Raw genomic sequence first — 922746 nt, forward strand, 5'->3', positions numbered from 1 at the left:
AGGAGCACGTCGGCGGCCCCGAGATCCCCCTCACCCATGAGCAGCTGGCCGGCATGCTCGGCGTGTCCCGCAGCTATGCCAGCCGCGTCATCCAGATGTTCAAGGCCAGGCGGATCCTCGCGACACGCCGCGGCGCCATCCTGATCCTAGATGCGCCGGCGCTCGAAGCCAGAGCCTGCTCCTGCAACGACTGGGTGAAGAAGCACTTTGACGAGGTGATGGGACGCACGGCCGCGGACGGTTAGCTTTAGGTCTCACGCATGCGGCGGCGATTGGCGCTTCAAGTGCAGATAGGTCGGACTGAAGCCTCCGAGCCGCTGCAATTCGCGCCATTTCATGACGATGAGCTCGCCGTCGTGCATGTCCATGGTCCCGCTCCGCCTGAGGTCGGCGAGCGTCCGGTTCACCGTCGCGATCGCCATACCCAAGGTCTCGCCGAGCTGCGCCAGGCTGAGCGGCAGGCGGCAGCGATTGCCGCGGACGAGCTGCGCTGCGCGGGCGCGGTAGAACAGCTCGCAGAACAGGTGTGCCATGCGCGCGTGCATCGGCCGGGCGCTGTTGTTGGTGATGGCCTCGCGAAAGATCGCGGCATCGAGCAGGGTCTCGCGCCAAACCGACAGCGCGAAGGTCGGTCGTCGCCGGAAGGCAATGAACAATTCGCGATGCGGGATGAAGGCCACCGAGGCAGGCCCGAGGGCGCAGAGGCCATGGTCCATCTGGTCGATGAACAAGCCCTGGGAGTCCGGCAGGTCGCCGGACAGATGGAACGCGAGGTATTGCCGCCGGCCGCTGTCGAGCAAATGGTAGCGCGCGATCATGCCGGAGACGACCAGCGCCGAATGCTCGGGTTCGTCGCCCTGACGGATGAAATCCTCGTTCGGCGCGAACTCGCGCTGCACAAAGGTCAGCCCGCGAATTTCGGCGACATCCTCCTGGGCGAGTGCGGTGTGCTCGCCCAAGTTCCGGATCAGCACGTCATGCGCTTTTTCCATAGGTCCCGCCAAAAATCCTGCCGGTTCGATCAAATGATACATCTGGCCCGTATCCAGCGGACTAGAACGCGGGTCGGAAGCACAGGTTGCTACCGGTCTGCGACATTACTTGGTCGCAGCCCACCGTCCCTCGATCGCTGACTGCGCCCGCCATTCGCATGAGCTCTACGACGATCCTGAAGCGCATTCGCCACCTGTTCGCATCGGAGTCGGGCGAGCACCTGGACAGTATCAGCGCTGCCTTCCAGCGAGGCACGCTGAAGGAGCCGGCGCGGCCGATGTCGGATCAGGAGCTTGCGCGCGCCATCCGCGAGTTCCAGGCGGTTCCCGTGTCCGATTGGACCATCGCGAAACTCTCACGATGCCTGCTCGAGCCGGCGATGCCGGGTGACGACTGAAACACCTCCTCCTCTCCATGCCGCACCCCAAGTTCATCGCACATCTCCAGGCGATTGAAGGCCTCTCCGACGACGAACGCCGCCAGATCGCGGCTCTGCCGTCCACGCTGCGCCAGGTCTCCGACGGCGAGACCCTGCTGCGCCAGGGTGAAGATACCTCTCGCTGCGTTTTCGTCGTCAGCGGCTTCCTCTATCAGGCGCGCATCGTCGGCGATCGCAGCCAGATCCTCGCCTTCCACGTTCCCGGCGACATGCCGTGCCTCCACACGCTGCTGGTCTCGCCGATGGATGCGGACCTCGTCGGTCTTGGCCCTTCCCTCGTCGGCTACGTCGCACACAGCCAACTCAAGCAGCTGCTCGACGGCTCCATTCACCTGACCCGCGCGTTCTGGCGCGAGACGCTGATCGATGCGGCGATCTCGCGACAATGGATCGCGCGCCTCGGCGCACAGGCGGCACTGCCCAAGGTGGCCCATCTGATCTGCGAGCTCGCCGCAAGGCTGGAGGTCGTGGGCCTCGTCAAGAACGGCCGCTTCCAGATGCCGATGACGCAGCGGCACGTCGCCGATGCCTGCGGACTGTCGATCGTCCACGTCAATCGCACCATCCAGGAGCTGAGAGGGCGCCGATTGATTGCCTGGGAGGGAAGCGAGATCGAGCTGTTGCAACCCGACGAGCTCCGCGCGCTCGCGGATTTCACGCCGGATTATCTGACCTGACAAAGACGGGCGGCGTTCCAACGAACGACATTCGAACCGGCACAGCAAAAGCGATCCCCCGCCTCACGATCGCGATGGCTTTATCCGCCATGATTTGAGCAACGGGCCGCCGGCACCCAGCACGGGATCGGTCTTCGGCTTGCGGACCTTGGCGACGCGTTTGCTGGCCTCAGGACGCTCTCGCGTGTCGGTGCACTCGTCATACGTCCCCTCCTGCGGATACGCTCCGACGACCAGGAAGTCCCGGCTGGACTCGATCAGCCGGTGTCCCGTGCCCGCGGGAAGGACCAGAACATCTCCGGCCTTCACGCTCAGGATTCGCCCCTTGATCCCGCCGCACTCGATCCTGGCCGTGCCGCGTGCCACGCCCATCACTTCGTGGATCTGCGAATGATAGTGGACAAAGTCATAAACCGTATCGCGCCAAGAGCGGCCCCAGCCGTGACGATCGAACAGCGTGTCGATGATGACCTCTGGAGCAAAACGCCGGGTCTTCAGGTTCACCGCACCGCGATAGAGCAAGACGGGAAAATGCGGGTTATTCGGCACGATGCCATCGTCGTCGAAACGGATGGCTGTCGGCTTCCGAGCCCGCACGAGCGCCCGCAGCGTTGCCGCGTCGGGGTGATCCTCAACGAACTTCTTGGCGAGATTTTTGATCTGGTCCTTGATCGGCATGGCGTCTCCTCAGCCGCAATTAAACGACGGCCGGAAGGATAAGTTTCCCGAGGTGATCCGGTTGGACCGCGCCATCTCCTCGGCGTCATTTCCGGCGAAGACAAGCATTCCAGAAATCGTTCCGCGGCAGCACTCCGGAATGCTCGCTGCGCTCGCCCGGCCACCGCCTTACCCCGGGGTAGCCGACGATGGCCGCGCAGGAGCGGAACGACGCGCGTTTCGCTTACCTGCGAGCGGCTTTGCGACCTCCCGGGCGCACTCGACGAGCAGCCGCTGAGCAGGGTTTGGCGTTCTGCCCTTCATCGCAATGATCCCGATCGGCCACATCTGAATAGGCATTTCCACCGGTAAAACCTTCATCGACAGCCGCTTCGCGCTGAAGTGCAACATCGATGCCGGAAGGAAACTCAGGAATCGTTCCGACGAGAGCAACGCCGACTGCATAAGGATCGAATACACGGTTACGCTGGCACGTGGCACCTCCAGCCCGGAGGCGTGAAATGCGTTGGCAATCCAGCCGCCCGGAAAGCTTTCGCGCGGCGGCAGGCACCAACGCTCGTTGACCAGCTCGTCGAGGCGGATCTTGCGCCGCCGCACCCACGGACTGTGCAAGCCTGCGACAACGACACCGCTTTCGTGCAACAGCACTTCGACATCGGTATCGGCAGCCGGTGTCGGGCTCGGCAGGCGCCCTATCATGAGGTCGATGTCGTGATTGCGCAGATGACGATCCTGAAGCTCCGGCGGTTCGCCCTCGATGATGTGAAGCGCGAGCCTCGGATATTGCCGGGATAGCCGGTCAATGATGGCGGGCAGTAGTCCGGCCATCACGGGCTCGGTGCTGCCAATGCGCAATTCACCCACCGCGGGATCAGCGAGCGATTGCAGCTCGTCGACGCCACTCCGCAAATCGTTGCACAAAGCAATGCTGCGCTTGAGCAAGGCCTTGCCGTAAAGCGTGGGCTCAACGCCGAGCCGGCTGCGCTCCAGAAGCGGAAGGCCGATCGTTTGCTCCAGGCTTGCGATCATCTTGGATATGACAGGCTGAGAAATTGCTAGGTGCTCGGCCGCCTTCGCCATGCTCCCGTATTCCACGACGGCGATAAACACGTTCAGTTGCCGCAGCTTGATCCGACGGCTGATCTGGGATGCATCGAGCATGCGACCCTTTCCGAAATGGAATAGAACTATCGAGAAATAGAACTTTTCTTATATAGGTCCGCGGGACAAGCTGCAATTCGCGTTACCCTCCACCGCCAAGGATTGGAGCAGCCATGTCGAACATTCACGTACCCCGTCGCACCTTCCTGCTCGGAAGCCTCGCGGGATTGGTGCTGCCCGGCAAGGTCGCCGCGCAGCCTTATCCGTCCAATCTCATACGTGTTGTCGTCCCTGCCGGCGCGGGGACACCGCCCGACATCATCAGCCGCATGATCGCCGACGAGCTCGCGGCCAATGAAGGCTGGCGACTTGTGGTGGAAGATCGCCCCGGTGCGCTGCAGACCATTGCCATGAACGACGTGAGCGGTCGTCCGGCGGACGGCTATACACTGCTGACCATGAGCCTTCCGATGACGGTCACCCCGGCCCTGCTTCCGAAGGCGGAGACACGGGCGGATGTGGATTTCGATCCGGTGATCAAGATATCGAAATCCTACACCGTGCTCGTTACAACGCCTTCCTTGCCGGTCGACTCGTTAGCCGGTCTGGTGGCGTTGCTCAAGAGCAAGCCGGGGAAGCTCAACTTCTCTTCCGCGGGCTTCGGCACCCCCTCGCACCTGATCGGCGAAATGTTTGCATTGCAGGCGGGCGTGCGCGCCACCCACGTGCCCTACCAGCAGTTTTCCCAAGCAATCACCGATCTGATCAGCGGCAACGTCCAATATATGTTTGTCACCACGCTTCCGGTTATTGACCTCATTGCGACCGGCAAGTTGCGAGCGCTTGCCGTCACCGCCCCCACCAGGATTGCTGCCCTGGGAGACATTCCCACTGTGATCGAGGCAGGCTTTCCCGATCTGGTGACAGCCGATTGGATCGGCTTTGCAGCGAAGCGTGGAACGGCTGCGGAAGTAACGTCGCAGCTCAACAAGGCAATTAACAAGGTACTTCTCGAGCCGAAGATCCGCGCTTCGCTCGACAAGATAGGAGCCGTAGCCGTGGGTGGCACCGCCGCAGAATTTGGTGAGGGAATCCGGAGTGACATCGCCCACTGGGGCAAGGTCGTCAAGGATGCGGATATCAAGCTGCCTTGATGAGCCAGACCCCATCCAAAGCCCAGACGAGTGGCCGCGATGCAGCAGCATTGGCGATCACGCCGCCGCAGATTGTCGGCCCGTTCTACCCGGTCTCGGAGCACCCCGATCTGGCAACCGATCTGGCGCGTCCAAGCGGCAGCACCGCTGAGGCGCTGGGCCAGCTCATCCATCTCAGCGGACGCGTGCTCACGCGTTCGGGAGCGCCGGTGCCGCATGCACGCATTGACATCTGGCAAGCCAACGCGGCGGGGAAATATCGTCATCCGAGTGATATCAATCCGGCGCCGCTCGATCCCAATTTCAAAGGCTTCGCGCGTCTCACAACGGATGCGGCCGGGCACTACAGCTTTCGTACCGTCAAACCGGGCCGCTATCCGACAGCAGAGGGCGAGGTCAGGCCGCCGCACATTCATCTCACCGTTGAGGGGCGGTTCGATTGCCTGGTGACCCAGTTGTATTTCGCTGGCGAAGAAGAAAACGTGACCGACCGCTGGCTCAATGCGGCCCCGCATCCGGAAAGGTTAATCGTTACTCTGAAAAATTCGCCATCACGCCTTGAGAGGCATGCGTTGATCGCGCATTTCGACATTGTTCTTGCCAGCGGATGACAAGCGTTTCAGGTGGCTCCAAGCCCGATTTGGGTCGTTCGCCACCGGCGCTGACGCGTCGGGCAAAACACCCCCGTCAAGGCCTCCGCGCAAAAATATTTCGCTTTTCCGAATTTCGGATTTGTGGCATACGCCCGTCATCCTGGCCCTGCCAAAGGGGCGTTCGCGACCGTCACGACATGCGGGCCGGGTGGCGGTGGACGCGGCAGCGACGGCGCGGGCGGCGTGACGACAGGGCGGGCAACCGTGAGTCCTCGCGCGACGCGTACGACACGGCGCTGGAGAGCGGGCTTGTCGGTCATCGGGGGTGAGCACACGCAAGCCCTCGATGATTTCGGCCGGACCGTCCGCGGATGGAGAAGTCGTGTGGTCCTGACGCCCGGGGTCTGTGCGTCAAGCCTCGCGGTGATGTGGCGGCCCGACCGGGCGCGCGCATCATCGATCGGCCAGGCGACGGGGGCAATAGTGCATCGCTCCCCGGGGAGAGCACGAAGGACACCGTTAAAACCATCCGCGCAGGGAAGGCCGGGCGATCGGCCACCCTATCGGTCCACCCCGTGTGCATTCCTGTAGCGCACGGACCAACGGGTGCCGCCGGCGCCCGACCTTCCCTGCGCCCTTTGGCCTCCAGTTGGGCGATGAACGGCAGCAAGGTTCGGGCAGAATCTGCCGCGGGAACGCGCAAGCGTGCGCCCTCCCCGGCGCGACCGGCCAACGCTGTACACACTGTCGCACCGCTTTTCGCCCGCGCCTCGAGCTGGTAGAATGGCGATATTGTTTGGGGAATTTTGATGCGCGCGAGGATTTTCAATCGCGTCCCGGGGCTGGCGATGCTGGTCGCAGCCCTGCTCGTCGTCGCAACGCACCCGGCATCGGCCGAGAAGCGCATCGCGCTCGTGGTCGGCAACTCCGCCTACAAGAACATCACGCCGCTCGACAATCCATCCAAGGACGCGAGCCTGATGGCGGACACGCTTGGCCTGCTCGGCTTTTCGCTGGTCGGAGGCCGCGCCCAGCTCGATCTTGACAAGGGCGCGATGGATCTGGCGGTGCAGAGCTTTGGCCGGCAGGTGCAGGGCGCCGACGTCGCGCTGTTCTATTATGCCGGCCACGGCGTGCAGGTCTCGGGCGCCAACTATCTCGTGCCGGTCGGCGCCAATCCGACCCGCGAGGCCGACGTCGACTTCCAGATGACCGATGTCAACCTCGTGCTGCGCCAGATGCAGGGATCGGGCACGCGCCTCAACCTCGTGATCCTGGACGCCTGCCGCAACAACCCCTTCGGCTCACGCGGCCTGCGCGCCTCCGATGGCGGCCTCGCGCAGATGCGCGCGCCCGAGGGCACGCTGATCTCCTACGCAACCCAACCCGGCAACGTCGCCCAGGACGGCAGCGACGGCCACAGCCCCTACACCAAGGCCTTGGCCGCGACGGTCCGGACCGCGGGCCTCGACGTGTTCCAGACCTTCAACCAGGTCGGCCTCGCGGTGAAGCGCGCCACGTCCGGCGCGCAGCAGCCCTGGGTGTCGTCCTCGCCGATCGACGGCACCTTCTATTTCGTCGCCCCCACGCAAACCGCGCCGCCGCAGGTCGCAGCGATGCAGCCCGATCCGCCGCCGGCGGATCGGCTGCGCGCCGATCCGGACCGCGTCCCCTTGCGCGATGCCGCCCTGCTGAGCGAACTCAGCGAGCGGCTCTACGAGCTCAATTTCGATCCTGACAGCCCTGATGGACTGACCCGCGCGATCACGAAACTCCAGCAGCGGATTTCCATGGCGCCGACGGGCGAAGCCACCGAAGGCCTGCTGTTGCGGATGCGCAAGATGGAGGACCTGAAGCCATGGGGCTCGATCGTCTACGGCCCCGACGGCAGCAAATGGGGCATCTCCTGGAACCACGCCTCGCGGCGCGCGGCGGTGGCGGATGCGCGCGGCAATTGCGCCGGCGCCAAATGTCCGATCGAGCTGTCTTTCTATGGCAACCGCTGCGGCGCGTTCGCGATCTCCGACAAATCCTGGTCGCTGGTCCAGCGCGACAGCGTGCAGCGCGCGAAAGATGCCGCGCTTGACGAATGCGGCAAGGCTGGCAAAGCTTGCCGCATTATCGGTTCCGTCTGTGCCGACGGCTCCGGCCGCTGATACGATTTTTCATTCTGGATTTTTACTCATGCGCGCCATCATCCCTGCGATTGCCCTGACCGTCTTCCTGTCCGCCGTCGGCGCTCCACCGTCCGCCGTTGCGCAGTCCGGCAGCGCCGGCGGCTCGATCGGCAATGACGAGAAATCGCTGTCCGGCTCGCGGTCGGATCGTTCCGCCGAGCCGGCGCCCTCGGCGCGCCGCAGCAAGCCCGCCGAGGAGCCGCGCAGCTCCTCGCGACGCGGTGGTGGAGGCGGTGGCGTGAGTTTCGACGGCGCCTGGATGGTCGTCAGCGTCGGCTGCGGCGGCACCACGTCCGGCGCGGTCGTGGTCTCCTCGGGCAAGGTCATAGGCCAAGGCGTCACGGGTACCGTCAGCGCGAGCGGCGCGGTCAGCACGTTCGGTCAAGGTGATGGCGTGACCTTTACCGGCTCGGGCCGCCTCGCTGCCCGCAGCGGCTCCGGTTCCTTCCGCCGCTCGGACGGCTGCGGCGGAACCTGGACTTCGACCAAGCAATAGCAGCGAAAAAGTCTGGTTTCGCGGGGGGAACGAACGCCGCGCAAGCCCGATTCAGGCCACATCCTCTCCGGATTTGCGGCTCATTGCCACCCAAGTCTTTGACGACAAAGGGAAGGTAACGAGTTGCGTCATGCGTAATCGGGAGACCAGGATGGGCAACCGCACCGCAAAATTCTTATCTGCCCTCGTAGGCAGCATCATTGCCGGCGCGCCACTTGCCGCCGTGTCGCAGAATGCATCGACGCCACCGAGCACGGCAAATGCCGCGAGCGACTGCCTTGGCTCGCCAAAGGGCGCCGCGCCGCAGGGCCAGCATTGGCATTATCGCCTCGAGCGCGCGACCAAGCGGCAGTGCTGGTATCTGCGCGCCGAAGGCGGCAAGGCCACCCAAACCGCACAGACTGCGCCCGATACGCCTGCAGCGGATTCAGCCGTGCCGCAGCAGCACTCGGTCGAGGACGCGCGCGCCGAATATCTGACGCCGCAGAGCATCGCCGCCGTGAAGACGCCTGCACAGGCGGGACCGGCGCCGACGCAGCAAGCTGCGAACCCCTCCGCTGACGCCAACGCACAGCAGCCCGCCGTCGCCGGGCGCTGGCCCGACGCCTCCACGGCGTCCGCCGCGCCCACAGAGCAGCCGTCGCCTGCACCTGTCGCGGCCGCCGCGCAGCCGACCGCGAAGCCGGCGAAGTCCCCTGCTCCGATGGCTCTGGCCGCGGCAGACAGCACCGCCGACAAGCAGACCGGCTCGCTCCAGATGCTGCTGCTCGTGATCGGCGGCGCGCTGGCGCTTGCCGGCATCCTCGCCAGCGTCATCTACCGCTTCGCCGGTGGACGCATGCGCGTCCAGGCCGCCGACCAGCGCCGCGTCAACTGGGACAATTTTGAGCCGCACGATCACGACGATGGCCGTGCACCCTGGCTCAACGCTGCGCCCGCCGGCGCGCCGCACGCTCGGCAGCCCCGCCCGGTGGATTTCGATGCCCTGCGTCCGCAGTCAACCCAGCTCAAGACCGCGCAGCTCGCCGCGATCGATCGCGAGATCGATGTGATCGACGAGCTCGCCCCGCAAGCGCAAGACCAAGTCCACGTCGAGGCCGCAGAGCTCGACGAGGCCGATATCTTCAACGGAGAATTCCAGATCGAGGCCGCACCGCAGCTCGCGGCCAACGACGTGAATGACGAAGAGCCGGCCGGCCATGACGACGCGGGAGTCGAGAACGCCATCGACATCGACGTGATCACGACGATGCTGGAACGGTTGGCGAAGGACGGGCCGCGGCTGACGCAGCCTACTAGCCTTGAAGTTGACCTTGCAGACCTCGCACGAAGCCCACGAGGCCGGTCTGCCGCTCGCGCTTGAGGCGTTCGGCCTTCAGGATCGACTGCACCTCGGCGAAGGCCTCGTCAACGTCGTGGTTGATGACGATGTAGTCGTACTCGGCCCAGTGGCTCATCTCGTGGCTGGCGCGGCTCATGCGCTTGCGGATCACCTCGTCGGAATCCTGCGCGCGCGAATGCAGCCGCTTCTCGAGATCGGCAGCCGAGGGCGGCAGGATGAACACGCTGACGACGTCGGCGCGCGCCTTCTCTCGGAGCTGCTGCGTGCCCTGCCAGTCGATGTCGAACAGCACGTCCTGCCCGGCTGACAGCGCCGCCTCGACCGGCGCACGCGGCGTGCCGTAACTGTTGTCGAACACGGTCGCCCATTCCAGCAGCTGGTCGGCTCTCACCATCGCGCCGAAGGTAGCCTTGTCGACGAACGAATAATCCCTGCCGTCGACCTCGCCCGGCCGCATCGCCCGCGTGGTCGCCGACACCGACATTCGAAGGCCGGGCATACGGTCGATCAACATGCGCGACAGCGTCGTCTTGCCCGCGCCCGACGGCGAGGACAGCACGAACATCAATCCGCGCCGCTCGACACCATCAGTTCCGTGACCGCCAATCGTCATCGATCACTCCAGATTCTGGACCTGCTCGCGGAACTGCTCGACCACGTTCTTCATGGCGAGCCCCGTATTGGTCAGCTCGATGTCGTTCGACTTCGAGCAGCAGGTGTTGACTTCGCGGTGAAACTCCTGCGCCAGGAAGTCGAGCTTGCGCCCGACCGGGCCGCCCTTGCCGATCAGCTCGCGCGCCTGCGCGATGTGCGAGGCGATCCGATCGAGCTCCTCGCGGATGTCGGCCCTGGTCGCAATCAGGATCGCTTCCTGCATCAGGCGGTCGGAATCAAAACGGTCGGAGGTGTCGAGGAGGCTCGCGATCTGCTCGGCGAGCCTGGCCTTGACCGCCTCGGGCTTGCGACCGGGCGCGGCCTCCGCCTTCTTCGCCAGCTGCTCGACCTCGTCGACGCGCTGGATCAGGATCTGCCCGAGCGAGGTCCCCTCACGCTTGCGCATCTCGACGAGTTCGGCGAGCGCCTTGTCGAAGGCATCCGCGGCGGCGGCGCGCGCGGCCTTGTCCTCCTCCTCGTCGCCCTCGGGCTCGGCGACCTCAATGACCCCCTTGATGGCCAAAAGCCCGTCGACGCTCGGCGCGACCGCATCGACCTTGCCGGCGATCACGGCGGCGGCCTTGAGGACGGCGTTGAGCACGTCCTCGTTGACGCGGACGCTGGTGGCTGCATTGGCCCGCTTGACGGTCAGATTGGCGTAGACGGTGCCTCGTGAGAGCAGCTCGGCGGCGCGCTTCTTGGCATGAGCCTCAAGCTCGTCGAACCCCTGCGGCAGCCGCACCCGCAAGTCAAAGCCCTTGGCATTGACCGACTTCAATTCCCATTCGAACGTATACGGCCCACTCGCGCCGTGGCTTCGGGCAAAGCCGGTCATGGACGACAACGCCATCAGGTCAATTTCTCCAGAAGCACGGGATTCGCGCGGCCATCAAGCCACGCGAATCTTAAGACTATTTTGCAGGAAAATGTAATCCGCAAAGTCCCGCGGGGCAGGTCTACGCGCAGGCCTAGCGCTGCACCACCGGGGGCGAGGCCTGCACCGCGCCTTGTCGGGCCGGCGGCGGACCCGCGGGGCGAGCGGCCGGCGGCTTCTTCTGCTGGCTGGGGCGTGCCGGCGTCGTCGCCGTCGGCGTATCGGCGGCGCCGGGCGCGGCGCCGGCCGGCGGCTGCGCGTCCTCGGCCGGCTCGACCGTGTCGTTCTGGATCTGCTTTTCCATGGCGCGCAGCTTGGCGACGTTCTTCTGGTGCGCGTCGTAGGTCTCGGTAAAGGAATGCCCGCCGGTACCATCCGCGACGAAATAGAGGTCGCGGGTACGGGCCGGGTTGGCGGCAGCCTCGAGCGAGGCGCGGCCGGGGTTGGAGATCGGGCCCGGCGGCAGGCCCTCGATGACATAGGTGTTGTAGGGCGAAGGCTGCGTGATCTCGCTGCGCTTGATCGGACGGCCGAGCGTGCCCTTGCCGCCGACGAGGCCATAGATGATCGTGGGATCGGACTGCAGCTTGATCCTCTGCTTCAGGCGATTGACGAACACCGCGGCGACACGGCTGCGCTCGTCAGGCTTGCCGGTCTCTTTCTCGACGATCGAGGCCAGCGTCACCAGTTGCTCCGGACTCTTGACCGGAATGTCCTGATTGCGGCGCTCCCAGATCTCGGTCAGCACGCGCTTGTGCGCCTGCTGCATGCGCTGGATCACCTGATCGCGCGGGGTGCCGCGCGGGAACTTGTAGGTCTCGGGCAGCAGCGTGCCTTCGCGCGGCAGCTCACGCACGCTGCCGGTGAAGATGTCGTTGTCGGACAGGCGCGCCACGATCTGCTCGGAGGTGAGGCCCTCCGGAATCGTCACGGCATGCTGCACCACCTTGCCCTCGACGATTGTGGCAATGACGTCGCGCAAGGACGCGTTCTTCTGGAACGAGTATTCACCGGGCTTGAGGTCCGAGCTCGCCTTCAACGCAGCGACGCTGGCAATGAACGCCCACGGATTGACGTCGGTCACGCCTTCCCGGTTCAGCGTCTCGGCGATGTCGCGCTTGCCGGCGCGCTGCGGGATATTGACGATCTTGTCTTCCTTCAGCGGTCCCGGCGCCTCGAGCACCTGCCGGCCGTAATAGTACACGCCGCCCGCACCGATCATTGCAATCAGCAGCAGGGTGATGATGGCGTTGCCGACGATCACGAACGGATTGCGCGCGCGGTCCGATCGCTTCGGCGGCGGCGGGACCTGCTCGGGCTCGAGCGCTGCCCGCGGGCTCCGGGGCGAAATGGGCGGCCTTTCACTCATCGAAGCAACCTGAATCCTGCCGGTTCAAATGCGACCCGACAATCGCTTGTCTGGCCAAGTACACGCGCCCACTTGTATGACTATCGCCGAATACGGCAAAACGGTGGATTCGTCGCAAACACAAACTATTGGACCGGACGCCGGAAGATCACCGACGCGTTGGTACCGCCAAAACCGAAAGAATTCGACAACGCGACGTTGACCTCGCGCTTCTTCGCCTTGTGCGGCACGAGATCGATCGCAGTCTCGACCGATGGATTGTCCAAGTTGATGGTCGGTGGCACGACATTATCGCGAATCGCGAGAATGGCGAAGATCGCCTCGATCGCGCCAGCCGCACCCAGAAGGTGACCGGTCGACGATTTGGTCGAGGACATCGCGACCTTGGAAGCGGCATTGCCGAGCAGACGTTCGACCGCACCGAGCTCGATCTCGTCACCGAGCGGTGTCGAGGTGCCGTGCGCATTGATGTAGTCGAGATCGGACGCGGTGAGGCCGGCGCGCTTGAGCGCTGCCGTCATGCTGCGGAAGCCACCGTCGCCGTCGGGTGACGGCGAGGTGATGTGGTAGGCATCGCCCGAGAGACCGTAGCCGATCACCTCGGCATAGATCTTCGCGCCGCGGCGCTCGGCGTGTTCGAGCTCTTCCAGGACCAGAACGCCGGCGCCCTCGCCCATCACGAAGCCGTCCCGGTCCTTGTCGTAAGGACGCGAGGCCTTCTCAGGCGTTTCGTTGAAGGCTGTCGAGAGCGCACGCGCGGCGTTGAAGCCGGCAATGCCGATGCGGCCGATCGGCGATTCCGCGCCGCCCGCAACCATGACGTCGGCATCGCCGAGCGCGATCAGGCGGGCGGCATCGCCGACCGCGTGAGCGCCGGTCGAGCAGGCCGTGACCACCGAATGGTTCGGCCCCTTCAGCCCATGCTTGATCGAGACATAACCGGAGGCGAGATTGATCAGGCGGCCCGGAATGAAGAACGGCGAGACCCGGCGCGGCCCGCGTTCCTTCAGCAGGACCGCAGTCTCGGCGATACCGTTGAGGCCGCCGATGCCGGATCCAATCATGGTGCCGGTGGCGCATTTATCCTCTTCGGTCTCGGGATGCCAGTTGGCATCGTCGAGCGCCTGGCCGGCTGCGGCCATGCCGAAGATGATGAAGTCGTCGACCTTGCGCTGGTCCTTCGGCTCCATCCAGATGTCGGGATTGAAAGTGTCGTTGGTGCCGTCGCCGCGCAAGACCGTGCAGCCGATCTTGGTCTGAAGATCGGAGACATCGAAGCTCTCGATTTTGCGTGCGCCGCTTTCGCCGTCGAGGATGCGCTTCCAGGTCGGCTCGACTCCGCAGCCGAGTGGCGAAACCATGCCAAGACCCGTAACGACAACCCGCCTCATGTCCGAAAACTCCGCATCGAAAGATTCACGGCCAATAACAAGAAACCGGCTGACCGCTGTTGGGCGGTCCGTCCGGTTTCAATGTTGTCCCCGCGAAAATGAAGAGCGTTAGCTCTTCGCGTTCTTCTCGAGAAACTTGGTGGCGTCGCCGACGGTGAGAATCGTTTCCGCGGCATCGTCCGGAATCTCGCAACCGAATTCCTCTTCGAACGCCATCACCAGCTCGACGGTGTCCAGACTGTCGGCGCCGAGGTCGTCGATGAAGCTCGCAGCGTCGACAACCTTCTCGGGTTCAACACCAAGGTGTTCGACCACGATCTTCTTAACCCGCTCGCCAATCTCACTCATTGCATAACCTCGTGTTGTTCCCTGTAGACCCGACCCCCCGGGACGATACGAGCCGTCGTGGTCGTTGACTGCCTTCGCTTACGAACTTTGATCTGGCCCCATCCTAACCGATGCAGGCCCGGCGAATGACGGCCAAGGCTCCGCATCGCCAATATACAGGGTTTCAAAAACCTGCAATGGCGTTCTTTGCCCATCCGTTGAAGGTCCGGTTATCATACTTCAATTGCGTTGACTACAAGCCTCATTTCGCTCCGGAAACGGCCGTTTGCCGCATTCGGCTGCCCAAGGGGCGGTGCGGCATGAGGCGTCAGATCATGGCCATGCCGCCGTTGACGTGGATGGTTTGGCCGGTGACATAGGCCGCTTCGTTCGAACTCAGGTAGACGGCGGCCGCCGCGATGTCCTCTGGCGTCCCCAGGCGATTGGCCGGAACCTTGGTCAGAATCGTTTCGCGCTGCTTGTCGTTGAGCGCATCGGTCATCGGGGTCTTGATGAAGCCGGGAGCGATGCAGTTCGCGGTGACGCCGCGCTTGGCGTATTCGGCACCCAGCGTCTTGATCATCCCGATCAGGCCTGCCTTCGACGCAGTATAATTGCCCTGCCCCGGGTTGCCGGTGACGCCGACCACCGAAGTGATGGCGATGATGCGGCCGAAGCGCTTGCGCATCATCAATTTGGTTGCGGCGCGGGCAAGCCGGAAGGTCGAGGTCAAATTGATGTTGATGACCTCCTCCCAGTCTTCGTCACGGAGCTGCACGAAGAGATTGTCGCGCGTGATGCCGGCATTGGCGACGAGGATGTCGACCTGTCCCATCGCCGCCTCCGCACCGGGCACCAGCGCTTCGACCTCCTCGACTTTGGAGAGATTGCAGGGCAGCACATGGGTGCGCTCGCCGAGCTTGCCTGCAAGCTCATCCAGCACTTCCTTGCGCGTCCCCGATATCGCGACGGTGGCGCCCTGCGCGTGCAGCGCCTGCGCGATCGCGCCGCCGATGCCGCCGGTTGCGCCGGTGACGAGCGCCTTTTTGCCAGTCAGATCGAACATCGATAACTCCTCCAAGGCATGATCCGGAAACGCGCGCAGCGGTTTTCCGAAAGGGTCGTGCGTCAACTGTAGAACTCGCGCGCGACGACGAATTATCGCGCTTCAGGCCTGCTTGGCAGCAGCCAATGCATCTTTGGCAGCAGCAATGTCGTTGGGACCGCCGACCGCAACGCCGACGGCACCGTCTGCGATACGCTTGACCAGGCCCGTCAGCACCTTGCCGGCACCGATCTCAAAGAAACGGGTGACGCCCTGCCCCGCCATATAGGCAACCGACTCGCGCCACCGCACAGTGCCGGTGACCTGCTCGACCAGGCGCCGGCGGATCTCGTCGGGATCGGTGATCGCGCTCGCCAGCACATTCGACACCAGCGGGGCGGCCGGCGCCTTGATCGTGACCCCGGCCAGCGCCTCCGCCATTGCGTCGGCAGCCGGCTGCATCAGTTTGCAATGGAACGGTGCGGACACCGGCAGCAGCATTGCTCGCTTAGCGCCCTTGGTTTTGGCGATCTCGACGGCGCGATCGACCGCAGCCTTGTCGCCGGAGACGACCACTTGCCCGCCGCCATTGTCGTTGGCGGCTTGGCAGACCTCTCCCTGAGCGGCCTCCTCCGCCACCGCCACGGCGGCCTCGTAGTCGAGGCCGAGCAGAGCGGCCATCGCACCGACGCCGACCGGCACAGCTTTTTGCATTGCGAGACCGCGGATGCGAAGCAGCCGCGCCGTGTCGGAAATCGTCAGGCTGTCGGCCGCGGCCAGCGCCGAATATTCGCCGAGCGAGTGGCCGGCGACGAAGGCCGCATCCCGCCGCACGGAAAACCCGGCTTCGGCCTCCAGCACCCGCAGGGTGGCGATAGACACCGCCATCAGGGCCGGCTGGGCGTTTTGGGTGAGCTGGAGGGTTTCAGCCGGACCATCCCAGATGGTCGCCGTCAGCTTCTCCCCCAGCGCGGCATCGACCTCGTCGAACACGGCGCGCGCCACCGGAAAGGCATCGGCCAGGGCCTTGCCCATGCCGACCGCCTGGGAACCCTGCCCCGGAAATGTGAATGCTGCCGTCATCGGCGCTCCCTGCTTGTCGGGCGTGATCCCTGCGAGAACCGGCAGCCGATGGCGCGGCCTTAGGCCATGGTTCCGGATCAAGCTCCAAAGGGGGCCGTAGACACTGTCCGGGGCCGGAATGTCAAGCCAAGATGGGAACTTCGATCAGCCTTCGACTGGCAGCCTTCAACCGGAGTGACGGGTTCCTAGAATCCGCCAGCCGTCTGGTTGGCATCGACCTCGGACCCCGCCTGCGCACGGCGCGCGCTGTTGACCAATTGCCCCGGCCGGTCATCGCGGTTCGGCTTCGCGGTCGCAAGCCGCAGCACGGCGGCGTAACTCGGTTGCACCTCCATCCGGCCCGCATGCCGGCTCTCACTCAGCAAGCGGTGCACCTTCGGCAGATTGTAGCAGGGCACGTAGAACAAGAGATGATGTTCGAGGTGGTAGTTCACGTAGTACGGCGCGATGAACAAGCGCTCGAGGAAATTGGCATAGGTGGTGCGGGTATTGCGCAGGGGATCGCTGCTGTCAGGTACGACCGCGTGCTCTGCGATGTTGCGGATGCGGGTGATGACCATCATCCAGGTCAGGAGCGGCACCAGCCATAGCAGCGGATAGGCCCACCACACGCCGGCCGCCGTGAGCGCTGCGAACATCGCGCCATTGACCAGACATTGCGGGCCAAGCTTCTCCCACAAATGCGCCGCGCGCTGCCGCGATGGCCAGTCCTTCGGCCCGAGCGCGTTGAGCAATTGCGCCTTGCGCTGCTGGTAGCCGGTCTGCCCGGTGAGGTCGCGAATGAACTTGCGGCGATAGCTCAGCTTCGTGATCGGAAACGGCGCCGATAGCACGAGATCGGGATCGTCCTCCTGCTGGGTGCGCGCATGGTGCTGAAGGTGATAGCGCCGATAGCTGCGCGTCTCCGCAAACAGAGGATAGGCGCAGAACCACTGGCTTAGGGTCAGATTGGTCTTCTCGTCGGGGGACAGGCAGCCATGCGCGCCGTCATGCATGAGGATCGCGAGCCCGAGCTGGCGCGAGCCGATGATGGCAACGGCGAGCACATAAGTGATCGGATTGGGCCACCACGCGACCAAGGCGATTGCCGCGATGATGAGCGCCCAGGCGTGCGCGATCAGCGCGACGCCTTTCCAGGTCACGCGCCGGCGCACGTCGGCAAGTTGCTCGTCGGTCAGGAAATCGCGGGCACGCATGCGAAGCGCAGTCATGGCCTAATCCTCCTCATTCGAATTGCTCGATGCGTCGCGCGCGTCGACGAGGCGCAGCCGCGCAGTGTCATCAGAGGATTTCGCCTGTTCGCCCAGCACGCGCAGCATCTCGGCGCACAGCGCCTCGGGCGAACGGCCCATGGCGTAGCCCTCAAGGATGACGCCGATGGCGACGGCCCAGAACCGCCGCGAACTCTCGTCGGGCGCGCGCAGGGAGCGCCAGCCGTGCCGCGCGACCTGGCGCGCATAGGCCCGCGCACCTTCACTGTGCAGGCGCTCGATGGTGCGCTCGACCAGCGGCGCGAGATCCTGGCGCCGCCGCGTCAGCGTCAGCGCCTCGGCGAAGAAGGCCACCGAATCGCTCGTCGTCACGGTCTCGGCCAGCGCGTGGGTATAATCCCGCGGCGCGCGCGCCTTCAGCGCCGCCTGCTCGGTCGCCCGCGCCAGATACAGCAGCTCGCGACAGGCGCATTCGACGAACAGCGCCTCCTTGGTACGGAAATAATAGGTGATCTGGCTCGGGAACGCGTTCGCAGCGGCCGCGATGTCGGTGATCGCCGTACCCGACAGCCCCCGCTCCCGAAACAGCGGGCTCGCGGCATCAAGCAGCAGCGAGCGCATTTTGCGGCCGGCCGACCGCGTGGCGCGGGCAGCGTGTTTGGGATCGCCTGCCTCCTTGAGGGGCTCGTGGGCCGGCTTTTCTGCCATTGGAGTTCGCTCCGGTTGATTTATTTGTATGATATACAAACAAATAAATCAAGCCGGTATGATGGTCGGCGGCGGATCCGGCCGCCCGCATTGCGATCCCCGCGCCGAAACGGCGCCTGCAACCTTGCCAAGTCAGCCGAAATCCGTATAAGGCGCCCATCCGCAGACCCCGGCCGGGAGCTGAACGGACGGTCTCAGCAAATCATTCGTGATTTTGGTGTGGCAGGGCCAGTCGGCCCGTCGTCCCGTGTTTCCGCCTTCTGAGCTTAATCCCAGAGTCCTTTCCGAAGGCCTCTTAAGGGCTTGACGCCGGGCGATGCGCCAACATGAGGAAAGGACTTCCATGGCTCTCTATGAGCATGTTTTTCTCGCGCGCCAAGACGCGAGCACGCAGCAGGTCGAAGAGCTGACTGCGCAGATGACCGGCATCGTCGAAGGTCTCGGCGGCAAGGTCACCAAGACCGAGAATTGGGGCGTACGCTCCCTCACCTACCGCATGAACAAGAACCGCAAGGCGCATTTCGTGCTGCTCAACATCGACGCGCCGTCCGCGGCGATCGCCGAGATCGAGCGCCAGGAGCGCATCAGCGAAGACGTGATCCGCTATCTCAGCGTCCGCGTCGAGGAGCTCGAGGAAGGCCCGTCCGCGATGATGCGCAAGGCCGACCGTGACCGCGAGCGTGACGACCGTGGCGGCGGCTTCCGTGGCGATCGCGAAGGCGGTGGCTTCCGTGGCGACCGCGAGGGTGGTTTCCGTGGCGGCGATCGTGAAGGCGGCGGCTTCCGCGGTGACCGCGGTCCGCGCCGTCCGCGTGAAGACGCTGAAACCACCACCACCACCACGACGGATGGGGAGTAAGAACAATGGCTGAAGCTGGTGCACGCCGCCCGTTTTTCCGTCGCCGCAAGAGCTGCCCGTTCACGGGCGCGAATGCTCCGAAGATCGACTACAAGGACTCCAAGCTGCTGATGCGTTACGTCTCCGAGCGCGGCAAGATCGTGCCGAGCCGCATCACCGCGGTGTCCGCGAAGAAGCAGCGTGAGCTTGCCCGCGCCATCAAGCGCGCGCGGTTCCTGGGCCTGTTGCCCTACGTCATTCGCTAAGACGAATTCGGCCGGCGGCGACATCGCCGCCGGCCGCACGACCTAGTTTCTCATAAGGCTTCCGGGTCGTCCGGTCGCCGATGGTTGGGGCGAGATGCCTCTAACCGCTCGAAGGGAGCGGGACAGCTGATGATGGCCTTTGGACTGATAGCTCTGATCGCCGGCGCTGCGTCGGCCCTGATGTTCGCCTCGATCATTTCGGGCGCGCTGATCTCGCTCGTCCTGTTCTATCTCGCACCGCTGCCGCTGATGGTCGCTTCGATCGGCTGGGGACCGCTTTGCGCGAGCCTCGGCGGCATCGCCGCCGCGCTTGGCCTCGGCGCCCTGTTCGGCCTGCCCTATTGCATCGCCTTCGCCCTCACCGTCGCATTGCCGGCCTGGTGGCTCGGCCATCTCGTCCTGCTCAGCCGGCCGGTCGGAGCCGCCGCGCCGGAGCCCGCCGCCGAGCCGCCCACCGAGCCTGCGCTGGAGTGGTATCCGGTCGGCCGTATCCTGCTGTGGATCGCGGGCTTCGCCACACTGACCACGATCGCCGCGCTGCTCACGATCGGCACCGACGCGGAGACCATCACCGGCACGCTGCGCCGTGGCTTGATGCGCCTCCTCCGCGCCGCCGACCCGCAGAGCTCCGGCGAGACCGACCAATTCGTCGGCGCACTGGTGCGTATCTTGCCGGCGGGTGCCACCATCGTTGCGATGATGACGCTGACCCTCAACCTCTGGCTCAGCACCAAGGTGACGGCGACGTCGGGCCGGTTGCGGCGCCCCTGGCCGGACCTGATGACCGCGGAGCTGCCGCCGATGACGCTCGTGGCGCTCTGCGTCGCGCTCGCCTTATGCTTCACCGGCGGACTGCTTGCGATCGCGGCGCAAATCGCGACGGCTGCGCTGATGATGGGGTACGCGCTGACCGGCTTTGCCGTGCTGCATACGCTGACGCTCGCGCTGAAGAGCCGCACCTTCTGGCTCGGCTCGACCTACGCCGTCGTCGTCGTGTTCGGATGGCCCGTCATCGCGATGGTGATCCTCGGCCTCGCCGATGCCGTGTTCGGCCTCCGCGAACGCTTCCTTCGCACGCGCCAGCCACCGCCGCTGCCGACCTCTTGAGTTCAAGTCCGAAAGTTCAAGTTCGAAATTCCACCTCACTCAACACATCAAAGGAGAACGAATATGGAAGTCATTTTGCTGGAACGCGTCAACAAGCTCGGTCACATGGGCGAAGTCGTGAAGGTTCGCGACGGCTATGCCCGCAATTTCCTGCTCAAGCGCGGCAAGGCGTTGCGCGCCACCACCGACAACCGTGCCAAGTACGACGGCATGAAGGCCGAGCTCGAGGCTCGCAACCTTGAGTCCAAGGGCGAGGCGTCCAAGGTCGCCGAGAAGATCCAGGGCAAGAACATCATCGTGATCCGTCAAGCTTCGGAAGCCGGTCAACTGTTCGGCTCGGTCAACGTGCGCGACATCGTCGTGGCGTTCGAAGCCGACGGCGTTTCGCTGTCCCGCCCGCAGGTTCAGCTCGATGCGCCGATCAAGACCATCGGCAAGCACACCATCACGGTCGCCATCCACCCCGAGGTCGAGGTCGAGATCAGTGTCACCGTGGCGCGCAGCCAGGACGAGGCCGAGCGCATCAACCGCGGCGAGGACATCTCGAGCCGGAACGAAGACCGGGATGCTGCGGCCGAAGCGATCGCAGCCGCCGGCGAGTTCTTCGACCCGGAAGCCCTGCAGGACGACGCCGAGCCGGCGCCGGCCGCGGAAGAGACCGAGAAGTAAGCCTCGCGTTCGCGCAGGCTTTCGAAGCCCGGTCGCCTCAGGCGGCCGGGTTTTTCGTTGTGGCGGCACAATCCTCGCTCAGCATCGCGATCGACGCGAGCGCCGTCGCCGTATGGTCTCGACCCCGGCGCTGACGCAGAAAACGCCGGCTGCGGCGACGGAGACCTGACGGCCCGACTTGATCACCCTCGCCCGGCAGATCCGCTTCTCGCCGACCGCGGGCGACAGCAGATTGAGCTTGTAGCCAAAACGACGAAGGCCGCGCGAGAGCGCGGCCTTCGCATGTCTAAAAATGTGGTCGCCTATCGCGAAATCGGCGGCGTCGGCGGACCGGACGATTCGGCTGGCGCCGGTGGAGTCGCAGCGGTCGCGGGCGGCGCCGGTTCCTGCGACTTCGCTGGCGATTCGGCGCTCGCGGCGGGCTTGGGAGCAGCCTCTTCCGCCGCCTTGGGCGCAGCTGGCTCGGGGGGCTTCGCGGCGGACGGTGCGGCCGGCGTCACCTGCGGCACCGGATCGGGCCGCAACGCCGGAGCTTCGCTGCCGCGCGGCTCCACCTTGGCGCTTTCCGGCTTGGCCTCGGCGGGCTTGTCGGACGGCTTGCTGCCTTCGGGTTTGCTGCCTTCGGATTTAGCTTCGCCGGAATCCACCTTCGCAGTCTCGGGCTTTGTCTCAGGCTTGGACTCGACCTTCGGCTCGCTCTTCTTGTCGTCTGCCGTCGGCGCCGCGGCATCGACCTTCGGCGCCTCATCACTTCCCGGCTTGCCGCGCTTGCCGAGACGCTTGGCCTTGCGCCCTTCGGGGACAGCCTGGCCCTCGGGCTTCGCACCTTCCTTCGTTCCTTCTTCGGCCGGCCGCGCGGCGCGCTTCTGACGCGCGCCCTCGGCCGCGGGAGCGGCACCCTCGCCTTCCGGCTTGGCGGACTCCTGGGAACGTTGCCGGCGGCCCTGATGTTCAGGAGACTGCGCGGGATTGGTATTGGCTTCCTTGTCCTTATCCTTGGCGCCGTCCTTCTTGTCCTTGCCGTCCTTATGGCCGTCCTTCGCCTGGAAGCGGGTGTCGGTGGCCCCGTTGGAGACGAGGTAGGAGGCAAGCACGCCGGCCATGTCGGGGCTGGTCGTGTAATGCTGGCGCAGGAAGCCCGGCAAGGAGCCCGGCGCCACTGTTTTCAAAAGGCCGCGCGGGCTCTTGTGACATGCATTACAGGTCTGCGCGAAAAGCTGGGATGGGGCCTTGCCGGCCTCGAGGTTCGTCGCCTGCGCGAAAACGGTATCGGTCGCGCCGAAGCCGATCAGAAGCAAGATCGTCGCGAGGCTGAGCGCTCGGCTCGACATTCCCATCATCTCCATTGAATTCCGAGAGGTGCAGCCGGCAGGCGGCGCCGCGGCGGGTCACCTTTTATCCGATTGAGCCGCGAATGGAAGCAGGCACCGCGCGCAAGGATGTGATTAAGCGGTTTTGGAATATCCGCTTTGAGCACAGCGCAATAGCGGGCCCGGGACACCTCCCTAGATCTAGATGCAAGCGCATAGGAACCGCTGAGATGCCCGGGCGTAGGGTGTGAAAGGCCGGGTTAGTCGCATCTCTTCGGGTTCGCTCGAGAGGATGGGTGCCGATGGACCGATTGTTGCGTCAATTCCTGTCTCAATTCATCCGCCGCGGGTCGATGACGGTGACCACGGCGAAGGGCTCGAAGTTCACCGTCGGCGACGGCTCGGGCGAACCGGTCGCAGTCCGCTTCGTCACCGCGGACGCAGAGCGGAAGATCCTCGTCAATCCCGAGCTCGGGCTTGGCGAGGCCTATATGGACGGCGAGTTCATTGTCGAGCATGGCACCATAGCTGATGCTCTCGCGATCCTGCTCGGTCAACCCGACCTGTTGCCGCACTGGGCAAAACCCTGGTGGCACCTGCGCTATCTGGTGCGGCACCTGAAGCAGTTCAATCCGCGCCCGCGATCCCGCCGCAACGTCGCACATCATTACGATCTCGATGCGAGGCTCTATTCGCTCTTCCTCGACGCCGACAAGCAATATAGCTGCGCCTATTTCGAGACGCCGGAGAGCACGCTCGACGATGCACAGCTTGCCAAGAAACGGCACGTCGCCGCAAAGCTGCTCGTCAAGAGCGGCCAGCGCGTCCTCGACATCGGTTCGGGCTGGGGCGGACTTGGGCTCTATCTCGCCGAGATCGCAGGTGCTGACGTCACCGGCATAACGTTGTCGACCGAGCAGTTGCAGATCGCCAATGCGCGCGCAGCCGAAAAGGGCCTGACCGGATCGGCCAAATTCCTGCTTCAGGACTATCGCGACATCGCCGGTCCGTTCGACCGCATCGTCTCAGTCGGCATGCTGGAGCATGTCGGCGCCCGCTTCTACGACACCTACTTCCGGCGCTGCGCCGAGCTGCTGGATAAGGACGGCGTCATGTTGCTGCACTCGATCGGCCGTTCGCAGGGCCCGGACTCCACCAATCCCTGGATCGCCAAATACATCTTTCCCGGCGGCTACATCCCCGCCCTCTCGGAGGTGCTGCCGGCGATCGAGCGGGCGGGCTTGCTGGTCTGCGACATCGAGATTTTGCGCCTTCATTACGCCGAAACCCTGAAGGCATGGCGCGAGCGCTTCATGGCGCGACGCGAAGAAGCCGTGCAGCTGTATGACGAGCGCTTCGCGCTGATGTGGGAATTTTATCTAGCAGCCAGCGAGATGACGTTCCGCAAGCAGCATATGATGAACTTCCAGATTCAACTCACCCGCCGTCAGGGCGTCGTGCCGATGACGCGCAACTACATCGCGCGTGAAGAAGCCCGACTGCGGGCCGTCGAAGCCGGCGCCACGCCGAGGCTGAAGCTGGCTGGTGAATGAGTCCTAGTGGCGCAGGGTCGAAACCGGAGCGGACGGGGAAGAGGCCGTTAAGGCCAATTGCATCCGCAGCGCTTTCAGGATTTCAGGGGCGACCGGTTCCCGACGCACTTCCGGCCGCTCAGCGTGCTCCATGGCCGCGATCAGCCCCGACAGCCAAAGTCGGCTGCCTGCTTCGCTTCGCCAATTCCGGGGCTGCCGTTCTGGCCGCATCGCTTGCCTCGTTCCCTGGTGGCAGATCAGGAGACAACCCCCCGCCCGCTAACCTGTTCCGGCTGTACCCCCCGAAAGAATCCGGGGAGATGTGATCTGCTTCACAAAAGTCTCGTCAGCCCTGGCTTAGACCGTCGCCATGAGCAACGAGACCAAAACCTCATTCGACGTGCAGGACGACCTCCGCACCGATTACGCCCTGATCGCTACCGGCGTCGGGGCGGCCCTGGTTGCACTGGTCTACCTCCTGCTGGTCTGAACCGAGCCAAAAGCGCCTGGCCGTGGGTCATTCCCGCGCGTCTCGATGTGTCTGCCCGGCACCCCATCAGGTTCACTTCATCCGGCGTTTTCCGGGGTGCGTAACGACCGCATCTAGGCCGCGACCTGGTTCCACGAAATCCGTCAAGCGCGGCGCGTGCTGCGGCGGTCAATCATCCACCATTTTAATGATCGGTTGATAGCGGCGAGCTTTTGCTTCCGCTTTGGGCTGAGGCGGCGCTTTATCCCGGCCCCGCATCCGCCCCAGAAAATTGCTATCGCTCGACCATGGCCCTGACTGATTCGAACGTTCTCAAACTCGCGCCCGAAGCCGGAACCCCGGCCTATCGGAGCGCGCCGCATAACATCGAGGCGGAACAGAGCCTTCTGGGCGCGATCCTGGTCAACAACGACGCGTTTTACCGCGTCTCCGATTTTCTGGAGCCGAAGCATTATTTCGAGCCGCTGCACCAGACCATCTTCGAGACCGCCAGCAGCCTGATCCGGATGGGCAAGATCGCGACGCCCGTCACCCTGAAGACCTTCCTGCCCGCCGACACCGACATCGGCGGCATGACCATCGGGCAATATCTGGCGCGCCTCGCCGCCGAAGCGACGACCATCATCAATGCGCAGGATTATGGGCGCACCATCTACGATCTGGCATTGCGACGCGACCTGATCGGCATCGGCGAGGACATGGTCAATGTCGCCTATGACGCCCCGGTCGACTTCGCGCCGCGGGCGCAGATCGAGGACGCCGAGCGCCGCCTCTACGAACTCGCCGAATCCGGCCGCTATGACGGAGGCTTCCAGAAATTCTCGCAGGCGCTGACGCTTGCGGTCGATCTGGCCGCGAAAGCGTTCCAGCGCGACGGAAAGCTGTCGGGCATCTCGACGGGCCTGCGCGACCTCGACACCAAAATGGGCGGGTTGCAGCACTCCGACCTCATCATCGTCGCCGGCCGCCCCGGCATGGGCAAGACGTCGCTAGCGACCAACATCGCCTACAACGTCGCCCGGGCCTATGTTCCAGAACTCCAGGCCGACGGCACCATGAAGGCCGCCCATGGCGGCGTCATCGGCTTCTTCTCCTGCGAAATGTCGGCCGACCAGCTCGCCACGCGTATTGTGGCCGAGCGCACCGGCATCCCTTCCTCCTCGATCCGCCGCGGCGGCATCTCGGAGGCCGATTTCGAGAAGATCCGCGAGGTCTCGATCGAGCTGCAGTCGCTGCCCTTCTATGTCGACGAGACCGGCGGTCTCTCGATTGCGCAGCTCATGGCGCGCGCCCGCCGGCTGAAGCGGCAGAAGGGCCTCGACCTCATCGTCATCGACTACATCCAGCTCTTGTCGGGTTCGGGCAAGCGCAGCGAAAACCGCGTGCAGGAAATCACCGAGATCACGACCAGTCTGAAGGCGCTCGCCAAGGAACTCAGCGTGCCCGTGATTGCGCTTTCGCAGCTCTCGCGCCAGGTCGAATCGCGCGACGACAAGCGGCCACAGCTCTCGGATTTGCGCGAATCCGGCTCGATCGAGCAGGACGCCGACGTCGTGCTGTTCGTCTATCGCGAGGAATATTACCTCGGAAACAAGGAGCCGCGCCCGGGCACACCCGAGCACGAAAAATGGCGCCTGGACATGGATCTTGCGCACGGCAAGGCCGAAGTCATCATCGGCAAGCAGCGCCACGGCCCGACCGGCACCGTCGATCTGGCCTTCGAAGCGTCGGTCACCCGGTTCGGCGACCTTGCGCCGGACAGCCAGGTGCCGGACCGCGGCGGCGGCGACTACTGAGTTCCCTGGGTTGAACCTGACCGGCCTCTTGCGTAAAACGGCGCCATGACAATGGCGTCCGACCCGAAAATGATCCCGCAATCCGGCCTTCTCTCCGCGGAGGCCAATCAGGCTGCCGCGCTCGCGACCTTCGGCGGCGTGCTCACCGTCGATCTCGACGCCATCATCGCCAATTGGCGCAAGCTCGAGAAGACGGCGGTGCCGGCCGAATGCTCGGCGGTGATCAAGGCAGACGCCTATGGCTGCGGCGCCGAGCAAGTCGCGCGTGCCCTGAACAAGGCCGGCTGCAAGACCTTCTTCGTCGCCACCATCGGGGAAGCGCGCAAGGTGCGCGCGGCGGTGCCGGAGCCTGCGATCTACGTGCTCGGCGGCTATTTCCAGAACACCGGCGAGCACTACGCCCAGATCAACTGCCGCCCCGTGATCGGCGATCTCAACGAGCTCGCCGAATGGGACGTGTTCTGCCGCCGCACCGGCTGGACCGGTGGCGCCGCCATCCACATCGACACCGGCATGAATCGGCTCGGCCTGACGCTCGCGGAAGCGCATGCCATTATCCCCCGCATCAACGCCGGCGATCACGGCATTACGCTGGTGATGAGCCATCTGGTTTCGGCCGAGCAGCTCAACAACCCGGTGAATGCCAAGCAACTCGCGGCCTTCCGCGGCATCGCCAGCGAATTCTCCGGCGTGCCGGCGGCGCTCGCCAATTCGTCCGGCGTCTTCCTCGGCGCGCCCTTCCAGTTCGACATGGTGCGGCCGGGCGCCGCGCTTTACGGCGTCAACCCGACGCCGGAGGCTGACAATCCGATGCAGCCGGTGGTCGATCTCAAGGCCCGCATTGTGCAGATCCGCAATGTCGAGCGCGGCGAGAGCGTCGGCTATGGCGGCACCTGGACGGCACGGCGACCGACGAAACTCGCGATCATCGCGGTCGGTTATGCCGACGGCTATTTCCGCGCCGCAAGCTCCAATGACGGCACCCGCGGCGCCGAGGTCATCGTCGCCGGCAAGCGCTGTCCGGTCGCCGGTCGCGTTTCGATGGACCTGATCGCGATCGATATCACCGATCTGCCGCCGAATGCGGCGCGGCGCGGCCACATGGTGACGCTGCTCGGCGAGGGCATCACCGTCGACGAGCTCGCGCATCATTTCGGAACGATCGGCTACGAGGTGCTGACCAGCCTCGGCCGCCGCTACGCCCGCATCTACAAGGGCGGAAATGTGGTGGAGCCGCTGGCCAAGCCTGCTTCCGCGCAGGCGGTCGAGCAGCAGACGCCCGCTCCGCCATCGATCGAACAGCCCGCAAGCGCGCCGCCGCTGCCGGGCTGAGCGACTTGCCGCCTACTTCTTTTTCCTGCTGTCCAGCGCCGTCTTGCAGGTTGCGCTGAGCTTTTCGCGCTTGGCGTTGAGGCAGGCGACGATGCCGCCGCCCGGCGCAATGCCGGCGCAGAATTTGTCGTAGTCGGCCTTGCACGCGCCGCGCGGATCGGATGATTGTGCCGAGGCAACCCCGGAGAACGCAACGGCGACGGCGATGACGGCAAAGCTCAACTTGGACATTGTTTCTCCGGTAACGGAAGGCAGGAGCCGGTAGCTCTACATGAAGATCGCGACATTCAACATCAACAACATCAATCGCCGCCTGCCCAATCTGTTGGCATGGATGCGAACGGCGAAGCCAGATGTCGTCGCACTTCAGGAGTTGAAGGCAAGTGATGGCGAATTTCCGGCGACCGCGATCGAAAAGGCCGGTTACGGCGCAGTGTGGTGTGGACAGAAGACCTGGAACGGCGTCGCCATCCTGGCCCGCAATGCCGAGCCCATTCTCACCCGCGATCGCTTGCCGGGAAAACCTGCCGATCACGAAGCCCGCTACATCGAGGCCGCGGTACGCGGTGTCATCGTCACCAGCATCTACCTGCCGAACGGCAATCCGCAGCCGGGACCGAAATTCGACTACAAGCTCGACTGGTTCGCGCGGCTCAAGCGCCATGCCAGAACCTTGCTCAAGCAGGAGCTGCCCGTGGTGCTCGCCGGCGACTACAACGTTGCACCTGATGAGCTCGACATCTATCCGACGCGCTCGTGGGACAAGGATGCCTTGATCCAACCGAAGAGCCGTGCGGCCTTTGCCTCGCTGCTGGCACAAGGCTGGTGTGACGCGATCCGCGAACTGCACCCCGAGCAGCGCATCTACACCTTCTGGGATTACAAGCGAAACCGCTGGCCGCGAGATGCGGGCCTGCGGCTCGACCATGTCCTGCTCAGCCCTGCCCTCGTCTCACGCCTGGCAAAAGCCGGCGTGGACAAGAAGGTTCGCGGCGAAGAAGGCGCGAGCGACCACGCACCGGCGTGGGTCGTGCTGCGCTAGGTCAACGCCCGTAATACTCCTGCACCGTGTCCCACGCTGCTTTCTGCAGCAGCTCCACCGTCGGGCCGTCCAGTCCCATCGTGTAGGAATTGCCGACCGGCGAGCGGCCGGTCAGCGCGGCGAACGTCACGCAGGTCGCCAGATATGTGCCTGCGGGGCTCGGGTGCCGCTTGTCCGGCGCATACAGATTGAGCTCGGGCTGCAGCTTGCGCACGCGCGCGAAGGCAAAACCTGCGGGGATCACCAGCGCATCATTGGCATTGCCTGCGATTGTGTAGGCCTCGGCCAACGCTTCCGTCATCTCAGGCTTGTCGGCGTAAGCCCAGGACATGAACAAGACCGGCCGCATGCCGTTGGCGCGGACGATCTCGCTGTCCTTCTTTACGAAGGTCGTGAACGCGTCCTTCAATTGCGGATGGATGGGGCACTGGCTGCAATCCATCATCACGACGGCGTCGTACTGCCTGCCCGGCTTGTTGAAGACGACGTTGTTCTGCTCGTCGAACGAATAGGCGCCGAGGCCACCCGGCCGCAGCAGGTTGTCCATGTCATGCCAATCGAGGCCGGAACCGCCGATCGTCGCCATGGTGTTGCGATAGGCCGTCTTGTTTTCAGGGTCCGCAGCCCGCTCCATGAAGGAGAGATGCCCGGGCATGCCGTTGTTGTAATAGAAGAAGCTGTTGCCGACGAACAGCGCGGCCTTGGGGAAATCCGGTCCTGATGTCGTGACCTTGGGCCTGGTCTGCGCCTGCGCATTGAAGCCGGCTACAACGGCCAGACACATCGCGAGCATCACTCGCGCGAAAAGACGCATCATCGGCTTCCTCCCCTTTTTCTGTCGGGCCGGAAACAGATCAGCTTTTCAAGAGGGCCTCAAGAGCACGGACGAGCAGCAGACATGCGCGAGAGCGCATGCTCACCATAAATTCTTGCCATCGATCATGGTCACCGGCACGGTCTCGAGATCGAACTCGTCGAACAGGCGCGCGTTGACGGCGACCCTCGGATTGTCGAAATCGGGCTTGCCGGTCGACCAGTCCGGCGACTCCGAATAGGTACCGCAGCCGCAGCTTGCGCAGAAATGGTGTTTGACGGTGCGGCTGCCCCAGAGATAGGTCGCGACGTTCTCCGCGGGCGACAGCAGCCGAAACTGCGCCGGCGTGTAATAGGCCCACAACGCGCCGCGCTTGGCGCAGAGCGAACAGGTGCAACGGGTGACGCTCGCGGGCGCCTCCGTCACCTCGAACACCGTCTCACCGCAATGACAGCTTCCCTCGACCCGCATGACCCACTCTTTGTTTTGTCAGGAGATGGTCGTAGCCGGACCCTGCTGCCAACATGCTGTCAGCAGCGCGTAGCCGGACTTGCCCCATGTGCTGCGAGCACCGACTTGCCGCGCCAACTCAACAAAAACATGAAAAACAACCCCATGCACAGTAGCCGATGGCTGGCAAATCAATGGGTTACGCATGCTCCGAAACACTGATTTGACGCGTCGGGCAAACACTGGCGGGATGTTTTCAGAAGTGGTCGTCGACACGGTTGAGCGTGGACTTCATCGCAGCAGCGCGTCATGCGATGCGAAGGGCCTACGGGAGACAGCTCGGGCTTCGATATGAAGGGGCAGCGCGTCGACGCCCCTCTTCGGGAAGTCGAAGGCATGAAATTGCGATGGCAAATTGCAATCCTTGGTGCTGCTCTAACCGGCGCAGCTCTGAGCTACGCTTATACTCATACCGCAATCCGGGTGACTGAGCCGTGCCGGAGAAGTTCTCCGGGCGAGGTGGTGGTCTGTCCTCCGCCCTACAAGCCATAAATTGTTGTGCCTGTCACAAGCTTCGGGCCGGATGACCTCGTAGGCGACTTGAATTGCCTCCTTGTCCTCCGTTTCAGGATGAGGACGGAGGACGAATTACTGCGCCTCGGCGATCTTCGCTCCAGATGACGGCATCTGCGCGTGAGTTGCCGAGGGCCGGTTCGGCGGTGATGCCGGGTCCGGTAACCGGAACGCGGCGTCGGCTGGCGCTCCTTGGGGTGCTCGGCGGGCAACGGTCGTCGGAAGCACGATCACTTTCGCGCCGACTTTCACGCGATCATAGAGGTCAACGACGTCCTCATTGGTCAGTCGGATACAGCCGGACGAGACCCGCTTCCCGATCGTATCGGGCTTGTTGGTGCCGTGAATTCGATATTCGGTGTCGCCCAGATACATCGCCCGAGCGCCGAGCGGGTTGCCAGGACCTCCTGCCATGAACCGCGGCAGATAAGGCTGACGCGAGACCATCTCCGCAGGCGGATGCCAATCCGGCCATTCTGCCTTACGAGCCACAGTCTGCTCACCGGACCATGTGAAACCTTCGCGGCCAACACCGATGCCGTAGCGCAGTGCCTGCGCGTCGTTCAGAACGAGATAGAGGAATGTGTTCTTGGTATCGATGATCACGGTGCCCGGCGTCTGGCGGCTGGCGTAGTCAACCACCTGCCGCACGAATGCTCCGGGAACGTCAGCCGCTTTGGGCGGTTCGACCAGAGGCGCCGGGGCCGTAAGCGGAGCCGAAGCCGGCGTCGGAGCTGATGCATGAACAGGCGTTGAGACGTAAACCGGAGTTGATGACGCTTGGGCTTCGTGCGCGGACGGCTTTCGTGCCGGTTGCACGTTCGCCGGTCGGGACAGCAAGCCGTACCCCAACGCTGCGACGGCGACGGCGCCAACTGCAACTCTCGCGGCCATCGGGATTGCGAACGTCTGCGCCTTTCCGCGTTTGGCTCGCTTACCCATACTCTTCTTCCCCCAGGTCACTATGCCCAAGAGAGGTACCCAGTAAGATTTAAGAAACTTCGAAGCGATTTCGCTCAGACTGGAACCGTCGGCGATGGTTAACGCCGGGCTCTCGGCAAGATAAGGTTCTCTCGCCTCGCGGATCGCCCGCGCCGCTGGCCGCGGCTAAACTCTCCCGATTCGTGGAGACTGGTTTGGCTTTCTTGTTCGTCCTGATCGTCGGCCTCGTCGCAGGCACCATTTCCGGCATCGTCGGCACGGGCTCGTCGATCATGCTGATGCCGGTGCTGGTCTATGCCTATGGGCCAAAGGAGGCGGTGCCGATCATGGCATTGGCCGCCGTCATGGCCAACTTGTCACGAATCCTGGCCTGGTGGCGCGAGGTCGACTGGCGGGCCTGCACGGCTTATTCGGTGACAGGCATTCCAGCCGCCGTGCTCGGCGCGCGGACGCTGCTGGCCCTGCCCTCGCACGCCGTCGATCTCGCCATCGGCGTCTTCCTGATCGCGATGGTGCCGGTTCGGCACTGGTTGGCGCGGCACGATCTCAAGGCCAATCTCTGGCATCTGGCGATCGGCGGGGCCGTCATCGGCTATCTCACCGGCATCGTCGTCTCCACCGGCCCGCTCAGCGTGCCGCTATTCCTGTTCTACGGCTTGTCCCGCGGCGCTTTCCTCGCCACCGAAGCGGCATCTTCGCTCGGGCTCTATGTTGCGAAATCCGTGACTTTCGAACGTTTCGGCGCGCTGACTGGCGATGTGTTCGTCAAAGGCCTGGTCGCAGGATCGTCGTTGATGGCGGGCGCCTTCATCGCCAAACGCTTCGTGCTGCGCTTGAAGCCGGAGATGTTCCGCTTGGTGATGGACGCAATCATGATCGCGGCCGGCCTCTCCATGCTCTGGAACGCGGCGCAGCCGTAGCCGGGCTTCGGGGGGGCGCCGGGGCTCACTCTCTCGACCCGTCATTCCGTGCTATCAGCAAACCTGAAACCCCCGACTCGCTGTCCCCGGACTCGCTGTCCCCATGGCCAAGAACACACTTTCCTTCGTCTGCCAGAACTGCGGCGCGGCCTATAACCGCTGGCAGGGCAAATGCGAGTCCTGTGGCGAGTGGAATACGCTCGCGGAGGAGGACACGACCGGCAGCGTGCCGGTGTCGATCCGCTCCAAGCGCAAGGGGCGGACCTTCGCGCTCGAGAGCCTGTCCGGAAAAACCCAGGACGCCCCGCGCCTGTCCTCCGGCATGACGGAGCTCGATCGCGTGACCGGCGGCGGCTTTGTCCGCGGCTCGGTGCTGCTGGTCGGCGGCGATCCCGGCATCGGCAAGTCGACGCTGCTGACGCAGGCCACAAGCCTGCTCGCGCGCGCCGGACACCGCGTCGTCTACATCTCCGGCGAAGAGGCGGTCGCGCAGGTGCGGTTGCGCGCCGAACGGCTCGGGCTGTCGGATGCGCCGGTGCAGCTCGCCGCCGAAACGTCGGTCGAGGACATTGTCTCGACGCTGTCTGAGGGCGCGGTGCCGCGGCTGATCGTGATCGATTCGATTCAGACCATGTGGACCGACACGGTGGAATCGGCACCCGGCACGGTGACGCAGGTGCGCGCCTCGGCGCAGGCCCTGATCCGTTTTGCCAAAAGGACCGGCGCGGCCATCATCCTGGTCGGCCATGTAACCAAGGACGGACAGATCGCCGGCCCTCGCGTGGTCGAGCACATGGTCGATGCGGTGCTGTCGTTCGAGGGCGAAGGCTCGCAGCAATTCCGCATCCTGCGCGCCGTGAAGAATCGTTTCGGGCCGACCGACGAGATCGGCGTGTTCGAGATGACCGGGCTTGGCCTGCGCGAAGTCACCAATCCTTCCGAGCTGTTTTTGTCGGAGCGCGATCTCGGCACGCCCGGCACCGCAGTCTTCGCGGGTATCGAGGGTACAAGACCCGTTCTGGTCGAATTGCAGGCACTGGTGGCGCCGACCTCGCTCGGCACCCCGCGCCGGGCCGTGGTGGGCTGGGATCCGAGCCGGCTATCGATGGTGCTGGCGGTGCTGGAAGCCCATTGCGGGGTGAAGCTGTCCGGCCACGACGTCTATCTGAACGTCGCGGGCGGCCTGCGCATCCACGAGCCCGCGGCTGATCTGGCCGCCGCGGCGGCGCTGGTGTCCTCGCTGGTTAATGCGCAGTTGCCCTCCGATGCGGTCTATTTCGGCGAGATCTCGCTGTCCGGCGTGGTGCGCCCGGTAGCGCAGACCCCGGCCCGGCTGAAAGAAGCGGCAAAACTCGGCTTCCAGCGTGCCGTTCTGCCCGAATCGGCCCGGGGCGAAGCCGGCGGCGATGCCGGCTTGTCGCTGAACGCGATCAACAGCCTGACGACATTGGTCGCCGAGATCGCCGCACGCGGCTCCCGGCGGGGCGACTCGAGCGCACCGGCAGAGAAAAATGCCACACCAGCAAGATTCCGCCGTGGAGAGGGTTAGCCGGTGGTGACGTCCCCCGCCCTCGCCGCTATACAGCCGTCACAAAAGCAGCATGGGATTGTGTGGTTGCGGCCTTGCCGGGAACGTCGTCTGGCCCTCACTTAGGGCGGCGGCCAAGCACCGATTCGCTGAGCACCTTGAAGTACGAGCGGACCAGACCAGCCGATGCCAGTAACCATCCTCGACCTGATCCTGCTCGGTGTGATGCTGATTTCGGGCCTGCTCGCCATGGTTCGCGGCTTCATGCGCGAGATCCTGTCGATCGCGGCTTGGGGCACGGCGGCGATTGTCACGCTTTATTCATTCTCGAAGCTGCTGCCGACCGCAAAGACCTATTTCAACAACGATACCGTCGCGAGCGTGGTCGTGGTTGCCGGCGTGTTCGTGGGCACTTTGGTCGTGGTCTCCGTGATCACGGTCCGGATCTCCGACATGATCCTGGATTCGCGCATCGGCGCACTGGACCGCACCCTCGGCTTTCTGTTCGGGCTGGCGCGCGGACTTTTGATCGTCGTGGTCGCCTTCCTGTTCTTCACCTGGCTCGTGCCGGACAAGCAGCGCCCGGATTGGGTCACGGGGGCCAAATCCCGCGTGGTGCTGCAGGGAACCGGGGATTGGCTGATGGCCCTCTTGCCTGACGACCCCGAGAACACCATCTTGAAGAGATTCAAGAAAAACAAACCAGATGAAGAGCAAACTGATTCCGAGCAGCAGCCTTCGGGCAGTGGCGACGGATACAGCAAACCGGCTCGTGACAGCCTTAAAAAGCTGATCGAGAAACCCGCGGCGCGTTGATTAAGCCCTAACGAGAGGCTCGGACGAGATGCGAAATCCTGACCAGGACGCCCTACTTGATCTCGGCCCGGCCGCGCTGGAACTTCAAGACGATCTGGAGGGGGATACGCTGCGCGAGGAATGCGGCGTCTTCGGCATCTACGGCCACCCCGATGCCGCCGCCATCACGGCGCTCGGCCTCCATGCCCTTCAGCACCGCGGCCAGGAAGCAGCCGGCATCGTCTCCTATGACGGCGGCCGCTTTCATTCCGAACGCCGCCTCGGCCTCGTCGGCGACACCTTCTCCCGCCGCGAGGTGATCGATCGCCTGCCCGGCACAATGGCAGTCGGCCATGTCCGCTATTCCACCACCGGCGCGACGATCCTGCGCAACGTGCAGCCCCTGTTCGCCGAACTGAATGCCGGCGGCCTTGCGGTCGCCCACAACGGCAACCTCACCAACGGCCTGACGCTGCGCCGCGAGCTCGTGAAGAACGGCGCGATGATGCAGTCGACCACCGACACCGAGGTGATCCTGCACCTCGTCGCGCGCTCGAGGCGCAGCCGCTTCATCGAACGCTATATCGACGCGTTGCGCGAGATCGAGGGCGCCTATGCGCTGGTCTCCCTGACCAACAAGAAGCTGGTCGGTGCGCGCGATCCGCGCGGCATCCGTCCGCTGGTGCTCGGCGAGCTCGATGGTTGCCCGATCCTGACCTCCGAGACCTGCGCACTCGACATCATCGGCGCGCGCTTCGTCCGCGACATCGAGCCCGGCGAGGTCATCGTGTTCGACGAGAGCGGCCAGGACATCCACAAGCCGTTCCCGCCGATCGCGCCGCGCCCCTGCATCTTCGAATACATCTACTTCTCCCGTCCGGATTCCATCGTCCACGGCCGCTCGGTCTACGAGGTACGCAAGGCCTTCGGCGCGCAGCTCGCGCGCGAGAGCCACGTGCCGGTCGACGTCGTGGTGCCGGTGCCGGATTCCGGCGTGCCCGCCGCGGTCGGCTATAGCCAGCATTCCGGCATCCCGTTCGAACTCGGCATCATCCGCAACCACTATGTCGGCCGCACCTTCATCCAGCCGACGCAGGCGATCCGCGAATCCGGCGTGCGCATGAAGCATTCGGCCAACCGCGCCGCGATCGAAGGCAAGCGCATCATCCTGATCGACGATTCGCTGGTCCGCGGCACCACCTCGAAGAAGATCGTGCGCATGATGCGCGATGCCGGCGCCAAGGAAGTGCACTTCCGCCTCGCCTCGCCGCCGATCCTCTATCCCGACTATTACGGCATCGACCTGCCGGACCGTGGTGGTCTTCTTGCGGCGACGCATTCGCTGGAAGAGATGCGCGAGATCATCGGCGCCGACTCGCTCGCCTTCCTGTCGATCGACGGCATGTACCGCGCCATGGGCGAGCCCGGCCGCGACCCCGCCAATCCGAAATTCTCGGATCATTGCTTCACCGGGGCGTATCCGACCCACCTCACCGACCAGACCCAGACCGAGCAGCAGCCGCGGCAATTGTCGCTGCTTGCGGAGGCGAGCTAGGCTCGTCGTCCTGGCGAAAGCCAGGACCCATTACCACAGGCCTTTCTGGTTCGAAGAAGGTGTGACAATCATCTTCCCTAGCCATAAACGTCACGGCGTATGGGTCCTGGCTTTCGCCAGGACGACGCTGGATAGAACCTTTCAATGACAAATCCCCTCGCCAACCGCATCGCTCTCGTCACCGGCGCCTCGCGCGGCATCGGCTTCGCCACGGCAAAAGCGCTGGCCAGGGCCGGCGCGCATATCGTTGCGGTCGCGCGCACGCAGGGCGGGCTGGAAGAGCTCGACGACGAGATCCGCAAGGACGGCGGCAGCGCCACGCTGGTGCCGCTCAACCTCACCGATTCCGACGGCATCGCGCGGCTCGGCGCCGGCCTGCACGAACGCTACGGCAAGCTCGACATCCTGGTCGGCAATGCCGGCGTGCTCGGCCCCTCCTCGCCGATCGGCCATATCGAGCTGAAGGCCTTCACCGACGTGATGGCGGTCAATGTCTCCGCGAATTTCCAGTTGATCCGCTGCATGGAGCCGCTGCTCAAGCAGTCGGACGCCGGCCGCGCGGTGTTCGTCACTTCCGGCGCGGCCAACAAGGCGACCGGCTATGTCAGCCCCTACGCCGCCTCCAAGGCGGCGCTGGAAACGCTGGCGCGCGCCTGGGCGCAGGAGACCGCGAACACCAAGCTGCGCGTCAATCTGTTCAATCCGGGCCCCGTCCGCACCCGGATGCGCGCGACGCTGATGCCGGGCGAAGACCCAACGACGCTCGATACAGCCGAGCAGGTCGCCGAATTCATCGTGCCGATGTGCGCGCCTGATTGGACCGAGACCGGCAAGTTCTACGACTACAAGACCCGCAGCCTGATGAGCTTCCGCTCGCCGGCCTGATTGACTTGACGGCCTCCCCGCGATTGACTGCCCGCGCTCAAGCGGCAGCAAGCCGCAAGCCAATAAAGGGAGGTTGCCATGGCGCCATGGCGGAATCGCGCAGGCTTTAAGCGTGCGCTCGCAAATGTCTCTCGCGTCCTCTCCGTTCTGATCGTGGCCGTCGCGTTTGCGCTTCCGGGCGCGGCGACCGCCGGCGATGTCCCGACCTTCGCGGTCGATGCTTCCTGGCCAAAGCCGTTGCCGAACAACTGGATCCTCGGCCAGGTCGGCGGCATTACCGTCGACTGGCAGGGCCACATCTGGGTGATCCATCGTCCCCGCTCGCTCACCGACGACGAGAAAGGCGCGAGCCTCACTCCGCCGCGCTCGAAATGCTGCGTCTCGGCGCCGCCCGTGCTCGAATTCGACACGGATGGCAATCTGCTGCGATCGTGGGGCGGCGCGGGCGAAGGCTATGAATGGGTTGGCCGCGAGCACGGCATCGAAGTCGACGAGCGCGGCTTCGTCTGGGTCGGCGGCAATGCCGACAATGACAACGCGATCCTGAAATTCACGCTCGACGGCAAGTTCGTCGCGCAGATCGGCAAGATCGCGCCGAGCCTCGGCAGCAACGACACGACCCAGCTCGGCAAGCCCGCCGAGACCGCGATCGACAAGGCCGCCAACGAAATCTACGTCGCCGACGGCTACGGCAATCGCCGCGTCATCGTGTTCGACGCGACCACGCTCGCCTACAAGCGGCACTGGGGCGCCTACGGCAACAAGCCCGACGATACCAAGCAGGCTCCTTACGATCCCAAGGCGCCGGTTGCGCAGCAATTCGGCAATCCGGTCCACTGCGTGAAGCTCGCCAATGACGGGCTTGTCTACGTCTGCGACCGCATCAACAACCGCATCCAGGTCTTCAAGACGGACGGCACCTTCGTGAAGGAGTTCTTCTTCGAGAAGAACACGCTCGGCAACGGCGCGGTGTGGGACATCGCGATCTGGCCCGATCCGAAGCAGACCTGGCTGCTCAGCGCCGACGGTGAGAACAACGAGATCAGGGTGATCAGGCGCGAGGACGGCAGCGTGGTCGGCAGCTTCGGGCACAATGGCCGCAATGCCGGACAATTCCACTGGGTGCATGCCATGGCGATCGACGCCAAGGGTAACGTCTATACCGCCGAGGTCGACACCGGAAAGCGGATCCAGAAATTCAAGCTGACATCGGACGCGCTGAAATAGCCTCTCGACGCATTTTGCCCAAAAGTTAACGGAGGGATGACGCTGCGACGCAGCGTCATCCGGCTTTAGGCGCATTGCCGCCGGCCGTGGGACACGGTAGAGCCATCAGCCGGAACAAGGCTCCGTTCAAGAGAGCCGTCCGCATGTTTGACAATGGAGGAAACCTTTTATGACGACGACGTTCGCGCGCCGCTCTGCGGCCCTTCTGGCCTGTGCCGCCTTCGGTTTTGCCACATCCGCCTTCGCTCAGGACAAGACTGTCAAGATCGGCGTGCTCAACGACATGTCGAGCCTCTATGCCGACATCGGCGGCCCTAACTCCGTGGTCGCGATCAAGATGGCGGTCGAGGATTCCGGCCTGCTCAAGAAGGACTGGAAGATCGACGTCATCAGCGGCGACCATCAGAACAAGCCGGACGTCGGCGTCAACATTGCCCGGCAATGGATCGACAACGACAAGGTCGACGCGATCGCGGACACGCCGAATTCCGGTGTCGCCCTGGCGGTCAGCAACCTGGTCAAGGAAAAGAACTCGGTGCTGCTCAATTCCGGCGCGGCCTCCGCCGACCTGACCGGCAAGGCCTGCACGCCGAACACGGTCTCCTATACCTACGACACCTACATGTTGGCCAACGGCACCGGCAAGGCGCTGACCAAGGCCGGCGGCGACAGCTGGTTTTTCCTGACCGCAGATTATGCCTTCGGCCATGCGCTCGAACGCGACACCACCGCGGTCGTGACTGCGAACGGCGGCAAGGTGCTCGGCAGCGTCAAGCATCCGATCAATACCGCGGACTTCTCGTCCTTCCTGCTGCAGGCGCAATCGTCCAAGGCCAAGGTGGTGGGCCTTGCCAATGCCGGCGGCGACACCACGAACTCGATCAAGCAGGCCGCCGAGTTCGGCATTGTGCAGGGCGGGCAGAAGCTCGCGGCGCTGCTGCTGTTCATCAACGACGTGCATTCACTAGGTCTGAAGACCGCCCAGGGCCTGACCTTCACGGAATCTTTCTACTGGGACATGAACGAGCAGACCCGCGCCTGGTCGAAGCGATTCTCGGCGCTGGCCAACAAGAATGCGATGCCCTCCATGACGCAGGCCGGCAATTACGCGATGGTGCTGCATTATCTCAAGGCGATGGACGCGCTCGGCAGCAATCCGCATGACGGCGCCAAGGTCGTCGCCAAGATGAAGGAGCTTCCGACCGACGATCCGCTGTTCGGCAAGGGCCCGCTGCGCGAGGACGGGCGTCGTCTCATCCCGGCCTATCTGTTCGAGGTGAAGAAGCCCGAAGAATCGAAGGGACCGTGGGATTACTACAAGCAGATCGCCACGATCGCGGCGGAAGACGCCGCCAAGCCGCTCAAGGACAGCGAGTGCCCGCTGGTGAAGAAGTAAGGGCGTAGCTTGCGCAACTGCCTCCACGACGTCATGCCCGGGCTTGTCCCGGGCATCTACGTTCTGGACCGGACGAAGAACGTGGATGGCCGGGACAAGCCCGGCCATGACGGCCCTCTTCAAGTCCCCTTGGCGACAGCCAGCGCCCGTACCGCGATCGCCACGCACACCACCATCAGCACCGCCGCGAGCAGGAACGGCGCGCCGGGCAGCTGCCACGGCGCGCTGGCGCCGATGAAATATGAAAAGGTCAGCGTGAACAGGAACGGGCCGACGAGCTGCGACACGCTCTGCACGCTCGCGGTCGCGCCCTGCAACTGGCCCTGCTGATCGGGCGCGACCAGCCGCGTCATCAGCGATTGCATGGCGGCGCCCGAAATGCCCCAAAGCGACATCACGGGAATGCCGATCCAGAACAGCGGTCCGGTCGGCGCCGCGCCGAAGATCACGAAGCCGATCGCGCCACAGCACAGGCCCAGCAACAACGCGTTGCGCTCGCCGAGCACACGCACGATCGGGCCGATCGCGAGCCCCTGCACCACCATCGCGCAGATGCCGACCATCGCCAGCGTCAGCCCCACGGTTTTCGAATCCCAGCCGTAGCGATAAGTGGCGTAGAGCACGAAGGTCGAGGGCAACACGACATGCGCGACCTGCGCGATGAAATTGACGACGGACAGCGCGGCGAGCACCGCGTTGGAACGCAGCAGGCGGAGCGCTCCGAGCGGATTGGCGCTCCTCCAGCGGAACGGCGCGCGCTTGTCCGGCGCCAACGATTCCGGCAGGACGAAGAGCCCATAGAGCGCATTGGCGAAGCTCAAGGCCGCCGAGGCCCAGAACGGCAGGCGCGGATCGATATCGCCGAGCAGGCCGCCCAGCGCCGGGCCCAGCACGAAGCCGGCGCCGAATGCAGCGCCAATCCTGCCGAACACCGCTGCGCGCCGCTCCGGCGGCGCGATGTCGGCGATATAGGCAAAGGCGGTCGAGATGCTGGCCGAGGTGATGCCCGAGATGACGCGGCCGACGAACAGCCAGACCAGCGACGGCGCCAGCGCCATCAGCACGTAATCGGCCGCGAGCCCGAAATTCGACAGCAGCACCACCGGCCGCCGCCCGAAGCGGTCCGACAGCGCGCCGAGCACCGGCGAGAATACGAACTGCATCAGCGCCCATGCGGTGCCGAACAGGCCGAAGATGCGGGCCGCATGGGCCGTGTCGTTGTCGACGAAGCTCTCGATCAGTTTTGGCAGGATCGGCATGATCACGCCGAGCGCGAGCATATCGAGCAGGATGGTGACGAAGATGAAGGCGACCGCACCGCGCCGGACTGGCGCTGCGCCCTGCGCCATCGCCTCGCCGGCGTCGTTGCTCACGACGGCCGCTTGCGCTTGTGGGCGAACGGATTGGCCTTCTCGCGCAAGGTGATACGCACCGGCGTGCCGGGCAGCTCGAAGGCCTCACGCAGCGAATTGGTGAGATATCGCAGATACGACTGCGGTACCGCGTCCGCACGCGAGCAGAACAACACGAAGCTTGGCGGGCGGGCCTTGGTCTGCGTGATGTAGTTCAGCTTGAGTCGTCGTCCGGACACGGCCGGCGGCGGATTGGCTTGGACCGCCTCCTCGAACCAGCGGTTCAGCGCCGCGGTCGACACACGCCTGTTCCAAAGCGCATAGGCATCCTGGATCGCCTGCATCAATCGATCGATGCCCTCGCCCATCAAGCCGGAGACGGCGACGATCGGCAAGCCCTTGATCTGCGGCAGCAAGTGATCGGCATCGCGGCGCAGGTTCGAGATCGCGCCGCCGCCCTTGCTTTCCATCAGGTCCCATTTGTTGACGGCGAGCACGACGGCCCGACCCTCGCGCTCGATCAGGTCGGCAATGCGAAGATCCTGCTCCTCGAAGCGGTTCTGCGCATCCATCATCATCACGACGACTTCGGCAAAGCGCACCGCGCGCAGTGCGTCGGCGACCGAGAGCTTCTCGAGCTTCTCCTCGATCCGCGAGCGCCGGCGCAGACCTGCGGTGTCGAACACCCGAAACTCGCGCCCCTTCCAGTTGATCTCGACCGCGATGGAATCGCGCGTGGTACCCGCCTCCGGGCTCGTCAGCAGGCGCTCCTCGCCGAGCAGATGATTGATCATCGTCGACTTGCCGGCGTTGGGCCGGCCGACGATCGCGACCCGGATCGGACGCGTGGCCGCCTCTTCCTCCGTCAGCGGCTCGTCGTCCTCGACCTCATCCTCCTCGACGGGCTCCGGCATCAGCTCTCTCAAGGCGTCATAGAGCTCACCCAGGCCCTCGCCATGCTCGGCCGAGATCTGGATGGGATCGCCGAGGCCGAGCGCGAAAGCCTCCATCGCGCCGGCATCGCCGTGCTTGCCTTCGCTCTTGTTCGCGACGAGCATCACCGGCTTGTTGGCCTTGCGGGCGAAATCGGCGAAGGCGCGATCGTTGGGCGTGAGGCCCATGCGGGCATCAATCACGAAGAACAGCGCGTCGGCCTGTGCGATCGCGGCCTCCGTCTGCTCCTGCATGCGGGCGGTCAGCGAGCCCTTGGCACCCTCATCGAGGCCGGCGGTGTCGATGATCGTGAAGTCGAGATCGCCGAGCCTGGCCTCGCCCTCGCGGCGGTCGCGGGTGACGCCGGGGAGGTCATCGACAAGCGCGAGCTTCTGCCCGACCAGACGGTTGAACAGCGTCGACTTGCCGACATTGGGTCGGCCGATAATGGCAATCTTAAAGGACATGGGTCATTCGTGCGCTGCCGGAGCCGCGCCTGTCAATGAAATGAAAAAATCAGCGCGAGAAGCTGCCGCTCGGCATGGGCGCCGGGAAGGCGCCCTGCGTTTGCTGCTGGGTGGTCTGGGTCGGTTGCGCCTGCTGGACGGATTGATCGGGCGGCGGCGCGGTGGTGCGCTTGCGCACGATCTTCTGCCTGGGCGGCGGCGTGGCCGCGGGCGGCGCGGCCTCGGGCTGGGCCTCGCCGTCGACTTCGCCGGCGGGCGCCTCAGCCGGCGCGACGGCTGCGGTGGCCGGCTGCCTGGTCTTTTTCGCCTTGGCACCCTTCGCCGGCTTCGGCTCGGGCGCAGGCTCGGTGGGCAGAGCCGCAACGGCGGGTCCGTTCGGATCGGGCTGTTGCTGGGCGCCCTTGTACATATCCTTCGGAACGCCTTGCTCGAGGCCGGGCACGCCTTCCGGGAACACCGGCTTGCGGTCGCCCGGCAGCTTCTTCTTGGTGTCGAGGAAGTCGAGCATGTCGCTCGGATCGAAGCTGGAGCAACCGCCCAGCACGCCCGTGAAGGCGATCAGGACGGCGGTTGCGATCAAGCGTGGCGTGCGGCGCATGTCGGTATCTCGTCTCAGCTCTCGGCTCAGCTCTTCGCTACGGGCGGCAGCAGGGCCTGCAGCGCCTCGGCGCGTGAGCGCAGGCCGGGCGGCGTTTCGCCGTCCTCGGCAATCGCGTCGAGCCATTTGCGGGCCGCAGTCACATCGTTGTTGCGCCAGGCCGACAGCGCCAGCATCTCGCGGGCGGTGTGACGGAAGGTCGATTTGGGTGCGGTCGAGGCTTCCAGCCGCTGCTGCATGTCCGCATAGCCGGCGCTGTCGAGCAGGAGACCGGCGGCGCGGATCTTTGCCAGATCCTGCCACTCGCCGCCTACACTGCGGTCGGCGGCGATGTCGTCATACAGCTTGGCGCCTGCCTTGGGATCGCGGGCCGCCGCCTCGGCCGCAGCACGCAGCCGCGCCAGGGTGCGATAGCCCGATGGAGCCTTGGCAGCGAGCTCGGTGAAGGCCGCCTCGGCCTCCGCATGCTTGTCCTGCTCGGACAGCTCAGCGGCCTTCTCGAAGGCAGCACCGGCCTCGGCAGCCTTCTTGGCTTCAAGATATTGGTAACCGCGCCAGCCGCCCACGGCGGCGACGATCAGCACCATCAGTGCGATAAAGACGATCGAATATTTATCCCACAGCTTCTTGAGCTGTTCGCGACGTACTTCCTCGTCGACTTCGTCAAATAATTCAGACACTTATGCTAATCCCATGCCCGTCCGGGTGCGCGCGCCAAAGCGTTCGCGTCAGGAATCCCGTCCCCACGTGGCGGCGGGGTACCCTAACGATATGGCGGTGGCAAGGCAAAGCGAGCCCGATCAAGGCGTTAACCACCCGGGACAGCCCGAGAGACCGCCTCCCCGGGTCAATTTCCCAACAGCTCCCGCAGCTGTCGCTTCAGCACCTTGCCATTGGCATTGCGCGGCAGCGGCTCCGCGGTGATCACCATGGTCTCCGGGACCTTGTAGTCGGACAGCCGTTCCGCGCACCAGGCGCGCAAGGCCTCGCTGTCCACCGGCGCACGCGCCACCACCACGGCGTGGACGCGTTCGCCCAGCACCGGACAGGCCTTGGCGACAATCGCGCTCTCGACCACGGCGGGATGGCCGGCCAGCACCGATTCGACCTCGGCCGAATAGATCTTGAGGCCACCCCGATTGATCATGTCCTTCTGCCGGTCGAACACCCGGACAAATCCCTCCGCGTCGACCGAGCCGAGATCGCCGGAATGCCAGAACCCGCTGGTGAAGCTTTCGGCCGTGGCTTTGGGATTGTTCCAGTAGCCCTTGATGACGGACGCACTCTGGATCCAGAGCTCGCCGATTTCCCCAGGCGGCAGCTCACGCCCGTCCGCGTCCATCGCCAGGATGCGCGCACCCGGACACGGCAGGCCGACGCTGTCGATATGGCTTTCCGTCAACTCGCCCGGCATGATCGTGGACGGCGACGTGGTCTCGGTCGCACCGTAGCAATTCGCCAGCGCGAGGCCGGGAATGATCGCCTTGAGCTTCTCGATGGTGGCAACCGGCATCGGTGCGCCGCCAAAGCCGCCGATGCGCCAGTTCGACAGATCGTAGCTCTCGATATCGGGCTGGAGCAGGCACAGATTGTACATCGCCGGCACCATCACCGTGTAGGTGACGCGCTCGCGCGCGGCGAGCTTGAGATATTCGCCGGCTTTGAACTCCGGCATGATGATCAACGCGCCACCGCAGCAGATCATCGTCGTGATGTTGGCGACCACGCCGGTGACATGGCCGAGCGGCACTGCCGCGATCGAACGGTCGGCCGCCGTCAATTGCAGGCAGGACATGAGGATCATCGAGGAATGGACGATGTTGCAATGGGCCAGCATCGCGCCCTTGGGCTTGCCTGTCGTGCCCGAGGTGTAGAGGATCATCGCGGTGTCCTCCTCGCTCGTCTCGACCGGCGCCGCGGCCGGGGCGTTGTCGACGAGCACCGCGAAATCCGACAGAGCCGGATCGTGGTCGATGGCGATGCGGTCGATCACATCGGGCACGTCCAGTGCGTCCGGCAGCCGCTCCGCAAGTGCCGCCTCGTGGATCAGGATCTTGGCGCCGCAGTCGGCGAGCACATAGGCGATTTCCGGCTTCTGCTGCCGCGTGCTGAGCAGCACCGTGACAAGCCCCTCATGCGCGGCAGCAAACAGCAGCAGCGGGAATTCGACGCGGTTGCCGAGCAGGATCGCGACACGATCGCCGCGCTGCAATCCGAGCTTGCGAAATCCCGCCGCGATCCGCGCACCCTGCTCAACGGCCTGCCGCCAGCTCAGCCGGACATCGCCTGAGATCAGCGCTTCGCCGTCGGGATTGCGGGCGCAGGCGTCCGCAATCATCGCCCACAGGCTCGACGGCCGATCGCAAAATGCCGGTACCACCCGATCGCCGAAGCGCGCCTCGAACCGCATTGGCGGGATCTGAGAATGCGACCAGTCCATCGGATTGCCCTCGGCTTGTTACTTTCGTTACCTTCCGCGCACGGGCATGCGGTCCTGTCTTGTGCTGATCGGCTAGCCGCCCATCACGGGAACGCCGATGACGACGGGATGGAACGCAAAAGCCAGCGCCAGATAAGCGACGATTCCAACCACGACCGCGATCAGATCGTTGGTGACGCCGCCGACCGGAATCGGCGGACCGCCGCCATCGGTGCGACGCTTCAGCGTGATGCGGTCATACACCGCCCAGCCCAGAAAGGACCCGAACAGGATGATGGAGCCGAGATCGCCATTGGCCAGAAGATGCGCCGCCGCCCACAGCTTGATGCCGGCCAGCATCGGATGCTTCAGCGTCGCATAGATGCGGCCGCGCAGATAGGACGCAACCACCAGGATGACCGCGGGCAGCATCAGCGCGAGCGTGATGTGCTTCAGCGCCTTCGGTGGATACCAGACGTCGATCCAGCCGGTCGCGCGGTAGTGGGCGAAGCCCCAGATGATCAGTGCGAGCCCCGCGAGCGAGGCAAGCGAATAGAGGATCTTGTAGGTCCCCTCGCCCACTCTCGCGATGGCCTGCGCGCGCGCCTCGCGTTTCGTCGTGAGCACATGCGCCGCAAAAAACAGCGCAAGCCCCAGGATCATAACCAGCAGACCCACGAGATTCTCCCCTCAACCAGCGCCCCAGCCCATGGCGTATCATCGATTGGCCGCGGGTCGCAACTGATGCGCTACTTGCCGATCTCGCGATTGTCGACATACCGGATCGCGATCGGCCGCCCGGCGATGGCACCGCCAAAACCGCCGGTGAACTTCAGCGGCAGGCAGGCGTTCAACGATGAATTGATTGCATTAAGATAGGTAGTTCTCGTCTCGGCGGGCACGCCTGCGGTCGCAAAGGTCAGGCGCGGCGGGCCGATCAGGCCGCCCGATTTGTTGAAGCTGAAGCGCACGGCGATCTGCATGCCCGCGCGCGCATTGTCCGATGGCGGCGACCAGCAGCTGCGCAGCTCGGCGAAGAGATCGCCAATCGTATCGAGATCGTGATCCGGCTTTTGGTATTTGGCGCGATCCGCCTCCGCCGGCACGCTTTGGATCGTGAGCTGGAGGTTCTGGCCGTAGGGATAGTCGATCTCGGGAATGCAGGGGCCAGGCTCGAGCGGGCTGCAATAGGACGGCGTGCAGGGCCGGCCATCGAGGACGCTGCACGGCTCGTGCGAAAACGGAATTGGGTTGATTTGTCGCGGCCGCGCATCGGCGGCGATCACGGCAAAGACGGTCAGGAACAGCACGAGGATTGCGCGCAACATCGGGAGCACCAAACGGGCGACCACATTCAAATTGGTAGGACTTGAAGCGGCTTCAAGCCATTCGCGTTCACGTGCTCGCGTTTACCCACGGTGTCGTCGTCCGGCTTGATCGGACGACCCAGTATTCCAGAGGCGATCGTTGTTGAGCCGAGAGGCCGCGGCGTACTGGATGCCCCGGTCAAGCCGGGGCATGACAGCGGAGGGTGAGGAGCGGACGGAGCCCCACCCTAGCCCTTCTTCTTGACGTCCTTGACGTTGGTGAACTCGATGCCCTCCGCCCGTTCCCTTGTGTAGCCGAGATAGAACTCGTTCCGCGCCAGATAGACGGGATCGCCGTCGACATCGTCGGCGATGCTGGAGGTGTTGGCAGCGATGAAGGTATCGAGCTTCTTGCGGTCGTCCGACGAGACCCAGCGCGCGAGCTGGAACTCGCTGACCTCGAATTCGACTGGGAGCGAATATTCCGCATCCAGCCGGGCCTTGAGCACGTCGAGCTGGAGTGCGCCAACGACTCCGACCAACGCCGGTGCGCCGTCGCGCGGGCGGAACACCTGCACCACGCCCTCTTCCGACATCTGCTGAAGCGCTTCCTTCAACTTCTTCGCTTTCATCGCATCGGTGAGACGCACGCGGCGGACGATTTCGGGCGCAAAGCTCGGCACGCCGACGAAGTTGAAATCCTCACCGTCGGTCAGCGTATCGCCGATGCGCAGCGTGCCGTGATTGGGAATGCCGACGACGTCGCCGGCATAGGCCTCGTCCGCAACCGAACGGTCCTGCGCGAAGAAGAATTGCGGGCTGGACAGCGGCATGCTCTTGCCGGTGCGCACGAGCTTCGCCTTCATGCCGCGGCTCAGCTTTCCGGAGCAGAGGCGGGCGAAAGCGATGCGGTCGCGGTGGTTGGGATCCATGTTGGCCTGGATCTTGAACACGAAGGCGCTCATGCGCGGGTCGGTGGCTTCGACCTTGCGCTGGTCGCTCTCCTGCGCGCGTGGCTCGGGCGCGAACTTGCCGAGTCCTTGCAGCAGGTCACCGACGCCGAAATTGCGCAGCGCGCTGCCGAAATAAACCGGCGTCAGATGACCCTCGCGAAACGCTTCGAGCTCGAACGGTTTTGAAGCCGCGGTGACGAGTTCGAGCTCGTCCTTGACCGCCGACACGTCGAGATTGGCATTGAGCTTGGCGAGCTCGGCGATCTCGATCTGCTGCGCCGCGCCAGTTTTGGCGCCACCGCCTTCGAGCAGGCGCACGCCGCCATTGACGACGTCATAGGTGCCGAGGAACTCGCGGCCGCGGCCGACAGGCCAGGTCATCGGCGTGGTATCGAGCGCCAGCGTCTTCTCGATCTCGTCGAGAAGCTCGAAGACGTCGCGGCTCTCGCGGTCCATCTTGTTGATGAAGGTGATGATCGGGATATCCCGAAGACGACACACCTCGAACAGCTTTCGGGTGCGCGCCTCGATGCCCTTGGCGGCGTCGATCACCATGACGGCGGAATCGACCGCCGTGAGCGTGCGATAGGTGTCTTCCGAAAAGTCCTCGTGGCCCGGCGTGTCCAGCAGGTTGAACACGAGGCCCTCGAACTCGAAGGTCATGACCGAGGTCACGACCGAGATGCCGCGCTCGCGCTCGATCTTCATCCAGTCCGAACGCGTGTTGCGCCGCTCGCCCTTGGCCTTGACCTGGCCGGCCAGATTGATGGCGCCACCGAACAGCAGCAGCTTTTCGGTCAGCGTGGTCTTGCCGGCGTCCGGATGCGAGATGATCGCAAAGGTACGCCGCCGCGACACTTCAGCGGCAAGCGAGGAACGGGCCGTCGATTCGGCTGTGGTGGCGATGTCGGACATTGCGGCAGCGTTTGGCAGGGAAAATGAGCCTGATCAAGCCTGATCTGGTGATTGCGGAGGCTTCCGGCCAGCCCCATATCGGGCTTGGGTTGGGAGGGACGGCCTTCCCTTGCTATCAGCACACCAGTCGCGGGGACGACCCTGCCTTGAATGGAGGGTCGTCATGGCCTGGAGCATCCTGTTCGTCGCCGGTCTGCTGGAGATCTCCTGGGCCATCGGCCTCAAATATACCGAGGGGTTCACCAGGCTCGTTCCGTCAATCCTCACGCTCGGCGCCATGGCCGGCAGCATCATCCTGCTCGGGCTCGCTCTCAAATCGCTGCCGATTGGAACCGCTTATGCGGTCTGGACCGGCATCGGTGCGGTCGGCACCGCGACGCTCGGCATCGTCCTGTTCGGCGAGCCGGCCACCGCGTTCCGCCTCGCCAGCATCGGGCTGATCGTCGCCGGCATTGTCGGACTGAAGCTGGTTACCTGACGAAGATCTTGACCGCCCACCAGCTCAGCGCGGCGACGATGGCCGAGGCCGGCATCGTGATCACCCAGGCATAGACGATCGAGCTGGCGACGTTCCAGCGCACCGCCGAGAGGCGGCGGGCCGCGCCGACGCCGACGATGGCGCCGGTGATGGTGTGGGTGGTCGAGACCGGAACACCGAGAAAGGTCGCCATGAACAGGGTCGCGGCACCGCCGGTCTCGGCGCAAAAGCCCTGCATCGGGGTCAGCCTGGTGATGCGCAGGCCCATGGTGCGGACGATGCGCCAGCCGCCCATCAGCGTTCCCATCGCCATCGCGGCCTGGCACGAGAGCACCACCCAGAAGGGTACGAAGAATTCGCCGCCGAGCTGGCCCTGCGAATAGAGCAGCACGGCGATGATGCCCATGGTCTTCTGAGCGTCGTTACCACCATGGCCGAGCGAATAGAGCGAGGCGGAGGCGAATTGCAGGATGCGGAAGGCGCGATCCACGGCAAAGGGCGTGGAGCGCACCGAGGCCCAGGAGACGATCGCGACCAGCACCATCGCGAGCAGGAAGCCGACCAGCGGAGACAGCACGATGGCGATCACCGTCTTGGACAACCCGCTCCAGACCGCCGCTGAAAGGCCGGCTTTGGCCACGCCGGCACCAAACAAGCCGCCGATCAATGCATGAGACGAGGACGATGGGATGCCGAGCGCCCATGTCACCAGGTTCCAGACGATGGCGCCGACCAGCGCGGCGAAGATCACCTGAGCATCCACGATCGCGGGATCGATGATGCCGGTGCCGATAGTCTGGGCAACGTGCAGCCCGAACACCATGAAGGCGACGAAGTTGAAGAACGCGGCCCAGAACACCGCGTATTGCGGCCGCAGCACGCGGGTCGAGACGATGGTCGCGATCGAATTGGCGGCGTCGTGCAGGCCGTTCAGGAAGTCGAACAGCAGCGCGACGGCGATCAATCCGACAAGGACGGGAAGACCCAACGCAACATCCACGGCGTGGCCCCTGCCCTAAACTTGCTCGATGACGATGCTGTTGATCTCGTTCGCGACGTCGTCGAAGCGGTCGGCGACTTTCTCGAGATGGTCGTAGATCTCTGCGCCGACGATGAAATCCATCGCGTTGCCGCCGCGATGCTTGAGGAACAGTTCCTTCAGCCCGATATCATGGAGATCGTCGACGCGGCCTTCCAGCTTGCCAAGCTCTTCCGTGATCGCGGTCAGCATGGCCACGTTCTGACCGATCTTCTGCATCAGCGGCAGCGCGCGGCCGACCAGATTGGCGCATTCGATCAGAAGCCCGCCGATCTCCCGCATCGGCGGCTCGAAGCTGCGGACCTCGAACAGCATCACGGCCTTGGCGGTCTGCTGCATCTGGTCGATGGCGTCGTCCATCGAGGTGATCAGGTTCTTGATGTCGCCGCGGTCGAACGGGGTGATGAAGGTGCGGCGCACCGCGGTCAGCACCTCACGGGTGATGTTGTCGGCATCGTTCTCGAACTGGTTGACGCGCTGGCAATAGACCGGCGTCTCCTCGCCCCCGTTGAGCATGCTCTGGAGCGCGATCGAGCCCTGGATCACGGTCTGGGCGTGGCGGTCGAACAGGTCGAAGAACCGTTCTTCCTTCGGCAGGAAAGCGCGAAACAATCGCATCATGGGAGAGAGACTACCGGTTGGATGATGGCCTGGCCCAAGCGGGCCGTCATGAAACTGTCATAGACCATTTTCGATCCACGCGCGTGCCACCTCACGCCCGTGGAGCCGGATCATCCACCGCTTTCGCGCGTCAACACATCTTCTATTATATCAACGACTTACAGCGACCGCCGGAAGTAATGCGCGATTTCGCCGATGACGCCACGGCGGAAGGTGAGCACGCAGATCACGAAGATCGAGCCCTGGATCACGGTCACCCATTGACCGAACCCCGCCAGATATTGCTGCATGGCGATGATCACGAAGGCACCGACCACGGGACCGAAGACGGTTCCGAGTCCGCCGACCAGCGTCATCAGCACGACTTCGCCCGACATCGACCAGTGCACGTCGGTGAGCGAGGCATTCTGCGCCACGAAGACTTTCAGCGCACCGGCAAAGCCGGCCAGCGTGCCCGACAGGACGAAAGCCAGGAACTTGTACTGATCGGTGCGGTAACCCAGCGAGATCGCGCGCGGCTCGTTCTCGCGGATCGCCTTGAGGACTTCGCCGAACGGCGAGTTGATGATGCGGAAGATCAGCAGGAAGCCGGCGAGGAAACCGACCAGCACCACGTAGTAGAGCACGGTGGGCTTGGTCAGATCGAAGACGCCGAACATGCGTCCCTGCGGAATGCCCTGGATACCGTCTTCGCCATGGGTGAACGGCGCCTGGAGGTAGATGAAGTACAAGAGCTGCGACAGCGCCAGCGTGATCATCGAGAAATAGATGCCCTGGCGGCGGATCGAGATATAGCCCGTGATGAGCGAGAGCACGAAGGCACCGGCGACCCCGACGAGGATGCCGAGTTCCGGCGGCAGCGCCCATACTTTCAGCGCATGCGCGCTGCAATAGCCGGCCGTGCCCAGGAACATCGCATGGCCGAAGGACAGTAAACCGCCGTAGCCGATCAGCAGGTTGAAGGCGCAGGCGAGCAGCGCGAAGCACAGCGCCTGCATCACGAAGAACGGGTAGACCCCCGTGAATGGCACCGAAGCCAGCAGCAGCGCCATCACCACGAACACGATCATCTCGTCGCGGATCGCGCGCGGGGTTACCGGCAGCGTGTCGTCCGTCAAGGCTGTCATATCAGGCCGCCCTTCCCGTCAATCCCGTTGGCTTCACCAAGAGCACCAGCACCATCAGCACGAACACGACGGTGTTGGAGGCCTCGGGGTAGAAATATTTGGTCAGGCCTTCGATCACACCGAGCGCGAAGCCGGTGATGATGGAGCCCATGATCGATCCCATGCCGCCGATCACGACCACCGCGAACACCACGATGATGAGGTCGGCGCCCATCAACGGCCGCACCTGGTTGATCGGCGCCGACAGCACGCCGGCGAGTGCTGCAAGGCCGACACCGAGGCCGTAGGTCAGCGTGATCATGCGCGGCACGTTGACGCCGAAGGCGCGCACGAGCGTCGGGTTTTCGGTGGCGGCGCGCAAATAGGCGCCGAGCCGCGTCTTCTCGATCAGGAACCAGGTCGCGATGCAGACCACCAGCGAGAAGATGACGACCCAGCCGCGATAGACCGGCAGGAACATGAAGCCGAGATTCATGCCGCCCTTGAGCTGGTCCGGAATGGCGTAAGGCAGGCCGGAGGAGCCGAAGTAGTTCTGAAACACGCCCTGCACGATTAGCGCAATGCCGAAGGTCAGCAGCAGGCCGTAGAGATGATCCAGCCCGGTCAGCCATTGCAGCATGGTCCGTTCCAGGATCATGCCGAAGATGCCGACGATAACAGGCGCAAGCAGCAACGCCCACCAGTAGTTGATGCCGCCGAGGTTCAGCAGGAAGTAGGCGACGAACGCGCCCATCATGTAGAGCGCGCCATGGGCGAAATTGATGATGTTGAGCATGCCGAAGATCACGGCAAGCCCGAGACTGAGCAGCGCGTAGAACGAGCCGTTGATCAGTCCTACCAGTAGCTGAGCGTAAAGAGCCTGCATCGATCCCGCACCTGGTCCCTTCGGCGTTCCCTGAAAGTCGCCCGCAGGCCTGATGGCCTGCGGGCGGTTAGCTTACTTCTTCAAGAGCGCGCACTTGCTCTCGGACAGCGGCGTGAAGGCCTGGTCGCCCGGCACCGTGCCGACCAGCTTGTAGAAGTCCCACGGTCCCTTGGACTCGGAGGGCTTCTTCACCTCGAACAGATAGGCATTGTGGATGGTGCGGCCGTTGGGCTGGATCTCGCCCTTGCCGAACAGATCGTCTTCCGTCGGCATCGACTTCATCTTCTCGACGACCTTGACGCCGTCATGCGGGTTGCCGCCGAGCGCTTCCAGTGCCTTGAAATAGTGACGCACGCCCGCATAGACGCCGGCCTGCACCATGGTCGGCGGCGCGTTGTTCTTCATCTTCTCGGCGAAGCGCTTCGAGAACGCCCGGGTCTGGTCGTTCATGTCCCAGTAGAAGGTCTCGGTGAAGTTGAGGCCCTGTGCGGTCTCGAGCCCGATCGCCTTGACGTCGGTGAGGAACAGCAGCAGCGCCGCGAGCTTCTGGCCGCCCTTGACGATGCCGAACTCGGCCGCCTGCTTGATCGTGTTGGTGGTATCGCCGCCGGCATTGGCAAGGCCGATGATCTTGGCCTTGGAAGCCTGCGCCTGGAGCAGGAAGGACGAGAAGTCCGGCGTGTTCAGCGGGTGCTTGACGCCGCCGACCACCTTGCCGCCATTTGCGGTAACGACAGCGGTGGTGTCGCGCTCCAGCGCCGCGCCAAAGGCGTAGTCCGCGGTCAGGAAGAACCACGTGTCGCCGCCGGCCTTCACCAGCGCCTGGCCGGTGGTGTGGGCCAGCATGTATGTGTCGTAGGTCCAGTGCACCGTGTTGGGCGAGCACTGCGCGTTGGTCAAATCCGAGGTCGCCGCGCCCGAGTTGATATAGACGCCGTTCTTTTCCTTGATGACGTTGTTGACCGCGAGCGCCACGCCGGAATTCGGCACGTCGACGATGAGGTCGACCTTGTCGACGTCGAACCATTGCCGCGCGATCGCGGTGCCGATGTCGGGCTTGTTCTGGTGATCACCCGAGATGATGTCGATCTTCCAGCCCTTCGCAGCCAGACCGGAATCTTCAATGGCCATCTGCGCGGCGAGCGTCGAGCCCGGCCCGCCGAGATCGGCATAGAGCCCGGACTGATCGGACAGCGCGCCGATCTTGACGGTCTTGTCCTGCGCGAAGGCTACGCCCGCGGTGGTCACGGCCAGAGCCGTGCCGAGCAGAAACGACGCAATCGACTTTGTCATCATGCTACTTCCCTATGAATCTTCTTGTTGGCAGTTCTAGACACCGAGATAGGTGTGGAGCTTGTCCATGTTGGCGGCGAGCTCCGCATTGGAAAATCCGTCAATGATCTTGCCGTGCTCGACCACGTAATAGCGGTCAGCGACAGTGGATGCGAACCGGAAGTTCTGCTCGACCAGGAGGATCGTAAAACCCTCCTTCTTGAGCCGCGCAATGGTGTGGCCGATCTGCTGGATGATGACGGGCGCGAGACCCTCCGTCGGCTCGTCCAGCATCAGGAAGTTCGCGCCGGTGCGCAGGATGCGCGCGATCGCGAGCATCTGCTGCTCGCCGCCGGAGAGTTTGGTTCCCTGGCTGTTGAGCCGTTCCTTCAGGTTCGGAAACAGATCGAAGATCTGCTCGAGCGGCAATCCGCCGGGACGCACCACCGGTGGCAGCAGCAGGTTCTCGCGGACATCGAGGCTGGCGAAAATTCCCCGCTCTTCCGGGCAGAACGCGATTCCCATCCGCGCGATCTTGTCCGAGGTCGTGCGGATGATGTCCTGGTTATTGAACTTCACCGAGCCGGTGCGCTTGCCGATGATGCCCATGATCGACTTCAGCGTGGTGGTCTTGCCGGCGCCGTTGCGCCCGAGCAGGGTGACGACCTCGCCCGCGTTCACGTCGAAGTTGATCCCGTGCAGGATGTGGGACTCGCCGTACCAAGCTTCGAGGTTGCGGACCTGGAGGAGGTTGCCGCCGCTCGCGGCCTTTGCGGGAGCTTCCGCCGTTGCAGTCTCAGCCATGACCGGCTCCCAGATAGGCTTCCTTGACGCGTTCGTCCTTGGTGAGCTCGCTGTAATGGCCTTGCGCCAGCACCTGGCCGCGCGTCAACACGGTGATGATGTCGGAGAGATTGGCAACGACGCTCAGATTATGCTCGACCATCAGGATGGTGTATTTCGCGGAGATGCGCTTGATCAACGCCGCGATCTTGTCGATGTCCTCGTGGCCCATGCCGGCCATCGGCTCGTCCAGCAGCATCATCTCCGGGTCGAGCGCGAGCGTGGTTGCGATCTCCAGTGCGCGCTTGCGCCCGTAGGGCATCTCGACCGCGGGCGTATTGGAAAACTCGCTGAGGCCGACATCGTTCAACAGCTCGCGCGCGCGATCGTTGAATTGGTTGAGGACGGACTTGGAGCGCCAGAAATCGAAGGAGCTGCCGTGCTGGCGCTGAAGCGCGACGCGCACGTTTTCCAGCGCGGTGAGATGGGGAAATACCGCCGAGATCTGGAACGAGCGAACCAGCCCCAGGCGAGCCACGTCGGCGGGCGCCATCGCGGTGATGTCCTGCCCCTTGTACAGGATTTTTCCGGCAGACGGTTTGAGGAACTTGGTCAAAAGATTGAAGCACGTCGTCTTGCCGGCGCCGTTCGGGCCGATCAACGCGTGAATGCTCCCACGGCGAACCTTGAGCGCAACGCCGCGGACGGCGAAGAAGCCCGCGAACTCCTTGGTCAAGCCTTCCGTTTCGAGAATGAACTCATCGGCCAAACAGTTTTCCCCCTGCCCGCACAACGCGCGTGGCTATCCTTGTTGCTTCGGCTTTCCGGAGGCCCTTGGAGCCACTCCCTGGAGCCCATCCGGAACGCCGCCTCCGGGCGCGGAATATGCCGGAGGTGACGGGGGTTAGGCAAGGCGGAAAGCTGAGCAGGTCAGGCCTCCGGCCGGGAGACTTATGCTCCCTTAGTCGGACATGTTTTGTTGTCGCGCCTGCCCGGCTTCCCGGTTCGCAAAGCGCCGGTCATCAAGCCGTCGTTAACGGTCTTTCGTTCCATGCGCCAGCCTTCATAGAAAATTTTCCCGCAGCGAGGATCATGCGCGGGTTTCATGCGTCCGGAATTTCTATTCGCCGGGAATATTGTCTTGGATTTTGCAAGCGCGGCTCCTTCCGTGGTCAAGTCGATCAGGCAGCGTGATCTCCTGAACACGTGGCTGCGGCTCTATGCGCGCGAGCAGACGGCCCCGGCGATCTGGGAGTACCAGCCTGCGCGGCTCGAGGAAGAGCTCTCCGATCTGATCTATTATACGGTGGATGCGTCGATGCCGACACCGCGTCTGACCATCCAGAGCGAAGGCACGCGCATCTCGCGCGCCTATGGACACACCGGCAAGGGCGTTCTGCTCGACGACTATATCGGGCCGCGTCTCGCGCCCCTGGTGATGCCGGTCTATCATGAATGCGTGGCGCGTGGGCTGCCTGTCTACAGCGTTGCCGACGTCGATGACATCTACGGCCGTATCGTCGCCTATGAGCGCCTGCTGCTGCCGTTCCAGAGCGACGGCAAGGTCTGTCACATCATCGCGTCGCTCAAGACCTTCTGCGAGGACGGCGGCTTCGAGATCAAGAATCTGATGCGCGGAAATGACGCGCTGCCGCGCCCGAGATTGCGCGCGGTGATCGACCACGACCTGTTCCATCGCACCCCGGGCCGCATCGCGCCGGCCGAACTGGTCGAGTTCGCGGACCAGCAGGGCTCAGGTGTTCCCACCGAGATCATCGAGCTGAACTAGCGGTCAGCGCGATTTGGCGGCGGCTTCCTTGGTCGTGACTTCCTTGACATAGATCTCCGGCTTGAAGCCGACCAGCAGCTTGCCGCCGACTTCAAGCACCGGCCGCTTGATCATCGATGGTTGCGCTAGCATCAACGCCAGCGCCTTTTTCTCGGAGAGGCCTTCCTTGTCGGCATCGGGCAGCTTCTTGAAAGTCGTGCCGGCGCGGTTGAGCAGCGTCTCCCAACCGACCTTCTCGCTCCACTGCTTGAGCTTGTCCTTCTCCACGCCCGCCGTCTTGTAGTCGTGAAACGCGTAGGCGACGCCATGGCTGTCGAGCCAGGCGCGCGCCTTCTTCATGGTGTCGCAGTTCTTGATGCCGTAGATGATGTTGGGCAAAGCGTTCCTCGCGCATGCGTCGTATCGTGATCCCAAGGCGTTGTACGCAACTCCGGTTCGCGCGACAATATTGCGAAAACGATGCCAGCTCTTCGAACGGACACTCCATGCACGTCACCCACGATCCAGCCGCGACCGCATCGCCGACCATCGACTTCGACACTTTTCTCGCGGTCGATATCCGCGTCGGCACCATCGTCGATGCAAAGCCGTTCCCCGAGGCGCGCAAGCCGGCCTGGCGGCTGTGGATCGACTTCGGTCCCGCGATCGGCGTGCGCAAGAGCTCGGCGCAGATCACCGAAAATCATCCGCTTGAAACGCTAGTGGGCCAACAGGTGGCTGCGGTCGTGAATTTCCCGCCGCGCCAGATCGGCCCCGTTGTCTCGGAGGTGCTGACCCTCGGTTTCCCCGATGCCGACGGCAAGGTCGTGCTGGTGCAGCCGAGCAAGCCCGTGCCGAACGGCGGACGGCTGTTCTAGGACCGCGCGCTCAAGGGGCGTTTCCTGGCCGCCGGGGGCGCCTTTGAAGGTTACCTCCTGTTTCCCGGCCCCCGGTTCCTCGGGCTTGACCACGATACCCTTTCATAATAAAAATGACTGACTGATCGTTTTTTATCATATCAGGTGTTGCGAAGCCGCTTGTCCTGCAGAACGACTAAAACGATTGATTTGTCATTTTTTTGTGGATGGCGAATGCCGAAAATCAGCGACAAGCAACGTGAAGGCCGGCGGCAGCAGATTCTCGAAGCCGCCCTTGCCTGCTTCGCCGAGGACGGTTTTCACCAGACCGGGATGGCCGACATCGTCAAACGGTCGGGGCTGAGCCACGGTGCGGTCTATCTCTACTTCCAGAGCAAGGACGATCTGATCGAGGCACTCGCCGACGACCGGCATCGGCGCGAGGCCGTGCTCAATTCGGTCGCGCAAGGATCCGGCGATCCGATCGAAGGACTTCACGCGCTGGTCGGCGTCTACGCGCAATGGCTCACCGACTCCGCCGGCGAAGCGCGCCGCCGTGTCGGCATCCATGGCTGGGCCGAAGCCCTACGCAACCGCCGCGTCCGCACCAGCGTCGTGGAAGGCATCGACATGCCCCGCGCCCTGATCGTCGCCCTGGTCGAGCGGGGCCAGCATGACGGCCTCATCAAACGCGATCTCGGTGCGGAAGCGATCGCGCGCGTGCTGATCGCGATCTTCCAGGGTTTTGTGCTGCAAAAATGCTGGGGCCAGGATTTTGACATCGAGGCCTGCATGGCGGCCGTGACCGGCGTGATCGATGGATTTCGCACCACAAAGGCCGACGTCAAGCGACGGACCAGGAGCTGAGCGATGTCGTGGGTCCATGACCTGCTCGCAGGCATTGGGGTCGGCCTCATCGGCGGGCTGACATCGGGCTTCATGGGCACGAGTCCCGGAGGCGGCCTCGTGATTTTCAGCGTACTGCTACTGGGCGCCGAGCAACACGTCGCCCAGGGGACATCGCTGATCACGCAGGTTCCACCGACGGGACTCGCGGGCGTTCGCCGCTACTGGCAGAGCGGCAATCGCAGCCCGTTGCTGTGGATCGTCTGGATCGGCATCGGGTTTCTCTTCGGCGGTGCCGGCGGCGGCTACGCTGCGGCCGCAGTGTCCGACTCGGTGTTGCAATGGACCTACGTCGTCTATCTCGTCGCGCTGATCGCTCTCCTGATCCTGCGCCGCGACCGCGAGGAGAAAAGCAATGAGACCTGCGACCGAGACAAGCTGCCTTGGCTGCCGCTGCTCCTCATCGGCATGCTTGCCGGATTTTCCTCCGGCTTCATGGGCATCGGCGGTGGGCTCGCGATCACCGTCGGGCTCGCGGCGGGCCTGCGGGTGCCGCAGCATCAGGCCCAGCTCGTCAGCCTCGTCTTCTCGGTCATCCCGACCAATATTCCGGCGGCCTGGATCTACTGGAGCAAGGGCCTCATGGTCGGCTGGCCTGCCATCATCGGCATCCTTGCCGGCCTCTGGGTCGGCACCGATCTCGGCGCACGCGCGGCTAATGGCGTCAGCAAATCGGTGCTGCGCCGGGTCATGATCGCCCTCATCTTGCTGATGGCGCTCTACATGACCCAAAAGGCGCTAACCTGATCTCACGGCCGCTTCGGAATGTTCAGCCCGCGCTCGACCGCCGGACGCGCCAGCCCGCGGTCGAGCCAGGCGGGGACGGATTTGAACTGGCTGAACTCGACGAGATCGCGGGCGCCGTAGAACCCGATGAGGTTGCGCACCCAGCCGAGCATGGAGATGTCCGCGATGGTGTAATCGTCGTCCATGAACCATTGCCGGCCGGCAAGATGCATCTCCATCACCCCGAGCAGCCGCTTGGCTTCGCCCACGTAGCGCTCGAGCGGCCGCTTGTCCTCGAAGTCCTTGCCGGCGAATTTGTGGAAAAAGCCGACTTGGCCGAACATCGGCCCGATGCCGCCCATCTGGAAATGCAGCCACTGGATGGTCTGATAACGGCGCGCGGCGTCCTGCGGCAGCAGCTTGCCGGTCTTCTCCGCGAGGTATTGCAGGATCGCCCCGGACTCGAACAGCGGCAGCGGCCTGCCGCCGGGACCATCGGGATCGAGGATCGCCGGGATCTTGCCGTTCGGATTGAGCGAGAGGAATTCCGGCGTCTTCTGGTCATCCTTGCCGAAATCGACGAGATGGACTTCGTAGGGAAGCCCGATCTCTTCCAGCATGATCGAGACCTTGACGCCGTTCGGCGTCGGTAGCGAATAAAGCTGGAGCAGCTCCGGGTGCTTGGCCGGCCAGCGCTTGGTGATGGGAAAGGCGGACAGATCGGACATCAGGACCCCGGCTTCGTTCATGAGATGCCGCCTAGTCTAGGCGAGCGGACGAACGACGCAAGGTCGAGTAGTCAGGTCATTTTCCCGTACAGGTCACAATGGCCGCAGCAAATGGTTGGTGGCGTGCATCACATCGCGCTGTGCGCGTTGCTCGATGAAGAGCTGGCCGGTGACGAGCAGTGCTCCGGTGAAGACGAGCGCAAGCATCGCGGTCGCGAACTGACTGACATCCCTCATCGGACGAGCTTCTCCGTGTTCGGTTCGCACGAGGAACGCGGGCCAGCCGTCGTCTGTTCCTGCAAGCTTCAAATAATTGCAGCTTTTTCCCGGCTCCTCGCACCCCGACGGCCTCAATAATTGATCTCCATCCGCAAGCCCCGCGGATCGGTCTCCTCCCCGCCGAACCGCTGCGTGCTGTCGCGTGCCGCGATCGCGCAGGCACAGGCGTCGATCAGATCGTCACCGCCGATGCCGGTGCTATGTCGTTGAGTCAGCCATGTCGGCAAGCGCCCGAAGCCGCGCTGCTGCAGGAGTGCGATGCGCTGCCCGCGGCCCTCCGCCGATGTCTTCTTTGCAAGCCGGACCCGCCCAGCCAAATTCCAAAAAATCAATTCCGGATGCGCTTCGCCGATGGTCGCCTGCCGCGCCGGCGTCATGATCGCGTCGACGTCCCTGATCTTGTCCCTGATGTTCCAGAGCTGCGCCGATACGCCCCTGCCCTTGCCCTCGCGCTCCCAGTAGTGGCGATTGGCTGCCGCCATATCGGCGAACGTCCAGAGATCGCGGCGGGCGCCGAGAAACACGGCGGGACCGACCAGCTCGCGTGCGCGCAAATCGCAGATGCGATAACCACTCCATTTCAATCCGATCGGCATGTCGATCATCGCCCCGGCATGCGGCAGCGCGAGCAGCCGCGCAAGACCCGGCGAATAATCAAAGCCGTGATCGCCGCGCTGGTCGATCCAGGCGACGACCCAGCCGAAGCGAAATCCGTCGAGGCCGAGATAGTTTGGCAAGTTCCTGATCTCTGCGGGACATCCGCCCGCTCCTCTATCCCAGTTCCTCGCCCCGATGTCGCTCGAACAGGCGCTGCGCCAACAACGCATGGCCGAGCGTGCCGCCGGCGCGAACCGCGGCCGCAATCAACGCGGCTTCCGCGACTTCTTCTCGCGTTGCACCGGCCTTCGCCGCCTGCGCAGTGTGCACGTCGAGGCAATAGGCGCATGGCGTGGTGAGCGCGACCGCGAGCGAGATCAGCTCGCGATATTTTGGCGGAATCAATCCGTCCTTGCGCTCGACCGCGTGGTTGAACGCAAGGAACGCGTTGGCCTCGACCGGCGCGAGCGCCACGAAGGCCGGGATAGATTTCAGGTCGTCACGTCTTTGATAATCGGTCATGGCTCATCTCGTCAGATATTCGCGCATCAGGGCGCGGGCGCGATGCAGACGTGCCTTCACGGTCTGCCGGGTCGCGCCGAGCGCGACGGCGATCTCGTCGATGGTCATTTCCTTGACGTCGCGCATCAGCGCGACGTCGCGGTAGTGCGGCGGCAGCGCCTCGAAGGCCGCCGCGATGTCGATCCGCAAATCGGCCTCAGGACGCGACAGCAGCAGCGCCTCCGCCTCTCCGTCGTCGATCGCCGGCGCGAGGCCTGCCTTGCGGGCAAGCCGCAGGCATTCGCGGCGGACCACACTGAACAGCCAGGCCGAAAACGCCAGCCACGAGCGGATCGTGCCGACATGGCGAAACAGGATCCACAGCGCCTCCTGCGTCGCATCCTCGGCGTCCGCCGAGCTGCGACAGGTGGCGCGGGCGTAGCGGCGGATGTTCGGTTGCGCCGTCTCGAGCAGAGACGCGATCGCCTGGGGATCGCCGAGGCGCGCGGCCTCGAACAGGTCCGGCGAGATCCCGGCCGCGCTCACGACGCGCCTCCTCTTCCGATGCCGGCCATCGCGCACATCGGACAATAGCCGACGAGGCCGGTCAGTGCGAAGCCGGCGCCGCCGAGCGCAACCAGCCACGCCGCAGCGCCGGTAAGATACACGAATGTCGCGACCGCCACCGCGACGCCTAAGGCGATCCGCACGGCCTGATGCAGGCCGCCGATGTTCTTTCTGTAAAATGTCATCACATCCTCCGAGATGAGCCGAAGCAAAATGCCTCGACCGTCAAGAGAGGGCGCGACGACCGGAAAGGATTCGCGGCAACCTGCAATTTTTTTCGCGATCAGCCTCCGACGGCCTGATAGGCCAGACGCTTGAACTCGAAGAAGAACGGATTCCAGAAGCCCATGTAGCGCTGCGTCATCAGCACACCGGCGGTATTGGCCTGCGGGCAGATCCACCAATGGGTGCCGGCGAGGCCGCCCCACTGGAATTCGCCGGTCGAATTCGGGGGATCGAACGGCATCGGCGCGAAGGTGACCGCGCCGCCGAGGCCAAAGCCCTTGCCGGGGATCGGGCCGAGATTGGCGAAGCGGATGTTCTCGCCGGCGGGCAACTGGTTCGTCATCATCTGCCGCAGCGTCTCCGGCTTCAGCAGAGCATCCGAGCCGGGAAGCAGCGCCCGTATCAAAGCGAGCATGTCGGGCAAGGTCGAGACCAGTCCGCCGCCGCCCGACAGCCGCGGGAATTGCCGCCGATAAGCCTGCGGATAAGGCAGGTCGTCGGCCCGGGTGAGGCCGGGCTTCATGGGATCGAGGACATCCGTGCCGTTGTAGAGCGCGACCAGCCTGCCCTGCTGCGCGTCCGGCACGTGGAAGCCGGTGTCGGTCATGCCGAGCGGCTCGAAAATGCGCGCCTTGAGCACGGCGTCGAGCGGCTTGCCGGAGACGACCTCCACGACACGCCCGAGCACGTCGGTCGCAACCGAATATTCCCAGGACGCGCCGGGATGAAAGGACAGCGGCAGATCGGCGAGCTGGTCGATCATGTCGGTCAGCGGCGTCAACGGATTGAGAACGCGCGCCTCGTTATAGCTTTTGAACAGCACCGTGCCGGGATCGAAGATGCCGTAGCTGAGGCCGGAGGTATGGGTCAGAAGCTGCCGGATCGTGATCGGGCTCTTCGCCGGTTCGACGTCGGCAAGGCTCAAAGCGCCCGGCTTCAGAACCTTGCGATTGCCGAGTTGCGGCAGGAATTTCTCGACAACGTCATCGAGCCCGATGCGGCCTTCCTCGGCCAACAGCATGATCGCGCAGGTGACGAAGATCTTGGTATTGGAGAAGGCGCGAAAAATGTGATCGGGCCGCAGCGCGGTGCTGGTCTCGCGATCGGCGAAACCGACGCACTGCTGATCGACGACCTCGCGGCCCCGCAGCACCGCCCAGGATGCACCCGGAATGATCTCCTGATCGACGTAACTCTGCATTGCTGTCCGCGTGGCGGAAAAATCAGGTGTTCTGGCGTCCATGTGTTTCCCCAATGATGGTTGGGATCGATATAGCGTGAATTCGCCAGATATGAAGCCTGACCGGACGGCGCGGCTCATCTCTGCTTCATGAACGCAGTCACGTGCAGGCGGCGCCGAGTCCGCATCCCCTGCCGCTGGTACAGCGCGATGGCCGACGAGTTGCTCGAGAACACGTGCAGGAACGGAATTTCGCTGCGCGCCTCGATCTGCCGCGCGACCGCCGCCAGCAGCGCCTGCGCGTAGCCCCGCCCCCGATGATCAGGGTGGACGCAGACGGCCGTCATCTCGACGAAATTGCCCGGCTTCATGCGCTCGCCGGCCATCGCGACCAATTCGCCGCCGGCGCGGATGCCAAGAAACGTCCCGAGTTCGTGCGTGCGCCGCGCGAATGGACCGGGCTTCGTCAACTCCGTCAATGCCATCATGGCGGGAACGTCGGCTGCACCCAGCCGGACGATCTCGGCATCGCGAAGCGGGCTATCGGCCGGGGAGCCGATCATCTGCTCGCAGGGTCCGGCCAGCACGACCTTGAAACCGGCGGGAACGTCGACGGCCTCGGGTGTGAACAGCGCGGCGACCTGCGAGCCCGACAGGAGATTGCCGAGCTCGGCAAAGCTCGTCTCGGACATGTCGACCATGTCGGCAAAAGGCGTCACGTCCACCGGATAGCGCAGCGCTCCCGGGCCACCCTCGGCCAGATGTTTGTGGCTGGTCGTCAGCGCGCTCCAGATCGGGCGATCCAGTAGGGTCACGTCACCGTCGGACACCGGCCTAGTCCTTATCGAAGCTGACGATGACGGCGGCATTGGCGATGAGGATGGGGTCGTTACCCTGCTCCGCAGCCGAGGGAATCTCCAGCCCGCCCTTCACCGCGTTGACGGTGACGGTGCCGTAAGGCAGCTCCTTCGCGACCGCGTCCTTGTCGACGGCTTCGGGATTCGGCACCGCGATCGTGACGTCGACGAACATGTCGTTCGCAGTCTTGTCGATCATCCGGAAGAAGCCGAGGCTCGAATGCCTGATGGCATCAGAAACGGCACGCTTCGCCGCCTTGGTGGCGTCCCTGCCGTGCACGTCGACGCCCATCCCCATCTCGGTGATACAGCGAATGCGAGCCATGACCTTATTCCTGTGACTGATTGAGTGATGTGGAGTGTGGGGGATCGGACGGCACGATACAAGTGGGGTCGTTCCTCTCGTATCGCGGACGCGGTGCGGCACGCAGAGGCGCTCCATCGTTGCGGCGTTGCAAGCCGCCTACGCTGTGCTATCGCTTAGGCGATGACTCCCAAAACTTTCGAAACCCGCTGCCTGCGCCTGCCCGCCGTCACCAAGGTGGTGCAGTGGGAGGGTACCTCCGTGTTCAAGGTCGGCGGCAAGATGTTCGCACTCGGCGGCGGCTTTACCGCGCGCTCCGGCGGCTACATGTTCAAGGTCTCGAACATGGCCTATGCCATGCTGATCGAGCACGGCCTTGCGCGGCCGGCGCCCTATCTGGCGCGCGCCAAATGGGTGCAACTCGTCGGCAACAACGCGCTGCCGGACGCCGAGCTCACGGCCTATCTGGCGCAGGCGCACGCGCTGATCGCGGCGAAACTCACGCGGAAATCCCGCAAGGTCCTGGGCCTGGATTGAAGCGCAGTTCGCTGGTGAAGCGAAAACGTGCACTGATTGACTTCGATGATATGTCTGACTAAAGTCAGATATATCATGCTCGACCCTGTTTCCCGCGTCCGCCGCTTCAATCGTGCCGTCACGTCCGCTGTCGGCGCGCTCGACACGTCATTCCTGGGACGCGGGCGGCCACTGGGGGCGGCGCGCGTGCTCAACGCGATCGGGCATGGACGTTCGGACGTGGCCGAGATTCGCGACTATCTCGGCCTCGATTCCGGCCTGATGAGCCGCCTCCTCCGCTGCCTCGAGGACGAAGGGCTGGTCGAGACCAATGCGCATGAGGACGATGCGCGCCGTCGCGTCGCGACGTTGACGCGTGCGGGCCGGCGCGAGTTCGCGGCCTACGAGGCGCTGTCGAATACGCAGGCCGAGGGCTTCCTCGCCCAACATGCGCAACGCGAGGCGCTGCTGGCGGCGATGGATTTGGTTGCTTCCGCGCTGACGCGCGAGCGCGTCACGCTGGACGAGATGGACCCGCGGAGCGAACAGGCGCGCTATTGCCTCGGCGAATATTATGGCGAGCTCGGCCGCCGCTTCAAGCAGGGGTTCGACGTCTCGCTGTCGCGCGATCCCGACGCCAAGGATATGCGCCGCCCGCGCGGCACGTTCATCGTCGCGATGTCGGACACGCTACCGGTCGGCTGCGTCGGGCTCAAGGGCACCGATCACGGCTATGCCGAGATCAAGCGGCTGTGGGTCGCACCGGCGGCGCGCGGATTGCGGCTTGGCCGGCGTCTGATGGACATGACCGAGGATGCTGCGCGCGGGCTCGGCATCAAGCTATTGCGGCTCGACACCAACAGCGCCCTGGCGGAGGCCAGCCAGCTCTACCGACGAAGCGGCTGGAGCGAGATCCCCCGCTTCAATGACGATCCCTACCCGGACCTGTTCTTCGAAAAACGTCAGTGAGCGCCTGCGCCGATTGCCCTGTTGCTGCGTTATGGCCGAAGCCGCAGGAGCACGCCATGACCAGGTCCGACCTCGCCGACATCTACCGCAATTACATCGCCTGCCTGAACCGGCAGGATTGGCCCGCGCTCGGACAGTTCGTCCACGATGATGTCGCCCACAATGCGCGACCATTCGGACTGTCCGGCTATCGTGCCATGCTGGAGCAGGATTTTCGCACAATTCCGGATCTGCATTTCAACATCGAGCTGCTGGTCTGCGATCCGCCCCACATCGCCGCCCGGCTGAAGTTCGATTGCACACCGGCTGGAACGTTTCTGGGGCTGGATGTGAACGGCAGGCGCGTGTCCTTCTGCGAAAACGTGTTCTATCGATTTCGCGACGGAAAAATACGGCAAGTGTGGTCCATCATCGACAAGCCCGCGATCGAGGCGCAGCTCTAGTGCTGCGCCTCGATGAACTTGCTTACGCCGCCGCCGGCGCCAACTCCGCTCGCGGCTTCGGGAACGGCTTGAAATTCATCGCCATCAGGAAGGCGCCGAGGCCCATCGCCCAGGAGGCGATATAGAGCCAGGCGTAGCTCGAGAACGCATCGTAGATCAGGCCGCCGGCGAGCGGGCCCGTGGCCATGCCGAGACTGCCGGCCATGGCGGTGCCGCCGATCACGGTGCCCATCATCTTGAGCGGGAAATTTTCGCGGATCAGCACCGCGTAGAGCGGCATGGTGCCGGCATAGATGAAGCCGAAGACGGCCCCGACGGCGTAGAACGTCGCGAGCTGATGCGCGAAGACATAGGCGAGTGCGCCGAAGGCCTGCAACAGCAGGCCCGAGACGAGCACGCGCTTGGCGCCGAAGCGGTCACCCATCAGGCCGAAGGCGATGCGTCCGCCGAGGCCGGCAAAGCCTTCGATACTGTAGATCGTCACCGCCGCGACCAGCGGGATGCCGCAGCTCACGGCATAGGAGACGGTGTGAATGATCGGACCGGAATGCGTGGCGCAGCAGAAGAAATTGGTCGCGAGCAGGATCAGGAATTGCGGCGAGCGCAGCGCCTCTCCCATCGACATCTCACCTTGCACGGCGCCCTCGCCCGCAGGCGCGGCCAAGGCGTGCGCGAGCGCCGGCGGGCGGCGCACCAGGAACGAGACCGGGATCATGATGGCGCCGACCACCAGCGCCACGATCTGCATCGAGGTGCGCCAGTCATGGCCGGAGACGAGCCAGGCCGCGAGCGGCGCCATCGTCATCGGCGCCATGCCCATGCCGGCCGACACCAGCGAGACCGCGAGGCTGCGATGGGTGTCGAACCAGCCGGTCACGGTCGCCATCATCGGCGCGAAGATCGCCGCACAGGACGCTCCGACCAGAAGCCCGAAGACGAACTGAAACGCCAGCAGCGAGGTGGCGTGACTCGCCGCGAACAGGCTCACGGTCAGCACCGTCGATCCCGTCAGCACCACCAGCCGCGGCCCGAACCGGTCCGTCAACGTGCCCCAGACCATGCTGGTGCAGGCCATTGCCAGAAAGCCGATCGTCATGGCGCTGGAGATGCCGGTCACGGACCAGCCGGTGTCCTTTGCGATCGGCTGCAGGAATACCGGCAGCGAAAACATGCCGCCGATGGCGACGCAGCCGAGCAAGCCGCCCGCGGCGACGATCACCCAGCGATAGGAGGAAGCGTTCATTTTGGTCTCCCGTCAGATCTGTCTGGGTGGAAGACGAATGGGAACATGGTGGGCCGACAGGCCGACGCAAGTTTTTGCGGCACGCTTTTGTGACCTGCCAAACAAAAAACGCGAAAACAACCCCATGCACAGTAGCGGGGCGCTGTCGGATCAAGGACTTACAGCGCAGCTCTTTGCAGTGCGAAGGAAGACCCGCCGTTTGACTCGTCGGGCAAAACACCTGCATGATGGCATCATCCCGCCGCTATTGAATTCGTCCCGTCGCTAACGCGATCGTCCGCCTCCTCGCGCGCCATCCGGCCTTGCCGTGCGAAACTGGCCGTGCGGATGCGGCGAAATCCGTGACCGGGTTCGACGACGCGCCTGGCGCTCCGCGATGTGCCAGGCCACGCAACGCTAGAGAACTGCAGGGAAATGCTTATGCCGAAAATCGACATCGCTGCCGTACCCGCCCGCAAGGGCGCCGGCTACCCCGCGCCCTTCGATGCACCTTGCGCCGATCGGGTCCGGCAGCGGCTCGGCAATGCCGGAGGCTTGTCCGATTTCGACGTCAACCTGATGCGCTTGCCGCCCGGCAACTGGTCGAGCCAGCGGCATTGGCACTCGCATGAGGACGAATTCGTCTATGTCCTCGAAGGCGAAGTGACGCTGATCGAGGACAAATGCGAGATCGTGCTCCGCGCCGGTGACTGCGCCGCCTTCGCGAAAAACAGCGGCAACGGCCATCACTTGATCAACCGTTCGAGCGCCATCGCCCTCTATCTCGAAGTCGGCTCTCGCTCGCCCGACGATCTCACGATTTGCTCCGACATCGACATGATGAGCGCCAACTCCGACGGCCGATTCGTGCACAAGGACGGCACGCCCTATCCGGACGGGTGAGCGTCCGCGACAAGGCTTGAATGGCAAGGCTTCAAACAGCCGCGCTACGCCGCCACTCGCCGACCGTGAGCCAGACCGCCGAGACCAGGAAGTAGAGCGCACCGACTGCAGCATAGCCCGCGACATTCGCGATCGAGGGAATCGCGGGCATCGTGGCCTGAAAGATGAAGAAGCCGCCTGCGAGAGCCGACTGGCCCCCGCTGAGCACCATGGCCCATTGCGCGCCAAAACTCCGCCAGCGCTGGATGGCCGTTCCGAGTTGGAGCAATCCCGACAGGATCGCCCATGCCCCGAAGATTCCGAGCACCCGGTTCATGCTCATCTGCAAGGTCACAAGCACCGCGACGGTGGTCGCCAGGCTGACCACAACGTTCAGAGCCTGCGGGCGGCTTTGAGCGAGTCCGCCGCTGCGAACCGCGTCCGCGAAGTTGGCAGCGGCGTCCCATGCGGGATAGAGGACGAGCAAGGCGCCGGCGATCACTGGAGAAGAAGCCCCGGCGGCAAACGCAGCAGCGACCCAGGCAACCGAGAACGCCGCTCGCACGAAGTAATATTGCTTCAGCCATCGCTCGCGGTCGCAATGAACCGGATTCAATTGATATCGCGCCATCGCAGTCTCTCCTATACCTACTAGTTGGTAGTTTTCTTACACACAACGAAACCGTCTTCGATCCAGCCCACTTGCTGGCTATCGTCATCGTCTCGCCGATGTCTCTCAGTGCTTGTTGGACAGCCGGTCCAGCAGCGGGGTGGTAATCACACCGAACATCTTTGGATCGCCATAGGCACGCGCCGACAGCATGGCGCCGTGAATGGTCGCCATGAATCCTTCGGCCTCGACGCGGGCTGTGCCGGAGAGTTTGAGTTGCCCTTTCCGCTTGCCACGCTCCATGACGGCCGTCAGCCAGGAAGCCAAGGAGCGGAAGTGCGCACGGACTTCGAGCGCAACCTCCTCCGGCAGGATCGGAAGCTCGCTGGCCAGCAGCGCGCACACGCAGAACGGCGCTGTCGCATCATTGATGCACGCCTTCCAGTACGCGACATAGTTTTCGAGCTGGTCGCGCGGATCAGGGACATTGCGCTCGAGCGCGGACAGTCCCGCCTCGGCTTCGGCGCGGTAGCGCGACACGAGCGTGCGGACCAGATCGACCTTGCTGGCGAAATGATGGTGGATGCTCGGCTTGCGGATACCGACCACCTCGGCCACGTCGGCGTAGCTGAAACCATTGTAGCCGCCCGCGATGATCAAGCTGCGCGCGCAGGCCAGGATCTGTCGAGGAAACGTGGGTCATTGTCCCTAGCTACCTTCCAGTTGGTAGGGCGTCAAGAACGGGATGCTTCAACCATCCGTGAGTGCTAGGAGCTTGCATGACCATTCGCCCGATCGTCCGCTATCCCGACCGCCGGCTCGCGATGCCGGCTGACCCCGTCACCGCGTTCGACGATGCGCTCCGCGAGCTTGCAAATGATCTGCTCGAGACCATGCGCGCCGCGCCCGGCATCGGCATCACGGCGCCGCATGTCGGCGTGCCCTTGCGCGTCGTCGTGCTCGAGCTCGACGCCAGGGACGGTGCACAGACCTATGTCAATCCGGAGATCGAATGGGCCTCACCCGAGATGATCCTGCATCGCGAAGGCAGCGTCTCGATGCCCGGCGTCAACGACGAGGTCCAGCGCCACGCCCGCGTGCGGATCAGCTATCGGGATCTCGACGGCAGCATGCACAAAGAGGAGTCGGAAGCCTTGCGTGCTGTCTGCCACCAGCACGAGATCGACCAGCTCGACGGCATGTTCTGGATCCAGCGCCTGTCGCGGCTGAAGCGGGAGCGGCTGGTGAAGAGGTTCGAGAAGATGTCGCGCGAGTGAGCGGGCCGGCAAATATCCGGCTTGTGTGAAATCGCGCCGGCCCGTTGGGAGGGAGACGAATGACATATTCAGGTCGTTGTGCCTGCGGCGCGGTTTGTTACACCATTGCGTCCGCGCCGATCCGCGGCTTCCAATGCCAGTGCAGCGACTGTCAGCGCGATACCGGCAGCGGCCACAGCTCCATCTTCGTGTTCGCGCGCAGCGCAGTCGCGGTGACAGGCGAGGTGCGCGAAATCGAGCGCACTGCCGTCAGCGGCGCGGTCAAGCGCAAAGGGTTCTGTCCGAACTGCGGCTCGCCTATCTACAACAAGCCGGACGAGAAGCCGGACTTAATCGGCATCTATGTCGGCACGCTGGACGATGCCAGCACGTTGAAACCGTCCGTCGTGCTGTTCTGCTCGCGCGGATATGCCTGGGATCACCTCGATCCCGAGATTCCCAAACTCCCGGATGGCACCCGGGATCGCGCTGATTTCTTGCAGATTGGGGGACAGCCAATGGCGATGAGCTTCGAGCTATCGATGCTGCCCGCCGCAATCGTCTGGGGCTTTGTACAGCTCGTCGCCGCCGCGCAGGCCGCGAACCTGCAGTACGGCCTCAGATGGGCCGCCAGCCCGGGCGACACCGAGATGCCGCCGCTCAAGCCCATCCCCCGCCGGGCAAAGAACGGAAACGTCTCCATGAGGCGTGGCCGCAATGCCTTCACGCCCGCTTCCCGCTCCGCTTGCTCATTGGCGCGTTACGACGCTCGCGTTTGCCGCGCGCGATTTCCGTCGCCAGCGCATCCAGCTTCGGCTCCCAGAAATTGCGGAACTGACCGATCCATGCATCCACCGCTTGGAGGCCCGCAGCATCGACCGAATAGAGCCGTCTTTGCGCCTCCGCCCGAACCGTCGCGAAGCCGCTCTCGCGCAGCACCTTGAGGTGCTGCGACACGGCGGCCTGCGTGATCCCGAACTCCGCTCCGATCACTTCGACGACCTCGCCGGACGCCATCTCGCCGGGCGCAAGCAGCTCGAGGATGCGACGGCGGACGGGGTCGGCAAGGACCTCGAAGATTTGCATCAGCTTCCTGTGCCCGGATGCGCCACGTCGGGCGGCGTCTCGCCGCGATAGAAAGCGATGGTACGGTCCGACCGCTGTTTCGCGGACGCAGGATCCACGCCGCTTGCGACATGCGCTGCGCGCCAATACTCGCCGCTGCTCGTCATGAATTCCTTGCCCGCGGGAGAGCCCATCCATGCCTCGGCCGTCTCATGGTCGACCGATGCCCCGGTCGCAACATATCGCTCCAGCCCGGCAATGGCGAGATCCCAGCCGATCCCGACTGCCCCTGGACCGAACTGATTCCAATGATCCTCGATCATCGCGGTGTGCTCGAGCGTCAGCCGCGCCTGGCTTCGTTCTGCCGTCAGCTTGACGTCGATCCAGCTCATCGCGCCGCCGAATTCCCAGGTCGCCGCAAAATGGGTCGGCGGCGTACATGCCGTGATGGTCCCGCCTGCATTCCCCTTGAGCTGGTATTTTCCGCCGAGCCGGAGATCTCCCCCGACCGGCAAGAACCAGCGCGGAATGCGTTGCTCGCTGGTCACTGCGTCCCAGAGATCGTCGACGCTGGTCTCGTAAAGCCGCGTCAGTGTCACCGCACTGGCTGCCTTCCCGTCCTTCTCGAAATTCCTCACCGAACGCGTAACCAGCCCTAATACCCTGACGACGTCGATCTCCATGGCGCTCCTCCTTGTCGTTTCGTGCCAGGATTAATATCGGTCGACGCTAATATAAGTCAATTCTTATATTCAGGGAAAATACCGCTCAGATATTTCCCTGGTGGTTTCCCGAGCGCCTTCTTGAACATGGTGATGAAGGCCGCGACGGAGTCGTAGCCGAGATCGGCGGACACCTGCTGCACGCTCGCGCCGGACGTCAGCTCCCGCAAGGCGACGATCAGGTGCAATTGCTGGCGCCACCGCCCGAAGCTTAAGCCCGTCTCCCTGACCACGAGACGCGCGAGGCTGCTCTCGCTCAGCGCGACGCGATCGGCCCATTCGGCCAGCGTCCTGCGATCGGAAGGGTTTTTCGCCAGCGCCGCGGCAATCTTCTTCAACCGCGGCTCGGGCGAGAGCGGCAGATGCAGCTGCTGAACCGGCATGCGGGGAAGCTCGCGCAGCAGGACGCTCGCCAGAAGCTCCACCCTCGCCTCGTCATTCGCGATCTGATTGGCCAGCTCGACGATCACTTCACGCAACAGTGGGGAGATCGAAAGCGTGCAGCACCGATCCGGCAGGTCCACGACCTCAGGCTCGATGTAGACGAAAAACAGCCGGGCGTTTTCCGTCGCGAGGTTGCTGTGCTGCATGCCTCCTGGAATCCACACCGCGCAATGCGGCGGCACCATCCACAAACCGGTGGGAACGCGGCACGTCACGGCGCCGCCCAGCGCAAAGACAAGTTGCCCCTTGCGGTGCCTGTGATCGGGCACCTCGTCCTTGGTCCCGATCACGTCGACGCGCACGGCGATAACGGGCGCGGAGACATCATCCACATCAAGATCAGGCCATGGAAAACGGAGCGGCTGCCGCATGTTGCCGGTTTTTAGAAATTGATTGGCAGAACATCTAAATCGAGCGAAGAGGAATGTCGATAGGGTGCCGCCTGAACCTGCCCGGGGGCGTCCGGGCGCCGCCCACGCTATCGAAAGAAACGGCCATGCATGGTTTCACGAGTACGACAGCAGCCGGGCTGCAACGCGTGGTCCGCACGCAAGCGGGGGCCGTGCGTGGCGGCCCGCGCGATGCAAGCGGCGTGATCGCGTTCAAAGGCATTCCCTACGCAGCACCGCCGGTCGGGCCTCTGCGTTGGTGCGCTCCGCAGCCCCCGGAGTCCTGGGATGGCGTGCGCGATGCGCTTGTGTTCGGCGCGGGGTGTCTATCGGCGCTCGAAAACGACCCGCGGCCGGGACCACGCGACGAGGATTGCCTCTATCTCAACATCTGGACCGCGGCGAAGCACGCGGATGAGAAGCGGCCCGTGATGGTGTGGATTCACGGCGGCGGCTTTCAGTTCGGCTCCTCGGCGAATCCCGCAACCGATGGCAACGCGCTAGCAGCGAAAGGTGTCGTCGTCGTCAGCTTCAACTACCGCCTCGGCATCTTAGGCTTCTTCGCCCACCCCGATCTCGACGCGGAGGCGCCTTCAGGCAATTACGGCCTGCAGGATCAACTGGCGGCGCTGCGCTGGGTCAAGGCCAACATCGCCGGCTTCGGCGGCGACCCCGAGAACGTCACCGTGTTCGGCGAATCCGCCGGCGCCATGGCCGTCGGCATCCTGATGGCCTCGCCTCTCGCACATGGGCTGTTTCACAAGGCCATTGGACAGAGCGGCGCGTTCTGGGATGGCAAGCACGGCCCGCTTCAGGGCTTTGAAGAAGCCCGCGCGCGTGGTCTCGCTTTTGCCCGGCAACAGGACAACGCGTCGATCGCAGCTTTGCGCAGCATGCCGGCCGATCGGTTGAATGCAGCCGCGCCGTGGAGTTTCAGGACCAGCCCGGTCGTGACGGCCTTCTCGCCGAGTATCGATGGTCTTGTCGTTCCTGATGTGCCCGCGCGGCGCTTCCGGCGCGGCGAACAGATGTACATCCCGCTGCTGGCGGGCTGGAATGCGGCCGAGGAATTTCCTTTCCGTTCGCAGTCACTCCCCGACGAATCAGCGCAAGCCTTTCTCGCCGCGGCCGAGGCGATGTTCGGCAAGGAGCGCATGGCCGATTTCCTGAAGGTCTATCCCGCGGCGACCGATGCGGAGGCCAGGACTTCTGCGGCGGCGCTCACGGGCGACATCGTGGTCGGCGAGCAATGCTGGCAGTGGCTGCGATTGCATTGGCGCGGGGGACGCGCGCCAGTCTACGGCTATCACTTCAGCTATACCTCGCACTACACGCCGATCGCCTCGCACGTCACTGAAATCCCGTTCGTGTTCGGCACACTGACACCGCAACAGGTGATCGGCAGCTCAGCACCGCCGGCCGAACAGGACCGCGCTCTGGCGCGGATCATGATGAGCTATTGGGTGAATTTCGCTGCGCACGGGGACCCGAACGGATCGGGTCTGCCACCCTGGCCCGCCTATGACGAGACGGACGTTGTGCAGATCCTGGGCACGCCGATCGAAGCCCGCCCCAATCCGCAAGCCGCCCGCTTCCGCTTCCTCGCCAGTTTCAGGCAGGACGGCATTTTGCCGATGCGCTGGCGGGAGCTGCCGTAGGCGGACCTCACTCGCCCGCCATCAGCTCCTTCGCCAGCGCCATGTAGGCCGGCAGCGTCACGGGGTCGTTGGCGGCGTTGCCCGCTGCGGGGTGCGAGGCGTAGCGCGCGATCACCATCTCGGCCTTGGGATCGATATAGATGCCCTGGCCGTGAACGCCACGCGCCATATATGCGCCGTGGGCATTGTGCGTGACCCACCATTGATTGCGATAGGAGGCGCCGGGTAGCGTGGTGTAACCGGCGGGCTTGAATTTCTCGGGATCGCCACCGCGCGCGATGTCCTCGACGACAGATGAAGGCACGATCTGCCGGCCGTTGGAGCGGCCGTGATTGCGCATGGTCTCGCCGAATCGGGCGAGATCGCGCAAGCAGGTCGACAGGCCGCCGCCGCCGCTTTCGGTGCCGATGCGATCGACGTGGTAATGCGCGTCTTCCTCCGCGCCCATCGGCTGCCAGATGCGCTCGGAGAGCAGATCGGACAACGTCATGCCGCTGACGCGCCGGATGATCCAGGCCAGCACGTCTGTGTTGACGGTCTTGTAGGCAAAGACCTTGCCGTGCTCGCCCTGCTTCTTTTGCCCGACCAGGAAATCGAAGATGGTGGTCGCACCGTCATAGTCGGGTGGAATCGGCGCCATGCCGTTGGCGCGCCGCAGTCCCCACACATGCGAGTTCTTGTCGGTGTAGACTTCGGTGTATTCGAGCCCGGTGGTCATATCCATGACCTCGTGCACGCGCGCGTCGCCGAACGCGCTCGCCTTCAGCTCCGGCACATAGTCCGTGACGGGCGCCTGCGGATCGATCTTGCCCTCGGCGACCAGAATGCCGGCGAGCACGCCGGTGAACGACTTCGTCACCGACATCGCGATATGCGGCTTGTGCGGCTTCAACGCACCGAAATAGCGCTCATAGATCAGCTTGCCCCGATGCAGCACGGCGATGCCGTCGGTGTAGGTTTCCTCGAGCATCTTCGCGAACGTCATGGGCCGCCTGTCCATGGTGGTCGAGGCCGACGCATCGATGTCGTGGCCTTCCCGCGGCAACACCGATGCAGGCCCCGCGCCGCGCCAGACATTCACGGTCGGCACCAGCTGGCGGATGTTGCTCCATGCCCAGCGTAGCTCGGGGAAGCTGCGGAACGAACCATCCTGGAAGCTGATGGTGCGGTCCGGAGACGGCGGGAAGCCTTTCATCCAGCCGAGTGTTTCGGGATCAGTTTCGGCGGCGGTTGCGGGCGACTGACTCGGCGCGGTGGCAGACATGAACATTGGCTCCGGAAGCGAACGACGGGGGTTTCGTATCATGGAGATGCGTGGCGAACATCCAGTGTTTGCGCCGAGGCGACCGTCGCCGTGGGCTGGGCACCAATCGTCTCCTGCGCGCCAGCCATCGTCGCGCAATCTGCGTCAAACGGTCCCGCAAGGCGCGCTGAACAAAACACTTGCCTGAGGCTTCTATCGTCCTCAACCCGCCCACTTTGAAAAGACGGAAGACATCTCATGCAAGTTCGCAAGTTTGCCATCTCGGACGCAACGCTCGAGCGTTCGCCCGGCCAGGATGGCGACATATTCGTCGGCAACGTGATCGACCAGCGTCACGGCGCGCCGATCACCATCGGCTACGGCCGCTACGCGCCGAGCCAGATCCTCGACGAGACAATCGCCGTCGACGACGTCATGATCGTGCTCGAAGGGAAGCTCTCGGTGTCGAGCAACGCCGGCACCGTGACCGCCGGTCCGGGCGAGACCGTCCACATGCCCAAGGGCACGCAGGTCACCATTCGCTCGCATGAGCAAGGCGCCGTCACCGCCTATGTCACCTATCCGCACTGGCAGGAGGCGCACGGGTGAAGCAGGCCTTTCGCGCACTGCGCGCCCCGCTATCAATTGGCTCGATCGACGGCGCAGAGCCCCGTCGGTCGAGCCCGAGCGGATTCGTGGTCAGGTCAGGCGGACCGACATGCCGCCGTCAACCGTCATGGGGCTGCCCGTCATGAACGATGCCCGGTCGCTCAGGAGAAAAACCGCCGCCTGCGCGATCTCCTTGGGACTGGCCATCCGCTTCATCGGGTGGAGCCCGGCGATGAAATTCAGGGCGTCGGGATTTCCTTCGCCCGCCGCCGGGGTGATGGTCCCTCCAGGCAGAAGCGCGTTGACGCGAATGCCTTCGGCCGCATGCTCGGCGCCCAGTGATTGAGCCAGGCCGATCAGTCCTGCCTTTGAGGCTGCGTACGCCGCCATTCCCGGCAGGCCCCCGTTGCTGAAGCCAACGAAGGACGAGGTGAAAACGATCGAACCGCCGCCCTGCTTGCGCAGCGCCGGGATCTGCGCCTTCGCGCTGAGGAACGCCGAGGTGAGATTCACCGCAAGCACATCGGTCCAGTTTTCGACGCTCATCTCGGGGACCGGCGTCATCTCGCCGACCACGCCGGCATTGTCGAAAGCGCCGTCAAGTTTTCCGAAGGTCTCGACGGCGTGCTCGACAAGGCGGGCTGCATAGCCGGTGTCCCGAACGTCGCCCGCAAGAAAAGTCGCGCGCCCTCCGGCGCTCTTGATGCTTGCAACCACGGTCTGCAGCTCGGGGCCGCGACGCGCCCCGAGCACCACATCGGCGCCTTCGGACGCGAACAGCGACGCTGCGGCAGCACCGATACCGCTGCTGGCGCCGGTTATGATGATCGTCTTGTTGGCCAGTTCCACCGCGAGACTCTCCTGATGTCAAAAAGGAGCCGAACAAGACATCAGGCACCGGCGAGCTGCCACCCGTTTCCCGAGTTGAACGCGGGATCACATCGTGGCGATATTGATCGGGGAATGGCGGCCTGCCCGTTTCCGTGATCGGAAGCGACAGGCCGCCGCGAGCGGCGCTATTTCAGCGGCAGAAAAACGTCCGCGACCGTCTCGTGCTCCGGCACCTCCGGGAAGAAGCTCAGCCGCTGGCAATAGATCGGGAAGTCGCGTGCTTCTTCGCCGCTGGCGGGAAGCCAGTTGCGATAAAGATAGAGCGCGGCGGGCTCCAGATTGTCGGTGTAACCGACGACGCGCAGCACCGCGCAGCGTCCGCCGGGGATCTCGCCGGCCTTGATTTCTTCGCCGTTCGCCACGATCGCTTGTGCGGTCCCGACGCAAAGGTCCACGCTGTAATCGGCGGGTGACGCAGGCCGCCGCTCGGAACGCCAGACATTGAAGGTCGGACTTGTGCTGGGGTGCAGGTGAGCCGCCTTGCGCCACGCGATGAAGCGCTGGATTGTGGCGGGAAGCGTCGCCGGGTCGCCGCGATGCTCCATGATCGCCACCTTGGTGGGTTGCACATCGCGGATCGTCACGTCGTCGGTGGTAAACGTCTTCTGCATGAGCTTGCTCCTGGCGTTGTCGAGAGGCCCTAAGGCCGCAAGCCACGGCTCCCAGTCGGGAGACTTCCGGAACGACGACGGAGATTGCCCGAACCGTTGCCGAAAGGCGCGGGCGAAGGCATCCGGTGCGTCGTAATCGGCATCCATCGCAACATCCGTGACATCAAGGGCGTCCATATAGGCCAGCTGGTGCGAAGCGCGCTTCATGCGGGCCAGCTGGACATAGCGATGCACAGATAATCCGAAGGTTGCCGAGAACTGCCGGTGGAAATGAAATTTCGAGAAGGCGGCAACAGCGCTTAAGCCGTCCAGGTCCAGATCTCCGTCGAGATGCCGGTCGATATGGTCCAGCACCCGTCGCATGCGGTCCTGATAGTTTTGCACCGCCGCCTTCATCGTCCCTCCTCCGTGGCGGCTCCATCTAGTCGCTGACGGCCATGACACGCTCGACCGATCTTGCGGTTTGGCACGGATCGCTAGCCCGGATGGAGCTACGTCCGGCAACTGGTTTCCTCAGGGAAGACCACACCGATTGCAAGCACCTTCCTCTACGCGTTAGACTGTCGGCCCCCCTTCACCCACAAAGTGGGCGTTCCCCTTCAAGATGTCAGTACGGATGAACTGCCTTCCTCTGCACGAACTGGCGCCCGACTTCGAACGCTTCATCCGCGATCTCGAGGACTTCAATCGTGGCTGATGCGGTCACCGGCCATCCGGGCTGCGGCTTCAGGGAAATCTCATTCGCAAACGGAATCCAAGCATGACTGCAACTCTATCCATCGTCGTCCTGGCTGCCGAGCTCCTCATCAGCGCGTTGGGCGCGTTCGTATCAATTGCCGCGCTTGGCTTCGCGGGAGAGGTCACGCGATCCAGGGATTTGACCGCCTTTGGCTGGGTTTTGGGGGCGCTCTACTTCGTTGTCACCTTTACGCCCCTCGTCGCAACCGCATGGGTGGCACACAGAAGGTTTGTTTCAGACAAAGCGTTCCCGGTGCTCGAAGTCATTTCGTCGCCGTACCTGGTCCCGGTGGTGCTGTGGGTTGGCGCAGCGATTTTCTGCATTGGGCTGTTGGCATTTCAAAACGGTGCGGGGCTGGCGCCGCGGTAGGGAGACGCGAAGCGATACCCATCGGGCCGAATGCCATCAGCATCCTCCAGGCGAAGCGCAGGCGTCCACGAAGATAGCGGCGGTCAGGGTATCAAAGAGCGCTGGGACGATCGATGTCAAACACGTCGATCTGTCGGTCCTGGAGCAGATCCTCCAGCGCTTCGGGCCCGTTCGCCAGCGCGTAGTCCCGCTCGGCGTCGGAAATAGGCAGTACCTGCAGCCAGGCGACGGACTTGGCCGAGAAGGACTGTGTTTCCAGGTCCCACACGAACGGAGAGATGAGCATGGCGTGCTTCATCTCGCGCCCTTCGCCATACAGTTCCAGGGCTCGCGGAATGACGACGCCGGGCAAGGGTGTGATCTCGCCCTTCTTGATGCTGAAAGCGCAAGTCGCGATCATGTTGGCGCCCTCGGCCGTCGCCAGAGCCAGCAGAATCTCGACGCCCAGGGCCTTGCCGCCAGACGTCAGGCCGGTTTTTGCGTCAGAGAGCGCGAGGCTGGCATAAGTGGAAACGCCTCCTGCCGGCACGTCCTTGATGATCATGATGTCGACGTCACTGACGTGGGCGTCATCCCAATATTTCGTAACCGTCGGTGAACCCTGCGTAACATCTCTCAGATAGCGGGCGAGAGATTTGTTGTCTTCCGAAACCGCCATGGCTCCTCACGTCAAAAATCCAAGGTCGTCGGCAGTCATATCTTCAACACCATGACTGCGAGCATACGATCGCCGCTCTGGCCTGTCGTGGGACCTCGGTATAGACGGGGCCGGCGGTCATATCCATGACCACGTTCTGGCGCGCGGTGGACTTCCTCGGCCAGGCACAATTCCATCAAGATCTAGCAGACGCCGGAACGAAAAAGGGGAGCCCGCATGTCGCGGGCTCCCCCTCCTGCATTCCGACGTGATGCGGCTGTTACCGGCCGGCAGGCTCCAATGCCTTTTGCACCATCGCGGTGTCGACATATTGGGTCATGCTGGCGATCTTGCCGTCCTTCACCAGATAGAGATGCGCGAAATTGGCGCGCATGGACTTGCCCGTCGCCTTGTAGGTCCCGGAGTAGACGCCGAAGGCGGCGACGCGGTCGCCGTCTTCGAGATAGGTGTGAACGTCGGCGCGGTAGCCGGTCCATTCGGTGGCGAGACGCCGGAACACGCCTGATATGATCGCGTCCGCCCCGACATAGGTGCCCGCGTATGGAAACCCTTCCGCTTCGGTCCATGCGGCATCGGGAGCGAGAGCGGCCAGCAAGTTGCGGCCGTTCTCTTCCGACGATGATCCCTCATAGGTGGCGCGGATCAGGTCGAGGTTCGCCCCCATCTCAACCCCACTTCATCTCGCCGGTGGCGACCTTGGCGCCGATGTCGAGCGCAACGCCCATGCCGAGGCCGGGGAAGCGCGCTTCCATCGCCGCCTTGAGCGCCGCCGAATCCTTGGTTTTGGCCAACTCTTCGTCAACGCCTTGAGGTAGGCGATGGTGTGCTCGACACCGGACAGGTCGGTCTTCGCATCCGCCGACAAATGGCCGGGCACGACGATCGCCGGCTTGCGCGCCGCGATCTTTTCGAGATTGGCGATCCAGGCGGCGCGCTGCTCCCTGGTCGGCGTGTCGGCGGTCCAGACATGGACGCCGGAGAAGATCAGCACGCCGCCGAACACCGCGTTGAGCGAGGGTACGAACAGATAGCGCCGGTTGGCCAGGCCGTCGGCGCTGACGATCTCGATGGTCTCGCCGTCGACGCTGAGCGTCTTGCCGTCGAACGCTTCGGGGATGACCACATCGGCCAGCACCTGCGGGCCGTTCGCCTTGAGTTGCGGCCCCCAGACGGCAAGCTTCTTTTCGACGCTGGCGTGAATGGCCGCCAATGTCGCTGGCGACGCGAGCACGCGGGCCTCGGGGAAGACAGCCTTGATCGCGCCGAGGCTGAAATAATAATCCGGGTCCGACTGGCTGATATAGATGGTGGTGAGCTTCTTGCCGGTGGCCTTGATGGCGTCGGCGACCGCCTTGCCATCGGACAGCGTGAAGCCGCCATCGATCAGCACGGCTTCGCTTGGCCCGGACACCAGAACGGGCGCCCGGAAGAAGCCGTTCTGTCCGGCCGGAAAATGCTTCCAGGCGAGCCCGCCCGCGGCATGGCCGAGGCCTGCGGGTGCGAAGACGGCGGCGGCGCCCGCGGCGAGAGTGGTTTTCATGATGGTTCTCCTTGTCGGCATGTTGGTCTCCTGGTGCTTGTCTACGATTGCGAAATGAAAGCTGGATGGTCCGGCCTCTGTTGATCGCTGCGCTCAGGCCGCCTTCAGTCCGTCGACGAGGACGTCCAGGCTGCCGAACAGGGCGCTTGCTTGCACGAGGCGGCGATCATGGCCCGTCCCGACGATCAGGGCCGGGACGCCGTTGGCGCCGAATCGGCGCATCTCGGCACGCGCAGCCTCGAGGCGCGCGCGGTATGCGGTGATCAGTGCGACGTCCGGGCTCGCCAGACGCGCGGCGACCTCCGGCAAATTCATCGCGCGCAGCACATCCGAGAGAACGGCGATGTCCGTGCTGTCGCGTCCCTCGACATAGCGGACGAGCTGCAAGGCTTTCAGTGCCGCGAACTCCCGATCAGGCGCCATGAGCGCAACGGCCGTGAGCGCCAATGTTGCCGGGCCGGAATCGAACAGGCGCGTGCGGTCGCCCAGCACGTCGCGGCGATAGGCTTCGCTGAAGGGCTGGCCGCTCAAGCGCGAGATCCGCTGGTCGTTGCTCCAGGCGTAGGCCGCAAAACCATCGTCCATCGGACGGGCGCCCTCGCCGGCGAACAGGCCTGTCGGCGCGAGTTCGACAGCGAAATCCGTTCGGGCGACGAGCTGTTCGAGCAGCGTTGAGGCGCCGTAGCACCAGCCGCAGAGCGGATCGAACAGGTAGGTGATTTGAATGGGCGCGGACATGGCGATCTCCTTGGACAGCAATGTGGCACGGGCATATTGATAGAAAAATATCAACAAAACATACAGAATGTATGTGATAGGCTGACAGTTGGATAGCACCCGACTGAGCCCATGAACCTGAACCGCCTCGCCTATTTCGCAGCCGTCGTGGACACCGGATCCTTCACCCGGGCCGCCGAGCGGCTCGGCATCACCAAGGCCGTGGTGAGTCAGCAGGTGGCGCAGCTGGAGCGCGATCTCGGCACCAGCCTGCTCGTGCGCACGACGCGCCGGGTTCATCCGACCGAGGCGGGCCGCATGTTTCATTCGCGCTGCGTCATGATCCTGCGCGAAGCGGAGGATGCCTTCGACGAGCTCGCTCAGGCAGCCGCCGCGCCGACCGGCACCTTGCGGATCACGGCGCCCAACGACTACGGCACCGCCGTCGTCATCGCCGTCGTCACGGCCTACGCGGCACGCTATCCCCACTGCCGCGTGGAGTTGACGCTCGAAGATCAGACGGTCGACCTCGCCTCAGGCCACATCGACATGGCGATCCGTGTGGGGTGGCTGGTCGATTCCAGCCTGCAGGCGCGCAAGATCGGATCGTTCCGGCAATGTCTGGTCGGCGCTCCCGCATTCGCGGATCGGATCGCCGCCGCGCGCGATCCCGACGAATTGGTGACGCTACCGTTCATCGCCAACATGGCGCTGCGCGAGCCGTTGCTGTGGCAGTTCTCGCGCGGTGATCTCGATCGATGCGCCGTGCGCCTGCAGGCGAGCATCGCCATCGACACGACGCCGGGGGTGCTCGCAGCGGTGCTCGCCGGCGGCGGCCTTTCGGTGCTGCCGGATTTCCTGGTGGCCGACGATCTCGCGGCGGGCCGCCTCATCCACATCCTGCCGCAATGGCAACTGCCATCCGGCGGCATCCACACGGTCTACCCCGCAGCCCGCTTCCGCCCGCCGAAGGTGACCGCGTTTGTGGAGATGCTGATTGCGGCTCAGCGGCGGGCGGGTACGAACGCATGAGCCGTATGGTTTTGCTTATTGCTTGAAACAATGCTCGCGGTGCCACTTTAAGAAGTGCGGATGTGGCCGATCTGACGCACGACGCGGCGCAAGAGCGCGCTCCGTCTTGTTGATGATCGATTGCACTCCCTCCAGATCGTTTGTCTGGCGCGAGATCAATATCTCCAGATCGTCCGCGAAGCTGATGAGACCACGATCAAACATCCAATGTGCGGTGCCCGAAAGAGCAACGCCATTGCTGATGATGTCCGGCCCGTTTGCCTCGACGGAGCGTATGTGAGCCGCCGCGACCTCCGCGCGCCCCATTCCATTGATGAGCTTGAGGCCGGTGATGGCGCAACGCTCTTCATAGGCACGCAGCACGATGCGGCGGAAAACTCGATCACGCAGGACTTTCGAGATCGTTACGCTAACACGGTCGCGCTGCTGCTCAACCGCGAATGGCACCTGCGGCTGGTCATTAAGATCGAGCGATGGAAGGTCGCCGTCGCGCCGCGGCAGCAGCGGCGCGTTCTCCGCGAAACCAAGCTCGCATATTCTATTGAAATCGTCGGGAGAGATTGGGCGGACTGCGGACTGAGCGCGTCCTGAAATCCGCCCCTGTTCGTTAAGAACACCGCGCTCTACTGGACCCGTCGGTCCGTTGAATGGGACTGAATTGGCAAAATCGAGATAGCTTCCCGGTTCCATTAAAGCGAGATACATCCCGGAAGTACCGGGATCGGGAAGAACCTGCTGAACCCGAGCAATTGCAAAGTAACCGCGCGTTTCAGCAACCTTGCTCGGTTCGTAATATACTATCCAATCGCCGATGCAGGCTTCAACGCGATGAAGATATTGACTGGGAAATTGGTACTGCTCAGCGGGGCTGTCGTCGTAGATCGAGTCCAATCGATGGATGAATACCCCAAACCCCATGACCTAATCGGCGCTGCCTCTCCAGGAAACAACACCCAGCGATGCTGGATCAATAGCAGTCACAACCCTACTCCCACTCGATTGTTTCGGAAGCACGATAACGCCTTGATCTGTCGAGGCCAAGCTTTCCGCCCACGACCCGCCCCGCGTCACTCGCGCGCCACCGACAGCCCCGCCAGCAGCGGCGCGTACGCGGCGAGCCTGCGTGATACGAACTCCGTGAACAGCCGCACGCGCTTGGTCTTGCGCGTCTCTCCCTGCGTGAGGAGCCAGACCGTTCCGTACATGTGCAGGTCGGTCCCCGGCACCCGCACCAGCAGCGGGTCGGCATCGCCGACGAAGCACGGCAGTGTCGTGATCCCCAGCCCTTGCCGGACAGCAGCGATCTGCGCTCCGGCGTCACTGGTCCTGAATGGAACGTCCGTGGTGCGAACCTCGCCCGCGCTGGCCCAATCCGGGATGCCGTGCATGCTGATGACGATCCAGCGGAAGGGATCCGGCGCGCCCGCACGCCACGCGGCCAGTCGATCCCTGGACATGTAGACGGCGCCGAACAGCTCCGGTCCCTTCATGCCATGAAGATTTTGCGGCAGGGTTTTGCGCTCGTAGACGACGCGGATCGCGACGTCGGCCTCACGGTTGGTCAGATTTGCCAGTTCGCCGAACGACAGGACATCCATCTCGATATCGGGATGCAGACGCGCGAAATCGGCGAAATCAGGCATCAGCAAATGTGTCGCCATCGGCGGCGCCAGCGTCACCCGCAGACGCCCGCGCACGCTCTGATCGCGCCCGAACACGCGCGTCTCCAGCTGGTGTGACGAGGCTTCCATCTGGTCGGCGAATTCGAGGACCTCCTCGCCCGCAGCCGTCAGCCGGTAGCCCGAAGGCAGCTTTTCGAACATCTGGACCCCAAGGCGTTCCTCGAGCTGGGCGATGCGTCGCAGCACGGTCGCGTGGTTCACGCCGAGGTGCTCGGCGGCCGCCCGCACCGAGCCTCCCCGCGCGACGGCTAGAAAATAGCGAACATCGTCCCAGTCGATCATGGTGCAATCCCGCACCGCGCGGTGCGCCTTTCAAGCCGTATCTGATGCCTCCTACAGCAGTATGGGCAGTGATCATAGCCGGTTCCGGCCAGCAGGGCCCTTTCTGAGCGACGGACACCGATCGTCGCCGTCGGCGTTAGTCGTCCGGCCGGATCGATTTCGCACCACCGATGTGCGCGCTTCCGCACTCAACGCCTGGGGCCGGCGGACCTATGTCGGGGTCCTCGGGGGCAGATGCTGCCCCGACACCACGACAGGAGACATCATGGGAAAGCTTGACGGCAAGGTTGCAGTCATCACGGGTGGCGCGACCGGCATCGGCCGCGCCGCGGCAAAGCGCTTCATCGAGGATGGCGCTTTCGTCTTCATCTTCGGCCGCCGACAGCAAGCCCTCGACGCTGCTGTCGCCGCCCTCGGGCCCAATGCCCGCGCGGTGAAGGGCTCGGTCTCGGATGAAGCCGACCTCGACCGCCTCTACGCGGCGGTGAAGGCCGAGCGCGGAACCCTCGACATCGTCTTCGCCAATGCCGGCGCGGGAAGTCAGCTTGCGCTCGGCAAGATCACCGCCGCGCACATCGATGAGGCCTTCGACACCAATGTGAAGGGTACGATTTTCACGGTGCAGAAGGCGCTGCCGCTGATGCGCCGGGGCGGTTCGATCATCCTGACGGGATCGAGCGCCGGCACGACGGGCGCCCCGGCCATGAGCGCCTACAGCGCGAGCAAGGCGGCCGTGCGAAACCTCGCGCGGACCTGGGCGGAGGACCTGAAAGGCAGCGGCATCCGGGTCAACGTGCTGTCGCCCGGAGCGACCGCGACCGAACTCGCGAAGGAAGCGCTGGGCGAAGAGGGACAGAAGGTGTTCGCCGCGATGACTCCGCTGCAGCGCATGGCCGATCCGGCGGAGATCGGGGCGGTGGCTGCCTTTCTCGCCTCCTCGGACAGCAGCTTCATGACCGCCAGCGAAGTCGCCGTCGACGGCGGCCTGGCGCAACTCTGATCCCGGCGCGGTCCCGCGCCTGGCCCACACACAATGAAAGATAAACATCATGAAAAAACTAGAAGGCAAGATCGCCGTCATCACCGGCGGCAGCAGCGGCATTGGATTGGCCACGGCCAAGCGCTTCGTGGACGAAGGTGCGCACGTGGTGATCACCGGGCGACGCGAGAAAGAGCTGAAGGAGGCCGCAGCCTTCATCGAGAGAAACGTGACGACGGTCGTGAGCGACGTGTCGCGCCTGGAAGATCTGGACCGGCTCTATGCCGTCGTGAAGGAGAAACATGGTCACATCGACATTCTCTTCGCGAACGCAGGCGCGGGGACAATCGCGCCGCTCGCGCTAGCGACCAAGGCCCATTTCGACCAGACCTTCGATGTGAACGTGAAAGGCCTGTTCTTTACGGTGCAGAAAGCCCTCCCCCTCTTTAAGGACGGCGGTTCGATCATCCTGAACTCTTCGGTGTCGAACGTGAAGGGGTTGCCGGGGTTCAGCGTCTACGCCGCGAGCAAGGCGGCGGTGCGCAGCTTCTCGCGCGCTTGGACGCTGGAGCTGAAGGACCGCAAAATCCGCGTCAATACGATGAGCCCCGGGCCAACGGAGACTCCCGCCCTGGAGACGACGACGGGCTTGACCCGCGAGCAAGCCGAGCAAGCGGCCAGCCAATTTGCTTCACAGGTCCCGATGGGTCGCAGGGGCAAGCCGGAGGAAATCGCGGCTGCCGTCACGTTCCTCGCCTCCGATGAAAGTTCTTACATCACCGGCGTGGATCTCGCCGTCGATGGCGGCATGGCCCAGGTCTGACCGCGCCATCGACACAAATTCGGAGAAACATCATGAGCTACGCAATCATCGGCTTCGGCCCTATCGGCCAAGCCCTGGCCAGCGCGTTTGCCCGCAACGGCATCGAAGTCTCCGTTGCAACCACGCGCGACCCGGAAAGCTTTACATCCGCCGCGGCCGTGATCGGACCCTCGATCATTCCCAAAAAGCTGGCGGACGCCGTCAAGGCGGACATCGTCTTTTTGGCGGTCCGTTTCGAGTCGCACCAGGATGTCGCGAAAGCGCTGCCCACCTGGCAGGGCAAGACGATCGTCGATGTGACCAACGCCTACGGCGTGCCGCCTGAGAGACTGGGGGGACAACCTTCGTCCAAGGCCCTCGCGCAAGCCTTCACCGGCGGTCGACTGGTCAAGGGCTTCAACCATTTGGGTGCTGCCGTCCTTGCCCAGGATCCGGCCCTCCATGGTGGCAGGAGAGTCGTGTTCCTGGCGAGCGACGATCACGACGCCACAGTGGAGATTGGCACGCTTGCGGAAACTCTCGGCTTCGCGCCGATCAAGCTTGGCGGGCTTTCGGAAGGCGGACTGCTCCTGCAGGCGCGTGGAAACAGCTGGGGTCAACTGATCTTCAAGGATCTGGTCAAGTTCGACTGACGAACACGAGGTTCCCACCCTGGGGGATACGACACACGGGATCGGATCGCGCGCGATCCGATCCGAGTGACATGGAGAAATGACTATGAGCACCGACAAGAACATCCAGACCGTGAAGGACTTCTTCGCCGCGATCGGCCGCGGCGACAGCGAGGCTCTGCTGGCGCTGGTCAGCGAGGACATCGAGTGGATCATCCCCGGCGAGGACTGGCCGCTGGCCGGAACGCATCGCGGGCACGACGGGGTGGCGGATTTGCTCGAGACGGCATCCAAGTCGATCGAAACGTCCACCGAACCCCGCGAGTTCGTGGCGCAAGGAGACCGGGTCCTGGTCGTCGGATTCGCAAAGGGAAAGATCAAAGCCACGAACAAGACGTTTAGGGACGACTGGGTCTTCGCCATCGCCGTTCGCAACGGCAAACTGACGAACATCCGGGAGTACGTCGACACGCAGGCACTGGCACGAGCCGCGCGCGTGTCGAATGCCCAAGCCTAAAGGAAATCCAGATGTACGACCAATCCAAGCTGTCCGAGTTGATCCGGTTCGCACGTATCGATGCGGGCGCCACCGTGATCGACGTTTACCCAGGCGACGGCGACTGGACCCGTGTCTTCTCCGAGATCGTGGGACCCGAAGGACGGGTTGACAGCTTCGTGCCGGCCGAAGTCGCGCACTTCAAGAACGATCCGCTCGGCCTTATGCGGAGGCTTGCGAAGGAGCCGGGCCGAGACAACGTCGAAGCCGTGTCAGCGGACCTCGTGGCGATGCCGCAGGTCACGCGACCAGCGGATGTCCTGTGGCTGCACTTGTTCTATCACGACCTCCACACCGCGCTGATCCAGGCCAGGGGCGCGACGGCGGCCGACTTCAATCGCGCCGTCTACGAGCGGCTGAAGCCCGGCGGGTGCTACGTCATCGTCGACCACGCCGCCGCGCTCGGGGCGGGCACGAGCGAGGCCCAATCGCTGCATCGGATTGAGCCTGCATCCGTTCGCAAGGAGGTGGAGGCGGCCGGCTTCGTGCTGGACGCGGAAAGCACCCTGCTCGCGAACAAGGACGATCCGCACACGATCAAGGTGTTCGATCCCGCCATCAAGGGCAAAACCGATCGCTTCGTGTATCGGTTCGTGAAGCCGTGACAGAGATCGTAGGGCGGATTAGCGAAGCGTAATCTGCCATCTTGCGCGCGACTCGGCGAGAGAGGCCGGATTTGCGGCTAATCCGCCCTACGCATCCGCTGCAGGTCAATTTCGGTTCTTGAGCTTTCGATGCAACCGGATCACTTTTTAGTCCTGCCGTCAGATGGCAGCTCCGCCGACCCGCCGATTTTGTTCGAGACCACGTAGATGTCGACGCCGCTCATCGAGCATTCCTCGCTTGATGCTTGGCTTTTCGTGATGACCTCGATCGTCTTGCCATCCTTGGTGTGAAACGTGATGTCGTAAACCTGCTGGTAGAGGTCTTTGCCGATCTTTTCGGATGCGAGACGAACGGCCTTCGTCTGCGCCTCGATCACTGATGGGATATCAATCAGGCCGGCGTTCTTGAGGTGCACGAGGGCCATGTTATTGGGCCAACTCGCGCAGTCCGGAGACTTCGCCAGAGCCACCGCAGCCGGCATGGCAAATATTGCGGCCATCACCACTTTCAACGCGGCGCGCATCAGCATGCCTCGGTCTCTAAAAACTACTCCCACTCAATCGTCCCAGGCGGCTTGCTGGTCACGTCATACACCACCCGGTTCACGCCCTTCACCTCGTTGATGATGCGCGTCGCGGTCTCGCCCAAGAACTTCATGTCGAACTGGTAGAAGTCCGCGGTCATGCCGTCGGTGGAGGTGACGGCGCGCAGGCCGACGACGAAGTCGTAGGTGCGGCCGTCGCCCATGACGCCCACGGTCTTCACAGGAAGCAGCACGGCAAAGGCCTGCCAGATGTCGTCGTAGAGACCGTGCTTCCTGATCTGGTCGATGTAGACCGCGTCCGCCTTGCGCAGGATCTCGAGCTTGTCGCGGGTGATCTCGCCGGGGCAGCGGATGGCGAGGCCGGGGCCCGGGAACGGGTGGCGGCCGACGAAGATTTCGGGCAGGCCGAGCTCGCGGCCGAGCTTGCGCACCTCGTCCTTGAACAGCTCGCGCAGGGGCTCGACCAGCTTCATGTTCATGCGCTCGGGGAGCCCGCCGACATTGTGGTGCGACTTGATCGTCACCGACGGGCCGCCGGTGAAGGAGACGCTCTCGATCACGTCAGGATAGAGCGTGCCTTGCGCCAGGAAGTCAGCGCCGCCGATCTTCTTGGCCTCCGCCTCGAACACCTCGATGAAGAGGCGACCGATGGTCTTGCGCTTCACTTCCGGGTCGGTGACGCCTTCGAGCTCGCCCAAAAACTGCTTCGAGGCATCCACGTGCACGAGCGGGATGTTGTAGTGGTGGCGGAACAGGTCGACGACCGTCTTCGCTTCGTCAAGGCGCAGCATGCCGTGATCGACGAAAACGCAGGTGAGCTGCTCGCCGATCGCTTCGTGGATCAGCACGGCCGCGACCGCGGAATCGACTCCGCCGGACAGGCCGCAGAGCACCCTGCCCGTGCCGACCTGGGCGCGGATCTTCGCGATCTCCTCCTCGCGGAAGGCGCGCATGGTCCAGTCGCCGGAAAGGCCTGCGATCTTGCGGACGAAATTTCGGATCAGTTTGGCGCCGTCGGGCGTGTGCACCACTTCCGGGTGGAACATCAGGCCGTAATATTTGCGCGTCTCGTCCTGTATGATCGCGAACGGCGCGTTCGGCGAGGTGCCGGCGACCGAGAAGCCCGGCGGCATCTTGGTGATGCGGTCGCCATGGCTCATCCAGACCTGGTTCTTGCCGCCTGCCGACCAGACGTCCTCGAACAGCTTGCTCGGCGCCTTCACCTCCACATCGGCGCGGCCGAATTCGCGGTGATGGCCGCCCTCGACGGTGCCGCCGAGCTGCTCCGCCATGGCCATCTGGCCGTAGCAGATGCCCATTACCGGCACGCCGGAATCGAAGATCGCTTGCGGCGCCCGGGGCGATCCCGCCTCATGTACCGATTCAGGGCCGCCGGAGAGAATCACCGCCTTCGGCTTCATCTCGTTGAAGGCTTGTTCGGCCTTGTTGAACGGGACGATTTCGCAATAGACGCCGTCCTCGCGCACGCGACGCGCAATGAGCTGCGTCACCTGGCTGCCGAAGTCGACGATGAGAATCTTGTCATGCGCCGAGGGCGTCGACGCGGAGCGGTCGGTCTGTGCTGCTGTCATGGCAAGCAGATACGCGACGGGGGCTTTTCCCGCAACCGCGCGGGCCGCGCGCCCACATTCTTCTTTGGGGTATGGACAAATTGATATAGGTAAGTATTATTGACCTATATGGCCCGCCACTCACCAAGGGCCGATCAGGGAGAACGCCATGCCAAACCATCATCAGCCGTCATCGCTTGCAGAGCTCGGCCGCACCTGGGTCGAGGCCTGGAACGCGCGCGAGCTCGAACGCGTGCTCACGCTCTATGACGAGGAAACCGTGATGACCTCGGACCGCATCCCCGCGATGGGATTCGATGAAAGCGGCACCGTGCGCGGAAAGGATGCGTTGCGCGCCTATTGGGGCAAGGCGCTCGCCCTGTTGCCGAATCTGCATTTCTCGCTGATCGAATTGTTCGTCAGCCCTGATAGCGTGGTGGTGTTCTACGAGAACGAGCGGGGAAAGCGGATCTGCGAATATCTGCGGGTGAACGCGGCCGGAAAGATCGTGCAGGGATCGGCGAATCATCCGGTGCCCTGAGTCGCGCTTCTAGCTCGAGGACGCACCAAGGCCGACGCGAATCAGCGCTTGCGCAGACCGGCCTTTCTCACCCTGGTATCGGACCATGCCAGTGGACGGCCGGCCCGCGACGGAAGCACGAGCTTCCCGACCGGCTGGCCCGTCTCGTCCACCAGGTCCGAATGGACTTCGCCGCGCGCGTAGAGATTCGCTTCGCCCCATTGGCGCAAGCTGACCACGACTGGAAACAGCTCGCGCCCCCTCTTGGTCAGCGCATATTCCCGATAGGCGCTGCCGTCGGAGGCCGGAATCAGTTCGAGCACGCCAAGCTCCACCAGCCTGTGCAGCCGCGCAGTGAGCATGCCCTTGGCGATGCCGAGGTTCTTCTGGAAATCGCCAAATCGACGCAGCCCGTCGAAGGCATCGCGCACGATCAGAAGCGACCAAATGTCCCCAACTGCGTCCAGTGCACGCGCCACCGGGCAGTCAGCCTCGGCAAAACCGGTCCGCTTCATTCGCCGCCTCCAAATTGGTCTTAAAATAGGACTGGACAGCGCGGTGTGCAACTGGTCTTATTTTAAGACTAGACAGAACGTGCCGGAGACGACAATGACAATCCACGATGCCGCCACAGCCGGACCGACCAACGCCGACGAAAAGGCCGACGACACCGCCGGGCGCGGGCTCTCGCGCGGGATGGCGATGCTGCTGGCGCTGACCTGCGGCCTGAGCGTCGCCAATATCTACTTCGCGCAGCCGCTGCTCGATGCCATGGCGCGCGATCTCGGCATCGACCCCGCCGCGATCGGGATGGTGGTGACCTTCACCCAAATCGGCTACGCGTTCGGCCTGATCCTGATCGTGCCGCTCGGCGACCTCTGGGATCGCCGCCGCCTGATCGTCGGCCAGACCGTGCTGTCGGCGATCGGCCTCGTCATCGTCGGCACGGCGGCGCATGCCGCCGTGCTGCTTGTGGGAATGGCGCTAGTCGGCATGCTCGCCGTCGTCGTCCAGGTCCTCGTCGCCTTTGCCGCGACGCTGGCCAGACCGGACGGGCGCGGCCGCGCGATCGGCACCGTCACGAGCGGCATCGTCGCCGGCATCCTGCTGGCGCGGTTCGCCTCGGGCGCGCTGGCCGATTTCGGCGGCTGGCGAATGGTCTACCTGGTCTCGGCCGGCCTCATGCTGGCCATGGCGGCGCTGCTCCTGCGCGTGCTGCCGCGCGGCCGGCAGTCGGCGCTGGCCCGATCCTCTTATCTGTCGCTGTTGCGCTCAACCGCCTCGCTGTTTGTCGACGAGCCGATACTGCGCGAGCGCGCGTTGTTTGCGTTTCTGATCTTCGCCAATCTCAACGTGTTCTGGACGTCGATCGTGCTGCCGCTCTCGGCGCCTCCCTTCGCGCTGTCGCATACCACCATCGGATTGCTCGGCGTCGCCGGGTTCGCCGGAGCGCTCGCGGCGCGCAATGCCGGGCGGCTTGCCGATCTCGGATGGGCCCAGCGGACCACCGGGCTGTCACTGCTGCTGATGCTGGCTGCCTGGGCTCCGATCGCCTGCCTGCAAAGCTCGCTCTGGCTGGTCGTCGCCGGCGTGATCGTGCTGGATCTGGGACTCCAGGCCGTGCACGTGACGAGCCAGAGCCTGATCATCGCCGTGCGGCCCGATGCGGCGAGCCGACTGGTGGGCGGTTACATGGTGTTCTACTCGGTCGGAAGCGCGATTGGCGCGATCGCGTCGACGATGGTGTACGCGATGGCCGGCTGGTCCGGCGTCTGCGTGCTCGGCGCGGGAATCAGTGCCGCCGCGCTGCTGGTCTGGGTCATCATCGCAAGCAGGATGCCGGTGACGGCAGATTGCGCGCTGATGCATGGGCAAAAATAAGGGCCGAAAACAATAAGAACTGTAAAAATGAGGACTACCGCGAAAGCATCCGATAGTAACGGCACTGCCGTCGCCGCCTCAGGATCACCATCATGAAGCTCCCCACCTCCCCTTTCACCGTCACCGACTGGAGCAAGGTCGAGCCGACCGTCCATCCCGGCGAGACCGGGCAAGCCAAGTGGCGTACGCTCGACATCGGCGATCTCCGGGTGCGGATGGTCGAATATTCGCCGGGCTATCTCGCCGACCATTGGTGCGACCGCGGCCACGTGCTGTACGTGCTGCAGGGCGAGCTCGACAGCGAGCTGCGCGACGGCCGCAAGTTCAAGCTCACGGCGGGGATGAGCTACCAGGTCTCGGATTTCGGCGATGCAGCGCACCGATCCTCGACGACGACGGGGGCGACGCTGTTTATCGTCGATTGAGGCGCCCCGGAAGGGTTAATTTGCACCGCAAAATAGCAAAATTCGGCGACATCCCGAGCGGCGGGTGGTGCCTTGAAGTGGCCCCAAAATCTCGCTATATTGTGATCATCGATACTTGGCCGAACGACTGGGCCGCTTCGCTTCGTTGCTGACGGGCGCGCACGCTTCAGATGATTTCTCCAACATCGACTGATCAGGACTATGGGCGCAATAGTGCGTACCGGTCCGCGTGTTAACTTCTTAAGCAAAGGAAATTCCCATGGCTATGGGCACCGTGAAGTGGTTCAACAATCAAAAGGGTTTTGGTTTCATTCAGCCGGATGACGGCGACAAGGACGTGTTCGTGCACATCAGCGCCGTCGAGCGCGCTGGCCTCTCGACCCTAAACGAAGGTCAGAAGGTCTCGTTCGACATCGTCGCCGATCGTCGCAGCGGCAAGTCCTCGGCTGACAATCTCCGCGTCGGCTAAAGCCCGCGCACCGTTCTGACCACGGACGTACCGGCAGAACGTCGAGTTAGAAAACCCCGCGACCGGGTTCCGGTTCGCGGGGTTTTTGTTTGGTGAGACAGGCGTCGCGTCATCCGCGATGTCGTGGGGTGGGCTATGCCTTCTTCAAGACCGAGACGAAGAACCCGTCCGTTCCCGTCCGCCGCGGTGTCATCAGCCAGCCTTCCGGCGATTGCAGCGCGGCTTGCGCAAACTCCTCGGCCTTGTCCCAGAGCACGCTCGCGGTCTGCTCGGGCGGCACCACAGCGAACTCGGGATGGCGGGCGGTGAACGCCCTCACCTGGTCGCCGTTCTCCTCTGAGAGCACCGAGCAGGTGATGTAGGCAATGCGGCCGCCGGCCTTGAGCAGCGGAACCGCGCGATCGAGCACCGCGGTCTGGTCCCGCAGGCGGATCTCCAGCGCGCCCGGACGCATGCGCCATTTGGCATCGGGATTGCGGCGCCAGGTTCCGGTTCCCGTGCAGGGCGCGTCGATCACGACGAGGTCGGCGGTCGCGCTGATCTCCGCCAGCGGATCGGCCTCCCCCTTGGGCGTGCGCACATCGGCATTGTGGACGCCGGCGCGCGACAGGCGTTCGTGAATGGGCGCAAGTTGCCGCTTGTCGCTGTCGGTCGCGATCAGCCGGCCCTTGCCCTGCATCATCGCGGCGAGCGCCAGCGTCTTGCCGCCGGCCCCCGCACAGAGATCGATCACCTGCTCGCCGGGTTTTGCCGCGGTCAACGCAGCCGCAAGCTGTGACCCCTCATCCTGCACTTCAATGGCACCCTTGATGAAATCCTCTTCGGCCTGGATGCCGGGGTTGCGCGCATCGGCCGAAAGCTCGATGCGCAGGCCGGTTGCGGACCAACGCGTCGGTTTCGCATGAAGGTGAGCAAGCGCCCCCAGCGTCTTGTCGCGATTGGATTTTAACGTGTTGACGCGCAGGTCGAGCGGCGCCCGGCTCGCCATCGCGGCCGCCTCCGCGACGCGTTCGTCGCCGAACGCTTTTGCCAAATACGGATCCAGCCATTCCGGATAGTCACCGGCGATCGCGGCCGGGGCACCTTCAAGCGACCGCGAGGCGAGCGCGGCCTGCTCGGCCTCGGTCAACGGCGCGGGGGCAAAGCGGCTGCCGTCGAACAGCGCGGCCATGGTCGCCGCGTCCATGTTGCGCTCGAGGCGGAGCATGCCGATCAGCCGAGCACGCGCGGTGTCCGAATCCATCAGGTAGGCGCTCGAGGCATAGCGGCGCAGCACGTCCCAGACGAGGCCGGCAATGGCGGCGCGGTCGCCGGATCCGGCGAAGCGGTGCGCGGTGCCCCACTCCTTCAGCGCCTTGGCCGCGGGCACGCGGTCCTTCTCGATGGTGTCGATCAGTTCGATGGCTGCGGACAGCCGGGCAGCGGGAGTCATTTGAATCTTTCAGATCAAATCCGACGGCTAACCGTCAGATCAACAAGAGCATCTTCAGTGCGAAGTAGATCCACATCGCGAGCAGCACGAGCACGCCGGCGAGCCAGATCGTGGAGCGGCGCCCGAGATTGTTGGAGGAGACGAAGATTCCGGCATGGACGAAGCGCGTCACCACGAACACCCAGGACATCAGCACGATGAAGAGATCGGCATGGCGCAACGGGAGCGCCAGCGCGATCAGGGCGTAGAACAGCACCGGCAATTCGAACTGGTTGCGGTAGCAATTGGCGATTTGTGTGGCGCCCTTGGGCCAGTTGGGCTCGCCGAGCGCAATGTCACGGCTCTTGGTCTCGCCGGAGACGAGCGCGCGCCGGCGTCCCAGCGCCATGGCGATCAGGAGCGCGAAGGTGAGACCGACCTGCACGAAGACCGGCAGCAAAACCATTTGAATGGACATCGAAATTTCTCGGGATTTTCCCATCCGGCGGAAGGCACAGCTAGCGTCCATTAGCGGTCACCGCTGGTCCTGACAATCAACGAGTTGAACCGGCGTTCCCGATGAGGCGACCAACTGTCGACAGTTAAAGCGATTTTGGCCCCTCGGGGCGCAAGGCGAGATACCGCCATGAACACCCTCTTCAGCCAGATCGGCAGCCTGACCGGCACTTTGACCGAGTCAGCCGACGGGCAGTTCGGCATCCTGATGTCGGCGCTGGCAGGCATCGCGACCGCGCTTGCGGTGGCGCTGGCGATGACGGTCTACTTCCGAATGAGCTATCGGACCTGGCGCGATGTCCTCAGGCATGGCCTCGCTGCGCTCGCCCTCCTCGCTCTGTTTGCGTTTGCCGCCTACGACATGCGCCATGCCGCGCTGGCCTATCTCGGCCTCAATCCCTCGAAACCCGCGGTCGAGTTCGAGATCCGCATGCCCAAGGAGACCTTGGCGGCGGTGTCCGACACCCAGATCGAGCTGCATACCGAGCGCAACCAGACGCTGGCACTGGTCGAGGGCGTGCGGGAGCTCGGTGATGGCCGCTCCGTGCTGCGTGGCGCGGTACCGCTCAACCACCGCACTGCGGACCGCGTGCTGGTCGTGAACCTGCCCGGCAAGGGCACCTTCGAATTCCGCCTCCGCCTGCCGGCCGAGCCGCATCGCTCCGAACAGTCCGGCGCTCAGTTCGGCCCTCAGTTCGGCCCTCAGTTCGGCCCTTGGCACCTCGCCGACCGCATCGCCTCGCCGCTGGCAAGCCCGGTCGCGCCGCAGGACGCCTACACAATCCGCTATCGCGTGCTTTAAACTTTGTTCGATCGCTGACCGCGGACGCGCCGTCATCGTTCCGACGTCGGGCGTGGCCTATGATCGATCCATGTCCGAATTTCGCCTGACACAGATCTCCGACGCCCATCTTGGCCGGCGCTTCCCTGGCCTGATCGCCAACTTCCAGGCGCTCAGCGAGCATATCGACACCGATAGGCCCGATCTCGTTGTCAACACCGGCGACGTCTCGTTCGACGGGCCGACCAGCCGCGACGATGTCGAATTCGCCAAGGGCCTGCACGATGCCCTGCCCGTCGCCTGCCGCTACATCCCCGGCAATCACGACATTGGCGACAATCCGACCGCGATCGGCCCTGCGCCGAAGCCGCCGGTCGCGGAAGCGCATCGTCAGCAATTCCGCGAGATCATCGGCGAGGACCATTGGTCGTTCGAGGCCGCGGGCTGGTGCTTCCTCGGCCTCAACTCGCTGGTGATGAACTCAGGGCTCGCCTTCGAGGCCGAGCAGTTCGATTGGCTTGCTTCGGAAGTTTCGCGCACGAACGGCAAGCCGGTCGCGCTGTTCGTACACAAGCCGGTATTTCTCAACGGGCCCGACGACCCCGAGACGCCGGAGACGTCGATCCGCTATGTGCCGCAGCCGGCCCGCGCGCGGCTGATCGAGATGTTTGCACATGTCGACCTGCGCCTCATCGCCAGCGGTCACGTGCACCAGCGGCGCGACTTTACCTGGCGCCACACCCGCCACGTCTGGGCGCCGTCGGCCGGCTTCAAGATCAACGATGCGCGCCAGGACCGGATCGCGATCAAGGAGGTCGGGCTCGTGGAGTACCGCTTCCAGCCCGACGGCTTCGAGGTTCGCCACGTCAGGGCCGCGGGCCAGGTCGATATCGATATCGAGGAGCTGCTCGCCCAGATGGGCGGTGCGCATTAGCGCCGCCAGTCGCGGCTCAAGCGACGCTTTTGAGATCCTGCTGGATCGCGGCAAGCAAGGACTGCAGCGCGTCGCTGTTCACCGGTTTGGCCCCGGTATTGGCGGGCAGAACATTGGCAGGCCGCGCGGCATTGACCGGGCGCTTGGGGAATGGCGGCGTGGGTGTGGGCATCGCGGATTGCGCGAACACGTCCTCGGTATGGACGAACTTGCCATGGATGACGTCGTCGCGACGGCCCATGACAAACATGGTCGCCCAATAACCGGCAGCCAGCAGGATTACGCAGAAAACAACAAGCTCTAACATCATCGCACCTGAAATATGCGCAATGATTCAATGCCTTCGCGAGCCCGTCAATGAACCGACGGTCACACCTGCGGCTTTTACGGGCGGGTGTGGCCGATCAGTCACTCTTTGTTAACCATACCCGGCCCCCGAGGGGGCGAGAGCGGCCGATCAAGCTTTGTCCGGCCCGACCCGCACCAGCTGCTTGCCGAAATTGGCCCCCTTGAGAAGCCCCATGAAGGCTTCGGGCGCGCTCTCCAGGCCCTCGGTGACGAACTCCTTGTACTTGACCTTGCCCTCGCGGACCCAGCCGGACATGTCGCGCAGGAAGTCGCCATGGCGGGAGGCGAAGTCGGAGACGATGAAGCCGCGGAAGGTCAGCCGCTTGGTCAGGGTCGCGCGCATCATGCTGGCGGCCCATTTCGGCGGCTTCGCTTCAGTGTCATTGTAGTGGGCGATGAGGCCGCAGACGGGTACGCGCGCAAACGCATTGAGCAGCGGGAACACCGCCTCGAACACGGCGCCGCCGACATTCTCGAAATAGACGTCGATGCCCTTCGGGCAGGCGTCCTTCAGCTTCGCGGCCAGATCGGGATCGCGGTGATCGATGCAGGCATCGAAGCCGAGCTCCTTCACGACGTAATCGCATTTGTCCTTGCCGCCGGCGATTCCAACCGCGCGTGCGCCCTTGATCTTCGCGATCTGTCCCACGGCTGAGCCGACCGCGCCGGAGGCGCCGGCGACGACGACGGTCTCGCCTTGCTGCGGCTTGCCGATATCGAGCAGGCCCGTGTAGGCGGTCATGCCGGGCATGCCCAGCACGCCGACGGCCGTCGAGATCGGCGCGAGCTTCGGGTCGATCTTGTTCAGCCCCTTGCCGTCGGAGATCGCGTGCGTCTGCCAGCCCGCGCGCGAGAGCACGATGTCACCCTTGGCAAAGTTTGGATTGTTGGAGGCTGCGACCTCGCAGACCGTACCGGCTTCCATCACACCACCGACGGGCACCGGCGTCGCGTAGGACGGACCGTCGCTCATGCGCCCGCGCATATAGGGATCGAGCGAGAGCCAGATCGTGCGCAGCAGGACTTCGCCTGCGGCAGGCGTAGGAACCGCGAATTCCTCGATGCGGAAATCGGACGGCTTTGGCTCCCCGACGGGACGCGCGGCGAGAACGATGCGTTTGCCTTGGGACATGATGGCTTCCTCCTGATTATGCTTCGGCGCGAACGGAAGCGGAGGGAGCGGAGCACGTCAACACAAAAGCACACTCTCGCTGTCATCGCCCGCGGGCGATCCAGTAATCCGAGAGGGTCGTGGTAGAGCCGAAAGGCCGCGGCGTACTGGATGCCCCGCCTTCGCGGGGCATGACACCGTCATTTGGGCAATTCCAACGCGCAGCCGCGAGCCTAACCCCCGCCCGGATAGTTCGGCGCCTCGCGCGTGATGGTGACGTCGTGGACGTGGCTTTCGCGCAGGCCCGCGCCGGTGATGCGGACGAACTGGGCCTTGTCGTGCAGGTCCTTCATGTCCTTTGCACCGACATAGCCCATCGCGGCGCGCAGGCCGCCGGCGAGCTGGTGCATGACGTTGCCGACCGGGCCCTTGTAGGGCACCTGGCCCTCGATGCCTTCGGGCACGAGCTTGAGCGTGTCCTTGATGTCCTGCTGGAAGTAGCGGTCGGCCGAGCCGCGCGCCATCGCGCCGACCGAGCCCATGCCGCGATAGGCCTTGTAGGAGCGGCCCTGCCACAAGAACACTTCACCGGGCGTCTCGTCGGTGCCGGCGAGCAGCGAGCCGACCATCGCGATGTCGGCACCGGCAGCGAGCGCTTTGGCAAGGTCTCCGGAAAACTTGATGCCGCCGTCGGCAATGACGGGGATGTCCGACTTCTTCGCCGCCTCGACCGCATCCATGATCGCGGTGAGCTGGGGAACGCCGACGCCGGCGACGATGCGAGTGGTGCAGATCGAGCCCGGGCCGATGCCGACCTTGATGCAGTCCGCGCCCGCATCGATCAGCGCCTGCGCACCCTCCGAGGTCGCGACGTTGCCGGCAACGACCTGCACGGAATTGGACAGGCGCTTGATGCGGTTGACCGCATGGAGCACGTGACGGGAATGGCCGTGCGCGGTGTCGACCACGACGAGATCGACGCCGGCATCGATCAGCCGCTCGGTGCGCTCGAAGCCGCTATCGCCGACCGTGGTGGCGGCGGCGACGCGGAGGCGGCCCTGCGCGTCCTTGCAGGCCAGCGGATGGGCGACCGCCTTCTCCATGTCCTTCACGGTGACCAGGCCGACGCAGCGATACTGCTCGTCGACCACAAGCAGCTTCTCGATGCGATGCTGATGCAGCATCCGCCGCGCCTCGTCCTGGCTGACATTCTCGCGCACCGTGACGAGACCTTCATGGGTCATCAGCTCGGAGATTTTTTGCTGGCGGTCGGTGGCGAAGCGGACGTCGCGGTTGGTGAGAATGCCGACCAGCTTGCCCGGCGTGGACTTGCCCGCACCGGTGACGACGGGAATGCCGGAGATGCCGTGATCGCTCATCAGCTTGAGCGCGTCGTCCAGCGTGGCGTCCGGGCTGATCGTGAGCGGGTTCACCACCATGCCCGACTCGTAGCGCTTGACCTGCCGCACCTGGGCAGCCTGCCCTTCGGGATCGAAATTGCGATGGATGACGCCGATGCCGCCGGCCTGCGCCATGGCGATCGCCATGCGGGCTTCGGTGACCGTGTCCATGGCGGAGGCCATGATCGGGATGTTGAGCGGAATGGCGCGGGTGACGCGGGAGCGGATGTCGACCTCGCCCGGCATGACGTCCGACAGGCCCGGCTTCAGCAGCACGTCGTCGAACGTGAGGGCTTCGCGAATGCCTTGTTGCACCGTGGCCATGTGCCAACTCCTTCCGCGGCCCTGCCGCAAATAGCTATGGATGAGCGCCGCCCTCGGCGTACCTTGCGGCAACGCCGGAGAATCGGAGCCCATCGGTGGGGTTGACGCGGGTCGATAGCACGGGCGGGCGACGAATCAAAGCAATTCGGACCGCCGGCCAGCCATGCACAGGCTTTTTTGGGCAAGTTCGGCGGCGGATAGCCTTCGCGGCGGCACGTACTGGCGAACGGCAGATCATCGATCTCCGGCGCAGGGCGCACCCACTTGGGGTCACGCGGGATTTAGGTGCTATGCGTCGATCCGCAATGGTCGCGGCCCAGTGGCGGTGATAAGCCGCAATTCTCGCCCTTCGTTCCCGATGTCCATTACCAATCCGTCATGGTCGACAAGCAACGCATCATTCCGCTGATCGTAGCCACTGCTCTCTTCATGGAGAACATGGACTCGACGGTGATCGCCACGTCGCTGCCCGCGATTGCGGCCGACATCGGCACCAGCCCACTGACGCTCAAGCTCGCGATCACTTCCTATCTGCTGTCGCTTGCGGTCTTCATCCCGGCGAGCGGCTGGACCGCCGACCGGTTCGGCGCGCGCCTGGTGTTTGCGATTGCCGTCGGCGTATTCATGGTCGGCTCGGTCGGCTGCGCGCTCTCGACATCGGTCACCGATTTCGTGTTCGCGCGCATCCTCCAAGGCATGGGCGGGGCAATGATGACGCCGGTCGGGCGCCTCGTGCTGCTGCGGTCGGTCGACAAGAGCGCGCTGGTCAACGCGATGGCGTGGGTGACGGTCCCTGCCCTGATCGGCCCCGTGATCGGGCCGCCGCTCGGCGGCTTCATCACCACCTACGCGTCATGGCACTGGATCTTCCTGATCAACATCCCGATCGGGCTGCTCGGCATCTTCATGGCCTTGCGCTTCATCGATCCCATCAAAAGCGAGGAACGAGAGCCGTTCGACCTCTACGGCATGGTGCTCGCGGGCCTCGGGCTCGCCGGCATCGCCTTCGGGCTGTCGGTCGCCGGACTCAATCTGCTGCCATGGAGCACGGTTGCTGCCCTGGTCGTCGGCGGATCGATCTCGATGTCGCTGTATGTCCTTCACGCGCGGCGAACGGGGTCGCCGGTGCTGGACTTTACGCTGCTGAGGCTGCCGACACTGCGCGCGGCCGTTCTCGGCGGCTTCATGTTTCGGCTCGGCATCGGCGCGCTACCGTTCCTGCTGCCACTGCTGATGCAGATCGGATTCGGCCTCTCGCCGTTCAAGTCCGGCCTCGTCACGTTTGGCTCCTCGCTCGGCGCCATGGGCATGAAGGCGCTGGCCGCGCGCATCATCTGCGCCTTCGGCTTCCGCAACCTGATGACGGTTAACGCGATCATCAGTGCGGTTTTCCTGGCCGCCTGTGCCCTCTTCACCGTGACGACGCCCCTGCTGATCATCATGATCATCCTGGTGGTCGGCGGCTTCTTCCGTTCGCTCGAGTTCACCGCGATCAACACGGTGGCCTATGCCGAGGTCGAGCAGGCGCAGATGAGCCGCGCCACCACGCTCGTCAGCGTCAACCAGCAGCTCGCGGTCTCGGCCGGCGTCGCGGTCGGCGCCGCCTCCGTGGAGACGACAATGTGGTTCAGCCACGTCAGCGAGCTCGACGCCACCGTGTTTGCGCCGGCCTTTCTCGTGATCGCCCTGACTTCGGCGGCGTCGAGCTGGTTCTTCTGGCAGATGCCCGCGGATGCCGGCCACGAAGTTTCCGGCCGCAAAGCGGTGGAGATCGCGAGCCGCAAAGGTGCCGGCAAGGGCGCGGCCAAGGCGGCCGTCAAGGCGGCGACCGAGGATACGCAGGATGTGCGGGATCAGCGGCTGGGCTAGTGCTCCACCTCGTCGTTGCGAGCCCCCCGAAATCCCGTCGCGAGAACGTAGCGCTCCGAGGAATCCGCACGGCTTGCGGCCGGCTTGACGTGACGCACCGTGGCGAAATCGCGCTTGAGCTGGGCGAGCAGTTCGGCGTCGGCGCCACTCTGGAACGCCTTCGCCAGGAAGGTCCCGCCCGGCCTCAGCACATCGCAGGCGAACGCGGCAGCGGTCTCGATCAGGCCGACGATGCGAAGCTGGTCGGTCTTGCGATGACCGGTGGTGTTGGCAGCCATGTCGGACATGACAATGTCGGCGCCGCCGTCGAGCATGGCCTTGAGCTTGTCCGGCGCGTCATTGTCCATGAAGTCGAGCTGCGCGAACTCGACGCCGGCAATCTCGGGGATTTCGAGCAGGTCGATCGCGATGACCTTGCCCTTGCCGTCGACCGAGCCGACGCGCTTGGCGGCAATCTGGCTCCAGCCGCCCGGCGCGGCGCCGAGATCGACCACAGCCATGCCGTGCTTCAGCAGCCGGTATTTGTCATCGATCTCGAGCAGCTTGAACGCGGCGCGCGAGCGATAGCCCAGCGCCTTCGCCTTCACCACATAGGGATCGTTGAGCTGCCGCTCCAGCCAGAGCTTCGACGACAATTTGCGCTTGCCGTGGGTCTTGACCTGGACGTGCAAACGGCCGGTGGTGTCCTTGACCATCTCACCAGCTCCTGAGCGCGCCGTCTTCGCGCATCATCTCGACCAGCATGCCTTCGCGCAAGCCCCGGTCGGCGACGCGCAGGCGTGGCAGCGGAAAGGCGCGGCGGATCGCGTCGAGGATGGCGCAGCCGGCCAGGACGAGATCGGCGCGCTCAACGCTAATGCAGCTGTTCGCGGCGCGCTCCTCGTAGCTCATGCCAAGCAGCTTGTTAATGGTCGCGGTGACGTCGGTATCGTTCATCCAGACGCTGTCGATGCGGCGGCGGTCGTAGCGCGCGAGGTTGAGATGGATGCCGGCGAGCGTCGTCACAGTGCCTGACGTGCCGAGCAGATGCATATCAGTGAGATCGCCGCCATGCTGTTCGGCGAACGGCGCGATGTGATGGGCGACCTCGCGCTCCATCGCGGCGTAGATCTCGGGCGTCACGTCGCGGCCCCCGAACTGCTCGGCAAGCGTGACCACACCGAACGGGATCGACATCCAGGCTTTGATGCGCGGCTCCGGATTTGCGGCGTCGCGCTCGATCCGTACCAGCTCAGTCGAGCCGCCGCCGATGTCGAACAGGATTGCGCCGCGCCCCCTGGGATCGACCAGCGGCGAGCAGCCGAGCACGGCAAGCGCCGCCTCGGTCTCGCGGTCGATTACCTCGAGCTCGATCCCGGTCTCGGCAGCGACGCGGCTGCGAAAGCCTTCGGCATTCGAGGCGGCGCGGCACGCTTCGGTGGCGATCAGCCGCAGCCGCCGCGCTTTGCGCAGGTTGATCTTGTCGCGGCAGATGCCAAGCGCCACGATGGCGCGTTCGATCGCGGCCTCGCTGATGCACCCGGTTGCCGAGACGCCCTCGCCGAGCCGGATGATGCGCGAGAAGGAATCGACCACGCGAAAGCCGTCGTGGGTCGGACAGGCGATCAGGAGCCTGCAATTGTTGGTGCCGAGGTCGAGCGCCGCGTAGACGCCGGTTCCCGGCGCTTGCGCGCCGACGGCCGGTTCAGTGGCGAACGCCGCCGCCATCGACCCCAGCTCACCGTGCGGCGCAAGGCCGTCGCGGAGCCGCGTGTGGTCATTCATACAAACTGTCTTTCCGCGGCCGGTTAGGCCGATCTGGAATTGCTTTTTCGCCTGAAACATTAGCAGCGCACCAATCCTGCGCAACAACGCATCACATGGGACCATGCCCATTCGTGCGTTGTCGTGAGCGGGCCGGTGGGTTATTTTTGAGGGGTCCGGACCCCAGGCGCCCCCCAAACCGCGCATTTGCCGGCTTTTCAGGTCAATTTCATGCAAGAACACACCAAATCCTCCACGCTCGAAAACGCTATTGCACTGCAAAAATATGGCGTCGGGCAGCCGGTCCGCCGCAAGGAGGACGATACCCTGGTGCGCGGCAAGGGCCGCTACACCGACGATTTCAACCTGCCCGGCCAGGCCCATGCCGTGATCGTTCGCTCGACCCATGCCCATGGCGTCATTCGCGGCATCAACATCGATGCAGCCAGAGCAATGCCGGGCGTGCTCGGGGTGTGGACCGGCAAAGACCTCGATGCGGCCGGCTACGGCCCCTTCACCTGCGGCCTGCCGCTGAAGAGCCGTGACGGCTCGCCCCTGCTCCAGACCAACCGCCAGCCGCTCGCAACCGACAAGGTCCGCTTCGTCGGCGATCCCGTCGCCTTCGTGGTGGCGGAGACGCTGGCCCAGGCGCGCGACGCGGCCGAGGCGGTCGAACTCGACATCGAGCCGCTGCCGGCGGTGACCGATCCCGAGGAAGCCGCAAAACCCGGCGCGCCGCAGCTCTACGACCACATCCCGAACAATGTCGCGCTCGACTACCACTATGGCGACACCGACAAGGTCAACGCGGCCTTCGCCAGTGCTGCTCACGTGACCAAGGTCGACATCGAGAACACCCGCGTCGCCGTGGTCTCGATGGAGCCACGCGTTGGCCTTGCCTCCTATGACAAGAAGACCGAGCGCTACACTCTTCAGGTGCCCACGCAGGGGGTGGCAGGCAACCGTGCCAATCTCGCCAAGAACCTGAAAGTGCCGAACGAAAATGTGCGCATTCTCACCGCCAATGTCGGCGGCTCCTTCGGCATGAAGAACATCAATTACCCCGAATACATGTGCATCCTGTACGCGGCAAAGACGCTGGGACGGCCGGTGAAATGGCTGGACGAACGCTCGACCAGCTTCTTGTCCGACAGCCACGGCCGTGCGCAGAAAATTCACGCCGAACTCGCGCTGGATGCCGAGGGGCATTTCCTCGCCGCCAAGCTCTCGGGCTACGGCAATCTCGGTGCCTACATCACCGGCGTTGCGCCCAGCCCGCTCTCGCTCAACACCAGCAAGAACTTTTCCAGCGTCTATCGCACGCCGCTGATGGCCGTCGACATCAAGACGGTGCTGACCAACACCACGTTGATGGGCGCCTATCGCGGCGCCGGCCGGCCCGAGGCCAACTACTACATGGAGCGGCTAATCGACCGCGCCGCGGACGAGATGGGCATCAACCGGCTGACCCTGCGGAAGCGCAACTTCATCAAGCAGAACCAGATGCCGTTCGCCGCGTCCTCCGGCGTCACCTATGACAGCGGCGACTTCCAGGCCGTCTTCAACAAGGCCCTCGAAATCTCCGACCACGAGAATTTTGCCAAGCGCAAGAAGGAGAGCAAGAAGTCCGGCAAGCTGCGTGGCATCGCCGTCGGCTCCTATCTGGAGGTGACCGCACCTCCCGGCGTCGAGCTCGGCAAGATCGTGTTCGATCCCGATGGCTCGGTGCAGCTCATCACCGGGACGCTCGATTACGGTCAGGGCCACGCATCCGCATTCGCGCAGGTCCTCTGCCAGCAGCTCGGCGTTCCCTTCGACAGCGTCAAGCTGGTGCAGGGCGACAGCGACATCGTCCACACCGGCAACGGCACCGGTGGCTCGCGCTCGATCACCGCGACCGGCATGGCGATCGTGGGCGCCGCCAAGCTCGTGATCGAAAAGGGCAAGCGCGCCGCCGCGCACATGCTGGAGGCATCCGAAGCCGACATCGAATTCGAAGGCGGCAGTTTTACGATCGCCGGCACCGACCGCAGCATCGACATCATGGAGCTCGCCAAGCGCCTGCACGACGGCAAGATGCCGGAGGGCGTGCCCGACAGCCTCGACGTCGATCACACCAGCGAACCGGTGCCGTCAGCCTTCCCGAACGGCTGCCATGTCGCCGAGGTCGAGATCGACCCTGAGACCGGCGTCGTGCAGATCGTGCGCTACAGCGCGGTCAACGATTTCGGCACGGTGATCAACCCGCTGCTGGTCGCAGGCCAGCTCCATGGCGGCGTCGTCCAGGGCATTGGCCAAGCTCTCATGGAGCACGTCCGCTACGACGAGAGCGGCCAGCCGATCACGGGCTCGCTGATGGACTACGCTCTGCCGCGCGCCGAGGACGTTCCGAACATGACGGTCGGCGACCACCCGGTGCCGGCCACGGCCAATCCGCTCGGCAGCAAAGGCTGCGGCGAAGCCGGCTGCGCCGGCAGCCTGTCGACGGTCGTGAACGCGGTGATCGACGCGCTCTCCGACTACGGCATCAAGCACATCGACATGCCGCTGACGCCGGAACGCGTGTGGCGCGCGATCCAGGATGCGAAGGGGAAAGCGGCGTAGGGCTGCCCTTCTGCCTCCACAAGCAGACTGTCATCGCCCGGCTCGACCGGGCGATCCAGTACTCCGAGACGGAAGCGATTGACCGATAGGCTGCGGCGTACTGGATTCCCCGCCTTCGCGGGGAATGACAGCGAGGGTGAGGACGCGCTGCGCCCCTTACATGCCGCCTAAGCCGCCGCCTGCTCGCGCGGCTGGTAGATCGCGATGTGCTGGCAGTGCGCCAGCGGCGTCGTGCCGTTGGCGACCACCAGCGCGTCGAGCTCGACGAAGCGGTGGCCCTTCTTCTCGTAGTTCGCGGTGACTTTTGCCCGCGCGGTGATCTCGTCGCCGGCGCGCGCGGCTGACAGCAATTGCATGCGGCTGCCGACATGGATCCAGGGGCCGAGGATCGTGTTGTCCACCAGCACGCGGTTCATGACGCGCTGAATCAGGCCGGGATGGCCGAGCCCCCCGCCCGCGAAGATCGGATCGGTTTCACGGATGTCGGCGAGATAGTCGGCGGCATCCTGCCCGGCCCAGCGGCGCGGTGTCGTGCCCAGCCATTTGCCGGTCTCGAATGTTGCCGGGCTGACCGGTTTGCGCTCGGCAATCGCGGGGACCTCGACATAGTCGCTCAACGATACCGCAGTCGCAATCGCCGGCAGCGACGCCGTGCCGGTGGCACACAGCTCGGTGCGGCTGAACACCTCGATGGTGAGCAGGCCGTTGTGCTCGGTCGCATCGACGTCGGCGGTCTCGCCGTCATAGACCGGCTTGATGAAACGCGCCTCGATCAGCCCGCGCGACAGGAAATCGCGGCCCCAGCGCGCCACCGGCACATGCATCATGTAGGCGAAGACGTCGACGCCGGGGACCAGCCCACCGGAAAACCCGAAACGGCGCGCCACTGCATCGTCATGCATCTTGTTTTCGGATTGCTTGGCCGTGTTGTAGGCCTGGACGCGATAGGTTTCGAGCCGGTTCGGCATGGCTTGGCTTTCCCCAATTTCTTGTTGTTTCGGCCCGATCGTAGGCCCTGAGGAACCGGGGTCAATCCCCTCGCCTTTGCGGCCCGAATGGGGTACCACGCGGCTGCTGCGGAACCGCTTCGCAAGCCCCATCTACGGACCATGACGAACCCTCAAAACACCACCCGTATCTATGTCGACGCCGACGCCTGTCCGGTGAAGGACGAGATCTATCGCGTCGCCGGCAGGCACGGCCTGCCCGTGAGCGTGGTCGCGGGCAATTTCATCCGCGTGCCCCAGGATCCACTCATCGAGCGGATCGCCGCTGGTGCCAGCATGGACGCAGCCGATGACTGGATCGCGGAACGCGCCGGGCCCGGCGACATCGTCATTACCTCGGATATTCCGCTCGCAAGCCGCTGCGTGAAGGCCGGCGCCGATGTGATCGCGTCCAACGGCAAGGCGTTCACCGAGGAATCGATCGGGATGACGCTCGCGGTCCGCAACCTGATGACCGATTTGCGCTCGGCCGGCGAAGTCACCGGCGGTCCGAAATCGTATTCACCGCGCGACCGCTCGACGTTTCTGTCGACGCTCGACCAGACCATCCGCCGCATTCAGCGCCGCCGCGCCGACCAGGCCGCAACAAGACAGGACTGAGACACCGCATGGCGCCACCGCTGATTCAACTGCGCGATATCAAGCTGACCTTTGGCGGCACGCCGCTCCTGGCGGGCGTCGAACTGTCGGTTTCGACCGGCGAGCACGTCTGCCTGATCGGCCGCAACGGTTCCGGCAAATCGACGCTGCTCAAGATCGCCGCCGGCCTGGTCGAACCGGATGCCGGCAGCCGTTTCGTGCAGCCCGGCGCCACCATTCGCTACCTGCCGCAGGAGCCGGATTTTTCCGGTTTCTCCACCACGCTCGCTTATGTCGAGGCCGGCCTCAATGCTGGCGACGACCACTATCAGGCGCGCTATCTGGTCGAGCAGCTCGGTCTCAGCGGCGAAGAAGATCCGGCGCATGTCTCCGGCGGCGAAGCGCGCCGCGCCGCGCTGGCACGCGTGCTGGCGCCCTCGCCCGACATCCTGCTGCTGGATGAGCCGACCAACCATCTGGATCTTCCGACCATCGAATGGCTGGAGAGTGAACTGGAGAGCCGCCGCTGCGCGCTGGTGATCATCAGCCACGATCGGCGCTTCCTCGGCAATCTCTCGCGCAGCACCGCCTGGCTCGACCGCGGCCAGATCCGGCAGATCGACCGCGGCTTCAGTGCCTTCGAGGCTTGGCGCGACGAGGTGCTCGCGGAGGAAGAGCGCGACCAGCACAAGCTCGACCGCAAGATCGTCAACGAGGAGCACTGGCTGCGTTACGGCGTCTCGGGCCGCCGCAAGCGCAACGTCAAGCGACTCGGCAATCTCCACGCGCTGCGCGACCAGCGCCGCACCCATCGCGGCGCGACGGGCAACGCCAACCTCGCGGCTGCCGAGGCCGACAAGTCCGGCAAGCTCGTCATCGAGGCCAAGAATATCAGCCGGTCCTATGGCGAGCGAAAGATCGTCGACGGCTTCTCGATCCGCGTCCAGCGCGGCGATCGCATCGGCATCGTCGGCCCGAACGGCGCCGGCAAGACCACGCTGATCGAGATGCTGACCGGCGGCAGCGCACCGGACAGCGGCAGCATACGGCTCGGCGCCAACATCGAGATGGCGACGCTCGACCAGCATCGTGAAAGTCTCGATCCGAAGACGACGCTGGCCGAGGCGCTGACCGGCGGCCGCGGCGACCATGTCATGGTTGGCGGCAAGCCGAAGCATGTCGTCAGTTACATGAAGGACTTCCTGTTCGCCCAGGAACAGATGCGCACGCCGCTGGAGGTGCTGTCGGGCGGTGAGCGCGGCCGGCTGATGCTGGCACGCGCGCTGGCAAAACCCTCCAACCTCCTGGTGCTGGACGAGCCGACCAACGACCTCGACCTGGAGACCCTCGACGTCCTCGAGGAGATGCTCAGCGACTACGAGGGCACCGTGATTCTGATCAGCCACGATCGCGATTTTCTCGACCGCGTGGTGACGTCAGTGATCGTGCCCGAGGGCAACGGACGCTGGCTCGAATATGCCGGCGGCTATACCGACATGCTGGCCCAGCGCGGCGCCGACGTGAAGCGCGCGACCGCGAAGGCCGTCGAAGAGACGAGAGAGCAGCGATCAGCCGTGCCGTCCGGCGTCGCGAGACGACGCTTGACCTTCAACGAGCAACACGCGCTGGAGACGCTGCCCAAGACCATCGCCAAGCTGCAGGCCGAGATCGCCAAGCAGCAGCGCTTCCTTGACGACCCCGATCTCTTTCGCAAGGATCGCAAGCGCTTCGACCAGGCCTCCGACGCTCTGACGACGGCGCAAAAGGAACTGGCCGAGGCCGAGGACAAATGGCTGGAGCTCGAAGTGCGGCGCGAAGAGATTGAACAGGCCTAGCGTGCATTCCGCAAAAGTGGGCACCGCTTTTGCAAACGGGATGCGCGCCAACTCAGAGACTTCCATGACAACGACCCTTGCCGCCAAGATCGCCCGCGAATACGGCACGCCCTGCGCCGTTATCGACATGGACAAGGTAGAGCGCAACATCGCGCGGATTCAGAAGGCTTGCGACGACGCCGGGATCGCCAACCGTCCCCACGTCAAGACGCACAAGAACCCCACCATCGCGAAGATGCAGATCGCGGCCGGTGCCAAGGGCATCACGTGCCAGAAGCTCGGTGAAGCCGAGATCATGGTCAATGCCGGCATCGACGATATCCTGATCAGCTACAACCTGCTCGGCGAAGAGAAGATGGCGCGGTTAGGGGCGCTGCAGGCGAAGGCCAACATGACGGTCGCCGCTGACAATTCGACCGTCGTCGCCGGCCTGCCCAAGGCCGCCGCAGCCTCAGGTCGACCGCTATCGGTCGTGGTCGAATGCGATACCGGCCGCCAGCGCGCCGGCGTCGAGACGCCCGCCGAGGCGATTGCACTGGCGCAGGAGATTGCCGCATCCAAGGGCCTGCAATTCGCCGGCTTCATGCTGTATCCGACCGAGACTGGTTGGGCGGACGCCCAAAAATTCTATGACGAAGCTCTGGCCGGCGTGCGCGCACACGGGCTGGATGCAAAAATCGTCTCGACCGGCGGGACGCCGAACCTGAAGAACCTCGGCAAGCTCAAGGGCGGCACCGAGCATCGCTTCGGCACCTACATCTATAACGACCGCATGCAGGTCGCGGCCGGCGTCGCCACCTGGGACGACTGCGCGCTGCACATCTATTCGACCGTGGTCAGCCGCGCCGCGCCTGAGCGCGGGATTCTGGACGCCGGCTCAAAGACTCTGACGACGGACACCGGCGGCCTCGACGGCCACGGCCTCATCCTGGAGCACCCCGAAGCGAAGATCGCACGCTTCGCCGAGGAGCACGGCTTCCTCGACCTCTCCCGCAGCAACACCCGGCCTAACGTCGGCGACGTCGTGCGGGTCGTGCCAAATCATGTCTGCGTCGTCGTCAACATGATGGACGAAGTGGTGATGGTGCGCGGCGAGGAGATCATCGGCACGCTGCCGGTGGCGGCACGGGGGAAGCTGCGATAGCTAGCCCCCGATCAGTGCCTCGAGTTCCCGGACCAATCCATCGCGAAAGAGTTTGATCGGCCGCTCCAGCCGACCGGCGGGGGCGCGATGCACCACCCATGCGCGCACGGCGGGTTTGAAGTCGCGCGCAGCGACCGGCTTGAGCCTGTCGCGAAATGCGCTGCGCTTGAGGGCGATCGGGGTGACCAGCCCGACGCCGAGGCCGCGCGACACCAGCGACAGGCGGAGCTCACTGTCCAGCGCCTCGACGGCGATGTTGAACGGAAGATGCGAGGCATCGAATTTTCGCTTCAGCGTATCGCGAAATCCACAGCCGTCCTGGTTGATCACCCACGACAGTTGGGACAGCCGTTCCAGGTCGACGGTGCGCGGGATCTTCATCTCGCGTGCGACGACGAAGACGACGGGCTGCGCGCCGAGATCGTCGGCCGCCAGATCGGCGGGCGGCACTGCACCGTCGGGGAGACAAATCGCGGCTGCATCGAGCTCGTTGCGGCAGACACGCTCGAGCTGGTTCGGCGACCAACCGGAGACCACCCGCACCGCCAGCGCGGGAAATTCGGCGCGCACCGCATCGAGTGGTGCGGTCAGGCCTGCCTCCGAGAGAAACGGCGTCAGACCGAGCCTGAACTCGCCGCGGACCATTCCGTCGTTGGCAACGCCGGACTTGAGGTCCTCCAGCATCCTGAGCAGACGCCTGCCCTGCTCGTAGGCTTCATGGCCCGCTGCCGTCGGCTTCAGGGGCTTCGAGAGCCGATCCAGTAGCTGCGCCCCCAGCATCTCCTCGAGATTCTGAATACGCCGGGTCACGCCGGGCTGGGTGAGGTTGAGACGCGCCGATGCCGCGACGATCGATCCGGTCTCGACCACGGCGACGAAAGCGACAAGGTCATGGGTATTCATAACAAACCCGCATATTCTTTATAGGCTTATTTGAATTGTAGCATATTGCTCGCTCCGCTTAAAGGGTCTCGCGCTACAGCTGCGAGGTCCCATGACTGTCTCCGAAACCATCAGGCCTGCGTCCCGAAACCAGCTCGCCGAGCGGCCGCTGATCTGGCTCGGCGCGATCACCGCCGGTGTCATCGTCACCAATCTGTTCGCGCCACAGATCCTGCTCGGCTTGATCGGCCGGTCAATGTCCATGCCGGCGTGGCAGGCGGGGCTGATCAGCACGCTGACCTTGCTCGGCTACGCACTCGGCCTGCTGCTGCTCGTGCCTCTTGTCGATCTGGTCGAGAACAGGCTTGTCATCCTCCGCACACTCGGCTGCGCGATCCTCGCCGCTCTCGCGACGGCGCTCGCGCCGACGCCTGCGCTTCTGCTGCTCGCCACCTTCATCCTTGGCGCCTGTTGCGCGGCGATCCAGATGATGGTTCCGCTGGTCGCATCTATGGTGGCGCCGGATCGCCGCGGTCAGGCCATCGGCGAGGTGATGGGCGGATTGATGATCGGCATCCTCTTGTCACGACCTGCGGCGAGCCTGATCGCCGATCTCTGGAGCTGGCGCGCCTACTATGTCGTTTCGGCCGCTCTGATGGCCCTGCTTGCCGGCGCACTCGCCCGTTACCTTCCAACCCTTCGACCGTCGGCACGCGCGAGTTACGCCGACTTACTGCTGTCCTTTCCAAGACTGCTGCGCGAAGAGCCGGTGCTGCGCGTGCGGGCCTGGACCGCCTCGCTTGTCATGGCCTCCTTCACGGCGTTCTGGTCGGCGGTCGCGCTGCGGCTGCCGGATGCGCCGTTCGACCTCGACGCCAAGGGAATTGCGGCTTTCGCGCTGATCGGTGTGGCGGGCGCCGCGGCGACACCGATCGCGGGACGCTGGGGCGACAAGGGCCGGGCGCGGCCGATGTTCTTTGCCGCCCATCTGCTCATCATCGGCTCGCTTGCGCTCTGTGCCTGGGCGAGCGTGCTTGAATCCCAGATCACCGGTCTGCTGGTACTCAGCCTCGGCACGATCCTGCTCGACGTCGGCATCACCACCGATCAGACGCTGGGCCGCCGCGCCATCAACCTGTTGCGCCCCGAGGCCCGCGGTCGCATGAACGGCCTGTTCGTCGCGCTGTTCTTCGTTGGCGGTGGCATCGGCGCGGCGGCGGCATCGCTGGCCTGGAGTTTTGGCGGCTGGACGATGGTCTGCGCGGTGGCGGCAAGCTTCGGCGTGCTCGGCCTCCTCACGGATCTCGCAACCCGGACCGGGACGTCATGATGCGGATGGTCAGGACGACAGTTGGACGAGCCGTCGCAACACACCCCTGCCCGCCGCAGCTCCCGTCGCGAACGAGGCCTGGAGCAAATAGCCACCGGTCGGCGCCTCCCAGTCCAGCATCTCACCGGCCGCGAACACGCCCGGCAGTTTGCGGATCATGAAGTCCGAGTCGAGTTCATCGAAGGAAATCCCGCCGGCGCTGGAGATCGCGCGCGCGATCGGCGCGACGCGTGTGAGCTTGACCGGCACGGCGTTGATGAGCTCCGCCAATCGCTCGGCCGATATTGCCGACAACGACTGGCCAGCACCGATGGTGGCCTCCTGCAGCAGCCCGACCGCGACCGGCGACAGCTGCGCAGCCTTGCGCAGGAAGTTGGAGAAGGATTGCTTGCCGCGCGAGGCGGACAGGCGCTTGACGAGTTCGCCATGATCGACATCCGGCCGCAACGCGACGTGCAGGACCGCTGCGCCGTTCGCTGCGATCGCCTCGCGCAGCTCGGCCGACAACGCATAGATCGTCCCGCCCTCGATCCCGCCGCTTGTGATCATGGCCTCGCCGCGGGCGCGGTGTGGGCCGAAGGAGAGCGTGATGCCCTTGAGCGGCTGGCCCTCGAAGCGCGTGCGGAAGATTTCGGACCATGCGACGGTGAAGCCGGAGTTCGCCGGCCGCAGCGGCGAGATCGCAACGCCTTTGTCGGCCAGGATCGTCGTCCAGCCGCCATCGGAGCCCAGTCGCGGCCAGCTGGCGCCGCCGAGTGCCAGCACTATCGCGTCCGCGGCGATGCCGTCTCCGCCGCCGGGTGGGTCAAAGACCAGTCGTCCGTCCCCGTCCCAGCCCATCCAGCGCTGGCGAAACGCAAAGTGCACGCCGGCGGCATCGAGGCGTCGCAGCCAGGCCCGCAGCAAGGGCGAGGCCTTGAAGGCCTTCGGAAACACACGCCCGCTGGAGCCGACAAAAGTCGGCTCGCCCAGCGCCTCGCTCCAGGCGCGCAGCGCGTCAGGCGGAAACGCTTCGATCGCAGCCTGCAACCTCTGCGCCGCCTCGCGGTAGCGCGTGATGAACTGAGGCAGCGGTTCGCTGTGGGTGAGATTGAGCCCGCCGCGGCCGGCCATCAGGAATTTGCGGCCAGCGGACGGCATCGAATCGTAGACGGTGACGCGAGCACCACCCTGCACGAGCACTTCGGCCGCCATCAGACCGGCAGGGCCGGCGCCGATGACGGCGACCGCTGTCAGAGTTTTACCCCGGCGCGCGCAGCGGCTTGCGCCACGTATTTCTGCGTCTGCTCGAAAGCTCCCTGCAGCGCCTTCGCTTTTGACATGTCGCTGATCTCGGCGAAATGCGCCGCGACCGCATCCGGGGTCCACTCGGACTCCGGCAGGTTGATGCCTTCGCTCTCGACGATCTTGATCACCGCGAACGAGCCGGCGCCGGCGCCCATGATGGTGCGGGTCGGCGCGTCCTCGCTCAGCATGTACTCGACCGCGGGCGTGATCGCGTTCGGCTTCATCAACTGCAGCGCCTGCGGCGGCAGCAGCTCTTCCGTCATGCGGGTCGCTGCCGTCGGCGAGATGATGTTGACGCGGATGTCGCTCTTGCGGCCTTCTTCCGCCAGCACGTTCATCAGGCCGACCATGCCGGACTTGGCCGCTCCGTAATTGGCCTGGCCGAAATTGCCGTAGAGGCCGGAGGACGACGTCGTCAGGACGATGCGGCCATAGTTGCGATCGCGCATGCCGGCCCAGGCCGCCTTGCAGCAATAGAAGGTGCCGACGAGGTGCACGTCGAGCACCTTCTGGAAATCGGCCGCTTCCATCTTGCCGAACGACTTGTCGCGCAAAATGCCGGCATTGGCACACAAGAGGTCCACGCTGCCCCACTCCTTGGTGGCGCGCTCGACCATCGCGGTGACCTGCTCGAAATTCGAGACGTCGGCGCCGTCGGCCATGGCGGTGCCGCCCGCTTTGCGGATCTCCTCGACAACGGTCTCCGCCGGCGACAGCGAGCCGCCGCTGCCGTCGCGCGCGCCGCCGAAATCGTTGACCACGACTTTCGCGCCGCGGCTTGCCAATCCCAGCGCATGCGCGCGCCCCAAACCATTGCCCGCGCCGGTGACGATGGCGACGCGTCCGTCGAACCTGATTGCCATTGTGCTTCCTTGTGCTGTCTTCCCTTCTCCCCTTGTGGGAGAAGGTGGCGCGAAGCGCCGGATGAGGGATCTGTCTCGGCAGATGAGCGTGTGGAGAGATACCCCTCACCCGGCTTCATCTCGCTCCGCTCGATTTCGCCACCCTCTCTCGCGAGGGAGAGGGTTCGAGCGCACCGATTTGGACAACTTTTGAGCAGCGATGGGCTGCCGGGTCAAGCCCGGCAGCGACGGCCCACTCAGGCGAAATAGATCAACCCGAGCCAGTCCGCGACCAGCGCGGGCTTGTCCTCGCCTTCGATTTCCACGGTGACGTTGGTGCGCGACTGCAATTCATTCGGCTTGCGCAGCTTGGCTTCCGCCAGCACGAAACGGCCCCGAACGCGCTTGCCCGAGCGCACCGGCGAGATGAAACGCAGCTTGTCAAAACCGTAATTGACCCCCATCGTGGTGCCCGCGATGACGGGCATCACCTCGTAGGACATAATCGACAGCAGCGACATCGTCAGGAAGCCGTGCGCGATGGTGGTGCCGAACGCCGTCTCGTTCTTCGCACGCTCCGGGTCGACGTGAATGAACTGGTGATCCTCGATCACGTCGGCATAGGTGTCGATGCGGGGCTGATCGACCAGGTGCCACGACGACACGCCGATCTCCTTGCCAACCATGGCCTGATAGGCGTCCAAGGAAATCGGCGGCTTCTTCCAGACTTCGTTCACTTAGGTCTCACTCCGTGTTTTCGGCAGCTCCGGAAAGTCCTCTTCGCGGAATTCCCGGCCGCGCAGGGCATCATTGCGGTCGTCGTCACGCTCCAGCCGTCTCAGCTGAACGCGGCGGATCTTTCCCGAGATCGTCTTCGGCAGCTCCGTGACGATCTCGAGGCGCCGGATGCGCTTGAACGGTGCAAGGCGCGTGTGCAGATGCCTGAAGATGGAGAGCGCCGTCTCCGGCGAACGCTCCGCACCGGATGTCAGCAGCACATAGGCCTTGGGGATCGCGAGCCGGATCGGGTCCGGGCTCGGCACCACGGCAGCTTCCGCGACGAGCTCGTGCTCGAGCAACACGCTCTCGAGTTCGAACGGGCTGATGCGATAGTCGGAGGATTTGAATACGTCGTCGGAGCGGCCGACGAAAGTGAGATAGCCATCGTCATCCTCGAACACGACGTCACCGCTGCGATAAAGCTCGCCTTCGGCGCCGGACAGCCCACCGTCGTCGCCCTGATAGCCCTGCATCAGGCCGGCGGGGCGGTTTTCGCCGAGCACTAGAGCCACCTCGCCCTCTTTGGCCGGATGACCATCGGCGTCGCTGACCTGCACGCGATAGCCCGGCAGCGGCCGGCCCATCGAGCCGACCTTGATCTTTTGCCCCGGCGAGTTGCCGGCCAGCGCCGTGGTTTCGGTCTGGCCGTACCCGTCGCGGATGGTGAGGCCCCAGGCGGCCTGCACCTGCTCGATCACTTCAGGATTGAGGGGCTCGCCGGCGCCGCAGACCTCGCGCAAGGCCACCTTGAACGACGCAAGATTCTCCTGGATGAACAGCCGCCACACCGTCGGCGGCGCGCACAGCGTGGTGACGCCGCAGCGGCCAATGGTGGCAAGCAGCCCCTTGGCGTCGAAGCGCGGCTGGTTGACCACAAAGACGGTCGCGCCCGCATTCCACGGCGCAAAGAAACAGCTCCAGGCGTGCTTGGCCCAACCGGGCGAGGAGATGTTGAGATGGACGTCGCCGGGCTTCAACCCGATCCAATACATGGTCGAGAGATGGCCGACGGGATAACTGCGCTGGCTGTGCCGCACCAGCTTCGGCTTTGCCGTGGTGCCCGAGGTGAAATAGAGCAGCATCGGGTCGTCAGCGTTGGTCGGGCCGTCGGCTGCAAAGCTCTCCGACGCCCTTGCGGCGTCATCATAGGAAAGCCAGCCATCGGAGGCCTCGCCCACGACGATGCGGACGATATTATCGGCGCCAAGACTTGCGAACTTCGCAACCTGGTCCTGCGCGGCCACCACCGCCTTTGCCTTGCCGCGATCGAGCCGGTCGCGCAGCTCGTCGGCGGTGAGCAGCGTCGTCGCGGGAATCACGACGACGCCGAGCTTGATCGCGGCCAGCATCGTCTCCCACAGCGGAACGACATTGCCGAGCAGCAGCAGGAGATGATCGCCGCGCTTCAAGCCTTGCGCGCGGAGGAAGTTGGCGACCTGGTTGGAGCGGCGCGACAACGCCCCGAACGAGAGCTTGGTCTGCCGATCCTGCGCGGCATCGACGATCCAGAGCGCAGGACGATCCTTGCTGTCCGCATTCGCCGCTAGCTCGGCATCGAACCAGTCGAGCGCCCAGTTGAAGGGAATCGGATCCGGCCAGCGGAAGCCCTTGACCGCTGTCTCATAGTCCGTGCGGTTGTGAAGCAGAAACGCGCGCGCTTCCTGAAATGTCGTCATTAGGCTTTCCCGGCCAGCCCCCTAACGTGCTCGATAATTCCGGAAAAATCCACCCCGCCCTGGCCGGCTGCGTCAAAGGCCTGATAGATTTCCTGCGCATGCTTGCCGAGCGGCGTCGCCGCGCCGGCGGCCTTGGCGGCGTCCTGCGCCAGTGTCAGATCCTTCACCATCAGTGCCGAGGCAAAGCCCGGCTTGTAGTCGTTGTTGGCGGGCGAGGTCGGCACCGGCCCGGGCACCGGACAATAGGTCGTCAGCGACCAGCACTGGCCCGACGAGGTCGAGGCAACGTCGAACAGCGCCTGGTGCGAGAGCCCGAGCTTCTCGGCCAGCGCGAACGCCTCACTCACGGCGATCATGGAAATGCCGAGGATCATGTTGTTGCAGATTTTTGCCGCCTGGCCCGCGCCGGCACCGCCGCAATGCACGATCTTCTTGCCCATGTTCTCCAGCACGGGCTTTGCCGCTGCAAACGCGTTGTCCTCGCCGCCGCACATGAAGGTGAGCGTCGCACCCTTGGCTCCGCCGGTGCCGCCGGACACCGGCGCGTCGACCGAAAGCACGCCGTGCTTGGCCGCGAGCGCATGCGCCTGCCGCGCGCTCTCGACGTCTATGGTGGAGGAGTCGATGATCAACGCGCCCTTGGTCATCGCGGGAACGACCTCGCCCCACACGCCGAGCACATGCTTGCCGGCCGGCAGCATGGTGACGACCACATCGGCACCTTTCACGGCGCCCGCAGCGCTCTCTGCGATGCCGGCACCGTCGGCCTTGGCCTGGTTGCGGGAGGCCTCGGCGAGGTCGAAAGCGACGACCTTGTGGCCGGCCTTGACCAGATTGGCGGCCATGGGGCCGCCCATGTTGCCGAGACCGATGAATGCGATCGTGGCCATCTTGGTTTCCTCCGCTTGAAAGACGTTGTTAGTTGAACTTCAATTCGTCGGCGCCGATCTCGGCGAGATAGTGCGCAAGCATGTCCGGCGTGACGTCCTCGATTCGCGACGGCGACCAGGTCGGATTGCGGTCCTTGTCGATCACGGCGGCGCGCACGCCTTCGCGAAAGTCGTCGCTGCGGAAGACTTCCAGCGCAGCCCGATATTCGCGCACCAGGCATTCTTCCAGGCTCGACGCGGTGCGCGCGAGCCGCAGCAGCTTGAGCGTCACCACCATGCCGCGCGGCGATTTTTCGTTGAGCGCCTTCAACGTCGCCAGCGCGAACTCGGAACCGTCGCGCTTGAGCGCGGCAAAAATGTCTTGCATGCGGTCGAAGCCGAACAGTGCGTCGATCGCCGGCTCCTTTGCGGCGACCGGCCCCGCGATCTCCCCGGTCGCAAAACCGTTGATGAGCTTGCTGACATCGGCCGCGGTGACGCCCTGGCGAACTTTGGTCAGCGCGTCGCGCAACTCGGGCCATTTGGCCGCCGATACCACCGCGTCGGCAAACCTGGCATGGATCGCATCGGGGCCGTTCATGGTCTGGCCGGTCAGGCCGAAATAAGTGCCGATCTCGCCCGGCGAGCGTGACAACAGCCAAGTGCCGCCGACGTCGGGAAAGAAACCGAGCCCGACCTCGGGCATCGCAAGCCTCGTACGGTCAGTCACGATTCGATGGCTCGCATGCGCCGAGAGTCCGACGCCGCCGCCCATCACAATGCCGTCCATGAAGGCGACATAAGGTTTCGGGAATTTCTTGATCCGGGCGTTGAGGATGTACTCTTCCCGCCACAGGATCTTGCCGAGGTCACCATTGACCTTCGAACTTTCCCAGAGCGCACGGATGTCGCCGCCGGCACACAAGCCACGCTCGCCGGCACCTTCCAGCACGATCACGGCAACGGCGGGATCGGCCTCAAAACGGTCGAGCGCCTTGTCGATGTCGCGAAACATCTCCAGCGTCACGGCATTGATCGCCTTGGGGCGGTTGAGCCTGATAAATCCGGCCGAGCCTTCGACCCATGCGACCAGATCGCCTTCCTCCGCTCCACTCATCGGGCGCCCTCGATCAATTTGCGCGCCACGATCAGCCGCATGATTTCGTTGGTGCCTTCGAGAATCTGGTGCACGCGCAAATCGCGCACGATCTTCTCGATGCCGTATTCGCTGAGATAGCCGTAGCCGCCGTGCAGCTGAAGCGCCTGGTTGGCGACCTCGAAGCCGGCATCGGTGCCAAAGCGTTTGGCCATCGCGCAGAGCATCGTGGCGTCGGGATCCTTGCGGTCTAGCGCCGCCGCTGCGCGCCACAGGAACGTACGCGCGGCCTCGAGCTCGATCGCCATGTCGGCGAGACGGAACTGCAATGCCTGGAATTCGTCGAGGCGTTTTCCAAAAGCCTTGCGCTCTTTCATGTAGGAACGCGCCTTGTCGAGCGCGGTCTGCGCGCCGCCTAGTGAGCACGCTGTGATGTTGAGACGCCCGCCGTCGAGGCCTGCCATCGCGATCTTGAAACCGACGCCCTCCTCGCTCAGCCGGTTGGCGACCGGCACGCGGGCGTTCTCGAAGATCACGGCGCGGGTCGGCTGCGCGTTCCAGCCCATCTTGCGCTCGTTGGCGCCGAACGAGACGCCCGGCGTGTTGCCGTCGATGACCAGCGTCGAGATGCCGCCGGGGCCATCGCCGCCGGTGCGCACCATCGCGACCAGGAGATCGGTCCCGCCGGCGCCGGAGATGAACTGCTTCTGGCCGTTGAGAACGTAATGATCGCCGTCGCGCACGGCACGGGTGCGGAGCGCTGCCGCGTCCGAGCCGGCGCCGGGCTCGGTCAGGCAGTAGCTCGCGATCAGCTCCATGGTGCAGAGCTTGGGCAGCCATTTGTGGCGCTGGGTGTCGCTGCCGTAGGCATCGATCATCCACGACGCCATATTGTGGATGGAGATGAAGGCCGAGGTGGTCGGACAGCCCGTCGCCAGCGCTTCGAAGATCAGCGCCGCGTCGAACCGTGTCATGGCGGAGCCACCCACATCCTCGCGGATGTAGATGCCGCCCATGCCGAGCGTGGCGGCCTCGCGCATCACCTCGACGGGAAAATGCTTCTCCTCGTCCCAGCGCAGCGCGTGCGGCGCGATCTTTTCCGCCGCAAACGCCAACGCCATGTCGCGAACCGCGATCTGATCCTCGTTCAGAGCGAACTGCATCTGTTAGCTTCGCTCCAACGACGGTTACTTCATCAGCGGGATCGAGAACTCCGCGCCTTCCTTGACGCCGGACGGCCAGCGCGAGGTCACCGTCTTGGTCTTGGTGTAGAAGCGGACCGAATCCGGGCCGTGCTGGTTGAGATCGCCGAAGCCCGACTTCTTCCAGCCGCCGAAGGTGTAATACGCAATCGGCACCGGGATCGGCACGTTGATCCCGACCATGCCGACATTGACCTTGGCCGCGAAGTCGCGCGCGGCGTCGCCGTCGCGGGTGAAGATCGCAACGCCGTTGCCGTAATCATGCTCCGACGGCAGCGCCAGCGCTTCCTTGTAATCGTGCGCGCGCACGACCGAGAGCACGGGGCCAAAAATCTCTTCCTTGTAGATCCGCATGTCCTTGGTGACGTTGTCGAACAGCGAACCGCCGAGATAGAAGCCGTTCTCGTAGCCCTGCATCTTGAAGCCGCGGCCGTCGACGGCGAGCGTCGCGCCTTCCTTGATGCCGATGTCGATATAGCCCTTGACCTTCTCGACCGCCTCGCGCGTCACCAGCGGACCGTAATCGGCGGAGGGATCGATCGAGGTGCCGATCTTGAGACTCTCGACGCGCGGGACCAGCTTTTCCATCAGGCGGTCGGCAGTGGCCTTGCCGACCGGAACCGCGACTGACACGGCCATGCAGCGTTCGCCGGCCGAACCGTAGCCGGCGCCGATCAGTGCGTCGACTGCCTGGTCCATGTCGGCATCCGGCATGATGATGGCGTGGTTCTTGGCGCCGCCAAAACATTGGCAGCGCTTGCCGGTCTGGGCGGCGCGCTCGTAGATGTATTGCGCGATCGGGGTGGAGCCGACGAAGCCGACGGCCTTGATGTCGGGATCGTCGAGGATGGCGTCGACCGCTTCCTTGTCGCCGTTGACGACATTGAGGATGCCGGACGGCAGGCCCGCCTCGATCATCAGTTCGGCAAGCATCATCGGCACGCCGGGATCGCGCTCCGACGGCTTCAGGATGAAGGCGTTGCCGCAGGCAATCGCAGGAGCGAACTTCCACATCGGAATCATCGCCGGGAAATTGAACGGCGTGATGCCGGCGACGACGCCGAGCGCCTGGCGCATCGAATAGATGTCGATGCCGGGGCCGGCGCCTTCGGTGTACTCGCCCTTCATCAGATGCGGAATGCCGCAGGCGAACTCCGCGACCTCGAGGCCGCGCTGGATGTCACCCTTGGCGTCAGGAACGGTCTTGCCATGCTCGCGGGCAAGCAGTTCGGCCAGCTTGTCGTAGTCGCGCTGCACCAGCTCGACGAACTTCATCATGACGCGAGCGCGGCGCTGCGGGTTGGTCGCGGCCCATTCCGGCTGCGCGGCGCGGGCGTTTTCCACGGCGGCGCGAACCTCGGCCTTGGACGCCAGCGCCACCTTGGCCTGAACGTCACCGGTCATCGGCTCGAAAACGTCGGCGGTGCGGCCCGAGGTGCCCTTGACCTCCTTGCCACCAATGAAATGTCCGACTGAACGCATGGAATGGTCTCCTTGAGGCGAGCTTGAACGCTTTGACAAATCCTATCGACCTGCATTTTATAGGATTCAAGTCTGAGATAATGCACCATAGATGTGCGAAAATGCTGGATCAAGGCGCTATCGACTGGGACGACTTCCGCTTCGTGCTGTCCATCGTGCGGGGCGGCTCGGTTTCGGCTGCGGCAAAACAGCTCGGCGTCGACCATGCCACCGTGATCCGCCGCGTCGACCGGCTGGAGAAGCACCTCTCGGCCAAGCTGTTTGACCGGCGCAAGACCGGCTACCTGCTGACAGAGGCCGGCCAGCGCGTCGCCGACAGCGCGGAAGCGATGGAATCGACCATCGTCGCCAACCAGGAGCAGGTCGGTGGCTCCGTGGCGCGGCTGACCGGCACGGTGCGGATCGGCGCGCCAGACGGATTTGGCACCGCCTTCCTGGCGCCCCGGCTCGCTCAGTTCGCCGACCGGTATCCCGATCTCGACCTGCAACTGGTGGCCACCGCGCGGCTGTTCAGCCTCTCCAAGCGCGAGGCCGATATCGCCATCAGCCTGACCATGCCGAAGGAAGGCCGCATCGTCGGCCGCAAACTGCTCGACTACCGCCTCGGACTTTATGCCGCGCCCGCCTATCTCGAACGCTTCCCGAAAATCACCTCGCGCGAGGTGCTGCCGCAGCATCGCTTTGTCGGCTATATCGAGGAGCTCTTGTTCACGCCCGAGCTCGACTATCTGCCGCAGGTGTCGCCGAAGATCTCCGCACGCTTGCGCAGCGCCAATCTAATCGCGCAACTCAACGCCACGCTCGCCGGCTTCGGTATCGCCGTGCTGCCACACTTCATGGCGGCCGACTATCCGCAGCTGATTGCGGTGCTGGCGGAAGAGGTCTCGATCACCCGCACCTTCTGGATGCTGATGCACGCTGACAGCAAGGACCTCGCACGCATCCGCGCGGTGGCGGATTATATTTCCGAGATTGTGGAGCGCGAGCGGGCGTTGTTTGCGGGGCTCTGAAGCCTAGCTCTGCTTCGCCTTTTTCGCCGCCGCAGCCTTCGGCTCACGCCGCGCGCCGTCCAGCGCGCTGTCCTTGCCCGTCTTCAGCACCTCATCCGACAGCTCGCTTGAGCCGGCAATGCGCGCGAGCAACATGGTGCCGGCCATGGTCGCCAGCGTCGCGATCGCCTGCTTGCGCGCGGCCTTGCGCGGCAGATTCGGGATGAAGTCCGTGATCATCTCGATCATCTCGTCGAGCTTGCCGGCAAAGGCCTTTCGCGTCTTCGGGCTCTCTCGGGCGATCTCGGCGCCGAGCGCGGGGATCGAGCAGCCGTGACCGGGGTTGTCGCGATGCACCGCGGAGAGATAGGTCTCAACGATCTGACTGAGCTGCTTCTCCGGCGTGACCTGATCGGATTGCTTGCGCCAGTGCTCCATCGAGCGATCCATAGCGTAGCCAAACGCCTCGATCACCAGCGCCTCGCGGGAATCGAAATGGGCGTAGAAGCCGCCATGGGTCAGGCCCGCTTCCTTCATGAGGTCGGCGACACCGATGCCGTGGGCGCCCTTTTCGCGCAGCCGCACGGAAGCCTTCTTCACGATGCGGTCGTGGGTTTCCTGCTTGTGTTCCCGGGAATAGCGCATGCGGATCTCATTGGATGTCGGGGGTCATCTAATAACACGGATATCGGCCGGACGGCGCATTAATTCCCGGTAAAATTGTTGCCGATCATGGAAAAGGTCGCCGTTGCGTGCACCGCAAGCGCCCCCTTACCGTCGCGGACAAATCCCTCGGCGTAGCTGGCCTGGCGTCCCAGCTTGATCACCTTGCCTTCGGCGGAGATCAACCCGGACCGGACCGAGAGCGGACGCAGGAAGGTCATTTTCAGATCGAGGGTGACGGAGCCCTGCCCGGGCTCCAGCCGGGTCGAGATCGCACACCCCATGGCGGTGTCGAGCAGCGCGGCGGCTGTGGCCCCGTGCAGGAGGCCTATGGTGTTTTCGAGATCCTCGCGCGGCTCGAGTTCCATGACGATCCGGCCCGGCTCGACCACGGCCATGATGAAGCCGATCAGCTTGGCAAAGGGTGGCGGCGGCAGCCTTCCGTCGCGGATGCCCAGCATCGCATCCATGCCTGACAGGCCCATCGCCACTTTCGCAACCGGCGCAGGCACCTGCCATTCAACCACCCGCTCGCGCCGGCCCGCAGGCGAAAACAGGTCGAGTTGATCGATGTCGGTCATCGCGGCCTCTTTTGTATGATTTTCATCATACTATGCTGCGGACTTAGCGCTGGCAACTCCCTCCCCGCCGGCTTGACAAGCAATGCGTTTCGGCCCGGAAGTGTGACCTGACCGGCGTATTCGCACGTCTACGAAGCTCAGAGATCCTCTCATGGAAATGCTCAACAACCACTGCGGGGTGACGCGCGATGCGCGCGGCGTCGTTCATGTCGCGATCTGCAATGCCGGCTCGCTGAACATTTTGAGCTCGCCCGTCACCGATGCGGTGCGCGAAGGCCTGCAGCAGCTCTCGTCCGACCGCAGCATCCGGGTCGTGGTGCTGCGCGGCCAGAGCGAGAAGAGCATGATCGGCGGCGCCGACATCAAGGAGATGGCCAAGCTCGACCAGAAGTCCGCCGAGGCCTTCATCAGCCGCCTGCGCGACCTCTGCGAGGCCGTGCGCGCCTTCCCGGCCCCTATGATCGCGCGCATGCCCGGCTGGTGCCTCGGCGGCGGGCTCGAAGTCGCCGCGGCCTGCGATTTCCGGATCGCCGCCCGTGATGCGCATTTCGGCATGCCGGAGGTGCGGGTCGGCATTCCCTCGGTGATCCATGCCGCGCTGCTGCCGCGCCTGATCGGGTGGGCCCGCGCGCGCTGGCTGGTGATGACCGCTGAGAACATCGACGCGCCGACGGCGCTGGCCTGGGGGTTGGTCGACAAGGTCGCGCCGGAGGGTGGGCTCGATGCCGAGGTCGAGCACCTCGTGAAGGCCCTGCTCGAATGCGGCCCCGAGGCGCTGCGGTCGCAGAAGGCATTGCTGCGGCAATGGGAGGAGCTGCCGCTGACCGAGTCGGTAAATTTGAGCGTCAAAGTCTTCGGCGAGTCGTTCCTGACGGACGAGCCGACGCGGCTGATGGGCGCGTTTGTGAATCGGAAGCGGTAGGCGCTCTCCACCTCGTCCGATCGAACGAGCAAATCTCATCCGACCTACGACAATTTCTCATGCCCCGCGCAGTTGCATTTTTTGCGCCGCATCATATGATGACCGTAATCCTACATAGTTGGCATCTCACGGAGTCTCACCCATGGCCGAAGCCGCCGATCCCGTCGTCATCGTCTCCGCCGTCCGGACACCGCTCGGCCGCTTCATGGGCGAGCTTTCGCCGCTGGCCGCGCACAAGCTCGGATCGCACGTGATCGGCGCGGCACTGGAGCGTGCCAAGCTTGCGCCGGAGAAAATCGACGAGGTTTTCATGGGCTGCGTCCTTCCCGCCGGCCAGGGCCAGGCCCCCGCGCGCCAGGCGGCGCGGGCCGCCGGCCTACCCGATGCCACCGGCGCGACTACTGTCAACAAGGTCTGCGGCTCCGGCATGAAAGCGACCATGCTGGCGCACGACATCATTTGCGCCGGCTCGGCCGAGATCGTCGTCTCCGGCGGCATGGAAAGCATGAGCAACGCGCCGTATCTGCTCGCCAAGGCGCGTGGCGGCTATCGCGCCGGCCATGATCGCATCATCGACCATATGATGATGGACGGCCTCGAAGACGCCTACGAGACCGGCCGCTCCATGGGCGATTTCGGCGAGGCCACCGCAGAAGCCTATCAGTTCACCCGCAAGGACCAGGACGCCTTTGCGATGGAAACGCTCAGCCGCGCACGCAAGGCGGTCGAGGGCGGTGCGTTCAAGGCCGAGATCGCGCCGATCACGCTGAGTGAGAAGGCCGGCCCCCGCATCGTCGCCAATGACGAACATCCGCTCAAGGTCGATCCCGCAAAGATCCCCGGGCTGAAGCCGGCGTTCCGCGCCAACGGCACCATCACGCCGGCGGCCTCCTCCGCCAACGCCGACGGCGCCGCTGCGCTGGTTCTGACGAAGCGCTCGCTCGCCGATCGCAGCGGCCTGCCGGCTCTCGCCGTGATCAAAGGCCACACCACCCACAGCCAGGAGCCGCAATGGTTCACTACGGCCCCGATCCCGGCGATCCGCAAGCTCTTGGACAAAGTCGGCTGGAATGCCGGCGATGTCGATCTGTTCGAGATCAACGAAGCCTTCGCCGTGGTGGCGATGGCGGCCCAGCGCGATCTCGGCATTCCCCGCGACAAGCTCAACATCAACGGCGGCGCCTGCGCGCTCGGCCATCCCATCGGCGCCACCGGCGCACGGCTGATCGTGACGCTGCTGCATGCGCTCGAGGCGCGAAACCTCAAGCGTGGCGTCGCCGCGCTCTGCATCGGCGGCGGCGAAGCTACTGCGATCGCGGTAGAGCGCCTGACGCACTGACGAGAACGTCCGGAAATGAGGGAACTCCGTCATTTCCGACAGACGCGTCCCGTGCCATTCTGAAAACTTGCGCAGGCTCTCGCCTGCCCATCAAGATTGAGGCCCAATGATCTCGAACTGGCTCGCGGCAACACTCGGCCGCCGCAATATCCACTACGGCTGGGTGATGGTCGGCGTGACCTTCCTCACCGCGCTGATCAGCGCCGGCACGGTCGGCGCGCCCGGCGTTTTCATTGTTCCGCTTCAGAAGGAATTCGGCTGGAGCACGGCGGAGATCTCGTCGGCGTTGTCGATTCGCTTCATCCTGTTCGGGCTGATGGCGCCGTTCGCGGCGGCCCTGCTCAACCGCTACGGCCTGCGAAATGTCACGCTGACCGCGCAGCTCATCGTGGTCTCGGCGCTGGTGCTCTCGCTCGGCATGACGGAGGTCTGGCAGCTCGTCGCGCTGTGGGGCGTCGTGATCGGGATCGGCACCGGCATGACCGCGCTGGTGCTGGGCGCTACCATCGCGACGCGCTGGTTCGCGGCGCGGCGCGGCCTCGTCGTCGGCATCATGACCGCGAGCGTCGCCACCGGTCAGCTCGTGTTCCTGCCGCTGCTGGCAAGCCTCACCGAACGCTTCGGCTGGCGGCTTGCGCTCGGCTTCGTCTGCATCGCACTTGGTGTTTCCGCCCTCGCGGTCCTGCTCGCGATGCGCGACCGTCCGAGCGATTTGGGCCTGCGCCCGTTCGGCGACGAAGGCACCACACCCCTGCCAGCGCCGCCCATCAGCCATGGCTCGATCACCGGCGTCGCACTCGGCACGCTGCGCGAGGCCTCGAAGAGCAGCGCGTTCTGGGTCCTGTTTGCGACGTTCTTCGTCTGCGGCGCATCCACAAACGGCCTCGTGCAGGTGCATCTGATTCCGATGTGCCTCGATTTCGGCATCCCGCAGGTGCAGGCCGCGGGCTTGCTGGCTGCAATGGGCATCTTCGACTTCTTCGGCACCATCATGTCGGGATGGCTTTCGGACCGCTACGACAACCGCTATTTGCTGTTCTGGTATTACGGCCTGCGCGGGCTCTCGCTGATCTTCCTCCCCTTCAGCGATTTCTCGTTCTATGGGCTCTCGATCTTCGCGATGTTCTACGGGCTCGACTGGATTGCAACTGTGCCGCCCACGGTGCGCCTGACCGCGCAGAAATTCGGACCTGAGCGCGCCAATCTGGTGTTCGGCTGGATCTTTGCAGGCCACCAGCTCGGCGCGGGCACCGCTGCCTTCGGCGCCGGTCTCTCGCGGACGGTCTATCAGAGCTACCTGCCCGCCTTCTTCATCGCCGGCGCGCTCTGCGTGTTCGCCTCGCTGATCGTGCTGACGCTGTCGCGACAACCGAAGCCGAAGCCGCAAGCGGCGATGGCTTAGTATCTGATGGTGCCGGTGACGCCGTAAAATGCGGCGTCACCGATCCGCCCGACACGAGGCGGGTCGTCCGGGTTCGGGGTGCCGCTCGATTGCGGAAGACGTACCTGAAATAAAGCGCGACCAGCCGTCGCAGATCGAAAATCAGCAAGGCGAACCTGCCGTAACCGTCAACAGACGCCTTGCGGATGTTCATGCGTCGCAATTATGTCGGCTGGCCGCTCAGGCGAGGGACCCCCCGCGCGGGTTGACGATCGTATAGCCACGCAATGAACGCGCATGCATTCGCGTCGCGTGTCCGCCCGAGTTGGCGTCGTACGCCATCCAGGTGTCCCCTTCCAAATGCTGCTCGAGGACGAATACATGTCCACGTCGCGCTGCGACCATTCCCGGTGCGGGTGATGTCCGCGGGAAGCGCAGCCAATTGGCCGCAAGATTCAATTCCGGCACGATACGGCCGAACACGCGCAGAGCCGCGCCGCAGCCGCAGAAGGAGGAAGGACACCCTGCCGGACGACTGCCGACGATGCGGGCGCTGGAGATGCTCGTCGTCGGGGCGCCGCCCGCGTCGGTCACTGTCAATTGCGTCGCGCGATAGGCTTGTAGCGAGGACCTGGGATTCAGTGGGGACCGGGAAGTCCGCTCACGGCGCGGTTGCGCATATGAGAAGTCGCAGGGCATCGTGACGTTGCATTCAGGTACTTGATGAATGCGATAAGTCCGTGCTTCGGAAGCGACGGAGCTGAGGGCAACCAAGAGACACGCAGAAAGAACTGCCTTGAACATTGCAGGGCTCCAAATTGAAGATCCCTGCCCCGGCAATGAGAAACCAATAACAGTTTGGCTGAAATCGGCTAAAAGAACGGCCAAAAGTGGCTTCATTAGCGGGCCGATTTCTGCAGTCCTCATAGCCCAGACGTAGCGGCGGAGATAGATATTCGCAGAGAACGAACGCGTGTCGTCGCAACCGAAATGCGATCGCATGTGCACGCGCCGCTCAGCGACGGGCGTCGACCGGCCCGAGCGCGCAATTGCGCAGGGTGCCCCTCGAGCCATAAACCCGGGCAGTGATTGTTGCGCGCTTGGTCAGCCCCGAGTCGTCGCCAACCCCGCTCCTGTGGCTATCGCAAAGTCCGATTTTGCAGCGCCGAGCGCTGCGGCGAGCTCGTCGATGTGGTAGGGTTTCGACAGGATCCGGATCCCAGCCTGCTCGGCGTCGTGAACCGCGGCTTCGGCGTATCCGCTCGTCAGCAGGACCGGAATGTCGCTTCGCCTTCTTCTGATCTCGCGCGCGAGTTCGACACCGTTCATGCCGCCCGGCATCATGATATCGGAAAACACCAGATCGACGGAGCGGCCGTCCGCTAGGGCACCGAGAGCCGCCGCAGCGCTGGCCGCGCGCGTGACCTGGTAACCGAGCTGCGCAAGCATCTCGCTGACGAGCGCGGCGACCTCGTCGTCGTCTTCGACGAGGAGGATTCGGCCCTGATTGGCCTTCTTGGGCCGAGCCCTGTTCAGGTCGATGAGGTGCCGTTCACCCGAAGGGATATTCCTGGATCGCGGCAAATAGAGCTCGATGCTGGTGCCCTCGTCGACGATCGATTTTATTCGAACCATCCCGCGTGATTGCGTCGCAAATCCGTGGACCTGAGCAAGCCCCAGGCCCGAGCCTTTCCCCACATCCTTGGTCGTGAAGAACGGTTCGAAGACCCGCGCCAGGATCTCGGGGCTCATTCCAACACCCCTGTCGACCACGGATAGGCGAACGTAATCGCCCGCGATCTCGTTCTCGTTCAGGCCGGCCAGGTTCTCGCCACGGACAACGATCGTACCGCCGTTCGGCATCGCATCGCGGGCGTTGACCGCCAGATTGAGAATGACCAGTTCGAGCTCTCCCGGATCGACCTCAACCGGCCAAAGCCCCTCCGGAAAATCGAACTCGACGTGAACGTCGCCTCTCAGGCTCCGATCGAGCAATTCGCGCATGCCGCCGATCTGCGCGGGGATGTCGACGGCCTCGGGCCGGAGCTTCTGCCGCCGTGAAAAAGCCAGAAGCTGCCTGGTCAGGCCCGCACCACGCTGCGCCGCCTGAACCATTCCTTCCAACAGCCGACGCCGCCGATCAGGATCGGTCTGTCGGTCGAGCATGTCCAATCCACCGGAGATCACCATCAGCAGATTATTGAAATCGTGAGCTACTCCGCCGGTCAATTGCCCAATGGCCTCGATCTTCTGGGCCTGACGAAGGGTCTCCTCGACGCGGGCGCGCTCTTCCATTTCGGCCCGCAGATGCTTGTTGGCCTCCTCGAGGGCACGGGTGCGCTCGACCACGAGCTTCTCGAGCTCCTGGGCCGTCCGCTCGCGCGCCTGCAGCAAGGTCCGAATCTCATATTGCCGCCGGCGGGCCCGCATTGCGGATTGAATTGCGCTCGTCAGCGTGATCGGCTGAACCGGGCGCTCGAGCAGCGAAACGTTGCGGAGTGTATCGACGATGCTGCGGCGCCAGGCAACCACCGCCGGCTGCTCCCGGTGGCTGGTAAGAATGACAAAGGGCAGGTCGGACCAGGGCGGCTGCCGCTCGATCCAATGTGCCAGCGGCTGGGTATCCTTTCCGAACAAGCCCTCCTCGGCGAGAAGCACCGCGCCCACGCCAGCCGACATCTCGTTGACCAGTTCAGGCAGACCTCGACAATTGATTGCCACGAGATTCGAACTGCGGAGAAGCTCGACCGATGCCGGTCCATCGCGGCCAATCGGAGCAAACACGAGGACGCAATGATCGCGGTCGGCGCTCATTCCGACAGCCCCTCCGGTATCTCCGTGCCCGAGTAACGCGGATTCCCGGAAAAGATGCCGCTGAATCCGGTCAGCGGAGGACCGACCGTAATGCCGGCACTGCCAAGACGAAACTCGCGGATGGAATTTTCATGATTGCCGCTGCGCTTCTTCACGACCGAGAGGGCGCGCCGCACCGTTCCGCCGACCTCGAAATAGCGCAGCATGAGCACGGCATCGCTCAAATAGCTGATATCGAGAGCCGTTTCCATCGGACCGACCAGCCCGTGCTGAGCGAGGATCAGGACGGTCAGCACGCCTTTCTGCCCGAGATAGCTCAGGAGCTCGTGCATCTGGAGGATGAGAAATCGCTCATCCGGCATTGCGTTGAGGTAGCCGTTCAGACTGTCGATGACAACAATTCGGGCGTTGTCCTTTTCGACGCTGTTGCGCACATTGGCGGCGAATTCGCCGGGGGACATTTCGGCGGGATCGATCTGTTTAAATCGGATGAGTCCCGATTGCAGATGGCTTTCAAGCGGCAGGCCCAGCGTTCGAGCCCGGGCCTCCACTGTACCGCGACCTTCATCGAAGGCAAAGAACACCGCATGCTCACCGCGATCTGCCGCCGCGATCGCATAGGTCAGCGCGAGAGACGACTTGCCGACACCGGCGGCGCCCAAGAGCAGCGCACTGGTGCCGCGCTCGAGCCCTCCTCCCAGGAGCTGGTCGAGTTGTGCATTGCCGCTGGGCGTCAATTCACCGATAAACGAGGTGTGATGTTCCGCCGCCACCAGACGGGGGAATATCCGCACCCCTCCCGCTTCGATCGTGAAATCGTGGAAACCGCCGCGAAATCGAATGCCGCGCATCTTAATCACGCGAAGCCGCCGGCGCTCTGCCCCATAATCAATGGCGAGCTGTTCGAGCATCACGACGCCATGCGCGATCGAATGGAGTTGCAGGTCGTCCTGGGAGGACGAGAGATCGTCGAGGAGGATGACCGTGCAGTTGCGGTTGGTGAAAAAGTGCTTCAGGGCCAGAACCTGGCGCCGGTACCGCAGCGGGTTCTGCGCAAGGAGGCGGAGCTCGGACAGGCTGTCCAGCACCACGCGCGCGGGATTGATCCGTTCGACCTCCTTGAATATCAGGCCCGTGGTTTCGCTCAGCTCCATTTCGGCGGGGTGAAAGACGGTGAGCTCGCGCTCCGGATCGAGCGTCGTCTCGGGCGGCACCAGTTCGAAGATGTCGACCCCTTCCAGCGACCAGCCGTGCCGCTGTGCAACCAGCGTCAGCTCACGCTTGGTCTCCGACAAGGAGATATAGAGCACGCGTTCACCGCAACGGGCGCCCTCGAGAAGGAATTGCAGCGCCATCGTGGTCTTGCCCGAGCCGGGCCGGCCCTCGTAGAGGTACATGCGATTGGGATCGAGCCCGCCGTAGAGGATATCGTCGAGACCGTCACTGCCGGTCGAAATCCTAGGCAACTCTCCGGGATCGCTGGTTTGCGCCCGGCTTGATGAATTGATCATTGAACCCCCGTGAAGCTCCATCGCCGACAGTGCGCTCCGGCCCCGAGATGGGACGCGCGGTCAGCGGCCCGTCTCAGTCGTAAGGCGAAATCTGGCAAAGAACGCCGAAGCCGGGTTCCAAGTTCCGCCTAAGCACGCATGTCGGCCAGACCGTCGGCCGCGGAACCGTTCTCGCCCACCATTTCAGCTTTTGCGGTATCACTAGCGGTCCTGGACGGTCAGCGTCGACAAGGCGGTTCGCCAGCCCGAAAAGCCGCGCCGGCTCACTGCATCATCGCGGCCGCGATCTTCTCCGCCGACATCAGGACCGGAAAATTGGTGTTGGCGCACGGCACCACCGGGAAGATCGAGGCATCGACGACGCGCAGGCCCTGCACGTCCTTGACGCGCCCCTCTGGATCGACCACCGCCATCGGATCATCGGTCCGGCCCATGCGGCACGAGCAGGAGGCGTGCCACACGCCGATCGTGGCCTTGCGCACGAAGGCTTCCAGCGCCTCGTCATCGTTGATGACGTCGTCGAAGGTGAAGCCCTCGACCACGAAATTGTCGATCATGTAGTGGCGCAGCGCCGCCGGCCCGTCCATCAGGGCCGCGGCGATCTTGGTCAGAATCCGATTCTTGGTGTTGACCACGCCGATCTTGCGCACACGGTCGGTATAGGAGGCCGGGAACGGCTTGTCCGTCACGGCCCTGACCACGTCGCTCATCTGCACGGCCGCCATCTTGCGGAAACCGCTCATCAGGCGATCAAGGTCGCGCCGGTCGGACAACAGGTTGAATTCGACGATCGGCTCGACTGCCGGGTCGCGCGAGGCAAGCTTGACCTGTCCGGTCTCCGAATAGGTCTTGTTGACGAATGTCAGGAGCGATCCGATTTGCTCACCGACGGCGTGCCAGGCCGATTTGCTGAGCAGCACGACGAACATGTCGCCTTTCGGTACGCCTTCGAGCCCGGACGAGTAACGCAGGCCAAGCTGCATGTGGCGCCTGGTGTGCTCGTTCATCCGCGCGCCGCGGCGGACAAAGGACGACAGCGAGATCGAGGGATGATCCATCAGGCGTTGGCCGACGCCCTGCAGCCCCATCAACACGGGAATGCCCATATCCCTGAGGTGACCGACCGGGCCGATGCCGGCGCGCAACAGATGCGCCGGCGAATGGATGGCGCCGCTGGAGAGAATGATCTCGCGGGCGCGGAATTCCTGCTCCCGCCCGTCGACCACCGCCTTCACCCCGACGCACCGCGTGCCTTCGAACAGCAATTCCCTGACTTGCGTGTTGGTGGAGATCGTGAGGTTGGCGCGCTTGCGCGTGTCGCGATCGAGATAGCCCATGGCAGCCGAGACGCGTTGCTCGGCCTGGTTCGAGTGCGTCACCGGGAAAAACCCGTCGACGAACTCGCCATTCTGGTCCGGCAGGAACTGATGTCCGGCCTGCTGGAAGGCCTGCGCGAACGCCTGCGAATGCCGCGTCCAGTGCTCCCTGGGGATTCGGCGGACCGGGATGCGGCCGTCCTTGCCGTGGTAGGGACCGTCGAAATCGAGGTCGCGCTCGACCTTCTTGAAGAAGGGCAGCACATCATTCCAGCTCCACCCCGCAGCGCCGCGCGCTTCCCATTCGTCGTAATCGGTCGGCGCGCCGCGGTTGGCCATCTGGCCGTTGATCGAGGAGCCGCCGCCGAGCACGCGAGCCTGCTCGTATTTGCGCAGGGGTGGGCGCCCTTCATCCGGATTGTTGTGGCTGACGATCTGGGTCGTGACCTTGAGCTCGGTCCAGTGGAAGCGCGGATCGAAATAGGCCGTACCCGGATAGCTGTCCTTGATCTCGGCCGGCTCGTCTCCGGGCGGTGTGTCCTGTCCGGCCTCGCAGAGCAGGACCTTGTTGGCGCTCCTCGCGGAGAGCCGGTGGGCCAGCACGGACCCCGCCGAGCCGCCGCCCACGATAATGAAGTCATACACGATTGGCGCTTCCTCTTGTTCTTGCCCGGGAAGCGTAGCGCGTTATTGTTTTGAGGTCACGTCATCGCTGCCGCGCAAAGCGCGAGCACAAGGCCGTCGACGCCAAGGGCACCGCCCGGCGGCTGGCATCCGCCGTCCGGTCAGCAGGTGACGAGGGAGCGAACCGAGGAGGCTTTACGGCTTCCTCACGAAGCCCGCGCGCAACCGCTCGGCAAACCAGACTACAAAAATCGAAGCGAACGACAGGCAGAAAAATATGGCCGTCCAAAGCAGCGCGTTACCCGCATTTGTCATGACGTCTCTCCCTCGTTTCAAACGAGACGCTTGCAGACAATCGGACGCGACGTGTTGCGATAGATCAATTTTGCCGAACTGCAATTAGGCTGAGATCGGCAACAGCTGCTCGCAGTGACGGCTGAAGCTACGGCCTGATCGAAAAATTCCCCGGCGGCCCTGGCTTTCGCAATGGCTCCGACAGCCGCGCGAACTCGCACAGCAGCGACCGCGTCTTCCTGGGATCGATGATCTCCTCCACCCAGAATTTTTCGGCGGAGCGGAACGGCGAGCGCAGCTTGTTGAGGCGGTCCTCGATCTCTTTCAGTTTCTCCGCCTTGTCCTCGGCCGCGTCGATGTCCGCGCGGTAGGCGGCTTCGATGCCGCCTTCGAGCGGGAGCGAGCCCCAATAGGCCGACGGCCAGGCGTAGCGGATCGAGAAGCGGTCGGCGGGCTGATGCACCACGCCGGCGACGCCGAAGGCGTTGCGCAGGATCACCGTGCACCAGGGCACCGTGGCCTGGTTGACCGCGGCCATAGCGCGAACGCCATGGCGGATGGTGCCCGCCTTCTCCGCATCGAGCCCGATCATGAAGCCGGGGCAGTCCATGAGATAGACGATCGGCAGATGGAAGGTCTCGGCGAAGTCGACCCAGCGCACGACCTTCTGGCAGGCATCCGCCGTCCAGGAGCCGCCATAGTGAAAGCTGTCGCTGGCGAGCACCATCACCGCCCTGCCCTCGAGCCGCGCGAGGCCGACAATGATCGGCTTGCCGAAATTCTTGGCGACCTCGAAGAACGAGCCCTTGTCCACGACCTGTTCGACGATCGGCCGTATCTTGTAGACCTGCTTGCGGTTGCGTGGCACCGCGCTCATCAGCGTCTCTTCGGTACGCTCCGGATTGTCGGTGCAGGGCAAGGTCGGCGGCAGCTCGTAAACCGACGACGGCAGATAGGACAGGAATCGCCGCGCACAGGCGAAGGCGTCCTCCTCCGTGTCGACGGCATGATCGACCGCGCCGGCGCGGGTCTGGATGTCGGCGCCTCCGAGCTCTTCCTTCGAGAGGTCCTGCCCCAGCGCCTTCACCACCGGCGGACCTGCGACGAACATCGCGGACTTCCGGGTCATGATGGAATAGTGGCTGGCGGCAAGACGCGCGGCACCGAGCCCTGCGACCGAGCCGAGGCCGAGCGCGACCACGGGCACGCGCGACAAATTGTCGGTGGTGAAGCGATACCAGCGTGTGCCGCCGATGCCGCCCGGCAAGTTCGCCGCGCCCTTGGTCTCGATAGTCTTGACCGAGCCGCCGCCGCCGGAGCCTTCGATGATGCGGACGATGGGCAGGCGGAGATCATGCGCCATCTCCTCCGCCATCAGCGGTTTTGCGGAGATGGACGCGTCCGCCGAGCCGCCGCGCACGGTGAAATCGTCGCCGACCACGACGACGGTGCGGCCTTCGATGCGCGCGCGGCCGAACACGCAGTTCGCCGGCGTCAATTTCTGCAACTCGCCGTTGGAATCGTATTCACCGACGCCGGAGACGGCGCCGATCTCGTGAAAGCTGCCCTTGTCGGTCAGTCTGTCGATACGCTCCCGAACAGTCAGTCGGCCCTGGTCATGCTGACGCTTGACCTTGTCAACGCCGCCCATCTCCCGCGCGAAGGCTTCGCGCCGGGCGAGCTCGTCGAGTTCCGGCTTCCAGTTCATTCACTCCCTCCGAATTGATCGGCTTGTTATTGTTGTGCACGGCCATGGCGACCGGTTTACGCGGGATGCGGGCGTTGAAGACGTCGCCTTCCGCGCCCTCCATCAGGCTGCCGAGCGAACGGCCGAGCGCGAGCATCAGCGGCGCGACTTCGGCATGCAGGCGCTCTTCGTCGTACATCGCCGACAGAAGACCGATCGTGATGACGACGAAGGTCTGGTATTGCGGCGACCAGATCGGCACCGCGAGCCCGTTGATATGCGGGCTCCACAGGCCGCAGGCCACGACATAGCCGCGCTCATGCAGCGACTGCCGGTTGGCCTCGATGCGGGGCCGCAGGATTTTCGCAGCCTCGGGAGCTTCCCGCTCCATGTCCGCGATGAAGGCATCGCCGACCTCGGGCGCCAATGCCGCGGTGTAGGCTGCGCCTGCAGCGGTCGAGGCCATCGAGATGCGGCTGCCGGTGCCCTCGTGCAGCCCGAGTGCCGAGGCCGAACGCGCGAACTGGAGATAGACCAGATGGAAGCGATCGGGGACCACGAAGCCGACGGTGCCCGGCAGTTGCTCGGCGACTTCCTGGAGCCGCTGGCGGATCATGCTGCGCAGCTGCGCGCCCTTCATCATCGAGGCGCTCATCGCCACCGCGCTCGGCCCGATGCGATATTTCTGATCGCGCGGCAGATAAACCAGTTGCCCCATCCGCGTCAGCGTGTGCGTCAACCGCGACACCGTGGAGCGCGGCAGGCCGCAGCGATTTGAAATTTCGAGATTGCCAAGCCTGGCCTCGTGGCCTTCGAAGCACCGCAACACGTCGAACGCGCGCGACACCACCTGGATGACATCACCCTCGCCGGCTTCGCCAGCGAGCGCACCTTGTCTACTCAACCGCTCCGAACGTCGTCCCATGATCCCTACCGCTTGTTCCGCTGTGCGGAATTAAATTCCGCTTGCAGAAGAAACTACCTCAGGCATTTTGCGACCACAACAAAAAGGCGATGGCATGCCAGAAATTAAGATCGTCACGGAGATCGCCGGACGCGTCTGCGCAACTCCCGTGCAAGTTGGAGGAACCGTTGCAGATGGCGATGAGATTGTGGTGGTCGAAGCGATGAAGATGGAGATACCGGTGCTTTCGCCTGTGAGCGGCGAGATCACATCGCTTCTGGTGAAGCTCGACGACGTCGTTACCGAAGGACAGGCGATCGCAATCGTCGCAAGCTGACTGCATTCTCCGTCGTTTTCCGCGACATTCTGTCAGCCTCATTGCTGCGTTCGCGGTACGGCGTTGCCATCGCCTGACCGCGATGACATGATCTCTCAAACAAAACCTGTTTCAAACAAAGAAAGAAATCGTCGCGGCAAACGCGAGGATCATTGGAGGGAAACATGCGTCGTGGGCTGATCATGCTCGCGCCTGCCGTGGTGGCAGGCCTTTCTTTTGTGTCTACACGCTATGCATTCGCCGACGGCATCAAGCTGCCGGCAACATTGACGTTCACCGCCTATGACACCGGTACCGCCGGCTTCAACATCGCGGTCGGCGTCGGCAAGATGATGAAGGACAAATACTCGACCGACGTGCGCGTGCTCCCCGCAGGCAACGATGTCGCGCGTCTGGCGCCGCTGCGCGCCAAGCGCGCGGTCTCCGCGGCGATGGGATCGGGGACATATTTCGCGCAGGAGGGCGTGTTCGAGTTCGGCTCCAGGGAATGGGGCCCGCAGCCGCTCCAGATCCTGCTCTCGAGCGTTGATTGCAATTGCGGTTCGCTCGGCGTGGCCGCGGATACAGGGGTGAAGGAGCTGAAGGACCTCAAGGGAAAGCGCGTCGGCTTCGTCGTCGGCTCGCCGGCACTGAACCAGAACTCGCTCGCGGTGCTCGCCTTCGCCGGCCTGACGCAGAAGGACGTCAAGATCGTCGAGTTCGCAAGCTACGGCGCGATGTGGAAGGGCTTGATCAACAACGACACCGATGCGGCCTTCGGCACCACCATCACCGGTCCCGCCAAGGAAGCCGAGACTTCGCCGCGCGGGCTGGTCTGGCCGCCGCTGCCGGCCAAGGACAAGGAAGGCTGGGCACGGATGCAGAAGGTCGGCTCGTTCTTCTTCCCGCAGACCGCGACCTGCGGCGCCGGTATCTCGCCGGACAAGCCGATCGAGCTCGGCAACTATCCCTATCCGATCTTCGTCGCCTACGCCTCGCAAGCCCCCGAGCAGGTCTATGCGATCACCAAGGCGATGATCGTGAACTACGATTCCTACAAGGACTCCGCGCCCGGCGCCGGCGGGCTTGCGGCCGATCGCCAGACCAAGAAATGGGTGGTGCCGGTGCATCCCGGCGCGGTGAAGGCTTTGAAGGAGGCCGGGCAATGGAACGACGCACAGGAGGCGCACAACAACGGACTGATCAAGCGGCAAGAGGTGCTTGGCGCCGCGTGGACCGACTACGGAAAATCCAATCCGCCTGCGGATGATAAGGCGTTCCTCGACGCCTGGATGAAGGCGCGTGCCGCGGCGCTTGCGAAGGCCGACATGCCGAACGGGTTCGAGGATTAGTTCACAGCGTTAATTGTCCACGCCCGGGGTCGATCATGTCGTCTGCTTCAGTCTCCACCCCCTCCCAGGACGAGGCCAAGCGGATCGTGTTCGACGATCCGCATGGCGCCGCCGCCAACATGCAGGAAGCGGAAGTTACGCGCGTGCGAAGCTTGCGTGGCGCCTGGCGCTGGCTGCTCGTCCTCGCGACCGCCGCGACCATCCTGCTCTGCATCAACCAGCAATTCTCGCTGCGCTTCTTCGTCGGCTACACCCAGCTCAACACGGAATACTTCTACCTCCTGATCGCCCTGATGCTGCCGTTCACGTTCCTGATCTTCCCGGGGACCCCGCGCGCGCCGCTCGACCGCATTCCCTGGTATGACCTTCTCTGCTTCGTCGTGACCTTTGCCGCCGCGCTGCTGTTGATGTCGAACGTCCGCAAGGCCGCCGAGGCCGGCTGGGAATTCGGCGGCGCGCCGAACAGCGTGATCGCAGCCGGTCTCGTGATGTGGGTGATGTTGATGGAGGCGCTGCGCCGCACCGGCGGCTGGAGCCTGCTACTGAGCGTGCTTCCCTTCACCGTCTATCCGCTGTTCGCGGAATCCAGCTGGCTCGGGCCGTTCCGCGGCACGCAGTCGACGCTGGAGCAGGCGACCGCCTATCACGTGCTGTCGGGCGAGAGCCTGCTCGGCATTCCCATCCAGGCGTTTGCCGACACCGTGATCGGCTTCCTGGTGTTCGGCACCGCGTTGATGATGACCGGCGCCGGAAAGTTCTTCATCAATCTCGCCTTCGCGCTGTGTGGCACGTTCCGCGGCGGCGCGGCCAAGGTGTGCATCTTCGCCAGCGGCCTGCTCGGCATGATGTCAGGCTCGATCATCTCCAACGTGCTGACCGCCGGCACCATGACCATTCCGGTGATGAAGAAGAGCGGCTTTCGCGCCTCCTATGCGGGCGCGATCGAGGCTTGTGCCTCGACCGGCGCGGTGCTGGCGCCGCCGGTGATGGGCGCGACCGCCTTCGTAATCGCGCAGTTCCTCAATGTCAGCTACGCCGATGTCGCGATCGCGGCCATCATTCCCGCCGCGCTCTATTATATCGGCCTGTTCATGCAGGTCGATTCCTACGCCGCACGACACGGGCTGAAGGGCATTCCGCGCGCGGAGCTGCCGCGGGTCATGGATACAATCAAGGATGGCTGGTACTACGTCTTCGTCATCGCCCTCCTGATCGTGATGCTGCTCTACTTCAAGCGCGAGAGCCATGCGCCATTCTACGCCACCGCATTGCTTCTTGTGCTCAACCAGCTGTTCTCGAAGGACACGCGCTGGACTGTCGCGACCATCGGCAAATTCCTCGAGGTCAACGGCCGCACCTTCGTCGAGCTTGTCGGCATCCTCGCCGGGTGCGGCCTGCTGATCGGCGCCTTCTCGATGACCGGCGTGGTGTCGAGCCTCGCCAACGACCTGCTGCATATCGCCGGCGACAATCCGTTCCTGCTGCTCGGCATGTGCGCCCTGACCAGCCTGATTCTCGGGCTCGGCCTGACCACGACGGCCTGCTACATCTTCCTCGCCATCCTGGTCGCACCCGCGCTGGAGAAGCTCGGGCTGAACAAGATGGCCGTGCACATGTTCATTTTCTACTGGGGCATGCTGTCGTCGATCACCCCGCCGGTCGCGATTGCATCATTCGCAGCGGCAGGTATTGCCGGCTCGCCGGCGATGAAGACGGGCCGGGAATCGATGTGGGTCGGCAGCATCATCTATTTCATCCCGTTCTTCTTCGTGCTCAATCCCGCGCTGGTGCTGCAGGGGCCGAGCCCCTATCTGGCCGGTCTCGGCTTGATGGCGCTCGCGGCGTTCGGCACGCTGTTCATCTGCGGCGGCATCCAGGGCTACCAGCCCTTTGTCGGCGATCTCCGCGGCGCCGGTGCGCTGGAGTGGCCCATCCGCGTGCTGCTGGTGATCGGCGGTTTCGTGGTGGCCACCCCCGGCGGCGGCATCATGCCGCTGTCGCAGATGCAGGTGACGCTGCTCGGCCTCGCCATCCTGATCCCCACGATTTTGCTCGCCCTGCTGCTGGTCCGGCGGCAGACCGTGGTGCCGGACGGGTTGCGCGTGCCCTGATTGCGTTGCACAAAGAGAGGCAATGAAACCGCTTTCGCCTCTCGCTACCGCCTGGACCCGCTCGAAGCCGCCTTTGCTGCGGTTTCTGGACAATTGCCTCAACGAATTCTCGGCAGAGACCTCGGGCGCGGTCGCCGACTACATTCCCGAGCTCGGCAAGGCCGATCCTGCCTGTTTCGGCATCAGCCTCGCGACCCTGGACGGTCATGTCTACGAGGTCGGCGACTCCAGGGCGCCCTTCACCATCCAGTCGATGTCAAAGCCGTTCGTGTTCGCGCTGGCGCTGGACCTGCTCGGCGCAAACAGGGTGGAGAGCGCAATCGGCGTCGAGCCCTCCGGCGATCCTTTCAACTCGATCCGGCTCAACTCGGAGAATCATCCATTCAACCCGATGGTCAATGCCGGCGCGATCGCCTGCACCGGGCTGATCCACGACAGCAAGGGTCCGGACGCCTTCGAGCAAATTCGCCTCGCGCTCAGTCGTTTTGCCGGCCGCGACCTCGCCGTCGACGAGGCCGTCTACGCTTCCGAAAGCCAGACCGGCGACCGCAACCGCGCCATCGGCTATCTCCTCAAGACCAATGCGGTGATCTCGGACAATGTCGCGGCCGTACTCGACGTCTATTTCCGGCAATGCGCGGTGCTGGTCACCGCGCGCGACATCGCCGTGATGGCGGCAACGCTCGCCAACCGTGGCGTCAACCCGGTTACCGGCGAGCAGGTGCTGACGCCTTACGCGATCTCGCGCACGCTGTCGGTGATGACGTCGTCGGGCATGTACGACTATGCCGGCGAATGGATCTACCGGATCGGCATCCCCGCCAAGAGTGGCGTCGGCGGCGGAATTCTCGCCGCACTCCCCGCCCGCCTCGGGCTCGGCAGCTATTCGCCAAGGCTCGACAAGCACGGCAACAGCGTGCGCGGCATCAAGGTCTGCGAGGCGCTGTCCTCGCATTACGATCTGCATATGCTCAACCGCAGCGACGACGCACGCAACGCCGTCATCGCCGATTACGACATCGGCAAGAGCCCGTCGCGGCGCGTGCGCCGCCCGCAGGAGCGCGATATTCTCGCAGCCCACGAGCAGGAGGTGCGGATCATCGAGCTGGTCGGCACGCTGTCGCTGTCGGCGGTCGACTATGTCTCACGCCGGCTTGCGGGCCGGCCGCGGCCGCAATTCGTGATTTTCGATCTCCACCGCGTCACCTCCACCACACGCGCCGGGGCGCGGCTGGTGGCTGAAGCGTTCGAGGAGCTGGCGGCGCTGAATGTGACCGTCGTCCTGTCAGGCGTCAGGCGCGCCTCCAAAGAATGGGACAGCCTGCGGGAGTGGACCGCGGAGCTGAAGAACGTCCGCGACTTCTATGTGCTCGACACCGCGATCGAATGGGCCGAAGACCAGATCGTCTACCGCTATGGCGGCTCGATCGATTTTCACGAGACCACCGAGCTTTCCGAGCAGCCGCTGCTCGCAGGCCTCAGCGCGGAAGAGCTGACCGACCTCGCCTCGATCTGCACGATCCGGATCTATCAGTCTGGCGCGAAAATCCTCACCACTGGCGCCGCAGCCGATTCCCTGTTCTTCCTGCGCAGCGGCGCGGTGCATGTCACCCTGCCCGACGGAGTGCGGCTCGCAACACTCACCGCCGGCATGGCGTTCGGCGAGATGGCCCTGATCGAGACCACCCGCTCCGCGGACGTGTTCGCGGATATGGCTGCGACCGCGTTCGAGGCGCCTCTGAAAGCGTTCGAGCGCTTCCGCAAGCAGCACCCGCACGCCAGCGAACGCATCATGCGCAATCTTGCGCAGCTTCTGGCCGAGCGCCTGATCGTCGCCAACGCCAAAGTGGATATCTTGACCTCCACCTGAGCGGCCTAGCGGCTCGCCGCCTCGCTGATCCGCCGCTTGATCTTGGCGGCACTGGTCTTGAGCAGCTCCGATGGCTGCTGGCCGGTCGCCACGCAGAGGCAGGCCCAGTAATAGATGACATCGCCGAGCTCTTCGACGAGGCCCGCCTGGTCGAGCCAGTCATCGCGGAGCAGCTTCTTGATATGGTCGGCGACTTCGCCGGACTCGCCGGCGAGGCCGAGCCCGAGATAGGACAGCCGTTCGTTCGACGGACGCTCATCGACTTTCGCAATCGTTGCAGCCCAGGCGGCATATTCATCGATCGTCATGAGCATCCCTCACAGCAATTGCTCGATCAGCCGACCACTTCGGTGACCGGCTGAAGGTCGATCTCGAAGGTCTCCAGAAACTTTGACGTCATGATGTAGAATCCGACCGAGAGCTGCAGTTCAACCAGTGCGGCCGGCGTCAGCTTCGATGAGATCGCCTTGAAGGTCGCATCCGTCGGCTTGTTCAGCTTGACGATCTCGTCGGTGAAGGCGAGCGCGGCGCGCTGCACTTCATTGAAACAGTTCGCGGCCTGCCAGTTCTCGAGCGCCTCGTTCTGCTCGTCGGTGACGCCGACATTCTTGCCGATGCGCTTGTGCGCGACGATCTCATACGGCGCCTCGCACAAAATGCCGGTGCGGGTGATCGCGAGTTCGCGCACGATCGGATCGAGCTCGCCCTTGTGGCGGATGGCGCCGCCGAGCCGGCAGTACTGCTCGAAATAGCTCGGCGAATGCGACATCATCCGGAAGATGTTGGCATTGCGGTTCTTGTCGAGGATCTCCCGGGTGCGGTCGGATGCCTTGGACGGGTCGCTGTAGTTGATGCGGGCCATGATTTTCCTGAAGTTTTTCCCTAAGCCTTTGATGCTTTTTGTCGTTAGCGGCGAAATTTCCACGAAACTGTATTCTTGCGCGTCCGCAGGAGCAACAACATCGAGTCAAAATGCCGCCGCATTGCTGAACGACCTTGGCACAGTCGATATTCGCCGCGTGGGGACTTGATCGCGGCGGATACTCGCAAGGGGTGTTCCGAGTAAAAACAATTGGCCGTTGGGCGCTAACCGCGCATCGATGAGTCACGCCCAAGTCTAGGGAGAAAATGGAATGAAGGAAGCCACCAAGGGGGCGGCCTCGGAAGCGTTCGCGCATATGCTAGCGGTGATGGCGATGCTCGTCATCGCCAGCATCCTGTTCTACGGGCGCTAGTTAAGAGTCGGGTGAGAGCTTTCGTCATTCCGGGGTGGCCCTCGCACAGGCCAGGCCCAGAATTCCCGTTCCAGGCTCGGTCTCTCAGGACCGCCCCCGAATGACGGATCCCACCGCTCGCGTTGCCGCAGTAGCCCGGATGGAGCGCGCAATCCGGGAAAGTCTATCGGTGAGGCGAAAACCCGGATTTCGCTCCGCTCCATCCGGGCCACATTGGAGCATCTAAATTTCACTATCTGTCTTTGGCGAAGAACGGCACCAGCTTGCCGGCGAACAGTTTGAAGCTCGCACTGACCTCATCGCCGATGGCGAGATCATTCTCACCATGCGCCATCATGCGAAAACCCTCGGCGCAATCGACCAGCAGGATGTTGTAGGGCACGTGCGACCGCGTCTCGGGCGTGGCGGCGCGGCAGACCAGCGACGTCGCATAGATCCTGCCCTTGCCGCTGGCGCGCTGCTCGCGCAGATCGGACGCGCCGCAGGCCACGCAGAAGGCGCGACGAAAATACTGCACATGGCCGCATGCGGTGCAGGTCTGATAAATGACGGCCTGTTCGCCCTTGGTCCAGTCGGCTAGACGCTCGCTCATCGCACCCGCTCCAGGAACATGCTGACGTGGGACGACAGCACGCCGCCATCGCCGTGCAGCAGCGCGATCGAGGCGTCGCGCACCTGACGATTCGCCGCCCGCCCCGTCATCTGGAGATGCGTTTCCACGAGATGCGCCATGGCGCCACCGACGCCGCAATGACCGTAGCTGAGCAGGCCGCCATGGGTGTTCAGCGGCATCGCTCCATTGCGGCTGAAATGGCCGGCGCGCACGCGCGCGGCTGCCTCGCCCCGGCCAGCAAGGCCAAGATCTTCCAGCAGCATCGCGAGCGTGATCGTAAAGCTGTCGTAGATCGCCGCGTAGCGCACGTCGGAAACGGCGAGGCCGGTGGCCTCCCTGGCGCGGGCGACGGAGATCTCGGCGCCGAGCTCGCTCAGGGCGGGGGCTGCAGTGACGTGCTGATGGGTATGGGCCTGGGCACAGCCGCGAATGCGCACGCCGGCCTCTCCGGTCCGCTCGCGGCTGACGACGAAGGCGGCACCGCCGTCGGACACCGGGCAGCAATCGAGCAGCTTGAGCGGCATCGCCACCGGCTTCGAGGCCATGACGTCAGCGACCTCGATGGGATCCTGGAATTGCGCACCAGGATGAGTGCAGGCGTGGGTGCGCATCAGCACCGCGAATTCGGCGAGGTCTTCTTCCGTCACGCCGTACTCGTGCATGTATCTGTTAGCGACGAGGCCGTAATAGGCGGGGATGGTCGGGCCGAGCGGCAGTTCGTAGTCGGGATGGCCGACCTGCGCCAGCGCTTGGATCGAGGCGTCGCGGCTCTGTCCAGTGAGGCGGTTCTCGCCGGCCACGACGAGCACATTGCGGGCGACGCCCGCTTCGACGAGATGATGGGCGAGCATGGTCATCGCGAGCCCGGTCGCGCCACCGACCTGGACGGCATGGGCGTAACTGGGGCGGATGCCAAAATGCTCGGCAAAAACGGTCGCCAACATGATGTGCGGCGAGACGGTGGAGTAGCCGCAGAGGATGCCGTCGATCTCGGCACGCTTGAGCCCGGCATCGTCGAGCGCAGCCTGCGCGGCCTTGCTCATCAGCTCCAGCGAGGACGAGTCTTCGTGCTTGCCGAAAGGCGTGAGACCGACGCCGGTGATGAAGCTCATGGGCGCACCAGTGCATCGTCATTCCGGGGCGGCGAACGGGTGACGCCATCGCGGACCATGGCGTCGATCTCGTCGGCGGAATAGCCGATCTCGCGCAGGATTTCCGCGCCGTGCTCGTTGAGCTGCGGCGCGAGCCGCACCGGTTCGGCTTCGGTTTCGGACCAGGTGGCCGTCACCCTCATGCTCCGGATCGGCCCTTCAGTTGGATGGTTCACCACTGGGAAAAAGCCGGTCGCCTCCAGATGCTCATCGTGCAGCATCGACGCGAGGTCGTGCATGGGCATCACCGGCACGTCGGCCTTGGTGAGCAGGTCGATCCATTCCGCGGTGCTGCGCGTCTCGAAGATGCGCGCGAGCTCGGCATAGACGACGTCGATATTGGCGGCGCGGCCGGCGAATGTCGCGAACATCGCGTCGGCGCGCAGGTCGTCGCGTCCCGTCGCCTTGAAGAAGTTCTCCCACTGCTTGTCGTTGTAGACGATGACGCTGAGATAACCGTCCGATGTCTTGTAGGGCCGGCGGTCGCGCGAGAGGTGGCGGGCGTAACCGCCCTTGTCGAGCGGGGGCTCATAGGTCAATCCGCCCATATGGTCGCCCATGACGAAGCCGGCCATGGTCTCGAACATCGGGATGTCGACGCGCTGGCCGCGGCCGGTGCGGTCGCGGTGCACGAGGCTGGCGCAGATCGCGCCCACGGCAGCCAAGCCTACAATGCGATCGACCAGTGCGTTCGGCACATAGCGCGGCACACCGTCACCGGTCTGCGCCATCAAGGCCGGCAGCGCGGTGGCACCCTGGATCAGATCGTCATAGGCGGGTTTTGCAGCATACGGCCCGTCCTGGCCGAAGCCGAACACGCCGGCATAGACCAGACGCGGATTGATCTTGGCAACAACGTCATAGCCGAGTTGAAGCCGCGCCATAGCCTGCGGGCGGACGTTGTAGACGAGAACGTCGGCGTCTTTCAGCAAGCGCAGCACGGCCTCGCGGCCGGCGGGCTTCTTCAGGTCAAGGCAGATCGAGCGCTTGCTACGGTTGGTGTTGAGAAACACCGGGCCCATGCCTGCGTGCCGCATCGGGCCGATCAGGCGGGTGACGTCGCCGTCCAGAGACTCCACCTTGATGACGTCTGCGCCGTAATCGCCGAGCATCTGGGTCGCATAGGGGCCCATCAGCACGGTGGTCATGTCGACGACCTTGATGCCCTTCAGCGGCCCCATCGTTCGCTCCCGATTGCGCGGCCTCAAGTGAGGCCTGCGATCTCGGTCCAGCTAACGGCAGTGGCGGCGCATGCGCAAGAGCCGCCGGCGTATGGCCGCATGCGCCGGCGGCGAAAGGCGGCTATTTCTTCTGACGGGAATCGCGAATCTTGAGGAGGCGGTCGAGCTCATCATTCTGCTGGTTGATGCGGTCAGCGATCCGCGACTCGTTCTGCTCACCCGAGGCGGCCGCGGCCTGCTCGATGAGCTGGCGGATATTGTCCTCGAGAATCGCGATGCGATCGTTGAGTGCGTCCATCGACAGCGAATCTTCGTAGTCATTGCTCATGATGCATCCCCTGCAAATCGATCAAGAGCTTTAAGGGCCCCCAGCGAGCCCACCATGATCTAGCGCAAGATAAGAAGGTGGGCACGGCGCTTCACGCCTTGCCTACCGTGCAGCAGCCTTACTTCAGCGGCTCCAGCACGGAGACGTAGTTGGCAACCGCCGCACCGCCCATGTTGAAAATGCCGCCGAGCTTTGCATTCTTAAGCTGCATGCCCTCGGGCGCTTGGCCGGCGAGCTGCATCGCGGTCATCACGTGCATGGAGACGCCGGTGGCGCCGATCGGATGGCCCTTGGCTTTCAGGCCACCGGACGGATTGACCGGCAGCTTGCCGTCCTTGAGCGTCCAGCCTTCCTTGATGGCACGGGCACCCTGCCCCCGCGGCGTCAAGCCCATCGCTTCGTACTCGATCAGCTCGGCGACGGTGAAGCAGTCATGGGTCTCGACGAAGGAGAGATCGGAAAGTGTAACGCCCGCCTTCTCCAGTGCGCGCTGCCAAGCGACCGTGCAGCCCTCGAACTGGAGGATGTCGCGCTTGGACATCGGCAGGAAATCCTGGGCGTGCGCGGTGGCGCGGAAGCCGATCGACTTGCTCATGCCCTTGGCGGTTTCCGCGTCGGCCAGCACCAGGGCAGCGGCACCGTCCGAGACCAGCGAGCAGTCGGTGCGCTTCAGGGGGCCGGCGACGTAGGGGTTCTTCTCGCTCTCGGCGCGGCAGAAGTCGAAGCCAAAGTCCTTGCGCATCTGGGCGAAGGGATTGGCGACGCCGTTCTTATGGTTCTTGGCCGCGATCAGCGCCAGTGCATCGGACTGGTCGCCGTATTTCTGGAAATAGGAGCTGGCGATCTTGCCGAACACGCCGGCGAAGCCGCCGACAGTGTCGCCGTCCTCGGGAAGATAGGACGCCTTGAGCAGGTTCTTGCCGATCTCCGGGCCCGGCGTGCGCGTCATCTGTTCGACCCCGACAACGAGGACAATCCTGGCCGCGCCGGCCGCGATCGCGCGCACGCCCTGATGGACGGCGGCGGAGCCGGTGGCGCAGGCGTTCTCGACCCGGGTCGCCGGCTTGAAGCGCAGCTTCGGGTCGGCCTGGAGCACCAGCGAGGCGGTAAAATCCTGGGGCGAGAAGCCGGCGTTGAAATGGCCGAGCACGATCTCGTCGACATCGCCGGCCGAAATGCCGGCATCCGCCAGCGCCTCATTGGCGACCTTCACCACAAGGCTTTCCACAGTCTCGGTGTCGAACTTGCCGAACGGCGTATGCGCCCATCCGACGATGCTGGCGGTCATGGTCATTCTCCCTGGCGGTCTCTTGCTGACCTAAGTCTTAGCTCAGGGATGGCAAGACTTCACGCGGGTTTAAGGGCCTCGAGGGTGCGCTGGCAGATGGCAGTTATGCCGGCCCAGTTCCCGGCCCTGATCTCCGCCGTCGGGCACAGCCAGGAACCGCCGACCGCGACCACGTTGGGCTCCGCGAGCCAGGTTGCCGCATTGGCCTCGCCGACCCCGCCGGTCGGGCAGAACCGCACGTTCGGGAACGGCCCACCCAGCGAGCGCAGCCCCTTGATGCCGCCGGCCTGCTCGGCCGGGAAAAATTTTGCGATGTCGAAGCCGTAGGACAGCGCCATCATCAGCTCGGAGGCCGTGGCGATACCCGGCGCAAACGGCAAGGAGCTATGGGTGGCGGCCTTCAAGAGGTCCGGGGACAAGCCCGGGCTGATGCCGAACGCAACGCCGAGCTTCTCGACACGGGTAAAGTCGGCCGGATTGAGAATCGTGCCGATGCCGACCACCGCCTCGGGCACCTCGGCCATCATCGCCCTCGCCGCCTCGATCGCAACAGGGGTACGCATGGTCACCTCCAGCGTGCGGACGCCGCCGGCCACCAGCGCACGCGCCAGCGGCACCGCATCCTGGATACGCTCGATGGTGAGGACGGGAATGACAGTCGCGGCCTTGAACAGCGCGGCGAGGTGGTTCTGTTGGGCAGTCGTGGTCATCTTGGCTTTCGTTTCACTTGGTCGCTTGACGCGTGGTCGCCGGCCGGTGCCGTTTCTTCGGCGGCATGGCATAACCCGGAATGATGGCGCCGGAATAGCAGATGACGAGGCTGGCGAGGCGGTGCCCGGCCTGGGCGGCCTCGACCGGGTCGGAACCGGCGAGCCGTGCCGCGATATAGGCCGCCGCAAAGCTATCGCCGGCCGCGGTGGTGTCGACCACGGGTTTAGTCATGGGCTCCGCGCGGACCTCATAGGGCCCCCCGGGAAAGCGCAGCAGGCTGACCGGCTCGGCGAGCCGGAACACCAGCTCGGAGCTTGGGATGCGCGCCATCAACTGCTCGTGGCTCTCACCGGGATAGAGGGCGAGCAGATCCTCGGTCGAGGTCAGCACGATGTCGGCTGCCGCGAAGGCCGCTGAAAACACCTGGCGCGCGACCTCACGATCCGGCCATCCCCGCGCGCGAAAATTGGTGTCGAACACGAAGCGGGTGCCAAGCAGACGCGCGCGCTTGATCGCCGCGAACAGGCGCTCGCGCCCGGCCGCGTCGTAGATCGAGAGCGTGATCGCAGAGAGATAGACGATGTCGTAGCTCATCAGCGAGTTGAGGAGATCGTCCGTCTCCGGCAGGTTCATCAGCTGGCGCGCCGCCGCACTGTCGCGCCAGTGGAAGAACTGGCGCTCTCCCTTCGCATCCAGCTGGATCATGTAGAGGCCGGGCAGCTTGCCCGGCAGCCGCGCGACGCGCCTCGTGCCGACGCCCTCCGCAGTCCAGGCCGCGATCATCTCATCGCTCAGGGCATCGTCGCCAAGCGCGGTGAAATAATCGACCTTGATCTCGAGCCGCGCGAGGTAAACGGCCGTGTTGAGGGTGTCGCCGCCGAATCCACGCGAGTAGAGGCCCCCGCCCTGCCCGCTGGAAGGTCCGGCGGATTGTCCACCCTGGGCCTGCCGGAGCTCGACCATGCATTCGCCGATGCAAGCAACGCTCGCCATCACTTTACCCGCTCAGTCAGAGATCAGGCGACGAAATTGCCGCCGAGCTCGTCTTCGATGTGAATGCGGATGATGTCGTCGAAAGTCTTCTCGGCAGTGGTGAAGCCGAGCTCGAGCGACCGCTTTGCATTGAAGTTGCGCGGCCAGCCGCCGACGATGCCGACGATAAAGGGATCGGGCTCCCGCTTGATGCGGGCGGCGACCTTGTCGCCGGCGACGCGCTTCAGCGCAGCGATCTGCTCGCCAACCGTCGCCGACAGGCCCGGCATGGTCAAATTACGGCGCGGCCCCACCGCGGCGAGGTCCATGGTGCCGGCATGCAGCAGGAAGCCGACGGCGGAGCGCGGCGTGGCATGCCAGTGGCGGACGTCCTCGGACACGGGAAGAACCGCTTCCTTGCCGGCCAGCGGCTCGCGCAGGATGTTGGAGAAGAAGCCCGATGCCGCCTTGTTGGGCAGGCCGGGCCTGATGCAGATGGTCGGCAGGCGGATGCCGATGCCATCGAGGAAGCCGCGGCGGGAATAGTCGGCCAGCAGTAATTCGCCGATCGCCTTCTGCGTACCGTAGCTCAGAAGCGGCGTGTGGAAGAACTCGTCGCCGATCGCATCGGGGAACGGCGCGCCGAACACCGCGATCGAGGACGTGAAGACCACGCGCGGCTTGTAGCCGCCGCCTGCAAGCCTGACGGCATCGAGCAGCATTCGCGTGCCGTCGAGATTGATGCGGTAGCCCTTGTCGAAATCGAGCTCGGCTTCGCCCGAGACGATCGCGGCGAGATGAAAGATCACGTCCGGACGGCCGGCGATCAGCTTTTCGGCCGCACCCGGCACGGCGAAATCGCTCGACACGGTCTCGACGGCAAAACCGGCTCTTTCGGGCGCCTTCGGCTCGACCACGTCATGCATGGTCAGCTTGGTGATGTCGCTCTTGCCGAGCCGGCCGTCGCGCGACAACCGTTCGCACAATTTGCGGCCGACCATGCCGGCGGCGCCCAGAACCAGAATGTGCAAGAGCCTACTCCTTTTTATTGGCCGGAACGCGCCGATTTCGGCAATTCGTCCTGGCGCGCTCTCGAGGCAGGCCCCGCGATCATTCCTTCACGGCGCCGGTCATCGCCGACACATAATACTCCACGAAGAAGGAATAAAGGATAACTACGGGAACCGAGCCGGTCAGAGCCGCCGCCATCAGGGCCCCCCAGTGGTAGACGTCGCCATTGACGAGCTCGGTGATCGCGCCGACCGGGATCGTCTTGTTTTCGGACGAGGAGATGAAGGTCAGCGCGTAAATGAACTCGTTCCAGGACAACGTGAAGGCGAAGATGCCCGCCGAGATCACGCCCGGCAGCGAAAGCGGCAGCGTGATCTTCATCAGAATCTGCAGCCGCGTCGCCCCGTCGATCAGCGCACACTCCTCCAGCTCATAGGGGATGGTGCGGAAATAGCCCATCAGGAGCCAGGTGCAGAACGGGATCAGGAAGGTCGGATAGGTCAGGATCAGCGCCAAATTGCCGTCGAACAGCCCGAGCTGAAACACGATCGCCGCCAGCGGAATGAACAGAATGGAGGGCGGCACCAGATAGCCGAGGAAGATCGCAAGGCCGACATAGCGCGAGCCCTTGTAGCGAAGGCGTTCGATCGCATAGGCGGCGCAGACGCTGGCGAACAGGGAGATGAAGGTCGAGGACACCGAGACGATCACGGTGTTCCACATCCAGAGCGGATAGTCGGTGTCGAAGAACAGCTTCTTGATGTGCTCCAGCGTCGGATGCACGATCCAGAACGGATTGTACTTTTCGTAGTCGTACATCTCCGCGTCCGGCTTGAACGTCGCGACCGCCATCCAGTAGAACGGGAACAGCAGGAAGAAGATGATCAGGCCGAGCGGAAGGTAGACCCGAAAAAACTTCCGCGGGAAGCTCTCGAGATAGTCCATTCCGACGCTTTGGTCGTCTGCCGTGGTCATGGTCAGTCCCTCCCGCCCTGCTGCCAGCGGGAACGCTGAAGCCCGAAAAAGCTGAGCAGGATCGCCGCGACCAGGAACGGAATCATCGCGTTCGAGATCGCCGCCCCCTCGCCGAGATTGCCGCCGGTGATGGCGCGCTGGAACGACAGCGTCGCCATCAGATGGGTGGAGTTGATCGGTCCACCCCGCGTGATGGTGTAGATGAGCTGAAAGTCGGTGAAGGTCATCAGCACCGAGAACGTCATCACGACCGCGATGATCGGCGACAGCATCGGCAGCGTGATGTGGCGGAAGCGCTGCAGATTGGTGGCGCCGTCGAGATTGGCGGCCTCATAGAGCGAGGGCGAGATGGTCTGTAATCCCGCCAGCAGCGTGATCGCCACGAAAGGCACGCCGCGCCAGATATTGGCGGCGACGACCGACCAGCGCGCATTCCAGGGATCGCCAAGGAAATCGATATAGCGCGTGATCAGGCCGGCCTTGATCAACACCCAGGAGATGATCGAGAACTGGCTGTCATAAATCCACCAGAACGCGATCGCAGAGAGCACCGTGGGCACGACGAAGGGCAACAGCACGATCGCCCGGATCATCGACTTCATCGGCAGCCGCTCGTTGAGCAGCAGCGCCAGGTAAAGGCCGATGGCGAATTTCACCGCGCTGGCGGCGACCGTGTAGAAGATCGTGTTGAACACCGAAAGCCAGAACACTGAGTCCTTCGCCAGCGAGACGAAATTCTGGAAGCCGATGTAGCGCCCGGCGCCGCCGATCTTGGTGTCGGTCATGCCGAGCCAGAAGCCCAGCGCCAGCGGGTAAGCCAGAAACAGGATGAGGATGGCGATTGCCGGCACCATGAACATCGCGCCGAGGAAATGCCGGCTCTCGAATGCTCTGGTCCACAAGCTGCTGCGCTTGGCCTGCGCGACAGTGGACTCGGCCATAACTGCCATGTCGGATTCCCCTCGACGAAAAGTCGCGGCGTCCGGCGAACCGGACGCCGCGTAGATTGGAGCTGATCAGACCTGATAGTAGCGCTTGGCGCGCTCGGCTGCGCGTGCGGCTGCCGCCTTCGGCGTCACCGAGCCCGACGCCGCCTCGGCGAACATGTCGACGACGACGAAGTCGCCCATCACCGCGGCCGAGGCATAGCCGAGATCGCCGGCATAGCCGTTGTCGCGGCAGCGCTTCAGGCAGTCGCGATACGGCGTGATCTTCGGATCCGACGTCCACACCGGGTTGTCGTTGTAGGCCGGAAGCGGCGGCGACACGTAGCCGTTGGAGGAGACCTCCCAGGCGTCGTAGTTCGCCTTGTCCATCATGAACTTGATGTATTCCTTGACCGCCTTCGGATACTTCGAGTGCTTGTAGCCGTAATAAACCAGCACGTTCTGCTGCTCGGTCGACACGCCGACCGGACCGATCGGCATCGGCGCGTGGTTCATGTCCTTGGCGATCTCCTGCTGCTTCGGATCGGTCGAGTTCTTTCCGACGGTCCAGATTGAGATGCCGTTCAGCGTCAGGCTGAGCTCGCCGTTGAGGAACGCCTTGTTGTTGTTCGAGTCGTTCCACGACAGCACGCCGGGGATGAAGGTCTCGTAGAGCTGCTTGACGTATTCGAGCGCGGCGATCGTCTCCGGCGAGTCGATCACGACCTCGTTCTTTTCATTGACGACTTTGCCGCCGAAGGCCCACAGCGCCCACTGGCACCAGCCGTTGGCGTCACCCGTGGCGTGGCCGAGCGCGAAGCCGGCCGGCGTGTTGTTCTTCTTCAGCGCCTGGCAGAGCTTGAGGAAGCCGGCAGTGTCCTTGGGAAATTCATCGAAGCCGGCGGCCTTCACGTGGCTAACGCGATAGTTCAGGCAGCCGCCGGTCGCGCCCTGCGGAATGGCGATCCAGCTGTTGCCCTTCTTGCCGTAGCGTTCGGCAACCGGGTACCAGCCGCCATACTGCGCGCCGAGATAGTCGGCGACGTCAGTCATGTCGATCAGCTTTTCCGGGAATTTGTGGGGATCATCGAGCGTTCCGATGATCAGGTCGGGACCGGCGCCGACGTTGGCGGCGACCGCGGCTTTGGGGCGGATGTCCTCCCAGCTCTCGGCCTCGAGCTTGATCTTGACGCCGGTCTTCTCGGAGAACGCCTTGGTCTGCTCGGCGAATTTGTCGAACTCGGCCTGAATGAACTGCTTCCAGCGCAAGACGCGGATGGAAGCGTTCGGCTCGGGCGTGTTGGTCCACTCCGCCGCGCGTACCGGGACAATGCCCGGGCCGGCCAGCAGCGCCGCGCCGCCCAGACCGACTTTAAGCACACTTCGCCTGTCGAAATCGCTCATCGTTCTCTCCCTAAATTTTATATTTGTATTGGGTCGTCTTGTATTGGGGCAGTTCTGCTTGGCAGTTCTTTGGCGTCGCTATACGCGTTTGCCCGTCGCCTCGTCGAACAGATGAATCACGGAAGGATCGGGCTTCAGCTTGACCTTGTCGCCCGGGTTGAACTGGTGACGTTCGCGGAAGACCGCGACGACCTGCTCACCACCGAGCTTCGCAAACACCTGCGTTTCCGAGCCGGTCGGCTCGACCACGACGATCTCGGCATCGGCGCCGTCGTCAGCGATGGTGAAATGCTCGGGACGCACGCCGTAAACGACAGGACGCCCGTCGGACGCCGCCGGCGCGTTCCTGAGCGGCAGCTTGACGCCATTCGGCCCCTCGAAGGTCGCAACGCCGTTGACCCGCACATGACCCTTCAGGAAGTTCATGGACGGCGAGCCGATAAAGCCGGCGACGAACTGGTTCTCGGGCTTGTCGTAGAGCTCGAGCGGCGTACCCATCTGCTCGACGATGCCGTCATGCATGACCACGATTTTATCGGCCATGGTCATGGCCTCGATCTGATCGTGGGTGACGTAGACCGTCGTGGTCTTCAGCCGCTGGTGCAGCTCCTTGATCTCGGTGCGCATCGCGACGCGCAGCTTGGCGTCGAGGTTCGACAAGGGCTCGTCGAACAGGAACACCTGCGGATCGCGCACGATGGCGCGGCCCATGGCGACGCGCTGGCGCTGGCCGCCGGAGAGCTGGCGCGGATAGCGTTCGAGCAGCGGCGACAGTGCCAGGATCTCGGCGGCGCGCTTGACGCGCTTGTTGATCTCCTCGGTGCTCTCGCCCCGCAGCTTCATCGAGAAGCCCATGTTCTCGCCGACCGTCATGTGCGGATAGAGCGCGTAGTTCTGGAACACCATCGCAATGTCCCGCTCCTTGGGCTGGACATTGTTGACGACGCGGTCGCCGATCGAGATCGTGCCTGAGGTGATGTTCTCGAGACCGGCGAGCATGCGCAGAAGCGTCGACTTGCCGCAGCCGGAGGGGCCAACCAGGACAACGAACTGGCCGTCCTCGATCGGAATCGAAACGCCGTGCAGGACTTCAAAATTGCCGAACGATTTCCGCACGTCGCGGATTTGCACAGACGACATCTAGCTCCCTCCTCGAAAGTCCACGACGCATCTCGCGCCGCGACCGTCTTGTTTTTTCAGACTTCACCGAACGAAGCCCAACCTTAGCGGGCGACATTGTCGGCAGTTTGCGCGGTTTTGGCAATTTGTCTTTGGTTAGTCCGTGCTGGTAGCGCTGTCAACGTTCCTTTGTTTGCGACAGTGAGTGTGTTAAGAGCAGCAAATGGGTCGAAACCGCACCAAGTCAGGCAAAATCCGGCTGGCGGAAGTCGCCGAGCTCGCCGGCGTAAGCCCGATCACAGCGTCCCGCTTCTTCCGCAATCCCGAGGCGCTGTCGGTGGCCAAACGGACCCGGGTCGAAAGCGCGGCCAGGGAGCTTGGCTATGTGCCGAACCTGGCGGCGCGCGCGTTGGCCTCGCAGCGCACCGAGGTGATCGGTGTCTTGATTCCGTCGCTGACCAATAACGTGTTCTCCGACGTGCTACGCGGCATCTACGACGCCTCCGAAAACAGCCGTTACTCGATCCAGTTGTCCAACACACGCTACAGTATTCTCCAGGAGGAGAAGCTGCTGCGGCTGTTTCTTGCGCAGAAGCCGGCCGGGCTGATCGTCACCGGCATCGACCAGACCACGGAATCGCGCGCAATGCTCGATGCCGCCGACTGCCCGATCGTGCAGATCATGGAGATCGGACCCAATCCGATCGACATGATGATCGGCTTTTCGCACTATGACGCAGCCCGTGCGGCGGTTGCGCATCTGTTCGCGCAAGGTCACCGCAAGATCGGTTTCGTCGGCGCACGGATGGATCCGCGGGTGCAGCGCCGGCTCGACGGATACGTCTCGGCCATGAAAGAAGCCGGACTGTTCGACCAACGCCTCGTCGTCACCACGGCGACTCCGACCTCGGTAACGCTCGGAGGCGCCCTGTTCACCGATCTCCTGGCGCGGGAGCCCGGCATGGACGCGGTGTTCTGCGCCAATGACGACCTCGCGCTGGGTGTGCTGTTCGAATGCAGGCGCCGCGAGATCGCGATCCCCGAACAGATCGCGATCGTAGGCTTCAACGATCTCGAATTCATGGCCTCCGCCGTCCCGACTTTGACGAGCGTGCGCACCAACCGCTACGAGATGGGCAACACGGCCGCCAGCATGTTGATCGAGGCGATCGACGGACGGCGCCCGGAGCACCCGGTGCTCGATCTCGGCTTCAAGGTGATCGAGCGGCAAAGCTCGTCGGCCCGGCGTTCCGACAACCGGCCAGCCGTTTCAGGCGGGGGCGTCGCGAACAAAATGGTAGCGTTACCAAGTGGCCATGACTAGTATCGGATTTGTGAGGAAACGACCCGCCAGCGGGCAGGCAAATCGTCGCTCGCGCCGTTGGGCATCGCACAAGCCGAAACCATAAAACGGACGCCAGTGCGTTTGCATTGCAGGAGAAACCAATGACAAAAAAACCAACCAATGGGCATGCCCCCGCCGGCAAGGGCGCTCGCCGCCACCTCCGCTCGCAGGAATGGTTCAACAATCCGCATAATCCGGGCATGACCGCGCTCTATATGGAGCGCTATTTGAACTACGGTCTCACCCGCGCCGAGCTCCAGTCCGGCAAACCGATCATCGGCATCGCGCAGACCGGCAACGACCTCTCCCCCTGCAACCGCCACCATATCGAGCTTGCCCATCGCGTCCGCGAAGGCATCCGCGAGGCCGGCGGCATTGCGATGGAATTCCCGACCCATCCGATCCAGGAGACCGGCAAGCGCCCGACCGCGGCGCTCGACCGCAACCTCGCTTATCTCGGCCTCGTCGAAATCCTCTACGGCTATCCGCTCGACGGCGTGGTGCTGACCACGGGCTGCGACAAGACCACGCCGGCCTGCATGATGGCGGCGGCGACCGTCAACCTGCCCGCGATCGTGCTGTCGGGCGGGCCGATGCTGAACGGTTGGCACAATGGCGAGCGCACCGGCTCCGGCACCATCGTCTGGAAATCGCGCGAGCGCCTCGCCGCCGGCGAGATTGACTATGAAGAATTCATGGAGATCGTGGCGTCATCGGCGCCCTCGGTCGGCCATTGCAACACCATGGGCACCGCTTCGACCATGAACGGGCTCGCGGAAGCGCTCGGCTTCTCGCTGCCGGGCTGTGCGGCGATCCCCGCCCCCTATCGCGAGCGCGGCCAGATCGCCTACGAGACGGGAAAACGCATCGTCGACATGGTCTGGGAAGACCTCAAGCCTTCGGACATCCTGACCCGCAAGGCGTTCGAGAACTGCATCGTGATCAATTCGGCGATCGGCGGCTCGACCAACGCACCGATCCACATTAACGCGCTGGCGCGCCACATCGGCGTCGAGCTCTCCATCGACGACTGGCAGAAGGTCGGCCACGACGTGCCGCTGCTGGTGAACATGCAGCCGGCCGGCTTCTATCTCGGCGAGGAATTCCACCGCGCCGGCGGCGTGCCGGCCGTGGTGCGCGAACTGATGAAGCACAAGCGCATCCACGAGGACGCGGTCACGGTCAACGGCCGCGGCATCGGCGAGAACTGCGCCAATGCGCCAAAACCCGACAACGACGTGATCTGGTCTTACGACAAGCCGCTGGTGAAGGACGCCGGCTTCCTGGTGCTGAAGGGCAATCTGTTCGATTCCGCGATCATGAAGACCAGCGTGATCTCCAAGGAGTTCCGCGATCGCTACCTCAGCAACCCGACCGATCTCAATGCATTCGAGGGCCGCGCCATCGTGTTCGAGGGTCCCGAGGACTATCACGAGCGGATCGACGATCCCTCACTCGAGATCGACGAGCGCTGCGTGCTGTTCATCCGCGGCACCGGCCCGATCGGCTATCCCGGCGGCGCCGAGGTCGTGAACATGCAGCCCCCTGCGGCGCTGATCAAGCGCGGCATCATGTCCCTGCCCTGCATCGGCGACGGCCGCCAGTCGGGCACCTCGGGCTCCCCTTCGATCCTCAATGCTTCGCCGGAAGCCGCCGCCAATGGCGGGCTCGCGATCCTCAGAAACGGCGACAAGGTACGCGTCGATCTGAACAAGGGCAGTGCCAACATTCTCATCTCCGACGACGAGGTGAAGAAGCGCCACGCCGAGCTGGCGGCGAATGGCGGCTTCAAGCATCCGCCGAACCAGACGCCGTGGCAGGAGCTTTATCGCAACACCGTCGGCCAGCAGTCGACCGGTGCCTGCATGGAGCTCGCTACGCGCTATCAGAACGTCGCCGGCACATTTGGCGTAGCGCGGGATAATCACTGAGTTAGGAACACGTAGCCCGGGTGAGCGGAGCGACACCCGGGACATCCGCTCCCAGATATCGCGCTCGCGCGCTCATCCGGGCTACGGCACTGAGAAAATCGAGGAGAATACAAATGGCAGACCGCCTCAAGGGAAAGCGCGCCGTCATCACGGCCGCAGCGGCAGGCATCGGGCGCGCATGCGCCATTGCATTCGCGCGTGAAGGCGCAACCGTCATCGCCACCGACATCAATGAGAGCGGCATCGCGAGCCTGGCTAAGGAAGGTATTGCCGAGACTGCGAAGCTCGACGTGCGCAGCACCGCCGACGTTAACGCCTTCGCCAAGCGCGTCGGCAAGGTCGACATCCTGCTCAACGCGGCGGGCTTCGTGCACCACGGCACCATCCTGGAGTGTTCGGAAGAGGATTTTGATTTCTCGTTCGACCTCAACGTCAAGTCGATGCACCGGACCATCAGGGCCTTCCTGCCGGACATGCTCGCGGGCGGCGGCGGCAGCATCGTCAACATCTCCTCCTGCGCGGCGCTGCGGCCGCCGGCCAACCGTTACGTCTACAGCGCTTCGAAGGCAGCGGTGTCGCTGCTGACGCGCGCGGTCGCGCTCGACTTCATCACCAAGGGCATCCGCTGCAACAGCATCTGCCCGGGCACCGTCGAGACGCCTTCGATGCTCGACCGTGCCGCAGCGCAAGGGCCGCAGGGCAAGGAGATGTTCGTCTCCCGCCAGAAGATGGGCCGGCTCGGCACCGCCGACGAGATCGCATCCATGGCGGTCTATCTCGGCAGCGACGAGAGCGCCTTCACCACCGGTGTCGACCTCGTGGTCGACGGCGGCTACATGCTCTGACGCCAGAGGCCCGGCATGAACAAGATCGATCTCAACGGCCGTGTCGCCATCGTCACCGGCGGCGCGCAGGGCTTTGGCCGCGCCATTGTTCAGCGCTTCGTCGCCTCCGGCGCCAAGGTCGCGATCTGGGATTTTGATGCAGCCCTGGCCGAGAAGACGGCAAAGGAAATCGGCGATAACACCTGCGTCTTCAAGGTCGACGTCACCGATACCGCGGCCGTCGAGCAGGCCCGCGACGCGACGCTGGCCGCCTTCGGCAAGATCGACATCCTCGTCAACAATGCCGGCATCGCCGGCGTCAACAAGCCGGTCTGGGAGACCGATCTCGAGGAATGGCGGAAAGTTCTGCGCATCAACCTCGACGGCCCTTTCATCGTCTGCAAGGCGATCGTGCCTTGGATGCTCAAGCAGAAGTACGGGCGCATCGTCAACATCGCCTCGATCGCCGGCAAGGAAGGCAATCCCAACGCCTCGCATTATTCGGCGTCCAAGGCCGGCCTGATCGCGCTGACCAAGTCGCTCGGCAAGGAATTGGCCGCACACGACATTCTCGTCAATGCGGTGACTCCCGCGGCTGCGAAGACGGCGATCTTCGACCAGATGACGCAGCAGCATATCGACTTCATGCTGTCGAAAATCCCGAAAGCGCGCTTTGTGCTGGTGGAAGAGCTAGCCGCGATGGTGAGCTGGCTCGCATCCGAGGACTGCGCGTTCTCGACCGGCGCCGTGTTCGACATCTCGGGTGGGCGGGCAACCTATTGAGGCAGCCATGATCCGAGAAGGCGGATGTCTGTGCGGCGCGGTGCGGTTCAAGGCGGAGGGCGAGCCGCTCAACGTCCGCATCTGCCATTGTCGCATCTGTCAGAAGGCGATGGGCTCGCCCTACTTCGCCCGCGCGCAATTCGACCAGCGCGCACTGACTGTCGAGGGCGACACCGAGCGCTATGCGTCGTCCGAGAACATCGACCGCGTGTTCTGTAAGCGCTGCGGCACGCGCCTGTTCGCCTGGCGGCGCAACGGCACGCTGGCTGGCGTTGCGCTGGCGACCTTCGACGATCGCAACGCGTTTGTGCCCAACGAGCACATCTGGGTCAGCGAAAAGATGGGCTGGGTGACGATCGAGGACGGCATGATCCGATATGACGGGACGATCCCGACGTAGCTCATCCGGCGCCAAGGCTCCACGTCACGGCCGCTGGTCTCGCCGATCATTTGCGGCGTGGCATTTCGGGACCGCCCACCCTATGTTGGGGTGACGCGTTGCTGCACCACCGGTTGGCTGGGTCGGCTGCAAGACCGCAGGCAAACCGGGACGGACGAGCCGTGAACATTTCCTTGTATGACCTCTCGGTGTGGGTGCTGCCGCTGGTGCTCGCCATCACCTTCCACGAGGCTGCCCACGCCTTCGTCGCACATCGTCTCGGTGATGATACCGCATGGCAGCTCGGCCGTGTCAGCTTCAACCCGCTCCGCCACATCGACCCGTTCGGCACGCTGATATTGCCGGCGATGCTGCTGTTCGCGCATTCGCCATTCCTGTTCGGCTATGCCAAGCCTGTGCCGGTGAATTTCCGCAAGCTCAACGACCCCAGACTCGGCATGGTCTGGGTGGCGCTGGCCGGGCCCGCCACCAACATCCTGCTGGCGCTGTCCGCAGCTCTTGCCCTGCACGCCCTGCCCTGGGCCCCAGCGAACTCGGCGCAATGGATCTTTGACAATCTCAAGAACGCACTGCTGATCAACGCGGTGCTGGCGGTGTTCAACATGATGCCGATCCCGCCGCTCGACGGCGGGCGCGTCGCGGTAGGGCTGCTGCCCCGGCCGCTCGCCCTCCCGCTGGCGCGGCTCGAGCCGTTCGGGATGCTGATTCTGATCGGCTTGCTGATCGTGCTACCGCTGGCAGGCTCGCAGTTCGGTCTAAATCTTGATGTTATTTCAGCAATACTGCGAACGTTGACCGGTTATGTGATTCAGGCTGTTCTCATTCTGACCGGCAATACGTAGTTGAACAGCACACCCGAACACAAGCCGAAGGGCTCGAGGCCGACTTGGTCAAAGCTGCCGATATGCTGATCGCGCGACGCGCTGATACCCGCGCTCGCGCCGATTTTGCCACCTGGAAGATGATGGCCAAGCTCAACGGGTCGTCCGCGCTGCCTCCGGAGGCGCAGGAGTTCCTCCTGAGCTACAAGAACCTGCGGGCGCAGATGAACGAGGGTGAGGCTACCGAGGCCACCATCGGCGCCATCTACAAGGCCTACTATGCCGAGATGGGCGGCGCGGGAACTCCACCTGACGTCCGCCCCCGGGCGGCTGAACCGGCGGCGGACAATGTTACCGCTTTCCGCCGCCCCGAACCGAAGCCGAAGAAGGCCAGTTTCTTCCGGGCAGCGACCGCGGGCGCAACCCAGAAGCGGCCGCTCCCGGTGGCCCTGATCTTCGCCTGCCTGGTCGTGGTCTATGTCGGGATCAGGCTCTACTGGCGCTGAGCCGTCTTCTTCTTTTTCCTTGCGTCCGGCGGCGTGAAGATGATGTCGACGGTGCGCTCGAACCGGTCGTCGGTCAGGCTGGCAGGCGGCTGCGGGATGGGATCGGATTTGCGGACAATCGAGATCGCGGCCGCATCGTAAGCTGCATCCCCGGACGACTCGACAACGTCGACTGAAAGCACGTTGCCCCGTCGGTTGATCGCGAAGCTGACCTTGACTTTCTGATTGTTGGGCTCCTTGCCTTCCGGATTGACCTTGTGGGCCGTAAGGTGCGCGCTAATCTTGCGATTCCAGTCTGCCGTGAGCTTTAGAATGTCCTTGCCGATGCCCAGCACGGGCGCCAGTGCCTTCTCGGCCTCGCGCGCGTCCTCGTCGAGCGTCTGCCGCGCCGTCGCAACGGACTTCGGCGAGGCCTCCGCAGCGGGCGTTTCGACCGCCGCAATCTTCGGATCCTCGTCCTGCGGCTTCCTCGAAATGTTCTCGGTGACGACCCGATCGGGATCGTCGACCTGTTGCGACTGATCCTTTGGAAGCTCGGTTTCCTTGGTCTCGGCCTTTTGCTCGGGGAGCGCCTGCTGCTCCTGCATCGCTTCACTATCCGGTCCCGGCGGAAGGTCGGTGTCAGGCGCCTTCGGCGAGGCCATCTCGACAGCGAACTCCGCGCCGGCCGCGCCGAGGCCGTCATCGGCGTCATCGGCCCGCAGGTGCGCCAACGCGAGCGCGGCCCCGCCCAGATGGAGCGCGAGCGCCGCCATCGCTGCCAAAATCCAAAGCGTCCGGGCTGGTCTGGACTCGTCCGACATAGCGGGCCTCTAAGGCTGAGCGGCGCCTGCCGCGGGCGCCCCCGGAGCGCCTTCCAGCGCAACCAGCTTCACCCGCGAATAGCCGCCTGAGCGCAACAGCTCCATGACGCCCATCAACTCGCCATACGGCACCGAGCGATCGGCACGCAGGAAGACGTACTTGTCCTTGCTCATGTCGGAGAGACCGTCGAGCGTGCCGATCAACTCGGCGCGGTGCACCGGGTTCTCTCCGATGGCAAGGGTCAAATCGGGCTTGATGCTGAGATAGGTCGGCTTGTCCGGCTTCTTCTGCGGCGTCGCGCTCGACGTCGGCAGATCGATCGGCAGGTCGACGGTCGAGAGCGGCGCTGCGACCATGAAGATGATCAGCAGCACCAGGATGACGTCGATGAACGGCGTGACGTTGATTTCATGCGTTTCGCCGAAATCGTCGTCGTCATCATTGTCTGCGAGCGAAACGCCCATGGTTCACTCCGCCGCGCGCGAATGCACGCTGCCGTGGCTGCGGTCGAGATCGCGCGAGAGCAACCGCCCCGCCGCGCCCGAGGCACGGCTGACGAGCTCGAGATAGCTCTTCGTCACGCGCGAGAAGTAATTGTAGATGATGACGGCGGGAATGGCGGCGACCAGACCGATCGCGGTGGCGAGCAGCGCCTCGGCGATACCGGGCGCAACGACGGCGAGGTTCGTGGTCTGCGACTTCGAGATGCCGATGAAGCTGTTCATGATGCCCCACACCGTGCCGAACAGGCCGACGAAGGGCGAGGTCGAGCCGATGGTCGCGAGCACACCCATGCCGACGCGGATGCGCCGCGCCTCCGCGCGCATGATCTCGGAGAAGCTCGAAGCCGCCCGCTCCTTGATGCCGGTGTCACTGGACAGGCCGGCCGACATCCGCGCCTCCCGCAGCGCCGCCGCCAGGAAGGACGGCAGGATGCCCTCCTTGGCGCCGAGCGCCATCTGCGCTTCCGCGAGCGAGCGCGCCTCTGCGATCTTCTTCAGCGCCGAGCGAAGCTTGGTCGAGGCGATCGACAATTCGATCGACTTGGCGATCAACACCGTCCAGGTCACGAGCGACGCAAAGGCGAGCCCGATCATCACCGCCTTCACGATGATATCCGCCGACTGGAACATTACCCAGGGCGACAATTCCTTCATGGCGGGCGCAATGCCGGCTGCCGTATCGGACTTTGCAGCCGCAGGCGCGGCAGCTTGGGGCGCCGCAGGCGGAGCAACAACCGGGGCCGGGCCGACCGCAGACGGCTGAGCCGCCGACTGGACCGGTGCCGCGGGCGCGGCTTGTGTCTGGGCAGAAACAGGGGATGCAAGCCAGGCGGCCGCCAGCACCAGAGCTGCGGCAAGGGTTGCTTGGAAGGACATGATCTTCATACTTCGGCCCAGTAGCGAATGAGGTTGTGATAGATACCCGTCAATTTGACCGTTTCGGGATCGTCACGCCCGAGCCGTTCCACCAGCGCCTGTATCGCGGTGTCGAGATCAAAGATCATGCTCCGGGCTTGGTCGTCCCGTATCATGCTCTGAAGCCAGAAGAAAGACGCAACCCGCGTTCCCCTCGTCACCGGGGTGACCAGATGGAGGCTGGTCGAGGGATAGAGCACGCAGTCCCCGGCCTGCAACTTGACTTCGTGCGAACCGTAACTGTCCTCGATCACAAGTTCGCCACCGTCGTACTCCTCCGGCCCGGCCAGGAACAGCGTGACCGAGAGGTCTGTGCGGATGCGAAGGCCGGTCAGGCGGTCTCCGCGGATCGCATTGTCGACGTGCAGGCCGAAATGGTGGCCGCTGCTGGCCGCATAGCGGTTGAACAGCGGCGGGAATATCTGGAGGGGGATCGCGGCCGCGATAAAGCGCGGGTTCGACGTCAGCGCCGAAATGATGCGGTTGCCGAGCTTGCGCGCGACCTCGCTGTCCGGCGCCAATTGCTCGTTGCGCTTGACCATCGCCGACTGCGAGCCGGCGGTGGAGCGCCCGTCCTCCCATTCGCTGACGTCCATGATGCGGCGGAAATCCGCCACATCATCCTTGCTCAGAACGCCAGGAAGGCACGTCAGCATGATCAGAACTTCGCTGTCGTCACGAGGTAGAATGCCCGCCCTGGCGCGACCGCCACGAAGGGCACGGCACTGCGATAGAACGAGTCGTAATAGAGCTTGTTCGTCAGGTTCTGGGCGTAGAACTTCATGGTCCAGTTCTGGTCGATCTTCTTCTCGAGGAATGCGTCGAAACGCCAGTAGCTCGGCAACTCGTTGGTGTTGGCCGCGAACGTGCCGCCATAGACCTTCGAGCGGTACACCGCCTGGCCGCCGAGTTCCCAGCCGCCGTCGAACTTGTACTTGGTCAGCATGCTGAACGACTGGTGAGCAATGTTGGCGAGCTGCAGACCGATGTTGGAGGCAACGCCGCTCTGCGTGACCTTCGACTGCATCAGCACCAGACCGCCAAAAATGCTCCAGCGGTCGGTGAGCTTGCCCTCGGCCTCGATGTCGATGCCTTGGATCCTGTAGGCAGCGCCCGAGGTCAGCAGATTGTTGACGGTCTCGCGCGCGTTGTCCTTCGTCGTCTGGAACAGCGCACCGGTTACCAACAGGTGACGGTCGGCGAGCTCCCATTTGGTGCCGAGTTCGATCGCCTTGTTACGCTCGGGTCCGAGCAAAACGGCCGTGTTGGGCGGAACACCACCGTAATCGGTCGCGGTCGCATCAAGTTCCGACCCGAACGGATTGGCCGAGGTCGCATAGGCTGCATACAGGCTGCCGATCGACATCGGCTTGTAGACCGCGCCGACGTTGTAATTCACGAGATCGGCATTCTGCTTCAAATAGGCCGCGTTGGTCGACGAACTCTGGCTGTAGCCGTCGTAGCGCACGCCGCCGTTCACAATGATGGTGTCCTGCCAGTTCGCGGTGTCCATGACGTAGACGCTGCTGGTGTTGACACCGTAGCGCGTCGGATTTCCAACCAGCGACGGCGTGTTGCTGAAGGGAATGTAGGTGTACTGCGGCGAGTAGAGATTGACCCCCGTGACCGCTCCGTTGCTGGTCGAGCCGCCGCCGAACAGTTCGGACGAGAGGCCGGTGTAACGGTCGATCGAGATGTTTTCGTTGGCATATTCGACGCCGAACACTGCGGTGTGCTTGACCCCGCCGGTGTTGAGCTTGAATGTGGCCTCGTTCTGGTTGGCCCATACATCCACGTTCTGGTAGCGGCTCTGCGCACTGGCCGTCGTGGTCCAGAGCAGCGGATTGGGGCTGGTCGTGATCGGGTTCTGCGGCAGCGTGCCGATATAATTCAGCAGCGAGTGCTCGCCGCGCACCTTGCTGGTCAGCGTGATGGCATCGTTGACCTTGTACTCGATCGTGCCGGTGCCGAAATCCTGCCGCGCCGTCTGGAAGTCGCGGTTGAGAAAGCCGTACCAGTTTCCGCGCGGAATGCCCGCCGACGTCACGGGGACATTGCCCTGCCTGTAGAAGGGCACGCCGAAATCCGGGTAGCCGCTAAGATCGGTGTGGACATAGTTCGTCGTGATCTTGATGTCGTTGGTCGGGGTGTACTTGGTCGAGATGAAAGAACCCCAGCGATCGTCGGTGATATAGTTGCGGCCGGCGACGTTGGCGTCCTGGAACAGGCCGCCCACGCGCACGGAGAAGGTCGGATCGACGACCTGGTTGACGTCGAGCGTGACGCGCTTGGTTCTGTCGGTGCCGAACTCGGTATCCATCCGCTTGAAATTAACGTCGCCCGCCTGCTTGGTGACGATGTTGATGGCACCGCCAGCGGTGCCGCGGCCGGCGTAGGACGAGGCGGGGCCCCGCAGGATCTCGATCTGCTCGGTGAAGAAGTTTTCGCGGATTGAGACCGCGGGATCGCGGATACCGTCGATGAAGACGTCGTTGCGCGCATCGAAGCCGCGGATGAAGAAGCGGTCGCCAAACGCGTTGCCGCCCTCGCCCGACCCCAGCGTCACGCCAGCGGTGGAGCGCCCGATCTCCTTCAGCGTCGTGGCGTTCTTGTCCTCGAGAACTTCCTTGCTGAGCACGGTGATGGTCTTCGGCGTGTTCAGCATCGGCTCGGGAAACTTGCCGGAGGCCTGGACGTGGTCGACCTTGTATGGCGCCGCCGGATCCGAATACGGATTGCGGTCAACCTCGCCGGACGGCGTGGTGGGAGCGGTCTGCTGCGCCGCCTGCTGCCGCTGCGCGGCGCGGCGAAGCGCATTGCGCGCGCGGACCTGATCCGCCGTCGGCTTCGAAGCCACCGGGCGCGGACGCGCGACCGGCGCATCGACCGTCACCGGCGGCAGGTTCGACTGCTGAGCCTCCGCGCCGCTCGACACCGATGCTGCTGCGATCAGGCCGGCGACAGCGGAGACCTTCTTGCCGGAAACGCTCGTGAACTTTTCATCGAATGCTGCGACCGAACGCAACGACTTCGGTGCGACCACCTGCCCCATTACCAAACACGCCCCATATTCCAGTTCGCCCATTCACTTCGATGAGCGATTGGAGTGTTGGTATCGGCCGCAAAATTGCGGGTCAATGCGAGTAAGCCGCGAGAACGCTTGAATAAGTCCAGATCAAAGCGATTCTAAACTGCCGTTTGAAATCGTTCTAAATCGAGATTGGAGTCGTTCTAAAGAGCGCGTGAAAATGCTGCTAAATCGGCGGTCGCGGGCGCATCGTCAATCGCTGCTTGGCGGCTTCATCAACGAGAACAATTCATCGACGGTCTTCCGCGCCACCGCGCGCACGCGGTCGCTGTTGTCCATGCCTGCGATGTTGACGCCGTTGACGACGGCTCTGATCTCGTCGCGGAACTCGGTGAGAAAGCGCAAGGGATCACGCTGCTCGTTGGCGACGCGTGCGATCAGTCCCGTGATCAGGATCTGACACGCGATCAGCTTGCCGTTCAGTTCGTCCATGCTGCGCTCCCGTTGTGGCGCGTCGATATGACCGATGCCGGTTTCCCTGACAACCGAAACGAGCTCCGCACGATCAGAACCGTTCCTGCCAGCCGTCGCCTTGCGGCCCATGCGCGGCGCCGCTCAGTCCAGAGCACACCGCTTTCGAGCATTGCACAAACTTTGCACGCTGATCGTTCCTGAGGGGGGAATGCAGCACGGCACACCGTAGTGACACGGAGCTGCCTAACCCGTGCAAAGCTTTCCAATTGTTTAGGATTCTCGACCGATAGTGCTGTTTACACTGGAACTTGGCGTGTATTATACAAGCCTCCTGGAACCCTATGATTGCCTCATAATTCGTAGCTTAGGGCATAAGAGCCGACACGAGACGATATGAAAAAGTCCCGGCCGATCCTCTGGATTCTGATCATCGCGGCCGTGGCCTCCGCAGGTTACTATGGTTGGCAGAAATTCGGCTCGCCCGACGCCGGAAAAACCCAGACCGCACAAAAGGGGCCGCAGCGCCCGTCCGCCGTCCCTGTCAGCGTTTCGCCGGTTCAAAAGGTGGACTTTCCGGTTTACCTGACCGGTCTGGGCACGGTTGCGGGCTTCAACACCGTCCAAGTCCGAACCAGGGTGGATGGCCAGATCGACAAGATCGCCTTCACCGAAGGCCAGATCGTCAAGGAGGGCCAGCTTCTCGCCTCGATCGATCCCCGTCCCTATCAAGCCACACTTGACCAGGCCAAGGCCAAGAAGGCCCAGGACGAGGCAAATCTGGCCAACGCCAATCTCGAGCTCCAGCGCGCCATGAAACTCGGCGAATTCGCCACCGCACAGCGTGTCGACACTCAGCGCTCCACGGTCGCCCAGCTCACCGCGCAGATCGCCGCCGACGAAGCTTCGATCTCTAACGCGCAGACCCAGCTCGACTACACCCAGGTCAAGGCGCCGATCACCGGCGTTGCGGGCCTGCGCCAGGTCGACGTCGGCAACATCGTCAATTCCTCGACGCAGACCGGCATCGTCACGATCTCGCAGGTCGAGCCGATCTCGGTGATCTTCACCGCGCCGGAGGATCAGCTGCCCTATATCAGCGAGGGCCAGAAGGCCGGCGCGCTCAGGGTGATCGCCTTCACCACCGACGGCAAGAAGACGCTGGCCGAGGGCAAACTCGCGGTCATCAACAACCAGGTCGACACCAGCAGCGGCACGATCCGGCTCAAGGCGGTGTTCGACAACAAGGACCACGCGCTGTGGCCCGGGCAGTCGGTGTCAACGCGCCTGCTGGTGCGCACCCTCAAGGATGCGACCGTTGTCCCGGATGATGCGGTCCAGCACTCCACCAACGGCCTCTACGCCTATTCTGTCAATCAGGACAACAAGGCCGAGGTGCACAAGATCAAGGTCAGCTACAGCATCGACGGACGTTCCGTCGTCGACGAAGGGCTGACGCCCGGGCAGCAAGTGATCACCGGCGGCCAATTCAAGGTCCAGCCCGGGAGCCTCGTCTCCACGGCCGTGGCGAGTACGGATCCGGCCCAGAACAAGGTCCGACAGGAATGAACGCGGGCGGGATTTCGGCACCTTTCATCCGTTATCCCATCGGCACCTCGCTGCTGATGGCCGGCATTCTCTTCGTCGGTCTCGTCGCCTATCCCCTGCTGCCGGTCGCGCCACTGCCGCAGGTAGACTTCCCGACCATCCAGATCACAGCCAATCTGCCGGGCGGCAGCCCAGAGACCATGGCTTCGTCGGTGGCCCAGCCGCTCGAACGGCAATTCGCCCAGATCCCGGGCATCGCCCAGATGACCTCGACGAGCTATCTGGGCACCGCGTCGATCACCATCCAGTTCGACCTCAACCGCAGCATCGACGGCGCCGCCAACGACGTGCAGGGCGCCATCAACGCCGCGAGCGGTCAGCTGCCGAAGAACCTGCCCTCGCCGCCGACCTATCGCAAGGTCAACCCGGCCGACGCCCCGATCCTGCTGCTGTCGGCGACCTCCGAGACATTGCCGCTGACCAGTGTCAGCGACGCGGTCGACGCCCAGCTCGCCCAGCAGATCAGCCAGCTCTCCGGGGTCGCGCAGGTCTTCATCGGCGGCCAGCAGAAACCGTCCATCCGCATCCAGATCGACCCGGCGAAACTCGTCGCCAAGGGCCTGTCGATGGAGGACGTGCGCAGCCAGATTGCGATCACCACGGTCGACAGCCCGAAGGGTAACATCGACGGTCCGAAGCGCGCCTACACGATCTACGCCAACGACCAGCTCACCCAGGCCAAGGACTGGAACGACGTCATCATCGCTTATCGCAATGGTGGTCCCTTGCGAATCCGCGATGTTGGCCAGGCGGTCAGCGGCGCCGAAGACGCCAAGCAGGCGGCCTGGGCCAATGGCAAGCGCGGCGTCTTCCTGGTGATATTCAAGCAGCCGGGCGCCAACGTTATCGAGACTGTCGACCGGATCAAGGCCACCCTGCCTCGCCTCGTCGCCGCGATCCCGCCCGCGATCAAGATCGAGCTCATCAGCGACCGCACCACGACGATCCGCGCCGCGGTTGAGGACGTCCAGTTCACGCTGCTGCTGACCATTGCCCTGGTGGTCATGGTCATCTTCATTTTCCTGCGCAGTTTCTGGGCGACCGTCATTCCCACCATCACGGTGCCGCTGGCGCTGCTGGGCGCGTGCGCCTTGATGTGGGTCGTTGGCTATTCGCTAGACAATCTGTCGCTGATGGCCCTCACCATCGCGGTTGGATTCGTCGTCGACGACGCCATCGTGATGCTCGAGAACATCACGCGCTACATCGAGGAAGGCGAATCGCCCATGGCGGCCGCCTTCAAGGGCTCCAAGGAAATCGGCTTCACCATCGTGTCGATCAGCATCTCGCTGGTCGCGGTGCTGATTCCGCTGCTGCTGATGGGCGGCATCATCGGACGCCTGTTCCGTGAATTCGCAGTCGTGCTGGCGATGACGATCTTCGTCTCGATGTTCGTATCGCTGACCCTGACCCCGATGATGGCCTCGCGCTTCCTGCGCGCCCATGGCGAGGTTACCCACGGCAAGTTCTATCAATGGAGCGAGCGCGGATTCGACCGGATGTTGCGCGGTTACGAATGGGTGCTCGACCATGCCCTGGCCTGGCGCCGCACGACGCTCACGATCTTCTTCGCGACCCTTGCCCTGTCGGTCTATCTGTTCGTCCTGATCCCGAAAGGGTTCTTCCCGCAACAGGACGTCGGCCTGATCACCGCGACCTCGGAAGCCTCCCAGGACATCTCGTTCGCGGAGATGCAGCGTCGCCAGGTCGAACTTGGCAAGATCGTGATGGACGATCCCGACGTCGCAACGATCGCAATGAACATCGGCGGCAGCGGCCGCGCCGGCAATAACGGCAACATGTTCATTACGTTGAAGCCGCTCAGCGTCCGCAATGCCTCCGCGCAGCAGATCATCGCCCGGCTGCGTCCCAAGCTCGAAAAGGTGTCCGGCGCCCGCCTCTACATGCAGGCGGCCCAGGACGTCCGGCTCGGCGGCCGGCCGACCCGTACGCAGTTCGAGTTCACCCTGCAGGACGCAGATCTCGCCGAGCTCAACGACTGGGCGCCGAAGATCCTCGCCAAGATGCAGACCTTGCCGCAACTGCGCGACGTCGCGACCGACCAGCAGACCCAGGGCACCACGGTTCAGCTCAAGATCAACCGCGATACTGCAGCGCGTTACGGAATTCAGCCGCAGCTGATCGACGATACGTTGTACGACGCGTTCGGACAGCGTCAGGTCACGCAGTATTTCACCCAGCTCAACACCTACAAGGTGATCCTTGAGATCCTGCCGGAGATGCAGGGCAGCCTCGAGAGCCTGAACAAGCTCTACCTGAAATCTCCGCTGACCGGCGACCAGGTGCCACTGTCAACGTTTGCGACCTGGAGCACCGACCCGGTTCGGCCGCTCTCAATCAGCCACCAGGGCCAGTTCCCGGCGATCACGATCAGCTTCAACCTCGCCCAGGGCGTCGCGCTCGGCCAGGCCACGGAGGCCGTGCAGAAGGCGATGGCCGATCTCGGCGCGCCGCCGACGCTCAATTCGAGCTTCCAGGGCACGGCACAGGCGTTCCAGCAGTCGCTCGGCACCGTGCCGCTCCTCATCCTCGCCGCGCTGGTCGTGGTCTATCTGATCCTCGGCATCCTCTACGAGAGCTACATCCATCCGATCACGATTCTGTCGACCCTGCCCTCGGCCGGCGTCGGCGCGCTCGCGATCCTGATGGCGGCGGGCTTCGAGTTCAGCCTCATTGCTTTGATCGGAGTCATTCTGCTGATCGGCATCGTGAAGAAGAACGGCATCATGATGGTGGACTTCGCCATCGCCGCGGAGCGCGACGAGCACAAGACGCCGGCGGAATCGATCCGGCAGGCAGCGCTGTTGCGCTTCCGTCCGATCATGATGACGACGATGGCTGCCCTGCTCGGCGGCGTGCCCCTGATGCTCGGCCACGGCACCGGCGCCGAGATTCGCCAGCCGCTCGGCTACGCCATGGTCGGCGGTCTGATCGTCAGCCAGGCGCTGACGCTGTTCACCACCCCGGTCGTCTATCTCTATCTCGACGAGCTCAACAACTGGTTCTCGGGCTGGGGCCGCAAGGGTGACGGCGAAGGCGACGAGACGGTCGAGCACGGCACCGTTAAGGAAGCTGCCGAGTAGCAGCTTGCACCGCGCGCCTCACGACGTTACAGCGAGGCCCTCGGTTCACGTCAACGCGGTCTTGCCATGCCCTTGCAATCCAGACTTGTCGCCTTAGCAGCCGCTCTCCTGGTGTCGGCGGGTGCCGCGCATGCCCAGCAAGGCGCCAAGAAGAACGCAGCTCCGTCTGCCCCGGCGGCACAGCCCGCACCGGCTCCGACGCAGCCGCAGGCTGACGGCGCTGCGGCGCAGCAGCCCGGCTGGGTCGTGCGCTGCACCAGCGTCAGCCGCGACGCACCGCTCGAATGCGCGATGGAGCAGAACGCGGTGCTGACCAAGACCGGCCAGACCATCGTTCTGATCAACATCCGCATCGCGCCCGACACCCGCACACCGGTGGCGCTGCTGCAATTGCCGCTTGGCCTCAACCTTCCCATCGGCGCCAAGCTCCAGGTTGACGAGGGCAAGACGGTCGATCTCCAGATCCAGACCTGCGAGAACCGCGGCTGCTACGCCTCCACGCCAATCGCACCGGACCTGCTTGCGACCTTGCGGTCGGGCAAGCAGCTCAAGGTCTCCTTCCAGAACATGGCGAAGGAAACGATCGCGATCCCGATGCCGCTCGGCGATTTCGCGGCGGCCTACGACAAGATCAAGTAGCGACGCCTCCCCGTCACTGTTGCATATCCATTTTGCAGCCTAACGCCGCCGATACCGGGCGCCTCCAGGCGGAAAATCGGTCAGTCCACGCCCAGATAAGCCTTCTGCACCTGCGGATCCTCCGCGAGCGCCGCCGCCGTGCCCGACAGCACGCTCTTGCCGACCTGGAGCACCGTGGCGAAATCCGAGACCTCCAGTGCGAGCTCGATCGACTGCTCGGCGAGCAGAATGGTCAGGCCCTCGCGATGCAGGCGGCCGAAGGTCTCGTACATGGACTCGACCACCGCCGGCGCGAGACCGAGCGAAGGTTCATCCAGCATCAACAGCTTCGGGTCGCTCATCAGCGCGCGCCCGACCGCGAGCATCTGCCGTTCGCCACCGGACATGGTGCCGGCACGCTGGTTGCGGCGCTCCTTCAGGCGCGGAAAGATCTCGTAGACACGTTCGAGCAGCGTGGCCTGGCGTGACTTGTCGCGCAGCGGCGTTGCGCCAAGCATCAAATTGTTCTCGACGCTCTGCTGCACGAACAGCCGCCAGCCTTCTGGCGACAGCGCCAGCCCCTTGCGCACGATCGCAAAGGCTCTTTCGCCGGCGATATCCTCGCCGCGAAAGCGGATCGATCCGGAATGCACGGGAATAAGGCCGGCGATCGCGTTCAGCGTCGTAGTCTTGCCGCCGCCATTGGAGCCGAGTAGCGCCACGACGCTGCCTTCAGGAACCTCCAGCGAGACGTCGGACACGCCGATGAGATCGCCGTAGCGCACCTCGAGGTGCTCGATCCGCAGCAACGGCCCGCTCATAGGTCGGGCCCGCCCATCAGTTCGACCGGCGTGTGGCCGGCCGCTGCCTTGGCTGCACGCTTGCCGAGATAGGCCTCGATCACCGCCGGGTTGGATGTGACCTCGCGCGGCGATCCGCGGGCGATCTCCTTGCCCTGGTGGAACACCATCACGCGGCTGGCGAGTGACATGATCACTTCCATGATGTGCTCGACGATCACAAGGGTGATGCCGGAACGATGGATGTCGCGCACGAGGTCGATGGCGAGCCTCACCTCATGGGCGTTGAGGCCGGCCATGGCTTCGTCGAGCAGAAGCACCTTCGGTTCGGTTGCCAGCGCCCGCGCGATCTCCAGCCGCTTGCGACCGGGGGTGCCGAGCGAGCGCGCCGGCGCATCCGCAAGCCTGATCATGCCGACGCGCTCGAGCACCGCGCGCGCCCTGGTCTCGGCGTCCTTGCGATGCGAGGTGCGCAGGAACGCGCCGATCATGACGTTCTCCAGCACCGTCATGCCCTCAAATGTCTGCGGCACCTGGAAGGTACGAGCGAGCCCAAGCCCGGCGCGCAGCTCCGGCGCGAAGTCCGTGATGTCACGGCCCTCGAACAGGACGCAGCCCGAAGTGGTCTTGAGATCGCCAGTTAGGCAATTGAAGAAGGTGGACTTGCCCGCGCCATTCGGGCCGATCAGGCCGAGGATGTCGCCTTGCTCCAAGGTCACGGAGGCATCGTCCACCGCCTTGAAGCTTCCGAACGCCTTCGTAATTTCGCGTGCCTCAAGGAGCATGGCCAGCTCCCGTGTCCTTCGTCGGCTTGCTGCGCCGAGTGAACAGGCTGAGCAGACCGCCGGGCTGGAAGCGCGCGATCACCACGATGATCGCGCCATAGAGCACGAAGGTGAGCCCGGCGCCCTTGCCGCCGAGCCAGCTGTTCGAGATCTCCTCCAGCGGCACCAGGATCGCGGCACCGACCAGGGGCCCGAACAACAGCCCTGCCCCGCCCAGCGCCGCCATGATCAGGATTTTCACCGAAATCAGGATCCCGAACCCGGACTCGGGGTCGACGAAGCCGAACATCATGGCATAGAGCGCGCCGGCGACGCTCGTCAGCGCCGCGCTCAGCATGTAGGCGTAGAGCTTGGTGCGACTGGCGGGTGCGCCGAGCGAGCGCGCCGCGCGCTCGGAGTCCTTGATCGCGCGCAGGTAAAATCCCATGCGGCTGTTGGTCATCCACCAGGTGATTAACAGCGTGATCACGAGGATTGCGAGGAAGAGATAGTAATACGGCAGCGACGACAGGAACGAGAGATCGAAGATGTTGCGCGGCACGGTCGGCCCTGAGAGCCCGACGGCCGCACCGAGCGAGTCGGTGTTGGTCACGATCAGCCGCATCGTCTCGGCGACCGCGATGGTCGCCATACTGAAATAATGGCCCGACAGACGCAGCGTCGGCACGCCGATGATCGCGGCCAAGCCCACGGCGAGCACGATCCCGCCGGGGATGCCGAACAGGGGCGACAGGCCGAACTTTGCGTAGGATCCCATCGCGGCATAAGCACCGCAGCCGAAAAAGACGACGTGGCCGACCGAGACCTGGCCGGCATAGCCGCCGACGATATTCCACGCGGACGCTGCAATCGCATAAAGCAGCACCAGCGCGCCCAGACGCTGCTGGAACGGCGAGGACAGCAGCAGCGGATAGCAGATCGCGAACGCTGCGACGACCGAGAGCCAGATCAAGCGCCGCATCACAGCCTTCCCATCAGGTCTTGCCCATCAGGCCTTGCGGCCGGAACCAGAGGAAGAGCAGGAACAGGACATAGACGACGATGTCCTTGTAGATCGCGCCGATCAGATAGCCCGACAGCGATTCGATCATGCCGATCAGCAGGCCTGCGACAAGGGCGCCCGGCACACTGCCAAAACCGCCGAGCGACACCGTGACGAAGGCGACGATGCCAAGCGTCTCGCCGACGGTCGGCACGATGTAGAAGAAGTTCGCAATCAGCGCGCCGGCAAGCCCGGTGGCACCGGCCGCAATCGCCCAGGCGATCGCCTGCATGGTATCGGGACGGATGCCCATGAGCTGGGCCGCTGTTTGATCCTCCGCCACCGCCAGCATTTTCGAGCCGAGCGAGGTCCGCGTGAGCAGCAGATGCAGCCCGAGCGTGACCAGCAGCGCGACCACGCCGGCAAGCAGCCGCGAGGCCTCGATGCGCAGGCCCGCGAACGCATAAGTGCCGCCCACGATGTCCGGAGGCATCGACAGGAAGTTGGCCCCGAACCACCAGAACACGGAATAACGCAGCAATAGCGCAAGCCCGAAAGTGCCGAGGATCTGCGCCAGCATCGGTCCCTTCATGATATCGCGGATCAGGGCGAAATAGACCACGACGCCGACTGTCGCGAGCACCAGGGTTGCCAGCGGCGCGCCGAGGATCGGCCCTCCTCCCAACAGCGTGTAGACGACATAGGCGACGTACATGCCGAGCATGACGAAATCGCCATGCGCGAAATTGACGATGTTCATCATGCCCCACACCAGCGTGAGGCCTGAGGAAAACAGGGCATAGACAGCGCCAAGCAGAAGTCCGCCGACGATCACCTGCACGAGTACAAAGGACATGAGCCAGCGTTGCTCTGATCAAATCATTTCGGAAATGGCGGGGCGCGCAGCCCCGCCTTCAATCTCACCAGCCCTTGTAGGGCAGCACCGGCGCCTTCGCGGCGTTGGCCTTCGGCCATACCGCGGTGTAGTTCTCGCCATCCTGGAGCTGGATGATGAGCCCGGAGGCGAGGATATTCTGGCCCTTGTCGTCAAACTTCACGCCCTTGTAACCCATCATCAATTGCTCGGGCTTCAGATCGGTCGTCTTCAACGCGGCCTGGATCTTTGCCGGGTCGGTCGAGCCGGCGCGGTCGATCGCGTCGGCCAGCACGAAGAAGCCCTGCATCTGACGGCCGACGGTGTCGTCCATCTCCTCGCCGCTCTTCTTCTTGTACATGTCGGCGATGATGGCCGATGGTGAGCCGGCCGGCCCCACCGACCATGACGAACGGTTGAAGACGCCTTGCGATATCTTGCCGACCGCCTTGATGAAGGAGGGATCGGAATAGCCGGCGTCATCGGCCAAAAGAACCGCCGGCTTGTAGTCAAGCGACTGCATGGTCTTGGCGAACAGGATCGCATCCGACGTGTAGCTGATCATGATGATCACGTCGGGCTTCTTCTCCTTGAGCTGGAGCACCTGGCCCTGAACGTCAGTCGCATTGACGGGATAGGCGACGTCAACTGCGATGACTTGGCCCTTCTCCTTGAAGGCGGCGCTGATCGTGTTGGCGACCGAGGTGCCGTATTCGGTGTTGTCGTGAACCAGCGCGATTGCATCGGTCTTGGCGCCCTGCGCCTTGATGTCGGCGAGGAAATCGACATAGGCCTTGGCGAAGTCGGTGGCGATCGGCGTGGTGCGGAAGAACCATTTGAAGCCGCGCTCGGTGAGATTGGCGGCGACCGACTCGGAGTTCAGAAAGGGAATGCCGTATTTTTCGGCGATGGCGCTCGAGGTCAGCGTGACGCCGGACTGATACGAGCCGAACACGGCGGCTACCTTGTCTTCCGTGATCAGGCGCAGCGCCTGGTTCTGGCCTGTCGCCGGGTTGCCCTGGTTGTCGGCGAACACGATCTCGATCTTGGCGCCGCCGAGGCCCGCAAGGCCTGCGTTCTTGGCCAGCGGCAGAGTGCCGAGCTCGGGATGAGCGTTGTTGATGATGTCCATTGCGACCTCGAGCGCCGCCTTGGCGTGCGCCCCGATCGAGGCGGTGCCGCCGGACATCGGCAGGATCGCGCCGATCTTGACGACCTTGTCCTGGGCCTGCGCGGCTGAAGCGAGCGCAAGGGACATCGCGGCCGCGCAAAGCAGCCCGGTGACGTGCTTCAATCTCATGAAATCAAACCTCCCAAGGGTTTCCCCAACCAGTTTTTTTGGAAGCTCGGCTAAGCGCCCGCTTCCGGTTGTTTATGCCTGGCGATGAGAGGATGGCATGCTGGCCCCGTACCGGCAAGTAAAACGGCTTGCCACGACGCTGCATGGACAAGCACCGACGTGTGGGCCGGGTCAGCGCCCTTACCCCATCACGTCGCTCGCCCGCAGCAGCGTCGTGAAGCCGCCGTAGATCATGCGCTTGCCGTCGAACGGCATACCGTCCAACTTCAGCCGCGGGTCCGCCATCACCTTCTTGTTGACGGTGTCGCGAGTCTCCCGGTCGCGATAGACGATCCAGGCGAACACCACGATCTCGTCCTCCTTCGCCATCACCGCGCGCGGAAACGAAGTCAGCTCGCCGTAGGGCACGTCGTCGCCGATGCATTCGACATAATCGAGCGCACCGTGCTTTATCCAGATCGCGCAGGCCGTTTTCGCCAGCGCCTTGTAAGCCTCGATGTTGTCCTTCGGCACGGCCAGCACGAAACCATCGACATAGGGCATCACGGATCTCCTTGGGTTGTGTGTCCGAAGGACGATGCGGTGCGTGACGATCCGACCAGGAAACGTGATTTTCGGATGAGGCAAACGGTCGCGCACCGCCGCGGCGCTCCGCCGGAGCCCATGATGCCGCGGGCCGCACGTCCCATGTGGACCGCAAAACATCCCTGCGTCGCAGCGCTTGCCAGCCCACAGCCGAGCGGGTAGAAACCCTCCACGCTTGAGCCGTGATTTGCGCGATAAGTGCCATCGGCCACAGCCGGACAAATCAACAAGTCATTGAATTTGTTCGGCTATTCCGTTGGGGAATGGTGTAACGGTAGCACAACAGACTCTGACTCTGTTTGTCTAGGTTCGAATCCTAGTTCCCCAGCCAGATTCCGTTCCCGCCATCAAGTACCTGAAACCATTGAGATGTTTCGCGCTGGGTAGCTGACGTACCCTAACGCTGACCCTAACGGTTGCCCCTAACGGTGGAGCCTGCTGTGGACGTGCCGAGCGCTAACACTTATTCGACTTGGACTTTGGAATGCGACTTACCAACCTCCTCGCTCTCACGCTGATCCTTCCGACGGTCCAAGCGGCTGCCGCTGAGGAGTGGGATGTGTTTGGACTAAAGCCGGGCATGGCAATGACAGATGCTGCTCCCGTGATGGTTGCCGCCTGCGCCGGCAATATCAACAAACTCCAGCCTCCAACCCCCGTCGAGAATCTGGACAGGCGAATTTGCAACCGGGCCGACGGGTCATCGCTCGAAGTCTGGTTCAACTGCGGAAAGCTAGCCAGTGATGCATGATTTGTGGTTGCAGGTTTACCCCTGGATAGTGTCGGGAATCGGTGGCTTCATCGGGGCGACCATTCTACTACCAACCAAATTGGGTGAGGCGCTGATTCAATTCCGAACAAGCAAAGTGCTCGAAGGATTCAAGGCTCAGCAAAGTCAAGAACTGGAACGGTTGAAATCATCCCAAAGCCGCGAATTGGAGCATTTTCGAGAGCAACTCAGCCATCTTGGAGATCGCGGACGAAGATCAAATGAAATGGAATTTGCCGCTGCGGAAGCGGTTTGGAAGGCATTTGTAAAAGCGTGGCTTTCTACGAACACTTGCGCAGGTGGGATGATGACTATCCCGCGGTTCAGCACTATGTCCGAAACCGACCTGACAAGCTTCATGACGTCATCAGATTTAAGCGAACGTGAAAAGAAGCAGTTGCAGGATGCGAGTGATCGCGAAAAAGAGTACGCCAATATTCTATCATGGCGGGATGTTTCTATAGCGGGTACTGATATTTATCAGGCTCGCCTAGTTCTTCGCGAGCAACGCATTTTCATGCCGGCATCACTCACTTCGGAATTCGCCGGTGTTATTGAAAAGATGTCCGGTGTCCAAGTTCAGAGGCGTTTGGCCCTCCAAAACCCTCATATTCCTGCGTACGAGTTTGGCAAAGCTACGTCAGATTGGATTAGCGCTTGCGTTGCGGAGTTTGGCCTTTGCAGACGCCAGTTGAATGAACTCGGTGGCTTGCTTGGTGGCTGCCCGGGGTTCTCCGAAGGGGGCGTAATCCTCCCGGATGCCGCCCGCGGCGAGGTCGATCTCTTCGGCCCGGTCCGTGATTTGATACATGAGGTCGTTGCGCCGCGCGGCATCTGCTCGGACGAACTCCTCCCGGAGAGCCATGGCCTCCAAGAGCAGCGGGTCCTGATCCTCGGAGCCGGGCATTCGGTGTTTGGCAATCTCGGACTTCAAATCCGCAACGGCGTTCCAGCGGGCAATACGGGCCACCCGGAGGTCGGTGGTCTCCAGGGACTTCAGAAGCCGCTTCTTGCCAATGGCCTGCCGTAGCGTCCTGGGGACCTCAGCGACCGCGTACCAAGTCGTCCCTTCGCCCCGCGGTTGGGTTAGATAGCGCCGGTCGCCGCCACCTTTTTCCGCTCTCAGAATAACGTTCACTTGGCCTGCCCCTAACGGCGCCCCCAACGGGTCGCCCCTAACGCAGGGGTCAACATAGGTCTATTTTTACAGGATTTCCAGTGTTCCAGACTCATTCGCGTAGGGTCCTAATTCCCCAGCCACCGCAGGTTAAGCAGCTCACAAACAGACCGTCAGAGATTGCGCTCTCTTTGAGCGGTGCCGCTAAATCACGACGCGATCGAAGTCGGCGGCGATCCGCGTGTTTGGAAAAATCGCTGTCGCTTCGGCCAGAATCTCTTCGTCGGGATAACGCCCCGACATGTGATTCAGCACGAGTTGCCTGACGTTGTTCGCGGCGGCAAATGAAGCCGCCTCGCGCGCGGTGAGATGACCATAGTCCCGGGCGGTCGCGGCGTCGCGATCGAGGAAGGTCGCCTCGATCACCAGCAGATCGGCGTCGGCGACATGCCTGGACAGCCCGTCAGTGGTTTCGGTGTCGCCGATGACCACAATCTTCCTGCCGCCGCTCGGCGGCCCCATGACGTCTTCGGGATAGATCGTGCGGCCGGCGATCACGACTGGTCGTGCCGCGGCCAGTTCTCCGCGCAGCGGCCCATCGGGAACACCGAGCTCGGCGAGGCGCTCCCGCTCAAGATGGCGGCGTGCCGGACTCTGGAAGCAAAAACCAAAGCTGTCGGTGTCGCGGTGACGAACCGGAAAGCAATCGATGGTGAAGTCACCGGCGTCGATAACCTGTCCTTCGGTCAGCGGTGCGAACTCCACCGGGATCGGCGCCCTGCCCGCGCCCCACAGGCCGGCAAGCATGCGGATGACGATGTCGAGCGTGCCCTGGCCTCCATAGACGGTCATCGCGTCCGATTGCTGACGCAACCCCAGCGTCGAGAAGAGACCGGGGATACCGAGCACGTGATCGAGATGGGCATGCGTCAGCAGAATGCGGTCAAGCCGTCGAAAGCCCGCGCCGCTGCGCAGCAACTGGCGCTGCGTGCCCTCGCCGCAATCGATGAGGACGCGCTTGCCCGTGGCCTCCACCAGGAGAGCCGGATGGTTGCGCTCCGCCGACGGAACGCTGGCGGAGGTCCCAAGGAATGTCAGGGCGAACATGGTCGTCAGTATCCAGGCTTCGCCGCCCCCAATGCCACGTGAGCAGCAGCCCGTACAGAGCCCTCGATCGCGCATAGACCGCGGCAAGCAGTGGGTATCCCGCGATCTGATGGCCAGGCACCGCCTCCGGCCCCCGACCCGCGGACAGATCTGGTTCCCGTTGCGTGGCCTCCTCATACCATCCGCCAAATTGCATGCTCGATACTCGGATCGATTTGCAGCCGAGCGACATCGACGCGGCGATGCAAGACAATGGAGATCGTGATGCCGCCCGGATTGACCGCCACTGACTGGGACTACGGCTCGATCAGCACATTGCTGAGCGCCCTGCACGCGCGCAAGCTTTCTGCGTCCGAGTTGATCGAGCATACGATCGCGCGCATCGAGGCACTGGACGGGCAGATCAATGCCGTCATCGTTCGCGATTTCGATCGCGCACGAGACGCCGCGCGCGCCGCCGATACCGCACTTGGTCGCGGCGAGCGGCAGCCATTGCTCGGCATCCCCGTGACGTTGAAAGAACCGTTCAACGTCGCTGGCCTGCCGACGACGTGGGGCTTTCCGCATTTCAAAGATTTCCAACCCGCGGAGGACGCCCTTGTCGTCTCGCGGTTGAAGGCGGCGGGTGCTGTCATCATCGGCAAGACCAATATCCCGATCGGCCTCAGAGATTTCCAGAGCTACAATGACATCTACGGTACGACGAACAATCCGTGGGATCTCGGCCGATCGCCCGGCGGCTCTTCAGGCGGATCAGGAGCGGCGCTGGCTGCGGGATTCGGACCGCTGTCGATCGGCTCGGATATTGGCGGCTCGATCCGGGTGCCCGCGCATTTCTGCGGTGTGTTCGGACACAAGCCGAGCCTCGGCCTCGTCCCGCTACGCGGATACAGCCTTCCGCCGGCACCGCCCGTTGCCGGCCAGGGTGATCTCGCCGTCGTTGGACCAATGACGCGCACTGCCTCGGATCTCGCACTCGCGCTCGACGTGATCGCCGGCCCCGACGAGACGCGCGACGGGATCGGCTATCGTCTTGCGTTGCCGGCCTCACGACACGACCAGTTCAGGGGTTTCAGGATTCTCGTGATCGATACGCATCCGTTGATGCCGACAGGCGATGCCGTGCGTTCCGCCATCGGGCGGTTGTCGGAACGGCTCGAACGATCAGGCGCACGCGTCGCGCGCTCGAGTGCGTCTCTGCCCGATCTCGCCGAATCCGCCCGCCTTTACATGAAGCTGTTGAACGCAGCGCGAAGTCCACGCCTGACACCGGCCGCCCTCGCAGAGGCGCAAGGAGTTGCCGCAGAACTCTCGCCCGACGACCGCAGCCTGCAGGCCGAGCGCGCGCGCGGCTGGGCGATGGTCCATCGCGAATGGCTGGCGACCGACGCGGCGCGCCTGCGGCTGCAACAACGATGGCAGGAGCTGTTCCGCGAGTTCGACGCAGTAATCTACCCGGCCGCCGCCGTACCGGCCTTTCCCCAGGACCAGTCCGAGCCGTTCGACGCGCGGCAACTCGATATCGATGGACAGCTCTATCCCTATGCCGATGCGTGCTTCATCTGGGCAGACCCCGCTTCGACCTGCGGACTGCCTGCAACGGCCGTTCCGATCGAGCGCACGCCATCGGGGCTGCCGATCGGCGTCCAGATCATCGGGCCTTATCTCGAGGACCGCACACCGATTGCGCTCGCCGGACTGATCGAACGCGCGTTCGGCGGCTTCGTCCCGCCGCCGTCGCTGCCTGCCACGCAATCGGTGAGATGATAGAGACGACAACGCTCGTCATGTTCTTGCAGTCGACTGCGCCTCGACCGCCTGCACCGCCACGCTCGCGACCTGCTGCAATGCCTCGCGGTCGGAGCCTGAGGACGCCATCACGCCCATGCCGACGGAGACGGCCGAAACGTAGCGCGCGAGTGCCGCGGGATCTGAGGTCGGTTTGAGATCGCCTTCGGCCTTGGCGCGAACAAAACGATCGCGAAGCTGGTCCTCGTTCTGGGCGCGCCGAGCGGCGAGTTCGAAGGGGACGCTTTCTGATCCGGTGCCGCATGCAACGCCGCCCTGCACGAGCAGGCAACCGGGCGGGTTGGCGGGATCGGTCTGCTTGTCGGCGATGCCGATCAGCATCCGTTCGGCGACGTCGCGGGCAGTCGGCGCTGCCACGACCTCGTCCATCCAGACGTTGCGCAGTTTTGTATAGCGGTCGAGCGCGGCTTTCAGCAGCCCTTCCTTGTTGCCGAAACAGGCATAGAGGCTGGGCGGATTGATCCCCATGGCTTCGGTCAACTGAGCGATCGTGGCACCCTCATAGCCATGGCGCCAAAACACTTCCATCGCCTGGTCCAACGCCGTTTCGGCGTCGAATTCGCGGGGGCGTCCCATGCCCATTTGCCTCTTCTCCTCGAAATCGGCGTCGTCCCTGACCCTAACGCCGGATCCTATCTCTTTGTTCTCGCTTTATTTTCTCTTCCACTTGCCAATTCTTGCGGTAAAGCGCTACAATTTTCTTAGCGAATGGTACATAAGTATCTTGCGCTGCGGTATCCAGCTCCACATCTGTAGTGAACACTACATATCTGGAGCGCAAATGCCCCCCTCCCAAAATACCTCTCGCCCCGGCCATGTCCGCCGCCTTCTGGGCGGCGTCGCCATCGTGGGCGCTCTCGCCGTAGCCGGCTCGATCGCGACCGGCCATTACTTTCGTGCCGCGCAGGCGACCGCGACCGCCGCGGCCGAGCAAGCCGTCCCTGTCACGGTCGCGCTGATCGAACCAAAGCAGACCGTGCTGTGGGACGATTTCTCCGGTCGGCTCGAGGCCATTCAACGCGTCGAGCTTCGCCCGCGCGTGGCCGGCGCGATCCTGTCGGCCAACTTCATCGAAGGCGCGCTGGTGAAGGCTGGTGACATCCTGTTCAAGATCGACCCGGCGCCCTACGCAGCCGAGGTCGACAAGGCCGCGGCCCAGCTCGAAGCTGCCAAAGCGCGCGTCGTGTTCACGCAGAATGAACTTGAGCGCGGCGCGCAGCTGGTCGGCAACGCCGTGGTGACGCGGCGCGACTACGACCAGCGCGACAACGCCAACCGCGAGGCCATCGCCAACGTGAAGGCAGCCGAGGCGACGCTCCAGACCGCAAAGCTTAATCTCGACTACACCGAGGTACGTGCACCCGTGGACGGCCGCGTCGGCAAGATCGAAATCACCGTCGGCAATCTCGTCGCCGCCGGCACCGCCTCCCCCGTGCTGACCTCGCTGGTCTCGGTCAATCCGATCTACGCGTCGTTCGATGCGGATGAGGAGGTGGTGCTGCGGGCGCTGAACTCGATCGCAGATGTCTCCGGCAAGCGCGGCAATTTGGACCAGATCCCGGTGGAGATGACGACCTCAGGCGGCCTCTCGGCCAAGGGCCACATCCAGCTCATCGACAACCAGGTCAACGGCCAGAGCGGCACCATCCGTGTCCGCGCGGTGTTCAGAAACGAGGACGGGCGTCTCATCGCCGGCCAGTTCGCCCGCGTGCGCATGGGCCAGCCCAAGCAGCAATCGCTGGTCATGATCGACGAGCGCGCGATCGGTACCGACCAGGACAAGAAGTTCGTGATGGCGGTCGGCGACGACAGCCGCGCGGTCTACCGGCCGATCACCCTCGGCGGCTCGGTCGACGGGTTGCGTATCGTGACGACGGGACTGAAGACCGGCGATCGCATTATCGTCAACGGCCTCCAGCGCGTGCGTCCCGGCGCCCTGCTCAAGACGGAGATCGCGTCGATGGGCGCGCGCGGGCCGCAGCAGGCCTCCAACCACAGCAAACAGGACGTGGTGCAACGCTAGCATTCTCCGCTTCCGGAGCGCGGGGGCAGCGCGAGCCGGAATGTCGAATTTGTTGAACTACCAAGACATCACTTCTGGATTTCCGGATTTGCGGGCTTTTCCCGCGCCCGGGAATGGCGGGAGGGTCGTCTCTCGCGCAGGGGCAAAGCCATGAATCTCTCGAAGTTCTTCATCGATCGTCCGATTTTTGCCGGTGTGCTCTCGGTCCTGATCTTCCTCGCCGGCCTGATCTCGCTGTTCGCGATGCCGATCTCGGAATATCCCGATGTCGTGCCGCCCTCCGTCCTCGTGCGCGCGACCTATCCCGGGGCCAATCCCAAGGTGATCGCCGAGACGGTGGCGACTCCCATCGAAGAGCAGATCAACGGCGTCGAAGGCATGCTGTACATGTCAAGCCAGGCGACCACCGATGGCGCGATGACGCTGACGGTGACATTCCGGCTCGGCACCGATCCTGACAAGGCGACGCAGCTGGTGCAGAACCGTGTGCAGCAGGCCGAGCCGCGCCTGCCCGCCGTGGTGCGGCAGCTCGGCATCATCACCAAGAAGTCGTCGCCCGACCTCACCATGGTCGTGCATCTGTTGTCGCCCACCGGCCGCTACGACATGACGTATTTGCGCAATTACGCCGTGCTCAATGTCAAGGACCGTCTTGCACGGATCGACGGCGTCGGCGACGTCCAGCTCTATGGCGCCGGCGACTATTCGATGCGGGTCTGGGTCGATCCGCAGAAGGCTGCCGAACACGGGCTCACCGCAAGCGACATCGTCAAGGCGATCCAGGCGCAGAACGTCGAGGCCGCTGCCGGCGTGGTCGGCTCCTCCCCGAATGTCAAGGGCATCGACCTGCAGCTGTCCGTCAACGCGGAAGGGCGGCTTGCGAACGAAGAGCAATTCGGCGACATCGTGGTCAAGACCGGTACGCGTGGCGAAGTCGTGCGCTTGCGCGACGTCGCCCGCATCGAGCTCGGCGCGTCCGAATACGGCCTGCGCTCGCTACTCGACAACAAGCAGGCAGTGGCGATTCCGATCTTCCAGGCGCCCGGCTCCAACGCGCTGGAGATCTCCGATCATGTCCGTGCCACCATGGCCGAGATCAAGAAGAATATGCCGGAAGGCGTGTCCTACCAGATCGTTTACGATCCCACTCAGTTCGTGCGCTCCTCGATCGAGGCCGTCATTCACACGCTGCTGGAGGCGATCGCGCTGGTGGTGCTGGTGGTGATCCTGTTCCTGCAGACCTGGCGCGCCTCGATCATTCCGCTGCTGGCGGTGCCCGTGTCGATCGTCGGTACATTCGCGGTCATGCACGTGTTCGGCTTCTCGATCAACGCGCTCAGCCTGTTCGGGCTCGTGCTCGCAATCGGCATCGTCGTCGACGACGCCATCGTCGTAGTCGAGAACGTCGAACGCAACATCGAGGGAGGGCTGTCGCCGCGCGACGCCACCTACCAGGCGATGCGCGAAGTGTCGGGGCCGATCATCGCGATTGCGATGGTGCTGATCGCGGTGTTCGTGCCGCTCGCCTTCATCTCCGGCCTCACCGGGCAGTTCTACAAGCAGTTCGCGCTGACGATCGCGATCTCGACCGTGATCTCCGCCATCAATTCGCTGACGCTGTCGCCTGCGTTGTCGGCGCTGCTGCTCAAGGGACACAATCAGCCGAAGGACCGGCTGACGATCATCATGGAAAAGGGCCTTGGCTGGTTCTTCCGTGGCTTCAACAAGGTGTTCACACGCTCGTCGGAGAATTACAGCGGCACCGTCACCAAGGTGATATCAGGCAAGGCCGCAGTGATGGGACTGTATGTGGTGTTGGTCGGCGTGACCGCGCTTCTGTTCCAGCAGGTGCCGAGCGGCTTCGTGCCGGGCCAGGACAAACAGTATCTGGTCGGTTTCTCGCGGCTGCCCGACGGCGCAGCGCTCGATCGCACTGAAGAGGTGATCCGCAAGATGAGCGACATCGCGCTGACCCAGCCAGGTGTCGAGAGTTCGGTCGCCTTTCCGGGCCTGTCGATCGCCGGCTTCACCAACTCCTCCAATGCCGGCATCGTGTTCTCCACGCTCAAGCCGTTCGACGAGCGCAAGGATCCTTCGCTCAGCGGCCCCGCGCTGGCGGCCGAGCTGAACAAGAAATATGCCGGCATCCAGGAAGCCTTCATCGCCATGTTCCCGCCGCCGCCGGTCAACGGCCTTGGCACCATCGGCGGCTTCAAGCTGCAGATCGAGGACCGTGCCGGTCTCGGCTATGAGGCGCTGAACGAGGCGACCAAGGCGTTCATGGCGGCGATGCAGAAGGCGCCGGAGATCGCCGGCGTGTTCTCGAGCTTCCAGGTCAACGTGCCCCAGCTGTTCGCCGACATCGACCGCACCAAGGCGCTCCAATTGGGCGTGCCCGTGACGGAGGTGTTCAACACGCTGCAGATTTACCTGGGCTCCTACTACGTCAACGACTTCAACAAGTTTGGCCGCACCTATTCGGTCCGGGTGCAGGCCGACGCGCCGTTCCGCGCCCGCGCCGACGACATCCGGCAGTTGAAGGTGCGCTCGTCCTCGGGCGACATGGTGCCGCTCTCGGCGCTCTTGAGCGTTCGCCAGAGCGCGGGACCCGAGCGGGCGATCCGCTACAACGGCTTCCTGTCCTCCGATATCAACGCGGCGGCTGCTCCCGGCTTCTCCTCCGGACAGGCGCAGGAGGTCGCGACGCGGATCGCGGCGGAGACGCTGCCGCCCGGCTTTGCCTTCGAATGGACCGACCTGACCTATCAGGAGTTCATCGCCGGCAATTCCGGACTGTGGGTGTTTCCGCTGGCGATCCTCCTGGTGTTCCTGGTGCTGGCCGCGCTCTATGAGAGCCTGACCTTGCCACTCTCGATCATCATGATCGTGCCGATGGGTCTGCTGGCTGCTATGTTCGGTGTCTGGATCTCCAAGGGCGATAACAACGTCTTCACCCAGATCGGCTTGATCGTGCTGGTGGGACTCTCGGCCAAGAACGCGATCCTGATCGTCGAATTCGCGCGCGAGCTCGAATTCGCAGGCCGCACCCCGATCCGGGCCGCAATCGAGGCGAGCCGGCTGCGGTTGCGCCCGATCCTGATGACGTCGATGGCGTTCATCATGGGCGTGCTGCCGCTGGTGCTCTCGACCGGGGCCGGCTCGGAGATGCGGCGCGCCATGGGCGTCGCCGTGTTCTCCGGCATGATCGGCGTCACCGTATTCGGCCTGTTCCTGACGCCGGTGTTCTATGTGCTGCTGCGGACCGTCACTGGCATGAAGCCGCTGACGCATCACGGCAGCGACACCAGCGCGGCGCCGGTGCAACCCGTCGGGCACTAGATCAGGGAAATCCCCGACAGCAACAACAAAACGAGCACGGTCTTGCGAAAGACCGTCTCGTTGACCCTGTGGAACGCGATCACGCCCAGCGCGGAGCCTGCGAACAGCGCCGGCAGGCTAACCGCGAGATCGACCAAGACCTTTGACGACAGATCCTGATGTCCGAACAGCAGCGCGATCGCGAACAGCTGCATCGCGGCGATGAACGGCTGCACCAGGCCGCGCTGCTCGCTCTTGGGCATGCCGCGCATGTCGCACCAGATCGTCGGGATCGCGCCCGGCATCGCGGTCAGTCCGCCGACCAGTCCTCCACCGAACCCGATCAACGCGACCCAGTGCCGCCCGACCGCCTCGCCGGCCGTCACCAGCGTCGGCCGCAGCAGCATGTAGGCCGCATAGAGCGCAACGATAATGCCGAAGCCGCGCCGGAGCAGATGCGTATCGGTGCTCTGGAGCAGCGACACCGCGATGGGAACGCCGATCAAGCCGCCGACGATCAGCAGCAGACTGCCTTCCCAGCGGATATTGCGCCGAAGCGACCACAGATTGGTGGCCTGCACGCCGATGCTGCACGCCATCATCAGCGGTACGGCTTCGAGCGGCTGAAACACCCGGAGCAGGATGGCGCCCGCTACCGCGGAAAAGGCAAATCCCGAGAGTCCGGAGACAAAGGCGCCGGCGAACACGGCAACGCTGAGCAGCATCAGAGTCGTGACATCAGGCACAATTTGCCCTCCGATCAATCGTAGGGAATTTGCGAGACGGGGACATCGGCGCTCTCGGTGCAAACGGCCGGCACGAGTGGAACCGACGGCTGCGCGTAAGCATGAGATCGCTCCAGCATCGCGAGGCCGACCAGTTGGAGAGCGACGAGCGCTGCCGTCAGCGCGATTGCGACGATGCTGGCGTTACGCACGTTCGAATTTGGGGTGGTCGCTCGTGCGCTCGCGCGGATCAACTCCGTTGGCATTTTCAAAGATATCCTCTTCACGGGAAACGGGAATAATTTCATTCAAACACGGCGCTTCGTGCGGCTGGTCCAGCAGGTGGCGATAGCGCCGCAACACGCGCTCCGCGTCGATTTCCCGCTGCGCGCGGAGTACCGCGCCCATGCGGGCGACGATATCGCGGAATCTTCCTGTCAGAACTGGTGACGCCGTCCGCATGACAATCTCCTCTCAACCTGCACGAGAGATTGACGGAATTCGTTTCCGCTCGCAGTGAGTTGCTTCACAAAAATGTCTGGTAGGTCGAACGACAGATCGTGTGACGTCTAGTAGAAGACAACGCGGAAAATCGCGTCATTCGATCGAACGACGTGCGATAACTTTCTAATGATGCTTGTGATTGAACCTATTGCGAGCTACGGCGACTCGCCTGCGTTTTTGAACGCGTCTCAGTGCACGAGCGGATTGGAAAATCCAGCTGCGAGCTTGTCGAGATCGGCCTGACGAGAAACGCCGGTCTTGGCGAACACGCGATGCAGATGCGTCTTCACCGTCGTCTCGGCGATACCGAGCGCAACCGCCGTCTCCGGCACGCCGCCGACATCGACGATTGACTGCAAGACCCTCAGTTCGGCAGGCGTGAGCTCGAAGGTGCGGTCAATGAGGCCGGCACACGAGCGGCCGTCGAGTTCCGCTTTCCAGATGAACAGGGCTCCCACTGCCGAACTGCGCTCGGCCACCCCGTCGCGCAGCAATGATGGCAGCGCGATGATTTGCGCGACGTAGTAGGAACCGTCATGCGACATCAACGGAATTTTCCGTCCCGAAGATGCCGCCAACGCGACCTCGCTGGTCTCACGGAAAATATCGCGCAAGGCTGAATTAGCAGCGGAAGATCTTGCCACCAACCTGCCCGAGACAGACCGCAGGACATCGTCGACGTCTAGGATCGTCGCTGCGGCCGGATTGCTGTGGATGATATGACAGGTCGAATCGAGCAGGATGACACCGGCATTCAGTCGGTCCACGACGTCGGCAAGCGCGACCGCGCGCTGCTGCTTCCGCTCGATCGCCCGGTTGATCAACAGCGCCCGGCTCGCATGCGGAGCCAGGAACTGCATTCGCGCCCGCTGTTCCGCGCCGAGCATCTCCCTGCCCGGGATCACGGTCATCAGCATCGGACACGGCGACTTCGACTGCTCCAGCACCACGTTGGCGACGTCGACGCAGCCCTGGGGGCGCAGCCATTCCTGGTAGAAGCGGCCGCGGCGGTATTCGTCGAAATCCACGAGATCAGGGATATTGCGCACCTCGCCATAGCGCGGAAGCCGAGCAAGCGGGTCGTATCGGGAGTAGGTCTCCGCATAGAGCTGAATGTAGTACGGATCGACCCCGCAATAATAATGCGTCGCGCCTGATTTGCTGACCGGGTCCTTCGAAATCAGACCACAGGCTTGGCTGCCAATGAAGGCATTGAGTTTGACAACGACCTCGCTCCACAACTCCGGGTGGAGACCCGCGTCATAGATAGTCTCGATCAACTCGGACGGTTTTGGAGGTCGGGGCATCGGAAGAGCCAATGGTGACACATGGAGATGGCGAAATGTTCTTCATGCCTGGCGGCTTCCGTGAGTCTTTCGCGGGAGCGAAAGGTTCAATCGTGAAGGCAAAATTCAACAGTCTAGTTCACAAGCGGATTGGAGAATCCTGCCGCGAGCTTAACGAGATCGGCCTGACGCGAAACGCCCGTCTTGGCGAACACGCGATGCAGATGCGTCTTCGCCCTCGTTTCCGCGATACCGAGCGCGACCGCCGTCTCCGGGATGCCGCCAACCTCGACGATCGACAGGAACACGCGCAACTCGGCCGGTGTAAGGTCGAGGTCCGCGCGATCAATTCGCCGTAGGACTGTCCGCCGAGCGATACCTTACGCAGCAGCAGCGCACCGACGGCATCGACCACCCGCTCGCTGCCGTCCCGCAGGACGGACGACAGCGGCAGGATGTGCGCGACGTAGCGCTCGCCCGAAGGCGAAAGCAGCGAAAACGCGTGCCCCTTTGCGGCAAGCAGCGCAATTTCATGGCGGGTCGCGAACGCTTCCCGCAGCGTCTGATTGGCCTCCGCACTGCTGGTCACCAATTGCCCGGCAACGGACCGAACCAGATCGTCCGCCGCAAGCAAGTCGTGCCCCGCGGAATTCGCGTGCACCACCCGGCAGAATCCATCGAGCAGAAAGATGCCGCAGGCCAAATTGTCCAGGACCTCCGCCAACGCCGTCGCCAGCGTCAGTTGCGAGGTCATGGCGCGGTTGATCAGCAACGCTCGGCTGGCGTGCGGCAAGATCAGCGAGAGGCGCTGCTTCATCACCGGATCCACCATCCGGCGGCCCGACAGCACCGTCATCATCACGGGGCAGCTCGCATTCGAATTCTCGAGCACCACGTTGGCCGCATCGCTGCAACCCTGCGGCCGCATCCATTCCTGGTAAAAGCGTCCGCCCCGGTATTCATCGAAATTAACGAGATCCGGAATGCTGACGATCTGACCGTGCGGCGGCAGGACCGTCAGCGGATCGAACTTCGAATGCGTCTCGGAGTAGAGCTGGATGTAGTGCGGGTCCGCCCCGCAATAATAGTGCGTGACGCCGAATTTGCTGATGAAATCCTTGGAAAACAGTCCACAGGCCTGGCCGCCGACGAAGTCGCGGATGCCGGTGACGACGTTGTTCCACAGTGAAGGATCGAGTCCGGCATCGTAGATGGCCTCGACGAGGTCGGGCAGCTTCCGCGGTCCGTGCATGGCTATAAATGGCCTGGGTGATCAATATCACCATGCATACCACAACCTCAGCATGCGGCATCCTCCGATCGGATGAGGCGTCGGCCGGCAACGAGCGGATATTCGTTTCGGGTGCTACTGATGCAGAGTCGCGATACCGCACCGGGACGCTCACATCTCGTCCCAGCCGACCTTCTCCATATTCTCCGACCAGACCGCGGCGCGATAGATCTCGCGCCCGTCGGCATTTCTGACCCGGATGCAGGCATCGCGGTCGCGCAAATCGTCGCGCCAGACGAACAGGTGGCTTGCCATCTCGTTGGCCACCACGAATGTCGCTTCGGGGCATTCGAACACCATGCCGCCCGGATCGATCTTCACGATATTGCCGATCATAAGGTCAAAGAAAAAACGGCGCATGCAACACTCCAACTGGGGGCGGCGCACGCCCGCCCGTGCCGTCTCCAAGCGGCATTTGACTTGAAATTCAGTCGTGCGCGGTCACGACATTTCGCCGCTCCTGACGTCACTGGGCGTGGCGCCATAAGTTCGACGGAAGCAGCGGTTAAAATAGGAGAGATCGCCGAAGCCGACATCGTAGGCGATCGAGCTGACTGTCCGCTCGGCGTATCCGGGTTCCCGCAGCATGCGATGGGCGCGCTTGACGCGCTGTTCGATCAGGAAGGACGAGAACGTCTTGCCGTCGGCCTCGAACAGGCGCTGGAGATAACGCGGCGTCACGCCGAGCTCCTGGGCGACCGTAGCCACCGAGAGGTCCTGCCGCCAGCAATTGTTGGCGATGGAAACTTTGGCCTTCTGCAGCCGTGCCGCCTTCACGCCGCGCCGCCCGGCCAGCTCCCGGGGCTCGTTGGTGGCACCGAGGACGATTGCCAGAAGATCGTGCAGATGCCCGACCCCGAGCTGGCGCAAATTTGGCGTCGCGAACGCCTTCTCCCGCACCAGTGCCTCCGCATAGTTGACCAGCAATCGAAGTCCCGTTGAACTCTCCGGCATGACACGCATCACGGCATCATCGACATCCACGATCATCGGCGCCAGCACGCGTCTCGGCACACGGAGCGAGAAGCAGCTACCCAGCGACAATCGCTCGAACGTCGTGACGTCCTCAGCGCTGGTCAGGACCGCCTCCCCTGCACGAAGGCTCAGATCGTGTCCCCGCTCGGATATTCCAAGTACGCCAGATCGATTCACGATCAGGGCCAGGCTGTCGTCGCCATCGGCAACCAGGTGTTTGGTGCGACTGACGCGCGCTCCGCACAATCCTCCGATCAGCAATTGGGCTTCCGGCAAGACGTGGGACGTGAAGCTCGCCGCAGCCGGCTTTCCTTCTCTCGCCTCGACTTCCGCCTTCAACACCCCGCGGCAGTAGAAATCGCGAAGCAGCGGGATACGCTCGTTTTCGGGAATTTCGTTCGTTGAAACATTGATAATGGAAAAATCAAACTGGCTCACTGCAATCCTCCAACCGACGAGCAGGTCCGGCCGTGCGCTGTCGTTTCCTCACACTCGCGTTTGACGCCGTCGTGGCATCTCTTCGCGGCGCTTGCTGCTCTTCACTTTTCTGGATCGCGATATACGAAAGTATCAAATGACTCGCGTCCTGCATTCGGAGGACACGGGAGCTCGGCTCATCACAATGCATTGAGATCGCGGCACGTATCGGCGAGCCTTGTGAAATGGATCACACGGCGTCGTCACCGCCATTCGTTCGATGCGCGAATGGAACGGCAAAGCCGGTGGCGACCTTGACCAGGTCGGCCTGCCTGCCGGCGCCGGTCTTCTCGAACAGGCGCCCGAGATGCGTCTTCACCGTCGTCTCGGCGATGCCGAGCTTTGCCGCAATGTCGGGGACACCGCCAATCTCGATAATGGCCATTAAAACACGCAGTTCGGACGGTGTCAGCCTGAAGGCCGCCGCAATCGCATCAGCCGCGAGCCATGTCGCCGCCGATGCCTTCTGAACGAACAGCACCGTGGCTGCAGCATCTCGCGATGGAGTGCGACAGCGCTTCAAGGGAAAGGCGTGGAGCAGATAGTGCTGTCCATCAACTGATGTCGCAAGCTCGATCTGGCGGCGGGCAGCGGAACGAGTTTCGTTGCCTGCATCGATTTCGCTCAGGCCGCGGAATATTTTGTCGGTCTGGGTGTTGCGGGCCACGATCCGGTCGCCGACCATTGCGAGCAGGCTGGCATCGGCGAACAGCCCGCGGCATGCTGCGTTGGCATGGAGGACCCGACCATCTGCGTCGAGCAGGCAGATCGCCGTGCTCAGCCCATCCAAGACCTCGGCAAGGTCGTCCACGGTATGCGAGCGTGCCCTGATCTGTCGGCCCATGATCCTGGAGCGCTGAAGGTGCGGCGCCAGCAGCCGCATGCGCTCACGCATCGGCTCGTCAACCATTCCGCGCGACCGGTGGCGCAACACCTGCAGGATTGTGGTGCGCGTGTCCGACTTCTCGAGTGCAACGGTTGCAAGGTCTATCGCTCCTTGCGGTTCCACCCACTCGCGATAGAAGCTCGTTGCCAGGAAATCCGCCTGAGGCATGATGTCGGCTACGCCGATCGTCTGCTCCGCCACGAGCGTAAAATGGCGATCGAGCAGAGGGTCCAGCTCCACATATCGGTCGCGATAAAGCTGGCGGAAGCGGGATTCGGTGCCAAAATGCTCGTGGATCTCGATCGAGAGCCTGGCTCTGTCCCTGGACAGGATGGTCGCGGCACATCCGCCGACGAAATGCGAAACCTGTTCCAGCACCCCGCTGCGCAGCGCGGGATCGACCGCGGCGTCGTAGATCTCGCCGACAAGGGACGAGAATCGATTTGCGTGGAGGATTGTCATCGGCCGGACGACGCAATCTGCGTATGGCTCGGGCGCGCGAGAAAGATCGCGATCCGGGGACTGGCGAAGGAGACGGGCCGTTCAATGGCCGCCTTCGACGGGGAGAAAACGTTGCAACGAAATGCTGGAATATCGAACATCGTCCTTGCGTAACGTCAACCGCAGGATGCGGCTTGGACGTTTTCGCCAAAGACTAGGATAAATGCGAACAGCGCGCGGACTGTATGCGATGAGTCACGCGTGCGATGCGTCAGGCAGCGCGCGCACCGCAGAACCCTGTCGCCACCGATCCCGCCGGCCTCGCATTCGGCTCCGGCAATTTACTTGCGATTCTCCTCGCAGAATTTCAATGCCGCCAGCGCTTCACCGGCACGCGGCACCTGCATCTCGATGCTGTCGTCGTCATCGTCCTCGAAATCGAGCGAGAGACGCTTGGCCCTGGACAGCCGGTCCATCATGGACTGATCGTATTCGAAGATGCCGCGAACGGTGGTCTTGTCCATGACCTCCCACTTGGCCTTCTTCATGATATCGGCGTCGTCGGTGCCGACATCGGCCCGGAGGATCTCGCCGACCTTGTCCCACTCCCAACCGTCATAGATCATCACGATCACGATCGCCTTCTCGGAATAGGTGATGACGATGACGTAGTCCCGGTTCTCGTCTTCCTTGTCCTTGTAGCCGCGGCTCGCATTGCAATGCGCGTCCTGCATACGCTTTTCGATGGTCCAGTCGCCGACCTTGGATTGTTGCGCCTGCACCGGTCTTGCGGTCAAAGCGACTGCGCTCAAGGCGCCTGCCAGGAGCCCGGCGGCGAGAAGATATCGTTTCATGTCAGCCTCCAGCGTGTTCCCCGGACTGAGATGACCACCTCTGCCGGTGACCCGCAAGGGCTTCAGGCGGTTCGCCGCGGCACGATCGCGATCGGGGTGAAGGTGTAAACCTCCTCGCCGTTCTGATTGAACATCGTCCATTTCACCAGTGCGATGCCCTGCGGCTTCGACTTCGATGGCGTCAGGCTCATGACCTCCCCGACCAGATGCAGGCGGTCGCCGGGCCGCACCGGGATGGTCCAGCGCAGCCCGTCGACGCCGGCACCGATCAGCGGATGCGGGCCGAACGGACGGGTCTGGATCGCGAGGCTCATGGCAATCGCGGCGGTGTGCCATCCCGAGGCAGCGAGACCCCTGAACAGGGTCTGCTTGGCGGCTTCGTGGTCGAGATGCATCGGCTGCGGATCGAACTCGGCCGCGAACCGCTTGATGTCGGCCTCGGTGACGTGAACTTCGGGGGATTTGAACTGCATTCCAATGGTGAGATCGTCGAACCACTCGACCTGCGCCATGATTTCGCCTCGCAATGTGATGCGCCGCCTCGCGGCTAATGGGATTGAGCAAGAGCGGGATGTAGCGGCTCCGCAGCGCACAAACCAGCCCGGGGTTCCCCAAGAAACCCGTTTCCAGATGCGACGAAACACGCCTGAAACAGATGGTCGGTTATCTCGTTGTCAAAAGCATACAGGGACGGCCACCATGCAATTCTTCCTCAACCTGATCTGGGATTATTCCTGCTGTCAGCACCTCGTCGCCCTGCCGCCGCAGGAGGACGAACTATGATCGAGCTGATCTCGGCCTTGCTCGCGCTTTGCAGCGTCGGCGTCTTTGCAGCGCACGCGGTGGATGCCTATCGCTCCACCCATTACTGATAGCCCACGCCCTAGAACGGCCGCCGGTAGAAGTGCTCCGAATGCGTCGCTGGCGGAAACCTGTTGGCGAGCGCGAGAGCTCCCCTTTCGTCGGTTTCGAGCGCGATCTTCTGTGCGAGCATCACGTCGCCGGGAACGAGAAAGCCTGACGGGACGAAGCACCACCCCATCGTCGCATTTCCGGCCTCGTCGATCTCATGGACGTTGGCGGCGGTGCCATAATGGATGCGATAGGTCTTGCCGGTATCGCCGCCGACGACATCGAAATACCGGTGCTGCTCGAATTGGGCGCGCTGCGCCGGTGACAGCCATTCGGCCAGGAGCCGGCGACCGCGAGCATCCGGCGTGTTCTCGCCGAAAAAGCGCCGATAGAGTTCGCGGAGCGCATGCAGACGCGCACGCGCCGGCCCACGGAGCCAAACTGCCGCGATCATGAGCAGCTCAGATCAACCGCCAACCAGGCGGGGATAGAACAGCGTTTCCTGCGCGGTCGGGTCAAACGATCGGATCCGGGTGACTTCGCCAGGTCCGGTTCGCAGCGCGGCGGTGAAGCCCGCTCCGGTCAGCTCCCGAAAGCGCCGCTCGGCTCGCGCCAGCGCTTCGGCATTGCCAGGATCAAACTCGTGGCGCGTGTCGCCAGTCTGGTCCATCACGATCTGGGTTGCCATGTTGAGTCTCCTCATGCCCAGCCCTGTTCGATCAAAGCAAACCTCGTGCCGTCGGTTCCAGTTGGCAACAACTTTCTCTTGCCGGCGCATCACGCCTTGCTGAGCAGGAGCGTTCTCAAGCGAAGTGGATGCCGGTTCGCATAAAGCAAACGCGGCAAAACCAAGAAGCTTGAGCCCCTTCGAAACGCGGCTCTGGTCAGCGCGAGGCGGCCGTACCTCCGCCCTCGTCGATCTGCCGTCCCATCAGGGCGATCGCTTTCTGATAAACGCCGGCGGCATTCCAGGCTTCGATGGCAGCGAAATTCGGCTCGCCCGGCTGGTAACCCGCTCCTGCACGCCAGCCATGGGCCTTGAGGAAATTCGCCGTCGAGTTCAGCGCATTGGCGGCAACTTCGAGATTGCCGGTGCCGTAGGCCAGGATGTTCTTGGGCATGAACTGGGTCTGACCGACTTCGCCGTGCATCGAGCCGCGGGTTGCCCCCGACAGCGTGCCGCGATCGATCAGCTTCAGCGCCGCATAGAGCTGCTCAGTGAAGAATTCGGGACGGCGGCAGTCATAGGCGAGCGTCGCGATCGAAGAGAGCATATTCTGGTTGCCGCGCTGGCTGCCGAACCCGGTCTCCATGCCCCAGATCGCGATCAGCGGCCCCGGCGGGACGCCATAGCGCTGCTGGATCGAGGTGAACAAGGCGGCTTGCGACTGCTTGAGCTGGCGACCCTTGGCAACGATGGTGGTGGCGCCGCGCTTGGCGAGGAACTGGTCGAGCGTCAGCGAGAAGCTGCGCTGGCCACGGTCGGCCGCGATGGTGGCACTGGCGTAATTGGTCTGCATCAGCGCCGAGAGCGCAGTCTGGCCGACGCCCTTGCCCTGCGCCTCCGCGCTGAACTCGCGCTTCCAGGCCTCGAAGCCGGCCGACGAACTGCCGCATTGCGCGGCGTGGGCGGCGGGCGCCAGGCAGCCGAGCAGCGTCATCGCCCCAAAAACCGCCGCAGCTACAGTTCTGCCCCTGATCATGTCCGACGTCCTCTCCCTGGGTGATCCAATGCCCGAGCTTACCCGGACGAAGGCGCCGACTCCATGGCGTGATCATACGACAGTTCCAGTCCATCCAAATTGCCCTCCTGGCGCCACTTGTCCAGCAGCCGCAGGAATGCCACCGGCCCGCGCCAATACTGGCTGTTTCTCGCCGCGATCGGATCGAACACGCCTTCATTGTTGTAATAGCCGGGCGTGCATTCGGCGAGATAGGTCTGGCGGCCGAGCGCAGCTTTGACCACCTCCTCGACCCAGGCGTTCTCGGCATCGAGCGTCGGCTCCAGCGTCCGGGCTTTGCGCTTGCGCGCCTCGGCTATCACATAGGCGATGTGCTGCGACTGCTCGTCGATGATGTGCGGGAAGTTGGCGCTCTGGCCGGCCTGCACCATGACGATCAGGAAGCAATTCGGGAAGCCGCGACTGTAGAAGCCGTGCAGCGTCTTGACGCCATCGCGCCAGCGCGCCGACAGGCTCACGCCGTCACGGCCGTAGACCTCAAAGCCCATGCGGCGGGCGTAGTCGGTGCCGACCTCGAAGCCGCTGGCATAGATCAGGCAGTCGAGCTCATAAGCCCTGCCGTCGACCACGACCGCGTTCTCGGTGATGCGCTCGACGCCCTGTCCCCTGGTGTCGACGAGATGCACGTTGGGACGATTGAAGGTGTCGAGATATTCGTCGTGGAAACACGGCCGTTTGCAGAATGCCTTGTACCAGGGTTTCAACGCCGAAGCCGTCGCCTCATCCTTGACGATCGCATCGACGCGCGCTCGGATCTCTTCCATCTTGCGATAATCGGCCTGCTCGATGACCTTGAGCGCCTCCTCGATCGAAGTCACCGGCTGCGGCTGGCGGCGCGGCGCCAGCAGGATCTCGCCGAGCAGGCCGGTCCAGCCGTCCTGCACCAGATCCTGTTCGAATGGCTCGCCCGAGATCACGGCGGTGAAATTGTCCATGCGTTCGCGCTGCCAGCCGGGCCTGAGCCCCTGCGCCCAGCTCTGATCCGTCGGGCGGTCGTCGCGCACGCCGATCGCCGACGGCGTACGCTGGAAGACGTAGAGCTCCTTGGCCGAGCGGCCGAGATGCGGCACACATTGCACGGCGGTGGCCCCGGTGCCGATGATACCGACGCGTTTGTCGCCAAGACCACTAAGATCACCTTCGGCCGTGCCGCCGGTGTAGGCGTAATCCCAGCGGCTGGTGTGGAAGCTGTGTCCCTTGAAGCTTTCGATACCGGGAATGCCCGGCAGCTTCGGACGGCTCAGCGGGCCGCCAGCAAGGATGACGAAGCGCGCGCGGATGCAATCACCGCGATCTGTCTCGACCAGCCAGCGTGCCTCCTGCTCCCGCCATTCCATGTGGGTGATGACGGTCTGAAACAGCGCGCGCTCATAGAGGCCGAAATGACGGCCGATGCGGCGCGAATGCTCGTAGATCTCGGGGGCTCGCGCATATTTGCGCACCGGCATGTAGCCGGTCTCTTCCAGCAACGGCAGGTAGATGTAGCTCTCGGTATCGCAGGCCGCGCCAGGGTAGCGATTCCAGTACCAGGTGCCGCCGAAATCGGCTGCCTTTTCCACGACCCGGAAATCATCGATGCCAGCTTCGCGCAGTCGCGCGCCGCACAGAAGGCCGCCGAAGCCGCCGCCGACGATCAGCACCTCGGTCTGTTCGCTGACAGCCTCGCGCGCAAATCTGGAATTGGCCCAGGGATCGTCGAGATAGCGTCCGAACTCGCCGGTCACCTCGACATATTGCGCCTTGCCTTCGGCGCGCAGGCGGCGATCGCGCTCGTCGCGATAGCGCGCACGGAGTGCGGCAATGTCGATTGTAGATTCGCCGGCTGCACCGGTCTTGTGTCTTTCCGCTGTCATCCGTTTCCTCCCCCGGCGGACACTGCTTCGCCGGCAGCTCGCATCACTTAGCCCTGAAAAAGTGACGCATGCAATCGCGTCTCTCGCTTTTTGCGTGAACGTCGCGTGGCGTTCCGCTAACCTCAAGCGCACATCACAAGCGTACGTCATGCAGCGACATGGCGGTCCGGAGGAGACGATGCAGGGATTGATGATGGATATGCCGCTCCTGATCAGCGGCCTGATCCAGTATGCCGCCGACTATCACGGCGAGGCTGAGGTCGTCGCTCGCGAGATCGAAGGCGACATCCATCGCTATACCTATGCCGACGCCCATCCGCGCATCAAGCGCATGGCGTTGGCGCTCGAGAGGCTCGGCATGATGTCCGGTGACCGCGTCGGCACGCTGGCCTGGAATACGCACCGGCATTTCGAGATGTTCTACGCCGCGCCGGGCATGGGATATGTGCTGCACACCATCAACCCGCGGCTGTTTCCCGAACAACTCGTCTACATCGTCAATCATGCCGAGGACCGGCTGCTGTTCATCGACCGTGCCACGCTGCCGATCGTGGAGGCGATCGCGCCGCAGCTCACATCGATCGAAGCCTATGTCGTGATGTGCTCGCGCGAGCGGATGCCGCAGACCAAGCTTGCCAACGTGCATTGCTACGAGGAGCTGCTGGAGAACGAGAACGACGCCGGCTTCGCCTGGCCGGAGTTCGACGAAAAATCGGCGTCCACCATCTGCTACACCTCCGGCACGACGGGCAATCCGAAGGGCGTGATCTATTCGCACCGCGCCGCGATCCTGCAGACCATGGTCTCCTGCAATTTCGACTTCCTGCCCGGGCACCTGGAAGGCGTGCGCGAGGTGATGATGCCGATGGCGCCGCTGTTCCACGGTAACGGCTGGAACATGCCGTTCACCGCGCCCTATACCGGCTCGAAGCTGGTGCTGCCCGGCCGCAATTACGAGCCCGACAAGCTTTATGAACTGCTCGAAGGCGAGAAGGTGACGCTGTCGGCGGGCGTACCGAGCTTCTGGCTGATCCTGCTCGACTGGCTCGGGCGCACCGGCAACAGGTTCTCGACACTTCGTGCAACATTGTCGTCGGGCTCGGCGCCGCCGCGCGCTATGGTCGAGAAGCTCAAGCGCGAATATGACATCGACTACGTCCAGGCCTGGGGCATGACTGAAGCCTTGGGCTGCTCGATGCCGGGCTTGCGGCCTGGCTCCGAGCATCTCGACGACAAGGAGAAGTTCGAGCGCCGCCAGGTGTCCGGCCGCGCCTGTTTCGGCACCGCCTTGCGCATCGTCGACGACGGCGGCAACGAGCTGCCGCGTGACGGCAAGAGCGTCGGCCATCTGCGCGCGCGGGGACCGTGGGTTGCGTCCGGCTACATGAAACTCGACGAAGGCCTCGACCGCGACGGCTGGCTGATCACCGGCGACATGGCCGTAATCGACCCCCAGGGCCACGTCACGCTGACCGACCGCTCCAAGGACGTGATCAAGTCCGGCGGCGAATGGATCTCCTCGATCCAACTCGAGGACGTGGCCTTGTCTCACCCCGATGTGCTGCAAGCCGCCGTGGTCGCGATCAACCATGAGAAATGGCAGGAGCGGCCGCTGCTCCTCGTCGTCCGCAAAAAGGGCGCGACCGTCGACGGCAAGACGTTGCTCGACCACATGCGTCCGAAGATCGCGAGCTGGTGGATGCCCGACGCCGTTGAGTTCATGGACGAGTTCCCGATGACCGGCACCGGCAAGGTGCTCAAATCAGCGTTGCGCGAGAAATTTAAAGGGTATCGCGTCGCCTGAGCCGATTGCGCCCGGCCTGTCCATCGACCAAGGAGACAAAGATGCTCTACCCGATGTCGCCCAAAGTCGTCGAGCTCAAGCGCAGGCTCGACAGTTTCATGGACCGGCACATCTATCCGAACGAGGAACGCTTTTATCGCGAGGCGGAGGAGCTGGGGCCTTGGAAGGTCTATCCGGTCGTCGAGGAGCTGAAGCCGCTGGCACGTGCCGAAGGCCTCTGGAATCTGTTCCTGCCGGACTCCAGCCACGGTGCCGGCTTGACCAATCTCGAATATGCCCCGCTCTGCGAGGTCATGGGCCGCTCGCATCTCGCACCCGAAGTCTTCAACTGTTCGGCGCCCGACACGGGCAACATGGAGGTGCTGGAGCGCTATGGCACGAAGGAGGACAAGGAGCGCTGGCTGAAGCCGCTCCTCGCAGGCGAAATCCGCTCCTGCTTCGCCATGACCGAGCCTGCCGTCGCCTCATCCGATGCGACCAACATCGAAAGCTCGATCGTTCGCGAGGGCGACCATTACGTCATCAACGGCCGCAAATGGTATACCACCAACGCGACCGACCCGCGCTGCAAGATCTGCATCTTCATGGGCAAGACCGATCCCGACAATGCGGACCGCCACAAGCAGCAATCCATGATCCTGGTGCCGATGGACACAGCGGGCGTCGAGGTCAAGCGTGCCCTGCCCGTGTTCGGCTTCTACGGCGTGCCCGACCGTGCCTCCGAGGTCGTCTTCACCAACGTGCGTGTCCCCAAGGAGAACATGCTGCTGGGCGAAGGCCGCGGTTTCGAGATCGCGCAGGGCCGCCTCGGCCCCGGCCGCATCCACCATTGCATGCGGCTGATCGGGCTTTCCGAACGCACGCTGGAGAAGATGTGCCGGAGGGTGCGCAGCCGCGTCGCCTTTGGCAAGCCGGTTTCCGAGCAGACGGTGACGCAGGAGCGCATCGCAGAGGCCCGCATCATGATCGAGCAGGCCCGGCTGCTGACGCTCAACGCTGCATACGCGATGGACACCGTCGGCAACAAGGTGGCGACAGCGGAGATCGCGATGATCAAGGTCGCCGTGCCCAACATGGCCTGCCAGATCATCGACTGGGCGATCCAGGCCCACGGCGGCGGCGGCACGTCGAACGATTTCGGATTAACCCAGGCCTATGCGACCGCGCGCTTGCTGCGGCTTGCGGATGGGCCGGACGAGGTGCACAGGAACCAGATTGCGCGGTTCGAGCTGAAGAAATATTCGAATGCGTAGGACGAAGCATTCCGCTCGTGCGGCTCGCTCTCTTTCCTTCTCCCCTTGCGGGAGAAGGTGGCGCGAAGCGCCGGATGAGGGGTCTGCTTCCGCGGAGACAAACCCCTCACCCCAGTGAGTCTGCATCAACCAGCGGAGCTGCCCTCTCCCGCAAGGGGCGAGGGCACGCTGACACGCAGCCCGATTACAACCAGCGCCGTGGCGCCCTCACTCAATTCACCACGTACACATCGGGATCGAAGCTGGAGCTCGGCTTCTTGAAGGCGTTGCGCAAGGCGCCCGACATCGGGACGTTGTAGTTGAGGCCGTTCGGCGGAGTCGGCGATTCCAGCCACTTCTTGTAGAGGACCTCGATCTCCTGGCTGGCGTACAGCTCCGCAGTCGCGCGATCGGCGAGCGCCTTGAATGGAGCGTCCTCTCGCCGCAACATGATCCCGTAAGGCTCGGGCTTCGAGAACGTCTCCTCACTGATCATGAAGAGCTGTGGTTCCTTCGAGCGCGCGATCGCCACCGCGAGCTGCACGTCGTCGAGCGCGTAGGCCTGGGCGCGATCGGTTTCCAGCAGCAGGAAGGCTTCGGCCTGGTCCTTGGCCGGCATCACATTGATGCCCAGATTGCGCTCGGTGTTGACCTTGGCGAGCTGTGTCAGGTTGACCGAGCCGGCCACCGCCGTCACCGCTCTGCCCTTGAGATCGTCGATGGTGTTGATCTTTGCGGCTTTCTTGGCCGCAAATCGCGTTGCGCTGAGGAAGTGCGTGTTGGTGAAGGCGACCTGCTTCTGGCGATCGGCATTGTTGGTGGTCGCCGAGCAATGCAGGTCGAGCGTCCCGTTGACCATTAGCGGAATCCGGTTCGACGACGTCACGGCGAGGGTGTCGACGGCGATGTCGGGCATACCGAGCTGCTTCTTCACGGCATCCACGATCCTGAGGCAGATATCCATGGCAAAGCCGACCGGCTTCTGGTTGCCGTCGAGATAGCTGAACGGGACCGAGGCCTCCTGGTAGCCCAGCGTGATCTTCTTGGTCTCTTTGACCTTCTGAAGCGTACCCGACAGGTCTTCGGCGGAGGCGGCAGTTGCAAGGCATGTGAGGGCCAGGACAACGGTGGGTAAACGCATCGGGAACTCCTCGAGGAGGCTTGCGCCCCCATGCCGGGCGCAGCAATCGCACCGTTGATAGCGCAGGCGCGCGGCAGCCGCCACACGAGCTTGCATCTATCAGGTATCGCGGCTTGCGATATGGTGGACCGGCCTTTTGTCCCCCTGGAGTCGGGGCGCTCAAGCGCCAGGATGGCTGTTACGCGTCGATGCCGCGCTGGACCAGGATCCGCTCGGCGCTGTCGTTCCAGACGTCCATCTTGGTGATCTGGCCATTCCGCACCACGAAGCGGTCGACATAGCGGTTGCCCTCGAACGCGGACCCATCCATCCATTCGCCGTAGAGCGTGCCGACGCTATAGACCACGGTCTCGCCGTCGCCGGGGCAGACGTCGAAACGGTCCATCTTCTTCTTGACCCAGCGGTAGCGCTTGGCGTTGAAAGCGGTCGGGCCGCGCGGATGATCGAACTCGCGCCCACCGGTAAAGGTGATCACCGTGCCCGGCGCCATATAGGCAGCCGCGGCGTCCGGATCGGGGATCATCGACGCCGTGAGATAGGCTTCCACGATCTCGGCGTCGGACGACGGACCGGCTTCGGCTTTTGCGGCAGCGGACATGGCTCATTCTCCAGGGCTTGCGGAATACTAACGCCGCTCTCGGGGAATACGTGCATATATTTTGAACATTTCCGTCGCTACACTGCCGACAATCTGGAGCCGCCAAACGCGGCCGAATGCACTAAATTCCTTCCGCAAGAGCCATGACCGCCCAATCCGCCTTTGACCTTATCTTTCGCAACGCCTTGCTGCGTGGTGCCGCCGACCCGATGGACATCGGCGTCACGCGCGGCCGGATCACCGCCATCGAACCGACGCTCGCTTGCGAGGCCGCCGAAGTCGATGTCGGCGGACGCCTCGCCCTGCCCGGCTTCGTCGACAGCCACATCCATCTCGACAAGGCCTGCCTGCTCGGCCGCTGCGGGCATGATCACGGCAGCGTCTCCGAAGCGATCCGCGCCGTCTCCGAGATGAAGAAGGGTTTCTCGGTCGAGGACGTCTACGCGCGCGGCGCCCGGGTACTCGAACGTGCTATCGTCCACGGCACCACGCGCATGCGAACCCACGTCGAGATCGATCCCCGCATCGGATTGCGCGGCTTCGAGGCGGTGAAGGCGCTGAAGCGTGACTATGCCTGGGCGATCGACCTGTCGCTCTGTGTCTTTCCGCAGGAAGGCCTCACCAACGATCCCGGCAGCGAGGAGCTTCTGATCCAGGCGCTGCGCGATGGTGGGGAGGTGATCGGCGGCTGCCCCTACACGGACACCGACCCGAACGCCCATCTCGCACGCATCTTCGACCTCGCCGAGGCGTTCGACCTGGACGTCGATCTCCATCTCGATTTCGATCTCGATCCCTCCTGGTGGCACCTCGACGAGGTCTGCCGGCAGACCGAGCGGCGCAACTATGGGGGGCGCGTGGCAATCGGCCACGCCACGAAACTCTCCGTACTGCCACCGGAGCGGCTGAGGGCCGCCACCGCGCAGCTGGCCAAGGCTGGCGTTGCCGTCACCGTGCTGCCGGCAACCGATCTGTACCTGATGGGGCGCGAAGCGACCCACAACGCGCCACGCGGGCTGACGCTCGCCCACAAGCTCGCCGCCGACGGCGTGCTGTGCTCGATCGCCACCAACAACGTGCTCAATCCCTTCACGCCGTTCGGCGATGCCTCACTGCTGCGAATGGCGAATTTCTACGCCAACGTCGCGCATGCCTCGGTGAACGACTTCGATACCTGCCTTGATCTCGTGACCGAGCTGCCGGCGCGGCTGATGAACCTTGGGGATTACGGCATCAAGGTCGGAAACCCCGCCGATCTCATCGTGCTCGATACGCAAGACAGCCGCTTCGCCGTCGCCGAGCTGCCGGATGTCGTAATGGGCTTCAAGAGCGGCCGGCAGACTTTTGCGCGGCAACGGCCCACTGTGTTCCGCCCCGGCTCCTGAGCCGCTCTGGACGCATATCTGCATTGAAGCGGGGCGAATTGCCGCGTTATTTCCGTTAGATGTTACCGTCGATCGCTCTCATATTCCGAATCCGGTAGAATACCGGATAGTCGATCCGCGCTGATTGCCGATAGCTGAGCGTATTGCCAGTCCCGCGGTGCCGTTCAAAGCAGAACCTGCACTGAAGTCTGCATTCAACGGGGAAGCATCGACATGTTCAGCGCATTCAGCAGCATCGACCATCGCGCCATTCGAGCGAGAACGCCCGGCGATGCCGCTATAAAACGGCTCGACGGCATCGGGCATGTCCTGTCAAACCTCGATCTGGCGAGCATCCGGACCCAAGATGACTTGACGCGCATGCTCCTGACGCTCGACACCGCCGACAAGTGCATTCGGGTGATCCGCGCGGAATTCCGGACCCAAGTCGCGAACGATCGGCTGGCCCGCAAGTCCGAAGACCTGATGGCGTTGATCGAACACGTCCGCGACGAGTTCACGGGCTGTTGCACCGTAAAATCCTGAGCAAGAGCCGCCCTATTTCTCGCGATTGATCTTCGCCAGGATTCGGTCCGCCTCGATGCGCCAGTCAGCGTTGCGAGCGAACTCCTTGGTACCCTTCGTTCCGAACAGGCCCTCGTCGGCGAGGTCCGCCACCCAGGCCTGCCGCTCGGCGGTGCCCTGCGCGGACCACGGCGTCAGCCCCGCTTCACGCACGGTCTCGGCGACCTCGCGTACTTCCTCGGCGCGGCGGCGGCCATGCTCGATCACACGCTGGAAGCAATAAGCACCCTGCTTCTCCCAATCGATCGTGGGAAAGGTTTCCGCCAGTGAAGCCAGCACCGCATCCTCGACGCCATGGGCGCGCGCGGTGGTGAAGCTTTCGATGACCATGGCCTCCAGCCCCTTGATCATGATGCTGCGACACATCTTCACCGCCGATGAAACACCGAGCTTGTCGCTCGCAACCTTGGCCGCAAAACCCATCGCGTTCAAAAGCGGCTCCAGCTCCCTGGCCCCGGGACCGCCGAGCAGCAGCGGCACCTTGATGCGATAAGGCGGCACCGACGTCATAACCGCGCCCTCGACATAACGTCCGGCGGCGCCATCAATCAGCGCGGCAGCGCGCTGCTTGGCGGCGGGAGACGCCGAATTGAAATCCAGGAACCAGGTGCCCTGATTGATCGCGGCCGCGCAGGCCTTTGCCACCGGCACGGCCTGGCTCGCGGTGACCGCGGAGATGATGAAATCGGACTTGGCGGTCAGCTCGGCGTGCGAGGCTGCGAGCCCCACACCGACTTTTTCAGCATGCTCGTGCAGCGAACCACCCTGCTCGCCCGCGAGCTTGATGTCAAAGGCTGTGACCTTGATGTCCTGCTGGCGCAAATCCTCGGCCAGAATCCTGCCGACCTCGCCATAACCGACCAGCCCGACCTGCCATCGCTTGGGATCGCCCGCCATCAGTTCAGTCCTCGCGTTGTTGCGTCGAACAGGTCCTCAACCGCATAGCGGCGCGGGATCAGCGCCTGCTGGAACGCGTAGTCGACGATCAACTCCAGCGACCTTCTGTTCGCTTCGATTCCGAACGGAACCAGGTCCGGCGTTGCCGCAGGCCCCGCCTGCGCCTTATTTTGCTTGAGGAGATCATAAATGCCCGAAACTACGTCAGGACGCGATTTCGCTAGCTGCTCGGTCACGACCACGAGATGGTTGACCGGCACGACGCCGCGGCGCGCGTACCATATGGCGGCTTCCGCGGCCGGATCGGGGAACAGCGGCCTCAGCTTGGGATCGTTCGAGGCCTCACCAAGGACGACGTCGAGCTCGCCGTCGAGCAGCATCTGAAGTATCTTCTTGTGCTTCGGCGCGCGCTCGGTGGTGTCGACATATTCGGCGACATGCGGGTCTTCGAACGTGACCCAGCGGATCTTGTCGAGGTTGACGCCGTAGTCGTTGGCGAGGATGCCCCTGATCCAGGCGCCGGTCGTAGTCGTGAACGAACGGATGCCGACGCGCTTGCCTTCGAGATCGGACGGCCCGAGGGTTCCCTGCGCAGGACTATAGAGCGCGTAGGAATGCTGGAAGCGGCCGAGCATTGTGGCAGGCAGCAGCACCAAGGGCTTGCCTTGCGCCTTTGCCATCAGATAGGTGACGATCGCCATCTCGCAGACGTCGAACGCTTGCTCGCGCACCATCGGTTTGAACGCAGTGTTGGTCGGCGTGTATTCGATGAAGTCGAGGTCGAAGCGGTTGGAGCGGAGCTCGCCGCTCTTCACCGCCTGGACATGGGGGTGACTGCCGAGCACGGCCTTCAGCTTGAGACGATCCATCGGCCCACTCCGCTGATTGTTTTAGACGTCCTCGGGATTGTCGACATAGACGAGCCCGGCCTTCGCCAAGGCCTCGCGCATGCTGTACATGTCGAGGCCCAGCTCGCCCGAAGCCAGCCGCTTGCGTTTGCCGCCTTCGTCCGCGTTGCGCTTCCTCGCCTTCTCGGCGACCTCGGCCGCGTAGCGCTTCGGCACCGCCACGACGCCGTCGTCATCGGCCACGATGATGTCGCCGGGATCGACGTTGACGCCGGCGCAGACCACGGGGACATTGACCGAGCCGAGCGTCGCCTTCACCGTGCCCTTGGCCGAGACCGCGCGCGACCACACCGGAAAGTTCATCTCGTGCAGTGCCCTGATGTCGCGGCAGCCGGCATCGATGATCAATCCCTGCACGCCGCGCGCCTGCAGCGAGGTTGCGAGCAGCTCGCCGAACATGCCGTCGGTGTTGTCGGTGGTGCAGCCCACGACGAGGATGTCGCCCTTCGTGCACTGCTCGACCGCGACATGGATCATCCAGTTGTCGCCGGGCTGCGCCAGCACGGTGACGGCGGGGCCGGCGATCGCCGCGCCGGCCCAGACCGGCCGCAGATACGGCTTCATCAGTCCGAGCCGATCATAGGCCTCGTGCACGGTCGAGACGCCGTACTCCGCCATCCCAGCGGGATCGGCACGCTTGATGTTGCGAACGACGACCGGCTTCATGCCAGCTCCTCCGCAACCGTCGGAAACAGCCGCTGATAGGCCTCGCCATAGGTCATGGACACGCCGGTGTTGCGGCTGCCCTGGATGCCGCGGTTGAGCGCGACGCGCTCGTAATATCCCCACAGGTGCTTCTGCGCGGCGAGGATCTGGAACGCCTCGTACTTCTCCTTCCAGACCTCGTCGATCTTGAGGAGCAGGTCCGGCTTGTAGTTGCATTGCTCCGGCTGGTGCGGCTCGAACAAAAACACCGGCGGGGCCGAATATTTGTACTGCGCGCCGGGCTTGTGGCCCATCGCCTGCGCGACCACGCGGGTTTCCTGCGCGAAATGCGCCGCGTTCGGATGGTCGAAATTATAGGGATCCTCCAGCGCGTGCGTCAGCACGAAGCGCGGATTGAGCTCGCGGTAGATGTCGACCATGCGGTCGAAATGGGCCTCGGCGAGCTTCAGCGGATAGTCGCCGCAATCGAAGAACTCGATCTCGGCGCCGAGCAGCTTGGCCGCCCGCTCCGCCTCGTCCTTGCGGCCGGCCTTGACCGATTCCAGCGTCGCACCCTTCTCCTTCCAGGCGAACTGGCTCTCGCCGCGCTCGCCGAAAGACAAGCAGACGATCTTCATGCGGTAGCCCTTCTTCGCATGCAGCGCGATGGCGCCGCCGGCGCGCCAGACGAAATCGCCCGGATGGGCCGTGATCACGAGACCTGTTTTCATGGGACAAACTCCCCTCTATCGTTCGTCAACGTCATCGGTTCATCGAGTCGCGACAGCGGATTCCTCGCCGTCGAGCACGCGCCTCAGGCGGTCGGCATCGAGTGCGCCTTCCCATTTGGCAATCGCGATCGTCGCGACCGCGTTCCCGATCAGATTAGTTGGCGTCAGCCCCTGCGACATCAGGCGGTGGATGCCGAGCACGAGCGCCACGCTCGTCACCGGAATGCTGCCGGTGGCGGACAACGTTGCCGCCAGCACGACGAAGGCGGCGCCCGCGATTCCCGCCGCGCCCTTGGAGGTCACGAGCAGGATCAGAAGCAGCTCGATCTGCTCGGCGAGCCCAAACGGCGTGTTGGTCGCCTGTGCCAGGAACACCGAGGCGGCGGCAAGGTAGAGGCAGGTGCCGTCGAGATTGAAGGAATAGCCGGTCGGGATCACCAGCCCAACGACGCTGCGCTCGCAGCCGGCCTGCTCCAGCTTGGTTAGCATCCGCGGCAGCACCGTCTCGGACGATGTCGTGGCGATGCAGATCAAGAGCTCTTCCCAGATGTAGCGGATCAGCTTGAGCAGCGAGAAGCCACACAGACGCGCGACCGGGCCGAGCGCCACGATGATGAAGATCACGCAGGTGAGATAAAAGCCGCCGAGGAGCTTGCCCAGCGAGGCCAGCGAGCCGACGCCGAACTTGCCGACCGTGAAGGCGATGGCGCCGAAGGCGCCGATCGGCGCAGCCCACATCACGAATCCGACGATGGTGAATACCATCTTGGCGGCGATGTCGATGAGATGGACCAGCGGCGCGGCGCGCTCGCCGAGCTGCACCAGCGCAAATCCGCACAGTACGGCGATGAAGAGCACCTGGAGGATGTTGCCCTCGGCAAAGGCGCCGACGAACGTCGCGGGCACAATGTTTATCAGGAACGGCACAAAGCCGATCACGCCCGACTGCTTGACATAGGGCTCGATCGCGCTGGCATTGATGCTGGCGGGATCGATGTTCATGCCGACGCCGGGCTTGAGCAAGTTCACCGCAATGAGACCGATGATCAGCGCGATCGTGGTCATGATCTCGAAATAGACGATCGCCTTGACGGCGACGCGCCCGACACGGGCCATATCGGCCATATGCGCGATGCCATTGACGACCGTGCAGAAGATGATCGGCGCGATCAGCATCCGGATCGCCTTGATGAAGGCGTCGCCAAGCGGCTGCATCCTGGCGCCCCCCTCGGGATTGACGATCCCAAGCGCGATTCCGGCCGCCATGGCGATCAGCACCTGGATCCAGAGCTCCTTCCACCAGGCGCGGCCGCGCGGCTTGTCGATCGCGAGCGCCGTCATTGGCCGAACTCGAACAGCCGCGCTGGATTATCGACGAGGATCTTCTGTTGATACTCCGGCTCCGGCGCGAACAGCGGGATTAGGTCGACGAGATCGCCGTCGTTCGGCATCGCCTTGACATTGGGATGCGGCCAATCGGTGCCCCAGATGACGCGGTCGGGCGCCGTCTCGACAATTTTTCGCGCGAACGGCACGGCGTCGGTGAACGGCGGACCGGCCGATGACACCCGCTCCGAGCCGCAGATCTTGACCCAGCATTTCTCGTCGCGCTGCATCAGCTCGACCAGGATCTTGAACGGCAGCTGGTCGAGCCCTTCGGACGCCTTCACCCGTCCCATATGGTCGATGGTGTAGCTCAGCGGCAGCCTTATCAGCGTGTCGGCATGTTCAGGCAGGTCGATCGCATCGAAATGCAGATCAATATGCCAGCCGAGCGGTGCGACCAGCGCGACGATGCGGTCGAACACCTGCTTGTCCGGGACCCCGCCGAGATGGCGGACGAAATTGAAGCGGCAGCCGCGGAAGCCGCCCTCATGCAGCACGCGAAGCTCGCGCTCGGTGATGGTGTCGTCGATATTGGCAACCGCGCGATAGGCCCCGTTGCTCTGCGCGATGGCGTCAAGCGCCACCGTGTTGTCGGTGCCATGCACACTCGCATTGACGATGACGGCACGTCCAACGCCGAGCTTGGCATGCAGCGCGCGGAAATCCTCGAGCGGCGCATCCGGCGGCGTGTAGGAACGCTCCGGCGCGTAAGGGTATTTCGCGCCGGGCCCGAAGATGTGGCAATGCGCATCGCAAGACAGGTTCGGCAGTCTGAACTTCGGCGTGCGCGTGTCCGGATCGGGCGGCGGAATGGTCGGCGTGTACATCATTGCCATCAGATAAACCGCCGAACCAGATCGTGTCTTCAAGTCTTGCTGCTGACGACCGGCCGTCGCCGTGCTGGCGCCTGATCCAGCGCCGGCGCCTGGAACGCGGCCACGGTGGCTTGCACCAATTGCTCGATGGCACTTGCGGCATCGCTGCCGTCGGCCTCGCCGCGCGACAGGCGCGAGACGCGATCCGGCGTCACCAGCGAATAATAGAGTGCGCCAAGCAGGAAGTGGCTGCGCCAGACGATATCGGTGCGCGGAACGTGCGGCAGGCTTTCGTGAACAGCATCGATGAAGGCGTGGCTGGTGTCGTCAAAAGTCTGTGCGATGATCTTTCGCGCGACTTCATTGCCCTCCGCGGACATCACCGCGCGCAGCCGCGTGAACCGCGCCCCGCCCCCGGCAAGATCACTGCCCGAGGTGAAGGCCGGCACGACATAGGCCCGCACCACCGCTTCGAGCCGATCCTGGAGATCGCGCACGCGCTTGGCGGCCGCGAGCAGCTCGGAACGGCGCAAATTCATTGGCCCGCAATGGCGCCGGTAGATCTCCAGCAGCAGGCCGTCCTTGGTCTTGAAATGATAGGTGACGCTGCCGGGATTGGCGCCGGCGGCCTGTGCGATATCGCGCACCGACACGGCGTTGAAGCCGTTGGTGGCGAACAGCTCCTCGGCCGCGGCGAGGATCGCCTCGCGCATGTTCGGCTTGCGGGCCGTTTCCTTGCTGGCGGGGTTGCGGATCATGTGATTTGTACTATCGTACAAAAGATCAGGTCTCGTCAACAAAAACCATGGATGACACCCGGAAAGGCCGAGAGACCGCCGCTGGGTGCAAAGGAGTGCTGGGAAATGCTGGGTTTCAACAAGACCATCAGCGGTCTGATGGTGGGCGCCGGTCTGCTGCTCGCGGGGACCGCCGCACAGGCCGACAAATATCCGAGCAAGCCGGTCCACATCCTGGTGCCTTATGCGGCCGGCGGCGCCGTCGACGTGCTCGCGCGCACCTTGGCTCAGGCGCTGGCCGGGACTTGGGGCCAGCAGCCGGTGATCGACAATCGTCCCGGCGCCGGCGGAATCGTCGCGTCCCAAGCGCTGACGCAGGCCGCGCCCGACGGCTACACGCTGATCCTCGTCGCGAGCGGCCATCCACTCAACCAGTTCATCTATCCGAGGGTGCCCTACGACACGTTCAAGGATTTCACCGCGATCAGCGAAGTCGCCTCCTCCCCGCTCGCGATCGTCGTGGCCAAGGACAGCCCCTATAAGACGCTCAGTGATCTCCTCATCGCGGCGAAAAAGGAGCCGGATAAGCTCTCCTACGGCATGTCCGGCAACGGCACCTCGGCGCACCTCGCGGGTGAGCTGTTGAAATACATGTCCGGCACCAAGATCGTCGCGATCCCCTACAAGGGCGGCGCCCCCGCGCTGACCGCCGTGATCGCCGGCGACATTCCGCTCAGCATCAATCCACTTGCGGAAGCCATCAGCCAGATCGAAGGCGGCGCGGTGCGCGCGCTCGCGGTGACCTCGGCCGAACGCTCCAAGGCGCTGCCCAATGTTCCGACCGTCGCCGAGTCGGGCGTGCCGGGTTACGACGTCTCCGTCTGGTGGGGCGTTCTTGGTCCCGCAAAAATGCCGCCGGAGATCGTCACGAAGCTCGAAAGCGATCTGAAGGCGGCGCTGCAGGACCCAAACGTACTGTCGACGCTCGGCAAGATCGGCGCGGCCCCGGTCGGCTCATCGTCGAGGGATTTCGGCGCCTACATGCATGCCGAGGCGACCAAATGGGAGCCGGTGCTGAAGGCCGCCGACATCCGCGCGCAGTGAGGTGCTTCGCATGAGGACCAGCGCGCTGGACACGATCCAGCGCCAGGCAGGCTTGTGCGGCGCCACGAAGGCCGACGCGCAAGTAGGTCAATTGCGTGCGCTCGCCCGCATCTTCTCCGGCGGCGCGGGACGCCGCACGAAATCGGCGTCATCGTCGCCTCCTCCCGACGGGATCAGGATCGCGCGCTCGCGCGGCAGCGCTTCCGGCATCTCGTCCCGGATGAAGGCGATGAGCTTCTCCCTCATCTCGCAGCGCAGGTCCCAGGACTGCGGCGCGTTCCTGGCGCTGACGAGGGCGCGGAGCTCGATGGTGCGAGCATCCGCGTCAACGACCTGGAGATTGACCACCTCGCCGTCCCAGAGCTTGGACTCCTTCACTGCTTCTTCCAGCCAGCGCCGGATCCGCGGCACGTCGGCACGATAATCGACATGAAACGCAATCACGCCGATCAGGGACGCAGTGTCGCGGGTCCAGTTCTGGAATGGCTTTTCGATGAAATAAGACAGCGGCACCACCATGCGGCGCCAGTCCCACAGCCGGATCACCACATAGGTCGCGGCGATGTCCTCGACCCAGCCCCACTCGTTCTCGATGATGACGGCATCCTCGATGCGGATCGGCTGGGTGATTGCGATCTGCATGCCCGCGATCAAATTGCTCAGCAGCGGCCGGGCGGCAAGACCAACGATGATACCGGCGGCACCGGCGGAGGCGAACAGGCTGACGCCGTATTGCCTGACCGAGTCGAATGTCATCAGCGCGGTCGACACCGTGATGATGACGATGATGATATCGGTGACGCGCTTGAAGACGCGGACCTGGGTGACGTGCTTGCGCGCGACAAAATTCTCGGTGACGTCGCGAAAGTTCTGGAGATACCGTGCCGCGCTCATATCCACGATCCGGATCGAGATCCAGCCGATCAGCGCAATGAAGGCGACGACGAACAGGCGCGTCAGCGGCGTGCGGAAGGCGTCGTCCAGCGGCGCGAGCGGCAGCACCAACGCTACGGCGGCAAGACTGAGGGCCAGCTGAGTTGGGCCCGCGGTGCGGGCGATGAACACGCTCACGAGCGGGAGGCGGGTTCCGAAGGCGCGGTTGAACAGCCAAACCGAAAGGCGATAGATCGACAGGGCGATCAGGATCGCGCCCAAGACTAGAGTGAGGCCGACGAACCACGACGGGATCCACCCGAACATCCTGTCGATGTCGGCCAAAGGGGTCTGCCAATCCATTAATGTCCCCGCATTGCATCCGCGCTTGCGTTCAACGCGTTGCAGCGTCGTTCGCTCCCCCGCTCGGTGCAATGCAGCATCCCTCTGGTGCAATCATCGCCGAACTGCGCTATTTGTGGTCAATCATGACTCGACGGACCGGCAGCGCCGATCTTCCCCTTCACACCGGCCGGGTTCCACCCTGGCTGGCGACCCGCATGTCGTCGCTCGGCGCGATCGTCACACAGGCGATCGTGCATCACTACGGACGCGATGCATTCCTCCAGCGGCTCTCGCACCCGTTCTGGTTCCAGTCGTTCGGCGCCGTCATGGGGATGGATTGGCACTCCTCCGGCATCACGACGTCGGTGATTGGCGCGCTGAAGCGCGGGCTGGGACCGCTCCAGGACGAGCTCGGAATCTACGTCTGCGGCGGGCGTGGCCAGCACTCGCGCAAGACCCCGGACGAGCTGATGCAGCTCGGCGACCGAATCGGCTTCGACGGCGCAAAGCTCACGCGTGCGAGTCGCCTCGTGGCGAAGGTTGACAGCGCCGCGGTCCAGGACGGCTTTGACCTTTACCTGCACGGCTTCTTCGTCACCGCCGACGCCAAATGGACCGTGGTGCAGCAAGGCATGAACGGCGACAAGCGGCAGGCCCGCCGCTATCACTGGCATTCCGAGGCGCTGAAGAGTTTTGTCGACGCACCGCACAGCGCGATCGACGGGCCGCGGCAAGGCGAGATCGTCAACCTCACCGACCATCGCGCCGAGATCTCGCGCACCGCGCAGCTCGAGCTTCTGAGCGATCTCGGCCCGGATCGTATCCTTTCCGAATTCGAGCGGCTCACCGGAACTGCGCCCGCGCCCGCACAGGCGACGCTGCCGCACCTGATCATGCCCGGGCATCACGACGTGCGGCCGAAGGACGTGTTTGCACGCCGCCTGCACGGCACACTCGCTGCTGCGGCCGAGCGCGGCCCGGTCGACTTTCCGGAGCTGCTGCTGACTCCCGGCGTTGGCGCTCGCACCGTTCGTTCGCTGGCGATGGTCGCCGAAGTCGTGCACGGCGCGCCCTACCGCTTCAACGATCCCGCGCGCTTCTCGCTTGCCCACGGCGGCAAGGACCGGCATCCCTACCCTGTTCCACTCAAGGTCTATGACGAAACCATTCGCGTGCTGAAGGGGGCGATTCAGAACGCAAAGCTCGGGCGCGAGGAAGAGATGCAAGCCATCAAGCGCCTCGACGACCAGGCGCGGCGGCTGGAGCGCACCGCGCATGGGCCATCCGTCGAATCCTATATCGCCGGAGAGCGTGCGGCCTCGCCCGATCTCGACGGCCGTTCCGTGTTCGGCTGGGAGCGTGATCTCGGGTCGACAAAAAAGCAGACCGGCTGAAAGCCGGTCCGCGAGTTCAGCGGGAAGGAACGCCGCTCTCAGGTCTCGTCGGTGCCCGGCTCCTCGTCGAGCCGGTTGGCCGAGTGGTCCTGATATTGTTCGGTCTGGATCGCCTTGCCGTCCATGCCGCGAATGTCCGAGTGCTGCGCCTTGTCGCGGTTTGACAGCACCATGTTGTCGCCGATCTTCTCCTTGGGCACGTCCGTCATGGCGCCGCTGCCGTCGCCCTTGCCATGCATGCCCGATCTGAAATGCGTCTTGCTGCCACGACCACCTGGCATCTTTTTCTCCTCTTGCTTTGATCGCCCGTGCAGCTCAATGCTTCTGCTGTGCCGGCGTCGGTTTCGGCGGCTTGTGTCCGCTTTGCCGGAATCATTGTGCTTGTTGTGATCGCTTTCCTGGTTGAGGCCGCCTCGGCTCACCGGGAATTCACTCTGTCGCGCCTCAGGTCGCGCCCGGTGAACGGCCGTATTCTCCGGATTGTGGCCGAGGGCGCGCTCAAGCTCTCGCGCGTCTGGAACATCCGGCTTGCGCTCGAGGATGCGAACCTGTTGCTCGTGGGTCTTCTTGCCTTGCATGCTCGTCCTCCGGAGCTATCGGCCTCTTCGGTGCGTGCCACTGCGTGCGATGTCCTTGTCGATGCCGCCAGCGGCGTTCACGTCGTTCTCGACGTCGCCTTCGATCGTGTTCTCGCCCAAGGCGTCCTCGAGGTCCTCAGGCGAGATACCGGCCATCGTTGCGCCCTTCGATCCGCCGATCATGGGGTTATTTTGCATATCCTTTTCCGTCGGTGCGTAGAGTTTGGGTTGCTTGTTGGTCATGCCTCACCTGCCTCCGCCTTTTCCGGCCTCGTCATGCCTGTGGTGTGAATCGTGCTCGCCACCTCCGCCGGAGACGCGGCTGTGGTTGCGCTGCGGGTCGTCCGCCGCGGGCTTCTTCACTTCGAGCGGTGCCTTCGCATTCTCATGCGATGCGCCTGGTCCGCCCTGACGGTTGCTGTTCGGTGTCTTGGTGGATGTCGACATGAGGGTCCGCTCCTCAGCGATCTTGCTGATAGCCTTGGTTGGTGGTGTTCTGCTTGATGTTGCCCTGCTGCCCTTGCTGGTCCGGATTTTGCGCACGCTGCTGGCCGCGCGGGGCAGTCGAGGACACTTGCTTGCTGTCGCCGGTTCCCTTCGGACTTTGATTCTCGGCGGGAACAGGTGGCATCTTGCCGGTCATGATGCTGTCTCCTGTTGTTGATCTGCGACATCGACCGGAGGAACTCGTCGCGGCTTTCGATGTCGCAAAAACAACTAGAGCAACGGCATGCCGTTCCTACCGACGAGTGCAGAGAAATTTTCCGCAAGGTGTAAGTCTCAGCAGGCCACTGGCTGGGAACGAACCAACATCGATCCAGCTGATGCTGTCGCCTGTGCTGCGTGGCCGTCGGGCACGACAGGGAGGTTCGCGATCGCTCGCATGCCCGGTCGCTTGCGCCAGTGGATCTGAGACACGTCCACAGCAAAGCCAAGCCGCGGCCATCGCACAAACAACGCTTCCAGGGCACACGCTGCCTCGATGCGCGCGAGTTGATGGCCGAGGCAGAAATGGATGCCCGTTCCGAAGGACATGTGACGGTTCGGCTTGCGCGCGGGATCGAGGCTCTCGGGGCGCTCATGCATCGCCGGGTCCATGTTCGCGGCGGCGAGCATCACCATGACGCGATCGCCCTTCTTGAGACACACGCCCGCGAGCTCGATATCCCGCCTCACATAGCGGGGCTTGGAGAACTGCACCGGCGACACGAAGCGCAGGAATTCCTCCACCGCAAGCCCGACGCGGCTCCAGTCCTGTGCCAGCCAGTCGCGGACGCCGGGATTTCTGAGGAGCTCGTAGACAGAACCGCTGATGAGATGCGTCGTGGTCTCGGAGCCCGCCGCGAGCAGTAGGAACACCATCGACACCATTTCGTCCGGCGTGATCTGGCCGCCCTCGCGCTCGACCTGAACCAGCTCCGCGATCAGGCCTTCGCCGCCCCGCACGCGGGCAATCTGCAGCTGCCGTTCGAGGTAGGCTCGCATCTTGCGGAACGCGAACAGCATGCGGAAGAAGCTGGCGACGTTCGTAAGTGAGGACATCGTATTGGCCCAGGCGATGAAGCGGGGGCGATCGGCCAATGGCAATCCGAGCAGCTCGGAGATCACCGCGAGCGGCAGGATGCGCGCATAGCGCTGGACGAGATCGGCCGGGCTTCCTGCCAGGAACAGCTCGTCGGCGAGCCCGTCCGCGATGGCGCGGATGCGCGGCTCCATCGCGACGATCGCGCGGCGGCGGAAGGCCTCGTCAACAATGCTGCGCAGCCTTGTGTGGTCAGGCTCGTCCATTGTCAGCATGTTGTTGGCGATGGTTCTGACGTAGTTCGGCATCCACCAGCGTAAACCCGCGACGTCCCCATCCTCCTTGCGCAGCGTGAAATCGGTGCCGTCCTTCAGGACCTGCGCGGTGGCCTCATGGGTCGTGGTGATCCAAACATCGCCGACGAGAGGAAATCGCGCCGCGACCACAGGACCGGACATGCGCAACGTTGCGATCGCCTTGGGCAGATCGCGAAAGAAGGCCTCGCTGGTGAAATCGAGGCGTGGTGCCATGTGATCACCGAAGCGGTTGACGGGGTCTCACCAAGATGGTGCACGACGCCGCCCGCGCAAGGGAACCCGGAACCTCCGCTTCGGCTTCGGTGCAGGCGTGAGAGTCGAGTCTACCCCCGCCCCGGCGAACGCGGGCCGATCTTGCGCTGCTGCTGGTTGGTGTAGGCGTCCCAATTGCTCCAGCTGCCGTTGCTGAGGCTTCGCAGGTCGGTGGTGAGCGGACGGCGCGTGCGCTTGTCGTGATCGGCGATCACGCGCTCGGATTGCACGATCTTGCGCTTGAGTTCCCCGAGCGCCTTCTGGGTCTGGCCGTTCCGCTTCGAAGACGCGATCTCGCCCATCGTGAAGCGCGCGGTTTCGAGCGCCTTCAACTCGGCGCGGTTCTTCTTCAACTGAACCCGGTGCCAGGCGATATTGCTGTCGCTGTCCGCAACCATGTGGGAACTCCGCTGATTCGTTCCCACAGTGTATCGCGTGCCGAATCGACGCCGCAACGGGCGCGCGGCGGCGAAAATACGGTCTTCTTGCGCGGGGGTTCCGGGCTCAGCGCTCGGCGAAGGCCTTTTCGACCACGAATTGGGCCGGCTCGCCGTGATTGCCCTCGACAAGACCCCGCTCGCCGAGGAGCACGCGGGTATCCGCCACCAGCGCCGGGCTGCCGCAGATCATGACGCGATCGTGGGCCGCTTCCAGTGCCGGCAGGCCGATGTCGGAAAACAGCTTGCCCGACGTGATGAGATCGGTGATGCGCCCGCGATTGCGGAAGGGATCGCGCGTCACGGTCGGATAGTAGATCAGCTGGTTGCGGATGTACTCGCCGATCAGCTCGTCCTTGGGCAGCGTCTCGGTGATCATCTCGCCATAGGCGAGCTCCTTCACGTGTCGGCAACCGTGCAGCAGCACGACCTTCTCGAACCGCTCGTAGGTTTCGGGGTCCTTGATCACGCTCAGGAACGGCGCAAGACCCGTACCGGTGCCGATGAGGTAGAGGTTGCGGCCGTCCTCCAGATTGTCGATCACCAGCGTGCCGGTGGCCTTGCGGCTGACGATGATCTCGTCGCCTTCCTTTAGATGCTGGAGCCGTGAGGTGAGCGGGCCGTCCGCGACCTTGATCGAGAAGAACTCCAGCGTGTCCTCGTAATTGGCGCTGGCGACGCTGTAGGCCCGCAGCAGCGGCTTCTCGCCGACCTTGAGCCCGATCATGGTGAATTCGCCGTTGCGGAAGCGGAAGGTCGGGCTGCGGGTGGTCTTGAAGGAGAACAGCGTGTCGGTCCAGTGGTGGACGCTCAAAACGGCTTCCTGATTGAAATTGCTCATCTCACCCTTCCGTGGCGCGTCGTGGCGGTTTTCAAGGCGGCAGCTATGCGTCGTTTGTATACGATCATTTGTGTACTAATGAATAATCCGGCTTGATCCCGCGGTCAAGGCTGCCCAAGATCGGAAGCGTTGCAGTTAAGGACAAGGACCCATTCCATGGCGCATGACGCACCCCAGGCCACCGGACCCTCGAAGCTCGTGATCCGCAATATCGGCCTGATCCTGTCCGGCGCGCTGGAAAAGCCGATCCTGGACGGCGACACCATCGTCGCCGAGAACGGCAAGATCACCGCGATCGGCCGCTTCAAGGACCTCAACACCGAAGGCGCGACCACCATCGTCGAGGCCAACGGCACCACGGTGGCGCCCGGCCTGATCGACAGCCATGTCCATCCTGTTGCGGGCGACTGGACGCCGCGCCAGAACCAGATCGGCTGGATCGACAGCAATTTGCATGGCGGCGTCACCACGATGATTTCCGCCGGCGAGGTGCATATGCCCGGCCGCCCGCGCGACGTCGTGGGGTTGAAGGCGATGGCCATCTTCGCGCAGCGTGCATTCTGGAATCTGCGGCCTGGCGGCGTGAAGGTTCACGCCGGCGCGCCTGTGATCGAGTGCGAGATGGTGGAGGAGGACTTCAAGGAGTTGGCCGCAGCCGGCGTCAAGCTGCTCGGCGAAGTCGGCCTGGGCGGCGTCAAGGACGGCCCCACGGCGCGAAAAATGGTCGGCTGGGCTCGCAAATATGGCATCCAGAGCACGATCCACACCGGCGGTCCTTCGATCCCCGGCTCCGGATTGATCGACAAGGATGTGGTGCTTGAGGCAGACACCGACGTGGTTGGCCACATCAATGGCGGTCACACCGCGCTTCCCGACGACCAGATCCGCTGCATCTGCGAGGGCTGCAAGCGCGGCCTCGAGCTCGTTCACAATGGCAACGAGCGCTCGGCGCTGTTCACGTTGCGCATTGCGCGCGAGATGGGCGATCTGCACCGCGTCATCCTCGGCACCGATGCGCCGGCCGGCTCGGGCGTGCAGCCGCTCGGCATTCTCCGCATGGTGTCGATGCTGTCCTCGCTTGGCGACCTCCCGGCCGAGGTCGCGTTTTGCCTGGCCACCGGCAACACGGCGCGGATGCGCGAATTGGATTGCGGCCTGATCGAAGTGGGCCGCTCGGCCGATTTCGTCATCATGGACAAGGCGCAGCACTCGGCCGGCAAGAACATTTTGGACAGCGTCCAACTCGGCGACCTCCCCGGCATCGGCATGACCATCATTGACGGTATCGTGCGCACCCAGCGCAGCCGCAACACCCCGCCGGCCGGCAGGGTGCCCGAGGTGGTGGCGAAGTGACGCAGCCGGAGCGGCTCGCCGCTCCCGTGCTCCCTTGACAGCATTGAACAAGTCGTCGGCCTGCTGCGTCTAACGCAGGCAGTTCATTGCTGGAACGCCGAGGGAGACATGAAGAATTCGTCGCGGATTGCCGCCGGTGTAGCCGGTGCGGTCGGAGGTTATGTCGCGACCTTTGTGCTGTTTTCAGTGCTCGATCTGGGCAACCGGGCGGACCCGATCACGTCTGGCCTGTTGGCACTGTTCGTCTACTCACCCATCGGAGCGATCGCTGGCGTGGTGCTTGCCAGCTGGCTGGTGACGCGTTCCGGCACGGATGCAGGCAATAGCGGTCTCGCGCGCAACAGCCTGAAATCGCTTGGTGTCGTGGTCCTGCTTTGCGTGGCCGCCGCCGCCACCTACCTGGGCGTCGCGTACATGACGGCCACGCCCTGGCTCAACCGAAACGGCGCCACTCCTCTGCTCGTCTTCGAGGTTCGCCTTCCGGCCGGCGCAACAGTGCCGAAATCACCGCAAGATATCACCATCGAATTGCAGACGGACCTCAACACCATGCCGGGCGAATTGAACGCAGCTGGCTTCCATAGTGACGGCGATCAGCCCGTCATCGCAGGCGAAGTCGAACTGGCGTTCCGAACCTCGCACCGGCAACTCGCCGTCAACATCCAGGGACAGCCCAGCCGAATCTACCCGATCGGATTGACGGCCTCGGCTCCGCATACGCCGGAGTTCGGAACGTGGCGGCGGCTCGCCGATGGCAGCGAAATCCGCTATCGCGCAAAATGGCCGGGGAAGACGTAGCAGGATCACCGCGGTTTCGCTATCTCACAACGCACATAGGTCTGGCGCTTGCCCGGCCCGACCGGGCTGTTGTCCATCACCAGCTTGCCGTCCGCGGCAATGGAAACCCGGGGACTGGAGCGATACTTCTCACCCTCGCCTTCGCAGGCGAGCTTCATTTTCCAGGCGAGTTTCCCGTCGGCAGTGATCTCGCTGGCGCGGCACCGGGTCTCGTACCAATAGAGACGGTTGCCGCCCTCGATGCTCATGCGGTTAGCGCTGTCCTCGTCGCGGCAATCCTTTTTGGTTGACGCCCAGAACCCCTCATAGGCTTGCGCCGCCAGGGCGGGAGCAGACTGGCCCGCCAGCATCACACTCATGCTCAGAGCCATAGCAAACCGGGTCGCCGCTCTCATGTCAAAAACCTCGACAAGACCTTCACCGAGGTTAGTCGCGCCTCACCGCAGCTTGTTCAACAGCGCCATCAGCATCTCGCGCTCCTTTGCCTCGAGCGGCGCCAGCGTCTCTCGTGTGATCGCAAGCGCATTCGGCGCGACCTTTTCCGCCAATTGCTGGCCCGCGCGCGTCAGGCTGACCAGAAGCCGCCGTCCATCCTCCGGATCCTGGCTGGTCTCGGTGAGGCCGCGCGCCGTCAACCGATCGATCACGCCCTTGATGGTCGCCACGTCCATCGCCGTCAGGCGCCCGAGCTGGTTCTGCGAGCATGGCCCGGCCTCGGCGAGCTTCGACAGCGCCGCCCATTGCGTCGGCGTAATGTTGGTGCCGATCTCGCGAGAGAAGATCGCGCTGTGGCGCTGCCAGACCTGGCGAAGGATGAAGCCGACCTGCTCGTCGAGCACATAAGGCGGCTTTGCCGGTTTGACGCTTTTCTTCGCCGCGACGCTTCTCGCCATCCGCTCGATGCCCTTGCCCTTTGCCTTCACAACGACAGATGCGCGTCGCGGATATCCGGACGCGCGTCGAGCTCGGCCATGGTGCCGCCGAAGCAGATGCGGCCGCGCTCGATGATATAGGCGCGATCGGAGATCAGCCGCGCAAAATGCAGATTCTGCTCGGAGACGACGATGCTGACGCCCTCCTTCTTCATGGTCAGGATGGCCTCGACCATCTGCTCCACGATTTTCGGCGACAGGCCTTCCGAGGGCTCATCCAGCAGCACCAGCGATGGATTGCCCATCAGCGTGCGCGCGATGGTGAGCATCTGCTGCTCGCCGCCGCTCATGCGGCCGCCCGGGCGATTTTTCATCTCGCCGAGGTTAGGGAACAGCGAAAACAGCTTGTCGCGAGTCCAGTGCGGCGCGTTCGGGCGCTTCGGCTGGCGGCCGACCTCGAGATTCTCTTCCACCGTCAAATCGGTGAAGATACGCCGCTCCTCCGGCACGTAACCAAGCCCATCCCGCACGATCTCATGTGTCGGACGCGCCGAGACATCCTTGCCTTCGAACATGATCCGTCCTGAGCGCTGCGCGACGAGCCCGACGATCGAGCGAAACGTCGTCGACTTGCCGGCGCCATTGCGGCCGAGCAATGCCACGACTTCCCCCTCGCCGACTTCGAAGCCGATGTCGAACAGGATATGGGCCGGGCCGTAATGACTATTGAGGTCCTGCACCGTGAGCTTCATGCCGATGCTCCCTCGCGAGGCCCGGCATCGTAGAGGAGGCCCTCGCCGAGGTAGACCGCCTGCACCTGCGGATTGCCCCGGACCTCGGCCGGCGAGCCCTCGGCGATCAGCGTGCCGCGGTTGAGCACGATGATGCGGTCGGCGTGCTCGAACACCACGTCCATGTCGTGCTCGGTGAAGAGAACGCCGATCGATTTTTCCCGAGCGATCTGCGCGGTCAGCCGCATCAAATCGACGCGCTCGCGCGGCGCCATGCCGGCGGTCGGCTCGTCCATCAGCAGCAGCTTTGGCTGGTTGGCGAGCGCGACGGCGAGCTCAAGCCGCTTGAGGTCGCCGTAGGCAAGCTCGCCACAGGGGCGATCCGCATAGCCGCCCATGCCGACCAGCTCGAGCAGTCGCCCGGCTTCGCCGCGGTCGAAGTTCGGCGCCGAGCCCCAAAGATTGTACAATTGCTTGCCGTGCGAAATCAGCGCGACCTGCACGTTCTCGCGCACCGTCATGGTCGCGAAAGTCGCGGTGATCTGGAAAGTGCGCCCCACGCCCATCCGCCAGATCTCGCGCGGCTTCCTGCCGGTTGTGTCCTCGCCGAGCAGGCGGACGTGGCCGGTATCAGGCTTGTTCTGGCCATTGAGCATGTCGAAACAGGTGCTCTTGCCCGCGCCGTTCGGTCCGATCAGCGCCAGGATTTCACCGGCGCGCAGCGAGAACGAGACGCCGCGCACGGCATGGACGCCGCCATAGGATTTGGTCAGTCCTTCGACCGCGAGAAGTGGGGGCGCGACGCTCATTCGGCGGACTCGATCGGCTTGGCAAGCAAGGGTGACCCCGGCGGCGACGTCTTCCTGCGGCGCTGCGCTAGCATCTCCAGCATGCCGACGATGCCCTTGGGGAAGACGACGACGATCAGAACGATGAAACCGCCGAGCACGAGTTTTGACAGGTCGGTCTGACTGACCAGCCAGATGTTCAAGGCCTTGTAGACGATGGCGCCGATCACCGCGCCCGACACCGTCTCGACGCCGCCGAGCAGCACCATGACAAGGGCGTCGACCGAGAGCGAGATGCCGAGATTGTCCGGAAAGACGCTGCCCTTGAGGTAGGCGAACAGCGCGCCGCCAATGCCCGCGGTCGTGCCCGCGATCACGAAGGCGGTCCACTGGATACGCTTGGTGTTGATGCCGACCGCTTCGCTGCGCAGCAGCGAGTCGCGCGTCGCCCTCAGCGCATAGCCGAACGGCGAGAACACCATGGCCCGCAAAGCGATCGTCACGAGCGCCGCAACACCGAGCGACAGCCAATAGAAATGCGATGGGCTCGCCGCCCAGCTCGAGGGCCAGACGCCCAGGATGCCGTTGTCGCCGCCGGTGACGCTCACCCACTGGAACGCGATCGACCAGACGATCTGCGCGAAGGCGAGCGTCAGCATCGCAAAATAGACGCCGGAGAGCTGCACCGCGAAGAAGCCGAACACGGCAGCGCCCATGCAGCCGAGCAGCGGACCGAGCAACAGGCAGACGATCATCGGCAGTCCGGCCATCTTGGCGAGGAAAGCGACGCCGTAAGCGCCGAGGCCGAAATAGGCGGCGTGACCAAAGGACGCGAGCCCGCCGACCGACATCAGGAAGTGCAGGCTGACGGCGAAGATCACTGAGATCGCGATCTCCGAGCCGACGGTCAGTGCATAATTGCCGGCGAACAGCGGTAGTGTCGCCGCGACGACGAGCGCTGCAAACGCAGCCAACCGCTCATTCGACGTCAGCGGTCGCCAGGGATTGACGGTGAGACCGGGCGTCTTGCGGGCCGGCGCCTCGGGCCTGCCGAACAAGCCCCAGGGCCGCACGATCAGCACCACCGCCATCACCAGGAAGACCAGGATGATAGAGATTTTTGGAAAGATCAGGATGCCGAAGGCGTTGAGCTCGGAGACCAGCACAGCCGCGACGAAAGCGCCGATGATGCTACCGAGGCCTCCGATCACCACGACGACGAAGACCTCGACGATGATGCGCAAATCCATCGCATGATGCACGGCATCGCGTGGGATCTGGAGCGCACCGCCGAGAGCGGCGAGGAAAACGCCGACCGCAAACACGCTCGTGAACAACCATTTCTGATTGACGCCCAGCGCCGCGACCATGTCGCGGTCCTGCGTCGCTGCGCGCACCAGAACGCCCCAGCGCGTGCGCTGGAACAAGAGCCAGAGAATGCCGAGCACGACCGGTCCGAGCACGATCAGAAACAGATCATAGCTCGGAATGTTCTGGCCGAAGAAGTCGATCGCCCCCTTGAAGCCGGGCGCACGGCGCCCCACGAGATCGTCTGGGCCCCAGATCAGGACGACGAGGTCCTCGACCATCAAGGTCAGGCCGAAGGTCGCAAGCAGCTGGAACAGCTCGGGCGCGTGATAGATGCGCCGGAGCAGCACCATCTCGACGATGACGCCGATCAGCGCCACCGCGAACGCCGCCACCACGATGCCGCCCCAGAAGCCGAATGCACCTGACAGGCGCTCCGTCAGCGTGAAGGCGACATAGGCGCCGATCATGTAAAAGGCGCCATGCGCAAAATTCACGATCCGCGTCACGCCAAAGATGATCGACAGGCCCGACGCCACCAGGAAAAGCGACGCTGCGCTGGCGAGACCGGTCAGAAACTGTACGACGTAAAAGGCCATCTGCGGTCCGGGTTAAGCGTAAGTCGCAATATTAGGCTTCATCCTTCGAGACGGCGCTACGCGCCTCCTCAGGATGAGGTCCGGGACCCTCATGGTGAGGAGCGCGGCTGCGCCGCGCGTCTCGAACCACGAGGCCCCGGTCTCACTTTGGATCAATCCTTCGGACGCAGCTTCTCGACTTCGGCATCGCTTGGTAGATAGTCCGCGCCCTTCTTGTAAGACGAGTCCACCATCACGCCCTTACCTTCCTTCAGCGCGGTCTTGCCGACATAGGCACCGAGCGTCGACTGGTGATCGATCTTGCGGAAGGTGATCTCGCCCAGCGGCGACGGCATCGAAAGTCCTTCCGCCGCAGTGATCAGCTTCTCCGGATCGGTCGAATTGGCCTTCGCCAGGATCGCCGCCGCCGACTTGATGGTCTGGTAGCCAACGATCGAGCCGAGGCGCGGATAGTCGTTGTACTTGGCCTGATAGGCCTTCAGGAACGCGTCGTGCTCGGGCGTCTTGATCGAGTACCAGGGATAGCCGGTGACGATCCAACCCTCGGGTGTCTCCTCCTTGAGTGGATCGAGATATTCCGGCTCACCGGTGAGGAAGGAGACGACCTCGCGTCCCTTGAACAGGCCGCGGGTGTTGCCTTCGCGCACGAGCTTGACGAGATCGGCGCCGAAGGTGACGTTGAGGATCGCTTCGGGATTGGCCGCGGCAACCGCCTGCACCACCGGACCGGCGTCGATCTTGCCCTGCGGCGGCCACTGCTCATCGACCCACTGGATGTCGGGCCGCTTCTCCGACATCAGCTTCTTGAACACCGCGACCGCGGACTGGCCGTATTCATAGTTCGGCGCGATCGTCGCCCAGCGCTTTGCCGGCAGCTTGCTGGCCGCTTCCACCAGCATCGCGGCCTGCATGTAGTTCGAAGGACGCAGTCGGAACGTGTACTTGTTGCCTTTCGACCAGGTGATGGCGTCCGTCAGAGGCTCGGCCGCCAGAAAGAACACCTTCTTCTGGTTGGCGAAGTCGCTGACCGCAAGACCGATGTTCGACAGGAACGTACCCGTCAGCATCGCCACGCCCTCGCTCGACACCAGCTCGTTGGCCGCGGTCTGCGCATCTGCCGGCTTGCCACCATCGTCCTTGGAGACGACGATGAGCTTCTTGCCGTTGATGCCGCCGGCCGCATTGATCTCTTCGACCGCGAGCTGCCAGCCCTTGCGATAGGGCTCAGTGAACGCCGGCAGCAGCGAGTAGCTGTTGATCTCGCCGATCTTGATGTCCTGCGCAAGGGCCGAATGAGCCATGCCGCTTGCCAACAGCGCGAACGCCGCCCCGACAAAATAGTTCTTTGCTCGCATCCCAACCTCCACTTTCTGAAAAGATTAACGCAGTCCATCTTCGCCCTTGATCTCCGCAACGGTCAGCCCGCCGACGCGCGGCAAAGGACGGCCACTGTCGGTGACGGCGACCGCGACCATGATCTCGTTGGCGCGCGGCGCGTCGTTGATCTGCACTTCCATGCCATCGAAATGACTGCGCACGAACGCTGCATCCTTGTGGCCCAGCGGAACGTCCAGCGTCGTGCCGGGTCCACTGCGCTTCTTCGACGACGGGATCAGCGCAGCGCCTTTGCCCAGCACTTTACGCACCGGCGCGCCCATTTTCGGGTGAAGGATGGCGGCTGCATGCTCCAGCTCGCCATTCTCGCCGACGGCCGCGGCCTTGCCATAGCTCTGCGCCTTGGACCCGTCGATGCCGAGCGCCGCCACCGCGCGCTTCGAGAGCAGCTCGCCGAGCTCCTCGCCAATCGCGATCAGCGGCGAGAGATCCTCGACATACTTTCCAGCAAACGGATTCTCGATCACGGCGATCGCCGCCGCACGCCGCGTCGGCGGTGAGACCTGGCGGCCCATCTCCATCTGCGTCTCTTCGACGACGGTGACGATCTTGCGGATGATCGCGCTCATGATTGTTTCCTCAAACCGCTTCCCAGTTCAGGCATGGACCGCGTTCTCTTGTACAAGCGGGCGCGATCGTTGCCGTTCAATATCCTTGGTCCCGATGACAATCATATCACCACAAAGCTGCAACACGGCACCCTCGATCAATCCGCGATCGAATAATTGCCGTGCACATTCCGCGCCAGATTCGAGCGCGGTGGTGATCTCGTTCTGCGACAATCCACCAACGTTGCGGGTCACGAGCCGCGCGCCAAGATCGCTGTCGGGCTGAAGTTCGTTCGCAGGTTTTCGGATGATGGCGGGATGCCCCGGCAGATCGACGGCGTTCGCAACGATCGTCGCGGCCGCGTCGGCTTGCGACGCCGTTCCGGCCAGCACGGTCACCGCATCGGCAATCCCGAGGGAAAAGCTGCGGCCGTGCCGTCCGCTGGTCGCAATGCCACGCACGGGATCATCGGCGTCCACCCTGATTGTCCGCATCACGCCGTCGCGATCGGGCCGGTCCATCAGGCCGACCGAAAAATGCTCGCCCTCGCCGAGATGCAGGGCAATGTCTCCGCCATTGTTGACATAGGCCCGATCGAGCGCCGCAGCGTTCAGCATTGCGCCCAACACCTCCTCCGCCACGCTGCCGGCCACAGCGGCCATCGGCGTGATGAAGCCATCACCGGCATAGGGCGCCACCGCGGCGTGCATGCGATGCGCCACAACGCCTCTCAACGAGGTCCGCTCCTCGACAACGGTCCGCAGTTCCGGCAGTTCCGCGCAGAGCTCGTCGAGAAGCCCGGTGAACCGTTCGGCCGCAGCCTTATAGGCCTCGCGCACTGCGTCGGCCGCCCCCCTCGCCTCGACGATCAGGTCAATCGGTCCATCCTGCAAATGCAGCCGCCGGCCGTCAGACAGCAACGCGATTTGCGGGAGCCTTGTCATACCCGGGGGCCCGGGATCGGGTTCTGCCAGGGCAATTGGCGGACATCGTCGCCGCCCTGAACTTCGGCGAGCGGCTTCACATAATCCATGTGCCCGCCGAGCGCCGCATAGTCCGACAGCTTCATCGTGAATTCGATCGGCGCCACCAGCGCGGGCGTCGGCACGTAACCGAATGCCCCCGCCGGCATCTGCGTCACGTCGACCATGTAGGTGATGCCGCCGCCCGGCCAGACATAGACCGGCGCGCCGCCACTGGTGACGCGCGTCAGCGCCTCCTTCACCGAGCGCGTCAGCCGCACCGGATTGTCGGTCACGCCCGCCCGCAAGGAACCACCGGCGCCCGCCATGAACAGCACCGTGCACAGCGCCGGCTCGCAATTCTCCTGAATGCGCTCGACCGAAAACTTGAGGTCATCCGGCATCTCGGTCTCGACCGGCTTCAAGGCTTCGTCGAGCACGTAATAGGACGAATGCTCGCCCGTCGTGGAGACCATCAGCATCGAGAGGCCAGGCTTGGCCTCCTTCGCGTCGAACGGTCCCAGGATTGCGAGCGGATCGGAGATATTGGTGCCGCCCCAACCCGTGCCGGGATCGGCGACCTGGAAATAGCGGCCGGGCGTCGAGCGGCGCCCCTTCATCTTGATGCCGGTATCGGCGATGTCGAGCAGCTTGCCGGCCTGATGCTCCGAGAGCACGCCGGTGATATGGTCGTCGACCACGACAACCTCGTCGACCTTGCCGTGCCATTGTTTGGCGAACATGCCGATCGTCGCCGAGCCGCAGCCGACGCGCATGCGCTCTTCTTTCATGCCGTTGACGATCGGCGCCTGGCCGGCCTGCACCACCACGCTCGCCCCGCCGTCGATGGTGAGCTCGACCGCCTTGCAATTTGCGAGGTCCATCAGCGTGTCACAGGTGACGCGGCCTTCCTTCTTGGAGCCGCCGGTCAGATGGTGCACACCGCCGAGCGACAGCATCTGCGAACCGTATTCGCTGGTGGTGACATGACCGACCGCCTCGCCTTGTGCACGAACGGTCGCCGTCTCCGGCCCGAGATAGCGGTCGGTGTCGATCTTCACCTTGATGCCGCAATAGGAGAAGATGCCCTCGGTGACAACAGTCACCATGTCGACGCCATCGACCTCCGCCGAGACGATGAACGGCGCCGGCTTGTAGTCGGGATAGGTCGTCCCCGCGCCGATCGCCGTTACAAAGGTGGAAGGCTCGTGGACGATCTTGCCGTCCCAATCTTCGGTGCGGCTGAACGGAACGAGCTTGCCGCCATGGGACACGGTGCGCTCCAGGATCACATGCGGATCGACGCGGACGAGCTTGCCCTCGTGATTGGCATAGCGGTCGCAGGCGCCCGCCGCGCCCGGCTTGATGTAGCACATCACCGGACACGCATCGCAGCGGATCTTGTCGATGGCGGCGCTCGTAGGTTCAGTCACCATGTCAAAGCCAGCCGACAGTGCAGTTATCATTTGTACACGAACGATGTTGCGCGCCCTCCCGATGACTGTCAAGCGGCTGTGCGGCGCAAAACATACGCCTGCCGCATAAAACCTCGTTTGCCTATCCGGCCTGTCCACAAAGAAGGCACTCGCGCTGCACTGCGGCATGTCCGGCTTGCACGTTTGTGTACAAACGGTATCGTCACAACGTAGATTTTGCGCGGACTTGGAATTTCGCGAAGCCTTGGCCGCGGCGCTCAACGAGTCGATTTGGGAACGAGGATGACGCAGACACCGATCCGCATCACCGTGAACGGCAGAATCCACGAGATCACTGCGGCGCGAGCCACGCCGCTGCTCTACGTGCTGCGCAACGATCTCGCGCTCAACGGTGCGAAATACGGATGCGGCCTCGGTGAATGCGGCACCTGCACTGTCCTGATCGATGGCGCGGCGGCGCGCTCCTGTGTCATTCCGATCAGTGGCTGCGCCGGCCGCGACATCGTGACGCTCGAGGGGCTCGGTACCCGCGACAAGCCGGATGTGGTGCAGCAGGCCTTCATCGACGAGCAGGCCGCGCAATGCGGCTATTGTCTCAACGGCATGATCATGACGACCAAGGCGCTGCTTGCGATCAACCCTCAGCCCACCGAACAGGAGGCGCTGGCGGCGCTGCGCTACAATCTCTGTCGCTGCGGCACGCATATCGAAATCCTGCGCGCCGTGATGCGTGCGTCTGGTCAGCTTGCCGAGGCCGGTGATTGATGGCCTCCCCGCATCCGAACGGAGCTGAGCTGCAATCCGGCTCGCTCGTCGTCGTCCGCACGGTGGACGAGTGCACATCCGAGACCTTCGTCCGCATCACCGCGGACGGTTCGGTCACAGCCTACAATGGTCATGTCGATCTCGGCACCGGCATCCGCACGGCGCTTGGCCAGATCGTGGCTGAAGAGCTCGACGTCTCCTTTGCCCGCCTCGTCGTGGTGCTCGGCGACACCGCAACGGTGCCGAACCAGGGCGCCACGATCGCAAGCGAGACCATTCAGATCACTGCCGTTCCCCTGCGCAAAGCCGCCGCGCAGGCGCGTCACTTCCTGATCGCACGTGCGGCCGAGCGCCTGGAGCTGCCGGCAGCCGATCTCAGGATCGAAGACGGCCTCGTGCGCGGGCACGACAATCGCAGCGTCAGCTATGGCGAGTTGATCGGCGGAGAGACCATTCGTCTCGAGCTTGCCGACGACGTCGCCGTCAAGCCGGTCGGCGATTACGCCATTGTCGGCCAATCGATGCCACGCGTCGACCTGCCCGCCAAGGCCACGGGCGAGCTGACGTTCGTGCACGACATCCGTATACCGGGCATGCTGCACGGCCGCGTGGTGCGCCCGCCCTATGCCGGCGTCGACGCCGGCCCGTTCGTCGGCACCAGCCTGATTTCGGTCGATGAATCCTCGGTGCGCGACATTCCCGGCATCATGGCCGTCGTACGCATCGGCGATTTCGTCGGAATCGTCGCGGAGCGCGAGGAGAACGCGATCCGCGCGGCGGAGCAGCTTGCGGTGAGCTGGCGACCGACGCCTGAACTGACCGATCTCGCCGACGTCGAGACGGCGCTTCGTGCCAACCCGTCCACGCCGCGCACGCTGATCGACAAGGGCGATGTCGATGCTGCCATTGCCGGCGCGGCCAAACCGATGCGGCGCACTTACGTCTGGCCATATCAGATGCATGCCTCGATCGGCCCGTCCTGCGCGGTCGCCGACTTCCAGGACGGCAACATCCGTGTCTGGTCGGGCACGCAGAACCCGCACGTGCTGCGCGCAGACCTGTCACTGCTGATCGAGCGTCCCGAGAGCGAGATCGAGGTCATCAGGTTGGAGGCCGCCGGATGCTACGGCCGCAACTGCGCCGACGATGTCACCGCGGACGCTTTGTTGCTCTCGCGCGCGGTCGGCCGGCCCGTGCGCGTACAGCTGACGCGCGAGCAGGAACACGCCTGGGAGCCCAAAGGCGCCGCGCAGCTCATCGACGTCAATGGCGGCCTGGATGCGGCGGGCGACGTCGCTGCCTACGATCTCGCTACGCGCTATCCGTCGAATGCCGCGCCGACGTTGGCGCTGTTGCTGACGGGACGGATATCGCCGAGGCCGGACGTCCTCCAGATGGGCGACCGCACCGCGATCCCGCCTTACGATTACGGCCACATGCGCGTCGTCGCCCACGACATGGCGCCGATCGTGCGCGCGTCCTGGTTTCGCGGCGTCTCGGCCCTGCCCAACACCTTTGCGCATGAATCCTATATCGACGAGGCCGCGACCGAGGCCGGGGTTGACCCGGTCGAATATCGTCTGCGTTACCTGAAGGACCAGCGCGCCGTCGATCTCGTCCATGCTGTCGCCGAGCGCGCGGGCTGGACGCCGCGGCCGGTGCGCGAAGAGAAAGACGGCGAGATCGTGCATGGGCGCGGCTTTGCCTATGCGCTCTACGTCCACAGCAAATTCCCCGGCTATGGCGCGGCTTGGTCGGCCTGGGTCACCGACGTTGCCGTGAACAAGTCGACCGGCGAGGTCAGCGTGACGCGCGTGGTTGCTGGGCAGGACTCCGGATTGATGATCAACCCGGACGGTGTGCGCCACCAGATCCATGGCAACGTCATCCAGTCAACCAGCCGCGCACTGATGGAGGAGGTCTCGTTCGAGCGCGGCGCAGTCGCGGCGCGGGAATGGGGCGCCTATCCGATCATCCCCTTCCCTGACGTGCCCAAGATCGACGTGTTGTTGCTGCCGCGGCCGGACCAGCCGCCGCTCGGCGTCGGCGAATCCGCCTCGGTCCCGAGTGCGGCTGCGATTGCGAACGCGATTTTCGATGCCACCGGCGTGCGATTTCGCGAGCCGCCGTTCACGCCCGAGCGCATCCTGAATGGATTGCACAGCGGCGGGCCGGCCACGCGGCAGGCGCTGCCCGCTCCCGCTGCGCCACAACCATCCCGTATCTGGGAGAATCCATTCGCCAAACGCGCCGGCATCTTCGCGACGGTCGCGGCCGTCTGCACCGCGGCGATTGGCATCGGTGCGGCTGTTTTGCCCGGCCGCGCCATCGCACCGATCGCGCGGCCAGACCCATCGGTCTATTCCGCAGCGACGATCGCGCGCGGGCAACAACTGGCCGCACTCGGCAATTGCGCGGAGTGCCACACCATGATCGGCGGTGCGCTCAACGCCGGTGGCCGCGCGCTGGAGACGCCGTTCGGCACGATCTACGCGACCAACATCACGCCCGACGTCGAGACCGGCATCGGCGCCTGGTCCTATCCCGCATTCGAGCGCGCGATGCGCGACGGGCTGCATCGCGACGGACGGCAACTCTATCCCGCCTTCCCCTACACGCACTTTTCGAAGACTGGCGATGCCGACATGCAGGCGCTTTATGCCTATCTAATGGCACAGCCTGCGGTGCGCGCGACGCAGCCTGCGAATACGCTCGCCTTTCCGTTCAATCTCCGCCCGCTACTTGCCGGATGGAATGCGCTGTTCCACCAGACGCGAGAGTTCAAGCCTGATCCCGCGAAATCCAAGGTCTGGAATCGCGGCGCTTATCTCGTCGAAGGTCTCGGCCATTGCAGCGCCTGCCATTCGCCGCGCAACACGCTCGGCGCCGAGCAGCGTGACGCCTATCTCGCCGGCGGTTTTGCCGAGGGCTGGGAGGCGCCGCCGCTGACGTCGCTGTCGCAAGCGCCGATCCCGTGGAACGAAGACGAGCTTTTCGCCTATTTGCGCACGGGCCACTCGCGATATCATGGCGTCGCCGCTGGGCCGATGGCGCCGATCGTCAGGGATCTGGCGGCCCTGCCCGACCAGGACATCCGCGCCATGGCCGTCTATCTCAACTCGTTCAATGACACCGCGACCGATAGGAAAGCGCAGGATGCGATCGCTCTGAAGCTAGAAGCTTCAACGCAAGTCACGATGGCGTCCTCAACCGGCGCGCGCCTCTATCAGGGCGCCTGCGCCGTCTGCCACGAGGTCGGCGGCCTGGCGCTGTTCGGCAGCCGCCCCTCGCTCGCCCTCAACAGCAACCTGCACAGCGCCACATCGGACAATCTCGTGCAAATCATCCTGCACGGCATCGCCGAGCCGGTGTCGAGCAATCTCGGCTATATGCCGGCCTTCAAGAACAGCATGAGCGATGCGCAGGTCGAGGAGCTGGTCACCTTCCTGCGCAAGCAGTTCGCACCCGACAGGCCAGCATGGATCGGTGTGAAGGAGACGATTGCGCGTGTGAGAGCCGCCGCGAACTGAGCGCTACTTCTTGTGCTGCACCGGCGGCGTGCCGTGCGTGTGAAACGACTCGATCGTCTTGAGGCCCCACGCCTGCCCCTTCTTGCGTTCGTCTTCCGTCCACACGATCGGCTTCCAGTCGGGCGCGAGGATGAGGCGCGCGCCGGCATTGGCGACTTCGACGCGGTTGCCGCCGGGCTCGTAGACATAGAGGAAGAAGGTCTGCTGGATCGCGTGCTTGTGCGGGCCGGTCTCGATGTGGATGCCGTTCTCCAGGAAGATGTCGGCAGCGCGCAGAATCTCTTCGCGGCTGTCGAGCGCGTAAGTGACATGGTGGAAGCGGCCGGCCGTGCCGGAATGATCGAGCGAATAGGCGAAATCGTAGCTCTTGTTCGACATCGTCAGCCACATCGCCGCTTCGCGGCCGTCGTTCAGCACGATCTGCTCGGTGAGGCGGCAGCCGAGATAATTCTCGAAGAACTCCCGGTTGGCCTTGATGTCCACGGCGAGGCAATTGAGGTGATCGAGGCGGCGGACATTGACGCCGCGCGCGGGAAAGCGCTGCGCCTGGTTCTTCAGTGCGGGCTTCAGCTCGGGCGGCGCCTGATACCATTCGGTCTCGTAGTAGAGCTCGACGATGTGTCCATCGGGATCGCGGCAGCGGAAGGTCGGCCCCTGCCCCATGTCGCCGTCGATCCAGCCGATGTCGAAGCCGGACCCTTTCAGCGCCGCGACGCGACGCTCCAGCGCCTGCTGGCTGCGCGCACGTAACGCCATGTGCTCCATGCCCGATGTCTTCGACGCCGTCAGTTTGAGCGAATAGCGCTCGTAATCGTCCCAGCCGCGCAAATAGACCGACTCGCCCTTTTGTCCGCTGACGGTCATGCCCATCACGTCGACGAAGAATTTCAGGCTCTCGTCCGGCTTGGGTGTCAACAGCTCCATGTGGCCGAGATGAGCGAGATCGAGGATCGGTTCGGGCTGCATGGTGTCCTCCAAGACGTGGCTTGCGATCCGCTGGACCGGATCCCGCGATCTGGCACAGGCTGCAATCCACTCACGCGCCGGTGGGCGGCACAAGGCCGCCGGTTTATTTGTACCAATGTACAAATGATTAGGTCCCGTCAACAAATCAAACATCGCCGCCCGGAACGGATGACGGACCATCCAGGATGACCAACCCGTCCCGGAACCGCGGACCGACTGCCCGAATGGTAAAATCTCTCTTAAGCACTCTCGCCCGTCGGCCGGGAAAAAGCAGCATTTTCCGCCGCTACTGCCAGGGAGTATGTATTGGGAACAAACCTCGCACCCGAATTGTCGCGGATTTAACGAAGCGCCGGCGCCTGCCGCTTAACCGTTTGTCCAGCGACGGCCGTGCATAGTCCGGGCAACCCGTTGCTCTTGCCAGGTTCATTCATTGTGACATCCTTTGGACGCGTGATTTCGGTTCGCGGATCGCTCGCCCGGGTCGGGCTGCTGGCTGAAAGCCGCATGCCGGTCTCGGAAGTTCGGGCCACCGTCGGCCGCTTCGTCAGTATCCGCTGCGCCAGCTCGGTCATCGTCGCCATGATCACCGAGGTGTCCTGCGAGAACCTCTCGAGCAACGACAATCTGATCGCCATCGCCTCGGTCGACCTGCTGGGCGAAATCCTCAACGCGACCGGCAAGGCCAAATTCCAGCGCGGCGTCACCAACTATCCGACCATCGGCGATTCGGTCGACCTGATCACGAGCCAGGAGCTGCGCACGATCTACGCGCCCACCGGTTCCGACCAGATCAATGTCGGCTTCCTTCAGCAGGACAGCTCCGTCGTCGCCTATGTCGACATCGAGGAAATGCTCTCCAAGCACTTTGCAGTGCTGGGATCGACCGGCGTCGGCAAATCGACCGGTGTGTCGCTGTTGCTCAACGAGATCCTCAAGGCACGCCCGAACCTGCGCATCTTCCTGCTCGATGTGCACAACGAATATGGCCGCTGCTTCGGCGACCGCGCGCTGGTGCTCAACCCGCGCAATCTGAAACTGCCGTTCTGGCTGTTCAATTTCGAGGAAATCGTCGACGTGCTGTTCGGCGGCCGCGCCGGCGTGCCTGAGGAGCTCGACGTCCTCGCCGAGGTCATTCCGCTCGCCAAGGGCGTCTACACCCAGTACCAGAACGCCGACCGCATTGGCCTGAAGCGCATCGATCCCAAGCAGATCGGCTACACCGTCGATACGCCGGTGCCCTATCGCCTGGTCGATCTGATGTCGCTGATCGACGAGCGCATGGGCAAGCTCGAGAACCGCTCCTCGCGCATCATCTATCACAAGCTGATCTCCCGCATCGAGGCGGTCCGCAACGACCCGCGCTACGCCTTCATGTTCGACAACGCCAATGTCGGCGGTGACACCATGGCCGAGGTGATCAGTCATCTGTTCCGCCTGCCGGCCAACGGCAAACCGATGACGGTGATGCAGCTCGCCGGCTTCCCGGCCGAGGTCATCGATTCCGTCGTCTCGGTGCTCTGCCGCATGGCCTTCGACTTCGGCTTGTGGAGCGATGGCGTTTCGCCGATGCTGTTCGTCTGTGAGGAGGCTCACCGCTACGCCTCGGCCGATCGCAATGTCGGCTTCGGGCCGACCCGCAAGGCGGTGTCGCGCATCGCCAAGGAAGGCCGCAAATACGGCGTCTATCTCGGCCTCATCACCCAGCGTCCGGCCGAGCTCGACGCCACCATCATCTCCCAGTGCAACACGCTGTTCACGATGCGCCTTGCCAACGAGCGCGACCAGGCGCTGCTGCGCGCCGCGGTGTCGGATGCGGCCGCGAACCTGCTTTCGTTCGTGCCCTCGCTCGGCACCCGAGAAGTGCTGGCATTCGGCGAAGGTGTCGCGCTGCCGACGCGGCTGCGCTTCAAGGAGGTGCCGCCGCATCAATTGCCGCGCGGCGAAGCCACGATCAGCAGCGTGCCCTCCGTCACCTCCGGTCACGACATGCATTTCGTCGGCGCCGTGCTCGAGCGCTGGCGCGGTGCCACCTCGCAGCGCGACGTGCCGAACGATCCGGTGTTCTCGGCGCCGCCCGCGAAGACGCTCTCCAGCATCGAAACTCCGATGCTGCAACCGTCGATGGGGTTGGATCCGGACCGCTTCTCGCTGCTGAAGAAGCCGCTGCGGTAAAGCGACGCTCGTTTTCCAGCGCCGGCATTGCGAGCCTGGCGTCACGTTGAGCATGGCACCCGCATCGACTATGGTTGCCGGCCCCAAGCCGGAATCCATGCCCATGACAAAGCCTGTGCAACGCTTCGCCGCTCCCGCCCTCGATGCGCTCCCTGACGACATCCGCACGCGTCTCCTCGCCGTCCAGGAGAAGAGCGGCTTCGTGCCGAACGTGTTCTTGACGCTGGCCTACCGCCCGGACGAGTTCCGCGCCTTCTTCGCCTACCACGACGCACTGATGGAGAAGGACGGCGGCCTCAGCAAAGCCGAACGCGAGATGATCGTGGTCGCGACCTCGGCAGCCAATCAGTGCCAGTATTGCGTGATCGCGCATGGCGCGATCCTGCGTATCCGTGCCAAGAACCCGCTGATCGCCGACCAGATCGCCACGAACTACCGCAAGGCCGACATCACGCCGCGGCAAAAGGCGATGCTCGACTTCGCGATGAAGGTCTCGGCCGATGCGCAGCGGATTTCCGAGGACGATTTCACCGCGCTCGCGCCGCATGGCTTTAGCGACGACGACATCTGGGACATCGCCGCAATCTCCGCCTTCTTCGCACTGTCGAACCGGCTGGCGAATTTCACCGGCATGCGGCCGAACGACGAATTCTATCTGATGGGACGGTTGCCGAAGAAATGACCGACCGCCGCGAGGGCGGAAGGAACGCATCGCCACAATGCAGCGGATGAGTTCCCGCTTGACCGGAACTCTGTGTTTTCGCAATCGCACACGTTTAATTAAGAATCTCACCCTCAACTAGCACAAACGCCTTGGCACAACTTGCGCAGTTTCCGTCCCCGGAGACGCGGATGAGTCGTGCCTGTTGGGGGGCTTCTCATGAACGTGCGGGCATTTGTTATCGCGACCTGTATTGGCACGACATTCTTCGCTGCCGGATACGCATGGAACTATCAGCCGGAGATCATCAACGCGAACGAGATATGGAGCATGTTCGAATCGGAGCACGGCAAGGCGCGGGCTGCCGTCTTACGCGTCCTCGTTGCGCCGAATTCAGCTCACTTCAACGGCCTGCGAACGATCGATGCAGACCAGGCAAGATACGTATGCGGCTCCGTAAAAGCGATGGACAAGGAGAGGCAGTATGTCGAGGCCGCGTTCGTTTACACCGTCTCGATCGATTTTGCCCGTATCGACGACGACGGCCGGATGACGTCGCAGCGCTCTGCTTACAAGCCCTGCCCAGGCGCGGCCGACGACAAAATTGCCGACCAGAACACGCTGATATCGCCAGGCGCGCTGTCGATGATCAAGACCATCGAAAAAGTCATCCCCAAGTCCAGCGGCGGAACGATGGAACAACAGCTTGGCCAGCTGGCCGCACAGACAGCGGCGGTCGCGCCAGGTTCGGCGGTCCCGCGGAGATCAGCCGGCTCATCGGGTTCGCCAGCCTCGGCAGGGGCAGGATGGGCGCCAGCAGCACAGCATTCAGGTTCGGGCGTGGAGGCGCGACAAGCAGATGAACTGACGTGGCGTGTCGATCAGCCGCCGGCTGCATGGCCGAACTTCCCCTCGGACCATCCGCTGGCGAAATCGGCGCAGAAGCGGACGAGCGCCGAGGCCCTGGCGTTTGCGAAAGGCATCGAGGCTCGCTGGGAGGAGGCCAAATCATCCGGGGTTCCGGCCAAGCGTCCTTCGCCCGAGGAGATCAAGGAAGCATGCCGCGCGCTACTTACGATTGATCCCGCGGACAAGGATTATCCGCGGGCCTGGGCCGCCTTTGTGCGGTTGCGCAAAATCGATCGCGACGCTGCTGGTTGAACTGGCGTGAACCTGTCCTAGCGCTGCGCCATCAACTCGAGCGCCGGGGCAAAGCGCTCGGAAAAAGTCAACGTCTTGGCATGGTGAACTGCGGCAAACGACGCCGAGATCCCGGCTGAAGCGACCACGAGCAGGGCAACGGCGAAAACCAGACGGCGCATTTCGGCCTCCTGTGTGAGCTCGACAATTCCAACAGATGGCACGGCTTGGTTTCAGCACTGCTTCGTGCGGACGGAAGATGGTTTCGCTCAAGAGGCTGTGATCAGATCCGGTTTGCGGAGCCGCATGCCTCGCTGCTGCGAGCGTTGCGCCTAATCATCGTCCGCTGGCCCACACCAGCCGGGCAAATAGATCGCATCCTTGCTCTTGGCTGAGGACATCGCCTTCTCGAGCGCCTTGTCGAAATTGGCATCCACAGCCTTGCGCGACAGCTTTCGACGCAGATAGTCGGCCCACAGGAATTCGGAGAAGGGCGTGGTGTCCTTGGCGAAGCCGCCCATGCGGCGCAGTTCGCCGGCAAGGCTCCGGAAAGGATCGTCCTTGAGGTCGACGACGGATTTGGGCAAATCGCGGAATGGTCGCCGTTCGCCCTTGGCGTCGTAGGGGTAAACCCAGCGCTTGTTGTCCATCACGCCCCAGAACGCTTCGCGCTCGACCATCCTGAGGTCGCCGACAATGGTGACCAGCACCTCCTTGACGCCCTCGTCGTGCAGCGCGCGACCGAGATGATGATGGTCGATCACGTAATAGCGCTCGTCGGGGCCGTGCACGACGGGGATCATATGCTTGCCGAGCAGATCGGCCTGCTTCTTCTTGTCGTGCTCGCGCCAGCGCTTGCGCTTCTCCTTGACCTCGCGCATCCCGACCGTCATCTGCGTCGGCCGCAGCGACAGGATCGACACCGGATGCACTCTCGGTTCGCGCGTATTGGTCATGGTCGAAAGGCCCCTAACATGGTTGCAGCTGCGTGGTCAGGTTCCCTGGACTATGTCATGGGCACCGCGCCGGCAAATGCATTCGGCTCGGTGGATATTATTGCATCGCACCCTCTGCAGGCCCGGAACGACCACGGTTCCACGGTCCTTCGTTCGCAGTCCTGCAGGATAGTGCGAACGCGCAATGCACGTGCGCGTTGAGAAAATTTTCTGCAACGCGTTCACTACGTATGCTATCTAAAAATCGCTGCTTCGGAGTGATCCCTGCACCATGACAACCCAGCGGCCCATAAGCTCGGATGACGAGCACCGGGTGCTCCAGTTCAGGCCGCGCACCTCGCCTTCCCCGACGGCCCACCGCGGCAACGCTAGCGTGCAGCAATTGCGCGTCGCGCCCGAGCGGCTCGACCTGTCGCGCTACGAGGAGCCCCGCACCGAACCGGACGATTTCCGCCGTCGCATGCTCGCCAATATCGCGGCGCTGGCCTTCACCATCGCACTGACCGCGATCGGGATCTGGCTCGCGGTGAGCATCGCCGACCTGCGCCGGACCCAGGATTGCGTGCTGATGGGCCGCCGCGACTGCGTCAAGATCACGACGCCGCACATCTAGGCAGGACATCTGGTAAGCAAGACGTCTGGTAGGCCCGCTGGCGTTCCTTCGGCCGAAACGGCTCAGCCGGGGCGTCCCCAGCCCGGTCCCCACACCCGTCCGGCTCCATTGAACTCAGGGCGGCGCTCCGATATACGGGCTTTCGACCCGGCCAGAGGGGGGTTGAGGGCGTCATCGGGGCGCGATGCCCACCCATCGTTCCACTCTGGAAAATCTGACAAACATCTGCAATATATCAAAGGCTTAGTGATGTCCTCCACATTCGATCAGGTCGCTACGATCATCGCTGAAACCTGCGACATCCCGCGCGACACGATCACGCCGGATAGCCATGCCATCGATGACCTCGGCATCGACAGCCTCGATTTCCTGGACATCGCGTTCGCGATCGACAAGCAGTTCGGTATCAAGCTGCCGCTGGAAAAGTGGACTCAGGAGGTTAACGACGGCAAAGCGACCACCGAGCAGTATTTCGTGCTGAAAAACCTGTGCGCCCGCATCGACGAACTGGTTGCGGCCAAGGGCGCGAGCGCCTAAGCGCGCGGTCATGCAACTCGAATACTTCCACATGATAGATCGCGTCGTCGACCTCAACGTCGACGCGAAGACGATTGTTGTCGAGGCTCAGGTCCCGATGGAGAGCACCATCTTCGAAGGGCACTTCCCGGGCTATCCCCTGATGCCCGGCGTGCTCCTGATCGAATCGATGGCGCAGGCCTCGGGCTGGCTTCAGCTTGGCGTGCTCAAATTCGAGCGTATGCCGATCCTGGCTGCCGTCAAGGAGGCCAAGGTCCGCGGCTCGGTCTTCCCCGGCGATCTCATGAGCATCGAGGCGAGCCTGGCCCATCAGGGCTCAGGCTACGCCGTGACCGAAGCCAAGATCAAGGTCGGCGGCAAGCTGCGCGCGAATTCGACGCTGACCTTCACGCAGATTCCCTTTCCCCATGCGGATATGCGCGCCCACATGGACGCGGTCGCCAAACGCGTCGGCTTTCCGCAACAGGCCGTATTGCCATGACCGAGACTGCTTCGAAGCCTGCCCAGACGGAAGTCTGGATCACCGGCATTGGCCTGGCCACCTCGCTCGGCGAGGGCCTGGACGCCAACTGGGCCGCGCTTCAGGAGAAGCGCATCAATGTCGACGAGAAGGGCTTTGCACCCTACATCGTGCACCCCCTGATGCCTGTCACCTTCGACAGCCAGATCCCCAAGAAGGGCGACCAGCGCCAGATGGAAGCCTGGCAGCGCATCGGCACCTATGCGGCCGGGCTTGCGCTCGACTCCGCCGGGATCAAGGGCAACAAGGACATCCTGTCGAAGATCGACATGGTGGTCGCCGCCGGCGGCGGTGAACGCGATCTCAACGTCGACACCGGCGTGCTCACGGCCGAGGCCAAGGGCGCCAACGCGCCCGGCTTCCTCAATGAGCGGCTGATGAGCGATCTCAGGCCGACGCTGTTCCTGGCCCAGCTCTCCAACCTGCTCGCCGGCAACATCGCCATCGTGCACGGCATTGGCGGCACCTCGCGCACCTTCATGGGTGAAGAGGTTGCCGGCGCCGATGCCGCCCGCATTGCATTGTCGCGCATCGCCTCCGGCGAGAGCGACATCGCGCTGATCGGCGGCTCGCACAATGGCGAGCGCAAGGACCTGATGGTCCTCTACGAATTCGGCGACTTCAATCTGAAGGACAAGTTCGCCCCCGTGTGGGCGCGCAAGGACCACGCCGGCTTCGCGCTCGGCTCGGCTGGCGCGTTCCTGGTGCTGGAATCGAAGGCCCATGCGGAAGCGCGCGGCGCAAAACCATTCGCAAAGCTGTCGAGCGTCGTTGCCGACCTTGCCCGTCGTAAGACCCCCGGCGACATGGCCGCGACGCTGGAGAAGCTTTGGGCAAAGTTGCCGAAGCGCGACGGCAAGGGCGCGATCATATCCGGCGCGACCGGCGCGGAGCCTGCGACATCAGAAGAGCGCGCCTTCCTGAAGGGCCACGCCGAGTTCCCGGTGCGCTCGACCGGCACGATGTTCGGCCACACCATGGAGACGCAATTCCCGCTCGGCATCGCGCTCGCCGCGCTGTCGATCTCTCGCGGCGCGCTGTTTCCGCCGAACGATCCCACGGGCACCGAGATTGAAATGCAGGGAGCGCCCACCCAGATTGTGGTGGTGGGGGCCGGACACTGGCGCGGCGAAGGCATGGCGCTGGTCGAGGCAGTAAGCTAAAGCGCGTTACGCTTTGGCAGGTTATTGTTTGGGTATGATCTTCTCGGAAAACCGCGTCACGCTTTTTCGGATCATGCTCCAGCTCAAGCGGGGATCGACATGACTGCACCACGCGACAAACTCGGGCGTCCCGTCGTCGTCGTCACCGGCATGGGCATCATGACCTCGCTCGGCAACGGCAAGACCGACAATTGGGCGAAGCTCGTCGCCGGCGAATCCGGCATCCGCACCATCACGCGCTTTCCGGTCGACGGCCTCAAAACCACGATGGCCGGCACGGTGGATTTCGTCAGCGTCGATCCGTTCTCCTCCACCGGCCTGTCCGAACGGATGGCCGAACTGGTGACGCAGGAAGCGCTGGACCAGGCCGGGATCGGCACCAAGGCGGATTTCCCGGGTCCTCTCTTTCTTGCGGTCGCACCGGTCGAAGTCGAATGGCCGCAGCGCCGCGAACTCGGCCGCGCCGTCGGCAAACCCGACTTCAATTACGACGATCTGCTGCGCATCTCCGGTGGCGGCAAGTACAGCGCCTATCACCACCGCTTCATGTTCGGTTCGGTCGCGGCCTACCTCGCCGAGACCTTCGGCACCAAGGGCTCGCCGATCTCGTTGTCGACGGCCTGCGCTTCGGGCGCGACCTCGATTCAGCTCGGCGTCGAGGCGATCCGCCGCGGCGAGACCGATGCCGCGCTGTGCGTGGCGACCGACGGCACCGTGAATCCGGAGGCGCTGGTGCGCTTCTCGCTGCTCTCGGCGCTTTCGACCCAGAACGACCCGCCGCAGGCGGCCTCCCGTCCCTTCTCCAAGAACCGCGACGGTTTTGTCATGGCCGAAGGCGCCGGTGCGCTGGTGCTCGAAAGCTATGAAGCCGCCACCGCGCGCGGCGCAAAAATACTCGGCGTAATCGCCGGCTGCGGCGAGCTCACCGATTCCTTCCATCGCACCCGCTCCTCGCCCGACGGCAAGCCGATCATCGGCTGCATGAACAAGACGCTGGCCGATGCCGGCATGACGCCGGATCAGATCGACCACATCAACGCGCACGGCACCGCGACGCCCGAGAACGACAAGATGGAGTACAATACGACATCGGCCGTGTTCGGCGAGCTCGTCTCGAAGATTCCGGTCACCTCCAACAAGTCGATGGTCGGCCACACCATCTCGGCCGCGGGCGCGGTCGAGGCGATCTTCTCGCTGCTGACGCTGGAGCATCAGCGTATCCCGCCGACGATCAACTACGACAATCCGGATCCCACGATCCTGTTCGACGTCGTCGGCAACAAGGCACGCGATGCCCGCGTCACCGCGGTGATGTCGAACTCGTTCGGGTTCGGCGGCCAGAACGCCTCGCTGATCCTGACCCGCGAACCGGCCTGACCGGACGCATGGCGCTGCTTCCGGCGAGGACGAAGGCCCGCGCGCGGCAGACGGCAAAGTCGATCGGTGGAGGGCTGATCGGCGCTGCCACCGTCGGCATGTTGCGCACCACGCGTTATTTCGATCCAGCCAAGACCTCGGACTTTTTCGCACGCGTCACCAAACTGATCGGCCCGCGCCTGCGCGAGCACCGCATCGGCCGCGCCAATCTCACCGCGGCGTTTCCGGACAAGTCGCCCGAGGAAATCGAAGCCATCCTGATGGGCGTCTGGGACAATCTCGGTCGCGTCGGCGCCGAATTCGCCCATATGGACCAGGTCTGGGATTACGACCGCGATCATCCAGAAAACAGTCGGATCGAACTGCCCAGCCGCAGCATCGAGCTGTTCGATCAAATCCGCGACGACGGCAAGCCGGCGTTGATCTTCGCCGCGCATTTGGCCAATTGGGAATTACCGGCGCTCGCCGCGGTCGCACACGGGCTCGATGCAGCGATCCTCTACCGCCGCCCGAATATCGCCTCCGCCGACCGCATCATCCAGGAGATGCGACAGGTCAACATGGGCACGCTGATCCCGGCGGGGCGCGACGCGCCGCTGCGGCTTGCCCAGGCGCTCAAGGACGGCAAGCACGTCGCGATGCTGATCGACCAGTATCTGACCGGCGGAGTCGAGGTCACCTTCTTCGGCCGCAAGACCCGCGCCAATCCGATGCTGGCGCGCCTGTTACGACAGGTCGAATGCCCGATCCACGGCGTCCGCGTCATCCGCCTGCCCGGCGGCCGCTTCACCGCCGAGATCACCGAAGAGGTCCACCCGGTGCGCGACGCCGACGGCAAGATCGACATCCAGGGCACCACGCAGGCGATCACGAGCGTGGTGGAAGGCTGGGTCCGCGAGCATCCGGAGCAGTGGCTGTGGCTGCACCGAAGGTGGCGGTAGCGGACAGTAGTGCTTACCGCCCCGTCTTCACCCTGGTCCAAAGCCTATTGATGACCCGCTGGGTCGCGGGCTCACGCGCCGTGATGACGAACAGCTTTGCGAGCGTCGCCTCGTCCGGATAGATGTTCTTGTCGCTCAAGATTTTCGGATCGACCAGTTTCTGGCTGGCGAGGTTGCCATTGGCGTAGGACAGGAAGTCCGTATTCCTGGCGGCCACGTCCGGACGGTAGAGATAGTTGATCAGCTCGTAGGCTTCGCTGACGTTCCTGGCATCCGCGGGGATCGCGAGATTATCGAAGAACATCTGCGCGCCCTCCTTCGGGATGGCGTAGCCGATCTCGATGCCGCTTTTGGCTTCGGCAGCGCGGGCGCGGGCCTGCATGATGTCGCCGGACCAGCCGACCACGAAGCAGATCTCGCCGGTGGCGAGCGCGCTAAGATATTCGGACGAATGAAACTTGCGCACGGAGGGCCGCACCTTGGTGACGACATCGGCGGCCTTTTCGAGGTCGGCCTGCTTGGTCGAGTTCGGATCAAGCCCGAGATAGTTCAACGCCGCCGGAAAGATGTCGTCGGCGGAATCCAGCATGTGGACGCCGCAGTCTTTGAATTTCGCGAGGTTCTCCGGCTTGAACACGATGTCCCAGCTGTCAATCTTGGCATCCGCTCCGAGAATCTGCTTCAACTTGGCGACGTTGTAGCCGATGCCGGTCGTGCCCCACATGTAATTGACGGCGTAGACGTTGCCGGGGTCGTAGATCGCGAGACGTTCGGTCACCACCGGCCAGTCATTGGCCAGGTTCGGCAGCTTCGACTTGTCGAGCTTCTGGAAGATGTTGGCCTTGATCTGGCGCTGGAGGAAATAGGCGGTGGGCACCACGACGTCATAGCCGGATTTGCCGGCCATCAGGCGCGTCTCCAGCGTCTCGTTGGCGTCAAACGTGTCGTAGACCACCTTGATGCCCGTCTCCCTGGTGAAGGCCTGGAGGACGTCGGGCGCCACGTAGTTCGACCAATTGTAGAAGTTGACGACCCGCTCCTCGGCCCCGGCAGGAGCGGAGAGCAACGTCAGCGCGGCGGCGATCGCAAGGCCAAAACCACAGCGGCTGACGTTGGTCATCTCCCTACCTCTTGCGCCCGCGCACCGCGTCCGACAGTCGCTCCAGTGCGGTGTCGAGCGTCTCGTCCTTCTTGGCAAAGCAGAAGCGCACCACCGAGGTCACAGGGTCCTGCTCGTAGAAGGCCGAGACCGGGATAGCCGCGACCTTGTAGTCCTTCACGATCCGCCAGCAGAACTCGGTGTCGCTCTCGTTCAGCCCGAGCGGGGACAGGTCGACGGTGAGGAAGTAGGTGCCCTGCGACTTCAGCACGGGGAAGCCGAGGCTCTCCAGGCCCTTGGCGAGGCGGTCCCTGCTCCGCGTCAGGTCCTTGCGCATCGACAGGAAATACTCGTCGGGCTTGCCGAGGCCGTAGGCGACGGCGGCCTGGAGGTTCGGCGCGGTGGTGAAGGTCAGGAACTGGTGCACCTTGGCGGCAACGCGCAGCAACGGCGGCGCGGCGCACACGAAGCCGATCTTCCAGCCTGTCAACGAGAAGATCTTGCCGGCCGAGCCGACCTTGATGGTGCGGTCGCGCATGCCGGGGATGGTGATCAGCGGGATGTGCTTGTGCTCGTCGAAAGTGACGTGCTCCCAGACCTCGTCGCAGATCGCGATGACGTCGAACTCCTGGCAGTAGCGCGCCAGCAGCTCGAGGTCCTCCCGCGGAAACACCACCGCGGACGGATTCAGGGGGTTGTTGAAAAGCACCGCCTTGGTCTTTGAATTGAAGACACTTTTCAGCATGTCCTCATTCAGCCGCCAATGCGGCGGCTCGAGCCGGACCAGGCGCGGAATGCCGCCGGCCTGGCGGATAATCGGCAGATAGGAATCGTACACCGGCTGGAAGCACACCACCTCGTCACCGGGCTGGACCACGGCGAGGATGGCCGAGGTCAGGGCCTCGGTGCCGCCGGAGGTCACCATCACCTCGCTCATCGGATCGAGCTCGAGGCCGTGCCAGTGGCCGTAATGGGTCGCGATCGCCTGGCGGAGTTCCGGCAGGCCCATCATCGACGGGTACTGGTTGTAGCCGTTCAGCGAGGCCTCGGCCGCGGCGCGGCGGATGTCCTCGGGCCCGGGATCGTCGGGAAAGCCCTGCCCAAGATTGATGGCGGCATTGTCGCGCGCAGCCTGCGACATCGCCTCGAAGATGGTGACGGGAAGGTCTGCGAAGACCTTGTTGAGGGACGAGCTCTTGAACATCGGCGGGGTCAGCCGCCGACCTTGCTGGGAAGACCCGCCGCCTTCCAGCCCAGCATGCCGCCGGCCAGATGTTTGTCGTAAGGCAGGCCCGCGGCCTGCGCCGCCAGTGAGGCCGTCACCGAACGCTTGCCCGAGCGGCAGGCGAACACGACCTCCTTACCCTCCGGATCGGGGATCGCTTTGGGATCGAAGGTCGAGAGCGGCACGACCACGCCGTAGGGATAAGCCTCGGCCTCGACCTCGTTCGGCTCGCGCACGTCGACGAGGAGATAGCGCCCTTCCGCAACACCCTTGGAGACCTCGTCCGGGGTCAGATCCTGTACTTGATTTGCCACATCATCCTCCAACGTCGCGGGCCGCTGCCGGGGCGATCCCGGCGGCCGGCAACCTCGCCTCTTGGCCCGCGAAAATCAAGCGCTACAAAGGCTTGAGCTGCCTTGCGCAAGTTAAAGCTAAATCGCAGCGACTTGAAGCGCGACCTTCCAACGGAGGATCAGATCGTCACTTAGATGGTCACCTGGGTGCCGACCTCGACGACGCGGCCGGAGGGGATCTGGAAATAGTCGGTGGCGTCGTTGGCGGAACGGCTGAGCGAGATGAACAGCCGGTCCTGCCAGCGCGGCATGCCGGAATGGGCGGCCGGCTTGAGCGCCCTCCGCGACAGGAAGAACGAGGTCGACATGATGTCGAACTGCCAGCCGAGCTTGCGGGCGATCGCCAGCGCCTTCGGCACGTTGGGCGATTCCATGAAGCCGAACTTCAGCGTCACCTTGGAGAAGGTCGGCGAGATCTGTTCCAGCTTCACCCGCTCGGCCGGATCGATGCGCGGGGTCTGCGCGGTCTCGATGGTGAGAATGACGTTCTTCTCGTGCAGCACCTTGTAGTGCTTCAGACTATGCATCAGCGCGGTCGGCGCGCTCAGGGGGTCGCTGGTCAGGAACACGGCGGTGCCGGGCACGCGCTGCGGCGGCCGCTTCTCCAGCATGGCCACCAGGTCGGCGAGCGGGAATTCGAGCTTGCGCGACTTCTCGAACAGCAGCCGGCTGCCGCGCCGCCACGTGTACATCAGGATGATCATGAGCGCGCCGAGCGCCAGCGGCACCCAGCCGCCCTCGAACACCTTGAGCAGATTGGCGGCCAGGAAGGTGAGGTCGAGAAACAAGAACGGCGCGATCAGGGCGGCAGCCGTGAACGGCGACCACCGCCATACCTTCCAGATCACCACGAAGCCCATCATCGCCGTAACCACCATGGTCCCGGTGACGGAGATGCCGTAGGCCGAGGCCAGCGCGCTGGAGGAGCGGAATAAGAGCACCAGCAGGACCACTGCGACGAGCAGGAGCTGGTTGATGCGCGGGATGAAGATCTGGCCGGAATGGGCTTCGGACGTATGGCGAATTTCAAACCGCGGCAACAGACCGAGCTGGATCGCCTGACGCGTCAGCGAATAGGCACCGGTGATGACCGCCTGGCTCGCGATAACCGTTGCGGCGGTGGCCAGCACCACCATGCAGCCGCGGAAAAAACCTTGCGGAAAGAGCTGGAAGAACGGGCTCACGATCGCGCCGGGGTCGCCGAGCACGAGGGCGCCCTGCCCCAGATAGTTCAATGCCAGCGACGGCACCACGATGAACAGCCAGGCGGTCTGGATCGGCCGCTTGCCGAAATGGCCGAGGTCGGCATAGAGCGCCTCGGCACCGGTGACCGCCAGGAACACCGCGCCGAGCGTCACGAAGCCGATGATGCCGTGGTGGATCATGAAGGACACGGCGTAGAGCGGGTTCAGCGCGAACAGCACCTGCGGTTGCTGGATGATCGGGTGGATCGCCGCGATCGCGATCACCGCGAACCAGACGCACATGATCGGGCCGAAGAAGGCGGCGACGCGAGCGGTGCCACGGGACTGCACGGCAAACAGACCGACCAGGATGATCACGGTCAGCGGCACGATGTAGGGCTCGAAGTGCAGGGTGACGTCCTTCATGCCTTCGAGCGCCGACAGCACCGAGAGCGCCGGCGTGATCACGGCGTCGCCGTAGAACAGGGCTCCGGAAATGATGCCGAGCAGGACGATGGTTGTTCCGCGGGTGCCGACTGCGCGCTGGGCCAGCGCCATCAGCGCCAACGTGCCGCCCTCGCCGTTGTTGTCGGCACGGAGCAGGATCACGACATATTTGAGCGTCACCACGACGATGAGCGCCCACAGGATCAGGGACAGCACGCCCAGCACGGCCGCCGGCGTCGGCACCCCCTCCGCGCCAGAAGCCGCCATCACCGCCTCGCGGAACGCGTAGAGCGGGCTGGTGCCGATATCACCGTAGACGACGCCGATGCTGCCGAGTGTCAGCGCACCGAAGCCGGCGGTGGTGTGGGCGTCGCCATGCCCATTGGCCGCCGCCGTTTCCGGGGCGGGAATCGCGATATCACTTGTCATGGGAGAGCCTGGTGGCCTCTAAAAATGCTTCACTGCACAACGGCAGAAGGGCGCGGGGCTTATAGGCCTGCGCTGCCGGCATAGCCTAGCCAGATTTTGGACCTTAGCCATGCACATTTGCATGGCTTGGCCGGCCGCCGTTTAGATGGTGACCTGGGTTCCGACTTCAACCACGCGTCCGGTGGGAATCTGGAAATAGTCGGTGGCGTCGTTGGCGGACCGGCTCAGCGCGATGAACAAATGGTCCTGCCAAAGCGGCATGCCGGACTGCGCCGACGCCTTCAGCGAGCGCCGCGACACGAAGAATGAGGTCGACATGATGTCGAATTGCCAGCCCTGCTTGCGCGCGATCGCGAGTGCCTTGGGCACGTTCGGCTGCTCCATGTAGCCGAAGCGCAGGCGGACCTTGAAGAACTTGTCGCTGATCCTCTCCATCCGGAACCGCTCCGACAGATCGACCCGCGGCGTATGCGCGGTCTCGATGGTCAGGACCACGTTGTGCTCGTGTAGCACCTTGTTGTGCTTGAGATTGTGCAGCAGCGCGGTCGGCACGAAGGAGGGATCGCTGGTCAGGAACACCGCGGTGCCCTTGACGATGTGCGGCGGCCGCTTTTCCAGGCTCCGGATCAGATCGTCCAGCGGCACCTCGATGCGGCGCGTTTTCTGGATCAGGATCCCGGACCCTCGCCGCCAGGTCCAGATTGTCCCGGCCATGATCACGCCGAACAGCAGCGGCACCCAGGCGCCTTCGAGCAGCTTCAGAAGATTCGCGCTGAAGAAGCTGATGTCGACCACGACGAAGGGCAGGATCACCGCTGCGGCCGTCGCCGCGCGCCAGTTCCACAATTTCCAGATCACGATGAAGCCCATGATGCCGTCAGCAACCATGGTGGTGGAGACCGCAATACCGTAGGCCGAAGCCAGATTGCTGGGGGTGTGGAACAACAGCACCAGCAGCATCACACCGATCAGCAGCAGCCGGTTTACACGCGGCAGATAGATCTGGCCGGCATGAGTTTCCGAGGTGAAGCGCACCTCGAAGCGCGGCAGGAGGCCGAGCTGCACTGCCTGATAGACCAGGGAATAGGCCCCCGTGATTACCGCCTGGCTCGCGATCACGGTCGCCGCGGTCGCAAGTCCGACCAGCGGCAGCACGAAATGCTCGGGCACCATGCGATAGAAGGAGTGTTCGATCGCGCTGGGATCCGACAGCACCAGTGCGCCCTGCCCGAAATAGTTGATCAGGAGCGCAGGCAGCACGAAGAACATCCAGGCCGACTGGATCGGCTTGCGGCCGAAATGGCCGAGGTCTGCGTAGAGCGCCTCGCCGCCGGTCACCGCGAGGAACACCGCGCCCAGTGTCACCAGGCCGATCGTGCCGTGCGACAGCAGGAATTGCAGGGCGTAATAGGGATTGATCGCTGCCAGCACCGACGGATCGTCGGCGATGTGAACGGCACCCAGCACGGCAAGAACGGTGAACCAGACGACCATCACCGGCCCGAAGGCTGAGGCGACCAGTGCCGTCCCCTTGCTCTGGACCGCGAACAGCAGCGTCAGGATGAGAACGGTCAGGGGAACGACATAGTGCTCGAAGGCGGGCGTTGCGAGCTTCAGACCCTCGACCGCCGACAACACCGAGATCGCTGGCGTGATCATGGAATCGCCGATGAACATGGAGGCGCCGACGACGCCGAGCGCCATCAGGAACCAGCTCCGCCGCCCGAGCGCGCGCTGGCCGAGCGCCATGAGGGAAAGCGTGCCGCCCTCCCCGTTGTTGTCGGCGCGCAGCAGCAGCAGCACGTATTTGGCGGTGACGACGATCAGCAGCGCCCAAAGGATCAGCGAGAGCACGCCGAGCACCATGACCCGCGAGACCGGCTGGCCATGGGCCGCGCCCCTGACGGCCTCGTGGAATGCGTAGAGCGGCGACGTGCCGATGTCGCCGAAGACGACGCCGATGCTCCCGAGCGTCAGGCCCCAGAAACCCGAGGTGACCGGCCCGTCCGGAGCTTCGGTCGATGTGATGCTCGCCGTCATATGAAACTGGAACGCTTCTGCCCGAGAATTGATCCGGCGCCTTTTGACGGTTCCGGCGCCCCTGTCAATCGGCACATCATCATAGCAGGCACCGGGCCAGATGCTGTGACGGCGCAGCAACGGTCGTTGCCCACGCGACGACATGCCTCAGGTAAGATGGTGGCACAAGAGCCCTGAGCCTTCAGTCCCCGATTGAACGGGAATTGGCTCTACATCCTTGTTTTGTCGCGCTTCTTCGCGCGAAACAGGGTCCACTTCGCTCGAATGCGCCCTACGGCTTCAGATTCGGCGGCAGCGGCGGATCTTCGCGCATCAGGGTGATGGTCACCCGCCGGTTGGCCGCGAGCGAGGGATCGTCCGGAAACAGCGGCTGGGTATCCGCCTTGCCGGCGACGGCGAAGACATGGGCGGCCGGCAGGCCCTCGCGTTCGAGGATCTGACGCACGGCATTGGCGCGGTCGGCCGACAGATCGAAGGCGCCGTAGTCGCTGCGGGTCGGCACGAATCCAGCCGCGGTGTGGCCGGCGATGGAGACGCGCAGCGGCGTCGCCTTGAGCGGGACAGCGAGCTTCTCGATCAGGCGGCGGGTGCGGTCATAGGGGACTTTGGAGCCGTCGGCGAACATCGAGCGACCGTCCTGGTCCACGATCTCGAGGTTGAGGCCCTGCTTGGTCTCCTCGAACATGATGTGCTTCGACATCTCGGTCAATTCCGGCATGTCCTGCAACGCTTGGCGCAGCGAGGCCGCCGCCAGCGCAAAATTGCGGTCGACCTTGATCTTCGCGCCCGACGTGCGGTCACGATCCTCCTGGTCCGGCGTCGGCGTGTTGGAAGAGTCCTCGGGCTGAATGTGATCGACGTTCTTCAGCCGAGGGCGGGTCGGCAGCCCGTCGGACTCGACGATGCCGGAATAGCGCGCTTCGGTCTGGACACCGAAGGCGTCGCGCATGGAGCCTGCGACGACCTTCAGCTTGTTGGCATCCTGGGTCGAGAACGCGACGAGCATCACGAAGAAGCTCATCATCAGGCCCATCAGATCGGCGAAGGTCACGAACCAGCCGTGACCGCCTCCGTGTGAATCGCCGCGCTTCTTCTTGGCCATATCTCAAATCCCGGCGCGCGGCCTCAGGCCGGCACCGGCTCGCCTTCAGCGTGGCGGTGCTTCTCGGGCAGATAGGCCAGCAGCATTTCGCGGACCAACGTGGGGCTCTTGGAGTCGCGGATCATCAGGATGCCGTCGATGATCAGCGTGCGGTTGGTCTCTTCGTCCAGGAGCTTTCCATGCAGCTTGTCGGCGATCGGGGTACAAAACAGGTTGGCGACCAGCGCGCCGTAGAGAGTCGCGAGCAGCGCGGTCGCCATGAACGGGCCGAGCTTTGACGGGTCGGTCATGTTGGCGAACATCTGCACCATGCCGATCAGCGTGCCGACCATGCCGAAGGCCGGGGCGCAGTCGCCGATGGCGCGGTAGATCTTGCTGCCTTCATCCAGATGCATCAAAAAATTATCGCGGTCGCGCTCGAGATTGTCGCGAATGAAGTCCAGGTCGTAGCCGTCGGCGACGTAGCGGATGCCCTTGGCGAGGAACGGCTCGTCGGTCTCGACCTTTTCCAAACCCACCGGCCCTTGCTTGCGGGCGATCTCGGCGATGCGGGCGAGTTCGTCGACCAGATCGTGCGCCGACAGACGGCTCATAGTGAAGGCAAACTTGGCGCCGAGCGGTAGGCCGTGGATCAGCGTCGAGAGCGGAAAGCGGATCATGGTCGCGGCCGTCGAGCCGCCGAAGATGATGATCATCGCATGCTCGGAAACGAACATGTGGAGATCGCCGCCCAGCAGCATCATCGTCGCGATGACGACAATGCCCGCCACGAGCCCGATGCTCGTCATGATATCCATGGGAGACTCCAACGCGAACGCAACAACGGCCGTCCTGGCCGATGGCGCGGCCCAACCCCGAACCGCATCGGAAACCCTAGTGAGCCGCGATTAAAGACGCGTAAAGGTTAAGTTGAGCCGGCGCGCCTGGCGGCCGCAGCGCGCTGAAAGGCGCCGGCTTTTGCCGACTGCCGACACGGATCTCAACATTTTGCTAACCATACGGTGTCGCGCGCACCCGTCACCCGTGCACGCGATCCCTTCGGCTGCGGCCCTGCGCCACATCGGGGGCGACCGATCAATTGGTATTCTGGACCCGGCCGGCACCTCATGGCGGAAGGCATCGCAATGGTGACGCTGTTCAGTCTTCTCACCGCGCTTCCCGCAGTGCTGGCGCTCCACATGCTCGAACCCGGGCTCGTCCTGCCGGCGTTCAGCGTGCTGCTCTTTGCCGAGGCGGCCCTCGCCGGGATCGCAGCGCACCTGATCCACATGCCGGACAATGCGGAAGATATCACCCTGTGGGATTTTGCCGGCGGCTTCACCTTGATCGGATGCGCTGCCGCGGTGCTCGGCGAGCCGGATCAGGCCGCCTTGTTCCTGACGGAACAGGGCAGCCTGCGAGCGGCGTCGCAACCGTAGATCATCGCGGTCCCGCCGTTAGTGAATCTCCGCCGAGCGCTTCAGCGCAGCCTTCAACTTCTCCAACGAGAAGTCGGGGCTGCGGGCGATCTCGAGGATCGGCGTCTCGCGGCGGCCACAGAGTTCGGCGGCCTCGGGCAGCTTTGCGGCAATATCGTGCGGAATTACGACGGCGCCGTGCTGGTCGGCATGGATCAGATCGTCCGACTTCACGGTCATGCCGGCGACGCGCACTTCGCCGCCAAAGCTCTCGGCATGCACCCACGCATGCGACGGGCCGATCGAGCCGGCCAGCGCCTGGAAGCCCGGCGCCCATTGCGGAATGTCGCGGATCGAACCGTCGGTGATGACGCCGAGGCAGCCGAGCGCCTTGTGCACGTTGCTCTGCACCTCGCCCCAAAACGCACCGTAGCCGACGTCGGGACCGTCGATGTCCTGGATCACCGAGATGCGCGGACCGTGGCCGGTACCGACATATTCGTAATATGCGATGCGGCGCTTGGACTGCTCTTCCGGCGGTAGTGAATTTTTCAGCACCGAGCGGATCGCGACCGTGCGGGCATAGCCGACGATCGGGGGCAGATCGGGAAATGGGCAGACCAGTGGTTTGGTGGTGTAGCCGATCAGCCGGCGCTCGGGCGCCACGATCTCCATGGCATTGCAGATCGTCGGCGTGTCATAGCGGCCCAGCGCTTCGAGGACGGAAGCGGGCAGCGGCCCGGTCGCAGTATTCGTCACAGCGTTCTCTCCCAGATTGGCGGCCGCTGTTGGTGCGGTGCCGCCTGCACCGGGCGATATAGCCGAGATCGGGCCTCAACCCAACTCAGGGCGCCTCATGGCAGATATCCAAGTCTCGCTGTTCAGTGCCTTGGCTGCTTGGCGCTTGCCGTTCAGTGCAGCCGGTCGGGCCGGTCGTCTTCGCGCGGCGGCTCCGACAGGTTTGCCAGCGTCGGCGCCGAAGGCGGCGAGGAGACCTCGCCTCCAGCCGGCGCGGTGGCTTCCATCGCGCGCGCCTGGTCGCGATAGGATTTGTAGCCGAGCGGCAAAGCGAGCAGATACAGCACCGTTCCGATGGACAGCACGTGCCAGGGATAGGCGATCAGGATCGCGATGAACACGACCACCGCGACGAACGCCGGCAGCACCAGCTCGGGCGGCACGCGCATGCGCTTGGTCTTGCCGGAGAACACCGGCAGGCGCGACACCATCAGGAAGGCGATCAGCAGCGTATACGCAGCCGTCACCGCCGCAGGCAGCCGGCCGAGATCGAGGAACGCGACATAGATCGGCAGAAGCACCGTGATCGCGCCGGCCGGCGCCGGCACGCCGGTGAAGAAGTTGGCGGCAAAGGCCGGCTTGTTGGGATCGTCCATGGTGGCATTAAAGCGCGCCAGGCGGAGGCCACCGGAGATCGCAAACACCATGGCGGCGATCCAGCCGGCATTGCCGAGCTCGTGCAGCTGCCAGAAATACAGCATCAGGCCGGGCGCCACGCCGAAATTGACGAAGTCGGCGAGGCTGTCGAGCTCGGCGCCGAACTTGGACTGCCCCTTGATCATGCGCGCGATGCGGCCGTCGATGCCGTCGAGTGCCGCCGCGAACACGATGGCGTAGACCGCGAGCGACATCCGCCCCTCGATCGAGAGCCGGATCGAGGTCAGGCCGGCGCAGATCGCCAGCAGCGTGATGACGTTGGGCACCAGCATGCGCACCGGGATCGGGCGGAACCGCCGGCGGCGCACATCAGGATCTTTGAAGTCATAAGGCGTCATGGCTCGTCCTCACCTTGGGGCGAGATATAGCAAGCCGCGTTCCCCTCCGCCATTGCGGCGGAAGGCCCCTCAGGACCGACTTATTGGTTAATTGGCACGGTAGGCGCGGCTCGGGTCGTCTCCGGCAAGATCCGCCAGAATCGTCTCGCCGGCGATCGCGGTCTGGCCTTCCGAGACCAGCGCCTTCGTGCCCAGCGGCAGATAGACGTCGAGCCGCGAGCCGAATCGGATCAGACCGAAGCGCTCACCGGCGCCGATTGCCTGCCCCTCTTTGACGAAGCAGACGATGCGCTTGGCGACCAGACCCGCGATCTGGATCACGCCGATCCGCGCCGTCGGCGTCGTGATCACCAGCGAGTTGCGCTCATTGTCCTCGCTCGCCTTGTCCAGCTCGGCATTGATGAACAGGCCGGGCCGGTAGGCGATACGGTCCACCCGGCCCGCGATCGGGCTGCGGTTCACATGGCAGTTGAACACACTCATGAACACCGAGACGCGCGGCAGCGGCCGATCGCCGAGGCCGAGCTCGGCCGGCGGCAGCGCCATAGTGATCATCGAGACGCGGCCGTCGGCGGGCGACACCACGAGCCCCTCGCGCACGGGGGTCACGCGCACGGGGTCGCGGAAGAACAGCGCGCACCATACGGTCAGGATGGTGCCGATCCACCCCAACGGCGACCACAGCCAGAACAGGAGGAGGCTTGCCAGCGCAAAGCCGCCGATGAAGGGATATCCCTCCTTGTGGATCGGCGGGATCTGACGCTGGATCGAATCGAGAATGGACATCGCTATCTGCCGCTCAGGGTTGATGGCGCAGGTCGTCCCGCGCGGTGGTGTTGTTTAGGCCAGAGTTGGGACCGGAGACAAGGTCACTCCGCCGCCGCAGGCGCCGTCAGGACATCGGCGACCGGCGGTGGCTCCCGGTTGGGCGCCTCGCCGGAATCGGCCATCCTCGCCAGTTTCTCGCGCGCCGCCTCGGCCTCGCGCTGCCTGTTCCACATGCTGGCGTAAAGTCCCCCCTCCCCAAGCAGTTTCGCGTGGGTGCCGCGCTCGGCGATGCGGCCCTGGTCCAGCACGATGATCTCGTCGGCGCCGACGATGGTCGAGAGCCGATGGGCGATCACCAGCGAAGTGCGGTTCTTCGCCACGCGCTCGAGCGCACCCTGGATTTCGTGCTCAGTGTGGGTGTCAAGCGCGGAGGTCGCCTCGTCCAGCACCAGGATCGGCGGCGCCTTCAACACGGTGCGCGCGATCGCAACCCGTTGTTTTTCGCCGCCGGACAGTTTCAGGCCGCGCTCGCCGACCTGGGTCTCGTAGCCTTTCGGCGCCATGCGGATGAAATGATCGATCTGCGCCAGCTGCGCTGCCTGCTCGACCTCGGCATCGCTGGCGTCCCAACGCCCGTAGCGGATGTTGTAGCGGATGGTGTCGTTGAACAGCACGGTGTCCTGCGGCACCATGCCGATGGACGCGCGCAAGCTCGCCTGCGTGACTTCGCGAATGTCCTGGCCGTCGATCAGGATCTTGCCGCCCGAGATGTCGTAGAGGCGAAACAGAAGCCGCGAGATGGTCGACTTGCCCGCACCTGACGGGCCGACGATCGCGACCGTCTTGCCGGCCGGCACCTCGAAGCTGATGCCCTTGAGGATCGGACGGGACGGCTCATAGGCAAAGCGCACATCCTCGAAACGCACATTGCCCGCGGAGACCACCAGTGGCTTCGCGCCCGGCGCATCCTTGATCTCGGCCTCGCGCCCCAGCACGTTGAACATCTTCTCGATGTCGATGATCGCCTGCTTGATCTCGCGATAAACCATGCCCATGAAGTTCAAGGGCTGGTAGAGCTGGATCATCATCGCGTTGACCAGCACGAAATCGCCGACCGTGTTGGTGCCGTTGCGCACGCCGATCGCGCACATCAGCATGGTCGCGGTCAGCCCCAGCGTGAAGATCACGGCCTGCCCGGTGTTGAGCACGGCCAGCGAAGTATAGGCCTGGACGCTCGACTCCTCGTAACGCGCGACCGACCGGTCGTAGCGCTGTGACTCACGGGCCTCGGCGCTGAAATATTTGACGGTCTCGTAGTTGAGCAGCGAGTCGATCGCCTTGGTGTTCGCCTCGGTGTCGGCATCGTTCATCTTGCGGCGGATGCCGATCCGCCACTCGGTCGCGATGTAGGTGTAGTACATGTAGACCGCGACAGTGACGAGGGTCGCAAGCACGTAGCGCCAATCGAACTGCCACAGCAGCACGGCCATCAGCAGCGAGACCTCGACGATGGTCGGGATCAGCTGCAGGATCACCATGCGCACGATGACCTCGATGCCCTCGCGGCCGCGCTCGAGCACGCGCGTCAGGCCGCCGGTCTTGCGCTCCAGGTGGAAGCGCAGTGACAACTCGTGCATGTGGATGAAAGTGATGGTGGCGAGCTTGCGCACCGCGTGCATGGCAACGCGCGCGAAAATGCCGTCGCGCCATTGCGTCAGCACCGCCATCACGATGCGCATCACGCCGTAGCTGGCGGTCAGCAGCAGCGGCGAGGCGATCACCCAGAGGTGCCAATTGTCGGCCTGAACTGGCGCACTGTTGGCGCCGGTCAGCGCGTCGGTCGCCCATTTGAAGCTGAAAGGAACCGTCAGCGTGATCAGCTTGGCGGCGAGCAGCAGCACCATCGACCAGACCACGCGCATCTTCAGGTCGAAACGGTCGCCCGGCCAGATATAGGGCCACAGATGCGCCAGCGTGCCCATCAGCGTGGCCCGCTCCAGCGGCCCCCCGGCGGGATCAGGAACGTTGGCGCCGGCGGGCGATTGAGCTTGGTCCATCAAGAAGCCTGAAAAGCCCGTCGAATGCGGGCTGCGTTGCCATTAAGGATTTTCGTTTGTCATATAGAGCCTTACCGATGCCCATGCACCCCGCCAGATGGCGAATCTTGGATTGTTCGTCGTGGTTTACCGGTAGATTTCCGGAAGCCCCGAATCACCGATTGGGCTTGACGCCCCTTCGCTGCAATGCATCATGGCACCAATGAGCACGATCAAAACCGTCTGTGTCTATTGCGGCTCCGGCCCAGGAACCAATCCCCGTTTCACCGAAGGCGCCAAGGCGTTCGGCAAGGCGCTCGCCGAGAACAACATCCGCCTCGTCTATGGCGGCGGCTCGCTCGGCCTGATGGGCTCGGTGGCGACCTCCGTCCTCGATCACGGCGGCACTGTCACCGGCATCATCCCCGATTTCCTGCGGATGCGGGAAAACGCGCTGACGCGCGTGCAGGAGATGATCGTCACCCCCGACATGCACGAGCGCAAGCGACTGATGTTCGAACGCTCCGACGCCTTCGTGGCGCTGCCGGGCGGCGTCGGCACGCTGGAGGAGTTGGTCGAGCAATTGACCTGGAAGCAGCTCGGACGTCACGCCAAGCCGGTGCTGCTGGCCAACATCGATAATTTCTGGGAGCCGCTGTTCTCGCTGCTGTCGCACATGCGCCAGACCGAGTTCATCCGCGCCGGCCTTTCGGTCGACATCCTCAAGGCCGATCGGATCGAAGAGATTTTGCCGAAGCTGAAATCGGCTGCAGCGCAGATCGAAGATGCGGAAAAGCAGCTCGCACCGGAAATGGCGCGCAAGCTCTAGTCCGCAGGAAACGTCACCGCCTCGATCCGGTTACCATCGGGGTCGACAACGAAGGCTGCGTAATAACGCACGCGATCGTGCGGGCGGATACCCGGCGCGCCGTCGGATGCGCCGCCGGCCGACAGCGCTGCGGCGTGAAATGCATCGACCTCGACGGTCGTCTTTGCCCGCAGGCAGATATGGACGCCGCTCTCCGGCGGCACGTGCGGCATGCCCTCGCGCAGATTGATCCAGAATTCGGGATAGGCCTTGCCGAAGCCGATCGTCCGCGGCCGCGTGACGAGGCGAGCGAGACCGAGCGCGGCGAGTGTTGCCTCGTAAAATGTCGCCGAGCGCTGGAGATCGCTGACGCCGACAGAGATGTGATCGATCATGGGTCGCGCCCCCTCTCCTGCTCGTCATCCCGTTTGTGGCACCGCCGCCCTACGCCGGCGCGCCCGACTTCACCAGCTTGTAGATCACCGAATCCATCAGCGCCTGGAACGAGGCGTCGATGATGTTGGGGGACACCCCGACCGTGGTCCAGCTGTCGCCGTTCTCGTCCTCGCTCTCGATCAGGACGCGCGTGACCGCGCCGGTGCCGCCGTTGAGGATACGCACGCGATAGTCGATCAGCGTCAGGCCTTCGATATATTTCTGGTACTTGCCGAGATCCTTGCGCAGCGCGACGTCGAGCGCGTTGACGGGACCGTTGCCTTCGGCCGCCGAGATCAGATGCTCGCCGGCGACGTCGACCTTGACCACCGCCAGCGCCACGGCGACGCGTTCGCCATGCGAATTGTAACGCTGCTCGACATTGACGTCGAACTGCTCGACCTCGAAATAGTGCGGCACCTTGCCGAGCGTGCGCCGCGCCAGCAGCTCGAACGAGGCGTTGGCGGATTCATAGGCGTAGCCCTGCGCCTCGCGCTCCTTCAATTCCTCGACCAGCCGCGACAGTTTCGGATCGCTCTTCTCATAGGCGATGCCGGCGCGGTCGAGCTCGGCAATGACATTGGAGCGGCCGGCCTGATCGGACACCAGCACCTTGCGATGATTGCCGACCAGCTCCGGCAAGACATGCTCGTAGGTTTGCGGATCCTTCAGCACGGCAGAGGCATGGATGCCGGTCTTGGTGACGAACGCGCTCTCGCCGACATAGGCCGCATGCCGGTTCGGAACGCGGTTGAGCATATCGTCGAGCGTGCGCGACACCTTGACCAGGGTCGCGAGCTTCTCCGCCGTGACGCCGATCTCGAACGCGTCAGCAAACTCGGCCTTCAGCTTCAAGGTCGGAATCAGCGAGCAGAGATTGGCATTGCCGCAGCGCTCGCCGAGGCCGTTCAGCGTGCCCTGGATCTGCCGCGCGCCGGCGCGCACCGCGGCGAGCGAATTCGCCACCGCCTGCTCGGTGTCGTTATGGGCGTGGATGCCGAGATGATCGCCGGGGATGTGCTTCGTCACCTCGGTGACGATCGCTTCGACCTCGTTGGGCATGGTGCCGCCGTTGGTGTCGCACAGCACCACCCAGCGCGCGCCGGCTTCATAAGCAGCTTTCGCGCAGGCGAGCGCGAAACCGGAATCCTCCTTGTAACCGTCGAAGAAATGCTCGCAGTCGAGCATCACCTCGCGGCCGGCGGCCTTGGCTGCTGCGACGCTGTCGCGGATCGAGGCGAGGTTCTCCTCCTTCGTCGTCTCCAGGGCAACGCGCACCTGATAGGCCGACGACTTCGCCACGAAGCAGATCACGTCGGCCTTGGCCTCCAGCAGCCCGGCCACACCGGGATCGTTGGAAACCGAGCGCCCCGCTCGCCGCGTCATGCCGAAGGCGGTGAAGCGCGCATGCGAAAACTTCGGCTTGGTGCCGAAGAACTCGGTGTCGGTCGGATTGGCGCCGGGATAGCCGCCCTCGACATAGTCGATGCCGAGTTCATCGAGCATCTGGGCGATGATTTGCTTGTCGGTCAGCGTGAAATCGACGCCGTTGGTCTGCGCGCCGTCGCGCAGCGTGGTGTCGAACAGATAGAGGCGCTCCTTGCTCATTGCAGCGCTCCCGACGCGGGTCCACTGCCGAGCGTCTTCTGCATGGTGGTGTTGGCCAGCCATTCGTCGTTGACAGTGATGCTGTTGCGCTGCATGGCGACATAGCCGCGCTTGGCGAAAAAGCCCTGCGCGTTGTCGCTGGCATCGACCGTCAGCTTGTCGGCGCCGCGGCCGCCCGCAAGCTTTTCCAGCGCATCGACGAGCATGGTCGCGAGGCCCTGCCCGGCCACGGCCGGATGCACATAGAGCATGCGGATATGATCCTTGCCCTGCAGCGAGGCAAAACCCACCGGTGACCCCTCCAGCGTTGCGATCAGCGTCAGGTCGGAGGCGAGCCCCTTGCCGAACTCTTCGTCTTCCGCCGACGCCATCCAGGCCTGTTGTTGGGCCTCGCTATAGTCCTCGCCGGTCAGCTCTTCGATGCTGGCGGTGAAGATCGCGGCGAGAACCGGCACGTCCTCCGGCAGGAAGGGCCGCAAGCCAGGCTTTGGGAGTGCTTGTGCCATCGTCTTCACCACATCCCATAGAGTTTCAGCGCCAGCGCCACGGCAGCGCCGAGCAGCAGGATTTTCAGCGCGATGTAATAGAACCAGTGCCGCGGAAAAGGCGTGTCGGGCCGCTTCATCGTACGACCTCCCACGTCGTCCCTTCCTTGGAATCCTTGATCGCAACGCCCATCGTGGCGAGCAGATCGCGGATACGATCGGACTCCGCAAAGTCCTTGCGCGCACGCGCGGCCGTCCGCTCCGAGATCAGGCGCTCGACTTCCTTGGCATCGACGCCGCTCGCCTGCTGCTTGCGTCCTTCCCACTGCGCGGCACTCTCGGAGAGAAAGCCGAGCAGACGCAACGAACCCGCGAGGGCACCAACATCGCTGCCGCGCAGCCCATGCAGCGCCGCGATCGCCAGCGGCGTGTTGAGGTCGTCGAGCAGCGGCTCGACCAGTGAGGGGGCGGGCTTGCCGGATGCGACGTCAGCCGCAACCCGATACCAATCGTCGAGCGTCCTGGCGCTCTCCTCCAGCGACTTCATCGTCCAGTCGATCGGCGAGCGGTAATGCGTCTTGAGCATATTCAGGCGCAGCACTTCGCCCGGCCAGTCCGCGAGCAGCTCGTGAATCGTGACGAAGTTGCCTAGCGATTTCGACATCTTCTCGCTCTCGACCTGCAGGAAGCCGTTGTGCATCCAGTAGTTCGCCATGCGCTCCCGGTGGAAGGCGCAGCAGGTCTGCGCGACCTCGTTCTCGTGATGCGGAAACACGAGATCGATGCCGCCGCCATGGATGTCGAAGTGCTCGCCGAGATGCTTCCAGGCCATGGCCGAGCACTCGACATGCCAGCCCGGGCGCCCCTGCGCGGCGACGCCGGCGGGTGACGGCCATGACGGCTCGCCGGGCTTGGACGGCTTCCACAGCACGAAGTCGGTGTTGCCTTTCTTGTAGGGCGCGACATCGACGCGGGCGCCGGCAACCATCTCGTCCAGCGAACGATTGGACAGCGCGCCATAGCGCGGCAGCCCGGCATCGGCCGCGTTCATCGCCTGCGGCGAGAACAGCACGTGATCCTCGGCAACATAGGCAAAGCCGCCGGCAACCAGCCGTTCGATGATCTCGCGCATCTCGCCGATATGCTCGGTGGCGCGCGGCTCGACGCTCGGCCGCAGCGCGCCGAGCGCGTCGACGTCAGCGTGAAACTGTTTGCCGGTTTGCTCGGTGACTTTCCGGATCGCCTCGTTCAGCGGCAGGCCGGGGAAATCCCGCGCGGCGCGGTCGTTGATCTTGTCGTCCACGTCGGTGATGTTGCGGACATATTTGACGTGCGCCTCACCGTAGAGATGGCGCAGCAGCCGAAACAGCACGTCGAACACGATCACCGGCCGGGCATTGCCGATATGGGCGAAGTCATAGACCGTCGGTCCGCAGACATACATGCGGACGTTCTTGGCATCGAGCGGCACGAAGGTGCGCTTTTCCCGGCTCAGCGTATCGTAAAGGCGCAATTCCATAAGGATACCCGTCGGCTGTTGGCCGGGCGTCCAGTGCTCTCAATGGTTTTGAGAAAAGACGGCTCCAGCCAGCGAATCGCTAGCTCGTAATCTCGCGGCAAATGGCGCAAATGACGAGGAGACCGTTCATGACGGAACATATGGGCTATGAGGCGGCCCCGCGTCAAGAGAGCCGCGAAAACGCCGTCTTATCTCCGCAATGCGCAGCCGCCGCGCGCAGATGGTTCATCTCCTTAACCATTTGAGCCCATTCTGGAACTGGCAGTTCACATTTTTTGCCCCGGTGTTTTCATGCGATCATTGCTCGCGCTCATGTCCTGCGCCTCCATCCTTGCGGCGTCCAGCGCTCTCGCGGAGACCCGCGTCTTCATCATCCCGAACCAGGCGGACGGCTACGGCGTCGATCAGTGCCTGGCCAAGAGCGACAAATGCGGCGCGCAGGTCGCCCGCACCTACTGCCAGTCACGCGATTTTGCCCAGGCTTCGGCCTATCGCCGGGTCGATCCCGACGAAATTACCGGCTCTGTCCCCAAATCCGGCGCAAACTGCTCCCATGGCCATTGCGACGAATATGTCGCAATCACCTGCCAGCGCTGAATTCGCTCGGAACTGGCGTACCTTAGGCCCAATCGCTGGCCTCTGAAACGACGTGACGATGCCGCAGGAAGCGGCTATGGGAGGGCGCGCTCCGGCCTCCCCACATCACGCCTGGCCGTGACCTCGCTAGAATGGCGGATATGCCTGAATTTATGTCTCTCTCCCGTGCTCGCTCGATCCTTGCCTCTGCCGTGCTCTTCAGCACGGTTGCGCTCGCCAATAACGCGTTCGCACAGGCCGGCCCGCCGGGACCGCCGCCTCAGTCCGGCCAGAACGGGCTCGGACCCAACCCGATGTGCGCGCGCCTGGAAGGTCAGCTCGCCGGTCTCGATCGTGGCGGCGGCGGTGATCCCGCGCGCGAAGACCAGATCCGCCGCTATCAGGAATCTCAGACCAAGCAGCAGGCCGAGCTCGATCGTGTCACCATGCAGGCCAAGCGCATGGGTTGCGATTCCTCCGGCTTCTTCTCGCTGTTCAGCGGCCAGTCGGCGCAATGCGGTCCGGTCAACACCCAGATCCAGCAGATGCGCGCCAATCTGGACCAGATCACCGGCAATCTCGAACGCCTGCGCGGCGGCGGCCCCGGCGGCTTTAGCCCCGAGCGTGACAACCAGCGCCGCTCGGTGCTGGCAGCGCTGGCGCAGAACAATTGCGGCCCGCAATATGCCAACGCGGCGCAGTCGCAAGGCGGCGGCAATTTCCTGAGCAATCTGTTCGGCGGCAACAACCCCAACAATCCGCAAGGCGTGCCGCCTTCCGATCTCGGCCCGCAATCAGGCACCTATCGCACCGTGTGCGTGCGCACCTGCGACGGCGCCTACTTCCCGGTCTCGTTTGCGACCGTGCCGGCGCGCTTCCCCGACGACGAGAAGACCTGCAAGGCGCTGTGCCCGGCCGCCGAGGCCGTGCTCTACACCCATCGCAATCCCGGTGAAGACATGAACTCCGCGGTCTCCACCAGCGGCCAGCCCTACACGGCGCTGCCGACCGCGTTCAAATTCCGCAGCGAGTTCAACCCGTCCTGCTCCTGCAAGGCCGCGGGCCAGACCTGGGCGGACGCGCTCAAATCGGCCGACGACAAGGCGTCGGCCGAACAGCAAGGTGACATCATCGTCACCGAGGAGAGCGCCAAGAAAATGCAGCAGCGGCAGCTCAACAAGGGCACGCCTGCCGCCAATGGCAAGAAGGGTGCGGCTCCGGCACCGACGACTGCTGGCGCCCCGGCAGCAACGCCGCCGGCGGACACCGGCACCCCTGCGACGCCTTCCGAGAACAAGCCGATCCGTTCGGTCGGCCCGAGCTTCCTGCCGCAACAACAGAAGTAATAGCCCTTCCCTTCTCCCCTTGCGGGAGAAGGTGGCGCGAAGCGCCGGATGAGGGGTTCTATCCGCTCACATGTGCACATGAGTACGCGGAGATAGACCCCTCACCCGAATGAGTTCGCTTCGACAGCGGAGCTGCCCTCTCCCGCAAGGGGCGAGGGCACAATAACGCCGATCTCGGTTGCGGAAACGGCAGCGCAAGCGCCAGCCTCACCCCTCAAACGCGTCGATCGAGGCTTTGCTCCCACGCGAGACCAGCGTCTCATCCGGAGCGGCGAGCTGCTCGCCTTTGTCGCGAAAGCGGTTGGTGATGGGATAGCGGCGGTCGCGGCCGAAATTCCTGGCTGTGACCTTGACGCCGGGCGCGGCCTGGCGGCGCTTGTATTCGGCGACGTTGAGGAGATGGTCGATGCGGGTGACCGTCTCGCGGTCAAAGCCCGCGGCGATGATTATATCGAGCGGCTCTTCGCGCTCGATGAGACGCTCCAGGATGGCATCAAGCGCGTCGTAAGCCGGCAACGAATCCTGGTCGGTCTGGTTCTCGCGCAGCTCCGCGGTCGGCGGACGCGTGATGATGTCGGGCGGGATCACCTCACCGGCCGGCCCCAGCGCCCCCTCGGGCTTCCACGAATTACGCAAGCTTGCCAGCCGAAACACCTGCGTCTTGTAGATGTCCTTGATCGGATTGAAGCCGCCGTTCATGTCGCCATAGAGCGTGGCGTAGCCGACCGACATCTCCGACTTGTTGCCAGTGGTCACCACCATCAGGCCGGTCTTGTTCGAGATCGCCATCAGCAGCGTGCCGCGGGTGCGGGCCTGGAGATTCTCCTGGGTGACATCGGGCGGCAGATTCTTGAAGACGCCGGACAGGATGGTCTCGAACCCGGTCACCGCTTCGGCGATCGGCAGCACCTCGTAGCGGATGCCGAGATGGCCGGCGAGCTCGCCGGCGTCCGCAATCGAGCTTGCCGCGGTGTAGCGATAAGGCAGCATCACGCCGTGCACCTGATCGGAACCGAGTGCATCGACCGCGATCGCCGCGCACAGCGCGGAGTCGATGCCGCCGGAAATGCCGAGCAGCACGCCGGGAAAGCCATTCTTGGCGACGTAGTCGCGCAAGCCCAGCACGCAGGCCGCGTAGTCGGCGTAGTCTGCCTCGGGCTGCGCGGCGATCGGCCCGGTGCAACGCCAATCGTCGCCGCTTCTCGTGAAGTGCAGTGTGGTGATGCTCTCCGCGAACGCCGGCAATTGCGCTGCGAGCGAAAGGTCGCCGTTGAGCGCAAAGGAGGCGCCGTCGAACACCAACTCGTCCTGGCCGCAAACCTGGTTGAGATAGACCAGCGGCAGACCGCTCTCGGTGACGCGCGCGACCGCGACCGACAAGCGCACGTCGGCCTTGTCGCGGGCGTAAGGCGAGCCGTTCGGCACGAGGATGATCTCGGCGCCGGTCTCGGCCAGCGTCTCGACCACGTTCTCATAGTCCTCGGACTCCTCAAGCCAGATGTCCTCGCAGATCGGCACACCGACGCGCACGCCGCGCACGGTGACGGGGCCGGCGGCAGGCCCGCGCGAAAACAGCCGCTTCTCGTCGAACACGCCGTAATTCGGCAGATTGCATTTGAAGCGCAGGCCAGCGATACGGCCGCCATCGAGCAGCGCGCAGGCATTATAGAGCCTGCCCTCCTCGACCCAGGGCGTGCCGATCAGCATCGCCGGCCCGCCATCGGCGGTCTCGCGCGCCAGCGCTTCGATCGCAGCGCGGCAGGCGGCCTGAAAGGAAGGCTTCTGCACGAGATCTTCCGGCGGGTAGCCGGCGATGAACAATTCCGGAAACAGCACGAGATCGGCACCGTCGGCGGCTGCCTGCACGCGCGCCGCGCGCGCTTTCGCGGCATTGCCCTCGATGTCGCCCATGGTCGGATTGAGCTGGGCGAGCGTGACCGCGAATGCGTTGAGACGTTCGGTCATGGCGCTCCGATCAGAGCATGATCCGGAAAAGAGTGAAGCGGTTTTCCGAAAAGATCATGCTGAAAAAACAGTTTAAAGCGCGATACGCGCTTTAAAGAAATCCCAATCGCTCGATGATGGCGATGATCCAGAACGCGCCGGCCATCAGCAGCGCGACACCGACCGCGGCCGAGCCCATGTCCTTGACCCGTCCGATCTGCTTGTCGTGATCCATGGTCAGCCGGTCGGCAAGCTTCTCGATCGCCGTATTGAGCAGCTCGACCACCAGCACGAACGCGACCGCGCAGATCAGCTCGACCGCGCGCATCGCGGTCGCGCCGACGAACCATGCAAGCGGCAGCGACAAGAGGAGCGCAACGATTTCCTCGCGGACGGCCTGCTCCGAGTGGAACGCAAAGGCCAGACCGTTACGGGAATTGATCGTGGCCTTCCAGATCCGCAGCAAGGTTCTAGAGCCCCGCTGCGGCGGGCATCGGCCTGATCTTGCCGGCGCGTTCCTGCTTGAGCAGTTCTGCGACCAGGAAAGCCATGTCGATGGATTGCTCGGCATTGAGCCGGGGATCACAGACCGTGTGATAGCGGTCGTTGAGATCCTCGTCGGTGATCGCGCGGGCGCCGCCGAGACACTCGGTGACGTCCTGGCCGGTCATCTCCAGATGCACGCCGCCGGCATGGGTGCCTTCCGCGGCGTGGATCGCGAAGAACGACTTCACCTCGGACAGGATGCGATCGAAGGGCCGCGTCTTGTAACCCGACGTCGAGGTGATGGTGTTGCCGTGCATGGGATCGCACGACCAGATCACCACTTTGCCCTCGCGCTTCACGGCGCGGATCATGTTCGGCAGGTGCTCGCCGATCTTGTCGGAGCCGAAGCGGCCGATCAGCGTCAACCGGCCCGGCTCGTTGTCGGGATTGAGCACGTCGATCAGTTTCAGCAGCTCGTCGGGCTTGAGCGACGGGCCGCATTTGAGCCCGATCGGATTCTTGATGCCGCGGAAATATTCGATATGGCCGTGGTCGAGTTGGCGGGTGCGGTCGCCGATCCAGATCATGTGACCCGAGGTCGCGTACCAGTCGCCAGTGGTGGAATCGACGCGGGTCATGGCCTGCTCGTAGCCGAGCAGCAGGGCCTCGTGGCTGGTGTAGAAATCGGTGGCGCGCAGCTCGGGATGGGCCTCGAGATCGAGGCCGCAGGCGCGCATGAAATTGAGCGCGTCGGAGATGCGGTCGGCCAATTCCTTGTAGCGGCGGGACTGCGGACTGTCCTTGAGGAAACCGAGCATCCACTGATGCACGCTGCCGAGATTGGCGTAACCGCCGGTGGCGAAGGCACGCAGCAGGTTCAGCGTCGCGGCCGACTGGCGATAGGCCATCAGTTGGCGCTGCGGATCGGGGACGCGTGCTTGCTTGGTGAAGGCGATGTCGTTGACGATGTCGCCGCGATAGCTCGGCAGCTCGACACCGTCGATCTTCTCCATCGGTGAGGACCGGGGTTTTGCGAACTGGCCGGCGACGCGCCCGACCTTCACCACCGGGACGGCGCCGGCATAGGTCAGTACCACCGCCATCTGGAGCAGCACGCGAAAGAAGTCGCGGATGTTGTTGGCGCCGTGCTCGGCAAAGCTCTCGGCGCAGTCGCCGCCCTGCAGCAGGAAGGCCTCTCCGGCCGCGACCCGCGCCAGCGCCTTCTTCAGATTGCGCGCCTCGCCCGCGAACACCAGCGGGGGAAAGGTCGCAAGCTGCGCCTCGACGTCGGCCAGGGCCTTGGCGTCGGGATAATCGGGCACCTGTAGCACCGGCTTGCTGCGCCAGGACTCGGGCGTCCACCGCTCGGACATCGCAATCTCTCCGTGAAGCAAAAAGCACAACCTGATCTGTGGGTTGCGAGGGTCGCCTTATACACAGGCTGGCCACCGGCCGCCAGTTGAAATCCGTCTGGCACTGCAAAGCCTTGCGGGGAAAGCCAAATTCGCATTTGCTGGGAAACGGCTTGGAAACTGGCAGATACCTTCGGTCCATGGACGCGGCACTGGACGACGTTTTCATCGACGAGATCAGCTTCCCGGCGACCGACGGGTATGCGCTGGCTGGCACGCTATTCCTGCCCCGCGGCACCAAACGTCATGCCGTGTTGGTCAATTCGGCGACTGCCGTCCCGCGAAAAATCTATCGCGGCTTTGCCTCCTATCTCGCCCATCGCGGCTGCGCAGTCCTGACCTACGACTATCGCGGCATCGGCGACTCCCGGCTGCCGGCGATGGTTGGCTACAACCAACCGAAATCGCTGGTCGGCTTCAAGGCCTCGATGTCGGACTGGGCCGCGCTCGACGTCACCGCCGCAGTGCACTGGATGCGCGAGCGCTACCACACTCTGCCCTTGGCCTATGTCGGGCACTCCTTTGGCGGCCAGGCGCTCGGGCTGATCGCGAACAACGCGGACATCTCGCGCGCCGCGTTCGTGGCCTCGCAGGCGGCGACCTGGCGGCTAATGACGTCGCCGGAAAAATACCGCGTCTTCGCCTTCATGAATTTTGTCGGCGTGCCGCTCGTCCACGCGCTCGGTTACGCGCCGGGCTGGGCCGGCATCGGCGAGGATCTGCCCAAGGGCGTCTTCCTGCAATGGGCCGAGTGGGTCTCGAGCCCCCGTTATCTCTTCGATTCAAAGCTGCCGGCGCTGGAGAATTTCGCCAGGTTCAAGGGCGAGTTGCGCACACTCTGCTTCTCCGACGATCCCTGGGCGACGCGGCCCGCGGTCGAGCTGCTTGCGAGCGGATTCACCGCAATCAAGCCGGAGGTAATCAACGTGAAGCCGTCCGACGTCGGCGCCAAGGCGATTGGCCATTTCGGCTTCTTCCGCCCCGAACATCGCGACACATTGTGGCGCGGCGTCGCGGAATGGATCCAGGGAGAATAGACAGTGCTTACCGGAGGATCGTGGTCAGCGACGAGTAGCGCTTGTTCGGCTTGGCTTCGCCCGGCGCGAATTGCGCAAACGCCTCGCTGACGCGGACCGCCGGCGGCGTATCGCCGGCGAAACGAAACTCCTTCGGCCGCGGCGCATAGAAGCTGGCGCTGTAATAAACGTCGTCGAAGCGCGCCTCGCCGATCCCGAACATTGCGTCGCACGCAAACAGAAGTGCGTAGACTCCCGCGATTGCGACGACGACCTCCCTGAGAACTGACATGCTGATGCCCCACCCTTTTGCAGGCAGGATGCACGCCGGTTCCAAAGCCGGGGTTTAAGGCCGCGCGGTTCTTGTCCGCACGGTTTGCCGCAGCTGAGCGGAATGCAGACAATTTTATCGATCTCGAAAAAGAGCCCGCCTGCACGGGTGGTCAGGCGGGCTCCAGGCTTGGCCACTCGGGAGGTATCAAACGGCCAGATTCATCCAGACCGCCTTGGGCTCGGTGAAATTGTCTAGCGCGGCGGTGCCGTGCTCGCGGCCGAGGCCGGAGTCGCGCTCGCCGCCCCAGGGCAGCCGCACGTCGGTATAGCCATAGGTGTTCATCCAGACTGTGCCCGCGCGCGCTCGCTTGGCGAAGCGCTGCAGCTTGCCGATGTCGCGGCTCCAGACGCCGGCGGCGAGACTGTAAGCCGTGCCGTTGGCAATCCGCAAAGCGTCGGCCTCGTCCTTGAACTTGATGACGCTGACGACGGGGCCAAAGATCTCCTCCTGCGAGATCCGCATCTCGTGCGCGACGTCGGCGAACACCGCGGGACTGATGAAGTAACCACGATCGCCGACCTTCTCACCACCGGTGACGAGGGTAGCGCCCTCCTTCCGGCCGATCTCCACATAATCGAGGACCGCCTTCATCTGCTTCTCGGATATGACCGGGCCGAGCGTCGTCTTGCGGTCGAGCGGGTCGCCGATCCTGAGCGACTTTGCGCGCGCCGCCAGCCGCTCGACGACCTCGTCATAGGCCTTCTCCTGCACCAGCACGCGGGAGCCGGCCGAGCAGACCTGGCCCGCATTGAAGAAGATGCCGGAAGCCGCAGCTTTCGATGCGGCTTCGAGATCGGCATCGTCGAAAATGACGTTGGCCGACTTGCCTCCCAGCTCGAGCGAGATGCGCTTGAAGTTGCTTGCGGCGCCCTTCATGATTCCCCGCCCGACACCGGGAGAGCCGGTGAAGGTGACCTTGTCGACGTCAGGGTGATTGACCAGCGCGTCGCCGACGACGCGGCCGGGGCCAGTGACGACGTTGAAGACGCCCGCCGGCAGGCCGGCTTCGAGCGCGAGCTCGGCGATGCGTAGCGCCGACAGCGAGGTCAGCTCGGCCGGCTTCATCACGATGGTGCACCCGCAGGCCAGCGCCGGCGCGAGCTTCCACATCCCGATCATCAGCGGGAAATTCCAGGGCACGATCGCCGCGACCACGCCGACCGGCTCGCGCACGGTGTAGGTCAGGGCATCATCGCGCACGGGCACGACGTCGCCGCTGATCTTGTCGGCCCAACCGGCGTAGTAGATCAGCGTGTCGACGGCGGCCGGAAAATCCTGCCGCGATGTCGCGGCGATCGGCTTGCCCGCATCGATCGACTCGAGTTCGATGATCTCCTCGGCGTGAGCCTTGAGCAGGTCTGCCCAGCGTAGCAGGATCTGGCCGCGCTCGGACGCCCGCATCGTGCGCCAGGGGCCTTCGAAGGCCCGGCGCGCGGCCGCTACTGCATGATCGACATCGGCCTCGTTGCCTTCGGCGACGATGGCGATGACCTGCCCGGTGGCCGGATTGAGCGAGTTGAATGTGCGACCGGAGCTCGCCGGGACGCGGCGACCGTCGATCAGCAGATGCTGCGGCCGGGACATGAACTCGGTGGCCGGCGAGTGTGCAAAGTCATATGCAACAGACATCATATTCCTCCAGTTCTGGTATACCAGACTAGGCGCCTGTGGACGGGAGTAAATATGATATGGATTGCAAATGGACGGCGGTCATATGAAATGTAGTTCATAGGGAGGACCAATGCTTCAGATCGAGATCGAGGCCGTCTGGCGGTTTCGCCGGGAGGGCAATCCGCGCACCGCCGTCATCATGCTTGGCGTCCTCAACGAGATCAGGAGAACCGGGAAGATCACCAGCGCGGCCAAGGATGCGCACCTCTCCTATCGCCATGTCTGGAATCTGATCGAGCAATGGTCGGAGTTCTTCGGCACGCCGCTGGTGGAAACCCAGCGCGGCAAGGGCTCGAAACTCACGCCGTTCGGCGAGCGGCTGGTGTGGGCGGGCGAGCGCATGCAGGCCCGGCTCGGACCTCAGCTTGAGAATCTGGCACAGGAGCTGGCGAGCGAGATCAAGCCGTTCCTCGAGCAGCGCCCGTCGGTGATCCGCGTGCATGCCAGCCACGGTTTTGCGGTCGCAAAACTGCGCGAATTCCTCGACCGCGAGCCCGGCATCGGCGTCGATCTGCGCTATGTCAGCAACCAGCATTCGCTGGTCTCGCTGGCGCAGGGCGCCTGCGATCTCTCCGGCCTGCATCTGCCGCACGGCGCGCTGCGCGCCCAGGGCATCAAGGCTGCGCGCGAATGGCTCGATCCGCGCGAGGATCGCATCATCAGCTTCGTCACACGCGAAATGGGATTGATGGTCGCGCGCGGCAATCCGCTGCGCATTGCTTCGCTTGGTGATCTCACCGGACCCAAAGTCCGCTTCGTCAACCGCGACCACGATTCCGGCACGCGGCTTCTGTTCGACCAACTGCTTGCGGCAAACGGCATCGACGAGAGCAGGATCAACGGCGCGCAGCAGATCGAATTCACCCACGCCGCGGTCGCAGCCTATGTCGCGAGCGGCATGGCTGATGCGAGCTTCGGCGTCGAAGCCGCCGCCCGGCATTTCGGCCTCGATTTCATCCGGCTCCTGACCGAGGATTATTTCTTCGTCTGCAAGCGCGCGTTCCTGGACACCGGGCCGATGCCACGCATCCTGGAGATCGTCCGCAGCGCCGATTTTCGCGCAGCCGTCGCCACCCTGCCCGGTTATGTGCCGTCGGACACGGGCACCGTCACCGGCGTGAAGGCGTTTCTGGAGATGCACGCCGTGCGATGATGCCGGAGGATGCCATCGCCTTCCGCGCCGGTCAGATCGCCGGCTCGCCCTTGAGCGCCGACATGACCCGCTCGCCCTGCGCGGTCAGCCGGTACGTCACCAGCGGACGGCTCGACGGCGGCTTTCGCGCGAGCTCGACGATGTAGCCGCGCACCATCAGGGCTTCGAAACTGCCGTAATAGCCGAACATGCTGATCTGGTTCTGCCTGAGCAGCTTGAACTCGCGCAAGAGCCGTATCTCGTTGCCCGACAGCAGCGACCGGCGCACGCGCCGAACGAACCGCGCGCGCTGCTCGAACCAGTTTTTATCCGGCAGTTCGTGCGAGGCTGGTGCGGGGGCCCGTTCGCAGGGACGCGCGTCCTGCGCAATCTCGACCATCACCTGCGGCAGGCACGGCATGCTGCTGGCGACAACCGCGTCCTTCGCAACGTCGAGCAACGCGAGCGGCCAGCGCCGCTTGTTGTCCACCATGACCGGCGGTGGCACGACGCTGTCGCGCACCAGCTGCTCGAAGCGTCCGGCGGTCACGCCGACATAGGCCGCCGCGCGACGGCGATCGACCAGACGCGTGTCCGGCGCGACCTCGCAAACAATGTTCTCGTTCACCGGAATCCCCTGGCGCCTCGTTGCGCATGGCATGGCGGCCCGACAGGACCGGCCAAGCCGGCGGCGAACCTAGGTGGGAGGAGCGCGCTCGAAAAGCACAGAATTTCGTACACGTTGATGCCGTTTCGGCAACGGCTATAGTCCGGCCGGGGGTCCCATGCGATTTCACTCACCAGCCATCCAGTACTTCCACGCCGTCCGCCGCACCGGCTCGATCCGGGCCGCTGCGCGCATGCTGAACGTTGCCTCGTCGGCCGTAAGCCGCCAGATTCTCAAGCTTGAACAGGAGGTTGGGTCACCCTTGTTCGAGCGCAATGCGCGCGGCCTGACGCTGACGACGGTCGGCGAGATGTTGGCCCGGCACGTCATGAACGTGCTCCAGGACCTCGACCGCTTCCGCTCGGACGTCGCATCCCTTGGCGGGGACTTGGCACGGCGCCGTCAGCATTGCCTGCATCGAGTCGCTCACGGAGTCGGTGCTGCCCGACCTGATAGCCTCCCATCGCGGCCGCGCCCGGCGCGTCAGCTTCACCACCGAGGTGAAGGGATCGTCGGACGTGCTGGAGGCCCTGAGCCGCGGCGAGGCCGACATCGGCATCGCCATGGCGCTGCGGCATCCGCCGGACCTGCGCCAGGTCGCCTTGAAACGGTTTCGCCTGGGCGCGGTCGTCGCGCGCGAGCATCCACTGGCGCGCGGCAAGACGGTCACGCTGCCCCAATGTCTCGCCTTTCCCGTCATCCACGCGCTGCCGGAGCTGTCGATCTATCATCTGCTCCAGCCGCTGATCGCGCAGCTCTCCGAGACCCCGGAGCCGGCCATCCAGGCCAACTCGATCGACCTGATGCGCGAGCTCGCGGCGCGCGGCGTCGGCGTCGCCTTCCAGACCCAGCTCGGCATCAGCAGGCTGTCGCGCGACAGCCGGCTCGTCTTCCTGCCGCTCGACAATGCCGGCAGCCCGGTGTGGTCAGATCTCGGCATCTACGTTCGCGCCGAGCGCACCCTCCCCGCTTACACGGAATCCTTCCTCCAGGAGCTGGTGCGCGAACTGGGCGAGCGCGAGCGGCGGGAAAACGCGGCGCATCCGCAGATCGCCTGATCAAACGCCGACGGTCTGACGTTCAGCCGTGGCCGACCCCCTTGCGCTGGCCGCTATCGCCGAGGCGGTCGACCCAGGCGATGCCGATCGCGGAGATGATGAAGGTCAGGTGGATCAGCACCTGCCACATCACGCCGCTCTCGGTGAAATTGCTCCGCGTCGTGCCGAGATTGCCCGCCTCGATGAAGGTCCTGAGCAGCGAGATCGAGGAGATGCCGATGATCGCCATCGCAAGCTTGATCTTGAGCACGCTGGCATTGACGTGGCTGAGCCATTCCGGCTCGTCCGGATGACCGCTGAGGTTCAGGCGCGAGACGAAGGTCTCGTAACCGCCGACGATCACCATCACCAGCAGGTTCGAGATCATCACGACGTCGATCAGCCCGAGCACGACCAGCATGATCTGCTGCTCGCTGGCGTCGAACGAGTGCACGACCAGGTGCCAGAGCTCCTTCAGGAACAGCAGCACATAGACGGCCTGCGCGACGATGAGGCCGACATAAAGCGGGACCTGCAGCCAGCGCGAGCCAAAGATGAGTTGGGCAAACGGGCCGATTTGCGGCGCCGGCACGGAATCCGCCGAAGGTGCTTTGGGTTCGGACGTCATTGATCACTCCGGATGATGGACAGGCGCGTTGCCTCAGAGACTCGCGATCACAGGCGCGAGCTCGAGCGATCCGCGATAGATCATCTCGAAGGCGACGTAAACGATGATGGCGAGGCCGACATAGCCGATCCAGCGCTGCTTCTGGAGCACGCGGCCGAGCAAATCGGCGGCGACGCCCATCAACGCGACCGACAATAGCAGGCCGAAAGCGAGGATGTAGGGATGCTCGCGCGCAGCGCCCGCGACCGCGAGCACGTTGTCGAGCGACATCGAGACGTCGGCGGCGACGATCTGCACCGCCGCCTGCCTGAAGGTCTTTCGGGACGCAGGCGCAGCGCTGCTGCCGCCATGGCTGAACGCGAGCTCGTTCGCATGCGCGGACTGCTCGCGCAGCTCCCGCCACATCTTCCAGCACACCCAGAGCAGCAGCACGCCGCCGGCGAGCAATAGCCCGATCACTTGCAGAAGCTGGGTCGCGACGCCGGCAAAGACGATGCGCAGGGCGGTGGCGGCGATGATGCCGACGACGATGGCGCGCCGGCGCTGATCGGCCGGGAGGCCGGCTGCGGCAAGGCCGATGACGACGGCGTTGTCGCCGGCGAGCACGAGGTCGATCAGGACGACCTGAAGCAGCGCGGTCAGCGCTTCGGTGGTGATGAATTCAGTCATGATTGGTCATTTTTCGGTGCGGACGGATCGAGCCAGTGCGGCTTCTTCCGCTCGACCCAATCCAGAACCTTGGCGCGCCCGGAGCGCAGCGCGGGCACGTCTTCCGCGAGCAAAGCGAGGCCGAGCGGTAGCATCCAGACGCCGAGCACCGGCAGGAAGGAGAGCACGCCGCCGACAATCAGCAGCGCACCCGAAGGGATTCTCACCCAGCGGCTGGATGGCTTGAGCAGATAGGTGACGGTGTCGCCCATGCGCGGCGGCAGGCGACGGACAAGCTTGTCGAGGCGCGGGTCGCCGCCAGCCATCTGGCCGCTAGCGCCCGCAGTCCCTGTCTTATCCTCGTCCGAAACTACGCTCATGCTTACTCCTCGGCGGCGATGCGGTGTTCGGCGCGCACTGCACCCGGCGTCACCTGCTTTGCGCGCGGCAGCACCAGCGTCAGCAGGCGCAACAGCTTGATCGCCTGCACTTCGTGGGGATGCACGTCCTCGTCCGCGGCCGCGACGCGCTCCGACAGTTCCATCAAATGAGCCGACAGCGGCAGGTCTGAAACCGGACGCAAATTCTCGATCACCACATTGGCGAAATCCGGCTCCTCGAGTCGTTCAGCAAGCTCGTCGAACATCGCGTAGAGCCGGTCGTCCGAGATATGCGGCGCCAGCTTGCGATCCCGGATGAACCGGACGACCTCGTCGCGTTCGACCGGCGAAACTTGCCGGTCGGCGACGGCAACCAGCGCGCCGACGATCACCAGTGCCACCGCAGCCTGCTCGTTCAGGCTGGATGGCTCGGTGATCTCGATTTCGATCGGATTTGAATGCTTGGCGTCGGACATCGTTGCTCCCTTATCTTGCGAAAGACCGCACGGAGCTGCGATGGGGACGATTCGGTCGGAGAGACTCTCAAGAAGGCCCAACGATCGGCCGATCCATCGCATTCGCGCGGGACAGGTCATCCGACATCACGAGGTTTTGCCGACAGCGTCGACTTCCTCGCCAGAGGGGCCCGGATTCTTGTTCGTTTCACACATAAAGATGGGGCTGTCGGAATCAAGACGACGCGACTGCGACCAGCCGCCGCATCGGGTTCCGTGTTGCCACATTGGCTAAGCAGTTCTGCGCGCTCCGCACCTGCGATCATGTCTTTTACTGTCATCGCCCGCGCAGTGTTTAGACCGGACAGATCACTGACAGGTGTTCGGAGACATAGCTGACACTTCAAACTGGGCTGGAATGGTCGATTCGGGAGGCCTTCCATGCCCTGGAACGAGGTGTCGGTGATGGATCAGCGACGGGAGTTTGTGCGGCTTGCGTTGCAGGAAGGGGCGAACCGGCGGGAGTTGTGCCGGCGGTTCGGGATCAGTCCTGATGTGGGCTACAAATGGCTGCGGCGTTGGCAGGCTGGAGATCATGAACTGGCGGATCAGTTGCGCCGGCCCAAGAGCATGCCCAAGCGGAGCGTGCCTGAGGTCGAGGCGCGGGTTCTGGCTGTGCGTGACAAGCATCCGGCTTGGGGAGCGCGCAAGATTGCCCATTGCCTGAAGCGCGGCGGCCAGACCGTACCGGTGCCCTCCACAGTGCATCGGATCCTGTGCCGGAACGAACGGATCAAGCCGAGCGAGAAAGCCGCGCCGAGCCCTTCAGGCCACCGGTTCGAGAGGGACGCGCCCAATCAACTCTGGCAGATGGACTTCAAGGGCCACATGCCGCTTGCCGACGGAAGGCGTTGCCATCCGCTAACCATGGTCGATGACCACTCCCGCTATGCGCTGTGTTTGAAGGCGTGCGCCAACGAGCAGCGACCTGATGTGCAGAGGCATCTGACCGACACCTTCCGACGCTATGGGCTGCCGGAGGCCTTCTACCTCGACAACGGTTCTCCCTGGGGCGACACCTCGGGCGTTCGCTGGACTGCGCTGAAGGTATGGCTGCTCAAGCTCGGCGTCAGGGTGGTCCATGCCAGGCCACGTCATCCTCAGGGCCGAGGCAAGAACGAACGCTTCCATCGCAGCTTGAAAGCAGAAGTGTTCGCTCTGCGCACGTTCCGCACTTTGGCGGAAGTCCAGCGTGCCCTCGATAGCTGGCGAACGGTCTACAATCTGGAGCGGCCCCACGAGAGCTTGGGCATGGGCATTCCCGCCGATCGCTACCGGCCCAGTTTACGCGCCATGCCGGATCGTGTGCCGAAGATCCAATACGACGCCGGGGAGATCGTTCGCACCGTCTCCTCGACGCGGAGCTACATCGCCTTCAAAGGGCAAATGTGGAAAGTCCCTCAAGCCTTCTGCGGCGAGCAGCTGGCCGTGAGGCCGCTCGACCGCGACGGCCGCTACGGAATCTTCTTTGCCAGTTGGCAGGTCGGATCAATCGACTTGACGCGCAGCCAAACTGTCAGTGATGTGTCCGAACAGGCGTCAGCTATGTCTCCGGTCTAAACAGCAGGCGGGCGATCCAGTACTCCGAGACGCCCGTAGTTTGTCGAGAAGCCGCAGCGTACTGGATTCCCCGCCTGCGCGGGGAATGACAGCGGAGTGCGGAGCACTCAGCCTACCCCACCCGCTCGACAAGATGCGCCCGCGAGGGCGACGGCTCGAACCTGTCGCCGAAATATTGAGTCTCGTGCGCCACGAGGCCGTCGCGGAATTCCATGATGCTCACTACGTAAGACGGCACCCCGTCATAGGTCAGCACGAATTCGCTCACCCAGAGATCGTTACTGCCGACGATCCGCCGAACCGTGAAGCGCTTCTTGTTCGGCTGCACGAACCGGCTCTCTTGAATCTTCCTGCGACCGCGAATGCGCTCGCCGGACTGCGGATAGTCGAGCACCGCGTCCTCGCGATAGATGTCGTGCTCGGCCTCGAAATCGTTCGCATCCGAAGCATCCCAATGGCGCTGGAGCGCGGCCAGCTTGCCCTGATCATCCATCGTGATCTCCCGTTGTACCGACTGCGTTTACGTTACGCATTTCAAATTGGCCTCAGCGTCGCCGGTGGCAAGGCTTGCTCGCAACGTCTAACAACGACTAACGAGCCAAAAACCCCATCCGATGCAATGATGACGGCAGAACCGCGCAGCCAGATCGGGAACACGCAATGGCACGTCTGCTTTCGGTCAATGTCGGCCTGCCGCGCGACGTCGCTTGGCAGGGTCGGACCGTCCACACCGGCATCTGGAAGGCACAGGTCACAGGCCCGCGCAGGGTGCGCCGGCTCAACATCGATGGCGACGGCCAGGGCGATACGGCCGGTCATGGCGGCGAACATCGTGCCGTATTCGTCTATCAGGATGAATCCTATCGGTACTGGCAGGAGCATCTGGGTCGATCGAACCTCGTTCATGGCCAGTTCGGCGAGAACTTTACGGTCGAGGGCCTCGCCGACACCAACGTGTGCATCGGAGACCGCTACAGGATCGGCTCCGCGGTGTTCGAAGTGACGCAGCCGCGCGTCACCTGCTACCGTCTCGGCATTCGCATGGACGAGCCGGACATGGCCGCGCTGCTCGTCAGGCACGGGCGGCCCGGATTCTATTTCCGTGTGATCGAGGAAGGCGACGTCGAAGCCGGTGACGAGATCACACAGATCGCTGTGGGACCCGAGCGCATGAGCGTGTTCGAGATCAATGCGCTGCTTTACCTGCCGCCTCATCCGCGCGAACGCCTAGAGCGCGCGCTGCGGATTCCCGCGCTGAGCCGCGGCTGGCGCCGTTCTTTCGAGGCGCTGCTCGAGCAGCAGAAGGACAACAAGACCGCGGGAAACGCCGGGCTTGGGCCGGCGGCGAGCCCAGCTCCGGCCTGGCGCGGATTCCGCTCCTTTCGCGTGGCGCGAAAGATCGCCGAAAGCGGCAACGTGACGTCGCTGATCCTCGAACCCGCCGACGGACATCCCGTGGCGGCCGCCCTGCCCGGTCAATTCGTCGTCATCAAGCTCGAGCCCTCCGGTGCGCAGGCGATGACACGCAGCTATTCGCTGTCGGGCGGCGCCGATGCCGCGTCCTATCGCGTCAGCATCAAGCGCGAAGTTCACGGCGCCGCCAGCCGTTACATTGCCGACGAGCTGCTGGCCGGCGCTGCCGTGCAACTAGGTGCGCCACGCGGCAGTTTCACGCTCCGGCAAGATGCACGCCCCGTCATCCTGTTGAGCGCCGGCATCGGCGTCACCCCTTTGCTCGCAATGCTTCACGCGCTCGCCGCCGAAGCGACGACGCGGGACGTGTGGTGGCTGCACGGCGCTCGCAATGGCCGCGAACATGCGTTCGCCGCCGAGGCGCGCGAATTGCTAGGTGGGCTCTCTCGTCACCATAGCCACGTCTGCTACAGCGCGCCTGACCCGGACGATCGTCTCAATGTGGCGTTCGACACAGCCGGACATCTCGACGCACGCCAGCTCCAGACCCTGAGCGTGCCGCGTGACGGCGATTTCTATCTGTGCGGACCGGCAGGTTTCATGAACGATCTGAAAGCTGGCCTCACCACGTTGGGCGTCGCACCGGATCGCATCCACACCGAATTGTTCGGCGCCGGACCGTCCTTGACGCCCGGCATAGCGTCCTCCCCGCAGAAGCGGGCGCACCCGCCGATCGGTGCCCCCGGCCCCGGCCCGATGGTTTCGTTCGCCCGGAGTGGCCTCAATGTCCGCTGGGGACCATCCTATGCCAGCCTGCTGGAATTGGCCGAGGCGTGCGACGTCCCCGTGCGCTGGTCGTGCCGGACCGGCGTCTGCCACAATTGCGAGAGCGGGTTGATCGCGGGGACGGTTGACTATGCGCCGGATCCGCTCGATCCGCCGGCGGACGGCAATGTCCTGATCTGCTGCTCACGACCCCGAAACGACGTCGTGGTTGATCTGTAAAAGTGGGAGAGCGCAATGCGACCTGACATGATGCCGGGAGTAACCTTCCCGGATTACGAACTCAGCGACCACACCGGCAAGCACCGGAAGCTCTCCGAACTGCAGGCGGGCGATCCAATGGTGCTCGTGCTCGGCCGCGGCGGATTTTGTCCCAAGGATCGTCGCCAGGCCGAAGGCTTGCTGCAACTCCATCGCGAGATGGAGGTGGGCTATTGCCGGATGGTCACGATCACGACCGACAACATCACCCAGACCAGCGAATATCGCAGCGGCGTCGGAGCGCACTGGCCCTTTCTCTCGGATTCGCGGCGCCTCGTTCAGAAGGATCTCGACATCGCCGAATACACCGACCCCGTCCACAATCCGATGATTCCGCACGTGATCGTGCTCGAGCCCGGCCTCGTCATTCACAAGATCTACAACGGCTACTGGTTCTTCGGCCGTCCAACCGTCGAAGAGCTCCGCCAGGACCTCAGGGCAGTCGGCATGAAGTGCCGGCCGGATTGGGACATCGCGGCGCCCGGCCTCAGGGCACTGTGGGACCAGGGCCGCAGGGAGCATTTTCATCCCTACGGCAAGGCTTACGTCGAAACTCTCGGCGAACGGGATTAGAACCACATTCCGACATCGTCCGCTCGGGCGAATGCCGGTTCGGAATGTGGATGATCCAGATGAAGACCAATCCCGCGCCCCGTGCCGACCGCATGGGCGCGCGCCAGATCTACGAAGTCCTGCGGGATCAGATCATGGCACGGGTGTACGGGATCGACGGGGTGCTGCCGTCCTCCCGCGCGCTGGCCGGTGAGATGGGCGTGGCGCGCTCGACCGTCACGATCGCCTACGAACAGCTCGCCGCCGAAGGCTTCATCGAAACACGCCATGGCGCGCGACCGCGCGTGGCTCGCGCCGTCGTCGAGCGAGGACGCACGCGCGTAGTGTCGCGGCCGTCGGCGCGGAAGGTGCGGCTGTCGGCCTTCGGGAACCGGTTGCTTCAAGACCCGCCGCGCTGGTCCGAGCCGCCGCGCGGGCTGGTCGCGAACTTCCGCTATGGCGAGCTCGCGCCGTCGGATTTCCCGGTACTGGCATGGAAAAAGGCCGTGACCGCTGCGATGGCGCGCAAGCCCGAGCGGCTGGCCTATGACGATCCCTGCGGGGCGCTGCGGCTGCGGACCGCGCTTCAAGGCTATCTCTGGCGGTCGCGTAGCGTCCGCTGCGAGGTCGATCAGATCGTCGTCGTCAACGGCTCGCAGCAGGGCCTCGACATCTGCGCGCGCCTGCTGCTCGATGCCGGCGACCGCTTCGTGATGGAGGATCCCGGCTACCAGATGGCGCGGCATACTTTCGCAGCGACGGGCGCCGAGACGATCCCGATTCCCGTCGACGTGGATGGACTGGAGACAGCGCGGCTCGATGGCGTCGAAGCCCGCCTCGCCTATGTCACGCCGTCGCACCAATATCCGCTCGGCGTCATGCCGATCGGCCGCCGGCACCAATTGCTCGCCTGGGCCAGGGCAAACGACGCCTACGTGATCGAGGACGATTACGACAGCGAGTATCGCTACGATACCAAGCCGATCCCGCCGCTGCACGCGCTGGAAGGCGGCGGCAATGTGATCTATCTCGGCACCGTCTCCAAGACGCTCTCGCCGACCTTGCGGATCGGCTTTCTGGTGGTGCCCTCCGCCCTGCGATCCCTGATCGCCGCCGCCAAGCAGATCATGGACCGGCACACGCCGCTGATCGAACAGGACGCTCTCGCGTCGATGCTGGAAAGCGGCGCCTATGACGGCCACATCAGGCGCGTGCGCCGGCGCAACGCCGAACGCCAGCGGGCGCTGCTCGACGCGCTTCGCCGCAGGTTCGGGGACCGCGTCCGGATCGAGGGCACGGCCGCCGGCCTGCACATCGTGGCGTGGTTCGACGACGTGCCGCAGAAGCGAGAGGACGCGTTGATCAAGGCGGCCCGTGCAAAGGGCGTCGGCATCTATTCCGTCTCTGCGCTGTTCGTCGGACCTCGCCGACCGCGGAAGACGGTCGGCCTCGTCATGGGCTATTCGGCATTGGAGGTGGCACAGATCGAGCGCGGCTGCAGGCTTCTCGCACAAGCCGTCGCCGAACTGGACCGATCAAATAGACGATAACTGGCAGTTTCTTACAGGCCAGATTCCGGCTATCTCCAGAGCAAAACCGGAGATAGACATGTACATCCCTCCCGCCTTCAAGGACGACATCGAGAGCATCCGAGCGACCATTCGCGGCGCCCGCCTCGCCAGCCTGGTCACGGCCACCAGCGAAGGCCCCGTCGCCACGCCGCTGCCGCTGCTTCTCGACGAGAGCGAAGGCGAACATGGCGTGCTGTACGGACATGTGGCGAAAGCCAACCCGCAATGGAAACTGCCGCCGATCGGAGATGCGCTGGCGATCTTCAGCGGTCCCGACGCCTATGTGACGCCGTCCTGGTACGCGACCAAGCAGGAAACCGAAAAGGTCGTGCCGACCTGGAACTACGTCGCGGTGCATGCCTACGGCCCGGTCGAATTCTTCCAGGAGCCCGAGCGCCTGCTCGACGCCGTGACGCGGCTCACGAATAGGCATGAAGGATCGCGTGCAAAGCCGTGGGCCGTTACCGATGCCCCCGAAGATTTCATCGCAACTCAGCTGCGCGGAATCGTCGGCGTGCGCATTCCCGTCGTGCGGTTCGAAGGCAAGCGCAAGATGAGCCAGAACCGTCCCGAGGCTGACCGTGTCGGCGTCGCGCAAGGTCTCGCAGCGAGCGAGAACGCTGGTGATCGCGAGGTTGCGCCATTGATTCCGGTTCCGGTTTAGTGGCCACTTGGTTCCCGACACTCGCTGTCGGGAACCATCGTCCTGTCAGGTTCGTTGATACATTTCAGCAAGCATCTCCTGACGGAATTCCTATGTGCCGCTGGATCGCATACCGGGGCGAGACCACGTCCTTCGAGCCCTATGTCACCGAGCCCGAGCATTCGCTCATCGCGCAAAGCATCCGCTCGCTCCAGTCGACGGCGGGCTCGAATGGCGACGGCTTTGGTCTCGGCTGGTACGGTGAGCATCCGGAGCCTGGTCTTTATCGTGAAACACGCCCCGCTTGGTCGGACGAAAATCTCCGCTACCTCTGCCGCCATTTGCGCTCGCATCTGTTCTTCGCCCATGTGCGCGCCGCCACCGGCACGGCAGTGACGCGGCAGAACTGCCATCCCTTTGCCTGCGGCCAGTGGATGTTCATGCACAATGGTTTCGTCGGCAGCTGGAATCGCCTACGGCGCAAGGTCGAGGCGCTGATCCCCGATGCCTACTACCCCTCGCGGACAGGCACGACCGATTCGGAAGCCGTGTTTCTCGCCATGATGGGCGCGGGTCTCGACGCCGATCCGCTCGGCGCAACGCATCGCGTGCTGCGAGCCCTCGTCGGCCTCGTCAACGAAGGCGAGCTTCGTGAGCGGCTACGCTTCACCAGCGCCCTCGCCAACGGCCGGGATCTCTATGCCTTCCGGGTTGCGGTCAACGATGCCGCCAACACGCTCTATTTCCGCGAGGCTGGCGGCCAAGTCATCGTCGTCTCCGAGCCGTTCGACAAGGAAACAGACTGGACGGAAGTGCCCGCGAATCACGCGCTGGTCGCACGTGCGTCCGAGAGCGCGAAAATTGTTCCGTTCGATCTTGCCCTTTCCAGTGAGGTCGACGCGGAACCCGCTCCTGCCAGAAGGATTATCGCCCGCGGGTAAATACCTTGGCCGGGTGGCACGATGACATTGGCGTCAGACGTCTTGAAACTGCTGCGGCTCGATTCCTCCGAGGACAGGCAGCACCTCGTCATTCGCTCGGCCGGCGGACGCGGCAAGGCTGCGGAATATTCGTTCGGTATCGAGGAGGAATACTTCCTCGCCGATCGCCGCAGCCTGGAGGTCGCGATCCAGACCCCCAATGAGCTATTCGAATCTGCGAATTGGTCGACAGGCGGCCAGGCGATGCGGGAGATGTTACAGTCGCAGCTCGAGGTCGCCACCAACGTGCATGTCGACGTCGCCGACGCGCGCGAAGAGCTTCGCTTCCTGCGTCGCGAAGTCGCAAACGTCGCGGCACAATACGGCTTCGTGATCATGGCCTGCGGCACGCACCCGACCGCGGTCTGGCGCATGTCGCAGCCGAGCCCGAAGCCACGCTACGAGGAGATGATTGAGGATCTGCGCAGCATCGGCCACCGCAACCTGATGTGCGGCATGCACGTGCACGTCCAGTTGCCCGATCCCGAAAAGCGCATGGCGGTGATGCGAGCGATGCAGCCGCATCTGCCCTTGTTCATCGCCCTGTCGGCCTCCTCCCCGTTCTGGAATTCACACAAGACCGGACTGAAGGGCTATCGGCTCGCCGCCTATTCCGAGCTGCCGCGCACTGGCCTGCCCGAATTATTCGAGAGCCGGCAGGATTACGACGAATATGTCGGCGCGTTGCAGCGCTCGGGCGTCATCCCCGATGAAAGTCACATCTGGTGGGCCATGCGCCCCTCGATGAAGCACCCGACCCTCGAGCTGCGTGCGCCCGATACCTGCACCTTCGTCGACGACGCCGTTGCCATTGCCTCGCTCTATCGCTGCCTGACCCGCTATCTCTACCTGCGACCTCATCTCTCGAAAGAGGTCACCGCGGTCGAACGCGCAATTGCGGTGGAAAACAAATGGCGCGCCCAGCGCTACGGCACCGATTGCATCTTTGCCTCCAAGGACGGGCCGGTCGAGATCTCCGAGCTGCTCTCCCGTGTGATCGAGCACATCGCCGAAGACGCCGCCGCGCTGAACTGCATGGCCGAGGTCGAACACTGTCGCACCATCGTCGAACGCGGCAGCTCGGCCGAATTCCAGCTTCGCGCCTTCCGCGACAATGCGGAAGACATCGCCGCCGTGTCGCGCTGGATCGCAGACGCGACGATCTCGGGCACGAGCACCCCCGCCGCAGGCGTTCCCGCGCCTTCATAGCGCCCGCGCAAGCTTCGGGAGCAACAATGTCGGTCCTGAATGCGTAAGGTCGCGGAGAGAACGATGAATCACGTCAAATGTTGCGCTGGCTGTGGCCATGGCCTCATTCCGATGCTCTCGGCCAAAGGGCGCGCGGAGCTCAGCTGCCTCTGGTGCGAGCTCATCGAGGCGCGTGCAGTGGACATGGCGAAGTGGGCTGACGGCCCGTACGGCAAGCCCGAGCGGACCGTCCGTCGAGCTTTCGAATGAACGGCTTCAGCCACCCGGCCGCCGACTTCTCCTGATCGGCGCAGCTGCGCATCCGCGCCAGAATGCCGCCAAATTAGACAAGACACGTCTCGTCACCAGGATTGCAGACTGGGCGAACATGGCCATGCAGGCTGGTCAAGCGCGTCATCTAACCTCAAGTGCAACCTCGATTTTTCATTGCGTGGCGGCGAGTCGCAAAGCCTTGCGTGCCGCGCACCGCCTCGAATGGCCTAAAATTCGCAAGGCAGCATCAGGCCTGATCCCCTGCTCTCAGCAAGATGCGTGCGCCGAGACAGGGTGAGCGGGCCAGATCGGAGAATGCCATGAACGTGCATGCCACCGGCGATCCCAAATTCACCGGCCTCACCCGCCCGGACGGCGCGCCCCTTCGCCTCAACGATCAGGAGTTCGTGGCGATCGATCGCGACCGGAATGCGAAGTTCGAGGCAACGTACCGGCCGCAGGCCCTCTACAATCGCGCCAACGAGGGTTTCCACGCCAACAACGAAACCTTCCTGCTGCACGAGGTCGCGACCAATCTGCCGATCTATCTGCCCGACACCGGCCCTACCGACTTCCATCTTCATCTGCCGCCGGGCGGCTTTCAGCTCGTGCTGGTCACGTCGGGCGCGTTCACGTTCGACTATGACGGGCGCTTCTATAATGTCGGCCCCGGCGCGGTGATGCTGCAAAGCGCGATCGTGCACCGACAGCTGTTCTACACCTGGTCGGGACTGTCGACCGAAGAGAATCTGAAGACGCCGCAGACGGTGGTGCCGGATCCAATCTCGATGGGCTATTCGGGCAAATTCCTCGAAGCCTTCATCACTGACCCGACGACGTTTCCAAACCCGACCATCGTCGGTCCGGACCAGATCAACGAAGCCGAGACGCCGCGGGTGGCATGGAGCCACTCTCGGCATGATCGCCCGGTCGATGCAGGCTTCTGGCTCCAGGACCCCTTGGCGCTGGATGCGCTGTTCAAGCCGCTCACCGACAGCCCGATCAAATCGGCCATGCCGGTTTACGTGCGCGATATCGGGATCGAGGCTCCGAGCGGTCACCTCGTCGCCGGCCACATCATCGCAACCGATCCGCGCGGCCAATCGCTCTTGTCCAAGAGCACGTCGTCAGCGGCGGACACCACATGTTTCGCCAAGGGCGAGGTCGTGATCTACCGCGTGATCCGCGGCACGGCCGAATTCAGGAACAAGACTGGCGAGACCTTTGAGCTCGCGGCCGGCGATGTGGTGACGGCGGGCAAGAACGCCACAAGCCTCGTCGGTGTTGGTGAGAACACGCAGGTCCTTCGGCTCGGCCTTCTCAAGGGCATGAACGACCTCCGCAGCTGGACGCCGACGCAACGCGACGAGATCGACGGCCTCGCCGGTCAGATCATCACGCAGAAGGACATCCGTCCGCTGCGCACCGAGGGCAAGCCGGTCGGATACCTGTACGGCTGAGCGGAGTTACTCCGCCGCTTGGCGGACGTGGCGGGCGGTCGGGGTGCGCATGGTGACGAGCTCTTCGGACGCGGTCGGATGCAGCGCGATCGTCGCGTCGAAATCGGCCTTGGTCGCCTTCATCTTCACCGCAATCGCGACTGCCTGCGTGATCTCGGCTGCGGCATCGCCGACGATGTGACAGCCGAGCACACTGTCGGTTGAACCATCGACGACGAGCTTCATCAGCACGCGGGTATCGCGGCCCGACATCGTCGCCTTGATGGGCCGGAACGTGGTCTTGTAAATGTCGATATGGCTGAATTGCGCGCGGGCTTCCGTCTCGGTCAGGCCGACGGTGCCGACCTCCGGCTGCGAGAACACGGCGGTCGGGATGTTGGCGTGATCGACCTGCACCTCGCGCTTGCCGAACACGCTGTCGGCGAACGCATGGCCCTCGCGGATCGCAACCGGCGTCAGGTTGAAGCGATGGGTGACGTCGCCGATCGCGTAGATGCTGTCGACCGAGCTCTTGGAGAAATGGTCGACCGCGATGCCGCCGTTCCGCGGGTTGATGGCGACGCCGGCCTTCTCCAGGCCGAGATTGGCGACCGCGGGATGGCGGCCGATCGCGAACATCACCTGGTCGGAGGCAAGGCTCGATCCGTTCGACAGATGCGTGGTGAATTCCTCGCCGTGCCGATCGACCTTCGTCACCGTGCAGCCGGTCAGGATGGTGATGCCCTGCTTCTCCATCTCGGCGCGGACATGGGCGCGAACATCCTCGTCGAAGCCGCGAAGAATGTTGTCGCCGCGATAGATGACTGTGACGTCGGAGCCGAAGCCGGCGAAGATGCCGGCGAACTCCAGCGCGATGTAGCCGCCGCCCTGGATCACGATCCGCTTCGGCAGCTTGGCCAGGTGAAACGCCTCGTTGGAGGAGATCACGTGCTCGATGCCGGGAATCGGAGCGCCGTGATTGGGCGCGCCGCCGGTGGCGATCAAAATGTATTTTGCAGTGATCTTCCGGTCGTTCTCGAGCAGGCGGACGGTGTGCTTGTCCTCGATCACCGCGCGGCTCTTGACGATTTGCGCGCCCGACTTCTCGACATTGGCGGCGTAAGCCGCCTCCAGACGCGCGATCTCCTTGTCCTTGTTGGCGATCAGCGTCGGCCAGTCGAAGGTCGCAGACGGAACGGTCCAGCCAAAGCCGGCGGCGTCCTCGATCTCATGGCGGAAATGCGAGCCGATGACGAACAGCTTCTTCGGCACACAGCCGCGGATCACGCAGGTCCCGCCCATGCGGTACTCTTCCGCGATCATGACGCGGGCGCCGTAGCCGGCCGCGATGCGGGCGGCGCGCACGCCGCCCGAACCGCCACCGATGACAAAGAGGTCGACGTCGAATTCAGCCATTGTCCACTCCGACCTCTTTCAGAACATGATCCGGATTCCGATCAGATAGGGACTGTCAGATCTCCTTGCCACGCTTGCGCATCTCGGCGCGGAAGGCACCCATCACGGTCTCGGAGAAGTTCTGAGCCCAGGAGTTCATGAAGGCCATGCTCAGCCCGATCGCGCGCGGCTCGGCTTCGATCAGCTTCTTGCCCAGCGGCGACTTGTAGAAGGTGACGAGATCCTTCAGCTCCTGCTCGGTGAACTCGCTGGCATAGACCTGCGCCATGCCTTCTCCGATCTCCTTTTCGCGGCCTGCCAGCTGCTGGTTGACGACCCCGGCGACCTCGGTGAGATCCTTCTGATAGTTGAGGTTCTGCTGGATCAGCGCGATCCTGGTCTTATCGACCAGGCCGGGCACGGCGTTGGCATACATCGCACTGGCGTTCTTGATCGCGAGGATCTCCTTGGCGGCCGCGATGGCCGTCGGCGACGATTTCGGCGGAGCCGCCTGCTGGGCCCCGGCCGGGGCGACCGAGAGGGCCAGTCCCACAGCGAGGGTCGCGACCGGCAACAATTTCAAAACGCTCTTCATTCCTAGTCTCCTTTCGGCTTTCGCCGTTCAATCACGCGAATTCCCTCGCCACCCGCCAAGACAGCCGAGCTGGCCAAGCCGATGAACAAACCATGCTCGACGACGCCGGGGATCGCGCTCAACGCCGTGGCGAGGCGGGCGGGATCCTCAATCTTTTCGAGCTGGGCATCGAGGATCCAGTGGCCGCCATCGGTGACGAAAACGTGGCCGTCCTTGCCGTTGCGGACCGCCATCTGCCCGGAAACGCCGCATTCCGCAAACGCCTTCTCGATCGCGCGACGCGTTGCGCCGAGCCCGAACGGGATGACTTCGACCGGCAGCGGAAAGCCGCCGAGTGTCGGCACCCATTTGGTGTCGTCGGCAATCACGATCATGCGATCCGAGGCGGCCGCCACGATTTTCTCGCGCAACAGCGCGCCGCCGCCGCCCTTGATCAGATTGAGTTCGGGATCGATCTCGTCGGCGCCGTCGACGGTGATGTCGAGATGATCGATCTCATCCAGCGTGGTCAGCGGCACGCCGCAGCGGATTGCATCGAGACGCGTCGCCTCGGAGGTCGGCACGCCGATCACTTTCAGTCCGGCGCGGACCCGCTCGCCGAGCAGCTCGACGAAATGTTTTGCAGTCGAGCCGGTACCGAGCCCGAGCTGCATGCCGTCACGGACGTCCTCGAGGGCGCGCGCCGCAGCCTGCCGCTTCAACTGGTCCATGTTCACGTTTGCGCCGTCCCTGAATTACGAGTGTTAGGCTTGCGGCGGCCTGTGTAGCCTCGTTTTCCCTCGGAGAACAGGGTCTGGGGGAACAGGCCTCCGGACCCACCTTATAAGGTGATCTTATGGCTTCGGCCCTTGCGCGGGCGGGGCCGGGCCGGTAGCGCTGGACCATGACCCCCTCCCACACCATCGTCTTCGATCTCGACGGCACGCTTGTGGATACCGCGCCCGACCTGATCACCGCGCTCAATTACGTGCTCGAGCGCGAAGGGCTGCCGCCCGTGCCGATGGCCTCGGCCCGCAACATGATCGGCGCCGGCGCCCGCAAGCTGATCGAGCGGGGGCTGGAGGCCGAGGGCCGCAGCGTCACGGTGGCCGACACGGACCGGATGACGGCCGATTTCATCGGCTATTACGCCGACAATATCGCCGTCGAATCCCGGCCCTTCGAGGGTCTGGAGGCCGCGCTCGACCATTTTGCAGCCCAGGGCCATCGCCTTGCGGTCTGCACCAACAAGCTGGAATGGTTGTCGAAGCGCCTGCTGGATCAGCTCGACCTGAGCCGGCGCTTCGCCGCGATCTGCGGCGCTGACACTTTTGGCGTCCAGAAGCCCGATCCGACCATTTTCCGGGAAACGGTGGCGCGGGCCGGCGGCGAGGTGAAAGCCAGCATCATGGTCGGCGACGCCGGACCCGATGTCGGCGTGGCCCGGCGCGCCGGAGTTCCCGTGATCGGGGTCAGCTTCGGCTATACGGACGTCCCGATTGCCGAGTTGAAGCCGGACCGGCTGATCCATCACATGCGCGACCTGCCGGCAGCCGCCAGCAGCCTGATGACCGCGCAGGCAGGTCTCAAGTAGCTGAGATAGCTTAGTTATTCCACGGAATCCCGCTTTAACCATCTACTAACGATGTGCGGCCGGCCGGTTGCTCGTTCGGAACGACACTCCTAAGTTTGTCCGGGGATGTGGCGGTTCGTCGCAGTAGAAGTGGATGGTCATGCGTCGTGTCATTGCGATTGCGCTAGCTGGGGTCAGTCTCTTGGGAGCAGCGACCCTTGCCGGCTGCTCCTCGATGTCTTCGACGTCCTGGGACATGTTCAAATCGGCCCCGCCGACCGTGCAGGTCCGGCTCGAATCCAATCCCCCGGGTGCTGACGCCACGACCTCACTGGGTGCCGGCTGCAAGACGCCCTGCTCCGTCGCGGTTCCCGCTCCCGACGCCCCCTTCACGGTCGCTTTCGCGCTGCCAAAATACCAGCCGGTGAGCGTACCGGTGAATGTCATCAGAAATCCCGGCGACTTCACCACGCCCGCCTCGATCACCACCGACCCCAACCCGATTTTCGCGGAGCTCCAGCCGGCCGTTCCGCCAAAACCGGTCCGCAAGCCGCACCGCCCGAAGAAACCGAAACCGGCGGCGGCCGCGGTCGCCCCGGCTGCTGCCGCACCGGCTGCGGGCTCGCCTTTCCCCGATCCTAACGCGGGCATGCGCTGACCTCCGTCATCCCCCAATTGTCTCTGACGCATTCGATGCTTAGATTGCTTCCAGGACACCGCTGAAGCAAAACTGCTCGCGTTGCCGCAAGTGACAAGGCATTTGGTATGAACGGACTTTCCGCGAGCCCCCTGTCGAGCACGATGACCGATCCGTTCGGACGGACCATCTCGTATTTGCGCGTCTCCGTCACCGACCGCTGCGACCTGCGCTGCTTCTACTGCATGTCGGAAGACATGACGTTCCTGCCCAAGGCGGACCTGCTGACGCTGGAGGAACTCGATCGGCTCTGCTCGGCCTTCATTGCCAAGGGTGTGAAGAAGCTGCGGCTCACCGGCGGCGAACCGCTGGTCCGCCGTAACGTGATGACGCTGGTGCGCTCGCTGTCGCGGCACCTCAAGAGCGGCGCGCTGAGCGAGCTGACGCTGACCACCAACGGCACCCAGCTTGCGAAACATGCCAGCGAACTCGCCGATTGCGGCGTCCGCCGCATCAACGTTTCGCTCGACACGCTCGATCCGCAGAAGTTTCGCGAGATCACCCGCTGGGGCGAGATCGACAAGGTGCTGGAAGGCGTCGAGGCGGCACGCGCCGCGGGCCTCGCGGTCAAGATCAACGCCGTGGCGCTGAAGAACCTCAACGAGGATGAACTTCCCGACCTGATGCGCTGGGCCCACGGCAAGGGCATGGGGCTGACGCTGATCGAGGTCATGCCGATGGGCGAGATCGGATCGGGACGAATCGACCAATATCTGCCGCTGTCGCTGGTGCGCGCGCGCCTTGCCCAGCAGTTCACGCTGACCGATCTGGCCGAGAGCACCGGGGGGCCGGCGCGCTATGTCAGCGTCGCCGAGACCGGCGGCAAGCTCGGCTTCATCACCCCGATGACCCATAATTTCTGCGAATCCTGCAATCGCGTGCGCGTCACTTGCACGGGAACGTTGCACACCTGCCTCGGCCACGAGGATGCCTCCGATTTGCGCAAACCTCTGCGTGCATCGGACGACGATTCGCTGCTTGCGGATGCGATCGACCGCGCCATTGGGCTGAAGCCCAAGGGCCACGATTTCATTATCGACCGCCGCCACGACCGCCCCAGCGTCTCCAGGCACATGAGCGTCACCGGCGGCTAACATCGGCTGGCCGGCCGCGGCTTATTCCCCTTAACTATCAACAAACTTCCGATTGACTGGCGGCACGCTCGCTGGTTTGGTGCGGCAGCCTCATGCCTGCGCGGCGAGACAAGCCAACGCGCCCACTCGGCGCAGTCAAGACGGCCGGGGCAAATCGGGGAGGACCAATCTTGCAAGCGCTCCTGAAGCTGAGCAATGGAATTGACGCGTTCACAGGTTGGACGGGCAAACGTCTGGCTTGGCTGATCCTGCTCGCCGTCGTCATCTCGGCGCTGAATGCGATCATCCGAAAGACATTGGACACGTCCTCCAACTCGTGGCTCGAGCTGCAATGGGTGCTTTTCAGCATCGTGTTCCTGCTGTGCGCGTCCTGGACGCTGCTCGACAACGAGCACATCCGGATCGACATCTTCAATAGCATGATGCCGAAACGGGCTCGCAACATCATCGACATCATCGGGCACATCTTCTTCCTGATCCCGCTGACCGTTGTCATGATCGTGACCGGAATACCGTTCTTCCTGCGCTCGCTCCAGATCAACGAGCAATCCGGCAATGCGGGCGGCCTGCCACAATGGCCGGCAAAAGCGCTGATCATGATCGGCTTCGCCCTCCTGCTCGTTCAAGGCATATCCGAGCTGATCAAGCGAATCGCGATCATGCGCGGCATGATCCCGGACCCACACGAGTCGCAGGTGTCCGCACTGGAGGCCGAGGTCGAGCACCTCGTCGAAGCGATCGAAAAGAAGTAGCCGTTGGCGACGGTTTAGGGGGAAGTCATGACCGCGTTTATTATCGCCAATCTGGCGCCCATCATGTTCGCGACGCTCGTGATCGTGCTGCTGCTCGGCTACCCGGCAGCATTTTCGCTCGGCGCCGTCGGCCTGTTCTTCGCCATCATCGGCGTTCAGCTCGGCCAATTCCACCCGGACTTTCTCCAGGCCCTGCCGGAGCGCGTCTACGGGGTCATGAACAACGACACGCTGCTCGCCATTCCCTTCTTCACCTTCATGGGACTGGTGCTCGAGCGCTCCGGCATGGCGGAGGATCTGCTCGACACCATCGGCCAGTTGTTCGGCACCATCCGCGGCGGCCTCGCCTACGCGGTGGTGTTCGTCGGCGCGCTGCTTGCGGCGACCACCGGCGTCGTGGCGGCCTCGGTGATCTCGATGGGCCTGATCTCGCTGCCGATCATGCTGCGCTACGGCTACGACCGCCGCGTGGCGACCGGCATCATCGCGGCCTCCGGCACGCTGGCGCAGATCATTCCGCCGTCGCTCGTCCTGATCGTGATGGCCGACCAGCTCGGCAAGTCGGTCGGCGACATGTACGAGGGCGCGTTCATTCCGGGCCTGGTGCTCGCCGGCCTCTATGCGGGTTACGCGTTCCTCGTGACCATGATTTTCCCGAAGGCGGCGCCTGGTCTTCCCAAGGAGGCGATCGGCTTCCGCGAGGAGAGCGGCGACCGCGGCCTCAAGTCGCTCGGCGTGCTGTTCCTGGCGAGCTGCGTCTTCGGCTGGTTCATGATGCGGAATTCGGAGACACACGGCGCCGACTTCGTCGTGCTCAGCATGTTCTTCGGCATCCTCTTCGCGTTCTTCGTCGCCATCGCGAACTGGGTCCTCGACAAGCTGACGGGCTACCGCTTTCTCTCGAAGATGGCGCAACAGACCACCTTCGTAATGGTGCCGCCGCTATTCCTGATCTTCCTGGTGCTGGGCACGATCTTCATCGGTGTCGCGACGCCCACCGAAGGCGGTGCGATGGGTGCAGCCGGCGCCCTCATTCTCGGAGCCGCGAAGCGGCGGCTGACCTGGGACCTGATCCGTCAGGCTACCGAATCGACGGCGAAGCTGTCCGCGTTCGTCGTCTTCATCCTGGTCGGGGCACGCGTGTTCTCGCTCACCTTCTACGGCGTCAGCGGCCACGTCTGGGTCGAGCACCTGCTGACCTCCCTGCCCGGCGGCCAGATCGGCTTCCTGATCTTCGTCAACGCCTTCGTCTTCGTGCTGGCGTTCTTCCTCGACTTCTTCGAACTCGCCTTCATCGTGATCCCGCTGCTCGGGCCGGCTGCCGAGCATCTCGGCATCGACCTGATCTGGTTCGGCGTCATCCTGGGCGTCAACATGCAGACGTCGTTCATGCATCCGCCGTTCGGATTTGCGCTGTTCTATTTGCGCTCGGTCGCGCCGAAGGAACGTTATACCGATCGCGTCACCGGCAAACGCATGGAGCCGGTCACGACGGGACAGATCTATTGGGGTGCGGTGCCGTTCGTCGTCATCCAGATGATCATGGTGCTGCTCGTGATCATGTTCCCGTCGATGGTGATGCACTACAAGGGCGTGCAGTCCACCGTCGATCCCAACAGCATCAAGATCGATATTCCCCAGATCGATCTGCCGCCGCTCGACTTCGGCCAGCCGAAGCAATAGCGCCCGGCCCGCCTGCAAAAAAGAACCCGGAGCGAAAGCTCCGGGTTTTTTCGTTTGGGCCGATCGTGCGCTCTGCGATCAGCTCTGCGAGTTGCGCGCCATGAAGTTGTCATAGCCGACTTCGGCGACCTGGAACCACTGATATCCGTTGTTCGAGAACGCGGTCAGCGATTCGTAGACCTTCTTGAAGTCCGCGTTGGTAGCCGAGACTTCGGTGTGCAGCTCCTTTGCCGCCTTGAAGCAGGCTTGCATGACCTCGGGCGAGAACGGATGCAGCTTGGCGCCGGCTGCGAGCAGGCGCCGCAACGCCGGTGGATTGGACTGGTCATACTTCGCCATCATCCAGTTGTTGGCGTAGTGCCCCGCCTGCTCGAGGATGCTCTGATAGTGCTTCGGCAGCGCGTTCCACTTGTCCTGGTTGACGAAGGCCAGAAGCATCGGCCCGCCTTCCCACCAGCCCGGGAAGTAATAATGCGGCGCGACTTTCACGAAGCCGAGCTTCTCGTCGTCATAGGGCCCGACCCATTCCGCGGCGTCGATGGTGCCCTTCTCCAGCGCCGGATAAATGTCGCCGCCGGCGATCTGCTGCGGCACCGCGCCGAGCTTGGCCATCACCTTGCCGGCGAAGCCGCCGATGCGGAATTTCAACCCGCTGAAGTCCTGAGGCGTCTTGACCTCCTTGCGGAACCAGCCACCCATCTGACAGCCAGTGTTGCCGGCAAGCAGCGAGACGACGTTGTACTTCTTGTAGAACTCGTTGAGAATCTCCCTGCCGCCGCCCAGCATGTACCAGGCCTGGTTGATGCGCATGTTCGGTCCGAACGGCACGGCCGAGCCGAAGGTGAAGGTCGGGTCCTTGCCGAAATAATAATAAGACGCGGTGTGGCCGATTTCGCAGGTGCCGTTCTGCACGGCATCGAGCACCTGAAGGCCCGGCACGATCTCGCCGCCGGCAAATGTCTGAATCTGGAATTTGTTGTCGGTCGCTTCCGCGACCATCTTGGCCATCATCTCGGCGCCGCCATAGAGCGTGTCGAGCGATTTCGGCCAGCTCGTCGGCATGCGCCATTTGATCTCGGGCGTCGTCTGCGCGATCGCTGGAGCGGCGAGCGTGGCGACACCCGCCGCACCAAGCCCGGTGACCTTGATGAAATCTCGTCTTTTCATGATGTCCTACCCTGATGGATTGTGACGATGGGCCTTCTTGCCGAGGCTTGGAGGCCAGCATGGAACATGTGTCGTCCGATTTCCATCCCTCACGATGTGAGGGACGAAAATGCCCAGCTCCCGCGCCATTGTCCTACGACTTTAGGCTTAGACGGCCGCGGCCCTGGCCGTTCCCATCACGCCCGCCTCGGCCGGGCATGACGGGCGCGCCGGGCACGTGACAAGCGCCGGAAACACGGGCATACCGCGCCATTCCCCCAACCTAAGGCCGCCACGCATGTCGCGATCCTACCCTGCTCCATCGCTCGTTGGTTCGTTGATCGCGTCGCTCTGGCTGGGATGTGCGGCAATGCCGGCGCATGCTGAGCTGAGCGCGAATGTCATGGCCGACGTCCATGCGTTGGCGCAAAAAGAGCAGCAGCCGCTGCTCGACACGCTGCGCGATCTCGTCAGCATCGAATCCGGCAGCAAGGATGTCGAAGGTCTGAACCAGATCGCCCAGCGCGTTGCCGGCCAGCTCAAGCAGCTCGGCGGCACGGTGGAGATCCTCGAACCCACCGACGTCTATCGCCTCGACGACACACCCGAGAAGATCGGCCCGGCCGTACACGCCGTATTCAAGGGCACCGGCAGCAAGAAGATCATGCTGATCGCCCACATGGACACCGTGTACCTGAAGGGCATGCTGAAGGATCAACCGTTCCGCATCGACGGCGACAAGGCCTACGGCCTCGGCATTGCCGACGACAAGCAGGGCGTCGCGCTCATTCTTCATACCGTGGCGTTGCTGCAGAAGCTGAGCTTCCGGGACTACGGCACGCTCACGGTGCTCACCAATGGCGACGAGGAGATCTCCTCACCGGGCTGGCGCAGCACCATCACCAGGTTCGCTGCGGATCAGGATGTGGTGTTCTCCTTTGAAGGCGGCGGTACCGACGGCACGCTGCGGCTGGCCACCAGCGGCATCGGCTCGGCCTATCTCACGGTGCAGGGCAAGTCGTCACATGCAGGCTCACGGCCCGAGGGCGGTGTCAACGCGCTGTACGAACTCTCCTACCAGCTGCTGCAGATGAAGGACCTGTCCAAACCAGAGCAGGGCCTGAAACTGAACTGGACGGTCTCCAAGGCCGGCACCAACCGCAACGTGATCCCCGCGGAGGCCACGGCCCAGGCCGACGCACGTGCACTTAAGGTCGCCGATTTCGACGAGCTCGAGAAGACACTGCAGGCGAAGATCAAGAATCACCTGCTGCCCGAGTCCAAGGTCGAGCTGAAATTCGAGGTGCGCCGTCCGCCGCTGGAGGCCAACGACGCCTCACGTCGAGTCGCGGCCCACGGCAAGACGATCTATGAGGAGATCGGACTGCCTCTCAAAGTCGACGAGAAGGCGACCGGCGGCGGCACCGACGCGGCGTTTGCCGCACTCAAGACCAGCGGAGCCGTGGTCGAAGGCATGGGTCTGTCGGGCTTCGGCGCGCATTCCAACGATGCCGAATATGTGCAGCTCAACAGCATCGTGCCGCGGCTTTATCTGACCACACGCATGATCATGGATCTGTCCACCGGCAAGCTGAAATAGCCCGATCTTCCTTCTCTCCTCACGTCCGCCGAAGCCTTGGCAAAGGCGGATGTGGGAGAAAGTGGCGCGTCAGCGCAGCGCCGCGTTCAAATCAACGTCGCCTGACTTCTCTGCCAGCCTGAACCGCAGCGTGAACTGCGCGCCGCCGCCCGGAAGATTCTCCACCGCAACCGTCGCCGCGTGATCATCCGCCACGGCGCGCACGATCGACAGCCCGAGGCCGGCGCCGTCGCTGCGCTGGCGGTCGGCGCGCCAGAAGCGGTGGAAGATCAATTCGCGCTCGGCTTCCGCGATTCCCGGCCCGCAATCGCGCACGCGCACCGCGCCATCCTCGCTCACATCGACATCGACCGACGTGTCCATTGCCGTGAACTTGATGGCGTTTTCGGCGAGATTGAAGATCGCGCGCTGGAGCATCACCGAATTGCCGTGGATCAGCACCGGCGCCTCGGTGCCCCTCAGCGCGATATCCTTGTGCTGTGCGATCGCGAGCGGCGCGATCGAACCGACCACCTCGGCGCAGACCGCGCGCAAATCCGCGGTCTCGCCGGGATCGAGCACCAGCGTGTCGAGCTCGGCGATCTCCAGTAGCTGCGCGACGATGCGGCTCATGCCCTCGATGTCCGCATGCAGCGCATGCCGTGCGGCGCCATCGCCGAGCGTCTCGATCCGCGTGCGCAGGATCGCGAGCGGCGTGCGCAATTGATGCGCGGCGTCGGCGGTGAACTGCCGCTGCACCCGAAAGCCGTCCTCGAGGCGGTCGAGCGCCTGGTTGACGGCGGTGACGAGCGGCATGATCTCGCGCGGAATCTGCTCCGTCGGCAGACGGATGTCCGTGCGCGCCGGGCCGATATTGCTCGCCTCCTCGGAGGCCTTCCATAGCGGCGCAACAGCGCGGCGAAAGATGATGATGTCGATGCCGAGCAGGACCAGCAGGATCGGAATGGTGATCCATCCGACCCGCCGGAAGAAGTTCGATACGATGTCGTCGATGATGACGTCGCGGTGCGCGAGGTCCTCCGCGACGCGAATGCGTATCACCTTGCCGTCGATGGTGCGGGTGACTCCGGCCCCGGAAATCGTTTCGGAGAGCGGCGGTGGCGCGGCCGCCGCAGTGCCGGTCTTGCGCCGCGACGAAAACAGCAGATTCCCCCCGGCATCGCGAATGTCGTACTGGTAGCGGCCATAGGCTTCTGAATAAAGGCCCTTGAGACTGTCCGGCAGGTTGAACGTCAGCAGCCCGTCGGGCTGGGCGACGATGCGCTCGGCCAACACCTCGGCCTGCGCGCGCATGGCATCGCGATGCAGCTGGTCGATCTCTGAATTGAGCAGCCAGAACAGCACCAGCGGCAGGAAGATCGCGACCACCGCGACCGCCACGATGTGCAGGAACACGATGCGCCAGATCAGCGATTTGAACGTCGGCGACCTCCCATGGATCCCGGCGCGGAATCCGGCGTGAGATCCGATCCGGGCCACGCTATTTCTCCTCGGCCATGAGATAGCCGACGCCACGGATGGTGTGGATCACGACCTTGGCGCCATGCTCGGCGAGCTGCTTGCGCAGCCGCGAGACGTAGACCTCGACCGCGTTAGAGGCGACCTCGCCATCGAGGCCGAAGATGTGGTCCTCGACGTTCTTCTTCGGTACCACCCGCCCCTGCCGGCGCAGCAGGATCTCGAGCACCGAGGTCTCGCGCGCGGAGATGATGCGCGGCTGGTCGTCGACGAAGATCTGGCGGCTCTCGGTGTCATAGACGAGGTTGGCGAGGCGCAGCGAGCGGCCAAGCAACTGGCCCGGACGGCGCAGGATCGCCTCCAGTCGCGCCACCAGCTCCTCCATCGCGAACGGTTTTGCGAGATAGTCGTCGGCGCCGCTGCGCAGGCCGCTGACACGATCTTGCAAGCCGCCGCGCGCGGTCAGCACCAGCACCGGCAACGGCTCCATCTGCCGGCGAAGCTCACGCAGCACCGACAGGCCATCGCCGTCGGGTAGTCCGAGGTCGAGGATCATCGCGGCATAGCTGACGCTGCTGACCGCCTCGCGCGCTTCGGCAGCGCTGCCGACGATGTCGCTCTCATAGCCGGCCGCCGACAGCCCGCCGGCAACGAGCCGCGACAGCTCGGCATTGTCCTCGACGATCAGAAGGCGCATCGCATTTTCCCGCGGGATGTTCCGGTGTCACCGCACGGCTTCCGCCGCATCTTCGCTGTCTTCCATCATCCGGGGCATCTCGGCCAGCGAAAAAGCACCCGGCGGGCCGGCCGCTCCCTTCCGTCAGGTTCCTGTAAGCCAGTCCGGGCACGAGCGGATGAGGTCGCGGATGGCCCGGGAATTTACCTCCTTGGGCCCCGCCGCCGTCGGCCCTGCCGAGGAACGAACACCCCCGCGAACCGTTCAACTCAGCTGCAACATTTCTCATTTGATGGGGCGTCGTGCAGACCACCTAAGGTAATGCGGATGCGCCTTGCACGACGAACACGTTCCAGCTCCCTTCTATCCGATTGCTTGAGCGCCATCACGCGACATCCAGGCGCCGCTGCGTTTGCTGCCGCAGGTACCCTCGTTGCGGCTACCGCAATCATAAACCGGCGGCTCGCGAACAAAGCGAAACGCGATAATCCTCCGCAGGGTCGGTTCATCGACGTAGAGGGGGTTCGCCTGCACTATTTGGAACGCGGCAGAGGCAAGCCGCTGGTCTTGTTTCACGGCAATGGCAGCATGGTCCAGGATTTCGTCTCGAGTGGATTGATCGATCTCGCAGCCGAGAACTACAGGGTCATGGTGTTCGATCGTCCCGGTTTTGGGCATAGCTCGCGGCCAAGGCGCGTCGTCTGGACTCCGGATGCCCAGGCGGACCTGTTCAAGAAGGCCCTCGATCAATTGGGCGTCTCTCAAGCGATTGTCCTTGGCCATTCATGGGGAGCGTCGGTTGCGGTTGCGCTGGCGACAAGACATCCTTCGTTCGTGCAGGCTCTCGTGTTGGCCTCGGGCTATTATTTCCCGACTCCCCGCGCGGACAGCGCGGCGTCGGTGCTGTCCGCCCTACCGGTGGTCGGGGACGTCATCAGCTCCACGATTTCGCCGCTAGCCGGTCGGATGATGTGGCCCGCGATGTTGCGCAAGCTGTTTGGCCCCCGGCCGGTCCCGAACAAGTTCGCCGGCTTTCCGAAAGAAATGGCGTTGCGCCCATCACAGATGCGGGCCACAGCGGCCGAAGCGACGATGTTGATCTCCGCCGCATTCTCAGGTTCGAAGACTTATGCAGAACTCAAGATGCCGACGATCATTATCGCGGGCCAGAACGATCGTCTGATCGATATCAAGCAGTCGGTCAGGCTGCATGGCGAGGTCAAGCAGAGCAAATTGCACCGGATCGACGGAGCGGGACACATGATTCATCATTCCGCAACCGCTGATGTGATGGCGGCCATCGACGAAGCTGCTGCCGAGGCCGTGTTGACCCATGGACGGGAAGGCCCAGGCGTTTCGCGAAGCAACGCGTAATCGCTCACGAACAACGCCGCTGATCGCCGTCGGCGAACCTCACGGCTCGTTTGCGGAGGATCGCTTCTGAGCCAACTCGGGCGCGGGACCACACTTCAACCCGCCCTCTCGGTCGAACGGAGACCTTTTCGACCGGGTATGGTATCTGTCGATCGCCCGTTGGCCGAGGTGCCGATTGGTCAGATAAAGCGGGAAAACGAAGCACAATGGTTCCTAGCCAGGTGACGATGCCCTTGTGGCACGAAAAGCACCTCCGGGCTGCCACTCGCGCCGCCGGTGTCGCTCTATGGTCCTGGAACGTTGATACCGACGCCATCACCATGGATGAACCCGCGTACGACCTTTGGGAGGTGCCCAAGGGCGAGCAGAAAATTATGTTCGAGATACTGTCCAAGAACGTCCACCCCGCCGATCTCGAGAGGGTGAGATCGGCATTTGCCGCTACTCGCGCAGTCGTAGGCTCTTACGAGATAGATTTTCGTATTCTGACCGGCAGCGATATCCGTTGGATTTCCGCGCGGGGCCAGGGCGACGATGCCGACATCGCGGATCGAACGATGTTCGGTATTTTCCTGGACGTCACCCAACGCAAGCAAGCCGAGGAAGCCAACGAGCTCCTGGCGGGCGAGATGAGCCACCGGCTGAAAAACCTTCTCACCGTCGCAACGGCGCTGACGCAAATGAGCTCACGCTCGGCAGCATCAAAAGAGGATATGGCCCAGGAGCTGACCAGTCGCCTGATGGCTCTTGGACGTGCTCAGGACCTTGTGCGCCCGGTACCGGGACGAAATAGAAAAGGGACGCTTCTCGGAGACCTCATCTCTGTTCTGCTTGCGCCGTACGATGAGGAAGGAGCCAGCGTTCGTATTCGTGTCTCGGTCCCCAAGATGAACGTGGGAGAGGCTTCCAGCACAGCACTCGCCTTGGTGATGCATGAACTGGCAACCAACTCTGCGAAATACGGTGCGCTGTCCCTTTCAAGTGGCACCCTGGACGTATCGTGCAACGCTCACGAGGACGAGGTCGTGGTCAAGTGGACGGAGCGGGGTGGTCCCCCCGTTGTCGCTCCAACAAAGCTCGAAGGCTTTGGAAGCCAGTTGGTGCACCGAAGTATGGCCGCCCAGCTTGGCGGGACTATAACTTTTGACTGGTCGGAAGAGGGTGTGGTGGTCATCCTGCGCATGAGCAAAGACCGTCTTGCGAATTGATGTTGAGCTGATTTCCCGCGCCCACTCCTGTCACCCGTCTGCGATTGGCCCTTGGCTTTACTTCGTACGACGCTCCTGAAAAGCCTCTCTGAGTTCGGCCAGTTCATCGCTTGTCGCTCCCAATTCCACATCGGCACGGCTTGCAGGTAAATCCCTGTAAGCAATCGGCTGATCGAACTGGCTGGCCGTAAAGTCGTACCGCCGACCACCGATGCGATTGTAAAAATGGTCGCCGGCCGGCAGCGGCGTCCTCAGCAACTCGCCGCCGAAGAGCTCGTGAATCAGCAGCGAGGTGACGTTGCATTGCCCTGCCGCCGGATTGCTCGCCGTCCATTGACTGGCGGTTGCCAACGACCAGGCCTTGCGCAGCGCGCTTTGAACCTCATCGGGATCGAAGCTCATCATCAACCCCAGGCCAGCCGCCGAGGCGCTCATTTCGGATTTTGCGATAATGCCTTTATGCCACTGTTTTGCCCGACGAGTCAAACGATCTCGCTGAAGCACGCGCGCCTGCCCGCTTTGACGCCCAAAAATACGAAGTTGCCCTCGACCGCGCGATGCTCGGGCGTGCCTGCCAATTAGCCCATCGCATCAAGCTGTTGGCTACACTCGCAACGCCTTGTCCTCTCACCCCTCGTCTACTGTGCATGGGGTTGTTTTTCAGATTTTGTGTTGGAGGCCCCGCCCGTCCCCCGGCGACACCGCCGCTCGCCGATATCCGCTCGCCTATTCCGATCGCGTCGCCCCAAAGAAAAGCCCGGCCTCGCGAACGAGACCGGGCGTGTCGTCTTGCGACTTGCTCGAAGATCAGCCGCGGGTGCGCGAGCGGATCATGAAGCTGTCGTAGGTGTATTCGGCGACCTGCCACCACAGATATTCGTCGGAGCGGTAGGCCTGCATGGCGTCGATCGACTTCTTGAAGTCGGGATTCTTGGCCGAGATCTCGCCCCACAATTCGTTGGTCGCCTTGAGGCAGGCTTCCAGAACCTCATTGGTGAACGGGCGAAGCTGCGTTCCGCCGGCGACCAGACGCTTCAGCGCGCCGGGGTTCACCATGTCGTAGCGCGCGGCCATCCAGGTGTTGGTGTTGACGGTCGCGTTGGTGAGGATCGCCTGATAGTTCTTCGGCAGCTCGTTCCACTTGTCGATGTTGGCGAAGGCGTGAACGGTCGGACCGCCTTCCCAGAAGCCCGGGTAGTAGTAGTACTTGGCGACCTTGGCGAAGCCGAGCTTCTCGTCATCGTAGGGACCGACCCATTCGGCCGCGTCGATGGTGCCCTTCTCGAGCGACGGATAGATGTCGCCGCCGGCGAGCTGCTGCGGCACCACGCCGACCTTCTGAAGCACCTGGCCGGCAATGCCGCCGATGCGCATCTTGAGGCCCGAGAGGTCGGCAACGGTCTTGATCTCCTTGCGGAACCAGCCGCCCATCTGGGTGCCGGTGTTGCCGCAGGGAAAGCCCACCACGTTCGTCTTCTTGAAGAACTCGTTGGCGAGCTCGTTGCCGCCGCCTTGGTACAGCCAGGAATTCTGCTGGCGTGCATTCAGGCCGAAAGGCACCGACGCGAAGATCGCGAAGGTCGGGTCTTTGCCGACGTAATAATACGACACCGTGTGGCACATCTCGACGGTGCCCTTCTGGGTCGCATCCAGCGCCTGCAGGCCCGGGACGATTTCACCCGCCTGGAAGACCTGGATCTGAAACTTGTTGTCGGTCATCTCGGCGACGTACTTCGCCATCTGCTCGGCACCGCCATAGATGGTGTCGAGCGACTTCGGGAAGCTCGACGTCAGGCGCCACTTGATCTCGGGCGAGGACTGCGCGATCGCCGGCGAGGCCACCGCGGCGGTCGCCGCCGCGCCGGCTGCCGACACTTTCAGGAAATCACGACGCTTCATCTTCAGTCTCTCCTTGTTGGGGCGTTTCCCCTAACTTCCTCTTTGCTGCCGCTCATTCCGGCGACGCGTTCTTGGGCCGCGTCGAACCGAAGGGGCTTGACTGCCGTGGGCCTTTAACACGGAAGCCCTGCTTTCGAAACGCGACATTGGCATGACAGGGCTCTACGAAAGTCGCATGTCCCCAAGGTATTGGTTTCAAGGGATCGGCTTGGATCCGCTTAGGCCGCGGCGATGACGCCCTTGAGCTGGTCCCGCACCTGTCCCGCAATGGCGCGGTAGATCGCCGCATGGGGACCATCCGGCTCGCTGTCCACTACGGGCGTGCCCGCATCCGAGGTGGCGCGAATCGCCATGTGCAGGGGGATCTCGCCCAGGAATGGTACCCCGAGCTTCTCGGCCTCGTGGCGCGCGCCGCCATGGCCGAAAATGTCGGATTTCGTGCCGCATTGCGGGCACTGGAAATAGCTCATGTTCTCGACGATGCCGAGCACGGGCACGTTGACCTTCTTGAACATCGCAAGCCCCCGCCTTGCGTCGATCAGCGACAGGTCCTGCGGGGTCGAGACGATCACGGCGCCCTTCAAAGGGACGTTCTGCGCCAGCGTGAGCTGGGCATCGCCGGTGCCTGGCGGCATGTCGACGACGAGCACATCGAGCTGGCCCCATACGACGTCGCGCAGCATCTGCGTCACTGCCGACATCACCATCGGCCCGCGCCAGATCATCGCGGTCTCTTCCTCCACCAGGAAGCCGATCGACATGATGGCCAGGCCAAAGCGCTTGAGCGGAATCATCTTGCGCTCGTCGTTCAGCTCCGGCTTCTCATGCAGGCCCGTCAGCCGCGGCACCGATGGGCCGTAGATGTCGGCATCGAGCAGCCCGACCTTGAGGCCGAGATCGCGCAGACCGAGTGCCAGGTTGAGCGCGGTGGTGGATTTGCCGACACCGCCCTTGCCCGAGGCGACCGCGATCACGGCCGCGACGCCCGGAATCTCGGACTGCCGCGCCATCGGCGATTGGGCGCCGCCCTGCGGCGGCGGCTTGTGGGCGTGGACGGGCTGCACGCCCGGCGTGCCGCGGCTGGGAGTTGGCGGCGGTGGCGGCGCGGCGCCGGCCTTCCGCTCGGCGGTCAGCGCCACCATGACGGTGGTGACGCCGGGAATGGCGCGCACCGCGGCCTCGGCCTCGGCCCGGACGGATTCCCAGGCTCGCGCTTCGGCGGCTTCGACATTGATCGAGAAGAACACCTTGCCGTCGGCCGCGCTGATCGCGCTCAGCACATTGGCATTGGTGAGCGCGACCCCGCGGGGCGACTTGATCCTGGCGAGGCTGTCGAGAACCTGTTGCTGCGTCACGCTCAAAGCGCATCTCCTAGAATTCAAGATGCCCCATTAGAGCGGAAACGCCCAAAAGGCTACTGCCTGCCGATATCGTCAGCCATCTCGGCGGGCGCGGCCCCCTGCTCCAGGGCCGCCTCGTAGTTGAGCTCGATCATGACCCCGTTGGGGTCGTGGACGAAGATCTGCCAGAGCTCACCGCCGGGCACTTGGCGGGAGTCGAACTTCATCCCCTTTGAGGCCAGCCGCTGCTTCATGCCGTCAAACCCGCGGCTGGCGAAGGCGACGTGGTGGACAACGCCGGAATCCGGCTTTTGTGGCTCGGCAGTCGGAGAAATATCGACGAGGTGCACCACCGGCTTTCCCTCGCTGTACATCCAGGCGCCGGGGAAGGCGAAATTCGGCCGGGCGCCTTTTTCCAGGCCCAGCACGTCCTCGTAGAAGCGGACGGTTTCGGCCAGATTCCGGGTCCGGATATTGAAATGATCGAGCACGCCCACGCTTACGCCGCCCATGCCTTCGCTCCCTTTTTTTGAAGTCCTTAGGTCCGCCATCCTAACACAGGCGGGGGCCAAACGAACCCGTTGCCCTCCGGCCTCAAGGGTTTATGGTGCGCCCGATCTGCCGCAATGGCGGAACCGGACGGCCCTCGCCCGGCAAGAACCGTAAAACCCAAACTACCGACAAGGTACTACAATGGCTAAAGTCGCTTTCCTCGGTCTCGGCGTGATGGGCTTCCCCATGGCCGGACACCTCGTGAAAAAAGGGGGCCATGAGGTCACCGTCTATAACCGCACCGCGGCCAAGGCGAAGGAGTGGGCGGACAAGTTCGGCGGCAAGACCGCGGCGACCCCGAAGGCCGCGGCCGAGGGCCAGGATTTCGTGATGTGCTGCGTCGGCAACGATAACGATCTGCGCGCGGTCACGATCGGTGCCGACGGCGCGTTTGCCGGCATGAAGAAGGGTGCAACCTTCGTCGACCACACCACCGCTTCCGCCGAGGTCGCGCGTGAGCTCGATGCGGCCGCGACCAAGGCCGGCTTCAAGTTCATCGACGCACCCGTGTCCGGCGGCCAGGCCGGCGCCGAGAACGGCGTGCTGACGGTGATGTGCGGCGGCGCGCAGGACGCCTATGCCGGCGCCGACCCGATCATCACAGGCGCCTATGCGCGGATGTGCAAATTGCTGGGGCCCGCCGGCTCCGGCCAGCTGACCAAAATGGTCAACCAGATCTGCATCGCCGGCCTCGTCCAGGGCCTCTCCGAGGGTATTCACTTCGCCAAGAAAAGTGGCCTTGACGTCGCCGCCGTGATCGAAACCATCTCCAAGGGCGCCGCGCAGTCCTGGCAGATGGAGAACCGCTACAAGACCATGAACGAGGACAAATACGATTTCGGCTTCGCGGTCGAATGGATGCGCAAGGATCTCTCGATCTCGCTAGCCGAAGCCCGCCGCAATGGCGCCAATTTGCCGGTGACCGCGCTCGTCGACCAGTTCTACGCCGAGGTCGAGAAGATGGGCGGCAAGCGCTGGGATACATCGAGCCTGCTCGCGCGCCTGAATCGCTGACACCTCACGAAGTGATCCTGCCTTGCTGACCGCACTCGCCGCAATCTTCATCCTCGCCTATGCGGCGATCGCGCTCGAGCATCCTATCGGGGTGAACAAGAGCGCGTCTGCGCTACTCGGCGCGGGCGTGCTCTGGACAATCTACGCGCTCGCGACCGGCGACCACACGCTGGTCGGCCGTCAGCTTGACGAGTCCGTCGCTGCCACCGCGCAGATCGTGTTCTTCCTGGTTGGCGCGATGACCATCGTCGAGGTCATCGACGCCCATGACGGTTTCGAGGTCATCACCTCCCGCATCAGCACGACCAGCCAGGTCCGTCTGATATGGCTGATTGGCTTCGTTACCTTCTTCCTTAGTGCAATCCTCGACAATCTGACCACCACCATCGTCATGGTCTCGCTGATCCAGCGGCTGATCGCCAAGCGCGACGACCGCTTGCTGTTCGCCTCCCTCATCGTCATCGCCGCAAATGCCGGCGGCGCATGGACCGTGATCGGCGACGTCACCACGACCATGCTGTGGATCGGCGGACAGATTTCGCCCCTGAAAATCATGAGCGCGGTGTTCCTGCCCTCCTTGCTCAACCTGCTGGTGCCGCTCGCATTCATCAGCTTTTCACTCAAGGGCAAGACCATCGCACCACCGCCGAAAGAGGACGGATTGCAGGGCGTCGATCCGTTCGAGCGGAACGTGATGTTCTATCTCGGACTCGGCGTACTGATCGCGGTGCCCGCCTTCAAGACGGTCACGCACCTGCCGCCCTTCATGGGCGTCCTGCTCGGGCTTGGCATCGTGTGGTTGGTCGGCGAGATCGTTCATCGCAAAAAGGATGAGCATGTCCGCGGTCCCCTCACGCTTGCGAATGCGCTGACGCGGATCGACATGGGCTCGATCGTATTCTTCCTCGGCATCTTGCTCGCGGTCGCCTGCCTCGAACATGCCGGCCTGCTCTCCATGGTGGCCAAATGGCTGGACACCGCGATCGCCCGACAGGACATCATCGTGATCGTGCTCGGCCTGCTCAGTGCTGTCATCGACAACGTGCCGCTGGTCGCCGCGACGATGGGCATGTACGACCTCGCGCATTATCCACCCGACAGCTTCATCTGGGAGTTCATCGCCTATTGCGCCGGAACCGGCGGCTCGATCCTGATCATCGGCTCGGCCGCAGGCGTCGCCGCCATGGGGCTCGAGCGCATCGAGTTCCTCTGGTACGCCCGCCGCATCGCCGTTCCCGCGCTCGCCGGCTATCTGGCGGGCGCCGTGGTGTACATCGCGCAGCACGCGGCGCTGCATTGAGCGGCTCACGCCGGATCCAAAATTAACGCCGGGTTAACGTAATTCTTTAGCTCCTTAAGTCACCTCTTAAGGATTTCTTGCCAGAGATAGACAATGCAGAAGGCCCGTCCCGCGCGGGCAGGAATTGTTGTTGTGCGATGAGTAAACCCGCTGAAAAGCCCGAGGTTGTGCAGCTTCCGGCCGAGCCGGTGAGCGTGCCGTCGGCGAGCCATCGCCGGGCTGCGGCACAGCGGGTGCGCGAGGCGCGCGATAAGTTAACGTCGACCAGTGGAACCCGGCCGGCTTTCGATGCCGAAATGCTGCGCCAGTACGCCCAGACGCGGCTGTCGGCCTCCTATGTCGTGATGCTGCTTGTGGTCGCGACAGGCGTGCTGTTTGGGCTGTGGATGCAGCCGATCCCGGCCGCGGCCTGGACCGCCGGCATGCTTTGCATTCATGCCGCAATGATCCGCAGCTGCCACCGCTTCCTGGCCGAGCCCGCCTCGCCCGCGGCAACGCGCGCATGGCAGACGCGTTTCGTCGTGCTCGACCTGCTCTATGGCCTTTGCTGGATGGCGATCCTGATCCATCCCGTGCTCGACATGATCACGGAAACGCTGATGATGTTCCTGATGCTGCTGGTGATCGCAGTATCAAGCATGCTGGCCGCCAATCTGCCGATCGCCGCCCTCGCCGCCACCGCACCGGTCGCGGTCGCGATGGCGCTGAGCTTCGTGATGACTGGCTCGCTGGATAATTACATCCTGGCCGCGCTCGCCGTCGCCGCCGAAGGCTATTTCGTGTTGCTGGCTCACCGCCTGCACTCTTCGACCTTCGCCACGCTCGAGGCGCGGGCCGAGAAGGACGCGCTGATCGGCGAGCTCGAACAAGCCAAGGCGATCTCGGACGAAGCGCGCCACCGCGCCGAATCCGCCAATGTGGCCAAGTCGCGCTTTCTGGCGCAGATGAGCCACGAACTGCGGACGCCGCTCAATGCAATCCTCGGCTTCTCGGAAGTGATGAAGAGCGAGATTTTCGGCGCGCATGCCGTGCCGGTCTACAAGGAGTACTCGGCCGACATCCACAATTCCGGCGTCCACCTGCTCAACCTCATCAACGAGATCCTCGATCTGTCGCGGATCGAGGCTGGCCGCTACGAGCTCAACGAGGAAGCGGTCTCGCTGGTCGGCATCGTCGCCGACTGCCATCATTTGATGAAGCTGCGCGCCTCGAGCCGTGGCATCACCATCCACGAGGTGTTCGAGCAGGCGATGCCGCGGCTGTGGGCCGACGAGCGCGCGATCCGCCAGGTCGTGCTCAATCTGCTCTCCAACTCGATCAAGTTCACTCCGCAGGGCGGCGAGATCTGGCTCAAGGCCGGCTGGACGGCCTCAGGCGGACAATATCTCTCGGTGAAGGACACCGGCTCCGGGATTCCCGAGGACGAGATCCCGGTCGTGCTCGCATCGTTCGGCCAAGGTTCCAATTCGATCAAGTCGGCCGAACAGGGCGCCGGTCTCGGCCTGCCGATCGCCAAGAATCTGGTCGACCTGCATGGCGGTACGTTCACGCTGAAATCGAAGCTGCGCATCGGCACCGAAGTGATCGTCACCTTCCCGCCCGAGCGCGTGATGAGCGCGCTGGCGCCGATGTCGGATGATTCTCCGCCGCTCCAACCCGAGAGTTCCGCGGTAGCGGACGAGAAGCGCCGGCCCCGCCGCAAGCCGATCATGAGCGCAGGTACGGGCTCGTAACGAGGTGCTTGCAGACATGCCCGACCATCCGCCACTATGCCCCAATGAGCAAAGAAACGCCGTGCGTGGCGGTCTGCATGATCGACCCCAAGACCAGGCTGTGCTTCGGCTGCGGACGCACATTGCCGGAGATCGCGCGCTGGCACGCCATGGAGAGCGCGGAGCGGCTCGCCCTCATGGCGCTGTTGCCGGCGCGCATGAATCAGGCTGGACTTCCGCCCATCGCGGGATCGCCGAAACACACCTGATCGGTCGGCGCGCATCTGGAGATGCGCAATGATCCGGTCCCTGCTCGTTCTCATCATGCTCGCCTGCACGGCCGGTGCCGTCGTCGCCTATGGCGATTCCGACCAGATCGCGCGCGCGAGCAGCAAGGTCTCGCATATCTTTCGCACGCAGACCGCAGCGCCCGCGCCCGCCGTGCAGATTCCGCGCGGCCAGGGCGGCGAATTCGCGCTGCGCGCGAAGATCAACGGCGTGGCCGCACCGATGGTCATTGACACCGGCGCGACCTCGGTGGTGCTGACCTGGGAAACCGCGAAGGCGATCGGGCTGCCGCTCGAGATGCTCGAATACGACGTCGATCTCGAAACCGCGGGCGGTCACACCAAGGCGGCCCGCCTCACGATCGACCGCCTCTCCGTCGGTCACCTCGTCGAGAAATCGGTGCCAGCCCTCGTCGTGCAGCGCGGGCAGATGAAGACCAATCTGCTCGGCATGAGCTTCCTCGATCGCCTGGAGAGCTGGGGCGTGCGCGCCGACAGGCTGATGCTCACGGGTTATCCGGAGCTCCAGACCAGTCGCCGCCGCTCGCGCCTGGCAGTCGACTAGACTCTTGCAATCCGGCTCGTCATGCGATTACGGCTAGGCCGCCGCCTCCGCCGGTGCGTGCGCACCGACACGCGCAATCGCTTCGCGTAGCACCTCGAGGCCAGCGCCCGGCTTCACCCCCTGCTCGGCAAGATGCCGGCGGAAGGCGCGCGCGCCGGGGACGGCGTGGAATGCGCCGACGAAATGCCGCGTCATAGAGTGCAGCCTCGTGCCGCGCGCGAGTTGCTGTTCGATGTAGGGCACCATCCCTTCGAGCGCATCCTGCATCGAGGCATGCGGCGCCGCCTCGCCGAAAATGTCGGTATCGACCGAGAGCAGCCGCCACGGCTCCTGATAGGCGGCTCGTCCAAGCATCGCGCCGTCAACGTGATCGAGATGTGCCCTTGCCTCGTCGACACCGGGGATGCCGCCGTTGATGATGACAGGCACATCCGGCATCGCGCGCTTGAGGCGATAGACGCGATCATAGTCGAGCGGCGGGATGTCGCGATTCTCCTTCGGTGACAAACCGCTGAGCCATGCTTTCCGGGCATGTACGATCAGCGCATCGCAGCCGGAGTCAACGACTGCGTGCGCAAGGTTGTCGAGCGCGACTTCGGGATCCTGGTCGTCGATCCCGATGCGGCACTTCACGGTCACGGGCACGGCCACCGCACCCTTCATCGCCTCGACGCACCTCGCCACGAGATCAGGCTCTGCCATCAGGCAAGCGCCGAAACGGCCGTCCTTCACGCGGTCGGAGGGGCAGCCGACGTTGAGGTTGATTTCGTCATAACCGAACTCCTCGCCGATCCGCGCCACCAGCGCCAGCTCGCGTGGATCCGACCCGCCGAGCTGAAGCGCGACCGGGTGCTCGACCAGGTCGAACCCAAGCAGCCGCTTCCGGTCACCATGAATGATGGCGCCAGTGGTCAGCATCTCCGTATAGAGCAGCGCCCGCCTCGTCAGGTGACGGTGGAACACCCGGCAATGCCGGTCGGTCCAATCCATCATGGGCGCCACGGAAAAGCGATATTCTTGATATTCCAAGTAGTTATCCTATCCTTACAATGGACTAGAGCAGGAACAAGTGCACACGTGTGCACTCCAAACTAGCCAAAATTGCACACGTTTGTACCGCGTTTGATCTCCCGGTGCACACTAGCGCACATGAAATCCGGGTGGAGCGCACACGCGGTGCCGACCTTTAAGAAGCTCTAGTCGGGCAGCTGGCGCGTTCAAGTCAGGAGGAATCGTATCGCACTTCGTAGTCCTGGCCGTTAGCCACGCGGGCGCGATCTTGTTTGCGTCCCCGTGCGGTCTTCTTCTTCGCTGCCATCTGCTCCTCCGTCCGCGAAACTCATCGCGGTGCGACGCTTCAAGGAATCGCGAGTTCCTTCAAAGAAGCTGTTGCGAGCGCGAGGCCGAACGAACGCGAGCGACGCAGCATCGCGGCTCCAACTTGGTGGGCTTTTCCATTTTCAGTTCCTCGACCGCCTGCACGAAGGCTTGGTCGCGCCGCATGAGCAAAGCGGCCATTTGGCGCACGTCGCGCGAGCTGGTTTGCTCCGGACTTTCGCCCGGAGCCCGCTCCCGTTTTCTTGCAGATGCTTCTCTAGATCCTCCTTTCCAAAACCCACGGCTCGGGAAAACTTGGAACTTCTCAGCCCAGCGTAGGTTGGTTGCCGATCGTTGAACTCAGGAGCCGAAAATGAGCCGCGGAATGCCATCGATGACCGCCCTCTTGGGTATGCTCGCAATCGCGGGGTATCAAAATCGGGACAAGCTGGCGGACATGTTTCGCAATGCGACCTCCGGCCAGCCGGCGGGTGCCAAGGATTCCCTGAGCGGCATGCTCGGTAGCCTTGGCGGCCTAGCGGGCACCGGAGGCGTGGGTTCGCTGCTGAACGGCGGGATCGGCGAATTGCTCGAGCACTTCAGGCAGAACGGGCAAGGCGATGTGGCTCAATCCTGGATCAATCAGGGGCCGAACCGCGAAGTCACTCCGCCCGAACTCCAGCAGGCTATCGGTCCGGACGTCCTTCAAAAGCTGGAGCAGCAGACCGGCTTGTCACAGCAGGAGATTCTCGACCGTTTGTCCCGAGAGCTTCCGACTGCCGTGGACAAATACACGCCTGATGGACGTCTTCCGGCTTCATCGGCGGGATAACACCACAGCGATCGAGGGAGAGACATGAGCATCATCTGGACGATCATCATCGGTTTCGTCGCAGGCGTCATCGCGAAGTTCATCATGCCCGGCGACAACGAGCCCTCGGGTTTCATCCTGACCACCATCCTGGGAATAGTGGGCGCGTTCGTTGCGACCTATCTTGGCCAATCTCTCGGCTGGTACCGGCCAGGAGAAGGCGCAGGACTAGTGGGGGCAGTGGTAGGCGCCATCATCGTGCTTTTCGTCTACGGTTTTGTAGCCGGTCGCAGCCGTCGGGCCATCTAACCACAGTGCACGGAATTCTGCGCGTTAGCGGAGAATTCGCCCGGTGTGAAAGGCGATCGGCAAGATGAAATGGATGCTCGTTGTCCTGGTAGGAGGCATGACCCCGGTCAACACCGACCTTGTTTTCGACAAATTCGCCGATTGCCTCGCCGCCGAGGAGCAGATGCGAAAGCACTATACGGACGCTTTCGAGGCCTGGGACCGATGGGCCGCGGCCAATATCGAGCGACGACGCGAATACTCAAAGGTCCGCGATCTCCAGGCCAAACGCCTGCTCAGCAACATCGGTACGTGCGTTCCTCATGCGGGCGGCGACCCCGCGGCGCTTCAGCAGCAGAGCAATCCGACACCTTCTCAAACTCCTCAAGCCGCACCTATGCCCCAACCAAGTCCGAAAACGTGACGTCTGAACGTTTCGAACAGGCGCAGCCGCAAACGAATGTTGCAGCTGCGCTTTCATCGCCCCTGCCTTTATTGTTCTCGCCCCGCGCTGACCTTCGGCCTGCTGACGATTATAGGTGCACGCATCAATGTCGCCCTGACGGACCTGCGGGCTGACGATGTCGGCCGAACTGTAGGCGAGAATGGGCGCTACCGCTTCTCGAGCGCAAGAAGCGGCTCAAGGCCCTCCTGCCGCGCCACAAGCTGACCGCGTTCAGCAAGCACCCCAAGGGCAGCGGCACAAAATTCTTTGCAGAGAAGCCGATCTGAGACATCTCGAAGGCGTCATGGCCAAGCGCGCCGACAGCCTGTACGCGTCCGGACGCCGGACCGCCGATTGGCTGAGGTAAAGACCGCACAGCGGCAGGAGGTAGTGATCGCCGGCTTCACGGCGCCGAGGCGAACCCGGCCCTTCTTCGGCGCCCTCGTGCTGGCGGTACGCGACGACGATGCATGGCGGTACATCGGCCACGTCGGCACCGGCTTCAGCCACCAAGTTCTCGAAGAGCTTCACAACAAGCTCGTGAGGCTCAAGACAGCCAAGTCGCCCTTCCCCGGCCAAAGTAAAGGATGAGCGGGTCACGACCTGGGTGCATCCTTCGTTGGTCGCGGAAGTGAAATTAGCGGAATGGACCAGCAAGGGCGAGCTGCGCCAGCCAGTCTATCTCGGCCTGAGGTCGGACAAATTGGCCAAGGACGTGGTTCGCGAAAAGAAATAGCCGCGAAAATAGCACGCCGAGACGAAACGTGGACCCCAGGAGTTCAACCAGCGGTGCGCTCGGATGCCGAAGGCCACGGCGGCAGGGGCGGCAGTCCGAGGGCCTTGCGTACTGGTCCGAACGACCTCCGGTGAGCTGCGCATGCACCAAGCCTGGCGAGCGCCTGATAATGAGCCGGCACCGGGTAGCCCTTGTGATCCGCGAATCCGTAGCCGGGGTGACGCACATCGAGCGTCCGCATTATGCTGTCGCGCTCGACTTTCGCGAGGATGGAGGCGGCGGCGATGCTGGCGGACTTGGCGTCGCCTTTAATGATGGACTGCTGAGGGATCTCGATTTCCTTCAACCGCTTCGCGTCGATCAGCAAGTGCTGCGGCGCCAACCCTAGCCCCCGGACCGCACGCTGCATCGCTTGGATGCCTGCCCAATAGATGTTGATCGCGTCGATCTCCTCGACCTCGACGAATGCCACGCACCAACTCTCTGCCTTTTCCTTGATCTCCTTCGCGAGTTCTTCGCGAGCGGCGGCATCGAGTTTTTTCGAGTCGTCAATTCCGATTATCCGCGTGCCGGGTTTCAGGATCACGGCGCCGGCGGAGACTGGCCCGGCGAGAGGGCTCATTCCCGCCTCGTCCACGCCTGCCACAATATGATGGCCGCTTGTCCAGAGAGAGGTCTCGAAGCGGAGCATCTTTCGCAGGCGCTGCCCTTCGGACCTGTTTTCGGAGCGCCGTTTATCGATGGAAGCCAGGATGGCACGGGCTCCCGCGCGGGCGTCGGCCCGTAAGACCTGCTCGACGCTGGCCTCGAGGGGTCTTTTCTCGACGACATAGCGCCGCCGCAATTCATCGAGTGAATACTGGGACATGGCGGCCTTCCTGAAGATTGACTGCGGGAAGCGTGTCGGTGAAATTTGTGGCGATTGTCTGAAGCTAGACCATGCCGTCATCGGCAGCGCCTTGTCGAAAGAACCGGACCGGCTCTCCATCTGAGGTCCCGCTGTTCTGGAGGCCACTGATCCACACCTCGCGTCCACCGACCTCCGAGCGGAACCAACCGGTGTCTTCATCCCTTTAGAATGAGTGGAGCCTCGATCCCAGGGTGCTTCCGAGGGGACCGGCCCATGCTCCGACAAACCAGCAACGAAGAAGAGGTTCTGGACCGCACCGCCGGGGTCGCGGCCACCATCGCGGAAGAAGGCCTCCGGTATGTCAGCGACTCCGCGCCGGGGTACACGCGCAAGCGGACTGGAACCACTTTCAGCTACTACGACAAGGACGGCAAGCGCATCACCGATGCCGCCGTCATCCGACGCATCAAATCAATCGGCATCCCGCCGGCCTACGAATCCGTGTGGATCTGCCCGTCTTCGAACGGCCACATCCAGGCAACCGGGCTCGATGCGCGGGGCCGCAAGCAGTACCGCTACCACGCAAAATGGCGCGAGTTGCGCGACCAGAACAAGTACGAGCACATCATCCAGTTCGCGGCCGCGCTGCCAGCGCTGCGGGAGCGGGTCGCCGCCGACATGAAGCGGGACGGACTGCCCCGCGAGAAGGTGCTGGCCACGATCGCCAGTCTTCTGGAGAAGACGTTGATCCGGGTCGGCAACGCCGAGTATGCCGAGAAAAACAAGTCCTACGGGCTCACCACTATGCGCCGCAAGCACGTCGCGGTCGGGCGCGGCGTCCTTCGGTTCGACTTTACGGGCAAATCGGGCAAACAGTGGAAGCTTCGCGTCGAGGACAAGCGGATAGCCGCGATCGTGAAGCGCTGCGCGGAGATCCCCGGACACGAGCTCTTCAAGTACCTGGACGACGACGGACAGCCCCGCACCGTCGATTCCGGCGACGTCAACGCCTACATCAAGGATATCACGGGCGAGGACTTCAGTGCCAAGGATTTTCGGACTTGGGCGGGAACGGTTCTGGCGGCGTTGGCCCTGACCGAATTCAAGAAGTACGATAGCCAGGCCGAGGCGAAGCGCAACGTCGTCGCCGCCATCGAAAGCGTCTCGAAGCAGCTCGGCAACACACCGGCGATCTGCCGCAAGTGCTACGTGCACCCGGAAGTCCTGAACGCCTACATGTCTGGTGACCTCGTGAAGATGATTGATGCGAAGATCGCGCAGAAGTTCAAGCGCCAGTACGCCAAGCTCACTCCCGACGAGATCGTGATGCTGGCATTTCTCCGCAAGCGTCTCAATTCTCTGAAGGCGCCCGCCTAGCCTCGCGTACCAGTCTCCGGACGCCCGCGTCCTCCTCGATGCCTGCGCGCACGCCTCGGCAGGTGCCGGAAGCTGTCGAAGGCGAACAGAAGCTGGCCGGCGTGCTTGTTATTGTCGGCTTGCTTGCCGCCTTCGCGCTTTCGGCCAAACGTAAAAGGGCATTGGACGCCTTCTGAATCAATCACGTGTTGGCCCACCTGCCAGAGTGCATAAATTCAGGCGGGGCTTTGGGGTCAGCCGCCGTCGCGTTCATCGTGGCGTGTTTGACCGAGTTCAGACGTATCGCGATGTAGACCGAGGAAGCCCCCTTGCAACGACAACTTTTTAGTAGCTCCTCTATTCCTCTATTCCGAAACTTCGATTGCAATGGGTTGGTGATCGGATGCATCCGTCGCTTCGTTGACCTCGATGCTGCGAACGTAGCCGGTCAAATCTTCCGTCACGAAAATGAAGTCGCGGCAGTCGGGCCCCTCGGCCCACTGCGCGCGGTCGTAGATTCCGCAAGTCGGCGCACGCGCGCGGCCGGGACGATCGGCGGTCCATGCATCCCGATACGCCAGACCAGGCCGGCCAGATCGGGCAATCAATGCGTGCTGAGGGTCGGCAACGTCAAAATTGAAATCACCACACAGCAGGCTCGACGCCGCGACGGTCTGACTTTCATACGGCTCATCGTGCCGGGAGCCGGCCTGCTTCGGACTCATTGACGCGTCCTCCTGCAAATCCAGCAGGCGAGCGATCTGTGCCTCGCGCTGGCCGGCCGAATGGAACTCGAGATGCGTGTTGACGACGCGGACCACGCCAAACGAGGCCTGAACCGTCACCTCCAGGGCGTGACGGCGCATGCTCCGCACCGCGGCTGCGGCGGGCCATGGCAGCAGATGGTTGGCAATCTGCAACACCGGCAACCGCGACAGCGTCATGTTGCCGAAGCGATGGAGGTTGCCATCAGGATCGACAGTTTCGATCGCAGGCCGGAATATTGCGGAGTAGCCGGGCAACAGGGCTGCCAGCTGTGCGCTCTGATCCGCTCCATCACCAAATCTCGAGAAATTCGCGCTCACCTCCTGGAAGCAGAACACGTCGGCATCGAGCGTCTGTCGGGCGACGGCAACGATCCTTGCCAGATCGGTCACGTCGTCGCAGCCCTTTCCGCACTGTATGTTCCAGGTGAGAAGTCTCATTAACGGATGCCCGCACGCATGAATGACTGGACGAACTGACGCTGGAACAGCAGAAACGCGATCAGCAGCGGCGCCATCGTCATCACGGTTGCCGCCGTGATCACTGACCAATCCACGCCGGTCTCAGGCGCGCCGAACACGGCAAGCCCCACGGTGAGCGGCCGCGCTTCCACCGAATTCGTGACGATCAACGGCCACAGGAAGTTGTTCCAGTGATAGCTGACGGAGACGAGGCCAAAGGCGACATAGGTCGGGCGAGCCAGCGGGACATAGACCCGCCACAGGATTCCGAGCGGACCCGCTCCCTCGACCCGCGCGGCTTCGACCAACTCCTGGGGCACACCCTTGAAGGTCTGCCGCAGCAGGAAGATGCCGAAGGCGCTCGCGAGATAGGGCAGCGCGATCGCAGGGATCGTATCGAGCAATCCCAACCTTGCGATCGCGCGGTAGTTCTCGACGATCAGGACGTCGGGCATGATCATCAGTTGGAGCAGAACGAGGGCGAAAGCGATGCCGCTGCCCCTGAACCTGAAGCGCGCAAAGGCATAGGCGGCCAGCGTCGACAGGATGAGCTGACCAACCAGGATCAGCGTCACCAGCACCACCGTGTTGAGATAGTACCGAGCGAACGGCGCCTGGTTCCAGGCCCGGGCAAAATTCTCCAGCGTCCAGGGCGCGGACAGGCTGAACGACGTGGCGTAAGCGGCCGGATGCAGCGCGCTCCAAAAGGCATAGGCCAATGGGGCAAGCCAGATCAAAGCCAGGAGCCATGCTGCGATGGCCTCAATGGGGCGTGTCCGGCCTCTCATTGATAGTGGATCCTGCGATCGAGATAACCGAACTTGATCAGCGCAACCGAGCTCAGCAGCATCAGAAGCACAACCGTCAGCGTTGCCGCGTAAGAGGAATCTTGGAAGGTGAAGGCAACTTCATAAATGTAGTAGAGCAGCAGCGTGCTGGCGTTGTTCGGACCGCCCTTGGTCATGATGACCAGATGGTCCACCAACTTGAAGGAGTTGATGACTGCGTTGATCGTCACGAACAACGTGGTCGGCATCAGCAATGGGAACGTGATCCGGCGGAACGTATACCACCGGCTCGCGCCTTCGATGGACGCGGCCTCTTCGAGGTCCGGCGAGAGCTGCTGCAGCGCCGCCAGGTAGAAAATCATGAAGAAGCCGGCCTCCTTCCAGATCACCATCACGACCAGACAGCCCATCACCGTCGAGGGATCGCCCAGCCAATTCCAGCCGCCGAAACCGAAAAGGCCGCGCAACTGATCCAGCAACCCGTAATCCGGCGTGTAGAAGAACAGCCAGATATTGGCGACGGCGATCATCGGCAGCACGGTCGGCGTGAAATAGGCCAGTCGCAGAAAGCCGCGGCCGCGTATGTTGCGATTGACCCAGATCGCCATCACCAGGGCCAGGGCAATCGAGGTCGGGATCGTGCCGAGCGCGAACCAGAAATTATTGACCAGCGCCTTCCAGAAGATCGGATCGGCCGCCATGGACCGATAGCTGTCAAGCCCGACGAAGGCCTCCGTGCCATTGCGGCGCGTGACGAACAGCGAATGCCGGATCGTCGCCAGAATCGGAAAGTGCGTGAATGCGAGTAGCAGGACGGCCGCCGGCAGCAGCAGCAGCCAGGCATTCACGGTGTTCCACCACGCTTGCGATCGGGCACGGCGCGGGGCTATTGGCGATGAGACCATGGAGTCGGACATCTGTGAGCCGGCGGGATGGCGGTGGCGCGCCATCCCGCCACGTCCCTATTTGTAGGCGCGCAAGACGCGGTCGGACTGCTGTTGCGCGGCGGCCAGCGCTTCCTGCGGCTTCTGCGCGCCCGTGATCGCGGCCTGCACGGCATCCCCGATGAACTTGTAGATGCGGCCGTTCTCATGAACGGAGAGCTCCGGCACCGCGTGCTCCAGCTGATCGCGCGCAACTGTGGCCTGCGGGAAGGCCTTTGCGTAGGCCTCCATCGTCGGCGTCTTGTAGGCGGCCGGCGACACTGCCACGTAGCCCGTCTTCATGCTCCATTCGGCCGCGCGATCCGGAGCCGTGATCCATTGAATGAACTTGACGGCCGCCTTCTGCTGTTCGGGAGACGCACTCTTGAAGATGTAGAAATTGCCGCCGCCGGTCGGTGATCCGCGCCGCTCCCTGGCCGGCAGCATGGCCACACCGAACTGGAATTTCGCGGCGTCCTTGACCGCCGTCAGATTGCCGGTGGTGTGCCACATCATCGCCGTCTTGCCTTCGAGGAAATCGTTGCGCAGCGTCGCCCAATCGATGCTGCCGGCCGGGGCGACGTTGTGCTTGCGCGACAGGTCGACCCAGTACTCGAGGGCAGCGACCGTCTTCGGAGCGGTCAGATAGACCTCGTTGCCGGGCTCGTTCATCATCTTCTGCCCGTTCTCGATCGCCAGCGCCTGCAGCATCCAGTAGGCATATCCGGTCGAGGGAATTTCGATGCCCCAGCGCGTCGTGTTGCCGCCATCCTTCTTGACCAGCTTCTTCGACATCTCGACCATTTCGTCCCAGGACGCCGGCGCCTTCTCGGGATCAAGGCCCGCCTCCTTGAAGGCGTCCTTGTTCCAGTACAGCACGATGGTCGAACGCTGGAACGGCACGCTCCAGGTCTTGCCGTCGATCTGCCCGTTCGCCATGAACGCCGGATAGAACTCCTTGAACCAGGCCTTGTCGCCGACGAGATCGTCAAACGGCACGATCGCGTTCTCGTCCATCAGCGTGAACACGTCGGTCGACAGCAACACCGACAGTTGCGGCGGCTGCCCGCCCTTCATGGCGGTCATCGCCTTGGTCATCGTATCCGTGTAGTTGCCGGCATAGACCGCCGTCATCTTGATGTCGGGATTGTCCTTCTCGAAGCGCGAGACCATGTCGTCGATGATCTTGGTGACGGGACCGCCGACCGCGACCGGATAGTACATGGTCAGATCCACCGCGGCAGCCGGGCGTGCAGCCATCGAGAGTACGGCAAACGCCGCTGCCATCAACATCGTTCGTCGCGCAAACATGGGACAATCTCCTTCGTTACTGCGTTTGAAACAGCCGCTGCTATCGACCGGATATCGCCCGCTGGCCCTCTGTGACGATGGTCTCCAAGCGAGTTTCCGAACTTGAATCGAACCGATGCTCGAGCCCGGGTTCCCACGCGATCCGGACATCCTCGCCTGGCCGAACCTTGCTGAAACCTTCGAGCCGCACCGAGATGGGCTGACCATCGACCTCGCACAGAACGATGCTGTCGGCCCCAAGATGCTCGATCGCCCTGACGCGCGCAAAATGGTCCCCGCCCGACACGATGCGGATATGCTCGGGCCGGATGCCGATGAGATGATCACCCTGGCGCAACAGGTTCATCGGCGGCGTGCCGATGAACCGCGCCGTGAATGCCGTCGCCGGCCGGTTATATAGCTCCTCTGGTGTGCCATTCTGCTCGATACGACCATCGCGCATCAGCACGACGCGATCCGCCATCGTCATGGCTTCGGTCTGATCGTGGGTCACGTAGACCATCGTCATTCCGAGCCGCTGTTGCAGGGCGCGGATCTCCGTCCGCATCTCATGCCGCAGCTTGGCGTCCAGATTTGAAAGCGGCTCGTCCATGAGGCAGACCCGCGCTTCCGCAATGATGGCTCGTCCCAGTGCAACCCGCTGGCGCTGGCCGCCAGATAGCTGCGACGGCTTGCGTTCAAGCAGATGCGCAAGGCCAACAATCTCGGCCACACGCCGGAGCCGCTCGTCTCGTTCCGCGCGCGACACGCGACGCACACGCAGTCCGAAGACGATGTTCTCGGCTACGCTCAAATGCGGAAACAGCGCATAGGACTGGAAGACCATGGAGATATTCCGCTGCGCCGGGGTCAGATGGGTCACGTCGACGCCGCCGATGGCGATCGTACCGGCATCAGCATCCTCAAGCCCGGCGATCAGCCGCAGCGTGGTCGACTTACCGCAGCCGGACGGTCCCAGCAGCACAAGTAGCGAGCCCTCGTTCGCTGTCAGACTGACGTCATCGACGGCGCGCATCGCGCCCCAGAACTTGGAGACATGACTCAGCGTGATCGCTGACATGGCCTGTTCGCTCTCACCGTGATGCGGCTACGCCGCTGGCGACGGCTCGCTGCAACGGACCCATGCAAGGCCGCTCACCGCAGACAGACCGGTCCATGCGCCCTCCCTCGTGCCACGCGCATTCGTCGGCGTAGCCACCACGATGTTCATTTGAACATAGCGTAACGCCATATGAAACCAGAAAATTGCGTCCTTGGAGTTCAAATGATACTTTCGTTGAGAACGGAGGGCCTATGCTCAGGACCGCCACGACCCGTCAGACCCACATACTAGAGATCGTGCGCGAGCAAGGCTTCGCCTCCATCGAGCAGCTCGCGGTGCGTTTCGATGTCACTCAGCAGACCATTCGCCGCCTCGTGAATGCACTCTGCGACCAGGGCCTGCTCCGGCGGGTGCACGGCGGGGTCGGCCTCCCGGTCCAGAACCAGAACCTCGCCTATGGCAGCAGGCACAGGTTAAACGCCAGCGCGAAACGGCGGATCGCGCACGCGACCGCCAACCTCATCCCTGACGGGACGTCACTGATGATCGGACTTGGCACGACGCCCGAATACGTCGCGCAGGCGCTCTCCCGCCGTCGGGATCTGCGGGTGATCACCAACAGCCTGAACGTGGCCGCAGCATTCGCGCACAATCCGGACGTGGAGATCAGCATCGCGGGCGGCACGCTGCGGCAACTCGATCGCGATATCATTGGCGAGTCGGCTGCGCGCTTCTTCGCGGGTTTCCGCGCCGACTTTGGTATATTCGGTGTCGGGGGGATTGATGAGGACGGCACGCTGCTCGATTTCCATGCCGATGAAGTCAAGGCGCGTCAATCCATTGTGGCCAATTCGCGAACGTCCGTGCTAGTGGCCGACATCACCAAGTTCGGTCGCAATGCGACGGTCCGGGGCGGCCATCTCGACGACTGCCACCATCTCGTCATCGATGATCGATTGCCTGGATCGTTTAAGCCAATCGCGGACAGGTATGGCGGTCTGATCCACACGGCCCGCGACGCCCGCGCAGATTTCGAACGCCTTGGCCATACCTAGCGGACAACATAGACTCCCTTGCTCAGATCGATCGCGGACTTCAACGCACGGCCGACAATCCGCGCCGCAATCGGCACTGAGCCAGTCCCACGTGCCGCGCACCTACGGGGGCGAGCTCGAGCGGTGGGGAGCTGTTTTCCCGGTGATCCGAGCCCTCGGCTTGAACCAATTCAAGCGTGTTCATCCGGTCTACCTCGGAACAGGCGCTTCCGATTCCAGCAGGGACGCGGCCTTGAGATCGCTCCAGAGCGCGCCCGGCACTGTGGTGGTCAGCGCTGCCACATTGCGCTCGACCTCCTGCGCATTATGCGCCCCGAGAACCACGCTCGCGACCGCGGGATGACCCAGCGCAAAATGTAGAGCGGCCGTCGGCAGCGCTACGTCATGAGCTGCGCAGATACGCTGGATCTCAGCAACCTTCGAAAGGATCTGCGGCGGTGCGTCTTGATAATTGTACTTGGCGCCCTTGATGGCGCCCGTCGCCAGAATCCCCGAATTGAACACGCCGCCAAGCAGCACCGCGATGCCCTGCTTCAGCGCCAGCGGCATGAACTCCTCGAGTGCTGGCTGCTCCAGCAGCGAATAACGCCCGGCGAGCAGCATCACCTCGAAGGACCCGGCCTGCGCAAAGCGCACGCACATCTCCGCCTCGTTGACGCCGATCCCGATGCCCGCGACCACACCTTCGGAACGAAGTTTGTCCAGCGCTACATAGGCCCCGGACATCGCTTCGCGAAACCGATCCTCGATCGCGTCCTTACCGTGGGTCCACACATCGACATCATGGATCAGCAACAGGTCGATCCGGTCGGTGCCAAGCCGCAACAGCGACTGCTCGACCGAGCGCATGGTGCCATCATAGGAATAGTCGACGACGGCTCGGTGCGGCTGTCCACCAATAAATCCGGACCGAGTCTCCGGCTGGTGAAACGGATCCATCCAGCGACCAGTTTTTGTGCAAAGCACCACATCCTTGCGCGGCACGCGCCGGAGCGCCGTTCCGCAGCGATGCTCCGACAGGCCGTTGCCATAGTGCGGCGATGTATCGAGCAGATTGATGCCGAGCTCGAAGGCACGGCTCGCTGCGGCAATTGCAGTGTGGTCGTCGAGCTCGAGAAAGAGATCGCCGAGCGGTGCGGTTCCGAACCCGAGGATGGAAACTTCGAGACCGGTCCGGCCAAGTGTGCGGCGCGGCAAAGCCGATTGCGAAACCATGGTGGATTGCACTTCCTTCTCCGCGCCTCGATCCGCGCTAGTCTCATTGCAGCGACGCGCAGCGTATGTATTTGCCGTCAGGTGTCAACGCGAGGATTACGGGTCTCGTACAAGACTATTCCGCTCATACATTCGGGTTGCTAAGAAAAGCGGAACCGGCACGCGGGCACTTCACGGCCTGCGGCAACGAGGAGGAACGATGCTCCCCTATGTTACGCACGACGCACGCTTTGCTCGCCTGGTCTTTGGTCACGCCAATCTCGAAAAACTCGCCAGCGGCTGCCGCTGGGCCGAAGGACCCGCTTACTTTCCGGCCGGCCGCTATTTGATCTGGTCCGACATTCCGAACAACCGGATGATGCGCTTCGACGAGACGGATTCATCGGTGTCGGTGTTCCGCTCGCCGAGCTTCAACTCGAACGGCAACACGACCGATCACGAGGGGCGGCTCGTCACTTGCGAGCACTTCATGCGCCGCGTCACCCGGACCGAGCATGACGGCTCCATCACGGTGCTTGCCGAGCAGTTCGAAGGGCGTCGGCTGAACTCGCCCAACGATGTCGTGGTGAAATCGGACGGCTCGATCTGGTTTTCGGATCCGACATACGGCATCGACAGCGATTACGAGGGCCAGCAGACCAAATCCGAGATTGGCGCCTCCCACGTGTATCGGATCGATCCAGCGGGCGGCGAGATCAGCCTCGTCGTCTCTGACCGCGTGCAGCCGAACGGGCTGGCGTTCTCGCCAGACGAGAAGCTGCTTTATGTCGCCGATACCGGCGCGACCCACGTCGACGGGCTGCCCGCGACGATCTGGTCCTACAAGGTCCGGGGAAACAAGGTCGCTGAGCCCTCGCTGTTTTCCACCTGCCCCGACGGCCTCTACGACGGATTTCGCTGCGACATCCATGGCAACGTTTGGACGTCGGCGGGACGGAGCGTGTTCTGCTACGCAGCCGACGGGACACATATCGGCACCATTCCCATCGGCGAGATCGTGGCGAATGTCTGTTTCGGCGGTCCGCAGCGCAACCGTCTCTACATTTGCGGACAGACATCGCTGTATTCGATCTTCCTCAATACGCGCGCGGCCGTGTAAGGGAAAAGGCGGCGCGGGGCGGCGTGCGGCGCCATCCTCAGCCGTTCTGACCGCGCTTTCGCCGGCCGTCGGTGCCCTCGTCGCCCTGCAGATCGGATTCAAGTTCCTCGATAGCGCGCGATCCGAACTTGCCGGTCTCTGAGCTCGCGGATACTGTGTCGAGCAAGGCAGTTCGTTTCGCTAAAATTTTGATTTACGATGATTTCCAATTTGTAAAGAAGGCGGGCCACCTTAGGCTGGCCATCTAGCTCGTGACGCGTTCGCCCCGCCCGTAGACGAGCAGCATGAAGATGATAACGAGACCATAGATCACTTGGCGGCCCGCCTCCGGCATCTCCATGATCGACAATACACTGTTCAGGAGCACGATCAGGACGACGCCGATCAGCGTGCCGAGATAGCGGCCGCGGCCGCCGAGGATGTTGGTGCCTCCAATCACGACGGCGGCGATCGAGGGCAGCAGATAGGCGTCTCCCATGCCTTGGTAGGCCTTGGTGGAATAGCCGGCGAGCAGCACGCCCGCGAGCGCGGCAGCAAGGCCGCAGAGGACGAAGCAGACCACCGTGACGCGGCGCGTGTTGACGCCGGCGAGATAGGCCGCCGCCTCCTTGTTGCCGATGGCGTAGATGTAGCGGCCGAGCGACATGCGCTGCAGGATCACGACCACCAGCACGGACACCCCGGCCCAGACGAACAGCGCGTTGGGAATGCCGAGCGTACGATCGCCCGCCAGCATCCGCATCAGGTCGGTCGCCCCGGTCTGAGGTGCGTAGCCGCCAGTATGCGCGACCATCAGGCCGCGCATCACGGCATTCACGCCCAGCGTAAAGATCATCGAGGGGACCCGCAGATACGCGACCCCGACGCCGTTGACGAGCCCGACCAGAACGCCGACCCCGAGCCCGACCGGAATTGCGAGAGGACCGCCGACCGAGGTCGCCATCATGGCCGCGGCCGCGAGCGTCCAGGGCACCGACAGATCAATCTGCGCTATCAGGATCACGATCATCATGCCGGCCGAGACGATCCCGAGGAACGCACCGATCTGCAATTGCTGCAGAAGATAGGCCGGAGACAACAGGGGAGCGCTGCCGAAACGGGCGAATGTGTAAACCGTACCCGCGACGAGAATGACGACGATGAACACCGCCGCAATCAGGATCGGGCGATCGTCGCGCGAGAGGCTGAATGAGGCCGCCGTCATCGAAACAGCTCCAACGTGTTCTTGACGCGCAGCATACCCAACGCGCCGATGCTGACGGCAGCGAGCAGGATCACGCCCTCGAACAGCGGCTGCAGAAGAGGGGCAATGTCGAAGATGCGGAAGAAGAAGGAAATCACGCGCAAGACCATAGCGCCGAAGATCGACCCGATCGCACTGCCGGTTCCGCCAAGCAGCGAAGTGCCGCCGATCACCACGGAGGCGATCGAGTTGAGCGTATAGGCGCCGGCCTGCGGAATGTCCGCATTCCCAGACGAAGTCTGGATAGCAAGGAAGAGACCGCCGCAGCCGGCGAAGAAGCCCGCGAGCGTGAAGGCGGCGATCTTGGCGCGCTCGATCGGAAGGCCGGACATATAAGCTGCGCCCTCGGCCGAGCCGATCGCATAGACGGCGCGGCCGAGAACGGAGCGGCGGAACGGCACCCATACCAGCAGCGGAATGAGAACGAGAAGCACGAAGGGGACCGGGATCCAGGCGAACGGCGCAAACCAGGCAGCCGCGCCATCGTCGAAGATGTGCACGGTCGAGGCGAAATCGCCGAGCGAGTTAGTCAGCGCCCAGTTCAGATCAACATCGATCTTGCCGCCCGGGGTCGGACGCAGGAAAAGCGCGATGCCGATGTAGACCGCGCCGGTCGCAAGCGTCGCGATGATCGGCTGGATGCGCCCATAGACGACGACGCAACCATTGATAAAGCCGGCAGCCGCGCCGATCACAAGGCACACGGCGATCCCGAGCAGAATGCCGCTCACGCCGCCCGGAAAGGTGCCGAGGCCGAGATGCACGCCGAACAGGTCGAGATGCAGCGGCGCACCACCTGCCGCGCCGGTCAGGAGGTAGCTTGCAAAGCAGCCGACCATGGTCATGACCGCTCCGACGGAGAGATCAAGGCCCGACATTAAGACCGGCACTGTCTGCGCCATCGCCAGCATGGCGAGCGCAAAGATTTCGTCGCCATTCTGCACCAGCACGGCGGAGGAGAAGCCGCGGGGATGCGCGGCGTTGTAGAAAATGTAGAGAGCACAGAACAACAGGATGGCGGTGACCAGACCAATGTTCTGGCGGATCCTGATCGCGAGATCGTCAAGCATGCGCCGCCCTCGCTGCGGTATCGGTGTCGACATTCAGGGAGCTTGCGACAATGTTGGTCTCGGTGAGGTCGTCGCCCTCGAGCTCGCGCACGATGCGGCCGTCATACATGATGACGACGCGGTCGCAGCAGCCGATCAGCTCGTCATAGTCGGTTGAGTAGAACAGGATTGCGGCGCCCTGGTCGGCGAGTTCGCGCATCAGCCGGTAGAGCTCCTGCTTGGTGCCTACGTCGATTCCGCGCGTGGGATCGTTGAGCAGGATGATGCGCGGATCGGTCATCAGCCATTTGGCGAGCACGACCTTCTGCTGGTTTCCGCCCGACAGCGTCGAGACCGCATCACTCGCGGCGTCCAACTTGATCTGCAGCCTCGCGATGGCTCGCTGGATCGCGGTGCGTTCCTTCCCGGTATCGATGAATGGGCCAGTCGAAAGCGCGTCGAGCGATGCGATCGCAAGATTGTCTGCGATCGACATCGGCAGCATCAGTCCTTCGGTCTTGCGGTCCTCAGGCACGAGTGCGATGCCGACCGATTTTGCCGCCGCCGGGGAGCCGGGACGTACCTCGCGATCTGCCACCGTGAGGCGACCAGTGACACCGCGCAAAACACCGAACAGCGCAAGCAACAGGGATTTCTGGCCCTGCCCGTCGAGACCGCCGAGCCCGACGATCTCGCCGGCGCCGATGCTCAGTGAAATGCGATCGAGCTGCCTCTCCCAGCACAGGTTCTCGAGCGCCAGCACCGGCTTCGCGGCATTTCGCGCCGGCTTGGGCGGATACTGGGCCGCGATGTCACGCCCAATCATGAGCTGGATGATATCGGCGGTCGAACGCCTCCCCTTGTCGAAGGTCTCGATATGGCGGCCGTTGCGAAACACCGAGGCCCGGTCGGCGAGCGCCTCGACCTCGTGCATGCGGTGCGAGATGTACAGGATTGCGACGCCCTCGGCCTTGAGCCGCGCCAGCATCGCATAAACCTTCTCCACATCGGCGCTCGTCAGTGCCGATGTCGCCTCGTCGAGGATCAGCAACTGCGGCCGCTTGCCGAGCGCCTTCGCGATCTCGACCACCTGGCGCCTCGATAGGGGCAGATCGCGCACGCGCCTCAGGGGGTTGACGTCCTCACAGCCGATCTCGGACAAAAGCTCTTCGGCGCGGCGGCGCTGCGCCTTCGCATCGATCAGGCCGAACCGCCGCGGCGGGGATGCAATGGAGATGTTGTCCGCGACCGAGAGGTCGGGCATCAGCGATAGTTCCTGAAAGATGCAGACGACACCGGCCGCATTCGCCGCCGACGGCGTGGCGAAGCTGACCTCGCTCCCCGCGAGGCGCATGCGACCGCTGTCGGGCTGCACCACACCGGCAATGATCTTGATCAGGGTCGACTTGCCGGCGCCGTTCTCGCCCAGCACGGCATGAATCTTGCCGCGTTCGCAGGCGAAATCGACGCCTTCAAGCGCGCGAACGCCGGCATAGCGCTTGGAGATGCCGGCAAGCTCCAGGAAGGCGGATTGCGTCGGATCGGCAGCCGGCATGGCCGGGCCTTCACGCAACGACGGCCCGGCGAATGCCGGGCCGTGACAGAGACATCGCTGGAGCCGTCACTGGGTGTTCTTCTCGCTCTGCGACATGATCTCCGGTGCAGTGAAGTTCACGCCGCACGGTGTGAACTGGTTCGGCGCAAAGAAGTTGGCATTGAGCTCGGGCCAGTAATTCGTGCCCGGCTTGAGATCCTTGTAGGTCGCCACTGGAATCGGGATCGAGATCAGCTGCGGCATAATGTTGCCCTGCAGCGCCGAGATCGCCGCCTTGGTCGCGATCGCCACCAGCGCCGGCGACTGGCCGTAGGACATTCCCTTTAGTCCGTCCTTGGCGTGATCGGCAATCTGTTTGCGGTACTCGTTTTCGCCCTCGCCCGACATCGGCACAAAGGGATGCTTGGCGGCCATCAGTGCCTGCACGGTGCCGTCGGATCCGCCTTGGGTGAATACTCCGTCGAAATGACCATGCACAGCTAACGCATCTGCAGTCACCTTCTGCGAGGTGCCGGTGTCCCAATTACCAACCACCTCGGTGATTTTGAAGCTGTTGCCGGGCGATTCTATTACCTCGCGGAAACCGAGATGACGGTCGCGGTCAACGGAGTTTCCCGGGAGGCCACGGACTTCGAGGATGTCGCCGGATTTCTTGCCGCTCTCGTCGATCAGCCATTTGGCCGACATGCGGCCCATTTCCTTCTGGTCCTCGTTGACCATCATCACCTTGTCGGTGTCGAGGACGTTGTCGAACGGCACCACCACGACGTTGTTCTTGTCGGCAAGACGGATGATGCGATCAAAACCGTCGGGAGCGACCGCAATGGTAACGATTGCGTCGAAGCCTTGGTTGATGAAATCCTCCATCGCGCCAAGTTGCGCCGCGACATCGGTCCCGGTGGAAACAACCTTGAACTCCTTGATGTTCTCCTTGATACCCGGCTGATCGGCGAAAGCCTTGGCAGTCTTCACCATCTGGATGCGCCAGGTGTTGCCGACAAAACCGTTGACCAGCGCGATTCTGTAGGGGCCCGCCTTCTTGGGCCACTGAAAGAATTTGGTCTCGGACGACCACGGCTTGAAGCAGGCGGGGTCGGCGCCGGGACCGGAGACGACCTTTGGACCTGCCAGAGCACTCACCGATGACAACAGCAAGCCGGCGCAAGCCAGCCCCGCCAGACGAAGCGTCCACACCATGTCGTGTCTCCCTGAGCGTTTGTGTTCCACCCTAACGCGGCGCGTAGCCATGCCGGGAATTGACCTTCCCATGCGCGTGTCGGGCTAGGATGGCACGCAGCTTGCGATGCTGACAAGCCGAGGGCGGACGCTCCGGCGCGAGACACGATCTGAACGCACGGCCAAACCGACGGCAATTGTGGAAGCAGAAAACGTAACAATGACAGTCGGATGTTCGTGGGCGGCAAGGGATTGTGCAACGGCGAAGCTGGCGATGGCCGGGCTTTCATGGTGGCATCCACGCGCGTGACGAAAAAAATGACACTCAGGGAAAAGTGTGAATCGCTACGCGAAGCCGAACGAAGCCCGCTTGCTGAAGCCGGGTTTTGAAAACCAGAGGCTGGGACTACTTGCTTTCGTCCGGCGGCCTGGCGCTCCTCCGCTAAGATAATGGCTGTAGCAACGCCGATCGCTCGCAGCTCCTCACTCAGCAGCTCGACGGCGAGATCAGGTATCGCACCGCGACGGTGGCTGGCGAACATGTCACTTGCTTGACACGTTCTGAAGCGCCGGTCTCTAATGTCCTTCAAGGTCCTGCGGTTGGACAGGCAACACTTTCTGCCCCCAAGCAAGAACAGGCTCGACTGCCCCACCCAGCGACTGTCAGGTCAAGGGTGCGGAATCCAAGATCGTTTCCTGGGAGGGAACAATGGACAGACGCCAGACGCTCAAGCTGATCGGTGGTACGGCCGCGTTGGCCCGTGCCGGTTTTCCGGGCTTTGCCTTTGCGCAAGCCCAAAAGGAAATGGTCACGGTCGTGAAGATCGCGGGAATTCCGTGGTTCAACGCACTTGAAAAGGGAATCCAGAAGGGTGCGAAGGATTTCAGCATTAATGCCACTATGGTTGGCCCGGCGAACGTCGATCCGGCACAGCAAGTAAAGCTGCTTGAGGATCTGATTGCCAAGAAGGTCAACGTGATCGGCTTGGTGCCGCTTGATGTAAAAGTCTGCGAGCCCGTACTGAAGCGCGCCCAGGCCGCCGGAATCAAGGTCATCACGCATGAGGGTCCGGAACAGGAAGGCCGTGACTGGAATGTGGAATTGATCGACTCCGTTCGGTTCGGCGAGGTGCAGATGGAACGTCTCGCCAAGGACATGGGCGGCGAAGGTGATTATGTGGTTTATGTCGGGACTCTTACGACGCCACTTCACAACAAATGGGCCGATGCCGCGATTGCCTACCAGCAGAAAAATTTTCCAAAAATGAAGCTCGTCGCCGACCGCTTCCCTGGCGCCGACGAGATCGACACCAGCCAGCGCACGACGCTTGACGTGATCAAGGCCTATCCCAACCTGCGTGGTATTCTCGGCTTCGGTTCGAACGGACCAATCGGGGCCGGAAATGCTGTGCGTCAGCAACGTCTTGGCAAGAAGATCGCCGTTGTCGGCACCGTGCTGCCAAGCCAGGCGAAGTCGCTTATCGCGGATGATACGATCCGCGAGGGTTTTCTGTGGAATCCCACCGATGCGGGTTACGCGATGGTCGCGGTGGCCAAACTCGTGCTCGATGGCAAGCCGATCACGGATGGCGTCGATGTACCCGGCCTTGGCAAGGCAGCCGTCGACGTTGCAGGAAAGCAGATCAAGGTGGACAAGATCATGCGCATCAACAAGGAAACCATCGACGGTCTGATCGCCGGAGGGCTCTAGGCCGGACCGGTTTAGTCGCCTCGTCGCGCTGCATTCCCGGCCCTTCCGGTCGGGAATGCGGGACCACTCGAGTGATCGCACGACTCCATTGCAGGCGAACCTTTGGTGACTTTCCTGGAAATGTCCGGCATATCGAAGCGCTTCGGCGGCGTGCACGCGCTCCGCGACGTCGATCTCACTCTGGAAGTCGGCGAGGTGCATTGCCTGGTCGGTGAAAACGGCTCCGGCAAGTCCACCCTGATCAAGATCATTTCGGGCGTCGAGGCAGCGGAGCCTGGCGGCCGTATCGCAATTTCCGGCAAGGAATATCCTAAACTGAACCCGGTCTACTCCACGCATTGCGGCATTCAGGTCATCTACCAGGATCTTTCGCTATTCCCCAACCTCACCGTCGCCGAGAATATCGCGATGGCGCACCATCTTGGCGGCCTCCATTCGGTGAACTGGGCCTCCATGCGCGCCACCGCGAAGGCCACAATGGCAAAGATCGGCGTTGCGTTCGACCCGGACGCGAAAGTGTCAGAGCTCAGCATTGCCGGACGCCAGCTGGTCGCGATCTGCCGCGCCTTGGCTGCGGATGCCAAACTCCTGATTATGGATGAGCCGACGGCATCGTTGACCCGCCACGAGGTGAACGCCCTGATCGCGCTCGTAAGCGAGCTGAAGCGTGCCGGCATCTGCGTCGTTTTCGTCAGCCACCGTCTCGATGAGGTGCTTGAAATCGCCCAGCGCGTAACGGTGCTGCGGGATGGCGCCAAAGTCGGTACTTTTGCCGCAGACACAATCGATGGGCGGAAACTCAGCCAGCTGATGACTGGCAAGTCCTTCGAGTATCAGATACAGGCGCCTGAGCTTGCCGCTGGCCCGGTTGTGCTGGAAGTTAAGGGCCTGGGCCGCGAGGGCGAGTATGAGGATGTAAGCTTGCAGTTGCGCGCGGGCGAAGTAGTGGGTCTCACCGGTCTGCTCGGCTCAGGGCGAACCGAATTGGCGCTATCCCTGTTCGGCATGAAGCCGCCCGATCGCGGCACTATCGCACTTGACGGGCGGCCCATCGCCCTCCGTACAAATGCAGAGGCGATCGATCGAGGGATCGCCTACGTATCCGAAGATAGGCTTACGCTTGGTCTCATCCTGAATCAGTCCGTCACGGCGAACGTCACGCTTACGGTGCTGGATCGTCTGGCTGGCGCGTTCGGCCTGATTGCCGCACGCGCGCGACAGACCCATGTCGCTCGGTGGGTTGCTGAACTCGGGATCAAGGTCTCCAATCCCGCCAACCCGGTGAAGACGCTCTCCGGGGGCAACCAGCAGCGGGTCGTGCTCGCCAAATGGATGGCGACCAATCCGCGGGTGCTTATCCTCGATAGCCCCACGGTGGGCGTCGACATCAGCGCCAAGGACGGCATTTACGAAATCATCCGGCGGTTGGCCCGCGACGGCGTCGCGGTCTTGATGATATCGGACGAAATCCCCGAGGTCCTTTATCATAGTCATCGCGTCTTGGTGATGCGGGAAGGTCGTTTGACAACCGACGTGCCTGCCGCAGCCACTTCCGAAGATGCGCTTCGGCAGGCCGTCAATGCCTGAATCGCACATGGCATCATTCGGCAGGTTTCGTCGCAGCCATGAGTTCTGGCTGCTGATAGTCATCCTTGGGCTCTGCGCCAGCTTGGGCTTCGCGAACGCCCAATTCCTGACCATGCAGAATCTGTTTGATCTGCTGACCTCCTATGCATTTGTCGGCATCCTAGCGCTCGGGCTGCTGGTCGTCCTGATCGCCGGCGGAATCGACATCTCATTCACCGCGACCGCGTCGGTGGCGCAATATGTCACACTTTCGCTTGCCAATGCTTACGGGGCGAACTGGATCGGCGTCTTCGCCATCGCGATTGGAATTGGCGGTGCGCTCGGTGCCCTCAACGCGATTTTCATCCAGAAACTTCGAATACCATCGATCATCGTTTCGGTCGCGACGCTGAACATCTTCTATGGGCTTCTGATCTTCTTCACCGGCGGCAAATACATCTATTCGTTGCCCGACTGGTTTGCGACCGGAATATTCTGGTTCGAGTTCGAATGGGGCAAGGATAGCTCGTACGGTGTCAATCTGCAGATCCTCGCGCTCGTGCTGGCATTTCTCGTCACCTGGCTCCTGCTTAACCGAACCAATATCGGCCGGCAAATCTATGCCATGGGAGGCAATACCGACGCCGCACAGCGGCTCGGCTTCCACATTTTCGGCCTCAATATACTGGTCTATTGCTACATGGGTGTCATGGCCGGAATCGCCTCCCTGATTCAGGCACAACTCGCGCAGTCCGTTGCCCCGACGGTGCTGGTGGGCAAGGAACTCGATGTGGTCGCTGCCGTCGTGCTCGGCGGCGCCAGCCTGATGGGCGGCGTCGGCACGGTCTTCGGCACGTTTTTGGGCCTGACACTGCTCGCGGTACTCCAAAATGGAATCATTTTGCTGGGCGTTTCGTCCTACTGGTCGCCGTTCTTCGTCGGCTTGGTTATTCTCATTTCGGTCTCTGCGACCGCCTGGTCGCAGCGCGAGCGGCGAACCCGGAGCGCGCCCCGATGAGCAACGCCCCTGCCCTCTCGCTTCGCCGGCGCATGGTCGGTCTCGCCAGCAGCGGCACAGTCGCCACCCTCATCCTGCTGTTGTTCGCACTCTGGGTCGTGTTCGCGATCACGATCGGCGATCGGTTCTTCTCGGTCAACACGCTGCAATCCATGGCTTTCCAGATGCCCGAACTTGGCATCCTCTCACTGGCGATGATGCTGGCCCTGCTATCTGGTGGACTCAACCTTTCCATCATCGCAACCGCCAATCTGTCCGGACTGACCATCGCCTTCCTGCTGACGCGCTACATCCCGGGGAGCCAGGGCCTTGCCTGGGTCGGCATTCAGGTCTTTGCGATCGCTGCGGGATTTGCAGTGGCTGCATTGGTCGGCCTCCTCAATGGTTTTGTCATCGCCTATCTCGGCGTTTCGCCGATCCTGGCCACGCTCGGCACGATGACGCTCTGCAAGGGTCTCGCGATCGGCCTGTCGCGCGGTAACGTCATCTCCGGATTCCCGGAGCCGATTGTGTTTATCGGCAACGGAACGGTTTTCGGGGTACCCTTTGCTCTGATCGTACTTGCGTTCTGCGCCTTGCCCGTCGCGCTCATGCTGAACGCGACGCCGTTCGGTGCAAAGGTTTACATGATCGGCTCGAACGAGAAGGCGACCCGTTACTCCGGCGTCAATACCCGCGCCGTCCTCCTCAAACTCTATGTATTTTCCAGCTTGCTCGCGGGCGTGGCGGCGGTCGTCATGTTGGCACGTTTCAATTCGGCCAACGCGGCATACGGCGAGAGCTATCTGCTGGTCACCATTCTCGCGGCCGTGCTCGGCGGCATCGATCCGTTTGGCGGCTTCGGCAAAGTCGGCGGGCTATTGCTTGCGCTGATCATCCTTCAGGTGATCTCCTCGGCATTCAACCTTCTGAACCTCAGCCAATTCCTCACGCTAGCGATCTGGGGTGGAATCTTGATTGCCGTCGCGGCGGTTCCTCATGTCGCCGGCAAAGCGCCGCGGTAGCCGGCGATGATGCACTCGATCGTCTCGAACCCTATTGCAGTTCTCGACATCGGCAAGACCAATCTCAAACTGGTCGTGGCGAGCGACGACGGCTGGCCGCTCGAAACACACGGGCTTCCAAATGTGCCTATGACTCAGGGCTCGTACCTCGCCTATGACCTTGCCGGGTTAGAAGAGTGGTTTCTCGATACCCTTGCCGACTTGTCTCAACGCCATGCCATTGGCGCCGTGATAGTGGCTGCGCATGGATGCGGCGCGGTTCTCGTCGACGGTGATACGCCAGTGCTGCCGATGATGGACTATGATGCCGTCTCTCCGCCCGCAATCGATGAAGCATATGCCCGGATCGCGCCTGGTTACGATGAGGTGTTTTGCGGAATCGGAGGGGCGATGCGGCTCGGAAAACAGCTGCTTTGGCAGGAAAGCGCGTATCCCGTCGAATTCGCTCGCGCAAAAGCCTATCTGACCACCGCGCAGTTTTTCGCCCTGCGGCTTGGTGGACGTGCGGCCAGCGAAATCTCGCAGCTCGCGGCTCAGAGCCATATCTGGGACCTCATCCACCGTCAGCCTTCTTCTCTTATGCGTAAGCGCGGTTGGAGCCATCTGTTGCCCGAATGCGTACCCGCCGGTGAGGTGCTAGGGACGGTTTCGGAATCTGTAACCAGGCGCACTGGCCTGGCGCAATCGACCGAGATCCTCTGCGGCGTGCATGATTCCAACGCCAACCTGTTTCGCTACAAGGCCGCCGGCATGGCCGATGCCTCGATCCTATCGACCGGTACTTGGATGATCGGCTTTCAGCGCGGCCTCCCCCTGGACAAACTCGATTGCGCGCGCGCGATGGTTCTCAATATCGATGTCGATGGGGAGAATGCACCTTCGACGTTGATCGCGGCCGGCCGCGAATACGACCTCATCCGCGGGGAACATTTTACTTCTGATGCAGCCGTCCTTGCCGCATTGCCCACCCTGCTGTCGAGAGGAACCCTGGCGCTCCCCTCATTCGTCGGCGATGATGGATTGTTTCCGGGCGCTGCTCGCCGCGGACGGGTCATCGGGCCGCCCCCCGAAACGCCTGCCGAATGGCAGGCATTGGCGGTGCTCTACGCAGCGTTCAGCGCAAACCGCTGCCTTGATGCGCTCGAGAGCTCAAAACGCATAGTCATCGATGGTGGCTTTGCCGCAAACCTGCCCTTCGCCCGTTGTCTTGCGACTTTGCGATCCTCGCAGAGTGTCTGGGTGAGTCGATCTCCCGACGGAACGGCGCTTGGCGCTGCGCTGCTGTGGCGGCGATTCTCGCGTACGCTGCCGGTTTCAAGCGTGATCCTTGAAGCCGTCACATCACTCAGCAACGATAGGTTCGAACCGCGCGACCTTTCCACCGCTTACCAGTCCTGGATCGCTTTCTCGGAGCCCGCTTCATGACAGACCGTAATCATGCCGATCTCCGCCAAGGCATTGTCGATACCTGCAGGGAGATGAATCGAAACGGTCTCAATCAGGGCACATCCGGCAATCTTTCGCACCGGATTCCAAACGGCATGCTAATCACGCCTACCAGTCTGCCCTATGATCGGATGCAGCCAGAGGACATTGTCGCGATGGATTTTGCCGCGAACTACCAGGGCAACCATCGGCCTTCATCCGAATGGCGCTTTCATCGCGATATTCTGCGAGCACGCGAAGACGTCAACGTCGTGCTGCATACGCATTCCACCTTCAGCACGATTCTCGCCGTTCACGAACGTGATATTCCCTGCTTCCACTATATGGTCGCAGTTGCGGGTGGCAACGATGTCCGGTGTACGCCATATGCTTGTTTCGGCACGCAGGCACTATCGGACTACGCCCTCAAGGCCCTCGAAGATCGCGACGCTTGCCTCCTTGGCCATCATGGCTTGATCGTGACGGCCCAGACCTTTGAAAAGGCGCTTTGGCTCGCCTTGGAGGTGGAGACGCTGGCGAAGATGTATGTCCATGCGTTGGCTATCGGCGAGCCGCCGCGCCTCAGCGACGCTGAAATGGCGCAGGTACATGAGCAGATGAAACGCATGGGATACGGCCAGGCGCCTGACCTTGACGATGTCGGCGATGTTCCGCGCGCCTTACTGGACTCGAAACGGACAGCACATTGATGGTGGATTTCACGGACAGCTGCCACCGAGTTCGGTCAGCACCGGCCCACGCGAATGTTGCAACAGTCGCAAAGGTGTCAACGGACGTTGGCTAGGGTGCTTTCAAGCTGAGAGTGGCGGAAGAGTGAGGCCGCCCACCACCGATTCTACACGCAAGCAAGAGCAACGGGCTTTGGACTCAAAGCACAGCAGGCCACCTGGATCTCCGGAGAGAGCAATGGCGATGAGCGAAAGAGGTTACCGTAAATCATAAACCAGCGTCTACGTTTGAAGAAACATTAGCAGCTTTGAGCAGCTTTCGCGAGAACTGTAGTCGCACGACTCCACCGTCCTCAAGAAATATGAGGCAGCGACGACCGCGCATCGACATATTCGGCAGAGTTTCCGGCGCCCCTGCCGACCGCAACCTGATCGACCTTTATGCCGACGCCGGCCTGGAGTTCATCAGCGACAAAACGTCCCGATGACAAGCTTGGGATCGCGTTTGGTTATGCGCATATCTCGAAACGCGCCCAGCAGCTCGACAGCGATTACCGAACTTTCGTGGCATCCACTGACTACAACGCGCGTTCGTAATCAGGAAACTACGCGGGGCATGTCCTGGCCGCTAAGATCGCCCCGTGTTTTTCCTGTGGAATGGGTCCATGTCGGGCGGAGGGGCCCATTCTATGTCGCCGAAGGCTTTTCTCGCAGCCGGACTCGTTTTCCGGTAAGCCTGAACGAGATCACTTTTTTGCTGGTCTACTTCAAGGCCATGAACTCGCTGCTCGACCTGTCACGCTTGGTCCAGGTCGTCGCGCCGCCCATCCTGGTCTTGGTCTGCGACCGCTTCTTCACCGCGCCTTTGCGCGTTGTCGCCGACCGGTTTGTCGGCAGCCACGGAGTCATCCTCCTATGTTGGTGTGGTGATTGATCACTGGAATGATGGTAACTTGCCGGCTGGCCTCGTCCTCAATTGCGATGCGGCGCGGGTCGTGCACGCGGGGGGCAGACGCAATCTCGCTGGCGGTGGTCCTGCCTTTGGCCAGGGCATCTTCATCGTCACGGCAGTCCAATCCCGATGGATCCTTCAATGCCGTCCCGTCCGGCCGCCAACCCAGCACGCTTCAGCTTGACGAGCTGCTGAAACCTCTGCTGGCGGCGTGGAATGAGCAGCGCTCCACGCTGCGTAGTCCGAAATAACCGACCCCCAAACAGATCCGCTGTCTTAAGCATGACGAACGCCCGGGCCTTCGTTTTCTATTGCGCGCAATGAAGGCTCACTAGCTCGCGTTAGCAACGGGTCACAAGCCGCCGACCTGGCCCCTGGCTGCAAACTTCCGGTCTGCCCTTGTGAGCCGACATGCAGCGACACCGCGTAAGGAAGCGATGGGCCAAAAGCTGGCCTCGCGCCAATTGCTCAATTTCTCCGAATTGGTCGAATGAATCTTTAGCGAGGCGAGGCTAATTGCGAGAATGGTAGTTAACCCGGGAACGAACGATCAGATGGCTCAGGTGGCAGTTCGCGCGCAGTGACGTCTTCGTCGTCCTCTTTGCCGTTGTTCTGATATGTGTCTGTGCTGTCTTTCTTGTTCGATATCCGTCCGTTCATCAGGCATCTGGCTTCGGCCCAGATTGGGATTGCAAGAGCGTCCCCAACAGTGAGCCAGTTTGCATCAAGAAAACTAGCCAGTAGCTTGACGACTGCTGTGGGTCACCGCAATCACCCCGAAGCAACTCATGGCTAAAGGGAGGACATTCCCGGCGATGTCGAGCACAACGTTTATCCCGTGCTGTGGCATGGAGTGGGTCCCCAGCACGTGTTCGTAAAGACGAACGCTCGAAGCTTTTGCAATGGGTCAAAATGCGAAGAACTCAAGTTGAACAACCTGGTCTGCTGTGGCGCGATGAGCGGACCTCCTCCGAACGAGGCGCAACTTGATGGGCCACAAGGGGGTGCAGTCCACTCCCCTCAGGTGCGCGGACCCGGCGCTCCAGGTCATCAGTATGCAGGGTGGCTATGTTGAGCAGCCTGTGTCGGAGATTTAGTTCGCACTCAGCGACGAGTGAGCGATGTTCCGTGGCTAAGTGACCACTTTGAAAGATGGTTTCGTCGGCTCGCTCGAGCCGGCGGCGTGTCTCGGCGCTGAATTCTTCGGCCATTTTGCGCTCCTAACATGCAGGCGGGAGCGCGGAATTGTCTCTCAGCCACCGGCGCCTACGGTTAGACCCTCGGCCGGCGATGCGTATCAACGTGCGGAGCCGCCCCTCACATTGCTGGCGGTTCCCTGGCTCTCGTCCAAGGCGCGGTAAGCCAGCGCTTGGAGAGGTTTTAGGAGGAAGCCCACCATCCGTCGGGGAATGGCTCCAGCAAAGTCCGATTGACTTGGTTGTCGTTGTCAGGGGCTGATAGCGCCTGCATTCCAGCTTGGTGGCGCGCGGCGACGGAAGCGGACAGACAGGGCGCCTGGTTCACGAGTTCGAAGGCGGCGCGAAGCAGGATGTGTCAAGCGTAATGGAGGCACACTGCGGGCGCTTCGCTCTGCTTCTTCGACTAGACCTCGAATATATTCCAATTCTGAGAGCTGAGAGGTGAGTTCGCTAAGTCGTTGGGCATAAAGGATTGCGCGAGAGCTTCGCATGAATGTTCTCCCCTGCGCAAAAAACTATCGGGAAAAACCAGCAAATCAATTTAACTATGTTAACGGGCTCGGTCACGAAAGTGCGCCCATAAGTTGCTCCAAGGCTATTCGAGGCTTCGCTACTCCCTCAGGGGCAGCGCGATGCGCTGGAGTCCGCTTTGGGGCCACTAGCGGTCCTGCACCGCAGCAACTTTCAGCTTCGCGTGTCCACACGGAAAACAATGCAGCACGACGGGATGGGACCGAACGCTGTCTGGGACCGACCATAACCCGATAACCTCGTCGCGCCCTGAAGTAGGCACGAGGCTGAATGTATGTCGATCACATTTTTAAACGAATTAATCATATATTTGAAATCGACGGCTATCGTCACGAGAGAAGGTTCTAGCCCGGATTGATCGAATTCGGGGCCAAATGCAGTACCGTGCCTAGTCCGCAACGTCTCTAAAACGGGGGGCGTCTCTCAACGTGAGCAGCCCATTCGGCATTCCGGACTTTTTCACACGGGTTTTGACGTTGGAAGGTCGATGGCGTCCAGCTCGGATCATCGGGCGCAAAGACGTGCAGCTTGCCTCGCGTTCGAGAGAGTCCTCCGAAACCCGAGCGCCGCAAAGGCTCGCCCGATCAAAGCTCCCGGTGTACTGCGGGATGATCCGGTTCTTGACCTCTTCACCCGGTGCTTTTGCCGCCCTTCCGGTATGGCCGATCGCGTGCTTAGAAGGCCCGAGCGCCTTGAACATTCTTCTGGAGGAGATCGGCCCTTTAATTGCGGTTTGTTGTCAAGTTACCATTCTTCCTCTCTCCAGTGACACGCCCGTAGCGATTGCTCCGTCGGAGCTGGTCAGGTTGCGGAGACGGAGCGATCGCGGATGGCGAGACGATTGCCTAGCGGGATTGGCAATCGACATCGTTGGCGGCTTCAGCGAGTTGGGTTGATGTCGTAGCTGGGGTCATGGTCCTTTCCGAGGTCGCGAGCGCCTCATGATGATGTCCGGATCGGGCGCCTCAACGTTTGCAGCGGAGTGCGGGCGAACCGCCACCAGCCGATTGACCGAGGTCACCACGACCACCGTCCCAGCGGGACATCGCCAGTCCGGCGGACCGGACCAGGAACTTGCGAGCAAATATTAGATTGGCTTCGGCTGGACCCAGTCGAACGATGTGCCATCGACCCAGATGCAGTGGAGAATCACGCCGATCTTTCGGGCAATTGCGACCTTTGCCTTCTTCATGCCGATCCGGTTGGCGAGCTTCATGCCTCAGGCCTTTAGAGAAGACCACTTTTTGGTTCGAGAAAGAAGGACAGTGGCGGCCTCGAACAAGTAAGTTCGGAGAAGCCGGTCGCCCCGTCGAGATATCTTTCCGTTGGTGTCGGTTTCGCCGGATTGGCTACGTCGCGGCGTAAGGCCGAGGTAAGCGCCGACTGTCGACGCCGATCGGAAGCGCGAGGGATCATCGATCGTGTGGCGGAACGTTAGGGCCGTGACGACGCCGACACCCGGGACCGTCATCAGTCGCCGCGTCGTCTCGTCCAGCTTCGCCAACTGGCGGACCTCGTTGTCGAACTTTTCCTGTTCTCGACAGATGTTCTCATGGATCGAGAGCAGCGGCGATATCAGGTTGAGGAGTAAATGATCAGCGCCTAAGAGTTCGCTGACCTGGTTGCGGAACTGTTGGCCGATCGCGCGAGGGAATAGTAATCCACATTCCTTGATCAAGCTACGAATCTGGTTCTCGATGTCTCGGCGCATCGACACTAGCCGAGATCTGGCGACAAGGATCGCTCGGATCTTCTGGCTTTCCTCACTTTTGACCTTGACCTCTCGATACCATCCCACTCGCACCAGTTCTGCAAGGCCTCGCGCATCATTCTGACCGCTCTTGTTCATACGGACCGACAAAGCTGCGTGCGCATGCCGAGCGTCGATGCAGACCACCGGAAGCTCAACCCTGCGGAGTTCATGCCATAGCCAACTCGCCATCGCACCCGTCTCGAAGCCGATACGCTCGGCTTGAGGCGCATGTTGCGAAGCAGGTCGGTCAAGGCACCAGGATTAGACTTGGCTTTTCCTTCGAAGATTACTTGGCCAGTCTCGTTGACAACGCATACGGCGGTTTCTCTCTGTGAGACGTCCAGCCCGACGTACTGCTTCATGGGAGCTCCTTCGAATCAGGTGATTGCGAGGGCTCGACGATAATGCGGCTTGCATGCCACGAGCGCCGACCGCAATTACGTCATCGTTTGCAAATTTGCCCCCTCATCGGCGTCCAATTTTGGGTCTGACTCATTTCCGATGAAGTTCGCCGGGCGACTGTGGTTCTCAAACGGAGAATCAGCGCCATGCGGACGGGCTTTCAAATCTCATCGCTAGTACCGAGTGGTTTGGTGTTTGATGGTGTAAGTGACTCAATGGATTCGGTTATTCTGGCTGTTCGGTCAGAGGCTGCGGAGGCCCAATGCCCTTTGTGCGCGACAGCGTCGCGCCGAATCCATAGCCGATACATCCGGCACGTGGCTGATTTGCCGTCAGCGGGCAGAAGGGTGCGCCTCCGATTGCTCACGCGGCGCTTCACATGTGAGGTGCCGCATTGCCGCCGGCGGATCTTCGCGGAGCGGTTTGGAGAAGACATCGTCCCGCTTCGACGGCGCCGGACGGCACGGTTGGAATACATCGTCCATCACTTGGGGTTGGCGCTCGGCGGCCGGCCGGCGGCAAGCTTCGCCAAGCGGCTCATGCTGCCCGTCAGCAACGATACCTTACTGCGGGTGGTCCGCCGGCGGACGGCGATGCCGACAGATCCATTGCTTGTTGTGGGCATCGATGACTGGGCGTTCCGGAGAAATCATCGATACGGGACGATCGTGTGCGATTTGGAGCGCCGGCGGATCGTTACCCTGCTGCCCGACAGGGAAACTGCGACCGTTCGGGCGTGGCTATCGAAGCACCCAGCGATCAACATTGTGTCGCGAGATCGCGGTGGTGGATACGGCGAGGCAGCAGCCAAGGCGCTGCCGAACGCCATCCAAGTCGCCGACCGCTGGCATCTGATGGAAAATGCGAGCGCGGCCTTCCTTGATGCGGTGCGCCGCTCCATGAACAGAATCCGAACCGCAATTGGAGCGACGACGATCAACCCGGAATTGCTGACCTGTGCGGAAAAGCTGCGCTATCAGGGCTATTTGCGGCGGCAGGACAGCCATGCCGTAATTACGGCTCTCGTCAGCGACGGTGTGTCGCTCAAGGAGATCGTCCGCCGCACAGGACATAGTCGCAATCTGGTTCGCCAAATTAGCCGCGGCGGCGGTACGGATATGTTCCGCACCCGTCAAAGCACCCTGGACGGGCATCTGCCGTTCCTGGACGCGCAGTGGTCAGTCGGCTGTCGCAACGGTGCCGAGCTCTGGCGCCGCTTGAAAGGACAAGGCTTCAAGGGATCGCTGCGCGTCGTGGCGGAATGGGCGACGCGACGGCGACGTGCCGAGACTATCAGCCATCAACAATTGCAGAAGGTCCCCGCCGCCAGGACGATAGCGCAGCTGATGACGACGAAGCGCGACCACCTAACCAAAGCCGAGACCGTCACGCTTGCGGTCATCGAACAAAACGTTCCTATGCTGGCCGATGCCCAAGCTCTCGTTGGCCGCTTCCACGCGATGATCCGAAAGAAGGCCGAGATGGAGCTCGAACCTTGGATTGATGACTCCAAGCGGAGCCTCATTGCCTCGTTCGCGAATGGCATTGCCAACGATAAGGCCGCGGTGCACGCGGCTATCACGCAACCATGGTCCAATGGCCAAGTGGAAGCTCAGATCACCAAGCTCAAGCTGGTCAAACGGCAAATGTACGGGCGCGCTAAGCTCGATCTCCTTCAGGCTAGGCTGATTGGCGCGCCATAAAAACAATCACGATCATCGAATATGCGTCAGAGCCCAATTTTGACCCCTTTGCGCGGCGGGGTTTGCTGGTAGCGCTCGTCTCGTCGGAGCTGGCCGGGATAGCGGAGGCGAGACGAGCGCGGGTCGCGTGATCGTCGTCTCGGCTTTTGAACCGCCAGCTATCGTTGCCGGTCTCGACGTGAAAAGCCGTTTTAATTCGGTCTTCAAACCGTGGATCGGCCTAAGGCTTTGCGAGGTGCGGTGGGCGGGGCCCAAACCTGGGACCCGCCTGATTAAGAGTTTAGCCACGAGTTAAGAACGTTCAATGATTAGGCAGTCGCCGCCTGAGCATATTCGGCCAAAAATTGGCATCCGTCCCACAGGCATAGAGCGTCCGCTCCGAGGACACTCTTCCGGTTCCCGAGAAGGCGGACGAGCGATAGGCTCGGCCGAAATCAACTGCAATGCCCGCGAGCCTGCCGGTCTCCAGTTGGCGCCAATCGCAGGATCTCGCGGGATCGTGCGTGGCGGTGCCGTCACACACGCACGACTCCCAATTGGAACCATATCTCCGGTGACCGATTGGATCGCTGTTGAGTAGTGCAGACCAGCTGGCACCAGCCGGCACGAGACCTAGCGCCGGACATCGGTGGGGACGAATCCCATGATGGACCACGCGACCAGAGTTGGTAATCGATTGTTAGCAGCCTTGCCGCCGGCCGATTTCGCTTTGCTTGCGCCTCACCTGCGGAAAGTCGTGCTCGAGCGCGACGCCGTACTGGTCCGATCGGGAGATCGGATCGAGCACCTTCTCTTCCCCTGTGGCGGCGCGATTGCCTTCATCGTGGACTTGCCGAACGGGCAGACTGCCGCCACAGCGGTGATCGGTCGTGAAGGTGCGATCGGTCTAACGTTGGCGCTTGGCACATCCCACTCATCTGTGACGGTAGTCGTCCGCGTACCAGGGCCCGTGCTGCAGATTCCGGCGGCGCAATTTTTGTCAGCTCTGGGGCGCAGCCCCGCCATCGCATCCATGGCGCAGATTTTCACGAGATCGCTGCTGACGCAGGTTCAGCACGTCGCGGCTTGCAATGCACTGCATTCCGTCGAAGCCCGGATGGCCTGCTGGCTGCTTCAAATTCACGACCGGGCGAATAGCAGCAATCCCCTCCCTTTGACACAGGAGACTATGTCGGAGCTACTGGGGGTCCGGCGCACCACGGTCACGCATGTTGTGAGGGCATTGCGCGCGTCACGAGCCTTGAAATCCAACCGCCGCGGTCAGCTCGAGATTGACCGGCCGCGGCTCGAAGCCGTGGCATGCGAGTGCTACAAGGTGATGAGCCGCAGGATCGATCGGATCGTTTCGCGTGGCGCAGCAGGACTTATTCACGCCGCGCCGGCGCGAGACGCCTGCCAGCCGCCCGGCAACCGACTATCCAGGGCAGGCTCGTAGACCCAGGGCTCTCGCGCGAACCACTCGTGTGTAGCCGCGCAGACCCGGCAATAGGTGCGCGAAAGAATACCGCGCTGCAACGAAACCTTTCGCGATCGGTTTCGATACCCGTCGAAATGGCGTCGCCCGTTTCCGGGCATTTGATCATCACCACACCCATCTTGATCTCCTGCAACCTGTTGCGCGGTCAGGGCACGCTGCCCCGCCATCGACTGGACCGAGCGTCCCCTCGTCGCGGAGATGTCCGTCCAGTCGAACCGCGCGGCCGGTAGCCTCGGTTCAGACGGTCTTGTGAAACACCCTATTGAAGCTGGTCTTGATGGGCTCGGTCGTCTCGATCGCAACTTTCTGCGCGACCTCCCAGAGCTCCCGGTTCTGTGCGGAGACGACTTCGAAAGCCTCGCGGCTTCGGGCGGTCGAAAGATGCACGATATCCAGCAGCGACCTGGTCTCAGCGAGCCGGGATAAAAACTCCAGGGTGGCCCTGGTATTGTCTTTGGAAATCTCGATGACCTTGGCACCGTAATCGACGGCCCCTCTGGCGTTCATTGAGCAGGCTTCACGGAGAATGTCGCTGATCTCCTCGGAAGTCGCTTTCATGCTCGCGATATTTTTCTTGGTCTATGCGGCGCCCTGCTCGGCGAATCCACGGAAGAGTTCCTGGAAATTCAAAAGCGGCAAATCGATCCTTGGTTTTGCACCATTCGTATTCTCATTGACCGGATCGGCCTGCGTTTCGACTTTCACATTGGCATCATTCACGAGCTTTCATCCTTTCAAGCGAAACTAGTTAATGGATTGAAGACTCCCCGCTCCCGGCACGTACTGCGCCAGAAAACCAGCGCCCCTGTTCTCGGCGTGACCGGAGGCTGCTGCGGATGAACCGCTCGCCCCCTGCCGAAGCCAAATATGATCGATTAAATTCGAAACATCCGTTCGCTTTCGGACTCTCGCTGAAATAATTTGATGGGTTGCGACCAGGCGGAGCTTTAGATCTGCGACGTTGCAGCGACCGCTCGGTTGCACTCTGAGCTTGCTCGTCGTCTGAGATAGCCGGACTGGCGCCGCTCGCGCTGATGGTTCTCTTCTCGATCCACCCGGTCCCTGAGACTCTCAAGTTCTGCGAGTTGAGAGGCAAGGGCTTCGAGACGCTGGCGAAGAACAGCGGCAGGGTTGTCCACTCGAGCGCAGATTTTCATGTGAGTTCTCCTAGCAATATGTCCGCGAGAATTCCGCCAGCTTTGACGTGGGCAAAAAAAATATGCAATCAAAGGAAAACGCGACTAATTCGGCATGCTGCGTTGCCGATGACGATGCGGCGGCGCGTTAAAAAAGTACTCATGTGCCCCGGCGCGCGGCACGCTCCATTGGGTCTGGCTGCTCAGCTTGCAACAACAGCGGATCGAACCGTTGTTAAGGCTCGGAGCGGGTTGCGCTCGAAAGTCGAGTGGCGGCTCGCTCGCACTCGGGCTTGTGCCTCCGCTCGTCGTCTTCTTCATCTGCACAATCGACCCCTCCATATGCGGCCGGATTTCCGGAGTTCCCTCCCGTCGCGAAAGGTCCTTCGCCACCGGTCGCTCCGCCCGATCTGCCGCCCCCGTCGGATGGCTTTCCAGCAGCAGATGAGCCACCACGGCGCCCCCCAGGTCCGCCATTACCTCCAGGTGACCCGCCGCCAGAGGACCCCGAGGCCCCAGAGGACGGACGATCGTTGTCGAAGAATGACTGGTCCCTGTCATCGCTTTGCGTTGCTCCGTTCTGTCCGCCTGAACGTGCGATGGCTGTCGAGGTCAGCGAGGTCCGGCGCATGCTTCCCTTTTCCTATTCCATGCCACCCCCCACGCGGCTGTTTATTCCAGCATTCGCTCTAAAGACGCGGGGGAAGGCATAACCAAATGGGTTCTGCCAGAGCGCCGCACTGTCAATTTCGTCACGGCGCGCATCGGCAACTCATGATGGCGCATTGCCTCATCCAGAATGTTACTGGACAACTTCTCGCCGATGATTGGCTCGCTGCCATCGAATTGGTTCGGTGGCGTCTATGGCGGGAAAGATCAGCATGGACGCGCGGCGAGAGGTGGTGTCGGCCGTAACGGAGCGTTGCCGGTCGGCTAAACGAACGGACAAGGGGCGGGTTCTCGACGAGCTGTGCGCGACGACGTGCTGGCTCGCAAGCATGCGGTGCGCGCACTTCGGCGGCGCGCGACGGTTGGGTCGGGCCAGGTCGAGGCATCCGAACAGCGCAAGCGTAGATATGGCGCGACGATCAAGGACGCGATGACGGCGCTGTGGGAGGCGTCGGATCGGGTGTGCGGCAGGCGGCTCAAGTTGATGATCCCGACCTTGCTGCCGGCCCTCGAGCAACATGGCCGATTGCAGCTTGGCCGGGCGGACCATAATCGTGTTCTGGCCATCAGCGACGCCGCTACCATCGATCGCCTGCTCGTCGATGTGAAGATCGCGGCGAACGGTGGCCGGCGGCGCCGTGCCGGATTCTATTCGGCAATCCGGCGCGAGGCCCCGATCCGCACGTTCAATGACGGGAACAGCCCGCCGCCGGTTTCTGCGGGGTCGACATGGTCGCCCATGGCGGCACGTCGGTGGCCGGCTCGTCATCCAAACGCTGACGATGGTCGACGTCGCCACGGGCTGGACGGAGTGCCTGCCGTTGCTGAAGCGGGAAGGTTCGCTGGTCATCGAGGCGATTAACTGCGCACAGCGCCTGTTCCCCTGGCCTTGCGCGGCGTGGACTTCGACAACGACAGCGCCTTCATGAACGATGTTGTTGTGCCATCGCGGCGCGAACAAAAGCTCGAAGTCACATGCTCGCGCGCCTAAGAAGAACGATCAAGCGTTCGTCGAGCAGAAGAATGGTGCCATCGTGCGCCGCCTCATGGGCTATGGCCGCTTCGATGGCGTTGAGACGGCCCGTGTGATGGGCCGCCTCTATGCGGTGGCACGGCTCTACGTCAACGTCTTCCAGCCGTCGTTCAAGCTGAAGGAGAAGCGCCGCCAAGGGGCTAAAGTGATCGACCGCTCTCATCTCCCATCGACGCCCTATGAGCGTGCATTGGCCCATCCCAAGGTGGGCGCGGAGGTGAAGAAGAGGCTGGGCGATCAGTATCGCTCACTCCATCCGGTGATGCTGTTTGCCGGGGTTCGCGCGACCCAGGACGAACTCGGCAATCGCGTTGATCGCCGTGCCGGACACGCGGGCGGCCTGCAGCGCGCCTCCATGAGCACCACGCCAACGAGCGCAGCCACTTTCGTCAAGACGCTGGGCAGGAGGCTGACGGCCGGCGAGCCGCGTGCCACGCACCGGCGAACTCGTCGGCCCTATAAAACTAGGATTTGCATGCCGTCCAAGCTCGACCCACATATTGCTGCGATCGAGGGCTGGTTGGCAGAGCAGCCGCAACTGACGGCGATCGCAATCGTCGGCCGGCTGAGCGAAACTCCCCCAAGGATTAGGGACGAGACGGCATTCGATCGTGCAGCGCCTGCTGCGGGCTTTTAGACGGAAGACAGCTGAGCAATTGGTCGCAGAGGAGCCGCTTGCGGATGGTCGCAGAGGAGCCGCTTGCGGACGCCACGAACGCTGCCCCACTGCCCTGGGTTATGGACGGCTCGGGCTATGTAGGGCTCGCCCCGCCCACAGCCCCTCTCGTCGAGCAAGCCGGGGAAGCCACCTGGCGCGGCCGATCAGCCGACATCGCATCAGCCGCTGCAACGGCTGCATCAAGGTAACATTCGCAGGTGCGGCATACGGATGGCTACATCACTGTGACTCGCTCTGAGAATTCATGCAAGACCGTAGGGATGCGGCGATCTACGGAAATCAGAAATAGCAAATTCATCGACGAAACAGCGCCCTTCTCCTTCAATGCTAGATTGCTGTACTCTGCAAACTCTCCCCCAAATCGATGCGGTGCTTGGCTGCCTTGGTCGCATTGGTTAACGTTCGTCTAATATTACGAAGGATATATAGGGACATTCATGATTCAAATCTAACATTCGACAAACTTTTACTGAGCGAGGCAATCTGAAAAGGCCTCGTCTGAGAAACAGAAGAGGTGGCACAAAAGTAATACTATCATCAAGATCAATACGAGGACTGGTCATCAAGCGCGACAGCACCTGGAATCCTTCTGATCTCAGTCGCGTGCCAGGCGGCAGGCCTAAAAAATAAGAACGCGAATTTCCATTCATTGATCAGACGCCTCGAACGACAGTTGCGCTGCTTGAGTAGTCGCACCGATGAAAACCTGGTCAGCAAAGTCGGGGCGACATTTATCGCTGACCCAGCAATTTCAATCTGGAGTCACGAGTCATCGCTTGTAATGAGTAGGTGGTCACATGTATTCTTCGGCGGTTTTGCGGCAAACGCATCAAGCTCTGATCATTCAGTTTGCCGAATTACAGAATTTGCGTAGTCGCGTGTGGATGGCCGAGCAGCGGTTGCTTGGTCCGATGAAAAGGATGCGCCGGCGGAGACCGGCTGGGAGGCGACGGTTCGGAAGGCACGGACCCGGCCAGTAGTATCAAGAAGCACTGCACTGCACACTGGCGTCTTGCGCGCGAGTGATCAGGCTTGCCCGACCTGGTTCCACCTGATAATGCCCCTCCTATTTTCAAATCGGAAGTAGCGGGGACGGCTTCCATGGAGAAGGACGACTGGGCATCCGCAACCACAGGCGAGCTGTGGCGGCTTTACGATGAGTTGACGACTGTTCTTAGTCGGAGAATGATCGCTAAAAAAGCCAAGCTCGAAGAGCGGCTTCGCAGGATAGAGAGACCTTCCAGGGCCCCCAACGAGGAACGTGCGCGCCGCCCCTACCCGCCAGTGCTGCCGAAGTATCAGAACCCGAAAAACCCATCCGAGACCTGGTCCGGTCGCGGTAAGCAACCCGATGGCTGAAAGCGCAGCTTCGCGCCGGCAGGAAATTGGGCGATCTATTGATCAACCGCTCATCCGGCCACAAACGCCGCCGCGCCGGGTGAGTCCCTGCGATGGCCGCGACGCCGTACACGCTGCAATGGCGCGGCTGTCCATTCGACCGCTACACCTAACGCATGATGGCATTAGCTTCGACAGCCTGAGTTTTTGAAGTAGTTGGCGCATTCTTCGGGCGTCAAGGCGCTCGCCGATGGCGGCGCAGACCGCATCGACGGTTCGTGCGGCGGCCTTGCGGAGCAGATGCTTGAGCTTGGCAAAGACCTCTTCTGTGGGTGCCGAGATTGTCCAGGACGACGATATCGCCGGGACGAAGGGTCGGCAGGAGAACCTTCTCGAGATAGATCCGGAAGCTCACGCCATCGATTGGCCCTTCAATAAACCATGGCGCATCGATCCGGTCATGGCGCAGGGCCGCCAGGAAGGTCATGGTTTTCCATCGACCGTGAGGAACCTTTGGTGGTGAGTCTGTGCCCGCGCGGGACCCACCCCCGCAACGGTGCCTCGTCGATGAAGACCAACCGCTCAGCTTCGACTCGATCTTGATACTTTGTCCACTGGGCTCGCCGCCGTGCCACATCGGGACGATCGCATTCGCCAGCCACCAGGCTTTTTAGCTGAACTTTGGGCGACGGGAGCTGGCGCGGAGCCTCCGGCATAGCGCAGCGCCAGATGCCGGCGCGGGTAGCAGGTCATGGCGAACTCGGACAGGGTTCTCCAACCGACCTGCGAGTGCGGTCGTGTGTGATTGTAATCGGCCCGCTGGCATCCAAGCGCGACGCGGGCTTGGGCCAGTGACGTGAACAGCGTCTCGTTCAACAGCTCATCTCGCAGGCGACCGTTGATGGGGAAGACGGCCCCGCTCTCTCCACGCCGGCGCTATGCTGGCGTGTCCGGACTGTTCACAGGAGCAAACGTCATGGAAGTTGCGACAATTGGGTTGGATATCTCGAACACGTATTCCACGTTCATGCTGTTGACGCGCAAGGTCGAGTGACCGGCCGGCAGCGCCTCCGGCGCCGAGATAGTTTCCTTCTTCTCTTCGCTATCGCCCTGCTTAGTGGGGATAGAGGCTTGCGCGACCGCCCATTACTGGGCACGTGAGATTCAACGGTGTGGGCATTACGTGAGGTTGATACCGCCAGCTTACGTGAAGCCTTTTGTCCGACGAGGAGCAAAGAACGATGCCGCTGATGCGGCGGCCATCTGCGAAGCGGTCACCCGTCCGAAGATGCGGCTTGTCCAATCAAGAGCGCCGAGAACCAGGGATTCCTGATATGGCGCTAGAGCCTGCTGGTCCGTCAGAGGACCATGACGGCTTGCGCTTCGAGCTCACTTTGCGGAGTTCGGAGTCATTGTCGGGCAAGGGCGGCAACGGGTGGATGCGTTGGTGGACTTGTCAGATGACGAGGGGCTGGCGCTACCTGCCAATGCCCGTCTGGCGCTCGGGGTTCTTGTGAGCCAACTCCAAGACTTGGACCAGAAGATCGGTGCCATAGAGCGTGAGCTGGCTCAAATTCAGAGAGAAAATTCCATGGCGAAGTTGCTGTCCTCCATTCCGGGCATCGGTCCCATCACGTCCACCGCGCTCCCAGCAACCGTGCCGGACCCGACCATCTTCCGCTCCGGGCGAGAGTTCGCGGCTTGGCTTGGCCTGACACCTAAGCAGAATTCAACCGGAGGGAAGGATCGGCTCGGCCGCATAACAAAACAGGCCGATTCCTACCTGACGCACTTGCTGGTCATAGGAGCGCGCAATGTCGTTCGGTACCCAAAGGCACCCTCCAGGGTAGGAGCTGGCTGGATCGAGGCCTTTCTTGAACGGCGTCGACCCATGATCGTCGCTATCGCCGTCGGCAACAAGTTGGCTCGGATCATCTGGGCGATGATGACGACCGGTGAGTTCTATCGGGCTAATGCTGCTGGATGAACAGCTTAGCAGGCTTGCCACTTTAAGGTGTGAGGGCAAACGACAGCATGATGGAAACCGGCGGAGCTGGGGATCGAGAAAGCCCGAAGAGCTTTAAGCGCAACAAGCGCGACCCGTTGATGAGGCCTCGATCCGCGATCTCCATCAGGGCCAGCGGCCAAGTAATCGGTCGCAATGACAGGCCGTATACATGAACGCACCCGACCGATCTCCAAAACGCTGTCGAAATCTCTTGCACCCGCGGGGCCATCAATACATGAAGCTCTCGATGACGGCATTCTGCATGCGTTTGCCCGGCGCGATGTAGTGCCACGCGAGACGGTTTTGGTCGGCCCATGCGAGAATGGCGTTGCTGGTGAGCTCGCTGCCGTTGTGCCTGACCATCATGTTCGGCTTGCCACGCTCGATCATCAGTCGGTCCAGTTCCCGCACCACGCGGGCGCCGGAGAGCGAGGTGTCGGCCACCAGGGTCAGCACTCGCGGGTACAATCATCGACGACGGTCAGGATGCGGAAGCGGCGGCTGCAGGTCAGCTGATCCGACACAAGTCGAGCGACCACCGGTCGCTCGGCGTCATCGGAACCAGCATCGGCGCCCTGGTCCCGATCGCCCGCTTGCGACCACCACGGCGGCGCACCGTCAGCTTCTCTTCCCGATAGAGCCGGAAGAGCTTTTTGTGGTTGATCAGATATCCCTCCCGCTTGAGCAGAAACATGCAGCCGCCGTGCCCAAGCGGCGGCGTTCCTGGGCAATCGCCCTCATGCGCTGGCGAAGGCTGGCATCGTCAGCCCGGGTCGTCCGATATCTCATCATCATGCGGCAGCAGCCCATGGCTTTACACGCCCGCCGTTCGCTCGTCCCGTGGGCATCCACCAGATGAGCGAGAGCTTTCCGCTTCCCGCGGGCGTCACCACTTCTTTGTTCCCAAGAGGTAAAACAGGCCGCGGCCGGGACACTGCATTTCGCAGCTCGGTGGCGTGTCTTTTGAGGGACCAGTGGCACAACCGCCCAGCGGGCAGAACTTACGGCTTTTAGCTACGGAATTTTTTGATGATGGTCCGCTTACCCATGATCGTGGTCATCTCGCCCGACGGGGAAAGGTCATACTGGGTTGCAGCGGTCGAACCTGAGAAGGCGACCGAAGCGGTCGCCCGGGTCGTCGGCGCCGGGCACACCATAAGACTCTTGCAGCACCGCCAGCGCGTGAAATCAGATGTGCTTCGACCAGGCGAAGTCCGCGGGCTCGATCTCTGACTAGAAAGCGTACCCACTAAGGGCATTTATCTGCCTCAAAAGAGCGGCGTTCCAGGTCCGCAGCCGGTCTATTTATCGGGTTCGCCATATTAGCGGAGTGAGATCGGGTCGTTCTCGCTACCGTCTCTTTGAAGGGGAGTCGTGCGGATGACCCGGTTCTTCTTCCACGTTCACAACGGCATTTCCGTGTTCGATGATGTCGGATTGGAACTTCCGGACATCGAAGCCGCGGAAGCAGCCGCGATCGAATTGTTCGGAGAAATTCTCAACGATGGACCGGACGGTCCATTGTGGCAGAAAAACACATGGCGCGTCGAGGTTTCGGACGGTCCCGGAATCCTCGCGCGGACTTTCCTGAAGGTTCAATTTTCGATCACGCGCACGGCGATCAACCCTACCGCGGGAGCCGGCTGAAGCTTTGGCTCAAGGTGAAGAACCTCGATACGCACTGTAATTATCCATCGCTCCGGTACCTTACTGCCTCTAACGTGAGTGTCCCCGGGGCTGACATTTCATCCCGACTAGATTTCAGCCCGGCAGGCGGCCGCCTCAGCGACCCGTTTCGTTTGTTACCCGAGACTCTGAAGGGGTGCCTCTTTCGCGCAATCATCATTCTCAATCATTGAGCGTAGGATGGACCTGCCTCCGGGGTCCAAGCCCCCAGCTCCGTGTCAGTCCCGGGAGCGCAGGCGGCCTCGGCATTGTAGCCGCGTTGGCGGGTCCGCCGCCCACACACGAAATGAAGACCGCACGAGGACATTTGGGGAAATGAAAGGCCGCAGGAGCCGCCTATGACAGCTCCTGCGGCGGCGCCGCGGCGTTCCGCACGACTGCGCGGCAGCCAAGATGCTAACTCTGGGCCCGCCAGCGTGAACCGGCGGCCTCAATTTAGCTTGCGGCGTAGCTCTTCAAAGATGGCGCTGCTGATCAATTTCCTCTTGCCGCGCTCCTCAGCACGCGAGGGCTTTGGCTTGGTTTTCGGAAGTTCGCTCGCGCTCATTGGGCAACCCTGTCGGACGCTATGGCGCTCGACTATCAATCGGCCCTTTAATTGCGGTTTGTTGTCAAGCTACCCTTCTTTCTCTCCCTCTCTCCAGTGAAACGCCGGTACCAATTGCTCCGTCGGAGCTGGTCAGATTGCCAAGACGGAGCAATCGCGGATGGCGAGACGATCGCATAGCCGGATTGGCAATCGATGTCGTTGGGGCTTCAGCGGGGTTGGGTTGATGTCTAGCTGGGTGAGCTGCTGCCGATTTGATGGACACCGAGATTAGGTGTTTCATGAAGCCGGAGGGTGGGCGATGAAGAGACGGAAGTTCAGTCGCGAGTTCAAGATCGAGGCGGTCAAGCTGGTCCGGGAACGTGGGGTATCTGTGGCGCAAGCTGGCCGAGACCTGGGCGTTCATGAGAACGTGCTGCGCAAATGGGTGAAGGAGTTCGGCTTCGACGCTGCGCAGTCCTTCCCCGGCCACGGGCAAATGAAGCCTGAGCAATTGGAGATCGAGCGGCTGCGGCGCGAGGTCAACAAGCTGAAGGCGGAGCGGGATATCCTAAAAAAGGCCGCTGCCTACTTCGCGAAGGAAGCGACATGAAGTTCGGCTTCATCGCGAAGCACCGGGGCATCTGGCCGGTGGCATGGCTATGCGAAGCGATGGGCGTGTCGCGGTCGGGCTTTCATGCCTGGCTGAACCGATCGCCCAGCGCCAGATCCCGAAGCGACGAGACCGTAGGCCAGCAGGTCAAGGTCAGCTTCCTTGCCAGTGACCGGACTTACGGCGCGCGGCGCGTCTGGCGAGACCTTCTGGCGGACGGCGTCGAATGCGGCCTGCACCGGGTCGAACGGCTGATGCGCCTGCAGGCCCTGCGGGCGCGGCCACGACGCCGGCGTCTGCCGAAGGACGCAGGCCATCGCCAGATTGCGAACGTGGCGTCGAATCTTCTGGATCGGCAGTTCGAGGCCGAGCGCCCGAACCAGAAGTGGATCGCCGACTTCACCTACATCTGGACGGCTGAGGGCTGGCTCTATGTGTCGGCGGTGATCGACCTGTTCTCGCGCCGGGTGGTCGGCTGGTCGATGAGCGCCAGCATGACCGCCCAGTTGGTTGCGGACGCCCTGTTGATGGCGGTCTGGCGGCGCGGCAAGCCGGATGCCCTGATGCATCATTCCGATCGCGGCAGCCAGTACGTCAGCGAGCAGTTCCAGCGCTTGATGGCTGATAGCGGCATCGTCTGCAGCATGAGTCGGTCCGGCAACGTCTGGGACAACGCGGCGATGGAGAGCTTCTTCTCGTCGCTGAAAACCGAACGCACCGAGCGCAAAACCTATCGCACCAGGAACGAGGCCAGAGCAGATGTGTTCGATTACATCGAGCGGTTCTACAACACGACCCGACGTCACTCGACGATCGGTTACCTCAGCCCTGTTGAGTTCGAGCGCAAGGTGGGATTAGCTTAACCCGGTGTCCATCAAACCCGCAGCAGCTCATTGAGCTTGAGCTTGAGCTTGAGCTTGACTGAAGATGAACTCGCTGCCGAGAAGGCGGCCGGGAACACGCAGACAGTGCGTTCGTTTGAGCGCAAGCGGCCTGTGCGCCAGCCCTTTCCCGACGACATCGAGCGAGAGCGTGTTGTCCTCCGGCCGACGCAATGTCCCTGCTGCGGATCGGCCCGGCTGTCGAAGCTCGGCGAGAGCGTGACCTCGACGCTGGAGGAGATCCCACGCCGGTTCAAGGTCATCGACACGGTGCGGGAGAAGTTCAGTTGCCGAGACTGCGAGGCGATCACGCAGCCGCCGGCGCCGTTCCATGCCACGCCACGGGGCTATATCGGACCCCAGCTTCTGGCGACGATCCTGTTTGCGGATTCCGATCGATGTCGCCCAGGATTCCGAGATGATCTCGCCCACCATTCCGATTTGAAGTCGCCCACCCGTTCCGAAATGATGTCGCCCACCATTCCGGGATGATGTCGCCCGGGTGACGAGGCCTCTTCTGGCTCCCATAGGGTCAACTCTTTCGGCTTTGCGAAGGGGACCCTGGATGCCGACGGAGAGGCTTGCGATGCGCCGTGTGCGCGATGTGATCAGAATGAAGGCGGCCGGGCTGCCGAGCCGCGAGATTGCGCGACGGGTGGGCGCGGCGCCCTCGACGGTGCGCCTGGCGCTCCGGCGGTTCGAGGCCGCGGGCTTGAGCTGGCCGTTGCCAGACGACGTCACCGACACGGTTCTGGAACTTCGCCTGTTCGCGAAGACCGGCAATGGCAACCGTCAGGGTCACCGCCGCATCGCCGAGCCCGACTGGGCGACCGTGCACCGCGAGCTCAAACGCAAGCACGTGACGCTGTCGATCCTGTGGGAGGAATATATCGCCACCGAGCCCGGCGGATACCGGTACTCGCGCTTCTGTGAGCTCTACCGCGCCTGGGAGGGCCGCCTGTCGGTGACGATGCGCCAGGCCCATGCGGCGGGCGACAAGTTGTTCGTCGACTATGCCGGCGATGGCGTGCCGGTGGTGGTCGACCGCCTGACCGGTGAGCGCAGAACGGCGCAGATCTTCGTCGCCGTGCTCGGCGCATCGAGCTTCACCTACGCACAGGCGACGTGGACGCAGGGGCTCGCCGACTGGATCAGCGCCCATGTTGGCGCCTTCGCGGCGATCGGCGGCATACCGGCGCTGGTGGTGCCCGACAACACCAAGGTCGCGGTCATTAAGGCGAGCCTGTACGACCCGCAGATCAATCGTACCTACGCGGAGATGGCGGCGCATTACGGCACCGCCATCTTGCCGGCGCGGCCGCGCAAGCCGCGCGACAAGGCCAAGGTCGAGCAGGCCGTCCTCATCGTCGAGCGCTGGCTGCTCGGCCGCCTGCGCCATCGCACCTTCTACAGCCTGGCCGAGGTCAATGCGGCGATCGGCGAACTGCTCACGAGGCTGAATGAGGAACGGCCGATCCGGCGGCTCGGCGTGACACGCCGCCGGTTGCTCGAGGAGGTCGACCGGCCGGCGCTCAAGCCATTGCCGGCGTCCCCCTATGTCCTCGCCGAGTGGCGGATCCGCCGCGTCAGTCTCGATTACCACGTCGAGGTGGAGAAGCATTACTACAGCGTTCCGCATCGCTTCGCCCGCGCCGAGGTCGAGGTGCGGTTCACGGCCCGTACCGTCGAGATCTTCCACAAGGGCGAGCGGATCGCCGCGCATCAGCGCATGAGCGGCAATCACAAACACACCACCGTGCCGGAGCACATGGCCTCCAGCCATCGGCGCTACGCCGGCTGGACCATCGCGCGTATCCGCCAGGACGCCGCCGCGATCGGGCCGGCGACCAGCGCGTTGTGCGACCTCATTCTCGACGAGCGCTCGCACCCCGAGCAAGGCTTCCGCGCCTGCCTCGGCATCCTCAGGCTCGCCGCCTCCTATGGGCGCGAACGGCTGGACGCCGCGGCTGCGCGGGCAATCGACATCGGCGCGCGCACCTATGGCTCGGTCAAGTCGATCCTCGCCAACAATCTCGATCGGCGTTCTGCTCACCAGCGTTCCGCGGACGATGCGCCGATCCTGCATGCCAACATCCGCGGACCGCGCTACTACAATTAGGAAATCATCCCTTGCTCACCCATCCGACCCTCGACCGCCTCAACGCCCTCGGCCTCCACGGCATGGCCAAGGCCTTCGCCGACATCGAAGCCACCGGTGAGGCCGCAAGCCTCGGTCACACCGAATGGCTTGCGCTGCTGCTCGAACGTGAAGCCTCGCTGCGGCACGACAAACGGCTCGCCACTCGCCTGCGCTACGCCAAGCTGCGCCAGCAGGCGTGCGTCGAGGACATCGACTACCGCACCCCGCGCGGTCTCGACCGCCCGCTGTTCGCTAAGCTTGTCGAGGGCCGCTGGATCGACGACCACGTCAATCTCCTGATCTGCGGCCCGGCCGGCGTTGGCAAGAGTTGGCTCGCCTCGGCGCTCGGCCACAAGGCCTGTCGCGACAATCGCTCCGTGCTCTATCAGCGCGTCCCGCGACTGTTCGACGATCTGGCGCTCGCCCGCGGCGACGGCCGCCATCCACGCCTGTTGCGCGGCCTTGGCCGTGTCGATCTGCTGATCCTCGATGATTGGGGACTCGAGCCGCTCGACGCCGGTGCCCGTCACGACCTCCTGGAAATCCTCGAAGATCGCTACGGTCATCGCTCCACCATCGTCACCAGCCAGCTCCCCGTGGACCAGTGGCATCTGCTCATTGGAGATCCCACCTATGCCGACGCCGTGCTCGATCGCCTCGTCCACAATGCCCATCGGCTCGACCTCACCGGTGAGAGCCTGCGCCGAACCCGGCAATCCGCCCGAAAGACCTGAGCCCGTGGCGCTGTGGACATGCCGCTGCGCTTGGACAACGCAATCGCGTTGCCCACATGCCCACAGCAACCGCAGAAGAAGAAAAACAGGTTGAAGTCGCGATTCCAGATTGACCACGCGGCTTGACCGATGCCAGAGAACCAGCCGGCCAGAACGCCTCGCCGCTGGGCGAGATCAAATCGGAAAGGTGGGCGACATCGTCTCGGAATCCACGGGCGACTTCATATCGGTACGCCTGGGCGACTTCGTCGGAATCCGCATCCTGTTCGACAAATTTGGTCAGCATCAGCCGTTAAACCGACAGAGCCAGCGCTTCAAATGCGAAGGGATCGACCTGTCGGTCTCGACGCTGGCGGACCAGGTGGGCGCTGGAGCCTTTGCGGTCAGGCCCATCTTTGAACTGATCGAAGCCCATGTGCTCTCCGCCCACAGGCTTCATGGCGACGACACCAAAATCCCGATCCTGGCGAAGGGGAAGGCGGACACCGGCCGGATTTGGACCTACGTTCGCGACGATCGCCATTCGGCGGGCGAGATCCGCCGGCGGCGCTGTTCTACGCCTCGCGCGATCGGCGCGGCGAGCATCCCGCGCGGGATCTTCAGACCTTCGCTGGGAGCCTGCAGGCCGATGCCTATAGCGGGTTCAACGCTCTCTTCGATCCCAGGCGTAAAACGTTGCCGGCCACGCCCGCCTTCTGTTGGGCACATGGCCAGAGGGCGTTCTTCGAACTTGCCGACATCGCCCAGAACGCTCCCCGCGGAAGATCGGCCACGGCGATCTCGCCCATTGCGCTGGAAGCGGTTCGTCGAATTAACCAGCTGTTCGAGATCGAGCGACTCAACTGGCTTTGCTCGTTTTGTCCATGAAAGGATTTGCCTTACCAACAATCCGGCGGAGCGCGCGTTGCGCGGTTTTGCGCTAGGTAGAAAGGCGTGGTTGTTCGCCGGTTCTGAGCGCGGCGCGGAGCGGGCGGCCGTGATGGCCACGCTTATCATGACAGCGCGTCTCAACGACATCGACCCGAAAGCCTGGCTTGCGGACGTCTTTGCGCGCATCGCCGACATGCCGCAGAACCGCCTGCACGAGTTGTTGCCCTGGAACCGGACGCCTCCTGCGTCCGCCTAGGGGGCGTAGCCATGCACGTCAACAAGGTTCACGCTGTGTTCACCATCGCTCGCGTCGCAAAAGACCTCGGCGAAGACGAGGACTGGCTCTTGGATGTAGCCAACGGAATGGACCCGGAGGACGGCGTCGTCTGGATTTACGGCATAGGTGACGACAGCGTCATGGCGTTCACCGACTTCGGCATCGAAAACCTGATGGAGTTCATCAGGATACACAAGGAAGATCCCGAACTCCTCAGGCGGTGAGATCGGTGATCCACTGTCCGCGGCTTAGCTCGGATGGACACGCTCTGATGGCAGCCAAAGCTTCCGAAGGGCGCTGAAGAAGTAAGAAAGCCGCTCGGTCAAGCACCGGTGTAAAGATTGCCCAAATGTCGATTCGATCTCAACCCAAACCTAGGGTCTTTGCGTTCCCTTGCCCTAGACGCTTCCAGCGCTCAAGACTGTTCCGGTCGACTTGGGAAAAGGAGTTCGGGGCGATAACTGGTACTGCGAAGTGGTTCAACGCGACGAAAGGGTACGGATGCAGTCAGCCCGATAACGGGGGCAAGGACGTCTTCGTGCACATCTCCGCCGTCGAAAGGGGCGGGACTGAGCACTCACAACGAGGGTGCAAAGTTCAGCTATGAGGTGGTTGCAACTCGCGGCAAAGAATCCGCTGAGAACCTCAGGGTTGGCTGATGCGGCACGGCCGCCGGCCTCTTTTGAAGGGACGGCCCTTGAGCGCTGACCTTTGGAAGCTGAGCATTGGGAGTGGAGCCGGGAAATAGCAGCGTACTATACGATCCGAGACGAGATATGATCTTAAGCACTCACGCAGTTGTCGGCGGCGCCATTGCTAGCCTGTTCCCGTCGCACCCAGTTCTGGTTGCTATCGCGGCCTTCGCGAGCCACTTTGCGATCGATGCAATCCCGCATTGGGACTATCCAATTCAAGCGATCATGTTAAAGTCTGGCGCCAACAATCGCCGCCTGCTAACGAATCCGAGGCTTCTTCTCGATTTGTTTCTTGCCGGCTTGGATGCTTGCGCGGGTCTATCGATAGCAATTTGGCTTTTCGCGACACCAGCAACGAGGCGATATCTACGATCGTATCCGTAGGCGCGATAAGTGGGTCGATCCTGGTTTCGGTAGTAACGCGGCTCCGGGCCCACTCTTACGCCGCCGAGCGGAGTATCAACGGCAATTTCAGCTAACGCGGGTGCAATGGAGATCGGCGCGGCGATAGCGCAGAGTTCTCATACGAGTTCCTCCTGAGTTGTTGCGTTATTTTCCAACATCCCAGCTAGCGCAAGGTTCTGCGTCTCACCCGGTGCACGGACCCAAGCTCGGATGGCCAAATTGGCCGCCTCAAAAACAGAGGGGCGTTTGGGTTGCCATCGCCGATCGTTGCGCTCAAGAACTGCGTCCGCGGACCCGAGCAACCCGCAATGCACGGACCATCAGTGCCTCAAACCGGCAGGAGCACGATTTCCGAGTACAGCCTGTCGATGTCGCCAGCCGCTAGGAGCGAGGAACGGTAACAGGTGCGCAGCGGGAGCATCACTCCTCGCGGCCGGACCGGAAAAAGTCGCGCTTCCGCGACGAGCGCCGCCGTCCGCTGTCGGCGCAGGATCGCCAGCTTGACGCGCTCGAGATGGCGCAGCAGCAGTTCTGGCTCACTACAATGCAGGATATCCGAATAGGGGATCCGCACCGGCAGGGCTTTGTCCCGTCCCCCCAGTCGCCTTCCATTGAGCCGGTGCGCACGGCGCTTCACCACGAGGAAGGCATGATCGGCCCCCTCGCTGACAGTGAATTGCAGGCAATCATATGGTGCGTGATCGTCGAAGATCTGCCGTTGCTGGCTGGTCAGCCTCGCGCGGACTGCGGCTGGATCGAAGCTGATGACCGGCCGGTTCGGCGCCCACAGCGTCTCGGCGTGTAGCAGGGGCGGCATGACAATCCTGTGCGAATCGAGTTTCGTGAAGTGCTGCGCAAGCAAGGCAGCCCAGGAAATCGGCTGCGGGGTGAAGGCCGTGTAGGTCAGGCTCTGGTCTCGCAACAGCGCGGCGAGCAGGGCCATGCCCCAGCCACGGTATTTTGCATGCACCGACCAGGAGGAGATGTTGCAGACGAGCGCTGCCTCCCCGTTCACCTGTCGGCGGGCGACGATTGCGCCAAGGAAACCAACGATCGCGCTGCCCTCGAGGAGCACGAAGCCGCGCTTGTGATCGGACCAGCCATGCTCGAACACGGGGCGCCAGTTCGCAGCCTCGATACCCGATTCTGGGAAAATCTGCTCGAGGAAGCGGCAGACCGGCTCGCAGTCGTCCGGATCCACGGCACGGACACGCGGGCCCGACGGAACATCCTGCTGCGCCGTCATTTCCGCCGGACCGAGGTCCCGGCTCGTCGCCAAGCCTTCGATCGACGGCGCCGCCAGAAAAGCCGAGAGGGGTAGGGCATGCCCAGTATAACGCTCGATCTCGAGCAGTAGGTTCAACAGCCCAAGTGAGTCTGCGCCGAAGCCAAGAAGATTATCCGACCAGGCGATGGGCGCGACGCCCAGCACACGCTCGCAGATATCCTGCAAATCCTGCCGCAGTCGATCACGATCTGTGACCACGGCAGGGTCCGGCGCCGACCCGCGGGATACCCTGACGGCCGCCGGTGCGCGAAGAACTGGATGCATGGCGATGGCATCGAGGCATGCTGGATTTTGCAAGGCGTCACGATTCCGCACAGGGCGGGCATTCACCGCGTCGCGCGCCGCGGCTTCGGACGGCTTGCCGTTGAAGGTGAGGGGAAGGGCCTCGACCTGTGCGATGCGCGCCGGCACGAAGGCCGGAGAGCCGCAGCGCACAAGTTCCGAGCGGATGTGCTTCGCCAGCGTGTTGTCGAGCACGAGGTCTTCGCGTAGCACGACCAGAAGGACCATACGCGTGCCGCCGGGCTCCTCCTCCGCTTGCTGCTCGACCGCCATCGCCTCGAGGACCTCGTCGATATCGTCGAGGATGCGATAGATCTCGGGGGCGCCAACGCGGATGCCGCGCACATTGAGGACCCCGTCGGAACGGCCATGCAGCCTCCACCCGCCCCGGGGCGTGGCCTCGATCAGATCGCCATGCGTCCAGAAGCCGGGGTTCTGCGCGAAATAGGCGGCATGAAAGCGCGTGCCATCGGCATCACCGTGAAAACCAAGTGGGCGCGAGGGAAAAGGGTTGGCGCAGACCAGCTCGCCGATCTGCGCCTCTGGATGGTCAGGCGGCGGCAGCGAGCGAACATCGAGGCCGAGACTGCGGCACTGTGCCTCTCCCCGATGGACGGGCAGGTTCGGATTGCCGAGGACAAAGCAGCCGATGATGTCGGTGCCGCCCGAGATTGACTGCAGCGGCATCGCCATCTTCACCTGCTCGCGGACCCAGTCGTATTGGTCGGCATGAAGGATGGAGCCGGTGGAGAGCACAGTGCGCAGGGCTGAAAGGTCGAACATGCGGCCCGGCGAAAAGCGTGCGTGCTCGCAAAAGTGTAGATAGGCAGGATTGGTGCCGAAGACTGTCACGCGCTCCTCGGCAACGATCCGCCAGAAGGTATCCGGTCCCTCGAGCGGCCCATCGTACAGGACGATCTCCACGCCAGAGGCAAGGGCTGAGAGCTGCCAGTTCCACATCATCCAGCCGCAGGAGGTCTGGAAGAACAGCTTGTCGCCCGGCCCGAGATCGCAGTGCAGCCGGTGCTCCTTCACATGTTCCAGCAGGGAGCCGCCGGCGCCGTGCTGGATACACTTCGGCGTGCCCGTGGTGCCGGACGAGAACATCGTGAACAGAAGATGATTGAACGGGTGGCGAGGCCAGCCGGAACCGTCCTTGTCACCATCATCACCGCAAAGCAAGTCGGCAAGTCTGAGCAGAGGCGTCGAGTCCTCGTCTACGGCAATCGAGCCATTGTCCAGCGCAATGATCGCCGCGAGGCCCGGCAGCCCGGCCGCCGTTTCGAGGACGCGCTTGGCAACCGGGACTCCGGGATCCCATGGCTCCGCTCGAAGGCAGCCGAACAGCACCTTAGGCTTGAGGGGAGCGAAGCGCATGAGGATAGCGGGCACGCCGATGTCGGGCGCACAACTGGCGAAGGTCGCGCCGATCGCGGCAGTCGCTAGGCAGGCGATGACCGCCTCAGCATTGTTGCGTCCGATCGCGACGACATGGTCGCCACGGCACACACCGAGCCGCTGCATCGACATCGCCAGCCGGGCGACCTTGACGCGCAGTGCGTCCCTCGTGAAGTGGTCGCGGCTGCCATCAGCATGGCAGGCCGTCAGGACTCGCTGGGCGGGACTGCCGGAGAGAAGGCACTCAGCATAGTTGAGACGAAGATCCGGGAAGAAGCGCGCGGTCTCGCACGTATCGCCCACGCAGACCGGCTCGGCCGGGCCGTCTCGCGGCAGATCAGACCACTCAAGGAAGAGGCGCCAAAAGCTGCGGAAGTCCTGAACCGAGAAACGGTCCATCACAGCGTGATCCGGCAGAATGCGCCCGGTTCGGGCCTCACACCATTGCCTGAAGACTGTGAGTTGCGAATGCGCCGTGGCCTGGTCATCGGGACCGTACACCACTGCTTCCTCTAGACTCGCCATCACTTGCCCCGTCGCTTCGGTCACACAGCAGCTGTCGCTGAACGAGACAAACCAAGCCGCCGCGCCGAGTATCTTGGTGCGACGACCTCGCCATGGTAAACTCAGACGGGGGCACTGGCCGGTGCAGAGAGGCTACCGCTCACCAGCCCCGGTGCAATCCAAACCTCGCATTAAGCTTAATGTCGCCACATAGAGTTAAATCTGGAATAGGCGCTGCTGTGGGCGGCACAATGCCAGCGCGTCTAGTAAGGTGCTCTTGCCCACCGACGTACCCGTGACCCGGTCGATTGTCGCCGGGCTGCTTCGGCTCGGGCAACGTCCGCTTCGATCAATCGCTTGCCGCCCGCCGGAACCTCTTGTGGATACGCGCTGATGGTATAGGCGCAGACATTCCGCAGCCCAGCTGCTGACCATTTCGAGGTCTCAGCTGGGCTGCGAGGCGCCTCTTGTGCTTGAGCCTGGACTAGCGAAGCCAAAACGAAGAATGCGACGGACAACACGCGGATATTGTTTGTCTCCTCGAGGTTTCGGGCGCGCTTCCTGTGCAGGCGATGCGGAGGCACGAGTCGTGCTAGAGGCGCTTGCCGGACGCGCATTCGAAGGTGAGTGATGCCTCCGCTGTCAGAGTCCACCGTTCGTACAAGCTCTTGCCGCAGATACGGCAGGCTCTACTTGAGTCGTCCTCGAAAACGCAAACCTTCTCAGGGCTAACCTTCCATGAGTTTCGCCTTCCTCCCGAGGTGACCTATGGGAGATTGCAAACCTTCACGATAGTTCTTGACCGCTACGGGTTCCGTTCACTACCCATGGGAAAGCGCCGATCGCGACCCTGTCGTAGAGAGCGCTCGGTCGACGCCGTCCCGCAGGCGAGGACCGTGGTCCGTCCTACTGGTGAGGATTGCCGATGTCGAACGCGCCAAGACGGTAATCGTCACCCGGCGATTGCTCACTCGTCGGCCGCGCGATTAAAGTGAATGTCGCGCCGGGTAGCGCGTCCACACCTCAATGTCCTCTGGAGTGACGGTCAGATATCCGAAAAAACACCTGTATCGTCCCGGCTCGGTTACACGGCCGACTTTGTCCCAATTGATCTTGTTAACGCGCATCGCTAGCTCCACTCGTTCTCAGGCAGCGAACCGGGCGGAGGTTTAAGTTCTTCGAGGCCGGCTTCGATCACCGCCAGTTCATCCTGGATCGCTCTGATCGCGTTTTCAGGGTTGATGCCTGATACAGTTTGCAGCTGAGCAAGCATGGCGCGGCGATGCGCCAGCAAGTCCGTTAGAGCCCGACGGGCCTGCACCTTGACGTAGCCCGCGACGATCAATTCCATTGCCTTCGACATTGGGTTCTCAAATTCGGCAAGGGGCTCAGAGTAAATTGTCGGGCGTGATGCTGGCGTGTTAGCGAGGGAGGCAAACCGCTGCAAGCCGGCTTGGTTTTCGATTGACTCCGCGTATCGCGTCGCTCGGCCCACCCATTTTCGTAGAAGCGCCAATTTCGTGGCTTAGCTTCGCACCTCAATATTTAGGATCAGCTACGCCAAGCTGATTTGTCTCAATGCCCCTCAACAGTTCGACTTCAAAGGAGGTGTCCCGCGACTTCGGATAGCCTCTGCCCCATGCCGACCTATATCAGTGGGCCATTGCGTGAATATCCCGCCTTTTTTGCTCACTCGCCCGTGCTGCTTGTGGAAGCGCTGCAAACGGCCATAGATCGCTTGCCGCGTGCGGCCCAGGCGTTCGCCAGCCTCCTCGGCTGTGGCACCTTCCCGAAGAAGAGCAAACAATCTCGCCTCTTCGCCCAGCGACCACGGCCGCGTTCTTGTTCGGTCATTCGCCATCGGCTGCCCTACAGGCAATCATGCTGTTTTTAGTGCGCGCGCTGTTTAGACACGCGGCGCCGGCCGCCGCGGCTTCTCAGGAAATCTAGCCGGGCGCTCGATCCGGGGCGGCGTTGGCAATCGTGAAGGCTCAGGAATTGCCGCGAACCATTGATGCCGGCAGGCGGGCCTAGCTCCGCCTGAGCGTCGGCAAAAACCATTCGCACCCTGTCCTCGTGATCCATACCGTAAAAAAATATCCCGGATGCGTTTAGAAAACGTTGCCGTTCTACAGGTGCGAACGAGCCAGCGAAAACGCGCTGCTCGGCATCATCTGAAAGCTTTCAAGAATGTTGGAAGCAGCCGCTAAAGGCGAGCGGCGCTTGGCCGATGCCCTTTTGCAACGAGCCTACGCGGCGATATTAAATGTTGCGATTAAGGTCCGCATGTCTTGGGCCAAATCGCGGTAGCGCTTGGCCAGCTTCTGGTATAGCTCGCGCTCACCTCCGCCCGATCGATCCGCGATCAACTCGCATTCGAGTGCGAGGCTTTCAAAACGCTCCAGCTTGGCTTGGAAAGCAGACATTAGAACCCCCAAACTCATCACAAAGGGAGGGCGACCCTAATCGTGCAATTAGTTCACAGCAAACATTGTTATGAGCAATAACTGCTCTGCTGAGCCACGCGGGCAGCGCCGCCGCTACCCGCTTGTGATGACCCGTCGTAAGTGTTTGGATAGGCTGCATCATGGACCACTGTGGGTTAGACCTGAGGCGGATACCACTGCCACTCCCGCTTGCATTTTCGGTATACCTGTTTAATGAACAAGCCCATTAAGGTACGCCCAAACCAGAGGCGCGGTCGTCCGGCGACGGGTAAGGATCCGTTGGTAAGCGCACGGCTACCGAAAAACCTCATCACCGCAATCGAGGCATTGGCCGAAAATCAGAAGATCAGCAGATCCGACGCCGTTCGCCGATTAATTGAAAGCGGGCTGCAGGCTTGGATCGAGGATCAACGGTGACCGCCATCCGTCCCGAGGTGACGAGTGAGCAAGAAGCTGCCATCAAGCAGCTTCTCAGGGGGGCCTCCAAACGCATCCGTCCAAGTCGGGTCTTCTCGATTGTGCCTCATGGCAGAACCGCGAGTTTGCATCCGACCGCGGTGCGGACAACGTGGTTTGGTTTTTGGTTGCACTTCCCGCGTTCGTAATCGTTTATGTAATCTGGGTGAAGATTGGCGCGACCTGATGGAAAATGATCGTGAACCCCTTCAAGGCGCGTCGAGGAAGGTGGCTGCGAAGCTAAGACCAAGCCCTCGCAAGCTTGCTTGAGCGAGACGATAACATAAGGGAGCGGATCAAGACCACGGAAAGGCTGTCGCCGCAAGTTGCGAACAAAGGCTGGTGGCTTTCGCATCCAACTCGCGAAGGAGGAGTCGGAATGCGTTTCACGCTCGCGTCGGTATTACTGGCGGTCGCTCAGGCACAGGCTGCAACATGGAATTCGCAGGATTGCGAGTTCGTGGAGCTGTTCTTTCAGGAGTGCGCCAAGGGACCGCAGCAAACTGGACACTTCGGCGAGCAGTGCCTCGGGACTGCATCCGAGAGCGAGGCCAGCGGGTTGATGAAGTTCGAGCAACGTCACCCCGCATCCGGCACCTCGACAAAGTTTGCAAGCAGGTCTGCGACCAGGAGATCACCGCCGACAAAGCCACCCGGCAATTCTGCCATCGTCGCCGCTCTGAGCGGTAGTAACGATGAATTAGGAAACCCGAACTAAGCTATTTACGTTCGAACCTCGCACAGTCGGTCACCTTTTGGTAGAAGCGTACGGCCTCAGCTCCGTTCCTCAGCCCGGAGCTGAGGTCATCGCGCCAACCACGCTACCTAGAAAAATGGCGTGTTCTCCGATGTAATCGTCCGCTCTTTGGTGGCGCGCAAACTGCGAACATAATAGCCTTGTGCCTGAACGGCTGACTTGATTTCGTCGCTGACCTTGAGAACTCGTTTCCTGCTCTTGCGCCACTTATGTGCCGAGTAAAGCACGGGTAAGGCAGAGCCTGTACCTAGAACAAGCAAGTCGCGCTTGTCATTGCGATAGATGTCAAACATTTTCCGCCCCACCGATCATATTGAACTAAGAATGAAATATACTTTGTCATCTCAATGGAGGAGCTTAGTATCTCAAACGGCTGTGCAGGTTGTAAATCTGCAACGCCCGCGATTTTTCCTCCCAGCGTTCCGGATTTGGAACGAGCTGATGCAAGCCCGAATAATAAACCTTAAAACGGCAGGAGACAGCGGTTCTCCGGCTTCAGTCAGCCGCGCCAGTGCGGCGATGACGCGTTGCGGATGTCGGTGACACGGCCGGCCGCTGCGCTGTGGTGAGGGCTGCTCGAAATAGCGTCGATAGCCTAAGGATTCGGCAACGCCCCTCGCTTAGATACCAACCCCTTGAAAAATAGGGCGTGCTTTTCGACGAGATGCCAAGAGGCCCAGCCGCACGCTACCGTTATCGGCAATGAAATCAAACAAAGCGCCCATCCTGATAGAGATTGGTCCAATTGCGCCACGAACAACCTGCTCAATGGGCCAACCGCAAAGATATGTGCCATAGGACAGATCACCAAATTTGGTCGCGTCCTTCATCCACGGCGTGTTCGATAGACCAAAGTAGATAATGGGATAAGCAGCAAGGATCGGAAACAGGACCAGCAGCCAGCCGGTGGGAGCGGCCAACAACAGGAAAAGGGCGAAAGCCTACAGCGATATTTCGCGACAACTTGAACCGTTCGCGCACTAAGTACGTGGCCACGCCCGCACAGAATGACGGGACGGTGTAAAGCAGTTTTCGCCCACGCTGCTGAGCGGCAGCCAGCCGCTAAGAATAAAGGCGAACAATACGGTTCCAGCTAAGAGGCCAAATATGGCGACCGGCAGAACTACCAGATTAAGGGCAGCGAAAACAAAAAGAAGAATATAGCAATATATCTCACTCGCAATGAGAGCGGCTCGTTCTACTCGTGCCCATCGGCAATAAGAAAAGCGCGAGAAAATATCACGGAGGCCGCTGCTACTAGCCGGATCGCGTCGAAATTGCGAAGCCGCTGTATTTGGTGCATTCGCCTAAACATTCAAAGGCAATCCGGGCATCGAAAGATCCTTGGAGATTTGACGAAATGCAAGGTGTTTGGGCCGATAACCCGATCCATTGCTGCTGCCCTTGTCCTCAATTGACATCGGCCTCGCTTATCGGCACGCTTTACGTGTACGCTGGAGGGGGTTTTCAGGTCCGCGCGAAAACGCGCAGCATGCAAAACGATCGTCTGGTGCCCTCTTTGATGCCCCGACGACCCAACTGCTGAAGTTCATAGATGGCTCTATCGAGAACGGATACCGGCCGGCTCAATCACCACGTGGAGGATGATCTGTCCCGCACTCTTCCGCACGCCGTCGCTCATCCACCCGCGGATGATCACGTCGCCGAGGACCGAGAGCCGGAGCCACTCTCCGATCGAAATGACAGTGCGCCCATAATTCATCCGCCCCAAGAGGCCCCTGCCCTGTCGTCCGCGAACTTCGATTCCGGGGTGGAGGAGTCCGGACGTGTAACCGCAATTGCGATGTGGATGCAGCGAGCACGCCGCATCTGGCGCGGGCACCTCCAGCGCGAACAACTTCCCGAGCTGACCGCAAGGCCGATCGCAAATATCGAGCGATGGTTGCTCGCATTACTGAGCGTTGTCGTTATCGTCATCTGCGTTTCTGCGACCATAGTCTTCATGCAAGTCAAGTCGCTCAAAGCGGACATCGCGATCCTGCAACGCGACATCATTGCGCTTAAGCTGCGCGTAGCCAGACTTGATCAGATCGCGAGCGCCAACGAGGCACGTGACAAGCCAAGCAGTGAAACACCGAAGCCGCCGGCGGAAACTCGTCCTGAGCGGGCTTCGCTCAACCTATCGCGCGAAGAGATTCAGTTGATCCGAGACTATATCAAGCCCGCCCCAATCGCAGGCTCCGCGACTGAGTCCATCAAGGTCGGCGATCCCATCACGGGGCCGACGATTCCATTCCCGTCTCCGGTCACGGAGAAGGTGCGGAAACTGATCGGCGCGAGGTTTGCAATCAGAAACGGCACGATCATCATCGTCAGCAAGGACAGTCGGCAGGCTGACGCTGTGCTTGGACCGAATTGAGCCTTAGCTGGCCGACGTCCCGGCCGGCCCGCCTCCATCGGCAACCAAGCCAAGGCGGGTAAAGGCCCGCCATCATTTCTCTGAATGCGACGCAGCGGCGCGCGTCCAGCAAGACCCCATGCTCCTTCAAATCGCGAACCACGACGTCGATGAAGGCGCTGGTGCAAGATCTAATGTCAGGAGTAGCCATCGCCGCCATCTGTTTAAGCATCAATCCAGCGTCACGGTTGGACACCCCACCGAAGAGAGCCTGGAGACTTACGGGAAAGCGGCCTCCGTTCGGCTGACTGGCGCTCTGCAGGTTTCGTCGAGGATCGGTTTGGTTTTCACACCGGGACCCGGCCGATTACGAGACCCCCGCTGGTCCTTAAGATCGCTTTTGGCGCGAGCCAAAACCTGCATACCCGATCTTTCGGAGAGCCGAGAGTCTCCACGTTGGCGAGCCGGGCAAGTTGAGGCGCATTTCCAAGTTCTAGCTCGACCATCACAGCAGCACTGGCATCGAGATGGACGAGCGAGGCGGCCACGACCATGTTGAGATTGACCGGTGAGATTACGGGAACGCTGGGGGAGTAACGCGCAATATCGAAAGATCGTTATAATTCAGCCCGCTAGCCTACTTACACGCGGGAGAGGTCGAAGTTCGATCCCTTGTGCGTCCGTATTCACCTTGTTGCCCTTCCCCTAACAGCCGAATATGAGCGCTCGGAGAATCGGTTTATGCTCGGTTCAGCCAAACCTCACGGGGGAAGCGGGGAATGGTCAGGCCCGGCGCGCGCGATCACCGGACAAAAACGCGTCGGGCCGCGAGCATTTAGATAGCTGAAAGCCCGTCGGACCGTTGGCGAAACTATCTCGCCTTGGTCGGTTCGCCCGCGGTGCGCACCAGGCGGTCCGCTTTCACCAGCACTCGATCCTCAGCCGGCTGCGGTCGCAGCCAAAAGCTGATCGCGATGAACGCCAGAGAAAACACCAAGCCAACTGCCATCACGCGCCGGTGGGTGGGTCTATCGGCATTATGAAACGATGGGACCATTTGGCACCTTCATTCTAAGGCGGTCCTCGGGACACCATTCTGGTCGTCGGTCTGGGAAGCGATGAGGTTCAAAGGGCGGCCTAAGGGGGTTTGAGGTTTGCGATCAGAAACGCGTGATCATCATCCTCACAAAGGATAGTCGCCAGGCTGATGCCGTGCTCGGGAGCCAACTGACCAGCAGCTGGCCAACGTTCCCTGTCACCCGCCCCATCGGAAACCAAACCAAGGGGCAAACGTCAAGCAATTATAGGGAAAACGCCACATTGCGAGGGAAACCGATGAAGAGAATTGGCCGAAGTACTTGAGCAACCCAACAGATCCAAGCGTCGCGGCGCGCTGGCGTCGAAATCGGAGCAGGGAATTTTCGATAGCGAACAGGGAATCTGCCCGGCCGCGAGCCGGGACAATCCGATAACGTCCAGTTCTCACACGCTTGTATCGCCGCACCCGGACGCGATCTGTTCTCAGCCTCGATTTGCAGACAGACGGGACCAAGATGGCCAACCGAAAAGCGGGCTCGCGTTCGCTATGATGAGGCATTTAGGCGGGTACCATGGAACAGTGCCGCCAGTGTCCAAAAGCGAACAGACCTGATTGCTGGATTGTTCCAGGCTCAGATGCTCGGTGATCTCACTACCGCCAAGCAGCGTCCAGATGGCCCCAGCATTCAGGATTGGGCTGGGCGGCGGAACGAACTGATGCCCACATGCGGGAGGAATGGAAATGAAACATCCCAGCATCGCAGACGTCAGCTGCGTTATTCTTCAATGCTTGGAGGCGTATCAAGTCGATAATGTCGAACCGCTCGTGTTGAAGTGTTTCCCGGATATCGACCGGCACACGCTTTGGCAGGCATACAACCTCGCTTTGGTGGCGTACACGTCAGGCACAGACGTTAAACTCCAACAAAAGCAACAATCACCCGCGCAATAGGGGGATTTGGGAAAATGCACGGGCTGATCGTAAGCGTCCATTTCTCTCGGGTGGTTCGTGAACGGAGCGTGGACGCGTCAGAGTGAAGCTTCGCGGGGCACCACGAGGCACGGAAGCGTAGCGATTTGAATCAACGGCAGTATTGCGAGGCGGAGGCGACCCGCTCACCTCTTCTGGCCAATGCTTGAAGTTCTCCCAATGCAATCTTGAAGCGGCACCCCGGTTTGACGTGCCCGGTGATGAGGCTGCTTGGAATAATGTCGGTAGCCCAAGCGTTCGGCAACGCCGCTCGCTTAGATACCAGCCCTTTGAAAGATAGGGCGTGCTCTTCGAGTTCGGATAAAAATACGCCGTCTGAGAAAAAGCTGTCGGGCCGGAGCACGGAAACTACCGCGATGACTTCCGTAGCCGAACTCCCACCCCGCCGCCGTTCTCCTCGATGAACTGGATGCCTGCCGAGCTCACTGCGCTCACAATCTTTGTAGTCGTTTCGGCGCGACCGCCGAGCGGCCCATCGGAGGCTTCCAGCCGTTTGATCGTTGGAATTGATACTTCGGCAGCTTCCGCTAAATCCTCCTGAGACCAACCCAATAGAGCACGAGCAGCTTTAATTTGTCGGATTGATACTTTTGGTATTGACATCGCACTGCGCTCTTTGATACTTTTAGTATCACATTAGATGAATCAGAGCGCGAGGATTACAGCGATGCAAGCTCTTGCCAACAGACTAATCGATCGGCGTACATTCATTGGCGGATCCGACGCTAGGATCATCATGGGGGATGATCAGGACAAGCTCGTCAGGCTCTGGCGCGAGAAGCGGGGTGAAATTGCGCCTCAGGACCTCACCCAAGAGCTGATTGTCCAACTTGGCACCATCACCGAGGACCTCAATCGCAGCTGGTACGAGCGCAACAGCGGCCACACCGTCGAAGATGTGCAGCGCGAGGTCCGGCACCCCGTCCACAAATGGATGGGCGCGACGCTCGATGGTCGCGTCGAGCAGACCGGGGCCGTGTTTGAGGCCAAGTTCATGCTGCCCTGGAATTTCTCCGAGGAAGCAGCCGCGGATAAACATATGGCCCAGCTGCAGCACAATATGTGGGTGATCGCAGCGCGATCGGCGGTACTCTCCATCATTACCGGGGGTGGCAAATGGGTCGAGATGACCGTCTCCGCCGATCCGCTCTATCAACACCTTCTTCTGACGGCCGAGAAGAAATTCTGGCGCTGCGTCCAGACCGGCGAGCCACCAGTGTTGTTCAATATCGAAACGCCCCGCCCGCGGTTGGAAGCGATCAAGATTGTCAATATGACCGCATCCAATTCGTGGGCCGAGCTTGCGGCAACCTATCTCCAGACTCGCGAAGCTCACGGGGATCACGAACTAGCCAAGTCCGAATTGAAGAAGCTGGTCCCTGAGGACGCTAAGGAGGCCGTTGGCCACGGCATCAAGGCCAAGCGCTCAAGATCCGGTGCGATCAGCTTCGAAGCATTGGCTGTGGAAGGTCCCCATGCATCAGTGCAGTGAGCGTATCGGAATCATCGCAGCGGCCCTTGCTCGAGCCCAAGCCGAACTGATCAACCCGGAGAAGACCCTGACCGCAATCATCCGGTCACCATTCCCTCGGGAGGAAGACCGAACCTTTCGTTATGCTTCCCTAGCAAGCGGCCTCGACATCGTTCGGAAGGCGCTGAGCCAGCAGGAGATCGCAACCATCCAGACCACGCGCATCGAGGCGTCCACCGGCACCATTCACCTCACCACCCTGCTCGCGCATGCCTCCGGCGAATGGATCTCGTCGGACTGGCCGGTCTGCGCACTCAAGGACGTCGAGGCCCCGCACCGCATGGGGGCGGCGCTGACCTATGCCCGCCGCTATGCGCTGTTCGCGCTGGTCGGGATCACCGGCGAAGACGATCTCGACGCGCCCGACGCGGTGGCAGCCCCGACGGCCGCGGCGCCGCAGGCAGCCTCAGGCGCCAAAGCCAAGCCCGCCAAGGGTGTTCTCAACCGGGCGCCGGTGCTGGGGCCGCCAGAGTCTGCGGAGCTCCGGGAGGGGCTGTTGCGCCAGCTCGCAGCCCTGCACGAGGGCGATGGCCTGCTCGCCTGGGCCAAGGCCAGCCTGCCGCTCAAGAACACCCTGCTGGCGGCGGACGCCCGGATCATCGAGGTCGCCTATCAGAGCAAGCTTGAGGACGCCTCTCGTCCCGCGGTCGACCTCGCAGACCAAGCGGCAGCAGCGGGACGAGAGCAAGGCCCGTCGGGAGCGCCGCTCCCGGCGGCCGCAGCGGACACCGAGGTCGCGCTGCAGCCGTCGCTGTCGGTGGCCGAAGGAGACGGGCTCGCCCATCCCAAGGAGCCGCCCCGCAAGCGCAGCAAGGCGCACCTGTTGTTTGTCCGCGGACAGTCCTGCCTGGTCTGCCAGCGAACCCCGTGCGATGCCCACCATCTGAAATTCGCTCAGCCCACGGCTCTCGGCCGCAAGGTCAGCGACGAGTTCACGGTTCCTTTGTGCCGCGCTCATCACCAGGAGCTGCACCGGCAAGGTAACGAGCGCGCGTGGTGGTCCAACCTGCAGATCTCGCCCCTGCCTATCGCGCAGGAGCTGTGGGCGGCAAGTCCGGTCCACGATCAAACCACCGCCGCAATCGCGATCGTGGCTTCCTCCACGCATCTTGATTCGGAGGCCTCACCATGATGAACGCGCCATTCCCGAGCGCGCACCAGCTCAAGGCGACTGCGGTGCCGGTCGAGTTTGAGGCCTTAACGGCATCGCCATTGCTGCTGCCGGGCGCGCGCCTACCAGATGCTGCGGCAGGCGATCTTCGCTGACCTCGCGCCGCGATCCGTCATTGAATGGCTGCTCGCCGTCAATGTCGCCGAACTGTCCTGGGAGATCCAACGCTATCGCCTGTTACGCCACACGCTTCTAGAGACCTATCGTCAAAAAGCAATCGAAGCTGCGCCGCGCAGCATCGACATGGTCGGGATCGCTCCCCGGTTCGAAGATGACGCCGAGTACTACAGGTTGCAAAACGCGCTCAGCTGGCGGATTGATGCAGCGGCTGCAACCGAGATCGACACGCGTCTCGCTAATTATGGCTTCGATCAACAGGCCATCAACAGCAAAGTCTATGTGCAGGGCGCGAGATGTTCGTGCTGTTGGAGGGCCTGCTCAATGCCGCTCAAACCAAACGCATTCTGCTCCTCAGCGAGATCAGGAATCAGCGCCTCGCGGATGGGCGATGCGCCAGCGGCAATGACGCAACTCAGTGGTGGGGCAACCGAGTAGCACTTCCCCTGACGTAGCACGCTCCCGTCTCGAACGTTTCGAGCGTGATCATAGTCGCTTGCCCGTCTCGCCTAGGCGAACGGGTTGACTGCTGCTCTCGAAGTTGAGGTGAACACCTTACTGGCCCGCCCGTTGGGGAGGTGCGCCTCAGTCGTCCCAGAGGCGCTTTCCGCACCCGCATTCAAACAAGTGGGTGATGCCTCCGCTATCAGAGTCCACGACTGTTCGCACAAGCTTCATTTTCTTGCCGCAGATGCCGCAGGTTCTGCTGGAGTTGTCCGCGACAACGCAAATCTTCTCCGCGCGAAATATTTCCATGACCTCGCCCCTCATCCAAGGTGACCGTGGTGGAGATTACAACCCGATTGCAGCAGGGAAACTGGAGGAAATGGGGTACGAAGTCGCGACAAAATTGCGACTGTACGCAGAGCGAAATAAGATGCGTGACCTCTACGACCCTTAAATCGAGGTACCTCGTTAGGAGTAAATGCCTGATCAGGTCTGGGGGCTAATGTAATCCCTGTGCAGAACGGTTGGTCGTTGGGCACCATCGAACAGAACGGTGATGCCCGTAGTACGGGGGCTTACGTCGACAACGACGCCAACCTTGCCAGCCAGTTCTGGGCAACGAATTGTTCCGAGCTTGCTGATCTTGAAACGAATGCCGGCTGCAATCCTGCCTGTTTTCAAATCCATGGTTTGCCTCGCAAAAGAGAACAGATCGTCTTGAGAAAGCGCAGAACGAGTAGCAATTCTTCAGATATACCTATGATTGTGGCCGCTATCAATTTTCGCGGCTTCACTATTTCGTTAACGGGTCAGAGTCCTTGACTTAACAATCGCGCCTGCCGTCATTGGTTCCCACCGGCCCTGGGCAAGCCGGCGGTGCAGCGCACATGGCAGGTCCAGCAAATATCGATGCCTTGAGCGGATGAAATGAAAGTCTGGATATATACGAATACGCGCAAGAACGTTGGCGACCCACAGCACCTGAAGGTCTTTGCGACTAAGGAGGCCGCGCAGCCCTGATTTAAGCAGAACGACCCTGAGGGCGTCGCATTCGCTTACGAGATCATGTTGGGCCGCGGTTACTTGGCCAAGGCGCTCCTGGTGCTCTCCGTCCTGCTGCTTGGGATTGCCGATCTATTCACCACCAACATGATCCTCAATCTTGGCCTCGGCGAGTTGAACCCGTTCATGCATATTGCTCAGAACTTGCCAGGTCCTTGGTGGCTTATCCCGAAGCTCGGATGTGGCTACTTTGGCGTAGCAATAATCCTTACAAAATCGCTCTCGTGATGGCTTTCTGCTGTATGCCGGTACTGAACAATCTACTCATCATCGCAAATTCACACTGAAGCGCTCACAGGCGACCTCACAGTCCACACGTGGCGTCAAGCGAACCATTGCCCGACGACGATGCCGACTGATGCCGCGCGCTGCCAATACTAGATGTAGTCGCGAAGTCGTCCTGTCTCGCGTACCCGCGATCTCGCAGCGAAGATAGGATGCGACCAGGGGAGCGGAGCGAGACGGGAGAGCAGTATCTTTTCCGGTCCCAGCGCGATTAGGTGGCCACATGAAGCATCCGCTGGTGAGGCTGGGACGGACGGTGGATTGCCGGTTCCTGGAGGAGCGATTCGCGGAGGCTGATGCCGATGATCAGCGGCGGCGGCCGCTGCTGCGCGGTTGATCGGAGGCTGGCGATCCTCAAGCACACCTAACCTGTCAGACGAGGTGCTGTGCGAGTCCCGTATTACCAGCACTCCTTCGGCGACGATCCGACCATCGGTCAAGGTTTGGCTCGAACTTGCTTACCTGAAGCATGCTAGGCAAAATACAAGGTCCGCAACATGAACGTACCGATCAATGCGCCCGCTATGGAAGGCGCGAATGGAATACGCCTGCGACCCCTTTCGGTAACCTCGCTTTTGACCCAGCCAAATTTGGCGGCAAAACTGTGCAAGATGCTGAACAGGGCCAGTAGCACGGCGAACGGCAACGCGCCGGATAAGCCGGTCCAGAGAAACGCCACCATCAGAATCTTAACGTCACCGCCGCCCATCCAGCCGGTGCCATAAAGCGCCAGCAGCACCACAGACATCAAAGCTGTGAACGCCAGATCCCACCCTAAGACAACCCAGTGACCGGTCAGCACGGCGTAAAGGACAAAAAGGCCAGCCAATGTCAGGATCAAGTCATTGCGGATCTTGTATTCCCGCAAATCCGTCAACGCGACGTAGAACAGGAGCGCGCTGGTGATGATGAGGACGATATTTGCCCAGGTGGAAGGCACAGATGTCAGAGTTCTGCGCGCGCGGCGCGGATATAGAGCAGATGCGAGATCGCGAACGATAGAAGGCACGTGCCCATGATGCTCGACAGCACGTAGAAGCCTGCCCCGGACGGAACGGCAATCCCGACGAGCGACGCCTGGGTGGTGGGCGGCCCCGGCGTTTGCCAGAACATGACCAGAAAGGCCGCACAGGCAAAGCTAAGGTGGGTGGCCAGCGCCAGCGGTAGCCTGGACCTTGCAAAGAGGCCAAAACATGCCAACGCAAAGATGGGCAGCGCGATGCCGAACAACTGAAAACCTTCAACGTCGACGACCTCGCTCAAGGCCGCATAACTTCTCTGGAATATGCCGAACATGCGCAAGTTGACGAACCAGAGGAACTCTGAACTCGGCGCGTATTCGAGGGCGCGCGCAGCAAGCTCGGCGCACAGGGTCGTGACAAACAGCGCCAGCGGTCCCAGAAATTGGAGTTTGAAAAGCCGATTCATAAGACAAGCCATACGTCAAAGACGTTTAACTTGTCTTAAAGGTTCCCTGATCTGCGTGAGCCAAGTCCGTAGCCACAGCTAGCGCCGACTACGGACTGAATACCGGGTAAACTCGTAAATTCGATCAGTTTTCACTGATTTTCCGGCGGTCTTTCGATGAACTTGCGGCTGCCGTTGAGCAATTCGATGTTATTGGCGATGATCGGGTTACCGGGGTCCAGCGAGTAGGCCTTCATGAACTTCTTTCTGGCACCGTTCAGATTGCCCCGCAACATCAGTGAGTAACCCTGATCATTCAGAATTTGGACGGTCTCTCCCCCAAGCCGAATCGCTTGCGCGTAAGCCTGGTCGGCAAGATCGAAGCGCCGCAACCGGTCATAGCTCGCCGCCAAACCGACCCACGCGGTAACGTCCTTCGGAGCTTTTTCGACAGCGTCCTTGAAATAGCGCTGGGAGAGCCCGAAATTCCCACGGTTAAAATGCTCCAGACCCATCCGGACCGGCTCATCGGATGCGTAGTATTTGACGTCAGTCGGCTCCTGCACCGGGTCAGGCCCAGCCGGGCTCACCGGCGCCACGACGGAAGCATCACGCACGGTATCAAGAGTCGTTTCGCAGGCGGCCAACGCTGTTGCCACCGAAGCGCACGCCAGCCACAACAGTACGCGCCGCATGGTGTCATCCCCCGACCCGGACCACCCCGGGCTGCCCTGAGCTTACTGTACCGCAACCTAATTTAATGTATCGCTTTAGGCACAGTCAAAAACTTTGCGATAAATAGTTGCAGAACAGCCAGCGGGAAAATGCGCGCATCGCATTGATTGAGCTTGAAGCCCGCGCCGATTTTCGGGCCGCAGAAGCATCCATCCAAGAATCAGCGTTGCTGTTTTGTTAATTCCTTGCGAATTCCGCATCTTGGGGCTCAGTAAGCCCGAAATCACCGGGGGTTCAGGTGCTTCCCATCCTAATCGGCCTCATCAAAGGGACCGTCGATGGGCTCCTTCGCACGCCTCGCGCGGGAACAGCGTCCCCTATAGGGACGCATAGGCCATTTCCAACTTAATGTACGGCTCGGAAAACCGTTGTTAGCTTTACCATCACCGGAAACAAGATAACCAAGAGAATTACCGGAAAAATGCACGCCCCGAGAGGTAAAACCATCTTCACAGGTAGTTTGTTGGCCTGCTCTTCCGCCCGCAACAGGCGTTTGTCCCGCATCTCCTCGCTGAATACGCGGAGTGCATCACCCACATCGCTGCCCAGTTCGATTGACTGCCTGAGCGTGCCCACAAAAGCGCGGGCGGCATCAACCCCAAGTCGATCGGCGAAAGATGCAAGCGCATCTATCGTGCTACGGCCGGCCCGAGTTTCCGCCCCCATAAGCAGCAGATTCATACCGAGCGCGTAGCTTTTTTTGATGATTTCGCCGCTAATTCGATCAAGGCCAGCCTCCAGACCCAAGCCGGCATCGACGCAGACCACCATCAAATCCAGCAGATCCGGGAACGCTGTCGCATATTCATCGGCCAGGAGCCGCTTACGCCGGGCAATGTACGCATCCGGCCCGAAAATGGCGATGACGGTCAGCAAAGCGACGAGCCCAAGCTTCAAGAGGGAGCTCTGTTCAGGCAACAGGATCATCGCGATCAAGTAACCGAGTAGCGGCAAACCGACGACGAGACCGATTCGCCAGAATATGTAGTAGCTGATCGCCTCGGGGTGGAAGAACCCTGCGCGCAATAATTCCTGCCGTAGCTTCGATCGCGTGGGCCCCTCGACCTTGAAGCGCTTCTCATTGAAATATTTCAGGACGACGGCGTTGAGACCATCCAGCAACCCCGGAGCGACTTCCTGTTTCCCAATCGGAACGGAAATCCGTTGCTGTACCTTCATCTCTCTCATCAGATGTTGGCCGGCGACGAATACCAAACCGCTCACGGCCGCGAAGGCCATGAGAGCGATGATTACTGGTGAGGATTCTAACATGCTCAAAACTTGAAATTGACCATTCGATAAATCGTATAATTTCCGATCGCCAACAGCAAGAATCCGCCCAAGACAGCGGGTCCGACCAGAGGATGATCCTTTACCTCGGAAAAGTAACCGGGACTGATCAGGTTCACGACCAGGATAAGGATAAACGGCATCACCGACAGGAAGACACCGGACAGCCGACCTTCCGATGTCAGCGCGCGGACTTTGAGGCGCAATTTCGCGCGGTTGCGCAACACGCGCGAGAGGCCCTGCAAGATCTCTGCAAGGTTGCCGCCGGTCTGACTTTGGATATTGATGGCGATGGAAACGAAAGTCAGATCCTCCTGGCCCACACGCGCAGCGAGATGATCCACGGCAACCTGTTGATCCAGGCCGAACCCGACCTCGTCGATTAAAATGCCGAACTCCGTCCCGATTGGGTCGGGCAGTTCGCGCGCGACAAGGCCGAGCGCTACGCGGAACGGATGTCCGGCCCGGAGGCCCCGGACGACAATATCAATCGCCTCGGGAAGCTGTTCGCTGAATCGGCTGATGCGGCGCGCCCGCGCCATGCGGAGCAGGACATATCCGACCAGCAGCGCGGCTGGCACCGCGATGGCGAGCGCCAAAGGACCGAGCTTCAGCCAGAACCCCAACGGCAAGTAAAACAGGGCACTCAGCGCCACAATCCAGACGCTACTGCGGAGCGCGTCGAGCTTTACCCCGCTCTGCACGATCAATTCGTCGAGCCGTTGCAGGCCCGCCACGCCGCTGATGGCGCCGAACCCTCGTTCCCGGCGGAGAACGTCCAGCACTTGGACGGGGTCCTTCAGCTCGTTGCTGAGTGACAGGCGGCGGTTGATGATTTTTCGTTCCGCACGCGACCGGAATACCAGCCAATAGAGTGCGCGAACGCCAAGCAGCACCGCCCCGAAGATCAGGGCATAGATCAGCCAAAGTTGGTTGTTGATCATGCGTTACAGAGGCCGCGTTGGATCGAAATAGCTTGCCGGCAGATCGATGCCGGCGTGCTTCAAATCAGCAAGAAACGATGGTCGAATGCCGGTAGCCTTGAAGCTTCCCCGGATCATGCCGCGCTCATCGGTGGATTCCTTGACGTATTTGTACAATTCCTGCATCTGCAGGACCTCGCCTTCCATGCCGGTAATCTCGCTCACGCTGGTGACGCGGCGGCTTCCGTCGGTCAAACGCTGCAGCTGGACGATGATGCGCACCGCTGACGCGATCTGGTTTCTGACGCTCGCGATCGTCATCGATGCGCCGGCCATGCCAACCATCTGCTCCAGCCGCTTGACCGCGTCGCGCGGCGTATTGGCGTGGACCGTGGTCATCGATCCCTCGTGACCGGTATTCATCGCCTGGAGCATGTCGAACGCTTCTTCACCACGACACTCACCGATGATGATGCGATCGGGCCTCATGCGCAGCGCGTTCTTCACCAGTTCGCGCTGACGCAATTCGCCCTTGCCTTCGGCGTTGGCCGGGCGTGTTTCCAAGCGGCCGACATGAGGCAGTTGCAGCTGGAGTTCGGCGGCGTCTTCGATCGTGATGATGCGCTCGTCAGGCGGAATGTGGCTAGACAATGCATTGAGCAGCGTCGTCTTGCCGCTGCCCGTCCCTCCAGAGATGATCATCGAAATCCGACCGTGAACGGCCGCCTGCAACACCTCCGCGATCGGAACCCGCAGCGCCCCCAGTTCGATCAAACGATCCATCGAGAACGGTCGCTTCGAGAACTTGCGAATCGACACTAGGGGTCCATCGACGGCAATCGGCCGGATCGCCACATTGACGCGTGACCCGTCAGGCAAGCGAGCGTCCACAGTCGGCGACGACTCGTCGACCCGGCGGCCGACGGCTGCAACGATCTTGTGAATGATGCGAAGCAGGTGCCCCTCGTCCTTGAAATGAACGGTGGTTTCCTCGAGCTTTCCGAACCGCTCCACGAAACATTTCTTGTGCGTGTTGATCAGGATGTCGGTGATCGTCGGATCCTTGAGCAACGGCTCGATCGGGCCGAACCCGATCATCTCGTCGACCAGGTCTTCGACGAAGGCCTGCATTTCGCGCTGATTGAGCGGGATCTTCTCGGCCCGAACGTAGTCGCCAACATAGACCCGGATCTCGTTGACCAGCTCCTCGCGCGGCATCCGCTCCAGCACAGCCAGATTGAATTCGTCGATGATTTTTGCGTGGAGCTTGACTTTTTGGTCCAGCAACGCCGGGCGCTGGGCGATCAGCTCATGATAGAGTCGCTCGTCATCCACAGGAGACGGCGCGCTGACGCGCAGGCTTGAATTGGGCCGCTCCCGGGCGGCTGCGCCAGTAGAAAAGAAAATACTCATCTACAATACTCGCTCACTAACGCTGCGAAGCTATAACAAGCAAAAATCACCGCAAAATTTACGTTACCCAATCATTAAGCCCATGTCACGCTATACAACGCAACGAGGTAAATGTGCCCGCAAATCTACGGCCGAGACACCGCATGAGGAAATGGCTTGGCCTCAAAGGCGATCAGCGCGAGCGGCGCGATATCCTTGCTCATCTTGCCTTGTCCCTGGACCGCCATCGGTATTCCCGTATTGACCGCCTGAATGGCATTTTCCGTGTCTTCTCGGATGAAAAACACTTCCTCCGACCCGAGCAGATTCTTCACGTGATTTCGCCGGGCGAACCCTCCGACCAGCCGGTGTCCACACCGGTTGAGCACGACGGCAATCTTCGGCGGCACACGTTCCACTGTCCGCACCGCGGCGAGCGTTTCCGCGACCTGACGCAGCCCCGAAATCGTATTCAACCCTGAGACTAGCACAACCTCCGCAGCCGACAACAACTGGCGGGTCCAGTTGAACCAAGTCACTGGGAGGTCCACCAAGATCAGGTCGTAGCGGGCAGCGATCATTCGGAACAGCGCCTCGAGTGTCGCGGGGGAGAGCTCGGGCGGGTGGTCCTTGCTGCGCGGAGCCGCCAGAACGTCCAGTCCGCTTGAGTGGTGCGTTATGAAAAGTCCGAACAATTGCGTATCCAGCCTCTCTGGATTGCCGGCTATTTCCTGGATCTGCATGCGTGGCTCGGTGTCGAGATAATCGCAGAGATGGCTGCTCTGAATATCGAGATCGAGCAGGCAGACACGGCGGTCTCGCGTTCGCTTGCCAGTCTTGATCTGAATGCCGACTTCGATGGCGAGCGTGCTGTTGCCCACCCCACCGGCACTTGGCACGAACGCCACCATGACCGGCTCTGTCACTGTCGGCTCGACGACCTCGGCCGCGGCGCCGCCTCCCCTGTCAATCCGCGCGATAATGTCGACGATTTCTTCCGGTGCCCCGCGCGTCGAGGCCCAGTCGGCCCCGCCGGTTTGCACCAGCCGTTTGTAATCGCTGGCCGGGATGTCATCGTCGCTGATGAAGATAAAGAACAGCCTGTCCCGAAATTCGGTTGCGATCGAAACCATGCGATCGAATGACTCCGACGCATTCAGCACGACGGGGAACAGGATGCAGGCAAGTTCGGCGTCACCTCCCGCAGTCTTCGGCAGGGCCTTGGTGATCTCTTCCATACGGCTGGCGAGCTGCAGATCGGGCAGCTTAAGGCGGACGCGCCCTTCAAGGTCTTTCAGCTGGTTCGGGTCGACACCGGCATTGAAGAGAAAAATCTGCATCGTTCCAACTAGTTCGCCAAGGGGCGGCGGCGCCTGTTTGGCGCAGTTAACAAGGCACGTGCTCTCAAGTTAATATCGTCCATCACAACCAACGTCACGGCAAGCAAAATCCGGGAAAAGTCGCCAAAAAGGAAATTAGCCTTAAGGGCGCGCACTGAAAACAGGGGACGTTAACCGAGGCTCCCTAACGATAGAGCTGAACCTGATTGAGGATCTGGACTTCATCGAGCGATCCGACCAATCCAGACATCTCACCATAAATGTAGCCCGTCCCATCCCCATTGGCACCAATAGGCTGGCTCATGAAGAATTTCGCAAAGCCCGCCACCGGTATATTGTTCGCGGTCTGACCGCCGCCAAAGGGTCCTTGGGCCAGACAATTGATGACGGCGGAAAAGATGACGCGCCTGTCGGTTTGTGTCGGCGACGCCGCGACGCCGCCGGTTGACGAGCAGGTAGGTGCCCCGTTCTCCCCGTTTTTTAGCGTACTTCCCGGAAGTGAGAAGTTGCTCACAAGATTATTGTTAATTTCGGAGAGATAAACACTATAACGGGATACTGTCGTACTCGCAGCGCCGAGGCACCCACTGGCAATATCGGCTGGCTTTGCCACGCCAGGATGATTGATGCGCCAATAGCTATCGCAATCCCACTGACCGTTTCCGAAAGTCAATGTGTTGTTATACAGGTTCGTGTCCATAGGCAGGCCGCTAAGCGAGAGACCCACGGTCATGGAGACGCCCGCCTGCTTTACATTTGCCGGAGCATGCATGATGAGCGTGTTCGCCCCTGCGCCGGCATTCGAACATGGCGCCGTTCCAACATCAGCCGGACGGCAGGCTTTGTCGATCGTCGATCCCGCGCCTACCGTGGTGGCGACGACCGAGACCGGCAAACCGGCAGCGATCCAGCCATAAACTTGCGAAACGATGGCTGGCGAAACATTCTTAATAACGCAGGATTTGTTTCCACTATTGCTGCAATTCGAATTGCCGGTATTGTCGAAGTCACCCGTCGCGGTCGTTGTCGTTGCGTTGGGGTAAATGGCGCCAGTTGACGCTGCGGTTTGGCTCAAAAATGGATATGGAGTTCCGGCTGTTGAATTGCAGGCGCTTCTGACATGCCCCTGACGAACATTGGTGGCTGGTGCGTAGGCCGCAGAATTCTGGTATTTCTTTAGATTGCCCTTGTAAATATCAAAACGGACATTGAAGCCGTCGGTCACCGAGGCTTTATAACCTGTGTTCAAGTCCACGCTGGCTGATTGATAGCAGGCCTTCGGCTTTGCCTGCGCAATCCAGTCCTCGAGACAACTCGCTCCGGTGCAGCCGTCGGGCGGCACTAGATAGCCAAATTGGCCAGGGCCAGACTTGGCCGGATCAAGCCGCACCTGCTTCCGCTGGACTGAGGGCAGCGCGATATTTGTTCTAAGCGCCGCCGTCGCCTGGCTGTCGGTCATTCCCGCCGTTTCGTAGGGGTTGCAGATGAATACGGGCGGGATGTCGCAATAGGTCTGGCTGGTGAACCCGGCAGTCGCCTGCGCGCCTGCGCTAAAGCTATTGGAGCCGCCGGCCTTGAAGAATGAAATGGGAAACATCGTCGAGACTGTCACTGGATTCACAATGACGCGGACATATCTGGCCTGCAGATCATCGGTCGTCGTAATCCCACCCCCAACGTTCGCCGCGTTCAACGAGCTGTAGAAGTTTACGCTGTGCGTGAAGCTGCCGCTGTAACCCAACCCGGTCAGTGCGTTCGTGGTCACCATGTTGTTAATGGCGTTGGTTGCCCGCGTGATCGCGCCGCTTTGCTGGTTGAGCTCGCGTGCGCCGGCCAATGCCCAGCCATCGGCCATCGCCTGCATCTGTGTCTGCATGCTCAGGGCCCGGCCGCCGTCCAGCGCGAGCGCGCCCAGGCCGATGAACACGACCATCATCAGCGCGACATAGGGCAGCATGACGCCGGTAGTATCGGCCCAGAAGGTGCTGACAGACCGGCGCAGGCGCTCAAAATAGACTGTCATCGGCAAATCTCCTCAAGTCAGATATTACGTACCTATTGGGCTGCAGAGGACATCCCTTCGCCGGTAACCGTCGCCGTAAACTTCGGCATGGCAAGATTGGCAAAGCCCATTAGCCCGTTCAAAAAGAAAAATTGGAAATTCATGTTCTGCAGCGACACGGCAATCGTCGGCACGGGCCCTGCCTTCCGCCCGGCATAGCCGAGCCCGGTCTGGTCATAGACGATCTTGACGTTCGCCGCGGTGATCCTCGGGAAGATGTCACACATGCCGGCATTGTAAGAGGACGTCGCGTCGCCACATGCGGAACTGCCGCGGCCGAAAACAATCGTATTCATTGCTGTCGCACTGTAGCTTCCCATTCCCGTGCAAGTGCCGCGCGTACAGGTACACGCCGATGATGCGCAGGTAATCTGGAAATCGGGCATGGCATCGCCAACCTGCGCCGAGCCAATCGGAACAGCCGCACTGACCGCAACGTTGGAGGTTCCGGTCAGCCCGGTTGCAACGGGATCCGACACCGCCGCCAGACGGGCGCCGACCTCCATCGCCTTGGTGGCCGCGGTCCATTGGTAAAAGGCGTAGAGAAAATCCACCGATCCGAGCAGGAACACGAACAGGATCGGAATCAGGACCGTCGCCTCTACCAAAGCCCCGCCTGTCTGATCGCTCCACAAGCGCCTGATTGCCATGATCTGCCCCTAACCCGGACCGATCGAACGCTCGGCATGCGTCGCCGACAGATTGGGTGTCGTAAGCTTTAGCAGACTGAAATATCCCAGAGCCGGATCGGCGAAGTTCGTGCTTGCAGTGATGATGGTGACGGTCGAAGGACCCTGATAGGTCGCCGCGCTGTTGTCAAAGCCGGAGCACGTTATGGTTACATTTGCGGCGGTCCAACCCGTGACACGCTGCGCGCCTCCGGTAACCGCGCCGTTGACCGCAATTTTCTTTGCGTTGGCTACGAAGGTCGCGTTGCCGCAGGGATCCGTGGGAGGCGATGTGTCTTGAGCTGTTCGCGCGAGGTAACGTGCGGCATCGCGCACCCCCGACTCCACGAGCTGCTGCTTGTGAAAGTACCAAGAAAACTCGAACAAACCAAACATCAGCGTGACCAGAAAGGGCATCAGGATCGTTGCTTCGACAAGCACTGATCCCTTGTCATCCCGCCACACTGTCGCGAACGACCGCGTGAACATCACCTGCCTCAAATCACACTAGAAATCTTGCCTTCAAATAGCTCCCTTAGTTCCCCCGCCCGACCGGCACGGATACTCCTGCGGCCCCAGCCCCCGATCCGTTGATATTGATATTCTGGTTGCTTGGGGGCGGCTGGCCCATCGCGTCGCCCCCCAACCCAATGTTGGGAAGCTGATCGACCGGCCTCTGGGTGTTACTGTATCGTGTCACCGCGCTGCCGACGCGGCGGGCGTCGGAAACGATCCGGCGGTCACCGACATATCTCGGCCAGGGATGGATGGTGTGGGTGACGGCATTGGCCTGCTTGGCGTCGCCGGCACTTAAGGTAATGGTATCGGAGCGCTGGAAGTAACGATCCATTTCGTCGTTGCCTGCCAATCCGTTGCAGGAGCCGAGCGTGAAGACCGCGAGTAAAACAGTGCATGTCATACCAGTGGTCCTTTAGTTGAGGGTCTTGACGACGGGCTGATCGGGCCCGACCGGTGTTGGTGCCGACAAGCGGACATCAGGCGCGATGATATGCCCGTAAGGTCCTCTGACGTCGCCGCCGGAATTGACGTAATCGTTATAACGCTTGCGCACCTCCATCTGACCATTGAGGAAGAAATCGACGTCGTTTGCCGGCAAGCGGGAATCCAGCGGCGATGCCAATACCTGCCCCGGCGCCGCGGGCGCGACCAGGCGCGGCGTCACGATGATCACGAGATCGGTCTCTTTCTGCTGATAGGACGAACTTCGAAACAGCGAGCCCAGCACCGGCACGGAACCGATCCAGGGCAACTGCGCAATATCCTGCTGGTTACGGGTTTGCAGCAATCCGGCGATGGCAAAGCTCTGGCCGTCGCGCAACTCGACCGTGGTTCGCGCATCGCGCCGGGTCAGGGCCGGAATCGTGGTGCCGGCGATCGTCACGGCATTGGTGAAATCGAGCTCGCTGACCGAGGGCTCGACCCGCAAATTGATCACGCCCCGAGACAGCACGGTCGGAACGAAAGCCAGCTCGACGCCGAACTTCTTGAATTCGATCGTTACAGTAGGAAGGGCCCCAGCAACCGCAGTAGACGCCACTGGCACCGGAAATTCACCGCCGGCCAGGAAGCGCGCCGCGTCACCCGAGAGCGCGATCAGGTTAGGCTCGGCCAGCCGCCGCACCAGCCCTTTGTTCTCCAGCGCCGTCAGCAGCACATCAATTGAGCTGCCGTTGTTCAGTTTGACTATATTGGAGAGAAGGTTACCGAACGGCGCCGCCCCCCCAATCAAGGTACTGGCGGTGCCGAGAATAGGAACTCCTACCGGGGCGCTTTGAGCCGTTTGTACATTAGCTGCTGCGCCCAGACCGGAGTTACCCATCTGCGTGCCGTTCGCATTGGTGCCATAGAGGTTGACGCCAAGAGCGCGGCCAGCCGATCGGTCGGCCTCCAAGAAGCGGACTTCCAACATCACCTGCTGCGGCGCAGCAACATTCATGGCGTTGACAACAACGGAGCCCTTGGGAGCGGATCCCGTCGCAATAGCCATCGCACGCTCGGCTGCGACAGCATCTACGGCAGTTCCGGTCAGTACCACCTGGCTCTCGGTGGCAGAGACGTGGATCCCGCGCGTGCCGGTGCTGGACTGGATGTTCTGCTGCAGGTTGCTGGTGTCGATCGTCACCTGCACATCGAGGATCGCAATCTGCTTGGCAGCGTCATCGTAAAGGATGACGTTGGTGGTGCCAGTCTGCTTGCCCAGGACATAGATCGTGCGGTCCCCGAGCGCCTTCACGTCCGCAATGTCGGGCGAGCCGGCAACAATGGTCGCGAATGGCCGCTCGACACTGAACGTACGCGACTTGTTGACGATCACGGTCACTCGGCGCACGTCGGTAACTTCGGTGATGAATGCGCTGACGGATTTTCTGCTGTCCGACTTGCGGTCCGCAGCGAGGGCGCGTTCGCCGACAAAGCTCGACGACAGAGCGGCTAGGACGACTGCGCCGAGGGCGAGCAGCTTTTGGCAGACTTTCCGCGAACCGCGAACTTTATCCATATGCTCCTTGCCCCTCCGTCGCGGCAGCCTTTCGGCGCTCTGCCCCCGCGCCCGCCTTCAGAAGCCTACTCTTTGGCTTGGCGGATCGCGTCCTCTTTAGCTTGGTGAATCACGTCGTACTTTTTTTCGTCCAGGCCATGATAGATGGTAACCTTCGCAGTGTCCGATTTGAACGCCTGAAGTAGCGTCGGTGCCGCCGCTTTCTCGGCCACTGGTTGCTTTTCGGCCACAGGTGGCTTGGCGTTCCTGGCAAACAAGGGACCCAGATCGTTGTCGGTGATACGCCCAGCCTCGGCCGAGCGAGCCTCGCCCGGCTGCCGCAGCACCAGCGAGAGTTTTCCGATATTGCCTGCGAGCAGAATCTTCTGCGCCTGCTCGGGGCTGACCTGCAAGGTAACCGCTTTGGCAACCGTCGCCACGGCGGGCTGATCCTGCCGATCATTGACGAGTTGGTCGATGGCTAGCACCTTGACGTATTGAATCAGCACGTCGGCTGAATTTTCCGTCTCACCCCTCTGGGTCTCGCTACGAAGCAGCACGACGTCGACGCGATCTCCGGGCAGGATAAATCCCGCAACGCCCTTGATGTCGTCGACGCGAACCGTCACCGCACGCTGGCCCTCCTCGAGGAGAACCGAAAGCGAAGCGCGCTGACCCGGCGCGGTGATCTTCGGCTTAGTGATCATTTCGCTGCGTTCCATCGCGGTGAGCACGACCCGGCGACCATCCTTCAACAGGTCGGTTTTTGTGGCGAACGCAGCGTCTGGCAGCTGCCCCGAGGACAAGGGAATCTCCGAGACGTTATCGGGCGTCAGAACGGTTCCAAACGGCAATGACGCCGCCGCCACCACAATCGTGCCGGTCGCCGCGGATGCAGGTGCGCTGTGCTGTGCAATCCAGCTGCGCGCCATCAGTGCGGCAACCATGCCCATCGCGAGCGCGACAACCAGGATGATCAAATTACCTTTACGCATGATTTAAATCCGCCGCTTTGATCAGCGCCGCAATTGGCATCTGATTAAAACACCGACGACCAAATATGCCGTCTTAAATAAACCGCGTCAGCTTCGTGGATCACACGAAGCTGACGTTTCTCCAATCGAAGTTACAACATCGATCTGCAGTATCTTTGATCTGAAGTATCTTCGCGCAACCCCGATTACCCGAGAGCCGCTTACGCCGCGGGCAACGCGCCGTTCAAGGCAGTCCACTGCCCACTAATCCAGCCGCCTACGGAAACGATCGTGACGATCACGGCGACCAGCAAAATTCCGAGCAGCACGGTGTATTCGATCAGCGCCGCACCTTCTTCATCCTTGCCGAACTTCTTGAGAGCACCGAGCAATTTACGCATATTCACGCCTCCAAAAAAGGAATTAGTTTCGATCATTGAGTCAATGGCGGGTAATGTTTTCGATCCACCATTGAATTAATTTTGCATTAAGTGAGGCGAACAGTCAATGAAGTGGCGATTTTTGAAGGGTTTATCGTTAATTCTGGACCGTAATTTTACGGCCGCGATGTAACCGAAAACCAAAATGCCGGCCCCTGCCTTGTCCGAAAAAACTGGACCTTTGACGGCGATTAGAGCGGCAAGGCGTCGTTTTTGACGGCATTAGAACGTCAAAAAAAGCCGGCAAGCAATCGAGGGATTACCCGAGGGGTGCGCTCGGCATATTCGAGGTACTCCGAAAAAGCCGAATTCAGGACCGCTTCTTCGTTGATCATGCGCCGAAACTGGATCGCCGCAATCGCGAGTACGCCGACGACGGCCAGAGGAGACATCACCTGGAGGGCAAGCCCGAGGAGAGCAATGCCTTCGCAAAGATAAAGCGGATGACGCACCACCTTGTAGGGTCCGGTCGTGACCAGCCGCCTGGCTTCCGCCAGGATGCTGAAGGATTTTCCGAGCCAGCGAAGCACGATGAATGACAACACCGCACCGATCATCATCAGCATTGTCGATATGATCGACAATACCGGACCGAGATCGGCCTTCGGAAGAAGAGCAAGCGCCATGCACAGAAACGTGCCGAGCAACGCCGATAGCCGCGGTTCGATGCCCTTGGCTTTCATCATCGGCGACAATCGAGTCAACGCCGTCGCAGCTACCAGAATCAGAAACATGAAATTGGCCAGGCGGGCAGCGACCGCCAGAATCTTTTCAAGATTATCGATCGGGGCGAAGTGATAGATGCCCCCCAGATTGAGGACGGCGAGTGCGGTAAATACCGCAACGATCAAACCCCGCGCAGCCCACTCCAGGAGGTGCCCAGCACGCCCCTGCCCGCCACTCGGAACTTCCGCCACCGCCTCGTCTGCGCTCACAATGCCTGACCCTCGCTATTGCCATCGTACCCACGACAATAGACCACCGGCTTACGGGCTCAAAGACGCAAATTAACGACTGGTTAACCTAGCGGCCGGCGGGTGAGTGGCGCCCGTGCGCTCGGCGAGATTGGCGGGTGCGGTTCGTTTTCCGCGGGCAAATGCAAATAGTGACGCGCGCGGTCGCCAACAAACGGATACAGCATCTGAAAGGCGTAACGCTGCCGCATTGGCTGGTCCAACCCGTAAGCTGTCGGCATTCGTCCTTGGGGCATATGCAAAGTTCCGAACAATGCATCCAGAAATGACAGTTGTCCGGCAAAATTCCTGTCCCGGGCTTCGCGATCCGCGCTGTGGTGCCAGTGATGAAACGCCGGCGAAACCAGCAGCAGCCGCAATGGGCCAAACCCGATGCGGACGTTGGAGTGAACGAGAAACGCCTGCCAGTGAAAGAGCAGTGCACAGACGCTGATCGACCATGCAGAGAATCCCAGTGCGATAACCACCAATAGCGGTGCACCTCTGGTCAAAATCTGATCGACAGGATGAACACGCGTCGCAGCCAGCCAGTCGAGCTCTTCGCTGCTGTGATGAATCTCATGGAAGCGCCACAGCCATGGGACTGCATGAAACATTCTGTGAATCCAGTAGACTCCTAGATCGGAAAGCAAAACGATCAGCGGGATTTGAATCCAGAACGGCAGGCCGCCGACCGAATCTTGAACGGATGCGGGAACGATCCGCGCCGCGACAAACAGGCTCGCCACAATGACGGCGAGCATACCAAGCTTTACCACTAGGCCGTTCAACAGCAGGAAAATGAGATCGTTCGCCCATCCCGGCCGAAAGACTTTCTGCTCGCTGTTCAACGCGAACAAGCGCTCGAGCGGCACGAAAACAAGACAGGTGACTAGAATAATTTTCAGTCCAAGCGGGTCCATCCGGCAACCCCAAAAATGCAAGCCTACCAGAGCCGACCAATCTCGGCCATGTGGTGAATTTGCCTGGCGTCAAACGACCTTAATTTGCGCATTGGCGCCAGGCTGTTAGGCCAAACCATCCGAATGATTTTTGCTAATAATTATAGACACTTATGGATTAAACGCCAACTTCATTCACGCCCGAGTCCATGAAAACGCCTTTGAAGCCCGCCGACCTTCGATGAAAGCTGATTGCATTCGCGGGTTTAATTCGACAAACATGTTTTTGTGAGTTTCGCGGGGGATACGCTTCCGATGCATCACGCCGAGTTAGATCTGTCCACCCAGTTCAGCCTGATCGGCCTGATTGTGGTCGTGGGGGCCGGCTTTTTGATGAGGACAGCGATCTTTTTTCGCCAGGAAAGCACGGGCGTTCGCCCACTGTATCCGAGGAGATGGAATGCGATCCAGTGCCGGGCCCTGGAAGGGTTTCGGTTGCTGATCGGCCTTGGACTCATCACGCTATGGGCCGCGTATCTGTTTGTCGTCCCGTCGATGCCACCGAAATGGCCGTACGAATATTTGGCAGTCGTATCGCTGATCATGATGCTGTCGGTAAATTATGCCTGGGCTGTGCTTCTCGCCGCCCGCGACTGGAGCCGGCTCGACGCGATTCCGCACTCCTTCCCGGTGATCATCGCTTTGCTCGTGATCTGGTGGGGAACGGCATTTACGGCAATCGGGTGGACATTGAGGGAAGCGTCGGCGCCCCCGGCGTTCCATATACTTCCAGTAGGTTTTTATGCAGATTGCGACGCCTCGAACCGCCCGCGCGATCAAAATACCGCTTATCCATCATAGCGCCAGGTGCGTCCCAATCGAAGCAAAGGGGCCTCCATCAACGTCGACGAGACCCACGCAAGTCCTATCGCCAGCCACAGGGCGGCGAAAGTCACCATGACTTGCGCCCCCGTTTCGACGTCCGGTCGCGCATCAAGCAGGAGGCCGTGCATGACGCCGGCGACCGGCTGGTGAATGAGATAGAGACCGTAGGAGATGGCTCCGAACATTCGCAAGAAGCGCGAACGCAGAAAGCTAAATTTTGGCCAACCCTGCGCAGTGAGCAACAGATATGCGCCAAACAACAGGGCCATCAGGATTGGACTGGCAATAAACAGGAGATCCCCACCGGTGGTGAGGAATTGGGCTGCCGCGAGGAGCACTCCGACCACTGCCGCCAACGGGATCAGGCGAAGAACCATCTCACTGAGCACGTATCGCTGATGGACGTAAGCGGCGAGGATGCCTGTCAACAGGATATCACTGCGGCTGAACAGCAGCACCTGGCCCGAGATATCGTCGCCCATCCAATAGAACGAAGCGCGCGTGGCACAGCCTACCGTGATGCCACCGAGGATAGCCGGCAACAGCCAACGCGGAGGCAATAAAGTGACGATCAATGGGATCGTCAAATAAAATTGCTCTTCGACCGCCAGCGTCCAGGTCGGCAGAAGCCACTGTGTTCCGTAGTCGCCTCGCAGCGCCATCACGAAATTCTGCGTGAAGGTGAAATAGGAAAACGCAGGAAGAGGCTCGCCGGCCCATGACGTTGGACCCTGCAGCCATACAAATCCCAGGGTCACAGCCAGCGTCGTGAAGTAGATCGGGAAGATACGAAGCGTGCGTCGGATATAGAACACCCAAAAGAAATTGGGACAATCTTTACGCTCAAGAATGATGGAGCCGATCAAGAAGCCTGAGAGTACAAAGAACAGGTTGACACCCATCCAGCCGATAGTGAGCCCGGGCAGCCCGTGTTTGACCTCGCCAAAGTAATGAGCAACGACAACAGCCAGGGCTGCCAGTCCGCGGGCGCCGTCGATTTCGGGAATGCGCGTTCCACTCGATATCCGAGGTGGATGATCCCGCGGTGACCATATCATCGCGCCATCATGAGCGACAGTCACTCGCGGCAATGGGTTTTTCAAAGTACGAAGCATCGACAATCGTCTAGCTGGCAAAGGGGCTCCAGATCAGATGTCTGACGATCCATAACAGGAAAAGGCGCAAACCGGAAAGGTATTCGCTCGGCCAAGCCACAAGCCGATACGCTGAAAGGGTTGCCGCTCCTGGGAGAAAGTATCACGAGATGAAGAATACCAACGGCGAACGGGTCATGATGTCGATGACTTAACGCGCGATCAACCACAGTTTGCGGAATTACTCCGACCGTCCGCAGGTCTCCTGGGTGGAAGGCCGCCACTCGAGTACCTGTAGACGCACGAGCAGCCCATGCCTTTGGCGCTGAAATTTCCTCGCGTCCGTCTATGGCTTGCACGAGATTTAACCGGTGCATGGTAGAGACCGACGAAACCCGGCTGCGCAAGTGTGTTGGCAATGAGGTTAGCGATCTATCTCGGCACGCCGGCAGCTTCATCCGCAATAAATCCTTAAGCAAATGCAAATTGAACTGGGCCACGCCGACCTGTTCGTTTGATCCGTCCCACCGCCAAAAGCTGCCGGAAAGGCCCTCGAAGCGTTCGGCTCAGTTCTACGGGCGACTGGTGAAAGGCGCAAAAATTAGCCGGCGCGATCAACGTCGGAAGGTTCTCGACCAGCGTTACTCCGGAGCACCGTTTGCGCGTCCGCCTGCTTCCCAGCATTTGCCGCCGACGCGCCAAGTTTGCCGGCGAACGTGCGCTGATCGCCTCTTCAGACCGCGGCGGTCCACGCACCAAGCTTCGTGATCGTGCATAAGGCCGAACAGAAACCGTTCACATGGGCTGCCGATCCTCCAAAATTACCAAGCCGTCGGACGCGGGTACCAGGTGTTAGATTACTTCCACTAGCTCGATCATGTTGCCGATAGCCGAACGACGTCACTAACGGTCGTGAAGATCATCAACGCGAGAACCAATACGAGACCTGTCCTCATACCCCATTTTTGGAAGTTCTGGGAGACCGGCCGACCACGCCCCGCCTCAATTGCGTAGAAGAGGATGTGCCCGCCATCGAGCGCTGGAATGGGAAGTAGATTGATCAGCCCTACGGTGGCCGACAATATGCCGGCAAGCTCCAGGAGAGCAGCAAACCCAAACGTGGCCGCCTGGCCAGAAATCTGAGCGATTTTGATCGGACCGCCGAGTTGGTCCGCGGATTCTCGCCCCACGAAAACCTTGAATAAATATTGAAGCGTCTGATCCGCAATAAACCATGTCTGCCTCAGCGCGAGCTCGATGGCCCGGACCGGACCTAGTCGCTCGATTTTAGTATCGTCCGGCGCCGCCGATCGGCCTAGCCCAATTTGCGCTATCCGTGTGACGTTGCCAAAGGCGTCCTTGACCTCTGAAATAGCCGGGGCGACATCGAGCACGCTTCGAGAGCCTTGCCGGTCGATCGTTATCTTAAGGGTCTGCCCCGGGCTGACGCTGACGAGGCGTATCAACTCGTTGAACCCGTCGATTTTCCGATTATCGACTGCGATAACAATGTCGCCCGGCAGGAAACCGGCCGTGGCGGCGGGGCTATTTGGTCGAACCTCTGCTACGCGCGCCAGGGTGACCTGCCTCCCGAACAACATGAACTCCCCAGAGAAAATACAAACCGCAAGCAGAAAACTTGCGATCGGCCCAGCTGCAACAATCGCTAGTCGCCGACTAACGGAAGCGCCGACAAAGGTTGCCCGGCGCTCTTGCACATGGGCTTCAAGGGAGGAATCACCAAGGCTCACGACGTTTCGGTCGCCCAAAAATTTAACAAATCCGCCAAGCGGAATCGCACAAACCTTCCAGCGCGTGCCATGTCGATCGGTAATGCCGAACAGCTCAGGACCAAATCCGAGAGAGAAAGCTGTAACCTCAACCTCGCACCATCGTGCGACCAGGAAGTGGCCGAGTTCATGAAAAAAAACGATGATAGCCAAAACAAATACGAACGGGACGAAATAACTTACGAGCCAAAAACTCGAACTCGCCAAATTGCCGATTAGATCCATGGCCCGATTCCTCTGCCCCGTCATCGATGCCCGCGCAGCGTGACCTCACAGATGTTACACGATTCTAGCGTTTAACGCCTCACCCCCAGAGAACCTGGCACGCCGGGACCTCTCCCGTGTCCGCCCAACACTTTGAGCTGTCCAGCATCCGCGCGCTTATGATCGGAAGTGCCATACTTCACGGCCCTTGGACCGGTTTGGCAATTGCTCCGGCAGCGCGCTTAAATATCGGTGTTGAGCAAATGCGATCATATGGCGGTCCTCGCCGGTTGCTGGTCTACTAGCGACTACCGCTGGGCCCAATGCGCCGATCATGCAATCACATCAGGAAGTCCTCTATGTTCATCGACTATTACGAAGTCCTTGAAATAAGTCCGAACGCCAACTCGGAAACAATAGAACGGGTATTCCGCTACCTTGCTATGCGCTACCATCCCGACAACAAGGGTACCGGCGATCTATCCCGTTTCAGCGAACTCGTGGAGGCTCACGATACGCTCAAGGATTCGGTGAAGCGGGCGCAGTACGATCTTCACCACAGAGACCATACCGGTTCGCGCTGGAAATTAGCGGAGGAAGCCAGCAACCCGAATGGCGTAGAACGGGACGTCGTCATTCAGGACAGGCTGCTGTCGATGCTTTATGCCAAACGCCGGCAGGACTTCAACGAGCCGGGCATCGGCGAGTCCGAGCTCGAACGGCTGTCAGGCTGTCCGCGCGAGCATTTGCAGTTTCATCTTTGGTATCTGAAAGCAAAAGGTTGGATCGCGAGGCTCGAAACCGGCACGCTCGCGATCACCGTCGAAGGCGTTGATCGCATTAATTCCGAACATCGTCGTGAGACCCCGCTCAAATTACTGACGGATCCGAACCACACAGGTTGAGGATTCCCAGTGGAACACTCGGCTAACATTCAGAACCTTCCGAAAGAGGGCCAGCGTGGGCGCATGCTGCCTTGAACTCAGTTTGGATACGACACAGCGCCAAGTCGGCCACAATTTCGCTTGCGCCTGTCAAAAGAGTGCGGATAGCTTATGAAAACGGGCGATCTGGGTGCGCCATGAGGTCGATGGGCCGCGTGATTGTTTTGGGAATAGCGGTCGCGGTCTGCGGGGGCGCGCCCGTATCCTCCGCGACCATAAAAAAGCATCCGGGCAAAAATGGCGGGGTCATAATTTCGTTGTCCGGACCTATCAGCTTCGGCGACTCCGATACGTTCACGCGTGAGGTACAGCAGGCAAATGCTGCTGGCAAAGCAGTGGAGATCGTTCAGCTAAATTCAGGCGGCGGCAGGCTGGTCGAGGGGGTAAAGCTGGCGACGGCGATTAAGGATGCTGGGATTTCGACCAGCGTTGGTCCGGGTGATGTTTGCGCGTCAGCGTGTTTTCTAATCTTTGCCGCGGGCGCTACCAAGTTTCTCGGCGATGGCGCGCGTGTCGGGGTGCACAAAGCTTCCGATAAAGACGGTCGTGAAACAACGTCATCGGGCGCGGCAACTGAATCGATGGCGCATTTCGCGAAGGAGCTTGGCGTTCCAGCCTCGATCATAGCCCGCATGGTGAGGACTCCGTCCAAGCAAATCGTATGGCTCGACTCCCAAGATCTTAAGGCTATGGGCGTGTCTTTGGCAGGGGTGCCCGTGCAAACGCGACAAATTGCGACGAGCGGACCGCTGATCCAGCAAGCCTCAACGAGCCTGAGCGCCTGGAATGACTTCGTCGACAATGCCGCAAAGCTCTCAGCCGACCAGAACGGCGGAGAGCCGGCTCTCTCTCGCCAGTGCCAGCTTAATAACTGCGTTCTGGGGCTGGATTATCGGCTCAAGGATGGCAGAAAAGGGCTAGCCGTCGTCATTCAAGACCTGGATGGCAAAACCTTGCGTAGAGAAGCGTGCGAGTTCAATCGCTCTAACGATATGATGGAATGCGTCGACTGGGAGTCCGGCTCAAAGCATCGAGACGCAAAAAACGAAAAAGGTGATTGGGTTCAAGCCCCCGATCAATAGCGCCTTGCGTAAATGAGCCAAGTATGCAGCGGGATTTGAAAGAATTGCGTCGGAGCGCATTCGTATCCCCGTGCTGCATGCCAGCTCGCTGCCGACAACCCGCAGACGGTCATAACCTGGGCGACGCCATCGAGTGCCCCGAGACACTCATGGGTGTCCGATCGAGCGGGCCTATGTCGACAAAGGCATATGGCGGTCACTATTCGCTGTATCGCTGAAGCCAGGTTGCCTCTTTGACGGACTGCCGCAATCGAACGGCTCATCTTTCGCTAATGCCGTATAGTACATCCAGTCGTGCGTGTGCGTTGCCGCTCATTGGCACCAGCAGCGCGCGCGAAAGCTGTCGCAGCGATGAACGCCGCTCCTACTTCTGCCGGAATGACTGATTGAATGACATCACCAACGGCCCAACGATATACTCAAATGCGGTCCGTTGCACCGTCGGGATCATCACCGTCGCTGGCATGCCCGGGTACAGGCGAATGTTCGGCATCGCGGCGAGCTCATCTCGGTCTATCCGCACGAACGCGGTGTAATAGGGCGCGTTCGTCTTCGGATCGGTCAAACGGTCGGCCGAGACTTGAATGACGTCGCCATGAATAATCGGAACGATGCGCTGCTTGTACGCAGTGAGGTGAACCTCCGCGCGCGTGTCCGGATGAACGTCGCTGATGTCATCGACACCGACCTGTGCCTCAATGGTCAGCGAGTCCTCATCCGGAACGATGTCAAGGATTTTGTCCCCGCGCTGAATGACGCCGCCCACCGAAAATACGCTCAGGCCCACGATCCGGCCGGTATAAGGTGCACGGATCTCCATCCGGCCTAACACCGCTTTGGCGTTCATCGCCTTGGGAATCACTTCCAAGAGCTTGGCTTGGGTGTCGCGCAGGTCCTTGGTGACGTCGGTCATCCGATCGTTATCGAGCTGCGCGATCTGTTGCTCCTGCTCAGCGATTGCTTGGCGCGCCTTGGCGATGTTCGCCGTTGTATCCGCGATCTGCCCCTCGAGACCAAAGGCGGTGCGCTCCAGCTGCAGAATTCGCGGCCGGGCGATCAAGCCGCGCTCGACCAGCGGGGCAATATCGGCGGCTTCCTTGTGAATGGAGTTGATCTGATCGGTAAACGATTTGACCTGAGCCTCGGCGCCCACGATCTGCGAGCCGAGCTGATTGATCTTTTCCCGGATCACGCTGCGCTGCCCTTCCAGCGCAGCCCGCCGGCTCTGGAATTGGCTGAGTTGACCGTTCCAGACGCTCTTGAGATAGCGATCCTCGGTTCGAGCCTTGAGATCAGGGGGCATCACGAGCTCGGAGCCATGCTCGAGCTCGGTCAGCAACCGGATTTCGGTTGCCCGCAGCACAGCATATTCTTGCGTCAGGACGTCATATTCGGCGCGGGCCTGGGTCTCGTCGAGTAGGATCAGGAGATCGCCTGCGAGAACCTTGTCGCCCTCCCTGACATACAATTGATTGACGATGCCACCGTCGAGGTGCTGGACGCTCTTGCGGTTGCCGTCAACCTTGATCACTGCATTCGCGACGACGGCGCCATTGAGCGGCGCCGTCACTGCCCAGGTACCGAGACCACCAAAGAACGCTGCGATGATTAGCCATCCCACCAGAGCAATCCGTCGAATCGAGTCATTTGGGCCGTTGTGTTGGCCGGTTGCAGGCGACATCGGGGTTCTCGAGCGGTTTGCGGCATCCACCAGGGCCATACAATCTATCCTAACTCGCCGCTGCCTGGACGGACGGGACCGGCACCGGTCGCGTCAGGCGCGATAGAATTTCGGTCCGCGGCCCGAACATCTCGGCGACACCCTCACGCAGCACCAAAATCTTGTCACAAACGCCAATGGTGGCAGGCCGGTGCGAGATCAGGACCACGGTCGTTCCACGTTGCTTCAGCTGCAGAATGCAATAGGCGAGCGCTGCGTCGCCATCCGCGTCGAGGTTCGAACTCGGCTCGTCAAGCACGACAAGGCTCGGGTTGCCATAGACCGCGCGAGCGAGGCCAATCCGCTGGCGATAGCCGCCGGAGAGGATGGCACCGCCCTCCCCGACCTGGGTGTCGTAGCCCTCCGGCAGTCGCACAATCATTTCGTGCACGCCGGCCAGCTTTGCCGCGGCAATAATCGCATTGTCGTCGCCGTCGTCGAACCGGCAGATGTTTGTGGCGATGCTGTCGGCGAAGAGCTCGACATCCTGCGGAAGGTAGCCTAGGTGCTGGCCCAAGGAGGACCTGATCCAGGTCGAAATGTCGGCGCCATCCAGCCGTGCCGCGCCTGCGGACGGCGTCTGTACTCCCACGAGGTGGCGCGCCAGCGTCGATTTACCAGCGCCGGACGGACCGATGATGCCCAGCACTTCTCCCGATTCAATCCGGAAGGCAACCCCGCGCAAAATGGCTTTTGACGTTCCCGGCGGTGCGAATGATAGACCGTCCACCGAAAGTTGTCCGTCGGGACGTGGCAGAATCAGTCCAGATTCACGCGGTGGATGAGCGGTTAACAGCTCGCGCAGCCGCACGAAGGCGCCGCGGGCCGAGACAAGGCCGCGCCAAGACCCCACGATCTGCTCGATCGGCTGGAGCGCACGGCCGAGCAGAATGCTTGCCGCAAACATCGCTCCCGCGGTGGTGAGGCGCTCGATGACAAGATAGGCGCCCACACCCAATATCAGCGATTGCATGGACAGCCGCGAGAAACGGATCAGGCTCTGCATGGTGGAGGCACGGTCGCTGGCTGTGACCTGACGCTCGATCATCCGGATCCGGTCCCGACTCCAGCGTCGCAACAGTCCAGGCGTCATGCCCATGGCGCGCACCACCTCGGTGTTGCGCAGGCTCATCTCGGTAAAAATGTAGTTTCGGCTCGCCGCCTCGTTGGCCTCCGAGAGCGGAGACTTGACTGCCAATTCATTGAGAAAGGCCAGCAGGATCAGAATGACGCAACACGCCAGTGCAAATGCGCCCAGCAACGGGTGCATCGCGAAAATCACAAGGATGTAAATCGGCGCCCAGGGCAGATCGAAGACGGCGTGAACTCCTGCGCCGGTGATGAACTGGCGGAAGGTGTCGAAATCGCGCAGCAGCTGGCTCCGCGTGCTGCCGCCCCTTGCATTGCGATCGATCACCGCTGTCATCACGCGCGGTCCCATTTGATGGTCGAGGCGAACACTGGCGCGCGTGAGTACCCGCGCGCGCACCGTATCGAGACCTGCAAGCGCCCCATAACCCAGCAACAGAGCGATGGTCAGCATGAGCAGTGTGATCTCGCTGCCACTCGAGATCACGCGATCATAGACTTGCATCATGTAGAGCGGACCGGCCAAATACAGCAGGTTGATGGCCAGGCTGAAGATCGCAGCCGTGGCGAAATAGCCTCTGCACGCTTGCAGCAACTGCCGGAGTTCGTCCGGCGTTTTACGCGGAACAATCAATGTTTCTGGCGGAAAAATCCGCCCCCCATATCTTGCCGCCGAATGACTTAAATCGGCTGCCTAAGGCTCTGAGGAAATTAATCAATGAGGTATCATATACCACGGTTGATGGTCGGACGAAAAGCTGTCCACGCACGAAAAGCCCTAGCACGGTAAATCTGCGGATGTTCATGCTGCCGCAGAGCCTGGCGAATAGCGATGGTGAGCGAGTCCCACGGCAAGTTGTGTCATCGCAACCCTCTAAAATTTGGACGCTACTCGGCTGATGGACTGGCACTTCTTCTCCCAGCTTGATTAGGCGGCTTAGGCGATGTGGTGCGGATCGTAGCTGATCACCGTGCCCGTGGTGGTGTCTGCCTTTTCGTTGAAGGCCGTTGGATCGTACTGCCCGAGCAGGACGATGTTCGCGGTGTGGGCGCCATCCGACACGGTCAAAGTGCCTCCCGTCCCCGCCTGATTTTCGGTGAAACTCAGCGTGGTGTCTGCCCCGAAAGCGATCCCCTTGAGATCGATGTCGTTGCTGGCCGCCAGCCCGCTGACCGCTCCGGTGAAATGGAAGGCATCATCCAGGATCAGGTGGCCAGTAGCGTTCGCGTCGAAGATGATGTTGGCGCTCGAAGCCGCTCCGAACTCCATTGTTCCGGTCCCACTGATCTCGGCGGTGCCTGATCCGGTGACCTCAGCCTGCGCCGTCACAGTGCCGCCGTTGGCCCACAGCAGGCCGGAATTGGCGATCGCGCTTTCAATCGTGAGGCCGCCGCTGCCGGTGGCTTCGAGCGTACCTGCATTCACGACCACGTTGGTGCCGGTGTCGATGACGAGAGCATGGGCGCCGGTGGCATCGATGGTGCCCTCGTTGCTCAGTGTCAGGCTGCCCTGCCCGATCTGGCCAGCACCCGAGATTACGTTGTCGACATTGTCGAACGTGACGTTGGCAACGGTGCCGGCGATGATGTTGTGATCATCGTCAGACAGGGTCAGCTGGCCGCCGCCGTTCAGCGTGATCCCGGTCTGGATCAGTTGCAGCAGCGTATCGTCGCCTGCGGACTGCAGTTCGATTGTGCCGGTGTTATGGATGGCGCCGGACAGCGGCAGCATCGCGCCATCGCCGATGGTCATCGGGCCCGAATTTTCGACAGTCGGCGTGACGTCGAACTCGAAATTAGCGGCGATGAGATCTGCCGCATGAACGCCATCGAGTGTGACAGTCTGTCCGTCGGCCAGCGTGATCACGGCATTGCCGCCCGCATCATCGGCGGTGTGGGACTGGACATCGCTGAAGGTGTGCCAGCCGTAGCTGATCAGGTCGATCACGTCGGAGGACACGTCGAAGCTGTGCACGACGTCGTTCCCGATCGGTTGCGAGAACACGAAGGTGTCCTGTCCGCTCGAGCCGGTCAGGGCGTCGTTGCCCGACCAAGCGAAGATGGGGGAACCTGGGGCGTACGCTTCAAGATTGTCAGCGACCTGCATTGTATGTACTGAACCATCAGTTTTGGTCCAAGTGAGCGTCAGGTTGAGCAGTACCGCACCAGTGAAGCTCGATGGTGCGATAACGGTAAGGGCTCCAAGGCTAGAGCTTGTAACGTCCCACTGATTAGTTGCCAATTGCATCGCACCGGCAACACTCCAGTTGGAGGGAAGATCGACGGTGAGCGCAAATGAAGTACCCTCAGCTACACTTGGCGCAGTTAGCCCGAGGTTGATCGGGCTTCCAGCTGATCCGGCTGGGGCCGTGGTGGTCTGGATGAACTGGTTTCCAGCGAAATCCGTTACAGTAATGGTTATGTGGTCGTTATTTATGTTCGTCCCAGTGTTAACGGTCCACGTCCCGTTCGTGGCCGTGCCCGCAGAGAGAGACAGTGTGTAGTTCACGTCCGGAGTGGGATCCGTGTCTGTGACCTGCACAGACTGCACACCGACGTTATCGGTGGCTACAATAGAAAGCTGCTTGCTGCTTGTGCTGTAGGAATGCGAGGTGATCGCGGGACTTGCAGTGTCTTCGGTCACCGCGAAGCTGTTGGTAGAAACTGCACTCTGGTTGCCGGCCTGATCGGTAACCCGCGCCGTGATGGTGTAGCTCGTACCGTTGACCAGGGTACCGGTTTGCACATTGGCAAAACCGTTCGTGACGTCCGAAGCCGTCAGCGTATACGACGTGCCGAGCTGGCTGCCCGTGCCGCTGCCATTGTAGAGCTGGATCGTGTCGCCGGCCAGCGCACCGGTGCCGGTCAGGCCGACCTTCACTGTCAGGTCGGGATCGTTGGTGCGAGCGCCGCTGGTCAGCGTCCCCGTAACCGGAGATATGTCGTCCGTCACTGAGGTGATGGAAGCTGCGGTCGGCGCACTGGTATCCTCGGTCACCGCGAAGCTGTTGGTAGAAACTGCACTCTGGTTGCCGGCCTGGTCGGTAACCCGCGCCGTGATGGTGTAGCTCGTACCGTTGACCAGCGTACCGGTCTGCACATTGGCAAAACCGTTCGTGACGTCCGAAGCCGTCAGCGTATACGACGTGCCGAGCTGGCTGCCCGTGCCGCTGCCATTGTAGAGCTGGATCGTGTCGCCGGCCAGCGCACCGGTGCCGGTCAGGCCGACCTTCACTGTCAGGTCGGGATCGTTGGTGCGCGCGCCGCTGGTCAGCGTCCCCGTAACCGGAGATATGTCGTCCGTCACTGAGGTGATGGAAGCTGCGGTCGGCGCACTGGTATCCTCGGTCACCGCGAAGCTGTTGGTAGAAACTGCACTCTGGTTGCCGGCCTGGTCGGTAACCCGCGCCGTGATGGTGTAGCTCGTACCGTTGACCAGCGTACCGGTCTGCACATTGGCAAAACCGTTCGTGACGTCCGAAGCCGTCAGCGTATACGACGTGCCGAGCTGGCTGCCCGTGCCGCTGCCATTGTAGAGCTGGATCGTGTCCCCGGCCAGCGCACCGGTGCCGGTCAGGCCGACCTTCACTGTCAGGTCGGGATCGTTGGTGCGAGCGCCGCTGGTCAGCGTCCCCGTAACCGGAGATATGTCGTCCGTCACTGAGGTGATGGAAGCTGCGGTCGGCGCACTGGTATCCTCGGTCACCGCGAAGCTGTTGGTAGAAACTGCACTCTGGTTGCCGGCCTGGTCGGTAACCCGCGCCGTGATGGTGTAGCTCGTACCGTTGACCAGCGTACCGGTCTGCACATTGGCAAAACCGTTCGTGACGTCCGAAGCCGTCAGCGTATACGACGTGCCGAGCTGGCTGCCCGTGCCGCTGCCATTGTAGAGCTGGATCGTGTCGCCGGCCAGCGCACCGGTGCCGGTCAGGCCGACCTTCACTGTCAGGTCGGGATCGTTGGTGCGAGCGCCGCTGGTCAGCGTCCCCGTAACCGGAGATATGTCGTCCGTCACTGAGGTGATGGAAGCTGCGGTCGGCGCACTGGTATCCTCGGTCACCGCGAAGCTGTTGGTAGAAACTGCACTCTGGTTGCCGGCCTGGTCGGTAACCCGCGCCGTGATGGTGTAGCTCGTACCGTTGACCAGCGTACCGGTCTGCACATTGGCAAAACCGTTCGTGACGTCCGAAGCCGTCAGCGTATACGACGTGCCGAGCTGGCTGCCCGTGCCGCTGCCATTGTAGAGCTGGATCGTGTCGCCGGCCAGCGCACCGGTGCCGGTCAGGCCGACCTTCACTGTCAGGTCGGGATCGTTGGTGCGCGCGCCGCTGGTCAGCGTCCCCGTAACCGGAGATATGTCGTCCGTCACTGAGGTGATGGAAGCTGCGGTCGGCGCACTGGTGTCGAGGTCGATCGGGGCGCCATTGGCCGCGGCCGTATTGCCGGCATCGTCGGTGACGTTGAGGACCGAGCTGATCGGGCCGTCGGTGAGCGACGACAGGTCGGCGCTGTAGGAGCCGTTGGCCGAAACGTTGACGTCGACATGGTGGGTGCCGTCGCTGAAGGTGACGACGCCGGTGGCGTCGGCATCGAGGCCGGCAACCGAGAAGCCGGCCGCGGTCTTCTCGCTGTTGTTGATGGTGGTGTCGGTGATGCTCAGCGCCAGGTCGGCGCCGACGTCCGCACTGGTGTCGAGGTCGATCGGGGCGCCATTGGCCGCGGCCGTATTGCCGGCATCGTCGGTGACGTTGAGGACCGAGCTGATCGGGCCGTCGGTGAGCGACGACAGGTCGGCGCTGTAGGAGCCGTTGGCCGAAACGTTGACGTCGACATGGTGGGTGCCGTCGCTGAAGGTGACGACGCCGGTGGCGTCGGCATCGAGGCCGGCAACCGAGAAGCCGGCCGCGGTCTTCTCGCTGTTGTTGATGGTGGTGTCGGTGATGCTCAGCGCCAGGTCGGCGCCGACGTCCGCACTGGTGTCGAGGTCGATCGGGGCGCCATTGGCCGCGGCCGTATTGCCGGCATCGTCGGTGACGTTGAGGACCGAGCTGATCGGGCCGTCGGTGAGCGACGACAGGTCGGCGCTGTAGGAGCCGTTGGCCGAAACGTTGACGTCGACATGGTGGGTGCCGTCGCTGAAGGTGACGACGCCGGTGGCGTCGGCATCGAGGCCGGCAACCGAGAAGCCGGCCGCGGTCTTCTCGCTGTTGTTGATGGTGGTGTCGGTGATGCTCAGCGCCAGGTCGGCGCCGACGTCCGCACTGGTGTCGAGGTCGATCGGGGCGCCATTGGCCGCGGCCGTATTGCCGGCATCGTCGGTGACGTTGAGGACCGAGCTGATCGGGCCGTCGGTGAGCGACGACAGGTCGGCGCTGTAGGAGCCGTTGGCCGAAACGTTGACGTCGACATGGTGGGTGCCGTCGCTGAAGGTGACGACGCCGGTGGCGTCGGCATCGAGGCCGGCAACCGAGAAGCCGGCCGCGGTCTTCTCGCTGTTGTTGATGGTGGTGTCGGTGATGCTCAGCGCCAGGTCGGCGCCGACGTCCGCACTGGTGTCGAGGTCGATCGGGGCGCCATTGGCCGCGGCCGTATTGCCGGCATCGTCGGTGACGTTGAGGACCGAGCTGATCGGGCCGTCGGTGAGCGACGACAGGTCGGCGCTGTAGGAGCCGTTGGCCGAAACGTTGACGTCGACATGGTGGGTGCCGTCGCTGAAGGTGACGACGCCGGTGGCGTCGGCATCGAGGCCGGCAACCGAGAAGCCGGCCGCGGTCTTCTCGCTGTTGTTGATGGTGGTGTCGGTGATGCTCAGCGCCAGGTCGGCGCCGACGTCCGCACTGGTGTCGAGGTCGATCGGGGCGCCATTGGCCGCGGCCGTATTGCCGGCATCGTCGGTGACGTTGAGGACCGAGCTGATCGGGCCGTCGGTGAGCGACGACAGGTCGGCGCTGTAGGAGCCGTTGGCCGAAACGTTGACGTCGACATGGTGGGTGCCGTCGCTGAAGGTGACGACGCCGGTGGCGTCGGCATCGAGGCCGGCAACCGAGAAGCCGGCCGCGGTCTTCTCGCTGTTGTTGATGGTGGTGTCGGTGATGCTCAGCGCCAGGTCGGCGCCGACGTCCGCACTGGTGTCGAGGTCGATCGGGGCGCCATTGGCCGCGGCCGTATTGCCGGCATCGTCGGTGACGTTGAGGACCGAGCTGATCGGGCCGTCGGTGAGCGACGACAGGTCGGCGCTGTAGGAGCCGTTGGCCGAAACGTTGACGTCGACATGGTGGGTGCCGTCGCTGAAGGTGACGACGCCGGTGGCGTCGGCATCGAGGCCGGCAACCGAGAAGCCGGCCGCGGTCTTCTCGCTGTTGTTGATGGTGGTGTCGGTGATGCTCAGCGCCAGGTCGGCGCCGACGTCCGCACTGGTGTCGAGGTCGATCGGGGCGCCATTGGCCGCGGCCGTATTGCCGGCATCGTCGGTGACGTTGAGGACCGAGCTGATCGGGCCGTCGGTGAGCGACGACAGGTCGGCGCTGTAGGAGCCGTTGGCCGAAACGTTGACGTCGACATGGTGGGTGCCGTCGCTGAAGGTGACGACGCCGGTGGCGTCGGCATCGAGGCCGGCAACCGAGAAGCCGGCCGCGGTCTTCTCGCTGTTGTTGATGGTGGTGTCGGTGATGCTCAGCGCCAGGTCGGCGCCGACGTCCGCACTGGTGTCGAGGTCGATCGGGGCGCCATTGGCCGCGGCCGTATTGCCGGCATCGTCGGTGACGTTGAGGACCGAGCTGATCGGGCCGTCGGTGAGCGACGACAGGTCGGCGCTGTAGGAGCCGTTGGCCGAAACGTTGACGTCGACATGGTGGGTGCCGTCGCTGAAGGTGACGACGCCGGTGGCGTCGGCATCGAGGCCGGCAACCGAGAAGCCGGCCGCGGTCTTCTCGCTGTTGTTGATGGTGGTGTCGGTGATGCTCAGCGCCAGGTCGGCGCCGACGTCCGCACTGGTGTCGAGGTCGATCGGGGCGCCATTGGCCGCGGCCGTATTGCCGGCATCGTCGGTGACGTTGAGGACCGAGCTGATCGGGCCGTCGGTGAGCGACGACAGGTCGGCGCTGTAGGAGCCGTTGGCCGAAACGTTGACGTCGACATGGTGGGTGCCGTCGCTGAAGGTGACGACGCCGGTGGCGTCGGCATCGAGGCCGGCAACCGAGAAGCCGGCCGCGGTCTTCTCGCTGTTGTTGATGGTGGTGTCGGTGATGCTCAGCGCCAGGTCGGCGCCGACGTCCGCACTGGTGTCGAGGTCGATCGGGGCGCCATTGGCCGCGGCCGTATTGCCGGCATCGTCGGTGACGTTGAGGACCGAGCTGATCGGGCCGTCGGTGAGCGACGACAGGTCGGCGCTGTAGGAGCCGTTGGCCGAAACGTTGACGTCGACATGGTGGGTGCCGTCGCTGAAGGTGACGACGCCGGTGGCGTCGGCATCGAGGCCGGCAACCGAGAAGCCGGCCGCGGTCTTCTCGCTGTTGTTGATGGTGGTGTCGGTGATGCTCAGCGCCAGGTCGGCGCCGACGTCCGCACTGGTGTCGAGGTCGATCGGGGCGCCATTGGCCGCGGCCGTATTGCCGGCATCGTCGGTGACGTTGAGGACCGAGCTGATCGGGCCGTCGGTGAGCGACGACAGGTCGGCGCTGTAGGAGCCGTTGGCCGAAACGTTGACGTCGACATGGTGGGTGCCGTCGCTGAAGGTGACGACGCCGGTGGCGTCGGCATCGAGGCCGGCAACCGAGAAGCCGGCCGCGGTCTTCTCGCTGTTGTTGATGGTGGTGTCGGTGATGCTCAGCGCCAGGTCGGCGCCGACGTCCGCACTGGTGTCGAGGTCGATCGGGGCGCCATTGGCCGCGGCCGTATTGCCGGCATCGTCGGTGACGTTGAGGACCGAGCTGATCGGGCCGTCGGTGAGCGACGACAGGTCGGCGCTGTAGGAGCCGTTGGCCGAAACGTTGACGTCGACATGGTGGGTGCCGTCGCTGAAGGTGACGACGCCGGTGGCGTCGGCATCGAGGCCGGCAACCGAGAAGCCGGCCGCGGTCTTCTCGCTGTTGTTGATGGTGGTGTCGGTGATGCTCAGCGCCAGGTCGGCGCCGACGTCCGCACTGGTGTCGAGGTCGATCGGGGCGCCATTGGCCGCGGCCGTATTGCCGGCATCGTCGGTGACGTTGAGGACCGAGCTGATCGGGCCGTCGGTGAGCGACGACAGGTCGGCGCTGTAGGAGCCGTTGGCCGAAACGTTGACGTCGACATGGTGGGTGCCGTCGCTGAAGGTGACGACGCCGGTGGCGTCGGCATCGAGGCCGGCAACCGAGAAGCCGGCCGCGGTCTTCTCGCTGTTGTTGATGGTGGTGTCGGTGATGCTCAGCGCCAGGTCGGCGCCGACGTCCGCACTGGTGTCGAGGTCGATCGGGGCGCCATTGGCCGCGGCCGTATTGCCGGCATCGTCGGTGACGTTGAGGACCGAGCTGATCGGGCCGTCGGTGAGCGACGACAGGTCGGCGCTGTAGGAGCCGTTGGCCGAAACGTTGACGTCGACATGGTGGGTGCCGTCGCTGAAGGTGACGACGCCGGTGGCGTCGGCATCGAGGCCGGCAACCGAGAAGCCGGCCGCGGTCTTCTCGCTGTTGTTGATGGTGGTGTCGGTGATGCTCAGCGCCAGGTCGGCGCCGACGTCCGCACTGGTGTCGAGGTCGATCGGGGCGCCATTGGCCGCGGCCGTATTGCCGGCATCGTCGGTGACGTTGAGGACCGAGCTGATCGGGCCGTCGGTGAGCGACGACAGGTCGGCGCTGTAGGAGCCGTTGGCCGAAACGTTGACGTCGACATGGTGGGTGCCGTCGCTGAAGGTGACGACGCCGGTGGCGTCGGCATCGAGGCCGGCAACCGAGAAGCCGGCCGCGGTCTTCTCGCTGTTGTTGATGGTGGTGTCGGTGATGCTCAGCGCCAGGTCGGCGCCGACGTCCGCACTGGTGTCGAGGTCGATCGGGGCGCCATTGGCCGCGGCCGTATTGCCGGCATCGTCGGTGACGTTGAGGACCGAGCTGATCGGGCCGTCGGTGAGCGACGACAGGTCGGCGCTGTAGGAGCCGTTGGCCGAAACGTTGACGTCGACATGGTGGGTGCCGTCGCTGAAGGTGACGACGCCGGTGGCGTCGGCATCGAGGCCGGCAACCGAGAAGCCGGCCGCGGTCTTCTCGCTGTTGTTGATGGTGGTGTCGGTGATGCTCAGCGCCAGGTCGGCGCCGACGTCCGCACTGGTGTCGAGGTCGATCGGGGCGCCATTGGCCGCGGCCGTATTGCCGGCATCGTCGGTGACGTTGAGGACCGAGCTGATCGGGCCGTCGGTGAGCGACGACAGGTCGGCGCTGTAGGAGCCGTTGGCCGAAACGTTGACGTCGACATGGTGGGTGCCGTCGCTGAAGGTGACGACGCCGGTGGCGTCGGCATCGAGGCCGGCAACCGAGAAGCCGGCCGCGGTCTTCTCGCTGTTGTTGATGGTGGTGTCGGTGATGCTCAGCGCCAGGTCGGCGCCGACGTCCGCACTGGTGTCGAGGTCGATCGGGGCGCCATTGGCCGCGGCCGTATTGCCGGCATCGTCGGTGACGTTGAGGACCGAGCTGATCGGGCCGTCGGTGAGCGACGACAGGTCGGCGCTGTAGGAGCCGTTGGCCGAAACGTTGACGTCGACATGGTGGGTGCCGTCGCTGAAGGTGACGACGCCGGTGGCGTCGGCATCGAGGCCGGCAACCGAGAAGCCGGCCGCGGTCTTCTCGCTGTTGTTGATGGTGGTGTCGGTGATGCTCAGCGCCAGGTCGGCGCCGACGTCCGCACTGGTGTCGAGGTCGATCGGGGCGCCATTGGCCGCGGCCGTATTGCCGGCATCGTCGGTGACGTTGAGGACCGAGCTGATCGGGCCGTCGGTGAGCGACGACAGGTCGGCGCTGTAGGAGCCGTTGGCCGAAACGTTGACGTCGACATGGTGGGTGCCGTCGCTGAAGGTGACGACGCCGGTGGCGTCGGCATCGAGGCCGGCAACCGAGAAGCCGGCCGCGGTCTTCTCGCTGTTGTTGATGGTGGTGTCGGTGATGCTCAGCGCCAGGTCGGCGCCGACGTCCGCACTGGTGTCGAGGTCGATCGGGGCGCCATTGGCCGCGGCCGTATTGCCGGCATCGTCGGTGACGTTGAGGACCGAGCTGATCGGGCCGTCGGTGAGCGACGACAGGTCGGCGCTGTAGGAGCCGTTGGCCGAAACGTTGACGTCGACATGGTGGGTGCCGTCGCTGAAGGTGACGACGCCGGTGGCGTCGGCATCGAGGCCGGCAACCGAGAAGCCGGCCGCGGTCTTCTCGCTGTTGTTGATGGTGGTGTCGGTGATGCTCAGCGCCAGGTCGGCGCCGACGTCCGCACTGGTGTCGAGGTCGATCGGGGCGCCATTGGCCGCGGCCGTATTGCCGGCATCGTCGGTGACGTTGAGGACCGAGCTGATCGGGCCGTCGGTGAGCGACGACAGGTCGGCGCTGTAGGAGCCGTTGGCCGAAACGTTGACGTCGACATGGTGGGTGCCGTCGCTGAAGGTGACGACGCCGGTGGCGTCGGCATCGAGGCCGGCAACCGAGAAGCCGGCCGCGGTCTTCTCGCTGTTGTTGATGGTGGTGTCGGTGATGCTCAGCGCCAGGTCGGCGCCGACGTCCGCACTGGTGTCGAGGTCGATCGGGGCGCCATTGGCCGCGGCCGTATTGCCGGCATCGTCGGTGACGTTGAGGACCGAGCTGATCGGGCCGTCGGTGAGCGACGACAGGTCGGCGCTGTAGGAGCCGTTGGCCGAAACGTTGACGTCGACATGGTGGGTGCCGTCGCTGAAGGTGACGACGCCGGTGGCGTCGGCATCGAGGCCGGCAACCGAGAAGCCGGCCGCGGTCTTCTCGCTGTTGTTGATGGTGGTGTCGGTGATGCTCAGCGCCAGGTCGGCGCCGACGTCCGCACTGGTGTCGAGGTCGATCGGGGCGCCATTGGCCGCGGCCGTATTGCCGGCATCGTCGGTGACGTTGAGGACCGAGCTGATCGGGCCGTCGGTGAGCGACGACAGGTCGGCGCTGTAGGAGCCGTTGGCCGAAACGTTGACGTCGACATGGTGGGTGCCGTCGCTGAAGGTGACGACGCCGGTGGCGTCGGCATCGAGGCCGGCAACCGAGAAGCCGGCCGCGGTCTTCTCGCTGTTGTTGATGGTGGTGTCGGTGATGCTCAGCGCCAGGTCGGCGCCGACGTCCGCACTGGTGTCGAGGTCGATCGGGGCGCCATTGGCCGCGGCCGTATTGCCGGCATCGTCGGTGACGTTGAGGACCGAGCTGATCGGGCCGTCGGTGAGCGACGACAGGTCGGCGCTGTAGGAGCCGTTGGCCGAAACGTTGACGTCGACATGGTGGGTGCCGTCGCTGAAGGTGACGACGCCGGTGGCGTCGGCATCGAGGCCGGCAACCGAGAAGCCGGCCGCGGTCTTCTCGCTGTTGTTGATGGTGGTGTCGGTGATGCTCAGCGCCAGGTCGGCGCCGACGTCCGCACTGGTGTCGAGGTCGATCGGGGCGCCATTGGCCGCGGCCGTATTGCCGGCATCGTCGGTGACGTTGAGGACCGAGCTGATCGGGCCGTCGGTGAGCGACGACAGGTCGGCGCTGTAGGAGCCGTTGGCCGAAACGTTGACGTCGACATGGTGGGTGCCGTCGCTGAAGGTGACGACGCCGGTGGCGTCGGCATCGAGGCCGGCAACCGAGAAGCCGGCCGCGGTCTTCTCGCTGTTGTTGATGGTGGTGTCGGTGATGCTCAGCGCCAGGTCGGCGCCGACGTCCGCACTGGTGTCGAGGTCGATCGGGGCGCCATTGGCCGCGGCCGTATTGCCGGCATCGTCGGTGACGTTGAGGACCGAGCTGATCGGGCCGTCGGTGAGCGACGACAGGTCGGCGCTGTAGGAGCCGTTGGCCGAAACGTTGACGTCGACATGGTGGGTGCCGTCGCTGAAGGTGACGACGCCGGTGGCGTCGGCATCGAGGCCGGCAACCGAGAAGCCGGCCGCGGTCTTCTCGCTGTTGTTGATGGTGGTGTCGGTGATGCTCAGCGCCAGGTCGGCGCCGACGTCCGCACTGGTGTCGAGGTCGATCGGGGCGCCATTGGCCGCGGCCGTATTGCCGGCATCGTCGGTGACGTTGAGGACCGAGCTGATCGGGCCGTCGGTGAGCGACGACAGGTCGGCGCTGTAGGAGCCGTTGGCCGAAACGTTGACGTCGACATGGTGGGTGCCGTCGCTGAAGGTGACGACGCCGGTGGCGTCGGCATCGAGGCCGGCAACCGAGAAGCCGGCCGCGGTCTTCTCGCTGTTGTTGATGGTGGTGTCGGTGATGCTCAGCGCCAGGTCGGCGCCGACGTCCGCACTGGTGTCGAGGTCGATCGGGGCGCCATTGGCCGCGGCCGTATTGCCGGCATCGTCGGTGACGTTGAGGACCGAGCTGATCGGGCCGTCGGTGAGCGACGACAGGTCGGCGCTGTAGGAGCCGTTGGCCGAAACGTTGACGTCGACATGGTGGGTGCCGTCGCTGAAGGTGACGACGCCGGTGGCGTCGGCATCGAGGCCGGCAACCGAGAAGCCGGCCGCGGTCTTCTCGCTGTTGTTGATGGTGGTGTCGGTGATGCTCAGCGCCAGGTCGGCGCCGACGTCCGCACTGGTGTCGAGGTCGATCGGGGCGCCATTGGCCGCGGCCGTATTGCCGGCATCGTCGGTGACGTTGAGGACCGAGCTGATCGGGCCGTCGGTGAGCGACGACAGGTCGGCGCTGTAGGAGCCGTTGGCCGAAACGTTGACGTCGACATGGTGGGTGCCGTCGCTGAAGGTGACGACGCCGGTGGCGTCGGCATCGAGGCCGGCAACCGAGAAGCCGGCCGCGGTCTTCTCGCTGTTGTTGATGGTGGTGTCGGTGATGCTCAGCGCCAGGTCGGCGCCGACGTCCGCACTGGTGTCGAGGTCGATCGGGGCGCCATTGGCCGCGGCCGTATTGCCGGCATCGTCGGTGACGTTGAGGACCGAGCTGATCGGGCCGTCGGTGAGCGACGACAGGTCGGCGCTGTAGGAGCCGTTGGCCGAAACGTTGACGTCGACATGGTGGGTGCCGTCGCTGAAGGTGACGACGCCGGTGGCGTCGGCATCGAGGCCGGCAACCGAGAAGCCGGCCGCGGTCTTCTCGCTGTTGTTGATGGTGGTGTCGGTGATGCTCAGCGCCAGGTCGGCGCCGACGTCCGCACTGGTGTCGAGGTCGATCGGGGCGCCATTGGCCGCGGCCGTATTGCCGGCATCGTCGGTGACGTTGAGGACCGAGCTGATCGGGCCGTCGGTGAGCGACGACAGGTCGGCGCTGTAGGAGCCGTTGGCCGAAACGTTGACGTCGACATGGTGGGTGCCGTCGCTGAAGGTGACGACGCCGGTGGCGTCGGCATCGAGGCCGGCAACCGAGAAGCCGGCCGCGGTCTTCTCGCTGTTGTTGATGGTGGTGTCGGTGATGCTCAGCGCCAGGTCGGCGCCGACGTCCGCACTGGTGTCGAGGTCGATCGGGGCGCCATTGGCCGCGGCCGTATTGCCGGCATCGTCGGTGACGTTGAGGACCGAGCTGATCGGGCCGTCGGTGAGCGACGACAGGTCGGCGCTGTAGGAGCCGTTGGCCGAAACGTTGACGTCGACATGGTGGGTGCCGTCGCTGAAGGTGACGACGCCGGTGGCGTCGGCATCGAGGCCGGCAACCGAGAAGCCGGCCGCGGTCTTCTCGCTGTTGTTGATGGTGGTGTCGGTGATGCTCAGCGCCAGGTCGGCGCCGACGTCCGCACTGGTGTCGACCGAAGTGCCCGAACCGACATTGATCGCCGCCGCTTGCAAGTTGCCAGCGAGATCCTTTGCCCCAGACACGCTGAAGCTGATGTTGGCGAGCTCGACGTTGGCGTCGGCTTCCGTGTAGTTGATCGCATAGTGGGTGGCATCGACCCAGTGGCCGCCGGTGGCATTGATCAGCGTGCCCGAGGCATTGTTGCTGACGATCGGCGTCGAGGTCTGGTCCATCGCCTCCGAGAAGGTGATGGTGGCCGTGACGCTATGGGTCGCATCGGCATCGGTGACCTGGGAATCGGACAGCGCAACGCTGGTAACGGTCGCGTTCTTGGTGTCGACCGACGTCCCGGTCGGCACATTGATCGCCGCCGCTTGCGTGTTGCCAGCGAGATCCTTTGCCCCAGACACACTGAAGCTGATGTTGGCGAGCTCGACGTTGGCGTCGGCTTCCGTGTAGTTGATCGCATAGTGGGTGGCATCGACCCAGTGGCCGCCGGTGGCATTGATCAGCGTGCCCGAGGCATTGTTGCTGACGATCGGCGTCGAGGTCTGGTCCATCGCCTCCGAGAAGGTGATGGTGGCCGTGACGCTGTGGGTCGCATCGGCATCGGTGACCTGGGAATCGGACAGCGCAACGCTGGTAACAGTCGCGTTCTTGGTGTCGACCGACGTCCCGGTCGGCACATTGATCGCCGCCGCTTGCGTGTTGCCAGCGAGATCCTTTGCCCCAGACACACTGAAGCTGATGTTGGCGAGCTCGACGTTGGCGTCGGCTTCCGTGTAGTTGATCGCATAGTGGGTGGCATCGACCCAGTGGCCGCCGGTGGCATTGATCAGCGTGCCCGAGGCATTGTTGCTGACGATCGGCGTCGAGGTCTGGTCCATCGCCTCCGAGAAGGTGATGGTGGCCGTGACGCTGTGGGTCGCATCGGCATCGGTGACCTGGGAATCGGACAGCGCAACGGTGGTAACGGTCGCGTTCTTGGTGTCGACCGACGTCCCGGTCGGCACATTGATCGCCGCCGCTTGCGTGTTGCCAGCGAGATCCTTTGCCCCAGACACACTGAAGCTGATGTTGGCGAGCTCGACGTTGGCGTCGGCTTCCGTGTAGTTGATCGCATAGTGGGTGGCATCGACCCAGTGGCCGCCGGTGGCATTGATCAGCGTGCCCGAGGCATTGTTGCTGACGATCGGCGTCGAGGTCTGGTCCATCGCCTCCGAGAAGGTGATGGTGGCCGTGACGCTATGGGTCGCATCGGCATCGGTGACCTGGGAATCGGACAGCGCAACGCTGGTAACGGTCGCGTTCTTGGTGTCGACCGACGTCCCGGTCGGCACATTGATCGCCGCCGCTTGCGTGTTGCCAGCGAGATCCTTTGCCCCAGACACACTGAAGCTGATGTTGGCGAGCTCGACGTTGGCGTCGGCTTCCGTGTAGTTGATCGCATAGTGGGTGGCATCGACCCAGTGGCCGCCGGTGGCATTGATCAGCGTGCCCGAGGCATTGTTGCTGACGATCGGCGTCGAGGTCTGATCCATCGCCTCCGAGAAGGTGATGGTGGCCGTGACGCTGTGGGTCGCATCGGCATCCGTTACTTTCGGGTCGGACACCAACACACTAATAACACTGGGAGGCGTCTCTTCCACCGCGACTGAATGGGAGTCAGAGGCGACCGTGGCGCTGCCGACCTTCACGACCGCCGTAAGCTGGTAACTGCCATCCGGCAACACATTGTGGGCCAGATCACCGGCGGGAATTGTCGCAGTCCAGGTGCCGTTCGAAAGTACGGTGGCAACGTAGTTGTGGCCGTTCAGACTAACGATGAGCTGCGCACTTGGCGTGAAGTGTTGGACGGCACCGGTTACCGTGATCGGTCCGCTTGCGTCGGCTTGATTGATGAGCCAAGGGTTGGACTGGCTAGGTTCGATCGGATTGATATGGACCGTGAACGCGCTCGGCGGATCCACGCCGAGGAAATCGCTCGGATTGAGCCCCGTCACGCCTGCGAGCTGAAATTTTAGATCGGCAGAACCGTCGCCGTTGGTGTCGGCATACACATAAACACCGCCGGAGCCGTCAGGGGTGTACCAGACGCCGTATCCATTCGCGGAACCCATTGACGTTGTATTCGCGGCCTGCGCGCCAAACCAGCGGAATTCGGCAAGCCCAGCCGCGGATGCGGTCAGGCCTCCAGCAGCTGAGACCGACTGGTCACTAACAAGCTGACTGAAGTCGAGCTTGTCCGAGCCGACCTGGAAGTTGGTGATCTGGTCCCAGGTTTGGGCTAGCTGTCCGCCGGGATTCACCTGTCCGGCAGCCGGAGAATCCGTTGCCCGCGCGAACACAAAATAATCGGAGCCCAATCCGCCCGACATCACGTCGGCACCCGCACCGCCTTGAATGATATTGTGGATGGCCGCGTTGCTGGCGATACCCTGGATGTTGTCCTTACCGGCACTGCCGTCCAAGGCGTCGGTCACGAGCTGGGTCGTTCCCGTGAACAGCGAAAGATGGTTGACGTCGGTGACGAAGCTCGCAATCGACTCGGCCTTGCCGCTCAGGAGCACGTTTGACTGCCCGGCCACGGTTTGGCCGGTAATAGGATCAAACTGACCTATGGCCTTACCATACTGGTCGGTTTGCTCGAGAAAGAAACCGGTCCCGAGATTGCTCTGATAATAAACGGAGGATGCCGTGTTATAGCCCATTGTGTAGTAGTTGGCACCGACCTGGAAGGTTAGCAGCAGCTGCCCCGCCTGAAATGCCTGTTGGATTGTTGTCGTTTGCGTCGCGTTGGTGCTGGTGGTCAGGAACGATGAAATGTCGGCCCAGTAAATGTATTCGACACCGTTGGTGTCATTGGTCTTGATCGCATCGAGCACATTGAGGTTGTCGACGGTGGTGCCGTTGCCGGAATCCATGATGCCCTGGTAGCTGATCATGGCATCGGCTGTGATGGGAGCAACTGCAGTGCTGTCGAGAGTCCAGCTTCCAGATCCGACGATATTGCTCGAGCCTCGTACATCGGCTTTTGTGTAATCCGCCATGGCCGCCAGGAGCGCTCGGCCGCGCGTGCCTTGCGCGGTTTGGCAACACCACAGCCGAAGTTCCCCATCAGCAACAGCTGCTCCGATCGAGGCAAGCTCATCGATCTGACCTGAAAGACTTTCAGCCGATAGGGATCCGGAACTAAAGGAGATTTCGCCAGGCTTTCCATGCGCGATGATGTGAATAGCCTTCAGAGCACCCCTGCCCTTCAGCGCACCGGCGATCTGCCGCATTGCAGGCTCGTCGCTTGAGAGCAGGACCGGCTCGACATCGGGTCGGATGCCCTTGAGCAAAGTTTGGAGATCGTCGACGCCTGGATCGATAAAGGCGATTTCGCTCTTGGGTGTTGTGCTCGCCGGGTCTGAACTCTTGCCGCCTAGCGCGCGGGGATGAGCAGTGGCCATGGCGCGATCGATTGCGTTCGAGATCGTCGCTGCATTCGTGTTCGAACGGATGGTCATGAAAGCTGCCTTCTCAAATCGGGTCGATGAATGCATGGGATGAACATCGATGAAGGTGGCGGACAAGGCCGCGATCTGTGGGTCGCTATTCCTGACGGGACGCGGCTGGGCGGCTCGTCGCTTCATTGCCGTTTGGCGCGGCAGAGCATCGGCCAGGGATTGCGGCGGGAACTCCGTCGACGCGCGCCGTCTGGTCGACAGTGACTGCGGGTCCAATGCTTCCGGGCACGCAGAGTGCGCGAACCTGGAAAGGCGAGATCCAGTCGTGGACCGATCAATCGGCCGATTGGCGGCCAGTCCGGCAAAAACAACACAATGCAACGCGCAACTCCCACTCTGCCTCGCAGAGCAGGCGCGAAACGCATTCGCCTCCAGTCTTCACAGAAAGCCCCGCGCCTGAAAAATCTGGAGCGCATTGGAAGAGCAGTGGTTTGTCAAAATCTGCTCAGTGGCGCGATCTACGTGAAATGCTTGCGAACGCTGTCTTCGACCCCTGCCCGGCGGGTGACCGGCACCTCGACCGCCCACCTGCGCAAAACCGCTGTTATCGAAATCTTCTTTGGTATGGTCTTGGGATTTGCCGCAGGCCCCTTAGGTGATTGCAATCGGGGTGCGGGCAAATCCTTGCCTAAATTAGACGCAGGCTGGCGCAAAATTGCCCGCCGGTCTATACCCACTACGCATAGGATCCATTTTTAACATTAACTGCCCGGCCCTTATTTCGCTTTGCGTTCAACGTGTTCCCTCCGAGCCTTCTGTTGCCCGTAGGACTACGGATCCTTCGTTGAGGCGCGTTTGGGATTGTGTCTCGCTCCGCATCGATCGTACCTCATCTCTAACAGGCCGTGATATCCGGCCTCGAAGCTGGAAGTCTTCGGAAGTGCGCTCGGCGCGCCCGTGCGTAAGCGCCGAAGAGGGTTTCGGTTGCGCGACACTATGGCGACACCGTCCGGACAACACGAGCATCCTACTCGCGTCATGGTCTTCAAGGTCGCGCAGGGATGATCTCAGGACGTTTCCGTGGAGATCGCAGATGAACTGCGCCGCCGCTTTGTGGAGTACCTGTCGGGCTCCGCCCCACATGCCCTGTGGAAAGGCCATGGCTCGTGCTTAGTTTGCCGAGAATCAGCTATGTTACTGAGTCGAAATAGCGTCGGCTTAAAACTGAAGAGGGGCATTTCCGTGCGTCCAAAACTAAGCAAGTCTGCGTCGGCGGTCACATCACAGCGCCGTCGCCTGCCTGCTGCGCTCAAGCACGGCGCTTTCGCTAAAATTGAATTGTTGCCCTGGGAAGATCCTGCTGCATACGAGCAGCTCCACCAGCAGCTATTGGAAGAGTTCGAACCCGAAGGTGTCTTGCAAGAAGAGTGTGTGCGAGACATCTTGACGGCCACGTGGCGCAAGCAGCGCCTGCGCGTCCGTCGAAACGTGGAGACGAGGGCCGCCCTGCTGCAGCCGCAAAATCGCGTGTTCGACCAGCGGCCGATCCCGCTAGTAGCGAACGGCCTTGAGCGGGCAAAGGCTATTCTAGAGAATTCATCCTCCGAGCAGCCCAGCTTGCCACGAGATGATTATGAGCGCCTCCTGAGCTTTAGCTCTTTCCTAACGCTAGACGCCTCCCCTCGCCTCGTCGAGCTCGCCATTGGATGTCTGCCTGAAGAGTACAGGAATCATCTTCGAACGCAGGTGCCGCGCGAGAACTACGAGGAATCTCACCATTGGATCATTGCGATCAAGAAGGAGGTGGACGGCGTGCTCCTGCCAAGGGTTCGCGGGCGTCGTCCGGATCCAGACGGTTACCTCGCGGCTGCTGCCGGCATGCTAGCGCCCGAGAAAACGCTGGAGGACTTAGCTGTCGAAGAACGACTGGAAGCGCAGATGGATCGCGCCCTTCGCCGCCTCTGCTGGCTAAAGACCCAAAAAAAGCTCGATCGAGAGGCCAAGCAAAAGATTGTGGAGGCCAAAGCCTCTTAAGTGAATAGCCGGAATGCGCGAGAGTTTGAGCAATTCCGGATGTTCATTTTGTACGACCAATTGCTCGCTCCGGCGCCGTTCAACTGAAGGGATCACGCGGCTTGGGGGCTGTCCGTCAGCGGTATGTTCGCGCGACCGAGCGGCCGCCGCCTTACATGTGTGGTCGAAGTCGATCGAGATGCTGCTGCCGATCGTTCGCCGCGCGGGCTCGGGGTGGCTCCGCGGCTCGTCATCGCCGATGGCGCACTCGGCTTCTGGAGAGCCGCCGGCGAGGCTTGGCCGAAACGCGCGAGCGCTGCCGTGTGCACAGGTCTGCAAACGTGCTCCGGCAAACTTCCGAGAACCAGAGTGCCAGGTCCGTATTGCAAGCTTCGCGCTGGAATACGAAGGCACCCACTGCCTCGCCAGGGATCGGGAGAGGCTACTCGCTTTCTTCGACTTTCTCGGCCGAGCACTGGAAACATTGGCCGATCACCAACCCCATCGAAAGCACCTTCGCCACCGTGCGCCACCGCACCAACCATCGAAGCGCTGCCTCTCGACACGACCGCGCTCACGATGATGTTCAAGTTGGCCGACAGCGCGCAGATAAGCTGGCATCATGTCGACGGTCACAATCAACCCAACTCATTCTCGGTGTGACACTCCCCCGACGGGATTGAGGTGGGCGATCCGCAGCCGAAAACCACCGCCTCCGCCTGACCCGCAACGCCGTCACCAAGATCTGGCGATCGCTCCAGAAGATCATCGGGCATAGTCTCAACAAAAAACCACCGACTTGTACGAGGTAGTTAGGTAATGACCTCTCTACTTTAGCTAGTACTTGCAATCCTGCATTTTACCTGTTTTGCGAGTAATCTGGCATAATGCCCTATGCTAACTTATTGATTATGCTTCGTTCGCGCTCCGTCTCGAAACTGGAAGACTTCGGAGGTTACGCTCGGGCGCGCTTTTGGGTCAGCGCCGAAGAAGTTTTCGCTCGCGCACACTGATGCGACACCGCCTCGAGGACAGCACGAACATCCTGCGCCCGTCGCGGACGAACTGCGCCGCCGCCCTGTTCACCGGAGGCCTGCGCTTTGTTCATTTTCGTGGTCGAGCCATGCGGCAGCTTTGCGAACTTCGCGCCGAGGAAGCCAACATTCGGGAGTCCTGATCCGAGTTATCGTGCCGAAACCACGCCGACAATCTCAGTTGAGGAGCTGCGGGCACCGCCTCCGTCAGAGCCTTGCCTCTTGCGGCAAACGAGCCCAGGCTGGGCCACCGTCGCGCCAGCCAAGTAGACGTGAAAGCGCGGCTCGCTATTCTCCCCAGGATGGCCGAAATGAAGATTAGACTTTTGCGTGGATCCCATGTTGTGAAAGAAGTTGAGTTTTCGGCAAACCTGCCGCCGCTTGAGATTCATCGGCTCTCGGTTGATTTGATGTTCGAGCACTTCGAGCGAAACGCCACCCACATTTGGCCGCTCGAAGAAGACTCGCGCGGGACACGACACCAAATTCAAGTGATGTCTGACCAGGGAAATGTTTTGAAGAGCTTTGATATTCGAGAGATGGCCAAAGAGTTCGGCCTTGGATTTCTTGCTAGGGCGGAGGGAGGAGCTACAAAATGAGCCAACCCGTTTCAGCTTCGGTGCGGCGCACGATGGCCATGGCTCAGGCCTTTGCATCGTGGGTGTCTGCCAGGCGGCAAATATCGCGGCGCAATAGGCTCCTAGAATCCAAACCGCGTTCGGATCTTTCGCTGACTTTTTCGGCTCGAACGGCCCCGCTCAACTTTTGAGACCCGCCCGTCTAATCTTCCTCGAGCTCAGGAACATCCCACAACAAAAACGCCAAAATTATGAGCCCGGGGGTCCAAGCTAGCATGATCCCAAAGGCAATAGCCTCTATCGTCGTCATGTCCACTCCGGGATGATATCTATCTGAGCAGTTATGGCTGAGTCGCGCTCAGCGCGCAGCCGTGCGAGCGGCGGTGTGCACAACAAACCGACTTTTCGGAGCATCGAAGAGGTCTCTTACGACCCTACGTCGAATCCGTTGTACTTCATGACGTCTACATTTGGCGGATTATCATCGCTCGCACCGCTCTCATAGTGCTCGCGATCGGTGCGCTTGAACGCGCTGGACCGCGCAGTTGGCCCCCAGGGGCTCAGGTCCTGAGTCTCGGACGATTATTCTGCAACGTGTGTCGCGGGCCATTTTATATTTTATATTCCCCCCAACGTGCACTCTGTGTCGCGGCACCGCCACACTCCACGATGTTCCGGCTCGGAACATGAATTCGGGAGTCAACACGCCCGCTAAATTCTGAAAGTATTCCGGTTAACCGGGGCTGGAAGTCGAGCATATTAGACATTCAATTTTCCCGGTAGGCCGCAGAGGATGCTGATCCCCTGCGGCCTTTTTCCGGAGGATTTGCGCAGAGCCGCCGTTCGTGCCCGCACCGCATCCGCGGCTGGACTCGCCGAACCCGGCGATAATTTTTTGGCTCAGACCTTGAGCGACGATTTATGCAACAGCGCCTGAGCGCGGAACAGTCGGCTGTCGAGAGCCTGGGTCATCCAGCTTCCATGCCAGAGACTGGGCAAAGTCGACCAGTTTGACGCGGGTGCGTTTTGAGTTTTGATCGAACAGCGTACTCAACGGTGCCATTGTTGGAATTACCGCACTGGCTGATGATGGCGCGTCCTTGTCAGCAGAAGGAAAGCGGGCGAGATGGATCCACCGCCAGACGAAGCGATCGATTTGCCGGCTTTGCCGCTCGTCAACTCCAAATCAAACAACAAGACATAGTCACCCGCCAACAGGCAGCCGCGCGCCGCCGCTACCCTCGCATCGTTCTGATGCACCATCGAGCTGCGTCACTTGGTTGACGAAGGTCAGGTGCAGCGTGATCGGGCCCCTCGAACCGTCGAGCAAGACGCGAAGCCTGCTCCGCGTAGCGCCGAACCCGAGAACCACTCCTTGCTTGCCGCTGAGACGCGGTCCCGCCGCATTGCTAATGACGACGCGTTCTCCCGCGGTCCATTTGTGGCGCGTTCCTTCGCCGATGCATGCCATGCGAGCTCCCAGGCTTAGAACAACAGTCCCAACGCCAACCACGCCGTAAGAGACACGCAGATGCCAATTCCCACGTAAGGCAATGCTGTGCACATCGGTTCCCTCCCTGGTTCCGACACGCCATGAAATGCTGCAACACTCGCATATTCGTGGGCCGACGCCTATCTCGAATCTTATGCATATGGCGTACGAGCTTTGCCTGGCGACCGCCGAGAAGTAGGTCCCAATCGGGCTTGACTGGATCCACGAGGTGAAACACGACGGCTACGGCCCGTATCCGGGAGAGCGAGCGCGTGCGGCTCCTTTCACGTCATGGCACCGATTGGACCAAGCGCTAACCTGGACGATGGCGTCTGCGACTTCAACGCGCTGCACTCCCGTGCACGACCATGAAGTGCAGCTTTATGCGTTCGACGTGCTTGCCTTGGACGGCGACGAGCTACGCGACCTGCCGCTGTACCTTTGCAAGACAAGACAAATCTACACCATCCAAACCGGCCATGGCTCGATAACCGCGCCTGTGCATGTGGAGAAGCCGGCACGCCCAGTCCGACATGCAACCAGACAGACCTCTCCAATCCAGACGACCTTGCCGCAATGCAGATGGGTACTTGGCAGAATATCCGCCCGACGAGAACTGACGTAGGTCCTCCTTCCTGGTGACGGGCGCGCTGGGGGATTCTTTTTGGGGCGGCGGTCCTCAACGCGAAAAGGACGGTTTCTTTCAGAAGAGCAGCCGATGGCCGACCGCTTATTGTCTTCGTGTTGCGCGCTTCGTCTTCCGGTTTTGGGATTGGTGACCGTATCCTGAGCGAAGAGTCTCGCCGTCGGATCGCCGATCAAAAGGCAAGCCGGTAACAGAAAATCCGTGCCAGTTCGGGTCGACATAGCCCTCTCACGCCACAAGCTTCACCCCGTGTGCAAAGCCCCAAAACAGCTTCGTGCACGCGCATAAAAGCGCCCGGGCAAGAGTTGCCGATCATCAATCCGGAGCACAGGCGCGAACCCCGGCGAAATTGCCGGTCGAAAAGATCTCGTCCGCGGCGACTAATCGGCGTAGCGCAGCGTCGGTTCCAAGAGGGTAATATCGTGACCGCGCAAAAGCGATCACGCGCCGCCGCTCAATGCCATTCGGCGCAGCGTATAGTCAATGCCCTCTTTTGCCATGAACAAGTTGGAATTGCCGAACTCCGCTACGTTACTGAGCATGTCCAGTTGCGTGTGCGATTGGATCACCAACATGTTGTGCTGCAGTTACGCCATCTGCTTTTCCGCGGCAGCTTCTTCGGAGCACAGCCAATGCAGCGTGAATTTGGCTTCGAACACGACTCCCGTGCTCTCGACAATCCATCTAAATAACCGAGTGCGATAGGCAGTGCCTGACCGGCCCCGGCGGGTTATTTTCGACGAGGAGGCCGACTTGCTAGCGCAGCGGGCGGAATAGCGCATCGCGCGATGCGGCAGAAGAGCCCCAGAGCTGACATTGGCAACGTAAGAAGCCCTTCCGTTCAATCACCTCATTAGCACGGGTCAGCACAGCCGGGAGGGGCGATCAGCCCGAGAGGTAGTGAACTTTCAACAGCGTCGTCGCTCCTGGCGGTCTGGCCTCGTAATAAGCCTCGCCGCCGCACTCGGCACTTCAGCAAGAGCTTCGGCTGTCAGAATGCGAACATTGCTTGGAGCGCATGGGTTCCATTCGAGCGGTCGGCAAGACCGGATCGCCCCAACTGGCGTATTGCGTCATATCTCTAAAGAGGTGCGACGTCGCGTCCTCTAACAGCGCGATTTTGAGCGCGGTACAAGCGCTCTTCATCGCGATGGCACTGCTGGCTCACGAGCACAAAATAGCATGGACCAGGCCGGGTCGTTTTTTGGCGTTGAGTTTGTCCGCGATTGGGCTGAAGCCTCCTTGCGGTGGGGCGACGGCGGCTGCGCCACGGTCTTTCAGCACAAGCACTGGCTTGATGCGTGGTACCGCTCTTTTGACTCCACTCCCCTGATCGCCTTCATCGTGGCTGCTGACACGCGGCGCGACATTGCGCTCGTTCCGCTGATGTGCGGCAGACGCGGCCGCGCGCGCGTGGTCGAGTTCGCCGATCTCGGCCGCAGCGACTACAACGCGCCGATCCTGGCATCCGACGCGCCGCGCGACTCCGCGAGCCTGCACATTATCACCTCCGTATTCCTGTCAGCGTTGCGCCGGTTGCCCGAGCATCCCGACCTGATCAACCTGGAGAAGATGCCGCCCGAGATCCGTGGGCGCCCCAACCCGCTGGCAGCGGCCGAGCGGGCGACCCCCTGCTCGGTGAACGGCAATCTCGTCGAGTTGGGTGATTGTTTCGAGGACTATCGCGCCTCGATCGCCAAGATCCAGTTGCCGCGCCGCTGGCGCGTCTTCACCCGCCATCGCGGAGCGAGATTCGAAATGGCCGCCGACGTCGACGAAGCGCTGCGCATTCTCGATGTAATGGATCGCCAGCAGAACAAGCGCATGAAGGAGCTGTCAGAGAAGTTCGTCCTCGACGAACCTCGTAACGCGACGTTCTACCGCGACGTCGTCCGCCGCGGCCTCAAAGACGGCTACGCCGTTGTTTCGGCGCTGATCTGCGGCGACGAGGTCGTGGCCACCACCCTCGGACTGAGGCACGGCGCGCAATATTCTCTGCTGCGCAACACCAATGCCGGCGGGCAATGGTCGAACTGCTCGCCCGGTCAGCTCTGCATCGAACGGACGATGGCGGCCCTGCACCGGCAAGGCGTGCGGCACTTCGATCTCGGCATTGGCGATCACGATTACAAGCGGCGTTTCGGCGCCAGACCGCTCTGCTTGACGGATCTCCGCCTCGCACTGTCCTGGCGCGGCATGCCCCACGTGCTGCGCGCCCGCACCGTGCGGGAGCTGAAGCAGCGTCATCCACCCGCTTTCGCCGCGGCCAGGCGGCTGTGGGTCCGGTGGCGTTTCTCGACTCATCGTTGATTTTTTTCGACCGACCTCGCCTCGCCGATGCCACCCCATCGAACGCGCCGGTCTCAACGTCCTTCCGCTTCTCAGATTCAAGCTCCTGATCGAGGAGGCGAATTATGCAGTACGCTGACGAAGAGTGGGCTGCGATCAAGCCGATGCTACCCAACAAGCCGCGTGGCGTTCCTCGGGTAAAATGACCGTCGCGCCCTCAATGGCATGTTCTGGATCTTACGATCCGGAGCCCCTGGAGGCGGGCGGACGCCTGGCGCCGCATCATAGATGCACTTGCGCATTCGCGGTGGACGAGCTCAGGGTCATCGGCGCTGAGAATCGGGCTAGGGCGGCACGGAGCGAAACGAGTGTTCGCATCGTCATCTTCCGGTCTGGAATTGCTTACCGTAGCGCGCTCATCCTGACTCCTCCCTGACTGGTCGCGAGGCCGATCGTATCATCAACGCCAGCCGATAGCAGAACTTCCGGCCCAGTTCGAGGTCGACGTCGCCGCTCCCGTCAATCCATTCGTCAGGACAATGGCCAAACGATAAGGGATCGTGCCTGTCCTGCCCGTTGAAACTCTCGCACCAATTCGCGGACCGAAACGCAAGGCGTCGAAAACCGCAGCATCGTTCGTCACGGCAATCCCTAGCGCGCTTCAAATAAACCATGTGCAATGAACGCAGAATATCCTTCGGGCTCCCAGAGGGCATAGTATCATTTCCGCAATTGCTCACATCGGCAGCGCCGATTCCGATATCATTCAGCTATCCCCTCTCACGCCACAAGCTTCATCCCGTGTGCGAAGTCCCAATACAGCTTTCGTGCACGCGCATAAAAGCGCCCGGGCAAGAGTTGCCGATCGTCAATCCGGATCACGGGCGCGACCTTGGCGAAATTTCCGGTCGAAAAGATCTCGTCCGCGGCGACGAAATCGGCATAGCGCAGCGTTGTTTCGATCACCGTGCTGCCGTCACCGCGCAAAAGTTCGATCACGCGTTGCCGCGTGATTCCGTTCAGGAACGTGCCATTTGGCGCCGGCGTATAAACAACGCCCTCTTTCGCCATGAACACGTTGGAATTGCCGAACTCCGCCACGTTGCCGAGCATGTCCAACATCAGGCAATTCTGGAAGTTCCGCGATGCGGCCTCCATGAGCGCACGGGAACTGTTGGGGTAGAGACATGATGCTTTGGCATCGGCCGGCGCGCATTCGGTGGTCGGCCTGCGGAACGGCGACAGCGTGATCGCGCTGCCCTTAGGCTCCGGGATCGGCGATTCGTAGATGCAAAGGCACCAGTCCGTCGTCTCCGGATCGAAGAGCACGCCGCCGCCGATGCCGTTCTGCGGCCAGTACATCGGGCGAATGTAGAGTTCAGCATTGGTGGGGAAACGGGCGATACCCTCACGCGCCAATCCCAGCCACGTGTCGAGATCAACGACCGGTTTCAGCCCAAAGTTGACCGCAGATTGGTTGACGCGGGCGCAATGACGATCGAGGTCAGGTGTAACGCCTTCAAAGGCACGACCGCCGTCAAAGATGGTCGAACCGAGCCAGAGCCCATGGGTACGCGGCCCCATGATCGGCACATTGCCCTCGTGCCATTCCCCGTGGAAGAATGTCCATGTCCGCGAATGGCTAACGGACTTCGTTTTGGAAACCATGGCGAACCTCCATATCGGGACGATGGAGTTATGGTCCGTAGATCACCAGCTCGGAATCCGACAGATCGGCAAGCCGGGGGCGATGCGGACCCTTGAAGTATTTGCGACGTTCCCTGTAGAGCCCGACCAGGCCCTTCATGCGGCCGTTGGCCTCCACAGCGACGGAGATTCGGCCACGCCAGAGCAGGAAGCGGCCGATCGCGCCGGCGCACACGACGTAGTCCGCCACATGCGCGCAATAGATCAGCTGCATGGCGAGAGGTGCGATCCTGCGGATTCGCATCGGCTGCAGGACGAACGGAAAGGCGCGGTCATCCGCAGCGCGGCATACCAAGCTGAGGCAGCCATAGGCTGCGTGACGTGTAAGCAGCGCGGCGTTAGCTTCGGACAAGCCGGCGACCGCCTGCGCGTCCTGCCCGACGACTTCGACACGCATAGCTTGGGCGGGACGCGAAACCGCTGGAAACGAGAAGAACATGCCGCCGCAATAGCGGCGGAAACCCTGAGCTTCGATGGCTTGCCAAGTCCATTGCGCCGCACTGATATTGATGTAGGTGACGTCCTTGTGACGCTGCGCGACCTTGGCCAGCATCGGAGCGTAGCTGCGAAAGGCAGGTTCCACATACCAGCTGGAGAGATTGCAGCGGATCGAGGTACAGCCGTCATCGTTCCGTGCAGTGTGGATCAACAGCAGAGCGCCGACGGGCGCTCCATCGTGGTCAAGCAGGTAGCCGAAGCGCGGAAAGCCCTCGGGTACCTCACGCCCTGACATGCGCCCGAGTCCTTCGACCCAGTAGTCGCGCGATCGCATCGGAAAACCGCTTGCGAGAAGATCGGTGATGGCGTCAAAATCAGCTATGCCTATCTCGCGGCAACGGATCATGGTCCGAATTCTCACTCATAAAATCCGAGTCGCGTCTTGGTCATTAGGCTTGGCGAGCGCGAGCGGATCGAGCGGTAACATGGCGACGTGCCGAAATTCCGGCTGCGGACAGTGCCGCCGCTCGCGTCCCTAGCGGCTTTGAGCGTTCAACTCGCTGCGACGCCAGGTACAGCAACCAGTTGCGGTATATGCGCTTGGCCGGCAGATGCCAGACGTTGTTCAGGTCCTTCGCTATTTGATCGGCTGGAAAGTCGGCGAAAAGCTCAGGGTGCCTGTCGGAAAGGGCTTTCTGTCGGAAAGCGACCTGTATCTCCTCCGCCTTTTCGCCGAAGTAGCCCTTCGGTATCGTCGGACAGACTTCGTTCTCTCCCCGGAGGAAGCGACCCATATCTCGCCTGTATTCGCCGAGCAGGCTCTGCGTTTCGTATTCCGGGTGGCCCTGGAAATGGACGAACAGGCTCCTCTTCCGCTGCTTGACGAAGCAATCGACGCCGGCCTCGGCCGACCAGGTGAGAACCGAGTATCCGCAGCTCGCGAGATTCCCCTCCTCCACCTCGTTCCACCTGGCGTGCGGTATTCTGAAGGTCTTAGGCACATCTTGCATCAAGGGATGACGCCTCGTCTTTGTTTGAGCAAAGACACCGAAGCACTTCGTAGGCAGCTTGTGGCGCGGAACGCCGTCCGTGTGGAGGACGACCCCATGGACGGCCAGACAGGAAAACACCGACGACACGGTATTTTCCTCGGCCCAGTCGACGATCTCCGCGAAACTGTTCCAATATGGCTCTTCCGTCAGGCTGGCGGCCTTGGGTTCGGCGCCGGTCACGATCACCCCATCCAGACGCCGGTTCAGCAGATCGTCGATGCCACGGTAATATCGACCGACGTAATCGTGCCCCCATTCCGAACGGGGTGTCGCGGCCATCGTATAGAAATGCAGCCTGACGCAAAGTCGTCCGGCCGCCGCATCGAGCAGGTCGAACAGCTGGCGCTCGGTTGACATTAAGGCAGCATCCGACATGTTGTTGATAATCGCGATGTCAAGACACTCCGCCTGATTGTCAATTGACGCCATGGCATCAGCGCCTCTAATCCGCGCTCTCGAGAAGAGGTGGTGTTCGTGCGAATCTATGTCGATCAAGACAGTCATCCGAATGCCTTCATGGTTGACGAAACATCAGTTCGCGGCACTGAGGGCCTGATCGAGATCCGCGATGATGTCGTCGATGTGCTCGATTCCGACGCTCAGCCTGATCATCTCGGGGCGCACCCCGGCTTTGTCCTGTTCTTCGGGCGACATTTGCCGATGCGTGGTCGATGCAGGGTGGCAGGCGAGCGATTTCGCGTCGCCAATATTGACCAGCCGCTTGCACAGCTTCAGCGCGTCATAAAACCGCTTGCCCGCCTCGAAGCCACCAGCCACGCCAAACGTCAGTAGCGAACACCCCCGGCCACCTAAATACTTCTGTGTCAGCGCGTAATAGCGGCTGTCGTGAAAGCCCGCGTAATTCACCCAGCCGACACGGCGGTCATTGCGCAAGAACCGCGCGACCTTGTCGCCATTTTCGACGTGCCGCTCGATCCGGAGCGCGACGGTCTCAATGCCCTGGAGCAGCAGGAAAGCGTTCATCGGCGCCAGGACCGCGCCGATGGTCCTCTGGGAGACGGCGCGGCAACGGGCAATGTAGGCGGCAGCTCCGTACCGCTCGGTGAAGACCAGACCGTGGTAGGAATTCTCTGGCTCGTTCATCATCGGGAAGCGCCGGCGATGCTCCGCCCACGGGAACCTGCCGCTGTCGATGATAATTCCACCGAGTGTGGTGCCATGCCCGCCCATGAATTTCGTTAGCGACTCCACGACGATGTCTGCGCCGTATTCGATCGGCCTGAGCAGGATCGGTGTCGGTACCGTGTTGTCGACGATGAGCGGAACGCCGTGCCTGTGCGCGACGTCAGCCATCGCTTCGATGTCGCAGACGTTTCCAGCCGGATTCCCGACGCTCTCGCAGAACACCGCTCGCGTATCGTCATCGATCAGTCTTTCCACGTTCTCCGGCCGGTCGTCTTCCGAAAACCGGACGGTGATGCCCTGCCTCGGCAGGATATGCGCGAACAGCGTATGCGTGGTGCCATAGAGCTGCGGAATCGAGACGATGTTGGTGCCCATCTCCGCGATGTTGACCACCGCATAATTCACCGCGGCCTGACCACAGGCTACGCTGAGTGCCTCGATGCCACCTTCCAGGGCGGCAACGCGCTTCTCCAACACGGCGTTGGTCGGATTGCCAATCCGGGTGTAGCGGAAGCCGTCTACTTCGAGATTGAAGAGCGCGGCTCCGTGATCGGCGCTGTCGAATGCATATGAGGCGGTCTGGTAAATCGGTACGGCAACGGCCTTGGTTGCCGGATCGCACTCGAAGCCGCCGTGGACCGCGAGAGTCTCTCTCCTCATGGAGGCTGGCCCCGCCGCCTCTCGATCCCGGGCTAGCTCCCGACTTCCCTGGCGCATCGGAACTCCTCGAATACTGGCGGCGCCCCACGATCGCTCTGCGCGAAGCCAAGCAGCTCACGCACCGCGATCGGCCACAGGGCGACGTCTTTGCCGTGAGTATGGAACATGGCGACGGCGAGACGGTCCATTCCGAAAGCCACGCAGGCGGTGTGGGCCGGCTCAGAGGCCCCATCGACGATGCTCCAGGCGCTGCCGAAATGATCCCGGTGGTAGTTGAAGCTCATGCAGGCGGTCGGTCGCTCCTCGGAGCGCAGAGGCACCAGCAGTTCGAACTTCAGTGACTGCTGCTTTTGGCTCACCGCCATCATCTGACCGACCCGGCCAAAGAACGGGTCGTTGGCATAGTCGACCCTGAAGGTTAGCCCGAGATCTCGCGCCATCTTCTGGGCGCGTATGATCCAGCGCTCGCGGAACGCGGAGACGTGATCGGGACTACCGATGCAAACGAATTCGCGCATCCTGAAGGACTGAAGCCGGTCGAGATGGCGCGAGGGCTCACGACGGAAACAATCGGCGGCCACGTCGAAGCTCCAGCCGCCTGCCGGCACGGGACCTCGGCTCGCCGCGATCGGATAGACAGGATAGCAGGCGGCCGGCGACAGAACGAGATCAGCCGGCGATAGCGACGCAGTCCAGTCACCGCCGGCATCGAAGCGGCTGACCGCCGCGTCAATCTCGCTTTCCGTGCCGTGCAAGCCACAGACGCAGCCGAGGAGGTTGGGAAAGCTCTTCAGATAGCCTGACTTCTCAAGCTGGGCACGGTTCATCACGGGCGGGAAGCGCATCACCTCAGTATTCGGTTCGCGATTCCGTGAGATCACCGCCCCAATTCGCTCCACGACGCCTTCATAGAGGGCGGTGCGGCCATAGATCCCGGGAGAGCCCATCTCGTGAAACAGCGCATCGGCGAGATGGTCTAACGGATCGGCCGGAATCGGAGTGGCATCCCCGGGTGCTTCAACAATGGCCACGTTCATCAAGCCCATTCCTTCTGTGGAAAAATCAATCGCGCAGGGACTTCGGGACGGTGCTCATCAGCGTGGCGCTACCGACACTGGCGAGGATCCGGTCATTGTTGATCATTATCGGAGCGGAAAGCACGTCGCGCAGATGGCGGCCGATACTCACGTCGGTGTCGTTGCGATAACCTGATAGGCCGCAGGCGCGCATCGCGTGCATGACCGCCGTGACCGCGAGCTCGGAGGCTTCCACCTTGAGAAGATTGATCGAGGACTGGAAGTCGACAGACGACAGCGCGCGCTCGTCCCGTTCGCGAGCCTCGTAGAGCTGGAGATTCGCGGCGATGATGGCGCGCATTTTCGTCAGCGTCATTTTGGCAGCGGTGAAATGCGCAGCGCCGGGAGGCATATTCCCGCCCGACCCGCGGGCGGCCTTGCGGATGAAGAGCTGCGCGCGGTCCACCGCCGCAGCCGCGATCCCAGCCCAGACCGAGGACCAGCACAAGTGGGCGACGGGCGTCATCGTCTGCGCATGAATCTGTTCGTATGGCACAGGGAATATCTGGTCCGCGGTGCCCCTGAAGTTCAACTTGAACCCCGCGCTGCAGGTCCCTCGCATGCCAAGCGTTTCCCACGCGAGAGTGGGCTCCAGCGTATAATCGTCACGGGTGATGGCGAGCAGCACCTGATCGGATCCAGCGGAAGAGTCAGAGCGGCGGGCGACTGTGACGATGCCGTCCGCCTCGGCACCGTACGAAATCACCGTCGCGTCGCGCACGAGCGAAATCTCGTTATCAGCGCGTTCCACTGCGGCCGAGCTGAAGCGTATGTTTCCGCCGTTCTGACCTTCCGTCGTCGAGGATGCAAGCAGCAACTGTTCGGCGGCCACGCGGCGCATGAGACTTTCGTGCCAATCGCTGCCCGCGCCGTGGCGTACCAGACACGCGATCTTGGTCTGATGCATCGCGAAGATCATTCCGGCAGAGGCGCAAGCGCGGCCGAGCCCGTAACACATATCGGTCACCTCGGAGATAGACGCGCCGTCCCCACCGAGCTCGATCGGAATCTGAGCGCCCAAAAGTCTCTCCTCGCGCGCAGCGTCGATCGCTTTCTGCGGGAAGCGCGCCTCGCGATCGACTGCCTCAGCCTCCGTCGCAGCGACCTCTGCGACACTCGCCATCCGCTGTCGAAATGAGGAACCATAACCCGCTCGGCCGACTTCCAAAGCGAAGTTGCGGAGCTTGACCTCCTGCACACTCATGGCCAAAGCCTCCTGTTCTTATGTTTGAACGACGCGACCAAGTCGAAATGAATTCCGCTCAAAATGAACAGCTAGCCCATTTCCGTTGCTGCGTCGTTGGCGCAGAAGAGGGTGTCACGCTAGTTCCACTCCCAGGCGAGGTACCTCCGAAGCAGAGCTATTGAGCCGAGGAGCAGTCGGTTATCGTCCTCCCGGATTGTGATCACTTCCGGCTGCGCCGAGGGGGCCAGTGAAATGCACGACATTGTCGTCAACGTTCAAAACCGTGTTCTATCCGTCGTTAGGAGCGTCCTCCAGCAGAACGCGATCACCGCCGATCTCCACCCAGAGTCACGGCTGGTGGATATCGGGCTGAGCTCGATGGGCATGGTCGAGCTGATGCTCAAGGTTGAAGCCGAATTCGATCTCGTCCTCCCCCAACTTGAGATCACGCCAGAAAATTTCCAGTCGGTGAAGACCGTGGAGCGAATGATCCTTAACCAGCTCGGACCTGAACCGGGATGACATCGGCCGAAAAGAGATTCTACTTCGACAACCTCGCGAGCCGCGTCGAGAGTGATTGCAACGTCGCTCTGGCCGTGACTCGTCGACCAGCGGGCAGGTGCGCGCCGATGTCGACCCAACCCTACTGCAAGAACAGTCCGTGAAGACAGCCGAGATCCCGCGCGGGGCGGAACCCGGCGGTCCGCGGCGCAGACGCTCCGCCGCCAAGGCCTGGCTGCAGGCAATTGCACAAACGGCGCGGGTCGAAGCCCAACCGCGGCGGTTGCTCGCCGATATTGTGCAAGAATGGGCACAGCATCAGCCCGAACGACCTGCCTTGCTCTCGGACCGTCAATCCTTCACCTATGGCGAACTCACCGCCCGCGTCAACCGGTATGCGCGCTGGGCGCGGGGCCTCGGCCTCCAAGCCGGCCGCACCGTCTGTCTGCTGATGCCCAACCAGCCGGACTACCTCGCCTGCTGGCTCGGCATCAGCAGCGTTGGCGCGACAGTGGCACTGATCAATACCAAGCTGGTCGGCCGATCTCTAGCGCATTGCATCGACGTCGCGGATGCGGATCACCTCATCCTCGCTGCGGATAGCGTGGATGCGTTTGAGAGCGCCCGTCCGCACCTGCGCCGCGTGCCGCAAAGTTGGATCCTTGGCACCGATGACGCAAGCGGCGATCTGGATGCGGCGCTCGCCGCGTTCGAACCAAGTCCGCTGTCCTCCGCCGAACGCGGCGACGTCACTATCGATCAACGCGCGCTCCTAATCTATACCTCGGGCACTACGGGACTACCGAAGGCAGCGAACGTCAGTCATCGCCGCATTCTCACCTGGGGCGGATGGTTTGCCGGAGTGACGGACGCCTCCATCGATGATCGTCTCTACGATTGCCTGCCGCTCCATCACTCCGTGGGCGGTGTCGTGGCCCCGTGCAGCATGCTCTGCGCGGGCGGTTCGGTGGTGATTGCGGAGAAATTCTCTGCCAGCAGATTCTGGGACGACATCGTGCGTTTCGACTGCACCGTCTTCCAATATATTGGCGAGCTCTGCCGCTATCTGCTGAAGGCGCAGTCGTCCAAGCCAGAGGCCCGACACCGGCTGCGACTGGCTGTCGGCAACGGATTGCGCGGCGACATCTGGGAGGTGTTTGCGAGCCGATTCGCGATTCCGCAGATCCTCGAATTCTACGCCGCAACGGAAGGCAATCTTTCGCTGTTCAATCTCGAAGGAAAACCCGGGTCGATCGGCCGGATCCCACCGGTGCTGGCGCATCGCTTTCCCGCCTCGATCATCAAGGTCGATGCTGACAGCGGCGGCCCACTCCGCAGCGAGGCCGGGCTCTGCATCGCCTGCGCCCCTGGCGAGACGGGCGAAGCTATCGGGCGCATCGGCAGCGCCGATCGCGACGGCGTACCTTTCGAGGGCTACACGGATCCGGCCGAGACCGAGAAAAAGATCTTGCGCAACGCCTTTACCGAGGGCGACGCGTGGTTCCGCACCGGTGATCTGATGCTGCGCGATGAGCAGGGCTACTTACACTTTGTCGATCGCGTGGGCGACACCTTCCGCTGGAAGGGCGAGAACGTCTCGACAAGCGAAGTAAACGCTGCAATCAGGGACTGCCCCGGTGTTCTCGACGCCTCGACCTATGGGGTCGCCGTATCCGGGGCCGATGGTCGCGCCGGCATGGTCGCTTTGGTCGTGGACCGACGTTTCGATTTCGGGATATTCAGAGAACATGTCTCGTATCGGCTTCCGCGGTATGCAGTTCCAGCCTTCGTCAGGTTGTGCCAGGCGCTCGAAGCGACCGACACATTTAAGCAGAAGAAGCAGCGGCTGATCCGCGAGGGATTTGATCCTTCGGCCGTGGACGATCCGCTGTTCCTGCGTGATCCAACGACCGGCGACTATGTTTCGATGGACCGGGCGGTCTACGGCCGCATTGTCGCGGGCGAAATCAGGCTCTAACATCGGCTCGGAAAGCCGAGATGTGAGGTGTACTATGTCGGTCAAATCGAAAATTTTCTCCGCGATGAAACAAATTGCCGAGGAACAGAAGGTCACGCTTCCGGCGCTTGAGGACGATCTGTCATTGAACGAAACCGGGTTCGATTCGCTGGCATTCGCCATTCTCGTGGCGCGGTTGGAGGACGAGCTCGGTGTCGATCCCTTCACTGTCGCCGAGGACGCAGCCTTCCCGTCTACCCTGGGCGAGTTTGTCAGAGCCTACGAGAATGTCCCCGCCTGACATCATCGCGCTGCGCCAATACCTCGGCCCGGAACTGAAGAGCCGCACGATTTCCGATGGCCTGCACGTTGTATCGCTGACCGACATAATCCAGCACAGCTGCCTGAGCCGTAGATCCTGCGAGCTGTCCGGCCGCTCGGTGCTGCTTGCGACATCGGGACAGCTGCTCTCCGCACTAGCTATGATCGAGCTCGACGGCGTGGCCCGCCGCCTGCTTCTATGCCCGCCCGATCTCGATTGGGATCGCCTGGAGGTCCTGCTCGAACAGGCCGATATCGACACGATCGTCACCGATCGCCCGTTCCACCGAAGCCGTGCTGGCAAGTACATCGTTATCGGCGTCGACCTGCCTCAACGGAGGGCCATGGGATCGGAGGTCGATCGCGCGACCGAGTGGCTAATGCTGACCTCAGGCACATCGGGGCTGCCGAAGATTGTTCGACATACGCTCGATGGGCTCGCTGGCGCGATCATCGCCGACGGGCCTGCGCGCCACCGGAACGCAACCTGGGCGACGTTCTACGACATCCGCCGCTACGGCGGACTGCAAATTTTCCTGCGGGCCGTGATCGGCGGTGGATCGATGGTGCTGTCGGAACCCGGGGAAGCCGTCGCTTCCTATGTCGCGCGGCTGCGCGCGGGCGGCGTCACCCACATCTCCGGGACCCCGTCGCACTGGCGCAAGCTCTTGATGAGCGGCGCATCCGCCAACTTCTCACCGGTCTACGTCCGTCTGTCGGGCGAAATCGCCGACCAGCCGGTGCTCGACGGCCTGGCCAGGGCGTTTCCGCATGCGTCAATCGGGCACGCCTATGCCTCAACCGAGGCCGGCGTCGGTTTCAGCGTTGACGATGGGCGCGAGGGTTTTCCTGCCCACCTGATGAAGCAGAATCACGCTGGCGTTGAAATGAAGGTGGTCGACGGCTCGCTGCGGATCCGTTCCCATCGTACCGCGCGCTCCTATGTCGGCTCCGACGCGCCGCCGCTCGCCGACACCGACGGGTTCGTCGACACCGGCGATATGGTCGAGCTGCGCGGCGAGCGATACCACTTCGTGGGCCGACGAGGCGGCATCATCAACATCGGCGGGTTAAAGGTGCATCCGGAGGAGGTGGAAGCCGTGATCAACCGGCATGTCTCCGTCCAGATGTCGCGCGCGCGATCGCGCAGGAGCCCGATCACCGGCGCCATTGTGGTCGCGGATGTCGTCCTCGCCCACTGCACCGATGCGGAGCACCACGAGATGATTCGCGCCGAGATCCTCGGGCGCTGCAAAGATTGCCTGGCAGTATGGAAGGTGCCGGCGGTGATCCGGTTCGTCGAGCGGCTCGACGTCACGGCAGCGGGCAAACTGGCGCGCACCGATGCGTAACGTCCTCGTCACTGGCGGCAGCCGCGGTATTGGTCTTGCCATCGCGCACCGGCTCGCCGCATCCGGCGACTACAATGTAGTCGCGGTGGCCCGCCGCGAGAGTGGACAGTTTGCAGCCGCAGCCGGCGAGGCACAACGGCGTCTGCATTTCCGCGCCTGTGACCTTGCGGTCACTGAAACGATCTCGGGCTTCGCGAAATCAGTGCGCGATGAATTCGGCCCGATCTACGGCCTCGTCAACAATGCGGGGATTGGTACCGATGGGCTGCTGGCCACCATGCATAATTCCGAGATTGAGGCCTTGATCCGCCTGAACGTACTGTCGCCGATCATCCTAACTAAATACGTGGCACGTCATATGATGGCCGACGGCGCGGGGCGGATCGTCAACATCTCCTCTATCATCGCCTCGACAGGCTACAGCGGCCTGTCTGTGTATGCCGCGTCCAAAGCCGCCGTTGCCGGCTTCACCCGTTCGCTGGCCCGAGAAGTCGGCAGGGTCGGCATCACAGTGAACGCGATCGCGCCCGGCTTCATTGACACGGAATTGACCAGCTCCTTGGACCAAGAAGGCCGTCGACGCGTTGCCAGCCGCAGCGCATTGCGCCACCTGCCCGAAGCCGACGACGTCGCTTCCATGGTCGAATATCTTCTCGGCGAAGGAGGCCGGAACATCACCGGCACCGTGGTAACGGTCGACGCCGGTAGCACCGCCTGAGCGCCGAGAATCGGACATCCCCGTCACAGGGCGTCCTGTCGGATCCAAAACATTCGAATGTCGACCTAGCCTGACCGCAAGCTGGACGCTTCATTCAGCGGCAGCCCCTTCAGATGCTCAAGCATCATGTCGCAGGCCTTCTCCGCGTCCGCGAAAGTGGACGCCGAACCGACGATTTTGATCGCGCCGTTACCCGGTAAAGCGGCCGCCAAGGAGGCACATAGCCGGCACGTCCATGAAAGCGGCGCCGGCAGGGGTCTCATACGTGATCACAAAGGAAAAGCCGCGCCGGCCGCGCTCCAAATTTCCATATCCTCACCGGCACGATGGAACTGAAGAGAAATCAAGATGCGTCCGCACACGCTTTCAGCTCAACCACACGGTTTTGAGTCGTGCTGGCGGGCCAACGACAGAGGAACGGCCCTGACCACTTGGGGGCAGGGCAGGAAGAATCAGGGCCGCCGCTCCAGTTATGCCGAAATCCAGTCGGCACACATCTGCGACCGCATCTGGAGCCGATCTGTTGCCCGCGACTTCCTTACCTAACACGGACACAAACCACGATCGACAAGAGTTGCAGCTGACGAATAACTACACTGCCCTCCCCGCGGCTTGGCTGCGATTTTTGGATCAACTGCCAGCCCTGGGGGCTACCCAATAAGCTTCCGACCATGGCCACGCCAATCGAGCCGCGCTTGAAATCAATCTTCGGTAATTAAACAGGTCGCTCGGATCAATCGTGTCGGCGTGCTCCTGCCGCATCGGGACTGAGACAGCGGCCGGAGCCAGACGCTTCCAATTTGACGCCATCTATCCCGCGTCGACAAAAAATGGGTGCGTGGGTCTTCTCAGCGCTCTCCGCTTGTCGGACTCAGCCCGGGATGCGGAGCCTTCTCCCGCGGGGCGCGCGCACGATCTTGTTGCGAGATGGCGAGAGCTGCGAGGACTGTCCGATTGCTGATTTCAAGCTTCTGAAAGATGTGGTGAAGGTGCACCTTGATGGTGCCGTCGGCAATATTCAAGCGCCGCCCGATTTCCTTGTTCGACAATCCTTCCGAAACCAGACGCATGATCTGACGCTCCCGTTCAGTCAGCGCTGTCAGCCCGTTCCCTGCGTTCGAGCCCTGCTCGTGCGACACAATCGACCCGGACGGGGCCGAGGGCAGCAGCCTGTGACCATCGGCGATACGCCGCAACGACTGCAACAGGGCCTTTATATCGGTGTCTTTCAGAATGATACTAAAGGTTACGGCCGTCGTCGCGAGCAACAGTTCGCAATCCTCACTCGGGGCGAAAAACACCAAATGCGTCGATCGATCTTCCGAATCGACGGCCGAAAGAATTCTCGCGGCGGCAAGCTCAGGCATCGCGGAATCGACAATCGCGATATCGGGCGCCAAGTTCCGGATCGCTTCGATGCAACTCCCGACGTCGCTACAAGATGCAACGATATTGAAATCGGCCGCGGCACCAAGCACCTCGTTCAGTCCCTGCAAGACCACCGGATGCCGATCTGCAATGACTACACTAGTAGGTCGCATCGGGCGCTCCTAAGCCAGTCGCTCCTCCAAACATAAACTCCGTGCACCTTCTGCTATTCAGTTGCTGAAGTTAGAATGATCCGAAATTTCTTTTAATACAAACATGCTTGATACTAATACAAACATGTTTAATACAAACATGCTTAATATACTAATACAAACATGTTTAATATAAGCTATCCGGCAGCCCCTACTTAGGTTAACCGGTGCCGGCCGCAGTTCGCCTCCCAACTCTCAGCCAGCAATCTGCACTTCAATAGAACCACGCGCTCGGACTGCGCCGGGCCAACGCTTGCTGACGGACACGCTAACAGCGCAATTCTCGGCGGCGACGAACCGCGATCCACTCAATCTCCTGGAGAGGACTATGACACGCCGTGGGCCTCTGTATTCGAGCGCACGTTGCTTATGTGAAGGAAGTACGCCGAAATTTTTTTCAACATCAAATGAACACCGTCATTCAGTTCACGCATAGGCGCCGAAACCGTCTTGCATTGCTTTTACGCAGTGCGACCTACAACGAATGACATATAGGGCAATTTAAAATTCGCGTCTACCATTTATAAAAGCTTAAGCAACATGGATTTCCCGAAATCCACAGCGAAAGGATAGGCAGGGCAACATCAAAATAGCATGAGGATCCCGATCGAGGTACCTCGATATTTCCGAAGACCAGAAACCGACGGAGAACGACCAAACGAAGGCTCGTTCCCGCGGGACATTATAAACCAAATTAAGTTCAACCGTCATCGCTGTTGTGTCACTGCGTAGTTGGCTGGAGGGTGAAATGAGGAGGCGGCAGTCTTGCGAGACCGTTCTTATTGGAAAGAACGTTTTGATTAGAGAAGGCATTGCTAAAATTCTGCACGCGGCAAATTTTCACATCCCGGTCTCGGCGTCGAGCCCCGAGGAATTGCCGAGTTCACTTCAAGCCGAGAAACTGATGTTCCTTATCGTCCATTCGGGCGAGGGTTTCAATCTCGCGATAGCACAGATCGGATTTGTGAAGGATCGTTATCCGGAAGCGCGCATTGCGATCGTATCCGACAATTATCGGCCAATTGACCTTGCTTCCGCATTTCGTGCGGGCGCCAACGGCTACTTCGTGAACGTCAATTCGTGCGATGCATTCATCAAATCCGTCGAGCTCGTGACGATGGGCGAGACCGTCTTCCCGCCTGCATTCCTGTCATTCGCCCTTGATGCCAATCGCGAACGCGAAACGGCGGAGCCCCGCGAATGCGAGCAAGCGATCGTCGCCGCTGCAGATGACGCGATCTCGCCGCAGCTCTCTCCGCGAGAAAAGGCAATTCTATCTTGCCTTATCGAAGGCGATTCCAACAAGTGCATTGCCAGAAAGATCAAGATCGCCGAAGCGACCGTGAAGGTTCACGTCAAGGCGATTCTGCGCAAGATCCGGGTCCAGAACCGGACACAAGCCGCGATCTGGGGAATGAACCATGGGTCGCTGGTACGAACGACAAGCGGTCGCGCGACCACAACCGTAGATCCACGCAGAGGGATCGCGAAGACTCTCGAGGCGATCTCCGAAATGGAGCAGATCGAAGAGTCAGCTCCATTGGTCCCTCAGTCTAATCACGTCGCGATACGCCCGATCGGTCGCGATACGCCCTATCGACGGTCTACTCCATAAGGGCATGGACCAAGGGACTAGCACGGCGGCGCGACTCTACAAGTAGACGCAAGGACGCGGAAACGACTGCGGTCGCGCGACGGATCCATGCCGGAGAAGCGTTGCGACACTTTCGTCGACTTCCCCGACGTCCAAGCGCCTGGCAGCAAGCGCCTGGCAGCAAGCGCCTGGCAGGATGTCCCGCGCGGCTCTTGCGTGATTGGCACGCGAGATCGCGCGGGACTCTCCTCGGGTTGAAGTGCGGAGCGCGTGGACTGCCGGAGCCTGCTGCTCATCGTTCCCGTAGCGATTCCTGCTTGTACCTCGCCAGCGGGGAGAGTAGATAGCTGATGATCCTGCGCGCGCCAGTCTTGATCTCGATCGTCACCGCCATGCCGGGGCCGAGCTTGAGGAGCTTGTCCTCCGCCTAAATCCGGTGCAGGGCCGAAGGGCAGCGTGCCCAGACCACAACGCTCTCGCCTTCTGAGCACTTCGCCTCGTGCAAGTTGACAGATCGGAGCGACGTGACTCTATCGAGATGATAGTTGTCGTCGGGCGTGTAGAGGACCGGCCGAAGGTACGGACGCTCCGGACTCGCGCTGGTAGCGAAGTTCCCTGCAAACACGGAATTCTGCGGGGAGAGTCACCCTGGCAGTCCCGCTAGGCCCGTTAGGATGGGCACGCTAGCGGATTGGCTGCTCGAACCTTAATCCGGCGGCGCCGCGGCTCAACCATCCTAGTTACCTATTTATCGCCTTTCCCAACCAGTGACCTGGAATGTACGATTCAATCGCAGATGAGCGGCTGGGTCGTAGAGTGCCATGGGTTATGTGTTCTTCGATTTGCTGGCCTCTACCAAGTTTCCGGTACATTCGGTCGATGTGTACTCGCCGGCAAGTGCATTCCGGAGGCGCTACCGCTCGCCGCCCTGGATTCCACTCGTTTCATCGGGCAACTGCAATCTTCAAGTTCAGATGCGACCCCTGCCCCTTCCTTCCAAGAGGGTGGCTTATTGATGCGACTTGATCTGCTGCACCTTCCGCTAACCGACCTTTTCCTTAGTACGGTGTCGCCGCCGAGCCTCAACTATCAGCACTGGTAAAAAAATGCTGCAGATCAATACGGATAATCGGATAAATCGAGACTGTGGGCAGCCACCCGAATTTCGTCCAGGACCTGTCGTGTCGCTGGCAGAAGTGCTGGCCGTGCTGCGATTCATACGACGACATGTACCGATCATAGCGCTGACTTGTTGCGCGGCGCTTTGCATTTCTATCCTTTACCTCATCATCGCGGTACCGACGTTCACCGCCAAGGCGCAACTCCTCGTAAACTCGAAGTTGGCCATGGTGGACGCTTCGGCAGTGTCAACGGTCGTGGAAAGTCAGATCGCAATCATAAAGTCCGAGAGCATCGCGACCGCCGTGATCGAGAAGCTCGACCTTGCTCAAGACCCGGAATTTGCGACAGGCCAATTTGGCGGCACGATATCCCGGCTGCTCGGCTGGAGTAAACCGAAGTCGGAAGCCAGCGCCGCGCGCTATGCCCTGGAACCGTTCGAACGCAAACTTTCGGCCAAACGTGTCGGCCCTACGTTTCTCATCGAGATTACCTTCGACTCCAGAGATCCTGATCGAGCGGCGGAGATCCTGAACGCGCTTGTCGAAAGATATATTACCCATCAAATGGACAATGCCGGCTTGCAAGATACGAAATGGGTCAAGGATCGACTGAACGAACTGAGCGTTCAAGCATTGGCTGCCCAAAGGGCACTGGAGGATTATCGTAAGGATGGGAAAGAGCTTGCGGATTCCGCTGCGACCATCGAAAAACTGGCAGCCGCAGCGGAATCAACCAAAAACACCTATGACAGTTTTCGCCACGTGGTGCGTAAGACAGAAGCGACGCAACAACAGACGTCGCCGGTGTTTGAGGCCAGTCTCGTCGCGGGGGCGTTTCCTCCCTTAAAGGTCAGTTGGCCAAAAGCCAGAATCGTGCTCGGAATATCGGCCCTTGGAGGGCTGCTGCTTGGCGTCGCCATCGGAGTGCTGCGTGATCTGTTGGATCGGGGCATCTACGCCAGCGGGCAAGACCCTCGTCTAAGCGCACAAGATGGCGGGATCATCGAGCGACCTGTTCCGGACGCAGCTCGACCAGATCTTCAATCTGAAGCATCGGCAAAGGCAAGAGCCGTGCGCTTCACGGGATCCGGCTGAAGACTGGGATTTTCATTCACCCACCATCGACATCCGCGCGGCCGATCGGTTCTTACGAAGGCGTTAGGTTTACGACGGACACCGGTCAGTGGTCCGTTAGCAAGCCGATTTGATCGTACTTCGCGGGACGCGGCCATAGACGATCGGGATTAGGCGCAATAGCGCGCCAAAGAGCGGCGGCGTTCGGCTACCGCCGGCTGTTCGTCCTGCAGCGGGACGTCGTCGCGAGGAAGGGCTCACCGTCCGCGGCGGCCGTGAGGACCCGGGCTCCGAATCCTGGTCGAGGCGAGCCCAATGCTGGTCGCCGGACTCCCCCTAAGGGTTACGAGAGGTCAGCCTGCCGAAGACGATCCGGGTCTACCACGCGACTGGGTTCGTGTGCGGCGTCAGGTTTTTCAGGCCTTCCTAAGGGCGCTTCTTCACTCGCGCCGCGAACGAGAGATATCACGGAGTGATGGACCTTCGTGAGCACGAATCCAAGCAGCATGGTCGTCATGAAAGCCGAAGACTTGGCCACGAGCCGCAGAAAGACGGACGTGTCCAGCTCCGAGGAGACGACCTGGGCGACGAGCACACCGACTGCAGCCACCAAGGCGATTTTTCCGGTCTGCTCCATCGGTATCAATTTGGCGAAGCTGGTTTCGAGCGCCTTGGCGACCTTGATCAACCCCCACCACTCCCAAAGAACGAGACCGGCGACGGTTCCTGCCACCGCACCGGCGAGGCCGAAGAAATGGAGGCCAAGGATGCTCAGAGCAACTGACAGCAAAAGCGATATCGCGCCGATCGTCGCGGCCAGCCGGCCGAGCCCAAACGCCGAAAGGAGCCAGCCGCTCCCGAAAACAGTCGCGATCTGTCCCACGGAATAAATCCGCATGAGCGGCGCTGCCCCGAGATACTCGCGTGTATAGATCAGTTCCACAAGCTCGTCCGCGGTCGCTATCAGCCACCCGAACGCTGGCAGCAGCATGCATACCAGCAGCAGATACGCTTTCGATATCAGCTTGCGGGCGCCTGCAAGGTTGCCCTCGCCCACCATGGAGCTGATATTGGGCAGGAGCGCATTACACAGAGGCTGGCGGGTCAACGACCCGAGGAGATTGACCATTGATGCGATCGAGATGAGCGCAAAGGCCGAGCTCGGAAAGTTCGCTGCCACGACCCATTGACCGGCCTGCGCGCGCAAAGCGAAAAAGCCGTTGGCTATCGCAAAGGGCAGCGAATACATCAATTGCATTCGGGCCAGTTCGCCGTCGAATCCGAGCCCCCGTTCATGCGCGACAAGCAGGGCATAGAACACGGCGATCCCGACCTTCAGCATGGCCAGGCCGCACATCACCACCAGAAGCCACCGGACATCGCCAGATGCGACCGCCGCACCTGCCAATGCTGCTGTCCTGATTATCGCAAGCGCGATCGTCGCGCAGGCCCCCCACTCCGCCTTTTCGTCCGCCGTCGGCAGGGCATCAAGAATCGACGCCAATATCCAGGTGCCGATGAATATCTGAACGAGGGGCGAGTGACGCTCGAGGGCTGCAATCGAACCCGGCGAGACCGGCATCAGCCCTAAAGACAACAGAGCCGCGAGTGCCCCAAGAGCGAAGAGATTTGCGAACGTGTTGCCCACCAGCTTTGGGCGGGTTCCAGGAGCAGCGCGCGGCAGGAAGTAGAATAGAGACTGCGGCAGGAACAGGGGAAAGAGGATCAACCCTGTTTCGGCGACCAGCCACACCAGACGGTACTCCCCGAACTCCTGCGTGGTCAGGTGGCGAACCAGAACGACAGGCACGCAAAACTGCAGAGCGTACTCGAGCAGCCCTGCGGCCGCGAGAAACCCTGCCCTGCGGCGAATTCGCGATCTCATGCCGCGCCGAGTCTTGTGTGTGCGGCCCCCTCCAGCAGGATTTCGTACGTCCTGCCTAGCGGAGCAAAGGAATAGTGCTCATGGACACGCTGACGATCGCATCTTCCGATGTCGTGGCTGTTACCGCGGGATTCCCACATGGTTCGCTGGGCCTCGCTGAGGTATTTGATACGGTCGCTGCGATGAAGACAATTAGTCCAAGTGGCGACCAAGCAATAGAGAAAAAAGTAGGTGGGTTCGCCGAGCAGATCCTGCTGCGCGCTTCTGGTGAGCGAGAATGGGTACTCCGAAAGGGTCGAGCCGCCGACCGGTCCAAAATACTAGACTGCGAGACGTGAGTTTGGATGCCATGTGTTGACGTCCTCTCATCAGGGAGCTCTTTTCAAGCATGTGCGGAATCTCCGGTACTTGGGAGCGTAATGGTTGCGGCCTGCAGGATCTGAAAAGGCGGGCGTCTGCAATGACCCAGACCCTGAGCCACCGCGGGCCGGACGACAGCGGAATTTGGTTGAGCGAGCAAGCCGGCATTGCCTTCGGGCAGCGTCGCCTGGCAATTATCGACCTGTCCTCGATGGGGCATCAACCAATGGTCTCGGCCAACGGCCGATATACAATTACATTCAACGGTGAAGTGTATAATTTCCGAGAACTGAAGGCCGAATTGGAGCGTTGCGGAGTTCGGTTTCGTGGGCATTCAGATACGGAAGTTATTGTCGAAGGATTCGCCCAATGGGGCGTCAAGCCGACCATCACCCGCTTGAACGGGATGTTCGCGATTGCGGCGTGGGACAGCCGAGAGCGTCAATTGTTCCTGGCTCGTGATCGAATGGGCGAAAAGCCGCTCTATTGGGCGATTTTCGATGGACTCGTTTTATTCGGATCAGAATTGAAGGCGCTGCGCGCGCATCCCGGTTGGAAGCCGAGACTCAATCGTGGGGCGATCGCCGCCTTCCTTCGGCATGGTTATGTGCCGGGTCCATCCACGATCTACGAAGCTGTCTACAAACTTCCGCCCGCCGGGTTCGTCAGGATTGCGAGCGCCGGCGGCCCCGAAGTGGGCGCGTACTGGGATCTGGCCGGTGTTGTTTCGCAGGGGCAGCGCAATACGCTTCGAGCCGACGAAGAGGGACTGGTCGATGAGCTCGAAGCGCTGCTGCATGATGCAGTATCGCGCCGCATGATTGCGGATGTTCCGCTCGGCGCCTTTCTGTCGGGCGGCTATGACTCATCTACCGTCGTCGCACTGATGCAGAAAGCTTCCCTGAGACCAGTGAAGACGTTCACCATCAGCTTTGATAACCCTGCATTCGACGAATCGAAACACGCTGAAGCCGTCGCGCGGCATCTCGGGACCGAGCATACAACGTTTCCAGTTAGCGGCGCTGAAGCTCTCGGTGTAGTGCCGAAGTTGGCCGAGATGTATGACGAGCCATTCGCCGACCCCTCCCAGATCCCGACCCAAATTGTTTCCGCGTTGACGCGAAAAAGCGTCACGGTGGCTCTGTCAGGAGATGGTGGAGACGAATTGTTTTCCGGGTATGACCGGTACCAAGCGACGGACAACGTCTGGCGACCGAGCGCGAGGATACCGCTTGCGCTCCGCCGCCTCGCGGCTTCAAGCATTCGCGCTGTGCCGCCTGGCACTTACAACGGCATAGCGCGCCGTGTACCGTACTTTCGGCGCATGCCACGTGTTGGCCAAAAGGCCCATCGGTTGGCGCAAATCCTCTCGGAGTCGTCGATCGATTCCATGTACTATCACACCATCTCGCACCACCAGAACCCAGAGACCCTTGTGAAGGGGTCACAAGAGGTGCGCACGGCCTGCTGGCGCCAAGCCCCCGGGATCCTGTTGCCCGATCCGGTGGACCGTATGCGCTACCTAGACATGTGTACGTATTTGCCCGATGACATCCTGACCAAGGTTGATCGAGCCTCCATGGCTGTCGCTCTTGAGGTGCGCGTTCCCCTCCTCGACCATCGGCTGGTTGAATGGGTCTGGAGGCTGCCGTCATTTCAGAACGCGCGTGCCCGGCGCCCCAAACACTTGCTCCGGCGGGTTCTTGCCCGTTATGTGCCCGATCGTCTGGTCGAGCGGCCGAAGATGGGCTTTGGGGTTCCGCTCCCGGACTGGTTGCGCGGCCCGCTGCGGAATTGGGCCGAAGACCTGATGAGCGAAGCCAGCCTGAACGAAGGTGATATTTTTTACATCGATGCCATTCGCTCGCTCTGGGAGGAATTCTTGAGCGGAGATAATGCGCGCTATTTCCTCATCTGGAATATTTTGATCTTTCAGGCGTGGCATCGCCGGTGGCGTTACGCACCGGTGGCGGACACCGGCGGTAGCCGCGAGGCATCTCTTTTGAATTGAAGTCATATCTACTCGAAAGTCGCCGAACTGTTATTCCCATTGCGGTTCCATTTAGCTCGGGGTGTCAGATGCGAATTCTCTCGATAGATTTTTCCATTCCCTATCTATTGAAGGATGATGACTATCCGATCGGCGGCTGGGCGGTTCAACTTTCGATATGGCTTCGCGCGCTTGAAAACGCCGGTCACGAAGCCGCTCTCCTGACCTGGAAGGGTGCTTTGGCCCATGTAGGTTCGGGCCAGCAAATCACACTTATCGAAACCTACGATCCCACGCAGGGGCTGCGGGTTGCGAAGTGGTTCTACTCATACATCCCAAAAATATTTGCAGCCGCCCGCGCCTATCATCCAGATGTAATGATCCAAGGCGCAAGCGCGGTCGATAGCGCCATCATGGCTTTCGTCGCCGGCCAACTCGGGATTCCGTTCGTTCACCGCATCGTCAATGACGTAAACGTCGATGAACGATGCAAACTCGACCTTCGATTTGATGAATGGATAGCCTATTCCTGGGCTCGGCATCGGACAGCCGCATTTCTCTGTCAGAATGAGTATCAACGCGGAAAATTATCAGCGCTCTTTCCGAACACGCCTGTTCACGTCCTTCACAATGCCGTTGTCGTGGCAGAGGACGCGCCCGCTCCTTTGCCGCGGGCAGAACGCAGATATGTCGCCTGGCTTGGTGTCTTCCGCCATCAGAAGAACTTGCCATTACTGCTTCGAATCGCCCAGGAACTTCCGGCCGTCAAATTCCGCGTGGCGGGGATGCCAGAGCGAGGTGCTGATCAGGCGACGCTGGACGCCGTGAATGGTCTGTGCCATCTCCCAAACGTGGAATTGGTTGGCTATGTCCGGCGGGCAGACGTCCAACAATTTCTATCAGAATCGACCATGCTTCTCAGCACGTCGGATTTCGAGGGCTTCTCGAACGTGTTCCTGGAGGCTTTCGCCGTGGGCACACCCGTCGTGACGCGCCGGCAAGTGGATCCGGACTCGATCATCGTGCGGCACAGCCTTGGCGCATCGGCTGAACACGAGCTGGCACTTTCCAAATCCGTGAAGGCATTCTGGGACATGGGTGAGAATGAATACAACGCGTTCGCACAACGATGCCAGAGCTATGTCAAGGCCAATCACTCGCCGACAGTAAAAGCTCGCGAATTAGTTGCGGCTTTGACGCCTCTTGTCGCCAAGTCGAAACGCGCAGCGGCAACCAGATACGAGACAATTCAAATAAAATAGAGCAACCAATGCCGATGGTTCGATGAGTACATCCTTGAGCAGTAGAGCTCCAGCCTCTTATCATCTCGCGTTGCCGGATTCAGCCGCGCAAGCCGGAACCTTCTTCTTTCTGTTGTTCGCTTTCACGTGGCCCATCCAGCGCGTACCAATTATGACGGACAATTTGTTCGGCATCCAAGGGCTCAAACCCTTCAACCTATTATCAGGAGTGGTCTTAGCCTACCTGGTGCTCGGCACTGCGCCCCTACACGCGACCGACAAACTCGAACGAACATCCATCAGAGTTTTTCTCCTGTATTTCGCAACTTTTGCCATCGCCCTCATCCGATCAGTTCCTAACGCGCCCCTTTTTCATGATCGCTTCCCCGACTCATATCCGGAATCCTACCTTGACTTTGTACTATCGGCTTGCATTGTGCCGACCTTTTACACTCTATCCTTCCTGTTTATCCTTAAGCACATGTGCTCTTTTCAGGAGCTCGAGCGGATCACGACGGTGATTTGCCTTTCGATACTATTGCTATCAATCGTTTTCGTGGTACTCGTCCTGATGAATCCGTCCGTCCTGCTTGCAGGTGACCGGGGCGGAATGGCTGCGCTGGATGCACGTAGCCGGGGCGAAATGGCCACGTTCTGCGAAACGTACTTTGGAGTCCATTACAATGTGATTGGAACCATATATATAAGCACCGTACCCTTATTGCTCTATCGAGCTCTTACTCGCGGCAATCTCTGGATCGCACCGCTGTTTTTATCGCTCCTGGCGGTTCTTCTCCTCGAGTCACGAAGTGCGCTTGTCACAGTAGCAGCTTCGTGCTCCCTGTTTCTGATCCTGCGGCGCAGGTTCTTCATTTTAGCTCTGGGTGCTGCGGCAGCTGGCGTCGCAACGCTCATTTGGACCGCACCAACCATTGACGCTCTTCTTTCGGTCGGGTTTGGCAGCAGTTCCGACGTCTCTGGCAAAGACATGTTCTCGGGCCGCGTTGATTACCTTTGGCTTCCGCTCCTGAGTGAATGGACGAGCGATATCGGCCTGTCCCTGTTTGGCGCTGGTCGCTACGGGATCGTAACGAGTAAACTTTGGGACACAGGAACCCTCATACACGCCGACCATGCGCATAATGCAATCTTCAACTTCTTTCTCGATTGCGGCATGCTTTTAACCGGTGTGCTTCTAATCTTCCTTGTCATTGGAACAGTTGCCGCCTGGCGAGTTGGGCGACGGTTGAATAGTGACCTTTATTGGGCTCTGTTCGCGTGCATGTTTGGTTATGGAATTAGTATGGCGACTCAGGGCGACATCCTTCCAAGAATTGACAGCATGTATGCATTCCCGATCATTGCGATGATGATCAACTTGGCGCGGTTGCACCGTCGGATGCCTGTCATGGTCGATCCCGTCCTACAAAATTGGCCTGACGTGGACTCGACGACGGTTCAGAAGTGAAGGGATCGCGAGCGCTGTAAGCGTGCAGGTCGTGAGGTCAGCGCCTGAGCAGTGGAACCCGACGAGCTCGTTAAGCGAACACGTCAGCGGCGGCACCGGTGCCGATCTTCGGCCTGACATCGATCGCGGTCAGGAAGGCATAGAGTGCCTTGCTGAGATTGACCTGCCGCTGAACTTTCATCCATTGGCGATTAGAGTCTCGGCGGATGTTACGCCGTTTGGCGCGGGGTGAACAACGTGCGATCGGCGGAGCTGGTCGGGGTTGCGCAGCCGGTCGCACGTTGCGGTGAGGTTGGCGGAATAGGCCGCGGGTGTTAGATAGCCCAGCGACGAATGCGGGCGGTGGCTATTGTAGTCATCGGCCCACGCCGCAATCCTGGTTCGGGCGTGATCAAGGCCGAAGAACAGGGTTTCGTTGAGAAGCTCGTCTCGCATCCGGCCGTTGAAGCTTTCACAGAAGCCGTTCTGCATCGGTTTGCCTGGCGCGATAAAGTGCCAGGCAATCTGGTTGTCCTCTGACCAAGTCAGAATGGCGTTGCAGGTGAACTCGGTGCCGTTGTCCGAGACGATCATGCCAGGCTTGCCGCGGCGACCAATCAACGCCGTCAGCTCGCGCGCCACCCGCCGTCCCGGGATCGAAGTATCGGGGATCGCCGCCAGGCATTCCCGGGTCACGTCATCGACGATGTTGAGGATCCGGAACCGGCGCCCATTGGCAAACTGGTCATGGACAAAATCCAGCGACCAACGGGCATTCGGCCGGGCCTCGAGCAGGATCGGCGCCCGGGTGCCGACCGCGCGGCGGCGAGCCCGGCGCTTACGCACGCTGAGGCCTTCCTCCCGATAAAGCCGGTAGATACGGTTCAGCCCGGACGGCTCGCCATGCTGACGCAGCAGCACGAATAACCGCCGATAGCCGAAGCGCCGGCGGGCGTTGGCCAGTTCGCGCAGTTGGACCCGCAGTTCGGCATCGGGCGGCCGGCTCGACCGATAACGGATCATCTTGCGGTCGGCGCTGACGATGATGCAGGCCCGCCGTTCTGACAGTCCCAATTCGGCCTGCAGATGCGCGACAGCTTCGCGCTTGGCGGCGGGCCCTACCATTTTTTTGAAAGAAGCTCACGCAGCGCCGCCGCATCCAGCATCTGCTCGGCCAATAGCTTCTTCAGCTTGGCGTTCTCGTCCTCAAGCTGCCGTAGCCGCTTGGCATCCGAGACGTCCATACCGCCGAATTTGGACTTCCAGTTGTAAAGCGTCGCTTCCGAGACGCCGTGCTTGCGTGCCAAATCGGCCGTCTTCGCACCGGCCTCATGCTCGCGCAGCACGCCTATAATCTGCTCTTCCGTAAACCTGGCTCGCTTCATTTGTCCGTCCTTCAGAAGGCCGGACTCTAACTTCAACTGGAGGAAATCGGCAGGGGCAGGTCAAGATCGAGCTGCTCCTGCGCCGTCCGCTTTGATCCATAGTGCACGAAGGCAACCTGACGCGACGTGAGATGACCAGACGCGCTCTTGAGTATCTGAACGGCGCCCACGCTCGCACTGTGGGTTGCGCTGCCGGTGCCGATCGATGAGCCATCCGAGAAAGACCTGAAGCTCCGCAGTTGTGTCATTCTGCTGTATTGCCCAATGTCCGACGGTCGAGCCGTAGACGCTCCAGATGGAAATTCCATCCGAAGTATTGAGCGCCGCTCTGACGTTGCCAATTGCAGCGCCACTGGCCTTGTGACTGATAAAAAGCTTCCCGCCGCTGCACTGGAAGGGACTAATGTCGTCGGATGTGCACTCATTCAGACAGAAGTGCCCGAATGCCGAATTGCCATCCGTGGCCTTGCCGCTGTTGACCTGGAAGTCAGTCGAGAACCAACCCGTTGCGCCATCGCCTGCGAGGCAATTGTTGGCATTATAAGCAATGTTACCATTAGCAGTCAGCCGGCCTGTGGCTGTGTTGATCCAGTTGTAGCTGCACGCACTCTCGGATGGTGCGGCGAAGCAATAGAACAGATCGGGGCTCGCCCAGACGCCCTTCTGCTTGAGCGTCGTGATCAGGTTATCGACCAGCTGTAGCCAAGTGCTCTCGGTGCAGACGAGATGGCAGAAGCGAGCGCAACGGTCTCATCATTCATGGCGGGCATCGATAGCCCCGCGGTCGTCTGCATGGCGCTCGCGGTTGTCGTGACCAACAGTCCGGTAAGAACATCGCGCCGTCGCATGTGCCGCCCCTCACGGATCACGTCTGTGCGGGAAAGCCCAGCACCTTTTCACGCACCGCGAGCGGCGAAATGACGGATCGCCTTTCCAGCTATTGGCGAAGGCGGTAGGGGCAACTCGCTGGGCGGCGGCGATGTCACCGTCACGAGCCTCACGAGCGAGTTACAGTGCCAACACGGCCGTGAAACGGTTCGCGGCCGTGATACGTCCCGACAACGCACCTAGACCCTTCGAGGTACGGTTTGAGAGGTCTGCCGGGAAGCAGACGCAAGCGGACCTTACTTTCATCGCGACCATCTTCACCGACGAACTCGGCGAGACAGGATCATCTGCCGTTCTCGATGGCGCCCTTTCGGGTTACCCAGCATTCGCTGCCTGAAGTCACGAGAAGCGCAGCGGGGGGAAGTGCAGCCATGATACGGTCGCCTGAAGCAGATGCACGAGCTCCACTCGGCGCGCGATGCCATCCTAGCTTCCGAGGGGCAAGACGGAGAGTGACTTCATGCGGGTGATGTTTGTGCTTAATTGCCTTGGTGCCGCGGGCGCTGAGCGTCACACCTATCAACTTGCAAGCGCGCTGACGACCCAGGGGGACGTCTGCACGCTAGTGGGCCTTACGAGCACCTATTATTCATCCAGTCGGACCAACCTGAACTCTATCAGGCTCAACGGTAATCAGATTTACGACATTGGTACCGCATTCAGCCTCTCACGATTAATCCGCATCCACAGCCCGGACATCATTGCGGCGATAGACGAGCGGCCATTGCTTTTTGCTTATATTGCGCGACACCTGGCCAGCTCACGCGCAAAGCTAGTGTCGATACTCCATAACCCCGAGGTTAAATCCACGCGAGAGCGGCTACTCACTCCCATTCATCGATATATTGTCGCCGGCGTCGACGCAATGATCTACGTCGCCCAGACTCAGCGAAAGCTATGGGAGGATCAAGGGTATTCACCGCCAATTTCCACTGTCATTCGTAATGGAGTGGACTTGCGTCGATTCTCGCCTCAACCGGTCGCTGAATGGAGAGATCAGATTCGCTCGAAGCTGGGGTTGGGACCAGGCGATTATGTCATCGGCTTGTGCGCTTGGTTTCGTCCGCAGAAAAATCATTGTCAGTTGGTCGACGCCATCCGAATACTCCGAAGTAGAGGGTATCCGGCCAAAGCCCTGTTTGTAGGAACCGGCCCAACGCAAGCAGATGTTGAGCAATATGCCAATGCGCAGGGGATTCTGGAGCACGTTGTCTTTGCCGGTTACCAGGAAGACGTACGACCTTACACGAGCGCTTTTGACGTTGGCGTCCTCTGCAGCATCTACGAAGCGGCGTCCCTCGTCGCATTGGAAATGATGGCGATGGGTCTGCCGGTCGTTCTCAGCGACGTTGGCAATGCCGCCGAGACGTTACTTCCCGGAAAGACCGGCTTCCTTTTCCCTCCCAGAGATACGATGTCGTTGGTCGGCTTTCTCCAGACCTTGTCCGACCCACTTGAGCGATACGCCATGGGACGGGCCGCATCCCAGTTTGTGGCTGCGAACTTTTCAGCCGACCACATGCTCGATAGTTACAAGAACTTCCTGACTCGGCTTTTGATGGAGAGCCGTCGATGCGATCAAACACAGGACGCCGGGGCCGCCCGCGTGGCCCCCCACGAGCAGAGTAGCGGACACTCATCGTAGTGCCAACGCCAACCCGAGGCCATCCGGACAGATGACGTGGAAGAGACCAGAGACTGATGCGATTTTCACCAATGGACGTTTGATAGGCCGACGGAGGTCGTTCAGCGACAGATGTTCAACAGACCACATAGGCAATCTGCGGCGCGGCTCAACGTTGTGGTGGTCACGCCCCTCGGCGAAGATGGACAAGGGGGAATCGACCGCATGATGGATGCCATCAGACGCGAGTTTCGCGAGCATCCGCGTGACAATGTTGATCTGCAGTTTGTGATTAGTCGCGGAGCGAACATATATTTGTCGCCGGTCGTTCTGGCTTGGGCTCTCCTTAGAATTGTCTGGGTGCAAGCGTGGCGGGGGATCGATGTCATTCATATAAACGTTGCCGCAAATGCAAGCGCATACAGGAAATTTGCCGTTGCTTCAGTCGCGTCAGCGTTGCGCATTCCATACACCATCCATCTACATTCAGGTGAATTCGGCACCTTCTGGGACTCGTGCAATGGACTTACGCGCCGTCGGATAGAAACCCTCTTTACCAGAGCCAGCTTCGTGGTCGTTCTCGGCCGGGTATGGAAGGAGCTCGTCGTTTCGAAACTGCCGGAGTTGGCAGACCGCATCGTCGTTATGCCCAATTCGACCAAAGCGCAGCGGCGGCATCGTCACGCCGATGGCCCGGTCAAGATCTTGTTTCTCGGCCGTCTTAGTCCGGCCAAAGGAATTGGAGATCTCCTCGATTCGTTCGAGATCATTCGGCATCGCAATGACTGGCACGCGACGCTTGCGGGTGACGGAGCAATAACAGAGACACATGTTTTGGTCGAACGACTTGGGCTCGCCGAACGCGTGAAGGTACCCGGATGGCTCGACGACGACGGTGTCACGGCCGAACTGCAGGCGGCTGATATTCTTGTCTTGCCCTCTTTGGTCGAGAACCTGCCAATGTGCGTGGTGGAAGCTTTTGCTCATGGATTGGCAGTTGTTTGCACCCCAGTCGGAGCCTTGCCAGAGATTGTGGAGCACGAAAGGACAGGTCTCTTGGTACCCGTGAAAAATGCTCCGGCTCTGGCCTTGGCGTTGGAGCGGCTTCTCATGGATCCCGCTCTTCGTGCCCGGCTTGGGGGGCAAGCGCGGGCCCAGCATGCTGTCCAATTTGAGATCAGTGCTTACGTCGACAAGCTTGTAGAGGTGTGGCGCCGAGCGTCGGACAGAATAGCGGATTCTTCCGACCGCACTTCTCTTGCCGAACGGACCAAGACGTTCGCCACGCCTGGCAGGTGAGGCCTACCAGATCGGCGGTCTCATAGCAGGGGCGGGTCGAGGCGGCCTTTGCAAGCGGGTGCGCCGCGGTCGCCTTCCGGAGTACTCACAATGGGTAACCACTCAATCCCCGATTAACTCGCTCGACCTGTCCTATTCTCACCCTCGTAGCCTACACTTCCTTAGGATGACGGAGCACACTCCATTCCGGCTCACTGGCGAACCTCAAGGGAAGTCGCCTTGAGCCCAGAGGATCCGACCGGGTCCGGCATGCTACAGCAGTCCCGCGAAAAAGGCAGCGCTGCCCTTGCAGAAGTCGAGAGCCGAATGAACCACATTCTGAAAAATTGCCTGTACTACGGCGCGAGTCAGGTTGGCGAACTGCCTTTCCTTCGCGCACGCTTCGCTGCTAGAGCGGTCATCATATTGTTTCATGAGATACAGCGGGATTGTCAGTCGGAATTGATGACCGGAACATCAGTCTCCCTTTTTGAGTATTCGCTCGAATGGCTGCAACGAGAAGGATGGTCAATCGTCAGCCTCGATGAATGTCTTGAGAAACTGGCAACGAATGATCGATCGCGCCGTTATGCGGTTCTGACTTTCGACGACGGCTACCGCGATAATGTCTCGGTCGCGCTTCCAATCCTGGAGCGGCATCATGCGCCATTTACGGTGTACGTGCCCACTGGCGCTCCCACACGATCCATGCAGACATGGTGGCTGGGTTTGCGCAAGTTGTTCCTCTCGAGAGACGAGGTGACAATCGACGCGTTAGGCCGCCGGTTCCATTGTTTCGACATTCGAAGCAAGCGATCGGCATTGACCGACGTGACTGAGTGGGTTCACCAGGATTACCGGCGTAGTGCAATGCTCGCGCCGACGTTCAAGCAAAACGGGATTTCGCTGGCGGCATTGAATGACGCATATTTCTTGGACGAACGCGAGCTCCGCATTCTTGCGCGTCATCCGCTTGCGTCAATCGGCGGACATACGACATCACACGCCGCGCTTGCGACCCTTGACGAGTCGTCGGCACGATCCGAATTGGCCAATAACCGCGGCTATCTTGAAAATCTACTTCAATTGCCCGTTCGGCACGTTGCATATCCGTATGGCTCGTGCGGGCCTCGTGAAGAGCGTTTGGCGAGCGAAGTGGGTTTTAAGACTGCCGTAACAACACGACAGTGGCGATTGCACGATCACAAGGTAAACCACTTCGCACTTCCCAGGATCGGCGTTTACAGTCCTTCAGGCTTTAGGGCTCGCATGAGCGGCATCATCGAGGCGGTTCAGGCGCGCTACGTTACGGCGGAGCAGCGTGGGGCCGACTCGCCGGCGGCGCGTCGCGAACGTATTGGTTAAGCTACGCAGATAACCGCATCCAAATCGATGTCGATACGCCTCACGATTTCTGACGCAGTCAGATTGGGCCATATATATAAGAAATTCCAACCTTAGCGATCGTCGACCAAGCCTCCTTTGTCGCCGATAGCCGGCAATCCAAATCTTACTGTGGTTCGAAGGTTGCAAGACTCGCCAACTCTAGCATTTCCGACAAGGGTGATCGCAGGTACCACGACATCGTAGGAAGGGGAGTACCAGCCGAGTAAGGGGTCCTTCGTCCCGGAAACAGCCTGCCAGTTCATCAGCTCGGACAAAACAATCTCGGCTTGTTCTCGTCCATTCTCACCTGACCAGGAAAGCTGAGCCGTATTGCCGGTGAGAGCGCACCCGATGGCCGGATGCAAGTGAAACATCAGTCGAACCGGCACTCCACCAGCACCGTAGATCTGATCATCAATGTTCAACTCGCGGCGTCCACGGTTGAGCTCAACACGCCGGCCGTGAGTTATTCCGAAACGTCGCTGGTAGCCATCATGTTTTCCTTCAGCAGTGGCAACGGGCAGCATCTCCTCCAGACCACTCGCTTCAAGCAGGAACGCCTGAGCCGCCTTCGTCCATAGGAACGGTCCACCGCTTTCCGATTGATCCGCTCCGCACACCTCGATCGTATTGTGCGCTGCAGTCGACCGAAAATACTTTCTCCAGGCCTTGGAGGCGTTGTAACTAAATGTACCGGGATCAACCAGGATAGGCTGGCCACCGCGGCGCAGCTCGATCGCCAGGGCATCTGCATGACCGTGGGCAGCAATTGAGAGATAGCCAAGCGGCCCAGTGTCAAAAACACAGTAAATCTCATTCGGAGTATTGCTCTCAGAGCGCAAAATTACGAGTCCCGCATCAGGCGCGAGCGAATTTCTGCTCCGGTGCAGTTGGCGCGTGAGCCCTCCGGGTGGTTTCACAATGCGATCCCACAACCACGACCGTAGCGGCTGCTCGTTCAGACACGGCCACCAAGCAGCTCGCCCGAACCACGCCGCACCGAGTTGCAGAAGATCGGTCCATTGGCTGAAACCTGGCGCGTCCAACAAAAGACCTTGCGCGTCGTCGCTGTCGCCCTGCCGGGGAGGACGACCTGTATGATCCGTAGAATCGGCTAGTCGAAAAAGAATATCCGCCGCTAAATTCCAGGCGCCAGGCGGCCAAAGATCGTCGCTCAACTGCCCTTCAAACAAGCAAAGCACGAGCGCTTCCAGGACGTAAGCGTTGTAGCCGCTGCCCAGTTCGCGATTGATGCCGCTCTCGAAGGTCTGACTCCGGAACTCCCTCTGCAAGATAGCCCGGGCCTTCGCGCGCCACTCCGCGCTTTCCGAAAACCAAGGCATACTGCACGTCGCCAGATAAAGCCCAGTCGCCTCATAGATCAAATGGTTGTTGGCTGAAGACCCCGAGCTCATTCGCCGGGCCAGCAACCATTGATGCTGATAAACACACTCGACGAAGGCTTTGTCATTCTCGAAATTGGACTTCGCATATTTCCAATCCGCAAGCAGTCTGCGTGTCCAAACAAAAGCGATCAGCCGCATACCGAGCTCGATCCCGCTGGACCAGTGTACGCCGTTGAGAAACAGGTTGGCCGCTCGCCACGAGCTGATCTGACCCGCAGCGGCCTCGGCGTAAGTAACGCTACCCGTCAACCAATAGGCCATCGCGAGCATGGTCGTGTGGTGATGCCGGGATAACTCCCACACATACTTCGTTTCGAAGCCAATTCCGTCGCCATGTATTCGAATGTCAAATGCATATGCATTCCGGGGAAGTGTCACTTGGCTTTTCGGATCAAGATGCCAATCGACGTTTGGCGTCACGTCCTTCCGCTCGACGGAAAACGTCGACCAGCGTCCTTCTAGGAGTGCATCTGCGGCCATTATCAATGCGTCGCGCGGCGCCGCCGGCGCCTCCGCCGCCAGCGAGCGATCGAGCCCTCCCCGGAACTGCAGCCTATCAGCTAATGTGTTTGGCCGTGGCGTGGCACCGCGCGCATAGAAACGATGTCGCCAGTACGCCTGCGCGACCCGATCTCTGACCCGGGCGCCAATCTCATTCTGATCCATTGCACGCAGGCGTCGAAAGTACCAGGTAGCGTTCATTTGAGCGCGCCAATCAGCCAATTGCCTCAAGATAGTCGGCGGCGCCGAGCATATCTGTCAATCGGCAACCAATGTTTGTTCAATCAGCATGACAACTTCCCCGGCATGGGGGTCAATTCCGGCTTCCCCCACGAGAATCTACGCGCAGAGGCATTCTGACTTGCGGCGCGCGAGATCGTGAAATAGCTGCCCCCGGATGCCGCTTTATCTATAGCAATTTCCTGCGGTACTTCGGCTTAGATACGAGGTGGTACCTCACTCGGAGGTCATCCAACGGGGCTTAGTAGGTTTGGTCGACAGGTGATTCCTCTCCCTACGACCGAGTCTCTCTTGCCCCTCCCACCCTTGTCACTTAAGCTGGTTGAGCCGCGATGCGATTTAGCTCAGCTTTGGCGCATCCGAATGGATGCACCTAGAAAGAGACGCATGAAACAGAGATCGGTTGACGCCCTCGATTTTCACACAAGCATCGCAATCGAGTTCGATCAAAGTTATTGCTATGACTCCAACCGGCTGGAGCGTCTGAAGATCTGGAAGGCGTATCTGGCAAAATACGCTTCCGGAGCCGACTTGGCTTACGATCTCGGCTGCGGCAGCGGCGCTATCACTTCCCTGCTCGCTCAATATGCCAAGCGTGTTATTGCCATCGACGGAGCAGAGGGAATGCTCGCTGTTGCGCGTAAGAATGCCGCTGCGTGCGGACTCTCGGACCGGATCGAATTCCGGCAGAGCAGGTTGCCCATACCGGGCCAGGTGACATTGCCCCGGGCTGATATTGTGATTTCATCAAGCGCCATCGAGTATATGGACTCTGTGCCAGATGCGCTGGCCTTTGCGCGCAGTCTGCTCAAAAAGCAGGGCACGCTGATTTTTTCCATGTCCAATCGAGCTTCCATTTCACGCAAACTCGTTCGTGCCGTGCATGGCGTTACTGGCCGGCCGGAATACATCAGGTATCTCCAGCATTTCGTAACCCTCGCTGATTTGGAACAATATCTAGAAGTTGGTGGCTTTACGCCGGTTGAATTTTCTTATTTTGGTGGTGCCGATCGATTCAATCGCTTCTTGGCGCCTCTTCTTTCGTCGAGCCGTGCAAACAACATGATCCTCATCGCGGCACGCCCCCGGGAATAGCGGCGGCTTGCATCGTTCGAACCGGCCCCTCGCCCCTCGCCTCTCGCCCTCACAATTGAAGTGGACCCTATGCAGAGGAGTTAGCGTCCGGCGCAGGTCCCAGCTGGATTGGATTGCTCGGGCGGCGTGCTCCCGGCTAAAACACTCTCGCTCGACCGTCAAATGTCCAATCTTGGCGTGGAGCTTCTCGAGCTCCAGCTTGTGAGCCGGCTCGCCAGCCCGAGCAGCGCCCACATCGAACGCCCGAACCGCCTGATCCTGAGGCTGCTTCTTCCACGCTTTAGTCTGGTTCACATGAACCTGTAGCGCCGCAGGCGGCCAGCTGAATATCTCATACTGAACGCTTTGTCATAAGCACCTAGCAGCTTCGCCATCTCGTAGTCCCAAGCGAGCTCGCCGTAGATCCGTTCCCGGCCGAACGCGCCCATACGGTCACGTCGCACCGGATCATCTATGAGCTCCAATATCTTGTCACCGAACTCCGCAGTGTCCGTATTCTTTGCATACAAGGATGCCTCTCCAGCGGAAACGCGCCCTTCGGTGAGATCGAATTGCACGATAGGCTTCCCCAGGGCCATGTACTCCATGATCTTGTTCATCGTCGATTTGTCGTTCATCGCATTCGGGCGGTCCGGATTGACGCAGACGTCCGCGGTCGAGAGTATTGTGAACAGCGTCGTATCATCAACGCGACCGGCGAACGTCACCAGTTCATCCAGATCAAGGGCCGTTGCAAGTTTCTGGACTGCCTCCAGTTCCGGCCCACTTCCGACGATGACGAACTGGACATCATCGCGGTTTCGCGTCTCGCGGACGTGCTTGATCGATTCCAGCAGCAGATCGATCCCTTCCTGCTTTCCAATGACCCCTACATAAGCGACCAGAAATTCCCGCCCCTTCTTCCAGGACGGGTCCGGTGGAAGCGACCGCACGCGAGAAAGGTTCGGGCCGGAGCGCACAACGAACACACGCTCCGGATTCTTTTTCCCTCGTTCAAGAGCAATGGTCCGATATGATTGGTTTGTCGCTATTGATACGTCGGCCAGTGCGAACGTAAGGCGTTCAAACAGAACCATGACACGCCAGAGAAGACCACGCCGTCCGAATTTTGCCTCATAGAGTTCCGGATTGATGTCGTGGTGATCGAAAATGAAGGACTTCCCAAACAGAAACTTGTGAAATGCGCCGATCAGGAAGATGAGGTCCGGCGGATTGCACGCATGGACCACGTCAAACCCGTGCCTTGCGAGAACTTTCAAACTCAGCACGAACTCCCAAAATAATGCCGCGCTGTACTCGGCCAGGTAGCCTGGCAGCCCTCGTCCTTCTGACGGCAGCCAGTGGCGATAGATATTGACTCCGTCGATGACCTCGAATGATGCCGTTGCTTGCGGCCCCTTGGGACAAATGACAGTCACTTCATAACCGTACCGCGACAGCGTGCTCGCTTCCGCCCACACTCGGCGATCAAACGGCACTGGAAGATTTTCGACGATAATGAGCACCCGCCGACGAGCCGAACGACTCAGGGGCGCTACTGCAGCCGGTGCGTCGCGGGCCGAGCCCGCAAGATTTGCGTCCAAGCCGACCAATTCGCAAAGCTCCCCGTTACGGGCTACCGACTTGGCTGGTTGTGCTGCGGCCGCTCTATCAGAGTGGCCAGCACCATAACCGTCACGAGAGCGTGTTAACATCGATGACCCACTTCGTGCGCAACGCCATGCTCTTGGCCCATCCTCTGGTATCGATGACGAGGTCGAACAGCTCCGACTCGGCGGTCGATTTTGCGACTAGTAGCTTACGGAGCGCGGGCAAGCTCGAGAAAGCATAGCCAAGATTCTGGCCCAACAGCTTGGACGGATCGACATGTGGATCGTAGATCGACAGGTGAATGTTCGCCTGCAGAAACTTGCGGGCCAGATCGATGTTGGGGCTCTCGCGAAGGTCGTCGCTGTTCTCCTTGAAGGCGAGACCGAGCATCAGCGCCCGTCCGCCCGCCGGAACTGCTTTCACGCAATTTTCAAACAAGAAGTTCTTATGCGCGTCATTCGATCGGAGAAGCGAATCTACGAGGTGGGTATAGGCCCCGACATCGCTTGCGATGTATTGGAGTGCGCGAACGTCTTTCGGCAGGCATGAGCCGCCGAACGCGCCACCCGGCTTCAAATAGCGGGCCGAGATGTTGAGTTTCGTGTCAGATGTGAAAATCTTATGGACAGTCGCCGCGCTGATACCGAGCTTATCGCAAACGCGACCGACTTCGTTGGCAAAGGCAACCTTCAACGCATGGAACGTGTTGTCGACGAACTTCGTCATCTCCGCTGCACGGTAAGTCGTATAGAAGACCGGCGCATCGACCCGCGCGTTCAGCTCGTCAAGAGCCGCGCACCGTTCACCATCCTTCGTCCCGATCACGATCTTCGGGGGATTGAAGAAGTCCTGGATCGCAACGGATTCGCGCAGGAATTCGGGATTGTAGACGAGCTCGACGAGATTGATCCTGTCTCTCAATTCGTTCTCGAAAATCGGAAAGATCAAGTCCTCGATCGTGCCGGGCCGCATCGTGGAGCGAAATATCACGGTCAACGGCGTCGCTCGTCCGCGACCGATCAACTCCGCGATTTGATGGGAGACCTCCACGACGTAGCTCATGTTATGAGATCCGTCGGCCGCGCTGGGCGTTCCCACACAGACGATCGCTATGTCGCAACTGTCAAGATGCTGGCTCGCATCCTTGGTGGCGGTCAGCAACCCCTTCCTGACAGCGCGTGCTACAAACTCATCGAGGCCGGGTTCCGTGATTGGCGACTTGCCGGCATTGACGATCGCGATCTTTTCATCGTTGACGTCGATTCCGACAACCTCGCGGCCTTGCTTGGAGAGGCAAGCTGCCTGCGTCATGCCGACGTAACCAAGTCCGAACACTGCAATTTTCATTGTGATTCATCTTCATCGCATTTTCTCCCGCCACCATAGCCTTGAGGCGTTCCGGGCAAGTGCAAGCAAAAGGGTGTCCGCCGGGGCTGAGTGGCTACCTAGTCGGGAGTACTCCGGTGATGAACTTCATCGCCGCTGCCTAGAAACGAGGTCAAGTCAATAGCGGGTCGAAAACAGCTATCGATTGCGGAAGTTGCTGCATCGCTTATTTGGTCAGGCATGACTGCAGCCCTTTACGATGACTTCACCGCGAACCGAAGCTCATGGGCCGCCGCCACGGCGCTTACGTCGGCACTCAAGCGCTTCGCGACTGTGCCACGAGAGGACGGGATGAAGCGCTACGCGGCGCCCCTACTGGGAATACCAACGACTTTTGCCGACGCCGCGGGGCGCTGCTTGGAGCCAGAACCCAAGATCATGACGGCAAGTACATGTCCCGGCGCTTGCGCGTTTGTTGCGTAATTACAGCCCCAATTCGTGATACACGCGGCGCGTTTTGTTCTGAGAGCCTGACTGAAAAAGGAGTGAGTGATTTTGGCGGGCTGTGATTCCTTCGGATTTGCAAAGATTCGAGGGAGGACACGATGTCGTGGACCAAAATCACTCGTATTCAGTATCAGCGTGGCGGACTGCGTTACGCAAGTGATCTAACCGATGCGGAGTGGGCGTTGATCGCCCGGCAGATGCCACCCGGGCGACGACGAGGCCGGCCCCGGGAAGTCGATTTGCGCGATGTCGTGCAAGCGATTTTCTACATCCTGTCGGCCGGTTGCCAATAGAGAGCCTTGCCGAGCGAGTTCCCACCGTACTCGCGGTCCAGGACTATTTTTATGCTTGGCGGGACAGCGGCAGATGGCACCGGATCGTTAGGACTCTGGTTCGCCGGGCCCGGGAGAAGCTCGGCCATCAGCCAACGCCGACAGCTGCCGTCATCGACAGCCAGACCGCTTCGACAACACAGGCTCGCGGGCCGCGGGGCTTTGATCCGGGCAAGCACCTCTATGGACGCAAGTGGCACATCGTCACCGATACCAATGGCCTCCTCTTGGCGGCCCATGTGCATCCCGCCAACGTGCAGGATGTCCATGGTGCTATTCCGTTGTTGGAGCACTTGCGGGACTGCTTCCCGAGCCTTCAGCATGTTTTTGCCGATCGCGTTTATCGCGGCAAGCAACTCACCAACGCACTCTCCCACTGTGGGCCGTGGACAATCGAGATGTCCAGCGACCGCCTGGCGTCAAAGGCTTCCAGCTGCTGCCCAAACGATGGGTGGTCGAGCGTACTTTTGCGTGGTTCGGCCGTTGCCGACGCTTAACCAGAGACTTCGAAGGGTCGGCTACCACCGAGGTCGCATGGCTTCTCGCCGCCCATATCAGCCTCCTGACACGGCGCCTCGCCGCGCCCTCAAACGCCTGCTTGCCTTTTTGAGTCAGACTCTGAGGATGGAGGTCGGCAAGACGACCGACGATGGCAGTCAGCTGGGGTTCGGCCGCGAACCAGCCCTCGATCAGCGCCACGTGCGGGTCGAGCTTTGACGGCATCCGGATCCGTTTCTTATAGCGTCGCCTGCGCCGCCGGTGCGTCGCAGGCGGCTCCGCCTACGCTCGAATAAGCGTACCGTCTTTTCCGCGCGAACCTATTCACGTCGCGCATAACCCTATCGCAGTGAGGGACCCAAAAAACGCTGCGCCGCCTGTAAAAACGACCTCGTTTAAATCGCGACGCCGCATTCCCGATTCTTGCCGTTCGCTGCGATTGGTTCGATTGTTCTCTTTTTGACTACCTCAAGTAAGGGGTCGACAAACGACCGGCGGAGGTTATGCCATCGTACCTTAAGAATCCTTACCCAAATTGGTGTGATAAAATGCGTGTTTCAAACTTGGTCACGGCAGGAACACTCGCCGTCAGCATATCAGTTTGCGCCACACTTGTCGGCTGTAACGATTCCGTCGCTTTAGAACGTTCCGGCGACGCTACTTTGGCCAGTAATTTTGCATGGAGAGCCGTGACATCATCAACATCCGGTAGCTCTTTCACGCCGGCAGCAAGTTGCACAATGGCAGTTTCATCTGCTCCCGCTTCGCAAGCTGCATCGGAAACACCGACCATAACAGACCATGCGCCCCATTCACCGCATGTCACTTCACTGTCCGGCTTTGGCGTGGCCCCAGCTCCCGCACCGACTCCGTCACCAACAGGCGCCAAACTTCTGTTTAAGTCTGGCTTCGAGGGCAATGTGTCGCTCGGTTCTCCCTACAACATCGGCTCTTGGGGAGGGTGGCAAGACGTCGTCGGTGATGACACGTCGACAGGATTTTCTTTTGCAACACCGGTCTTCGGCAATAAGTTCACCATTCAATTGCTGAGTGGTGGCGGAATTCTCTCAGGCGTCATTCAAAACTCAATCGTTTCCATTACCGGGCACACTGGTGCTACAACACGCGCGCTCCAACTGGACCTCAAGCAAAAGGTCAAGTCCGATTCGCAAGATCAATTCATGATCAACGTCACGCAATCGCCGAACGAATTCTATATTAGCGAGTGGATCATGTACCCCGCCGACCTCACGCAGCGCTTAGGGCCTAACCAATGGGTCCTCGGCCCCCCGGAGTGGAAGTCAGAAGGTGATTTCCGAATCGTTTATGGGGCTTATCCAAATTCGCACGGTAAGCAATGCTGGGAGGTCACGTGGGATACGAACGCTAACGGGACTGTTCCACTGCGAAAGTTCTACACCGAAGTGAACTGCAACATTCCAGTCCCGCAAGGCCAATGGTTTCGGGTCGAAACCTACACGCGGCGGGGATACGGCAGCGATGGACGTTCATGGTTGAAGATCAACGGCCAACTGGCCTTCGATCACACGGGAACTACGATCGGGGAAAACGCGGCACCTATCAATCGCTTGTTCATCTCGGGCGCCTATGCGAACTATCCGGTGCAAATGCATATCGATGACTTTGAAATTTGGGATAAGGTTCCGTACTAAGGGGAAAATACCAATTAGACGAGCCCACGCTAGGATTGCCCACCATTCGTCATTTCTCTTTGCAGGTTAAGCAAGTATCGATTCAGTCGATCGTTTGGGAAGGTTTGTCCGGCCGATGATCATCAATGCATTGAGCCACTTTCGGCCAATGTCCCGAAGCCGATCGCCCCGATATTCCCGGTCTCGATGTAGTTGCCTCCTGACCTTGCCCCCAAGTTTTATCCAGTTCTGAGTTTCGCCCCTGCCATTGGTTTGACCTGCCCCCGCCAAATTAGGCCAGTTTGAACTGGAATTTTCCATTTATGATCCCTGACGGGACGAGGAGAGTTCCATGAAGGCATCGAAGTTTTCAGAGGCGCAGATTGCATTCGTGCTGAAGCAGGCTGAAGACGGCTCGGCGGTGGCCGAGGTCTGCCGCAAGGCCGGGATCAGCGAGGCGACGTTCTACAATTGGCGGAAGAAATATGCTGGCCTGTTGCCCTCAGAAATGAAGCGGCTGCGTCAGCTTGAGGAAGAGAACAGCAAGCTGAAGCGGATTGTCGCCGACCTGTCGTTGGACAAGGCCATGCTTCAGGATGTGCTGTCAAAAAAGCTCTAAAGCCTGGCCGCAAGCGTGAGCTTGTCGACAAGGTGCGAAGTGACTGGAAGGTCTCGATCAGGCGGGCCTGCTCGGCTCTTCGGATCGATCGCGCACTGTACGTCTACAAGTCGAAACGCGGCGACCAGGCCGCTCTCAAAAGTCGGATCAAGGACATCTGCGAGACGCGGGTGAGATACGGCTATCGCCGGGTCCATGTCCTGCTGCAACGTGACGGCTGGGCCATCAACGTCAAACGCGTCTATCGTCTTTATCGGGAGTTAAGCCTGCAATTACGCAACAAAGCGCCGAAGCGTCGCGTGAAGGCCAAGCTGCGCGAGGATAGGACGGAAGCACGCCAGATCAATGAGACCTGGGCAATGGACTTCGTTCACGACCAGCTCGCCACGGGCCGCAAGATCCGTGTTCTCACGATTGTGGACACCTTCAGTCGCTTCTCGCCAGCCGTCGATCCGCGCTTCAGTTATCGAGGCGAGGATGTCGTGCTGACCTTGGAGCGTATCTGCAAGCTCCTTGGCTATCCCAGGACGATTCGCGTCGACCAGGGATCAGAGTTTATCTCCCGTGATCTCGATATCTGGGCTTACCAGAAGGGTGTGGTGCTGGATTTCTCGCGGCCGGGAAAACCGACGGACAACAGCTTTATCGAATCTTTCAACGGCAAGTTCAGAAGCGAGTGCCTGAACACGCACTGGTTCCTGAGCCTTGACGACGCGCGGCAGAAAATGGAGGATTGGCGCAGAGACTACAACGAAGTCCGGCCCCACAGCGCGATCGGCAATAAGGCGCCGATATCGCTGTTGAATGGCTCATCGGCTCCCCAGCCGGCATGAGCATAACCCCGGCAAATTCCAGCGCCGGCTGGCCTAGTTTTGGGGAGCACTTCACGGATCTCGACCCTGGCGGCCGGCGGCAAGATGCTTGGTGTTCTCGTCGTGCTCGTACCTAGCGAGCGGAGAAGAGCAGACAGCCGATGATGGTCGCACTGCCGCTGTTTCGCGGCTCGTGAAAAGAGCGCGATTCAAATCACGGTGCCGTCTTCCGTCACCAAGTTTCAGCGATAGCTCCCACGCGCTCTGTTTGATCGCTGCGATTGGTTCGGTTGCTTCCTTTTTGACTACCTCAAGTGAGGGATCGACAAATGACCGGTGGAGGTTATGTCGCTTTATGCTTTAGGAATTTGCGGTGACATGAATGGTGTCGAAGCTGGAGCACTCCGCCAAAAAAGATATATTGGTCGCTGTCGCCTGCATAATCGTGTTCGCCGTCACCGATTTTTACTGTCAATATCAAGGCGTTCTTGGCGAGTCAGACTTATACCGAGTGCTCGTGGGAATGCTCGATGGCGCTGTCAGCCGGTCGGGAATCAATTCCGACTTCCACTATGGTCGAGACTTTAGCTTCGGGTACATTTTAGCCCTCTACGCCTTAGCACCTCCAGATGTGCTGCGGGACCCGGATCGCCTGATCCGACTTATCAACGGTCTCGGTTTTTGTTTCAGTATAATTGGGCTTTTCTTTTTTTGGCTATCAACCTTCGTCGTTCACGGATCTCGCGCTGCGTTGGTCGCGCTTTTCTTGTTCGCTTTCAGTCCAGTGATGCTCGAACTTGGCACTTCGGGGCACCAGGTTATATTAGCCTTCGCATTTCTGTTCGCCGGAGCAACTTGCCTATTCTCACCTCTCGCCGGGTGGAAGCTTATTGTGGCGCGGATTGCCGGTTCCGGCCTCCTCATCGTTGGCCTTTGCATTCGGGCAGAGATATTTATAGCATTACCCTTTATTGTGTTGACAGGCGTCAAGGTAGACTCTTTACCTACCTTCGTTAGATCCACGCTCGTCAATGCTCTTTCGCCGACCGCCGCCCTTGCCACGTTTCTTATTCTCAACCGCCAGATTGTTCCCCACACAGCGCATGGCGCGCTGAACTTCTTCGAGCACTTCTGGCACTGGTCTAATATTCCACCTGGGACGATTTATCTGTCGCTAGGAGCAGGGATTGCGACCGTCATTGCTGCAACAGCGATAATGCTTGTCGTCATGTTCAACATTTTTTCGAACGATCTAAAAACAGAAAAAAGAACTATTGAGCAATTGATCGGCCCCATTGCCCTCATTCTGTTCCCCGTGGCGTTCTGGATTGCGAACCCAACACCCTCAAGGCACTTTTTGCTAGCTATAGCCGGAATCTCGATCGTGATCGGGTGGGCGGTTAGTACTTTGACAAGTTTTGGAATCATCGCGACCGTGCTCGGGGCACTTGGCCTGATCGCGGCAAACCAGGCCTCGTCAGAAGTGGTTCGGCGCCCGATTCTCAGTATGAATGCTGCGCGATCGCCCTACATCCGCTCTCCTGAGGAATACCAAACATCCACTCATGCGCCCGTAGGATTTTTTTGGCAGCGTCACTCGGCCCTGGACCTAAGGTTCCACAGGTTCAAAGATATTGGCGAAATGGTCAGGACAAGTTGTGATCGAGACACTCTGATCTTAAGCGACGAATCCGAGCAGATTTTTTCCCGCCTTTATAAGGGTGGCACTCAGCTTGAAGCCGTCAACACTCGCGTTGGCGAATTTTCTGTCATAAGGGTCACGGTCAAGGATCGACATTTCGCTTTCGCCGTTAAGATGACCGGCTGGCCAAAAGACGCCGTTGCGCTGATGTTGAATCAGCCTTCTTTCGATAACTATCAACTGTACGCCGATCCTTACTTTCCATCTATCTACGATAAGGTTGCGATTCCACCTAACCGCCTCGCCAAGTTTGGCTGTCAGGAATTGTGAAGATTCAAGCACTGAGCGCGGGTGCTTTCAGACAGCAAGGGAGCGTTTCTCGGCATTTCAGTATCCACAGCTCGGTCTCTACCGCGAGATCGACGAACAGGCGGGACACACTTGTAGAGGACGGAGAAGCCGTCGGGTGCTGGCGGTCTGCAGCAGAATGATGGCCAGATGCGCGAATGATATTGCGCACTCGGTCTGGGATATCCTGTTGTTGGATCCCGCCGAACCGGACTCAATAACCACAATTGGGTAGCCACCATGCCCTGGCTGAGCTCGATCGAATTCCTTTTACTCTGAACCCTCTCGCTTACAATTGCGATGAAGTGAGACCTAAACCAGCGGATAATGGATGGGAGTCGATTCCCGAGTAGCTGTCGTCGGCCCGGAGGCATCCGGCGTCTCGACTGTGGCTTACTTGCGACCACAGCAAGAAGCTGCGATCGACGTTCCTCTGGTTATCGATCTCGATGGAACGTTGATTCGCACTGATCTCCTTGTCGAGTCGGCGTTCGCCCATCTCGGGGAAAATCCGTTAAGGATCCTCCGCCTCTTCACAATGCTAATGAGAGGAAAGGCGGCTCTTAAGGCCGGAATCGCGGCCGAGACGCCGATCGACCCCCTTCATCTGCCGTACGACGAACGCGTGCTGGCCCTCATTGAAAAAGCGCGCCTGGAGGGCAGGAAGATCTACATCGCTTCGGCTAGTAACGAACGGTACGTCTCCGCGATCGCCGATTACGTCAGGGCCGATGGCTTTTTCGCGTCAACCGAATCAGAGAACCTTTCCTCTCACACCAAGGCAAGTCGGCTGGTCGAAGCATTCGGCCAAATGGGCTTTGACTACGCCGGTAACTCTCACGCCGATCTTCCTGTGTGGGCGATCTGCCGCAAGGGCTGGGCTGTCCACCCTGCCGCCTCAGTCCGCCGGGCTCTTGCCGCCAGCGGCGCAGACGTAGCGATCGTCGAACCGTCCGGCGGCGCCGCCAAGGCCTGGATCAGGCTTATGCGCGTTCATCAGTGGATCAAGAACGCGTTGGTCTTTGTTCCCTTGCTCACCGCCCACAAGTTGGAGATTGCTGCCCTCGTCCAAGCGATGGGCGCCTTCTTTGCTTTCTCTTTCGCCGCGTCGGCGGTCTACCTCCTCAACGATCTTGTCGATCTCGAAGCCGACCGCAAGCATCCCTCCAAGAAACGCCGTCCACTCGCCGCCGGCACCTTACCCATTCGGGCCGCCCTTCCCGTCATCGTCCTCCTGGTGCTCATCGCCTTCAATATCGCGCTCATAGTTGAGCCGTTCTTCGCTGGCGTGCTCCTCGGATATCTGGGGCTTACGACCGCCTACACGTTCTTCCTCAAGCGCAAGATGCTCGTCGACGTCGTTGCGCTTGCATTGCTCTACACCATACGCGTCGTCGGCGGCGCGGTCGCGATTTCAGTGCCTGTGTCCGAATGGCTGCTTGCCTTCGCACTGTTCATTTTCACGTCCCTGGCGCTCCTGAAGCGGTATGTCGAACTGGCCGCGCGGGCCGATGCGGACCTGCCCGACCCTTCGAACCGAAACTACCGCAAGTCGGACCTCGGCATCGTGGCCACACTTGCGGCGGCGGCGGGCTTCAATGCAGTGACGGTCTTTGCGCTGTACATTTCCTCCGACACGGTTCGACAGCTGTACCGCCATCCGGACGCGCTGTGGCTCGTCTGCCCTATCTTGATGTACTGGCTTGCACGCGCCCTGATTATGGCCAACCGTCGGCTTATGAACGACGATCCGATCGTTTTCGCCCTCAAGGATAGGAACAGCCTATTGGCTTTCGCGGTGATTACCGCCATCATCGTCGGGGCCGCATGATCCCAACTCGGATCGCTGTCAGTGCGCCCGCATGTAAGCGATCGCGCATCGACTAAGATCGCGTTCGATTGCCTCCATCTTCGACGAGCCAAGCGCCATCGAGCGACCTCGATGGCGCGTTGCAACGGCGCGGCTATCGCAGTTGTGCTGGGACGCAACTGACGAAAGGAGGGCTTGGAGGAGAAAAACACTTGTCCTCGATCCGCGGCACCAGCGCCTTGCCCCCCGCAGCAGCGGGAGGGCACCTTCGATGGCGGCGCTCAATGCGCGCCTGACGGCCATGGTCGGCCAGCTCTGTTCGCAGTCGAAGCTGGCGGAGGCCATCAACTATGCGCTCAATTATTAGGACGGGCTGACACTGTTTCTCCGCGACGGCTGCATCGAGGTCGACAGCAAACGGTCGAGCGTTCGATGCGCTCAATTGCGATGGGGCGCTGGAACTCATTGTGCAGCGGCAGCGAAGGCGGCGCCGAGCGCTGGGCGATCGTGGGGTCGATCGTTAACACTGCAAAACTCCATGATCTCGATCCGCAGGCCTACCTGGCCGACGCGCTGGAGCGCATCGTTTCCGGTCGAACCAAAAGTCATCAGCTGCACGAGCTGCTCGCTTGGATTGGAAGGCGGCCCACGAGCGCACCGCACAGGCCGCCGCATGAGCCCACGACGCCATTCAGCATCGTCGTCGATGGCGGCAGCCGCGATGCCGCTCGAGCAGCTCGAGCGATGCTTGGCGGCAGCCGGCAGGCTGGCCATCGCGGAAGGGGCAAGTGTCTTCACAGGCGCCAAGATGACGATCGCGCTGCTCAACCGCCTGTCCCATCACTCGGATACGAACAAGAACGACAGCTGGCGCTGAAAATCCCGTGAAGCCGATCAAGCACCCGTCGCGCTCGCGACTTCTCCACAGACGATCACTCAATTTCGTCCGATTGGCCGGCGAATAGTGCGTGTTTTCAACGCCATACCGGTGCACGTGTTGCCGCCCCATACGTTTGTATAAAATCACATTTTGAAATTTTTTTCGCCACACTTCCTAATTAACCCACCGGCCGAGCAGTTGGGGGGGCAACTTCAAATCCCACTGCCATTGGAATCTGTTCGCGGCGCCATGCGCGTCGCGGCCATGCGCTGTGTCACTCGCCATTGCGATGTGCGGCACATGAACTCGCGGTGCTGCGAGCATGCAGTATGCTGCGTCATCGTATGCGCGGCAGTGGAATTCGCCTTACAACGTCAAAAGAGAAACAACTTCCGTAACCCGATGGAGTCTGAACTTGGATACTACCGGAACGATCACGAACTTCAGCAACACCGTGGGCGGCTCAATCTACGCCGGCGGCGACAGATACTACGTCCAGACTGCGGGAAAGAGCTACAGCCTGACCAATCCTGACCCGCAAACCCTGCAGTTCGAGATTCGGCCTGGCGATCACGCCTCGTTCGATGGATCAAGTGTCGATCGCTCCCAAGTTGATGGTGCCGCTCAGAGCTGGGCCGCCGGGACTCCCACCACCATTGACTATCAATTAATGGTGCAGCCCAATGGGCCGAACAACACATTCGTCAACACGGCATCGTGGACTCTCGTTGGTGAAATCCACAATGTAGACACGGCGCTTGGGCCAAATGTGCATACCTCACCTCCAGTCTATATCGGACTTGATGGCGACCATCTGTTTGTTGGCATTAATAATGCTAACACGCCCGGTGGCCTCAAACTGTGGACCGACCCCAATCCAATTGTTCCCGGCCAGTATAACGATATCAGAATCCAGAGCAGCGTCGTCAACAACTCAAGCGGCTATCTGGACGTCTGGATCAATGGCCAGCAGGTTGTGAACTATCATGGCTCCATAGGCTTTGGGACCCCTACCTACTGGGACTATGGACTCTATCGGCAGGCGGATGCACCACAGACTATCACCGTTGACTGTCGCAACTTGACTCTCGTCACCGGATCGCAGGCGGCTGGTTGGACGGGTGTGGGCGGCACCTCCAGCGGTCCGACCGGCACACCGACCACGCCCGTCAGCGTCGCGCCGACGGTGACGCAGGCCTCCGCTTCGCCGGGGACGGGAGTCGAGCATGCCGGCGATACCATCACCATCACACTCGGCTTCAGCAAGGCCGTGACCGTCACCGGTACCCCTACGCTGTCGCTCAATGACGGCGGAACGGCCACCTATGTCGGTGGCTCGGGCACCAGCTCGCTCACCTTCAAAACCACCGTCGCGTCGACTGGCAAGGACACCTCGGCGCTCGCGATCACCAGTGTCAACCTTCCGACCGGCGCGAGCATCAAGGATGGATCCGGTCTTGCGGCGAACCTCTCAGGCGTCGTGAAGACGTTCTCCGGTCTCCAGATCAACCCGATCCTACCGGCAGTAACGCAGGCCACGGCCTCTCCGGGAACGGGCACCGAGCATGTCGGGGACACGATCACGCTGGCACTCGGCTTCAACGAAGCCGTGACGGTAACAGGCACGCCCACGCTGTCGCTCAATGACGGCGCCAAGGCCACGTATGTCAGCGGCTCGGGCACGGGAACGCTCACCTTCAAAACGACTGTCGCGTCGACCAACACCAGCACCTCGGCGCTCGCCATCACCGGCGTGAACCTGCCCAGCGGTACGGCCATCAAGGACGCGAGCGGCATTGCGGCGAACCTGTCGGCTGCGGTGAAGACTTTCTCCGGCCTGGCGGTTTCGACGGCACCGGCGACGCCGACCCAGCCGACCACGCCGACGACACCACCGACGCCGTCAGCGACCAAGCCGGTAACTACACCGACTGCGCCGACGACACCGACTACACCGACTACACCGTCGGTCCAGCCGGCAGTAACGCAGGCCACGGCCTCTCCGGGAACGGGTACCGAGCACGTCGGGGACGCGATCACGCTATCGCTCGGCTTCAACGAAGCCGTGACGGTAACAGGCACGCCCACGCTGTCGCTCAATGACGGCGCCAAGGCCACGTATGTCAGCGGCTCGGGCACGGGAACGCTCACCTTCAAAACGACTGTCGCGTCGACCAACACCAGCACCTCGGCGCTCGCCATCACCGGCGTGAACCTGCCCAGCGGTACGGCCATCAAGGACGCGAGCGGCATTGCGGCGAACCTGTCGGCTGCGGTGAAGACTTTCTCCGGCCTGGCGGTTTCGACGGCACCGGCGACGCCGACCCAGCCGACCACGCCGACGACACCACCGACGCCGTCAGCGACCAAGCCGGTCCTCACCGTCGCGGATCACTCGCTCTGGGTGGCCGGAAGAGGCGGCAAGGTCGATCTCGGGACCAAGGTGACGACGACCGACTCCAACGATCACGTGACCGTCAACATCACGGGGTTGCCGAGGTACGAGACCATCACCGACAAGCTCGATGGTCAGACGTTCCGGGGAGATAACATCACCTTGACGGCTGCGCAGGTCGCCAGCGGACTGGAACTGCACTCGTATTATCGTGGCGGCGGCCATCCGACCGCAACGCTCACGCTGACTGCAAGTGCGAAGGATCCGACCACTGGTGCGGTTGCGACGGCCTCGCCGCAGACCATCACCGTGGTGGATCCTCGACCTGCGACGACCACGACCACGACGACGTCGTCGCACCACCACCACCACCACCACCACCACCACACCGCGACGAATCAGCATCCTGTTGCCACCACGACGGCCGCGGCCCCGACGACCTCGCACACGACCGAGTCTACGGGTCATCAGCACACGGCCGCTGCAAACACGGGGTCCTTGGCAAGCCAGGGCTTTGCGCTGCTCCAGCAGCACTTTGACCCGGCCGCCAGCACCCTGGCAACGACCGCTGCCCACCCGATCATGGCGGCGGATCATCCGGCTGCGACCGGCACCACGATGGCGTCGTTCGCAAGCCAGGGCTTTGCGCTGCTGAACCAGTATCTGGCCGCTCACACCGGCCACGTGGATCCCGGTCAGTTCGTGGCGGCTCTGTCGCAGGCGACCGGTTGGGGGCACGACTCGTTGCTGGCCCGACCGCAACACTAAGGCCGGGCCGCACCCAGGCTCGGCGCCTGGGTGCGGCACCGTCAATGTTTGGGAATGCTTGAGAAGGAACATCGTACGCGGCCGGTAGCTGCGAAGGGTTGAGTAAAAAATGGCGATCCAGAATGGAAATGCCCATGCCGCAGATCTCGGGCTTCGATCCCTGGCTCTGTTCCTGCGCCTTCATGGCGTGAACGCCGAGCCCGACCAGCTCCGCGACCGTTGCGGGGAGACCACAATCGGCATCCGTGCGATGCTTCGCTGCGCCCGCGAATTCGGACTGAAGGTCGGTTCGCGCACGACACATTGGAAACAGCTTGCAGGCATCAGTCTGCCCGGAATCGCAGCTCTGCGTGATGGCGGCTTTCTGCTGCTCGGGAAGGTCGATGACGACGCCGCGCTTGTGCTGCATCCGACCTCGGCACATCCGAAGCTGATGCCGCGTGCGGAATTTGAAGAAATCTGGGACGGCCGCTTGATCCTGACCGGATCTCATGGTCTCGCCGATCGGGCGCAGCAGGCGTTTGCCGGTCTGATTGTGCGCGGGCGTGATCTGGTTGCGCTCGCCGGCGATGCTCTGGCCTCTGCACGGTCCGCGGAACGTCGCGATACGCCCGTCCAGGAGCCGGGTCCTGAGCCTACGGATGGCGATGAGTCCGGACTCATTGCGATGGCGATATTGCTGCGTTGCCATGGCATTGCGGCCGACCCGGAGCAAATTCGCCATCGCATGGGCACCTCGCGGGTCGGTGTGACCGAAATCCTGCGCTGTACCAAGGAGTTCGGCCTCAAGGCCCGGGCACAGCGGTCAAGCTGGAATAGGCTTGGCGTCACGCCGTTGCCGGCAATCGCCGCGCTGCGCGACGGTAGCTTCCTGATCCTGGGCAAGGTCATCGACGACAAGCTTCTCGTTCAGCGTCCATTGTCTTCCCGACCCGAATCCATGACGCAGGCCGAACTCGAGGCCGTCTGGGATGGTGACATCATCCTGATGACCCGGCGGGCGGCCCTGACGGATCTCTCCCGGCGATTCGATATCGGCTGGTTTCTCGGTGCGGTCCACAAGTATCGCCGCCTTCTCGGCGAGGTGCTGATCGCGTCGTTCTTCCTTCAGGTCTTTGCGCTCGTCGCCCCGCTGTTCTTCCAGGTGGTCATCGACAAGGTACTCGTGCATCGAAGCATCAGCACGCTCGACGTCCTGGTCGCGGGTCTCGTCGCGTTGACCTTGTTCGAGACCGTTCTCGGCACGTTGCGCGTCCATCTGTTCGCGCACACGACGAACCGCATCGACGTCGAGCTCGGCGCCCGGCTGTTTCGTCACCTGATGGCGCTGCCGATCGCTTATTTCCAAACACGTCGTGTCGGCGATTCGGTCGCACGCGTTCGCGAACTTGAGAACATCCGCCAGTTCCTGACGAGCTCGGCGCTCACCCTTGTCGTCGATCTTCTGTTCACTGTCGTCTTCCTTGCGGTCATGTTCTACTATTCGACCGCATTGACGTGGATCGTTCTGGCGTCGTTCCCGTTCTACATCGGAATTTCCGCCGGCGCCGCGCCGCTGTTTCGCCGGCGCCTCGATGAGAAGTTCAATCGCGGCTCGGAGAACCAGGCCTTCCTGGTCGAAAGCGTCACGGGCGTCGAGACGCTCAAGGCGATGGCAGTTGAGCCCCAGATGCAACGCCGCTGGGAGGAGCAACTCGCCGGCTACGTGGGGGCGAGTTTCCGGGTCCTCAGCCTGAACAACACGGCGAGCCAAGCGGTCCAGATGATCAACAAGCTGGTCACGGCCGCAACGCTCTACTTCGGCGCCAAGTTCGTGATCGGCGGCGACCTGACCGTCGGAGAGCTGGTCGCGTTCAACATGCTGGCGGGGCGCGTAAGCATGCCGGTGCTTCGGCTCGCGCAGATGTGGCAGGATTTCCATCAGGCCCGGCTGTCAGTCGATCGTCTCGGCGACATTCTCAACACCATCCCGGAGCCAAGCTTCAGTTCGGCCCGCGCCGCGCTGCCGGCGATCCGCGGCAAGGTCGTATTCGAGCACGCGACCTTCCGCTACCGCGTCGACGGCCCCGAGGTGCTGCACGATGTGTCCTTCAGCATCGAGCCCGGCCAGGTCATCGGTATCGTTGGCTCTTCGGGCTCGGGCAAGAGCACCATCGGCAAGCTGATCCAGCGTCTCTACGTGCCGGAGAGCGGACGCGTGCTGGTCGACGGCGTCGACCTTGCGACGGTCGACCTGACCTGGCTTCGGCGCCAGATCGGCGTGGTTTTGCAAGAGAACGTGCTCTTCAATCGTTCGATCCGCGAGAACATTGCACTTGCCGACCCGGCCATGCCCATGGAGCGTGTCATCGGGGCGGCATCACTCGCCGGCGCTCACGACTTCATCCTGGAGCTGCCCGAGGGCTACGATACCATCGTCGGCGAGCGCGGCAGCAGTCTATCCGGCGGGCAGCGCCAGCGTGTCGCGATCGCTCGCGCACTCATTACCAACCCCCGCATCCTTATTCTCGACGAGGCGACCAGCGCGCTCGATTACGAAAGCGAGCGCGCCATCCAGCAGAACATGAAAAGGATTTCCGCCGGTCGGACTGTCATCATCATCGCTCACAGGCTCTCTACCGTGCGCAATGCGAACCGGATCATCACGCTCGAGCATGGCCGCATCGTCGAGGACGGCAGCCATGATGAACTCATTCGCTCGAACGGGCGCTACGCAAATCTCCACTATCTGCAGGCTGGTATCCATGACGTCCGCTAACCGGAATATCGTTCCGTTTCCGAGAGCCGAGGTCCGACGGCGCGAGCACGAGATCGCGTTTTTGCCGGCGGCACTCGAGATCACCGAATCGCCGCCGTCGCCGATCGGTCGCGCGATCGGGGCGAGCATCATCGCGGTCTTTTGCGTCGCGCTGTTATGGGCATCATTGGGCAGCGTCGATATCGTCGCTACTGCGACGGGCAAGATCGTGCCCGGCGGACGCACCAAGCTGATCCAGCCGTTCGAGACTGGCGTTGTTCGCGCCATTCACGTGCGTGACGGACAGAGCGTCAAGGCCGGCGACGTGCTGATCGAACTCGACCCGACGATGACGGACGCCGATCAGGAGCGCCAGAGAAGCGATCTCGTTGCTGCCGAACTCGATGTCGCGCGGCTGCGAGCAGCGCTCACCAGCGACCCGCTTGCCGCCTTCCGATCACCACAGGGCGCAAGCTCCGCGGAGATCGAGATGCATCGCCAGTTTCTGATCAGCCAGCGCGCCGAGCAGAGCGCCAAGCTCGCGGAGATCGAGCGCCAGCAAGGTCAGAAGGAAGCGGAGCGGGCGACCACATCGGCGAGCGTGGCGAAGCTCCAGGCGACGATACCGGTGCTCCAGGAACGGGTCGACATTCGCAAGACTCTGGTCGACAAGGCCCTGGCCTCGCGGGTTGTCTATCTCTCCGAGTACCAGGAGCTGGTCGGCCTTCAGCAGGATTTGGTTCTCCAGCAGAGCCGGCTCGGCGAAGCCGACGCCGCCATCGCCCTGCTGAAAGAAACGAAGGAAAGGACTGCCGCGGAGTATCGGCGTGCCACCTATGACGCACTCGCGAAAGCCGAGCAGAAGGCAGCGAGCGCTGCGCAGGAAGTGGTCAAGGCGGATCGGCGCACGAAGCTTCAGCAGTTGACTGCGCCGGTCGACGGCGTCGTTCAGCAACTCGCCGTTCACACGGTGGGAGGCGTAGTGACGCCGGCGCAGTCGCTCGCCATCCTGGTTCCAAGCGAAAGTCAGCTCGAGATCGAGGCCATGCTCTCCAACCGCGACATCGGCTTCGTCCATCCCGGACAGAAGGCGGAGATCAAGATCGATACGTTCAACTTCACGCGCTATGGGCTCCTGCATGGGGACGTGCTCAGCGTTTCGACCGACGCCATCACGCGTGACAGGCAGGGCGGACCGAACGACCGCGCATCGGGCACGGCGCAAGGCAGCAGCGAGCCGAAAGGCCAGGAGCTGGAGTATGCGGCGCGGATTTCACTCGACCGCACGCACATGCAGGTGGAGGACAAGCTCGTCAAGCTCGGTCCCGGCATGGCGGCGACGGTCGAGGTCAAGACCGGCGCACGCACGATCATCAGCTATCTCCTCTCGCCGCTGGCGAGGTACAAGCAGGAATCGCTGCGAGAGCGGTAGACACGAGTCACTGAGCTTGCGGCCTTTCCCAATAGGCCTAACGGTCATCCGCCGCCCGCATGCAGCATCAGGGGATCACGAGATACGAAGCGGAGGGGCCACGCGCCTCTCCGCCAACGTGTCGTCCTCGGGTTGCACTTCTAGGCTTCCCAGATGATGAGAAACGCGCTGCGGCAACGGGTGCCAAGGTTCAACATCGCCAAGTGAAAGATCGGTACCGACCAACGCATCAATAGGCATTCCAATAAGCCTTTTTCGAAAAGAAGGTCATGACCATGATTTTGAGGTCGAGAAGGACTGACCAGTTGTCGATATAATACAGATCATGCTCGACCCGACGCTGCATCTTCTCGAGCGTATCGACGTCACCACGATATCCGTTGACCTGAGCCCAACCTGTAATACCAGGTTTGACGTTGTGGCGGCGGGAAAACGACGAAATCAGCTCGTTGAACGACTCGTTTTGCGAGGTTGCGTGCGGACGGGGCCCGACGATCGACATGTTGCCGACCAGGACATTGAACAATTGTGGAAGCTCGTCGACATTGGTCCGGCGCAGAAGGCGTCCAACACGGGTCACGCGCGGATCGTGTCTGGTGGCCGGTTTGAAATTGTCGCCATCCTCCATGACGGTCATCGATCGGAATTTCAGCACGCGAATGGGCTCGTTGTTGTAGCCGTGGCGCGTCTGTCGAAAAAACACCGGCCCACGCGACTCGAGTTTGATTGCGAGCGGAACAAGCACGAAGAGGAGGCTGGTCAGAACAAGGCCCGCGCTTGCAACGGCGATGTCGACTCCCCTTTTGATTGCTCGGTTGAGGGGGGTGAGCGGAGATTGGAATATCCGCATCGTCACCATGTTGCCGAACTGAGTGCTCCGCGACACCGCCATCAGATCGATAGACCCAACAAGCACGACGTGAACGTCTACTGGCAGGTCTGCCAGGGCGGCGGCTAGCGCGAGCGCAGAGCCACAATCTGATTCCGAGATCAAAATGACAACGTCATCCACCCGAAAGGGTCGGCAGTCCGCGACCAATTGGCGGACATCAGGTGGCGCCTGGCCGGCGTCGGGGTCGGCCGGAACTAATGAAGCGGCGCGAGCCCGCGGAAAGTCGAACGAGCGAATGGTGCGAATTCCGGTGGCGTTAGCTCGCGCAGAAAATTGGAAGCAGTGACCCGGGTCTCCTATGAGGATGACGCGCCTGGCATCGATCAGACCGGACACGATAGCAGGCTGCAGCACTGAAAACCATATTGCCCGCGTGCACAGCACGGTGACCAGGACACTCCCGGCCTGGACGATGACAGTTGCTCGCGAATAATCCCCGGAGGCTTTCAGAACGAATATTGCCGAGACGAAGAAGGAGAAGACGAGGAGGACGGCGCTGGCACCGCTCCATAGGAAGACGTGGCGGGGCTGCGTCAGGATTCGGGAGTATTGCCGTAGTCCTATGGAAACCAGCAATTCCAATGTGGAAATCAGAAGGGATTCCAGAATGTACTTGGCGGAATCCGGCGACTCCAGCAAGACCACTCGATGATAAAGGACAGCTGCGAAATAGGCCGCACCGGCTACGAGCAGGAACTCTGTGCCTGCTGCCACGACCAATAGAGCAGTCAATCTGCTCCTTCCAACGCCTCCTGCAATCGCCCTGCCGTCATCGAACGAATGTGCCTGAAGCTTGGTCGAGGCCGGCAAATTGGTGAAGGACGCATAAGTCATCGCAGTCAGCCACCCGATCACTCGCCTTGGGCTAATTCAGTACAGTCCGGGTCACTGGATGAAAATTGGCAATGCGGATAGGACGGGCAATAAGTGGGTAATTACGATGGTCGATTGAGCCGCGACCGCGCCGGACTAGATTCGGGCAGCAATGGAAGCGCCCGTCCCAGTGGGTTCGATGGGCATGAAGGAGAACGATCAATCGAACAGAGGCGACGAAGGCAGCAGCGGTTCGGCGTCAATGAGAGAGCAGAACGTCGTTTTGCGGATCGCCCGTCTGGACGGCTACTCGGGCCGTTGTTGACGTGCTGCCTTCCATGAACAACTTTGACACTTGAAAGACTTCACCTCGGTGACCACGTTCGTAACAGGGAATGTCGCCATGCCGAACTCCAGACTGCGCAATAGCTTTCATGTCCGCATCTATGGCAGCGACCTGGGTCGTTGCATCAAATGGATCTTGGTGGCTGTTGGCCTGACAATCCCCGTGACTCAAGCAAGGGCGGAATATCTAGTAAACATCGGAGATGTACTGGAGGTTGCGGTGGCGGGCGTGCCGGAGCTACGGCATCGTGCTCCCGTTCAAATGGACGGGAATATTTCGTTGCCACTGATTGGAGCGCTTCCAGTGGCCGGCCTGCCCTTACCACAGATCCGAGCCAAGATCGGGGCTGCCCTTGCGCGCAAGGTATTTCGACAGAGGACGGCCGATGGCCGTGAGACGGTCGTCGTGATCGACGCAGACGAGGTCACGACGATCATCGCGGAATACAAGCCCATATACGCAAATGGTGATGTATCGAAGCCGGGCGAGTACCCTTATCGTCCGTCTATCACCGCACGCCAGCTCGTCGCGGTGGCAGGCGGCTACGACATCATGCGCGTCAGAATGAACAACCCCTATCTCGAGTCAGCAGACCTGAGAAGCGAGTATGGTTCGCTTTGGACAGAGCTGGCCAAAGAACAGGCGCGTATGTGGCGCATCAAGTCTGAACTTGGAGAGGGAACCCAGATCAATCCAGCCACTCTGATGGACGCGCCCTTGGCTCGATCGGCGATTTCGGAAATCGTTAACGCAGAAACGGAATATCTGAAGGCCAAGCAGAGTGATTATCAGCAGGAAAAGACGTACCTTCAGCGCGGCATTCGACAGGGAGACGACGAGGTCCGCGTGCTGTCAGAACAGCAGAAGAAGGATGAAGAAGGACTTCAGTCAGATCTTGATGACCTGCAGAAATCGACCGAGCTCTTCGGCAAAGGTTCCTTGATCAGCCCTCGCGTCACGGATGCGCGGCGCGCCGTGCTGCTGTCATCAACGCGGAAGCTACAAACCTCCGCGCAACTGATGCAGGTCAAGAAGCAGCAGGACGAGTTCGTCAGGAAGCTGGCAAAGCTGGATGACCAGCGGAGGCTCGACCTGCTCCGTGAGCTGCAAGATACCAGCGTAAAGCTCAATCAGATCCGCGAAAAGCTGCAGAGCGTCGGCGAGAAACTTCAGTACACTGCGATGGTGCGATCACAGCTCGTGCAAGGAAGCGGCGACCACGCGGAGATTGCCATCATCAGGAAGGGCAATAAGGGTCAGGAACGGATCATCGCTAGCGAAGATACCGAATTGCAGCCGGGTGACGCCGTCGAGGTCACCCTCCGATACCAGGATGGTCCTGCCGCGCCTCCTCGAAGGGTCGGCAGTTCAGACATTCCATCAGGGACAAGCCGGCCCGATGCGACCCCAGGCGATTCGGTGCGCGTCGGACAGAGGTAACAAGCGCCGTCGCAATTCCGCAGCGGGAGATGGCATTTTGCTACCTATGCCTGCCTTGGCGAAATGGATGACGCGACAACCGTGAGCGCTCGATGGCCCGTCCCGGCGGGTGGCACCACCCGCGATGCAGTCCAGCGGAGGTAGCTCGTAAGGCCCAAAATCTCCACGCCCCGTGGGCGCGACTTGCAAGTAATGTAGAGCCGCATTGCACGGAGCCCAGTTGAGCGAATGCGGAAGCTTTCCGAAATGATCTTGGTGACCGGAGGTGCCGGCTACATCGGGTCCCACGTCTGTATCGCATTGCTGGACGCCGGCTTCGACGTCGTCGCCGTCGACAATCTTTCCAACAGCAACAAGGCCTCGCTCGAACGGGTCCAGTCCATCTGTGGGCGATCGCTCATCTTTCGGCATGCAGATATCCGGAATGAAGAGCGGATCTACGATATTCTTCGTACCTGCGGGGTGACTGCGGTCATTCACCTTGCAGGACTAAAGGCGGTGGGCGATTCCAACGTACGGCCCATGACGTACTACGAGAACAACGTCCTGGGAACGATGCGGCTAGTGTCGGCCATGAAGAGAGCGAACGTAAAGACGCTCGTGTTCAGCTCGTCGGCGACCGTCTACGGGATGCCCAGATACCTGCCGCTCGACGAGAAGCATCCCCTCGGGCCGACCAATCCGTACGGCCGCACAAAGCTTGTCATCGAAGAGATGCTGAAGGATCTCTGCAGGTCCGACGACGGTTGGCAGATCGGCAATCTGCGTTACTTCAATCCGGTTGGCGCGCACGAAAGCGGGCTCATCGGAGAATCCCCCCTGGGCGTTCCTAACAATCTGCTGCCGTTCGTAGCGGAGGTGGCGATTGGGCGGCGGGAGAAGCTGCAGATCTGGGGAAACGACTATGACACGCCTGATGGCACCGGAATCCGCGACTTCATTCATGTGGTCGATCTCGCGTCCGGGCATTTGAGTGCCTTGCGTCAACTGAAACAGCCCGGTGTGCTCACGGTCAATCTTGGCACGGGTAATGGCAGCAGCGTTCTGGAGGTCGTTCGCACATTTGAGGCGGTGAGCGGGCGGCCGATCCCCTATGAAATCAGGGAGCGCCGTTCCGGCGATGTCGCCGTCTGCTATGCTGACCCGACCTTTGCGATGGACGCGCTGGGCTGGAAATCGACCCGATCGTTGCAGCAAATGTGTGCGGACCATTGGCGTTGGCAGGTGCAGAACCCCAACGGTTATGGTGGTAACGAATTCTCGAAGGTTCGGGAGCGGTCGAGGCATCTCCCCTGTCATAGCTGAACGCGCTCGCCCAAGGTGTTGACCGGGGCACTGGAGGGACTAACTGCGTGAGCGGAACTCGGGGGCAAGCCTCGGCAGTAAGCATGCCGCCCTTCAGAGGTAGCTCGTAATGACCCTAAATCTCCGCGCCGCGGAGCAAGCCTGCGGCTAAGATGCTGTCGCGCATGGGATTGGCGATGCCACACTATCGTGCATACGTTCTGGACGAACACGGCCGGTTGGGGAGCGTGGTCAACCTTGAATGCCCAGACGACGCGTCTGCAGCCAGGCGGGCCGGGCAGTTGGCGGACGGTCACGAGGTCCAGCTTTGGCGACTGGTCGCCGAGTTCAAATTTGACGACCCGCAGCACCGATCCAAGCGGCGGCGGAATATCCGGGCACCAATGCATTGAGCTCGATTGATGGTGCGCTTCGTCTCGCGTTCAACTCCCGCACCCCCGGTGCAAGCCATATCAGTGCGCTCACTAAGGACGTTGGCGCGTCACCGCGTCGGGATCTTGGCCTAATTGCGTCATCATCCAGCCGGCCGCCGCAGAAAGCGCGAAGCCGACGCAGGTCGAGAGCGCATCGACCATAAAATCCTCAAATCTCCCGTGCCGTCCCGGCACCCATAGTTGCATGATCTCGAGCAGGCCGATCAGGGCAACGGCGAGCGCTGAAGCAGTCAAGCGCCGCTGCGGATAGGCAAGGCCGAAGACAATCCCGATCAGAAGGAAGGCGAGCGCGTGATCGCCTTGCTGTCCGAGAAACGGGTGAGGCCGAACGTCCTGAGGTCCGAGCGTTACGAAAGTGACAGCGGCCGCGAGCAGCCACGCGATAAGCCGAAGAAGAGCGGTGATAACCACTAAAGGGCCTCGATTTGGCAGCCCCACCGGGGGTCTTCATTTCTGAAAGGCGATTTCAAGAACATGCTCCCTCCGTTCAGCGCAAACGGCAACTTCAATAAATCGGACCCTTCAGCAAATATTTTCGCACGCTGCGGCGAGGCCGCGAACCTTTAACGATCCATCCGGCTGCAGCGCTCCCAGTCCGGGTATCGACCTGCCAGTTTCCACGCCAAGCTGACGGGACTGCCGCAGGGTGTGTTCGTCTGCAGTGGCCTTAGGTAGCGGCGCTGGCTGCTCTGAAGCAATCCCGTTGTCCTGCTGCGGAAATCCTTTCGACCAAGTTCATGCGCCACCTGAGCGGTACGAGATCAATGGTTACCACCTGCTCCCGACATATGAGTGCAGGATTCCTGATGTGCGTGGACGAAAGGAGAGTACTCCAAAAGGATTGGACACTGAACGGGGAGGGTCCTCCATTCGAGCTATATGATTCGCGTAAAGATGGAGTGCATAATGAGGCATCTGGGGGCATCTGAAGGATATCGTATCGCCACGCGACAGGTGATTGCAGATGGCTCGCACGGTCATGCTCAACGGGGAGGTGAAGATCTCCCTCACGCGGGGAAGATGCGCCTCCATGTGGATGGCAGCAGCCATGCTCGCTATGACATGGCCATCGGAAACGGAGGCTTCCCGGGATCAGCCGCGGCACCTCGCAGACGCGCAACAGGCGACCACTGCCCGCGATCGCGGCTCTGACACGTTCAAGAAGTTGCTGCCGCGCCCGGGCGGCAGCGACAAATCGATACAGGTTGCGCAAGCGACGACTAGCGACACAGGGGCCCTGCAGCAGCCTCCGAAACAGAAACGCGACTGGGCAGAGTCGCTGTCGTGCGAACTTGCCCTCGCACGGCGCGACATAGAGCTGCTGCAACATCTCGAGCAGGAGCATGATCGCGTCGAGTGGCTGGTGCAGGCACTCGACGATGCGCGGCGCGAGGTCGAAACGCAAAAGGCGTTGGCAGCGAAGGCCGTCGAGGAAGGTTCCCGACTGAAGGAAGCTTCCCGGCCGAATCAAGCGGGCGAGAGTGGCGCGGCTGAACTGCAGGCATCCCTGCAGCAGGAGCGCGAGCGGTCGGCGCGGCTGGAGCAGGATCTCGCAGCCGCGCGGCGCGATGTCGAAACCCACACCGCGCTGGCGACGAAATCGGGTGAGGAAGTCGCCTCGCTTAAGCAAGCGGGGAACAGCGTCGCCACGGAGCTGCAGGAGACGCTGCAGCAGGAGCGCGACCGGTCGGCGCGGCTGGAGCAGGATCTCGCAGCCGCACGGCGCGATGTCGAAACCCAAACCGCGCTGGCGACGAAATCGGGTGAGGAAGTGGCCTCGCTGAAGCAAGCGGGGAACAGCGTCGCCACGGAGCTGCAGGAGACGCTGCAGCAGGAGCGCGACCGGTCGGCGCGGCTGGAGCAGGATCTCGCAGCCACGCGGCACGATGCCGAAACCCAGGCTGCGCTGGCGGCAAACGTGAACGAGGACCTTTCGCAGCGAAGTCGGGCGGCGGGGGCCAGTGCCGAGGACTTGGGGCAATCGGTGCAGAAGGAGCGCGAAAGGGCCGACACGCTTGCGCAGGATCTCTCCCTGACGCGAAGCGCTATTTATGCATATCAGGCACAAACAGCGCTGTTGGCGAAAGCCAGCGAGGGCCCGTCCCTGCTGAAAGCGGCAGCAGGGGGCGATGCGGTGGAGTTGCAGAAATCCCTGCAACAGGAGCGGGATCGGACCGGCCAGCTGGAGCAGGCGCTTGCGGCTGCCCGACGAGATATTGATGCGCAGACGGCGCTGGCTGCAAATGCCAGCGATGAAGTCGCCAGGCTGACGCAAGCAGCAAAAGCTGACGCCGCGGAGCAGAGACGGTCGATGCAGAAGGAGCACGAAAGAGCCGAAGCGCTGGCGCAGGGTCTCTCGATGGCACGCAGCACGATCTACGCATACGAGGCTCAGGCGGCCAAAGCCAGCGAGGAAGCAGCACAGCTCAAACAGGCTGAGGCGAACAATACCGCCTCCTTGGCGCAATCGGAACGCGAGCGCCAGCGGGCTGACCAACTGGCCCGGGATCTCGCGAAAGCAAGCCGCGATCTCGACGCACAGACCGAGCGCGCGTCCAAGGCAACCGAGGAAACCGCAAGGATCAAGCAAGCCGGACAGCGCGACTCGGCCGAGCTGCGCAGCTTGTTGCTGCGTGAACGCGAGCGGGCCGAGGGACTGGAAAGGGATCTCGCATCGGCGCATCGAGACAACGGCGCGCTTGCGGCGAAGATTCCCTCCGCTGCGTCTCCGCCGGCTGCCACCGGCAAGGCCGTGCGCGAGGAGCCGCTGTCAGCGCCCACACGGCCAGTCCAGAACCGGCCCGTCCCCGTCCAGGACAAACCAGTCCAAGACAAACCGGTCAGAGACAAGCCAGTCCAAGACCAGGACATAGCGGCGCGCAGCCAGGGCGATGCCCAGGTCAATCCTAACGAAGGGGTGCAAGCGGCGAAATTGATTGCCCGCGCGAGCGTACTGCTTGAACAGGGAAACATCGGCGCGGCGCGGATCGTGCTGGAACGTGCCGCTGAGATGGGCAGCGCTCGAGCAAGCTTCGTGCTCGCAGAAACCTACGATCCGCTGATCCTTCCGAATTTCGGAACGTATGGAACGCAAGGCGATCCCACTAGAGCGCAAAATCTTTATGCGCGGGCCGAAGCTGGAGGAATCAAGGAAGCGAAGGCGCGATTCGAAGCGTTGCGCCGATAGCGCGGTCTTATGAGGCGATTTTCCCAACCGACATGCGCCATCAAGGATCGAAAGCACAGACACGGATGCAGCGTGCGTAGAGGAGTTCGTTGATGAAAAGATTCATAGAATTGCACCGGCTGCTGTTGCTCGTGGCGCTCGCATCATTGCTCCTGGCCATTCAACCCTGGGCGGATGCGCGGCCGCAAGACATTCGGCCTCACAAGGTCCGTCTGGCACGGCCCGAGCCGCCGCAGCCAAGGCCTGAGGTGACCTCCATGAACGCCTGGACGATCGGCCTGGCCGGAGGTCTCCTCGAGGGCGCGCCGATCCGCCTGGCGGCGGAGATCGCCCGTGTGGTCGACGATGGGGATAACCTCCATGTCCTGCCGGTGGTCACCCGCGGGGCCACTGAAAACGTGAATTCCCTGCTCTATTTGCGGGGCATCGATGCGGCAATCATCAACTCCGACGCGCTCGAGGAGTACAAGAGCCAGGTACCGGACATCCAGCGACGAATTGCGTACGTCCTGAATCTGTTCCCGTCCGAGCTACATATCTTCGTTCGGCCGGAGATTCAGAGCTTGAGCGATCTCGCCGGCAAGAAGGTCAATTTCAATACGCAGGGCACCGCTGCGGCCTATTCGGGGCCGCTGATCTTCAGCCGCCTCAACCTCGAGGTGGAAAAGACGTTCATTCCGCACCAGGTCGCGCTCGAGCAGATGCGCAAGGGCGAGATAGCAGCCGTCGTCTTCATTACATCGAAGCCGGTGGATGCCTTCGTGCGGGGGCGCTGGGAGCCGGGATTCAAGTTCCTGCCCCTCCCCTACGACGGCAGGTTCGAGGACTACTATCTTCCCGCTGCCCTCGGTGAAGCCGACTATCCCGGTCTGATCAAACCGGGCGAACGGGTTTCAACGATCGCGGTGCCGACCGCTCTGGTCGCCTTCAACTGGCCGACCAAGTCAAATCGCTCCGAGCGCGTCTCACGCTTCATCGACCACCTGTTTTCCCGGATCGACAGATTGCAAGCGCCCGGTTTCGATTCGAAGTGGAAATCCATCAATCTCGCTGCGACGGTTCCGGGTCTCACGCGCGTCCCTGCGGCGCAGGCGTGGCTGGATCGTCAGCCCCGCGCAACACAAGCATCGCAATGAAACGCGCCGCGATCCTGCTTCTTATTTCACTCGGGGGTACAGGCGGCATTGCGTTGGCCCAGGATCCCATGACGCAGCTCCGTTCCTGCCTTCAGATGGAACACGCGGAGCGCCTGAGCTGTTTGAATAAATTGACGCGTACCATCGCGCCTCAGCATCGGCTGACGCTCGAGGACGACTGGATCGTCAGCCAGACGACCTCCCCCATAGACTACTCACCGATCGCGACCGCTACGACATCGTCGCGCAGCGGGACCGGCCAGTCCGTGATGCAGTTATCGATACGCTGCCGCGGCGGCCGGACGGAGCTGGTGCTGGCCGGATCCGACATTTCCCGCGGAGGCGGTGATGATGCGATTTCCTACCGCGCAAATGATAATCCGGCTGTGCAGGTCGCAGCAGCCGCCCCATCATTCGGTCTTGGCGTCGCGTTTACTGGCGATGTCGTCCGCCTGGTGCAGTCCCTTCCGGATAGCGGGGACCTTATTGTCCTCCTCTCATCACGGGGCGGGGCTGCCCGTGCCGGAACCTTCTCTCTCGTCGGGCTCGACGCAGCGCGGGCAAAAATGGCTGCGGCGTGCAAATGGCCACGCGCGACCGCGACACCGAACCGTTGATGGCGTGCAAATGATCTTCTTCGATGGAGGCGCATAATGACCAAGTTTCATCATATTACCAAAGCGATCGCGACAGGGGCCATCGCCGTTTTGGTTTCCACATCGTTTGCTGCCGCGGAACAGGGCGGAAAATACTGGACGCCGACAGACGGGCAATCCGTCCTGCATAGGACGAGCCATGCCAGGCAATATGTGGCGAAGCAGACGGCGACGCGAAAACGGCCCGCGTTTGCTCGTATGGACCATCAGGCCACAACGAAGAAGAGAGACCATCATCTGATCCTGCAGGTGAATACCAACGACCCGGCTGCGATGAATCTCGCGCTCAACAACGCGGCCAACGTGGCGCAATATTACAAGGACGCTGGCGAGAAAGTGAAAATCGAGGTGGTCACGTTCGGGCCCGGCCTGCACATGCTGCGTGAAGATACGTCGCCGGTAAAAGCGCGCCTCGAGGAGATGGCCCTGAGCACGCCCGAGGTTTCGTTCAAGGCCTGCGGCAACACCCAGGAGAAAATGCAGAAGATCGAGAACAAGGACATACCCATTGTTCGACAGGCGGAGGTCGTTAAGTCGGGCGTCGTGCACGTAATGGAATTGCAGGAGATGGGCTGGGCCTACGTCAAGCCGTGAGCCGGACAGATCGCGCATCCATATTTTAACGAAGCGAACATCAACCTGGCAGGGCGCGAGCCGGCCTTTCCGAAGCGACTAGATGCGTTTCGGTGGCTGTGCCATCGTCAGCCGGCAACATGTCCCTTATCGCAAGATTCGGGTCGGATAACGCACAGGTGAGCTGCCCTGTCGTCGGCTTTCTCCGAGGCCAATTTCAAATGGTTGCTGTAGAGCGGGCCCGAACACCTGCACATGGATCGAGTGTCGCTCTGAAGGCACAATCCCCCGCTCCATCTGAGGTTCATATCTCTGTGTGAGCTGCTGCCGGTTTGATGGACACCAAGATTGGGTGTTTTATCGAGCCAGAGGTGGGTCATGCAGAGACGGAAGTTCAGTCGAGAGTTCAAGATCGAGGCGGTCAAGCTCGTCAGGGAGCGCGGGGTATCTGTGGCGCAAGCTGGCCGAGACCTGGGCGTTCATGAGAACGTGCTGCGCAAATGGGTGAAGGAGTTCGGCTTCGACGCTGCGCAGTCCTTCCCCGGCCACGGGCAACTGAAGCCTGAGCAATTGGAGATCGAGCGGCTGCGGCGCGAGGTCAACAAGCTGAAGGCGGAGCGGGATATCCTAAAAAACTGTCCAGCGGGATGGCGCGCCTGTGCGGGGTAGAAACAGCCTTGTGCTATCCCTCGGCTCGGAGGGTAGCGGCCGTCGGCTTATTGGAGGCACTGTCCCCGTTAAAAAACGTGGTCCATGGGCGCATGCGGACTTGAGAGTGGTGACGCCGTTTCGGCGGCGATCCCGATTAGGAAGATGACAAATTGGCATAGCCCAGACCCTCCAGCCCATCATCGGACGGAGGATTTGCGATGCCTAAGAGGACAACTGGTGGCGGCCCGGACTTAAAGCCGGTCAACCTTGACGCGGCCGCTATCGACATCGGGTCAAAGATGCACATGGCCGCGGTGAACCCGGCCGGCACCGATACGCCAGTGCGTGCATTCGGCACATTCACGCAAGACCTGCATCAGCTGGCGGACTGGTTCAAGGCGTGCGGCGTGACTAGTGTCGCGATGGAATCCACTGGCGTCTATTGGATCCCGGTCTACGAGATCCTAGAACAGCGCGGGTTCGAGGTCATTCTGGTCAACGCGCGGTACGCCAAGAATGTACCTGGGCGCAAAACGGATGTCAGCGATGCCGCTTGGTTACGCCAGCTCCACTCCTATGGCCTGTTACGGGGCAGCTTCCGACCCGATGCCGAGATCGCAACCTTGCGAGCCTATCTGCGTCAGCGCGAGCGGCTCGTGGAATATGCTGCCGCCCATATCCAACATATGCAGAAGGCCCTGATGGAGATGAACCTGCAGCTCCATCATGTTGTCTCCGATATCACCGGCGTGACCGGCATGCGGATTATCCGAGCCATTGTCGCAGGCGAACGCAATCCCGACGTCCTAGCAACCTATCGGGACGTGCGCTGCCATTCATCGATCGAGACGATCCGCGCAGCACTCGTAGGCAATGACCGCCACGAACATGTCTTCGCGTTGACTCAATCGCTGGAGCTCTACGACGCTTATCAGGCAAAGATGCTCGACTGTGATCGCAAGCTCGAAGTCCTGATCAGTGCATTGAACACCAAAGGAGCAGGACCAGTCGGAAAGCTAGCCAAGCCACGCGTCAAGACCAAGCAGGTCAACACACCCACCTTCGATGTCAGGACCGCGCTGTATGGCGTGCTTGGCGTCGATTTGACTGAGATCCATGGGTTGGGTCCGTCGCTCGCATTGAAGCTCGTCGGCGAGTGCGGCACGGATTTAAGGGCATGGCCGAGCGCCAAACACTTCACTTCCTGGCTCTGCCTCGCACCCGGCAACAAGATCTCCGGCGGCAAGGTGCTGTCCCGCGCACACGGAGATCCTCAAGTCGCGCAGCTGCGCTGTTGCGGTTGGCAGCAACAACCGTGGGGCGGAGCGAGGCAGCGCTTGGAGCATTCTATCGTCGGCTGTCCTCACGCGCGGGTAAATCGAAGGCCGTGACGGCGACGGCTCGCAAGATTGCGGTTTTATTCTACAACACACTCCGGCACGGCATCAGTTACAGGGATCCTGGTGCAGACCAATATGAACAGCAATATCGTAGCCGTGTCCTCGCCAACCTACAGCGCCGGGCGAAATCGCTAGGCTTCGTGTTGCAGGCCATTCCGGGCGACGCCAATCCGGCTGTTTCTTAGGAAGGCCGCTGCCTACTTCGCGAAGGAAGCGACATGAAGTTCGGCTTCATCGCGAAGCACCGGGGCATCTGGCCGGTGGCATGGCTATGCGAAGCGATGGGCGTGTCGCGGTCGGGCTTTCATGCCTGGCTGAACCGATCGCCCAGCGCCAGATCCCGAAGCGACGAGACCGTAGGCCAGCAGGTCAAGGTCAGCTTCCTTGCCAGTGACCGGACTTACGGCGCGCGGCGCGTCTGGCGAGACCTTCTGGCGGACGGCGTCGAATGCGGCCTGCATCGGGTCGAACGGCTGATGCGCCTGCAGGCCCTGCGGGCGCGGCCACGACGCCGGCGTCTGCCGAAGGACGCAGGCCATCGCCAGATTGCGAACGTGGCGTCGAACCTTCTGGATCGGCAGTTCGAGGCCGAGCGCCCGAACCAGAAGTGGATCGCCGACTTCACCTACATCTGGACGGCTGAGGGCTGGCTCTATGTGTCGGCGGTGATCGACCTGTTCTCGCGCCGGGTGGTCGGCTGGTCGATGAGCGCCAGCATGACCGCCCAGTTGGTTGCGGACGCCCTGTTGATGGCGGTCTGGCGGCGCGGCAAGCCGGATGCCCTGATGCATCATTCCGATCGCGGCCGCCAGTACGTCAGCAAGCAGTTCCAGCGCTTGATGGCTGATAGCGGCATCGTCTGCAGCATGAGTCGGTCCGGCAACGTCTGGGACAACGCGGCGATGGAGAGCTTCTTCTCGTCGCTGAAAACCGAACGCACCGAGCGCAAAACCTATCGCACCAGGAACGAGGCCAGAGCAGATGTGTTCGATTACATCGAGCGGTTCTACAACACGACCCGACGTCACTCGACGATCGGTTACCTCAGCCCTGTTGAGTTCGAGCGCAAGGTGGGATTAGCTTAACCCGGTGTCCATCAAACCCGCAGCAGCTCAATGGTTTCCAGCGTCATGTAGCGGGCACGCTGGACCGCCCACTAATCGTTCTGCTCGAGCAGGATCGCGCCGATGAGGCGGACGATGGCATCCTCGTTGGGGAAGATGCCGACCACCTTGGTCCGCCGCTTGATCTCGCCGTTGAGGCGCTCGATCGGGTTGGTTCGCCCGCCGACCAAGCGAAGGCTGAAGGGCCAGGACCGGGTTGAAACTCAGCATATTGGACCTCTTAGGACGTGTAACTAAGAGGCCAATTAGGCGAGTCACCGTAGCGGCGACCGCCACGACTTTCTAACGCTTCGCGGTAAGTTAAAGTGTGAAAAAAATGTCAGAATCTCTCGCTGCCTGTCAGATTTGATCGGATCGTGCGCTCGATCAAGCTCACAAATTGTAGCTATCCGAGGTGCGAGGCAAAGCGCGACCCGGCATCAGTTTACCGCCTGCGAGACCACGGCTGGAGCTTTGGTCGGGGCTCAATTAGCGGAAGTGCGATCTTATTCCGCAAGCAAGCCCGCGGGGCGCCTCCGCGCGATCAATGAGTTCAGCTTATTGGCGGCGCGGATGGCGATGCCGAGTGGGAACGGATTGGTCTGGCGAAAGAACGCAACCTTCTTCACATAGCCTTCAACGTGCCATTTGGCGTGCGCACCCCTGCGGAAATAGATCACGTCACCCACGCCGTAGCGCTTCGGCGGCATGCCCTCGCCCTCAAGCACGATCGATCCCTCGAGGATCACGATGGTCTCGTCGACATCGTAATACCAATTGAACTTGCCTTCGGTGCAAGACCAAATCAGGGTGAAGGCCGCACGATCCGCACTGATCGACAGCACGCAGTTGCGGGCTTCCGGATGGCCTTCGATGATCCAGGACGGCTCGATCGGCGAAGGCTTGAGATCGACCTTGTAATGCCAGGCTTCAATGGCTGCACGCATCAGTTTCCCCTCTGCTTACAACGAAGCAAGACATTCCCGACTTTTCACGGGAGCGTGAAGATAGCATTTTGCCGCGCCTCTTCTGAGGTACTCCTTGCTTGTGGGAACAACTGTGGCAATCCCATCAGACTACGCGCGCTATTCCCAGACGTGCACTAACTGTCGCGTCAGCCCCACACCCCAGCATGACGTCGCAGGGACATCATATTGGGAGTCAACGCGCCCGCCAATTCTGGGATCATTCCTTCAGCCGGCACACCAATCATTCCGTAAGCACTCAATTTCCCGGAAAAATAGAGACCGCAGGAGCTAAGGCGAATCTCCTGCGGCCATTTTTTTTCGGACAGGATCATCAACCACACCCACAGACATGAACGCGACTAGCCGAGTCGAGCTCTCGGCGAATAGCCGAGGGCAGGGCTTGGCTCTGCTGCTCATGATTATGTGACTAGCAGCTTTTCATCGTAACCGCCCCAGGACGAAGCGTCACTTGTCAGCGCTGTAGCCGTCGCAGCAGCAGCCCCGCGGCACGGGCTTTGCTGATGCTTGGCTGCTGGGGATTTCACAGGCCCAGATTGAAACAGGCCGCGGCCCGCGACACTGCATTTCGCAGCTCGGTGGCGTGTCTTTTGAGGGACCAGTGGCACAACCGCCCAGCGGGCAGAACTTACGGCTTTTAGCTACGGAATTTTTGATGATGGTCCGCTTACCCATGATCGTGGTCATCTCGCCCGACGGGGAAAGGTCATACTGGGTTGCAACGGTCGAACCTGAGAAGGCGACCGAAGCGGTCGCCCGGGTCGTCGGCGCCGGGCACACCATAAGACTCTTGCAGCACCGCCAGCGCGTGAAATCAGATGCGCTTCGACCAGGCGAAGTCCGCGGGCTCGATCTCTGACTAGAAAGCGTACCCACTAAGGGCATTTATCTGCCTCAAAAGAGCGGCGTTCCAGGTTCCGCAGCCGGTCTATTTATCGGGTTCGCCATATTAGCGGAGTGAGATCGGGTCGTTCTCGCTACCGTCTCTTTGAAGGGGTGTCGTGCGGATGACCCGGTTCTTCTTCCACGTTCACAACGGCATTTCCGTGTTCGATGATGTCGGATTGGAACTTCCGGACATCGAAGCCGCGGAAGCAGCCGCGATCGAATTGTTCGGAGAAATTCTCAACGATGGACCGGACGGTCCATTGTGGCAGAAAAACACATGGCGCGTCGAGGTTTCGGACGGTCCCGGAATCCGGCGAGTGGGCCGTCTTGATCCAGAACTTCAGCCGACTACCGCGGTAGGATTGATAGCTGCGCGCGTGATCGAAAATTGAACCATAAGGAAAGTCCGTCTGATCCATCGTGGCGGAGGATCACACCATCGCCTTGAGCGCCATAACTTAGATCATCTTTCCGCAAGCTGTCGCCCTCCGCTGCCCGCACTGGCGATTTTCAATCTCGTGGAGGCTGGCGCTTCTATCCAAATGGTTGCGCCGGAAACCTAGAGCCCCAACCGGGAAGGTCCCCCGTGTTGGGGCCTTTGCTTGGGATGGTACCGAGTCCTTCTGCTGAGACGGCCCACCTTGAAACTTAAACGGCCCCACCAGTGGGCCGCCAACGCGCTGGTCGGGTTTTCGTCCAGCAGCCGGGGGGCACCTGTGTGGCTGGGGCCCCCGACACACGCGCTGCCAAGCGGATTGTTCCACTTACGTTGGAGTCCCCAAGCCGGGGCGTCTCTCGGCCGTAGTCCGCCGAAGGTGGTACCTCTCCGTATCCAGCTTAGATTCACTTACGTTACTGCCGGGCCGTCGCTCTTGGTGGACTATCAAAGAAGCCTGCCGCGTAGCGTACTGGCAGGCCTTCGGCCCCAGCGCGCCTCCTTGCTAGGAACCTGCCGCTGGGCCTTCTCCGCTGGACCCGTATCAAATTGCGAGGGTGGACGAGACGATAATCCGCAATCCATTCAGGGCGTGCGGCGTCCATGAAATTCGCGGGCGTGCAGATCACTCGGACGACTATCCCGACGGGACACGACACCATGAATCAAGAGGTCAACACAGCAGCCATCGACACGCAGACGCCGGCGCCGCGTCAGGGCTCCGACCTACTCGGCGGGGCATTCCTTGCTACGGCTGGCGTTATCATGACCGCCTGGATCGGTGGCCTGATCTGGGGCGCAGCAGCACTGGTGATCTGGGTGATAACCTAGAAACAGTGGCGAATTGCGCGGCTTTAATGGCGCTGCAGACGATCATTCCCCAAAGCGCACAGCTGATCTGGATGGCGTCCAGCATGTCCCGTCCCCCCGTGAATTAGCTCGTTGCTTCTTTTTTTGGTTAGAACCCCAAAGTCGTAAGCAGCGCTCACGGTACAGGCGCCGAGGTACCGGACCGATTCCGGATAACTACCGCGCGTAACACTGTCGTACCAAATCGGAAGTAAGCCGACTGCACCGATCGCCTCAGCGCTGTTCGGGGCGCATGTTTAATTCTTGGACCGTGCGAAAGCCTCGAGCGATCCGGCGCCTGGGCCTCAGCTTCCACCCCCATAGAAGTTGGGGCCGATTTTTTCCGAATCCCGGTCGACGCGCGATCGGATCTTCGAGACCGCCGCTGCTAGGCGGCGGTCGGTCCTCTACTTGCCGTTGTGCTCACCCTAAATTTGCGATTGGATCATGGCTTTCGGGACTTTGGATCCGATGGCCGTTCATTTGATTGTGGCGAAACTCCTCCGAGACCAGCTTGCCTTGCGGGGTATCCGATCGTTGACCATCGATGAATCAGAGGCGATTGCTGCCTGCATATTCGAAAGGATCACTGAACTTGAGCTGGAGGTCGCTGCCCGGGACTTCAACTCCACAAGCCGGGACAAACCGACATGACGAGCAGCTGATGGGCCTGCAGGGGGCTTGCCTCGAAGCGCCGCGAACAATTAATTGGCACGCAAAAACCCGCCGGCTCGGGAGCCGGCGGAGTTTGATTGAGATTGTTGGCGATCGGCGGGCACCGATCACTGGATTGCGTTAGCAGAGTCGCCGGCCCAGCGCGAACCAGTTGGGCTTTGATTTTGACGCCACTGAGCAAGGGCTAACTTGCGCACCGCCTTACTTTTGAAGCGCCTGCCTCCATATGGGCTGGCCGACCCTCAGATTTTCAGCGACGTTTTGCCCTTGTTGCTCATTTCCTCGTAGCTCACCCTCGCACCCTCGTTGAGCGTGCTCAGCCCCGCTCTTTCCACGGCCGAGATGTGAACGAAAATATCCTTGCCGCCATTGTCGGGCTGGATGAAGCCGTAACCTTTGGTCGCGTTGAACCACTTTACAGTACCTATCGCCACGCGTGTCTCGCCTGAAAAATCACGACGTCCTAGCTTGCCAGAAGCTGGTCGCCGGGATTGCTCTGCGAACGCGCGGAGTCGGCCCGATCCGAGCGTCCTCACCTGAAGACTCGGACGCCGAAGCTGCTGAAGTCGCTTTCGACCCCGCTGATGATGAAGCGTCGCGGCGGGCGGGCGGCTCCAGCGATCAGAAGGTTGGCTGATGTTGGCCGCGGGAGCTTAGCAGATCCGGCGGCCCTTTCCATCTCAGCGGCGCATCTGGCAATCTAAGGAGCGGAGAAGGCAGAGTGACGACAGCTATAACGAACTTGCTTGCTCGAAACGAAGAGCTCCTCAAGCAACTTGGAGCCACCGAAGATGCCGATCAGCGAAGCGATATCCAACCGACAGCTTGAGCAGGTCGATACTGCGCTACAGTTCCTGGGCGTGCCGGAAGGGACAAGCGAATAAGGACGGTCTGTCGCGCCGCTACACGCTTGAATCCTGCCCTGGTGCTGTTAGGGTCCAGCCAACGCATCCGTCAGATCTCCGTCGCGAGCGGCAAGTCTCAAGCTCCCCCGAGCGCTTCGTTTGCGCCGCACCGATCAGGGCGCGGCAGTGCCACTTCGTCTAATGATGCCGCGCTCAACGAAGTTCGCCGCATCCTGAGCAGTCATGTTCTGACTATAGAGGCGTCGCACTGCCGGGCTTAGCCGCTCGGCAAAGATAACGACCATCATGTTATCGCCGGTGATCTCCTGCTTGCCCATTTGCTCGGCGTGCGACCCAGCGCGCTGCATTACACGCTGAAACGCCGCCGTCGGGCGGGATTCGTCGGGGAAGTGCGCCGGTTTCGGCTGGCTATCAACTCATTGTCAATGTAGTCGGTCAGACTTTTCTGGAGCGCCGCAGGATCGACATCGTACGCTTGCACCACCTTCGAAGCTTTCGCGTCATTTGTCAGCGCGAGTAGCAGGTGTTCTAGCGTCGTATACTGGTGTTTTCGCGCATCGGCATAGCCGAGGGCGCGCTGCAGAGTGATTTCAAGTTCGGTAGAGGCCTAATCCCAGCATCGACTATGGTTGATGGCGTCGCATCCTTCATGCGCGGCGCGGTGACCTCGCCGCGAATTGCAGCTGCAAGTGTGTTCCAATCGGGAACGCCAAACGCCTTGGCGATCAGTTCAAGGCATGGTTATTGGTAATCTTCGCACCGTGGTCAGCTAGAAAGGCCCGAGCCGTTTGCGCCATGGCTTTGGCGTCGCGATAATCGCGCATGATCTTTCATCCTTTGCTTTGAATGAAACCGAGGTGCCAGGAGCTTGCGTTGCTGACCCGTTCGTTCGGGCAAAGAGCTATGAAACACCTATGATAAGTTTACCATCCTCACTGGGGCGCAAGCAGCAGGTCGTGATCTACCTGAAGATAAATGATCCAGATGAGAAACGCTGTCAACTGCCATGACCCGATACATCATGTGCCGGGTAGGGTCACGAGCGGCCGATTTCGGTTGCACTGGTCGACTTCCGCTTTCACGTCGGGGAGCGGAAGAGATGCTGAGTCCCCTTTTTTGTTCTCCGATCCTTGACGGCGGATATCCTCTGGAATCTCGCGGAGGAAGCTTTGCCCTTTTTGCAAACGGCGCCCGAGCGCCTCGACGAACCCTTCAAAGCGTTCTCTGCTCTTTAACTGCGCGGCTGCCTGCGCGTCGCTTGGCAACGGTGGCGTAATCGTCAGCCAGAAACGAATGAAGAGAGCCAAAGTCTCGGCCGTCAAGGACATCACGCTCCAGCCTCTGCATCTGACGCGATAGCCGATCTAGACGTCGGGTAAACGCTGCCTCACGCCTGTCCGCCCCATCGGTGACAAAAATGAAGCAACAGGCGCTTCCACGATCGCAGATCGGGAAAGGTTTTTGCGATCGGCGAGCTCAGAGATCTGTTTCAGAAGCTCTGGACGGAATAGACGTTCATCCGGTCGCGCATATTTGCCTCATAGCTCCATATCGTCATTCGGGTCCAAGGCGACTTGACGGGCGACGCGCGCATCTGCCGACGCATAAGTCGAGACTGCCGGACAGCGTCCTCATCGTCGTCAAGATGACGGCGAATTCTTCTGCCGTGTCGGCTCGGTCGTCTCCTTCGCGATCGCGACGTGATCAGGGAGTTCGGGCTCGCGACGAAGCCCACTGTTCGCTGTGTCTGACTCGGACTCAGCGGCTCTGTCAGCTGGACCTGCCGTCGGCTTCAGCGTTCCGAACGCTGGCTATCCGTCCGTTCGCGATGATCGACCCAATATCCCCGGATCAGGAGACGGCAGAACCGGCTCAGTGAATCGGCGATCCTCGTAGTAGCGCACCTTCTTCGCTCGGATCGGCGGTGTGCCCGCCCCATGACGATCTCGTCCTTCGCCGGAAGCTGCATGATTTCGCCGGGGGGCAAGAGCGGCCTCGCCGTCTCCTGCCGTGAGACCATACCCCGCCATGGGTTCAATCGGTGCCCAGCATAATTCTTCATGGCCGGCGTCTCCGTCGCCGTGCCGAGCGCGCCGGACACGCGCTTTGCGGTCCGCCCGTCATTGGTCGCAAAGCTGACACTGACGTGGCTGTTGTCTGGGATCGCATTGTTGGGCTCAATCGATCTGATTGAGCGACTGCGCGATCGAAACTCAGCGTCGCCTCGATCGCCGCTTTGGGTCGTACAGAAAGGCGCCACGCCTGCTTCGGTCTTGTCCGCCTCGGCACAGAGGACATGGAGAATGGCGCCGACTAGGAGCGAATGACTGGTCTTCTCCCTATGGTTCCGCTTGCCGGTCGCACCGGCGCGGTGTGCCGACCGGCAATCGCGACACCGACAGTGCCGACGCCTTCTGTTGCCCTCGCTGTTGCGTCCTCCTGCCGAATACGAAGCCGCGATCGGAGGAGCTTCTGATGGCGCGCACAAAGAGAGCTGGGCAGCTGATGCGATTGCAGCTCTCCAGCATCCGCGACCAGCTCGACAACCTGCTCGACGAGGCAGCGCGCGCGAACCTGTCGGCGCGTGAGACGCTGATCCTGCTAGCGCAAGATCGCGCGCAAGGATCATCGCCGCATCGAGTTGGTGCTAAAACTCGCGCACTTCCCGACCTTGAAAGAGCTTGCGAGCTTCGACGTCGAGGCGCAGCCGTCGATCGATCCAAAGCAAATCCGCGACCTCGTCACTACGGATCGCCAATGGCGAGAACTTACTGTTGCTCGGGCCGCCCGGCGTCGGTAAGCGCACTTGTGGATCGCGTTCGGGCGAGAGGCGACGGCGATCGGGCTGGTCGCTGGCCTCTCCAAGGCGCATGGCGAGCGACGCCTGGACGAGAAACTGCTCGCGCAATCGAAGCCAAAGCTGCTGATCGTCGACGAACTCGGCTACTGGCGCTGGAGCCCGACGCGGCGCATCTCTACTTCCAGCTAGTTAGCCGCCGCTACGAAACCGGCGCCATGCTGATCACGCCGAACCGCAGCGTTGCCGAATGGGGCACCGGTGTTCGCAGATCCTTTGGTCGCCACTGCCATCCTGGAGTCGCTCCTGCACCACAGCCACGTGCTGACCATCCGCGGCGACACCTACCGGCTCCGCGCCACACGAAGAGCAGCCTCATCAAGCCGCCCGCTGCTTACGGCCCTCCGCTCCGCCTCCCTCCGTCCCGTCAGTGGCCGGGCCAACCTTCAGTCGACAACATGAACCCCAGGGTGGAGGCCGTTCTGCATGACGCAAAGGGGGCAGTTCCGGGTGGCGTTTGACAGCTTCGACATCCCACAAGGAGCTTGGGGAGGGCCACTTGCGTCTAGATCCAGCCCGGCCCCCTTACCGCTATCGAGCGCGCAAGCAAACGAACAGTTGATATTCTCGGTGCGGGACTTGGTCTGGCAGTCCTTCGCGATAGCTGCCGTCGCGATCAGGTTGGATTATCCCGGCCCGATCCTCTTCAAGCAACAACGATGCGGTTTCAATGGCCGAATCCTCATCCGCAAGTTTCGGACGATGCATGCGCTTGAAAATGGGCCTGTCGTCGTTCAGCAACGCCTCTTGACCGCGCATCACAGGGTCGGCAGATGGCTAGGGCAAACGAGCGTCGACGAGCTGCCGCAATTGCTGAATGTCCTCGACGGCAGCATGTCGCTGGTCGACCCAGGCCCCCCTTGTCGTGGCACACGACGGACAGTTCGACAAGCTTGTTCAGAAGTACGCCTTCCCGCCCCGAGTGAGGCCCGGATTGACAGGATGAGCTCACATCTATGGTTGCCGCGGATCAAGGCCTATATCGACCATGGTTGAGAGACGTTGGAGTACGACCTCTGGCACATCCACAACTGACGCCTTCAGCTTGATCTTATCCGGCTGCGAACTCCAGTCGAAGTGCTGCGGGGACGCAACGCATATTAGGCGCACAGGATAGGCGCCGCGACGGCCATTTGACCCCAACCATCTCTTCCATCAGTGCAGATTAGATCACGAGCGCTGACGAAGCTTCGGGCTTGCATCCCCTATCCGAAACTCCTCAATCCTCCGGCCAGACTTCACGGCAGCAACCAACCACCGCGGCCGCTTGCCACGACCCGACCAAGTCTCTGACGTCTGGGGGTTGCGGTATTTCGGCAGTACCCGCGGATACTTTCGTCTCGCCTTGGCAGTCGGAGACACGCCCGACCCGCCTGAATCCGCCAAAACAGCCAACCCGCCCCCGAGAACGGCCAGGCGCTTCTCCAGTTCGTGTTTTTCCGCCTTAATCCGGTCCGATAAGATCCCGCTAATTTCCTCATGAAGCGACCAGAGATCGTCAAGGGACATTAATTCTAACTCGAGTTTCTTCGCTGGCATGCTCGCACCCTGTAGTTGCGCCAAAGTCAATATGCCCCGGATCGGCATTAATCAAGACGGTGAACTCGATTTACCCAACAAAATGTATGAAACCGCACTTGATCCGCATTCCGAGATAACTGCGTCGCAACAATCAATCAAGGCGAAAACCAATGGGCTACCCGAATAACTTAATTGTGAGCGGGTAATTCGCACGTCCAGCGCGCAGCGGAACCATTCAAGCTAACCGATGTGATGGGCTCACATTAAGCGCCGGTTACAAGTCATCTGCAACGCGACATTCTCGATGAATATCGTTGGCGCGTAGGCTGCCTTGGTTCGGGGGAGCCTCGTTATTGCACGCCTTCGGATATGCGCAAGCAGCCGCCAACGAGCTCAAAGCCCCTCGGCGCTCAGCCGCTCGGGCTCCATCTGGGCTTCAGGTCCCGAATCTCCGAGGCGCAGCCGGGCGAAACGATGCTCCGGGCCGTACCTTGAGACGCGAGAGGAACTCGATTGAGATCTTCCCGTTTCTTGCTCCGCAGCAAGGCATTGACCTGCCTATCCTCATTTAACAAAATAACCGTCGCAAATAATAATTAAATAATATATTGTTTATTGTCGTATCGATTTTGAAGCACTGACTTTGGTCCATCGTTGATTCGCGTGCTGGGGCAATAATTGCTCGAAAGCTGAGGATGACAGATGGATCAGGAGTCAGTCGAACGGTGACGAGAATGCTATGCATCGGCAAGATCTCGAAGCCATGGACTTTGAGGAACTTTGGCTCCTTCACGAAGAGCTAACAAAGATACTTGCCGAAAAGATCACAGTCGAGAAGCGAGAGCTCGAAAAGCGTCTTGCGCAACTCAACCAGCCGGATAAATTCGGTGAAGCTGAACGCCGGGCCGCCAACGCCGGAACGAGCGAGCCGCCGCGCCGCAAATACCCGAAAGTCGTGCCAAAATACTTCAATCCACTCCGCCCGACGGAGACTTGGTCGGGGCGTGGTAAACAGCCTCGCTGGCTAGTTGCCGCGCTCCAATCGGGGCACACGCTCGAAGAGTTCAGGATTCGCGAGAACGACGAGTCGTCCGATCGGAATGCCGGTGGACAAGGGCATTAACTCCGCGCAACTGCAGACATGTCGTTTGCTAAAACTGTTTAACCTTGAAGGCGTGCGAGCGTTGCTGGCTTTACACCTTTCCGACACGAACGGCGGTGGCGGCCCTTAACAGGAACGGTAAGGTGTCCGTTCTTGGCACGGACCACAATCCAGGCCGGCGCATACCGGTTTGCGTGCAACCAGAGGTCGCCTCCCGCCGGTAGTTTCTGAGGTCCAGGACCGTCATTGCGAGGAACGGCACACGTGTGGCCGGAAAGCGCGCTTGCATTAATTGTCGCATGAACTGCAGACGAGGAATCAGCCGGGTGCGCATTGAGCGCAGGATATCGACCCCAAGCAGCGCAGCAAGGGCGAGCAGTTGGGTTTCGACCGCGTTTTTCATCAGTTCGCCCGAGAATGAGATGCAAGTTCCTGCCAGTCCAGCCCTTCGGAATCATTCAAGTCGCGCAACTCAACCAGATGCCGCAGATCGAGTTCGCCAAGCCAGTAGCCGTAGTCTTGAAACTGATCGTGGATGATCAACATCAGCGCTCGATAAGTGGGCGTCGGGACGTACACGCGTCCCCGCCCCAGCAGCGCGGGGACGCAATGGTTCAGGGCATGTCCGGGGCCAGCATAGAGGTACGCCGGGCCTGGAGCGGCCCGTTGCGGATCGATGGTTCCGATATCCCGCGGTCGACTTAGCTCGACATACCACGGCTTTCGGGGCGCGCTTGATCATGAATTTCATAGCCAATTGCGCCCAGAGCGGCGACCGCCCTTTCAGCTTCGTCCGGCACGACCATGATGTCCAGATCGGACATCAGCCGAACTCCTCGCCGCTCGACAGGTGCTGTGGCTAGCGTTGCCGCACCTTTGAGCAACACCGGCGCAACTCCCTGGCCGTTCATCGCAATGACAGCCTCTTCCAATTGACTGGCCACCGGTCGTTGCGCAGCACGTTTCGGCGATGGATCTGCCGGATATAGGTGCACACGTCCTCCGGCAACACCGATGCAAATTGATCGACGAAGTCAATGAGCGCAGGCGTCGTCAACGTCTGGTTTGCGAGCCCGATGACGGAGGTCCACTCCACTTCGACCGGCGGCAAGCCTCGCAAGCAGTTGCATAGGCTTGTCAGTGCCGCACTATGCCTTGTCATTGCACAAGTCCATGAGCAGGTGTCGAGCCTGCGCCGATTCCGAATAGATAAGTTGGAACGATCGTGCGCCTGCAAAATCCGCTTCAAAGCGAAAAAGCCGGACTGCGACAGCTTCCCGTCTGCGGCAAAAGCGCCCTCAACGAGCCGCTTGATCGAATCAAGCTGATCCAGGGGGGTCAGCTCGACGGGGCCGCTTGCAACCCGGTTCAGAAAGATGATCCAGTTGGCAGAGAGGCTCCCATTGTGCGCATCCGGAATCGGCAAATACCGCACTTCGGCGCCATCGGACCGGCGGTGCGTCACGTCGTTCCAATCGCCATACAGTCGGGATAGCAACCGCCACGATCCCTGCTTGAGGGTGAGGGCAAATGGATGCCGCAGATCGTTCCGTCAGCCCCAATCAGCGCAACGTCATCGCCGGCATACTGAAATCCAGCGTCTACCAGTTCGAGTGCAAGAGTCGACTTACCGGCTCCCGGTTGGCCGCACAGCAGCAAGCCCATGCCGCACTTTGCAAGAGAAGCGGCGTGGAGCGCGAAAGCCCACTGATTGCTTCGGATAAGTCACTCGGTGATGTGAGCTTTGATTGTAGCGGCCAGAGCTGCGGCTTCACATCTTTGGATGCTCGCGTCATTCCCGCGGAAGAATACTCGGTCGCCGAGCATCATTGTCTCGATCGCAATATCCTCCTCCTCCTCGCCGCTGTCGTCCGTAACGCAAAATAGCGAAATCAACTGTTGCGAGAGCTCCCGATTTGCAGCCCGGACGCTGATCCTGCGCTGAGCAAGAACCGTTGAGAAGGCACAATCGGTCGACATTCGCCAGTCGAGATCGAGCACCCCTTGATCGATCCAGACGTTCATCGCCTGCCACGTGAACTCGCGCGCTGCGCGCTCGCCAATGCCTAGCTGCCCAAGCTCCTGATGGACGTCTTCCAAAGAAGCACCTTGTGCCAACTTGCACCAAATGAATGCCCCTAGCTGGTCCAACTCATAGAGCTTCTGCCTTGTCTCGCTGAAAAGCACTGATCGACCGTCCACCAGCGCGAAGATTGCACCCGCGGCGGGTCTCAACACCATCTCTGCCGATGTTTTTTCCAGCATGGCTATTCCCGATAGCAACGATATCTGTTCGCCGCCGTGTCGACGCGGTGGCGACAACATCCGGCAATGTCCTGTCCACGGCGCGTTCAAACGAGCTGCAGTTGCCGAGGAAATTCGGCTTGATCGCCGTGCTACAGCGGCGCAAGTCCACCTTCAGTGCGGATGCACATCGCCTGACTGGGATTCATTTCGAATGACCATACGGCCCCGGGTCACGCCGCCAGCTGACCACCCTCGTTCACCCCAGATAGAGAAATATTCAACACTTGTCCTCCGAGAAAGGTCGCCGGCGCGGTCAACCGGTGAGAGTCCAGCAGATAGCGGTAAACTTCGCGAGCAGCACTCCGCTCTCGTAGAACGCGCTCCCTCTCGCTGATGCTCGCTAGCTTCTCGCGCATGTGAGCCAACTGCTTCGCAGCCGAGGTGGAGTTGCGCTTCTTCTGGACTGATTCCCGCATCGTCTCCTCCGACCAAAAAATTGACGAAAACAGCTTACGTCATTGACATCAATTAACAACGAGATTTATAGGATAACAATATAATCAATATTTATTTCATGTTTGAACCGGAGCAACCATTCAAATACCAAGAAGCGGGCCCTGCGTCGAAATAACAGCGGACCGAGAAACAGCGTCGCAGAAATCGCCGCAATGATCTTGACCTCCTGCGTGCAGGACAGCGAAAAATAAAACTCGACGAGAGTCGCAAACCAGACCGACAGCGCAAGGCTTAATTTGCAGGATTAAATGCTAACGAAAAATATTTCGCTGACGAGAGTGGAGTGAAACCGGTGATCGAATTAGCCAATTTGCCCATCACGGGCGATATGATCGTCTTCGTCGCGAGCGGCATAGCACGCGCAAAACTCCCACCCGCTCAGATTGGCCCATTTTCAGTGGCGCCCCAGGAGCTTTCGAGAGACGCATAATCAACGCCCGCGCTGCCGAGCCAAAGAGCGGCGGCGTCCAAGGAATCGCTCAAGCAGCGATCCGGCCGGTTGGAAAAACGTCGTCACGAGCAACCCGCCCTGCTCGAACAAGCACTCCCAGTGTGCGATGCCCCCCAAGTAACCCACACTGAGATGACGACGCACTCCAGCCGGCCGGGTTCTCTTTCGTTTGACAACGAATAATAATTTCCTAGGGAGGTCTCGCATGGGAATGATCATGGTCAAATGTCCGCAAACCGGTCGCGCGATTCCTACTGGTATTAGGTCGGACCGTGAGGCTTTCCTGCGGAGCGTTGTGTTTTATGGCAATACTCGTTGCCCGGTCTGTCGCGCCAATCACAACTGGTTCGCTCGCGAGGCCTGGGTCGATGAGCCGGTCGTGCGGCCAGGGGAGATATTCGAGGAAGCGCCGCTGGGTTGATGCGTCGCGGGCTTCGGCACAGACGCGGAGCCGAACTGACTAGCATTACACGAATTTAGGCCGACCGCCTCATTTGACGCCGCGTGTGCGGAGTTGACTTTTGCGGCATGGCTGCCGCACCAGCTGGGAACTAGTCTTGGCACGGACTGGATGCGCTCAATCATCGCGCAGCGTTCATCTAGATTCCTGTCTCGGCGGCTATTTCTGCCAGGGCTTACTGGAGGGATGCGAAATATTTTGGCCTATCGTCGTAAAGCGAACTGACGCCCTCATGAACCGTAAGTTAAGCGTCACACCGGCAGGTCGGCGTAAACTAACGATTCCGATCGCTGACCCTGCAAGGGCCTGTTTGGGGGTATTGTAGTGAGTAGTGGGGTTTGCAGCCGCTTGGCTGTTCTGCGTCAAACGGCGATGGAGCTCGTTAGCCTGCTTGCCCAATTGCACAGGCTACGAGAGCAAGTGCGAAGCGCGGAAGGGCGAAGCCTCGGAGAAAGAGCGAGACTAGGGCCGGTGTCACGGATGCGTAGGCCCCGGTTTGGGACGACTTGCCGCACGCGGATTCAATGATGGCGAGCGGCGCGCGTAGTTTCAGCGAACTCGAAGACGATCGTTTCACGGATCGATCTTGAAGCCTCCGGTAACCCTTTGGCACAGCTCCAAGCCGCCCGATCGCTCCCCAATGAGGCGTGCGCGCGGCGGAGTTTCAAGGCAGGCCGATGCGAGTGAAGGCTCTGCGCCAGGAAAAGTGCTGCACTCGGATCCGGCGTCCCTTTCCGGCTTCTGACGGAGATCATCCACGAGCGGCATGCTGCGGGTTATGTCCCGCACCTGAGTTGGTTTAAGTCTGACTTTTTATCCGTTTTTAGTTTTATCAAGCAGGGCTTCATCTGAAAGACAATTTGAAAGCAAAGCCGAAAGTCGTTCGCGTCAAATCGTTTCGGTAGTCGCGCCACGGAAGACAAATTTAGTTATTTGGTATAATCATAATTAATATGACGCAAAACAGAAAATAAGGTGGGGAAAAATAATGGGAGGAGTGGATGGAGACCGTACGCCGCTTGCGCGCGATGGCGTCGCTGTGCCGACAGACTTCTGCGCATCATCCAGATCGAAGCTGGAAGCTTCTCGCCGAAGCTGAGTTCTGGGAGCACTTGGCTAATGACATGCTTCGCGAGCATTTCGAACAATGCACGGCTGGCTCCTCGCTCCGACCGATCGGACGTGATCCGAATGCCGCGGAATCGAGCGCTCGCATAACCGCGTGAATGCTCTCGCCTAGCCCAAATCCCGCTCGGCCGTGTGCCGGGCGTCAGTCCTCTTCAAGGCGCCCCATGGAGAACCAAGCCCTGCCGGCGCCTTCGTCGGGCGGCGCGCAGACCTGAGCAGGGACGCCAAAGCGCGCTCGGCTGCCCGGCTCGGTCCACTCAGACTACCGAGTTCTGTTTTCTGAGGCGGGAATGCGCTTATGCGAAACTGTCGTTCGCCGTTGGACTTGCACTTTGGCGTCCAGCACTTTTTCCCCAGCTCGTGCGGCGCGCGGCCGGCTCACCTGGTCCGAAAGGCTGGCGCCCTACCAACTATTCCAGCGATATTCCCGTCGACCTTCGCCGCCGGTATTTTTCGGTTAGGTGACGGTCCAACGATCATCTGCTCCTCGTTGCTCGTGCCGGTGCCAATAGCTCCGATCGGCAGACCATTTTGAGTGTGGCCAGCGCCGGCATTTCTCTTGGCCTGCGCCGCCGCCCGCGACTTCGACTTGGTGGGTTGAACGTCCGGGCTGTTGGTTTCACTGGTGCGGTTCAGGTTTGCACCGGTACCAACGTCTCGTGTCCCTATTCCTGGAGGCGCCGATGGACCAGGGTTGGCGCTGCTCGCATTTGTACCCATGCCGGACGGAGCTGACCCACCAGTGTTGGCGCTGCCCGTGCCCGTCCCAGTGCCGGCACCCGCGGAGCCCGCCACTGCGCCGCCTGCTAGGGCCAGCACAGCCACGCTCGTGATAATCGCAATGATCAGCGAGGGGAGTCGGTGGAGCATTGGACGATCTCCTTCTCAAGCGACCGGCAGCATCGGCCGAACATTTAATTGGCGATAAATGATTGAATAAAATAAAATATGGTTTATTTTTGCCTAAGGGTAAATCGAAATTGAGAAACGGATTGACGCATTAATGTCGCGGATATGGGCACAAGCGCCGATGCAGGCAGGGTCGGGCCTTGGATCGCCCGTTCGCCGCGCAGACGTGTGGATTGCCTCGGATTGTGTTCGTAGCTCTGCGCGCACCTGCGCAACAAGGTCGGCGTGGGTTGCACCGACTGTCCTGACGGTAATATCGGTTTTGACCATACCCGTTCTCGCGCAGGAGCCAAATCGGCCGGCGAGCGACGCCCATGTCATGGCGACGCACTTGCGCGGCACGACCGGCTCGGGAGGGTGGCCCTCTGCGCGGCTGAAACCATCTGCCGACACGACACCCCTGAAGCTCGCACAAGCCACAATCAGCAATACCGAGCGATCGCGGCAAGTGCTCGCCACAGAACAGGAGAGGATACGGGCCCTTGCTGCTGACCTTCGAACATGCCGACGGGAGCAGGATACCGTGCTGGGGCTGTTGCAGCATGCACGCGAGCAATGGACGAGCATTGCGGAGGCCACCGAGAATGAAACCGATGAGCTCCAGAAATCGCTCCGGGAGGAGCGCTTGCACACGCAGCGTCTGGAACGGGAACTTGTCAAGGCGCGCAACGATTTCGAAGTGCAGGCACGGCTAAGCCGCGAAATCGGCGCAGAGGGTCGCGAACCCGAACGCCGGGCACAGAGCGATCCGAGAGAGCTGCAACAGGCTGTCGAGCGGGAGAAAGATCGGGCAAACCGGCTGGAGCAGAATCTGACAGCCGCTCATCACGACCTGGAGACCCAGTCCGCAGAGGTAACCAGACAAGCCGCAGAGATCAGTGCAAAAGAGGCAGCGGAGGCTCAGGTACAGGCAAGCCTCCGACAGGAGCACGATCGTACCAAACAGCTGGAGGAGACGCTCGCGACGACGCGAATCGAGCTCGACAACCGATCCCAGCAGATCGCGAAGGCAACCGAAGAAACGATGCAGACCAAACGAACAGCGGAGAATACCTCGGCTAAACTGAAGCTCTCATTAAAGGAGGAGCACGAAAGAGCAGATGCGCTGGCGCAAGAGCTCTCGTTGGCGCGTTCCAAGCTGTTCGCCTATGAAGCGCAAGCCGCGGCAAACGATGATCGAGCCGAACAGTTGAAAAAGCAGCTCCGGGGAATGCAACCAATCCGGCCGAGATGAGCAAGAACTTGCCGCAGCGCGCCCGAGTATCGGACCGTGGCTACCCGCCGGGGTGTCGGGTGAAGGCGGAGCCGGCAATTCGCCAACAAGGGAACTGCTCCGAACACTGCTGCTGGGATCGCCGCAGGCGCCGCCGCGCAATTCGCGCGAGAGCTCGTGCTCACAGCAGCTGAGCCGAAGGCGCCATCCCCGGTTCTCCGGAACGAAAACGCCGCCGAACTCGTGCGATTGATCGCTCGCGCAACCGGATTGCTTCGACAAGGCGATATTGGCGCGGCACGAGTTGTCCTGGAGCGTGCTGCTGAATTAGGGAGCGCACCGGCAAGTTTCGCCCTCGCGGAAACGTATGATCCGAGCCTGCTTGCAAAATGGGGCGCGAGCGGAACGCGCGGCGACACGTCCAAGGCGCGAGAGCTTTACGCCAGAGCAGCAGCCGGAGGGGTCAAGGAGGCAAGGGAGCGATTCGACGCACTTGGTCATTAGCAGCATCGGTGCAGACAAATGGTCGTGCGCTGTATCGACTAGCAGATCGAACTTAAACTTACGTGTCGAAGTGAAGAGCGCAGCGGACAAAACAGAGTAGACGTTCCTAGGGGAGCCGGATCGATGAAGCAGCTTGGTTTCTCCTCATCGTGATAGCCGCTCCGCCTTTGATCATGGGCTGTTGCCCAGCAATGGCCCAGCAGACTCCGCGGGCGCGTGCGGATCATGCAAGGGCGGAAATTGCGGCCATGAACGATTGGACTGTCGGAATAGCCGGAGGTCTGCTGGAAGGAGCTCCCATTCGGCTTGCCGCGGAAATGGCGCGAGTGGCCGATGATGGAACGGACCTCCACGTGCTGCCCATCGTGACCCGTGGCGCAACCGAAAACGTCAATTCGCTGCTGTATTTGCGGGGCATTGATGCAGCAATCATCAATTCCGACGCACTTGACGAGTACAAGAGCCAAGTGCCGGACATCCAGCGACGGATCACCTATGTGCTCAACCTGTTTCCATCTGAACTGGACGTATTCGTCAGGCCCGAAATTCAGAGCTTGAGTGATCTGGTCGGAAAGAAGGTCAATTTCAACACCCAAGGTACCGCCGCAGCTTATTCGGGCCCGCTGATCTTCAGCCGGCTGGGGATCGAGGTCGATAAGGCGTTCATCCCCCATCAGGTTGCGATGGAACAAATGCGCAGGGGTGAGCTGGCCGCCGTCGTTTTCATAACATCGAAGCCGGTGGATGCATTCATACGTGGTCGCTGGGATGCCGGCTTCAAGTTCTTGCCGGTCCCCTACGAGAGCAAGTTCGAAGATTATTATCTGCCATCTTGGCTGGACGCAGCTGATTATCCAAACTTGATCAGGCAGGGGGAACGCGTGACAACTATTGTCGTTCCAACCGTGCTGGTCGCTTTCAATTGGCCGATCAAATCCAATCGCTTTCATCGTGTGGCGCGCTTTGTTGACCGCCTGTTCTCGCGGATCAACAAGCTGCAGGAGCCCGGTTTCGATCCGAAATGGAAGTCGATCAACTTGGCGGCGACGGTCCCTGGCCTGACGCGTTCTCCCGCGGCGCAGGCCTGGCCCGATCGTCTGCCGCGTTCGAGCCAGGCGGCGCAATGACGTTCACCCTGATCGCTCTCGTCGTGACGCTCGCGATCGCAAATGACCTCGCTCGGGCCCGAGGCGCCGAAGACCCTATGGCGCCGGTTCGCGTCTCTGATCGGCCCGCAAATGGAGCCGGGGCGTGGATCGTCAGCGAGACCACCTCGCCAGTTGATTATTCATCGATCATCAAGGCGACACTACCATCTCAAGGGGACGCAGCAATGAGCCTGTCGATACGCTGTCGCGGCGGCCTGACCGAAGTGTTGCTTGATGGAGCCGGCCTGTCGGGCCGTCGCGAGGATTACACCCTTTCCCTGCGCATCAATGATGATCCACCTTTTCAGGTCTCAACAATTACGTCGGTGCGCGGTGTCGCGCTTGAAGGCGATGTCGTTCGCCTGTTGCAATCGATCCCCGGCCACAGCGAACTTTCCGTGCATGTGTCACGCCGAACGGGGACCAGCGCCGGTGCAGTGTTCGCTCTCGATGGTATCGAGAGCGTACGTGCAAAATTGGCGGCAACATGCAAATGGCCACGCGCGATCGCGAAGCCCAACAATTGATCATGAACCTCAGCTTGCTTGGAGAAACAACATAATGCCAAAATTTCCGAAGATTATCACAGCGATGATCGCGACAATCATCTCGCTCCTGGTCGGGCTGTCTAGTTCCGCGGCACAGGAGACTCGCCTGCTCTCGGCACAGCCCAGTTTGCCTGCAGCCTCAGCACATGGCGCGGCAAGAACGCACGCGAATTCATCGGCGCGGGCCGCGACGCCAAAACAATTTGAGCTGGCGCGCATCGCGCCATCGTCTGCTGCCAAGAAAGAGCACCGCTTAATCCTTCAGGTCAACACAAGCGACTCCGCGTCAATGAATCTTGCATTGAACAATGCACTCAACGTCGCGCAATACTACAAGGAGGTTGGTGAAGGAGTGAAAGTGGAGGTGATTACCTTCGGCCCCGGCCTCCATATGCTCCGCGATGACACATCGCCGGTGAAAGCGCGAATTGAGGAAATGGCTCCGAGCACGCCGGAAGTATCATTCAAAGCCTGTGGAAACACGCAAGAGAAAATGCAAAAGGCCGAAAATAAAGACATTCCGATCGTTGCCCAAGCCCAATTGGTGAGGTCGGGCGTCGTTAGGGTGATGCAGTTGCAGGAGCAGGGATGGACCTACGTCAAGCCATGAAATGGCGACCAGACAATGCCTATCGAGCGGCTAGGTGCCGGCCTGCGGTCGCGACACCCCGATCGAGTGGGTCGCCGCAGCCGATGCAAATTGACTGGCCTCGATCGGGACAGATCTATCGCGCGCTATTGACCGGGCAGCGCCAGACCGACTGTCTGATCATGCGCACGAGAGCGACTTCGGGAGCGGGTTGAGCGAACATCGGTTCGTCTCAGTCACTTGCGAGGTCTGGTAGCAATTTTGCGGGGCAGCCCCTGCCCCGCCCATCCTACTCGGCCGCCTGCTAAGGTCGATTGTCCCGTAGCAGCATAGGGTATCGGAGATGCAGGGCGGCGCGAGCTGTGACGCACAGTGCTTCGATTTACGTCAGTTCTGATGACCTCTTTTCGAGGGCAAGCGATTAAATTCCACTGGATTTTATTTTGTTAACGCGTCAAATTTCTAAACTTAAAGCGAGTCGATTTTACGATGGGGGATGTTAAATGGCAAAACCTGCCGTTTCGCGTAATGCCTTTCGAGGGTTATTCGCTTTTTGTGCGAAAGCTGATCACAAGCACGATGGCGATTATTGTGTGTTGAAGCTGCCTGGATCCGCTCAAGGCATTCCTGATCGGCTGCTACAGCAGTGGTCGCACCAGGCTGATCTACCCGGCGCTGAAGCCATCGCCAGCACACTGGAGCCGCGCACCCGCGAGATCGTGAATGGTCGTAAACGCTATGACCACGCCAGCGACTTTCTCCACGTGCTGCTGAGAGACCTAGAGCTAAGGGAACACTGAAGAGACGACGCTGCGTCAGGCTCCGCGAGGTCTTGCAGACCTAAATGATAATGCCTTTTGCCTCCGCGCTCTATATGCACCAGTCTGCTATTCCAATGCCGGGCAGCCGGCCCATTTTGTCGATATGGTGCTCGCATGCCGAGGTCGATTTACCAGCCATTGCATGAAAGGCTGCGAACGGAGAACGGTCAAAGTCTCCGCCTGACCTTTTCAGAAATTGAAGCGATCTTGGGGAAGCCTCTGCCGAGATCGGCCTACACCTTCACTGCGTGGTGGAGCACACTGAAGAGAGCAGGTCCTCAAGCGAGAGCGTGGATATCCGCTGGTTATCGTGTCCGGGTCTCAATGAAGCACCGCATCGTCGAATTCTATCGTTCTGATGTGAACACCAATGATCGTCATGGAACGCCCTGGCTGCATTGAAGCTTCCCATGATGGCGGACCTATCAACCTCGGTGTTCGGGACAAGCTGCGAGAACAAGCCGGCGCAGAATCAAGTTGCAACTTCAGGGCCGCAGCGAAAACTGCTGCGGCCCTGTTTTTGAGCGGAAGCCGCGAACCGGATGCTCCGGAACGTGGCGAGAAAACTCTAACGGGAACGCTGCGCGATGGCTTTAGGCCGCATGAGGGTTGACGATGGTGTACCCTCGCAGGGAGCGCGGGTGAATTCGCGTTGCGTGCCCACCTGAGTTGGCATCGTACGCCTTCCAGATGTCACCAGCGATGTGCTGTTCAAGGACGAAGACGTGTCCACGGCGCGCGGCAACCATTCCCGGTGCTGGCGAGGTGCGGGGAAAGCGCAGCCAATTGGCTGCGAGGTTCAGTTCCGGTACTACCCGACCAAACACTCGGATCGCCGCACCACATCCGCAGAACGATCGAGGGCAACCGGCCGGACGACCGCTAACGATCTCACTACTTAAGGCCCCTGAGCTGGCCACAGACATCCGTAGGCTAGCAACGGCACCTCGCTGCAGGCGCGGTGCCGGTCTCGTGTATCTCTGCGCCTGCACCAGCGAAGATGAAAAGTCGCATGGCATAATCACGTTGCATTCAGGTGGCAAAGCGGCGCGCAAGGGGCGCGCTTCAGATGAAATGGATGTCGCAAAAGCGAGCAACAAAGCTACGACTACTCGAGTGAACATGCAGGACTCCGGGTTAATAGCCCTGCCCCGACGCGCAGAAAGCGCCTTTTAATTTGGCGAAATTAAGTTGCAAAACCGGCATTAAATAAGATTTTAAGACCAATTAAATCAAGAAAGGAACGTTTCGATTTGCCGCGAGTCCTCCTTGTGCGACCGATCCCTTGTTGTCGTGGATCGACAGATGGAAAAGGCAGTCGCCTACGCAATCTCAGCGGCCCTCGTAGGTATCGGTGTTTTGATACTTGTCGTTGGCCTGTCCTCCAGCTCGCCCGCTTTGTGGGTGATGGTCGCGCTCGTGCCGATCACGATCGGGATCGTGAGCGCTTTTGGCCCCGTGTAAGGATGGGGAAAACGGCCGATGCGTCAGATCGTCTGCATTTTCCGAATCGCGCCTCTGTGCACGCTCTCAACTGGTTTCAGATTTGCGGGTACACGCGCGTGAGCCATTTCGTCTCTATGCTTCTGCTTGCCCTCGCCCTGACGCTGACCTTGTGCTTCGGGGTGGCAGCCTGGCGCGTGTCGGCCGGCAATGACGTCGAGATCACCGCAACGATTCCGCATGGGGAATACGGATGGAGGTCGAGGTCGAGGAACTGAATGCCTTGCGCTCACCCTTCGGCTACATCCTGGCGACTATGAACGTGGACCTTGACGACTCGCCATCGAGCGGAAGCTGCCCCGCGCCTCCTACCGTTCCTACCTCGGGCTCGCCAACGGGCCTTTAGGACCGCAGGTCGTCCGTTCGCAACATAGCGATCAGGTCCGCGACCGCCAGCTCCAGGTGCGGCAGGGCATCACAGGGCTCTGCGCGGCATCGAGATCGTCCACGTGCCAATTCTGGACCCGGTCCGCGATGGCCAGGAAAGCGGCGTTCGACCATCGATTGATGCTCCCGCCTCTTTTAATCCTATGACGATATCTGCTTGCCGGAAGTCAGGTGAGGTGCACGGCGGCGGAAGCTCATCAGCATCGTTGCGGAAAAAACCCCGACACGCGGCGAGGTCATTGCTTACCGTCAACTATTCTGACGAAGGAGGAATGGCATCAACTTCTCAAAGATTTCTATCCGAAAGCGATCAATCTCCCAACTGAGCGCATCGCTGAATCCCGCGGCATACGCATGCATGATCGCTCGGTCCGCAGTCACTTTGGTCGTCACGCCATTTACGACCACCGAACCTGTCAGGATCTTTCCGTCCCATTCAACAGCGCGACCACAACCCACCGACATGGCAACTCCAAACACAAAAAGGGTTGGTCTTATGCCGCACCAGGCAGTTATCTCACACCCACGTCGTCGCTTGTTTGTTCGTGCTGCCGCTCATCATCCTCGTCTCGGATAAGTTTGTGAGATTTGCGCAAACCAAAGCAAGGCACGACTGCGCACCACAGTCAGTTCCTTCCGACTCTCTCGATGAATTCCAACGCGGCTGGCGCAATGTCATCGAACTCGACAAAGCAGCGGCGCAGTTCATCTGCGATCTCTACGGTTACATCACGCGACCATCCCTCAACCGTGTTGAAGACCACGATCCGAGCAGGGTGCTTGTATTGACCTTCCATTATTTGGCGCATCAGCGTCGCTCGACCAGTGTCGTCTTCGGAGGTTTCGCTCCAGGCACGGCCGAGCCCACCTCCATAATCCTCGAGCACAAGATAGACGTCACGTGGATATGGATGAGGCACGATGGACGGAGAATGAGGCATGATCCAAAAACCCTGAAAATCGCCATTTAGTTTATATATTAAACTATATTAAATATGGAATTTCAATCTAATTTACGCCGTCCGGTCGACACTGCCTATCGAGCGATCCACTCGCCGGCACACGCGCTTTTGAAGGCGAGCAAAAAGCGAGCCGTGGGGTAACGGCGGCGACGATGGCAGTCCCAACGGCAAGGACGACAGAGGCCGCTAACGTTTTCGGAGGCACGGCGGTTGGTACGGGCTCGCCAATTACCGCGTTTGCCCGATTCCTCTCCCCAAGTGGGCGATGCAGCCGGGCCCCAGCTTTCCCCATTGCCCCAAGGCAAGGCTCATTTTGTTCGGCTTGGAACGACTTACTGATTGCCAAGTTTTCCCGTGCCTCGCCAAGGGGCGGCTGCCCTCACCAAGGCAGCTCGATAGCCCCAGCTTCACCGCCCTGAGGCTGGGGTCCTTTTGCTGTCTGGATAGCTGCAGACTCAGGAGGGCGTTGATGCAGGGTTATAGCTCGATGCTTCTTGTCCAACGGTTGAACGACCTCGTTTGTCAACTGTCAGAGCTGGAAGATCTGCGGCTTAAAGTCCAAGAGGCGGAGCGACGCGCCTCGGCTGTACCTGCATTGCAGTCGCCTCCGAGCACTCAATCGCAGCGACGGCGAGCCGCGGGGGAGCGGACCCCCGAGGAGTGACTGGAACCCGATTTATCCTGCGTTAGCGAACGAGCGTAGAGGCTGTGCAGTTCGACTGCCCTGAAGGGAGTGAACTTCACCACCCTCGCGTGGTGAGGCTTGAGCAACGGGCTGCGCATCCCGCATTTATCTTCGGCTTTCTCGCGCGCGACAACGCGCGCCAGTCAATTATCCGCGCAGAGCGACTGGCCGCCGAACTGATTGAAATTATCGATCGGCTGTTTGCCCCTCTTCCTCTCGATGAGAGAAATAAGGCGCGCTCGAGCGGTCGACCAGCGCAAGCGTGCATTGGCGGATTGGCGCAGGCCGCACGCGACAGCAATGGCGATGAGACAGCATGGCGTTCTGAAGCCTTGCCCCACGCTGATGTTCGTCAATGGCGCCGGCGAACTCGACAAAGCACGACCAGGACTTACGTGATACCTGCGTCATGCTGCTCGATCGGGCTGGCTGCGACTTGCTGATGACCTGCGACATCACTTGGCATTCATACCGAAGCGCGGTAACCCTACGCGGTAGGCCGCAGCGCGCTGATCTTTCCAGTTAACCGTTAGAGCTCGTCGGACTCCTCGGTTTTCGGCTTCATCGTCGCAGCGAGCACTTGGCGGCGTTTTTCGATGATGCTAGGGTCCTCTTTGTGGATTGCGATCAGCTCTTTGAGGTTCTCGATCCCCTCATCGGTGAACGCCATCACCCCATCTTCACCGACGCCCACGACCCATAGCTGGCCATCCTCGGGGTCCATTTCTTCGGCGACCTCGAACAGCCATTCCTCGTCTTCTCCAAGCATCTCGGCGACATGGCCGAGGGTAAACACGTGGCTGACTTTGTTGACGGGCCCCATCAAGCCGCCTGCGCCGCGAGGCCTTGCTGTTGCGCAATCTTCCAGTTCCAGGGCAGCAGCTCATCGAGCCTGTGGGCGGGGTGGATGGCGATGCGAGCGAGTACATCGGCAAGCCAGACCTGAGGATCGACGTCGTTCATCTTCGCAGAGACGATGAGGCTATACATGGCGGCGGCACGACGCCCTCCGCGGTCGGACCCGCAGAATAACCAAGACTTTCTGCCCAATGCGATGCCGCGCAGCGCTCTTTCGGCGGCGTTGTTCGAGAGACAGACGCGGCCATCGTCGAGGAAGCGTGTGAAGGAGCCCCAGCGCTTGAACATGTAGTTCATGGCCTTGGCCAGATCGTGACCGCGGGAGAGCTTGGCGCACTGCTCACGCATATAGGCTTCCAGATCGGCAACCAACGGAGCGCTCTGCGCCTGACGGACAGCCTCTCGGTGGTCGGCGCCTTGGCCATTGATCGTGCGCTCGATTGCGAAGAGGGCGTCGATGCGACGCACGATCTCGATCGCAATCGGCGAGAGGGCGATCTCCTTCTTGCCAGCAGCCTTACGTCGCGCGTTTTCCTCAAGATCCGCCATGGCGAAGAACGGGCGCCGGGCATGCACCCAACAGGCCGCCTCCCTGATAGGCCCAGGACTTCGCGGGGGCTCGTAGAGTTTGGTGTATCCGCCGAAGGCGTCGGCCTGCAGGATACCGCTATAGTTGGCCAGATGCGCCTGCGGATGCTCGCCCCTTCGATCGCGCGAGTAATAGAACATTGCCGCCGGCGGATCTGAGCCGCCGAAGGGGCGGTCGTCCTTTACATAGACCCAGCATCGAGCGACATCGCACTTGCCCAAGGCCAGCACGGGCACGGTGGTGTCGTCGCCGTGGAGGCGTTCGGATGCCATGACGTGGGCTTCCAACAGACGCAACAGCGGCTCCAATACCGTGCAGCACGCTCCGACGGCGTCGGCTGCGGTCGACAGACTGATCGGCACGCCTTCCAACGCGTAACGCTCGGTTTGCCGGTTCAGAGGCTGATGCTGGCCGAACTTCTCATAGAGCAGCATGGCCAGCAGGCTCGGCCCCGCCCACCCTCGCGGGATCACATGGAATGGCGCCGGTGCCTGGCTGATCTTCTCGCAGTCGCGGCAAGAGAACTTCTCGCGCACCGTCTCGATTACCTTCCACTGACGCGGCACCGATTCCAGCGTTCGGGTCACATCTTCGCCGAGCTTGCGCAAGCGATTGCCGCCGCAGCATTCGCACGCCGTCGGCGGATCGATCACCACCCGCTCGCGCGGAAGGTGGTCTGGGAACGTGTTGCGCTCAGCGCGCTTGCGCGTAAATCCGTCAACCGTAGTCGTTTTGGCGACTGCCTGCTCCGCCGCCAATTCGTCTTCCGTCGCGGTAGCTTCCAATTCTTCGAAGGTAAGCGCCAGCTGGTCGATCAACCGCGCCGAGCGCTCCGATTTCTGGCCGTAAACCTGGCGCTCGAGCTTCGCTATCCGCAAGGTCTGCTGCACAATCAGCGCGGCGTCCTCCGACGCCTTTGCCCGCGCTACCGCCAGCTCCGCTTTCAGCGCGGCGTTTTCTTCGGCAAGAGCGGCGCGATCAGCATCCATGAGACGAAGTGAATCATAGTTTTAGTGATTTGCGGCACCCCAAAATACGCGGGTTTCCACATTTTTCTTCGCTCATCCCGCCCTTGTCGGCCGCCACGTCAGTTGTGGATTGCGCCAATCGATCCCTTCGAGCATGTACGCCATCTGCGCCGCCGAGATCGACACCGCGTCACCTGACGCCGAAGGCCAGATGAACTTTCCGCGATCCAAGCGTTTCGCATAGAGCGACAGCCCGATCCCGTCATGCCAGAGGATCTTTGCCAAATCGCCACGCCGGCCTCGGAAGATATAGAGATCTCCGGCGTGGGGATCCCGCTTCAGGCTCTCCTGAACCTGCAAAGCCAGACCCTGCATGCCGCGACGCATGTCGGTGTGGCCGGTTGCGATCCAGACTCTGACGCCACCCGGTATCGGGATCATCGCCGGCTCAGAACATCAAGGACCCGCCCCAACGCGCAGCATCGACGTTCTCGTCAACGCTGACACGCTTGCCGCCACCGAGTTCGATCTCGATCAGGCCCCGGCGCCTCCGGGGCGAAATCACCGCTGGGGCTTCAATCGATGGAACGCTTTCGGTCGCACCCGGGGTGAGCTGAACAGGGACAAGCTTCGGTCCCGCCGAAACGACACTCGCCAGGCGCGCCCGCCGCCGCCACGTGAACACCAAACTCGTCGAAATGCCGTGCCGCCGCGCGATCTCCGTCACAACCGCGCCGGGCGCCAGCGTCTCCTCGATGATCCGCATCTTATCGTCGCGAGACCAGCGACGACGACGCTCTACCCCGCCCAGGACCTCTACCCGCATCTACCGACCTTAAGGCTAGCCTTAAAGTTAGATCCTCGTCGGATACCTGCAACTCAACAAGGCGGCCCACCCCGGAGGAATACGAAGCGCGCAGACCATTGTGAAGCACTACCGCGCCCGGAAGGCGGCTCAGGCCGAGTCCGGCATCGACTGGCTTGAATTGCAGGTGCGGAAGGAAGGGCTGAACCTGGATCGTCATTCTGTCGGTGTTTTTCAGCGGTGCATGGCTCCGGCCAAAGCCTTCGGCTATGTGCGCTCTCGGGCGTGAGAGAGGTGCGCGTGAGCTAGTTTATGTCCGCGCTGCTAGTGGTGACTGCGTTGACGCTGACCCTATGCTTCGGCCTGGCAGCCTCGCGCCAGTCCACCGGCAGGGCAGCCGATTTCACCATTGCCTCCCAAAATTCCAGACTGGGACGCGGATGGGATGCCCCTGAAGACAAATGGCCTCGCCTCGGAAGCAGTAGCATGGCTTCCATTGACGGGGGCTCCCCACCTATCGTGAGCACCGCATCATCAACCGGCAATAAAGGATCTGGAACTATCTTACACGTAGGTTCTTCCGTTCTGATTGGCCACTGGAGGCTAACAGATGACGGATGAACAGCTAGCTCTTCAGGCTGTGAGTGACGCCCAGCGCATAAGAATACTTAGAACCGAGGCCCCGGAATAACGAGCGCATCATCTTGGACAAGCTGGTGGAGGTGCTCGAGCGGCCAGATCTTCTGGTCGCTGTTCATCGGATGCAGCGCGGCTCGTAAGCGCGCCGTTGCTGGTCGGCTCGTGCGAATTCGAGCCAGTCCTCAGCAAGCTTTAGCCAGGGCTCCGCGTCGACGAGACTGACGGGCTTGCGCCGTCCGTTCCCTGCGCACGTCAGCTAACTGGTAGAAGCTAAGTACATCTTCAGACGTGCAAAATGACGCGACTAGGCCGCCCATCACCCCCGCCTCAAGAGTATCGCCTCTTCCGACACTGTCTGTCGAGTATCTTACATATCATCCTGATTGGGTGAATCCTCGCCCGCTGTGCTAACTGGCAACCCCGCCGGCCCACAGACGCTTTCAAGTGCCGGCTTTGCCGGTTGCCAGCACCATATAGGCAGACGCCGCGTCACAACTCAGCAGGTGGCGTACCAGCCATCAGGAAACGGGAGCGGAGGCCATTCGCCCGCGGTGTCGTTCGCGGCCTCCGGCTCGGCGTCGATTGGCCCACCTGCCGAAGGACGCCACGCAGGAGGCGCACCTGGCTCGCGATCATAGGGGTGCTGGTCGGAAGGCGCTGTGCTGCTGAAGTGCATAGACTCTATCGAGGGCATACGTGCACCCCGCGCTCTTGATACCTCACAATTAAATAGACAATGCATCTATTAAATATATTAAATGTTTGACTTGTCCAATCACGAAATGGTTGAATAGGTTTGTCCTACCGGCGCCCGTGAGCGCGGTATTTTGAGGCCAGCGACCATGTCCTTGGCATTCCCGCACTGGCTGATGATCGCAGGTGCCCTACTGGTGGGTGACGGCTATATTGGTGTCCTCGTCAGCGGAAAGAAAGCGAACCGGGTTGATCGACCGCCAGGCGAGCCGATCGATGTGCCGGCTTTACTGCTCCTCAACTCGCATGACCCGCAGTAGCTCGCGCGCGTTCCGCCAAGAGCGAGGGTTAGCAATGGCTGTCAGAATTGAATGGGGTCCGCTTGAGGCGATAACGAACGTCCGCAACGAAGCGTGCAAGGCTCGAGACTTCATCATCCAATCCCATGATGGACACGTGCAGGGGCAGATTGTCGTGCCTGACGACGCCGATCAGTTCGTCATGGGGGCATGTGAAATCCGGCTTCTCGAGCTGCTAAAGGACGCCGTCAAGGAACTGGAGCGGTGAAAGCGCCGAAGATCGCCGCCAAAGCGAGTACTCGATTCAATACGTGATCAAAGCGCCCGGCCCGCCTGTGCGAACCGGCGGGCCCTGTCCCAGCCACGCCTACCGTCTCAGATTACCTGCGGACTGCTCGCCCCGATCGCTCACGATCTCGTAGCTCACCTTTGCACCTTCTGCCAAACCACTGAAGCCAGCCTTCTCCACCGCTGAAATGTGGACAAAGACGTCCTTCCCGCCGTCGTCGGGCTGAATGAAGCCATAGCCTTGGTCGCGTTGAGCCACTTCACAATACCTGTCGCCACGCACGTCTCTCCTAAATGACCGTCGCCACATGACAGAAGCTGATAAAAACGAAAAGCCCACCAACCTAGGATTTAGTTCAAATGCGAGTTGAATGAATGACCGCCTATACTGGGACAGGCGTCATGTCGCCCACATGAGGAAGGCAGCCAACGTGAACCGGCGCCTCCCCTCAATTTCCCACGGTGGACCAGCAGGGAACGAGCACCTCGATAGGGAGCTTGAGAATCTTGCCGGCTCCTCGCGAGCTAACTGAGCGGCCCCGGCCACCCAAAAGTTCGCCTGAAGCCGGGGCAATCTCACTGCTGGCGCCTAGCCAGCCGGGACGAACTCGTCGGCTTGGACATGGCCCGCAGTGTGAACCGGCGAATTTTGTCGCAATCAAATGCGCCGCGCTAACGCACTGAGCGCAGATAATGGTCTGGTCGGTTGGCGCGATTCATCTCAGCGAAGGCCTTCCCCAACTCTTCCGCCGTATGCTTCGCCTTGAAATTCCCCCATGCGATCATGAATCGCCCCTTCGCTTCATCGAGTGAGCCAGCTTCCCCGAACGGCGGACCGGGAAGCGTCACGATGCACGTCCACAACCAGAACCCGGGGGAGCGTTCGTTGGCGTAGCGGATGCGCCCGACTAGCTGCCGGTCCTCGTGAACCGTGTAATCATCCAGGCCTATCATCCGCAGTGTCAGAGGCATTGTGGCTTGCCGCAGGGTAGAAACGAAAATAAAGCGCGGCGGATTACATTGTGCCAATTAAACCTCGCCTGACCTGCGCGGCGAGGAACCCGTGTCCTCACTGCGCCGTTGCTGTCTCGCTAGCTTGCCCAAGCTGGCGGAGCGGCTCCGGCGTACCTCAAAAGCCAACCCTGAAGCCGGGGCCGTCTCTCCGCCATCGGTCTTTTCGGAGCATATGTTGTTGCGCGGCGCACAACGCAGGTCCTGCCGCTATAACCCCAGCTTGAGTCACGACCGCGTGCACGAAACCGTTTCGAGCCTCACACGCAATGACGCTGAAACAACGCCCTCCAAGACTGAACGGCATTGACGTCCTCTCGAGGAGAGTAAGATGAGAAAACTATTTTTCGGTGCGGCCTTACTCGCGATCGCATTTGTGGGGTGTTCAACGATTATCTCGGCCGCCCTTTCTGCAGCCCGGGATGCCAAGGCCGCAACATTCTCCGAACGCTTTGCGCCCGCGCTGAAGTCCGCCTCGAGCGGCTAAATGCACTCATAGCCGTTATGAACCTGATCTGGCGGCGGCCTTGCTTACATGATACTGGCCGGCATGCGGTCTAAGCTCGTGAGAGCAACGACTAAAACGACCGGTGTGACCGGCGGGTCGTTTTTCCGCTTTGACAAGATAAATCGACCGCACGATGCGGCGAGCTGACTGAGACGATCATGCGTGATCGCGCGCCGCTTCTCATCAGCTGTTAGTTTCTCGCGTCAGTCAAATCATGACGAGAACAATAATAATTGCGATTTCAACCAGTAACACCGCTGCTGTCATAGTGGGGACGATAAAAACGTAGCCATGCGGAGGATGATCCGCCTCTCACCATCGGCCAAGAAACGGCCCCTCACATCTCATGGCGTAAGCAGGGGGCGGGATGCGGGAGCCGTTTCTCGGTGGCCAGACGCGTTCGTCCGGCGCCAGGCACTCTCAAATTAATTCTAGTTTAAATATCGGTCAACATTTCAATTGGCGTTATAGTATTTGTTTATTTAAAAATGGCCCTGTGCTTTAAAATCGCCAGCTTGCCTTAGAGCGAGCGCATCCGTCGTTCCCCATCCTTTGCTGCCTCGCAAGAGAGCAGGACGTATCAGCGGACAAACGCGTGCCGGCTGCTATCGCGCAGGGCACGGATTGGGACCGAGCGTTACCCATGGATTGCCGCGGCCGCTCTGAAGAACCGCCAGAGCACTTCGTCGTCGACGGTGAGGAGGTAGTGCTTGGCGTCGACGACGCTTCCGATTTCAACGCCCTGCACTCTCTGCCAGGCAGCTTCAATTTCCCGTCGCCGTTGGATTTCTTCAAAGATCCGGTGGCTATGGGCAAGCAGATCCTCGCGCAGTTCGCCCCGTCGAAGATACTCCCGAAGGCACCGAATCTGCCGATGCCTGACCGCGCCCAATCCTACTAAAGCGGGCCGCGACCTGGGCTCAATTGCACTTTCAGCACGAGGACGAGAAATTGCTTCCTCGCTTCTAGTCAAGCAAAACGGCCTCGGGATTTAATGGGGCGGTTTCTGCATCCAGGCTCGTTCGTTTTAGGTTACTGACCGCTCGATAAATCCCCGGCTCCATGCCTATGAACTCACTTCGGAGAACGACACGTATGGCGCACGAACTGCAATTTCTCTTTCTCCACGAGATCACGCAGGAGCAGCCCACTGGAGAGGTTCCGAAGCACGACCCAAGCCCGCTTCTGATACTCTTTCTCAATCCTCCCAACCGTGTTTGCTGCAAAGTCTTGCGCAACCCGTTGGCTCCTTCGGTAAGGCCGCCCACATACGCCATGATGAGAACTGTCGGAGCGAACCCCAGCAGGCACGCGACATCTATTGCTTCTGGCGCTGTTGATGCTGTCTTGGCTGCCATCACCTTGAAAGCCAAAGAAAGATAACTGTCTCGGTAGCCGTCGCACGTGCCCTGAAGGGCGGCGTGAAGAGTCCTCGGCTAGGATTTCTGACGTTCCGATGCTCGCGAAGCTTCGCTTCTCGTGTTGCTGCCCCGCGCACGTTTCACGTTCACTTTAGCGCGCAACAGGGCCCCGCGAGCAAGCATTCGAAATCGATGTGAGCTTAAACCGAAACCAGTTCCCGGTCGACTTACTAAGGGAACCAAATTGATCGCAATTCAATGGCAAATTTGATTATTTCATATAATCATGATGACTCCATCGCAAATTTGAAAAATATGTTTGGGGAAAACATGGGAGGTTGAAATGGAAGCTGCCCGCCGCCTGCGTGCAATGGCGCTGCTGTGCCGACAGACTGCCGCACTCCAACCTGAGAGAAGCTGGAAACTGCTTGCAGAGGCAGAGTACTGGGAGCATCTGGCGGCTGCGGCCTTAGCTCAATGAGCTTCGGTGGAGTATTCTTTATCTTTCGCTTTTCGTCGACTTCTTACTTCAAATCATTTTCTGAGGCATGTGATGTCGAGTACGCGTCAGATTTTTTCTAGTGCTGTTCTGAATGAACGGCACCAGGCGCTTCTGGAGGAGCTTAGAGAGGTGGAGAAGCTTCGAAGTAAGCTCCGACATGTAGAAGCAAGAACAAGAAGAAAGCGTACCAAAGCGAGCGGCAGAGCAAGAGCCGTTTAGAGACCCGCCGGTCCGAAGGTTGACCCGCGTTGGCTCACTCGGGCAATTCGATGGACGGATTGCCCGCGTTCCTCGCATCTGCCACTATTCTGAAAGAGGATTGGCGCCTTCATCCCGCACTAGCGCACCTCGGTGACGACGTCGCTGCGACATCTCGGCAACCAGCCAGGCCGTGGTGCCTCACAACGCTCGAACTAACTCGGCGAGACTGGCCGTCGATTCAGGATCGCGCGTTAGCTCCGACCTTCATTCGACGTTGCGCTTCGGAACACAGCAACGAGTCGATCGCCTTCCCAAAGCTCAACGTCGTGCTCGTCATGCATTTGTTCGGCTCGGCGTCTCGCCGCCTGCTCGTCAATGCAGTCGAGCTTTGCAGCGCAGATCAGTTGCCGGCTGCCGTCCACCACGAACACCTTGTACCGCATAATGCAGTCCGATCCCAAAGGCGACCGTCATCGTACTCGAATGTCCGTCTAAGGCACGTGCAAACTAGGTGTGGCGCACGGAATCTTTGTACGTGTGGCAGTTCGACTATACCAGCTCGTGGAATCCATTGATTGCGCGGCGGCTGTACCTCGCATCTAAGCTAACGTAATCTCCACGCATGCCGAAGCGTGCGGCTCGAGCTCAAGAGCGAGAGGCCGCCAAGCGTCATCAGCAGCACACCGAACCAGACCGTCCAGCTGCGCGCTTCGCCGTGCGCCTCTGCAGTGCGCGCGCCCAGCGGCATATCTTGAGGTGTGTCGGCGAGAAGCTGCCCAACGTCGACTTGGCCCGGCGCGGAGTGTTCGGAGGTGAGCTGGTTGGGAAGATGAACAATGGGGGCCGCCGACCCCGTGCCGAGACTGGAGGCGGCATCAGCTACCTTCATTTCGGGTACAGGCGGCTGAGATTGCTCGGGCGGTGCGGAGCGCAGCAACTCCGCTCGCGCATCAACGACCGCGCTCCACTTCGTCCCGTTCTCGTCCAAACTGGCGCTGCGGTCTTTGGCCATGGTAGCCCGAATGGGCTTCTTCACCGTCGCGATGCCCTCGGCCAGGAACCAGCATTTGCGGCGACCGTCCATTCGGTAGACCCAATGCTGTCCACCAGTGGTCGAGGTACCGGGACGCGGCACGCATTCGGCTTGTGGCGGAGAGGTTACCGTGGGTTGGGGCGTGGCAGTATTGAAGAAGTCGGCAAGAGGGTTGGAAGACGCAGGCGCCGCCGATAAACCCCCGACAAGCACCAAACTGACGAAGTACAATCGCAAATGGCCGGACATCGAAAGCTCCCGGGTGCGCCCCACCCCCGCTCGAACCTTAGCGGCGACAACGGCTCCCATGCGGCTTAAATCGGGCGGCGCGATGATTAAATGTACTCTTGGCCACCTGATTAATATGCCGGTCACGAGGCAGCGCGATTCATCGAGCCGTCCGCGCCGCCGTCCGGTCGATCGCCAGCTTTGCGCTCGTCCCCGAGCACGAAAGCGCAACTGGCCGAGGGTGAGTTTGTGGAGGTCACGAGACGTGGCTACCCCGCGCGGCGATTTAAATACTCCGCCACGATATTACCACTGTCGCGCCTTTCTCCCTGCTACCTCTCGTATTAAATGTGGATTGCATGATCAATATTTCACTGAGGGCTTGTCTGCTCCCGGATTCCCGACTTGTCTGCCTGGGCCTTCTGCCCAAGATTAGGGATGGAGCCATGAACACCGAACATTTCAATTCGCTCTCCGTTGACGAGCTCTGGATATTTCACCAAGAGGTCGCCGCCAAACTCACTCAGAAAATGTTGGTGCAAAAAGCACATTTGGAGGAACGGCTCCACAGGATTGGACTGGCCAACGAGGCCACGCGGTTCAATCGCGAGCGCCGTCCATACCCGCCCGTTCGTCCCAAATATCGCAATCCGAAGAACCCGGCGGAGACATGGTCGGGTCGCGGCAGGCTGCCTCGATGGCTGCGGCCGCAGCTTCGAGGCGGCCGAAATTTGGACGATTTCCTAATCGATCGGGCTTCAGCCGAAAAGCGGCAGACAAGTTGAGCGCGCGTTGCGGCATTTTGGGATGGAAATGCTGGCGCCGGCTGTTCCCCCCTGGGCTCTGAGCTTCTCACATCATCGTTGAAGCGCGGGTCATAACCATGCTTCGAGGCACGGCCATAGCGAGAGCGCTGGGCTGATGGTCTCGCTGAATCGCTCGGGGGGCCCGCGGCGCAGTGAGGACATCGACGAGAATCTCAAGCACGCGATGGCCGTGTCTAGTTGTCGTGCCCTCTGAAGTGCCGCCTAACCGCATTCCACGCTCGAAGGACTGGAGGGATGGCACGATGAAAAGAACCCTGATTGCAACCGGCCTCATTGCGCGCTGCAGGAGTGGTGGGTCGTGATCGTCCGAGCGACCGGCCGTCGTGTTAATCGTCACCGGAGATGGAATTCCTGCTCGCCGTGACGGTCTGCGCGAGGGCAGGACAACTACAACGAACAGAACGTTCACCAGTAGCCATATTCCCACAATGAGAAGAAAAGTACGCACGAGAACACCATCATTGATCTAAATCTGCCGAGCTTACTCCTGCCTCATAGCACGTAACCGGCAACACTGCGTTCGCGGACGGAGCCGCTTCAGTGTGTTTCGGCATGGAATAAGGACCCCGTTTTCGGGGTGATCGGCATCCAATCGGGGGGCTGACTCATTTCCGATGAAGTTTGCCGGGCGACTGTGGTTCTCAAACGGAGAATCAGCGCCATGCGGACGGGCTTTCAAATCTCATCGCTAGTACCGAGTGGTTTGGTGTTTGATGGTGTAAGTGACTCAATGGATTCGGTTATTCTGGCTGTTCGGTCAGAGGCTGCGGAGGCCCAATGCCCTTTGTGCGCGACAGCGTCGCGCCGAATCCATAGCCGATACATCCGGCACGTGGCTGATTTGCCGTCAGCGGGCAGAAGGGTGCGCCTCCGATTGCTCACGCGGCGCTTCACATGTGAGGTGCCGCATTGCCGCCGGCGGATCTTCGCGGAGCGGTTTGGAGAAGACATCGTCCCGCTTCGACGGCGCCGGACGGCACGGTTGGAATACATCGTCCATCACTTGGGGTTGGCGCTCGGCGGCCGGCCGGCGGCAAGCTTCGCCAAGCGGCTCATGCTGCCCGTCAGCAACGATACCTTACTGCGGGTGGTCCGCCGGCGGACGGCGATGCCGACAGATCCATTGCTTGTTGTGGGCATCGATGACTGGGCGTTCCGGAGAAATCATCGATACGGGACGATCGTGTGCGATTTGGAGCGCCGGCGGATCGTTACCCTGCTGCCCGACAGGGAAACTGCGACTTCGGGCGTGGCTATCGAAGCACCCAGCGATCAACATTGTGTCGCGAGATCGCGGTGGTGGATACGGCGAGGCAGCAGCCAAGGCGCTGCCGAACGCCATCCAAGTCGCCGACCGCTGGCATCTGATGGAAAATGCGAGCGCGGCCTTCCTTGATGCGGTGCGCCGCTCCATGAACAGAATCCGAACCGCAATTGGAGCGACGACGATCAACCCGGAATTGCTGACCTGTGCGGAAAAGCTGCGCTATCAGGGCTATTTGCGGCGGCAGGACAGCCATGCCGTAATTACGGCTCTCGTCAGCGACGGTGTGTCGCTCAAGGAGATCGTCCGCCGCACAGGACATAGTCGCAATCTGGTTCGCCAAATTAGCCGCGGCGGCGGTACGGATATGTTCCGCACCCGTCAAAGCACCCTGGACGGGCATCTGCCGTTCCTGGACGCGCAGTGGTCAGTCGGCTGTCGCAACGGTGCCGAGCTCTGGCGCCGCTTGAAGGGACAAGGCTTCAAGGGATCGCTGCGCGTCGTGGCGGAATGGGCGACGCGACGGCGACGTGCCGAGACTATCAGCCATCAACAATTGCAGAAGGTCCCCGCCGCCAGGACGATAGCGCAGCTGATGACGACGAAGCGCGACCACCTAACCAAAGCCGAGACCGTCACGCTTGCGGTCATCGAACAAAACGTTCCTATGCTGGCCGATGCCCAAGCTCTCGTTGGCCGCTTCCACGCGATGATCCGAAAGAAGGCCGAGATGGAGCTCGAACCTTGGATTGATGACTCCAAGCGGAGCCTCATTGCCTCGTTCGCGAATGGCATTGCCAACGATAAGGCCGCGGTGCACGCGGCTATCACGCAACCATGGTCCAATGGCCAAGTGGAAGCTCAGATCACCAAGCTCAAGCTGGTCAAACGGCAAATGTACGGGCGCGCTAAGCTCGATCTCCTTCAGGCTAGGCTGATTGGCGCGCCATAGAAACAATCACGATCATCGAATATGCGTCAGAGCCCCTTTTGGATGCCGATAGGGGGTCCCAGTCGAACGCCGATTGACACCGCTTCAGCGCAGCCGGCACATTTTCACATCTCCCCAAGGCCGTTGGGCCCCGAGCGCTTTGCGAGCGTCCAGGATCGATCCCAGCCTAGTCCGGCGCAACACTCGCGTCTGTGCGCTTTCGAACATTCATGCCCCTTCAGGTATGCTAGTTCTATGCATCATCCGGCGAGAGCCGGACAGGATGGCTCATCGGCCAAGACGGCTGTCCTCAGCCCGCAATCCCTGAACAGGGGGCTGGGTCATGGAGCATGGCCAGATATCGCAGCACGATGAGCGGCGAATTTGGCGGTCCGCATAGAACCAGTATCGAGTTTCGGCAGTTGACTCCGGGTGGATCCGAACAAGCAAACTGATTTGTTCGGGCCAAGGATAAGTTTAAAAGCTAAGCCGGCACATTGAAGGACCTCCGACGACGTTTGGAAAAGGTCCGCGCTGACGCCAGAGAGTTTATGCTGATGAGCCAGCAAGCGACGGACATAGAAAAGCGCGAGCTGTTTAAGCGCTTGGCGGATGAACTCGCCTTTGAGGCTCTCGAGCTTGAGCTAATCGTCAAGAAAAATGAGCGAGCTAATCCGTGCGACCAGCACGAGGTCGTGGAGTTTAAGCCGCCCTCTCAGCGAACGCGTGGCTGATGCGGAAGAGGTCAAGCCGGCTAGATCGGCGTGCACAACGGAACTTTGCGCATGGCTCCGCCAGCGAACGCTGCTCCGCCTTCGCCGCATCGCATTGCGGTTGGGAGGGGCCCAATCCGGAAGCGGTGATGTCATTGTACGCCGCCAGCAGTTCATCCAATATGGTCCTTCCGTCGATTTCGAAGAACAGCGGGGTTTCAGGCAAGACGCCCAGGCTACGGAACTGATCGACTATTTTTCGGCGAACCTCGATCGCAGCCCACGCGAAAGCTGAAGGGACCGGACCAGCCTCAGTAGAAGGAGGAAGCGTTCCCCTGCGTCCGAGCCGGTCGAACTCGGCCGCCCCTTCTTCGGGCCCGCTGTCCCGCAACGCCCGCTTGTGGCATCGACCTGACTTTCAGAAGGTTCGCCGCGCTTTCGCGGCTGAGACAATCCGTACGAGCGCTCGAACCGCTGCCGTCAGAGTACAACATCGTAGAAGATCGTACTTTAGCGTACAAAGTCGTTGCCATGTTGGTGGCGATACGACTCGAATCCCGGCCCGAACATTCTGGTTTTGGTTCTGCATCAACGGTATCTTTCTGCGACAGACAGAACAGATCGTCCGTTTTGCCCGCTGCAATTGCCCCGCACGTCCGAACAATCCTTGCACCGCATGTAACGCTCCAACTCGTGGATCGGCGTCGTCTTCGTTCGTCGCACGAGTGCGCTCACACCGTCTAATGGGACGTAAGCTCTGACAGATTACGACGCGCGCAAGCAGGAGCCAGCGTGCAGCTTTAAACGTTTATGGGCGTCGATCGATCTGGAAGGTGATCGACATGGATCGAACCGAGCGCTTCTTTGCCGCAATGACTGTCGTGGGCACGATCTGCCTCTCCGCCGCGTTTACGATGTGGATGCTCGTTTGAGCCGCCACTCATGCGCCAACGGAGGCGCCCTATTTCGGTGGCTGCCATCTTGGCAAGGTCAGCCACTCGGTTATCTGAGACGTGAATTCGTTCTGCCGGGCCTTCCTAAGCAGACTGTCTCGTTTGTCCTGGCGGAAATGACCCGGCTTCATCACGTAGCTGTTGAGCTTCTAGGTCAAGCCGAGCCCCACACTTCCGAGATCGCCGCGGCGTTTGCCGCGTCCCGGAAAGCGGAACTCCCTATGGTGTTACCCATGCGCATTTCGCAATTGTGCAGCGGGGCGCTGGGACCTAACTCCTAAAACATCCTGAGAGACAACAATTCGCCTCCGAGGCGCGTGTGGTTGGAGTTTTTGAGATTGAGAGCTTCCGCAGCTGAATTGGACTTCGGGGCGCGAGGCGTAGGCGGATTCAAACAAAGTTCGAGTTGGCCGCCCTATGACGCTCGAAATGCGATGCGGCGGATCGTTCGAGGAGGCCGCAGTGACGCTTCCCGGCGAAATTGGTAACCGACTTCTGGCAGCACTACCGGCGGCGGACCTCGATCTGCTGGCGCCCGAGCTAGAGATGGTAGCGCTCGATCGGGATGCGGTCGTCTCGCAGGCGGGTGACCAGACCGAGCACGTCCTCTTTCCTCATAGTGGCGCCATTTCTGTGATGATCGACATGGCCAACGGACAGACGGTCGCCAGCGCCGCAATAGGGCGCGAGGGAGCAGTAGGCACTCTTTCCGTGCTGGGGCCGTCCCCTTCGGCCGTTACCGCCGTCGTTCGTGCCGCGGGCATCGCCTCGCGGATCCGCTCATCGCGATTCCACGCCGCTTTTAGCCGAAGCCCCGCGATCCGCCACGCAGTCCAGATTCATTTGAAAGCGATGCTGATACAGCTACAAATCGGCGGCGCCTGCAATGCGCTGCATCCGGCCCAAGCCCGCATGGCACGCTGGCTGCTCCATCTTCGCGACCGTGCCGACCACGACGTCCTCGCACTCACCCAAGAGGCGCTTTCGCAAATACTGGGTGTGCGACGAACGACAGTGACGCTCCTGATGCGCAACCTGCGCGCTTCCGGAGCGATCAGATCTGAACGGCGAGGAGAAATCGAGATTGACCCATTGCGGCTCGCAGCGGTGGCGTGCGAATGCCACGATACCATGCGTCTCGAAATCGAGGGGATCTTCTCTATGAATGCAGCCCGGTCTCGCGCTTTGGTTCTGCCGACGTAGTAACTGAAACGGGGGGATGCCGCAAACCACCGCGCCTTTCGGCGTGATAGCCCGTTATCCCGGACATGGACGATGTGGCCAATGTGCAACGGGCGCCTGTCTTCTCCACGGCAATGTCCGCAACCGAACAATCCCGCTCATGAGGTACGCGTACTATCGGCGCGCCATGTACTGGGGATCTGTGGATGAACTTTTTCAAACGAAAGATCAGACCTTATTCTCTCTTTGGGAAAGCGTGCGGCGACTGGTGTTGACTGATCGCGCAAATGGCGGACGCTCCCGCGTTGTCGGTGACAATCTGAGCACCTATGCTGAATCGCTCCGTTCGGAAATGGATCGGCGGGAGCTCAAGTACGCCTCAATCAGTTCAACTGAATGAAGCAGAGGGTGCCTTTGGGGCACACAGACGATGAGAGACATGCAAGAGCAGCTGGAGAACCTCCTCAAAGCCGCAGCCGACTGCAAATCGATCAGCGATCTGGCCACCGACCTGCAAAAGCGAGAGTTGTTCGCGAGGCTTGCCGATCATCTGAGCGTGTTGGCTTCCGAGGTCGAGCGTGCAATTGCTGCGACAGCCTTTGGCACCAAATTGGAGCGATAAGAGGATCTGGCCCGACACCGATGATTGGGAATCAGCATGCGATGAGCGGAGGAGGACATGACTGCGGAGCGGCCTCGCGTGCGAGTGTGCAATCGCGCGCTCGCCTGGCCACTAGTCGGAACGCCTATCTGCGCGTGCAAGGCAATCAGCTAACTTCGATCGTCAGCTGCGACCGCGGGTAGGCGTACAGCCCCGACCTTGCAGGATATCCCCGGCCAGCGCGCTTTATCACGAAGGCTGCGTCATGCTCATTCGCTATAGGACCTGCGTTGCCCTGTTTCGGCAGCCTCATTCGAGGCCAAGCAACGCCGCGCCCGCTCGATCTGGGCGCCGGTGGCCCCGTGGTTACGGGCATACATCTCAGCCAGGGCCGCCGAATACTTAGCAACGTAGTATTTGACCTCTGAGCAAGAAATCCGCTCTCCCGGTCTGTGCTGGCGCGCAGCATAGGCTTCAGAGCTAAGTGTCATCAGAAACAAGGCAGCAGCGCCAATCGCACGCGTGACAGTCATTGTCATCCCCCGCAGCTACTAGGTTCGTTGCAGAGAGCAGGCCTGAATCGTCCCGATCGCGCAAATTAACAGTGGTGCGCTGGTGCAACGGGTTGTGGACTGTTGCTTTCATGCCCCAGCTTCGTGAGCATCGGCCCGCCTATGCTGGCGAACCCCGTACAAATCCAGGCTCGTCGACACAGATGTGCGACAATTGACGTCCCCATGTAAGCTGCATTGCGCAACGGGACAGGCCGCTCTGATCATCTCAGGAACCCAAGGGCGCGACACGCCGGCCGGCGCCACTGTTAACGGGCACAAACCTCTCCCGCGCCGCCTGGGGAGGACCTCACGATGCCGACCAGCAATTCAACCCTCTGCGCGGATGACCACCGGTACGATCATCCTCTCTCGCTCCAGTCCATCATGGCAAGCTTGAGCTACTTTCAGGAAGTGTCCTCGGACGTCGTGCTATCTCACAAACGTTCGAACCAACGAACCAACGACACAGCCGCATAAGTGCAAATCAGGACCTGCAACTATCTCAAACTGCTATTTGAGGCTGTGGCCTGCACGGTCGACGGATCGGCCGATCCGCGCACAACATGAGAACCGAAACGCCAGCGCCGACGCCAATCGACCCCGCGGGATGTAAAGGGCGCTGTCAGCGGCTGGCGCGCCTACATCCGATAGCTCTGAATTCTGAATGATGGTGACATTAACCACGGATTGTTACCACTGAGTAGGATGAAGGCCGGCGACCGAAATCAAAGGCGGTGCGCGTCCGCTTTATGAGCCAATCAGCTCGTGGGCCGCACCGCACAGCAATCCGGTGCCCAGACCACACCTGAGCCGCAGAAGCCGTTCGCATTCGAGCCGGTCCGGACGGCCAGCAGAAGTTGTGGCGACGCATCGGGCAGCATATTTCGAGTTCGATACACCGCTGAATTCGCCCGCCGGCTCGCGCGCGATCACGGTTGATGTCCGGCTAGCGCCACTTCAGCTTTCTCGCCGTCATCTGCCTGGCGCCGCAGCTTACGCTGGGCAGAACCCCGCTTTTATGGCAGTGTCGATGTGGCCACAGAGCGCAACACAGTACCTCCTCACCTGACATTGGTCACGCGGAGGCTTCGGGGTTGAACCCAGTGTTTTGGGTTGATGCGCATGGACAGCAGGTTCCAAGTGCTATGGGAGGACGATGACCGCATCTTTTGTCGGCCATTGCGTCCGGCTTCCGATGGCGCATGCAGAACTGTATTGGCGGTACTTCCCAAGGCGAAACACGCTTCGTCCGGCCTCCTCGATCGTCTTGGTCACGAGTTTGCGCTGAAAGACCAATTAGATGAGACCTGGGCAATGCGGCCGCTCGGGCTGGAGTGCGATGGTGACCGTCCAGTGCTGCTGCTTGAGGATCCTGGTGGCCAGCCGCTCGAACAGTTGCTTGGTGCGCCCATGGACATCGGACGCTTTTTGCAGCTCGCGATCGGCATCGCCGCAGCCCTGAACAAGGTGCACCAACGCGGCCTCGTCCACAAGGACGTGAAGCCGGCGCATATTATGGTGAACTGCGAGGACGAACGGGTCCGGTTCACCGGGTTCGGTATCGCCTCGCGCCTCGCCCGCGAGCGACGCGCCCCTGGGCCGCCGGAATTCATCGTGGGCACGCTGCCCTACATGGCGCCCGAACAGACCGGATGGATGAACCGCTCGATCGATTTCCGCAGTGACCTCTATTCACTTGGCGTTACGCTCTATCAGATGCTGACCGGCTCGTTGCCGTTCTCAGCGGCACATTCCATGGAGTGGGTGCATTGCCACATTGCGCGGAAGCCAGTGGCGCCCGGCGAGCGGGTAAGCACTGTACCGGCTGCAATCTCGACCATAGTCCTCAAGCTGCTCGCCAAATCCGCCGAGCAACGCTACCAGAGCGCTTCAGGCCTCGAACATGATCTACGCCGCTGCCTGATCGAATGGGAAACCGGAGGCCGCGTCGAAGAGTTTGCGCTCGCACAATACGACACGCCCGACCGACTGCGGATCCCTGAGAAGCTCTACGGACGGGACCGCGAGATTGAAGCCATGCTGGCCGCCTTTGACCGGATGATCAAGAGCGGCGCGCCGGAATTGATGCTGGTTACCGGCTATTCCGGCGTTGGTAAATCCTCGGTAGTCAATGAGCTCCATCGTCGCCTTGTTCCGTCCCACGGGCTGTTCGCATCAGGCAAGTTCGACCAATACAAACGCGATATTCCCTATTCAACGGTAGTGGAGGCTTTTCAGAGCCTCGTGCGGTTCCTTCTGAGCAAGAACGAAGCCGAGCTGACGCACTGGCGCCAAGCGCTTCATGGTGCGCTGGGCGCCAATGGACGATTCGTTACCGACCTGATCCCCGAATTGCGGCTGATCGTCGGAGAGCAGCCACCCGTCCCTGAGCTCCCCCCGCAGCAAGCACAGAACCGCTTCCGTCTCGTGCTCCGGCGCTTCATAGGGGTATTCGCACAGTCCGAGCATCCATTGGCGTTGTTCCTCGACGATCTCCAGTGGGTCGATGCCGCCACGCTCGATCTGGTTGAGGACCTTTTAACCCGCTCCGATCTGCAATACCTGATGCTCATCGGCGCCTTTCGCGACAACGAGGTCACTGTCGCTCATCCATTGTGGTACAGGCTTGAGGCCATAAAGAGTGCTGGCGCTAACGTGCAGCAGATCATTCTAGCGCCGCTTGCCAGCTCACACATTTCGCGTTTGATTTCCGATACTCTTCGCTGCAATTCGAAGCGTGCCGCGCCACTCGCGAAGTTGATTCACGATAAGACGGCCGGCAACCCATTCTTTGTGATTCAATTCCTTCAGGCGCTTGCCGAAGAGGGATTGGTCCGCTTCGATCATGACGCACGGTTCTGGTGCTGGGATCTCGCTCGCATTCGCGTCAAGGGCCACACCGACAATGTCGTGGATCTGATGATCGCAAAGCTGACCCGCCTGCCTGCCGAGACGCAGATCACGCTGCAGCGGCTGGCCTGTCTCGGCAACGTCGCCGACACGAGGACAATTTCGATCGTCCTCGGTCGCTCCGAGCAGCGGGTACACGCGGATCTGTGGGAGGCCATTCGCCAGGAATTGGTCGAGCACCAGCCAGGAGTGTATCGGTTTGTCCACGATCGAGTGCACGAAGCCGCCTACTCGCTGATTGCTGATGATCAACGCGCGGCGCTGCATTTGCGAATCGGTCGGGAGCTACTGGCGCAGACCCCCCGGGAGAAGTGGGAGAAGGCTATTTTCGAGATCGTCAACCAGCTCAACCGTGGCGAGTCCTTGATCACCTCGCGAGACGAACGCGAGCAACTCGCAGAGCTTAATCTGACAGCCAGCCTGCGCGCGTGGGGGGCGGCGGCCTACGCGGCATCGCTCAACTATGCCGCTGCCGGTGCCGCAATGTTACCAGACGACTGCTGGGAACAACGCCAGCAGCTTGCCTTTGCGTTCGAGTTGCATCGCGCCGAATGCGAGTTCGTGACCGGCTCGGTCCTGGAGGCAGAACAGCGCTTACAGGAGCTGACGACGCGAACCGCGACCGCCGCCGACCTTGCTGTCGTCGCGCGCCGCCGGGTGGATCTGTATACGGCGCTCAGTGAGCCGGACCGCGCGGTTAGCACCGGTCTCAGCTATCTGGAACAACTCGGGATTCGATGGGTAGTCCACCCAAGCGATGATGACGTCCGACGCGAATACGAGCACGTCCGATCTCGGCTCGCGAATCGGTCGGTCGAGGAGCTATTGGATCTGCCGCTAATGAGTGATGCACTCGCACTAGCGACCATAGATCTTTTGACGGCGCTCATGCCGCCGGCGTTTTTCACTGATGCGAACCTTCGCTCACTGGTGGCCCTAAAAGCGGTGGAGATCAGCCTCGAGTGGGGGAACAACGATGCTTCATGCGTTCCTTACGTCATGTTCGGCGCCATTGCCGGCGCGCGCTTCGGCGACTATCAGGCGGGCCTTCGATTCAGCCGTATCGGCACTGAGCTGGTCGAGCGGTGCGGATTTTCGCGCGTGCACGCCAGGACCTACCTGAACTATGGCAACCTTGTCCTTTCATGGACCAAGCAGCTCCAGCATGCCCGAGACGCCTTTCAGCGGGCATTTGAGGCCGCGAGCAGCAGTGGCGATGTCACGTTCGCGGCCTTCAGCTGCGCCAGCTTGAATACGAATTTCCTTGCGGCGGGCGATGCGCTTGCAGAAGCGCAGCGCGAAGCCGAGCACGGGTTGCAGTTGAGCAAGAAGGCGAAGTTTGCGTTGGTGGCCCACATCATAATGCCGCAGGTTGGGCTAATCCGTATGCTGCGCGGCCTGACGCGGCGTTTCGGCGCTCTGCACGACGACCCGTCGGACGAGCTTCGGTTCGAACGGCGTTTGGCCGCCGATCCGGCATTCGCGCTGCCCGAGAGCTGGTATTGGATCCGCAAGCTGCAAGCGTGCTTCTTTGCCGGCGACTATTCGGCGGCCGTCGACGCCGCATCGAAGGCACGGAGACTGCCGTGGTCACCACCGCAGCTACTCGAGACGGTGGAATACGAGTTCTATGCAGCGCTATCGCACGCTGCATGCTGGAATTCGGCACACCCCGAACAACGTCAAGGGCACCTTGAGGCCCTGACTGGGCACCACACGCAGCTCGATTTGTGGGCACAGAATTGCCCGGAGAATTTCGCGGACCGCGCTATTCTAACCGGCGCCGAGATCGCCCGTCTCCAAGGCAGAGAACTGGACGCGGAGCGTCTCTATGAACAAGCCATCCGCTCCGCTCGCGACAACGGTTTCGTCCACCACGAGGCGCTCGCTTATGAATTGGCCGCGCGGTTTTACGGCGAGCGTGGTTTCGAAGAATTTTCTGGCATCTATTTGCGGAGAGCGCGCGACTGCTATGTTCGTTGGGGGGCAGACGGCAAAGTGCGGCAACTTGAGGATATGCATCCGCACCTCAAGGAGGCGAGATCAGAGCCAGGCCCGATGAGCACGATTGGAGCGCCGGTCGAGCATCTCGACCTCGCCACTGTCATCAAGGTGTCGGAAGCGGTGTCAGGTGAGATGGTTCTGGAGACGCTTATCGAGACGCTCATGCGCACTGCCATCGAACAAGCAGGGGCTGAACGCGGTCTGCTGATCCTGTCGCACGACACCGAGCCGCGCATCGAAGCGGAAGCCACCACAACCGGCGATAAAGTTACTGTTGAAATGCGCAATACAGCGGTGACCGCGGATCTCCTTCCCGAATCCGTTCTCCATTACGTACTGCGAACCAGAGAGTGCGCGGTTCTCGAGGATGCCACGGTCCAGCCTCCCTTCGCCACGGACCCCTACGTTAATCAGCGCAACGCTCGTTCCATTCTCTGCATGCCCCTGATCAACCGTGCGAAAGTTATCGGCGTGCTTTACCTCGAGAACACACTGACGCCCTACGTTGTTGCACCGGCGCGAATTGCGGTGCTGAAGCTGCTCGCCTCACAGGCAGCAATCGCGCTGGAAAATGCGGCTTTGTACCGCGATCTCGGAGAACGGGAAGCGAAAATCCGACGCCTTGTCGATGCCAACATCATCGGAATCATCATCTGGGAGCTTGAAGGTTCGATTCTGGAGGCCAACGATGCGTTTCTCAGCATCGTGGGATACGACCGCGAGGATCTCGTTTCGGGCCGCCTGCGCTGGACTGACCTGACGCCGCCTGAATGGCTCGACCGCCACGAGCGATGGTGGATCCCAGAACTAAAAAAGATGGGTAGCGTGCAGCCGTTCGAGAAAGAGTATTTCCGCAAGGACGGAAGCCGCGTGTCGGTGTTGATCGGCATGGCTGCGTTCGACGAACAACGAGACCAGGGCGTCTCCTTTGTCGTTGACCTGACGGAGCGCAAACGATCGGAAGTGGCTCTGCAGGAGAGCGAGGAGCGTTTCCGGACTCTCGTACAGTTCTCTTTCGACGTGTACTGGGAATCCGATGCGCGGCATTGTTTCATTCGCCAGGAATTCGCCGAAGGCATGGTCGACGCACCCGCGTCGGGCTCTGAACTTGGTAAGACGCGCTGGGAAGTGCCCTACTTGGAGCCCGACGAGGAGGCTTGGCGCAAGCATCGGGAGACGCTCGATGCCCACCTGCCGTTCCGCGATTTCGAGCTCGCGCGCCCTACGCCCGATGGCGGCAAGCGCTACGTGTCCGTCTCCGGGCTACCGGTGCTCGACAAGTCCGGGCACTTCATCGGTTATCGCGGCGTTGGACGGCACATCACCGAACAGAAGCGGGCCGCAGAGGCGCTGCGCGAGATACAGAAGGAGCTTGCGCACGCTAACCGCCTCGCCACCATGGGCGAACTCACGGCCTCGATCGCGCATGAAGTGAGCCAGCCGATTGCCGCGGCATCCATGAATGCTGGTGCGGCCGCGCGATTCCTGGACAGAAATCCGCCGGATCTTGAGAGGGTCAGGGAATCACTGGACTGGCTTATGAACGATACCGCTCGGGCCAGCGACATCATCCAACGAATTCGCGATCTCGTAAAAAAAGCACCGCCCCGGAAGGATCGCTTGGACATCAATGAGGCGATCAGGGACGTTATTGAGCTTACCCGCGGCGAAGCGATGAAGAACGGCATCTCAGTGCAGACGGAATTTGCAGACAGCTTACCGCTTGTCGAGGGCGACCGCGTCCAATTGCAACAAGTGGTTCTCAACCTGATTATCAACGCTGTCCAGGCAATCGGCACGGTCGCGAATGGAGCCAAGAAAGTGCTGATCACCACCGCGCAGGGTGCACCGGACGGTGTTCTCGTCGAGGTGAAGGACTCGGGACCGGGGATGAGCTCTGAAACCTTCGAGCACGCCTTCGCCCCCTTCTACACGACGAAGCCCAGCGGTTTGGGGGTGGGACTGTCGATCTGTCGTTCGATTATCGAAGCGCATGCCGGACGCTTGTGGGTGACGCGCAACCAGCCCCACGGCGCAATTTTTCACTTCACCGTACCAGCCCACCCTGCCGACGCTTCTTGATTATGGCCGGATTGCTGGTTCCAACTTCGAGCACGCACCTCGCGCTTTGCGATCGAGAAGATCAAGTCGATCACAGCCCTGCCGATCCCGGCCGCCGCGGCGGGGATTAAATCACCAAGCTGTCGCAGAACGGTTGAGGGATCACGAGGCGACTGGGCAAAACAGGTTGTGCGTTTTGCGCGCCTTAGCGTTGTCCTGCTCCAGGGCGGCGGGGGTCGGCAGAACATCTTGACGCTCTTTGATCTCTGGCCGAGCCGAAAGGCATGAAGCTCGAGGCAGAGTGATCCATAAAGGTCGAACGCAAATTGCGAGCAAGAAGGAACGACGCGGCCACGGAGGGCTTCTGCTCCTCGTTCAAGACCGAATAGACAGTGAGCAAGATCTATTGCACTGCGAACACCGATATTCGCCCCAATGCGTCCTCACCGGCAAAGCCTTCGCGGCGATATGGGCCCCATGCGGCTTAAATCTGGCAGCGTTATGGATTAATTGCGCGCCTGGCCTCCGAATTCATAAGCTCGTCTAGCACTTTGGCGACAATACGCGGCAGCGCGCTCAATTAATCGAGCCGTCCACGTTTCGCCGGGCGACGATCCTGTCCTCGGTCCGCGACGCAACCACCCGGTTGATGGGCGACGCTTCGGTAAGATTTGGACCGATCTCCACGCTGGCATGGCAATGTGAAAGCGCAACCGGTCGGGAGGCAAGATTGTGGATGTAATGCCGGTCTGCGGGCCTGAGCGAGGGTTGTCTCTAGCACTAAGTTAAATGCTCCGCCACGATGAGTTCGAAGACGACGATCATCGCCACGACGATCCTCGATCGCCAGATCAATGTAGTGCTCCTGCTTCCGCGGCAAGTCATGAGATCTGACCGATAGCTATTTACAGACCGTCGCTAGAGCAGGTGGACAAGGGCAAGCCAGCACGGATGCGAATCCCTGCCTCGTGGCAAGCGCCGGAGCCAGGGGCTTGGACGGCTTAGCCGGTTCGTATTTTTGGTTAGTCTCAGCAGCCGCGATCGAGTGACCCGAGACTGAAATGGTCGGCACCGGGTCAAACAGGAAAGTGACAGGCACCCGGACGTTTTTCCGTCTGCTCGCTAGGAGCGGACATGATGGCGCTGGCCCGGCAGGTTGGCTCCGGCCAAAAGCTGCCCCCGCCAAATGCAATTTTTGTCCCTTTCCGGCTCCGGACGGCATCCCCGTATCGGGGTCGAGATCCTGATGCTAGATTTCCTTCGTCATCCCGGACAGGAGGACGACATGCCTGACAGCGTCTACAAGGTCATTGAACTGGTCGGTACCAGCAACGACTCGTGGGAGAAGGCCGCCGCGAATGCGGTCGAGCAAGCTGCAAAATCTCTCCGAGATCTTCGCATTGCAGAGGTCGTCAAGCTGGATATGCAGCTCGATGACAAGGGAAAGATCGAGGCCTATCGCGCCAAGCTCAACGTATCGTTCAAGTTCGAGGGGTCCTGAGCCTCAGCACCTCGCCCCATGCGCAGGGCGAGGAGGACTCATTGGAAAAGGCGCGTTGCCCGGTTCGCCTAGCCGGACACTGTGGCCCGGTCTCGGAAGTTGGCCCTAGTCCGACCGGGACCGATATGCTTTGATGCGTCGAGGCGTGTGGTGCATGGTGGCCTCATGTACATGGTCATTCGCAAGTACACCAAGGTTCGTTCGGTAGCGGACGCCGCTCGCCGCGCCAAGAGCGGCGTCGGCCAGATCCTAAGGCAATCGCACGGCTTCAGATCTTACCAAGTTCTGGATGCGGGCGACGGCGTTGGTATCGCCGTGATGATATTTGACGATCGCGAAAGCGCCAATGCAGCGAACGCCAAGATACTCGCGTTTGTTCAAGCAAGTCTACATGACCTCGATCTTGGAGTTCCCGAAATCACCACCGGCGAGGTTTTGGTGAACATAGAGCCGAATGAGTTCTCGGGCATAAAGTAGCTGAAAACGCCGCCATTTGCGTGCCGGTTGCCCTCCTTTGCTCATGTCGTCGACTTGATGTTTCCATCTCGTTTGCACCGATCGCGCCCTGGACGCGCGTGCCGTCCGCCATGAATATGCGACTACGCGTATTCTCGAGGAGTAGCAGCCACATGAAGCAACATACCTTCGAAGCATTTTCCACCACCGCGATCTACTGGACACCGCTTGTGCTTATGGGCACCGCGATGCCGCCAAGAGATCCCGATGAAGACGACGAGGACGACGAAGAGGAAGATGACGCTGACGAACCGCCGGTCGTGCGCGAGCCAGACGAAGACTAGACTGGCGTGTTCGGCAGTCGGCGCTATAATATCTCTCATGGGCTGGGATGCGAAAGACATAGCGCTCCTCAACAGGCTCTGGTCCGCAGGACAGAGCGCGGCGCAGATTGCGCGTCGCCTCGGGTGCAGTCGTAATGCGGTCTGCGGCATGCTGACCCGTCTGGGCTTGAAGCGCGGCCACAAGCCGCCCACAGCAACGCCCAAGATAAGGCCGCGCCCGAAGCTGAGGCCGACCTCGTCGGCTGCCTGCGCCCGTCCAGTCGCACGGAAGGTGTCGCGGAACGCAGTGCAGAGGCAGCCGCCCAAGGAATTCAGCAAGCAGCAGCTCTACTCCATGCTGGCAGAGGCGGTCAGAAACACTGGCTAAGAGCTCACCAAGAATGTGGTTGTGCTCCCGCAAGTCCCTGGCCCAGTTCGACGGGTTCGGCAGTCGTATACCCATACCAAGGCTTCATCTGCTTGGAGTCAACAGCAGCGGTAGATGCTAGGCTGAACTTACTTGTGGTTTGCCGCCGAAAGCCGACATGTCACCGATTCAAGAGATCTTCGACTAAGCGGCACGAAGTGGAAGCCGTAATGCCGGATCTGGCCCTTTGAATGACCTGCCGTCGATGTCGATGACGCCGCAACGTCGATGGCGATCGTCGTGCGCTCGAAAAGCGATGCTTGCCAACGATAAGGCGCTGCTTGCGGCCAACTCACCTGTTCCGCCGCGAGGAACGATTGCGTCAGCGTGCTTTAACCGTCCGCACCTTTAATTGTTCGATCAGCAGTTTGCGAAAGCCGCCGCCGATCGAAGGACCAGTCAATGCGCATCCGTCTCGTTGGTGGCACGGGGCTTGTTCGATCGGCAATCCAGGCCAGACTGTCCGCCGAAGGGCCCGAATGCGTATTGGTGTCGCGCCACCCGCCGGCACCTAATACGCACCACATCACCCTCGATATGGTCGGACCACCGACGCTTCGAAATGGAAGGACGCTCTTGCCGGCGTTGATGTCATTGTCAATGCGGCGGGTGCCCTGCAGGAACAGGACATGCAGGCGGTTCATGTTGCTGGCAGCGCGGCGCGGGGCCAATCAAGAGTGCGAAGTCATTGGATGTCTCGGCAGGCGGTTGCTGGGCCCGGCCCGGGCCTAGCAGAATCCCGCGCTAGCTTCATTGTATGCGGCGCGAACCGTTGGGGCTGACTGACATCAGCGCCGAACTGAACCAAGGCTGGAGCCGAGTGACTTCCGCAGTTTGCCAGAAGCTGCAAATCAGAGTCCTCTGCTCTTGTCGCCGTTTGACCCTGAACGGACGTGCTAGGCATAAACAGCTGGACGCGGTGTGGTGTGAGGTCTTGGCTTTGGTTTGCTCGGACGTCCGCATCACGGACTGCCGCGCTCGCACCAAACCCCTGTCTTACTGGGCTTGATCGCAGGCCTGCAGGATCCGGACAAAATCAGCCATGCTGGATCGATCTTCAGCCATAGCTGCAACCTGAGTATTGGACACGCATTGGCTTCCCCGTCTGAACCACATCAGGAGGTCGGCGATGTTTCTCATGGCGGACTCTCTGCACTAACTACGGCCGTAAGCGTCAGTTGAGCGGCGAAGCGCCGCTAGATCGGGAGAAGGGCCGGCGGGCGCTACGCCGCCGGTCTCGTCCCGCAACTGCCGGCTCGCAGGGCCGGTTCCGTTACTTTTCAGTCTGGATGTATCAGTAACATTAGCCCTTGGTCGGCGCCATCGCGCGCAGGTATGAAGTGACCATACTTAGGTAGACTTGGGTTAGTGAATCGGGATCGGGAGCCATCCCGACCGGCACCGTTCGAATTGGAGGCTGCCGCCGACCAGGCCATCGCTGCCTGCGGTCGAGACACCCGGGAGGCGGTCAAGGCGCTCATTGTCGCGAACGGCTTCCTCGAGGCGCAGGTCGAGGATTGCGAGCCTCGGTTTCCGCCGGCTACTCGCGCGGCCGGTTCGTCGTCCGCGCGACCGTCCCCCGAATTGATCAAGTAGGCACCTCGAAACCGCCGTCGAAAAGGCGTCCTCGATCAAGCTGCAGATCCGAGCTTCATCCTCCACGACCAGAACTCGAATGGCATTACTCGCCTCGGCGACCGATGCGGTCGTCTCGCGTGACGGTAAGTGCGTTGGCCCGCGAATGTCGTGCGCCTCAGCCGTCGCGAGCCGGCACGATATTTGGAAGTCTACCGGTTGTCGGAATGCTCTTCGCGATGTGCGAGGCGGGTCGATGGCGCGGCTCGGATGCGGCCTACGGCAGTGCCGCCAAGTGCCCGGCTACGACGAGGTGGTTCAATTCTCGACGAGAGCGCCCACGCAAAAATTTGCCATGTGCGCGACGGCCTCGGTGCTGTGATAGTCACCGAATTCGGCAGTGGCCTCCTTGCCAGCGTACATTCGTGCGATTCCAGCGCCGCCAGGGTGATGAGGGGCCCACTCGGTGATGTCATAAACTTTTCCCGAGATGATGATCCAGCAGTCGTTCTGTGTGTTGTGCAGAGCGACCTCTTCGCGCGTGACGCGGCGCGTACCCTTCGCCGGATTGGCGGGCATCCAGAGCTTGATCCCACCGTACCTTACCTTGGCGGTTCGGCGGAAGTCCCACGGACCTAGCCTCTTGGCAGGCAACTCGCTGCCGATCTTGCGGGCGTCGTAGGCGTAGATCCAGGAATCGTCCTCGCCGCCGCGCTTATCATGGGCAAAGGCAGGACTCACACGCTCATCGAGTCTCTCCAGTAGCGCCTTCTGCTCAGCGGTGTCCTTCGCTCGCAAATGGTCGAAGGCGAATTTGGATCCCAATTGAAAGCGGGTAGCGCGGTAATGCCGCACGCGTTCGTAGTGCAACAAGGCTGTAGGCACATCGCGCTGGTGAAGCGCAAAGGCGCTGGCAAGGGCGGCGGCGTCTTCGAAGGACTGAGCAGCTCCTTGACCGAATGTGGGAAGCATCGGGTGCGCCGCGTCACCGAGCAGGCAGATGCGGCCCTGCACCCAGGTTTCGAGCGCATCGCGATCGTAGAGACCCCACTTGGTAGGACGAACGATCGCCCCCGACAGAGCGATGAGGTCGTCTCTGCTGGGATGGCCCGCGAATGCCTCCCCGACCTCGCGAACGATCTCCTGCTGACTGACGGGAAACCAGTCGCCCTCCTCCTGCTCGAACGCGGCGGACTCAGGCTCATAACGCGCGATCCACACGTTCAACAACTCGCCGCCGCGTACCCAGTACGTGGTCGCGCCGCTCCTATCCGCCCGATGGCGGTCCATGCTGAAGGAGTTGATGGGATTGTGGTCCAGCGGGTTACCGTTCGCTTTGCGGAGGGACGCAACCCCCGTCCGCGGAATGAGTCCTCGAAAGCAGGTTACCTCCGTCCAACGCTTGGGACGCGAATTCGGCCACGCCAGCTGTAACGTCGCAGAGTTGATCCCGTCCGCACCTACGAGAAGCTCTCCCGTGGCGGTTCGACCATTCGAAAAGGTCGCTATTACCTCGCCTGCGGTCTGACGCAGCTGCGTCAGTCTGCAGTCCATGTGCACCGCGATCGGGCATGGCGCGCCGCTGTCGATACCGAAGTCGGACACTCGCTTGTACAGGCACATCAAAAGGTCCAGCCTGTGCATGTGATGAAAGCCGGCGCCGTCGCCTGCGGCGGTGACATGATCGAATGGCCTCTTTGTCACGCTCCCATCTGCGTTGAACTGTCGTGTCGACTCCAGGATTGCCGCGCGGCCGCCGTCAATGACCCCGTCGGGGCCTTTGGAATCTCCCCCATCCAGGTCGACGCCTAGCCAACGACATATTCGCGCCTCGTTGGGCGGGATGTTCAACCCGGCGCCTGCGGTGCTAGGCACCTTCGTTTGCTCGTAGACATCGACCGATGCGAACCCTCCCGACTGACGCAGCGCCAAGGCCGTCATCAACCCGCCCATTCCCGCACCGACGATCACTGCCCTCATCCATCTTCCTTCCGATGCAATCGAACGCCCCTCAACTCGCGGCTGGAATAAGTTTAAGGCGCCTCAATGGGCTCGAGACTAGCGCCGGGCTGATTGGCAAAAGGATCTCGTCGCACGCCAAATAGAGTTCTGGAGTTCCTCGGTCATCGGCCTCCGTGAGCAAACACGCCGACCGAGCGCCAACTTCCATTGAGGATGAGCCAGTCGCGTCGGCTTGGCGCTGCGTTGCAAACCTCGGTCCTCGTCTACGAACCGACATTTGGCGCCGCCTTCCGAAGGGAGCGACCGGGCAGTGCGAAAGGCCGTCAGACCTACCCGATCCTTTCATCGGCCCTCGCAGCCAGCAGCCAGACGGTGCGGTATACTCGGCGATACAGGCATCATCGGCAGCACCGGCACGAATGGCGGCGCCCAGGCGCCCGGCAGCGGGTCCGGTACCCTGCGGCCCAAGGCAGCCTGGTATTCACGGCAGCATCGAGCCATTTGGTCGAGGTCTCGTCGGCGAGCAGCGACCGCACCGATGTAACGTGCACAGCTACGCTTCCCGGCATCCTCGACTTCGAACGAATGCGACAGCCGAGGATAAAGCATGTAGCGCCCGGTCGCACAGGCAAGCTCGCGCTCCTGAAGGTGAAACCGCGCATGCGCAAATCGGTCGAAATTGCCGGCGTGGTCGTAGTGCAGATGCGTGAGAATCACGTCCTTGACGTGGGCAGCGTCGATATCGAACGCGGCAAGCGTCTCTACCGGGCAGCGCAGGTAATTTCGCCTGCGCTGCTTCGCGACCTCGGCATTGAACCCGGTGTCGATGACGAAGATGCGGCCGCCTCCCCTCGCCAGCCACACGAAATAGTCCATCGGCATTGGTCCAAACGCGCCCTTGATCATGGGCCGTTTCGCTTTTGCGTCACCAGTCGCAGCGGGATGTTATCAGGTTGGCGCGGCCTCCCACGGCCGGCTCTGTCCTGCCGAGCGCCTGGGCGATCTCGTCGGGTCGGCGCCCAGCCGCCGCCATCACCAGCAGCTGTTGATGCTCTTCCGGTGTCCACCTCCGGATCAACGGATAGCGTGACTGTGCCATCGTCCCGCGTCCCAGCCTGTTGCCAGGTTATCGGGCCGCAATTGCTGAGTCGCGCTTTAACATATGATGCCTATCTCGCAGGACGAGGCGAGCGGATGGCGCCGGACTGAGCGAGCACAGGGCTTGGATGGAGGCTCCACGGCGGGGCAAGCCGGTAGTTTTCCGGGCCGTAAATTTTCGTCGGCTTTAATAATTCGAGCGAATGATCGCTCCGATGACCGGAGACCTTGACCATCAAGCAGAGGCCATCGCCGCAATGCGCAAAGCGGTCGCCGCGACCTGTGCTGCCGAGCGTTTGAAGTGGTTGAGGGCCGCTTTGGCGTGGAAACATCTTGAAAGCTTGGCGAAGGCAGTTGGCAGCGTGAAACTCCCCGCGAGCGGCCTGTTCGCTGGTCAAGACCTGGCGCAGTTTTCGATCATCTCCGCGAGCGCGGAGCAGAGGGCGGGCTTCTCCAATCGGGAGTATTGCGGAAGCCGCCTGGCAATCCATCGGATGTGTGGCCGGTCAGGAAGAAAAATTGCAACTCGCGACCACGAGTGATCTCCGCCACCAGTTCAGTTGTTTCATCGACAAGCCTCAGGTCGAGAATGGCCAGATCGAAGTCAGCCACCCGCGCGACTTCGATTGCTTCCTTCAGGGTGCCTGCTTCGGCGATGACCTTGTCGCCCAACTCCTCCAGCATGTCGCAGACCATCATGCGGATCGGCGCTACGTCCTCCACCACGGAAGATTGAGAGTGCGCCCATGCTCCGTCTCGTCGGCCTTGATATCCGCCATGCAGCCGGCCAGCTCCCTAGGGCCCTCGGATCGGCCTATGTTCACTTTTGGACACATTTTCAGGGAACAAAGCGCCGCAACATAGTAGGTTCAGCGTTCCGAGACGGAGTGAACATGACAGCGCCGTCGCCTCTCATCTTGGTGGTGGAGGATGAATACCCATTGCAGGCGGTGTCGAGGAAGCCCTGCTGGAGGCAGGCTTCGCGACTGACATCCTCTCGTCTGTCGAGGATGCTCTGACTCTCTTCAGAAGCGGCATGAAGGAGTACCGGGCGGTCGTCGCGAATGTGAACCTCAAGGGCACGCTCAGCGGCTGGGAATTGGCCAGACAGCTCAGACAACGAGAGCCGACGTTTCCCGTGGTCTACATGACGGGCGCTGCAGCGAACGATTGGGGTCCGCAGGGCGTCCCAAATAGCATCCTGTTGCAGAAGCCGTTTGCACCGGCCCAGCTTGTCACTGCGGTCTCGAAGCTCCTCAATGAGGTCCCACCGACGCACAAGTAAAAACCGCCGCCGTCATTGGCTCGCACAGCAAGCCAGCGTCCCAACCGTCCATGGCGGCAGGAACGAAGCTCGGCAATGAACATTTTTTAGTCTCAGTTGCCTCGTTCGCTCCGCCTGCAATAGCGCGGGGTATGCTCACGTGCGGCAAATGCGATGAGATCGACAACAAGATCGCGCGCCATAGTCAGTTGTTGTCTCTTGTCACTGACAAGATCGCGAGAGACGGTATCGCCGACTTGATCGAGGAAATGACGACGGCGAAAGCTGCGCTTCATCCCAACCAGAGGAGAAGTAAGCTCGCACTCGAACGCGCCAATCGGCGGTAGATCCTCGCCGACAGTTCCATCAACATTCTCTTTCTCGCGGGCGCGACCGCAGATCGATGCGAGCAATCAAACTCTCTCCTGAATTCTTGCAAATCTCTGCCATTTACCAAGGGCAGATTTGCTTCCGGTGAAGCGTGTCGATCAAGCGTGTCGCAAGACTGGTGCACACGTCCGGCCCGCTACCGACATGAAATGGGAGTTACGCCATGCAGCATCTGCCGAACGATACCTTCGACGTCATCCTTGACCAGTTTGGTCAAATCGAGACCGTGTACGGAGATCTCGGATTTCCCGCAGCCAAGGACGTCTCGGCGGCAACGACACCGTGACGGCAACGTCACCGAGCTCAATACGAGGCTCACGATCTTCGGCGATGACCAGTCGATGCTGCTTGGTCACTCGCAAGGCGGAAACGACATATTGTTGGCCGATATCGGCGGCGGCTGGAACACCGCTCTCGTGGTGGGCGATGCCCAATCGATGATCGACGACGCCAAGGGCGGCAATGACACCATCGTCGCGGATGCCCATGGCACGGTCTATACCACTGTCTCGGCCTTCGGCGACGTCGCGGGGGACATGTCGGGCAACGCGCAGGGCGGCCATGACGAGATAACTGGCTCGATCGCGTGGCGCGGTGGCGCCAACCTGTTCGCCGGCGATGCCGGCGGTTCCATGATGACACCTCGCACGGCGGCAACGACACGCTCGATGTCAGCGTGCTCACCACGGACGGCGTGGCGACCGTCAGTGGCGACGCCATCGGCGCCCTGCGCGGCCTTGCGCAAGGCGGCAATGACAATATGACGGTCACCTTGAACGGCGACAGCGCCATAGCCGGCGCGACCTTGTCGGGGGACTCGTCGACGTCCCTGATGGATCTTACCCAGGGCGGCGACGATGTCCTGACCGTCAAGATCGAAGGCCAGTACGCGGATGCGGTCTCGTCAGTGTACGGCGACGCGCCGATCATGGCCGGTCATTCTCATGGTGGCAACGATATCCTCAATGGCGGCGTCGGCCGGGATTTCATGTATGGCGATGGAGGAATCTATGAACCGGCGACGCGAGGCTCGATCACCGGCGGCAGCGACACGCTGAACGGCGGAGCGGGCGACGACTGGATGTGGGGCGGAGGAAACAGCGACTTCTTCGCCTTCACCGACTTCGATCAGGGCAACAAGGCCGTCGGCAGCACCGCAGCGGAACACGATCTGATCGATGTGCAGGATTACGGCTTCGCGGACTGGGCGGCGCTGTCGAGTCTGATCAGCGACAATGCTTCCGGCGATGCCGTGATTCATCTCTCCGGCAACGACTCGATCACGCTGGACGGGATTCACGCGGCGAACCTGCATCCGACCGACTTCATCATCTGAGGGAATAAATCAAAGCGGCGATGTCGTACCCCGACGCGCGGGGCGACATCGCAATCGCGAGTGCGCAACGACCAGTTTCGCCGCACGGCGCAGCGAAACCTGTCGCGAACAAACTCTGTCCCGAATTCCAGCAAATCTCCGCCATCGACCAAAACTAGATTCGTCTCCGTGAAGCGTGGTCACAGCACGTCGCGCAAGAGTTTTGCCGATGTCAGGCCCGCCTCCGACAATGAAATGGGAGTTACGCCATGCAACATCTGCCGAACGACACCATCGACATCCTGCTCGACCAATTTGGCCAAATCGAAACCGTCATCGGAGATCCGAACTTTCCGACCACCACGGACGCCTGGGGCGGCAACGACACCGTGACCGCAACCATCACTCAGCCCGAAGCAGAGGTCACGATCTTTGGCGACGACAACACGACGCTGCATGGCCAGTCCCACGGCGGCAACGACACGCTCACGGTCAACGTCAACTACGGCTGGAACGCCGCCCTCGTGGTCGGCGATGCCCAGGCGATGACCGACGACGCCAAGGGCGGCAACGACACGATCGATACCCAAGACCACTCGATGTACACCAACGTGCATGCTTTCGGCGATGTCGCCGGCGACGTGTCCGGCAATTCGCACGGCGGCAGTGACACCATCACGGGCGCTGTGGGCTGGCGAGGCTTCGACAATGTGTACGCCGGCGATGCCGGTGGCTCCATGAGCGGCACGGCGCAGGGTGGCAATGACACGCTCGACATCAGCTTGAACACCCGGGAGGGTTCAGCGAGAGCCAGCGGCGATGCCATCGGCTCCATCAGCGGCGATGCGCATGGCGGCAACGACAACATCATCTTGACTATGAGCGGCGAAAACGTCTGGGCCGGTGCGTCGCTGTCGGGAGATTCCTCCACGTCCCTGACCGACAACGCACAGGGTGGCGACGACATCCTCACGGTCAAGATCAGCACCGAGTACACCGACGATGCGCGCGATATGCTGTTCGGCGACGCTCCGACCATGTCCGGCAATGCCATGGCGGCAACGATATCCTCACCGGCGGAGCGGCCACCGACTTTCTGTATGGCGATGCAAAGGTCTATGATCCCGCAACACCGGGCTCGATCACCGGCGGCAAGATATGCTCAACGGGGGCGCCGGAAATGACCAGCTTTCGGGCGGCGGGAACAGCGACACCTTCGTCTTCAACACCGGCTCCGGCAACGACCTCATCACCGACTTCGATCAAGGAAACAAGGCGGTCGGCAGCACCGTGACCGAGCACGATCTGATCAACCTGCACGATTACGGCTTTGCGGACTGGACGGCGCTGTCGAAGCTGATCAGCGACAATGCCGACGGCGATGCCGTGATTCATGTATCGGCGAGCGACACCATTACACTCGACGGTGTCCACGCCGCGAGCCTGCACCCGACCGACTTCCTCATCTGAGAAAAGCAGGCATCTCGCCCCGCCTACAGCGGGGCGAGACCCGGGTTACTCCCCGCCCACAGGATCCCTTCAGCCGCCCCCTGACGCTGGCGACCCGCCTTTGGCCGCGACGAGCCAGTTGATGTCGTCGAACTTCTCCGCCGGCCTCCGGAGAGGCTGGCGCAGCGACCGTCAAACCCGTCATATCGGCGAGGACCTGCCGCACGAGGCGGCTCTTTGCGGCACCGCCGCTGACCACGATCGTATCGACCGCAATGCCCTTGTCTTGCTGAGCGCGAACGATCTGCCGGGCCCCGCAGCCGAGGCCGCAAAGCCCGGCAAGATAAAGTGCCAGCAGACTCTCCAGATCCGAGCGCATATCAAGGCCTGCAATCAGTGCGCGCGCGCCGGGATCGGCGAACGGCGCTCGATTGCCGAGGAATTCGGGGACGACATGAAGCTGGCCGACCAACTCCGGGAGCATTTCGGCACCGCCGCGTGATTCGATTTCCGAGGCAAGCCAATCCGCAAGCGTCTGCTGCTTCTGGCCCGCAGCCTGTGTCGCTTGGGCGGAATTCGGATGCATCTGCAACAGATGCTCGATCGCAGCGCCGGCGGCCGACTGTCCGCCTTCATTGAGCCAAAGCCCAGGCACCATGGCCGAGAAATAGGGTCCCCAAACGCCAGGGACGAAGGAGGGGTCCGGTGTGGTCGACATGGTGCAGGCGGACGTTCCGAATACATAGGCCATGCGCGTGAGCACCGTGCCCGCCGCTCCGCGCGCCCCCACCGTACCAACACCGCCGGCATGTGCATCGATGAGGCCGGCGGCGACCGGCGTACCCATCGCGAGTCCGAGATCGGCCGCGGCCTTCGCCGTCAGACCCGCTGCCAGTCTGGTCCCGCCGGGGACGATCACGGTGCCGATCCTGCGGAACTGCTCATCCGCCAGCACGCCGAGGCCAATGCTGCGGAAGAATTGATCGTCCCAGCGGTCTTCGTGGCCCAGATAGGTCCACTTGCACGTCACGGTACAAATGGAGCGGGACAAACTCCCCGTCGCACGCCAGGTGAGAAAATCGGTCAAGTCCATGAACTGCCACGCATGGGAGAACGTCTCGGGCATGTTTTCGGCGAGCCACAACAGTTTCGGCGTCTCCATCTCGAGAGCGATCGTTCCGCCGACGTAGTCGAGAACTTTCTCGCCCGTCTCGTTGATACGGCGCGCCTGATCCGCAGCGCTGTGATCCATCCATACAATGACGTTGCGAGCAGGATCGCCGGACGGCCCGACGGGCAGCGGCACACCCGCCTCGCCAAGCACCACCAGCGAGCAGGTCGCGTCAAAGCCGATGCCGGCGATACTGTCCGGCGCGATATCCGCCTGCACCACCGCGCTGCGCACGCTGCGGCATACGGCACGCCAGATATCCTCGCTCGACTGCTCGACGACGTCGCCAGCCTCCCGCCAAAGTGCAACAGGGGCGCTGTCACTCGCCAGGAGCCTGCCGGAGCGGTCGAAGAGTCCGGCCCGTGCGCTGCCGGTGCCTACATCGATGCCAAGGAAATGGCGGTTATCGGGTTGCTTGTTCATCTCAGGATCGCCGATCGGAAGATGTTACAGATCGTTGCTCTGCGGCAGAATGACGAGGTCGCGGATGGTGACGTTTCTCGGGCGCGTCAACATGAAGAGCACTGCCTGCGCGACTTCCACCGGCTGCATCAAGCCACCGGCCGCCATTTCCTCCTCGATCTTCTCTTTGGGCCAATCCTTGATGAGCGCGGTCACGACTGGACCGGGCGCAACGGCGCCGACGCGTAAACCGTGTTTCGCGACCTGCCGGCGCAGAGTATGCACAAAAGCCTGCACGGCGTGCTTGGAGGCGGTATAGATCGGTTCCCAGACGACGGGCACGAGACCTGCGATCGAACTGGTGACGATGATGTCGCCGGTCTTGCGCTCAACCATGTGCGGCAGCACCGCATGGATCGACCGGAACAGCGCATTGACGTTCAAATTGAGCATGCGGTCCCACGCGTCGGGATCGCCGCCAAGCACCTCGCCGCCGACATAGGCACCAGCATTCGCATGGAAGATGTCCAGTTGACCCGCTTTCTCCAGCACCTGCGGCATCATCGATTCCATGCTCAGGGGATCGGTGAGGTCGATACGTAACGGAATCGCCTGATCGCCCAGCGCAACGCAGGCGCTGCTCAGCGCCTCTTCCGCCCGATCGATCAGCACCACCCGCGCGCCGGCCCCGATCAATGTTCTGGCGCATTCGAGACCGATGCCCGATGCGGCGCCGGTGATCGCCGCGACTTTTTCTGCAAGTTCCTGGGCCAAGGCTTGTCCTTTTCCTATGAGAGTTGTTCAAGCTCGGCCGTGGGAAAGGCGCGAGCGCCGTGCCAGCGAATCGACGATGACTGCAATGGCAAGGACCGCGCCCGTAATCATGTACCGCAGCGACGAGGAGAGATCGAGCAGCGTGAGGCCGCTCGCGATGGACTGGATGACGATGACGCCGAGGAGCGCGGAATAGGCGCTCCCGCGGCCGCCAAACAGGCTTGTGCCACCGATGACCGCGGCGGCGATCGCGTTGAGGTTCACATCCCCGGTCCCGGCCTGCTGGCTGGAAGATGCCAGCCGCGCTGCGGCCAGAATGCCGCCGGCCGCGGCCAGCGTGGAGCACAGCATGAATGCGGTCGAATAGACCCGGCGAACGTTGATGCCAGCCCGACGGGCCGCCTCGCGATTGCCGCCGACGGCAGACATCGAGCGGCCCCATTTGGTTCTCGTCAATGCGTAATTCATGATCACGCACAAGCCGACGAACAGACCAAACATCCAGGGAATGCCGCGCCCGAGATTGAGATAATAGACAACGAATTCGAGCACGATGGTGACCAGCAGCGCCTTCAGCACCATGCGACCAAGCGAACTGGCCGATAGCCCCGCCGCCCGCCGGCGCGCGGCCGTTCGGTAGCCGGTCACGAACATAACCACGCTCGCGACCGCCGCCAGCACGTAGGATACGATCGACGGCATGACGAGCATCTGTCCGAAACTGACCAGCGCCGATCCATACGGAAGGTTGATCGAGCCGGAGGAGCCGAGCAGATACAGCTGCAGGCCGAGCCACGTCAGCAGGCCGGCCAGCGTCGAGACGAAGCTCGGCATACCCAGACGATTGAACAAAAATGCATAGAGCGCGCCGATGGCAGCGCCCAGCACCAACGCCGTGACGATCGCCACGGCGACCGGCCAATCCTGAGCGACCCAAAGCACGCCGACGAGCGCCGAAGAGAACCCGCTCACCGATCCGACCGACAGATCGATCTCGCCGACCATCAGGATACAGACGATGCCCAGCGACATCACACCCACTGTCGCGCAATCGAAAAGCAAATTGACCAGATTGTTCGGCGCGAGAAAAACAGGGTTGAGAGTCTCGAACGCCGCGCAGATGACGATGAGCCCGACGACCACCGGCAGCGATCCGAGATCACCCGACCGCACACGGTCCACAAAGGCGCCGATCATGTTTCCAAGCGTGTCCGCGTGCTTGACTCGTTCGTCACTGCGGTCGAGCAACCGCGCCGTCGAAACCTGTTGCGTGTCGTCGGTCATCGCCCAAGCTCCGGCGACTGATGGGCGCGGCGCCGCCTGGCGCGGCGCGAGACAGAATTTTCGTCCGCTCCGGTAATCGCCGTAACGAGATCCTGATTGGACACGTCGGGATCGAACTCGCCGTTGTTGCGACCGAGGCGCAGCACCACGATCCGATCGGCAACCGCGCGGACGTCCTCCATGTTGTGACTGATCATGATGACGCCGAGACCGCGTGCGCGAACGCGTTCGACGAGGTCTAGCACCTCAGCGGTTTGGGCAACGCCGAGCGCCGCAGTCGGCTCGTCGAGCAGAATGAGCTTCGGCTCAGTCAGCAGCGAGCGCGCGATCGCCACGGTCTGGCGCTGTCCGCCGGAGAGCGACGCCACGGGCTCTCGCACGCTCGGGATCCGCGCTGACAGCTCGTTGAGCAAGGTCCAGGCGCGAAGCTCCATGGAGACCTCGTCGAGCCGCAGCGGGTTGAGCTCGCGGCCGAGGAAGATATTTGCGACCACGTCGAGATTTTCGCAGAGAGCCAAATCCTGGAAAACGGTGGCGATGCCGAGGCCGAGTGCCATGGATGGGTCGGACAGGACAACATGTTCACCGCCGAACGTGATCGTTCCGGAGGTGGGTTGGTGCACGCCGGCAAGGATCTTCACCAGCGTGGATTTTCCTGCACCGTTATCACCCACAAGTGTCACGACTTCGCCGGCATGCACATCGAGATCAACATCGGTCAGGGCGGACACGGCGCCGAAATGCTTGGAAATTCCGCGAAGACTCAAGACCGGCTTGCGCGGTCCGCCCTGCGCGTCATCGGCATCCGAGATCGTGGTCATGTCCCAATTCGCCCTCTCATCCTTCGCCCCGGCCGCCGGAAGCGGCCGGGACCGACGTCGTCACTGCGTGATGCCAAGCTTCTTGCAACCCGCGGCATATCGGCCCGTGCAGAGCTGATCGGCCGTCTGGATCTTGTTATCGATAATCTCCGCCTTCAGGTTCTCCTGAGTGACGACGGCCGGCACGAACAACTTCGATGGCGCATTGAATAGTGTAGCTTCCGCCTTGGGCATCTCTCCTGAGAGGAATTTCACTGCCGCTTGCGCCGCCGCAGCTGCCACGATCTCACTGGGTTTGGAGATCGTGTTGTACTGATCGCCGGCGATGACGAGCTGAAGCGCGGCAATCGTCGCATCGTTGCCCGTCACCGGCGGCACCGGCTCGATACCTGCGGCCTTGAAGGCGGCAATTGCGCCACCGCCCGTGCCGTCATTGGCAGCTACGACGCCGAGGATCTTCTTGCCGAAGCGGGTGATCTGGCCACTCGCCCATTGCTGCGCCTTCGGCGGCGCCCAGTCCGGCGTGTCGTATTCGGCCAGAATTGGATAGCCGCTCTTATCAAGCCCCTCGTGGATCCCCTTCTTGATGAGTCCCGCAGCGGCATCGGTCGGCGATCCATTGATTTCGAGTACGCCTTCGCCCTCCTTCGCCGTCGCGTTGGCGGCCTTAAGATGCTTGACGAGCGATTCGGAGATAGCCTTGCCGATGGCTTGATTGTCGAAGGACACGTAAAAATCGACCTTGGCGTCGGGGACCGGCCGGTCATAGGCAATGACCTTGATGCCTTGCGATTGTGCCATCTTGACCAGGGATGCCGCGGCAGTGGAGTCGACGGGGTCGAGCACGATTACCTTGGCGCCCTGCGAAATCACCGAGTTGAATTGCTGTTGCTGCCGCGCGGCATCCGCGCTGGCGTTCTGGTAGATCACCTTGCAACTGTCGCACAGCTTCTTCATCTCTGCGACGAAGCCTGGATAATCATGTTGTTCATAGCGGGTGGAGGCCTGGTCCGGCATCAGGAAGGCGACGGTCGCGTTCTTCACCTCTGCGGCCCGCGAAGAAATGGCTGTTGTGCCGAGCAGCGAGAGGGCTATGCCAATTGTGCCCGCATATTTAGCAGAGAACTTTCTCATTTCAGATTTCCTTTCCGGACTGGGTGTCAGGGTGTCGTCGTTGATCCTTCGAAGTCAGGCCCTCGCTGCTTCCGTTTCCGACGGCACGATGAGCGCCGGTGCTCCGAGCCGCGCGGAATTCTGGTCGAACGATTGCTGTCGCGGACCGCCATCGGCGTGTCCGCGTCATTCTTTTGTAACGATCCTCCTTCTTTGCTCCTATGCGGCTAGGCCGCGTGCGCCGCATCGACGTTGTGCGCCAACAATCGTCTGAAGCGCGAAGGGGGCATGCCTTTCTCGGCCAGAAACTGCCGGTTAAAATTGGAGAGATTGTTGAAGCCGACCTCGAAGCAGATGTCGGTGATGGAAGCCTGCTCGTCGCTCATCAATATCTGACACGCGAGATTGATACGCAGCCGCTTGACATATTGCACCAATGACATGCCCGTGTGCCGGCGGAACGAGCGCGAAAATGCACTTTGCGATTGACCGGCGATCGCAGCGAGCTCCGCTTCGCCGAAAGGTTGCGTCAGATTCTTCCGGATGAATGCGAGTGCCTTGTTCATTCCCGCCGACATGTAGCCGGACGGATCGGGCAGATAGTTTGGGCTGGACAGCGGACGCGCCTGTCGGGCGGCGCGACAGAGTATCCCCAAGATCATCAAGAACAGCTCGATCCGGCGCACGCCGTTCGCCGTGACGATCTCCTCCATGAGTGGGACGAGCGCATCGCTCGTGCTGCGGGTGAACAGCGCACCACGCCGGGAAAAATCCAGCAGTGCGGCAAGGCCCGAAAGCTCAGGCATGACCTTCATCAGGTCGCCGATGAATTCTTCGCTGAATTGAAGGATGCGTCCGCGTAGCGGGATGGCGCACTCTGCCGGCAAATCGCTCACCCAATTGTGCGGCAAATTGGGGCCGGTGAGCACGAGATTACCCGGTTCGAAGTCGCCGATGAAGTCACCGACGAAATAGCGTCCGCTGGTGGCCACGACCTGATGGAGCTCGTACTCGGGATGGAAATGCCAGCGGACGGTGTGGAATGGGTAGCCGTGCGACCACGCCTTGAATGACTCGCCGCGCCGTATCTGGACAACTTCCAGGTCCGGTTCCATGTCCGCTCCCTTCAGGCCGGTGCGGCTTGTAATGATCCGCCTCCGCTCCCTTATCGGCTGATTGGTTCAGCGCTTCCTCTCGTTGGCAGAGTAGCGACCAGTACCTAGGCACGCCACCACCATTTCAGATGTGAACTGATACTTTTTTGACGTGCAGCACGCTGCCCGGCCAAGTTCCCGGATTGAAGGCAGCGTTCCGCACCAACGGCACCATTACGCCGGCCGCCTCCCCCGCCAATGCCGACGGCGCCCCGGCTCCCATCCTTGCAAAACGCTGTCTCGCCGATCGCGACGGCCTACCCGTGCTGGCACAAGGTCATGCCACCCACGCTGCCAAATTGGTCCAGGGGAAGATCTCAGCCGCGCGCCTTCAAATGCATCATCGGGTAATGCTCGTAGTGGCCGGCGCCATTCTTCACGACAGGGTCTTCCGAGGTGACCGCCTCGATGTCGAGATCATCCGGGATCTGATAGAGCGACACGCCATAACCGCCACGCGGGTCCATGTCGGGACCGTGCGCGACGATCTGCCCCTTTGCGAGCAGATCATCCAGGAACGCACCGTGCTGCTTCATCCATTGTTTCTCAGCGGCGCTCATGGTCGCCGCCAGGAAATCCGCCCGGGGCGGAATGTACTTGCAGAGATAGTACTTCATTGGCCGCTCCTCGGTGAAAACGACATTTCAGCTTGCTTGTCAGCCTGGCCCGCCCCCTCGACTTGAGAGATCAATCGGTCACGCCGATCCGCTGCTCAATGCGACCAGCGAGCATTGATCTCGGCACTGAAGCGCTCCCATGCAAGCCTTTGTCAAGCAACGGCGCGCGTGGCCACATCGTCGACAGTACCGTCAAGAAATCCAGTCAGCCGCTGCCGGATGATCTGCTCGGCTTCCCTCATGATGCGGTCGATCAGCTCCTTCACCGTCGGGATATCGTGGATCAGTCCGACCACCATGCCGCAGCTCCAAGCACCGGCATCCATGTCACCGTCGACCATCACCCTGGGGTAGACACCCGCGACCTGCTCATGGATGTCCTCGATCTTGAGGCTCGTCCCCTTCTCGCGCTCGACTTCGAGCAATTGATCGACACCCTTGTTCTTGAGCACGCGCTCGGTGTTACGCAGCGCGCGCATCACCAACACGGTATCGAGTTCGGTGGCTTTGACGAGGGCCTGCTTGACGTTGACGTGGACGGGAGCTTCCTTGGTTGCGACGAAGCGAGTGCCCATATTCATCCCGGCGGCGCCCATCGAAAGCGCAGCAACGAGGCTGCGCGCATCCGCCATGCCACCCGAGGCCACGAACGGAATCTTCAGTTCATCCGCCGCGCGCGGCAGCAGGATCATGTTCGGGATATCGTCCTCGCCGGGATGGCCGCCGCATTCGAAGCCGTCGACGCTGACGGCGTCGCATCCGATCTTCTCGGCTTTCAGCGAATGCCGCACTGAGGTGCATTTGTGGATCACCTTGATGCCGGCAGCCTTCAGCGCGGGCATGTACGCTTCCGGGCTGCGGCCGGCGGTCTCCACCGCCTTGACGCCACCTTCCTTGATGGCGGCGATATATTCCGGATAAGGCGGTGCAGTGAAGCTCGGCAGGAAGGTCAGGTTCACGCCGAACGGCTTGTCGGTCATGTCGCGACAGCGCGCGATTTCCCTCGCCAGCAGCTCCGGCGTCCGCTGGGTCAGGCCGGTGATGATGCCGAGACCGCCGGCATTCGAGACCGCGGCGGCAAGCTCGGCAAAGCCGACATAATGCATGCCGCCCTGGATGATCGGATGCTGGATGCCGAACAGTTCAGTGATTGCTGTCTTCACGTGCGCTTTCTCCGCTTTCCGATCAGTTGACGAGTTCAAATAGGCCGGCCGCGCCCATGCCGCCGCCGATGCACATGGTCACCACGCCGTACTTCGCCTTGCGCCGCCGCCCCTCGATCAGGATATGGCCCGCAAGCCGGCTGCCCGTCATGCCGTAGGGATGGCCGATCGCGATCGAGCCGCCATTGACGTTCAGCTTGTCCGGATCGATGCCGAGCTTGTCGCGGCAGTAGATCACCTGGACAGCATAGGCTTCGTTCAGCTCCCAAAGATCGATGTCATCGATCCTCAGGCCGTGGCGCTTGAGAAGGCGCGGGATCGCCGCGACCGGACCGATGCCCATTTCGTCCGGCTCGACTCCGGCGGCGACGAAGCCGCGGAAGATGCCGAGCGGCTTAAGGCCCTTCTTGGCGGCGGTCTTGTCGCTCATGAGCACGCAGGCCGATGCTCCGTCGGAGAGCTGGCTGGCATTGCCGGCCGTGATGGTCTTGCCTTCGAATACCGGCTTGATCTTCGCCAGTCCTTCCGCCGTGGTCTCGGGGCGCGGCCCTTCGTCCTTCGACAGCGTCACCTGCTGATAGGAGACCTCCCTGGTGTCCTTGTTGACGACGGCCATCGTCGTTGTGATCGGGACGATCTCGTCATTGAAGCGACCGGCCTGCATCGCGGCACCAATGCGGCGCTGACATTCGAGGCTGTATTCGTCCTGCCGGTCGCGACCGATCTTGTAGCGCTCGGCGACAATCTCGGCAGTGTCGAGCATCGACATGTACATCTCGGGCTTCATCGCCATCAGCTCGTCGTCGACGGCGTGGAACCTGTTCATGTGGTCGTTCTGCACCAGGCTGATCGATTCGATGCCGCCTCCGATCGCGATCTCGACGCCATCCAGCATAATCGAGCGGGCCGCGACCGCGATCGCCTGCAGGCCGGAGGCGCACTGCCGATCGATCGTGGTGCCGGCGACGGTGAGCGGCAGGCCGGCACGAACCGCCCCCTTGCGTGCGACGTTCATCACCATGGTGCCCTGCTGCATCGCGCAACCCATCACCACGTCTTCGACCTCGTCCGGCTCAACGCCCGCGCGCCTCACCGCTTCGGCCATCACATGGCCAGCCATGGTCGGCCCCTCGGTGTTGTTCAGCGCACCGCGATAGGCCTTGCCGACGCCGGTGCGGGCGGTGGAAACGATAACTGCCTCTGTCGTCATGGCTGCCTCTTTGGTTACGCTGCCGCGTCGAGCTGCACATAACGCAGCAAGTGGTGAGCGGGATCGCCGAACTGGATATTGATCGAGGAGATTCGCTTAAAGTAGTGACCGACGTTCAATTCGTCGGTCATGCCCATGCCGCCGTGGAGCTGCACCGCCTGGTCGGCGATGAACTTGCCGGCATAGCCGACCCTCGACTTGGCGCCGGAGGCGAGGCGCGAGATGCCACTTTCGCCGGCACCGAGGCTGAGACTGAGATGCTGCATCAGGGAAAGCGCCTCCTGATGCGCGATGAACATGTCGACCATCCGGTGCTGCAACACCTGGAAGCTGCCGATGGTGACGCCGAACTGCTTTCGGGCCTTGGCGTATTCCAGCGTCGCAGAGTTCAGTTCGGCCATCGCGCCGACCGCCTCGGCGCAGAGCGCGCCGATGGCCCTGTCGCGGCAGCCTTCCAGCAGGGCGACGCCTTCGCCCTCGCTGCCGAGCAACTCGCCGCGCACATCGCGGAAAGTGATCTCCGCGGCACGGCGGCCGTCGATGGTCTTGAAGCTCCGCAATTCGAGATTCGCCGCCCGGGCGTCGACGACGAACAGGCTGACGCCGCCACAATCGTCGCGCTTGCCGGCAGTCCGGGCGGAGACGATGAGATAATCGGCCCAAGGCGCCGCTATGACGGCGGTCTTCTCACCACTAAGCGTGTAGTCCTTTCCCTCTCGCCGCGCCGTGGCCGCGACATTGGCGAGATCGAAGCGCGAGTTTTTTTCGGTCCAGGCCAGCGCCCAGATCTTGTGTCCGGCGATGATATCGGGAATGAAGGCCTGCTTCTGCTCTTTCGTCCCTGCCTGCTCGATCAAGCCGCCGACCAGCACGACCGTCTCCACGTACGGCTCCACGACAAGGTGGCGGCCGAACTCCTGGGCAACGATCATAGTAGAGAGCGGGCCGCCACCAAGTCCGCCGCTCTCCTCGGAGAATGGCGCGGCGAGCAGGCCGAGCTCCGCAAAAGCGCCCCACTGCTTGCGGCTCCAGCCCTCTTCGCTGGCCACGATCTTGCGGCGCGCCTCGAAGCTGTATTGGTCGCGTAGCATACGCTGTACGCTGGAGCGCAACAGTTCCTGCTCTTCCGTGAACTGGATATCCATCCGATCCTCTTGTTGCGCTGTTGCTAGAGACCGAGCACCGCTTTGGCGATGATGTTGCGCTGGATCTCGTTTGATCCACCGTAGATGCTGAGCTTGCGCGCGTTCAGGTATTTCTCCGACGCTGTGTGGCCGTAATCGGCACCCGGCATGAACTGGTTTGCGCCCGACGGTTGCTCGCGAAGCGCCAGGCCATAGTTGCCGATGGCACGATGTGTGAGCTCGGTAATGCCCTGGAAGATCTCGGTGCCGCGGATCTTGAACAGCGAGGCCGCGGGCCCCGGATCGATGCCGCGCGCCATCTGGGCAACGACCCGCAGCTCGGTGGCCTCGAGCGCGAGCACATCGAGCTCGAGCCGGCCGATCTCCTTGCGAAATTCGAGATGCGCCGGATCGTCCGCTGCGATCTCCGCTTTCACGATCTTCTTCAACCGGTCGAGGTAGCGCGTCGACCGGCCGATCCCGGCCATGCTGGTGCGCTCGTTGCCCAGCAGGAATTTTGCGTAGGTCCAGCCCTTGTTCTCCTCGCCGATCAGGTTCTCGACGGGAACGCGGACATCCTCGAGGAAGACGTCATTGACCTCGTGCGAACCGTCGATCGTGATGATCGGACGCACGGTCACGCCTGGCGACTTCATGTCGATCAGGAGGAACGAGATGCCCGCCTGAGGCTTGGCGCTCGAATCAGTACGCACCAGGCAGAAGATCCAGTCGGCGTGCTGCGCCAACGTTGTCCAGGTCTTGTGACCGTTGACGATGTAATGGTCGCCGTCGCGCACAGCCTTGGTCCGGACGGTGGCGAGGTCTGAGCCTGAGCCCGGCTCGGAATAGCCTTGGCACCACCAGTCTTCACCCGACAGTATCCGCGGCAAGAACTTCTGCTTCTGGGCATCATTGCCGAAGGTGTAAATGACCGGACCAACCATGGTGACGCTGAACGCCAACGGCGGCAGCGTCCCGGCCCGGCTGGTCTCCTGCTCGAAGATGAAACGCCGGGTGATCGACCAGCCGGGGCCGCCAAATTCCTTGGGCCAAAGCGGCGCGATCCAGCCCTTCTCGTAGAGAATTTGGTGCCAGAGCAACGATTGCTCTTTGGTCAGGTCGGTCTCCGGATTAGGGACCCGCATTTCCTTCGGATAGTTTTCGGCGATGAAAGCGCGCACCTCATCACGGAAGGCCGCATCTTCGGGAGACAGTGCGAGTTCCATCTGCGCTTCCTACCACTTCTCACCGAAGGGGCGGATTTCCAGCTCAAAGGTCCAGGCGCTCTTCGGCTGCTGATACAGCTGCCAATAGGACGCCGCGACCGAGGCCGGCGGCATCAGCAGATCCGGGTCGTCGAGCGCATTAGGCCCGAGCGCTTCCAGGCGCCGCTGGCGGACCCATTCGGTGTCGACGCCGGAATCGATAACGAGGTGCGCGACGTGGATATTCTTCGGGCCGAGTTCGCGCGCCATTGCCTGCGCCACAGCGCGCAGTCCGAATTTGGCGCTGGCAAAGGCGGCATAGCCGCTGCCACCGCGCAATGAAGCGGTCGCACCGGTGAAGAAGATGTTGCCTTGGCCGCGCGGCAGCATCAGCCGGGCCGCCTCGCGCCCGGCGAGGAAGCCGGAGTAGCAGGCCATCTCCCAGACCTTGCGGAACACGCGCTCGGTCGTCTCGAGGATCGGGAAGTTGACGTTGGCACCGATATTGAAGATGCAGACATCCAATGGTGCGTGCTTGTCGGCGTCGCTCAGAAAGGAGACGATCTCCTCCTCCTTGCGCGCGTCGAGCGAACGTGCGTGGATCTCGCCGCCGGCGGCCTCGATCTCCTTGACCAGCGGCACCAGCTTGTCGCCGTTGCGGCGACCCGCGAAGACAGTAAAGCCCTCGGAGGCAAATTTCTTGGCGATCTCGCCGCCGATGAAATCGCCCGCGCCGATCACGGCGACGGTTGCATTTCTCTTTTTCAAGGAACTTCTCCCAGTTAGGTTAGGCGCGCTGTGTGCGAAGCAGTTCTATCGGCCCTGGTGGACCACATTTTTTGAGCGAGACCAGAACAATCGGGATTCGCCATCGCGCCGATCGAGGCTACCATGGTCGTGGCGCAGTCCTCGATCGGCCCGATCTGGTCCACCGCTTTGGCAAGATGGCGATCTGTCGATTGGTCGATGCGGCCAGCAAACCGAAAAGCGGTTTGATCGAGACCGAGTGCTTGCGACAGCTTCGCCACGACTAACCGCCTCCCGACTGAAAAACATCGACGCCTTTTTCAGCATTGCGCCTCGAAGCGAAACATGCGTTCTTTTTTAGAACTCGTCAATCGCTATTTTGTTGTCACGATCGGATCAGAAAACGGCAAGCTTGCTGCCCTATTTCAGCGCTCTTGAGAACACCGTTTACAACCGGACTTCCAACCGATACCCATAGCGTATCAAATAAGAACTTATGGGAGAGGCAGCATGGGAGAAAGTCGCGGGGTCGCGATGCTGGTCGGCGCGGGTGATGCCATCGGCGCTGCCGTTGCGCGGCGGTTTGCCAGCGGCGGCTACACTATTTGCATCTGCAGACGCGATCCGACCAAATCTCAGGCGCTTGTCGACGAGCTCAGGGCGAAAGGCCACAACATCCACGCCTTCAGCGTCGACGCCCGTCAGGAAGCAGAAGTCCAGAAGCTATTCGCGGGCGTCGAGCGCGACATCGGTCCGATCGAGATCTGCCTGTTCAATGCCGGTTCGAACGTCAACAAGCCCCTGCTGGAGACTACCGAAAAGCTCTTCTTCAAGGCCTGGGAGCTGGCCTGTTACGCCGGCTTCCTGGTCGGACGCGAAGCCGCGCGCGTCATGCTGCCGCGCCGATGCGGCACCATTCTTTTTACCGGTGCGACCGCAAGCATCCGGGGCAGCAAGGGATTTGTCGCGTTCTCGTCGGCAAAATTCGGCCTTCGCGCGCTGGCCCAGGCGATGGCGCGCGAGCTCGGGCCCAAGAACATTCACGTCGTCCATCTCATCATCGACGCTGGCGTCGATAGCGAGGCTATTCATCAGCGCATGAAAGCGGCCAGGGGGATCGAGGCCAGTGAGATCCCGCCGGACAGCCTGACCAAGACCTCCTCAATTGCCGAAGCGTATTGGTTTGCCCATCAGCAAAGCCGCGACGGCTGGACCCATGAACTCGATCTTCGCCCCGCCGTAGAGAAATGGTGACATGAGCGACAATCCAGACCTCACTTTGTGGGGCGTCGGGACAAGCCGCACCGTTCGGCCGCACTGGGCGATGCACGAGCTGGGGCTGGCCTACGAGATCAAACCGATCGGCCCACGGACCGGCGAGACCAAGACCGCCGAATATACCAGGCTCAATCCGCGCCAGAAGATTCCGCTGCTGCAGGACGGTGATTTCCGCATCGGCGAGAGCGCCGCGATCGTCGCTTATCTGTCGCGGATGTACTCGACGCCGGAGCGTGCCTTGATTCCGGAAGCCACCCGCGACTATGCCGCGTGGCTGGAATGGTGCTTCTTTATCGTCACCGAGCTCGACTCCACCAGCCTGTACGTGATGCGCCGTCACAGCGCCGATGCGCTCGGCCCGATCTACGGCGTCGCGCCGGAGGTCGTAGCTCAAGCCGCAGAATACTTTCGGGCGCAGCTGCGCCATGTCGAGGTCGCGCTGGCCGACGGCCGACATTTTATCATGGGCGAGCGATTCAGCAGCGCCGACATCCTGCTGACGACGTGCCTGGACTGGGCGATCGCCTACGGGGTAGGCATCTGCGACAATGCGCAGCCCTATCTCGAGCGCATGCGAAGCCGGGAGGCTTACCAGCGAGCGGTTGCCGCGAATGCTCCGCGCGCACCAATTAAACCGACGCCTGCCAAGGCCTGAGAACCGTTCGCCGGACGCGCGAAGTGCATCGACCTACATGGCCACGCGTAACGTGCGTGCAGCGACCATATCGTCGATCGCGCCATCATCGTAGCCCAGTTCGCGAAGCACCTCGCGCGAGTGCTCCCCGACGCGCGGGGCCGGTCCGCCGATGGCAGCCTGGTTGACCTCGAAGCGAGCCGCGGGCTTGGGCTGGCGCACACGGCCGACCTTCGGTTGGTCGAACTCCGCGATGATTCCGCGCGCCACGACCTGCTCATTGTGGATGATCTCGCCGCGCCGCAGGATCGGCGCGCAAGGGACATCCGCAGCGTCCAACCGCTCCAGCCATTCGGCGGTCGTGTGCCGGCCGATATACTCCGCCATCTTGTTGATGCGCGCCGTGGCGTTCACCGAACGCGCGGACGGGGTCGCAAACCGGGCATCGTTGGCGAGTTCGGGATCGCCGGACGCGCGGCAGAAGCCCTGCCATTCGGAATCTGAGATGGTGCCGGCCGTGATGTAACCATCGCTGGTCTTGAACACGAGATCCGGGCGGTCGTTGGGATCGGCGGCAGCGGCCTCGGCTCCGACCATCGTGTACTGCATCATGCCTTCCGGCCAGAGGTAGGAAATCATCGCGTCCAGCATCGCGACCTGGATATGATCCCCCTGCCCCGTCTTCTCACGCGCGTAGAGCGCCGCCGCCACCGCCTGCGCGGTGAACACGGCGGTGGTCTTGTCGCACACGATGGTGCGGATCATCTGCGGGCGATTGGTGACCGGCTGCGACTGGATATCGGCAAAGCCCGACAGGCCCTGAATGATTGGATCGTAGACGCGCTTCTTCACATAGGGCCCGGTGTCGCCGACGCCGCTGATCGAGACATAGATCAAGCGCGGATGACGCCGGCGCAGTTCTTCGACGCCGAGGCCGAGGCGCTCCATGGTGCCGGGCCGGAAGTTCTGCACCAGAACATCGGCCTGCGCGACCAGCTTGGCCAGCACCTCGTGCCCGGCGGGGCTCTTGACGTCGATCGAGAGCGAACGCTTGCCGCGGTTGGACGAGATGAACAGCGCGGAGAACTCGCCGTCCTGGTCGATGGTGGCCCGGCTGCGACGGGTGATATCGCCACCGATCGGCTCGATCTTGAGCACGTCGGCGCCCTGGTCCGCCAGAAACATGGTCGCAAACGGGCCCGACACCACGCCGGTGAGATCGAGGACACGAACGCCGCTAAGCGGACCAGCCATTTCACTCTCCCTGGATTGTTTTTCTGCCGACGGGCTGAGGATAAACTCCGGCTTACCGTCAGCCCTTCGCCTCAACCCGCACGGACCGCAAGTCGGTAACTAGCCGGTCTTGGAAACGGGCTGCCGGGTCTGTTCGACGATCGATTCCTCGACGTCCCGGAGTTGATCCTTGCCGAAAAACATCTCCTTACCGACGAAGAATGTCGGCGAGCCGAAGGCACCGCGGGCGACGGCGTCATTGGTCAGGTCAATCAGCTTCTTTTTGACGTCATCCTGCTGCGCGCGCGTAACCAGCCTGTCGATGTCGATCCCCGAGGAGGCAAATGCGGTCCGGAACACTTCGGGATCATCCATCTTCTTGGGCTCCTCCCACATGTGATGATAGGCGGCGCGGAAATAGGGTTCGAATACGCCTTCGAACTGGGCCGCGACGGCGCCGCGCATCAGCATCAAAGTATTGACTGGAAAGAAGGTATTCTGACGAAATTTCGTGATGTTGTGGCGGCGGATAAACCGCTGGGTCTCGAGCGCCTGGTATTCCGGCTTGTTCTTGATCCCGCGAAGCGAGTCGAACGGGGACATGTTGCCGGTCGCCTTGTAGATCCCGCCGAGCAGGACCGGGACGTACTCGAATTTTACCCCCGTCCGCCGCTCGATCCCGGGGATGGCGACCTCCGCCAGATACGCGTTTGGGCTGCCGAAATCGAACTGGAATTCAACCTTGAGGGTCATGACCGCTTTCTCCCGCAGAGCGTATTGGATGGTCAGGGACCGGCGATCCAATCGCATGGCTTGCCTGTTCTCACTTCTACAGTTCTAAAAACGAACTGTCAAATTGGGCTAGATTTATGCTGGTTTGACCGTTTCATCGGGTATTGTTTGGAATTCAGTACCTATCTAGAATGCAAGGCAAATATGGCGGCCTCGGCAGCGATTCGAGCGGGTCTCGCTGGGATGACTGGAGAATACGGATGAAGTGGAAAGAACTGGAGGAAGAGCCGTGTTCGATGGCCCGAACCATCGGCGTGATCGGTGACCGCTGGACCCTTCTGATCCTGCGCGAATGTTTTTTGCGCAGGCGGCGCTTCGAAGGATTCCAGTCGGCGCTCGGAATTACACGTCATCTCCTCGCCGAACGGCTGAAGAAGCTGGTCCGGCAGGGCATTCTGCGCCGCATTCCCTACCAGGAGGCGCCAAAGCGGCACGAATATATCCTGACCCAGAAGGGTCTCGATCTTTATCCGATCATGATGGCGCTCGTGCATTGGGGCGACACTCACATGGTCGACGAGCGCGGCCGGCCGCTGCTGCACCAGCACCGCAAGTGCGGAAAGGACTTCGACCCGGTCATGGTGTGCTCTGAATGCGGCGAGCCGCTCTCGGCCAAGGAGGTTCATACCCATCCAGGCCCCGGCGCCCAAAGCCCGCTGACGACAGCCGCACCTGACAAGCCGAAGGCAAAGGCACGCCGCAGCGCCGCTTGAGCCGGCCACCGGCGTCAGGCACTGAATCAGACTCGAATCACGGCTGCGTCGGGTTCGTTGCAGTGGAGACGGTCCGCTTGTTCAGCCCGGTGCTTGAGCACAGCACGTTGATTGACATAGGCCTTGTCGGTGATTTCTCCCGCGGCCAATGAGGGCGGATCCTTCAGCAGGGTGAACGTGCAGATTTTTTCGCTGCTTCCGACGGCCTCATTGTATTCCTGCAAACGATGTCTCAGGAATTCGATCACCTTGGGGTCGCAGGTCAAATCCGCAGCCGGCGCGTTCGAAATCCGCGCCGCCTCGGTTGGATTCAGCCAGCACAGCAGCGCGCAGGCATCACGGTTTTCTCCGGCAACGACAATGTCCAGTAGGACGCCGCGCGTTGCGGCCAGGATGGCGGCACGCATATTGCCGAACGCAACCCAGGTGCCGTTCGCGAGCTTGAAGTTCTCCGAAATTCTGCCGGTGAAACGCAGACCGAACTCCGGCTTCTCGGGATCGATAAACGACACGGTGTCGCCGATGCGGTAGAACCCCTCCTCGTCGAAAGCCTTCTCCGTCAGATCGGCTCTGCCGAGATAACCGGGGGTGACGTTGGGGCCCTTGACCCTGGCCTCGTACGTGTCGGAAACAGGGATCAGTTTCAGCTGCACGCCCGGCGCGGGAAGGCCAATCTCGCCCGGCCGATCCGTTGCCCAATGCGTCGTGCTGATTGTCGGCGCCGTTTCGGTCGTCCCGTACCCCGACATCACCGGAATCCGCCGGCCCGTGACCGATGAAGTCAGCCGATAGAGTTTTTCGAGCGTTCCTTGCGAAATGGCAGCCCCCGCGTAGCTCAATCGATCCAGCCGTTTGAAGATGCTGGCGCCGAGGGCGAAGTCGTTCTCGATGGCATCGCACAACAGGTTATAGCCGGCGGGAACGTTGAACATCGCCGTCGGAGAGATCTCCTTGAGGTTCGCCACCGATTTGTGAAAGAGCTGAGGCAGCGGCCGACCGTCATCGATGTAGAGCGTCCCGCCGTTCCTGAGAATGCCGTGAAGAATGACGTTGCTGCCCATCGTATGGTGCCACGGCAGCCATTCGACCTGAACCGGCGCCTCCGGAGGCGACACCAGCAGGCTCCCCATTTGCAGCGAGCTCGCCATCATGCGATGCGTGTTCAGCACGCCCTTTGGCAGGCCGGTCGAACCGGAGGTGAAGAGAATTTTTGCAACGGCGTCGCTGGGGATTGCACCCGACGCACGCGTGAATCCTTCATGGTCCGTTCGATCCGTCAGGACCCGGAAGGGCGTCGTCTCCGGCGCGCCATCGACGCTGATCCAGGTCGAGTCTGCCAATTCGGGAATGGAACGGGCCGCGGAAAAGTCGCGTGCACTCTGAACGAAAACGAAGTTCGGACGCAGCACCTGCGCGATGTCCTTGAGACGCGCAAGGCCGCCGGGCATCAGCGTGTAGTTCGGCGATATAGGCGCCAGAATGACACCTATCGACATCGCCGCAAAGGAGATCACCGCGTTCTCGATGGAGTTGCCCGAAAGCACTGCCAGCCTGTCAGCCGGCTTTGCGCCCATGTCGATCAAGCTCTGGCCGACCGCCTGCACCTGCGACCATGCCTCGCTATAGGTGATCTCGTCCCATCCCCCTTTGGGATTGCGTTGCGCGAGGAATATTCTGTCCGGAGCCGCGTTTGCCCAGCGCGGCAGAAAATCGGTGACGCGCCAGTCGCATGGCCCCAATTCGAGCGGCGACCTCAATATGAGCGTGCCGTCGGTGCGGCGCTCGACAGAGAGCTCCCGTGGCGCAAACGTCAATGGCTTCGCCGACATCGAAAACGATCTCCTGAATTACCGCGGATGGATAGAACGGGCGGGCTGCGCCAAGCGTCACTCCGACCTGGCGTCCAGGACGTCTCCGAACGCTTGCCACGTCGTGCCGGTCCAGCGCTGCAGCCGCATCTGCGTCCAGATCATGTTCTCGGTCTCGCTCGTGTTGACCTTGATCCCGGGCAGCACAGTCGGAACGACGACGTCTTTCAGGTTCTTCGCCTGCGCCAGAATATTCTTCCGCGACAGATCATCACCGCATTGCTTGAGGATCCGCTCGAGCAGGACGCCTTGCTGATAACCGGTCAGATAGCTGCCGTTGGTGATATCGGCGCCCATCAGATACTTTTCGAAAAACGCCCGGTAGGCCTGCATACCCGGGTCGTCTTTCCATGTCTCGTCCAGGACGTCCTTGTTGGTGGTCCCGACCATCACGCCGACCGATTTGTCGAGGCCGGCCGGTGCGAGCGTGCCTCCGACCGATCCGGACGGGAAATTGATGATTACGGTCGCCTTCCAGCCAATCACCGAAGCTTGCCGGATGGCCTGCGCCGCAAACTTCGGCGTCCCGGCGATCACCAAGGCCTCGGCACCCGAGCTCTTCAGATTGGTAATCTGTGAGTCAATCGTCGGTTCAGTGACCTCGTAGGAAGCACTGACGACCTTGCGGTCGAAATCCTTGCCGAGAAACGCCTTGAAGGCAGCGACGTAATCTTTGCCAAGATCGTCGTTCTGATAGAGGATGGCATACTTGGCGTTCGGTAGCGTTCTCGTCAGGTATTTGGCGTAGATTTTTCCTTCGGTGTCGTAGCTGACAAGACCCGTGGTGATCAGCGGGTAATTGGCGACGTCCGTGAACTTGGACGAGCCGCTGACGATGGCGACACTCGGTACCCCTTTGGCCCTCAGGTATTTTGCAGAGGCCGAGATGCCGGGCGTGCCGAGCTGGCCGAACATGAACGACACTTCGTCGCTTTCGACCAGCTTGCGGACGTGCTCCACCGCTTTGGGAGGACTATATCCGTCGTCATAGGCGATGTAGTTGATCTTGCGTCCTTTGACGCCGCCGCGGTCGTTCAACGCCTGAACGTAGGCCATAAGCCCCTTGCCCACGAGGCCGATCGAAGACGCCGGGCCGCTGAAGGGAAAAACCCCGCCGATCTTGATCTCGGTAGCAGAGATTCCGGGCTCGTCAACGGCGAATGCCGGGCCGGTCAAACATAGAGCGAGAGCCGCAACGATCTTCCATCTCACTGGCATTGCTCGTCCTCCCAAACGTGCACCCTTTTGGGGTACGTGGCTTTGTTTTTTTTTGCGCTGGTGGCCGCTCGCCTCACGTCATTGCGAAAGACGCATCGCGCTGAACGGATCCAGCCGTAACCCGGCGCTTCGCGGCCGTTGCGTTCGGCCATCTCGTGCTCGTATCCTACAGTTCTTTTTTTGAACTCGTCAACTATTAGATTTTAGTTTGCCTATCGATACGCGGCAGGACATCTTCAAGGACGGCCAGAATGCCGGCCTATACAGTCCGGAGGCGGTCCGTTGCATCCTCCGAATATCGCTCCTATAGTTGCTTCTATTTTTGAACTTACAGGCGAGGATCGCAATGCGCAAAGCAGGGGTACACAATTTTCCGGCAATCGATCGTGTCGTTTACGGCAAGGCTGCGTCTGACGCCTTGAACGATGAAGCGGTGCGGCTGGATGCCAAGCGCGTCTTCCTGATCGTCAGCCGCACCTTGAATACCAAGACCGACGAGATCGAGAAGATCCGGCGTGCGCTCGACGAAAGGCATGTCGCGACCTTCGATGGAATTGCAGAGCACACCACGCGCAAGCAAGCTGCCGAGGTTGCCCGTCAAGCCAAAGACGCCGGAGCCGACCTGGTGGTCGCCGTCGGGGGAGGCTCGGCGATCGATCTCGCCAAGATCGTCATCATGGCGATGGAACATGACATCCGTGACGAGGCGGGTTTCGATCCATTTCCCATGGGCCCGGGCGTCACCGTCTCTCCGTTCCGATCGCCAAAAATTCGACAGATCGCGGTGCCATCCACGCTGAACGGCGGCGAATACAATGCAGCAGCGCTCGTCACCGATGAACGCAGCAGGCTGAAGCAGATCTTCTTCCATTCTCTGATGATGCCGGTGGCGATCATTCTCGACCCTGCCCTTACCGTCCATACGCCCTCGAAGCTCTGGATGGGATCGGGAACGCGCTCGATGGACCACGGCATCGAAGCATTGTGCTCACCCGCCGGCACGCCGCTTAGCGACGAGGTGGTCCTGGCCGGCATCCGCACGCTTCGGGAGGGAATGCAACGGACCTTGCAGCAACCCGATGATTTGGAGGCGCGTCGACTGTCTCAATACGGCGCGTGGCTCGCCGCTTTCGGCCTCCAGGCGCGGGTCCCGATGGGAGCCAGTCACGGCATCGGCCACGTGCTTGGCGGGACCTTCGGCGTACCACACTATTATTGCACACCGGTCATCATGCCGAGCCTACTTCGCTACAACAAGGCGTTCACAGAGGATGCGCAAACGCGCTTAGCAGCGGCTCTTGGCGAGCCGGGCATGGAAGCGGCAGCCGCCTTCGCAGAATTCACCAGGAGACTTGGACTACCCGGTCGCCTTGCCGACGTCGGGATCGGCGAAGACAAGTTCGAGCAGATCAGCAAGATTGCGATCAATCATCGCTTCGTGCAGGCCAATCCGCGGCCTTTTAAAAGCGAAGCCGACATCGTCGATCTGTTGCGAATGGCCGCCTAGCCGAATCCGAATGAACTGATACTTGCCCAAATTGACGTGCGGGAGAATCCAGCCATGACATCAGTTCCGCGCCCACGCCGGCAAGTAGGGCCGGCGACGCGCCGGCAACCGTCTATCAACTGTTCATGCAGCAGAGCGCGGATGCTGCCCGCTGGCATGAACATCCACGGTGGAGAAAGCCGTAAAGACAAGGAGGCGATCCCTGTCACATGACTTCGACGCAAGTAAACGAACCGGCTCCCGCTCCGCCCCGCGCCGGCATCGACTGGCAACTCGCTCCCGTTGACTTCATCCGGTTCGAAAAAGGCGGCGCCGAGATCTGCGCGCAAATGAATGATCCCAAGCGCAATGGCGGCCGCGATGCCGCCGGGCTGGTCGAACATCTGCGCCATGACGCTTCGTTGAACGGCTTCATTCCGCGCGGCTGGGCGCCCGGCACAGGTCGGACGACGCCACCAGGCAGCTTCGAGAATCGTGTCAAGGACGTCGCCTTATGGGGGACGGCCTGACAACCTTGTCCGAATTGATTAGATTCGTTTTGCCGCATGCGAAGGCTGGATACGAACATATGACCGGCATGATCTGTGGACTTGAGACGGCCATCGCGCCGCGCGCACGGGCGCCATAGTTGAGCAGCAACGCGTTGAGTCCGATCAGATCAGGCTCGACCTGCCGCGGCTGAGAATGTCGCCTGCGCCTTTGTCGCCGACGATCCTGCCGTGTTCGTACACCACCCGGCCACGGGCGATCGTCGTTACCGGCCATCCCGTGACGTCGAACCCTTCCCATGGCGTGTAGTCCGAGCCGTGATGCAGATCGGCCTGCCGAATAGGCTTCTTCAATTTGGGATCCCAGAGCACGATATCCGCATCGAAGCCGACGCCGATCGAGCCCTTGCGCGGATAGAGGCCGTAGATGCGCGCATGGTTGGTCGCGGTCAGCTCGACGAATTGTTGCAGGCTGATCCGTCCCTTCGACACGCCTTCGGAGAACAGAATCGGCAGCCGGGTCTCGACACCTGGAATGCCGTTCGGCACCCAGCGGAACGAGGTGCGGCCGTTCGGCGTCAGCTTGCCCCTGGGATCGTCGTAACGGAACGGGCAGTGATCGGACGAGAAAGTCTGGAACACGCCCGTGGTGATGCCTTCCCAGATCGCCTGCTGGCTTTCCGCGTCGCGCGGCGGCGGCGAGCAGACATATTTCGCGCCTGACATGTCCATGTTCAGACCCTTCATGTCGTCAGCCGTCAGCGTAATGTATTGCGGGCAGGTCTCGGCATGAACAGGCAATCCGCGCTGCTGAGCCCAGCGCACCTGCTCCATCGCCTCGCGCCCGGAGACGTGCACGATCATGATGGGAACGCCGATCACCTCGGCATGACTGATGGCGCGATGCGTGGCTTCGCGCTCGACCGCCTGTGGCCGCGACACGCCGTGATAATAGGGCGCGATATGGCCCTCGCGTTCCAGCTTGGAGGTCAGGAAACGGATGGCGTCGTAACCCTCGCAATGGACCATCACCAGCGCCTCCTCGCGGCGCGCGACCTCGAAGACCTCGAGCAGCTGCTTGTCACTGAGCACGAGGTCGTCATAGGTCATGAACACTTTGAACGAGGTGTAGCCGTCCTTGACCAGGGCCGGCAGCTCCTGCCCGAGCACGACCGCGGTCGGATCGGAGATGATGAGATGGAAGGCCGTGTCGATATAGCACTCGCCTTCGGCAAGCTTGCGGTAGTTCTGGACGCAGGTCCGCAGCGACCTGCCCTTCTCCTGCAGCGCGAACGGCAGCACCATGGTGTTGCCGCCGGCGGCTGCCGAGCGGGTCGCTGAGGCGAAGTCGTCGGCCATCACCACGTCGGGGCCGGAGGCCTGCGAGATGTGGACATGGCTGTCGATCCCGCCCGGCAGGGCCAGCAGCCCGGTCGCGTCGATCTCGCGCGCTGCGCCTTCGAGATGATCGGCAATGCTGACGATGCGGCCGTCGCGAATGCCGATATCGGCGCGGAACTCGTCGCTGGCCGTCACGATGGTGCCGCCGCGAATAGCAAGATCGAGCTGCGTCACAGGAGTCTCCCATCACTTGATGACCGCCGATGTCTGGAAGATCCGCCCCCAATCGGCAAGAGCCCCGGCATCGCCGCCGGCGAGCTCCAGGGTTCGCCACAGCGTGACCGCTACCGAATCGACCACCGCGACATTCAATTCCCGTTCGAGCGAAGCCGCCAGCGCGGCGCCGTCGAGGTTGGTGCAGAGGATGACGACAGCATCGGCGCCGTCAGCCGCCACAGCGCGGATCATGCCAGCAATCGTCGCAGGCGCGACCTCGCCGAAAGAGAAATTGTCGCGCAGTCCGAGGTGCCGCTCCGCGTGCGGGGCGATCCCCTCCTCGGCCCAGACGTGACCGATCCGCCGCTGCACGTCGTCGGTATAGGGCGAGACCAGGCCGACACGTTTGGCGCCGAGCGCGCGAGCGGCATCGATGCAGGCGAGCGTGGAGGTCGTCGCCGGCACGCCGGTGCGCACCGTGATTGCCTCGCAAAGGCTCCGGTCTCTGCCGATGCCGAGCCAGCTTGCGGACGTACCGTTCCAGGCGATGGCATCGACCTTCGCATCGGCCAGCAGGTCCGCCGCAGGCAGCATCACCGAGGCGTCGAACTGGTTCAGCGCGGCGGCGTCGAGTGCGATCTCGGTGACGCGGAAACGCGAGAAATGCGCGGTGACATCGGCCACGCCGGCGAGCATCGCACTGGTGACGGGCTCCAGCACCGAATTGGAGGACGGCGTGATCATGCCGAGGCGTTTGCGCACAATTGACATCGATCGCAGTCGCTCCGTTGCGGCGAAAGCGCTCCTCCGCTTCCTCAAAAGGATCATCCGCGTCCGCATCGGTCCACGCAACCCGCAATCTGCATGCTGCATACAATTTATTCGATATGCACGTGTTTTGAGCCACATACGTCTTCTATTTTGGCACCTCACGTGAAGGAAATTAGCTACGATCGCACGTCAGCAGGAAGGCCGGCGTGCCGCAAAAATCCGAACCGAACCCGGGCCGAAAGTCGCCCAAACTCAAACGGATGGGCCTGCATGAGCGCGCCGCCGCGCGGATGCGGACGATGATCATTCGCGGCGAGCTGCCGCCGGGATCGCAGACCCAGGAAACCAGGCTGTCGAAGGAGCTCGGCGTATCGCGCACTCCGCTGCGCGAGGCGATGAAAGTGCTCGCGGCCGAGGGATTGATTGAGCTCCGCCCCAACCGCAGCCCGCGCATCGCCGACCTCGCCGTCGACGGCATCTCGGAATTGTTCGAGGCGCTGGCCGGCATCGAGCGGCTGGCCGCCGAGCTCGCCGCCGAGCGCGCCACCGAGCGCGATCTCGCCCGCCTGCGCACGCTTCAGACCCGCATGGAAGGTCATCATCGCAACGGCAAGCTCGACGAGTACTTCGCCATCAACGGCGAGATCCACGACACCATCGTCCGCATGGCGCGCAACACGCCGCTGCGCGAGGCGCACGTGACGCTGATCTCCCGCGCCGAGCGCGCGCGTTACCTCGCGCTCGGCGCCGACCGGCGCTGGAGCAATTCGGTCGACGAGCACGCCGGCGTCCTTGCCGCGCTCGAGGCGCGCGATAGCGAAACCGCAGGACGCCTGCTCGGCGTCCATGTTCGGCGCACCGGCACGGCGCTGCTCGAAGTCATCGCGGCCTCTCAAGCCAAGCAGACGGCGGCGCAATCATGAAGCTGCTGCTGCTCAACCCGAACACCAGCACCGCAGTCACCCAGTTGATGACGGATGTCGGGCAGCGCGCGGCTGCGCCCGGGACCGAGCTGATCCCCTGCACCGCGACCCGCGGCGTGCCCTATATCTCGACACGCACCGAGGCACAGATCGGCGGTGCCATTGCGCTGGAGATGCTGGCCGGGCAGCATCGCAAGGTCGACGCCGCGATCATCGCCGCCTTCGGCGACCCCGGCCTGTTCGCCGCGCGCGAAACCTTCGACATTCCCGTGGTCGGCATGGCGGAAGCGGCGATGCTGACCGCCTGCATGGCCGGACGGCGTTTCGCCATCGTCACCTTCGCCCAGGCGCTCGGCCCCTGGTACGAGGAATGCGTCCGCGCCCACGGGCTGTGGGAGCGCTGCGCCGGCATCCGCATGCTCGATACGCCGTTCCAGGCGATCTCCGAGGTCGGCACCGAGAAGGAGGATGTGCTGGTCGATCTCGCCCGGCGCGCGATCGTGGAGGACGACGCGGACGTCTTGATTTTTGCAGGTGCGCCGCTCTCGGGCCTCGCCGAGCGCGTGGCCGACCGGATCCCCGTCCCAGTCGTCGATCAAGTCATCGCGTCGGTGAAGCAGGCCGAAGCCCTGGTCGCGCTTCGCCTGCGCAAGGCAACCGCAGGCACGTACCGCCGGCCCGCCGCCAAACCCACCCTTGGTCTTGCCGATGCGCTCGCCGCCCGGCTCGAGCATCGCGATAACTAGGGGAGCTGCGGCCAGCGATGCGAAAAACCAAGCTTGTTCTCAATCGCACGGCCGAAGGCAAACAGGCGGGATTCGCATCCCAGCGGTGCAATGATCTGGATACCGAACGGCAGCTCGTTCTCCGCTCGGGGGGCCGGCAGGGTCAGCACCGGGAAACCGACCAGCGACACGATGAAGGTGACGGCGAGATAATCGATCGGCGTCTCCAGCGCCGCGCCATCGATCGTGGTGACGTCGCTGATCTCATTCGGCCAGGGCAAAACGGACGCCGCCGGCGCCACCAGGAAATCGGCGCGGCTGAACAGCTCGCGAAAGCTGCGGTAGATCGCGGTGCGGCGCTGCTCGGCGTTGAGATAGTCCTCCGCGGAGAGCTTTGCGCCCGCCTCGATATTCCAGATCACGGTGGGCGTCAGCTCGGCGCGGCGCGACTTCAGCAGCTCGCCATAGCCGTTGGCGATGTGCGCGGCGCGCAGCGTCCGAAATGCCTCGATCGCACCGCCGCAATCGGGCGCGGACGGCACCACATCGGCCACGGCTCCGAGCGCCTCGCAGGCCGCGGCGAAACGTGCACGGACATCGCGCGAAACGGCCGCGATCCCGAAATCGGGCGTCGCTGCGATCCGGGGACGCACTGCAACCGGCCGATCCTCATTGACGACACCGATCGAGAGTGGGTCGTGCACATCGCCTCCCCCACAGATCGACAGCGCAAGCTCGAGATCGTCGACGCCGCGGGCGAGAAAACCGTGGGTGGCGAGCATGTCCCAGCCGAGGGGGCGATGCGGCGCCGGGATGCGACCGGGCGTCGGCCGGATCGAGGCGACGTCGCAAAAACTTGCGGGCGTGCGCACGGAGCCACCGAAATCGGTGCCATGGGCCAACGGCACCATGCCGGCCGCGACCGCAACCGCGGAGCCACCGGAGGATCCACCCGAAGTCAGTACCGGATCGAACGGATTGCGCGTCGGCCCGCACAATTTGTTGGTACAGACCGCGCCGAAGCCGAATTCGGGTGTGTTGGTCTTTCCCAGAATGATCGCGCCAGCGCGCCGCAATCGCGCGACCACGAGATCGTCTTCGGCCGGAATATGATCGCGGAACAGAGCCGATCCGTACGTGGTCGCAACCCCCGCAGTGTCGGTGAGGTCCTTGATCCCTATGGGCACCCCATGCAGCGGGCCGACCCGCGTTGGCGCGGCGTCGCAGATATCAGCGGCACGGCGGGCCCCCTCCGCATCGACAGTCACGAAGGCCGCCAATTGGCTATCAAGACTCGCGATCCGCGCCAGATGCGCCTCGACCGCGTCGCGCGAGGAGAGTTCGCCCTTCGCGAGGGCGCGTGCGAGGGCCGTGGCAGTGAGGTCGCAAACCGATCGATCCGACGTCATCACCCCACCATGCCAAACCTCGCGGCGAAAAGCGACCGGTGCGGACATGAGACTTGCTTTCTACTCCGGGGCAACGGGAGGCAACACCATGGCTGAAGCGCAAGGCGGCCGATCGCTCGTGGTCGACGCCGTCACCCACCGCTATCCGAGCGGCGCGCTCGCGGTCGAGAACATCAATCTCGACATCAAAGGGGGCGAGATCATCGCCCTGCTCGGCCCCTCCGGCTGCGGCAAGACCACGCTGCTGCGCATCATCGCCGGCTTCATCGCGCAGACGCAGGGGCGGATCATCATCGGCGACGACATCGTCGACGCGCTACCGCCGAACCGCCGCGCGGTCGGCATCGTGTTCCAGAACTACGCACTATTCCCCCATCTCAGCATCAGCGAGAACGTCGCTTATGGGCTTGCCGCGCGCGGGATCGACAAGGCGACCCGCCAGCGCGAAGCGCAGCGCTTGCTGGATCTGGTGCAGCTGCCGACCATGTCGGAACGGTTGCCACGGCAGCTCTCCGGCGGCCAGCAGCAGCGCGTCGCGCTGGCCCGCGCGCTGGCGATCAAGCCGTCGATCCTGCTGCTCGACGAGCCCTTTGCCGCGCTCGACAAGAATCTTCGGCTCGACATGCAGATCGAGGTCAAGCGGCTCCAGCGCGTCTCCGGCATCACCACGCTGATCGTGACCCACGACCAGGAAGAAGCGCTGTCGATGGCCGACCGCGTCGCGGTGCTGAGCCACGGCAAGCTCGAGCAGTTCGGGTCACCGTCGGACGTCTACGACCGGCCGCAGACCCTGTTCGTCAACACCTTCGTCGGCGCCAGCAACCGCATGCCCGGCGTGGTCGTCTCGGCAGACCGCACGGCCGCAAAAGTCCGCCTCGATGCCGGCGCGGAAATCATTGCGCGTCCCGCCGGCGGCGCCCTCGCCGAGGGCGGCCGCGTCACCGTGTGCATACGCCCCGAGCATCTGCAATTCGTTGGCGACGAGACCGGCTTTGCCGGCGTGGTCGGCATGTCGCTGCCCTTAGGAGCCACCGTGGTCCACGAGGTCACCACCGCGGACGGCTCCGGCGTCAGGATATCCCAGGCGCGCATCGGCGAGACGCGCACCTTGGAGAGCGGCGCCGCGGTGCGCCTCGCGCCGCTCGCCCCGTCGCTCGCAAACGCTTTTCCTGCAACGCTTTGAATTCAGTTTTTGTCCAGAGGGAGTTCGACCATGATCATGAACCGCCGAAGCCTGATGACGACCGCACTCACACTCGGCGCCATGAAGGCGTTTCCCGGACTGAGCTACGCCCAGGCCCGCCCGCTAGTGTTTGCGACCTTCACCGGAAGCTGGGAGGAGGCGCACAAGGCCGTGCTGGTGCCGGCCTTTCGCAAGGCGAACGCCGATGCCGCGATGGTGCTCGACCCCATGCTCTCGGTCGATCAGATCGCCAAGGTGAACGCCGCCAAGGCCAATCCGCCGATCGACGTCATGCTGCACGATCCCGGCCCGGCCCTGGTTGCGATCGGCCAGGATCTGGTCGAGCCATACCCCATCGAGAAGAGCGCCTATTACAAGGACCTGATCGCCGAGGCCCAGGAGCCGATGGGCCCTGCCCCCTTCTTTCAGGTCGTCGGCCTCACCTACAATCCGGAAGCCGTCAAGACGCCGCCGACCTCCTGGGCCGATCTGTGGAAGCCCGAGTTCAAGGGCCGCGTTGGCATCACCAACCTTAACTCGACGCTCGGCACCGGCTGGCTGGTCGAGATCGCCAAGATGCGCGGCGGCTCGGAAGCCAATGTCGATCCCGGCTTCAAGGCGATCGAGGAGCTGAAGCCCAACCTCGCCGCGGTCGCCGCCAATCCCGGCGCGCTCGCCACCCTGTTCCAGCAGGGCCAGATCGATATCTCGCCCGGCAATTTCAACGCCATCCAGATCCTGAAAGCGCGCGGCGTGCCGGTCGAGTTCGTGGCCCCGAAGGAAGGTGCCATCGCCTTCAAGACCACGATCCACATCGTCAAGAACTCGCCCAACCGCGAGCTCGCCTTCAAGCTGATCGAGGCGTCGTTGACCCCGGAAGTGCAGACCACGCTGATGAACCCGCCCTACCTGATCGTGCCGACCAATTCCAAGGTGGCGATGGGCGGCGAGATCGCGCGCGTGCTCGCCAAGGACACGGCCGAGCTGAAGCAGAAATTCGTGTTCCAGGACTGGAAGAAGATCAACGAGCAGCGCTCGGCCTGGATCGAGCGTTTCAACCGCGAGATCAAGATCTAGAGCTTCAAGGACTCATGATGGGCACAGCACCGGCATCACGAGACGTCACGTCCTACGGGATGGGATTGGCAGCGCCGCTGGCGCTGTTCTTCCTAGTGTTCTTCGTGGCGCCGCTGCTGCAATTACTGTGGCTCTCGTTGCACAACGACACGGCCGCGCTCCATTGGGGACTCGGCCAGTATCTGCACTTCCTCACCGATCCCTTCAGCCTCAGCGTGCTCGGCTCGACGCTGCTGCTTGGGGCCGAGGTGACGGCCGTCTGCCTCGTGCTCGGCTTTCCCATCGCCTGGCTTTACCAGCGGGTCGGGCCGCGGCTTCAGACCATCATCATCCTGATCGTTCTGCTGCCACTCCTGACCAGCGTCGTGGTTCGCACCTTCGCCTGGATCGTCATCCTGGGGCGGCAGGGCATCATCAACGCCACGCTGCAGTCGCTCGGGATCATCGATACGCCCCTGAAACTGCTCTACACCCAGTTCGGCGTCGTCCTCGCGCTGGCGCAGGTGCAGATGCCGCTGATGACGCTGCCGCTGATCACCGCGCTCGGCCGCATCGATCCCAATCTCGACGACGCCTCCTGCTCGCTCGGCGCCGGAAGCTGGCGCACGTTCTTCCGGATCGTGCTGCCGCTGTCGCTGCCCGGCGTGATCGCCGGCTGCACGCTGACCTATGCCGCCGCGATCACGGCCTTCATCACCCAGTCGCTGATCGGCGGCGGACAGATGCTGTTCATGCCAATGTATCTTTACCAGCAGGCTTCGACCCTGCAGAACTGGCCGCTTGCCTCCGCAATCTCGATCATCTTTTTGCTCGCGGTGCTCGCGGTCGTCTCGGTCTTCACCACGCTCGGCCGCCTGTCGCGCGGCTATGGAGGTGCGTGATGAGCGGGCGCAAGCGCACCCTGGAGGCGTTCAGTTTCGAGCTGGTCATGAGCCTGATCGCCGTGATTGCGCTGATCATCATCATCGCGCCGTCGCTGGTGGTGCTGATCGTCTCGTTCACCAGCGGCTTCTCGCTGCGTTTTCCGCCGCCGGGCTATTCGCTGCGCTGGTACGCCGAATTGTGGAGCGCTTGGCAGCTGCACTTCGCAGCCAAGAACAGCCTCATCGTGGCACTGTGGGCGACGGGCCTGTCCGTGGTGCTCGGCGTTGCCGCCGCGCTCGCGATCTCGCGCTCACCGACGCTATCGGCGCGGCTGCTCGATTCCCTCTTCATGTCGCCGCTGGTTCTGCCGGCGCTGGCCTTTGGCCTTGCCGCGTTGATGCTGTTCTCGCTGGTCGGCCTGCCGGTGTCGCCGTTGACGCTGGTAATCGGCCACACCGTGGTCTGCGTGCCCTATGTCGTGCGCAATACGATTGCGGCGCTTGCCCAGCTGGAGCCGACCCTGCTGGAGAGCTCGGCCGTGCTGGGCGCCGGCCGCATCTACACGTTCCGGCGCATCGTGCTGCCGCTGATCCGGCCGGGCATCATCGCGGGCGCCTTCATCGCCTTCATGTCGTCCTTCGACAACGTGCCGGTGTCGCTGTTCCTGCGTGATGCCGCCACCGACATGCTGCCGATCCGGATGTGGCAGGACCTCGAGGGCAAGCTCGACGTCACCATCGCCGCACTGTCGGGAGTGCTGATCATTGCAACCGTCGCGTTGGTCGCGATTATGGAGCGCGTCACGGGGTTATCGCGGCGGCTGACCAACTGATCAGGCGCCGCGGAACAGCGAATAGCCCCAGCGCGTGAATTTCAGCGGCAGGTGAAAATGCTCATCGACATCCTTGATGCGGAGGCGGAACGGCGTCACCGTGAGAAAGCCGTCGCGCTCGCCAAAGAACTCGCCGAGATGAAACAGGACCTCATACTCGCCCGCCGTCACGCCCGCCCCCTGCGCAACGGGATGATCGAGCACGCCGTTGGCACCAAGCCGTCCTTCGGCGACGCGCAGCGAGTCCGGATCGATCCGCCAGATCTCGACACGCAGACCCTGCGCCGGGCGTCCGCTCGCCACATCGACCGCGTGAATGGAAATGCCACCTGCCACAATATTCCCCCCGAGAGCGCTGCACCCCCCGAGAGCGCAGCACCATGGTAGACGCAAACACGGCCGTTCGACCAGCGCCCGCATTGCTGCCCGCCCTTGGCGCCATGACCTCATTGCAGGCGCTGGTGGCTCTGGCTCTGTTCGCGCCGGGCGTGGTGGCACCGCGCGCCCATATCGAGGTCTGGCAGCTCTCGATGTTCTCCTGCGCCGTGTTCGCGGTCGGCATTCCCGCCTCGTTCTGGGGCGGCGGCTTCATCGCCCGCCTGGGCTCGATGCGGATCGCGAGCCTCTGCGCGGCGGCGATCATCGCCAGCATGGCGCTAGCTTCGCTCGGCTCGACGGCGGCCCTGCTCGCAGCCGGCCTCTGTCTTGGCCTCGCCTTCGGACCGGAGACGCCCGCAAGCGCGGCGCTGCTGGCGCGGCTCGTGACGGCCGAGCGGCGCGCGTTCGTGTTCTCGGTTCGCCAGACCGGAAACCAGATCGGCGCCGTCTGCGGCTCGCTGGTTCTGCCCGCGATCGCAATCTCGCTCGGGCCCGCCTGGTGCTATGCCGCCGTGGGCGCCTGTGCGCTGCTGGCGATAGCGTGGTTCGAGCGCCTGCGGCCCGCCTACGCCGTCAAGGTCGTGCCACTGCCGGAGCTTAGCCTTCGGACGCGGCTGGCGCTGGTGACCGCGGACCGGCGCATCGCAATGCTGGCGCTGGCCTCGATGCCCTTCAGCGCGATGCAGGTGTCGCTCAATACGGTCTTCGTCACGCTCGGCACCCGCGAGCTCGGCCTCAGCCATATCGAGGCCGGCATGGCGCTTGCCTGCGCCCAGGCCGGCGGCCTGATCGGCCGGCTCGGCTGGGGCTTCGTCGCAACGCGACTTAATGCCTCGCGCGGAGTTCTCGTCGTCATCGGCCTCGGCATGACGTTCTGCGCCGCGCTGCTGGGTCTCGATGGCGCATCGCTCGGGCGGACCGGCCAGTTCGCGACTGCAGCTCTGTTCGGCCTGACGGCCTCCGGGTGGAACGGTGTCTTCGTCGCCGAGATCGCACGCCTCGCCCCGCAGGACAGGATTGGCGAAACCACCGGCGCGGTGCTGACCGCATCCTACGCCGGCCTCTTGGCAGCACCGGCGCTGGTGTCCTTCCTGGACAGCGCAGCCAGTCTCGGTGCCGCCTTCTTCGCCTTGGCTTGCCTCGCCCTCTGCGGCACATTGGCACTGGTCTGGGGAGGCCATGACAAAGGGAAGAAGTAGCGCGTGCGAGATTGCGGCCGACGTCTCCGCCGGACGAACGAGTGCGGTCGAGACCGCCAAGGCCGCGCTTGCGCGCATCGAGGCCGCCAAGGCGCTGAACGCAGTGGTGACGACCGCTCCTGCGCGTACGCTTGCCGACGCCGCAGCGGTCGATGATCGCCTGCGTGCCGGCGAGACGATGCCGCTCGCCGGTGTCCCCGTCGTCGTCAAGGACAACATCTGGGTCCGTGACTGGCGTGTGACACAGGGCTCGCGCCTGTTCGCCGAATTCGTCGCGCCGCAGGATGCGATTGCGATCGAGCAGCTGCGCAAGGCCGGCGCCGTCGTCGTCGGCATCGGCGCAACGTCGGAATTCGCCTGCAAGGGCGTGACCACCTCGCCGCTGTATGGGCCAACGCGGCATCCGCTGGATCCCACGTTGACGCCCGGCGGCTCGTCGGGCGGCCCTGCCACGGCGGTTGCGGCCGGCCTCGTGCCGCTAGCGATCGGCACCGATGCGGGCGGCTCGAGCCGCAGGCCGCCGGCCCATGTCGGCGTCGCGGGGTTCAAACCGTCCTATGGCGCGATCCCCTATGGGCCAGGCTTCGCCGAACCGTTTTTCGGCCTCTCCGTCATCGCGCCGATCGCCACTGACGTTGCCGATATCGCGCTGGCGTTCGAGGCCATGGCCGCCGTCGATCCGCGCGATCCGGATTCAGCCGGCATCGCTCAAGAGGCCAAAAACATCGCCGGTCTGCGCATCGCGTTCTCGACGCGCCTTGGGCTCGACGTCGCCGTCGACGATGTTGTCGCTGAAGGGCTCGCTTTCGCCATCGCGCGTCTCTCCGCCGCTGGCCTCAGCATCGCGCAGCGCGATCCCGTCTGGCCGGCGGGCGCGACGGAAGAGGCTATCATGCCGCTTCAGCAGGCCGGCCTCGCCGCACTCTATCGAGATGCCTTCCGCGAGGATCCGACCGTGTTCGATCCTGACATCGCCAGACAGATCGAGCGAGGGCTGTCGTGGTCGGGCGCCGACGTTGCCGGTGCGCTGCTGGCAAGCGCCGCAATCGCCAATGCTTTCGCGGCATTCTTCACCGAGGTTGATCTGCTGCTGGCGCCAACCGTTCCCTGTGTCGCCTGGCCATTCACCCAGCTCGGACCCGACATGATCGGTGGCCGCGCGGCGAGCCCGCGCGCGCACGCGGCGTTAACGCCCTTTGTCAATCATGCTCGTCTGCCGGCGATTTCGCTGCCGTGCGGAACGGATCGGTGCGAACTTCCATTCGGCCTTCAGGTCATCGCCGCGCGCGGACAAGACCGCACGCTGCTTGAAGCAGCGCAAGAGATCGAGGCCATATTGCGAACATAATCCCGAGAGGCGGGCGGTGGGCTAATTGCCCGCTCAGTCTCCCAGCGGCCCTTTGGCGTCCCCGTCGCTCCCCTTCAGCAACTCGTATTTGATCCGCCGCATGCGCGCCTGGGCTTCGAGCGGTTTGCAATAGGCAGTTGACGCCGCAAGCAGATCGATGGTGGCGAGAAATGCATAGCGCGACGCCGTCGGCTTGAGCGCGTCGGGCGCTTCGGGCACGTGTACGCCAAGCGCAATATCGGCGATTGAGGCCAACCTGCTTTGCGGCTTGGTAATTGCGACGACCAAGGCGCCGTATTGCTTGGCGATACTGGCTGCCTCGATCACCTCGTTCGCTGCACCGGTGGTCGAGATGGCAACGACGACATCATCCCGTCCGAAGGTCGCGGCAATCATGCGCATCAAGCTCGGATCGGAGGCATGCGAGACGGCAATCCCAAGACGAAAGAACCGGTTCTGAACCTCCGCCGCCGCAAGAGTGGAACCGCCCCCCACCCCGAACGCTGCAAGCTTCGAACAGCGGGAGATAGCTTCGGCAGCCCGCTCGATGTCCTCCTTGCGAAGTCCCTCCTCGGCAGCGGCAATTGCACGGCGAATTTCCTGAAACACCGACCGCCAGAGCGCGGGGCGCGCCAGATCGGTCCCGACATGCGGGGGAAGCTCAACGTAAATCCGCCCGACCGCCATTGCTTGAGCCAGCCTCACCTTGAGGTCGCGGACGCCCCGGCAACCGACGGAGCGGCTGAACCGGGTTACCGTCGGCTCGCTGACGCGCGCCCGACGGGCCAACTCGGAATTGCTGGCGTGAACGGCAAACTCCATATCGGCCAGCAGCACCGTGGCAACGCGTTGCTCGGACGGGCTGAGGCTTAGAGCGCTCTGCCTGATGAGGGAGATGATGTCGCCGGCCACGACATTGTCGTCGCCGGGCGGCTTCGAGATTGCTGCACCAACGGCTCTCGCCGGGTGATTTCGCTTTGCACGCGCCATTGCCCGCCCTTTCCCAGGTCAGATCAACCTGCGCCCTTGGCAAGAAGCTGCCGTAAGAAACCTTCAGCATCGACCAAACGTATATCGGCAGGCCACATCAATAACAGCATTTTCTGCTTGATAATTGCCAAATTGTGTATGTAACTTTCAAACAAGCAATAGCGTGCCGTCAGCCCAACAGCTGAAAGGCACATCCCTGCACCGGGAAGCAGGCGGCTCAACAAGGCGGGAGGGCGATCATGAGATACGGTCCAAGTGTCTTGATGCGTGGCGTCGTGGGGCTGGCCACCGCGTCATTTTTGATTGCGCAGGCCAATGCCGCCACCCTGCTACGCGAAGCCACCATCGGAGAACCGCCGCCGCTCGATGTCATGCTGACGACCGCCGACGTCGCATCGGTCATCGGCCGCCACATCTTCGAGACCCTGTATGCGCTAGACTCGACCTATACGCCGCGTCCGATGCTGGCCGAGGGCGATCGCACGGAAGACGGCGGTCGGACCATCGTCATCAAGCTCCGCGAAGGTGTCCTCTTCCACAACGGTAAGGAGATGACCGCCAAGGACGTAGTCGCCTCGATGACGCGATGGGGCAGTTTCGGTGCACGCGGCAAGCTCCTGATGGCGGCGGCTACGTCGGTCGAGGCGACCGGAAAGTACGAAGTCACGCTGAAATTGTCCGCGCCGAACGGCGCCTGGAAGGCTCTCATTGCGGACGTCAATGGCGGTCTTGCGATCTATCCGGAAGACATAGCCGCCAAAGCGGGGAACCGGCCGATCGAGCAAAAGGACTATATCGGCACCGGGCCCTACAAGTTCGTCGAGTGGCGGCCGAACCGCTATGTCGAGGTGGAGAGGTTCGAGGGCTACAAGCCGGTGAAGGAAAAGGGTGACGGCTTCGCCGGCGCCCGCGTTGCGAGCTTCGACAAGATCCGGTTCATTCCGGTGCCTGACGTCGGCACGCGCGTGAGCGGCGTGCAGGCGGGTGACTACGACTATGCGGAAATGATCTCCGGCGATCTGTACGAGTCCCTGAGCAAAGATCCATCGGTCCAGGTGCAGCGTACCAACGCGCCGATCTTCGGCCTTTTCTTCATGAACTCGAAGCAGGGAATCCTGAAGGACAATTACAAGCTCCGCCGCGCCATCCAGACCGCGCTGGACAAGTCGCAGGCGCTGCGCGTCGCCTTCGGTCCCAAAGACCTGTGGAATGCCGAAGGATCGATCTTTCCCAATGGCACCCCCTGGTACTCGACGGAAGGCGCCTCAAATTATAGTGCGCACGATCCGAAGAAGGCCAAGGAGCTCGCAAAGGAGGCGGACTACACGGGGACGCCGATCCGCCTACTGGTCTCGACGAACTATCAGGCACACTATGACGAAGCCTCTGTCTTCACCCGTCAGCTGGCCGACGCCGGAATCAATGTTCAGATGATGGTCGTCGATTGGGCGACCCTTCTGAAGATGCGCGGCCAGCCGGAACAGTGGGACATCTTCGTCACCCACCATTCCTTCGCGCCGGACCCGCTGCTGCTCACGTTCCTGAATGCGAGCTATCCCGGCTGGTGGGACAGCCCGGAGATCGGCTCGCTTCGGGCCGAGTTGATCAACACGACCGATCCAGCCGCGCGCAAGTCGACATGGGACAAGATCCAGTCGCTGATCTATGAGCAGGTACCGGTGATGAAAGTAGGCGATGCCTACACCTACGACATTGCTTCTCCCAAGCTCAAGGGGCTCAACCCTAACGGTCCCGTGTTCTGGAATGTGTCCACGAAATAAGGACGGGCAATGAGGCCGCGAGGACTGTCGAGCGCCGGCGCCGGCGCGCATCGTTGCCGCTGACAGGCGCCCAATCACATGTGGTCTTACGCATTCAAGCGCGCAGGAACGACGGCGGTGACGCTGCTGGCAGCGTCCATCATCATCTTCGCGTTCATCCATATCGTGCCGGGTGACCCGATCTATGTTTTGCTCGGTGATACCGCGACTCCCGACCAGATCGACGCCTTGCGACACCAGCTCGGTCTCGACCAACCGATCATCCTGCAATATCTCACTTGGGCCGGCCATGTGCTCGAGGGCGACCTCGGGCGGTCGATCTTCTTCCAGGCGCCCGTGCTGTCGGTGATTGCCGATGGCGCCGAGACCAGCACCTTGCTCGCCACCATGACGATGATCTGGGTTGCGGTCATCGGCGTGCCGATCGGAATGATTGCGGCGGTCCGGCACGGCACGTGGCTCGATCAGGGATTGTCCGGTGGGGCGATGCTGATGGCCTCGATACCCACGTTCTGGGTCGGGCTCTATCTGATCCTGATCTTCGCCGCGTGGCTCGGCTGGTTTCCTAGCTCCGGCTATCCGTCGATCTTCGAAGGCGGTGTCGTCAATCTCCGCTATCTCGTCCTCCCCAGCCTGGCGCTTGCGGCTCCGAATGCTGCTTTGATCCTGCGGCTGACGCGCGCCAGCATGCTCGACGTCTCCCGGGAGGACTACGTGCGCACGGCGCGGGCAAAGGGAATCCGGCCGTGGCAGGTCGTGCGCCGCCACATCTGGCGCAATGCACTCCTGGCGGTCGTCTCGGCCTTCGGCTTCACCTTCGCCGCGCTGCTGTCCGAGGCGGTGGTGACCGAAACCGTGTTTGCCCTGCCCGGCATCGGCCGCCTCGTCGTTCAGTCGATCCTTCGCCGAGACTACCCTGTGATCCAGGGCGTCATCCTGGTCATCGTGGTGGTTTATCTCCTGATCAATCTGATCGTCGATCTGAGCTATCGTCTGCTCGATCCGCGGGTTGAACTTCAATGAGCAGCAACAGCGTGACATTGTGGCTCAAGCCGTTCATCGCCCGCCCGATCGCGCTGGCCGGGCTCGGCGTCCTTCTGGCGACTGTGCTCGCCGCGGTCTTCGCACCCTGGCTGTCGCCTTACGATCCGTATGCCATCGATCCCCTGATCCGCCTGACGCCCCCGAACATGCCCCACTGGTTCGGCACTGACCAATTCGGCCGGGATACCCTGTCGCGCACCATTCATTCAGCACGCATGGCACTTTTGATCGGCTCGGGCGTGGTCGTCTTCGCTCTCGCGACAGGCGTTCCGGCCGGCGTACTTTCCGCACTGTTCCCGCGGCTGGGTCACCTGCTGATGCGCATGGTCGACGTGCTGATGGCCTTCCCGACTCTGCTTCTCGCACTTGGCCTGATTGTCATCTTGAGCCCGAGTGTGGCCACCGTCATTCTGGCCATTGGGATCGGCTACATGACGACGACGACCCGCATCGTCTACGGACTGACGCTGCGCTTGCGCGCGGAAACCTATGTCGAGGCGTCCCGCAGCATGGGCGCCGGAGCGGCATGGCTCATCAGTCGGCACATCTTGCCGAACCTGGTCTCGCCACTTCTCGTGCAGGCCAGCTTCGTCTTCGCGTTCGCGCAGCTCGGCGCGGCTTCACTCGATTTCCTGGGCCTCGGCGCCCCTCCGGACATTCCGAGCTGGGGCAATATGCTGGCGGAGTCACGGACCTTCATCACCCGCGCGCCGTGGCTGCTCTTCTTCCCGGGCATGATGATCGTGGCGACGGCATTTTCTCTGAACCTGGTCGGCGATGCATTGCGCGATCGACTCGATCCGCGGTTCCGTCAATTCTTTGGTGAGAAGGGTTAGGCCGTGCTGACAGTTTGCGAGCTTACGGTGTCAGTGGGGCCGGAAACCGCGCCGGTCGACATCGTCGCGGGCGTGTCCTTCGGCTTGGCCAAGGGCGAAATCCTCGGCCTCGTCGGCGAGTCCGGCTGCGGAAAGAGCATGACCTCGCTTGCGGTCATGGGATTGCTGCCGCAGCCCGGTCCCCGAGTCCGGGCCGGGCGCGTCCTGTTGGAGGGCTGCGACGTAACGCAGCTGCAGCCCTGGCAACGTGTCGAAGCGGGCCACGGCCGCATGGCAATGATCTTTCAGGAGCCGATGACCTCACTGAACCCTGTTCGTCGGATCGGCGATCAGATCGCCGAAGCCGTACGCGTGCATGAGGGAATTTCGGGCGCAGCGGCGCTGGTCCGTGCGCGCGAACTGCTCGAACTGGTACGTATGCCCGACCCCAAAATGCAGCTCTCCGCGTATCCGCATCAGTTGTCCGGAGGCCAACGCCAGCGGGTCATGATCGCGATTGCGCTGGCCTGCAGGCCACAGGTGCTGGTCGCCGACGAACCGACCACTGCGCTGGATGTCACCATACAGGTTCAGATTCTCGGGCTCTTGCGCGAGCTCTGCAATCGGCTCGATATGGCGATATTGTTCATCACTCATGACATGGGAGTCATTGCGCAGCTCGCCGATCGTGTCGCTGTCATGTACGCCGGCCAGATCGTGGAAACCGCTTCAGTCGATGCGCTGTTCGGCGCACCCCGTCATCATTACACCCGCGGACTGATGGATTGCATGCCGTCGCGAAATTCCGGCGCGCGCCGGCTGCCGACCATTTCTGGTCAGCCGCCGCTGCCAGGTTCGGTCGCCGCTGGCTGCGTGTTTGCCTTGCGTTGCGCAGCGGTGCGCGATGAGTGCCGCGTGGCGACCCCGCCCCGCCTGGAGGCTTCCCAAGGGCACGAGGTGCTCTGCGCGTTTCCGCTGGCCGGCGGAGAGCTGCCATGAGCGGCAATGTAATCCTCGAGGTCCGGGACATGATGGTCTCGTTCAGTGCCAGGCGGGCCGGTCGGAAATACCGGGTGCAGGCGGTGGATGGTGTATCGCTGTCGCTGGCCGAAGGCGAGGTCCTCGGGATCGTGGGCGAGTCCGGCTGCGGCAAGACCACGCTGGGCCGAGCCCTCGTCGGCCTGGTCCAGCCCGACAGCGGCAACTTCAATTTGAAGGGAACCGAAATGATCGGAGCCCGCGGCTCCGGCCTCCGCGAGATGCGTCTGAGCGTCCGGATGGTTTTCCAGGACCCCAATGCATCGCTCAACCCGCGGCGCGCAATTGGAGATTCGGTGGCGGAGGCGGCCGACATCAGCGGCTTCTTCAAGAACCGCGCCGAGCGCAGCGCGGCCATAGCTGTCACCTTGACGGCCGTCGGGTTGAACCCGTCTTTCGCCGCTCGCTACCCCTACGAACTGAGTGGCGGGCAACGGCAACGGGTCGGAATCGCACGCGCCATTCTTCCCACGCCGTCCATCATCGTCGCCGACGAGCCGGTCTCGGCCCTCGACGTGTCCGTGCAGGCCCAAGTGCTCAATCTGATGATGGATCTGCGTGACCAATTGAGACTGTCGATGCTCTTCATCTCGCACGACCTTGGCGTGATCGGGCAGATCAGCAGCCGCGTTGCTGTCATGTATATGGGCCGCATCGTGGAGCAGGCCGGGACGCGGACGGTCCTGGATCATCCGCTCCATCCCTATACGCGCGCGTTGGTGGCGGCAATTCCGAAGCCCGATCCATCGAAACGGATCCAGGGCGCGATCGAAATGGGTGAACCGCCAAGCCTCTTCACGCGACCGCACGGCTGTGCATATGCGCCCCGCTGCCCTATGGCCAGCGATCGCTGTCTCGTCGATGTGCCACAACTTCGATCTGTCGGTGCGGACGGTCGGACGATCGCCTGCCACAACGTATAACCAGCGAGTGCCGCGCGCCGCGAAATGACGCAACGCCTACGATTGATTTCTCCTCTATTCGAGCGATCCAATTCAAGCGGCGGCAGTCCGCGGCCGCCATGCGGCTGGCGGGTGCAAATCGGGAAGCCTGACGCCTGTTGCACCGCGATGTTAATCGCGACGCAACATTCAAAATGAGACTGCCCGTTAAGCCGCGCACGGCTCCAGCACGTGCGCTGCATCGGAGTTCGGTTAGCCTCCGTTTCAAGAACCGTTAGCCTTGTCCGAACGCCGCACCGCGCGGCGGGCGCGTCAAGGCGCGGTGAAAAACAGTGACAAGAACGCCCAGGGAGGAGAGCAATGTTGAAAGGCAGTCTAGGACTGATCGCGTTGAGCAGCCTGTTACTTTCGGGCACCGCCTTCGCACAGGAGAAGATCAAGGTCGGCGTCACCGCGACGCTCGAAGGCACCTACACCGTACTCGGCGAGGACGGCATCCGCGGCTTCCAGACGGCCCTCAACGTCCTCGGCAAGAAGGTCGGCGACAAGGAACTCGAATTTGTCATCGCCTCGACCGACGCGACGCCGGACTCCGCCGTACGAGCCGTGCGCAAGCTGATCGAGCAGGACAAGGTACAGATCCTGCTGTCGCCGCTCTCTGGTGACGAAGGCATCGCGGTCAAAAATTTTGCAAAGACCCATCCCGAACTGACCTTCATCAACGCCGCCTCCGGGGCCCAGGAAACGACCTATGTCGATCCGGCTCCGAACTTTTTCCGCTACAACATGGACGGTGCGCAGTGGCAGGTGGGCCTCGGCAAATATGCTTATGACGAAAAGAAGTATCGCAAGATCGCGACCGTCGGCGAAGACTACTCCTTCATCTATACGCAGGTGTTCGGCCTCGTGCTCGAGTTCTGCGGTGCCGGCGGGCAGGTCACCAACCGGCAATGGGTGCCGCTCGGCACCAAGGACTTTGCCTCGGTCATCGCCGCACTGCCCGACGACGTCGACGCAATCTATCTCGGCCTCGGCGGCGCCGACGCCGTCAACTTCCTGAATCAGTACCAGCAGGCCGGCGGCAAGGCGCATCTGATGGGCGGCTCGATCATGATCGACCAGACCATCCTGTCGTCCAAGGGAAACGCCAAGAATGCCCTGATCGGCACGCTGGCCGCGAGCGGCCAGGCCGACACTTGGGAGAACCCAAGTTGGCAGAAGTTCGTGAAGGACTATCAGGACGCCTTCCCGCCCAACAAGCGCTTCCCGAGCCCATCGCTGCTCGCCACCAACTATTACGGCTCGACCATGGCGCTGATCCAGGCGCTCCGCCAGGTCAATGGCGATCTCTCCAACAATCAGGCCAAGTACAAGGAGGCCCTTGCCAAGATCGAGATCGACGCACCCAACGGCAAGATCAAGCTGGACTCCAACCGCCAGGCGATCGGCACCAACTTTGTCACCGAGGTCGTCGACGACGGCAAGGGCGCGCTGTTCTCGAAGGTCGTGAAGGTGATCCCGGACGTCAACCAAACGCTGGGCTACGATCCCGCGGTGTTCGCCAAAATCGGTTTGCCGAGCCGCACAGTACCGGAATGTAAGAAATACTGACCTAGTCTCATTCGCGAGCGATGACCGGCCGGGGAGAGATTTGCCAGAAGCGCGACACGTGCGCCCTTGCATTCTCTCCTCGGTTGTTGAACGCTACCAAAAAATACCAAGAGCTTTTGGGAGGAGAGGCATGAGCCGGGCGCTCGCCGTCTTCCACGGCCGCTTTGGTCGGGCGACGGTCTATCAGTTGAACCGCCCTTTCAACATCCACGCACATCGCGAAGGTCATTTGATCTTCCATGTCGGCGGGCGTTCCGCATGCATCGATGTCAGTGACGGACGTTACGAGCTCACCGAAGGTTCCGTCGTCGCGGTCAATCCGTGGGAGCCGCATAATTTCCTGCCGTCCGATCTCGAAGGCGGCGCCGTTTTCTTCGTGCTCTACGTCAATGCGGAGTGGTTTGCGCCCGACGCGCCCGGCGCCGACCGCCTGCGCTTCGGCCGCACCCAGTTCACGCGGTCCGTTGCGCTGGACAAGCACATCAGGCACGCAGCCGCCCTCGTGTGCGGCGCTCCCTCGCTCAACAGCCTCGATGGCGAGCTGAGAAGCCTGATCGACATCTGTTATGACGAAAGCTGGCAACAGGCGGCGACCGCGCGCGATCCGCGCGCAAACGGTTCCGTCACGGATTTTCGCGTGCGCAAGTGCATCAAGATGATGTCGGAGAGTCCTGGCGCCGAGATCGAGCTCGATACCATCGCGCGCGAATCTGGCCTTTCCCGGCCGCATTTCTACCGGCTCTTCCGCACCCAGACCGGCGTCACGCCACACCTCTATCTCAACACGCTGATGATGGAGCAGGCGCTGGAGGCGCTAGTGGCGAGCGAAGCGCCGATCGCCGATATCGGCTTCGATCTCGGCTTCTCGTCGCAGAGCGGATTCACCCGCTTCTTCGCTGCCAATGTCGGCATGGCGCCGACCGATTATCGCCGCGCGGCCAAGGTTTTGCGCGCCTGAGGTCACGCGAAAAGATACTCACGATCAAGCGCCTCCGTTACAGCCGCATTAGGATGCGACAAACGCGATCCCGAAACGAGGATCGCGCGCGATAGGGAGCGCACGTTCATGGCAGGGCTTGCGGCCGGCGACGGTCTGCGTGCCCCTCCGCCCCGCTTGCGGGGTGAGAGATGGGGTGACGCGAAGACGGAGCGGCGATCATGACCCGCTTTGTCGAACGCCATCCCGCCTGGGCACTGATTGTCATCATCGCAATCGCGGTAGCACTCTGGCTGATTTTCGCAGTGTGGCCGCAGAGCGTCGAAGATGCGTTCGGCCGCAAGCGGGTCTTCCTCAACGCGCTCTTCAACGGCATCACGCTCGGCGGTCTCTATTTCCTCGTCGCCAGCGGCTTTACGCTGATCTTCGGCTTAATGCGTAACGTCAACCTCGCGCACGGCTCGCTCTATTTGTTCGGCGGCTATGTCGGCTACGCCATCAGCGTCGCGACCGGTTCATGGGTCCTCAGCTTCATCGTCGCTTTCATCCTGACGGCACTGGTCGGCGTCCTGCTCCAGGTCCTCGTCTTCCGCCGCATGGAAGGCCAGGACCTGCGCCAGACCATGGTGACGATCGGACTCTCGATCGTGTTCGCCGATTTGATGCTGTGGGCATGCGGTGGCGATTTCTATCAGATCCAGACCCCGAACTGGCTGATCGGACCTGTGGAGCTGCCGCTGGTCACTGCGGTCAAGTCCTCAGGTGAGCCGGTCTATCTCCGCTATCCCCTGGTCCGACTCGTGATCTTCGTCGCCTCCGTCGTGATCGGCGTGGCGATGTGGCTGGCGCTCAACCGCACGCGCATCGGCATGATCATCCGGGCCGGGGTCGACGATCGCGACATCCTGGCTGCGACCGGAGTACGGATCCAACTCGTTTTCGTGGTGGTGTTTGCGCTCGGCGCCGGCCTCGCTGGCGTTGCGGGCGTTGTCGGCGGAACGTTCCAGTCGCTCTCACCCGGCGAGGATATCCGCTTCCTGCTCGCCTCCCTCGTCGTTGTGATCGTCGGTGGCATGGGCTCGATCCCAGGGGCTGCGCTGGGCGCGCTCATCATCGGCCTCGCCGAGCAGCTCGGCTCGGTCTACATCCCGACCTACGCCATCGTCGTGACCTTCCTGATCATGGTTTTGGTGCTGGCAATTCGGCCGCAGGGCCTGTTGGCGAGGCGCTGACATGTCCCTCGCCCACGACGCCCGCGTCCCGGTTCGTCCCGCCACTGCGGTGCAGCGCTCCAGATTGCGCGGATGGCCGGAGATCGACAATCCGGCGGCCTGGACTGTCGCGGCCATTCTCCTAATCATGCCGCTGATCGCCAGCGGCTTCTTCCTGATCGAGATCTTTGCGACCACGCTGATCCTCGGAACCATGGCGCTGAGTCTGATGTTTCTTGCCGGCTATGCCGGCATGGTCAGCCTGATGCAGCTCACCATCGCGGGTTTCTCCGCCTATATGGTCGCGGTGTTTGGCGTCAGCGGCAACGCCAATATCAGCCTGGGCTGGCCGTGGTGGCTTGCCGTCCCGATGGCGCTCGCGCTCGCGACCATCTTCGGCACGCTCGGCGGCGCGCTGGCGGTGCGCACCGAGGGCATCTACACCATCATGATCACGCTCGCGATCGGCGCAGCGTTCTATTATTTCACCAACCAGAACTGGGCGATTTTCAACGGTCATACCGGCATCAATACCGTTGCCACACCGCATTTCTGGGGCGTCAACTGGCGCGCCGACATTCCCTTCTATTATATCGTCCTTGCGGTAGCCGCGCTGTGCTACTTCGCGGTCGACTACATCTCCCGCGCGCCGTTCGGCCTCGCGCTGCAAGGTGTCCGCGACAATCCCCGCCGCATGGCGGCGCTCGGCTTCAACGTCAATGCGCATCGCGTCGCGGCCTACGCTTTCGCGTCCTTCGTCGCGGCGCTGGCAGGGGTGCTCCAGGTCTGGAATTACCGGCAGATTTCGCCGGGTTCCGTGAGCGTTGCAGCCTGCATCGATATCCTCATCATCGCAGTCGTCGGTGGCATCACGCGCCCCGTCGGCCCCTTTATCGGCGCGCTGATCTTCGTGTTGCTGCGCACCTTCGCACTCGACTTCCTGGTCAAGCTGGGGCTCGACGGCAACCGCTTTCGGCTCCTGATCGGTCTCGGCTTCCTCGCCATCGTGTTCTGGTCTTCGGACGGCGTCATCGGGCTCTGGCAGAGCTGGCGGCGTCGCCAACGCTCCGGGGCGGCAAGTTCGAGCGGACGACGAGACCGAGAATCCGGCCGAGGATCCAGCCAAGGATCCAGCCATGGATAGCGTCGCGCAACGCCTCTCTGTCGTGGGCGCCGGCGCCGCGCTGGAGCTGCGCGGCGTGACACGTCTGTTCGGCGCGCTCGCGGCACTCACCGACATCACCATTACCGTCCGCCCCGGCGAACGGCGCGCCGTGCTTGGCTCCAACGGCGCCGGCAAGACTACGCTGTTCAATTGCATCACTGGCGATTTCCCGCCTTCTTCCGGCACCATCCGCTTCTTCGGCGAGGACGTCACGCACTTCCCGCCTTATGAGCGCATCCGCCGTGGCTTGCGCCGGACTTACCAGATCTCCGCGCTGTTTCCCGGCCTCACCGTCCAGGACAATGTCTACCTCGCCTGCCGTGGCGTCTCACGGGGGCGCTTCTCGTTTCTTCGCCCCGGTCAGAACGATGTGTTGATGCACGCGGCCGAAAATCTCGTACACGCCGTCCATCTCTCAGGCGTGAAGGATCAGCGCGTTGCCGAGCTCGCGCATGGTCAGCAGCGCCAGCTCGAGATCGCACTTGCGCTTGCCGGAGCGCCGCGATTCGTCCTGTTCGATGAACCGGCCGCGGGACTATCACCGACCGAGCGTGCCGAGCTGATCGAGATATTGACCTCCCTGCCCGCGCATATCGGCTACATCATCATCGAGCACGACATGGACGTGGCCCTGCGCGTCGTCGAGAGCGTCACGATGATGCACAACGGGCGGATCTTCAAGGAAGGCCGTCCGCAGGAGATCGAGTCCGATCCTGAAGTGCAGGAGCTATACCTCGGAGGTGGCCATGAATGAGGTCCGCCGTACCGCCCCCGCGCTCGAAGTTCGCGGCCTGGACGTCTATTATGGCCATTCGCATGCGCTGCAAGGCGTGGACCTGACGCTTGATGCCGGCGTGTTCTCTGTCGTCGGCCGCAACGGCATGGGCAAGACCACGTTATGCAAGGCCATCATGGGGCTGGTGCCGGTCAGCGGCGGCACGATCCGCATTCGCGGCGATGACATTACCCGGCAGCCGCCCGCCCACATAGCCCGACTGGGCGTCGGCTACGTTCCGCAGGGACGGCGGCTTTGGCGTTCACTTAGCGTCGACGAGCATCTGCAGCTTGCCGCGGGCTTGCGCCGCGGCGCCTGGACGGTCGAGCGCATCTACAAGACGTTTCCGCGGTTGGCCGAGCGGAAGGATCACGGCGGCGGCCAGCTCTCCGGCGGCGAGCAACAGATGCTTGCGATCTCCCGCGCGTTGCTCACCAATCCGCGGCTCCTGATCATGGACGAGCCCACGGAGGGGCTCGCGCCCGTCATCGTGGCCCAGGTCGAGGAGATGCTGCTACGACTTGGCGAGGATGGCGACATGTCCGTGCTCGTGATCGAGCAGAATATCGGCGTGGCGACCGCCGTGTCGCGCAACGTCGCGATCATGGTCAACGGCCGCGTCAACCGCATCATCGATTCGGTGCGGCTTGCCGCCGATCGCGAGCTGCAGCAGCGCCTGCTCGGTGTCGGAATGCACGCCGGACTCGAGCTCGACCTCGACGTGCCGCCGGTGGATACGGAAGCGAAGCCTTCTCCGCCGCAGACGCGGCCAGGCGGCGCGATCCGCATCTACATGTCCAATCCGACGCCGCCGACACGCTGGTCGCAACCCGTGCCGATCGCCCGCATCGAGGCTGCGGCCCGCATGTTCTCGACACAGGTGATGCGACTCGACGAGACGGCACGGCGACGGCGCGAACCGGTCGCCGCACAAACGCAGGGCCCTCCGGTCGTCCTCGTCGTCGGTACGCTGGACACCAAGGGCACGGAGCTCCGCTTCATCCGCGACATCATCGCCGGGACCGGCCTGCGAACCCGATTGGTCGATGTCTCCACCAGCGGCAAGCACGCGGCCAGCGACGTCTCCGCCCAGGAGATTGCCTTGAACCATGGTCGCGGCGGATCGGCGGTATTCGGACCCGACCGCGGCGCCGCCGTCGCCGCGATGGCCGAGGCCTTCGCCAGCTGGTTGCGACGCCAGAACAATGTTGCCGGCGTGATTTCTGCCGGTGGCTCGGGCGCAGCGTCGCTGGTCGCGCCCGGTATGCGGATGCTTCCTGTCGGGGTGCCGAAGCTCATCGTCTCGTCCGTCGCCTCTGGCGACGTCGGGCCCTATGTCGGCCCCGCGGACATCACCATGATGCATTCGGTTACCGACGTTCAGGGCCTCAACTCGATCTCGCGCGCCGTGCTGGCCAACGGCGCCAACGCGCTGGCCGGCATGGTCAAGGCGCGCCTTGATCAGCATTCGCGGAAGGATCGCGGCGACAGCGGATTGCCGTCGGTCGGCATCACCATGTTTGGTGTCACCACGCCGGCGGGGCAGAAGATCGCGGCCGACTTGCGCGAGGATTTCGAGTGCCTGGTCTTCCACGCCACCGGCGTCGGAGGACGCTCAATGGAGAAGCTCGTCGATTCCGGACAGCTCGCAGGCGTCATCGACCTCTCGACCACGGAGGTCGGCGATCTCCTGATGGGCGGCGTGTTCCCGGCCATCGACGACCGCTTTGGCGCCATCATCCGCAGCCGGGTGCCTTATGTCGGCTCGGTGGGCGCTCTGGACATGGTGAATTTCGGCGCCCCCGAGACCATCCCGGAGCGCTACCGCGGCAGGAAATTCCACGTCCACAACCCGCAGGTCACGCTGATGCGCACCACTGCAGAGGAGAACGAGCGCATGGGGCACTGGATCGCCGACCGGCTCAACCGGATGGACGGCCCGGTGCGCTTCTTCCTGCCTGAGGGCGGTGTCTCCGCGCTCGACGCGCGAGGACAGCCATTCTGGGATCCGGACGCCGATGCGGCGCTGTTCCGCACGCTGGAGCGCAACGTGCGGCAGACCGCCAACCGTCAGCTCATCCGCATTCCCAAGAATATCAATGACCCCGAGTTCGCCTCCACCATCGTCAGCGCGTTCCGAACATTGTTCGGCCGCATTGGGGCGCGCCGGAGACTAGCGAGGTGACCGATGGCCCGGTTTGAACGCGCTGCACTGTTGAATCGCTTCCGCGAGATGGCAAGGCGCGGCGAGCCCATCGTCGGCGGCGGCGCCGGCACCGGCCTGTCGGCCAAGTGCGAGGAGGCCGGCGGTGTCGACCTCATCGTCGTCTACAATTCCGGCCGCTACCGCATGGCCGGCCGAGGCTCGCTCGCGGGATTGATGGCTTACGGCGACGCCAACGCCATCGTGCTGGAGATGGCCGGCGAAGTGCTGCCCGTGGTGACCAGGACGCCAGTGCTCGCCGGCGTCAATGGCACGGATCCGTTCCGCGACATGGATCTTTTCCTGGACCAATTGAAAGCGCTCGGATTCGCTGGCGTACAAAACTTTCCGACCGTCGGCCTTATCGACGGCGTGTTCCGCGCCAATCTCGAAGAGACCGGTATGTCCTATGCCCTCGAGATCGACATGATCGCAAAGGCGCGCGAGAAGGACCTGCTGACGACGCCCTACGTCTTTAGCGAGAAGGAAGCTGCCGCGATGGCGATCGCAGGCGCGGATATCATCGTCTGTCATCTGGGCCTGACGACCGGGGGCAGCATCGGCGCGCAGACCGCACTCAAGCTGACCGATTGCCCAGCGCACATCGACACCTGGGCCTCCGCCGCGCTCGGCGTCAATCCGGACATTCTGGTGCTCGCTCACGGCGGACCAATCTCCGATCCGGACGATGCCGATTTCATCATGAGGAACACACGCAACTGCCACGGCTTCTACGGCGCCTCCTCAATGGAACGGCTGCCGGTCGAGCGGGCGCTGACGGATCAGGTTCGCAAATTCAAGGCGATCGGCGCGCGATAACGCCGAAAGGTCGAGGGAGAGAAACATGTCAGGGACTCTGGTCGGTGAATTGATCCTCTGGCTGATCGTTGCCGTCGTGGTGATCGTGGTCGGCGTCTACATCGTGAACTGGCTCTATCACCGCTCGTCCAAGGAGACCTCATTCGTCCGGACCGGCCTGCTCGGCGAGCGCGTTGTGATCAACGGCGGCGCCTTCGTGCTGCCGTTCATCCACGACTACACGCCCGTCAACATGAACGTGCAGCCGATGGGCATCGTGCGCTCCCGCCAGGACGCCGTGATCACCCGTGACCGCATGCGCGTCGACATCGAGGCCGATTTCTATGTCCGCGTGCAGGCGACCCGCGAAGCCGTTTCTATCGCGGCCGCCACACTCGGCCGCCGCACCATGGAGCCCGAACAGCTCCACGCCCTCCTCGCCGGCAAATTCATCTCGGCCATTCGTTCCGTTGCCTCGGAGATGACCCTCGAGCAGATGCACGAGCAGCGCGGTGAGTACGTCGCCCGCCTCAAGGCGAACGCCGCAGAGGCCCTCGCCCAGAACGGGCTCGAGCTGGAATCAGTCGCGATCACTGATCTCGACCAGACCGATCTCGAATTCTTCAACCCCTCGAACCGCTTCGACGCCGAAGGTCTGACCCGCCTGATGGAGGACATCGAGGCCAAGCGCAAACTGCGCAACGACATCGAGCAGGATTCGATGATCAAGATCCGCTCCCGCAACCTGGAGGCCGAGCGGCAGGCTCTGGAGATCGAGCGCGAAAGCGAGACGGCGCGCCTCGAACAGGAGCGTGACATCGAGATGCGCCGCGCCCTGCAACGCACCGAGGTCGCACGCGAACGGGCCCTGCGCGAGACCGAAGCTGAGCAGGCGCAGATTTCCGCCCGTGAAACCATCGAGAAGGCGCGAATCGCCAACGACCAGGCGATCGCCGAAGCCCGTATCGCCTCGGAGCGTGAGACCCGCCAGCGGGAGATCGAGCGCACCCGCACCATCGAGGAGAAGGAACTGCTCGCACGGGAGGAAATCGAGAAGGCCCGGATCGCCAACCAGCGCTCGATCGATACCAGCCGCATCGCTTCCGAGCGCGAGGTGCGCCAGCGCGAAATCGAGCGGATGCAGACCGTCGAGGAAGCCGAGATCACCGCCCGCGAGGCGATCGAGAAAGCGCGTATCCAGCAGGACCGCGTCGTGACCGACGCCCGCATCGCCAACGAAGAGGAGACCCGGCGCCGCGAGATCGACCGGACCCGCGCTGTGGAAGAAGCCGAGATCGCTGCCCGCGAGACGACCGAAAAGGCCCGCATCGCCCAGACCATGATTGTCAATGTCGAGCGCATCGCATCCGATGAGCGCACCCGTGCGCTGGAGATCCAGCAGGTGCGTAACATCCAGGAAGCCGAGATTGAGGCGCAGCGCGCGGTCGAGGCGGCGCGAATCGACCGGGAGCACAGGCTCGCCGTCGAGCGCATCGCGGTCGAGCAGAATACCCGGCAGTTGGAAATCGAGCGAAATCAGACGCTGGAAGTCGCAGAGGTCGCGGCGCGCGAAGCCACCGAAGCTGCCCGCATCACCCAGCAAGAGCGCGTGCGGTCGCTGGAAATCGCCCGCAACCGCGCCGTCGAGGAAGCCGACATTGCCTCGCGGGAAGCCATCGAAGCCGCCCGGATCGCGCAGGAGAAGTCCGTTGCAGCCGAGCGTATCCAGGCCGAGCGTGACACACGCGCGCTCGAGATCGAGCGCTCAGCCGTGCTCGAGGCGGCCGAGTTGAAGCGCCGCGACGCCATCGAGCGCCAGCGCATCGGCGTCGATCTCGCGCTCGAGGCCGAGCGGATCACGTCCTCCAAGAAGCGCGAAGTCCTCAATATCGAGCACAAGAAGGCGATCGAGATCGCGGATGAGGACCGCGTCATCGCGCTCTCGACCAAGAAGTCCGAGCGCATCGACGCCGACCGCCAGGTCAGGCAGGCCGAGATTGTCGCCCGCAAGGAGGTCGAGACCACCGACGTCTCGCGCGAGCATGCGCTGGAGGCGGCGCGAATCGAGCGCCGCCGTTCGATCGAACAGCTCGAAGTCGCTCGCGTCCAGTCGCTCCAGGAAGCCGAGATTGTCGCGCGGGAAGAGGTTGAGCGCTCCCGCATCGCCTCCGATCGCGGCCTCGACGAGGCCCGCATCGGCCGCGAGCGCGAGTTGCGCAAGCTCGAAATCAATCGCGAGAAGGAGGTCGAGACCGTCTTGATGGAAAAGGCGATTGCTATCCACCTCAAGTCGCTGGAGGAATCCGCGGCCAAGGCCTCGGCTGAGGAAGCGCGGGTGCATGCCACTGAAGCCACCGAGCGCGTCATAACCGCGCGCGAGAGCGAGATCGCGAAGCGTCGCAAGACCGTGGAGATCCTGATCGCCGAGAAGCAGGCCGAAGAGACGCGAATTGCCGCGGAAGCCGAACGGATCCGCGCTGCAGTCGAGGCCGAGGCGCAGCGTATGCTCAACGAGGCCGAGAACGTGCTGACCGACCAGGCGCGCTACTCGCTATTCCGTAGAAAGCTGCTCGACCGCATCGAGGGCATCGTCCGTGAGAGCGTCAAGCCGATGGAGAAGATCGAGGGCATCCGCATCCTGCAAGTCGATGGTCTCAACGGCAACGGCCATGGCGGCAATGGCGGCCGTAGCGCCACCGACGAGGTGATCGACTCGGCGCTGCGCTACCGCGTCCAGGCGCCGCTGATCGACTCGCTCCTGGCGGACATCGGCGTCGAAGGCGGCAGCCTCGCCAAGATGCCAGGCCTGATCCGGGAAGCTCGCGACATGCAGGGCATCAAGGACTCCGCGCGCAAGAGCGGCGGCGGTGGCGAGAAGCCAGCCGCTGCACCCTCGCCTTCGGCCGACGGCGAGCCGCCCGCCGAGCGCAGCCCCCGGAAGAAGAGTTGAGGTCGCACCATGGCCCGCGTCTACGTCTCAACCGTCGTCAACGCACGCAACGATCGCGTCTGGGCGCGGGTACGCGACTTCAACGGTCTGCCGAACTGGCATCCCGCGATTGCGGAAAGCCGCATCGAGGGCGGCGAGCCCTCCGACAAGATCGGCTGCGTCAGGGATTTTCGCCTGCGCAACGGCGATCGAATCCGGGAAAAGCTGCTCGGCCTGTCGGATTACGACATGTTCTGCACCTACTCGATCCTCGAATCCCCGATGGGGGTCGAGGACTACGTCGCGACGCTTCGGCTGACGCCGGTCACGGATGGCGACCAGACCTTCATGGAATGGACCGCGGAGTTCGACTGCGCACCCGAGCGGGAGGCGGAGCTCGTCGCGAATATCGGCGGCGGCGTGTTCCAGGGCGGCTTCGATGCCCTCAAACGCCAGTTCGGAGGCTGAGCGCCGTGCCCCACATCGTCAAGAGCACGATCCTGGATGCGCCGACCGGCTCCGTGTGGGGCGTGCTGCGCGATTTCAACGGGCACGATCGCTGGCATCCGGCGGTCGCGACCTCCACGATCGAGCGCGCGCAGGCTTCGGACAAGATCGGCTGTGTCAGGCGCTTCAAGCTGCAGGACGGCTCGGAGCTGCGCGAGCAATTGCTGACGCTGTCGGATCTGGAGCAGGCCTTCAGCTATTGCCTGCTCGATACGCCTGTCCCGATGTTCAACTATGTGGCCCACGTCCGCCTGCTGCCCGTGACCGACGGCGACCGCACCTTCTGGCACTGGGAATCCCGCTTTTCGACACGGCCGGAGGACAAGGACCGGATCACCCACATGGTCGCGGAAGATATCTACCAGGCGGGATTCGAAGCGATCCGCCGGTACCTCAAGGAGGCTGTGTCAACATGACTGTGACGGTGAAGACCTTCACGAGCTCGAGCGAGGCCGCCGCCGCGCTGTCGTCCGATCGCACCGCGCGCTATCTCGGTGGCGGCACGCTGGTGATGCGCGCGCTGAACGAAGGCGATATCTCGCTCTCGACCATCGTGCGCGCCAATGACCAAGCCTTGACGCGCATCGACCCATCTGGTCCGCGGATCACCCTGGGTGCTGGCGTAACTTTCGCCCGGATTCTGGGCGAGCGCGACCTCGCTTTCCTGCACGCCCCTGCCCGCTCGATTGGCGGCCCGGCGGTGCGCAACATGGGTACCGTGGGCGGCAATCTGTTTGCGCCCAATCCCTACGGCGATTTCACCGTCGCCCTGCTTGCGCTCGATGCCACGGTCGCCCTGCAAGGCGGCTTTGGATCGCGCGACATTCCAATTGAGGAGTTCTTGCAGTCGCGTGAAAGGCAGGCGGGCGCGCTCGTGCTGTCGGTGTCGTGCACGCGACCGACCAGCGCGGAGGCTTTTCGCTACCGCAAGATCGCACGGATCAAGCCCAAGGGCGGCTCGGTCATCACGCTCGCCGCACATCTGCCCATCAGTGGCGGGCGGGTCGCCGGGGCACGAATCGCATTGGGATCGATGGCCCCGACGCAAATACGTGCGCGGGCGGCCGAACGCGCTCTGGAAGGTCGCTCGCTCGATGCCGCGACCGTTGCGGCTGCAGCCTCCGCAGCGGCGGAAGGAACATCGCCCTCCGACAACGCGCTCGGCAGCGCCTGGTACCGTCGCGAGATCGTCGGCGTCCATCTGCGTCGTCTTCTCTTGGGTCAGGAATAGATCGTATGGCCAAGACTGCCCTGCAGTTTCGTCACAATGGCGGCGATGTCGCCATATTTGTCGATGGCGGCACCAACCTGCTCGTCGCGCTTCGCGAATTGATCGGCGACATGACGCCGAAATTCGGCTGCGGCCAGGGGGGCTGCGGCACGTGTAGCGTCCTGATCGACGGCGAGCTCCATCTCTCCTGTCTGACGCTGGCCGAGACCGTCGCCGGCCGCTCTGTCGAGACGCTGGATAGCCTGAAGCAGGGACCGAACCTCCATCCGCTGCAGCGCGCCTTCGCCGAGAATTTTGCTGCCCAGTGCGGCTATTGCACGCCGGGCATGCTGATGGCTGCCAAGGCGCTGCTCGACCGCAATCCCTCCCCGAGCCGCGCCGAGATCGTGGAGGCGATCTCCGGCAACATCTGCCGCTGCACCGGCTACGAGCCGATCATCAACGCCATCCTCGCCGCCTCCGGCGGCAGGGTGAGCGCCTGAAGGACCAGATCATGCTGGAACTACGCAAGGACATCTTCGCCGACGAGCGCGACGATAATCTCAACGAGATCGGCAAGGGCACACAGCGCCAGGACATGCTTGGCCATGTCACGGGCACCTCGAGCTATTTCAACGACCACAAGCTCCAGGGCATGCTGCACCTGAAAGTCGTTCGCTCGACCCATTCGCATGCAAGGATCCGGCGGATCGATACCGCGGACGCCGAGCGCTCAGCCGGCGTGCGCCGGATCATCCGCGGCTCCGACGTGCCCCGCAACCTCAACACACTTTTGAGCCTGATCAATTTCGGCATGGACGACGAACCATCGCTGGCCGTCGACAAGGTCCGCTACAAGGGTGAGCCGATCCTGGCCATCGTCGCCGACAGCGAGCGCGAGGCGTTCGAGGCGATCGCAAAGGTGCGGATCGACTATGAGCCGTTGCCAACCGTGTTCGACGTGGAAGATGCGCTGAAGGCCGGCGCGCCCGTCGTCAACGATACCTATCCGAAGAATGCCTTCATTTATCACGACACATACGACCACCAAAAGCTCCGCTTCGGCGATGCCGATGCCGCACTCGCGACCGCCGATCACGTGCTTGAACAACGCTACCAGATGTCACCAATCGAGCACGCGCCGACCGAAACCAATGGGTCGATCGCGGCGCCCGACACCAACGGGCGCTATGTCGTCTATACGTCGACGCAGGCGCTGTTCTTCTCGGTCGACACCTGCGCCAAGATCCTCGACGTCCCTTCCAACACCTTCCATTTCATTGGCGGCACCGTCGGCGGCGGCTTTGGCGGCAAGGTCGACACGCTGACCGAACCGTTATGCATCCTGGGTGCGATGCTGACGGGACGTCCCGTGCGCTACGTGTTCGGACGCGAAGAAGAGATGCAATACGGCCCGCCGCGCGGCGCCGAGCGCATCTACATCAAGGACGGCGTGATGCGCGATGGCCGCGTCGTCGCGAGAAAGATCCGCGCATATTTCGACAGCGGCGCATATACGCGGCTCTCCAGTTATGCAGCGGTGAAATGCGCAGCCCATCTGCCAGGACCCTACACCATCCCGAACGTCTATGGCGACGTCTACTGCGTCTTCACCAACCGTACGCCTGCAACCGCGATGCGCGGCTTCGGCGTCACCGCCATGGACTTTGCGATCGAATGCCAGATGGACAAGCTCGCGAACCTCGTCGGCATGGACCCGATGGAGTTCCGCATCCTCAATGCCTATCGCGACGGCGACATGAAGGCGCATCGGCGCGAGGCCAAGAACACGGCGCTGATCGAGTGCGTCCAGGTCGCGGCCGAGAAAGCCAAATGGCCGATCCGCGACGAGTTCAAGCGCGCCTCCTCCCGCAAAGACGGAGGCGGCAGCCGCGCTGCCATCCCGCGGACGCCTGCCGACATCCACGTACGGACGACCGCGCCGGCGCAGCAGCGCACGAGCTATGATCGCCTGCCAACGGCCGCGTCGCGCGAACCCCCGCGCGAGCCCCCACCGCCCGCGCCGCCACCGCCATCGCCACCGCGACCAACATCGCCCTCGCATGGGGCGGGCCGATTCTCATCCGTGTTCGGCACCAGGAGGCGTTGAGATGACGCGACATCGCGGACGCGGCATCGCGTCGGTCAACTATCCCATCGGCATGAACCTCGGCGGCGATCCCAGCCAAGCCCTGGTTCATTCCAATCCAAGCGGCAAGTTCACCGTAGCGCTGTCCTCGATCGACCTCGGCCAAGGCATGAAGTCGGTCACGCGGCAGATTTGCGCAGAGACGCTCGGCGTACCCGTCGAGGACGTCTATGTCGATACCGCCGATTCCGATACTGGCCCGCATTGCATGGGCTCGTTCGCCTCGCGCGGCACCCATCGCGTCGGCAATGCAGTGATGGCGGCGGCGCGCGAGGCGCGCGGCGTGATGATGGAGGCGGCCGCAGAAGAACTCGAGGTCAACGCCGCCGATCTCGAAACCGACGGACGTGGCAACATCCACGTCAAGGGCGCGCCGCACCGCTCGATCTCCACCAAGGACGTCGCCATCGCCGCGCAGTTCAAGCAGGGCAAGACCATCGCCGGCCGCGGCATCTTCCTGGTTCCTCTGTCCAATGTCGATCCGGAAACCGGCGAGATGTCGCCGGCGACCTGTTACGCCCATGCCTGTCTCGTCGCCGAGGTCGAGGTTGACGACGAGACCGGCGAGGTCACGATGATCCGCATGGATTCTGCCTATGAGCTCGGCCGTGCGCTCAACCCGCGCCTGGTCGAGCAACAGCTCGTCGGCGGCGCCTGGATGGGCGTCAGTCACGCGCTCTACGAGACGCCAGAACCCTATTATCCCGACCCGGTCCACGGCCCTCGCGACTTCGTCGAATATGTCATGCCCGGTCCTGGCGATATCTGCCCGCACGACATCGCCGTATTGGAACGCCCCGCTCCCGATGGCCCCTTCGGCGCCAAGGGGCCCGGCGAAATGTGCGCGAATCCCGTATTGCCGGCCGTTGCGAACGCCATCTTCAACGCCGTCGGCGTGCGCATCGACGATCTGCCGATTACGCCGGAGAAGGTGCTGCGCGCGATCAAGGCCGAGGGCGGCGCGCGCCCTCAGGCGCGGCGCTGAGGTCTCGATGGCCGTCCGCAGCAACATCGTCGGCATCGACAGCCCAGAGGCACTGGAGAAAGCGCTTCGGGCAGCCTATTACCTTGCCGACGAGGGGCTGGCGACCGCAGCCTATCTCGGGCTGGCACTCGGCAAGCCATTGCTGCTCGAGGGCGCGCCGGGCGTCGGCAAGACCGAGGCCGCCAAAGCCATTGCCGCGGTCCTCGGCCGCCGCCTGATCCGCCTGCAATGCTACGAAGGCATCGACGCATCTGCCGCACTCTACGAATGGAACTATCCGCGCCAGATGCTCGCAATCCGCCAGGCCGGCGATGAGAGCGTCGACATCTACGGCGAAACGTTTTTAATCGAGCGACCGATGCTGGCGACGCTGCGCGCACCTGACTCAACTGTGCTGCTGATCGACGAAATCGACCGCGCCGACCAAGAATTCGAAGCCTTCCTGCTCGAGTTCCTGTCCGACTTCCAGATCTCGATTCCGGAGCGCGGTACGGTTCGCGCCTCTGAGCGCCCGGTTGTCGTCCTGACCTCGAACCGCACGCGGGATCTTCATGAAGCGTTGCGGAGGCGATGCGTCTATCACTGGATCGACTATCCCTCCGCCGAGCGCGAAGCGCGCATCGTGATGATGCGGGCCTCCAGCGTCGCCGAGGGGACCGCGCGGGCCGTCGTCGCCGCCGTCGAGAAGCTGCGACGCGAACCACTCAGCAAGGCGCCCGGGATCGCCGAGGCCGTCGACTGGGCCGAGGCCGCCACGCTGCTGCACAAGGGCGGCGCACGGTGGCCTGATGCCTTCAGGCGCTCGATCGGCGTTGCCTTGAAAGACGAGGAGGATCTGCACTTCATTTCGCCGCGCCTCGATGCCCTGCTGGCGGAGGCCTCTGCATGAGCGCCGAACCCGAACTGCCGCGCGCTGCGCGTGTATTCATCTCGTTCGTCGGCTTGTTGCGAACGAACGGATTTGCCGTCGCACCGGAACAGACGACGTCGTTCCTTGCCGCAATCCAGTTGCTCGGTCCCCGCAGCCTGGAGGACATTCGGCAGGCAGCCCTCGCAACACTGGCTCCTCCACCGGAGCGTCGCGCAACGTTCGACCGGCTGTTCGATCTGCACTTTCGCGGAAACGAGGCAATCGAGCGCGTCGATGACGGTGAGGACGACGAGACTGTTCGGCTGCAAGAGGAGGCCCGTGGAAACGACGAGCCGCTGTTGTCGGACGAGGCCAACGAGTCCGGTCTCGCAGCTGCGCGCGCCGAAACCCTGGTCGAGCGCCGCTTTGCGCAGCTCTCGACCACCGATGCGCTGCGCCGGCTGTCCCGCGAGGCGCCGAGGCGCCTGCCGAAGCGGCGCGGCCATCGCCGCATGCGGGCTCGCAGCGGACCCTACGCCGATTTGCGCCGCACCCTGCGCGACTCCGTTCGCAGCGATGGCGAAATTCTCCGGCTGGGGCGTTTGAAGCGGCGGCAGCGCCCACGCAAGATGTTGCTTCTGATTGACGTCTCCGGCTCGATGAAGACCCGCACCGAAGAGAATATGAAGTTCGCGCACACGTTGGTGCAGGCGGCGCCCAGCGTCGAGGTCTTCACCTTCGGCACGCGGCTGACCCGCATCACCCGCCCGTTGCGACTCAAACGCCGAGAGCAGGCGCTCAGGGCGGCGGCCCATGCGGTCAGCGACTGGGACGGCGGCACCCGAATCGGCGATGCGCTTCAGGCGTTTCTCGCCGTGCCCCGCTTCGGTGGATACGCGCGGGGCGCTGCCGTGATCATCGTTTCCGACGGCCTGGAACGGGGCGAACCCGATGCGCTGCGCGATGCGGTCGCGAAACTATCGCGCCGTGCGTGGCGCGTGAGCTGGCTGACACCGCTCGCGGCTGGTCCCGACTTTCGCCCGCAGACCGAAGCGCTGGTCGCGATCGAACGCTTCGTCGACGACCTCGTCGATGGTGGCTCGAGCGCGTCGATCGTCGCGCATGTGCTGGCGCTGGGACAAAGGAGAGTTGCGTGACCGACGTCGTCGATGGGCACCATCATATCTGGCGCCAGACCGACCTGCCCTGGCTGGTGGGTCCGATGCAGCCGCGCATCTTCGGTCCGTACGAGCCGATCCGGCGCGATTACCCGATCGAGGAATATCTCGGCGACATCGAGGGCAGCGGCGTTACCCGCTCGGTCTATGTCCAGACCAACTGGGCCAATGACCGCTTTCGAGGACGAGGCCGCTTGGGTGCAGCAGACCGCCGAGGAGCACGGCTGGCCGCATGCCATCGTAGCTTACGCCGACTTTTCGGTGGACGACGTGCGTCCACAGCTCGACCGCCTGAAGCGTTATGCCCTCGTACGCGGCGTTCGCATGCAACTGCATTGGCACGAGAACCCGCTTTATCGCTTTGCCGCGCGGCCGGACCTTTGCACCGATCCCGTGATCCAGCGCAATATCGCCCGCCTTGCGGATTATGGCTGGAGCTTTGAGCTTCAGGTGTTCACGCCACAGATGCCTGACGCTGCGCGCCTTGCGGAATCCTGCCCTAAGGTGACCTTTATCCTCCAGCACGCCGGCATGCTGGAGGACCTTTCACCGGCAGGCCGCGCCGCGTGGCGCGCCGGGATGGCCCGCCTCGCCGCATGCCCGAACGTCGTGTCGAAACTATCGGGGCTCGGAACCTTCATCCACCGCAACGACCCCGCGCATATCGCATCCGTCCTGACCGATACGATTGCGATCTTCGGCGCCGAACGCTGCCTGTTCGGCTCGAATTTTCCGATCGAGAAATTGTGGACCAGCTATCGCGCGTTGATCGATGCATTCCGTGCCGCCGCGGCGCCGCTACGCGATGATCAGCGCGAAGCCATTTTCAAGACCACCGCTATGCGCGTCTATCGGCTCTGAGCGCCGAGGAAACAACGAGAACGGACACAGGGAGGGACGGAATGCCGCTGGAGATCAAGATTTTGGACTATGGCGATATTGAGCTGGAATCGAGCTTTTTGGTTCTCGGCCGCGATTGCGGCCGCACCCGCCGCGTCCTCACCCTCGGTTTCCTGATCCTCGGCGGCAAGTATCCGGTCGTGGTAGACACCGGTTACCGTTCCAACCAGATCATGGAAACGCTGGGGATGCGCGGCCTGCAGTATCACGAGCACATGATCGAGAACCAGCTTGCGCGGCACGGCGTGCGGATGGGCGATGTGCGTTTCGTCTGCCACACCCATCTGCACATCGACCACGCCGGCAAGGACGATCTGTTTCCGATGAACACGACCGTCGTCCTCAACCGTCGGGAGCTTGAATATTCTGTGTCCGGCCTGATGCATCCGCAATATCCGGCGCCGGATATCAAGCATCTGATCGACCGTCTGCACACCAAGAGTGCGCTGCGCTTTCTCGACCTCGAGATCACAGGTCCCGTCGAGTTGATGCCGGGTGTCTACTGCGACGCCGCGAATGCGCATACCGAGGGATCGATGAATATCATCGTCGAAACGGCCGACGGCATCGCCACCATCTGCGGCGACGTCATCTATGATTTCAACGACCAGATCGTGACGCCCTTCAACGAGATCCACGACTGGGAGCCGCGCACCACTGGCAACCACGGCACCACCAAGCGGGCCGAGAAGGCCGCCATCAAAAAGCTGCTCAGCAATTCGCGCTATCTGCTGCCGGTCCACGACCGCCCCGCCAAGATCGAAGGCGGCAACGTCGTCGGCCGGCTGCACGACCAGGTGCCTGGGCCGGTCGTGCAGTCTCTGCCCCAGCGCAACTGGTTTCCGGCCTAGACGCCAGAGGATCGACCGATGACCCACGTCACCTTGCGCTCCGAATTCGAGACCCTGATCGATCCCTACGCACCAGTCGCGCAAATCGGCACCGGTTTTGACTTTACGGAAGGACCGATCTGGCATCCGGTGGATCATTATCTGCTGTTCTCAGACATGCCGGGCGACGTGCGCCGGCGCTGGGATGCGCGGCGCGGCGTCGCCGAGGTCAAGCGTCCCTCGAACAAATGCAACGGCATGACCTATGACGCCGAGCTCAATTTGATCGTTTGCGAGCACGCGACATCGTCGTTGATCCGCGAGCGGCCGGACGGACGGCGCGAGGTGCTGGCCTCGCACTTTGGGGGACAGGAGCTCAACAGCCCCAACGACGTCTGCGTGCACTCCTCCGGCGCGATCTATTTCTCGGACCCCTGGTATGGCCGCATGCCGGTCTATGGCGTCGAGCGGCCGAGGCAGCTCGGTTTCCAGGGCGTCTATCGCGTCGTGCCCGGCGCCGACCCGAAGCTCGTCGTGGACCGCAATCTGTTCGACCAGCCGAACGGGCTGTGCTTCTCGCCCGACGAGCAACTGCTCTATGTCAACGACACCGTGCAGGCACTCATCCGCGTGTTTGATGTCAATTCTGACGGTTCCCTGTCGACCGCGCGGGTGTTCGCGAGCGCCATCCGCTCCGAGCTCGAGCCCGGCTTGCCCGACGGCATGAAGTGCGACCAGCACGGCAACGTCTGGGTTACGGCACCCGGCGGGGTCTGGGTCTATTCGCCGCGGAGCGAGCTGCTCGGCAAGCTCCGCCTGCCCGAACTCGTCGCCAACCTTACCTGGGGCGGGCCGGATTTCCGCACGCTGTACCTGACTTCGACGCACTCGGTCTATGCAATTCCCACCAGGGTCGGACCGCGCCACGAGCCCTATATGAGCGGCAAGCGAGGCAGCGGCACGGCGGCCGCGGGCTCTGCTTCCGCTGCCCCCATCCTTGCCGACGGCGAAATGCAGCTCGACCCGCGACGCTGCGCCATGATCATCCAGGATCTCCAGAACGACGTCATCATGGATGGCGGCGCCTTTGCCGATTCCGGCGCGCCAGGTCACGCGAAGCAGCAGCGCGTCGTCGAGAATGTCCGCCGCCTAGCCGAAACGGCGCGGGCGCGAGGCGTGGCCATCATTCATGTCTGGTTCGTCGTCGAGCCCGGCGCGCCCGGCGTGACGCTGAATGCGCCGCTGTTCGAGGGTCTCGTCGACAGCAAGGCGATGGTGCGCGGAAGCTGGGGGGCGGCACCGGTGTCAGGTCTCGAACCACGGCCCGGCGATTTCGTGGTCGAGAAGGTGCGAATGAGTGCCTGGGAAGGCACGAGGCTCGAAACGATCCTGAAAGCCACCGGCCGCGACATGATCATCAACACCGGCGCCTGGACCAACATGTCAGTTGAGCACACAGCGCGGACCGGTGCCGACAAGGGCTACTTCATGATCGTTCCCGAGGATTGCTGCTCGACCATGAACGCCGATTGGCACGCCGCGTCGATCAATTTCGCCATGCAGAACGTCGCCGTCGTGACCAAGGCCGATGCGGTCATCAAAGCGCTGGGATGAGCGGTGGCGAAGCTCCTGCACCTGTCTTGCTCGCCCCGCGGCGACTCCTGGTCAGGCGCCGGCGCACGCGTTTTCCTCGACGGCTTTCGCCGAGCTCGGCCCGACTGGGACGTGGACGTTATGGATCTCTGGCGCGAGCGCTTGCCGGAATTTTCAGGCCCCATTGTCGAAGCCAAATATGCACGGATGAAGGCGCAGGCCTTCAACGACGCGCAGCGCGACAGCTTCGCGGAAGCCGAGCGGATGGCGGTGCGCTTAGCGCTCGCCGAGCGGGTGCTGATTTCGACGCCAATGTGGAACTTCGGCATTCCCTATAAGCTCAAGCAATGGTTCGACATTATCGTCCAGCCCGGGCTCACCTTTCGGTTCGATCCGTCGCTGGGGTATATCCCGTTGCTGAAGGACCGGCCGACCATCGTCATCATTGCCAGTGGCAGCGATTTCGCCACCGGAATGAATCGCGGGCGCATCGACATGGCAGCGCCTTACCTGCGCGAAATTTTGCGTTTTGTCGGCATCAGCAATGTCCGTTTCATTCCGATCGGACCAACCACCGGACCGCAACAGCCCATTGAGGTGGCTCGCGAACGAGCCCATCGACGCCTGGCCGCAATGGCCGAGAGCTTCTGATGCGCCCCGCAGGTCAGTCGAGGCTACGGCAGATTGTCCCGCAGAAAAATGTCGATGCGGATGCGCTCCTGGTCGGGGCTGATCGGCTCACCCGAACAATGCGCGAGCAGGACTCGCGCCGCAGACCGTGCCTCGTGGCCGGGATCCTGGTTGATGATGGCATCGAGCGTGCCGCGGACCAGGAAACGCCGCGTGTATTGGGTCAGCTCATGGGCAATCCAGACCACCTCGCGCGCCCGTCCCGAGGCCTCAAGCGCGTCGGCGATGCCACGGTTCCCGGCGCCGCAGCAGTATATGCCGCGCAGATCGGGCTGGCGCGCGAGCAGTGCCGCAGTGAGCTCCCGGGTGCGCTCGCTGTCGTCGCGGCCCTCGATCACCGGCAGCGCGACTAGGCTCTGATATTCGCTGGACAGGATCTGGTGGAAGCCGAATTGCCGTTCGGTGTGATCGCGCAGCGACAACGATCCCGCGATGACGGCCACCGTCCCCTTGCGACCAGTGAGGAACCGTCCCATCAGCGTTGCAGCGGTGCGGCCTGCCGCCGGGTTGTCGATGCCGACATAGTGCAGCCGGCGCGAGCTCGGCGCGTCCGACACGAGGGTCACCACAGCGACCCCGCGCGCAGTGAGTTCGTCGATCGCGGCGCGCACCCTGGGATGGTCGAGCGCGATCACGGCGACGCCCTGATAGGCAGGCGAGAGATTTTCCAGCGCGGCGGCGAGTACGTCCGGATCGAACACGTCGACACGCAGGATATCAATGAAGCCGCGCTGGCCGGCGAGCCAGTCTGCGGTGCGCTGGACCTGCTCGGTCAGGTTGGTCATGAAGCTGTTGCTGCCCGTCGGCAGCACAAAGGCAAAGCGGAACGTCTGCCCGCGGGCAAGCCGCGCGGCCGCGACGTCGGCTCGATAGCCGAGTTTTGCCACCGCGGCCTCGACCCGCGCGACGGTCTTGGCGCGCACGCCCTCGCGCCGGTTGACGACGCGGTCGACCGTGGCGAGCGAAACACCCGCCGTGCGCGCAACGTCCTCAAGCGTGGCACGAATCACCGGCTGGCTCGCACCAGCATTCATTCGCGCGCCGCCCACAGCATGCCGCGGGTCATCAACGTCCGGATCTCCGGTACGTCGAGCTCGTAGGCGCGGTGGCCGAGCGAGGAATAGAACACCCTGCCCGCGCCGTATCGCTTCTTCCAGACCACGGGCATTACCACGCCCTCGATCCAGGGCGCGTGCTCGCCGGTGAAGGTCGTCGTCGCCAACACCTCGTTGGCGGGGTCGACATGCATGTAGTACTGCTCGGAACGATGCTCGAAACTCTTCAGGCCCTTCATGATGGGATCATCCGGCTTCGTCAAGTCGACCTTGTAGTCGATGATGTTGCCGGGATGCGCAACCCACTGCCCGCCGCACAGGAACTGGTAGTCGACGGAATCGCGGAACGCGTCACCCATGCCGCCATGATGGCCGGCGAGCCCGACGCCGCTTCGGACCGCAGCGCAGAGATTGAGCGCTTCCGCCTTCTCGATCTTCGACATGGTGTAGATCGGGATGATCAGTGACAGGTCGTGAATCGCGGGATCGGCGAACGCGGCGGTGGTGGTTTCGATCCGCACCTCGAAGCCTTCAGCCTTCAGCCAGCCGCGGATCATCGAAGCGCAGAGATCGGGATCGTGTCCCGGCCAGCCGCCCCATACAATCATTGCCTTGCGCATGGTCATTCCCTCAGTCGATCTGTCCGGTTTCGCGCCCGGCCGGCAGCATCGCCGGCCGCTCGACGCGGCTCTCGATCTTGACGCGCCGGCCTTCGTCGGCAGAGATCTTGAACGCCTCCATCACCTCCAGCACGTGGAAAGCGAGCGCGCCGCTCGCACGATGCGGCCGGTTGTTCAGTATCGCGGAGGCCATATCGGCGGCGCCAATGGAACGGAACTCGCCATCGACATGACCGTGGGTCAGCGGGACCGGCTCCCAGTCGCCGCCAGCCTTGGCGACCTGCACCTCGCCGCCGAAGCGGTTCGGGTCCGGCACCAGCATGCTGCCCTTGTCGCCATAAATCTCGATCGGCGCGTGCCGGTGCTTGGGCACGTCAAAGCTCATCGCGATCGAGACGATCGCCCCGCTCTCGAATTCGAGCGTGCCGGCGACATGGGTCGCAACTTCGACCGGGATCAGCGTTCCGTTCATCGGCTGGCTGGTGACCAGCCGTTCGGATTTCGGGCGCGCGGTCGAACCCATCACGCTCGCCACGGGGCCGAGCAGCTGCACGAGATCGGTGATGTAGTACGGGCCCATGTCAAGCATAGGCCCGCCGCCGCGCAAATAATAGAAACCCGGCGCCGGATGCCAGCGCTCGTGGCCGGGGCAGCCGAAGAAGGCGCTGCCAGCCACGGGCGTGCCGATCGCGCCATCGTCGATCAGCTTGCGCGCGGTCTGGTGCCCACCGCCAAGGAACGTATCGGGTGCGCAACCGACGCGAAGACTCTTCTGCGCAGCGAGCTCCATCACCTTGCGCGCTTCCGTGACGTTGATGCCGAGCGGCTTCTCGGAATGAACGTGCTTGCCGGCGTTCAGCACTGCGAGACTGACGTCGGTGTGGGCGAGTGGCACGGTGAGATTGATGACGATCTCGACGTCGTCTCGCTTGAGCAGCTGATCAACCCGCATCGCCGGCAACCCGAAGGCGGCGCCCTGCCGCTCTGCCGCATCGCTGCGCATATCGGCGAGCGCCTTGATTTCCATGACCGCGAAGCGCTGGGCCGCCTTCAGATAAGCGGTGCTGATATTGCCGCAGCCGATGATGCCGATGCCGACTTTTCTCATTGTGATCTCCGTGAGGTACCGTTCATCCCTTGACCGCGCCGGCGGTGAGGCCTGCGACGATGTGCTTCTGCGCCAGGAGGAAGAGAATGATCGTCGGCAGGATGGTCAACGTGATGAAGGCCAGGATCAGATGCCACTCGGACGAATACTCGCCCTGATAAATCATGATACCGAGCGGCCAGGGATAGAGCGCGTCGGTGTTGAGCATCACCAGCGGCAGCAGATAGGCGTTCCAGCTGTTGACGAAAGTGATGGTACCGACGGTCGCCAGGATCGGCCGGGACAAAGGCAGGGTCACATAGCGGAAGAATTTGATATAGCTGCAGCCGTCGACCAGCGCGGCCTCCAGCAATTCGTACGGGATGTCCTTGAAGAAACGCCGCAGCAGCAGCACGCTCATGGCGAGACTGAAAGCCGTCTGCGGCAGCGCAACGCCAAAGTATGTATCGAGCAATCCGAGATCGCGGACCTTGATGAAGAGCGGCAGCACCGCTGTCGCGGCTGGAAACAGCAGGCCCAGCGTCAGGTAGCTCAGCAGCATCGAGCTGCCATAGAACCTGATATGGGCGAAGGTGAACGCCGCCATCGAGGCGACGATCAGGGTCAGGGCCACCGTGAGGGTCGAGATGATCAGCGAGTTGCGCAAGAGCTGCCAGTAGCGTGCCGAGAACAGGATGTCGGCGTAATTCTGCCACTCCCAGTGACGTGGCAGGCCGAACGGATTGACGCGCAGCTCGCCGAGCGATTTGAAACCACCGAACAAGGTCGCAAGCAGCGGGACCACTACGATGATGGCGACGACGGCGAGGAACACCAGCTTGAACAGCATTGCGGGATCGAATGGCGCGCGGATCGCCTTGGCATTACTCATCGCGCATGAACCATCGCTTGTACGTGAAGGCAAAGGTCACGCAGATCGCAAACAAAATGACGCCGATGGCACTGCCGTAGCCGACCCGCATGCGCGAGATGCCGTTGTTGTAGAGAAAGCTCACCATCGTGTTCGAGGAGTCCGCTGGCCCCCCGCGCGTCAGCGGCATGACGAGGTCGAACAGCTGCAGCGAGCCGACGATGGCGAAGAACACGGAGAGCCTTATCGTCGGATAGAGCAAGGGGATGACCACATGTCGCAAGGCTTGCGATCGGGTCGCGCCGTCGATACGCGCCGCCTCGACCAGGCTCTTGTCGAGGCCCTGGAGCGCTGCGATGAATAGCATCATGTGGAAGCCAAAGTACTTCCAGACGACCACGATCAGCACCGCCAGCATGGCCGTATCCGTCGATGCAAGCAGATGCGGCGGCTCGGCGCCGAAGCTGCGCCAGATCGAGGCCACAAGGCCGTAGTCGCCATCATAGACGAAGCTGAAGATCAGCCCGGTTGCGATCTCCGCCAGGATATAGGGCATGAAGAACAGCATGCGCAGCGCCACCGCCCCTCGAAAGCGTTCGGCGAGCATCAAGGCCAGGGTGAGCGCAAGCGGCAGCTGGATGGCGAGCGAAACAGCGATGATCAGGCCGTTGTTGCGCAGAGCGAGCCAGAAGGCGCGGGTCTCCAGCACAAAGCGGTAATTGTCCAGGCCAATCCAGTTGGTCGGCCTGCCGAATCCGTTCCAATTGAAGCCCGAGTACCAAGCTGCTTCGCCGATCGGCAGCACAACGAACAACGTGAACAACAGCAGCGCCGGCGGCAGGAACAGGATGAGCACCGTCAGCCTGCCGTCCCAACTCGGGCCACGGACCGTGACCTGCGGGACCATCTCGCCAGCAGCGCCGATCGCCGACACGCTCGCGGTCCGCCGCGTCACCGTCAGTTGCCCTGTTTCCACGCCGCCTCGATCGCCTTGGCGGCCTCTTGCGGGCTCATGCTGCCGCCGGCGATCTCGGCCGTGACGTCGTTGACGACGCGGCCGACGGACGGACCCAGGCTCTGGTCATAGAAGTTCTGGTGGTAGTTCGACTTCGCCAGATTGGCGGCGATCAGCTTCATGAAGCCGTTGTTGAGGCCGACATCCGCGCCCTGCACCACCGGGATGATGAAGTTGCCGGCGGCAAGCCGCGTCTGCACCTCTTTGGAGACGAAGTACTTCAGGAAATCGACAGCCTCCTTCGGCGAGCCTTTCGTAATCAGCCAACCGGTGATGCCCCCGAGCGTATCGGTCGGCGCGCCCTTACCGCCGGTCACGACCGGGAAGTCGAACCAGCACATCTTGTCCTCGGTCAATCCGATCTTGTCGGCGGCGAGAGCGCGCTGCAGATGATAGACCGTGCTGATCGCCAGCGTCATCGCCGCCTTGCCGTCGCCGAAATAGCCGACCGCCTGCGGGTTCTTGAAACCCAGGAAGCCATTCTGGAACGGTTGGAGATCCACGAGTTGCTTGAACAGCTCGCCGGATTTCTGGAAGGTTTCCCCGGCAAAGCCGCCGTTCTCGCCACGCAGCGCCGCATCGAACGCCGCCTTGCCGCCGATGCGCACAGCAAGATGCGTCCAGTAGAAGTGCAGTGGCCACTTGTCGGCGCCGCCGACCACGATCGGGGTCACGCCGGCGGATTTCAACGTCTTCACGGCAGCAAGCAGATCGTCCCAGCTCTTGATCCCGGCAGGGTCGACCTTCGCCTTGGCCATCAGCTCCTTGTTGCAGAGGAAGCCGACCTGCGAGAGCGCCGTGGGCAGACCATAAACACGGCCGTTGCTGGTGAAGGCGGCGAGCGCCGCGGGTGTGAGACTGTCGCTGTAGCCCTTCACGGAATCGGTGATGTCGTCGAGCACGCCGGCCTCGATCTGCGTCTTCAGGACACCGCCGGACCAGCTGTAGATGATGTTGGGCCGGTCCCTGGATTGCAGGATGGTCGGCAGCTTGGCCTTGTAGGCCTCGTTCTCGAGGAACTGCATCTCGACCTTGACGCCGGGATGCGACCCCTCATAGGCGCGCGCAACCTCCTCCCAGATTTTGACCTGGGCCGGGTTGGCCTCGATGTGCAGCCACTTGACCGTCGTTTCGGCCGCAGCGAGTTTCGCTCCGAACAGGCATGCGACAACGGCTAGTCCCAGTTTCCCGAGCAGTCTCATCACATTCCTCCCAAGGGCTCTTATTCTTTGATGCAATCCTGCCTTCGATTTTTGAGGTACGCAACTGAAATTCTGACCTATGCACCTCACGAGGGAGGTCGCTAAGGTGAGCGGGAGAGTCGGGCCGCGTCGCGCTGCCCCCAACGCAAATCGAGGGATATCCATGGCTGCCGTTTATTCCGACCTCGCCGGCAAGGTCGTTCTCGTCACCGGAGGCGCATCGGGAATTGGCGCTGCGATCGTGCGGCGCTTCGCACAGCAGAAATCCAATGTCGTGTTCTTCGACATCAATGTCGACGCGGGCCAATCGCTGGCACGCGAGCTGTCGGATCAAGGTCTTAGCGCGCGTTTCATGCGTGTCGACTTGACCGATATTGCCGCGTTACGTGCCGGTGTCGCGGAGGCGCGCAATGTGCGCGGCGCGATCAACATCCTCGTCAACAATGCCGCGCATGACGAGCGGCACAGCACCGAGGAAATGACACCGGAATATTGGGACGACCGCATCGGGGTCAACTTGAAGCACCAGTTCTTTGCTGCGCAGGCCGTGTTGCCGGACATGAAGGCGGCGAACGCCGGCGCTATCATCAATTTCGGCTCGGTATCGTGGATCGCCGGACAAGGCGGCATGGCCGCCTACACCGCCAGCAAATCGGGTGTGATCGGTCTCACACGCTCTCTGGCGCGCGATTACGGCGCCTACAATATCCGCGTGAACGCGATAGCGCCGGGATGGATCATGACTGAGCGCCAGCTCGATAAATGGATGACACCCCAGGGCGAGGTCGAGCTCATGCAACGACAATGCCTGAAGCGCAAGCTCATGCCCGACGAGGTCGCGAAGTTCACCATCTTCCTCGCTTCCGACGAGGCTTCTGCCTGCACAGCCCAGCACTACATCGTCGATGGCGGCTGGGTCTGAGGCGGACCAGACCAGATCGTGCATCGGCGCGCCGCTACTTTGCCAGGCGGAACTTCCCGCCTTCGACCTTGATGAGAAAGGCCGAGCGCTCATCATAGCCGTTGTGATCGGCCTTGCTCATGTTCGACAGCCCATTGTTGAGATAGATGTTCTGCCCACGCTCGAGTGCGTCCCGCAGCGCCGCGCGAAATTCGATTGTGCCAGGCTTTGCCGTCTTCAGCGCATCCGGTGCAGCTTTTCCGATCAGTGCCACGACATCCCAGAGGTGAGCAGCGAACATGTTGGGCTTTTGTCCGTTCGCCGCTTCATACGCGGTCACGAACTCCTCCGTCGAACGACGGAACGGATCTCCTGCGGGAAGATCGGCGGCAATGGTAAAAGCTTCGCCCGCGAATACCGCACCTTCGACGTTCGCGCCGCCGAGCTTGATGAACTCCTCACTGGCCACGCCGTGTGTCTGAAATATCTTCCCGGCGTATCCGCGCTCGCGGAGCGCCTGCTGCGGCAGGACGGCCGGAGTTCCTGCGGACGCGATGAAGACGGCATCGGGATTGGTCGACATCACCTTCAGCGCCTGACCGGTGACGCTGCTGTCGGCGCGCGCGTAGACCTCATGTGTGGCTACGGTCAGCCCCAACGCAGGCGCGAGGCGGCTCACCTCCTTGTAGTAGCCCTCGCCGTAGCCATCCGAAACGCCGATATAGCCGAGCGTCTTCACGCCTGATGTCGCGATATGCTTGAGGATGGCGGCCGCCATGAGGTCGTCATTGGGAACGACCTTGAAAGCCCAGGCACGCTTCTCATCCATCGGTTGAACGATGGCCGTAGCGGCAGCGAGCGACAGCAGCGGCGTCTTCGATTCGAGCGCGACATCCAGCATCGGCATGGTCACCGGGGTCAGAGAGGAGCCGACCAGCACGTCGACCTTATCCTGGATCACCAGCCGGCGTGCGTTCTGGACCCCTTTGGTCGAATCCGACTCGTCGTCCAGGACGATATAGGTCACCTTCTCTCCACCGATCTCTTTCGGAAGAGCTGCAACCGTCTTGAGCTGCGGCTGTCCCAGAGCGGATCCCGGGCCGCTTGCCGAAATCACAATTCCAATTTTGATGTCCGCGTGAGCAGCATTTCCAAAAAGGACGCATGCCACAAGAAGCGAGGCTCGCGCGAAACCGATCTTCATGTCCCGTTCCTCCCTGTCCGCTTTGATGACTCCGCCGGCTGCATCGGGCGCCCCGGCTCGAGCTTGCACTGCTCTCCGGGACGCACCGACGCTGCCCAGAAGGCACGTCGTCCGACATACGCGTTCCCTCCTGCGGTCCCGAGCAAGCGGGCGGATCATGCTAAGCGGATCGCGGCAACGTGTCTGTCCCTAGCGTTAGGGACAAGACATCGGTGCTCGAACCGGAATCTCAAGGTAGACGGACACGCCTTCGCGTTCTCGCGGCGCATTTCGCCCGAGCTTTGCTTGGTCGCTTCACCCTCTTGTCCAAGAGGGCGCAGGGAAGGCCGGGTGCCGGCTGGCACCCGCGGTCCGCTGCGCGAAAAGCACACGCAGGAAAACCGCACAGCAGCATACAGGTGTAGCCAATCACTCGGCCTTCCCTGCGCGATGGTTGGACGGCTTATGCCGTGCTCTCCCGGGAGCCGAGTTCGTTCTGGCCTCCCTCACCCCAACGAAAGTCACCGGCACCCGCGCCGGTTGACGCAGATGCCGCATTCGCCAGGGCTTGACCGTAGCAACGACGGCCAGGACCACACGGTTTTGCCGTACGCACGGCTCGCCATTTCGCCGCAGTTTTCCCAGCCCTGTCGACGGAGCCGGAAACTTACAGACGAGACGAAGCCTAGCAGCGCCGCTCGTCGGAACGCAGCCTGGGCTCACGGAGAGCAATCCGCCCTGCCCTTAGCCTCTCGCACCCGAACGCTGCCGCGTCCACCGCAAGCCCGGCTCGCGAACATGACGACCACAAGATCGCCCCTCAAGGATGAGCCGGGATGGACGACACATACGCTAAAACCGAATTTCGGTAAAGTGGAATATTTCTGACGAGGGGGGTTGACGCGGTCGTGGCTGTTTCGGCTGCGAGGCCGCTCGATGAGGAATTAGCGGTTTGGTAACCATACGCGCCTCGCTCGAAGGATTAATGCAAATCATACGCCGCCGGTGTCTCCCCCGTAACGACCCTGCTATAGAGCGTAGATCCGGCTCCATCAATCGTCCCGAGCCATCTGCTTTCTTGGTTGCGTATGAACAGACCTAGCAACACATTCGACATCGCCATCGAGCAGGGATTCGACTTCCTGTCGCCGGACTACGCGGAGCTGTTCGACAACTCGGCCGCCACCGCGTTCCAGCATCCGCTCTGGCTCGACACCATCTACACCAGGCTCGCGTCTCATGTGAGCGCAACTCCTCTGGTTGTCGTGGTCCGCCACCGCGCGACGGGCGCCCTTGCGATGGTGTTGCCCTTGCTGCGGATCCGGCGCGGCCCGATACGGACCGTCGAATTCGCCGACCTCCGCGTTTCCGACTACCTCGCGCCCGTATGCAGCCCGCAGGTATTTTCCGAGCTGCTCAAGGACGAGAGTGCCTGCGCAGAAATCCGGTGCCTCGTCCGCCCGTTCGATCTGCTCCGGATGACCAAGCTGCCGGATGGACGGCTTCCGATCGAGAACCTGCTGGCTGCGCCCCGCCGCATAGCGATGGACACCAATGCCTATGCGACCGTTCTGGTCGCGCCGTTCGAGCGATGGCGCGCCAGTGCGCTGGACCGTTCCTACCAGAAGGAGCTCGCAAAGAAAGCCCGGCAGCTCCAGAAGAAGGGGGACTTGAGTTTTTCATGCTGCCGCGACAGTGCCGCTGTCTTGGAGGTGCTGGACGTGATGAAGAAATTTCGCGGGCCGCGCTTTCAGGCACACGGCGACGGAGATCTGCTCCAGCGCCCCGAATATTACGGCTTCTATTCCGACGTGGCGCAGCGCGGCCTCGGCTCCTTTGTCCGGCTCTATGCGATGAAGATGAACGGCGAGGTCATCGCAGCCGTGCTCGGACTCAGCCATCACGGCAGCTTCCTCGTGATCATGGGCGCCTTCGACATTGCCGGATACAAAAGCCAGTCCTTGGGCGCGCTGATGTTCGAGCAGGTGGCGAAGGATTGCATCGAGCGCGGGGATCAGATGCTCGATTTCACCATCGGCGACGAGCCCTACAAGAAGCAGTTCGGCGCTCAGCCTTCACCGATGTGGACGGTCACGCAGGCGGGCAGCACCACGGGCGCCATCTCCTTGTTCGCACTGAAACAGGCGCCTTGGCTCAAGCTGGCCGCCAAGCGGATGTCGGAGTTCAGGTTCCTGCCGACCCGGACCTCAACGCCGACGCGCTGACCGGTGCGAGGGGCCGACCGGGTGCCGCTCTCAGGCGCGTAGCGCGCTTCGAACCTGCGCGAGCCAGCCGGGCCGCATCTGATCGAGCCGGTGGGTGATACTGCGTCGCAGGAAGTGCAGCCGCCGCCGCACGTCCCAGCCAATATCGTTGCGGGACGTCAGGGCCTGCCGGAAGCGCGCCATCTTCAGTGACTGCTGGTCCGCCGCGACCTTGTCGGGATCGGAATAGAATTCAGAAATCTTCTCCCGACCCATGCCCTCGGTCCCGAGCCAACGCGGCGCATATTCGGTGCAGAGGCGCTCGACGTCGACCAGCAGACGGGCGACGCCCGTGCCGGCGGCCGGACAATTCGTTTGGAACGCATCACCGATGAGCACGACTCCGGGCTGGAGATGTCCTTCCACGACGGACAGGTGCATCACCCAATTCTGCACCCGGTCGATCACGTGGAAGTCGCCAAGGTAGGGCCGCAATCCCGGAAGCAGGCGCAAGACCGTCGCCTCCGGTTCACGGCGCAGCTCGCGCATGATCGGATCGGTCGGGTCTCGGAACATGAAGAGATTTGCCCGCATGCCGGCACGCACGGGAAACAGGCTGAGATAATCGATGCCGTCCGCTGTGCGCTCCCCATAACAGGTCAACGCCTCGAAATCGAACGGCGCGTGGTCGCGGCGGGCGATCGTGAAGCCGAACGAAACCGAATGGCGCTCGGCCAGCACGCGCCGCTTGATGCCGAGCTTGTAGCCGAGCACGCCCGCCATGCCCGTGGCCAGCACGACGAGGCGCGCAGTTATGCGCCCCCCTGACGCGAGCTCGACATGTTGGAGATCGTCGCGACAATTGACCGCAGTGACCTCATCGACAATGAGGCTGGACGGATCAGGCAGCTGGCTGCGCGCCATGGCGACGAGATCGGCATATGGAAGCCCGTAAGCCCGGCCGACGCTGACATCGACCACCTTGCCTTCCCTGATGTTGAGCACCTGATCATATCGACAGGCCACGTTGTCGAGCGCATCGAGGAAGCCCAGCTTGCGCAACATCTCCAGCTGACGGCCGCCTATTTTTTCGACCCGAAACTCGTCCGGATGGACCGCGCGCTTGTCGACGAGAGCGACACGATGCCCTGCCCGCGCGAGCACGGCCGCCGCGAGCGAGCCCGCAAGGCCGCCGCCGACGATCGCGATGTCGACGACGATCGCCGCGGTCGCAGATCCAGCGCTCGGCTCGGTCACGTTGCTATCCGCCGTCATGGTCCAGGCTCCCACGGTCAACGATGGTTGCCCGTGCAATTCTCTCGCCTGATGTCGCATCGCAGGACCAAACGCGATCATTTCTCGATATCTCGGTTAACGCAGCGGAGACCTGCCCGGCCCGATGAGATCCGGCACGCGCCTTGCTCGGGATGGCCATTCCCGCCGAGCCGGTCCGCATTCCAACGGCTCATCTCGCCTCATCGGCCGTCGATGCGGCGCTCTGCCGCCACGCGACCAGGCCGCACTTTGCTCTATCTGGGACAATGGGGTCAGCGATGTTCCATAGTGAAGCAACAGGCATGGCCGCGACGTCGCCGCGGCCGGCGGGATCATGGAGGCCGTCCATTAACACTCGCGGTTTTTCGGCATGCTAGGCTGTCGCAGGTAATCGGAAAATGTCTCTTCAGGGGAAGTTGCCCCTTAAATCTCCATGATCGAATCCATCGTCCAGTTCATGCGGCGCGACGTGACGCGCGGTGTTGCCGGAACCATCCTTCTCAAGGTTGGTAGCGGCGCGCTTGCGTTCGCGTTGTTCTCGCTTGCGGCACGAACGATGTCGCCCGATGGGTTTGGCATCTTTGCGACCTGGCTTTCGGTCGCCCAGATGGCAGCGGTCGTCGGTCTGGTGGGCCAGGAATCGCTGCTGGTGCGATTTCTGAACGAGTATCGGGTGGGAAATCAGCCTGATCTCACCAAGGGCGTGCTGCTATCGAGCTTCAAGATTTCCTCCGTCGCGATGCTGATTGCGATCGGCGCAATCGCGATCGGCGCGAACATCAAAGGCGCCTCGTGGCTGCTGGTTGTCGCGGTGTCGGCCTACACAGCCGTGAATGCCGGACTGATGCTTGGCAGCCAGATCGCACGCTCGCTGGTCAGCATTCTCATGGGGGAAGGAAACAGGGAGTTCTTCTGGCGAGTCAGCGTGGTGCTGTTTCTGCTCGCAATCATGTTCGGCCATCGGCAGCTTGATCCCGCCGAATTGATCGCCGTGATGACGATTGCCATGTCGGTCGGACTGGTCGCACAGATCATCGCGATTGCGCGAGTTCTACCGGATTTCCGCGGCACGGCGGTGCGTTCCGAGCCGTCGCGCTGGAGATCGAGCGCGCTTCATTTCTGGGTCGCATCCATTCTCGAAGCCGCGAACCAGTATTTCGACGTCATTCTGGTCTACTGGATGCTGGACCCGGCAACCGCCGGAATTTATTTTGCCGCTTCGCGCCTGGCCAACATCTTCGCCATGCTGTCGGCCGCATTGTACAGCTTTGGCGCACGTCGGCTCCCCTCGCTGTACTTCAGCAAGAACCATCAGGAATTCGAGCGAACGTTGCGGCTCATGGCGGAAGTGACCGCGGTGTGCGTGGTCAGCGGACTCCTCCTGATCTGGGTTGGAGGTCCCCATCTACTCAACTTGTTCGGGCCACATTTCGCTGCGCAGCACTGGGTCCTGATCGTGCTCGCGATCGGAACGGCGGTCCAGGCGGCGGGCGGTCCGTCTGCGGCGATATTGCAACTGACCGGCCATGAGCGCGAGTATGTCCCCGTGATTGCCGGGAACGTAGCGCTACGGCTGGTTGGATTTCTCGTCCTCATTCCCTGGCTCGGCGTTCTTGGCGCAGCGATCTCGGCCACTGTGTCGCTCGCGTTAGCGACCATCGTCCTCAACATCCTCTGTCGCCGGCGAACCGGCGTCGATCCTTCGATTCTAGGGCTTCTGCGCTTCTCCGCATCGAAGCCCAGCGCCTACGCGGTCCGTGGCGCGGACTCCGGCGAATAGAGCGTCAGCATATGTCGCGCGTGTCCCGCATGAAGGAGAGCGCACCAGCAGCCGTCGGCGCACCGGCGGAATGTGCGTCGTTTTCATATGCTTTAGTGGGCCCGCTCCAACCCAAATATCGATGGTTAATCGGCGGTTGCCCGCGTCCTCTGCACTTCGTCGGAACCAGCGGAATTCCCTCATGCCCTTGCGGCAGGGCGCATTAACTCCGTTTATTGCTAGTCGGTGTCCGCGCGATGCCCGCATGGTAGATACGGAGTTAAGAAGGTGAAAAATTCGCTTCTCTAATGGGTCGGGATCCGTGCTGCATTACCAGCCAAACAAGGCGTTGGGCGAGACGACTGCGACAGCACTCCCGTCGCCCAACGGTGGCGGACGCAAGCCGCACGTGCTGCTCGTACAGACCCAGGCTGAGAACGCCGGTGCGCAGGAGATCTCGCGCCTGCTTGGCGCCGGGCTGACCGCCCGCGGCTATCGCGTCACCAATCTTTTCTTCTTCCGCAAGTCGGATTCGTTCGATGAGCCGCCCCACACGGTCTATTGCGCGTCGAGCCGGCCGGGAAATCCGCTGGCGCTGCTGCAAATGCTGTGGACGCTCGGCCGCCATATCAGGGCCACCAGGCCTGACGCCGTTCTGACCTTTCAGCACTTCGGCAATGTCATCGGCGCCGGTGTGGCGCGCCTGATCTGCCGCGCACCTGTCATCGCCAATCAGGTTTCATCCGCGCTGTCGATGAGCTGGCCGGTCCGTACGGCCGACATCGTCATGGGCAGCCTCGGCTTCTTCGACCGCATCACGCTCAACTCGCTGGACATGCAGCGCGAGTATTCGCGCTACCCCAGGGCTTATCGCGCGCGCATGGTGCATGTCCCGCACGGCTTCGACGACAAGGCGCTCACCCTGTCGAAGCAAGCTGCGCGACAGAAGTTCAATCTCCCGCCGGATAGCCCCCTGCTCGGCTGCGCAGCAAGATTGCACCCGCACAAGCGGCTCGACGCGGCGATACGTCTGTTGCCGGATCAACCATCCTGGCATCTCGCGCTGGCCGGCCAGGGAGCCGACGAGGCCCGGCTGCGGCAGTTGGCGGATGAGCTGAGAGTATCGGACAGGCTGCATCTGCTCGGCGAAATCACCCCGCGCCAGATGGCGGAGTTTCTCGCCGCTCTCGACGTGTTCGTATTTCCGACGCAGGCGGAGACCTTCGGCCTCGCCGCTGTGGAGGCTGCAAACGCCGGCGTTCCCTCGGTCGTCACCGATCTTCCGGTCTTGCGCGAAGTGTTGTCCGTCGAAGGGAAGCCGACAGCGCTGTTCGTCGATGCCTCCGATCACGCCAAGCTGTCAGCGGCCGTCTCGAGGCTCCTGACGGACCAAAGACTGAGCGACGAACTGCGGCAAAACGCCAAAGGCCTGAAGCTGCGCTATTCAGTGGACGCCATGGTGGAGGAATACGTTCGAATTCTCGGCCAGGTCATTTGATCGGGGCGCATGGAAACGGATCGGCTCGACATGACCATCGAGTTTCGCTGTGAAATTGAGAATGCGCGGCGGTGGATGGGCCGCGAGACGCTGTCGATCGACGGGCGGGATGTACCGGTCCAGATCGCGTGGACGGCAACGGCGGAGCCGCGGCCGGCGGGTCTCGACATGCTGTTCGAGCTCGAACGTTTGGTGTTGCACAAGGGCAAACACAGCGGCACCGAAAGGCTGAAGATCAGTCCGGACCGGATGCAGGCTCGCGCCGGCACGGCAGACGTCGTCGTCGATTTCACCGGTGGCGCGCGGGATCCGAACTGCTCCGCCCGGCAGTATCTCCGCCCGCTGTTCAATGGAGTGGCAGGCGAAAACGCAGCTCTTGCCGCCATTCTCGCCGGCGATCTGCCGGTGATCGAAATCGTCGACGAGGTCGACGGTGCAGTCCTCGATCGTGGCCATCCCTCCGCCGAAATCGCGGCCGGTCTGAGCGGGGGCCTGGAAACGGTCATGGCGCGAACCCTGACCATGGTGGCCGCCATCCTGTCGGGACGACCGCGCATCGTGCCGCAGCTGGCACGACCGGCCCGAGCGGACAACGGCCGCCCGCCAACGGCTTATGTCGCGCGCGGCCTCACCATATCGATCGCCAAGGAGATCTATCGCCTCTGCTGCTACGCCCCGCATTGGCATGTCGGATGGCGCATCAACAAGGGCGCAGGCGTCTGGCAGACCGGAGACCTGTCAGGGCCTCGCTGGAACGTCCTTGCCGATCCCGGAAACCACTTCTACGCCGATCCTTTCCCCATCACGTGGCAGGGAAGAACATTCGTCTTCTTTGAGGATCTCGATCACCGGATTGGAAAAGGAATCATTTCCGCGATCGAGTTCGACGATAAGGGCCCGGTCGGAGCGGTCGTGCCCGTATTGGACGAGCCCTGGCACCTCTCCTATCCGTTCCTGATCGAGGACGATGGCGCATTGTGGATGATCCCGGAGAGCTCGACCAATGGGGACGTCGCCATCTATAAATGCGTTCGGTTCCCGGACAAATGGGAGCGCCACGCGACGCTGCTTTCAGGACTTGAACTCGCCGATGTGACGATCACGCGGCACAACGGCCTGCACTATCTGTTCGGAGCCTGGCGCGATGGCACTGGCGGGTATTCGGATTCGTTGGCGATCTATCACGCCGAGCACCTCATGGGCCCGTGGTTGCCGCATGCCAGCAACCCGGTCCTGATCGACCGCGCGAGCACGCGGCCTGCGGGGAATTTCGTCACCATCAATGACAAATTGTGGCGCCCGGTCCAGGATTGTGCCGGCGGATATGGGGCAGCGCTCGCCCTGGCGGAAATCGTCGAACTGTCGCCGACGACGTTCAAGCAGATTATCCGCCACTCTCTGCGGCCAGGGCCAGCATGGCCCGGCAGGAAGTTGCATACCTTGAATCGCTGCGGACAACTCGAGGTGATCGACGGGTCGCGTGTCCAACCGAAGACCCGTGCCTTCGGAGGCAAATTTCCATCGGCTGTCTTGTCGCCGCGGACCAGCCCCTCTGCCGCCAGCTAGGGCGGATGGCTGAACAGGTCCGTCGTGGCGTCGTCGACGGCGATATCGACCAGCGCGGGACCGCTTGATGCCAACGCTTCGGTCAAGATGGCGTCGACGTCGCCGACATCGGTCACGCGCTGCCCCGGACAACCCATTCCCCTTGCGAGCGCCACGAAGTCGAGCCCGGGCAGGTCGATCCCGGGCGGGCGATGCGCCTGCATCAGCTGGCTGAAGGCGCGCATCGCGCCATAGCCTGAATTGTTCATGATCACGAAAGTGATCGGCAGGCGGCGTTGCACCGCGGTCCAGATTGCCTGGATGCAATACATCGCCGATCCGTCACCGATCAGGGCGACGATGCGGCGGCCTGGCCGCGCCAGCGCCACGCCGACCGAGGCCGGCAGGCTATAACCAAGTCCGCCGCTCGCCATCGTGTAGAAGCTGTCCGCGCCAGGCCGTGGTAGGAATTGTTGGATGGCGGGACGATGCGACGGCGCCTCCTCGACCACGATCGCATCGGCCGGCATCAACGCGGAGAGCCGGGCGAGCGCATAAGCGGGCGGAAGCCGATTTTGCGCGGCAGGAACGGCAGGCCGCATCCGCGCGGCCGGCACCTCGCGCTCCGCGATCCCTGGCATCGCCGACAGCAGCCCAGCCAGCGCCTTTGGGAGCGTGCTGATGATGGTGTCACCGACAGAAGCGGATGCGGCTTCCGTCGGATCATCCGTGATCTGCCAGACCGGCGTTCCGTCGTCGAGCAATTCACATTGTCCTTCGACATGGAAAGTAAACACCGGCGCGCCGACCACGACGATCAGATCGGCGCCGCGCAATGCGCGGGCGAGCCCTCCCGGTGCTGCCGGAAGGAAGCCGGCGAACAGCGGATGCAATTCCGGAAAGCTCGAACGGCTCGACATCGGGCTTGCCCAAACGGCCGCGCTCGCCTGCTCGGCCACAGCGACCATCGCGTCGACGCAGCCGCTGCGATCGATCTCGGGTCCGACAACGAAGATAGGTTTTTTGGCGGCTCGGATCGCCGCGCCGAGCCGAACGATCGCCGCCGGATCGGGCGCAAACTCCGTCGCGATGCAGCGGACCGGTGGAGCGGTTGCGGGCCGCGCCCAATCATCCGACGGGACCGACACGAATGTCGGACCGCGGGGATGCTGCATGGCGGTGAGGAAGGCCTGCGCGATCGCCGCTGGAACATCTTCGGCGCGCGCCGGTTCGGCGCTCCATTTCACATAGGGCTTTGGAAACTGTGCGGCGTCCTCGGAGAAGAGATAGGGTCGCATCCGCAATAGGCTGCGCGCCTGCTGCCCGGCTGTCACGACCATCGGTGTCTTGTTGCGGAATGCGGTGAAGAGATTGCCGAGGGCATGACCGAGCCCAGCCGCCGAGTGCAGATTGACGAACGCCGCTCGTCCCGTGGCCTGCGCATAGCCGTCTGCCATGCCGACGACGCAGGCTTCCTGCAATCCGAGCACGTAGTCGATGTCGTCGGGCCAGTCGCCAAGGAAGGCAAGCTCGGTCGAGCCGGGGTTGCCGAAAACGCGATCGACGCCAAAGGAGCGAAGCACACCGAGGGTCGCTTCCCGAACCGTGAGAACTTTCGAATTCATGAATAGCGTCCTGATGGGCTTCGCTTGTTGCGCGGTCAGAAGGGATAGTGCTGCGGCTGGGTCTCGATGGTGATCCAGCGCAGATCGGTGAACTCGGCGATCCCGGCCTGACCTCCGAAGCGGCCGTAGCCCGATCCCTTCATGCCGCCGAACGGCATCTGCGCCTCGTCATGCACGGTCGAGCCGTTGACGTGGCAGATGCCGCTTTCGATCCGCTGCGCCACCGTCAGCGCGCGCGCGACGTCGCGGCCGAACACGGCGGCCGAGAGGCCGTACTCGGTATCGTTGGCAAGCCGCACCGCGTCATCCACGCCACTTGCCCGGATCACCGAGACGACGGGACCAAAGCTCTCCTCGGTATAGATGCGCATGCCGGGCACCACGCGGTCGAGCACGGTGGCCGGGACGACCGTGCCAACCCGGTCGCCGCCCGCGAGCTTGACGGCGCCTTTGGCGACCGCGTCGTCGATCAACGCAACGACATGCTTGGCCGGCGCCTCGTCGATCATCGAGCCGACGACAACGGGACCGGAGCGCGGGGCGCCGGCCGGAAGCGCAGCCGTTTTCTTCGCGAGCTTGTCGACAAAGGACGCCGCTACCGCCTCGTCGACGATCACCCGTTCGGTCGACATGCAGACCTGGCCCTGATTGATGAAGGCGCCAAACGCCACGGCCGCGACGGCGGCATCGACGTCGGCATCGTCGAGCACGACCAGAGGCGCCTTGCCCCCTAGTTCGAGCAGCACTGGCTTGAGCTGGCGCCCGGCGAGCTCGGCGATGACGCGACCGACGCGGGTCGAGCCGGTGAAATTGATCCGCCGCACGGCCGGATTGGCGATCAGGCGCTCGACCAGAGCGGGCGCATCGGCCGGTGCGTTGGTCAGAACATTTACGACACCGGGCGGAAAGCCTGCGTCCTTGAAGACCTCGCCGATCAACCGGTGCGTCCCCGGGCATATCTCGGAGGCCTTGAGCACGACGGAATTGCCGCAGGCGAGCGCCGTCGCCACGGCGCGAACGCCGAGAATGATCGGCGCATTCCACGGGGCGATGCCGAGGCACACGCCGGCGGGCTGTCGAATGGACATCGCGAGGCATCCCGGCTTGTCCGACGGGATCACCTCGCCGGCGATCTGCGTGGTGAGCGACGCCGCTTCGCGCAGCATGCCGGTCGCGAGCTTGACGTTGAAGGCCGACCAGATCTCCGTCGTGCCGATCTCGGCCATCATAATCCGGACGAAGGCGTCGCGCTTGGCCTCAAGCGCATCTGCGGCCTTCAGCAACAGGGCTCGCCTCGCATTCGGGCCGAGCGCCGACCATGCGGCAAACGCGGCGGAGGCCGCCGCCACCGCGGCGTCGGCATCGGAAGCGGTCGCGGCGGCCGCGCGGCTTGCGACCTCCTGCGACAGCGGATTGCGCCGCTCGAACACCTTGCCGCTGGAAGCGGCCTGATCCTGCCCGTTGATGAGAAGACTGACGTCCATGAAAAACCTCCCTGGGGTTGATAATGGCGCTCGCTCTAGCCGAGCAGCCGCGATTTTCCGGTTTCACGCGCAAAGCCGAGCGCAATCATCGCCGCGAGCGCGAGCGCAACGTAGTATCCTGTGATCGCGTAGGTGGAGCCCGTCTGCGCAAACAGGCTGGTGGCGACCAGCGGCGCAATGCCGCCGCCGAGCACCGTCCCGAGCTGCTTTCCGATCGACACGCCGGTGAAGCGAATGCGGGTCGGAAACAATTCCGGAAAATAGCTTCCTTCGCTGCCGAACATCAGCGGATGGATCACCCCCGCGGCGAGGATCACCGCGCCCGTCACCAGCACCGTGTCGCGGCTCGCGACCACACCGTAGAATGCAAACATCGAGATGGCTGCAAGCACCACGCCGGCCAAGAACAGACGCTTTCGTCCGATACGGTCGGACCAGGCTCCGATGAGTGGCATCGCAACGAGCCCGACGAGATTGGCGAACAGCACGGCCTGCGTGATGACGTCTTTCTGGACGCCGAGCTGACGGGTCGCGAAGGAGATGGTGAAGATGGCTGTCAGATAGAAATAGGACGTCTGCGCCATCTCGGCGAAGAATACGATGAGGATCGGCCGCCAATGTTCCCGCAGCGCTTCGACCACAGGCGCTGCTTCCGTCACCTTCGCCTTTCGGAATGTCGCGCTCTCCTCGATGCGCAGGCGCATATAGACGCCGAGCGCGACCAGAACCGCGCTGATCAGGAACGGCACGCGCCAGCCCCATGACAGCAGGTCCGCTTCCGGCAGCCGCGCGATCGTGAGCGCCGCAAACGAGGCGAGCACGACACCGACGGGTCCTGCGGCCTGGATCACCGCGGCCGAGAAGCCGCGCCGGTGCCCGGGCGCCGTCTCGATCGCCATAAGGATCGCCGCAGTCGATTCGCCGCCGAGCGCAAACCCCTGAACGAAGCGCAACGCCACGAGCGCGACGGTCGCAGCCACGCCTGCACTGGCGTAGGTCGGCAACAATCCGATCGACATGGTCGCAAGTCCCATCATGAGCAGCGTACACAGCAAGACGGACTTTCGGCCGAGACGGTCACCGAAATGGCCGAATACAAGCCCGCCGAGCGGACGCGCCAAAAATCCGACGGCAAACGTCGCGAACACCGCAATCGTCGCCGTGAGCTGGTCGAACTTCGGAAAGAACAATTGATCGAACACCAGCGGCGCGATCAGGCCGTAGATGAAGAAGTCGTACCATTCGATCGCGGTGCCGATGGTGCCGGCGATCAGGATACGCCGGCGGCTGCTCGCCGTCTGCTCGGCAGTGGCGCCGGCGGCGGCATGGTCGTCGTAGTGCTCCAATGCTCTTGTCGTCACGGTTTCCTCCTCCGGTGTCATTTGTCGTTTTGTTGTCTTGTTGTTATTGGCCGCCGCAGCCGCTGGTCGGATGCAACGGCGAGAGTCGATCAGCTTGCCAGCCGTGCGCCGTCGCTCGCGTTGTGTCCGAGTGCTCGGGCAAGGACGCGCCCGATCGTACCAGCCTGTGACGCGCTGCCGCGCCAAGCCACGATCTGGTCGGGGCGTATCAAAGCCACATCCGCCTCATAGAGATCGCGCAGGGATTTCGGCAGCGTGACGAGTTTCACATCGACCCCGATCGCACGGATGGTCTCGACGACTGACGCATGAGAGGTCATGACCTCGCCGAACTGGAGCAGCGTCCACTCGAACCCGAACAGGTCGTACAGCGAGACGCCGTCCTCCAACCACGTATGCGGGGCGCGGCCGCCGGGACAGGCGCTCGGAACGTAGACGTTCGCGGCATCGGGCGGCGGCTGGCTGCCGTCGGAGACGATGATCGGCGAGCCGTCGTAGCGCCCACCGAAGGTGACGCCGGGAATGTTGAATTCCGCGCGGGCGTGCTGTTCGAGATAGACGCCCGCCGTCCGCCGCGCCTCGTCGCCGGCCTCGGTGGCGTCCTCGATGTCAGGCGCAGGCGCGAACAGACCGAGCGAGTCGGCAAAGCGACGCGCATAATCGGTGTTGCGCAGCGCCACCGGACGCCGCTCGACCTCGTAGCTGTCGAGCAGCTCCGCCGGGCTCACACCATTGATGACGCTTGCGAGCTTCCAGCCGAGGTTGACCGCATCCTCGATCGCGGTGTTGTAGCCAAGGCCTCCGGTCGGCGTGAACAGATGCGCCGCGTCGCCGCCGAGGAACACTCTGCCCCGCTGCATTCCGTTTGCGACCAGCGCGTGGCCGGCGGTCCAGGTCACGAATGACAGCACTTCGCAGTCGATCGGCGCGCCGCAAGCACGCTGGAACGCTGCTTTGGCCTCGTTGATTGTGATCGCACTCTCGTCTTCGCCGGGCCGAAGCTGCGTGTGAAACGCAAATTCGTCGCGCCCATTCACCGATGCCATGAAGGCGCGGCGGTCGCCGTTGAAGCAATTGTACATCCACGCCTTGGCATGCGGGATGCTCGCGTAGAAGCCAGGCGAACGGAGATAGACCGCCAGCATGCGGCCGCCCATGAAATCGCGCTGCGTTCCGGTTTCGCCGCCGTAGACGATCCCGAGCGATTGCCGGACCATCGAGCGCGGCCCGTCGGCTCCGACCAGGAAGTCGGCCCGGACCTGAAAGCGGCTGTTGTCATCGAGACATTCGATCTCGGCGATAACGCCGTCATCGCTCTCGACGTAGCTGATCAGACGATGACCGTAGCTGAGCCGTATTCCGGGAAGCCGTTCGGCGTGGCGGCGCAGCACCGCCTCGACGTATTTTTGCGAGACCCGATGCGGCAGCTCGGCGGCGCTCCAGGAGCCCGACATGCCCTTGACGAGCTCGCCCGCGCGTGACGATGACGGCAACTGAAATCGGGCCAGCTCGTAACCGGTGTAGCGCGTGAAATACGCAACGTCGGTCGGGTAATCCGCAGGCAGACCTTCGCGTCGGATCTCGTCGGCAAAACCCAGCCGCCGATAGTGCTCCATCGAGCGCGCTTGCGTCGCATTGGCTTGCGGATTGAATGCTGTGCCCGGCTTTTCATCGACCAGGATCGCGGACACGCCGCGCCGGCCGAGCTCGTTGGCGAGCATCAGGCCGCAGGGCCCCCCACCCACGATGAGCACCGAGGCCGTCAGACATGTTTCCAAGGCGCTTCTCCCTACCAGCATTATTCCGCATGGTAAGGTCGCCTGACGATATCGTCAAGTAGCCTGACTACTTGGCGTCGAGCGTATCGAGCGTATCGAACGTCGCGCCATAGACCGCCAGTCCCTTCAGGATCGCGTCCATCGTGGCCTTGCCGAGCTCGGCGCGCATCTCCTGCTCGGCAACGTCGACGGCGTCGCGGAACGCATCGAGCCATTTGCGCCCGGCCGGCGTGAACATGACGATGCGCGCGCGCCGATCGGTCGGATCGGCGATCCGATCGACCAGGCCGAGCTCGGCGCATTGATCGACCAGCTCGCCCATCGCCTGCTTGCTCATGGAGGCGCGGCGGGCGAGCTCCGTCAGTCTGGTCCCCTCCACGTCGAGATTACGTGTGAGGCCGACATGCGCGATCCTCGTTTCGCCATGCCCCTTCTCGCTCATCAGTTCGAGCACACGACCTTCGAAGCGCCGCACCGCGTTGTTGAGCAGCCGACCGATGTTGGCATGCCGCCATGCGGTGCCGGATGTCCTGGCTTTCAATGGATGTGCCTTCTACAAAGCCGCCTGAATTCGAAAATGTCGCTCACTTCGCCGCGTCGATCCAGATCCCCGGCTGCGAATGCTCGCGGATGTGGGTGACCAGGAAGTCGGAAAAGACCCTGATCTTGGCAGGCAGTCCGGCACGGTTCTGGTAGGCGATGTTCATCGTCAGCAGCGGCAGCTCCCAGTCCATCAGAACGGGGACGAGGCGGCCCGCCGCGATGTCGCTTTGCACGATATAGAGCGGCTGGATGAGGATGCCGAGCCCCGCCAGCGCGGCGCCGCGGATGACCTGGCCGTCATTGCTGTCGAGCGTCGACGTGATGCGAACAGTCTGCGCGCCATTGCCCTTGCGCAGGCGCAGCGAATAGGGATCGTTGGCGAGATTGTAGATCAGCATGTTGTGGCGCGCGAGATCGGCGGGCTGCTCCGGCTCGCCGCAGCTTGCGAGGTAGGACGGCGCAGCAGCGAGCACCCGCCGCATCTGGCCGATGCGGCGGACGATGATGTTGGAATCCGGCTCCTGCTCGCGCGTCCTGATCGCCACGTCGATGCCGGCCTCGATGAAATCGGAGTACCGGTTGGCGGTGGTGATCTGCATGTTGAGCTTCGGATAGCGGGCGCGGAAGGCTGGCAGCATCGGCGCCAGATAGATCACCGCAAAGGACAGCGAGCTCGTGACCCGTAGCATGCCTTGCGGCGACAGCGCCCGATCGCTGACGATGTCCTCGGCCTCGGCCAACTCGCTCAAAACCCGGCTCGAGCGCTCCAGCAGCTCCTGCCCCGCCTCAGTCAACCATAGCCGACGGGTGTTGCGCTCGATCAGCCGGACTGCAAGGCGCTCCTCGAGAGCGCTGAGATGGCGGCTCGCGGCAGCATTCGACATGCGTAGGGCTTCGGCAGCTTTGGACATGCTGCCGAGCTCGGCCGTCTTGGCGAATACTTCCAACTGGAGCAGGCGGTCCATTTTTTCGCAAACAGGAAAAGAGACTTACGATTATTGAGCTTTATTTCCGTATCCCGCAAGTCAAAATGGCCCAAACACAAGTAAGATAGCAGGCGAGGAAACAGGGAAATGTCGGGCCCGATCAGGCACATCGTGATGTGGCGGCTGCGCGGCGAGACGCCAGCGGAGCGTTCCGCCGCCCGGGTCAAGGTCAAGACCCTGTTCGAGGGGCTACGCGGCCGGATCGACGGCCTCACCCACATCGAAGTCGGACTCGATGTCAGCGATGTCGACTACGCTTGCGACGTCGTTCTGTTCTCCGAATTCACCGACCACGCTGCGCTCCAGGCCTACGCCACCCACCCGGAACATTTGCGCGTGCGCGAGGCGCTGGGCGACTTGCGGATCGGACGCTTCCAGGTCGATTATCCCATCAAAGAGACCGGCGCATGATCGGTACGTTCACCTTTGAAAACCTGCCCTGCCGCGTCGTGTTCGGCAGCGGAACACTGGCTGAAGCCAAGGCCGAGGTCGAGCGGCTCGGTGGCAAGCGCGCGCTGGTGCTGACGACGCCGCAGCAGGAGGCGCAAGGCAAAAGCCTGGGCGCGGCGCTCGGTCCGCGCTACGCCGGCATCTTTCCGGGCGCGACCATGCACACCCCGGTCGAGGTCACGGAGCGGGCGCTCGCGGCGATGAAGGCGTGCGAGGCCGACTGCGTCATTTCCCTTGGTGGCGGATCCACGACCGGGCTCGGCAAAGCGCTCGCCTTGCGTACAGGCGTCAACCAGCTCTGCATTCCCACCACCTATGCCGGCTCGGAGATGACGCCGATCGTTGGACAGACCGAGAACGGGTTGAAGACCACGGTACGCGACGCCGCCATCCTGCCGGAAACGGTGATCTACGATGTCGATTTGACCCTGACGCTGCCGGCGAGCCTGGCCGCGACATCGGGCATCAATGCGATCGCGCATGCGGCCGAAGCGCTCTACGCGCGCGACACCAATCCTGTTACGTCGCTGATGGCAGAAGAGGGCATTCGCGCGTTGGCATGTGCCCTGCTCGCCATCGCCGCCAAGGGCGACGATCGCGAGGCTCGCAGCGAGGCGCTCTATGGCGCTTGGCTGTGCGGCGTCTGCCTTGGTACCGTCGGCATGGCGCTGCATCACAAGCTCTGCCACACGCTCGGCGGCACCTTCGACCTGCCGCATGCCGACACCCATACCATCGTGCTGCCGCACGCGCTGGCCTATAACGCGCCGGCCGTGCCCGATGCGATGGCGCGGATCTCACGCGCAATCGGCGCCGCCGATGCACCGCAAGGACTTTTCGAGCTCGCGAAGCGGCTGGGTGCGAAGGTCGCATTGCGCGACATCGGCATGCCCGAAGGCGGCATCGACAAGGCTGCGGATCTCGCCGTCACCAACGCCTACTGGAACCCGCGCCCGCTTGATCGCAACGCCATTCGCGACCTGATCGCGCGCGCCTGGGCCGGCGAGCCGCCCGGCGCCATCAAAACGGCAGTTTGATTCGATGCGGCGCACGCTCATCAAATCCGCTGTCATCATCAGCATGGATGACACGATCGGCGATTTACCTCGCGGCGACGTGCTGATCGAGGGCAGCCGCATCGTTGACGTGCGTCCATCGATCGACGTCGGCGGCGCGGCCGAGATCGAGATCGTCGACGGCACCGGGCGCATCGTCATCCCCGGCCTGATCAACGCCCATATGCACACCTGGCAGACGGGCTTACGCGGCTATGCCGCCAACTGGACGCTGCTGGAATATTTCCGCCGCATGCATGCGGGTCTCGCTACGGTCTTCAGGCCCGAGGACATTTATATCGCGACCTTGGTGGGCGCGCTGAACCAGATGAACCAGGGCACCACCACGCTGGCCGACTGGTGCCACAACAATCCGACGCCCGATCATACCGACGCCGCCGTGCGCGGCCTGATCGAGAGCGGTATCCGTGCGGCCTTCTTCCACGGCTCGCCCAAGCCCGAACCGAAACCGGGCGAGCCGCACTTCTCGGAAGTGCCGCATCCACGCAATGAGGTCGAACGACTGCTGGCGGGGCCCCTCGCCGACCGCGACGGCCTCGTCACGCTCGGCCTTGCGATCCTGGGGCCACATTACTCGACGCTCGACGTCGCCATGCACGATTTCCGCATGGCGCACGAGCTCAAGCTGATCGCATCCATGCATCAGGGCGGTGGTTCCGCGAAGACGCCCGGTGGCTGGGAGAAGCTGATCGGGGCGGGTCTAGTCGGCCCCGGCATCAACATCGTCCATGGCAATGACCTGCCTGACGAACTGCTGGACCGGATGGTCGATCTCGGCGTCTCCTTCTCGGTGACGCCGGAGAACGAAATGATCCAGGGCCACGGCTTTCCGATCACCGGACGGCTGCTCAAGCGCGGCGTGCGGCCGACCATCGGCATCGATCTGGAATCCGTACTGGCGGGCGACCTCTTCTCCGCCGCGCGCGTTGCGCTCTCGATGCAGCGGGCGCTCGACAACGCCGAGTCGCGCAAGGCCAGCGGCACCATTCCGGCGACGACCACGATCCCCGTCCGCGAGGCGCTGCGCTGGATCACGACGGAAGGCGCCCGCATGCTCGGCCGCGAGGACCAGATCGGCTCGCTGACACCGGGCAAGCTCGCCGACCTCGTCATCATCAATTGCTCCGATCTCAACCTCGTCCCGGTGCACGATCCCGTTTCCACCGTGGTGATGCAGACGAGCCTTGCCAATATCGAGGCCGTGATGATCGGCGGCGTGTGGAAGAAGCGGAATGGTCGGCTGCTGGCCGAGGGCCTGGGGGCGAAGAAGGAACTGCTCGTGCAATCCGGCCGGCGACTGGTGCACGACATCGAACGACAGGGACACGCCGCCTGAGGGCGTCAAGGACAACAACAATGACGGACGCTTCGAAACACATCGCTTTCATCGGGATCGGCAAGATGGGCTTGCCGATGTCGGTGCTCGTCGCCAAGGCCGGTTATGCGGTGACCGCGTTCGACCGGAGCGCCGCACGGCTCGCGGAGGCTCGCACGCAAGGCATTTCGATTGCCGCTTCACCGGCCGAGGCCGTGGACGGCAAGGCCGCGATCGTCACGTCCTTGCCCGATGACGCTGCCTTGCGCGGCGCATTGCTCGGCCCAACCGGCCTCATCGCCGCGATGGCGGCTGGATCTGTTGTGATCGAGACCAGCACCGTGAGCGTCGAGGCGTCCGCAGAGGTCGACGCCGCCGCCCAGGCGCGCGGTGTCTTCTACCTGCGGGCGCCGGTCTCGGGCAATGCCAGTATCGTCCACACCGGCGCGCTGAGCTGCTTCGTCTCGGGCCCGGAGGACGCCTACGAAAACGCAAAGCCGCTGCTTGCCGCCTTCACCCGCGCCCAGACCTATCTTGGGCCCGGCGAGGAAGCGCGATATGCGAAGCTTGCGGTCAATCTGATGATCGCGGTGTCGGCCGCGATGATGGCGGAGAGTCTGGCGCTGGCGCGCAAGGGCGGCATCGGCTGGCAGGACATTCTGAAAGTCCTCGACGACAGCGCGGTCGCCTCGCCGATGGTGAAATACAAGACCGCGCCGCTGCGCAGCCGCGATTTCGACTCGACTTTCTCCTGCAGGCAGATGGCCAAGGATCTCGATCTGATCCTCGGTGCCGGCCACGCCGTCGGCGTGCCGCTTCAGCTCGCGGCCCAGGTGCGCGAGACCTATGGCTCGCTGGTCGCGCAGGGCGACGGCGACGCCGACTTCATCGCGACCGTCAAGCACCTCGAGCGGCTGTCCGGCCTTGGCGAGCCCAAACTCTGATTCACGGAGGCACCTATGCGAAATTTCAACGAGAACACGATCACGGACGCGGTGCTGGATCGGATCGCAGGCGCGACCGATCCGCGGATCAAGCAGGTCAGCGAAGCGCTGGTGCGCCACCTTCATGCCTTCGTCCGCGAGGTGCGACCGACCCAGAAGGAATGGGAATACGGCATCGAGTTCCTGACCCGCACCGGCCACATGTGCGACGACAAGCGCCAGGAGTTCATCCTGCTGTCGGACGCGCTCGGCGTCTCCATGCTGGTCGACGCGATCAATCATCCCGTGCCGGAAGGCGCCACCGAAACCACGGTGCTCGGTCCGTTCTTCGTGCAGGCGTCGCCCGAGAAAGACAACGGCGCTGACATCTCCGGCCCGATGGAAGGCCATCCGATGCTCGTCACCGGCTCGGTGTCGACCGTCGACGGACGGCCGCTTGCCGGCGCCGTCGTGGATGTCTGGCATTCCGACGATGATGGCTATTACGACGTGCAGCAGCTCGACAAGATCGGCGATCTTGCGATGCGGGCGCGCTTCCACACCGACCAGAACGGCCGCTTCAATTTCTGGTCGATCAAGCCGGCTGCCTATCCGATCCCACATGACGGCACAGTTGGGGACATGCTGGCGGTCCAGGGCCGCCATCCCTGGCGCCCGGCGCACGTGCATTTCATGATCTCGGCGCCCGGCTTCGAGCAACTCGTGACCCATGTGTTCGTGGCCGGCGACCAGTATCTCGACAGCGACGTGGTGTTCGGCGTCAAGGACAGCCTGATCCGCGAATTTGTGCAGTGCCCGCCCGGCCGTGCGCCCGATGGTCGCATGGTAGACATCGAGTATTTTCACCTCAACTATGATTTCGGCCTGAAGCAGGTCGCTAGCAGCGCAAGAGCCGCTTAAGCTGAACGACGGCGGACCAGACAAGAGTCCGACAACAGGGCCAGACAGGGAGTAAGAATGGGACCGCGAGTCAGCACGAGCATATTGGCCGATCGCCTCACAGGCATGATCGGCCCGCGCGCGAGCGTCGCGCGTGGCGTGCTCGATCAGCATGGGCAGAGCGAGTCGCATTATCGCAACCTGCCGCCCGACATCGTCGTCTTCCCTGAAACCACGCAGGAAGTCGCGGAGATCGTCAAGCTGTGCGCTAGCGCGAATATGCCCATCGTACCGTTCGGCGCCGGGACCTCGCTCGAAGGCAATGCGGCCGCGGTCGCGGGCGGCGTCTGCTTCGACTTCGCACGCATGAACAAGGTGCTGACGGTGCACGATAGCGACATGGACGTCGTCGTGCAGCCCGGCATCACCCGAAAGCAGCTCAATGCAGAGCTGCGCGGCACTGGGCTTTTCTTTCCGATCGATCCCGGCGCCGACGCCTCGATCGGCGGCATGACGTCCACGCGAGCTTCCGGCACGATGGCGGTGCGCTACGGCACCATGAAGGACAACGTCATGGCGCTGGAGGTGGTTCTGGCCGACGGCCGCGTGATCCGGACCGCCAGACGCGCGCGCAAGTCAGCCGCCGGTTACGACCTGACGCGCATGTTCGTCGGCGCCGAGGGCACGCTCGGACTCATCACCGAAATCACGCTGAAGGTGCATCCCGTGCCGCAGGCGATCTCGGCCGCGGTTTGCAGCTTCGACACCCTGCACAACGCCGTGGACACCGCGATCTCGATGATCCAGTCCGCGATCCCCATCGCGCGTATCGAGTTGCTCGACGACGTCATGATGCGCGGCATCAACGCCTACGCGAAGCTCGGCTATCGCGAAGCCCCGACGCTGTTCTTTGAATTCCATGGTTCCGAGACTTCCGTCGCCGAGCAGGCCGAGGCCGCACAGGCCATCGCCGCCGACCATGGCGGCCACGGCTTTGCCTGGTCCAAGGCACCGGAGGATCGCAGCCGGCTCTGGCACGCCCGCGACAACACGCTCTATGCGGGCCTGGGCCTGCGCCCCGGCGCGCGTGCCGTGATCACCGACGTCTGCGTGCCGATCTCGCGACTGGCGGAATGCCTCACGGATACCCGGCGCGACGCGGACGAGCACGGTTTTACGGCGCCGATCGTCGGGCATGTCGGCGACGGCAATTTCCACATGCTGATTCTGATCGATCCGGCCAGGCCCGAGGAAGCCGAAGGCGCCAAGGCGCTGCAGGCCCGCATGGTCGCCCGCGCGATTGCCATGGACGGCACCTGCACCGGCGAGCACGGCATTGGGCTCGGCAAGATCGATTATCTCACCGACGAGCTCGGCGAGGCCGTCGATGTGATGCGGTCGATCAAGACCGCGCTCGACCCTGACGGACTGATGAACCCCGGAAAGATCTTTGCAGGCGGAGCGCAGGCATGAGCACCGCCGCATTAGCCGTCGAGCCCGCCTCACCTGTCCCGCTCCTTGAGCTGCGCGACATCAGTAAGGAGTTTCCCGGCGTCAAGGCGCTGGACGACGTCTCCTTTGCCGTCTTCCCCGGCGAAGTCCACATGCTGCTGGGCGAGAACGGCGCCGGCAAGTCGAGCCTGATGAAGGTGCTGTGCGGCGCCTATCGCGCCGATGCCGGCGAGTTCTACTACAGAGGCGAGCCGGTCGCGATCCACTCGGCCGCGGACGCGCAGAAGCTCGGCATTGCCGTGATCTTCCAGGAATTCTCCCTCGTCCCCCATCTCGATATCGCCCAGAACATTTTTCTCGGCCGCGAGCCGAAGGGCCGCATCCCCGGCAAGATCGATCGCCGCAAGATTTTGGCCGACGCGGCGCGCGTGCTCGGCACGATCGGCTTTGACATCGATCCCTCCACCATCGTTGACAAGCTGGGGGTGGCGCAGCAGCAGATGGTCGAGATCGCGAAGGCGATCAGCCAGAACGCCCGCATCCTGGTGATGGACGAGCCGACTGCGGCGCTATCCGATCGCGAGACCGAGCTGCTGTTCGCGCTGATCGCGCGGCTGAAGGCCGACGGCGTCTCGATCGTCTACATCTCGCACCGCATGGCGGAGGTGTTCGCGCTCGGCGACCGCATCACCGTGCTGCGTGACGGCCGCCGCATCGACGGCGTCAAACCTGCTGACGTCACGCCGGACCAGCTCGTCCGCATGATGGTCGGTCGCAACGTCGACATGACCTACCCGCGCAATTTTGCCGACAAGCCCGGCGAGCTGCTGCTCGAGGTCAAGGCCTTGAGTTCATCGACGGGGATCGCCGACATCAACATCGAGGTGCGCCGCGGTGAGATTGTCGGCCTGTGTGGCCTGGTCGGCTCCGGTCGCAGCGAAGTCGCGCGCGCGATCTTCGGTGCCGATCCCGTGACATCAGGCGAGATCGTGTTCGACGGCAAAGTCATTTCCGGTGAGCCCGACCTCGCCGCCCGCCGCGGCATTGCGCTGATCCCGGAGAGCCGCAAGAGCGAAGGTCTCGCGCTGCTGCGATCGGTGAGCGACAATCTGGTAGTGTCGGCGCTGCGAAAACTGTTCCCGAGCGGGTTGTTCGACCAGCGCAGTGCGCAGCGCACTGCCGACGGCCTGATCCGTCAGCTACGCATTGCGACGCCTAGCGCACGGCAGACCGTCGGCCTGCTTTCAGGCGGCAATCAGCAGAAGGTCGTGATCGGCAAGTGGCTCGCCGCCGGCTCGAAACTTTTCATCTTCGACGAGCCGACCCGGGGCATCGACATCGGCGCCAAGGCCGAAATCTTCGCCCTGATCGACCGCCTTGTCGCGGAAGGCGCGGCCGCGCTGATGATCTCGTCCGAACAGGTCGAGATCTGCCACGTCTGCGACCGCGCCTATGTGATGCGCGAAGGGCGCATCGCCGGGCATCTCGCGCGTAGCGAGTTGACCGAGGAGAACATCGTGCGACTGGGGATGCATCATGCGTGAGCCCGCGGTCGTCTCTCAACCGAATCCGCTGCAACGGGTTCCCGGCGTTGCCATCGTGCTGGTGCTGCTGATCGCGCTGTTCAGCACGATCGCGCCCGGCTTCCTGTCGGTCGCCAACCTCTCCAACGTGCTGGTGCAGTCGACGATCCTGACCATGCTCGCGCTGCCGATGACCTTGATCATCATGACCGAGGGGCTGGACCTGTCGATGGGCGCGGTGCTGACGCTGACCTCGCTCTGCGTCGCCATCGTCTCGCTCACCACCCACTCGATGTTGCTCGGCCTCGGTGCCGGGCTCCTCGTCGGCGCGGCCTTCGGCTTCGCCAATGGCTGGCTGGTCGCCATCGTGGGCATCCCGCCCTTCGTTGCGACCTTGGGCACGCTCGGCATGGCGCAGGGCCTATCGCTGATCGTCAGCGACGGCCAGAGCGTGGTCGGCATCCCCCACAGCGTGCGCGACATCTATTCGGCGACGCTTTTGGGAATTCCCGTGCCGATCGTGATGGCACTCGTGACCTACGCGGTCTTCCACGGCCTGCTCTATCACACCCGCTTCGGCACCTACATCTTCGCGCTCGGCGGCAACCGCGAGGCGCTGCGCTACGCCGGCCTCTCACCGAACAAGCTGCTGATCGCGGTCTATGCGATCGGCGGCGCCATGGCCGGCATCGCCGGCCTCTTGATGACTGCGCGGATGAATTCCGGGCATCCAACCGCGGGCCTCGGTCTCGAATTCGATGCGATCGCGGCCGTCGCCGTCGGCGGCACGTCGTTCGAGCGCGGCAATGGCTGGCTGCTCGGCACGCTGCTCGGGGTGCTCTCGGTCGGCGTGCTGCGCAACGGGCTGAACCTGATCTCGCTGCCGTCCTCGGTGCAGGTCGCAAGCGTCGGCGTCCTCGTCATCGTTGCCCTCTTCCTTGACGGCCTGCGGAGCCGCGCATGACCGACATCAGCAAAGACGCCATCGCGCCGCCCCGCTCGTTCCTGTCGCAGGACGCGATCCAAATGTTCTATCGCCTGCTTGCGGCGCTGCTGATTTGTGCGGTGCTCGCCGTGCTCAGCGATTCCTTCCTGAGCCTCGGCAACATTCTCAATGTGCTCAGGCAGGCGAGCCTGACCTTCTTCATCGCCTCCGGCCTGACCCTGGTGGTGCTGACCGCGGGCCTCGATCTCTCCGTCGGCGCCAATGTCGCGCTGTCCGCCTGCATCGCCGGGACCGTGATCCACAAGACCGGCTCGCCGGCGCTCGGCATCCTCACCGGACTTGCCTGCGGCGGCATCGTTGGGCTCCTCAACGGCGTCATGGTCACCGCGCTGCGCATCCCCTCCTTCATCGCCACTTACGGCATGCTCTGGGTGCTGAACGGCCTCACCTATTGGTACATGGCGGGTGAAACCCTTCACGGCTTCCCGGCCGGGTTCCGCCAGATCGGCAGCGGCTATCTATTCGGCCTGCCGATCCCGGTCTATCTGCTGCTGGTGTTCCTCGGGATCGGAACGCTGTTTGCGCAGCGAACGATCTGGGGCCAGGAGATCTACGCGATCGGCGCCAATCCGGTCGCGGCGCGGCTCTCCGGCATTCCGGTCGCCCGACGCCTGCTGCTGGTCTACGCCGTCTCCGGCACCATGGCGGGGCTCGCCTCGATCATCTTCCTGTCGCGGCTCAATTCGGCCGAGGCCGACATCGGCGAAAGCCTGACGCTGCCCGCGATCGCCGCGGTGCTGATCGGCGGCACCTCCCTGTTCGGCGGCGTCGGCACCGTGTTCGGCACTTTCATCGGTGCGCTGATCCTGACGCTGGTGCTGAACGGCATGAACCTCTTGTCGGTCAGCGCCAACTGGCAGCCGCTGGTGACAGGCATCATCGTCATTCTCGCGGTCTGGCTCGACATGAAGACCCGCCGCCGCGCGCAATGAGCTCTTGAACGACCAACAAGCAAAATGAGGGATGGAGGCAACATGAAACAGACACTGGGTTATTTGGCGCTGCCGCTGCTGATGGCGGCCGCGCTCACCACGCAAGCGCGAGCCGATGGCGAGACCATCGCCGTCTTTACCAAGAACCAGACCAATCCGTTCTTCCAGACGGTGCGGGTCGGCGCGGACAACATGGCGAAGACGCTGAACGCGAAGACGCTGCAATACATCCCGACCAAGCCCGACAGCATTCCAGAGCAGCTCAGCCAGATCGAAGACGTTGTGGTGAAGAAGCCGAGCGCCATCGTCTTCACGCCGGTCGACTACAAGGCGATGGTGCCGGGCGTCGAGAAGATCAACGACGCCAAGATCCCCGTCGTCAACATCACCGACCGCTCGGCCGGCGGCAAGTTCCTGTCCTTCGTCGGCGCCGACGATTACAGCCTCGGGCTCGAGACCGCGCGCTTCCTGCTCAAGACGCTCGGCGGCAAGGGCAACATCGTCATCATCGAGGGCGTCAAGGGCTCGCTGACCAATGTCGACCGCGTCCGCGGCTTCAACGACGCGCTGAAGGAAAAGGCCGGTGCGAAACTGCTGGCCTCGCAGCCCGGCAATTACCAGCGGCTCCAGGCGCTCCAGGTGATGGAGAATCTGATGCAGTCGAACGCGCAGATCGACGGCGTGCTCGCCGCCAACGACGCCATGGCGGTCGGCGCGATCGAGGCCCTCGACGGCGCCAACCGCAAGGCGCAGGTGATCGGCATCAACGGCACCAAGGAAGCGATCGACGCGATCAAGTCCGGCAAGCTGCTCGCGAGCGGCGATTACAACGGATTCTTTCAAGGCTGCCTCGGCACCATGATGGCGATCCGCTCCTTGCGCAACCAGCCCGTCATTGCTGAGATCGTGCTGAAGCCGACCGTCATCACCAAGGACAATTACCAGCCGTTCGACGTGCCGCTGGAGCAACGGAGCTGCCCGACTTTCGAAGAAGCCAGCAAGCTCGGCGGCAAGTAACCAACCGCCGCCATCACGACAAGCCCGGACGGCCGCAGCCGCGGCCGTCCCAAGAAAACGTGATATAAACGGAGACCATCATGCTGTTCGCCATTCACGCCCTCGACCGCGCCGGCGCGCTGCCGATCCGGCTCGCCAATTACGACGCCCACAAGGCTTTCCTGAGCGACACCTCGCGCTTCGGCGTCAAGATCGTGATGTCAGGGCCGCTGGTCTCCGACGACGGCGAGAGGATGATTGGCAGCCTGTTCCTGATCGAGGCGCCCGGCCGCAGCGAGGTCGAGGCTTTCAACCAAGCCGATCCGTTTGCCGCGGCCGACATCTGGGAAAAGGTCACGATCACGGGCTTCCTGCGCCGCCAGGGTTGAAGGCGGCTAAAACAAAAAACGCGAAAACAACCCCATGCACAGTAGAATGAGGTTGTTTTTACACATGAATTTTCGTCGCAAACGTTTTTGACTCGTCGGGCAAAACAGGAGCAGAGTGTCATCCTCGCCCGATTGACGCCCCTGCGCCTCGATCCAGAGCTTTGCGACCGCCCAGACGGCTAGCCGCTCGTCACCGTCGCACCTTCTTCGAGATGACAGGCCACCCACTGCTCGGGTCCAGCCGCGCGCAATGTCGGCTCCTCGGTCCGGCAGCGATCGAATACGAGCGGGCAACGGGTGTGGAAGCGGCACCCGCTTGGCGGGTTGATCGGACTCGGCACGTCTCCCTTGAGGATGATGGGATTGCGCTGAGCGCCAGGCTCGGGCAGCGGCACCGCCGAGAGCAGCGCCTTGGTGTAAGGATGCTTTGGCGCGGCGAAAATCTCGTAGCGCGGCGCCACCTCGACGATCTTGCCGAGATACATCACCGCGACGCGATGGGTCATGTGCTCGACGATCGCGAGGTCATGGCTGATGAACAGCAGCGCCAGGCCGAACTCGCGCTGCAGATCCTGCAGCAGATTGACGATCTGGGCCTTTACCGAGACGTCGAGCGCCGACACCGCCTCGTCGCAGACGATCAGCTCGGGCTCGGCGGCGAGCGCACGCGCGATGCCGATGCGCTGGCGCTGGCCCCCGGAGAATTCGTGCGGCCTGCGGTTCAGCGCCTCGCGCGGCAGGCGCACGGTGTCCATCAGCGCCGTCACGCGTGTCTCGAGATCGATCGTGGATTTGGCGAGGCCGAAATTGCGGATCGGCTCGGCCAGAATGTCGCGCACGCGCATGCGCGGATTGAGGCTCGAGAACGGGTCCTGGAACACCACCTGCACGCGGCGGCGCATCTGGCGCATCGTGCTCGGATGGGCGTCGTCGATTCGCTGGCCGTCGAGGATGACCTGCCCCGCCGTGATGTCGAACAGGCGCAAAATGGCGCGGCCGACCGTTGACTTGCCGCAGCCGGACTCGCCGACCAGCGAGAGCGTCTCGCCGCGCGCGATCTCGAACGACACGCCGTCCACCGCATAGACCCATTCGGACTTGCGGCTGAACAGGCCTTTTTTGACCGGGAAGTGCTTCTTGAGGTCGTTGACCTGGAGCAGCGGGGGACTCATGCCGCGACCGCTCCCTTGGCCGCATAGTGGCAGGCCGCGACGTGACGTGGCCCCTTCTCTTCGAGCCCCGGCGCATACTGCCGGCAGAGATCGGTCGCGAGCGCGCAACGTCCGGCGAAGACGCAGCCGACGATGGGCTTGCGCAGGTCAGGCACCTGCCCCGGGATCTCTGCAAGCCGTCTCGCGGTGCCGGTCAGCGACGAGCCGAGCCGCGGCACTGCGCCGAGCAGGCCCTGCGTATATGGATGACGCGGCGATCGGAACAGGTCCGCCACCGGCGCTTCCTCGACCTTGCGGCCGGCATACATGACCATGACGCGTTCGGCGATCTCGGCGACGACACCGAGATCGTGGGTGATCAGGATGATGGCTGCGCCAACCCGGTGCTTGAGATCCAGCATCAATTTCAGGATCTGCGCCTGGATCGTCACGTCGAGGGCGGTGGTCGGCTCGTCCGCAATGAGAAGCTTTGGATTGCAGGCGAGTGCAATGGCGATCATGACGCGCTGGCGCATGCCGCCGGAGAGCTGATGCGGATATTCACGCACGCGACGCGTCGGCTCGGGAATGCCGACCAGAATCAACATCTCAATGGCGTGCGCCTCCGCGGCCTGCTTGTCCAGGCCCTGGTGGATCATCAGCGTCTCGCGGATCTGGCGGCCGACAGTCAGGACCGGATTGAGGCTGGTCATCGGCTCCTGAAAAATCATCGAGATGTCGTTGCCGCGGATCGCGCGCATCTCGCGATCCGACATTTGCAGCAGGTCCTTGCCCGCGAAGCGGATGCTGCCGGCGATCCTTCCCGGTGGTTCCGGAATCAGCCGCATCAGCGACATGGAGGTCACCGACTTGCCGCAACCGGACTCACCGACGATGGCGAGGGTCTCGCCCTCGTTGACATGGAACGACACGCCTTCCACCGCGCGGTTGATGCCGCTGGGCGTGCGGAAGTGGGTCTGGAGGTTTTCGACTTCAAGCAGCGCCATCGGGATCAGCCCCTCGCCATCACAGGCTCTTGGCCATGCGCGGATCGAGCGCATCGCGAAGACCGTCGCCGAGCAAATTCACGGCGAGCACGGTGACGGACAGAAACGCCGCCGGAAAGAACACGATGTAGGGCTTGACCTGCCACAGCGCCCGCCCCTCGGCCATGATGTTGCCCCAAGACGGAATGGTCGGCGGCGTTCCCGCGCCGATGAAGGACAGGATCGCTTCCGTGATCATCGCACTGGCGCAAATGTAAGTTGCCTGGATCAGCATCGGCGCCAGCGTGTTGGGCAGGATGTGGCGCAGGATGATCATCGGTGTGCGCGTACCGCAGGCGACCGCCGCATCCACGTAAGGCTGTTCGCGCAGCGACAGCACCACACTACGGACAAGGCGGGAAACCCGCGGGATTTCGGCAACCGTAATCGCCAGAATGACGTTGCCGACGCTGCCGCGTGTCAGCGCCATCAGCGCGATCGCCAGCAGGATCGGCGGGATCGACATCAGGCCGTCCATGAAGCGCATCAAGATGCCGTCGGCCCAGCGGATGAAGCCGGAGACGATGCCGATGGCGAGACCGGCCGCGGAGGCGAAGATCGCAACGGACAAGCCGACCGTGAGCGAGACGCGCGCGCCGAACAGCACGCGTGAATAGATGTCGCGACCGAGCACGTCGGAGCCAAACCAGTAAAGCGCCGACGGCGCGCGGGTGCGCTTGGCCGGCGCAAGTGCGGTCGGATCCACCGTGCCAAGATAAGGCGCAAAAATCGCGATCAGGACGAGTATCAGCAGCAACGTGCCACCGATGGCGACGGTGGGATGGCCCCGCAGCAGGCCGATGAAGCCGCGCCGGATCACGACGGGCCGAAGAATCTCCGGCAGTTGCGGCGCGAGGACGAAGCCCGCCGGCAGCGCTTGCGGATTGACGGTCGTGTCGGTCAATAGCGGATCCTCGGGTCAACGAGCGTATAAACGACGTCGATCATCAGATTGACGAGGACGTAGACGAAGCTGAACAGCAGCACGATGCCCTGGATGACGGGATAATCGCGGCGCAGGATCGCGTCGATCGTGAGCCGGCCGAGGCCGGGAATCGCGAACACGCTTTCCGTGACGACCGCGCCGCCGATCAGAAGCGCAATGCCGATCCCGATCACCGTGACGATCGGCACTGCCGCGTTCTTCAGCGCGTGGACGAACAGGATGCCGCCCTGCCCGAGGCCCTTGGCGCGCGCGGTGCGGATATAATCCTGTTGCAGCACTTCGAGCATGGTGGCGCGCGTGATACGCGCGATCAGCGCGATGTAGACACAGCCGAGTGCGATCGACGGCAGGATCAGGTTTTGCAGCCAGGGCCAGAGGCCCTGGGCGAGCGGCGTATAGCCCTGCACGGGAAGCCATTCGAGCTCCAGCGCAAAGACGTAGGCGAGGACATAGCCGACGACGAAGACCGGCAGGGAGAAGCCGAACACGGCAAAGGCCATGATGGCCCGGTCGATCAGGCTTCCCGCCTTCCAGGCCGCCAGCACGCCGAGCGGCACCGCGACCACGATCGTGAGCAGGAGCGTGACCATCATCAGCGACAGCGTCGGCCCGAGACGCTGGCCGATCATGGTCGAGACCGGCAGATTGGTGAAGATCGAGGTGCCGAGATCGCCGTGCAGAATGCGCCAGACCCAGCTGCCGAACTGGATCAGGAAGGGTCGGTCGAGCCCGAGGCTCTGACGGATGCGCTCCACATCCTCCGGACTTGCCTGATCGCCCGCGATCACCACGGCGGGATCCCCCGGCGCGATGTAGAGCAGGCTGAACACGAACAGCGCGACGATCGCCATCACGGGCAAGGTCGAGGCGATACGCCGGAGGATGTAGGAGAGCATCTGGCTTCAGCGCAGGGTCATGTGGATTTCGACACGCCCCAGAAGAACGGCAGCGGCCCTTTCGTGATGCCGGAGACGTTCTTGCGCCAGGCCGTGTAGCTGAGGAAGAAGCCGGTCGGCGCGTAGACGACGTCCTCGAGCGCGACCTTGTTGAGGCGAGCGACCGCGGCCTTCTCCTCGTCGAGGTTCTTGGCCTCGAACCAGGACGTGACCTCCTTCTCGGTGCCGGGGCTGCTCGGCCAGCCGAACCACGCCTTGTCGCCGTTGGCGCGAATGGCGGTGTAGGGCGCCGGATTGATGCAGTCCGAACCTGCATGCCAGGTGTGGAACATGTTCCAGCCGCCCTGCCCGGGCGGTGTCTTCTGCGCGCGGCGGGAGCCGACGGTGCCCCAATCGGTCGCGACGAAGTCGACATTCATGCCGAGCTTCTTCAGGAGATCGGCGGTCACATCGCCGAACGCCTTGGTGATCGGCTGATCCTGCGCCACCAGGCACGTCACCGGCTGGCCGGAATAGCCGCTCTCCGCGAGCAGCTTCTTGGCGGCGTCGAGATCGCGCTTGCCCTTCAAGACTTCGCCGCCCGCCTCGGTGTAGAGCGGCGTATCGGGCGTGAAGAAGCCCGGCAGCGACTTCCACAGCGAATTGTCGTCGCCGACGAGCGCACGCATATAGTCTTCCTGGCTCATCGCCATCAGCACTGCGCGCCGCGCCCGCACGTCGTTGAAGGGCGGATACAGGAAGTTCATGCGGAACGAGCCGACATTGCCGAGGGGATCGCCGATGTCGACGCTGATGTTCTTGTTCTTCTTCAGGACCGGGACGAGGTCCGCGATGGGGTTCTCCCACCAGTCGATCTCGCCGTTTTGCAACGCGGCCGCGGCGGTCGCCGGATCCGGCATCACGATCCATTCGACGCGGTCGAGCAGCATCTGCTTGCCGCCGGCGAGCCACGATGCCTTCTCCTGCCGCGGCACATAGTCGGCGAATTTTTCGAACACGGCTTTGGCGCCCGGGACCCACTCACCCTTGGCGAACTTCATCGGCCCCGAGCCGACATAATCGCCGATCTGCTTGAACGGGTCGGTCTGCGCAATGCGCTCCGGCATGATGAAGGCGCAAGGCGAATTGTTCTTGCCAAGCGCGTAGAGCATCTTCGGGAACGGCTGCTTCAGCACCCATTTGAAGGTGCGGTCGTCGACAGCGGTGAGTTCCTGCTGCAGCGCCTTGAGCATCAGCCCCATCGGATCGCGTGCCGCCCAGCGAGTGAGACTCGCAACGACGTCCTTGCTCAGCACCGGCTCGCCGTCGTGGAATTTGAGCCCCGGCCGCAATTTGAACGTCCAGGTGGTGCCGTCGTCGGTCACTTCCTCGGACTCGACCATCTGCCGCTGCGGCTGCAGCGCGGAATCGACGCCGTAGAGCGTATCCCAGACCAGCGCGGCGGCATTGCGCACGACATATTGCGTGCCCCAGATCGGGTCGAAATTGGCGAGATTTGCTTGCGGCACGAAGCGCAGGGTGCGCGCGGAGGCGCCTTGTGCGATCGCAGGGGCCGAGAGGCCGCTCAATGCCAGACCGCCCGCGCCGGCCAGTCCCTTCAATACGGTCCTGCGATCCATGAAATCCTCCCAATAGTGCCGTGATGCCGGCCATCGTTGGCCAAGAACAGGTGAAACCAGAGCTCATTGGCGTGCAAATGGTATGCCACTAACCAGACCTTCGCCAGCGCGATATCCGCACTAGCTGGGCCAGTCGAGACCTCAAAGCGCGGCCGCCAGCACCGGGCCGGTCTCGATATGCGGGATCGCCTCGACCAGCTTGCGCGTGTAGTCGGTCTTGGGATTGTCGAACAACGCCCGGCTCTCGCCCTGCTCCACGATGCCGCCATTGCGCAGCACGATGGTGCGGTCGCAGAGCATCCGCACCACGTTGAGATCGTGGCTGACGAACAGCAGCGCGATGTCGTTCTCGCGCCGCAGGCGGTCGAGCAGTTGCAGCACCACGGCCTGAACGGAGACGTCGAGCGCAGCGGTCGGCTCGTCCAGCACCAGAAGGCGCGGCCGGCAGGCGATGGCACGGGCGATGCCGACGCGCGCCTTCTGGCCGCCGGAGAGCTGATGCGGAAAGCGCGGCAACAGATCCAGCGGCAGCCCCACGCGATCGGCGCAGTCTTCCACCCGCTTGCGCAGCGCATCGCCCCCACGCATACGATCGAGCCGCATCAGGGGATGGGCGATGCAGTCGAAGGCGGTGAAGCGCGGATTGAGGCTCTCGTTCGGGTCCTGGAACACCATCTGGATATCTTTGCGGAACTGCGAGCGGTGAAAGTCGCGCGACGCCACATGGCCGATCGCCTGGCCGTCGAACACGATCTCGCCCTCGCTCGGGTCGATCAGGCGGCAGATCATGCGCGACGTCGTGCTCTTGCCGGAGCCGGATTCACCGACGAGGCCGACGCTCTCGCCGCCCGCCATCGTCATCGAGAAGTCCGCCACCGCCGCAGCGCCCTCGTCGAAGCGTTTTGCGAGCTTGCGCACCTCCAGCAGCGGCGGAGTCCCGTGGACGGGCTCCCGTCTGGGCCTGCCGATGACAGCCGCGTAGCCTTCCCGCTCCTCTTCCGTCACGAGGTCCGCGATCCCGGAGGTCGCGGTTGGCGACGCCGCCACCAGCCGCCTGGTATAGGCGTGCTGCGGCGCGCCGAAGAGCGTCCTGGGGCTTGCCTCTTCGACGATGCGGCCGCGTTCCATCACCGCGATACGGCGGCAATATCGCGCCGCTAACCCGAGATCGTGCGTGATCAGGATCGTCGCCATGCCGCGCGCGGCGGCAATCTCCGCCAGGAGGTCCATCACCACCTTCTGCGTGGTGACATCGAGTCCGGTCGTTGGCTCATCGGCGATCAAGAGCGCGGGATTGCAGGAAATCGCGATCGCGATCATGACGCGCTGGCACATGCCGCCGGAAAGTTCGTGCGGATAGGCGTTCATCCGCGTCTCGGGGTCGCGGATCTGGACGGCGCGCAACAGCTCCAGCGCTTCGGCGCGGGCGGCATCCTTCGATATCCGCTTGTGCGTGAGGATCGCGTCCGCGATCTGCAAACCGATCGCGCGGATCGGATTGAGCGCCGCCCGCGGGTTCTGGAAGATCATCGACATCGCGGCGCCCTGGAGCTGCCGGAGATCGTCACCCCTGAGTTTTGTGACGTCCTGCCCGCGAAACAGTATCTTGCCTGCGGTGACGCGGCCGGCCGCATCGAGCAGCCGCGTCGTGGCAAAACCGGTGACCGACTTACCAGAGCCGCTTTCGCCGACGAGGCCAAGCATCTCGCCGGCTTCGACCGTGAGCGTCACACCGCGCACGGCCTCGACCATCCCGCGTCGCGTCGAGAATTCGACGTGGAGGTCGTCGATCCTGAGCAATTCCTCGCTCATGTGCGCATGCGCGGATCGAGAATGTCCCGCATCCCGTCACCGAGGAGGTTGAAGCACAGCACGGCCATCATCAACGCGAGGCCCGGAAAGGCCACCAGCCACCACCGCCCCGTCGAAATGAAGCGCGCGCCCTCCGCGACCATGATGCCCCATTCCGGCGTCGGCGGCTTGACGCCAAGGCCGATGAAGGACAGGCCGGCGGCGTTCAGGATCGCCCAGCCGAGGTTGAGCGAGATCTGCACCGCCATCGCCGGCAGGATGTTCGGCAACAGGAAGCGCAGCACCACCGAGAAATGGCTCTCGCCGCAGGAACGCGCCGCCTCCACCCAGCCGACATTGCGCCGGACGTTGACCTCGGCACGGGCGAAGCGGATGTAGAAGGGCAGATTGATGATCGCGGTCGCAATCACGATGTTCTCGATCCGGTTGCCGAGCGCCGCAACCATCGCCATCGCCAGCACAAACAGCGGAAAGGCCATCATGACATCGACGAAGCGGCCGACCGAGCGGTCGAGCCTGCCGCCGGCATAGCCGCAGAACGAGCCCACGACGGCGCCGATGACGAAGGAGATGCCGACCGCCGAGACCGCGATGGCGAGGTCGAGCCGTGCCGCAACGACGAGGCGGCTGAACACGTCGCGCCCGAGCTGGTCGGTGCCGGCAAGGTGCGCCGCGCTCGGCGGCTGCAAGGCCTCCGAGACATTGGAGACGATGGGATCATAGGGCACGAGCCACGGTCCGAAGATCGCGACCAGGACGAACAGCAGGACACCGGCCGCGGCGACGCCGGTCAGCGGGTTGCCGCGCAAAATCCAGACCGAATGGCGGAGGGTTGCGCTGATCATCCGATCGACACCCTGGGATCGGCGATGCCGTAGCAGATATCGACGACCAGATTGACCAGCACGAAGATGCCAGCCATCAGCAGCACAAAACCCTGCACCGGCGCATAGTCGGACGACAGCAGCGCATCGAGCGCGTAGGAGGCGACGCCCGGCCAGGAGAACACCTTCTCCACCAGGACATTCGCGCCAAGCATGGTCGAGAACACGATGCCTGCAATGGTGATGACGGGAAGGATCGCATTGCGCAGCGCATAGGTGACGACGACCTTCTGCCAGGACAATCCGACGGAGCGCGCGGTGCGCACGAAATCGCTACCGAGCGAGACCAGCATCGAGGCACGTGTGATCCGCGCCAGCGGCGCGATGACGAACAGGGCCATGCTCAGCGCCGGCAGGATCAACTGCTTGCAGGCCGCCCACCAGCCTTCGATGTCCCCCGCGAGCAGGAAATCGATCGACAGGAACCCAGTGCGCTGCGGCGGCAGTGAGGTGAAGACGTCGATCCGCCCGGTCGGATCAGGCGCAAGACCGAGCAGATAGTAGAACACATAGATCAGCAGCAGGCCCGAGACGAAGGTCGGCACGCAGACGCCGAGCGCACAGAACAGCCGCACGCCGTGATCGACCAGCGATCCCGGTTTCAAGGCTGCGACCACGCCGAGCGGGACCGCCGCGATCAGCGCGATCAGCAGCGCCGTGAAGGTGAGCTCCAGCGAGGCCGGCAGCCGTTCGCGAAGGTCCTTCAGGACCGGCTGGCCGGTCATCATGGAGCGGCCGAGATTGCCGCGCCCGATATCGGACAGATAGAACACGAGCTGCTCCGGTACCGACTTGTCGAGCCCCATCTGCTTGCGGATCTGCTCGATCTCTTCCTTGCCGGCATTGGGCCCCGAGGCGAAGAACACCGCGGGATCTCCGGGGAGGACCCGCATCAGTAGAAAGGTGAAGACCAGCACGCCGAACAACGCCGGCAGCGACGACAGAAGCCGCCTCCCCGCCCGCGCCACCGTCGCACCAAGACCTGTCATCACCTTCAGAGCCTCTGGTTTGCAGACATGATTTCTTGCTCAAGTTACTTTTTGAAGTCACTTGCGGCTGACGTCGCGATAGTCGACCTGACGATGGAATTCATAGGTGTAGCCCTCGATCGACGAGGCCATCACGGCGTCCTGGTTGGGCTGCCACAGCGGGATCTGCGGCATCTCGCTGAAATGGATCGCGTTGAGCTTGCGGCCGGCTTCCTCGTACTTGGCCTTGTCGGGCTCGAAGCGCGCTTCCTGCGCGATCGTCGCCAGCTCCGGATTGTTGATCGAGCTGTAGTTCCAGCGCTGATTGCCGGTGTAGAAATTGCGGTAGAAGTAATCGGTCGAGGGCAGCCAGGCGACGATGCCTTCCGTGAACAAGGGCAGCTTCTTCTCGTTGATTTGCGTGGACATCTGCGCATCCGGCAGCTTCTGGATGTCGACCTTGATCCCGATCTTGGCAAGCGATTCCTTCACGAGGGCCGCCATCGGCTCGGCGGTCGAGGCCTGGCCGACGTTGAAGCTGAAGGTGGTCGAAAAACCCTCCGGGAGTCCAGCAGCTTTCAGATACTCCCTCGCCTTGTCGAGATCGGTCTTCACCGGCGCCTGGAACGGATAGATGCCGTTCAACGGCTTGCCATCCGGCCAAGTCGCACCGAACAGCGGGGCTCCGCGACCGAACAGGGCAGCCTTGAACATGTCCTCATAGGGCAGCGCGAAGGCGACGGCGCGGCGGACGTTGACGTTGTCGAAAGGCGGGATCTGGTTGTTCATCGAGACGAAGGTGATCGAATTGTATTGCGGCGTCGAGATCACCTTGAGCTTGCCCTTGACTTCGAGCGACTGCACGTCGCTGGCCTGGAGATCAACGACGAGATCGGCATCGCCACGCTCGACCAGATTGGCCCGGGTCGCGGGCTCCGGCACGGACTGCACGATCACGCGCTTGAAAAAGGCTGGCTTGTCGGGCGAGCCGCGGTTCCAGGCCTCGTTGCGCTTGATGATCACCTGCTCGCCGGGCTTGAAGCTCTCGATCACATAAGCACCGCTGCCGGCGGTGTGCTCCTTCAGCCAGGCCGTGGCCCATGGATCCTCTGGTGTCGCATGCTCCTTTGCGACTTTCGAGTTGATGATCAGCGGGTAGACGGTCGCGAGATTCGGCAGCGCGAGCTTGTCGGGTTTCGGCAGCGTGAATTCGATTGTGAGGGGATCGATCACCTTGAACTGGTCGGCCGACGTCAGCGATCCCGTCAGCAATTGCGCCTTGCCGAGGATCGGCGCGGTGACGCAGCGATCGAGCGACCATTTCACATCTTCGGCGGTCACGGGCGAGCCGTCCTGGAACTTGGCGTCCTTGCGCAGACGGAATGTCAGCTTCAGTCCGTCCGGACTGACGTCGTAGGATTCGGCGAGCTCGCCGGCGATCTTGTCGAGATCGAACACCTTGAGCTGCTTGCGGCCGAACGCCACAAGGCGGTCGTAAGTGCTCATGCTCAGTGCGAAGGATTCCCGCGTCGAGCCCGGGATGTTGGGATCGAGCGTGTTGACCGATGCACCGGTGACATAGCGCAGCGTCTCCGCCCTGGTTTGCGCTTGCGCAGGCGCAGCGGCGACAAGCAGAAGCGCAGTGGTGGCGAGCACGGAGGATGCCATCCTGAAAGACACAAAACGCATTCGTTTTCCCCAAAATTTTCGACAAGAACGCCGACAGGACAGGTTAAGAAAGAAGCAAGTTGCGCGCCAGTCTCTTGATGCGCTCTTGTGGACGCTTTGTCGCGGCGGCGCATGGACGATCATCGCGATTCCTCCAAGTTTCGCGCTGCCCGCGTCACCACGGCCTGCGGCACGTCATAGGCGCGAAGCGAGGCCCAATGCCGTTCGACATCGGCACGAAACAGGCCGCGCGTCAGGCCATTCACCAGCTTCGGCGCCGCGGTCGTCATCGCGTTGATCGACGATCCCGACGGACCGAAACTCATGGTGGAGGCGATGGCGAAGAGATGGATATTCGAGATCCACGGCGTATCGCCCGCGACACGCTCGGTGAAGGCATAATCGTCTGCGAGATAGGGAAAGCGACCGAGCCGCGCGCTGCGCTCGCTCTCCGGGGGCTGGTAGCGGTCGGCCCAGGTTGCGATATTGCCGGCAAATGCGCGCAACTCGCCACGGCCGGAAAAATCCATGTCGATGCCGGTGCCGCAGATGACGAAATCCGCAGGTATGGCGCCGCGCGGCGTCTGCAATTCCACACCACGATCGGTCTCGCGGGCCGCCTCGATCGGCGCGCCCTCGTGCAATGTGAAATTGGCGTGATTTGCGCAGCGATCGTAAGTTGCCTGCGGAAAGCCCTCGCGCATCTCGAGGATGGTGCGCATGAAGCGCCAGCGCCAGGCATCGTCGAGATCGCTGAAATGGCGCAGGAAGCCGCGGAAGGTCAGCCAGCGATAGGGCTGGATCAGCTGGATCTGCGCACGACGACACAGCAGGTGCACCTCCGCCGCGCCAGCCTCCAGCGCGGTTGCCGCATTGTCGAAGGCGGATGCGCCGGCGCCGATCACGGCGACGCGCTTGCCGCGAAGGTTTTCGAAGTCGATGTCGTCGGCGACGGTTGCGACCGAGCTCATGGGCAGATGGCTCAGCGGCTCGGGGATCATCCAGTTCCCCATCCCCTCCTGCCCCGTCGCAAGCACGATCTTGCGCGCATGGAGTGTCTCGACGCCATCGCCACGTTTCACGCGTGCGGCCAGCAAACCATCCCGCGCCGGCCGGATTTCCAGAAGCTCGCTCCCGTTGCGCACCGGCAAGCCGACTGTGCGCCGCAGCCAGAGCAGATACTCAGCCCAGTGGCAGCGCGGGATCAGGTCGAGTGTCTGCCAGCTCTCCGTGCCGAAGCGGGCCTCATGCCAGGATTGATAGGTCAGGCTGGGGATGTCGAGGTCAGGTCCCGTATAGTCCTTCGGGCTGCGCAGCGTCGGCATGCGGGCATAGGCGAGCCATGGCCCCTCCTTCCCCTCCTCGGCCTTGTCCAGCAGCAGGATGTTGCTGACGCGGGAGCGCAGCAGGCCGAAGCCGATGGCGATGCCGGATTGGCCGGCGCCGATCACGAGCACATCCAGCGCCGGCTTGCCATCCGGTCCCGTCTTCGGTTCGAGCCAGGCGGCACCGGGATGCGCGATCCGCGCGAGATCGGCGCGAACGTTCGCTTCCAGTTCTGTCAGCGCATCACTCATGCCGCGAGCCAGCCTCCGTCGACCACCATCACGGTGCCGGTCGTAAACGAGGAGGCATCGCTTGCGAGGTGGAGCGCGGCCTGCGCGATCTCATCGGCCTGGCCGAACCGCTTCATGGCATGGCGGTCGCGGGAGGCTTCGCGCACCTCGTCCGCATTGGCGTGGCGCGCAAAGCTGCGGCGAAGCATCGGCGTGTCGATCGCACCGGGCGCGATGGCGTTGACGCGAATGCCGTCCGCCGCGAAATCCACCGCCATCGTCCGGGTCAGGCTGACAATCGCGCCCTTGGCGGCGATATAGGCACTGTTGCCCTTGCCGCCGGCAATCGCAAGCTGCGACGCCAGCGTGATGATCGAACCGCTGTTCTGCCGCTGCATCTGCGGCACGGCTGCCCTCGCCCACAGCCAGGTGCCGCCGACATTGGTGCGGAACACCGCATCCCAATCGGCGGGGTCCGTTGTCAACACGGTGCCGCCACAGGAGAAGCCAGCGGCAGTCATCAGGATATCGAGCTGGCCGTGCCGTGCTACCACATCATTTGCCACCGCCTCGGCGAAATCGGCATCGCCGACGTCGCCAATATGCGTCATGGCCTCCCCGACCAAGCTCAACGTTTCCTGAAGTCCGGCTGGATCGCGATCGACCAGAGCAAGACGTGCGCCCTCTTCCGCGAACAGCTTTGCACTGGCGCGGCCGATGCCGGAGCCTGCGCCCGTGATGATGGCCGTGCGCCCCTGCAGCCGCATCTCAGATCCACTCCTTATGCTGCGTCAACCAGGCGCTCATCGCGGCCGCCGACTCGGCGCAGCCGAACTGCGCGCGCCAGCCGAATTCATCCGCCATCCGGTTCACCGACAGCGGCGCGCGATAGGGCCCATGCAGCTTGATGACGGTTTTCTCGCCGGGCGCCGCGACCCGGCACTCCAGGCCGGGATGCAACGCCGCAAAGGCCTCGCCCCATTGCAGCGCAGGCCAAAGTTCTCCGCGGGAGATGTTGTAGAGCCGGTGGCGCGGCCGCTCGGCTTCGATCAGCAGTGCGACGGCCTCGGCCGCATCCGGCGCGTAGATCCAGTCCCGCATGCCCGCTTCAGGCATGATCGCCGGCTCGCCGCGCGCGAACGCGGCCAAGATCTGGAACTGGAGGCTTGGCGTGTCGCGCACGGAACTCGGTCGCTCCCACGGTCCGAATAGCGCGCTCAGCCGCACATTTAGGAAATCACCGCCGAAGAGCTCGGCGTGACGCGCAACCGATCGCTCCGATGTGAACTTGCTGATCGCGTAGAACGAGACCGGATCGCAAGGCGTGTCCTCGTCCAGAATCTCGACCCGCGCGCCCGCGGCGCCATAGGCCGATGCCGAGGAGAGATTGACGACCCGGCGCACGCCATGCCGGATCGCGGAGAGCAGGATCGGGATCTGCGCCATCACGTTGATCTCGAGAACGCGCGCGGTCGATGCCCTCTCCAGTTCATCACCGGCGGTGATGGCCGCGCCGAGCACGATCGCATCAACTCCTTCGGCGATGAGGGCATCGATGGCATCTGCGTCGGTGATATCGCCCTGCACCGCTTTGAGCCGTGCGCCGTAGTCGGCAAGAGACCGCCGCGCGGATGGCGGCAACTCTGCACGGTCGTACAGCGTCACGTCATGGCCGCGCGCGAGCAGCGCCTCCGCAACATTGAGCCCGACAAAGCCGGTGCCGCCGAAGATGACGATCTTCATCGCGCGCGATCCACCGTCACAGTAGCTTCGCTCCGAAATTGCGCTCGGGATCCATGTCGGCCACGAGCCGCCCCGTCGGCATGGCCGCCTCGCCGCCGCTGCGTGCCAGGAACTGGCCGCTGCCTGCGCTCGCGAGGCACTTGTTGCCATCGATGATCACTCGGCCACGCGACAGCACCGACACCGGCCAGCCCTTCAGCTTGCGGCCTGCAAACGGCGTGTAGCCGGCAAGGTCGTGCATCATCTCATCGGCGATCTCGACCTCGCGATTAGGATCCCAGATTGCAATATCGGCATCGGCGCCGACCGCGATCGAGCCCTTGCGCGGATGCAGATTGTAAATCTTGGCCGGCGCCGTCGACGTCAGTTCGACGAACTTTTCCAGGCCCAGCCGCCCGTTCGACACCATCGCGTCGAACAGCAGCGGCAGGCGCAGCTCCAATCCCGGCAGGCCATTCGCGACCTGCTTGAAGTTCGGATTGGGGCCGGCGCGCAGCTTGCCGGTCTCGTCATAGCGATACGGCGCGTGATCCGACGAGATGGTCTGGAGATCGCCGAGCGACAGCGCCTGCCACAGCGCCTCCTGGTCTGAATGCGTCCGCGGCGGCGGGCTGCACATCCACTTGGCTCCTTCCACCTCGGGCTTGTCGAGATCGGCTGCGGTGAAGAACAGGTATTGCGGACAGGTCTCGGCAAACACCTTCAACCCCTGCCCGCGCGAATCGCGGATCACCTTGGCGCCTTCGGCGGTGGAGACGTGGAAGATCATGATGGGCTGGTCGATCAGCGCAGCCATGCCGATCAACCGGGTAAAGGCTTCCGCCTCCGACACGCGGGCGTGGCTGACGGCGTGATATTTCGGCATTGTGTAGCCGCGCGCGAGCAGGCGCTTCACCATCCAGGCGATGATGCCGTGGTTTTCGGCATGGGCGCACAACATCGCGCCGGACTGGCGCGCGGCAAGAAGGATGTCCAGCAGCGGCTCATCATCCACCTTGAGCCGGTCGTAGGTCATGAAAATCTTGATCGAGGCGTGGCCCTGCTTCACCAGCGCCGGAATGTGCTCCTCGACCGTTTCCCGGGTCGCATCCGCAATGATCATGTGAAAGGCGTAGTCGATCACTGCGCCCTTCTTGGCGAGGGCGTGATAATCCTCCACCACCTGCGGCAGCTTCATGCCGACATGCTGGGCCGCAAACGGGATCACCGTGGTCGTGCCGCCGAAGGCCGCCGAGACGGTCGCGCTCTCGAAGGTGTCGGCGTTCATGATGCCGGCAGCGGACAATTGCTCGATATGGGCGTGGCTGTCGACGCCGCCGGGTAGAACGAGTTTCCCGCGCGCGTCGATCTCGCGCTTCGCAGCCGGAAGCCCGCGGCCGATAGCGGCGATGGTCTCACCGGAGATGGCGACATCGGCTTCAAAGACGTCGGTCGTCGTCGCGACGCGCCCACCGCGAATGATCAGGTCGTAAGCGGGTTCAGTCATGAGGCACTCCATGATAGGCTCAAGTTAAGTGATCGAAATTTTGCAGGAAGACCAGCATGTCCCGACCGCGCATTCTCGTCATCAATCCAAATTCCAACCCTGCGGTCACGCGAGGGCTGGAGGACGCGCTGAAGCCGCTCGGTTTCGAAGGCGGGCCGGAACTGGTCTGCCAGACGCTGGCCGAGGGTCCCTTCGGCATCGAAAGCCAGGCCGATGTCGATGGCGTCGCCATGCCGCTGCGCCGGCTGGTCGAGGGCGACAACAGCTCGGCGGCCTTTGTCATCGCCTGCTACAGCGATCCCGGGCTTCAGGTCTGTCGCGAAGGCACCGACCGCCCCGTGTTCGGCATTGCCGAGTGCGGCGTGCTGACCGCGATGGCCCGCGCCGAGACCTTTGGCGTCATCGCGATCGCCCAGCGCTCGATCCCGCGTCACATGCGCTATCTCAGGCAGATGGGACTGACCGAACGTCTTGCCGGCGAGCGGCCGCTCAACATGAGCGTCGCGGAAACCGCCTCGGGCGAAGGCACGCTGGCCAAAATGATCGAAATCGGCCGCGCGCTGCGCGACGAGGACGGCGCCCGCGCCATCGTGATGGGCTGCGCTGGCATGGCACGGCACCGCCGCCCGCTGGAAGACGCGCTCGGCATTGCCGTGATCGACCCGACACAGGCGGCCGTCACCATGGCGCTGGGTACAGTGCAGTTCTCGAATCACTAGGCGTCCTTCAGCACTTTGGCGTCCTGCCGCGCGAGCCATTGCGCGTGGCTCTCGCGGACTAGCGCGAACGTGTCCCGCTGCGTCGTGTAGAGATTGCCGAACATGCGGCCGATCGGCCGGTAGGCGTCGAGGTCGACATACATGTTGGCCTCATCGACGAGGCCCTCGCGGGCGTGAACCCGGAGCACCTCGCCGACCAGCAGCTCGCGATCGGGCGAGAAGGTCAACGCGACATGGCGCCGGCATTCGAGCGCAAAGGGGGCCGCGGCGAGGCGCGGCACCTTCACTTCGATTGAGGGAAGCGTCGCCAGCCCGGCCGCGGCGACCTCGCTGTCGCCGGACGGAAAATCAACCGCGCAGTCGTTCATCGCCACCGACAGCGCCTCGTCCACCATGTGAACGACGAACTCGCCGTCGCGATGGATGTTGCGGGTGGTGTCCTTCGGGCTGTGATCCGGCTTGTGCTGAAGCCCGAGTACGATCAGCGCCGGGCTCTCCGAGAACACGTTGAAGAAGCTGAAGGGCGCGGCGTTGACCGCCCCGTTGGCATCGAGCGTCGTCACCAGCGCAATCGGCCGTGGCACCACCACGCCGCAAAGCAGCTTGTAGCGGTCGCGCGGATCGAGCTCGCGCAAGGGAATACCTGATGTGCCCTTGTCCGCCATCGACATCACTTCTCCGGCGGTGGCACCGCGCCGGTCTGGCTGGTGATCAGGCCGTAATGCTCGATGCGGCGGTGCTGCGCGAAATTGAAGATCGTGGTCTTGCCGAATGTGGTGGCATCGAGATCGCAAGGGTGGACCAGCAGCTCGTCCTCCTCCGTCTTCGCTTCGGCGACGATTTCGCCATTGGGATCGACGATCAGGCTGCCGCCGAACAGCGGGTGTCCGTCCTCGTTACCGGCCTTGGCCACCGCGACAACCCAGGTCGCGTTCTGATAGGCGCCGGCCTGCGCCGAGAGGCGGTTATGGAACAACCGTTTCTCGACGCCTTCATCGCTCCTCTCCGCATTCACCGACGGCGTGTTGTAGCCGATCAGCACCATCTCGACGCCCTGCAGGCCCATCACGCGATAGGTCTCGGGCCAGCGCCGGTCGTTGCAGATGGCCATGCTGATGATGCCGCCCAGCTCGCGCCAGACATTAAAGCCGAGATCGCCCGGCTCGAAATAGCGCTTCTCCAGATGCTGGTGCGAGCGCTTGGTGTCGTATTCCACATGGCCCGGCAAATGGATCTTGCGATATTTGCCGACGATCTTGCCGGATCTGTCGGTCAGGATCGCAGTGTTGAAATGATGCCCGTCGGGCGTCAGCTCCGCATATCCGAAATTCATCGCCATCTCGTGCTGTGCCGCGCGCTCGAACAACGGCCGGGTCGCCGCATTGGGCATCTCCCGCTCGAACCAATTGTCGAACTCGGCCCGGTCCTCCACGTACCAACGCGGAAAGAAGGTCGTGAGCGCCAATTCCGGATAGACGATCAGGTCGGCGCCCTTGCTCTTGGCCTCATCCATCAGCGCAATCATGCGCTTGACCACGGCCTCGCGGCTGTCCGCTTTCTGGATCGGGCCCATCTGGGCGGCGGCAACATTGACGATACGCATCAGCGATTTCCTGGTGATGTCTTTGAGCTAAGCTACAGTTTCAAGTACGTGCTGGCGCGCGCAGCATAACGCAGCATCGCCCGGACTTGCCAGCCGGCGCCTGCACATCGGCATCGTGTGCGCTGCACGGTCCATCCTCATGTCTGCTCCTCATCCGCAACATCGAGACCGTGGTCCAGCGCGTCCAGAAGCTGCCCGGCCTCATGCTCGGAAATCACGAGTGGCGGCGCGAGGAACAGCGAAGTCTGCTCGCCGCTGGTCCCGATCACGGCGCCGGCCTCCAGCGCCCGCTCCGCGACGCGCGAGGCAATCGGCACCTCGGCGGTGTCGGCGTGCCAGGAGCGCCAGTCCGGCCCGTGCAACTCCACGGTCCAGTGCAGCCCCTGCCCCGCCACGCGCTGCACGCTTGGATGCTTCTGCGCGATGGCGAGCAGGCGGCGGGTGAACAGCTTTTCGAGGCCCCTGACGTGCTCCAAAATCTTGTCATCGTTCACGACCTTCAGATAGGCGCTGACGGCAGCCATGCTGATGGGATGCCCGCGCAACGTGCCGTAATTCTGCCAGCTCGTGCCCTTGAGCCGTTCGACGATACCTTTCGACACCACGACCGCGGCAACCGCCGCCGCGCCACCGCCGAGCGATTTTCCGAGCGTCACGATATCGGGACGACTTTCGGCTCCCTGGAACGCGAACCAGCGCCCGGCACGGCCCGCACCAGTCACCACTTCGTCGGCGATCCAGTAGGAGCCGGCCTGCCGCGCGCACCGCGCCACCTCGTCCTGATAGGCGCCATCGTAGTAGATGCCGCCTTGCGTGTAGTCGATGATCGTCGCTGCCGTATCCGAAAGCAGGCGCGTGGCATCGGCCAGATATTCGCTGGGCGGAACATTGTTGGCCGGCGCGCCGTAGATCGCGCCGTGCGGTGGCGGCAATATCCGCACCGGCGCCATCGGCGCGGGCAGCCGCGAACCGCCTGAATGCACCGCGAGGCCGCCATGCCATTGCGGCTGCACGGTCATGCTGCGCGAGAGGCCCGTAATGCCGTGATAGGCGCGTTCGCGCGTCGCCAGCGCAGACCGCTGCGTCAGGGCCTGACAGAGCGACAGCGCCATGTCATTGGCCTCGCTGCCGCTGATGCAGAAGCGCACCGCGCCAACCCAATCGTCTTCGCCCTTGAACGCGGTGGCCATCAAGTCGTCAGCCGCCTGCTCGCGGCCGACCCAGGTCCAGCCCTCGTTCACGACGGGCGTATCCGCGGCGCGGCGGATCGCCTCCACCATCGCGGGATGACGATGTCCGAGACCGCCGCCGGTGTTGCTGCCGTCGATGAGCTTGCGACCATCCGACAGATGAAAATAGATGCCCTCGCCGCCGACCACGGCCATGGGCGCGCTGTCGCCGGCATTCAGCCCGGTTCGCAACAATCTGCTCATCGCAATCCCTTCATTCCGCGGCCTCGGCGCCGTAGCCACCGCCACCACAGGTCTCGATCGTGACGAGATCGCCTTGCTGCAGCACCAGGTTCGACTTGCCGTCGATCGCGACGTTCGCGCCCTGCCTGATCAGCGAGATGCGGCAGGCCTTGCCGGGTTCGCCGCCTTGCATGCCGAACGGCGCGACCACCATGCGCTCGATGCAGGTGGTCAGATGCATCGACGGCGCCAGGATGCGATAGGTACGGATGACGCCGTCCCCGCCGCGATGGACTCCCGTGCCGCCGGAATTCCGACGAATGGCCTGCTGCTCGACTTGGATCGCGTAATTCGCCTCGATCACCTCGATTGGCGTGTTCGAAGTGTTGGACAGATGCACCCGCGTCGCGGAGATGCCGTCCCGATCATGCCGCGCACCCTCGCCACCACCGTGGACCTCGTAGAGCATCTTCCACGAACCGTTTTGCCGCGGCTCGGCGAAGAAGAGGACGCCTGCCGTGGTCGCCCCACCAGCCGACAGACGTTCGGGAATGGTGTCCTGCATAGCGCGGAAGATCGCATCGACGATGCGCATCGAGGTCTCGTGATTGCCGGCCGCAACCGAGGCATTCCACCCCGGCTCGAGAATAGAGCCCGGGCGCGTGATGATGGTCAGCGGCCGCAGCGCGCCCGCGTTCTGGTTCATGTCGCGCCCGCTCATGATGCGCGCGGCATAGGCCACCGCCGAGCGCGCCATGAACGGTGTCGTGTTGCAGAAATTCGAGACGCGGCCGCAGCTTCCCGAGAGGTCGAAGGTCGCTTCGTCTCCGGCAATGGTGATCTTGACATGAATGCGCGCCGGGGCGTCGTTGACGCCACCGTCGTCCAAATAATCCTCGCCCTCGTAGACGCCATCAGGCAGCTCGCGGAGCGCCTCGCGCATCTCGATTTCGGAGAGATCGTGCAGGCGCGACTGCGCCGCCGTGAAGACCGCCTTGCCGTGCTCGCGGCATAGCTCGACGATGCGCTTCTCACCGGCTTTCGTTGCGGCGATCTGGGCGAGAAGATCGCCCTCGCAGGATTCCGGATCTCGAACATTGGCCTTGAGCAGCTGCACGATCGGCGTATTGACGCCGCTTGCCGTGGCGATCAGAACCGGCGGAATGCGCATCGCCTCCTGGAAGGTGTCGATGGCTTTCGCAAAATAGCTGCCGGGCCAGGTGCCGCCGATATCGGGCCAGTGTGCGAGGCTGACCGCGAACGCCACGATCTCGCCGTCGATGAAGACCGGGCGCACGACCTTGACGTCATTGAGATGATTGCCGCCGAGCGGGCCGACATTGTAGATCAGAGCGTCGCCGTCCTTCAGGCTGTCGCGCGGCACCACTTTCAGCAATTCGAGGACCGTATAGGCCATCGCGCCGAGATGGATCGGGATGTCGCGGCCCTGCCCGACCAGGTCGCCGCGGCCGTCCGTGATCGCCGACGACAGGTCGCCGGCTTCACGCAGCAGCGGCGAGCGCGCCGAGCGCGTCATCACCAGGCTCATTTCCTCGGCGGCGGCCGAAAGCCCGTGCCTGATGACCTCGACGACGAACGGATCGAGCTTCATGCGGCCCCCCGCGTCAGGAACAGATTGCCTGAAACATCGGGCCGCGCCTGCCAACCGGGCGGGACCACCACGGTCGACCATGCGTCTTCAATGATGGCCGGGCCGCTGACGATCTCGGTCAGCGAGGCGCGATCGATGATGCTTGTGGCGATGTCATGAAAGCCGTCGAACGAGCAAATGCGATTGCCGGCGGATACCCTGGCCGCGACGGCCGGCCGGCTCACGACGGTCGTCGACGGACGGCGTGCCTGCACCCGCACGGATTCGATGACGCAGCTCTCGCTCGTCGCATAGCCGAACAGCTCGTGGTGCCGGGCCAGAAAATCCTTCTTCAGCCTGATAATGTCGAGCGGTCGCACGAACGGCACCGGAATGGCGTCGTTCTGCGCCGCGTAGCGCATCAAGGCCACCAGCTCAATCTGAATCTCGGTCGCGGCAACCCCGTTGGCGATCAGCGGCGCCGAGGCATCGTCGATCAGCACCCCGATCCGCTCCGACACACGGGCGAGGTCGATGCCGTCAAGCGCCGCGCGCAGGGTTTGCTGCTGGAGGAAGCTGAAATCGGCGGTGAGACAGCCCAGCGCCGAGAACGCGCTCGATGCACTGGGAATGACGACCTCGGCAATCCCGTAGAGATCGGCTAGGCCCGCGGCGTGCATCGGGCCGCCACCGCCAAAGGCGAGCAGCGTGCAGTCGCGCCCGTCGATGCCGCGCTCGACGGTGACGCGGCGGAGGGCGCGCGCCATTGTCGCGTTCGCGACCTTGATGATGCCGAGCGCGGTGTCGGTCAGGCTCAGCCCCAGAGTGCCCGCGATCGGTGCGATGACATCAGTCGCTGCCTTGATATCGATTCCGATCCGGTCGCCGAGTTTGGTTTCGGGATTGAGATAGCCGAGCACGGCGTTGGCATCGGTGATGGTCGGCTCGGTACCGCCGCGGCCGTAGCAGGCCGGTCCAGGCTCGGAGCCGGCGCTTTCCGGTCCGACCGTCAGGCCACCGGAGCCGTTGCGCACGATCGAGCCGCCGCCCGCCCCGATCGAGTGCACCGCGAGCATCGGCTGGCGCAGCGGCTTGTCGCCGAGCATGCGGCCGTCGGTCATCTCGGCCTGACCGTCGACGATCAGGCACACGTCGGTCGTGGTGCCGCCCATATCGAACGTCAGCATCCGGGACGTGCCGAGCTGGCGCGCGATGCTGACCGATGCGGAGACGCCGGCCGCGGGGCCCGACATCGCCATCACCAGCGGCCGCCGCTTCACGGCCGAGATCGGCACCATGGCGCCGGCCGAATGAAACACCTGCAGGCCGGGACCGATCGGCAGCCGCAGCTCCAGTTCGCTGAGATATTCCACCGCAATCGGCATCGCCGCGGCGTTGAACACGGTCGCCGAAGTCCGCTCGTATTCGCGCGCCTCGGGATTGACCTCGTGCGACAGCGAGACGTGGGCAACGACGCCCTTGAGCCGCTCGCCGAGCATCTTCTCGTGCACCGGATTGGCATAGGCATGCAGCAGCGCGACCGCGACACTCTGCACGCCGGTCCCCTTCAGCCAGGCCACCAGACGCTCGATCTCCGCGTCATCCAGCGCCTTCAGCACCCGCGGCCCTCGTGATCGAGGCGCTCAGCAAGCCCGAAGCATCGTTCCGGCGGCACCAGCGGCAGCGATTTTGGCGGGACGTCGAGACGATAGAGATCGCGGCGGCGATAGCGCGCGATCTCCAGCACGTCGGCAAAGCCTTCGGTCGCCACCAGTGCCACTTTCGGCAGCCGTCCTTCGACGATGGCGTTGGTCACGCGCGTGGTGCCGTGGACGAAGCGCTTGACCTCGCTCTTGCGCAGGCCGACCGCCTCGATCGCCTCCAGCATCGCCTGAACCGGAGCTTGAGGTCGCGACGGCACCTTCGCGATCCGTGCCTCCGCGGGGGAGTGTCGGATCGCGATGATGTCGGTGAAGGTGCCGCCGATATCGGTGCCAACTTCCCAGTGATTTTCGTCAGTGCTCATGTGTGGGTCAGCTGCGGACGACATTCGAACCGGACGCCGGGTGGTTCCCGTCCTTCGCGAGGTTCAATCGCAAACCGAGAGCGCTCATCATCATCCCCTGTCATGCCACCGCTTGCGAGCGTGCGACAGAGCGATGGCCTCGGGATAGGGCCAGAGTTGTCGCAATGCACTGGACCAGCCCGCGACCGGCGCGGCGCGGCGAGGCACATTTTAGTGCAGCCCTGCCCGCATGGAGAGCACGTCGGTGTGGATCGTTCGACGCGACATAAGTGCGGCGCACCACGAATTTTCCCGGACGAAACACCACATCCGCTGCAGCGCAATCCACGCGCCCCGCACGCACTGTCTAATTTGCAGGCGATCGACCGGCCCTACGGACCATGCGATTGCTTATGAGCTATGCATGGCAGTCGGCTCAGCCTCTCTTTATTGTACGATCAGTAAGCGGTGGTTTTGCCCGCTCCGGCTCTCAGGCCGCGAAGGACGGACGCAGGCGGCGCCAGCCGATGATGATGCCCGTGATGGAGAACAGAAAGCCAAGGGAGCAGAGCCCGACGACCAAGCCGTCGCGCAGCAACGGGTGCGCGACGAGAACCGGAAAATCCAACGTGTGCAGCGCGCCGTAGAACCAGCGATAGGCCCGCCGCGATGGATCCAGCCTTTGCAGCAAATTGCCGTCGGCGCCGTCGATGTCGAACCAGAGGTCACCGCAATACGAGCGGTAGACCGGGGCGCCCGGGACAGTGGACCGCGCGGGATAGTTGTCGTCCTCGGCAAGTACAGACGGACCGCCGCAGCCGGCCGCCAGGCGCGCGGTCAACCCCTGGACCTCGTGCACATCCAGAGATCTCGTCGGTCCATCGCGGGGCGCGTCCCCTGCCTTGATCAAGGTCTGACCGGCAAGGGCCGTTCGATCCCGCCGATAGAGAGTGCCGTTGAAGGCAAACCATTCGATTTCACGGGCCGATGGCGATACAGGCTGCCGATCGAGCGATGGGGCCGCCGTCCAGTTCGGTGAAGCGTTCATCACGCTGGATTCAGCGGAGGCCCATTGCCCGCGCGAGAACAGCCGCCCGTGATCCATGGAGAGCCAGCCGCTGAAAATCCAGCTCAGCACGAACACCATCGCAACGAGGCCGATGAGATGATGCAGCGCATGCCAGCCGCGATAGGGCGAGCCGATCAGACCGCTGCGAGGTTTGATCCGCGCAAGCCCGAGCACAGAGCCAAGCAAAGCCGCGATCAGGGCCAGCAGCGACAAGGTCCAGACCACGCGATCCCACAGCGACCAGTTGCTTCGCAGGACCGTTGGATAGATCCAGTGCAGCACACTCCCGACCAGATTCCAGGTCCGCTCGTTGCGCGTCGTATCCAGGACGATCTCGCCGGTGAGCGAGGAGACATAGACTTCCCTCCCGTCGGCATCACCGAGGGCAACCCGAAACAAGGGCCGATGGCGGTCAAAGCCGTTCGGCACGCTCCATTGGTCGTAGTCCGAGCGCGCAACGATCTCGGTTGGTCCGGCATCCAGCCCGCGGCTGCGGGCGTGATCTCGCGCGATGGCCAATGCGACGTCGGAAGACGCGACCGACGCGTCGCCCCCATCGGAGGCGCGGATTGCGCCTGCGCGCGATGGCCCCGAGACGACATAGACCGGGCCGTCGCTGCGCTGGATCAGGCGAACGCGCGTCGCATCCGCGATGCCGCTCGCGGCAACGGCATCGGCGACTGCAATCCTCGTCCCAGCACTCGCCAGCGGCCCAAGCCCGGCGAAGCGTTCCGCTTCCGTCAGAGACGGAAACGGAACGAAGTGCATCACGATTCCCGTCGCGAACCACATCGCGAACAGCAGGCAGAACGCGATCCCGAGCCATCGATGCAGCAGGACGATCGCGCGCATCATCGATCAGCATCCTACCATTTGAATGCGGCCGAGAGTTCATAGGTGCGCGGTGCACCCAAGAGGATCTGGTCGGGATAGAACGGATCGCCCCAGATCGCATAGCGCTTGTCGGCGATGTTGCGCACCCGGAAAGTCAGGCGAGCCTGGTCGACCGCGTTGAACACCGTCTTCGGGATGTCGACGAAGGCATAGACGTCCGCGACAGTGTAGGCCTTCATCGTCACGACATTCGCATCGGTGTTGTAGCGGTCGCCGACGTGACGGCCGGTGACGCCGACTTCCACGGGCCACGGCGTGAAGAACCGATACGACGCTCCGGCATTCGCCACGACGCGCGGCACGTTCGGCGGCGTGTTGCCGGAGAACGAGCCGCCGACAAAATTAAAGTCGGCGTAGCGCGCATCGACATAGGCGATGTTGCCCCAGAGACGCAGGGGACCGATCGGACGCACGGACGCGGCAAGCTCGACGCCCTTCGATTCCTGCCGTCCGGCAAGGTTGAGCTGCATGCCGCCGGCCGCGGCATAGACGTTCTTGCGCAGGATGTCGTAGGCCGAGAACGACCACTCCGCCCGGTTGTCCCAGAACAGGTGCTTGACGCCGGTCTCGTAGGTGCGCGCGGTGGTCAGGTTCAGCGGATCGGTCGGATTGAGCAGGAAGATGTTGTTGGCCGAGATGTCTGCGCCGGTGGCGTATTGGCTGAAAAAGGTCAGGCCCGGTACGGCTTCCCAGGTGTAGCCGATACGGCCCGTGGTCGGGACCCAGGATTGCGAGAACGGGAAGTTCGCCTTCTCCAGACCGAACTTGTCGGTCGAATTGCGGTCGAGCCCGATATGCTCGACGCGCAGGCCGCCGACCAGCGCAAAGGTCCGTGTCAACTTCAACCGGTCCTCGAACGACAGCGCCTCATTGTCGATGCGCGCGGTCTGCTGCTGAATGGTGAGCAGGCCGTAATAGCCGCGAGGCGGATCGACCAGCGGAACGGAATCGCCGGGGAAATTTGCGGCGCCCGGCCTCACGAAATCAAGGTAGCTTGAGGAAAGCGTCGTGACCAAACGGTTGTCAAAGCCGGCGATATTCGCATCCCAGATCAAATCGGTGACGTTGCCGACCAAGCGTTGGCTGTGCGCGACATAGAAGCGCTCACGATCGACCATGTTGGTCCCGGAATTGAACGCCTCGATCTCATTGTTGAACCATGTGCGCTCAGCTCCGTAAGCATAGGCTTGACTTTTCAGCGTCAGGTCGGGCGCCAGATTCAGCTCGAAACCGCCGCGCAGCCACACCTCCTTCGCTACGTTCCTGTTGTCGAGGACGTTGTAGTTAGTATTGAAGGTGCGGTCGTCGATCGTGACGGCACCGAGATCGGTTTTGTTGTAGTTCGAGACGTAATTGCCGGAAACGATCCCCGTCGTCGCATGCGAGCCGCTGAAGGCAATCGGCACCAGCGGCGCACCCCAATAGGCTTTCGAGCGATCTTCGCGATACTCGATCGCGCCCCAGACCTTGAGGCTGTCGGAGATGCGGTAGTTGAGCTGGCCGGAGACATCGAGCGTCTTGGTGTTGGTGTCGTCGGCAAAGCCGTTGAGCGAGGAACGGCTGACGTCGAAGCGGTAGTCCAGCCCCTGCACATTGGTGCTGCCGCCCGAGCCGTAATGCGCCCGGAACGAGTTCAGCGAGTCCCAGGAGAAATCCGCCTCGTTCCGGATCGGACCGGTGTGCGGCTGCTTGGTGACGAAGTTGATCGCGCCGCCGGCGGCGCCCTCGCCTGACATCAGTGATGCCGGACCCTTCAGGAATTCGACAGCCTCCAGATTGGCCGTGTCCATGATCCGCGAGGTCATGTTCTGCGGACCGATCTTGATGCCGTTGTAGAGCGTGTTGATCTGGCTGTTGGTGAAGCCGCGCATGGAGAAAGCCGAAGGCTCGGCCGGATTGTCGCCGGCTGTGACGCCCACCGCTCCCTGCGCGACGTCGGAGACTGTGCGGTAGCCCTGCTCGCGCATGGTTGCGGCCGAGATCACCTCCACGGTCGCGGGTGTTTCTCGCACGGTCAGGCCGAGGCGCGAAGCGCTTTCGGCGACGGCATTGGTGTTGAGCGGCGTCTGTGCCGCCGTGGTCGGCACGACGGGCTTGGGCACTGCGGATGCAGTCCCCGGCCGGCGCGCTGCTGCGCGGCGTGAGCTCTGCGCGTCCCGTCCGGCCGGGCTGGACTGCCTGCGGGATTGTGGCGCCGACACCTCGACGGGCGGCAGTGGCTCGCGGGCCTGCTGCGCCAAGGCCGCTGGCATGTCGATGGCGACGAAAGATGTGAGAGCGGCGGATGCCAGTAGGAAACGGCGTGGTCGTACGATACGAAGGGAATACACGGTCTTGGACCTCGGAGTGACGTCAGTGGCACGTCACCGCGAACCAGGGTCCCATCGTCCGGCTTGCAGCCTTCCGATGAAGCCGAATGTCTGTACTCCCCGACCGACATCTTCGCGTGTGACCACGGCTGACGGCAGGTCTCCTGGCTCGCGGGTCAATACCTTGCATCGCCTTCCCGGGACCGAGATACCCAGTGGCTCGTGACGCAAGATTCGCCGCTTACAGTTGCGGGGGCAGCCACGGCATTGGGGACAAACTCCCCGCACCGCATTCCCTTTTCATCCCCTCTCGGGGAAACCGTCGCGAGCATCTAGGATTACGATCCAGACAGAGTCAATGTGCCAGTTGCGGCGTTATTGCCACAACGACCAGTTTCCTTGGAGATAAGCATGGGAGGCGAGACCTTCCTCTGGCTGATACGGCACGCGCCCGTCGATGGCGTCGCGGGGACGATCCATGCGGCCGACGCACCGGCCGATCTCGGCGCTCGGGCGCAGCTGGAGGCACTGCGGCAGCGCCTGCCGCGGGACGCCGCGAGCTATGCGAGCCCGTCGCGGCGCACCGTCGAAACGGCCCGCGCGCTGGGGCTCGAGCCGCTGCAGCTGGACGAATTCAGCGAGCAAGACTTTGGCGACTGGACCGGCCGTCGGCATGACGAACTCGCCGCGACCGGTGGCGAGGCCTATGCACGGTTCTGGAGCGATCTGGCGCGCGGACGGCCGCCCGGCGGCGAAAGCTTTGAGGAACAGGTCGCGCGGGTCCGCCTGGGTTTGTCGAAGATCGGCACCGGGGCCGCAACGCTCGTCGTGCATTCCGGCACGATCCGGGCGGCGCTGTGCATCGCGCTCGACCTGACGCCACAAGCGGCCCTGCGCTTCATGATCGATCCGCTGTCGCTGACCAGGATTGACCGGCTCGCGACCGGCTGGCGCGTCGTCTCCGTCAATCAGCGGACGATTTGATCAGGCCGGACGATCAGGCACATTGGCCTGCGCAAAGGTCGCCATGCCGTTGTGGAGCGCGCAGGCCGACCGCACCAGCGGCAGCGCGATGGCCGCGCCCGATCCTTCGCCGAGCCTGAGATCCAGGCTGATCAGCGGCTGCACGTTCAGCGCGCGCAGCACCAGCCGATGCCCCTGCTCCGCCGACTGGTGCGAGGCCAGCAGGAACAGCTGGCACGAAGGGTTGAGCCGCACCGCCGCCAGCGCCGCGACCGACACGATGAAGCCGTCGATCAACACGGGGATGCGGTGCTGTGCAGCCGCGATAACGGCACCGCAGATGGCGGCGATCTCGAGACCGCCGACGGCGCACAGGATCTTTTCGGGCGCAGCGCCCGCAATGTCATGGCGTGCGATTGCAGCGTCGATCACCCGCGCCTTGTGCGCACGGCCGGCCGCGTCGATGCCGGTACCGCTGCCCGCGATCTCCGCGGCGCTCACGCCGAGCAAGCCGGCCGCGATCGCCGCCGATGTCGTGGTGTTGCCGATGCCCATCTCGCCGAAGATCAGAAGATCGGGCTGCCCGGCCTGTGCGCGCGTCACCGCACGTCGGCCGGCTTCGAACGCAAATGCCAGCTCCGTGGGGGTGAGCGCAGCTTCGACGCTGAAATCGCGCGTACCGCTGCGCGGCTTGTCGGTCACGATTCCAGCCATCTCCTCCTGCGCCAGCGTGCCGGCGTCGACGACCTCCAGGCTGGAGCCCAGCTCACGCGCCAGCACCGAGATTGCGGCACCGCCGGAGGCGAAGTTCGCCAGCATCGCGATCGTCACTTCCTGCGGATAGGCCGAGATGCCCTGCGCGACGATGCCGTGATCGCCGGCGAAGATGATGATCGGCACCCGCGCCGCGCGCGGCTGCTCGGTTGCTTGCAGGCCCGCAAGCTCGATCGCGAGCTGCTCGAGCCGGCCGAGCGCGCCGGTCGGTTTCGTCAGTTGCGCCTGCCGCGCCACCGCCGCCCCGCGATGGACTGCGGAGATATCGGGGCATTGTTGGGTGACCCATTCGGGGAGCATGCTGCCTCGCTTGCCTCACAGCCTGCGCTTGAGGATGTAACTGTCCATGATCCAGCCGTGCCGTTCGCGCGCCTCTTGCCGCACGGCGACGATGCGCGGGCCGATCTCGGCCAGCGCGCCGGACATCACGATCTGATCGGGCATGCCGAGATAGGCCCCCCACCAGATGTGCAGGCCCGCCGGATCAAGCGACTGGAACGCCGTGCCGCCGTCGAGCATCACCACCACGGTATCGACACCTGCCGGCCAACCGCCATCGCGCAAGCGGCGTCCGGTCGAAACTAGAAAGGGCTCGCCGATGTCGTTGAGCGGCAACGCATGCGCCGCACACAGCGCCTGGATCGAGGTGATGCCGGGCACGACCTCGATTGTCGGCAAGGGATCGAGCCGCCGCGCGATACGCAGCGAGGAATCGTAAAGCGAGGGATCGCCCCAGATCAGCAGCGCGACCTTGCCCTCGCCTTCGAGATGATCCCCGATCGTCTGCGACCAGACGGCGGCCACGGCATCATGCCAATCGTCCACGCCCTTGCGATAGTCCGCTTCAGCGGCGTCCCGCACGGGCAGATCGAACTCGGCAATGCGGGTCGTGTCGCTGGTGAGCACATCGGCGCAGATCGTCCGCCTGAGATCGGCGAGGTCGGACTTGGCCGTCCCCTTGCGGGGGATCAGGACGAGATCGGCCGCGTTGATGGCAGTAATCGCGGCACGCGTGAGCTGCTCGGGATCGCCGCAACCGATGCCTATCAGAGAGAGCGTGAGCATCGTGCCTGCGAAAGGCGGCCGCACATGGGGCCGCCCGTTCGCTTGTCTCTAGGCGGCGTTGTGCAAACGCGGCGTGACGAGGCCGGGCGCGGTGACGCCGCGCAGCGACTTTGCCAGCGCCAGCACGCCGAGATCGGCGAGCGGCTCAATCACGATGACCAGCGCATAGGACGCCGCGAAGGTCGCGATGTTGGCGAGGTTGGTCGCGCCGAAGCCGGAGCCATAAATCGCCCAGAACGCCACCCAGGCGATGACGCCCGCCTGATAGGTCGTCGAAAGCGCCAGCGCCTGGCGGTACTTCAGATCGACATAGGCCGTGTTGCTTGAAATGATCCGCGTGGCGATCGCCTGGATTCCGAACAGCGGCACCAATAGCGTGGTGACGTTCATGCCATATTGCGGCAGGTCGGGCGGCTCGAAGAAGATGCCCTGGAACAGCAGGCCAAACGCGAGGCCGAAGGCCGCAGGCGCCGCGCCAAACAGCAGGAACAAGGTCGAGCCGAGGATGAAGTGCACTTCGGAGACGCCGACCGGGAAGTGCGGCAGGATCTCGAAGAAGATAAACACAAGTCCCGTGGTGGCGAGCGTCCGCGCCGCGAACGACGTGATGCCCTGCTCGCGCACGGTCTCAACCGCGAGCTTCAGGGCAACACCGCCGACAGCGATGCCGGTTGCGTAACTCAATACGAGCTTGGCGTCCGAGACTAGTCCGGGTTCGATATGCATGGCTCAGATCCTTCTTGCCGTCACACCCGACGGCCTTGGCCTCAAAACGTGCACGGCCGGTCTCCTGGCTCGCGGTTCACTGGGAGTCTCCGGCCTTCCCGGGCCTCGCGGCCCAGTGGCTGATCGAAGTCCCTCACCGCTTACAGTCGCGGGGGCGGCTGGGGTTTTGGGCGCCGCAACTGGGTCCGCCCATCCCCATTCCCGATTATGCTCCGGCGCTTTGCGCCGCGTCGAGCACCATGCGTCTCCTGTGTGCCTCTTTCGCCGGCCGGGCGTCAAGGGGCGACGGGCGGACGAGGCAGTCATGACGGATAATTCCCAGCCAGCGCGCCGAACAGGATGACGGCCGCCGTGGAGGCCGCTCCGCCCTGCGCAAGCTGCTCGGCAAGTTCCGAAATGGTGGTGCGGACCAGCCGCTCATCGGGACGGCCGAGCGATTCGGCAAACAACGCCGGCGTGGTTGGGGCGAGCCCGTGCTCGATCAATTTGACGACCAACGCCGGAAACGTCCGCCGGCCCATATAGACCACGGTCGTCGCCTCCGGATCGGCCAGCGCCGCCCAATTGAGATCTGGCGGCAGCTCGCCGGTGACGTCCGCCCCGGTCACGAACTGCACGCGGCGCGAGGTGTGACGCCGGGTCAGCGGAATGCCGGCTTGCGCGGCGGCGACACAGGCCGAGGTGACGCCGGGAATGATCTCGTAGCCGATGCCCGCTTCACGCAGCGTCTCGAGCTCCTCCTCGAGCCGGCCAAAGATGCCGGCATCGCCCGACTTCAACCGGACCACGCGCGCGCCTGTCACGGCATAGTCGACCAGCAGGCGGTTGACATGGTGCTGCTTGGTCGAGGCCCGCCCTGCCCGCTTTCCCACCGCGACGAGATTGGCGCCGGGCCGGGCCAGATCGAGGATCGCGCCTGAAGCAAGATCGTCATAGAGCACAACGTCGGCCTCGCGCAGCCGCGCTGCACCCTTGAGCGTGAGCAGCTCGGGATCGCCGGGCCCGGCGGAGACAAAGGAGACAAAACCGCTCACCGGTCCTCCGCGATCAGATGGAAGAACGTGCCGGTAGCTTGTCCCCGCCGCGAGCCGGTCTCGGCAATGACCGCACCTGTCGCGTCGTGCACGACCGCCAGCGCCGTGTCGGGCTGCGCGACTATGGTCGAATAGTGGAATTCATGGCCACGCAGGCGTGCACCCGCCTGATGACCCGGCATCGGCGCGGCGAGCTCGGCCAGACGATAGCCCAGATGCATGCGGCGCTTGGCAAAGCTCGTCTCCAGGCCGAGCAGGCCCGTCATCTCGTGGCTGATGCCATCGGCGTCGGTCAAAGCGGTGCCCAGCACCATATAGCCCCCGCATTCGCCGTGCACCGGGCGCGTCTCGGCGAAGGCGCGCAATCCGCTGCGGAAGCGCGCATTGGCAGCGATCCTGCCGGCCTGCAGCTCGGGATAGCCGCCAGGCAGCCAGCACACATCGGCGACCGGATCAGGGGCTTCATCGGCGAGCGGCGAGAATGTCGAGATCTCCGCACCCGCCGCGCGCCACGCTTCCAGCATGTGCGGATAGACGAAGGAGAACGCGGCATCACGGGCAAGCGCAATGCGCTGGCCGGGCGGCGTCACGTTGACGCCGCTTGCGGCAGGTTGCGGCGACCAGGTGGCCGCCGAACGCAGCACCGCGTCGAGATCGACATGCTCGGCAACGAAGCGCGCGGCCTCGTCGATCAGCTTGCCGATTTCCGCCTGCTCCTCGGCCTGCACCAGTCCGAGATGCCGCTTCGGCAGGCTGATCTCGGCATGGCGCGGCAGCGCGCCGAATACGGCGATGCCGGCATCCAGCAGCGCGCGCCGCACGAGGGCTTCGTGGCGCGGGCTGGCAACGCGATTGAGCACGACGCCTGCAAGGCGCACACCGGGGCGGTAGTCGCGAAGGCCCGCCGCGATCGCGGCCGCCGTTTGTGCCTGTCCTGAGGGATCGATCACCAGCAGCACCGGCCAGTCCAGCATCTCCGCGATGTCGGCGGTCGCCCCGGTGCCGCAGACGCCACGCGCGGCGACGCCGTCGAACAGACCCATCGAGCCTTCGGCCAGCACGACATCGGCGTCAATGCCGCGACTGACGAGATGCGAGATTGTCCCGCGATCCATCGCCCAACTATCGACATTGACCGAGGCGCGTCCCGTCGCGGCGGCATGAAACGCGGGATCGATGTAATCGGGGCCGCTCTTGAAGCACTGCACCCGCAATCCGCTGTTGCGCCAGGCGCGAGCAAGCGCCAGCGTCAGTGTGGTCTTGCCGACGCCGGAGGCCGGCGCGGAGATAACGAGCCCTGCCGCCATCACGACACCTCCGGAAAGCGCGGCTCGGCGCCGACCGGCCGATAGCGGCGGTCATAGTCGGCAGCATAGAGACGGCTCTCGGAAAAATCCGCCGAGCCCAGCGTCTTGCCGACCAGGATCAACGCGGTGCGCTCCATCTCGCCCCCGACCGCAGCGTCGAGTGTTGCGAGCGTGGCGCGGATGATGCGCTGCTCGGGCCAGCTCGCACGCCAGACGATCGCGACCGGGCAATCCGCGCCATAATGCGGCGTCAGCTCAGCGACGACCTTGTCGAGCAGATGAATCGACAGATGGATGGCGAGCACCGCGCCGGTGGCGGCGAAGGCGGCAAGCTTCTCGCCTTCGGGCATCGCGCTGGCGCGGCCCGGCGTGCGCGTCAGCACCACGGTCTGGGCAAGGCCGGGCAGCGTCAGCTCGGCCTCCAGCGCAGCCGCGGCGGCCGAGAAAGAGGGAACGCCGGGCGTGACCGTGTAGGGAATGTCGAGCGTGCGCAGGCGGCGGAGCTGTTCGCCCATCGCCGACCAGATCGAGAGATCACCGGAATGCAGCCGCGCAACGTCCTTGCCATCGGCATGGGCGGCGGCGATCTCCGCGACGATCTCATCGAGCGACAGCGGCGCGGTGTTGACGATCCGCGCCCCGGGCGGGCAATGCGCCAAGACGCCCTCGGGCACAAGTGAGCCAGCATAGAGGCAGACCGGACAGGCGGCGATGAGATCGCGGCCGCGCAACGTCAGCAAGTCAGGAGCGCCTGGCCCTGCCCCGATGAAATGCACCGTCATGCGCCGTCTCCTTCCGCGATCGCCGCGGTCGCGGTGCGATCCTGCGAGACCACCCGCGTCGCAATCAATCGCGCGCGAGGTCCGGCCGCTGCGAGCGCCGCCGCCTCGGCAACCGATCCCGTCCCGAACTTTTCCACGACGAGCTTTGACTGCGTCGGCGTGTCGATGCCAACAAGCATTTCGGCGGCAACCGCCTTGATCGGCAAGCCGCATTCGCGCGCGAGCTGCTTCAACACCTCCTCGTCGGCCTTATCGCTGACCGTCGCCACTGCTGCGAGGCCTTCGGGACCACCGGCCGCCAGAAGCGCCTCACGCAGCGAGGCCAGCGTGACGTCCCGCTTGAATCCGAGCCCGGCGACCTTCATCGGACCGCGCTCCATTGCACCACGGGCCGCACGGCCTCCCAGGACCGGTAGCGGCCGAGCGAAGCGGCATGCGCAATCTCGACCCGCATCAATTCGCCGCCGTGGCGCTGGTGCAGCTCACCGAGCAACGCTTCCGTCTCCAACGTTACTGAATGCGCGACCAGCCGCGTACCGGGCGAGAGCCGCGGCCAGATGGCGTCGAACATCGCGATGTCGAGACCGCCGCCGATGAACACGGCGTCAGGCCCGTCCAGCGTAGCAAGGGTTTCAGGCGCTTTTCCCGCGATGACTGTGATCCGATGTGCCAACCCGAACGCCGTCGCATTGCTGCGAATGTTCGCTGCGCGATCCTCGCGCGCCTCGACGGCGATCGCGGTGCCCCCGCACAGCGTCCACTCGACCGAGATCGAGCCCGAGCCCGCACCGATGTCCCATAGCCGTTCACCGGGACGCGGCGCCAGCGCCGAAAGCGCGAGCGCACGGACCGGACGCTTGGTGATCTGGCCGTCATGGACGAAGAGTTCGTCCGATAGTCCCGAGCTGTGGGGGATGCCCTGCGCGCCCGCCGCCTCAACGGCTACCGCGACCAGATTTCCGGCAAGATCGCCTGCGAAGCTGTCGGCGCGATGCGCGTTGATCCTTTCGCGCGGCCCGCCAAGCGCAGCGAGTGTCCAGAATGCCGAGGCACCCCATCCGCGCGCCGTCAGCCATTTCGCGAGATCGCCTGCCGCCTTTGCGTCGCGCACGAGACAAATGATGCGTGCCCCTCGCGCCAGGTGTGGCACGAGACGCTCGAATGGCGCGGCGTGGAGACCGAGACAGGCAACGGATTCCAGACGCCAGCCAAGCCGCGCAGCAACGAGCGAGAATGTCGAGGGAGCCGCATACGCGATCCATTCGTCGCCATGGAGCTTCTCGGCGAGGCTCGCGCCGGCCCCGTGCCAGAACGGATCGCCGGAGGCGAGCACCGCCGTCGGGCGACCACGGCAGCTCAACACGATTTCTGCATCGAACGGCACCGGCCATGGACGGCCGCGCCCGGTTATGCCGGCGAGTGCAAGATGCCGTTCACCGCCAAAGACAGTTTCGGCATCATCGAGCGCCTTTCGGCTTGCCTCGGACAGCCCGGCAAGGCCATCTTCGCCGATACCGATGATGGTCAGCCAGGGATCAGCCATGACGCGCGCCCTCATTCTGGGCGGAACGGCCGACGCGAGCCTGCTCGCGGCGGAGATCGCGCGCGCCGGCGTCGATGCCGTGTATTCCTATGGCGGCCGCACCCGCGCGCCCGCCGGTCAGCCGTTGCCGACGCGGATCGGCGGTTTTGGCGGCGCAAGCGGACTTGTCGATTACATTGGCCGGGAACACATCACGCATGTAATCGACGCGACGCATCCCTTTGCCGCCGAGATGAGCCGCAATGCGGTCGCGGCATGTGCGGAAACCGGCACGCCGCTGATCGCTCTCGAGCGAGCGCCGTGGACCAAAGCGCCCGGCGACAACTGGATCGAAATACCTGATGTCGACGCCGCGGTCACCGCACTGCCTGAAGTGCCGGCAAATGTGTTCCTCGCCATCGGCCGCCAGCACATCGCGCCGTTCGCGACCAAGCCGCAGCACGCCTACACGCTGAGATTCGTCGATCCGCCCGATGCGCCGCTGCCCTTCGCCGCGGACGTCATCGTGTCGCGTGGGCCGTTTACGCTTGAGGGCGAACTGGAGATGCTGCGCGCGCGAGGCATCACCCGGATCGTCGCCCGCAATTCCGGCGGCGACGGCGCGCGCGCCAAGATCGACGCCGCCCGCAGGCTCGGCCTGCCCGTGATCATGATCTCGCGACCGCAACTGCCGGAACGCTTGCGGGTCGAGAGCGTGGCCGAGATCATGCAGTGGCTCGGTCATCGGGCCTGCCTCGGCGCATAGACCCAGCGGCCGACGCGGCGTGTCTGCGAGTTGCCGATGATCACCAGCGTGCGCATGTCGGCCATCTCGGGCCGGGCTTCGTTCAGCCTGACGGTCTCGATCTTTTCGTCGGCGGCGCTGATCGCGCGCGCGAAAATCACAAGACGGTCGCCACAGCCGGCCTCGTTCAGCACCGCGAGCGCACGGCCAAATCCTTCCGGCCGGCTCGCCGAGCGCGGATTGTACATCGCGATGGCAAAATCGGCTTCCGCGGCGAGCCGCAGGCGCTTCTCGATCACCGCCCACGGCTTGAGATTATCGGAGAGATTGATCGCGCAGAAATCATGGCCGAGCGGTGCGCCGGCGCGCGCGGCAGCCGCCAGCATCGCAGTGACGCCGGGCAGCACGCGGATCGGCAGCTCCTGCCATTGCGGCGCCTGTTCGAGCGCCTCGAACACGGCGGACGCCATCGCGAAGACGCCGGGGTCGCCGGAGGACACGATGACGACTTGGCCGCCTTCGGCCGCGAGCCGCAGCGCCTCGCTCGCGCGCTGCAGCTCTTCGCGATTGTCGGAAGGATGCAAAGTGAGCCCTGCCCGCGCTGGCACGCGCGCGACATAGGGCGCGTAGCCCAGAATGTCGGTCGCGGCGGCAAGCGCGGCGGAGACCTCGGGCGTCACCAGCGCAGCGCTGCCCGGGCCGAGGCCAGCGATGGTCAGCGTGCCCGTCATTCGGCGGCGTCCGGATGCCGGCCCTTGCCGTGCACGAGCACGATCGCAAAATAGGGGCAGTCGGCGGCGTCGATCTCCGCAAGCCGCACCACGCGCTCGCCCGGCATGGTGCCGCGCTCGACCAGCCACGCATCGTCCAGCCGTCCGGCGGCAGCGAGCGCGCGGCGCACTTTTGCGAGATTGCGCCCAGTCTTCATGATCACGAGCGCATCGGAATCGCGCATGCGGCGTTCGAGCTCGTCCTCGGCGAGCGTGCCCATGAGCACCGTCGTCACGTCGTCGCCGAGCGCAATCGGCTGTCCCACGCCATTCCAGCAGCCGACCATGCCGGGAATGCCGGCGATCACCTCGATCTCGGCGCGGCCCTGCAGGCGCATGTGCAGATGCATGAAGGAGCCGTAGAAGTAAGGATCGCCCTCGCAGAGCACGACGACGTCGACCGCGCGCGCCAGCCGCGCCAGTCGCTCCGCCCATTCGTCGTAGAAGCCGGCAAGCAACTGGACATATTCAGGCGTGTCGAAGGCGATCTCGGTCGTAACAGGATATTCCATCGGATATTCGGTGACGTCGGCAGCCAGCATGCCCTCGACGATGCGGCGCGCCTGGCCGGGCCGGCCCTTTTTGCGGAAATAGGCGACATGCCTCGCGCCGCGCACCGTGCGATCGGCGCGCACGCTCATCATATCAGGGTCACCGGGGCCGAGACCGCAACAGATGATGCGTCCCATCGCTATTCGCTCCGGCTCGCCAGCGCGTTCACGGCGGCGACCGTGATCGCGGAACCACCAAGGCGGCCCTCGACCGTCAGCGCCGGCACCGGGGAAACGGCCATCAGCGCAGCCTTGGATTCGGCCGCGCCGACGAAGCCGACCGGACAGCCGATGATTGCCGCGGGCCGTGGGCAGTCCCGGTGCTCCAGCATGTTGATGAGATGGAACAGCGCGGTCGGCGCATTGCCGATCGCCACGATCGCGCCGTCGAGATGCGGCCGCCACAGCTCCAGGGCCGCGGCCGAACGGGTGTTGCGCATGGACTGCGCGAGCGCGGGAACGGTCTCGTCGCCCAGCGTGCAGATGACGGCGTTGGCGGCGGGAAGCCGCGCCCGCGTAATTCCTTCAGAGACCATGCGCGCGTCGCACAGGATCGGTGCGCCCTTCTGCAAGGCCGCGCGTGCGGCGACCGCCATGCCTGATGTGAAGCGGATATGCGCTTCGAGGCCCACCATGCCGGCGGCATGGATCATCCGCACCACCACCTGCTCCTCGTCCGGCGTGAAGCGCGCAAGATCGGCTTCGGCCCGGATGGTGGCAAAGGACTGTCGGTAGATCGCAGCGCCGTCGGTCTCGTACGTGTGCGGCATCAGTGCCCTCCCATCAGGATGGAGGGATCTTTGACGATGTCGTCGCGATTCAGCCCGCGCAGGATGGGCTCATCGCGCGTCGACCCGGCGCGCACGAGATCGAAGCCTGCGCCGGTCGCGACCAGAGTGATGGCGGCGGGACCAGAATGGGCGCAGCCCTTGGCACAGCCGGAGACGTGTAGCCGTGCGGCCGCGCCGATGTTCGGCGCCAGGGCCGCGGCAAGGCCACGGGTATCGGCATGCGCCTCGCGACAGCGTGGCGCACCGCTACAGGCGATGACGCGCAGCGCAGGGTCGTAGGCCTCGGTGATCAGGCCGGTCGCGTTCGGCATCACGCGCTTGGCTTCGCTCAAAACCATCCGCCACGGCGTCATGCGCAGCGCATGTCCGCAACCGGCGAACTGGTTGAGCGTTGCATGCGCCATCTGTCCGAAGGCGACCCCGACCATCGCACCTTGCGCATAGAGGCCGGGACGCGCCGCGGCCATGATCGGCGCCGGCTCGGCCTCGCCGCGCAATTCCGCCGGCAGGATTGCACCGGCCGCAAGATGCGCCGCCATCCGCCCTCGCCCGCCTCTCGCGCCGCCTGAGGTCACGAACCAGCCGGCGAATGCGAGCGCGGTGCTCACGGCCTCGCCACGGGCGACGGAGCGGCCGAGTTTGTCGCCATCAGCCCGCACCAGCAGTCCGCCGGAACGATCGCGCTCGATCCGCACGTCCGCGGAAGCGCCCGCCAGCACGCGTGAGGTGCCGTCATCGATGGCGAAGCCGAACTTGGTTGGAAGTTCGAGCCGGCTGTCGGCAAGCGCCTCCTCGAGTTCGGCGGCGAGCGATTGGGTCGCGTCGCCGCTACGCCAGAACGGCGTCACGAGGATGTTGCGACGGGATTCGGTCTCCGCATCCGGGTCGAGCAGCGCCAGTTGGGAGAGGCCATCGAGCAGCAGCCTGTGGCTGGTCTCGTTGACGCCCCTGATCTGGAGATTGGCCCGGCTGGTCACGTCGATCAGGCCATTGCCATGGCGTTCGGCGAGATGAGCCAGTCCGGAGATCTGCGCCGCGTCGAGCCGTCCGCCGAACGGACGCACGCGGACCACCAGCCCGTCGCCCGATTGCATCGGGCGCAGCGCGCCGGGACACCAGCCCTTGACCACGGAAGCACTCATGAGGCCTCCCGCAGCGCAGCCGCAATCGAGTTGCGGCGCGTTCGCCAGAGCGAGGCTTCATGCAGGCGCGTGAAACACGCTTCCATCGCGGCGAGTGCCGCCGGATTTTCGCGGGCCATGAAGGCGCGGACGTCGTCATGGCCGAGCGTCGCATCGTAGTAGAGGTCGAACAGATGCGGCGGCACGGCGCCGGCCAGATGCGCGAAGGCGGCCATGTGCTCGAGCGTCGCGGTGATCTCGGCCGCCCCGCGAAAACCGTGGCGCATCATGCCCCCGATCCAGGCCGGGTTGGCCGCGCGCGCGCGGACGACACGGGAGATTTCCTCGGTCAGCGTACGCGCATGCGGCTGCTCGGGGCGCGTCGCGTCGAGATGATAGAGCGATGATCCTGCCGCGCCGAGATGTGCTGCGGCGGCCGCAATGCCGGCCTCATGCGCGGCATAGTCGGCCGCGAGCAGAAGATCGGTTTCCGGCAGATCCTGCACGTGAACAAAAGCATCGGCCGACAAGAGCCGCTTCTCGATGCCGGCGCGATCGGGCTTGACCTCGCCATCGGCCGAGAACGCCCAGGACGATGCCGAGAGCCACGCTTCGCCGGCGGCTTCGCGCGTCTCGGGCGTGAAGGCGTCCGGGATTGCCGAGAGGCCCACGCCGTATTGCCCGGGACGCGGCGCGAACACGCGCGATGTGCGATGGCGATAGGGATTTTCGTCGCCCTCGTCCTCGCGGGCCGACAGCGCCTCGGCTGCCGCCTGGAACAATTGCGCAAGGCCTGAGAAGACGTCGCGAAACAGGCCCGAGACGCGCAGCGTGACGTCGATGCGGGGTCGGCCAAGCTCGGCGGGCGCGATGATGTCGTAGCCGGTCACACGGCCGGAAGCATGATCCCAGCGCGGTGCGAGGCCAGCCAGATGCAGCGCCATGGCAAACTCTTCGCCCGCGGTGCGCATCGTCGCCGAGCCCCAAAGATCGACGACAAGGCCCTTTGGCCAGTCGCCATGATCCTGCAAATGACGACGTAGCAGTTCTTCGCCGAGCTTGATGCCTTGCGCGTGCGCCGACGGCGTCGGCACCGCGCGTGGATCGACGGCAAAGAGATTGCGACCCGTCGGCAGCACGTCCTGGCGCCCGCGATAGGGCGAACCTGACGGCCCCGGCGCGACGCGCCGGCCCGCAAGCGCGGCCCGCAAAGCGTCGCGTTCCGCGTCGCCGCAGGCGCCGCGGCCGAACACATGCAGGCCGTCGCCGAACTGGCTTTCCTTGAGATCGCAGACGAAGCGGTCGATCCGCGGGATCGCTTCGGCCGGAGCGGCCGCTGCATCGAGGCCAAGATCGTCTTCGAGGCCAGCCGCGCGTGCCTCATCGCGGATCGCGGCGATCAGACGCTGGCGACGGGCGGGATCGAGGCCATCGGCCGTCGAGTACTCGTCGAGGAGCTGTTCGAGCCTGCGCAACCCGTCCGGCACCGCTGATGCGGCGAGCTGCGGCGGCAGATGGCCGATGGTGACGGCACCCAGGCGCCGCTTGGACTGCACGGCCTCGCCGGGATCATTGACGATGAAGGGATAGATGACGGGCAAATCGCCGACCAGGGCTTCCGGCCAGCACGCCTGCGACAGCGCCACGGATTTTCCGGGCAGCCATTCCAGCGTGCCGTGCGCGCCCATGTGCACGACGGCATCACAGCCCTGCTCGCGGAGCCAGAGATAGAACGCGACATAGGCATGGCGCGGCGTGCGGGCGAGATCGTGATAGTCGGCATCGCGCGCGGTCGCATCGCCACGCTCCGGCTGAACCGCGATGATCGACCGGCCGCATTGAATCGCAGCGAAATGGAACGCGCCGTCGCGACAACCCGGATCGGTCTCCAGCGCGCCCCAGGCTTGCGCGAGATCATCCTGCAACACTTGCGGAAGGCGCGACAGTGCAGCACGGTAATCGGCGACGCTCCAGCTCAAGGTCTGCTTGAGCAGCGTCTCACCGAGCGCATGGACCGGATCGAGATCGAAGCCGGCCTCCGCGAGATCGGACACCAGGGCCTCGACCGACGCCAGCGCATCGAGACCCACCGCGTGCGCGATCTGATGCGGACGGCCCGGATAGTTGGAGAGCACGAGTGCCATCCGCTTGTCAGCGGCCGGCGTCTCCGCAAGACGCCGCCAGGCCGCAACGCGCGCGGCCACGGCCTTCACGCGCTCCTCGTCGGGCTTGTGTGCCAGATGCGAAAATTGCAAATCGGGATCGCGCATCGCGGCAGACTTGAAGCTCACCACGCCCGCGAACAGGCGGCCGTCGACCTCGGGCAGCACCACATGCATCGCGAGGTCGCCGGGCGACAGGCCGCGGAGCGAGCTCGCCCAGTCCTCGCGGCGGGCCGTGGAGAGCGCGACCTGGAACACGGGGCAGGATGCGGCATCGAACGGCGTCGTGCCGTCGTCGCCCATCGCCGAGAACGCCGTCGCATTGACGATCGCGGCCGGAGGATTTTGCGCAAGATGCACCCGCAACCAATCCGCGACCCCCGCGGCTTTCAGCGAGGTGACGAACACACCAAACACGTCGAATCCCTTCTCGCGCAATGCGGCGATCAGGGCATCGACCGGGCCGGTGTCGGCAGCGGTGAGATAGGAGCGATAGAAGGTCACGAGCGCGCGCGGCCTGCCCTCACCCGACGTCGGCGCGGCGACGACGCCGCGCGCGGGGTCGTAAAAGCCCATCTCGGGCACTGTCATCTCGCCGATAACTGGCCCCGCATAGAGTCCGGAGGCCAGCGCAAGCTGCGCGATCGCGGCTTGCGATGCGACGGGGCCGCCGGTGTCGCAGAGCACCTTGAGCCGCCGCAACGTCGAGACCGGCAGGGTCGAATACGCGTCCAGCCGCGTATCGTCGCGGCCGTCGGCCGGCAGCACGGCCAGCACGATGCCGCGCTCCTTCGCCAGCTGCTGCAGGGCCGCGAGCCCATACGGCCAATAGGATTCCCCGCCGATCAAACGCACGAGAATGCCGCGCGCGTGCGCAAGCGTGCGTTCGACATAGGTGTCGACCGAGAGCGGATGACGGAGCTCTGCGAGATTGACCAGTCGTAGCGACGGCAGGCTGTCGCGGCCACGGCGCCAGCCGGCCGCGAACGCGGCAAGATCGGAATCCGAATACGAGAGCACCACGAGATCGGCCGGGTCCTGGCCAATGTCCCTTGGTATCGCGGTCTCCTCGAGACCGCGGCTCTCGCGGAAGACGACGTGCATCAGATACCGGATCCTGAAAGACCGAGTCCCGCCTTGATCGCGGCCTCGTCGATATCGCCGTGCTCGCCGATCACGACCAGCTTTGACTGCCTCGCACCCGCGCCCCAGGGCTTGTCAAACTGGTGGCGCACGCGCTCGCCCACCGCTTGCAGCAAGAGGCGCATCGGCTTGCCTTGCACCGCGATGTAACCCTTGACGCGCAGCACATTCTGCTCGCGCGCCAGACGCTGAACGGATGCAACCAGCGCTTCGATATCGGTGACCTCAGGAAGATCGATCACGACGGACGCAAAATCGTCGTGCTCGTGATCCTCTTCGCCGTCGTGATGCGAGGGACGCGCGGCGAGATCGTTCTCGGCGGCAGCACCGAGGCCGAGGATGAGGCGCGCGTCGATCGCGCCGTCGGTGATCGCCAGCATCGGCACGCGGCGCGACATCTCGGCGGTGATCGCCGCCTTGGCTGCTTCGAGGCCTGCCGCGCCCGCAAGATCGGCCTTGGTCAGCAGCACGATGTCGGCGCAGGCGATCTGGTCCTCAAACACTTCCGACAGTGGCGTCTCATGGTCGAGATTGCCGTCCGCCGCGCGCTGCGCTTCGACGGCGTCAGGGTCGGGCGCAAAACGGCCGGCGGCGACAGCTTCGGCGTCGGCCAGCGCGATCACGCCGTCGACCGTGATGCGCGAACGGATCTCCGGCCAATCGAACGCCTTGAGCAACGGCTTGGGCAGCGCCAGGCCCGAGGTCTCGATCAGGATGTGATCGGGCTTGACGGCCCGCGACAGCAGCTTCTCCATGGTCGGAATAAAATCGTCGGCGACGGTGCAGCAGATGCAGCCATTGGCGAGCTCGATGATGTTCTCTTCCGGGCAATTCGCATCGGCGCAGGATTTCAGAATCTCGCCATCGACGCCCTCGCTGCCGAACTCGTTGACGAGCACCGCGAGCTTCTTTCCATTGGCATTGGCAAGCAGATGCTGGATCAGCGTGGTCTTGCCGGAGCCGAGAAAGCCCGTGACGACCGTGACCGGGACTTTTGCGAGCGAATTCATTCGGCGGCCTCCGGCACGACGGCCAAGGGGGAAATGGGGGGAATGCGGGCAAGCGATTGCTTGCGGAATATCTCCGGGCGGCTGCGCCAGGGCACGAGGCCGTCGGGCGCGGCCGCATAGGCCGCGGCGCCCGCGACCACATCGCTCGCATTCGCATCCGACAGACGGCCATAGACATAGGACCAGCGGCCGGGCGCGCTGAGCGCGACGGAGCAACCCTGGTTGCATGCAGACAGGCATTCGACGGGAACCACGCTGACGCCGTCGGGCACGCCGGCCTCGAGGATCGCGCCATGCAGGCGCTTGCCGGGCGTCGTCTCGCCTTCGCCAAGTGTCTCGCCGGCGCGGCAGGCAATGCAGACATGAAGTGTGACGGTCATCGCTTCTTCCAGAATAAACAGCGGGAAGCGATGAGGCCCACGAACCGTTCTTGCGAAGGCCCGTTTCCCCGTCGCGGAACACCCCGTCCGCCGGTCCAAAATCGTCCGCGTTGGCAGGTCTCCCGGCTTGCGGAGCAGGGTTTCCCCTTCGATCCCCGCCTTCCCGATCCCCTAGGGGTCAGTGGCTTCGGGCATCTCTCCGGTCACGGTCGCGGGGGCGGCTGCATTTTGGAACCAAATCTTGCCGATTCGGACCCTATCGCATTCCCTCTTCGCCTGTCGTAGGACAGGAACCAACGCCGGGCCACCATTTGCCCCCGACCGCCTCTTGTCAAGCCGAAGGACCCCGTCCGATGACGCCCGAACCGGATACCCAGACGGCCGACGAAACCGACGCCCGTCACGCCTCGAAAATGGCGAAGAAGAAGGTCGCCCGCGACAAGATCATGGCGACCAAGAGCGGCGAAAAGGGCCTGATCATCGTCCACACCGGCGCCGGCAAGGGCAAGTCCTCCTCGGCCTTCGGCATGATCGTCCGCTGCGTCGCCCATGGCTTCCCCTGCGCGGTCGTGCAGTTCATCAAGGGCGCCTGGGACACCGGCGAGCGCCGCATGCTGACCGGCCATTTCGGCGACCTCTGCCAATTCCACGCCATGGGCGAGGGTTTTACCTGGGAGACGCAGGACCGCGCCCGCGACATCGCCGCCGCGCGCGCCGGCTGGGAGAAGGCCAAGGAGCTGATCCTCGACCAGAATCTCCGCATGGTCGTGCTCGATGAGATCAACATCGCGCTGCGCTACGACTATCTCGACATCGCCGAAGTTGTCGATTTCCTGGTGGCCTCGAAGCCGCCGATGACGCATGTCGTGCTCACCGGCCGCAACGCCAAGGACGAGCTGATCGAGATCGCCGATCTCGTCACCGAGATGACGCTGGTCAAGCATCCGTTCCGCTCCGGCATCAAGGCGCAAGCCGGCGTCGAGTTCTAAGAAACTCGCGATGGCGCGCGCATTGATGATCCAGGGAGCCGGCTCGGACGTGGGCAAGTCGCTCATCGTTGCCGGCCTCGCACGCGCCTTTGTGCGACGCGGCCTGCGCGTGGTCCCGTTCAAGCCGCAGAACATGTCGAACAATGCAGCCGTCACCGTTGACGGCGGCGAGATCGGCCGCGCCCAGGCACTCCAGGCGCTCGCCGCCGGCGTCGAGCCGCACACCGACATGAACCCGGTGCTGCTCAAGCCCGAGACCGATGTCGGCGCGCAGGTGATCGTGCAAGGAAAACGCATCGCGACCGCGCGTGCGCGTGAATATGCGGCGATGAAACCGTCATTGATGGGCGCCGTGCTGGAGAGCTTCGAGCGGCTGAAGGCGCGCGCCGATCTCGTTCTGGTGGAGGGTGCCGGCAGCCCGGCCGAAGTGAACCTGCGCAAGGCCGACATCGCCAATATGGGTTTTGCGCGCAAGGCCGATGTGCCGGTCGTGCTGGTTGGCGACATCGACCGCGGCGGGGTCATCGCGCAACTCGTCGGCATCAAGACGGTGATCGACCCGGACGATGCCGCGATGATCCAGGGATTTGTCATCAACAAGTTCCGCGGCGATCCCACATTGTTCGATGACGGCTACAGACTGATCGAAGAAAAGACCGCATGGCGCGGCCTCGGCGTGCTGCCCTGGTTCGCGCGCGCCGGCGAGCTGCCGGCCGAGGATGCGCTGGGCCTGAGCGATGCGCGCAAACCGGGTCAATGCAAGATCGCCTGTCTCGCGCTGTCGCGAATCGCCAATTTCGACGATCTCGATCCGCTCAAGCTCGAGCCCGGCGTCGATCTCGTGATGGTGCGGCCGGGCGAGGCCATTCCCGGCGACGTGCGCCTCGTCATCATTCCCGGCTCGAAATCCACCCGCGGCGACCTCGCCTTTCTGCGCGCGCAGGGCTGGGACATCGATCTCCTGGCGCAGTACCGCAGAGGCGGCCATGTGCTCGGCCTCTGCGGCGGCTATCAGATGCTCGGACGCAGCGTCGCTGATCCCGAGGGGATCGAGGGCCCCGCCGGCGACACACCGGGTCTCGGACTTCTGGATGTGGAAACGGTGATGAGCTCGGAGAAGACGTTGACACGCGTCGCAGCGCTGCATGCCGCCACCAATCAGCCGATCGAGGCTTATGAAATCCACATCGGCCGCACTGATGGGCCGGATCGCGCGCGGCCATTCGCAAGGCTGAATGGCGAACCGGAAGGCGCGATCTCGCGCGACGGACGCGTGCAGGGCAGCTATCTGCACGGCCTGTTCACGTCGGATGATTTCCGCAAGGCCTTTTTGGCGAAGCTCGACATTCCCGCCGGCGACGAGCCCTATCACGCAAGGGTCGAGAGCGCGCTCGATGCGCTCGCCGATCACATCGAAGCCCATCTCGATGTCGACGGCCTGCTCGCCCTAGCGCGCTAGAGTCTCGGCCAGGCGGGTCCATTCGGATTCGCTGCCCGGAAGCCCGAGGCGCAGCCATGTCGGCTCTCGCGCGAACACGCGAGACCAGATATGGCGACGCGCCAGCTTCTCCTGCGCGGCAGGTGCGTCAGGCGTCTCGTAGAGACGAAACAGCTGCGTCCCGCCGACGAGCGTCCAGCCTTGCGACTGCACCATGCCGTCGAGGCGAACGCAGTCTCGCGCGAGCCGCGCGGACGTGGCCTCGGCCCAGGCATCGTCACGCAGAGCGCGACAGCCGATCGCGATCGCCGCTCCCGAGACCGGCCAAGGTCCCGATATCGCCGCGACCCTGGCGATGTCGGACGAATTGCCGAGCGCGAAGCCTAGCCGCAGGCCGGCAAGGCCATAGAACTTTCCGAAGGAGCGCAGGATCAGCAGCCCCGGCCGGTCCCCGGATGCAAGCGATAGCTGCGGGGCTACATCGGCGAAACTCTCGTCGACGACGAGACGACCGACGCGCGGCAGCAGCGTCAGCAAATCCCTTGGTGGGTGGCATCGGCCGTCGGGATTGTTGGGATTGACGACTATGGCGAGGTCCGCGCCCGCCAATGCGTCGAAGTCCCCGACCTCCTGGACCTCCCAGCCCGCGGCCGAGAGGACCCCGGCATATTCGTTGTAGGTCGGGGCGAGGATGCGCGCGCGGCCGGGTGGCGCAAGTTGCGGCAGCAGTTGAATCGCCGCCTGTGCGCCGCCGAGCGCGACAACCGCCGCGCTCGTGCGGTAAGCGTGCCGCGCCGCTTGATGCAGCGCCTCGATCTCGGCGCGCGACGGCAACGCGCTCCACGCGCGCGAACTCACCTCGCCCACGGGATAAGGCAGGCGGTTGATACCGGTCGACAGATCGATCCAGTCCTCCGCGCGACCGCCGAAGCGCTGCTGGGCCTGATCGAGATTTCCACCGTGCTCGCGCATGCGCTGTTCTTTCACGCGAAGGCCAAGATCGCAAGGATGCCGGCGAGCAGCAGCATGGTGCGGCGGTAAACCGTCAAGCCTCGATCGATGTCGGCGGCAAGCGGATCGCGCGCAGCTTCATTCAGCCATGGCTCGTTCGTGATGCTGCCGTGATAGATCCGCGGACCGCTGAGCCGCACACTAAGCGCGCCCGCCATGGCCGCTTCCGGCCAGCCGGCATTGGGCGAACGGTGACGGCGTGCATCCCGCGTCATGCACGACAGCGCCTCTGATCGCCGTGGCGCCAGCAGCACGAACAGAAGTCCGGTCAGCCGCGCCGGAATGAAATTGGCGACATCGTCGATGCGCGCCGCGGCCCAGCCGAAGGCTTCGTGGCGTTCAGAGCGATGGCCGATCATGGAGTCCAGCGTGTTGATCGCCTTGTAGCCCAAAATGCCGGGCAGACCGAACAGCGCGCCCCAGAACACCGGTGCGACGATGCCGTCGGACGCATTCTCGGCGAGGCTCTCGATCGCAGCGCGCGCGATCCCGGCCTCGTCAAGCGCGGCGGGATCGCGGCCGACGATGCGCGAGACCGCCTCGCGTGCGGCGGCGATATCACCGGCCCGCGTGGGATTTGCGACGGCAACAACGTGGTCGTGCAACGAGCGCAAGGCGATCAGCGGCCAGGCCAGAACCCCGACCAGCACGAGCTGGATCAATCCCAAGGGAAGCAGAGACTGCAGCACCCAGCCGAGCGCGACAGCGAGCGCGATCACGACGAGTGCTCCGGCAAGACCCGCGGCGCGGCGAAATGCCGGCGGATCGGACGGTCGATTCCACGAGGTGTCGATGGCAGAGATCAGCCCGCCCAGCCAGGTGACGGGATGGCCGATCCGCGCGAACAACCACGACGGCCAGCCCAACAGGGCATCCACCACCATCGCCACCGCCATCGCACCCGCAAAACCCACACCCGCCTCCTGTCCCGCCCCTGTTGCGCAAACGACGGCCGGAGCGCAAGCCCCCGATTGGCGGATTTCGGCTTTGTTTTTGGCCTCGTTTGGTGATTAGTGCTGGCCGACAGGAGATTTTTATGGCCGTCATCTTGATCACGGGCGGAGCGCGATCGGGCAAGAGCGCCCATGCGGAAAAACGCGCACGCAGCTTTCCGGGCCGCCCCGTCTATATCGCGACGGCCGAGGCGCTCGATGCGGAAATGGAAGCACGCATCGAAAAGCATCGCAGACGACGCTCAACCGATTGGATCGAGCGGGAGGTACCGCTCGATCTTCTGCAGGCGCTGATCGAAACCGATGGCGGCGGCGCTAGGCTGGTGGACTGCCTGACCCTGTGGCTCTCCAACATGATGCATGCGCAGCGCAACTGGGATCACGAAGTCATGAAGCTCGCCCTCTTCCTGCGCGGCCAGAAGAGCCCTGTCGTCTTCGTCACCAACGAAGTCGGCCTCGGCATTGTGCCCGACAATGCGCTGGCGCGGAGCTTCCGCGACGCCGCCGGCTTCATGAACCAGGCCATCGCGGCCGTTGCGGACGAGGCCGAGTTCGTCGTCGCCGGCCTACCGATGAAACTGAAATGATGCCGCGCGACCAATTTTTGCGAGACGTCATCGCCGATCTCAGGATGGCGGCATCGTTCGTGACAATCCTCCCCATCGCATTGTCGAAGCCCGCAGCTGACGGCGCCGTCGCACGCGCGACCTGGGCTCTTCCAGTCGCGGGAGTGCTGGTCGGCCTTGCCGGCGCCTTGGTCTACAAGGTCGCGAGCCTGTTGGGTCTGTCGCCGAACCTTGCCGCCCTGCTCGCGCTGGCCGCGACCGCCCTCGTCACCGGCGCGCTGCACGAGGACGGCCTTGCCGATACCGCCGACGGGCTCGGCGGCGGCCGCACCCGCGAGCGCAAGCTCGAGATCATGCGCGACAGCCGGATCGGCACCTATGGCGTCTGCGCGCTGATCCTGTCGTTCGGCCTGCGCTGGAGCGCGCTCGCGACGATCGCCAATCCGTGGGCCGTCGCGCTCGCACTGTGCGCTGCGCACACTGCGGCCCGCGCGGGCTTGCCGGCCTTCATGTCGCAGGTCGCGCCTGCGCGACCTGACGGCCTGTCGGCGAGTGCGGGATCACCGCCGGGCCGCAGCGTTGCAATCGCATTCGCTGTTGGAATCCTCGCGCTCGTGCTCGCGCTTGGGCCGGGCAAGGCGCTGGTGAGCCTGATCCTGCTCGCTCTCTCCGGCCTGATGCTGGCGCGACTTGCCATCCGCCAGATCGGCGGGCAGACCGGCGACATCCTCGGCGCGTTCGAGCAGACCGGCGAGATTCTGATCCTGCTGGTTGCCGCAGCTTTCCAGATCGGAGGGTGACGCAATGGTCGAATTCGACGACACCTTCCGCCAGCACTTGCGCGAGCTGTTCGTGTGGCGCCGCGACGTGCGCCGCTTTCGCGCCGATCCGTTGCCGGACGGCGCCATCGATCGCCTGATCGAGACGGCCTGTCTCTCACCCTCGGTCGGCCTCAGCCAGCCCTGGCGCTTCGTCATCGCCGATGACGCCGCACGGCGTCGCGCCGTGATCGACGACTTCAAAGCGTGCAACGCGGACGCGCTGAATTCCTATGCCGGTGAGCGCGCAGCACGCTATGCCACGCTGAAACTCTCGGGTCTCGAACAGGCCCCGGGCCACCTCGCCGTATTCGCGGACAAGGCCAGCGACACCGGTCACGGCCTCGGCCGCGCGACGATGCCGGAGACGACGGAATATTCCGTGGTCGCGGCGATCACCGCGATGTGGCTCGCCGCGCGCGCCGAGGGCATCGGGCTTGGCTGGGTATCGATCCTCCATCCGGATCGCATCCACGCCATTCTCGACGTGCCCGACACCTGGAAATTCATCGCCTATCTCTGTATCGGCTATCCGGAAGTCGAATGCGACCGGCCCGAGCTGGAACAGGCGAAGTGGGAGCAGCGCCGCGGCGCGGATGAGTTCACGTTGCGGCGCTAAGCAGGCCGCGCCGGAGATCCATCTTCCGTCTTGCGAGCGGCTGCCGGCGTAGGAATACGGTATCGGGCTGTCAGACGCTGCGAATGAGCAGTCACAAACGCATTTTTTCGTCAATTGTGGATGCCGGCCGTTCGCGCTAAGCATGCGCCTGGGGCTAGCCACCATGCAAAGAATGTCATGACCGAACGGCCTTCCGCTCTCGCGGTCGATCGCCGCGGGTTCATTCGCCTTGCCAGCACGACCGCCGCGGGGTGGCTGGCGCTCGGCGCAACATCTGATCGCGTACGGGTCGTGGGATCGCTGACGGCATTGCCGCTCGACGACGAACTGACCAAAAGGAGCATGATCGATAGCCCGACCTCCCGCCTGGGTGGCCTCATCGTGGGCTTGAGGCAGCGAGGCTGGGTCGAAGGCGTCAATTTCCGCCTTGAGCTCCGTTCGACCTTCGGCGCGCCGGATAGAGTGAAAACCGCGGTTCAGGAATTGCTGGCGCTCAAGCCGGATGTGATCCTGACCGGCTCGACGATAGAAACCGCAGCAGTCCTGGAAGCCACCAAAACCATTCCGATCGTGTTCGCGACGGCCAACGATCCCGTCGGCAACGGCTTCGTCGAAAGCCTCGCCCATCCCGGCGGCAACGTGACCGGCTTCACCAACAGCAGCGCCGAGATGGGCGGCAAATGGCTTCAGCTCATCCGGGAGGCCGTGCCGGATCTTGCGCGCGTCGGTATCCTGTACAACCCGGCGACCACGCCTCGCGGCGGCCGTTTCTTCCTCGATTCCATCGAGCAAGAGGCAGCACTGGCCGGCGTGTCCGTGATCCCCGCCCCCGTCAGCGCGCCAACGGAGATCGACGAAGCCGTCAGGCCCTTTTCCGCTCCCCCCAAGGCGGCAATGATTGCGCTGGTCGACAGCTTCCTGGTGGTCCACCGGCAGGCGGCGGTGGCGGCGGCGGCCAAATATCGCGTCCCTGCGATTTACCCGTTCTATTATTTCATGGATGCGGGCGGGCTGATGAGCTACGGGCCGACGCTCGAAGTGCGCTCGGCCGACTATGTCGATCTCATCCTGCGCGGCACCAAGGCCGGCGATCTGCCGGTGCAATCGCCACGGAAATACGAACTCCTGATCAACCGCACGGTCGCCCGCACGCTGGATTTGACGATACCATTCACACTGCTCGCGCGCGCCGACGAGATCCGCGAGTGAACGAGACGATCGACCAGGGAGATTTGCGGCCACCTCCCGGCCGGCTGTTCCGCAAATACCTCTACTCGATCGTCGCGCTCGCTTTCGCCGCGCTCGCCATCAACACCGGCTTCGACGTCTGGTTCTCCTATCGCGAGCAGAAGCAACTCCTGGCGGCGACCCAGCGCGAGCAGGCAGCAAGCGCCGCCGTCCAGATCGGCCAGTTCATTGGCCAGATCGAAAACCAGATCAGATGGCTCTCGCGCCTGCCCCCGGAGCTGTCCACGAACGAGGACCAGCGCCTGAACGCCATCCGCCTCCTGCGCCTCTCGCCTGCGATTGCGGACATCGCCGAGCTCGACGCCCAAGGCCGCGAGCAGGTGCGCGTGTCGCGCCGTGTCGCGGACAGGATCGGCAGCAAGACCGACCTCTCCGCCTCGCAGGCCTTCCGCGGCGCCAACGAAAGCCGCGCATATTACGGGCCGGTCTACTTCCTCGGCGACACCGAGCCGTTCATGACACTCGCCACGCGCGGAACGGGCCTGGCGCCGGATGTGATTGTCGCCGAGGTCAATCTTCGCTTCATCTGGGACCTCGTCGCCGGAATCAGGGTCGGCAACACCGGCAAGGCCTATGTGGTCGATCGCATGGGTATCCTGATCGCGCATCCCGATTTGTGGCGGGCGCTGCGCCGCAGCGATCTCTCCGGCCATCCCGACGTCCGAGCCGCGCTCGATGGCATCGGGCCGCCCTCCGGCGGCCTGGTCAAGGAGGATCTGTCCGGTCAACGCGTGCTGTCGACCTATGCGACGGTCCCCTCGTTGGGCTGGCTGGTGTTCGTCGAGCTGCCGCTCACCGAGGCCTATGCGCCGATCTATGCGTCGATCGGGCGCTCGACTTTTCTCCTGGTCATCCTGCTGGCATGTGCGGTGCTGGTCTCTCTCTTTCTGAGCCGGCGCATGACCGTGCCGATCCAGATCCTGACGCAGGGCGCGCGGCGGATCGGCAGCGGCGACCTCAGCCTGCGGCTCGCGATCAAGACCGGCGACGAGCTGGAGGCGCTCGGCGATCAATTCAACCGGATGGCCGCTCACTTGCGCGAATCCTATGCGACGCTCGAGCGCAAGGTGATCGAGCGCACCTCCGAACTGGAAAAGACCCGCGACCAGGCCCTTGCCGAGCACGATGCCGCCGAGCGTGCGCGCAGCGCGGCGGTTGCGGCCAACGAGACCAAATCGCGCTTTCTCGCGGTCGTCAGCCACGAGCTGCGCACGCCGCTGAACGGCGTCATGGGCGTGCTGCAACTGCTCGACGACGGCAGTCTCGGCGAAGCGCAGCGGCGCCACCTCACGACCGCGGCCGCGTCGGGCGAAACGCTGATCGCGCTGGTCGACGGCATCCTCGAATATGCGCGCCTGGAGGCCAGCGCCGAGACTCTGGAGACCCGCGATTTCCGCCTCGACCAGCTCATCGAGACGGCCGCCGATCTGATGCGTCCGCAGGCCTCTGACAAGGGCCTGACTTTCGATCTCGCCTGCGATGCGACGGTCAATACCTCCGTGCACGGCGATCCGGTGCGGCTCAATCGCATCCTGCTCAATCTGATCGGCAACGCGATCAAGTTCACCCCGCGCGGCGGCATCGGCTTGAGCGCGGCCGCCGAGAGACATGACGATCATGTCCTGCTGCGCATCACCGTGCGCGATACCGGCATCGGCATCGCGCCCGACATGCACGAGCGGATTTTCGAGGATTTCGTCCAGGCTGACGACAGTATCGCGCGGCGGTTCGGCGGCACCGGCCTTGGACTGGCGATCGCGCGGCGCCTCACCCGCCTGATGCGCGGCGAGCTGACGGTGGCGAGCACGCCGGGTACGGGCAGCTCCTTCATGCTTGAGGTACCGCTTGGCCTCGCCACCACCGACATCGCGCAAGGCGCGGTTCAGCCGCCATCGCGGCAGCTCCGCGTGCTGCTGGTCGACGACGACCCCGTCAATTGCGAGGTCGGTGAAGCGATGTTGAAGAGGCTCGGCCACCACGCCACCATCGCCACGAACGGCGCGTCGGCCGTCGCGCTCCCCCGCGATCAGGCGTTCGACATCATCCTGATGGATCTGCACATGCCCGACATGGACGGCGTCGAGGCGGCATCGCGGATCCGCAAGCTCGGTCTGCCGACCATGCCGCGCATCATCGCGGTAACCGCGGACATGTCGGGCCGCGCCCGCGAGCGGCTCGCGGGGGCAGGCATTGCCAGGATCGTCAGCAAGCCGATCCTGATCAATGCGCTGCGCGAGGCGATCGAGGACGATGCCCAGAACCAGCCGGCCGCGCCGCAACTCGCCGCAGGCGCATTGATCGACCGGCATTTCCTTGATGACCAGAAGGAGCTGCTGGGCGCGGCGCAGATCGCAAAACTCCACGACCTGCTGGAACTGACGAGCGAAAAGCTGGTCGAGGAGATTGCCAAGGCTGCGGCGACTGACGATCCCGCGCAGCTCGCGCGCTGCGCGCACCAGCTCGGCAGCGGCGCGAGTGCGCTCGGCCTCGTCCGCCTTTTCGAATTCTGCCGTGAGGTCGAGCTGGCGGCAGTCACGATGTCCCGGCCCGAATGCGAGAGAGCCGCCCGCGAACTCGCCGCGCTTCGAGAGGCCTCGATGAGCGCGCTGGACGATCTGCTCCGGCCGGCCTAACAGCGTTCAGTCACTGGACTGAAATACAAGATGATCGGAGGCGCCGGTGCGCGCAAGATGTCTCGCCATTCTTCTCATGCTGCTCGCCCCTGCCGCGCGCGCCGAGGTCGAACAGTTTCCGTCCGGCTTCAAGACCAAAACCATCGCGGCCAACGGCACGCAGATTCATGTTCGCGTCGGCGGTCAGGGGCCTGTCGTAATCCTGATCCACGGTTTTGGTGATACCGGCGACATGTGGGTCAAGCTCGCCGCTGATATCGCGCGCGACCACACCGTTGTCGTGCCCGATCTTCGCGGTATGGGCCTCTCGAGCAAGCCCGACAATGGCTACGACAAATGGACCCAGGCTGCCGACATGCGGGCCGTTCTCGCAGCGCTCGGCATCGAAAAGGCCGTCGTCGTCGGCCACGACATCGGAACCATGGTGGCCTATGCCTACGCGGCCCGTTATCGCGACCTGGCCGAGAAGCTGATCGTGATGGATGCCCCGGTGCCTGGGGTGCCGCCATGGGACGAGGTGGTTCGCAGCCCGCAGCTTTGGCATTTTGATCTCGGAGGCCCGGACATGGAGCGGCTGGTCAAGGGCCGCGAGCGCATCTACCTCGACCGCTTCTGGAATGACTTCGCGGGGACGCCTTCCAGGATCGCGGACGCAACACGCCGTCATTACGCAGCGCTCTATGCGCGGCCGGGCGCCATGCGTGCTGCGTTCGCCCAGTTCAAGTCGATCCGAACCGACGCCGAGGACAACAAGAAGGCGATCGCGACCAAGTTGACCATTCCCGTGCTGGCTGTCGGGGGCGAAAAATCCTTCGGTGCGACAGAGGCCGTCGTGATGCGAAACGCCGCGACTGACGTCACCGAATTGGTCATTCCGGACGCCGGTCATTGGCTGATGGAAGAGCAACCGGCGGTGACCGTGAAGGCGATACGCCAATTCCTCGATACCAAAAAATAGAGCAGCGAGCCGCGCGGAGCCGACATATCTCGGCTCAGCCCTTCCGCGCGGGTCATTTTGATCGGGTTGACGCCTCGCCCTCCCGGCCAAAGCGCTCGACCAGGAAATCAATGAACAGCCGCACTTTCACCGACAGATGTCGGGTCGGCGGATACACCGCATAGAGCGCAAGCGGCGGCGCAGAATAATCGTCCAGCACCGTTCGCAGTTCGCCTGTCCTCAAGGCGTCGGCGGCGATGAACTCCGGGAGCAGCGCGAGCCCCCTGCCCTTGATCGCGACATCGCGCAGCACCTCGGCATTGTTGACGCAGAGCGACCAGGCCGGCTGGATCCAATGATCGCCGTCGGTGCCGGTGAGCTTCCACTGATTGCCAGTGAGCAGGAAGCCGTAGGTCAGCGAGACATGTTCGCGCAGATCCTGCGGATGTTTTGGGGTGCCGTGACGCGCCAGATAATCGGGCGAAGCGCAGATCATGCGCGCCACCGGGATGATCTTTCGCGCGATCAAACTCGACGATTCCAATTCCGCGATGCGCAAGGTCACGTCAAAACCGTCCTGCGCGGGATCGAGCAGGTCGTCGCTGAGCACGAGCTGGAGCTGCAGCTCCGGATATCGCGCCATGAAATCGGCAAGCACCGGCCCGAGCCGCAGGGTGCCGAACGACATCGGCGCGTTGACGCGCAACAGGCCGCGCGGCGCCGATTGCGCTTGCACCACGGCCTGGTCGGCCGCCTCGATCTCCGACAGGATCACGACCGCGCGCTCGAAATAGCGCTGGCCGTTCTCGGTCGGGCTCGCATGGCGCGTGGTCCGGTTCAGGAGCTGCACGCCGAGGCTTTCTTCGAGGTCGGCGATGTATTTGCTGATCGCCGAGCGTGACAGCCGCAACTGCCGGCCCGCCTCGGCAAAACTGCCGCTTTCGACCACCTTTACGAAGGCTCGCAGGCTGGCGACCTTATCCACGGGCTGGCGCCGGCGATTGTTTCCAAATCGTAGACATAGCGGTCATATTTGCATGGATTGTCTCCAATCCAAAGCGGAACGATATTTCGCTGCAGAGCAAGACCGCTCCCCGAGCTTTGGAGGACCGACAATGTCTGGACTGCACCATGTGACCGCGATCGCGGGCGACCCCATCAGGAATTTCGGCTTTTACACCCGTGATCTCGGTCTGCGCTTCGTCAAGAAGACGGTCAATTTCGACGATCCCGGCACCTATCACTTCTATTATGGCGACGAGACCGGCCGCCCCGGCACCATCCTGACGTTCTTTCCTTGGGCCGGCGTGCCGGCCGGGCGCCGCGGCGTCGGTGAGACGCACCAGACCGCCTTCCGCGTGCCGCAAAGCTCGCTCGGCTATTGGACGCAACGCTTCGTCGAGAAGGGCATCGCTTATGAGGCGCTGGAGAAGCGTTTTGGCGAGTCCGTGCTGCCGTTCACAGACCCTGATGGCATGGCGCTCGCGCTCGTCGGTATCCCCGGCGCCGAGAGCGAGCCCGGCTGGAGCAATGGCGAGGTGCCGGCCGAGCATGCGATCCGCGGCTTCCATGGCGTGACCTTGCTGCTCGACAGCGCGGCAAAAACGGCTGCCGTCCTCACCGACGTGTTCGGCTTCAAGGAGACGGCGCGCGAAGGCTCGGTGATCCGCTTCAAGGCACCGGGCGATGCCGAAGGCAGCGTCGTCGACATCTACGAAGCCAAGGGCTTCCTGCGCGGACACCAAGGTGGCGGCTCCGTGCATCACATCGCCTTCCGCGCGGCCGATGACGCCGAGCAGGGCAAGATGGCGCAAAGGCTCGTGAGCAATCACGGCCTGCACCCGACCGAACAGCGCGACCGCAACTACTTCCGCTCGATCTACTTCCGCGAGCCCGGCGGCGTGCTGTTCGAGATCGCGACCGACATCCCAGGCTTCGCCGTCGACGAGCCCGTGGCAACGCTGGGACACGACCTGAAGCTGCCGAGCTTCCTCGAAGCACAGCGCAAGCAGATCGAGGGCGTGTTGCCGAACCTGGAAGAGAGGGTGTCGTGACCGAGAGTTCATTCATCCATCGTTTCGAGCCCGCGCGTGACGCGGGCTCTCCTCCTCTCCTGCTGCTGCACGGCACCGGCGGCGACGAGAACGACCTGCTCGGGCTCGGCAAGATGATCTCGCCCGGCTCGGCCCTGCTATCGCCGCGCGGCCGCGTGCTCGAACACGGCATGCCGCGCTTCTTCCGCCGCCTCACTGAGGGCGTGTTCGACGAGGACGACGTGCGCCGCCGCGCCCTTGAGCTCGGCGACTTCGTTGCGGAAGCGCGGCAGCGATATGGCCTCGCCGCGCCGGTCGCGGTCGGCTTCTCCAACGGCGCCAACATCGCAGCCGCGCTGTTGTTGCTGAAGCCGGACGCGCTTGCTGGTGCGATCCTGCTCCGCGCCATGGTGCCGCTGTCGGATCCGCCCAAGGTCAACCTCGCAGGCAAGCCGATCCTGCTGTTGTCCGGGCAGGCTGATCCGATCGTGCCGGCGAGCAATTCGGCCCGGCTCGCATCACTGCTTTCCGAAGCGGGCGCGCAGGTCGGTCACAAGGTCCTGCCGGCGGGCCATCAATTATCGCAGGCCGATTTGACGCTTGCCCGCGACTGGATCGGCAAATTCGCCGCCGAAGTCGCCTGACACAAGAAGCGGCGCATCGATTTCGAACGGTGCGCCGCGGCTTCATTCGAACCAGCCGCGCCGCTTGAACCAGATCAGCGGCAGCACGCCGCTGGCAATGATGGCGAGCCACGCCAGCGGATAGCCGAAGGTCCAGTCCAGCTCCGGCATGTGCTTGAAGTTCATGCCCCAGATGCCGACCAGAATCGTGGGCGGCACGCCGACGACCGAGACGATCGTCAAGATCTTGAACAGCTCGTTCTGCTGGATGTTGATGAAGCCGAGCACGGCATCGAGCAGAAGCTGGATCTTGTCCGACAATCGCGTCTCGTAATCGCCGAGCGAAGCGACATCCTTGGAGACGGCTTCGAGCCGCTTCTTCGACGCGGCGGTGATCCATTCACCCCCGACATCGCCGGCGAATGAAGCGATGCGGCCAACGCCAAGCAGGACATCGCGCGCCTTGGCCAGCCGATCCGCCAACTCGCCGATGTTTTCCAGCGCCTCGCGCATCCGCCGGCTGGAGCGGACCGGCCGCTTGCTGCGAACGAGCCCGCCCTTGAAGACGTCCCGCGAGAGCCTGTCGACCTTCGCGCCGAGATGCTCAAGGACATCGGCGCCGCGGTCGACCATGGCCTCGATCAGGCTGGTGAACACGCACATGCCGTTCTCCAGGCTGTCATCGGAACCGATGCGCTTGCCGATGTCCTCGAAGATCGGCAGCTGCGCGAAACGCACCGTCACCAGCACGTGCGGTCCGATGACGAATCCCACCGGCGTGATCTCGGCCTCGTTGTTCTCGTTGAGCCGGACCGCCGGCGAGCTGAGATAGAGCGTGCCGTTGTCGAGGATCAGGCGGCTCGACGCTTCGATCTCGCTGAGCGAATCCTCGGACGGAACGCGTATCCCGAGCAATCGTTCGACGAACTGCTTTTCCTCCGCGGTTGCGTCCAATAGATCAGCCCAGATGATCTCGGAGGGCATCTCCGCGCCGATCTTCTGCCAGTCGTCGGATGGCCACCTGTATAGTTTGAGCAAGAACCGAACTCCGCATACCCTCGCGCCGGATCGCACGGCCTGCGGCCATCCTGCGCCGAGCTAACGCATGAGGGTTCCGAACGTTCAAAGTCGGGGGAGCAATCGAGCGACCCAATCAAACCAAGCGGGCGCGGCCTTCTTCGATGATGCCATCATGCCAGTGTTTTGCCCGACGCGTCAACGGCATCGCGCGACGCGCAACTCATCAATCGCGTCGCGCGCAAGTCATTGAAATCACTACCCTCGGCTACTGTGCATGGGGTTGTTCTTCAGGTTTTTTGTTTGGACCGGTCTCGTGACGATCTCTTCCGTTGGGAGAGATCGTCACCGACATCGCGCAATCGACATGCGCGCCCTACTCCCACGCCCATGTCGAGAAATCGTTCTCGTATTGGGGTACGTCCTTCCAGACGCCCTTCAGCTTCTTGTTGGTGATGGTGATCAGCTGCGGCTGGTACAAATAGCCCGAGACTGCATCGGTGGCCAGCATGCGCTGGGCGTCGCCGAGAAGCTTGGCACGGGCGGCTTCATCCGGCGTCGACACGATCTGCTTGTAGAGCGCGTTGAAGGCGTCGTTGTTGTAGCCGAGATAGTAGTCCGGCTCGGTGATCTTGACGAGATCGAACGGCTCGACATGGCTGACGATGGTGAGGTCGAAATTATGCGGACCATTGCCGGCGAACACCTGCGACAGCCATTGCGCCCATTCGACGTTCTCGATCTTGGCGATGATGCCGACCTTGGCAAGCTGGGCCGCGAGGACCTCGCCGCCCTGGCGCGCATAGGACGGCGGCGGCAGCTTCAACGACAGCTCGAGCGGGGTGGTAACGCCGGCTTCGGCTAGCAGCTTCTTGGCCTTCTCGGGATCGTAGGGGTTGATGCCTGTCGTGTCGACATAGCCGAGCGCGCCCGGCACGTAGAAGCTTCCGATCGGCGTGCCGAAACCGTCGACCGCACCGTCGATCATCGCCTTGCGATCGATCGCGGCGAGGATGGCACGGCGCACGCGAACATCGTCGAGCGGCTTTTTGCGATGGTTGATACCGACGATGGTCTTGGCCCTGGAGCCGCCGACCATAACGTTGAAGCGCGGATCCGCCTTGAACTGCGCGATGGTGCGCTGGGCCGACACCCGGGGAAACGCGTCGACGTCGCCCGACAGCAGCGCCGCCGTCTGTGCGGACGGATCGGAGATGAAGCGGATCGTCACCTTCGCGAGCTTGATCGCGGCGGCGTTGCGATAGTCAGCCCATTTGGTCAGGGTCATCGAGGAGCCCTTGGCCCAGGCGCCCAGCTGATAGGGCCCGGTCCCGACCGGCTGCGTGATATTGGTGGCAGCGCTCTTCGGCTCGACGATCGAGCCGCTCGCCTGCCCCAGCAGGAACGGCAGGTTCGGCTCGGAATTTTTCAGGCTGATCACGACCGTGTCGGCGTCGGGCGCATCGACCTTCTCGAAGCTCTGGAACAGGCTCTTGTCCTTGTTGGTGCTGGTGGGGACCGCGTTGCGCTCGAACGAGAACTTCACGGCTGCGGAGTCAAACGGCTCGCCGTTGTGGAACTTGACGCCCTTGCGCAGCTTGAACGTATAGGTCTTCAGATCGGGCGATGCAGTCCAGCTCTCCGCCAGCAGGGGCGAGGTGGTGCCGTCCTCGTTGATCTTGGTCAGGGTCTCATAGATGTTGTAGAGCGTGATCTCGGCGATCGCGGCGGCGGCGGCGTTGGTGGGATCGAGCCCCGGCGGTTCCAGCGCCATCGCCATGACGACGCTGTCCTTCTTGCTCTGAGCCAGCACCGGCAACGGAGCAGCGGCAAGTGCGGCGGCGAATGCGACGATCGATAGTTTCCTGAACATGCGTAACTCCCCGGCCTTGTCTTGTCTCAAGCCTACGCCAATCCTGCCGCGGATGCTAACCTTCCACGGGCAATTGCGGCAACGCCATCACGGCTTCCGCCTTGTGGCAAGCGGCCAGATGCGTCTCGCCCACCTTGCGTAGCTCAGGCAGAACCTCGCGGCAATGCTGGTCGGCTAGCGCGCACCGCGAGACATAGGGGCAGCCGGTCGCGGCCGCCGATTGCGAGGCGATCGCCTGGGCTCCGCGCCGCCGCCGGCCTCCGCCGGCGCGCACCCGCGGCACGGCCTCCAGCAGCGCTCGCGTATAGGGATGGGCGCAACGCTCGAACAAATCCTCAGGCCTGCCCTGTTCGACGATCCGGCCCAGATACATCACCGCGACCTCGTCGCAGAGATAGTCGACGACGGCCAGGTCGTGGCTGATCAGGACGTAACTGAGGCCGAACTGCTCCTGGAGGTCCTGCATCAGGTTCAAGACTTGCGCCTGCACGGAAACGTCGAGCGCGGAGACCGGCTCGTCGGCGACGATCAGCTTCGGCTGGGTGATCAGCGCGCGCGCAATGGCGATGCGCTGGCGCTGGCCGCCGGAGAACTCGTGTGGATATTTCTCCATGTCGGCATCGCGCAGACCCACCTGCCGTAGCACTGCGGAGACGCGGGCACGTAGCGTCGTGCGATCAATCCCCTCCAGCACGGTGAGCGGTTCGGCGACGATGCGCGCGATGGTCTGGCGCGGGTCGAGCGATCCGTAGGGATCCTGGAACACCATCTGGAAATCGCGGCGGGCGCGGCGCAACTCGTCGGCGGAGATGCGGTTGAGGTCGCGGCCGAGCAGCGCGACCTGCCCCGATGTCGGCCGCTCCAGCGCCATCACCACCCGCGCGAATGTCGACTTCCCGGAGCCGGATTCGCCGACGATGCCGAGGCTCTTGCCGGCGTCGACCCGCACGCTGACACCGTTGAGCGCGCGCACCTGCCCGGGCGGGCGGAACACGCTTTCGCGCGGCAACGTGTAGCGCTGCTCGAGATCCTTCACGTCGAGAAGAGGCGCCGTGCTCATACGGTCAGCGCTCCGACGCGTTCGGCCATCGACACGTCCGTCCGGATGCAGCGCACGAAATGGCCCGGTCCGACGTCCACCATTGCTGGAAGCGCAGCCCGGCACTGCTCGATCACGAGCGGACACCGATCGGCGAAGGTGCAACCGGAAGGCAGATCGGCGAGCTCCGGCACCGTGCCCGATATCGTCGTCAGCCGCGTCCCCTTGCGTGCGCCGAGTTTCGGTCGGGCGCGGAACAGGCCCTGCGTGTAGGGATGGCCCATCCGGCGGAACACCTCGTCGGTCGGTCCGCTCTCGATGATCGTGCCGCCGTACATCACCATCATGCGCTGCACGTTCTCGGCGATGACGCCGAGATCGTGCGAGATCAGGATCATCGACATGCCGCGCTCCTCGATGAGATCGGCGATGAGGTCGAGGATCTGGCCCTGGATGGTGACGTCGAGCGCCGTGGTCGGCTCGTCCGCGATCAGAAGGTCGGGCTCGCAGGCGAGCGCCATCGCGATCGTGACGCGCTGACGCTGGCCGCCGGAAAACTGGTGCGGATAAGCGTCGACGCGCCTGGCCGGATCAGGCAACCCGACGCGGTCGAGCAAGGCGATCGCCTCTCGCCGCGCCTGCGATGCCGAAAATTTCCTGTGACGCCGCAGCGGCTCGGCGACCTGGTTGCCGATCGTGTGCATCGGATTGAGCGCGGTCATCGGCTCCTGGAAGATCATGCTGATGCGATTGCCGCGCAGCCGACAATATTCCGCGTCCGACAAACCAGCGAGTTCGCCGCCATCCAGCTTGATGCTGCCGGTGACGGACGCGCTATCCGGCAGCAGCCCCATCAGCGACAACGCGGTGACCGACTTGCCGCAGCCGGATTCGCCGACGAGCCCGAGCGTCTCGCCGCGCTTCAGCGCAAAGCTGACGCCGCGCACGGCCTGCGCCGGCCCGCGGCTGGTGTTGAGGCGCACGCCGAGATTGACAACCTCGATCAACGGCATGGACGAGCGCTCGCTCATCATCATCGCTCCCGCGCCAGTCGAGGGTCGAGCAGATCGCGCAGTCCGTCGCCGAGCAGATTGAGGCCGAGCACCGCGATTGCAATCGCAGCACCCGGGTAGACGGCGAGCATCGGCGACTGGAACAGCAGCGACTGCGCGTCGTTCAGCATCCGTCCCCAGGACGGCTGCGGCGGCTGCGTGCCGAGACCGAGATACGACAAGGCGGCTTCGGCAAGGATCGCGAGCGCAAACTGGATCGTCGCCTGTACGATCAGAATCGACATGATGTTGGGCAGCACGTGCTCGATGGTGATGCGAAAGCGCCCTTTCCCCGCGGCGCGCGCGGCCAGCACGAATTCGCGCGCCCAGATCGCGTTGGCCGAGCCGCGCGTCAGCCGGATCAGTGTCGGGATCTGGAAGATGCCGATGGCGACGATCGAGGTCACCATGCCGGGCCCCACGACCGCGGCGAGCATGATCGCCGAGAGCACGGCCGGAAAGGCGAAGGTGAAATCGGAGAAGCGCATGATGATCTCTTCGGTCCAGCCGCGCCTAGCCGACGCGATGAGGCCGAGACAGACGCCGAAGGTGAGGCCGATGCTGACCGCGATGATGCCGACCATGATGGTGGAGCGGGCGCCGGCGAGCAGCAGCGAAACGATGTCGCGGCCGAAGACGTCGGTGCCGAGCCAGTGCGCGGCCGAGGGCGGCCGGAGCTTTGACGCGATGTCGATCTCATAGGGCGACCAGGGCGTCCACACCAGCGACAGCAGCGCCGAGGCGAGAACCAGCAGGCTCAGCGCGCCGCCGAGCACGAAGCTGCGATGACGCAGCGCGCGGCGCCAGAAGGTCCGGGCCGGCAGAGGGCGCGCTACGGCCGGCGCGTCGACGAGGGTGGTCAACGGCGCGCTCACAGATCATGGACCTTGATGCGGGGATCGACGAAGGCATAGAGCACGTCGACCACGAAATTGACGATGACCACCATGGTCGCGAGCAGCATCACGCAGTTGCGCACCACGATGAGGTCGCGGTTGGCGATCGACTGAAAGATCAGGCGGCCGAGCCCCGGCAGATAGAACACGTTCTCGATCACGATGGTGCCGGCGAGCAGATTGGCGAATTGCAGGCCCATGACCGTCATCACAGGGATCATGGCGTTGCGCAGCACATGACTCCACAGTACCTCGCGCTTGCCGAGGCCCTTCGCGCGCGCCGTGCGGACGAAGTCTTCGCGCAGCACTTCCAGCACAGCCGAGCGCGTGACGCGTGCGAGGATCGCGGCCTGCACGACCGCAAGCGACACCGCCGGCAGCAGCAGCGACTTGATGCCGAGCCAGACGCCGTCCTCCCAACCGGGAAAGCCGCCCGCGGAGAGCCATTGCAGCCGTACCGAGAACAGTAGCACCAGCAGGATTGCGAACCAGAAATTCGGCAGCGCGATGCCGATCTGCGTCAGCGACATCACGCCGACGTCGCCGAGCTTGTTGTGGTTGGCGGCGGTGTAGATGCCGGCCGAGAGCGCCAGCGTCACCGTGATCAGCATGGACATCATCGCGAGCGGGATGGTCAACACCAGCCGCTCCACGATCAGGCTGGCGACCGGTGTGCCGTAGACATAGGAGTTGCCGAGATCGCCGACGAGCAGCCCTTTGATCCAATGCAGATAGCGAACCGCCAGCGGCTGGTCGAGCCCGAGCTTGACGGTGAGCGCGCGGACCGCATCTGGCGAGGCGTCGGCGCCCATCAGCATCTGCGCGGCGTTGCCCGGAAGCGCATCCAGCACCAGGAAAATGATCACGGACGCGCCGACCAGCGTCGCCAGCAGGGTCAGCACACGTCGGAGGACAAATACGCTCATGCGCGCTCGGATTCAGGGCTCATCCGCAGCACGATCAACATGTCCGGGCATCGGAGGCAAGTGCTTTGCAAACAAGTCCCTTGCGGCATGTGCCTCACCTCAGCCGGGCCAGCGAGACAGGAGGTCATGCGACGCCTCGAACAGCGCGCTCACGCGCAGCAAGTCCGCATCAGCGCGGAAGCGGCCGACGAGTTGCAAGCCGATCGGCAGGCCGTCGCGGCCGAAGCCGCAGGGCAGACTGAGCGCGGGGTGTCCGGTCATGTTGAACGGCATGGTCCAGGGGAACCAGTGCGGCCGGACGCTGTCAAACTGCTTGCCGTCGATCTCGATGGTGCCGAACAGGTCCTGATCGATCGGCAGGGCGGTGCGGGTGAGGGTCGGCATCGCCAGCAGATGCCCATGCGCAAGCAGGGACTGCACCCGGCGGAACAGCGCCGTGCGCGCGAACATCGCCTCCTGATAGGCAACGCCGCTGAAGTCGGTGGCGAGCGCAAGCTGCCTGAGGAAGGCCTCGCTCAGCGCGTCCCCATGCTCGGCCGCGAATTTTGCAAAGCGCGTCCGCCAGACCGTGTGATTGATGGCGCGCCAGATCGGCTCGATGTCGAACCCCTCGCCCGAAAACTCCTCGAGCTCGGCACCTAGGCCCGCAAGTCGATCGAGGCTCGCCTTGAAGCCGGCCTCGACGTCGACAGATACCGGGCGTCCGGGTGGCGACAGGCAATACAGGATTTTCTGCCCACGCAGATCGCCACGCGGGGCGGCCGTGCCGATGAAGTCGGGCACGGGAACGCCGATCGACCAGGGATCGCAAGAATCCTCGCCGGCCATCGCCTGCATCATCAGCGCGGTGTCGGGGACGGACCGCGTCATCGGCGTGACATAGGTCTGGTTGCCGAACACGTCCAGCGCCTGGCTATGCGGGATGACGCCATTGCTCTGCTTCAGCCCGACCACGCCGTTGCAAGCGGCGGGAATCCGCGTCGAGCCGCCGCCATCGGTTGCGATCGCAAGCGGCGCGATGCCGCTCGCCACCGCCACCGCCGCGCCGCCACTGGAGCCGCCCGACGAGCGCTCGGCGCTCCACGCATTGCGGGTGCGGCCGAACAGCGGCGAGTCGGTCAGGCATTTGCTGCCGAATTCGGGCGTCGTGGTCTTGCCGATCAGAATGGCGCCTTCCGCACGCAGCCTTGCAACCGCGACGGCATCCTCGTTCGGAACATTATCCTTGTAGGGAATGGCGCCGAAACTGGTCGTGACACCCCTGGTGTTGACGATGTCCTTGACGGTTGCGGGGATGCCGTGCAGCAGGCCGAGCGGCTCGCCCGCCATCAGCTTGCGCTCGGCTTCGCGCGCGGCGGCAAGCGCCTCGTCGCCGCAGATCGTGATGAAGCAGTTCAGCTCAGGCTGGAGCGCTTCGGCGCGGGCGAGCACCGCGCGGGTGAGCTCGACGGGCGAGATCTGCTTTGTCGCGATGAGACCGCGCAGCACGGTTGCGGATAGCAGGCAAGGATCGCCGTTCATCGTCACATCGCTCCGAAGCGGGCCGCCGTTGGCCGATAGCATTGACAGCCAGGATGACAGTTTTGTTAACTCGCCGTCCAATACGATTTTGAGCACCAACCCATACGATTTCGGTATGCCAATGGATCTTCGCCGGCTCCGCTATTTCGTTGCCGTCGCCGAGGCGCGCAGCGTCGGCAAGGCGGCCGAGCGGCTGCGGATGGCGCAGCCGCCGCTCTCGGTCCAAATCCGCAAGCTGGAGGCCGAGGTCGGCGCGCCGCTGTTCCGCCGCGGCACGCGCGGCATGGATTTGACCGAAGCGGGCCAGGCGCTGCTGGCGCGCGCCGGCGAGGCGCTGGCGCTGGCGGCCGACGGCATCGAGGCCGCGCGCGCGGTCGCGGCCGGCAGCCGTGGTCGGCTGTCCGTCGGCTACATGTTCGTACTGGCGAACGCGATGCTGCCGCGTCTCATCCCCGAGTTGCGGCGATCCGTTCCCGGCGTCGATCTCGATTTCGCCGAGCTCAGTGCCACGACGCGCGAGCCGCGTCTGCTCGACCGTAGCGTCACGGTCGCGCTGTGCATGCCGGCGATCCACCATCCCGAGATCCAGGTGGCCCGAATCGGCACGCAGCCGTTCGTGCTGGCGGTGCGAAACCGTTCGCCGCTTGCGCGCCTGAGCGCGGTGTCAATGACACGACTACAAGGCCGTCCGCTGATCGCGTTGCCGCCGCCGGAGCGCGACCCCTCCTCCTCCGCGGTCGCGGCCCTGCTGCGGCGGCATCAGATCGTGATGCCGATTGCGAGCCGGGTAGAGACAGTGCATTCGGCGATGAACCTGGTTCTCGCCGGTGAAGGCCTCGCCATCCTGCCCGCCTGCGCCCAGCTCGGGGCGCCGCGCGGCATCGTGTTCCGGCCGTTGCGGGATGCGACCGATTCCATCGACATCGCGGTCTGCTGGCGGCGGGATTCTCACAGCCCGCTGATCCGGACCTTCCTCAAATGCGCCGAGAAGGTCGTGGCACCGCTGTGACGCGACGCTACAAGCTCCAGATAATCTCGTGACTCCACGGCGGATCGGCACCGGGACGGGTGCAGGTGAGACCGGCGCAATTGGCAGCAAAGGATAGTGCACCGCGAAGCTCGTCCGCGCCGATATCCTTCAGTTGCTGTCGGGCGAGGCGTCCCTGCTTGTGCAGGGCGAACAACAACGCCGCCTGAAAACTGTCACCCGCGCCGATGGTGTCGGCGACCACGACCTTGGGGGCGGCGACCTCGATCTGTCCTGCCCCCGCATGCCACGCGATCGCACCGTTGTCGCCACGGGTGATGACGACGAGGCTCGCGCCGCGTGCAAGCAGCGTGCTCGCACGCTGGTGATACGGCTCGTCGGCGAACAGATAGGTAAAATCGACGTCTGACATCTTGATGAGATCGGCACAGCCGGCAAACTCGGCCATGCGGGCGAGATAAGCCGGCTTGTCCTTCACGAGGTTGGGCCGGCAGTTCGGATCAAAGGAGATTGTCGAGGACGCTCGTGCGTCCGCGATCAGGGCCATGGTCTCGCTCGCGCCCTGGTCATTGACCAGCGTGGTCGAGCCGACATGGAGAACTTCGACCGTATCGAAGGGAATAGAGCCGCGCCGGTAGGTCCAATTCCGCGTCGCGGTCTCGGCGTCGTAGAAAGCATAATGCGACTCTCCCGCAACGATACGCACGAAGGCGAGCGTGGTCTGGTGATCGCTGCTTGTGGCGAGACCGAGCTCGACATTGGATACAGCGGCGTGGTCGGCGATCATGCGCCCGAACATGTCCGTCGAGATCCCGCCGACAAAGCCGGTCGGCGCGCCGAGCCGCGCCATGCCGATTGCGACGTTGAGGCAGGAGCCGCCGACCGCCGGCATCACCGCTTCGCGCCCGTCGGTATTTCGCGTCGGGACAAAATCGATCAGCGCGTCGCCGCAGGAAATCAACATCCGTTTCAACCTCCGGCCATTCCACGCATCGCCGCGCGGCTGCCGCGATCGACCTCGCGCAGCAACTTGTAGACCTCGCGCTTGCGGGCGTGAAAGGCGGCAATGTCGGGCGTAGTGGGCTCGCTCTTCCGTCCCAACGCCGACATCTTGGCCATGGTTTCGCCGATCGAGGCATAGGCGCCGCCGGCGACTGCGCCGAGCATCGCGGCGCCGAGCAGCACGGGCTCCCTGGTCTGCGGCAGCGCCACGGTGAGGCCAGTCGTATCCGCCATGATCTGCCGCACCAGCGGACTGCGGCTGGCGCCGCCGCCCATGATCATGATGCTGGAATGGACGCCATGCGCGGTAAAGGCCTCGATCACCTCGGCAAGCCCATAGGCGAGCCCGCACAGACCGGCGACGAACAGCCGTTCCATCGAGGCGATGTCGGTGTCGAGATCGAGGCCCGCGATCACCGCGCGCGTGTCAGGGTCGGCATAGGGCGAGCGGTTGCCGATGAACTCAGGAAGCACATGGACGTTGCGGGCCAGCAGCACGGCGCGGCTGGCGCCGCCTGCGCGCGCGATGATGCGGCGCTCGAGAAACTCGATGAGGTCGAGGCCCTCGCTGCGCGCCGCCACGCTCGCCTCGGCGTGGCCGGGATGCGACTTGAGAAGATGGTCGATCGCAGCGCCCGCAGCCGACTGCCCGCCCTCGTTGAGCCAGAAATTTGGTACCATGCCCGAATAGTAAGGACCCCACACGCCCGGTACGAAGCACGGTTCTTTCGTCGTCGCCATGATGCAGGCCGACGTTCCCATGATGTAGGCGAGGCGGTCGCAGACATCTGTCGCGCCCTCCGATTCATCGCGGCCGCCGATGGCGCCGATGCCGCCGGCATGGGCATCGATCAGGGACGCTCCGACCGGCGTGCCCGGTGACAAGCCGAGATCGGCAGCTGCCGTACCGGTTAGACCGGCGCCGAGCCGCGTGCCAGGCGCGACGATCTCGGTGCCGATGCGGGCGTATTTCTCGTTGACGAAGTCCGACAGGCCGATGCGCTTGAAGAATGGCGCGCTCCAGCCACCGCCGTCATGCGCGAGGTAGTTCCATTTGCAAGTGACCGTGCAGGTCGAGCGTTGCAACGAGCCGGTGGCGCGCCAGGTCAGGTAATCCGCCAGATCGAAGAAGTGCCCTGCGGCGTCGAAGCTCGTGCGCATGTGCCGCTTCAGCCACAGCAGTTTCGGCATCTCCATCTCGGGCGAGATCGAGCCGCCGACATAGCGCAGCACGGCATCACCGGTTTCGTTGATCAGCCGCGCCTCGGCCGTGGCGCGGTGATCCATCCAGACGATGACGTTGCGCTGCCGGTCGCCGGAGGCGCTGATGGTGAGCGGCTCGCCTTGCCGGTCGAGCACCACGAGGGAGCAGGTGGCGTCGAAACCGATACCGCCGACGCTGTCGGGCGCGATTGCAGCTTCCGCCATCACGGCCCGCACCGACGCCGTGCAAGCGTCCCAGATATCCTGGGACGACTGTTCGACGATGTCACCGGCCTCGGGCCATATCCTGATCGGATGCCGTGCGATAGCCAGCAAGGTGCCCGCCTCGTCGAACACCCCTGCCCGCGTGCTTGTGGTCCCTACATCGACGCCGATATACGCTCGCGGCATTGTCGCCCCCGGAAGCTCTCGTCAGTTTTGACGCAAGCCTACCAGCAAGTGTAGCCGCCATCCACCAGCACGATGCTGCCGGTCATCAGGCTCGCGGCCTCGGACGAGAGAAAGAGCACCACGGAGGCGATCTCCTCGACCTGCCCCATCCGCGCCATCGGGGTTCCACCGATCCAGGCGTCGTACATTCTCGGATTGCTCTTCACGAAGGCGTTGAGCGGCGTCTCGATATAGGTCGGCGCCACCGCGTTGACGCGGATGCCGCGCGCGCCCCATTCGGCGGCGAGCGATTTCGTCAGATGGTGCACGCCGGCCTTGGACGCATTGTAGAAGCACTGCTCCTGCGGCTTGTTGACGATGAAGCCGGACATCGAGCCGACATTGACGATGGCGCCGCTCTTCGCCTTGAGCATGTGCTTGCCGAACTCGCGGCAGCACCAGAAGGTGCCGTTGAGATTGACGTCGATCACATTGAGCCAGTGCTCGTCGGTCACGGTCTCCGCCGGCGTCTCGCTGCGGGCGATGCCGGCGTTGTTGACGAGGATGTCCACCTTGCCGTGCCGGGCAACGACGTCGTTGGCCACTTCCGCCACGCGCTTGGTATCGGTGACGTCCATGATCGCCGTCTCGGCGTCATACCCCTTCGCCTTCAGGCTGGCTTTTGCACTGTCGGCGACCTTACTGTCGCGATCGCCGATGACGACCCTGGCGCCGGCTTCAGCCAGCGCTTCGGCGCAGGCGAAGCCGATGCCTTGCCCGCCGCCGGTGATGAAAGCGGTCTTGCCGTTCAGCTTGAATTTTTCCAGGTACATGTTGCTTTTTCCGATTCTTGCCGTTTCTTGTCAGCCCCGGATGGCGCTGCCGCTTGCGTCGAAGCGATGGATGCGCGCGGGCTCCGGCAGCAGCGATACATGGTCGCCGGCGTGCAGGCTCAACTCACCGATGTAGCGCGCCGTCAGCATGCCGAGCTGACCGGCATCGACATAAAGGAAGGTGTCGCTGCCGAGGTGCTCGGCCACCGCGATCGTTCCCTGCCAGCCGCCGGCACCGTCGCGCTCGATCTTGAGATGCTCAGGCCGTACGCCGATCGTTGCTGCGCCCTTCTGCAAGGCGTGCTCGCCGGTCACGAAGTTCATCTTGGGCGAGCCGATGAAGCCGGCGACGAAGAGGTTGGCCGGCTTCTCGTAGAGCTCCAGCGGCGAGCCGTATTGCTCAATCTTGCCGCCGTTGAGCACCACGATCTTGTCGGCCATGGTCATGGCCTCGACCTGGTCGTGGGTGACATAGATCGCGGTGGTGCCGAGCTGCTTCTGGAGCCGCGTCACCTCGATCCGCATCTGCACGCGCAGCGCCGCGTCGAGGTTGGAGAGCGGCTCGTCGAACAAAAACGCCTTGGGCTCGCGGACGATGGCACGCCCGATCGCGACGCGCTGGCGCTGGCCGCCGGAGAGCTCGCGCGGCTTGCGATCGAGATAGGGCGTGAGGTTCAGCGTTGCGGCGGCGGCCTCGACCTTACGGTTGATCTCGTCCTTGGCCAGCCCCGCCATCTTCAGGCCGAAGCCGATGTTGCCGCGCACGCTCATATGCGGATAGAGCGCATAGGACTGGAACACCATCGAGAGCCCGCGCTTGGCCGGCGGCGTGTCGACCACGTTCTTGCCGTCGATCAGGATCTTGCCGCCGGAGACGTCCTCGAGCCCCGCGATCAGCCGCAAGAGCGTGGTCTTGCCGCAGCCCGACGGCCCCACGAACACCACGAACGACCCATCGGCGATCTCCAGGTCCGCGCCCTTGATGATGTGCACGGGGCCGAAGGATTTCTGCACGTCCTGAAGTGTGATCTGACCCATGATCCGGCAGCCCTTCCTACTTTACCGCGCCAAAGGTGAGCCCGCGCACGAGCTGCTTCTGGCTGAACCAACCGAGGACGAGAATGGGCGCGATCGCCAACGTGGAAGCCGCCGACAGCTTTGCCCAGAACAGCCCTTCCGGGCTCGAATAGGACGCGATGAACGTGGTGAGCGGCGCAGCGTTCGAGGTCGACAGATTGAGCGTCCAGAACGCCTCGTTCCAGGCCAGGATCAGGTTCAGCAGCATGGTCGATGCGAGCCCCGGGATCGCCATCGGCGTCAGCACGTAGATCAGCTCGCGGCCGATGGTGGCGCCGTCCATGCGCGCGGCTTCCAGGATGTCGCGCGGAATCTCCTTGAAATATGTGAACAGCATCCAGATCACGATCGGCAAGTTTCCGAGACACAGGATGAAGACGAGGCCGATGCGGGAATCGAGCAGGCCGAATGACTTGTAGATCAGGTAGATCGGCACCAGCACGCCGACCGGCGGCATCATCTTGGTCGAGAGCATCCAGAGCAGGATGTCCTTGGTGCGCTTGGTCGGCGAGAACGCCATCGACCAGGCCGCGGGGATCGCGATCAAAAGCGCGATCAAGGTCGAGCCGCCGGCGATGATGATCGAGTTCATCGCGTGGAGGACATAATCGCTGCGCTCCTGCACCGTCGCGTAGTTTTCCGTGGTCCAGTGGAAGAACAGGAAGGACGGCGGGATCGCGAAAGCCTCGAGCTCGGTCTTGAAGCTCGCCAATACCATCCAGAGGATCGGGAAGAAGATCAGGAAGCCGAAGAACCACGCCCCGATGGTCGAGACCACCACCCGCTGCCTCGTCGCCGTACGCGCCATGTCTTATGCCTCCAGGTTGCGACCGACGATACGGACGAGGAAAAAGGCAACAACGTTGGCGATCACGACAGCGACGAGGCCGCCTGCCGAGGCAGTACCGACATCGTACTGGATCAGTGCCTGCGAATAGATCAGGAAGGCGATGTTGGTGGTCGAGAGTCCCGGGCCGCCGCCCGTGGTGACGTAGATCTCGGCAAAGACGGTGAGCAGGAAGATCGTCTCGATCAGGATCACCACCGTGACGGGGCGCGCGAGGTGCGGCAGCGTGATGTAGATGAAGGTCGAGACCGCGCTGGCACCGTCCATTTCAGCGGCTTCCTTCTGCTCCTCGTCGAGCGACTGCATCGCGGTGAGCAAAATCAGGGTCGCGAACGGCAGCCATTGCCAGGACACGATCAGGATCACGGCGAGCAGCGGCGCGTCGGTAAACCAGTCAATCGGCGTCAACCCGAACAGCGAGGCGATCCAGGCAAACAGCCCGGACACAGGATGCATCAGCAGGTTCTTCCAGACCAGCGCGCTCACCGTCGGCATCACGAAGAACGGCGCGATCACCATCAACCGCACGATGTTGAGGCCGATCACCGGCTGGTCGAGCAATAGCGCCAGCGGAACTCCGAGCAGGACGGTCAGCGCCAGCACCGAGCCGACCAGCACCAGCGTGTTCTGGAGCGAGGCGAGGAACGCGGGGTCGGTGAGGAAGTAGCGGAAGTTTTCCAGCCCGACGAACGCTTCCGAGCCGGGATCGAGTAAGCTGTAATGCAGCGTCGAGAAATAGATCGTCAACGCGAGCGGGACGATCATCCAGATGAACAGCAGCCCGACGGCCGGCGTCAGGAGCGTCCGTGCGAGAAGCTGCGTCTGCCGGGTTGCCATTCTTGGCTTCTCCGCTTGCGGGAAGAAGGCGGCCATCCACCTGGAGCGGTGGATGGCCGCAAGTCTGAGCTCAGGAGGGAGAGCTCGAGCTCACTTGATGTAACCCGCGCGCTTCATCTCGCGCTCGGTTGAAGATTGCGCCGCGGTGAGCGCGGCATCGACCGTCATCGATCCCGCAAGCGCGGCCGAGAATTGCTGGCCCACCTGCGTACCGATGCCCTGGAATTCGGGGATGGCCGCATATTGCACGCCGACGTAGGGCACCGGCTTCACCGTCGGCTTGTTCGGATCGGCGGCATCGATCGAGGCCAGCGTCAGCTTGGCGAACGGGGCGACCTTCAGATAATCAGGGTTTTGGTAGAGCGAGGTTCGGGTGCCCGGCGGCACGTTCGCCCAGCCCTCCTTCGCAGCCACGACCTTGGTGTAATCCTTGCTGGTGGCCCAGGCGATGAACTTCTCGGCGGCTTCGGCCTTCTTCGAGCCGGCGGGAATTGCGAGGCTCCAGGCCCACAGCCAGTTGGCGTTCTTGCCGAGCCCGGTGTTGGGCGCCAGCGCGAAGCCGACCTTGTCGGCGACCTTGGAGTCCTTCGGGTTGGTGACGAACGACGCCGCGACGGTGGCATCGATCCACATTGCGCACTTGCCGGCATTGAACAGCGCGAGGTTCTCGTTGAAGCCGTTCGAGCTCGCACCGGGAGGGCCGGCCTGCTTCATCAGGTCGACATAGGTCGTGAGCGTCGCCTTCCATTCCGGCGTGTTGAACTGCGGCTGCCACTTCTCGTCGAACCAGCGCGCGCCGTAGGAATTGGCCATGGCGGAGAGGAACGCCATGTTCTCGCCCCAGCCGGCCTTGCCGCGCAGGCAGATGCCGTAGACGCCGGCGCTCTTGTCGGTGAGCTTCTTGGCGGCGTCGACGACGAAATCCCAGGTGGGGCTTTCCGGCATCTTGAGGCCGGCCTTGTCGAACAGGTCGGTGCGGTACATCACCATCGAGCTCTCGCCGTAGAATGGCGCGGCGTAGAGCTTGCCGTCGACCGAGACCGCATCCTTGATCTTGGGCAGGAGGTCGGCGACGTCGTAGTCGGCGCCGAGATTGGCGAGCGGCACCAGCCAACCCTTCTTGGCCCAGATCGGCACCTCGTAGGTGCCGATGGTGAGGACGTCGAACTGGCCGCCCTTGGTGGCGATGTCGGTGGTGACGCGCTGGCGCAGCACGTTCTCTTCCAGCGTCACCCATTTGACGCTGATATCGGGGTTCTTCTTGGTGAATTCACCCGTCAGCCCCTGCATGCGGATCATGTCGCCGTTGTTCACGGTGGCAATCGTCAGGGTCGTTTCGGCCATCGCGGGGACAGCCAGCAGGACAGACGCGCCACAAACGGCGCCGAGGACGTGTTTCACGGTGACCTCCCTAAGCTCGCGCTTTTGAGCATATGCCCACGCGTTGGGCGTATGTTCGGCTGAGGGCGGGCCGTTGTCAAGCAGGCGCGCGGACGTTTCGGCAACTTATGAGTGCTGCGATGCGGGGGGCTCGTGCGTCGCCCTCCCCGTCATGCCCCGCGAAGGGGCATCCAGTACTCCGTGCCGTCTGTCGGTTTGCCTCAAGCGGCGCTGCGGCGTCCTGGATCGTCCGCCTGCCGCCTTCGCTAAACCTTCGGCGCCCCAGACCTCAACCCCGGCGAAGCCTTGGCGTAGCCGGGTCGCGGACGACGACAGCGGCGTGGGTGGCGAAATCCCTGCCTCGCGCCCCGCGCGGGAAACGACGAACCGCCTCAGCGCTCCAGAATCGCCCTTGCGGTCGCCTCGTCCGTAATCAGACCGTTGATCAGCCGCCCATTCAGCGCCGCCGCGATCGCCGGCACCTTGGCTGCGCCGACGGCGGCGCCGATCGTCGTGGTCTTCGCCGGGACCTCCGGCGGAATGCTGGTCAACCGTTTGTTGGTGCCGGCCTTCAGCAGGCGGCCCTTGGAATCATAGGCCCAGCCCGTGATCTCGCCGATCGCCCCTTGCCGCATCATCTCGAACAATTCGTCGCGGGTGACGAAGCCGTCGACATGGACCTGCGCCTTCTGGTCCATCTGGCCGATGCCGACGAGGCGCAAATCCGCCTTCTCCGCGACCGCCTTCACCTTCGCGATCGGCTCGATCCGGACCATCTTGTTGCGCTCGTCCTCGGACGACATCAGGAACGGTAGCGGCATCGGGTAATGCCGTGCGCCGGTGCGATCGGCGAGCCGGCCGACGGTATCGTAGAAGCTCGCAGAACCGTCGGCGGAGATGTTGCCGACGAGCGAGACGATCTGGTGATTGGGCCGGTCGATCGGCGTGACGCGCTCGACCGCGGCGCGCACGGCGCGTCCCGTCCCGAGCGCGACGATGACGGGCGTTTCCGAACGCAGGGTGGAATCGAGCAGGTTGGCGCAGCGTTCGGCAATGCCCGCTGTGGCCTGCGGCGCGGCGGGATCAGCCGGCACCACCTCGCAATGGGCAAGGTCGAAACGTTCCTTCAACCGCGCCGCCAGCTCCATGCACGCGGCGATGGGATGTTCGAGCCGGAAGGTGATGAGCCGCTCGGCGAGACATAGCGACACCAGCCGCTGCGCCGACGCGCGCGACACCTGGAGCATCTTCGCGATCTCGTCCTGGGTGTGACCGGCAATGAAATAGAGCCAGCCGGCACGCGCAGCGTCGTCGAGCCTGGACTTTTCGTTCTCGGCGGCCATGGCAGGCGTCAGGCGTCCTTCCAGAAATCGATCATGCGCGCGAAGACCCGGTCGGCCCCCGCACCCGACAGTATAGCCTGCCCGTCGCGTCCGCGATAATGGCTGCCGCCGGCAAATCCCCAGACCGTCATGCCGGCCGCCTTGCCCGCCTGCACGCCGCTCGGACTATCCTCGATCACCAGCGTGCGCGCAGGTTGCGCGCCCATCTGCTCGGCCGCGTACAGAAAGAGATCGGGCGCCGGCTTGCCGTGCCTGACCATCTGCGCGGTGTAGATCCGGTCGCCGAAATGCGCCCGCAGGCCGGTGACGTCAAGGGAGAGCGCGACACGGTCGATGTCGCTGGAGGAAGCCACGCAGAATGGTGCCCGCAGGCCCGACAAGATCATATCGACATCAGAAACCGGATGAAGCGCCTTTTCGAACGCCATCAACACGCGCGACTTCAGCCGGGACGGAAAATCGACCGGCATTGCGTGGCCGAGCTCGCGATAATGCCGAGTAATTGCGCTCGTGCTTCGTCCAAGGAACAGCTCCAGCGCTTGTGCAAGTGTCAGCGATATCCCGGATTCGGACAGCTCGTCCGACAGGCATTGACAGCTCAACAGCTCGCTGTCGACGAGCACACCGTCGCAATCGAAGATAATGAGATCGAACTGACCAGGATCCATTCGGTCATTCGATCATATGCTCACCTGTTGAGCAATAGCTCACTGAAGCCGATCGTAGTCGGCGGCAGCCTCATCTCCGCTGATTATAAACGTCGATGCACACCGCCCCGAGCAGGACCAGGCCCTTGATGACCTGCTGATAGTCGATGCCGATGCCGAGGATGGACATGCCGTTGTTCATCACGCCCATGATCATGGCGCCGACCACGGCGCCACCGACGCGGCCGACACCGCCATAGGCCGAGGCGCCGCCGATGAAGCAGGCCGCGATGACGTCGAGCTCGAAGCCGAGGCCCGCCTTCGGCGTTGCTGTGTTGAGGCGCGCGGCGAAGACGAGGCCGGCGAGCGCAGCGAGCACGCCCATGTTGACGAAGGTGAGGAAGGTCAACCGTTCCGTCTTGATGCCCGACAGGCTTGCCGCTTTCGCATTGCCGCCAACCGCGTAGACCTGCCGACCGATGACGGTGCGGCGGGTGACGAAACCGTACAGCGCGATCAGCGCGGTCATGATGACCAGCACGTTCGGCAGACCGCGATGCGAGGCGATCAGATAGGTGAAATAGAGCACAGCGCAAGCCAGGAGAATGCTCTTGCCGAGGAAGAACGCGTAAGGCTCGACCTCGATGCCGTGCAGCTGCTCGCGCGAGCGCCCCTTGGCGCTGGCGTAGACGAGGCCGAGCGCGAGCACCGCACCGACCAGCATCGACGTCGGATGCAGCGTGCCGGCCTCGGGCAGCATCTCCGGAATGAAGCCGGAGGACAGCTTCTGGAAGGTGGCCGGGAACGGTCCTAGTGACTGGCCTTGCAATACCGCAAGCGCGAGGCCCTTGAACACCAGCATGCCGGCCAGCGTCACGATAAAGGACGGTATCTTGAAATAGGCCACCCAATAGCCCTGCGCGGCGCCGATCGCCGCGCCCAGCAGCAGGCAGGCGATAAAGGCGAGCGCGTAGTCGACCTTGTAGGTCACCATGAGCACGGCAGCCACCGCGCCGACGAAGCCCGCGACCGAGCCGACCGAGAGGTCGATATGGCCGGTGACGATGACGAGCAGCATGCCGAGCGCCATGATGACGATGTAGCTGTTCTGGAGCACCAGATTGGTCAGGTTGAGCGGCTGCAGCAGCGTGCCGCCAGTCATGACCTGGAAGAACAGCATGATCGCGATCAGCGACATCAGCATGCCGTAATTGCGCAGATTGTTCTTGATGAAGCTGCCGTGCCGGCCCTCCTCGGGCAGCGAAACCGTCTTGTCGGTCATGGCTGCGATCCTCCCATCTCCGCACCCGCAAGGGCGCTGCTTCCATAATTTCTGTCGTTGCGCATGATGGCGCGCATGATCTTTTCCTGCGTCGCATCACGTCCCTTGAACTCGCCGACGAAGGCGCCGTCGTTCATGACACAGATGCGGTCGCAGATGCCGAGTAGCTCGGGCATCTCCGAGGAGATCACCACCACGCCACGGCCGGCTTCTGCAAGCTCGTTGATGATACAGTAGATCTCGTATTTGGCACCGACGTCGATGCCCCGGGTCGGCTCGTCCAGGATCAAGACCTTGGGGTCGGTCATCAGCCATTTCGACAGCACGACCTTTTGCTGGTTGCCGCCGGAGAGCTGGCTGGTCTCCTGATAGACGTCGGAGCAGCGGATGCGCATCCGGTTGCGGTAGTCGCTGGCGACCTTCAGCTCGGCGATGTCGTCGATGACGCGGCGAGGAGCGACCTGGTCGAGGCTTGCGAGCGTGATGTTCTTGCGGACGTCGTCGGCGAGGATCAGTCCCAGCTGCTTGCGGTCCTCCGTGACATAGGCAAGGCCGGCGTCGATCGCGGCCGCCACGTTTGGCAGCACGATCTCATGGCCCTCGAGCCGGATGCGACCGCTGATCGTGGTGCCCCACGACCGGCCAAACAGGCTCATGGCGAATTCGGTGCGGCCGGCGCCCATCAATCCGGCAATGCCGACGACCTCGCCGCGCTTCACGCTGAAATCGACGTTCTTGATCACCTGCCGCTCGGGATGGATGGGATGGTAGACCGACCAGCTCTCGACGGTGAGAACGGGCTCGCCGATCTTTGCGCTGCGCTCCGGAAAGCGATGGGCGAGATCGCGGTTGACCATGCTGCGGATGATGCGGTCCTCCTGGATCGGCTCGGCGCGGCAGTCGATGCCGTCGACGGTGCGGCCGTCGCGCAGGACGGTGATGTGATCGGCAACGCGGGCGACCTCGTTGAGCTTGTGCGAGATCAGGATCGAGCCGATGCCCTGCTCGCGGAAGGCCATGAGACGTTCGAGCAGCGCGGCACTGTCGGCCTCGTTGAGGCTGGCGGTCGGCTCGTCCAGGATCAGCATCCGCACCCGCTTGGACAGCGCCTTGGCGATCTCGACCAGCTGCTGCTTGCCGACGCCGAGATCGGTGATCAGCGTGTCCGGCGATTCCTTGAGGCCGACCTGAGCCAGGAGTTCCCGGGTACGCCGATAGACCTCGTCGCGATCGATCACACCGAGCTTGGACGGCGGATGCGACAGGAAGATGTTTTCGGCAATCGACATCAGCGGGATCAGCGCCAGCTCCTGATGGATGATGATGATGCCGAGCGCCTCGGAATCGTTGATGTCGCGGAAGCGGCGCTCCTCGCCATCGAAGATGATGGTGCCCTCGTAGCTGCCGGCCGGGTAGACGCCGCTGAGGACCTTCATCAGCGTGGACTTGCCGGCACCGTTCTCGCCGACGAGGGCGTGGATCTGCCCGGCTTCAACCGAGAAGTTGACATCACGCAGCGCCTGCACACCGGAAAAGCTCTTGCTGACGTTACGCATCTCCAGCATTGCGGTCATGATTTCACGTCCCTCAATCAGTGTTAGATCACCTCTCCCCGCTCGCGGCGAGAGGTCGGATCGCATCGTTCGATGCGATCCGGTGAGGGGGAGTCTCCGCGAGACGCACTGCATCCTTCCTCGCGGAGGCTTCCCCTCACCCTAACCCTCTCCCCGCAAGCGGGGAGAGGGAAAAGAAAAGAAGCCTACTGGAACTGCGACTTCTTGTAGTAGCCGCTGTCGACCAGGACCTTCTCCCAATTGTCCTTGTAGACCACGACCGGCTTGAGCAGATAGGACGGCACGGTCTTGGCGCCGTTCTCGTAGGTCTTGGTGTCGTTCACGGTGACCTGCTTGCCGGCAAGCGCAGCGTCGACCATGTCGGCGGTCACCTTGGCGAGATCGCGGGTGTCCTTGAAGATGGTCGAATACTGGTCGCCGCGCAGCATCGCCTTGATCGAGGGCACCTCGGCATCCTGGCCCGAGATGATAGGCATCGGCTGGCCGGCGCTGCCATAACCGACGCCCTTCAGTGAGGAGATGATGCCGATCGACAGGCCGTCATACGGCGACAGCACCGCGTTGACCTTCTTGTTGCCGTAGTAGGCACTGAGCAGATTGTCCATGCGGGCCTGCGCGGTGGCGCCGTCCCAGCGCAACGTCGCGACTTTATCCATGCCCATCTGACCGGAGACGACGACGAGCTTGCCGCTGTCGATGTACGGCTTCAGCACGCTCATCGCGCCGTTGTAGAAGAAGTAAGCGTTGTTGTCGTCGGGCGAGCCGCCGAACAGCTCGATGTTGAACGGGCCCTTGCCGTCCTTAAGACCGAGGCCCTGCACGATCGATTCGGCCTGGAGCACGCCAACCTGGAAATTGTCGAACGTGGCGTAATAGTCGACGTTCGGCGTGCCGCGGATCAGGCGGTCATAGGCGATCACGGTGATGCCTTTTGCTTTCGCCTGCTTGAGCACGTCGGAGAGCGTGGTGCCGTCGATCGCGGCGATTACCAGCGCTTTCGCGCCTTTGGTCACCATGTTCTCGACCTGCGAGAGCTGGTTCGGAATGTCGTCCTCGGCATATTGCAGGTCGGTGTTGTAGCCGCGCTCCTTCAGCACCTTCACCATATTGTTGCCATCGTCGATCCAGCGCGCCGACGATTTGGTCGGCATGGCGATGCCGACTGTTGCTTTGTCCTGGGCCGAGGCGGTGACGCCCGCGGCCATCGTCGCAGCGCCGGCCAGCGCCAGCGCGAGGAAGGTGGTCTTCAGTTTCAACATGTTTCACTCCCTTGGATGTCAGACTGTTTTTTCGTGTCGTCGAGAAATTTGGTGTGCGGCTTCTAGCCTCCTATGCGAGCTTGACGTCAGGCTCCGCGCGACCGCGCGCGGTGGCCTCCAACAGGAAGGTGTAGCCGGCTTGCGGATCGGCGGCACGCGCCGCCGCATCCATGTCCTGCCAGGCCGAGGTGACGAGGAGACGCGACAGACCAGGACCGACAAAAGCGGGGCAGCTCGCCTGCTTTGCCGGCACGCTCAGCGAACGCAGGCGTTCGCCTTGCGGAGAGTAGACGTCGATGCGGCTCGCGCCCCAGCACGCGTTCCAAATCTGCCCGTCGGCATCGCACACCGAACCGTCGAGGCCGCCAACGCCGGTGTGGCGCAGCAGCACCTCCGGCTCGCCGCGCGGCAGGCCGGTGACGGGATTGAGCGGCACCGCGTAGAGCACCGCGCGCGCCGTGTCGGCGAAGTAGCCCGTGGCGCCATCGGGCGAGAAGCAGATCGAGTTGGGAATGCTGATGCGCGGAAACAGCATCGATATCTCGCCGTGATGGAACGCGTAGATCGCGCCTGCCCCTGCTTCCGCCTTCCGGCCCATAGTGCCGATCCAGAACGTGCCGGAGGGATGCACGCGGGCATCGTTGGAGCGGGTCGCGGGATTGTCGGCTTCAAGCGGACAGAGCAGCCTCATCGCGCCGTCGGCAATTTTGCGGATATAGAGGCCGTCTTCCGCGACGATCAACTGCCTTTCGGCATCGATCCGCCCAAGCGCGCTCGCCATCCGGCCCAGCGCATGAACGCGAATGCTGCCGCTGCCGAGCTGCGCCTCGAACAGTCGCCCCTCCCGGATATCGAACCACCAGGCGGTGTCCGTGGTCACGTCATAGGTCGGCCCCTCGCCGAGATGGCAAGGATCGTCCGAAAGAACCGAGGTCGGCACCTGTTCCATCAGGACGTCCTCACCGCAAAGCGATAGACCGTATGATGGCGATAGACCTCGCCGGGCGCTAGGCGCGGGCTCGGGAAATCCGGCCGGTTCGGTGCGTCCGGCCAGATATGCGGCTCCAGGCACATCGCGTCCGACTGCCGGTAGAGCTTGCCGCCCTTGCCCGAAATCGTGCCGTCGAGATAATTGCCCGAATAGACCTGCAGACCGGGCTGATCGGTGAACAGCTCCATGATGCGCCCCGAGCGCGGCGCCTCCAGTCGCGCCGCGAGACTGAGCTTACCGTCGCGCGCGAGACAGTAGGTATGGTCGTAGCCCCTGCCGTTGCGCAATTGCTGGTCGCTCTCGCGGACGCGCTCGCCGATCGGCCGAGGCTCCCGGAAATCGAACGGCGTGCCGGCAACGCTGCGCGGCGGCTCCGGCAACGGAATGGCCGTGGGGTCGATCGCGAGGAAATGCCCGGCCGCGACCGTCAGCTTGTGATCGAGTATGGGCGTGCCTGATGTCGCGCCCTCCAGATTGAAGAAGCTGTGGTTGGTCAGGTTGACGATGGTCGGCCGGTCGGTCCGCGCCTCCATGATCAGGGATAGCTCAGCCGGGCCGGTAACACGATAGGTCAGGCGCACATCGAGCCGACCGGGATAGTTTTCCTCGCCATGCGAGCTCGTGTAGGTCAGCGTGACCGCGGGCTCGGCGCCATCGTCGACCTCCGCAATGTCCCAGAGCTTGCGGTCGAAGCCGTCGAGGCCGCCATGCAGCGCATTCGGACCGTTGTTGACGGGAAGCTGCACCGTCTCGCCGTCCAGCGAAAATTGTCCGTTGGCGATGCGATTGGCGTAGCGGCCGACGGTGGCGCCGAAGAACTTTCGTTCGGCGAGATAGCCGGCAAACCCATCATGGCCGAGCACGACGTCGTCGTGGCCGCCCTTGCCGTCCGGCGCGATCAAGGCCTGCAAGACTGCACCATGGGTGATGATGCGCGCCTCGAACCCGCCCTCGCCGCGCAGCACGATGCGGTCCACCTTGCGGCCGTCCGGCAGCGTTCCGAACACGTCTCTTTCTGTTTTCGATCCAGCCATGATCAACCCACAAACGGTTCGACGATCGTGCGCCTGCCGAGCAGGAAGGCGTCCGCGACGAGACGAAGCGGCGCCAAATCGACGTCGCTCGCGCCTGTCGCGGCGAGCGCGACGAAGTGCCGGTAAAGCTCCCGATATTCCTCATCGGGCGCCTCGGCAACGGTCTTGCCGTCGATCGCCATGATCCGGCCGCCGCGTGATAGCGTCATCCGGCCCTGGTCGGTTTCGACGAGGATATCCCAGCTCTGCGGCCCGGTCTGGCGGAAGTCGAACTCGGCGGTCACAGGTAGGCCGTCGATGTCGGTCAGCGTCAGCTTCGCGGCGATCGGCGCCTGGCAATTGGCGGGGAAGGCGAGCTCGGCCGCGTTGACGAACACGGGCTTCGGCAGGATCCTGGTCAGGATCGACAGCGCATTGATGCCGGGATCGAACACCCCGAGCCCGCCCGGCTCCCAGATCCATGCCTGCCCGGGATGCCAGACGCGGACGTCCTCTTTCCAGTTGACGTGCACGGAACGGATGCGGCGCGCGGCGAGCCACTCGCGCGCCGGCTCGACTGCCGGCGCATGGCGCGAATGCCAGGTCGCAAACAGCGTTCGCTTGGTCTCACCCGCCATCGCGATCAGCGGATCGAGCTCGGCAACGCCGGCGCCGGGCGGCTTCTCCAGCATGACGTGCTTGCCGGCCCTCAGCGCTGCGACCGCCTGGGCGCGGCGCACTTGAGGCGGCGTGCAGAGCGACACCGCGTCGATCGGCGGACCTTTTTCCAGCAGCTCCTCGATGGTCGCGAAATGCGGCAGATCCGGCAACGAGGCATTGCGGCTGGCGACGGCGGCCAGCGTCGCGCCGGGAACCGCTGCAATGGCGCCGACATGCTGGTCGCGCGCGATCTTGCCGAAGCCGACGATGGCGATGCGAAGTTCAGTCACGATGTTTCTCCAGCTTCCGCGGACGGCAGCGCTTCGGCCGGTACAGTCTCGATCACTGTACCCTCGTGGCGGCGCATGCCGTTGTGAATGACGTAGACCATCGCCTCCGACGCAGTCGTGGCATCACCGGCGGCGATGGCATCGACGATCTTCTGATGCCAGAGCAGAACGGTGTCGCGGTCCTCCGGTTCGACCGGTGCGCTGAGCAGGAATGAGGCGCGCAACGCAGCCTCGATGACGTGCCCGATCGAGCGCATGAACAGATTTCCGGAGGCGCGCGCGACGGCGACGTGGAGCGCGAGGTCGGCATCGGCGAAGCCAACGGAGTCGGAGGCTTCAAGTCGCATCCGCTCCATGCAGCGCCGAAGCTCGGACAGATCCTGCTCCGACCGCTGCGCCGCCGCCAACATCGCCGCGCGCGGCTCGACCGCGAGGCGGATCTCGGCGAGGTCGTTGAGGAAACGCTTGTCGATCCCGGCGTCCAGGTGCCAGGCCAGCACGTCGGCGTCGAACATATTCCAGGCGACGCGTTCGCGCACGACGGTGCCGACGCGGGCCTTGGTGGTGAGCAGGCCCTTGGCGACCAGCGTCTTGACGCTCTCCCGTAGTACCGGCCGCGACACCCCGAACATCGCGATCATTTCGGCATCGCCAGGCAGGCGCGTTCCCTCCGCGTAGCGACCGGCGATGATGTCAACGCCGATCGAGCGGGCCACCTCCGCGTGATTGGAGTGCGCCCGGCGCGTCGGGATGACGAGGATGCGCGAGGTGGTCATGAGACTGCTCCCAGGCGCTTTGCCACGGGTCGGCGCGCGAGCGCGACCAACCCCTGTTGCAAGGCGATGAAGGCGAACAGCAGCACGCCGGTCGCGATCTTGGTCCACCAGCTCGACAGTGTTCCGTCGAAATTGATATAGGTCTGAATCATGCCCTGGATCAGCACGCCCAGGAAGGTGCCGATCACCGAGCCCTGCCCGCCCGTGAGCAGCGTGCCGCCGATCACGACGGCCGCGATGCTGTCAAGCTCGACGCCGACGGCGGACAGCGAATAGCCGGCGCTGGTGTAGAAGGAGAAGACGATGCCGGCGATGCCGGCGAGCAGGCTCGACAGCATGTAGATCTTCACCGTCATCTTGCCGACGGCGACCCCCATCAGGCTAGCGGTCGCCCGGCTGCCGCCGAGCGCATAGACATTGGCGCCGAACCGGGTGAGCTGCAGCAGCAATGCGCCGCCGATCACGATCGCAAGCATGATGATCGCGACCGCCGTCAGCCGTCCACCGCCGGGTAGTCGCAGTGCGAAGTCCGACACGGTGGAATAGACCGGTGCTGTGATCGGCACCGATTCCGTCGAGAGCAGGAAGCTGGCACCCCGGGCCAAGAACATGCCGGCGAGCGTCACGATGAAAGGCGGCAAATCGAAGACATGGATCACCGCGCCCATCGCCGCTCCGAAGGCGGCCGAGAGCGCGAGAATGGCGACGAAGGCGACCAGGGGCGGCATTCCCCAGCGCTCGATCGCCAGCGCGACGAACACCGTGGTGAAGCCGATCACCGAGCCGACCGAGAGATCGATGCCGCCGGAAATGATGACGAAGGTCATGCCGGTCGCGACGATGCCGAGGAAGGCGTTGTCGGTGAGGAGATTGCCGACCACGCGAGTGGAAGCGATGTTGGGAAACTGCATCGCGCAGAGCGCAAATCCCGCGACGAGCACGACCGCGGTAATGAGGACGGGCGGCAGGCCTTTCATGCCTTGGTCCTCCGCAGCCGCGTCACGACGCCGGCAAAGCCGGACAGCTTCGGCGATTGCAGCAGCAGCACGGCGAGCACCACCACCGCCTTGACCAGCAAATTGAACTCCGGCGGATAGCCCGACAGCAGAATGCCGGTGTTCATGGTCTGGATGATCAGCGCGCCGAGTACGGCCAGCACGAGACTGAAGCGGCCGCCGAACAGCGAGGTGCCGCCGATCACCACCGCGAGGATGGCATCAAGCTCGAGCCAGAGGCCGGCATTGTTGGCATCCGCCCCCATGATGTCGGCCGCCGCGATGACGCCGGCAAGCGCAGCGCAAACGCCGCACCAGACATAGACCGCCAAAATCATCGCGCGCGTGCCGACGCCGGCGAGTTCGCTTGCCCGCGCATTGCCGCCCGTGGCCTCGATCAGCAATCCGAGTGCCGAGCCGCGCACCACCGCGCCGGTGAGGATCAGCATGCCCAGCGCAATCGCGACCGGCACCGGCACGCCGAGGATGGAGCCGTTGCCGAGCCAGACCAGATCGGGCGAGGAGAAGGTCACGATGCGGCCCTCGGTAATGAGCTGGGCGATGCCGCGCCCCGCAACCATCAGGATAAGGGTCGCCACGATCGGCTGCATGCCGAGCACCGCGACGAGAAATCCGTTCCACAACCCGCAGATCAGGCCGGTGCCGAGCGCAGCCGCCAGCACCACGACCAGACTGTGGTTGTCGGCGAGGCTCGCCGCGATCGCGCCCGAGATCGCCATCACAGCGCCAACTGACAGATCGATGCCGCGCGTCGCGATCACCAGGACCATGCCGAGCGAGAGCAGCGCCACCGGCGTGCCGCGGTTGAGCACGTCGATCAGGCTGCCGAACAGCCGGCCGTCCTGGAGGCGCAGATCGAAGAATTGCGGCGATACCACGCGATCGACCGCCAGGATGACGATCAACGCGAGGATCTGGGCAAGGCCGCGGCGCGGCAACAGCGCGGTCATGCCCTGCCCTCATGCGCTGTCGCGGCGCCGTCGGCCGCAATGGCCGCGAGAATGCTGCCGACATCGATCGCCTCGCCGGCGAGCTCTTCGACATGCGCGCGGTCGCGCAGCACCACGACCCGGTCGGAATAGGTCACGATCTCGTCGAGCTCGGAGGAAATCACGAGCAGCGCAAGTCCGTCGTCGCAGAGCTCGCGTATCAGGCGGATGATCTCGGCATGCGCGCCGACGTCGATGCCGCGGGTCGGCTCGTCCAGCACGAGCAGCCGTGGCGAGGTCGCAAGCCACCGTGCCAGCAGGACCTTCTGCTGATTGCCGCCGGACAGCAGGCCAACGGGACGCTCCGGATCGGGCGGGCGAACGTCGAGCATCTTGACGTAACGGCTTGCGATCTCGTCCTGCTCGCGTCGCGACAGCGGCCGATGTAGACCGCGCTTGGCCTGGAGCGCGAGCACGATGTTCTCGCGCACGGTGAGCTCGGCGACGATGCCGTCGGTCTTGCGCTCCTCAGGGCAATAGCCAAAGCCGTGGCGCACGCCGTCGCGCGGCGACTGAAGCCGGACAGGCGCGCCTTCCACCCTCGCCTGCCCGCCATCGGCGCGCTCGGCGCCGAACACCAGCCGCGCCGTCTCGGTCCGGCCCGAACCGAGCAGGCCGGCGAGGCCGACGACCTCGCCATGGCGCAGCTGGAGATTGAACGGCGCGACATAGCCTGATTTGCCATAATTCTCGAAGCTTGCGCAGACTTCGCGGGCCTGATGGTCGCGCGTCGCGGCCCGCGCGCTGGTGGTCTCGGCCAGTTCGCGGCCGAGCATCATCCGGATCAGCTCGAGCCGCGACAGCGACGCGGTCTCGCGCTCGCCGACAAGGCGACCATTTCGCAAAACGGTGATTCGATCGGAGATCTCGTAGACCTGGTCGAGGAAATGGCTGACGAAGACGATGCCAATGCCGCGCTTGGCAAGCTGACGCATGATGCGAAAGAGGATCTCGACCTCATGGCGGTCGAGGCTCGCGGTCGGCTCGTCCAGGATCAGCACGCGCGCGGAGAGATCGACGGCGCGCGCGATCGCGGTGACATGCTGGATCGCCACCGAATAATTGCCAAGCGGCGCTGATACGTCGATGTCGAGACCGAAATCCGCGAGCAGCGACTTCGCGCGCCGTCGCATCTCGCCCTCGCGCACGACGCCGAAGCGCGTCGGCTGCCGGTCCAGGAACAGGTTCTGCGCCACCGAGAGATTCGGCAGCAAATTGACTTCCTGGTAGACCGTCGCAATGCCGGCCTGAACCGCCGCCTTGGCCGACCGCGGCGCGACCTCTTCGCCGCCCAGTCTGACGATGCCGGCATCGCGCGGAAATACGCCCGTCACGACCTTGATCAGCGTGGACTTGCCCGCGCCGTTCTCACCAAGCAGCGCATGGATCTCGCCGGCGCGAAGCGTGAAGTCGACCTCCTGCAACGCACGCACGGCGCCAAAGCTCTTGCTGATCCCACGCACCTCCAGCAGGGAAGCAGCGGAATCCTGGCTGTTCTCCATGACATTCACTCCCAAGGGCGCCCGCTGACAATGCGGACACGGAGCCTGTTCGTTCGCGCAGCGGTTTCGAGCGGGATCGCCGGACTGCCGAAGCACGGCCGTCCGGCGACACTCTCGCCTCAGTAACCGAGGCCCTTCTTGCTGTCGTAGATCTTCTGCGGATCATCGGTGGCGGTGTAGAGCTTGGATTCCGTCTGGATCCATTTCGGCGGAACGGTGCCCTTGTCCTTGAAGGCCGCGATGGCATCGAGCGCGGGGCCTGCCATGTTCGGCGTCAGCTCGACCGTGGCATTGGCTTCGCCGGCGACCATCGCCTTGAAGATGTCGGGGACCGCATCGATCGAGACGGTGAGAATCTCCTTGCCGGGCTTGAGGCCGGCCTCCTTCATCGCCTGGATCGCGCCGACCATCATGTCGTCGTTGTGCGCATAGACCGCGCAGATCGACTTGCCGCCGCCTTCGGCCTTGATGAAGCTTTCCATCACTTCCTTGCCCTTGGCGCGGGTGAAGTCGCCGGTCTGGCTGCGCACCACTTTCAGGTTCGCATGCTTGGCGATAGCGGTGTCAAACCCCTTCTTGCGGTTGGCGGCGACGCTCGCGCCGACCGTGCCCTGCAATTCGACGATGTTGCAGGCCTTGGCGCCGACGGTCTTCGCCAGCCAGTCACCCGCGACCTCGCCTTCGTGAACGCTGTCGGAGGTCACGGCGGTGAGATAGAGCTCCTTGCCGGAGGGATCGATGTCGCGGTCGAGCAGCACGACCGGGATCTTGGCCTCCTTGGCTTCCTTCAGCACCGAGTCCCAGCCGGTTGAGACGACGGGCGCGAGGAAGATCGCATCGACATTCTGCGCGATGAAGGAGCGGATCGCCTTGATCTGGTTCTCCTGCTTCTGCTGCGCGTCGGCGATCTTGAGATTGACCTTGCGCTTGGTGGCCTCCTGCTTGGAGACCGAGGTCTCGGCCGCGCGCCAGCCGGATTCCGATCCGATCTGCGAGAAGCCAATGGTGAGCTCGGCGGCATTCGCCGGCAGCGCGAGCAGCAACGCGGCCGTCGCGCTGGCCGCAAAGAGGGCTTTGACGATCATCAGGCGTGTCTCCCAAAATGTTATCCGGGGGCGCCGATTGGTAGCATCGCACCCACAGGCCGACCTTTGAGGTGGCGGGAGGGACTATTTCACGGAAGTTTGGTTCCGACTAGTCATATTATTTGACTATTGAGGGGGAAAGCGCGCGCGAGCGGATGAGCGACTTCTATGTCACGCGCAGCGCGATTTTATTCCACGGATGCAACGCGGAGATGAACGAAATGATGCGGCAGTTGGGGCGAAGACACTGTCTAGGAGGATGGTGAAAGGCGAACCCGCAACCCCTCCCCCCATCACCGCGAGCGCAGCGAAGCAATCCTGAGTCTTTCCGGGGAGGGATTCTGGATTGCTTCGCTGCGCTCGCAATGACGGTGGGGAGAGAGTTTCTGCGTCGATCGAGGCAAAGCGACTCGTGGAGAGTCCCCCACATCCGGCGTGCAGTGAGCTAGATCAGCTTGCGCTGCGCGAGATTCTTCATCAGCGCGCCGATGCCGAACGTCCAGGGCTCGCATTCGTCGCTGGCCCGCATGCGGTTGACGAGTTTGCCGAGCTGGGGCGCCGAGATCGTGACGATGTCGTCGCGTTTGTGGGTGAACCCCTGTCCCGGCGCGTCGCGATCCTTAACCGGCGCGAACATGGTCCCGAGGAACAGCACGAAGCCATCGGGATATTGGTGCACCTTGCCGATGGTCTGCTCGACCAGATCGGTCGGATCGCGGCTGATCATGCTGATCGAGGAATGGCCGTCGAGGACGAAACCGTCCTGCCCCTTGACGTTCAGGCTGATGTCGAGCTTGCGGGCGTCGTCGAGGGTAAAGCTGTCGTCGAACAGGCGCAGCAGCGGGCCGATGGAGCACGAGGCGTTGTTGTCTTTGGCCTTCGACAACAGCAGTGCCGAACGGCCCTCGAAGTCGCGCAGATTGACGTCGTTGCCGAGGGCGCCACCGACGATCGTGCCGCGGCTCGAGACGAACAGCACCAGCTCCGGCTCGGGGTTGTTCCAGGTCGACTTCGGATGCAGCCCCGCATCCATGCCGGTGCCGACCGACGACAAGGTCGGCGCCTTGGTGAAGACCTCGGCATCGGGGCCAATGCCGACCTCGAGATATTGGCTCCAGGCGTTCTGGTCGATCAGCACCTGCTTCAGGTGCATCGCCTTGTCCGAGCCCGGCTTGAGCTTCGACAGATCGTCGCCGATCAGCCGGGTCACTTCCTTCCGGATCGCTTCGGCCGAGGCCGGATTGCCCTTTGCCCGCTCCTCGATCACGCGCTCCAGCATCGAGATGGCAAAGGTGACGCCGGCCGCCTTCAGCGTCTGGAGATCGACGGGCGCAAGCAACCACGGTTTTTTCGGATCGCGCTGATCGGGAGGCGTGTTGGCGACGATGGCCTCGAGATCGCCGATGCGCTCGCCCTTGGTCGCGGCAAGCGCCTTCGCCGGATTGTCTTCCTCGCAGAGTGCGCTGACGGTCGGGAATTTTGCGGTGACGTCGAACACACCATCGCCGCGCACGGCGACCACGGCCGGGCCATTCGCCTGCGGCAGCCAGACGCGGCCGACGAGCGTTCCCCGCGTGCCGTCCTCGGGAAGAAGGTCCTTTACCGTCAATGTCGTCATGGGCGTATCCTCGCTCTTTTCGGATCGGCCTCGCTCGCGGAGGCCTATCACATTGGCGAAGACCAATAAACGTCTGGGACGGGAAGTCCAGCGCGGCAGCCCGCCGCGCTTCTATGCCCCCGCCCGCGCTTTTCGGGCCGCAATCTGCTGAAGCGCCCAGCGCGCGTTCTTGCGCACCTCGGGATCGGGATCGTCGGCGATGACGGCAAGGAACGCTTCGCCGTCGTGGTGGGCGATCTCGCCAAGCGCAGCCGCCGCCTCTTTCCGCAGATTGGCCTGCTCATGGTTCACGCAGTTGCCGATCGGGCGCACCGCGCGCTCGATTTTCATCCGGCCAAGGCTGCGGATTGCCTTCAGCCGCACCTGCCAGAACTCGTCACTGAGCGAAGCGATGAGCTGGTCGGCGGCAATCGATCCGTTGACGTTGAGGCCCAGCGTTTCCGCGGCCATCTCCCGCACCATCCAGTCCGAATCCTTCAACGCGCGCGTGATCATCTCGGCCGCGGGCTTCATCTGCGAGAAGGCGAGCGCGCTGACGGCGGCACGGCGCACATGCGCGTCGGGATCGTTGATCAGCGCGGTCAGCGCCGGAATTGATTCCTCCAGCTTGAGGAACCCGATCACGCCGATCGCCTGCACCCGCACGGCGGCATCGGAATCCTGGAGCGCTTCCAGCGCCGGTTTCAGTGTGTCCTTGCAGCGCAGCTCCTTCAGCGCACGCAACGCGCCCATGCGGACGAAGGCGTGGGCATGCTTGACCAGCGGCAGGATGATCTCGGCGCAAGCCGGATCCTTGAACTCCGCCATGCTGTCGGCCGCGGCGGACGCAACGATTCGTTCAGGATCGACGAGCAGCTTCACCAGCGCAGCCGCGGCCTCCGGCCCGTCGAACTCGCCGAGCGCCATCGCGACCTGCTGGCGGACGCCGGCATCAGGATCGGCGACCATTTTGGCGAGATGGCCGACGGCGGCGGGATCGCCGGAATGGCCGAGCGCGATGATCGCGACGCGGCGCTCCCCTGGATCGGCAGCCTGGAGCCGCTCGTCGGCGTCTTCGAGATCGTCGTAGGATTCGAACGGGCTCGACATGGCTACCTCAGGAGATAAGGAATGTTGACGGTGACGGCGCCGGTCGGGCAATCCGCCTCGCAGGGCATGCAGTACCAGCATTCGTCATAGGCCATGTAGGCCTTGTTGGTCATATCGCTGATACGCAGTACGTCGAGCGGACAGACGTCGACGCACACCGTGCAGCCCTTGTCCGCGATGCATTTGGCGTCATCGACGACCACCGGAACCGATGTCTGATAGGAAGCGAGAGGCATCGTATGTCTCCTGTATTTGTGCGGCGGGTCAGGCTGTCGCGCGGATGCGCTGCTTGTCGTAGAGATCCTTCTCATCGTCGGCGATCGGTACGATATAGGGCTCCACGGCACGCTTCTCGCTGGTCATCTTGCCATCCTGCTTGCTGAGCAACGTGTGGCAGAACCAGTTCTCGTTGTCCTTCTCCGGGAAATCCGTCCGCCAGTGATAGAGGCCCCAACGGCTTTCTTCGCGGTAGAGCGAGGCATGCACAGCCATGTCCGCGCAATCCATGATCGACTGGACTTCGAGCGCGCGGAGCAGTTCGTGCGCATTGCGCGCGATCATGCGCTCCTGCATGTCTTCCCTCGCTTCAGCGAGCCGGCGCATGCCGAGCTCGTATTTGCGCGTGACTTTCGGCGGCTGGAGATAGTCATTGACGAGACGCCGCGTCTTGTACTCGATCTGGTTCGGCGGAATACCGTCCTCGCGTTTGGTCGGCGCCATGACGCGGTCACGTTCGCGGGCGACCTCAGCCGCGTCGAATTCCGCGAAGTCGTGATTGTCCGCAAACTCCATCGCGTCGACGCCGGCGACCGAACCGTTGGTGAAGGCGCCGAGCATGTAGTTGTGCGGCACGCTCGCCATGTCGCCGGCGGCATAGAGGCCCGGGACGGTGGTGCGCGCGTTGTCGTCGACGAACACGCCCGACGCGCTGTGACCGGAGCAGAAGCCGATCTCGGAGATGTGCATCTCGATCGACTCGCTGCGGTAGTCGACCCCGCGCCCCTGCTGGAACAGGCCGCGCGTGGGACGTTCGACCTTGTGCAGCGTCGATTCGATCTCCGAGATGGTGTCGGGGTGAAGATGCTTGAGCTGGAGAAACACCGGGCCCTTCCCGGACAACAGCTCGTTGTAGAACTCCAGCATCATCTGGCCGGACCAGTAATCGCATTCGATGAAGCGCGATCCCTCGTTGTTGGCGGTGAAGGCGCCGAAGGGACCGGCGACGTAGGCGCAGGCCGGGCCGTTATAGTCCTTGATTAGCGGATTGATCTGATAGCATTCGAGGTTCGCCAGTGCTGCACCGGCGTGATAGGCCATGGAATAGCCGTCGCCGGAATTGGCCGCGTTCTCGTAGGTGCCGAACATGTAGCCCGAGGTCGGCAGGCCGAGACGGCCGGCGGCGCCCATGCACAGGATGACGGCCTTGGCCTTGATCACCAGCATCTCGGCGGTGCGGGTGTTGACGCTGATCGCGCCGGCGATGCGGCCATCGGCGGATTTGAGCAGCCGCGTCGCCATATAGCGGTTGGAGATCAGGATGCGGGCACGCCGGAGCTGGCGATACAGCGCCTTCTTCACGGTCTCGCCGTTCGGCATCGGCAGCACGTAGGTGCCGATGTGGTGCACCTTCTTGACGGCGTAGTCGCCGTTCTCGTTCTTCAGGAAGCGGATGCCGAAACTGTCGAGTTCCTCGATGATCGAGTAGCAGTTCTGCGCGTATTTGTAGACCGCCTTCTGATCGACGATGCCGTCATTGGCGATGGTGATTTCCTTGGTGTACTGCTCCGGCGTCGCGTAGCCGGGAATGACGGCATTGTTTAAGCCGTCCATGCCCATCGAGATCGCTCCGGAGCGCTTGACGTTCGCCTTTTCGAGCAGGACGACGTTGGCCTTCGGATTCTTCAGCTTCGCCTTCAACGCCGCCATCGGGCCGGCAGTGCCGCCGCCGATAACGAGCACGTCGCAGGAAACCTCCGAAAGTCCGTCGACGATCTGATCTAGTGACATCGCTTGCTCCTGGTCCGCCGGCAGATCCGGCGCCTTTGCATCAGATTTGTTCAGCAGGCGTCCCGGCGATAGCAATTAGTTGTCGCCGGGCTGCGATTTGCGCCTCAGCGCTCGACAAAGGCCTTTTCGATCACGAAATGGCCGGGCCGGCTGTGATTGCCCTCGACAAAGCCGCGCGCAGAAAGCATCGCGGGAAGTTCCTCCAACATCGCCGGGCTGCCGCACAGCATGATGCGGTCGGTCTCGATGTCGAGTCCCGACTGCCCGATATCGTCGAAGAGCTGGTTCGACGCGATCAGGTCGGAGATGCGGCCGCGATTCCTGAACGGCTCGCGGGTGACGGTCGGGTAGTAGACGAGCTTGTCACGGATAAGCGGCCCGAAGAACTCGTGATCTCGCAGGCCTTCCACGAGGTGCTCGCCATAGGAGAGCTCGGAGACCTGGCGGCAGCCATGGGCGAGCACGATGGTTTCATAATTCTCGTAGACGTCGGGGTCCTTGATCAGGCTGGCGAACGGCGCGAGTCCCGTTCCGGTCGAGAGCAGCAACAGGCGTTTGCCGGGAATGAGATTGCCCGTGATCAGCGTGCCCGTGGCCTTGCGGCCGACCAGGATGACGTCTCCCTCCCTGATCTTCTGAAGGCGTGAGGTCAGCGGACCGTCCTGTACCTTGATCGAGAAGAACTCGAGCGCCTCCTCGTGATTGGCGCTCGCCATGCTGTAGGCCCGCAGCAACGGCTTGCCCTCGACTTCCAACCCGATCATCGCGAACTGGCCGTTCTGGAAGCGGAAGCCCGGATCGCGCGTCGCGGTGAAGCTGAACAGGCTATCGGTCCAGTGCCTGACCGACAGGACCGTTTCCCTCTGAAATGCACTCATTGTCTCTCCTGATCTCGATTGCGCACAAGGTTTCGGAGAGACAGGAATCCGGCAACGCCGAACTGAAATTGCCGGTCGATTAGTTTCACATTTCGTGGGCGATGATCGAACAGCACCAGCGACGATCAGCGCCGCGCACCCTGCGCCTGGCAATTAGTTGCTATCGCGGCAGTGCTGCGGCAAGGTAGAGAAGGGTCGGAGACACGTCATGACCTTGGTGGGACCGACCGTGGCAGATTACGAAGCAAGCGCCGACCTCGCGACGCTCCGCGTCCGCACCGCTCAGGACGACACGCTGGACTTGGCGGCGGAAACGCTCCGCCTCTCCTGCAAATGCGCCCACTGCACCCGCGCCCGCTTCGACGGCCGCTTTCCCGAGCGGTTTCCAGGCATCGCGATCACCGAGATCGGCGATCTCGGTTACGGGCTGAACATCTCGTTTTCGGATGGGCACAATCGGGGGATTTACCCGAAGCCGTATTTGCTGAGCCTGGTGGGGCGGTAGACGCCACAGGTCGTCTTCCAAGCTTCGCTGTCATTCCCCGCGAAGGCGGGAACCAGTACGCCGCGGCTTCTCGATAGCCCATTGACGTCTCTGGAATACTGGATCGCCCGGTCAAGCCGGGCGATGACAGCGGAGTGAATCTGGCACGGACATTGCTCCTCTTTAGAACGGTTTGAACGTTCCGGAGGCAGATGATGTTGCAGGCGGCGGCCAATGTGGTTCGCGGGACGGTTCCCGCAACGGTCCGGCCTACCGGCGGTTCCTCGCTGCTGCTCACCGAGAACCAGCAATGGATCGGCGGACCGCCGCCCTTGATGGACAAGCTCAGCCAGCGCGAGCGGGAGCTGGTGCTGAAGCAGGGCCGCCGAAAAGTGCTCAACCGTGGCCAGACGCTGTTCAGCCAGGGTGGCAAGCATGACGGTATCTGGCTGATCGAGAGCGGCCGGATCCGGGTGTTCTACACCTCTCCGCTCGGCCGCGAGATCACGCTGGCCTATTGGCATGTCGGCAATTTCGTCGGCGGGCCGGAAGTGTTCGAAGGCACCGTGCATCAATGGTCCGGCGTTGCATCCAGCAATTGCAGCGTGGTGCATCTGCCCGGAAAGGAGCTACGATCCCTTGCGGTCGAGATCCCGAACCTCGCGATCGGCCTGATCGAAGGCCTGACCTTCAAGGGCAAGTGCTATTCGGCGCTGGCCCAGATGTTGGGAACGCGCTCGATCACACAGCGCCTTGCGCATCTGTTGCTGCATCTCGTCGACCTCTATGGCGTCGATGACGCCGACGGCCGGGTGATCGCGGCCGCCTTCACCCATGCCGATATCGCCCACATGGTCGGTGCCACCAGGCAATGGGTCACGATCAGCCTGAAGCGCATGCAGGAAAAGGGAATCGTGCTGACCAAGCGCTCGCAGATCGTGGTCTGCCGGTCCGACGTGCTGGAAGAGATGCGAGGGCAGGCGGCCGACTGACCGAGCTTGCGACCAGGGCCGGTGCCCATGCAAGCGGCTTAATAGTGCAGGACTGCCCAAGGAGTATGCAATCAACTTTTCCCGGCAACTAATCGACTGTGGCGCTCATTCCGGATTTGCCCTGCCCACGCCCTCACCCAATCATGGCAACCACAGCACATCCAACCGAATGAGGATGAGAATGGTCCGCCATCTTCCCACGCTCTCGATCGCGATGTCGGTGACGTCGCTGGCGCTTCTCCTCGCGCAGCCGGCCGCGGCGGAAACCGTCACGCTGGGCATCGGAACGCAGGACACCACAACCAACACGGTGACCGCCGGCGTCGTCATCCGCCAGCTCCATCTCCTCGAAAAATATCTGCCGAAAGACGGCAAATACGCCAACATCAAGTTCGAGCTGGAGTGGCAGAACTTCACCTCCGGCCCGCCCGTCACCAACGCGATGATGGCCAACAAGCTGCAGATCGGCATGATGGGCGACTATCCGCTGATCGTGAACGGCTTCACTTTTGACAGCAATCCCGAGAGCAAGAGCCGGCTGATCGGCATCGCCGCCTACAGCCTGTCGGGCTCCGGCAACGGCATCGTCGTTCACAAGGATTCGCCCTACTACGATCTCGCCGATCTCAAGGGCAAGCTCGTGAGCGTGCCGTTCGGCTCGGCCGCACACGGCATGGTGTTGAAGGCGATGCAGGACCGCGGCTATGCATCGGATTTCTTCCAGCTGGTGAGCCAGAGTCCGGAGGTCGGCTCGACCAATCTCCAGGAGAAGAAGATCGACGCGCATGCCGACTTCGTTCCGTTCGCCGAGTTGCTGCCGTTCCGCGGTTTTGCGCGAAAGATCTTCGACGGCGTCGAGACCAATCTCCCGACTTTCCACGGCATCGTGGTGCGAACCGATTTCGCCGAAAAATATCCCGAAGTCGTCGTCGCCTACTTCAAGGCGGTGATCGCCGCCAATCAATGGCTGCGCGACGATCCCAAGCTCGCCGCCGAGAAGATCCAGGAATGGACCGGCATCAGCAAGGAGGTCGTCTATATCTTTCTCGGCCCCAGCGGCAACATGACGACCGATCCCTCGATCAAGCCGGCGCTGATCGACGCTGCCACGGCCGACGTCAAGGTGCTGCAGAACCTCGGCCGGATGAAGGAGTTCGACCCGAAGAAATGGGTCGACGACAGCTACATCCGCAAAGCCTATGCCGAGATGAAGCTCGACTATGACGCGCAGCTTGCGAGCACCAAGAACTACGAGATCTCCGGCGACGATTCCTTCTGCAAGAAACCGATCGCCGATCCGCGCAAGGCCGGCGAGGTCTGGGTCGACGATTCAGGCATCGTGCCCTTCTCGTCAGCCAGCTGCACGCTCGGGGCCTATGCCGACTACAAAGCCAAGGGCAAGAAGATCAACGTCGCCTACGTTTTCGATACAACCCGCGGCATCAAGCTGTTCGCCGACCAGGCTTTCTTCGCGGTCGGCAATGGCGAGGTTGCGCCGTTCCTGTTGAAAAAGGACGCCGAAGCCTATGCCGCCAAGATCAGCGGCAAGGTGCTCGGCTTCGACGACGCGGTGAAGGCGGCGGTCGGCGGGGGTAAGACGTGAGCAGTCCCGCCCTCCGCAGACATTCCGAGGACAGCATGCCGGCAAGTGCAATCGCGGAGGCAAGCGCCATGCCCGCCTCCACGCCACCCGCGTCTCCACCCTCCTTCGGCACGCTCGCACTGCGCTGGTACCGGCTCAACCGGGGCGGGCTGCGCGCGACCGCGATCGGCATCATCTCGCTGCTCGCCTTCTTGCTGGTCTGGCATCTGCTGACAACCTATCGCGTCGTGTTCTTCGTGCGCTTCACCAACGTGCCCTCGCCGCTCGCGGTCTATGCGAGCTTCACCAAGGCGATCCACGATCCGAAATTCCTGCTGCACGTCCTCTTGAGCTGCCGCCGCATCTTCTTCGGTTTCTCGCTCGCGGCGATCGTCGCGGTGCCGCTCGGCCTGATCATGGGCCGCTTCAAGCTCGTCCACGAGATCATCTTTCCCGTGGCGGAGGTGCTGCGGCCGATCCCGGCGATCGCCTGGGTGCCGATGGCGATCATGCTGTGGCCGACCAACGAGCAGAGCATCGTCTACATCACGTTCCTCGGATCGTTCTTCCCGATCCTGGTCAACACGCTGCACGGCATGTCGCTGGTCGATCCCGTGCTGGTGCGTGCCGCGCAATGTCTCGGCGCGCGGGAGCGCTCGATCTTCCGCGATGTGTATTTTCCGGCCTCGCTCCCGCACATCTTCACCGGCCTCACCGTCGGCATGGGCGTGGCCTGGGTGTCGCTGATCGCTGCCGAGATGATCTCCGGACAGTACGGCATCGGCTATTTCACCTGGGAGGCCTATTCGCTGGTCCAGTATGCCGACATCGCGCTCGGCATGATCGCGATCGGCGTGCTTGGCCTCGGATCGAGCATGTTGATCCGAGGCGCCGGACAATTGGTGATGCCGTGGAGGTCAAGATGAGTGAGATCGTTGTCAAGGCACCGCAGGGCCATATCGAGGTCAAGAACTTCTCCCTCAGCTACGACAGCATCGAGGGGCCGGTCGAAGCCGTCGCCGATACGCAGATTCATGTGAAGCCTGGCGAGTTCGTCTCGATCGTCGGGCCCTCCGGCTGCGGAAAGTCGACGCTGCTCAACGCGGTTGCCGGCTTCCTCAAGCCGACCACGGGCATCGTCACCGTCGACGGCGAGAAGGTGAACGGCCCCAGCGCGGAGCGCGGCATGGTGTTTCAGCAATATTCGCTGTTTCCCTGGAAGACCGTGCGGGAGAACGTCGAGTTCGGCCTGAAGATGCGCGGCATGCCGCGCTCGCAGCGCGAGCGCGCCGCCCGCACGCTGCTGGGACTCGCGGGCCTCGAAGCCTTCGAAAAGCATTACCCCGAGAAACTCTCAGGTGGCATGAAGCAGCGCGTTGGCATCGTCCGCGCGCTCGCGACGGGACCCAAAGTGTTGCTGCTCGACGAACCCTTCGGCGCGCTCGACGCGCAGACCCGGGTCATCATGCAGCAGATCCTCACCAACATGTGGCAGCGGCTGAAGATCTCGGTGCTATTCGTCACCCACGACATCGACGAGGCGATCTTCCTGTCCGACCGTGTCTACTGCATGACCGCACGCCCCGGCTCGATCAAGGCGGAGATTCCGATCCCGCTGGAGCGGCCGCGGCAGCAGTCGATGATGATGTCGTCGGAATTCCTGGCATTGCGCCGCGGACTGATGTCGCTGATCCGCGAGGAGAGCATCAAGGCGATGGGCGGCGAGCTCAACGACATGGGCATGCAGGGGCTGAACATCGAGCTGCACGGGCACTCGCTCGCGGATGTGATTTAGGGATCTTCGACTTGCGCGCTGACTTCCTTCCCCCTTGTGGGAGAAGGAAGTGGAGTATGCGCAGCAGCTTGCCTTACTTGAACCAGTGCACCAGCGCGATGCTAATGCCGAGCAGCAGCAGTAGCGACAAGGTCACGGCCGCCGTCACCCGTCCCCCGACATTGGCAAGCACCTTCACATCGACGCCGAGGCCAAGCGCGGCCATCGATACCACCGTGAGAAAACCCGTGATCCGCGTGATCGGGGCAATCACCGTGGACGGCACGATCTCGAGCGAGCGCAAGGTCGCCAGCGCAAGGAAGCCGAGGATGAACCACGGGACCAGGCGGAAGAAGCCGACATTGGTCTTCTTGGCATCGCTGTGCCAGCGCGACGCCGTCAGCGAGAGGCCGACGACCACCGGCCCGAGCATCAGCACGCGCATCAGCTTGACGAGCGTGCCGATCTGCGTCGAGACGAGTCCCGCCGGCACCGTCGCAGCCAGCACCTGCGGCACGGCATAGACAGTGAGGCCTGCAAGGATGCCGTATTGCGTAGCCGATAGCTGCAGCAGCGGAATCAGCAGCGGCAGGCCGAGCACCATCATCACGCCGAGGATCGCGGTGAAGGAGATGGAGGATGCGATCTCGTCATTGTTGGCGCCGATGATCGGCGCCACCGCCGCAATCGCCGAATTGCCGCAGATCGAGTTTCCGCAGGCGATCAGGATCGAGAGCCGCGTCGAGAGACCAAGCAGCCGGCTGATGCCGAAGGAAACGCAGAGCGCGACCACAACGACGGCCGCGATCGAGGCCAACAGCGCGACGCCGGACGCCGCGATAGCAGCGAAGCTGATCGAGGCCCCCAGCAGCATGACGGCGACTTCGAGCAGCTGCTTGGCGCTGAAGGCGATGCCGGACTGCCAGCGCGGCGCGGGCTTCCAAAAGCTGCGCACAGCCATGCCGAGCAAGATCGCCATCACCAGCGCCTCGACATAGGGATGTTCGAAGATGCCCAATTCCGCCCGTTCGAGCAGGGCCGAAACGCCGGCCACGGCGATGCAGAGGAGGATCCCGGGAATCAGCGCGACGATGCGGCTGATGGCCGTGGTCCGCTTGGCGTCGGCCGGGCTGGATGCTTGATTCTGCGACACAAATCTCTCCCCAAGGAGAAGGATTTATACGCAGCGCCATCCGATTGGGGAATAAGTTTTCGACATATCAGGGCCGAGCGAAGTTCTATCCTCAATCCGGAATAATCTGGCTCGGAAGATCAGGCGCCCGTTGGAAGATCAGGCGCGCCTTAGAAGATCAGGCTCTTGGCCAGCGAGGCGACGCGGCTGAAGCCGTCATAGACGCCGGGCTCGAAGAAGGCCGCGCGCGCCAGCACGATACCGGCGACCAGCGACCAGAACAGCCCGGTGCCGACCCGCAGCAGCAGCTTTGACCCGCGCGAGCGCGGCTGGGTGTCCGTTGCGGACACCAATTGCTCGCCGAAAGGCTCAAACCTGGTGCGTTCCATAGCAGTCAATCCATCAATTTCTGATGGAAATGTCGTCGTTTCGGCCCCAAACAGCAATGGAAGCGATTGGCTTTTTTGCCTCCCGAAGAGGAAACTCCTTCCGCCGGACGGACCCGGGGCAATAGTTTTCTTCTTCCGGCCTATTTGAGCACCGGCGCCACGGCGAGCAGGTAGCGCCGCGCGTATGAAAGGAATCTGCCAATGCCAAACCCCCGCGTGCGCGTCTACACCGACTACAAGAGCTCCTACGCGTTCGTGGCCAACAAGCGCCTATTCGAACTGCAGGAGACGCACGGCGTCGAGCTCGAATGGCTGCCCTATACGCTGCGCGTTGCCGAATTCATGGGGACCGTGGAAGAGCGCACGCCGCATTTCTGGCGCAAGGTGCGCTACGCCTATATGGACGCCCGGCGCTATGCCAATGCGCAAGGGCTCGTCATGAAAGGGCCTAGGCGGATCTACGACGCGTTCTATTCCAGCGTCGGCATGCTGTTCGCCCAACAGCACCGCTTCTTCCGTCCGTATCACGACACGGTGTTTCGTCGGTTCTGGAGGCATGAGCTCGAGATCGACGATCTCGCCGCAATCACGGACGTCATCACGTCCTGCGGTGGCTCGGCCAGCGAGTTCGAAGCCTACGTCCATGGCCCCGCACGCGCCGAGCATGACCGCATCATCGACGAGGCCGAAGTGCTCGGCGTGTTCGGCGTGCCGACCATGGTGTTCAACGGCGAGCTGTTTTGGGGCGGCGACCGCATCGACATGTTGATCGAACGCATCGAGAAGCCCGGGACGATCGAGGCAGCTCTCGGCAGCCGCCATCGCAAGCCGGCATGAGCAGCAACGCTACGCCGCTAGCCCGCTCTCCACCGGAGCAAACTCCAGCCCGAGGCTCTCCGCCACCGCCTTGTTGGTGATACGGCCGCGATGCACATTCAGCCCGTTGCGCAGGTGTGGATTTTCCAAGATCGCAGCAAAACCCTTGTTCGCGAGCATCAAGCCGAACGGCAGCGTCGCGTTGTTCAGCGCCTGGCTCGACGTCACCGGCACCGCGCCGGGCATATTGGCCACGCAATAATGCACGATGCCGTCGACAAGATAGGTCGGATCGGCATGCGTGGTCGGGTGCGAGGTCTCGAAGCAGCCGCCCTGATCGATCGCGACGTCGACCAGCACGGCGCCTGGGCGCATCGATGTCAGCATCGCACGCGTGACGAGCTTGGGCGCACTCGCGCCCGGCACCAGTACCGCGCCGATCACGACGTCGGCGGCGAACACCTCCTCCTCGACCGACTCGATGGTGGAGAAGCGGGTGCGCACGCGTCCGACAAAGAGATCATCAAGCTCCCGCAACCTTGGAATGGAGCGGTCGATCACGGTGACTTCGGCGCCAAGGCCCGCGGCCATGCGCGCGGCTTGCGTTCCCACCACGCCGCCGCCGAGCACGACGACCCGCGCCGGCTGCACGCCAGGGACACCGCCCAGCAGCAGCCCGCGACCGCCAGCGGAGCGCTTGAGCGCGGCGCCGGCGGCCTCGATAGCGAGGCGGCCGGCGACTTCGCTCATCGGCGCAAGCAGGGGGAGGTGACCGGCCGCGTCGGTGACGGTTTCATAGGCGATCGCAGTACAGCCGGAGGCGAGCAAACCCCTGGCCTGTTCGGGATCCGGCGCAAGATGAAGGTAAGTAAACAGGATCTGGCCTTCGCGGAGCTGGGGCCACTCGCTTGTCTGCGGCTCCTTCACCTTCACGATCATGTCGGACTTCGCGAAGATGTCGCGCGCGCTCTCGGCAATGGTGGCCCCTGCCCGCCGGTAGTCTTCGTCGGAGGCGCCGATGCCGCCGCCCGCACCGGTCTCGACCGTCACCTCGTGCCCCGCGGCGACATATTCGCGGACCGCACCCGGGGTGAGCCCGACGCGATATTCCTGCACTTTGATTTCCTTGGGCACACCGACGCGCATCCCGGGCCTCCTTGTGATTCACCTCATGATCGTAGCGACGTGCCCTGTTTGGTTTCGTGCAAATATCCGCTAGCTTTGGCCTCCCTGCGCCGGTTTCCGGCGCGCAAACGCCCTTTCACGCTGGAAACGAAACCTTGGCCCTCGACAGGAAAGATCTCGCCATCCTCGCGGAGCTCACGACCAACGCGCGGGCCAGTCACACCGAGCTCGCGCACAAGGTCGGGCTATCAAGCACCGCGCTCGCGCGGCGGCAGAAGGCGCTGCAAGACGACGGCTATATCCAGGGCTATCAGGCCACGCTCGACCTCGCGCAGTTCGGCCTCACCACCACGGTGCTGGTCCGTATCGCGCTGGAAAGCCAGAGCGATGAGGCGCTGAAGGCGTTCGAGGCGGAGGTGGTGAAATGCCCGTCCGTCGTGCGCTGCTTCCTGATGTCGGGGACCGACGACTACATCCTGATCGTGCTCGCCCGCGATATCCAGGATTTCGAGCGCATCCACCGCATGGAGCTGTCGCGCCTGCCGCGCGTCGCGAGGGTACAATCGAGCTTCGCGCTGCGCGAAGTTGTCGACCGCGCCGTGCCGAATGTGGTGTTCGGCGAAGCAAAGCGCTGACCGCAACCTCTCGGAAAGGCGAACTGCTGGCAAGGAACCAACCGGTCGGTGGTCCGTTGGGCGCTATTGGCCGGCGGAGGCGTGCCCCCGCGTCAACACGGCTGACGTCCGGCACGGTCGCCGTCGCAGGGAGCAGGACATGGGCGATGTCACGCATCAGATTTCCGAACGCATTCCGATCCATCTTGTCGTCAACGGCGTCAGTCACACGCTCGATCTCGTGCCATGGACCACATTGCTCGATGCCTTGCGGGACCATCTTGCACTGAGCGGCACCAAGAAGGGCTGCGACCATGGTCAGTGCGGCGCCTGCACGGTGCTGGTGGACGGCCGGCGCGTCAATTCCTGTCTCACGCTCGCCGTCATGAAGGACGGCGCGGAGATCACGACTGTCGAAGGTCTTGCCAAGGATGGCGCGCTGCATCCCCTGCAACAGGCGTTCATCGACCATGACGCCTTCCAGTGCGGCTATTGCACGCCGGGACAGATATGCTCGGCGGCCGGACTGCTCGCCGAAGGCCGTGCCAAAGATACCGACGAGATCCGGGAGCTGATGAGCGGAAACCTTTGCCGCTGCGGCGCCTATCCAAACATCGTCGCCGCCATCCAGCAGGCAATGGGCCAGCCATGAACAACTTCCAGTACGCTCGAGCCACTGATGTCGCCGACGCCATCCGCTTGCTCGCCGCCGGTCCCGGCGCCAAACTGATTGCCGGCGGCACCAATCTGATCGACCTGATGAAAGAGAATGTCGAGCGCCCCTCCCGGCTGATCGACATTTCCCGCCTGCCGCTCCGCAAGGTCGAAGAGACGCCCGACGGGTCCTTGCGCATCGGCGCCTTGGTGCCGAACTCGGACCTCGCCTATCATCCATTGATCGAGCAGCGCTATCCCCTGCTCGCCAGCGCCATCCTGGCCGGCGCCTCGGCGCAACTGCGCAACATGGCATCGGTCGGCGGCAATCTGATGCAACGAACGCGCTGCGCTTATTTCTATGACACGGCCACGCCGTGCAACAAGCGACATCCCGGCAGCGGCTGCTCGGCAATGGACGGGCTGAACCGCAACCATGGGATCCTGGGCACGAGCGCCGCCTGCATCGCGACCAATCCATCCGACATGAGCGTGGCGCTCGCCGCGCTCGATGCGCTCGTGCACATCGCGGGTCCCTCCGGCGAACGCACCATCGCGCTGACCGATCTCCATCGGCTGCCCGGCGACAAGCCTCATGTCGATACCAATCTCGGCACCGGCGAGATCATCACCGGGATTGAGCTTCCGCCGCGCGGCTTTGCTCAAAACTACAGCTATCTAAAAATTCGCGACCGGATGTCTTATGCTTTTGCTTTGGTCTCGGTTGCCGCCGCGCTCGAATTGGAGGGCAACGCGATCAGCGGGGCACGCGTGGCGGTCGGCGGCGTGGCTCACAAGCCTTGGCGCAGCCTCGAGGCCGAAGCTACGTTGCGCGGCCAGGCCGCAACGCCCGATCACTTCTCGCACGCCGCGGATCTCTTGCTCCAGGGAGCAACAGCCCGCTCACATAACGGCTTCAAGGTCGAGCTCGCACGCCGCGCCATCGTGCGGACGCTGACACAGGCGGCGAACGCCACGCCGCAATCTCAGGCGCACAAGAAGATCGCGTGAGGACCCCATGAACGCTTATGTCGGAACGCCAACGTCGCGTGTCGACGGCCGGGCCAAGGTCACCGGCGCCGCCAAATACGCCGGCGAATTTCCAGCCGACAAGCTCCTCCATGGCTTCGTGGTCGAGGCCATCATTCCATGCGGGCGCATTGCCCGCCTCGACGCGAGCGAGGCGTTGAAGGTCGAGGGCGTACTCAACGTGCTCACGCATGCGAACCGTCCGCCGCTGGCCGACAAGGACGAGGCGTGGAAGGACGAGGTGGCGCCCGAGGAAGGCTCGCCTTTCCGTCCGCTTTATGATGACAAGATCAAGTTCAATGGCCAGCCGATCGCACTTGTCGTCGCAGAGGACTGGGAAACCGCGAAATTCGCCGCGACGCTCGTGCGGGTCGAATATGAGCAGCATGGTTTTGCAACCGACCTCGAAGGCGAACGCAGCAACGCCGCCGAGAAGAACGAGCCGCATAAACCGCGGGGCGACGCCGCAGCCGCCCTTGCGGGAGCTGATGTGCGCCACGAGGCGGACTACGTGATACCGACCGAGCATCACAACCCGATGGAGCTCTATGCGACCACGGCGGTCTGGGACAGCAATGGCAAGCTCACGATCTACGACAAGACCCAAGGCGTCCAGAACGTCCACAAATTTCTCTGCAGCGTGTTCGACAAGAAGCCGGACGACATTCGCGTGGTCTCGCCGTACGTCGGCGGCGCCTTCGGCTCCGGCTTGCGGCCGCAATATCAGGTGGTGTTGGCAACACTCGGCGCGCTCGCGCTGAAGCGGTCCGTTCGCGTCGTACTGACGCGGCAGCAGATGTACGGGCTCGGCTACCGGCCGATGACCATCGAGCGCGTCGGGCTCGGCGCAAGATCCGATGGCGCCCTCGACGCGGTCACGCACGAGGCGATTGCCGTCACCTCGCGCTATGAGGATTTTGCCCGCAACGATACCGGCTGGGCCGAACAGCTCTACAAGAGCCCGAACAGCCGCTTCTCCCACAAGCTGGTGCACCTTGACGTCTCCACCCCCTGCGACATGCGCGCACCGGGCGCTGCGTCGGGCGTCTGCGCGCTGGAATGCGCGATGGACGAGCTCGCCGTCGCACTCAAGCTCGACCCGATCGAATTGCGGCTGAAGTGCTACTCGGATCGCGACCAGAGCGAAAACCTGCCCTACACCAGCAAGCAGTTGCGCGAATGCTACGCGCGCGGCGCGGACGCCTTCGGCTGGAGCAGACGCGATCCTGCGCCGCGCTCGATGCGCGACGGCAAGGATCTGATCGGCTGGGGCATGGCGACGGGTGTGTGGGAAGCACTGCAGATGCCGGTCGCCGTCCGTATCGTGCTGACGTCGAACGGACATGCCGAGGTGTCCTGCGCCGCATCCGACATCGGCACCGGCACCTACACCATTGTGGCTCAGGTCGCAGCCGATGCGCTCGGCCTGCCGATTGAGAACATCAGCGTCCGGCTCGCAGATTCCAGTCTGCCGCAGGCGCCTGTGGAGGGCGGCTCCTGGATGGCCGCTTCGAGCGCGCATGCGGTGCTCGCAGCCGCCGAGGAAGTGCGCAAGGAACTGTTACGCCTGGCCGGGAAGATGCCAGGCTCGCCGCTCGCCGGCGCCGAGCTAGCCGATACGGTGCTGACCGACGGCAGCATTGCCAGCTCCAGCAACAACAGCCGCGCGGTCTCGATCGCCGACGCGATGCGTCACGGCGGCGTCGAACGCATCGAGAAGGAAAAGCTCAATCAATTCGGCGAGGACAAGAAGCACGCGCGTAACACCCACTCGGCCGTCTTCGCCGAGGTCAAGGTGGACGAAGAGCTAAACGTCATTCGCGTGACGCGGGTCGTGAGCGCCGTCGCGGCCGGGCGGATTCTCAACACCAAGACAGGCCGCAGCCAGATCATGGGCGGCGTGGTCTGGGGGATTGGGATGGCCCTGCACGAGGAGACGGTGATGGATCACCGCTTCGGGCGGATCATGAACGCGAACATCGCCGAGTACCACATTCCCGTGAATGCCGATGTTCACGACATCGACGTGATCTTCGTCGACGAGCCGGACGCGCACATCAACGCGCTCGGCATCAAGGGGCTGGGAGAGATCGGCATCGTCGGCGTTCCCGCCGCGATCGCGAACGCCGTCTATCACGCCACCGGCAAACGCATCCGTCGATTTCCGATCACACTGGACAAGCTGCTCGACTGAGACGGTGCAGCAGTCCCCTCTCGGCGCCGGCGTCACCTCACGGCGCCCGGCCGCCAGGCCTCACGAGGGAAAGTCAGCCGGTCTGACTTGGATGCGGTCGGCATGCAGCGACCAGTGGTGCAACGCCTGATCCTCGCAAAACCTCGCCTTCGCCCGCTCTCTGGCTTCGTCCTCGTCGGAAGCGTCGATCTCGAGCGTGCCCTGGCACACCTCGATCTGCCGGCCGTACTGGCCGAGCACGTCCTTCATGAACCTGACCACATAAGTTGACATGGGACCTCCTGCCTGCCCCGGCGGCGCTCACTCTTATCCCATTTAGGCGGAATCCGGGAGGGAGATTTTGACACGGATCAAAGTCGGGCGCGGTTCCCCCCGCCGATCGTTCCGTGGCGCGTAGCGCTAACCGGGACATTGGGCAGCAGGAGCATCGCACCCCGGAAGGACAGAGCGACTGTCAACTACGCCGGCGTCACACCAAACGCCTGCTTGAATCGCTCCACATAGCGTGGCCAGACCTCCGGATTGATGATGCGCGGCGGCCGCTTGCCATCGAGCGTATCCAGCACCTGCTCGGCCGCGATGCGGCCCATGTTCTGCCGCGCCTCGATCGTGACGCCCGCGGTATGCGGGCTCGCCAGCACGTTGTCGAGCTGGAGCAGCGGATGCTCCGGCGGCGGCGGCTCCTTGGACCAGACGTCGAGACCGGCGCCCGCAATGCGCTTCTCGCGCAAGGCCTGGAGCAGCGCATCCTCATCGTGGATGAAGCCGCGCGCCGTGGTGATAAAGTACGCATGCGGCTGCATCAACGCAAATTCGCGCACGCTGATCATGTTGCGGCTGCGCTTGTCGAGCGGGCAGGAGATGGAGACGAAATCGGCGCGGCGCAGCAGCTCGTCGAGCTCGACCTTCTCGCCGCCCCGCTCGGCCATCACCTCGGCCGTGAGGTAAGGATCGTAGGCCAGCACCTTCATGCCGAACAGGCCCTTGCATAGCGCGGCGATGCGGCGACCGACATTGCCGAGGCCGACGATGCCGACGGTCTTGTGCTCGATCTCGTTGCCGACGAGTTCGTTGCGGTTGACGTTGGACTCCCTGCGGAGCTTGCGGTCGGACTGGATGATGCGCTTGGACAGCGTCAACATCATCGCCAGCGCATGCTCGGCGACCGAGTGGGCGTTGCCGCCGGACTGGTTGACGACCAGCACGCCGGCATCGGTGCAAGCCTCGACATCGACAGGATCGAATCCCGCGCCGTTGCTGGAGACGAGCAGCAGGTTCGGCGCGCGCCTCAGGAAGGCAGCATCGACATGGAAGTGCGGGGCCAGTTCGTCACGGGCGGCGCCGATCTGGTAGACATGAGCCGCCTCGATGATCGGCGCGAAATATTCCTCGGGGCTCTCGTTCTCGATGCGATCGAGCCGGACGTCGGGCCGCGCCTTCAGGATGTCGATATAGATCGGATTGGCCAGATATTTGACGTAGAAGACGCGCTTGCTGTTGACGGACATCAGGACCCTTCCGGCTTTCTCCAGGAGATCCGCAGGGCCAGCGCTTCGCGCGCTCCTGTCATGCGTTCCTCCGTTCTCTTGTTGTTGCCGCTTATGACACGGCGGCACCGGCTGCGGCAGGCCGTCTGGCGCAGATCACGGTGCAGTCCGGACATGTTGACAATCCCGCTGCCTGCGTCAAGTTCGGCAGACCGCCGCGACGGCCAAGACAAGGGCTAAGACGACGCCTAAGACAATGGCAAAGACCAAGAAGCATGCGCGGCCGAAGGGAGAACGCAATGCCGATTGCGGAGCAACAAACCTCGTCCGAGGCGGCGCAGACCTCCAGTGACAAGAGCTGGCACGGCATCATCCTGCAAACCTTAAAGCGGAATGAGATCAGCCTCGTCCCTTACGTGCCCGACCGCGTGCTGACGCCGCTGATCAAGAACCTGCACGCCGATCAGTTCTTCACCACCTTTGCCACCGCCCGCGAGGAGGAGGCCGTCGGCATCGTCTCGGGCGCCTGGATGGGCGGACGGCGCGGTGCGGTGCTGATGCAGACCTCAGGCTTTGCGACGCTCGCCAACGTGCTGGCCTCGCTCGCGGTGCCCTACCAGATTCCGCTTATCATGTTCGTGTCCGAGCGCGGCACGCTCGGCGAGTTCAACTACGGCCAGTCACTGGTCTGCCGCACCATGCGTCCGGTGCTGGATTCGCTGGCGCTGGAGCATCACACCATCACCCGGCTCGACGAGCTCGAATTCATTGCCGATCGTTCGATCAAGCAGGCCGTCACGACGCAGGCGCCAGTCGCGCTGATCCTCAACCCGCTGCTCACGGGCGGCAAGGTGTTCGACAAGTGAGTCCGGCCCAAATGAATACAGACGTGCGCAACACCAAAGTGATGAACCGCTTCGACGTCACCTCGCGCCTGATCGCGAAACTCGAGCACGAGGAAGCCGTGATCGGCGGCATCGGCAACACCAATTTCGACCTCTGGGCCGCCGGCCACCGTGCGCAAAATTTCTACATGCTCGGCAGCATGGGGCTCGCCTTCCCGATCGCGCTGGGCGTGGCGCTGGCGCAGCCGGACCGGCGCGTCTTTGCGCTCGAAGGCGACGGCTCGCTGCTGATGCAGCTCGGCGCACTCTCGACGATCGCGGCGTTGAAGCCGAAGAACCTCATCATGATCGTGATGGACAACGGCATCTACCAGATCACGGGCGCGCAGCCGACACCGGCCGCGAACGTGGCTGACATCGTCGCCATCGCAACCGGCTCCGGGCTTGCCAACAGCGCCTGGGCCGCGGACGAGGCGGATTTCGAGCGTCTGGTCGAGGAAGCCATGTCGGCCGGCGAGCCCAGCCTGATCGCCGTCCGCATCGATGACAAGCCCGGCGTCGGCGCCACCCGACGCGATCCCGTACAAATCCGGGAACGCTTCATGCACGGCCTTGGCGTGCGCGAGCCACTTTAACGGTTCGTCATTAACTACACGGCGATCTGATCCTGGCGCCTCGGCAGGCTGCTGCAATCCGTGCTAAGCGGTGCGGATGTCCATTTTGCTTCGCTCCTCTGCCTGGCTGCTTGCCGCCGCCGTCGCCTTTGCAACCCTCGGCCCGCCAGGCCTACGGCCCCATTCCGACCTTGGCCAGGACGGCGAACATGCCCTTGCCTTCGTCCTGGTGGGACTAGCCTTCGGCCTCGCCTATCCGCGCCGCCGCCTGTCGGCCACAGCGATCGCCGTGGTGCTGATCGGCCTGCTGGAACTGATGCAATTCTGGGCACCGGGACGGCATGCGCGGCTGGAGGACTTTCTGGTCGATGCCGGCACCACCTGCATCGGTTTCGCGCTGGCGGCCATCGCCGATTGGGCCATGACGCGGTTTCGCGCAAATCCGGCCCTGACGAGTCAAGGCCCCGCGGAGTGACGCTCCGCAGGGCCCGTCTCTTCAAAGCTCACGCTCCGGTCGATCAGTCGATGATCTTAACGACGCGGCGCGTGCGCGGCTCCACGATCACGCGGCGATCGTTCACGACCGCATAGCGATATTCGGTGTAGTTCGGCACGGGCCGCAGCACCACGGTCGGCGGCAGTGGCTCGCCGACCACGACGCGCTCGTGGACCACGACGGAATCATCGCGCGGAATTCCGCCGAGGATCGCATTCGGGATTTCCAGACCAGCGCCGACCGCCGCACCGACGGTACCACCGACCATCGCTCCGACCGGGCCGCCGATGTCGCCGCCCGCGCGAGCGCCGTCCCTGGCGCCCTGTTCGGTCGTCGACTGGGCAAAGGCTGCACTCGACGCCAGCAGCGACGCGGCAGCGAACGTAATCGCAAGACGGGTCTTCATGTGCTTATGTCTCCAGTGATTGTTGTGCGCCTTCAACCGCGGGGCCGGATCATTGTTCCGGTTCCCCGCCGGATCTAGGCAGAACTACAAGTGGAGACTGTTACCTGGTAACAGTTCAGGCTGCGGCGATCTCGTGCCGCGCCATCAGTTCCAGCGCACGCACCATTGCCGAGTGATCCCAACCCTTGCCGCCATGTGCGGTGCAAGACGAGAACAATTGCTGCGCCACTGCCGTGCTTGGCAGTGACAGGCCGAGCGCGCGGGCGCCTTCAAGCGCGAGGTTGAGATCCTTCTGATGCAGCTCGATGCGGAAGCCGGGATCGAAATTGCGCTTCACCATGCGCTCGCCATGCACTTCGAGAATCCGCGACGACGCAAAGCCGCCCATCAGGGCCTGCCGCACCAGCGCCGGATCCGCACCGGCTTTCGACGCGAACAGCAGCGCTTCGCTGACCGCCTCGATCGTCAACGCGACGATGATCTGGTTGGCGACCTTCGTCGTCTGGCCGTCGCCATTGGCGCCGACCCGGGTGACGTTCTTCCCCATCCGGTCGAAGATCGGCTTCATGGTGTTGAAGGCGCGCTCGGGGCCACCCACCATGATGGTGAGGCTTGCCGCCTTGGCACCGACCTCCCCGCCTGACACCGGTGCGTCGAGATAATCCGCGCCGAGCGCCTCGATCTTCTTCGCAAACTCCTTGGTCGCCAGCGGCGAGATTGAGCTCATGTCGACCACGATCTTCCCCTTGGAAATGCCGCCCGCGATGCCGTCCTTGCCGAACAGCACGGCCTCCACATGCGGCGTATCCGGCACCATGATGATGACCGCATCCGCCTCCTCCGCGACCTCCTTGCTTGACTTGCAGCCAACGCCGCCGGCCGCGATCAGCCCGGGCGCGACCGGCCCGACATCGTGCAGGAGAACGCGATGGCCTGCGGTCAGAAGATGGCCGGCCATCGGCCGTCCCATGGTGCCAAGTCCGATAAAGCCGATGTCGATCATGTCAACGTTTCCTCAGGTCTCGAACGTCTGCGCCGCGTGCCAGGACAGGCCTTCCAGCGTCGTGGTGCGCGGCTTGTATTCGCAGCCGACCCAGCCGCGGTAACCGATCGCGTCGAGATGGCGGAACAGGAAGGGATAGTTGATCTCGCCGGTGCCAGGCTCGTGACGGCCGGGGTTGTCGGCGAGCTGGATGTGCGCGATCTGCGGCAGGTATTCCTGCATAGTACGGGCGAGGTCGCCCTCCATGATCTGCATGTGGTAGATGTCGTACTGGACGAACAGATTGTTCGAGCGCACCTCGGAGATCAGCTGCACGGCCTGCTCGGTGCCGTTCAGAAAGAAGCCGGGGATGTCGAGCGTGTTGATCGGCTCGATCAGCAGCTTGATGTTTTCCCGCGCCAGCGTCGACGCCGCAAAGCGCAGATTCCCGACCAGCGTTTCGTTGAGCTCACGCGGATCGGCATCCGCAGGCGCGATGCCGACGAGACAGTTGAGCTGCTCGCAATCGAGCGCCTTGGCATAGTCGATGGCGCGAAACACGCCGTCCCTGAACTCGCTGATACGATCAGGCAGGATCGCGATGCCGCGCTCGCCCGCCGCCCAATTGCCGGCCGGCAGATTGTGCAGCACCTGCGTCAGCCCATGGCCGTCGAGTTGCTCGCGCAGCTGCGCCTTGTCGAATTCGTAGGGGAAGAGGTACTCGACCCCGCCGAAGCCCGCTGCTTTGGCCGCTGCGAAGCGGTCCACGAACGGCATTTCGTTGAAGAGCATGGTGAGGTTGGCGGCGAATTTCGGCATGATGCTATCTCCCTATTCCGCCGGCTGCAGCACGCCGGGCCGCGCGGTCGCGACCTCGTCGAGCGGCAGATCCAGCACCTCCTCGAATTCGACGATGTTGTCGATTTCCGTGCCCATCGCGATGTTGGTGACGCGTTCGAGGATGAACTCGACCATCACGGGCACGCGATGCTTGGCCATCCATTCGCGCGCGGTCGCGAACGCCGCCTGCGAGTCCTTCGGGTCGGTGACGCGGATCGCCTTGCAGCCGAGCCCTTCGGCGACAGCGACGTGATCGACACCGTAGCCGCCGAGCTCGGGCGCGTTGATGTTCTCGAACGAGAGCTGGACGTGATAGTCCATGTCGAAGCCGCGCTGGGCTTGGCGGATCAGGCCGAGATAGGAATTGTTCACGACGACGTGGATGTAGGGCAGATTGAATTGCGCCCCGACTGCGAGCTCCTCGATCAGGAATTGGAAATCGTAGTCGCCTGAGAGCGCGACGATATCACGATCCGGACACGCCGCGCGCACGCCGAGCGCCGCGGGTAGCGTCCAGCCGAGCGGGCCCGCCTGCCCGGCATTGATCCAGTTGCGCGGCTTGTAGACGCCCAGGAACTGCGCGCCGGCGATCTGCGACAGGCCGATCACGGAGACGTAGCAGGTGTCACGGCCAAACGCCTTGGTCATCTCCTCGTAGACGCGCTGGGGCTTGATCGGGACGTTATCGAAATGGCTCTTGCGCAACATTGTCTTCTTCCGGTCGCGGCAGGCAGCGGGCCACGCCTGGCGCTCGCGCAACCTGCCGGACCGGCGCCACTCCCTGGCGACGGTGACGAAGAGTTCGAGAGCGGCCTTCGCGTCCGAGACGATGCCGAGATCGGGATTGAACACGCGCCCGATCTGCGTCGGCTCGATGTCGACATGCACGAAGGTGCGCCCCTTGGTGTAGGTCTCGACCGAGCCGGTGTGGCGGTTGGCCCAGCGATTGCCGATGCCGAGCACGAAATCGGATTCGAGCATGGTGGCATTGCCGTAACGGTGGCTGGTCTGAAGACCGACCATGCCGGCCATCAGCACGTGGTCGTCGGGGATGGCCCCCCAGCCCATCAGCGTCGGCACGACCGGCACGTTGGCAATCTCGGCGAATTCCACCAGCAGATCCGAGGCGTCGGCATTGATCACGCCGCCGCCCGCGACGATCAGCGGCCGTTCGGCCGCATTGAGCATCTCCAGCGCCTTCTCGACCTGCTTGCGGGTCGCGGTCGGCTTGTAGACCGGCAATGGCTCATAGGTCTCGTCGTCGAACTCGATCTCGGCGAGCTGCACGTCGAGCGGCATGTCGATCAGCACCGGGCCGGGCCTTCCCGAGCGCATCACGTGAAACGCCTGGCTGAACACGCGGGGCACCAGCGCCGGCTCGCGCACCGTCACCGCCCATTTGGTCACGGGCTTTGCGATCGACTCGATGTCGACGGCCTGGAAATCCTCCTTGTAGAGCCGCGCGCGCGGCGCCTGCCCGGTGATGCAGAGGATCGGGATGGAATCAGCGATCGCGGAATAGAGCCCGGTGATCATGTCGGTCCCGGCCGGCCCCGAGGTGCCGATGCAGACGCCGATATTGCCGGCCTTGGCCCGCGTATAGCCCTCGGCCATGTGCGAGGCACCCTCGACATGGCGCGCCAGGATATGGCGGATCGAGCCGCGCTTCTTCAGCGCCGAGTAAAGCGGATTGATCGCGGCCCCGGGAACGCCGAAGGCAGTCGAGATGCCCTCCTTCTCCAGAATTCGCACGGCAGCATCGATGGCTCGCATCTTCGCCATATCGGACCTCGCTTGAGTTGCATTGGCTTGAGCGAGATCATCGGGCCCGCGAGGGCTTCACTCAACGAGATCGATTTTATTTTCCACGATGCGGCAGCCGCGGAAAAAACGTGGCGGTCTCAATCGGTTAGATCGAGATATCCGTGAAAGCGATCACTCGAACAGCGGCGCCAGCTGCATCTGCGGCACCAGCACGAGGCCCTTGTCGGTGATACGAATTTCCGGAATGACCGATAGCGGAATCAGATTGAAACCCATGTAGGGGATGGTGCAGCCGGCCTCCGCCCATTCCTTCTTCAGCGCCTTGACTTCTTCCGCCACCTCCGTGACGCGCTTGTCGGACAAGAGCCCAGCGATCGGCAGCGGCACTAGCGCCCTCACCTTGCCCTCGGCGACGAGGCAGACGGCGCCCTGTTGCTCCTTGATGGCGGCGACCGCGACCTGCATATCGGCCTCGTTGGTGCCGGCAACGATGATGTTGTGGCTGTCGTGCCCGACGCTGGAGGCGACCGCGCCGCGCTTCAGTCCAAAGTCCTTCAACAGGCCGTAGGCGACATTGCCGGCCGACTTGCCGTGGCGTTCGACCACCGTGACGAAGCATAGGCCGTAGCGGGCGAACAGTGAGGGCCAGTCCTTTGCGGGCTCGATCGCGATCTTCTCATGGATCAGCGTGATGCCGGGCAACGCGGTCTTGATCGCGTTGACAGTGCAGGCCTTCGCCGGCAGCTCCGGCGTCAGCTTGACCTTCTCGGGCAGCTTCACCGTCGCATAGGCCGCCTGCGGATATTGATAGCGCTGCGACAGCGCCTGCTCGAGCTTCGGCGTGATCTTTCGGTTTTCGACCACGAGTTCGCCGCCATACCAGGTGCATTGCGGCTTCAGATTGTCGTCCATCAGCACCAGATCGGCGCGGCGCCCGCCGCCGAGCCCGCCGATATCGCTGTCCATGTTGAAGCGCGTCGCGCCATGCAGCGAGCCCATCGACCAGGCCTGCTCCGGCGACATCCCTGCTTTCACGGCTTCGCGCACCACCCAGTCGAGACCGAACAGCAGGAGATCGTCGGCGTCGCGATCGTCGGTGCACACGGCCGTGCGCTTGTGCGAAGCGCCGAGCTCGGTGATGGTCCGGATCGCCTGCGGCAGCGAGTGCCAGGGCGTGGTCGGCGGTCCCCCGCGCAGGAACACCCAGACCCCGGCATCGAGCAGATCGTCGGCGATGTCGCGGTCGATCGCCTCATGGGTGTCGGTGATGCCGCTCGCCGCATAGGCCGCAACGAAGTCGCGGCCATAGATATGGCCGGACACCGGCCGGCCGCGCTTCAGGGCGGCAGCGAGGATGGCGTGGCTTCGCTCATCGCCCATGGTGACAGGCACGAAATCCATCTTCTCGCCGAGCCCGACGGCTTCCGGCCAACGGTCGAACAGGCCGGCGATCTTGTCGGGCGTCAGATCGCCGCCCGCAGTCTCCAGTGCGGCCGAAGTCGCAGGAACCGTCGAGGGCACCGTCAGGAAGATCGAGAGCGGAGCCTCGCGTGCGTCCTCCAGCATCGCCTCGACGCCGACGACGTCCATGACGTTGCCGATCTCGTGGCTGTCGCAGAAGATTGTGGTGGTGCCGTTGAGCAGGGCGGCCTCGGCATAGGCGCAGGCCGTCACCATCGAGGATTCGATGTGGATGTGCGGGTCGACCAGCCCCGGCGCGATGATGCCGCCCGCCGCGTCGTAAACCGGCACGTCGCCGAAGACATTCTTCGCAGCGCCGGCCGGCTTCATCGCAGCAATGCGGCCGCCGGTGATCCAGATTTCGCGGTTCGCAAGGATGCGCTCCGAATAGGTCGAGAGCACCCGCGCGCCGGTGACGACGAGATCCGGCGCGACACGCGCCGAGGCCACATCGGCGAGACGCCGGGTCATCGAATGCAGCGGTGCGACGGCGAAGCGGGTAAGTCTGGTCATCAGAACCCTCGCGTGGCGTTATGGCCCTGCGATGGTTACGCCCTGCGCCCGACCGGGCAAGCGCAAATATAACGGCAGGCTCTGCTTACGCTTTAGGCGGAGAAGCGCCTGCCGCCGCTGGCCTCGCAGGTCTGCGCGAGTTCCGTCGTCGCGGGGCCGGTGCGGCAGCGGGCTTGACCCGAATCCGCATCGACCTCCCGTTCTGCTCGTCAATCTCGAACGCATTCGTCTTGCGCACGAGGTCACTCAGCTTGCGGAAGCCGAACGTTCGCGGATCGAAATCGGACGCGAGATTGGCGAGCTGGCGGCCAACTTCCCCGAGCGTCACCCAGCCGTCCTCGCTTTCCATCTGGGTGATGACCTTCTTGATGATGGGGGTTGCGGCATCGAGCGGCTGAAGCGACGTCGATCTCGAGGCGGCGTCCTGGGTGTTCGCTGGGGCGGCAAGCAAGTTCTCCGTGTAGACGAACCTTCGACAGGCCTGCCGGAAGCTCTCCGGCGTCTTCTGTTCGCCGAACCCAAAGACGTCGATGCCCTGCTCCCGGATGCGGGCGGCCAGACGGGTGAAATCGCTGTCCGACGACACCAGGCAAAAGCCATCGAACCGGCCGCTGTGAAGCAGGTCCATTGCGTCGATGACCAGCGTGATGTCGGAGGCATTCTTCCCCGTCGTATAGGCGAACTGCTGCTGCGGGATGATGGCGTGTTTGGACAGGATGTCGGCCCAGCCCCTCGACCTGGCATTGGAGAAGTCGCCGTAGATGCGGCGAACGCTGGCCTCGCCGATCTTGGCAATCTCGTCGAACAGCCCATCGGCGATTTTTGCCGAAGCATTGTCTGCATCGATCAGGACAGCGAGACGGGGCGAACGGAGCTCTGACGGCATGACTTTTCCCACGAGATGAACGTAACATTAGAAGACGCTCGCGGCGGAATGGCTAGTCCTCGTTCGCCTTGAAGCGTCCCATCCCTTTCAGCACGAAGGGTGCCAGCAGCGCGATGAACGCCAGCGCAAGCAGCGTCGCCGAGATCGGGCTCTGGAGCAACGTCATGGGATCGCCGAGACTGATCGCGAGCGCGCGACGCAGCTGGCTCTCGGCGATCGGGCCGAGGATCAGGCCGACCACGACGGGCGCGATCGGAAAATCGAACCGCCGCATCAGAAAGCCGAGCACGCCGAAGCCGGCCAGCATCGACAGTTCGACCACCGACGGCTTTGCGGCGATGGTGCCCATGGTCGCGAACACGAGGATGCCGGCATAGAGCCACGGCTGCGGGATCGCCAGCAGCCGCACCCACAGGCCAACCAGCGGCAGATTGAGCACCAGCAGCATGCAATTGGCGATGAACAGGCTCGCGATCAGGCCCCACACGAGGTCGGGCCGCTCGGCGAACAGCAGCGGCCCCGGGTTGAGGCCGTATTGCTGGAAGCCCGCCAGCATCATCGCGGCCGTCGCCGAGGTCGGCAATCCCAGCGTCAAGAGCGGCACCAGCGTGCCGGCAGCCGAAGCGTTGTTGGCGGCCTCCGGTCCTGCGACACCTTCGATCGCGCCCTTGCCGAATTCTTCGGGGTATTTGGTCAGTCGCTTCTCGCAGGAATAGGACAGGAAAGTCGGGATCTCCGCGCCGCCGGCAGGCAGCGCACCGATCGGGAAGCCGAACATGGTGCCGCGCAGCCACGGCTTCCACGATCGCTTCCAGTCTTCCTTGGTCATCCACAGCGAGCCGCGCACCGGCTCGAGCTTCTCTTCGGTGTGGTGGCGGCGCGATGCGACGTAGAGCGCCTCGCCCACCGCGAACAGGCCGACCGCGAGCGTCGTCACCTCGACGCCGTCGAGCAGCTCGGGCACCCCGAACGCAAGCCGCGCCTGACCGGTCAGCTTGTCTATACCGACGAGACCTAATGTCAGACCAATAAACAGGCTGGTCAGGCCGCGGATCGGGGAATCGCCGAAGGTCGCCGACACCGTGACGAAGGCGACGCACATCAGCGCGAAATAATCCTCCGGACCAAAGCGCACGGCGAAATCGACCAACCACGGCGCGAGAAAGGCAAGCCCGATGGTGGCAATGGTGCCCGCGACGAAGGAGCCGATCGCGGAGGTCGCGAGCGCCGGTCCGCCGCGGCCGGCCTTGGCCATCTTGTTGCCTTCGAGCGCCGTCGCCATCGAGGCGCTCTCGCCGGGCGTGTTGATCAAGATGGCCGTAGTCGATCCGCCATACATGCCGCCGTAATAGATGCCGGCAAACATGATCAGCGAACCGCCGGGATCGAGCTTGTACGTCACCGGCAGCAGCAGCGCGACCGTCAACGCCGGGCCGATGCCGGGCAGCACGCCCACGGCGGTGCCAAGGAACACGCCGATCAGGGCGTAGAGGAGATTCATCGGCTGGACGGCGACCGCCATGCCGTGGGCCAGCGCGGCGAAAGTTTCCATCACAGCAGTCGCTCCAGGGGGCCGGCGGGAAGGCTCAACGTCAACAGCCGGTCGAACGCGAGGTAAATGAGGGTCGACATCACGAGGGCGATGGCGGAATCGACGAGGACGGCCCGGCGCCCAAATGCTGCCGAGGTCGTGACGAACAGCGCCGACGTCGCCAGGATGAACCCGCCGCCGAAGCCGATGATGGCAATCAGCAGCGCAAGGCCGGCGAGGATCAAGACCACAGGCACGGGATCTGCGCTCTCGCGCGCTGGCAGACCGCCGCGCAGCGCGTCGATGAGATTGCCGATCGCGAGCAGCGCGAGGCCGGAGGCGATCACGACCGGCATGGCTTCCGGCCCCATCCCGTACATCGTGGTCGATTGCAGGCCGCGCGCGTCCCAGACCAGCACCGCGGCAAGACCTGCGAGCAGCGCGGCGATGACGACGCCGGCGCGATCGACGCGCCGCGGTGGCTGGACGGGATCGCCTGAGGTCATGACTTGACCAGGCCGACTGATCTCAGCACGTCCGTCACACGCACCGTTTCTTTCTTCAGGAAGTCGGCGAAGCCGTCGCCGCCGAGATAGGCATCCTCCCAGCCCTTCTGCTTGAGAATGTCTTTCCAGGCGTCCGACTTCACCATCTTCTCGACCGCGTCGCTCAGCGTCTTGCGCTGCTCCGGCGTGATTCCGGGAGGCGCGACCACCGAACGCCAGTTGGCGATCACGAGGTCGATGCCCTGCTCCTTGAAGGTCGGGATGTCGCTGCCTGGAATGCGTTTCTCCGAGGTCACGCCGATCGCGCGCAGCTTGCCCGACTTGATCTGCCCATCATATTCGCTGAGGCCGGAAATGCCGGCAGTGACCTTCGCGCCGAGAATGGCGGCGAGCGACTCGCCGCCGCCCGAGAACGGGATGTAGTTGATCTTCTTCGCGTCGGCGCCGACGGCGCCGGCGAACAATGCTGCCATCACATGATCGACGCCGCCGGCCGAGCCCCCGGCGAAGGTCACTTTGGCGATGTCGGCCTTCACCGCTGCGGCCAGATCCTGCGCGGTCTTGATCGGAGAATTCGCCGGCACCACGATCACCTGGATTTCCTCGGTGAGGCGCGCGATCGGCGTCACCTGCTCGAGCGTGACGGGTGATTTGTTCATGGCGAGCGCGCCCACCATGACGAAGCCGTTGACCATCAGCTGGTTGCCGTCGCCCTTGGCGCCGTTGACGAACTGCGCGATGCCGACACTGCCGCCTGCGCCGGGAACGTTGGTGACCTGCACGCTGCGTGCGACGCCGGCAGCGACCAGCGCCTGCTGCATCGAGCGCGCGGTCTGGTCCCAACCACCGCCCGGCGCCGCAGGTGCCATCAGCTTGAGCTCGAGCTGCTGGGCAAAGGCCGGCGTGGCTGCCGCAAGGGTCAGCGCGACGGCTGCGCCGACGAGGCGCGCGGGAAGTTGAAACATGGGACGTCTCCGGGCTCATGCGGACGTTTGCCGCATCGTGTCGTTTGGTCGCATATCAGCCAAAACGGCCGACACTGTCCAGTGACATACCCCCGGTTTCCGATTAGCGGGGCGTCGGAATTGCCCCGCCGAGCGCTGCCGTCAGTTCGGCGGCAACATCACGGACGATTTGCCCGATTTCCGGTAACCGCTGATCGGTCAGCCGGCTGGTCATGCCGGACACCGAAATCGCAGCAAGCGGCTCGGCGCAGGCGTTGTAGACCACCGCTGCAACGCAGCGCAGGCCCATGCAGGCCTCTTCATCATCCAGCGCGTAGCCTTGCTTGCGGATCTTTTCGAGCTCCTTGAACAGGTCGCTCGGCCGCACGATCGATTTCTCGGTCAGGCGTGGCATGCCGTGATGGCGGATGACGGCGCCGACGTCCTCGTCGGAATAGGTCGCGAGCACCGCCTTGCCGACGCCGGAGGTCACCATCGGAACGCGGCCGCCGACTTGGGTCAGCGAGCGCATGATCTCGCGGCTCTCCATCCGGGTCAGCACGATGATGAACTCGTCGTCGACCACGGCGAGATTGGCGGTCTCGCGGGTAAGATCACGCAGCTTGCGCAAGTAAGGAATGGCCTGGGCACTGAAATTGCGCCGCCGCGCAAAGCTCGCGCCCACCGTGAAGCTGCGCACGCCGACATGCCATTTGGATTCGGCGCGGTCGAACTGCACGAAGCGGCGGCTTTCCAGCGTCGCCAGCAGGCGATGCACGGTCGAGGCCGAGAGCCCGGTGCGGACGGCGAGATCGCTGAGGCGATAGCCTTCGTCGTCTTCGGACAATGTCTCGAGGATCGACAGCGCGCGATCGACGGACTGCACGCCGCCGTCGCGCGCGTCGTGATCGGCCGCCGATGGCGATCGGGGCTCGATCGATTTGCGCCGGATCACGTTCCTGCCCATCGCGACCTGACTGTTCTCACCTCTCCCCGCGCGCGGGGAGAGGTGAAGCGGCATCGTCGGCTCAGAGCAGCCCTGCTCCGCGCGCCCATTTGTACTTGGCACCGAGGACCTCGACCGGCAGTTCGGTCGAGTAGGCATAGGCCGGAATGCCGTTCTGGTAGAGATATTCGGCGGCTTCCTCAACCTCGACGTCGCCGGCGAGCGAGGCGACGATCGGCTTCACGAAGCCCTTGGCCTCCATCTCCTTCTTCACCTCGACCATGTTGCGGGCGAACACCATCGGCGGCGTGACGATGGTGTGCCAGTAGCCGAGGATCAGCGAGTGGATGCGCTCGTCCGTCAGGCCGAGTTTTACGGTGTTGACGTAGGTGATCGGCGGCTCACCGCCGGTGATGTCCACGGGATTTCCGGCCGCGCCAAACGGCGGGATGAACTTGCGGAAGGCCGCATCCAGATCCGGCGGCATCGACATCAGCGACAAGCCGTTGTCGACGCAGGAGTCCGACAACAGCACGCCCGAACCGCCTGCACCGGTAATGATCAGCACGTTCTCGCCCTTCGGCGTCGGCAGCACCGGCACGCCGCGCGCGAATTCGAGCAGCTGCCGCAAGCTACGGGCGCGGATCACGCCGGACTGGGCCAGGACATCCTCGTAGATCTTGTCGTTGCCGGCGAGCGCGCCGGTGTGCGACGAGGCCGCCTTGGCACCGGCGGAGGTGCGGCCGGCCTTGAGCACGATGACCGGTTTTTTCTTGGAGACGCGTTTTGCGGCTTCCGCAAAGGCGCGGCCGTCCTTGAGGTCTTCGCAGTGCTGCGCGATCAGGTTCGTGTTCGGATCCTGCTCGAAGAAGGCGAGCAGATCGTCCTCGTCGATGTCGGACTTGTTGCCGAGGCCGACGATCGCCGACACGCCCATCTTGGCCGAACGGGAGAAGCCGATGATGGCCATGCCGATGCCGCCCGATTGCGAAGACAGTGCCGCGTGGCCCTTGACATCATAGGCGGTGCAGAAGGTCGCGCAGAGGTTGGCAGGCGTATAATAGAAGCCGTAGATGTTCGGTCCCATCAGGCGGATGTCGTACTTCTTGCCGACTTCGACGATCTCGGCCTGGAGCTCCGGCGCGCCGGCTTCCGCGAAGCCCGACGGAATCAGAACCGCGCCGGGAATTTTCTTCTCGCCGCATTCGGTGAGCGCCGCGGCCACGAACTTCGCGGGAATTGCGAACACCGCGGTGTCGATCACGCCGGGCACGTCCTTGACGCTCTTATACGCCTTGTAGCCGAGGATCTCGGCGGCCTTGGGATGAATCGGGTAGATGTCGCCCTTGTAGCCGCCGTTGATGAGGTTCTTCATCACGGAATTGCCGATCTTGCCGTCTTCGGCTGAAGCGCCGACCACTGCAACCGCCTTCGGCTGCATGATGCGGCTCATGGCCGCGACGATCTCTTCGGTCGGGCGCGGCTTCGGCTTGGGCACGTAAGCGAAGTCGACGACGATGCGGACGTCGGCCGCGATGGCGTCCTTGGCCGTCGCGAACACCGGGTTGAGATCGAGCTCAACGATCTCGGGGAAATCCGTGACGAGCTGCGAGACCTTGACGATGACATCCGCAAGCGCGGTGCGGTTCACCGGCTCGCCACCGCGAACGCCCTTCAAAATCTCATGCGCCTGGATGCCGTCGAGCATCGACAGCGCATCTTGCTTGGTCGCGGGCGCGAGGCGGAAGGTTATGTCCTTCAGAACTTCGACCAGCACGCCGCCGAGGCCGAAGGCAACCAGCTTGCCGAACGAGGCGTCGGTGATCGACCCCACGATCACTTCGGTGCCGCCGGCCAGCATCTGCTGCACCTGGACACCCTCGATCTTGGCATCGGACTTGTACTTCCTGGCGTTGGAGAGAATCGTCTCGTAGGCCTTCTCGGCGTCTTCGGCCGTCTTGAGGCCGACGATGACACCGCCGGCTTCGGTCTTGTGGAGAATGTCCGGCGAGACGATCTTCATCACCACCGGAAACCCCATCGAGGCGGCCATTTTGCCGGCCTCGCCGGCCGACTTCGCCACACCCTCCTTCGGCACCGCAATGCCGTAGGCGTCGCAGACCAGCTTGCCTTCCGGCGCGGTCAGGCTGGTGCGCTTGTCCGCCTTGACCTGGTCAAGCACCTTGCGGACGGCATCTTTGGAATTGGACATGTGGCTCTCCCTTGACCTTGGTTCTTGCGTTCTCAAAGCGCGCGCGCGTTGCGGCTGCCCGTGATGCTTTCCATTCGCCGCGCTCTGTTCCATGTCGCGGAACGGAGTGGCATAAAGCCGAGATTACTCCGCCGGCTTGGATCAAAAATGGCTGGCGATGGCATTTGGTATGCCAGAAGCCAACTTGTCAAGCTGCAGCGCACCTTAGAACGCTGCAAAAAATAGGCAGCTTGACATTCTGGTATTTGGTATGCCAAAAACTTTCCCGTTAATAATCCTGTAAAAGACGACTCCCACTGGAGGAGATTCGTCGTGTCACTGCGGAAACCAACCAAGGCGTTGCCGAACATGGCCGAGGCAGATATCGCAATCGTTCGTATTGCCCCGGAGTCGAGCTTCAAGAACAAGGCGTATGACGCCTTGAAGGAAGCCATCCTCAAGATGGACATCTACTCGACGCCCGAACCCGTCATGCTCGACGAGCGCGCGTTGTCCGAGCGCCTCGGCGTGAGCCGCACGCCGATCCGCGAAGCCATCGCGATGCTAGAGCAAGACGGTTTCGTGAAGACGGTTCCTCGCCGCGGCATCATGGTGGTCCGAAGGACCAAGAGCGAGATCGTCGACATGATCCGCGCCTGGGCGGCGCTGGAGAGCATGGCGGCTCGCCTCATCACCGCCACAGCGCGCAAGAAAGACATCACGGCGCTGCGCGACTACTTCAAGGAATTTGGCAAGGATCGCCTGCCCGAGGATCACGTCGAGGAATATTCGCGCGCCAACATCGCCTTCCACCAGGCGCTGATCTCGCTGTCGGAATCACCGGTGCTGGTCGATCTCACCAACGACTTGCTGCTGCATGTGCGTGGCTATCGGCAATTGACCATCGGACGCAAGGACCGCACCGCGACGTCGCTTCCCGAGCATCTCGGCATGATCGAAGCCCTGGAGGCGCGCGATACCGAGCTCGCCGAGAAGCGCGCCCGCGATCACACCCTTGGCCTTGCCGCTTACGTCGAAGCGCATGGTCAGGAACTCTTCTAGCCGGCAACGTTCACCAAAGGGCGAGGCATCGCCCCCAAAAGCCTGAAACGGCATCTTGAGACCAGGGAGACAAGGCCCATGCTGAATACCGCGACCAAGTCCGAAGCACCGGGCACCGAGCAGGAATTGACGGATGGTTTTCATCTCGTCATTGACGCGCTCAAGCTGAACGGCATCAACACCATCTATAATGTGCCGGGCATCCCGATCACGGATTTGGGCCGCATGGCGCAGGCGGCCGGTATTCGCATGATTTCGTTCCGCCACGAGCAGAACGCCGGTTATGCGGCGGGCATCGCCGGCTACCTCACCAAGAAGCCCGGCATCTGCCTCACCGTCTCCGCGCCCGGCTTCCTCAACGGTCTCACCGCGCTCGCCCACGCCACCACCAACTGCTACCCGATGATCCTGATCTCGGGCTCCTCCGAGCGCGAGATCGTCGACCTCCAGCAGGGCGACTATGAAGAGATGGACCAGCTCGCGATCGCCAAGCCGCTGTGCAAGGCAGCCTACCGTGTGCTGCACGCCCAGGACATCGGCATTGGTCTTGCCCGTGCCATCCGTGCTGCCGTCTCCGGCCGTCCGGGCGGCGTCTATCTCGACCTGCCGGCAAAGCTGTTCGGCCAGGTGATGAACGCCGATGCCGGCCAGAAGTCGCTGGTCAAGGTAATCGACGCGGCTCCCGCGCAGATCCCCTCGCCCGCTTCGATCAAGCGCGCGCTTGATGTTTTGAAGAGCGCAAAGCGCCCTCTCATCATCCTCGGCAAGGGCGCGGCCTACGCGCAGGCCGACGAGGAGATCAAAACCTTCGTCGAGAAGAGCGGTATCCCCTTCCTGCCGATGAGCATGGCCAAGGGTCTCCTCTCAGACACCCATCCGCAGTGCGCAGGCGCTGCCCGCTCGACGGTGCTGAAGGAATCCGACGTCGTCCTGCTGATCGGCGCCCGGCTGAACTGGCTGCTCTCGCACGGCAAGGGCAAGAACTGGGGCGAAGCGCCCAAGAAGTTCATCCAGGTCGACATCGAACCGCGCGAGATGGACTCCAACGTCGAGATCGTCGCGCCCGTCGTCGGCGACATCGGCTCGGTCGTCTCCGCCTTCAACCAGGCGATGGCTTCGGGCTGGACCGCCCCGCCTGCCGAATGGACCAAGGCGATTTCGACCAAGCGCGAAGAGAACGTCGCCAAGATGGCGCCGAAGCTCATGAACAACAAATCGCCGATGGACTATCACGGCGCGCTCGGCGTGCTGAAAAACGTCATCAAGGATCATCCCGAGGCGATCCTCGTCAACGAGGGCGCCAACACGCTCGACCTCGCCCGCGGCGTCATCGACATGTATCGCCCACGCAAGCGTCTCGACGTCGGCACCTGGGGCGTGATGGGCATTGGCATGGGCCAGGCGATCGCGGCTGCTCTCGAGACCGGCCATCCCGTGCTCGCGGTCGAAGGCGACTCGGCCTTCGGCTTCTCCGGCATGGAGGTCGAGACCATCTGCCGCTACAATTTGCCGATCTGCGTCGTCATCTTCAACAATGACGGCATCTATCGCGGCACCGACGTCAACGGCGCCAACGCCGATCCGGCGACGACGGTGTTCGTCAAGGGCGCCCGCTACGACAAGATGATGGAAGCCTTCGGCGGCGTCGGCGTCAATGCCACCTCACCGGACGAGCTCAAGCGCGCCGTCAACGAGGCCATGGCTTCGGGCAAGCCGACGCTCATCAACGCCGTGATCGATCCGGCCGCCGGTTCCGAGAGCGGCCGCATCGGCAACCTCAATCCGCAGAGCGTTCTGCAGAAGAAGAAGTAAGCATCCCCGTCAACCCACAAGGTCCCTGCGGGTGCAGGGGTAGATCAGAGTACGGAGCAACACGATGACAAAAGCGCTCGAGGGCGTTCGCATTCTCGACTTCACCCACGTCCAGTCCGGGCCGACCTGCACGCAGTTGCTCGCATGGTTCGGCGCCGACGTGATCAAGGTGGAGCGCCCGGGCGTGGGTGACATCACCCGCGGCCAGCTGCAGGACATCCCGAATGTGGACAGCCTGTATTTCACCATGCTCAACCACAACAAGCGCTCGATCACGCTCGACACCAAGAACCCCAAGGGCAAGGAAGTCCTCACCGAGCTCATCAAGAAGTGCGACGTGTTGGTCGAGAATTTCGGCCCCGGCGTGCTCGACCGCATGGGCTTCCCCTGGGAGAAGATCCAGGCGATCAACCCGAAGATGATCGTCGCCTCTATTAAGGGCTTTGGTCCCGGACCATACGAGGACTGCAAGGTTTATGAGAACGTCGCCCAGTGCACCGGCGGCGCCGCCTCCACCACCGGCTTCCGCGACGGCTTGCCCCTCGTGACCGGCGCGCAGATCGGCGACAGCGGCACCGGTCTGCATCTGGCGCTCGGCATCGTCACCGCACTCTATCAGCGCACCCATTCCGGCAAGGGCCAGCGCGTCACCGCCGCGATGCAGGACGGCGTGCTCAATCTCGCGCGCGTCAAGCTGCGCGACCAGCAGCGCCTCGCCCATGGTCCGCTCAAGGAATACAGCCAGTTCGGCGAAGGCATTCCGTTCGGCGATGCCGTGCCGCGTGCCGGCAACGATTCCGGCGGCGGCCAGCCCGGCCGCATCCTGAAGTGCAAGGGCTGGGAGACCGATCCCAACGCCTATATCTACTTCATCACCCAGGCCCCGGTCTGGGAGAAGATCTGCGACGTGATCGGTGAGCCCTCCTGGAAGACCGATCCGAACTACGCCAAGCCGGCCGTCCGCCTGCCGCGCCTGAATGAGATCTTCGGCCGCATCGAACAATGGACGATGACGAAGACGAAGTTCGAGGCGATGGAAATCCTCAACAAGGACGACATTCCCTGCGGCCCGATCCTGTCGATGAAGGAGATCGCCGAGGACCAGTCGCTGCGCGCGACCGGCACCGTGGTCGAGGTCGACCACCCCACCCGCGGCAAGTACATCTCCGTCGGCAACCCGATCAAGCTGTCGGACTCCCCGAGCGAGGTGGAGCGATCCCCGCTGCTCGGCGAGCACACCGACGAGATCCTGCGCACCGTGCTGGGCTTCTCGGACCATCAGGTCGCCGATATCCACAAGTCCGGCGCGCTCGATCCGCCGCAGAAGCAGGCCGCCGAATAAGCGGGCTTATCTCACGACGCGAAAGGCCGCCGGCTTCGGCGGCCTTTTTGTTGGCGCGCAAAGGCTGCATCGCACGATCGGCGCGCTTGCCGCGCCGCCAAGGCTGGATTAAAGATTGGTTCGCGAGGAACAGATGCGGTGGCCGGCCGTTGCTCCCTCGACCGGTGTGCTCCCGGAAATGCGAGCATGCCGGAAATGCCAGCATGCCATCTCCACGGCGAGTGCAGCACGCCTCGCAAAGACCCTGCCCCACGCTGAAGAACTGGTCGCCTTCGCTTCCGAGGATGGCAAGTCGGCCTTTCAGTTCGGGCACGGGTGGCGTCGCGTCCGGCACTCGCCAGGACCACGCTCGTTGATCAAATTGAGGGCTTAAATGTCGAAAGATCAATCCTCTGATCGCGCCAAGCGTGAAGCCAACAAGGCGTTCAAGCCTGCGACAACGCAGAAGCCGATCAATGACTATGCGAAGGACCAGAACTCCTTCAACGAGAATCGCGAACGGCTGAAAGCGGAGCGATTGGCCCGGGAGGCGAAGCCGGGAAGCGGCTCCGAATAGGCACGACGATCCCAGACTCCGACCGCGAATTCCGCTAAAGGCGGGGCGCCGAAATCCGCCTGGTCTACAGCATCGAGAGCACGACGATTCCGTCTTCGACTGCACCAGAAGCGAGCTGCGCCCGCGCCATGCGCTCGAACTCGGTCCGGTTCTTGCGAAGATAACTGAAAGCCTGCTTCTGCGTCAGGAACGTCGTCGCAAGACGGCACATCTGTCGTCCCGCGCCAAGCGCGAGAAAGAAGGTGATGGTGCCACCGCCATCCGACTTTATTCTAGGCACGACCCGCACTCTTTGGCATGTGATCGGCCTTCTCCAAATTGTCCTCGGCGCAATGGAAGCCAGTTATGGCGTCACCTTCTTCTTGCGCTTCGTCGGGACGGGCGGCGGCAGCGACGCCTGAAGGGCGGCGTCTGCCGCTTCCTTGGCCTGGCGCAGCTCTCGAAGCCGCGCCATGTTCTTGCGAACATCGACGGCTTGCTTTCCAACGTCCACCATCGCCCGCGCGCCTTCCTCAGCGGCCAAACGCTGACGGTTAGAACGCGCGATGCTTTCGGGTGACGGTTCGGCCGGTCTCTTGGCGCTCATTATTCACCCTGCTCTGCAACGGACAAAAACCCGCTCAATCCTGGGATCGAGCGGGTGGCATGGCCGTTTCAGTACATCCGTGAAACGGCACCAAGGCTTAGGCCAGCGAGAGATTCTCAGCGCTGACCTTGCCCCGCATCTTGTCGGTCTTGAGTTCGAAGTTGACCTTTTGGCCTTCAGCGAGACCTGCAAGACCAGCCCGCTCGACCGCGCTGATGTGAACGAACACATCGTTGCCGCCGTCGTTCGGCTGAATGAATCCAAAGCCCTTCTGGCCGTTAAACCACTTTACAGTACCTGTCGTCATTTTCTTCTCCAAAGCGCATACGCGCAGGTTCCGCGTGATCGTCACGCAGAACAAATTCTATTCGTCGATGTCTATGGAAAAGGAGCCCGCGGGCGCATTCAACAAGGCACAGCGGCTGAACGAACAGCCTCAACGTATACCTCATCCTCGCCATTTGCAAGGCTTGACGGAATTTAACGGCTCGGGAGCCCGGCGGTAGGTGCAGGACGCGCGCTATTCAGCGCTCATCTTTCGCCCCCCGGCGAGCTGCTCTCGAAGGCTGCCGAGCGCCCCATGCGTGGATCCATCAAAAAAAATCGAGACGCCGCGTCGGATCGGCAGCATCTCCTTCGTCATCTGGACATGAACGGGCAGTAGACGCCCACGTCGAGCCCGGCGATTCATGAGGAAGAATGATCATGCCCAGCACTGTCCGCCTGCACCGCGTTCTCACGACCAGCCCGGAGAAAGTCTATCGCGCCTTCCTGGAGGCGGATGCGTTGGCAAAATGGCTTCCGCCGAATGGCTTCACCTGCACCGTCCATCATTTCGAGCCGAAGGTCAGGGGCACGTTCAAGATGTCGTTCCGTAACTTCACGACGGGCAACAGCCACGCCTTCGGCGGCGAATATCTCGAGCTCGTCCCCGGCGAACGTCTCCGTTACACCGACAGGTTCGACGACCCCAATCTGCCGGGAGAGATCCAGGTCACCGTGATCCTGAAGAAAGTATCCGTAGGCACCGAGCTGGATATCACGCAGGCCGGCATCCCCGACGTCATCCCGCCGGAGGCTTGTTATCTCGGCTGGCAGGAATCGCTGCGCAATCTGGCGAAGCTCGTCGAGCCTGAGATCAAGCAATAGCGATCGGACGCGACTTAGGGGCGGCCGCGTGACCGTAGGCTACGCGCCCGCCCTCGACTGGAGCCCGCCGCTTGCGGTCCAGCGGTCCGGGTCCGGGCTGTGTCCGATCAAAGCAAGGCCGTACGCAATCGACTCGAACTGATCGCCCGACATCAGCCGTTCGTTGCCGAACCGCTCGGCGAACAGTTTTCGAACGGCCGGCACGAAAGACGTGCCGCCGGTCAAAAACACCTTCTCGACCTCGCGCGCGGTGATGCCGGCTTCGCCCAGCACCTTGTCGACGGTGGCCCCGAGCCTCGCGATGTCGTCGGCAATCCAGGCTTCGAAATTCTTCCGCGTGATAGTCGAGCCGATATCGACCCCGCCTCCTTTGAAGCGGAACTCCACCTGATCCTGGGCCGACAGCGCGACCTTGGCGTCGGACACCGCGCGGTACAGCGCAAAGCCGAGGTCGAGATCGACGATGGTGATGAAATCCTCGAGCAGAGCCGGCTTCACCGCGGTGCGCGCAAGCTCCCGGAGTTCGCGCAGGTCGCCGTTGCTCTTCATCATCGCGAGCTGATGCCAGCGCGCGAGATTAGTGTAGTGGCCGGTGGGGATCGGCAGCACCTTGTCGAACGAGCGGAAGCTCGAGCCCTTGCCCAGCCGCGGCGAGACGACGTGATCGACGATACGGTAGTCGAAGGTGTCGCCCGCAATCCCGATGCCGGCATGGCCGAGCGGCTCGGCGCGCAAGGCGCCGCCGGCACGCGAGAACCGCATCACCGAGAAATCGCTGGTGCCGCCACCGAAATCCGCGACCAGCACGGTCGCATCGCGCTCCAGCCGGCGGGCGAAGGAGAACGCCGCGCCCACGGGTTCGTAGACATAGCGGGCGTGGCCGGCGCCGAGGCGCTCGAACGCGGCCCGGTAGCGCTGCATCGCCAGGGCTTCGTCGGGATTGCCCCCGGCGAAGCGGACGGGGCGACCGACTGTAATGGTGGACGTCTCGAAGCCGAATTTATCGCCGCCATGCCGCGCCAGCGTCCGCAGGAACGCCGCCAAAATATCCTCGAACTTGTAGCGCTGCCGGAACACCTGGGTGGTGTTGAAGCTGGAGCTTGCGGCAAAGGTCTTGAACGACTGGAGGAAGCGGTAGACATGGCGTCCTTCCAGGAACTGCTCGATCGCCCACGGGCCGCCTTCAGCCTGGGCGCCGGCTCCCGGCCGGTCCTCCCAGAAGCACAGCGCTGACACGAAGACGCTGTGGCGCTGCTCACCATGGTCGAAGCGGATGGCCTCGACCCGGCGATCGTCCGCCGCAAGGGCCACGACCGTGTTGCTGGTCCCAAAATCGATGCCGATCGAGACGGCGGGCGAGGCGCTCGACATGAACCACTCTGACAGATGATTGGAGGGGGCAGACCACTAACGGCTTCATGTGCCGCTGCCAAGGCTCCGTTTTTGGATATCGACGGTCAAATGGTTCAGTTTCGGCCGGCTTTGGGCATATCCCGCTCAAATCGGCCCATTTAACTGATTATTATGCTGCAATGCGAAGAGCTAAATGCTGCTATGCAATGGCATGCATAGACATTGGCATCTGGTATACATAAATTCCCTTTCGAAATGAGACAGCACTACTGACCGTCTCGAGAAAGGGATTTCCGATGTCCAAGACCGCTTCCGTCGCTCTCGCGCCCTCCTCCACGCTGTTCGCCCGCCTGATGGCAACGATCGACCGCCTCCTGATGGCGAGCGCCGAGATCTCGAATCACAACGGCGACCTGCCGCGCTTTGGCCTGTAGGCCGGACAGCCGCCCGCGCCTGCGCGCGCAGCGGGAGACGGTTTTAGATCAGTCCGCATACTACTTTTGATGAATGGCCCCGGATCACGGGGCCATTTCTACTTGTGCTGTCCTGAGTCACAGCCGCAACCGGGCAAGGTCCTGCGGCATTTGCGCACGGTGACCGGACCAGCGCTTGAAGCTTGGCATAATGCATACAAGAATGCCGTTCCAGCGCTCGCAGAAAAATGAGAGGCGCCACGGGAGGCTTTATGACGGACATGGTGCAAGCAACCGCCCCGACAGCCGCGCGCGTTAGCGACACGTATCGCTGGACGCAATTGGCAGTTGGCGTCGCGGCGATGGTAATGATCGCCAATTATCAATACGGCTGGACGTTCTTCGTCCCCGACATCCAGAAGAAGTTCGGCTGGGATCGTGCGTCGATCCAATGGGCCTTTACGCTGTTCGTGCTGTTCGAGACCTGGCTCGTGCCGATCGAAGGATGGTTCGTCGACAAATACGGTCCGCGCATCGTGGTGCTGGTCGGCGGCGTGCTCTGTGCCGCCGGCTGGGCGATCAACGCGGAGGCGACCACGCTCAACGGCTACTATCTCGGCATGATCATCGCAGGCATCGGCGCCGGCGGCGTCTACGGCACCTGCGTCGGTAACGCGCTGAAGTGGTTTCCGGACAAGCGCGGTCTTGCCGCGGGCATCACGGCCGCTGGTTTCGGTGCGGGCTCCGCGCTGACCGTCGCGCCGATCCAGGCCATGATCAAGGACAGCGGTTTCCAGACCACCTTCCTTTATTTCGGCCTCGGACAAGGCATTATCATCTGCATCCTCGCCTTCTTCCTGCTCGCGCCGAAAGCAGGTCAGGTGCCGAACGCGGTCGTGAACGCCAATCTGCAGCAGACCCGGCGCAACTACCAGCCGACCGAGGTGCTGCGTCAGCCGATCTTCTGGCTGATGTACTTCATGTTCGTGATTGTCGGCGCTGGCGGCCTGATGGTGACGGCGAACCTGAAGCCGATCGCGGCGGACTGGAAGATCGACAACGTGCCGGTCACGCTGATGGCGGTGACGATGACCGCGGTGACCTTCGCGGCCACGATCGACCGCGTGCTCAACGGCCTGACGCGTCCGTTCTTCGGCTGGATCTCCGACATGATCGGCCGCGAGAACACGATGTTCATCGCCTTCGGCATGGAAGGTATCGGCATCTGGATGCTCTACCTCTGGGGCCACGATCCGCTCTGGTTCGTGCTGCTCTCGGGCTTCGTGTTCTTCGCTTGGGGTGAGATCTACTCGCTGTTCCCCTCGACCTGCACCGACACGTTCGGCGCCAAGTTCGCGACCACCAATGCCGGCCTGCTCTACACCGCGAAGGGTACGGCCGCGCTGCTGGTCCCGATCGGCAACTACATGCAGCAGTCGTCGGGCAGTTGGGACAACGTGTTTATCATCGCAGCCGGCGCCAACATCCTGGCCTCGGCGCTGGCGATCGCGGTGCTCAAGCCCTGGCGCAAGGTCGTGGTCGCGCAATCGACCGTCTGACGCGCTCCAAAAGCGCTTCTCGCGCAAAACGCCCGGCCTCGCGGCCGGGCGTTTTCGTTGTGCGCGACGTTTTCGTGAACCCGCCGTCCCTAAAGGAATTCCGCAAATTTTCAGGCGCGCGCCAAGATAGGGCTTGCAATCTGGAATATGGTATACCAAGGTCGCCACCGCGCTTGCGACGATAAGCCACAATATTGCGACATCAGGTCATCTTGCGACCGGTGTCGAACCAGACAGGCGCTTGGGAGGTTCTTGATGATTTCCAGCACCGATGGCGCTGTCACGGCCGCGCCTCTCCGCACAGGTTTCCGCTGGCTCCAGCTGGTCATGGGCATCGTCTGCATGGCGATGATCGCCAACCTGCAATATGGCTGGACCCTGTTCGTCGATCCGATCGATCACGCGCACCATTGGGGACGCGCCGCGATCCAGCTCGCCTTCACCATCTTCGTCGTCACCGAAACCTGGCTGGTGCCGATCGAGGCCTGGTTCGTCGACAAATACGGCCCGCGCATCGTCATCATGTTCGGCGGCGTCATGATCGCGCTGTCGTGGATTCTCAACTCCTATGCCGATAGCCTCACCTTGCTCTACGCGGCCGCGATCATCGGCGGCATGGGCGCGGGCGCCGTGTACGGCACCTGCGTCGGCAACGCGCTGAAATGGTTTCCCGATCGCCGGGGCCTTGCCGCCGGTGCGACTGCCGCCGGCTTCGGCGCAGGCGCTGCACTCACCGTCGTGCCGATCGCAGCCATGATCGCAACGAGCGGCTATCAGCACGCGTTCCTCACCTTCGGCATCGGCCAGGGCGTGATCGTCTTCGTGCTCGCCTTCTTCATTCAGCCGCCGCGGATCTCGATCCCGCCGAAGAAGAAGCAGCTCAATCTGCCGCAGACCAAGATCGACTTCACCCCGCCCCAGGTGCTGCGCACCCCTATTTTCTGGGTCATGTATCTCGTGTTCGTCATGGTCGCCTCCGGCGGCCTGATGACCGCGGCGCAGATCGCCCCGATCGCACACGACTTCAAGATCGCCGACACGCCGGTCACGCTCGCCGGATTCCAGATGGCGGCATTGACGTTCGCGATCTCGCTCGACCGCATCTTCGACGGTTTCGGACGGCCGTTCTTCGGCTTCGTCTCCGACACGATCGGCCGCGAGCACACCATGTTCATCGCCTTCGGCACCGCCGCGCTGATGCTGCTGACGCTGTCGGCCTATGGCCACGTCCCTGTCGTCTTCGTGCTCGCCACCGCGGTCTATTTCGGCGTGTTCGGCGAGATCTACTCGCTGTTCCCAGCGACCTGCGGCGACACCTTCGGCTCGAAGTTCGCAACCACCAACAACGGCATGCTCTACACGGCGAAGGGGACCGCGTCCCTGCTCGTTCCGCTCGCCAGCGTGATCTCGGCCACGTATGGCTGGAAGGCCGTGTTCGTGGTCGCAGTCGCGCTGAACGCGACGGCGGCCCTGACGGCGCTGTTCGTGATCAAGCCGATGCGCCGCTCCTTCATCCTCGGCAAGGAAGCCGAGAGCGCCAACGCCGCGACGGGGAACGCCAAGACCGAGACGGCATAACGAACACTCCTTGCACGGTGAGACAGGGGGCGCAGCGATGCGCCTCTTTCTTTTTGGCTCACGGCAAACGTCAGCATTGTTGCCTCAAGATTTTTCGGAACAGCCAAATCGAGTGCTTGACGATTGGCATTATGTATACCACACTTGCCGCATCATTCACCCAGGGAGGTTGCAATGCTGGTCGGAGACATTCTGCGCAAGAAGACACCGCGCGTTGTCACGGTGCGAATGAACGAAACGGTGGGTATCGCCGCCAAGCTGATGCGCGCCAACAATATCAGCGCACTTGTGGTGAAGGACGTGGTCCGCTCCGAGGGTAACACCGCGGTCGGCATGTTCACCGAGCGCGACGTCGTGCGCGCCGTCGCCGAGCACGGCGCCAATGCCGTCAACGTCAAGGTTTCGCAGCTCGTCTCGGTGCAGCAGCTCGTATCCTGCACCTCAAACGACACGATCGAGCACGTCCGCCATCTGATGAACCGGAATCACATCCGGCACCTGCCTGTCATCGACGATTACAGCCTCGTCTCGGTCATCAGCATGCGTGACATCGCCTCCTTCGTGGACGAAGCGATCAACGGCACGCCGCAAGCAGCTTAAAGCGTCTCACTTCCCCTGCGACTACCGTCCCCGGCTCGGACCTTCCGAGCCGGACCGGATCTTTCGTCCCGAAATCCAGCTTCCGCTGCTTCGCGAGGATTCCATGAAGATCTGCATCTACGGCGCCGGCGCAATCGGCGGATATCTCGGGGTTCAGCTCGCGCGCGCGGGCGCCGACGTCAGCCTGGTCGCACGCGGCGCGCACCTTGCCGCGATGCGCGAGCGCGGCCTGACGCTGCTCGCGGGCGAGGAGAAGCACACCGTGCATCCGCGCTGCACCGACGATCCCGCCGAGCTCGGTGTGCAGGACTACATCATCATCACGCTGAAGGCGCACTCGATCACCGGCGTGATCGGGACAATGCAGCCGCTGCTCGGACCCCACACCCGCATCGTCACCGCCGTCAACGGCATCCCCTATTGGTACTTCTACAAGCACGGCGGCCAATACGAGAATTCGACGCTGGAGAGCATCGACCCCGGCGGACGGCAGTGGCGCGAAATCGGCCCCGAGCGCGCCATCGGCTGCATCGTCTATCCCGCCACCGAGATCGAGGCGCCCGGCGTGATCCGTCACGTCTACGGCAACAACTTTCCGCTCGGCGAGCCCTCCGGCGAGATCACCCCGGACGTGCAACGCCTCGCCGATCTCTTCGTCGCAGCCGGGCTGAAGGCGCCGGTGCTCGACCGCATCCGCGACGAGATCTGGCTCAAGCTTTGGGGCAATGTCTGCTTCAACCCGATCAGCGCACTCACCCATGCAACGCTCGACGTGATCTGCACCGATCCGGCCACCCGCGCGCTGTCGCGCGCGATCATGATGGAGACGCAAGGGATCGCCGAAACGTTCGGCGTCAAATTCCGCGTCGACGTCGAGCGCCGCATCGAAGGTGCGCGCAAGGTCGGCGCGCACAAGACCTCGATGCTCCAGGATCTCGAGCGCGGCCGCCCGATGGAGATCGACCCGCTCGTCACCGTCGTGCAGGAGATGGGTCGCCTCACCGGCGTCGCCACCCCCGCGCTCGATTCAGTGCTGGCGATGGTGACCCAGCGCGCCCGCATTGCCGGTCTCTACGACGGCATCTCGACCCCATCAGATCCGCGCGCACTGGCGGTGGCGTGATGGCTGGCGAGATCAAACAATGGCTCCGCTTCCGGAATAGCGGTGCGACCGGCTTCGGCACGCTAACGTCGTCGGGTATCAGCGTCCATGAGGGCGAGATGTTTGGCCGCCATGCAGCCACCGGCAAGACGCTGGCGCTGTCGGAGGTCGAACTGCTCGCGCCCTGCGTGCCCAGCAAGATCGTCGCGCTCTGGAACAATTTTCATGCACTCGCGGCCAGGCTCAACCAGCCCGAGCCACCGGAGCCGCTCTACCTCCTGAAGGCCACCACCAGCATTACGACGCCAGGCGCGGTGATCCGCCGTCCCTCTTATTACGACGGCAAGACCACGTATGAAGGCGAGCTCGGCATCGTCATCGGCAAGACCTGTGCCCGGGTGTCACCGGCGGAAGCGGACAGCTTCATCTTCGGCTACACCTGCGTCAACGACATCACCGCCAACGACATCCTGACCAGCGACCCGACCTTCCCGCAATGGGCACGGGCCAAAGGCATCGACGATTACGGCCCGTTCGGCCCCGTCATCGCGACCGGTCTCGATCCGGTCAGGCTGGTGGTCCGCACCATCCTCAACGGTGCGGAGCGACAGAACTATCCGATATCGGACATGATCTTCACCGCGCAGGAGCTGGTCAGCAGGATCTCCCACGACATGACCCTGCTCCCCGGCGACCTCATTGCCGTCGGCACCTCGGTCGGCGTCGGCGTGATGAAAGAGCCGGTGAACATTGTGACCGTCGCGATCGACGGCATCGGCGAGCTGACCAACGAGTTTCGTCTGTAGCTTCTCTCTCCGTCATGGCCGGGCTTGTCCCGGCCATCCACGTTCTGTTGGCGCGGAGGCGCGTGGATGCCTGGGACAAGCCCGGGCATGACCAGCGCGCTGAACGTCTGCCCCCAACACGGGAAACGCGCCTCTCCCCCTCCACCGATCGGCTGACGCATTCAGCCGTGGATCGTGAGGCCGGACCTATCCAGCAAGCTCCCGCCGCCCTTGATCTCGGTTCCGCTCTCCAATAGCAATTATGGCGATAATGTGCCGGCGTGAGGAAGTCACGATGTGGCTGTTTTTCCTGGTTGCCTGGTTTGTTCTGCTCACTGCCATCGCGATCTTCGCCCAGCAGGCGCTCGGTTACGATGTCGGCCACCTGCCTGCCTGGTTCGGAGGCCTGCCCGTCCCGCAGCGTGTTGCGACCGGCGCGATCCTGGCCTTGGCGTTGGCACTGATCGGCGCCTCCGCCTGGCGGCTCTCGCGCCAGGACCGGCGCCTCGACACATTGCGCGACCGCCTCAAGAAGACCCGCGAGGACGTGGTCGTCGCCCACGCCCTGCAGAACCACCTCGACGCCACCGTCCAGCACCTGATCGAGAGCGATCCCCGGGAGGCCGTTTCCGCCCTGCACGACAAGCTGGGCGAGACCGAGCAGCGCGCCCTGCTGCAGCGGGGCCGCAACGAATCCACCGACATGCACGACCAGCTCGCCGAAATCCGCCGCCGCCAGCAGGAATTGCGCGATATGGTCGGCAAGATCGCCGAGCAGCGCCGCGCGGTCGAGCCGGTTTTCACTGAGATCCGCGACCGCCAGAACCAGCTCGAACGCTCGCTGCACGACCTCGAGACCGACGACCGCAAGAACAACCTCGCCGACCGGCTCAAGGACATCGCGGGCGACGTATCGACGCTGCTGTCCCGGGTCGGCGCGGTCCAGGACACCTTTGCGACCCTGAACCAGTACAAGGACGATCTAGCGAAGTCCCACGCTGAGCTGGTGCCGCTGCGCGCGTCGGACGCTGGCCTCAATGCGTTGATCGGCGAGCTGAGCCTCAGCCATGAGCGCCTCGCCAAGAGCGTCGACGAGCTCGAAACCGGCGGCGAAGCACCGCTCGGCGCCCGCGTCGAGACGCTGTCGAAGAACAAGATCGAGATCGAGCAGCGCCTGGCCCGCATCGACGACAGCTTCCACATCCTGAAAGGCATCGGGCTCGACTTCGAAGAGCTCGGCGAGCGCCGGGCCCAGCTCGAACGCTCGCTCGCCCGTGTCGAGATCGACGCCGAGGGCAAGACGCTTGCCGACCGCCAGAATGCGTTGAACGATTTTGTTCTCCAGTCGCGCCAGCGCCTCGGTGCGTTACAGGAAACGCTGGCGACGCTGAACGCCTTCAAGACAGAGCTGTCGAAGTCGCAGGCTGACCTCGTCCCGCTGAAGGCGCCCGTGTTCGGAATCGAGGCCATGATCGCGGACGTCGGCACGACGCACGACCTCCTCGCCAAAACCGTCGGCGAGATCGAGGCAAACGGCGACGTCACCCTCGCCTCGCGCGTCGACGCGCTGACCAAGAGCAAACGCGAGGTCGAAGACCGCCTCGCCCGCATCTTCGACAGTTTCAACGCGCTCGACGGTTTGCGAAAAGACATCGGCGGCATCTTCTCGACGATCAGGAACAGCCTGAACCGGATCGGGTGAGGCCGAGTCGCGTAGGCTGGGCAGAGCGCGCCGAAACATTCAGACACATCACATCTCCGCGCGGCCGGCAGATGCCGCCAACATGTCGCGCCGATGCCGCACTGTGGACGCATTCGGCCGCCCTTCTGTGAGGCGTGTCTGGGGGCACGGCGGTGCCGTGTTTGGACCAAACCTTCTAGGGGTATGACTGTGAAGAAGATTGTATTTGTCGTGGGTGCTACGCTTGCTCTGGTAACGGTCGCGAATGCCGCGGATCTGCCGCGCCGGCAGCCCGTTCCCGTCTATTCGGAGCAGGCGCCGATCGGCAAGATGCCGATTGGCAAGAGCCCGGTTGGAAAGGCCCCGATCGGCAAGGCGCCCGGCCCCGTCGCAGCGCGCTACTGACGCGTTAGCGAAATACCCGCAGAAGCAAGCGTAGACTCTGCGTGAGTGGCCGACAGTCGAGGGGCACAGCGTGACGAACAAACCTGATCGATCGGGACCCTGCATCCTTGCGGGATTCGCGCTCGCGGCCATGCTCGCGTGTACGACACCTTCGGCCTCGGCCCACGAAGCGAACAAGCGCGTTGCTGACGCAAACGCGCTTGCCACGACCGACACCGTATCACGGCCGGCGCCATCGACCCGGCGCCCGGTCGCGCGCGCGGAACAAGGTCCGTACTACGTCGATTTCCGCGCCCGCACGGCGGCGAGCTGGGGCCACGCCTTCGTCTGGTACGGCAAGACCAGCGAGCGCGCCGTCGAAGTGGCAGGGCTCACGCCCGCCGGCGACACCTGGGCCTATGTGCTTGGTCACCTCACCTGGGTGCCGGCGGAGACCGGCGCGAGCTACGGCGATCTCGACCCGGAGTATCTGACCGCGAACTACCGCGTATATCTGAACGAAGCCGACGCCAAGCGCGTGTTTGCCTATATCAAGAAATTGCAGGCGAGCTCGCCGGTCTGGAACGCCGAGACCACCAATTGCACCGGCTTCATCGGCGACATCGCCGAGTACATGGGATTGAAGGTCCCCTACCGCTGGCAGCGCCCCGAAAACTTCGTCAACAGCCTCAAGGAAATGAACGGCGGCCGCCAGATGGTGCGGCTGTCGACGGAATAGCCCGGCAGGGTTCGCCCGTCGGGCAAAACAGCCGCACAAATTTCGCGCGCCGCCTGTCAATCCCCGTCTGCCAAAATATTCCACTTTGCCGAAATTCGGATTTGGCGCACCTACGACACACCCTGACCCGGGACAAGGGGCGGATCGCGATCGTCACGGACCGCGGGTGGGGCAGCGATGGACGCGACGGCGTCGGGCGCGGCGAGCCTTGCAGGGCGGGAAACCGTGAGCACAGGCTTTCGCGCCTACGACACGGCGCCGACAGCGTCTTCGCATGGCTTCGGGTGCGAGCACACGCCAGCTCCCGAAGACCCAGCGAGGACGTGCGCGGACGGCGAAGTCGTGTGGTCCTGACGCCCGGGGTCTGTGCGTCAAGTCCTGTGGTGATGCGTGCTGCCCGACCGGGCGCTTGCATCAGCCATCTGCGGGGCGACGGGGGCAATAGTGCATCGCTCCCCGGGGAGAGCACGAAGTAAGCCGTAAACCACCGCGCAGGGAAGGCCGGGCGATTGGCTGACCTGTGGTCCACCCCGTGTGCATTCTTCTGGCGCACGGACTTGCGGGTGCCAGCCGGCGCCCGGCCTTCCCTGCGCCCTTGTCACGACGAGGGCGATGCGATCAGGCAAAGCTCGGGCGAAATGCGCCGCGAGGATGCGAAGATGCGTCTGCTGTTTGCAAGTCGGATCGAGATTGATCGGAAGATTGTGCGTCCGTGCCCCGGACGCAGCGCAGCATCCCCCGGCAGAGCGAAGCATCGTCCGGTTCGACGGTGCGCTGCAGAGCCGGCGCCCATCTTTCAGAGCGCTCGCTGGGCATGGGTCGCGGCTCTGCGCGGCAACGCGAAGAGGCGTTGCAGCGCGTCCGGGACACGAGCCCGCGTCAATTATCCGCCTCACGGAATCCCCCCACTCCCCGCATGATCGCCCCGCCTCCACCGCACGCCCTCGCAATAGACTTTTCCCGACCCGGGCGGCATCCTGCCGGCATCGACCGATAAAAGAGCGCCACGCAAGCGGGGAAACAGATCATGCTGCAGACACGGTTCACCAAGCTCGTCGGAGTCGAGCACCCGATCGTCCAGGGCGGCATGCAGTGGGTCGGGCGCGCCGAGCTGGTCGCCGCCGTCGCCAATGCCGGCGCGCTCGGCTTCATCACGGCGCTGACCCAGCCGACACCGGAGGACCTCAGGAAGGAGATCGCCCGCTGCCGCGATCTCACCGACAAGCCGTTTGGCGTCAACCTCACCATCCTGCCCGCAATCAAGCCGCCGCCTTATGCCGAATATCGCGCCGCCATCATCGAGAGCGGCATCAAGGTGGTCGAAACCGCCGGCAACAAGCCGCAGGAGCATGTCGACGAGTTCAAGAAGCACGGCGTCAAGGTCGTGCACAAATGCACTAGCGTCCGTCACGGGCTCTCGGCCGAGCGCATGGGCGTCGACGCCATCTCGATCGACGGGTTCGAATGCGCCGGCCATCCCGGCGAGGACGACACCCCCGGCCTGATCCTAATCCCGGCCGCCGCCAACAAGATCAAGATCCCGATGATCGCCTCCGGCGGCTTTGCCGACGCCCGCGGCCTCGTCGCCGCACTGGCGCTCGGCGCCGAAGGCATCAACATGGGCACCCGCTTCATGGCGACCAAAGAGAGCCCCATTCATCAGCTCATCAAGGAGAAGATCGTGGCCAATGACGAGCGCGAAACCGAGCTGATCTTCCGCACCATGCGCAACACCTCCCGCGTCGCCAGGAACGAGATCTCGACCAAGGTCGTAGCGATGGAGAAGGAAGGCGCCAAGTTCGAGGACATCCGCGAACTCGTCGCGGGCGCCCGCGGCAAGATGGTCTACGCGACCGGCAACTCGGACGAAGGCATCTGGTCGGCGGGCCAGGTCCAGGGCCTGATCCAGGACATCCCGACCTGCGCGGAACTGATCTCCCGCATCGTGCGCGAAGCGGAGGCCATCATCCGCAGCCGGCTCGAAGGCATGATCGTTCATCCGACAGCGCAGGCTGCTGAATAATCACTGCAAGAAGCGAGAGCAATTCATGAAGGCTTATGTCTACGGCCCTGGTGGCGCTACGATTTCCGACGTCGCTCAACCAAAGCCTGAAGGCACGCAGGTGCTGGTCCGGGTCCGCGCCTGTGGCCTCAATCGCGCCGACACCGGCATGCGCAAGGGCCACGCCCATGGCGCGGCCGGCGGCGCCGGCACCGTGCTCGGCATGGAATGGGCCGGCGAGGTCGCCGCGCTCGGACCGGATGCCAAGGGCCTCAAGGTCGGCGACCGCATCATGGGCTCGGGCGGCGCGGCGTTTGCCGAATACACGCTGGCCGATCACGGCCGGCTTTTCCACGCGCCCTCGAACATGAACTTCGAGGAAGCCGCCACCCTGCCCGTCGCACTCGCGACCATGCACAACGCCGTCGTCACCATCGGCGGCGTGCAGCCCGGGCAAGCCGTGCTGATCCAGGGCGCAAGCTCCGGCGTCGGCCTGATGGCGATGCAGATTGCGAAGCTCAAGGGCGCCAGGCTCGTGATCGGCTCCTCGACCGATGCTTATCGCCGCAGCCGGCTGAAGGAGTATGGCGCCGATCTTGCGGTCGACTCCTCTGACCCCTCATGGGTCGACGAGGTGCTGAAGGCGACGAACGGCGAAGGTGTCGACCTCATCGTCGACCAGGTCTCGGGCAAGGTCGCGAACCAGAACCTCGCGGCGACCAAGGTCAAGGGTTGCATCGTCAATGTCGGCCGGCTCGGCGGCACCCATGGCGATTTCAACTTCGACCTGCACGCGGCCCGCCGCATCGATTATGTCGGCGTCACCTTCCGCACCCGCACCGTCGCGGAGGTCCGTGAGATTTTTGAGGAGGTCCGCAAGGACATCTGGGGCGCCGTCGAGTCGCGAAAGCTGCAGCTGCCGATCGACAAGGTGTTTGCCTTCGACGACATCGACAAGGCCTTCGAGCACATGGAGGCCAACAAGCACCTGGGGAAGATCGTCGTGACGGTGTAGTGGCCGCGACGACCAGAGAGAGCGGCAGCGCACCAGTCTCTCCACTCGTCATGGCCGGGCTTGTCCCGGCCGTCCACGTCTTTGTCGCTCCGAAGAACGTGGATGCCCGGGACAAGTCCGGGCACGACGGAGTTCACCCGCTCCTGCAACTCACTAGCGTCTACGCCTGTGGATCGTCGCTTGATGTTCACCCGCGGCCTGCTAAATCCCCGCCATGAGCTCCCAACACAACAAGACCTCAGTCGCAGCGATCTCGATATTCGCCAGCGGCGGCATGGCGGCGGCCAAGTTCGCGGTCGGGATCGCGATCGGCTCGCTGGCGCTAATCTCCGAGGCGCTGCATTCGTCGATCGACCTGGTCGCCACCATCATCACCTGGGCGGTGGTGCGGGTGTCCGACAAGCCGGCGGACGAAGAGCATCATTACGGCCACGGCAAGCTCGAAAGTGTCTCGGCACTGGGCGTCACCGCCCTGCTCTACGTGCTCGCCGGTGGAATCCTGGTCCAGTCCTACAGCCATCTCCGAGAGGGAGTTGCGCCGCCGACGATCTCCGCCGTCCCTTTCGTCGTGCTGGTGATCGACATCGCCGTCAATTTCTGGCGCGCCCGTGCCCTGCACCGTGCCGCACGGGAGACCAGGAGCCAGGCGCTCGCCGCCGATGCGCTGCATTTCGCCTCCGACGTGATGGGCTCGTTCGCCGTGATCGTGGGCCTGATCCTCGCCGGCCTCGGCTTCTGGTGGGGCGACGCGGCTGCCGCCGCCGCAGTGGCCGTGATGATCGCCCTGCTCGGCCTGCGCATGGCCGGCTCGACCGTGCAGACGCTGGTGGACCGCGCTCCGGAAGGCGCCCATGAGACGGCCACGGCCGCGATCCGCAGCGTGCCGGGCGTGATCGACATCGAGCGGCTCCGCGTGCGCATGGTCGGTGCCACCACGTTTATCGACACGATCGCAAAGGTGCCGCGGACCTACCCCATCGACCGGGTCGAGGACATCAAGCGCAACGCGCAAGCAGCCGTCGAGACGGCCTTCGGCGATACCGACCTCACCTTCACCGCAGTCCCCGTGGCGCGCGACAACGAGACCGTGCGCGACCGCATCATGGTCATCGCCCACAATTCGGGCCTCGCCATCCACCACGTCACCGTGCACGATCTCGGCGCCAAGCTGATCGTCAGCATCGACCTCGAGGTCGACGGGGGGATGCAGCTCTACGCCGCCCATGACGTCGCCAACACGCTGGAACGCAACATCCAGGAAGAGTTCGGCGCAGATGTCGAGGTCGACGTCCACATCGAGCCGCTGGAACCGGAACTGCCGTTCGGGGTCGATGCCGAACCGGAACGGGTGCGGGCCATCGCCGCAGCCTTGACGGAATATGCCGCCAGCGGCGAGATCCACGACATCCATAATGTTCGCGTCCGCAACACCGACGCCGGCGAGATCGTGAATTTCCACTGCCGCGCCGAGCCGTCGATGAGCGTGATCAAGGTGCACGAGCATGTCGATGCGATCGAGCGCGCGTTGCGGCGCGCGTTCCCGAGCGTGAAGCGCGTCATCAGTCACGCCGAACCGCCGCGCGCGTGACAGAGAATGTGCGAGGAGTCACACGTTCTCGTTTCGGACTCGCCGCGCACGTAAGTTTGCGGACGCACGACGCACAAACTGCGCGTTGGATAAGAATAAATTCGCGTTAACGATTCGTTGACTCTCGACAGCCCGCGAAATCTGGATTCAAATCGACCATGATTCGGAAGCGATGTGGGGCTGCTTCCGAAGTCCAGTTGCAAGCAGGTTTCCAGGGGGCTTTAGGCATGTCGCGTGCAGACGCCGCGAACGCGTGCGTCCAATCCGATTCGATCAAAGGATTGGCGCAATCGATCGCGAAACCTGCCTATCATCGGCTCCTGATAGCGGAGCCTGCGCTGCGCCGCGCCGTGCCGACGCTCATCATCGCATTCCTGATCACGATCTGCCTCGGCGCGTTCGTGCAGGTCGTCGACCAGACGCGCCAGAAGCGGCTGGTGATCCGCCACGACATCTCGGCGCTCGCCGACCTGCTCGCCGAGCGTATCGACCGCCTCACCTCCGGGCGACAGGAGCGGCTGAAGAACATCGAGAGCCTCCCGGCGTTGCTGCCCGACCTCATTCCAACCTGGGGCACCGCCTCGGGCCGCCACGTCATCGTCACCTCGGCTGGAATCGACCGCCGCATCCTCGCTCGCATCCCGATCGACAGCGATCCCTCGGGCAACGACCGCCTGCTCGACGCAATCACGACGGCGCAACTGCTGGCGGCACCGCCGCGCGACGACAACATCTCCGACATGACGCTGCCGAACGGCAACGCCGCAATGGCGACCGCGCGGCAGATCAAATCGTTGCCCGGCTTCGTGACCGTGATCCAGGAGCGCAACGAGCCGATCTGGGGCTCGGACGCCGCGCTATCGGTGACGCTGTCGGCCACCACCGGCTTCGTGGTCCTGATCCTCGGCTTCGCCTTCCACTGGCAGTCCACCCGTGCCCGCGAGGGCGACCTGATCAACGACGCCGTGCGCGGCCGGATCGACACCGCGCTCAACCGCGGCCGCTGCGGGCTGTGGGACTGGGACCTGTCGCGCGGCCGCATCTTCTGGTCGCAGTCAATGTTTTCAATGCTCGGCCTCGACGGCCGCAACGAGCTCCTCACCTTCGGCGAGGTCAACGCGCTGGTGAAGTCCGACGACATCGACCTGTTCGAGATCGCCGACCAGCTCATCTCCGAGAAGATCGACCACATCGACCAGACCTTCCGCATGCAGCATGTCGACGGCCACTGGATCTGGCTCCGCGTCCGCTGCGAGAAGACCAGCGGCGCGACCGATTCCAGCGTTCACCTGATCGGGATCGCGGTCGACATCACCGAGCAGAAGAGCCTCGCCGAGCGGACCGTGGAAGCCGATTTGCGCCTGCGCGACGCGATCGAGACCATTCCCGAAGCCTTCGTCCTGTGGGACGCCAGCGACCGCTTGGTGCTCTGCAATTCGCACTTCCAGCGCCTGCACAAGCTGCCCGACAGCGCCGTCATCCCCGGCACCTCCTACGAGACCGTGCTGGAGGTCGGCCGCATGCCGGAGGTTCGCACCCGGCACAACGAGACTGCGAGCCAGGGCCCCGGTGCGCGGACCTTCGAGGCGCAGCTCGACGACGGCAGCTGGCTGCACATCAGCGAGCGCCGCACCAAGGACGGCGGCTACGTCTCGGTCGGCACCGACATCACCCGCATCAAGGAGCACGAGCAGAAGCTGGTCGACAACGATCTACGCCTGCGCGCCACCGTCATCGACCTTAAGCGCTCGCAGGCAGCCCTGGAGCGCCAGGCGGGCGAACTCGCCGATCTCGCCGAGAAATACCAGCGCGAGAAGACCCGCGCCGAGGAAGCCAACCAGACCAAGTCGAAATTCCTCGCCAATATGAGCCACGAGCTGCGCACGCCGCTGAACGCGATCATCGGCTTTTCCGAAATCATGGGCTCGGGCATGTTCGGCGAGCTCGGCTCGGAGAAGTACCAGGAATACTGCCACGACATCCTGACCAGCGGGCATTACCTGCTCGAAGTCATCAACGACATCCTCGACATGTCCAAGATCGAGGCCGGCCGCATGAAGCTCGACATGGAAGAGCTCGACCTGGCGCAGACGCTGGCGGAATCCCTGCGGGTCGTCACCGGCCGCGCGCAGGACAAGCACCTGACGCTCGACGCCGACATCGCAAAGTCCATCTCCGTCGTCGCCGACCGTCGCGCCACCAAGCAGATCATCGTCAATTTGCTCTCCAACGCCGTGAAGTTCACGCCCGACGGCGGACGCATCGTGGTGCGCAGCCGGCAGCTCGACGACAGGATCGTGCTGATGATCGCCGACACCGGCATCGGCATCGCGCCGCATTCGCTGGCGCGGCTCGGCCGCCCCTTCGAGCAAGTCGAGAGCCAGCTCACCAAGACCTATCACGGCTCGGGACTGGGGTTGGCGATCGCCCGCTCGCTGGCGCAGCTTCATGGCGGCTCGATGCGGCTGCGCTCCAAACTCGAGGTCGGCACCGTCGTGCGCGTCACCCTGCCCCGCAACGCGATCAAGTCGGCGTCCGGAATATCGGCCGCGGCCTGAATTCTACGATTGCAGCGACGGCGCGACTTCTCGCGCGACATTGACCAGCGCCGCGATCAGCGGCGTCATCGGATCACGCTGCGGGATCACCATGCCGATGCTGTAATTGACATCGGGATCGATGATCGGGATCGAGCGCACCGTATCGGACAGGCCGAGCGTCTCGGCGAGCTTGGCCGGCATCACGCTGGCCCAGCGCCCCGTCTTCACATGCGTGAACAGCACCAGCAGCGAATTCGAGGTCAAGGTCGGCGTCGCCTCGGCGCCGACCGAACGTAACGCGCGGTCGATGATGCGGCGGTTCTGCATGTCGGGCGTCAGCAGGCACAGCGGCACCTGTCCGACCTCCCGCCACGTCACCGTCTCGCGATCACCGAACATTCCATCCGGCGCGGTGAGCAGACGATAGCTCTCGCTGTAGAGCGGAATGGTGCGCACCTTGCCGATCGGCTCGTTCTCGATATAGGTCAGGCCTGCATCCACCTCGAGATTCTCGAGCAACCCCAGCACCTCGGATGAGGTGGTGGACTGGATGCGGAAACGCACCTCGGGATGCCTGGCGCGGAACGGCGTCGTCAGCGCAGCGACCATACCGAGCACGGTCGGGATTGCCGCAATTCGGATCTCGCCGGAGAGCTGATGCTTCAGCCCGTTGATCTCGTCACGCATCGCGCGGGCATCGCCCACGATCCGCCGCGCCCAATCCAGCGCCCGCTCGCCTTCCGGCGTAAAACCCTGGAAGCGGGAGCCGCGCTGGACCAACATCACGCCGAGGATCTCCTCGAGCTGCTTCAGCCCGGTCGACATCGTCGGTTGCGTCACGCCGCACATTTCGGCGGCCCGGCCGAAATGCCGTTCCTTCGCCAGCGCCAGCAATAGTTCAAGCTTGTCGAGCAACCGTTCGTTCCCTCGGATCGTATGGTGGCATGCAAGCTAGCATGCCCTACCCCTTGCGACACGCAAAAACCGCCACGAATGCCTAGCGCTGCATCCAGCGCGTCGCCGCGACGCCCGCGGCGCGGGCTTGGAGCCGAACGTGCGGGAGGCGCTCACCTCGCTGAAGCCGACGACGACGTCCCTTCCAGCAGCGCCCTGAAGACACGGCGCACCTCGCTCTGCGTCTCCTTCACGCGCGCCTCCAGCGAGGAGAAATGCGGCGCATCGCCGGCGCGTGCCATCACGCGCAGGAGGTCGGTGCCGGCGGTCTCCGGCTTGAACCGGTCGTTGACGCAGAGCCGCAGGATCTGCGTCAGATCGTGATACAGCCGCGTCGCGGCCCGCAATATCTCGGTCTCCGATTGCGCGAGCACGCCGAGCCTGCATGCATTGTCCAGCACCTGCATGCTGGCGACGTCGAGAATCTCCGGCGTCTCGTGCGCATGCACAAGCTGGAGATATTGCGCGATGAAATCGATGTCGACCACGCCGCCGGCGGCATATTTGAGATCCCAGCAATCGGCCTCGCCCTTCTCCTGGGCGATCGCACGCCGCATGTCGGCGACGTCGTTGGCGGTGATTGCGGGATCGCGGCGACGGGTCAGGACATCGCGGATGACGCGCTCGATCCGCTCCCGGAATTCGGGCGAAGCGGACACGACCCGCGCGCGGGTCAGCGCCATGTGCTCCCAGGTCCAGGCCTCGTTGGCCTGGTAGTCCGCGAACGAGACGAGGCTCGAGGCGACAGGGCCGGCGCGCCCCGAGGGGCGCAGCCGCATGTCGATCTCGTAAAGCACCCCGTAATTGGTGCGCGTCGTGAACGCGCTGATCAGGCGCTGGGTGAAGCGGGCGAAGTAATGTGCACCTTGCAGTGACTTCGCACCGTCGGAGTCCGGACTGTCGCTGTCGAAATCGTAAAGCAGGATCAGGTCGAGATCGGACGACGCGGTCATCTCGCGACTGCCGAGCCGGCCCATTGCGATGATTGCGCTCTCCTGCCCCTTGATCCGGCCATGCTGGGCGGCGAAGCGGTCGGCGACGAGACCATGCACGGTATGGACGATGCCCTCGGCGACGTCGGCAAAGGCCGTGCTCGCCTGCTGCGCCGAGACCGTGCCGGAGAGAATGCGCGTGCCGATCAGGAACAGGCTCTCCTGCCCGAAAAGACGCAGGCGGTCGAGGAACTCTTCGTAAGAGCCGGCATCCTGCACGGTGGTTGCAAGCCGCCCCGACAATTCCTGCCTGTCGGGCATGGCGCCGAAGAAGCGCGGATCGATCAGGCCGTCCATGAGCTGCGGCTGCCGCGCCAGCATCTCGCCGAGCCGGGGCGCCGCGCCCAGCACCAGAGCCACGAGCGCGACGAGATCGCGGTTCTGGCCGAGCAGCGTGATCAGCCGGCCGCCGCGCTGAAGCGCCCCAAGGAAATGGTCGAACGCCACGACGGCCCGATCCGGCTCCTCGGCATGAGCGAGACCGTCGATGAGAGCCGGCACGAATTCGACGAAAGCGTTTCGCGTCGCCTCGATGCGGAAGACGCGGTACTCGCCGGTGATCCAGTCACGCACGGTCTGCGCGACGGCGGCAGGCTTCTTGAAGCCGAGCGTGGCCAGATACTGAAGCAGCCGCGGATCGTCGGGACCTGCACCGTAGTCGAGCGCCGGCAGCTTGGCCGTGCCGGTCGGATCGTCGCCCTCGAACAGTTTTTCGTAGTGGCCCTGGACGATCTCGAGCTGGCGCAAGAGGTCGCGGGCAAAGGCCTCGCGATCCGGATAGCCGAAGAACCAGGCGAAACGCTCGACCGCCTCCTTGTCCTCGGGCAGCGTGTGGGTCTGCTCGTCGGCAATCATCTGGAGGCGATGCTCGACCCGGCGCAGGAATTGGTACGCCGTGGTCAGCTCGTCACGCGCCGCAATCGTGATCCAATTGCTGGAAGCAAGCACGCCGAGTGCGGCGAGCGTCGGCCGCACGCGCAGTTCAGGATGTCGTCCCCCGGCGATCAATTGCTGGGTCTGGGCGAAGAACTCGATCTCGCGGATTCCGCCGCGCCCGACCTTCACGTTATGGCCTTCGACCGCGACCTCGCTCTGGCCGCGATAGGTCTGCATCTGCCGCTTCATGTCGTGAACGTCGGCAAGCGCGGCAAAGTCGAGATGCTTGCGCCAGACGAAGGGCGCGATCTCCGCGAGCAGCGCCTCGCCTGCCCTGGGATCGCCGGCGCAGGCGCGCGCCTTGATCATCGCGGCGCGCTCCCAGGTACGCCCTTCCCGCTCGTAATAGTTCAGCGCGGCGTCGCGCGAAATCGCCACCTGCGTCGAGGATGGATCGGGACGCAGGCGCAGATCGACGCGGAAGACGTAACCGTCATAGGTGCGCTGCTGGAGAATGCGTGCCATCCCCTGCGTCACCCTCACGAAGAAGGGCTGGGGTTCGATATCCGCGGCCAGCGTCGTATTGTCGGGATCGAAGAACACGATGAGATCGATGTCGCTGGAATAGTTCAGCTCGCCTGCGCCCATCTTGCCCATCGCAAGCACGATCAGCCCGCAGCCCTCCTCCGGCGCCTCGGGATTGGGCGGCGAGAGCTTGCCGCGTGCGGCTTCCTGCCGCAGCAGGTATTGAAGCGCCGCCCGCACCGAGGCCACCGCAACATCGGTGAGCGCTGCGGTCACCCGCATCACCGGCCAGACCCCGCCGATGTCGCACAGTGCGATCAGGAGCGCGGCCTCCGCCTTCATGCGGCGAAGCAGCCGCATCACCTCGGCTTCGTCGGATGCCGCGAGCACGGCGCCGTTCGCGTCCACGACCAGCGTGGCGAGATGCGCATCCGGATCGCATTCCAGCAGCCGGATCAGGCGCTGCGGATCAGCGCGCAGCAGCTCAAACAGATAAGGCGAGAATTCCGCGATGCCGGCCAGGACGTCGCGCGCGAAGCGGTGAGCCAGCAGCGTTTCAAGACGGGCGGATTGCGCGGGCTCGAGTTCGGCCAGCCAGCTTTCAAAACGTCCTTGGTCGGTGACGGAAGCGGCAATATGGGGAGCCTCCGCGAAGCGTGCGGCCAGGCTCTCACCATGCTTGTCCGCGTTTCCCGGCGCGGAATGGTTCATGCCACCTTCTGTGGCACATCCTGCATTGGCGGAGCAACCCTGTCGCCGGCCCCCGCGCGCGCCGGCAGCACAAGCGTGGCGACGAGACCGGGCTGGGCGTCACCCAACCTCAACTCACCGCCATGCAATGTCGCGACCGCGGAGGCGAGACTGAGGCCGAGGCCGGATCCAGGCAGCGTGCGGCTGGCTTCCAGCCGCACGAATCGTTCCACCACATGCTTGCGGTCGGCTTCGGGTATCCCGGGACCGCGATCGGTGACGCTGAGCAGCACTTGATCGCCCTCGCGCCTCGATTCGATCGTGATCTGCCTGCCCTCCATGCTGACCACGGTTCCCGCCGGCTGCGCGGCCGGCTTGCCGTATTTGATCGCATTCTCGACAAGATTGGCGAGCGCCTGGCTGATCAGTTCGCGGTTGGCGTGCACCGGCGTCGGATCGGCCTTGACCTTCAGCGTCATGCCGTCGTCTTCAGCCAGCGGCTCGTAGAGCTCGTGGATGCCGTTGGCGACATCGGCCGCGTCGAAATCATCCATGTTGCCGCGCGCCTGCCCGGACTCGGCGCGCGCGATCATCAGAAGCGCGTTGAAGGTACGGATCAGCCCGTCGGATTCCTCGATGGTCCGTTCCAGCGCGGCGCGGTAATCGGCCTCGCCGCCGGATTTCGCCAGCGCCTCCTCGGCGCGGTTGCGAAGTCGCGTCAGCGGCGTCTTGAGATCGTGGGCGATGTTGTCGGAGACCTCCTTCAGCCCCGCCATCAGCGCCTCGATCCGCTCCAGCATGGCGTTGAGATTTTCGGCGAGGCGGTCGAGCTCGTCGCCACTGCGCCCTACCGGCAGGCGTTCGCTGAGATCGCCGGTCATGATCCGATGGGCGGTGCCGCTCATCGCATCAATGCGCCTCAAAACCCTGCGCGCCACAAAGATGCCGCCGCCCAGGCCGAGCACAACGACGATCAGGATCGACCATTGCGCGGCCTTCGCCACGATGCCGAACAGCCGTCGCCGCTCGGCCAGATCGCGTCCGATCAGAAGCCGGAAGCCGTTTTCCAGTTCGGTGACGCGGACGAGCGCAAGGTGGTCGCGATCGTCGGTGTCCTCGATACGCCGGTAGGCGGTCTCGGACCAGCCGCGCTTCGCCATCACGCCGGGCGCCAGCGAGCCGACATTGCCGGCGATCGCCTGCCCGGTCGGCGTCGTCACGAGATAGAGGTTGGCACCCGGACGCAGCGCGCGGTACTCGATCGCGAGCACGAGAGCGCGCAAGCCGCGGCGGCCGTAGATCTCGCTGATCTCCGAGGTCTCGGCATTGACCGTCTGCGTGATCTCCTCGGTGATCAGCCGCCGCGTATTCCAGGCGAAATAGGCCAGCAGCGAGGCCGCGAACATCGCGAACAACAGCAAATAGACCAGCGTCAGCCGGAATGCCGTGGTGCGGACGAGTTTACCGAATGCCGTCACGGATCATGTATCCCGCGCCGCGGATCGTGTGCAGCAGCGGCCGCTCAAAACCCTTGTCGATCTTGGAGCGCAGCCGCGAAATGTGCACGTCGATGACGTTGGTCTGCGGATCGAAATGATAGTCCCAGACGTTCTCCAGCAGCATGGTGCGGGTCACCACCTGGCCCGCATGCTTCATGAGGTATTCGAGCAGGCGGAATTCGCGCGGCTGGAGCGTCAGCTCGTCCTTGCCGCGCGCGACGCGATGGGAGAGCCGGTCGAGCTCGAGATCGCCGACGCGGTACAGCGTGTCCTCGGCCGGACCGCCGCGGCGGCGCGACAGCACCTCGACCCGGGCCAACAGCTCGGCGAAGGAATAGGGTTTCGGCAGATAATCGTCGCCGCCAGCGCGCAGGCCCTTGATGCGGTCGTCGACCTGGCCGAGCGCGGAGAGAATCAGCACTGGCGTCGAATCGTCCTTGTCGCGGAGCGCGCCGATCACCGACAGGCCGTCGCGCTTGGGCAGCATGCGGTCGACCACCAGCACGTCGTAATCGCCGTTCTCGGCCATGGCAAGGCCTTCCTCGCCGTCGGCGGCGTGGTCGGCAATGTGCCCGACCTCACGAAAAGCCTTCACGAGGTAGTCGGCGGATTCGCGGTCGTCTTCGATGATGAGGAGGCGCATCGTGCGTTCGGCAACGGTCAAGGGAGTGAACCTTCTCTAAACATGGCGCGAGCGGCAATCGCATGCAAGCCGAGTGAGAGACTCTGGCATCGAGAAAAAGGCGGGCGGTGAAGCTGGGGGGACTTCACCGCCCTAGGCCTTCCGACGGAGGGGGGCGTATTCCACCGGAAGGTAGACAGGGGAAGCAAACGTTGCGCTGCTCCCCCGAAGGGCGCCGTCGGCGGGGGCGACTGATGCCGGCGACACCCTTCATCTCGGAGGCCTCCTGAGGCCGAGCCCTTGGTTAGCCCTTCGTTAGCCCTTGGCGATGGGCACGGCGACGAAGCGCGACTGGCCGCCGCTCTTCACCCGCATCAGGACGCTGTTCTTGTTGTCGGTCCGCGCCGTGTTGATGGCGTCGCGGACTTCGCCGGCGGTGCTCACGCTCTTGCCGCCGACTTCGAGAATCACGTCACCTTCCTTGAAGCCGCGTTCGGCAGCCGCGCTCTTCGGATCGACTTCGGTGATCACGACGCCTTCCTTGCCGGCGCCGGCCACGGAATCGGCGGGCGCGACGGTCATGCCGAGCTTGGGCACGTCGGTGCCGCGGCTCGCGCCCTTGCCGCTGTCCTTGTCGATGTCGGCCTTGGCCTCGATCGTGTTCGGCAGCTGGCCGAGGGTGAGGTTCACGACCTTGTCCTGGCCCTTGTGCAGCACGTTGAGCTTCACGGTCGCGCCGGGCGCCAGGCCGCCAATGGTACGGGCGAGCTCGCGTGCGTCCTTGACCGGTTCACCGTTGACCGACGTGATCACGTCACCGGACTCGATGCCGGCCTTGGCCGCCGGACCATTCGCCTGCGGCTCTGCAACCAGCGCACCTTCAGCCTTCTTCATGCCGAGGCTGTCGGCGATGTCGGATGTCACCGGCTGGATCTGCACGCCGATCCAGCCGCGGCTGACCGAGCCCTTGTCCTTGAGCTGCGCCACCACGCTCTTCACGGTGCTTGCGGGAATCGAGAACGCGATGCCGACGCTGCCGCCGGAAGGCGAGTAGATCGCGGTGTTGACGCCCATCACCTCACCGTTGGTGTCGAAAGCGGGACCGCCGGAATTGCCCTTGTTCACGGGCGCGTCGATCTGGATGAAATCGTCATAGGGGCCGTTGCCGATGTCGCGGCCGCTGGCCGAAACGATGCCGGCAGTCACGGTGCCGCCGAGGCCGAACGGGTTGCCGACCGCGAGCACCCAGTCGCCGATCCGCGGCTTGCCGTCGGCAAGCTTCGCGAACGGGAAGTTCGAGCTGCCCTCGACCTTGATCAGGGCGAGGTCGGTGCGCTGGTCGGTGCCGATCACCTTGGCGGTGTAGGTCTTGCCGTCGTCGGTGGTGACTTCGACCTTGTCGGCGCCGTCGACCACGTGGTTGTTGGTCACGGCAAAGCCATCAGCCGAGATGAAGAAGCCGGAGCCCTGGCCCTGCACGACGCGGCCACGACCGCCACCACCCTTCAGGCCCGGCATGCCATCCGGACCGCCGAAACGGCGGAAGAACCGCTCCATCGGCGAGCCCGGCTGGAACGGCGACTGCGCGTCATCGCCGTCATCGTTGCTCGCGGTCTTCTCCTTCATGTTGACCTTTACCGAGATCACCGACGGTTTCACGCGCTCGACGATGTCGGCGAAACCAATTGGGCGTTCGACCTTGCGGACCTCGTTGTTGACCTGTGCATGCGCCGGGCTCGAGAACAGGTCGGCCGGCGAGGTCGACGTGCCGAAGCCGTAGACGGCGGCGCCGAGGCCGGCGACGACCGAGGCCATCAGCGCGATCTTGCGGGCCGAGAAAACGGGCCGGCGGGGCTGCCGGTAGGACGGAAGGTTCGAGAGGTCGGAACGGTCGGTCATGCAGAGATCTCCAGGGCCTTGAAATCCATTTGGCGCCTGACGGCGGCACCTTACGGACCTGAAGATGGGGGCTGCCGCCTTACCGTGCGCTGGCGGCGGGGTTAAACTTTTGTAATGCACCGGACATGCGGATGCGGCAGTTTATCGCGGCCAAAACTAGTGAACCTGCAGGAACTTAACCAAGTTCCAGGAACCCCCGCGCAGTGCCGGCTTGATGCGCGCAGCAACGTAGCTAGCTGGATTTGGCTTCATCCGCCATCAATGCGGCGAGCCGCGCTTCCTCGTCGGGCGTGAGCGGCGGAGCCGGTAGGTCTGCACCATTTCGCGCGCGCCGGCGGATTTGCAGCCATAGCGCCAGGCCACCGCCAATCAGCAGCAGCGGCGCGAGCAGCCACAGCAGCACGTTCTGGCGCTCGAAGCGCGGCTTGAGCAGCACGAACTCGCCGTAGCGCGCGACCAGGAAATCGAGCACTTGCGAATTGCTGTCGCCGGCCGCGATGCGCTCGCGCACCAGGAGCCGCAAATCGCGCGCCAGTGGCGCATCGGAATCGTCGATCGACTGGTTCTGGCAGACCATGCAGCGCAGCTCGCGCGACAAGTCGCGTGCGCGCGACTCCTTCACCGGGTCCGACATGATCTCGTCGGGCTGCACGGCATGCGCCGCAGGCAAGGCCAGCAGCATCAGCGCGACGAACGCGACCATCATTCGGCGCATCAGATCACTCCGCCGGCTGCAGGCGCTGCTTGGCCCGCGCCGGTTTTGGCGCACCCACCCGCAGGCGCCGGTCCGACAGCGACAGCACGCCGCCGAATGCCATCAGCACTGGCCCCCACCAGATCAGCAGCACCAGCGGCTTGTGATAGATGCGCACGGCAATGGCGCCCTCGGCAGTGGCGTCGCCGAGCGAAATGTAGAGCTGGCTGGCGCCGCGCGTCAGCAGCGCGGCCTCGGTGGTCGACGAGCCGCGGGTCGTGAAGCTACGCTTGGACGGCGTCATCACGCTGAGCGTCTCGCCGTCCTGGCTGACATTGAATTCGGCGATCATCTCGCGGAAGTTCGGGCCTTGGCGCTGAAACAAACCATCGAGCTTGACGTCGTAACCGGCAACATGGGCGACGTCGTTCTGTTTCATGGTCGCGATATATTCGCTGTTCCAGGTGGTCTCACAGACGATCCCGATCAGCGCGATGCCGAGGCCGGCATGCGCAAACGCGGAGCCCCAGGCCGAGCGCGGCAGGCCGCGGGCCCGGTGCAGCGCCGTTGCGAACGGTAGCCGCACGAGGCCGGTGCGCTCGACGATGTCAGTGACGGCACCGGCGATCACGAAGATGCCAAGCCCGATCGCGAGCGGCGCCAGCGCGCTGCCACCGCGCGCCCAGCCCCAGACCATAGCGGCGACGACAAGCCCGGCAACGCCAGCCGCCAGCAGGCGTTGCGTCACGCCGAGCAGATCGCCGCGCTTCCATGCCAGTAACGGCCCGAACGGCACGGCGAGCAGCAGCAGCGTGAACAGCGGAGCGAAGGTGAGGTTGTAGAACGGCGCGCCGACCGACATCTTGAAATCGGCCAGCATTTCCATCGCCAACGGATAGAGTGTGCCGAACAGCACCACCGCGCAGGCGACCGTGAGCAGCAAATTGTTCAGCACCAGCGCACCCTCGCGCGAGATCGGCGCAAACAGACCGCCCTGCTTCAATGACGTCGCGCGCCCCGCGAACAGCGACAGGCTGCCGCCGATGAACAGGCAGAGAATCAGGAGAATGAACACGCCGCGGGTTGGATCGGTCGCGAAGGCATGCACCGAGGTGATGACCCCCGAGCGCACCAGGAAGGTGCCGAGCAGCGATAGCGAGAAAGTCAGGATCGACAAGAGGATGGTCCAGACCTTCAGCGCATTGCGCTTCTCCATCACCAGCGCCGAATGCAGCAGCGCGGTGCCGGCAAGCCACGGCATCAGCGAAGCGTTCTCGACCGGGTCCCAGAACCACCAGCCGCCCCAACCCAGTTCGTAATAGGCCCAGTACGAGCCCATGGCGATACCGAGCGTCAGGAAGATCCAGGCGACCAGCGTCCACGGCCGCACCCAGCGCGCCCAGGCGGCGTCGATCCGCCCCTCCAGCAGCGCCGCGATCGCGAAGGAGAACGAGATCGAGAAGCCGACATAGCCGAGATAGAGCATTGGCGGATGCACGGCGAGACCGATGTCCTGAAGCACCGGATTGAGATCGCGTCCCTCGATCGGCGGGTTGGCGATGCGCAGGAACGGGTTGGAGGTCACCAGGATGAAGAGATAGAAGGCGCTGGCGATCCACGCCTGTACGGCCAGCACATGCGCGCGCAGCGACAGCGGCAGATTGTTGCCGAAGGCCGCGACCAATCCGCCGAACAGCGCGAGGATCGACACCCACAACAGCATCGAGCCTTCATGGTTTCCCCACACGCCGGTGATCTTGTAGAGCAGCGGCTTCATGGAGTGGGAATTCTCGTAGACGTTGACGACCGAGAAATCCGAAGCTACGTGCAGCATCACAAGCGCGATGAACGACGCACCGACGAACAGGAGCTGCGCCAGCGCAGTGGAGCGCGCCACATTCATCAGTGCATCATCGCGCAGCCGCGCACCGATCAGGGGCACGATGGACTGGATCAGTGCCAGTCCGAGCGCCAGCACCAGCGCGTAATGTCCTGACTCCGCGATCACCGAACTGCTCCCTGCGGATTGCCCTGCGCGGTCGTGGCCGCGGGCTTGACGCCGTCGGAAGCTTTGGCGCCGTAATCATCCTTCCAGTGCCCCTGCTTCTTCAGGGCATCGGCGACGTCCTTTGGCATGTAGGTCTCGTCGTGCTTGGCGAGCACGGTGTCGGCCTTGAACACGCCGTCAGCATCGAGCGCGCCTTCGGCGACGACGCCCTGCCCCTCGCGGAACAGATCGGGCAAAATGCCCTTGAAGGCGACCGGAAGCTTTGCGCCGCCGTCGGCGACCTCGAAGGTCACAGCGAGATTGTCGCCGCGCTGGAGCGAGCCGGGCTGCACCAGGCCGCCGAGGCGAAACCGCTTGCCGGGCGCAACGTGCTTCTCGGCGACCATGGTCGGCGTCGAAAAGAACACGATGGAGTCGCGCAGCGCGTTGAGCACCAGCGCGGCCGCGAGGGCGAGCACGGCGAGCGAGCCGCCGATGATGGTCATACGTCGCTGCTTGCGCGTCATGGCGTATCCATTCCCTGCCCGTCTCGTCCTGACATCATCATCCGTCGAGCCCGAGCGTCTTGAGGCCTTCATCGAGCTGGCGCAGCCGCGCTGCATCGTTGGCAACCGCCTGGCGGGCATCGGTCGATGCCCCCACTGCCTTGTCGCGATCACCCATGACGAGATAGGCGCGCACCAGGCGCAGCCAACCCTCGACGTCGTCGCCGTTCTGCTTGAGGCGCGTGGCGAGCCGTTCGACCATGCCGCGAACCATCGCGTTGCGATCGACCTCTTTCATGTCCTTGGAAGCTGCGAGGGTCTCATCCGACAGCGCCGGCATCGTCGCGCCACCGCCACCGACCCGCGCGAGCGAGGTCTGCACCAGAGGCCGCCACGGCGCATCCGCCGGCGCTTTCGCCAGCAGCGCGCGCCAGATATTGGCGGCATCGTCTTTGCGGCCGTCCTGCTCGGCGGCGAGACCGAGAAAATAGTTCGCCTTGGGGTCGTCGGCGCTGAGCGCGCGCGCGCGCTCGAACTCGGTCTTGGCCTCGGCGGTCACGACGCCGCCGGCGGCGGCCGAGATCGCTTCGCCGAGATCGGACCGGCGCTCCGCGCTCTCGCCATTGTAGGTGAGCGAGTTGCGATAGGCGCGCACGGCGTCGTCGAACCGACCCAGCCGCTCCAGCACGGGCGCGATCACGTTCCAGCCGCGCCCGTCGGTCGGATTCTTTTCCAGATGTTGCTCGACCTGTACGACCAGATTCTCGAGCGACTGCGCCATGCCGGACCCGGATCCGCGCTCCCGCTGCGCCAGTGGAAAGTCCTGAAGCCTGGGCGAGCCGAGCGGCACATAGACACCAATCGCAACCAGCGGCAGGCCGGCAAGCGCCAGCACGGCCGCCGCGCGGCGCCATTTGAGGCTGGATTTCGGTGCCGTTGCGGGCTCGCTGCCGGCCGCGGCAAGCAGCCTGCGGCTGACCTCGACGCGCGCGGCCTCGGCTTCGGGCGCGGCGATCAGCCCTGCGGCAAGATCACGCTCGATCTCGGCGAGTTGGTCCTTGTAGACCGCGACCTCGCTGCCCTGATTTTGCGCGCGTCCGCTACGGCCGAGCGGCAAAAGCACGGCGAAGATCGCCGCGACCGTCATCAGCGCGAACACGAACCATAGCATCATCTGGCAAGCTTCCGGCAGCGCGCAAGCCGCGCCCACAGGTCGCTTTACACCACGGCCGGACGATGCGGCAATTGACAATTGTCAATTCGGCGCGACCGCGCACAGTCCCGAAATGGTGAAAATCCAACGGCTTAGCCGATCTCGAAGTCCGCGCTTTGAGCGGCGTCCTCGCCATGTCCGTTGAAGGCCTTCAGGAAATATGTTCCCGGCTCGATAGCGTCGGGCAATCTGATGCGCAACGCCCCGACGGGAACGGGTGATGCAACCCTGGTGACGGTCTCAGGAAGCTGCCGACCGCTTGCCTTCTCGACCAGCACCACCTTCGCGCCGACCATCAGCCTTTGATATTTGGCAACAACGACGCGATTCTCGATTTCGATGGAACTGATAACGGATTTCATGCGCCCACAGATAGAAATATAAAAAACCTGCACGGCGACCGTAGGGCCAGCCACCGACACCGTCAACCTGAAATTGTGACTACTGAAATATGCGCCTGGATCAGCTAGCGCGCGACGATTTGCGCTCGCCCGTGGCCGCGTTCTCCGCGGCGCGGCTCATCAGCGAGGCATAATCATCGCCGAACAGCACCTGGCAGAAGCGGATCGCGGCCTGCACCTGCTGCTGCCGATAGGTGCGGACCTTGTGATCGGCGCCGCGCAGCGACTGCACCAGCTGCTCAGTCGAACGCTCGACATATTGCTGGAGGTCGGAATAGGTGCGCAGTGTCACCTCGTTGATCGCAAGCTCGCTCGCATAATTGCGGCAGGTGGCGACGAAATCGATCAGCGCGACGGTTTCCTCGACCTCGGTGCTGTCGATCCGCGCGCCCGGCGGAATGTCCTTCTCGGCGCGCTGGCGCAGGATGCGGCGGACGCGGCCGGGAACACTGTCGATCTCGGATTGCAGCGCGTTAGAGATGTCGGCCCGGATCGAGGTCAACTGCTTGCCCCAGGCAGAATCGTTGCGCAGGTCGAGTTCGGTACGCAGGCCTCGCACGCCGTCGTGCAGCGTCTTGAGATTGGCGGCGACATTGTCGAAATGGCCGCGCTTGATGTCCATGCGCAGGATGGCGGCCACGCAGGACAGATCATGCAGCGCGATCGTGACGGCGACGCCATAGGGCGTTGCCGCAACACGGATCTCGTCGTCGGATGCGGCAATCTTGATGGCGAGGCGGATGATCTGCCACGGCGCGGTCATCCGCTGCACGACGATGGAGAGCGCGAAGGGCAGCATCTGCGGGGTCTGGAGGACGGGAATGTTGAGCGCTGCAGTCACCGATGCGATCTGGGCATCGCCGAAGGCGCGCAAAGAGCGCGGCAGCTTCTCGTTCAAGGTGGCAATGGCGTCGCGGACCGCGAGCACCGCCCCGGTCGAACAGAGGTCCTCAATCACGTTGGGCGGACCAACGCGGGCGAGCGCACGCGACTTGTCACCCCCGCCCGGCCCCGTCAGCTCGAAGATGGCATCCGCAGCGACCGCCTGGAGCTTCGAGGCCAGCGCTTCGACCTGCCCTGCGCTGTCGGCCGGCGTGCGCGCCAGCGCCGCCTCGAGTTCCTTCAGCTTATCCGGAGCACCGTCGCGGCCGAGCCATTGCCAGATCGGAGCCAGCGAGGAGCGGCGGACCTGCCCGACCCGGATCGGGGCGCCTGCTTCGACCAGGAAGGGTTCCAGCACCTGGAACAGCAGCCGCGACAGATCGTCCGTACGCGGCGGTGCGGCCTCGTCGGCTTCCGTCTTGCGGACAATCTTGCGCAGCTGGTCGAGCACGAGGGTTGCCACGGCCGTGTCCTGGCCGCGCTCGAGCGCACGCTCGAACTCTCGCATCAGCAGCGCCTGCGCCTGCGGCGGGAGCTGCGCGAGATAGTCCCTCAGCCGCTCGATCGATGTCTGGCTCATGCGCCCGGGTAATGAACGGTAAAATGGCGGACGTGGGATCCGTCCTGCTCGATCATAGGTGGGGCCACTTAAGAAGCCGTTTAGGAAGTCCCTCCGAATACCCCTGGTTTCGTCCGGATCGGTGTGCAGCAGGCCAAATAGTCGCGTCGGAACAAGGGATTATATTCCGGGGAGGACCAGCTCCGCCCGCAGGCCCCCCATCGGTGCGCGCCCGAGGGAGAGGCTGCCGCCATAGAGCGCAGCGAGCTCGGTCACGATCGACAGTCCCAGCCCCGATCCGGGCTTGGACTCGTCGAGCCGCTGGCCGCGCCGTGAGACCTGGGTGCGCTCGGCCTCCGACAGGCCGCGGCCGTCATCGTCGACGATGATATGCAGCCGCGGGCCGATGCTCGCCTGCTGCGGCGCTTCCGCCAGAACTTCGATGAAGACCCGCGACGCCGCCCATTTGCAGGCGTTGTCGACGAGGTTGCCGACCATCTCCTCCAGATCCTGCCGCTCGCCACGAAATTTCGCCGACGGATCGGCCTCGGCCTCGACCACGATGCCGCGGCCGCGGTGGATCTTCTCCATGGTCCGCCGCAGTGCCTCGATGGCCGGTGCCACCTCCGTCACCGTCGCAACGACCGAGACCCGCGCCGCGATGCGCGCGCGCTCGAGATGATGGGCGACCTGGTCGCGCATCACGTCGGCCTGCTCCATCACCTTGGCCGCGAACGGATCGGTGGCATGCGCGCCGGCCTCGTTCACGATGACCGAGAGCGGCGTCTTGATGGCGTGGGCGAGATTGCCGACATGGGTGCGCGCGCGCTCCACGATCTCGCGATTGGCGTCGATCAGCGCGTTGGTCTCGCGCGCCAGCGGTGCGATCTCGACCGGGAACTCGCCCTCGAGCCGCTCCGCCCGCCCGGACCGGATGTCGGCGATGGATTCGGAGATGCGCTTGAGCGGCGCGAGACCGAAGCGGACCTGAAACACGGTGGTCAGCAGCAACACGATACCGAGCGCGGTGAAGGTGCCGCCGAGGTAGTAATCGAAACTGCGCGTCTCGTCGAAAATCTCGGTGTCGTCACCGGCGACACTGACGAGAAATTTGCCGTCCGCGCCGAGATCGACCGGCCGCTCCACCATGCGCAGGTTCTGTCCCTCTGGACCGTCGACATAAGCGATCCGGATGCCCGCGGCTGTGAGCTCGGTGCCCTGCTCTTCCAGCTTTGGCAGCTTCTTGTCCCAGAGCGAGCGCGAGGAGCGCACCTCCGGCTTTTCGGTGTCGGTCCGCGTGATCTGCCAGTACCAGCCGGACAACGGCAATTCGAACAAGGGCTCGCCGAGCGACTGGAACTGGCGGTCCGGCGGCTCGTCGGGGGTGGCGACCTCGGCGATCAGCGTGCGGAGATAGAGATTGAGCCGGCGGTCGAAGGCGCGCTCGGTGGCGTTCTTGTAGACCGACGACAGCACCACGCCGGTGATGGCCAGGATCACCACGAGCCACGCGGTCGCCGACAGAAACAGGCGGTTCGCAAGCGAGCTGGCGGGCATCGGAATGATCCCGGAGGCGCGGGGTGGCATGGCGTCGGAACTCATGACCCGAACAAGGCCCCTGCTGCGCCGCCCGTCAAGCCAAGATACGTCTAGACGAGATAGTTCGAGACACCGCGCTTCAAGCGCCGGGGGCCGGCGGGGTCAGGAGATAGCCGAGGCCACGGACAGTCTGGATGATGTCGACGTCGAGCTTCTTGCGGATGCGGCCGACGAAGACCTCGATCGTGTTGGAGTCGCGGTCGAAGTCCTGGTCGTAGAGATGCTCGACCAGCTCGGTACGGGACACGACGCGCCCCGAATGGTGCATCAAGTAGGCCAGAAGCCGATATTCGTGCGACGTCATCTTGATGGGATTACCCGACACGCTGACCCGGCCGGTCCTGGTGTCGAGCGTGACGGGGCCGCAGGTCAGCTCGCTCTGGGCGTGGCCGGTGGAGCGGCGCAGCAGCGCGCGGATCCGCGCCAGCACCTCCTCCAGGTGGAACGGCTTTGCGACATAGTCGTCGGCACCGGCATCGAAGCCCTGGACCTTGTCGCTCCAGCGGTCGCGCGCGGTGAGGATCAGGACCGGCATGGTGCGGCCGTTGCGCCGCCAGGCCTCCAGCACCGAGATGCCGTCCTTCTTCGGCAGGCCGATGTCGAGCACCACGGCATCGTAGGGCTCGTTGTCACCGAGAAAATGCCCCTCCTCCCCGTCGAAGGCGCGATCGACGACATAGCCGGCGTCGGTCAGCGCCTTGGTAAGCTGGCGATTGAGATCGGGGTCGTCCTCAACGACGAGCAGGCGCACGCTTCTCTCCAGAATTAGGCCGCATGAACACCTGCACAGATGAGCAATTCCGGCGTGAACTGAATATGAACACCGGGGAACCGGCCGCGTTACTTTTTGGTCATATCCGACCAGTTCGCAGTCAACGCACTGCGCCCGCCATGCCACCGGACGAACCGACGGCATGGCGGGCGCAATGTGCCGCGTTACGCGGCGAGTCGGAAGGTGCAAACCGTCCGGTCGATCTGCCGATCAGGTCCGGAAGAACACGAACCAGATGACCGCGAGGATCAGGATCGCGAGCCCGGTTGATATGGCGAGCAGCGCCGCCACCGACGGCCCAGGCTCGCCCTGGCGCGCCTCCGTCGGAGTTTCCACGATCTGACGTTGGTCTCGCGTGGTTGCCATGGTGACCTCAATTTCTGGCCGTCGCATCGGATGGCCGCGACTCCTCGCGGCGAATGTCCAGTGGCAACGCATGATCGGATATGATGTTCCGGTTTTTGCAGCCGGATCGGGCTGCAACCGCGCGCCGGGCGGCCGATTAACGCAGTTGCAAGATTCAGCGATCCGCCTTGCTATGATTCGGTGTTCCCCGATGGTATCTTCGTCTTCTGTCCCCGTTGCGTTTGGAGTAGCCCATGGCCCCCCGCGCCAATTGGAAGGGTTTTCTGCGTTTGTCGCTCGTGACCTGCCCGGTCGCGCTCTATCCGGCCACTTCGGATACCGAGAAAGTCTCGTTCAACCAGATAAACCGCAAGACCGGCCACCGGATCAAGTACCTCAAGGTCGACGCCGAGACCGGTGACGAGGTGACTTCGGAGGACATCGTCAAGGGCTACAAGGTCGACACCGACACCTATATCGAGGTCACCAAGGACGAGCTCGACGACATCGCGCTGGAGTCCACCCACACGATCGAGATCGACGAGTTCGTACCGAAGACCGACATCGACAGCCGCTATCTGATCCGCCCCTACTATCTCGTGCCCGACGGCAAGGTCGGCCACGACGCATTTGCGGTGATCCGCGAGACGATCCGGAGCATGGACAAGGTCGCGATCGGCCGCGTGGTGCTGACCAACCGCGAGCACATCATCGCGCTGGAGCCGCTCGGGAGCGGCCTGATGGGGACGCTGCTGCGCTACCCCTACGAGGTGCGCGGCGAGAAGGACTATTTCGACGACATCCAGGACGTGAAGCTGACCAAGGACATGCTCGACCTTGCAAAGCACATCGTCGAGAAGAAGTCCGGCGCGTTCGAGCCTGAGCTGTTCGAGGACCATTACGAGACCGCACTGATCGACCTCATCAACAAGAAGCGCAGCGGCGCGCCCATCGCAGCAAAGGCCGCGCCCAAGACCAGCGGCAACGTTATCAACCTCATGGACGCGCTGAAGAAGAGCATCGCGAACGAGAAGGACGCAGGCCCCGCGGCGAAGGTGGCCAAGGACGTGACCAAGGACGCCGTCAAGGGCAAGAAGCCGAAGAAGCGCGTCGAAGGCCAGCGTGAGATGCTGCTGCCGATCACCGGCAAGGGCGGCAAGGACACTGCTGCGAAAGCCGCTCCCAAAAAGGCGGACAAGCCGGTGCGCGCGCCGGCCCGGGCGAAGAAGGCCGGCTAGCGGCATCGCACAGCGCCGACGCCGTGATGCTGCCCCTCGTCGATCGGCCGACCTGACATGCCCTGGTCGACCGCGTTCGACGAACCCATCTCGTTACGTGGCGGGCGCAAGCTGCGGACGCTGCAAGAAGCTGCCGATCACATCATGCGACTGCCCGAGGATACGCAGGATGCGAGCCACTGGCAGACCGCGATCGAAACCCTGATCAACGCGGCCGAGACCGGCGGCGGCTGGATGATGTTCGCCCGCATCGCGGTGTTGCGGGCGCTGAATGCGGACGGTCGGCGCGAGTGAGCCGGGCGCCCGCTCGAGAACAGGCTCAACAATCCGTTAAGTCAAGCCGCGCTTTCAGCGTCTGCCTGCGGCCGGAGGGCACGTAATCCTACGGAAGACAAAATTAACCGACGCTTCCCGCTCAGCGCAGCATCGTCGCCCCTCGATTGAACTCGGGGTTGCAGGCTCGTGAAGCAGCAGGACGCCAGAAAGAATTACATCGGCATCGTCAACGACGCGGCCGAGGAAGAAAGCCTGGCCGGCAGCTCCGCGCGAGCGCAGCCGTCCGTGGTCAGCTATCTGGTCGGACGTCTGGCGATAGTGCTGAAACGCTCCAGCAAGGCCGCACCGGAACGCCAGATCTCGTCCTGAGACGGGATGACGACATCGCCAAATGCGTCCGAATTGGGTGACGAAACCTTAAGTCAATCGATGTCACCATATCAAACGGCAGGTGAGGACCATCCGCCCTGCGTTTTGGCGCGCTCACGAAAACTTAGTGAATCAATTTACCATTCCGAAAACGGCACCAGCCTAGGTTGGACGGATGAACAGGAGTTGACGATGACTTTGCTCAAGTCATTTCTTGCCGACGAAAATGGTGCCACCGCCATCGAGTATTGTCTGATCGCCACCGGCATCGCGTTCGCGATCATCACGGCCGTGAACAACACGGGCAGCGCACTCCTGAGCAGCAAATTCAACTCGATCAGCGCGGCGATGAAGTAGCTGGCATAGCCGGCGCGCCGCAATCGCATCAGCACGAATCCGCGTGCAGCGCGCCGGATGATAGGCTCCTCCTTCCGATGCGGCGGCGACCCCAGTTTGATTTTCGCGAAGTTCACATTATTGGCGTTGTGTCGCGCGGTTGCGCCGTCGTAGAGCGTAAGCTCAAACTCTAGCGGCCCTATGACATGATTCCTTCCGACAAGCCGACCTCGACAATCTGGGCTCGTTTTGGCTCGAACCGATCGACCCCGATCAGCGTCCTTGCTGTCCTGGCGGCCCTGTCGTTTCTTCCGGTGCTGCTGACCCCTATCCCCGCGATGGTCGACTATCCCAATCATCTCGCCCGGATGTACATTCTGAGCCAGAACGGCACTCCCAATGCCAATCCGTATTACGAAGTGGCCTGGGCATTCTATCCCAACCTTGGAATGGATCTGCTGGTCCCGCGAATGGCGCGGCTGATCAACGTCGAGAACGCCACGCGCCTGTTTCTGCTCCTGAGCCAATTGCTGATCGTCGGAGGCGCGCTTTTGCTCGAATGGGCCCGGAAGGGACGGGTCCATCTCGCCGGCTTTGCGGCGCTCGCTTTCCTTTACTGTCTGCCGTTCAGCTGGGGCTTCGTGAATTTCGAGTTCGGACTGGGCCTCGCTCTTTGCGGCATCGCCGTCTATCTGATGCTCGCGGAGCGCCCATGGCCACTGCGTTTCGTCGTCAACATGGTCTTCGTCGCTGCGCTGTTTGCGGCGCATTTCTTCTCCCTCGGCGTCTATGGCGCGACGCTCGGCGTCTACGAGCTCTCGCGCATCCGCCATGGGCGAAGGTCGTACGGGGTCGCCGCCGCGCGGCTCGGCGCGTTGGCCATACCGGCGCTTGCCCTCTTTGGGATCATGCGCATGACCGCGGGATCGATCGGAAGCGAAGGAACGAGCTGGTTCATCGGATTCAAGCCGATCTGGCCGTTGCGCATCATGAACGGTTACAATCTGACGATCGCAGCGGCGACGGGGCTTACGCTGATGGTCTCGCTGTTCTTCGCCGCAAGACGCGGCGTCCTCAAGCTCGAAACAGCCGGGACCTGGCTCGCGATCGGCTTCGCGCTGCTCTACGTCGTCATTCCCTCGAAGCTGTTCGGAACCTCGTTCGTCGACCTGCGCGTCATTCCCGCTGCGGCTCTGATCCTGCCGGCCTTCTGCTCGCTGACGCTGCCCAGCCGGGCGTGGAGAATGGCAGCGCTCGCCGCGATCAGTGGCGTCATACTGATCAATCTCGCCGTCGTGCTCACGGTGTGGCTGCCTTACCGCACCGACTATGCGGCCATCGTCGAGTCGTTCCACAAGATCGATCGCGGCTCGCGCATCCTCGTCGCCAGCACGGACGACAATGGAGACCCGCCCTTCGCCGACCTCACCTCATATCCGATGTACTATGCACCTACGCTGGCCGTGCACTATGCCAACGCGTTCGTGCCCAATCTATTCACGGAAGCGGGCAAGCAGCCCGTGCGGCCACGCGAGGACGTGCGCCGTCTTGCCATTCCCTACGGGGGGCCGGTGCCGCTGGGCGTGCTTACCGCGATTGCGGCAAGCCGGCCGCCGGCAGGCGTTCCGCCGTTCGTCCGCACCTGGCATCAGGACTTCGACTATCTCTATGTCCTCGGGCCGCGAGCCGCAAACCCGCTGCCGGATCTGCTGGAAGCGCTGGACACCTCTGAGCGATTTGTTCTCTACAAGATCCGCCGCAAGTCCTAGACCGCAAGTCCGAGGCCGAAGCCGCGCTGCCCAGCGTGGTTAATCGGGCATCACCATCTGCACCCGCCTTTTGGAAGCCACTGCGGTGCCCCATATCCTTAATGGTTGTGGCAAGGCGACCTTAACCACCGCCGGCATAGACTTCCGCTCCTGCAACGAGTTGGACTCTCTCGCATGGCGGCCAATTTCCAGTCGATCCGCTACAGCCTCGTCATCCCCGTGTTCAACGAGGAAGCCGTGCTGCCGGTGCTGCTGCGCAGGCTCGACCTGGTCTTGTCCCGGCTCGACGGGCCGGCAGAGGCGATCTTCGTTGACGACGGCAGCAGCGATTCCAGTTCGATCGTGCTACAGGCGCTCGCCACGCGCGACCCGCGCTTTCGCTATATCGGCCTGTCGCGAAATTTCGGGCATCAGATCGCCATCACCGCCGGCATGGACGCCGCGCAAGGTGAAGCGATCATCGTCATGGATGCCGATTTGCAGGATCCGCCCGAAGTGATCGAGCAATTGATCGCAAAATGGCAGGAAGGCAACGACATCGTCCACGCCCGCCGCCTGTCGCGCGACGGCGAAAGCCGATTCAAGCGCGCGACCGCGCATCTGTTCTACCGGCTTCTCGGCAGGATGTCCTCGGTCGGCATCCCCGCCGACGTCGGCGACTTCCGCCTGATCGATCGCAAGGTGCTCGACGCGCTTCGGCAGATGCCGGAGCAGGACCGCTTCGTACGCGGCATGATCGCCTGGCTCGGCTTCCGGCAGGCGGAGGTCACCTTCCACCGCCTCGAGCGAGCAGCGGGCGAGACCAAATATCCGCTGTTCAAGATGCTGCGGCTCGCGATGAACGCCGCGCTCGGCTTTTCCGATCTGCCCTTGCGCCTGGCAATCTGGTGCGGATTGACGGTCTCAGGTCTGGCACTGCTCTATGGCGGCTGGGTGATCCTGTTGTGGCTCAGCAACGATAGTCATCTCGTGACCGGCTGGTCCTCGACGATGGTCGTCGTGTCCCTGCTGTGTGGAATGAACATGCTGATGACGGGTATCGTGGGGCTTTACGTCGGCCGCATCCATGCCGAGGTGAAACGTCGACCGCTCTACGTGGTGCAGACCCGCGCTGGCTTCGACCGCAACGAGGCGGCAGCCGCACCCGCGATCCACGCCGTCAACGAGTGACACAGCGCATGACCGAGCTCTTCGACGGCTATCACGACAACTACCGTGACGTGGTCCAATCCTCGATCGACTTCTCCGGCTTGCCGCATCATTTCTTCATGCGCGCCAAGGCCGATCTGCTGGGCAACCTGATCGCGCAGCGGCTCGACACGGAGAGGCCCGACATGCTGGACGTCGGCTGCGGCGTAGGCAGCCTTCATCCACTGCTGCACGGCATAGTCGGCCGCTTGAGCGGCATCGACGTCTCGTCGGCCAGCCTGGCGCAGGCGCGCGCTGACAACGGCAGGGTCGACTACCGTGAGTTCGACGGCCGCACCTTTCCTTTCGACGATGCCAGCTTCGATCTGGTCACGGCCGTCTGCGTGATGCACCATCTCGTGCCAACGGAATGGGCGCAATTCATCGCGGAGATGCGGCGCGTGACGCGCCCCGGTGGACTCGTCTGCGTCATCGAGCACAATCCGTACAACCCGCTGACCCGTCTTGCCGTCGCGCGTTGTGAGTTCGACCGGGACGCCGTCTTGCTCGGGGCCGGCACAACCCGAAAATTGATGGCTGCCGGCGGCTTGCGCGAGATCGGTGCGCGCCATTTCCTGCTGCTGCCCTGGGACACCAAGCCGTCGCGGCGTCTCGAAGCGACCCTGAGCGGCGTGCCGCTTGGCGGCCAATACGCCGCCTACGGGACCGCTTGATCTATCTTTGCGGCATATCTCGCCGCTTGTGCACGACCGCCACGTCGTCGCTGTAGACGCGCTGCCATTGGGGCAGCCGGTCCAGCATCGCTATAGCCGGCGTCCCCGGCGCGAGCAACGTCGCGCCGATGCTGTATTCGTCGAGCAATCTGAGAAAGTCGCCGAGATCGACGAGCGCCAGGGCGCGATTGTAGCGGTTGATGAACGCTCCCCCGTACAGTTCACCGCGACCGTCGATAAAGGTGGGAATGCCGGCAAAGATCAAATAGCCACCGAAGGTATAATCGTTGAGCACGTGCCCCGCTGCGGCGAGGTTGGCTTCAGCGATGGCAGCCTGAGGGGTGATGGCCGGAGCCGGCCGTATATCACGGGCCAGCGTCGCCCCGCTCACCGCAATCAACACACCGAGGGCGGCCAGGTTCAGGCGGCGCGACGAGCCGGCCGCATCTTTCCCAATCGGTCCGCCGAACTTCCGCCCCAGCGGAGCCGCCAGATAGAGCGGCGCCAGCATGGCCAGCAGATCCGCATTGCGGATCTGGGCCAGCGCGAAATGCAGCAAGCCGATCACGACCAAGGCCCGCACGACCGGCAGCGTCACGCCACGCGAGAGCGCGAAGATGCCGGCCAGCAGCACCAACTCGAAGAAACCTATGTGGCTGAAATCCTGCGGCCGCCATTCCGCGATCCACCTGAGCGCCGGGCCGAGGCCGAGTGTGGTCAGCGGCATCAGCAGCGGTTCCGGCCCGTAGGGCGTCAGGCAGGAGGCCGCGACCGCGAGCGCGGTGAACGGTAGCCATCGCAGGAATACGCGTGGCCATTCGCTGCGCTTCTCGCGCAGCAGCGCCTCGAGCCCCGCAGGCCCGATCAGTCCAAGTGCCAACACCACACTGCCGTGCAGATTGGCCCACACGACCAGCAGCGGAAGGGCCCAGTACGGCGGAGGCCCTTCACGATCCATGCAGCGTACCAGGGCAGCCGCCCAGGTCACCATCAGCGGCAGCACCAGCACATGTGGCCGCGCCAGCATATGCGGCGCCAACAGGATGACGGCCGCGATCACCATGAGCAATGTCTGGGTCGGCGAAAGCTCGCGCAGCAGGAAGAACGTGAACAGGCCAAAGGCGAGCGCTATCGCCGCGGCGGCGACGACGAGGACGCCCTGCCAGCCGGCAAGCGCGTAGGCTCCGGCGTAGATGACCTCCGAGAGCCATTCGAAGGTGATCCAGGGGGCGCCGTGCCTCGAAAAAGAAAATGGGTCGGTCGCCGGCAGCGTGCCGTGCGCAATGATCCAGCGCCCGACCTCGATGTGGGAATAGCTGTCGGGATCATTGAGCAGCCGCGGTCCAAGGATCAGCAGCAGGCCATAGACGCCAAGGCTCACCAGCCCGGGAAGCGCCGCACGCGCCGAAAACGGTTGAACCTCGCTGTGGACGACCTGGTCACTCATGGCGAGCGCAAGTTAGGGCGCAAGCGTTAAATTCCTCTTTGACTTGACAGGGCCTGGCTTGGTGCGCGGCGGGCCGGTCACGCTTTGTGAACTATATTCCCGGTAGCGAAATCCGGGCTGCGGCGCTTTGACGACCATGCGGGTCCTGATACGCTTCACACTGTCAATCGACGAACCACGGCGGCTTGAAGGATGCGGATGAGAAGCGTGATGCTCTTGGCTTTCAGCCTCATCTTTGTTGGCGTCTGGTCGCAGGACAGCGCGAGAGGGCAGACTTCGGCCGCGCCGCCGGTTTCGCTTTCTCCGCCCAATGCATCGCCGCCGCATGCGGGCGCCAAAACTTCCAGACCTCCGCCGGCAGCATCCATCAGAGAAGCTTCGCCGCCGGTGATCGGCGGGCTTCCATCGGCGCCGAACCCAGCTGCCGACTACGATGGCTTCAGCGTAGGTATCGGCGACGGCAACGACACCTCGAGCCAGGTAGTCCCGCCTGTGAGGTCACGCAATGCGAAGGGCTCCAGGGCCGATCCGGGTGCGAAAGGCGCCGCTGAGCAATTGATCGATCAAGAAGACGAGTCGCTGAAACGCAAGCTGATGATCTGCCAAAGCTGCAAGTAGCGGTCGTAGTCCGGATGGAGCGCAGCGAAATTCGTCACTGGTCTATCCGGTGGAACGGCCCCGGATTGCGCTGCGCTCCATCCGGGCTACGGCAGCTCGCTGCATAGCTGACCTACCGCGACTCTCATCGTCCGCGCTTTACCCTCCCCGGATTTCCTGATCCTCTCTCCCCTAATCGGCCGGAGCAACCGGCCTACGCCAGGGAGAGAGACGCCATGAAGCTCGGCACCGCGATTGCGGAAATCATGAAGCGCGAGGGGATCGGGATCCTCTGCGGCTATCCGGTCAACCATCTGATCGAGCATGCGGCCAAGGCCGATATCCGGCCGGTGATGGTGCGGCAGGAGCGCGTCGGCATCCACATGGCGGATGCGATCTCGCGGGTGACATCGGGACGCTCGATCGGCGCGTTCTGCATGCAGCATGGCCCCGGTGCGGAGAATGCGATGGGCGGCGTTGCGCAATGCTACGGCGAATCCGTTCCCGTACTGGTACTGCCAATGGGCTATCAGCGCAGGCTTGCGCATATCGAGCCGAACTTCAATTCCAGCGAGGCGATGAAGGCGTTTTCGAAATCGTCGGAGCCGATCATCCTGGCCGCGGAAGTCGCCAACATTTTTCGCCGCGCCTTTACCAAGCTGAAGAACGGCCGCGGCGGCCCTGTGATCGTCGAGATCCCTGCGGACATGTGGAACGAGGAGGTGCCGGAGCCGCTGAACTACACGCCTGTGCTGCGCACCCGCTACGGCGCGGATCCCATTCATATGAAGGAGGCGGCCGACCTGCTCGTCAACGCCAAGCGCGCGGCGATCTATGCCGGCCAGGGCGTGCATTACGCCCAGGCGTGGCCACAACTGAAGCGGCTGGCCGAACGGCTCGCCATTCCCGTCACGACCAGCCTTGGGGGCAAATCGTCCTTCCCGGAAACGCATCCGCTCTCGCTCGGCTCCGGCGGCCTTGCGGTGCCGCGCGCCGTGCCGAAGTTTCTGGCTGAGGCCGACCTCATTTTCGGCATCGGCTGCTCCTTCACTGAAACAAGCTTCGGCATCGCGATGCCCAAAGACAAAACCATCATCCACTCCACACTCGATCCGAACCATCTCAACAAGGACGTGGAAGCCAGGATTGGCCTCGTCGGCGATGCCGGGCTTGTGCTCGACGCGCTGCTGGAGGAGATCGGCAAGACCGTCAGCGCGGATCGCGACGCGTCGGCGGTGGCAGCCGAGATCGCGGCTTCGCACAAGGAGTGGCTGGCGAAATGGATGCCGAAGCTCACCAGCAATGATGCGCCCTTGAGCCCCTATCGCGTGCTGTGGGACCTGCAACATACCGTCGACATCCGCAACACCATCATCACCCACGATGCCGGCAGCCCCCGCGACCAGCTTTCGCCGTTCTGGAAGTCGGTCGAGCCCCTCACCTATCTCGGCTGGGGCAAGACGACGCAACTCGGCTACGGCCTTGGGCTGGCCATGGGCGCAAAGCTCGCAAAGCCTGACAAGCTCTGCATCAATGTCTGGGGCGACGCCGCGATCGGCTTCACCGGCATGGATTTCGAGACCGCGGTGCGCGAGCGCATCCCGATCATGTCGATCCTGCTGAACAATTTTTCAATGGCGATCGAATTGAAGGTGATGCCGGTCTCGACCGAGAAATATCGCTCGACCGACATTTCCGGAGACTACGCCGCGATGGCGCGCGCCTTCGGCGGCTATGGAGAGCGGGTGACGAGACCTGAGGACATCACCCCCGCGATCAGGCGCGGCATCCAGAAGACGCAGGAAGGCGTTCCCGTGCTGCTGGAGTTCATCACCAGCAAGGAGACCGAGGTGTCGCGGCCGGGCACGTGAAGCGGGCCGGATTCCGGCAGCAAAACTCGCTGTCGCGGAGGCTGGCTCCGGCCGCAGGAGATGTGATAATCCGCCTCGGTGCCGCGCTTGTCGCGGCATCAAGCCGGATTGCGAATGACCGCCCCTTCCAACGACATCGCGGAATTTAAACGCCTGTTGCAGGCGGCCACAGCCGAGAACGCGCAGCTTCGCAGCGAGCTCGCGATTGCGCGCGATCGTCAGAACGCCAGCGCCGGGATTCTGCGCACCATCGCGGCCTCTCCGTCCGATGCCCGGCCGGTCTTCGAGGCGATCGCGTCCAGCTCCCGGCGCTTGCTCGGCGGCTTCTCCGCCACCGTGCTTCAGTTCATCGAGGACGAGCTCCACCTCGTGGCGTTTACACCAACGAGCCCCGAGGCGGACGAAGGGCTCAAGGCGTCGTTCCCGCGCAAGATTGCCGACTTTCCGACCTTTGCGCTGGTGCGTGGCGGCGAGACGATCCAGTTTCCCGATAGCGAAGCCGCGGAGGTCCCGGAGCTGAATCGGAACCTTGCGCGGCTGCGCGGCTTCCGCAGCGTGCTGTTCATGCCCCTGATGAATCGGGCGACGCCAGTCGGCATGATCAGCGTCACGCGCGCCGAGCCCGGCGCGTTCGCAGCCGACCACGTCCAGCTGCTCCAGACCTTCGCCGATCAGGCAGTGATCGCGATCGAGAATGCGCGCCTGTTCAACGAAACACGCGAGACGCTGGAGCGTCAGACCGCCACCGCCGACATTCTGAAAGTGATGGCCGCCTCGCCATCCGACGTACAGCCGGTGTTCGACGCCATCGCGGCCAATGCCAACCGGCTGATCGGCGGCTTCTCCACCGCGGTGCTGCGCTACATTGGGGGCGCGGCGCACCTTGCGGCGTTCACGCCGACCGATCCGGCCGGCGATCGCGTGCTGCAGGCCTCGTTCCCGGTGCCATTCGCGCAGTTCCCGCCCTACCGGCTCGTGGCCAATGGTGTGGCGGCGCAATTGCCCGACACCGAAGTCGAACCCGCAGCCCGCGACATCGCGCGCGCCCGGGGCTACCGCAGCATGCTGTTCGCGCCCTTGATGAGCGACGGCGCGGCGATCGGCGTCATCATCGCCACGCGGCGCGCGACCGGCGCGTTCGGCGAGCATCACGTGCGGCTGTTGCAGACCTTCGCTGACCAGGCCGTGATTGCGATCAAGAATGTCAGCCTGTTCAACACCACGAGGGAAGCGCTGGAACGGCAGACCGCGACCGCCGACATCCTCAAGGTGATCGCGGCCTCGCCCGCGGATGTGACGCCGGTGTTCCAGGCGATCTCCGACAGCGCCAAGTCCCTGGTCGGCGGACATTCCTCCACCGTCACGCGCGTCATCGACGACCTGCTGCACCTGGCCGCCTTCAGCACCGACAACGAAGCCGGCAATGAAGAGCTGCTCAATTCGTTCCCGGTGCCGCTGTCGGCATCCGGCATTCACAGCCGGGTGGCAAGAAGCGGAGAGTTCGCATTCCGCAGCGACATGCAGACCGAGCCCGACCTCACGGACGCCATGAGAGAGCTGGCGCGGACGCGAGGCTATCGCAGCATCCTCGTGATCCCGATGCTACGCGACGGCGTCGCGATCGGCACCATCGGCGTGACGCGGCCGGAGGCCGGTCCTTTCCCGGACAAGGCGATCGCCCTGCTCAAGACCTTTGCAGACCAGGCCGTGATCGCCATCGAGAACTCGCGCCTGTTCAACGAGGTGCAGGACCGCACCCGGGACCTCGCCAAATCCCTCGACGATTTGCGCGCTGCCCAGGACCGGCTGGTCCAGACCGAGAAGCTGGCTTCGCTCGGCCAGCTCACCGCCGGCATCGCGCACGAGATCAAGAACCCGCTCAACTTCGTCAACAATTTTGCATCGCTCTCCGCCGAGCTGACGGACGAGCTGAACGAGGCGCTCGCGCCTGTCCCGCTTGCGGACGACGTCCGCAGCGAGGTCGACGAGCTGACCGGACTGTTGAAGGACAATCTCGCGAAAATCGTGCAGCATGGCAGGCGCGCCGACTCCATCGTCAAGAACATGCTGCTGCATTCCCGCGAGGGCGGCGGCGAGCATCGGCTGAGCGACATCAACGCGCTGGTCGAGGAGAGCCTCAACCTCGCCTATCACGGCGCCCGCGCCGAGAAGCCGCAGTTCGACGTGACGCTGAAGCGCGAGCTTGATCCGGCTGCCGGGCAAGCGGAAGTGTTTCCGCAGGAGATCACCCGGGTGCTGCTGAACCTGATCTCGAATGGCTTCCACGCGGTCGCCAAGCGCAAGTCGGATGACGGCGCCGCCGATTACGAGCCGGTGGTGATCGCCGCGACACGCGACCGGGGCGACAGCATCGAGATCCGCATCCGCGACAATGGCACCGGCATTCCGCACGAGGTGAAGGAAAAGATGTTCGATCCGTTCTTCACCACCAAGCCGGCCGGCGAAGGCACCGGCCTCGGATTGTCGATGAGCCACGATATCGTGGTGAAGCAGCACGGCGGCACAATCGACGTCGCGACGGAGCCCGGCGCGTTCACCGAGTTCACGATTCGATTGCCGCGAAGCAGCAGCTTTCCGGACGGACGCCGCGGCTAGCGGTTCTTATTCCGCCATCTCGACGGGTTGCGTCGTGGACGGACCGGCCAGCGGCCGCTCCTCCATCATGATCAGGCAGAGCGCGGCGCCAGCCATCAGCGCGGTGGCGGCGCCGAAGACGTAGCGGAACGCATGCCGCATGTCGTCCGCGGGAATCGCATTGACGGCGCCGTGATGCTCGCCGGCGAGCGGAACGTCGGCACCGAGTGCGATGAGCAGGATGGCCGCGAACGCCGCAACCGTGAACGAGGACATAAGCGAGCGGAAGAAGTTCAACGCGCCCGTGATGGTGCCGACCTGCGGACGGGCGACCGAATTCTGCACCGAGACGACGCAGACCGGAAAGGTGGTGCCGAGGCCAAGCGCAAACGCAGCCATCAGCGTCAGCAGCGCCCAGAGCGGCAACGTCGTCAACGTGAGGCCGAGGCTGCACAGCGCTGCCCAGGACGTTCCTACGATGGCGACCCGCTTGTAGTGCTTGGCCCGCGCCATGGTGCGACCGGCGATGGCCGCGCCGCAGGTCGAGACCGCCGCGAGCGGAATCAGCGCGAGGCCCGCTTCGCTGGCGCTGAGGTGATAGACCGCCTCGTAATAGAGCGGCAGCTGCACCGTGAGGCCCGTGATCGCACCGAGCGCGCAACCGCCGGCCGTCAGCCCGAACGGCACAACCGATCCTCCGAGCAGCGGCAGCGGCAGGAACGGCTCTTCCGCCCGGCGCGCGTGCCACACGAAGGTGACCGCGAGCGCTACAGCGCCGCCCACCATCGCAAGCACGGTGGGCGAGAGCCACGGGAAGCGCGTGCCCCCCCAGGTCAGCACCAGCATGAAGACGACGGCAGAGGCCATCAGCAGCACGCCGCCGAGCCAGTCGACCTTGCGCTTGCGGTGGAACACCGGAATCTTCTTCATCCTGGGCAGCAGCAACGCGATCGCCGCCGCCGCGAGCGGCACATTGATCCAGAAGATCATCGACCAGTGCAGATGCTCGGCGAACACGCCGCCGATGACCGGGCCGAGAATGCCGCCGACCATCCAGACGCTGGAGAAATAGGCTTGATACTGGCCGCGCTCGCGTGGGCTCACGACGTCGGAGATCACGGTCTGCACCACCGGCATGATGCCCCCGCCACCCAGTCCCTGGAGACCGCGTGCAAGAATCAGCATCGGCAGGTTCGGAGCGATCGCGCACAGCACCGAGCCCGCGACGAACAGGCTGAGCGAGATGATGATCATCACACGGCGCCCGTAGATGTCGCTGAGCGTGCCGAAAACCGGCGCGACCGCGGTCGAGGCGAGCAGATAGGCGGTGATGACCCAGGAGAGATTGGAGACGTCGTGGAACTGGCGTCCGATGGTCGGCAGCGCGGTGGCAACGATGGTCTGGTCCAGTGCGGCCAGGAACATCGTCAACATCAGGCTGATGACGATGGTGCGGACCTCGTCCTGCGACAGCGGCGCCGGCGGCGCGAGCGAAGGAGCGTCATCGACGCTCAGGACCTCGCTCGGAAGGCGCGACAATTCCTCGGCGATGTCGTCGGGCAATGTCTGGGTGTCGGCAGAACTGCTCTGCCGCTCGAACTTGTTCATCTCGACCGGAAGCCATGAGGCGGCGCAACACCGCGAAGGATTCGTTCTATGCAGTCAATGTAGACAGCAAAGTTCTTCTCAGGCAGGCACCGCGGCGCATGGGAGCATCCCACCCCACGGCCATCGCGAGGACGTGATCTACCTGGTGCGGCGGATCAGTCCTTCGGACGTCGCTTCAGGCGCGCCCGTTTTGGCAGCTGCGCCGGCCACTGCACGATGTGGTTCTCGAGCTCATCGTCCGGAATCTCGACCTCGCTGCCTTCGACCCGTCCGCGTACGGAGACGCCCGCGTCATGCACGGTGTCGGGATCGCCTGACACCAGGGGATGCCACCAATAGAGGTCGCGGCCTTCCGCAACAAGCTTGTAGCCGCAGCTCGGCGGCAGCCAGTTCAGGGTGCGGACATTGGCCGGGGTCAGGCGGACGCAGTCCGGAACCTTGTCGGAACGATTCGCGTAGTCCTTGCAGCCGCAGGTCACCCCATCGAGCAGCTTGCAGCCGACATGCGTGAAATAGATGTCGCCGGTGCCATCTTCCTCGAGCTTGTTCAGGCAGCAGCGGCCGCAGCCGTCGCACAGGCTCTCCCATTCGGGCCCCGACATTTCTTCCAACGTCTTGGTTTTCCAGAAGAATCCTTCCTGGCCTGAAGGTCGTTTGGGAGCTGCGGTCATGCGCCTCAACAAAAGTTCGAAAGAGCTACGGCTGGTGCCATCTAGGGCGTGCGGCCATGCGGCTGCAAGCAACGCCCGCGTGAGGCCCGTAATGAACCGGGGTCAATTAGGCCTGTTGTTCAAAATCGCAAGCGTGACCATTGGTTTATAGGCCCTGCTCGGCTAGAAGGAACAGCAAGTCCCCACCGTCGCTGGCCGGGCGCCTTGGGTTTGCCGCAACACTCCCGCAAGACGTCTCGATGCCGCCCCCGGCCGGGTGCTTGAACGCTTTCGAACCAAGCCGCAAGGGTTCTAGGTGCGCCAGATCATACCACCGCATTGGAAGGCCCGGATCCGGAATTTCTTCCTGGACCTCGATGCGCGCATCGACTCCTCGCTGTTCTCCTCGGCCAAGGGCATCCGCGAGCTCTACGAGCGCTACTCGACCTTCATGGACCGCTTCTATGTCGGGCGTTGGAAGCGCTGGGTGTTCATCGAGCCGCTGTCGGAGGCCGCGACCCTCGGCCTCGGCGGCCTGGTGGTGATGCTGACCCTCGCCATTCCCGCCTTCCGCGAGACCGCGGACGAGGACTGGCTGAAGAAGTCCGACCTCGCGGTGACCTTCCTCGACCGCTACGGCAACCCGATCGGCAGCCGCGGCATCAAGCACAACGATTCGATCCCGTTGGAAGATTTTCCGGACGTGCTGATCAAGGCGACGCTCGCGACCGAGGACCGCCGCTTCTACGAGCATTTCGGCATCGACATCGCCGGCACCGCGCGCGCGCTCGTCACCAACGCCCAGGCCGGCGGCGTCCGCCAAGGCGGCTCTTCGATCACCCAGCAGCTCGCCAAGAACCTGTTCCTGAGCAACGAGCGCACCATCGAGCGCAAGGTCAACGAAGCCTTCCTCGCGGTCTGGCTGGAATGGCGCCTGACCAAGAACGAGATCCTCAAACTGTATCTCGACCGCGCCTATATGGGCGGCGGCACCTTCGGCGTCGACGGCGCCGCGCATTTCTACTTCAACAAGTCGGCACGTGACGTGACGCTCGCCGAAGCCGCGATGCTCGCCGGCCTGTTCAAGGCGCCAACCAAATACGCGCCCCACATCAACCTGCCCGCCGCCCGCGCCCGCGCCAATGTCGTTCTCGACAATCTCGTCGACGCCGGCTTCATGACCGAGGGCCAGGTGTTCGGCGCCCGCCGCAACCCCGCCTTCGCGGTCGACCGCCGCTACGAGGCGTCGCCGAATTATTATCTCGACTACGCCTTCGACGAGATGCGCAAGCTGGTCGACACCTTCCCGAAATCCTACACTGAGCGCGTCTTCGTGGTCCGGCTCGCGATCGACACCAACGTGCAGAAGGCGGCCGAAGACGCGGTCGAGAACCAGCTGCGCCAGTTCGGCCGCGACTATCACGCGACGCAGGCCGCGACCGTCGTCTCCGATCTCGACGGCGGCATCCGCGCCATGGTCGGCGGCCGCGACTACGGCGCCAGCCAGTTCAACCGCGCCACCGACGCCTACCGCCAGCCGGGCTCGTCGTTCAAGCCTTACGTCTACACCACCGCGCTCCTCAACGGCTTCACGCCGAATTCGATCGTGGTCGACGGCCCGGTCTGCATCGGCAATTGGTGCCCGCAGAACTATGGTCATTCCTATTCCGGCGCGGTGACACTGACGCAGGCGATCACGCGCTCGATCAACGTTGTACCCGTCAAGCTGTCGATCGCGATCGGCCAGAAGGAGCAGCCGAAGGCGCCGAACCCGGCCAAGATCGGCCGCGCCAAGATCGTCGAGGTCGCGCGCCGCTTCGGCCTCAAGGCACCGCTGCCCGACACGCCGTCGCTGCCGATCGGCTCGGACGAAGTCACCGTGCTCGAGCACGCGGTGGCATATGCGACCTTCCCCAACCGCGGCAAGGCAGTGACGCCGCATTCCGTGCTGGAAGTGCGCACCGGCGCGGGCGATCCGGTCTGGCGCTGGGACCGCGACGGGCCGAAGCCGCGCCAGGCGATTCCCGCCTCCGTAGCCGCCGACATGGCTGGCATGATGAGCCACGTCGTCAGCGAAGGCACCGCGCGCCGCGCAGCGCTCGACGGCATTCCGACTGCGGGCAAGACCGGCACCACCAATGCCTATCGCGACGCCTGGTTCGTCGGCTACACCGGCAATTTCACCTGCGCGGTCTGGTACGGCAATGACGACTATTCGCCGACTAACCGCATGACCGGCGGCTCGCTGCCGGCGCAGACCTGGCACGACATCATGCTCGCGGCGCATCAGGGCGTCGAGGTCCGGGAGATCGCCGGTATCGGCATGGGCCAGAAGCTGCCGCCCGAGCGGATCACCAACGCACAGGCCAATGCGGCGCCGAAGGTGCTGGAGACCAAGCCCGGTCCGCCGCCCGTATTGACCAAGCGCGGCGCCGACGTTTTGGTGCGCGTCGAGAAGCTGCTGGATGACGCGGCCAGGACCGCGGCCAAAGCGGCCGCCACCGACCCCAAGCAAGCCAAACCGGCATCGTCCACGAGCGCGCTCGCCTTCCCGCAGAACTATGCGGAAGAGAATGCGAACGCATCCGCCCCGCGCAAGAACTGACCGAACAAGTGCGGCTGATCCTGATCACATTGACGGCCCTTCTGCTCGCAACCGTGGTGGGCGTCGGCGCGACCTGGATGACGACGACGCGCGGCACCGAGATCGGCGCGCTGACCATCGGCCCCTGGACCGCGCGTCCGCGCACCGGCACCGCCGACGTCGATCCCTATTCGCGCGCCACCATCGTGCGCAACGGCGAGCTGCCTATCGGCACCGGCGACGGCGTCGCCTTCACCGCCACCGCCGACGACAAGAAGAAGGTGCTCGACGGCCGCTGCGACGTCGTGGTCTCCGGCGTGACACCGCCGGCACGGTTCTGGACGCTGACGCTTTATGACCGCAAGGGTCATCTCGTTCCCAATTCGCTGCAGCGCTACGGCTTCACCAGCCAGGAGATCGTGCGGCAGTCCGACGGCTCGTTCGAGATCCGCATCGCCTCGCGCTCGCGCGCCGGCAACTGGCTGCCGACCGGCGGCATCGAACGCTACGCGCTGATGCTGCGGCTCTACGACACCCCGGTCGGCGTTGCCACGCGCACCCAGCGCGACGCGCCGATGCCCACGATCACGACGGCGGGCTGCTCATGATCCGGCTGTTGTTCACCATCGTTGCCGGCGTGGTGCTGGGCCTCGTGGTCCATCTCGTCAGCGTGCTGGCGTTGCCGCGGATCGCGACCCAGGACGCCTATTCGCGGCTGACGCCGATGACCAAGCTCAACGCGGTCACGCAGCTTCCGCTCGCGGATCCGCAGACCTCGCCGATGCCGTTCATGGACCCGGCCTTTGCGCTCGCGATCTGCCGCTACGATCTGTCGAACGGGCCGATCAAGCTGACGGTCCCCGTCAGCCAAGCCTATACCTCGGTGTCGTTCTACACTCGCAACGAGATCGCCTACTACGCCATCAACGACCGCTCGGCGGGCAAGAAGGTGATCGAGCTCGACCTGATGACCGAGCCGCAGCACAACGAGCTGCCCGAGGACGAAGAGGTCACCGCCGCCGACCGCCTGATCATCGATTCCCCCAGCACCACCGGCCTGATCGTGCTGAAGGCGCTCGCCCCCGAGCCCGGCCTGATGCCGCAGGCGCAGGCTTCGCTTGCGACCGCGAGCTGTGGACCGCAGACCGAGCCGCCGGCCAAGGCGGAAGCACCGCGCGGACGGCGCTGAGGCGCGGCTTCGGCGGCGCAAAAACAAAAAAATCGAAAAACAACCCCATGCACAGTAGCGGGGGCATTGAAATCATTAGCCATTTTTGTTGCACAACTAGGCGTTTGCCGAACCGATACATCCCTGCCCGTCGTGCTGTTCAGCTTTGACACGTCGGGCAAAACACTGGCAGAATGGCAGCATCGAAAGTTCACCCGCGCGGAGCAATCCGGCGCGGGTTTTTTCATGCCGGAGCGCAGGTGCCATGATCGAGAAACACTATTGTCCCCCGTGCAGGCGGGACTAGCGACGCTGATGTCCCGAGCACCGGGCTGTTACTTCAAGATCCTTGCTGATTCCAAATCCTCAATTCCGCTCGGTTTGGCGTCAACTGTTCCCGGTCACGGACGGCCGGTCACCAAGTGCTAAACGCGGAGATTGAGCAATGCCAAAGCATGACGAAACATCGAAGCAGCGGGAGAAGCGGGAACTCGACGAGGAATTGGACCGGCAATTGCAGCAAACCTTTCCGGCCAGCGATCCGCTGAAGATCACGCGGGGCTCAACTAAACCACAAGCAGCAAAGCCGGCTGCGCACGACGGCGAACGACGGCGCCGCTAGTCTATCGATCAGCCGACAGAGCGGGAGCCGTGGTCTCGCGGAAAGAAGGGTTCGCCGGCGAGCGATGAGCCGCGGTACGCGTCACGCCTTCGGGTCGGTGCCGATCAGCGGATTTGACATTGTGCGTTCAGAGCCGGCGGGAGGAACAACGAGAACGTCCACACTCAACGAACGCAGGACTTCTTCCGTTACGCTCCCGATCAACGCCCGAACCAATCCAGATCGCCCGTGCGTCCCCATCACCAGCATGTCAGGCTGCCTCTCCGAAACCGCACGGGTGATGACCTGCATGGGCCCGCCCTCGCCGACCTGGAGAGACCATCGTTGCGTGCCGAGCTTGTTCGCCACCAGAAACTTCGTCAGCTCCTCCGTTGCCTTCAGACGCTCGCTATCGACATATCCGCTGATGACGGCCGCGCTCGCACCGGATCGGACCAATCGCGCTTTCGTCATCGGCGAGAAGGCGTGAAGGATCGTTGTTGCGCCCTCTGTCAAGAGTCCGGTGGACAGCCCCACGCGGATTGCATCGGCGGATGTATCCGACATATCGACCGGCACCAGAGCGCGTTCATAGCGCCGCTGCGCCTCGTTGTTCACCATCAGAACCGGATACCTTCCTCCGCGAATTACACGCTCGATTGTGGTGCCTGTGAAGATGTCGCGCAGAAACTGCTTACGATGGGCTCCCATTACAACGAGATCCGCGTCGGCTGCTGCAGCCGCTCGCAATATCCCGTCAAAGGGATGGCCCTTGACCACGATCGGGTAGCACTGAACGTTTTGCAGCTCCGGCATGGATGCGATCTGCTCAACCAGCACCCGCTGTGCCTCACGCTCTTCGATGCGGATCAGCTCGGCTGGCTGATCCTCGTCGACGACATGAACAAGGTGCAGAGTTGCATCAGGGGAGCGCGCCAGGAGGCCGGCCTGCCGCAAAGCGCGATTGGACCGCGTCGAGAAATCTGTCGCAGCGACGATATTCATGTCAGAATCCTTACAATTGCGAACGGCCGCCGGCCCGATGGCCTGCCAAGCTCGACCAGCGCGGCAATTCGGTTGCCTTGCGGAGGGCCTATGACGCTGTTGCGTGCCAGCTTCGTTCGTCCGGTTTGGCCTGGACCGACGATCTGGAGCCGAGAAGCAACCAAGCATCGCGCCCCGCGAACATGCGGCGCACGATATCTTTCTCGCTCATAAGCAACTGTTGTACGCGGTGACGGAGGTGAACCTCCCAACGTCACCTTTTAGGATCGTGAGGAATTGGCGCTCGGCGGCGAGCGAATGCCTCGCGGAAGCCATCGGGATCTGAAATCCAGATGAACATGACCCATGAGGTCAGGACGAGCAGCGCGAAGAACACCGACATGAGAAACTCCCGGCTTTGGTTGCAGAAATGTTGAGGTACCATCCCGGACGATCTGAATCGTCCGGGTTACCGGCGGATCTGCAGCTGGGTCCTATAAATCCGGCGTCGTAGCGTTGTAGTCATCACTGCCTCTGTTTGCGGTGCGGCTCGCTTGCCAGCGGCATGTGCATTGCTCGCTCTGCCGGGCACCGAGCTTCCAGCCCTCGCGAACGCGGCATGGACTGAGTTCGGGGCTGATTGCCTCCGATCAGGCGGCCAACATGCAAAGACTTCGGCGAACTCGCCTACTACTCAGCGTCATGCATCATGTACTTAGAGGTGGGCATGCGATGCAGGAAATCAAATGCGACATTTAGCCTGGATTGACCGACTGGCCGGTCAAGGAACCAAAAAATCGCGCGTCTCGCGCTAATTGCCCTCTGGTCCGCGAACTTGCGCACTCTTTTCGGCGGTATCGCGAAATCGCGCTGCGCCCACCAATACGGTCAGCGCAATAGGCGTGGTTACCACGCCAAGCCCGATGATCAGGATTTCGTGCAGCACGGGCCTGCTCTGAAGTACCGAAAAGCAAACGATTGAAGCAGCTGCAATGAATACGGTGCCCAGCGTTGTCCCGAGCGTCGGCGCGTGGACCCGCTCGTAGAATGTGCCGAACCGCAAAAGGCCCAGCGAACCGACCAGTGTGGCGGCGGCGCCGACAAGAAGGAGAAATGCCGTGAGAGCAGCAGCCCAGGGCGGCAGGTGTTCGATGCCGTTCATTCCATCACCTCGCCGCGCAGCAGAAACTTCGCTAGCGCAACCGTACCAACAAAACCGAAGAGGGCCATGGCCAGAGCCGCCTCGAAATAGAGCGTTTCGCCGGATCGAATCCCGAACGTCAGAAGCAATAACATCGCGTTCACGGACAGCGTGTCGAAACCCAGAACGCGATCCTGTGCTCGCGGCCCCCGAAAGATGCGAGCCGCGCCACAGCCGATAGCCAACACCAGAAGTACCTGTGCGGCGACAAGCGCGTAGATCAGCAAGAGCTGGCTCATTCGAATATCTCCAGCAGATGGCGTTCGTAGCGCTGCTTGATCGTGCGGATCCACTCGGCTTCATCGACCAGGTCGAGAACATGGATCATCAACAAGCCCTTCTGTGCATCGAAATTCACCCACAGCGTTCCGGGCGTCGAGGTGATGATGCAAGCCAACATGGCCAGTCCGTAGGGATTGCGCATGTCGAGCGGAATGTTCACGAACCCGGATTTTCGCTGCCGGCGCCCAAAGCCGAGAATGATCCGGCCAACCGCCAAGTTAGAGCGGATGATATCAATCGCTACCCATCCCAACAGGCGAAGAAGGACGCCGGGTCGCCTGACGTGTGTGCTTGGCAGCTCCAGCACGGTGAGGATCTGCCCGCCGACGAGCGCGATCACACAACCGAGGAGGACATGTCCGACCGTGACTGCTTGATTGAGCAGCAGCCACAATGCGAGAAGACAGAAGCTCACCCGCGGAAAGGGTAGGAATCGCGTCATTCGCCACCCGCCTTTCGGCTGCCTTGGACCCTGATCTCCAGGACGTCGCTGACGTAGCCCGCCGGCGCGTGCAGCGATTGCGCCGTTGCCTGCATGAAACGCATCACCGGACCGGCGAGCACTGTCTGGGTGGCGCAAATGATCAACAGGAACATGATGGGCGCCATTTCGATCAGGCGCACACGCGGCACGGTGCGATCTGGCGAGGCCCAGAAGGAGCGGATACCTGCTCGGGTCAGCGCGACCAACGCCGCAAAACTGGATATGAGGAGCGCCAACAGGAGCGCCCATCCACTGCCGGGAACGGCACCACCCGGATGCATGTCTGAAGGTTGAAGCGCCGCCGTAAGCAGCGCGAATTTGGCTATGAACCCCGACAGCGGCGGAAGCCCGGCGATGACCAGTGCGCATCCGATAAAGGCGACGCCGAGCAATCCCATCGTGCCCACAATGGCCATGCCGACTTCCTCTTCGGTATCGTCCGCACCGTCGTCTTCTCCGTAAGCTTCTCGCGTGACGGCGATCACGTCAGCTCCCGGTTCGCGGCCGCGCTCGATGAGTTCGGCCAGAAGGAAGAACGCGCTGATGCCGAGAGTCGAGCTGACCAGGTAAAACAGTGCTCCACCGGTGACACTGACTTGCCCGGTCCCCGTGGCTGCCAGCACGGTTCCGGAGGATACGAGCACCGAAAAGCCGCCGAGACGGGCGGTCTCCTGGGATGCCAATGTGCCGATTGCTCCGAAGGCGATCGTCGCCACCCCGCCCCACAACAGCCAGTCACTGCCGAAGCCCGCTGACGCGCCGCTGCCCTCACCGAAAAGCAGCAGCGATAGACGCAGGATGATATATACGCCGACCTTGGTCATGATCGCAAAGATCGACGCCACCGGTGGACTCGCGGCTGCGTAGGCCGTCGGTAGCCAGAAACACAGAGGCCACATGCCGGCCTTGAGCAGGAAGGCCACGGCCAGCATGCCGGCGCCTGCTTCGAGCAAACCGCGGCTCTCCGCAGCGATTGCAGGTATCCGCGCCGAGAGGTCCGCCATATTGAGCGTCCCGGTGACGCCATAGATCAGGCTGACCCCGATCAGGAACAATAGAGACGCGACCAGATTCACGACGATGTAGTGCAACCCAGCCTTCACCCGTGCGAGACCGGACCCATGCAGCAGAAGTCCGTACGAAGCGGCCAGCAATAACTCGAAGAAGACAAACAGATTGAAGAGATCGCCGGTCAGGAAGGCACCATTGAGGCCCATCAACAGAAACTGAAAGAGCGGATGGAAATGCGCGCCTGTCCGGTGCCAACGGGCAAGAGAGAACACGAGCGACGCCAGCGCCAGGATGCTGGTCAGGAGCAGCATGAGCGCGGAGAGCCGATCGAGAACGAGGACAATTCCGAACGGAGCAGGCCAATCGCCCAGGCGATAGACTTCCCTGATTTCGGGATGACCCGAATCAGACATTCCGAGCAAGATCACCGCGACACAAACAAGTGCAACCGTTGTGGCGACGTTGACCGCAGCCACGATGTTGCGGTGCCGCTCTCCATTCAAGAGCAGCATGCCTGCGCCGGCAAGCAGGGGCAGGACGATGGGCGCAACAACCAGATTTGCAATTCCGCTCACGCCTCGGGCTCCTGACCATCGACGTGATCGGTGCGCGCCAGGCCGCGCGACGCGAGGAGAACGACAAGGAACAACGCGGTCGTCGCAAAACTGATGACGATTGCAGTCAGTACGAGCGCCTGTGGTAGCGGGTCAGCATGTTTCGTTGCATCCCCGATCTCCTTTGCGATCAGCACCGGCGCTCCCGTCCGCACCCGTCCCATGGCCACAATGAAGAGATTGACCGCGTAAGAGAGCAACGAAAGCCCGATGATGACTTGAAACGTGCGCGGCCTGAGGATCAGCCACACTCCGGACGCCGTAAGCGCACCTATGCCGATGGCCAGGCTAAGCTCCATTACACCAACTCCTCTTTCGCTCGCTCATCGTGCGCGCGTTGCCCCGCCTGGAGCGGCACGCCATAGCGACGCAGCGATTGATGCGCGATTGCGATGAGCATCAGAACCGTGGCGCCGACGACGAGCGAGAACACACCGATATCGAAAAGAAGAGCGCTGGCCGTGGGGACGCGACCGAGCAGAGGCAGTTCGGCATATGCAAAGTACGAGGTCAGGAAGGGGTGTCCGAAAACGCAGGCGGCAGCTCCCGCACACCCTGCCAGCAAGAGGCCGAAACCCATCCAACGCACCGGCATGACGTGAAGACGAGCTTCCACCCACACCGTGCCGCGAGCCATATACTGCAGGATGAACGCTGTTGCCATTGCGATGCCGGCGACGAAGCCCCCGCCCGGAAGGTCGTGCCCGCGCAAGAGAAGGAAAATGGCCACGACGCCGATCACGGGAAACAGCAGGCCCATCATCAATGCCGCGGTAGCAAGCGTGTCCTTGGCAGTGTCGCCCTTCTGTCGATCGGGATGAGCCTCGTCGTGGGCATCCTGGACATGCTGCTGTTCGGGAACGGGAATGCTTTCGGGGGCCGGACGGAAACGGCGCAAAAGCGCGAAGACGGTCAGTGCGACGACCGCAAGCACGGTGATCTCGCCGAGCGTATCGAATCCGCGAAAATCCACCAGGATGACGTTCACCACGTTGGTTCCGCCCCCCTTCGTGTAGGCGTTTTCCACGAAGTATCGCGAAATGCTGTGATTGTCCGGGAGCTGCATGGCCGCCAGCGCAAGGGTGGCCAAACCGAGCCCGGCGAGGAGCGCGATGGAGAAGTCGCGAACGCGGTGCCAGCGAATGCTGTCGGGCGCCTCGGCCGGGCCTGGTCGCGCAATGCGTTTCGGCAACCACCGCAAGCCGAGCAACAGGAGAACCGTCGTAACCGTCTCAACGACGATCTGCGTCAGCGCGACATCGGGAGCGGATAACCAGACGAAGCTGACGCAGGTGACGAGACCCGCGGTCCCGAGCAGTATCAGCGCCACCACCCGATGAAATTTGGCCTGGACCGCGGCCCCCACCGCGCAGCCAACGCCCACCACCCAGAGTAGTCCAAAGACGAGGTCGAATTCCCTCCCTGACGGTCCCGTCAGCGAAAGGCCGCTGGCGTAGAGGGGCAGCAGGGCAGCGACGAACGCCACGCCAGCCAACAGTCTCAATTGTGGTTGGAGACGCCTCGTGCCGAGATTGGTGGCGAGCCATCGTGCAAGCCGCCAGGACAATGTCACCAACACCCAGTCAAAGATCCGCTTGCCATTGATGCGACCGAGCAAGGGCGGTCCCTCATGCGCGAGCAGGTAGGAGCGCAGCATGACGTAGACGCCCAACCCACCGGCCATCGCTACGATGCTCATCAGAAGTTCAGGCGTAATTCCGTGCCAGAGACGAAGGCTGTACTCCGGCATCGCGGAGCCGAGAACCGCCCGAGCAGCCGTATCGAGGATCGGCGCCACTGTGAGAGCCGGCGCGACACCGACGATGAGGCATGCCAGCACGAGCAGTTCGGCCGGAAGTCGCATCAACAGGGGCGGCTCATGTGGAACGCGTGGCAAGCCGGTTGGAGCCGGGCCGAAGAACACGTCGCGAATGAAGCGCAGCGAATAGGCAACCGTGAACGTGCTGGCGAGAGTGACGATGTACGGCAGCGCCTGATCGACGAGGGAATTGTCATGGACCTCGATCGTCTCGGCAAAAAACATTTCCTTCGACAGAAAACCATTCAGCAGCGGCACTCCCGCCATTGCCGCGGCAGCCACCATGGCCAGCGTCGCCGTAATCGGCATGAAGGCCCACAGCCCGCTAAGGCGGCGGATGTCGCGCGTGCCGGTTTCGTGATCGATGATGCCGGCCGCCATGAACAGCGATGCCTTAAAGGTCGCGTGGTTCATGATATGGAAAATCGCCGCGATCTGTCCGAATGGGGTATCGAGTCCGGTCAAAAGCGTGATCAGTCCGAGATGGCTGATCGTCGAGTAGGCCAATAGCCCCTTCAGATCCTGCTGGAACACGGCGAGAAAGGCGCCCAGAAAAAACGTGATCAGGCCGATCGAGCCCACCAGCCACAGCCATTCATTCGTTCCACCCATTGCCGGCCAGAGCCGCACTAGAAGGAACACTCCGGCCTTCACCATTGTTGCCGAATGGAGATAAGCTGAAACGGGAGTTGGAGCGGCCATCGCGTGCGGCAGCCAGAAATGAAACGGGAACTGGGCGCTTTTTGTGAGAGCGCCGAGAAGGATTAGAACGAGTGCGGGGACATAAAGCGCGTGCGAACGGATCGCGTTTCCGGAAGCCAGCACCTGCTCCAGGTCATAGCTGCCGACGATGTGCCCGATGAGCAGCACGCCGGCGAAGAGGCAAAGCCCACCCGTCGACGTGATCACCAGCGCCATCCGCGCGCCGTCTCTCGCCGCCGCGTTGTGGTGCCAGTAACTGATCAGCAGGAATGAAAAGAGACTGGTCAGCTCCCAGAAAAAAACCAGTTGGAGCAGGTTGCCGGAGAGCACGATTCCCAGCATTGCTCCCATGAAGGCGAGCAGCAGGGAGAAGAACCGCGGAACGGGATCACTGGGTGACATGTAGTACCGGGCATACAGCACCACCAGAAAACCGATGCCGGTGATCAGCATGGCGAAGGCCCATGCGAACCCGTCAAGCCTCAGCACAAATGCGAGTCCAAGTTCAGCGACCCAGTCCGTTCGCCACCCGACAACGCCGCCATTCGTCACGTTCGGATAAGCCGCACCGATGAGGCAAAAAGCTGTAAGTGCGACCGCTCCAGCGAGCCATGCCTCAGCGTTGCGTGCATTGACCCGCAAGAGCGCCGCAATAAAGCTTCCTGCGAAAGGAAGGACGAGAACGGCAAGCAGGAACATTTGCGTTCATTGCCCCAGGCTGCGAGGTGGAGAGATGCTTTCGCTGATCCTCAATTGCTTAGCCGAGGCGGATCGATATCTCCACTGCTAGATTTTAGCGCCATTGTGATGGTTTGGCCGGAAACCGCCATTCCGGCGGACACTGGCTCCGCGATTGAGCGGTTCAGATCCAGTGTGGAAGGGTGCCAGTCGCGGCGGCAACGACGGCGGCGAGAGCGCCCAGCAACGCACAGAATCCGCAGAGCGCGATCCCCCGCCAGCCACTCATCTCGACCGGCTCGGTGTCCTCAGCTGGGCTGACCTCGGAGCGGTATCGCATGTCATGGCGCCCGTTCAGTGTTCCATCGCCAGGTGCAAGCGATCGATGCCGACTATAATAATGGTTCTGTAGAACTACGGCTCACATTCACGTCAAACCGCCGCCCGGGGCCTACCGGTGCGACAAGAGCGATCGCCTGCAGCAACGTCAGCCTGTCCATCCCACGCGGTGTAATCTTCGACGCACGTTCTTGCGCAGCTGGGTAGACCCGCGTGCTTGTTCGATGTCTCACTTCAATGACGCTCCTTGTCTCCTCTCGATATTTCGCGTGCACAGGTGCTGTGCGGTTTCGTCGCAATGTTTCCAGGGAAATGAACCACTATAGTCAGAGCATCATGGCTTATGTCATCGACATTGATGCGCGCACCGCGCGTTTTGCTCTTCACGCCGGCCGCCTCCAAGCAGGCGGTTAGCCGGGCGGTGTTCGCGCCGTCCGGGCTCTTTTCCAGCTTTCGTGACCTCCACTCGAGAGGTCGTCTTGAAGCAGAAGGAGTGCGCCGTGCTGCCTCTTCCAAAAATTGCACTGACCTCATCAGACTATCCGCGGCTCGAACAGCTCGCCCGGCTCGCCGTCCAAAAAGGAGATTTGGACGGGATATTCCTCATGGGCGAAATCAACCGCGCCGATATCGTCGCGGACGAAACGGACAACGTCCGTCCTTTCGTGACGATCGGATCATGGGTCACCCATTGCACGAATTGGGGCGCTCCGCGTCGCACCGTGCAACTGGTCTGGCCTGAGGAGTGCTGGTCGGATCCCGCCTGCATTTCGGTGTTGACCCCGCTGGGTACAGCTTTGATCGGACTGCGGCTCGGCGATCAGATGCCGTACTTCGTCGCCGGATGTCTGAATGTCGTCAGGGTCCAAAGCCTGACCCCATCGGATTCAAAGGTCGTCCCATTCTTCCGGAGAGGGCCGACGCGGTCAGGCAACCCATTCGATGACGACCCCGGACCAACTGCAGCATAGGAGCGACCAATGCGCAATTTCGAAGCTGAGAGCCGGCGAGAACAGCCGGCGTTGCCGCCGATCAAGATTACTGAGGACGAATCACGGCGCCTCAGTTCCTTGGCCAATTCGAGCATGGATCTGTTTCCGCGAGTGGCCCATTTTCTGGCTCGAGAGATGGAACGTGCCACGGTGACGGACGAGAACAACTTGCGAGGCGTGATCAGGATGGGATCGAAAGTGACCTATCGCGATGACGAGACGGGTGCGAGCCGAGAGATCGTGCTGGTCTATCCGCATGAGGCAAACATCGAGCTCAGTCGGATCTCGGTCCTGACGCCTGTTGGAGCGGCCTTGATCGGCCTATCGCCGGGACAGCGGATCGACTTCGAGACGCCCCACAAGCGCACCAGGGGCCTGACCGTTCTCGCTGTGTCCGAATAAGGCGCGTACGTTAAGTCAGACCGAGCATCGCCGTCTTGCGATGTGGGCGCGTAGTCCCGAGGACGTCGCGCCCGGATCTGGCCCTTCGTATGAATTCGACAGCGCACACGCCTTGGTTTCGTAGCGCTGTGGATCACCGCGCCTCTCACTATTGCAGGACTGGTCGCCCAACGACTCTGCGCGGCTTCGATCCATCATAGTGAGTTTGCAACGCGGTGTGCCCCCCCCAGAGGACCGGGGCTCAGGGGTCGTAAAAGTCGTTCACGAGGACGTCTCAAGTCGCGGCCGTGCGGTTGATCTACACACTCGCTCTTTGGAAAAGGACAGGAACATTCCTGCGATTGCCAAGTTTTCCCGATGCCCTTCCCCAAGGGCGACCCCGAGTGGCCCCAGCTCCATGCCCCCCAATAGCCCCGCGAGCTGGGGCCCGTTTTTTTTCGAAATTTGGGCTGATAACGGGAACCAAGAACCACTTCTTTGGTTGGGCATCATTCGCAACCGCACCTCAAATAACGTGGTGCCGACACACGAAGGACCTCAGCTGGCCCAGCCCCGAGCTGAAGCCCTTCTTGTGTCGTGCGCGCATTTTTAAGCCGAATTCGGAACGAATATTCGACCCTTGAATCATTCCACGTCAGCTAAGTGTCGGATGTCCAACCGTGTCGCGCTTAAATCAGTTCGCCCGTGAGGCCGCAGCGGCATTGCTGCGCATGGCAAAAACAACAAAAAATCCCACGGTCGCTGCTGGCTTGGTCCAGCGTGCGGCAGACCTGAAAGACCGCACTGGCGAGCTTCCTGCCATTGATGTCGAGGCCATGGCCGAAGAGCCGCCCAAGCCCTTGACGAAGAACTAAGCTGCCTCGGTCGGAGAAGGCTTCGTCCACTCCCCTCAGGACTGAGCGGGCGGAGTTCCGGTATTCAGAAGTTGAGCTACGGCGGTCACGATTTGCGCAGGTGCAAATGGCTTGGTCAGCAAGATGCTGTTGGGCACGCCGTGGGCGGGCCATTGATCGGCCGCCGCGCCTGTCATGTAAATCACAGAGATGTCCGGATTTAGCTCCCTGGCGCGATGGCCGACTTGCCAGCCATCGAGCTTTCCGAACAAATTTATATCGGTAACGAGTGCGCGATACTTGGTTTGGTTGCCCTGCAGAAGACTAACTGCATCCTCCCCGCTGACGGCGACTTCGGCTTCAAAGCCGCCATCTGACAATGCGTCGGCCACCATGTCGCGGATAAGCTGTTCGTCTTCGACGACGAGGATAGTAACTCCCGTCCCTTGCATGCTGGCCCCCTGCGCACCCCGCTGTGCGATCGGGAAGGAACTCGCGATAAAGAGTTATGTTCCATTTTGAACACAGGGAGCAAGGGTCCCCCGCCCAACGGATGTCAGCTCGACTTCAGGAGTGCAGCTTCTTGCGCAACTTCCCGATCAATTCGCGAAAGCCCGCGACATACTCTTGGAGGATGCGCCACCGGGCCTCGTCGCCCTTGCTGACCAGCCGCACGGCCGCAGGCGGCCCTGATCCAGATCGATCTTTTAACTCTCTCAGGGCTGCGGCGGGTCTTCTGGCGGGCTTGGTGGCGGCAGTCCGTATTCCAAGGCGCGCTTTGCCGCCAGCTTTCTGTAAGCCGCCGCCTGGTTCAACAGCTGAGTTTTGAAGGTCGAATCCTGCTCGCCCGCCGCCAATTTCTCCAGACTGACGGCACGCTCCAGGTATTCGTTCAACAGTTTCATCGCCGCCCCCGGCTTTTTTCGGACCCTTAAAAATCTCACGGCGCGAAAAAAGGTCAAGCGGGGAAGTCCGGCTACCGATCCACTCCCTCAGGATGAGCGCAGTATGGGAATCCTGGTGCCCGTTGAGGCACCAGGCAGTCAGGGAAGGGATAACGGCTAAGGCCCAGAGAACGGACGGTGCTACGGTGGCCGCCGCCGGCCAGCGGTCAGGATAGTACCGCTGGTCAGACCCTGGTCATTCAAACTGATCCAGAATCTCTCGCACCTTCAGCGCCAGTTTTGCTTGCGAGATTGGCTTCTCCAGCAGGTTGACACCTTCATCAAGCCTTCCCTGATGGACCACGGCATTACGCGAATAGCCCGTCATGTACAGGATCTTCAGTCCCGGTCTAATTTGATGCGCGCGCCTGCCGAGCTCGCGACCATTGATCCCCGGCATGACCACGTCAGTGAGAAGAAGGTCCACCTTCGAATCGTCTTGCAGGAGAATGGTCAGAGCGGCCTGAGCGCTGCGGGCCGAGAGGACGCGATAGTTGAGATCCCGCAGGACGTCAGAAATATAGACGCGCAGATCCTCATCGTCCTCGACGACGAGAACGGTCTCGGATAGCTCACCCTCGGCAATTTCCTCAGGTGCGATTTCTTCGGGCCGTGTGCTTCCGGAGAAGCGCGGAAAGTACATCTTGATGGTGGTGCCCTGCCCCACCTCGCTGTAGATTTTTGCGTGGCCTCCGGATTGCTTGACGAAGCCGTAGACCTGGCTCAGGCCAAGGCCGGTGCCGTGGCCCGGCTCCTTTGTCGTAAAGAAGGGCTCAAAAGCGTGACTGAGAACGTCCCGCGACATTCCGCCTCCGGTGTCAGTCACGCAAATGGCGACGTACTGACCGGGCGCCAGTTCAGGATTGAGCCGGCAGTAATCATCGTCGGCGGAGATGTTGGCTGCTTCCAAAGTCAGCTTTCCGCCGTCGGGCATGGCGTCACGAGCGTTGATTGTCAGGTTGACGATGGCTGACTCCAGATGATTGGCGTCGGCTTCGATTTCCCAAAGACCCGCACTTCCGACGGTCTGGACTTCGATGCGCTCTCCGAGCGTGCGCTGAAGGAATTCCTGCAGGCCATTGACGTAGTTGTTTACGTTGATTGGCTTGGGATCGAGCGCTTGTCGGCGCGAAAATGCCAACAAGCGACTGGTTAACGCCGCGGCTCTCTGTGCGCCGCGCTTCGCGTTTGCGAGCGCCCGGTTCAGATTGGCTCCGGGCGCCTTGGCGTGCCGCTCAGCTGTTTCGAGATTGCCAAGGACGATCATGAGCAGATTGTTGAAGTCGTGCGCGATGCCACCGCTGAGTTGCCCCACCGCTTCCAGCTTTTGGGATGCGGCGAGTTGCTCCTGAACGTACTTGAGCTCGTCCTCGGCGCGCTTCCGGTCCGTAACGTCGCGCGTGACTTTGGCGAACCCGACAATGTTTCCGGCCTCGTCCGTGATGCGATCGATGATGACGGATGCCCAGAAGCGGGAGCCGTCTTTTCGCAGGCGCCAGCCTTCCGCCTCGAAGCGACCATGCTCCGCCGCCTCTGAAAGCGCACGCTTGGGCACACCGAGTTCGATGTCTTCGGGCGTGTAAAAAGCGCTAAAATGCTGACCGATGATCTCCGGCGGCGCGTAGCCCTTGATCCGCTCTGCTCCGGGATTCCAGGTTGTCACGTTGCCCAGTGGGTCGAGCTGAAAGATCGCGTAATCGACCACGGCCTCGATTAGCTGGCGATAGCGCCGCTCACTATTGAGAAGCTCTTCATGGGCTTCCTGACGTTCGGTAACATCTCGCGTGACCTTGGCGAAGCCGATCACTTCGCCGGCTTGATTGCGGACGGCATCGATGATGACCGATGCCCAGAAACGGCTTCCGTCCTTGCGGACTCTCCATCCTTCGGCACTGAAGCGGCCTTCTCGTGCTGCGACGCTCAAGGCGCGCTCTGGAAGCCCATTGGCGCGATCATCTGGCGTATAGAAGGATGCGAACGACTTGCCGATGATTTCGTCGGGCGAGTAGCCCTTCAACCGCTGGGCACCGGAGTTCCAGCTGCGGACTGTGCCGTCGAGGTCGATCATGTAGATGGCGTAATCAACGATTGCGTCAATGAGCAGTTGAAGGCGCGCAGTATCGTCGATCCCGTCAAGTTTTGACTGATGGGCTTGCAAATGGTCGACTCCGGTGTCGGGGGAAACCGTTTAACCGTTAAGTCTTTTTATTGTTCCGTGGTGCTGCTTCGTGCGTTGCATGCCTCTGTCGGGATCTGGATCTCAGTTGTACCAGTGAGGGAGCGAGGATCTCAACCATCAGGCGGCGCTCCGATCAGTGCTCCTCGGTCGGATACACTCATTTGCAGGGTGTGATGCTCCGCGTTGCGGTCAGCTTGATCCAGGGACGGGCGGCGCCGAACGTCCCTTTCGGCATGACCGGCACTCCAGCGACGCCTCCAGCTTCCATATCAGCGGATCGCTTGTGCGGCAGAGACGAGCATGATAGAAAAAGCCATCGGGTCAAACACAACCGCCCGACCAGCTTTCGAGCCAAGCGTTGTTTCGCTCCATTATGGAGGTGAAACATGTCTTGCGACAGCACCACTGGCTCAATCGGCACATCCAGCGCAGCCTTCGTTCCTTCTCCAAGCCCTGCATGGTTCTGGAAACTCACGCTCGCGCTGCTGGACGGCATCACACGGCGCTGCCAATACGACGAGCTTCTCGAACTGGATGACCGGCTTCTCGCGGACATCGGCTTGTCGAGAACAATCGTTGGGGAAGCTCGACGGTGTTACTTCTCAGGTTGGCGCGACAAATCGGATATTGTCGATTTCTGTCGGTGAGCGCCCCACACCTGCGCGTGCGAAGGCGGCGCGTCTGCTTGTCCCTGTGGATCAGACGGCCGCCAGGCTCGTGAAAGGCCGAAGGACTTTTTGACCGCGATCTTGACGTCTTCTCAGAAGTCCAGCTTGTCGCGTATGGCATCAATTCCGGCTTTCGCGCACGCTTCGTCCGCGTCACCGCCCGGCGCGCCGGACACGCCGACCGCTCCGACCAGGGAGCCGCCGGCTTCAACGATCAGTCCTCCGGCAATGACGACCGCTCCGGGAAGGTTGCGAATGCCCGCCTGCATCATCCCCGGCTGGCTGATCGCATTGAGCTCGGTCGTGCTGGTCTTGAACGAGGCTGCTGTCCACGCCTTGCCTGCTGCCGTCGAGGGCGTGTGAGGGCCTGCAAAGCGATCGCGCAACATCACTTGCGTGACGCCGAAGCGATCGACGACGGCAACTGCAACCTGGTATCCACGGGTGCGGCAGTTCGCCAACGCAGCGCGCGCAAGATCGAGCGCCAGTTCTGGACCGAGCGATTTGTAGGCGACCAGACCTTCCTCCGCCCGTACTGGGCAGATGGACGCAATCAGCAGGGCCGTCGCGACCGACAGGCATCGAACGTTCATGGCAATCTCCGGCATAGGTGACCAAAGGCCTATTTGCTCTCACCATATGTCAGATCATCGAACAGGGTCACGCTATCTGCCTTGGTCCACAGGCCGATCATGCCCGCGTCCGGAATGGTGGCGTCTTCCACCTCGAACAATTGCTTTCCGTCATAGCTCACCTTGAACCGACTTCCTGCAAAGTCGCAGCGCAGCAGGTGCCATTGCCCGGACGACACCGGCGCGCTGACGCCATAGCCGCCTCTGCGACCCACGATCTCGAGCGACATTCGAACGCCATTGATCGTCTTGTAGAGAACGACATTGTCCTCCAGCGCGTTAGCCCGGACCACGTAGTAATTGTCGGCATCCTTCGCACGCCAAATGACTCCCGCGGCGCGATCCTCGGAGCCGGCAACGGCCTTGAATTTCACCTCGACGAAGCCGTCACGGATGGACGTATCGCGCTTGATGGCGAGGGGAAACGTCGCCCGTCCGGATTGCTTGAGAACGTTCGGCTTGCTTGGCGCCGTAGCCTCGGCCTCGACGGTCCATTTCGGCTGTCCCTTGCCGGTCATCGTCAAAGTCCACCCGTCGGGCGAAGTTCCGACAGCAGCGCTGTCGAAATTCAGGGTCTCGGCCATGGCATTTCCTCCCATCAACAAAGCCAGCATGGATGGCAGCGCAACCCTGGCCCATGCAGAAGATTGAATTCGCGCGCGGCCTGCCGCGCTCGATCTGCACTCATCACTCATCGGAGAATGCGAGGAGGCCCCCGTGAAGACGCGGCGCGTCTTCGGATCGAACGCGGCGTGATCGAAATCGCTGTTCAGTCCGTTCGGGATGGCGATGACGCCCAGTCGCTTCAATAGCATGATGCCCTTATCGATCAGCGGAAAAAGGGAGGGTCGAGACGACCAGCGAGAGCCCCGCCAACAGCAACAGTGCCAACACAGCCTTGCGAAAGGTCTCGTCCTGGATGGTCCCGAACATCTTGAAGCCGGACCAAAGGCCGGCGACCATGAAGGGAACGCCCAACGCGTACAGCACCAGTGTTTCCCTGGTAATGGAGCCGGCCGCTGCCTGGGACAAGGAGATGACCACGAAGGCGATGAACAGCACCGGCTGAAACACGGCCCGCTGCAAATCCTTCGGCCAACCGCGCCATTGGCACGATATCGTGGAGATCACGCCGCCGAGCCCCGTCAACCCGCCAAGCATCCCATTCGAGATGCCTATTGCGATGTCTGCTCCGGTGCCGATTCTCATGGGCGCGAACACAGGGCGCGCCAAGCCGTAAATGGAGTAAATCATCAACAACACACCGACTCCGAACCTCAGATAGAGGGGATTGAGATAGACGAGAATTTCAACGCCAATCGGAATGCCGATGACTGTTCCAAGCGCGAGAGGCCATGCCTTGCGCAGATCCAGGACATGTCGCAGCCTATAAATGCCGTAGCCTTGGGTGAGCAGACCGTACCCCGCGATCAAAGTGGCGGTCTGGATCGGCGTGATGATGTGCAGCCAGACACCAGAGACGACCAGGCCCATCGCGAAGCCAGAGAAGCCGCTGACGAAGCCACCGGCAAGGGCGGCAAGAGCAAAGATAGCGAAGCCAAGTGCGTCCATATGATCGTCCCCGGATCGAGGTGGCGAGCGCTTGGATGGGACTCCATCTCACGGGGAGGTCTCGGTATCCCCGAATCGTCAGTTGTTATGTCAGATGCTTCTCTCGCCCATCGAATAGCTTCCAAGCGTGCCGTCCTGGTCGTAGACGAAGCGATAATGGACTTCGTCCGACATGCCGCGGATTCGACTCGGGTCGCACGACAGCGGCTTCATGACGTAGGTCATGGCAGTCCTCCGTTGAGATCACGGATGAATTTCGAGTTGGATGGTTCACGATCGCTGCCCGCCCGGCAGAGTCCGTCGGCACGGTGATCCCACCGCCGACAGCGAGGCCCTGGCGGGCGCGAGACGGATAAAGCGGCTTGGAGAGGGGATCGGAAAACGGAAGACATGCAGCGTCCTTGTCGAAACCGGGACGCGATTCTTGGGCATGTCGCCTCGCGGGGAGATCGCTTCCCCGTGAGGCAAATATTACGCGCCGGTCGAATTTGTCAATGCCGTCGAAGCTTTGTTTCTAACCACTAGACGGCGCGGATCCGACCAAGCTTCTCGTCACCTGCTGGTGCTCGTGATCGTGTCACCCATATATGTCGCTGTCGGCTTGGACCGCAGAGGATTCGATTTTGTCTCAACGACGCTCGGCGTTGTCTGGCCGGGCCCGCCAATCACGTCCCACCGTTTGATGATCCTGATCCGATTGATTGGCTCGGCCGGCGCGATCGCCATCGGTGCCGCCTTGCGCCTTCCAATCACGTTCGATCTTAACGTCTTCGGCGTTCTTCCTGTCTTGGTCTCGGGCCTGTTCAGCTTGCTCGGGAGTTCGATCCGGCTGCACCGGAACGGTCGCCTGCGCCTGACGTGCAGGAGCCGTCTCGTCGGCGCGTGAGGGACTGAGCGTACAAGACAGTAATACTGCCGCGGTGATCACTAGGACACGCATGCCTACCTCCTCCGTTCGTAGAACGGTAACGACCGATACAAGCTTGGGTTCGGAACGGTCGGAGCCGTTTCAGTGCTGCAATGCGATACTTGCGCGTGAATTTGGCCGGCTCGCATTTCACCGAACCTCTTCGCGCGCAGCTCCCGCCTCGCATCAGCTCTTCGTGCTCGCCGTCTTGTCGAGCGCCGCGCGGAGGCCTTCGGCAAGCTTGACGGCATCGTCGTTGGCCCAGAAGTGCATGAAGAAGAGCCGAGGCTGTTCGTCCAGCATGTGGCTGTGCAGCGCGGTCACCTCGATGCCGTGCGTCCGAAGCGCGAGGATGACCTGGTTCACTTCGTCGCTGGTCAGCACGAAGTCGCCCGTGATGGCCGCCCTACCCGCGCCCGTCGGCTGGAAGTTGATGGCGATTGCGACACCCATGGCGGCGACGGGCGTCAACAGCATGCCGTCCTCCGTGATGGGGTCGCGCCGCTTCACGTTGAACTGGTAGACGCCGCCGTTCGCCTGCCCCTTGACGCCGATGATCTGGTCGAGCTTCGCCGTGTCGAGGTCGATGGCGGGCGGCGGATTCGCCGGCGCCGTGACCGTCAGCGGGGTCTTGCTTTCGGCCAGGGCATCATGGATCGCCGCGGCCAGCTTGACCGGGTCGCCATGTCCGGCGACGTGCATGTAGAACGTCGCCGGGCTCGCACGCAGCAGATGATTGTGCACGGCGGTGATCTCGAGCCCGCTCGCGATCATCTTCGCCATCACCGGATTGATCTCGGTTTCGAGCAGCACAAGATCGCCCATGACCATGGCGCCGCCATGCGCAGGCTTGAACGCGATCCAGCCACCGAGCGCCAGCGCCGGCTTGATCGCGACGCCGTCCAATGTCACGGAGAGATCGGTGCGGGGAAAGCCGAAACGGCGGACGTCGTCCGAGACGGCGGGCTTGCGGCCCAGGGTCTCGTCCACCTTCTGCCAGTCGGCATCCTGGGCATATGCCGGGATGAAGGGGCCGAAGCGAAATGCAAGAAGGCAGACGCCAATGCCGACCACGGCCCAGATGATTCTTTTCATCGTGCTACTCCTCGGCTTAGTTTCGCTCTTTAACCCGACCACTGCTGTCGACGACCAGCGTCACCGCCTTGCCGTTCTTCACCGCCTTGGCGGTGACGCCTTCAGCCGTCGACTTGATATCGCTGACTTGCGCGTAGCCGGCCGCCTGGATCTTGGCGACCAACTCCTCCTGTGTCAGAGCGTGCGCGCTCGACAGCACGCCCGCGATCGCAAGCAACAGGACCGTGCGGAAGATTGCTCGTGTTCGCATGATCATTCTCCTGGTCTTGTCCTGCCCCAAGTGAAGTCCGTTTCGCGATCTTCCCCTACTCGGTGCCAACACGGCGCAACAGGCCGCGGCATCAATGCGCACAGCGATGCGACCGGCGCGGACGCCGTGCCGAGAAATCGAGCCAGTCTGCTGGATGCAATCGAGGAAAGTATGATGACATGGTGCGCCCTTGGTGATCAGGACGCGATGCTTGGGCATGTCGCCTCACGGGGAGATCGCACATCCCCGAACCCCAAGTAAAAACCCGAGGGCGGCGGCTGTCAACGGGCGTAGGCTTCGGGCGGCCCACCGAAGTCGCCGACGAACGTCACAAAGAATTCACCGCTCCGCGGAACCGCGCCAGCCATGTCTTGAAACTCGCGGACGGCCCCGCTAGTGTCCTTTGCGTGGGGACAAAGCAGACTCCCCGTGAGGCCTCGGTCCAAGCTCTGCGCAGCACGCCATTCGTGGAGCTTGCGCATGGACATCGAACGACACCCTTCTCATCGACACACCGTCGCCATCCTCTCACGCGGAGACGCTGCCGCGCGGCGGGATGCGACGGCGCAAAAAAGCCGCTTCGTACACGTCTTCGAAGCACTCGCCGCCGTCGGCATTGAAGCCCAGCCGGCGATCTATGATGAAAGCTTCGCCGAGGACGTTCGTGAACAATTGCTCGCGATTGACGGCGTGCTGGTCTGGGTCAACCCCATTCAAGACCGTCGAGATCGCGCTGGTCTCGACGCATTGCTGCGAGACGTCGCGGCTCAGGGCGTGTGGGTCAGCGCTCATCCCGATGTCATCCTCAAGATGGGCACCAAGGAGGTACTCTATCGTACCCGCTCGATGGGCTGGGGATGCGACACGGCGTTATATCAAAGCGCCGAGGCCATGCGCGCCGAGTTGCCGACACGGCTCGCCGCTGGTCCGCGCGTGATCAAGCGCAACCGGGGCAATGGCGGCCAAGGCGTCTGGAAGGTCGAGAGTCTGCCGACCTCCTCCATGATAAAGGTGCTGGACGCGACGAAAGACGCGCCCGAGGAACTGACGCTGGATGATTTTCTCCGTCGTTGCGCGGAGTATTTCGAGAACGGCAGCGTGATCGACCAACCATTCCAGCCTCGCTTAAGCGAAGGCGTGGTGCGTTGCTACATGGCGGGCGATCGCTGTGCCGGCTTCGGCTATCACAAGGTCAAAGCCCTGGTCGACTCGCCGGCCGCCCGTTCCGAGGCCGGACCGCGCCTCTACACCTCGAACGCAGAGCCGCGTTTCCAGCGGCTGCGTCGGTTGATGGAAGACGAGTGGACGCCCCAGCTGACGTCGTTGCTGGATATTGCGCGACTTGACCTGCCTGCGATTTGGGACGCCGACTTCATGCTTGGTCCGGTCCTTCCCGACGGGACCGACAGCTATGTCCTCGGCGAGATCAATGTCAGCTCGGTGCATCCTTATCCGGACGAGGCGCCGGCGGAGATCGCGAGGCGAGTTGCCGATCGGCTCCGGCGAAGCTTTGACACATGCTGACGGTCCGCGCGCTCAAGCGCTTGCACCTCTCCGTTTCATTCGACTTGCAGGACGGCGAATGCGTCGCCCTGCAAGGGCCTTCTGGCGCCGGGAAGACCCAGCTCCTTCGCTCGATCGCGGACCTCGATCCCAACGAAGGAATGGTCGAACTGGACGGAACGCTCAGGGAGGCCATGCCCGCTCCGGCTTGGCGCAAGCGGGTGACCTACCTCGCTGCCGAGCCGGGCTGGTGGTCAGACATCGTGCAAGATCACTTCAGCTGCTGGGATGATGCCTTACCGCTGGTCATGAGACTGGGGTTGCCGTGCAGTTGCGGTCCCTGGCCGGTCCAAAGACTGTCGACCGGCGAGCGACAACGGCTGGGGCTAGTGCGGGCGCTGATGCTGCGGTCGCGGGTTCTTCTCCTGGACGAGCCGACATCGGCCCTCGATTCGGCATCGACGGCGGCAGTGGAATCTTTGATCGCGGAACGCATTTCGAACGGAACGAGTGTCGTCTGGAGCACTCACGACAACGCCCAGGCCTGCCGCGTCGGGTCGAGGGTCATTGTGATGAATGCCGACGGCGGGATCGAGGACAATCGGCCGTGAATTACATTCACTTGGCATACGGCGATTTGGTTCTGCCCGCGCTCCTTGTCGTCATGGACGGCGCTCTCTCGCTCGCTCTCCGCCTCAAGCTTGAAAAGCAGCTGGCCATCGCCACCGTGCGGATGGTGCTTCAGCTGGTGCTCGTTGGATACGTATTGACGTTCCTGTTTGCCGCGGTCTCGCCGCTCTGGACCGCCCTCGCCGCCGTCATCATGGTTCTCTTCGCGTCACGGGAAATCGTCGCTCGGCAAAAGCGACGCCTGCCGGGTATCTGGAGCTATGGCTTAGGAGCGGGATGCATGCTGCTGGCGGCCGGTACCGTCACGATGTTCGCGCTCCTGACGGAGCTACGTCCGGATCCGTGGTATCATCCGCGCTATGCGCTGCCATTGTTGGGCATGATCCTGGGCAACACCATGACGGGAATAAGCCTGGGCCTGGACGTGCTGACGAATACACTGGTGCGCGAACGAGCCGCCGTCGAAGCTTGCCTTGCTCTTGGCGGTACCCGGTATCAGGCGTTGCTGCCGGTCCTGCGGGACGCATTGAGAAGCGGCTTCACGCCAATCATGAACAGCATGGCTGCGATCGGCCTTGTCTCTTTGCCGGGGATGATGACCGGTCAAATCCTTGCAGGCGTCGAACCGATCGACGCCGTCAAGTATCAACTCTTGATCATGTTCTTGATCGCCGGCGGGACGGGATTGGGGACGCTCGCCGCCGTGACGGGAGGCGCTCGCCTTCTGACCGATCATCGGCATCGATTGCGCCTCGATCGATTTTCCACCGCCGAGTAGAATTGCGCGACCTCATATCGACTTCGCCCCACCAGGCTGCACCTTCCGCGCCCACAGCAGCGCCAGCGGCCCCAGTGCAATCCCGACCGCGAGGACGCTGAACGCCAAGAGCCAGCCGGTCGCGCTCTGCGGGCCGCCGGCTGCATCGAGGGCGGCGCCGGTGCCCCAGGCGCCGACCGCCGACAGGCCGAAGCCGACCGTCGAATGCAGAGCCAGGGTCGCGCCGCGATGTTCGGACACAGCCGCGGCCGACATGCCGGCGGTCAATGCGCCCGAATCCGCCGGCACGGTCAGGCCATAGACGAGCAGCAGCAGTGCCAGCACCCATGCCGGCGCTGTCGCGTTGAGGCCGATGACCAGCGCGACGCAAGCCGACGCGATCATCACGACCGTGATCGCGCGATGGCGCCCGAATTTCAGCGCGGCCTCGTTGCCGAGGATGCTGGCCGGCATCGAGATCACCGCAAAGCAGAAGCTCAGCACGACGGGGCTCAACCACGACGGGGCGCCTTGATGGGCGACGACGAAGGTCCAAAACCCGACCAGCCAGGTGCGGATGCCGTAGAGCTCGAAGCAATGGGCGCCGTAGCCGAAGATGTATCCGAGCGCCTCGCGATTGGCGAAGACGGGCGCGAAGTTGAGCAGACGCCCCGCCTTCGGCGCGGGCCGCTGCTCCTGCATCAGAAGGCACGCGACGACCATCGCGATCGGACCGAAGCCGGTGACAAGAAAGGCGGTCCGCCATCCCCAACGGTCGGCGATCAGCTGCGCGACCAGGAACGAGAGACCGACGCCGACCGAGAAGCTCGACGTGTATAGCGTGACGGCGCGTGAACTATCGCCGGCGGGAAGCCGATCCGTCAGCGCCTTCAGGCCCGGCATGTAGGCGCCGGCAAATCCAAGCCCTGCCAGGGACCAGATCGCGGTCGCGGACCAAAACCCTTGCGCGAAGATTCCGAACGCTGCGGTCGCCAGCCCGCTGACGATCGAACCCCAGAGCAGGACGAGCCGTGCGTCGATCCGGTCGGTCAATGTCGTCAGCACGGGCACGGCGAGCATGTAGCCGAACGCGTAACCGCTCGCCATCAAGCCGCCTTCGGCCGCCGAGAGGCCCCACGTCGGCATCAGATGCTGCGCCAGATTGGCGGATAGCGTCACGTGCGGCAGCAGATTGCCGACCTGGCCGATGCACATCACCGCGATCAGAGACCGGCCGCTCAAGTTACGAATGCTGTCCTCCCGCCCCCACGCCGAAACGGCGCACGAACCACAATGGATAACTCTCCGGCATCAGCTGCAAGAACCGACTTCATAAACAACCGCACCCCGAAGCGCCGGCCTTCTTTGCTGCTTCGTCGGCGGCGCAACAGGCCGTTGATTCCTGCTTCGCCGGCCCACCGCAACATCCTGATACGGCGCCGGCGGCTTCGACGCCGCCGCGCGTGCAGACGCCGGTCTCCGGTAGCACGAGCTCCACCCTTGCGGCGGCTTTCTTGTCGCCGGCGAGATCGGCCGCAATCGAGCGCACCTGCTCATATCCTGTCATCATGAGAAAGGTTGGCGCGCGACCATACGACTTCATGCCCGCCATGTAGAAGCCCGGCTCTTCGTGCGCGAGCTCGCGGGCGCCGTGCGGGCGCACGGTGCCGCAGCTGTGCTCGTTAGGATCGATCAGCGGCGCCAGGGCGACCGGCGCCTCGATAGCGGGATCGAGCCGCAGGCGCAATTCGGACAGGAACGAAAAATCGGGACGAAAGCCCGTCGAGACGATCAGCTCGTCCACGATCACGCTCCGTCCGCTGCAACCCGAGCCGGCCGCGATCTCGAGGCGGCCCTCGGTCTCAGCCAGATGCGTGACGCCGAATTCGGTTTCCACCCTGATCTTGCCGGAGGCAACGAGCGCAGCGAACGCACTGCCGAGCTCTCCGCGTGCAGCGAGCTTGTCATTCCGGCCGCCACCAAACGCCTTGGCGGGATCGGCGGCGCGCAACAGCCAGATAGCTTGCGTCCCCGGCGCCTCGCCCGCGAGATGCACGAGATCGATCAGTGTGCCCACCGCGGAGTGGCCAGCGCCGAGCACCGCAACGGTCCTCCCGGCATATCTGGCGCGACCGGCCCCCCGGACATCGGGCATGCCGTAGGCGATGTGGCCAGCGCATTCACGCTCGCCGATCGCGGGCAGACCATTACCTCCGGCAGGATTGGGCGAGAACCATGTACCTGATGTGTCGATCACCGCATCGGCGCGCAGCACTTCGGGGCCCTTGCCGTTCTGGTAGCGGATTTCGAAAGGGGCCAGCTCACGCCCCTTCGTCTTCGCCTTGTCGAAGCCGACGCGGCTGATGGCCGAGACACGGCTGGATGTCCGGATCACCTCGCGCAATGGCGTTCGCGTCGCAAGCGGCGTCAGATATCGATCGATCAGCTCGCCGCCGGTCGGATAGGCGCTCGGGTCCGGCGAATTCCATCCCGTCGGCGCGAGCAGGCGCGCGGCGGCCTTGTCGACATTGTACTCCCACGGCGAGAAGAGCTGGACCTGCTGCCACTGGCGCACCGCGTGCCCCGCTTCGGATCCTGCCTCCAGAACGATGGGTGACATGCCACGCTCCAGGACGTGCGCAGCTGCTGCGAGTCCGACAGGCCCTGCCCCGATGATGGCGACCGTCTTAGCGTTCATTCGGCTTCTCCCATACTTCTAGAATCATCGAACAATATCAGCCAAAAAAATCACGCCGCCGTTTGCGTCGTCTTGCATCCGACTTCGTCTGCGCAGCACTCCGCCGCCAGGAAATCGACCAGACCCCGCATCGCGTCGAAGTTTGCGTGGCAAATCAGAGTCGTCGATTCCCGGACCTGGCTGACGAGCCCGACCGAGACCAGGGTCTTGATGTGATGCGACAGGGTCGACGCCGGTACCTTCAGCTTGTCCTGCAAGCGACCGACGGGCATGCCGGAGTGCCCGGCCCGGACCAGGGCCCGGTAGATCTGGAGTCGCGTCCGGTTACCCAAAGCTTCGAGGCGTGCTGCTGCGTCGTCGATCTTCATGGCCGCCACGATGCGCCTGCCGATGTCAACTGTCAAACCATATTTCTAGAATATTCGAAATAACTATTCGGTCGCCCACCATGGAATTCCGGATTGACGCGTTCCAATTAGTTCCATAAGTCTGGATATATGGAAACAGAAGAAGCCGTCCTGGCGCTCGCCGCGCTGTCCCAGCCGACCCGACTGGAGGCGTTCCGAACGCTTGTCCGGCACGAGCCCGATGGCCTTGCGGCGGGCGATCTCGCCCGCCTGCTGGAAGTCCCATCGAACACGCTATCTGCCCATCTGTCGATCCTGACGCGCGCGCGCCTCGTCACCTCCGAGCGGCACAGCCGTTCGATCGTCTACCGCGCCAACCTCACCGAATTCCGCGACGTTGCGGTCTTCCTGCTGCGGGATTGCTGCGGCGGGCGGCCGGAAGTTTGCGAGCCGGTCGTCGAAACCCTGCAAGCCTGCTGCAAGCCGAGACGAAGGGAGCGGAGCCGTGCCTGATCAATTCGATCTTCCGCGCCGCCTCGCGGCCGAGGCGCTCGGCACGGGCATTCTCGTCGCCACCGTGGTCGGCTCCGGCATCATGGCGGAGACGCTGACCAAGGATGTCGCGCTTGCGCTTCTCTGCAACACGTTGCCGACCGGCGCCATTCTGGTCGTCCTGATCACCGTGCTCGGACCGATCTCCGGCGCGCACTTCAATCCGGCCGTCACGCTGGTCTTCACCGGCAAGCGCGAGCTACCGGTGAACGACGCCGCACTTTACGTCGTCGCGCAGATTGCCGGCGGCATCGCGGGAACGATGGCGGCGCATCTGATGTTCGGGCTGCCGCTGCTCGATTTCTCGGCGAAGGTGCGAACCGGGGGACCGCAATGGTTCGCCGAGGCCGTCGCCGCCTTCGGTCTGGTCGCGACGATCGTCGCGGGCATCCGTTTCCAGCGGGCGGCCGTCCCCTGGCTGGTCGGCCTGTACATCACGGCGGCCTATTGGTTCACGGCCTCGACCTCGTTCGCCAATCCGGCCGTGGCTATCGCGAGGTCATTGACCAACACGTTCGCGGGCATACGTCCCACCGACCTGCCCGGATTCATTCTCGCGGAGCTCTGCGGAGCCTTTGCCGCCATGCTGTTGATGAACTGGCTGCTCGGACCGCCCCAGGCGCGAGGCCCCATCCCAATCGCGGAGACTACCTTATGAGCGTCACGATCTATCACAACCCCGCCTGCGGCACCTCGCGCAACACGCTGGCGATGATCCGGCAAAGCGGCGTCGAGCCCGACGTGATCGAATATCTGAAGACGCCGCCGTCGCGCGAAAAGCTCGTCGAGCTCGTCAAGGCCCTCGGCATCTCCGTTCGCGCGCTGCTGCGGGAAAAAGGCACGCCCTACAAGGAGCTCGGCCTCCACGACCCCAAATGGTCGGACGACGAGCTGATCGACCAGATGCTCGCGCACCCCATCCTGATCAACCGTCCAATCGTGGTGACGCCCAAGGGCACACGCTTGTGCCGGCCCTCGGAAGCCGTCATCGATCTCCTGGACAATCCCGTCGGCCGGTTCGTGAAGGAGGATGGCGAGGTGGTCGAGGCGCGATGATTGCCGACATGGCCTCACTCGCGTTTGCCTCGACTTAAAATTTCAGGGTCGTGCGCAATCCGAAAACCGAGGCATTGCGCAATGCCCGTCCCGGCAGCGGACTAGCCGGAGCCGTCGCGCCGCCACCGGGATGGACGATGTATTGAAAGTTCGGCTGAACGGTCCAGCCATCCTTGATCTGGTATTGATAGACGGCCGTGAGCAGCGCCTCGAAGCTTCGCACCGGCCAGCGCGGATCGACGAACCTGGCATAATCGGCGTCGAGCGTCTGGGCCCGTTTTGAGACATGCGCATATCCGGCGGCAATGCCGAACTTGTCGTCGGGGCGTGCATTGCTGAGCCCGATGAGCTCGACGCCGCCATCTGCATAGACATCGACCAGATTGCGGTCAGCCGGCGCGCCGGACACGCGTGCGAAAATGCCGATGCCGCGATCGTCGCTGTTCGGCATCCGATAAATCTGCTGCTCGAAGACCGCCCAGGCTCCAATATCGCCCGACAAGAGCCGCGGTTCCCCGCTGCTCGTTGGCGCGGCCAGCGAGACGCCGTTGGATGCGAAGCGCTGATCCCCGAACGATCCGAAATGACGCCAGCCACCGACCTTGAACTGGCCGGTCAAGTTCGGGTCACCCTTCCTGTTATTCCAGGCATATTGAACCTGGCCGAGCAGAAGCGGCGGATCGTTGACCCGGAAATTGAAGCCATACCGGTTACGCTCCTGCGGATCGCCGGAACCGGGCCCGGCCTGGGCGCCGTCGAAAATCGCGCCAAGGACGGACAACTGGTCCGTCACGTTCCACAGGAGGCGCGCGCCCACGGCCGCCAAGGGCGGCGACGGCCCGCCGCTTGGCAAAGCAAGCGACGTGATCGCCGGCCAACCCATCGAGGCGTTGGTGAACACATCCGTGTACTTGGTATTGAAGAACTCGCTGTCGGCCGCCAGCTGCCCGAGCTTGAGCGATAGTTTCTTGTCGCCCCACTGCTTCTCGAAATAGGCCTCGTAGAGTCGCGTCGAGGGCAACGCTTCGATCCCGCTGACGACGAAGAAATTCTGCAGATTCGAGCGCGAGAGGCCTTCGCCGTGGATCTGAAACATGTTGGCGTGAAAGGTCAGCTTGTCGATGCCGACGAGTTTTTCGAAATCCAGATCGACGGCGAGATTGAGCCTGCCTTCGTAGACCGCACCTTTCTTCAGACCGCCGGTCGGATTTCCGAGCACCTCGCCGATATAGGTGGCCGCAAACTTCACCCCGTACTTTTGCCAGGGGTTCGGCAGCAGCCCGAGCGTTTTCTCCTCGATGGTGCTCTCGCCTGTATCGGGATCGGCAGGCTTGTCGTCGTCGGTTTTCTTGTCTTCCTGAGCCGCGGACTGGGCAGCCGCGACCAGGCAAGCCGCAACGATCAACGCCCGCATCGAATACCTGATTGCTCTGGCGGCCACGCTCACCTCCTGAGCGATCAATGACGCACGCCGCTGCCCGACATTCAAGCGGGCCGTCGAACAATGTGCGCCGGCGCGGAAATCCGATTCGCGCGCTGTTAACTAGCGCATGCGCGAGGCGGTACTATGTTCACTTTTGCACTTCGACCATCAGATCTTCGGGATCTTCGCCCGCTCCACCACGCCGATCCATTTGCTGATCTCGGTCTCGATCAGCGTCTTCATCTCCTCCGGCGAGCTGCCGCGAACCTCGCCGCCGACGGCGGTCTCCAGGCGCTGTTTGAGGTCGGCATCCTTGAGAGCGTCCAGCGTCGCCGCATTGAGTGCGGCGATGATGCCGGGCGGCGTTCCCTTCGGGGCCAGCAGGCCGGCCCAGGTGCGCACGTCATATCCCTTGATACCGGCTTCCTGAACCGTCGGCACGTCGGGCAACAATGCGGTGCGCGCCGGCGAGGTCACCGCCAGGCCGCGGATCGCACCGCCCTGAATCTGCGAGGCGAGCAGGACGGGGGTGCCGACGATCACCGGAACCTCTCCGCCGAGCAGCGCGGTGACGGATTGGGAATCGCCGCGATAGGGCACGTGCACGATCTCGACGCCGGCGGCTGCGTTCAACAGCTCTCCTGCAAGATGGTGCGTGCTGCCGAAACCGACCGATCCGAAGCTGAGCGCACCGGGCTTCTGCTTTGCCATGGCGACGAGCTCGCCCAGCGATTTTGCCGGGTAGTCGCTACGCACGGCAATGACGAGCGCGTAATAGACCAGCGTCGAGATCATCTCGAAGCTCTCGGCCGGCTGGTAGGCGAGGCTCTTGTAGGTCGCCGCGGAAATGGCGTGAGCGCCGGTGACGAGCCCGATCGTGTAGCCGTCGGCCGCCGCTTTCGCGATGGCATCCGCGGCGATGTTGCCGCCGGCACCGGGCTTGGCCTCGACGATGATCGGTTGTCCGAGCTTTTTCGAGAGCCCGTCGGCGATGATGCGCGACAGCGTGTCGGCCGCCCCGCCCGCGGCAAATCCGTGCAGCAGGCGGATCGGGCGCGATGGATAATTCTCCGCCGACGCCGAAGTGGTTGCGAAAAAACCGCCAAACAGAAAAATCGCCGCAGCAAGCCGCTTCATCCGTTGCATGGATGCGTCCTCCCTTTTGATTGTTCTATCGTTGGCCGCGACGAGGCGGCGTTTCTTCAACTCGCGTTTGATCCGCTACCGGGCGAACTCCGTGCATTCAGGCGATGGCGGCATGCCCCAGACATCGCGGGGCAGGCCGACCCAGACTTTTGGCCGCTGCGGTCGGTCGCGATGCCAGGGACGCGGCTCGAAATAGCCGAGCGCCTCGTCGGTCATGCGGTCGAGATCGAAGAACAGCTCGACCACATGCCCGTCGGGATTGCGGTGGTAGATCGCGGTGTTGTGCCCGGGGCCATGACGCACCGGTCCCCAGAGAACCGGCAGCTTGTGCCGCGCGAGATGATCGCAGGCCTCGTGCATGTGGGCGGCACCACGCAGCTCGAACGCGACATGATGCAGGCCACGGACGGGCGCGCGGGCGAAGTTCAGCGTGTGATGTTCGAAGCCGCTGCGCATGAACACGAAGCGATCCTCGATCCAGTCGGAGACGCGCAGGCCCATCATGTTCGCGTAAAACTCCGAGGCCGCGCGCGGATCGGGCGTAGCAAGCGCGACATGGCCGAGCTTGCTGACGGCAAGCGCTCCGATCCGCTCCTGCGCGGGCGTCGGCGTCCAGCCCTGGATCAACTCGAAGCGCGTTCCTTCGGGATCGCTGAACGACAGCAGCCTGGAAACGCCAGGCAGCGGATCGCTCTGAAATTCGGGCCGCAGATCGGCCTGCTTCAGCGCCGCGCCGAGCGTCTCGATCTGGACCTCAGGAGATATCTCGAAGGCGATGCTCGTCAGCGCCGCGTCGCCGGGTTCGATCACCAGCGAAAGCTGCTCGGCATCGTTAGCGAGGAAGATGCGGTTGCCGTCGCGGCCGACGCGGCCAAGACCGATCACGGCGCGGTAATAGTCGAGCAACCGCTCGGGATCTGGCGAGGCAAAGCTCGCGTGCCGGAGCCGGGTGAAGCGTGCAATGGGTGCTTGTGTCGTCATCGTGCGATCCACCCCCTCATGGCGTCATGATGATCTTGCCGAGCGCGGAGCCCTGCTCGAGCAGCGTGTGGGCCTGCCTGACCTCGTCGAGCTTCAGGACCGCCGAGATCGCCGGCTTGATCGCATTGCGGCTCAGCGCGTCAATCACATTGCGCATGAGCGCGCGACGCCCGTCGCGATCGTGGTCGTAGATGTGAAAGGAGAAGCAGCGTATCGCCGGGCAGATGTCGAGATGGTCGCGCATCGCCGCCATCAGGTTTTCTTCCGGCAACCCGGCGAAGGCGTTGTACGACAGCAGCGTCCCCCATTTGCCGAGCGCGCCGAGATAGCCGGTGAACTCAGGCCCACAGACGTGATCGAGCACGAGGCCGATGCCCTCGCCCTTCGTCAGCTCGCGGGTCCGCGCCACCACGTCTTCGCGGCGGTAGAAGATGATCTCATCGGCGCCGTTGCCCCGCGCGAATGCGGCCTTCTCCTCGGTGGAGACCGTGCCGATGACATTCATCTGTGCGAGCTTGGCAAGCTGTACCAGCGCGGTGCCGACACCACCCGCCGCCCCGATCACCAGCACGCTCGCCGGTGCGCGCGGATGGCGGCACTCGTGCAGCAGCGCGTAAGCGACCTGGTAGTTCGACAGGCACACGGCCGCCTGCAGATCGACATTGTCGGGCAGCACGTGAATGGCGTCCGCGGGCGCGACCACATAATCGGCGTAGCAGCCGCCGCGCTGCGGCAGGTCGCGCGCGCTCAGCAGCACCTTCTGGCCGATCGCAAGCCCCTCGACGCCGGACCCAAGCGCGGCAATGCGGCCGGTGACGTCGTTGCCCGGATTGGCCGGCAGTGGCGGCATCCATTTGTAGACGCCACGCCGGATCAGCACATCGGGCTGCCCAACGCCGAACGCTTCGGCGCGAATCTGCACCTGGCCTGGTCCGGGCACAGGCACCGGAAGCTCAACCAATTCGAGTGCATCCGGCCCACCCGGCTGACGCACCAGCACCGCTCTCATATGTCACACGCCTCCCCAGCCATATTTTCGAAAATCATACCGTTTACGAAAATTATTGCAAGATGGTCGTTGGCGCGGCATGTTGAGCCATCGATTCAAATGACAGAAATCATGTCCGAAAGCGCCATTCGCTCCCGCAAGGAATTCGGCAAGACCGTTGCCGCCGACATCACCCATCGGCTGCGCGAGGAGATCATTGCCTGCGCACTTCCGCCGGGCGAGCCGCTGCGATTCGACGTCCTGCGCGAACGATTCGGCGTAAGTTTCACGACGCTGCGCGAGGCGCTGACGGCGCTTACCGCCGAAGGCCTGGTCGACGCGCAGGAGCAGCGCGGATTTCGCGTGGCGCCGGTCAGCCGCCAGGACCTGGTGGAAGTCACCGATGCCCGGGTGCTGATCGAGGTGGAATTGATCCGCCGCGCGATCGAGCGGGGCGACGACGACTGGGAAATCGCCGTCATCTCGACCCTGCACAGATTGAAGCGAATCGAGCAGCGCGATCCGGAACATCCGCTGCGCGATCCCGAATGGAAGATCGCCCACCGCCAATTCCACCAGGCGCTGGTGTCCGACTGCGGCTCCGCGACACTCCTCGCCATTCGCGCCGATCTGTTCGATCGCGCCGAGCGCTATCGGCACCTTTCGGCCAATTTCCGGCCGCGCCCACGTGACAAGGCCGGCGAGCACCAGGCGATCATGCAGGCCGCCATCTCGCGCAATCCGGATCTCGCGGTGCAACTGATCGAGACGCATATCCGCTCGACCGCCGACAACGTCGCGACCTACGCCGCGCACCTGCTCGATACTGAATAGGCGACACGGCTTTTTATCGCCGTGGGCTTGCGCCTCGGTCCATTTTCGAAAATAATAGCCAAGATCGAAAATGCCAACCTTTGAGGCGTAACCATGAAGCTGCTGTCGTTTTTGGACGGGAATCGGGAAAGCTGGGGCGCCGTTGCCGAAAATGGTGTCGTGGATCTCGGTCGCGCCCTGCCCCAGTACCCTGTTCTCGCGGACTTCCTCGGCAGCGACGACTATGCGCGGCGCGAGGCCATCGTCGCTGGGCACAAGCCCACAATGGCGCTCAGTGACGTCAAATATCTGCCGGTGATCCCGCGTCCGGAGAAGATCGTCTGCGCCGTGCGCAATTATCTCGACCACCACAATGAAGCCGTGGCGTTCGGGATGAAGCGCGAGATCACGGAATTTCCGCCGATCTTCCTCCGCGTCTGGCGCTCCCAGGTCGCGCACAACGCGCCGGTGATCCGGCCGAAAGTCTCGGACAATTTCGACTGGGAGGGCGAGCTTGCCGTGGTCATCGGCAAGGGCGGCCGTCACATCAGCCAGGCCGACGCCTGGGATCACGTGGCGGGCTATTCGATCTACAACGACGTCAGCGTGCGCGACTGGCAGCGTCACGCCCAGCAGATCGCCTCCGGCAAGAACTTCGTCGGCACCGGCCCGTTCGGACCATGGCTGGTGACGCCGGACGAGATCGGCGATCCCACCAAATTGAAGCTCGAGACGCGCGTCAACGGCGCGGTGGTGCAGTCGTCCGACACCTCGATGCTGATCTTCTCGATTCCGCGGCTGATCGAGTACAGCTCGACCATCTTCGACCTCGTCCCCGGCGACGTCATCGCCACCGGCACGCCGGCCGGCGTCGGCTTCACTCGCAAGCCGCCTGTTTTCCTCACGCCCGGCGATGTGGTCGAGGTCGAGATCGAGAACATCGGCGTGCTGCGCAATCCCGTCGTCGACGAAGCATAGCGCCTGCGCATGTCGTCTCAAGACGTGTCCCATGACATCCGCAAGACCGCGCTTAGCGTCGAGACCACCTGGCACGAGCGCGGTCCCCGGCTGGAGAAGCCTCTGCTGGTCGGGACGGCCATTGCGGTGATCCGCAATCCTTTCGCGGGCCGCTTCGAACCCGACCTGATGCCGTTTCAGGCATCCTTGCGCGAACTCGGGCGCGAGCTCGCAACACGGCTGATCGCGCAGCTCGGCGGCGCCGCGCAGATCGAAGCCTATGGCAAGGGCATCATCGTCGGCGAGGACGGCGAGCTCGAGCACGGCGCGGTCTGGCACGAGGCCGGCGGTCAGGGCATGCGCGAGGTGCTCGGTCAGCCCAAGGCGATCGTTCCGGCGGCGAAGACCATCGGCGGTCCGGGCACGCGGCTCATGGTTCCGCTCGGGCACATCCACGCCGCCTATGTCCGCAGCCATTTCGGCACCGCGGAGATGACGCTGTGGGATTCACCACGGCGCGACGAGATCGCCTTCGGGCTCGTGATGGCGACCGGCGGCCGGCCTCACGCGCGCATCGGAGGCCTCGCGGCATCCGCGATCTCCGCGCACGACGGACAGCGCTGACGGGCGCGATCAATGCGCGTTGCAGCGGCAACGCTCGTAATCGACGGGATCATGGCTGTTGACGATCGTGACGCGTTCGCCGTGGTTCAGCTTCAGCGCGCGCAGTCGCACCTGGTTGGCGATCCGCATGCCGCGGTCCATGTCGGCGCGACGCTGGAAATAGCCCAGCACCAGCGGCATGCGGGGCGATGCGTCGAGCTGGCCGTGATGGAAATAGCTGTCGCCGGCGTGCAGCAGCCATTTGTCGCCTGATCGCACCGCGATACCGCAATGGCCGAGCGTATGGCCGGCGAGCGGGATCATCAGGATGTCCGCCTCTGCGTCGCCGAGGGCGCGCACGCCCTTGAAACCGAACCAGTCTTCGCCGGCTTCGCCATAGAATGTCCAGCTCGGTCCATGGCTCCACTGCCCGGTGACATAGCGCCCTTCCGGCGGCGCCGGCTTGCGCTGCACCGCCATGTCGTATTCGGCGCGATGGACATGGATCGCGGCATGCGGGAAGTCCGGCACGCCGCCAGCGTGATCGCGGTCGAGATGGGTCAGCAGCACATGGCGCACGTCCTTGGGGGAATAGCCGAGTGCCTTCACCTGTTGCACCGCCGTCTCCGCCGGATCGAGCCTTGGCGCGGTCTGCCGCAGCCATCGTCGTCCCAGCCGATCGGGCGTTGCGATATCGCCAAGTCCAATGCCGGTATCGACCAGGGCGAGCCCGTCATTGGTCTCCACTAGCAGGCAATGGCAGACCATGCGGGCGCGCTGGAACAGGCTGCCGGTGCCGTTCACGAGGCGCCGCCCCATCGGGCACATCGTGCCGGTGTTGAGATGGTGAATTTTCATCGCGCGTTCCCTGCCTGTTGTGAGCAGAGCGTTCTTGTCATCGTTAGATCCATAGGTAAAATATCGAATATTGATAATATCTCTAGGCATATCCTATGGACATACGCGAACTCCGCTACTTCGCCGCCGTCTACCGCGAGCGCAACCTGACCGCGGCGGCGCGCGTCTGCTTCGTTTCGCAGCCGTCGATCTCCACCGCGATCACCCATCTGGAGGCCGAGCTCGGCACCACGCTGTTCATCCGGCACAAGAAGGGCGTCGCGCCAACCGCCTCGGCCGAGCAGTTTCACACGCTCGCCCGCCGCATCATCGACGAGACCGACGCGGCGCGCAGCCTGTTCAGGAGACCGAGCACCAAAACCAATGTGACGCTCGGCCTGATGCGCACGCTCGACGTGCCCCGGACGATCGCACTGCTCAAGCCGCTGACGGCGCGCGCCGACATCGCACTCCGCCTCGTCGGCAGCGACGAGCGCGCCGACGCGCGGATCATCTCCAAGAGCGTGCTGCGCGCTGACGAACATTTCGTGGCGCTGTGGAGCGAGCGCTATGTCGCAGCGCTGCCGCCGTCGCATCCGCTGGCCCTGAAGGAGAAGCTTCGCACCGCCGATCTCGCCGGCGTCCCCTTGATCGACCGCTGCCATTGCGAGCAAAGCGAGTTCTTCCGCCGCAACCCGCAGGCCCGACAGACCGCGGCGATCGCGCAATCAGAGGATTGGGCCATGGCGCTGGTCGCAGCCGGCGTTGGCATCGCCATCGTCCCGGAAGGGGTAGCGCGCGGCAATCCGGATGTCGCGGTGCGCGAGATCGAGGTCAAGGTCAAGCGCGAGGTCGGGCTCGCCTATCGCGCATCCGTGCCGCTACCGGATGCGCTGAAGGATCTTGTCAGCAAGCTCCGGAAGCAGCGGCGCAAGCCCGCGGGGCAACGATCGCGCGCCCGCGGAAAATCCTAACCCTTCGAGACGACCGCACGGCCGTAGGGCGGCTGGGCCGCGACCGGCGGGTTGGCGGTCTGGGCGGCGAGTTCGCCGATCAGGCGGTCGGCATCGGCGGCCATGCCGTCGGGCGCCTGGATCACCAGCCGCTCCAGACCCCAGCGATAGGACGACACGCGCTGCTCGAGGCACTGCTGCACCCACTGGATGATCAGCGAATTCTCCTGCATGCGCTCGACCGCGTCCTCCTTCTCCTTCGGCGAGAGGGAGGAGACGCGCGCCATGCTGGCATTGCGCTTCTTGTCGAGGTCGATGACGCGGATCGCGGAGGCGAAGAACGGCTCGAAGCGGGTGATGTCGTTGCGCACGTCCTCCATCAGCTGCGTATAGCGCGAGGAGTGCGAACGGTGCGGCTCGTCGATCAGCGTGCGACCATACATGGTGCGATCGAACACGATCTTTTGCCGCCAGGGCGCGGGCAGCGCCTTGTAGTCGCCGAACACGCTCTTCCAGGCCGGCCGCGACAGCGGCGGCTCGATCAGGGGATAGGCGAGGTCGCGAAGCTGGCGCTCCTCGTCGGTGAGCTGGAATTGGGATGGCTTCAGACCGACGCTGGAGGTGACTTCCGCGCCCAGCCAGCGATGCATGTCGTCGCTGCGCATGTCGGCGCGGGTCCGGCCGAAATCGCCGCCACTACAGGCGGCAAGCGTCGCGCCCAGCACTGCGAGCATGATGGCCGTTACGACGGGCCGGATCTGGCGGAGGTTCTCCGGCATTGCAAAGGCCGAAGGCTAGCGGCGACGACGACGGCGCCCCGGCGCTGTGCCCTGCTCCGGCCCGTGATCGCCGCTGGTTTCGTCGCTCTCGCGCTCGATGCGGATCACGGGAAGGATCAAAATCGTGCCCATGTCCGCGCGCGGAGCCACGTCCCCCGACGCGCTCACCCGGCGACCCGCCGGAAATTCGATGATGGTCCCCATATCAGCTCTCTTCAATTGCCGCGCGACCCGGCGCGCCTCTGCAACATGCATTCATTAAGATCAGTTCATGGTTAACGGGGTGTAAACGTGCCGGCGGGACCGTAACCGCACGGGCGGGACCCGGCCGTCCCGTTGCGGCACGAGAACGCTTCAAATTGCCCGTTCGGCTTCACGCCTCGTTTTCCTTAACGAGCCTTTAAAGGAGCCCGCGATAGGCTGCCGGCGAGTATCTCTTCCAGGTCGCGTATCTCTCCATGACCAAGTCGTTGTTTCCAGGATTCGACGGGCTGATGACCCTCTCCCGTCGCGAAGGCGTCGATGTTCGTCCGACGCTGCTGCGCGTGCTGACCGACCTCTATGTCCAGTCGAGCACCCACAGCGACGACGAGCAGCGCCAGTTCGTCGAGCTCGCCACACGACTGATCGACCAGGTCGACGACGCGACGCGCGCGGCCGTCAAGGCGCGGCTTGCGATCTATCCGTCGACGCCCGCCCCGATCATGCAGAAGCTCGGACTGTCGGCCGCGCAGGAGGGCCGCAGGGTTCCGCTCGCGCGCGAAATCCCGGCGCCCGCCTCTGCTCCCCCTCCTGCCCCCTTGCCGGTTCGCACGCCAAGCGACGCCGAGCTGCGCATGGCCTCGAACATGGCAATGCAGCCAACGGACGCGGCCGATATCCACGACATGTTCTTCCGCGCCGGCGCCCCCGAGCGCGCGCTGATCCTGCACAATCTGGCGCAGACCCCGCTGAAGGCGGCGCCGCGGATTCCGACCGTGCGCGCCAAGCGCGCGATCCAGATCCTCGAGATGGCGGCGATCGCGGGCGACGTCGAGAATTTCACCTCCGAGCTCGGCGACAGCCTGATCCTGCCCTCGCGCGTCGCAGCCCAGATCGTCGACGATGCAAGCGGCGAAGCGCTCGCAGTCGCCGCGCGCGCGCTCGACATGCCGAGCCCGGTGTTCCAGCGTATCCTGCTGTTCTTCAAGCCGGAGATCGGCAACTCCGTGACCGACGTGTACCGGCTGTCGCGTCTTTACGATCGCCTCAGCGATCGCGCGGCGCTGGTGATGCTGGCCGCCTGGCGCGGCTCGACGCTCGCCGTCACCCGCGCAAAGTACCAGCCCTCGCTGCATGACAGCGAGCGCCAGCGCGCACGTGCGGGCGCAAGCCAGACGCGCCCGGGCGTGCAGCCCGGCTCCGCGCCCGCGGTGCGGACAGGGACTGACGGATCGGATCGTTAGGCCTTCGCCAGCTCGAGAAAATGCCGCCCGGCGCGGTCTTCGGTCTCGACGATCCAGATATCGGAGTCGAAGCGGATTTCCTTGGTCAGGCGCTCCTCCACCGCGGGCTCCGGCATCGGTTGCGGTGCAAGCGGCACAAAGAAGCGATCGACCGGCCGACCGTCGTCATAAGAGGTCTGCGGCGCCGGCACATAGAGCATCGCATTGCCGTCAAGCAGCGAGACCTTCACGAACACCGCACCCGCCTCCTCCGCGCCGCGACGCCGCACCGCGCCGTACACGCCCTCGGTCTGGCACCGGCGCAGATAGGCTGAGACCCAGATATTTGATTTCAAACGCATGGAGCGCACGATAGGACAGCGCTGCAATCAGCACCAGCCTTCGCAACAGTCACGACTATTCGACGGGGTGTCCGATCGCGGCACCGAGCTCGCGGAGCAGGCGGTCGGACAGCTGGCCGGTGACCTGCATCTTGTGCTCGCGCTCGAATTTCTGGATCGCGGACTGGGTCTCGGCGCCCATCGCGCCCGTGATCTTCAAATTCCCGTAGCCATATTCGGACAGCGCGCGCTGCACGCCGGCGATGCGCCGCGCGGCCGGGCTCTGCTGCACGGGGATCGGCGCCGGAGGACGCGTGACGGAGGGCGGCGCCGAAATCGTTTGCTTGACCAGATTGGTCATGGGATCGCCCGAGCGCGGCGTCGATGCGGTCGCCTCGACAGGCCTTTCAGGCGGCTTTTCCGCAGGTCTGGGTTCGGCACGAAACTCCGTCGCTCTCGGCTCGAGCGGCGAAGTATCGGCGCCGACGGGACGCGGACGCGGCAAGGGGTTCGACAGCGCCAGGGACGACGGTGCGGGAAGATTGATCACGGTGCCGAACATCGGCGCTGGATGCCGGCCGGTCTGCAGGAACAGCGCATTGGCAACGATCGCGCCGATGGCGGCAACGGCGACGAGACCGGCCAGGGTATCCTTGGGGCTATGCAGCAGCACGCGCAGCACGAGATTGCGCTCGGTCTCGACATCGATGACCGCGGCCTTGGCGCCACGGCGGCGCGGAGCGGCTTCGTCCTTGGCAGACTTTTTAGGCACTTTTCTTCACCAGAGCGGGTTGGTCCTGAACTTGGTCGTGAGGATGGTCCTGAACTTCCTGGCGTAGCACCGGCGTCAGGGTCGCGATCTTGCTCTCGCTCGCCTTGCTGTCGGACATCTTGCCATCAGAAGTCTTCATATCAGACGTCTTGGCTTGCGGCGTGTAGACGAGCGGCAGCTTGACGGTGACGGCAGTGCCCTCGCCGAGCCTGCTTTGTACCGTCAATTCGCCGAGATGCAACGCCACGAGGCTCTTCACGATCGAAAGTCCGAGGCCGGTGCCTTCGTGACGGCGCTGATAGGTCTTGCCGGCCTGGAAGAACGGCGCGCCGATGCGCTTGAGATCGTCAGGCGCGATGCCTATACCGGTGTCGCTGACGCGCAGCGCAAGCTGCGAGCCCGAGACCGCGGCCGTTACGGTGACCTGACCGCCACGCTCGGTGAACTTGACGGCGTTCGCGACGAGGTTGAGCACGATCTGCTTGAAGGCGCGCGGATCGCCGGTCATGACAGGCAGATCCTGCGGCGCATCGGTGACGAGATCGACGCCGTTCTCCCGCGCCTTCAGCGCCAGCAGATTGCAGCAATGCATCAATGATGCACGCGGCGCGAACGGTTCGGACGCCATCTCGAAATTGCCCGACTCCATCTTGGACATGTCCAGGATGCCGTTGACGACCGAGAGCAGATGCTGGCCGGAATCGTTGATGAGCTGGGCGTATTCCCTCCGCTGGGCCGCGCCCAGCATCAAGGTCTGCTCCTGCGTGATCATCTCGGAGAAGCCGATGATGGCGTTCAGCGGCGTGCGCAGCTCATGGCTCATGGTGGCGAGGAAGCGCGTCTTGGCGGCGTCCGCCGCCTCTGCAGCGCTGCGCGCCTGATCGAACGCCTGCTCCCCGAGCTTGCGGTCGGTGACATCGCGCATCACAGCGACGACATCGGCCTCGCGCGTGGCATCACGGCCCATATCCTGATCGAGCGGGCGGCAGCGCATCTCGACCCAGATGAAATCAACCTGGCCGCGCTCAGAGCCGGCACGCTCCCGGCGCAACCGGAACTCGACACTGCGCACGTCGCCGCGCGCGGCATCGGACAGCGCCGTCAGATACGCCGGCCGATCGGCGACATGGACGCGATCGAACAGGCCGTGGCCGAGCAGTTGCGCGACGGGCACGCCGAGCATGGCTTCCACCGCCGGTGAAATGAACTGCACCGCGCCGTTGCGCTGATGCCGCGAGATGACGTCGCTCATGTTCCGCGCCAGGAGGCGGTAACGCTCTTCCTCACGCAACAGCAGCGCAACGCTGGTGCGCGCGAGCGATTCCGCTCCGAAGGCCAGACCTGCGGCATAGAGCGTCGCCGAGGCGACGCCGATCGCTATCAGCACGCCGCGTTCCGCAGCGCTGGTATCGCCAATCGGCAGCCAGCCGAGCTGGCTGACGAGGATCAGGATGCCGGCGCAGGACAGCGCCAGCAGCGAGGCAAAGGCCGCGACGCGGCGCGAGGCCGACAGCGCAGCTTCGAGGGGAACGACAACCAGCCAGATTGCAGCGAATGATTCGATGCCGCCGGTCGTCACCGCAACCGCCATGATCAGGCCCGAGAGCGCCAGCGACGACAGCACATGCGCGCCTTCGTAACGGCCGGTGCGCGACAGGAACCAGGACAACAGGATCGGCGCAATCAGCCAGGCGAAGGCTGCCACCTCGATCGCGCTCGGCGCGCCGCGCATGGCGAGATAGACCGGGAATGCGGCAAAGGCGGCTAGGCTGCCGAGCAGCCGCGGGGCCATGAAGGCACGATGGCGCGCTCGCGTCAGCGCGTCGTAACGCGCGGAGGGATGCAGCAGCGCATCGAGACAATCGCGGATGATACTCAAAACTGTCACGGGTCTCGCGCTTCGGCTCATTCGTCGGGAAGACGCGCCGGAACGCCTCCTTATCGTTGAGCCACCGTGTCAGAGCGACCTTAAACGAACACTAAGGCATCGCGGCGCGCCGCCGGACACCCCGTCATCGCAGGGCTTTTTAGACGATTTGACGACGTCATCGGCGAGGATGGTGAACACAGGGTTTCACCGTGATCCGCATGGTTTCGAAATGGTGGACGGGCGTGGCGGCAGCGCTCACGGCACGGACGTCAATCGAAAATTTACGACACCATCGATAGCAAAGATTCTTGAGTCAATTTTCCGCGAATTAAGCGGAAGGCAATCACTTGCGATTTATCGAGAGTTGCTAGGTCCGACATCCGCGGAGATCGCCGCGGCGGGATCTAACATACAGGTCGCAAGATGCGCTTTCTGCTTCGCATCACATTCTGGCTCGGGCTGGTGCTGGTGCTCCTGCCGCGGGACAAGACGCCCGAATCGGACAAGCTGCCGCAGATCGGCGCTGCCGACGCGGTGCAGGCTGCGACCGCGGCCGTCTCCGACATGACCCAGTTCTGCAAGCGCCAGCCGACGGCGTGCGAGGTCGGCGGACAGGCCGCCACCATCATCGGCCAGCGGGCGCAGGACGGCGCAAAGAAGATCTACCAGATCATTAACGACAAGAAAGAACAGCTCGAGAAGCCCGACAAGAAGGCGCCCGACCACACCGGCTCGATCGCGCTGGCCGGCGAAGGCGATCTTGCTGCGAGCGAGGCGCCGCGCGACACCCTGTCCCAGGACGACCTCGCGCTGGAATGGCGCGGCCCGGCGCCCGCGACAGCGAATTAGCGCCCAAACCCTATCGATTTCGGCGCTTTGCGTCCCTATATTGGCCTGAACGGGAACTTTGGGCCAGCATGACGACGATCGATGAAATCAGGGACAATTTCGAGATTCTGGACGAGTGGGACGACCGCTATCGGTACGTCATCGAGCTCGGCCGCACCCTGGAACCGATGTCCGAAGCCGAGCATTCGGCCGAGAACAAGGTGAATGGCTGTGTCAGCCAGGTCTGGCTTCAGAAGCTGATTGATCGTCGCGATGACGGCGCGCCGATCCTGACATATCGCGGCGACAGTGACGCCCACATCGTGCGCGGGCTGGTCGCGATCGTTCTGTCGCTTTACTCCGGCCGCACGCCACAGGAGATTCTTGCGACCGACGCCATTGCCGTATTCGACGAGTTCGGCTTTCGCGACCATCTGACGCCGCAGCGTTCCAACGGCCTGCGCTCGATGGTCGAGCGGATCAAGACCGACGCGAAAGAGGCGCTCGCGGAAGCGTCGTAGAAACTCTACTTCCGCTTCCGCTGCTGCTGTCCCAGTCCCATCTGCTTCGCAAGCTGCGAGCGGGCCACCGCATAGTTCGGTGCGACCATGGGATAGTCGGCCGGCAGGCCCCATTTCTCGCGATATTGCTCCGGCGTCATGTTGTATTGGGTGCGCAGATGGCGCTTCAGCGACTTGAAGCGCTTGCCGTCTTCCAGACAAACCAGATAATCGGGCGCGATCGACTTCTTCAGCGAGACCGCCGGCTTCGCTGGCTCGAGCGGCGCCGTCTCGGTGCGGCCTGACGAAACGCGCACCAGCGCGCCATGCACCTGGCTGATCAGATTCGGAATCTCAGCCGCAGGCGTTGGATTGTTGCTGAGATAGGCCGACACGATGCCCGCCGTCAGCTCAACGAAATTCTTAGCCCCAGCATCCGACATCGGCCCCGCCTTTCTCCACCTTGCGTCTCACGCGAGAGACGACGCCAAAGTATTCCGTGTCAACAATACGTTCGGCTGAAATGGGACGACTAAGGAATCAAGAACACCACCGCTTTACTTGTCTACCCTAGCGTTTTGCCTGCACCAGATTTGCCTGCGCCCGCTCTCAAGCGCCGCGCTGGTCGAGGTGGGAGCGCAGCTCGTCGATCGAGGCAAAGCGCATCATCCCCTCAGGCATCTGGGCTTCGATCGAGCCATCGGAATAGAGCGAATAAGCCATGCCGTCGACGATGCCGGATTTGAGCACGGTCACAGGCGTCTGCTCGGCCGCAGCCGCAGGCTCGGGTGCGGGCGGCGGAGCAGGCTCAGCGAAGGTCGACGGCGAGCGCGGTGGCGGGCGCCGCGCGGCGGCCGGCGGCTCCGGAGGCCTCATACGGTCCGGCTTCGGCCAGGCGTCGTCAAAGCTCGCAGGCGGCGTCTCCGGGGCGGCAGGCTCCGCCGACGGCTCGGCATGCGGCAGCGGCGGCAAGCCCTCGCCGGTCTTCGCTTCCGCGCGCTCACGCTCCTTGCGGGAGGTCGAGGCGAACAACAGGTTGCGCCGGCGCGGCGGTTCCGGAACCTCAGGCGGGCTCGGAGCTTCCGGCGCTGGCGGCGGCTCGACGCGCGGACGCTCGCGCGCGGCTGCTTCGTTCTGCCAAGGCAGCGGTCCTGCGGCCGGCAATGGCGGCGCCGGCTCCATCTTCTCGGCGCCCGCCGGCTCAGGCGCGGGGGCAGGCGTCCCGGCCATCCCGAGACCCGGCAGCACGGGCCTGACCCGAACGTCGGATGGTGCAATTGATCCAGCCAGCCGGCGAGCGATGCCCTTCAACTCCGCGACCACCACGTAGAGGCCGGCCAGTAACAGTCCGGAGCAGACGCCGATGGTACCGGAGATTATGAGGGTACTGCCGAGACTGAATTCCCTGACGGTGAAGCCGAACAGGATCGCAAGGAGGCCCGCCAAAACGGCGAAAATCCCCGCGATCAACAATGCCAACGCCATCGAACTCACCCCCGGCCGCGCAGCCATACGCGACACTCGTCACGCCACGATACCGTCATCCGGTGTTCCACGCCAACGTCGAATTATAGGCTGCGTTCCTAAAGGAAAGGAAATCAGGGACTTATTCACATTCCCTTCAGCTACGGCTCGCTACTTCTAGGCTGCTCTCAAGTTGGTCGGATTTGCTGCGTTGCATCAGGAATTTAGCCATAATGCCCAATTACTTGGTAATGGAACTGCGCTATAGGGATTCCGGGGAGCAGGCCCGCGCGCACCAGCAGGGCCAAGAGGGGATTCCGGGTCACCAATAGCCATGACATCCATCACGACTTCGGCGATCGACACGCCTCTGCGGCGCTCGGTTGAACGGACTTGCGACGATCTCGCCATGCTGGTGCTGGCTGCGGTCGCCGTCATTGCAGGCTTGACCTTCCGCGACTATGGGCTCGGCTGGGACGACTACACCCACGCCGAATATGCCGACCTGCTGCTGCGCATGTTCGGTTCCGGTTTCAAGGACACCGCGGCACTCTCCTTCGCCAACCTCTATATGTATGGCGGCGGCTTCGACATGGTCGCGGCCCTCCTGCACAAGGTGATTCCGCTCGAGCTGTTCGAGACGCGCCGTCTGGTCGGCGCCGTCGTCGGCGTGATCGGACTTGCCGTGACGTGGCGGCTCGGCCGCCGTATCGGCGGCCCGCTTGCGGGACTTGCCTCACTCTTGCTGCTCGCGCTCTGCCCGATCTTCTACGGCCACATGTTCATGAACCCGAAGGATGCGCCCTTCGCCGTGGCCATGATCATCCTGATGCTGGGCCTTGTGCGCCTCGCCGAGGAATATCCGCAGCCTTCGCCGCGCACGATCTTGATCGTCGGCCTTGGTGCCGGCCTCTCGCTCGGCACCCGCATCCTCGGCGGCCTTGCGCTGGTCTATGCCGTAATCGGCTTCATGCCGCTGTTCCTGGAGGAACTGCGCAGCGAGGGCCTGCGCGAGTCGGTCCGACGCTTCGCTCATGTCGTCTACGTGCTGCTGCCCGGCCTCGTGCTCGGCTATCTCGTGATGGGGCTGATCTGGCCGTGGTCGATCATGGAGCCCGGCAATCCCTTCGAGGCGCTGACCTACTTCTCGCACTTCTTCGAGAAACCCTGGAAGGAGATGTTCGACGGCGCGATCGTATCCGTGCCTGACATGCCCTGGTCCTATCTGCCGACGCTGTTCGCACTTCAGTTGCCCGAGGTGATGCTGGTGCTGACGTTCGGCGCCGTGATCGGCACCTTGGTTATGCTGCCCCGCCGCGAGGTCCCAGCCCGCCGCAAGACCATCCTGCTGATGCTCACGCTCGCCGCGACGCTGCCGCTCGCGATCGCGATGGTGAAGCGACCGGCGCTGTACAATGGCATCCGCCATTTCGTCTTCGTGATCCCGCCGATGGCGGTGCTCGGCGGCCTCGCCTTTGGCTGGGCCATGGAGCGCCTGCGCGCCAATCATCGCACCTGGCAGCCGGTCGTGCTCGCCACCTTCTGCTTTGGCCTTGCGCTCTCGCTCGCCGAGATGATCCGCCTGCATCCCTATCAATACACCCACTTCAACCACATCGCCGGCACCGTGCGCGGCGCCGACGACCGCTTCATGCTGGATTATTGGGGCCTCGCGCTGAAGCAGGCCTCCGACGAATTGCGCGAGCAGCTGGTCGAACGCCAGGAAGTGCCGCCGCGCAATCGGAAATGGAAGGTCGCCGTGTGCGGTCCGCAGCGTCCCGCCCAGGTCGCGCTCGGCCCCGACTTCACCATTGGCTGGGATTCCAATGCCGCCGATTTCGCCATGACGCTCGGTGAGTTCTACTGCAAGGGCCTCACCGCCCCCGTGCTGGTCGAGATCAAGCGCGACGACGTGGTGTTCGCCCGCGTCTACGATATCCGCGGCAGCAGCATTTCCAGCCTGCTCTCGATCCCGGCGCCGTAAAAATTCTTCTCTCTTGTAGGACCGTAGCCCGGATGAGCGCAGCGACATCCGGGGCCTATCAGGCAGCCCCGCATGTCGCTTCGCTCATGCGGGCTACGCTGGACTGCCGCGCTTTGTGTGCCTTGCTGGCAGGTCGCGGCAGGACTACGCTCCCTCCCTGCAACAACGATGTTCGGAGAGATCAGCCATGTCGCCAGCGGAAGCGCGCCTGAAGGAAGTGCCGTCGAACATGACGGAGGCCGAGTGGCAGCAACGGGTCAATCTCGCCGCCTGCTATCGCCTCGTCTCGCTCTACGGCTGGGACGACTTGGTCGACACCCACATCTCAGCGCGCGTGCCCGGCCCCGACCATCATTTCCTCATCAACCCCTACGGGCTGATGTTCGACGAGATCACGGCGTCGAGCCTCGTCAAGGTCGATCTGCACGGCAACCAGCTCTCCGAGAGCGAATACAGCGTCAACCCCGCCGGCTTCACCATCCACTCGGCGATCCACGAGGTTCGCGAGGACGCCATCTGCGTGCTGCATCTTCACACCCTCGACGGCACCGCTGTCTCGAGCAGCGCCGAAGGCCTGCTGCCGCTGAACCAGACCGCCCAGCTCGTCACCCACGACCTCGCCTATCACGACTACGAAGGTATCGCCCTCGACCACGACGAGCGGCCGCGGCTGCAGAAGGACCTAGGCGACCACAACCACATGCTCTTGCGCAACCACGGCACGTTGACGGTCGGGCGCTCGGTCGCCTCGGCCTTCGAGCGCATGTATCACCTCGAGCGAGCCTGCTCGATGCAGGTGCGTACGCGCGCGCTGGGCACGCCGGTCTACCCGGTCGACGATGTCGCGATCGACAAGAACACCGAGCTGCTCGCCAACCGCGACCGCGCCGAGCTGCGCGCCACCAACCTCGTGTGGCCACCGCTGCTACGCAAGCTGGACCGCGAGCTTCCGGGCTACCGCTCTTGAAATTTTCGGGATTTGGTGTAGGGTAACGGTCAACGAACCTCTACGCCTTTTGGAATGAAACGCCGCCCAATTCCGGGCAGCGTTTTTATTTGTAAGGTCTCGTAGGGTGGGCAAAGCGAAGCGTGCCCACCATTGCCGATCGCGATCCGGGACAGATGGTGGGCACGGCGCTTTGCGCCTTTGCCCACCCTACGCACTGCGCCCTACTTCACCTCCGCCAGCGCCGCGAGGATGCGGGCCCAGGAACGGATGCCTTTCTGGAAACTGCGGAGGTCGTACTTCTCGTTCGGCGAGTGGATATTGTCGTCGTCGAGGCCGAAACCGACGAGCAGCGAATCCAGCCCAAGCGTACGCTTGAAGTCCGCGACGATCGGGATCGAGGCGCCCGAGCCCATCAACACGGTCTCCTTGCCCCATTCCTCGGTCAGCGCGGTCTTGGCCGCGGCGAGCGGCTTCATGTTCCAGTCGAGCGCGATTGCAGGCCCGGCAGAGTGGTCGCCGAACTCGACCTTGCAGTCTCCCGGAATGCGCGCCGTCACGTACTCACGGAAAGCCTTGCGGATCTTTTGCGGATCCTGCCCTTCGACCAGTCGGAACGAGACCTTGGCCGAGGCGTGCGACGGGATCACCGTCTTCGAGCCCTCACCGATATAACCGCCCCAGATGCCGTTGACGTCGCAGGTCGGACGCGTGGAAGCTTGCTCGACCAGGAGCCTGCCCTTCTCGCCGGCCGGTATCGATAGCCCAACTGGCTTGAGGAATGTGTCCGGCGTGAAATCGAGCTTCTTCCACTGCGCGAGAATATCCGGCGGCGTGTCCTTCACCCCATCATAGAAGCCCGGAATGGTGATGCGATTGTCGTCGTCGAACAGCGCGCCGAGAATTTTGGTCAGCACCCGGATCGGGTTCATCGCGCTACCGCCGAACACGCCGGAATGCAGGTCGCGATTGGCGGCGGTGATCTTGAGCTCCTCATAGAGCAGGCCGCGCAGCGAGGTCGTGATCGCCGGCGTGTTGCGGTCCCACATGCCGGTGTCGCAGACCAGCACGTAGTCAGCCTTAAACTCGTCCTTGTTGGCTTCGATGAAGGGCACGAAGTTCTTCGAGCCGACTTCTTCCTCGCCTTCGATCAGGAACGTGACGTCGATCGGCAGCGACCCCGTCACCTTCTTCCAGGCGCGGCAGGCCTCGACGAAGGTCATGACCTGGCCCTTGTCGTCCTCGGCGCCGCGCGCCACGATGATCTTGCGACCATCGGCATGGTCGGTCACAACAGGCTCGAATGGCGGACGGTGCCAGAGCTCGAGAGGATCGACCGGCTGCACATCATAGTGGCCGTAGAACAGCACATGCGGACGGCCGCCCGCGACGCTCTTGCCGACGACCGCGGGATGGCCGGCGGTTGGCCTCACTTCAGTGGCAACGCCGAGGCTCGCGATGTCCCTGGCAAGATGCTCGGCCGCCGCCTTGCAATCGGCCGCGAAGGCCGGATCGGCGGAGATCGACTTGATCCGCAACAGCGAGAACAGGCGCTCCAGGCTGTTGTCGAACTCCTTGTCGATGTGGTCGAGCACGGATTGAAGCTGCGCATTTGCCATTGGTCGTATTCCCTGCGTTCGAATCCCGAGACGTCGGCTCAAGATGTCTTCTCAAGAACTATCGGCTTTTAGCGCTGCCGCGGCGTTGAGGCCAGCCGCAACCGGCGGATGCCGGATGTGCCATGCGAGACTAGCTGCGAGCACCGCCGTGGCGACGAGGTTGTTGCCCCAGGCCTGCAAGACATTTGGAAACCACGGCAGCGCCAGCAGCATGAGGATGCCGGCGGCGCCAAGGGCGAGCCAGGTTCCCAGGCGCACGTTCGCCCGCTCGTCGAAGGCGGCACGATGCATCAGCACCGTCATCGGGAAGAACAGCCACATGAAGTAGTATTGCCGCGCCAGAGGCGATGCCACCGTCATCAGGCAGAACAGGATGCCGAGTTCCTCGGCGTCCGAGCGCGCCGTACGCCGCGCTTGCCGTGGCATGACCGCGACGAAGCCGAGTCCGAGCAACGCCGACAGCGCCAGCACGATCCAGTTCGCCGTCCTGTAATCGACGTCGATGACATTCATCGTGCGCGCCGGCTTGCTCGGATCCTCCTGATTGTAGTTGATTGGCCGGACCAGCCGGTGCGTGACAGCAATGAGTGACTGGTTCACCCACGACCAGTTCTGCTCGTCGCGCTGGCCAAATCCTTTTTCCGAACTCGACCCGACCATGCCCTGATACCAGGTCTTGACCTCGGCGGCGTTGCGCTCGAAGCCGCGAATGGGGGCCGGCACGATATAGAGAAGTATGCCGGCGAACGCGACCGTAGCGACGGCGGCTCCCCAGTTTCGCCGCCAGACCAGATAGGGCAGCACCGCAATGGGAAACACCTTGATGGCGGCGGCGAGCGCGAACATGAAGCCTGCGAGCCAGGAGCGCTGATGCTGCAAACTCCAGAAGCCGTAGAGCATCATCGCCAGCAGGACGAGGTTCGGCTGGCCAAGATCGAACATGTCGAACACGAAGGTCACGGTGACGAGAGCGGGCAGCGCCTCCAGCCAAGGGCCAGCCGTGCGGCCCGAACCGGTCATGGCATTGGAGAGCATCCCGGTGTACCACCACGCCGCAATATTCAGGATCGACAGCACGCTGTAGAGCGCGATCTTGCCGAACCAGCTCGGGACTGCCAGCAGGATCGCCGGCAGCGGTGGGTAGATGAACTCGAAGTACTGGTGGATATCGCCGGGATAGAGCGGCCCACCCTTCAAGACCTGCTGCCCGGCCCAGTACCACAGGCCGTAGTCCTTGGTCTTGCCGTGCCCGAAGATCTCGGGACCAAGGACATCGGCAGCCAGGATGAAGCAGCAGAGCAGGAAGAGCAGGTCGAGTGGCGCACGCAACGACAGGGTTCGGAGTGCGCCGGATCGAACGAAAGATTTAGGTGAGGTCACGATGTGGTCCAGTCAGGGGCCATAGCACCTAGCAGACCAACGAACGCTTGGAGAGTCCTGATCACCCGAATTTGTACCCGCCGCGCACAAGCGGCGGGTTTGCGGAGGAGTTGCCTCAAACGAGGCTTTCTGCCTACCTGCGCAGCAAGCCGCCGAGCGCGCCGCGGACCAGCGTGCGGCCGATCGAGCCACCAAGCTGGCCGGCGACGGACTTGCCGATATTGGCCGCCATCCCCCCGATTACCTGATTGGTGACCGATCGGGTCACGTCGCGGGCGATGACCTGGCCCGTCGAGAGGCGGCCGCGCTTGACGTTCGTGCCGAAGATGGTGCCGACCATCGAGCCGATCTGGCCGAGGATGCCACCGCCTCCAATGCCGCCAGCCGCGCCGGGATCGGCAGTCGCCGCCGTGCCGGCAATGCGCTTCTGGATCATCTCGTAGGCGGACTCTGCATCAACGGCGGTGTCGTATTTGCCCTTCACCGGACTTGCATCCATGATCGCCTTGCGCTCTTCCGGCGTGATCGGTCCGATCCGGGCCGATGGCGGCCGGATCATCACCCGCTCGACCATCGCCGGCGTGCCGTTGCCTTCGAGAAAGGACACCAGCGCCTCGCCCTTGCCGAGCTCCATGATCACCTTGGCGGTGTCGAGCTTCGGGTTGGGGCGGAAGGTCTGGGCCGCAGCGGCGACCGCCTTCTGGTCGCGCGGGGTGAAGGCGCGCAGCGCGTGCTGCACCCGGTTGCCCAATTGTCCGAGCACGCGGTCGGGCACGTCGACCGGGTTTTGAGTCACGAAATAAACGCCGACGCCTTTGGAGCGGATCAGGCGCACCACCTGCTCGATCTTGTCCATCAGCGCCTTGGGCGCGTCGTTGAACAACAGATGCGCCTCGTCGAAGAAGAAGACCAGCTTCGGCTTGGGCAGGTCACCGGCCTCGGGCAGCTCCTCGAACAATTCCGACAGCATCCACAGCAGGAATGTCGCGTAAAGCCGTGGGCTCTGCAGCAGTTTGTCGGCGACGAGGATGTTGACCATGCCGCGGCCGTCGCGGTCGGTCTTCATGAAGTCCTTCAGCGTCAGCGCCGGCTCGCCGAAGAATTTGGTGGCGCCCTGGTTCTCGAGCACCAGAAGCTGGCGCTGGATGGTGCCGACCGTGGCCTTGGTGACATTACCAAAACCCTGCGCCGCCTTCTTGATCTCGGCAAGCGGACTGTCCTCGGCATCCGTCCCCTTCTTGCCCGCATCGGGCACGATGGCATCGAGCAGCGCGCGCAGATCCTTCATGTCGATCAGGGTCAGCCCGTTGTCGTCGGCGACGCGAAAGGCGACGTTGAGCACGCCTTCCTGCACGTCGTTCAGGTCCAGCATACGTGCGAGCAGCAGCGGGCCCATTTCTGTGACGGTCGCACGGACCGGGTGGCCCTGCTCGCCGAACACGTCCCAGAACACCGTCGAGAACTGGTCGGGCTCGAACGTCAGTCCCATCTCGGTGGCGCGCTTGACGATGAAATCCGCGGGCACGCCGACCTCGGAGATGCCCGAGAGGTCGCCCTTGATGTCGGCCGCGAAGACCGGAACACCGGCGCGCGCAAATCCTTCCGCCATAACCTGCAGCGAGACCGTCTTGCCGGTTCCGGTTGCACCTGTGACGAGGCCGTGGCGATTGGCGAACGCCAGCGTCAGCCAAGCCTGCTCGTTTCCTTTACCGACGAAGATTTTGTCGTCGGTATCACCGAGCTTGCTGTCCTGTGCGGTCATTATTCCCTGATCTCTCTGCCCTGTTTCGCATATCGAAATTCGAATGCACAGTTCCGTAGTTTAACGCATGTCGCGCGCTGATTGAAACCATTCAACGCGCTCCGGGCATGCGACTCGTCGGAAATATGCAGGTGGACATCCGCCGAAAGTAGGAAGGACGCATTCGCATCGCGGCATTTTTTTGCCGATTTCATCTCCGCTCTTGCATCACTGCAACACTTCTCGCGCGTTCGAGAATGAATCGGAACGTTGATGGCGTTCATCGCTTGTATTTCACACCACACCGGCTCAAGATCATTTTCGAAAGCAATACTCCGGCATGTGAACCGGCTGAGGGGCGGCCATATGGACGAGCTAATCGGGCGGCTGGCGACAAACGCCAGCATAGATAGTGCTGTCGCCGAAAAGACCGTCGGCATTATCTTGGGCTTCCTCCGCAACGAGGGTCCTTCCGACAGCGTCCAGGTCCTGATCGACGAGATTCCAGGTGCAGAAGCGGCAATCGAGGCATCCGGCACCGGCGGAGGACTGTCGCGGCTGATGGGCGGCGGCCTGATGGCGGTCGGCACGCGCCTGATGGGCCTGGGACTTGGCATGTCCGAGATTCAGAACATCGCCCGTGAACTTTTTCGCTTCGGCCGAGACAAAATCGGAGCGGATCAGATGGGCAAGATCATCGCGGGGACCCCGGGCCTCAGCCAGTTCGCCTGACGCCTGCGCATTTCACATCGAGTATCATGACATATCCGATCTCCGAGATTGAGGGCCTGTCGGCCTTTGCCGCCAACAAGTTGAAGGCGCAGGGTATCCGCACCACCGACGCGCTGCTCGAGGCGGCTTCGACCGTGAAGGGCCGCAAGGCGCTCTCCGCGAAGACCGGCATCAGCGAGCAGTTGCTGCTGGAATGGGCCAACGTCTCCGACTACATGCGCATCCCCGGCATGGGCAGGGCCAAGGTCGGTCTGGTCCGCGCCGCCGGCGTCACCACCGTGCGCGAGCTCGCCTACCGTAACCCGGCAAGGCTCGCCCAGAGCATGCGGGACGCCAACGAGAAGAAAAAGCTGCTCCGCATCCTGCCCTCGGAGAAGTCGGTCGGCGACCTCATCGCCAAGGCGAAGAAGCTGCCGCCAAAGATTTCGTATTAGGACTGCTGCTCTCCGCATACGGGGTGGGCGCTACTCTCTCGGCATTGTTTTGCCCGATGAGCAACAATGCATCCCAACTCTGCCGTCATACCCCGCGAAAGCGGGGTATCCAGTACGCCGCGGCTCCTCCGTATCGCGGCACTGTCTCTGGATACTGGATTGCCCGCTTTCTGTTTAGACCGGAGACATAGCTGACGCCTGTTCGGACACATCACTGACAGTTTGGCTGCGCGTCAAGTCGATTGATCCGACCTGCCAACTGGCAAAGAAGATTCCGTAGCGGCCGTCGCGGTCGAGCGGCCTCACGGCCAGCTGCTCGCCGCAGAAGGCTTGAGGGACTTTCCACATTTGCCCTTTGAAGGCGATGTAGCTCCGCGTCGAGGAGACGGTGCGAACGATCTCCCCGGCGTCGTATTGGATCTTCGGCACACGATCCGGCATGGCGCGTAAACTGGGCCGGTAGCGATCGGCGGGAATGCCCATGCCCAAGCTCTCGTGGGGCCGCTCCAGATTGTAGACCGTTCGCCAGCTATCGAGGGCACGCTGGACTTCCGCCAAAGTGCGGAACGTGCGCAGAGCGAACACTTCTGCTTTCAAGCTGCGATGGAAGCGTTCGTTCTTGCCTCGGCCCTGAGGATGACGTGGCCTGGCATGGACCACCCTGACGCCGAGCTTGAGCAGCCATACCTTCAGCGCAGTCCAGCGAACGCCCGAGGTGTCGCCCCAGGGAGAACCGTTGTCGAGGTAGAAGGCCTCCGGCAGCCCATAGCGTCGGAAGGTGTCGGTCAGATGCCTCTGCACATCAGGTCGCTGCTCGTTGGCGCACGCCTTCAAACACAGCGCATAGCGGGAGTGGTCATCGACCATGGTTAGCGGATGGCAACGCCTTCCGTCGGCAAGCGGCATGTGGCCCTTGAAGTCCATCTGCCAGAGTTGATTGGGCGCGTCCCTCTCGAACCGGTGGCCTGAAGGGCTCGGCGCGGCTTTCTCGCTCGGCTTGATCCGTTCGTTCCGGCACAGGATCCGATGCACTGTGGAGGGCACCGGTACGGTCTGGCCGCCGCGCTTCAGGCAATGGGCAATCTTGCGCGCTCCCCAAGCCGGATGCTTGTCACGCACAGCCAGAACCCGCGCCTCGACCTCAGGCACGCTCCGCTTGGGCATGCTCTTGGGCCGGCGCAACTGATCCGCCAGTTCATGATCTCCAGCCTGCCAACGCCGCAGCCATTTGTAGCCCACATCAGGACTGATCCCGAACCGCCGGCACAACTCCCGCCGGTTCGCCCCTTCCTGCAACGCAAGCCGCACAAACTCCCGTCGCTGATCCATCACCGACACCTCGTTCCAGGGCATGGAAGGCCTCCCGAATCGACCATTCCAGCCCAGTTTGAAGTGTCAGCTATGTCTCCGAACACCTGTCAGTGATCTGTCCGGTCTAAACATTTCGCGGGCAATGACAGCGAGGGTGTGCGACGCCCTGTCCAAACGCTGGCAACCCACGCCTTCCCGTCTTGACTCCCCCTCCCCGACCGCTAAAGCGGGCCGCATGAATGCCTCGCCCTCCCCATCCGTCCCGGCGGCCGGTTCAGTCGAGCCTGACGTGCTGCGGACGCTGCTGGAGCGGCCGATCCCGGCGGTGATGGGCGTGCTCAACGTCACCCCGGATTCATTCTCCGACGGCGGCGAATTCATCGCGCCCGAGCAGGCACTCGCGCGGGCACGGGCGATGATCGAGGTGGGGGTCGACATCATCGATATCGGTGCCGAGTCCACCCGGCCCTACAAGGGCGCCCGGCCGGTCACCGCGGCAGACGAACTGGCCCGGCTCAAGCCGGTGCTATCGGACATCGTGGCGCTCGGCGTGCCGGTCTCGATCGACAGCATGAAGGCCGAGGTGGTGGCCTTTGCGCTCGATCAGGGCGCTGCGATCGCCAACGACGTCTGGGGCCTGCAACGCGACGCCGGCATGGCGCCGCTGGTGGCCGCGAGGAGCGTCCCTGTCATCGTCATGCATAACCGCGACAGGGTCGATCCCGCCATCGACATCATTGCGGACATGAAGGCGTTCTTCCAGCGCTCGCTGGATATCGCGGCACAAGCCGGCATCGCCCGCGACAAGATCGTGCTCGATCCCGGCATCGGCTTCGGCAAGACGGCAGAACAGAGCATGATTGCGCTGGCACGACTTCGCGAGCTCGACATGTTCGGCCTGCCGATCCTCGTTGGTGCCTCGCGAAAACGCTTCATCGCCTCGGTGTCGCCGTCGGAGCCGACCGAGCGGCTCGCCGGCTCGATCGCCGCACATCTGCTCGCCGCACAACGCGGCGCGAAAATCATCCGCACCCACGACGTCGCCGAGACCTTGCAGGCCCTGCGAGTGGCGCACGCAATCGAGAGCAAGCCATGACCGATACGATCTTCGTAACCGGCCTGTCGATCCATGCCCGCCACGGCGTGATGGAGCACGAGACCGAGGTCGGCCAACGCTTTGTCATCGACCTCGAGCTCTATACCGACCTGTCGGAGCCTTCCCGCAGCGACCGGCTCGCCGACACCGTGTCCTACGCCGACGTCGTGGCGACCACCACCGCGGCCTTCAAGAACACCAATTACAAGCTACTGGAGCGCGCGGCCGGCGCGGTGGCCGACGCCATCCTGTCGCACTTTCCGCGCATCCGTGCGGTCAAGATCACCGTGCACAAGCCGCATGCGCCGATCGCCGCGATCTTCGACGACGTCGGCGTCATGCTGACGCGCTCGCGGCACCCCTGACATGTCGAGCGTCCTGATTGCGCTCGGCGGCAATGTCGGCGATGTCCGCGCGACCTTCCAGAAGGCAATCGCCCATATCTGCGGCATGGCGCAGGCCGCTTTGATCGCGCGCTCGTCGGACTATGCGACGCCGCCCTGGGGCGACGAGGACCAGGCTCCCTTCATCAACGCCTGCATCGAGATCGAGACCAGCCTTGATCCGCATGCGCTCCTGTTCGTGATGCAGAAGGTCGAGCAGAAATTCGGCCGCACCCGCGATAAAGAGCGGCGCTGGGGCCCGCGCACGCTCGATCTCGACATGATCGCCTATGACGATGTGTCGATGCAGAAGCCTGACCTGACCCTGCCGCATCCGCGCCTATTCGAGCGCGCCTTTGTGCTGGTGCCGCTGGCCGAGGTCGCGCCCGACCGCGTGATCGCAGGCATTCGTGTCCATGACGGTCTCGCCAGCGTCTCGACACAAGGCATTGAGCGGCTTCCGGATACCGGTTAACCAAAAACAACCGTTTGCAGGGACGGCCGGCCGTGGCAATTTCGCCTGCGAACAACAAGATTTTCGGGAGCCCTTCGCCGCATGACCTCCGCGACTGACGACCTGCCGCTGGCGGCGGATTTTCCCAAGGCGACCGTCGACGACTGGCGCAAGCTGGTCGATGGCGTGCTGAAGGGCGCGCCGTTCGAGAAGCTGGTCGCCAAGACCTATGACGGACTCAAGATCGATCCGCTCTATCCGCGCGCCAAAGGTGTTGCGCCCGTGGTGGGCCGGCCGGCGGCGGCGCCCTGGCGGATCATGCAGCGGATCGACCATCCCGATGCAAGTGCGGCGAATGCGCAGGCACTGACCGATCTCGAAAATGGTGCGACGGGTCTGGCGCTGGTGTTCGCCGGCGGCAATGCCGCTCACGGTTTCGGGCTGGAACCGACCGCAGACGCAGTCGCAAGGATCTTGAAGGACGTCCATCTCGATGCCGGCATCGGCCTCGAGCTCGAGATCGGTCCGCAATCGCGGATGGCGGCGATCCACGTCGCGGAATATGTGAAGAGCAAGGGCATCGATCCCGGGGCCTGCGACATCCGCTTCGGGCTCGATCCGCTCGCGGCCTGCGCGGTGTGGGGCCACAGCCCCTATACCTGGGATGAGATCGTTCCGGCCATCACCGGCGGCGTCAAGGGCCTCTCCGCGCTCGGCTTCAAGGGGCCGTTTACATCGGCGGACGGACGCGTGATCCACGATGCCGGTGGCTCGGAGGCGCAGGAGCTCGCCTTCGCGCTCGCCTGCGGCGTCGCTTATTTCCGCGCGATCGAGGGCGCGGGCGTTCCTCTGGAGCAGGCGCAGGGCATGGTCTATGCGCGGCTTGCCGCAGATGCAGACCAGTTCCTCACCATGGCAAAATTCCGCGCATTGCGGCTGCTGTGGGCGCGTATCGAGACGGCGTGCGGGCTCACGCCAAAACCGCTGTACATCGCCGCCGATACCGCCTGGCGCATGCTGACGCAGCGCGATCCCTATGTGAACATGCTGCGCGCGACCATGGCGACGTTTGCGGCCGGACTCGCCGGCGCCAACGCGGTCACCGTGCTGCCGCATACGCTGGCGCTCGGCCTGCCCGATCCATTCGCGCGGCGCGTGGCGCGCAATACTCAGCTCGTGCTGCTGGAAGAGAGCAACCTCGCCAAGGTCAGCGATCCCGCGGCAGGCGCAGGCGGCATCGAGACGCTGACCGGCCAGCTCTGCGACGCGGCCTGGGCGCTCTTCCAGGAGAGCGAGAGAGCCGGCGGCGCCTTCGCTGCGCTTCAGCAGGGCCTGTTCCAGAGCAAGGTCGCGGCTGCGCGAAAAGCCCGCGACGCCAACATCGCAAAACGCCGCGACGTGCTGACCGGCGCCAGCGAGTTTCCGAACCTGCACGAGAACGAAACTGCGGTGCTGAAGGCGACGCCGATCGCGCTGGCGCCTTATGGCGAGCAAAAATACAAGTTCGACGCGCTGCCGCCGATCCGGCTGGCGGAACCGTTCGAGGCGCTGCGGGACGAATCCGATGCGGCCTTGAAGGCACACGGCGCGCGGCCGAAAGTCTTCTTGGCCAATCTCGGCACGCCCGCTGATTTCACGGCGCGCGCGACCTTTGCCAAAAGCCTGTTCGAGACCGGTGGCATCCAGGCCGTCGACAGCCAGGGCTTCGCCGATCCGGCCCAGTTAGCTGCAGCCTTCAAGGCCTCCGGTGCCGGGCTCGCCTGCCTTTGTTCCAGCGACAAGGTCTATGCGGAACACGCCGAAGCCGCGGCGCAGGCCCTGCAAACCGCCGGCGCCCGACTTATCTATCTGGCAGGCCGCCCGACCGATGCCGAGGCGGCGCTGCGTGCAGCCGGCGTCACCGGCTTCGTCTTTGCCGGCGGCGATGCGCTTGCCACGCTGCAAGACACCTATCGACGGATGGAGCAGCCATGACAGACGCAGGCAAACCCGTTCTCACCGGCGGCTGCCAATGCGGGGCAGTGCGCTTTGGAGTCACGACGGCGCCGAACAGGGTTTCGATCTGCCACTGCCGGATGTGCCAGAAGGCCAGCGGCGCGCCGTTCGCCTCTTTTGCCGACATCAACAAGACGGACTTCGCCTGGACCAAGGGGAGTCCGTCGTTCTTCCGCTCCTCCTCCATCGCCGAGCGCGGCTTTTGCGCCGCCTGCGGCACGCCGCTGAGCTTTGGCCGCATCGACGGCGACCGGATCGAGATCATGACCGGCGCCTTCGACCGTCCTGACCACGTGGTGCCGACTCGGCAGTTCGGCACCGAGTCCCGTCTCGGCTGGGTGGTCGGGATCGCCAATCTGCCGAGCCAGACCACGCAGCAGAATTACGGGCCGGAAAAGATGGCGACCATCGTCAGCCATCAGCATCCGGACCATGATTGAGGCGCCGCCATGTTTCAGCTGCTCGGACAAACGTTGCTCGGTCTGGCAGAATGGAAGATTGGGAAGCTGTTCGCGCGGCTGCTCTGGGTTGGGACCGGCCAAATTACTCAGAGCCGCTTGGACGATCCCGTCTACAAGAAAAATGTGCAAAAGCTGATTGAGCGCAATCGCAGGTTTGAGGATCCCAAGGAATGACCCGCATTCCCAATTTCGCCGACGTCGCCTTCGAGCGCGCTGCCGCCGGCGCCCCGACCGGCAGCGCCGAGCCGTGGCTGACGCCCGAGGGCATTCTGGTGAAGCCCGCTTATAGCGAGGCCGATCTGGCCGGGCTCGACTTCCTCGATACCTATCCGGGCATCGCGCCTTATCTGCGCGGCCCCTACCCGACCATGTATGTCAACCAGCCTTGGACCGTCAGGCAATATGCCGGCTTCTCCACCGCGGAGGATTCCAACGCGTTCTATCGCCGCAATCTCGCAGCCGGACAGAAGGGCCTCTCGATCGCGTTCGATCTCGCCACCCATCGCGGCTATGACAGCGACCATCCGCGCGTCGGCGGCGACGTCGGCATGGCCGGCGTTGCCATCGATTCCATCTACGACATGCGCACGCTGTTTGCGGGCATTCCGCTCGACCAGATGAGCGTGTCCATGACCATGAACGGCGCGGTGCTGCCGATCCTCGCGCTCTACGTTGCGGCCGCCGAGGAACAGGGCGTGCCGCCGGAGAAGCTCTCAGGGACCATTCAGAACGACATTCTGAAAGAGTTCATGGTGCGCAACACCTACATCTATCCGCCCGCGCCTTCGATGCGGATCATCTCGGACATTTTTGCGTATACCTCGCAAAAAATGCCGAAATACAATTCGATCTCGATCTCCGGCTATCACATGCAGGAGGCCGGCGCGACGCAGGACCTCGAGCTCGCCTATACGCTGGCCGACGGCGTCGAATATCTTCGTGCCGGCCTTGCGGCGGGCCTCGACGTCGACCGCTTCGCGCCGCGGCTGTCGTTCTTCTGGGCGACCGGGATGAACTTCTTCATGGAAGTGGCCAAGATGCGCGCCGCGCGGCTGCTCTGGGCAAAGCTATTGAAGCCGTTCAACCCCAGGGATCCGCGCTCGCTGTCACTGCGCACGCATTGCCAGACATCCGGCTGGTCGCTGACCGCGCAGGACGTCTTCAACAACGTGATGCGCACGACTGTGGAAGCGATGGCGGCGACGCAAGGCCACACCCAGTCGCTGCACACCAATGCGCTCGACGAGGCGCTCGCTTTGCCGACCGACTTTTCGGCGCGCATTGCCCGCAACACCCAGCTCTTCCTGCAGCACGAGAGCGGCACCACCCGCATCATCGATCCCTGGGGCGGCTCGTATTATGTCGAGCGTCTCACCCGCGACCTCGCCGCCAAGGCCTGGGGCCACATCCAGGAGGTCGAGGAGCTCGGGGGTATGGCCAAGGCGATCGAGGCCGGCGTACCGAAGCTGCGCATCGAGGAAGCCTCGGCCAAGACCCAGGCCCGCATCGACGCCGGCAAGCAGGCGGTGATCGGCGTCAACAAATACAAGCCGACGGACGAAGCTCCGATCGATATCCTCAAGGTCGACAATACCAATGTCCGCCGGCTCCAGATCGACAAGCTGACGCGGCTGAAGTCCGAACGCAACCAAAAGGACGTCGAGGCCGCGCTCGCCGCGCTGACGCGCTCGGCGGGCGAAGGCAACGGCAATCTGTTGGCGCTGGCCATCGACGCTGCGCGCGCGAAGGCAACCGTCGGCGAGATCTCGGACGCGATGGAGAAGGTGTTCGGCCGGCACCGCGCCGAGATCAAATCCATCACCGGCGTCTACAAGCGGGAGGCGTCCAGCATGGGTAACCGGGTCGAGAAGGTTCAGGCGCTGATCGACGCCTTCGAGGAGGCGGAAGGCCGCCGTCCGCGCATCCTGGTCGCAAAAATCGGTCAGGACGGTCACGACCGCGGCCAGAAGGTGATCGCGTCGGCCTTCGCCGATATCGGCTTCGACGTCGACATTGGGCCGCTGTTCGCGACCGCCGACGAAGCCGCGCGCCAAGCGGTCGAGAACGACGTCCACATCCTCGGCGTCTCCTCGCTTGCCGCCGCCCACCTCACCGCAGTGCCGGAGCTCAAGGCCGCGCTGAAGAAGCAGGGCCGCGACGACATCATGATCATCGTCGGCGGCGTGGTGCCGCCACAGGATTACGATGCGCTCTACGCGGCCGGCGCGGAAGCCATCTTCCCGCCGGGCACGGTGATCGCGGACGCGGCCGAGGAGCTGATCCGCAAGCTGAACGCCCGGCTCGGGCATAGCGAGGCGGCAGAGTAATTCGGCCGCCGCTCGGCAATCCGCCCATTCTTCACCGAGACCGCCGACAACGACGCCGCCATGACCGCAATGGTGAAGGGGGTGACTGCATCGCTCATGGTCGCAAAGATGAAGCGCGATGCGAGCGCGACTGCGACGACTGGTTCGCGGAATTGAAGCGGAGCCTGCTCAGATGGGCGCGGTGACGTTTGCGTCCTCAACCGAGGCGGGCAAGACTCCCGGCCTCGCCTTCCACTATTCCACGCATGAGGGCCGCGTTGCCGCAGAGCGCTGGTAGCGCTACCTTGCAGCCGCGCTGCAAAGCCGACTAGAATGTCGCCATAGACAAGAGCGCCCGACGTCGTGGGCGCCGCTGGGAGGCATTGATGTCCAAGATTACGCGCCGCAGCTTTGCGGCTTCATCTGCCGCAGTCGCGGCATCCGCCGCATTCGGTCTCACACCCGTACGCGCGCAAGCCTATCCAGCGCGGCCCGTCACCGTGATCGTTCCCTGGGGCGCGGGCGGCGGCACTGACGCGACCGCGCGCATTGTCGCAGCGCTTCTGGAGAAGGATCTCGGCCAGCCCTTCAACGTGGTCAATCGCACCGGCGGCTCCGGCGTCGTCGGCCATACCGCGATCGCGACCGCGCAACCTGATGGCTACACCATCGGCATGCTCACCGTCGAAATCTCGATGATGCACTGGCAAGGGCTGACCGAGCTGGCGCCGAAGAGCTACACCCCGCTGGCGCTGATGAACGAAGACCCCCCGGGCATCCAGGTCTCCTCCTCCTCGCCCTACAAGACGGTGAAGGAGCTCGCGGAAGCCATCAAGGCGGCCCCTCCCGGCAAGTTCAAGGCCTCCGGCACCGGCCAGGGCGGCATCTGGCATCTGGCGCTGGTCGGCTGGATGCAGGCGATGGGCCTGCCTGCCAACCAGGTCGCCTGGGTGCCGTCCAACGGCGCCGCACCCGCGATGCAGGACCTCGCCGCCGGCGGCCTCGACCTCACCACCTGCTCGGTGCCGGAAGCCCGCGCCATCATCGAGGCCGGCAAGGCCAGGAGCCTTGCTATCATGGCGCCGGCGCGCAATCCCATCTTCAAGGACGTGCCGACGCTGAAGGAGGCGATGGGCATCGACTACGCGACCGGCGCCTGGCGCGGCATCGCCGGGCCGAAGAACCTGCCGCCGGAGATCGCAACGAAGCTCACCGCGGCGCTGCAGAAGGTCTACGACTCCGCCGAGTTCAAGGACTTCATGAGCAATCGCGGCTTCGGCACCGTGTGGGGCGATGCCGGCCAGTTCGCAAGCTTCATGGACAAGGGCGACGCCCAGATGGGCGAAGCGATGAAGGCGGCGGGTCTGAGCAAGGCGTGATCTTGTCACCTCTCCCCGCTTGCGGGGAGAGGTCGAATTTGAGCGCAGCCCAAATTCGGGTGAGGGGGAGTCTCTCCAAGTCCAGCTTTCACCGCCAACGCGGACGCAGCCCCGGACTCCACCCTCTCTCCGTAAGAACGGGGTGAGGGATAAGAAATCTCATAGGATCCTCCCATGCGCCTTCCCGACTCCGTCACGGGATCGTTTCTCGTCGTGCTCGGCACCGCAGCCGCCTATGGCGGCTGGCTGCTGCCGCCGGTACCCGGGCAGCCGGTCGGCCCCAACGTATTTCCGCTCGTGATCGGCATTGGGCTTGCGCTGTGCGGGCTCGCGATCGTGTTCGGGATCGGTCACACCTTCGAAGAGGCGGAAGAGCTGATCCCGCTCGAGGATGGCCAGGCAGCGGCTGCCCCGCCGCCTCAGGGAAAGTTGTACGGCCTGCGCGCGCTGCTGCCGCCGGCGCTGTTGCTGTTCTACGTGGTCGCGGCCGACCGGCTCGGCTTCATCATCACCGCGGCGATCATGGTCTACGTCACCTCGACCGCGTTGGGGGCAAAGTGGAAGCTGGCGCTGCCGCTCGCAGCGCTGGCGCCGTTCGCCATCCACCTCATCTTCGGCAAGCTGCTGCGCGTGCCGCTTCCCGCCGGCCTGTTGCCGACACCCTGGTGACCCCATGCTGAAAACCCTGATTGAAGCGTTCGCACTGATCTCCACCTGGGAGGTCATCATCGCGATGTTCGCAGCCTCGGTGTACGGGCTCGTGATCGGCTCGCTGCCGGGCCTGTCGGCGACGATGGCAACCGCCCTGCTCGTCCCCGTCACCTTCTATCTCTCGCCGATCGCGGCGATTGCGACCATCGTGGCGGCCTCCTCGATGGCGATCTTCTCCGGCGACATCCCCGGTGCGCTGCTGCGCATCCCCGGCACGCCCGCCTCCGCCGCCTATGCCGACGAGGCTTACGCCATGACCCGGAAGGGACAGGCCGAGTTGGCGCTCGGGGCCGGCGTGTGGTTCTCGGCCGTGGGCGGCATCGCCGGCGTGCTGTCGCTGATGATTCTGGCGCCGCCGCTAGCCGAGATCGCGCTCTCGTTCTCGACCTTCGAGTATTTCTGGCTGGCGCTGCTCGGCCTGATGTGCGCGACGCTGGTGGCGCGCTCCTCGCCGGTGAAGGCGATCGCCGGCATGTTCCTCGGTCTGCTGGTCTCCTGCGTCGGCATCGAAAATCCCGGCGGCGTGCCGCGCTTCACCTTCGGCCTCACCGATCTGTTCGGCGGCATCGAGCCGATCCCCGCGCTGGTCGGCGTGTTCGCGGTCGCCCAGGTGATGCGCGCGATGCTGACGCCCGAGCCGCCGCCGCTGCCGCGGCGCAAATTCGGAAGCATCATGGCCGGTCAGTGGAAGCTGACCAAGAAATACCATTGGCAGATGACGCGCGGGAACATCGTCGGCATCATCATCGGCGTGCTGCCCGGAGCCGGCGCCGACATGGCCGCCTGGGTGTCCTATGCGATGTCGAAGCGCTTCTCCAAGGAACCGGAGAAATTCGGTACCGGCCATGTCGAGGGCCTGGTCGAGGCCGGCGCCAGCAACAATGCCAGCATCGCCTCGGGCTGGGTGCCATCATTACTGTTCGGCATTCCCGGCGACACCATCGCTGCGATCGCGATCGGTGTGCTCTACATGAAGGGGCTCAACCCCGGACCGACGCTGTTCACCGAGAAAGCGTCGAGCATGTACGCGATCTATCTGATGTTCATCATCGCGAACATTTTGATGATCCCGCTCGGAATCGCCATGATCCGGGTTGCCGCCTACATCCTGCTGGCACCGCGCTCCGCCATCATGCCCATCATCATGCTGTGCTGCGCAGTCGGCTCGTTCGCTATCGGCAACAACATGTTCGGCGTCGTCACCGTCGCCGCCTTCGGCGTGATCGGCTATGTCATGGAAGCCAACGGTTATCCCGTCGCCGCGATGGTGCTCGGCATCGTCATGGGCACCATGGTCGAGCAGGCCTTTGTCACTTCGCTGATCAAGTCGGACGGCAGCATTTTGCCGTTTTTCGAGCGCCCCGTGGCCGCGATCCTCGCCGCCATGGCGATCGGGGCGCTGCTGTGGCCGGTGATGGTCTGGGCGTGGCGAAAGCTGAAACCGGTGCGGACCGGAGTGGCGGCGACATCCCGGTGATATCGGGCGGGCGGCCCTCGCCTGCCCCACGCGGGCGTTGTAAAGCAGGGCATGGTTGAGAAAAAGCCTTCACTGGACATCAAATCCCTCGCCCATGACCTTCGCGCCGGCAGCCGCGCGGCGCTGGCGCGGGCCATCACGCTGGTCGAGAGCCGGCGCAGCGACCATCAGGCGCTGGCGCGCGAGCTGGTGCAGATGCTCTTGCCTGACACCGGCAGAGCGCTCCGCGTCGGCATCACCGGCTCGCCCGGCGTCGGCAAATCCACCACCATCGACGCGCTCGGCATCCATCTGATCGAACAGGGTCACAAGATCGCGGTGCTCGCAGTCGATCCGTCCTCAGCCCGCAGCGGCGGCTCGATCCTCGGCGACAAGACGCGGATGGCCCGGCTCTCGGCTTCCGACGATGCCTTCATCCGACCCTCGCCGTCCTCGGGCACGCTCGGCGGCGTCGCGGCCAAGACACGCGAGGCGATGCTGCTGTGCGAGGCGGCCGGCTTCGACGTCGTGCTGGTCGAGACCGTCGGCATCGGCCAGTCCGAGACCGCGGTCTGCGACATGACCGATTTCTTCCTGGCCTTGATGCTGCCAGGCGGCGGCGACGAATTGCAGGGCATCAAGAAGGGCCTGGTCGAACTCGCCGACATGATCGCGATCAACAAGGCCGACGGCGACAATCTCAAGCGCGCCAACATCACCGCCGCCGATTATCGCGGCGCGCTGCATATCCTGACGCCACGCTCCGAGCACTGGCATCCGCCGGTCGAGACCTATTCGGCGCTGACTGGCGACGGCATTGCGAAGATCTGGCAGAAAGTCCTCGATCACCGCAAGGCGATGAATGCCTCCGGCGACTTCGCCGCACGGCGGCGCGAGCAGCAGGTGAAATGGATGTGGTCGATGCTGGAGCAACGCATGCTGGCGCGGTTGCGCAGCGAGGCGTCGGTGCGAACCAAGGTCCGGAAGATCGAGACCGAGGTGGCCGACGGCCATCTCACGCCGGCGCTCGCCGCCGAAAAGATCCTGGAGTTGCTGCAATGAGCGACAAGCTCCGCGTTCTCCTCACCGCCTTCGGCCCGTTCCCCGGCGCGCCCTACAATCCGACCCAGCCGCTGGTCGCCCGGCTGGTGCAATTGCGCCGTCCCGCACTCGACGATGCCGCGATCTCCAGCCACATCTTCCCAGTCACCTATGCCGCGGTGGACCGGCAATTGCCGGAGGTGCTCGCGAAAGAGAAGCCCGACGCGCTGCTGATGTTCGGCCTCGCCGCACGCACGCCCTATCTGCGCATCGAGAGCCGCGCGCGCAACGCCGTCACCATGCTCTGGCCCGATGCCGCCAACACCCGCTCGAGCAAGCGCGGCATCGCCGGTAATGCGGACGCGCTGATTTTCGGCCCACACACCGCAAGGCTGCTGCGCGCCGCCCGCCTCACCGGCATCGACGCGCGGCCCTCGCGCGACGCCGGCGCCTATCTCTGCAATTACCTGAGCTGGCGCGCGATCGAAAACGTCAGGGGCGGCGGGCCAAAGCTCGCCGCATTTATCCATATTCCCCTGCTCGCGCGCAGTGGCGCCGTGCGCCGCAAGGGCGCGCCGCGGATCACGCTGGAGGAACTGGTGGACGCCGGGGAAGCGATGCTGATGGAGATGGTACAGTTGGCACGGAAGGCTCGGAACACGACTGTGTAAACATTTAACCCTACCGCGAACAATCCTCACGGCCCCAGCCGCGCGGTCCCGTTTTTGCGCTACCTAACCGCTGCGGACCCCCGCGTCCGCCGGAGGACGCGTCATGGACCTCAATCGCCGCCATCTCATTGGAGCATCGACCGCAGGCCTCGCCGGCGCGCTCGCGATACCAGCCGACGCCGCGCGTGCGGCGCCGCTGACGTCGCTGCTCGGCCGCGATGCCACGCAATATGGCGTGCGGCCCGGCAGCAGCGAGGATCAGACCCGCGCGCTCCAGCGGGCGATCGACGAGGCTGCGCGGGCGCAGATGCCGCTAGCGCTGCCACCCGGCATCTACCGCAGTGGGTTGCTACGCTTGCCAAATGGCGCGCAACTGATCGGCGTGCGCGGCGCGACAAAATTCGTCTTCACCGGCGGGGCCTCGGCGATCCAGAGCGACGGCTCCGATGCAATCGGCCTTTCCGGCATCACCTTTGACGGCGGCGGCATTCCGCTGCCGACGCGGCGCGGGCTGATCCAGATCCTCGGCGGACGCGACGTCCGCATCACCGATTGCGCGATCACCGGCTCCGGCGGCAGCGGCATCTGGCTCGAGCAGGTCTCCGGCGACATCTCGGGCAACATCTTTACCAACATCGCGGTGACGGCAGTGGTGTCGTTCGACGCCAGGGGTCTCAGCGTCTCCCACAACACCATCACCGGCACCAACGACAACGGCATCGAGATCCTGCGCACGGCCATCGGCGATGACGGCACGCTGGTCACCGATAACCGCATCGAGGACATCAAGGCCGGCCCCGGCGGCTCCGGCCAGTACGGCAACGCCATCAACACGTTCCGCGCCGGCAACGTCATCGTGCGCGGCAATCGCATCAAGAACTGCGATTACTCCGCCGTGCGCGGCAACTCGGCCTCGAACATCCACATCACCGGCAACAGCGTCAGCGATGTGCGCGAGGTCGCGCTCTATTCGGAATTCGCTTTCGAGGCCGCGGTGATCGCCAACAACATTGTGGACGGCGCCGCGGTCGGCGTCTCCGTCTGCAATTTCAACGAAGGCGGCCGCATCGCCGTGGTCCAGGGCAACATCATCCGCAATCTGATCCCGAAGCGGCCGATCGGCACCGCGCCGGATGACGATGCCGGCATCGGCATCTACATCGAGGCGGATTCATCTGTCACCGGCAACGTGATCGAGAACGCGCCGTCCTACGGCATCGTCGCCGGCTGGGGCAAATATCTCCGCGACGTCGCGATCACGGGCAACGTGATCCGCAAGGCACTGGCCGGCGTCGGGGTGTCCGTCGTGCCCGGCGCCGGCACCGCGCTCGTCAACAACAACATGATCTCGGAAACCCCGCGCGGCGCCGTGGTCGGGCTCGATCATGCGCGCGCCGTGACGTCCGATCTGTCGGTGGACGGCGCCCAGCGGTTTGCGCAATTGGTGGTCGGCGGGAATGCGGTGCGGCGATAGCTGCCGCTGCTCGCCTCCTCCCGAACGCTAGAACGCGTTCCGCAGCAGTGGATACTTCGCTTCGAGCCCGTCGAGGCTGAAGGTGAACTCAACCAGGCGCTCGGGGGCTGCGACAATTTCGGCTGCCGGCGGAGAGAACTGCGGCAGAAGCGCCGCCATCGCAGCCAGCGCCTTGGGCGCTGCCGTCGCGGCCGGCACCTTGGGCCCCGTCATCGCGACGGGCGCGGTGGGCGGCGCCATGGCAGCCGGCACTTGGAGCGGTGCCATCGGGGCAGGCGCGGCGACCCGCGCGGCCGGGGCTTCGGAGATGTCGGCGAGAACGCCCGGCTTGGGATCGAGCCTGACCGGCACTGCGGTCTCCGGGACGATGTGCACGGCCTTCGGTTGCACTGTCTGCGCCTGCTGCTCGCGCGGAAACATGCGGGGCATGGTCGCCGGCGACCAGCCGAATGCGGGCGACACGCTCGCGGCCGCCGTGGCGACGTCAGCGCCGGTGGCAAGGGCGCGCCAGGTCTGGACGGCGAGCTTCGCTTCCTGGATGTTTTCGAGAAATGCGATCTCGGAGTGATAGCGGCGCCAGCGCCCGGTCTCGAACATCTCGGAGAGATGCACCAGCCGCTGCTCGGCGAGAGCGCACCAGCGTGCCGCAATGTCGCGGCCAATAGCCACGTCGCGAATAGCCTCTTGGCGATGTGTCATAAATCAGCCCGTCAGGAGAAAATACGGACGCGACGCAACGCACACGAATCAATTTAGACGCGACGTGAATATTTTGTGGAAAAGTTTTGACTTGTCCAGCAACGACGATGTTTTCGTCGCCAAACTCCGTAGTCGTGCGGAGATTCAAGCGGTTTTGGAGTCAAGCTTCGCACAAGCATAGCGCGCTTGCGGCGTGCCGGCGGAGCAGTGGCGATGAGTGAGCCACGATCTCTCAACCGGAAGCTGATCTCGCGCAGGCTTCGAGGGATTGGACGCCCAAAAAGAAAAGACCCGTCCGGGGGGACAACCGGACGGGTCGAGCCATATGGGCGCTTGGGGTGGATGGGCGCTCGCGCCTGATATGACTTATGGGGAGGGATAACCGCTCCCACATAATTTGGTCGTGGCAGCGGGCCGAACGTTCAATGCGGCGTTTGATTTTTCAACCTTCGCGCCGCGCGCAAAGTTGTCGGAGCCGCTATCGCGTCGCCGGCCTATCCGCCTGAGAAACCGTGGCTTTATCCTCGGTGCTCGACAACGAGGGTTGCTCTAATGCGCGGATGCCAGGCTCGTCGCGACGCTTCTCGATATCTTCACGTTTTGTTGTACCGGATGCGGCCGCGACCGGCGTCGCGCCGGCGGCGGGAACGGCCATGACCGCGGCAAACGCGTCGGCCTCGCCATCGCCGAACAGATCATCACGCCCGGGTGAACCGAGGTCACGCGCCGTCTTCGCCAGCGTCGTGCGCAGCGCTTCCGGCTTCAAGGCGGAGTTGCGCTCGAGCAGCAGCGCCGCGACGCCGGAGACATAGGCGGCCGAGAACGAGGTGCCCGACGTCATCTGGTATTTGCCGTCAGGCGCCGGCAGGAAGATATCGACGCCGGGGGCCGCGACCGCGATGTAGTTGCCACGGTTGGAGGCGGTGAACAGCCGGTCCTGCTGGTCGGTTGCGCTGACCGCGATCACGTTGGGATTGGCGGCCGGATAGAGCGGCGGCGACTTCGCGCCGGCATTGCCGGCGGCTGCGATCAGCACCAGGCCACGCGCGGCGGTCGCCGCGATGGCCCGCTCGATCACCGCGTCTTTGGGACCGGCAAAGCTCATGTTGACGATCTGCGCGCCGTGCTCGGCGGCATAGTTCAGAGAGCGCAGGATGATGTAGGACGAGCTCTCGGCCCCGCCGGTGGTGCCGCCGAAGGCGCGGATGGCGATGATGCGCGCCTCGGGCGCGCTGCCCATCAGCTTGGCATGCGCCACGATGGCGCCTGCAATGCCGGTGCCATGAATGTGCGGGCCTTCGGCGCTACCGAGCGCATCGAAATTGTCGGCAATGGAATTGGCAAGTTCCGGATGTCGGGCGTCGATGCCGGAGTCGATCACAGCAACCGTCACATTCGCGCCATGCGCGAGAGTATGTGCCTGCGGCAGGCGGAGCTTGGCCAGCGCATATTGCGCGGGATCTCCCTCGGTCGGCACCGACGATTTCTGGTCCTGGAGCAGGTAGCGGAAGTTCGGCTGGACCGAGCGCACGCTGCCGTCGGCCGCGAATTCACGCCGCACCGTCGCGGAGGGCCGGCCGTCGGTGATGCGGAACAGTCCGAACGTTGCCCCGATCAGCGGAAAATTCTCGGAAGTCACGCGAGTCAGGCCATGGCGACGCGCAAGCTCGTCGGCCTCGGTCGACGACAGCCCGCCATCGATCTCGGCGACGAATTCGTCGGCGAAGGTACGCAAATCCGCGGCGACGGGCGCGTTGTTGCCGCGCCGCTTTCCGGCGGTCTTCTTGCCCGATTTGCCCGAGCCATCGCCGCCTGCGTTCTGCTGCGCCAGGCATTCGCCGGCGGCGTCGCGATCGGGCGCGGTACAGGCGGGATAGAGGTTCGGGGAGTAGCGCGCATAAGGCAACACCGGCGTCGGTCCCATCCGCGCCGAAATCCTCGTCGTCACGATCGGACCGGGACTACGGCCAACAGCCACCGCAACACCGGGACCGACGCGTGCGGCGATGCCAGGAGAAATGGTTGGCATTCGGGAGGGGACGCTGATCGTCGGCGTGCGCATGATCGCCTGCGCCTGCGCAACCTCGACGCCGAGACAGGCGGCGAGCAAAAGCGCGGCTGCGACCGACGAAGCGCAGACCCCGGCTCTTACTCCACTTTCGGACTTGCGCGTCATCAGCTTGGAAGCGCCTTACGGCGCCGCGACGGCGAGGTTGACGAACTTCTCGCGCTGCATCTTGCCAAGCAGCGAGTTGAGTTCGTCACGGCTCATCGCCTTGTCGAACTGGAGGCGGAACATGCCGCCCTTGGCATCACCGATGATCGAAGCCTGGTAGCCGTCGAGCAATGCGGTGATGTCGGCGACGCGCGCCTCGGGCGTGAAGCGTACCAGCGCGCGCGCTGGCGGGACGGTCGTGCCGAGGTCGCGTGTGATCGGAGCGCTGGTCGAGAGCGAAGCAGTCTGGAAGGTCGCAGTCTGGGTCTGCGTCAACACCGCGCCGATGATTCCGGCTTGCAGCACGAGGGCCATGGCGCCAAGGCTCGCCGACCAGGCGAGAGTGCGCGGCGACAGGCTCGCAAAGAAGGTGGCGATGCGCGCCGACAGCGGCAGCGAACCGGCCGCCCGCGCGGGCTCGGCGTCGATCGCCGCGAACAGCTTCTGCATCGCGCGCGCCGACGGAGCACCCAGGCTCTCGTTCAGATGAATGGTCTCTTCATACTCGCCGCGGATCGCGGCATATTGCTTCGCGAGCTCGGGATCGCGCGCTAGCGCCTCGTCGACGCGGCGCGCATCGCGCGGGTTCAGCGTGCCGGCGGCGTGCCACGGCAGCAGCAGTTCAATTTCACCGGGCTCTTGCTCCAGCATCTTCTTGCTCAAAGCCATCATGGCCAGCCTCGCTCAATGCCGGCTGCCTTCAGCAGTTCGGCCAATTTCTTGCGCGCATAGAACAAGCGCGTCTTCACAGTGTTCTCCGGGATGCCAACGATTTCGGCCACCTCTTCCACGGATTTCTCGTGGTAGTAGACGAGATCGACGATTTCCCGATGATCCGGCGAGAGGCCCGTCAGACACTCCCGCAACGCTTCACTGGTATCCTTCTTCTGCACCGCCGTTTCCGGATTGTCGGACGTGTCCTCGATCGCGTTCGCGGCGTCGTCGTCCAACTCAAAATCCTTCCTGCGCCGAAGCGCAGACAGGGCCTTGAATCGGGTAATGGCCAGCAGCCAGGTGGAAACGGCGGATCGGCCCTCGAACTTGCCGGCTTGACGCCAGACGTCGAGAAATACCTCACTGATGAGGTCTTCCGCCGCCTGCTCGTCCCGCACGAGCCGAAGGCCGAACCGATACACCCTGACATGGTGCCGCCCGTACAGCACCTGCATGGCGAGCCGGTCGCCTTGAGCGATCCTGGCGATCAGGATCTCGTCCGAAGCCGCTTGTGTCACGCTCAAAGGCCGTCTCGCAAGATTGGTCGGGTCGATGCGGCAGACGGTTCGACGGGAGGGGTAAAATTGTTCACCCTACCGCAGTCATACGGGAGGCTGTGTGATCTACCCCACATACGCGAAATTTCCTTTTGCCACCCGCGGCTGGGCGCCGCGCTCAAGAACGGTAACATAGTAATGAAGCACTTTCCTGAGCAATGCCGTCCAGCATAGAGGGGCCGACGTGCATGGAACCTTAGCAGCCTAGCACGACATATGTCTTCCGAAGCCCTGCTTTGGCTCGACCGCGTCGCACACGACGCCTCATGGCCGGCGAATTCCTCGGCCGCTCGACGTCCCCGCTCCTGCGCTGCACAGCGTGGATTCGGTTTCGAAGGATACCAAACCTAAAGGCTTGCCACGTAGATTTTGGGCTGACATCCACCATTGGGCGGGACCATGAGCACGGCTGCGACGTCCTTTCCCGAGAGGAATGCCGCTGAGGCCGCGGATCTCGCCCTGACGACCGCTGCAGCGGCACCCGAGGTCCTGGCGCGCCGGATCCGGCAGCGGCGCCAGATGTATGTCGGCCAGGTGGCGAGCTACTTGCTCGGCGCCTCCGTCCTGCTGCTCTACGCCTATGACGGCGTCATCTCCATGGGCGTTCCGTCACTGTTCTGGCTCGGCGGCCTTCTGACCATCGGAACCTTCACCGTGCTATCGGAAGCGGGCTTGGGCGACCGGTTCGAGGATCATTACCTCACCGTCTTCCAGATCTCGGCGCATATGTCGCTGCAGCTGCTGTTCCTGCTCGCGGTGCCGACAGTCGGAGTTGCGTTCCTTGCCGTGCTGTTTCTGATCTTCGCCTTCGGCACGCTTCGTATGACACCGAGCCAGGCGATGCTCACCTGGGGCCTCGCCACTTGCGGGCTCGCCTTGGTCTTCCTCGCCTCGGACTTGCCAATCGGACTGCCGGTTACGACCCAGCTGCAACGGGCCGCCTCGATGCTGTGCTTCGTGCTGGTGATTGGCCAGTGCGCCTTCCTCGGCCTGTTCGGCGCCACGCTGCGCAAGATCCTGTACCGGCGCAGCATCGAGCTGAAGGCCGCCTATCAGCGCATCGAGGAGCTGGCGGAGCTCGACGAGCTCACCGGCTCCTACAACCGCCGCTGCATCATGCGGCTTCTCGACGCCGAGATCGAAAAATCGCGGCAGACATCGACCCCTTGCGCGATCGCACTGATCGATCTCGACTGGTTCAAGCGCATCAACGACGCCCATGGCCATCCCGTCGGCGACGAGGTGCTGCGCACCTTCGCAATCACCATTTTCGCCAACATCCGCCCGGCCGACTGCTTCGGCCGCTACGGCGGCGAGGAATTCTTGCTGCTGCTGCCGGGGACGGACGTCGATGCGGCATCGCGCACGCTCGATCGGCTGCGCGGCATCGTCGCCGATCTGGACTGGAGCGCATTCTCCCCGGGCATGCGCGTGACCATTTCCGCGGGCGTCGTGACGCTGCGCGACAACGATACCGCCGACACGTTTCTCGTGCGCGCCGACAGCGCGCTCTATTCCGCCAAGGCACAAGGGCGCAACCGCATTGCAACCAGCTGATCAATCCATTTTCTCCCGGCGCGACCGAAGCCGCTGCCGGGCCGAACGCTCCAGGACAGGGCAATGAGATCCAAATCCGCCAAATCATCCGAGAATCTGCTCGAGGAATTGCAAACCGCGCTCTCGCACGGCACCGTCGCGCACCGGGTCGAGACGCTGCGCCGCGTCACCGATCTCTTCGTGGGCAACGCCTCGGACTATTCCGACGACCACGTTTGTGTGTTCGATGACGTGTTCCAATGCCTGATCGAGCAGATCGAGACGTCCGCCAAGGCGCTGCTCGCCGACCGCCTCGCACCGATCGCGGCTGCGCCGCCGAAGATCATCCGCACGCTCGCGCTCGACGAGGTGATTGAGGTTTCCGGCCCGGTGCTGTCGAAATCCGAACGGTTGGCAGAGGAGATCCTGATCGAGATCGCACGCACCAGGGGTCAAGCCCATCTCAAGGCGATCTCGCTGCGGCGGGTGCTGTCGGAAGCGCTGACGGACGTGCTGGTGACCCGCGGCGACGAGGACGTGGTGCAATCGACCGTCAGCAATCCGGGTGCCCAACTGTCGGAGGGAAGTCTCGCCGACCTCGTGACCCGCGCCGAGCGTGACGACGACCTCGCCAGTTGCATCGGCCTGCGGCCCGACTTGCCCCGCCATCATTATTTGAAGCTGGTCGCAAAGGCCTCCTTGGCCGTGCGCAGGAAGCTGGAGGCCGCGCACCCGGAGTTCGCGGACGACGTGTCCAGCGTGGTCCAGGAAGCGGCCCAGCGAATCCGCGCCGCCAGCATGACCAGGCAGACCGAGAGGGCGCGCGCGCTGGTGAAGTCGCTGCACGAGGACGGCCGCCTCACCGAGCTCCAGGTCGCCACCTTCGCGGAGCAAGGCAAGTTCGATGAGACCAATGCGGGGCTCGCGGCGCTTGCGGGCGTCGCAGTCGAGACCGCCGAGACCATGATGATCGAAAGCCGGGTCGAGGGCGTGATGATCCTCGCCAAGGTCGCGGCCATGCAATGGTCGAGCGTCCGCGCCATCATTGCCCTGCGCGAGAAGCTCTCAGGCGGCTCGCAGACCGACATGCTGACGCTGCGCGACGCTTACGAGGCGCTGCGCAGCTCGACGGCGCAGCAAGTGCTGCGCTTCCACCGCATGCAGCAGGGCGCGACGCCGGCGGCGTGAAGCCGGCAAGCTAGTAGCGTAGGACCTTCGCCCCCGCCAGCGCGCCAATTGCCGCCACCAACGCGGTCGCGAGCGTGTACCAGGTCGCGACGAACAGCGGCGAGTCGTCGGTACAGTGTGAAGCGTACAGCGTCGCGGCAAGGCCCGCCGACACCAGGCCAGCGAGCGCCCCGGCGAGTGCGGGATGGGACGGCGCACCGTGGCGAAGGCCGAACAGGGCCCCAGCAAGCAGCGGCAGCGACATCGCAGGGATTGCGAACAGGCATACCCTGGAATTCTTGCCCATCAGTCGCATCGTCATCGGCATGGCCGGCGCCATCATCGCCTCGCTGCCGATCGCCACCGCGAGCAGCCCGACCGGCAGCAGCAGTAGCCAGCCCCAGCCACGCAGCAAGGCCTCGGGACGCGACAGATGCAGGCTGACGATGATCGCCGGGATCGCGAGCGACAGCGTGACCGCGAACTTCATGTCGAAGAACGGGTTGTGCATCGCGCTCATCACGTCGTGACGCACACCGAGAAAGGTGGCGAAGATCAGGATCGACAGCGGCGCAGCGACCAGCAGCGCCATGGTCAGCACCGCGCCGACGCGCGGCGGACGATGGGCGTTGTCGGCCGCGAGCGAGCGAATGAGTTGATCGGTGTCCATGACTACTGGTCCCGCAGTTTGGCAGTCAGCGCGGCAAGTCCGCGATGTAGCGCGACCCGCACCGCGCCCTCGCTCATCGAATATTTCACCGCCGTGTCCTTGATCGACGTGCTGTCGACCGCGATCGACTGCAACACGTCGCGCTGGCGCTGCGGCAGCGTATTGAGCTGGCTGGCGACTTCGCCGGCCGAGACCGTCTCCTGCGGCGCCTCGCCCGGCAGGGTCTCGGCGAAATCGTCGATGTTGACGAAGATCCGCCTGCCCCGTCGCCGCAGCATGTCGATCAGCTTGTTGCGGCCGATCGCAAACAGCCACGGGGCGAAGGGGGCTTCGCTGTCCCAAGTGTGCCGCTTCAGATGCACCGCCAACAAAATCTCCTGCACGATATCCTCGGCCTGGTCGGGAGGCTGCCCGGCCCGAGCCAGGCCGCGCCTCGCGGCAGCGCGCAGCACAGGCGTGACCGCCTTCAACAGGCGATGATACGCCGCGTCATCGCCTGCCATGGCCGACCGCATCAGGCCGGTCCACTCGTCCTCACGTCCGCGCACGCGCGCCCCTCACCATGCAATTCGGCCGCTCTTTCAGTTTGTTACGCTGGCATCAGCCAGATCACGAATTCGTGATCTGGCTTGGCCACGCGACCGATGCGGCCGTCAGGATCTGCGACGGCTCATAACACCGATCGGTCCAGTCCGCACCCCGCGGCCGGCTGCGAAGGCAGCGGTTTTGCCGCGCTTTTGCCGGGTGTGGCCCGAAGATTCCCATTTTCTGCCCCGCTGTGGTCACGCCCCAGGGTCTCTGTTCAGTCCCGGGACGGGCGGAATTTGGGGAGATCGTCAACATGATGAAAGCCAGCGGGCGCGCGGCCCTGATTGTCCTGGCCGGGCTTTTCTTGCTGTTCGGGGGCGTTGCACAGGCGGCGCCGAATTCAGCCGCAAGCAGCAAGTCGGACAGCGCGGGCAAACAGGCCGACACGGTCAAGCCGACCAAGCAGCGGCATCACACGTCGCGTCACCGCGACAACACCAAGACGGCAGAAAAATCCGACGACAAGGCCGACAAGAAGGACGCCGCGGCAACGGCCGATGAGACGAAGGCCGACAATCGTGACGCGCCGACCTCGAGCCAGATGCCGCCGGAAGTCGCCAACGCCAATGCGCAACTCGCCGCCGCCGATACGCCGACCGCGGCTGCCGCTTCCGCAATGACGGGCCGGGCCAACGACAACGTCCAGGCCGCGGCCGATAATACCGCCGCCCCGAACGCCGAGGGCCAGGTCGTCGCACCCGATCAGCTCAACGACATCGACCGCGCCTTGCAACAGGACAACACGCCGGCGCAGAGGGCGGTGATCGCCGCAACCGACGCGCAGCCGCGTCCGGCGCCGGTGATGGCAAGCAGCCAGCAGAGCTCGGCCTGGGACCAGAGCTCCCTGATCGGAAAAATCTTCATCGGCGTCGGCACGCTGCTGACGCTGGCCTCAGCCGCGCGCATGTTCATGGCGTGACTTTGGCTTGATTTTGGCCTGATCGCCGGCCCGCGGGACCTGGTCCGGAACGCGCATCTGGCCGCGTGTTCCGGCCGTCCTTGCGCCGATGGCTTTGCGGCCTCTTGAAGCCCACCGCGCCAGCGGGCACATTGCCCGCTCAACCAAAAGCGTGGGTGGAGCATGAGCACGTTCGAACACATCATCGTCGAAAGCAAAGGCGCGGTCGGCATCATCAAGCTGAACCGGCCGAAGCTGCTCAACGCACTCTCCTTCGGCGTCTTCCGCGAGATCGCCGCGGCCGTCGACGATCTCGAAGCCGATAACGCCATCGGCTGCATCGTCGTGACCGGCAGCGAGAAGGCGTTTGCTGCCGGCGCCGACATCAAGGAGATGCAGCCGAAAAGCTTCATCGACATGTTCTCGGAGGATTTTGCCGCGATCGGCGGCGATCGGGTCGCGCGCTGCCGCAAGCCGACGATCGCCGCGGTCGCAGGCTATGCGCTCGGCGGCGGCTGCGAGCTCGCGATGATGTGCGACTTCATCATCGCCGCCGACACCGCCAAATTTGGTCAACCCGAAATCACGCTCGGCACCATCCCCGGCATCGGCGGCACCCAGCGCCTGACCCGTGCGATCGGCAAGTCCAAGGCGATGGACCTTTGCCTCACCGGCCGCATGATGGATGCGGCCGAAGCCGAGCGCAGCGGCCTGGTCAGCCGCATCGTTCCCGCCGACAAGCTGATGGACGAGGTGATGGCCGCGGCCGAGAAGATCGCCGCGATGTCGCGACCCGCGGTCGCGATGGCCAAGGAAGCGGTCAACCGCGCCTTCGAGACCGCGCTCGCCGAGGGCATGAGCGTCGAGCGCAACCTGTTCCACTCGACCTTCGCACTGGAGGACCGCTCCGAGGGCATGGCGGCGTTCATCGAGAAGCGGAAGCCGGTGAACAAGAACAGGTAAAGGCAGGCGAGCGGTCAGGCTGGTGTAAGGCTCTGCCGCTTTCCCGCAGAATCCCTGTGACGTGCCTGCAACAAGCACGGAATACATGGGGGTTTCCCCCGCGGCAGTTTGCCTGCGGGACCTCGGCTGGTTAAACAGCTAAGAGAGCCGCCGTCGGCGGGGGCGGACAGCCGGGATTTGCGGGATTACATGATTGGGCATGCCGCCAGAGCTGGTCGCGTGATGACGCGGCATCGATCGGGCGTGGCTCCTGTGCTCGCGACATGGACCACGCTGGCGCTGTGTTGCGCCCTGCCCTCCGCCGCACGGGCGGAAGCGCTGCCGGAGGCGCTCGCCAAGGCCTACCAGACCAATCCGCAACTCAATGCCGAGCGTGCGCGGCAGCGCGCCACCGACGAGAACGTGCCGCAGGCGCTCGCCGGCTACCGGCCACAGATCGTGGCAAGCCTCAGCGCCGGGTTGCAATCGGTGCGCAACCTGCTGCCCGACAACACCATCCAGACCGCCAATCTGAAGCCATGGATCATCGGTGTCACCGTGTCGCAGACCCTGTTCAACGGTTTCCGCACCGCCAACAACGTGCGCGCCGCCGAACTCCAGGTACAGTCGGGCCGCGAGGCGCTGCGCAACGTCGGCCAGGGCGTGCTGCTCGACGCGGTCACCGCCTACACCAACGTGCTCGCCAACCAGTCACTGGTCGAGGCGCAGCGCTCCAACGTCGCCTTCCTGCGCGAAACGCTCTCGGTCACCCAGCGGCGCCTCAACGCTGGCGACGTCACGCCGACCGACAGCGCCCAGGCCGAGGCGCGGCTCAACCGCGGGCTTTCCGATCTGAACGCCGCGGAAGTCGCGCTGGCGGTGAGCCAGGCGATCTACGCGCAAGTGATCGGCAATGCGCCATCGCAGCTTCGGGCCGCCGAAGTCGTCGACCGCTATCTGCCGAAGAGCCGCGAGGACGCGCTGACGATGGCGATCCGTCAGCACCCAGCGGTGATGGCCGCCGGCTTCGATGTCGATGTCGCCTCCACCAACATCCGCGTCGCCGAAGGCGCGCTGCTGCCGAGCGCCAGCGTCCAGGGCAGCGCCAGCAAGAGCCGCAACAACGACCCGACGCTCGGCACCTTCGCCGAAGATCAGGCCTCGATCGTCGCCAATGTCACCGTGCCGATCTACGACGGCGGCCAGGCCGCCGCACAGACCCGGCAGGCCAAGGAAATCACGGCGCAGAGCCGGCTCGTGCTCGATCAGGTGCGCAACCAGGCGCGCACGGCGGCGGTCAGCGCCTGGGTTGCCAATGAAGGCGCCAAGATCGCGGTCTCGGCCTCGGAGTCCGAAGTGAAGGCGGCGACCGTCGCGCTCCAGGGCGTGCAGCGCGAGGCCGCCGGCGGACAGCGCACGACGGTGGATGTGCTGAACTCGCAGGCCGATCTGATCCAGGCCAAGGCCCGCCTGATCGGCGCCAATCGCGACCGCGTGATCGCTTCCTACACGCTGCTCAGCGCCGTCGGCCATCTCGACGTCAAGACCTTGAGCCTGAACACGCCGGACTATCTCCCCGAGGTGCACTACCAGCAGGTCCGCGACGCCTGGCACGGCCTGCGCACGCCATCGGGGCAGTAGTTTCAATCGTCTGGCTTGGTGCCGATGAAAAGCCGCCGCATCCATCTGATGGGAGCCTCCGGCTCCGGCGTGACGACGATCGGCCGCGCGCTCGCGAGCCGGCTTGCGCTGCCGCATCACGACAGCGATGATTATTTCTGGCTGCCGACGGCGCCGCCCTACCAGACCACGCGCCCCGCTGCCGAGCGTCTGCGCCTGATGCGCGAGATGTTTCTGCCGCGGCTCGATTGGGTGCTGAGCGGAACGGTCACCGGCTGGGGCGACGAGTTCATCCCATTCTTCGATTTCGTCGTCTTTGTGACGACGCCGCGCGAGCTTCGCTTGCAGCGCCTGCGTGACCGCGAGGCTACGCATTTCGGAGCGGATGCCGTCGCACAGGGCGGCTGGCGTCATGAGGAGGCGGAGTCGTTCGTCGACTGGGCCTCGCACTACGAAGCCGGCGATCGCGAGGGTCGCAGTCTCGCAAGAGATGAGGCGTGGCTCGCGAAGCTGCCCTGCCCGGTCGTGCGCGTCGACGGCTCACGCCCGCTTGCGGACCTCGTCGAGCAGCTATGCAGCGAAGCGCAGCGGCTGCCGGGCTGATGTGATACTGTCACGATGCCACTGCCAAATAATAATACAGGGAGAGAAACCATGCTCAGCCGACGCAGCGTCCTGCTTGCCTCCCTTGCCGCCGGAGTTGCCATGTCGAACAAAGCCCACGCACGTGCCGCGCAGCCCGCCACTCCGGTCAATTTCGACCTCCCGGCCCATGCCTGCGACTGTCACACCCACATCCATGGCGATGTCGAAAAATTTCCGTTCTTCGCGGGCCGCGTCTACACGCCGGAACCGGCTTCGCCGGAGGAGATGGCCGCGCTGCACAAGGCGCTGCATATCGAGCGCGTGGTGATCGTGACGCCGAGCGTCTACGGCACCGACAACTCGTCGACGCTGTTCGGCATGAAAGCGCGTGGCGCGGCCGCGCGCGGGGTGGCCGTGATCGACGACAAAACGACCGAGGCCCAGCTTGACACGATGCAGGCAGACGGCTTTCGCGGTGTCCGCCTCAATCTCGCGACCCGCGGCGTCAACGACCCCAATGTCGGCCGGCCGCGCTTCACCGCCGCAGTCGAGCGCATGAAGGCGCGCGGTTGGCACGTGCAGCTCTACACGACGCTTCCCATGATCTCGGCGATCAAGGACCTCGTCGAGACGGCGCCACTACCCGTTGTATTCGACCATTTCGGCGGCCTTGAGGCCTCGCTTGGGCTGGAGCAGCCGGGATTTTCCGACCTGGTCGCGCTGGTGAAATCCGGCAAGGCCTATGTCAAGATTTCCGGCGCCTATCGCTCCTCGAAGCTCGCGCCCGATTATCAGGACATGGTGCCCTATGCCCGCGCACTGATCGCGGCGAATGCGGACCGCATCGTCTGGGGCACGGACTGGCCGCATCCGGATTCGAGCCGTGTCGAGGGACGCAAAGCCACCGACATCGCGCCGCTCTACCAGATCGACGACGGCCGCCTGCTCAACCAGCTTCCGGTGTGGGCGCCGGATGCGGATGTGCGCAAGAAGATCCTGGTCGACAACCCGGCGCAACTCTACGGGTTCTGAGTCGCGCCAAGCGCAATTCGGTTCAACGACCGCGACACGGTTCCACAATGAGGCGTGGAACTGTTGTCGCGAAGGCACAAACTCGTTGGACTCACACGAACGTGTTTGTGCTCTCGTCCGTTTCTCACCCTTCTGGTTGAGGCGGCGCTCAGCGCCATCGCGCTTGGGTTCACCAATCCGCTGACCGTCATCCTGTTTCTGGCTGCGCTGCACGCCTTTTCAATGCAGACCGCGGCAGCCCCGCTGATCGCCGGTGTCTTCGTCGGTTCCGCGATCTGGTGGACCGTGCTCAGCACGATCATGGCAATGGCGCGGTCACGGCTGACGCCGCGCATGCTGTCGATGAGCAGTCGGTTGGCCAGCTTGATGCTGTTGGGCCCTCGGCACCATGATGCTGGTGCGGATCGCGCAGCGGATGCTGTGATTGGCGGCGTCAGCGCGCGCGGCGGGAGAAGAAGGAGATCAACACCGGCAGCGTCACCAGGATCACGATAGGGGCGAGCATCATGCCTGTCACCACGACCACCGCAAGCGGCTTCTGCACCTGCGAGCCGATGCCTTCCGACAGCGCGGCCGGCAACAGGCCGATGCCGGCGACGACGCAGGTCATCAGCACCGGCCGAAGCTGCAATTCGCCGGTGCGTATCACCGCGCTCATGCGGTCCATGCCCTCTTCGATGAGTTGGTTGAACTGCGACAGGATGATGATGCCGTCCATCACGGCGATGCCGAACAGCGCGATGAAGCCGATCGCCGCCGAGACACTGAAGGCGGTACCTGTGATCAAGAGACCGAGCACGCCGCCGAAGATGGCCATCGGAATCACGCTCATGGCGAGCAGCGTGTCGGTCATCGAGCCGAAATTGAACCAGAGCAGGACGCCGATCAGCGCCAGCGAGATCGGGACCACGATCGACAATCGCCGGATCGCGTCCTGGAGATTGCCGAATTCGCCGAC

Annotated in this window: 843 protein-coding genes, 1 tRNA gene, 33 pseudogenes and 3 riboswitches (2 of these 880 cut by a window edge); of the genes and pseudogenes, 397 read left to right on the forward strand and 480 right to left on the reverse strand. The window is 63.0% G+C overall.

Annotation, left to right across the window (positions count from 1 at the left end):
* Nucleotides 1-245, forward strand: the end of a protein-coding gene (locus tag RX329_RS25685; RefSeq protein WP_085352920.1) for a Crp/Fnr family transcriptional regulator. Its footprint begins 472 nt before the window's first position; 245 of the gene's 717 nt are visible here — the last part of the coding sequence; its start codon lies beyond the left edge, outside the window; its stop codon occupies nt 243-245.
* Nucleotides 246-254: 9 nt separating this feature from the next.
* Here the strand turns inward: RX329_RS25685 and RX329_RS25690 are convergent, their stop codons facing one another.
* The gene (locus RX329_RS25690; RefSeq protein WP_018459103.1) at nt 255-992 is read right to left on the reverse strand and encodes a Crp/Fnr family transcriptional regulator; all 738 of its coding nucleotides are present in this window, start codon (nt 990-992) and stop codon (nt 255-257) included.
* 158 nt (nt 993-1150) lie between these two features.
* On the opposite strand from RX329_RS25690, the gene RX329_RS25695 reads away from it, so the two are divergent.
* The gene (locus RX329_RS25695; protein WP_018459104.1) at nt 1151-1390 is read left to right on the forward strand and encodes a hypothetical protein; all 240 of its coding nucleotides are present in this window, start codon (nt 1151-1153) and stop codon (nt 1388-1390) included.
* Between the two features lie 17 nt (nt 1391-1407).
* Nucleotides 1408-2109, forward strand: a complete 702-nt coding sequence (locus RX329_RS25700) for a Crp/Fnr family transcriptional regulator (protein ID WP_018459105.1) — start codon at nt 1408-1410, stop codon at nt 2107-2109.
* A 63-nt stretch (nt 2110-2172) separates the two neighbouring features.
* Here the strand turns inward: RX329_RS25700 and RX329_RS25705 are convergent, their stop codons facing one another.
* Together RX329_RS25705 and RX329_RS25710 are read right to left on the reverse strand one after the other, a co-directional pair.
* Complete coding sequence (locus RX329_RS25705; RefSeq protein WP_085352918.1) at nt 2173-2787, reverse strand: cupin; 615 nt, start codon at nt 2785-2787, stop codon at nt 2173-2175.
* 168 nt (nt 2788-2955) lie between these two features.
* Nucleotides 2956-3948, reverse strand: coding sequence for a LysR family transcriptional regulator (locus RX329_RS25710; RefSeq protein WP_085352917.1), 993 nt, complete (start codon nt 3946-3948; stop codon nt 2956-2958).
* Nucleotides 3949-4061: 113 nt separating this feature from the next.
* Between RX329_RS25710 and RX329_RS25715 the strand changes: the two genes are divergently transcribed.
* The 5 genes from RX329_RS25715 (at nt 4062) to RX329_RS25735 (ending at nt 9671) form a co-directional block, all read left to right on the forward strand.
* On the forward strand, nt 4062-5042 hold the full coding sequence (locus RX329_RS25715) for a Bug family tripartite tricarboxylate transporter substrate binding protein (protein ID WP_085352916.1): 981 nt from the start codon (nt 4062-4064) through the stop codon (nt 5040-5042).
* Nucleotides 5042-5653, forward strand: coding sequence for a protocatechuate 3,4-dioxygenase (locus RX329_RS25720; protein ID WP_085352915.1), 612 nt, complete (start codon nt 5042-5044; stop codon nt 5651-5653). The genes RX329_RS25715 and RX329_RS25720 overlap by 1 nt, the downstream gene beginning before the upstream one ends.
* A gap of 791 nt (nt 5654-6444) precedes the next feature.
* Nucleotides 6445-7791 (forward strand): caspase family protein, encoded by a 1347-nt coding sequence (locus RX329_RS25725; RefSeq protein WP_085352914.1) that lies wholly within the window; start codon nt 6445-6447, stop codon nt 7789-7791.
* A 28-nt stretch (nt 7792-7819) separates the two neighbouring features.
* The gene (locus tag RX329_RS25730; RefSeq protein ID WP_018459111.1) at nt 7820-8308 is read left to right on the forward strand and encodes a hypothetical protein; all 489 of its coding nucleotides are present in this window, start codon (nt 7820-7822) and stop codon (nt 8306-8308) included.
* A 151-nt stretch (nt 8309-8459) separates the two neighbouring features.
* Nucleotides 8460-9671 carry a hypothetical protein gene (locus RX329_RS25735; RefSeq protein ID WP_018459112.1) on the forward strand — a complete coding sequence of 404 codons (1212 nt, stop codon included), beginning with the start codon at nt 8460-8462 and terminating at the stop codon, nt 9669-9671.
* Here RX329_RS25735 and gmk read toward each other — a convergent pair.
* The 9 genes from gmk to RX329_RS25780 all read right to left on the reverse strand — a co-directional run bounded on the left by gmk (nt 9604) and on the right by RX329_RS25780 (nt 18312).
* Nucleotides 9604-10263, reverse strand: coding sequence for a guanylate kinase (gene gmk / locus RX329_RS25740; RefSeq protein WP_085352913.1), 660 nt, complete (start codon nt 10261-10263; stop codon nt 9604-9606). The two genes, RX329_RS25735 and gmk, sit on opposite strands and share 68 nt — an antisense overlap.
* Nucleotides 10264-10266: 3 nt before the next feature.
* Nucleotides 10267-11154 carry a YicC/YloC family endoribonuclease gene (locus tag RX329_RS25745; protein WP_018459114.1) on the reverse strand — a complete coding sequence of 296 codons (888 nt, stop codon included), beginning with the start codon at nt 11152-11154 and terminating at the stop codon, nt 10267-10269.
* 118 nt (nt 11155-11272) lie between these two features.
* Nucleotides 11273-12547, reverse strand: a complete 1275-nt coding sequence (gene mltG, locus RX329_RS25750) for an endolytic transglycosylase MltG (RefSeq protein WP_085362176.1) — start codon at nt 12545-12547, stop codon at nt 11273-11275.
* A gap of 125 nt (nt 12548-12672) precedes the next feature.
* On the reverse strand, nt 12673-13938 hold the full coding sequence (fabF, locus tag RX329_RS25755; protein ID WP_085352911.1) for a beta-ketoacyl-ACP synthase II: 1266 nt from the start codon (nt 13936-13938) through the stop codon (nt 12673-12675).
* Between the two features lie 108 nt (nt 13939-14046).
* On the reverse strand, nt 14047-14286 hold the full coding sequence (locus tag RX329_RS25760) for an acyl carrier protein (RefSeq protein ID WP_006020277.1): 240 nt from the start codon (nt 14284-14286) through the stop codon (nt 14047-14049).
* 307 nt (nt 14287-14593) lie between these two features.
* Nucleotides 14594-15331 (reverse strand): 3-oxoacyl-[acyl-carrier-protein] reductase, encoded by a 738-nt coding sequence (fabG, locus tag RX329_RS25765; RefSeq protein WP_026233737.1) that lies wholly within the window; start codon nt 15329-15331, stop codon nt 14594-14596.
* Between the two features lie 102 nt (nt 15332-15433).
* A complete protein-coding gene (gene fabD, locus RX329_RS25770) occupies nt 15434-16393 on the reverse strand; it encodes an ACP S-malonyltransferase (protein ID WP_026233738.1) in 960 nt (319 codons plus the stop codon).
* Between the two features lie 185 nt (nt 16394-16578).
* On the reverse strand, nt 16579-17604 hold the full coding sequence (locus RX329_RS25775; protein WP_018459119.1) for a fatty acid desaturase family protein: 1026 nt from the start codon (nt 17602-17604) through the stop codon (nt 16579-16581).
* A 3-nt stretch (nt 17605-17607) separates the two neighbouring features.
* On the reverse strand, nt 17608-18312 hold the full coding sequence (locus RX329_RS25780) for a TetR/AcrR family transcriptional regulator C-terminal domain-containing protein (RefSeq protein WP_085352910.1): 705 nt from the start codon (nt 18310-18312) through the stop codon (nt 17608-17610).
* A gap of 343 nt (nt 18313-18655) precedes the next feature.
* Between RX329_RS25780 and rpsF the strand changes: the two genes are divergently transcribed.
* From rpsF to rplI, 4 genes are all read left to right on the forward strand, one after another.
* Nucleotides 18656-19171, forward strand: a complete 516-nt coding sequence (gene rpsF / locus RX329_RS25785) for a 30S ribosomal protein S6 (protein WP_085352909.1) — start codon at nt 18656-18658, stop codon at nt 19169-19171.
* Nucleotides 19172-19176: 5 nt separating this feature from the next.
* Nucleotides 19177-19416 (forward strand): 30S ribosomal protein S18, encoded by a 240-nt coding sequence (gene rpsR / locus RX329_RS25790; protein ID WP_007592020.1) that lies wholly within the window; start codon nt 19177-19179, stop codon nt 19414-19416.
* Between the two features lie 129 nt (nt 19417-19545).
* Nucleotides 19546-20523 carry a hypothetical protein gene (locus tag RX329_RS25795; protein WP_085352908.1) on the forward strand — a complete coding sequence of 326 codons (978 nt, stop codon included), beginning with the start codon at nt 19546-19548 and terminating at the stop codon, nt 20521-20523.
* A 63-nt stretch (nt 20524-20586) separates the two neighbouring features.
* Nucleotides 20587-21192: a 50S ribosomal protein L9 gene (rplI, locus tag RX329_RS25800; RefSeq protein WP_085352907.1), complete on the forward strand. Its 606-nt coding sequence runs from the start codon at nt 20587-20589 to the stop codon at nt 21190-21192.
* 37 nt (nt 21193-21229) lie between these two features.
* On the opposite strand, the pseudogene RX329_RS25805 reads toward rplI, so the two are convergent.
* Nucleotides 21230-21468 (reverse strand): annotated as a pseudogene (locus tag RX329_RS25805) (PaaI family thioesterase); the annotation flags it as partial.
* Nucleotides 21469-21494: 26 nt separating this feature from the next.
* The gene (locus RX329_RS25810; RefSeq protein WP_085384885.1) at nt 21495-22523 is read right to left on the reverse strand and encodes a hypothetical protein; all 1029 of its coding nucleotides are present in this window, start codon (nt 22521-22523) and stop codon (nt 21495-21497) included.
* A 281-nt stretch (nt 22524-22804) separates the two neighbouring features.
* On the opposite strand from RX329_RS25810, the gene RX329_RS25815 reads away from it, so the two are divergent.
* From RX329_RS25815 to alr, 3 genes are all read left to right on the forward strand, one after another.
* On the forward strand, nt 22805-24055 hold the full coding sequence (locus RX329_RS25815) for an SAM-dependent methyltransferase (RefSeq protein ID WP_018459125.1): 1251 nt from the start codon (nt 22805-22807) through the stop codon (nt 24053-24055).
* A gap of 756 nt (nt 24056-24811) precedes the next feature.
* Nucleotides 24812-26320, forward strand: coding sequence for a replicative DNA helicase (locus tag RX329_RS25820; RefSeq protein WP_018459126.1), 1509 nt, complete (start codon nt 24812-24814; stop codon nt 26318-26320).
* 51 nt (nt 26321-26371) lie between these two features.
* Nucleotides 26372-27652, forward strand: a complete 1281-nt coding sequence (gene alr / locus RX329_RS25825; protein WP_085384878.1) for an alanine racemase — start codon at nt 26372-26374, stop codon at nt 27650-27652.
* Between the two features lie 12 nt (nt 27653-27664).
* Here the strand turns inward: alr and RX329_RS25830 are convergent, their stop codons facing one another.
* On the reverse strand, nt 27665-27883 hold the full coding sequence (locus RX329_RS25830; protein ID WP_085352903.1) for a hypothetical protein: 219 nt from the start codon (nt 27881-27883) through the stop codon (nt 27665-27667).
* 40 nt (nt 27884-27923) lie between these two features.
* Here RX329_RS25830 and RX329_RS25835 point away from each other — a divergent pair, with 40 nt between their 5' ends.
* On the forward strand, nt 27924-28694 hold the full coding sequence (locus tag RX329_RS25835; protein WP_018459129.1) for an exodeoxyribonuclease III: 771 nt from the start codon (nt 27924-27926) through the stop codon (nt 28692-28694).
* 1 nt (nt 28695) lies between these two features.
* Here the strand turns inward: RX329_RS25835 and RX329_RS25840 are convergent, their stop codons facing one another.
* The 3 genes from RX329_RS25840 to RX329_RS25850 all read right to left on the reverse strand — a co-directional run bounded on the left by RX329_RS25840 (nt 28696) and on the right by RX329_RS25850 (nt 31473).
* Entirely contained in the window at nt 28696-29511 is an 816-nt protein-coding gene (locus RX329_RS25840; protein WP_018459130.1) for a DUF4886 domain-containing protein, read from the reverse strand.
* Between the two features lie 99 nt (nt 29512-29610).
* A complete protein-coding gene (locus RX329_RS25845; RefSeq protein ID WP_085352902.1) occupies nt 29611-29979 on the reverse strand; it encodes a GFA family protein in 369 nt (122 codons plus the stop codon).
* 627 nt (nt 29980-30606) lie between these two features.
* Nucleotides 30607-31473 (reverse strand): L,D-transpeptidase, encoded by an 867-nt coding sequence (locus RX329_RS25850; protein ID WP_085352901.1) that lies wholly within the window; start codon nt 31471-31473, stop codon nt 30607-30609.
* Between the two features lie 194 nt (nt 31474-31667).
* Between RX329_RS25850 and RX329_RS25855 the strand changes: the two genes are divergently transcribed.
* From RX329_RS25855 to RX329_RS25885, 7 genes are all read left to right on the forward strand, one after another.
* Entirely contained in the window at nt 31668-32393 is a 726-nt protein-coding gene (locus RX329_RS25855; protein WP_018459133.1) for a sulfite exporter TauE/SafE family protein, read from the forward strand.
* A 103-nt stretch (nt 32394-32496) separates the two neighbouring features.
* Entirely contained in the window at nt 32497-33942 is a 1446-nt protein-coding gene (gene radA / locus RX329_RS25860; RefSeq protein ID WP_018459134.1) for a DNA repair protein RadA, read from the forward strand.
* A gap of 165 nt (nt 33943-34107) precedes the next feature.
* Nucleotides 34108-34737: a CvpA family protein gene (locus RX329_RS25865; RefSeq protein ID WP_007592055.1), complete on the forward strand. Its 630-nt coding sequence runs from the start codon at nt 34108-34110 to the stop codon at nt 34735-34737.
* A gap of 28 nt (nt 34738-34765) precedes the next feature.
* A complete protein-coding gene (gene purF / locus RX329_RS25870) occupies nt 34766-36271 on the forward strand; it encodes an amidophosphoribosyltransferase (protein WP_085352900.1) in 1506 nt (501 codons plus the stop codon).
* A gap of 144 nt (nt 36272-36415) precedes the next feature.
* Nucleotides 36416-37156, forward strand: coding sequence for an SDR family NAD(P)-dependent oxidoreductase (locus RX329_RS25875; RefSeq protein ID WP_085352899.1), 741 nt, complete (start codon nt 36416-36418; stop codon nt 37154-37156).
* Nucleotides 37157-37234: 78 nt separating this feature from the next.
* Nucleotides 37235-38383: a hypothetical protein gene (locus RX329_RS25880; RefSeq protein WP_085352898.1), complete on the forward strand. Its 1149-nt coding sequence runs from the start codon at nt 37235-37237 to the stop codon at nt 38381-38383.
* Between the two features lie 169 nt (nt 38384-38552).
* Complete coding sequence (locus tag RX329_RS25885; RefSeq protein ID WP_317244442.1) at nt 38553-39779, forward strand: ABC transporter substrate-binding protein; 1227 nt, start codon at nt 38553-38555, stop codon at nt 39777-39779.
* A gap of 119 nt (nt 39780-39898) precedes the next feature.
* On the opposite strand, the gene RX329_RS25890 is transcribed toward RX329_RS25885, so the two are convergent.
* The 8 genes from RX329_RS25890 to RX329_RS25925 all read right to left on the reverse strand — a co-directional run bounded on the left by RX329_RS25890 (nt 39899) and on the right by RX329_RS25925 (nt 48723).
* A complete protein-coding gene (locus RX329_RS25890; RefSeq protein ID WP_085352896.1) occupies nt 39899-41152 on the reverse strand; it encodes a TCR/Tet family MFS transporter in 1254 nt (417 codons plus the stop codon).
* Nucleotides 41149-42531, reverse strand: coding sequence for a ribosome biogenesis GTPase Der (der, locus tag RX329_RS25895; protein ID WP_317244443.1), 1383 nt, complete (start codon nt 42529-42531; stop codon nt 41149-41151). The genes RX329_RS25890 and der overlap by 4 nt, the downstream gene beginning before the upstream one ends.
* Before the next feature lie 49 nt (nt 42532-42580).
* Nucleotides 42581-43129: a hypothetical protein gene (locus tag RX329_RS25900; RefSeq protein ID WP_026233742.1), complete on the reverse strand. Its 549-nt coding sequence runs from the start codon at nt 43127-43129 to the stop codon at nt 42581-42583.
* Between the two features lie 26 nt (nt 43130-43155).
* Nucleotides 43156-43809: a tetratricopeptide repeat protein gene (locus RX329_RS25905; protein ID WP_018459142.1), complete on the reverse strand. Its 654-nt coding sequence runs from the start codon at nt 43807-43809 to the stop codon at nt 43156-43158.
* A gap of 167 nt (nt 43810-43976) precedes the next feature.
* Nucleotides 43977-45569, reverse strand: a complete 1593-nt coding sequence (locus RX329_RS25910) for a class I adenylate-forming enzyme family protein (protein WP_085352894.1) — start codon at nt 45567-45569, stop codon at nt 43977-43979.
* Nucleotides 45570-45641: 72 nt separating this feature from the next.
* Complete coding sequence (locus RX329_RS25915) at nt 45642-46226, reverse strand: NnrU family protein (RefSeq protein ID WP_085352893.1); 585 nt, start codon at nt 46224-46226, stop codon at nt 45642-45644.
* Nucleotides 46227-46297: 71 nt separating this feature from the next.
* Nucleotides 46298-46876: a hypothetical protein gene (locus RX329_RS25920; protein ID WP_085352892.1), complete on the reverse strand. Its 579-nt coding sequence runs from the start codon at nt 46874-46876 to the stop codon at nt 46298-46300.
* Nucleotides 46877-47103: 227 nt separating this feature from the next.
* Entirely contained in the window at nt 47104-48723 is a 1620-nt protein-coding gene (locus RX329_RS25925) for a peptide chain release factor 3 (RefSeq protein WP_085352891.1), read from the reverse strand.
* Nucleotides 48724-48886: 163 nt separating this feature from the next.
* Here RX329_RS25925 and sugE point away from each other — a divergent pair, with 163 nt between their 5' ends.
* Nucleotides 48887-49201, forward strand: a complete 315-nt coding sequence (sugE, locus tag RX329_RS25930) for a quaternary ammonium compound efflux SMR transporter SugE (protein WP_018459148.1) — start codon at nt 48887-48889, stop codon at nt 49199-49201.
* Here sugE and RX329_RS25935 read toward each other — a convergent pair.
* The 7 genes from RX329_RS25935 to RX329_RS25965 form a co-directional block, all read right to left on the reverse strand.
* Nucleotides 49194-50201, reverse strand: a complete 1008-nt coding sequence (locus RX329_RS25935; protein ID WP_026233745.1) for an inorganic phosphate transporter — start codon at nt 50199-50201, stop codon at nt 49194-49196. The two genes, sugE and RX329_RS25935, sit on opposite strands and share 8 nt — an antisense overlap.
* Before the next feature lie 15 nt (nt 50202-50216).
* Nucleotides 50217-50861, reverse strand: a complete 645-nt coding sequence (locus tag RX329_RS25940; protein ID WP_018459150.1) for a DUF47 domain-containing protein — start codon at nt 50859-50861, stop codon at nt 50217-50219.
* Between the two features lie 158 nt (nt 50862-51019).
* Nucleotides 51020-51988, reverse strand: coding sequence for a branched-chain amino acid ABC transporter permease (locus RX329_RS25945; RefSeq protein WP_007592084.1), 969 nt, complete (start codon nt 51986-51988; stop codon nt 51020-51022).
* A 1-nt stretch (nt 51989) separates the two neighbouring features.
* A complete protein-coding gene (locus RX329_RS25950; RefSeq protein ID WP_018459151.1) occupies nt 51990-52853 on the reverse strand; it encodes a branched-chain amino acid ABC transporter permease in 864 nt (287 codons plus the stop codon).
* A 72-nt stretch (nt 52854-52925) separates the two neighbouring features.
* Nucleotides 52926-54149, reverse strand: coding sequence for an ABC transporter substrate-binding protein (locus RX329_RS25955; protein WP_018459152.1), 1224 nt, complete (start codon nt 54147-54149; stop codon nt 52926-52928).
* Between the two features lie 33 nt (nt 54150-54182).
* Nucleotides 54183-54929 (reverse strand): ABC transporter ATP-binding protein, encoded by a 747-nt coding sequence (locus tag RX329_RS25960; RefSeq protein WP_007609233.1) that lies wholly within the window; start codon nt 54927-54929, stop codon nt 54183-54185.
* The gene (locus RX329_RS25965) at nt 54922-55677 is read right to left on the reverse strand and encodes an ABC transporter ATP-binding protein (protein WP_085352889.1); all 756 of its coding nucleotides are present in this window, start codon (nt 55675-55677) and stop codon (nt 54922-54924) included. The genes RX329_RS25960 and RX329_RS25965 overlap by 8 nt, the downstream gene beginning before the upstream one ends.
* Nucleotides 55678-56013: 336 nt before the next feature.
* Between RX329_RS25965 and RX329_RS25970 the strand changes: the two genes are divergently transcribed.
* Nucleotides 56014-56697: a PAS domain-containing protein gene (locus RX329_RS25970; protein ID WP_018459154.1), complete on the forward strand. Its 684-nt coding sequence runs from the start codon at nt 56014-56016 to the stop codon at nt 56695-56697.
* A gap of 3 nt (nt 56698-56700) precedes the next feature.
* Here RX329_RS25970 and RX329_RS25975 read toward each other — a convergent pair whose 3' ends face one another.
* On the reverse strand, nt 56701-57075 hold the full coding sequence (locus RX329_RS25975) for an ArsC family reductase (protein WP_085352888.1): 375 nt from the start codon (nt 57073-57075) through the stop codon (nt 56701-56703).
* 107 nt (nt 57076-57182) lie between these two features.
* Between RX329_RS25975 and RX329_RS25980 the strand changes: the two genes are divergently transcribed.
* The 3 genes from RX329_RS25980 (at nt 57183) to RX329_RS25990 (ending at nt 59186) form a co-directional block, all read left to right on the forward strand.
* The gene (locus tag RX329_RS25980; protein ID WP_018459156.1) at nt 57183-57554 is read left to right on the forward strand and encodes a tRNA-binding protein; all 372 of its coding nucleotides are present in this window, start codon (nt 57183-57185) and stop codon (nt 57552-57554) included.
* 213 nt (nt 57555-57767) lie between these two features.
* Nucleotides 57768-58400, forward strand: a complete 633-nt coding sequence (locus tag RX329_RS25985) for a TetR/AcrR family transcriptional regulator (protein WP_085362174.1) — start codon at nt 57768-57770, stop codon at nt 58398-58400.
* Nucleotides 58401-58403: 3 nt separating this feature from the next.
* Complete coding sequence (locus tag RX329_RS25990) at nt 58404-59186, forward strand: sulfite exporter TauE/SafE family protein (protein WP_085352886.1); 783 nt, start codon at nt 58404-58406, stop codon at nt 59184-59186.
* Nucleotides 59187-59188: 2 nt separating this feature from the next.
* Here RX329_RS25990 and RX329_RS25995 read toward each other — a convergent pair whose 3' ends face one another.
* The 9 genes from RX329_RS25995 to RX329_RS26035 form a co-directional block, all read right to left on the reverse strand.
* Nucleotides 59189-59893: a glutathione S-transferase family protein gene (locus tag RX329_RS25995; protein ID WP_085353053.1), complete on the reverse strand. Its 705-nt coding sequence runs from the start codon at nt 59891-59893 to the stop codon at nt 59189-59191.
* Between the two features lie 93 nt (nt 59894-59986).
* Entirely contained in the window at nt 59987-60130 is a 144-nt protein-coding gene (locus RX329_RS26000; RefSeq protein WP_162847292.1) for a hypothetical protein, read from the reverse strand.
* A 113-nt stretch (nt 60131-60243) separates the two neighbouring features.
* Nucleotides 60244-60909 (reverse strand): DUF429 domain-containing protein, encoded by a 666-nt coding sequence (locus RX329_RS26005; protein ID WP_085352885.1) that lies wholly within the window; start codon nt 60907-60909, stop codon nt 60244-60246.
* Between the two features lie 34 nt (nt 60910-60943).
* Nucleotides 60944-61291, reverse strand: a complete 348-nt coding sequence (locus RX329_RS26010; protein ID WP_085352884.1) for a carboxymuconolactone decarboxylase family protein — start codon at nt 61289-61291, stop codon at nt 60944-60946.
* A gap of 3 nt (nt 61292-61294) precedes the next feature.
* Nucleotides 61295-61816, reverse strand: coding sequence for an RNA polymerase sigma factor (locus RX329_RS26015; RefSeq protein WP_085352883.1), 522 nt, complete (start codon nt 61814-61816; stop codon nt 61295-61297).
* Entirely contained in the window at nt 61813-62022 is a 210-nt protein-coding gene (locus tag RX329_RS26020; RefSeq protein WP_085384884.1) for a DUF2892 domain-containing protein, read from the reverse strand. The genes RX329_RS26015 and RX329_RS26020 overlap by 4 nt, the downstream gene beginning before the upstream one ends.
* 98 nt (nt 62023-62120) lie before the next feature.
* Nucleotides 62121-63305: a serine hydrolase domain-containing protein gene (locus RX329_RS26025; RefSeq protein WP_085352882.1), complete on the reverse strand. Its 1185-nt coding sequence runs from the start codon at nt 63303-63305 to the stop codon at nt 62121-62123.
* Between the two features lie 74 nt (nt 63306-63379).
* Nucleotides 63380-64072 carry a GNAT family N-acetyltransferase gene (locus tag RX329_RS26030; protein WP_085384875.1) on the reverse strand — a complete coding sequence of 231 codons (693 nt, stop codon included), beginning with the start codon at nt 64070-64072 and terminating at the stop codon, nt 63380-63382.
* A gap of 4 nt (nt 64073-64076) precedes the next feature.
* A complete protein-coding gene (locus RX329_RS26035) occupies nt 64077-64424 on the reverse strand; it encodes a Lin0512 family protein (protein WP_026233749.1) in 348 nt (115 codons plus the stop codon).
* Between the two features lie 162 nt (nt 64425-64586).
* On the opposite strand from RX329_RS26035, the gene RX329_RS26040 reads away from it, so the two are divergent.
* The 3 genes from RX329_RS26040 to RX329_RS26050 all read left to right on the forward strand — a co-directional run bounded on the left by RX329_RS26040 (nt 64587) and on the right by RX329_RS26050 (nt 66331).
* Nucleotides 64587-64940: an MmcQ/YjbR family DNA-binding protein gene (locus RX329_RS26040; protein WP_317244444.1), complete on the forward strand. Its 354-nt coding sequence runs from the start codon at nt 64587-64589 to the stop codon at nt 64938-64940.
* A 75-nt stretch (nt 64941-65015) separates the two neighbouring features.
* Nucleotides 65016-65888 carry a bifunctional helix-turn-helix transcriptional regulator/GNAT family N-acetyltransferase gene (locus RX329_RS26045; protein ID WP_085362173.1) on the forward strand — a complete coding sequence of 291 codons (873 nt, stop codon included), beginning with the start codon at nt 65016-65018 and terminating at the stop codon, nt 65886-65888.
* Between the two features lie 56 nt (nt 65889-65944).
* Nucleotides 65945-66331: an ester cyclase gene (locus RX329_RS26050; protein WP_026233750.1), complete on the forward strand. Its 387-nt coding sequence runs from the start codon at nt 65945-65947 to the stop codon at nt 66329-66331.
* Nucleotides 66332-66353: 22 nt separating this feature from the next.
* Here RX329_RS26050 and RX329_RS26055 read toward each other — a convergent pair whose 3' ends face one another.
* Entirely contained in the window at nt 66354-67574 is a 1221-nt protein-coding gene (locus RX329_RS26055) for an MFS transporter (RefSeq protein WP_085352878.1), read from the reverse strand.
* Between the two features lie 420 nt (nt 67575-67994).
* Here RX329_RS26055 and RX329_RS26060 point away from each other — a divergent pair, with 420 nt between their 5' ends.
* Nucleotides 67995-68456, forward strand: a complete 462-nt coding sequence (locus tag RX329_RS26060; RefSeq protein ID WP_317244445.1) for a cupin domain-containing protein — start codon at nt 67995-67997, stop codon at nt 68454-68456.
* Between the two features lie 31 nt (nt 68457-68487).
* Here the strand turns inward: RX329_RS26060 and RX329_RS26065 are convergent, their stop codons facing one another.
* Entirely contained in the window at nt 68488-69066 is a 579-nt protein-coding gene (locus RX329_RS26065) for a membrane protein (protein WP_018459172.1), read from the reverse strand.
* 105 nt (nt 69067-69171) lie between these two features.
* Entirely contained in the window at nt 69172-69705 is a 534-nt protein-coding gene (locus RX329_RS26070; RefSeq protein ID WP_249809373.1) for a TetR/AcrR family transcriptional regulator, read from the reverse strand.
* 119 nt (nt 69706-69824) lie between these two features.
* On the opposite strand from RX329_RS26070, the gene RX329_RS26075 reads away from it, so the two are divergent.
* Together RX329_RS26075 and RX329_RS26080 are read left to right on the forward strand one after the other, a co-directional pair.
* Complete coding sequence (locus tag RX329_RS26075) at nt 69825-70322, forward strand: peptide deformylase (protein ID WP_085352876.1); 498 nt, start codon at nt 69825-69827, stop codon at nt 70320-70322.
* Nucleotides 70323-70381: 59 nt separating this feature from the next.
* A pseudogene (locus RX329_RS26080) lies at nt 70382-70663 on the forward strand (GFA family protein); the annotation flags it as partial.
* 361 nt (nt 70664-71024) lie between these two features.
* Here RX329_RS26080 and RX329_RS26085 read toward each other — a convergent pair.
* From RX329_RS26085 to RX329_RS26095, 3 genes are read right to left on the reverse strand one after another with little or no spacing between them, the layout of a single operon-like run.
* Nucleotides 71025-71387: an ArsR/SmtB family transcription factor gene (locus RX329_RS26085; RefSeq protein WP_018459176.1), complete on the reverse strand. Its 363-nt coding sequence runs from the start codon at nt 71385-71387 to the stop codon at nt 71025-71027.
* Nucleotides 71387-72049, reverse strand: coding sequence for an SRPBCC family protein (locus RX329_RS26090; RefSeq protein ID WP_085352875.1), 663 nt, complete (start codon nt 72047-72049; stop codon nt 71387-71389). The genes RX329_RS26085 and RX329_RS26090 overlap by 1 nt, the downstream gene beginning before the upstream one ends.
* A gap of 56 nt (nt 72050-72105) precedes the next feature.
* The gene (locus tag RX329_RS26095) at nt 72106-72903 is read right to left on the reverse strand and encodes an AraC family transcriptional regulator (protein ID WP_085352874.1); all 798 of its coding nucleotides are present in this window, start codon (nt 72901-72903) and stop codon (nt 72106-72108) included.
* A 125-nt stretch (nt 72904-73028) separates the two neighbouring features.
* On the opposite strand from RX329_RS26095, the gene RX329_RS26100 reads away from it, so the two are divergent.
* Nucleotides 73029-74579, forward strand: coding sequence for a carboxylesterase/lipase family protein (locus RX329_RS26100; protein ID WP_085352873.1), 1551 nt, complete (start codon nt 73029-73031; stop codon nt 74577-74579).
* A gap of 7 nt (nt 74580-74586) precedes the next feature.
* On the opposite strand, the gene RX329_RS26105 is transcribed toward RX329_RS26100, so the two are convergent.
* Nucleotides 74587-75843, reverse strand: a complete 1257-nt coding sequence (locus RX329_RS26105; protein WP_094183363.1) for a serine hydrolase domain-containing protein — start codon at nt 75841-75843, stop codon at nt 74587-74589.
* Nucleotides 75844-76080: 237 nt separating this feature from the next.
* Between RX329_RS26105 and RX329_RS26110 the strand changes: the two genes are divergently transcribed.
* Nucleotides 76081-76431 (forward strand): ethanolamine utilization protein, encoded by a 351-nt coding sequence (locus RX329_RS26110; protein ID WP_085352872.1) that lies wholly within the window; start codon nt 76081-76083, stop codon nt 76429-76431.
* A 90-nt stretch (nt 76432-76521) separates the two neighbouring features.
* On the opposite strand, the gene RX329_RS26115 is transcribed toward RX329_RS26110, so the two are convergent.
* Together RX329_RS26115 and RX329_RS26120 are read right to left on the reverse strand one after the other, a co-directional pair.
* Nucleotides 76522-77280, reverse strand: coding sequence for an SDR family oxidoreductase (locus tag RX329_RS26115; protein WP_085352871.1), 759 nt, complete (start codon nt 77278-77280; stop codon nt 76522-76524).
* A 167-nt stretch (nt 77281-77447) separates the two neighbouring features.
* A complete protein-coding gene (locus tag RX329_RS26120) occupies nt 77448-78329 on the reverse strand; it encodes a GyrI-like domain-containing protein (protein WP_085352870.1) in 882 nt (293 codons plus the stop codon).
* A gap of 364 nt (nt 78330-78693) precedes the next feature.
* Here RX329_RS26120 and RX329_RS26125 point away from each other — a divergent pair, with 364 nt between their 5' ends.
* On the forward strand, nt 78694-79041 hold the full coding sequence (locus RX329_RS26125) for a hypothetical protein (RefSeq protein WP_085352869.1): 348 nt from the start codon (nt 78694-78696) through the stop codon (nt 79039-79041).
* Between the two features lie 91 nt (nt 79042-79132).
* Here RX329_RS26125 and RX329_RS26130 read toward each other — a convergent pair whose 3' ends face one another.
* From RX329_RS26130 to RX329_RS26145, 4 genes and pseudogenes are all read right to left on the reverse strand, one after another.
* Entirely contained in the window at nt 79133-79699 is a 567-nt protein-coding gene (locus tag RX329_RS26130; protein ID WP_085352868.1) for a suppressor of fused domain protein, read from the reverse strand.
* Nucleotides 79700-79958: 259 nt separating this feature from the next.
* On the reverse strand, nt 79959-80363 hold the full coding sequence (locus RX329_RS26135) for a nuclear transport factor 2 family protein (RefSeq protein WP_085352867.1): 405 nt from the start codon (nt 80361-80363) through the stop codon (nt 79959-79961).
* 1 nt (nt 80364) lies between these two features.
* A pseudogene (locus tag RX329_RS26140) lies at nt 80365-81260 on the reverse strand (MBL fold metallo-hydrolase).
* Between the two features lie 72 nt (nt 81261-81332).
* Complete coding sequence (locus tag RX329_RS26145) at nt 81333-81977, reverse strand: DsbA family protein (protein WP_085353049.1); 645 nt, start codon at nt 81975-81977, stop codon at nt 81333-81335.
* 111 nt (nt 81978-82088) lie between these two features.
* Between RX329_RS26145 and RX329_RS26150 the strand changes: the two genes are divergently transcribed.
* Nucleotides 82089-82988 (forward strand): LysR family transcriptional regulator, encoded by a 900-nt coding sequence (locus RX329_RS26150; protein ID WP_085352866.1) that lies wholly within the window; start codon nt 82089-82091, stop codon nt 82986-82988.
* A 15-nt stretch (nt 82989-83003) separates the two neighbouring features.
* Here the strand turns inward: RX329_RS26150 and RX329_RS26155 are convergent, their stop codons facing one another.
* Complete coding sequence (locus tag RX329_RS26155) at nt 83004-83906, reverse strand: HNH endonuclease (RefSeq protein WP_085352865.1); 903 nt, start codon at nt 83904-83906, stop codon at nt 83004-83006.
* A 149-nt stretch (nt 83907-84055) separates the two neighbouring features.
* On the reverse strand, nt 84056-84952 hold the full coding sequence (locus RX329_RS26160; protein WP_018459184.1) for a LysR family transcriptional regulator: 897 nt from the start codon (nt 84950-84952) through the stop codon (nt 84056-84058).
* A gap of 265 nt (nt 84953-85217) precedes the next feature.
* Between RX329_RS26160 and RX329_RS26165 the strand changes: the two genes are divergently transcribed.
* The 5 genes from RX329_RS26165 (at nt 85218) to RX329_RS26185 (ending at nt 88526) form a co-directional block, all read left to right on the forward strand.
* Nucleotides 85218-85952, forward strand: a complete 735-nt coding sequence (locus tag RX329_RS26165; RefSeq protein WP_085352864.1) for an SDR family NAD(P)-dependent oxidoreductase — start codon at nt 85218-85220, stop codon at nt 85950-85952.
* 49 nt (nt 85953-86001) lie between these two features.
* Nucleotides 86002-86754: an SDR family NAD(P)-dependent oxidoreductase gene (locus RX329_RS26170; protein ID WP_247455685.1), complete on the forward strand. Its 753-nt coding sequence runs from the start codon at nt 86002-86004 to the stop codon at nt 86752-86754.
* A gap of 32 nt (nt 86755-86786) precedes the next feature.
* Entirely contained in the window at nt 86787-87386 is a 600-nt protein-coding gene (locus RX329_RS26175) for an NADPH-dependent F420 reductase (RefSeq protein ID WP_085352862.1), read from the forward strand.
* An 85-nt stretch (nt 87387-87471) separates the two neighbouring features.
* The gene (locus RX329_RS26180; RefSeq protein WP_085352861.1) at nt 87472-87882 is read left to right on the forward strand and encodes a nuclear transport factor 2 family protein; all 411 of its coding nucleotides are present in this window, start codon (nt 87472-87474) and stop codon (nt 87880-87882) included.
* Nucleotides 87883-87893: 11 nt separating this feature from the next.
* Nucleotides 87894-88526: a class I SAM-dependent methyltransferase gene (locus RX329_RS26185; protein WP_085352860.1), complete on the forward strand. Its 633-nt coding sequence runs from the start codon at nt 87894-87896 to the stop codon at nt 88524-88526.
* Nucleotides 88527-88666: 140 nt separating this feature from the next.
* Here RX329_RS26185 and RX329_RS26190 read toward each other — a convergent pair whose 3' ends face one another.
* Nucleotides 88667-89056, reverse strand: a complete 390-nt coding sequence (locus tag RX329_RS26190; RefSeq protein WP_018459189.1) for a hypothetical protein — start codon at nt 89054-89056, stop codon at nt 88667-88669.
* 17 nt (nt 89057-89073) lie between these two features.
* On the reverse strand, nt 89074-90663 hold the full coding sequence (gene guaA, locus RX329_RS26195) for a glutamine-hydrolyzing GMP synthase (protein WP_085352859.1): 1590 nt from the start codon (nt 90661-90663) through the stop codon (nt 89074-89076).
* Nucleotides 90664-90811: 148 nt separating this feature from the next.
* Here guaA and RX329_RS26200 point away from each other — a divergent pair, with 148 nt between their 5' ends.
* Complete coding sequence (locus RX329_RS26200) at nt 90812-91183, forward strand: nuclear transport factor 2 family protein (protein WP_085352858.1); 372 nt, start codon at nt 90812-90814, stop codon at nt 91181-91183.
* A gap of 41 nt (nt 91184-91224) precedes the next feature.
* Here RX329_RS26200 and RX329_RS26205 read toward each other — a convergent pair whose 3' ends face one another.
* Nucleotides 91225-91677 carry a winged helix-turn-helix transcriptional regulator gene (locus tag RX329_RS26205; protein WP_018459192.1) on the reverse strand — a complete coding sequence of 151 codons (453 nt, stop codon included), beginning with the start codon at nt 91675-91677 and terminating at the stop codon, nt 91225-91227.
* A gap of 94 nt (nt 91678-91771) precedes the next feature.
* Here RX329_RS26205 and RX329_RS26210 point away from each other — a divergent pair, with 94 nt between their 5' ends.
* From RX329_RS26210 to RX329_RS26220, 3 genes are all read left to right on the forward strand, one after another.
* Nucleotides 91772-93043, forward strand: a complete 1272-nt coding sequence (locus RX329_RS26210) for an MFS transporter (RefSeq protein WP_085352857.1) — start codon at nt 91772-91774, stop codon at nt 93041-93043.
* Between the two features lie 92 nt (nt 93044-93135).
* The gene (locus tag RX329_RS26215) at nt 93136-93468 is read left to right on the forward strand and encodes a DHCW motif cupin fold protein (protein ID WP_085362172.1); all 333 of its coding nucleotides are present in this window, start codon (nt 93136-93138) and stop codon (nt 93466-93468) included.
* A 259-nt stretch (nt 93469-93727) separates the two neighbouring features.
* Nucleotides 93728-93937: a cold-shock protein gene (locus RX329_RS26220; protein WP_007592195.1), complete on the forward strand. Its 210-nt coding sequence runs from the start codon at nt 93728-93730 to the stop codon at nt 93935-93937.
* Nucleotides 93938-94070: 133 nt separating this feature from the next.
* Here the strand turns inward: RX329_RS26220 and RX329_RS26225 are convergent, their stop codons facing one another.
* Nucleotides 94071-95369, reverse strand: coding sequence for an RsmB/NOP family class I SAM-dependent RNA methyltransferase (locus tag RX329_RS26225; RefSeq protein ID WP_085352855.1), 1299 nt, complete (start codon nt 95367-95369; stop codon nt 94071-94073).
* A gap of 34 nt (nt 95370-95403) precedes the next feature.
* On the reverse strand, nt 95404-95826 hold the full coding sequence (locus RX329_RS26230; protein ID WP_026233755.1) for an MAPEG family protein: 423 nt from the start codon (nt 95824-95826) through the stop codon (nt 95404-95406).
* A 168-nt stretch (nt 95827-95994) separates the two neighbouring features.
* Here RX329_RS26230 and RX329_RS26235 point away from each other — a divergent pair, with 168 nt between their 5' ends.
* Entirely contained in the window at nt 95995-96666 is a 672-nt protein-coding gene (locus RX329_RS26235; protein ID WP_085352854.1) for an acriflavin resistance protein, read from the forward strand.
* Between the two features lie 70 nt (nt 96667-96736).
* Nucleotides 96737-97579, forward strand: a complete 843-nt coding sequence (locus RX329_RS26240; protein WP_085352853.1) for a metallophosphoesterase family protein — start codon at nt 96737-96739, stop codon at nt 97577-97579.
* Between the two features lie 16 nt (nt 97580-97595).
* Here RX329_RS26240 and RX329_RS26245 read toward each other — a convergent pair whose 3' ends face one another.
* The 3 genes from RX329_RS26245 to guaB form a co-directional block, all read right to left on the reverse strand.
* Nucleotides 97596-97886 carry a hypothetical protein gene (locus RX329_RS26245; protein WP_026233756.1) on the reverse strand — a complete coding sequence of 97 codons (291 nt, stop codon included), beginning with the start codon at nt 97884-97886 and terminating at the stop codon, nt 97596-97598.
* A 150-nt stretch (nt 97887-98036) separates the two neighbouring features.
* A complete protein-coding gene (locus RX329_RS26250) occupies nt 98037-99059 on the reverse strand; it encodes an NADP-dependent oxidoreductase (RefSeq protein ID WP_085352852.1) in 1023 nt (340 codons plus the stop codon).
* Nucleotides 99060-99271: 212 nt separating this feature from the next.
* The gene (gene guaB / locus RX329_RS26255) at nt 99272-100762 is read right to left on the reverse strand and encodes an IMP dehydrogenase (protein WP_007609139.1); all 1491 of its coding nucleotides are present in this window, start codon (nt 100760-100762) and stop codon (nt 99272-99274) included.
* Between the two features lie 378 nt (nt 100763-101140).
* Here guaB and RX329_RS26260 point away from each other — a divergent pair, with 378 nt between their 5' ends.
* Entirely contained in the window at nt 101141-102631 is a 1491-nt protein-coding gene (locus RX329_RS26260; protein WP_317244446.1) for an MFS transporter, read from the forward strand.
* On the opposite strand, the gene RX329_RS26265 is transcribed toward RX329_RS26260, so the two are convergent.
* Together RX329_RS26265 and RX329_RS26270 are read right to left on the reverse strand one after the other, a co-directional pair.
* Nucleotides 102628-103326, reverse strand: coding sequence for an RlmE family RNA methyltransferase (locus tag RX329_RS26265; RefSeq protein ID WP_018459201.1), 699 nt, complete (start codon nt 103324-103326; stop codon nt 102628-102630). The genes RX329_RS26260 and RX329_RS26265 overlap by 4 nt on opposite strands.
* Nucleotide 103327: 1 nt before the next feature.
* Nucleotides 103328-104395 (reverse strand): Ppx/GppA phosphatase family protein, encoded by a 1068-nt coding sequence (locus RX329_RS26270; RefSeq protein ID WP_026233757.1) that lies wholly within the window; start codon nt 104393-104395, stop codon nt 103328-103330.
* A 210-nt stretch (nt 104396-104605) separates the two neighbouring features.
* Here RX329_RS26270 and RX329_RS26275 point away from each other — a divergent pair, with 210 nt between their 5' ends.
* On the forward strand, nt 104606-106978 hold the full coding sequence (locus RX329_RS26275) for a xanthine dehydrogenase family protein molybdopterin-binding subunit (RefSeq protein WP_085352826.1): 2373 nt from the start codon (nt 104606-104608) through the stop codon (nt 106976-106978).
* Between the two features lie 167 nt (nt 106979-107145).
* Here RX329_RS26275 and RX329_RS26280 read toward each other — a convergent pair whose 3' ends face one another.
* A complete protein-coding gene (locus RX329_RS26280; RefSeq protein WP_085352825.1) occupies nt 107146-107946 on the reverse strand; it encodes a hypothetical protein in 801 nt (266 codons plus the stop codon).
* A 141-nt stretch (nt 107947-108087) separates the two neighbouring features.
* Here RX329_RS26280 and RX329_RS26285 point away from each other — a divergent pair, with 141 nt between their 5' ends.
* From RX329_RS26285 to RX329_RS26295, 3 genes are all read left to right on the forward strand, one after another.
* The gene (locus RX329_RS26285) at nt 108088-108585 is read left to right on the forward strand and encodes a YaiI/YqxD family protein (protein ID WP_018459205.1); all 498 of its coding nucleotides are present in this window, start codon (nt 108088-108090) and stop codon (nt 108583-108585) included.
* A gap of 8 nt (nt 108586-108593) precedes the next feature.
* Nucleotides 108594-110399, forward strand: coding sequence for an ABC-F family ATP-binding cassette domain-containing protein (locus tag RX329_RS26290; protein WP_317244447.1), 1806 nt, complete (start codon nt 108594-108596; stop codon nt 110397-110399).
* A 64-nt stretch (nt 110400-110463) separates the two neighbouring features.
* The gene (locus RX329_RS26295; RefSeq protein WP_085353048.1) at nt 110464-111543 is read left to right on the forward strand and encodes an alanine racemase; all 1080 of its coding nucleotides are present in this window, start codon (nt 110464-110466) and stop codon (nt 111541-111543) included.
* Here the strand turns inward: RX329_RS26295 and RX329_RS26300 are convergent, their stop codons facing one another.
* The gene (locus tag RX329_RS26300; RefSeq protein ID WP_085352823.1) at nt 111544-112446 is read right to left on the reverse strand and encodes a LysR family transcriptional regulator; all 903 of its coding nucleotides are present in this window, start codon (nt 112444-112446) and stop codon (nt 111544-111546) included.
* A gap of 91 nt (nt 112447-112537) precedes the next feature.
* Between RX329_RS26300 and RX329_RS26305 the strand changes: the two genes are divergently transcribed.
* Nucleotides 112538-113755, forward strand: a complete 1218-nt coding sequence (locus tag RX329_RS26305; RefSeq protein ID WP_018459209.1) for an MFS transporter — start codon at nt 112538-112540, stop codon at nt 113753-113755.
* 9 nt (nt 113756-113764) lie between these two features.
* On the opposite strand, the gene RX329_RS26310 is transcribed toward RX329_RS26305, so the two are convergent.
* The 8 genes from RX329_RS26310 to RX329_RS26345 form a co-directional block, all read right to left on the reverse strand.
* Nucleotides 113765-114949, reverse strand: a complete 1185-nt coding sequence (locus RX329_RS26310) for a TIGR03862 family flavoprotein (protein ID WP_018459210.1) — start codon at nt 114947-114949, stop codon at nt 113765-113767.
* Nucleotides 114950-114987: 38 nt separating this feature from the next.
* Nucleotides 114988-115905 carry an SDR family NAD(P)-dependent oxidoreductase gene (locus tag RX329_RS26315; protein ID WP_018459211.1) on the reverse strand — a complete coding sequence of 306 codons (918 nt, stop codon included), beginning with the start codon at nt 115903-115905 and terminating at the stop codon, nt 114988-114990.
* A gap of 236 nt (nt 115906-116141) precedes the next feature.
* A complete protein-coding gene (locus RX329_RS26320; protein ID WP_018459212.1) occupies nt 116142-116621 on the reverse strand; it encodes a MaoC family dehydratase in 480 nt (159 codons plus the stop codon).
* A complete protein-coding gene (locus tag RX329_RS26325; protein WP_018459213.1) occupies nt 116622-118340 on the reverse strand; it encodes an AMP-binding protein in 1719 nt (572 codons plus the stop codon). It abuts the gene before it with no gap.
* On the reverse strand, nt 118340-119230 hold the full coding sequence (gene mmsB / locus RX329_RS26330) for a 3-hydroxyisobutyrate dehydrogenase (RefSeq protein ID WP_085352821.1): 891 nt from the start codon (nt 119228-119230) through the stop codon (nt 118340-118342). The genes RX329_RS26325 and mmsB (RX329_RS26330) overlap by 1 nt, the downstream gene beginning before the upstream one ends.
* Before the next feature lie 28 nt (nt 119231-119258).
* The gene (locus RX329_RS26335) at nt 119259-120326 is read right to left on the reverse strand and encodes an enoyl-CoA hydratase/isomerase family protein (protein WP_018459215.1); all 1068 of its coding nucleotides are present in this window, start codon (nt 120324-120326) and stop codon (nt 119259-119261) included.
* Complete coding sequence (locus RX329_RS26340; RefSeq protein ID WP_018459216.1) at nt 120323-121468, reverse strand: isobutyryl-CoA dehydrogenase; 1146 nt, start codon at nt 121466-121468, stop codon at nt 120323-120325. The genes RX329_RS26335 and RX329_RS26340 overlap by 4 nt, the downstream gene beginning before the upstream one ends.
* A 24-nt stretch (nt 121469-121492) precedes the next feature.
* Nucleotides 121493-122989: a CoA-acylating methylmalonate-semialdehyde dehydrogenase gene (locus tag RX329_RS26345; protein ID WP_018459217.1), complete on the reverse strand. Its 1497-nt coding sequence runs from the start codon at nt 122987-122989 to the stop codon at nt 121493-121495.
* 101 nt (nt 122990-123090) lie between these two features.
* On the opposite strand from RX329_RS26345, the gene RX329_RS26350 reads away from it, so the two are divergent.
* A complete protein-coding gene (locus tag RX329_RS26350) occupies nt 123091-123999 on the forward strand; it encodes a LysR family transcriptional regulator (protein WP_085352820.1) in 909 nt (302 codons plus the stop codon).
* A 3-nt stretch (nt 124000-124002) separates the two neighbouring features.
* Here RX329_RS26350 and RX329_RS26355 read toward each other — a convergent pair whose 3' ends face one another.
* The gene (locus tag RX329_RS26355) at nt 124003-124623 is read right to left on the reverse strand and encodes a TetR/AcrR family transcriptional regulator (RefSeq protein ID WP_018459219.1); all 621 of its coding nucleotides are present in this window, start codon (nt 124621-124623) and stop codon (nt 124003-124005) included.
* 59 nt (nt 124624-124682) lie between these two features.
* Complete coding sequence (locus tag RX329_RS26360) at nt 124683-125222, reverse strand: PaaI family thioesterase (RefSeq protein ID WP_085352819.1); 540 nt, start codon at nt 125220-125222, stop codon at nt 124683-124685.
* A 151-nt stretch (nt 125223-125373) separates the two neighbouring features.
* Between RX329_RS26360 and RX329_RS26365 the strand changes: the two genes are divergently transcribed.
* The 3 genes from RX329_RS26365 to RX329_RS26375 all read left to right on the forward strand — a co-directional run bounded on the left by RX329_RS26365 (nt 125374) and on the right by RX329_RS26375 (nt 128885).
* Nucleotides 125374-126144, forward strand: coding sequence for an enoyl-CoA hydratase (locus RX329_RS26365; RefSeq protein ID WP_018459221.1), 771 nt, complete (start codon nt 125374-125376; stop codon nt 126142-126144).
* A 142-nt stretch (nt 126145-126286) separates the two neighbouring features.
* A complete protein-coding gene (locus RX329_RS26370; protein ID WP_085352818.1) occupies nt 126287-127483 on the forward strand; it encodes an acetyl-CoA C-acyltransferase in 1197 nt (398 codons plus the stop codon).
* Nucleotides 127484-127589: 106 nt separating this feature from the next.
* Complete coding sequence (locus tag RX329_RS26375; RefSeq protein WP_085352817.1) at nt 127590-128885, forward strand: MFS transporter; 1296 nt, start codon at nt 127590-127592, stop codon at nt 128883-128885.
* A gap of 219 nt (nt 128886-129104) precedes the next feature.
* Here RX329_RS26375 and RX329_RS26380 read toward each other — a convergent pair whose 3' ends face one another.
* The 6 genes from RX329_RS26380 to RX329_RS26405 all read right to left on the reverse strand — a co-directional run bounded on the left by RX329_RS26380 (nt 129105) and on the right by RX329_RS26405 (nt 138035).
* Nucleotides 129105-129866: a hypothetical protein gene (locus RX329_RS26380; protein WP_317244448.1), complete on the reverse strand. Its 762-nt coding sequence runs from the start codon at nt 129864-129866 to the stop codon at nt 129105-129107.
* A gap of 102 nt (nt 129867-129968) precedes the next feature.
* Nucleotides 129969-131678, reverse strand: a complete 1710-nt coding sequence (locus RX329_RS26385) for a response regulator (RefSeq protein ID WP_085352815.1) — start codon at nt 131676-131678, stop codon at nt 129969-129971.
* The gene (locus tag RX329_RS26390) at nt 131675-133189 is read right to left on the reverse strand and encodes an ATPase domain-containing protein (protein WP_085352814.1); all 1515 of its coding nucleotides are present in this window, start codon (nt 133187-133189) and stop codon (nt 131675-131677) included. The genes RX329_RS26385 and RX329_RS26390 overlap by 4 nt, the downstream gene beginning before the upstream one ends.
* Nucleotides 133190-133452: 263 nt before the next feature.
* Nucleotides 133453-135150 carry a GMC family oxidoreductase gene (locus RX329_RS26395; RefSeq protein ID WP_317244449.1) on the reverse strand — a complete coding sequence of 566 codons (1698 nt, stop codon included), beginning with the start codon at nt 135148-135150 and terminating at the stop codon, nt 133453-133455.
* Between the two features lie 421 nt (nt 135151-135571).
* Nucleotides 135572-137131 (reverse strand): acyl-CoA carboxylase subunit beta, encoded by a 1560-nt coding sequence (locus RX329_RS26400; RefSeq protein ID WP_085352812.1) that lies wholly within the window; start codon nt 137129-137131, stop codon nt 135572-135574.
* Nucleotides 137061-138035 carry an IclR family transcriptional regulator gene (locus RX329_RS26405; RefSeq protein WP_085352811.1) on the reverse strand — a complete coding sequence of 325 codons (975 nt, stop codon included), beginning with the start codon at nt 138033-138035 and terminating at the stop codon, nt 137061-137063. The genes RX329_RS26400 and RX329_RS26405 overlap by 71 nt, the downstream gene beginning before the upstream one ends.
* 94 nt (nt 138036-138129) lie before the next feature.
* Between RX329_RS26405 and RX329_RS26410 the strand changes: the two genes are divergently transcribed.
* The 4 genes from RX329_RS26410 (at nt 138130) to glsA (ending at nt 143663) form a co-directional block, all read left to right on the forward strand.
* Nucleotides 138130-138351 (forward strand): acetyl-CoA carboxylase biotin carboxyl carrier protein subunit, encoded by a 222-nt coding sequence (locus RX329_RS26410; RefSeq protein ID WP_018459231.1) that lies wholly within the window; start codon nt 138130-138132, stop codon nt 138349-138351.
* Between the two features lie 164 nt (nt 138352-138515).
* Nucleotides 138516-139682 (forward strand): TAXI family TRAP transporter solute-binding subunit, encoded by a 1167-nt coding sequence (locus RX329_RS26415; RefSeq protein WP_317244450.1) that lies wholly within the window; start codon nt 138516-138518, stop codon nt 139680-139682.
* A gap of 35 nt (nt 139683-139717) precedes the next feature.
* Nucleotides 139718-141793, forward strand: a complete 2076-nt coding sequence (locus tag RX329_RS26420) for a TRAP transporter permease (RefSeq protein WP_317244451.1) — start codon at nt 139718-139720, stop codon at nt 141791-141793.
* Between the two features lie 22 nt (nt 141794-141815).
* Nucleotides 141816-143663 carry a glutaminase A gene (gene glsA / locus RX329_RS26425; RefSeq protein WP_085352808.1) on the forward strand — a complete coding sequence of 616 codons (1848 nt, stop codon included), beginning with the start codon at nt 141816-141818 and terminating at the stop codon, nt 143661-143663.
* 5 nt (nt 143664-143668) lie between these two features.
* Here the strand turns inward: glsA and RX329_RS26430 are convergent, their stop codons facing one another.
* A complete protein-coding gene (locus RX329_RS26430) occupies nt 143669-143971 on the reverse strand; it encodes a nucleoside triphosphate pyrophosphohydrolase family protein (RefSeq protein ID WP_026233761.1) in 303 nt (100 codons plus the stop codon).
* Nucleotides 143972-143997: 26 nt separating this feature from the next.
* Nucleotides 143998-144525 (reverse strand): carboxymuconolactone decarboxylase family protein, encoded by a 528-nt coding sequence (locus RX329_RS26435; protein ID WP_085352807.1) that lies wholly within the window; start codon nt 144523-144525, stop codon nt 143998-144000.
* Here RX329_RS26435 and RX329_RS26440 point away from each other — a divergent pair.
* Nucleotides 144524-144694 carry a hypothetical protein gene (locus tag RX329_RS26440; protein WP_158091581.1) on the forward strand — a complete coding sequence of 57 codons (171 nt, stop codon included), beginning with the start codon at nt 144524-144526 and terminating at the stop codon, nt 144692-144694. The genes RX329_RS26435 and RX329_RS26440 overlap by 2 nt on opposite strands.
* Nucleotides 144695-145130: 436 nt before the next feature.
* Here RX329_RS26440 and RX329_RS26445 read toward each other — a convergent pair whose 3' ends face one another.
* From RX329_RS26445 to RX329_RS26500, 12 genes are all read right to left on the reverse strand, one after another.
* Nucleotides 145131-145490 (reverse strand): Zn-ribbon domain-containing OB-fold protein, encoded by a 360-nt coding sequence (locus RX329_RS26445; RefSeq protein WP_317244452.1) that lies wholly within the window; start codon nt 145488-145490, stop codon nt 145131-145133.
* Entirely contained in the window at nt 145487-146623 is a 1137-nt protein-coding gene (locus RX329_RS26450; protein WP_317244453.1) for a thiolase family protein, read from the reverse strand. Before RX329_RS26450 ends, RX329_RS26445 begins: the two co-directional genes overlap by 4 nt.
* Complete coding sequence (locus tag RX329_RS26455; protein WP_085352804.1) at nt 146620-147843, reverse strand: CaiB/BaiF CoA transferase family protein; 1224 nt, start codon at nt 147841-147843, stop codon at nt 146620-146622. Before RX329_RS26455 ends, RX329_RS26450 begins: the two co-directional genes overlap by 4 nt.
* A gap of 121 nt (nt 147844-147964) precedes the next feature.
* Nucleotides 147965-148171 (reverse strand): hypothetical protein, encoded by a 207-nt coding sequence (locus tag RX329_RS26460; protein WP_018459240.1) that lies wholly within the window; start codon nt 148169-148171, stop codon nt 147965-147967.
* Nucleotides 148172-148289: 118 nt separating this feature from the next.
* Nucleotides 148290-149459, reverse strand: coding sequence for an acetyl-CoA acetyltransferase (locus tag RX329_RS26465; RefSeq protein ID WP_007609038.1), 1170 nt, complete (start codon nt 149457-149459; stop codon nt 148290-148292).
* A gap of 59 nt (nt 149460-149518) precedes the next feature.
* Nucleotides 149519-150169 carry a bifunctional 4-hydroxy-2-oxoglutarate aldolase/2-dehydro-3-deoxy-phosphogluconate aldolase gene (gene eda, locus RX329_RS26470; protein ID WP_085385627.1) on the reverse strand — a complete coding sequence of 217 codons (651 nt, stop codon included), beginning with the start codon at nt 150167-150169 and terminating at the stop codon, nt 149519-149521.
* A gap of 13 nt (nt 150170-150182) precedes the next feature.
* On the reverse strand, nt 150183-151163 hold the full coding sequence (locus RX329_RS26475; RefSeq protein WP_085352802.1) for a sugar kinase: 981 nt from the start codon (nt 151161-151163) through the stop codon (nt 150183-150185).
* 23 nt (nt 151164-151186) lie between these two features.
* Entirely contained in the window at nt 151187-152173 is a 987-nt protein-coding gene (gene denD / locus RX329_RS26480) for a D-erythronate dehydrogenase (RefSeq protein ID WP_018459243.1), read from the reverse strand.
* A 79-nt stretch (nt 152174-152252) separates the two neighbouring features.
* Nucleotides 152253-153128 (reverse strand): carbohydrate ABC transporter permease, encoded by an 876-nt coding sequence (locus tag RX329_RS26485; RefSeq protein ID WP_007592322.1) that lies wholly within the window; start codon nt 153126-153128, stop codon nt 152253-152255.
* Between the two features lie 2 nt (nt 153129-153130).
* Nucleotides 153131-154078, reverse strand: a complete 948-nt coding sequence (locus tag RX329_RS26490; RefSeq protein ID WP_007592324.1) for a carbohydrate ABC transporter permease — start codon at nt 154076-154078, stop codon at nt 153131-153133.
* A 66-nt stretch (nt 154079-154144) separates the two neighbouring features.
* Nucleotides 154145-155458 carry an ABC transporter substrate-binding protein gene (locus RX329_RS26495; RefSeq protein WP_018459245.1) on the reverse strand — a complete coding sequence of 438 codons (1314 nt, stop codon included), beginning with the start codon at nt 155456-155458 and terminating at the stop codon, nt 154145-154147.
* A gap of 78 nt (nt 155459-155536) precedes the next feature.
* Nucleotides 155537-156598 (reverse strand): ABC transporter ATP-binding protein, encoded by a 1062-nt coding sequence (locus RX329_RS26500; protein WP_007592328.1) that lies wholly within the window; start codon nt 156596-156598, stop codon nt 155537-155539.
* Between the two features lie 202 nt (nt 156599-156800).
* Here RX329_RS26500 and RX329_RS26505 point away from each other — a divergent pair, with 202 nt between their 5' ends.
* The 7 genes from RX329_RS26505 (at nt 156801) to RX329_RS26535 (ending at nt 163187) form a co-directional block, all read left to right on the forward strand.
* On the forward strand, nt 156801-157901 hold the full coding sequence (locus RX329_RS26505) for a LacI family DNA-binding transcriptional regulator (RefSeq protein WP_317244454.1): 1101 nt from the start codon (nt 156801-156803) through the stop codon (nt 157899-157901).
* 122 nt (nt 157902-158023) lie between these two features.
* Nucleotides 158024-159853 (forward strand): IlvD/Edd family dehydratase, encoded by a 1830-nt coding sequence (locus tag RX329_RS26510; protein WP_247369212.1) that lies wholly within the window; start codon nt 158024-158026, stop codon nt 159851-159853.
* 113 nt (nt 159854-159966) lie between these two features.
* On the forward strand, nt 159967-160698 hold the full coding sequence (locus RX329_RS26515; protein WP_018459248.1) for an SDR family oxidoreductase: 732 nt from the start codon (nt 159967-159969) through the stop codon (nt 160696-160698).
* Between the two features lie 15 nt (nt 160699-160713).
* Nucleotides 160714-161460 carry an SDR family NAD(P)-dependent oxidoreductase gene (locus RX329_RS26520; protein ID WP_018459249.1) on the forward strand — a complete coding sequence of 249 codons (747 nt, stop codon included), beginning with the start codon at nt 160714-160716 and terminating at the stop codon, nt 161458-161460.
* A gap of 7 nt (nt 161461-161467) precedes the next feature.
* On the forward strand, nt 161468-161860 hold the full coding sequence (locus tag RX329_RS26525) for a GFA family protein (RefSeq protein WP_317244455.1): 393 nt from the start codon (nt 161468-161470) through the stop codon (nt 161858-161860).
* 161 nt (nt 161861-162021) lie between these two features.
* Nucleotides 162022-162702, forward strand: a complete 681-nt coding sequence (locus RX329_RS26530; protein WP_317246441.1) for a site-2 protease family protein — start codon at nt 162022-162024, stop codon at nt 162700-162702.
* Nucleotides 162703-162764: 62 nt separating this feature from the next.
* A complete protein-coding gene (locus tag RX329_RS26535) occupies nt 162765-163187 on the forward strand; it encodes a hypothetical protein (RefSeq protein ID WP_085352797.1) in 423 nt (140 codons plus the stop codon).
* Here RX329_RS26535 and RX329_RS26540 read toward each other — a convergent pair.
* The 6 genes from RX329_RS26540 to RX329_RS26565 form a co-directional block, all read right to left on the reverse strand.
* The gene (locus RX329_RS26540) at nt 163175-163990 is read right to left on the reverse strand and encodes a TonB family protein (protein ID WP_317244456.1); all 816 of its coding nucleotides are present in this window, start codon (nt 163988-163990) and stop codon (nt 163175-163177) included. The two genes, RX329_RS26535 and RX329_RS26540, sit on opposite strands and share 13 nt — an antisense overlap.
* A gap of 9 nt (nt 163991-163999) precedes the next feature.
* Nucleotides 164000-164455 (reverse strand): TonB system transport protein ExbD, encoded by a 456-nt coding sequence (exbD, locus tag RX329_RS26545; protein ID WP_018459254.1) that lies wholly within the window; start codon nt 164453-164455, stop codon nt 164000-164002.
* A 3-nt stretch (nt 164456-164458) separates the two neighbouring features.
* Nucleotides 164459-165379, reverse strand: coding sequence for a tonB-system energizer ExbB (gene exbB, locus RX329_RS26550; protein WP_317244457.1), 921 nt, complete (start codon nt 165377-165379; stop codon nt 164459-164461).
* Entirely contained in the window at nt 165376-166065 is a 690-nt protein-coding gene (locus tag RX329_RS26555; protein WP_317244458.1) for a Fe2+-dependent dioxygenase, read from the reverse strand. Before RX329_RS26555 ends, exbB begins: the two co-directional genes overlap by 4 nt.
* A 2-nt stretch (nt 166066-166067) precedes the next feature.
* Nucleotides 166068-168461 (reverse strand): TonB-dependent receptor, encoded by a 2394-nt coding sequence (locus RX329_RS26560; RefSeq protein ID WP_085362163.1) that lies wholly within the window; start codon nt 168459-168461, stop codon nt 166068-166070.
* Between the two features lie 228 nt (nt 168462-168689).
* Nucleotides 168690-168929, reverse strand: coding sequence for a hypothetical protein (locus tag RX329_RS26565; RefSeq protein ID WP_085352792.1), 240 nt, complete (start codon nt 168927-168929; stop codon nt 168690-168692).
* A 375-nt stretch (nt 168930-169304) separates the two neighbouring features.
* Here RX329_RS26565 and RX329_RS26570 point away from each other — a divergent pair, with 375 nt between their 5' ends.
* The 3 genes from RX329_RS26570 to RX329_RS26580 all read left to right on the forward strand — a co-directional run bounded on the left by RX329_RS26570 (nt 169305) and on the right by RX329_RS26580 (nt 174259).
* Nucleotides 169305-170477 (forward strand): efflux RND transporter periplasmic adaptor subunit, encoded by a 1173-nt coding sequence (locus tag RX329_RS26570; RefSeq protein ID WP_085395900.1) that lies wholly within the window; start codon nt 169305-169307, stop codon nt 170475-170477.
* Nucleotides 170474-173620: an efflux RND transporter permease subunit gene (locus RX329_RS26575; protein WP_247297571.1), complete on the forward strand. Its 3147-nt coding sequence runs from the start codon at nt 170474-170476 to the stop codon at nt 173618-173620. The genes RX329_RS26570 and RX329_RS26575 overlap by 4 nt, the downstream gene beginning before the upstream one ends.
* Before the next feature lie 66 nt (nt 173621-173686).
* Nucleotides 173687-174259 carry an invasion associated locus B family protein gene (locus tag RX329_RS26580; protein WP_247297572.1) on the forward strand — a complete coding sequence of 191 codons (573 nt, stop codon included), beginning with the start codon at nt 173687-173689 and terminating at the stop codon, nt 174257-174259.
* 80 nt (nt 174260-174339) lie between these two features.
* Here the strand turns inward: RX329_RS26580 and RX329_RS26585 are convergent, their stop codons facing one another.
* The 6 genes from RX329_RS26585 to RX329_RS26610 form a co-directional block, all read right to left on the reverse strand.
* Nucleotides 174340-175059, reverse strand: a complete 720-nt coding sequence (locus RX329_RS26585) for an ABC transporter ATP-binding protein (RefSeq protein WP_085352790.1) — start codon at nt 175057-175059, stop codon at nt 174340-174342.
* A complete protein-coding gene (locus RX329_RS26590) occupies nt 175056-175823 on the reverse strand; it encodes an ABC transporter ATP-binding protein (protein WP_018459263.1) in 768 nt (255 codons plus the stop codon). Before RX329_RS26590 ends, RX329_RS26585 begins: the two co-directional genes overlap by 4 nt.
* Nucleotides 175813-176784, reverse strand: a complete 972-nt coding sequence (locus RX329_RS26595) for an ABC transporter permease subunit (RefSeq protein WP_317244459.1) — start codon at nt 176782-176784, stop codon at nt 175813-175815. Before RX329_RS26595 ends, RX329_RS26590 begins: the two co-directional genes overlap by 11 nt.
* Before the next feature lie 13 nt (nt 176785-176797).
* On the reverse strand, nt 176798-177661 hold the full coding sequence (locus RX329_RS26600) for a branched-chain amino acid ABC transporter permease (protein WP_018459265.1): 864 nt from the start codon (nt 177659-177661) through the stop codon (nt 176798-176800).
* Between the two features lie 64 nt (nt 177662-177725).
* Nucleotides 177726-178979 carry an ABC transporter substrate-binding protein gene (locus tag RX329_RS26605; protein WP_085352788.1) on the reverse strand — a complete coding sequence of 418 codons (1254 nt, stop codon included), beginning with the start codon at nt 178977-178979 and terminating at the stop codon, nt 177726-177728.
* Nucleotides 178980-179159: 180 nt separating this feature from the next.
* A complete protein-coding gene (locus tag RX329_RS26610) occupies nt 179160-179522 on the reverse strand; it encodes a DUF1428 domain-containing protein (RefSeq protein ID WP_317244460.1) in 363 nt (120 codons plus the stop codon).
* Nucleotides 179523-179821: 299 nt separating this feature from the next.
* On the opposite strand from RX329_RS26610, the gene RX329_RS26615 reads away from it, so the two are divergent.
* Together RX329_RS26615 and RX329_RS26620 are read left to right on the forward strand one after the other, a co-directional pair.
* Nucleotides 179822-179895 (forward strand) — tRNA-Gln (locus tag RX329_RS26615).
* A 153-nt stretch (nt 179896-180048) separates the two neighbouring features.
* Nucleotides 180049-180315: a hypothetical protein gene (locus RX329_RS26620; protein WP_317244461.1), complete on the forward strand. Its 267-nt coding sequence runs from the start codon at nt 180049-180051 to the stop codon at nt 180313-180315.
* A gap of 658 nt (nt 180316-180973) precedes the next feature.
* On the opposite strand, the gene RX329_RS26625 is transcribed toward RX329_RS26620, so the two are convergent.
* Nucleotides 180974-181471, reverse strand: coding sequence for a DUF6538 domain-containing protein (locus RX329_RS26625; RefSeq protein ID WP_317244462.1), 498 nt, complete (start codon nt 181469-181471; stop codon nt 180974-180976).
* Between the two features lie 183 nt (nt 181472-181654).
* Nucleotides 181655-182557, reverse strand: a complete 903-nt coding sequence (rnz, locus tag RX329_RS26630) for a ribonuclease Z (RefSeq protein WP_317244463.1) — start codon at nt 182555-182557, stop codon at nt 181655-181657.
* 264 nt (nt 182558-182821) lie between these two features.
* Here rnz and RX329_RS26635 point away from each other — a divergent pair, with 264 nt between their 5' ends.
* Nucleotides 182822-184324 (forward strand): amidase, encoded by a 1503-nt coding sequence (locus RX329_RS26635; RefSeq protein ID WP_317244464.1) that lies wholly within the window; start codon nt 182822-182824, stop codon nt 184322-184324.
* Nucleotides 184325-184342: 18 nt separating this feature from the next.
* Here the strand turns inward: RX329_RS26635 and RX329_RS26640 are convergent, their stop codons facing one another.
* Nucleotides 184343-184948, reverse strand: coding sequence for a TetR/AcrR family transcriptional regulator (locus RX329_RS26640; protein WP_317244465.1), 606 nt, complete (start codon nt 184946-184948; stop codon nt 184343-184345).
* Between the two features lie 199 nt (nt 184949-185147).
* Here RX329_RS26640 and RX329_RS26645 point away from each other — a divergent pair, with 199 nt between their 5' ends.
* Nucleotides 185148-186389, forward strand: coding sequence for an efflux RND transporter periplasmic adaptor subunit (locus RX329_RS26645; protein ID WP_317244466.1), 1242 nt, complete (start codon nt 185148-185150; stop codon nt 186387-186389).
* 150 nt (nt 186390-186539) lie between these two features.
* Nucleotides 186540-189728 (forward strand): efflux RND transporter permease subunit, encoded by a 3189-nt coding sequence (locus tag RX329_RS26650; RefSeq protein ID WP_247492446.1) that lies wholly within the window; start codon nt 186540-186542, stop codon nt 189726-189728.
* Here the strand turns inward: RX329_RS26650 and RX329_RS26655 are convergent.
* The 14 genes and pseudogenes from RX329_RS26655 to RX329_RS26720 form a co-directional block, all read right to left on the reverse strand.
* Nucleotides 189725-190453: a sulfite exporter TauE/SafE family protein gene (locus RX329_RS26655; protein WP_317244467.1), complete on the reverse strand. Its 729-nt coding sequence runs from the start codon at nt 190451-190453 to the stop codon at nt 189725-189727. The genes RX329_RS26650 and RX329_RS26655 overlap by 4 nt on opposite strands.
* 14 nt (nt 190454-190467) lie before the next feature.
* Nucleotides 190468-190644, reverse strand: coding sequence for a hypothetical protein (locus RX329_RS26660; protein ID WP_018459274.1), 177 nt, complete (start codon nt 190642-190644; stop codon nt 190468-190470).
* Nucleotides 190637-190894: a hypothetical protein gene (locus RX329_RS26665; RefSeq protein ID WP_085352780.1), complete on the reverse strand. Its 258-nt coding sequence runs from the start codon at nt 190892-190894 to the stop codon at nt 190637-190639. The genes RX329_RS26660 and RX329_RS26665 overlap by 8 nt, the downstream gene beginning before the upstream one ends.
* A gap of 230 nt (nt 190895-191124) precedes the next feature.
* Nucleotides 191125-192243: a helix-turn-helix transcriptional regulator gene (locus tag RX329_RS26670; protein ID WP_317244468.1), complete on the reverse strand. Its 1119-nt coding sequence runs from the start codon at nt 192241-192243 to the stop codon at nt 191125-191127.
* Between the two features lie 113 nt (nt 192244-192356).
* Nucleotides 192357-193474: pseudogene (locus tag RX329_RS26675) on the reverse strand (helix-turn-helix transcriptional regulator).
* A gap of 150 nt (nt 193475-193624) precedes the next feature.
* Entirely contained in the window at nt 193625-193873 is a 249-nt protein-coding gene (locus tag RX329_RS26680; RefSeq protein WP_247391264.1) for a DUF6894 family protein, read from the reverse strand.
* An 81-nt stretch (nt 193874-193954) separates the two neighbouring features.
* Nucleotides 193955-194926, reverse strand: a complete 972-nt coding sequence (locus RX329_RS26685; protein ID WP_317244469.1) for a helix-turn-helix transcriptional regulator — start codon at nt 194924-194926, stop codon at nt 193955-193957.
* A gap of 229 nt (nt 194927-195155) precedes the next feature.
* Nucleotides 195156-196313 (reverse strand): helix-turn-helix transcriptional regulator, encoded by a 1158-nt coding sequence (locus tag RX329_RS26690; RefSeq protein WP_317244470.1) that lies wholly within the window; start codon nt 196311-196313, stop codon nt 195156-195158.
* A gap of 320 nt (nt 196314-196633) precedes the next feature.
* Nucleotides 196634-197146, reverse strand: coding sequence for a hypothetical protein (locus RX329_RS26695; RefSeq protein WP_317244471.1), 513 nt, complete (start codon nt 197144-197146; stop codon nt 196634-196636).
* A 62-nt stretch (nt 197147-197208) separates the two neighbouring features.
* Entirely contained in the window at nt 197209-197658 is a 450-nt protein-coding gene (locus tag RX329_RS26700; protein WP_018459282.1) for a MaoC family dehydratase, read from the reverse strand.
* Between the two features lie 371 nt (nt 197659-198029).
* Nucleotides 198030-198452, reverse strand: a complete 423-nt coding sequence (locus RX329_RS26705) for a hypothetical protein (protein WP_018459285.1) — start codon at nt 198450-198452, stop codon at nt 198030-198032.
* Nucleotides 198453-198464: 12 nt separating this feature from the next.
* Complete coding sequence (locus RX329_RS26710; RefSeq protein WP_007592399.1) at nt 198465-198686, reverse strand: hypothetical protein; 222 nt, start codon at nt 198684-198686, stop codon at nt 198465-198467.
* A gap of 196 nt (nt 198687-198882) precedes the next feature.
* Nucleotides 198883-199701, reverse strand: a complete 819-nt coding sequence (locus RX329_RS26715) for a lytic transglycosylase domain-containing protein (protein ID WP_085352771.1) — start codon at nt 199699-199701, stop codon at nt 198883-198885.
* Between the two features lie 38 nt (nt 199702-199739).
* A complete protein-coding gene (locus tag RX329_RS26720) occupies nt 199740-201593 on the reverse strand; it encodes an NAD(P)/FAD-dependent oxidoreductase (protein WP_317244472.1) in 1854 nt (617 codons plus the stop codon).
* Between the two features lie 178 nt (nt 201594-201771).
* On the opposite strand from RX329_RS26720, the gene RX329_RS26725 reads away from it, so the two are divergent.
* Nucleotides 201772-203397: a long-chain fatty acid--CoA ligase gene (locus RX329_RS26725; RefSeq protein WP_085353045.1), complete on the forward strand. Its 1626-nt coding sequence runs from the start codon at nt 201772-201774 to the stop codon at nt 203395-203397.
* 41 nt (nt 203398-203438) lie between these two features.
* Nucleotides 203439-204650, forward strand: a complete 1212-nt coding sequence (locus tag RX329_RS26730; RefSeq protein WP_085353044.1) for an acyl-CoA dehydrogenase family protein — start codon at nt 203439-203441, stop codon at nt 204648-204650.
* Nucleotides 204651-204861: 211 nt separating this feature from the next.
* Here RX329_RS26730 and RX329_RS26735 read toward each other — a convergent pair whose 3' ends face one another.
* Together RX329_RS26735 and RX329_RS26740 are read right to left on the reverse strand one after the other, a co-directional pair.
* On the reverse strand, nt 204862-205770 hold the full coding sequence (locus RX329_RS26735; RefSeq protein ID WP_085352769.1) for an amino acid ABC transporter substrate-binding protein: 909 nt from the start codon (nt 205768-205770) through the stop codon (nt 204862-204864).
* A gap of 178 nt (nt 205771-205948) precedes the next feature.
* A complete protein-coding gene (locus tag RX329_RS26740) occupies nt 205949-206368 on the reverse strand; it encodes a nuclear transport factor 2 family protein (protein ID WP_018459291.1) in 420 nt (139 codons plus the stop codon).
* A 143-nt stretch (nt 206369-206511) separates the two neighbouring features.
* On the opposite strand from RX329_RS26740, the gene RX329_RS26745 reads away from it, so the two are divergent.
* Entirely contained in the window at nt 206512-207753 is a 1242-nt protein-coding gene (locus RX329_RS26745) for an amidohydrolase family protein (protein ID WP_085352768.1), read from the forward strand.
* A 213-nt stretch (nt 207754-207966) separates the two neighbouring features.
* Entirely contained in the window at nt 207967-208278 is a 312-nt protein-coding gene (locus tag RX329_RS26750) for a hypothetical protein (protein WP_085352767.1), read from the forward strand.
* A gap of 12 nt (nt 208279-208290) precedes the next feature.
* Here RX329_RS26750 and RX329_RS26755 read toward each other — a convergent pair whose 3' ends face one another.
* Genes RX329_RS26755 through RX329_RS26785 form a run of 7 tightly spaced genes read right to left on the reverse strand, consistent with a single transcriptional unit; the run spans nt 208291 to nt 214457 of the window.
* Nucleotides 208291-209214 carry an NAD(P)-dependent oxidoreductase gene (locus tag RX329_RS26755; RefSeq protein WP_085352766.1) on the reverse strand — a complete coding sequence of 308 codons (924 nt, stop codon included), beginning with the start codon at nt 209212-209214 and terminating at the stop codon, nt 208291-208293.
* Entirely contained in the window at nt 209214-210083 is an 870-nt protein-coding gene (locus tag RX329_RS26760; protein ID WP_018459295.1) for an ABC transporter substrate-binding protein, read from the reverse strand. The genes RX329_RS26755 and RX329_RS26760 overlap by 1 nt, the downstream gene beginning before the upstream one ends.
* Before the next feature lie 21 nt (nt 210084-210104).
* Nucleotides 210105-210788: a 4-carboxy-4-hydroxy-2-oxoadipate aldolase/oxaloacetate decarboxylase gene (locus RX329_RS26765; protein ID WP_085352765.1), complete on the reverse strand. Its 684-nt coding sequence runs from the start codon at nt 210786-210788 to the stop codon at nt 210105-210107.
* Nucleotides 210785-211498, reverse strand: coding sequence for a PIG-L deacetylase family protein (locus tag RX329_RS26770; protein WP_018459297.1), 714 nt, complete (start codon nt 211496-211498; stop codon nt 210785-210787). The genes RX329_RS26765 and RX329_RS26770 overlap by 4 nt, the downstream gene beginning before the upstream one ends.
* Nucleotides 211499-211537: 39 nt before the next feature.
* Nucleotides 211538-212839 (reverse strand): C4-dicarboxylate transporter DctA, encoded by a 1302-nt coding sequence (gene dctA / locus RX329_RS26775; RefSeq protein WP_018459298.1) that lies wholly within the window; start codon nt 212837-212839, stop codon nt 211538-211540.
* Entirely contained in the window at nt 212836-213720 is an 885-nt protein-coding gene (locus tag RX329_RS26780) for an amidohydrolase family protein (protein WP_018459299.1), read from the reverse strand. The genes dctA and RX329_RS26780 overlap by 4 nt, the downstream gene beginning before the upstream one ends.
* A 29-nt stretch (nt 213721-213749) precedes the next feature.
* Complete coding sequence (locus tag RX329_RS26785; protein ID WP_085385611.1) at nt 213750-214457, reverse strand: TetR/AcrR family transcriptional regulator; 708 nt, start codon at nt 214455-214457, stop codon at nt 213750-213752.
* Between the two features lie 105 nt (nt 214458-214562).
* On the opposite strand from RX329_RS26785, the gene RX329_RS26790 reads away from it, so the two are divergent.
* Nucleotides 214563-215540, forward strand: coding sequence for a tripartite tricarboxylate transporter substrate binding protein (locus RX329_RS26790; protein WP_085353040.1), 978 nt, complete (start codon nt 214563-214565; stop codon nt 215538-215540).
* An 87-nt stretch (nt 215541-215627) separates the two neighbouring features.
* Here the strand turns inward: RX329_RS26790 and RX329_RS26795 are convergent, their stop codons facing one another.
* The gene (locus RX329_RS26795; RefSeq protein WP_317244473.1) at nt 215628-216776 is read right to left on the reverse strand and encodes a mechanosensitive ion channel family protein; all 1149 of its coding nucleotides are present in this window, start codon (nt 216774-216776) and stop codon (nt 215628-215630) included.
* A gap of 125 nt (nt 216777-216901) precedes the next feature.
* Between RX329_RS26795 and RX329_RS26800 the strand changes: the two genes are divergently transcribed.
* The gene (locus RX329_RS26800; protein ID WP_026233776.1) at nt 216902-218152 is read left to right on the forward strand and encodes a DUF763 domain-containing protein; all 1251 of its coding nucleotides are present in this window, start codon (nt 216902-216904) and stop codon (nt 218150-218152) included.
* A gap of 38 nt (nt 218153-218190) precedes the next feature.
* Here RX329_RS26800 and RX329_RS26805 read toward each other — a convergent pair whose 3' ends face one another.
* The 7 genes from RX329_RS26805 to RX329_RS26835 all read right to left on the reverse strand — a co-directional run bounded on the left by RX329_RS26805 (nt 218191) and on the right by RX329_RS26835 (nt 222099).
* The gene (locus tag RX329_RS26805) at nt 218191-218433 is read right to left on the reverse strand and encodes a hypothetical protein (RefSeq protein WP_026233777.1); all 243 of its coding nucleotides are present in this window, start codon (nt 218431-218433) and stop codon (nt 218191-218193) included.
* A gap of 312 nt (nt 218434-218745) precedes the next feature.
* Nucleotides 218746-218973, reverse strand: a complete 228-nt coding sequence (locus RX329_RS26810) for a hypothetical protein (protein ID WP_018459306.1) — start codon at nt 218971-218973, stop codon at nt 218746-218748.
* Between the two features lie 3 nt (nt 218974-218976).
* Entirely contained in the window at nt 218977-219177 is a 201-nt protein-coding gene (locus tag RX329_RS26815; protein WP_018459307.1) for a hypothetical protein, read from the reverse strand.
* Nucleotides 219178-219190: 13 nt separating this feature from the next.
* A complete protein-coding gene (locus tag RX329_RS26820; RefSeq protein ID WP_018459308.1) occupies nt 219191-219373 on the reverse strand; it encodes a hypothetical protein in 183 nt (60 codons plus the stop codon).
* A gap of 137 nt (nt 219374-219510) precedes the next feature.
* Entirely contained in the window at nt 219511-220782 is a 1272-nt protein-coding gene (locus RX329_RS26825; RefSeq protein WP_317244474.1) for a cytochrome P450, read from the reverse strand.
* A 110-nt stretch (nt 220783-220892) separates the two neighbouring features.
* Nucleotides 220893-221219: a hypothetical protein gene (locus RX329_RS26830; RefSeq protein ID WP_018459310.1), complete on the reverse strand. Its 327-nt coding sequence runs from the start codon at nt 221217-221219 to the stop codon at nt 220893-220895.
* A 106-nt stretch (nt 221220-221325) separates the two neighbouring features.
* On the reverse strand, nt 221326-222099 hold the full coding sequence (locus tag RX329_RS26835) for a ferredoxin--NADP reductase (RefSeq protein ID WP_018459311.1): 774 nt from the start codon (nt 222097-222099) through the stop codon (nt 221326-221328).
* Nucleotides 222100-222255: 156 nt separating this feature from the next.
* Between RX329_RS26835 and RX329_RS26840 the strand changes: the two genes are divergently transcribed.
* Entirely contained in the window at nt 222256-223452 is a 1197-nt protein-coding gene (locus tag RX329_RS26840) for an amidohydrolase family protein (RefSeq protein WP_018459312.1), read from the forward strand.
* A gap of 108 nt (nt 223453-223560) precedes the next feature.
* Nucleotides 223561-224250: a hypothetical protein gene (locus tag RX329_RS26845; protein WP_085352764.1), complete on the forward strand. Its 690-nt coding sequence runs from the start codon at nt 223561-223563 to the stop codon at nt 224248-224250.
* A 5-nt stretch (nt 224251-224255) separates the two neighbouring features.
* Here RX329_RS26845 and RX329_RS26850 read toward each other — a convergent pair whose 3' ends face one another.
* The 9 genes from RX329_RS26850 to RX329_RS26890 all read right to left on the reverse strand — a co-directional run bounded on the left by RX329_RS26850 (nt 224256) and on the right by RX329_RS26890 (nt 232890).
* A complete protein-coding gene (locus RX329_RS26850) occupies nt 224256-224645 on the reverse strand; it encodes a hypothetical protein (protein WP_018459313.1) in 390 nt (129 codons plus the stop codon).
* 42 nt (nt 224646-224687) lie between these two features.
* A complete protein-coding gene (locus tag RX329_RS26855) occupies nt 224688-225143 on the reverse strand; it encodes a MarR family winged helix-turn-helix transcriptional regulator (RefSeq protein WP_007592445.1) in 456 nt (151 codons plus the stop codon).
* A 26-nt stretch (nt 225144-225169) separates the two neighbouring features.
* Complete coding sequence (locus RX329_RS26860; RefSeq protein ID WP_007592446.1) at nt 225170-225874, reverse strand: ABC transporter ATP-binding protein; 705 nt, start codon at nt 225872-225874, stop codon at nt 225170-225172.
* The gene (locus RX329_RS26865; RefSeq protein ID WP_085352763.1) at nt 225871-226662 is read right to left on the reverse strand and encodes an ABC transporter ATP-binding protein; all 792 of its coding nucleotides are present in this window, start codon (nt 226660-226662) and stop codon (nt 225871-225873) included. Before RX329_RS26865 ends, RX329_RS26860 begins: the two co-directional genes overlap by 4 nt.
* Nucleotides 226659-228548 (reverse strand): ABC transporter permease, encoded by a 1890-nt coding sequence (locus RX329_RS26870; RefSeq protein WP_085352762.1) that lies wholly within the window; start codon nt 228546-228548, stop codon nt 226659-226661. Before RX329_RS26870 ends, RX329_RS26865 begins: the two co-directional genes overlap by 4 nt.
* 152 nt (nt 228549-228700) lie before the next feature.
* Nucleotides 228701-229903 (reverse strand): ABC transporter substrate-binding protein, encoded by a 1203-nt coding sequence (locus RX329_RS26875; RefSeq protein ID WP_085352761.1) that lies wholly within the window; start codon nt 229901-229903, stop codon nt 228701-228703.
* 24 nt (nt 229904-229927) lie between these two features.
* Nucleotides 229928-230512: an amino acid synthesis family protein gene (locus RX329_RS26880; RefSeq protein ID WP_085352760.1), complete on the reverse strand. Its 585-nt coding sequence runs from the start codon at nt 230510-230512 to the stop codon at nt 229928-229930.
* A 27-nt stretch (nt 230513-230539) separates the two neighbouring features.
* The gene (locus RX329_RS26885) at nt 230540-231436 is read right to left on the reverse strand and encodes a UPF0280 family protein (protein ID WP_018459320.1); all 897 of its coding nucleotides are present in this window, start codon (nt 231434-231436) and stop codon (nt 230540-230542) included.
* Entirely contained in the window at nt 231433-232890 is a 1458-nt protein-coding gene (locus tag RX329_RS26890; RefSeq protein WP_085385609.1) for a 6-hydroxynicotinate reductase, read from the reverse strand. The genes RX329_RS26885 and RX329_RS26890 overlap by 4 nt, the downstream gene beginning before the upstream one ends.
* 282 nt (nt 232891-233172) lie before the next feature.
* Here RX329_RS26890 and RX329_RS26895 point away from each other — a divergent pair, with 282 nt between their 5' ends.
* The gene (locus RX329_RS26895) at nt 233173-233655 is read left to right on the forward strand and encodes a (2Fe-2S)-binding protein (RefSeq protein ID WP_085352758.1); all 483 of its coding nucleotides are present in this window, start codon (nt 233173-233175) and stop codon (nt 233653-233655) included.
* The gene (locus RX329_RS26900) at nt 233655-237185 is read left to right on the forward strand and encodes a molybdopterin cofactor-binding domain-containing protein (protein WP_085352757.1); all 3531 of its coding nucleotides are present in this window, start codon (nt 233655-233657) and stop codon (nt 237183-237185) included. Before RX329_RS26895 ends, RX329_RS26900 begins: the two co-directional genes overlap by 1 nt.
* A 3-nt stretch (nt 237186-237188) precedes the next feature.
* Here the strand turns inward: RX329_RS26900 and RX329_RS26905 are convergent, their stop codons facing one another.
* Complete coding sequence (locus tag RX329_RS26905; protein WP_085353038.1) at nt 237189-238151, reverse strand: catechol 2,3-dioxygenase; 963 nt, start codon at nt 238149-238151, stop codon at nt 237189-237191.
* A gap of 435 nt (nt 238152-238586) precedes the next feature.
* Between RX329_RS26905 and RX329_RS26910 the strand changes: the two genes are divergently transcribed.
* The 3 genes from RX329_RS26910 to RX329_RS26920 all read left to right on the forward strand — a co-directional run bounded on the left by RX329_RS26910 (nt 238587) and on the right by RX329_RS26920 (nt 242148).
* A complete protein-coding gene (locus RX329_RS26910) occupies nt 238587-240326 on the forward strand; it encodes an ATP-binding protein (RefSeq protein ID WP_026233778.1) in 1740 nt (579 codons plus the stop codon).
* 103 nt (nt 240327-240429) lie between these two features.
* Nucleotides 240430-241008 carry a peroxidase-related enzyme gene (locus tag RX329_RS26915; protein WP_026233779.1) on the forward strand — a complete coding sequence of 193 codons (579 nt, stop codon included), beginning with the start codon at nt 240430-240432 and terminating at the stop codon, nt 241006-241008.
* Between the two features lie 198 nt (nt 241009-241206).
* On the forward strand, nt 241207-242148 hold the full coding sequence (locus RX329_RS26920) for a hypothetical protein (RefSeq protein WP_085352755.1): 942 nt from the start codon (nt 241207-241209) through the stop codon (nt 242146-242148).
* Nucleotides 242149-242165: 17 nt separating this feature from the next.
* On the opposite strand, the gene RX329_RS26925 is transcribed toward RX329_RS26920, so the two are convergent.
* Both RX329_RS26925 and RX329_RS26930 read right to left on the reverse strand, forming a co-directional pair.
* The gene (locus RX329_RS26925) at nt 242166-242309 is read right to left on the reverse strand and encodes a hypothetical protein (protein WP_162847291.1); all 144 of its coding nucleotides are present in this window, start codon (nt 242307-242309) and stop codon (nt 242166-242168) included.
* Between the two features lie 150 nt (nt 242310-242459).
* The gene (locus tag RX329_RS26930; protein WP_063992858.1) at nt 242460-243083 is read right to left on the reverse strand and encodes a ParB-like protein; all 624 of its coding nucleotides are present in this window, start codon (nt 243081-243083) and stop codon (nt 242460-242462) included.
* A gap of 271 nt (nt 243084-243354) precedes the next feature.
* On the opposite strand from RX329_RS26930, the gene RX329_RS26935 reads away from it, so the two are divergent.
* The 6 genes from RX329_RS26935 (at nt 243355) to RX329_RS26960 (ending at nt 248234) form a co-directional block, all read left to right on the forward strand.
* Nucleotides 243355-243696, forward strand: coding sequence for a hypothetical protein (locus RX329_RS26935; RefSeq protein WP_085352754.1), 342 nt, complete (start codon nt 243355-243357; stop codon nt 243694-243696).
* Nucleotides 243697-243945: 249 nt separating this feature from the next.
* Nucleotides 243946-244233, forward strand: coding sequence for an acyl carrier protein (locus RX329_RS26940; RefSeq protein ID WP_007592476.1), 288 nt, complete (start codon nt 243946-243948; stop codon nt 244231-244233).
* A gap of 10 nt (nt 244234-244243) precedes the next feature.
* The gene (locus RX329_RS26945) at nt 244244-244714 is read left to right on the forward strand and encodes a 3-hydroxyacyl-ACP dehydratase FabZ family protein (RefSeq protein ID WP_085352753.1); all 471 of its coding nucleotides are present in this window, start codon (nt 244244-244246) and stop codon (nt 244712-244714) included.
* A complete protein-coding gene (locus RX329_RS26950; RefSeq protein ID WP_317244475.1) occupies nt 244711-245916 on the forward strand; it encodes a beta-ketoacyl-ACP synthase in 1206 nt (401 codons plus the stop codon). Before RX329_RS26945 ends, RX329_RS26950 begins: the two co-directional genes overlap by 4 nt.
* A gap of 99 nt (nt 245917-246015) precedes the next feature.
* Nucleotides 246016-247293, forward strand: a complete 1278-nt coding sequence (locus RX329_RS26955; protein ID WP_018459333.1) for a beta-ketoacyl-ACP synthase — start codon at nt 246016-246018, stop codon at nt 247291-247293.
* An 8-nt stretch (nt 247294-247301) separates the two neighbouring features.
* Complete coding sequence (locus tag RX329_RS26960; RefSeq protein WP_018459334.1) at nt 247302-248234, forward strand: lipid A biosynthesis lauroyl acyltransferase; 933 nt, start codon at nt 247302-247304, stop codon at nt 248232-248234.
* A 13-nt stretch (nt 248235-248247) separates the two neighbouring features.
* Here the strand turns inward: RX329_RS26960 and RX329_RS26965 are convergent, their stop codons facing one another.
* From RX329_RS26965 to RX329_RS26995, 7 genes are all read right to left on the reverse strand, one after another.
* Nucleotides 248248-249354 (reverse strand): polyamine ABC transporter substrate-binding protein, encoded by a 1107-nt coding sequence (locus RX329_RS26965; protein WP_085352752.1) that lies wholly within the window; start codon nt 249352-249354, stop codon nt 248248-248250.
* Nucleotides 249355-249358: 4 nt separating this feature from the next.
* Nucleotides 249359-250537, reverse strand: a complete 1179-nt coding sequence (locus RX329_RS26970) for an aminotransferase (RefSeq protein WP_085352751.1) — start codon at nt 250535-250537, stop codon at nt 249359-249361.
* 8 nt (nt 250538-250545) lie between these two features.
* Nucleotides 250546-250872 carry a rhodanese-like domain-containing protein gene (locus RX329_RS26975; protein WP_063996571.1) on the reverse strand — a complete coding sequence of 109 codons (327 nt, stop codon included), beginning with the start codon at nt 250870-250872 and terminating at the stop codon, nt 250546-250548.
* Between the two features lie 170 nt (nt 250873-251042).
* Entirely contained in the window at nt 251043-252971 is a 1929-nt protein-coding gene (locus tag RX329_RS26980) for a potassium transporter Kup (RefSeq protein WP_085352750.1), read from the reverse strand.
* A gap of 141 nt (nt 252972-253112) precedes the next feature.
* Nucleotides 253113-255011 (reverse strand): potassium transporter Kup, encoded by a 1899-nt coding sequence (locus tag RX329_RS26985; protein WP_085385797.1) that lies wholly within the window; start codon nt 255009-255011, stop codon nt 253113-253115.
* A 271-nt stretch (nt 255012-255282) separates the two neighbouring features.
* Nucleotides 255283-256113, reverse strand: coding sequence for a flagellar motor protein MotB (locus tag RX329_RS26990; protein ID WP_007592497.1), 831 nt, complete (start codon nt 256111-256113; stop codon nt 255283-255285).
* 23 nt (nt 256114-256136) lie between these two features.
* Complete coding sequence (locus RX329_RS26995; RefSeq protein WP_018459340.1) at nt 256137-256910, reverse strand: motility protein A; 774 nt, start codon at nt 256908-256910, stop codon at nt 256137-256139.
* Between the two features lie 327 nt (nt 256911-257237).
* Between RX329_RS26995 and RX329_RS27000 the strand changes: the two genes are divergently transcribed.
* Nucleotides 257238-257531 carry a hypothetical protein gene (locus RX329_RS27000; protein WP_085353034.1) on the forward strand — a complete coding sequence of 98 codons (294 nt, stop codon included), beginning with the start codon at nt 257238-257240 and terminating at the stop codon, nt 257529-257531.
* Between the two features lie 18 nt (nt 257532-257549).
* On the opposite strand, the gene RX329_RS27005 is transcribed toward RX329_RS27000, so the two are convergent.
* The 4 genes from RX329_RS27005 to RX329_RS27020 all read right to left on the reverse strand — a co-directional run bounded on the left by RX329_RS27005 (nt 257550) and on the right by RX329_RS27020 (nt 262128).
* Nucleotides 257550-258269 carry an RraA family protein gene (locus RX329_RS27005; RefSeq protein WP_018459343.1) on the reverse strand — a complete coding sequence of 240 codons (720 nt, stop codon included), beginning with the start codon at nt 258267-258269 and terminating at the stop codon, nt 257550-257552.
* 152 nt (nt 258270-258421) lie between these two features.
* Nucleotides 258422-259303 (reverse strand): CDP-alcohol phosphatidyltransferase family protein, encoded by an 882-nt coding sequence (locus tag RX329_RS27010; protein WP_018459344.1) that lies wholly within the window; start codon nt 259301-259303, stop codon nt 258422-258424.
* Between the two features lie 87 nt (nt 259304-259390).
* Nucleotides 259391-260089 carry a phosphatidylserine decarboxylase gene (locus tag RX329_RS27015; protein ID WP_018459345.1) on the reverse strand — a complete coding sequence of 233 codons (699 nt, stop codon included), beginning with the start codon at nt 260087-260089 and terminating at the stop codon, nt 259391-259393.
* A gap of 83 nt (nt 260090-260172) precedes the next feature.
* Complete coding sequence (locus tag RX329_RS27020; protein ID WP_018459346.1) at nt 260173-262128, reverse strand: ABCB family ABC transporter ATP-binding protein/permease; 1956 nt, start codon at nt 262126-262128, stop codon at nt 260173-260175.
* 202 nt (nt 262129-262330) lie between these two features.
* Here RX329_RS27020 and RX329_RS27025 point away from each other — a divergent pair, with 202 nt between their 5' ends.
* Nucleotides 262331-262936, forward strand: coding sequence for a TIGR00730 family Rossman fold protein (locus tag RX329_RS27025; RefSeq protein WP_018459347.1), 606 nt, complete (start codon nt 262331-262333; stop codon nt 262934-262936).
* Here RX329_RS27025 and RX329_RS27030 read toward each other — a convergent pair.
* The 4 genes from RX329_RS27030 to cysS form a co-directional block, all read right to left on the reverse strand.
* Entirely contained in the window at nt 262933-263310 is a 378-nt protein-coding gene (locus tag RX329_RS27030) for a VOC family protein (protein ID WP_018459348.1), read from the reverse strand. The two genes, RX329_RS27025 and RX329_RS27030, sit on opposite strands and share 4 nt — an antisense overlap.
* Before the next feature lie 49 nt (nt 263311-263359).
* A complete protein-coding gene (gene cimA / locus RX329_RS27035) occupies nt 263360-264958 on the reverse strand; it encodes a citramalate synthase (RefSeq protein ID WP_317244476.1) in 1599 nt (532 codons plus the stop codon).
* Complete coding sequence (locus tag RX329_RS27040; protein ID WP_085385796.1) at nt 264955-265464, reverse strand: GNAT family N-acetyltransferase; 510 nt, start codon at nt 265462-265464, stop codon at nt 264955-264957. The genes cimA and RX329_RS27040 overlap by 4 nt, the downstream gene beginning before the upstream one ends.
* Nucleotides 265465-265579: 115 nt before the next feature.
* Nucleotides 265580-266962 carry a cysteine--tRNA ligase gene (gene cysS / locus RX329_RS27045; RefSeq protein WP_085352745.1) on the reverse strand — a complete coding sequence of 461 codons (1383 nt, stop codon included), beginning with the start codon at nt 266960-266962 and terminating at the stop codon, nt 265580-265582.
* A gap of 291 nt (nt 266963-267253) precedes the next feature.
* Between cysS and RX329_RS27050 the strand changes: the two genes are divergently transcribed.
* Both RX329_RS27050 and RX329_RS27055 read left to right on the forward strand, forming a co-directional pair.
* Nucleotides 267254-267559: a hypothetical protein gene (locus tag RX329_RS27050; RefSeq protein ID WP_026233782.1), complete on the forward strand. Its 306-nt coding sequence runs from the start codon at nt 267254-267256 to the stop codon at nt 267557-267559.
* Nucleotides 267560-267690: 131 nt separating this feature from the next.
* The gene (locus RX329_RS27055; RefSeq protein WP_085352744.1) at nt 267691-268884 is read left to right on the forward strand and encodes a DUF2865 domain-containing protein; all 1194 of its coding nucleotides are present in this window, start codon (nt 267691-267693) and stop codon (nt 268882-268884) included.
* Between the two features lie 207 nt (nt 268885-269091).
* Here RX329_RS27055 and RX329_RS27060 read toward each other — a convergent pair whose 3' ends face one another.
* The 3 genes from RX329_RS27060 to RX329_RS27070 all read right to left on the reverse strand — a co-directional run bounded on the left by RX329_RS27060 (nt 269092) and on the right by RX329_RS27070 (nt 272687).
* Nucleotides 269092-270849, reverse strand: a complete 1758-nt coding sequence (locus RX329_RS27060) for an NAD+ synthase (protein ID WP_085352743.1) — start codon at nt 270847-270849, stop codon at nt 269092-269094.
* A 91-nt stretch (nt 270850-270940) separates the two neighbouring features.
* Nucleotides 270941-271294: a diacylglycerol kinase gene (locus tag RX329_RS27065; protein ID WP_085352742.1), complete on the reverse strand. Its 354-nt coding sequence runs from the start codon at nt 271292-271294 to the stop codon at nt 270941-270943.
* A gap of 4 nt (nt 271295-271298) precedes the next feature.
* Entirely contained in the window at nt 271299-272687 is a 1389-nt protein-coding gene (locus RX329_RS27070; protein WP_085352741.1) for a class II 3-deoxy-7-phosphoheptulonate synthase, read from the reverse strand.
* A 179-nt stretch (nt 272688-272866) separates the two neighbouring features.
* Here RX329_RS27070 and RX329_RS27075 point away from each other — a divergent pair, with 179 nt between their 5' ends.
* Nucleotides 272867-273763 (forward strand): alpha/beta fold hydrolase, encoded by an 897-nt coding sequence (locus RX329_RS27075; protein WP_085362159.1) that lies wholly within the window; start codon nt 272867-272869, stop codon nt 273761-273763.
* A gap of 7 nt (nt 273764-273770) precedes the next feature.
* Here RX329_RS27075 and RX329_RS27080 read toward each other — a convergent pair whose 3' ends face one another.
* Both RX329_RS27080 and RX329_RS27085 read right to left on the reverse strand, forming a co-directional pair.
* Nucleotides 273771-274034 carry a hypothetical protein gene (locus RX329_RS27080; protein WP_085352740.1) on the reverse strand — a complete coding sequence of 88 codons (264 nt, stop codon included), beginning with the start codon at nt 274032-274034 and terminating at the stop codon, nt 273771-273773.
* Between the two features lie 186 nt (nt 274035-274220).
* Nucleotides 274221-275705 (reverse strand): aldehyde dehydrogenase family protein, encoded by a 1485-nt coding sequence (locus RX329_RS27085; RefSeq protein ID WP_317244477.1) that lies wholly within the window; start codon nt 275703-275705, stop codon nt 274221-274223.
* A 112-nt stretch (nt 275706-275817) separates the two neighbouring features.
* On the opposite strand from RX329_RS27085, the gene RX329_RS27090 reads away from it, so the two are divergent.
* The gene (locus RX329_RS27090; protein ID WP_085352738.1) at nt 275818-276900 is read left to right on the forward strand and encodes a substrate-binding domain-containing protein; all 1083 of its coding nucleotides are present in this window, start codon (nt 275818-275820) and stop codon (nt 276898-276900) included.
* 31 nt (nt 276901-276931) lie between these two features.
* Here the strand turns inward: RX329_RS27090 and RX329_RS27095 are convergent, their stop codons facing one another.
* Nucleotides 276932-277507, reverse strand: coding sequence for a hypothetical protein (locus RX329_RS27095; protein ID WP_166517741.1), 576 nt, complete (start codon nt 277505-277507; stop codon nt 276932-276934).
* Between the two features lie 157 nt (nt 277508-277664).
* On the opposite strand from RX329_RS27095, the pseudogene RX329_RS27105 reads away from it, so the two are divergent.
* Nucleotides 277665-278604, forward strand: a pseudogene (locus tag RX329_RS27105) (LysR family transcriptional regulator).
* A gap of 22 nt (nt 278605-278626) precedes the next feature.
* On the opposite strand, the gene RX329_RS27110 reads toward RX329_RS27105, so the two are convergent.
* Genes RX329_RS27110 through RX329_RS27125 form a run of 4 tightly spaced genes read right to left on the reverse strand, consistent with a single transcriptional unit; the run spans nt 278627 to nt 280715 of the window.
* Nucleotides 278627-279211 (reverse strand): TIGR00645 family protein, encoded by a 585-nt coding sequence (locus RX329_RS27110; RefSeq protein ID WP_085352737.1) that lies wholly within the window; start codon nt 279209-279211, stop codon nt 278627-278629.
* Nucleotides 279212-279244: 33 nt separating this feature from the next.
* A complete protein-coding gene (locus tag RX329_RS27115; RefSeq protein ID WP_018459362.1) occupies nt 279245-279880 on the reverse strand; it encodes a TerC family protein in 636 nt (211 codons plus the stop codon).
* Nucleotides 279877-280239, reverse strand: a complete 363-nt coding sequence (locus tag RX329_RS27120) for a hypothetical protein (protein ID WP_026233786.1) — start codon at nt 280237-280239, stop codon at nt 279877-279879. The genes RX329_RS27115 and RX329_RS27120 overlap by 4 nt, the downstream gene beginning before the upstream one ends.
* Nucleotides 280240-280241: 2 nt before the next feature.
* Nucleotides 280242-280715 (reverse strand): tellurite resistance TerB family protein, encoded by a 474-nt coding sequence (locus tag RX329_RS27125; protein WP_085352736.1) that lies wholly within the window; start codon nt 280713-280715, stop codon nt 280242-280244.
* Nucleotides 280716-281135: 420 nt separating this feature from the next.
* Between RX329_RS27125 and RX329_RS27130 the strand changes: the two genes are divergently transcribed.
* Nucleotides 281136-282314, forward strand: coding sequence for an IS481 family transposase (locus RX329_RS27130; RefSeq protein ID WP_317244478.1), 1179 nt, complete (start codon nt 281136-281138; stop codon nt 282312-282314).
* A 112-nt stretch (nt 282315-282426) separates the two neighbouring features.
* On the opposite strand, the gene RX329_RS27135 is transcribed toward RX329_RS27130, so the two are convergent.
* A complete protein-coding gene (locus tag RX329_RS27135; protein WP_018459365.1) occupies nt 282427-282807 on the reverse strand; it encodes a nuclear transport factor 2 family protein in 381 nt (126 codons plus the stop codon).
* Nucleotides 282808-282974: 167 nt separating this feature from the next.
* Between RX329_RS27135 and RX329_RS27140 the strand changes: the two genes are divergently transcribed.
* The 7 genes from RX329_RS27140 to RX329_RS27170 all read left to right on the forward strand — a co-directional run bounded on the left by RX329_RS27140 (nt 282975) and on the right by RX329_RS27170 (nt 291438).
* Nucleotides 282975-284732 (forward strand): MOSC and FAD-binding oxidoreductase domain-containing protein, encoded by a 1758-nt coding sequence (locus RX329_RS27140; RefSeq protein ID WP_317244479.1) that lies wholly within the window; start codon nt 282975-282977, stop codon nt 284730-284732.
* A 15-nt stretch (nt 284733-284747) separates the two neighbouring features.
* A complete protein-coding gene (locus tag RX329_RS27145; protein WP_026233787.1) occupies nt 284748-285344 on the forward strand; it encodes a redoxin domain-containing protein in 597 nt (198 codons plus the stop codon).
* A gap of 50 nt (nt 285345-285394) precedes the next feature.
* Entirely contained in the window at nt 285395-286873 is a 1479-nt protein-coding gene (locus tag RX329_RS27150; RefSeq protein ID WP_317244480.1) for a PLP-dependent aminotransferase family protein, read from the forward strand.
* 58 nt (nt 286874-286931) lie between these two features.
* Nucleotides 286932-287558 (forward strand): FMN-binding negative transcriptional regulator, encoded by a 627-nt coding sequence (locus tag RX329_RS27155; protein ID WP_018459369.1) that lies wholly within the window; start codon nt 286932-286934, stop codon nt 287556-287558.
* Nucleotides 287559-287650: 92 nt separating this feature from the next.
* Nucleotides 287651-288478, forward strand: coding sequence for a class II glutamine amidotransferase (locus RX329_RS27160; protein ID WP_317244481.1), 828 nt, complete (start codon nt 287651-287653; stop codon nt 288476-288478).
* A gap of 21 nt (nt 288479-288499) precedes the next feature.
* Nucleotides 288500-289726 carry a carboxylate-amine ligase gene (locus tag RX329_RS27165; RefSeq protein WP_143273417.1) on the forward strand — a complete coding sequence of 409 codons (1227 nt, stop codon included), beginning with the start codon at nt 288500-288502 and terminating at the stop codon, nt 289724-289726.
* Nucleotides 289727-290298: 572 nt separating this feature from the next.
* A complete protein-coding gene (locus RX329_RS27170; protein WP_317244482.1) occupies nt 290299-291438 on the forward strand; it encodes a hypothetical protein in 1140 nt (379 codons plus the stop codon).
* Nucleotides 291439-291444: 6 nt separating this feature from the next.
* Here the strand turns inward: RX329_RS27170 and gor are convergent, their stop codons facing one another.
* From gor to rpiA, 3 genes are read right to left on the reverse strand one after another with little or no spacing between them, the layout of a single operon-like run.
* Entirely contained in the window at nt 291445-292833 is a 1389-nt protein-coding gene (gene gor, locus RX329_RS27175) for a glutathione-disulfide reductase (protein ID WP_317244483.1), read from the reverse strand.
* A 55-nt stretch (nt 292834-292888) separates the two neighbouring features.
* Nucleotides 292889-293407 carry a DUF2059 domain-containing protein gene (locus tag RX329_RS27180; RefSeq protein ID WP_085352730.1) on the reverse strand — a complete coding sequence of 173 codons (519 nt, stop codon included), beginning with the start codon at nt 293405-293407 and terminating at the stop codon, nt 292889-292891.
* A gap of 2 nt (nt 293408-293409) precedes the next feature.
* On the reverse strand, nt 293410-294123 hold the full coding sequence (gene rpiA, locus RX329_RS27185) for a ribose-5-phosphate isomerase RpiA (RefSeq protein WP_085352729.1): 714 nt from the start codon (nt 294121-294123) through the stop codon (nt 293410-293412).
* 167 nt (nt 294124-294290) lie between these two features.
* Between rpiA and RX329_RS27190 the strand changes: the two genes are divergently transcribed.
* From RX329_RS27190 to RX329_RS27210, 5 genes are all read left to right on the forward strand, one after another.
* Entirely contained in the window at nt 294291-294980 is a 690-nt protein-coding gene (locus RX329_RS27190) for an HAD-IA family hydrolase (RefSeq protein WP_317244484.1), read from the forward strand.
* 139 nt (nt 294981-295119) lie between these two features.
* A complete protein-coding gene (locus RX329_RS27195; RefSeq protein ID WP_204510891.1) occupies nt 295120-295617 on the forward strand; it encodes a hypothetical protein in 498 nt (165 codons plus the stop codon).
* Nucleotides 295618-295724: 107 nt separating this feature from the next.
* Nucleotides 295725-296750, forward strand: a complete 1026-nt coding sequence (gene moaA / locus RX329_RS27200; protein WP_085352728.1) for a GTP 3',8-cyclase MoaA — start codon at nt 295725-295727, stop codon at nt 296748-296750.
* 170 nt (nt 296751-296920) lie between these two features.
* Nucleotides 296921-297502 carry a TRAP transporter small permease subunit gene (locus tag RX329_RS27205; protein ID WP_317244485.1) on the forward strand — a complete coding sequence of 194 codons (582 nt, stop codon included), beginning with the start codon at nt 296921-296923 and terminating at the stop codon, nt 297500-297502.
* A 27-nt stretch (nt 297503-297529) separates the two neighbouring features.
* Nucleotides 297530-299185, forward strand: coding sequence for a TRAP transporter large permease subunit (locus RX329_RS27210; protein WP_085352727.1), 1656 nt, complete (start codon nt 297530-297532; stop codon nt 299183-299185).
* 78 nt (nt 299186-299263) lie between these two features.
* Here the strand turns inward: RX329_RS27210 and RX329_RS27215 are convergent, their stop codons facing one another.
* Complete coding sequence (locus tag RX329_RS27215; protein WP_085352726.1) at nt 299264-300352, reverse strand: TRAP transporter substrate-binding protein; 1089 nt, start codon at nt 300350-300352, stop codon at nt 299264-299266.
* 277 nt (nt 300353-300629) lie between these two features.
* Here RX329_RS27215 and RX329_RS27220 point away from each other — a divergent pair, with 277 nt between their 5' ends.
* Nucleotides 300630-301931: a M20/M25/M40 family metallo-hydrolase gene (locus tag RX329_RS27220; RefSeq protein ID WP_317244486.1), complete on the forward strand. Its 1302-nt coding sequence runs from the start codon at nt 300630-300632 to the stop codon at nt 301929-301931.
* 69 nt (nt 301932-302000) lie between these two features.
* Here the strand turns inward: RX329_RS27220 and RX329_RS27225 are convergent, their stop codons facing one another.
* Nucleotides 302001-303410 carry a sensor histidine kinase gene (locus tag RX329_RS27225; RefSeq protein WP_317244487.1) on the reverse strand — a complete coding sequence of 470 codons (1410 nt, stop codon included), beginning with the start codon at nt 303408-303410 and terminating at the stop codon, nt 302001-302003.
* Nucleotide 303411: 1 nt separating this feature from the next.
* Nucleotides 303412-304086: a response regulator transcription factor gene (locus tag RX329_RS27230; RefSeq protein WP_007592584.1), complete on the reverse strand. Its 675-nt coding sequence runs from the start codon at nt 304084-304086 to the stop codon at nt 303412-303414.
* 306 nt (nt 304087-304392) lie between these two features.
* On the opposite strand from RX329_RS27230, the gene RX329_RS27235 reads away from it, so the two are divergent.
* Together RX329_RS27235 and RX329_RS27240 are read left to right on the forward strand one after the other, a co-directional pair.
* A complete protein-coding gene (locus RX329_RS27235) occupies nt 304393-305439 on the forward strand; it encodes an alpha/beta fold hydrolase (RefSeq protein ID WP_247338107.1) in 1047 nt (348 codons plus the stop codon).
* Between the two features lie 206 nt (nt 305440-305645).
* Nucleotides 305646-306647, forward strand: a complete 1002-nt coding sequence (locus RX329_RS27240; protein ID WP_317244488.1) for a sensor histidine kinase — start codon at nt 305646-305648, stop codon at nt 306645-306647.
* A 57-nt stretch (nt 306648-306704) separates the two neighbouring features.
* On the opposite strand, the gene RX329_RS27245 is transcribed toward RX329_RS27240, so the two are convergent.
* The 4 genes from RX329_RS27245 to RX329_RS27260 all read right to left on the reverse strand — a co-directional run bounded on the left by RX329_RS27245 (nt 306705) and on the right by RX329_RS27260 (nt 310398).
* A complete protein-coding gene (locus tag RX329_RS27245; RefSeq protein WP_085353024.1) occupies nt 306705-307049 on the reverse strand; it encodes a hypothetical protein in 345 nt (114 codons plus the stop codon).
* A 405-nt stretch (nt 307050-307454) separates the two neighbouring features.
* A complete protein-coding gene (locus RX329_RS27250; RefSeq protein ID WP_018459388.1) occupies nt 307455-308546 on the reverse strand; it encodes a TRAP transporter substrate-binding protein in 1092 nt (363 codons plus the stop codon).
* Nucleotides 308547-308764: 218 nt separating this feature from the next.
* Nucleotides 308765-309907 carry an Mrp/NBP35 family ATP-binding protein gene (locus RX329_RS27255; RefSeq protein ID WP_085352723.1) on the reverse strand — a complete coding sequence of 381 codons (1143 nt, stop codon included), beginning with the start codon at nt 309905-309907 and terminating at the stop codon, nt 308765-308767.
* 53 nt (nt 309908-309960) lie between these two features.
* Complete coding sequence (locus RX329_RS27260; RefSeq protein ID WP_027517244.1) at nt 309961-310398, reverse strand: VOC family protein; 438 nt, start codon at nt 310396-310398, stop codon at nt 309961-309963.
* A 181-nt stretch (nt 310399-310579) separates the two neighbouring features.
* On the opposite strand from RX329_RS27260, the gene RX329_RS27265 reads away from it, so the two are divergent.
* From RX329_RS27265 to RX329_RS27285, 5 genes are all read left to right on the forward strand, one after another.
* Nucleotides 310580-311452 carry an NAD(P)-dependent oxidoreductase gene (locus RX329_RS27265; RefSeq protein WP_317244489.1) on the forward strand — a complete coding sequence of 291 codons (873 nt, stop codon included), beginning with the start codon at nt 310580-310582 and terminating at the stop codon, nt 311450-311452.
* 22 nt (nt 311453-311474) lie between these two features.
* A complete protein-coding gene (gene nhaD / locus RX329_RS27270; protein ID WP_317244490.1) occupies nt 311475-312752 on the forward strand; it encodes a sodium:proton antiporter NhaD in 1278 nt (425 codons plus the stop codon).
* A gap of 137 nt (nt 312753-312889) precedes the next feature.
* Nucleotides 312890-314485 (forward strand): sensor histidine kinase, encoded by a 1596-nt coding sequence (locus tag RX329_RS27275; RefSeq protein ID WP_018459393.1) that lies wholly within the window; start codon nt 312890-312892, stop codon nt 314483-314485.
* A 44-nt stretch (nt 314486-314529) separates the two neighbouring features.
* Entirely contained in the window at nt 314530-314733 is a 204-nt protein-coding gene (locus tag RX329_RS27280) for a DUF1289 domain-containing protein (RefSeq protein WP_018459394.1), read from the forward strand.
* 28 nt (nt 314734-314761) lie between these two features.
* Nucleotides 314762-315316, forward strand: coding sequence for a TIGR02281 family clan AA aspartic protease (locus RX329_RS27285; protein ID WP_085385588.1), 555 nt, complete (start codon nt 314762-314764; stop codon nt 315314-315316).
* 33 nt (nt 315317-315349) lie between these two features.
* Here the strand turns inward: RX329_RS27285 and dusA are convergent, their stop codons facing one another.
* The 3 genes and pseudogenes from dusA to RX329_RS27300 form a co-directional block, all read right to left on the reverse strand.
* Nucleotides 315350-316309, reverse strand: a complete 960-nt coding sequence (gene dusA, locus RX329_RS27290) for a tRNA dihydrouridine(20/20a) synthase DusA (protein WP_244561319.1) — start codon at nt 316307-316309, stop codon at nt 315350-315352.
* Nucleotides 316310-316544: 235 nt separating this feature from the next.
* A pseudogene (locus RX329_RS27295) lies at nt 316545-316634 on the reverse strand (DUF3606 domain-containing protein); the annotation flags it as partial.
* 59 nt (nt 316635-316693) lie between these two features.
* Nucleotides 316694-316834 (reverse strand): hypothetical protein, encoded by a 141-nt coding sequence (locus tag RX329_RS27300; protein ID WP_317244491.1) that lies wholly within the window; start codon nt 316832-316834, stop codon nt 316694-316696.
* Nucleotides 316835-317006: 172 nt separating this feature from the next.
* Between RX329_RS27300 and RX329_RS27305 the strand changes: the two genes are divergently transcribed.
* The 4 genes and pseudogenes from RX329_RS27305 to RX329_RS27320 form a co-directional block, all read left to right on the forward strand.
* Nucleotides 317007-317465, forward strand: coding sequence for a YidB family protein (locus RX329_RS27305; protein WP_026233798.1), 459 nt, complete (start codon nt 317007-317009; stop codon nt 317463-317465).
* 24 nt (nt 317466-317489) lie between these two features.
* Entirely contained in the window at nt 317490-317753 is a 264-nt protein-coding gene (locus RX329_RS27310; RefSeq protein ID WP_063983383.1) for a GlsB/YeaQ/YmgE family stress response membrane protein, read from the forward strand.
* Nucleotides 317754-317817: 64 nt separating this feature from the next.
* Nucleotides 317818-318156, forward strand: a complete 339-nt coding sequence (locus tag RX329_RS27315) for a hypothetical protein (protein WP_085362141.1) — start codon at nt 317818-317820, stop codon at nt 318154-318156.
* 191 nt (nt 318157-318347) lie between these two features.
* Nucleotides 318348-318913 (forward strand): annotated as a pseudogene (locus RX329_RS27320) (DNA ligase); the annotation flags it as partial.
* A gap of 43 nt (nt 318914-318956) precedes the next feature.
* Here the strand turns inward: RX329_RS27320 and RX329_RS27325 are convergent.
* The gene (locus tag RX329_RS27325) at nt 318957-319781 is read right to left on the reverse strand and encodes a ribonuclease HII (protein ID WP_247391191.1); all 825 of its coding nucleotides are present in this window, start codon (nt 319779-319781) and stop codon (nt 318957-318959) included.
* Between RX329_RS27325 and RX329_RS27330 the strand changes: the two genes are divergently transcribed.
* The 3 genes from RX329_RS27330 to RX329_RS27340 all read left to right on the forward strand — a co-directional run bounded on the left by RX329_RS27330 (nt 319780) and on the right by RX329_RS27340 (nt 321316).
* Nucleotides 319780-319905, forward strand: coding sequence for a hypothetical protein (locus tag RX329_RS27330; RefSeq protein WP_256467241.1), 126 nt, complete (start codon nt 319780-319782; stop codon nt 319903-319905). The genes RX329_RS27325 and RX329_RS27330 overlap by 2 nt on opposite strands.
* A 131-nt stretch (nt 319906-320036) precedes the next feature.
* Nucleotides 320037-321140 (forward strand): DNA topoisomerase IB, encoded by a 1104-nt coding sequence (locus RX329_RS27335; protein ID WP_317244492.1) that lies wholly within the window; start codon nt 320037-320039, stop codon nt 321138-321140.
* A gap of 38 nt (nt 321141-321178) precedes the next feature.
* On the forward strand, nt 321179-321316 hold the full coding sequence (locus RX329_RS27340; RefSeq protein ID WP_317244493.1) for a hypothetical protein: 138 nt from the start codon (nt 321179-321181) through the stop codon (nt 321314-321316).
* Nucleotides 321317-321484: 168 nt separating this feature from the next.
* Here the strand turns inward: RX329_RS27340 and RX329_RS27345 are convergent, their stop codons facing one another.
* Genes RX329_RS27345 through RX329_RS27365 form a run of 5 tightly spaced genes read right to left on the reverse strand, consistent with a single transcriptional unit; the run spans nt 321485 to nt 326427 of the window.
* A complete protein-coding gene (locus RX329_RS27345; protein ID WP_317244494.1) occupies nt 321485-322435 on the reverse strand; it encodes an endonuclease/exonuclease/phosphatase family protein in 951 nt (316 codons plus the stop codon).
* A complete protein-coding gene (locus tag RX329_RS27350) occupies nt 322324-323133 on the reverse strand; it encodes a carbohydrate ABC transporter permease (protein ID WP_317244495.1) in 810 nt (269 codons plus the stop codon). Before RX329_RS27350 ends, RX329_RS27345 begins: the two co-directional genes overlap by 112 nt.
* The gene (locus RX329_RS27355) at nt 323130-324038 is read right to left on the reverse strand and encodes a carbohydrate ABC transporter permease (protein ID WP_094183261.1); all 909 of its coding nucleotides are present in this window, start codon (nt 324036-324038) and stop codon (nt 323130-323132) included. Before RX329_RS27355 ends, RX329_RS27350 begins: the two co-directional genes overlap by 4 nt.
* Nucleotides 324039-324095: 57 nt before the next feature.
* On the reverse strand, nt 324096-325349 hold the full coding sequence (locus RX329_RS27360) for an ABC transporter substrate-binding protein (protein ID WP_085357364.1): 1254 nt from the start codon (nt 325347-325349) through the stop codon (nt 324096-324098).
* A 58-nt stretch (nt 325350-325407) separates the two neighbouring features.
* Nucleotides 325408-326427, reverse strand: coding sequence for an ABC transporter ATP-binding protein (locus RX329_RS27365; RefSeq protein ID WP_085357362.1), 1020 nt, complete (start codon nt 326425-326427; stop codon nt 325408-325410).
* 233 nt (nt 326428-326660) lie between these two features.
* On the opposite strand from RX329_RS27365, the gene RX329_RS27370 reads away from it, so the two are divergent.
* Nucleotides 326661-327464 carry a DeoR/GlpR family DNA-binding transcription regulator gene (locus RX329_RS27370; protein ID WP_204510883.1) on the forward strand — a complete coding sequence of 268 codons (804 nt, stop codon included), beginning with the start codon at nt 326661-326663 and terminating at the stop codon, nt 327462-327464.
* A 189-nt stretch (nt 327465-327653) separates the two neighbouring features.
* Here the strand turns inward: RX329_RS27370 and RX329_RS27375 are convergent, their stop codons facing one another.
* Nucleotides 327654-328679, reverse strand: a complete 1026-nt coding sequence (locus tag RX329_RS27375; protein ID WP_018459411.1) for an aldo/keto reductase — start codon at nt 328677-328679, stop codon at nt 327654-327656.
* A gap of 199 nt (nt 328680-328878) precedes the next feature.
* On the opposite strand from RX329_RS27375, the gene RX329_RS27380 reads away from it, so the two are divergent.
* The gene (locus RX329_RS27380; protein ID WP_317244496.1) at nt 328879-329778 is read left to right on the forward strand and encodes an SMP-30/gluconolactonase/LRE family protein; all 900 of its coding nucleotides are present in this window, start codon (nt 328879-328881) and stop codon (nt 329776-329778) included.
* Nucleotides 329779-329815: 37 nt separating this feature from the next.
* Here the strand turns inward: RX329_RS27380 and RX329_RS27385 are convergent, their stop codons facing one another.
* From RX329_RS27385 to RX329_RS27405, 5 genes are all read right to left on the reverse strand, one after another.
* Nucleotides 329816-329944: a hypothetical protein gene (locus tag RX329_RS27385; RefSeq protein WP_018459413.1), complete on the reverse strand. Its 129-nt coding sequence runs from the start codon at nt 329942-329944 to the stop codon at nt 329816-329818.
* Between the two features lie 78 nt (nt 329945-330022).
* Entirely contained in the window at nt 330023-330982 is a 960-nt protein-coding gene (locus tag RX329_RS27390) for an ABC transporter permease (protein ID WP_018459505.1), read from the reverse strand.
* Nucleotides 330979-332091, reverse strand: coding sequence for an ABC transporter permease (locus RX329_RS27395; protein ID WP_018459504.1), 1113 nt, complete (start codon nt 332089-332091; stop codon nt 330979-330981). The genes RX329_RS27390 and RX329_RS27395 overlap by 4 nt, the downstream gene beginning before the upstream one ends.
* Entirely contained in the window at nt 332084-333625 is a 1542-nt protein-coding gene (locus tag RX329_RS27400) for a sugar ABC transporter ATP-binding protein (RefSeq protein WP_018459503.1), read from the reverse strand. The genes RX329_RS27395 and RX329_RS27400 overlap by 8 nt, the downstream gene beginning before the upstream one ends.
* 66 nt (nt 333626-333691) lie before the next feature.
* Nucleotides 333692-334822: a sugar ABC transporter substrate-binding protein gene (locus RX329_RS27405; RefSeq protein ID WP_018459502.1), complete on the reverse strand. Its 1131-nt coding sequence runs from the start codon at nt 334820-334822 to the stop codon at nt 333692-333694.
* 688 nt (nt 334823-335510) lie between these two features.
* On the opposite strand from RX329_RS27405, the gene RX329_RS27410 reads away from it, so the two are divergent.
* The 8 genes from RX329_RS27410 to RX329_RS27445 all read left to right on the forward strand — a co-directional run bounded on the left by RX329_RS27410 (nt 335511) and on the right by RX329_RS27445 (nt 343148).
* Nucleotides 335511-336512, forward strand: a complete 1002-nt coding sequence (locus RX329_RS27410) for an autoinducer 2 ABC transporter substrate-binding protein (RefSeq protein WP_317244497.1) — start codon at nt 335511-335513, stop codon at nt 336510-336512.
* A gap of 102 nt (nt 336513-336614) precedes the next feature.
* The gene (locus tag RX329_RS27415) at nt 336615-338099 is read left to right on the forward strand and encodes a sugar ABC transporter ATP-binding protein (protein ID WP_026233826.1); all 1485 of its coding nucleotides are present in this window, start codon (nt 336615-336617) and stop codon (nt 338097-338099) included.
* Entirely contained in the window at nt 338092-339096 is a 1005-nt protein-coding gene (locus tag RX329_RS27420) for an ABC transporter permease (RefSeq protein WP_018459499.1), read from the forward strand. The genes RX329_RS27415 and RX329_RS27420 overlap by 8 nt, the downstream gene beginning before the upstream one ends.
* A complete protein-coding gene (locus tag RX329_RS27425; protein ID WP_018459498.1) occupies nt 339093-340100 on the forward strand; it encodes an ABC transporter permease in 1008 nt (335 codons plus the stop codon). The genes RX329_RS27420 and RX329_RS27425 overlap by 4 nt, the downstream gene beginning before the upstream one ends.
* Nucleotides 340101-340106: 6 nt before the next feature.
* Entirely contained in the window at nt 340107-341525 is a 1419-nt protein-coding gene (locus tag RX329_RS27430) for a carbohydrate kinase (protein WP_317244498.1), read from the forward strand.
* Nucleotides 341522-342235, forward strand: coding sequence for a class II aldolase/adducin family protein (locus tag RX329_RS27435; protein WP_026233824.1), 714 nt, complete (start codon nt 341522-341524; stop codon nt 342233-342235). Before RX329_RS27430 ends, RX329_RS27435 begins: the two co-directional genes overlap by 4 nt.
* A 420-nt stretch (nt 342236-342655) precedes the next feature.
* Nucleotides 342656-342811, forward strand: a complete 156-nt coding sequence (locus RX329_RS27440; RefSeq protein WP_247369116.1) for a carbohydrate porin — start codon at nt 342656-342658, stop codon at nt 342809-342811.
* Nucleotides 342812-342830: 19 nt separating this feature from the next.
* Nucleotides 342831-343148 (forward strand): hypothetical protein, encoded by a 318-nt coding sequence (locus RX329_RS27445; protein ID WP_317244499.1) that lies wholly within the window; start codon nt 342831-342833, stop codon nt 343146-343148.
* Here the strand turns inward: RX329_RS27445 and RX329_RS42035 are convergent.
* Together RX329_RS42035 and RX329_RS27450 are read right to left on the reverse strand one after the other, a co-directional pair.
* On the reverse strand, nt 343120-343338 hold the full coding sequence (locus tag RX329_RS42035; RefSeq protein ID WP_410706058.1) for a DUF6894 family protein: 219 nt from the start codon (nt 343336-343338) through the stop codon (nt 343120-343122). The two genes, RX329_RS27445 and RX329_RS42035, sit on opposite strands and share 29 nt — an antisense overlap.
* Nucleotides 343339-345983: 2645 nt before the next feature.
* A pseudogene (locus RX329_RS27450) lies at nt 345984-347011 on the reverse strand (IS110 family transposase).
* A 186-nt stretch (nt 347012-347197) separates the two neighbouring features.
* Here RX329_RS27450 and RX329_RS27455 point away from each other — a divergent pair.
* Complete coding sequence (locus RX329_RS27455; RefSeq protein ID WP_317244500.1) at nt 347198-348754, forward strand: ISL3 family transposase; 1557 nt, start codon at nt 347198-347200, stop codon at nt 348752-348754.
* Here the strand turns inward: RX329_RS27455 and RX329_RS27460 are convergent.
* Nucleotides 348732-348932, reverse strand: a pseudogene (locus RX329_RS27460) (hypothetical protein); the annotation flags it as partial. The gene RX329_RS27455 and the pseudogene RX329_RS27460 sit on opposite strands and share 23 nt — an antisense overlap.
* A 465-nt stretch (nt 348933-349397) precedes the next feature.
* Between RX329_RS27460 and RX329_RS27465 the strand changes: the two are divergent.
* Nucleotides 349398-350189: a Crp/Fnr family transcriptional regulator gene (locus tag RX329_RS27465; protein WP_085352704.1), complete on the forward strand. Its 792-nt coding sequence runs from the start codon at nt 349398-349400 to the stop codon at nt 350187-350189.
* Nucleotides 350190-350468: 279 nt separating this feature from the next.
* Here the strand turns inward: RX329_RS27465 and RX329_RS27470 are convergent, their stop codons facing one another.
* Both RX329_RS27470 and RX329_RS27475 read right to left on the reverse strand, forming a co-directional pair.
* Nucleotides 350469-350789: a phasin family protein gene (locus tag RX329_RS27470; RefSeq protein ID WP_317244501.1), complete on the reverse strand. Its 321-nt coding sequence runs from the start codon at nt 350787-350789 to the stop codon at nt 350469-350471.
* A 21-nt stretch (nt 350790-350810) separates the two neighbouring features.
* Complete coding sequence (locus tag RX329_RS27475; protein ID WP_317244502.1) at nt 350811-350951, reverse strand: hypothetical protein; 141 nt, start codon at nt 350949-350951, stop codon at nt 350811-350813.
* Between the two features lie 1386 nt (nt 350952-352337).
* Between RX329_RS27475 and RX329_RS27480 the strand changes: the two genes are divergently transcribed.
* From RX329_RS27480 to RX329_RS27490, 3 genes are all read left to right on the forward strand, one after another.
* Nucleotides 352338-352898: a hypothetical protein gene (locus tag RX329_RS27480; protein ID WP_317244503.1), complete on the forward strand. Its 561-nt coding sequence runs from the start codon at nt 352338-352340 to the stop codon at nt 352896-352898.
* A 76-nt stretch (nt 352899-352974) separates the two neighbouring features.
* Nucleotides 352975-353706, forward strand: a complete 732-nt coding sequence (locus RX329_RS27485) for a hypothetical protein (protein ID WP_317244504.1) — start codon at nt 352975-352977, stop codon at nt 353704-353706.
* Between the two features lie 1143 nt (nt 353707-354849).
* Nucleotides 354850-355107 (forward strand): H-NS histone family protein, encoded by a 258-nt coding sequence (locus RX329_RS27490; RefSeq protein ID WP_317244505.1) that lies wholly within the window; start codon nt 354850-354852, stop codon nt 355105-355107.
* A gap of 164 nt (nt 355108-355271) precedes the next feature.
* On the opposite strand, the pseudogene RX329_RS27495 reads toward RX329_RS27490, so the two are convergent.
* Nucleotides 355272-355757: pseudogene (locus RX329_RS27495) on the reverse strand (transposase); the annotation flags it as partial.
* Nucleotides 355669-355986, reverse strand: a pseudogene (locus RX329_RS27500) (integrase core domain-containing protein); the annotation flags it as partial. The pseudogenes RX329_RS27500 and RX329_RS27495, both read right to left, overlap by 89 nt.
* Nucleotides 355987-356062: 76 nt before the next feature.
* Between RX329_RS27500 and RX329_RS27505 the strand changes: the two are divergent.
* Nucleotides 356063-357073, forward strand: a pseudogene (locus RX329_RS27505) (IS110 family transposase).
* A gap of 258 nt (nt 357074-357331) precedes the next feature.
* Here the strand turns inward: RX329_RS27505 and RX329_RS27510 are convergent.
* A pseudogene (locus tag RX329_RS27510) lies at nt 357332-357993 on the reverse strand (DDE-type integrase/transposase/recombinase); the annotation flags it as partial.
* Nucleotides 357994-358474: 481 nt separating this feature from the next.
* Here RX329_RS27510 and RX329_RS27515 point away from each other — a divergent pair.
* The 8 genes and pseudogenes from RX329_RS27515 (at nt 358475) to RX329_RS27550 (ending at nt 365480) form a co-directional block, all read left to right on the forward strand.
* Nucleotides 358475-358741: a DUF6894 family protein gene (locus tag RX329_RS27515; protein ID WP_317244506.1), complete on the forward strand. Its 267-nt coding sequence runs from the start codon at nt 358475-358477 to the stop codon at nt 358739-358741.
* 887 nt (nt 358742-359628) lie between these two features.
* Nucleotides 359629-360782 (forward strand): IS3 family transposase gene (locus RX329_RS27520; RefSeq protein ID WP_317244507.1). Its coding sequence is split into 2 segments (ribosomal slippage): nt 359629-359878 and nt 359878-360782, totalling 1155 coding nucleotides; the frame shifts between segments, so codons are not numbered across the junction.
* A gap of 42 nt (nt 360783-360824) precedes the next feature.
* Nucleotides 360825-361184: pseudogene (locus RX329_RS27525) on the forward strand (IS66 family transposase zinc-finger binding domain-containing protein); the annotation flags it as partial.
* 202 nt (nt 361185-361386) lie between these two features.
* Complete coding sequence (gene istA, locus RX329_RS27530) at nt 361387-362919, forward strand: IS21 family transposase (RefSeq protein WP_083843304.1); 1533 nt, start codon at nt 361387-361389, stop codon at nt 362917-362919.
* Between the two features lie 11 nt (nt 362920-362930).
* Nucleotides 362931-363674 carry an IS21-like element helper ATPase IstB gene (gene istB / locus RX329_RS27535; protein WP_007605871.1) on the forward strand — a complete coding sequence of 248 codons (744 nt, stop codon included), beginning with the start codon at nt 362931-362933 and terminating at the stop codon, nt 363672-363674.
* Nucleotides 363675-363933: 259 nt separating this feature from the next.
* Nucleotides 363934-364800: pseudogene (locus tag RX329_RS27540) on the forward strand (IS66 family transposase); the annotation flags it as partial.
* Between the two features lie 11 nt (nt 364801-364811).
* The gene (locus tag RX329_RS27545) at nt 364812-365045 is read left to right on the forward strand and encodes a hypothetical protein (protein WP_317244508.1); all 234 of its coding nucleotides are present in this window, start codon (nt 364812-364814) and stop codon (nt 365043-365045) included.
* 233 nt (nt 365046-365278) lie between these two features.
* A pseudogene (locus RX329_RS27550) lies at nt 365279-365480 on the forward strand (cold-shock protein).
* 769 nt (nt 365481-366249) lie between these two features.
* Here RX329_RS27550 and RX329_RS27555 read toward each other — a convergent pair.
* From RX329_RS27555 to RX329_RS27565, 3 genes and pseudogenes are all read right to left on the reverse strand, one after another.
* Entirely contained in the window at nt 366250-369414 is a 3165-nt protein-coding gene (locus tag RX329_RS27555; protein WP_317246442.1) for an acetoacetate--CoA ligase, read from the reverse strand.
* A gap of 885 nt (nt 369415-370299) precedes the next feature.
* Nucleotides 370300-370520: pseudogene (locus tag RX329_RS27560) on the reverse strand (hypothetical protein).
* 2 nt (nt 370521-370522) lie between these two features.
* Nucleotides 370523-370744, reverse strand: coding sequence for a hypothetical protein (locus RX329_RS27565; RefSeq protein ID WP_317244509.1), 222 nt, complete (start codon nt 370742-370744; stop codon nt 370523-370525).
* A 288-nt stretch (nt 370745-371032) separates the two neighbouring features.
* Here RX329_RS27565 and RX329_RS27570 point away from each other — a divergent pair, with 288 nt between their 5' ends.
* Entirely contained in the window at nt 371033-371287 is a 255-nt protein-coding gene (locus RX329_RS27570) for a hypothetical protein (RefSeq protein ID WP_317244510.1), read from the forward strand.
* 355 nt (nt 371288-371642) lie between these two features.
* On the opposite strand, the gene RX329_RS27575 is transcribed toward RX329_RS27570, so the two are convergent.
* On the reverse strand, nt 371643-371819 hold the full coding sequence (locus RX329_RS27575; protein WP_317244511.1) for a hypothetical protein: 177 nt from the start codon (nt 371817-371819) through the stop codon (nt 371643-371645).
* A 234-nt stretch (nt 371820-372053) separates the two neighbouring features.
* Between RX329_RS27575 and RX329_RS42040 the strand changes: the two genes are divergently transcribed.
* A complete protein-coding gene (locus tag RX329_RS42040; protein WP_377827416.1) occupies nt 372054-372257 on the forward strand; it encodes a ribbon-helix-helix protein, CopG family in 204 nt (67 codons plus the stop codon).
* A 418-nt stretch (nt 372258-372675) separates the two neighbouring features.
* Entirely contained in the window at nt 372676-373014 is a 339-nt protein-coding gene (locus tag RX329_RS27580; protein ID WP_317244512.1) for a hypothetical protein, read from the forward strand.
* A gap of 107 nt (nt 373015-373121) precedes the next feature.
* Here the strand turns inward: RX329_RS27580 and RX329_RS27585 are convergent, their stop codons facing one another.
* Together RX329_RS27585 and RX329_RS27590 are read right to left on the reverse strand one after the other, a co-directional pair.
* Complete coding sequence (locus RX329_RS27585; RefSeq protein ID WP_317244513.1) at nt 373122-373346, reverse strand: hypothetical protein; 225 nt, start codon at nt 373344-373346, stop codon at nt 373122-373124.
* 327 nt (nt 373347-373673) lie between these two features.
* Nucleotides 373674-373973, reverse strand: a complete 300-nt coding sequence (locus RX329_RS27590) for a hypothetical protein (RefSeq protein ID WP_317244514.1) — start codon at nt 373971-373973, stop codon at nt 373674-373676.
* Between the two features lie 635 nt (nt 373974-374608).
* Here RX329_RS27590 and RX329_RS27595 point away from each other — a divergent pair.
* Nucleotides 374609-375433: a hypothetical protein gene (locus RX329_RS27595; RefSeq protein ID WP_317244515.1), complete on the forward strand. Its 825-nt coding sequence runs from the start codon at nt 374609-374611 to the stop codon at nt 375431-375433.
* Nucleotides 375434-377789: 2356 nt separating this feature from the next.
* On the opposite strand, the gene RX329_RS27600 is transcribed toward RX329_RS27595, so the two are convergent.
* Nucleotides 377790-378044 (reverse strand): helix-turn-helix transcriptional regulator, encoded by a 255-nt coding sequence (locus tag RX329_RS27600; RefSeq protein ID WP_317244516.1) that lies wholly within the window; start codon nt 378042-378044, stop codon nt 377790-377792.
* A gap of 64 nt (nt 378045-378108) precedes the next feature.
* Here RX329_RS27600 and RX329_RS27605 point away from each other — a divergent pair, with 64 nt between their 5' ends.
* The 4 genes from RX329_RS27605 to RX329_RS27620 are packed head-to-tail and all read left to right on the forward strand — an operon-like array spanning nt 378109 to nt 380698.
* Nucleotides 378109-378933 (forward strand): YqaJ viral recombinase family protein, encoded by an 825-nt coding sequence (locus RX329_RS27605; protein ID WP_317244517.1) that lies wholly within the window; start codon nt 378109-378111, stop codon nt 378931-378933.
* On the forward strand, nt 378917-380104 hold the full coding sequence (locus RX329_RS27610; RefSeq protein ID WP_317244518.1) for an ERF family protein: 1188 nt from the start codon (nt 378917-378919) through the stop codon (nt 380102-380104). The genes RX329_RS27605 and RX329_RS27610 overlap by 17 nt, the downstream gene beginning before the upstream one ends.
* Nucleotides 380101-380238 carry a hypothetical protein gene (locus tag RX329_RS27615; protein ID WP_317244519.1) on the forward strand — a complete coding sequence of 46 codons (138 nt, stop codon included), beginning with the start codon at nt 380101-380103 and terminating at the stop codon, nt 380236-380238. The genes RX329_RS27610 and RX329_RS27615 overlap by 4 nt, the downstream gene beginning before the upstream one ends.
* On the forward strand, nt 380213-380698 hold the full coding sequence (locus tag RX329_RS27620) for a hypothetical protein (protein WP_317244520.1): 486 nt from the start codon (nt 380213-380215) through the stop codon (nt 380696-380698). The genes RX329_RS27615 and RX329_RS27620 overlap by 26 nt, the downstream gene beginning before the upstream one ends.
* Nucleotides 380699-381193: 495 nt before the next feature.
* On the opposite strand, the gene RX329_RS27625 is transcribed toward RX329_RS27620, so the two are convergent.
* Nucleotides 381194-381394, reverse strand: coding sequence for a hypothetical protein (locus RX329_RS27625; protein WP_317244521.1), 201 nt, complete (start codon nt 381392-381394; stop codon nt 381194-381196).
* A gap of 396 nt (nt 381395-381790) precedes the next feature.
* Between RX329_RS27625 and RX329_RS27630 the strand changes: the two genes are divergently transcribed.
* Nucleotides 381791-381997 carry a DUF5658 family protein gene (locus RX329_RS27630; RefSeq protein WP_317244522.1) on the forward strand — a complete coding sequence of 69 codons (207 nt, stop codon included), beginning with the start codon at nt 381791-381793 and terminating at the stop codon, nt 381995-381997.
* A gap of 529 nt (nt 381998-382526) precedes the next feature.
* Here RX329_RS27630 and RX329_RS27635 read toward each other — a convergent pair.
* The 16 genes from RX329_RS27635 to RX329_RS27710 all read right to left on the reverse strand — a co-directional run bounded on the left by RX329_RS27635 (nt 382527) and on the right by RX329_RS27710 (nt 397658).
* Entirely contained in the window at nt 382527-382994 is a 468-nt protein-coding gene (locus RX329_RS27635; protein WP_317244523.1) for a prepilin peptidase, read from the reverse strand.
* 5 nt (nt 382995-382999) lie between these two features.
* Nucleotides 383000-383482 (reverse strand): hypothetical protein, encoded by a 483-nt coding sequence (locus RX329_RS27640; RefSeq protein WP_317244524.1) that lies wholly within the window; start codon nt 383480-383482, stop codon nt 383000-383002.
* Nucleotides 383483-383613: 131 nt separating this feature from the next.
* Nucleotides 383614-384156 carry a tetratricopeptide repeat protein gene (locus tag RX329_RS27645; RefSeq protein ID WP_317244525.1) on the reverse strand — a complete coding sequence of 181 codons (543 nt, stop codon included), beginning with the start codon at nt 384154-384156 and terminating at the stop codon, nt 383614-383616.
* Between the two features lie 385 nt (nt 384157-384541).
* Entirely contained in the window at nt 384542-385435 is an 894-nt protein-coding gene (locus RX329_RS27650) for a type II secretion system F family protein (RefSeq protein ID WP_317244526.1), read from the reverse strand.
* A gap of 35 nt (nt 385436-385470) precedes the next feature.
* Nucleotides 385471-386430, reverse strand: coding sequence for a type II secretion system F family protein (locus RX329_RS27655; protein WP_317244527.1), 960 nt, complete (start codon nt 386428-386430; stop codon nt 385471-385473).
* 3 nt (nt 386431-386433) lie between these two features.
* Nucleotides 386434-387822 carry a CpaF family protein gene (locus tag RX329_RS27660; protein WP_317244528.1) on the reverse strand — a complete coding sequence of 463 codons (1389 nt, stop codon included), beginning with the start codon at nt 387820-387822 and terminating at the stop codon, nt 386434-386436.
* Between the two features lie 125 nt (nt 387823-387947).
* Nucleotides 387948-389141 carry a hypothetical protein gene (locus RX329_RS27665; protein ID WP_317244529.1) on the reverse strand — a complete coding sequence of 398 codons (1194 nt, stop codon included), beginning with the start codon at nt 389139-389141 and terminating at the stop codon, nt 387948-387950.
* 184 nt (nt 389142-389325) lie between these two features.
* The gene (locus RX329_RS27670; protein ID WP_317244530.1) at nt 389326-391164 is read right to left on the reverse strand and encodes a pilus assembly protein TadG-related protein; all 1839 of its coding nucleotides are present in this window, start codon (nt 391162-391164) and stop codon (nt 389326-389328) included.
* A gap of 32 nt (nt 391165-391196) precedes the next feature.
* Nucleotides 391197-391853, reverse strand: a complete 657-nt coding sequence (locus tag RX329_RS27675; RefSeq protein WP_317244531.1) for a TadE/TadG family type IV pilus assembly protein — start codon at nt 391851-391853, stop codon at nt 391197-391199.
* 9 nt (nt 391854-391862) lie between these two features.
* Nucleotides 391863-392360 (reverse strand): TadE/TadG family type IV pilus assembly protein, encoded by a 498-nt coding sequence (locus tag RX329_RS27680; protein ID WP_317244532.1) that lies wholly within the window; start codon nt 392358-392360, stop codon nt 391863-391865.
* Nucleotides 392361-392406: 46 nt separating this feature from the next.
* Nucleotides 392407-392790, reverse strand: coding sequence for a hypothetical protein (locus RX329_RS27685; RefSeq protein ID WP_317244533.1), 384 nt, complete (start codon nt 392788-392790; stop codon nt 392407-392409).
* 12 nt (nt 392791-392802) lie between these two features.
* Nucleotides 392803-394389, reverse strand: a complete 1587-nt coding sequence (locus tag RX329_RS27690; protein WP_317244534.1) for a type II and III secretion system protein family protein — start codon at nt 394387-394389, stop codon at nt 392803-392805.
* Between the two features lie 65 nt (nt 394390-394454).
* Nucleotides 394455-395363, reverse strand: coding sequence for a Flp pilus assembly protein CpaB (gene cpaB, locus RX329_RS27695; protein ID WP_317244535.1), 909 nt, complete (start codon nt 395361-395363; stop codon nt 394455-394457).
* A 200-nt stretch (nt 395364-395563) separates the two neighbouring features.
* Nucleotides 395564-395743, reverse strand: coding sequence for a Flp family type IVb pilin (locus RX329_RS27700; protein WP_317244536.1), 180 nt, complete (start codon nt 395741-395743; stop codon nt 395564-395566).
* Nucleotides 395744-396012: 269 nt separating this feature from the next.
* Complete coding sequence (locus RX329_RS27705) at nt 396013-396717, reverse strand: isoprenylcysteine carboxylmethyltransferase family protein (protein ID WP_317244537.1); 705 nt, start codon at nt 396715-396717, stop codon at nt 396013-396015.
* An 83-nt stretch (nt 396718-396800) separates the two neighbouring features.
* Nucleotides 396801-397658 carry a sterol desaturase family protein gene (locus tag RX329_RS27710; protein ID WP_317244538.1) on the reverse strand — a complete coding sequence of 286 codons (858 nt, stop codon included), beginning with the start codon at nt 397656-397658 and terminating at the stop codon, nt 396801-396803.
* Between the two features lie 294 nt (nt 397659-397952).
* Here RX329_RS27710 and RX329_RS27715 point away from each other — a divergent pair, with 294 nt between their 5' ends.
* A complete protein-coding gene (locus RX329_RS27715; protein ID WP_317244539.1) occupies nt 397953-398498 on the forward strand; it encodes a hypothetical protein in 546 nt (181 codons plus the stop codon).
* Here RX329_RS27715 and RX329_RS27720 read toward each other — a convergent pair.
* Both RX329_RS27720 and RX329_RS27725 read right to left on the reverse strand, forming a co-directional pair.
* The gene (locus tag RX329_RS27720) at nt 398486-399637 is read right to left on the reverse strand and encodes an acyltransferase (RefSeq protein WP_317244540.1); all 1152 of its coding nucleotides are present in this window, start codon (nt 399635-399637) and stop codon (nt 398486-398488) included. The genes RX329_RS27715 and RX329_RS27720 overlap by 13 nt on opposite strands.
* Before the next feature lie 854 nt (nt 399638-400491).
* Nucleotides 400492-401631, reverse strand: coding sequence for an RIP metalloprotease (locus RX329_RS27725; RefSeq protein WP_317244541.1), 1140 nt, complete (start codon nt 401629-401631; stop codon nt 400492-400494).
* A 338-nt stretch (nt 401632-401969) separates the two neighbouring features.
* Here RX329_RS27725 and RX329_RS27730 point away from each other — a divergent pair, with 338 nt between their 5' ends.
* Nucleotides 401970-402515 (forward strand): J domain-containing protein, encoded by a 546-nt coding sequence (locus RX329_RS27730; RefSeq protein WP_317244542.1) that lies wholly within the window; start codon nt 401970-401972, stop codon nt 402513-402515.
* Between the two features lie 185 nt (nt 402516-402700).
* Nucleotides 402701-403636, forward strand: a complete 936-nt coding sequence (locus tag RX329_RS27735) for a hypothetical protein (protein ID WP_317244543.1) — start codon at nt 402701-402703, stop codon at nt 403634-403636.
* Nucleotides 403637-404000: 364 nt separating this feature from the next.
* Here the strand turns inward: RX329_RS27735 and RX329_RS27740 are convergent, their stop codons facing one another.
* From RX329_RS27740 to RX329_RS27750, 3 genes are all read right to left on the reverse strand, one after another.
* Nucleotides 404001-405356, reverse strand: coding sequence for an HlyD family type I secretion periplasmic adaptor subunit (locus RX329_RS27740; protein ID WP_317244544.1), 1356 nt, complete (start codon nt 405354-405356; stop codon nt 404001-404003).
* A gap of 10 nt (nt 405357-405366) precedes the next feature.
* The gene (locus RX329_RS27745) at nt 405367-407076 is read right to left on the reverse strand and encodes a type I secretion system permease/ATPase (protein ID WP_410706516.1); all 1710 of its coding nucleotides are present in this window, start codon (nt 407074-407076) and stop codon (nt 405367-405369) included.
* A 306-nt stretch (nt 407077-407382) separates the two neighbouring features.
* A complete protein-coding gene (locus RX329_RS27750) occupies nt 407383-423855 on the reverse strand; it encodes a DUF4347 domain-containing protein (RefSeq protein WP_317244546.1) in 16473 nt (5490 codons plus the stop codon).
* Nucleotides 423856-424875: 1020 nt separating this feature from the next.
* Here RX329_RS27750 and RX329_RS27755 point away from each other — a divergent pair.
* The 3 genes and pseudogenes from RX329_RS27755 (at nt 424876) to RX329_RS27760 (ending at nt 427441) form a co-directional block, all read left to right on the forward strand.
* Nucleotides 424876-425829 carry a hypothetical protein gene (locus RX329_RS27755; protein WP_317244547.1) on the forward strand — a complete coding sequence of 318 codons (954 nt, stop codon included), beginning with the start codon at nt 424876-424878 and terminating at the stop codon, nt 425827-425829.
* Between the two features lie 195 nt (nt 425830-426024).
* A pseudogene (locus tag RX329_RS42045) lies at nt 426025-426531 on the forward strand (IS256 family transposase); the annotation flags it as partial.
* 622 nt (nt 426532-427153) lie between these two features.
* Nucleotides 427154-427441 (forward strand): hypothetical protein, encoded by a 288-nt coding sequence (locus RX329_RS27760; RefSeq protein WP_317244548.1) that lies wholly within the window; start codon nt 427154-427156, stop codon nt 427439-427441.
* Between the two features lie 2345 nt (nt 427442-429786).
* Here RX329_RS27760 and RX329_RS27765 read toward each other — a convergent pair.
* Nucleotides 429787-430121 (reverse strand): annotated as a pseudogene (locus RX329_RS27765) (aminotransferase class IV); the annotation flags it as partial.
* A 679-nt stretch (nt 430122-430800) separates the two neighbouring features.
* Here RX329_RS27765 and RX329_RS27770 point away from each other — a divergent pair.
* Entirely contained in the window at nt 430801-431868 is a 1068-nt protein-coding gene (locus tag RX329_RS27770; protein ID WP_317244549.1) for a GNAT family N-acetyltransferase, read from the forward strand.
* A 104-nt stretch (nt 431869-431972) separates the two neighbouring features.
* A pseudogene (locus RX329_RS27775) lies at nt 431973-432102 on the forward strand (transposase); the annotation flags it as partial.
* Nucleotides 432103-432627: 525 nt separating this feature from the next.
* On the opposite strand, the gene RX329_RS27780 reads toward RX329_RS27775, so the two are convergent.
* From RX329_RS27780 to RX329_RS27805, 6 genes are read right to left on the reverse strand one after another with little or no spacing between them, the layout of a single operon-like run.
* Nucleotides 432628-433515 carry a branched-chain amino acid aminotransferase gene (locus RX329_RS27780; protein ID WP_317244550.1) on the reverse strand — a complete coding sequence of 296 codons (888 nt, stop codon included), beginning with the start codon at nt 433513-433515 and terminating at the stop codon, nt 432628-432630.
* Nucleotides 433516-433543: 28 nt separating this feature from the next.
* Nucleotides 433544-434398 carry an acyl-CoA acyltransferase gene (locus tag RX329_RS27785; protein ID WP_317246443.1) on the reverse strand — a complete coding sequence of 285 codons (855 nt, stop codon included), beginning with the start codon at nt 434396-434398 and terminating at the stop codon, nt 433544-433546.
* 43 nt (nt 434399-434441) lie between these two features.
* Nucleotides 434442-435548: a homoserine O-succinyltransferase MetA gene (locus RX329_RS27790; protein WP_317244551.1), complete on the reverse strand. Its 1107-nt coding sequence runs from the start codon at nt 435546-435548 to the stop codon at nt 434442-434444.
* Between the two features lie 27 nt (nt 435549-435575).
* A complete protein-coding gene (locus RX329_RS27795) occupies nt 435576-436850 on the reverse strand; it encodes an O-acetylhomoserine aminocarboxypropyltransferase/cysteine synthase family protein (protein WP_317244552.1) in 1275 nt (424 codons plus the stop codon).
* Nucleotides 436851-436882: 32 nt separating this feature from the next.
* On the reverse strand, nt 436883-437887 hold the full coding sequence (locus RX329_RS27800; RefSeq protein ID WP_317244553.1) for an amino acid--[acyl-carrier-protein] ligase: 1005 nt from the start codon (nt 437885-437887) through the stop codon (nt 436883-436885).
* A gap of 25 nt (nt 437888-437912) precedes the next feature.
* Nucleotides 437913-439130 carry an acyl-CoA dehydrogenase family protein gene (locus RX329_RS27805; RefSeq protein ID WP_317244554.1) on the reverse strand — a complete coding sequence of 406 codons (1218 nt, stop codon included), beginning with the start codon at nt 439128-439130 and terminating at the stop codon, nt 437913-437915.
* A 234-nt stretch (nt 439131-439364) separates the two neighbouring features.
* Here RX329_RS27805 and RX329_RS27810 point away from each other — a divergent pair, with 234 nt between their 5' ends.
* The 5 genes from RX329_RS27810 to RX329_RS27830 all read left to right on the forward strand — a co-directional run bounded on the left by RX329_RS27810 (nt 439365) and on the right by RX329_RS27830 (nt 443961).
* Nucleotides 439365-439634 carry an acyl carrier protein gene (locus tag RX329_RS27810; RefSeq protein WP_317244555.1) on the forward strand — a complete coding sequence of 90 codons (270 nt, stop codon included), beginning with the start codon at nt 439365-439367 and terminating at the stop codon, nt 439632-439634.
* Nucleotides 439635-439773: 139 nt separating this feature from the next.
* Nucleotides 439774-441591, forward strand: coding sequence for a long-chain-acyl-CoA synthetase (locus RX329_RS27815; protein WP_317246444.1), 1818 nt, complete (start codon nt 439774-439776; stop codon nt 441589-441591).
* Nucleotides 441592-441625: 34 nt separating this feature from the next.
* On the forward strand, nt 441626-441871 hold the full coding sequence (locus tag RX329_RS27820; RefSeq protein WP_317244556.1) for an acyl carrier protein: 246 nt from the start codon (nt 441626-441628) through the stop codon (nt 441869-441871).
* Nucleotides 441858-443243, forward strand: a complete 1386-nt coding sequence (locus RX329_RS27825; protein ID WP_317244557.1) for an AMP-binding protein — start codon at nt 441858-441860, stop codon at nt 443241-443243. Before RX329_RS27820 ends, RX329_RS27825 begins: the two co-directional genes overlap by 14 nt.
* Nucleotides 443236-443961 (forward strand): SDR family NAD(P)-dependent oxidoreductase, encoded by a 726-nt coding sequence (locus RX329_RS27830; protein WP_317244558.1) that lies wholly within the window; start codon nt 443236-443238, stop codon nt 443959-443961. The genes RX329_RS27825 and RX329_RS27830 overlap by 8 nt, the downstream gene beginning before the upstream one ends.
* Nucleotides 443962-444809: 848 nt before the next feature.
* Here the strand turns inward: RX329_RS27830 and RX329_RS27835 are convergent.
* A complete protein-coding gene (locus RX329_RS27835) occupies nt 444810-445502 on the reverse strand; it encodes a response regulator transcription factor (RefSeq protein WP_317244559.1) in 693 nt (230 codons plus the stop codon).
* A gap of 787 nt (nt 445503-446289) precedes the next feature.
* On the opposite strand from RX329_RS27835, the gene RX329_RS27840 reads away from it, so the two are divergent.
* Both RX329_RS27840 and RX329_RS27845 read left to right on the forward strand, forming a co-directional pair.
* The gene (locus RX329_RS27840; protein ID WP_317244560.1) at nt 446290-447156 is read left to right on the forward strand and encodes a response regulator transcription factor; all 867 of its coding nucleotides are present in this window, start codon (nt 446290-446292) and stop codon (nt 447154-447156) included.
* Between the two features lie 1160 nt (nt 447157-448316).
* Nucleotides 448317-449351, forward strand: coding sequence for a Wzz/FepE/Etk N-terminal domain-containing protein (locus RX329_RS27845; protein ID WP_317244561.1), 1035 nt, complete (start codon nt 448317-448319; stop codon nt 449349-449351).
* A 322-nt stretch (nt 449352-449673) separates the two neighbouring features.
* Here the strand turns inward: RX329_RS27845 and RX329_RS27850 are convergent, their stop codons facing one another.
* Nucleotides 449674-451140 (reverse strand): hypothetical protein, encoded by a 1467-nt coding sequence (locus RX329_RS27850; protein ID WP_317244562.1) that lies wholly within the window; start codon nt 451138-451140, stop codon nt 449674-449676.
* 155 nt (nt 451141-451295) lie between these two features.
* On the opposite strand from RX329_RS27850, the gene RX329_RS27855 reads away from it, so the two are divergent.
* The 4 genes from RX329_RS27855 (at nt 451296) to RX329_RS27870 (ending at nt 456274) form a co-directional block, all read left to right on the forward strand.
* Entirely contained in the window at nt 451296-451553 is a 258-nt protein-coding gene (locus RX329_RS27855; protein ID WP_317244563.1) for a hypothetical protein, read from the forward strand.
* Nucleotides 451554-451603: 50 nt separating this feature from the next.
* Nucleotides 451604-453586: an asparagine synthase (glutamine-hydrolyzing) gene (asnB, locus tag RX329_RS27860; RefSeq protein ID WP_317244564.1), complete on the forward strand. Its 1983-nt coding sequence runs from the start codon at nt 451604-451606 to the stop codon at nt 453584-453586.
* Between the two features lie 68 nt (nt 453587-453654).
* Nucleotides 453655-454827, forward strand: coding sequence for a glycosyltransferase family 4 protein (locus tag RX329_RS27865; RefSeq protein WP_317244565.1), 1173 nt, complete (start codon nt 453655-453657; stop codon nt 454825-454827).
* A gap of 34 nt (nt 454828-454861) precedes the next feature.
* A complete protein-coding gene (locus RX329_RS27870; protein ID WP_317244566.1) occupies nt 454862-456274 on the forward strand; it encodes a hypothetical protein in 1413 nt (470 codons plus the stop codon).
* A gap of 177 nt (nt 456275-456451) precedes the next feature.
* Here RX329_RS27870 and RX329_RS27875 read toward each other — a convergent pair.
* Nucleotides 456452-457638 (reverse strand): IS3 family transposase gene (locus tag RX329_RS27875; RefSeq protein WP_094183250.1). Its coding sequence is split into 2 segments (ribosomal slippage): nt 456452-457386 and nt 457386-457638, totalling 1188 coding nucleotides; the frame shifts between segments, so codons are not numbered across the junction.
* A gap of 1348 nt (nt 457639-458986) precedes the next feature.
* On the opposite strand from RX329_RS27875, the gene RX329_RS27880 reads away from it, so the two are divergent.
* The 3 genes from RX329_RS27880 (at nt 458987) to RX329_RS27890 (ending at nt 462793) form a co-directional block, all read left to right on the forward strand.
* Nucleotides 458987-460171 (forward strand): glycosyltransferase, encoded by a 1185-nt coding sequence (locus tag RX329_RS27880; RefSeq protein WP_317244567.1) that lies wholly within the window; start codon nt 458987-458989, stop codon nt 460169-460171.
* A 204-nt stretch (nt 460172-460375) separates the two neighbouring features.
* Nucleotides 460376-461449, forward strand: coding sequence for a glycosyltransferase family 4 protein (locus RX329_RS27885; RefSeq protein WP_317244568.1), 1074 nt, complete (start codon nt 460376-460378; stop codon nt 461447-461449).
* Between the two features lie 219 nt (nt 461450-461668).
* Complete coding sequence (locus tag RX329_RS27890) at nt 461669-462793, forward strand: polysaccharide deacetylase family protein (RefSeq protein WP_317244569.1); 1125 nt, start codon at nt 461669-461671, stop codon at nt 462791-462793.
* Between the two features lie 92 nt (nt 462794-462885).
* Here RX329_RS27890 and RX329_RS27895 read toward each other — a convergent pair whose 3' ends face one another.
* A complete protein-coding gene (locus tag RX329_RS27895) occupies nt 462886-464922 on the reverse strand; it encodes an alginate lyase family protein (RefSeq protein WP_317244570.1) in 2037 nt (678 codons plus the stop codon).
* A gap of 426 nt (nt 464923-465348) precedes the next feature.
* On the opposite strand from RX329_RS27895, the gene RX329_RS27900 reads away from it, so the two are divergent.
* On the forward strand, nt 465349-466056 hold the full coding sequence (locus tag RX329_RS27900) for a class I SAM-dependent methyltransferase (RefSeq protein WP_317244571.1): 708 nt from the start codon (nt 465349-465351) through the stop codon (nt 466054-466056).
* A gap of 290 nt (nt 466057-466346) precedes the next feature.
* On the opposite strand, the gene RX329_RS27905 is transcribed toward RX329_RS27900, so the two are convergent.
* Together RX329_RS27905 and RX329_RS27910 are read right to left on the reverse strand one after the other, a co-directional pair.
* Nucleotides 466347-467648, reverse strand: coding sequence for a glycosyltransferase family 4 protein (locus RX329_RS27905; RefSeq protein WP_317244572.1), 1302 nt, complete (start codon nt 467646-467648; stop codon nt 466347-466349).
* Between the two features lie 82 nt (nt 467649-467730).
* Nucleotides 467731-468993: a nucleotide sugar dehydrogenase gene (locus RX329_RS27910; RefSeq protein WP_317244573.1), complete on the reverse strand. Its 1263-nt coding sequence runs from the start codon at nt 468991-468993 to the stop codon at nt 467731-467733.
* A 584-nt stretch (nt 468994-469577) separates the two neighbouring features.
* Here RX329_RS27910 and RX329_RS27915 point away from each other — a divergent pair.
* Nucleotides 469578-470421: pseudogene (locus tag RX329_RS27915) on the forward strand (IS5 family transposase).
* Nucleotides 470422-470835: 414 nt separating this feature from the next.
* Here the strand turns inward: RX329_RS27915 and RX329_RS27920 are convergent.
* Nucleotides 470836-471102 (reverse strand): hypothetical protein, encoded by a 267-nt coding sequence (locus RX329_RS27920; protein WP_317244574.1) that lies wholly within the window; start codon nt 471100-471102, stop codon nt 470836-470838.
* A gap of 127 nt (nt 471103-471229) precedes the next feature.
* On the opposite strand from RX329_RS27920, the gene RX329_RS27925 reads away from it, so the two are divergent.
* The 8 genes from RX329_RS27925 to RX329_RS27965 all read left to right on the forward strand — a co-directional run bounded on the left by RX329_RS27925 (nt 471230) and on the right by RX329_RS27965 (nt 485404).
* Nucleotides 471230-471982 (forward strand): hypothetical protein, encoded by a 753-nt coding sequence (locus RX329_RS27925; RefSeq protein WP_317244575.1) that lies wholly within the window; start codon nt 471230-471232, stop codon nt 471980-471982.
* A 331-nt stretch (nt 471983-472313) separates the two neighbouring features.
* A protein-coding gene (locus RX329_RS27930; RefSeq protein ID WP_317244576.1) for an IS3 family transposase occupies nt 472314-473413 on the forward strand; the annotation gives its coding sequence in 2 pieces (ribosomal slippage) (nt 472314-472566 and nt 472566-473413; 1101 coding nt in all).
* Nucleotides 473414-473774: 361 nt separating this feature from the next.
* A complete protein-coding gene (locus tag RX329_RS27935) occupies nt 473775-475364 on the forward strand; it encodes a hypothetical protein (protein ID WP_317244577.1) in 1590 nt (529 codons plus the stop codon).
* Between the two features lie 349 nt (nt 475365-475713).
* The gene (locus tag RX329_RS27940; RefSeq protein ID WP_317244578.1) at nt 475714-477213 is read left to right on the forward strand and encodes a UbiA family prenyltransferase; all 1500 of its coding nucleotides are present in this window, start codon (nt 475714-475716) and stop codon (nt 477211-477213) included.
* A 426-nt stretch (nt 477214-477639) separates the two neighbouring features.
* The gene (locus tag RX329_RS42050; RefSeq protein WP_410706518.1) at nt 477640-478080 is read left to right on the forward strand and encodes a transposase domain-containing protein; all 441 of its coding nucleotides are present in this window, start codon (nt 477640-477642) and stop codon (nt 478078-478080) included.
* A 314-nt stretch (nt 478081-478394) separates the two neighbouring features.
* Entirely contained in the window at nt 478395-481235 is a 2841-nt protein-coding gene (locus RX329_RS27955) for a heparin lyase I family protein (RefSeq protein WP_317244580.1), read from the forward strand.
* 109 nt (nt 481236-481344) lie between these two features.
* The gene (locus tag RX329_RS27960) at nt 481345-483993 is read left to right on the forward strand and encodes a type I secretion system permease/ATPase (protein WP_317244581.1); all 2649 of its coding nucleotides are present in this window, start codon (nt 481345-481347) and stop codon (nt 483991-483993) included.
* Complete coding sequence (locus RX329_RS27965) at nt 483980-485404, forward strand: HlyD family type I secretion periplasmic adaptor subunit (RefSeq protein WP_317244582.1); 1425 nt, start codon at nt 483980-483982, stop codon at nt 485402-485404. The genes RX329_RS27960 and RX329_RS27965 overlap by 14 nt, the downstream gene beginning before the upstream one ends.
* Nucleotides 485405-485633: 229 nt before the next feature.
* Here RX329_RS27965 and RX329_RS27970 read toward each other — a convergent pair whose 3' ends face one another.
* On the reverse strand, nt 485634-487130 hold the full coding sequence (locus RX329_RS27970) for an undecaprenyl-phosphate glucose phosphotransferase (RefSeq protein WP_317244583.1): 1497 nt from the start codon (nt 487128-487130) through the stop codon (nt 485634-485636).
* A 334-nt stretch (nt 487131-487464) separates the two neighbouring features.
* Here RX329_RS27970 and RX329_RS27975 point away from each other — a divergent pair, with 334 nt between their 5' ends.
* The gene (locus RX329_RS27975) at nt 487465-488895 is read left to right on the forward strand and encodes a polysaccharide biosynthesis/export family protein (protein WP_317244584.1); all 1431 of its coding nucleotides are present in this window, start codon (nt 487465-487467) and stop codon (nt 488893-488895) included.
* 246 nt (nt 488896-489141) lie between these two features.
* Nucleotides 489142-490200 (forward strand): UDP-glucose 4-epimerase GalE, encoded by a 1059-nt coding sequence (galE, locus tag RX329_RS27980; protein ID WP_317244585.1) that lies wholly within the window; start codon nt 489142-489144, stop codon nt 490198-490200.
* A gap of 464 nt (nt 490201-490664) precedes the next feature.
* On the opposite strand, the gene RX329_RS27985 is transcribed toward galE, so the two are convergent.
* Nucleotides 490665-491039 (reverse strand): VanZ family protein, encoded by a 375-nt coding sequence (locus RX329_RS27985; RefSeq protein ID WP_317246445.1) that lies wholly within the window; start codon nt 491037-491039, stop codon nt 490665-490667.
* A 559-nt stretch (nt 491040-491598) separates the two neighbouring features.
* On the opposite strand from RX329_RS27985, the gene RX329_RS27990 reads away from it, so the two are divergent.
* The 7 genes and pseudogenes from RX329_RS27990 to RX329_RS28020 form a co-directional block, all read left to right on the forward strand.
* Nucleotides 491599-493821: a hypothetical protein gene (locus RX329_RS27990; protein ID WP_317244586.1), complete on the forward strand. Its 2223-nt coding sequence runs from the start codon at nt 491599-491601 to the stop codon at nt 493819-493821.
* A gap of 92 nt (nt 493822-493913) precedes the next feature.
* Nucleotides 493914-494957, forward strand: coding sequence for a TAXI family TRAP transporter solute-binding subunit (locus tag RX329_RS27995; protein ID WP_317244587.1), 1044 nt, complete (start codon nt 493914-493916; stop codon nt 494955-494957).
* The gene (locus RX329_RS28000) at nt 494954-495574 is read left to right on the forward strand and encodes a hypothetical protein (RefSeq protein ID WP_317244588.1); all 621 of its coding nucleotides are present in this window, start codon (nt 494954-494956) and stop codon (nt 495572-495574) included. Before RX329_RS27995 ends, RX329_RS28000 begins: the two co-directional genes overlap by 4 nt.
* 36 nt (nt 495575-495610) lie before the next feature.
* Complete coding sequence (locus tag RX329_RS28005) at nt 495611-496207, forward strand: DsrE family protein (protein ID WP_317244589.1); 597 nt, start codon at nt 495611-495613, stop codon at nt 496205-496207.
* Between the two features lie 357 nt (nt 496208-496564).
* A pseudogene (locus tag RX329_RS28010) lies at nt 496565-496819 on the forward strand (transposase); the annotation flags it as partial.
* Nucleotides 496820-497055: 236 nt separating this feature from the next.
* Nucleotides 497056-498422: pseudogene (locus RX329_RS28015) on the forward strand (IS110 family transposase).
* Nucleotides 498423-499322: pseudogene (locus RX329_RS28020) on the forward strand (IS3 family transposase); the annotation flags it as partial. It lies immediately after the preceding pseudogene.
* Between the two features lie 74 nt (nt 499323-499396).
* On the opposite strand, the pseudogene RX329_RS28025 reads toward RX329_RS28020, so the two are convergent.
* The 3 genes and pseudogenes from RX329_RS28025 to RX329_RS28035 form a co-directional block, all read right to left on the reverse strand.
* Nucleotides 499397-499516 (reverse strand): annotated as a pseudogene (locus RX329_RS28025) (transposase); the annotation flags it as partial.
* A 330-nt stretch (nt 499517-499846) separates the two neighbouring features.
* Nucleotides 499847-500287, reverse strand: coding sequence for a cupin domain-containing protein (locus RX329_RS28030; protein ID WP_317244590.1), 441 nt, complete (start codon nt 500285-500287; stop codon nt 499847-499849).
* A gap of 167 nt (nt 500288-500454) precedes the next feature.
* Nucleotides 500455-500640, reverse strand: coding sequence for a hypothetical protein (locus tag RX329_RS28035; RefSeq protein ID WP_317244591.1), 186 nt, complete (start codon nt 500638-500640; stop codon nt 500455-500457).
* Nucleotides 500641-501333: 693 nt separating this feature from the next.
* Between RX329_RS28035 and RX329_RS28040 the strand changes: the two genes are divergently transcribed.
* Nucleotides 501334-501606, forward strand: coding sequence for a DUF6894 family protein (locus RX329_RS28040; RefSeq protein ID WP_317244592.1), 273 nt, complete (start codon nt 501334-501336; stop codon nt 501604-501606).
* 647 nt (nt 501607-502253) lie between these two features.
* Nucleotides 502254-502481 (forward strand): hypothetical protein, encoded by a 228-nt coding sequence (locus RX329_RS28045; RefSeq protein ID WP_317244593.1) that lies wholly within the window; start codon nt 502254-502256, stop codon nt 502479-502481.
* A 935-nt stretch (nt 502482-503416) separates the two neighbouring features.
* Here RX329_RS28045 and RX329_RS28050 read toward each other — a convergent pair.
* The 4 genes and pseudogenes from RX329_RS28050 to RX329_RS28060 form a co-directional block, all read right to left on the reverse strand.
* Entirely contained in the window at nt 503417-503608 is a 192-nt protein-coding gene (locus tag RX329_RS28050; RefSeq protein ID WP_317244594.1) for a cold-shock protein, read from the reverse strand.
* A 778-nt stretch (nt 503609-504386) separates the two neighbouring features.
* Nucleotides 504387-504629 (reverse strand): Clp protease N-terminal domain-containing protein, encoded by a 243-nt coding sequence (locus RX329_RS42055; protein WP_410706520.1) that lies wholly within the window; start codon nt 504627-504629, stop codon nt 504387-504389.
* 430 nt (nt 504630-505059) lie between these two features.
* A pseudogene (locus RX329_RS28055) lies at nt 505060-505571 on the reverse strand (CopG family transcriptional regulator).
* 7 nt (nt 505572-505578) lie between these two features.
* A pseudogene (locus tag RX329_RS28060) lies at nt 505579-506216 on the reverse strand (type IV secretory system conjugative DNA transfer family protein); the annotation flags it as partial.
* 468 nt (nt 506217-506684) lie between these two features.
* Here RX329_RS28060 and RX329_RS28065 point away from each other — a divergent pair.
* The 4 genes from RX329_RS28065 to RX329_RS28080 all read left to right on the forward strand — a co-directional run bounded on the left by RX329_RS28065 (nt 506685) and on the right by RX329_RS28080 (nt 507893).
* The gene (locus RX329_RS28065; RefSeq protein WP_317246446.1) at nt 506685-506840 is read left to right on the forward strand and encodes a hypothetical protein; all 156 of its coding nucleotides are present in this window, start codon (nt 506685-506687) and stop codon (nt 506838-506840) included.
* Nucleotides 506841-506846: 6 nt separating this feature from the next.
* Nucleotides 506847-507029: a hypothetical protein gene (locus tag RX329_RS28070; RefSeq protein ID WP_317244595.1), complete on the forward strand. Its 183-nt coding sequence runs from the start codon at nt 506847-506849 to the stop codon at nt 507027-507029.
* 69 nt (nt 507030-507098) lie between these two features.
* Nucleotides 507099-507299 carry an ATP-binding protein gene (locus tag RX329_RS28075; protein ID WP_317244596.1) on the forward strand — a complete coding sequence of 67 codons (201 nt, stop codon included), beginning with the start codon at nt 507099-507101 and terminating at the stop codon, nt 507297-507299.
* A gap of 24 nt (nt 507300-507323) precedes the next feature.
* Nucleotides 507324-507893, forward strand: a complete 570-nt coding sequence (locus RX329_RS28080) for a sugar transferase (RefSeq protein WP_317244597.1) — start codon at nt 507324-507326, stop codon at nt 507891-507893.
* A 174-nt stretch (nt 507894-508067) separates the two neighbouring features.
* On the opposite strand, the gene RX329_RS28085 is transcribed toward RX329_RS28080, so the two are convergent.
* Nucleotides 508068-508436, reverse strand: a complete 369-nt coding sequence (locus RX329_RS28085) for an H-NS histone family protein (RefSeq protein ID WP_317244598.1) — start codon at nt 508434-508436, stop codon at nt 508068-508070.
* Between the two features lie 721 nt (nt 508437-509157).
* On the opposite strand from RX329_RS28085, the gene RX329_RS28090 reads away from it, so the two are divergent.
* A complete protein-coding gene (locus RX329_RS28090; protein ID WP_317244599.1) occupies nt 509158-509541 on the forward strand; it encodes an H-NS histone family protein in 384 nt (127 codons plus the stop codon).
* A gap of 70 nt (nt 509542-509611) precedes the next feature.
* Here RX329_RS28090 and RX329_RS28095 read toward each other — a convergent pair whose 3' ends face one another.
* From RX329_RS28095 to RX329_RS28125, 7 genes are all read right to left on the reverse strand, one after another.
* On the reverse strand, nt 509612-509923 hold the full coding sequence (locus RX329_RS28095; RefSeq protein ID WP_317244600.1) for a hypothetical protein: 312 nt from the start codon (nt 509921-509923) through the stop codon (nt 509612-509614).
* On the reverse strand, nt 509923-510066 hold the full coding sequence (locus tag RX329_RS28100; protein ID WP_317244601.1) for a hypothetical protein: 144 nt from the start codon (nt 510064-510066) through the stop codon (nt 509923-509925). The genes RX329_RS28095 and RX329_RS28100 overlap by 1 nt, the downstream gene beginning before the upstream one ends.
* 155 nt (nt 510067-510221) lie before the next feature.
* Complete coding sequence (locus RX329_RS28105) at nt 510222-510431, reverse strand: nucleotidyltransferase family protein (RefSeq protein WP_317244602.1); 210 nt, start codon at nt 510429-510431, stop codon at nt 510222-510224.
* Complete coding sequence (locus tag RX329_RS28110; protein ID WP_317244603.1) at nt 510428-510985, reverse strand: hypothetical protein; 558 nt, start codon at nt 510983-510985, stop codon at nt 510428-510430. Before RX329_RS28110 ends, RX329_RS28105 begins: the two co-directional genes overlap by 4 nt.
* A complete protein-coding gene (locus RX329_RS28115; protein ID WP_317244604.1) occupies nt 510982-511185 on the reverse strand; it encodes a hypothetical protein in 204 nt (67 codons plus the stop codon). The genes RX329_RS28110 and RX329_RS28115 overlap by 4 nt, the downstream gene beginning before the upstream one ends.
* 60 nt (nt 511186-511245) lie before the next feature.
* Nucleotides 511246-511785: a hypothetical protein gene (locus tag RX329_RS28120; RefSeq protein WP_317244605.1), complete on the reverse strand. Its 540-nt coding sequence runs from the start codon at nt 511783-511785 to the stop codon at nt 511246-511248.
* A gap of 212 nt (nt 511786-511997) precedes the next feature.
* Nucleotides 511998-512243 carry a hypothetical protein gene (locus RX329_RS28125; protein WP_317244606.1) on the reverse strand — a complete coding sequence of 82 codons (246 nt, stop codon included), beginning with the start codon at nt 512241-512243 and terminating at the stop codon, nt 511998-512000.
* A gap of 696 nt (nt 512244-512939) precedes the next feature.
* Between RX329_RS28125 and RX329_RS28130 the strand changes: the two genes are divergently transcribed.
* From RX329_RS28130 to RX329_RS28155, 6 genes are all read left to right on the forward strand, one after another.
* Nucleotides 512940-513155 (forward strand): hypothetical protein, encoded by a 216-nt coding sequence (locus RX329_RS28130; protein WP_083926445.1) that lies wholly within the window; start codon nt 512940-512942, stop codon nt 513153-513155.
* 2407 nt (nt 513156-515562) lie between these two features.
* The gene (locus RX329_RS28135; protein WP_317244607.1) at nt 515563-516465 is read left to right on the forward strand and encodes a hypothetical protein; all 903 of its coding nucleotides are present in this window, start codon (nt 515563-515565) and stop codon (nt 516463-516465) included.
* 656 nt (nt 516466-517121) lie between these two features.
* Nucleotides 517122-518075 carry a TAXI family TRAP transporter solute-binding subunit gene (locus tag RX329_RS28140; RefSeq protein WP_410706521.1) on the forward strand — a complete coding sequence of 318 codons (954 nt, stop codon included), beginning with the start codon at nt 517122-517124 and terminating at the stop codon, nt 518073-518075.
* On the forward strand, nt 518072-518623 hold the full coding sequence (locus tag RX329_RS28145) for a hypothetical protein (protein WP_317244609.1): 552 nt from the start codon (nt 518072-518074) through the stop codon (nt 518621-518623). Before RX329_RS28140 ends, RX329_RS28145 begins: the two co-directional genes overlap by 4 nt.
* A 34-nt stretch (nt 518624-518657) precedes the next feature.
* A complete protein-coding gene (locus RX329_RS28150) occupies nt 518658-519254 on the forward strand; it encodes a DsrE family protein (protein ID WP_317244610.1) in 597 nt (198 codons plus the stop codon).
* A gap of 482 nt (nt 519255-519736) precedes the next feature.
* Nucleotides 519737-520033, forward strand: a complete 297-nt coding sequence (locus RX329_RS28155) for a hypothetical protein (protein ID WP_317244611.1) — start codon at nt 519737-519739, stop codon at nt 520031-520033.
* A gap of 614 nt (nt 520034-520647) precedes the next feature.
* Here RX329_RS28155 and RX329_RS42060 read toward each other — a convergent pair.
* Nucleotides 520648-521178, reverse strand: a complete 531-nt coding sequence (locus RX329_RS42060; protein WP_240543176.1) for a hypothetical protein — start codon at nt 521176-521178, stop codon at nt 520648-520650.
* Between the two features lie 181 nt (nt 521179-521359).
* On the opposite strand from RX329_RS42060, the gene RX329_RS28160 reads away from it, so the two are divergent.
* A complete protein-coding gene (locus RX329_RS28160; RefSeq protein ID WP_018456767.1) occupies nt 521360-521518 on the forward strand; it encodes a hypothetical protein in 159 nt (52 codons plus the stop codon).
* A gap of 675 nt (nt 521519-522193) precedes the next feature.
* Here RX329_RS28160 and RX329_RS28165 read toward each other — a convergent pair.
* Nucleotides 522194-522409, reverse strand: coding sequence for a hypothetical protein (locus RX329_RS28165; protein WP_317244612.1), 216 nt, complete (start codon nt 522407-522409; stop codon nt 522194-522196).
* A gap of 80 nt (nt 522410-522489) precedes the next feature.
* Here RX329_RS28165 and RX329_RS28170 point away from each other — a divergent pair, with 80 nt between their 5' ends.
* Nucleotides 522490-522915 carry a hypothetical protein gene (locus tag RX329_RS28170; RefSeq protein WP_317244613.1) on the forward strand — a complete coding sequence of 142 codons (426 nt, stop codon included), beginning with the start codon at nt 522490-522492 and terminating at the stop codon, nt 522913-522915.
* A gap of 1205 nt (nt 522916-524120) precedes the next feature.
* Here RX329_RS28170 and RX329_RS28175 read toward each other — a convergent pair.
* The 4 genes from RX329_RS28175 to tnpA form a co-directional block, all read right to left on the reverse strand.
* Nucleotides 524121-524414, reverse strand: a complete 294-nt coding sequence (locus tag RX329_RS28175; protein ID WP_007590556.1) for a hypothetical protein — start codon at nt 524412-524414, stop codon at nt 524121-524123.
* Nucleotides 524414-526027 carry an IS66 family transposase gene (tnpC, locus tag RX329_RS28180; RefSeq protein ID WP_317244614.1) on the reverse strand — a complete coding sequence of 538 codons (1614 nt, stop codon included), beginning with the start codon at nt 526025-526027 and terminating at the stop codon, nt 524414-524416. The genes RX329_RS28175 and tnpC overlap by 1 nt, the downstream gene beginning before the upstream one ends.
* 72 nt (nt 526028-526099) lie before the next feature.
* Complete coding sequence (gene tnpB, locus RX329_RS28185) at nt 526100-526447, reverse strand: IS66 family insertion sequence element accessory protein TnpB (protein ID WP_007591027.1); 348 nt, start codon at nt 526445-526447, stop codon at nt 526100-526102.
* A 7-nt stretch (nt 526448-526454) separates the two neighbouring features.
* On the reverse strand, nt 526455-526772 hold the full coding sequence (gene tnpA, locus RX329_RS28190) for an IS66-like element accessory protein TnpA (RefSeq protein WP_317244615.1): 318 nt from the start codon (nt 526770-526772) through the stop codon (nt 526455-526457).
* A 160-nt stretch (nt 526773-526932) separates the two neighbouring features.
* Between tnpA and RX329_RS28195 the strand changes: the two genes are divergently transcribed.
* From RX329_RS28195 to RX329_RS28205, 3 genes are all read left to right on the forward strand, one after another.
* Complete coding sequence (locus RX329_RS28195) at nt 526933-527100, forward strand: hypothetical protein (RefSeq protein ID WP_317244616.1); 168 nt, start codon at nt 526933-526935, stop codon at nt 527098-527100.
* Between the two features lie 1192 nt (nt 527101-528292).
* Complete coding sequence (locus tag RX329_RS28200) at nt 528293-528463, forward strand: hypothetical protein (protein WP_317244617.1); 171 nt, start codon at nt 528293-528295, stop codon at nt 528461-528463.
* Nucleotides 528464-528497: 34 nt separating this feature from the next.
* Complete coding sequence (locus RX329_RS28205) at nt 528498-528710, forward strand: hypothetical protein (RefSeq protein WP_317244618.1); 213 nt, start codon at nt 528498-528500, stop codon at nt 528708-528710.
* A 99-nt stretch (nt 528711-528809) separates the two neighbouring features.
* Here RX329_RS28205 and RX329_RS28210 read toward each other — a convergent pair.
* Nucleotides 528810-529009, reverse strand: a pseudogene (locus RX329_RS28210) (cold-shock protein).
* Nucleotides 529010-529402: 393 nt separating this feature from the next.
* The gene (locus tag RX329_RS28215) at nt 529403-529702 is read right to left on the reverse strand and encodes a hypothetical protein (protein WP_317244619.1); all 300 of its coding nucleotides are present in this window, start codon (nt 529700-529702) and stop codon (nt 529403-529405) included.
* Nucleotides 529703-530844: 1142 nt separating this feature from the next.
* Between RX329_RS28215 and RX329_RS28220 the strand changes: the two genes are divergently transcribed.
* Nucleotides 530845-531150 carry a hypothetical protein gene (locus RX329_RS28220; RefSeq protein ID WP_317244620.1) on the forward strand — a complete coding sequence of 102 codons (306 nt, stop codon included), beginning with the start codon at nt 530845-530847 and terminating at the stop codon, nt 531148-531150.
* Nucleotides 531151-532564: 1414 nt separating this feature from the next.
* On the opposite strand, the gene RX329_RS28225 is transcribed toward RX329_RS28220, so the two are convergent.
* Nucleotides 532565-532756: a hypothetical protein gene (locus RX329_RS28225; protein WP_317244621.1), complete on the reverse strand. Its 192-nt coding sequence runs from the start codon at nt 532754-532756 to the stop codon at nt 532565-532567.
* Between the two features lie 161 nt (nt 532757-532917).
* Entirely contained in the window at nt 532918-533595 is a 678-nt protein-coding gene (locus RX329_RS28230) for a hypothetical protein (RefSeq protein ID WP_317244622.1), read from the reverse strand.
* A 425-nt stretch (nt 533596-534020) separates the two neighbouring features.
* Here RX329_RS28230 and RX329_RS28235 point away from each other — a divergent pair, with 425 nt between their 5' ends.
* The 10 genes and pseudogenes from RX329_RS28235 (at nt 534021) to RX329_RS28285 (ending at nt 550242) form a co-directional block, all read left to right on the forward strand.
* The gene (locus RX329_RS28235) at nt 534021-534359 is read left to right on the forward strand and encodes an H-NS histone family protein (RefSeq protein ID WP_317244623.1); all 339 of its coding nucleotides are present in this window, start codon (nt 534021-534023) and stop codon (nt 534357-534359) included.
* A gap of 703 nt (nt 534360-535062) precedes the next feature.
* Nucleotides 535063-536617: pseudogene (locus tag RX329_RS28240) on the forward strand (ISL3 family transposase).
* 536 nt (nt 536618-537153) lie between these two features.
* Nucleotides 537154-537330 carry a hypothetical protein gene (locus tag RX329_RS28245; RefSeq protein ID WP_231188768.1) on the forward strand — a complete coding sequence of 59 codons (177 nt, stop codon included), beginning with the start codon at nt 537154-537156 and terminating at the stop codon, nt 537328-537330.
* Nucleotides 537331-538724: 1394 nt separating this feature from the next.
* Entirely contained in the window at nt 538725-539465 is a 741-nt protein-coding gene (locus RX329_RS28250; protein ID WP_317246447.1) for a Crp/Fnr family transcriptional regulator, read from the forward strand.
* A gap of 418 nt (nt 539466-539883) precedes the next feature.
* Nucleotides 539884-540066, forward strand: coding sequence for a hypothetical protein (locus tag RX329_RS28255; protein WP_085350878.1), 183 nt, complete (start codon nt 539884-539886; stop codon nt 540064-540066).
* A gap of 1649 nt (nt 540067-541715) precedes the next feature.
* Nucleotides 541716-547595, forward strand: a complete 5880-nt coding sequence (locus RX329_RS28265; protein WP_317244624.1) for an AAA family ATPase — start codon at nt 541716-541718, stop codon at nt 547593-547595.
* Nucleotides 547596-548859: 1264 nt separating this feature from the next.
* Nucleotides 548860-549075: a dodecin family protein gene (locus RX329_RS28270; protein WP_317244625.1), complete on the forward strand. Its 216-nt coding sequence runs from the start codon at nt 548860-548862 to the stop codon at nt 549073-549075.
* Nucleotides 549076-549240: 165 nt separating this feature from the next.
* Nucleotides 549241-549552, forward strand: coding sequence for a hypothetical protein (locus RX329_RS28275; RefSeq protein WP_018458802.1), 312 nt, complete (start codon nt 549241-549243; stop codon nt 549550-549552).
* 152 nt (nt 549553-549704) lie between these two features.
* Nucleotides 549705-549875 (forward strand): hypothetical protein, encoded by a 171-nt coding sequence (locus RX329_RS28280; RefSeq protein WP_317244626.1) that lies wholly within the window; start codon nt 549705-549707, stop codon nt 549873-549875.
* A gap of 37 nt (nt 549876-549912) precedes the next feature.
* Nucleotides 549913-550242 (forward strand): GcrA family cell cycle regulator, encoded by a 330-nt coding sequence (locus RX329_RS28285; RefSeq protein WP_085350875.1) that lies wholly within the window; start codon nt 549913-549915, stop codon nt 550240-550242.
* A gap of 1932 nt (nt 550243-552174) precedes the next feature.
* Here the strand turns inward: RX329_RS28285 and RX329_RS28290 are convergent.
* From RX329_RS28290 to RX329_RS28300, 3 genes and pseudogenes are all read right to left on the reverse strand, one after another.
* Nucleotides 552175-553836, reverse strand: a complete 1662-nt coding sequence (locus RX329_RS28290; protein ID WP_317244627.1) for a cytochrome b5 domain-containing protein — start codon at nt 553834-553836, stop codon at nt 552175-552177.
* A 549-nt stretch (nt 553837-554385) separates the two neighbouring features.
* Nucleotides 554386-554712, reverse strand: a pseudogene (locus tag RX329_RS28295) (MBL fold metallo-hydrolase); the annotation flags it as partial.
* A gap of 621 nt (nt 554713-555333) precedes the next feature.
* Nucleotides 555334-555615: a response regulator gene (locus RX329_RS28300; protein ID WP_317244628.1), complete on the reverse strand. Its 282-nt coding sequence runs from the start codon at nt 555613-555615 to the stop codon at nt 555334-555336.
* A 292-nt stretch (nt 555616-555907) separates the two neighbouring features.
* Between RX329_RS28300 and RX329_RS28305 the strand changes: the two genes are divergently transcribed.
* Entirely contained in the window at nt 555908-556201 is a 294-nt protein-coding gene (locus tag RX329_RS28305; protein WP_317246448.1) for a response regulator, read from the forward strand.
* 92 nt (nt 556202-556293) lie between these two features.
* On the opposite strand, the gene RX329_RS28310 is transcribed toward RX329_RS28305, so the two are convergent.
* Nucleotides 556294-556593, reverse strand: coding sequence for a hypothetical protein (locus RX329_RS28310; protein ID WP_317244629.1), 300 nt, complete (start codon nt 556591-556593; stop codon nt 556294-556296).
* A 140-nt stretch (nt 556594-556733) separates the two neighbouring features.
* Here RX329_RS28310 and RX329_RS28315 point away from each other — a divergent pair, with 140 nt between their 5' ends.
* The 5 genes from RX329_RS28315 to RX329_RS28335 all read left to right on the forward strand — a co-directional run bounded on the left by RX329_RS28315 (nt 556734) and on the right by RX329_RS28335 (nt 559355).
* Entirely contained in the window at nt 556734-556856 is a 123-nt protein-coding gene (locus RX329_RS28315) for a hypothetical protein (RefSeq protein WP_317244630.1), read from the forward strand.
* Between the two features lie 94 nt (nt 556857-556950).
* On the forward strand, nt 556951-557334 hold the full coding sequence (locus tag RX329_RS28320) for a hypothetical protein (protein ID WP_317244631.1): 384 nt from the start codon (nt 556951-556953) through the stop codon (nt 557332-557334).
* Entirely contained in the window at nt 557247-557906 is a 660-nt protein-coding gene (locus tag RX329_RS28325) for a hypothetical protein (protein ID WP_317244632.1), read from the forward strand. The genes RX329_RS28320 and RX329_RS28325 overlap by 88 nt, the downstream gene beginning before the upstream one ends.
* A 248-nt stretch (nt 557907-558154) precedes the next feature.
* Nucleotides 558155-559069: a hypothetical protein gene (locus RX329_RS28330; RefSeq protein ID WP_317244633.1), complete on the forward strand. Its 915-nt coding sequence runs from the start codon at nt 558155-558157 to the stop codon at nt 559067-559069.
* Nucleotides 559044-559355, forward strand: coding sequence for a hypothetical protein (locus RX329_RS28335; protein WP_317244635.1), 312 nt, complete (start codon nt 559044-559046; stop codon nt 559353-559355). The genes RX329_RS28330 and RX329_RS28335 overlap by 26 nt, the downstream gene beginning before the upstream one ends.
* Here RX329_RS28335 and RX329_RS28340 read toward each other — a convergent pair.
* From RX329_RS28340 to RX329_RS28365, 6 genes are all read right to left on the reverse strand, one after another.
* A complete protein-coding gene (locus RX329_RS28340) occupies nt 559348-560928 on the reverse strand; it encodes an FGGY-family carbohydrate kinase (protein ID WP_317244636.1) in 1581 nt (526 codons plus the stop codon). The genes RX329_RS28335 and RX329_RS28340 overlap by 8 nt on opposite strands.
* 24 nt (nt 560929-560952) lie before the next feature.
* Nucleotides 560953-561681, reverse strand: coding sequence for an SDR family oxidoreductase (locus RX329_RS28345; protein WP_317244637.1), 729 nt, complete (start codon nt 561679-561681; stop codon nt 560953-560955).
* Between the two features lie 27 nt (nt 561682-561708).
* Nucleotides 561709-562965, reverse strand: a complete 1257-nt coding sequence (locus RX329_RS28350) for an ABC transporter permease subunit (protein WP_317244638.1) — start codon at nt 562963-562965, stop codon at nt 561709-561711.
* Entirely contained in the window at nt 562962-563786 is an 825-nt protein-coding gene (locus RX329_RS28355) for an ATP-binding cassette domain-containing protein (RefSeq protein WP_317244640.1), read from the reverse strand. The genes RX329_RS28350 and RX329_RS28355 overlap by 4 nt, the downstream gene beginning before the upstream one ends.
* A gap of 60 nt (nt 563787-563846) precedes the next feature.
* A complete protein-coding gene (locus RX329_RS28360) occupies nt 563847-564920 on the reverse strand; it encodes a sugar ABC transporter substrate-binding protein (protein WP_317244641.1) in 1074 nt (357 codons plus the stop codon).
* Between the two features lie 206 nt (nt 564921-565126).
* Complete coding sequence (locus tag RX329_RS28365; RefSeq protein ID WP_317244642.1) at nt 565127-566014, reverse strand: AraC family transcriptional regulator; 888 nt, start codon at nt 566012-566014, stop codon at nt 565127-565129.
* Nucleotides 566015-566178: 164 nt separating this feature from the next.
* Between RX329_RS28365 and RX329_RS28370 the strand changes: the two are divergent.
* Nucleotides 566179-566346: pseudogene (locus tag RX329_RS28370) on the forward strand (acetyl-CoA C-acetyltransferase); the annotation flags it as partial.
* 24 nt (nt 566347-566370) lie between these two features.
* On the opposite strand, the gene RX329_RS28375 reads toward RX329_RS28370, so the two are convergent.
* The 7 genes from RX329_RS28375 to RX329_RS28405 form a co-directional block, all read right to left on the reverse strand.
* Entirely contained in the window at nt 566371-566670 is a 300-nt protein-coding gene (locus RX329_RS28375; protein WP_317244643.1) for a YciI family protein, read from the reverse strand.
* 152 nt (nt 566671-566822) lie between these two features.
* Nucleotides 566823-567833, reverse strand: a complete 1011-nt coding sequence (locus RX329_RS28380; RefSeq protein WP_317244644.1) for a nitronate monooxygenase family protein — start codon at nt 567831-567833, stop codon at nt 566823-566825.
* Nucleotides 567834-567855: 22 nt separating this feature from the next.
* A complete protein-coding gene (locus RX329_RS28385) occupies nt 567856-569043 on the reverse strand; it encodes an acetyl-CoA C-acyltransferase (RefSeq protein ID WP_317244645.1) in 1188 nt (395 codons plus the stop codon).
* Between the two features lie 14 nt (nt 569044-569057).
* Complete coding sequence (locus RX329_RS28390) at nt 569058-570188, reverse strand: acyl-CoA dehydrogenase family protein (RefSeq protein WP_018458776.1); 1131 nt, start codon at nt 570186-570188, stop codon at nt 569058-569060.
* A gap of 23 nt (nt 570189-570211) precedes the next feature.
* Entirely contained in the window at nt 570212-571393 is a 1182-nt protein-coding gene (locus RX329_RS28395) for an acyl-CoA dehydrogenase family protein (protein ID WP_018458775.1), read from the reverse strand.
* A gap of 9 nt (nt 571394-571402) precedes the next feature.
* Entirely contained in the window at nt 571403-572140 is a 738-nt protein-coding gene (locus RX329_RS28400) for an SDR family oxidoreductase (RefSeq protein WP_317244646.1), read from the reverse strand.
* 14 nt (nt 572141-572154) lie between these two features.
* Nucleotides 572155-572400 carry a hypothetical protein gene (locus tag RX329_RS28405; protein WP_317244647.1) on the reverse strand — a complete coding sequence of 82 codons (246 nt, stop codon included), beginning with the start codon at nt 572398-572400 and terminating at the stop codon, nt 572155-572157.
* A gap of 229 nt (nt 572401-572629) precedes the next feature.
* Here RX329_RS28405 and RX329_RS28410 point away from each other — a divergent pair, with 229 nt between their 5' ends.
* The gene (locus RX329_RS28410) at nt 572630-573373 is read left to right on the forward strand and encodes an SDR family NAD(P)-dependent oxidoreductase (protein WP_026233658.1); all 744 of its coding nucleotides are present in this window, start codon (nt 572630-572632) and stop codon (nt 573371-573373) included.
* Between the two features lie 70 nt (nt 573374-573443).
* On the forward strand, nt 573444-574052 hold the full coding sequence (locus tag RX329_RS28415; RefSeq protein ID WP_244559912.1) for a glutathione S-transferase family protein: 609 nt from the start codon (nt 573444-573446) through the stop codon (nt 574050-574052).
* Between the two features lie 33 nt (nt 574053-574085).
* Here RX329_RS28415 and RX329_RS28420 read toward each other — a convergent pair whose 3' ends face one another.
* The gene (locus RX329_RS28420; RefSeq protein WP_317244649.1) at nt 574086-575285 is read right to left on the reverse strand and encodes a CaiB/BaiF CoA-transferase family protein; all 1200 of its coding nucleotides are present in this window, start codon (nt 575283-575285) and stop codon (nt 574086-574088) included.
* 99 nt (nt 575286-575384) lie between these two features.
* On the reverse strand, nt 575385-576017 hold the full coding sequence (locus tag RX329_RS28425; protein ID WP_018458769.1) for a 2-hydroxychromene-2-carboxylate isomerase: 633 nt from the start codon (nt 576015-576017) through the stop codon (nt 575385-575387).
* Between the two features lie 239 nt (nt 576018-576256).
* On the opposite strand from RX329_RS28425, the gene RX329_RS28430 reads away from it, so the two are divergent.
* Nucleotides 576257-576769 carry a helix-turn-helix domain-containing protein gene (locus RX329_RS28430; protein WP_317244650.1) on the forward strand — a complete coding sequence of 171 codons (513 nt, stop codon included), beginning with the start codon at nt 576257-576259 and terminating at the stop codon, nt 576767-576769.
* Nucleotides 576770-576795: 26 nt separating this feature from the next.
* On the opposite strand, the gene RX329_RS28435 is transcribed toward RX329_RS28430, so the two are convergent.
* Both RX329_RS28435 and RX329_RS28440 read right to left on the reverse strand, forming a co-directional pair.
* The gene (locus tag RX329_RS28435; RefSeq protein WP_317244651.1) at nt 576796-578598 is read right to left on the reverse strand and encodes an AMP-binding protein; all 1803 of its coding nucleotides are present in this window, start codon (nt 578596-578598) and stop codon (nt 576796-576798) included.
* A gap of 57 nt (nt 578599-578655) precedes the next feature.
* Nucleotides 578656-579855, reverse strand: a complete 1200-nt coding sequence (locus tag RX329_RS28440; RefSeq protein WP_317244653.1) for an ABC transporter substrate-binding protein — start codon at nt 579853-579855, stop codon at nt 578656-578658.
* Nucleotides 579856-580201: 346 nt separating this feature from the next.
* Here RX329_RS28440 and RX329_RS28445 point away from each other — a divergent pair, with 346 nt between their 5' ends.
* Together RX329_RS28445 and RX329_RS28450 are read left to right on the forward strand one after the other, a co-directional pair.
* Complete coding sequence (locus tag RX329_RS28445; protein ID WP_317244654.1) at nt 580202-581362, forward strand: iron-containing alcohol dehydrogenase; 1161 nt, start codon at nt 580202-580204, stop codon at nt 581360-581362.
* Between the two features lie 209 nt (nt 581363-581571).
* Nucleotides 581572-581871 carry a hypothetical protein gene (locus RX329_RS28450; RefSeq protein ID WP_317244656.1) on the forward strand — a complete coding sequence of 100 codons (300 nt, stop codon included), beginning with the start codon at nt 581572-581574 and terminating at the stop codon, nt 581869-581871.
* Between the two features lie 144 nt (nt 581872-582015).
* Here the strand turns inward: RX329_RS28450 and hydA (RX329_RS28455) are convergent, their stop codons facing one another.
* Entirely contained in the window at nt 582016-583425 is a 1410-nt protein-coding gene (gene hydA, locus RX329_RS28455) for a dihydropyrimidinase (protein ID WP_317244657.1), read from the reverse strand.
* 12 nt (nt 583426-583437) lie between these two features.
* Nucleotides 583438-584178, reverse strand: coding sequence for an aspartate/glutamate racemase family protein (locus tag RX329_RS28460; protein WP_317244659.1), 741 nt, complete (start codon nt 584176-584178; stop codon nt 583438-583440).
* Between the two features lie 206 nt (nt 584179-584384).
* Here RX329_RS28460 and RX329_RS28465 point away from each other — a divergent pair, with 206 nt between their 5' ends.
* Both RX329_RS28465 and RX329_RS28470 read left to right on the forward strand, forming a co-directional pair.
* Nucleotides 584385-585101 carry a GntR family transcriptional regulator gene (locus tag RX329_RS28465; RefSeq protein ID WP_317244661.1) on the forward strand — a complete coding sequence of 239 codons (717 nt, stop codon included), beginning with the start codon at nt 584385-584387 and terminating at the stop codon, nt 585099-585101.
* On the forward strand, nt 585098-585847 hold the full coding sequence (locus RX329_RS28470) for an aspartate/glutamate racemase family protein (protein WP_018458756.1): 750 nt from the start codon (nt 585098-585100) through the stop codon (nt 585845-585847). Before RX329_RS28465 ends, RX329_RS28470 begins: the two co-directional genes overlap by 4 nt.
* Here RX329_RS28470 and RX329_RS28475 read toward each other — a convergent pair.
* Entirely contained in the window at nt 585844-587283 is a 1440-nt protein-coding gene (locus RX329_RS28475; RefSeq protein WP_317244664.1) for an amidase, read from the reverse strand. The two genes, RX329_RS28470 and RX329_RS28475, sit on opposite strands and share 4 nt — an antisense overlap.
* Before the next feature lie 40 nt (nt 587284-587323).
* Here RX329_RS28475 and RX329_RS28480 point away from each other — a divergent pair, with 40 nt between their 5' ends.
* The 4 genes from RX329_RS28480 to RX329_RS28495 are packed head-to-tail and all read left to right on the forward strand — an operon-like array spanning nt 587324 to nt 591191.
* Nucleotides 587324-588418 carry an ABC transporter ATP-binding protein gene (locus tag RX329_RS28480; RefSeq protein ID WP_317244665.1) on the forward strand — a complete coding sequence of 365 codons (1095 nt, stop codon included), beginning with the start codon at nt 587324-587326 and terminating at the stop codon, nt 588416-588418.
* Between the two features lie 30 nt (nt 588419-588448).
* On the forward strand, nt 588449-589495 hold the full coding sequence (locus RX329_RS28485; RefSeq protein WP_317244666.1) for an ABC transporter substrate-binding protein: 1047 nt from the start codon (nt 588449-588451) through the stop codon (nt 589493-589495).
* A gap of 17 nt (nt 589496-589512) precedes the next feature.
* Nucleotides 589513-590376 (forward strand): ABC transporter permease, encoded by an 864-nt coding sequence (locus tag RX329_RS28490; RefSeq protein ID WP_317246449.1) that lies wholly within the window; start codon nt 589513-589515, stop codon nt 590374-590376.
* The gene (locus tag RX329_RS28495; protein WP_317244667.1) at nt 590376-591191 is read left to right on the forward strand and encodes an ABC transporter permease; all 816 of its coding nucleotides are present in this window, start codon (nt 590376-590378) and stop codon (nt 591189-591191) included. The genes RX329_RS28490 and RX329_RS28495 overlap by 1 nt, the downstream gene beginning before the upstream one ends.
* Here RX329_RS28495 and RX329_RS28500 read toward each other — a convergent pair whose 3' ends face one another.
* Entirely contained in the window at nt 591192-591527 is a 336-nt protein-coding gene (locus RX329_RS28500; protein WP_317244669.1) for a hydroxyisourate hydrolase, read from the reverse strand.
* Between the two features lie 44 nt (nt 591528-591571).
* Here RX329_RS28500 and RX329_RS28505 point away from each other — a divergent pair, with 44 nt between their 5' ends.
* Nucleotides 591572-592768, forward strand: coding sequence for an MFS transporter (locus RX329_RS28505; protein WP_317244670.1), 1197 nt, complete (start codon nt 591572-591574; stop codon nt 592766-592768).
* On the forward strand, nt 592749-594116 hold the full coding sequence (locus RX329_RS28510; RefSeq protein WP_317244671.1) for an amidase: 1368 nt from the start codon (nt 592749-592751) through the stop codon (nt 594114-594116). The genes RX329_RS28505 and RX329_RS28510 overlap by 20 nt, the downstream gene beginning before the upstream one ends.
* Before the next feature lie 33 nt (nt 594117-594149).
* On the opposite strand, the gene RX329_RS28515 is transcribed toward RX329_RS28510, so the two are convergent.
* A complete protein-coding gene (locus tag RX329_RS28515) occupies nt 594150-595028 on the reverse strand; it encodes a MurR/RpiR family transcriptional regulator (RefSeq protein WP_247477466.1) in 879 nt (292 codons plus the stop codon).
* Nucleotides 595029-595129: 101 nt separating this feature from the next.
* The gene (locus tag RX329_RS28520) at nt 595130-595330 is read right to left on the reverse strand and encodes a hypothetical protein (RefSeq protein WP_317244672.1); all 201 of its coding nucleotides are present in this window, start codon (nt 595328-595330) and stop codon (nt 595130-595132) included.
* 15 nt (nt 595331-595345) lie between these two features.
* On the opposite strand from RX329_RS28520, the gene RX329_RS28525 reads away from it, so the two are divergent.
* The 25 genes and pseudogenes from RX329_RS28525 to RX329_RS28645 all read left to right on the forward strand — a co-directional run bounded on the left by RX329_RS28525 (nt 595346) and on the right by RX329_RS28645 (nt 623168).
* Complete coding sequence (locus tag RX329_RS28525; protein ID WP_317244674.1) at nt 595346-596887, forward strand: ABC transporter substrate-binding protein; 1542 nt, start codon at nt 595346-595348, stop codon at nt 596885-596887.
* A 78-nt stretch (nt 596888-596965) separates the two neighbouring features.
* On the forward strand, nt 596966-597910 hold the full coding sequence (locus tag RX329_RS28530) for an ABC transporter permease (protein ID WP_007608695.1): 945 nt from the start codon (nt 596966-596968) through the stop codon (nt 597908-597910).
* Between the two features lie 11 nt (nt 597911-597921).
* Nucleotides 597922-598767 (forward strand): ABC transporter permease, encoded by an 846-nt coding sequence (locus RX329_RS28535; RefSeq protein ID WP_317246450.1) that lies wholly within the window; start codon nt 597922-597924, stop codon nt 598765-598767.
* 27 nt (nt 598768-598794) lie between these two features.
* Nucleotides 598795-599745 carry an ABC transporter ATP-binding protein gene (locus tag RX329_RS28540; protein ID WP_317244675.1) on the forward strand — a complete coding sequence of 317 codons (951 nt, stop codon included), beginning with the start codon at nt 598795-598797 and terminating at the stop codon, nt 599743-599745.
* 29 nt (nt 599746-599774) lie between these two features.
* Entirely contained in the window at nt 599775-600707 is a 933-nt protein-coding gene (locus tag RX329_RS28545; RefSeq protein WP_317244676.1) for an ABC transporter ATP-binding protein, read from the forward strand.
* Nucleotides 600708-601046: 339 nt separating this feature from the next.
* Nucleotides 601047-602297 (forward strand): ABC transporter substrate-binding protein, encoded by a 1251-nt coding sequence (locus RX329_RS28550; protein WP_026233649.1) that lies wholly within the window; start codon nt 601047-601049, stop codon nt 602295-602297.
* 130 nt (nt 602298-602427) lie between these two features.
* Nucleotides 602428-603255 (forward strand): AraC family transcriptional regulator, encoded by an 828-nt coding sequence (locus tag RX329_RS28555; RefSeq protein ID WP_027569321.1) that lies wholly within the window; start codon nt 602428-602430, stop codon nt 603253-603255.
* A 200-nt stretch (nt 603256-603455) separates the two neighbouring features.
* Entirely contained in the window at nt 603456-604466 is a 1011-nt protein-coding gene (locus RX329_RS28560; protein WP_085350842.1) for a branched-chain amino acid ABC transporter permease, read from the forward strand.
* Between the two features lies 1 nt (nt 604467).
* Nucleotides 604468-605589, forward strand: a complete 1122-nt coding sequence (locus tag RX329_RS28565; RefSeq protein ID WP_317244679.1) for a branched-chain amino acid ABC transporter permease — start codon at nt 604468-604470, stop codon at nt 605587-605589.
* Entirely contained in the window at nt 605582-606364 is a 783-nt protein-coding gene (locus tag RX329_RS28570) for an ABC transporter ATP-binding protein (RefSeq protein ID WP_317244680.1), read from the forward strand. Before RX329_RS28565 ends, RX329_RS28570 begins: the two co-directional genes overlap by 8 nt.
* Nucleotides 606357-608570: an ABC transporter permease gene (locus RX329_RS28575; RefSeq protein ID WP_317244681.1), complete on the forward strand. Its 2214-nt coding sequence runs from the start codon at nt 606357-606359 to the stop codon at nt 608568-608570. Before RX329_RS28570 ends, RX329_RS28575 begins: the two co-directional genes overlap by 8 nt.
* A gap of 3 nt (nt 608571-608573) precedes the next feature.
* Entirely contained in the window at nt 608574-609407 is an 834-nt protein-coding gene (locus RX329_RS28580; RefSeq protein ID WP_018458736.1) for a phosphoenolpyruvate hydrolase family protein, read from the forward strand.
* 25 nt (nt 609408-609432) lie between these two features.
* Nucleotides 609433-612336: a flotillin family protein gene (locus tag RX329_RS28585; RefSeq protein WP_317244683.1), complete on the forward strand. Its 2904-nt coding sequence runs from the start codon at nt 609433-609435 to the stop codon at nt 612334-612336.
* A gap of 9 nt (nt 612337-612345) precedes the next feature.
* Nucleotides 612346-612783, forward strand: a complete 438-nt coding sequence (locus tag RX329_RS28590; RefSeq protein WP_007593021.1) for an SRPBCC family protein — start codon at nt 612346-612348, stop codon at nt 612781-612783.
* 5 nt (nt 612784-612788) lie between these two features.
* Nucleotides 612789-613238: an SRPBCC family protein gene (locus tag RX329_RS28595; protein WP_247393712.1), complete on the forward strand. Its 450-nt coding sequence runs from the start codon at nt 612789-612791 to the stop codon at nt 613236-613238.
* Complete coding sequence (locus RX329_RS28600) at nt 613235-614053, forward strand: FAD binding domain-containing protein (RefSeq protein WP_018458732.1); 819 nt, start codon at nt 613235-613237, stop codon at nt 614051-614053. Before RX329_RS28595 ends, RX329_RS28600 begins: the two co-directional genes overlap by 4 nt.
* Before the next feature lie 5 nt (nt 614054-614058).
* Nucleotides 614059-614535, forward strand: coding sequence for a (2Fe-2S)-binding protein (locus tag RX329_RS28605; RefSeq protein ID WP_247455625.1), 477 nt, complete (start codon nt 614059-614061; stop codon nt 614533-614535).
* Nucleotides 614536-614546: 11 nt separating this feature from the next.
* Nucleotides 614547-616142 carry a xanthine dehydrogenase family protein molybdopterin-binding subunit gene (locus RX329_RS28610; protein WP_317244687.1) on the forward strand — a complete coding sequence of 532 codons (1596 nt, stop codon included), beginning with the start codon at nt 614547-614549 and terminating at the stop codon, nt 616140-616142.
* 1 nt (nt 616143) lies between these two features.
* Nucleotides 616144-617166 (forward strand): xanthine dehydrogenase family protein molybdopterin-binding subunit, encoded by a 1023-nt coding sequence (locus RX329_RS28615; protein ID WP_085352430.1) that lies wholly within the window; start codon nt 616144-616146, stop codon nt 617164-617166.
* Nucleotides 617167-617173: 7 nt separating this feature from the next.
* Nucleotides 617174-618055, forward strand: a complete 882-nt coding sequence (locus RX329_RS28620; protein ID WP_018458729.1) for an AAA family ATPase — start codon at nt 617174-617176, stop codon at nt 618053-618055.
* Complete coding sequence (locus RX329_RS28625) at nt 618052-619173, forward strand: vWA domain-containing protein (RefSeq protein WP_018458728.1); 1122 nt, start codon at nt 618052-618054, stop codon at nt 619171-619173. The genes RX329_RS28620 and RX329_RS28625 overlap by 4 nt, the downstream gene beginning before the upstream one ends.
* Nucleotides 619170-620055 (forward strand): annotated as a pseudogene (locus tag RX329_RS28630) (amidohydrolase family protein). The gene RX329_RS28625 and the pseudogene RX329_RS28630 overlap by 4 nt, the downstream one beginning before the upstream one ends.
* A 41-nt stretch (nt 620056-620096) precedes the next feature.
* Nucleotides 620097-620945 carry an MBL fold metallo-hydrolase gene (locus RX329_RS28635; protein WP_317244689.1) on the forward strand — a complete coding sequence of 283 codons (849 nt, stop codon included), beginning with the start codon at nt 620097-620099 and terminating at the stop codon, nt 620943-620945.
* An 18-nt stretch (nt 620946-620963) separates the two neighbouring features.
* On the forward strand, nt 620964-622538 hold the full coding sequence (locus tag RX329_RS28640) for an isochorismatase family protein (RefSeq protein WP_317244691.1): 1575 nt from the start codon (nt 620964-620966) through the stop codon (nt 622536-622538).
* A 3-nt stretch (nt 622539-622541) separates the two neighbouring features.
* A complete protein-coding gene (locus RX329_RS28645) occupies nt 622542-623168 on the forward strand; it encodes an FMN-dependent NADH-azoreductase (protein ID WP_204510802.1) in 627 nt (208 codons plus the stop codon).
* Nucleotides 623169-623191: 23 nt separating this feature from the next.
* Here the strand turns inward: RX329_RS28645 and RX329_RS28650 are convergent, their stop codons facing one another.
* The 6 genes from RX329_RS28650 to RX329_RS28675 are packed head-to-tail and all read right to left on the reverse strand — an operon-like array spanning nt 623192 to nt 629057.
* A complete protein-coding gene (locus RX329_RS28650; protein WP_026233645.1) occupies nt 623192-624241 on the reverse strand; it encodes a LacI family DNA-binding transcriptional regulator in 1050 nt (349 codons plus the stop codon).
* Nucleotides 624238-624882, reverse strand: coding sequence for a ThuA domain-containing protein (locus RX329_RS28655; RefSeq protein WP_026233644.1), 645 nt, complete (start codon nt 624880-624882; stop codon nt 624238-624240). The genes RX329_RS28650 and RX329_RS28655 overlap by 4 nt, the downstream gene beginning before the upstream one ends.
* A 10-nt stretch (nt 624883-624892) precedes the next feature.
* On the reverse strand, nt 624893-625990 hold the full coding sequence (locus tag RX329_RS28660; protein ID WP_317244692.1) for a Gfo/Idh/MocA family oxidoreductase: 1098 nt from the start codon (nt 625988-625990) through the stop codon (nt 624893-624895).
* A gap of 22 nt (nt 625991-626012) precedes the next feature.
* Complete coding sequence (locus tag RX329_RS28665; RefSeq protein ID WP_247299707.1) at nt 626013-626861, reverse strand: carbohydrate ABC transporter permease; 849 nt, start codon at nt 626859-626861, stop codon at nt 626013-626015.
* Nucleotides 626854-627795 carry a carbohydrate ABC transporter permease gene (locus RX329_RS28670; protein WP_410706524.1) on the reverse strand — a complete coding sequence of 314 codons (942 nt, stop codon included), beginning with the start codon at nt 627793-627795 and terminating at the stop codon, nt 626854-626856. Before RX329_RS28670 ends, RX329_RS28665 begins: the two co-directional genes overlap by 8 nt.
* Before the next feature lie 2 nt (nt 627796-627797).
* Nucleotides 627798-629057, reverse strand: a complete 1260-nt coding sequence (locus tag RX329_RS28675) for an extracellular solute-binding protein (RefSeq protein WP_018458720.1) — start codon at nt 629055-629057, stop codon at nt 627798-627800.
* 163 nt (nt 629058-629220) lie between these two features.
* Here RX329_RS28675 and RX329_RS28680 point away from each other — a divergent pair, with 163 nt between their 5' ends.
* A complete protein-coding gene (locus RX329_RS28680; RefSeq protein ID WP_018458719.1) occupies nt 629221-629979 on the forward strand; it encodes an SDR family NAD(P)-dependent oxidoreductase in 759 nt (252 codons plus the stop codon).
* 34 nt (nt 629980-630013) lie between these two features.
* Here the strand turns inward: RX329_RS28680 and RX329_RS28685 are convergent, their stop codons facing one another.
* Complete coding sequence (locus RX329_RS28685; protein ID WP_317246451.1) at nt 630014-631162, reverse strand: ABC transporter substrate-binding protein; 1149 nt, start codon at nt 631160-631162, stop codon at nt 630014-630016.
* Between the two features lie 1067 nt (nt 631163-632229).
* Here RX329_RS28685 and RX329_RS28690 point away from each other — a divergent pair.
* Nucleotides 632230-633366, forward strand: a complete 1137-nt coding sequence (locus RX329_RS28690) for a GNAT family N-acetyltransferase (protein WP_317244694.1) — start codon at nt 632230-632232, stop codon at nt 633364-633366.
* 30 nt (nt 633367-633396) lie between these two features.
* Here the strand turns inward: RX329_RS28690 and RX329_RS28695 are convergent, their stop codons facing one another.
* Nucleotides 633397-634620, reverse strand: coding sequence for an FAD-dependent oxidoreductase (locus RX329_RS28695; RefSeq protein WP_018458716.1), 1224 nt, complete (start codon nt 634618-634620; stop codon nt 633397-633399).
* Nucleotides 634621-635053: 433 nt separating this feature from the next.
* Here RX329_RS28695 and RX329_RS28700 point away from each other — a divergent pair, with 433 nt between their 5' ends.
* The 3 genes from RX329_RS28700 (at nt 635054) to RX329_RS28710 (ending at nt 639443) form a co-directional block, all read left to right on the forward strand.
* Nucleotides 635054-636400, forward strand: coding sequence for a lipopolysaccharide biosynthesis protein (locus tag RX329_RS28700; RefSeq protein ID WP_018458715.1), 1347 nt, complete (start codon nt 635054-635056; stop codon nt 636398-636400).
* Between the two features lie 301 nt (nt 636401-636701).
* The gene (locus tag RX329_RS28705; RefSeq protein WP_317244697.1) at nt 636702-637877 is read left to right on the forward strand and encodes a glycosyltransferase family 4 protein; all 1176 of its coding nucleotides are present in this window, start codon (nt 636702-636704) and stop codon (nt 637875-637877) included.
* A 30-nt stretch (nt 637878-637907) separates the two neighbouring features.
* Complete coding sequence (locus RX329_RS28710) at nt 637908-639443, forward strand: hypothetical protein (RefSeq protein ID WP_026233643.1); 1536 nt, start codon at nt 637908-637910, stop codon at nt 639441-639443.
* Here the strand turns inward: RX329_RS28710 and mdlC are convergent.
* From mdlC to RX329_RS28740, 6 genes are all read right to left on the reverse strand, one after another.
* Nucleotides 639440-641047, reverse strand: a complete 1608-nt coding sequence (gene mdlC, locus RX329_RS28715; protein WP_317244699.1) for a benzoylformate decarboxylase — start codon at nt 641045-641047, stop codon at nt 639440-639442. The two genes, RX329_RS28710 and mdlC, sit on opposite strands and share 4 nt — an antisense overlap.
* 35 nt (nt 641048-641082) lie before the next feature.
* Complete coding sequence (locus RX329_RS28720; RefSeq protein ID WP_317244701.1) at nt 641083-642531, reverse strand: aldehyde dehydrogenase; 1449 nt, start codon at nt 642529-642531, stop codon at nt 641083-641085.
* 35 nt (nt 642532-642566) lie between these two features.
* Nucleotides 642567-643892 carry an MFS transporter gene (locus RX329_RS28725; RefSeq protein ID WP_085352450.1) on the reverse strand — a complete coding sequence of 442 codons (1326 nt, stop codon included), beginning with the start codon at nt 643890-643892 and terminating at the stop codon, nt 642567-642569.
* Nucleotides 643893-643981: 89 nt separating this feature from the next.
* Nucleotides 643982-645691 (reverse strand): FAD-dependent oxidoreductase, encoded by a 1710-nt coding sequence (locus tag RX329_RS28730; protein WP_247404324.1) that lies wholly within the window; start codon nt 645689-645691, stop codon nt 643982-643984.
* 46 nt (nt 645692-645737) lie between these two features.
* A complete protein-coding gene (locus RX329_RS28735; protein ID WP_317244703.1) occupies nt 645738-646211 on the reverse strand; it encodes a MarR family winged helix-turn-helix transcriptional regulator in 474 nt (157 codons plus the stop codon).
* A 43-nt stretch (nt 646212-646254) separates the two neighbouring features.
* Nucleotides 646255-647178: a LysR family transcriptional regulator gene (locus tag RX329_RS28740; RefSeq protein ID WP_018458707.1), complete on the reverse strand. Its 924-nt coding sequence runs from the start codon at nt 647176-647178 to the stop codon at nt 646255-646257.
* 108 nt (nt 647179-647286) lie between these two features.
* On the opposite strand from RX329_RS28740, the gene RX329_RS28745 reads away from it, so the two are divergent.
* From RX329_RS28745 to RX329_RS28795, 11 genes are all read left to right on the forward strand, one after another.
* Nucleotides 647287-647610: a Dabb family protein gene (locus tag RX329_RS28745; RefSeq protein WP_085352401.1), complete on the forward strand. Its 324-nt coding sequence runs from the start codon at nt 647287-647289 to the stop codon at nt 647608-647610.
* Entirely contained in the window at nt 647607-648686 is a 1080-nt protein-coding gene (locus RX329_RS28750) for a maleylacetate reductase (protein WP_317244705.1), read from the forward strand. Before RX329_RS28745 ends, RX329_RS28750 begins: the two co-directional genes overlap by 4 nt.
* 4 nt (nt 648687-648690) lie before the next feature.
* Nucleotides 648691-650061, forward strand: a complete 1371-nt coding sequence (locus RX329_RS28755) for an amidohydrolase family protein (RefSeq protein ID WP_317244706.1) — start codon at nt 648691-648693, stop codon at nt 650059-650061.
* Between the two features lie 20 nt (nt 650062-650081).
* Complete coding sequence (locus RX329_RS28760) at nt 650082-650984, forward strand: NAD(P)-dependent oxidoreductase (protein WP_247370734.1); 903 nt, start codon at nt 650082-650084, stop codon at nt 650982-650984.
* A gap of 15 nt (nt 650985-650999) precedes the next feature.
* Nucleotides 651000-651884, forward strand: coding sequence for an intradiol ring-cleavage dioxygenase (locus RX329_RS28765; RefSeq protein ID WP_317244708.1), 885 nt, complete (start codon nt 651000-651002; stop codon nt 651882-651884).
* A 57-nt stretch (nt 651885-651941) separates the two neighbouring features.
* Nucleotides 651942-653336, forward strand: a complete 1395-nt coding sequence (locus RX329_RS28770; RefSeq protein ID WP_317244709.1) for an FAD-linked oxidase C-terminal domain-containing protein — start codon at nt 651942-651944, stop codon at nt 653334-653336.
* Nucleotides 653333-654859 (forward strand): sugar ABC transporter ATP-binding protein, encoded by a 1527-nt coding sequence (locus RX329_RS28775; RefSeq protein ID WP_317244710.1) that lies wholly within the window; start codon nt 653333-653335, stop codon nt 654857-654859. Before RX329_RS28770 ends, RX329_RS28775 begins: the two co-directional genes overlap by 4 nt.
* A complete protein-coding gene (locus RX329_RS28780; RefSeq protein ID WP_317244712.1) occupies nt 654852-655802 on the forward strand; it encodes an ABC transporter permease in 951 nt (316 codons plus the stop codon). Before RX329_RS28775 ends, RX329_RS28780 begins: the two co-directional genes overlap by 8 nt.
* Nucleotides 655799-656776: an ABC transporter permease gene (locus tag RX329_RS28785; protein ID WP_204510789.1), complete on the forward strand. Its 978-nt coding sequence runs from the start codon at nt 655799-655801 to the stop codon at nt 656774-656776. Before RX329_RS28780 ends, RX329_RS28785 begins: the two co-directional genes overlap by 4 nt.
* Nucleotides 656777-656818: 42 nt before the next feature.
* The gene (locus RX329_RS28790) at nt 656819-657793 is read left to right on the forward strand and encodes a sugar ABC transporter substrate-binding protein (RefSeq protein WP_317244715.1); all 975 of its coding nucleotides are present in this window, start codon (nt 656819-656821) and stop codon (nt 657791-657793) included.
* A gap of 80 nt (nt 657794-657873) precedes the next feature.
* Nucleotides 657874-658161: a YciI family protein gene (locus RX329_RS28795; RefSeq protein WP_018458696.1), complete on the forward strand. Its 288-nt coding sequence runs from the start codon at nt 657874-657876 to the stop codon at nt 658159-658161.
* A 179-nt stretch (nt 658162-658340) separates the two neighbouring features.
* Here RX329_RS28795 and RX329_RS28800 read toward each other — a convergent pair whose 3' ends face one another.
* The 13 genes from RX329_RS28800 to hydA (RX329_RS28860) all read right to left on the reverse strand — a co-directional run bounded on the left by RX329_RS28800 (nt 658341) and on the right by hydA (RX329_RS28860) (nt 673936).
* Nucleotides 658341-659333, reverse strand: coding sequence for an oligopeptide/dipeptide ABC transporter ATP-binding protein (locus tag RX329_RS28800; RefSeq protein ID WP_317244718.1), 993 nt, complete (start codon nt 659331-659333; stop codon nt 658341-658343).
* Nucleotides 659330-660319 (reverse strand): ABC transporter ATP-binding protein, encoded by a 990-nt coding sequence (locus RX329_RS28805; RefSeq protein WP_204510786.1) that lies wholly within the window; start codon nt 660317-660319, stop codon nt 659330-659332. The genes RX329_RS28800 and RX329_RS28805 overlap by 4 nt, the downstream gene beginning before the upstream one ends.
* Nucleotides 660320-660338: 19 nt before the next feature.
* Nucleotides 660339-661262 carry an ABC transporter permease gene (locus RX329_RS28810; protein WP_018458693.1) on the reverse strand — a complete coding sequence of 308 codons (924 nt, stop codon included), beginning with the start codon at nt 661260-661262 and terminating at the stop codon, nt 660339-660341.
* Complete coding sequence (locus RX329_RS28815; RefSeq protein ID WP_085352392.1) at nt 661259-662200, reverse strand: ABC transporter permease; 942 nt, start codon at nt 662198-662200, stop codon at nt 661259-661261. Before RX329_RS28815 ends, RX329_RS28810 begins: the two co-directional genes overlap by 4 nt.
* Nucleotides 662201-662217: 17 nt before the next feature.
* Nucleotides 662218-663819 carry an ABC transporter substrate-binding protein gene (locus RX329_RS28820; protein WP_317244719.1) on the reverse strand — a complete coding sequence of 534 codons (1602 nt, stop codon included), beginning with the start codon at nt 663817-663819 and terminating at the stop codon, nt 662218-662220.
* Between the two features lie 141 nt (nt 663820-663960).
* Complete coding sequence (gene nikE / locus RX329_RS28825) at nt 663961-665631, reverse strand: nickel ABC transporter ATP-binding protein NikE (RefSeq protein ID WP_018458690.1); 1671 nt, start codon at nt 665629-665631, stop codon at nt 663961-663963.
* Nucleotides 665628-666476: an ABC transporter permease gene (locus RX329_RS28830; RefSeq protein WP_247300147.1), complete on the reverse strand. Its 849-nt coding sequence runs from the start codon at nt 666474-666476 to the stop codon at nt 665628-665630. The genes nikE and RX329_RS28830 overlap by 4 nt, the downstream gene beginning before the upstream one ends.
* Nucleotides 666473-667507 carry an ABC transporter permease gene (locus tag RX329_RS28835; protein ID WP_007593101.1) on the reverse strand — a complete coding sequence of 345 codons (1035 nt, stop codon included), beginning with the start codon at nt 667505-667507 and terminating at the stop codon, nt 666473-666475. Before RX329_RS28835 ends, RX329_RS28830 begins: the two co-directional genes overlap by 4 nt.
* Nucleotides 667508-667561: 54 nt before the next feature.
* Entirely contained in the window at nt 667562-669172 is a 1611-nt protein-coding gene (locus RX329_RS28840) for an ABC transporter substrate-binding protein (RefSeq protein WP_317244720.1), read from the reverse strand.
* 119 nt (nt 669173-669291) lie between these two features.
* The gene (locus RX329_RS28845) at nt 669292-670728 is read right to left on the reverse strand and encodes an NAD(P)-binding domain-containing protein (RefSeq protein WP_018458686.1); all 1437 of its coding nucleotides are present in this window, start codon (nt 670726-670728) and stop codon (nt 669292-669294) included.
* Nucleotides 670725-671474, reverse strand: a complete 750-nt coding sequence (locus RX329_RS28850; RefSeq protein ID WP_018458685.1) for an SDR family oxidoreductase — start codon at nt 671472-671474, stop codon at nt 670725-670727. Before RX329_RS28850 ends, RX329_RS28845 begins: the two co-directional genes overlap by 4 nt.
* A 1-nt stretch (nt 671475) precedes the next feature.
* A complete protein-coding gene (locus RX329_RS28855; RefSeq protein WP_018458684.1) occupies nt 671476-672450 on the reverse strand; it encodes an NAD-dependent epimerase/dehydratase family protein in 975 nt (324 codons plus the stop codon).
* 16 nt (nt 672451-672466) lie between these two features.
* A complete protein-coding gene (hydA, locus tag RX329_RS28860; RefSeq protein WP_026233637.1) occupies nt 672467-673936 on the reverse strand; it encodes a dihydropyrimidinase in 1470 nt (489 codons plus the stop codon).
* Nucleotides 673937-673992: 56 nt separating this feature from the next.
* Between hydA (RX329_RS28860) and RX329_RS28865 the strand changes: the two genes are divergently transcribed.
* On the forward strand, nt 673993-674655 hold the full coding sequence (locus RX329_RS28865; RefSeq protein WP_085385840.1) for an aspartate/glutamate racemase family protein: 663 nt from the start codon (nt 673993-673995) through the stop codon (nt 674653-674655).
* Here the strand turns inward: RX329_RS28865 and RX329_RS28870 are convergent.
* The 7 genes and pseudogenes from RX329_RS28870 to RX329_RS28900 form a co-directional block, all read right to left on the reverse strand.
* Nucleotides 674652-675320, reverse strand: coding sequence for a flavin reductase family protein (locus RX329_RS28870; protein ID WP_085385942.1), 669 nt, complete (start codon nt 675318-675320; stop codon nt 674652-674654). The two genes, RX329_RS28865 and RX329_RS28870, sit on opposite strands and share 4 nt — an antisense overlap.
* 5 nt (nt 675321-675325) lie before the next feature.
* Nucleotides 675326-676258: an N-carbamoyl-D-amino-acid hydrolase gene (locus tag RX329_RS28875; RefSeq protein ID WP_317244721.1), complete on the reverse strand. Its 933-nt coding sequence runs from the start codon at nt 676256-676258 to the stop codon at nt 675326-675328.
* A 137-nt stretch (nt 676259-676395) separates the two neighbouring features.
* A complete protein-coding gene (locus tag RX329_RS28880) occupies nt 676396-677691 on the reverse strand; it encodes an aminotransferase class III-fold pyridoxal phosphate-dependent enzyme (protein WP_247370771.1) in 1296 nt (431 codons plus the stop codon).
* 10 nt (nt 677692-677701) lie between these two features.
* Complete coding sequence (locus tag RX329_RS28885) at nt 677702-679282, reverse strand: hydantoinase B/oxoprolinase family protein (RefSeq protein ID WP_247455103.1); 1581 nt, start codon at nt 679280-679282, stop codon at nt 677702-677704.
* Nucleotides 679279-681287 (reverse strand): annotated as a pseudogene (locus RX329_RS28890) (hydantoinase/oxoprolinase family protein). The gene RX329_RS28885 and the pseudogene RX329_RS28890 overlap by 4 nt, the downstream one beginning before the upstream one ends.
* Nucleotides 681288-681756: 469 nt before the next feature.
* Nucleotides 681757-683190 carry a PepSY domain-containing protein gene (locus RX329_RS28895; protein WP_317244722.1) on the reverse strand — a complete coding sequence of 478 codons (1434 nt, stop codon included), beginning with the start codon at nt 683188-683190 and terminating at the stop codon, nt 681757-681759.
* Between the two features lie 11 nt (nt 683191-683201).
* Nucleotides 683202-685559 carry a TonB-dependent receptor gene (locus RX329_RS28900; RefSeq protein WP_247404359.1) on the reverse strand — a complete coding sequence of 786 codons (2358 nt, stop codon included), beginning with the start codon at nt 685557-685559 and terminating at the stop codon, nt 683202-683204.
* Nucleotides 685560-685674: 115 nt separating this feature from the next.
* Nucleotides 685675-685877: riboswitch (cobalamin riboswitch) on the reverse strand.
* Nucleotides 685878-685949: 72 nt separating this feature from the next.
* On the opposite strand from RX329_RS28900, the gene RX329_RS28905 reads away from it, so the two are divergent.
* Nucleotides 685950-686522, forward strand: coding sequence for a histidine phosphatase family protein (locus tag RX329_RS28905; protein ID WP_247393796.1), 573 nt, complete (start codon nt 685950-685952; stop codon nt 686520-686522).
* Here the strand turns inward: RX329_RS28905 and cobT are convergent, their stop codons facing one another.
* The 8 genes from cobT to cbiE all read right to left on the reverse strand — a co-directional run bounded on the left by cobT (nt 686523) and on the right by cbiE (nt 693732).
* A complete protein-coding gene (gene cobT / locus RX329_RS28910; protein ID WP_317244723.1) occupies nt 686523-687575 on the reverse strand; it encodes a nicotinate-nucleotide--dimethylbenzimidazole phosphoribosyltransferase in 1053 nt (350 codons plus the stop codon).
* A gap of 15 nt (nt 687576-687590) precedes the next feature.
* Nucleotides 687591-688340, reverse strand: coding sequence for a precorrin-6A synthase (deacetylating) (cobF, locus tag RX329_RS28915; protein ID WP_247474373.1), 750 nt, complete (start codon nt 688338-688340; stop codon nt 687591-687593).
* 48 nt (nt 688341-688388) lie between these two features.
* Entirely contained in the window at nt 688389-689066 is a 678-nt protein-coding gene (locus tag RX329_RS28920; protein WP_085395464.1) for an energy-coupling factor ABC transporter permease, read from the reverse strand.
* Nucleotides 689067-689102: 36 nt separating this feature from the next.
* Nucleotides 689103-689323: riboswitch (cobalamin riboswitch) on the reverse strand.
* A 45-nt stretch (nt 689324-689368) separates the two neighbouring features.
* Entirely contained in the window at nt 689369-690100 is a 732-nt protein-coding gene (gene cobA, locus RX329_RS28925; RefSeq protein ID WP_317244724.1) for a uroporphyrinogen-III C-methyltransferase, read from the reverse strand.
* Complete coding sequence (locus tag RX329_RS28930; protein ID WP_018458669.1) at nt 690097-691407, reverse strand: cobyrinate a,c-diamide synthase; 1311 nt, start codon at nt 691405-691407, stop codon at nt 690097-690099. Before RX329_RS28930 ends, cobA begins: the two co-directional genes overlap by 4 nt.
* A complete protein-coding gene (cobM, locus tag RX329_RS28935; protein WP_018458668.1) occupies nt 691407-692189 on the reverse strand; it encodes a precorrin-4 C(11)-methyltransferase in 783 nt (260 codons plus the stop codon). Before cobM ends, RX329_RS28930 begins: the two co-directional genes overlap by 1 nt.
* Nucleotides 692186-692554, reverse strand: coding sequence for a cobalamin biosynthesis protein (locus RX329_RS28940; protein ID WP_018458667.1), 369 nt, complete (start codon nt 692552-692554; stop codon nt 692186-692188). The genes cobM and RX329_RS28940 overlap by 4 nt, the downstream gene beginning before the upstream one ends.
* The gene (gene cbiE / locus RX329_RS28945) at nt 692551-693732 is read right to left on the reverse strand and encodes a precorrin-6y C5,15-methyltransferase (decarboxylating) subunit CbiE (RefSeq protein ID WP_204510773.1); all 1182 of its coding nucleotides are present in this window, start codon (nt 693730-693732) and stop codon (nt 692551-692553) included. Before cbiE ends, RX329_RS28940 begins: the two co-directional genes overlap by 4 nt.
* On the opposite strand from cbiE, the gene RX329_RS28950 reads away from it, so the two are divergent.
* Nucleotides 693731-694477: a cobalt-precorrin-6A reductase gene (locus RX329_RS28950; protein WP_018458665.1), complete on the forward strand. Its 747-nt coding sequence runs from the start codon at nt 693731-693733 to the stop codon at nt 694475-694477. The two genes, cbiE and RX329_RS28950, sit on opposite strands and share 2 nt — an antisense overlap.
* Here the strand turns inward: RX329_RS28950 and cobJ are convergent.
* Genes cobJ through RX329_RS28985 form a run of 7 tightly spaced genes read right to left on the reverse strand, consistent with a single transcriptional unit; the run spans nt 694453 to nt 702384 of the window.
* Nucleotides 694453-695187 carry a precorrin-3B C(17)-methyltransferase gene (cobJ, locus tag RX329_RS28955; RefSeq protein WP_317244725.1) on the reverse strand — a complete coding sequence of 245 codons (735 nt, stop codon included), beginning with the start codon at nt 695185-695187 and terminating at the stop codon, nt 694453-694455. The genes RX329_RS28950 and cobJ overlap by 25 nt on opposite strands.
* Nucleotides 695184-695915, reverse strand: a complete 732-nt coding sequence (locus RX329_RS28960) for a precorrin-2 C(20)-methyltransferase (RefSeq protein ID WP_317244726.1) — start codon at nt 695913-695915, stop codon at nt 695184-695186. The genes cobJ and RX329_RS28960 overlap by 4 nt, the downstream gene beginning before the upstream one ends.
* A gap of 2 nt (nt 695916-695917) precedes the next feature.
* Nucleotides 695918-696547 (reverse strand): precorrin-8X methylmutase, encoded by a 630-nt coding sequence (locus tag RX329_RS28965; RefSeq protein WP_317244727.1) that lies wholly within the window; start codon nt 696545-696547, stop codon nt 695918-695920.
* Complete coding sequence (cobG, locus tag RX329_RS28970; RefSeq protein WP_317244728.1) at nt 696547-697710, reverse strand: precorrin-3B synthase; 1164 nt, start codon at nt 697708-697710, stop codon at nt 696547-696549. Before cobG ends, RX329_RS28965 begins: the two co-directional genes overlap by 1 nt.
* Entirely contained in the window at nt 697707-700955 is a 3249-nt protein-coding gene (gene cobN / locus RX329_RS28975; protein WP_317244729.1) for a cobaltochelatase subunit CobN, read from the reverse strand. Before cobN ends, cobG begins: the two co-directional genes overlap by 4 nt.
* Nucleotides 700955-702004 carry a cobalamin biosynthesis protein CobW gene (gene cobW, locus RX329_RS28980; RefSeq protein ID WP_018458659.1) on the reverse strand — a complete coding sequence of 350 codons (1050 nt, stop codon included), beginning with the start codon at nt 702002-702004 and terminating at the stop codon, nt 700955-700957. The genes cobN and cobW overlap by 1 nt, the downstream gene beginning before the upstream one ends.
* Nucleotides 702001-702384 carry a DUF1636 domain-containing protein gene (locus tag RX329_RS28985; protein WP_317244730.1) on the reverse strand — a complete coding sequence of 128 codons (384 nt, stop codon included), beginning with the start codon at nt 702382-702384 and terminating at the stop codon, nt 702001-702003. Before RX329_RS28985 ends, cobW begins: the two co-directional genes overlap by 4 nt.
* Before the next feature lie 94 nt (nt 702385-702478).
* Nucleotides 702479-702697: riboswitch (cobalamin riboswitch) on the reverse strand.
* 40 nt (nt 702698-702737) lie between these two features.
* Between RX329_RS28985 and cobO the strand changes: the two genes are divergently transcribed.
* The gene (gene cobO / locus RX329_RS28990; RefSeq protein WP_085395475.1) at nt 702738-703373 is read left to right on the forward strand and encodes a cob(I)yrinic acid a,c-diamide adenosyltransferase; all 636 of its coding nucleotides are present in this window, start codon (nt 702738-702740) and stop codon (nt 703371-703373) included.
* Between the two features lie 10 nt (nt 703374-703383).
* A complete protein-coding gene (locus RX329_RS28995) occupies nt 703384-704832 on the forward strand; it encodes a cobyric acid synthase (RefSeq protein WP_247370807.1) in 1449 nt (482 codons plus the stop codon).
* Here the strand turns inward: RX329_RS28995 and cobD are convergent.
* Both cobD and cbiB read right to left on the reverse strand, forming a co-directional pair.
* Nucleotides 704821-705783, reverse strand: coding sequence for a threonine-phosphate decarboxylase CobD (gene cobD, locus RX329_RS29000; RefSeq protein ID WP_162496361.1), 963 nt, complete (start codon nt 705781-705783; stop codon nt 704821-704823). The genes RX329_RS28995 and cobD overlap by 12 nt on opposite strands.
* A gap of 11 nt (nt 705784-705794) precedes the next feature.
* Nucleotides 705795-706736, reverse strand: coding sequence for an adenosylcobinamide-phosphate synthase CbiB (gene cbiB, locus RX329_RS29005; protein ID WP_247404391.1), 942 nt, complete (start codon nt 706734-706736; stop codon nt 705795-705797).
* 122 nt (nt 706737-706858) lie between these two features.
* Between cbiB and cobU the strand changes: the two genes are divergently transcribed.
* The 6 genes from cobU (at nt 706859) to RX329_RS29035 (ending at nt 713617) form a co-directional block, all read left to right on the forward strand.
* Nucleotides 706859-707362, forward strand: a complete 504-nt coding sequence (gene cobU, locus RX329_RS29010; protein ID WP_247371102.1) for a bifunctional adenosylcobinamide kinase/adenosylcobinamide-phosphate guanylyltransferase — start codon at nt 706859-706861, stop codon at nt 707360-707362.
* Nucleotides 707359-708141 (forward strand): adenosylcobinamide-GDP ribazoletransferase, encoded by a 783-nt coding sequence (cobS, locus tag RX329_RS29015; RefSeq protein WP_247404394.1) that lies wholly within the window; start codon nt 707359-707361, stop codon nt 708139-708141. Before cobU ends, cobS begins: the two co-directional genes overlap by 4 nt.
* A gap of 4 nt (nt 708142-708145) precedes the next feature.
* Nucleotides 708146-708778: a 5,6-dimethylbenzimidazole synthase gene (bluB, locus tag RX329_RS29020; protein ID WP_317244731.1), complete on the forward strand. Its 633-nt coding sequence runs from the start codon at nt 708146-708148 to the stop codon at nt 708776-708778.
* Nucleotides 708779-708955: 177 nt separating this feature from the next.
* Nucleotides 708956-709987 carry an ABC transporter substrate-binding protein gene (locus tag RX329_RS29025; protein WP_247821443.1) on the forward strand — a complete coding sequence of 344 codons (1032 nt, stop codon included), beginning with the start codon at nt 708956-708958 and terminating at the stop codon, nt 709985-709987.
* The gene (locus RX329_RS29030; RefSeq protein ID WP_247370818.1) at nt 709984-712659 is read left to right on the forward strand and encodes a hybrid sensor histidine kinase/response regulator; all 2676 of its coding nucleotides are present in this window, start codon (nt 709984-709986) and stop codon (nt 712657-712659) included. The genes RX329_RS29025 and RX329_RS29030 overlap by 4 nt, the downstream gene beginning before the upstream one ends.
* A gap of 76 nt (nt 712660-712735) precedes the next feature.
* Nucleotides 712736-713617 (forward strand): alpha/beta fold hydrolase, encoded by an 882-nt coding sequence (locus RX329_RS29035; protein ID WP_247404404.1) that lies wholly within the window; start codon nt 712736-712738, stop codon nt 713615-713617.
* A gap of 52 nt (nt 713618-713669) precedes the next feature.
* Here the strand turns inward: RX329_RS29035 and RX329_RS29040 are convergent, their stop codons facing one another.
* On the reverse strand, nt 713670-714581 hold the full coding sequence (locus tag RX329_RS29040; protein ID WP_317244732.1) for a LysR family transcriptional regulator: 912 nt from the start codon (nt 714579-714581) through the stop codon (nt 713670-713672).
* A gap of 130 nt (nt 714582-714711) precedes the next feature.
* On the opposite strand from RX329_RS29040, the gene RX329_RS29045 reads away from it, so the two are divergent.
* Both RX329_RS29045 and RX329_RS29050 read left to right on the forward strand, forming a co-directional pair.
* Nucleotides 714712-715650, forward strand: a complete 939-nt coding sequence (locus RX329_RS29045; RefSeq protein ID WP_018458646.1) for a ring-cleaving dioxygenase — start codon at nt 714712-714714, stop codon at nt 715648-715650.
* Nucleotides 715647-716273, forward strand: coding sequence for an alpha/beta hydrolase (locus tag RX329_RS29050; RefSeq protein WP_018458645.1), 627 nt, complete (start codon nt 715647-715649; stop codon nt 716271-716273). Before RX329_RS29045 ends, RX329_RS29050 begins: the two co-directional genes overlap by 4 nt.
* Nucleotides 716274-716315: 42 nt before the next feature.
* Here the strand turns inward: RX329_RS29050 and RX329_RS29055 are convergent, their stop codons facing one another.
* The 7 genes from RX329_RS29055 to RX329_RS29085 all read right to left on the reverse strand — a co-directional run bounded on the left by RX329_RS29055 (nt 716316) and on the right by RX329_RS29085 (nt 724576).
* Complete coding sequence (locus tag RX329_RS29055) at nt 716316-717290, reverse strand: magnesium transporter CorA family protein (protein WP_204510757.1); 975 nt, start codon at nt 717288-717290, stop codon at nt 716316-716318.
* Nucleotides 717291-717645: 355 nt separating this feature from the next.
* On the reverse strand, nt 717646-719142 hold the full coding sequence (locus RX329_RS29060) for an ABC transporter substrate-binding protein (protein WP_317244733.1): 1497 nt from the start codon (nt 719140-719142) through the stop codon (nt 717646-717648).
* A gap of 55 nt (nt 719143-719197) precedes the next feature.
* On the reverse strand, nt 719198-720202 hold the full coding sequence (locus tag RX329_RS29065) for an ABC transporter ATP-binding protein (RefSeq protein ID WP_018458642.1): 1005 nt from the start codon (nt 720200-720202) through the stop codon (nt 719198-719200).
* Nucleotides 720199-721212: an ABC transporter ATP-binding protein gene (locus RX329_RS29070; RefSeq protein ID WP_247393840.1), complete on the reverse strand. Its 1014-nt coding sequence runs from the start codon at nt 721210-721212 to the stop codon at nt 720199-720201. Before RX329_RS29070 ends, RX329_RS29065 begins: the two co-directional genes overlap by 4 nt.
* A gap of 2 nt (nt 721213-721214) precedes the next feature.
* On the reverse strand, nt 721215-722108 hold the full coding sequence (locus RX329_RS29075) for an ABC transporter permease (protein WP_018458640.1): 894 nt from the start codon (nt 722106-722108) through the stop codon (nt 721215-721217).
* Nucleotides 722105-723055, reverse strand: coding sequence for an ABC transporter permease (locus tag RX329_RS29080; protein ID WP_026233628.1), 951 nt, complete (start codon nt 723053-723055; stop codon nt 722105-722107). The genes RX329_RS29075 and RX329_RS29080 overlap by 4 nt, the downstream gene beginning before the upstream one ends.
* A 99-nt stretch (nt 723056-723154) precedes the next feature.
* Nucleotides 723155-724576 (reverse strand): amidase, encoded by a 1422-nt coding sequence (locus RX329_RS29085; RefSeq protein WP_026233627.1) that lies wholly within the window; start codon nt 724574-724576, stop codon nt 723155-723157.
* A 121-nt stretch (nt 724577-724697) separates the two neighbouring features.
* Between RX329_RS29085 and RX329_RS29090 the strand changes: the two genes are divergently transcribed.
* On the forward strand, nt 724698-725585 hold the full coding sequence (locus RX329_RS29090; protein ID WP_317246452.1) for a LysR family transcriptional regulator: 888 nt from the start codon (nt 724698-724700) through the stop codon (nt 725583-725585).
* Between the two features lie 7 nt (nt 725586-725592).
* Here the strand turns inward: RX329_RS29090 and RX329_RS29095 are convergent, their stop codons facing one another.
* From RX329_RS29095 to RX329_RS29215, 25 genes are all read right to left on the reverse strand, one after another.
* Nucleotides 725593-726528: a carbohydrate kinase family protein gene (locus RX329_RS29095; RefSeq protein ID WP_247404415.1), complete on the reverse strand. Its 936-nt coding sequence runs from the start codon at nt 726526-726528 to the stop codon at nt 725593-725595.
* 5 nt (nt 726529-726533) lie between these two features.
* Nucleotides 726534-728180: an FGGY-family carbohydrate kinase gene (locus RX329_RS29100; RefSeq protein WP_026233626.1), complete on the reverse strand. Its 1647-nt coding sequence runs from the start codon at nt 728178-728180 to the stop codon at nt 726534-726536.
* A 38-nt stretch (nt 728181-728218) separates the two neighbouring features.
* Nucleotides 728219-728992, reverse strand: coding sequence for an SDR family NAD(P)-dependent oxidoreductase (locus tag RX329_RS29105; protein ID WP_018458634.1), 774 nt, complete (start codon nt 728990-728992; stop codon nt 728219-728221).
* 30 nt (nt 728993-729022) lie between these two features.
* Entirely contained in the window at nt 729023-730030 is a 1008-nt protein-coding gene (locus RX329_RS29110) for an ABC transporter ATP-binding protein (RefSeq protein WP_204510752.1), read from the reverse strand.
* Nucleotides 730031-730046: 16 nt separating this feature from the next.
* Entirely contained in the window at nt 730047-730877 is an 831-nt protein-coding gene (locus tag RX329_RS29115) for a carbohydrate ABC transporter permease (RefSeq protein ID WP_026233625.1), read from the reverse strand.
* 3 nt (nt 730878-730880) lie between these two features.
* Nucleotides 730881-731753, reverse strand: coding sequence for a carbohydrate ABC transporter permease (locus RX329_RS29120; protein WP_085385945.1), 873 nt, complete (start codon nt 731751-731753; stop codon nt 730881-730883).
* A gap of 90 nt (nt 731754-731843) precedes the next feature.
* Entirely contained in the window at nt 731844-733154 is a 1311-nt protein-coding gene (locus RX329_RS29125) for an ABC transporter substrate-binding protein (RefSeq protein ID WP_026233623.1), read from the reverse strand.
* A 371-nt stretch (nt 733155-733525) separates the two neighbouring features.
* A complete protein-coding gene (locus tag RX329_RS29130; RefSeq protein WP_204510750.1) occupies nt 733526-734476 on the reverse strand; it encodes a sugar-binding transcriptional regulator in 951 nt (316 codons plus the stop codon).
* An 8-nt stretch (nt 734477-734484) separates the two neighbouring features.
* Nucleotides 734485-735144 carry an HAD family hydrolase gene (locus RX329_RS29135; protein ID WP_204510749.1) on the reverse strand — a complete coding sequence of 220 codons (660 nt, stop codon included), beginning with the start codon at nt 735142-735144 and terminating at the stop codon, nt 734485-734487.
* Nucleotides 735145-735214: 70 nt separating this feature from the next.
* Complete coding sequence (gene mmsB, locus RX329_RS29140; protein WP_317244734.1) at nt 735215-736405, reverse strand: multiple monosaccharide ABC transporter permease; 1191 nt, start codon at nt 736403-736405, stop codon at nt 735215-735217.
* Nucleotides 736402-737979: a multiple monosaccharide ABC transporter ATP-binding protein gene (gene mmsA / locus RX329_RS29145; protein ID WP_317244735.1), complete on the reverse strand. Its 1578-nt coding sequence runs from the start codon at nt 737977-737979 to the stop codon at nt 736402-736404. The genes mmsB (RX329_RS29140) and mmsA overlap by 4 nt, the downstream gene beginning before the upstream one ends.
* A 185-nt stretch (nt 737980-738164) precedes the next feature.
* Entirely contained in the window at nt 738165-739238 is a 1074-nt protein-coding gene (gene chvE / locus RX329_RS29150) for a multiple monosaccharide ABC transporter substrate-binding protein (protein ID WP_007593237.1), read from the reverse strand.
* A gap of 70 nt (nt 739239-739308) precedes the next feature.
* A complete protein-coding gene (locus RX329_RS29155; RefSeq protein WP_018458624.1) occupies nt 739309-740187 on the reverse strand; it encodes an SMP-30/gluconolactonase/LRE family protein in 879 nt (292 codons plus the stop codon).
* The gene (locus RX329_RS29160; RefSeq protein WP_026233622.1) at nt 740187-741263 is read right to left on the reverse strand and encodes an aldose epimerase family protein; all 1077 of its coding nucleotides are present in this window, start codon (nt 741261-741263) and stop codon (nt 740187-740189) included. The genes RX329_RS29155 and RX329_RS29160 overlap by 1 nt, the downstream gene beginning before the upstream one ends.
* A gap of 2 nt (nt 741264-741265) precedes the next feature.
* Complete coding sequence (locus RX329_RS29165; protein ID WP_018458622.1) at nt 741266-742192, reverse strand: Gfo/Idh/MocA family protein; 927 nt, start codon at nt 742190-742192, stop codon at nt 741266-741268.
* Entirely contained in the window at nt 742189-742968 is a 780-nt protein-coding gene (locus RX329_RS29170; protein WP_018458621.1) for a FadR/GntR family transcriptional regulator, read from the reverse strand. Before RX329_RS29170 ends, RX329_RS29165 begins: the two co-directional genes overlap by 4 nt.
* Complete coding sequence (yjfF, locus tag RX329_RS29175) at nt 742965-743945, reverse strand: galactofuranose ABC transporter, permease protein YjfF (protein ID WP_247300160.1); 981 nt, start codon at nt 743943-743945, stop codon at nt 742965-742967. The genes RX329_RS29170 and yjfF overlap by 4 nt, the downstream gene beginning before the upstream one ends.
* Nucleotides 743942-744934, reverse strand: a complete 993-nt coding sequence (locus RX329_RS29180; protein WP_018458619.1) for an ABC transporter permease — start codon at nt 744932-744934, stop codon at nt 743942-743944. Before RX329_RS29180 ends, yjfF begins: the two co-directional genes overlap by 4 nt.
* A complete protein-coding gene (locus RX329_RS29185; RefSeq protein ID WP_317244736.1) occupies nt 744931-746475 on the reverse strand; it encodes a sugar ABC transporter ATP-binding protein in 1545 nt (514 codons plus the stop codon). Before RX329_RS29185 ends, RX329_RS29180 begins: the two co-directional genes overlap by 4 nt.
* Before the next feature lie 119 nt (nt 746476-746594).
* Nucleotides 746595-747560, reverse strand: a complete 966-nt coding sequence (ytfQ, locus tag RX329_RS29190; RefSeq protein WP_018458617.1) for a galactofuranose ABC transporter, galactofuranose-binding protein YtfQ — start codon at nt 747558-747560, stop codon at nt 746595-746597.
* Between the two features lie 445 nt (nt 747561-748005).
* The gene (locus tag RX329_RS29195) at nt 748006-749178 is read right to left on the reverse strand and encodes a fumarylacetoacetate hydrolase family protein (protein ID WP_026233621.1); all 1173 of its coding nucleotides are present in this window, start codon (nt 749176-749178) and stop codon (nt 748006-748008) included.
* 111 nt (nt 749179-749289) lie between these two features.
* Nucleotides 749290-750267, reverse strand: a complete 978-nt coding sequence (locus RX329_RS29200) for a HEAT repeat domain-containing protein (RefSeq protein ID WP_085352336.1) — start codon at nt 750265-750267, stop codon at nt 749290-749292.
* 2 nt (nt 750268-750269) lie between these two features.
* A complete protein-coding gene (locus RX329_RS29205) occupies nt 750270-750503 on the reverse strand; it encodes a ferredoxin family protein (RefSeq protein ID WP_007593252.1) in 234 nt (77 codons plus the stop codon).
* 28 nt (nt 750504-750531) lie between these two features.
* Nucleotides 750532-752274 carry a fumarate reductase/succinate dehydrogenase flavoprotein subunit gene (locus RX329_RS29210; RefSeq protein ID WP_026233620.1) on the reverse strand — a complete coding sequence of 581 codons (1743 nt, stop codon included), beginning with the start codon at nt 752272-752274 and terminating at the stop codon, nt 750532-750534.
* A gap of 104 nt (nt 752275-752378) precedes the next feature.
* Nucleotides 752379-753152: a ferredoxin--NADP reductase gene (locus RX329_RS29215; RefSeq protein WP_018458612.1), complete on the reverse strand. Its 774-nt coding sequence runs from the start codon at nt 753150-753152 to the stop codon at nt 752379-752381.
* A gap of 208 nt (nt 753153-753360) precedes the next feature.
* Here RX329_RS29215 and RX329_RS29220 point away from each other — a divergent pair, with 208 nt between their 5' ends.
* From RX329_RS29220 to RX329_RS29240, 5 genes are all read left to right on the forward strand, one after another.
* Entirely contained in the window at nt 753361-753657 is a 297-nt protein-coding gene (locus RX329_RS29220; protein WP_018458611.1) for a gamma-butyrobetaine hydroxylase-like domain-containing protein, read from the forward strand.
* A 191-nt stretch (nt 753658-753848) separates the two neighbouring features.
* Nucleotides 753849-754628, forward strand: a complete 780-nt coding sequence (locus RX329_RS29225; protein WP_018458610.1) for a Crp/Fnr family transcriptional regulator — start codon at nt 753849-753851, stop codon at nt 754626-754628.
* Nucleotides 754629-754809: 181 nt separating this feature from the next.
* Nucleotides 754810-756231, forward strand: coding sequence for an ABC transporter substrate-binding protein (locus RX329_RS29230; RefSeq protein ID WP_162496366.1), 1422 nt, complete (start codon nt 754810-754812; stop codon nt 756229-756231).
* Nucleotides 756228-757136 (forward strand): ABC transporter permease, encoded by a 909-nt coding sequence (locus RX329_RS29235; RefSeq protein ID WP_410706071.1) that lies wholly within the window; start codon nt 756228-756230, stop codon nt 757134-757136. Before RX329_RS29230 ends, RX329_RS29235 begins: the two co-directional genes overlap by 4 nt.
* Nucleotides 757133-758005, forward strand: coding sequence for an ABC transporter ATP-binding protein (locus RX329_RS29240; protein ID WP_026233618.1), 873 nt, complete (start codon nt 757133-757135; stop codon nt 758003-758005). The genes RX329_RS29235 and RX329_RS29240 overlap by 4 nt, the downstream gene beginning before the upstream one ends.
* Nucleotides 758006-758078: 73 nt before the next feature.
* On the opposite strand, the gene RX329_RS29245 is transcribed toward RX329_RS29240, so the two are convergent.
* Nucleotides 758079-759137 (reverse strand): YeiH family protein, encoded by a 1059-nt coding sequence (locus tag RX329_RS29245; RefSeq protein WP_085352331.1) that lies wholly within the window; start codon nt 759135-759137, stop codon nt 758079-758081.
* A gap of 149 nt (nt 759138-759286) precedes the next feature.
* Nucleotides 759287-759505 carry a hypothetical protein gene (locus RX329_RS29250; protein WP_007593267.1) on the reverse strand — a complete coding sequence of 73 codons (219 nt, stop codon included), beginning with the start codon at nt 759503-759505 and terminating at the stop codon, nt 759287-759289.
* A 201-nt stretch (nt 759506-759706) separates the two neighbouring features.
* On the opposite strand from RX329_RS29250, the gene RX329_RS29255 reads away from it, so the two are divergent.
* The gene (locus RX329_RS29255) at nt 759707-760342 is read left to right on the forward strand and encodes a 2-hydroxychromene-2-carboxylate isomerase (RefSeq protein WP_018458605.1); all 636 of its coding nucleotides are present in this window, start codon (nt 759707-759709) and stop codon (nt 760340-760342) included.
* Between the two features lie 9 nt (nt 760343-760351).
* Here RX329_RS29255 and ald read toward each other — a convergent pair whose 3' ends face one another.
* The gene (gene ald, locus RX329_RS29260) at nt 760352-761467 is read right to left on the reverse strand and encodes an alanine dehydrogenase (protein ID WP_018458604.1); all 1116 of its coding nucleotides are present in this window, start codon (nt 761465-761467) and stop codon (nt 760352-760354) included.
* 134 nt (nt 761468-761601) lie between these two features.
* Between ald and RX329_RS29265 the strand changes: the two genes are divergently transcribed.
* The 4 genes from RX329_RS29265 (at nt 761602) to RX329_RS29280 (ending at nt 765937) form a co-directional block, all read left to right on the forward strand.
* A complete protein-coding gene (locus RX329_RS29265; protein ID WP_018458603.1) occupies nt 761602-762081 on the forward strand; it encodes an Lrp/AsnC family transcriptional regulator in 480 nt (159 codons plus the stop codon).
* Nucleotides 762082-762220: 139 nt separating this feature from the next.
* Complete coding sequence (locus tag RX329_RS29270; RefSeq protein ID WP_018458602.1) at nt 762221-762712, forward strand: (2Fe-2S)-binding protein; 492 nt, start codon at nt 762221-762223, stop codon at nt 762710-762712.
* A complete protein-coding gene (locus RX329_RS29275; protein WP_018458601.1) occupies nt 762709-763725 on the forward strand; it encodes an FAD binding domain-containing protein in 1017 nt (338 codons plus the stop codon). The genes RX329_RS29270 and RX329_RS29275 overlap by 4 nt, the downstream gene beginning before the upstream one ends.
* Nucleotides 763726-763732: 7 nt before the next feature.
* Nucleotides 763733-765937 (forward strand): xanthine dehydrogenase family protein molybdopterin-binding subunit, encoded by a 2205-nt coding sequence (locus RX329_RS29280; protein WP_018458600.1) that lies wholly within the window; start codon nt 763733-763735, stop codon nt 765935-765937.
* Nucleotides 765938-765997: 60 nt separating this feature from the next.
* Here RX329_RS29280 and RX329_RS29285 read toward each other — a convergent pair whose 3' ends face one another.
* Complete coding sequence (locus RX329_RS29285) at nt 765998-766210, reverse strand: hypothetical protein (RefSeq protein WP_007608382.1); 213 nt, start codon at nt 766208-766210, stop codon at nt 765998-766000.
* Between the two features lie 185 nt (nt 766211-766395).
* Entirely contained in the window at nt 766396-767445 is a 1050-nt protein-coding gene (locus RX329_RS29290; protein ID WP_018458598.1) for a hydroxyacid dehydrogenase, read from the reverse strand.
* Between the two features lie 278 nt (nt 767446-767723).
* On the opposite strand from RX329_RS29290, the gene RX329_RS29295 reads away from it, so the two are divergent.
* The 3 genes from RX329_RS29295 (at nt 767724) to RX329_RS29305 (ending at nt 769358) form a co-directional block, all read left to right on the forward strand.
* Entirely contained in the window at nt 767724-768290 is a 567-nt protein-coding gene (locus RX329_RS29295; RefSeq protein WP_026233617.1) for a thiamine pyrophosphate-binding protein, read from the forward strand.
* Between the two features lie 11 nt (nt 768291-768301).
* Nucleotides 768302-768904: a thiamine pyrophosphate-dependent enzyme gene (locus tag RX329_RS29300; protein WP_018458596.1), complete on the forward strand. Its 603-nt coding sequence runs from the start codon at nt 768302-768304 to the stop codon at nt 768902-768904.
* Between the two features lie 76 nt (nt 768905-768980).
* A complete protein-coding gene (locus RX329_RS29305) occupies nt 768981-769358 on the forward strand; it encodes a VanZ family protein (protein ID WP_018458595.1) in 378 nt (125 codons plus the stop codon).
* Between the two features lie 43 nt (nt 769359-769401).
* Here the strand turns inward: RX329_RS29305 and RX329_RS29310 are convergent, their stop codons facing one another.
* The 11 genes from RX329_RS29310 to RX329_RS29360 form a co-directional block, all read right to left on the reverse strand.
* Complete coding sequence (locus tag RX329_RS29310; protein WP_018458594.1) at nt 769402-769785, reverse strand: DUF1236 domain-containing protein; 384 nt, start codon at nt 769783-769785, stop codon at nt 769402-769404.
* 115 nt (nt 769786-769900) lie between these two features.
* Nucleotides 769901-770788: a 2-hydroxy-3-oxopropionate reductase gene (locus tag RX329_RS29315; protein WP_317244737.1), complete on the reverse strand. Its 888-nt coding sequence runs from the start codon at nt 770786-770788 to the stop codon at nt 769901-769903.
* Nucleotides 770789-770800: 12 nt separating this feature from the next.
* Nucleotides 770801-771586 (reverse strand): hydroxypyruvate isomerase, encoded by a 786-nt coding sequence (hyi, locus tag RX329_RS29320; RefSeq protein ID WP_018458592.1) that lies wholly within the window; start codon nt 771584-771586, stop codon nt 770801-770803.
* Nucleotides 771587-771598: 12 nt separating this feature from the next.
* Complete coding sequence (gene gcl, locus RX329_RS29325; protein WP_018458591.1) at nt 771599-773389, reverse strand: glyoxylate carboligase; 1791 nt, start codon at nt 773387-773389, stop codon at nt 771599-771601.
* 153 nt (nt 773390-773542) lie between these two features.
* Complete coding sequence (locus RX329_RS29330; protein WP_018458590.1) at nt 773543-775345, reverse strand: adenine deaminase; 1803 nt, start codon at nt 775343-775345, stop codon at nt 773543-773545.
* A gap of 85 nt (nt 775346-775430) precedes the next feature.
* On the reverse strand, nt 775431-776231 hold the full coding sequence (locus RX329_RS29335; RefSeq protein ID WP_018458589.1) for an NYN domain-containing protein: 801 nt from the start codon (nt 776229-776231) through the stop codon (nt 775431-775433).
* 52 nt (nt 776232-776283) lie between these two features.
* Nucleotides 776284-777783, reverse strand: a complete 1500-nt coding sequence (locus tag RX329_RS29340; RefSeq protein WP_018458588.1) for a tripartite tricarboxylate transporter permease — start codon at nt 777781-777783, stop codon at nt 776284-776286.
* Complete coding sequence (locus tag RX329_RS29345; RefSeq protein ID WP_317244738.1) at nt 777783-778268, reverse strand: tripartite tricarboxylate transporter TctB family protein; 486 nt, start codon at nt 778266-778268, stop codon at nt 777783-777785. The genes RX329_RS29340 and RX329_RS29345 overlap by 1 nt, the downstream gene beginning before the upstream one ends.
* On the reverse strand, nt 778265-779233 hold the full coding sequence (locus tag RX329_RS29350) for a tripartite tricarboxylate transporter substrate binding protein (protein WP_317244739.1): 969 nt from the start codon (nt 779231-779233) through the stop codon (nt 778265-778267). The genes RX329_RS29345 and RX329_RS29350 overlap by 4 nt, the downstream gene beginning before the upstream one ends.
* Nucleotides 779234-779336: 103 nt before the next feature.
* On the reverse strand, nt 779337-780179 hold the full coding sequence (locus RX329_RS29355) for an IclR family transcriptional regulator (protein ID WP_018458585.1): 843 nt from the start codon (nt 780177-780179) through the stop codon (nt 779337-779339).
* A gap of 61 nt (nt 780180-780240) precedes the next feature.
* On the reverse strand, nt 780241-782370 hold the full coding sequence (locus RX329_RS29360; protein ID WP_018458584.1) for an acetate--CoA ligase family protein: 2130 nt from the start codon (nt 782368-782370) through the stop codon (nt 780241-780243).
* A gap of 348 nt (nt 782371-782718) precedes the next feature.
* Here RX329_RS29360 and RX329_RS29365 point away from each other — a divergent pair, with 348 nt between their 5' ends.
* From RX329_RS29365 to RX329_RS29380, 4 genes are all read left to right on the forward strand, one after another.
* Nucleotides 782719-783411: a GntR family transcriptional regulator gene (locus RX329_RS29365; RefSeq protein ID WP_162496371.1), complete on the forward strand. Its 693-nt coding sequence runs from the start codon at nt 782719-782721 to the stop codon at nt 783409-783411.
* Between the two features lie 78 nt (nt 783412-783489).
* Nucleotides 783490-785223, forward strand: coding sequence for an oxalyl-CoA decarboxylase (gene oxc, locus RX329_RS29370; protein ID WP_007608367.1), 1734 nt, complete (start codon nt 783490-783492; stop codon nt 785221-785223).
* 64 nt (nt 785224-785287) lie between these two features.
* On the forward strand, nt 785288-786565 hold the full coding sequence (gene frc, locus RX329_RS29375) for a formyl-CoA transferase (RefSeq protein ID WP_018458582.1): 1278 nt from the start codon (nt 785288-785290) through the stop codon (nt 786563-786565).
* Nucleotides 786566-786938: 373 nt separating this feature from the next.
* Nucleotides 786939-787121, forward strand: a complete 183-nt coding sequence (locus tag RX329_RS29380) for a hypothetical protein (protein ID WP_007608360.1) — start codon at nt 786939-786941, stop codon at nt 787119-787121.
* Nucleotides 787122-787185: 64 nt separating this feature from the next.
* On the opposite strand, the gene RX329_RS29385 is transcribed toward RX329_RS29380, so the two are convergent.
* The 3 genes from RX329_RS29385 to RX329_RS29395 all read right to left on the reverse strand — a co-directional run bounded on the left by RX329_RS29385 (nt 787186) and on the right by RX329_RS29395 (nt 788014).
* Nucleotides 787186-787410 carry a hypothetical protein gene (locus RX329_RS29385; protein WP_026233616.1) on the reverse strand — a complete coding sequence of 75 codons (225 nt, stop codon included), beginning with the start codon at nt 787408-787410 and terminating at the stop codon, nt 787186-787188.
* A gap of 54 nt (nt 787411-787464) precedes the next feature.
* Nucleotides 787465-787707, reverse strand: coding sequence for a hypothetical protein (locus RX329_RS29390; RefSeq protein ID WP_026233615.1), 243 nt, complete (start codon nt 787705-787707; stop codon nt 787465-787467).
* Nucleotides 787708-787804: 97 nt separating this feature from the next.
* The gene (locus RX329_RS29395) at nt 787805-788014 is read right to left on the reverse strand and encodes a cold-shock protein (RefSeq protein ID WP_007593324.1); all 210 of its coding nucleotides are present in this window, start codon (nt 788012-788014) and stop codon (nt 787805-787807) included.
* Between the two features lie 398 nt (nt 788015-788412).
* On the opposite strand from RX329_RS29395, the gene RX329_RS29400 reads away from it, so the two are divergent.
* Nucleotides 788413-788856: an SRPBCC family protein gene (locus RX329_RS29400; RefSeq protein WP_026233614.1), complete on the forward strand. Its 444-nt coding sequence runs from the start codon at nt 788413-788415 to the stop codon at nt 788854-788856.
* Between the two features lie 39 nt (nt 788857-788895).
* Here RX329_RS29400 and RX329_RS29405 read toward each other — a convergent pair whose 3' ends face one another.
* The gene (locus RX329_RS29405) at nt 788896-790227 is read right to left on the reverse strand and encodes an Hsp70 family protein (RefSeq protein ID WP_018458577.1); all 1332 of its coding nucleotides are present in this window, start codon (nt 790225-790227) and stop codon (nt 788896-788898) included.
* A 278-nt stretch (nt 790228-790505) separates the two neighbouring features.
* Between RX329_RS29405 and RX329_RS29410 the strand changes: the two genes are divergently transcribed.
* From RX329_RS29410 to RX329_RS29470, 13 genes are all read left to right on the forward strand, one after another.
* Nucleotides 790506-790643 (forward strand): hypothetical protein, encoded by a 138-nt coding sequence (locus RX329_RS29410; protein WP_018458576.1) that lies wholly within the window; start codon nt 790506-790508, stop codon nt 790641-790643.
* 251 nt (nt 790644-790894) lie between these two features.
* On the forward strand, nt 790895-792181 hold the full coding sequence (gene oxlT / locus RX329_RS29415; protein WP_026233613.1) for an oxalate/formate MFS antiporter: 1287 nt from the start codon (nt 790895-790897) through the stop codon (nt 792179-792181).
* Nucleotides 792182-792436: 255 nt separating this feature from the next.
* Nucleotides 792437-793759 (forward strand): oxalate/formate MFS antiporter, encoded by a 1323-nt coding sequence (oxlT, locus tag RX329_RS29420; protein ID WP_018458574.1) that lies wholly within the window; start codon nt 792437-792439, stop codon nt 793757-793759.
* A 174-nt stretch (nt 793760-793933) separates the two neighbouring features.
* Complete coding sequence (locus RX329_RS29425; protein WP_018458573.1) at nt 793934-794359, forward strand: CBS domain-containing protein; 426 nt, start codon at nt 793934-793936, stop codon at nt 794357-794359.
* 103 nt (nt 794360-794462) lie between these two features.
* Nucleotides 794463-795482: a 2-dehydropantoate 2-reductase gene (locus tag RX329_RS29430; protein ID WP_085362402.1), complete on the forward strand. Its 1020-nt coding sequence runs from the start codon at nt 794463-794465 to the stop codon at nt 795480-795482.
* On the forward strand, nt 795482-796267 hold the full coding sequence (locus RX329_RS29435; protein WP_204510720.1) for a fumarylacetoacetate hydrolase family protein: 786 nt from the start codon (nt 795482-795484) through the stop codon (nt 796265-796267). Before RX329_RS29430 ends, RX329_RS29435 begins: the two co-directional genes overlap by 1 nt.
* Nucleotides 796268-796541: 274 nt before the next feature.
* Nucleotides 796542-797948, forward strand: coding sequence for a hypothetical protein (locus RX329_RS29440; protein ID WP_085385855.1), 1407 nt, complete (start codon nt 796542-796544; stop codon nt 797946-797948).
* A gap of 183 nt (nt 797949-798131) precedes the next feature.
* Complete coding sequence (locus tag RX329_RS29445) at nt 798132-798332, forward strand: hypothetical protein (protein ID WP_007608336.1); 201 nt, start codon at nt 798132-798134, stop codon at nt 798330-798332.
* A gap of 70 nt (nt 798333-798402) precedes the next feature.
* Nucleotides 798403-799050, forward strand: a complete 648-nt coding sequence (locus RX329_RS29450) for a hypothetical protein (RefSeq protein WP_085362401.1) — start codon at nt 798403-798405, stop codon at nt 799048-799050.
* Between the two features lie 1027 nt (nt 799051-800077).
* Complete coding sequence (locus RX329_RS29455) at nt 800078-801073, forward strand: NAD(P)H-dependent flavin oxidoreductase (RefSeq protein ID WP_018458568.1); 996 nt, start codon at nt 800078-800080, stop codon at nt 801071-801073.
* A gap of 25 nt (nt 801074-801098) precedes the next feature.
* On the forward strand, nt 801099-802067 hold the full coding sequence (locus tag RX329_RS29460) for a zinc-binding alcohol dehydrogenase family protein (RefSeq protein WP_085385857.1): 969 nt from the start codon (nt 801099-801101) through the stop codon (nt 802065-802067).
* Between the two features lie 214 nt (nt 802068-802281).
* Nucleotides 802282-803655, forward strand: a complete 1374-nt coding sequence (locus tag RX329_RS29465) for a cation-efflux pump (protein WP_085362399.1) — start codon at nt 802282-802284, stop codon at nt 803653-803655.
* A 227-nt stretch (nt 803656-803882) separates the two neighbouring features.
* Nucleotides 803883-806213, forward strand: a complete 2331-nt coding sequence (locus RX329_RS29470) for a PAS domain-containing sensor histidine kinase (protein ID WP_018458565.1) — start codon at nt 803883-803885, stop codon at nt 806211-806213.
* Nucleotides 806214-806216: 3 nt separating this feature from the next.
* On the opposite strand, the gene RX329_RS29475 is transcribed toward RX329_RS29470, so the two are convergent.
* The 14 genes from RX329_RS29475 to RX329_RS29540 form a co-directional block, all read right to left on the reverse strand.
* Nucleotides 806217-807110 carry a LysR family transcriptional regulator gene (locus RX329_RS29475; RefSeq protein ID WP_018458564.1) on the reverse strand — a complete coding sequence of 298 codons (894 nt, stop codon included), beginning with the start codon at nt 807108-807110 and terminating at the stop codon, nt 806217-806219.
* 152 nt (nt 807111-807262) lie between these two features.
* Nucleotides 807263-810253 carry a bifunctional [glutamine synthetase] adenylyltransferase/[glutamine synthetase]-adenylyl-L-tyrosine phosphorylase gene (locus tag RX329_RS29480; protein WP_317244740.1) on the reverse strand — a complete coding sequence of 997 codons (2991 nt, stop codon included), beginning with the start codon at nt 810251-810253 and terminating at the stop codon, nt 807263-807265.
* On the reverse strand, nt 810250-811710 hold the full coding sequence (locus tag RX329_RS29485) for an ATP-binding protein (protein WP_317244741.1): 1461 nt from the start codon (nt 811708-811710) through the stop codon (nt 810250-810252). Before RX329_RS29485 ends, RX329_RS29480 begins: the two co-directional genes overlap by 4 nt.
* A complete protein-coding gene (locus RX329_RS29490; protein WP_035969420.1) occupies nt 811694-812374 on the reverse strand; it encodes a response regulator transcription factor in 681 nt (226 codons plus the stop codon). Before RX329_RS29490 ends, RX329_RS29485 begins: the two co-directional genes overlap by 17 nt.
* A 294-nt stretch (nt 812375-812668) precedes the next feature.
* Nucleotides 812669-814252, reverse strand: a complete 1584-nt coding sequence (locus tag RX329_RS29495) for a Do family serine endopeptidase (RefSeq protein ID WP_317244742.1) — start codon at nt 814250-814252, stop codon at nt 812669-812671.
* 232 nt (nt 814253-814484) lie between these two features.
* Nucleotides 814485-814967, reverse strand: coding sequence for a cytochrome c-type biogenesis protein (locus tag RX329_RS29500; protein ID WP_317244743.1), 483 nt, complete (start codon nt 814965-814967; stop codon nt 814485-814487).
* A 4-nt stretch (nt 814968-814971) separates the two neighbouring features.
* The gene (locus tag RX329_RS29505; RefSeq protein WP_085362394.1) at nt 814972-816954 is read right to left on the reverse strand and encodes a heme lyase CcmF/NrfE family subunit; all 1983 of its coding nucleotides are present in this window, start codon (nt 816952-816954) and stop codon (nt 814972-814974) included.
* Nucleotides 816951-817460, reverse strand: a complete 510-nt coding sequence (gene ccmE / locus RX329_RS29510) for a cytochrome c maturation protein CcmE (RefSeq protein WP_026233609.1) — start codon at nt 817458-817460, stop codon at nt 816951-816953. Before ccmE ends, RX329_RS29505 begins: the two co-directional genes overlap by 4 nt.
* Nucleotides 817461-817497: 37 nt before the next feature.
* The gene (gene ccmI, locus RX329_RS29515; protein WP_085362454.1) at nt 817498-818613 is read right to left on the reverse strand and encodes a c-type cytochrome biogenesis protein CcmI; all 1116 of its coding nucleotides are present in this window, start codon (nt 818611-818613) and stop codon (nt 817498-817500) included.
* 131 nt (nt 818614-818744) lie between these two features.
* Complete coding sequence (locus RX329_RS29520; RefSeq protein ID WP_007593394.1) at nt 818745-819014, reverse strand: hypothetical protein; 270 nt, start codon at nt 819012-819014, stop codon at nt 818745-818747.
* Nucleotides 819015-819114: 100 nt separating this feature from the next.
* Entirely contained in the window at nt 819115-820515 is a 1401-nt protein-coding gene (locus RX329_RS29525) for a hypothetical protein (RefSeq protein ID WP_085362393.1), read from the reverse strand.
* Between the two features lie 159 nt (nt 820516-820674).
* On the reverse strand, nt 820675-822051 hold the full coding sequence (locus RX329_RS29530; protein WP_085362392.1) for a sensor histidine kinase: 1377 nt from the start codon (nt 822049-822051) through the stop codon (nt 820675-820677).
* A gap of 121 nt (nt 822052-822172) precedes the next feature.
* Entirely contained in the window at nt 822173-822844 is a 672-nt protein-coding gene (locus tag RX329_RS29535; protein WP_018458554.1) for a response regulator transcription factor, read from the reverse strand.
* 231 nt (nt 822845-823075) lie between these two features.
* Nucleotides 823076-823231: a hypothetical protein gene (locus tag RX329_RS29540; protein WP_007593402.1), complete on the reverse strand. Its 156-nt coding sequence runs from the start codon at nt 823229-823231 to the stop codon at nt 823076-823078.
* Nucleotides 823232-823464: 233 nt separating this feature from the next.
* Here RX329_RS29540 and RX329_RS29545 point away from each other — a divergent pair, with 233 nt between their 5' ends.
* The 7 genes from RX329_RS29545 (at nt 823465) to RX329_RS29575 (ending at nt 829060) form a co-directional block, all read left to right on the forward strand.
* Nucleotides 823465-824448, forward strand: a complete 984-nt coding sequence (locus RX329_RS29545) for a Ku protein (RefSeq protein ID WP_018458552.1) — start codon at nt 823465-823467, stop codon at nt 824446-824448.
* 57 nt (nt 824449-824505) lie between these two features.
* Nucleotides 824506-824742: a hypothetical protein gene (locus tag RX329_RS29550; protein ID WP_018458551.1), complete on the forward strand. Its 237-nt coding sequence runs from the start codon at nt 824506-824508 to the stop codon at nt 824740-824742.
* Between the two features lie 168 nt (nt 824743-824910).
* The gene (locus RX329_RS29555; RefSeq protein ID WP_018458550.1) at nt 824911-825093 is read left to right on the forward strand and encodes a hypothetical protein; all 183 of its coding nucleotides are present in this window, start codon (nt 824911-824913) and stop codon (nt 825091-825093) included.
* 192 nt (nt 825094-825285) lie between these two features.
* On the forward strand, nt 825286-825450 hold the full coding sequence (locus RX329_RS29560) for a Flp family type IVb pilin (RefSeq protein WP_018458549.1): 165 nt from the start codon (nt 825286-825288) through the stop codon (nt 825448-825450).
* 185 nt (nt 825451-825635) lie between these two features.
* Nucleotides 825636-827198, forward strand: a complete 1563-nt coding sequence (locus tag RX329_RS29565) for a hypothetical protein (protein ID WP_085362391.1) — start codon at nt 825636-825638, stop codon at nt 827196-827198.
* A gap of 174 nt (nt 827199-827372) precedes the next feature.
* On the forward strand, nt 827373-828368 hold the full coding sequence (locus tag RX329_RS29570) for a glycosyltransferase family 2 protein (protein ID WP_085352302.1): 996 nt from the start codon (nt 827373-827375) through the stop codon (nt 828366-828368).
* Between the two features lie 8 nt (nt 828369-828376).
* Nucleotides 828377-829060: a class I SAM-dependent methyltransferase gene (locus RX329_RS29575; RefSeq protein WP_085385858.1), complete on the forward strand. Its 684-nt coding sequence runs from the start codon at nt 828377-828379 to the stop codon at nt 829058-829060.
* A gap of 1 nt (nt 829061) precedes the next feature.
* On the opposite strand, the gene RX329_RS29580 is transcribed toward RX329_RS29575, so the two are convergent.
* The gene (locus tag RX329_RS29580) at nt 829062-830507 is read right to left on the reverse strand and encodes a hypothetical protein (protein ID WP_085385859.1); all 1446 of its coding nucleotides are present in this window, start codon (nt 830505-830507) and stop codon (nt 829062-829064) included.
* Between the two features lie 198 nt (nt 830508-830705).
* Here RX329_RS29580 and RX329_RS29585 point away from each other — a divergent pair, with 198 nt between their 5' ends.
* The 3 genes from RX329_RS29585 (at nt 830706) to RX329_RS29595 (ending at nt 835591) form a co-directional block, all read left to right on the forward strand.
* Nucleotides 830706-831125 (forward strand): hypothetical protein, encoded by a 420-nt coding sequence (locus RX329_RS29585; RefSeq protein WP_085362453.1) that lies wholly within the window; start codon nt 830706-830708, stop codon nt 831123-831125.
* A gap of 215 nt (nt 831126-831340) precedes the next feature.
* Nucleotides 831341-832975, forward strand: a complete 1635-nt coding sequence (locus RX329_RS29590; protein ID WP_018458542.1) for a thiamine pyrophosphate-requiring protein — start codon at nt 831341-831343, stop codon at nt 832973-832975.
* A 114-nt stretch (nt 832976-833089) separates the two neighbouring features.
* Nucleotides 833090-835591, forward strand: a complete 2502-nt coding sequence (locus tag RX329_RS29595) for a GAF domain-containing protein (protein ID WP_085362388.1) — start codon at nt 833090-833092, stop codon at nt 835589-835591.
* A 6-nt stretch (nt 835592-835597) separates the two neighbouring features.
* On the opposite strand, the gene RX329_RS29600 is transcribed toward RX329_RS29595, so the two are convergent.
* Together RX329_RS29600 and RX329_RS29605 are read right to left on the reverse strand one after the other, a co-directional pair.
* Nucleotides 835598-837178, reverse strand: a complete 1581-nt coding sequence (locus RX329_RS29600; RefSeq protein ID WP_085362387.1) for an MDR family MFS transporter — start codon at nt 837176-837178, stop codon at nt 835598-835600.
* Nucleotides 837179-837333: 155 nt separating this feature from the next.
* Nucleotides 837334-837849 carry a YcgN family cysteine cluster protein gene (locus RX329_RS29605; protein WP_026233606.1) on the reverse strand — a complete coding sequence of 172 codons (516 nt, stop codon included), beginning with the start codon at nt 837847-837849 and terminating at the stop codon, nt 837334-837336.
* A gap of 295 nt (nt 837850-838144) precedes the next feature.
* Between RX329_RS29605 and RX329_RS29610 the strand changes: the two genes are divergently transcribed.
* The 4 genes from RX329_RS29610 to RX329_RS29625 all read left to right on the forward strand — a co-directional run bounded on the left by RX329_RS29610 (nt 838145) and on the right by RX329_RS29625 (nt 842202).
* The gene (locus tag RX329_RS29610) at nt 838145-840433 is read left to right on the forward strand and encodes a transglycosylase domain-containing protein (protein ID WP_085352296.1); all 2289 of its coding nucleotides are present in this window, start codon (nt 838145-838147) and stop codon (nt 840431-840433) included.
* A gap of 8 nt (nt 840434-840441) precedes the next feature.
* Complete coding sequence (locus tag RX329_RS29615) at nt 840442-841020, forward strand: DUF1214 domain-containing protein (RefSeq protein ID WP_007593444.1); 579 nt, start codon at nt 840442-840444, stop codon at nt 841018-841020.
* Entirely contained in the window at nt 841017-841601 is a 585-nt protein-coding gene (locus tag RX329_RS29620) for a DUF1254 domain-containing protein (protein WP_085362386.1), read from the forward strand. The genes RX329_RS29615 and RX329_RS29620 overlap by 4 nt, the downstream gene beginning before the upstream one ends.
* 424 nt (nt 841602-842025) lie before the next feature.
* Nucleotides 842026-842202, forward strand: a complete 177-nt coding sequence (locus RX329_RS29625; RefSeq protein WP_162847298.1) for a hypothetical protein — start codon at nt 842026-842028, stop codon at nt 842200-842202.
* Nucleotides 842203-842283: 81 nt separating this feature from the next.
* On the opposite strand, the gene RX329_RS29630 is transcribed toward RX329_RS29625, so the two are convergent.
* The 9 genes from RX329_RS29630 to RX329_RS29670 all read right to left on the reverse strand — a co-directional run bounded on the left by RX329_RS29630 (nt 842284) and on the right by RX329_RS29670 (nt 850296).
* Nucleotides 842284-843186: a universal stress protein gene (locus RX329_RS29630; protein ID WP_085362385.1), complete on the reverse strand. Its 903-nt coding sequence runs from the start codon at nt 843184-843186 to the stop codon at nt 842284-842286.
* 253 nt (nt 843187-843439) lie between these two features.
* The gene (locus tag RX329_RS29635) at nt 843440-843568 is read right to left on the reverse strand and encodes a hypothetical protein (protein ID WP_018458533.1); all 129 of its coding nucleotides are present in this window, start codon (nt 843566-843568) and stop codon (nt 843440-843442) included.
* Nucleotides 843569-843976: 408 nt separating this feature from the next.
* Nucleotides 843977-844327: a monovalent cation/H(+) antiporter subunit G gene (mnhG, locus tag RX329_RS29640; protein ID WP_018458532.1), complete on the reverse strand. Its 351-nt coding sequence runs from the start codon at nt 844325-844327 to the stop codon at nt 843977-843979.
* Nucleotides 844324-844605: a K+/H+ antiporter subunit F gene (locus tag RX329_RS29645; protein WP_018458531.1), complete on the reverse strand. Its 282-nt coding sequence runs from the start codon at nt 844603-844605 to the stop codon at nt 844324-844326. The genes mnhG and RX329_RS29645 overlap by 4 nt, the downstream gene beginning before the upstream one ends.
* Complete coding sequence (locus RX329_RS29650; RefSeq protein ID WP_085362384.1) at nt 844602-845090, reverse strand: Na+/H+ antiporter subunit E; 489 nt, start codon at nt 845088-845090, stop codon at nt 844602-844604. Before RX329_RS29650 ends, RX329_RS29645 begins: the two co-directional genes overlap by 4 nt.
* Nucleotides 845087-846718, reverse strand: coding sequence for a monovalent cation/H+ antiporter subunit D (locus tag RX329_RS29655; RefSeq protein WP_198957672.1), 1632 nt, complete (start codon nt 846716-846718; stop codon nt 845087-845089). The genes RX329_RS29650 and RX329_RS29655 overlap by 4 nt, the downstream gene beginning before the upstream one ends.
* Complete coding sequence (locus RX329_RS29660; RefSeq protein ID WP_018458528.1) at nt 846715-847056, reverse strand: Na+/H+ antiporter subunit C; 342 nt, start codon at nt 847054-847056, stop codon at nt 846715-846717. The genes RX329_RS29655 and RX329_RS29660 overlap by 4 nt, the downstream gene beginning before the upstream one ends.
* Nucleotides 847056-849977: a monovalent cation/H+ antiporter subunit A gene (locus RX329_RS29665; protein WP_085362383.1), complete on the reverse strand. Its 2922-nt coding sequence runs from the start codon at nt 849975-849977 to the stop codon at nt 847056-847058. Before RX329_RS29665 ends, RX329_RS29660 begins: the two co-directional genes overlap by 1 nt.
* A gap of 163 nt (nt 849978-850140) precedes the next feature.
* On the reverse strand, nt 850141-850296 hold the full coding sequence (locus RX329_RS29670) for a hypothetical protein (RefSeq protein WP_158091577.1): 156 nt from the start codon (nt 850294-850296) through the stop codon (nt 850141-850143).
* A gap of 478 nt (nt 850297-850774) precedes the next feature.
* Between RX329_RS29670 and RX329_RS29675 the strand changes: the two genes are divergently transcribed.
* The 3 genes from RX329_RS29675 to RX329_RS29685 all read left to right on the forward strand — a co-directional run bounded on the left by RX329_RS29675 (nt 850775) and on the right by RX329_RS29685 (nt 852543).
* Nucleotides 850775-851266: a GreA/GreB family elongation factor gene (locus RX329_RS29675; protein ID WP_085362382.1), complete on the forward strand. Its 492-nt coding sequence runs from the start codon at nt 850775-850777 to the stop codon at nt 851264-851266.
* 9 nt (nt 851267-851275) lie between these two features.
* Nucleotides 851276-851689, forward strand: coding sequence for a nucleoside diphosphate kinase regulator (gene rnk / locus RX329_RS29680; protein ID WP_143273371.1), 414 nt, complete (start codon nt 851276-851278; stop codon nt 851687-851689).
* Between the two features lie 659 nt (nt 851690-852348).
* Nucleotides 852349-852543, forward strand: a complete 195-nt coding sequence (locus RX329_RS29685; protein ID WP_026233604.1) for a hypothetical protein — start codon at nt 852349-852351, stop codon at nt 852541-852543.
* A gap of 35 nt (nt 852544-852578) precedes the next feature.
* Here the strand turns inward: RX329_RS29685 and RX329_RS29690 are convergent, their stop codons facing one another.
* From RX329_RS29690 to RX329_RS29700, 3 genes are all read right to left on the reverse strand, one after another.
* Nucleotides 852579-852974, reverse strand: coding sequence for a response regulator (locus RX329_RS29690; RefSeq protein ID WP_085352290.1), 396 nt, complete (start codon nt 852972-852974; stop codon nt 852579-852581).
* 264 nt (nt 852975-853238) lie between these two features.
* Complete coding sequence (locus RX329_RS29695; protein WP_085352289.1) at nt 853239-853427, reverse strand: hypothetical protein; 189 nt, start codon at nt 853425-853427, stop codon at nt 853239-853241.
* 235 nt (nt 853428-853662) lie between these two features.
* A complete protein-coding gene (locus tag RX329_RS29700; protein WP_317244744.1) occupies nt 853663-855624 on the reverse strand; it encodes a PAS domain S-box protein in 1962 nt (653 codons plus the stop codon).
* Between the two features lie 407 nt (nt 855625-856031).
* Here RX329_RS29700 and RX329_RS29705 point away from each other — a divergent pair, with 407 nt between their 5' ends.
* A complete protein-coding gene (locus tag RX329_RS29705) occupies nt 856032-856292 on the forward strand; it encodes a DUF1127 domain-containing protein (protein ID WP_085362380.1) in 261 nt (86 codons plus the stop codon).
* Between the two features lie 113 nt (nt 856293-856405).
* On the opposite strand, the gene RX329_RS29710 is transcribed toward RX329_RS29705, so the two are convergent.
* The 7 genes from RX329_RS29710 to RX329_RS29740 form a co-directional block, all read right to left on the reverse strand.
* Nucleotides 856406-856906 carry a GlcG/HbpS family heme-binding protein gene (locus RX329_RS29710; protein WP_026233603.1) on the reverse strand — a complete coding sequence of 167 codons (501 nt, stop codon included), beginning with the start codon at nt 856904-856906 and terminating at the stop codon, nt 856406-856408.
* Nucleotides 856907-856935: 29 nt separating this feature from the next.
* Nucleotides 856936-857529 (reverse strand): hypothetical protein, encoded by a 594-nt coding sequence (locus RX329_RS29715; protein ID WP_039800453.1) that lies wholly within the window; start codon nt 857527-857529, stop codon nt 856936-856938.
* A gap of 238 nt (nt 857530-857767) precedes the next feature.
* Complete coding sequence (locus RX329_RS29720; RefSeq protein ID WP_018458517.1) at nt 857768-858517, reverse strand: sulfite exporter TauE/SafE family protein; 750 nt, start codon at nt 858515-858517, stop codon at nt 857768-857770.
* Between the two features lie 90 nt (nt 858518-858607).
* Nucleotides 858608-858742 carry a hypothetical protein gene (locus RX329_RS29725; RefSeq protein ID WP_274535550.1) on the reverse strand — a complete coding sequence of 45 codons (135 nt, stop codon included), beginning with the start codon at nt 858740-858742 and terminating at the stop codon, nt 858608-858610.
* 403 nt (nt 858743-859145) lie between these two features.
* Nucleotides 859146-859457: a conotoxin gene (locus RX329_RS29730; protein ID WP_240543400.1), complete on the reverse strand. Its 312-nt coding sequence runs from the start codon at nt 859455-859457 to the stop codon at nt 859146-859148.
* A gap of 153 nt (nt 859458-859610) precedes the next feature.
* Complete coding sequence (locus tag RX329_RS29735; protein ID WP_018458514.1) at nt 859611-860519, reverse strand: DUF1259 domain-containing protein; 909 nt, start codon at nt 860517-860519, stop codon at nt 859611-859613.
* A 16-nt stretch (nt 860520-860535) separates the two neighbouring features.
* On the reverse strand, nt 860536-860769 hold the full coding sequence (locus RX329_RS29740; RefSeq protein ID WP_026233600.1) for a hypothetical protein: 234 nt from the start codon (nt 860767-860769) through the stop codon (nt 860536-860538).
* Nucleotides 860770-861249: 480 nt separating this feature from the next.
* On the opposite strand from RX329_RS29740, the gene RX329_RS29745 reads away from it, so the two are divergent.
* Genes RX329_RS29745 through RX329_RS29755 form a run of 3 tightly spaced genes read left to right on the forward strand, consistent with a single transcriptional unit; the run spans nt 861250 to nt 863680 of the window.
* Nucleotides 861250-862293: a Cj0069 family protein gene (locus RX329_RS29745; protein ID WP_026233598.1), complete on the forward strand. Its 1044-nt coding sequence runs from the start codon at nt 861250-861252 to the stop codon at nt 862291-862293.
* Nucleotides 862287-862883: an ATP-binding cassette domain-containing protein gene (locus RX329_RS29750; RefSeq protein ID WP_018458508.1), complete on the forward strand. Its 597-nt coding sequence runs from the start codon at nt 862287-862289 to the stop codon at nt 862881-862883. The genes RX329_RS29745 and RX329_RS29750 overlap by 7 nt, the downstream gene beginning before the upstream one ends.
* Complete coding sequence (locus RX329_RS29755) at nt 862880-863680, forward strand: ABC transporter permease (protein WP_018458507.1); 801 nt, start codon at nt 862880-862882, stop codon at nt 863678-863680. The genes RX329_RS29750 and RX329_RS29755 overlap by 4 nt, the downstream gene beginning before the upstream one ends.
* A 12-nt stretch (nt 863681-863692) precedes the next feature.
* Here the strand turns inward: RX329_RS29755 and RX329_RS29760 are convergent, their stop codons facing one another.
* From RX329_RS29760 to RX329_RS29770, 3 genes are all read right to left on the reverse strand, one after another.
* Nucleotides 863693-864874 carry an MFS transporter gene (locus RX329_RS29760; RefSeq protein ID WP_018458506.1) on the reverse strand — a complete coding sequence of 394 codons (1182 nt, stop codon included), beginning with the start codon at nt 864872-864874 and terminating at the stop codon, nt 863693-863695.
* 115 nt (nt 864875-864989) lie between these two features.
* A complete protein-coding gene (locus RX329_RS29765) occupies nt 864990-866357 on the reverse strand; it encodes an NAD(P)-binding domain-containing protein (RefSeq protein WP_018458505.1) in 1368 nt (455 codons plus the stop codon).
* 50 nt (nt 866358-866407) lie between these two features.
* Nucleotides 866408-866725 (reverse strand): ArsR/SmtB family transcription factor, encoded by a 318-nt coding sequence (locus RX329_RS29770; RefSeq protein WP_018458504.1) that lies wholly within the window; start codon nt 866723-866725, stop codon nt 866408-866410.
* Nucleotides 866726-866854: 129 nt separating this feature from the next.
* Here RX329_RS29770 and RX329_RS29775 point away from each other — a divergent pair, with 129 nt between their 5' ends.
* Genes RX329_RS29775 through arsC form a run of 3 tightly spaced genes read left to right on the forward strand, consistent with a single transcriptional unit; the run spans nt 866855 to nt 868312 of the window.
* Nucleotides 866855-867217 (forward strand): ArsR/SmtB family transcription factor, encoded by a 363-nt coding sequence (locus RX329_RS29775; RefSeq protein WP_018458503.1) that lies wholly within the window; start codon nt 866855-866857, stop codon nt 867215-867217.
* Complete coding sequence (locus RX329_RS29780) at nt 867210-867914, forward strand: aquaporin (RefSeq protein ID WP_018458502.1); 705 nt, start codon at nt 867210-867212, stop codon at nt 867912-867914. The genes RX329_RS29775 and RX329_RS29780 overlap by 8 nt, the downstream gene beginning before the upstream one ends.
* Entirely contained in the window at nt 867911-868312 is a 402-nt protein-coding gene (gene arsC, locus RX329_RS29785; protein ID WP_018458501.1) for an arsenate reductase (glutaredoxin), read from the forward strand. Before RX329_RS29780 ends, arsC begins: the two co-directional genes overlap by 4 nt.
* Before the next feature lie 34 nt (nt 868313-868346).
* On the opposite strand, the gene RX329_RS29790 is transcribed toward arsC, so the two are convergent.
* From RX329_RS29790 to RX329_RS29805, 4 genes are all read right to left on the reverse strand, one after another.
* Complete coding sequence (locus RX329_RS29790) at nt 868347-869726, reverse strand: carbohydrate porin (RefSeq protein WP_085362377.1); 1380 nt, start codon at nt 869724-869726, stop codon at nt 868347-868349.
* 177 nt (nt 869727-869903) lie between these two features.
* Nucleotides 869904-870881: a tripartite tricarboxylate transporter substrate binding protein gene (locus tag RX329_RS29795; protein ID WP_317244745.1), complete on the reverse strand. Its 978-nt coding sequence runs from the start codon at nt 870879-870881 to the stop codon at nt 869904-869906.
* Between the two features lie 75 nt (nt 870882-870956).
* A complete protein-coding gene (locus RX329_RS29800) occupies nt 870957-871862 on the reverse strand; it encodes a VOC family protein (RefSeq protein WP_085362451.1) in 906 nt (301 codons plus the stop codon).
* Nucleotides 871863-871878: 16 nt separating this feature from the next.
* Nucleotides 871879-872871 carry a zinc-dependent alcohol dehydrogenase family protein gene (locus RX329_RS29805; RefSeq protein WP_085362375.1) on the reverse strand — a complete coding sequence of 331 codons (993 nt, stop codon included), beginning with the start codon at nt 872869-872871 and terminating at the stop codon, nt 871879-871881.
* Nucleotides 872872-872982: 111 nt separating this feature from the next.
* Here RX329_RS29805 and RX329_RS29810 point away from each other — a divergent pair, with 111 nt between their 5' ends.
* From RX329_RS29810 to RX329_RS29820, 3 genes are all read left to right on the forward strand, one after another.
* On the forward strand, nt 872983-873684 hold the full coding sequence (locus tag RX329_RS29810; protein ID WP_317244746.1) for a GntR family transcriptional regulator: 702 nt from the start codon (nt 872983-872985) through the stop codon (nt 873682-873684).
* 93 nt (nt 873685-873777) lie between these two features.
* Nucleotides 873778-874641: a fumarylacetoacetate hydrolase family protein gene (locus RX329_RS29815; protein ID WP_085362373.1), complete on the forward strand. Its 864-nt coding sequence runs from the start codon at nt 873778-873780 to the stop codon at nt 874639-874641.
* A 9-nt stretch (nt 874642-874650) separates the two neighbouring features.
* Nucleotides 874651-875244, forward strand: a complete 594-nt coding sequence (locus RX329_RS29820) for an amino acid synthesis family protein (RefSeq protein WP_018458494.1) — start codon at nt 874651-874653, stop codon at nt 875242-875244.
* 9 nt (nt 875245-875253) lie between these two features.
* Here RX329_RS29820 and RX329_RS29825 read toward each other — a convergent pair whose 3' ends face one another.
* Nucleotides 875254-876081, reverse strand: coding sequence for an MBL fold metallo-hydrolase (locus RX329_RS29825; protein ID WP_026233595.1), 828 nt, complete (start codon nt 876079-876081; stop codon nt 875254-875256).
* Nucleotides 876082-876176: 95 nt separating this feature from the next.
* Between RX329_RS29825 and RX329_RS29830 the strand changes: the two genes are divergently transcribed.
* A complete protein-coding gene (locus RX329_RS29830) occupies nt 876177-877034 on the forward strand; it encodes a LysR family transcriptional regulator (RefSeq protein WP_018458492.1) in 858 nt (285 codons plus the stop codon).
* Here the strand turns inward: RX329_RS29830 and RX329_RS29835 are convergent.
* Complete coding sequence (locus RX329_RS29835; RefSeq protein WP_085362372.1) at nt 877031-877792, reverse strand: hypothetical protein; 762 nt, start codon at nt 877790-877792, stop codon at nt 877031-877033. The genes RX329_RS29830 and RX329_RS29835 overlap by 4 nt on opposite strands.
* A gap of 15 nt (nt 877793-877807) precedes the next feature.
* Nucleotides 877808-877996: a hypothetical protein gene (locus tag RX329_RS29840; protein WP_027516916.1), complete on the reverse strand. Its 189-nt coding sequence runs from the start codon at nt 877994-877996 to the stop codon at nt 877808-877810.
* Between the two features lie 254 nt (nt 877997-878250).
* Here RX329_RS29840 and RX329_RS29845 point away from each other — a divergent pair, with 254 nt between their 5' ends.
* Nucleotides 878251-879237, forward strand: coding sequence for a DUF2336 domain-containing protein (locus tag RX329_RS29845; protein ID WP_085362371.1), 987 nt, complete (start codon nt 878251-878253; stop codon nt 879235-879237).
* Here the strand turns inward: RX329_RS29845 and RX329_RS29850 are convergent.
* From RX329_RS29850 to RX329_RS29860, 3 genes are read right to left on the reverse strand one after another with little or no spacing between them, the layout of a single operon-like run.
* Nucleotides 879234-879578 (reverse strand): DUF1491 family protein, encoded by a 345-nt coding sequence (locus tag RX329_RS29850; protein ID WP_018458488.1) that lies wholly within the window; start codon nt 879576-879578, stop codon nt 879234-879236. The two genes, RX329_RS29845 and RX329_RS29850, sit on opposite strands and share 4 nt — an antisense overlap.
* A 55-nt stretch (nt 879579-879633) precedes the next feature.
* Nucleotides 879634-880329 carry a peptidoglycan-binding domain-containing protein gene (locus RX329_RS29855; RefSeq protein WP_018458487.1) on the reverse strand — a complete coding sequence of 232 codons (696 nt, stop codon included), beginning with the start codon at nt 880327-880329 and terminating at the stop codon, nt 879634-879636.
* Nucleotides 880322-882238 carry a PAS domain-containing sensor histidine kinase gene (locus RX329_RS29860; RefSeq protein WP_094183767.1) on the reverse strand — a complete coding sequence of 639 codons (1917 nt, stop codon included), beginning with the start codon at nt 882236-882238 and terminating at the stop codon, nt 880322-880324. Before RX329_RS29860 ends, RX329_RS29855 begins: the two co-directional genes overlap by 8 nt.
* Nucleotides 882239-882622: 384 nt before the next feature.
* Between RX329_RS29860 and RX329_RS29865 the strand changes: the two genes are divergently transcribed.
* The gene (locus RX329_RS29865) at nt 882623-883048 is read left to right on the forward strand and encodes a DUF5330 domain-containing protein (protein ID WP_085362369.1); all 426 of its coding nucleotides are present in this window, start codon (nt 882623-882625) and stop codon (nt 883046-883048) included.
* Between the two features lie 68 nt (nt 883049-883116).
* Complete coding sequence (locus tag RX329_RS29870; protein ID WP_018456863.1) at nt 883117-883548, forward strand: SufE family protein; 432 nt, start codon at nt 883117-883119, stop codon at nt 883546-883548.
* A 5-nt stretch (nt 883549-883553) separates the two neighbouring features.
* Here the strand turns inward: RX329_RS29870 and RX329_RS29875 are convergent, their stop codons facing one another.
* Together RX329_RS29875 and RX329_RS29880 are read right to left on the reverse strand one after the other, a co-directional pair.
* On the reverse strand, nt 883554-883970 hold the full coding sequence (locus RX329_RS29875) for a MucR family transcriptional regulator (RefSeq protein ID WP_018456864.1): 417 nt from the start codon (nt 883968-883970) through the stop codon (nt 883554-883556).
* A 166-nt stretch (nt 883971-884136) separates the two neighbouring features.
* Nucleotides 884137-885012 (reverse strand): hypothetical protein, encoded by an 876-nt coding sequence (locus tag RX329_RS29880; RefSeq protein ID WP_085385861.1) that lies wholly within the window; start codon nt 885010-885012, stop codon nt 884137-884139.
* A gap of 313 nt (nt 885013-885325) precedes the next feature.
* Between RX329_RS29880 and RX329_RS29885 the strand changes: the two genes are divergently transcribed.
* The gene (locus RX329_RS29885; protein ID WP_085352270.1) at nt 885326-886975 is read left to right on the forward strand and encodes an ArnT family glycosyltransferase; all 1650 of its coding nucleotides are present in this window, start codon (nt 885326-885328) and stop codon (nt 886973-886975) included.
* 187 nt (nt 886976-887162) lie between these two features.
* Complete coding sequence (locus RX329_RS29890) at nt 887163-887942, forward strand: class II aldolase/adducin family protein (protein ID WP_018456867.1); 780 nt, start codon at nt 887163-887165, stop codon at nt 887940-887942.
* A gap of 203 nt (nt 887943-888145) precedes the next feature.
* Here RX329_RS29890 and RX329_RS29895 read toward each other — a convergent pair whose 3' ends face one another.
* The 3 genes from RX329_RS29895 to RX329_RS29905 all read right to left on the reverse strand — a co-directional run bounded on the left by RX329_RS29895 (nt 888146) and on the right by RX329_RS29905 (nt 892682).
* A complete protein-coding gene (locus RX329_RS29895; RefSeq protein ID WP_085352269.1) occupies nt 888146-889540 on the reverse strand; it encodes a M20/M25/M40 family metallo-hydrolase in 1395 nt (464 codons plus the stop codon).
* Nucleotides 889541-889591: 51 nt separating this feature from the next.
* The gene (locus RX329_RS29900) at nt 889592-890920 is read right to left on the reverse strand and encodes a glycosyltransferase family 87 protein (protein WP_085385862.1); all 1329 of its coding nucleotides are present in this window, start codon (nt 890918-890920) and stop codon (nt 889592-889594) included.
* Between the two features lie 133 nt (nt 890921-891053).
* Nucleotides 891054-892682, reverse strand: a complete 1629-nt coding sequence (locus RX329_RS29905) for a helicase HerA-like domain-containing protein (protein WP_085362366.1) — start codon at nt 892680-892682, stop codon at nt 891054-891056.
* Between the two features lie 345 nt (nt 892683-893027).
* Here RX329_RS29905 and RX329_RS29910 point away from each other — a divergent pair, with 345 nt between their 5' ends.
* Both RX329_RS29910 and RX329_RS29915 read left to right on the forward strand, forming a co-directional pair.
* Complete coding sequence (locus tag RX329_RS29910) at nt 893028-893393, forward strand: hypothetical protein (protein ID WP_085362365.1); 366 nt, start codon at nt 893028-893030, stop codon at nt 893391-893393.
* A 26-nt stretch (nt 893394-893419) separates the two neighbouring features.
* A complete protein-coding gene (locus RX329_RS29915; RefSeq protein WP_317244747.1) occupies nt 893420-893827 on the forward strand; it encodes a DUF4332 domain-containing protein in 408 nt (135 codons plus the stop codon).
* Between the two features lie 174 nt (nt 893828-894001).
* Here RX329_RS29915 and RX329_RS29920 read toward each other — a convergent pair whose 3' ends face one another.
* Entirely contained in the window at nt 894002-895180 is a 1179-nt protein-coding gene (locus RX329_RS29920; protein WP_317244478.1) for an IS481 family transposase, read from the reverse strand.
* 193 nt (nt 895181-895373) lie between these two features.
* Between RX329_RS29920 and folP the strand changes: the two genes are divergently transcribed.
* From folP to RX329_RS29985, 13 genes are all read left to right on the forward strand, one after another.
* Nucleotides 895374-896234 (forward strand): dihydropteroate synthase, encoded by an 861-nt coding sequence (folP, locus tag RX329_RS29925; protein WP_085352266.1) that lies wholly within the window; start codon nt 895374-895376, stop codon nt 896232-896234.
* Nucleotides 896231-896599 (forward strand): dihydroneopterin aldolase, encoded by a 369-nt coding sequence (gene folB / locus RX329_RS29930; RefSeq protein ID WP_018456874.1) that lies wholly within the window; start codon nt 896231-896233, stop codon nt 896597-896599. The genes folP and folB overlap by 4 nt, the downstream gene beginning before the upstream one ends.
* Nucleotide 896600: 1 nt before the next feature.
* Entirely contained in the window at nt 896601-897092 is a 492-nt protein-coding gene (gene folK / locus RX329_RS29935) for a 2-amino-4-hydroxy-6-hydroxymethyldihydropteridine diphosphokinase (RefSeq protein ID WP_085352265.1), read from the forward strand.
* Nucleotides 897093-897173: 81 nt separating this feature from the next.
* A complete protein-coding gene (locus RX329_RS29940; RefSeq protein ID WP_085362364.1) occupies nt 897174-899045 on the forward strand; it encodes a methylmalonyl-CoA mutase subunit beta in 1872 nt (623 codons plus the stop codon).
* Entirely contained in the window at nt 899042-899506 is a 465-nt protein-coding gene (locus RX329_RS29945) for a GFA family protein (RefSeq protein WP_085352263.1), read from the forward strand. The genes RX329_RS29940 and RX329_RS29945 overlap by 4 nt, the downstream gene beginning before the upstream one ends.
* A 9-nt stretch (nt 899507-899515) precedes the next feature.
* Nucleotides 899516-899701 carry a hypothetical protein gene (locus RX329_RS29950; RefSeq protein WP_018456878.1) on the forward strand — a complete coding sequence of 62 codons (186 nt, stop codon included), beginning with the start codon at nt 899516-899518 and terminating at the stop codon, nt 899699-899701.
* A complete protein-coding gene (scpA, locus tag RX329_RS29955; protein ID WP_085362363.1) occupies nt 899698-901854 on the forward strand; it encodes a methylmalonyl-CoA mutase in 2157 nt (718 codons plus the stop codon). Before RX329_RS29950 ends, scpA begins: the two co-directional genes overlap by 4 nt.
* A gap of 365 nt (nt 901855-902219) precedes the next feature.
* On the forward strand, nt 902220-903212 hold the full coding sequence (locus tag RX329_RS29960) for a tripartite tricarboxylate transporter substrate binding protein (protein WP_018456881.1): 993 nt from the start codon (nt 902220-902222) through the stop codon (nt 903210-903212).
* Nucleotides 903213-903386: 174 nt separating this feature from the next.
* Complete coding sequence (locus RX329_RS29965) at nt 903387-903881, forward strand: tripartite tricarboxylate transporter TctB family protein (protein WP_007608177.1); 495 nt, start codon at nt 903387-903389, stop codon at nt 903879-903881.
* Nucleotides 903882-903885: 4 nt separating this feature from the next.
* The gene (locus tag RX329_RS29970) at nt 903886-905400 is read left to right on the forward strand and encodes a tripartite tricarboxylate transporter permease (RefSeq protein WP_018456882.1); all 1515 of its coding nucleotides are present in this window, start codon (nt 903886-903888) and stop codon (nt 905398-905400) included.
* Between the two features lie 51 nt (nt 905401-905451).
* Nucleotides 905452-906441: a methylmalonyl Co-A mutase-associated GTPase MeaB gene (gene meaB, locus RX329_RS29975; protein ID WP_018456883.1), complete on the forward strand. Its 990-nt coding sequence runs from the start codon at nt 905452-905454 to the stop codon at nt 906439-906441.
* A complete protein-coding gene (locus tag RX329_RS29980) occupies nt 906438-907091 on the forward strand; it encodes a pyroglutamyl-peptidase I (RefSeq protein WP_018456884.1) in 654 nt (217 codons plus the stop codon). The genes meaB and RX329_RS29980 overlap by 4 nt, the downstream gene beginning before the upstream one ends.
* Nucleotides 907092-907194: 103 nt before the next feature.
* Nucleotides 907195-908565: a TIGR03808 family TAT-translocated repetitive protein gene (locus RX329_RS29985; protein ID WP_085352260.1), complete on the forward strand. Its 1371-nt coding sequence runs from the start codon at nt 907195-907197 to the stop codon at nt 908563-908565.
* Nucleotides 908566-908592: 27 nt separating this feature from the next.
* On the opposite strand, the gene RX329_RS29990 is transcribed toward RX329_RS29985, so the two are convergent.
* The 4 genes from RX329_RS29990 to RX329_RS30005 all read right to left on the reverse strand — a co-directional run bounded on the left by RX329_RS29990 (nt 908593) and on the right by RX329_RS30005 (nt 912717).
* Complete coding sequence (locus RX329_RS29990; RefSeq protein WP_018456886.1) at nt 908593-909234, reverse strand: TIGR03809 family protein; 642 nt, start codon at nt 909232-909234, stop codon at nt 908593-908595.
* Nucleotides 909235-909742: 508 nt separating this feature from the next.
* On the reverse strand, nt 909743-911440 hold the full coding sequence (locus tag RX329_RS29995; RefSeq protein WP_085352259.1) for a S8 family serine peptidase: 1698 nt from the start codon (nt 911438-911440) through the stop codon (nt 909743-909745).
* Between the two features lie 15 nt (nt 911441-911455).
* Nucleotides 911456-912151 (reverse strand): hypothetical protein, encoded by a 696-nt coding sequence (locus RX329_RS30000; protein ID WP_026233260.1) that lies wholly within the window; start codon nt 912149-912151, stop codon nt 911456-911458.
* Nucleotides 912148-912717, reverse strand: coding sequence for a sigma-70 family RNA polymerase sigma factor (locus RX329_RS30005; protein ID WP_007593582.1), 570 nt, complete (start codon nt 912715-912717; stop codon nt 912148-912150). The genes RX329_RS30000 and RX329_RS30005 overlap by 4 nt, the downstream gene beginning before the upstream one ends.
* Before the next feature lie 432 nt (nt 912718-913149).
* On the opposite strand from RX329_RS30005, the gene RX329_RS30010 reads away from it, so the two are divergent.
* Together RX329_RS30010 and RX329_RS30015 are read left to right on the forward strand one after the other, a co-directional pair.
* Nucleotides 913150-914307, forward strand: coding sequence for a GGDEF domain-containing protein (locus RX329_RS30010; protein ID WP_085362362.1), 1158 nt, complete (start codon nt 913150-913152; stop codon nt 914305-914307).
* A 63-nt stretch (nt 914308-914370) separates the two neighbouring features.
* Nucleotides 914371-915474, forward strand: coding sequence for a DUF2336 domain-containing protein (locus RX329_RS30015; protein WP_085362361.1), 1104 nt, complete (start codon nt 914371-914373; stop codon nt 915472-915474).
* A 10-nt stretch (nt 915475-915484) separates the two neighbouring features.
* Here RX329_RS30015 and RX329_RS30020 read toward each other — a convergent pair whose 3' ends face one another.
* Complete coding sequence (locus RX329_RS30020) at nt 915485-916123, reverse strand: NrsF family protein (RefSeq protein WP_085352256.1); 639 nt, start codon at nt 916121-916123, stop codon at nt 915485-915487.
* 2 nt (nt 916124-916125) lie between these two features.
* On the reverse strand, nt 916126-916671 hold the full coding sequence (locus RX329_RS30025; RefSeq protein WP_085352255.1) for a sigma-70 family RNA polymerase sigma factor: 546 nt from the start codon (nt 916669-916671) through the stop codon (nt 916126-916128).
* Between the two features lie 293 nt (nt 916672-916964).
* Between RX329_RS30025 and RX329_RS30030 the strand changes: the two genes are divergently transcribed.
* The 5 genes from RX329_RS30030 (at nt 916965) to RX329_RS30050 (ending at nt 921788) form a co-directional block, all read left to right on the forward strand.
* Entirely contained in the window at nt 916965-917630 is a 666-nt protein-coding gene (locus tag RX329_RS30030; RefSeq protein ID WP_085362360.1) for a hypothetical protein, read from the forward strand.
* 162 nt (nt 917631-917792) lie between these two features.
* A complete protein-coding gene (locus RX329_RS30035) occupies nt 917793-918572 on the forward strand; it encodes an enoyl-CoA hydratase (RefSeq protein ID WP_085362359.1) in 780 nt (259 codons plus the stop codon).
* A 222-nt stretch (nt 918573-918794) separates the two neighbouring features.
* Nucleotides 918795-920192 carry a TolC family outer membrane protein gene (locus RX329_RS30040; RefSeq protein WP_085385863.1) on the forward strand — a complete coding sequence of 466 codons (1398 nt, stop codon included), beginning with the start codon at nt 918795-918797 and terminating at the stop codon, nt 920190-920192.
* Between the two features lie 24 nt (nt 920193-920216).
* Nucleotides 920217-920774: a hypothetical protein gene (locus RX329_RS30045; RefSeq protein ID WP_085362357.1), complete on the forward strand. Its 558-nt coding sequence runs from the start codon at nt 920217-920219 to the stop codon at nt 920772-920774.
* Nucleotides 920775-920825: 51 nt separating this feature from the next.
* Complete coding sequence (locus RX329_RS30050; RefSeq protein ID WP_085362356.1) at nt 920826-921788, forward strand: amidohydrolase family protein; 963 nt, start codon at nt 920826-920828, stop codon at nt 921786-921788.
* 433 nt (nt 921789-922221) lie between these two features.
* Here the strand turns inward: RX329_RS30050 and RX329_RS30055 are convergent, their stop codons facing one another.
* A protein-coding gene (locus tag RX329_RS30055) for an efflux RND transporter permease subunit (RefSeq protein ID WP_085352250.1) crosses the window boundary here: on the reverse strand, nt 922222-922746 show its final stretch. Its footprint extends 2592 nt past the window's final position; 525 of the gene's 3117 nt are visible here — the last part of the coding sequence; its start codon lies off the right edge, out of view; the stop codon is at nt 922222-922224.

The organism is Bradyrhizobium sp. BWC-3-1 (genome assembly GCF_032917965.1).
GTDB lineage: Bacteria > Pseudomonadota > Alphaproteobacteria > Rhizobiales > Xanthobacteraceae > Bradyrhizobium > Bradyrhizobium canariense_D.

What these genes read in the sequence shown, in the direction of transcription:
- RX329_RS27935 (WP_317244577.1), top strand. Translation starts at nt 473,775, where the DNA reads ATGGTGTCGAAGCTGGAGCACTCCGCCAAAAAAGATATATTGGTCGCT.
- RX329_RS28300 (WP_317244628.1), bottom strand. Translation starts at nt 555,615, where the DNA reads ATGATGGTCTGCGACATGCTGGAGGAGTTGGGCGACAAGGTCATCGCC.
- RX329_RS28800 (WP_317244718.1), bottom strand. Translation starts at nt 659,333, where the DNA reads ATGAGTCCCCCGCTGCTCCAGGTCAACGACCTCAAGAAGCACTTCCCG.
- RX329_RS25990 (WP_085352886.1), top strand. Translation starts at nt 58,404, where the DNA reads ATGTCGTGGGTCCATGACCTGCTCGCAGGCATTGGGGTCGGCCTCATC.
- RX329_RS28780 (WP_317244712.1), top strand. Translation starts at nt 654,852, where the DNA reads ATGCGTGAGCCCGCGGTCGTCTCTCAACCGAATCCGCTGCAACGGGTT.
- RX329_RS26705 (WP_018459285.1), bottom strand. Translation starts at nt 198,452, where the DNA reads ATGATCGCGGCAGTTTGGCTCCGTGGGCCGGCGCGTGCGCGTCTGCAT.
- RX329_RS29455 (WP_018458568.1), top strand. Translation starts at nt 800,078, where the DNA reads ATGCTGCAGACACGGTTCACCAAGCTCGTCGGAGTCGAGCACCCGATC.
- RX329_RS26810 (WP_018459306.1), bottom strand. Translation starts at nt 218,973, where the DNA reads ATGACCAACAAGCAACCCAAACTCTACGCACCGACGGAAAAGGATATG.
- RX329_RS29470 (WP_018458565.1), top strand. Translation starts at nt 803,883, where the DNA reads ATGTCGCGTGCAGACGCCGCGAACGCGTGCGTCCAATCCGATTCGATC.
- RX329_RS26040 (WP_317244444.1), top strand. Translation starts at nt 64,587, where the DNA reads ATGACTCCCAAAACTTTCGAAACCCGCTGCCTGCGCCTGCCCGCCGTC.
- RX329_RS27555 (WP_317246442.1), bottom strand. Translation starts at nt 369,414, where the DNA reads ATGGCGAGTCTAGAGGAAGCAGTGGTGTACGGTCCCGATGACCAGGCC.
- RX329_RS29630 (WP_085362385.1), bottom strand. Translation starts at nt 843,186, where the DNA reads ATGAATATCGTCGCTGCGACAGATTTCTCGACGCGGTCCAATCGCGCT.
- RX329_RS29690 (WP_085352290.1), bottom strand. Translation starts at nt 852,974, where the DNA reads ATGCAAGGGACGGGAGTTACTATCCTCGTCGTCGAAGACGAACAGCTT.
- RX329_RS26580 (WP_247297572.1), top strand. Translation starts at nt 173,687, where the DNA reads ATGCCCTTGCAATCCAGACTTGTCGCCTTAGCAGCCGCTCTCCTGGTG.
- RX329_RS30050 (WP_085362356.1), top strand. Translation starts at nt 920,826, where the DNA reads ATGCTCAGCCGACGCAGCGTCCTGCTTGCCTCCCTTGCCGCCGGAGTT.
- RX329_RS29400 (WP_026233614.1), top strand. Translation starts at nt 788,413, where the DNA reads ATGCCCAGCACTGTCCGCCTGCACCGCGTTCTCACGACCAGCCCGGAG.
- RX329_RS28815 (WP_085352392.1), bottom strand. Translation starts at nt 662,200, where the DNA reads ATGCTCTCCTACATCCTCCGGCGTATCGCCTCGACCTTGCCCGTGATG.
- RX329_RS28550 (WP_026233649.1), top strand. Translation starts at nt 601,047, where the DNA reads ATGTTGAAAGGCAGTCTAGGACTGATCGCGTTGAGCAGCCTGTTACTT.
- RX329_RS29275 (WP_018458601.1), top strand. Translation starts at nt 762,709, where the DNA reads ATGAACAACTTCCAGTACGCTCGAGCCACTGATGTCGCCGACGCCATC.
- RX329_RS29885 (WP_085352270.1), top strand. Translation starts at nt 885,326, where the DNA reads ATGACATCCATCACGACTTCGGCGATCGACACGCCTCTGCGGCGCTCG.
- RX329_RS27835 (WP_317244559.1), bottom strand. Translation starts at nt 445,502, where the DNA reads ATGCGACCTACTAGTGTAGTCATTGCAGATCGGCATCCGGTGGTCTTG.
- RX329_RS26765 (WP_085352765.1), bottom strand. Translation starts at nt 210,788, where the DNA reads ATGAAGCCGGTCGTCGTTCGCAACATCAAGCGTGCCGATCCCGCTGGG.
- RX329_RS29775 (WP_018458503.1), top strand. Translation starts at nt 866,855, where the DNA reads ATGGAAACAGAAGAAGCCGTCCTGGCGCTCGCCGCGCTGTCCCAGCCG.
- RX329_RS28030 (WP_317244590.1), bottom strand. Translation starts at nt 500,287, where the DNA reads ATGCGTGCAGCCATTGAAGCCTGGCATTACAAGGTCGATCTCAAGCCT.
- RX329_RS25780 (WP_085352910.1), bottom strand. Translation starts at nt 18,312, where the DNA reads ATGGCAGAAAAGCCGGCCCACGAGCCCCTCAAGGAGGCAGGCGATCCC.
- RX329_RS29880 (WP_085385861.1), bottom strand. Translation starts at nt 885,012, where the DNA reads ATGGCGTTGGCATTGTTGATCGCGGGGATTTTCGCCGTTTTGGCGGGC.
- RX329_RS28490 (WP_317246449.1), top strand. Translation starts at nt 589,513, where the DNA reads ATGGGCACAGCACCGGCATCACGAGACGTCACGTCCTACGGGATGGGA.
- RX329_RS28675 (WP_018458720.1), bottom strand. Translation starts at nt 629,057, where the DNA reads ATGAGACTGCTCGGGAAACTGGGACTAGCCGTTGTCGCATGCCTGTTC.
- RX329_RS27365 (WP_085357362.1), bottom strand. Translation starts at nt 326,427, where the DNA reads ATGTCAGCGATCACGCTGAGTCATGTCTCCAAGTTCTGGGGCGCGATG.
- RX329_RS27645 (WP_317244525.1), bottom strand. Translation starts at nt 384,156, where the DNA reads ATGCGGCGCGTACTGTTGTGGCTGGCGTGCGCTTCGGTGGCAACAGCG.
- RX329_RS28585 (WP_317244683.1), top strand. Translation starts at nt 609,433, where the DNA reads ATGTCAGGGACTCTGGTCGGTGAATTGATCCTCTGGCTGATCGTTGCC.
- RX329_RS28785 (WP_204510789.1), top strand. Translation starts at nt 655,799, where the DNA reads ATGACCGACATCAGCAAAGACGCCATCGCGCCGCCCCGCTCGTTCCTG.
- RX329_RS28395 (WP_018458775.1), bottom strand. Translation starts at nt 571,393, where the DNA reads ATGGAACTCGCACTGTCTCCCGAAGATGCGGCCTTCCGTGATGAGGTG.
- nikE (WP_018458690.1), bottom strand. Translation starts at nt 665,631, where the DNA reads ATGAGCGAGGAATTGCTCAGGATCGACGACCTCCACGTCGAATTCTCG.
- RX329_RS28845 (WP_018458686.1), bottom strand. Translation starts at nt 670,728, where the DNA reads ATGAGTGATGCGCTGACAGAACTGGAAGCGAACGTTCGCGCCGATCTC.
- RX329_RS29425 (WP_018458573.1), top strand. Translation starts at nt 793,934, where the DNA reads ATGCTGGTCGGAGACATTCTGCGCAAGAAGACACCGCGCGTTGTCACG.
- RX329_RS27280 (WP_018459394.1), top strand. Translation starts at nt 314,530, where the DNA reads ATGAGCAAAGAAACGCCGTGCGTGGCGGTCTGCATGATCGACCCCAAG.
- RX329_RS26575 (WP_247297571.1), top strand. Translation starts at nt 170,474, where the DNA reads ATGAACGCGGGCGGGATTTCGGCACCTTTCATCCGTTATCCCATCGGC.
- RX329_RS26720 (WP_317244472.1), bottom strand. Translation starts at nt 201,593, where the DNA reads ATGACAGCGGAAAGACACAAGACCGGTGCAGCCGGCGAATCTACAATC.
- RX329_RS28350 (WP_317244638.1), bottom strand. Translation starts at nt 562,965, where the DNA reads ATGACCGACGACACGCAACAGGTTTCGACGGCGCGGTTGCTCGACCGC.
- cobN (WP_317244729.1), bottom strand. Translation starts at nt 700,955, where the DNA reads ATGCACGTCGTCTTCCGCGAGAGCCGCGGTCTCGAGGAGACCGCGATA.
- RX329_RS29605 (WP_026233606.1), bottom strand. Translation starts at nt 837,849, where the DNA reads ATGACCGCAGCTCCCAAACGACCTTCAGGCCAGGAAGGATTCTTCTGG.
- RX329_RS27970 (WP_317244583.1), bottom strand. Translation starts at nt 487,130, where the DNA reads ATGACTTATGCGTCCTTCACCAATTTGCCGGCCTCGACCAAGCTTCAG.
- RX329_RS28575 (WP_317244681.1), top strand. Translation starts at nt 606,357, where the DNA reads ATGAATGAGGTCCGCCGTACCGCCCCCGCGCTCGAAGTTCGCGGCCTG.
- RX329_RS27660 (WP_317244528.1), bottom strand. Translation starts at nt 387,822, where the DNA reads ATGAGTATTTTCTTTTCTACTGGCGCAGCCGCCCGGGAGCGGCCCAAT.
- RX329_RS26090 (WP_085352875.1), bottom strand. Translation starts at nt 72,049, where the DNA reads ATGGAGATCGACGTCGTCAGGGTATTAGGGCTGGTTACGCGTTCGGTG.
- RX329_RS28685 (WP_317246451.1), bottom strand. Translation starts at nt 631,162, where the DNA reads ATGAAGATCGGTTTCGCGCGAGCCTCGCTTCTTGTGGCATGCGTCCTT.
- RX329_RS26785 (WP_085385611.1), bottom strand. Translation starts at nt 214,457, where the DNA reads ATGATCCGCAACCCCGCCAGCAAGGAAACGGCCCGCAAGCCGAACATG.
- RX329_RS26370 (WP_085352818.1), top strand. Translation starts at nt 126,287, where the DNA reads ATGGCCGAAGCCGCCGATCCCGTCGTCATCGTCTCCGCCGTCCGGACA.
- RX329_RS26485 (WP_007592322.1), bottom strand. Translation starts at nt 153,128, where the DNA reads ATGACCACGGCAGACGACCAAAGCGTCGGAATGGACTATCTCGAGAGC.
- RX329_RS26315 (WP_018459211.1), bottom strand. Translation starts at nt 115,905, where the DNA reads ATGGCAATCAGGTTCGACGGACGCGTCGCCATCGTCACCGGCGCGGGC.
- RX329_RS27760 (WP_317244548.1), top strand. Translation starts at nt 427,154, where the DNA reads ATGAAGATTAGACTTTTGCGTGGATCCCATGTTGTGAAAGAAGTTGAG.
- mltG (WP_085362176.1), bottom strand. Translation starts at nt 12,547, where the DNA reads ATGAGTGAAAGGCCGCCCATTTCGCCCCGGAGCCCGCGGGCAGCGCTC.
- RX329_RS27615 (WP_317244519.1), top strand. Translation starts at nt 380,101, where the DNA reads ATGATGAACGCGCCATTCCCGAGCGCGCACCAGCTCAAGGCGACTGCG.
- RX329_RS29575 (WP_085385858.1), top strand. Translation starts at nt 828,377, where the DNA reads ATGACCGAGCTCTTCGACGGCTATCACGACAACTACCGTGACGTGGTC.
- RX329_RS26295 (WP_085353048.1), top strand. Translation starts at nt 110,464, where the DNA reads ATGACAACGACCCTTGCCGCCAAGATCGCCCGCGAATACGGCACGCCC.
- arsC (WP_018458501.1), top strand. Translation starts at nt 867,911, where the DNA reads ATGAGCGTCACGATCTATCACAACCCCGCCTGCGGCACCTCGCGCAAC.
- RX329_RS26265 (WP_018459201.1), bottom strand. Translation starts at nt 103,326, where the DNA reads ATGGTCAAGGACACCACCGGCCGTTTGCACGTCCAGGTCAAGACCCAC.
- RX329_RS28150 (WP_317244610.1), top strand. Translation starts at nt 518,658, where the DNA reads ATGCCAAAATTTCCGAAGATTATCACAGCGATGATCGCGACAATCATC.
- RX329_RS27195 (WP_204510891.1), top strand. Translation starts at nt 295,120, where the DNA reads ATGCGTCGTGTCATTGCGATTGCGCTAGCTGGGGTCAGTCTCTTGGGA.
- RX329_RS27115 (WP_018459362.1), bottom strand. Translation starts at nt 279,880, where the DNA reads ATGACTGAATTCATCACCACCGAAGCGCTGACCGCGCTGCTTCAGGTC.
- RX329_RS28590 (WP_007593021.1), top strand. Translation starts at nt 612,346, where the DNA reads ATGGCCCGCGTCTACGTCTCAACCGTCGTCAACGCACGCAACGATCGC.
- RX329_RS28905 (WP_247393796.1), top strand. Translation starts at nt 685,950, where the DNA reads ATGGGAGGCGAGACCTTCCTCTGGCTGATACGGCACGCGCCCGTCGAT.
- RX329_RS27210 (WP_085352727.1), top strand. Translation starts at nt 297,530, where the DNA reads ATGACCGCGTTTATTATCGCCAATCTGGCGCCCATCATGTTCGCGACG.
- RX329_RS28080 (WP_317244597.1), top strand. Translation starts at nt 507,324, where the DNA reads ATGACGCAAAGGGGGCAGTTCCGGGTGGCGTTTGACAGCTTCGACATC.
- RX329_RS27055 (WP_085352744.1), top strand. Translation starts at nt 267,691, where the DNA reads ATGGCGGATATGCCTGAATTTATGTCTCTCTCCCGTGCTCGCTCGATC.
- RX329_RS28420 (WP_317244649.1), bottom strand. Translation starts at nt 575,285, where the DNA reads ATGGCTGGTCCGCTTAGCGGCGTTCGTGTCCTCGATCTCACCGGCGTG.
- RX329_RS29155 (WP_018458624.1), bottom strand. Translation starts at nt 740,187, where the DNA reads ATGGAACAGGTGCCGACCTCGGTTCTTTCGGACGATCCTTGCCATCTC.
- RX329_RS26755 (WP_085352766.1), bottom strand. Translation starts at nt 209,214, where the DNA reads ATGGCGGGCGATCCCAAGCGATGGCAGGTCGGGCTGGTCGGTTATGGC.
- RX329_RS26190 (WP_018459189.1), bottom strand. Translation starts at nt 89,056, where the DNA reads ATGCTGATGCGCGCCGCGTTGAAAGTGGTGATGGCCGCAATATTTGCC.
- RX329_RS29205 (WP_007593252.1), bottom strand. Translation starts at nt 750,503, where the DNA reads ATGCCTCTCGCTTCCTATCAGACATCGGTTCCGGTGGTCGTCGATGAC.
- RX329_RS28665 (WP_247299707.1), bottom strand. Translation starts at nt 626,861, where the DNA reads ATGAGTAATGCCAAGGCGATCCGCGCGCCATTCGATCCCGCAATGCTG.
- cobS (WP_247404394.1), top strand. Translation starts at nt 707,359, where the DNA reads ATGATGCCGCGCGACCAATTTTTGCGAGACGTCATCGCCGATCTCAGG.
- RX329_RS28280 (WP_317244626.1), top strand. Translation starts at nt 549,705, where the DNA reads ATGAAGCAACATACCTTCGAAGCATTTTCCACCACCGCGATCTACTGG.
- RX329_RS29335 (WP_018458589.1), bottom strand. Translation starts at nt 776,231, where the DNA reads ATGCCGTCAGAGCTCCGTTCGCCCCGTCTCGCTGTCCTGATCGATGCA.
- RX329_RS28820 (WP_317244719.1), bottom strand. Translation starts at nt 663,819, where the DNA reads ATGGATCGCAGGACCGTATTGAAGGGACTGGCCGGCGCGGGCGGTCTG.
- RX329_RS29295 (WP_026233617.1), top strand. Translation starts at nt 767,724, where the DNA reads ATGCCGATTGCGGAGCAACAAACCTCGTCCGAGGCGGCGCAGACCTCC.
- RX329_RS29270 (WP_018458602.1), top strand. Translation starts at nt 762,221, where the DNA reads ATGGGCGATGTCACGCATCAGATTTCCGAACGCATTCCGATCCATCTT.
- RX329_RS29895 (WP_085352269.1), bottom strand. Translation starts at nt 889,540, where the DNA reads ATGGCAAATGCGCAGCTTCAATCCGTGCTCGACCACATCGACAAGGAG.
- RX329_RS26285 (WP_018459205.1), top strand. Translation starts at nt 108,088, where the DNA reads ATGACGAACCCTCAAAACACCACCCGTATCTATGTCGACGCCGACGCC.
- RX329_RS26875 (WP_085352761.1), bottom strand. Translation starts at nt 229,903, where the DNA reads ATGCGAGCAAAGAACTATTTTGTCGGGGCGGCGTTCGCGCTGTTGGCA.
- RX329_RS26850 (WP_018459313.1), bottom strand. Translation starts at nt 224,645, where the DNA reads ATGAGAGCGGCGACCCGGTTTGCTATGGCTCTGAGCATGAGTGTGATG.
- RX329_RS27040 (WP_085385796.1), bottom strand. Translation starts at nt 265,464, where the DNA reads ATGGCACAAGCACTCCCAAAGCCTGGCTTGCGGCCCTTCCTGCCGGAG.
- RX329_RS28485 (WP_317244666.1), top strand. Translation starts at nt 588,449, where the DNA reads ATGATCATGAACCGCCGAAGCCTGATGACGACCGCACTCACACTCGGC.
- RX329_RS27735 (WP_317244543.1), top strand. Translation starts at nt 402,701, where the DNA reads ATGGGCCGCGTGATTGTTTTGGGAATAGCGGTCGCGGTCTGCGGGGGC.
- RX329_RS28650 (WP_026233645.1), bottom strand. Translation starts at nt 624,241, where the DNA reads ATGAATGCTGGTGCGAGCCAGCCGGTGATTCGTGCCACGCTTGAGGAC.
- RX329_RS26345 (WP_018459217.1), bottom strand. Translation starts at nt 122,989, where the DNA reads ATGCGTTCAGTCGGACATTTCATTGGTGGCAAGGAGGTCAAGGGCACC.
- folK (WP_085352265.1), top strand. Translation starts at nt 896,601, where the DNA reads ATGTCGAGCGTCCTGATTGCGCTCGGCGGCAATGTCGGCGATGTCCGC.
- RX329_RS28610 (WP_317244687.1), top strand. Translation starts at nt 614,547, where the DNA reads ATGCTGGAACTACGCAAGGACATCTTCGCCGACGAGCGCGACGATAAT.
- RX329_RS26815 (WP_018459307.1), bottom strand. Translation starts at nt 219,177, where the DNA reads ATGTCGACATCCACCAAGACACCGAACAGCAACCGTCAGGGCGGACCA.
- RX329_RS26325 (WP_018459213.1), bottom strand. Translation starts at nt 118,340, where the DNA reads ATGACGACATTTCAGGAAGCGCGCGCGTTTCTGCTTCACAACCGCACG.
- RX329_RS27245 (WP_085353024.1), bottom strand. Translation starts at nt 307,049, where the DNA reads ATGAGCTTCGATCCCGATGAGGTTCAAAGCGCGCTGCGCAAGGCCTGG.
- RX329_RS29580 (WP_085385859.1), bottom strand. Translation starts at nt 830,507, where the DNA reads ATGAGTGACCAGGTCGTCCACAGCGAGGTTCAACCGTTTTCGGCGCGT.
- RX329_RS27240 (WP_317244488.1), top strand. Translation starts at nt 305,646, where the DNA reads ATGGTTCCTAGCCAGGTGACGATGCCCTTGTGGCACGAAAAGCACCTC.
- RX329_RS25940 (WP_018459150.1), bottom strand. Translation starts at nt 50,861, where the DNA reads ATGATGCGATTGTTTCGCGCTTTCCTGCCGAAGGAAGAACGGTTCTTC.
- RX329_RS28680 (WP_018458719.1), top strand. Translation starts at nt 629,221, where the DNA reads ATGGCTGCCGTTTATTCCGACCTCGCCGGCAAGGTCGTTCTCGTCACC.
- RX329_RS28205 (WP_317244618.1), top strand. Translation starts at nt 528,498, where the DNA reads ATGGCTGTCAGAATTGAATGGGGTCCGCTTGAGGCGATAACGAACGTC.
- RX329_RS27330 (WP_256467241.1), top strand. Translation starts at nt 319,780, where the DNA reads ATGGCGGCCTTCCTGAAGATTGACTGCGGGAAGCGTGTCGGTGAAATT.
- RX329_RS28620 (WP_018458729.1), top strand. Translation starts at nt 617,174, where the DNA reads ATGGCCGTCCGCAGCAACATCGTCGGCATCGACAGCCCAGAGGCACTG.
- RX329_RS26105 (WP_094183363.1), bottom strand. Translation starts at nt 75,843, where the DNA reads ATGTCTGCCACCGCGCCGAGTCAGTCGCCCGCAACCGCCGCCGAAACT.
- RX329_RS27010 (WP_018459344.1), bottom strand. Translation starts at nt 259,303, where the DNA reads ATGACGCCTTATGACTTCAAAGATCCTGATGTGCGCCGCCGGCGGTTC.
- RX329_RS26185 (WP_085352860.1), top strand. Translation starts at nt 87,894, where the DNA reads ATGTACGACCAATCCAAGCTGTCCGAGTTGATCCGGTTCGCACGTATC.
- RX329_RS28410 (WP_026233658.1), top strand. Translation starts at nt 572,630, where the DNA reads ATGGGAGAAAGTCGCGGGGTCGCGATGCTGGTCGGCGCGGGTGATGCC.
- RX329_RS26715 (WP_085352771.1), bottom strand. Translation starts at nt 199,701, where the DNA reads ATGATCAGGGGCAGAACTGTAGCTGCGGCGGTTTTTGGGGCGATGACG.
- RX329_RS26895 (WP_085352758.1), top strand. Translation starts at nt 233,173, where the DNA reads ATGACGCAGACACCGATCCGCATCACCGTGAACGGCAGAATCCACGAG.
- RX329_RS27515 (WP_317244506.1), top strand. Translation starts at nt 358,475, where the DNA reads ATGACCCGGTTCTTCTTCCACGTTCACAACGGCATTTCCGTGTTCGAT.
- RX329_RS27720 (WP_317244540.1), bottom strand. Translation starts at nt 399,637, where the DNA reads ATGCTTCGTACTTTGAAAAACCCATTGCCGCGAGTGACTGTCGCTCAT.
- RX329_RS26250 (WP_085352852.1), bottom strand. Translation starts at nt 99,059, where the DNA reads ATGTCCCAAGGCAAACGCATCGTTCTCGCCGCGCGTCCCGTCGGGGAG.
- RX329_RS26175 (WP_085352862.1), top strand. Translation starts at nt 86,787, where the DNA reads ATGAGCTACGCAATCATCGGCTTCGGCCCTATCGGCCAAGCCCTGGCC.
- RX329_RS29185 (WP_317244736.1), bottom strand. Translation starts at nt 746,475, where the DNA reads ATGGAGAACAGCCAGGATTCCGCTGCTTCCCTGCTGGAGGTGCGTGGG.
- RX329_RS28940 (WP_018458667.1), bottom strand. Translation starts at nt 692,554, where the DNA reads ATGAAGGTCGCCGGGCTCGGATTCAAGCGGGACGTCACGCTGGCCTCG.
- fabG (WP_026233737.1), bottom strand. Translation starts at nt 15,331, where the DNA reads ATGTTCGATCTGACTGGCAAAAAGGCGCTCGTCACCGGCGCAACCGGC.
- RX329_RS25945 (WP_007592084.1), bottom strand. Translation starts at nt 51,988, where the DNA reads ATGACAGCCTTGACGGACGACACGCTGCCGGTAACCCCGCGCGCGATC.
- tnpC (WP_317244614.1), bottom strand. Translation starts at nt 526,027, where the DNA reads ATGGATGCTGATCGCGCCGCTCTTGCCGAAGAAAACGCCGCGCTGAAA.
- RX329_RS26245 (WP_026233756.1), bottom strand. Translation starts at nt 97,886, where the DNA reads ATGTTAGAGCTTGTTGTTTTCTGCGTAATCCTGCTGGCTGCCGGTTAT.
- RX329_RS28875 (WP_317244721.1), bottom strand. Translation starts at nt 676,258, where the DNA reads ATGCGTATCGTCAATGTTGCCGCCGCCCAGATGGGCCCGATCCAGAAA.
- ccmI (WP_085362454.1), bottom strand. Translation starts at nt 818,613, where the DNA reads ATGATGCTATGGTTCGTGTTCGCGCTGATGACGGTCGCGGCGATCTTC.
- RX329_RS26120 (WP_085352870.1), bottom strand. Translation starts at nt 78,329, where the DNA reads ATGAAGGCGGCGGTGCAAAACTATCAGGACCGCATGCGACGGGTGCTG.
- RX329_RS28730 (WP_247404324.1), bottom strand. Translation starts at nt 645,691, where the DNA reads ATGCTGGTAGGGAGAAGCGCCTTGGAAACATGTCTGACGGCCTCGGTG.
- RX329_RS27315 (WP_085362141.1), top strand. Translation starts at nt 317,818, where the DNA reads ATGAAATGGATGCTCGTTGTCCTGGTAGGAGGCATGACCCCGGTCAAC.
- RX329_RS28440 (WP_317244653.1), bottom strand. Translation starts at nt 579,855, where the DNA reads ATGCCAGTGAGATGGAAGATCGTTGCGGCTCTCGCTCTATGTTTGACC.
- RX329_RS29025 (WP_247821443.1), top strand. Translation starts at nt 708,956, where the DNA reads ATGACCGAACGGCCTTCCGCTCTCGCGGTCGATCGCCGCGGGTTCATT.
- RX329_RS27080 (WP_085352740.1), bottom strand. Translation starts at nt 274,034, where the DNA reads ATGTCAGTTCTCAGGGAGGTCGTCGTCGCAATCGCGGGAGTCTACGCA.
- RX329_RS26935 (WP_085352754.1), top strand. Translation starts at nt 243,355, where the DNA reads ATGACAACCCAGCGGCCCATAAGCTCGGATGACGAGCACCGGGTGCTC.
- RX329_RS26645 (WP_317244466.1), top strand. Translation starts at nt 185,148, where the DNA reads ATGCCCCCCTCCCAAAATACCTCTCGCCCCGGCCATGTCCGCCGCCTT.
- RX329_RS26065 (WP_018459172.1), bottom strand. Translation starts at nt 69,066, where the DNA reads ATGGCGCGATATCAATTGAATCCGGTTCATTGCGACCGCGAGCGATGG.
- RX329_RS29550 (WP_018458551.1), top strand. Translation starts at nt 824,506, where the DNA reads ATGCCCTGGTCGACCGCGTTCGACGAACCCATCTCGTTACGTGGCGGG.
- RX329_RS27605 (WP_317244517.1), top strand. Translation starts at nt 378,109, where the DNA reads ATGCAAGCTCTTGCCAACAGACTAATCGATCGGCGTACATTCATTGGC.
- RX329_RS29805 (WP_085362375.1), bottom strand. Translation starts at nt 872,871, where the DNA reads ATGAGAGCGGTGCTGGTGCGTCAGCCGGGTGGGCCGGATGCACTCGAA.
- oxc (WP_007608367.1), top strand. Translation starts at nt 783,490, where the DNA reads ATGCTGAATACCGCGACCAAGTCCGAAGCACCGGGCACCGAGCAGGAA.
- RX329_RS27190 (WP_317244484.1), top strand. Translation starts at nt 294,291, where the DNA reads ATGACCCCCTCCCACACCATCGTCTTCGATCTCGACGGCACGCTTGTG.
- folB (WP_018456874.1), top strand. Translation starts at nt 896,231, where the DNA reads ATGACCGATACGATCTTCGTAACCGGCCTGTCGATCCATGCCCGCCAC.
- RX329_RS29380 (WP_007608360.1), top strand. Translation starts at nt 786,939, where the DNA reads ATGTCGAAAGATCAATCCTCTGATCGCGCCAAGCGTGAAGCCAACAAG.
- RX329_RS29120 (WP_085385945.1), bottom strand. Translation starts at nt 731,753, where the DNA reads ATGGCAACCCGGCAGACGCAGCTTCTCGCACGGACGCTCCTGACGCCG.
- RX329_RS29430 (WP_085362402.1), top strand. Translation starts at nt 794,463, where the DNA reads ATGAAGATCTGCATCTACGGCGCCGGCGCAATCGGCGGATATCTCGGG.
- cobO (WP_085395475.1), top strand. Translation starts at nt 702,738, where the DNA reads ATGACGCCCGAACCGGATACCCAGACGGCCGACGAAACCGACGCCCGT.
- RX329_RS26525 (WP_317244455.1), top strand. Translation starts at nt 161,468, where the DNA reads ATGATCCGAGAAGGCGGATGTCTGTGCGGCGCGGTGCGGTTCAAGGCG.
- RX329_RS26770 (WP_018459297.1), bottom strand. Translation starts at nt 211,498, where the DNA reads ATGAAAACAGGTCTCGTGATCACGGCCCATCCGGGCGATTTCGTCTGG.
- RX329_RS27685 (WP_317244533.1), bottom strand. Translation starts at nt 392,790, where the DNA reads ATGACATGCACTGTTTTACTCGCGGTCTTCACGCTCGGCTCCTGCAAC.
- RX329_RS26180 (WP_085352861.1), top strand. Translation starts at nt 87,472, where the DNA reads ATGAGCACCGACAAGAACATCCAGACCGTGAAGGACTTCTTCGCCGCG.
- RX329_RS27180 (WP_085352730.1), bottom strand. Translation starts at nt 293,407, where the DNA reads ATGAAGAGCGTTTTGAAATTGTTGCCGGTCGCGACCCTCGCTGTGGGA.
- RX329_RS26155 (WP_085352865.1), bottom strand. Translation starts at nt 83,906, where the DNA reads ATGGGGTTTGGGGTATTCATCCATCGATTGGACTCGATCTACGACGAC.
- RX329_RS25925 (WP_085352891.1), bottom strand. Translation starts at nt 48,723, where the DNA reads ATGTCCGACATCGCCACCACAGCCGAATCGACGGCCCGTTCCTCGCTT.
- RX329_RS26555 (WP_317244458.1), bottom strand. Translation starts at nt 166,065, where the DNA reads ATGCTGACGTGCCTTCCTGGCGTTCTGAGCAAGGATGATGTGGCGGAT.
- rpsF (WP_085352909.1), top strand. Translation starts at nt 18,656, where the DNA reads ATGGCTCTCTATGAGCATGTTTTTCTCGCGCGCCAAGACGCGAGCACG.
- RX329_RS28850 (WP_018458685.1), bottom strand. Translation starts at nt 671,474, where the DNA reads ATGCGGCTGCAGGGGCGCACGGCCATCATCACGGGCGCAGGCTCCGGC.
- RX329_RS28615 (WP_085352430.1), top strand. Translation starts at nt 616,144, where the DNA reads ATGACGCGACATCGCGGACGCGGCATCGCGTCGGTCAACTATCCCATC.
- RX329_RS26465 (WP_007609038.1), bottom strand. Translation starts at nt 149,459, where the DNA reads ATGACCGCCAGCATCGTCGGATGGGCGCATACGCCGTTCGGCAAGTTC.
- RX329_RS26365 (WP_018459221.1), top strand. Translation starts at nt 125,374, where the DNA reads ATGGAAATGCTCAACAACCACTGCGGGGTGACGCGCGATGCGCGCGGC.
- RX329_RS29870 (WP_018456863.1), top strand. Translation starts at nt 883,117, where the DNA reads ATGACGACGATCGATGAAATCAGGGACAATTTCGAGATTCTGGACGAG.
- RX329_RS27000 (WP_085353034.1), top strand. Translation starts at nt 257,238, where the DNA reads ATGGTGACGCTGTTCAGTCTTCTCACCGCGCTTCCCGCAGTGCTGGCG.
- RX329_RS26730 (WP_085353044.1), top strand. Translation starts at nt 203,439, where the DNA reads ATGCTCTACCCGATGTCGCCCAAAGTCGTCGAGCTCAAGCGCAGGCTC.
- RX329_RS26990 (WP_007592497.1), bottom strand. Translation starts at nt 256,113, where the DNA reads ATGGCCAAGAAGAAGCGCGGCGATTCACACGGAGGCGGTCACGGCTGG.
- RX329_RS28000 (WP_317244588.1), top strand. Translation starts at nt 494,954, where the DNA reads ATGAAACGCGCCGCGATCCTGCTTCTTATTTCACTCGGGGGTACAGGC.
- RX329_RS26230 (WP_026233755.1), bottom strand. Translation starts at nt 95,826, where the DNA reads ATGTCCATTCAAATGGTTTTGCTGCCGGTCTTCGTGCAGGTCGGTCTC.
- RX329_RS27440 (WP_247369116.1), top strand. Translation starts at nt 342,656, where the DNA reads ATGCCGACGCCGGCCTGGAGTTCATCAGCGACAAAACGTCCCGATGAC.
- RX329_RS28510 (WP_317244671.1), top strand. Translation starts at nt 592,749, where the DNA reads ATGACAAAGGGAAGAAGTAGCGCGTGCGAGATTGCGGCCGACGTCTCC.
- RX329_RS26865 (WP_085352763.1), bottom strand. Translation starts at nt 226,662, where the DNA reads ATGAGCGTCGCGCCCCCACTTCTCGCGGTCGAAGGACTGACCAAATCC.
- RX329_RS30010 (WP_085362362.1), top strand. Translation starts at nt 913,150, where the DNA reads ATGAGCACGGCTGCGACGTCCTTTCCCGAGAGGAATGCCGCTGAGGCC.
- RX329_RS25695 (WP_018459104.1), top strand. Translation starts at nt 1,151, where the DNA reads ATGAGCTCTACGACGATCCTGAAGCGCATTCGCCACCTGTTCGCATCG.
- RX329_RS29585 (WP_085362453.1), top strand. Translation starts at nt 830,706, where the DNA reads ATGAGAAGCGTGATGCTCTTGGCTTTCAGCCTCATCTTTGTTGGCGTC.
- RX329_RS29760 (WP_018458506.1), bottom strand. Translation starts at nt 864,874, where the DNA reads ATGTGCATCGGCCAGGTCGGCAATCTGCTGCCGCACGTGACGCTATCC.
- RX329_RS29835 (WP_085362372.1), bottom strand. Translation starts at nt 877,792, where the DNA reads ATGCCGGAGAACCTCCGCCAGATCCGGCCCGTCGTAACGGCCATCATG.
- RX329_RS29105 (WP_018458634.1), bottom strand. Translation starts at nt 728,992, where the DNA reads ATGTACCTGGAAAAATTCAAGCTGAACGGCAAGACCGCTTTCATCACC.
- RX329_RS27995 (WP_317244587.1), top strand. Translation starts at nt 493,914, where the DNA reads ATGAAAAGATTCATAGAATTGCACCGGCTGCTGTTGCTCGTGGCGCTC.
- RX329_RS28745 (WP_085352401.1), top strand. Translation starts at nt 647,287, where the DNA reads ATGTCGGGCCCGATCAGGCACATCGTGATGTGGCGGCTGCGCGGCGAG.
- RX329_RS29405 (WP_018458577.1), bottom strand. Translation starts at nt 790,227, where the DNA reads ATGTCGAGCGCCTCGCCCGCCGTCTCGATCGGCATCGATTTTGGGACC.
- RX329_RS25900 (WP_026233742.1), bottom strand. Translation starts at nt 43,129, where the DNA reads ATGCGCCGCACGCCACGCTTGATCGCAACCGCCGTCCTGATCGCCTTC.
- RX329_RS29100 (WP_026233626.1), bottom strand. Translation starts at nt 728,180, where the DNA reads ATGCCGCGAGCGTATATCGGCGTCGATGTAGGGACCACAAGCACGCGG.
- RX329_RS27960 (WP_317244581.1), top strand. Translation starts at nt 481,345, where the DNA reads ATGGCGATCCAGAATGGAAATGCCCATGCCGCAGATCTCGGGCTTCGA.
- RX329_RS29285 (WP_007608382.1), bottom strand. Translation starts at nt 766,210, where the DNA reads ATGTCAACTTATGTGGTCAGGTTCATGAAGGACGTGCTCGGCCAGTAC.
- RX329_RS26055 (WP_085352878.1), bottom strand. Translation starts at nt 67,574, where the DNA reads ATGAACGCTTCCTCCTATCGCTGGGTGATCGTCGCCGCGGGCGGCTTG.
- RX329_RS26145 (WP_085353049.1), bottom strand. Translation starts at nt 81,977, where the DNA reads ATGTCCGCGCCCATTCAAATCACCTACCTGTTCGATCCGCTCTGCGGC.
- RX329_RS27595 (WP_317244515.1), top strand. Translation starts at nt 374,609, where the DNA reads ATGGCTCTATCGAGAACGGATACCGGCCGGCTCAATCACCACGTGGAG.
- RX329_RS27340 (WP_317244493.1), top strand. Translation starts at nt 321,179, where the DNA reads ATGCCTGCGCGCACGCCTCGGCAGGTGCCGGAAGCTGTCGAAGGCGAA.
- RX329_RS26920 (WP_085352755.1), top strand. Translation starts at nt 241,207, where the DNA reads ATGAACGTGCGGGCATTTGTTATCGCGACCTGTATTGGCACGACATTC.
- RX329_RS29195 (WP_026233621.1), bottom strand. Translation starts at nt 749,178, where the DNA reads ATGACGACATTGACGGTAAAGGACCTTCTTCCCGAGGACGGCACGCGG.
- cysS (WP_085352745.1), bottom strand. Translation starts at nt 266,962, where the DNA reads ATGGAATTGCGCCTTTACGATACGCTGAGCCGGGAAAAGCGCACCTTC.
- RX329_RS26045 (WP_085362173.1), top strand. Translation starts at nt 65,016, where the DNA reads ATGCTCGACCCTGTTTCCCGCGTCCGCCGCTTCAATCGTGCCGTCACG.
- RX329_RS26110 (WP_085352872.1), top strand. Translation starts at nt 76,081, where the DNA reads ATGCAAGTTCGCAAGTTTGCCATCTCGGACGCAACGCTCGAGCGTTCG.
- RX329_RS26740 (WP_018459291.1), bottom strand. Translation starts at nt 206,368, where the DNA reads ATGTCCGCTGCCGCAAAAGCCGAAGCCGGTCCGTCGTCCGACGCCGAG.
- RX329_RS27170 (WP_317244482.1), top strand. Translation starts at nt 290,299, where the DNA reads ATGAACGTGCATGCCACCGGCGATCCCAAATTCACCGGCCTCACCCGC.
- frc (WP_018458582.1), top strand. Translation starts at nt 785,288, where the DNA reads ATGACAAAAGCGCTCGAGGGCGTTCGCATTCTCGACTTCACCCACGTC.
- cobJ (WP_317244725.1), bottom strand. Translation starts at nt 695,187, where the DNA reads ATGACGGGCACGCTGACCATCGCTGGCCTCGGCCCGGGCAGCGCTGCG.
- RX329_RS29220 (WP_018458611.1), top strand. Translation starts at nt 753,361, where the DNA reads ATGACCTTGGTGGGACCGACCGTGGCAGATTACGAAGCAAGCGCCGAC.
- RX329_RS26595 (WP_317244459.1), bottom strand. Translation starts at nt 176,784, where the DNA reads ATGCGGCGCTTGATCTGGCTCTCGGTCGTCGCAGCGTTCGCGATCTGC.
- RX329_RS28425 (WP_018458769.1), bottom strand. Translation starts at nt 576,017, where the DNA reads ATGACCCTCAAGGTTGAATTCCAGTTCGATTTCGGCAGCCCAAACGCG.
- RX329_RS29530 (WP_085362392.1), bottom strand. Translation starts at nt 822,051, where the DNA reads ATGCCCGCCAGCTCGCTTGCGAACCGCCTGTTTCTGTCGGCGACCGCG.
- RX329_RS26455 (WP_085352804.1), bottom strand. Translation starts at nt 147,843, where the DNA reads ATGGGGCCGCTGAAGGGCATCAAGGTCGTCGACATGACCACCGTGCTG.
- RX329_RS27140 (WP_317244479.1), top strand. Translation starts at nt 282,975, where the DNA reads ATGGCACGTCTGCTTTCGGTCAATGTCGGCCTGCCGCGCGACGTCGCT.
- RX329_RS29825 (WP_026233595.1), bottom strand. Translation starts at nt 876,081, where the DNA reads ATGAAAATTCACCATCTCAACACCGGCACGATGTGCCCGATGGGGCGG.
- RX329_RS29735 (WP_018458514.1), bottom strand. Translation starts at nt 860,519, where the DNA reads ATGAAAAGAATCATCTGGGCCGTGGTCGGCATTGGCGTCTGCCTTCTT.
- RX329_RS29960 (WP_018456881.1), top strand. Translation starts at nt 902,220, where the DNA reads ATGTCCAAGATTACGCGCCGCAGCTTTGCGGCTTCATCTGCCGCAGTC.
- RX329_RS26135 (WP_085352867.1), bottom strand. Translation starts at nt 80,363, where the DNA reads ATGGGGGCGAACCTCGACCTGATCCGCGCCACCTATGAGGGATCATCG.
- RX329_RS29645 (WP_018458531.1), bottom strand. Translation starts at nt 844,605, where the DNA reads ATGAGCCAGCTCTTGCTGATCTACGCGCTTGTCGCCGCACAGGTACTT.
- RX329_RS27350 (WP_317244495.1), bottom strand. Translation starts at nt 323,133, where the DNA reads ATGAGAGGCCGGACACGCCCCATTGAGGCCATCGCAGCATGGCTCCTG.
- RX329_RS28390 (WP_018458776.1), bottom strand. Translation starts at nt 570,188, where the DNA reads ATGGATATCCAGTTCACGGAAGAGCAGGAACTGTTGCGCTCCAGCGTA.
- RX329_RS26060 (WP_317244445.1), top strand. Translation starts at nt 67,995, where the DNA reads ATGCCGAAAATCGACATCGCTGCCGTACCCGCCCGCAAGGGCGCCGGC.
- RX329_RS29890 (WP_018456867.1), top strand. Translation starts at nt 887,163, where the DNA reads ATGTCGCCAGCGGAAGCGCGCCTGAAGGAAGTGCCGTCGAACATGACG.
- RX329_RS29910 (WP_085362365.1), top strand. Translation starts at nt 893,028, where the DNA reads ATGGACGAGCTAATCGGGCGGCTGGCGACAAACGCCAGCATAGATAGT.
- RX329_RS26495 (WP_018459245.1), bottom strand. Translation starts at nt 155,458, where the DNA reads ATGAGCGATTTCGACAGGCGAAGTGTGCTTAAAGTCGGTCTGGGCGGC.
- RX329_RS26490 (WP_007592324.1), bottom strand. Translation starts at nt 154,078, where the DNA reads ATGGCAGTTATGGCCGAGTCCACTGTCGCGCAGGCCAAGCGCAGCAGC.
- RX329_RS28090 (WP_317244599.1), top strand. Translation starts at nt 509,158, where the DNA reads ATGCATCGGCAAGATCTCGAAGCCATGGACTTTGAGGAACTTTGGCTC.
- RX329_RS26940 (WP_007592476.1), top strand. Translation starts at nt 243,946, where the DNA reads ATGTCCTCCACATTCGATCAGGTCGCTACGATCATCGCTGAAACCTGC.
- RX329_RS29815 (WP_085362373.1), top strand. Translation starts at nt 873,778, where the DNA reads ATGAAGCTGCTGTCGTTTTTGGACGGGAATCGGGAAAGCTGGGGCGCC.
- RX329_RS26650 (WP_247492446.1), top strand. Translation starts at nt 186,540, where the DNA reads ATGAATCTCTCGAAGTTCTTCATCGATCGTCCGATTTTTGCCGGTGTG.
- gcl (WP_018458591.1), bottom strand. Translation starts at nt 773,389, where the DNA reads ATGGCGAAGATGCGAGCCATCGATGCTGCCGTGCGAATTCTGGAGAAG.
- RX329_RS27920 (WP_317244574.1), bottom strand. Translation starts at nt 471,102, where the DNA reads ATGGTCGGTGTTTCCGATGCAGCTTGCGAAGCGGGAGCAGATGAAACT.
- exbB (WP_317244457.1), bottom strand. Translation starts at nt 165,379, where the DNA reads ATGAAGATCATGTCCTTCCAAGCAACCCTTGCCGCAGCTCTGGTGCTG.
- RX329_RS29210 (WP_026233620.1), bottom strand. Translation starts at nt 752,274, where the DNA reads ATGTCACTAGATCAGATCGTCGACGGACTTTCGGAGGTTTCCTGCGAC.
- RX329_RS29790 (WP_085362377.1), bottom strand. Translation starts at nt 869,726, where the DNA reads ATGCGGGCGTTGATCGTTGCGGCTTGCCTGGTCGCGGCTGCCCAGTCC.
- glsA (WP_085352808.1), top strand. Translation starts at nt 141,816, where the DNA reads ATGAAACCGCTTTCGCCTCTCGCTACCGCCTGGACCCGCTCGAAGCCG.
- RX329_RS26860 (WP_007592446.1), bottom strand. Translation starts at nt 225,874, where the DNA reads ATGAAGCTCACGGTGCAGGACCTCAATAGTCATTACGGCCCGGCCCAT.
- dusA (WP_244561319.1), bottom strand. Translation starts at nt 316,309, where the DNA reads ATGATGGATTGGACCGACCGGCATTGCCGGGTGTTCCACCGTCACCTG.
- RX329_RS27085 (WP_317244477.1), bottom strand. Translation starts at nt 275,705, where the DNA reads ATGTCTGTTGCATATGACTTTGCACACTCGCCGGCCACCGAGTTCATG.
- RX329_RS26500 (WP_007592328.1), bottom strand. Translation starts at nt 156,598, where the DNA reads ATGTCGTCTGTGCAAATCCGCGACGTGCGGAAATCGTTCGGCAATTTT.
- RX329_RS29730 (WP_240543400.1), bottom strand. Translation starts at nt 859,457, where the DNA reads ATGCGTGTCCTAGTGATCACCGCGGCAGTATTACTGTCTTGTACGCTC.
- RX329_RS29915 (WP_317244747.1), top strand. Translation starts at nt 893,420, where the DNA reads ATGACATATCCGATCTCCGAGATTGAGGGCCTGTCGGCCTTTGCCGCC.
- RX329_RS26235 (WP_085352854.1), top strand. Translation starts at nt 95,995, where the DNA reads ATGAACACCCTCTTCAGCCAGATCGGCAGCCTGACCGGCACTTTGACC.
- RX329_RS29795 (WP_317244745.1), bottom strand. Translation starts at nt 870,881, where the DNA reads ATGCAACGGATGAAGCGGCTTGCTGCGGCGATTTTTCTGTTTGGCGGT.
- hyi (WP_018458592.1), bottom strand. Translation starts at nt 771,586, where the DNA reads ATGCCGAAATTCGCCGCCAACCTCACCATGCTCTTCAACGAAATGCCG.
- RX329_RS29820 (WP_018458494.1), top strand. Translation starts at nt 874,651, where the DNA reads ATGTCGTCTCAAGACGTGTCCCATGACATCCGCAAGACCGCGCTTAGC.
- RX329_RS28950 (WP_018458665.1), top strand. Translation starts at nt 693,731, where the DNA reads ATGACGCGCGCCCTCATTCTGGGCGGAACGGCCGACGCGAGCCTGCTC.
- RX329_RS27030 (WP_018459348.1), bottom strand. Translation starts at nt 263,310, where the DNA reads ATGATCGATCACATCTCTGTCGGCGTCAGCGATCTCCAGCGCTCGGCG.
- RX329_RS29330 (WP_018458590.1), bottom strand. Translation starts at nt 775,345, where the DNA reads ATGACCAGACTTACCCGCTTCGCCGTCGCACCGCTGCATTCGATGACC.
- RX329_RS28985 (WP_317244730.1), bottom strand. Translation starts at nt 702,384, where the DNA reads ATGACCGTCACACTTCATGTCTGCATTGCCTGCCGCGCCGGCGAGACA.
- RX329_RS29035 (WP_247404404.1), top strand. Translation starts at nt 712,736, where the DNA reads ATGCTGCTCGCCCCTGCCGCGCGCGCCGAGGTCGAACAGTTTCCGTCC.
- RX329_RS26075 (WP_085352876.1), top strand. Translation starts at nt 69,825, where the DNA reads ATGACCATTCGCCCGATCGTCCGCTATCCCGACCGCCGGCTCGCGATG.
- RX329_RS28435 (WP_317244651.1), bottom strand. Translation starts at nt 578,598, where the DNA reads ATGTCGGCGAAGCCATTGACGTTTGCGCCACGGGAGCTCTCTGTCGAG.
- RX329_RS27235 (WP_247338107.1), top strand. Translation starts at nt 304,393, where the DNA reads ATGCGCCTTGCACGACGAACACGTTCCAGCTCCCTTCTATCCGATTGC.
- RX329_RS26310 (WP_018459210.1), bottom strand. Translation starts at nt 114,949, where the DNA reads ATGGCGGCCGAAGTGCTCGTGCAGGGTGGTGCTCGCGTCACCGTCTAC.
- RX329_RS26535 (WP_085352797.1), top strand. Translation starts at nt 162,765, where the DNA reads ATGCTGATCGCGCGACGCGCTGATACCCGCGCTCGCGCCGATTTTGCC.
- RX329_RS27955 (WP_317244580.1), top strand. Translation starts at nt 478,395, where the DNA reads ATGCAGTATGCTGCGTCATCGTATGCGCGGCAGTGGAATTCGCCTTAC.
- RX329_RS26515 (WP_018459248.1), top strand. Translation starts at nt 159,967, where the DNA reads ATGGCAGACCGCCTCAAGGGAAAGCGCGCCGTCATCACGGCCGCAGCG.
- RX329_RS26420 (WP_317244451.1), top strand. Translation starts at nt 139,718, where the DNA reads ATGTCGTCTGCTTCAGTCTCCACCCCCTCCCAGGACGAGGCCAAGCGG.
- RX329_RS29865 (WP_085362369.1), top strand. Translation starts at nt 882,623, where the DNA reads ATGCGCTTTCTGCTTCGCATCACATTCTGGCTCGGGCTGGTGCTGGTG.
- RX329_RS29495 (WP_317244742.1), bottom strand. Translation starts at nt 814,252, where the DNA reads ATGACCGACCGTTCCGACCTCTCGAACCTTCCGTCCTACCGGCAGCCC.
- cpaB (WP_317244535.1), bottom strand. Translation starts at nt 395,363, where the DNA reads ATGCGTAAAGGTAATTTGATCATCCTGGTTGTCGCGCTCGCGATGGGC.
- RX329_RS29250 (WP_007593267.1), bottom strand. Translation starts at nt 759,505, where the DNA reads ATGGAACGCACCAGGTTTGAGCCTTTCGGCGAGCAATTGGTGTCCGCA.
- RX329_RS28765 (WP_317244708.1), top strand. Translation starts at nt 651,000, where the DNA reads ATGCGAAATTTCAACGAGAACACGATCACGGACGCGGTGCTGGATCGG.
- RX329_RS28460 (WP_317244659.1), bottom strand. Translation starts at nt 584,178, where the DNA reads ATGTCAATTGTGCGCAAACGCCTCGGCATGATCACGCCGTCCTCCAAT.
- RX329_RS28605 (WP_247455625.1), top strand. Translation starts at nt 614,059, where the DNA reads ATGGCCAAGACTGCCCTGCAGTTTCGTCACAATGGCGGCGATGTCGCC.
- RX329_RS29305 (WP_018458595.1), top strand. Translation starts at nt 768,981, where the DNA reads ATGTCCATTTTGCTTCGCTCCTCTGCCTGGCTGCTTGCCGCCGCCGTC.
- RX329_RS26560 (WP_085362163.1), bottom strand. Translation starts at nt 168,461, where the DNA reads ATGGGGCAGGTGGTCGCACCGAAGTCGTTGCGTTCGGTCGCAGCATTC.
- RX329_RS26400 (WP_085352812.1), bottom strand. Translation starts at nt 137,131, where the DNA reads ATGAACTGGAAGCCGGAACTCGACGAGCTCGCCCGGCGCGAAGCCTTC.
- RX329_RS28525 (WP_317244674.1), top strand. Translation starts at nt 595,346, where the DNA reads ATGAGATACGGTCCAAGTGTCTTGATGCGTGGCGTCGTGGGGCTGGCC.
- RX329_RS26900 (WP_085352757.1), top strand. Translation starts at nt 233,655, where the DNA reads ATGGCCTCCCCGCATCCGAACGGAGCTGAGCTGCAATCCGGCTCGCTC.
- RX329_RS28215 (WP_317244619.1), bottom strand. Translation starts at nt 529,702, where the DNA reads ATGCCTCTGACACTGCGGATGATAGGCCTGGATGATTACACGGTTCAC.
- RX329_RS29435 (WP_204510720.1), top strand. Translation starts at nt 795,482, where the DNA reads ATGGCTGGCGAGATCAAACAATGGCTCCGCTTCCGGAATAGCGGTGCG.
- RX329_RS29240 (WP_026233618.1), top strand. Translation starts at nt 757,133, where the DNA reads ATGAGTGAGATCGTTGTCAAGGCACCGCAGGGCCATATCGAGGTCAAG.
- RX329_RS26905 (WP_085353038.1), bottom strand. Translation starts at nt 238,151, where the DNA reads ATGCAGCCCGAACCGATCCTCGATCTCGCTCATCTCGGCCACATGGAG.
- RX329_RS42060 (WP_240543176.1), bottom strand. Translation starts at nt 521,178, where the DNA reads ATGTTCACTCGAGTAGTCGTAGCTTTGTTGCTCGCTTTTGCGACATCC.
- RX329_RS28315 (WP_317244630.1), top strand. Translation starts at nt 556,734, where the DNA reads ATGCAGCATCTGCCGAACGATACCTTCGACGTCATCCTTGACCAGTTT.
- RX329_RS27400 (WP_018459503.1), bottom strand. Translation starts at nt 333,625, where the DNA reads ATGCCGGCTGCCGATCCGACGCAATCCGCCTTCCTGGAGCTTGCCGGC.
- RX329_RS28555 (WP_027569321.1), top strand. Translation starts at nt 602,428, where the DNA reads ATGAGCCGGGCGCTCGCCGTCTTCCACGGCCGCTTTGGTCGGGCGACG.
- RX329_RS27445 (WP_317244499.1), top strand. Translation starts at nt 342,831, where the DNA reads ATGTCCTGGCCGCTAAGATCGCCCCGTGTTTTTCCTGTGGAATGGGTC.
- RX329_RS42040 (WP_377827416.1), top strand. Translation starts at nt 372,054, where the DNA reads ATGAACAAGCCCATTAAGGTACGCCCAAACCAGAGGCGCGGTCGTCCG.
- chvE (WP_007593237.1), bottom strand. Translation starts at nt 739,238, where the DNA reads ATGTTGAAACTGAAGACCACCTTCCTCGCGCTGGCGCTGGCCGGCGCT.
- RX329_RS29600 (WP_085362387.1), bottom strand. Translation starts at nt 837,178, where the DNA reads ATGAACAAGTTCGAGCGGCAGAGCAGTTCTGCCGACACCCAGACATTG.
- RX329_RS29985 (WP_085352260.1), top strand. Translation starts at nt 907,195, where the DNA reads ATGGACCTCAATCGCCGCCATCTCATTGGAGCATCGACCGCAGGCCTC.
- RX329_RS28580 (WP_018458736.1), top strand. Translation starts at nt 608,574, where the DNA reads ATGGCCCGGTTTGAACGCGCTGCACTGTTGAATCGCTTCCGCGAGATG.
- cobW (WP_018458659.1), bottom strand. Translation starts at nt 702,004, where the DNA reads ATGAATTCGCTCGCAAAAGTCCCGGTCACGGTCGTCACGGGCTTTCTC.
- RX329_RS29445 (WP_007608336.1), top strand. Translation starts at nt 798,132, where the DNA reads ATGACTGTGAAGAAGATTGTATTTGTCGTGGGTGCTACGCTTGCTCTG.
- scpA (WP_085362363.1), top strand. Translation starts at nt 899,698, where the DNA reads ATGACCCGCATTCCCAATTTCGCCGACGTCGCCTTCGAGCGCGCTGCC.
- RX329_RS28385 (WP_317244645.1), bottom strand. Translation starts at nt 569,043, where the DNA reads ATGACGACAGAGGCAGTTATCGTTTCCACCGCCCGCACCGGCGTCGGC.
- RX329_RS29670 (WP_158091577.1), bottom strand. Translation starts at nt 850,296, where the DNA reads ATGCGATACCGCTCCGAGGTCAGCCCAGCTGAGGACACCGAGCCGGTC.
- RX329_RS29660 (WP_018458528.1), bottom strand. Translation starts at nt 847,056, where the DNA reads ATGGAGCTTAGCCTGGCCATCGGCATAGGTGCGCTTACGGCGTCCGGA.
- RX329_RS29065 (WP_018458642.1), bottom strand. Translation starts at nt 720,202, where the DNA reads ATGAGCACGGCGCCTCTTCTCGACGTGAAGGATCTCGAGCAGCGCTAC.
- RX329_RS29230 (WP_162496366.1), top strand. Translation starts at nt 754,810, where the DNA reads ATGGTCCGCCATCTTCCCACGCTCTCGATCGCGATGTCGGTGACGTCG.
- RX329_RS29525 (WP_085362393.1), bottom strand. Translation starts at nt 820,515, where the DNA reads ATGAGCCAGACATCGATCGAGCGGCTGAGGGACTATCTCGCGCAGCTC.
- RX329_RS28530 (WP_007608695.1), top strand. Translation starts at nt 596,966, where the DNA reads ATGTGGTCTTACGCATTCAAGCGCGCAGGAACGACGGCGGTGACGCTG.
- RX329_RS29135 (WP_204510749.1), bottom strand. Translation starts at nt 735,144, where the DNA reads ATGGATCCTGGTCAGTTCGATCTCATTATCTTCGATTGCGACGGTGTG.
- RX329_RS26985 (WP_085385797.1), bottom strand. Translation starts at nt 255,011, where the DNA reads ATGACGGCGAGCATCACATCGACCGAAGCTCCGGACGGGCCGGTCACC.
- RX329_RS25840 (WP_018459130.1), bottom strand. Translation starts at nt 29,511, where the DNA reads ATGATGCGTCTTTTCGCGCGAGTGATGCTCGCGATGTGTCTGGCCGTT.
- moaA (WP_085352728.1), top strand. Translation starts at nt 295,725, where the DNA reads ATGAACGGACTTTCCGCGAGCCCCCTGTCGAGCACGATGACCGATCCG.
- RX329_RS28775 (WP_317244710.1), top strand. Translation starts at nt 653,333, where the DNA reads ATGAGCACCGCCGCATTAGCCGTCGAGCCCGCCTCACCTGTCCCGCTC.
- RX329_RS28635 (WP_317244689.1), top strand. Translation starts at nt 620,097, where the DNA reads ATGCCGCTGGAGATCAAGATTTTGGACTATGGCGATATTGAGCTGGAA.
- RX329_RS29080 (WP_026233628.1), bottom strand. Translation starts at nt 723,055, where the DNA reads ATGAGCGTATTTGTCCTCCGACGTGTGCTGACCCTGCTGGCGACGCTG.
- RX329_RS27050 (WP_026233782.1), top strand. Translation starts at nt 267,254, where the DNA reads ATGCGATCATTGCTCGCGCTCATGTCCTGCGCCTCCATCCTTGCGGCG.
- RX329_RS28760 (WP_247370734.1), top strand. Translation starts at nt 650,082, where the DNA reads ATGACGGACGCTTCGAAACACATCGCTTTCATCGGGATCGGCAAGATG.
- RX329_RS29950 (WP_018456878.1), top strand. Translation starts at nt 899,516, where the DNA reads ATGTTTCAGCTGCTCGGACAAACGTTGCTCGGTCTGGCAGAATGGAAG.
- RX329_RS26430 (WP_026233761.1), bottom strand. Translation starts at nt 143,971, where the DNA reads ATGACGATCGATGAATATGCCGCCTGGGCTGCAACGATTGCGAAAGTC.
- RX329_RS27675 (WP_317244531.1), bottom strand. Translation starts at nt 391,853, where the DNA reads ATGGCAATCAGGCGCTTGTGGAGCGATCAGACAGGCGGGGCTTTGGTA.
- RX329_RS29940 (WP_085362364.1), top strand. Translation starts at nt 897,174, where the DNA reads ATGACCTCCGCGACTGACGACCTGCCGCTGGCGGCGGATTTTCCCAAG.
- RX329_RS28600 (WP_018458732.1), top strand. Translation starts at nt 613,235, where the DNA reads ATGACTGTGACGGTGAAGACCTTCACGAGCTCGAGCGAGGCCGCCGCC.
- RX329_RS28120 (WP_317244605.1), bottom strand. Translation starts at nt 511,785, where the DNA reads ATGCTGGAAAAAACATCGGCAGAGATGGTGTTGAGACCCGCCGCGGGT.
- rplI (WP_085352907.1), top strand. Translation starts at nt 20,587, where the DNA reads ATGGAAGTCATTTTGCTGGAACGCGTCAACAAGCTCGGTCACATGGGC.
- RX329_RS27780 (WP_317244550.1), bottom strand. Translation starts at nt 433,515, where the DNA reads ATGGTTTCCAAAACGAAGTCCGTTAGCCATTCGCGGACATGGACATTC.
- RX329_RS26890 (WP_085385609.1), bottom strand. Translation starts at nt 232,890, where the DNA reads ATGGTGACTGAACCTACGAGCGCCGCCATCGACAAGATCCGCTGCGAT.
- RX329_RS28100 (WP_317244601.1), bottom strand. Translation starts at nt 510,066, where the DNA reads ATGTTGATCATCCACGATCAGTTTCAAGACTACGGCTACTGGCTTGGC.
- RX329_RS27220 (WP_317244486.1), top strand. Translation starts at nt 300,630, where the DNA reads ATGTCGCGATCCTACCCTGCTCCATCGCTCGTTGGTTCGTTGATCGCG.
- RX329_RS27810 (WP_317244555.1), top strand. Translation starts at nt 439,365, where the DNA reads ATGCACGACATTGTCGTCAACGTTCAAAACCGTGTTCTATCCGTCGTT.
- RX329_RS26725 (WP_085353045.1), top strand. Translation starts at nt 201,772, where the DNA reads ATGCAGGGATTGATGATGGATATGCCGCTCCTGATCAGCGGCCTGATC.
- RX329_RS28335 (WP_317244635.1), top strand. Translation starts at nt 559,044, where the DNA reads ATGCTCAACGGGGGCGCCGGAAATGACCAGCTTTCGGGCGGCGGGAAC.
- RX329_RS27130 (WP_317244478.1), top strand. Translation starts at nt 281,136, where the DNA reads ATGCCCTGGAACGAGGTGTCGGTGATGGATCAGCGACGGGAGTTTGTG.
- RX329_RS27610 (WP_317244518.1), top strand. Translation starts at nt 378,917, where the DNA reads ATGCATCAGTGCAGTGAGCGTATCGGAATCATCGCAGCGGCCCTTGCT.
- RX329_RS26220 (WP_007592195.1), top strand. Translation starts at nt 93,728, where the DNA reads ATGGCTATGGGCACCGTGAAGTGGTTCAACAATCAAAAGGGTTTTGGT.
- RX329_RS29045 (WP_018458646.1), top strand. Translation starts at nt 714,712, where the DNA reads ATGTCTGGACTGCACCATGTGACCGCGATCGCGGGCGACCCCATCAGG.
- cobF (WP_247474373.1), bottom strand. Translation starts at nt 688,340, where the DNA reads ATGCTCACGCTCTCTCTGATAGGCATCGGTTGCGGCGATCCCGAGCAG.
- RX329_RS28495 (WP_317244667.1), top strand. Translation starts at nt 590,376, where the DNA reads ATGAGCGGGCGCAAGCGCACCCTGGAGGCGTTCAGTTTCGAGCTGGTC.
- RX329_RS28790 (WP_317244715.1), top strand. Translation starts at nt 656,819, where the DNA reads ATGAAACAGACACTGGGTTATTTGGCGCTGCCGCTGCTGATGGCGGCC.
- RX329_RS26210 (WP_085352857.1), top strand. Translation starts at nt 91,772, where the DNA reads ATGACAATCCACGATGCCGCCACAGCCGGACCGACCAACGCCGACGAA.
- RX329_RS26170 (WP_247455685.1), top strand. Translation starts at nt 86,002, where the DNA reads ATGAAAAAACTAGAAGGCAAGATCGCCGTCATCACCGGCGGCAGCAGC.
- RX329_RS26960 (WP_018459334.1), top strand. Translation starts at nt 247,302, where the DNA reads ATGGCGCTGCTTCCGGCGAGGACGAAGGCCCGCGCGCGGCAGACGGCA.
- RX329_RS26035 (WP_026233749.1), bottom strand. Translation starts at nt 64,424, where the DNA reads ATGGCTCGCATTCGCTGTATCACCGAGATGGGGATGGGCGTCGACGTG.
- RX329_RS26790 (WP_085353040.1), top strand. Translation starts at nt 214,563, where the DNA reads ATGCTGGGTTTCAACAAGACCATCAGCGGTCTGATGGTGGGCGCCGGT.
- folP (WP_085352266.1), top strand. Translation starts at nt 895,374, where the DNA reads ATGAATGCCTCGCCCTCCCCATCCGTCCCGGCGGCCGGTTCAGTCGAG.
- mmsB (WP_085352821.1), bottom strand. Translation starts at nt 119,230, where the DNA reads ATGGCCACGATCGCATTCATCGGTCTCGGCAACATGGGCGGCCCCATG.
- RX329_RS27380 (WP_317244496.1), top strand. Translation starts at nt 328,879, where the DNA reads ATGCTCCCCTATGTTACGCACGACGCACGCTTTGCTCGCCTGGTCTTT.
- RX329_RS27165 (WP_143273417.1), top strand. Translation starts at nt 288,500, where the DNA reads ATGACATTGGCGTCAGACGTCTTGAAACTGCTGCGGCTCGATTCCTCC.
- RX329_RS26335 (WP_018459215.1), bottom strand. Translation starts at nt 120,326, where the DNA reads ATGAGTGGAGCGGAGGAAGGCGATCTGGTCGCATGGGTCGAAGGCTCG.
- RX329_RS28035 (WP_317244591.1), bottom strand. Translation starts at nt 500,640, where the DNA reads ATGATCCTGTCCGAAAAAAAATGGCCGCAGGAGATTCGCCTTAGCTCC.
- sugE (WP_018459148.1), top strand. Translation starts at nt 48,887, where the DNA reads ATGGCCTGGAGCATCCTGTTCGTCGCCGGTCTGCTGGAGATCTCCTGG.
- RX329_RS26805 (WP_026233777.1), bottom strand. Translation starts at nt 218,433, where the DNA reads ATGCCAGGTGGTCGTGGCAGCAAGACGCATTTCAGATCGGGCATGCAT.
- radA (WP_018459134.1), top strand. Translation starts at nt 32,497, where the DNA reads ATGGCCAAGAACACACTTTCCTTCGTCTGCCAGAACTGCGGCGCGGCC.
- RX329_RS26840 (WP_018459312.1), top strand. Translation starts at nt 222,256, where the DNA reads ATGGCGCATGACGCACCCCAGGCCACCGGACCCTCGAAGCTCGTGATC.
- RX329_RS26610 (WP_317244460.1), bottom strand. Translation starts at nt 179,522, where the DNA reads ATGCCCTATGTCGATGGTTTCGTGCTGGCCGTGCCGAAGGACAACATC.
- RX329_RS25885 (WP_317244442.1), top strand. Translation starts at nt 38,553, where the DNA reads ATGACGACGACGTTCGCGCGCCGCTCTGCGGCCCTTCTGGCCTGTGCC.
- fabF (WP_085352911.1), bottom strand. Translation starts at nt 13,938, where the DNA reads ATGAGGCGGGTTGTCGTTACGGGTCTTGGCATGGTTTCGCCACTCGGC.
- RX329_RS28130 (WP_083926445.1), top strand. Translation starts at nt 512,940, where the DNA reads ATGGGAATGATCATGGTCAAATGTCCGCAAACCGGTCGCGCGATTCCT.
- RX329_RS26405 (WP_085352811.1), bottom strand. Translation starts at nt 138,035, where the DNA reads ATGGGACGACGTTCGGAGCGGTTGAGTAGACAAGGTGCGCTCGCTGGC.
- RX329_RS26475 (WP_085352802.1), bottom strand. Translation starts at nt 151,163, where the DNA reads ATGGCGAGCGTTGCTTGCATCGGCGAATGCATGGTCGAGCTCCGGCAG.
- RX329_RS28265 (WP_317244624.1), top strand. Translation starts at nt 541,716, where the DNA reads ATGCGCATGGACAGCAGGTTCCAAGTGCTATGGGAGGACGATGACCGC.
- rnk (WP_143273371.1), top strand. Translation starts at nt 851,276, where the DNA reads ATGCGCAATTTCGAAGCTGAGAGCCGGCGAGAACAGCCGGCGTTGCCG.
- RX329_RS27390 (WP_018459505.1), bottom strand. Translation starts at nt 330,982, where the DNA reads ATGACGGCGGCCTCATTCAGCCTCTCGCGCGACGATCGCCCGATCCTG.
- RX329_RS29520 (WP_007593394.1), bottom strand. Translation starts at nt 819,014, where the DNA reads ATGAAATCCGTTATCAGTTCCATCGAAATCGAGAATCGCGTCGTTGTT.
- RX329_RS28360 (WP_317244641.1), bottom strand. Translation starts at nt 564,920, where the DNA reads ATGAGAAAGTTCTCTGCTAAATATGCGGGCACAATTGGCATAGCCCTC.
- RX329_RS28805 (WP_204510786.1), bottom strand. Translation starts at nt 660,319, where the DNA reads ATGGCGCTGCTTGAAGTCGAAAACCTCCAGACCCACTTCCGCACGCCC.
- RX329_RS28290 (WP_317244627.1), bottom strand. Translation starts at nt 553,836, where the DNA reads ATGAGGGCAGTGATCGTCGGTGCGGGAATGGGCGGGTTGATGACGGCC.
- RX329_RS27940 (WP_317244578.1), top strand. Translation starts at nt 475,714, where the DNA reads ATGGGAGTCGATTCCCGAGTAGCTGTCGTCGGCCCGGAGGCATCCGGC.
- RX329_RS25775 (WP_018459119.1), bottom strand. Translation starts at nt 17,604, where the DNA reads ATGACTGCGCTTCGCATGCGTGCCCGCGATTTCCTGACCGACGAGCAA.
- RX329_RS27830 (WP_317244558.1), top strand. Translation starts at nt 443,236, where the DNA reads ATGCGTAACGTCCTCGTCACTGGCGGCAGCCGCGGTATTGGTCTTGCC.
- RX329_RS27805 (WP_317244554.1), bottom strand. Translation starts at nt 439,130, where the DNA reads ATGAGTGTGCAGGAGGTCAAGCTCCGCAACTTCGCTTTGGAAGTCGGC.
- RX329_RS30015 (WP_085362361.1), top strand. Translation starts at nt 914,371, where the DNA reads ATGAGATCCAAATCCGCCAAATCATCCGAGAATCTGCTCGAGGAATTG.
- RX329_RS28365 (WP_317244642.1), bottom strand. Translation starts at nt 566,014, where the DNA reads ATGGAACCGGACCTGGAAGTTGTCCAGATACGGCGCGGCGAGTCATTC.
- RX329_RS29090 (WP_317246452.1), top strand. Translation starts at nt 724,698, where the DNA reads ATGGATCTTCGCCGGCTCCGCTATTTCGTTGCCGTCGCCGAGGCGCGC.
- RX329_RS28505 (WP_317244670.1), top strand. Translation starts at nt 591,572, where the DNA reads ATGGTAGACGCAAACACGGCCGTTCGACCAGCGCCCGCATTGCTGCCC.
- RX329_RS26280 (WP_085352825.1), bottom strand. Translation starts at nt 107,946, where the DNA reads ATGCCGAACCGGCTCGAAACCTATCGCGTCCAGGCCTACAACACGGCC.
- RX329_RS27545 (WP_317244508.1), top strand. Translation starts at nt 364,812, where the DNA reads ATGCACGTCAACAAGGTTCACGCTGTGTTCACCATCGCTCGCGTCGCA.
- RX329_RS26410 (WP_018459231.1), top strand. Translation starts at nt 138,130, where the DNA reads ATGCCAGAAATTAAGATCGTCACGGAGATCGCCGGACGCGTCTGCGCA.
- RX329_RS29540 (WP_007593402.1), bottom strand. Translation starts at nt 823,231, where the DNA reads ATGGCAACCACGCGAGACCAACGTCAGATCGTGGAAACTCCGACGGAG.
- rpsR (WP_007592020.1), top strand. Translation starts at nt 19,177, where the DNA reads ATGGCTGAAGCTGGTGCACGCCGCCCGTTTTTCCGTCGCCGCAAGAGC.
- RX329_RS27260 (WP_027517244.1), bottom strand. Translation starts at nt 310,398, where the DNA reads ATGGGCGGCGTAAGCGTGGGCGTGCTCGATCATTTCAATATCCGGACC.
- RX329_RS27585 (WP_317244513.1), bottom strand. Translation starts at nt 373,346, where the DNA reads ATGTTTGACATCTATCGCAATGACAAGCGCGACTTGCTTGTTCTAGGT.
- RX329_RS26390 (WP_085352814.1), bottom strand. Translation starts at nt 133,189, where the DNA reads ATGATCAATTCATCAAGCCGGGCGCAAACCAGCGATCCCGGAGAGTTG.
- RX329_RS27335 (WP_317244492.1), top strand. Translation starts at nt 320,037, where the DNA reads ATGCTCCGACAAACCAGCAACGAAGAAGAGGTTCTGGACCGCACCGCC.
- RX329_RS28235 (WP_317244623.1), top strand. Translation starts at nt 534,021, where the DNA reads ATGAACACCGAACATTTCAATTCGCTCTCCGTTGACGAGCTCTGGATA.
- RX329_RS27895 (WP_317244570.1), bottom strand. Translation starts at nt 464,922, where the DNA reads ATGAACGCTACCTGGTACTTTCGACGCCTGCGTGCAATGGATCAGAAT.
- RX329_RS28570 (WP_317244680.1), top strand. Translation starts at nt 605,582, where the DNA reads ATGGATAGCGTCGCGCAACGCCTCTCTGTCGTGGGCGCCGGCGCCGCG.
- RX329_RS29920 (WP_317244478.1), bottom strand. Translation starts at nt 895,180, where the DNA reads ATGCCCTGGAACGAGGTGTCGGTGATGGATCAGCGACGGGAGTTTGTG.
- RX329_RS27800 (WP_317244553.1), bottom strand. Translation starts at nt 437,887, where the DNA reads ATGAACGTGGCCATTGTTGAAGCACCCGGGGATGCCACTCCGATTCCG.
- RX329_RS26950 (WP_317244475.1), top strand. Translation starts at nt 244,711, where the DNA reads ATGACCGAGACTGCTTCGAAGCCTGCCCAGACGGAAGTCTGGATCACC.
- RX329_RS28470 (WP_018458756.1), top strand. Translation starts at nt 585,098, where the DNA reads ATGAAGCTGCTGCTGCTCAACCCGAACACCAGCACCGCAGTCACCCAG.
- rnz (WP_317244463.1), bottom strand. Translation starts at nt 182,557, where the DNA reads ATGTTCGCCCTGACATTCCTTGGGACCTCCGCCAGCGTTCCGTCGGCG.
- RX329_RS26870 (WP_085352762.1), bottom strand. Translation starts at nt 228,548, where the DNA reads ATGGCCTTTTACGTCGTACAGTTTCTGACCGGTCTCGCCAGCGCAGCG.
- RX329_RS26605 (WP_085352788.1), bottom strand. Translation starts at nt 178,979, where the DNA reads ATGAGATTGAAGCACGTCACCGGGCTGCTTTGCGCGGCCGCGATGTCC.
- RX329_RS29965 (WP_007608177.1), top strand. Translation starts at nt 903,387, where the DNA reads ATGCGCCTTCCCGACTCCGTCACGGGATCGTTTCTCGTCGTGCTCGGC.
- RX329_RS28710 (WP_026233643.1), top strand. Translation starts at nt 637,908, where the DNA reads ATGACCATCGAGTTTCGCTGTGAAATTGAGAATGCGCGGCGGTGGATG.
- RX329_RS29115 (WP_026233625.1), bottom strand. Translation starts at nt 730,877, where the DNA reads ATGGCGCGTACGGCGACGAGGCAGCGGGTGGTGGTCTCGACCATCGGG.
- RX329_RS27360 (WP_085357364.1), bottom strand. Translation starts at nt 325,349, where the DNA reads ATGTTGATGGCAGCGGCGTTTGCCGTACTCTCGATGGCTGCACGCCCG.
- RX329_RS29340 (WP_018458588.1), bottom strand. Translation starts at nt 777,783, where the DNA reads ATGGAAACTTTCGCCGCGCTGGCCCACGGCATGGCGGTCGCCGTCCAG.
- RX329_RS28695 (WP_018458716.1), bottom strand. Translation starts at nt 634,620, where the DNA reads ATGACGGCGGATAGCAACGTGACCGAGCCGAGCGCTGGATCTGCGACC.
- RX329_RS27740 (WP_317244544.1), bottom strand. Translation starts at nt 405,356, where the DNA reads ATGGCCCTGGTGGATGCCGCAAACCGCTCGAGAACCCCGATGTCGCCT.
- RX329_RS27090 (WP_085352738.1), top strand. Translation starts at nt 275,818, where the DNA reads ATGCTTCAGATCGAGATCGAGGCCGTCTGGCGGTTTCGCCGGGAGGGC.
- asnB (WP_317244564.1), top strand. Translation starts at nt 451,604, where the DNA reads ATGTGCGGAATCTCCGGTACTTGGGAGCGTAATGGTTGCGGCCTGCAG.
- RX329_RS29945 (WP_085352263.1), top strand. Translation starts at nt 899,042, where the DNA reads ATGACAGACGCAGGCAAACCCGTTCTCACCGGCGGCTGCCAATGCGGG.
- RX329_RS28480 (WP_317244665.1), top strand. Translation starts at nt 587,324, where the DNA reads ATGGCTGAAGCGCAAGGCGGCCGATCGCTCGTGGTCGACGCCGTCACC.
- RX329_RS28560 (WP_085350842.1), top strand. Translation starts at nt 603,456, where the DNA reads ATGACCCGCTTTGTCGAACGCCATCCCGCCTGGGCACTGATTGTCATC.
- yjfF (WP_247300160.1), bottom strand. Translation starts at nt 743,945, where the DNA reads ATGAAAGGCCTGCCGCCCGTCCTCATTACCGCGGTCGTGCTCGTCGCG.
- RX329_RS25760 (WP_006020277.1), bottom strand. Translation starts at nt 14,286, where the DNA reads ATGAGTGAGATTGGCGAGCGGGTTAAGAAGATCGTGGTCGAACACCTT.
- mdlC (WP_317244699.1), bottom strand. Translation starts at nt 641,047, where the DNA reads ATGAATTCGAAAGTTCTCACGGTTCGGGAAGCGACCCTCGGTGTGCTT.
- galE (WP_317244585.1), top strand. Translation starts at nt 489,142, where the DNA reads ATGATCTTGGTGACCGGAGGTGCCGGCTACATCGGGTCCCACGTCTGT.
- RX329_RS28175 (WP_007590556.1), bottom strand. Translation starts at nt 524,414, where the DNA reads ATGGGGCCCGTCAACAAAGTCAGCCACGTGTTTACCCTCGGCCATGTC.
- RX329_RS27640 (WP_317244524.1), bottom strand. Translation starts at nt 383,482, where the DNA reads ATGAATCGGCTTTTCAAACTCCAATTTCTGGGACCGCTGGCGCTGTTT.
- RX329_RS27155 (WP_018459369.1), top strand. Translation starts at nt 286,932, where the DNA reads ATGTACATCCCTCCCGCCTTCAAGGACGACATCGAGAGCATCCGAGCG.
- RX329_RS27865 (WP_317244565.1), top strand. Translation starts at nt 453,655, where the DNA reads ATGCGAATTCTCTCGATAGATTTTTCCATTCCCTATCTATTGAAGGAT.
- RX329_RS26830 (WP_018459310.1), bottom strand. Translation starts at nt 221,219, where the DNA reads ATGGTTGCGGACAGCGACAGCAATATCGCCTGGCACCGGGTTCAGTTG.
- bluB (WP_317244731.1), top strand. Translation starts at nt 708,146, where the DNA reads ATGGTCGAATTCGACGACACCTTCCGCCAGCACTTGCGCGAGCTGTTC.
- RX329_RS28565 (WP_317244679.1), top strand. Translation starts at nt 604,468, where the DNA reads ATGTCCCTCGCCCACGACGCCCGCGTCCCGGTTCGTCCCGCCACTGCG.
- RX329_RS27150 (WP_317244480.1), top strand. Translation starts at nt 285,395, where the DNA reads ATGATCCAGATGAAGACCAATCCCGCGCCCCGTGCCGACCGCATGGGC.
- RX329_RS29695 (WP_085352289.1), bottom strand. Translation starts at nt 853,427, where the DNA reads ATGAAACTGTTGAACGAATACCTGGAGCGTGCCGTCAGTCTGGAGAAA.
- RX329_RS29280 (WP_018458600.1), top strand. Translation starts at nt 763,733, where the DNA reads ATGAACGCTTATGTCGGAACGCCAACGTCGCGTGTCGACGGCCGGGCC.
- RX329_RS27625 (WP_317244521.1), bottom strand. Translation starts at nt 381,394, where the DNA reads ATGGATTTGAAAACAGGCAGGATTGCAGCCGGCATTCGTTTCAAGATC.
- RX329_RS29765 (WP_018458505.1), bottom strand. Translation starts at nt 866,357, where the DNA reads ATGAACGCTAAGACGGTCGCCATCATCGGGGCAGGGCCTGTCGGACTC.
- RX329_RS28840 (WP_317244720.1), bottom strand. Translation starts at nt 669,172, where the DNA reads ATGCGTTTTGTGTCTTTCAGGATGGCATCCTCCGTGCTCGCCACCACT.
- RX329_RS26150 (WP_085352866.1), top strand. Translation starts at nt 82,089, where the DNA reads ATGAACCTGAACCGCCTCGCCTATTTCGCAGCCGTCGTGGACACCGGA.
- RX329_RS28095 (WP_317244600.1), bottom strand. Translation starts at nt 509,923, where the DNA reads ATGAAAAACGCGGTCGAAACCCAACTGCTCGCCCTTGCTGCGCTGCTT.
- RX329_RS25710 (WP_085352917.1), bottom strand. Translation starts at nt 3,948, where the DNA reads ATGCTCGATGCATCCCAGATCAGCCGTCGGATCAAGCTGCGGCAACTG.
- RX329_RS26025 (WP_085352882.1), bottom strand. Translation starts at nt 63,305, where the DNA reads ATGGACGCCAGAACACCTGATTTTTCCGCCACGCGGACAGCAATGCAG.
- RX329_RS25970 (WP_018459154.1), top strand. Translation starts at nt 56,014, where the DNA reads ATGCGTCCGGAATTTCTATTCGCCGGGAATATTGTCTTGGATTTTGCA.
- RX329_RS29070 (WP_247393840.1), bottom strand. Translation starts at nt 721,212, where the DNA reads ATGAGCGAGCGCTCGTCCATGCCGTTGATCGAGGTTGTCAATCTCGGC.
- RX329_RS42050 (WP_410706518.1), top strand. Translation starts at nt 477,640, where the DNA reads ATGGGGCGCTGGAACTCATTGTGCAGCGGCAGCGAAGGCGGCGCCGAG.
- RX329_RS29225 (WP_018458610.1), top strand. Translation starts at nt 753,849, where the DNA reads ATGATGTTGCAGGCGGCGGCCAATGTGGTTCGCGGGACGGTTCCCGCA.
- RX329_RS27620 (WP_317244520.1), top strand. Translation starts at nt 380,213, where the DNA reads ATGCTGCGGCAGGCGATCTTCGCTGACCTCGCGCCGCGATCCGTCATT.
- RX329_RS28105 (WP_317244602.1), bottom strand. Translation starts at nt 510,431, where the DNA reads ATGAACGGCCAGGGAGTTGCGCCGGTGTTGCTCAAAGGTGCGGCAACG.
- RX329_RS30040 (WP_085385863.1), top strand. Translation starts at nt 918,795, where the DNA reads ATGACGCGGCATCGATCGGGCGTGGCTCCTGTGCTCGCGACATGGACC.
- RX329_RS29595 (WP_085362388.1), top strand. Translation starts at nt 833,090, where the DNA reads ATGACCGCCCCTTCCAACGACATCGCGGAATTTAAACGCCTGTTGCAG.
- RX329_RS28285 (WP_085350875.1), top strand. Translation starts at nt 549,913, where the DNA reads ATGGGCTGGGATGCGAAAGACATAGCGCTCCTCAACAGGCTCTGGTCC.
- RX329_RS27110 (WP_085352737.1), bottom strand. Translation starts at nt 279,211, where the DNA reads ATGACGTCCGAACCCAAAGCACCTTCGGCGGATTCCGTGCCGGCGCCG.
- RX329_RS26965 (WP_085352752.1), bottom strand. Translation starts at nt 249,354, where the DNA reads ATGACCAACGTCAGCCGCTGTGGTTTTGGCCTTGCGATCGCCGCCGCG.
- RX329_RS25745 (WP_018459114.1), bottom strand. Translation starts at nt 11,154, where the DNA reads ATGGCGTTGTCGTCCATGACCGGCTTTGCCCGAAGCCACGGCGCGAGT.
- RX329_RS27825 (WP_317244557.1), top strand. Translation starts at nt 441,858, where the DNA reads ATGTCCCCGCCTGACATCATCGCGCTGCGCCAATACCTCGGCCCGGAA.
- RX329_RS28720 (WP_317244701.1), bottom strand. Translation starts at nt 642,531, where the DNA reads ATGGACGTCAGTCTTCTCATCAACGGGCAGGATCAGGCCGCTTCCAGC.
- RX329_RS25835 (WP_018459129.1), top strand. Translation starts at nt 27,924, where the DNA reads ATGAAGATCGCGACATTCAACATCAACAACATCAATCGCCGCCTGCCC.
- RX329_RS29345 (WP_317244738.1), bottom strand. Translation starts at nt 778,268, where the DNA reads ATGACCTCAGGCGATCCCGTCCAGCCACCGCGGCGCGTCGATCGCGCC.
- RX329_RS25985 (WP_085362174.1), top strand. Translation starts at nt 57,768, where the DNA reads ATGCCGAAAATCAGCGACAAGCAACGTGAAGGCCGGCGGCAGCAGATT.
- ccmE (WP_026233609.1), bottom strand. Translation starts at nt 817,460, where the DNA reads ATGACGCGCAAGCAGCGACGTATGACCATCATCGGCGGCTCGCTCGCC.
- istA (WP_083843304.1), top strand. Translation starts at nt 361,387, where the DNA reads ATGCGCCGTGTGCGCGATGTGATCAGAATGAAGGCGGCCGGGCTGCCG.
- mmsB (WP_317244734.1), bottom strand. Translation starts at nt 736,405, where the DNA reads ATGACCGACAAGACGGTTTCGCTGCCCGAGGAGGGCCGGCACGGCAGC.
- RX329_RS25995 (WP_085353053.1), bottom strand. Translation starts at nt 59,893, where the DNA reads ATGTCCGATCTGTCCGCCTTTCCCATCACCAAGCGCTGGCCGGCCAAG.
- RX329_RS25865 (WP_007592055.1), top strand. Translation starts at nt 34,108, where the DNA reads ATGCCAGTAACCATCCTCGACCTGATCCTGCTCGGTGTGATGCTGATT.
- RX329_RS27375 (WP_018459411.1), bottom strand. Translation starts at nt 328,679, where the DNA reads ATGGTTTCGCAATCGGCTTTGCCGCGCCGCACACTTGGCCGGACCGGT.
- RX329_RS27880 (WP_317244567.1), top strand. Translation starts at nt 458,987, where the DNA reads ATGCGGGTGATGTTTGTGCTTAATTGCCTTGGTGCCGCGGGCGCTGAG.
- RX329_RS28085 (WP_317244598.1), bottom strand. Translation starts at nt 508,436, where the DNA reads ATGCCAGCGAAGAAACTCGAGTTAGAATTAATGTCCCTTGACGATCTC.
- RX329_RS25735 (WP_018459112.1), top strand. Translation starts at nt 8,460, where the DNA reads ATGGGCAACCGCACCGCAAAATTCTTATCTGCCCTCGTAGGCAGCATC.
- RX329_RS27465 (WP_085352704.1), top strand. Translation starts at nt 349,398, where the DNA reads ATGATGGACCACGCGACCAGAGTTGGTAATCGATTGTTAGCAGCCTTG.
- RX329_RS28160 (WP_018456767.1), top strand. Translation starts at nt 521,360, where the DNA reads ATGGAAAAGGCAGTCGCCTACGCAATCTCAGCGGCCCTCGTAGGTATC.
- RX329_RS27070 (WP_085352741.1), bottom strand. Translation starts at nt 272,687, where the DNA reads ATGTCCGAGCGGTGGACGCCCGAGTCCTGGCGCAGCAAGCCGGTGCTA.
- RX329_RS30030 (WP_085362360.1), top strand. Translation starts at nt 916,965, where the DNA reads ATGATGAAAGCCAGCGGGCGCGCGGCCCTGATTGTCCTGGCCGGGCTT.
- RX329_RS28795 (WP_018458696.1), top strand. Translation starts at nt 657,874, where the DNA reads ATGCTGTTCGCCATTCACGCCCTCGACCGCGCCGGCGCGCTGCCGATC.
- oxlT (WP_026233613.1), top strand. Translation starts at nt 790,895, where the DNA reads ATGACGGACATGGTGCAAGCAACCGCCCCGACAGCCGCGCGCGTTAGC.
- RX329_RS29095 (WP_247404415.1), bottom strand. Translation starts at nt 726,528, where the DNA reads ATGTTGATTTCCTGCGGCGACGCGCTGATCGATTTTGTCCCGACGCGA.
- RX329_RS27145 (WP_026233787.1), top strand. Translation starts at nt 284,748, where the DNA reads ATGCGACCTGACATGATGCCGGGAGTAACCTTCCCGGATTACGAACTC.
- RX329_RS30000 (WP_026233260.1), bottom strand. Translation starts at nt 912,151, where the DNA reads ATGATGGCTTTGAGCAAGAAGATGCTGGAGCAAGAGCCCGGTGAAATT.
- RX329_RS30020 (WP_085352256.1), bottom strand. Translation starts at nt 916,123, where the DNA reads ATGGACACCGATCAACTCATTCGCTCGCTCGCGGCCGACAACGCCCAT.
- RX329_RS27725 (WP_317244541.1), bottom strand. Translation starts at nt 401,631, where the DNA reads ATGGATCTAATCGGCAATTTGGCGAGTTCGAGTTTTTGGCTCGTAAGT.
- RX329_RS26745 (WP_085352768.1), top strand. Translation starts at nt 206,512, where the DNA reads ATGACCGCCCAATCCGCCTTTGACCTTATCTTTCGCAACGCCTTGCTG.
- tnpA (WP_317244615.1), bottom strand. Translation starts at nt 526,772, where the DNA reads ATGCGGATCATCGAGGAGACGCTGGCGCCCGGCGCGGTTGTGACGGAG.
- RX329_RS29560 (WP_018458549.1), top strand. Translation starts at nt 825,286, where the DNA reads ATGACTTTGCTCAAGTCATTTCTTGCCGACGAAAATGGTGCCACCGCC.
- RX329_RS26350 (WP_085352820.1), top strand. Translation starts at nt 123,091, where the DNA reads ATGCTGGATCAAGGCGCTATCGACTGGGACGACTTCCGCTTCGTGCTG.
- RX329_RS29200 (WP_085352336.1), bottom strand. Translation starts at nt 750,267, where the DNA reads ATGTCGAGCCCGTTCGAATCCTACGACGATCTCGAAGACGCCGACGAG.
- RX329_RS26590 (WP_018459263.1), bottom strand. Translation starts at nt 175,823, where the DNA reads ATGCTCCTTGAGGCACGCGAAATTACGAAGGCGTTCGGAAGCTTCAAG.
- RX329_RS26915 (WP_026233779.1), top strand. Translation starts at nt 240,430, where the DNA reads ATGACAAAGCCTGTGCAACGCTTCGCCGCTCCCGCCCTCGATGCGCTC.
- RX329_RS27470 (WP_317244501.1), bottom strand. Translation starts at nt 350,789, where the DNA reads ATGAAAGCGACTTCCGAGGAGATCAGCGACATTCTCCGTGAAGCCTGC.
- RX329_RS26760 (WP_018459295.1), bottom strand. Translation starts at nt 210,083, where the DNA reads ATGGATCGTCTCAAGCTGAAGGCCGTGCTCGGCAGTCACCCCCATGTC.
- RX329_RS27075 (WP_085362159.1), top strand. Translation starts at nt 272,867, where the DNA reads ATGGACGCGGCACTGGACGACGTTTTCATCGACGAGATCAGCTTCCCG.
- RX329_RS27325 (WP_247391191.1), bottom strand. Translation starts at nt 319,781, where the DNA reads ATGTCCCAGTATTCACTCGATGAATTGCGGCGGCGCTATGTCGTCGAG.
- RX329_RS27665 (WP_317244529.1), bottom strand. Translation starts at nt 389,141, where the DNA reads ATGCAGATTTTTCTCTTCAATGCCGGTGTCGACCCGAACCAGCTGAAA.
- RX329_RS28340 (WP_317244636.1), bottom strand. Translation starts at nt 560,928, where the DNA reads ATGAACAAGCAACCCGATAACCGCCATTTCCTTGGCATCGATGTAGGC.
- RX329_RS26240 (WP_085352853.1), top strand. Translation starts at nt 96,737, where the DNA reads ATGTCCGAATTTCGCCTGACACAGATCTCCGACGCCCATCTTGGCCGG.
- RX329_RS28040 (WP_317244592.1), top strand. Translation starts at nt 501,334, where the DNA reads ATGACCCGGTTCTTCTTCCACGTTCACAACGGCATTTCCGTGTTCGAT.
- RX329_RS27125 (WP_085352736.1), bottom strand. Translation starts at nt 280,715, where the DNA reads ATGTCCGACGCCAAGCATTCAAATCCGATCGAAATCGAGATCACCGAG.
- RX329_RS26585 (WP_085352790.1), bottom strand. Translation starts at nt 175,059, where the DNA reads ATGAGCGGGCCGTTGCTGCGGATCGAGCACCTCGAGGTGCGCTACGGC.
- RX329_RS28870 (WP_085385942.1), bottom strand. Translation starts at nt 675,320, where the DNA reads ATGGCGGACAAGGGCACATCAGGTATTCCCTTGCGCGAGCTCGATCCG.
- RX329_RS27565 (WP_317244509.1), bottom strand. Translation starts at nt 370,744, where the DNA reads ATGGAATTGATCGTCGCGGGCTACGTCAAGGTGCAGGCCCGTCGGGCT.
- RX329_RS27405 (WP_018459502.1), bottom strand. Translation starts at nt 334,822, where the DNA reads ATGGTGTGGACGCTTCGTCTGGCGGGGCTGGCTTGCGCCGGCTTGCTG.
- RX329_RS29710 (WP_026233603.1), bottom strand. Translation starts at nt 856,906, where the DNA reads ATGAACGTTCGATGCCTGTCGGTCGCGACGGCCCTGCTGATTGCGTCC.
- RX329_RS29460 (WP_085385857.1), top strand. Translation starts at nt 801,099, where the DNA reads ATGAAGGCTTATGTCTACGGCCCTGGTGGCGCTACGATTTCCGACGTC.
- hydA (WP_026233637.1), bottom strand. Translation starts at nt 673,936, where the DNA reads ATGACTGAACCCGCTTACGACCTGATCATTCGCGGTGGGCGCGTCGCG.
- RX329_RS29740 (WP_026233600.1), bottom strand. Translation starts at nt 860,769, where the DNA reads ATGCGAACACGAGCAATCTTCCGCACGGTCCTGTTGCTTGCGATCGCG.
- RX329_RS29570 (WP_085352302.1), top strand. Translation starts at nt 827,373, where the DNA reads ATGGCGGCCAATTTCCAGTCGATCCGCTACAGCCTCGTCATCCCCGTG.
- RX329_RS28445 (WP_317244654.1), top strand. Translation starts at nt 580,202, where the DNA reads ATGCGCAAAGCAGGGGTACACAATTTTCCGGCAATCGATCGTGTCGTT.
- RX329_RS28245 (WP_231188768.1), top strand. Translation starts at nt 537,154, where the DNA reads ATGAGCCAGCAAGCGACGGACATAGAAAAGCGCGAGCTGTTTAAGCGC.
- RX329_RS25980 (WP_018459156.1), top strand. Translation starts at nt 57,183, where the DNA reads ATGCACGTCACCCACGATCCAGCCGCGACCGCATCGCCGACCATCGAC.
- cobT (WP_317244723.1), bottom strand. Translation starts at nt 687,575, where the DNA reads ATGCTCCCCGAATGGGTCACCCAACAATGCCCCGATATCTCCGCAGTC.
- RX329_RS28145 (WP_317244609.1), top strand. Translation starts at nt 518,072, where the DNA reads ATGACGTTCACCCTGATCGCTCTCGTCGTGACGCTCGCGATCGCAAAT.
- RX329_RS29110 (WP_204510752.1), bottom strand. Translation starts at nt 730,030, where the DNA reads ATGGGTCAGATCACACTTCAGGACGTGCAGAAATCCTTCGGCCCCGTG.
- RX329_RS28155 (WP_317244611.1), top strand. Translation starts at nt 519,737, where the DNA reads ATGGCAAAACCTGCCGTTTCGCGTAATGCCTTTCGAGGGTTATTCGCT.
- RX329_RS28270 (WP_317244625.1), top strand. Translation starts at nt 548,860, where the DNA reads ATGCCTGACAGCGTCTACAAGGTCATTGAACTGGTCGGTACCAGCAAC.
- RX329_RS28930 (WP_018458669.1), bottom strand. Translation starts at nt 691,407, where the DNA reads ATGGCGGCAGGGCTCGTTATCTCCGCGCCGGCCTCCGGCGTCGGCAAG.
- RX329_RS25880 (WP_085352898.1), top strand. Translation starts at nt 37,235, where the DNA reads ATGGCGCCATGGCGGAATCGCGCAGGCTTTAAGCGTGCGCTCGCAAAT.
- RX329_RS29840 (WP_027516916.1), bottom strand. Translation starts at nt 877,996, where the DNA reads ATGGGGACCATCATCGAATTTCCGGCGGGTCGCCGGGTGAGCGCGTCG.
- RX329_RS27700 (WP_317244536.1), bottom strand. Translation starts at nt 395,743, where the DNA reads ATGCGTAAATTGCTCGGTGCTCTCAAGAAGTTCGGCAAGGATGAAGAA.
- RX329_RS29480 (WP_317244740.1), bottom strand. Translation starts at nt 810,253, where the DNA reads ATGAACCATTCCGCGCCGGGAAACGCGGACAAGCATGGTGAGAGCCTG.
- RX329_RS29410 (WP_018458576.1), top strand. Translation starts at nt 790,506, where the DNA reads ATGTCCAAGACCGCTTCCGTCGCTCTCGCGCCCTCCTCCACGCTGTTC.
- RX329_RS29980 (WP_018456884.1), top strand. Translation starts at nt 906,438, where the DNA reads ATGAGCGACAAGCTCCGCGTTCTCCTCACCGCCTTCGGCCCGTTCCCC.
- RX329_RS26000 (WP_162847292.1), bottom strand. Translation starts at nt 60,130, where the DNA reads ATGAGGGATGTCAGTCAGTTCGCGACCGCGATGCTTGCGCTCGTCTTC.
- RX329_RS25690 (WP_018459103.1), bottom strand. Translation starts at nt 992, where the DNA reads ATGGAAAAAGCGCATGACGTGCTGATCCGGAACTTGGGCGAGCACACC.
- RX329_RS27655 (WP_317244527.1), bottom strand. Translation starts at nt 386,430, where the DNA reads ATGATCAACAACCAACTTTGGCTGATCTATGCCCTGATCTTCGGGGCG.
- RX329_RS26780 (WP_018459299.1), bottom strand. Translation starts at nt 213,720, where the DNA reads ATGGCAATGATGTACACGCCGACCATTCCGCCGCCCGATCCGGACACG.
- RX329_RS28660 (WP_317244692.1), bottom strand. Translation starts at nt 625,990, where the DNA reads ATGAGAAAAGTCGGCATCGGCATCATCGGCTGCGGCAATATCAGCACC.
- RX329_RS29490 (WP_035969420.1), bottom strand. Translation starts at nt 812,374, where the DNA reads ATGCGCCTCCTCATCATCGAAGACGACCGCGAATCCGCCGACTACCTC.
- RX329_RS25830 (WP_085352903.1), bottom strand. Translation starts at nt 27,883, where the DNA reads ATGTCCAAGTTGAGCTTTGCCGTCATCGCCGTCGCCGTTGCGTTCTCC.
- RX329_RS26565 (WP_085352792.1), bottom strand. Translation starts at nt 168,929, where the DNA reads ATGGACGAACTGAACGGCAAGCTGATCGCGTGTCAGATCCTGATCACG.
- RX329_RS28545 (WP_317244676.1), top strand. Translation starts at nt 599,775, where the DNA reads ATGATGGTCTCGTTCAGTGCCAGGCGGGCCGGTCGGAAATACCGGGTG.
- RX329_RS27900 (WP_317244571.1), top strand. Translation starts at nt 465,349, where the DNA reads ATGAAACAGAGATCGGTTGACGCCCTCGATTTTCACACAAGCATCGCA.
- alr (WP_085384878.1), top strand. Translation starts at nt 26,372, where the DNA reads ATGGCGTCCGACCCGAAAATGATCCCGCAATCCGGCCTTCTCTCCGCG.
- RX329_RS29350 (WP_317244739.1), bottom strand. Translation starts at nt 779,233, where the DNA reads ATGTTTCAACTTCCCGCGCGCCTCGTCGGCGCAGCCGTCGCGCTGACC.
- RX329_RS29390 (WP_026233615.1), bottom strand. Translation starts at nt 787,707, where the DNA reads ATGAGCGCCAAGAGACCGGCCGAACCGTCACCCGAAAGCATCGCGCGT.
- RX329_RS28125 (WP_317244606.1), bottom strand. Translation starts at nt 512,243, where the DNA reads ATGCGGGAATCAGTCCAGAAGAAGCGCAACTCCACCTCGGCTGCGAAG.
- RX329_RS29255 (WP_018458605.1), top strand. Translation starts at nt 759,707, where the DNA reads ATGCCAAACCCCCGCGTGCGCGTCTACACCGACTACAAGAGCTCCTAC.
- RX329_RS29310 (WP_018458594.1), bottom strand. Translation starts at nt 769,785, where the DNA reads ATGAAGACCCGTCTTGCGATTACGTTCGCTGCCGCGTCGCTGCTGGCG.
- RX329_RS29745 (WP_026233598.1), top strand. Translation starts at nt 861,250, where the DNA reads ATGGACATCGAACGACACCCTTCTCATCGACACACCGTCGCCATCCTC.
- RX329_RS28995 (WP_247370807.1), top strand. Translation starts at nt 703,384, where the DNA reads ATGGCGCGCGCATTGATGATCCAGGGAGCCGGCTCGGACGTGGGCAAG.
- RX329_RS27250 (WP_018459388.1), bottom strand. Translation starts at nt 308,546, where the DNA reads ATGAAGCGTCGTGATTTCCTGAAAGTGTCGGCAGCCGGCGCGGCGGCG.
- RX329_RS26540 (WP_317244456.1), bottom strand. Translation starts at nt 163,990, where the DNA reads ATGTCGGACGAGTCCAGACCAGCCCGGACGCTTTGGATTTTGGCAGCG.
- RX329_RS29620 (WP_085362386.1), top strand. Translation starts at nt 841,017, where the DNA reads ATGATCCGGCTGTTGTTCACCATCGTTGCCGGCGTGGTGCTGGGCCTC.
- RX329_RS27710 (WP_317244538.1), bottom strand. Translation starts at nt 397,658, where the DNA reads ATGGACCCGCTTGGACTGAAAATTATTCTAGTCACCTGTCTTGTTTTC.
- cobM (WP_018458668.1), bottom strand. Translation starts at nt 692,189, where the DNA reads ATGACGGTGCATTTCATCGGGGCAGGGCCAGGCGCTCCTGACTTGCTG.
- cobG (WP_317244728.1), bottom strand. Translation starts at nt 697,710, where the DNA reads ATGAGTGCTTCCGTGGTCAAGGGCTGGTGTCCCGGCGCGCTGCGCCCG.
- cobD (WP_162496361.1), bottom strand. Translation starts at nt 705,783, where the DNA reads ATGCGCGAGCACGGTGGAAATCTCGATCAGGCCCAGCAGCGCTTCGGC.
- RX329_RS29315 (WP_317244737.1), bottom strand. Translation starts at nt 770,788, where the DNA reads ATGATCGACATCGGCTTTATCGGACTTGGCACCATGGGACGGCCGATG.
- fabD (WP_026233738.1), bottom strand. Translation starts at nt 16,393, where the DNA reads ATGACGGCAGCATTCACATTTCCGGGGCAGGGTTCCCAGGCGGTCGGC.
- RX329_RS28045 (WP_317244593.1), top strand. Translation starts at nt 502,254, where the DNA reads ATGAAATTCGCGGGCGTGCAGATCACTCGGACGACTATCCCGACGGGA.
- RX329_RS26360 (WP_085352819.1), bottom strand. Translation starts at nt 125,222, where the DNA reads ATGACCGACATCGATCAACTCGACCTGTTTTCGCCTGCGGGCCGGCGC.
- RX329_RS26440 (WP_158091581.1), top strand. Translation starts at nt 144,524, where the DNA reads ATGATTTTCCTGAAGTTTTTCCCTAAGCCTTTGATGCTTTTTGTCGTT.
- RX329_RS26215 (WP_085362172.1), top strand. Translation starts at nt 93,136, where the DNA reads ATGAAGCTCCCCACCTCCCCTTTCACCGTCACCGACTGGAGCAAGGTC.
- RX329_RS27435 (WP_026233824.1), top strand. Translation starts at nt 341,522, where the DNA reads ATGACAGACCGTAATCATGCCGATCTCCGCCAAGGCATTGTCGATACC.
- RX329_RS26375 (WP_085352817.1), top strand. Translation starts at nt 127,590, where the DNA reads ATGATCTCGAACTGGCTCGCGGCAACACTCGGCCGCCGCAATATCCAC.
- RX329_RS26050 (WP_026233750.1), top strand. Translation starts at nt 65,945, where the DNA reads ATGACCAGGTCCGACCTCGCCGACATCTACCGCAATTACATCGCCTGC.
- RX329_RS26290 (WP_317244447.1), top strand. Translation starts at nt 108,594, where the DNA reads ATGGCGCCACCGCTGATTCAACTGCGCGATATCAAGCTGACCTTTGGC.
- RX329_RS26340 (WP_018459216.1), bottom strand. Translation starts at nt 121,468, where the DNA reads ATGCAGTTCGCTCTGAACGAGGATCAGATCGCGGTTCGCGACATGGCG.
- RX329_RS26640 (WP_317244465.1), bottom strand. Translation starts at nt 184,948, where the DNA reads ATGGGCATGGGACGCCCCCGCGAATTCGACGCCGAAACGGCGTTGGAC.
- RX329_RS26020 (WP_085384884.1), bottom strand. Translation starts at nt 62,022, where the DNA reads ATGACATTTTACAGAAAGAACATCGGCGGCCTGCATCAGGCCGTGCGG.
- RX329_RS26995 (WP_018459340.1), bottom strand. Translation starts at nt 256,910, where the DNA reads ATGGATATCATGACGAGCATCGGGCTCGTGGCGGGCATTGTCGTCATC.
- RX329_RS26085 (WP_018459176.1), bottom strand. Translation starts at nt 71,387, where the DNA reads ATGCAAATCTTCGAGGTCCTTGCCGACCCCGTCCGCCGTCGCATCCTC.
- RX329_RS28450 (WP_317244656.1), top strand. Translation starts at nt 581,572, where the DNA reads ATGACTTCGACGCAAGTAAACGAACCGGCTCCCGCTCCGCCCCGCGCC.
- RX329_RS26930 (WP_063992858.1), bottom strand. Translation starts at nt 243,083, where the DNA reads ATGACCAATACGCGCGAACCGAGAGTGCATCCGGTGTCGATCCTGTCG.
- RX329_RS29465 (WP_085362399.1), top strand. Translation starts at nt 802,282, where the DNA reads ATGAGCTCCCAACACAACAAGACCTCAGTCGCAGCGATCTCGATATTC.
- mmsA (WP_317244735.1), bottom strand. Translation starts at nt 737,979, where the DNA reads ATGACCGCAATGCTGGAGATGCGTAACGTCAGCAAGAGCTTTTCCGGT.
- RX329_RS29725 (WP_274535550.1), bottom strand. Translation starts at nt 858,742, where the DNA reads ATGACCTACGTCATGAAGCCGCTGTCGTGCGACCCGAGTCGAATCCGC.
- RX329_RS27690 (WP_317244534.1), bottom strand. Translation starts at nt 394,389, where the DNA reads ATGGATAAAGTTCGCGGTTCGCGGAAAGTCTGCCAAAAGCTGCTCGCC.
- RX329_RS29750 (WP_018458508.1), top strand. Translation starts at nt 862,287, where the DNA reads ATGCTGACGGTCCGCGCGCTCAAGCGCTTGCACCTCTCCGTTTCATTC.
- RX329_RS27395 (WP_018459504.1), bottom strand. Translation starts at nt 332,091, where the DNA reads ATGCTTGACGATCTCGCGATCAGGATCCGCCAGAACATTGGTCTGGTC.
- RX329_RS27785 (WP_317246443.1), bottom strand. Translation starts at nt 434,398, where the DNA reads ATGATCCGTTGCCGCGAGATAGGCATAGCTGATTTTGACGCCATCACC.
- RX329_RS28255 (WP_085350878.1), top strand. Translation starts at nt 539,884, where the DNA reads ATGCAAGAGCAGCTGGAGAACCTCCTCAAAGCCGCAGCCGACTGCAAA.
- RX329_RS28115 (WP_317244604.1), bottom strand. Translation starts at nt 511,185, where the DNA reads ATGGGCTTGCTGCTGTGCGGCCAACCGGGAGCCGGTAAGTCGACTCTT.
- RX329_RS28750 (WP_317244705.1), top strand. Translation starts at nt 647,607, where the DNA reads ATGATCGGTACGTTCACCTTTGAAAACCTGCCCTGCCGCGTCGTGTTC.
- RX329_RS27310 (WP_063983383.1), top strand. Translation starts at nt 317,490, where the DNA reads ATGAGCATCATCTGGACGATCATCATCGGTTTCGTCGCAGGCGTCATC.
- RX329_RS28655 (WP_026233644.1), bottom strand. Translation starts at nt 624,882, where the DNA reads ATGCGCAAGGCAATGATTGTATGGGGCGGCTGGCCGGGACACGATCCC.
- cobU (WP_247371102.1), top strand. Translation starts at nt 706,859, where the DNA reads ATGGCCGTCATCTTGATCACGGGCGGAGCGCGATCGGGCAAGAGCGCC.
- RX329_RS25810 (WP_085384885.1), bottom strand. Translation starts at nt 22,523, where the DNA reads ATGTCGAGCCGAGCGCTCAGCCTCGCGACGATCTTGCTTCTGATCGGC.
- RX329_RS25875 (WP_085352899.1), top strand. Translation starts at nt 36,416, where the DNA reads ATGACAAATCCCCTCGCCAACCGCATCGCTCTCGTCACCGGCGCCTCG.
- RX329_RS27300 (WP_317244491.1), bottom strand. Translation starts at nt 316,834, where the DNA reads ATGGCCGCTTTGCTCATGCGGCGCGACCAAGCCTTCGTGCAGGCGGTC.
- RX329_RS26445 (WP_317244452.1), bottom strand. Translation starts at nt 145,490, where the DNA reads ATGAGCGAGCGTCTAGCCGACTGGACCAAGGGCGAACAGGCCGTCATT.
- RX329_RS26970 (WP_085352751.1), bottom strand. Translation starts at nt 250,537, where the DNA reads ATGTTCAAGAGCTCGTCCCTCAACAAGGTCTTCGCAGACCTTCCCGTC.
- RX329_RS26925 (WP_162847291.1), bottom strand. Translation starts at nt 242,309, where the DNA reads ATGCGCCGTCTGGTTTTCGCCGTTGCCCTGCTCGTGGTCGCTTCAGCC.
- RX329_RS25795 (WP_085352908.1), top strand. Translation starts at nt 19,546, where the DNA reads ATGATGGCCTTTGGACTGATAGCTCTGATCGCCGGCGCTGCGTCGGCC.
- RX329_RS29635 (WP_018458533.1), bottom strand. Translation starts at nt 843,568, where the DNA reads ATGTCGGTGTTCTTCGCGCTGCTCGTCCTGACCTCATGGGTCATGTTC.
- RX329_RS29300 (WP_018458596.1), top strand. Translation starts at nt 768,302, where the DNA reads ATGAATACAGACGTGCGCAACACCAAAGTGATGAACCGCTTCGACGTC.
- RX329_RS29810 (WP_317244746.1), top strand. Translation starts at nt 872,983, where the DNA reads ATGTCCGAAAGCGCCATTCGCTCCCGCAAGGAATTCGGCAAGACCGTT.
- RX329_RS29060 (WP_317244733.1), bottom strand. Translation starts at nt 719,142, where the DNA reads ATGTTCAGGAAACTATCGATCGTCGCATTCGCCGCCGCACTTGCCGCT.
- RX329_RS27750 (WP_317244546.1), bottom strand. Translation starts at nt 423,855, where the DNA reads ATGACCATCCGTTCGAACACGAATGCAGCGACGATCTCGAACGCAATC.
- RX329_RS28140 (WP_410706521.1), top strand. Translation starts at nt 517,122, where the DNA reads ATGGGCTGTTGCCCAGCAATGGCCCAGCAGACTCCGCGGGCGCGTGCG.
- RX329_RS28005 (WP_317244589.1), top strand. Translation starts at nt 495,611, where the DNA reads ATGACCAAGTTTCATCATATTACCAAAGCGATCGCGACAGGGGCCATC.
- RX329_RS27885 (WP_317244568.1), top strand. Translation starts at nt 460,376, where the DNA reads ATGATGGATGCCATCAGACGCGAGTTTCGCGAGCATCCGCGTGACAAT.
- RX329_RS25955 (WP_018459152.1), bottom strand. Translation starts at nt 54,149, where the DNA reads ATGATGACAAAGTCGATTGCGTCGTTTCTGCTCGGCACGGCTCTGGCC.
- RX329_RS28355 (WP_317244640.1), bottom strand. Translation starts at nt 563,786, where the DNA reads ATGACCACGATCTCGGATGCCGATGACGCGCAGGGCGGACCGCGCAAG.
- RX329_RS28880 (WP_247370771.1), bottom strand. Translation starts at nt 677,691, where the DNA reads ATGAGCAGATTGTTGCGAACCGGGCTGAATGCCGGCGACAGCGCGCCC.
- RX329_RS26680 (WP_247391264.1), bottom strand. Translation starts at nt 193,873, where the DNA reads ATGCGCCGTTTTTTCTTTGACCTTATGATCGGCAATATCGTGAAGATC.
- RX329_RS27265 (WP_317244489.1), top strand. Translation starts at nt 310,580, where the DNA reads ATGGCTAAAGTCGCTTTCCTCGGTCTCGGCGTGATGGGCTTCCCCATG.
- RX329_RS26510 (WP_247369212.1), top strand. Translation starts at nt 158,024, where the DNA reads ATGACAAAAAAACCAACCAATGGGCATGCCCCCGCCGGCAAGGGCGCT.
- RX329_RS27715 (WP_317244539.1), top strand. Translation starts at nt 397,953, where the DNA reads ATGCATCACGCCGAGTTAGATCTGTCCACCCAGTTCAGCCTGATCGGC.
- RX329_RS26415 (WP_317244450.1), top strand. Translation starts at nt 138,516, where the DNA reads ATGCGTCGTGGGCTGATCATGCTCGCGCCTGCCGTGGTGGCAGGCCTT.
- RX329_RS29665 (WP_085362383.1), bottom strand. Translation starts at nt 849,977, where the DNA reads ATGTTCCTGCTTGCCGTTCTCGTCCTTCCTTTCGCAGGAAGCTTTATT.
- RX329_RS29590 (WP_018458542.1), top strand. Translation starts at nt 831,341, where the DNA reads ATGAAGCTCGGCACCGCGATTGCGGAAATCATGAAGCGCGAGGGGATC.
- RX329_RS28430 (WP_317244650.1), top strand. Translation starts at nt 576,257, where the DNA reads ATGAAGTGGAAAGAACTGGAGGAAGAGCCGTGTTCGATGGCCCGAACC.
- RX329_RS28690 (WP_317244694.1), top strand. Translation starts at nt 632,230, where the DNA reads ATGAACAGACCTAGCAACACATTCGACATCGCCATCGAGCAGGGATTC.
- RX329_RS29130 (WP_204510750.1), bottom strand. Translation starts at nt 734,476, where the DNA reads ATGGCCGCCGAGAACGAAAAGTCCAGGCTCGACGACGCTGCGCGTGCC.
- RX329_RS27410 (WP_317244497.1), top strand. Translation starts at nt 335,511, where the DNA reads ATGGACAGACGCCAGACGCTCAAGCTGATCGGTGGTACGGCCGCGTTG.
- RX329_RS26095 (WP_085352874.1), bottom strand. Translation starts at nt 72,903, where the DNA reads ATGCGGCAGCCGCTCCGTTTTCCATGGCCTGATCTTGATGTGGATGAT.
- RX329_RS26820 (WP_018459308.1), bottom strand. Translation starts at nt 219,373, where the DNA reads ATGACCGGCAAGATGCCACCTGTTCCCGCCGAGAATCAAAGTCCGAAG.
- RX329_RS25845 (WP_085352902.1), bottom strand. Translation starts at nt 29,979, where the DNA reads ATGCGGGTCGAGGGAAGCTGTCATTGCGGTGAGACGGTGTTCGAGGTG.
- tnpB (WP_007591027.1), bottom strand. Translation starts at nt 526,447, where the DNA reads ATGATCCCGATACCGGGTGGCGTCAGAGTCTGGATCGCAACCGGCCAC.
- RX329_RS26355 (WP_018459219.1), bottom strand. Translation starts at nt 124,623, where the DNA reads ATGCGCTATTCCCGGGAACACAAGCAGGAAACCCACGACCGCATCGTG.
- RX329_RS25960 (WP_007609233.1), bottom strand. Translation starts at nt 54,929, where the DNA reads ATGGCTGAGACTGCAACGGCGGAAGCTCCCGCAAAGGCCGCGAGCGGC.
- RX329_RS26750 (WP_085352767.1), top strand. Translation starts at nt 207,967, where the DNA reads ATGTTCAGCGCATTCAGCAGCATCGACCATCGCGCCATTCGAGCGAGA.
- RX329_RS28830 (WP_247300147.1), bottom strand. Translation starts at nt 666,476, where the DNA reads ATGATCAGCGCAACCCTCCGCCATTCGGTCTGGATTTTGCGCGGCAAC.
- RX329_RS29500 (WP_317244743.1), bottom strand. Translation starts at nt 814,967, where the DNA reads ATGCGCCGAATGATGGTCGCGTTCGTCGCGCTGATGCTGCTGGCCTTG.
- RX329_RS29180 (WP_018458619.1), bottom strand. Translation starts at nt 744,934, where the DNA reads ATGACCGCGCTGTTGCCGCGCCGCGGCCTTGCCCAGATCCTCGCGTTG.
- RX329_RS25720 (WP_085352915.1), top strand. Translation starts at nt 5,042, where the DNA reads ATGAGCCAGACCCCATCCAAAGCCCAGACGAGTGGCCGCGATGCAGCA.
- RX329_RS26880 (WP_085352760.1), bottom strand. Translation starts at nt 230,512, where the DNA reads ATGAGCGCGATCATCCGCAAGATCGTCACCGTCGTCGAAGAGACGCAG.
- RX329_RS27285 (WP_085385588.1), top strand. Translation starts at nt 314,762, where the DNA reads ATGATCCGGTCCCTGCTCGTTCTCATCATGCTCGCCTGCACGGCCGGT.
- RX329_RS26125 (WP_085352869.1), top strand. Translation starts at nt 78,694, where the DNA reads ATGACTGCAACTCTATCCATCGTCGTCCTGGCTGCCGAGCTCCTCATC.
- RX329_RS26690 (WP_317244470.1), bottom strand. Translation starts at nt 196,313, where the DNA reads ATGACAATCCTCCACGCAAATCGATTCTCGTCCCTTGTCGGCGAGATC.
- RX329_RS27840 (WP_317244560.1), top strand. Translation starts at nt 446,290, where the DNA reads ATGAGGAGGCGGCAGTCTTGCGAGACCGTTCTTATTGGAAAGAACGTT.
- RX329_RS27910 (WP_317244573.1), bottom strand. Translation starts at nt 468,993, where the DNA reads ATGAAAATTGCAGTGTTCGGACTTGGTTACGTCGGCATGACGCAGGCA.
- oxlT (WP_018458574.1), top strand. Translation starts at nt 792,437, where the DNA reads ATGATTTCCAGCACCGATGGCGCTGTCACGGCCGCGCCTCTCCGCACA.
- RX329_RS29545 (WP_018458552.1), top strand. Translation starts at nt 823,465, where the DNA reads ATGGCCCCCCGCGCCAATTGGAAGGGTTTTCTGCGTTTGTCGCTCGTG.
- RX329_RS26955 (WP_018459333.1), top strand. Translation starts at nt 246,016, where the DNA reads ATGACTGCACCACGCGACAAACTCGGGCGTCCCGTCGTCGTCGTCACC.
- RX329_RS27795 (WP_317244552.1), bottom strand. Translation starts at nt 436,850, where the DNA reads ATGAGGAGAGAGACTCTCGCGGTCCACGGCGGCTTCGAGTGCGATCCG.
- RX329_RS26800 (WP_026233776.1), top strand. Translation starts at nt 216,902, where the DNA reads ATGACTCGACGGACCGGCAGCGCCGATCTTCCCCTTCACACCGGCCGG.
- RX329_RS26710 (WP_007592399.1), bottom strand. Translation starts at nt 198,686, where the DNA reads ATGGCAACCCAGATCGTGATGGACCAGACTGGCGACACGCGCCACGAG.
- RX329_RS28165 (WP_317244612.1), bottom strand. Translation starts at nt 522,409, where the DNA reads ATGTCGGTGGGTTGTGGTCGCGCTGTTGAATGGGACGGAAAGATCCTG.
- RX329_RS26270 (WP_026233757.1), bottom strand. Translation starts at nt 104,395, where the DNA reads ATGAATGACCACACGCGGCTCCGCGACGGCCTTGCGCCGCACGGTGAG.
- RX329_RS28865 (WP_085385840.1), top strand. Translation starts at nt 673,993, where the DNA reads ATGTCCCGACCGCGCATTCTCGTCATCAATCCAAATTCCAACCCTGCG.
- RX329_RS25850 (WP_085352901.1), bottom strand. Translation starts at nt 31,473, where the DNA reads ATGGGTAAGCGAGCCAAACGCGGAAAGGCGCAGACGTTCGCAATCCCG.
- RX329_RS29720 (WP_018458517.1), bottom strand. Translation starts at nt 858,517, where the DNA reads ATGGACGCACTTGGCTTCGCTATCTTTGCTCTTGCCGCCCTTGCCGGT.
- RX329_RS26835 (WP_018459311.1), bottom strand. Translation starts at nt 222,099, where the DNA reads ATGAGCAATTTCAATCAGGAAGCCGTTTTGAGCGTCCACCACTGGACC.
- RX329_RS29905 (WP_085362366.1), bottom strand. Translation starts at nt 892,682, where the DNA reads ATGACCGCACAGGACAGCAAGCTCGGTGATACCGACGACAAAATCTTC.
- RX329_RS25820 (WP_018459126.1), top strand. Translation starts at nt 24,812, where the DNA reads ATGGCCCTGACTGATTCGAACGTTCTCAAACTCGCGCCCGAAGCCGGA.
- RX329_RS27120 (WP_026233786.1), bottom strand. Translation starts at nt 280,239, where the DNA reads ATGAGCGTAGTTTCGGACGAGGATAAGACAGGGACTGCGGGCGCTAGC.
- RX329_RS29650 (WP_085362384.1), bottom strand. Translation starts at nt 845,090, where the DNA reads ATGACGCGATTCCTACCCTTTCCGCGGGTGAGCTTCTGTCTTCTCGCA.
- RX329_RS25715 (WP_085352916.1), top strand. Translation starts at nt 4,062, where the DNA reads ATGTCGAACATTCACGTACCCCGTCGCACCTTCCTGCTCGGAAGCCTC.
- RX329_RS28895 (WP_317244722.1), bottom strand. Translation starts at nt 683,190, where the DNA reads ATGATGCGCGCGATCGTCCTGCTGCATCGATGGCTCGGGATCGCGTTC.
- RX329_RS25725 (WP_085352914.1), top strand. Translation starts at nt 6,445, where the DNA reads ATGCGCGCGAGGATTTTCAATCGCGTCCCGGGGCTGGCGATGCTGGTC.
- RX329_RS27135 (WP_018459365.1), bottom strand. Translation starts at nt 282,807, where the DNA reads ATGGATGATCAGGGCAAGCTGGCCGCGCTCCAGCGCCATTGGGATGCT.
- meaB (WP_018456883.1), top strand. Translation starts at nt 905,452, where the DNA reads ATGGTTGAGAAAAAGCCTTCACTGGACATCAAATCCCTCGCCCATGAC.
- RX329_RS25950 (WP_018459151.1), bottom strand. Translation starts at nt 52,853, where the DNA reads ATGCAGGCTCTTTACGCTCAGCTACTGGTAGGACTGATCAACGGCTCG.
- RX329_RS29625 (WP_162847298.1), top strand. Translation starts at nt 842,026, where the DNA reads ATGCCAAAGCATGACGAAACATCGAAGCAGCGGGAGAAGCGGGAACTC.
- RX329_RS27060 (WP_085352743.1), bottom strand. Translation starts at nt 270,849, where the DNA reads ATGACCGAACGTCTCAACGCATTCGCGGTCACGCTCGCCCAGCTCAAT.
- RX329_RS27575 (WP_317244511.1), bottom strand. Translation starts at nt 371,819, where the DNA reads ATGTCTGCTTTCCAAGCCAAGCTGGAGCGTTTTGAAAGCCTCGCACTC.
- RX329_RS29360 (WP_018458584.1), bottom strand. Translation starts at nt 782,370, where the DNA reads ATGTCCAATTCCAAAGATGCCGTCCGCAAGGTGCTTGACCAGGTCAAG.
- cimA (WP_317244476.1), bottom strand. Translation starts at nt 264,958, where the DNA reads ATGAGCAAGGAGCGCCTCTATCTGTTCGACACCACGCTGCGCGACGGC.
- RX329_RS26380 (WP_317244448.1), bottom strand. Translation starts at nt 129,866, where the DNA reads ATGCGATCGCATTTCGGTTGCGACGACACGCGTTCGTTCTCTGCGAAT.
- RX329_RS26795 (WP_317244473.1), bottom strand. Translation starts at nt 216,776, where the DNA reads ATGGATTGGCAGACCCCTTTGGCCGACATCGACAGGATGTTCGGGTGG.
- RX329_RS27420 (WP_018459499.1), top strand. Translation starts at nt 338,092, where the DNA reads ATGCCTGAATCGCACATGGCATCATTCGGCAGGTTTCGTCGCAGCCAT.
- RX329_RS27965 (WP_317244582.1), top strand. Translation starts at nt 483,980, where the DNA reads ATGACGTCCGCTAACCGGAATATCGTTCCGTTTCCGAGAGCCGAGGTC.
- RX329_RS26855 (WP_007592445.1), bottom strand. Translation starts at nt 225,143, where the DNA reads ATGGCGAGAAGCGTCGCGGCGAAGAAAAGCGTCAAACCGGCAAAGCCG.
- RX329_RS29800 (WP_085362451.1), bottom strand. Translation starts at nt 871,862, where the DNA reads ATGACGACACAAGCACCCATTGCACGCTTCACCCGGCTCCGGCACGCG.
- RX329_RS26670 (WP_317244468.1), bottom strand. Translation starts at nt 192,243, where the DNA reads ATGCCCCGACCTCCAAAACCGTCCGAGTTGATCGAGACTATCTATGAC.
- gor (WP_317244483.1), bottom strand. Translation starts at nt 292,833, where the DNA reads ATGGCTGAATTCGACGTCGACCTCTTTGTCATCGGTGGCGGTTCGGGC.
- RX329_RS28200 (WP_317244617.1), top strand. Translation starts at nt 528,293, where the DNA reads ATGTCCTTGGCATTCCCGCACTGGCTGATGATCGCAGGTGCCCTACTG.
- RX329_RS25700 (WP_018459105.1), top strand. Translation starts at nt 1,408, where the DNA reads ATGCCGCACCCCAAGTTCATCGCACATCTCCAGGCGATTGAAGGCCTC.
- RX329_RS29440 (WP_085385855.1), top strand. Translation starts at nt 796,542, where the DNA reads ATGTGGCTGTTTTTCCTGGTTGCCTGGTTTGTTCTGCTCACTGCCATC.
- RX329_RS30045 (WP_085362357.1), top strand. Translation starts at nt 920,217, where the DNA reads ATGAAAAGCCGCCGCATCCATCTGATGGGAGCCTCCGGCTCCGGCGTG.
- RX329_RS25730 (WP_018459111.1), top strand. Translation starts at nt 7,820, where the DNA reads ATGCGCGCCATCATCCCTGCGATTGCCCTGACCGTCTTCCTGTCCGCC.
- RX329_RS27680 (WP_317244532.1), bottom strand. Translation starts at nt 392,360, where the DNA reads ATGTTCACGCGGTCGTTCGCGACAGTGTGGCGGGATGACAAGGGATCA.
- RX329_RS29705 (WP_085362380.1), top strand. Translation starts at nt 856,032, where the DNA reads ATGTCTTGCGACAGCACCACTGGCTCAATCGGCACATCCAGCGCAGCC.
- dctA (WP_018459298.1), bottom strand. Translation starts at nt 212,839, where the DNA reads ATGACGGCGCTCGCGATCGACAAGCCGCGCGGCCGCGCCTGGTGGAAG.
- RX329_RS27215 (WP_085352726.1), bottom strand. Translation starts at nt 300,352, where the DNA reads ATGAAAAGACGAGATTTCATCAAGGTCACCGGGCTTGGTGCGGCGGGT.
- RX329_RS27355 (WP_094183261.1), bottom strand. Translation starts at nt 324,038, where the DNA reads ATGGTCTCATCGCCAATAGCCCCGCGCCGTGCCCGATCGCAAGCGTGG.
- RX329_RS27580 (WP_317244512.1), top strand. Translation starts at nt 372,676, where the DNA reads ATGCGTTTCACGCTCGCGTCGGTATTACTGGCGGTCGCTCAGGCACAG.
- RX329_RS27160 (WP_317244481.1), top strand. Translation starts at nt 287,651, where the DNA reads ATGTGCCGCTGGATCGCATACCGGGGCGAGACCACGTCCTTCGAGCCC.
- RX329_RS26520 (WP_018459249.1), top strand. Translation starts at nt 160,714, where the DNA reads ATGAACAAGATCGATCTCAACGGCCGTGTCGCCATCGTCACCGGCGGC.
- RX329_RS26735 (WP_085352769.1), bottom strand. Translation starts at nt 205,770, where the DNA reads ATGCGTTTACCCACCGTTGTCCTGGCCCTCACATGCCTTGCAACTGCC.
- RX329_RS29995 (WP_085352259.1), bottom strand. Translation starts at nt 911,440, where the DNA reads ATGACGCGCAAGTCCGAAAGTGGAGTAAGAGCCGGGGTCTGCGCTTCG.
- RX329_RS27855 (WP_317244563.1), top strand. Translation starts at nt 451,296, where the DNA reads ATGGACACGCTGACGATCGCATCTTCCGATGTCGTGGCTGTTACCGCG.
- RX329_RS28375 (WP_317244643.1), bottom strand. Translation starts at nt 566,670, where the DNA reads ATGAAGTACTATCTCTGCAAGTACATTCCGCCCCGGGCGGATTTCCTG.
- RX329_RS27820 (WP_317244556.1), top strand. Translation starts at nt 441,626, where the DNA reads ATGTCGGTCAAATCGAAAATTTTCTCCGCGATGAAACAAATTGCCGAG.
- RX329_RS26600 (WP_018459265.1), bottom strand. Translation starts at nt 177,661, where the DNA reads ATGTCCTTTGTACTCGTGCAGGTGATCGTCGGCGGACTTCTGCTTGGC.
- RX329_RS28855 (WP_018458684.1), bottom strand. Translation starts at nt 672,450, where the DNA reads ATGAAGATCGTCATCTTCGGCGGCACCGGCTTTGTCGGGCTCAATGTT.
- RX329_RS28225 (WP_317244621.1), bottom strand. Translation starts at nt 532,756, where the DNA reads ATGCGGTACAAGGTGTTCGTGGTGGACGGCAGCCGGCAACTGATCTGC.
- RX329_RS27650 (WP_317244526.1), bottom strand. Translation starts at nt 385,435, where the DNA reads ATGGCCTTCGCGGCCGTGAGCGGTTTGGTATTCGTCGCCGGCCAACAT.
- RX329_RS26225 (WP_085352855.1), bottom strand. Translation starts at nt 95,369, where the DNA reads ATGACTCCCGCTGCCCGGCTGTCCGCAGCCATCGAACTGATCGACACC.
- RX329_RS27730 (WP_317244542.1), top strand. Translation starts at nt 401,970, where the DNA reads ATGTTCATCGACTATTACGAAGTCCTTGAAATAAGTCCGAACGCCAAC.
- RX329_RS27015 (WP_018459345.1), bottom strand. Translation starts at nt 260,089, where the DNA reads ATGTCCATTCTCGATTCGATCCAGCGTCAGATCCCGCCGATCCACAAG.
- RX329_RS29085 (WP_026233627.1), bottom strand. Translation starts at nt 724,576, where the DNA reads ATGAACGGCGATCCTTGCCTGCTATCCGCAACCGTGCTGCGCGGTCTC.
- mnhG (WP_018458532.1), bottom strand. Translation starts at nt 844,327, where the DNA reads ATGAACGGCATCGAACACCTGCCGCCCTGGGCTGCTGCTCTCACGGCA.
- RX329_RS29860 (WP_094183767.1), bottom strand. Translation starts at nt 882,238, where the DNA reads ATGAGCCGAAGCGCGAGACCCGTGACAGTTTTGAGTATCATCCGCGAT.
- RX329_RS26635 (WP_317244464.1), top strand. Translation starts at nt 182,822, where the DNA reads ATGCCGCCCGGATTGACCGCCACTGACTGGGACTACGGCTCGATCAGC.
- RX329_RS26885 (WP_018459320.1), bottom strand. Translation starts at nt 231,436, where the DNA reads ATGACAAGGCTCCCGCAAATCGCGTTGCTGTCTGACGGCCGGCGGCTG.
- RX329_RS27425 (WP_018459498.1), top strand. Translation starts at nt 339,093, where the DNA reads ATGAGCAACGCCCCTGCCCTCTCGCTTCGCCGGCGCATGGTCGGTCTC.
- RX329_RS27600 (WP_317244516.1), bottom strand. Translation starts at nt 378,044, where the DNA reads ATGTCAATACCAAAAGTATCAATCCGACAAATTAAAGCTGCTCGTGCT.
- RX329_RS26665 (WP_085352780.1), bottom strand. Translation starts at nt 190,894, where the DNA reads ATGCGGACGGCGTCACCAGTTCTGACAGGAAGATTCCGCGATATCGTC.
- RX329_RS26385 (WP_085352815.1), bottom strand. Translation starts at nt 131,678, where the DNA reads ATGAGCGCCGACCGCGATCATTGCGTCCTCGTGTTTGCTCCGATTGGC.
- RX329_RS26460 (WP_018459240.1), bottom strand. Translation starts at nt 148,171, where the DNA reads ATGAGCAATGACTACGAAGATTCGCTGTCGATGGACGCACTCAACGAT.
- RX329_RS28230 (WP_317244622.1), bottom strand. Translation starts at nt 533,595, where the DNA reads ATGTCCGGCCATTTGCGATTGTACTTCGTCAGTTTGGTGCTTGTCGGG.
- RX329_RS28330 (WP_317244633.1), top strand. Translation starts at nt 558,155, where the DNA reads ATGCAACATCTGCCGAACGACACCATCGACATCCTGCTCGACCAATTT.
- RX329_RS25705 (WP_085352918.1), bottom strand. Translation starts at nt 2,787, where the DNA reads ATGCCGATCAAGGACCAGATCAAAAATCTCGCCAAGAAGTTCGTTGAG.
- RX329_RS26010 (WP_085352884.1), bottom strand. Translation starts at nt 61,291, where the DNA reads ATGACCGATTATCAAAGACGTGACGACCTGAAATCTATCCCGGCCTTC.
- RX329_RS27570 (WP_317244510.1), top strand. Translation starts at nt 371,033, where the DNA reads ATGCCGACCTATATCAGTGGGCCATTGCGTGAATATCCCGCCTTTTTT.
- RX329_RS29170 (WP_018458621.1), bottom strand. Translation starts at nt 742,968, where the DNA reads ATGACCACCTCGCGCATCCTCGTCATCCCGACGCGCCGGGCGCACTCC.
- RX329_RS29160 (WP_026233622.1), bottom strand. Translation starts at nt 741,263, where the DNA reads ATGGCTGGATCGAAAACAGAAAGAGACGTGTTCGGAACGCTGCCGGAC.
- RX329_RS27275 (WP_018459393.1), top strand. Translation starts at nt 312,890, where the DNA reads ATGAGTAAACCCGCTGAAAAGCCCGAGGTTGTGCAGCTTCCGGCCGAG.
- RX329_RS27370 (WP_204510883.1), top strand. Translation starts at nt 326,661, where the DNA reads ATGCTCAGGACCGCCACGACCCGTCAGACCCACATACTAGAGATCGTG.
- RX329_RS27670 (WP_317244530.1), bottom strand. Translation starts at nt 391,164, where the DNA reads ATGACAGTCTATTTTGAGCGCCTGCGCCGGTCTGTCAGCACCTTCTGG.
- RX329_RS25910 (WP_085352894.1), bottom strand. Translation starts at nt 45,569, where the DNA reads ATGGACTGGTCGCATTCTCAGATCCCGCCAATGCGGTTCGAGGCGCGC.
- RX329_RS29215 (WP_018458612.1), bottom strand. Translation starts at nt 753,152, where the DNA reads ATGAGTGCATTTCAGAGGGAAACGGTCCTGTCGGTCAGGCACTGGACC.
- RX329_RS27790 (WP_317244551.1), bottom strand. Translation starts at nt 435,548, where the DNA reads ATGACTGTCTTGATCGACATAGATTCGCACGAACACCACCTCTTCTCG.
- RX329_RS29875 (WP_018456864.1), bottom strand. Translation starts at nt 883,970, where the DNA reads ATGTCGGATGCTGGGGCTAAGAATTTCGTTGAGCTGACGGCGGGCATC.
- RX329_RS26620 (WP_317244461.1), top strand. Translation starts at nt 180,049, where the DNA reads ATGCGACTTACCAACCTCCTCGCTCTCACGCTGATCCTTCCGACGGTC.
- gmk (WP_085352913.1), bottom strand. Translation starts at nt 10,263, where the DNA reads ATGACGATTGGCGGTCACGGAACTGATGGTGTCGAGCGGCGCGGATTG.
- RX329_RS28885 (WP_247455103.1), bottom strand. Translation starts at nt 679,282, where the DNA reads ATGAAGCTCGATCCGTTCGTCGTCGAGGTCATCAGGCACGGGCTTTCG.
- cbiE (WP_204510773.1), bottom strand. Translation starts at nt 693,732, where the DNA reads ATGGCTGATCCCTGGCTGACCATCATCGGTATCGGCGAAGATGGCCTT.
- RX329_RS26275 (WP_085352826.1), top strand. Translation starts at nt 104,606, where the DNA reads ATGCAAGAACACACCAAATCCTCCACGCTCGAAAACGCTATTGCACTG.
- RX329_RS28275 (WP_018458802.1), top strand. Translation starts at nt 549,241, where the DNA reads ATGTACATGGTCATTCGCAAGTACACCAAGGTTCGTTCGGTAGCGGAC.
- RX329_RS28965 (WP_317244727.1), bottom strand. Translation starts at nt 696,547, where the DNA reads ATGCCGCACACGTACGAGACCGACGGCGCTGCGATCTACCGACAGTCC.
- RX329_RS26980 (WP_085352750.1), bottom strand. Translation starts at nt 252,971, where the DNA reads ATGACAAGTGATATCGCGATTCCCGCCCCGGAAACGGCGGCGGCCAAT.
- RX329_RS26945 (WP_085352753.1), top strand. Translation starts at nt 244,244, where the DNA reads ATGCAACTCGAATACTTCCACATGATAGATCGCGTCGTCGACCTCAAC.
- der (WP_317244443.1), bottom strand. Translation starts at nt 42,531, where the DNA reads ATGTCCTTTAAGATTGCCATTATCGGCCGACCCAATGTCGGCAAGTCG.
- RX329_RS27990 (WP_317244586.1), top strand. Translation starts at nt 491,599, where the DNA reads ATGGCTCGCACGGTCATGCTCAACGGGGAGGTGAAGATCTCCCTCACG.
- RX329_RS26160 (WP_018459184.1), bottom strand. Translation starts at nt 84,952, where the DNA reads ATGATCGACTGGGACGATGTTCGCTATTTTCTAGCCGTCGCGCGGGGA.
- RX329_RS29830 (WP_018458492.1), top strand. Translation starts at nt 876,177, where the DNA reads ATGGACATACGCGAACTCCGCTACTTCGCCGCCGTCTACCGCGAGCGC.
- RX329_RS28755 (WP_317244706.1), top strand. Translation starts at nt 648,691, where the DNA reads ATGCGGCGCACGCTCATCAAATCCGCTGTCATCATCAGCATGGATGAC.
- RX329_RS25815 (WP_018459125.1), top strand. Translation starts at nt 22,805, where the DNA reads ATGGACCGATTGTTGCGTCAATTCCTGTCTCAATTCATCCGCCGCGGG.
- RX329_RS26505 (WP_317244454.1), top strand. Translation starts at nt 156,801, where the DNA reads ATGGGTCGAAACCGCACCAAGTCAGGCAAAATCCGGCTGGCGGAAGTC.
- purF (WP_085352900.1), top strand. Translation starts at nt 34,766, where the DNA reads ATGCGAAATCCTGACCAGGACGCCCTACTTGATCTCGGCCCGGCCGCG.
- RX329_RS28740 (WP_018458707.1), bottom strand. Translation starts at nt 647,178, where the DNA reads ATGGACCGCCTGCTCCAGTTGGAAGTATTCGCCAAGACGGCCGAGCTC.
- RX329_RS25920 (WP_085352892.1), bottom strand. Translation starts at nt 46,876, where the DNA reads ATGTTGCGCGCAATCCTCGTGCTGTTCCTGACCGTCTTTGCCGTGATC.
- RX329_RS26300 (WP_085352823.1), bottom strand. Translation starts at nt 112,446, where the DNA reads ATGAATACCCATGACCTTGTCGCTTTCGTCGCCGTGGTCGAGACCGGA.
- RX329_RS27305 (WP_026233798.1), top strand. Translation starts at nt 317,007, where the DNA reads ATGAGCCGCGGAATGCCATCGATGACCGCCCTCTTGGGTATGCTCGCA.
- RX329_RS26305 (WP_018459209.1), top strand. Translation starts at nt 112,538, where the DNA reads ATGACTGTCTCCGAAACCATCAGGCCTGCGTCCCGAAACCAGCTCGCC.
- RX329_RS26450 (WP_317244453.1), bottom strand. Translation starts at nt 146,623, where the DNA reads ATGAGCTTCATCACCGGCGTCGGTCTCACGCCTTTCGGCAAGCACGAA.
- RX329_RS29850 (WP_018458488.1), bottom strand. Translation starts at nt 879,578, where the DNA reads ATGCGTTTGAAATCAAATATCTGGGTCTCAGCCTATCTGCGCCGGTGC.
- RX329_RS27025 (WP_018459347.1), top strand. Translation starts at nt 262,331, where the DNA reads ATGAGCACGATCAAAACCGTCTGTGTCTATTGCGGCTCCGGCCCAGGA.
- RX329_RS29290 (WP_018458598.1), bottom strand. Translation starts at nt 767,445, where the DNA reads ATGTCCGTCAACAGCAAGCGCGTCTTCTACGTCAAATATCTGGCCAAT.
- RX329_RS28920 (WP_085395464.1), bottom strand. Translation starts at nt 689,066, where the DNA reads ATGCATATCGAACCCGGACTAGTCTCGGACGCCAAGCTCGTATTGAGT.
- RX329_RS29715 (WP_039800453.1), bottom strand. Translation starts at nt 857,529, where the DNA reads ATGGCCGAGACCCTGAATTTCGACAGCGCTGCTGTCGGAACTTCGCCC.
- RX329_RS28770 (WP_317244709.1), top strand. Translation starts at nt 651,942, where the DNA reads ATGGGACCGCGAGTCAGCACGAGCATATTGGCCGATCGCCTCACAGGC.
- RX329_RS27230 (WP_007592584.1), bottom strand. Translation starts at nt 304,086, where the DNA reads ATGCGCCTTCTGATCGTCGAGGACAATGCCGAGCTGTCGCGGCTCGTT.
- RX329_RS26130 (WP_085352868.1), bottom strand. Translation starts at nt 79,699, where the DNA reads ATGGCGGTTTCGGAAGACAACAAATCTCTCGCCCGCTATCTGAGAGAT.
- guaA (WP_085352859.1), bottom strand. Translation starts at nt 90,663, where the DNA reads ATGACAGCAGCACAGACCGACCGCTCCGCGTCGACGCCCTCGGCGCAT.
- RX329_RS26260 (WP_317244446.1), top strand. Translation starts at nt 101,141, where the DNA reads ATGGTCGACAAGCAACGCATCATTCCGCTGATCGTAGCCACTGCTCTC.
- RX329_RS29770 (WP_018458504.1), bottom strand. Translation starts at nt 866,725, where the DNA reads ATGAAGATCGACGACGCAGCAGCACGCCTCGAAGCTTTGGGTAACCGG.
- RX329_RS27490 (WP_317244505.1), top strand. Translation starts at nt 354,850, where the DNA reads ATGGAGAAGGACGACTGGGCATCCGCAACCACAGGCGAGCTGTGGCGG.
- RX329_RS30035 (WP_085362359.1), top strand. Translation starts at nt 917,793, where the DNA reads ATGAGCACGTTCGAACACATCATCGTCGAAAGCAAAGGCGCGGTCGGC.
- RX329_RS29565 (WP_085362391.1), top strand. Translation starts at nt 825,636, where the DNA reads ATGATTCCTTCCGACAAGCCGACCTCGACAATCTGGGCTCGTTTTGGC.
- RX329_RS26825 (WP_317244474.1), bottom strand. Translation starts at nt 220,782, where the DNA reads ATGGCACCACGCCTCGATTTCACCAGCGAGGCCTTCTTTCGCGATCTG.
- RX329_RS26435 (WP_085352807.1), bottom strand. Translation starts at nt 144,525, where the DNA reads ATGGCCCGCATCAACTACAGCGACCCGTCCAAGGCATCCGACCGCACC.
- RX329_RS28640 (WP_317244691.1), top strand. Translation starts at nt 620,964, where the DNA reads ATGACCCACGTCACCTTGCGCTCCGAATTCGAGACCCTGATCGATCCC.
- RX329_RS27455 (WP_317244500.1), top strand. Translation starts at nt 347,198, where the DNA reads ATGCGGACGGGCTTTCAAATCTCATCGCTAGTACCGAGTGGTTTGGTG.
- RX329_RS26845 (WP_085352764.1), top strand. Translation starts at nt 223,561, where the DNA reads ATGAAGAATTCGTCGCGGATTGCCGCCGGTGTAGCCGGTGCGGTCGGA.
- RX329_RS28960 (WP_317244726.1), bottom strand. Translation starts at nt 695,915, where the DNA reads ATGGGACGCATCATCTGTTGCGGTCTCGGCCCCGGTGACCCTGATATG.
- RX329_RS29355 (WP_018458585.1), bottom strand. Translation starts at nt 780,179, where the DNA reads ATGGGCAGGAACGTGATCCGGCGCAAATCGATCGAGCCCCGATCGCCA.
- RX329_RS28415 (WP_244559912.1), top strand. Translation starts at nt 573,444, where the DNA reads ATGCACGAGCTGGGGCTGGCCTACGAGATCAAACCGATCGGCCCACGG.
- RX329_RS27430 (WP_317244498.1), top strand. Translation starts at nt 340,107, where the DNA reads ATGATGCACTCGATCGTCTCGAACCCTATTGCAGTTCTCGACATCGGC.
- RX329_RS26200 (WP_085352858.1), top strand. Translation starts at nt 90,812, where the DNA reads ATGCCAAACCATCATCAGCCGTCATCGCTTGCAGAGCTCGGCCGCACC.
- RX329_RS29845 (WP_085362371.1), top strand. Translation starts at nt 878,251, where the DNA reads ATGACCAAGTCGTTGTTTCCAGGATTCGACGGGCTGATGACCCTCTCC.
- RX329_RS28700 (WP_018458715.1), top strand. Translation starts at nt 635,054, where the DNA reads ATGATCGAATCCATCGTCCAGTTCATGCGGCGCGACGTGACGCGCGGT.
- RX329_RS26165 (WP_085352864.1), top strand. Translation starts at nt 85,218, where the DNA reads ATGGGAAAGCTTGACGGCAAGGTTGCAGTCATCACGGGTGGCGCGACC.
- eda (WP_085385627.1), bottom strand. Translation starts at nt 150,169, where the DNA reads ATGACCACGACTGCCCAACAGAACCACCTCGCCGCGCTGTTCAAGGCC.
- RX329_RS26695 (WP_317244471.1), bottom strand. Translation starts at nt 197,146, where the DNA reads ATGAAACGATATCTTCTCGCCGCCGGGCTCCTGGCAGGCGCCTTGAGC.
- RX329_RS29970 (WP_018456882.1), top strand. Translation starts at nt 903,886, where the DNA reads ATGCTGAAAACCCTGATTGAAGCGTTCGCACTGATCTCCACCTGGGAG.
- RX329_RS29395 (WP_007593324.1), bottom strand. Translation starts at nt 788,014, where the DNA reads ATGACGACAGGTACTGTAAAGTGGTTTAACGGCCAGAAGGGCTTTGGA.
- RX329_RS26100 (WP_085352873.1), top strand. Translation starts at nt 73,029, where the DNA reads ATGCATGGTTTCACGAGTACGACAGCAGCCGGGCTGCAACGCGTGGTC.
- RX329_RS27020 (WP_018459346.1), bottom strand. Translation starts at nt 262,128, where the DNA reads ATGGACCAAGCTCAATCGCCCGCCGGCGCCAACGTTCCTGATCCCGCC.
- guaB (WP_007609139.1), bottom strand. Translation starts at nt 100,762, where the DNA reads ATGGCCACGGTGCAACAAGGCATTCGCGAAGCCCTCACGTTCGACGAC.
- RX329_RS29365 (WP_162496371.1), top strand. Translation starts at nt 782,719, where the DNA reads ATGGCCGAGGCAGATATCGCAATCGTTCGTATTGCCCCGGAGTCGAGC.
- RX329_RS26205 (WP_018459192.1), bottom strand. Translation starts at nt 91,677, where the DNA reads ATGAAGCGGACCGGTTTTGCCGAGGCTGACTGCCCGGTGGCGCGTGCA.
- RX329_RS26570 (WP_085395900.1), top strand. Translation starts at nt 169,305, where the DNA reads ATGAAAAAGTCCCGGCCGATCCTCTGGATTCTGATCATCGCGGCCGTG.
- ytfQ (WP_018458617.1), bottom strand. Translation starts at nt 747,560, where the DNA reads ATGATCGTCAAAGCCCTCTTTGCGGCCAGCGCGACGGCCGCGTTGCTG.
- ald (WP_018458604.1), bottom strand. Translation starts at nt 761,467, where the DNA reads ATGCGCGTCGGTGTGCCCAAGGAAATCAAAGTGCAGGAATATCGCGTC.
- RX329_RS28625 (WP_018458728.1), top strand. Translation starts at nt 618,052, where the DNA reads ATGAGCGCCGAACCCGAACTGCCGCGCGCTGCGCGTGTATTCATCTCG.
- exbD (WP_018459254.1), bottom strand. Translation starts at nt 164,455, where the DNA reads ATGGGCGTTTCGCTCGCAGACAATGATGACGACGACGATTTCGGCGAA.
- RX329_RS26700 (WP_018459282.1), bottom strand. Translation starts at nt 197,658, where the DNA reads ATGGCGCAGGTCGAGTGGTTCGACGATCTCACCATTGGAATGCAGTTC.
- RX329_RS28475 (WP_317244664.1), bottom strand. Translation starts at nt 587,283, where the DNA reads ATGTCCGCACCGGTCGCTTTTCGCCGCGAGGTTTGGCATGGTGGGGTG.